We start from the raw sequence: 922,746 nt of genomic DNA, 5'->3' as shown, positions 1-922,746 counted from the left end.
CCGTGATCGGCCTGATCTCCGGCGCCTCGGCGGCCGGGCAGTGGCGGACCTGGCTGCTGTGGATCAACGGCGTCTCCTTCGGCGAGAAGGACCCGCAGTTCGGCAAGGACGTCGCGTTCTACGCCTTCGACCTGCCCTGGTACCGCTTCCTGCTCGGCTTCGGCTTCGCCGCCGCGGTGCTCTCGCTGATCGCCGCCGCCCTGGTCCACTACCTCTACGGCGGACTGCGCGTCACCAGCCCCGGCGCCCGGGCCACCGGCGCGGCCACCGGCCACCTCTCGGTGCTGCTCGGCCTCTTCGTCGCCCTCAAGGCGGTCGCCTACTGGCTGGACCGGTACGGCCTCGCGGTGAAGTCCAGTGACTTCAAGGCCGCGGGCAACTGGACCGGCCTGCGCTTCGTCGACGCCAACGCCTACCTGCCGGCGAAGACGATCCTCTTCTGCATCGCCGTCATCTGCGCCCTGCTCTTCTTCGCGACGCTCTGGCGCCGCACCTGGCAGCTGCCGGTGATCGGCTTCGGCCTGATGGTCCTCTCCGCCATCCTCATCGGCGGTCTCTACCCGGCCATCGTCCAGAAGTTCCAGGTCGACCCGAACGAGCAGGCCAAGGAAGCGCCGTACGTCGCGCAGAACCTCAAGGCCACCAAGAAGGCCTACGGGATCGACGACGCCCAGGTCACCGAGTACTCGGGCAAGGCCCAGACCGAGGACCGCACCCAGCTGCGCGGCGAGGTCGCCAAGGCGGCCAGCATCCGCCTCCTCGACCCGAACATCGTCTCGCCCACCTTCCAGCAGCTTCAGCAGATGAAGGGGTACTACGCCTTCCCGCAGAACCTGGACGTGGACCGCTACAAGGACGCCGACGGCAACTCCCGCGACACCGTGATCGGTCTGCGCGAGCTGAACCTCAACGGCATCCCGAAGAACAACTGGATCAACGACCACTTCCGCTACACCCACGGGTTCGGCGTGGTCGCCGCCGAGGGCACCACGGCCGACAGCGAGGGCCGCCCGGTCTTCACCGAGTCGGACCTGCCCTCGAAGGGCGACCTCGTCAAGGGCAAGTACGAGCAGCGGATCTACTACGGCGAGCGCACCGAGCAGTACTCGATCGTCGGCGGTCCCCAGAAGGAGATCGACTACTCCGACGACGACGGCGAGAAGACGACCAGCTTCTCCGGCAAGGGCGGGGTCGACCTCTCCAACCCGGTCAACCGCGCTGCCTACGCCGTCGCCTTCGGCGAGCCGCAGATCCTCTACTCGGGAGCGATCGGCGAGGGCTCGCAGGTCCTCTACAACCGCACCCCGAAGGACCGCGTCGAGGCGGTCGCCCCGTGGCTGACCATCGACGGCGACGCCTACCCGGCCGTGGTCGACGGCAAGATCCAGTGGATCGTCGACGCGTACACGACGAGCAACGGCTACCCGTACTCCTCGCGCACCACCCTCGGCGACACCACGGCGGACTCGCTCACCGCGGAGAACCAGCAGCGGGCGGTGGTGGCCCAGGAGAACCAGGTCAACTACATCCGCAACTCCGTCAAGGCCACCGTCGACGCCTACGACGGCACGGTCAAGCTCTACGAGTGGGACACCAAGGACCCGGTCCTCAAGACCTGGATGAAGTCCTTCCCCGGCACGGTCGAGCCCCGTGGCGAGATCTCCGACGAGCTGATGGACCACCTGCGGTACCCGCAGGACCTCTTCAAGGTCCAGCGTGAACTGCTCACCCGCTACCACGTGGACAACGCCAACACCTTCCTCTCCGGCAGCCAGGTCTGGCAGGTTCCGGACGACCCGACCAACAAGTCGGGCGAGTCCGTCCCCGCGTACTACCTCAGCATGCGGATGCCGGACCAGGAGCAGCAGGCGTTCTCGCTGACCACGACGTTCACGCCCAACAACCGCGACAACCTGAGCGCCTTCATGGCGGTCAACGCGGAGGCGGACGCGGACGACTACGGGAAGATCAGAGTCCTGAAACTCCCGGCCAGCACCACGGTCAGCGGCCCCAAGCAGGTGCAGAGCCAGTTCAACTCCGAACAGGACATCGCCGAGTCGATCCGCCTGCTGCGCGGCGGCGACTCCGAGGTCGAGTACGGAAACCTGCTGACGGTGCCCCTCGACGGCGGCCTGCTCTACGTGGAGCCGGTCTACGTCCGAGGCGGCGGCCTCAAGTACCCGCTGCTCCGCAAGGTCCTCGTCACCTACGGTGGCGCCACCGCCTTCGAGGACACCCTCGGTGAGGCGCTGGACAAGATCTTCGGAGCCGAGGGCGCCGAGCAGCCGCCGGGCGAGCAGCCCGAGGAGCCGACCGACCCGCCGACCGGCGGCAACGCGGTGGAGGACGCCCTGAAGGACGCCCAGAAGGCGTACGACGAGGGGCAGACCGCGCTGAAGGAAGGCGACTGGGAGGCCTACGGCAAGGCCCAGGCCGAGCTGGAGAAGGCACTGGAGGCCATGGAGAAGGCCGCGGCCGAGGCGGGCAGCGGCAAGAACGCCGACAAGGACCCGGCGGAATCCGCCGGGTCCGAGGACGCCCGCAAGGAAGAGCAGGACGGGAGCGGCGACAAGGAAGACGGCAAGAAGCCGGCCGAACAGGCGGCCGACCGGAGCTGACCGGCCCCACCCCGCGCCGTGGTACGGTTGACACACAACGGCGCGGGGTGGAGCAGCTCGGTAGCTCGCTGGGCTCATAACCCAGAGGTCGCAGGTTCAAATCCTGTCCCCGCTACTGAAGGGCGAAGGCCCGGATTCCTCATCGGAATCCGGGCCTTCGTCGTGCCCGGACCCCTCGCGGACCGCCCCCGCGCGCCGCCGCTCCACTCCTGCGGAGGCTTCTCCCCCAACCCTCCACAGCCATGACACGCCATCGGCTCCCGGTGTGCCCTGCGTCACTGTACGAAAGGTACGAAGGTGCCCGACGTCAAAGGGCGTTGGCGGGGTAGGCGGACGGTGACGCCATGGGGGCGGGATGTGTTTGACTTGTCTCCCTGTGGGCATGTCGACAAAACGCCGAAGTGACCTTCTGGCATCGGGATACCCGATGTACCAAGGTTGCGGATGGTGCAACGATGGACGTTATGGGGGACAAGGCGACTCTGTTGAACATGGGCCGGTTTGTGGAGCCGGCCGACCGGGAGGACACCGACACCGGTACGGCCGAGGACGAGGTGCGCCGACTCGGCGTGGCGGGCGCGGGCGACGCCGCCTCGATGAGCGTGATCGGCGCCGAACTGCTGCGCCGGGGGGATCTCGACGGCGCCGAACCGCTGCTGCGCGGCGCCACCGCCGAGGGTGACCGCGCCGCCGCCAACAACCTGGGCGTCCTCCTCCACCAGCGGGGCTACGCCGAAGAGGCCGCCGGGTGGTGGAAGGTGGCCGCCGTCGCCGGGTCCGCCGCCGCCGCCCACGCCCTCGGCCGCCACCACCGCGAGCGCGGGGACGAGCCCGCCGCCGAGTACTGGCTGCGCCAGTCCGCCGAGCAGGGCCACGCGCTCGGCGCCTACGCCCTCGCCGACCTGCTGGAGCACCGCCGCGAGGAGGGTGCCGAGCGGTGGATGCGGGCCGCCGCCGAACGGGGCCACCGCGAGGCCGCGCACCGGCTCGCCCGCATCCTCGACGAGCGCGGCCGCACCAGCGAGGACGCCGCGCACGAGGCCGAGCAGTGGTACCGCCAGGCCGCCGCGCGCGGCCACCGGCGTGCCGCGCTGCGGCTCGGCACCATCCTGGAGGGCCGCGGCAAGCTGAAGGAGGCCGGCCGCTGGTACCTCACCTCCGCCAAGGAGGGCGAGCCGGAGGCCGCCTGCGCGCTGGGCTTCCTGCTGCGCGACGCCGGGGACGAGGAGAACGCCGCCGTGTGGTGGCTCAAGGCCGCCAAGGAGGGCGACGGGAACGCCGCCAACGCGCTCGGCGCGCTCCACGCCGAGCGCGGCGAGACCCAGACCGCCGAGCGCTGGTACCGCGCGGCCCTGGAGGCGGGGGACGTCAACGGCGCCTACAACCTCGGCCTGCTGTGCGCCGCCCAGAACCGCACCGCCCAGGCCGACCAGTGGTACCGCCGCGCCGCCTACGCGGGCCACCGCGAGGCCGCCAACGCCCTCGCCGTCCTCCTCCTCCAGGAGAACGACGCGGACGGCGCCGAGCCCTGGTTCTCCAAGGCCGCCGAACTCGGCAGCGTCGACGCCGCGTTCAACCTCGGCATCCTGCACGCCGGGCGCGGCGACCAGCGCGGCGCCCAGCGGTGGTACGAGCGGGCCGCCGCGGCCGGGCACACCGAGGCCGCCTTCCAGGCCGGGATCGCCCTGCTCCGCGCCGGCGACGAGCGCGGCGCCGAGCGCCACCTGCGGTGCGCGGCCGGCGGCGGCAGCGCCGACGGCGCCTACTACCTCGCCTCCCTGCTCGACGCCCGCACCCCGCCCGGGGAGCAGCCCGCGCTCGGAGAGCCGGTCCTGGAGCGGACCGAGAGCGAGGAGTGGTACGAGCGTGCTGCGCACCTGGGGCACCGGCGTGCGCAGGTCCGTATCGGCATGATCGCCGCGACGCGCGGGGACGTGGTGTCCGCCGCTCGGTGGTACCGGGCGGCGGCCGAGGCCGGTAGCCGGAACGGGGCCTTCAATCTCGGGCTGCTGCTCGCCCGGGAGGGGAGCGAGCCCGAGGCCGCCGTCTGGTGGGAGCAGGCTGCCGATGCCGGGCACGGGCGGTCGGCGTTGCGGCTCGCGCTGCTGCACGCGCGGCGGGGGGAGCTGGCCGAGTCCGACCGGTGGTGTGGGCGGGCTGTTGAGCTGGGGCCCGCCGAGGTGGCTGCCCGGGCCGGGCGGTTGCGGGATCAGCTTCAGCAGGAGCTCACGGCCTGACGGCCGTTTGGGCAGGGGGCTTGGCTGGGCGCTTCCCGGCGCCGGGGTGGGGGCCTCGAACGCCGGCCGGGCCGGGATTCGGGGGTGCTCGGCGTCTTCGGGCGCCGGTCACCGATGGCCTCAAGCGCCGGCCGGGCTTGAAAGGTGGCCTCAAACGCCGGCCTGGCTGGTTCTGTCGGGGCACGGCCTCGGGCGGTGGCGGGCTGTGGTGTGGGCCCGGGAAGGGATTTGCGCTGGTAGGCGTGGGCGCGTAAGGTCGAGTGAGTCGACGCGGGGTGGAGCAGCTCGGTAGCTCGCTGGGCTCATAACCCAGAGGTCGCAGGTTCAAATCCTGTCCCCGCTACTGAAGGGCGAAGGCCCGGATTCTCTTCTGGAGAGTCCGGGCCTTCGTCGTGTTCGGAGGTGGCGGAACCCCGGCGGCCTGGAGGACGCGTCCGGGGTCCGGGTGGGGTCAGGCGGCGGCGCAGTGGGGGCACAGGCCGCGGTAGGTGACCTCGACCTCGGAGACGGAGAAGCCGAAGCGCTCCTGGGCCGGGAGGTCCGCCAGCGGGTTCCCGGTGGGGTGGACGTCGCGGATGGCGCCGCACCGCGCGCAGACCAGGTGGTGGTGGGGGCGGTGGGCGTTCGGGTCGTACCGCTTGGCGCGGCCGTCCGTGGCCACCTCGATGACCTCGCCGAGCGTCACCATCTCGCCGAGCGTGTTGTAGACCGTCGCCCGCGAGATCTCCGGGAGTTTCGCGATGGCTGCTGCGTGCACCTCGTCAGCGGTCAGGTGCACGTGGTCCCCGTCGAGGACCTCGGCCACGACGCGCCGCTGGGCGGTCATCCGCCAGCCGCGTCCGCGAAGTCGTTCCAGCAGGTCACTCATGGAAGCCAGCCTAACAGGGAGGGGACCCAGTCCCGAACCGATGTGACTTTGGATGATCACTTGACTTAGACATTGTCCATTGTAGGATCGGCTACGGCATTCGCCAAGGGACAGGTTTGTGCAGGATTCACCGCAGGAGGCGCACGTGACGCAGGGACCGCTCACGACCGAGGCCGGAGCCCCGGTCGCCGACAACCAGAACAGCGAGACGGCGGGCGTCGGAGGTCCGGTCCTGGTCCAGGACCAGCTGCTGCTCGAGAAGCTCGCCCACTTCAACCGGGAGCGCATCCCGGAGCGCGTGGTGCACGCCCGCGGCGCCGGCGCGTACGGCACCTTCACGGTGACCGCCGACGTCACGCAGTGGACGCGCGCCAAGTTCCTCTCCGAGGTCGGCAAGCAGACCGAGACCTTCCTGCGCTTCTCGACGGTGGCGGGCAACCTCGGCGCGGCCGACGCCGTCCGTGACCCGCGCGGCTTCGCGCTGAAGTTCTACACCGAGGACGGCAACTACGACCTCGTCGGGAACAACACCCCGGTGTTCTTCATCAAGGACGCCATCAAGTTCCCGGACTTCATCCACACCCAGAAGCGCGACCCGTACACCGGCTCCCAGGAGGCGGACAACGTCTGGGACTTCTGGGGACTCAGCCCCGAATCCACCCACCAGGTGACCTGGCTCTTCGGCGACCGCGGCATCCCCGCCTCGTACCGCCACATGAACGGCTACGGCTCGCACACCTACCAGTGGAACAACGAGGCCGGCGAGGTCTTCTGGGTCAAGTACCACTTCAAGACCGACCAGGGCATCAAGAACCTCACCACCTCCGAGGCGGCCGAGACCTCCGGGCTCGACCCCGACAGCCACCAGCGCGACCTGCGCGAGGCCATCGAGCGCGGTGACTTCCCGTCCTGGACCGTGCAGGTGCAGATCATGCCGGCGGCGGACGCGGCGAACTACCGCTTCAACCCGTTCGACCTCACCAAGGTGTGGCCGCACGAGGACTACCCGCCGATCGAGATCGGCAAGCTGGAGCTCAACCGCAACCCGGAGAACATCTTCGCCGAGGTCGAGCAGTCCATCTTCAGCCCCGCGCACTTCGTGCCGGGCATCGGCCCCTCGCCCGACAAGATGCTCCAGGGCCGCCTCTTCTCGTACGGCGACGCGCACCGCTACCGCGTCGGCATCAACGCCGACCACCTGCCGGTCAACCGCCCGCACGCCACCGAGGCGCGCACCAACTCCCGTGACGGCTACCTCTACGACGGCCGCCACAAGGGTGCGAAGAACTACGAGCCCAACAGCTTCGGCGGCCCCGCCGAGACCGGCCGGGCGCTCTGGCAGCCGCTGCCCGTCAGCGGCGAGACCGGTGACACCGAGGCGCCCAGCCACGCCGAGGACAACGACTTCGTGCAGGCCGGCAACCTCTACCGGCTGATGTCCGAGGACGAGAAGACCCGCCTGATCGAGAACCTCTCGCAGAACATCGCCGGTGTCTCGCGCGACGACATCGCCGAGCGGGCCATCAACAACTTCCGCCAGGCGGACGCGGACTTCGGCAAGCGGCTGGAGGCCGCGGTCCAGGCCCTGCGCGGCTGACGGACGCTTGTCGCAGGCGGCGGGCCGGAACCCTCGGGGTTCCGGCCCGCCGTGCTGTGCCGTGTAGTGCTGTGCCGTGCCGTGCGTGCTCAGTAGCGCTGGTTCAGGTATCCGAGCAGTTCGTCGTGGAGCAGGCCGTTGGAGGCGGCCGCGTTCTCGCCCGAGGGGCCCGGGGCGCCCTCCAGCGAGGTGAAGGTACCGCCCGCCTCCTCCACGATGACCGCGTTGGCCGCCATGTCCCACAGCGACAGCTCCGGTTCCGCGCAGATGTCCACGCTGCCCTCGGCGACCATCATGTACGGCCAGAAGTCGCCGTAGCCCCGGGTGCGCCAGCAGGTGCGCGTCAGGTCGAGGAAGCCGTCCAGGCGGCCCTGCGCCTCCCAGCCGGAGAGCGAGGAGTAGGCGAACGAGGCGTTCTCCACCCGGTCCACCGCCGACACCTTCAGGCGGCTCGCCGAGGTGAGGCTCCGCCCGGTGTACGCGCCCGCGCCCTTCGCCGCCCACCAGCGGCGGCCCAGCGCCGGAGCCGACACCAGCCCGACCACCGGCCGGAAACCGCCGCCCTGCGGGTCGGCCTCCATCAGCGAGATCAGCGTCGCCCAGACCGGCACCCCGCGGACGTAGTTCTTCGTCCCGTCGATCGGGTCGATCACCCAGCGGCGCGGACCCGTGCCCTCCACGCCGTACTCCTCACCGAGGATCGCGTCGCGCGGCCTGGCCCGGGCGAGGTGACCGCGGATCAGCTCCTCGGCCGCCTTGTCGGCCTCCGTCACGGGAGTGAGGTCCGGCTTGGTCTCCACCTTCAGGTCGAGGGCCTTGAACCGCTCCATCGTGGTCGCGTCGGCGGCGTCCGCAAGCACATGGGCGAGACGCAGATCATCGTGATAGTCGGCCATGGGCGAAACAGTATCGATCTCCGGCCGCGCCGGGCCATCCGGTCACCGGCGGGCGCGGCGCCCGCACCTCGCCCGCACACTCCCTTGACACGACCCGCGCCCGCGCCAGACTTCCCCGCACGACCGTGCCGGGGAGGCCACCGTGTCGGAAGTCCGCGCAGCCCTGCTGATCGCCGCCGAGGCCCACCTGGCCCGTCGCGCGTGGAGCGCGGTGCGGATGGGCGAGGTCGCGGCCTCGGCCGGGGTCTCCCGGCAGACGCTCTACAACGAGTTCGGCAGCAAGGAAGGGCTCGCCCGCGCGCTGGCCCGGCAGGCGGCCGACGGTTACCTCGCCGGGATCGAACGCACCCTGGCCCGCCCCGCCGCCGACCCCCGCGAGCGGCTGCGCGCCGCCGCCGACTGGACCGTGGCCGCCGCCCGCCCCGGCACCCTGCTGCGCTCCCTGCTGACCGGCTGCTGGGGCGACCCGCTGCCCGCCCCGCGCCCGGCCCGGACCACCGCCACCGCCCCCGCCCAGCGCCGCGCCGAACTCCCGCTGCCCGGACCCGGCGACCTCCTGGCCGCCGCCCGGGACCGCGCCGTGGCCGTGCTCAACGAATCGGCGCCGCCCCGGACCGACCCGCGCGAACTGGCCCGCGAGTGCGAATGCGTGCTGCGCCTGGCCCTCTCCCGGATCGTGGCGCCGCCGGTGGCGGAGGGTGCGGGGGTGGGGCGGCGGCGGGGGAAGGTCACTGGGCCGAGCCCGAGAGCTGGAGGCCGATGACGCCGCAGATGACCAGGGTGATCGAGACGATCTTCAGGACCGAGACCACGTCGCCGAGGAAGATCATGCCGTAGGTGGCGGTGCCGGCGGCGCCGATGCCGGTCCACACCGCGTAGGCCGGGCCCACGTCCAGGCGCTTGAGGGCCAGGGTCAGCAGGCCGAAGCTGCCGAGGGCGAACGCGGCGAAGGCGATCGTCGGCCACAGCCGGGTGAACCCGTGCGACAGCTTGAGGCAGACGGCGAAACCCGTCTCCAGCAGTCCCGCGACGACGACCAGCAGCCATGCCATGAATGAGCCCTTCCGCCCGCCGAAACGATCCCGCGCGCACCTTGTACGGCTTCGGGCGATTATGCCCGTGCCGTCCGGTGCGTCAGGCGACCCGGCCCGGCTCGTCGCGCCGCAGGTCGCGCCCGGGTCAGTCGCCCTCGCGCCGCTCCCGGGTCGCCAGCAGCCGCCGCAGCGAGTGGAGGCGGGCCGGGTCGGCGTGGCCGTCGGCCACCCACTGGTCGAGCGCGCACTCCGGCTCGTCGTGGCTGCAGCCGCGCGGGCACTCCTCCGTCCCCGGCTCCAGGTCGGGGAAGGCGTGGATCACGCGGGAGGGCTCGACGTGGTGCAGCCCGAACGAGCGCACACCCGGCGTGTCGATCACCCAGCTGCCGGGGGCGGTGTCGGCCAGCGGCAGCGCCAGCGCCGAGACCGTGGTGTGCCGGCCGCGGCCGGTCACCGCGTTGACGTGGCCGGTGACCCGCCGCTGCTCCTCGGGGACCAGCGCGTTCACCAGCGTCGTCTTGCCGACACCCGAGTGGCCCACGAAGGCGGTGACATGGCCGTCCAGCAGCTCCCGGACCCGCTCCACCGCCGAACCGTCCTCCAGCTCCTCCCGGCTGGTCACCACGTACGGCACGCCCAGCGCCCGGTAGGTGTCCAGCAGGGAGTCGGGGGAGGCCAGGTCCGACTTGGTCAGCACCAGGACCGGCTCCAGGCCGCCGTCGTACGCGGCGACCAGGCAGCGGTCGATCATCCGGGGCCGCGGCTCCGGATCGGCCAGCGCCGTGACGATCGCCAGCCGGTCGGCGTTGGCGACGACCACCCGCTCGTACGGGTCGTCGTCGTCGGCCGTGCGGCGCAGCACCGAGGCGCGCTCCTCGATCCGCACGATGCGCGCCAGGGTGTCCTTCTGCCCGGAGAGATCCCCGACCAGCGCGACCCGGTCGCCCACCACCGCCGCCTTGCGGCCCAGTTCGCGGGCCTTCATCGCGGTCACCGTGCGGCCCTCGACCAGGCAGGTGATCCGGCCCCGGTCCACGGTGAGCACCATGCCCTCGGCGGCGTCCTCGTGCTTGGGGCGGGTGTGGGTACGGGGGCGGCTGCCCCGGCGGCTGGGGCGGACGCGGATGTCGTCCTCGTCGGGGTTCTTTCCGTAACGGCGCATCGTTCAGCTCCCGGCCGTCACTGCCCGGTCCCGTCGAGCATGCCGGTCCACAGGTCGGGGAAGTCGGGCAGGGTCTTCGCGGTGGTGGCGACGTTCTCGATCTCGACGCCCTTCACCACCAGTCCCAGGATCGCACCGGCGGTCGCCATCCGGTGGTCGTCGTAGGTGTGGAAGACGCCGCCGTGCAGCGGGCGGGGGCGGATGCGCAGGCCGTCGGCGGTCTCCGTGACGTCGCCGCCCAGCTCGTTGATCTCCTTGGTGAGCGCGGCCAGCCGGTCCGTCTCGTGGAGCCGCAGGTGGGCGACGCCGCGCAGGACGGACTCGCCGTCGGCCAGGGCCGCGACGGCGGCGATGCCCGGGGTCAGCTCGCCGACCTCGCCGAGGTCCACGTCGATGCCGTGGACGCGGCCCGAGCCGGTGAAGACCAGGCCCGCCTCGGTCAGCTCGCAGGAACCACCCATCGTGGTGAAGATCTCCCGCAGCCGGTCACCCGGCTGCGTGGTGTGGGCCGGCCAGTCCGGGACGATCACACGGCCGCCGGTGACCAGCGCCGCCGCCAGGAAGGGCTGGGCGTTCGACAGGTCCGGCTCGACGGTGAGGTCCCGGCCGAGGAGGGCGCCCGGGGTGACCCGCCAGACGTTGGGCTCGCCGCCCGACTCCGGCTCGTCCACCTGGGCGCCGACCCGGCGCAGCATGTCGACGGTCATCCGGATGTGCGGCATCGAGGGCAGCCGCGGGCCGATGTGCCGGACCTCGACGCCCTGGTTGAAGCGGGGCGCCGACAGCAGCAGGGCGCTGACGAACTGGGAGGACGAGGAGGCGTCGATCTCCACCGTGCCGCCGTCGAGCGAGCCCGTGCCGTGCACCGTCATCGGCAGGCTGCCCCGGTCGTCGTCGTCGATCCGGGCGCCCAGCGCGCGCAGCGCGTCGATCACGCCGTGCAGCGGACGCTCGTAGGAGCGCGGGTCGCCGTCGAAGCGGATGTCACCCTCGGCGAGGGTGGCGAGCGGGGGCAGGAAGCGCATCACGGTGCCGGCGTTGCCGACGTCGACGGTGGCGGGGCCGCGCAGGCCCGACGGGATGATCCGCCACGCCTCGCCGCCCCCGGCCAGGGCGCTGCCCGGCGCCGCCGAGTCGGACGAGACGGTCTCCTCGATGCCCACGCCGAGGGTGCGCAGCGCCTCCGCCATCAGCACGGTGTCGCGCGAGCGGAGCGGCCGGCGCAGCCAGCCCGGCTCGGCGGCGAGCGCCGCCAGCACCAGCGCGCGGTTGGTGACCGACTTGGACCCCGGCACCTGGACCGTCGCCTCGACGGCTCCGGTCGCGTACGGGGCAGGCCAGAGGGGGGTGGATACGGGGTTCAGGGTCATGCCGTCACTTTAGTGCGCCCAGCCCCTTCCCCCCGTGCACGGTCACCGGCCGAGCAGCCAGCCGCCGCCGCCGATCAGGGAGCAGAGCGCCACCGCGTGGAAGAGGAAGAGCCAGATGGCCGCCGGGGCGTGGGTCAGCCGGGCGAGCTGGTCGGCGTCGGAGTCCGGGGCGCCGCCGCGCCGCCGCTTCGACTGGAGCTCGAAGACCGGGCGTACCCCGCCGATCAGCAGGAACCAGACCGCCGCGTAGGCGAAGAGGGCCTGCACCCCGGAGCCGGCCAGCCAGGAGACCGCCACGAAGAGGCCGCCGGTGATCAGCACCGTCAGTACCCCGTAGGCGTTGCGGACCATCACGAGGAGGGCGAGCAGCAGGGCCGTCGCCACCCAGAGCAGCAGCGTGATGTGTCCCGAGGCCAGCAGCCAGGCGCCGCCGAGACCGAGGAGGGAAGGGGCGGTGTAGCCGGCGAGGGCGGTGAGGATCATGCCCGGGCCGGTCGGCTTGCCCCGGCTCACGGTCAGTCCCGAGGTGTCCGAGTGGAGGCGTATCCCCTCCAGGGTGCGGCCGGTGACCAGGGCGATCAGGCCGTGGCCGCCCTCGTGGGCGATGGTGATCGCGTTCCGGGCCGGGCGCCAGGCCGGGCCCCACAGGACCACGGCGAGCGCCGCCACGCCGGTCGCCACGACCAGCCAGAACTCGGGGGCGGTCTGGGTCCCGGTGACGCGGTCCCACAGATCGGTGGCCGGGGCGGCGGTGGTGCTCTGCATACTCGGGCGGCTCCTCGCGAGGGTGGGACGCGCGGCCCCGGGCCCCAACTGGTGGCGGTCCGGTGGCACGGCCTGGCAGTCTGGCACGTATGTGCGGACGGTACGCGGCCACCCGGAGCCCCGAGGACCTCAGCGAGATCTTCGGCGTCGAGAAGACCGAGCTGAGCGAGGCGGTGGACGGCCAGGAGGACGGCCACGAGGCGGGAGCGTCCCCCGCGCCCACCGAGACCCTCGTCCCCGACTGGAACGTGGCGCCCACCAAGGAGGTTCCCGCCATCCTCGACCGGCCGGTCAAGGGGAGCGACGACCCGCGCCCCGTACGGCAGTTGCGGATGCTCACCTGGGGGCTCGTCCCCTCCTGGGCCACCTCGCCCGACGGCGGCGCCCGGATGATCAACGCCCGGGCCGAGACCGTCCACGAGAAGCCCGCCTACCGCCGGGCCTTCGCCTCACGGCGCTGCATCCTCCCCGCCGACGGCTATTACGAGTGGGTGACCGCTCCGGAGGAGCGGAAGCTGGAAGAGGAGGGGAAGCGGAAGCGGGCCCGTAAGCAGCCCTACTTCGTGACGCCCGCCGACGGGTCGGTCTTCGCGATGGCCGGGCTGTACGAGTTCTGGCGTGACCCCTCGTTGCCCGGGGACCATCCGCGCGCCTGGTGGGTGACGTGTTCGGTCATCACGACCGAGGCGGAGGCGGCGCCGCTCGGGGTGGGGCCCGAGGAGGGGCCTCGGGCGCTGGCCGACATTCATCCCCGGATGCCGTTGATGCTGACGCCGGACAAGTGGGATGCGTGGCTTGATCCGTCGAAGACGGATGTGGGGGAGGTGGGGGAGTTGCTGGGGGCGCCGCCTGAGGGGTTGATGCGGGCCTATCCCGTGGCCACGGCGGTGAGCAATGTGCGGAACAACGGGCCCGGGCTGGTGTCCGAACTGGACGGGCCTGAGGTGGGCACGCTGTTCTAGCGTGCGGGTTTCGCGGGGGTGGCCTCGAACGCCGGCCGGGCTTGGAATGGGGCCTCAAGCGCCGACCGGGCTGAAATTCGGGCGGTCGGGGCTGGATTGCGTCGGTCGGGCCAGGGGGACCCCGGCGGGGCAGGATGGCGGGATGAACGTATCGAGGTCTGAGGGTGTGGCCGTTCCCGCTGTGCTGGATGCCGGCGAGCGGGTGAGCGTGGGCACTGCTGTGGGGGAGGCGCGGGTCACCTGGGTGCGGGCGGAGGTGCCTCGGCTTGTGCTGGCGCTCGGGCACGGGGCCGGGGGCGGGGTGGAGGCTCGCGATCTGGTGGCGTTGGCGGGGGTGTTGCCGGGGGCCGGGGTGAGTGTGGCGTTGGTGGAGCAGCCGTGGCGGGTGGCGGGGAAGAAGGTGGCGCCGGCGCCGAAGACGCTGGACAAGGGGTGGGAGGCGGTCTGGGGTGAGGTGGCCGGGGAGGGGCTGCCGGTGGTGGCGGGCGGGCGCAGTGCGGGGGCGCGGGTGGCCTGCCGGACCGGGGCGGGGCTGGGGGCCGCCGGGGTGCTCGCGCTGAGCTTTCCGTTGCATCCGCCGGGGAAGCCGGAGCGGAGCCGGGCCGAGGAGCTGCTCGGGACGGGGGTGCCGACGCTGGTGGTGCAGGGCGGGCGGGACCCGTTCGGGCGGCCGGAGGAGTTCCCCGGGGGGAGCTACGAGCTGGCGGAGGTGGCGTACGGCGATCACGGGTTCGCCGTGCCGAAGAAGGCGCCCGTCGGCCAGGAGGAGGCGCTCGGGGTGATCACGGACGCGGTGGGGGCGTGGCTGGAGCGGCTGCCGGTGGGCTGAGGCGGGTCACGCGGTGGGCCGAGGCGGTCGCGCGGCGGGCGGAGGCGGGCCTCGCGCGGGGACGGGAATGCCGAGCGGGTGGCGGCTGTTGTGCGGGGCGAAGGTGCTTCGGCAGCGTTGATCACGAGAGGAAGTCCGCCGCATGGGTTCGACCATCTGCCCGAGCCGCGAGCGCGCCACCGACCTGGAGTGGTCGGTGCTGCACGCGCCCGTGCGCACTGGCTCCGGCCGCGATCGCCGGGAAGTCCAGGAGCGTGGTCTATCCTCCGATTCGGGCGGTCCGGCAGGCGGGCCCGCCACAGCGCTGAAGGAGGTGGGTCCGGTCACGGGGACCGACGCGGGAAGTCAGGACGTACCCGAGAAGCCCGAGGAGACCTCGGCGGAGCGGACCGCGCGGTTCGAGCGGGACGCGCTCGCCTTCCTCGACCAGATGTACTCGGCGGCCCTGCGGATGACCCGCAACCCGGCCGACGCCGAGGACCTGGTCCAGGAGACCTACGCCAAGGCGTACGCGTCGTTCCACCAGTTCCGTGAGGGCACCAACCTCAAGGCGTGGCTCTACCGGATTCTCACCAACACCTTCATCAACTCGTACCGCAAGAAGCAGCGTGAGCCCCAGCGCAGCGCCGCCGAGGAGATCGAGGACTGGCAGCTGGCGCGTGCCGAGTCGCACATGTCGACCGGTCTGCGCTCCGCCGAGTCCCAGGCGCTGGACCACCTTCCCGACTCCGACGTGAAGTCCGCCCTCCAGGCGATCCCCGAGGAGTTCCGCATCGCCGTCTATCTGGCCGATGTCGAGGGGTTTGCGTACAAGGAGATCGCGGACATCATGGGTACACCCATCGGGACGGTGATGTCCCGCCTGCACCGCGGCCGCCGCCAGCTGCGCGGCATGCTGGAGGACTACGCCCGTGAGCGCGGGCTGGTCCCGGCCGGTTCCGGGGCGAGCGCGGCGGAACCGAACGAGCGGAAAGGCGCGGGGTCATGAGCTGCGGAGAGCCGCACGAGACGGATTGCTCGGAAGTCCTCGACCATCTCTACGAGTTCCTCGACCACGAGATGCCCGACAGTGACTCCAACAAGATCCGCACGCACTTCGACGAGTGCTCTCCCTGCCTGGAGAAGTACGGCCTGGAGCAGGCCGTCAAGAAGCTGGTCAAGCGGTGCTGCGGTCAGGACGACGTCCCCGCGGACCTGCGCGACAAGGTGATCAGCCGCCTGGACATGATCCGGGCGGGCCAGGCGGTCCCGCAGCACGACATCGTCCCGACGGAAGCGGCGGACACGCCCTGACGTCCGGGACGGCCCGGGAGCGGGCGGATACAGGCCGGACGCTCCTTGGGCAAGTCACTCGATAGAGCGACCCGGTCCGAGAAGGTCTGCACCTCACGCCAGTGGGTAACCCATGGGTAATGAGCGGCGCCCCAACCGTCCGTGGTTGGATGCGAAGAGGTACCCCGTCCCCAGGCTCAGCGCCTGCACACGGGCGGGGGGCCCGAAGGGACCGGACACCGGCAGGCGGGAATCGTGAGGATCTTCGGCAAGGGACGGCACCGCCCCTCCGCCTCCTGGCGGCAGGCGACCGACCGAGCGTTCACCTTGATCGGCGACGGCCGTTACGAGGACGCGGGCGCCCTGCTCACGCGCGCCGCCGACCTGGAGCCGTGGCTCTCCGAGTCCTGGTTCAACCTCGCCCTGCTCCACAAGTTCCGCCACGACTGGGAACAGGCCCGTACCGCGGGTCTGCGCGCCGTCGCCCTGCTGGACCGGGACACCGGCGCCCCCGACTGGTGGAACGTCGGCATCGCCGCCACCGCCCTCCAGGACTGGCCGCTGGCCCGCCGCGCCTGGCAGGCGTACGGACTGAAGATCCCCGGGGACGCGGCGGCCTCCGGTGAGCCGTCGGGGATGGGGCTGGGCAGCGCCGCCGTGCGGATCTCCCCCGAGGGGGAGGCCGAGGTGGTCTGGGGCCGGCGGCTGGACCCGGCCCGTATCGAGGTCCAGTCGATCCCGCTGCCCTCCTCCGGCCGCCGCTGGGGCGAGGTGATCCTGCACGACGGGGTCCCGCACGGCGAGCGGACCACCGCTTTGGGGGACACCTATCCGGTCTTCGACGAGATCGAGCTGTGGGCGCCCTCCCCGGTGCCGACCTGGGTGGTGCTGCTGGAGGCGCAGGCCCCGGCCGACCGGGACGCGCTGGAGCTGCTGGCGGCCGACGCCGGGTTCGCCGCCGAGGACTGGTCCTCGTCGGTGCGGCTGCTCTGCCGGACCTGTTCGGAGAGCCGGATGCCGAGCGACGAGGGCGGCGGCGAGCGCCACGTCGACCCGCACGACCACAGCGAACCGGGCCACCCCGGCCCGCTGGGCCACCGGACCACCTCCGGCGAGGGCGACCTGTGGGTCCCCGAGCGCGAGTGCGGCATCGCCGCCCCGCCCGCCCTGGTGCGCGGCCTGCTCGACGGCTGGGTCGCCGACAGCCCGGACACCCGCGCCTGGCGCGACCTCGAAGAGGTGTGCTGACCGGGTCCGTCCTCGCGGCCACCCGCACCCCGGCCCCCGCGTAGGCTGTACGGGCACGGACAACGGGTTCCCAGGAAGGCGCGGAAGCGGACATGGCGCAGCAGGACACGGAGCAGCAGGCGGTGGCGGGCGGTGTGCTGCCGGTCGACGACGAGGGGTTCGTCATCGACACCGAGGAGACCGAGGAGCGTGAGGCGGCCTACCGCGCCCGGGGCACCGCGCGTCCGATCACCGTGGTGGGCAACCCGGTGCTGCACCGCGAGACGAAGGACGTGACGGTCTTCGACGCGGAGCTGGCCCAGCTGGTGGACGACATGTTCGCCAGCCAGCGGGCGGCGGAGGGCGTGGGCCTGGCCGCCAACCAGATCGGCGTGGACAAGAAGGTCTTCGTCTACGACTGCCCGGACGACGAGGGCGTGCGCCACGTCGGCGTGGTCTGCAACCCGGTCCTGGACGAGCTGCCCTCCGAGCGCCGCGTCCTCGACGACTCCAACGAGGGGTGCCTCTCGGTCCCCACCGCCTACGCGGAGCTGGCCCGCCCCGACTACGCGGTGGTGCGCGGCCAGGACGAGAAGGGCAACCCGATCGTGGTGCGCGGCACCGGCTACTTCGCCCGCTGCCTCCAGCACGAGACGGACCACCTGTACGGCTACCTCTACATCGACCGGCTCTCCAAGCGCGAGCGCAAGGACGCCCTGCGGCAGATGGCCGAGGGCACCCCGCGCTACGAGACGGTCCCCAACGACTGAGGCGCCCCCGGCGGCCCGCCGCCGCGGACCCGCACCGCCCCGCTCTCCCCCACGGGAGGCGGGGCGGTGGTGTGTCGTGGGCCATGATCAATTTTCAGACAGGTATGGCGATCTTCGGGTCGGCGAGGGGTGGCGAATGGAGCAAATCTGTTTCCAGACCGGTCAGTTGTGGTGCTCAATGGAAAGGGCGGGGGGATACACCACCGCGCGGTGCCCCGCCCGGCAGGGGGCACCGGCAGAAAGCGGATGAAAGGGGTTTGTTCGTGCCTGCTTTCCCACACAGCACCGCACGGGCGCAGACGACTTCGGTGCCCGAGGCGCTGGCGTTGCCCGTGATCGAACAAGCGTTTCCGCGACATCGTCATGAGTATTGGCCAAAGCTTCAGGTGGAGTCCCGCGCCTGGCTGCTCGAAAAGCGACTGATGCCCGCCGACAAGGTCACCCGCTATGCGGACGAGCTCCGCTACACCGACCTCATCGCCGGCTACTACGTAGGAGCGCCGAGGGACGTCATATCGGCGATTTCCGACTTCAGCACCTGGTTCTTCGTCTGGGACGACCAGCACGACCGCGACGCCGTGCACGGGCGGCGCGCCGCCTGGTACCGGCTCAGCGCCGAACTGCACACCGCGCTGGACGCCCCCGGCGACCACCTGGCGCACCCGGAGCCGCTGGTCGCGGCCTTCGCCGAGACCGTCCACCGGCTGAACGGCTTCCTCAGCCCCGCCTGGAACCACCGTTTCGCCCGCCATTTCCACGCCATCGTCGGCGCCTACGACCAGGAATTCGAGAACCGCGTCACCAAAGTCACCCCGAAGGTCGCCGAGTACATCGAACTGCGCCGGCACACCTTCGGCCACTCCGTCTGGATCGACCTGCTCGAACCCACCGCGGGGCGCGAGATTCCCGAATCGCTCCGGACCAGTGGTCCGTTCCTGACCGCGGCCCGGCACTGTCAGGATTTCTCCGCCTGGTACAACGACCTCTGCTCACTCCCGAAAGAACTCGCCGGCGACGACCAGCACAATCTGGGAATCAGCCTCATACGCCATGAGGGGCTGTCGCTCGAAGAGGCCGTGGTGGAGGTGAGGAAACGCGTGGAGAACTGCGTCACCGAATTCGAGGTGGCGGAGAAGGAATTGCGGGAACTCCTCGCCGGACATCTCGCCGCACTGCCCCGAGGAGCCGGCTCCGCCGAGGCCAGGTCCGTCGCCGAGGCCGTCGGGTCGGCCGTCTTCAACATGCGCAACTGGTTCTCCTCCGTCTACTGGTTCCACCACGAGTCCGGCCGCTACCGCGTCGACAGCTGGGACGACCGGAGCACCCCGCCCTACGTCAGCGACCTGGCAGGTGACGCGTGAGCGCCGAATCCACCACCGAACGCCCCGCCGCCCCGGGCCCGCGCACCGCGCCCCTGGTGGCCGGCAGCGTGCCCGTCCTCGGCCACGCCCCGAGCCTGGTCCGCGACCCGCTGGCCTTCCTCACCGGGCTGCGCGACCACGGCGACCTGGTCCGCGTGAAGCTCGGCCCGAAGACGGCGTACGCGGTCTGCGCGCCCGAGCTGGTCGGGGCGCTGCTGCGCAACTCCCAGGAGTTCCAGGTCGGCGGGCCGCTCTGGGAGAACCTCGAAGTGCTGCTCGGCAAGGGCGTGGCCACCAGCAACGGGGCCGACCACCGCCGTCAGCGCCGCATGATGCAGCCCGCCTTCCGGCCCGAGCGGATCGCCTCGTACGCGACCGTGATGGAGGAGGAGGCGCGGGCGATGGCCGACCGCTGGCGGGACGGGCAGGTGGTCGACATCGGCGCCGAGACGTTCAGCTGCGCGGTGCGGGTGGTCGCCCGCTCGCTGCTGGAGGTCGACTCGATCGGCGCCAAGGCGGACCGGATCAGCGCCTCGCTGCACACCGTCTTCAGCGGCCTGTACCGGCGGATGATCCTCTCCTTCGGGCCGCTGCACCGGCTGCCGACCCCCGCCAACCGGCGCTTCGAGCGGGCGCTGGCCGACCTCCACCACCTCGTCGACGAGGTGATCGCCGAGCGGCACGCGCAGGGCAAGGGCGCCGACGACCTCCTCGACATCCTGCTCACCTCCGAGGACGGCGAAGGCAGGCCGCTCAGCGACCAGGAGATTCACGACCATCTCGTCTCGCTGATCGTCGCCGGGGCCGAAAATGTCGCCTCGACACTCGCCTGGTGCTTCCAGCTCCTCACCGATCATCCGGACCAGGAACAGCGGGTGGCCGAGGAGGCACTATCCGTGGCACCGGACCGACCGGTCAATTTCGGCGATCTGGGCTCCCTCGACCACACCCGCAATGTCATCGTCGAATCCATGCGGATACGGCCTGCGGCGTGGATATTCACCCGCCGTGCCGTCGCCGACACAGAACTCGGTGGCTATCGCATTCCAGCCGGAGCCGACATCATCTACAGCGCGTATGCGATGCAGCACGATCCGCGCTCATTCGACCGGCCGGACGTCTTCGACCCGGACCGGTGGATTCCTGAACGGGCCGAAGAAGTACCGCAGTACGCGATGATGCCGTTCAGCACGGGCAACCGGAAATGCCCCGGCGACCACTTCAGCATGGTCGAGGCCACGCTGATGCTCGCCACCGTGCTGCCCCGCTGGCGGCTCGTCCCCGTCGCCGAGACCGACCCGGCGCCCCGGATCGGGATCACCCTCCAGCCCAAGCGCGCGGTCTTCCGGGTCGAGAGCCGCTGACCCGCACCGCGCCGAAGCACCGACGCCCGCCGCCCGGCCCCCAAGGACGAGGGGCCGGGCGGCGGGCGTTCGCGGGGGCGGGCCGGTCAGAAGTCGTCGTCGAAGGAGACGGTGCCCTCGACCGCGACCTGGTAGGCCGAGACCCGGCGCTCGAAGAAGTTGGTCAGCTCCTGCACACCCTGGAGCTCCATGAAGGAGAACGGGTTCTGCGAGCCGTACACCGGGGCGAAGCCCAGCCGGGTGAGCCGCTGGTCGGCGACGCACTCCAGGTACTCGCGCATCGACTCGGTGTTCATGCCGGGCAGGCCGTCACCGCACAGGTCGCGGGCGAACTGGAGCTCCGCCTCGACGGCCTCCTTGAGCATCGCGACGACCTGCTCCTGGAGGTGATCGTCGAAGAGCTCCGGCTCCTCCTTGCGGACCGTGTCGACCACGTCGAAGGCGAAGCTCATGTGCATCGTCTCGTCGCGGAACACCCAGTTGGTGCCGGTCGCCAGGCCGTGCAGCAGCCCGCGCGAGCGGAACCAGTACACGTAGGCGAACGCCCCGTAGAAGAAGAGCCCCTCGATGCAGGCGGCGAAGCAGATGAGGTTGAGCAGGAACGTGCGGCGGTCCGCCTGGCTCTCCAGCTGGTCCAGCTTGTCCACCGAGTCCATCCAGCGGAAGCAGAACTCCGCCTTCTCGCGGATCGAGGGGATGTTCTCCACCGCCGCGAAGGCGTCCGCGCGGTCGGCCGGGTCGGGCAGGTAGGTGTCGAGCAGCGTCAGATAGAACTGGACGTGCACGGCCTCCTCGAAGAGCTGCCGGCTCAGGTAGAGCCGCGCCTCGGGGGAGTTGATGTGCTTGTACAGGGTCAGCACGAGGTTGTTGGCGACGATCGAGTCACCCGTGGCGAAGAAGGCGACCAGCCGCCCGATCAGGTGCTGCTCACCCGGGGAGAGCTTCGCCAGGTCGGCGACGTCGGAGTGGAGGTCGACCTCCTCGACGGTCCAGGTGTTCTTGATCGCGTCCCGGTAGCGCTCGTAGAAGTCCGGGTACCGCATCGGGCGCAGGGTCAGCTCGAAGCCGGGGTCGAGCAGGTTCTTCGCCGCGCCGACGGTGTGCGCGTTCGCTGCCGGTGTGGTGTCGGGGGTGGTCATTACTGGCATGCCTCGCAGGACTCGGGGTTCTCCAGGGAGCAGGCGACGGCCTCCGCGTCGGGGGCCGCCTGCGCCGGGACGGTGGCGGTGGCGGGGGCGGAGCCGCCGGCGGCGCGGGCGATCCGCGTGGCCGGGCGGGACCGCAGGTAGTACGTGGTCTTCAGCCCCTTCTTCCAGGCGTACGCGTACATCGAGCTGAGCTTGCCGATGGTGGGCGTCTCCATGAACAGGTTGAGCGACTGGCTCTGGTCCAGGAACGGGGTCCGGGCCGCCGCCATGTCGATCAGGCCGCGCTGCGGCAGCTCCCAGGCGGTGCGGTACAGCGCCCGCAGCTCCTCGGGAACCCAGGCGAAGCCCTGCACCGACCCGCTCGCCTCACGCAGCGCCTCGCGGGTGCGCGCGTCCCAGACGCCGAGCCGCTTCAGGTCCTCCACCAGGTAGGAGTTGACCTGGAGGAACTCCCCGCTCAGCGTCTCGCGCTTGAAGAGGTTGGAGACCTGCGGCTCGATGCACTCGTAGACGCCGGCGATCGAGGCGATGGTGGCCGTCGGGGCGATCGCGAGGAGCAGCGCGTTCCGCATGCCGCTCTCCGCGACCCGGGCGCGCAGCGCCTCCCACCGCTCGGGCCAGGCCAGGTCGGTGTCGTAGTGGTCCGGGTGGAGGACGCCCCGGGCGGTGCGGGTGCGGTCCCAGTTCGGCAGCGGGCCGTATTTCTCGGCGAGGTCGCAGGAGGTCTCGTAGGCGGTGAGCATGATGCGCTCGGCGATCCGCGTGGAGAGCCGCCGGGCCTCGGGGGAGTCGAAGGGCAGCCGGAGCTGGAAGAAGACGTCCTGGAGCCCCATCGCGCCCAGCCCCACCGGCCGCCAGCGGGAGTTGGAGCGCTCGGCCTGCTCGGTCGGGTAGAAGTTGATGTCGACCACGCGGTCGAGGAAGACCACGGCGGTGCGCACCGCCTCGTCCAGCCGCTCCCAGTCGATCGCGCCGCCCGCGACGAAGGCGCCGAGGTTGACCGAGCCGAGGTTGCAGACGGCCGTCTCGCCGTCGTCGGTGACCTCCAGGATCTCCGTGCACAGGTTCGAGGAGTGCACGGTGTGGCCCGGCAGCGCCGTCTGGTTGGCGGTGCGGTTGGAGGCGTCCTTGAAGGTCATCCAGCCGTTGCCGGTCTGGGCGAGGGTGCGCATCATCCGGCCGTACAGCTCGCGCGCCGGGATGGTCCGCTTGGCCAGGCCCTGCGCCTCGGCCGCCCGGTACGCCGCGTCGAAGGCGTCGCCCCACAGGTCGGTCAGCTCGGGGACGTCCGAGGGGGAGAAGAGCGACCAGTCGGCGTCGGCGTCGACCCGGCGCATGAACTCGTCCGGAATCCAGTGCGCGAGGTTGAGGTTGTGGGTGCGCCGGGCGTCCTCGCCGGTGTTGTCCCGCAGCTCCAGGAACTCCTCGATGTCGGCGTGCCAGGTCTCCAGGTAGACCGCGGCCGCGCCCTTGCGCCGGCCACCCTGGTTGACCGCGGCCACCGAGGCGTCGAGCGTGTTGAGGAACGGCACGATGCCGTTGGAGTGCCCGTTGGTGCCCCGGATCAGCGAACCCCGGGCGCGGATACGGGAGTAGGCGAGGCCGATGCCGCCGGCGTGCTTGGAGAGCCGGGCGACCTGGTGGTAGCGGTCGTAGATCGACTCCAGCTCGTCCTTGGGGGAGTCCAGCAGGAAGCAGGAGGACATCTGCGGGTGCCGGGTGCCGGAGTTGAAGAGGGTGGGGGACGAGGGCAGGTAGGAGAGGGCGCTCATCAGCCGGTAGAGCGAGGCGACCTCGTCGAGGGCCCGGGCCGAGTCGTCCTCGGCGAGGCCGCAGGCCACGCGGAGCATGAAGTGCTGGGGCGTCTCGATGACCTGGCGGGTGTGGGGGTGGCGCAGCAGGTAGCGGCTGTGCACGGTGCGCAGGCCGAAGTAGCCGAAGCGGTCGTCGGCCGCCTGGTCGATCAGGGCGTCGAGCCGGGCGGCGTGCGCGGTCACGAAGGCGGCGGTGCGGTCGGCGATCAGGCCCTCGCGGTGGCCGGTGGCGACCGACTCGGTGAAGGTGGTGACGCCCTGGCCCGCGGCCTCCTCGGCGATGGCGCGGGTCAGCAGGCGGGCGGCGAGCCGGGAGTAGGCGGGGTCCTCGGAGATCAGACCGGCGGCGGCCTCCGTCGCGAGCGACCGCAGCCCGGCCTCGTCCGAGGCGGCGTTGCGGCCCCGGAGCGCGGCGGCGGCGACCCGGCCGGGGTCGGTGTCGGGGAGATCCGCGGTGAGGTCGGTGAGGGTACGCAGCAGCGCGCCCCCGGGGCCCTGGATCTCCTCGGCCCGTACCTCGGCCGTCGACGGATCGGCTGGCGCGATGGTCATGAAGCTCTCCCTCGCTCGGCTCGGAGCCTCGTGGAGGGCAGCGGGTACGGGCGGGACGCCGGGCTTGGGGCACACGGCTCCGCACGCGTCCGCGAGCCCATTCCACGAGGCCCGGACGACATCGGCACCCGGACCGGACGGCCGGGTGCGCTGTTCGGCAGGTCCTCGGACTCGTGGGTACGCGAAAGCGCACCAACACACCGTTGCGGGACAGTTCCGGACTTCCACCGGATTCCCCTGCGGCGACAGCGAGCATGAGCATACATCTTGTGCCGCGCTCGCGAAGCGGCCCCATATCTTGTGTCGGGTGTGCTGTGAGGTGGGCCGTTCGACCCCACCCGCACCGGATGCCCGAAGCTCGCCGAGGCGCCCTCGGGCGGGTCACTGGCGCCCGCCGGACAGGCCGTCAGCGGGCCCCTGAGGGGCCGCCGGCGCCCCGGAGGGGAAGGCCCCGGGGGCCAGCCCGGAGGGACCTCACGGGCGGCGCGCGGAGCGGCACGGCGACCTCGGAGAGCGTACGCGCCCGGACGGGGCCGGCGGACGCCAGGGCGCCCGGCCCGGGGAACGGCGAAGCCGCCGGCCCCCTCGGTCGGGGGCCGGCGGCTTCAACCGGCGTTCAGCAGCAGCGGAATCCGTCGCGCGGGTCCGCCTCGCGGGCGTCCATGCGGCTGCGTTCGAACTGCCTGCGGGTCATCACCTCGGCGTCCGGGTCGTGGCGCCTCACGTGCGCGGCGTACTTCTCGTACGCCGTCTCGCCCGACACCTCCCGGACGTACCAGCCGATCCAGCGGACGCCGGCGCGTACGTGGTGGACCAGGACGCCGAGGCGTCCGGGGTGGTGGCCCGCCTCGCCGCTCATGCCTTGTCGCCGCCCTGCTTCGCGGGGGCCTCGCCGTCGCCGTCACCGGCGGAGGCGGGGGCTCCGGCGCCGACGAGGGCCAGTTCGGCCTTCTCCTCGGCGGTGGCGAACATTCCGGCCGGGGCGACGATCTTCGACTGCTCGAAGGGCGCCTCGGCCAGCTTGACCGACTCGGGCTTGCGGATCGCGTTGTAGCAGACGCGGCCCGCATCGACCAGGACGATGATGATCAGCACCGCGAAGACGATCGACAGGACGCCGTCCACGGTGGAGTTGGTCACCACGGTGTGCATGTCGCCCATCGACTTGGCCGGGGCCAGCACCTCGCCCGCGTCGATGCCGTCCTGGTACTTCGCGCGCTGGGCGAAGAAGCCGATGGCCGGGTTGTCCGAGAAGATCTTCTGCCAGCTCGCGGTGAGCGTGACCGCCACGTCCCAGGCGAGCGGGATGCCCGTCACCCAGGCCCACTTGAGGCGGCCCGACTTGATCAGCAGCGTGGTGCAGACGGCCAGCGCGACGGCGGCCAGCAGCTGGTTGGCGATACCGAAGAGCGGGAAGAGCTGGTTGATGCCGCCCAGCGGATCGTGGACGCCGACCCAGAGGAAGTAGCCCCAGCAGCCGACCACGATCGCCGAGGTGATCCAGACGCCCGGCCACCAGCTGACGCGGCGCATCGGCTTCCAGACGTTGCCCAGGGTGTCCTGGAGCATGAAGCGGCCGACCCGCGTACCGGCGTCGACGGTGGTGAGGATGAAGAGCGCCTCGAACATGATCGCGAAGTGGTACCAGAACGCCTTCATCCCGGCGCCGCCCAGCGCGGCCGAGAAGATCTCCGCCATACCGAAGGCGAAGGTCGGCGCGCCGCCGGTACGCGACAGCAGCGTCCCTTCCTCGACGTCCTTGGCCGCCTGGGCCAGTTGGTCGGGGCTGATGGTGAAGCCGAGGTTGGCGATGGCTTCCGAGGCGCTGTTGACCGTGTCGCCGATGACGCCGACCGGGGCGTTGATCGCGAAGTACAGGCCGGGGTCGATGATGCAGGCGGCGATCATCGCCATGATGGCGACGAACGACTCGGTGAGCATCGCGCCGTACCCGATCATCCGGATCTGGGTCTCCTTCTGGACCATCTTCGGGGTGGTGCCCGAGGAGACCAGGGAGTGGAAGCCGGAGAGCGCGCCGCAGGCGATGGTGATGAACACGAACGGGAAGAGCGAGCCGGAGAAGACCGGGCCCGCGCCGCTGGTCGCGAAGGAGGTGATGCCGTCCATCTTCAGCGTCGGCATCGCGATGATGACGCAGACCGCCATCAGCACGATCGTGCCGACCTTCATGAAGGTGGAGAGGTAGTCACGCGGGGCGAGCAGCATCCAGACCGGCAGCACCGAGGCGAAGAAGCCGTAGACCACCATCCAGATGACCAGGGTGCCCGGCTCCAGGGTGAAGAAGTCCGCCATGGAGGACTCGGCGACCCAGCCGCCGCCCACGATCGCCAGCAGCAGCAGGGCGACGCCGAGGACGGAGACCTCGGTGACCTTGCCGGGGCGCAGCGTGCGCAGGTAGACGCCCATGAAGAGGGCGATCGGGATGGTCATGCCGATGGAGAAGACACCCCACGGCGAGCCGGCCAGCGCGTTGACGATGACGAGGGCCAGCACCGCCAGCAGGATGATCATGATCATGAAGACCGCGATCAGGGCGGCGACACCGCCGACCGGGCCGATCTCGTCCCGGGCCATCTGGCCGAGCGAACGGCCGTTGCGCCGGGTGGAGAAGAAGAGGGTGACCATGTCCTGGACGGCGCCGGCGAAGATCACGCCCGCCACGATCCAGATGGTGCCCGGCAGGTAGCCCATCTGGGCCGCCAGGATCGGGCCGACCAGCGGGCCCGCACCCGCGATCGCCGCGAAGTGGTGGCCGAAGAGCACCCGTCGGTCGGTCGGCTGGAAATCGACCCCGTTGTCCAGGCGCTCCGCCGGGGTGGCCCGGTTCTTGTCGACCTTCAGGACCTTGTTGGCGATGAACCGCGAGTAGAAGCGGTACGCGATGGCGTACGAGCCGAGGGCCGCCGCCAGCATCCAGATGGCGGAGATCTCCTCGCCCCGGGAGAGCGCCAGCACGCTCCAGGCGATGGCGCCGACCACGGCGACCAACGACCAGACGGCGATGGATTTGGCGGACAGCTTCCGGTTTCCGGAGGCGGGTGGAGCCGGCTCGGCCATGATGGTCCCCTCACATGAGCGCTGGCGGAAACACCTGCGCTGAACTCCTGCAATGCGTCGGAAATGTAGGCGACCGGTCCGGGCTTTGACACCCCCTGTCCGCGTATCGGAACGGCAACGACTTCCCGTCCCGCGCAACCGGCCCCCGCTGCCGCCGCGTCCCCGTCCCTTACGCACGGCTCCCCGCGCATTTGTCCCCTACGGCGCGCCCCTCCCCGCCGGATTGCCCCCTCGTCGATCGCCCCCCAACCGTGACCCTCCGCTGGAGACTGCGTACCCCTCGCGACCCGGCGGCCATGCGCGGAAATGCACACACGTACGAGCGAATTGCCAGGCGGGGTGAGCGGGGGGTGGTTTCCGGCCGTGCGCGCTCCTGTCGCGCGTCGGCTCCCGTGGCCGGAACGCGACAGGGCGGCGCCCCCGGTGGAGGGGTGCCGCCCTGTCGTCCGCGAGCCTGCCGCCGGCCTACTCCACCGGCCGCTTCAGGCGGGCCAGGAACTTGTACCGGTCGCCGCGGTAGACCGAGCGCACCCACTCCACCGGCGCGCCGGACTCGTCGCGGGAGTGGCGGGAGAGCATGAGCATCGGCAGGCCCACGTCGGTGGCGAGCAGGGCCGCCTCGCGCGGGGTGGCGAGCGAGGTCTCGATGGTCTCCTCGGCCTCGGCCGGGCGCACCCCGTAGACCTCGTAGAGCGCCGTGTAGAGCGAGGTGTACTTGACCAGGGAGCGGCGCAGGGCGGGGAAGCGCTTGGCCGAGAGGTGGGTGGTCTCGATCGCCATCGGCTCGCCGCTGGCCAGCCGGAGCCGCTCGATGCGCAGCACCCGGCCGCCGGCGGTGATGTCGAGCAGGGAGGCGAGCGAGTCGTCGGCCGTGATGTAGCCGACCTCCAGCAGTTGCGAGGTGGGCTCCAGGCCCTGGGCGCGCATGTCCTCGGTGTAGGAGGTCAGCTGGAGCGCCTGGGAGACCTTGGGCTTGGCGACGAAGGTGCCCTTGCCCTGGATGCGTTCGAGCCGGCCCTCGACCACCAGCTCCTGGAGCGCCTGGCGCACGGTGGTCCGCGAGGTGTCGAACTCGGCGGCGAGCGTACGCTCGGGGGGCACGGAGGTGCCCGGCGGCAGCGTCCGCGTCATGTCGAGCAAGTGCCGCTTGAGACGGTAGTACTTGGGCACCCGCGTGGCCCGTACCGGACTGGTGGGTTCGGTGGCGGGTTCGCCGGCCGCCCGGGTCCTCGTGCCGCCCGCGTCCGTCGTCATGCTCCGCCTCTCCGGCTCCTGTGCTGCTGCCGTCACCGGCTCCTCCGTCTGTCGCGGATCACATCGTGGCACGGCCGGTGATCGCCGGTCCGGACTCCCTCAGGTGTCGGTCCGATAACGGACGTGACTGCCCTTCTTATACACCCTTGACACCCCTAAAGGTCTAGGCCAAGCTCCGGCTTACTGGTCTACACCATTAAAGACCAGATCCCAGTCCCACGGCAGTAACTCGTCTTCGATGTCATTCGCTGCGGGTGGGGGGTAGAGGGTTCCCTGAGGAGGGTGACGTGAAGCGCAAGCTCATTGCGGCCATCGGTGTCGCTGGCATGATGGCCGGTCTCGCGGCGTGCGGGGACTCGGAGACGGCGAGCAACGCCAAGCCCGAGGACCGCAAGGAAAACCTGACCGTCTGGCTGATGGTCGACGCCCAGAGCACCTGGCCGGAGCTGGTCAAGGACGTCAACGCGCAGTTCAAGAAGAAGTACCCCAATGTCAAGGTGAACGTCCAGTACCAGGGCTGGGCCGACAAGGCCAAGAAGCTCGACACCGCGCTCGGCGGGGACAAGTTCCCGGACGTCGTCGAGCTCGGCAACACCGAGACGATGCAGTACATCCTCAACGGCGCCCTCGCCGAGATCGACCCCAAGAAGTACGAGAACTCGGACACCTGGATCCAGGGCCTCACCGACACCTGCACCTTCGAGGGCAAGCAGTACTGCGTGCCCTACTACGCCGGTGCCCGCGTCGCGGTCTACAACCAGGAGATGCTGAAGAAGGCGACCGGCTCCGACGCCCTCCCCGAGACCGAGGACGCCTTCCTCAAGGCGATGGACAAGGTCTCCAAGGAGTACGGCGAGAAGGACAAGCGCTACTCCTCCCTCTACCTCCCGGGCCGCTACTGGTACGCGGCGATGTCCTACGTCGCGGCGTACGGCGGCCAGATCGCCGAGTACGACGAGGGCTCCAAGGAGTGGAAGGGCACGCTCTCCTCCCCCGAGTCCCAGAAGGGCATCCAGCACTTCATCGACCTGGTCAAGAAGTACAACAAGGCCGACCTGACCAAGGACGAGCAGGACCACGCCAACGTCATGGCCAACGAGAAGGCCGGCGTCATCTACGGCAACGGCTGGGAGGCCGGCTCCGTCGTCGACGGCAAGAACAACGGCAACGCCAAGCTCGAAGGCAAGATCGCCACGGCGGGCATGCCCGGCCCCGAGGGCAAGGCGCTGCCTTCCTTCATCGGCGGCTCGGACCTCGGCATCGTCGAGAAGTCCAAGGCCAAGGACCTCGCGGAGGAGTGGGTCTCCCTCTTCACCAACGAGAAGTCCATGGAGGTTCTGGCCAGCAAGAACATCCTGCCGAACAACACGAAGCAGCTGGAGCCGCTGAAGGAGAAGCCGGAGACGGCCGCCGTCGCCAACGCGGTGCCGGACGCCTGGTTCACTCCGATCGCCCCGGGCTGGACCTCCATCGAGAAGGAGGAGGTCCTGAAGAACATGCTGCTCCAGATCATCAAGGGCGACTCCGTCGAGAAGGCCACCAAGGCCGCCGACGCGAAGATCGACGAGCTGATCAACAAGGGCTGACGGGCCCCAGGATCACCGCGGACGGGACCCGCCTCACGCGGGTCCCGTCCGTCCCCTTGCGGTGCAGAACAGGAAACGGAAGGTCAGCCACGTGACTGCCGCCGAGACTCAGGCCGCCGACCCGCCGGCCGCCATACCGAGCGCTCCCCTCGACAAAGGGACCCCACCACCGGCGGGCACCCCGTCGAACTCCGGGCCGCCGAGACGGAAGAAGGGGGCGCTGCTGCCCTACTTCCTGATCCTCCCGGCGATCATCGCGGTCGCGGCCGTGTACGCCTTCCCGCTCGTCAAGTCGGTCATCATGTCCTTCCAGGACATGGGCCGCCGCGAACTCTGGTCCGGCAACACCCCGCCGTGGGTCGGCTTCGACCAGTACACGGCCATCCTCGCCGACAGCGAGTTCTGGTACGTCGTCGGCCGGACCGTGCTGTTCATGGCCGTCTGCGTCACCCTCACCATGGCGATCGGGCTGCTGCTCGCGCTGCTGATGATGCGGCTGACCACCTGGGTGCGGATCGTGCTGACGGTGGCGCTGATCGCCGCCTGGTCGATGCCGCTGATGGTCGCCGCCTCCATCTTCCGGTGGCTCTCCGACTCCGACTACGGCCTCATCAACACCCTGATCGCCAAGGTCGCCGGCGAGGACTTCCTCGGCCACAACTGGTTCCTCAACCCCTGGCAGGGCTTCGGCATCATCACCGCCCTGGTCGTCTGGGGCGCCATCCCCTTCGTGGTGGTCACCCTCTACGCCGCCCTCACCCAGGTCCCCAAGGAGCTGGAGGAGGCCGCCGCCCTCGACGGCGCCTCCGCGACGGGCATCTTCCGCTTCGTCACCTGGCCGGTGATCAAGCCGGTCTTCGTCATGGTCACCACCCTCTCGGTGATCTGGGACTTCAACGTCTTCGGCCAGATCTGGCTGCTGCGGGGCAACAAGCCCGAGCCCGAGTACGAGACCCTCGGCCTCTACTCCTTCTCCAAGGCGTTCTCCTCCACCTCGTTCAGCCAGGGCACCGCCATCGCCCTCATCACGGTCGTGCTGCTGTCCGGCGTGGCCGTCTACTACCTGCGCCAGCTGATGAAGACGGGAGAGGTCGAATGAGCACCGCGACCCAGACGCCCCGGACCGGTACCCCGGCGGCCGAGGCCCCCGAGCCCCAGGTCATCCGCCCCGACCGGAAGAGGACCCGGCTCGGCTACAACATCATCGCGCTGGTCACCGCGGCCGTCATGGCCTTCCCGGTCTACTGGCTGATCGTCAGCGCCCTGCGCCCCAACCACGAGATCCGGTCCTACGACCAGACCCTGTGGCCCTCGTCGATCACCTTCGACAACTTCGCCCGCGCGGTGAAGCAGGACAACTTCGTCACCGCGATCCAGTCCAGCCTCATCGTCTCGATCACCGCCGTCGTCGGCGGCATGATCATCGCCACCCTGGCGGCCCTCGCCATCGGCCGCTTCCGCTTCTTCGGCCGCCGCGCCCTGCTGATGGTCCTCATCCTGGTCCAGATGCTGCCGCCGACCGCGATGCTCATCCCCATCTACGCCCAGCTCAACGCCATGGGCGGACTGGACGAGTACTGGGGCCTGATCGTCGTCTACCTGGTCTCCACGCTGCCCTTCGCGGTGGTGATGATCCGCGGCTTCGTGGTCAACATCCCCGTGGAGCTGGAGGAGTCCGCGATGGTGGACGGGTGCACCCGGATGGGCGCCTTCCGCCGGGTCATCTTCCCGCTGCTCGCTCCCGGCCTCGCAGCCGCGTCGATCTTCGCGCTGGTCAACGCCTGGAACGAGTACCTCTTCGCGTACATCCTGATCAACGACAACTCCAAGTACACGCTCAACGTGTGGCTGATGACCTTCACCACCGAGCGCGGAACGGACTACGGCGCGCTGATGGCCGCCTCCACGATGATCGCCCTCCCGGTCGTCGTCTTCTTCATGATCATCCAGTCCAAGATGGCGGCCGGCCTCACCTCCGGCGCCGTGAAGGGATGAGCACGATGACCGCCCAGCCCACCACCGTCTCCGGTGACCAGCTCACCCGCGACGCCCTCGCCGTCCTCCAGCCCGGCTTCACCGGCACCGAGGCCCCCGAGTGGCTGCTGCGGCAGATCCGCGACGGCCTCACCTCCGTCGGGCTCTTCGGCCGCAACATCACCTCGCCCGGCCAGCTCTCCGCCCTCACCGCGCAGCTCCGCGCCGAGCGCGAGGACATCCTCGTCGCCATCGACGAGGAGGGCGGCGACGTCACCCGCCTGGAGGTCGTCGACGGCTCCTCCGTCCCCGGCAACCATGCTTTGGGCGCGGTCGACGACCCGGAGCTGACCCGCGCCGTCGCCCACGAGCTGGCCCGCCGGCTCGCCGACTGCGGCGTCCACCTCAACTGGGCGCCCTCGGCCGACGTCAACTCCGACCCCGACAACCCGGTCATCGGCGTCCGCTCCTTCGGCTCGGACCCGGAGCTGGTCGCCCGGCACACCGCCGCCTACGTCGAGGGCATGCAGTCCGCCGGCGTCGCCGCCTGCACCAAGCACTTCCCCGGGCACGGCGACACCGCGGTCGACTCGCACCACGCGCTGCCGACCATCGGGGTCGGCGCCGACGTCCTGGCCGCCCGCGACCTCACCCCGTTCCGGGCCGCCGTCGCGGCCGGTTCCAAGGCGGTCATGAGCGCCCACATCCTGGTCCCGGCGCTCGACCCGGACCAGCCGGCCACCCTCAGCCGCCGCATCCTCACCGGCCTGCTCCGCGAGGAGCTGGGCTACGAGGGCCTCATCGTCACCGACGGCATGGAGATGCAGGCGATCTCCGCGACCTACGGCATCGAGCGCGGCAGCGTGCTGGCCATCGCCGCGGGCGCCGACGCGATCTGCGTCGGCGGCGGGCTCGCCGACGAGCAGACGGTGATCAAGCTCCGGGACACCCTGGTCGCCGCCGTCCGCGCGGGCGAACTGGCCGAGGAGCGGCTGGCCGACGCCGCCGCCCGGGTCCGCGCGCTGGCCGCCTGGACCACCTCCACGCCCCGCGCCACGGGGGAGCGCACCCCGGACATCGGCCTGGTCGCCGCGCGCCGGGCGCTGGAGATCACCCGCACCGAGGGGCACCGGGCGCTGACCGGCACCCCGCACGTGGTCTCCTTCGCCCCGGTCGCCAACATCGCCGTCGGCGACGAGACCCCCTGGGGCGTCGCCGCGGAGCTGGCGGCCCGCCTGCCCGGTACCACCTCCGCCTCGTACACCGAGCAGGACGGCGCGGAGCTGGCCGCCCGCGTCCTCGCCGAGGCGGGGGAGCGGCGGCTGGTCGCCGTCGTCCGCGACGAGCACCGGCACCCGTGGATGGCCCGCGCCCTGGACGGACTCCTCGCGGCCCGCCCGGACACCGTGGTGGTCGAGATGGGCATCCCGCAGTCCGCCCCGCGCGGCTCGCTGCACGTGGCCACGCACGGCGCCTCCCGCGTCTGCGGCCAGGCCGCCGCCGAGGCCGTCACCACCTGACCCCGGGGCCGGGGCGCGACACCGCCCCCCGCCCCGGAACGCGCCCGCCCCCACCACCCCGGGGGCGGGCGCGGTCGTCTTTCACCAGGACATGAGGAGAGCCCGGCCGGAAGACTCCGGCCGGGCTCTCCTCATGTCCTGGTGAAGGTCTACAGCCCCTGCCACTTCGGCTTGGCGGCGTAGGTGTCCCGGAAGTACGGGGCGAGCCGCAGCTTGGAGGCGGCCGCCTCGTCCACGACCACGGTCGCGTGCGGGTGGAGCTGGAGCGCGGAGGCGGGGACCACCGAGGCGACCGGGCCCTCCACCGTGTCGGCCACGGCCTGCGCCTTCCCCTCGCCGGTGGCCAGCAGCACCAGGTGGCGGGCGTCCAGGATGGTGCCGATGCCCTGGGTGATGACGTGGTGGGGGACCTCGTCCAGGCTGTCGAAGAACCGGGCGTTGTCCCGCCGGGTCTGCTCGGTCAGCGTCTTGATCCGGGTGCGCGAGGCGAGCGAGGAGCAGGGCTCGTTGAACCCGATGTGCCCGTCGGTGCCGATCCCGAGCAGCTGGAGGTCGACACCCCCGGCCGCCCCGAGCGCCGCGTCGTACGCCTCGCAGGCGGCCTGGACGTCCTCGGCGGAGCCGTCGGGCCCCATGAAGGACGAGGCCGGCAGCCCGAGCGGCTCGACCACCTCGCGCAGCACCACCGAGCGGTACGACTCCGGGTGCCCGGGCGGCAGCCCCACGTACTCGTCGAGCTGGCAGATCCGGGCCCGCGAGGCGTCCACGGCACCGTCGGAGACCTTCGCCGCCAGCGCCTGGTAGACGGGCAGGGGAGTCGAACCCGTCGCCACCCCGAGCAGGGCGTCGGGCTTGCGCCGCAGCAGGGCGGCGATGGCGTCGGCGATCAGCTCGCCGCCCGCCCTGGCGTCCGGAACGATGACAACTTCCACGCGTGGCCTGCCGATCTGAGGTGGGACAGCTGGTATAGACCAATCTAACAGAGGGCGGGATCTTTCCGGGGTGCGAATCGCACCCCAGTGGTGCCCTGTACCGGGAGGGTGAACCACCCCGCCCCCGGGCCCGTGTTGAAGAAAGAGACGGCAAAGTGTGGACGCGACACGCCTGCCGTGAACTACTGAACAAAACCTTGGCCGCACGCATGGACAGCGGCGAATGGTCTAGTCCACAATGGCGACATGAAGCCTCCGCCCTTCCCGCACAGAAGGGCGGACCGGGGACCCGGCACTCTCTGCCCTGACTGTTCCGGCTCCCCCTGACCGGCCCACGGGACCGCACACCCGCCGGCCGGTGGTTGCTCCGGGCTGCGGTGCCGGGCGGGTTGAGGGTCCCACCCAGGCGCCGCGGCCCGCGGGTGTTTCGGGGGCCAGATCCAGCCCGGCCGGAGCTTGGGGCCATCTTGAAGCGGCACCCCGGACAGGCCGGAGCAGGCGAACCCGAGCGCGGCCCAGCCCCCGGGAAACCCCCGGCGTCAGCCGGGTACGCTCGCCGGTGTGCCGTCCATGAACGAACTCGTCCGCCAGCACACCGCTCTAGGTGACACCGACCTGGAGTGGCTGCACCTGCTGGTCTCGGAGTGGCAGCTCCTCTCCGACCTCTCCTTCGCCGACCTCATCCTGTGGGTCCCCACCCGGGACGGCACCCGCTACGTCTCGGTCGCCCAGATGCGCCCGAACACGGGCCCGACCTCGTACCAGAACGACATGGTCGGCCACCTGGTCCCGCGCGGGCGCCGCCCCATGCTCGACCTCGCCCTCGACGAGGGCCGGATCGTGCGCGAGGGCGACCCGGAGTGGCGCGAGGAGGTGCCGGTACGGGTCGAGTCCATCCCGGTCTGCCGCGAGGGGCGCATCCTCGGAGTCATCGCCCGCAACACCAACCTGCTGACCGTGCGCACCCCGAGCCGCCTGGAGCTGACCTACCTCCAGAGCGCCTCCGACCTGGCGCAGATGATCGCCGCGGGCAGCTTCCCCTTCGCCGACCAGCAGGGCGACACCGACGTCTCCCCGCGCGCCGGCGACGGCCTGATCCGCCTGGACGCCGACGGCATCGTCCAGTACGCCTCCCCGAACGCCCTCTCCGCGTACCACCGGCTCGGCCTCGCCGCCGATCTGGTGGGCCATCACCTCGGCCAGACCACCACCGAGCTGGCCCCGGCCCGGGGCGCGGTCGACGAGGCGATGGTGAAGCTGGCCAGCGGGTGGGCGCCGCGCGAGGCGGAGGTGGAGGGGAGTGACGGCGTCATCCAGCTCCGGGCCATCCCGCTGCGGCCCAAGGGCACCCACATCGGTTCGCTGGTCCTCCTCCGCGACGTGACCGAACTGCGCCGCCGCGAGCGCGAGTTGATGACCAAGGACGCCACCATCCGGGAGATCCACCACCGGGTGAAGAACAACCTCCAGACGGTGGCGGCCCTGCTCAGGCTCCAGGCCCGCCGGATCGACTCCGAACGCGGCCGGGAGGCGCTGGTGGAGGCGGTCCGCCGGGTCGGCTCGATCGCCATCGTCCACGAGACGCTCTCCCAGAACCTCGACGAGCGCGTGGAGTTCGACGAGATCGCCGACCGGGTCCTCGCGATGGTCGCCGAGATCTCGCCCGGCCGGGTGGAGGGCCGGCGCACCGGCCGGTTCGGCATCCTCGACGCCGAGGTGGCCACCCCGCTCTCCATGGTCCTGACCGAAGTCCTCCAGAACGCCCTGGAACACGGCTTCCGCCCCGGCGACACCGGTGAGGTCGAGGTCTCGGCGGTGCGTGGCGGCACCCGTAAGGACGCCCGGCTGCTCATCACCGTGCAGGACAACGGGGTCGGCCTGCCCGAGGGGTTCGACGCGCACACCGCGGGCAATCTGGGGCTCCAGATCGTCCGGACCCTGGTGGAGGGCGAGTTGGGCGGGACCTTCGACATGAACAGCGCCCCGGAGGGCGGCGCCCGCGTCCTGCTCGACATCCCGGTCCGCGGCGACCTCTGAACGAACCGGGGCGCCCGCGGTGAGCCGGGGCGCCCGGAGCATTCAACCGGCGCGCGGCGTACGACCGTTGCGCGCCCGGGAATGCGCCGAGCCCCCGGACCCTGGTGGGGTCCGGGGGCTCGTTTCAGTCTTCGAGCGCATCCGGGGGTACTGCGCGCTGCGTTTCAAGGGCGGGGTGTGCGCACACGTCGTGCGCGCCGCCGGCCAGGCTCTGGGTGTCAGGCGCTCGCGTTGCGCGCCCGGTTGCGGGCGGCGCGGCGCTTCATTGCGCGGCGCTCGTCCTCGCTGAGGCCACCCCAGACGCCGGAGTCCTGACCGGACTCGAGCGCCCACTGCAGGCACTGCTCAGCAACGGGGCAGCGACGGCAGACGGCCTTGGCTTCCTCGATCTGCAGCAGCGCAGGACCGGTGTTGCCGATGGGGAAGAAGAGCTCGGGGTCTTCCTCGCGGCAAACGGCGTTGTGACGCCAGTCCATGGCTGCTACCTCTCCGTGGTGTTACATGCAAGTTGCTTGTGAATGTGAACGCTTTCACGAATCCCTCAACAAGTGAAGGGCCGACGACCAGATGGACTGGTGTGGTCCAGACTTTGAGGAGGGGTTCTGGCTCTCAGTGGAGGCCGGTGTTGCGGGCCGTCCCGAGCGCCATGTAGAGATTCCCAAACCTCGGCAGCGGATACAACCCCTTCCGGAAACTTTTTTTGGATTCCTCGGTGTCGGCTAGGTCACAGCCGTACTTCCATGGGGTGGACCCTGGTCTAAACGTTCGAGTGAAAGGACTTTTGCCCTTTCCGCTCACACAATCACACGCAGTGCACGGCGAACGCCTGCGAACGTCACGCTGGTACGCAGTCCTAGGTGGTCGCCGTCCATCTGGAAGGGCAGCGGAGCCTTCGAATGCAAGGTGAACTCGGTCAGGTCATGCCGTGACAGGGCGTGACGACCGCGAGGTCCGCGCTCGGGGCTCGATGCCAGCAACTGCGTGCCGTAGCGGGCCACCGCCATGGTGGAGAGCCTGCTCAGACCGAAGATGTCCAAACCCGTCTCGAAGGAGGCGCGGGGCGAGGCGTATATCGGGCGGTTGCCCAGGTAGGTCCAGGGCGCGGTGTTGCAGACCACCGAGAGGACCAGGTCGTCGACGGGTTCCTGGCCCGGCTGCTCCAGGGTGATCAGGCCGTGCCGGCGGTGCGGCTCGCCGACGAACTGGCGCAGCACCTGGCGGACGTAGAGCGGGTGGGTGGAGCGGCGGCCGCGTTCGCGGTGCTGTTCGACCCGCCCGATCACCCCGGCGTCGAAGCCGAGGCCGGCGGTGAAGGTGAACCAGCGGCCCGGAACCGCCTCGTCCTCCGAGCCGGGGGTACCGCTCGCCAGGCCCAGGCTGACCGTGCGCTGGCTGCCGGTGCGCAGGGCGTCCAGCAGGGCGCCGGTCGCCTCCACCGGGTCGTTGGGCAGGCCGAGCGCCCGGGCGAAGACGTTGGTCGAACCGCCGGGGACGACGGCGAGGCCGGGCAGCCGGTCGGGGTCGGGGCCGTCGTGCAGGAGGCCGTTGACCACCTCGTTGACGGTGCCGTCGCCGCCGAGGGCGACCACCATGTCGACATCGGCGCTGGCCGCCGCGAGCCGCCCGATGTCCCGGGCGTGGCCGCGGTACTCGGTCGTCACCGCCTCCAGCTTGACCTCGCTGGCCAGCGCGTGGATCAGTACGTCCCGTGTACGGGCACTTGTGGTGGTGGCTGCCGGATTGACCACGAGGAGTGCGCGCATGCGTTGCAGCGTACCCAGCCACGGGCGCCCGGCTCACCCCGGTACGTCTCCACGGGCCCCGGGGAGACGTCGGCCGGCGGGACGGGGCTACCCTGCTGGGGTGAGTACTGAGCAGACCCCCACCGACCCGGGCCCGAGGCCCACCCGGCTCACCGTGGTCGCCGCCCTCGCGGCGGCGGAGGGTCTGGCGCTGGTCGTCGTCGGCCTCGTCCTCGCCGTCCGCGCCCTGCTCGGCGACGGGGAGCTGCGGTCGGCCCTGACCGGCGGCCTCACCCTGGTGGCGCTCGGCGTCATTCCGCTGGCCGCCGCCCGCGGTCTGCTGGCCCGCCGCAGCTGGAGCCGCGGGCCCGCGATCATCACCCAGATCCTGGCGCTGCCGGTGGCCTGGCAGTTCCTCCAGGCCGACAGCGTCCTCATCCCCGGCGGCGTCGTGCTCGCCGTGGTCGCGATCAGCGCGCTGGTGATGCTGGTCAACCCGGCGACCACCATCGACCTCGGCATCCGGCCGCCCGGCGCCGAGCGCTGACCGGGCCGCCTACTCCTCCACCAGGAGCTTCTCGCGCAGCTGCGCGAGCGTCCTGGCCAGCAGCCGGGAGACGTGCATCTGCGAGATGCCGACCTCCTGGGCGATCTGCGACTGGGTCATGTTGCCGAAGAAGCGGAGCAGCAGGATGCGCTTCTCGCGCGGCGGGAGATCCTCCAGCAGCGGCTTGAGCGACTCCCGGTACTCCACGCCCTCCAGCGCCTCGTCCTCCGAGCCGAGCGTGTCGGCGACGGCCGGGGACTCGTCGTCGGTGTCGGGGACGTCCAGGGAGAGCGTCGAGTAGGCGTTGGCCGACTCCAGGCCCTCCAGCACCTCCTCCTCGGAGATGCCCAGCTTCTCGGCCAGCTCGTGCACGGTCGGCGAGCGCCCGTGCCGCTGGGAGAGCTCGGCGGTGGCCGAGGTGAGCGAGAGCCGCAGCTCCTGGAGGCGGCGCGGCACCCGCACCGCCCACCCCTTGTCGCGGAAGTGCCGCTTGATCTCGCCGACCACCGTGGGCGTGGCGTAGGTGGAGAACTCCACGCCGCGCTCCGGGTCGAAGCGGTCGACCGACTTGATCAGGCCGATCGTCGCCACCTGGGTCAGGTCGTCCAGCGGCTCGCCGCGGTTGCGGAAGCGGCGGGCCAGGTGCTCGACCAGCGGCAGGTGCATGCGGACCAGCCGGTTGCGCAGCTCCGCGTACTCGGGGCCGCCGGCCGGCAGGGTGCGCAGCTCGATGAAGAGGGCGCGGGCGCCGCTGCGGTCGTGCGGGTCCGGGCGGTCCACGGGGGCGCCTGCCGGCGGCGCCTGGTCCTTCTGGTGCTCCGGCTGGTCGTCCTGCCCGCCCGGCTTCTCGTCCTGGTGCTTGTCCTCGGTCATTGGTCCCGCCTGCTCCGCGACATCCCAGGGGCCGTGCGCAGCCCGTCCGTCCTTCCCGCCCGGGGCGCGGGGCGGTGGCCGCTCCACGCCCTCGGGGTGCTGCCGGGCCTGCTGCTGCCCCGGGAGGTTCCCCCGGGCGGCGGCAGGACCGGCGGCCGGTCGGTCCCCGCCGCCGGTCGCGGGGGGACTCCAGGTGCTGTGCGTCTCCTCAGGCACCGGTTCCCCGTCCCTCACGCCGGACCGGGGCCCGCGCCGCGTTGCTTGTGCAGGCTGATCGAGACGGTGTTGTCCTCGGCGACCGAGGAGTCGACCTTGCCCGCGAGTGCGGAGAGCACCGTCCAGGCGAACGTGTCCCGCTCGGGGGCCTTGCCGTCGGTGGTGGGTGCCGACACCGTCACCTCCAGTGAGTCGTCGATCAGCCGGAAGACGCAGCCGAGGACTGAGCCCGGCACGGCCTGCTGGAGCAGAATCGCGCACGCCTCGTCCACGGCGATGCGCAGGTCCTCGATCTCGTCGAGGGTGAAGTCCAAACGCGCCGCGAGGCCGGCCGTGGCCGTCCGCAGCACCGACAGGTAGGCACCCGCTGCCGGCAGCCGGACTTCCACGAAGTCCTGGGTCCCGGGCTCGCCTGCGATAGGGGACACCCTCACCTCCAAGGTGGTACAAGCACTTTCGGGGCTCCGGGGAGGAGTCCCCGGGACGCGCCACGTTCCAGCCGTGACGCTACCGCGCCGCTGAGGTCCGTGTCCCAGGACCCCCGCCCCTGTGCCTCACTCATAGTAAGCATACTTATACGCAGGGTGGCTAGGGGTCTGCGGAGCTCAATTGGAAAGTCCGGGCGCCGGGTTGACGTACCCAGCGCTCAGACGATCGAACCGTCCGCGTAGCACCAGCGCCACGACTCGCCCGGCTCCGCGCTGCGCATCACCGGGTGGCCGCTCTCGCGGAAGTGGGCCGTCGCGTGCCGGTACGGGGAGGAGTCGCAGCACGCCACATGGCCGCAGTGCAGGCACTTCCGCAACTGGACCGGGTTGCTCCCGACCGCCAGGCACTCCAGGCAGGTGTCCGCCGACGGGGCGGGCTCGGGGTGCGGCAGCTCGGCGACATGGGCGCATTTGTTCATGATGGGCAGGTTAACGCGGCTTCTGTGATGCCTGTCATATTCTGCCGCCCGGCGCCGGGAAGGACGGGACCACCCGCCATGGACGTACTGCCGCTGCTGCTCCTGGTCGCGGGCAGCACCGCCGTCGCGGGAGCGGCCCGGCGCACGGCCGTCCCCGCGCCGCTGGTCCTGGTCACCGCCGGCCTGCTCGTGTCGTACATCCCGGGCGTGCCCGCGTACACGCTCGACCCGGAGATCGTGCTGCCGATGGTGCTGCCGCCGCTGCTGCACACGGCCGCCATGGACAGCTCCTACCTGGATCTGCGGGCCCAGGTGCGCTCCGTCGCGCTGCTCTCGGTCGGGTACACGCTCTTCGCGACGCTCGTCGTCGGCTGGGCCGTCCACCTGATCGTGCCCGACCTGCCGCTCACCGCCGCCCTGGTCCTCGGCGCCGTCGTCGCGCCGCCGGACGCGGTCGCCGCCACCGCCGTCGCCCGGCGGGTCGGACTGCCCTCGCGCATCACCACGATCCTCCAGGGCGAGTCCCTGGTGAACGACGCCACCGCCATCACCGCCTACCGGGTCGCCGTCGCCGCGGCGGTCGGCGAGAGCGCCGGACTGCTGCACGCCGGGACCGAGTTCCTCGTGGCCTCGCTCGGCGGCGTCGCCGTCGGCCTGGTCCTCATGGTGCCGCTCCACCGGCTCCGCACCCACCTGCACGAACCCCTGTTCAAGAACACCCTCTCGCTGCTCATCCCGTTCGCCGCCTACGCGCTGGCCGAGTACGCCGGCGCCTCCGGGGTGCTGGCCGTGGTGGTCGTCGCCCTCTACCTCGGCCACCACTCCTGGCAGGTCGACTTCGCCACCCGGCTCCAGGAGGACGCCGTCTGGAAGATGGTCGCCTTCGTCCTGGAGTCGGCCGTCTTCGCGCTGATCGGCCTCCAGCTGCCGCTGGTCGTCGGCGGCCTCGGCGACTACCACGTGGGGGAGGTCCTCTGGTACGCCCTCGCGGTCTTCCTGGTGGTGGTCGCCACCCGGTTCGTCTGGACCTACCCGGCCGTCTACCTGCCCCGGCTGGCCTCCCGCCGCATCCGCGCCCGCGAACCCGACCCCACCTGGAAGGGCCCCTTCGCCGTCGCCTGGGCCGGGATGCGCGGCGTCGTCTCGCTCGCCGTCGCCTTCTCGATCCCGCACACGGTCCACGAGGGCGGCCCCTTCCCGTACCGGAACCTGATCCTCTTCCTGACCTTCACCACCGTCATCGGCACCCTCGTCGTGCAGGGCCTCACCCTGCCCGCCCTCATCCGGCTGCTCCGCCTGCCCGGCCGCGACGTCCGCGCGGAGACGCTGCTGGAGGCCCAGGCGCAGAACGCCGCCTCCGAGGCCGCCGAGCGCCGCCTCGACACGCTCCTCGCCGACCCGCGCAACGCCCTGCCCGAGCCGCTCGCCGACCGGCTCCGGTCCGTGCTGGAGCGCCGCCGGAACGCGGTCTGGGAACGGCTGGGCACCGTCAACCCGCAGACCGGCGAGAGCGTCGACGACACCTACCGGCGGCTGGCCCGCTCCATGATCGCCTCCGAACGGGAGGTCTTCGTCGCCCTGCGCGACCGGCGCCACATCGACGACGAGATGCTCCGCGACCTGCTGCGCCGCCTCGACCTGGAGGAGGCGGCGGCCTACCGGGAGGAAGGGTGACCCCCTACGCCTCGGGGAACGGGCGGCCGGTGACCACCGCCGCCAGCGCCGTGCCCCGGCGAAAGCGGCCGTCCGCCGCCAGCGCGGCCAGGCCGTGCAGGAGTTTGGCGACGTAGACGCGCTCCACGCCGAGGCCGTGCCGCTGCTCGAAGGCGGCGGCGAACTCCTCCAGCGCCGGGCTGGTCCGCGCGTAACCGCCGTGGTGGAAGCCGTCCTCGACGGTCCACCGGCCGCGATCGCCGCCGAACGCCGCCCGCTGGTGCGCCGCCACCTGCGCGCCGAGGAAGCCGCCCTTCAGCACGGCGACGCCCACCGCCTCCTGCTCGGGGGCGAGCCCCGCCGCGAGACCGGCCAGGGTGCCCCCGGTGCCGCAGGCGACGGCGACCGTCGGCACGCTCTCCCGCAGCGCGGCCAGCTCCTCGCCGAGCACCGCGCAGGCCCGGACCGCCGCGGCGTCCGAACCGCCCTCGGGCACGACGCGCACCGGCCGCCCGGGCCCGGCGGCCTCGGCCACCAGCGCGTCCCGGACGGCCGGGTCGCCCCTGAGCCGGTACCGGGAGCGGCTGACGAAGACCAGCCGCATGCCGTCGGCGCGGCACCGTGCGAGGGAGGGATTGAGAGGGCGGCCGGCCAGCTCCTCGCCCCGGACGACGCCGACGGTCGGGAAGCCGAGGAGCCGCCCGGCCGCCGCCGTCGCCCGCAGGTGGTTGGACCAGGCCCCGCCGAAGGTCACCACCGTCCGTCCGTCGGCCCCCTGGAGAACCGGCGCGAGCTTGCGCCACTTGTTCCCCGGGATGTCCGGGTGGATGAGGTCGTCCCGCTTCAGCAGCAGCCGTACCCCGTACCGCTCGAAGGCCGGCTCGCGCAGCTCCTGCACCGGTGAGGGGAGCAGCGGGCGCACCGGCTCGCGGTGCGCCCGGCCGTCCCGGGCACGGGGTACGGACGGCTCCGGGCCGGGCGGTACGGGGTCGGGGTGGGGGCTCACCCCTCCATTGTCGGCCCGGCCGCCGCGCGCCTCACTTCAGGCGGCCCTTGATGCGCTCGCGCATCGACTTCATGGTGAAGCCGCGGGGGTCTATCTTGCCGGGCTGCCACTCCAGGTGGCCGATGACGGACTGCTGGTTCCAGCCGTGGACGCGGCAGACGGCGGCCGAGACCCTCTCGATCGCGTCGAGCTGGGCGCTGGTCCAGGGGTCCTCGCCGTCGCCCAGGTTCTCGCACTCGAAGCCGTAGAAGCGGGCGTTGCCGTCGGTGTTCGCCTCGTTGACCGGGGGATAGCCGGCGCGCTCGGCGATGACCGCCGCCAGGACGTCGTCGTCGCCGAGCCCCGCGTGGTTGGCCCTGCCGTAGCCGACCAGGTGGACCCGGCCGTCCTTGGTGATGACGCCGTGGCAGAGCGGGCCGGGCAGCCCGGAATAGCCCTTACGGCAGATGTCGACCGTGCGGGCGCTGCCCGAGGTGACCGTGTGGTGGATCATCACGCCGTTCACGGGCCCCCAGGCGCCCTTGCTGTTGCGGTTGTGGCTGCGCCAGCTGCCCACCTCGACGACGGTGACCCCTTCGTCCTTGAGGGCCTTGAGGAATCTGTCCGCTGACATGGGTGGGGCCATGCCGCCTCCTTCGGGTGCGAAGCGGTGCCCGCCCGGTGCGCGGGCACCTCGTGTGGATCGCTTTGTACCCGCGATCCACGTCCGTCAAGACCGCGCATGGCCCACAGGACGCGTGTACGACGTGATCCGGCCAGCCGGTGGGCCCGCGAGCATGCGCGGGCCCACCCCGCCGGACCGTCAGCGCAGCCCCTGCTCCCCGTGGGTGGCGATGTGCTGCTCCAGGGCGCGCAGGGCGTCCTGGGTGGCGCGGGGGTCGCCGCCCCGGCGCTGCTCGGCGTAGTACGCGGAGCCCAGCTTCTTCAGCAGGTCGGCGCCGGCCCGCTGCACCTGCACCTCGTCGATCTTCTGCTTGCCCTGGGCGAGGCCGCGCTGGGCCTGCTCCTTGGCGCGGTCGAGGAATCCAGCCATGGTCCGTGCTCCTTCTGTCCTGGGTGCCCCGCTCGGGGCCCCGGTGTCCGCGAGGCGCGGGGCCGCCGCCCGGACCCCGTGGACCGGGCGCGGCTTCCGTCGGGCTCAACGGGCCGCGCACACGGGTGGTTCCCGGTGGTTCGCCCGACGTGTCCCAGGACGGTGCCAGGACGGTGACGGCGGATCAGGCGGCCGCGTCGGCCGAGGCGAGCCACAGGTCGGGCCCGAACACCTCGTAGTGGATGTCGGCCGGGCGTACCCCCTGCTCCAGGAGCTGTTCGCGGACGGCGCGCATGAACGGCAGCGGTCCGCAGAGGTAGGCGCGGGTGCCGGGGGCCACCGGGACCGCCTTGAGGTCGACGCGGCCGGTGAGCGCGCCGGGGCCGGCGGTGGGCTCCTCGTACCAGAAGTGGGCCTCGGCGTCGGCGAGCCGGCCGGTGAGTTCGGTGTGGAGGGTGCGCAGCGGGTGCATGGCGGGGGTGCGGTCGCCGTGCACGACGGTGACGCGGCCCTCGTGGGCCCGCTCGGCCAGTTCGCCGAGCATGGCGACGACCGGGGTGCAGCCGATCCCGGCGGAGGCGAGCAGGACCGGGGCCGGGCGGCCGTCGGCGCCGGGGGTGGGGTCGAGGACGAGGTCGCCGTAGGGCGCCGAGAGGTCCAGCAGGTCACCGGCGCGGGTGTGGGCGTGCAGGTGTCCGGAGACCTCACCCTCGGGCCCAGGACCGCCCGGGACGCGCTTGACGGCGATGGTCCGCTCGTCACCCGTGCAGGCGCCGGTCAGCGAGTACTGGCGGATCTGCCGGGCGCCGTCGGGCAGTTCGACCCGTACGGAGACGTACTGGCCTGCCCGGAAGGGGGCGGCGGGGCGGCCGTCGGCGGGGCGCAGCCGCAGGACGGCGACCTCCGGGGTGTCGTCGTGGCGGGCGACGACCTCCCAGGGGCGCCAGGTCCCGGCCGCCAGGACGTCCTGCTCGGCCGTGAGCCGTTCCTCCGTCGTGGCCAGGGCGTTGGCCATCAGCCAGTACACCTCGTCCCACGCCTCGGCGACCTGCGGGGTGACCGCCTCGCCGAGCACGTCCGCGATGGCGGCGAAGAGGTGCTGGTGGACCAGGGCGTACTGGTCGCGGGTGACGCCGAGCGAGGCGTGCTTGTGGGCGATCCGGGCGAGCATCGCGTCGGGGCGGCTGTCCGGGTGGTCGAGCAGGTGGCCGGCGAAGGCGGCTATCGACCCGGCGAGCGCCTGCCGCTGGGTCCCGGCGGCCTGGTTGCCGCGGTTGAAGAGGTCGCGCAGCAGCTCCGGGCGGTCGGCGAAGAGCCGGTCGTAGAACTGCCCGGTGATCTCGCCGATCGCCGCGCCGACGGCGGGCAGGGTGGCGCGGACGGTGGCGGCCGATCGCTCGGTGAGCATGGGGACTCCTTGAGGGCTTGAGAGCTTGAGGGGTTGTCGAGGTGAGGAGGAGGCGTCGTTTAATTGGCTTCTGAGATTCCAATTTTGCGGCGCGCGGAGGTGTGGATGGCCGGTGGGAGGGGAGGTGTCAGAGCTCGTCGGGGGCCCGGCTGCGGGCGATGTCGAGCAGGACGGGGCCGGCCGGGGAGGCCGCGAGGCCGCCGACGGTCAGCGGGTCGAGGGCGGCGAAGAAGGCTTCCTGGGCCTGACGGAGGGCGCCGCGCAGGCGGCAGGCGGAGCGCAGCGGGCACGGCGCGGCGCCCTCGCACTCCACGACGTCGCCGGTGCCCTCCAGTTCGCGCACCAGGGCGCCGACGGAGGCGGAGCGGCCGGCCGCGGTGAGGGTGAGCCCGCCGCCGCGTCCCCGGCGGGCCTCGACGAGGCCGAGGTGCTGGAGCCGGGCGACCGCCTTGGCGGTGTGGGTGTACGGGACGCGCATCCCGGCGGCGACCTCCCGGGTGGTGGGGAGGTCGCCGGTGGCCCGTGGGTCCTCGACGGCGAGCCGCATGAGGACGCGAAGTGCCAGGTCGGTGAAGCGCGTGAGCCGCATGGTCGCAGCCTAGAAAACTTGCACATGCGATGCAACTTAAGGCTCTCGTAGGGGGTTGTTCGAAAGAAACAGCAAGCTGCCCCGCCGGGGAGTCGATCATTCCCACTCGTTTGTGTAATGGCGTGACTCCAGTGGGTGATGGAAGTCTGGGCGCCGAGTTCAGTGTTTGATCGGGAGGGCAATTTCATGTCGGTAGGCGAAGAGATCCGCGCGGAGCAGGCCACACCCCAGCAGAGTCTGGCCACATCCGCCGCGCGGAATCTGGCCACCACCACCAAGTCCGTGCCGCAGATGCAGGAGATCAGCTCGCGCTGGCTGCTGCGCACGCTGCCCTGGGTGGACGTGCAGGGCGGTACGTACCGGGTCAACCGCAGGCTCAGCTACTCGGTCGGCGACGGCCGGGTGACCTTTGTGAAGACCGGGGACCGCGTCGAGGTCATCCCCGCCGAGCTGGGCGAGCTGCCCGCGCTGCGGGAGTTCCAGGAGCAGGACGTCCTCGGCGAACTGGCCTCGCGCTGCGAGCAGCGCGAGTTCGAGGCCGGGGAGACGCTCGCCTCCTTCGGCAGCCGCACCGACGCCGTCTTCCTCCTGGCTCACGGCCGCGTCGAGAAGATCGGCACCGGCCCCTACGGAGACGACTCCGTCCTCGGCGTCCTCGCCGACGGCGCCTACTTCGGCGAGCAGGCCCTCACCGACCCGGAGGCCATCTGGGAGTACACGGCGCGTGCCGCCACCCACTGCACCGTCCTGGTCCTCCCCGCCGACCAGGTGGCACAGGTCGCCGAGCGCGCCGAGCCGCTCGCCGCCCACCTGCGGCAGATCCGCTCCCTGCCGCAGCAGCGGACCAACAAGTACGGCGAGGCCCCCATCGACCTCTCCGCCGGCCACGTCGGCGAGGCCGTCCTCCCCGGCACCTACGTGGACTACGAGGCCTCGCCCCGCGAGTACGAGCTGAGCGTCGCCCAGACCGTCCTGCGCATCCACAGCCGCGTCGCCGACCTCTACAACCAGCCGATGAACCAGACGGAGCACCAGCTCCGCCTGACCGTCGAGGCACTCAAGGAGCGCCAGGAGCACGAACTCATCAACAACCGCGAGTTCGGCCTGCTCAACAACTGCGAGTACGAGCAGCGGCTCCAGCCGCACGCCGGTGTGCCCAGCCCGGACGACATGGACGAACTCCTCAGCCGCCGCCGGGGATCGAAGCTCTTCCTCGCCCACCCGCGCGCCATCGCCGCCTTCGGCCGGGAGTGCACCAGGCGCGGGATCTACCCGGAGTCGGTGGAGGTCGCCGGCAATCGCGTCCCGGCCTGGCGCGGCGTCCCGATCTTCCCGAGCAACAAGATCCCGGTCACCGAGGCCCGCACCAGCTCCATCATCTGCATGCGTACGGGCGAGGAGGACCAGGGCGTCATCGGTCTGCGGCAGAGCGGCATCCCGGACGAGATCGAGCCCAGCCTCTCGGTCCGCTTCATGGGCATCAGCGAGCAGGCGATCATCTCCTACCTGGTGACGACCTACTACTCGGCGGCGGTCCTCGTCCCGGACGCCCTCGGAGTCCTGGAGAACGTCGAAATCGGCCGCTGGCACTGAGCGGTCGCCGATGAACCGCACCCACCACGGCCCGTCCGGCCGGCCGTCCGCCCAGGGCGGCGGGCCGGGGGCCACGGCGGAGCCCGCCGCCTCCGGCCAGGCGGGCGGCGGGCTCAGGGCCACCGTGCTGCGGGCCGGCCGGTGGGCGTTCACCGCGCCGCTGCGCCTGCTCTGCACCACCCTCGCCCGTCTCCTGCCCGGCACCCGGCCGGGCGGGGGCGGGGCCCAGGACGGTGACGCCTGGCCCGGCGACCTGGCCGCGCTCCGGGGGCCCGCCCCTGAAGAGGGCCGGCACCCCGACCCGCCCCCGGCCCCGCGGAAGCACGCCCCGTCGCCCTACTGCGCCATGCCGCACGTGCCCCGCGTCGCCCGCTGCCCGCACCGCCCGTCACCGGCGCCCCGGCGGCTGGGGCGCCGCTGACGGGCGGCGGCCCGGTAGCCGGGTACGGCGCGGGGCCGGCCCGGCGCGTGCGGGCGAAGTGGGGGAGTCGAGAAGGTCGCCGGGGGAACACCGTAAGGCCGGGCGCGCCGGTGTGCGAGAGCGCAAGGTGAAAGCGGAACGAAGGGCGGGTCGCCGGGCGTCTGACGGGAGTTCTGGTGGGGAAGTCGTCGTACCCGGACGCGTTCATGGGCAGGAACGGAGCGGCGCCCGAGTGGGCCGCCTCCGTGACGCCGGACAGGCGGGTGCCGGGTTCGCGGTGCGGGGAGCCGGGTGGGAAGGGGTGAGAGGCGGTCGCCGTGCGGTGGCCGGGGAGGGGACGGGCAGCGGGACGGCAGGACAGCGGGACGGCGGGACCGGGGAAAAGGGGAGAAGGGAACACCGATGACGCACACCACGCAGAGCAGAACCGACAGCCACGAGGCCGCGGAGATCCTGGACGAGGCGCGGGCGGTGGTCGGGCCCGAACTGCGCCGCGCGGTCGACACGCTGCCGGCGCCGATACGCCGTGTCGCCCGCTACCACTTCGGCTGGGAGGACGCCGCAGGACGCGTCGGCGGGGCCAACGGCGGGAAGGCGGTGCGACCGGCGCTGGTCCTCGCCGCCGTACACGCCCTGGGCGGCCGGCCCGAGCGCGCCCTGCGCAGCGCCGCCGCCGTCGAACTGACCCACAACTTCACCCTGCTCCACGACGACGTCATCGACCGCGACCGCACCCGGCGCCACCGGCCCACCGCCTGGACCGTCTTCGGCGACGCCGACGCGATCCTCGCCGGGGACGCCCTCCAGTCCCTCGCCCAGCAGTGGCTGGCCGAGGACCCGCACCCGCGGGCCGGGGCCGCCGTCGCCCGCCTCGCCCGCTGCGTCATCGAACTCTGCGCCGGACAGCACACCGACTGCGCCCTGGAGGACCGCGCCCCCACCGAGGTCTCCCTCGACGAGTGCCTCACCATGGCGGAGTCCAAGACCGGCGCCCTGCTCGGCTGCGCCTGCGCCCTCGGCGCGCTCCACGCCGACGCCGAGCCGGACCAGGTCAACGCCCTCGACGCCTTCGGGCGCGAGGCCGGGCTCGCCTTCCAGCTCATCGACGACATCATCGGCATCTGGGGCGACCCCTCACGCACCGGCAAGCCCGCGGGCGCGGACCTCACGGCGCGGAAGAAGTCGCTGCCGGTGGTCGCCGCCCTCACCTCCGGCACGGCGGCCGGGGCCGAGCTGGCGGAACGGTACGCCGGACCGCCCGAGCCGGACGAACTGGCCCGCACCATCGCGCTGGTGGAGGCGGCCGGCGGGCGGGACTGGGCGCAGGCCGAGGCGGCCGACCGGATGGGCCGTGCCGTGCAGCAGCTCTCCCTGGCCGTCCCCGATCCGGCGCGGGCCGGCGGTCTGCTCTCCCTGGCGGAGTTCGTCACGCGCCGCTCCTACTGACCCCGGCCTGATCGGCTCCGGGCGGGGCCTGATCCGCACCCGCCGGTTCCCTCGATGCCCTACCCTGCAACGGGCCCGCGCCGTACGGGAGTTGATATAGGCCCCCCGGCGCGGGGTCGATGGGTGAACGGCCGAGGCGTGCGCACCGGGCGGCAGCGGGCCGTGCGGGCCGCGCCGGACCGTCCGTGCGGGCGGGGGAGAAGGGGGCGACTGTGGGAGTGGCGACGCGTACGGCGGGGGCTGCCGACCGGGACCAGGTGGCGGCCCTGCTCGACACCGCCTTCCACGACGACCCGGTGAGCAGCTGGGTCTTCCCCGAGGAGGGGCACCGTCGCGCCGTCCACGGCCTCTTCATGGGGTGCTTCCTCGACGCGGCGCTCGCCGAGGGGCGCGTCGACCTCCTGGAGGACGGGTCGGCCGCCGCCCTGTGGCTCTCCGTCCCGGCCGGTGAGCCCGAGGGGGAGGACGACATGCCCGCCCTGATGCGGCGCACCGCCGACCCCGACAACGAGCGCGCCGAACTCGTCGGCCGCCTCACCGGGGCGATCCACCCCACCGGGCGCGCCCATGCCTACCTGTTGCTGATCGCCGTCGCCCCGGACCGGCAGGGCGAGGGACTGGGCACCGCCCTGCTCACCCCCGTCCTGGAGCAGTGCGACCGGGACGGCCTCCCCGCCTACCTGGAGGCCAGCAGCGCCCGCAGCCGCGAGCTGTACCTCCGCCTCGGTTTCACCGACCGGGGCGAGCCGCTGCGGCTCCCGGACGGCCCGCTGATGTGGCCCATGTGGCGGGAGCCCGCGACGGGGTGACGGGCCGGGTTCCGGCAGGCCCCTTTCACCAGTACCTCACCAGTACCGTGCGCCCACCAGCCGCTCGGGGTCGGCCGCCGCGAAGCCGTACGCCGAGGCGATGACCCAGAACTCCTCGGCGATCTCCTCGCGGGCCACCGTCTCGATCTCGCTGCCGGCCGCCTCGAACGCGGCCTCCAGGGCGTTGAACTCCTCGGTGGCGGCGTCGGTGAGGGCGTACAGGGCCGCGAGGTCCGCCGGCCGCTCGGCCTCGATCCGCTCGCAGAGGGCGGTCAGGACGGCCACTCCCTGGTCCAGGACCTGGTCCGGGAAGTACGGGTCCTTGTAGAGCCCGCGCAGGAACTTCCGCTCCGCGACCCGTTGTTCCGCGATCGCCATGCCGCCCACCTCACCTCTCCGCTGCCTGTGCCACGACCGGTCCGACCCTGCACCACGGCACTGACAACCGGGTGCCGGTGGGGGCTGCGCTCCCTTGCCTTACGCCGATTGTTCTAGTCGAATGCTAACAAGTGCACATGGTCGGGTCGCCCTGCCGGCGGCCGGGATGTGTGCGTGGAAGGCCCTGCCCGTCTCCAGCGGAGGAGTAGCCCATGACCGCCACCGGCCCCCCGTACCGTGTTCCGCGCCGACTGGCCGCCCTCGTCGCCCTGCCGTTCGTCGTCACGACGGCCGTCGTGACGGCCGTCTACGCCGGGGTGCGTGACCAGCTCCCCGACGAACTGGCCGTGCACTTCGGGCCGGACGGGGCGGCGGACCGTTTCGAGTCTCCCGGCCAGTTCCTGGTGGCCATGGCGGCGATGCTGCTGCTCGGCGGCGCGGCCTGGACCGCGATGGTCGCCAGGAGCGGCCGGGGTGGCGGAAGCGGCACGGGCGTCGCGGCCGCGGCGGGGTGGGGCCTTGCGGGCTTCCTCGGAGCGGTCGCCGTCCTGGTGCTCCAGCTCAACGCCGGCGCCACCGACGCGGCCGGCCTCAGCCTGCCCCTGTGGCACCTGGGTGTCGCCTTCGCCGTGGGCCTCGCCGGTGGCTTCCTCGGGCACGTCCTGGTCAGGAAGACGGTCCCGGACCGGCCCTCGGGGCAGGGCGCGACCGGCACCCAGCGGCTGGACCTGCCCCGCGAGGGGCGCGCCGGGTGGGCGCGGCGTACCAGCTCGGTGCCGATGCTGCTGGGCGGCGTCGTGATGATGTCCGGCGGTCTCGCTCCGCTGGCGGTCTCGGCCATGCCCTGGTGGGCCGCGCTCGTCCTGGCGCTGGGCGGTCTGGTGCTGGTCCTGATGGCCCAGGCCGACGTCGCCGTCGACCAGCGTGGCCTGACGGTGCGCCTCTCCGGCCTGCCCTGGCCCCGGCTGAGCGTCCCCCTCGACCGGGTGGCCGCCGCGCAGGCCCGGCCGGTCAACCCGCTGGGCGAGTTCGGCGGCTGGGGGTACCGGGTGACGCCCAGGCGGTCCGGGCTGATCTACCGTTCCGGGGAGGCGCTCGTGGTGCGCAGGACCGGGGACGGGCGGGAGTTCGCCGTCACCGTGGACGACGCGGGCACGGCCGCCGCCCTCCTCAACACGCTGGCCGAACGCCGCCCGGAGACCCGCTGATCATGTTGCTCCACATCGACCCCGGCTCCCCGGTGCCGCTCGGCGACCAGGTCGCGGCCGCCGCCCGCGCCGCCATCGCCTCGGGCGGCTTCGCCCCCGGCGACCGGCTCCCCGCGGCCCGCACCCTCGCCGACTCCCTGGGCGTCAACGTCCACACCGTGCTCCGCGGCTACCAGCGACTGCGCGACGAGGGGCTGATCGAACTCCGGCGCGGCCGGGGCGCCGTGGTCACCCGCACCGACACGGTCAGCAGCCGCGCCGCCCTCCTCCCGCACGCCCGCACCCTGGTGGCCGAGGCCCGCTCGCTCGGACTCGACGAGAAGGAGATCCTGGCCCTGGTCCGGGAGACACTGGCGGAGCGGCCGGCCTGACCCGACCGAGGGGGCGTGGGCGTGCGTCTCCGGCTCGATCAGGTCTGGCAGCACGTCGGCGCTGCCCATGGGTGGACGCGGGGCCAGGCGGGGCGCACCTCCCCACGGGCCCCGAGACCGGCGAGCAGCGTGATGGTCCGACCCGCTGGCTTTGTCCACGAGAACGGACAGCAGATGTTCACCACTTCGGAAGACACCTGCCCCAGGCTCTGTTCGATCATGGCTTGGGGTGTCGCAGCTCCGGGATGAGAGGGCAGCGACGGGCTGTCAGCCCTTTCTGTGCGACACCTCGTGGGTTCCCGCGATTCATGCCTCAGCCCCTGGCCCGGGTCTTCTCTCTTCACGGGATCGACCGGTCAGTGACGTGACTCAGGGATTCGTGTACTGAGGTGCTTGAGTCTCCAGCCGCCGGAGGGTTCAGGATCCTCCTCATGGACGACGAACGCCCCGACATGCTCACCATTGGTCGGCTCGCGCACCGAACCGGACTTTCGGTGCGTACCCTGCGCTTTTGGTCGGACGAGGGGGCGGTGCCGCCCGTGGCCCGCTCCGCGGGCGGCTACCGGTTGTACGACGCCGAGTCAGTGGCCCGTGTCGAGCTGGTCCGCACCCTGCGGGAGCTGGGCCTCGGGCTCGACGACGTGTGCCGCGTCCTGAGCGGCCGCACCACAGTCGCCGAGGTCGCGGACGCGCATGTGGCCGCGCTCGACGCGCAGATCCGCTCACTCAAGGTGAGCCGGGCCGTCCTGTCCACCGTGGCGAAACGGGGTTCAACCGTTGAGGAGACAGCACTGATGAACCGGTTGGCGCGGCTTTCCGCCGCCGAGCGCAAGCAGATCATCGACGAGTTCAAGGAGGAGGTGTTCGGCGGCTTCGACGACCCGCGCCTGCGCGACCGCATGCGCACCTTCAGCATCGAATTGCCCGACGATCCCACACCTGAGCAGGTCGACGCCTGGATCGAACTGGCGGAATTGGTGCGGGACCCCGGTTTCCGCGCCCGGTTGCGCACATGGATGGAGCTCAACACGCCCGTACCGGGGCAAGGCCATCCCCGCGGGGCGTCCATCTGGTGGGCCCGGCAGATCGTGCAGACCGTTGCGGAGGTCAGAAAGGGCGGGGTCGCTCCCGAGGGGCCGACCGCGGCCGAGGTGCTGTCCGAGTTGTTCGGTGATGCCGATCGGGCCGCCGTGCTGCGCAGCCTGGAGGCCGGGATCGAGGCAGGAGCGGAGAATTACCGCAGGCTTGTCGCCCGTGTGCGCGGGCAGGAGTCGTCGCCCGACGCGACCGAGGAACTGGAATGGCTGGCGCGGGCCCTGCGAGCCGCGGGTCAGACCTGACCGCGTTGGCCGTTTTGATGCACAGAGCCAGGCCCGCTGCGGCTGGCGCCCGCCTCGATGCGTGAGACCTGAGTCCGCCGGAATCGGCGGGAAGGGCATGTGGCGGCACGGATGGCCGACGCTCTGGCCGCCGACGGAAGGGCGACCGCCGACGCCGGAGGCCCGAGTGACCGGGAAACGCACCCATCGGACGCTGGTGAGGAACGGAGCGTCTTCCTGCATCCGTCGCGTGACCTCCGATGCCGCGCTGACACAGCCAAGTTCTGCGTGATGCCCTCTTCACATGGCTGAACTCGCGCCGCTGCATGAGGAGGACAGGGGTGGGCCGCAGTGTTCGCGCTTCGATTCCCTCGAGCGAAGGACACGTTGTGCCCACTCCTGGTGCGTTGAAGATCTTCCTCCCTGTGGTCTCGATCCTGCCCCTGCTGCTGTTCGTCTTGCTGTCGGCGCCGGCGTGGATTTGCTGGCCCTTCAGTCGGAAACGGCGGCAGGGGGTCGTGATCGTGATCGAGGTGCGCAGAAGGTGATCGACTGGACTCCCTACCGCACCACCCGCCCCCGCAGCACGATCCGCGCCGGGTGCTCCAGCACCTCCGGGTGGGCGACCGGATCACGGTCGTACGCCACCAGGTCGGCCGGTGCGCCCTCGGTGAGTCCGGGCAGGCCGAGCCACGAGCGTGCGACCCAGGAGGCCGCGCCGACCGCCTCCTCGGCGGGCAGGCCCGCGTCGAGAAGGTGCCGGGACTCGGCTGCCACGGTGCCGCAGGGGAAGGTGTCCGTCCCGGCGAGGACGGTGACGCCCGCCTCGTGCGGCCCGGACGTCGGCCACCATCCCGGCCCACCCCTCCAGCCAGGCCGAACGCTTCGCGCTCCGCTCCCGGCCCCGCCACACCTCGGCGCTCCCGGCGAAGGAGCCCAGGGTGGGGACGTAGACGGTGCCCTGGCGCGCCATCAGGTGCAGCAGGGCGGGGTCGAGATGCATGCCGTGTTCGAGGCTGTCGGCGCCGGCGAGGACGGCGTTCCGCGAGCCCTCGGCCGTCTGGCAGTGCACGGCGACCCGGCCGCCCGCCGCGTGCACGGGCGGTGACCGCCTCGGTCATGATCTCCAGGGGTACGGCGGGCTCGTCCCACCGCCAGTCGCCGATGATCTTGCACCAGCCGGAACTGGCGGTGGCCTCCTCCACGGCGGCACCCGGGAGCTGTTCCTCGCTCAGGTCCCGCCCCACGCCGGGGAAGAACCGCCCGGGCGTCGCCAGCCAGCGCCCCGCCGACCGGACCCGCGGCAACTCCGGCGCCGAGTCGACCCAGCCGGGCATCCGCTCCATCGTCCCCGGCGCCGGACCAGCAGCACCCCCGCGTCGCGGTGTGCCTCCAGGTTGCCGTCGCAGCGCCGCCCCGTCGAAACCGTCCTCGGGTTGCTCGGCCCCCGGATGCGTGTGCACGTCGACCAGTCCCGGGACCAGCCAGCCCCCGTCCACCACCGGCTCCACCTCACGAGCGGCCCCGGGCCCGGCGGGCGGCTCGGTGCGCAGCACCTCCCCGTCGGTCCAGAAGGTCCGCTCCACCCGCTCCGGCAGGGCGACGCAGCGTATCCGCAAGGTCATGGCGGGACTCTGCGCGCGGCCGCCCTGGGCGCGGGCACGAAGAACCGCACCCGGCCCACCGACGCCGGCGTGCGGCGCCCCCTGGGCCGGGTGCGGTCAGTCCGGGCGGCCCGGCCTGCGGGGCCGGGCCGTCGGAGTTACGCCTTCTTGGTCTCCCAGAAGATGCGGTCGATCTCGGCGATGAGGTCCAGGGCCTTCTGGCCGGTGGCCGGGTCCGAGGAGCCCTTGGCGGCCGAGAGGGCCTTCAGGGTGTCGTTGACCAGCTGGTGGAGCTGGGGGTAGCTCTCGAAGTGCGGGGGCTTGAAGTAGTCGCTCCACAGCACCGAGACGTGGTGCTTGGCCAGCTCGGCGCGCTGCTCCTTGATGACGATGGCGCGCGTCTGGAACTGCGGGTCGTCGTTGGCCTGCATCTTCTCCTGGACGGCCTTGACGGACTCCGCCTCGATGCGGGCCTGGGCCGGGTCGTACACGCCGCAGGGCAGGTCGCAGTGGGCGCTGACCTTGACCTTGGGGGCAAACAGGCGGGAAAGCATGAGGTGCGGTCCTTCCTCGTGATCGTCTTCTCGCAGGTGACACTACTCCGTGCGAGGCGGGTTTTCTCGGTCGCCCCCGGGGGCCTAGGGCGAAAGGACGGGGTGAGACTGGGACCGGGGACGTGGGCTCGGGCGCGCGGACGGGTAGGCGAGTGAGGCGGACGGAAGGGCGAGCAGGTGGCGATCGGACGAGGTGCGGAGGGCAGCGCCGGCCCGGCGCGCGAGCGGCGCGGCAGGGGGCGGTTCGGCGTGGTCGAGGTGGACGGGCCGTCCATGGTGCCGACGCTGGAGCACGGCGACTGGCTCCTGGTCCGGTACGGCGCCCGCGTCCGCCCGGGTGACGTGGTGATCCTGCGCCACCCCTTCCAGCAGGACCTGCTGGTCGTCAAGCGGGCCGTGGAGCGCCGGGAGGGCGGCTGGTGGGTGCTGGGCGACAACGCCTTCGCGGGCGGCGACAGCACGGTGTACGGCGTGGTGCCGCGCGCCATGGTGCTGGCCCGGGTGACCGCCCGGCTGCGGCCGCGCGCGGCGGCGGGTCCCGGGCGCGAGCCGGTGCGCGGGGTGCGGGCGACGCTCGGCTGGGCCTACTCGGCGGTGCGCCCGGTCCGCTCGGACGTGTCGCTCTCGCGGCGCTTGCGGGCCCGGTAGGCGGCGACGTTGGCGCGGGTGGCGCACCGGTCCGAGCAGTAGCGGCGGGAGCGGTTGGTGGAGGTGTCGAGATAGGCGTTGCGACAGGGCGACGCCTCGCAGAGGCCGAGGCGGTCGGCGCCGAACTCGGTGAGGTGGAAGGCGAGCCCCATCGCCGCGATGGCGGCGTATCCGCTGGTGGCGTTGGAGGGGTGGTCGGCGAGGTGCATGTGCCAGTCCGGGCGGCCCTCGGCGTCGAGTTCGCCGTGGCCGGAGATCTGCGGGCTCACCGGGAACTCCAGGAGCAGGGCGTTGAGCAGGTGGACCGCCTGCTGCTGGTCCCCTTCGGCCGCCGCCTCGAAGACCGCGCGGAGCCGGCCGCGTACCGAGCGGAAACGGGTGACGTCCGCCTCGGTGGCCCGGCGGGCAGCCTGGGTACTCGCTCCGAAGAGGGCGCGGACCGCGTCCACGGAGGTGAGCGTGTCGGTGCCCCGTGCCGGCTCCTCGCTGTTGACCAGACGCAGGGCGTAATCCGAGTAAGAGGCGAGTTCCACTTGTAGTCCTTACGGGCTCGGTCTAGGGTCAGTCGGACAGGCGGATGTAATGGCTAGCTCCGCCTTTAGGGTATTACGCTACGGAGGAGTTCGGATGACGGACGCAGAGACCGCGCCGGCCGGTACCACCGACGCGGGTGCGGTGCAGACCGGCGCCACCCCGGGGGCCGACTGGGCCGCCTGGCAGATCAGCTGGGACCAGCAGCAGGAGTGGTACCTCCCCGACCGCGAGGAACGCTTCCGCGTCATGCTCGACATGGTCGAGGCGGTGGCCGGCACCGAGCCGCGCGTGCTCGACCTCGCCTGCGGTACGGGAAGTATCACGGACCGGCTCCTCAAGAGGTTCCCGAAGGCGCAGAGTACCGGCGTCGACCTGGACCCGGCGCTGCTCACCATCGCCGAGGGCACCTTCGCCGGGGACGACCGGGTCACCTTCGTCACCGCCGACCTGAAGGACCCCGACTGGCCGTCGCTGCTCCCGCACGACAACTACGACGCGGTCCTCACCGCCACCGCCCTGCACTGGCTGCACAGCGAACCGCTGGCCGCGCTCTACGGCCAGATCGCCGGCATCGTCCGCGACGGCGGTGTCTTCCTCAACGCCGACCACATGCCCGACCCCGCCACCCCGCTGATCAACGCCGCCGACCGCGAGCAGCGCCACCGCAGGATGGACGAGGCCAAGGCCGAGGGCGCCGTCGACTGGGCCTCCTGGTGGCAGCTGGCCGCCGCCGACCCGGTCCTGGCCGGGCCTACCGCCCGCCGCTTCGAGATCTACGGGGAGCACGCCGACGGCGACACGCCCCCCGCCGAGTGGCATGCCCGCACCCTGCGCGAGGCCGGCTTCACCGAGGCCCGCACGGTCTGGCAGTCGCCCTCGGACGCCATGGTGCTCGGGCTGAAGTAACCGCGACGGCGGCTGCGAACGGCGCGGGGGCGGTACGGAACACCAGGTTCCGTACCGCCCCCGTGCGTGTGCCGGGCCCGGCGGCCTCGCGGGACTCAGAGCACCTTCGACAGGAACGACTGGGTCCGCTCGTGCCGCGGGTTGGTCAGGACCTCGCGCGGGTCGCCGGCCTCCACGACCACGCCGCCGTCCATGAAGACCAGCGAGTCGCCGACCTCCCGGGCGAAGCCCATCTCGTGGGTGACGACGATCATCGTCATGCCCTCCTCGGCGAGCTGGCGCATCACGTCCAGCACCTCGCCGACCAGCTCCGGGTCGAGCGCCGAGGTCGGCTCGTCGAAGAGCATCAGCTTCGGGTCCATCGCCAGCGCGCGGGCGATCGCCACGCGCTGCTGCTGGCCGCCGGAGAGCTGCGAGGGGTAGTTGCCCGCCTTGTCGGAGAGGCCCACCCGCTCCAGGAGCTGGCCGGCGCGCTCGCGGGCCGCCGCCTTCGAGACGCCCCGGACCTGGACCGGCGCCTCCATCACGTTCTCCAGCGCCGTCTTGTGCGGGAAGAGGTTGAAGCGCTGGAAGACCATGCCGATGTCCCGGCGCTTCAGGGCGACCTCGGCGTCCTTCAGCTCGTAGAGCTTGTCGCCCTTCTGCCGGTAGCCGACCAGGTCGCCGTCGACGTAGAGCCGGCCGGCGTTGATCTTCTCCAGGTGGTTGATGCAGCGCAGGAAGGTCGACTTGCCGGAGCCCGAGGGGCCGATGAGGCAGAACACCTCTCCGGTGGCGACCTCCAGGTCGATGCCCTTGAGCACCTCGACCTGGCCGAAGGACTTGTGGACGCCCTCGGCCTTCACCATGGCGGTCATCGGGTCACCTCCGAGCGGCTGGAGAGCGAGGTCAGGTGCGCGCGCACCTTCTGCCAGGGGGTCTGCGGCAGCTGCCGCAGCGAACCACGGGCGTAGTACCGCTCGATGTAGTACTGGCCGACGCTGAGGATCGAGGTGAGGATCAGGTACCAGGTGGCGGCGAGGAACAGGGCCTCCACCGTGGCACCGGAGGTCATGCCGATGTCCTGCGCGTGCTTGAACAACTCGTAGTACTGGACGGCCGCCACCAGGGAGGTCGTCTTCAGCATGTTGATGACCTCGTTGCCGGTGGGCGGCACGATCACGCGCATCGCCTGCGGCAGCACGATGCGGCGCAGGGTCTTGCCCTGACTCATGCCCAGCGCGTGGGCCGCCTCGGTCTGGCCCTCGTCGACCGAGAGCAGACCGGCCCGGCAGATCTCCGCCATGTACGCGGCCTCGTTGAGACCGAGGCCGAGCAGCGCCGTCAGGAACGGCGTCATGAAGTCCGACCACTCGTCCTTGTAGAACGGGCCGAGGTTCATGTACTCGAAGACGAAACCGAGGTTGAACCAGACGAAGAGCTGGACCAGGACAGGGGTGCCCCGGAAGAACCAGATGTAGAACCAGGCGATCGAGGAGACCACCGGGTTCTTCGACAGCCGCATCACCGCCAGCAGCACACCGCCGACCACGCCGATGACCATCGACAGGAAGGTCAGGATCAGCGTCTCGCGGACGCCGCTGAGGATGCGGTCGTTGAAGAAGTAGTCCGGGATGAAGGCCCAGTTGATGTCGCCCTGGGAGAACGCGTACACGACCGAGCCGAGCGCCGCGAGCGCGATCAGCGCCGAGACGTAGCGGCCGTAGTGGCGCACCGGGACGGCCTTGATGGGGGCCGCCCGCGTGGGGGCCGGACCCGGAGGGGTGGCCTCCGGGTCCTTCTTGGTGATGTCAGCAGACACAGGTGTTGCCTTTCAGCGACGCCGGAGGGGTCACTTGCCGCCGTTGACGACCGCCTCGGTGACCGCGCCGTCCTCGACGCCCCACTTCTTGATGATCTTGTCGTACTCGCCGTTCTCGATGATCGCGTCCAGCGCGGCCTTGAGCGCGTCGCGCAGTTCCGGGTTGGACTTGGAGATCGCGATGCCGTACGGCGCCGCCTCGACCTGCTCGCCGACCAGCTCGAAGTGGTTCCCGCCGCCCGAGGTCTTCACCGCGTACGCGGCGACCGGGAAGTCGGAGGAACCGGCGTCGGCACCGCCCGAGCGCAGCCGGGTCTGGGCCTGCTGGTCGTTGTCGAAGGTCTCCATCTTGATCTCGCCCTTCTCGCACTTCTTCGACTCGGCCTTGGCCAGGTCGTGCGAGACGGTGCCGCGCTGGACGACGATCTTCTTGCCACAGAGGTCCTGCCAGGTCTTGATGCCCTGGTCCTTGCCCTTGTTGGTGTAGATGGAGACGCCGGCGGTGAAGTAGTCGACGAAGTCGACGCCCTCGCCGACCTTCTTGCCGGTCTCGGAGTCCAGGCCCTCCTGGCGCGCCTTGGTGTCGGTCATCGCCGACATCGCCACGTCGTACCGCTTGGAGCGCAGACCGCCGAGGAGCGTGTCGAAGGTGCCGTTCTCGAACTTCAGCTCCACCCCGAGCTGCTCCCCGAGCGCGGCGGCGAGGTCCACGTCCAGACCGACGGTCTTGCCGTCCTTGTCCTTGAACTCCACCGGCGGGTACGCGATGTCCGAGCCGACCTTGACGACACCGCTGTCCTGGTACTTCTTCGGCAGCTTGTCGGCGAGCGGGGCCGCCGTCTCTTTCTCCGAGCCCTTGTCGGCGCCCGCGGTCTGGTCGCCGCAGCCGGTGAGGAGGAGGGCGCCCGCGGCCGTGATCGCGCCGGCCGCGGCGAGACGGGAGCGAAGGGGCCGGGGGCGACGCGTGATGCTGGCGGTCATGAGGGTTTCCTCCGACAGGTGAGCGGATGGCGAGGGTGCCGGACGGGTCGTTGGCACACACCTTCGGGTGTCGCGACCTCGTGCGATGGGTGGCATCTTGCCATTCGGACCGCGGAGAACGAGGCGCCGCCCATGTCAAAATCGGATAACGGGTCCCTCTCGGGCCCCAACCGCCCTGCGCGGGAAGGGCATCGGCCATGCCACCGGAGTCCGTTACTTAAGTCACGCGCATACCGCACATCTCGCCATGTGGGACAGAGAAGCGGCACCGGGGGAGGTTCCCGGGAAGTCGGACATGTGAGCGGGCCGTGTGGCCAATTCGGCTCGGCACGGGCACACGCGATCAGGTAGAAAAGACGGTTACACCCCTCATCCGGGGCTCAGGACGCGTGTGCGGCGCGTCCGCGCGTGCGACCTCCCCCGTGTGGAGGCGGGCCCATCCGCCCGGACACGGAACGCACGCGGTGCCCGCCCACCCCCCATCCCGGGGGTGGCCAACCCTCGAACGCTCATGACTTAAGGGGTCACCAAGTGGCAGCGGAGATCGTCAATCCTCGCAGCGACAGCGCGCCGGAACCGGACGGGGAGAACTCTCCCCTCGACTCGTTCGACCCGGCCTTCGCGCTCCATCGCGGCGGCAAGATGGCCGTCCAGGCGACCGTCCCGATCCGGGACCGGGACGACCTGTCCCTCGCCTACACGCCCGGCGTCGCCAAGGTGTGCAGCGCCATCGCCGAGCAGCCCGAGCTCGTGCACGACTACACCTGGAAGTCCCAGGTCGTCGCCGTCGTCACCGACGGCACCGCGGTCCTGGGGCTCGGCGACATCGGGCCCGAGGCCTCCCTCCCCGTGATGGAGGGCAAGGCCATCCTCTTCAAGCAGTTCGGCGGCGTCGACGCGGTCCCGATCGCGCTGGCCACCACCGACGCCGACGAGATCGTCGACACCGTGGTGCGGCTCGCCCCCTCCTTCGGCGGCGTCAACCTGGAGGACATCTCGGCGCCGCGCTGCTTCGAGATCGAGCGCAAGCTCCAGGAGCGGCTGGACATCCCCGTCTTCCACGACGACCAGCACGGCACGGCCATCGTCACCCTCGCCGCGCTGCGCAACGCCGCCAAGCTGACCGGCCGCGAGCTGGGCGACCTGCGGGCCGTCATCTCCGGCGCCGGTGCGGCGGGCGTGGCCATCGCCAAGTTCCTCCTGGAGGCCGGGATCGGTGACGTCACCGTCACCGACCGCAAGGGCATCGTCAGCCGCGACCGCGACGACCTCACCGAGGTCAAGCGCGAACTGGCCGAGATCACCAACCGCGCGGGCCTCGCCGGCTCCCTCGACCACGCCCTCGACGGCGCCGACGTCTTCATCGGCGTCTCCGGCGGTACGGTCCCGGAGCCCGCCGTCGCCTCGATGGCACCGGGCGCCTTCGTCTTCGCGATGGCCAACCCGAACCCCGAGGTCCACCCCGACATCGCCCACAAGTACGCGGCGGTCGTCGCCACCGGGCGCAGCGACTTCCCCAACCAGATCAACAACGTCCTCGCCTTCCCCGGGATCTTCGCCGGCGCCCTTCAGGTGCGGGCCTCCCGGATCACCGAGTCGATGAAGATCGCCGCCGCCGAGGCGCTGGCCGGCGTCGTCGGCGACGAACTCTCCGCCGACTACGTCATCCCGTCCCCCTTCGACGAGCGCGTGGCCCCCGCCGTCACCGCCGCCGTCGCCGAAGCGGCCCGCGCCGCCGGAGTCGCCCGCCGCTGACCCGGCCCCGGCCGTTTCCGACGTCGAGCACCACGCCGGAAACGGGGAGGCGCCTCAAACACCGGCCGGGCTCACTTGCCTTGAGCCCGGCCGGCGATTGAGGCCATCGGTGACAGCAACCGCCGCCCGCCCCCCGGAGCACGGGGAATCCACAGCACCCCAGCCGACAGCACGCACCCCAAGATCCCGGCGCCTCCGGCGCCGATGAGCGGCGGGTCACACCCCGTGGTGGTTCCGTCGCACGGCCCCCCGCCCTAGGGTCAGGGCATGTTCGCCGCCTACGCCGCACGCATCGACCGCGACCACCCCCTCAACGGCCTCGAATTGGGCGACCGCCCCACCCCCACGGCCCGCCCGGGCTGGACGACGGTCCAGGTCAAGGCGGCCTCGCTCAACCACCACGACCTCTGGTCGCTGCGCGGAGTGGGCCTCGCCGAGGACAAGCTGCCGATGATCCTCGGCTGCGACGCGGCCGGCATCGACGAAGACGGCAACGAGGTCGTCCTCCACTCGGTCATCGGCCAGAGCGGCCACGGCGTCGGCCCGCGCGAACAGCGCTCGATCCTCACCGAGAAGTACCAGGGCACCTTCGCCGAGCAGGTCACCGTCCCCACCTGGAACGTCCTGCCCAAGCCGAAGGAACTCTCCTTCGCCGAGGCCGCCTGCCTCCCCACGGCCTGGCTCACCGCCTACCGGATGCTCTTCACCAACGCCGGAGTCCGCCCCGGCGACTCCGTCCTCGTCCAGGGCGCGGGCGGGGGCGTGGCCACCGCCGCGATCGTCCTCGGCCGCGCGGCGGGGCTGCGGATGTACGCGGTCAGCCGCGACGAGGCGAAGCGGAAGCGGGCCGTCGAGCTGGGCGCGATCGAGGCCGTCGAGCCGGGCGCCCGGCTGCCGCACAAGGTCGACGCGGTCATCGAGACGGTCGGCGCCGCCACCTGGTCCCACTCGGTCAAGTCCCTGCGGCCCGGCGGCTCCCTCGTCATCAGCGGCGCCACCAGCGGCGACCGGCCCTCGCACGCCGAACTGACCCGCATCTTCTTCCTGGAACTGAAGGTGGTCGGCTCCACCATGGGTTCCAAGGACGAGCTGGAGGACCTGCTCAGCTTCTGCGCCACCACCGGCGTCCGCCCGGTGATCGACCAGGTGCTGCCGCTGGACCGGGCCCGCGACGCCTTCACGCGGCTCGCCGCAGGCGACCAGTTCGGCAAAATCGTCCTCAGCACGGAGTGAGCCAGGGGAAGGCGACGGGGATGACGACCACAGGGCGGGCCACGACGGAGACGGACGGAACGGCACCGCTCGCCCTGCCCCAGGCACCCGGCCTGCGCCTGCGCTACTGGGAGCCCTCCGACGCCCCCGCCGTGCTGGGCGCCTTCGCCACCCCCGAGATGGCCCGGCAGAGCGGCCGCCCCGTCACCACCCTCGCCGAGGCCGCCACCTGGATCACCGACCGCCGCGCCGCCCGGGAGGCGGGCCGCGAGCACTCCTTCGCGGTCCTTTCACCCGGCACCGGCGGCCACCCCGACGAGGGCCGCCTGCTGGGCAACGTCACCGTCGGCGCCGTCGACCCCGTCCACCAGACGGGCTGGATCTCCTACTGGACCCTGGCCTCCGCCCGCGGCCGGGGCGTCGCCACCACCGCCCTGCGCGCCCTCGCCGACTGGTCCTTCACCGAACTGTCCCTCTTCCGCCTCGAACTGGGGCACCGCACCAACAACCCCGCCTCCTGCACCGTCGCCCACCGCGCCGGCTTCGCCGTGGAGGGCCTGGAACGCGCCCGCCTCCGCTACGGCGACCAGCGGTACGACGTGGAGCGGCACGCGCGGTTGGCGACGGATGGGGTGGGCGAGGGCGGGGGAGCCGCTGGCGGCCGGGCGGGTCGAGCGCCGGCCCACTGAACCGGGGTGACGCCTGCCACCTGTCGGCCGGCTGCCCTCCCCGGAGCCGGCTTCTCTCCCCCCACCGGAGTCAGCGGCGCCGTCCGCCATCTGCTCCCGGCAGACTACGGACACGGAACGGCCTCGATACACGCGGAGTTCGCCTGGCGCCAGGGGTGGCTCAAGCCCGACCGGGTGCTGGACGCCGAGACGTACGCGTCCATGCGGAGCCTGATCGGTTCGTGGGCCCGGCTCGACCGCGTGTGGGCGGATGGTCGCGAAGCCTTCGGCCCGATCACGAGGTCGTGCATGGGGGCATTCTCGGCGCCGGATGTCTGGTGTCTGCCCTGTGTCGCAGGTATGCGGGGGCGGTGCCGTTGGGGCACGGGCCCGGGACGACCCCGTGGGCCAGGGGCGTCCCGGGTGAGGCTGCTTGCCGCTGAGGAGCTTCGCTGTTGTCAGCTCTGCTCGCGGTCCTGTCCGGTGCCTCCGCGCTGTTCCGCCTCCCCGCCCGTCCCCCTCAGCGTCGCCCCGATGTGGGCTGCGGCGGTGGAGAGGTGGCGGCGGGCTTCGCGGAGTTGGTGTTCGGTGACGCCGTGGTCGCGGGCGGTGTCGCGGATGTCGTCGCGGAAGCGGTCGAGGAGGCGGTCGAGGTCGCGGGACGGGTCGCCGGAGGAGGGTTCGGTGGACCAATCCGGGGTGTAGGTGAAGAGGTCGCTCTCCGGACCCGGGTTCTCGAAGACCGGTTCCTCGGTGGGAGACGCCGGGCGCTCCTGCCTCTCGGTGCCCCAGCCGAAGCGGGCGAACTCCTTGCCCAGTTCGGAGAGGCCCTCGCGGACGCCCGAGGGCCAGTCGCCGCGGGCGAAGTGGTCCTGGACCTGGTCCTGGACGCGCTTGGCCATGCGGCGCACCTCCTCCTGCGCCTGGCTGGCCTGCTCGCGGGCCCGGTCCTGGGCCTCGCGGGCCTGGCTGCGGGCGCGCTCCGCCTCCTCGCGGGCGCGGCGGCTCTCGTCCTTGGCGCGGCGGGCCTGTTCCTTCCACTCCTGCTTGGCGCGGCGCAGTTCCTCCTTGGCCAGGCGCCAGGACTCGCGCTCCGTGTCGTCGGGGGCGGAGGAGGCCGCGCTGTCGCGGGTGAGTGAGGCGGCTGCCCGCAGTTCGCGCCGCAGGTCGCCGGCGGCGCCCCGGACGTCGTCGCGGATCTCCGCCGCCAGCTCGGCGACCGAGTCGCGGATCTCGATCTCCAGGTCGGCCAGCTCACCCTGGCGGTCGGCCAGCTCGGCGCGGCCCGCGTCGGTGATGGCGTAGACCTTGCGGCCGCCCTCGGTGGTGTGGCGGACCAGGCCCTCGGCCTCCAGCTTGGCCAGGCGCGGGTAGACCGTACCGGCCGAGGGGGCGTAGAGGCCCTGGAAGCGCTCTTCGAGGAGGCGGATCACCTCGTAGCCGTGGCGGGGGGCCTCGTCGAGGAGCTTGAGGAGGTAGAGGCGGAGGCGGCCGTGGGCGAAGACGGGGGGCATGTCAGAGCACCTTCTTGTCGTTCGGTGCGGCGTCGGAGGCGGGGCGCCGCAGCAGGGCGATGGAGCCGGAGACGGTGCTCGCCTTCAGGCGCCCGCTGCCCTCGCCCAGTTTGCCGGTGAGCTTCTTCATGCCGAACTGGCCGGAGACCCGGAGGTCCTCGAAGGCGTGGGAGAGGGAGCCGCTGGTGGTGTTGGCCTCGACGCGGGCGTCCGCCGGGTGCGGGAGGCGGACGGCGATCTCGCCGGAGACGCTGGAGAGCTCGATGTCGGCGGGGGAGTCGGCCTGGTCGATGTCGACGATCATGTCGCCGTTGACCGAGTCGGCGCGGAGGGTGGGGCTGGTGCCGTCCACCACCGTGAGGTCGCCGGAGACCGAGGCGACGGTGAGGGGGCCGGTCACCGACTGGGCCTCGACGCGGCCGGTGACGGTGTCCGCCCGCACCGCTCCGGAGAGGCCGACCAGGGTGGTCTCGCCCGAGACGGCCTTGACGTCGGCCGGGCCCGCGAGGCTGGAGACGACGGTGTCCGCGCCGACCGCGCGGACCTCCAGCCGGGCGGAGTCCGGCACCGCGACGGAGACGACGGCGCGGTGGTCCAGGGTGCGCGGGTCCGGGAGCTTGCCGCGCTCGATCAGGCGGCGCAGGCCCTGCCAGCTGAACTCCTCGTACTCGACCGTGAGGGTGGAGCCCTCGCGCCGCACCGTGAGCGGGCGGCCGGACAGCTCGGAGATGTCCAGGTGGGTGGCGGGGTCGGGGGAACCCACGACGTTCACCGCGCCGTTGACCACGCGGATGCGGAGGGTCGTCACGGGGCCGTCGAAGGACATCCGGCGCGGGGCGTCCACGGACCAGGTGCCGTCGTCCGTCCCGCCGTCCGCGCCCTGGGGGGATTCCGCTTCCGCTTCGGGCACGGGGGACGCGTCGTGTGGGGACTCGGACTCGGACATGGTGCTGACCTCCTCGGCCTGGCGCACGGCGACGCGTCATATCGCATCGCCTGCAACACACGATATATCGCGGTCGGCGGAAGTCAAGGGCTCGGAGGGAGGGAGGGCAGCCGAGGAGGGGAAAGTGGCCGAAAAGGCACGATGGTCCGTCGTGTCCTAGCGTGTGCACCATGCCGACGGATGCCGTGCGGAATCTCGAACAGCCCCTGCGGGGCACCGGCGGACTGCTGCTCTGCCGGGCCGCCCCCGACGCCGTTGCCCCGGCCGCTGTCCTGCTCAGGCGCCCCATGCTGCTCGCCCCCGCCGGCCGCGGGTGGAGCGTGCTGGTGCCCGCGGACCTGTCCTGGCAGGGCGAGGAGGAACCGGTCGACCTGGTGCTCGGCGGCTGGGCGGCGGCCCTCGCCGTGGGGGCGCCCTGGCCGGTTCTCGCCCTCTGGTGGGACGCGGGCCGCGCCGGCTTCAGCCTCGCCTCGGGGGTCCGGCGGCCCGTGGGGTACGTGTGGCTGGCGGACGGCACCCCGGCGGGGGAGGACGAGGCGATGCGTACCTTCGCCGGGCGGCTCGGGCTCGACCCGGTCTTCGCCGTACAGGCGCTGGACGGGCTGACCCGGCCCGACGCCGAGGCGGACGCGGCCGCGCGGCTGCGGGGCGTCCTCGCGGTGCTGGCCCACGCCGGGCTCGCGCTGCCGACCGGGCTGGTGCCGGTGCGGCCCGCCGAAGCACTGGCCGGGGCGGCGTGGATGGCTCGGGGTGTGCGGCGGACGGACCGGGCCGGCTGGCGGGAGGTCGTCCGGCCCGAGCTGGTCGAGGCCAGCGTCGTCGGGCCGCTGGTGCGGGGGCGGCGGGCCCGCGCGCTGGCCGCCGGGCACGTGGTGGCGGGGAGCGCCCTCGCGCTCTGGGGGCTCGCCAGGCGCAGCGCGGGATGGGCCGCGCTGGGCGGGCTGCTGGTGACCCAGGGGATCGCGGGGCTGGCCTACGACCGGTTCAGGAGCGAGGGGGCGCGTCTCCCGGTGCCGCCGGACTGAGGCGGGCGGCCCGGGGCGGGACTTCGGGGTCCTACTCGTCCTCGTCCTCGTCGTCGAGGCGGGCCAGCCAGGTGGCGAGGCGTTCGACCGGGACCTCGAAGTCGGGGTTGAGGTCGACGAAGGTGCGCAGCTGCTCGGCGAGCCACTCGAAGGTGACCTCCTCCTCGCCGCGCCGCTTCTCCAGCTCCTCGATGCCGCGGTCGGTGAAGTACATGGGGTGCTCCGTCACAGGTCGCAAGGGGTACGGGCGGCCGCCGCGGGCCGCCGACCCATGATAGGCGGGCCCTTGCGCGACCGGCCGGGCCCTCGCCACCCCCGGCCGCCGGGGTCTACCCTGCACCCCCCACGGGCAGGTACAGGGGAGACGTGGGAGACGGGGGACCCCAGCATGACCACGGAAGCAACGGCAACCCCGCGCACGGCGCGCACCGCTCGCCCGTGCGCGCCCCGGCGCGAGGCCCGGGTACGCGCTCCCGGCACCGGCCGGTGCGCCCGATGACCGCCGAGGAGGCGGCCCGGTCCCGGGTCGCGTACGTCGAGCTGCCCGACGGCACGCCCGTCTGGGCCCGGATCTCGCAGGCCGACGAGCTGGAGCTGGCGGACGGGGCGCCGCTCTACACCGACGCCGGGTTCGCCGGGCGGGCCGGGGAGCGGGTCCAGGCCCAGGTCGCCGGGCTCGGCGGGCTGATCACCGGGGTGGCCAGGTCGGTCGCCCAAGGGCTGCGGGCGGTCCGGCCCGACGAGGTCAGCGTGGAGTTCGGGATCGAACTGACCGGCAAGGCGGGCAAGGTCGTCGGACTGCTCGCCGACGGCGAGGCCAAGGCGGCCCTCACCGTGACGTTGACCTGGCAGAACGGCGGACCGCCGGACCTCGACGAGGCGCGGGCCGAGGGGGACGGGACCGGGCCGGGGACCCCGGAGGCCGCCGGCCCGCCGGGCCCGGACCGAGGGGGCGCACCCTCCGGCGCACCGGGGCAGCCGGGGCACGGAGGGAGCGGCGCCGGAGCCGTCCCGTGACGGGGGAGGGCGCCACCGGCGCGAGGGGCGCGGCGACGGGGGACGAACCGCCCCTGGAACACCTCATCGCGGCGGCCACCGTACGCATCCATGGACGGCGGCCCGGGTATGACCCCAGCGGGCCGGACGAGGGCGTCCGGACCTTTCTCGGGAGCGGCTTCTTCGTCGCGCCGAACTGGGTGCTGACCTGTGCCCACGTGGCGCTGGCGGAGGGAGGGGGCCACGTGGACATCGTCCATGAGCCGGAGCCAGGCGGTCCGCCCGCCGTGGTGCCCGGCGAGGTCGCCGTCGCGCTGCCCGAGACCCCGCCCCGCCCGGGCGAGGGATGGGCCGCGCCCGACCTCGCGCTGATCCGCCTCCAGAAGCCGGCCGACCACGCCTGCGTCCACCTCGCCGAGCAGCCGCTGACCGACCACGGCCGCCAAGCCGGCGGCCGCTCCGGGCTGCTCCTCGGCTTCGCCGGCTGGTTCCGCTCCGGGCACCGCCTCAGCAGGTACGACGGGACCGTCACCGTGCTCGGGCGGATCGGCTGGGGCGCTGACGAAGAGCTGAGGCTCGGTGACGACGACCTGCCCGACGGCGTCTCCGGCGGCCCCGTCTTCGACCCGCACCGCGGCGAGGTGGTCGCCCTCGTCAAGTCCCGCCGCACCCGGGAGAAGGGCGGCACCGCCGTCCGCACCGGGCAGCTCCGCCACCTCCCCGTCGCCGCCGCGCCCCCGCCCACCGCCGCGCCCGCCCCGGCCGGCTCCGGCGCGCACACCCGGGCGTACGGCCCCGGGGACCACGCCCCCGGCCACCCGGCGGGAGCGGACTGGCCGCCGCCGGAGCCCGCCCCCGGCCCCGGCGACCTCTACCAGGAGGTCCTGCGCGGCCACGACCGGTTCCACCGCGACCGGCTGCGCCACGCCGACCGGGACGGCGCGCCCCCCGCCTGGGCCGACACCCAGGCCGTCCTGGACGGCGCCCGGACCATCCCCTTCGGCCCCCGCGAGCGGACCCTGCTCCTCGGCGCCCTCGGCGAACTCCCGCCGCCGCCCTCCACCGCCGGCCTCACCGCGCTGCTCCGCTCCGTCCCCGGCTGCGCCTCCGCCGCCCGCACCGTCCCGCCGCCCCGCGCCTGGCGCGACGGGCTCGGCGGGCTCTACGAGAGCCACGCCACCGACGAGGGCCGCCGCCTCGCCGTCCTGCGGTACGTGGTCGCCGTGCTGCACACCCCGCGCCCCCACCACGACCCCGGCACCGCCGAGGCCGAGGCCGCCCTGCGCACCTGGCTGCACCGGACCACCGCCGCCCTCGACCGGCCGGTGCGCGGCGAGATCACCGCCGAACTGCGCCGCCACGCCGCCGCCCCCGCGCCCCCGCCGCCCCTGGACCCCGCCCGGGGCACCCGCCACAGCGTCCTGCTCGAACTGATCCGCCGCCCCTGGGAACAGGACAGCTTCGACTGGCGGATCGGCCTGCTCCCCGCGCCCGGCCCGCCCCGCACCGCCGGAACCCCGGCCGAGGGCCTGCCCGACCCGCCCGAGCCCGAGCCGCTCCACGACGACCACACCGGCACCCCGCTCGCCGAGCTCCCCGCGCGCCTCGCCGGACCCCTCGCCCGCGCCTTCACCCTCGCCGACGAGCCCGGCACCCCGGCCCTGCTCCAGGTCGCCCTGGAGCGGGACGTGCTCGGCCTGCCCGTCGACTCCTGGCCGGCCGTTCCGGGCGGACCACCGCTCGGCCGGCTCCGCCCGGTCGTCGTCCGGCCCGCCGAACCACCCGGCGGCGCGGGCGAGTCCGACCCCGCCGCCGACCGGTACGACCGCTGGCGCTGGACCCACGACGACGCGCCGCTCGCCCCCGGCATCCGCGGCAGGGTCCTGGACTGCGAGGCGGGTACGCGGGTACCCGTACCGTCGACGGACCAGCTGCGCTCGCTCGCCCACGCGTCGGTGCCGGTGCTCTGCCAGTACCGGGAGTACGGGCACGCCGGCTCCGCCGAGGCGCTGGCCCGGCTCGTCGACGGCGGCTTCGGGGTCGCGCTGTGGCGCCGGGGCGCGGGCGGACCGGAGCGGATGTGCGCCGAGTTCCACCGGCGCGCCGAGGCGGAACTGGCCCGCGCGCGTACCGCCCAGCGGCTCCCCGGCCTGGTCCACGCCCTGCGCGCCGCCCTCGCCGAGGGGCGCACCGACAGCTTCTGGGCCGACGGTGTGGCCCTGCTGTACGACGATCCGCACCAGCCGCTGCCCGGCTCCGACGACCTGTTCGCCCCACTCTGAACAACCACCTGACGACCCGCCGTACGGCTCGCTACCGTGAGCCGCGAACCGGCGCCGACCGGCCGGCCCCCGGGCCCGGCCGCCCGAGACCTGTGCGACCCAGCGACCACGAGGATTGCTATGAGCGCGACCGACGAGTCCGGCGAGTGGCTCATCTACCGAGGCGCCGGCGAACCCCACGACGGCATCCTCCGGCTGCCCGACCCCCCGCCCTGGCGCGACTTCCGCCGCCGCGAGGGAGCCGGCACCACCGAGACCCGCCGCCTGGGCGCCTACCGCGACCAGGCCGTCTCGCTGCGCCCCGAGGCCGAGGAGCTGGAGGTCATCAACGCCGCGCTCTACCTGCGCCGCCCCCTCCTCGTCACCGGCGGCCCCGGCGTCGGCAAGAGCAGCCTCGCCCACTCGGTCGCCGACGAACTGGGCCTCGGTGACGTGCTGCGCTGGCCCGTCGTCAGCCGCTCCACCCTCCAGGACGGCCTGTACCACTACGACGCGATAGCGCGCCTCCAGGACGTCCAGATCGCCGCCCACAGCGGCACCGCCACCGAACCCGGCGCCCCCGGCTCCGTCGAGTCCATCGGCGACTACCTGCGGCTCGGCCCCCTCGGCACCGCCCTGCTCCCCGGTGAACTGCCCCGCGTGCTGCTCATCGACGAGCTCGACAAGAGCGACATCGACCTGCCCAACGACCTCCTGAACGTCCTGGAGGAGGGCGAGTTCACCATCCCCGAACTCCAGCGGATCGCCGACCGGCTGCCCGACCGGACCGCCCACGTCCTCACCCACGACGGGCGCCGCGTCCCGGTGAAGGACGGGCGCGTGCAGTGCACCGCCTTCCCCTTCACCGTGCTGACCAGCAACGAGGAACGCGACTTCCCCGCACCGCTGATGCGCCGCTGCATCCACCTGGAGCTGGGCCGCCCCGACCACGCCCGGCTCGCCAGCTTCGTCCGCGCCCACCTGGGCCGCGACCGGGAACGCGGCGGTGGCGACCTGATCCTCCGTTTCCTGGAGCGCTCCCGCAGCGAACTGCTCGCCGCCGACCAGCTCCTCAACGCCATCCACCTCACCCAGACCGCCCCCGACCTGGACCGGGAGCGCCTCGCCGACCTGCTCATCCAGCGACTCGACCGGCCGAGGTGAGCGAGGATGACCGGAGCCACGGCCCGCCACGGCCCGGACGGCCATCCTGACCGGCCCCCCGTCCCGCCCCAGCGGCAGGCGCCCCGCGACCCGTTGCCCGAGCTGGTGGCCCGGCTGCGCGGCGCCGGGCTCGACGTCGACGCCGAACACCTCCTCGACGCCCTCTGGCTGGCCGCCCGCACCGGCGCCCCCGCCCCCGCCCCGGCCGACCCCCCGGCCGCCGGGACGGAGCGGGAGACCCCGCAGGAGGCCGCCGCCCAGGACCGCCCGGGCCCCGGCGCGTCCCGCACCGGGCCGGCCGTGGAGCCGTTCGGCCGCCCCACGGCGCCGCCCGGGCCCGCGGGCGAGCCCGCCGCCGAGGCCCGCGTCCCCCTGCACACCCGGCCGTCCACCGCCACCGTCGCCGACGACGGCCCGTCCGCCGGTGCACTGCCGGTCGGGGTGCCCGCCGCCGCGGTGCTCGCCTCACCGCTCAGGCTCCAGCGCGCGCTGCGCCCGCTCCAGGCGTACCGGACCGGCGCCGCCCCCAGGCGGCAGGTGCTCGACGAGGCCGCCACCGCCGAACTCACCGCCCGCGCCGGGGGACTGGTGCTGCCCGTCTTCCGGCCCGTCAACCGCCGTGAGGCCCTGCTCCAGCTGGTCCTGGACGCCTCCGGCTCGATGCGGGTCTGGCAGCGGCTCTTCGACGAGTTGCGGGAGGTCTTCGGCGGGCTCGGCGCCTTCCGCGACCTGCACGTCCGCTACCTCCACGCCACCGACGACGGCCGGGCCGCCGTCAGCCGCAGCCCGCGCCGCGACGGCGCGCCCCTGCACTCCACCGACCGCCTCGTCGACGCCACCGGACGCCGCGTCACCCTCCTGGTCAGCGACTGCGCCGGGCCCCTGTGGCACAGCGGCGCCGCCCACCGCACCCTGCACCGGCTCGCCGGACAGGGCCCCGTCGCCGTCCTCCAGCCGCTGCCGCAACGCCTGTGGCCCCGCACCCGGCTCCAGGTCACCTTCGGCGACCTGCGGCGCGGGCAGGGCGTCAGCGGGGCCGGACTGCTCAAGGTCGTCTCCGACGGACCGCCGCCCCCGCCCGGTGCCCGCCCCGTCCCGGTCCTGCCGCCCACCGCCGCCGCCCTCGGCTCCTGGGCCCGGCTGCTCTCCGGCACCGGACCCGTCCGCACCCCCGGCGCCGTCGGCTGGGTCAGCGCCGCCCAGGAACCGGCCCGGCCGGTCCGGGCCCGCCGTACCCTCACCCCGCTCCAGCTCGTCAGCCGGTTCCGCTCCACCGCCTCCCCGGCCGCCGGGCGGCTCGCGGTCTGCCTGGCCGCCGCCCCGCTCAACCTCCCCGTCATGCAGCTGGTCCAGCGCACGATGCTGCCCGACTCAGGACCCGCCGAACTCGCCGAGGTCCTCCTCAGCGGCCTCCTGGTCCGCGCCGACGAACCGGGCACCGGCGACGGCGAGCAGGAGCAGTGGTACGACTTCGTGCCCGGCGTCCGTCAGGCGCTGCTCGGCCCGCTCGGCCGCGACGAGGCGATGCTCGTCCTCAAACACTGCTCCGAGTACATCGAGCAGCGCTTCGGCAAGGGCGGCCCCAACTTCCCCGCCCTCGCCTACGCCCAACTCGGCCGGTCCACCGCCACCGGCCCGCTCCCCGACACCGGCCGCCCCGCCCGCCCCGGCCGGGCCCCCGGCACCGTGACCGGCGAGGCGGGGGAGGAGAACGCCCCCACCGTCCCGCAGCCCTTCGCCGAGGTCGCCGCCGACGTGCTGGAGCGCTTCATGACCGTCCCCCTGCACCACACCGACCCCTCGCCCGCCCCCGACGGCGCCGACCACCCCGTCCTCGGGGCCGCCGCCACCCTCACCCGGCGGTACGAGGAGGAGGGCATGGTCCAGTACCTGATGGACGCCGTCCAGCTCCTGCGCGGCGCCGCCGAGAACAGCCAGGGGCCGCCCCGGTCCGCCCTCTGGGCCCGGTACGCCCGCGAGGCGCTGCGGCTCTGGCGCGTCCAGGGCGGCCGGGACCTGCTCACCGCCGCCCGCGAGGCCGCCGAACGCGCCACCGCCGAGGACGCCGGCGGCCGCACCGGCCACCGCGACATCCTCGCCGCCACCCTGCACGCCACCGCCGAGGACCGGCGCCGCCGTGGCGACCGCCACGAGGCCCTCGACCTGCTGCGCCGCGCCGACCGGGAGTACGCCGTCGCCTGCGCCGCCCCCGGCCTCGGCTCCGGCCAGGCGCTCCGCCTCACCCTGGCGCGGGTCCGCGCCCTGGAGACCCAGTGGCGGCTGGGCGGCGACAGCTCCCTGCTCCAGGCCGCCGTCGGCATGCTGGAGGCCTTCACCGACATCTGGCCCGACCAGCACCGCCGGCCCGCCACCCTCGCCCTCGCCCACGGCCGCACCCTGCTCCGCCTGGCCGGCACCGGGCCCCCCGGCGGCCAGGCCCGCGCCCACGCCCGGCAGGCGGCCCGCGCCCTGCGCACCGTCGTCGACGCCGAGGCGGCCGGTGACGACGCCGGGGCGCTGGAGCCCGCCGAGCGGGAGGCGGCCCTCCTCGACCTCGCCGACGCCCTGCTGCGGGCCGGACCCGAGTACCACCAGGAGGCCGCCGACCGCGTCGAGGCGGCCCTCGGCGCCATCCCGCCCCCGTCCGCCCGCCGCCGCTCGGCCCTGCTCACCCGGGCCGGACGCGTCCACACCGCCCGGTACGAGGAGAGCGGCGACCCGGCCGAACTGGTCCGCGCCGCCGCCCGGTTCGAGGAGGCCGCCCCGGGCATCCCGCGCGACGCCCCCGCCCACGCCGCCCTGCTCGCGGAATGGGGCGAGGCGCTGCTGCGGCGCGCCCTGCTCGGCGACGGCACCCGCGAGGAGCGGCTGGAGCGGGTGGTGGCGGCGGTCCGGGTGCTGCGCGGCTGCCGTGCCGAGACCCCGCGCGGCGACCGGGCCTTCTCCCACCGGCTGGTGCTGCTGGGACGCGGCCTGATGGCCCGCCACCGGCTCACCGGCGACCGGGTCGACCTGCGCGAGGGCGAACACCTGCTGGGCCTCGCCGCCCAGGAGGCCGCCGGGCCGCTGGAGAGCGCCCGCTGCCTGCTGGAGGTGGGCCAGGCCCGGTTCGAGGCGGCCCAGACCCTCGGGCGCCCGGCCCGGCTGGACGAGGCCGCCGACGCCTTCCGGGCCGCCGCCGACGCCGCCCGGCGCGCCCGCGAGGAGGCCGATTCCGAACGGGCCGCCGCGGAATCCGCGACGCTGGGCGCTCAGGCGGAGCACTGGCGGGGTATGACCTATGAGGCGGCGGGGCGCCCGCGCGCGGCGCGCGAGGCGTACGGGGCCGCCCACCGGGCCTGGGGCCTGCTCCCGCCCGGTACCCAGCCCACCGTCGAGCCGACGCCCCGGCAGACGGCGCAACGCCTGGCCGAACTCGCCTGACGAGGCCCGGCCGCACCCGGGAAAGGAAGGGCACCGCCATGTCCGACGCCGTCCACCACCCCCCGCCCGCCCGGCCGCCCGCGCCGGAGGAGGCCGCCGTCCTGCCCGACCTCCTCGACCTCGACCTGGAGTCGCTGCGGACCCTGGACCACCCCGTCCTCACCGCCCTCCTCGACGACCTCCGGGGCCGCGGCTCCGGCCCGCGCGAGATGCTCTGGAACTTCAACAGCTCCTTCTGAGCGACCAGTTCCGGCCGGGCCCCCGCCCCGGCAACTCCGGAAAGCACGGCTCGGCAGCCGCCTCTTTCGGCCACCTTTCCCCGTGCGGGCCGGGCCAACAGGCCAGCGGGGCCGCGGCCGGTTTCGCCGCCGTGGGGGACCGGGCACCATCCGGGTCGGGCCGGCCGGGGGCACGGGGAGACGGCCCGTGCCCGGGACGGGGCGGCGGACGACACGGGGGTGCCGATGCCACGATCAGTGGGCCCGTCGCGCCCGCCCACGGACGCCGGACCTCCGTACCCCTTCCGCCAGTTCATCGTGAAGGTGCACGGGCGGTGCAACCTGGCCTGCCGCTACTGCTACCTCTACGAGGGCCCCGACACCGGCTGGCGCGACCGGCCGGCCGCCGCCTCGGACGCGGTGCTCGCGCTGACCGCCGACCGGATCGCCGAACACGCCGCCGCCCACCGGCTCCCCGCCGTCTCCCTCGTCCTGCACGGCGGGGAGCCCCTGCTGGCCGGCACCGACCGGCTCGCCGCCTTCGCCGCACTGGTCCGCCGCCGCGTCCCCGGCCACACCCGGGTGCGCGTCACCCTCCAGACCAACGCCACCCTGCTCACCGCCGCCCGCGTCCGCGACCTGGCCCGGGCCCGCATCGCCGTCGGCGTCAGCCTCGACGGGGGCCGGGCCCGCCACAACACCGCCCGCGTCGACCACGCCGGACGCCCCTCCTGGCCCGCCGCCCTCCGCGGCACCCGCCTCCTCGCCGAGCACGCCCCCGAGGCGTACGCGGGCCTCCTGCTCGTCGTCGACCCGGAACAGGACCCCGCCGAGGTGTACACCTCGCTGCTCCGGCTGCGGCCCCCCGCCGTCGACCTGCTGCTGCCGCACGGCAACTGGAGCGCCCCGCCGCCCGGCCTCCACCCGCCGCCGGGACCGCCCGCCCGCACCGGGGCCGGCGCCCCCGCCCCGTACGGCGACTGGCTCGCCGCCGTCTTCGACCTCTGGTGGGCCGCCGGGCGCAGGCAGACCCGGGTGCGGCTCTTCGAGGAGGCGATCGCCGCCCTGCTCGGCCTGCCCACCGGCACCGAGTCGCTCGGCCTCGACCCGTTCACCGCCGTGGTCGTGGAGACCGACGGCTCCCTCGAACAGACCGACTCGCTCAAGTCGGCCTACCCCGGCGCCGCCGCCACCGGACTCACCCTCGGCCGGAACACCTTCGACGACGCCCTCACCCACCCCGGCATCGCCGCCCGCCAGTCGGGCCCCGCCGCCCTCGCCGCCGACTGCCGCGCCTGCCCCCTCCTGCACGCCTGCGGCGGCGGCCACTACGCCCACCGCCACCGCGCCGGGGCGGGCTTCGGCCACCCCAGCGTCTACTGCGCCGACCAGCAGCGGTTCCTCCACCACGTGGCCGCCGCCCTGGCCCGCGCCACCGGCACCGGACCGGCCCGTGACCCCACCACGGCCGGGGAAGGAGGAACGCGGTGAGCCAGCCGATCCCCCACCACGTCCTGTACGAACTGGGGTGCACCGAAGGCTCCCCGGCCACCCTCCGGCTCCTCGCCCGCGACCAGGACCGGCGCCGGCTCCTGCTGCTGCGCGCCGTCCTGGACGCCGCCGACGCGGCCGGCGCCGACCGCTGCCCGCCCGCCGCCCGGCGCGGCCTCGCCGAGAGCTGGGCCCTGCTGGAGGCCGCCGAACGCGCCACACCCGACCGGGGCGCCACCGTCCGCTCCCTGCTGCTCGCCCCCCTCGTCGGCCCCTGGGCCGAACGCGCCCTCGCCCTGCTCACCGGCACCGGACCGCCCGACCCCGCCGCCACCGCCCACGCCCTGGCCCACCTCGCCCCGCTCGCCGCCGCCGCGGCCGTCCGCGCCGGGCTGCCGTTCCGCCTGAGGCTCACCGCCACCGGCGGCACCCTCGCCCTGCCCACCCTCGGCGCCCTGCGCACCGGGCCCGGCACCGTCCCGGTCGACGCCCACCACAGCGGCGGCCGCCTCGTCCTGCGCGCCGACGGCCCCCGGACCGTCACCGTCCGCCCGCAGCGCGGCCACGGCGCGTGGGCGGCGTCCCCCGCCTGGCGCGCCGCCCACGCCCTGCCGCCGCTCCTGCCCGGCGGCCACCCCGTCCCCCTGGACGACCTCGACCCGTACCGCGTGCCGCACCACCCGGACCAGCCCGGGTTCACCGGCATCACCGACCTCGACGACCTGGCCCGCAAACGCTGGGGCGCGGCCTGGTCCGGTGCCGCCGCCGCGCTCGGCCACGGCGGGCCGCACCGGATCAGCGAGGCCGTCACCCTGCTGCGCTGCCTCGTGCCGCTGGCGCCGCCGGGCGGCGGGGCGGCGGGGGAGCCGCCGCCGGGGAGTTGCAGCGGGACGCGGCGGGAGGCGTTCGGCGCCGTGCTGAGCAGCGAACCGCCCGACGCGGCCGGGTTCGCCGAGACCCTCGTCCACGAGACGCAGCACATCAAGCTCGCCGCCCTCGCCGCCCTCGCCCCGCTCCACCACGCCGACCCCGCCCCACGCCACTTCGCGCCCTGGCGGCCCGACCCGCGCCCCTTCGACGGGCTCTGGCACGGCGTCTACAGCCACCTCGCCCTCGCCGACTGGTGGCTGCACCACGCGCGCGCCCTGCCCCCGGGCCCCGGACGCGAACGGGCCTGGGCCGAACACGCCCGCCGCCGCGAGCAGGTCGGCGCCGCCCTGCCGGTCCTCGTCGGCTCCGACGCGCTCACCCCCGCCGGGCGCACCGTCGCCGAGGGGATGGTGACGGCGTACACCCGGCTCACCCACGCCGAGGTGCCCGCCGACCACCTGGCCCGCGCCGTCGCCTACGTCGCCACCACCCGGGCGCTCTGGCTCCAGCGCCAGGGCGGAACGCGCCCTTCCTGATCTTCTTCCGTGAATCACCCGTGTGGGGCCGTGAACACTGCTCCAATTGTGGGAAGTTGAACGGAGGATGTCCCGATCCGCCGACCCACCCAGAGGAGCAGGAGAGGCCCCATGAGTCAGTTCCTCACGCCGGAGGCGGTGTCTCCCGGGGGCGGTGTGCCGCAGCCCGTGACCATCAGCTTCGCCGGATTCGACCGCGCCTGGGCCGCCTGGGTCGGCGGCCTGCTGGAACGGCGCGGCCACGGCGTCGTCCTCCAGCGCTGGGACCCCTCCGTCCGCGAGCCGCTCGCCGACTCGCTCCGCGACCTCACCCTCGCCCCGGGCCCCGTCCTGATCGTCCTCTCCCGCTGGTACGTCCAGCTCGGCCCCCGCACCCACGAGGAGTGGAACGCCGCGCTCCGTGAGGTCGCCGCCACCCATCCCGGCCGCTTCGCCGCCGTCTCGGTCACCACCGACTCCCTGCCCACGGCCACCTCCGCCCTCGCCGCCGTCAACCTCACCGGCATCGGCGCCGACGAGGCCGAACGCCGGGTCCTGGCCCGCCTCGGCCTGCCCGACACCCCCGTCCAGGCACCGAGCCCCGAGGGCGCCCCCCGCTTCCCCCTCGACACCTCCGAGGTCTGGGGCGGCGTCCCGCGCCGCAACACCCGCTTCACCGGACGCGAGCGCATCCTCACCGACGCCCACCGGATCCTCCAGGACGCCGCCCGCGGCACCGGCGTCGTCACCCTCCACGGCATGCCCGGCGTCGGCAAGACCCAGCTCGCCGCCGAGTACGTCTACCGCTTCGGCTCCGAGTACGACGTCGTCTGGTGGGTCGACGCCGAGAGCCGCGCCTCCTTCCGGCTGCGCGTCGCCGAACTCGCCACCGCGCTGCGGCTGGACACCGGCCCCGAGTACGGCGAACGGCTCCGCGCCGTCCGCGACGCGCTGCGCCGGGGCCGCCCGTACGGCCGCTGGCTCCTCGTCCTCGACGGCGCCGACGAGCCGCACCAGATCTCCGACCTCGTCCCCACCGGCCCCGGCCACGTCCTCATCACCTCCCGGAACCCCGAGTGGGGCGAGCACAACAGCCGCATGCTGGAGATCGGCGTCTACGACCGCGCCGAGTCGGTGGCCTTCGTCCGCCGCCGCGCCCCCCGGCTCGGCCGCGCCGAAGCCCAGCAGCTCGCCGAGGCCCTCGGTGACCTGCCGCTGCTGCTCGACCAGACGGCCGGCTGGCTCAACGACTCCGACCTCTCCGTCGACGACTACATCGCCCTCCTCGAAGGCGGCATCGACCAGGACATCGTCAAGGTCTCCCAGGACTTTCCGCTCGCCTTCCAGACCGCCTGGTCGATACTGCTCAACAAGCTCCGCGAGACCGTCCCGGAGTCCGTCGCCCTGCTCGGCCTGTGCACCTTCTTCGCCCCCGGCACCATCCCGGTCCGCATCCTGCGCGACCTCGACCACCAGGAGGCCCCCGAGCCGGTCGCCGGGCTGCTCCGCGATCCCCTGCTGTGGAACCGCGCCGTCAACCAGCTCCGCCAGTACTCCGTCGTCAGCCTCGACTCCCACGAGTTCTCCGGCGACGACACCGCCCTGCCCGGCGAGGCGTTCTACCTCCACCGCATGGTCCACCAGATCGTCCACCGCGACCTGCCCGAGGCCGACCGCGCCCCCTTCGCCCAGGTCGTCCGCGCCGCCCTGGCCGCCGCCGACCCCGGCCGCCCCACCGACACCCGCCTGTGGCCCCGGTACGCCGAGATCGTGCCCCACCTCGAACACGCCCAGGCGCTGGAGTCCACCGACCCGGCCGTGCAGAACCTCGTCCTCAACTGCCTGCGCTACCTCTACCTCTCCGGCGAGTACAAGACCGGCGTCGCCCTGGGCGAACGCACCCTGGAGATCTGGCGGCGCCTCTTCGGCGACGAACACCCCCGCATCTGGGACCTCGTCCACCACTACGCCAACCTCCTGCGCGCCGGCGGCGACTTCGCCGGCACCGAGGCGATCGAGCGCGCCGCCACCGAACGGCTGCGCGCCCTCGACGGCCCCCGCGACCTCGCCTACCTGCGCGCATCCAGCGGCCTCGCCGCCGACCTGCGCGGCCTCGGCCGCTACGAGGAGGCGTACCAGCTCTCCACCGAGATCATGGACGCCTACGGCGAACTCCTCGGCGACCAGGACTCCCGCACCCTCAGCGCCCGCAACAACGTCGCCGTCTCGCTCCGCCTGCTCGGCCACTACCAGGAAGCGCTCGTCCTCGACAAGGACACGATGGAGCGCCGCCGCGAACTCCTGCGGCCCCGCCACAACTGGACGCTCTCCTCCGAGCACTCCTACGCCCTGGACCTGCGCCTGGTCGGCCGCTACAAGGACGCCGAGTCCCTCCAGGCCAGGAACGTCCGCGAACAGCGCCTCGTGATGGGCCGCGACAACCCGGTCACCCTCGACGCCGAGCACAACCTCGCCCTGTGCCACTACCGCCTCGGCGACCGCGAGGCGGCCGGGCTGCGCCTCGCCGACCTCCTGGACCGCTGCGAACGCACCGTCGGCGAGAACCACCCGCTCACCCTGCGCCTGACCGTCTCCCAGAGCTGCCACGCCCGCGAGCACGGCGACGTCGACCAGGCCCGCGAACTGAGCGAGTCCGTCCTGCGCCGCTACACCACCCTGCTCGGCCCCGGCCACCCCTTCGTCGCCGGCGTCCGCGCCAACCACGCCCTGGTACTGCGGAACGTCGGCGAGCGCCGCGACTACGCCCGCTACGCCGAACAGGCCTACGCCGACATGGCCCGGGCCGTCGGCGAACTCCACCCCTGGACGCTGGGCTGCGCCCTCAACGTCTCCGCCGTCCGCAACGTCGTCGGCGACCCCGAGGCCGCCGCGGAACTCTCCCGCACCACCGTCGAGAGGGCCACCGAGGCGCTGGGCCGCACCCACCCGCTGACCCTCTCCGCCCGCGTCGCCCACGCCGCCGACCTGCGCGGACTACGCCGCCGCAAGGACGCCGAGAAGATCGAGGACGAGGCGCTCCAGGACTTCGCCACCGTCCTCGGTGCCCAGCACGTCCACACCATCTCGGCCCGCTCCCGCAACCGCCCGTACTGGGACTTCGAGCCGTACTCGACCTGAGCCCGGACCGGCACCCCGCCGGAGAAGCCCTGAGGCCCGCCCCCGCGCACAGCGGGAGCGGGCCTCAGGCCGGTACAGGGCCGGGGTCAGGCGTCGAAGACCTCGGCGACCAGCTGGGCCTGCTCGGCCTGGTGGCGCTTGGCCGAACCGACCGCCGGGGACGAGGAGTGCGGACGCGAGATGCGCCGCAGCCGCTCGGCCGCCGGGAGGTCCGCGCCGACACCCAGGTCCAGGTGGTCGATCAGGTTGAGCGCGATGAAGGGCCAGAAGCCCTGGTTCGCCGGCTCCTCCTGGGCCCACAGGAACTTCTCGGCGTTCGGGTACTTGGCGATCTCCGCCTGGAGCTCGGCACCCGGCAGCGGGTACAGGCGCTCGACGCGGATGATCGCGGTGTCCGTGACGCCGCGCTTCTGCCGCTCGGCCTCCAGGTCGTAGTAGACCTTGCCGGCGCAGAGGACGACCTTGCGGACCTGCGAGGCGTCCACCGAGTCGTCACCGATGACCGGGCGGAAGCCGCCCGTCGTGAACTCCTCCGCCTTCGACGCGGCGGCCTTCAGGCGCAGCATCGACTTCGGCGTGAAGACCACCAGCGGCTTGTGGTGCGGGTTGTGCACCTGCCACCGCAGGAGGTGGAAGTAGTTCGACGGGAGGGTCGGCATGGCGACCGTCATGTTGTTCTGCGCACAGAGCTGGAGGAACCGCTCCGGACGGGCCGAGGAGTGGTCCGGGCCCTGGCCCTCGTAGCCGTGCGGCAGCAGCAGCGTCACACCGGAGTGCTGGCTCCACTTCTGCTCGGCCGAGGAGATGAACTCGTCCATGACGATCTGCGCGCCGTTGACGAAGTCACCGAACTGGGCCTCCCACAGCACCAGCGACTCCGGACGGGCCAGCGAGTAGCCGTACTCGAAGCCCATCGCCGCGTACTCGGAGAGCAGCGAGTCGTAGATGTTGTAGCGGGCCTGGTTGTCCGAGAGGTACAGCAGCGGCGTGTAGTCGTCGCCGGTCTCCCGGTCGATGAGGACCGCGTGGCGCTGGCCGAAGGTGCCGCGGCGCGAGTCCTGGCCGGAGAGGCGCACCGGGGTGCCCTCCATCAGCAGCGAGCCGATGGCCAGGGTCTCGCCCATGCCCCAGTCGATCGTGCCGTCCTCGACCATCGCCGCGCGGCGCTGGAGCTGCGGCAGCAGACGGGGGTGGACGGTGACCCGCTCGGGGATGTTGACCTGCGACTCGGCGATCCGCTTGACGACCTCCGGGGAGACCGCGGTGTTGACCGCGACCGGGAACTCCGCCTCGGGGCCCTCCGGCTCGTGCTGCACCGGGTGCGAGGTGGCCTCGCGGACCTCGGTGAAGACCTTCTCCAGCTGGCCCTGGAAGTCCTGGAGCGCCTGCTCCGCCTCTTCGAGGGTGATGTCGCCCCGGCCGATCAGCGACTCGGTGTAGAGCTTGCGCACCGAGCGCTTCTTGTCGATCAGGTCGTACATCAGCGGCTGGGTGAAGGCCGGGTTGTCCGACTCGTTGTGCCCGCGGCGGCGGTAGCAGATCAGGTCGATGACGACGTCCTTGTTGAACGCCTGGCGGAACTCGAAGGCGAGCCGTCCGACGCGGACGACGGCCTCCGGGTCGTCACCGTTCACGTGGAAGATCGGCGCCTCGATCATGCGGGCCACGTCGGTGGCGTACATCGAGGAGCGCGAGGACTCCGGTGCGGCGGTGAAGCCGACCTGGTTGTTGATGACGATGTGGACCGTGCCGCCGGTGCGGTAGCCGCGCAGCTGCGACATGTTGAGCGTCTCGGCCACCACGCCCTGGCCCGCGAAGGCCGCGTCGCCGTGGAGGGCGACGGGCAGGACGGTGAAGTCCGTGCCGCCCTTGTTGACGATGTCCTGCTTGGCGCGGACCACGCCCTCCATCACCGGGTCGACCGCCTCCAGGTGGGAGGGGTTGGCGGTGAGCGAGACCTTGATCTGCTCGCCGTCCAGGCCGGTGAAGGTGCCCTCGGCGCCCAGGTGGTACTTGACGTCGCCGGAGCCGTGCATCGACTTCGGGTCGAGGTTGCCCTCGAACTCCCGGAAGATCTGCGCGTACGACTTGCCGACGATGTTGGCGAGGACGTTGAGGCGGCCGCGGTGGGCCATGCCGATGACGACCTCGTCCAGGCGCGACTCGGCCGCCGAGTCCAGGACCGCGTCGAGCAGCGGGATGACGGACTCGCCGCCCTCCAGCGAGAACCGCTTCTGGCCGACGTACTTGGTCTGGAGGAAGGTCTCGAACGCCTCGGCGCTGTTGAGCCGCCGCAGGATGCGCAGCTGCTCCTCGCGCTCGGGCTTGCCCGGACCGCGCTCCACCCGGTCCTGGATCCACTTGCGCTGCTTCGGGTCCTGGATGTGCATGAACTCGATGCCGGTGGTGCGGCAGTACGAGTCGCGCAGGACGCCGAGGATGTCGCGGAGCTTCATCATCGACTTGCCGGCGAAGCCGCCGACGGCGAAGGTGCGCTCCAGGTCCCACAGCGTGAGCCCGTGCTCGTTGATGTCGAGGTCGGGGTGCTTGCGCTGGTGGTACTCGAGCGGGTCGGTGTCGGCCATGACGTGGCCGCGGACCCGGTAGGAGTGGATCAGCTCGAAGACGCGGGCCGCCTTGGTGACGTCGTCGTCGTGCGAGGCGTCGATGTCCTTGAGCCAGCGGACCGGCTCGTAGGGGATGCGCAGCGCCTTGAAGATGTCGTCGTAGAACTCGTTCTCGCCGAGCAGCAGGTTGGCGACGATCCGCAGGAACTCGCCGGAGGCGGCGCCCTGGATGACCCGGTGGTCGTAGGTCGACGTCAGGGTCATGACCTTCGAGATGCCGAGCTTGTTCAGGGTGTCCTGCGAGGTGCCCTGGAACTCCGCCGGGTACTCCATCGCGCCCACGCCGAGGATCACCGACTGGCCGGGCATCAGACGCGGCACCGAGTGGACGGTGCCGATGCCGCCGGGGTTGGTCAGCGAGACGGTGACGCCCGAGAAGTCGTCCATCGTCAGCTTGTTGTCCCGGGCCCGGCGGACGATGTCCTCGTACGCCTGCCAGAACTCGAAGAAGTTGAGCGTCTCGGCCTTCTTGATGGCCGCGACGACGAGCTGGCGGTCGCCGTTGGGCTTGACCAGGTCGATGGCGAGCCCGAGGTTGATGTGCTCGGGCTTGACCAGCGTCGGCTTGCCGTCCTTCTGCGCGAAGGAGTTGTTCATCGACGGCATGGCCTTGATGGCCTGCACCATGGCGTAGCCGATCAGGTGCGTGAAGGAGATCTTCCCGCCCCGGGCGCGCTTCAGGTGGTTGTTGATGACGATGCGGTTGTCGAAGAGGAGCTTGACCGGCACCGCGCGCACGGACGTGGCCGTGGGCAGCTCCAGCGAGGCGCTCATGTTCTTCGCGACCGCGGCCGAGGGGCCACGCAGCGTGACGAACTCCGGGCCTTCCGCGGGCGCGGCAGGCTCGGCGGCCTTCGCGGCGGGCTTGGCCGGAGCGGCCTTGGCGGGGGCCGTCTTCGCGGGGGCGGCCTTGGCGGCCGGCGCCTGCTCGGCGGGCTTGGCCGGCGCGGCGGCCGGCTTCGCCTCGGGGGCCTTGGCCGCCGGAGCGGGCTTGGCCGGCGCGACCGGGGTCGCGGCCGAGGGGGCCGCGGTCTCCACGGGAGCCGTGCCACCCCCGCCGGGCTTGTAGTCGGCGAAGAAGTCCCACCAGGCTCGGTCTACCGAGTTCGGGTCCTGGAGGTACTGCTGGTAGATCTCGTCGACGAGCCACTCGTTCGACCCGAACGCGGCGGCAGGACTCTTGCCCTGCCCCGCTTGGTCGGTCGAGACGCTCGAATTACTGGGGGACTGTGGCGACACGGCGGCAACCGCCCTCTTCCGCTTCACAAGGTGGTGGACAGCGGGAATAAAGGCTACGCCTTCGTCACCGAGAGGTGCAGGCCGGGCCGGGCATCCGTCGTGAAAGTCACACCAGATCCCGTGTTTCGGGTCTCTGATTGGCGGGAAACAAGCGGGATTTCCCTCCAGCCCGGACGCCTCCGTGCACGGCCGCGGTCCCTCGGGCCCGCATCCCTGTCAGTTGGCACGTCGTTACTGCGTTACCGCTATGAACAGTACGCCACTCGGGGGTCAACCGTGTGCTTCGGGCAGCCCCGGCAGGCTGACGCGAATACGGCAGCCACGTGGGGATTCGGCGACTCCGATGCGCCCCCCGTGCAGATCCACCGCCCACCGCGCGATGGCCAGGCCGAGCCCCGTCCCGCCGTCCGCGCCGGGCTCGTGCGGCTTGGCCGCGCTGCCCCGGTTGAACCGCTCGAAGACCCGGTGCCACTCCGACTCGGGGATGCCCGGACCCTCGTCCAGCACCTCCAGCTCCAGCGACTGGGAGCCGTGGCCCGGGCGGGCACGGACAGTGACGGCGCCGCTCGGCGGGGAGTGCTTGACGGCGTTGTCGATGAGGTTGGCCACCACCTGGTGGAGCCGCTCCACGTCCGCGTAGGCGGTCAGGTCCAGCGGCTCGACGTCCAGGATGAGGTGGACGTCGGTGCGGCTGTGGTTGCCCGAGCCCGAGGTGGTCCGGCGCTGCGAGGCGACCAGGTTGGCCTCCTTCAGCACTCCGGAGAGGTAGGGCCAGACCTCGAAGCGGTGGGTCTTCAGCGGTACGACACCGTTGTCGAGGCGGGAGAGGTCGAGCAGGGTGTCGACCAGCCGGCCCAGCCGCTCGGTCTGCTTCAGGGCGGTGCGCATCGTCTCCGGGTCGGCCGCCGAGACGCCGTCCACGACGTTCTCCAGCACCGCGCGGAGAGCGGCGATGGGGGTGCGCAGTTCGTGCGAGACGTTGGCGACCAGCTCCTTGCGGTGCAGGTCCTGCGACTCCAGCTCGTCGGCCATCCGGTTGATGGTGTGCGCGAGGTCGCCCAGTTCGTCGCGGCGGTCCGCCCCGCGCGCCCGGCGGGTGTAGTCGCCGTGCGACACGGAGCGGGCCACGGAGTTCATCTCGTCCAGCGGCGCCGTCAGGCCGTGCGCCACGAACTGCGTGATCAGCAGCGTGGCGATCATGGAGAAGACGGTGATGAAGCGGAGTTCGGTGTCGGTGCGGACCGCCACCATCAGCAGCCCGGTGGTGATCAGCACGGAGATGACGACCAGCGCGCCGAGCTTCGTCTTCACGGAGAAGGGCCGGTACCCGCCCTGGGGGGCCGCTGGGCCGGTCATGGCGTCGGCGTCTCCAGGGCGTAGCCGACACCGTGGACGGTGCGGATGCGCTCCGCGCCGATCTTCCGCCGCAGCGCCTTGATGTGGCTGTCGACCGTCCGCGTGCCGGAGGCGTCGGCCCAGTCCCACACCTCGGCGAGCAGCTGCTCGCGGGAGAGGACGGCGCGCGGGGTGTTGGCCAGGCAGACCAGCAGGTCGAACTCGGTGGGCGTCAGGTGGACGTCCTCGGCGTGGACCCGGACCCGGCGCTGGGCGTGGTCGATCTCCAGTTCGCCCAGGCGGAGGATGCCGCTGCGGGGGGTGGCCGCCGCGAGCGCCGCCCGCTCGACGCGGCGCAGCAGGACGTGCACCCGCGCCGCCAGTTCCCGCATGGAGAACGGCTTGGTCATGTAGTCGTCCGCGCCGACGCCGAGTCCGACCAGCATGTCGGTCTCGTCGTCGCGCGCCGTGAGCATCATCACCGGTACCGGCCGCTGCGCCTGGACTCTGCGGCAGACCTCCAGGCCGTCGAAGCCGGGCAGCATGATGTCGAGGATCAGCAGATCGGGCTGCCACGCCTCGGCGGTGTCGACCGCCGCGGGCCCGTCCGTCGCCGTCTGCACGAGGAAGCCCTCGGCCCGCAGCCGGGCGGAAATGGCTTCGACGATCGTGGTGTCGTCCTCGACCACCAGCACCCGGCGCTGTGCACCCGGCGTCGCCGCCGAATTGCCGTTGTGGGAGGTCTGTGTGTGCTCCATCGCCCGCCCCTGGAAGTGCGCCTGGTTGGTATGCCGGACCTCGTGGGGAGATCCGGGGGATGGTGAGCAGCGTAAGGGCTGGACGGGGCTCGGGGCTACGCGGCCTTGACGGCGAGGTGCACGACGTCCGGGACGCCCCGGGCAACCTGGATTTCTTCGGTACGGACCGCCCGGAATCCGCATTTACGCAATGTTCCTTCGAAAACGGCGGACGGCTGGGCCGACCAGACGGCCAGGACTCCCCCGCCGGTCAGCCGCGCGGCGCAGGCGGCGAGCCCGGCCGGCGCGTACAGCCCGTCGTTGTCCTCGGTCACCGTCCAGTCGGGCCCGTTGTCGATGTCGAGGCAGAGCGCGTCGTACGTGGCGGTGGTGGTCCGCAGGTGCTCCAGCAGGTCGGCGCGGACCACCTCGGTACGCGGGTCGGCCAGCGCGGCGCCGGAGACGGCGGCCAGCGGCGGCGCCTCGCCCGCGGTGTGCCAGTCGATGACGGCGGGCTCCCGCTCCACCACGGTGATCCGCCCCCACCCCGGGTCGGCCGCCGCGTGCGCCAGCGAGAAGCCGACCCCCAGCCCGCCGATGAGCACCCGGGGAGCCTCGCGCCCGCCGAGCGCCTCCCGCGCCGCGTCGACGAGCAGCCGCTCGGAGCGCCCGTCGGAGGTGTCCATCAGGAACGTCCCGTTGGCGATGATCTGGAGCAGCCCCCCGTGCCGCCGCAGCACCACCTCGCCGTACGGGCCCTCCCGCCGGTCCAGCACCTCGGGGACGGTCTCCTCGGGGGCGAAGGGGGCGGGAAGCGGGGCGGGCATGGCGGGGACCTCCGGATGACGCGGGTGAGCGGGGGCGGCACCATCCTGGCCGGGGCCGACGGCGGCGACAAGCGGTTTCGGCAGGGGCCACCCGGCCGGGTACGGGCCCGGCTCACGCCACGGCGGCCCGCACCGCCCGAGGCCCCCGCGCCAGCCACAGCCCGACCCCGGCGACGCCCACGGCCGAGGCGACCGACCAGGCCAGGGGCGCCCCGTCCCCGGCGGCGGGCCAGGCGACCACCCCGTACCGGCGGCCGTGGACGGGCGGCGCCGCCAGCCACACCGCCGCCGCGTGGAGCGGGCCGAGCAGCGCGCCGAGCGGTGCGCCGGCCAGCACCGAGGCGCCGGCGCTGAGCCCGGCCGCGCCGAGCGCGTTCCGCACGGTCACGGCGGCGTCGGCGCCGGGGGCGAGGGCGACCAGGGCGGTGGTCGGCACGGCCAGCGCCAGCAGCGGCCAGAGCCGCAGCCACCAGCGGGCCCGGACCGTACCGGCCTCGACCTCCGGCCCGTACGAGGCCGAGGTGCCGACGGCGAGGGCGGCGGCCAGTGCCGGGGCGAGGGCGGCGAGCGGGGCCCGGCCCTGGTCCCCGAAGCCGGCCGACGCGTCGCCGGTCCACCAGACGGCGGCGACGAACAGCGCGAGGCAGGCGGCGGCGGGGGCGAGGCGGTGGAGGCGGGCGTGGAGCACGGGCGGTGGCGCGGTGCTCGGGGCGATGGCCATCAGAGGTCTGGTCCAATCTGGTTCGGGGTGGCTCCGGCGGGGTGCGGGGGCGGTGCGGAAGGTGCGCGGGGCGCCGCCCTCCCCTCGTGGGGCGGCGTCCCGCGCACGGTCAGAGGGCCGGCTGGGCGGCGAGGTCGCAGCGCTGGGCGGCGGCGATGTACTCCCCGAGCCAGGCGGCGCGTTCGGCGTCGGGCAGGGCGCGGAGGCGGTCGAGCTGCTTGAGGGCGGTGCGGGTCTCGGCGGCCCTCCTCGCGCCCCAGTACCGCTCGGCCTCCCGGATGGCGTACTCCGGGTCGCTGAGGTTCCGCTGATGGGTCGGGGCGAGGTAGGTCCACACCACGTCGTCCAGCGCTCCGCCGGAGGGGTCCGGGCAGTCGGGGGAGAGCAGGGCCGCCACGGCCTCCCAGGCGTACACCGCGTGGTCGGTCACCTCGCCGCGTACGACGCTGTGGCCGAGCGGGGTGAACATGGGCAGTTGCACCTCGCCCGTGCCCCGGCGGACGCGGTGCCCCGGCCGGTCCTCCACGAACCGCTCGGGCAGGCCCGGCACCCCCGCCAGCCGTTCCCGCAGTCCCGACAGCGCCTCCCCGGCCGGGGCGAGCAGGTTCTGGTGGCGCTCGGTCACGCAGATCTGAGGCGTCCCCTCGTCGCAGACCAGCCGCCGGCCGCGCGGGTCCGCGCGCCAGGCGTTGTCACCGGTCTGGACCAGTACGGTCGCCGCGAGGGCCGCCGCCACCAGCGGTGCCGACGTGAGCAGTTTCCGCCGAGCGGTGAAGGCAACCAGTGCCGCCAGGGCCGGGCCGCCGACCCACACCGCGATCACCGGGGCCAGCCAGAGCGCCGGCATCTCCCCGCTCATCCCCGGCTCCTGCACCGGGGCGAGCCGGCCCAGGGGGGTGTCGACGTAGGCGGAGAACCCGAGCAGCACGTAGCACCCGAGCGCCAGCACCGGCGCGGCCCCGCGCCACTTCACCACGCGCCCCACCACGAACCCGATCGCCGTCAGCCCCGCCACGAGGACCGAGTCGGCCGCGTGGAGCAGCCCGTGCCCCCAGGTGAGACCGCCGCCCAGGGAGTACGGCCAAGTCGCCAGGTACACCCCGGCCGTGCCAAGGAGCTGGGCCACCACCACGCAGGCCGCCAGCGGGGCCAGCGCCGCGAGCGTCCGGGCCCGGGGGCCGCGTACCGCCTGTCGCAGCAGGTCGCCGGTGCCCCGGCGGTGCTCCCGGCCGCCCTGCCAGCAGCCGGCGGCGGCGACCAGGGGGCCGAGGAGGAGCATGGTGGTCCAGCGCAGCAGGCCGTGGGTCCGGGCCCAGTCGCCCTGCCACTCGGCCGCATCGGTCCCCATCGTCACGGCGAGCGTCAGCAGCACGGCCGCCCCGGCCCAGGGGGCGAGCCCGCGCCGGAGTTCGCTGCGCCAGGGGGAGGGGGCGGCGTCGGGGCCCGGGGGTGCCGGTGCGGGCCGGGTCGCGGTGGGCGCGCTCATCGCGTGCCCCCGGTGGCCGGGGCCGAGCGGTGGTCGCGCAGGGCGAGGGTGTAGCCGCGCTCCAGGGCGTTGCCGCCCAGTTCCTCCGGTGCCTCGGTGCCCTTGCGGGCCAGGCCCGAGGGCGTGTCGCGCAGGGCCACGCGGCCCGCGTCGAGCAGGGTCACGGTCGAGCACGCGTCGGCCACGTCCTCCACCAGGTGGGTGGAGACCAGCACGGTGGTGTCGTGGGCGAGCGTGCGCAGCAGTGCCCGGAAGCCGAGCCGCTGCTCGGGGTCGAGCCCGGCGGTCGGCTCGTCGAGGAGCAGGACCGCCGGTTCGTTGACGAGGGCCTGGGCGATCCCGGCCCGGCGCACCATGCCCCCGGAAAGCCGCTTGAGCGGGGTGCCGGCGCTCGCCGAGAGCCCCACCCGGTCCAGGGCGCGTTCCACCGCCTCGGGGGCGAGCGCCGCCGGGACCTCCTTGAGCCACGCCATGTAGGAGACGAACTCCCGCACGGTGAAACCGGGGTAGTGGCCGAAGTGCTGCGGCAGGTAGCCCAGCCGGCGCCGCACCTCGGTGCGGCCGGCGCGGTCCGCGAGGTCGTGGCCGAGGAGCTCCACCCGGCCCGCCGCGAGCCCGGCGGCGGTGGCCAGGACCCGGATGAGGGAGGTCTTTCCGGCGCCGTTGGGCCCCAGCAGCCCGTGGACCCCCGTGGAGAACGCCAGGTCCACCCCGTCCAGGGCGGTGGTTCTGCGGTGGCGGACGTGCAGCCCGTCCACCCGGATCGTGGTCGTGGTCACGAGAACTCCGGTCGGTCGAAGGAGTCGAAGGAGTGGCGGCGCACGGCGAGCAGGGCGGCGCAGCACAAGGCCGCGCCCGCCCAGCCGGCCTGCGCGCCGGGGGAGGAGAACCAGGGGGTGAGGGCCTGGGCGAGTTGTTCCGCCGGGAGGGCGCCGTACCGGACGGTCACCGGGCCGAGCACCCCGAGCGACCACAGCCCGCCGGCCACCGCCGCCGCGTTCCGGCACCCCAGGTACGAGCCGAGGGCCAGCGCGCCGAGGGTGAGCGCCAGCGCCGGGAGCAGCCACGCCGCCGGTCCCGGCCCGCCCTCCACCGCCGGCAGCAGCGCCCCGGCCACCGTCAGCGCCGGTACGCAGACCGCCAGCACGGCCGCGCTCCGCACCAGCAGCAGCCGCAGCCCGCCGCCCGGCGAGGTCGCCGTCAGCTCGTGCAGCGGATCGGTGTGCGGTCCGTACGACAGGGCCACCCCGGCCAGCGGCAGCAGCGGTGCCAGCAGCAGCAGGGCGGTGCGCGCCTGGGGGAACGCCCCACCGTGCGCCAGGACCAGCGCCACCAGGCAGACCCCGGCGACCGCCGGCAGCCGGGGGCCGCGCAGGGCGGGCCCGGCGGTCCAGCGCAGCCGGGTCCAGCGGCCTGGTGGCCGGACGGGAACAGGGGGTGCCGTCTCCTGCCGGGCGGGCGAGAGCCCCGCCACCTCGGCCAGCAGCGCCGAGCGCACCGCCGCCAGCGTGGGTCCCGCGGTCGAGGCGCGGGCGGCGGCGGAGACCCGGGCGGCGCAGGCGCCGCAGCCCTCCACATGGCGTTCGACCTGCCAGGAGTCGGGTTCGGGGAGTTCCCCGGAGGCGTAACGGGTGGCCACCGCGGCGTCGAGGTGGTGGCGGTGCGCGGTCATGCGAGGTCTCCCAGGGGCCGGCGCGGAGAAGAAGGGGGAGCGGCGGCCGGGTGGCGCGGGTCGTCCGGTACCCCGGCGAGGCGGGCGAGCGCCGCCCGCAGCTCCCTGCGGGCGCGCAGGGCACGGGTCTTGACGGTGCCCTCGGGCACGCCGAGCAGGGTGGCGGCCTCCCGCGTGGTCAGCCCGTCGACCACGGTGGCGCGCAGCACCTCCCGCAGTTCGGGGCCGAGCCGCCGCAGGGCGGTGCCGACGTCGCCGTACTCGAGGCCGCCCAGCCCGTCCAGTCCGTCCAGGACGCTGTCCTCGGCCGAGGGGGCGGGCGGCGCGGGGACCGGTGCGTACCGTTCGGCGCGTTCGCGTGCCCGCAGGGCGTCGACGAGCCGCCTGGCGGCGATGGTCCACAGCCAGCCGCCGGCCTCGCCGCCCCGGTGGGCGCCGGCGGAGCGCCAGACGGTGACGAAGGTGTCCTGGAGGACCTCCCGGACCGTCTCCGGGTCGGGGCAGCGCCGCGTCAGGCGGAGCTGGAGCCAGCCGGCGTGGCGGTCATAGAGCCGGGCCAGGGCCGCCTGGTCGCCCTGGGCGACGGCGCGCAGCAGGGCCGCGTCGTTCTCCTCCGGTGCCCCCATGGGGCGGAACAGTCTCACGTCCCCTTTATCGACGGGCGGGGCGCGGACGGTTCACGATGATGCGGACGGAGGGCTTCCGTGAGGCTCCGACCTGGAGACGTTGCATGAGCATGCGTTCCGTTGCATACTCTTGCTATGTCCAAAGTCCTGACCTCCCTCCCCACCGGCGAGCGCGTCGGCATCGCCTTCTCCGGCGGGCTCGACACCTCGGTCGCCGTCGCCTGGATGCGTGACAAGGGCGCGGTCCCCTGCACGTACACCGCCGACATCGGCCAGTACGACGAGCCCGACATCGCCTCCGTGCCCGGCCGTGCCACCGCCTACGGCGCCGAGATCACCCGTCTCGTCGACTGCCGTGCCGCGCTGGTCGAGGAAGGGCTGGCGGCGCTGGCCTGCGGCGCGTTCCACATCCGTTCCGGTGGGCGCCCGTACTTCAACACCACGCCGCTGGGCCGCGCCGTCACCGGCACGCTGCTGGTGCGGGCGATGCTGGAGGACGGGGTGCAGATCTGGGGCGACGGCTCCACCTTCAAGGGCAACGACATCGAGCGGTTCTACCGCTACGGCCTGCTCGCCAACCCCCACCTGCGGATCTACAAGCCCTGGCTGGACGCGGACTTCGTCTCCGAGCTGGGCGGCCGCAAGGAGATGTCCGAGTGGCTGCTCGCCCACGGGCTGCCCTACCGGGACTCCACCGAGAAGGCGTACTCCACCGACGCCAACATCTGGGGCGCCACCCACGAGGCGAAGACCCTGGAGCACCTGGACACCGGGATCGAGACGGTCGACCCGATCATGGGCGTCAAGTTCTGGGACCCGTCGGTGCAGATCGACACCGAGGACGTGACCATCGGCTTCGAACAGGGCCGCCCGGTCACCATCAACGGCAAGGAGTTCTCCTCCGCCGTCGACCTCGTCATGGAGGCCAACGCGATCGGCGGCCGCCACGGACTCGGCATGTCCGACCAGATCGAGAACCGCGTCATCGAGGCCAAGAGCCGCGGCATCTACGAGGCCCCCGCCATGGCGCTGCTCCACCTCGCCTACGAGCGCCTGGTCAACGCCATCCACAATGAGGACACGGTCGCCGCCTACCACAACGAGGGCCGCCGCCTGGGCCGGCTGCTCTACGAGGGCCGCTGGCTGGACCCGCAGGCGCTGATGATCCGCGAGTCGCTCCAGCGCTGGGTCGGCTCCGCGATCACCGGTGAGGTCACCGTGCGGCTGCGGCGCGGCGAGGACTACTCGGTCCTCGACACCCAGGGCCCCGCCCTCAGCTACCACCCGGACAAGCTCTCCATGGAGCGCACCGAGGACTCCGCCTTCGGCCCCGTCGACCGCATCGGCCAGCTGACCATGCGCAACCTCGACATCGCCGACTCCCGCGCCCGCCTGGAGCAGTACGCGGGCATCGGCATCGTCGGCACCGAGCACCCGACGATTGGCGCCGCCCAGGCGGCCTCGACCGGCCTGATCGGCGCCATGGACCAGGGTGGCGCCGAGGCCATCGCCTCGCGCGGCGAGACCTCCGAGGAGGAGACGGCGCTCGACCGCGCCGCCATCGAGTCCGGCACGGACTGACCCCGCCCCGTACGCCTCGCACGGCGGGCCCGGCCACCACGGCCGGGCCCGCCGTCGTGTCTGTCTCAGCCGGCCTCGCGCCCCGAGGCGATCCGCTCGGCCACGGCCCGGCGCAGCCCCGCGTCGAGCCGCTGCCCGGTCACCGACTCGTAGAGCCACAGCCCGTCGGCGGCGAGCCGGGCCACGAACCGGTCCAGCGCCTCCGGGTCGCTCGCGGCACCGGCGGCCGGCGGCGCCCACCGCTCCATCACCGCGTCCCACGGCGCCGCGTGCTCGGGCGTGGTCGACCCCTCCACCATGAAGAGGAGTTCGGCCCGCGTCGCGCTCTGCGCCGTGACCCGCGCGTACGCGGCCAGCCGCTCGGCGGGGCTCGCCTCGGCGGCCGGTTTGCCCGCCGCCGCCACCAGGTCGGCCTCCCAGCGGTCGGCCAGGTGCTGGTGGATCGCCCGGACCAGCTCCTCGCGGCTGGCGAAGTGGTAGAGCAGCCCGCCCTTGGTCAGCCCCGCCTCGGCCGCCACCGCGTCGAAGGTGACGCTCTTGACCCCCTCGCGCTGCACGAGGCGGGCCGCCGCGTCGAGGATCTGGGTCCGCTTGCTGGTACGCATGGTGCTCCTGGGCCGTGGGGTGAGGGCGAGGTCAGTGGGGGACGGGGCCGGACAGCGCCGAGCCGGGACCGTGGCGGCGCAGCAGCACCCCGGTGGCGACCGTACCGACCGCCAGCACCCCGGCCACCACCAGCACCACCGCCCCGTACGCCCCGTCGAACGCCTCCGAGGCCGCCGCCACCAGCGCACCGCCGTCCGTGCTCTCCCCGGCCACCGCCAGCGCCGCGTCCAGGCTGTCCCGGGCCTCCCCGGGCGTGCCGGGCGGCAGCCGGACCGTCGCCGAGTAGACGGCCGACAGCAGACTCCCGAGCAGCGCCACCGCGATCAGGCTGCCGAACTCGTACGACACCTCCTCGACCGAGGAGGCCATCCCGGCCCGGCGGACCGGCACGTTCCCCATGATCGCGCTGGAGGCCACCGACATGGCCGCGCCCAGCCCGGCCCCGGCCACCAGCAGCCCCGTCACCAGCAGCGGCATGCTGCTGTCGAAGTGGAGCAGGACCAGCACGGTGCCGACGGTGCTCAGGGCGAGCCCGCCCGCGACGATCGGCAGCAGCCCGACCCGGTGCAGGGTCGCGCCCCCGGCCACCGCGGTCGGCAGTGCGCCCAGCGCGACGGCGGCGACCAGGACCCCGGCCCGCAGCGGCGTGAACCCCTCCACCAGCTGGAAGCGCTGGGTGGTGATCAGCTGGAGCCCGGCGACGGCGAACAGGGAGAACCCGGCGGCCAGTACCCCGGCCAGGAACGCCCGGTTCCGGAAGATCGCGAAGTCGAGCAGCGGGTCGGGCAGCCGCCGCTGGCGCCGGGCGAAGACCCACCCGCCGGCCGCCGCCGCCACCAGCGCCACGCCCGCCGCCAGCGGGGACGGGGTGGCCTTGGCGGTCTCCTTGATCGCGAAGACCAGGCCGACCAGCGCCACCAGCGCCAGCAGCGAGGAGACCAGGTCCCAGTGTTTGCCCGGGTCGGCGCCGCCGCCGGGGGCCAGCACCAGCGTGGCCACCAGCGCCACCACGACCACCGGCACGTTGACCAGGAAGACCGACCCCCACCAGAAGCTCTGGAGCAGCAGCCCGCTGACGATCGGCCCGAGCGCGCTTCCGACGATCGCCAGGCTCCCCCAGACGGCGATGGCGACGTTCCGCTCCCGTTCGTCGGCGAAGGTGACCCGGATCAGGGCGAGCGTGGCCGGCATCATCGCCGCCGCCCCGACCGCGAGGAAGGCCCGCGCCGCGATCAGCGCCTCCGGGGCCGGCGAGAGGGCGGCGGCCAGCGAGGCCACCCCGAACACCACCAGCCCGGTCAGGAACATCCGCCGGTGCCCCACCCGGTCGCCCAGCGTCCCGCTGCCCAGCAGCAGCCCCGCCATGACCACCGGATAGGCGTTGATGATCCACAGGCTCTGCGCGCTGCTCGCCCCCAGCTCCTCCACCAGCGTCGGCAGCGCCGCGTACAGGATCGAGTTGTCCAGCGTGATGAGCAGCAGCCCCGCGCTCACCACCGCCAGCAGCAGCCACCGCCGCCGCGCACTCTCCACCATCCCCGCCCCACCAGGCCTTCCACCGGTCCGTCACGAGCGCCGTAACTGTACCTGACGGAAGGTACAGTTACGGGCCCTCCGCCCCCGCCGGGGACGCCTCTGAGCTGAGGAATCCGCAGAGTCCTCGCGGTGTTGCCGAGAGCAGGTGCGGGGTGGGGTCCGGGCCGTCCGCGCGCGGCCCCGCCGTCGGTTCGCTCACAGCGAACACCTCTTGGGGAACACCTGGCGGCGCAGAAGCATTGAGCCGGTATAGCTCAACTTGACTGCCGAAGGGGAGATCATGGCTGCTGAGTCCCAGGCCAACACACCGCTGACTCTTCCGGTGCTGCCGCTCGACGATGAAGTGGTGCTGCCCGGGATGGTCGTGCCACTGGACCTCAACGAGAACGACGTACGGGCCGCCGTCGAAGCCGCGCAGGCCGCGGCCGGGCCCGGCGGGGGCAAGCCGCAGGTGCTGCTCGTCCCGCGCGTCGACGGCACGTACGCCGCGGTCGGCGTCCGCGCCACCGTGGAACAGGTCGGTCGGCTGTCCGACGGCGACCCCGGCGCGCTGGTGCGCGGCCGCAGCCGGGTGCGGATCGGAGCCGGGACCACCGGGCCCGGGGCCGCGCTCTGGGTCGAGGGGACGCCCGTCGAGGAGACGGTGCCCTCGCCGCTGCCCGGCTCGGTGACCGAGCTGATGACGGCGTACAAGGCGCTGGCCGCCTCCTGGCTCCAGAAGCGCGGCGCCTGGCAGGTGGTCGACCGCATCCAGCAGATCGACACCCCGGGAGCCCTCGCGGACAACGCCGGGTACTCGCCCTTCCTGACCACCGCGCAGAAGGTGGCGCTGCTGGAGACCGGCGACCCGGTCGCCCGCCTCAAGCTCGCCACCGAGCACCTCAGCGAGCACCTGGCCGAGCAGGACGTCGCCGAGACCATCGCCAAGGACGTCCAGGAGGGCGTCGACAAGCAGCAGCGCGAGTTCCTGCTCCGCCGCCAGCTCGACGCCGTCCGCAAGGAGCTGCGCGAGCTGAACGGCGAGGGCGAGGAGGACGAGAGCGACGACTACCGCGCCCGCGTCGAGGCCGCCGACCTCCCGGAGAAGGTCCGCGAGGCCGCCCTCAAGGAGGTCGAGAAGCTGGAGCGGGCCTCCGACCAGAGCCCCGAGGGCTCCTGGATACGGACCTGGCTCGACACCGTCCTGGAACTCCCCTGGACCGAGCGGACCGAGGACGCCTACGACATCCCCGGCGCGCAGGCCGTGCTCGACGCCGAGCACGCGGGGCTGGAGGACGTCAAGGAGCGGATCACCGAGTACCTGGCGGTCCGCAAGCGCCGCGCCGACCGGGGCCTCGGCGTCGTCGGCGGACGGCGCGGCGGTGCCGTGCTGGCCCTCGTCGGCCCGCCCGGCGTCGGCAAGACCTCGCTCGGTGAGAGCGTCGCCCACGCGATGGGCCGCAAGTTCGTCCGCGTCGCCCTCGGCGGCGTCCGCGACGAGGCGGAGATCCGGGGCCACCGGCGCACCTACGTCGGCGCGCTGCCCGGCCGCATCGTGCGGGCGATCAAGGAGGCCGGGTCGATGAACCCGGTGGTCCTGCTCGACGAGATCGACAAGGTCGGCTCCGACTTCCGGGGCGACCCGGCGGCGGCGCTGCTCGAAGTCCTCGACCCGGCGCAGAACCACACCTTCCGGGACCACTACCTGGAGGTCGAACTCGACCTCAGCGACGTGGTCTTCCTTGCCACCGCGAACGTCCTCGAATCCATCCCCGAGGCCCTGCTCGACCGGATGGAACTGGTCCGCCTCGACGGCTACACCGAGGACGAGAAGGTCGTCATCGCCCGTGACCACCTGCTCCCGCGCCAGCTGGAGCGGGCCGGTCTGGAGCCCGGCGAGGTCGAACTCGCCGACTCGGCACTGCGCAAGCTCGCCGGGGAGTACACCCGCGAGGCCGGCGTGCGGAACCTGGAGCGTTCCGTGGCCCGGCTGCTGCGCAAGGTCGCGGCCCAGCACGAGCTGGGCGAGCGGGAGCTGCCGTTCACGGTGACCGACGGCGACCTGCGCGGCCTGATCGGCCGGCCGCACCACGTGCCCGAGTCCGCCCAGGACCCCGCCGAGCGGCGCACCTCGGTGCCCGGCGTGGCCACCGGCCTGGCGGTCACCGGCGCGGGCGGCGACGTGCTCTACGTCGAGGCGTCGCTGGCCGACCCGGAGACCGGCGCCTCCGGACTGACCCTGACCGGTCAGCTCGGTGACGTGATGAAGGAGTCGGCGCAGATCGCGCTGAGCTTCCTCCGCTCGCACGGCGCCGAACTGGAGCTGCCCGTCGCGGACCTGAAGGACCGGGGTGTGCACATCCACTTCCCGGCCGGAGCGGTCCCGAAGGACGGGCCGAGCGCGGGTGTCACCATGACCACCGCCCTCGCCTCGCTCCTCTCCGGGCGGCTGGTCCGCACCGATGTGGCGATGACCGGCGAGGTCTCGCTGACCGGGCGGGTGCTGCCGATCGGCGGCGTCAAGCAGAAGCTGCTGGCGGCGCACCGCGCGGGGATCACCACCGTGGTCATCCCCAAGCGGAACGAGGCCGACCTGGACGACGTCCCCGCCGAGATCCTGGAAGGGCTCGACGTCCACCCGGTGAGCGACGTCCGCCAGGTGCTGGAACTGGCCCTGGCCCCGGCGAGCGTGGCGGTTCCGGCCGCCGCCTGAGCCGGCGGTACGCGCCACCGTCCTGAGCCCGAAGGGCCGGGCCCCCACCGAGGGGGTCCGGCCCTTCGGCGTACCCGGGGCGCGTACCCGGGGTCGGTCAGGGGCGGTAGATCGTCCCCGGAACCGGCTTCGCCGGGGCCATCAGCTGCGGGACGGTGACGAAGGTGTACCCGTCCTTCTTCAGCGCGTGGATGATGCCGGGCACCGCCGGGACCGTCCCCTTGTAGATGTCGTGCAGCAGAATCACGCCGTCCCGGCCCGCCTGGTCCAGGGTGCGTTCGGTGATCAGCCCGGAGTCGTTGGTCGAGTAATCCTTCGCCGTCGTCGACCAGAGCACCTGGGAGAGCCCCAGCTCCTTGCTGATCCCGGAGACGGTGTCGTCGGTGCGGCCCTGGGGCGGGCGCATCAGGGTCGGCTCGGAACCGGTGAGCCGGGCGATCTCCTTCTGCGTGCGGGTGAGTTCCTCGCGTATCTCGTCCGGCTCGATCTCGGTCAGGCGCGGGTGGTTCCAGGTGTGGTTGGCCACCTCGTGGCCCTCCTTCGCGATCCTGCGGACCGTCTCCGGGTACTTCTCGATGTGTTTCCTGCCCAGCAGGAAGAAGGTGGCGGGCACCTCCTCGCGCTTCAGCAGGTCGAGGAGTGCGGGGGTGTCCTTTCCAGGGCCGCCGTCGAAGGTCAGCGCGATGCACTTGGCGACCGCGCAGTCCACCTCACCCCCGGCGAGCTTCACCCGCGCCCCCGGCTTCCCGTCGCCGCCCGCCTCGTGGGCCCGGGCCCGTTCGTCGGCGGGCGCCACCGTGTCCGGCGTGCAGGAGGTGAGCGCGGTGAGGGCGGCCAGGGCCAGGGCGGCGACGGCGGTACGGCGGATGCGATGCGGGCGGCGGCGGGTGCGGGGCTCGGCGTGCGTCAGAGTGTTCACGCCGTGTATAGATGGAGTGCATAGTCGAACGGTTGCCTCGCCCCCGGAAGGATTTCCCCACCCCGCGCCGGACAGGGAGAAGGCCCGGTGACCAGGTCACCGGGCCTCTTCGGCGTGCGCGGCCGCCGGGGCGTCCGACCGCTGGGGCTCAGCCGTTGGCGAGCGCCTGGAGCCGGTCGTACGCGCCGTTGAAGCGGTTGTGGTCGCCGACGATCGGGCCGGTGGAGGTGTACTGCCACATCGTGTAGAAGCCCCAGCCGGCCGGGAGCGTACCGACCGAGGAGGCGTACCGGGCGACCCAGAGCGGGTTGGTGGCGCCGAAGCCCGCGTAGTTGCCTGTGCAGGAGGTCCACCAGCTGGTCGCGGTGTAGATGACCGCGTCCCGGCCGGTGCGGGCCTTGTAGGTGTTGGTGAAGTCGCGGATCCAGTTGACCATCGCGGACTGGCTCAGGCCGTAGCACTGGTCGCCGTACGGGTTCCACTCGATGTCCAGGACGCCGGGCAGCGTCTTGCCGTCGCGGGACCAGCCGCCGCCGTTGTCCACGAAGTAGTTGGCCTGGGCGGCGCCGCTCGTCGTGTTGGGCGTCGCGAAGTGGTACGCGCCGCGGATCATGCCCACGTTGTAGCTGCCGTTGTACTGCTGCGCGAAGTACGGGTTCTTGTAGTACGTGCCCTCGGTGGCCTTCACGTACGACCACTTGACGCCGCTGTTCCACAGCGCGGCCCAGTCGACGTTCCCCTGGTGGCTGGAGACGTCCACGCCCTCCGTCTGCACGGCGCGCGGCGAGACGCCGGGAGCCCCGCTGCGGCCGTCGTGCTCCACGACGCCCATACCCATGTGGGCCTCGCCCCGCTCGGGACGGTCGGCGGCCTGCGCCGCCGAGGGCAGGGTGAACAGCAGGGAGAGGGCGGCGAGGAGAACCCCGGCCGCGGTGCGACGGGAGGGGCGGGCTCCGGATCTGGTGACGCGCATGGCTGGCCTCCGAAGGCGGTGGGCGGGCGTGACGGGAGGTGCGTGACGTGTGCATGCCGTATTGACGCTACGCGCGTGGAGCAGGGCTCCGGAAGAGGTCCCAGGACCCGCCGGTGGTCTACTCCTGCGGCAGACTGCGCCAAGCTGGGGGGACCGGCCCCGGCGCGGGGAATCTTTCAGGGACGGAAATCGGTACATGGGTGTTGACGGCGAGGCGGACACGGAGTTCCTGGCCCTGGAGCGCGAACTCTCGCTCCTTTTCCGGCGGGCCAGGGCCGGCCAGGGCGAACTGGCCCGGGCGGTCCACCCCCAACTCGAACCGGCCGCCTACGGACTCCTCGTCCGCCTCATCGAGGGCGGACCCCAGCGCGCCACCGACCTCGCGGCCTACATGGGCGTCGGCAAGGCCACCATCAGCCGGCAGCTCGGCGGGCTGGAGGAACTGGGCCTCATCGACCGCGCGGTCGACCCCGCGGACCGCAGGGCGTCCCTCTTGCGGGTGACACCGCTCGGCTCCGAACGCGTGGCCGCGGTGGCCGCGGCTCGGCGCAGTGTCTACGTGCGACGCCTCGCCGACTGGGACCGCCGCGACGTGGGCGAACTGGCCCGGCTCCTCGGCCGCCTCAACGGGGTGCTGACGGAGCCCAGCTAGGGGTGGCCTCAGGCGCCGGCCGGGCTCGCATGTGGCCTCAGGCGCCGGCCGGGCTGGTGTGTGCCCCGCCCCGCCCCCGCCGGGCCGGGGCGCCGGACCGGCCGGTCAGAAAGCCACGTACACGGCCGTCGCGTCGTCGTGCCGCTTGCCGCGGGGGGAGGGGACCGCGTGTTCCAGGTCGCGGACGGCCTGGACGAGGTGGGTCGTGCCCTGGGTGCGGACGAGGTCGAGGGTGCCGGCCCAGGTGCCGCCGAAGCGGTCGACCCAGCGGGTGGCCCCGTCGGTCATCGCGGTCAGGGAGCGGAGTTCGGCGCGCGGCGTGCGCCCGGTGACGGCGAGCCGGGCGACGGCGGGGTCGGCGGCGGCCGTGTGGAAGCCGCCCTCGGCGTTGCGGAGCGCCTCGACGGCGTCGACGTATTCCCGGACGGCGGCCTCGCGCCGGGACGCCGGGGTGTGGTCGGGCAGCGCCCGCACGGCGGCCCGCAGTTCGGGCACCGGGGAGGGGAGGGTGTCGAGCCGCGGGTCCTGGACCGGGACGAGGGTGCCGTCCGCGCGCTCCAGCAGGAGCGTGGAGTCGGAGAGGACGAGGTGCTCGACGGCCTCCTCGTCCCAACGCGCCAGCACCACCGTCGCCTGAGGCGTCCGGGGGTGAGAAAGGTCACAGGTTGAACGGTGCGTTCCGGCGGTACGCGCGACGGCCTCCGCCAGGATCTCCCCGAGCGTCATGTCCCGTCGTGAAACGGACAGTTCGCCCAGCGCCCCGCCGAGTCGCGCGGTGAACCAGTCCACCGAGTGCACGCACCCGTCGTCCCCCTCCGGCGGCGTCACCCCGTCCAGCAGCACGAGGCAACCCCCGTGCCCGTGTGCGGGAAGCGCGACCGAGCAGTAGTCCTCGTTCGGGTGATCCGGGGCCCCGGGTTCCGTTGTCAGGTCGATGTGCACCGGCTCAGTCTGCATGATGGGCTCTGGCCGCGGCGGCAGGTGACGGCCGCTCGGCCACGCCGCCGGGTTTTGCCTGGAATGATCAACTCCGGCTCTACGGGGGCGGGGCATCCTGCCAAAGCGGACCGGTAACGTCCAACCGGCGCCCCGTGCGCGTCGTCAGCGGGGGAGGGGGAGACTTGCCCGCCAACTCCCGGTCGATGTTCACTCCTTCGGGTGGCCCGGCAGACGATGCGCGACCACTGCTCACACGCACTGGGAGGGTCGAGAGCCGTTCCGGAAGGGAGCTCGTGCTGACAGGACGTCACCCGGGCCCTTGGGTAGACGAGTCAAGAATGCGAGCACCGGTGCAGAAGAAGAGGCCTCGGGGCAAGGACGTCCGGACGGGCGACCAGGCGGAAGCCGCCACCCCGACCCCCGAAACCGCCGCCCGTCCCGCACGCAAGGCCCGCGTGCGCAACCGCCTGATCATCGCCGTCGCGGTGGTCGCGGCCGCCGTCGCGGGCGCGGGCGTCCCCTCGGTCGTCGCCGCCTCCGGGCAGGCGACGGACGCCCAGGAACTGGTGGAGTTCTCCGAACTGACCCAGCAGGCGGTGACGCTCTCCCACTCGCTGGCCGACGAACGCGACGAGGTCACCGCCTACATCGCGGCCGGACGGCCCGAGGGCAGCGGCCTCTCCGAGAAGCGCAGCTCCCGGGTGGACCGGCAGGTCGAGGAGATCCGCGAGGCCGCCCCGGACACCCTGCGGGAGACCCTGGACACCATCGGCGCCGTCCGCCGCCAGGCGCTGACCGGCAAGGGCGACGCCCTCGACGCGCACAACGCCTACGCGACCGCGATCAACGAACTCCACAGCACCGCCCAGGAACTGGTCGCCAAGCTCCCCACGCGCAGCGGCCCCGGCCGGCTCGCCCTCACCGACCTCGACCGCGCCGTCGAGCAGGCCACCGCCACCCGGGGCCTGCTGCTCGCCGCCCTCGCCGTGCCGAGCAGCACCTCGCAGACCGGCGTCGACCCCGTCACCGGCCTGCCCGTGCAGACCCAGGCCGGGACGGCCGAGGAGACGCGGACCCGCAACGCGCTCAGCGCCGCCGCCCAGCAGGCGCAGGTCGCCGAACGGGCCGCGCTGGCGGCCTTCGAGCGGGGCGCCTCTCCGGAGAACAAGGCGTCGTACCGGAACACGGTCAGCGGACCCGAGGTGACCACCGCCGAGAAGTACCTGGCGCGGCTCACCAGCGCGCCGACCCTCTCCGCCGAGGACGCCGCGCTCAAGCCCGACAAGGTCGACGCCGCCCTCACCGCCCGCATCGAGCAGATGCGCGGCGTGGAGAACGCGCTGGCGGCGGCCCGCACCGGGCAGCTCGCGGAGCAGCGCGACGAGGACGTGCTCGCCCTGGAGATCCAGATCGGGCTGGTCGGGCTCTGCCTGCTCCTCGCGGTGGGCATGAGCATGGGCATGGCCCGCTCGCTGACCCGCCCGCTGGCCGTGCTGCGCCTGGGCACCGCCCGTCTCGCCGCCGACCCGGCGGGCGAGGAGCCGGTCAAGTTCACCGGCCGCAACGACGAGTTCGCCGAGGTCGTCCGCTCGGTCAACGCCCTCCACGCCCACCTCACCGGGCTGCACGAGCGGCTCACCGGCCTGGAGACCGACCGTAAGCACCTGGTCGGCGAGCGGGTCTCGATGGCCGAGGAGCGCGACGCCCTCCGCAAGGAGCTGGCCGCCTCCACCGCCCACCTGGAGCGGGCCCGCCAGTCCATCCACGGCACCTTCGTCAACCTGGCGCTGCGCTCGCTCGGCCTGGTCGAGCGGCAGCTGACGGTGATCGAGAACCTGGAGGAGAGCGAGCAGGACCCCGACCGCCTCGCCACCCTCTTCAAGCTCGACCACTTCGCCACCGTGATGCGCCGCCACAGCGAGAACCTGCTGGTCCTCGCGGGCGCCGAGCACGGCCACAGCCACGCGGGCCCGGTCCCGCTGGTCGACGTGGCCCGCGCCGCCGTCAGCGAGACCGAGCGGTACGAGCGCATCCGCATCTCCACGCTGCCCCCGCACTCGCACCTCGCGGGCTTCGCCGCCGACGACCTCAGCCACCTGCTCGCCGAGCTGATGGAGAACGCCACCTCGTTCTCCCCGCCCGACGCCCAGGTCGAGGTCTCCGGCTGGCTGCTGGAGAGCGGCGAGGTCATGCTCTCCGTCCAGGACGAGGGCATCGGCATGGCCGAGGAGCGCCTCGCCGAACTCAACAAGCGTCTCGCCCGCGTGGGCACCGACGGCCTCTACGAGCCGGACGGCGACGGCGGCCTCGGGCTCGGTCTGTACGTGGTGGCCCGCATCGCCGCCCGGCACGGCATCCGCGTCCAGCTCCGGACCCAGCAGCAGGGCGGCGTCACCAGCGTCGTGGTGCTGCCCAAGTCCATCCTGGCCGCCGCCCCCTCGGGCACCCTGCCCGCCTCCGTCGACGCCGCCGGCGGCTCCGCCCCGGTGCAACTGCCGGGCGCCGACGCCGAGGCCAACTCCAACGTCCTCCCCGTCCCGCGCCGCGACACCCAGGACGACGACTCGCTGGCCCGCGGCTCCACCGACCGCGTCATCGCCGCCGCCGAGAAGGCCGTACGGGAACGCGGCGAGCCCGCGGACCGGCCCGGCACCGCCAAGGCGGCCGAGGCGGCCGAGCCCGCCGAGACGGCCGAGACGGCCGGCGACGAGCCCACCGCCGAGGCGGAGGCCGAGCCCGCCACCCCGGCCGGCGAGCAGCCCGCGGCCCCCGCCGAGGAGTCCGCCCCGGCCGCCGCCGAGGCCGCGCCGGAGGCGAAGGCGCCCGCCGTGGAGCCGACCCCGGAAGCGTCCCCCGAGACGACGATGGAGCTGTACCTCCCCTCCCCGCGCCGCGAGCAGCCCGCCGCCGAGGAGCCGGGAGCCGCCGAGGAGCCCGTCGCCGAGGAGCCGCGCGAGGCCGACGAGCCCGCCGCCCCGGGCCCGTACGCGATAGGGCCCGACGCGCACGAGCGCACCCGAGACGAGGCAGCCGCCCCGTCCGACTCCGTGCCGGCCCCCAGGCCGGCCCTCGACCAGCAGCCCGCCGAACCCGCCGAGCGGGTCACGGACAAGGGACTGCCCAAGCGCACCCCCAAGCTGACCGCCCCGACCGCCGCGCCGAAGAAGCGCAGCGGCGGTGTCGACGCCGAGAAACTGCGGCAGCGGCTGGGCGGATTCCACTCGGGGGCCCAGGCCGGCCGCCGCGATGTCGAAGCCGAGATCGCGGAGCAGCCCGGCCTGTCAGGACCAACCGGTGAAGCTCAGGGGGACTCAGCCGAGGAGGCTCGCAGTTGACTGCGTCCAGTCCGACATCCGCTACTTCCCGTCAGAACGGTCTCAGCTCAGAAGCACGGAACCTGCACTGGCTGCTGACCAACCTCGTGGAGGAGGTGCCGGGCCTCAATTCGGTCGCGGTGGTCTCCTCCGACGGGCTGATGCTGCTCTCCTCCGACCCGGGGAGAAACGAGCCCGCCACGAGAGAGGCCCCGCAGGGCCCCAAGGGCTCCAGCGCCGACCTCGCCACCATCGTCTCCGGCGTCGGCAGCCTCACCATCGGGGCGTCGAAGCTCATGGAGGCCGGCAACGTCAAGCAGACGATGGTCGCCATGGAGGAGGGCAGCCTCTTCGTCATGTCCATCAGCGACGGCTCGCTGCTCGGTGTTCACGCCACCCCCGACTGCGACATGAGCGTCGTCGCCTACCACATGGCGCTGTTCGTGGGCCGGGCCGGGCACGTGCTCACCCCCGAACTCCGCAGTGAACTTCGCCAGTCGATGGAGAGCGCCAAGTGAGCACCGCCAAGCTGCCCCGCCGGGGCGGGGAGCGTAAACCCGCCCGCGTCCGTCCGTACTCGCTGACCGGCGGCCGGACCCGGTTCGGGCACGTCCTGCTCGTGGAGACCTTCGTCGCCGCCCTGGAGGCACCCGAGGAGCGCAAGGAACTGCCCAACGGCACGTTCGGCGCGGCCCGGATCATGCCCGAGATGCAGGCGATCGTGGAACTCTGCCGGCGCATGCGCACCGTCGCCGAGATCGCGGCGATGCTGAAGATGCCGCTCGGCGTGGTGAGGGTGCTCCTCAGCGACCTCGCCGACCAGGGAAAGATCCGCGTGTACGGCAACGGGCACGGCCCGGGCCAGCCCGATCGCGCACTGCTCGAAAGGGTGCTGAATGGACTCCGCCGTCTCTGACCTCCTCCCCGCCGACGAGTCGGAGGAGACCCTCCAGCCCTGGCAGCGGGACAAGACCCGGGCCCCCATAGCCACCAAGATCGTGGTGGCGGGCGGCTTCGGCGTCGGCAAGACGACGCTCGTCACCACGGTCTCGGAGATCACGCCCCTCCAGACCGAGGCGCTGATGACGCAGGCCAGTGAGGAGACCGACGACCTCAGCGAGACGCCGGACAAGACGACGACCACCGTCGCCATGGACTTCGGCCGCATCACCCTCGACGACGACCTGGTCCTGTACCTGTTCGGCACGCCGGGGCAGCAGCGGTTCTGGTTCATGTGGGACGACCTGGTCCGCGGTGCCATCGGCGCCGTCGTCCTCGCCGACACCCGGCGGCTCTCCGACTGCTTCCCCGCCCTCGACTACTTCGAGAGCTGTGGGCTGCCGTACGTCGTCGCCGTCAACCACTTCGACGGGAGTACCAAGTTCGAGCCCGAGGACGTGCGGGAGGCCTTGACAGTGCCGCCCCACATCCCTGTGATCGTCATGGACGCCCGCATGCGGGTCTCGGCCATCGAGACGCTGCTCGCGCTGGTCGGCCACGCGCTCGACGTCACCCCCGAATAGCAGCAGGCGCGCCGCGGCGGACCGGCCGCGGCGCGCGCAACGCAAGGAGAACCCGCCATGCGGAGAATACTGATCGTCGGAGCCGGCCAGTCCGGGCTCCAGCTCGCCCTCGGACTCCAGGCGAACGGCTATGAGGTCACCCTCATGTCGAACCGCACCGCCGACGAGATCCGGACCGGGCGGGTCATGTCGACCCAGTGCATGTTCCACACCGCCCTCCAGCACGAGCGGGACATACAGGCCAACTTCTGGGAGTCGCAGGCCCCGAAGATCAAGGGGCTCGGCGTCTCCGTCGCCGCTCCCGACTCCTCGCGCGCCGTCGACTGGGTCGGCATGCTCGACGGCCACGCCCAGTCCGTCGACCAGCGGGTGAAGATGGCCGGCTGGATGGAGACCTTCGCCGAGCGCGGCGGCCAGGTCGTCATCCACGGCGCCGCCGTCTCCGACCTCGACTACTTCGCCCGTACCTACGACCTGGTCATGGTCTCGGCGGGCAAGGGCGAGCTGGTCTCCATGTTCGAACGGGACGCCTCGCGCTCCCCGTTCACCACCCCGCAGCGCGCCCTCTCCGTCGCCTACGTGCACGGCATGGGCCCGCGCCCCGAGCACCCCGAGTTCGACGCGGTCCGCTGCAACCTCGTCCCCGGCGTCGGCGAACTCTTCGTCATGCCGACGTACACCACCTCCGGACGGGCCGACATCCTCTTCTGGGAGGGCATACCCGGCGGACCCCTCGACGCCTTCAAGGGCATCAAGGACCCCTCCGAGCACCTGGCGCTCACCCTGGAGCTGATGGAGAAGTTCACGCCCTGGGAGTACGCGCGCTCCACCCAGGTCGAGCTGACCGACGCGGGCGGCACCCTGGCCGGCCGGTACGCGCCGACCGTCCGCAAGCCGATCGGCCGGCTCCCCTCGGGCGGCCTGGTCCTCGGCGTCGCGGACGTGGTCGTCGCCAACGACCCGGTCACCGGGCAGGGCTCCAACTCGGCGTCCAAGTGCGCGGCCTCGTACCTCTCCTCGATCCTCGGACACGGCGACCGCCCGTTCGACGAGGAGTGGATGCAGGCCACCTTCGACGGCTACTGGAACACCGCCCAGCACGTCGTGAAGTGGACCAACGCCATGCTCGGCGTCCCGCCGGAGCACGTGCTGAAGCTGATCGGCTCCGGCACGCGCTACCAGCAGGTCGCCAACCGCTTCGCCAACGGCTTCGACAACCCGGCCGACTTCGAGAACTTCTTCTTCGACCCGGAGAAGACGGAGGCGTACCTGGCCGAGGTCGCCCAGGCGGACGCCGCCTGACCGCAGCACCGAGCACCACGCGAAGAGCCGCCCACCGGAACGTCCCGGGGGCGGCTCTCGGCGTGGAACGATCATTTCCCGCCAGGCATTTTTACGCTCCCTTTACGCATCCGGTGCGTTCTGTGAGGCTGGGGCTCAGGCCCGGCCTCTCTCCGGCCGCGCGTTCACCACGGGGGTTCCCTTGGCCAGTTTCGTCGTGCTCGTCGCGCTCATGCTCACCGCCGCCCTGCTCTCCGCCGTCACCGTGCTGCGCCGTCGCAACCGCACCACGGAGAACGCCGACGGGCTCCGCATCGAGCAGGCCCACCGCGACCGGGCCCACGTCGCCCGCTACGCCTACCGTCACCCCTTCGTGGACGGTTCCTTCCCCGGCGGCTCGTCGCAGAGCCGACGCTGACCAGCCTGCCCCACCTCCAGCACCACCGCCGTGCCCGCCACCGTGCTGTCCTCGTGCATCGTGATCCGGGCGCCGGGACGGAGGTGGTCCCAGTGGGCCGGCGTCAGGGGGAGGAGGCGGACCGTGGCGCTCGCGCCCGGCTCCAGGTGCGGCAGACCCTCCACCCAGAGTGCGGCGATGCTGACCGCTCGCTCCCCGGTGGGGGAGCGGCCGCCGATGTCCCACAGGGGGCGCAGCACCCCGGCTCCCGGCACCGGCGTCGTACGGCGTGCCTCCCCGGCGGGCCGGAGGGTGAGTTCCGCCCGGACCATGCCGTTGCGCAGCTCGGCGGAGCGCCAGTGGCACCAAGCCGCGCTGCGTTCGAGGCCGTACTGCCCGGCGGCCTCGCCCAGGCGGTCCCAGAACTCCGCCGGCGGCGGACCGGCGTCCGCCGCCAGCTCCTCCAGCAGACGGAGAGCGGTCTCCCAGTCGTCTCCGACCAGGAGCTCCCAGACGTCCCGCACCGTCAGGTCGTTCTCCGAGGCGTCCTCCTCGGGGACCAGCAGGGAGGCTGAGGCGAGCAGGGCGGGGAGGTCCATGGGGTCATTGTGGGGCTCCCCGCCCTGCTCGCCTCAGCCCTCCGGTGCCGCCTCCTCCGCGTACCCCGTGTCCGCCCCGTCGCGCGCCCCTTCCGGGAGCGCGGGCGGTTCGTACTCCGGGACCGGGGGGCCGTCCGGGTCGGGGCGGACCGCGCCGAGGACCGGGTTGGCGGCGACAGGGGAGACCTTGACGTCGGCGCCGGGGCGGGGGGCGTGGACGACCAGGCCGTCGCCGAGGTAGAGGGCGACGTGGGTGGCCTTCGGGAAGTAGACGACCAGGTCGCCGGGGCGGAGTTCGCGGAGCGGGACCCGGTCCAGTTCGGCCCACTGCTCCTGGCTGGTGCGCGGTACCTCGGTGCCCGCCGAGCCCCAGGCCCGCTGGGTCAGCCCCGAGCAGTCGTAGGAGTCCGGGCCCTCGGCGCCCCACACGTACGGCTTGCCGATCTGGTCGACCGCGAACCGCACCGCCCGCTCGCCGCGCCGGGTCGGCACCGCGGAGGCCGAGCTGAGGCCGCCCGCCGCGACCAGGTTCCGCCGGGCCTCCTCGCCGCGTTCCGCCTCCAGGCCGTCCACCTCGGCGAGCTGGTCCGGGGAGAGGGAGGAGACCAGGGCCGTCACCTCGTCCAGCTTCTCCCGTGCCGCCCGGTGCTGGGCGTGCTGCCGGGCCGCCAGGACCTGCTCCTCGTCGAGGGCCGCCCGCGCCTCACGGGCCAGCCCCGAGGCGCGCCGTTCGGCGGCGGTCAGCCGCTCCACCGTCGCCACCCGGTCGCGGGCGGCCCGGCGCAGCACGTGCTCCTGGTCGAGGGCGCCCTGCGCGTCGGCGGCCAGCAGCAGCCGGAGTGTGGGGGAGACCTCCACGATCCCCTGGTACTGCCGCCGTGCCAGCTGCCCCGCCGCGTCCCGCCCCTCGGCCAGCGCGATCCTGGCCTTGGCCAGGCCGGTGCCGAGACGCTTGTTGCGGGCCCGCCGCTCGGCGAGGGTACGGGCGGTCGCCTGGTACGTCTCGGTGGCCTCGCCCAGTTCCCGGTGGAGCCGCTGAAGCTCCGTCAGCAGCTGGGCGGGGCTGCGGCCCGCCGGATCGGGGGCCGCCGGAGCTCCCGGAGCCGCCCCCAGCGCCATCGCCGCCAGCGCCGCGGTCGCGGCCGCCCTCCATCTGCCCGACACCCGCGCACCTCCCGGAGCGGGGCAGGCCCTCCGCCCCGCACCTGTGAGCCTGCGCGTCCGGGAGCGGCTCCGCGCCCGGCGCTGGGCCACCTCGGGGGCGCTGTCACCCGTTCCGCCGCACGGGCACGGGTCAGTCGCGGCCCTCCCGCCTCGACCAGGGCCAGCGCACCCTGCGCCCGCCGGGCGGGGTGTCGGGCGCGTACACGTACAGCCAGCCGCGCACGATGCCGGTGCGGCGGCCGCGGGCTGCCGGTTCGCGGAGGTAGACCAGGGTGCCGCCCTCGGGGACGGGCACCTCGTAACGGGCCGGGACCTGGCCGGTCAGCCCCGTCACCACGGGCAGTACGCGGCCGTCCAGCGGCCCTCCGACGAAGGCGGTGTCCTCGGTTCTCACCCGCCCAGTGTCACCCACCCGCCCGGCACCGGCACCGGCGGGAGGAGACCGGCCGGGGGCACGTTTTCCGTCCGGACCCTCGGGCACGCGAGTCGCGGGATCACCTCGCCGGTGTTCCCCTGGAGTGGACCTTTCGCCGAGAGCGCACTGGGAGCCGTCGATGCACACCAGCGAACTGACCCCGGCCGTGCTGAAGGAGTTGCGCAGGCCCCGGCCCTACCCGGCGGTCTCGCTGCTCATGCCGACGCACAGGGCCCGACCCGAGCGCGACCAGGACTTCATCCGGCTGCGCAACCTCCTCTCCGAGGCCCGCAAGCGGCTGCGCGAGGACCCCAGGGTCGAGCGGGACGCCCGGCTGGAGCTGGAGGACATCCTCAAGGAGGAGACGTTCTCGGAGTTCGAGGACATCATCTACGCCGGTGACGGGCTGCTCCTGCTGGTCGCCCCGGGTGAGGAGCTCCAGACCTGGCAGCTCACCACCCCCGTGGAGGTGCCCACCCGGATCGTCTTCTCGGACACCTACCTGACCCGCTCACTGGTCAACGCCCGCCTGCACGCCCGCCCGTACTACGTCCTCGTCCTCGACCAGGAGATGAGCCGGCTCTGGGTCGGCGAGGGGGAGCGGCTGAGCGAGGTCGAGGACCACGGGTTCCCGGCCCCGCCGGAGATCCCGGACCCGGAGGACGCGATCCCGGGCCCGCTCTACGGCCGCAGCCCCAGCGCCATCCGGGAGGAGCGCATCCGCCAGTACATGACGGACGTGGACGAGCGGCTGACCCGGGCGCTCGACGCCCAGCCGCTGCCGCTCTTCGTGGTCGGCGGGTCCGAGGTGCTGCCCCGCTTCGAGCAGGTCTCGCGGCACGCGGCCAAGCTGGCCGGGCGGCTGGAGCTGGCCGGCCAGGACACCGAGAGCGGGCCCCGGCTGGCCGAGCGGCTGGCACCCGCCCGTGAGGAGTGGTTCAAGGAGCTGGTCCGCCGGGACATGGCCGCGCTCGACGACGCCCGCAGCGCCAAGCGGTTCACCTCGGGGCTGTCCGAGGTGTGGACGATGGTGGCGGAGCGCAGGGTGTCCCTGCTGCTGGTCGAGGAGAGCTTTGTGGCCGTGGGCCAGGTGGACGAGGAGGGGCGGCTGCACCTCGGGGAGGTGCCCGAGGAGACCGAGCCGCCGATCGACATCGAGGTCGGGCTGTCGGCCGAGACCGACATCATCGACACCCTCGTCGAGACCGCTCTCGACGGCGACGCCCAGGTCCGCTTCGTCCCGGACGGGACCCTCACGGGGGATGGCCGCGTGGCGGCCGTTGTCCGGTACTGAGCGGGGCCTCAAACGCCGGCCGGGCTCGGTGGCCTCAATCGCCGGCCGGGCTATCAATAGCCCGGCCGGCGATTGAGGCCACCGAGCCCACCTGGGGGTAACCCAGGGTTACAGAGGCGCACCCAGCCCCGCCCGCGCCCCGCAAATCCCCCTCGCACGCCTGGTTGACCACGCCCCCCGGGCGTGTGAGCCTGCGTGCGGGGCGGTGCCGCCCGGCCCGGCGGCACGCCTCCCCCGGACCGAGTGGAGGAGTGCCACCGTGTCGACCCGTGATCTCTACACCGAACCCCCCTCCGACCCCCTGTGGCAGGTCCCGGCGACGGGCGCCGCCCGCTTCAGCTGGGAGTACGACGAAGGCCGCGACCGCCTGCTCTCCCTGTACCAGAAGGGCAAGGACAAGCAGTGGGACGGCGTCCGCCGCATCGACTGGGAGCTGGAGGTCGACCCGTACGACCCCCTCGGCACCCCGGACGAGGCACTGACCCTGCACGGCACGCGCCACTGGGCGCGGATGACCGAGCGTGACAAGGCCGAGCTGCGGCGGCACTACGCCTCCTGGCAGTTCAGCCAGTTCCTCCACGGGGAGCAGGGCGCGATGATCTGCGCCGCCCGCATCGTGGAGTCCGTACCGGACATGGACGCCAAGTTCTACTCCGCCACCCAGACCATGGACGAGGCCCGCCACGCCGAGATCTACGGGCGGTTCCTCCACGAGAAGATCGGGATGCTCTACCCGGTCAACGACAACCTCCAGTCGCTCCTGGGTGACACCCTGCGCGACTCCCGCTGGGACATGCCCTACCTCGGTATGCAGGTCCTCATCGAGGGGCTGGCGCTCGCCGCCTTCGGGATGATCCGCGACACCACCGACAAGCCCCTGCCCAAGCAGATCCTCGCCTACGTCATGCAGGACGAGGCCCGGCACGTCGCCTTCGGCCGGATGGCGCTGCGCGACTACTACCGCCAGCTCACCGACGCCGAACTCCGCGAGCGAGAGGAGTTCGTCATCGAGGGCTGCTACCTGATGCGCGACCGGCTGCGCGGCGTCGAGGTGCTGGAGAACTTCGGCATCTCCAAGGCCGAGGCCCACGAGTTCAGCGAGCAGTCGGAGTTCCTGCACCTCTTCCGCAAGCTGCTGTTCAGCCGGATCGTCCCCTGCGTCAAGGACATCGGCCTGTGGGGCGAACGCCTCCAGCGGGCCTACGTCGACATGGGCGTCTTCGACCTCGGTGACCACAACCTCGACCTGCTGATGGCCCAGGACGAGGAGATCGCCGAGAAGCTGGACGCCGAGCGGTTCGCCGCCGAGGAGCAGGAGCGGGTCAGCGAGGTCACCGACGCCATCCGCGCGGGCGCCGAGAGCTGACGACCGGGAGCGACGGGAGCACCGGGAGGGCGGCGCCGGCTCAGCGGCCCAGCGCCGCCTCCATCACGGCTCGGGCGATCGGCGCGGCTGTCCCCCCGCCGCTGATCGCCTCCCGCCGCGCCTCCTCGTCCTCGACCACCACCGCGACGGCGACCGCCGGTTCGATCGCGTCCTCGTCCCGTGCCCAGGAGATGAACCAGGCGTACGGGACGCCCGCGTTGCCCACGCCGTGCTGGGCCGTGCCGGTCTTCCCGCCGACCTCCGCGCCCGCGATCGCGGCGTTGGTGCCGGTGCCGTCCTCCACCACGTCGCGCATCAGCTGCCGCAGGACGGAGGCGGTGCCGGGGTTCATCACCTGGCGGTAGCCGGGCGGGCCGCCGGTCCACACCGGGGAGCCGGACCCGGTGGTGGTCCGCTCGACCAGCCGGGGCGGGCGCACCGACCCCCCCGCCGCCACGGCCGCCGCCACCGAGGCCATCTGGAGCGGCGTGGCCCGGGTGTCGTACTGCCCGATCGAGGAGAGGGCCAGCTGCGCCTCGTCCATCCCGGTGGCGAAGGTGCTCGGCGCGACCCGGGAGGGGATGCGCAGCCCCCGGTCGTTGAAGCCGAACCGCTCGGCGGCGGCGACCATGCCGTCCAGCCCGACCCGCACCCCGAGCCTCGCGAAGACCGTGTTGCACGACCACTGGAAGGCGTACCGCAGCGAGGCGTCCGCGCACCCCTCCACCTCGTTGCTGAGCTGCTTCTCGCTGCCGGGCAGGGTGTACGGGTCGGGGGAGCGGGTCGGCGCGTCCGGGTCGGTGACCGTGCCCGCGTCGAGGGCGGCGGCGGCCGTCACCACCTTGAAGGCCGACCCGGGCGGATAGGTCTGCCGGATCGCCCGGTTGAGCATCGGCTCGTCGGCCGCCCCGGTCAGCTCCTGCCACGCCCCGGCCGCCGCCGGACCGGTGCCGGAGAGGCGCCCCGGGTCGTAGGAGGGCGAGGAGACCAGGGCGAGGACCCGGCCGCTGACCGGTTCCAGCGCCGCCACCGCGCCCTTGCGTCCGGCCAGCCCCTCGTACGCGGCCTTTTGCACCGCCGCCTTGATGGTGGTGGCCACCTTGCCGCCGGGGCTGCGGCCACCCGTCAGGTCGTTCCAGAGCGGCAGCGGGGCGAGGGCCGGGTCGGTGCCGGCCAGGACGCCGTCCTCGGCCGCCTCCAGCAGGGTGGTGCCGTACTGCTGGGAGGCGTAGCCGGTGACCGGGGCGTAGAGCGGGCCGTCGGTGTAGGTCCGTTCGTAGCGCAGGAGTTCGCCGGTGTCGCGGGAGCCGGTGACGGGGCGTCCGTCGACCAGGATCTCGCCGCGCGGCTGGGCGTAGCGGGTGATGGCGGTGCGCCGGTTGGCGGCGCTGTCGGTGAGTTCGGCGCCGGTGAAGAGCTGGAGGCGGGCGGTGTGGACCAGCAGCGCCAGCAGGAGGAGGAGGCAGAGCACGCCCGCGCGGCGGATGCAGCGGGTCACCGGTCCGCCTCCGCGAGGGCGGGCGCCGGGCGGCGGGCGGAGTCGCTGAGCCGGATCAGCAGCGCCACGATCACCCAGTTGGTCACCACCGAGGAGCCGCCCTGGGCGAGGAAGGGCATGGCCATGCCGGTCAGCGGGATGAGCCCGGTGACCCCGCCCGCGATGACGAAGACCTGGAGCGCCACGATCGAGGCGAGCCCGGTCGCCAGCAGCCGCCCGAACGGGTCGTCCAGTGCCAGCCCGCACCGGAAACCCCGTTCGACCAGCAGCGCGTAGAGCACGAAGAGCGCGGCCAGGCCCGCCCAGCCCAGTTCCTCGCCGGCGGTGGCGAGGATGAAGTCGGACTTGGCGGCGAAGCCGATGAGGACCGAGTGGCCGGCGCCCAGGCCGGTGCCGAAGAGGCCGCCGGAGGCGAAGGCGAAGAGGGACTGGGCGAGCTGGTTGGAACCCTCGCCGGCCTCGATGGAGGCGAGCGGGTGGAGCCAGTCGGTGACGCGGGCGTGCACGTGCGGCTCCAGACGCCCCACCGCCCACGCCCCGGCACCCGCCAGCAGCAGCCCGACGGTGATCCACCCCGTCCAGCCGGTCGCCACGTAGAGCATCACCACGAAGAGGCCGAAGAAGAGCAGCGAGGTGCCGAGGTCCCGTTCCAGGACGAGGACGCCGACGCTCAGCAGCCACACCGCCACCACCGGCCCCAGCGCCCGCCCGGTCGGCAGCCGCACCCCCCACACCTTGCGCCCGGTGTCGCGCAGCACGGCGAGCCCGGCCGCCAGGTGCCCGGCGAAGAAGACGGCGAGCAGCACCTTGGCGAACTCGGCGGGCTGGAAGGAGAACCCGCCGAACCTGATCCAGATGCGGGCACCGTTGACCGGCGGGAAGAAGACCGGCAGCACCATCAGGGTGAGCGCGGCGGCTACAGGGAGGAAGGTGTACCGCCGCAGCACCCGGTGGTCGCGGACCAGCAGCACCACCAGGACGAACAGGGCCGCGCCCGCCGTCGACCAGACGAGCTGCGAGCCGGCCGCCTGGTCGTGGGGCGTCTCCTGGTCCAGACGGTGGATCAGCACCAGCCCCATGCCGTTGAGGAGCACCGCGATGGGCAGCAGCAGCGGATCGGCGTACGGGGCGGTGAGCCGGACGGCGCCGTGCGCCAGCACGGCCAGCGCACCGAGCCCGGCGGCGTACCGCAGGGTGTCCGGCGGCGGGGCGCCGTGCAGGGTCAGGCCCACCACCAGGTAGCCGGAGACGCAGAGCAGGACGGCCACCAGGAGGAGGAAGAACTCGGTGCCGCGCCGGCTCGGCCCGCCGGCCGCCGGATCGCGGGGGCCGGGGCCCGGGGTGACCGGGCGTGGCGGGGGACCGGTGGTCGGGCCGGTCGTCGTTCCGGTCATGGCGGGAACGTAGCAAGTATCGGGCGGGATGTCCGTCGCGCGCCGATATGTCCCAGCGGCCGTGTTCCCGGCCGGACGGCCGAAGGGCGGGACGTGCCGGAGCCCGGCCGGTGCCTCGTGGGCTCCGGCCGGGCTCCTGGTCGCGTGGGGCTACGTCAGCACCAGCGCGGGGCCTCGCCGATGTTCTCGATGTAGCGCGCCGAACCCCAGGCCCAGCGGCCGTTGGTCAGCAGGTACCAGCGCGGGTTGCCGTCCACCACGTCGCGGGACTCGACCTTGCAGCGGATGTCGACGACCTTGCCGTAGGGCACGGTGCCGACGACCGCGCCGCCACGGGTCGGGGCGTCGCGCAGGATCAGGCCCGTCTTGGCGATGACCCGGCCCTTGTAGACCTTGGGGGCGGCGACGGCCGCCTGGTTCGACGCCTGGGCGTCCTCGGGGGCCGGGGCGAGGGCGCCGGCCGGGGCGGCGAGGGCGAGGGTGCCGGCGGCGACGAGCGTGCCGACCTTGATGACCTGGGACCGCAGGGACATGAACTCTCCTCGAGAGAACGAAGGTGGTGTTCCGACAGATCTGACGCTATGAGGGGTATGTCGGTCCCGCCACCGCACGGATCGTCAGCTAGGCCGTCCGCCGGAACGGTCCGCCGGACGGGTGCCCCCGGGCCGTACGGCGCGCCTCGGAGGCGGAGTTGGCCGTCAGCTCCCGGGCAGCGGCGCCGCCGCCTCGCCGGTGACCAGCGGCGCCAGCAGGTCCCCGTACCGCTCCACCCGCGACGCCGCCTCGTCCGCCTCGATCCGCAGCCCGGGCAGGCGGTCGTCCTCGCCCCGGGTGGCGACCTCCTCCCAGGTCAGGGGGGCCGAGACGGTGGGGTGCGGGCGGGCGCGCAGGGTGTAGGGGGTGGCGGTGGTCTTCGAGGCGGAGTTCTGGCTGAAGTCGACGAAGACCTTCCCGCCGCGCAGCCGCTTCGCCATCCGGTGGACGACCAGCTCGGGCGCCGTCTGCTCGGCGGCGACCGCCAGCTCCTTCGCGTACGCCGTCACCTCGCGCGAGGGGGCGCCGGTCAGCGGGACCAGCAGGTGGAGCCCCTTCGAGCCGGAGGTCTTGGCGAAGGCGGTCAGCCCGTCGGCGGCCAGCCGCTCCCGCAGCATCAGCGCCACCTCGCAGCACTCGGCGATCCCGGCCGGCTCGCCGGGGTCGAGGTCCAGGACGAGCCGGTCGGCGACGGCCGGGGCCTCGGCCCGCCACTGCGGCGTGTGGAACTCGGTCACCAGGTTGGCCGCCCACATCAGCGACGGCAGGTCGTCCACGACCACCTGCCGGGCGCTGGTGGTGTCCCGCGCGGAGCGGGGCACCGTCGCCACCCGCACCCAGTCGGGTGTACCGGGCGGCACGTTCTTGGCGAAGAAGGTCTCGCCCTCGGCGCCGTCCGGATAGCGCAGGAAGGAGAGCGGCCGGTCCCGCAGGTGCGGCAGGAGGACCGGGGCCACGGAGGCGTAGTAGTGCAGCACCTCACCCTTGGTGAAGCCGGTGGCCGGATAGAGGATCTTGTCGAGGTTGCTGAGCGCGAGCCGCCGCCCCTCCACGTGGGTGATGGGCGTCATACGATGAGAATCGCACGAAAACGCCGCACAATGCCGATACCTCACCAAACCGACCGCCGGGAAGGTGCTCAGCGTGCAGTCGATATGGAACGGCGCGATCTCGTTCGGCCTGGTCAGCATCCCCGTGAAGCTGGCCAACGCCACCGTCAGCCACGCGGTCTCCTTCCGCCAGATCCACACGGAGGACGGCGGCCGCATCCGCTACCGCAAGGTCTGCGAGCTGGAGGAGAAGGAGGTGCCCTCCTCCGAGATCGGCAAGGGGTTCGAGGACGCGGACGGCTCCATCGTCCCGATCACCGAGGAGGACCTGGCCAGCCTCCCCCTGCCCACCACCCGCACGATCGACATCGTCGCCTTCGTGGAGTCCGAGCGGATCGACCCGCTCCAGATGGGCAACGCCTACTACCTCATGGTCAACGGCGCCCCCGCCGCCAAGCCGTACGCCCTCCTGCGCGAGGCCCTGCGGCGCAGCGAGCGGGTGGCCATCGCCAAGTTCGCGCTGCGCGGGCGGGAGCGCCTGGGCATGCTCCGGGTCGTGGACGACGTGATCGCCATGCACACCCTGCACTGGCCCGACGAGATCCGTTCGCCGGAGGAAGCCGCTCCCGAGACCGACGTGACCGTGCGCGACGCCGAGCTGGACCTCGCCGACGCCCTGATGGACACCCTCGGCGACGTGGACCTCGACTCGCTCCACGACGACTACCGCGAGGCGGTCGAGGAGATGGTCACCGCCAAGGTCGAGGGGCGCGAACCGGCGCCCGAGAAGGAGCCCGCGCAGGGCGAGGGGACCGTCATCGACCTCATGTCCGCCCTGGAGAGCAGCGTCCGCGAGGCCAAGCGCTCGCGGGGCGAGGGGGAGGGCGAGGACGCCGAGGAGGAAGACGGGCAGAAGGGCGGAGAGAAGGGCGGAGAGAAGGGCAAGGAGGCCGAGGTGACCTCGCTCAGCTCACGCCGCAAGACGGGCAGCCGGGCCAAGTCCTCCGGCGGTTCCGGATCGGGGGCGAAGAAGAAGTCCGCCCCGGCCAAGAAGAAGGCGTCGAGTGGCTCCGGCTCAGGGAAGTCCACTGCCTCGTCCTCGCGTGCGAAGAGCGGTACGGGCCGCTCCTCCACCGCCAAGAAGACCGCCTCCTCCGGCTCCGGCACCAAGAAGACCGCCTCCTCCGCGACCACCAAGAAGAAGACGGCCTCCTCACGCAAGCGCTCCGCCTGAGCCCCGCGCCGGGACGAGGGCTCACGCCCGGCAGAGCGTCACCGTGAACAGCCCGATCCGCTCCCGCCTGCTGCTGACCTCCTTGAACCCGGCCAGTGACGCCCAGTCCTCGGCCTGCCCCATGTCCCGGCACTTCATCACCCAGGGCTCGCCGTCCCGGTTGGTCAGCACGCCCGCGATCAGCTCCAGCTGCGGATGGCGGGTCTGCGTGGTGAAGACCAGCACCCCGTCCTCGGCCAGCAGCCCCCGCAGCCGCTCGATCGACTCCCGCACCTCGGCGTCGTCGAGCAGCAGCTCGTACAGGCCCGACACCACGATGACGTCCGGCGCCCGGCCCTCGGGCGCCACGGGGGCCAGCGCGTCCCCGACCTCGTACGTGATGCCGGTCAGCCCGCGCTCGGCCGCCATCGCCTCGCCCTTGCGCAGCCCGGCCGGGGCCAGGTCGCGGCAGAGGACCCTGAGGCGGCCGGGCGGGGTCTGCTCGACCAGGTCCTGGAGGTAGCGGCCGGGCCCTGCGGCCACGTCCAGGACGAAGACCTCGCCCTCGCGGCGGCCGATCTCCTCGCGCAGCACCCGGCTCAGCAGCTCACGGCGGGTCCGGATCGCCCGCCAGCCGACGGCGTCCAGGAAGACCCGGTCGATGAGGCGGCCGACGCCGAGGACGCCCCGGGCGCGGTTCTCGTACACGTGGTCCAGCATCACGCCGCTGTCGAATCCGAAGCGGTAGCCGATCCGGATGCCACGGCTCGCCCGGCCGACGGTCCGCAGTACGGTCCGCGCCGCCGTCCACTTGAGGGTCGTCCACACTCTCTTCATGCGCCCCAGCCTCGCCGGGGGCGTGCGGCCGGGGCATCCGCGTAAGTACCTGAGTACCTGGGCCCGCCTCAGGATCGCGCGGGCTCCCGCGCCTGCTCGGGCTCGTCGGCCGCCGGGTCCTGCGCCGCGCGCCGCCCGGGGCGCAGCAGCACCGCCAGCGCGCCCGCGGCGGCCACGGCGCAGAGCGCCAGCAGCACGGTGCGGTCGGAGACCAGCGCGCCCACCTCGGCGAGCCGCTGCTCCCAGGCGTACTCGGTCTCCAGCTCCACCACGGAACCGAGCGAGGCCATGCCGTCGAAGACCAGGAAGGCCACCCCGGTCAGGACGAAGAGCAGCCCGCCCGCCGCCGAGGTGGAGTGCACGGTCAGCGGTCCCAGCCGCACCGCCCGGCCGCGCAGCCACCGCCGGCGGCCCAGCTCGAAGCGGTCCCAGGCCAGCGCCAGCAGGAAGAGCGGCACCGCCATCCCCAGCGCGTACACCGCGAGCAGCAGGGCGCCGCGGACCGGGTCGCCGCCCACCGCCGAGACGGTCAGCACCGAGCCGAGGATCGGCCCGGCGCAGAACCCGGCGAGCCCGTAGACCGCGCCCAGCGCCGCCACCGAGAGGGCGGAGCCGTCGCGACGCGCCCCGGCCGCCCGCTGCATCCGGCGCGAGCCGAAGCCCAGCCTCAGGATCTGGGCCAGACCCAGCGCCACCAGCGTCCACCCGCCGACGGCCACCAGCAGCTCGCGGTGGCCGGTCAGCAGCCGTCCCGCCAGCGCCCCGGCCGCGCCGAGCGGCACCAGGGTGGCGCAGAGCCCCGCGTAGAAGAAGAGGGTGCGCAGCAGCAGCCGGGTCGGGCCGGCGAAGGAGTAGGCGAAGAAGGCGGGCAGCAGCAGGGCGCCGCACGGGCTGAGCAGGGCCAGCAGGCCGCCGAGGAAGGCCATCAGCAGCCCGGCCTCGGTCACTTGGCGCTCTCCTCTGCGTCGGGCCCGGCGGCCTCGCTGTTGCGCCGGGCATCGGCCTCGGCCGACTCGACGGCCTCGGTGAAGGCGGAGCCGGGCTGGGCGCCGAGGATGGGCTCGCCGTTGACGAGGAAGGCGGGGGTGCTGCTGACGCCGAGCCCCGAGCCCTCCTGCTGGTCCCGTTCGAGGGCGGCCCGTCCCTCGGCCCCGCCGAGGTCCTTCCGGAACTGCTCCAGGTCGCCGACGCCGGCCTTCTTCGCCATGTCCACCACGGCCTGCTCGGAGAACGCGCCGGAGTTCCGCTTGCGTGGCTCGGCGTAGGCCAGGTCGTGGAACTCCCAGAACTTGCCCTGCTGCCCGGCGGCCCAGGCGGCCAGCGCGGCCCGCTCCGACTCCTCCCCGAAGAGCGGGAAGTTGCGCCACTCGATGCGCAGCACGCCCTCCTCGACCTGCTCGCGCAGGAGCGCCGGCTTGGTCTCGCGCGCGAACCGGCCGCAGTACGGGCACTGGAAGTCGGAGTACTCGATCATCACCACCGGCGCGTCCACGTCCCCGACCGCCATCGGGTCGCCCTTCTCCCGCCGGGCCAGCCGCAGCAGCGACTCGTCCCGCTCCTCGGGGCCCGCGCTCGCCTCGGTCGCGGTCCTCTCCGAGCGTTCCCGCTCCCGGTCGCGGCTGCCGTCGAGGGTGAGCGCGAAGGTCCCGCCGACCAGCGCGGCGACCAGCACCAGCGCGGCGACGACCTTGCGGCGGTGGTGCCGGGAACCGGACGGGGGACGGGCGGCGGGCGGCGCGGAGGTCATGGCGCGGGGCTCCTGGCTCGGTCGGCTCGGTGGTGCGGGGTGCCGGAGCCGTCCCGGGCGGGGCCCGGAGGCGTGCGGCCCGGCCTGCCCGCGACCACGATAGGACACCCCCGTCGCGCGGCCCGGGGCGACACCGGCGCGCCGCCGCACGGGGCACGCGGGGTGGGCCGGAGGGGTGACGTGCCCGTGGGGTGCTGGGTGACCAGGCGTCAGGGACGCGTCAGGAAAGAGAGGCAGAGACGTCACGCGTACCGGGTGGCGGAGTCGCGGCGCCGGTGTGCGAGGGTGGCCCGGAAGCGGTGGTTCCTGGCCGGAATGAGTAGTTCCCGATGGCGGAGTTACGTATCGCACAGAGAAGTTCTGTGTGGACGTGCATGCACAGCTCTGCCGGGGGAAGGCGCCGTTATCGAACAGTGATGTCAAGGTCGCTGGTTTCGGGGCGGGTTGACCGGGCACACGGGTCGCAGGCCCAGCCGGTGACCGGCCACGCACGAATTTGGAGGGGTACTGATGACGGCGATGTCCGCACAGACTGAAGCGGGACGACAGGTCAAGGGGACCGAGGCCGCCCCGGCCGGCGGCCCCGCAGCGGCCGCGGACCTGCCCTGGGTGGAGGACGGCGGCAAGATCGCCCCCCAGGACGCCCGGGACCTGTCGAAGATCTTCTTCGACCGGCTCCAGGCGCTGGAGGAGGGCACACCCGAGCACCAGTACGCCCGCAACACCCTCATCGAGATGAACCTCTCCCTGGTCCGTTACGCCGCCGGGCGCTTCCGGCACCGCGGTCCGGGCGAGATGGAGGACATCGTCCAGGTCGGCACGATCGGCCTGATCAAGGCGATCGACCGGTTCGACCTCTCCCGCGAGGTGGAGTTCACCACCTTCGCCGTGCCGTACATCGTCGGCGAGATCAAGCGGTTCTTCCGCGACACCAGCTGGGCCGTGCACGTCCCGCGCCGGCTCCAGGAGCTGCGCGTCGACATGGCCAAGGCCAAGGAGGCGCTCGCCGCCGAGCTGGACCGCGAGCCCACCGTCAAGGAGCTGGCCGCCAAGCTGGAGCGGACCGAGGAGGAGGTCGTCGAGGGCCTCGTCGCGGCCAACGGCTACACCGCGGGTTCGCTCGACGTCCCCACCGAGTCCGGCGACGACAACCGCGCCGGCGGCAGCCCCCGCTCGCTCGCCGACACCCTCGGCGCCCCCGACCCGGCCCAGGAACTGGTCGAGGACCTGCACGCCCTCGCCCCGCTCCTGGAGACCCTCGACGAGCGTGAACGGCGCATCGTGGAAATGCGGTTCGGCGAGGAGCTGACCCAGTCGCAGATCGGCGCCGAGCTCGGAATCTCCCAGATGCACGTCTCCCGGCTGCTGTCGCGCATCCTCACCCGACTGCGTTCGGGGATGCTCGCCGAGGAGTGAGCGAGCCCCACCCAGTACGGTGGGCGACTGCACAGCCGCTCGTCGGCACGACCGCACAAGGGAAGATCCACCGAAGTGTCACCGAATCCTCCGATCTACGACCAGCTGGTACGCGAGCACGGCGACGTCCTCACCGAGACGCGCCGCGTCGCCGACCAGGCCCGTCTGGAGGCTCAGAGCGCCCTCGACTGGAGCAGCATCCTCCCGCCGCGGCGCCCCGAGCAGCAGCACCGTCCTCCGCAGGGCCCCGGGCCCCAGGGCCCCGCCGCCTCCGGCCCCGGCCAGCCGGCCGCCGGAATGCCCGCCCCCCGGCGCGCACCCGGCGCCCCCGAGGGGCAGCAGCAGGGCTCCGGCCCGCAGCAGCGCCCCGCAGGCCCCGCCTCCGCGCAGGGGCTCGCCGCGGTGCAGGGCGGCGGCCCGCAGGCCCCGGCCGGCCCGCGCCCCGCGCAGGGCCCTCCGGCGCCGCAGGGCTTCGCGCCCCGCCAGGGCGGCCCGGCCGCCCCGCAGAACGGCGCCCCCCGCGAGGAGGGGCAGCCCGAGCCGGGCGAGGAGGCCCGCGCCTGAGCAGGCCCCCACGGGCCGGCCCGTGACACTCCGAGCGCCCCGGTTCCCCCTGTTCCGCCAGGTGGGGACCGGGGCGCCCGGCTGTCCGGGGTTCCCGGGAGCCCCGGGGATTGGTCCGGTTTACCGCTCATATGTACGGGTACACCGTGGGGCGGGTGTGGAGTGAGAGGCACCGGTCACGCAGCGAACGCGACCGGTCGCCCAGAGCCGTACCGCCGTACAGCCGTATGGCAAAACCGCGCCCGACCCTTCAGCCGACGCGAGGTCACCATGACGGAGCAGAGCAAGAGCACGTTCGCCACGGTCAACCCGGCCACCGGGAGGACGGTCGCGGAGTTCCCGCAGATCGAGGGCAAGGAGGTGGACGTCCGTGTGCAAGCGGCCCACCAGGCCTTCGGAGAGTGGCGTGCGCGCAGTGTCGAGGACCGCGCGGCGGCCGTCGGACGCGCCGGCGAGCTGCTGCTGGAGCGCAAGGAGGCGCTCGCCCAGATCGTCACCGAGGAGATGGGCAAGCTGATCTCCGAGGCCCGCGGCGAGGTCGACCTGGCCGCCTCGATCCTCACGTACTACGCGAAGCACGGGCCCGAGTTCGCCGCCCCCGAGCCGCTGGACGTCGAGGAGGGCGAGGCATACCTGGTCAGCGAGCCGCTGGGGGTGCTGCTCGGGGTGATGCCGTGGAACTTCCCGCTCTACCAGGTGGTCCGCTTCGCCGGGCCCAACCTCGTCCTCGGCAACACCGTCCTGGTCAAGCACGCCGGGATCTGCGCCCAGTCCGCGCTGGCCCTGGAGAAGATCTTCCAGGACGCCGGACTGCCGCCCGGCGCGTACACCAATCTCTTCGTCGGCCACGACGAGGTCTCCCGCATCATCGACAGCCGCCTCGTGCGCGGCGCCTCGCTCACCGGCAGCGAGGGCGCGGGCGCCAAGGTCGCCGAGCGCGCCGGGGGCAACCTCAAGCCCAGCCTCCTGGAGCTGGGCGGCAGCGATGTCTTCGTCGTCCTCGACGGGGAGAACCTGGAGCACACGGTCAAGGCCGCCGCCGCGGGCCGCCTCGCCAACACCGGCCAGAGCTGCGTCGCCGCCAAGCGCTTCATCGTCCTCGACGCGCACTACGACGCCTTCCTGGACGGCCTGAAGTCCGCCTTCGGCCGGCTCGTCCCCGGCGACCCGGCCGACGAGTCGACCACGCTCGGCCCGCTCTCCTCCGAGGGCGCCGCCGAGACCCTGGTCGAGCAGATCGAGGAGACCGTCCGCCAGGGTGCCGAACTGGTCATGGGCGGCAAGCGCATCGACCGCCCCGGCGCCTATGTCGAGCCGACCATCCTCACCGGCGTCGAGCCCGGCATGCGCGCCTACGCCGAGGAACTCTTCGGCCCCGCCGCCGTCGTGTACCGCGTCGCCGACGAGGACGAGGCCGTCGCCCTGGCCAACGACAGCGAGTACGGCCTCGGCGGCACCGTCTTCTGCGCCGACACCGACCGGGCCCGCCGGGTCGCCGAACGCATCGAGACCGGCATGGTCTGGATCAACCACCCGACCTCCACCCAGGCCGACCTCCCCTTCGGCGGCATCAAGCGCTCCGGCTACGGCCGCGAACTCGGCCACCTCGGCATGCGCGAGTTCGTCAACAAGAAGCTCGTCCGCGTGCTCCCTCCGGGGACGGAACTGCACGGCATCGCGGGCTGACCGCACGCACCGCGCCCGCGCACGCACGGGCGGCCCCGCCCCCTCCCGTACGGAGGGAGCGGCGCCGCCCGCGTGAGCAGGGCGCGCCGTCAGGGAGTCACGGATTCCCATAGATGTTCCCGCGGAACCGCTGGCCGCCGCCCTGGAAGTCCCAGTTCATCGACTGCTGGGTCCGGAGCCCGTAGACCCCGTCCTGGGCGATCCCCGCCGCCCGCCGCACCGCGAGGACACCGGCCCGGGTGCGTTCGTCGTCAATGCCGTCGACACCACCCGCCCCCAGGTTCACCTTGTGGCAGCGGGCGAGCGCGTGCTGGAGCGCCTTGACGGCGGTGCCCGACGAACCCGGGCCCAGCAGGCAGTTGACCGAACCGCCGGAGCTGACCGGCAGCGAGGCGGCCGGCGTGCCCCAGTACACCTTCTTGGTCCTGGTGCAGCTCGCCGCCACCCCCGCCCCGTCCCGCTCCCCGGCGGCCGCCACCGCCGGACCGGCGGTCGTCGCCGTCCATGCGCGGCGGCGTGCTGTGGTACGCGTAGTACGCCGTGGTTGGCGATCGGCGCCTGCACCTCGCGCACCGCCGCCCCCTTGCTGCCCTGCGCGAGGACGACGGCCCGCCCCGCGTGATGGCCGCAGTACCGGCCCACCGTGCTGACCGGCGCGCGGTCGGCCGCCGCCCGTACGGGGCCCGCTCCGGCCCCGCCGCGCCCGCCACCCCCGCCGGGAGCAGCGTCAGCACGGCACCCCCCCCGCGAGCGCCGCCGTCCACCACGTCCGTGTTCCCCTCGCACACCGTCCCCCGTCTCGTCGGTTCCGCTCGGTGGCACCACCCTCACCGCGCCCCGGCCCCGCACGCCACCCTGGCCCGGCACTCTGGGACGCATCCGGTCCGTCCCACCCCCTCACCGGCGAGGGCGCCGGACCACGTGGGGCGTCCGACCAACCGGAACCGCAACTACCGCCCCCCATGCCGCAGTTGTGTGATGATCGGCGCATGACGACGCCTGCCCGCAGGGACGACCTGGCCGCCCGCCTCCGGACCGACCGCCCGCACTCCGCCCGGGTCTGGAACTACCTCCTCGGCGGCAAGGACCACTACCCGCCGGACGCCGCCGTCGGCGAGCAGATCCTCACGGCCTTCCCGGACTTCGCCGCCGTCGCCCGGCTCCAGCGTCACTTCCTCGCCCGCGCGGTGCGCCACCTCGCCGGCGAGGTCGGCATCCGCCAGTTCCTGGACATCGGCACCGGCCTGCCCACCGCCGACAACACCCACGAACTGGCCCAGCGCATCGCCCCCGAGAGCCGCGTCGTCTACGTCGACAACGACCCCCTGGTCCTCGTCCACGCCCGCGCCCTGCTCACCAGCACCCCGGAGGGCGCCTGCGCCTACGTCGACTCCGACGTCCGCGACCCCGCCCGCATCCTCGCCGAGGCCCGCCGCACCCTCGACTTCGACCAGCCCGTCGCCCTCACCCTCCTCGGCATCCTGGGCCAGCTCTCCGACGACGAGAACCCCGCCGCCCTCGTCACCGAACTCCTCGCCGCCCTCCCCTCAGGCAGCTACCTCGCCCTCAGCGACGGCACCGACACCAGCGAGGCCCTCAACACCGCCGTCGCCGCCTACAACTCCCAGTCGGCCCACACGTACCACCTCCGCACCCCGGCCCACATCGCCACCTTCTTCGAGGGCCTCGACCTGGTGGAGCCCGGCGTCGTTCCCACCTCCGACTGGCGGCCGGAACTGTCGACCTTCCCCGGTCCGGTGATCCGGGGGCACGCGGTGTGCGGGGTGGGGCGGAAGGTCTGAGGAGAGGGCGCCGCCCCTACTCGAAGTACTTCAGACTCCACCCGGTGTCCGTCTCGGCCCCGGGCACCCCGCTCCGCCGGTAGGTCGTCTCGCCCCACCAGGTGAACGTCCCCGTGTACCAGTGCCGGTTCTCCCACGCGTACGGCGTCCCCTTGGCCACCGCGTGGAACATCGACGGGAACCGCGGCCCGGCCGGTGGGCTCGTCGCGATGTCACCGTCGAGCAGGACGAAGCTGTGGTGCCCGGGCCCGTCGACGTACAGCGTCGGGTCCCACCCCTGCATCATCGTCTCCCGGTGCGAACCGAAGAGGCACCCGTTGGACTTGTACCAGTCCCAGACGTACGTCGGGTCCCCGCCCTTGCGCAGCCGCAGATCGGCGATGCAGTACTGGTCGCTCCAGCTCCCGTTGGCCGAATAGGCGATGTGGAGCTGCCCGTTCGGGTCCATGACCGGTTCGGGCCCCTCGTTGATGAACGGGTTCCCGACCACCCGCTCCCAGCTCTCCCTCGGCTGCGAGATGACGTACCGCGGCCCGGTCGGCTCGGTCGGGCTGTTCATCCGCGCGAGGTAGAGGTTCTGTTCCACATTGGTGTCCCCCTCCCACCCCGACCACACGAACCACCGCTGCCCCTCGAAGGTGAACAGGGTCCCGTCGATCGCCCACTTGTCCTCCGGCAACGCCAGCTTGGCCGCACCCCCGTACCCCTGGTCAGCCTGCGCGGAACTGATCACATACATCCGGTGCGCGGCCCCCCGCCCCGCCGCGAAGTAGATGTAGTACCGCCCCCCGTCCCGCACGATCTCCGGCGCCCACACCTCCCCGAGCCCCGCCGAATCCGCCCACACCTGCCGCCCCTCGGCCCCGGCCAGCCCCTCGGTCGACGAAGCCTGCCGCACGACGAGCCCGCCACCGGCGGACTGCACGGAGATGTACGTACTTCCCACCCGGATGACGCTGGGATCGGCGGCCCGCATGACCTGCCCGGCGGCAGCGGGGGATGCGGTGGCGAGGCCGAGGCCTGCGGCGAGGGCGCAGGAGAGCAGGGCGCCGACGAGCGCCCGAATCCGTCGAGAGGAGGTCATGGCTTCATCCTTCGGTCGTCGTCGTGCCGGAGGTGCTCGCGCCCTTACATCGATGGAAGTCGGTGAACGCAGCATCCTGAACGGGTGTGTCCATGTCAATCATGTGGGCGGCGGCCGGTCGGCCACCTGGCCGGAACGGCACCCTTTCTCCCGCTTACGCCCTTCGTCACCCTGGCGGGAGCGACTGGCTCGGCGGTGACAGAGTGCGGGGGTGCTCGTGGTCTACGTTCCGGTACTGAAGGGCAAGGCGGGCGAGTTCTACGCGCTGGCGCACACCTCGCCAACCGTGCGGCGACACATCCGCCCTGTCATGGAACTCGTCCCGGACGACCAGGTCCGCGACCTCCTGGAGACCTTCTGCGACCACGCGATGAACTACGTGCCGAACCACATGGTGCTCACCGTGGACTGCGGCGCTCTGTCGCCGGCGCGCGTGCTCGAAGGAGACGTGGGCGGCCCGGTCGCGCGGGTCAGTGAGGCGCTGGGACTCCGGGACCGGCCCATGTGCCCCGTCTTCCGGCCGTCCGACAGGGCGGACGTGCTGAGCGAAGTCGCGCAGGCGGCGGCGGTGCACGGCCATGGCGCCTGTCTTCGGGTCTCCGTGCCCGCGGTCGGCGCCGAAGCCCTCCCGGACGAGGGGCGGGTGGACGCCCTGCTTGCCTCCGTCCGGCTGGAGCCGGGGGAGGTCGACCTCTTCCTCGACGCGGGACCGGTGACGGGCCCTTCACGGAACACGCTGACCTCGCGGGTGCTCGACGCCCTCAAGTCGCTGCCCGGCCGGCCCTGGCGCAGCGTCTGCCTGGCCTCGGGCGCCTTCCCCGTCAACCTCACCGGTTTCCCCAGGAGCAGGGCGACCCCGGTGGTCCGGGAGGACGCGAGGCTCTGGCTCGACATCACCGAGAGATGGAGCGGTACGCCGCTGGACTACGGCGACTTCGGGGTGACACACCCCGGAATGCCGCCCAGAAGTCGCGGGAGACCTGACCCCAACATGCGGTACACCACCGGCTCCGACTGGCAGGTGTTCGTCTACCCGAGGGCCAAGGCGGGCAACGACGACTTCTTCGACCTGAGCGCGGACCTCGTCAGCTCCCCCTGCTGGCCCGCCACCGGAGCCGCCACCTCCTGGGGCGACGAACGCCTGGAGGACTGCGCGGTCCGCCGACGCGACAAGGCGGGCGGCGCGACACAGTGGCGCGCCTGGGCCACCTCACACCACCTGGCGGTGGTGACCTCCCGCCTCGCCCGCGACGGCGTTCCGTGACGGCCGTCGGCACAACACGAAAGGGCGGGAGCCAGTGAACCTGACTCCCGCCCTCTTCTGTCGGCATCCGCCTTGCTCAGCTTGCTGTTCCGCTGATCTGGCGAGTGCCCCCGGCAGGATTCGAACCTGCGCACACGGCTCCGGAGGGCCCTTCCGATTCCGGCGTTTGTGCAGGTCACAGGCTCATAGGCAGTCAACGGCGCGCAACCCGTCCACAGATAGTCCACGGCTGACCTGTGTACTACAGAGGCCGGTAGCAACCGAGCGCCACCGACGCCGGCACAGCGACGACCCCGGCGCCTTAGACCTGGGCCGTCCCCTCGCGGCGCTTGATAGCTTTGGACTCTTGGTCAGCCCCCTCACGAAAGCCCCACGTCAGACCGGTCGTCTGTGGTGACACTGGCCATCTGTCCGATCATACGTTCGAATAGTCGCATTGCGTCCACAGCTTCACCCGCCCACTTACCAGTGACAGTGCGGGTCGATACGCTGAGACTGTCTGGGGGAGAGTCTCGTCCGCCACGCCACCCGCCAACGCGCTAGGTAAGCGCTTGGTCTAACGTGGAAGGGACTAGACGAAAGGGGGCACCATGGGGAACGCACACGACGTAGCGGCATACATCCTGACGAAGACCGGTCCACTGTCCGCGATGAAGCTGCAGAAGTTGTGCTACTACTCCCAGGCTTGGTCCCTCGTCTGGGATGAGCAGCCCCTCTTCGATGAACGCATCGAGGCCTGGGCGAATGGGCCGGTGGTGCGCGCCCTGTATGCGCAACACCGAGGCCAGTTCACGATCCACAACTGGCCGTCCGGTGATCCCGCCCAGCTCAGCCCTGACCAGAAGGCCACGATTGACGCAGTGATTGACGCTTACGCGAAGCTCACTGCCCAGCAGCTCAGTGACCTCACACACAGCGAGCGCCCGTGGATCGACGCTCGCGACGGCATTCCGCCGACTGAACGCAGCGAAGCGGAGATCACGCCGGAGTCGATGCAGTCCTTCTATGTATCTCTGGCCAGCCGAAACGACACAGAGAGCGTCTGATAGGTCACGTCAGGGGGGCGTGTGGGAGGGAACAACAAGAGACCTGCTAACAAGCGGGTCCCAATGGCTGCTGTGCCGTCCGCCCCGGAGCGCGTCCCCCGTCGCCTCCGGGGCGTCGCTGTGCCCGGCGAAATGGACGAGCAACACCCGGTGTGGCGGACTTCCCTGCTGGATCGCCTGCACGATGGGTCGTGGTCATGGAAGATCACCGATCAGACACTGTTGAAGATCGTAGACTTTCTGTCGGAGATGGAACGTCTCACCTGGCGAGAGATACGACAGCAGCAGACCGGTGGTCGGCGCCGCGGGCCCAAGCACAAGTCGATCCCCCGCGATCACCTGTGCAAGGAAGCGCAGGACCGACTGGTTGAGCTGCAGCTCGACGACTTCGATGAGCTGTTCCGCTTCCGCACCGGCAACATGGAGCGCCTCTGGGGAGTCCTCTCTAGTGACAGCCCTCGGATCTTCTATCCGATCTGGTGGGATCCCGACCACAAGGTATGTCCCAGCAAGGACCAGTGACCCTGCTCCACCCTTAGGTGGATCCGGAGGTCGCGCGCGCTTCGCGAGTTACAGCAAGTCAGGCGCGTGGCGCACCAGCCCGAAGACGCCGCAAGACGACACCCTCAAGGTTGCAAGCGCCTAGCAGGATCGAGGATTTAGGGTTCCGCGACCAGTCGAACGTCCTCGTTTGGCGTACCTTAATGACCATGGTTGACAAGGGGCGGGACGAAGCAACCACGTGCAGGGACTACGTGCTTCCACGTCTGAAGGACGAGTCGGGTTGGTTGCCTGGTCAGATCAAGGAGCAAGTTCCGGTTACGGCAGGGCGGATCGTACGTGCCGGCCGATCTCATCGCCGACAGCGGCCTCTCCAGGCCGACTTCGTTCTGGAGATAGCTGAAGGCGTCCCAGTGGCAGTTGTTGAAGCAAAGCGCGAGTTCTCTGACCCTCGGGACGGCCTGCAGCAGGCCAAGGCGTACGCCGAGCAGCTCGATCTGCCGGTGGCCATCTCTACCAATGGCCACGGCGTCGCCATGTTCAACTTCGTTACCGGGGAGGAGACGAACCCCGCGTACTTCCCTCGTCCGGACGAGCTGTGGGCGTTGTTCCTGAACCATCAGGGCGTCACCGATAGCAACGTCGCAGATGTGCTGCGGGAGCCCTTCAGCCGTGTGCTCAAGCACGCTGACGGAACGCCGAAGGAGCCCCGTTACTACCAACGTATCGCCATCCACCGGGCGGTAGCCGCCTGCCTCAGCGGGCAGCGCGACCGCTTGCTGCTCACCATGGCGACTGGCACCGGCAAGACGTTCACGGCGATGCAGATCGTATGGAAGCTGATGCAGTACTGGGAACACACGGGGCAGGCGGGCCTGAAGCGTGTGCTCTATCTGACCGACCGCGACAGTCTCATCGAGCAGCCGATGCGAAACGACTTCACACCCGTCTTCGGTGAGGCGGTTCATCGCATCCGAGGCGAAAAGGATACCGCGCGAAGCGTCTACTTTGCCACCTACCAGGCGCTCACCACTGTGGCACGCGGCGACTTGTTCAGGGAATATCCGACCGATTTCTTCGATTTGGTCATCGTCGACGAATGCCACCGCGGTAGCGCCAGCGAGCAGTCAAGCTGGCGAGCGATACTCAAGCACTTTAGCCCAGCGATACAGCTTGGTCTGACTGCTACCCCGAAGCGCGCTGCGAACATCGACACCTATAAGTACTTTGGTGAACCGCTTTATACGTACTCCCTCAAACAGGGCATCGCGGATGGCTATCTAGCGCCCTACCGTGTACGTCGGGTCGTACTCAGCCCGGATGCCGAGGGGGTACGCATCACAGCTGGTGAGCTTGATAAATACCAGCGGGAAATTCCCGAGGGTGTTTATGAGACCAAGGATTTTGAGCGCATTATTTCGCTGTTGAAGCGGACCGATGCGGCGGCTCGGTACCTTACGGACTACCTCCATGACACTGACCGCATGGGAAAGATGGTTATTTTCTGCGTCGACTCCGACCACGCCCTCGACATGCGCCAGGCTATGACGAACGCCAACAAGGACATGGCGCGCATCCATAAGGACTATGCAGGGCGCATTGTGAGTAAAGAGGGTGACTGGGGCAAGAAGTTGCTGGAGCAGTTCCAGGATCCTGAGACGCTGGCCCCCGTTGTGGCCACGACGTCCCGCATGCTGTCAACGGGAGTCGACATCCCGACCCTCCGCACTGTGGTGCTCTTCCGGCCGATTGGGTCAGTGCACGAGTTCAAGCAGATTATCGGCCGTGGCACCCGGCTCGCCGAGGACTACGACAAGCTGTCATTCGAGATCATCGACTTTGTTGGCGCCACCATCCTCTTCGAGGATCCGGAGTTTGACGGACCGGCGGAGCACGAGATCGAGGAGACAATCGACGACGCCGGGCAGGTGGTCTGCACCCCGGAGTCGAAGGCTCCTGAGTCTGATGCCTCAGAGTCAGCACCGCCCGATGAGGATCAGCCCATAACTCCGGTACCGCCTCGCAAGTTCGTGGTCGACGACACGGAGGTAGAGGTCACCGCTGAGGGGGTGTGGATGACAGAACCCGGTAGCGATCAGCTTCGGCTCGTCGAGTATCGCGACTATGCCCAGGGGGTGGTGCGGAGGCTTTTCCCTGGGCCGGACAAACTGCGTAGCCGGTGGCGAACGGCTCCTTCACGGAGTGAGATCGCCGAGGCCCTAGGAGCCCGGGGCGTCGCTCTGGACGAGCTGTGCCAGCGGACAGGGTTGACCGACGCTGACCCCTTGGACGTGCTGGTTCACGTGGCCTGGAACGAGCCGGCCATCAGCCGTCACGAGCGGGTGCATCGAGCCAAGCGAGCCCAAAACGACTTCTTCCAGCGGTTGCCGGAGGAAGCCAGGGCTGTCATCGACGAACTCCTCGACCGGTACGCGGTGCACGGTGCTGGCGAGTTGGAGAGGCTTGAGGTCCTCAAGCTTGAGCCGATGCGCCGGCATGGTTCGCTTCGAGAGATCGCGAGCCTCTTTGGAGGGCCGGAGCGGCTCCGTCAGACCTGGGATGAGCTTCAGAAAGTACTCTACGCGGCCTGAGAGCGACTACCCTCCCGAAGGCGGGGACGAAGCTTCGAGCCCTCACAGAAGCCCCCGCAGCCGCTGATCCCAAGGCTTGAATCGGCCTGCCCGGTGCCGAGCCTTACCGTCCTGTCCCGGAGAGAACCCACGTGAGTACTCTGTTCAATCTGCCTGATGAGACCACTGCGCGTTCAGCAGGTGACCGACGTGCCAAGGTCGCTGATCTCAATTCCATCATCAAGCGGGCACGAGACATCATGCGGAAGGACTCTGGTCTGAACGGAGACATCGAGCGCATTCCACAGTTCTCTTGGCTGCTCTTCCTGAAAGCTCTGGATGCCCAAGAGGAAGATCGAGAAGATTTTGGAGAGGGCCCCTTCGAGCCGCTCATTGAGGAGCCATATCGATGGCGAGACTGGGCTGGCTGCCCCGAGAAAGAGCGTCTAACGGGTGACAAACTCACTGAATTTGTCAACGTTGATCTTTTGCCGTATCTAGCCCGACGGTCCGGATCGCCTGAGTTGGACGTCATCGGGACGATTTTCAAGGAAGTGCAGAACCGGATGCGATCCGGCTACCTGCTGCGCTCTGTGGTAGACACCATCGCAGGTATCGATTTTCATGCTCAGGACGAGATCTACACCATGGCTCACGTCTATGAGTCGATGCTTCAGGAGTTGCGTGACGCGGCTGGCGATTCAGGTGAGTTTTATACGCCGCGCGCTGTAGTACGCTTTATGGTTCGAATGTCAGCTCCTAAGCCCCATGAGACGGTACTCGACCCAGCCTGTGGCACCGGGGGGTTCCTCGTGGAAGCCTCAGAATATCTGCGGAAGCAGTATGCCGAGGAGATGAGTGCCACAGAAGCTGACGCCATTGATGGAAATTTGCGTGGCATTGAGAAGAAGTCCCTGCCGTATCTATTGGCCACCATGAACCTGTTGCTGCATGGCGTCAATCGTCCTAATTTGACACTGGACAATACGTTGCAGCACCCGATTGCCTCCCACCGCCATCATCGGGTTGATGTGATCCTCACGAATCCCCCATTCGGTGGTGAAGAAGAATCGAGGGTCCTGAAGAATTTTCCAACCGACAAGCGGACCACTGACACGGCCTGGCTCTTCCTGCAAGTCATCATGGAGCGATTGAAGGAGGGAGGGCGCTGCGCCGTCGTCGTGCCGAACAACATCCTTTTTGAGGGTGGGGTTGGTGAAAAGGTGCGTCGGCAGATGTTGGACAACTTCGACCTGCACACTGTCCTTCGGCTTCCGAACGGCGTTTTTGCGCCGTACACGCTCATCCCGTCTAACGTACTTTTTTTCGACCGGACTGGTCCGACCAAAGCCACCTGGTTTTACGAGGTGCCGCTCCCTGATGGTCGACGCAACTTCACTAAGACGAAGCCGATGACGGACGCCCACCTCGCTGATGTTGAAGCTTGGTGGGGCGGCGTAGAGCGCAACGGCCGAATTGAGAACCGTCATGCGTGGCGCGTGCCGCGCAGAGACCTCAACGAGCTTCTTGATCTGGACTTGCGAAACCCCTATCAAGACGAAGCCAAAGTGCATCGAGAGCCCAGCGTGATCATTGAGGATCTTATCCAAACCGAGGAACGCATTCTCTCCCTGCTGAGGAAGGTGCAGAACGACTTGGCGGGTGGCGAACGGTGAAGCTCCTCAGCGAAGCTCTAACACTCTCCGTTGACGCGGTCACTGTATCGCCCAATGATCGCTTCGACATTGCTGGTGTCTATGGTTTCGGTCGAGGTTTGTTCACTCGCGAACCTATTAAGGGCAGCGATACCAGCTACCCGAAGCTGCATCGGCTACACGCTGGAGATGTGGTGCTAAGCCGCCTCAAGGCATTCGAAGGCGCCATTGCGGTGATTCCTCCGCACCTTGACGGCTGGTTTCTTTCTCCAGAGTTTCCCACCTTTTCCATTGACGCTGATGTAGCGGAGCCGGCTTACCTCCAGCATCTCTTTCGATGGCCTGGCTTTTGGGAACTTTTGCGCGGGGAGTCCAAGGGCGTAGGGGCTCGGCGCGAGCGAGTTAGCGCTCAGCGCGTCTTGTCGATCAAGGTTCCGCTGCCCGATCGAGATGCCCAACAGTTGATCGTTGAGAAGCTCGATGGCCTGCATGAGACGCGAGAGCATTGTGTACAGGAGACTGAGCGGGCCGGATCGCTCGTGAAGGAGCTGCACGACGCGATTTTTCGCCGAGTCCAAGCTCCAGAAGTTCCCGTTGGCAGAGTGGCAGCCTTGCAGCGTCGTCCCGTGACTGTGACGTCTGATACTCACTACAAGCAGATTGGCGTGCGCTCTTTCGGGAAGGGTATCTTCCATAAAGAGGCTGTCACCGCAGACGAGTTGGGGAATAAGAAAGTATTCGAGATTCATCCAGGTGAGCTGGTACTCAGCAACGTGTTCGCCTGGGAGGGTGCCATCGCTCTCGCTGGTGAGAATGAGAAAGGGATGATCGGCTCTCACCGGTTCATGACCTACGCTCCCATCGACGACCAAGCCGATATGGGCTATCTCCGATACTTCCTTCTGAGCGACGAAGGGCTGAGGATGATTCAGAAAGCCTCACCAGGAGCAGCCGGAAGGAATCGCACCCTTGGTATCAAGGCATTTGAGAGGACGTCGGTTCCTTTGCCGTCCGACGTGGATGATCAACGACGGATCGCCAAGCAGCTAGATCAGGCGTATCAGGCGCTTTCGGGCATGGAGCAGCGTAATAAGGAAGTTGATTCTTTGTATCAGGCCGCTCTAAACGAAGCATTCGGTGCATCTGTCGCGGCGTGAGGCGCTCCGAAAATAGACTTCCGCGCGCTGAGATTCGTTGAGTTCGTCAGCCCAGTCCGCAGTTGCAGACGGCGTGAGGGCGGCGTAGCGGCTTTGGGCTGGAGCTGCTTTGGCGCGAGTGATCATGGCCCCGTAAGCTTCCGGCGCGTCGGGCAGTCTGTGGACCTGCCCGGTAAAGCACGACGTTGGGGCCATGATCTTCGAGGCTCGTGCCAAAGTGGCTGCCTAAAGCCGTGGAGCCGACCGCCCCAGCCATGACGAATCCCTTCTCTGGCGTTAGGCGGCTGATTGCTATGCGCGCGGTACGGGCGCCGGCCGGGCTGGAGCGGGGCGGAGACAGGAGCGCAGGCCCGGCCGGGGGCTGGGCCGCGCGCGGTGAGCGGAGCGAGCCGCCTTGAACCAGTAGAGAAAGTTGTAACTCAATCTGTGGTGCGGGGCTTGAAGCTGTGGGCACAGGCTGGGAGTTCAGCGTTCCGCCGGTGCGCGAGGGGTAGGAAGAGGACTGGCCTGATCGACCATGCGATGCGGACGTCGGCATGCGCGATGGTCACTGTGCACGGCTCGGAGCGCAGGAGGGCTCTTCGGGTCTCGATGCGTTCGTCGCGCAGCCATGCCCATGCTTCGTCCGATGCGTCGGAGTCGAGCGCCGGTGAGATGGTGCGTAGGGCGATGGCCACCCACCGGTCTGCTTGGGGCGCCGAGTACGCGTCGAAGGAGGCCAGGAGCGTCGGCCCCTCTGTAGTGGTGACGTCCTCGGTCCAGCATTCGCACCAGTAGCCGCGGGTGGGCCCGTTCATGAGGTCGCTCCCGTCGGGTGGGCCACGAGTACGTAGCGGGTGCTCTCGTCGTAGAGGGTGACTTGGTAGCCGGTGCCTGCGGTCAGGTAGGCGAGGGCTCGTTCGTGCTCTGCCCCGTCCGTCAGCCAGTGCAGTCCGGGCTGCGCGTAGGTGGCGTCGAGCTGGTCGGTGATGTGGCGCGTGCGCTCCTGTAACCAACGCAGGGCCAGGCGTGGGCTGCTGGCCTCCTGTGATCCCAGTGGGATGGAATGCACTTCGTTCAGGGGGTAGGCGGCGGCCCGGCAGTGGCATGGAGAGGGGCGCTTGCCGACGTTCGGCGTCTCAGGGGAAGTGGACGTCAGCACGGGCGTCCCCCTGCCGGGTGGGCTCGGGTGATGAGTTCCGCGGTGACCGTGCAGCCGCCGTGGCTGTCGTGGACGACGACCCGGTGAGCGAGTGCGCTGACCATGTCCAGGCCCCGGCCGTGCTCGGCCTGGTCGTCCTGGTGCTCGGCCTTGGGGGCCGTGCCGGTGCCTCCTTCGTCCGTCACCGATAGGGCGATCACCTGCGGCGAGACCGCCACGGCCAGATGGAAGCTGCCGGAGACCCGGCCACTGGCGGTGTGAAGGATCGCGTTCGTGCTCAGCTCGCTCACGATCAGCTCGGCGTCATCGGCCAGAGGGAAGCCGCGCAGGATGTCCCGCGTCCAGCGGCGGGCCCGGCTGACCTCTTCCGGGCATCCTGGGCAAGACAGTCCCCAGACCCGGACCGTACTCGTATACTCGTGCATACAAGTTCCTTCGTGCTGGTAGGCCGCCATGTGCAGCGGGTTCGGGCTAGACGAGTTTCACGCCGTCGTGGGCGCGGACGGCCGGCGGGGATGCCGCGTCGAGTGCGTCAAGCACGCGGATCGCGTACGCCTCGTCGGTGAGTTCGATGACTTCTTCGCGGGTGGCCCAGTGCAGGGCGCGGGTCTCGTCCCCCGTGGTGGGAGTGCCGTCGGCTGCCTGGCAGCGGAAGACGAGGGAGATGATCAGGCCCGTCATGTTCTTGTAGACGCCGGTCAGGCTCGCGGGAAGCTCGATCTTGATGCCGGTCTCTTCGAGTACTTCGCGCTGAAGAGCCTCGGGAATGGTCTCCTCACGTTCGAGGACTCCGCCCGGGGGTTCCCAGTGGCCGTTGTCACGGCGCTTGATCAGGAGGGCTCGACCTTGGTCATCGACTATGACCCCGGCGACGCTCACGGAGTGCGGGCGTTCTGTGCTCACGTTCCTCGGCCCTCTCGGCTGACTAGGCTCTCCACCGTAGCAACAACACTCGCCCACTCGTCTAGATACCTAAAGGAGTACGTGTGACGTCTCTACCGAGCATTCTCGGCGGCCTCGATCCGACCAGTGATCGTGCCGTCTTCCGGCAGATCGCCGACCAGCTACGGGAGGCCATCGACCGTGGGCGGTTCAAGGAGGGGGAGAAGCTGCCCTCCGAGGCTGAATTGGTCGAGCACTACGGGGTTTCCCGGATGACCGTCCGGAACTCCTTCTCGATCCTCCAGGGCGAGGGCCTGGTGCACGCCGAACACGGTAAGGGCGTCTTCGTCCGTCCCCGGCCTCCGGTGCGCCGCCTCGCCTCCGACCGGTTCGCCCGGCGCCACCGTGAGCAGGGCAAGTCCGCGTTCATCGTGGAGGCTGACGCCGCCGGCAGTCACCCCACCGTGGACAGTCTGGAGGTGAAGGAGGAGAAGGCCAGCCAGGACATCTCCACCCGGCTCGGGGCCGTGCGGCGCGTGCTCGCCCGGCGTCGCCGGTACCTGCTCGACGGCCGGCCGGTCGAGTTCGCCGCGTCGTACCTCCCTCTCGACATCGCCCGCGGTACGCAGATCGCCGAACCCAACCCAGGACCCGGCGGTATCTACGCCCGCCTCGAGGAACTGGGCCACCAGCTCGACCACTTCGAGGAGGAGATCAGGGCGCGTATGCCTTCGCCATCCGAAGTGAAGACGCTGCAACTGGCCGCCGGTGTGCCGGTGATCCACCTGATCCGTACCGCCTTCGACGCTGCGGGGCGGGCCGTGGAGGTCTGCGACACGGTGATGGCGGCGGACGCGTACGTCCTCTCCTACCAACTTCCGGCGACCTGATCGGCGGTGCGCGAGGCCACTTCCTCGGACTCGTACACACCGACACGCATACTCGTATAGACGAGTGGGCAAGTTGTGTGGCAGGGTGATCCCGTTCCCGGCGCCGTCGGGTTCGAAGGATGCATCTTGTCTAGACGAGTAGATGGGAGGAAGCCTTGCGCACCATCCGTGTGGAGACCTCGGCCGCGACGATCCTGCTGACCGAGGCACCCGAGCCGAAGGTCCGCGACCGGCAGTCGGGCGAGATCGCGAAGGATGCCGTCAGCGGTGAGGCGCTGATGACGATCGGCGTCGTGTACATCGAGGAGGGGGAGTCGTCCCTGATCAAGGTGACCGTTCCGGAAAGCGGGGTGTCGGAAGGGCTCGCCCTCGGTGCCCCGGTGTCCCTGCCGGGCCTGATCGCCCGGCCGTGGGAGAGCGTGTTCAACGGCCAGCAGCGCCACGGCATCGCCTTCCGGGCCGCCGCCGTCACCCCGGCCGCCTTCCCGGCCGCCATGGGGGCCACGGCCTGATGACCGACCTGGCAACGCTTCTGGAGGTGGGTGGTCCCGTTGCCGCACTCGGCGGTGGGGCCGCCTACGCCCGGGCGCGACACCCCGGCGTCTACTGGTCCACGGTCGGCTTACCGGTGTCCACGGTTCGGCTGCTCAGCTCCTACGGCTCCGTGATGGAAGCGTGTGGGCTGACCGTGGCCCCCTCGCGGCTGCGGGTCCTGGCGGTCAAGGCCACCACCCGCCGTGAGGTCCGGCCCGTACCGCCGCGTCGGGGGATCATCCGGCCGACCACGACGGGGCTGCGGGTCCGCCTGCGGCTCGCCCCGGGACAGGAACCCGCCGACGTGGCCGCCTCCGCCGAACGGCTGCGGCACGCCTGGGGCGTTCACGCCGTCTACGTGACCACGATCAAGCCGGGCGTGGTCGAACTGCGGCTCGTCGGCTTCGACGTGCTGCGGCGGGTGCGCATGCCGCGCAAGCTCCGCCCGGACATCCTCCGGGTGCCGGTCGCGCTGCGCGAGGACGCCACTCCATTCGTACGCGACTACCGCACTGTGCCACACCAACTCACGCTCGGCGCAACGCTGTCCGGCAAGTCCATGTACCTGCGTCACCTCGTCGCCGGCCTCGCCCGCCAACCCGTCGCCCTGGTCGGCATCGACTGCAAGCGGGGCGTGGAACTGGCGCCCTTCGCCCCGCGCCTGTCGGCGCTCGCCACCGACCCGGAGCAGGCCGCCGAGCTGCTGCCCGTGCTGATCAGGGAAATGGAGGACCGGTACGACCTGATCAAGGCCCGGCAGGGCATCGCGCCGAGCACCCCGGACGAGGAGATCACCTCCGACATCTGGGGCCTGCCCGAGCACGAACGCCCGGTGCCCGTCGTGCTGTTCGTCGACGAGGTGGCCGAACTCTTCCTCGTCGCCACGAAGAAGGACGAGGAACGGCGGGACGAGATGGTCACCCAGCTCATCCGTCTCGCCCAGCTCGGCCGCGCCGCCGGCATCTACCTGGAGGTCTGCGGACAGCGCTTCGGCGCCGAACTGGGCAAGGGCGCGACCATGCTGCGGGCCCAGTTGACCGGCCGCGTCTGCCACCGCGTCAACGACGAAGCCTCCGCCAAGATGGCACTCGGCGACATCGCCCCCGAAGCGGTTGCCGCTGCCTGCGCCATCGCCCCCGAACGGCCCGGCCTCGCCGTGGCCGGTGACACCTCCGGCGGCTGGTCCCGCATCCGCACGCCGTACCTCTCCCTCGGCGATGCCGCCGAGACCTGCCGCGAGTCGGCCCACCTGGTCCCCGACCTGCCCGCGCTCAAGCGCTTCCGGCCCGACGTTCCCGTACGGCCGCCCGTCGAGACACCGGGCTCGGTCGTGCGGCCCCGCCCGGTGACTGACTGACCCGCTTTCGCACGCATCCCCGGTCGGCGTGACCGCCTCACGCCATGTCCCTACCCCTCCCATGCCCGAACCCGGAAGGAGCCGCAGCATGCGCGCCCACCTGGCCCGTGTCGACGCGGTGCTCGTCCAAGCGGTCATCGCCGCCGCGCTGTCCTTCGCCCACCTGCACGATGTCGCCTCGGCGGCCGGACAGGACGGGTGGAAGGCGTGGGCCTATCCCGTCTCGGTCGACCTGCTGCTCGTCGCCGCCTGGCGCCGACTGCGGTCCGGCGACGCGAAAGCGGCCGGGTGGTGCTGGTTCCTGATCGCCCTCGCCGCGTCCCTAGGCGCGAACGTCGCCACCGCCGGGCTGCTCGACCTGGACCACGTGCCGGCCTGGCTCCGCATCCTCGTCGCGGGATGGCCCGCGGTCGCCTTCCTCGGCGGAACCCTCCTCGCCCACTCGTCACCGACCACGCACGACGAGACCAGTGACGCCGTGGGCCAGGAGACGTCCGAGGACATCGAGGACCAGGAGGACGCGCCCGATCCCGCACCGGAACCCCCGGCGCCTCCGGCAGTCGAGCCGGTACCGGCTCCGGCCCCGCCGCCGATCACTGTCCCGGCCGCCCTGGTCGAGCACGCCCGCAAAGTCGCCGCCGAGCACCACGCCCGCACCGGAGCGGCCATCGACACCCCGACCCTGCGCGCCCGCCTTGGCGTCCCGCCGCCCATGGCCGACGCCATCACCGCCCAGCTCTGAGAGGAGACCCACGTGAGCGCCAACCGCCGCTTCCGCTGCGTCACCCGCATCGGCCCCGTCCAGGTCGGCACGTCCTACGACGGCCGCGGCCGGGAGAAGCACACCGCTGCCTGCACGGCCCCGCGCTGCGGCTTCTCCGCCGACTACGACAGCCGCGCCGCCGCCGAACTGGGCGCCCGTACCCACCGCTGCCCCGTCCGCTGAAAGGACCCACACACCGTGACCGTCAGCCTGCCGCTCGTCGTCCTCCTCGGCTTCTTCGCCTGGGGAGCGGTCAAGTTCCTCGGCGTCCGCACGTGGATCGTCGTTCTGATCGCCCTCTTCGGCTTCTGGCTCTCGGACACCTTCCTGGCCCCCGCCATCGAGTCCGGCACGCGCTCCGGCGTGGACATCGTCAACAGCTCACATGACTAGACGAGTAGATGAGGAGAGCTTCGCAGTGTTCCTGCCCAAGTACCCCGACAGTCCGACGCCGCCGCCCGCGCACCCCCACACCGTGGCCGACCAGATGCCCGCTCGGCGGTCGGCTCCTCAGATCTCCGTCAGCACCGGAGCGGTCGCGGCCGTCCTCGTCGGCGGCGTCGTGCTGACCGCGCTCCTGGCCGCCGTCGCCGTCACGGCCGTCTCCGTGGCCGTCGCCGCCGTGGTCCTGCGCTCGCTGCTCCGCGACCAGCACCGCCGCTGACGCACCGGACCCCCGGGGCGGCCTCGATACCGCCAAGCATCCGCCGCCCCGGGGGCCGTCTCCCTCCAGCCGAACCAGAAGGAGAAAGCCATCATCACCCGCGCCACTCCGCCCCCGCTCCGCGAACTCGGCGAACTGGCCGCCCTCGGCACCATGCCCGCACTCCTGCGTCAGCTCGCCGGCCTCGGCGGCTGCACGCACCCGATCCGCCTCGACGGCCACCGCACCGAGTACACCGTCGACACCCGCACCGGCGAGATCGGCGACGCCCTCCACCACCTCGACTCCTCCAGCCTCCCGGCCGGTCACCTCCTGGTCCGCTGCAACAACCGCCGCACCACCCGGTGCGCGGCCTGCGCCGAGGTGTACCGCCGCGACACCTTCCACCTGATCACCTCCGGCCTGCGCGGCGGCAAGGGTGTCCCCGAACGCGTCGCCGCCCACCCGCGCGTCTTCGCCACCTTCACCGCGCCCAGCTTCGGCCCGGTCCACAACCGCCCCACCGGCCCGGCCGGTTCGGTCCGCCGCTGCCGCTGCGGCGCGTTCCACGACCAGGACGACCCCACCCTCGGCACCCCGCTCGACCCGGACACCTACGACTACGAAGCGGCCGTGCTCTGGAACGCGCACGCCGGTCCGCTGTGGCGGCGCTTCTCGATCTACCTGCGACGGGAAGTCGCCAAGCGCGCCGGCCTCACGCAACGGGCCTTCCGCGAGTACGCCCGGGTGTCCTTCGCCAAGGTCGCCGAGTACCAGAAGCGCGGGGCCGTCCACTTCCACGCCGTCATCCGCATCGACGGCCCCGAGGGCGGCGACACCCCGCCTCCCGCCTGGGCCACCGCCGAGCTGCTGACCGACGCCATCCAGGCCGCCGCTGCCGCCGCCCGTGTGGACGGTCCGGTCATCGACGGCCGGGCTCACGTCTTCGCCTTTGGCCGTCAGCTCGACGTCCGCACCATCCGCTCGGCCGACTTCGACGGCGGCCAGGAGCTGACAGAGCGGGCCGTCGCCGCCTACATCGCCAAGTACGCCACCAAGGGCGCCGAGACTGCCACGGGAGCTCTCGACCGGCCGCTGAAGTTCCTCGCCGAACTCGCCCAGCTCGACATCAGCGACCACGCCCGCCGGCTCATCCGCACCGCCTGGACCCTCGGCGCCCGCAAGGACCTCGAACATCTCCGCCTGCGGGCCTGGGCCCACATGCTCGGCTTCCGCGGCCACTTCTCCACCAAGTCCCGCCGCTACTCCACCACCCTCGGCGCCCTCCGCGACGCCCGCGCCGAATGGCGCCGCGCACAGGCCCTGGCAGCTGACGGGACCGACCCGGACACGACCCTCGTCCTCGTCCACTGGGTCTATGCCGGAACCGGTCTCACCAACGCCGAAGCCTGGCTCGCCGAAACCCTCGAACCCGCCTCCGGAACGGAAGGAGAACCGACATGGACCACCGTCGCGATGAGCTGATGACTGTTCGCCAAGTCCTGGATGAGCTGGGTGGTGTTTCTCGCCGGACGTTCTACCGGTGGCGAGAGCTGGGGCAGGGCCCCGCTGCGTTCAAGCTGCCCAACGGGGAGCTCCGGGTGTGGCGGAGTGACTTCACCGCCTGGCTGCGGCAGTTGGAGGCGGCGGCATGAAGTCTCTCGACGTAAAGGTGTGGGGTGTTCGGAAGAGGAACACCAAGAAGTCGTCCTATGACGTCCGGTGGACCGTTGCCGGGAACGTGTTCTCCGAACAGTTCCGCACCAAGGGGCTTGCGGACCATTACCGTTCCAAGTTGCTTCGCGCCGCTCATGCCGGTGAAGAGTTCGCCACAGAGACAGGGCTGCCCGATTCGATGGTCGAAAAGGCGGCCTCGATGACCTGGTACGCCTTCGCCTTGAAGTACCTCGCCATGAAGTGGCCTCACGCGGCGCCGAACACGCGCAAGGGGATCAATGAGGCTCTGACCGCCGTGACGATGGCCCTCCTCGACGAGCGTCCGGGGCAGCCGTCCGAGGAGCTGATCAGAAGGGCGCTTCGCACCTGGGCTTTCGTCCTTCCCGGGCCGGACGAGCGCGAATTGCCGACCGAGATCGCGAACACCTTGCACTGGGTGGCCAAGGCGTCGCGTCCGCTCTCGGACCTCGGTGACGCTGCGATCGGCAGGGCCGTCCTGGATTCGCTCAAGCTGAAGCTCGACGGGACGGCGGCAGCCGCAGAGACCGTCCGACGCAAGCGCCGGACGCTCGTCAATGCGCTGCACTATGCAGTAGATCTCGGGGAGTTCGCAGAGAACCCGATTACAGGCATCCGCTGGAAGAAACCGAAGGTGGCCGGGGAAGTCGACCCTCGGGTGGTCGCCAATCCCGTACAAGCCCGTTCCATGCTGACGGCAGTCTCATACGTCGGTGGGTACAGCCGGGCACGTGGCCGCCGACTCGTCGGCCTATTCGCCTGCATGTACTACGGCGCCTTGCGTCCAGCTGAGGCCGTCGGCCTCACCTATGCGGATTTGAAGCTGCCCGAGGCTGGCTGGGGAACGGTGCTGCTGAACCGGACACGTCCCAGCGTCGGGAAGCAATGGACGGACTCGGGTGAAACTCATGATGACCGGGGTCTCAAGAACCGTCCCGTGGAAGAGGTCCGGCTCGTCCCAATCCCGCCCCAGCTCGTCGCCATCCTCCGGCAGCACCTCGACACGTTCGGCACCGCCAAGGACGGGCGGTTGTTCACCAGCGAGCGCGGGGGAGTGGTCGGCTCATCCACGTACTACCGCGTTTGGCAGGAGGCCCGGGCGCTGGCGCTTCCGCCGGCCGTGGTCGCCTCTCCGCTCGCGGCTCGACCGTACGACCTCCGGCACTCGGCTCTGTCGACCTGGCTCAACTCCGGGGTGGACCCGACGGAAGTCGCGGAACGTGCAGGCAACAGCGTGGAGGTCCTGCTAAGCCGGTACGCCAAGTGCATCGACGGTCGGCAGGAGATCGCCAACCGCAAGATTGAGGAGCTGTTGCGCGAGTACGAGTGATCACGCACACGTAGGTCGTCAGCCCTCCAGCCCGCTCGGGCAGGAGGGCTTTCGCCGTCTCTCGGCCATGTGCCGTTGGTCGTTGGTTGCCATCTGCACCTGCCGCGTCGTGTTCCGTCCCGCTGGTGGTCGACTGCCTCAAGGGATTCGTCCGGTTGGCGCTCTACGCCGGGAGTACCGGGCTAACGACCCTCAAGGTATGGGGGCCTTAGATGAGAAGCCGCGGCGGTTGGATGGTGGGCAGTCCCGGTGTCCGCACTGTGGGCTGTTAGGGGATTGGGTGGCGACCCTTGAGCATGACTGGGTGCTGCTGGAGCCGGACATGCGTCCGCTGGCCCACACGGTGCCGGCGGACCGCCGATGGATCGAGCTGTCCGACGGGCGGGTGACGGTCTACGGAGTGTGTCCACCGGATCAGTTCCAGCGGTGCCGTATCGAGCACGATCTTGCTTGTCCGGCGCAGCCTCTGCCCGATCTGTGGCCGTGGCTGACGAGCTTGCGGATTGAGAACGCGCGGCGAGTCGAGCGGGGGGACGATCCGGAGCCGCCTCCGCCTTCGGAGCTCTGGCCAGATGCGGGCTGAGGCCGGCGCCAGAAACTGGGGCACTGACCAGGGCGGATGCTCCAAAGCCCTGTCCACGAATAGTCCACAGACCCTGTCCTAGGGGTGCTCAGGCCTGCATCTCGCTGCACATACGCGAAGACCCCGCTCTCAGCGTTTCCGCTGGTGACGGGGTCTTTGGGCACCTAATCGATGGTGCCCCCGGCAGGATTCGAACCTGCGCACACGGCTCCGGAGGCCGTTGCTCTATCCCCTGAGCTACGGGGGCGTTCGCCGGTGTTGCTCGGCGACGGGTTGAACACTACCAGCTCGTGGGGGGTGGGTCGGAACGGGTTTCGTGGGGAGGTGGGGCGGGTCACCCGGAGGGGGTGGAAGTGGGGAAAACGGGGGCGGCGGGGGAGGGGGCGTCCTACTCTCTGGGGTGTGCCAGGCATGTGCGGCCGAGTGCTTGTCGTCGACGACAACAAGGTGATTCGGCAACTGATCAGGGTCAACCTTGAGCTGGAGGGCTTCGAGGTGGTGACCGCGGTCGACGGTGCCGAGTGCCTGGACATGGTGCACCGGGTGCGGCCGGACGTCGTGACGCTGGACGTGGTCATGCCGCGGCTCGACGGGGTGCGGACCGCGGCGCGGCTGCGGGCCGACGAGCGGACGCGGGACGTGCCGATCGTGATGGTCAGCGGGTGCGACGGAGGCGGGGCCGCCCAGGGGGCCGCCGACGCCGAGGTGGACGCCTTCCTGGCCAAGCCGTTCGACCCCCAGGAGCTGGTGCGGGTCGTCGGGCAGTTGCGGGAGCGGCGCAGGGTGCTGGAGGGCCGGGACCCCGGTGACCGGGGTGACGAGGACGAAGGCGAGTTCCCCGAGGGTGCGGGACGCGCCCAGGGCTGAGACCCAGGCCGCGCGCCGGGGTGAGCCTCATCCCACCCCGCCCACCATCCGGAACCAATTCGCCTCGGCGCCCCCGACCTCCCTACCCTTGCTCTGTGACCCCCGCCGACCTCTCCCGTGCCGTGCTCAGCGCGGTGCGTTCCGCTGTGGACGGGGGAGAGCTGGCGGTCGCCGTGCCCGAGCGGGTGGTGGTGGAGCGGCCCGGGCCCGGTGGGGCGGGGGAGTGGGCGAGCAATGTGGCGCTGCGGCTGGCCCGGGAGGCCGGGCGGTCGCCGCGCGAGGTTGCCGAGGTGCTGCGGGGCCGGCTGGCCGCCGCCCCGGGGATCGCCGGGGTCGAGGTGACCGGGCCCGGTTTTCTGAACGTGACGCTGGCGGGGGATTCCGTGGGCGCTCTGGTGGCCCGGATCGCCGCCGAGGGGGAGGTGTACGGCTCGGGGGACGCGCTGCGTGATGCCGCGCCCGTCGCCGTACCGGACGGGAGTGAGCTGCGGGCCCGGGTCGTCGCCGAGGCGGCCGGGCGGCTGGTGCGGGCGCAGGGCGGGAGTGTGCGGGGCGGGGGAGCCGCGCCGGTGCCGGCCAGGCCGGGGCTGCACAGTGAGGCTGTGCTGGGGGCCGACGGGGTGAGGTGGGCGCTGTTGCATCCCGCGCCGCACGATCTGCCTCACGGGGCCGAGGTGCTGGAGCAGCGGGCGCGTAATCCGCTCTTCCGGGTGCGGTACGCGCATGCCCGCGGCCGGGGGCTGGTGGCGGGTGGGGCCGCGCTCGGCGTCGTGCCCGGGGCCGGGCCCGTGGGCGGGGAGGCCGCGCGGGTGCTCGCGGGGCTGCTCGGGGAGCAGCCGGCCGTGCTGGTGGCGGCGGCGCGCAAGGGGGCTCCCGACCGGGTCGCGCGGCAGCTGGTCGTCCTGGCCGACGCCTTCTTCGACTTCCACGACAGCTGCGACGTGCTGCCCCGTGGCGGGGAGAAACCCGGGGCCGCCCACCGCGCCCGGCTCGCGCTCGCCGAAGCCGCCGGGACGGTGCTGGCCGGCGGCCTGTCCCTGCTCGGCATCAGCGCACCCGACCACCTGTGAACGTGAGAGAGACCGCATCATGAGCCGTTCCGCCCACCCCGCCGGACCCCGTCACGCCGATGTCCTGCCCGAGGGCCACTACAGCGCCCCCGCCGAGGACCTCAACGCCCTCGACCCCAAGGTCTGGGCGCGTACCGTCCGCCGCGACGAGGACGGTGTGCTGACCGTCGGCGGCCTGCCGGTCACCCGCCTCGCCGAGGAGTTCGGCACCCCCGCCTTCTTCCTGGACGAGACCGACTTCCGGGCCCGCTGCCGCGCCTGGCGGGACGCCTTCGGGGCCGAGGCCGACGTCTTCTACGCGGGCAAGGCGTTCCTCTCCCGCGCCGTCGTCCGCTGGCTGCACGAGGAGGGGCTCAACCTCGACGTCTGCTCCGGCGGCGAGCTGGCCACCGCGCTGGACGCCGGGATGCCGGCCGCCCGGATCGCCTTCCACGGCAACAACAAGACCACCGCCGAGATCCGCCGGGCCGTCGAGGCGGGCGTCGGGCGGATCGTGCTCGACTCCTTCGAGGAGATCGTCCGCGTCGCGCACGTCGCCGACGAGCTGGGCGTGCGCCAGCCGGTGCAGATCCGCGTCACGGTCGGCGTCGAGGCGCACACCCACGAGTTCATCGCCACCGCCCACGAGGACCAGAAGTTCGGCCTCGCGCTCGCCGGCGGCCAGGCCGCCGAGGCGGTCCGCCGCGCGCTCAAGCTGGACGGCCTTGAGCTGATCGGCATCCACTCGCACATCGGCTCGCAGATCTTCGACATGGCCGGCTTCGAGGTCTCCGCCCGCCGCGTCGTGCAGCTGCTCGCCGAGGTCCGCGACGAGCACGGCGTCGAGCTGCCCGAGATCGACCTCGGCGGCGGCCTCGGCATCGCGTACACCTCGGACGACGACCCGCGCGAGCCGCACGAGATCGCCAAGGCGCTCGGCGAGATCGTGACCCGCGAGTGCGAGTCCGCCGGGCTCGCCACCCCGCGCATCTCGGTCGAGCCGGGCCGTGCGATCGTCGGACCGACGGCCTTCACGCTGTACGAGGTGGGGACCGTCAAGCCGCTGGAGGGGCTGCGGACGTACGTCTCGGTCGACGGCGGGATGTCGGACAACATCCGCACCGCGCTCTACGACGCCGAGTACACCGTCACGCTCGCCTCGCGCACCTCCGACGCCGAGCCGATGCTGGTCCGGGTGGTCGGCAAGCACTGTGAGAGTGGCGACATCGTGGTGCGGGACGCGTTCCTCCCCGCGGACCTCGCCCCGGGCGACCTGCTCGCCGTACCGGCCACCGGGGCGTACTGCCGCTCCATGGCCAGCAACTACAACCACGCGCTGCGGCCGCCGGTGGTGGCCGTGGACGAGGGTGCGGCGCGGGTTGTCGTGCGCCGGGAGACGGAGGAGGATCTCCTGCGTCTCGATGTCGGGTGATGAAATACTCGTCTCATCATCCGGACTTTCTGCGGAAAGTCCGGAGGGGTGGGCGAGACTGGACCAACTGATGGATTTCCGGGAGCTGAGGCTCTGATGAAAGGCGTAGGTCGGATGATGCGTACGCGTCCGCTGAAGGTGGCGCTCCTTGGCTGTGGGGTAGTCGGCTCAGAGGTGGCGCGCATCATGACGACGCACGCCGCCGACCTCGCCGCGCGGATCGGCGCGCCGGTCGAACTGGCCGGGGTCGCCGTCCGCCGCCCGGACCGCGTCCGCGAGGGCATCGACCCCTCCCTGGTCACCACCGACGCGACCGCGCTGGTCAAACGCGGCGACATCGACGTGGTGGTCGAGGTGATCGGCGGCATCGAGCCCGCCCGGACCCTCATCACCACCGCCTTCGAGCACGGCGCCTCGGTCGTCTCCGCCAACAAGGCGCTCCTCGCCCAGGACGGCGCCGCCCTGCACGCCGCCGCCGAGGCCAACGGCCGGGACCTCTACTACGAGGCCGCCGTAGCCGGGGCCATCCCGCTGATCCGCCCGCTGCGCGAATCCCTCGCCGGCGACAAGGTCAACCGCGTGCTCGGCATCGTCAACGGCACCACCAACTTCATCCTCGACAAGATGGACTCCACCGGCGCCGGCTACCAGGAGGCGCTGGACGAGGCCACCGCGCTCGGGTACGCCGAGGCCGACCCCACGGCCGACGTGGAGGGCTTCGACGCCGCCGCCAAGGCCGCCATCCTCGCCGGGATCGCCTTCCACACCCGGGTCCGCCTCGACGACGTCTACCGCGAGGGCATGACCGAGGTCACCGCCGCCGACATCGCCTCGGCCCGGCGGATGGGCTGCACCATCAAGCTCCTCGCCATCTGCGAGCGGGCCGCCGACGGCGAGTCGGTCACCGCCCGGGTGCACCCCGCGATGATCCCGCTCACCCACCCGCTGGCCTCCGTCCGCGAGGCGTACAACGCCGTCTTCGTGGAGTCCGAGGCCGCCGGCCAGCTCATGTTCTACGGCCCCGGGGCGGGCGGCGCGCCGACCGCCTCCGCCGTCCTCGGCGACCTGGTCGCCGTCTGCCGCAACCGCCTCGCCGCCTCGCGTGGCCCGGGCGAGTCCGCGTACACCCGGCTGCCCGTCAGCCCGATGGGCAAGGTCGTCACGCGGTACCACATCAGCCTCGACGTGGCCGACAAGCCGGGTGTCCTCGCCCAGGTCGCGACGGTCTTCGCCGAGCACGGCGTGTCCATCGACACGGTGCGCCAGACGGGCAAGGACGGCGAGGCCAGCCTCGTCGTCGTCACTCACCGCGCTCACGACGCCGCCCTGAGCGGAACCGTCGAGGCGCTGCGGAACCTCGACACCGTCCGCGGTGTCGCGAGCATCATGCGGGTTGAAGGAGAGTAACCAGCAATGACCCACCAGTGGCGCGGAATCATCGAGGAATACCGGGACCGGCTGCCCGTATCCGACACGACGCCGGTGGTCACGCTCCGTGAGGGCGGGACGCCACTCGTCCCCGCGCAGGTGCTCTCCGAGCGCACCGGGTGCGAGGTCCACCTGAAGGTCGAGGGGGCCAACCCCACCGGCTCCTTCAAGGACCGGGGCATGACCATGGCCATCAGCAAGGCCAAGGAGGAGGGCGCGCAGGCGGTCATCTGCGCCTCCACCGGCAACACCTCCGCCTCGGCCGCCGCCTACGCGGTCCGGGCCGGCATGGTCAGCGCCGTCCTCGTGCCGCAGGGCAAGATCGCGCTCGGCAAGATGGGCCAGGCCCTCGTCCACGGCGCCAAGATCCTCCAGGTCGACGGCAACTTCGACGACTGCCTCACGCTGGCCCGCGCGCTCTCCGAGCAGTACCCGGTGGCGCTGGTCAACTCCGTCAACCCGGTGCGCATCGAGGGCCAGAAGACCGCCGCCTTCGAGATCGTCGACTTCCTCGGCGACGCCCCCGACATCCACGTCCTGCCGGTCGGCAACGCGGGCAACATCACCGCCTACTGGCGCGGGTACCGCGAGTACGCCGCCGACGCCGTCTCGACCCGTACGCCGCGCATGTGGGGCTTCCAGGCCGCCGGCTCGGCGCCGCTGGTCCGCGGCGAGGTCGTCAAGGACCCGGCGACCATCGCCACCGCCATCCGGATCGGCAACCCCGCCTCCTGGGACTACGCGATCCAGGCGCGGGACGAGTCGGGCGGTTTCATCGACGAGGTGACCGACCGTCAGATCCTGTCGGCCTACCGCCTGTTGGCCTCCCAGGAGGGCGTCTTCGTGGAGCCCGCCTCGGCCGCCTCGGTGGCCGGGCTGCTCAAGGCGGCCGAGCAGGGCAAGGTCGACCCGGGGCAGCGCATCGTCTGCACCGTCACCGGTAACGGCCTGAAGGACCCCGACTGGGCCGTCGCGGGCGCCCCGCAGCCGCTCACCGTTCCGGTCGACGCCACCGCCGCCGCCGAGCGGTTGGGTCTGGCGTAACCGCTTTCCGCGCCGTCGCGGCCGGTCCCGCCCTCCCCGGGGCACGGCCGGCCGCGGGGGTGCCGGGACCAGGCGTACAGCGTGAAAACGTGCGGAAGAGGTGCACAACGGTTCCTACGACACGCATCGTGCGCCTCCCGTGCGCCCTATGTCGCCAGGCATCCTTCCTTCGATAGGCTGTACCAACCCGCGTCGCCGCCCGAGTCGGAGTGCTGCCGCCGTGTTGGCCACGGGTGATTCCGCAGCCGGGTGCGCATCCGCCCCCGCCGACGGGAAGACACCGCCGAAATCCCGCCAGAGCCCGCCAGCCACGACCACCGCCACGCCGCGCCCCCGCCCGCCGAAACCCTCGTACGTCCCGCACGTATCGCTGTCACAAGGAGAGTCATCAAAGCGATGGCCGGTCCCGCCTTCCGAGCCGCCGCCGTCCGGGTGCGCGTCCCCGCCACCAGCGCCAACCTCGGACCGGGCTACGACGCCTTCGGCCTGTCGCTGGGGCTCTACGACGACGTGGTCGTCCGCGTGGCCGACTCCGGACTGCACATCGACATCGCGGGCGAAGGCAGCGAGACGCTGCCCCGCGACGAGGACCACCTGCTCGTACGGGCGATGCGCACCGCCTTCGACCTCCTCGGCGGACAGCCGCGCGGCCTCGAGATCGTCTGCGCCAACCGCATCCCGCACGGCCGGGGCCTGGGCTCCTCCTCCGCCGCCATCTGCGCCGGCATCGTCGCCGCCCGCGCCGTGACCATAGGCGCCGAGGCCAAGCTCGACGACGCGGCCCTGCTGGAACTGGCCACCGAGATCGAGGGCCACCCCGACAACGTCGCCGCCTGTCTGCTCGGCGGATTCACCCTCGCCTGGACGGAGTCCGGGGCCGCCCGCGCCATCCGGATGGAGCCCGACTCCTCCGTCGTGCCGGTCGTCTTCGTCCCGGGCAAGCCCGTCCTCACCGAGACCGCCCGTGGGCTGCTGCCCCGGACCGTCCCGCACGTCGACGCCGCCGCCAACGCGGGCCGCGCCGCGCTGCTCGTCGAGGCCCTGACCAGGCGCCCCGAGCTGCTGCTGGCCGCCACCGAGGACCGGCTGCACCAGGAGTACCGGGCCCCGGCCATGCCCGACAGCACCGCTCTGGTGGAGCGGCTGCGGGCGGACGGCGTCCCGGCGGTCATCTCCGGCGCCGGACCGACCGTCCTGGCCTTCGCCACCGACGGCGCCGCCGAGAAGGTCGCCCGTCTGGCCGGGGACGGCTGGGCCGCGAACCGGCTGGCACTCGACCTGTCGGGTGCCGGTGTGCTGCCGCTGGCGCCGTGAGTTGCGGCGCCGCACCGTAGAGAGGGGGAATATGTGTGGAGTCCGGTAGTGTTAATCTCAAGTACGCACCCGACCTCAGCACGGCGAGGTGCTTCTTGTCCCCGTTCGGGACAGACATTCTTCCGGGAGCCTCCCAAACTGCCCTGTGCCCCGCACTGAGCAGGGCCGAGCATGCTCCGGAGCTGGCGTGAGAGAGCCGCCGCGTGCCACAGCACATCGGCGCCACGGCTCGGGCACAGCCGATCGCCAGCGAACCCAGTGAATCCCTCCGCCGCCTCAGGCGGACCATCGCCCCGGCACATCCGCACACCGAGGACCTGCCGGACAGCACAACCGGTCGCCGAGCCAGACAGGCCGACGTCCGCTCCAGGGAAGGACCCTTCGTGAGCGACACCACCGATCTGATGGGCGTGACTGCCGACAGCACGGTTGATTCCGCTGCCGCGCCCGCCACGGACGCCTCAGCGGCGCCTGCGGCCGGTTCCCGGCGGCGCCGCGGCACCGGCCTAGAGGGCATGGTGCTGGCCGAGCTTCAGCAGGTCGCCTCGGGCCTCGGGATCAGGGGCACCGCGCGGATGCGCAAGAGCCAGCTGATCGAGGTCATCAAGGAAGCGCAGGCGGGCGGCGGCGCTGCCGCCCCGGCCAAGAGCGAGCCCGAGGCCGCCAAGCCGAAGCGCCGGGCCACCTCCAAGGCCCGTACGGGCGAGGCCGAGGCCGCCGCCGAACCGGCGCAGAAGCCCGTCAAGGCCGCCGAGAAGAAGCAGGCCAAGGCCGAGCAGGCGGAGCCCGAGGCCCAGCAGGGCTCCCAGGCGCAGATCGACATCCCGGGCCAGGGTGCCGGGGACGAGCAGCCGGCCGGTGAGCGCCGTCGCCGTCGCGCCACCGCCGAGGCGGGCAGCCCCGAGCAGGCCGAGGCCAAGCAGGAGCGCGCCGCCAAGCAGCAGGACCAGAAGGGCGAGGGCCGCGGCGACGACGGCTCCGGCCAGCAGCAGGACGGCGGCGAGGGCCGCCGGGACCGCCAGAACCGCCGGGACCGCGGTGACCGTGAGCGCGGCGACCGCGAGCGCGGCGACCGTTCCGACCGCGGTGAGCGCGGCGGCCGGGACCGCGACCGTCGCAAGGGCGACGACGGCGGCCAGGGCGGCCAGGGCGGTGGCAACCGCCAGCAGCAGGGCGGCGGCCAGAACCGTGACCGCCACGACGACTTCGACGACGACGGGGGCGGCCGTCGGGGGCGCCGCGGCCGCTACCGCGACCGCCGGGGCCGTCGCGGCCGCGACGAGGTCGGCGAGCCGCAGGTCAACGAGGACGACGTGCTGATCCCCGTCGCGGGCATCCTCGACATCCTCGACAACTACGCGTTCATCCGGACCTCCGGCTACCTGCCGGGCCCCAACGACGTGTACGTCTCGCTCGCCCAGGTCCGCAAGAACGGCCTGCGCAAGGGCGACCACGTCACCGGCGCGGTCCGCCAGCCCAAGGACGGCGAGCGCCGCGAGAAGTTCAACGCGCTGGTCCGCCTCGACTCCGTCAACGGCATGGCGCCCGAATCGGGCCGTGGACGGCCGGAGTTCAACAAGCTGACGCCGCTGTACCCGCAGGACCGGCTCCGTCTGGAGACCGACCCGGGCGTGCTGACCACGCGGATCATCGACCTCGTGTCGCCGATCGGCAAGGGCCAGCGCGGTCTGATCGTGGCCCCGCCGAAGACCGGCAAGACCATGATCATGCAGGCCGTGGCCAACGCGATCACGCACAACAACCCCGAGTGCCACCTCATGGTCGTCCTCGTCGACGAGCGGCCCGAAGAGGTCACCGACATGCAGCGGTCGGTCAAGGGCGAGGTCATCTCCTCGACCTTCGACCGCCCCGCCGAGGACCACACCACCGTCGCCGAACTGGCCATCGAGCGCGCCAAGCGCCTCGTGGAGCTGGGCCACGACGTGGTCGTCCTGCTGGACTCCATCACCCGCCTGGGCCGCGCCTACAACCTGGCCGCGCCCGCCTCCGGCCGCATCCTCTCCGGTGGTGTCGACTCGACCGCGCTCTACCCGCCGAAGCGCTTCTTCGGTGCGGCGCGCAACATCGAGGACGGCGGCTCGCTGACCATCCTCGCCACCGCGCTGGTCGACACCGGCTCGCGGATGGACGAGGTGATCTTCGAGGAGTTCAAGGGCACCGGCAACATGGAGCTCAAGCTCGACCGGAAGCTCGCCGACAAGCGCATCTTCCCGGCCGTCGACGTCGACGCCTCCGGCACCCGCAAGGAGGAGATCCTCCTCAGCGGCGAGGAGTTGGGCATCGTCTGGAAGCTGCGCCGGGTGCTGCACGCGCTCGACCAGCAGCAGGCGATCGAGTTGCTGCTCGACAAGATGCGCAAGACGCAGTCGAACGCCGAGTTCCTGCTCCAGATCCAGAAGACGACGCCGACCGCCGGCGGCAACGACTGACGGATCGGCTCCACGCAGCGCCCTCTCCACTCCGGTGGAGGGGGCGCTTCGCTGTGCGCCCGCGAACGTCGCACACGCAGGACGCCCCGGCGAGACCTTGACCACACGACCCCCGGTCGCAAAGACCCGCAAAGGTGATCTTCAGGGCCGAAGAAACCCCAGGTCGTGGCGGTACGGGCGGCCGCCCTCGGACCGTTTCGCGGCCCGTCTCCTCACGCGGCGCTCACAGACCCCTGTGCAACCCTTCTTCAGGTTTCGCCGTCGGACAAGCGAACACGCGTGGTACGCGGCCCCCGTGCCTCCCGGCGCCTCCACGGACGGCCGGGGAGCCCCGGCCCGCTCCGTACCCCGTACTTCGCCCGCCCACCAGGGAACGACCGACGGACCCCCACCCCCCCCGACCCGCAGGGGAGCAGCCCGCCGACGACCTACACGAGGGACTGAGGAGCATGGCCGAGCAGACGAGTCAGGGCGGCGATACGCCCGAGAACGGCGAGGGCGCCCGGCGCGCCCGGCGCATGCGCCCCACCGGGCAGCGCCGCCGCCCGCGCAGCCGCCGCCGCAAGATACTTCTGGCCGCCGCCTGGACCGCCGCCGGCGGCATCCTGGTCGGCGGCGCGGGACTCGGCTTCGCGTACGTGAAGCTCAACGGGAACCTCCAGGGCGTCGACATCAACGCGGCGCTCGGCAGCGACCGGCCCGAGGAGGTCGACGACGGCTCCCTCGACCTGCTGGTGCTCGGCTCCGACTCGCGCTCCGGCGACAACGGCAAGTACGGCCGCGACGAGGGCGCCGCGCGTTCCGACACCGCGATGGTCGTCCACCTCCACGAGGGCCGGAAGAAGGCCACCGTGGTCTCCATACCGCGCGACACCCTCGTCACCCGGCCCGACTGCGCGGCCGAGGACGGCAGTACGGTCTCCGGCGGGCAGCGGCAGATGTTCAACACGGCCTACGAGGCGGGCGGGCCGGCCTGCGCGGTCAAGACCGTCGAGCAGATGTCGGGCATCCGCATGGACCACTACCTGGAGGTCGACTTCAGCGGCTTCCAGGAGATCATCGACCGGCTCGGCGGGGTCGAGATCACCACCGGCAAGGCGATAGACGACGACAAGAGCGGGCTCCATCTCGACCAGGGCACCCACACCCTGGACGGGGAGCAGTCGCTCGGGCTCGTCCGTACCCGGCACGGGGTCGGGGACGGGAGCGACCTCGGGCGCATCCAGCTCCAGCAGACCTTCCTCACCGCCCTGATGCACCGGGTGCAGGACATGGGGCTGCTGAGCAGCCCGAAGAAGCTGTACGGGGTGGCCGACGCCTCGACCAGGTCGCTGACCACCGACGCGGAGCTGGACTCCGTGCCGGCGCTGCTCGACTTCGCCCGGGGGCTCAAGGGGCTCAAGCCCGAGGGGATGGAGATGCTGACCCTGCCGGTCGAGTACGACGCGGCCAACGCCAACCGGGTGCTGCCGCAGGAGAAGGCGGGGGCTCAGGTGTGGAAGGCGTTGCGGGCCGACAAGGCCGTGCCCGCCTCCGCGACCGAGGGGTCTGCCGGGGACAAGGCCGACATCGACGACGTGGTCAGCGCCGGCTAGCCGGCGCGGGGGCTGGCTCGGGGCGGTGACTGGGGTGGGGCCGGTGACCCCTCGGGGTCACTGATGGCCTCAAGCGCCGGCCGGGCTGAATTTCGGCCTCAGGCGTCGGCCGGGCTGGGTTCTGGGCTCAGGTTGGCGAGCTCGGGGTGGCGTGGGAATACCCGGGGCCGTACCCCGGTTTTGGGAGATGCGGCGGTCCCTGGCAGACTGGACTGTCGGCCCCGGTTCACGTGTGCGCAAACCGCGTGTGCGACCCGGCGCCCTCCCGAAACTAGGAGACACCTTGAAGCGCGACATCCACCCCGAGTACGTCGAGACCCAGGTGAGCTGCACCTGTGGCGCGGCGTTCACCACGCGTAGCACCATCGCCAGCGGCACCGTCCGCGCCGATGTCTGCTCCGAGTGCCACCCGTTCTACACGGGCAAGCAGAAGATCCTCGACACCGGTGGCCGCGTGGCCCGCTTCGAGGCCCGCTTCGGCAAGGCTGCCGGCACCAAGAAGTAGCGAGTCACTGCGCCGGTCCTCAGGCCGCCCTCCACGGGCGGCCGGGACCGGCGCTTTGTCCGTTCTGAGCGGCCCGGCCCCGGCCGGCCGCCACCCCAGCACCGCAGCCCCCGCAGTCACCAGCAGGAACCAGGAGCCCGAAGATGTTCGAGGCGGTCGAGGAACTGATCGGCGAGCACGCCGACATCGAGAAGCGGCTCGCCGACCCCGCGGTCCACGCCGACCAGGCCGGCGCCCGCAAGCTCAACAAGCGTTACGCCGAGCTGACGCCGATCGTCGGCACGTACCGCTCCTGGAAGCAGACCGGGGAAGACATCGAGACCGCCCGCGAGCTGGCCGCCGACGACCCGGACTTCGCCGCCGAGGTCAAGGAGCTGGAGGCCGCCCGCGAGGAGCTGACCGAGAAGTTGCGGCTGCTGCTGGTGCCCCGCGACCCCAGCGACGACAAGGACGTCATCCTGGAGATCAAGGCGGGAGCGGGCGGCGACGAGTCGGCCCTCTTCGCCGGCGACCTCCTGCGGATGTACCTGCGGTACGCCGAGCGCGTCGGCTGGAAGACCGAGCTGATCGACTCCACCGAGTCGGAGCTGGGCGGCTACAAGGACGTCCAGGTCGCCGTGAAGACCAAGGGCGGCCAGGGCGCCACCGAGCCCGGCCAGGGCGTCTGGGCCCGGCTGAAGTACGAGGGCGGCGTCCACCGCGTCCAGCGGGTGCCCGCGACCGAGTCGCAGGGCCGCATCCACACCTCCGCCGCCGGTGTCCTGGTGACGCCCGAGGCCGAGGAGATCGACGTCGAGATCAACCAGAACGACCTGCGGATCGACGTCTACCGCTCCTCCGGGCCCGGCGGCCAGTCCGTCAACACCACCGACTCCGCCGTGCGCATCACCCACCTGCCGACCGGCGTCGTCGCCTCCTGCCAGAACGAGAAGAGCCAGCTCCAGAACAAGGAGCAGGCGATGCGCATCCTGCGCTCGCGGCTGCTGGCCGCCGCCCAGGAGGAGGCCGAGCGCGAGGCCGCCGACGCCCGCCGCAGCCAGGTCCGCACCGTCGACCGCTCCGAGAAGATCCGGACGTACAACTACCCGGAGAACCGCATCTCGGACCACCGCGTCGGCTTCAAGGCGTACAACCTCGACCAGGTCCTCGACGGCGAGCTCGACGCCGTCATCCAGGCCTGCGTCGACGCGGACTCCGCGGCCAAGCTCGCCGCCGCCTGACCTTCCCTCTTCACCCCGTACGGACCGGCTGGAGGACCCCGTGAACCTGCTGCTCGCCGAGGTGGCCCAGGCCACCCAGCGGCTGGCCGACGCCGGCGTGCCGTCCCCGCGCAACGACGCCGAGGAACTGGCCGCCTATGTCCACCAGGTCAAGCGGGGTGCCCTGCACACCGTCAAGGACTCCGACTTCGACGCCCGCTACTGGGAGGCGATCGCCCGCCGCGAGGCCCGCGAACCGCTCCAGCACATCACCGGGCTCGCCTACTTCCGGTACCTGGAACTCCAGGTCGGCCCGGGCGTGTTCGTGCCGCGGCCGGAGACGGAGTCGGTGGTCGGCTGGGCGATAGACGCGGTCCGCGCGATGGACGTGGTCGAGCCGCTCGTGGTCGACCTGTGCAGCGGCTCGGGCGCCATCGCGCTCGCCCTCGCCCAGGAGGTCCCGCGCTCCACCGTGCACGCCGTGGAGCTCTCGGAGGACGCCCTGGTCTGGACCCGGAAGAACGTCGAGGGCTCCCGCGTCCACCTCCACCAGGGCGACGCCTTCGGCGCCCTGCCCGAGCTGGACGGCCAGGTCGACCTGGTGATCTCCAACCCGCCGTACATCCCGCTCACCGAGTGGGAGTACGTCGCCCCCGAGGCCCGCGACCACGACCCGCAGATGGCGCTCTTCTCCGGCGAGGACGGCCTCGACACCATCCGAGGCATCGAGCGCACCGCCCACCGGCTGCTGCGCCCCGGCGGCATCGTCGTCGTCGAGCACGCCGACACCCAGGGCGGCCAGGTCCCGTGGATCTTCACCGAGGAGAAGGGCTGGGCCGACGCCGCCGACCACCCCGACCTCAACAACCGCCCCCGCTTCGCCACGGCCCGCAAGGCGCTGCCGTGACCAGCGGCGGCACCGCATGGGCATGGTCGCCTCCTGTTGACGCCCGGACCGTGCGACTGGCGCCCACCGCGACCACCCGGGGCGAAGCCCCAGGAGAGAGTGAGCCGAAGGGGCGCGTCGTTGTCGAGCCGCCCGTCGCGCGCAGGGAGCGTAGCGGACGAGCACGTCGGGTGGCTCGACAACGACTGGGGCGCCCCGGAGGCGAGGGAACGACAGTCCAGGGTGTGCGTAGCGGACGAGCACGTCGGGTGGCTCGACAACGACTGTGGCGCCCCGGAGGCGAACGAACGACAATCAAGAGGGAGCGCTGAGCCATGGCACGCCGATACGACACCAACGACGCCACCGACCGGGTCACCGGGCTGCGGGAGGCCGCTTCGGCGGTGCGTCGTGGGGAGCTCGTCGTCCTGCCGACGGACACGGTGTACGGCGTCGGGGCCGACGCGTTCAGCCCGGAGGCGGTCGGGGACCTGCTGACGGCGAAGGGGCGCGGGCGGAACATGCCCTCGCCGGTGCTGATCGGTTCGCCGAACACGCTGCACGGCCTGGTGACCGACTTCTCGGAGACCGCCTGGGACCTGGTCGACGCCTTCTGGCCGGGCGCCCTGACGCTGGTGGCGCGCCACCAGCCCTCGCTCCAGTGGAACCTGGGCGACACCCGGGGCACGGTGGCGGTGCGGATGCCGCTGCACCCGGTCGCCATCGAGCTGCTGACCGAGGTCGGCCCGATGGCCGTCTCCAGCGCCAACCTGACCGGCCACCCGTCCCCGGAGACCTGTGAGGCGGCCCGGAACATGCTGGGCGACGCCATCTCGGTCTACCTGGACGGCGGCCCGACGCCGGGCATCGTCCCCTCGTCGATCGTGGACGTGACCGGCTCCGTGCCGGTGCTGCTGCGGGCCGGCGCGATCGACGCGGACGAGCTGCGCAAGGTGGTCCCCGATCTCGAGGTGGCCTCTTGATCGTCCCTGAGGGGCGTGGCATAGCGGCGCAGCCGCCCGGCGGGACCTTCCGCATCCTCCACGTCAGTACCGGCAACGTGTGCCGCTCGCCGATCACCGAGCGGCTGACGCGGCACGCCCTGGCGGACCGGCTGGGGCTGACGGGGCTCGCCGAGGGCCCCGAGAGCGGCGTCGGCGGGGTCATCGTGGAGAGCGCGGGCACGTGGGGGCACGAGGGTGCCCCGATGGAGGCCAACGCCGAGGCGGTGCTCGCCTCGCTCGGCGCCGACGCGGCCGGTTTCCGGGGCCGGGAGCTGCTGGACGAGCACGTCATCCGGGCCGATCTGGTGCTCACCGCGACCCGGGACCACCGGGCGCAGGTCATCTCGATGGGGCACTCGGCGGGGCTGCGCACCTTCACGCTGAAGGAGTTCACGCGGCTGGTGCGGGCGATAGACCCGGCGACCCTGCCCGATCCGCTGGAGGGCGGTGTGGTGGGCCGCGCGCGGGCCCTGGTCCAGGCGGCCGCGGCGCTGCGCGGCTGGCTGCTGGCGCCCTCGGTGGAGGCCGACGAGGTGCTCGACCCGTACGGAGCGCCCATGCCGTTCTTCCAGGCGGTGGGCGAGGAGATCCAGGTGGCCCTGGAGCCGGTGCTGACGGCGCTGACCGGAGTGGGCCGGCCGACGGGCTGAGAGGGCGCGAGAGCGGCCGGGACGGTGCCCCAGGGCGCCGCCAGGGCCGGACGGACCCCTCGTACGGGTCGCCTTTCCCGGAATCGGGGGTAGGCGGCCAGGGGGAGCCGGGCGTCGCGCGGCAGCGCGCGTACCGGCGGGAAGCGCGGAACGGAACGACCGGGAACCGGCAGCGGGCAAACTTCGTCGCTACCCGAAAGTCTCGGCGGGCATGCACCCGAAGCTAGGGTGTGGGCCTGGATGGCCAGCGATACTTGTGGGGAAGCCCGTGCGTGAATACCTGCTGACGCTCTGCATCACGGCTGCGGTGACGTATCTGTTGACAGGGCCGGTACGGAAATTCGCGATCGTGGCCGGTGCCATGCCGGAGATCAGGGCCCGTGACGTCCACCGGGAGCCCACTCCGCGGCTCGGTGGGATCGCGATGTTCTTCGGACTGTGCGCCGGGCTGCTGGTCGCGGACCATCTGACCAACCTGGGCGAGGTGTTCGACTCCAACGAGCCGCGCGCCCTGCTCTCGGGCGCCGCCCTGATCTGGCTGATCGGCGTCCTCGACGACAAGTTCGAGATCGACGCCCTGGTCAAGCTGGGCGGCCAGCTCATCGCCGCCGGGGTGATGGTGATGCAGGGCCTGACCATGCTGTGGCTGCCGGTGCCCGGAGTCGGGCAGGTGCTGCTGACCAGCTGGCAGGGGAATCTGCTGACCATCGCCCTGGTCCTCATCACCATCAACGCGGTCAACTTCGTCGACGGCCTCGACGGTCTCGCCGCCGGCATGGTCTGCATCGCCGCCACCGCCTTCTTCATGCACGCCTACCGCATCTGGTACGGCTACGGGCTGGAGGCGGCCGCCCCCGCCGCGCTCTTCGCGGCGCTGCTGATGGGCATGTGCCTGGGCTTCCTGCCGCACAACATGCACCCCGCGCGGATCTTCATGGGCGACTCGGGCTCGATGCTGATCGGCCTGGTGCTCGCGGCCGGCGCCATCTCCATCACCGGCCAGGTCGACCCGGACGCCATGGGCCTGTTCGCCGGTTCGGAGAAGGCCGCGGTGCACCAGACGGTGCCCGTCTACATGCCGCTGCTGCTGCCGCTGACCATCATCGCGGTGCCCGCGGCCGACCTGGTGCTGGCCGTCGTACGGCGCACCTGGCGGGGCCAGTCGCCGTTCGCCGCCGACCGGGGGCACCTGCACCACCGCCTCCTGGAGATCGGCCACTCGCACAGCCGGGCCGTGCTGATCATGTACTTCTGGTCGGCGCTGATCGCCTTCGGGGCGCTCGCCTACTCGGTCAACGAGGCGTCGATGTGGGTGGCGCTGGGCGTGGCCGCGCTGAGCGCGGTGGGCCTGGTCCTGCTGCTCCTGCCGCGGTTCACGCCGCGTGCGCCGCGCTGGGCGGAGGCCTTCGTGCCGCCGCGTTACCGGCGCCGGGTCTCGGCGGGTCCGCGCGAGGACGGCGTCGTCACCGAGGGCGAGCCCGGTGCGGAGGGCGCGGAGCCGCCGGCGCGGGTCACCGTGGGTGTCGCGGGGGCCAACGGCGCGACCGCCGTCGGGGAGCGTTCGCGCTTCGGCGGACGGGGTGGCGGCGAGCGCGAGAAGGCCACCAGCACCCGCTCGTGACGCCGGGGGAGACCGTCGCCACCGAGGGCCCGCGCGAGCGCTTTCCGTGAGCCCGGTGGAACAAAATGCGCATTACCAGGCAAGGTGCCACGCGTCGCGCACATACGCGCGGGTTACCCCTCACGTGTGACAGGTGGCACACCTCCCGAGTAAAGGACTCATCAAAAAGCTTGTGATACCGTTCACGAGAGCTCGACCTTGAGGGTGAGCGGCCCGCAAGCGACGGGTCGGGTCCGGGGTGCTCAGCACTCCGTCTACGCTCGGTACGCCCTCAGGTCCGTCTCTCTCTGTCACCTGCTGGAGATCCACTCATGCTGTCGAACGACGCCCGAATTCTGCGCGGCGCCGCGATCCCGTCACTCGGTGCCGGCCTCATCGGTACCCTCATCGGCGGCATCACGGTGGGGTCGCAGGGTGCCATCGGAGGCGCTGTCGGCACCGCCCTCACCCTCGCCTTCTTCGGCGCGGGGCTGAAGGCCATGAGCGTGATCGGACGGCGGTGGTCGGAGCTCTTCATGGCTGCCGGGCTGCTGGTCTACACGACCCAGATCCTGGTCATGGCGATCCTGCTCGCGGTCTTCCGCGACGCGACGTTCATGGACGGACGGGTGTTCGGCCTCACGATGCTCGCCTGCGTGCTCGTGTGGATCGCCGGACAGGCGTGGATGCACACCCGCGTCAAGACCCTGTACGTCGAACCCGAATCAGAGGACGAACCGGCCGGTCCGGAGCGTCGCTGATGGGGACGTCGGTCCCGGCTCCGATAAGTAGGGGCCGGATAAAGTCCGCACCCGAAGGCTGCTATCGTCCGTCGCCGAGAGCGATTCGTGCGGAGCAGCGGGTGTTGTGCGGGACGACACCTGATTCAGCCCACGTCTTTTCGGGGCCCAGTGCCGTCACGCCGGACGCTCCGTCCTCCCGCGACACCCAGTCCAGTGCCGCCATGTGGTCCTGTCCCACGCCGACACATCGAGGAAGCCGTACCTATGCGTCATATCGAAGGAGCTCGCGGTGAGTAGTGACCAGTTGCTCGCCTTCGAGACCGACTGCCACCTCTTCAAGGATTGCGGTTTCCCGGCTCCGAGCGTGTGGTCGTTCTTGTTCGACCCGATCTTCAGCGTCGGCCCGGTCGACTTCAACAAGCCGATGCTGCTGGCCCTGATCGGCACGGTGGTCATCCTCGCCTTCTTCTGGGCCGCTTTCTCGAAGCCGAAGCTGGTGCCGGGCAAGTTCCAGATGGTCGCGGAGATCCTCTACGACTTCGTCCGGAACGGCATCGCCCGGGAGACGATCGGCAAGAAGGGCGAGCCCTTCGTCCCCTTCCTGGTCTCTCTCTTCTTCTTCGTCTGGATTCTGAACCTGTGGGCGCTGATCCCGCTGGCGCAGTTCCCGGTCAACTCCGTCATCGCCTTCCCGGTCGGCCTCGCCCTCATGGTGTGGGTCGTCTACATGACGGTGACGTTCAAGACGAACGGCTTCGTCGGCGGCATCCGCAACCTGTGTGTGCCGAGCGGTCTGCCGAAGCCGATCTACGTCATCCTGACGCCGATCGAGTTCGTGTCGAACATCTTCGTGCGTCCCTTCACCCTGGCGGTCCGGCTCTTCGCGAACATGTTCGCGGGTCACATCCTGATCCTGATCTTCACGATCGCCACGTGGTACATGCTCGGTACCCTGCTCGGCACGGTCTACGCCACCGCGTCGTTCGCGCTGACCCTGGTCCTGACCGTCTTCGAGATGTTCATCCAGGCGCTTCAGGCCTACGTGTTCACCGTGCTGACCGCGACCTACCTGTCCCAGGCGCTCGAAGAAGCGCACTGAGCGACCGAAGCCACCTCCACCACCCCTAAGACGTCCGGTGGAAAAGACCTCCCACCGGCCCATTAAGAGAAGGAACCACGGACATGTCTGCTGCTCTTGAGACCCTCGCGGCCATCGAAGGCAACATCGGCACCATCGGCTACGGCCTCGCCGCGATCGGCCCCGGCGTCGGCGTCGGCATCATCTTCGGCAACGGCGTGCAGGCCATGGCCCGCCAGCCCGAGGCCGCCGGCCTGATCCGCCAGAACATGCTGCTCGGCTTCGCGGTCGTCGAGGCGCTCGCCCTCATCGGCTTCGTCGTTCCGTTCATCCTCTAATTGGCGGTTCGGTCCTAAGCCCGATCAAGACAGAAAGGTCCACACATGATGTACCTGGCTGCCGAGGAACCGCAGAACCCTCTGCTCCCGGTCTGGCCCGAGGTCGTCATCGGCCTGCTCTGCTTCGCCATCATCTTCTTCGTCTTCGCCAAGAAGCTCCTCCCGAGCATCAACAAGGTCCTGGACGAGCGTCACGACAAGATCGTCGGTGGCATCGAGGAGGCCGAGGCGGCTCAGGTCGAGGCCCAGAGCGTGCTGGAGCAGTACAAGGCCCAGCTCGCCGAGGCCCGTCACGAGGCGGCACGGCTGCGCTCCGAGGCGCAGGAGCAGGGCGCCACGCTCATCGCGGAGATGCGCGCGGAAGGCCAGCGCCAGCGCGAGGAGATCATCGCCGCCGGCCACGCCCAGATCGAGGCCGACCGCAAGGCTGCCGCGCAGTCGCTGCGGCAGGACGTGGGTCAGCTCGCCACCGAGCTCGCCGGCAAGATCGTCGGTGAGTCGCTGGAGGAGCACGCCCGCCAGAGCCGCACCATCGACCGGTTCCTCGACGGACTGGACGACGCCGCGACGAAGGCCGAGGCCACGCGATGAACGGAGCGAGCCGAGAGGCACTGGCTGCCGCACGTGAGCGTCTCGACGCGCTGACGGACCACACGTCCGTCGACGCCGGCTCGCTCGCCGCCGAGCTGGCCGACGTCACCGCGCTGCTCCACCGTGAGGTCTCGCTGCGCCGGGTTCTCACCGACCCGGCGCAGGAGGGCGAGGCCAAGGCCCAGCTCGTCGAGCGCCTCCTCGGTGGCCAGGTCAGCGGCACCACCGCCGACCTGGTGGCCGGCATGGTGCGGACCCGCTGGTCGCGTTCGCGCGACCTGGTGGACGCTCTGGAGGAGCTGGCCGCCGACGCGGACCTCACCGAGGCCCAGCGCCGGGGCGCGCTCGACAGCGTGGAGGACGAGGTGTTCCGGTTCTCCCGGATTGTCTCCTCCGACAGCGCGCTGCGTGCCGCCCTCACGGACACCGCCGCCTCGGAGGCCGCCAAGGCCGGGCTGCTGGACTCCCTTCTCGGCACCCGTGCCGACAAGGTCACCCTCCGGCTGATCACCCGGCTCGTCACCCGGCCGCGTGGCCGTAGCCTGGAAGAGGGACTCGAGTCCCTGTCCAAGCTGGCTGCCGCGCGTCGCGGGCGAATGGTCGCCACGGTGGTCTCCGCGGTGCCGCTGAGCGAGCCGCAGAAGCAGCGCCTGGGCGCGTCCCTGGCGAAGCTCTACGGCCGCCCGATGCACCTCAACCTGGAGGTGGACCCGGCCGTCATCGGCGGCATCAAGGTCCACGTCGGCGACGAGGTCATCAACGGTTCCGTCGCGGACCGTCTCGACGAGGCGAGCCGGCGGATGGCCGGCTGACGCCGGACGTACCCGGTCAAGAACAGAAGCAAGATCAACGGCCCGAGTTGGGCCGTGCAGAGATGCAGAGTTTCTGGGGGAGCCCCCAGATCCCCCTAAGAACTTCGGGCCCAACAAGGAGAGCAGGGAACCCAGATGGCGGAGCTCACGATCCGGCCGGAGGAGATCCGGGACGCGCTGGAGAACTTTGTCCAGGCGTACAAGCCGGACGCGGCCTCGCGCGAGGAGGTCGGTACGGTCACCGTCGCCGGCGACGGTATCGCCAAGGTGGAGGGTCTTCCCTCCGCCATGGCCAACGAGCTGCTCAAGTTCGAGGACGGCACCCTCGGTCTCGCCCTCAACCTCGAGGAGCGCGAGATCGGTGCCATCGTCCTCGGCGAGTTCAGCGGTGTCGAGGAGGGGCAGCCGGTCACCCGTACCGGTGAGGTCCTCTCCGTGCCCGTGGGCGAGGGCTACCTCGGCCGCGTGGTCGACCCGCTCGGGCAGCCGATCGACGGCCTCGGCGAGATCGAGTCCACCGGTCGCCGCGCCCTCGAGCTGCAGGCCCCCACGGTCATGCAGCGCAAGTCGGTGCACGAGCCGATGGAGACCGGCTACAAGGCCGTCGACGCCATGACGCCGATCGGCCGTGGTCAGCGTCAGCTGATCATCGGTGACCGGCAGACCGGCAAGACCGCGCTGGCCGTCGACACGATCATCAACCAGCGCGACAACTGGCGCTCGGGCGACGTGAACAAGCAGGTCCGCTGCATCTACGTCGCCATCGGCCAGAAGGGCTCGACCATCGCCTCCGTGCGTGGCGCCCTCGAAGAGGCCGGCGCGCTGGAGTACACGACCATCGTCGCCGCCCCGGCGTCCGACCCGGCCGGCTTCAAGTACCTCGCGCCGTACACCGGTTCGGCCATCGGCCAGCAGTGGATGTACGAGGGCAAGCACGTCCTCATCATCTTCGACGACCTCTCGAAGCAGGCCGACGCCTACCGCGCCGTCTCCCTGCTGCTGCGCCGCCCGCCGGGCCGCGAGGCGTACCCCGGTGACGTCTTCTACGTCCACTCCCGTCTGCTGGAGCGCTGCGCCAAGCTCTCCGACGACATGGGCGCGGGCTCGATGACCGGTCTGCCGATCGTCGAGACCAAGGCGAACGACGTGTCGGCGTTCATCCCGACCAACGTCATCTCCATCACCGACGGCCAGTGCTTCCTGGAGTCCGACCTGTTCAACGCCGGCCAGCGTCCGGCCCTGAACGTCGGTATCTCCGTCTCCCGTGTGGGTGGTTCCGCCCAGCACAAGGCGATGAAGCAGGTCTCCGGCCGTCTGCGTCTGGACCTCGCCCAGTTCCGTGAGATGGAGGCCTTCGCGACCTTCGGCTCGGACCTGGACGCCGCGTCCAAGCAGCAGCTCGCCCGTGGTCAGCGTCTGGTGGAACTGCTCAAGCAGGACCAGTACCAGCCGATGCCCACCGAGGACCAGGTCGTCTCCGTCTGGGCCGGTACCACCGGCAAGATGGACGAGGTGCCGGTCGGCGACGTGCGCCGCTTCGAGCGCGAGCTCCTCGACTACCTGCACCGCCAGGAGCAGGGCCTCATGACCTCCATCAAGGAGGGCGGCAAGATGTCGGACGACACCCTCGTGGCGGTCGGCGACGCCATCGCCGCGTTCAAGAAGCAGTTCGAGACCTCGGACGGCACGCTTCTTGGCGAGGACGCTCCGACGACCGCGGCCAAGTGACGACGGAAGGGACCTGACTCATGGGAGCGCAGCTCCGGGTCTACAAGCGTCGCATCCGGTCCGTCACCGCGACGAAGAAGATCACCAGGGCGATGGAGATGATCGCCGCCTCGCGCATCATCAAGGCACAGCGCAAGGTGACCGCCTCCATGCCGTACGCGACGGAACTCACCCGCGCGGTGACCGCCGTGTCGGCCGGGGCGAGCGCCGAGCACCCGCTGACCAGTGAGGTGGCGAACCCGACCCGTGCCGCGGTGCTGCTGCTCACCAGCGACCGCGGTCTGGCCGGCGCGTTCAACTCCAGCGCCATCAAGGCGGCGGAGCTGCTCACGGACCGGCTGGAGAAGGAGGGCAAGGAGGTCGACACGTACATCGTCGGCCGCCGGGGCATGGCCCACTACGCCTTCCGCGAGCGGACCGTGGCGGACTCGTGGACGGGCTTCACGGACGAGCCCACCTACGCGGACGCGAAGGCCGTCGCCGCGCCTCTGATCGCCGCCATCGAGAAGGAGACGGCCGAGGGTGGTGTGGACGAGCTCCACATCGTCTTCACCGAGTTCGTCTCGATGATGACGCAGACGCCGACCGACGACCGCCTGCTCCCGCTCGCCCTCGAAGAGGTCGCGGAGGAGTCGGGGACGAAGGGCGACGCCAAGCCGCTCTTCGAGTTCGAGCCGTCGGCGGAGGACGTCCTCGACGCCCTGCTGCCCCGCTACGTCGAGAGCCGTATCTACAACGCGCTGCTCCAGTCGGCTGCCTCCAAGCACGCCGCCACGCGCCGCGCGATGAAGTCGGCGACCGACAACGCCGGAGAGCTGATCAACACGCTCTCCCGCCTTGCCAACGCGGCCCGCCAGGCCGAAATCACCCAGGAAATCAGCGAGATCGTCGGTGGCTCCAGTGCGCTGGCCGACGCGAACGCGGGGAGTGACAAGTAATGACCACCACTGTTGAGACGGCCGTTGCCACGGGCCGCGTCGCCCGGGTCATCGGCCCGGTCGTCGACGTGGAGTTCCCCGTCGACGCGATGCCGGAGATCTACAACGCGCTGACCGTCGAGGTCGCCGACCCGGCTCAGGAGGGCGCGCTCAAGACGCTGACCCTCGAGGTCGCCCAGCACCTGGGTGACGGCCTGGTCCGCGCCATCTCGATGCAGCCCACCGACGGCCTGGTCCGCCAGGCCCCGGTGACCGACACGGGCGAGGGCATCACCGTCCCGGTCGGCGACTTCACCAAGGGCAAGGTGTTCAACACCCTCGGCGAGGTGCTGAACAAGCCCGAGGAGAACGCCAACATCGGCGAGCGCTGGGCGATCCACCGCAAGGCGCCCAACTTCGACCAGCTCGAGTCGAAGACCGAGATGTTCGAGACCGGCATCAAGGTCATCGACCTGCTGACCCCGTACGTCAAGGGCGGCAAGATCGGTCTGTTCGGTGGTGCCGGTGTCGGCAAGACCGTGCTGATCCAGGAAATGATCTACCGCGTCGCCAACAACCACGACGGTGTGTCGGTCTTCGCGGGCGTCGGTGAGCGTACCCGTGAGGGCAACGACCTCATCGAGGAGATGGCGGAGTCCGGCGTCATCGACAAGACCGCGCTGGTCTTCGGCCAGATGGACGAGCCCCCGGGCACCCGTCTGCGCGTCGCGCTGGCCGGCCTCACCATGGCCGAGTACTTCCGCGACGTCCAGAAGCAGGACGTGCTGTTCTTCATCGACAACATCTTCCGCTTCACGCAGGCCGGTTCCGAGGTCTCCACGCTGCTCGGCCGCATGCCGTCCGCGGTGGGTTACCAGCCGAACCTGGCCGACGAGATGGGCCTCCTCCAGGAGCGCATCACCTCGACGCGCGGTCACTCGATCACCTCGATGCAGGCGATCTACGTCCCCGCGGACGACCTGACCGACCCGGCCCCGGCCACCACCTTCGCCCACCTGGACGCGACCACCGTGCTGTCGCGCCCGATCTCGGAGAAGGGCATCTACCCGGCGGTGGACCCGCTGGACTCGACGTCCCGCATCCTGGACCCGCGGTACATCGCGAAGGACCACTACGAGGCCGCGATGCGCGTCAAGGGAATCCTTCAGAAGTACAAGGACCTCCAGGACATCATCGCCATCCTCGGTATGGACGAGCTCGGCGAGGAGGACAAGCTGGTCGTCACGCGTGCCCGTCGTGTCGAGCGCTTCCTCTCGCAGAACACCCACGTCGCCAAGCAGTTCACCGGCGTGGACGGTTCCGACGTGCCGCTCGACGAGTCGATCGCCGCGTTCAACGCGATCTGCGACGGCGAGTACGACCACTTCCCCGAGCAGGCGTTCTTCCTCTGCGGTGGCATCGAGGACCTGAAGGCCAACGCCAAGGAGCTGGGCGTCTCCTGAAGCCATCGGGCCGGGTGACCGGCCCGACGACTCGACCGGACGGAGGGCCGCGGCCCGCCCCTCGCGGGGCGGCCGCCGCCCTTCCTCCGGAGCCCACTAGAATTCGTCCCAACACCCGGCCGACCCGCCGGGTGGTGACCCGAGGAGCCCCTCTTGGCTGCTGAGCTGCATGTCGAGCTGGTCGCCGCGGACCGCAGCGTCTGGTCCGGCGAGGCCACCCTGGTCGTGGCACGTCTGACCACCGGCGACGTCGGCATCATGCCCGGTCACCAGCCGCTGCTGGGTGTGCTGGAATCGGGCCCCGTGACCATCCGTACCGCCGACGGCAAGACCGTCGCGGCGGCGGTGCACGGTGGTTTCCTGTCCTTCGCCGACGACAAGCTGTCGGTGCTGGCGGAGATCGCCGAGCTGGCCGGCGAGATCGACGTCGAGCGTGCGGAGCGGGCGCTGGAGCGTGCGAAGGCGGAGGCCGACGAGGCCGCCCATCGCCGTGCCGACGTCCGTCTGCGGGCGGTGACGTCGCGCTGACCGGGCGCTGAAGACGACGACGCGCCTCAGCCGCGGCACCTTCCGGACCCCTTCCGGAGCGTGCCGCGGCTGAGGCGATGCAGGTGCTAGTGCGAGTTCCGTAACGGAAGACGAGGAGGTCGGTGCCGATGCTCCTCGCTCTGCTTGTCTGCGGACTGGTGATCGTGCTCGTCACCCTGGGGCTGTTGGTCTTCGGACTGCGCCGCCGCCTGATCCAGCGGTCGGGCGGCACGTTCGACTGCTCGCTGCGCTGGGACGCCCCCGAGAAGGGCGACACCAGCGGCAAGGGGTGGCAGTACGGGGTGGCCCGCTACAACGGGGACCGCGTCGAGTGGTACCGGGTCTTCTCGTACTCCCCGCGCCCCAAACGGATGCTGGAGCGTTCGGCGATCGAGGTGGTCGACCGGCGTTCGCCCGAGGGCGAGGAGGAGCTGGCGCTCCTCTCCGACGCGCTCGTGCTCGGCTGCCGCCATCGCGGCGTACGGCTGGAGCTGGCGATGAGCGAGGACGCCCTCACCGGATTCCTGGCCTGGCTGGAGGCGGCGCCTCCGGGGCAGCGGGTCAACGTGGCCTGACGCGGGGCCCTTCCCTGGCGGGGAGGGGCTTTTTTCATGCCCGGACACGTGAAGAGCCGGGAGGACGGGGGGCGTTCCCGTCCTCCCGGCGTCCGGGGGAGGTGGTGCTCAGTGGTCCGGGCGGGGTGCCGGGCCGGGGCTAGCGGAGGCCGGAGTCCATCGCGGAGACCAGTTCGCCGTTCGCGGTGTCACCGCTGAACTCCCAGAAGAAGGCGCCGCCGAGGCCCTGGTCCTTGGCCCAGGTCATCTTGGCCTTGATGGTGGCCGGGGTGTCGTAGCTCCACCAGTTGCTGCCGCACTTGGCGTAGGCGGTGCCGCCGACGGTGCCGGTGGCGGGGCAGCTGTTCTTGAGGACCTTGTAGTCCTCGATGCCCGCCTCGTAGGTGCCGGTGGCCGGTCCGGTGGCGGTGCCGCCGGGGGCGTCCTGCGTGACGCCGGTCCAGCCGCGGCCGTAGAAGCCGATGCCGAGCAGGAGCTTGGCCGCCGGGACGCCCTTCGCCTTGAGCTTGGCGATGGCAGCGGCCGAGTGGAAGTCGGCCTTCGGGATGCCGCTGTAGGAGTTCAGGGCCGAGTGGGGCGCGGTCGGCCCGGTCTTGTCCCAGGCGCCGAAGAAGTCGTACGTCATCACGTTGTACCAGTCGAAGTACTGGGCGGCGCCCGCGTAGTCGGCGGCGTCGAGCTTGCCGCCGGAGCTGGCGTCGGCGGTGATGGCGGCGGTGACCAGGTCGGTGCCGAACTGGGCGCGCATCGCCTGGACCATGTTCTTCAGCGCGGCCGGGCCGGAGCTGTCGCAGCTGAGGCCGCAGGCGTTCGGGTACTCCCAGTCGAGGTCGATGCCGTCGAAGACGTCGGCCCAGCGCGGGTCCTCGACCAGGTCGTGGCAGGACTTGGCGAAGGCGGCCGGGTTCTTCACGGCGTCGGTGAAGCCGCCGGACCAGGTCCAGCCGCCGAAGGACCAGAGGACCTTGATGTGCGGGTACTTGGCCTTGAGCTTGCGGAGCTGGTTGAAGTTGCCGCGCAGCGGCTGGTCCCAGGTGTCGGCGACGCCGTCGACCGACTCGGCGGCGGTGTACGCCTTGTCGTAGGCGGCGAAGCTGTCACCGATGGTGCACTTGCCGCCCTGGACGTTGCCGAAGGAGTAGTTGATGTGGGTGATCTTCTCGGCGGAGCCGGAGGTCACCAGGTTCTTGACGTGGTAGTTGCGGCCGTAGACGCCCCACTCGGTGAAGTAGCCGAGGTTGATCTTCTCGCGGGGGCCGGGGCCGGGGCCCGTGCCGTCGCCGGGGGTGGTGACCTTGACAGGGGCGCTGACCGGGCCGGTCTGGTCGGCGGTGTCGCGGGCCTGGACCGAGTAGGAGTAGTCGGTGCCGGGGGCGAGGTTCTGGTCGGTGAAGGTGGTGGCGGTGACGGTGGCGACCTTGGCGCCGTCGCGCAGGACGTCGTAGTTCTTGACGCCCTTGTCGTCGGTGGCCGCCTTCCAGGAGAGCTTCACCGAGTTCTTGGTGAGGTCACTGGCGGTGGGGGTGCCGGGGGCGGTGGGCGGGGTGTCGCCGGGGACGCTGCCGCCGTCGCAGGAGGCGCCGTTGAGCTTGCAGCCCGAGGGGGTGCCGGGGCCGGTGCCGTTGAAGCCGAAGCTGACCGAGGCGCCGGGGGCGAGGCTCCCCGCCCAGCTCTTGTTCTTGGCGGTCCAGTGGTCGCCGTTGTTGGTGACGTCGGCGTCCCAGGCCGAGGTCACCTTGGTGCCGGCGGGGAAGTCCCACTCCAGGGTCCAGCCGTTGAGGGGGGCGGTGCCGGTGTTCTTCACCGTCCACTTGCCCTCGAAGCCGCTGCCCCAGTCCTGCGTCCTGGTGTAGGAGGCGCTGGGGTCGGCCGCGGCCTCGGCGGCCTGGGTGGGGGCGGCGAGGCCGACCATCCCGGCGAAGGGGACCGAGAGGCCGACGAGCGCGGCCAGCGCGCGCCGGCGGAAGCGGCTCAGGGATTTGGGACGGCTACGGGCGCCGCCGGTGCTGGGGGAAACCGTACTCAAGGCGTACTCCTCAAGAGGTCCGGACGTATGGGGGTGGAACCCTGCGACGCCCGTGAGCACCGACGACCTGATGTGCCCACCGCAGTGGGGCGAGAGTAGAAAGGTCTGGACCAGAGGTCAAGAGGTCTGGACCAAAGAACAGTTCGGCCGGATCGCGCCTGGTGCGCGGGGGTGGCCGCATGCGGACATGGCCGCCCGCCGCGGCGACCGGAGTTCCGGTGCCACGGCGGACGGCCGTGCGGGAAGGGTCAGTTCCGGGTGGCTGCCCGGCTGGTCAGCGCAGCCCCTCGTACATCGCGGCGAACAGGTCGCCCTTGGCGCCGTCGCCGCTGAACTCCCAGAGGAAGGCGCCGCCGAGCTTCTGCTTCTTCGCCCAGGCCATCTTGCCCGTCACCGTCTCGGGGGTGTCGTAACCCCACCACTCGTCACCGCACTTGGCGTACGCGGTGCCGCCGGCGGTGCCGGTGGCCGGGCACCTTTCGGCCAGCACCTTGTAGTCCTCGTTACCCGCCTCGAAGGTGCCGGCGGCCGGCCCGGTGGCGGTGCCGCCTGGGGCGTCCTGGGTGACGCCGGTCCAGCCGCGGCCGTAGGCGCCGATGCCGAGCACCAGCTGCTTGGCCGGGATGCCCTTGGCCCTCAGCTTGGCGATGGTGGCGGCGGAGGTGTTGTGCTCACCCTCGATGCCCGGGTAGGCGGTGAGCGGCGAGTGGGGCGCGGTCGGGCCCTGGGCGGCCCAGGTGCCGAAGTAGTCGTAGGTCATCACGTTGTACCAGTCGACGTACTCGGCGGCGCCCCGGTAGTCGGCCTTGTCGAGCTTGCCGCCCTCGGAGGCGTCGGCCGCGATGGCGGCGGCCAGCAGGTCGGTGCCGAACTCGGCGCGCATCGCCCGCATCATGTCGGCCAGCGCCTCGTACGGGGAGTCGTCGCAGGTCAGGCCGCAGGCGCCCGGGTACTCCCAGTCGAGGTCGATGCCGTCGAAGACGTCGGCCCAGCGCGGGTCCTCGACCAGGTCGTGGCAGGACTTGGCGAAGGCCGCCGGGTCCTTCACCGCCTCGCCGAAGCCGCCGGACCAGCTCCAGCCGCCGAACGACCAGAGGACCTTGATGTGCGGGAACTCCGCCTTCAGCTTGCGCAGCTGGTTGAAGTTGCCGTGCAGCGGCTGGTCCGGGCGGTCGGCGACGCCGTCCACGGCCTCGTCGGCGGTGAAGACCTTGCCGTACGCCGCCTCGGTGTCGCCGGCGACGCACTTGCCGTCCTGGACGTCGCCGAAGGCGTAGTTGATGTGCGTGATCCTCTCGGCCGAGCCCGAGGTCACCAAGTCCTTGACCTGGTAGTTCTTGTCGTAGATGCCCCACTCGGTGAAGTACCCCATGGTGATCTTCGACTTGGGCGCGGGCGCCGCCTTGCCCTTGGTGCGCGCCTTGGCGGCGCCGCTGAACGGGCCGGTCTGCTGCGCGGTGTCGCGGGCGCGGACCGTGTACGAGTAGTCGGTGCCGGGCGCCAGGCCGTGGTCGGTGAAGGTGCGGCCGGTGACCGTGGCGACCCTGGTGCCGTTGCGCAGCACCTCGTAGCCCTTGACGCCCTGGTCGTCGGTGGCCGCCGTCCAGGAGAGCGTGGCCGCGTTCCTGGTGACCTTGGAGACGACCGGGGTGCCGGGGGCGGTGGGCGGGGTGTCCTCGGGCTGCCCGGAGCCCTCGCAGGGGACGCCGTTGAGCTTGCAGCCGGTCGGGGCGCCGTCGCCGGTGCCGTTGAAGCCGAAGGTGGTGGAGGCGCCCGGGGCGAGGGTGCCGTTCCAGGAGCGGTTCCTGGCGGTCCAGCGGTTCCCGTCGTTGCTGACCTCCGCCTCCCACGGCAGGGTCACCTTGGTGCCGGTGGGGAACTCCCACTCCAGCGTCCAGTTGCTGAGCGGCGTGTCACCGGTGTTCCGCACCGTCCAGCGGGCCTGGAAGCCGGTGCCCCAGTCCTGGGTCCGGGTGTAGGAGGCGCTGGGCGCGTCTGCGGCCTGGCTGGGGGCGGCGAGGCCGACCATCCCGGCGAAGGGGATCGCGAGGCCGGTGAGGGCGGCGAGGGTGCGTCTGCGGAGCCGTCGCAGGGGTCTGGGGCGGCTTCCGGAGCCGTCGTGCGCGGGGTGGGCCGATCTCAAGGCGTACTCCTCAAGGGGGTCCGGGCAGGCGAGGGGTGGGTGCGCCGAGCGTAGAAAGGTCTGGACCAGTGGTCAAGGGGTGTGGATCAAGCGGGAGTTGTGACTCGCGCGCGGGGGCACGGTGAGAGGCGTGTGACGGACCCGTCGAGGGTCACACCCCCAACTCCTGCGCCAGCAGGGCGGCCTGGGCCCGGCTGCGCAGTTCGAGCTTGCCAAGGACCCGGCTCACATGGGTCTTGGCCGTCGCCTCCGCCATCTCCAGCCGCGCGGCGATCTGGGCGTTGGACAGGCCCTCGCCGAGGCAGCCGAGCACCTCCCGCTCGCGCCGGGTCAGCGCCGCCAGCTCCGGCGGCTCGGCCCCGGCCGGACGCGGGGCCCGGCCGGTGGCGAAGGCCGCGATCAGCCGCCGCGTCACCGCCGGGGCGATCATCCCCTCGCCCGCGGCGACCGTCCGCACCGCCGCCAGCAGCCCCGGGGCGTCGGTGTTCTTCAGCAGGAAACCGGCGGCGCCCGCCCGCAGCGCCCCGAAGACGTACTCGTCCAGGTCGAAGGTGGTCAGCACCAGCACGTCGGACCAGCCGCCCGCCACCACCGCGCGGGTCGCCGACACCCCGTCCAGCCGGGGCATCTGCACATCCATCAGCACCACGTCCGGGCGAAGCTCCTCGGCGAGCCGCACCGCGGCCTCGCCGTCGGCCGCCTCCGCGACCACCTCGACGTCCGGTGCGCTGCCCAGGATCAGCACCAGCCCCGCCCGCACCGCCGACTGGTCCTCCGCCACCACCACGCGGATCACCACCGCGCCTCACCTCTCCCTCGTGTCACCCGGATCGTCGTCCACCTGGCCGGAAACCGCCCCTCGCGGGCCGCCGGGCGTCTCCCCGAGCGGCAGCACCGCCCGGACCTCCCACAACTGACCACCGACCGGCCCCGCCGAGAAGCTCCCGCCCAGCAGTTCCGCCCGCTCCCGCATCCCCACCAGCCCCGCCCCCGACCCGGGCACGCGCGTTCCCGGCCCCGCCTCGGCCCCGAGGGGCGAGACCACCCGGACCGTCAGCGCCCCGTCCGTCCGGCCGAGCACGGCGTCGACGGGGCCCGGGGCACCGTGCTTGAGCGCGTTGGTCAGCGACTCCTGCACGATCCGGTACGCGGCGAGGCCGACCGGCGCCGGGGGCGGCGGGTCCGCCGGGGGAGGGGTGAAACGCCGCACGTCCAGGCCGTTGGCGCGGGCCTGTTCCACCAGGGCGCCCAGCCCGTCCAGGGTCGGCGCCACCGAGGGGGCGTCGGTGTCCCGGGCGCGCAGCACCTCGATCAGCCGGCGCATCTCGGCCAGCCCCTCCACGCTGTTCTCCCGGATCACCCCGAGCGCGCGGCGGCTGGTGGCCTCGTCGTCCAGGGAGAGCGCGGCCGTGGAGTGGATGGCGATGGCGGAGAGGTGGCCGGCGACCAGGTCGTGCAACTCGCGTGCCATCCGCGCCCGTTCGTCGGTGACCGCCTGGACCCGGTCCATCTCGGCCAGCAGCGCCGTCTGCTCGGCGCGCAACCGGGCCGCCGCCGTGGCCTCGCGGTGGTTGCGGAGCATCGCGCCCGTGGTCGCCGGGCCGAAGAAGATCACGCCGACCACCAGGCCGACCAGGAGGGCCTGCGGCTCCCGGAACCAGGCCAGCAGGGCCAGTGTCACCGCCACCGTGACCAGGCCGGTCACGGCGGGCAGCCGCCGGGCCCGGGCGGGCGGGCCGTAGAGCGCTGCCGCGTAGACCAAGTCCGTGTACATGAGCACGGTCGCCAGCGAGCCCACCGTGAACTGGTCGGCGACGAGGGCGACCGTACCGACCGCGAGGCCGCACCCCGTCCAGCTGCGGCGCAGCAGCTCCGCGCCGGCGGTCGCCGCCAGCGGCAGCAGCGTCCAGGCGGCGTTGTTGTCGGTCGGCACGGTCGGCGCCGCGATCCGGGTGTGCAGGCCGAGCCCCCACAGGAGCAGCCCGCCGAGCAGCCCGGAGAGCGCGATCAGCACGTCGAACCGGGGCGGGCGGGGCGGCAGGCGGAGCATGCTCCCATCCAACACGCCGCCCGGGCCGTCCGCGCGGACCCGCGGGACCCTTCCCCGCGCCCGCCGCTACATCGAAAGGCGCAGGCCCGGATCGTCTGCCGCGACGACGCCGCGCGCCCGCCCCCGCCCGAGGATGGAAGGCAGAACGGGCCACCCCGCCGTGCGGCCCGACCGCCGAGGCCCGAGGGGGAGCACGTCGTGATCGTCACGCTCATCGTCATCTGCGAGGTGGGCTTCTGGGTCCTGCTCGCGGCCGGGCTCGGCCTGCGGTACCTGGCGAAGATGCCGCGCACCGGCGCCGCCGTGCTGCTCTGCGAGCCGCTGCTGGAGGTCGTCCTCCTCGTCGTCACCGTCCTCGACCTGCGGGCCGGGGCCGACCCCGACTGGAAGCACGGCCTGGCGGCGGTCTACATCGGCTACACCGCCGCCTTCGGCCACTACACCGTCCGCTGGCTCGACGGCCACGCCCGCCACCGCCTCGCCGGCGGCCCGCCGCCCGTCAGGCCCCCGCGCTTCGGCGCCGCCCGCGCCCGCCACGAGGTCAAGCTCTGGCTCCGTACCGTGGCGGGCGCGGGCCTCGCCGCCGCCCTCCTCCAGATCGGCGTCTGGTACGTCGACGACCCGGAGCGCACCGCCTCCCTCACCTCCTGGCAGGGCTTCGCCGGACGCGCCGTCCTCATCCACGGGCTCATCGCCCTCTCGTACGTGCTGTGGCCGAAGAAGCCGAAGGGCGGGGACGAGGGGCACGTTGCCGGGGCCGGGGCCGGGAAGGACGCGGTCCGTCCGGTGGAGGACCGGGCCGGGCGGTAGCGGGGGAGGAGCGCCGGACGACCCCTCAGCGCTCGCCTCCCGGTACCCACAGCACGTCGCCGACCTCCTTGTTGGCCACCCGGGCCAGGATGAACAGGAGGTCGGAGAGGCGGTTGAGGTAGGTCGCGGCGAGCGGGTTCATGGTGTCGCCGAAGACCTCCGCCGCCGCCCAGGTCGAACGCTCCGCGCGCCGCACCACGGTGCACGCCTGGTGGAGCAGGGCGGCGCCCGGCGTCCCTCCGGGGAGGATGAACGACCGGAGCTTCTCGACCTGTTCGAGGTAGGTGTCGCAGTCGGCCTCCAGCTTGTCGATGTACGACTGCTCCACCCGCAGCGGCGGGTACTCCGGATTCTCCACGACCGGCGTGGAGAGGTCGGCGCCCACGTCGAAGAGGTCGTTCTGGACCCGGAGCAGGACCTTGGCGACGGACTCCGGCAGATTCCCGAGGGCCAGCGCGGTGCCGATGGCGGCGTTGGCCTCGTTGGCGTCGGCGTAGGCGGCGATGCGCGGATCGGTCTTGGCTGTGCGGCTCATGTCGCCGAGGGCGGTGGTGCCCTTGTCCCCGGTGCGCGTGTAGATGCGTGTCAGATTGACCATGCGGCCAGCGTAATGACGCCGCCTCGCCGCCGCGCGCCACGCCGTACGCCCGTCCGTGCCCCCGCCCGTGTGATGTCCGCCCCTTGAGACGTGATGCGCGTTACCAACCGCCCCACGCGGGCCGCGGGACCGCTACTCTCCGCCGAAGAGACAGAGGCAAACAGTGCGTTAGGGGATGTCGTGGCACGCAAGCTCGCCGTCATCGGAGCCGGACTCATGGGTTCGGGAATCGCTCAGGTCTCCGCCCAGGCGGGCTGGGACGTCGTCCTGCGCGACGTCACCGACGCCGCCCTGACGCGGGGGACGGACGGCATCAAGTCCTCCTTCGACCGGTTCGTCGCCAAGGGCAAGCTCTCCGCCGAGGACGCCGAGGCGGCGCTCGGCCGGATCACCACCACGACCGACCTGGAAGGCGCCGCCGACGCCGACATCGTGGTCGAGGCCGTCTTCGAACAGCTCGACGTCAAGCACGAGATCTTCCGCACCCTCGACAAACTGGTCCGCGAGGACACGGTGCTCGCCTCGAACACCTCCGCCATCCCGATCACCAAGATCGCCGCCGTCACCGAGCGGCCGGAGCGGGTCGTCGGCGCGCACTTCTTCTCGCCGGTCCCGATGATGCAGCTCTGCGAACTGGTCCGGGGCTACAAGACCAGCGACGAAACCCTCGCCAGGACCCGGGAGTTCGCCGAGTCCACCGGCAAGACCTGCATCGTCGTCAACCGCGACGTGGCCGGCTTCGTCACCACCCGCCTCATCTCGGCCCTCGTCGTCGAGGCCGCCAAGCTCTACGAGTCGGGCGTCGCCACCGCCGAGGACATCGACCTCGCCTGCAAGCTCGGCTTCGGCCACGCCATGGGCCCGCTCACCACGGCCGACCTGACCGGCGTCGACATCCTGCTGCACGCCACGCAGAACATCTACACCGAGTCGCAGGACGAGAAGTTCGCGCCGCCGGAGCTGATGCGCCGCATGGTCGACGCCGGCGACCTCGGCCGCAAGAGCGGCGAGGGCTTCTACTCGTACTGACCCCCGCGCCGGGCCCGCCCCCTCGGGGAGCGGGCCCGTCCGCACCCGCGTGGGAGCGCGCCCGCGCCCCGGGGGAGCCCTTCGCACCGCCGTCCGTACGGGCGGATCACCGTCGCACCTGAGTTCCGCCGGAGCGGCACCGGCAGCGCACCACCCTCACCCCCACGGGTGAATTCGGTATCGGTTCGCTTACAGGCGGCAACTTCTGTGTGCATGAGCCAGTCAGTTGCAGTGACATACGCAGTGACACCACACGACCCACCCGGGGCGGCACCCGGCTCCGGCGGCCCACCAGGCTCCCCGGGGTCCGCGAGATCCTCCGTCACCCCGGGCACCACCGGCGGCCCTGACCGAGCCGCCCGCGGACGCCACCTCCGCAGCCCACGCCAGCAGACCCGGGGAGCGCATATGTACATCAGGGGCGACCATGCCGAGCTGGTCGTCGGGGGCCGCCTCGACGTCCGCAGCGCGGCGGACGCCCGGACGGTCCTGCACTCCGCCGTGGACGACGGCGCCGGGGACCTCGTCCTCGACCTGGCCGCCCTCGACTCCTGGGACGCCACCGGGCTCGGCGTCATCATGGGCGCCCACCGCCGCGCCGGGCGCTGCGGCCGCCGCCTCGTCCTGCGCTCCGTGCCCCCGCAGATGCAGCGGCTCCTGGTCGCCACCCGCCTCCACCGCATCCTCGCCATCGAGGGCGGCATCGGCCTGGACTCCCTGCCCCGCGCCTGAGCGGCGGGCGGGGGAGCGGCGGCCGCCGCCAGGGGACCGGAGAGGGCCAATCCGGGCGTTCCCGAGGGATCAGCGCACAATCCTCATGAGACCGTGACCTCCCGGGCCCCGGACCACCCCGGCTTGTCCTGGATACTGGCCGAAGGCTTATGGTTCGGTCCCGTCCGCTGTCCTCATGCCCGGCGCCCCACGTGTCCGGCGGCAGCGGAGACCCGACGCGCCGCACCGAACGCATTCCGGACCGGGCTGCGGCACCCGCCCCCGGACCGGACGGGGCGGCGGCCGGGCACGCGGTACGGCACGACGCTATGGGGGCTTCAGCCATGGACCCGAACCACCGGGACCCGCACCAGCGGGGCGACGGCGACCCGCACCGCATACCAGGCGGCCCGCAGCCGGGCCCCGCCGAGCGGCGGCCCCGTCCAGCGCAGGTCCCCGACCTCGGCCAGCCCGTGCCGCCCCGCGTGCGCACCGCCGAACTCGTCGCCGGCGGCCACCTCGTCACCGTCAACCCGGTCGACGGCAGCGAGATCGAGGTCTGCCCGCCCGGCCGCCACCCCAGCCCCCCGGTCCGCCGCACCCCCGACGACCGCGCCGCGCTCGCCGCCGCGGCCAGGCCGCCCGCCCCGCCCGGCGTCCCCCGCACCCACCACCGGCTGCTGGGGCGCGACCGCGAACGCGACACCCTCGTCCAGCTCCTCGCCCGGGGCCGCTCCGTCCGCCTCACCGGCGCCCGCGGCTCCGGCCGTACCGTGCTGCTGGACGCCGTCGCCGCCCGCTGCGAAGGACTCGCCCCCGACGGCGTCGTCCGGCTCGACGGCCACCACCGCACCGCCGACGAACTGCTGCACGCCCTGTGCGCCGCCGTCCACCTGCTCCCCGCGCACCGCCCGGGCCCAGCCCTCCTCGCCGAACTCGCCGGGGAGATCGGGGCCGTGGTCCTGATCGACGACGCCGAGATCGGCGGCGCCGCCCTCGACTCCTTCCTCGCCGCGACCCCCGAGTGCGCCGTCCTGCTCGCCTGCACCCCCGAGGTGCCGGCGCCCGGTGAGGAGGCCGGGGTCGAGGAGGTCGTCCTGGAGGGCATCGGCCGCTCCGGCGGGCTGACCCTGCTCGCCCAGGGCGCCGGCCGCGCCCTCAGCGAGGACGAGGTCTCGTGGGCCGGCGACCTCTGGTTCGAGTCCGAGGGGCTGCCGCTGCGGTTCGTCCAGGCCGGCGCCCTGCTCCACCAACGCGACCTGCTGCGCGAGGAGTCGGGCTCGGCCGAGGCGCCGCTGCCCACCGTCGCCGAGGGCGCCGCCCCCGCCGCCCTGCTCGCCTCCCGGCTCAGCGAGGCGGCCCGCGCCACCCTCGGCTTCGCCTACGCGCTCGGCGGCGAGGTCCCGCACCAGGCCCACCTGCCGGCCCTGGTCGGCGACACCCACGCCGACGCCGCCCTCACCGAACTCCTCGACTGCGGCCTGGTCACCCCGGTCGGCAACCGCTACCGCCTCGCCGCCGGCGTCACCGAGCAGCTCGCCGCCGAGGGGTACGCCGACGAGGGCGAGCGCGCCCACACCGCCGCCCAGCACTACACCTGGTGGACCGGCCACCCCTCGGTCACCCCCGAGCGGGCCGCCGCCGAGTCCGACGCCGTCCTCGCCGCGCTCACCGCCCTCGTCGGCGGCCAGGACCCGGCCCGCCAGGCCACCGCCGTCCTCCTCGCCCGCACCGTCGCCCCGGTCCTCGCCGCCGGCCTTGCCTGGGGCGCCTGGGAGCGGGTGCTGCGCTCCGGCCAGGAGGCCGCCCGCCTCTCCGGCGAGGTCGCCGAGGAGGCGTACTTCCACCACGAGCTGGGCATCCTGGCGCTCTGCCAGGACCGGCTCGACCGGGCCCGCGCCGAGCTGGAGGCCGCCGTCGCGCTGCGCGGCGCCCTCGCCGACAAGCGCGGCACCGTCGCCGGCCGCCGGGCCCTCGCGCTGGTCGCCGACCGCGCGGGGGAGACCGTCCCGGTGACCCGCGCCGTCCTGCCCACGGACGGGCCCCTCGTCCCGCCGCGCCGCGAGGGAGTGGCGACCCCGCCCACCGGGCTTCCCCGGACGACGCCGCCGGCCGGGGTCACCCGGGTCCAGCCGGCCGCCCCGGCCACCGGTGCGACCGTCGTGGGCGGCCCCGCCGCGACGGCCGCCAAGGACGGCAGGCCCGGCCGGGCCGCCCTCACCGGCGCCCGGCGCAACCTGGTCGCGGCCGGCGCGGGCGCCCTGCTCGTCGCGGTCCTCGGCACGGTCGTCACCCTCGGCGCCATCAACGGCGACGACGAGGAGCCCGCTTCCGTCGACCGGGTCACCACCGAGCAGACGACGCCCGAGGACGAGGGCGACGAGGGCACGGAGGCGGAGCGGCCCGCCGACTCCGCCGAGCCCAGCACCGACCCGGGCGAGGACGGCGTCACCGGCACTCCCGACGACCCGACGCCCAGCGACAGCGCCTCGCCCTCCGCATCGGAGTCGGACGAGCCCAGCAGCTCGCCCACCGACCGCCCGACCACCTCCCCCTCGGACCGGCCCACCACCAAACCGCCGTCCACCCCGCCGACCTCGTCGAAGCCGCCGACCACTCCGCCCCCGTCCAGCCCGGACCCGGAGCCCAGCGACACCACGCCCACCGAGGACCCCGACCCCGAGGACCCGGAGCCCGGCACCGACAACTCGGCCAGCGGCCCGGCCCCCGAGCCGTCCACCAGCCAGATGCTGTCGTAACCCGCCCCGCACGTGGAAACGCCCCCCGGCAGTGGAGCCGGGGGGCGTTCTGACTACGCAGAGCGTTCGTGCTGGGCACCGACGGACCGACGGGAGCCGCACTCACGGGTCGTTCCCGCACACGGACATGCCCGCGGTTTGAGCCAAAGGGGCGCGTCGTCGTCGAGACGCCTGTCGCGCGCAGGGAGCGAAGCGGACGAGCACGTCAGGTGGCTCGACAACGACCTGCTGCGCCCCGGCGGCGAAAGCCGCTCAAGAATTCAGAACAGCCGCAGCTTGTCGTCCTCGATGCCGCGCAGGGCGTTGTAGTCCAGGACCGTGCAGCCGATGCCGCGGTCGGTGGCGAGAACGCGTGCCTGCGGCTTGATCTCCTGGGCGGCGAAGACGCCGCGGACCGGGGCGAGGTGCGGGTCGCGGTTGAGGAGTTCCAGATAGCGGGTCAGCTGCTCCACACCGTCGATCTCGCCGCGCCGCTTGATCTCGACGGCGACCGTCGCGCCGGAGGCGTCCCGGCAGAGGATGTCCACGGGGCCGATCGCGGTCGGGTACTCGCGCCGGATCAGGGTGTATCCCTCGCCGAGCGTCTCGATCCGGTCCGCCAGCAGCTCCTGGAGGTGGGCCTCCACGCCGTCCTTGATGAGGCCCGGGTCCACGCCGAGTTCGTACGAGGAGTCGTGCAGGACCTCCTCCATGGTGATGACGAGCTTCTCCCCGCCCTTGTTCACCACGGTCCAGATGTTGTCCTCGCCCTCCTTGAGGGTGCACGGCGGCGACATCCAGTTGAGCGGTTTGTACGCCCGGTCGTCCGCGTGGATCGAGACACTGCCGTCGGCCTTCACGAGGATCAGGCGAGGGGCGGAGGGGAGGTGGGCCGTGAGCCTGCCCGCGTAGTCCACGGAGCAGCGGGCGATGACGAGACGCATGGTCGGCAACGCTACTCGACGGGCGGCCCCGGACGCGATTCGCCCGGGAAGCCCCGTTCATCGCTGGCCGGTTGTGTGCGCATTCTCCTGGTGCGCGCCGGTCTCCTTGCATACCGTGGCAGCGGGAGGTTGCCATGCGTGCACGCTGCGTGTGCGTGAACTCCAGCCCTGTCCGTCAGCCCCCGTCAGACAGACGGGGGTGTGAGAGGAGAACCCATGTCGCTCGACGTCTCACCGGCCCTCTTGGAACAGGCCGAGCGAGGCGAGGTCGACGAAGCCGCCTTCGTCGACTGCGTCCGGACCTCCCTGCCCTACGCATGGGACATGATCAGCAAGCTCGTCGCCCAGCTGAAGGTCGACGGCGGAGAGTTCGCCGACAACCAGACGCCGCCGCCCGACGAGCAGGCCCGCGGCCAGCTGCTGCGCGCCCTGGCCAGCGACGCCATCCGGGGGGCGCTCCAGCGTCACTTCGGGGTCCGCCTGGCATTCCAGAACTGCCACCGTGTGGCGGTCTTCCCGCTCTCCTCCGACTCGGACGAGCGGCACGCCCGCTTCACCTCGATCCGGGGGCAGCTGCTCAACCAGTCCCCGGAGCTCAGGGACTGCTGACCCGGCGCCTCCGGAACCGCCTCAGGCGGCGGGTCCAGGCGTGACGCGCATCCGCCGTGCGGCGGCCCTCACCGGGGCCGCCGCACGGCGCGTTCAGGGCAGCAGCGGCAGCACGTCCCGGCCGAGGCGGCGGATGTTCTCCTCGGTCCCGGCGAGGTCGCCCGACCCCTCCACCATCAGCGCGAACCGCGTGACCCCGGTCGCCTCGGCGGTCGCCGCCAGCCGGTCGGCACAGAGCCGCGGCGGCCCCACCGGATGGATCGAGCAGAGGAACTCGGTGTACGCCACCGGGTCGCGCATCGCCCGTGCCCGCCCGTCGACGGTGACATGGGCGCCCAGGCCCAGTTCGAACCAGCCCGGCATCGCCTTCACCAGCGTCTCGGCGGCCCGCCCCGGCCCGTCCTCTACCTGGGCGACGCCCGCCGAGACGTGCGCGGCCGCCGCGATCTCGTCGCCGTCGCGCCCCGCCTCTCGGGCATGGCGGCGCCACAGCGCCACCATCTCGGCCTTCTCGGCGTCCCCGGTGTGCATGCCCAGCAGCATCGGCAGCCCGCGCTCGGCGGCCAGCCGCACGCTCGACGGCGAGGTGCAGGCCACCACCACCTCCGGGCCCGGCAGCCCGTCCAGCGACTCCGCCGGGCGCGGCACCACCGCCACCTCCCGGAAGGCGTACCGCCCGCCCTCTGCCGACGCCCCGACCCGCGGCTCGCGCAGCCAGCGCAGCAGCAGGTCCAGCGCCTCCGGGAACCCCTCCTCGAAGGCCGGCAGCCCCGCGCCGAAGACCTCCAGGTCGACCCAGGGGCCGCCGCGGCCGACGCCGAGGGTGAACCGGCCGCCGGCGGCGAGGTGGAGCAGGGCCGCCTGCTCGCCGAGGGCGACGGGGTGGGTGGTGGGCAGCACGCTGACCGCGGTGCCCACCCGCACCCGCCGGGTTCTGCCCAGCAGCAGCGCGGCCAGGGTGGCGGCGGAGGGACAGGTGCCGTACGGCACGAAGTGGTGTTCGCCCAGCCAGACGGTGTCGAGGCCGGCCTCCTCCGCCACCTCGGCCGAGCGCACCGCGCGGTGCAGGGCCTCGCCCTGACCCTGGCCCGGGAACTGACCACCGAGTACAAAACTTCCCACGTGCATGACGCTTCCTGCTTCCTTGGTGCCCGACACGGCACTCCCCCTGCCTGGCAACAACGCCTGACACGTGCCAAAGGCACGGCCTGGCAAGAGGATTGGCGGATTATGGGGATTTCCCGGGGGCACGCACGGCGTACGGAGGGGGCGGGAAGGAGCCTGGAGGGGGCGTGCGGCGCTTCGGCGGGCGCCTGCCGTGAAGGGGCGGCGCGTAGGCTGTCCGGGACGCCGTGACCGCCGTACAGCAGATCGTGAGGTGCCCCCGTGTCCCCGCGCAAGAACCGCTCCAAGCCTGCCCGTGCCTCGGGGCGGCGAGGCGGCGGCGACGACGAACCGGGCGAGCGGTACGGCTTCCAGTCGGCCGAGAGCTGGCGCGGCGAACAGTGGTCGGTCCGGCACATCTCCGGCTCGGGCCCCGCCTCCGCCGGCAAGCGCTACCGCTGCCCCGGCTGCGACCAGGAGATCCCCGCCGGCCTGCCGCACGTCGTCGCCTGGCCCGAGCACTCCGGCGTCGACGAGCGGCGCCATTGGCACAAGGCGTGCTGGAACGCGAAGGACCGCCGCACCACACGGGTGCAGCGGTCCCGGAACGCGCCGCGCTTCTGACCCGCGCGGCGGGCGGCCTCAGACGTCGCGCTTCTCCAGCAGGAGGAAGGCGCCGGCCACCGCCACCAGCGTGATGCCCAGCAGCGCCAGCAGCTGCGGCACGCCGCCGGCCCGGCCGTCGTACATCGCGGTGCCGAAGAGCGCGGAGAGAGCGTTGGGGGCGTTGTACTCCAGCATCGTCTCGCCGATGCCGCGCAGGGCCGGGGAGATCATCAGGAAGGCCGGCATGATCGCCGGGACCAGCACCACGCCGAGCATGGCGGTGATCGCGCCCGCCGAGTGCCGCAGCATCGAACCGACGGCCAGCCCCAGCACGCCGAGCAGCGAGACGTAGAGCGAGCCGAGCAGCACCGAGGCGCCCCAGTTCTCGCCCGGCCCCGCGGGGATCACGTTGATCGCGGCGGTGGCCAGCCCCACCACGGTGATCGACACCGCCGAGACCGTGTAGGCCAGCGCGAAGAAGACCAGGAACTTCGCCGCCAGCACCCGGTGCCGCTGCGGCGCCGCCGTGAAGGTGGTGCGGATCATGCCCGTGCCGTACTCCGAGGTGACCACCAGCACGCCCAGCGTGATCAGGCAGATCTGCCCCAGCAACAGGCCGAACAGGGCCGGGATCGTGTACGGCACGTCCGCGTAGGTCTCGCCCGAGGTCTTCCACGCCACCAGCAGGCCGATGCCCACCACCAGCGCCACGAAGACGCAGAGCGTCCACACCGTGGAGCGGACCGAGCGGATCTTCGTCCACTCCGAGGCCAGCGCGTGCCCCAGATGGGTGGGGCGGACCGGGATCGGCGAGGTGTACATCGCGCCGGGCAGCGTGCCCGGCTGCTCCGGCTGCTGGGTCGGGGTCGTCATCGGGGGTCCTCGGTCTCGCTCTTGCTCAGGTCGGGGGCGCCGGGCCGCTCCTGGCGGGGCGGCGGGGGCGCGTACCAGCCGGGCTGGTCCGCGCCCGGCTGCGGCACCGGGAACGGCGCGGGTCCCTCGACGCCCTCCTCGTGGAGCCCGGCCCGCCGGTCGTCGGTGGAGCGGTAGTCCACGGCGCCCTGCGTCAGCCGCATGTACGCCTCCTCCAGCGACGCCTGGTGCGGCGAGAGCTCCCAGAGCCGCACCCCGGCGGTGTGCGCCACGTCGCTGATCCGGGGCAGCGGCAGCCCCGCCACCCGCAGCGCGCCGTCCGGCTCCGGCAGCACCTGGCCGCCCTCCTCGGCCAGCGCCGCCGACAGCTTCTCGCGCGAGCCCGGCTCGGTGTCCGGTACGCGGACCCGGGCGAACCCGGCGGCGTTGGCGGCGATGAACTCGCGCACGCTCATGTCCGCCATCAGCCGGCCCCGGCCGATCACGATCAGGTGCTCGGCGGTCAGCGCCATCTCGCTCATCAGGTGCGAGGAGACGAAGACCGTACGGCCCTCTGCGGCCAGCGACTGCATCAGGGTGCGGACCCAGAGGATGCCCTCCGGGTCCAGGCCGTTGACCGGCTCGTCGAAGAGGAGCACCTGCGGGTCACCGAGGAGCGCCGCCGCGATGCCCAGCCGCTGCCCCATGCCGAGGGAGAACCCCTTCGAGCGGTGGCGCGCCACCTCCTGGAGCCCCACCACGCCCAGCACCTCGTCCACCCGGCGGGCCGGGATGCCGGAGAGCTGCGCGAGGCAGAGCAGGTGGTTGCGGGCCGAGCGGCCGCCGTGCACCGCCTTGGCGTCGAGCAGGGCGCCGACCTGGCGCGGGGCGTTCGGGACGCGGCGGTAGGGGAGGCCGCCGATCGTGACGTGGCCGCTGGTGGGCTCGTCCAGGCCGACGATCATGCGCATCGTCGTGGACTTGCCCGAGCCGTTCGGGCCCAGGAAGCCCGTCACCGTGCCGGGCCTCACCTGGAAGGAGAGGTCGTGCACGGCGGTCTTCGCGCCGTAGCGCTTCGTCAGGCCGATGGCCTCGATCATGTGCTCCCCGCACCCGTCGACAGAGTTCCTTGCCGGGGTTGTCCCCGTCAACGTAAGGAGGATAGCCACCGGCGTTCGGTTCCGGCCAAGCGCGAATTCCCTCCCGGGGTGGGCTGGGGGGTGGGCCTCAAGCGCCGGCCGGGCTGCTGTTGGGGGTGCCGGCCCGACGCGCCCTGCCGGTCAAGGATGGCCTCAAGCGCCGGCCGGGCTGTTGATGGCCCGGCCGATTGAGGCCCCCCGAGGGCCAGGCCCGGCCGGCTACGCGTCCCGGTGTCGCAGGAGGGCGTACCCGATGGCCAGGGCGGCGATCACCCAGAGGGCCATGATGCCGAGGCCGCCCCAGGGGCCGTAGGGGGTGTCGTCGTTCAGCGGGGCCACCACCTGCATGATCTTGGAGCCGGCCTGGTCGGGGAGGAAGCGGCCGATCTTTTCGGTGGCGGAGACGGCGCCGAGGATGGAGGAGACGAGGAAGAAGAAGGGGACGAGGATGCCGAGGGAGAGCATGGGGGAGCGGAGCATCGCGGCGACGCCCATGGAGAAGACGGCCATGAGGGTCATGTAGAGGGCGGCGCCGATCACGGCCCGGAGCACGCCGGGGTCGCCGATGGAGGCGGCGAGGGTGGGGCCGAGCAGGGCCTGGCCGAGGAAGAAGGTGGCGAAGGTCGTCACGAGGCTGACCAGCAGCGCCAGTACCGTGGCCACCGCGACCTTGCTGAAGAAGAAGGTGCCCCGCTGCGGCACGGCCGCCAGCGACATCCGGATCATGCCGGTGCTGTACTCGTTGGATACCACCAGCACCCCGAAGACGACCATCGCCAGCTGCCCGAGACTCAGCCCGGCGAAGCTGATGAAGGTCGGGTCGAAGGTCAGCCGGCCGCGTGGGGAGAGGTTGTCGTACTCGCTCTTGGAGAGGGCGCTGATCAGGGCGCCGAGCCCGATCGTCACCACGGCGGCGAGACCGAGCGTCCACACCGTCGACTGGACCGAGCGGATCTTGGTCCACTCGGAGCGGACCACCTGCGTCACGGCCATGTCAGCCCTTCCTCCGCCGCTGCTCGGGGCCGCCCCAGCCGGCGCCCCACTCGCCCCCGCCCCCACTGGTCGCCCCGCCCCCGGGGCCCGGCCCCCCGCGCCCGGCGCCTGGGTCGCCGTCGTGCGCGTGGTACTCCACCGACTCCGCGGTGAGCTGCATGAACGCCTCCTCCAGCGAAGCCTGCCGGGGACTCAGCTCGTGCAGCACCAGCCGCTCCCGGGCCGCCAGCTCGCCCAGTTCCGGGGCCGCCACCCCGTCGACCTCCACCGCCCCGTCGGGGCCGTCCGCCGCCGCGACACCGGCCGCGTGCAGGACGTCCAGCAGCCGCTCCCGCTCGGGGGAGCGCAGCGTCACGTAACTGCGGGAGTTCTCCCGGATGAAGTCGGCCATCGAGGTGTCGGCCATCAGCCGGCCCTGGCCGATGACCACGAGGTGTTCGGCGGTCAGCGCCATCTCGCTCATCAGGTGGGAGGAGACGAAGACCGTGCGGCCCTGGTGGGCGAGGGACTTCATGAGGTTCCTGATCCAGTGGATGCCCTCGGGGTCGAGGCCGTTGACCGGCTCGTCGAACATCAGGATGCGCGGATCGCCGAGCAGCGCCCCCGCGATCCCCAGCCGCTGCCCCATGCCGAGCGAGAACCCCTTGGCGCGCTTGCCGGCTACCGGGGTCAGGCCCACCGTGTCCAGCACCTCGGTGACCCGGGAGGCGGGGATGCCGTTGGACTGGGCCAGGCAGAGCAGGTGGTTGTAGGCGGTCCGGCCGCCGTGCATCGCCTTGGCGTCGAGGAGCGCCCCGATCTGCCGCAGCGGATCGTGCAACTGGGCGTAGTGCCGCCCGTCGATGCGGACATCACCCGCCGACGGCTTGTCCAGCCCGAGGATCATCCGCATCGTGGTGGACTTCCCCGCGCCGTTCGGCCCGAGGAACCCCGTCACGATGCCCGGGCGCACCGTGAACGTCAGATTGTTGACGGCCACCCTCTCGCCGTACCGCTTGGTCAGCCCCGACAGCTCGATCATGCGTCGAGGCTACGGCCGGGGCGCCCGGCCCGCCCCCGGGCTTGGACCGGTTGCCGCAACGGGGCAGCGCGAAGCCCCCGCCCCGGACGGACCGGGACGGGGGCGAAGAACGCTTGGCGCTCGGGTCAGCGGGACTGCTGGGCCGGGACGCCGCGCGACGCGGAGTCGTCCTCGGCGGCCGGGGCGCCCGCGGCCGCGACAGCCGCACCCGTGAGGGTGGCCAGCATCTCGCGGACGTTGGTGAGCTGGGCGTTGATCGAGTCGCGGCGGTTGGTGAGCGCCGCCAGCTCGCGCTCGGACTCGCTGCGGATGCGGTCGGCCTTGGCGTTGGCGTCGGCGACGATGTCCTCCGCCTGGCGCTGCGCGGTCTCCACCGTCTGGCGGGCACGGCGCTCGGCGTCGGTGCGCAGCTTCTCGGCCTCCAGGCGCAGCTGCTCCGCCCGGTGCTCGATCTCCGCGAGGCGCTTCTCCGCCTTGGCCTGACGCGAGGCCAGGTCGCGCTCGGACTGCTCGCGGCGCTTGGCGAGGTTGGTCTCGAAGTCCGCGGCGGCCTGGGCGGCCTTGGCGCGGGTCTCCTCGAAGAGGGCGTCGGCCTCCTCGCGCTTCGACTGGGCGTCCTTCTGGGCCTCGGCGCGCAGCGCGCTCGCCTCGCCCTTGGCCTTCTCGACGATCCGGACGCCCTCGTCGTCCGCCTTCGCCTTCCGCTCGGTGGCGAACGCCTCGGCGTCGTTGCGCACCTGCTGGGCGGCGGACTCCGCCAGCTCGCGGTGCTGCTCGGCGGCGCGGCGGGCCTCCTCGCGCAGGTCCTTGGCCTCCTCCTCGGCGAGGCGGAGGATCTTCTCTACCCGGGCGCCCAGACCGGCGTACGACGGCTCGGCGTCGGCCACCTGGGCCTGCGCGTTCTGCGTTTCGAGGTGCAGCTCCTCGATGCGCTTTTCCAGAGCGGTGATGCGGGTGAGGGCGCTGTCACGGTCGGAGACGAGCTTGGAGATGCGTTCGTCCACCTGAGCGCGGTCGTACCCACGCCGCACGAGCTCGAAGCCATAGGGGGAAGTGTCGCTCATGGGGTTCCTGTCGAATGGGACCGGTGAGGTGATAGAGGGAATCCTAGGGGCCAAAGCGGCGTGTCATCGAGCAGATGCCCGTTTGATCTGGAGAATGACACCCCTTTTGGGTGGTCAACGGCGGCAGCTCTTGCCAGATCGGCCCAGAACAGGCCCATTACCGCACCTCCCACGCCCCCGTGTCCGATTTTTTCGCCCCCGTCACCGGGGGAGGCCCCCGGCGTGCGCTGTGACCGGGCCGTCCGTCCCCGGCTGCCCGTCAGTTCTCGTTCTGTTTGCCACCCGAACGGGAACTCCCCGCCGAGGCCCCCGCCTTGACGCCCGTACCGGAACCGCCCGGGGCCGCCTTGCCGGCCGGCTGGGACTCGAAGCCCTCCAGCGCCTCCAGCACGTCCTGGACGCGGGAGATCTCCTGGTTGATGTCGGCCCGGCGGCGCATCAGCACCTCCAGTTCGCGCTGGCCCTCGGCGACGACCCGCTCGGCCTCCTCCTCGGCCTCGCGCTTGATCTGCTCGGCCTCGCGGACCAGTTCGGCCTTCTTCTGCTCGGCCTCCTTGAGAAGCCCCTCGGCCTTGCGCACCGCGGCGATCCGGACCTTGCCGGCCTCCGAACTGGCGTCCGCCAGCAGCTCCTTGGCGTCGGACCGGGCCTTCGCCTCCTGCTCCTCGGCCGCCTTGACCAGCGCGTCGCACCGCTCGCCGGCGGTGCGCATCGCCTCCGAGGACTCCCGGCGCGCCCGGTCGTGCAGCTCCTCGATCTCCGCGGTGACCCGCTCGCGCAGCTCCTCGGCGCGCTCGCGGATCGCGGTGGCGTCCCGGCGGGCGCCCACCAGCAGTTCGTCGGCGTCGGCACGGGCCCGCTCCACCAGGGTGTTGCCCTCCACGGTGGCCTCGGCGACCAGCCGCTCCGCCTCCGCGCGGGCCGCGCCCACCATCGAGTCGGCCCGGGACTCGGCCTCCGTCGTCGCCTTCAGCGCCGCCTGTTGCGCCTCGGTGGTCAGCTTCTCCGCCTCGGCGGCCGTCTCGCTCAGCAGCCGGTCGACCTGCTCGGCCGCCTCCGAGCGCCGCTTGTTGGCATCCGCCCGCGCCTCGTCCAGCGTCCGGTCCGCCTCCGCGCGTGCCTGCGCGGTCAGTTCCTCGGCCGCGGCCAGCGCCTGCGACTCGACCCGCTCGGCCTCCTCGCGGGCCTGCGCGGCCCGCTCCTCGGCCGCCGCGACCGCGCGCGCCGCCTCGGCCCGCAGCCGCTCCGCCTCCTCGGCCGCCCCGGTCACCGTCCGCTCGGCCTCGGCCCGCGCCTCGGCCCGGACCCGCTCCGCCTCCTCGGCGGAACGCGCCCCCAGCGACTCGGCCTCCGTGGCCGCCTGCGAGACCAGCCGGTCGGCCTGCTCGGCCGCCTCGGTCCGCATCCGGTTGGCGTCCTGACGGGCCTCCGCCCGCGCCTTCGACGCGTCCGCCTCGGCCGAGGCCAGCGCGTCCGACGCCTCCGACCGCAGCCGCTGGGCGTAGCTCCCGGCGTCCGCGCGCAGCCGCTCCGACTCGGCCGTCGCCTCCGCGACCGCCGACTCCGCCAGCGAACGCGCCGTCTCCAGCTCCTCGGCCGCCTCCGACCGCAGCCGCGCCGCGTCCTCGGCGGCTCGCTCCCGCTCCGCGTGCGCGTCGGAACGGACCCGGTCCGCCTCCTCCTGCGCCTCGGAGCGGATGCGCTCCGCGGCGTGCTCCGCCGCCGACCTGAGCCCCGCGATCTCCTCCTGCGCCTGCTCCTGGAGCCCCGCGACGGAGTCCCGGACCTGCTGCGCGGTCGCCTCGGCGGCCGACACCAGCTCGGTGGCGCGCGCGTCCGCCTCTTCGACCAGCCGCGCCGCCTCGGCCTCGGCCTCCTCGACCCGCTTACGCGCCGAGGCCAGCAACTCCTCGGACTGCTCGCGGGCCCGCTCGCGCTCCTGCCCCGCCTCGGTACGCGCCGACTCCAGCGCCTCCTCGGCCGAACGCCGCCTGCGGTCCGCCTCCTCCTGGGCCCGCTCCAGCGCCTCGGTGGCCTCCGCCTCCGTACGCTCCGCCGCGCTCGCCGCCTCCGCGCGCAGCCGGTCGGCCGCCTCCTGGGCCTCGGCCTTCAGCCGCTCGGCCTCCTCGGCGGCGTCGGCGCGCAGCCGCACCGCGACCGCCTCGCCCTCGGCCCGGGAGGCCGCCGCCTCCTCGGCCGCGGTCGCGGTGAGCGCCTCGGCCTCCTCGACGGCCTGGTCGCTGAGGGTCCGGGCGCGCTCGGCCGCCTCGGTGCGGGTGCGCTCCGCCTCCTCGGCGGCCTCCTTGCGGAGCCGGCTGGCCTCGGCGCGCGCCTCGGTCAGCGCCTCCTCGGCGGCGACCACCCTCTGTTCGGCCTCCTCGCGGAGCCGCACCAGCTCGGCCTCGGCCTCCTCGCGACGGGCCCGGACGCCTTCCTCGGTCTCCTCGCGCAGCTCCCGCGCGGCCTGCTCGGCCTCCTCGCGGGTCCGGGCGGCGGCCTCCTCGGCCTCCTCGCCCAGCTTCGCCGCCTCGGTGCGGGCCCGCTCCAGCGCGTCGTCGGCCTGCTTGCGCAGGGCCGCCGCCCGCTCCGCGGACTCCGCCCTGGTCCGCTCGCCGTCCGCCTCGCCGGCCTCGCGGGCCTCGGCGGCGTCCTGGCGGGCCTTGGTCAGCAGCTCCTCGGCGGTGGAGGCCGACTCCTCGATCTGCTGGACCGCCTCCCGGCGCGCCTCGGAGCGGATGCGCTCGCCCTCGGCGACCGCCTCGGCGCGCAGCTGCTCGGCCTCGCCGCGCAGCCGCCGGGCCTCCTCCTGGAGCTCGACGGTCTTGGCGCGGTACTCCTTGGTGTCGTCCTTCGCGGCGCCCTTCAGCTCCTCCGCGAGGTCGTGCGCCTCGGCCCGCAGCCGGTCCGCCTCGGCCTCCGCCTCCGAACGCAGCCGCTCGGCCTCCTCGGAGGCCGACCGCCGGGTCTCCTCCGCGTCCTTCGACGCCTTCTGGAGCACCTCCTCGGCGGTCCTGGCCGCCTTCGCCAGCGCCGCGGCCGAGTCCTCGGCCGCCGCCGCGCGCGCCTTCTCGGCCGCCTCGGAACGCGCCTTCTCGGCCTCGGCCACCGCGCGCTCGCGCAGCTCCTCGGCCTCCGCGCGGACCGCCTCGGCCTCCTTGGTGGCCTCCTCGACCAGCCGGGCCACCTGCTCCCGCGCCGTCTTCGTGCGCTGCTCACCGGCGGCCTCCGCGGCCGCCATCCGCTTGGCCGCGGCGGCCTCCGCCTCGGCCACCAGCTTCTCGGAGCGCGAGGTCGCCTCGCGCAGCGCCGTGTCCGCCTCGGACATCCGCTGCTCGGCGGCGCGGGTCAGCTCCGCCGACCTGCGGTGCGCCTGGTCGGCCTCCGAGGCGGTCGAGGACCGCAGCTGCTCGGCGTGGTCGGCGGCCTCCTGGGCCTGCTGGGAGGCGGCGTTCAGCATCCGCTCCGCGTCGGCGCGGGCCCGGCGCAGCAGCGCCTCCGCCTCCGCGCGGGCGTTCTCGGTCTCCTCGCCGAGCCGCCGGCGGGCCTCCTCGGTGAGCCGCTGCGCCTCGGCGCGGGCCGCCGCGAGGGACTGCTCGGCCTGGGCGCGGGACTCGTCGAGGAGGCGCTGGGCCTGCGACTCGGAGCGGGCCCGGAGCTGCTCGGCCCAGGCGACGTTCTCGTTGACGTGCGACTCGACGGTGGCGCGGCGCTCGGCCAGCTCCTGGTCGAGCTGCTGGCGCCGGTTGACCGCCTCGGTGTGCAGCTCCGCCTGGAGGCGGGCCTGCTGCTCGGCGTGCTCCTGGAGGATGCGCTGGGTCTGGGCCCGGACCTCGCGCAGCTCGCGCTCGGCGTCGCTGCGCATCTGGTCGGCCTGGAGCTGGGCGTTCCGCAGCATCTGCTCGGCCTGGTAGCCGAGGTCCGCGGTGTCGTAGGAGTGGGGACGCGTCGCCAGCGCCCGTCGGGCCTCGTGCAGCTTGGCACGCAGAACCTCGACCTGGTAGCCGAGGTCCTCGGCGTGCTGAACGGCCTTCTCCCGGTCGGTCTTCAGCCGGTCCATCTCGGCTTCGAACCGAGAGAGGTGGTCGTCAGCTCGGTGGCGCTCCTGGCCTTCGTAGCCCCGCACTGCGCGGTCCCATCCGTCCCCTGGTCGCGAAAACTCCGAACAACCCCGTCCGCGGACGGACGAGGCTCCCGGGGGAAATGGTGTCAGACCGCCCGCGGGCCCGGACTGCCGCCCGGCGCTGCCGCTCTGAAACCCGGACCCCGGCCCGGCGGCCGTCCGCGTGGAAGCGACGGCCGCCCCCCAACCCTACCGGCCAATCAGGTGTCCGATCAGTGCTCCGCCGACTCCTCGGGTGCGGAGGTGACGAGTTCGGTCAGTACGCCGTGGCAGTCCTTGGGGTGCAGGAAGGTGATCCGGGACCCCATGGAGCCCTTCCGGGGCTCGTCGTAGAGGACCCGGACGCCCTTGTCACGGATGGAGGCGGCGTCCTGGTCGACGTCGGCGGTGCCGAAGGCGATGTGGTGCACGCCCTCGCCGTTCTTGGCCAGCCACTTGCCCACCGCCGAGTCCTCGCGGGTGGGCTCCAGGAGCTGGAGGTAGGAGGCGCCTCCGTCGGAGGTCTCGTTGATCTTCAGCATGGCCTCCCGCACGCCCTGTTCCTCGTTGACCTCGGTGTGGAACACCTCGAAGCCGTAGGTGGAGCGGTAGAACTCGACGGTGGCGTCGAGGTCGTGGCAGGCGATTCCGATGTGGTCGATACGCGTCAGCATGGAGCCAGTGCAGCGCGCCCGGCCCGGTTACGCAACGTGCGCGCGATCACACCGTAAGCCCGGTGACCCCGGGGCGTACCGCTCAGTACATTGACGTAAACCCTCGTTCACTTCGCACCACCGATGCAAAGGGGCCCACGGCCATGACTGGAACCCAGAGCACCACCTCCGTGATCGTCGCCGGCGCGCGCACGCCCATGGGGCGGCTCCTCGGCTCGCTCAAGTCCTTCTCCGGAGCCGACCTCGGCTCGTTCGCGATCAAGGCGGCTCTGGACCGGGCCGGGATCGGCGGCGACCAGGTCCAGTACGTGATCATGGGCCAGGTGCTGACGGCCGGCGCCGGCCAGATCCCCGCCCGCCAGGCCGCCGTCAAGGCCGGCATCCCGATGAACGTGCCCGCGCTCACCATCAACAAGGTGTGTCTCTCGGGCCTGGACGCCATCGCCCTCGCCGACCAGCTGATCCGCGCCGGTGAGTTCGACGTGGTGGTCGCGGGCGGCCAGGAGTCCATGACCAACGCCCCGCACCTGCTGCCCAAGTCCCGCGAGGGCTACAAGTACGGCGCCGTCGAGATGCTCGACGCGATGGCCCACGACGGGCTCACCGACTCCTTCGAGAACATCGCGATGGGCGAGTCGACCGAGAAGCACAACACCCGCCTCGGCATCGCCCGCCCCGAGCAGGACGAGATCGCCGCCCTCTCCCACCAGCGCGCCGCCGCCGCCCAGAAGAACGGCGTCTTCGAGGCCGAGATCACCCCGGTGGAGATCCCGCAGCGCAAGGGCGACCCGGTCCTCTTCGCCAAGGACGAGGGCATCCGCGCCGAGACGACCGCCGAGTCCCTCGGCAAGCTGCGCCCCGCCTTCGCCAAGGACGGCACCATCACCGCCGGCTCCTCCTCGCAGATCTCCGACGGCGCCGCCGCCGTCGTGGTCATGAGCAAGGCCAAGGCGGAGGAGCTGGGACTGGAGTGGATCGCCGAGATCGGCGCCCACGGTAATGTCTCCGGCCCCGACAACTCCCTCCAGTCGCAGCCCTCCAACGCCATCGCGCACGCCCTGAAGAAGGACGGCCTGACGGTCGAGGACCTCGACGTGATCGAGATCAACGAGGCGTTCGCCGCGGTCGCCGTCCAGTCCATGAAGGACCTCGGCGTCACCTCCGAGAAGGTCAACGTCAACGGCGGCGCCATCGCGCTCGGCCACCCCATCGGCATGTCCGGCGCCCGCCTCGTCCTCCACCTCGCCCTGGAGCTGAAGCGGCGCGGCGGCGGTGTCGGCGCGGCCGCGCTGTGCGGCGGTGGCGGCCAGGGCGACGCCCTGATCGTCCGCGTTCCCAAGAGCTGAACCCCGGCGCGGCCCGGTCCCCTGTGCGAGGGGCCGGGCCGCGCTTCTGACGGGACCCGAAGTCGCCGTACGTCGTGAACGGAGCAGCCCATGCAGGACGTCCCCGCCCTCGTCGCCCAGGCCAGGGAGGGCAGGCCGCGGGCCGTGGCCCGGCTGATCTCGCTGGTCGAGGGGGCCTCGCCGCAACTGCGGGACGTCATGGCCGCACTCGCCCCGCTCACCGGCAACGCCTACGTCGTCGGGCTCACCGGCTCGCCCGGCGTCGGCAAGTCGACCACCACCTCGGCGCTGGTCAGCGCCTACCGGGCGGCCGGGAAGCGGGTCGCGGTGCTCGCCGTCGACCCGTCCTCGCCGTTCTCCGGCGGCGCGCTGCTCGGCGACCGCATCCGGATGTCGGACCACGCCTCCGACCCCGGGGTCTACATCCGCTCCATGGCCACCCGCGGCCACCTCGGCGGGCTCGCCTGGGCCGCGCCGCAGGCGATCCGCGTGCTGGACGCGGCCGGGTTCGACGTGGTCCTCGTCGAGACCGTCGGCGTCGGGCAGTCCGAGGTGGAGATCGCGGCGCAGGCCGACACCAGCGTGGTGCTGCTGGCGCCCGGCATGGGGGACGGCATCCAGGCGGCCAAGGCGGGAATCCTGGAGATCGGTGACCTGTACGTGGTCAACAAGGCCGACCGGGACGGGGCCGACGCCACCGCGCGGGAGCTGAACCACATGCTCGGGCTCGGGGAGGCGCGGGCCGCAGGGGACTGGCGGCCGCCGATCGTGAAGACCGTGGCCGCCAAGGGAGTGGGGGTCGACGACCTGGTCGACGCCCTGGAGAAGCACCGGGGGTGGATGGAGGAGCGGGGGGTGCTGGCCGAGCGGCGGGTTGCCCGGGCCGCTCGGGAGGTCGAGACGATCGCGGTGACCGCTCTGCGGTCGCGGATCGCCGATCTCTCCGGGGACGCGCGCACCGGGGCGCTGGCCGCGCAGGTCGTCGGGGGTGAGCTTTCGCCGTATGCGGCGGCGGACGTGCTGCTCGACGCGATCGCGCCGGCCGGCGGATCCGGCGGTGCGGCCGGCTGAGCCGCGGTGCGGCCCCGTGCTTCACGCCTGGGGCGCGGGCCGCGCCAACGCGCGGTGCAGGTCGGCGAGCCGGGCGCTCAGTTCCGGATCGGCGGCGGGCGCCGGGGCCGTCGGCCGACCGGTGGACAGGGCCTGGCGCAGGGCGGGTGAGCCAGGCAGGCCCGCACGGGCGGCTTGTGCCAGGGTGCCCACTTCGGCGGCGGCGCGGAGGGCCTCGTCCGGGGCGGGCGGCGCGGGCGGGGCCGCCAGGACCCAGACGAGCAGGCGGCGCACGGCCAGCAGCGCGGGCCACAGGCGGTCGGCCGTCCCGGTGGAGCGGATCTCCTCGGCCGGGACCGCGTCGTACATGGTCCACAGGTCGGCGACGGCCTGCCACGCGGCTGCCTCGGAGCGCGGCTCCGCCTTCCCGGCCCGCAGGCGCTCCCGCAACGCCGAACCGGTCGCCGCTACCGCACCGTGGACCGCCGCGGTCACCCGCCGACGCGGAATGCCCGGCACCAGCAGGGCGGTGGCCACGCCGAGACCGAGACCGAGACCGAGATCCAGCAGGCGGTACGCGGCGAGGGTGCCGAGTCCCGGTCCGCCGCGGGACGCGGCATCGACGATCAGCAGGGCGACCGGGGTGCTGAACAGCATCCGGGCGAAGAGCGAGGTGGGCGGCACAGCACGCGACAGACCGTGCGCGGCCGTGGCCAGCCCGACAGTCACCCCGACGCCGGGCTCGTACGAGTGGAAGACCGCGGCGGTGACCCCCACACCCACCACCGTTCCGGCCAGCCGGGTCCCTGCCCGCTGCCCGGGGCGCCGCCCCGGGCCGCCCTGGAGCGCCGCTGCCGCCCCGACCGCCACCCAGGCCGGGTGGAGGACCGGCACGAAGGCCGCGATGGTGGTGCCGACCGCGACCGCGAGACCCACCCGCAGTGCGACAGCCGGGTACGGCGACGAGAGCGCGGACAGCCGCCGCAGCCCGGCGCCGGGACTTCCGCGCGGCGGAAGCGGCGTGGGCCATCGCGCGGCGGGCTCCGACGGCGCGCGCCCGTCCTCGGCAGCCGTCGGCATGGACCCTGGTCCGGGGAGGTGCCCGGCGCGTACCCGACCGGCTGCCTCCGAGAGCCGGTGCGGCCACCGGCCGGGGAGGGCGGCGCCACCCCCGCCGAGACTCTGTTCCACCACGGTGAGAACGCCTTCGAGCCGGATCAGCAGCGCGTGCAGCGCCAGTTGCCGGGCGTCCGGCGGGTGCGGCCGCCACCCCTTCCGGGTGTCGTCCAAGGCCGTCCAGGCCCGGTGGAGTGAGGCGCAGGCCCGGCGATGGGCGTCGGCGGACGAGCCCTCGGGCCGGCCGGGCCCGGCCTCGCCCACCACGCGGGCGAAGGCCGCGACCTCCTCCAGCGCGGCGGCGGCCGCGCGCTGTTCCGGCCGGTGCCGGGGGGAGCGCCGACCGACGGAGTTGAACAGCCAGGCGCAGGCGGCTCCGAGGGCGACCAGGCCCGAGCGGAGCGCGGCCTCGGTCAGGTCGGCGGGGGGCAGGAAGGCGGCCAGGGCGGCGACGAGGAGGACGAAGTAGCCTCCGGGGCCGCTCAGACGCAGGGTGTCGACGAAGAGGGTGGCCGCCGCGGTCACCAGGGAGAGCACCACCACCATCGCCCAGGTGTGCCCCGCCGCCAGTGAACCGGCGAAGAAGGCGAGCACGAACCCGCCGCCCAGCAGCGCGGTCAGCAGGGCCCGCCGCGGACGGGGGTCGCGGGTCCCGTAGGCGTCGAGGTAGCAGCCCATCGCGGCGAAGGCGCCGTACTCCGCGCCCGCCACCGCGGTGACGCTTCCGAAGGCGAGCGCGAACGCGAACAGGGCCCGGACGGCGCGACCCCGGTCGAGCGTGGGTGGCCGGGGCAGTCGGCGCAGCCCGCGCCGGAGCGCGCCTTCCGGGCGCGGGATCACCAGATCGCCTGGGCGAGCGCCCCGCCCGCGAACGACAGGCCGAGACCGAGGGCGACCGTGACCAGCAGATAGCCGCCGGCCCCGGCGACCCGTCTGGCGTCCGTCAGGGCCAGCACCTCCTTGGAGAAGGTGGACCAGGTGGAGAGCGCGCCGCAGAAACCGGTGGACAGCAGCGCCTGCCCGGCTGTGCCGAGCGCGCCCTCGGTCCCGGCCTCGACGAGGAAGCCCAGGAGCAGGGCGGCGGCCATGTTGGCCAGGAAGGTGCCCCAGTGGAAGGAGGAGGGCAGACGGGTGCGGGCCGCCAGGCCGATCAGGTAGCGGGTGGGCGCGCCGACGGCACCGCCGGCCAGGACCAGGAACCACTCACCCATCAGGCACCGCCCTCGTGCTTGTTCTCCGTGACCCCGCCGGTGAGCACCAGGCGGGTCATCGCCACCCCGAGGACGATGCCCACCATGCAGGCGGCGACCGTCAGGAACAGGTAGCCGACGGCCGTCAGCGGCTGGCCGTTCTCGATGAGCCGCCGGGTGTCGTCGCTGTACGACGAGAACGTGGTGAACCCGCCGAGCACTCCGGTGCCCAGCATCGGGTTGAGGAGCCGGGGGGCGCCGGTGAACCGCTCCTTGAGCGCGATGGTCAGCACTCCCATGAGGAAGCAGCCCACGACGTTGACCAGCAGCGTCGTCCAAGGGAAGGCGGCCGTGCCCTGGTGCCACAGGAGGGAGGCGTCGGAGCCGTTGCGCTCTACGTGATCAGCCCCCGGCGGCCCGCCCGGGAGATCGCCGACACCCTGCACGGGTCGCTGGAGGGCGCCGACGTGCTGCACGGCGCCAGCGTCCTGCCCGACGAGTGCGGGGCCTGGACCCGGATCCTCGGCCGCGAGCAGCCCAGCGTCACAGCGGCGGTCCACGCGGCCTGGGACGCGGTACGCCGCCTGCTCCTCGGTCATCCCGCCCCCGACCTGCGGAAGCAGTAGGTCCCGTCGATCAGGAGACCCCGTCCATGATCACCGCCCTCGCACCCATGCCTCCGGCCTACGACTCGGGCGACACCGCCTGGATGTTGGCGGCCGCGGCGATGGTGCTGCTGATGACACCGGCTCTCGCCTTCTTCTACGGGGGCATGGTCAGGACCAAGCACGTCCTGGTGATGCTCAAGATGAGCTTCGCCTCGCTGTGCTTCGTGACCATCCTCTGGTTCCTCGTCGGGTACTCGCTCGCCTTCGGCCCGGACGTCGGAGGCGTGGGCCTGATCGGCAACCTCGACCACGCCCTCATGCGGGACATCGAGCCGAACACCCTGACCGGCTCGATCCCGACGTACATCTACGCCACCTTCCAGATGGGCTTCGCCATCGTCACCGTGGCGCTGATCAGCGGGTCGATCGCCGGCCGGGCGACGATGCGGGGATGGCTGGTCTTCTCGGCGCTCTGGCTGCTGTGCGTGTACGTGCCGCTCGCCCACTGGGTCTTCGACACGGACCACGGGTGGATCTCGCACCACCTCGGGGCGCTCGACTTCGCCGGCGGCCTGCCGGTGGAGCTGAACTCAGGGATCGCCGGGCTGGCCGCCGCCCTGGTCGTCAGGGGGCCCCGGGACTTCCGCCGCCAGGAACCGCGCCCCAACAACATTCCGCTGGTCATGATCGGTGTGGCCCTGCTGTGGTTCGGCTGGCTGGCCTTCAACGCCGGTTCGGCCGTCCGCGACACCGGCACCGCCGCGACCGCGTTCATCAACACCCAGCTCGGCGCGGCCGGCGCCATGGTCACCTGGCCGCTGGTGGAGTACTGGCGCACCCGCAGGGTGACCATGATGGGGGTCGGCTCGGCGGCCGTCGCCGGCATGGTCGCCATCACCCCGGCCTGTGGTGAGGTCGACCCCGTCGGCGCGCTGATCACCGGCCTGGTCGCCGGCCTCGTCTGTGCCTTCGCCGTCACCCTGAAGTACCGCATCAACGTCGACGACACCCTCGACGTGGTCGGCGTGCACGGTGCCGGCGGTCTGGTCGGCCTGATCATGGTCGGCTTCTTCGCCACCGAGGGCGTCGCGGGCAAGGAGGGGGTCTTCTACGGCGGCGGCGGTTCCCTCCTGTGGCGCCAGATCGTGGCCATCCTCGCGGTCGCGGCCTTCTCCTTCGTCGTCACCTGGGTCATCGCCAAGGTGGTGGACATGGTCGTCGGCTTCTCCGACAAGGAGGCGTACCGCTCGGTGCCGGGCGCGGACGAGGAACGGGCCTACGACCTCCGTACCACCCAGCAGCTGGACGCCCTGGCCGGCTCCGGCGGCCGGGGTGGTCTCGACGAGCGCACGCTCACCGAGATCCGCCGGCTCCTGCGCGACAACCGCGAGGGCTGAACCGCAGCGGTGAACGGCCCGTCCACCGGATTCCCATCCGGTGGCACGGGCCGTCCGGCGTCCCCGGCCTCGCGGGCGGGGGCGCGCTGGCTACTCGATGGTGCTCGGCGTGGGGGCGGGGGTCCGTCCTGCCCGGACCTCCTGGAGCCGGTGGGCGCCCTGCTGCACCGCGTTCTCGGTGGTGGAGGGGTCCGCCCCGCCCACGCCGCCGTTCATGACCGTGAAGGCGTCCGTGCCCATCCGCACCGCGGCGACGTCCAGGCTGAGCGTGACCGGCTGGCCGTCGCTCTCCCCCTTCACCCGCACGGACAGCCCCTGCCGGGCCTCGCCCACCTTGGGCAGTGAGGAGGCGACCACCTCGACACTGCGCCTGCCACCGCCCTCGCCGGTGAGGGTGAACGTGTCACAGGACTCCGGGAGCGCGCCGAGCCACTTCATCGACTTCTCCAGATCCGTGCTGTCGTAGGCGCCGACCTGGTAGAGCAGACGCTGCTCGCCCTGCTGGAACCCGGCGAGCGCGGACGGCCCCGAGGGCTCGCCGAGGAGCGTGTCGTCGTACAGGGCGTCCACCAGACGCTGGCACTCCTCGGCGTCGCTCTTGCCGGTGAGGAACTCGGCCACGTCCACCTGGCCGAGGAGCAGGGAGTCCCGCCAGGACTGCGGGTCCTTCGCCTTGCTCCACTGCTCCTCGATGTCCGCCTCGGTGATCAGTGCCTCGCGGGCGCTCTTCTCCGTCAGCTTCGCCGAGGGGGAGGGGGAAGGGGAGTTCTCGGCCTGGCGTGCCGGGGCTGCGGTCTCCCGGGCGGCCGGGGCGCCCTGGTCCCCGGAGCAGGCGGCGGTGGCCAGGAGCGTTCCGGCGGCCGCACAAGCGGCCAGGAGGCGGGGTGCGGTGCGTCCCCCGCGTACGCTCCGGGGCCGGACCGGGGCGGGGGCAGGCGAGCTGGGGGCAGGCGGCAGGGGCGGGCGGTGCGTCGTCATGGGTGCCTTTCCGGGGTGCCGGGTCGCCACCCGGTGACCTGGTGGCCCCGGGCGCCCCCTCCGCACCCCATCGCACCACCGTCCGGCCCCGCCGACCAGCAGGGCGCGGCCGGACAGGGGAGGCGCGCCCGGTCAGAGGGACGCCTCCGCGATGTCCTCGTGCAGCCGTGCCATCACCTCGCCGGTCTCGGCCAGTCCGGGGGAGGGCGAGTCGGCGGCCGAGACCGCGTCGCGCAGCCACCGGCTCGTCGCGAGCCCCAGGCTCCGTGCCTCCTCGGCGTCGTGGTCGAAGAGCTGCCGTTCGAGACGGGAGGAGATGTCGGTGAGGGTCTCGGCGTTGGTGGCGGGTGGCAGCACGCCGCGCAACTCGTCGGGAAGGCCGTGCGCGAGCCGGAAGTCGCGGACCGCCGTGACGACGTCCGGGTTGTCGGTGTACCGGTCCAGGCTGTCCGCCAGCACCAGAAGCCGGGCCGTCAGCCGGGGCAGGCCTGTGTGGCCGTCCAGCCACTCCAGGAGCTCGCGTTCGCCGCCGAGCCGCTCGGAGAGGAGGTCCAGCCGCTCCAGGGCGCGGGTGGGAAGGGACCAGCGCAGCGGGAGCGTCTTGGCGACCTCCTCCGCCAGCCGGGCCTCGTCGGCCGGGTCAAGCCCCTCCTCCACGAAGCGGAGCACCAGGGGCCCCTCCATGCCGAACGAGATCGGTTCGCCCTTTTGCTCGGCGCCGGGTGAGGCGTCCGTGGGCCGGTGCAGCAGCTTCTCCCTGAACTTCCCCAGTGGCGTTCTGTGCACGACATCCTCCCGGTGGCCCCCTGGTGCCTCCCCGGGGGCCGGTCTCCGGGACCCGTCGGGGGCGGACGCCGGCCCGTGGCTTCGGCGCGCCAGGACGACCGCGCTCCTCACTGTGCCGCCGGGCGCGCCGGGACGCGCGCCCGGTGGGCCGCCCGGGTGGACGCTCAGCCCTCGCGGGAGGCGCGCGGGGTGTCCAGCGGAACGGTCCAGTCGGCCTCGCCGACCTCGACCTCCCAGCGCCCGTCGTCGAACTCGACCGAGGTCACGGCGCCGTCGACGGCGGCCGCGGCGTCCCGGGCGGAGACCTTGGCGCCCTGGACGGCCTTCAGCTCCGCCGCCGCGTCGTCCTCGTCCCGGTCGGTCTCGGTTCGGACGACCTTGCCGGTGGTCGAGTCGACGTCGATCTCGTGGACGGTGGAGCCGCCGGTGGCGACCTCGACCTCCCAGCGGCGGTCCCCGTCGTCGTCCAGGTCGGCCGAGAGGACCGTCCCGGAGGTGTGCTTCAGCGCCGCCGCGATGGCCTGCGCCGCGGTGACGTTCCCCGGGCCGGCCGCGGCGCCCTTGTCGTCCCGCCGGTCGTCCTGGTCGTCGTCGCGCCGGTCGTCGCGGTCGTCCTCGTCCCTCGCGTCCCGGTCGTCGTCCCGGTCGTCGTCCCGGTCGGCCGGGGCGGCGGACTCCTGGCCGGAGACGAGGCTGACGCGGTCGGCGGGGGAGGCGGTGGCGGGGGCGTCGTCGCCGGAGCTGACGGCGACCGCGGCAGCCCCTCCGCCGATCACGGCGACGGCGGTCAGGGCGGCGATGACGGCATTGCGCTTCATGGCGGGTTCCTCCCGAAAGGCAGTGGTCTGCGGTACGGACAACACTGTGGCCCACGGAGGCTGAAGCCTCGCTGAAGCAGCCTGAAGCGGGCTTCAGGTTGGCTCTGCGAGTCTTGGCGCATGCGCCTGTTGATCGTGGAGGACGAGAAGCGGCTGGCCCTGTCCCTGGCGAAGGGACTGACCGCCGAGGGATACGCCGTGGACGTCGTCCATGACGGGCTGGAGGGACTGCACCGGGCCAGCGAGAGCCCGTACGACCTGCTGGTCCTGGACATCATGCTGCCCGGCATGAACGGCTACCGGGTGTGCGCCGCCCTGCGCGCCGCCGGGAACGACGTGCCGATCCTGATGCTGACCGCCAAGGACGGCGAGTACGACGAGGCCGAGGGGCTCGACACGGGCGCCGACGACTACCTGACCAAGCCCTTCAGCTACGTGGTGCTGGTCGCCCGGGTGCGGGCCCTGCTGCGCCGCCGCGCGGGTGCCGGCGCCTCCCCGGTGCACACGGTGGGCGGGCTGCGCGTGGACACGGCCGCCCGGCGGGTGCAGCGGGACGGCGAGGAGGTCGCGCTGACCGCCAAGGAGTTCGCGGTGCTGGAGCAACTGGTGCTGCGCGCGGGCCAGGTGGTCTCCAAGGCCGACATCCTGGAACACGTCTGGGACTTCGCCTACGACGGCGACCCCAACATCGTCGAGGTCTACGTCAGTGCCCTGCGCCGCAAGCTCGGCGCCCAGGCCATCCGTACCGTGCGCGGCATGGGGTACCGCCTGGAGGCCGGCCGGTGAAGCGGCTCTTCGGCTCGGTACGGGCCCAGGCGACCATCGGCGCGACCCTGGTGGTGGCCGTCGCGCTGATCGCGGCCGGCACCGCGGTCCTGCTGTCGCTGCGCTCCAACCTCATCCAGGAGGCCGCCGCCCAGGCCGACGCCACCGCCCGCCAGGTCGCCTCGAAGGTGGCCGCGCGCACCGCGTACGAGGACCTGGACCTGCCCGACGACGAGGACCGGCCCGTCCAGGTGGTCGACTCCAAGGGCCGCCTGCTCGCCGTCAGCGACGACCTGGAGCGGATCAGCGGGACCGGCACCGACGCGGTCCGGCCCGACCCCGAGGCGCTGCGCGAGCCGGGCGGCGGGAACGACGACGATGACGACGGGGAGCGGCTGGAGGCCGGGGAGATCTCCGACGAGGTCGAGCGTGGCGAGGGCACCGCCACCGTCGACGGCCACACCGCCGACTACCGCTTCTCGGCGGTCGAGGTGGAGAACGACGACGACCGCCTCACCGTCTGGGCCGGTGCCCCGCTCGCCGCCGAGCAGGGCGCGGTGAGCACCGCGCAGACCGTCATGCTGATCGGCCTGCCGCTGCTGCTCGTGGTGGTCGCCGGGGTCACCTGGGGCGTGACCGGACGCGCCCTGAAGCCGGTGGAGGGCATCCGCCGCGAGATGGCCGCCATCACCGCCTCGGAGGATCTGGGGCGCCGGGTCCCCGAGCCCTCCACCCACGACGAGGTGGCCCGCCTCGCCCGCACCACCAACGCCACCCTCACCGCCCTGGAGGCTTCCGTCGAGCGCCAGCGCAGCTTTGTCGCCGACGCCTCGCACGAGCTGCGCAGCCCCATCGCCTCCCTCCGCACCCAGCTGGAGGTCGGCCTCGCCCACCCCGAACTGCTGGACGTCGAGGGCGCCGTGCAGGACACCGTACGGCTCCAGGCGCTCGCCGCCGACCTGCTGCTGCTGGCCAGGCTGGACGCGGGGGAGCGGCCCACCGGCGGGCGGCTGGACCTCGGGGCGCTGGTCCGCGAGGAGGTCTCGCAACGGGTCGGCGACCGGCTGCCGGTGACCGTGCACGGCCGGGCCGGGCTGGAGGTGGCCGGATCGCGCGGCCAGCTCGCCCGGGTCGTCGGCAACCTGGTCGACAACGCCCAGCGGCACGCCGTCTCCCGGGTCGAGGTGCGGGTGCGCGCGGACGGGCCCGAGGCGGTCGTCTCGGTCGCCGACGACGGGGCCGGGGTGCCCGCGCCGGAACGGGAGCGGATCTTCGAGCGGTTCGTCCGCCTCGACGACGCCCGCAGCCGCGACGACGGCGGCGCCGGTCTCGGCCTCGCCATCGCCCGCGACGTGGCGGCCCGGCACGGGGGCACCCTGCGCGTCCGCGAGGCCGCCGAGGGAGGCGCCCTCTTCGAGCTGCGGCTGCCCCGGCTGGCGGCCTAGGGCTGGGGGCTACTTGGCCGCCTGGTCGGCCCGGTCCCAGGCCAGCATCTGGTAGATGTACTCGGCGCCGAGCCCGTAGGTGCCGCCGTGCGCGCGGGCCAGGTCGCCCACGGCCGAGGCGGTCTCGGAGCGGGCCCAGTCGCGCTGGAGCTCCAGCAGGTACTGCAGCCAGGTCAGCGGCTGTGCCCCGGCCTGCACCAGGCGCTGCACCGCCCGCTCGTGCGCCTCGGCGCTGACCCCGCCGCAGGCGTCGGTGACCACGTAGACCTGGTGGCCCTCGTCCAGCGCGCAGAGCGCCGGGGCGACCACGCAGACCTCCGTCCACAGGCCGGCGAGGACCAGTTTGCGGCGGCCGGTGGCGAGGTAGCGGTCGCGGACGCGCGGGTCCTCCCAGGCGTTCATGGTGGTGCGGTCGATCCACCCGGAGGTGTCCGGGAACGCCTCGCGCACGCCCCGGAAGAGCGGCCCGCTGAAGTGCCGTTCCATCACCGTGGTGACGATGGCCGGCACCCCGAAGAGCACGGCGGTCTTCGCCAGCCCCGTGACGTTGTTGAGGACCACCTCCATCGGGTGCGAGGCGACCGCGAACCCCATCTGGCTCTCGTGGTCGATCAGCATCAGGGCGTGGTCGTCGGGGGTCAGCAGCTTGGGCGAGGGGGTGACGGGGCCGGTGGTCTCGTCGGCCATGGGGGGCTCTCCCTCCGGTCGGGCGGTGGCCGGTCCGGGTGGCTCGGCGGTGGGCGGGTCGTGGCGCACCTCGTAGCTGACGGTGATGCCGTCGCCCTCGGGGGAGTGGGCCGCCGGGTCCGGCAGCCGGTCCGGGCCGGGGCGCTCCTCGGGCCCGGAGGTCACCGGGTCCCGCCGTCCGCGGCCCGGCTCTGCTCGCTGTAGAGCAGGTCCCGGTAGGCGGGGTGGCGGGAGATCCACCCGGCGTAGAAGGGGCAGACCGCGAGGACGGCGGCGCCCTGCTCGCGCGCCTCGTCCAGCGAGTGGCGCACCAGGGCGCCGCCGACGCCCTGGCCCTCGTAGGCCGGGTCGACCTCGGTGTGGACGAAGGCGATGAGCCCGGGCGTACGGATGTACTGGGCGGTGCCCGCGAGCTGCCCGCCGACGCGGGCCTCGTAGCGGTTGACCTCGGTGTCGTCCCGGACGTCGACGGTCTGCGGGTCTGCGGTGGGCGGCTCGCTCATGGGCACCAGCGTGGCCCGGCCGCGGCACCGCCGCGACCGGGACTGGGCCGTGCCGGTCAGCCCCGGGCGGGCCGCTCGCGCAGGTGCTCGGCGACGGGGCCGAGCGCGCGGCTCAGTTCGGCCAGCGCCTCGGGGGAGAGGTGGTCCATGAAGTGGCGGCGCACGGAGGCCACGTGGTGCGGGGCGACCTCCTCCATGGTGCGGGCGCCCTGCTCGGTGAGGACCGCGAACAGCCCGCGCCGGTCGGACTCGCAGTGCTCGCGGCGGACGTGGCCGGCTTTCTCCATCCGGGTGATCTGGTGCGAGAGGCGGCTCTTGGACTGCCGGGTGGCCTCGGCGAGGTCGCTCATCCGCAGCCGCCGGCCCTCGGCCTCGGAGAGGTTGACGAGGATCTCGTAGTCGTTGTTGGTCAGGCCGAACGGCTGGAGGTCCTTCTCCAGCTCGTGCATCAGCAGGCGGCTGACGTCCAGGTGGGTGCGCCAGACGCACTGTTCCGTCTCGCTCAGCCAGCGCGTCGCCGTTTCGGTCTCCATACGTGGATTCTACCTAAAAAGTTGAAAAGCTAACGAATGGGGGATCGGTGAGAGGGGTGGCGAGGTCGGCCCGGGATGCGAGCAGACGTTCGAGATCACACTCCGCAGGGTACCGCTCACCCAGTGGTGGCCTGGCCGGGTCCCGCCCCCGTCGCCCGCTCGGCGAGCACCTTCTCGGTCGACTGGAGCAGCACCGTCCCCGCCCCGCTGAACTCGTACTGGTGCTCCTCCCCGGAGGCCCCGCCCAGCCCCGTCAGCGACCGCACCCCGCCGAGCACCCCGCGCAGATAGCCGTGATCGTAGTGGTGGTACGGCGAGGGGCAGTCCGCCCAGCCCACCAGCGCCTCCGGGTCCACCCTGAGCGGCGGCTCCATGAAGACCACCGGCCCGTTCGAGGCCGCCACGAACTTCCCGGTGCCGATCAGCGTCAGGAAACCGGGGACGATCGACTGCTTGAGGGAGAGGCTCGGCTCGAAGGCGAGCAGGTTGCCCGAGCGGACCGTGAGGTTGCCGTCGTCCAGGTCGAAGGAGTTCACGTCGTACGCCCGGTCGGCCAGGAGCATCTTCCCCGTCCCCTCGGCCACCACCCAGTCCGCCGCGTGCATCGGCGAGTGGAAGGCCGAGCGCACCAGCGCGTCCAGCGGCCCGTACCCGACGCCGTTGAACGACATCTGCCCGTAGTAGGCGATCATCCTGCCCTTCTGGAGGAACCAGCGGCCGCCCGCCAGTTCCACGCAGAAGGTGTACGGGTTGACGTTGTCGTCACCCGGCAGGGTGGCCGGGTCGAAGATTCCCGGGCCGGTCCCGCCGGCCGTCGCGAACGCGCTCACAGCTTCTCCTCCGACGCCTGCACCAGCACCGCCCCGCTCCCCGACAGCTCCAGCTGGAACGCCTCGCCCGAACCCCGGCCGACCATCTCCCGCCAGCCGATCGCCGTCGTCAGCTTGTTCCGTACGTCCCCGTGGTGGGCCACGTACGCCTGCGGGTCGACGTGGACCGGCCGGCCGGGCGCGATCTCCACCTCCACCACGCCGCCGTGGGCCATCACCGCCACCGCGCCGTGCCCGGTCAGCGCCGTGGTGAACAGGCCCTGGCCGGAGACCTGGCCGCGCACCATCCCCCTCACCCCGCCCTGCGAGCCGAGGAAGACGGTCTGCTGGCGAAGGCTCCCCTCGAAGCAGAGCAGCCGGTCCGACTCGACGTACAGCGTGTCCCCGGACAGCTCGACCACCTGCACGTGGTGGCCGCCGTGGCCGAAGAGGACCGTGCCGCTGCCCTCGACCGTCATCAGCGGGGTCGCCTCGTTCGCCACCCGGCGGCCGATCATCGACATCACGCCGCCCTGGCCGCCGCCGATGTCCGGGGTGAAGGAGACCTCGCCCCGGTAGGCCAGCATCGCGCCGCGCTGGCTGTACAGCCGGGTGCCCGGCACCACCGTCGCCTCGATCATCTTGTGGTTGACCTCGCGGAACCCCATCAGAGGTCACCCCCGAACGTCGCCCGCTCGCTCGGCTGCACGTACACCACGCCCTCGCCCTCGAACCGCAGCTGGAACGCCTCGCCGCCGCCCTCCCCGAACAGCGTCCGCACCCCCGCCCCACTCTGGAAACTCCGCCGCACCCCGCCCTGGTGCGCGATGTACGCCCCGGGGTCGACGGTGAGCGGGTACGCCGGACTCACCCGCAGCGCCACCACCGGGCCCGTCGACATCACCGCCGCCTGCCCGGTGCCCTCCACCGTCGTGGTGAAGAGGCCGTCGCCCTGGGCCGCGCCGCCCAGCCCCGCGAACGAGGTTCCCGTCCGCAGCCCGCCCTCCGTGCAGAGCAGGTTCGCCGCCTCCACGTGCAGGGTCTCGCCGGAGAGCTGGACCAGGCTCACGTCCCGGGCGCTGTCCGCGAACCAGACCGTCCCCTCGCCCTTCACCTCCATGACCTCCATCTGCTCCCCGGTCAGGCGGCGGGTCACCATGCCGCGCAGGCCGTTGCCGCCTCCCGTCAGCTTCTTGAACGTCATCCGCCCGTCGTAGGCGACCATCGACCCGTTCTTGGCCCGGACCGTGTCGCCGGTGAGGCGGGCCACCAGCATCGTGCTGCCTTGCAGTCGGAACTCAGCCACGCCACGACCGTAACCGTCCGCCGCCCCCGCGCACAGGCCGCCCGGCGGCGCGGCCCCGGACGACCCCTGGTTCAAGAGCGGGCAAAGGAAGCTGCCACAATGGCACCGGAGCTTGTGCATGCGTTCACAAGATCGCCCGGCATCCGGCTCCGCCGTCCGGCCCGTTCCGTCCGTGCTCTGCCCGGCCCCCGACCTCGAAGGTTGCCCCCTCGTGGACATCAAGACCGCTTCCGCACTCCGCCGCCTGCGCCTCGTCTCGGCCCCCGAGGCCGTCTCGTTCCTGCTGCTGCTCGTCTGCTCGGTGCTCAAGCGCACCACCGACTTCAACGCGGTCCCGGTCATGGGCGCGCTGCACGGACTCCTCTTCGTCCTCTACGTCCTCTTCTGGCTGGACGCCTGGAACCGCGCCAAGTGGTCCTTCGGCCGCGCCGCCCTGTACTTCGCCCTCTCCGTCGTGCCCTTCGGCGGCTTCTTCGCCGAGCGGAAGCTCAAGGAGGAGGCCCAGGGCGCCGTGGACGCGGCGATCGCCGCCCGCGCCCGCCAGGAGCAGAAGCAGGAAGGCGCCACGGCATGATCGTCGCCTTCTCCGTCACCCCGCTCGGCGTCGGTGAGGACGTCGGCGAGTACGTCGCCGACGCCGTCCGCGTCGTCCGCGAATCGGGCCTGCCGAACCGCACCGACGCCATGTTCACCAGCGTCGAAGGCGACTGGGACGAGGTCATGGACGTCGTCAAGCGCGCCGTCGCCGCCGTCGAGGCCCGCGCCCCGCGCGTCTCGGTCGTCATGAAGGCCGACATCCGCCCGGGCGTCACCGGCGGGCTGGTCTCCAAGGTGGAGACGGTGGAGCGGCACCTGGGGGAGTGACCCCAGCGACACGGGCGAGGGCCCGGCCCCGGCGGCAGCACGCCGCCGGGGCCGGGCCCTCGCCCGTGCCCGCGGTTCTCCGGCCTCAGTGCGCAGGCCAGGTGTTCGCAGATACGGACGGGGCGCGGCCGGGAAATCCCTCCGGGAGGCCGTGGCCGGCCCGGGATCTCGCGTGGCCGTACGCCCCCGTCCTCGCCGCCCCCACCGACAACCGCCCCGCCCCTACCCCCTCCTCCGCCCCACCCCCGGCACCCGGGTGACCCGTCACCCGAACGCCAGCGCCTACCGCTCGCACGGCGGCGTCCGGCGCGACAGGCAAGTGGGGGTGACGTCTCGTAGGGCTTACTGGCCCGTCGTCGAACATCTGGAGGGCGTTGTGCGGCCGGACGGTTACGACTACGACACCCACAGCCGAATAGCCGGGCCCCTGACCGAGCCCGCCCCCGACTACCGCGTCGAGTACCGCAGGCTGCTGGCGGCCGAACCGCACCGGATACGGGCGGTCCTGCTGATGACGCTGGCCCCGCTGCTCACCGGGACGCTCATGGTCTACCTGGTCTGGCCCAGCCACTGGACCGACCGGGAGGGCGGGGAGACCTGGCTGGTGGTGCTCGACCGGACGATGCTGACCGCCATCGGGCTGATCGGCTTCTTCATGCTCGTCAACGTCGTCTCCATCGCGCACGCCACGCTGATGGCCCGCGACCCGGTCCCGGTCACCGCCGAACCCGGTACCCGCGTCGCCTTCCTCACCACCTACGTGCCCGGCAAGGAACCGCTCTCCATGGTGCGGGCCACCCTCCAGGGCGCGGTCCGGCTGCGCCACGACGGCCCGCTGGACGTCTGGCTGCTCGACGAGGGCAACGACCCCGACGCCCGGGCGCTCTGCGCCGAACTGGGGGTGCGGCACTTCACCCGGTGGGGCGTGCCGGAGTGGAACCGCCCCAAGGGCGTCCACAAGGCCCGGACCAAGCACGGGAACTACAACGCCTGGATCGCCCTGCACGGCGACTCCTACGACTTCTTCGCCTCGGTCGACACCGACCACGTGCCGCTGCCGGAGTTCCTGGAGCGGATGCTCGGCTACTTCCGCGACCCGGACGTCGCCTTCGTCGTCGGCCCGCAGGTCTACGGGAACTACACCGCGCCGGTCACCAAGGCCGCCGAGTCGCAGCAGTTCCTCTTCCACGCGCTGATCCAGCGGGCCGGCAACGGCTACCGGGCGCCGATGTTCGTCGGCACCAACAACGTGGTGCGGATCAGCGCCGTCAAGCAGATCGGCGGCCTCTACGACTCGATCACCGAGGACATGGCCACCGGCTTCGAACTGCACCGCACCCGCAACCCCCTCACCGGCCGCCACTGGCGTTCCGTCTACACCCCGGACGTGCTCGCCGTCGGCGAGGGCCCCGCCTCCTGGACGGACTTCTTCACCCAGCAGCTCCGCTGGTCGCGCGGAACGTACGAGACGCTCTTCAAGCAGTACCTGAAGGCGCCGTTCCGGATGCCGGTGGGCCGGCTCTTCTCGTACACGCTGATGCTCGTCTACTACCCGATGACGGCGGTCAACTGGCTGCTCGGCGTGACGAGTTGCGTGCTCTTCCTCTGGTTCGGGGCCTCCGGCACCGAGGTCGCGGCCTCGGTCTGGCTGATGCTCTACAGCGACGCCGCCGCCCTCCAGGTGGGGCTGTACCTGTGGAACCGGCGGCACAACGTCTCGCCGCACGAGCCCAGCGGCTCCGGCGGGCTCGCGGGGATGGGGATGTCCGCGCTCTCGGCGCCGATCTACCTCAAGTCGCTGGGCGCCGCGGTGCTCCGCCGCCCCTGCCGCTTCGTCATCACGCCCAAGGGCGCCGACGCCAGTGCCGACCTGCTGCGGACCTTCCGCGTGCACCTGTGCTGGGCCGGGGTGCTGGCCACCTCGCTGGCCGCCTCCTTCGTCCTCGGCCACACCCACGTGGCGATGCGGACCTGGGCCTTCCTGGGCCTGGCGATCTCGCTCGCCCCGGTCGCCGTCTGGTACGGCACCGGGCTGCTGGAGCGGCGCCGGCTCGCCGCTCTCGCGGCCGCGCAGAGCGCCCCGGTCACCGCGACCGCGTCCACCACCGGCGAGGTGGAGACCGCCACCGCCGCCCTCGTCACCAGCACCCCGACCGGAGGGAACTGAGCCATGGCCTACCGGCCGACCGGGAAGTTCAAGAAGACCGCGCTCGGCGTCGGCGGCGTCGCCGTGCTGGCCGGCCTGAACGCGCCCGCCGCGATCTCCTTCGCCCAGGACCAGTACCATCAGTACAAGATCTCCCAGCCCGCCTACCAGAAGAAGTACGGCTCCTGGAAGCAGGTGTCGATCCCCGAGGAGTACCGGACCAACGCCATCCACGCGGCGCTGCTGCACACCGGCAAGGTCCTCATCGTGGCGGGCTCCGGCAACGACGAGGCCAACTTCGACGAGGGCACCTTCGACACGGTGCTGTGGGACCCGCGCGACGACTCCTTCAAGAAGGTCGACACCCCGGAGGACCTCTTCTGCTCCGGCCACTCCCAGCTCGCCGACGGCCGTCTGCTGGTGGCGGGCGGCACCGCCCGCTACGAGGTGCTGGACGGCGCCGTGGAGCGGGCGGGCGGCGGGATGCGGGTGAAGAACGAGAACCCGGACAAGGAGATGACCCTGAAGAAGGGCACCCGGTTCCGGTCACCCACCGGCATCGAGTACGTCAGCCGCTTCGACGTGACGGTCCCCAAGGCGGTCAAGACGGTCGAGGGCGGCGGAGGCGGCAAGGGCGGCGGGCCCGAGAAGGTCACCGTCCAGGCGAGCGAGGCCCGCGTCTGGGTGGAGGCCACCGGCAAGGGCCGCGCGTACGTGAGCAAGGGGCCCGCCCAGTACGCGATCGTCGGCCTGAAGGGCGAGGACGCCGACAACACCTACGGCCTCGCCGAGAAGATCACCCTCGACAAGCAGGACTACCAGGGCATCCGCTCGGCCTACGAGTTCGACCCGGTCGCCGAGAAGTACATCCCGGTCGACCCGATGGACAAGGCCCGCTGGTACCCGACCCTGGTCACCCTCCAGGACGGCAAGGTGCTCGCCGTCTCCGGCCTCGACGACGTCGGCGAGATCGATCCCGGCGACAACGAGATCTACGACCCGGAGACCAAGAAGTGGTCCAAGGGCCCCTTCCGCTACTTCCCGACCTACCCGGCCCTCTTCCTCACCCAGGGCGGCAAGCTCTTCTACCCGGCCTCCAACGCCGGGTACGGCCCCGCCGAGAAGGGCCGCGAGCCGGGGATCTGGGACATCGAGAAGAACACCTTCCAGAAGGTGCCGGGCCTCACCGACCTCGACCAGACGGAGACCTCCGCCTCCCTGCTGCTGCCGCCCGCCCAGGACCAGAAGGTGATGGTGCTCGGCGGCGGGGGAGTCGGCGAGTCGGAGAAGTCGACCCGGCGCACCGCCGTGATCGACCTCAAGGAGGAGAACCCCGCCTTCAAGCCGGGCCCGGACCTCCCGCAGGGCACCCGCTACCTCAACAGCGTGATCATGCCCGACGACTCGGTCTTCACCACCGGCGGCTCCTACGACTACCGGGGCCGGGGCGCCTCCAACATCTTCAAGTCGCAGTTCTACGACCCCCGGACCAACTCCTTCACCCCGGCCGCCGAACCCACCGTCGGCCGCAACTACCACTCCGAGGCGCTGCTGCTCCCCGACGGACGGGTGGCCACCTTCGGCTCCGACTCGCTCTACGGCAACAAGGAGAACACCAAGCTCGGCACCTTCGAGCAGCGCATGGAGGTCTTCACCCCGCCGTACCTGCACAAGGCGGCCGACGGCGAGCGGCCGGTCCTCGGCAAGGGCCCGAAGGAGGTGAAGTACGGCGCCACCGCGACCTTCCCGACCGAGGACGCCGGCACCATCACCAAGGCCCGGCTGATGCGGCCCAGCGCCGTCACCCACACCACCGACGTCGAGCAGCGCTCCATCGACGTGGAGCTGAAGAAGACCGAGGACTCCGTCACGATCACGGTCCCGGAGGACCCGACGCTGGTGCCGCCCGGCTGGTACATGGTCTTCGTCAACACCGCCGAGGGCACGCCCTCCGAGGCGAGCTGGATCAAGGTCGGCTGACGAACCGGGGGCGCGGCCCGCTCACCCCTTGGTGTTGCGGGCCAGCCCGAGCGCGTACTCCGGCCACCAGGTGCCGGCCGAAGGACCGCCCCGGCAGCTGCCGTCGGACTCCCCGGGCCGCTTGATCCAGAGGTACGCGTCGAGCAGCGGGTCCCCGGTCCGGGTGGTGGGCGGGGTGCCCAGGGCGCGGCCGGGCGGGTTGCACCAGGCGTCCTGTCCGGCCGCGCCGAGGGGGCCGTTGCCGTTGCGGCTGGTGTCCACCACGTAGTGGGCCCCGTCGAGCCGCTCCGAGAGGGCCTTGCCGTAGGCGCGGGTCGCGGTGTCGGTCTGGAAGTTGGAGACGTTCAGCGAGAAGCCGTCCGCCTGGGCGATCCCGGCCCGGCGCAGCGGCCCGGCGATCTTCTCCGGGTCCTCGATCCAGGCCGGGTTGCCCGCGTCCAGGTAGACCTTGACCCCCGGCTGCCGCTTCAGCCGCTCGATGGCGCCGGAGATCAGCGTGGAGCGCTCCCCGTGGTACTCGGCCGGCGTGCAGCCGTCCACCATGTGCGGCACCGCGTCCGGCTCCAGCACCACCACGGCCTTGCTCTCGCCGATCGCCGAGGCGAAGGCGTCGATCCACTCCCCGTACGCGGCACGGTCGGCGGCGCCGCCCGCCGAGTGCTGGCCGCAGTCGCGGTGCGGCACGTTGTAGGCGACCAGGACGGCGGTGGAACCGGACTTCGCCGCCCCGCCGGTGGCCCGGCGCACCGCGGGCACCGGGTCGTCCCCGGCCGGCCAGACCGCCACCGGCTGCCGGGCGATCCGCTCCAGCAGCGCCGCCTGGCTCTCCTTGCCCTCGACCCGCAGCCGGGCCGCCTCCACGGCGGCCGGCGACTCGGGGTCGACCCAGAACTCGGGGGCGGCCACCGCGGCCGCCGCCGAACGGGACGGCTCCGCCTCGCGGGCGTGGGGGGCCGAGTCGTCGCCGGTGCAGGCGGGGGTGGCGGCGAGCACGGCGAGCAGGCCGAGGGGGAGGAGCGGACGGGCGAACCGGGCGGGGACAGGCATCAGCCGGGACATTCCCCAGCCTCCTTGGGGGGACGGACGGACGTGCGAAGGGTCGGGCCGCCGACGGCCCCCGGGACCCCGGTGCACCGGGGCTGCCCGGTGGGGACGGGCACACCCGGGCGATCCTCGCACCGGGACGGCCCAGGTCAGGGGCGTGTGGACGGCCCCGCGCGGCGAGTCCCCCCGATCGGCCCCGCCCCCGCGCCCGGGGCCGTGCGCCGCACCCTCCCGGCGCCGGGCCGCCCGAAGGGCGAGACAGGGCTGACCGCGATATGACCGGCCGGTAGGGTCGTGCCCGTGCCGAAGCCGCTCAGCCTTCCCTTCGACCCCATCGCCCGCGCCGACGAGAGCTGGCGGGAACGGTGGGGGCCCGTGCCCTCGATGGCCGCTATCACCTCGATCATGCGCGCCCACCAGATCCTCCTGGCCGAGGTCGACGCCGTCGTCAAGCCGTACGGCCTGACCTTCGCGCGGTACGAGGCGCTGGTGCTGCTGACCTTCTCGCGCGCCGGGGAGCTGCCGATGTCGAAGATCGGCGAGCGGCTGATGGTCCACCCGACCTCGGTCACCAACACCGTCGACCGGCTGGTCCGCTCCGGGCTGGTCGCCAAGCGCCCCAACCCGCAGGACGGCCGCGGCACGCTCGCCTCCATCACCGAGCAGGGGCGCGAGGTGGTCGAGGCGGCCACCCGCGACCTGATGGCGATGGAGTTCGGGCTCGGCGCCTACGACGCGGAGGAGTGCGCGGAGATCTTCGCGATGCTGCGCCCGCTGCGGGTCGCCGCACACGATTTCGAGGACGCTCCGTAGACCTCGCCACCACGGGGTGAACAACTCCGGGGCGCCGCAAGATCGCCCTCGGGGTGCGGTTAGGCTCGGCCCCATGAAACGCAGCGTGCTGACCCGGTACCGGGTCATGGCCTATGTCACCGCAGTCATGTTGCTCGTGCTCTGCGTGAGCATGGTGTTCAAGTACGGCTTCGACACGGGGGCCGATGTCACCTTCGTGGTCTCCCAGGTCCACGGCCTGCTGTACATCATCTACCTGGTCTTCGCCTTCGACCTCGGCGCCAAGGCGAAGTGGCCGGTCGGCAAGTTGCTGTGGGTGCTGCTCTCGGGCACCATCCCGCTCGTCGCCTTCTTCGTGGAGCGCCGGATCACCCGCGAGGTCGAGCCGCTGGTCCAGGACCGCGTCCCGGCCGAGGCGAAGGCCCGCGCCTGACGCCGGTCCGCCGCACGCACCGCCCGGAACCCCCGGAAGCCCGCCGCTTCCGGGGGTTCCGGCGTTTCTCCAGGCTTCTTCCGTCACGGATGGCCGCTCCCCATCGACATTTACTAGGACGTCCTAGTAGTTTTGAGGTATGGACGCTGAAGCCATCGAGGAGGGCCGCCGACGCTGGCAGGCCCGTTATGACCGGGCCCGCAAGCGGGACGCCGACTTCACCACGCTCTCCGGGGACCCGGTCGAGCCCGTCTACGGGCCCCGGCCCGGCGACACCTACGAGGGCTTCGAGCGGATCGGCTGGCCGGGGGAGTACCCGTACACCCGCGGACTGCACCCGACCGGCTACCGGGGCCGTACCTGGACCATCCGCCAGTTCGCCGGCTTCGGCAACGCCGAGCAGACCAACGAGCGGTACAAGATGATCCTCGCCAACGGCGGCGGGGGGCTCTCGGTCGCCTTCGACATGCCGACGCTGATGGGGCGCGACTCCGACGACCCGCGCTCGCTCGGCGAGGTCGGCCACTGCGGCGTCGCCATCGACTCCGCCGCCGACATGGAGATCCTCTTCCGGGACATCCCGCTCGGCGAGGTCACCACCTCGATGACGATCTCCGGACCGGCCGTCCCGGTCTTCTGCATGTACCTGGTCGCCGCCGAGAGGCAGGGCGTCGACCCGGCGGTGCTCAACGGCACGCTCCAGACCGACATCTTCAAGGAGTACATCGCCCAGAAGGAGTGGATCTTCCCGCCCGAGCCTCATCTGCGCCTCATCGGCGACCTGATGGAGCACTGCGCGCGGACCATCCCGGCCTACAAGCCGCTCTCCGTCTCCGGCTACCACATCCGCGAGGCCGGGGCGACGGCCGCGCAGGAGCTGGCGTACACCCTCGCCGACGGCTTCGGCTACGTGGAGCTGGGGCTCAGCCGGGGCCTGGACATAGACGAGTTCGCCTCCGGTCTCTCCTTCTTCTTCGACGCCCACCTCGACTTCTTCGAGGAGATCGCCAAGTTTCGCGCCGCCCGCCGCATCTGGGCCCGCTGGATGAAGGAGGTCTACGGCGCGCGGACCGAGAAGGCGCAGTGGCTGCGGTTCCACACCCAGACCGCCGGTGTCTCGCTCACCGCCCAGCAGCCGTACAACAACGTCGTGCGCACCGCCGTCGAGGCGCTCTCCGCCGTCCTCGGCGGCACCAACTCGCTGCACACCAACGCCCTGGACGAGACCCTCGCCCTCCCCAGCGAGCAGGCCGCCGAGATCGCCCTGCGCACCCAGCAGGTCCTGATGGAGGAGACCGGCGTCGCCAACGTGGCCGACCCGCTCGGCGGCTCCTGGTACGTCGAGCAGCTCACCGACCGCATCGAGGCGGACGCCGAGAAGATCTTCGACCGCATCCGCGACCGGGGCGTCCTCGCCCACCCTGACGGGAAGCACCCCATCGGCCCGATGACCTCCGGCATCCTGCGCGGCATCGACGACGGCTGGTTCACCGGCGAGATCGCCGAGTCGGCCTTCCAGTACCAGCGGGCGCTGGAGAAGGGCGAGAAGCGCGTCGTCGGCGTCAACGCCCACACCGGCTCCGTCACCGGCGACCTGGAGATCCTGCGGGTCAGCCACGAGGTCGAGCGCGAGCAGGTCCGTGAACTGGGCGAGCGCCGCTCCCGCCGGGACGACGCCGAGGTCCGCGCCAAGCTGGCCGAGATGGTGGAGGCGGCCCGCTCGGGCGCCAACATGATCGCCCCCATGCTCGACGTGGTCCGCGCCGAAGGCACCCTCGGCGAGATCTGCGACGCCCTGCGCGAGGAGTGGGGCGTCTACACGGAGCCGCCCGGCTTCTGACCCCGCCGTCGCCCGGCACGCCCGGCACGGACGGCACCGAGGCCGCCGCACCCCGGAGAGGGGACGGCGGCCTCGGCGCGACAGAGCCGGGTCATGCCTCGAAGTCCACCACCGTGACCTCCTCGGCCGCCTCGTAGCCGGCCAGAGCCAGGCCCAGGCCGAAGAAGGTCGGTGCCCACTCGCCGACGAAGATTCCCCAGCGGTCGGCGCGCTCCACCCCGCGGGACTCGGCCTTCAGCGAGCCGGCCCACGAGCAGAAGGACAGGCCGATCGAGACGAAGGCGGCGGCGTAGGCGTGCTCGCTCTTCAATCCCTTCTCGTGCAGCATCTTGACGATCATGGCGCTCCCTGGGACGGGGATAGGGGGGACCACTTCATCGTGGGCCCGCGGCGCGCACGTCGCATCCGGGGCGAAGAGTCAGGCCATCGCCGCCGGCAGCCCCGCGATGAGCAGCCCCGCCAGCGCCTGCGCCCACGCCTCGTCCACCGGCCCGTCGCTGACCAGGGCCCGGTGGACCACGGTGCCGGCGATCACGTCGAAGATGAGGTCGGCGTGCTGCTCGGCGACGGCGGACTCGGTCTCGTAGGGGAGTTCGCCGCGGCGTTGGGCGCGTTCGCGGCCCTGGAGGACCAGGCGCTTCTGGCGGTCGACGATGGCGGTGCGGATGCGCAGGCGCAGGGCCGGGTCGGAGGTGGACTCGGCGACCACAGCCATCAGCGCCGTCCGGGTCTCCGGGCGCTGGAGCAGCTGGCCGAACTGGAGGACCACGCCGACCACGTCGGCGGCGAGGCTGTCGCCGTCCGGGAGGACCAGCTCGTCGAAGAGTTCCGCGACCGCGTCCACCACCAGTTCGTTCTTGCCCGCCCACCGCCGGTACAGCGTGGTCTTGGCGACCCCGGCCCGCTGGGCGACGTCGCCCAGCGACATCCGGGACCAGCCGATCTCGACGAGGGCGTCCCGGGTCGCTGCCAGGATCGCGGCGTCCGCGGCCGCGCTGCGCGGGCGTCCGGTGCGGGCGGGAGGGGTGCGGCTCTGCATGGCAGCGACTGTATCCAGAGCTACCGAACGGTCAGTATGCGTCCGCGCCGTGACCCGGATCACCCGGGCCGCCCTGACACGGAGTGCCCCCGGCAGTTACGCTACGACCCGTAGCGAAAGCTCGTGTTCACCCACGGGCGACAACCACAAGGCCCGGTTGGGACCCGGCGCCGCACCGGTACAACGGACTCGCCGTCGATCGCCGTTCGACGGGTTTCCCAGCACGCGCGCGGAGGGGGGAGGATGTACGCATGCAGCCACGGAACATGTCCATGAGCGGAGTCGTCGACCTCGCCGCGGTGAAGCAGGCCCAGGAAGCGAAGGCCAAGGCCGAGCAGGCCCGTGCCGAAGCCGCCCGACAGGGCGGAACCGGAGCGGTCCCCGCGTCGAGCCTGGTCATCGACGTCACCGAGGCCGGCTTCGAACGCGACGTCCTCCAGCGCTCCACCGAGGTCCCGGTCGTCATCGACTTCTGGGCCGAGTGGTGCGAGCCGTGCAAGCAGCTCGGCCCCCTGCTGGAGCGCCTCGCGCACGAGTACAACGGCCGCTTCCTGCTGGCCAAGGTCGACGTCGACGCCAACCAGATGCTGATGCAGCAGTTCGGCATCCAGGGCATCCCGGCCGTCTTCGCCGTCGTCGCGGGCCAGGCCCTCCCGCTCTTCCAGGGAGCCGCCCCCGAGGCGCAGATCCGGGAGACCCTCGACCAGCTCATCCAGGTCGGCGAGGAGCGGTTCGGCCTCACCGGCCTCACCGTCGACCCCGGCTCCGACGCGGGCGACCCCGCCGCCGTCCCCGAGGAGCCCGCCGGGCCGTACGACGCCCTGCTGGAGGCCGCCGTCCAGGCGCTGGACGCCGGTGACCTCGACGGCGCCGTCCGCGCCTACCAGAACGTCCTCTCCGACGACCCGGCCAACACCGAGGCCAAGCTCGGCCTCGGCCAGGCCGAACTCCTGCGCCGGGTCAGCGGCCTGGACCCGCAGAAGGTCCGCCAGGACGCCGCCGAGCGCCCGGCCGACGTCGCCGCGCAGTCCGCCGCCGCCGACCTGGACCTGGTGGGCGGCCACGTCGAGGACGCCTTCGGCCGGCTGGTCGACACCGTGCGGGTCACCGCGGGGGACGACCGGAACAAGGCCCGCCTCCACCTGCTCGACCTCTTCGAGGTGGTCGGCGCCGAGGACCCGCGGGTGACCGCGGCCCGTACCGCCCTGGCCCGGGTGCTGTTCTGAGCACCTGACCCCGCGCGCCACCCCTGGGGCGCGGGAAGCGATTTGACGACAGAGAGACCCAAGCGGCCGCGCTTTACCAAAACTTGGTAATCGCGGCCGCTGTTACTCGGAGTAAGTCCGACCTCGTCGTCCATCCGCATCTGTCATTCCGAGTGCTGATTTGTCACCCCTCCTCGCGGCACGGTCCGTGCCCGCGCGGCACCGCTGTGCCCAACTTTGGTTATCCAGCCGTTACTAGCCGGTAACGAACCCCTTGTGCCCGGGCTCCGAATGGACCACGATCGGCGACGCTCGGTCCCTTTCCCGTACCCCGGCAGCCAACCGGGTCCACGGGCTCTCTGGGTCCCCACCGAGCAGGTCGAGGCCGCGGGTCTCGGCCTGGACAGGGGGGTCTCTGCCCTCGGCAGGGCCTGTCCGAACCGGCTGCGCATCCCGTGCGAGGCGTGGCCAGTGGTTGTCGCTCGGGGGTGATCGCCGCCGAACCGTCACACCCCGTGCCCACGAGGCGCGGCGCAGACGGTCGTAGGCGCTCTCCTTGCCGAGGACGTAGCACTTCTCCCATCCCTGCCCGGCTGACCGCCCGATCGGGACCAGTCAGAGGCCGGAGATGTACGTCCGAGAAGGAGGAATGTCATGGAGTCCGTGGCTCGTGGCGGGACCAGATGGAAGCGGTTCGCCGTCGTCATGGTGCCCACCGTCGCCGCTACCGCGGCGATCGGCGTGGCCCTGTCGCAGGGTGCGCTCGCGGCGTCGTTCGCCGTGTCCGGCCAGTCGTTCAAGGTGTCGGCCGACAAGCTCGTCGGTAACGGGTTCGTCCAGTACGGCGGTGTGGACACCGGTTACGACCTGAAGGGCAACAAGGCTGCCCATCCGGTCGCGATCTCCGCGTTCAAGAACGCGACGATCAACAACATGTGCCAGTCCGTCGTCACGCCGGACGTCCCGCTCATCGGCACCATCAGCCTTCAGCTGAAGGCCGGTACGGGTGGCACGCCGGTCGAGGCCGAGAACCTCTACATCGACGTCGCCCAGCTCGACGCCGACGCCGAGTTCAAGAACATCAACATCGGTGTGGCCGCCGGCGAGAGCACCAAGGGCCCTGGCATCAAGAAGGGTGACCAGGCCAACCCCTACGGCTTCTCGCAGGAGGCCGACTCGGCCACCCTGAAGAACGTCAAGCAGACGGCGTGGGCGACCACCGCCGGAACCTTCAAGCTGAGCGGTCTCAGCATGAAGCTGCACAAGGGCGTCAAGGAGTGCTACTAAGCGCTCCCTGGGCGGGCGCGGAGCGAGCCGTGGCGCGCTCGGGGTGTGAGCCCCGGAGCGCCGCGGCGGGTTCCCCGCCCGCCACTCCATCTTCTCTCCACGCATTGCCGGTTCCAGGGAGCTGTTTTCCATGAGCGCCGAGTCCCCAGGGCTGAGCGACCGATTTCACTACTGGCGGCGTCGCTTCCGGATGTGGCGCGGCACCCGCCCGTTCTGGGCGGGCCTGCTGACGATGCTGGGCGGCGTCCCCATCGCCTATCTGCCGTACGCGGAACTCACGCTGGGGCAGCTGAGCCTCCGGATGGGCACCCCGACGGGCGCGGGATCGCTGATCATCGGCCTGCTGCTGATCACGCTCGGGCTGACGATGTGGTTCCAGGCCATCGTCCGGGTCTTCGCGGGCGTCGCGGCGATCCTGCTCGCGCTGGTCTCGCTGCCGGTGTCCAACCTCGGCGGGTTCCTGCTCGGCTTCCTGCTGGCCATGTTCGGCGGGGCCCTCTCGATCTCCTGGGCCCCGGGCAAGACCGCTCCCGAGGGGAGCGGGCAGGGCGCGCGGCCGGCCGAGGACAGGACCAAGGCCGCGCCGGAGCAGGAGCCGGCCGGGCCAGTGGTCCAGGCGGGCGCGCCCAGGCCGGAGCCGCGTGCCGGAGGCGAGAGCGCCCCGGCGGACGGCACGACACTTGAGACCAACGGCGGGAGGCACCGTGCGGGGTGACGAGGCGCAACTGGCTGCCGAAGAGGGCGGTAAAGCCCTCGGCAGAACCGGGCCGCGTCACGCGGCCCCCCGGAAGTCGCTGCTGACGAAGCTCCAGATACCCGCGGGCAAGGCGTTCGCCCTGGCCGCGATGCCCACGGCGGTCTTCGTGGGCATGGGCCTGACGCCCAAGCTCGCCCTGGCCGACGACAAGGCGGACATCCCGCGCGGGGGGCCGTGCGTCACCCGCTCCGACGAGCCGTCCGAGTCGGCCGAGCCGGACGCGACGCCCACCCCCGAGCCCGGCGCCTCGGAGCCGGCCTCACCGGGCGCCACGCCCACTCCGTCCGCCTCCCCGTCGGCCCCGTCCGGCGGCGGCAGCGAGAAGCCGGAGCCCGACCCGGCGGACGAGCAGCCGACCGCCGAGCCGGAGCCGGAGGAGACCAAGAACCCCCTCGACCCGCTGGGCCTCGGCGACGCGCTCAAGGACCTCTTCACCCCCGGGGACGAGAAGTCCGAGGAGCCCGAGCCGGAGCCGTCCGCCTCCGAGAAGGCCGGCGGTACGTCCGGCGGCACCACGGAGAAGGACGACAAGGGCACGGCGGACTCCGGCGCGGCGGACCAGAAGGCGTCCGACGAGAAGGCCGCCGAGAAGGAGGCGGCCGAGAAGAAGGAAGCCGCCGAGAAGAAGGCCGCCGACGAGGCGAAGGCCAAGGAGGAGGCCGCCGAGAAGGAGGCCGAACTCAGCCCCGCCGAGCAGCTGAAGAAGGACATCGAGGAGGCCGCGCGCAAGAACGGCGTCTCGGTGAGCGAGCTGGCCGCCGGGGCACAGGGTGCCGTCGGTGCCGCGGACGACGACCCGTGCGCACCGGACCCCAAGGCCCTGGCCGACCTCGACCTGGAGCCGGGCATCCCGCTCCTGCCGGACGACCCGTGGCGGCTGGAGAGCAGCAAGCTGACGCTGGGCGGCCTGGACTACCACGGCGTGGTCAAGGTCAAGACGTACAGCGGCAAGGTGAAGCCGGTCCTGAAGTTCACGGCGAAGACCACGGACATCAAGGACCTGCACCAGCTCACCGTCGGCCCCAAGGGGCAGACCGGCCACGTGAAGGCCGCGGAGGGCTCGACCTCGACGATCAGGAACGGCGAGGTCACCATGTACACCGAGGAGCTGAAGGGGAACCTCTTCGGGCTCATCCCGATCACCTTCAACCCCGAGAGCCCGCCCCCGCTCAACGTGCCCTGGGCCTTCTTCACCAAGGTCAAGGTCGTCCAGGCGGGCCAGTTCGGCGGCACGCTCACCGTGCCGGGGCTCCAGAACTACTTCACCGACGGCGACTGAGCACACCGCCGCATCCCAGACCCGTCCGGGAGCCGCACAAGACGGTGGCCCGCGTCCTCAGCCGAGGACGCGGGCCACCGTCGTGTCCGCCGGGCCCAGCGGGGCAGGTGCCGGCCCGGCGGAGTCAGGAGGTCAGCCGCGGCCGCCGAGGTGGTGGACGCGGACCATGTTGGTGGTGCCGGGGACGCCGGGGGGCGAGCCGGCGGTCATGACGACGGTGTCGCCGTCGTTGAACCGCTTCAGCCCGACCAGCTCCTCGTCCACCTGGTCGACCATGGCGTCGGTGTTGTCGACGTGGTCCACCACGTGGCTCTCCACGCCCCAGCTCAGGGTGAGCTGGTTGCGGGTGGCCTCGTCGGTGGTGAAGGCGAGGATCGGCTGGGCCGCGCGGTAGCGCGAGAGCCGCCGGGCGGTGTCACCGGACTTGGTGTACGCCACCAGCGCGCGGGCGCCGAGGAAGTCGGCGATCTCGGCGGCGGCGCGGGCCACGGCGCCGCCCTGGGTGCGCGGCTTCTTGCCCGGGACCAGCGGCTGGAGCCCGCGCGAGAGCAGCTCCTGCTCGGCGGCGACGACGATCTTCGACATCGTCTTGACCGTCTCGATCGGGTACGCGCCGACGCTGGACTCGGCGGAGAGCATCACCGCGTCGGCGCCGTCCAGGATGGCGTTGGCGACGTCGGAGGCCTCGGCGCGGGTCGGCCGGGAGTTGGTGATCATCGACTCCATCATCTGGGTCGCCACGATCACCGGCTTGGCGTTCCGGCGGCAGAGGCTCACCAGGCGCTTCTGCACCATGGGGACCTTCTCCAGCGGGTACTCCACCGCGAGGTCGCCGCGGGCCACCATCACGCCGTCGAAGGCGAGAACGACCGCCTCCATGTTGGCGACCGCCTGCGGCTTCTCGACCTTGGCGATGACCGGGACCCGGCGGCCCTCCTCGTCCATCACCTTGTGGACGTCCTTGACGTCCTCGGCGTCCCGGACGAAGGAGAGGGCGACCAGGTCGCACCCCATCCGCAGGGCGAAGCGCAGGTCCTCGATGTCCTTCTCGGAGAGGGCCGGGACGTTGACCGCCGCGCCGGGCAGGTTGATGCCCTTGTGGTCGGAGATCACCCCGCCCTCGATGACGATGGTCTTGACGCGCGGGCCCTCGACCTCGGTGACCTTCAGCTCGACGTTGCCGTCGTTGATGAGGATCGGGTCGCCCTTGGCCACGTCGCCCGGCAGCCCCTTGTAGGTGGTGCCGCAGACCGACTTGTCGCCGGCCACGTCCTCGGTGGTGATGGTGAACTCGTCACCGCGTACCAGCTCGACCGGGCCCTCGGCGAAGGTCTCCAGCCGGATCTTGGGGCCCTGGAGGTCGGCGAGGACGCCCACCGCCCGGCCGGTGTCCGCGGCCGCCTGCCGGACCCGGCGGTACCGGTCCTCGTGCTCGGCGTGCGAGCCGTGGCTCATGTTGAAACGGGCCACGTTCATGCCTGCCTCGATGAGCGCTTTCAGCTGCTCGTACGAGTCGACGGCGGGGCCCAGCGTGCAGACGATCTTGGAACGGCGCATGGGACGATCCTATCGGTTTGTTTCCGTGCGGAATATTCCATCTGGCGGAAGATACATATGGGCGGACGGGTGCTCAGCCGGGCGGCGTCGCGGGCGAGTCGGCGCTCTCCGGCGCCGGCCGGGTGTCCGGCCCGACCAGGGCGTAGGTCTGCTCGGCGATCTCCAGTTCCTCGTCGGTCGGCACCACCGCGACGGCCACCCGCGAGGAGCCGGGCGAGATGAGCCGGGGGGCGCCGGAGCGGACCGCGTTCAGCTCGCGGTCCACCGCCATCCCGAACCCTTCCAGACCCTCCACCGCCGCCTGGCGCACCGCGGCCGCGTTCTCCCCGACACCGGCCGTGAAGACCACCGCGTCCACCCGGCCGAGGACCGCCGCGTAGGCGCCGATGTACTTCTTCAGCCGGTGGACGTACATGTCGAAGGCGAGCCGCGCGTCCTCGTCCCCCTCGTCCATGCGCCGGGTGATCTCGCGCATGTCGTTGTCGCCGCAGATCCCGAGCAGGCCGCTGCGCTGGTTGAGCAGGGCGTCGGTCTCGTCGGTCTCCATCCCGGCGACCCGCCTGAGGTGGAAGACGACGGCCGGGTCGACGTCGCCGGACCGGGTCCCCATCATCAGCCCCTCCAGCGGGGTGAGCCCCATCGAGGTGTCGACGCAGATCCCGCCGCGCACCGCCGCCGCCGAGGCGCCGTTGCCCAGGTGGAGGGTGATGAGGTTCAGCTCCGCGAGGGGCCGGTCCAGCAGTTCGGCGGCCTTCCGGGCGACGTAGCCGTGCGAGGTGCCGTGGAAGCCGTAGCGGCGCACCCGGTGGGCGTCGGCGGTCTCGCGCTCGATCGGGTAGCGGGCGGCGTACTCCGGCATCGTGGTGTGGAAGGTGGTGTCGAAGACGGCCACCTGCGGCAGGTCCGGGCGCATCCGGCGGGCGGTGCGGATGCCCATCAGGTTGGCCGGGTTGTGCAGCGGCGCCACCGGGACCAGCCGCTCGATCTCGGCGAGCACCGCGTCGTCGATGACGGTCGGCCGGGTGAACTGCCGCCCGCCGTGCACCACCCGGTGCCCGATCGCCGCCAGTTCGGGGGAGTCGAGCCCCAGCCCGTCCTTGGCCAGCTCGGCGGCGACCGCCTCCAGCGCCTCCCGGTGGTCCGCCACCCGGCCGGTCACCTCGCGCTCCCCGCCGGCCCCCTCGGTCAGCGGGGTGTGGTCGAGCCGCGAGGTCTCCTCGCCGATCCGCTCCACCAGGCCGACGGCGAGCCGGCGGGCGTCGGCCATGTCCAGCAGCTGGTACTTGACCGACGAGGAGCCGGAGTTGAGGACGAGGACGCGGTGGGGACGCGGGCCCTGCTCGGTGCTCACGTGCTGCCCTCCTTCGGTACGGGGCCCGGTCCGCGGCGCGCTCACGCGTCGCTCTCCTGGGCCTGGACGGCGGTGATGGCGACGGTGGTGACGATGTCCTGGACGAGGGCGCCCCGGGAGAGGTCGTTGACCGGCTTGCGCAGACCCTGGAGGACCGGGCCGACCGCCACCGCGCCGGCCGACCGCTGCACCGCCTTGTACGTGTTGTTGCCGGTGTTGAGGTCCGGGAAGATCAGCACGGTGGCCTGCCCCGCCACCTCGGAACCGGGCAGCTTGGCCGCCGCCACCGTCGGCTCGACCGCGGCGTCGTACTGGATCGGGCCCTCGATCAGCAGGTCGGGCCGGCGTTCGCGGGCCAGCGCGGTCGCCTCGCGGACCTTCTCCACGTCCGCGCCCGAACCGGAGCTGCCGGTCGAGTACGAGAGCATCGCGATCTTCGGGTCGACGCCGAAGCGGGCGCCGGTCAGCGCCGACTGCACGGCGATGTCGGCCAGCTCCACGGCGTTCGGGTCGGGGTTGACCGCGCAGTCGCCGTAGACCAGCACCCGGTCGGCGAGGCACATGAAGAAGACCGAGGAGACCAGGGTGGCGTCCGGGCGGGTGCGGATGATCTCGAAGGCCGGGCGGATGGTGGCCGCCGTGGAGTGGGCGGAGCCGGAGACCATGCCGTCGGCCAGCCCCTCCTCGACCATCAGCGTGCCGAAGTAGTTGACGTCGGCGACCACGTCGTACGCCAGCTCCACCGAGACGCCCTTGTGGGCGCGCAGCTCGGCGTACCGCTCGGCGAACCGCTTGCGCAGCTCCGACTCCTGGGGGTCGATCAGCTCGGCCCCGCCGAGGTCCACGCCCAGGTCGGCGGCCTTCTTGCGGATCGCGTCGACCGGGCCGAGGAGGGTGAGGTCGCAGACCGAGCGGCGCAGCAGCACGTCGGCGGCGCGCAGCACCCGCTCCTCAAGCCCTTCCGGCAGCACCACCCGGCGGCGGTCGGCGCGGGCCCGCTCCAGCAGCTTGTGCTCGAACATCATCGGCGTGACCCGGTCGGTGGAGCCGACCGAGATCCGGTCCAGCAGCTCGGCGGTGTCGACCCAGTCCTCGAAGAGGCCGAGCGCCGTCTCCGCCTTGCGCGGCGTCGCCGCGTCGAGCCGCCCCTCCAGGGTGAAGAGCCGGGTCGCGGTCGGGAAGCTGTTGCCCGGAACGGAGACCACCGGCGTGCCCGGCGCCACCTTCGCGGCCAGCCGCAGCACCTCGGGGTCCGGCCGCTCGCCCAGCGTCAGCAGCACCCCGGCGATCGGCGGGGTCCCGGAGCTGTGCGCGGCCAGCGCCCCCACCACCAGGTCGGCCCGGTCGCCGGGGGCCACCACCAGGCAGCCCGGGGTGAGGGCGTGCAGGAAGGTGGGCAGGGTGGCGCCGCCGAAGACGAAGTCGAGGACGTCCCGGGCGAGGCCGGCGTCGTCGCCCAGCAGAACCGTTCCGTCGAGCGCCCGGGAGATCTGCCGGACGGTCGGCGCGGAGAGCGCGGGGTCGTCGGGGAGGACGTAGCAGGGCACGGGGAGGCGGGCCCGCAGCCGCTGAGCGACCACGTCGCGGTCCTCGGCGGCGACCCGGTTGACGCCCACGGCCAGCACGTCGCAGCCGAGCGCGTGGTAGGCGCGGTAGGCGTTGCGGGCCTCGGCGCGGACCGACTCGGCGCTCTGCGCCCGGCCGCCGACCACCGGCAGCACCGAGGCGCCGAACTCGTTGGCGAGGCGGGCGTTGAGCGCCAGTTCGTCCGGGAGCTGGGTGTCGGCGTAGTCGGTGCCGAGGACCAGCACCACCTCGTAGTCGCGGGCGACCGCCAGATAGCGGTCGACGAGCTGCGAGACCAGGGCGTCGGTGCCCTGCTCGGCCTGGATGCCCGCGGCTCTGCGGTAGTCGATGCCGTGCGCGGTGGCCGGGTCCTGGCTGAGCCGGTAGCGGCCGCGCAGCACCTCGAAGAGGCGGTCGGGCCCGTCGTGCACCAGCGGCCGGAACACCCCCACCCGGTCGACCCGGCGGGTCAGCAGTTCCATGAGACCCAGCTCGAAGACCTGCCGGCCGTCGCCCCGGTCGGTTCCGGTGACGTAGACGCTGCGTGCCACGCGTCCGCTCCTTCCGCTGGTCCCGGCCGGCGCCGGCCGGGAGCCCGATGCGTACGTCTGTGCTCCAGTGGATCGCCTGCCCAACCTGGGCGGACGCGACCCCTGTCGCCGTCGGTTCCCTGCGAGGGACGGCCTGCGCGGAACCCGGAGTGGAGTGGTGCCGCTTTTGCTACGGTATGCACTCCGACGATACCGGTGCGCGGGCGCCCGTTCTTGTTCGGCGGCGTCGGCGTTCCGCCGGTCAGGGGTGGGCCCGTGCCGGCGGGGCAGGCGACCGGTCGGGGCGCGGCGGAAGTGACCTGGGACACGGACGGGGCGGCCGCCGTGTCAGAATTCGCACCGGTCCGTCTCCCTCCGGCGGACCGCGACCCGGACGAACGGCCAGTATCGAGCAGGAGAGACAGCACGATGCGTATCGGAATTCTCACCGCAGGCGGCGACTGTCCCGGCCTGAACGCCGTGATCCGCTCGGTCGTGCACCGCGCCGTCACGCACCACGGCGACGAGGTCATCGGCTTCGAGGACGGGTACAAGGGTCTCCTGGACCGCCGCTACCGCCCCCTCGACCTGAACGCCGTCAGCGGCATCCTGGCCCGCGGCGGCACCATCCTCGGCTCGGCCCGCCTGGAGCGCGGCCGCCTCGCCGAGGCGTGCGAGAACGCCCCGGAGCTGGCCCGCGAACTCGGCATCGACGTGCTGATCCCGATCGGCGGCGAGGGCACCCTCACCGCCGCCCGGCTCCTCTCCGACTCGGGGATGCCGGTGGTCGGCGTACCGAAGACCATCGACAACGACATCTCCGCCACCGACCGCACCTTCGGCTTCGACACCGCCGTCGGCGTCGCCACCGAGGCCATCGACCGGCTCAAGACCACCGCCGAGTCGCACCAGCGCGTCATGGTCGTCGAGGTGATGGGCCGGCACGCCGGGTGGATCGCGCTGGAGTCCGGCATGGCCGGCGGCGCCCACGGCATCTGCCTGCCCGAGCGGCCCTTCGACCCCGCCGACCTGGTCAAGATGGTCGAGGAGCGGTTCGCGCGCGGCAAGAAGTTCGCCGTCATCTGCGTTGCCGAGGGCGCCCACCCCGCCGAGGGCACCATGGCCTACGGCAAGGGCGCCATCGACCAGTACGGCCACGAGCGGTTCCACGGCATCGGCACCGCGCTCGCCGGCGAACTGGAGCACCGCCTCGGCAAGGAGGCCCGCCCGGTCATCCTCGGCCACGTCCAGCGCGGCGGCAGCCCCACCGCGTACGACCGCGTCCTCGCCACCCGCTTCGGCTGGCACGCCGTCGAGGCCGCCCACCACGGCCGCTTCGGCCGGATGACGGCGCTGCGCGGCACCCGGATCGAGATGGTCCCGCTCGCCGAGGCCGTCACCGAGCTCAAGACCGTCCCCCAGGACCGCATGGACGAGGCCGAGTCGGTCTTCTGAACCGGCTCCGGACGTACGAGTGCGGCGGGCACCCGGGAACCCCCGGGAGCTCGCCGTCTTCGCGTCCGCGAACGTGCGCAGGCGGGCCGCTCACTGCCAGCGGTAGCGCAGCTCCGGGCGCCCCACCGTGCCGTACTGCGGGCTGCGCACCGCCCGTCCCGAGGTGACGAGGTGCTCCAGGTAGCGGCGGGCGGTGATGCGGGAGATGCCGACCTCCTCGCCGGTGGCCGCCGCCGTCAGGCCCTCGGGGGACTCGCGCAGGGCCTGTGTCACCCGTTCCAGGGTCGGCGCGCTCAGCCCCTTCGGCAGGACCGCCGGCTGGGGCGCGCGCAGGGCGCCCAGCGCCCGGTCCACCTCGGCCTGGCCACTGGCCTCCCCGGCGGCGGTGCGGAACTGCGCGTACCGCGCCAGGCGGTCCCGCAGCGTCGCGAAGGTGAACGGTTTCAGGACGTACTGGACCACCCCCAGCGACACCCCCTCGCGGACCACCGCCAGGTCCCGCGCCGAGGTCACCGCGATCACGTCGGCCCGGTGCCCGGCCGCCCGCAGCGACCGGGCCAGCTGGAGCCCGTGCCCGTCCGGCAGGTACAGGTCGAGCAGGAGCAGGTCGACCGGGAACCGCTCCAGGGCCCGCTGCGCCTCGGCCCCCGAGTGCGCCACCCCCACCACGGTGAACCCCGGCACCCGCTCCACGTACGTCCGGTGCGCGTCGGCCGCCACCGGATCGTCCTCCACCACCAGCACCCGGACCCGCCCCGGGCCGCCCCCTTCTCCGCCGCCGGGCGCCTCGGCGCCGTCGGACCCGGCGGGCTGGGTGGGGTACGGGGTCATCTCAGGCTCTCCGGGGTGGCGTCGTCGGTCGGGGCGGGCGGGGGCAGCGGGCCGGCGCCGGGCGGGCCCGCGCCCGCGTGCGGGCGGGAGCGGGGTGCGGGCAGGGCGGTGGAACCGTCCGGGGTGTGCCGGCCGAAGGGGATGCGGACCCGGAAGGCGGCCCCGCCGCCGGGCGCCTCGCCCACGGTGACCGTACCGCCGTGCCGCTCGGCCGTCTGCCGGACCAGCGCGAGGCCCAGCCCCCGGCCGCCGCCCTCCTTGGTGGACCAGCCGCGGTGGAACACCTCGTCGCCGTCGCGGACGCCCGGCCCGTTGTCGGCGACCCGCAGCAGCAGGCCGCCCGGCTCGGCGCGGGCCGTCACCGTGACGCGGGCGCCCGGGGTGCCGGAGACGGCCTCCATCGCGTTGTCGACCAGGTTGCCGAGGACCGTGACCAGGTCGCGGGCGGGCAGCTCCGGCGGGAGCACCCCGTCGTCCAGGCGGCTGTCCTCGTGCACGGTCAGCTCGATGCCGCGCTCGTTGGCCTGCGCGGTCTTGCCCAGCAGCAGGGCCGCCAGGACCGGCTCACCGACCGCCTGCACCACCTGGTCGGTGAGGGTCTGGGCCAGTTCCAGTTCGGCGGTGGCGAACTCCACCGCCTCGTCCGCCCTGCCCAGCTCGATCAGCGAGACCACGGTGTGCAGCCGGTTGGCGGCCTCGTGCGCCTGCGAGCGCAACGCCTCGGAGAAGCCGCGCTCTGAGTCCAGCTCGCCGGTGAGCGCCTGGAGCTCGGTGTGGTCGCGCAGGGTGACGACGGTGCCGCGCTGCTCCCCGGCGGCGACCGGCGAGGTGTTGACCACCAGCACCCGGTCGGCACTGAGGTGGACCTCGTCGACGCGCGGCTCGGCCGCCAGCAGCGCCCCCGTCAGCGGCGCCGGCAGCCCCAGCGCGTCGGCCCGGTCGCCCACCCCGCGCTCCGGGGCGAGGCCGAGCAGCTCCCGCGCCCCGTCGTTGATCAGCGCGATCCTGCGCTGCCCGTCGAGCATCACCAGCCCCTCGCGGACCGCGTGCAGGGCCGCCTGGTGGTAGGCGTACATGTGGCTGAGCTGGGCGGCGTCCATGTCGTGGGTGTGCCGGCGCAGCCGCGCGTTGATGACGTACGTGCCGACCCCGCCGACCGCCAGCGTCAGCCCGCCCACCGTCAGCAGGGTGAGCACCTGGTCGCGCAGCCGGGCCGCGATCTGGTCGACCGTGATGCCCGCGCTGACCAGCCCGATCACCTCGCCGTCGGCGCGGACCGGGGTGACCACCCGCACCGAGGGGCCGAGCGTGCCGGTGTACGTCTCCTGGAGCGTCCGGCCGCTCAGCGCCTCCTCGGTGTGGCCGAGGAAGCGCGCGCCTATCTGGCCCTCGTCGGGGTGGGTCCAGCGGATGCCGCGGGTGTCCATGATGGTGACGAAGTCGACGTCGGCGTCCCGGCGGACCTCCTCGGCGTACGGCTGGAGGAGGCGCGAGGGGTCGCCGCCCGCCTGGATCGCCTCGCGCACCGAGGGGGAGTCGGCGACGGCGCGGGCCGTCGCGCCCGCCTGGCGGCCCGCCGCCTCCTCGGCCTGGCGCCGGTCGGAGAGGAACGCGAACAGGACACAGCCGAGGATCAGCAGGCCCACCAGGAACACCTGCATCGCGAAGAGCTGACCAGCGAGGCTGCGGGGACGGGGGAGGGGCATGCCGGACAGTCTGCCTGGCCGGATGTGTGCGAACTAAATGAACGCAAGGGTGACCGCCCTCACAGCCTGCGAAAGAGTCGCCGCACCGCCAGCACGTGAGCCGCACGCACTGAGCGTTGTGCAGGCACCTCCCCGCTCCGCCCCCCGGGTCGTGAGCGTCGCTTGCACGTCCGGCGCCGGGCGACCGCCCGCGCACCGGTTCGCATCCCCGACGAAGACGTCCAAGGAGGCCCCCGTGGCTACAGCCGCCAAGCGGGACAGAACGCATTATCTGTACATCGCCGTGATCGCCGCGGTCGTGCTCGGCATCCTGGTCGGCTTCGTCGCCCCGTCGCTGGCCGTCGAGCTGAAGCCGCTCGGCACCGGCTTCGTCAACCTGATCAAGATGATGATCTCGCCGATCATCTTCTGCACGATCGTGCTGGGTGTCGGATCGGTCCGCAAGGCCGCGAAGGTCGGCGCGGTCGGCGGTCTCGCCCTCGGCTACTTCATCGTGATGTCGACCGTCGCCCTCGCCATCGGCCTGGTCGTCGGCAACTTCCTGGAGCCGGGCCACGGCATGCAGCTCACCGACGAGCTGCGCGGCGCGGGCGAGGCCCAGGCCGGTGAGGCCAGCGAGTCCACCGTCGACTTCCTGATCGGCATCATCCCGACCACCATGGTCTCCGCCTTCACCGGCGGCGAGGTCCTCCAGACCCTGCTGATCGCCCTCCTCGTCGGCTTCGCCGTGCAGGCCCTCGGCAAGTCCGGCGAGCCCATCCTCGCGGGCATCGGCCACATCCAGCGCCTCGTCTTCCGCGTGCTCGCCATGATCATGTGGGCCGCCCCGGTCGGCGCCTTCGGAGCCATCGCGGCGGTGGTCGGCGAGACCGGCGTCGACGCGCTGAAGTCGCTCGCCGTCATCATGATCGGCTTCTACGTCACCTGCCTGGTCTTCGTCGTCGTGGTGCTCGGCGCGCTGCTGCGGATCTGCACCGGCGTCAACATCCTCAAGCTGCTCAAGTACCTGGGCCGCGAGTTCCTGCTGATCCTCTCCACCTCCTCCTCGGAGTCGGCGCTGCCCCGCCTCATCGCCAAGATGGAGCACCTGGGCATCTCCAAGCCCGTCGTCGGCATCACCGTCCCGACCGGCTACTCCTTCAACCTCGACGGCACCGCCATCTACCTGACGATGGCCTCCCTCTTCGTCGCCGAGGCGATGGGCAACCCGCTCTCCCTCGGTGAGCAGGTCTCGCTGCTCCTCTTCATGATCATCGCCTCGAAGGGCGCGGCGGGCGTCACCGGCGCCGGGCTCGCCACCCTCGCGGGCGGCCTCCAGTCGCACCGGCCCGAACTGGTCGACGGCGTCGGCCTGATCGTCGGCATCGACCGCTTCATGTCCGAGGCCCGCGCCATGACCAACTTCGCGGGCAACGCCGTGGCCACCCTGCTCATCGGCACCTGGACCAAGGAGGTCGACCGCGACCGGGTCCAGAAGGTCCTGGCCGGAGAGCTCCCCTTCGACGAGAAGACCCTGGTCGACGACGGCCACGGCGGCCCCGCCCCCGAGGACGTCGAGGCGCCGCCCGCCAAGGACGGCCTGGTGAAGGACGCCCCGCAGGCCGACGGCGGGGTCCCCCTCCAGAAGTCCACCACCTGACCCATTCCTCGCGCCGCGCCTCACTCCCCCCCCCCGAGGCGCGGCGCTGCCCGGACCGGACGACCTCCCACCGTCCGGCCCCGCCAACGCCCCCGGCTCCCCCCGCCGGGGGCGTTCGCGTGCCCCTGGGCCCTGTCCGGGAGCGGTACGCGTACGGGCGGTGTCCCCGGCCTCAGCCGCGCGGGCTGAGCCCCGACACGAACAGGTCGAGCAGGCGCGCCGCCTGCGCGGCCGGGTCCCGGTGGTGCTCGGTGGCGAGGGCGATGCCCGCCACGGCGGTGACCAGGTCGTGGCAGCTCGCCTCCGGACGGGCGGCGCCCTCGCGCTGGGCCCGGGCCAGCAGCGGGGCGAGGGCGGCTTCCAGAGTCGTGCCGCAGGAGGACGCCGCCCCGTCCGCGGCCCCTTCCGTCTCCCTGCCCACCTCGGCCGGCGGCTCGTACGCCAGGACGTCGGCGAAGCCGCGCGCCGAGACCGCGTAGTCGGTGAAGTCGCGCAGCCAGGCCAGGAGCGCGGCCCGGCTGTCGCTCTCGCCGGTCAGCTCGGCGGCCCGGGCCTGGAGGGCCTGCGCGCGTTCCGCGAAGACCGCTTCGAGCAGGGCCTGCCGGGTGGGGAAGTGGCGCCGGACCGTGGCGGAGCCGAGCCCCGCCGTGCGGGCCACCCGCTCGATGGAGGCGGCGGCGCCCAGTTCGGCGATCTCCGCCTCGGCCACGGTGAGGATGCGCCGGTAGTTGCGCTCTGCGTCGGATCGCCGGCCGGTCACGGGCACTCCCTCTCGACAAATGGCGGGGTCCGCCTCTTGATAAGTGGCGGGGTCCGCCATATCGTAGCGGACGTGAAGTGGCGGGCCCCGCCGTTTTGCTCGTGCCGAGATGAAGGATGCCCCGATCATGGTCACCACCCCTGCTCCCGTACTGGTCACCGGTGCCACAGGCACCCAGGGCGGAGCCGTCGCCCGGGCCCTGGCCGAGGCCGGTGTGCCGGTCCGCGCCCTGGTGCGCGATCCCGGCGCGCCCCGCGCGAAGGCGGTCGAGGCGGCCGGCGCGGAGCTGGTGCGCGCCGACCTCACGGACCCGGACTCCCTGGTTCCGGCGGTGCGGGGGGTCCGCGCCGTCTTCTCGGTGCAGATGCCGCCGATGAGCGAGGCCGGCGTGGACTTCGCCGGTGAACTGGCCCAGGCGACCCACCTGATCGAGGCGGCGCGGGAAGCCGGGGTCGCGCAGTTCGTGCAGTCCTCCACCTCCGGAGTCGGCGACCACACGCGGGCGCCCGGCTGGGCCGAGGGGCGCTGGGCCGCCATGGAGGAGTACTTCACCACCAAGCAGACGATCCTGGAGCGGGTCCGCGCGGCCGGCTTCCCCCGCTGGACGGTGGTGAAGCCCGCCTACTTCATGGAGAACCTGCCCGCCCTGCTGCCGCACGGCCCGGAGGGCGGCCTGGCGACGGTCCTCAAGCCGGACACCGAACTGGCCCTGGTCGCCCCCGCCGACATCGGCGCCGCCGTGGCCCGCGCCGTCCAGGACCCCGACCGCTTCCACCAGGTCGAACTGGAGCTGGCCGGGGACCGCCTGACCATGCACAAGGTCGCGGCGGTGCTCTCCCAGGTGTGGGGAGTCTCGGTCGAGGCACCGGTCATGGACCTGGAACAGGCACTGGCGGCGGGCATGCCGAGCTGGGGCGCGGGCCACGAGTGGAACAACGCCGTCGTCCAGCCCGCCCACCCCGAGGACGCCCGCGCTCTCGGGATACCGGTCACCTCCTTCGCCGACTGGGCCCGCGAACGGCTCGGCTGAGGCACCGGCGCTCACTCCTGGAGCCCCGCCGCCGGCAGCCGCGCCCGCGCCGCCTCCCACTCCGCGACGGGCGCCTCCCGAGACCCCCGTCCGGCGCCCCGGTCCTTGAAACCGGCGGAGGTCGGGACGCACGCCACCGGCCCGTCGAACTCGTCGCGGGACGCCGCCCGCAGCCCGGCCGGCCCCACCGCGGCGGAGGGTTCCGCCCCAGCCCCGCCCGGCCCAGTTCCGCCTGCGCCTGCTCGTCGGTGACCAGCGCCGAGCGGCCCCCGCGCTCCCGCGCCGCGACCACACCCCGGTAGCCGCCCACCGGGCAGTCGATGCCGTACGCCTCGGTGGGACCGGCCTCCACCCAGGCGGCCGGCAACCCCTGGCGCAGGGCCGCGGTGAGGGGCCCGCCTGCGGCCGGTTCGCAGGCGATCAGCCGGGCGCCCCGGACCCCAGGGCGGCGCTGACCGTGCACCGGTTGAGCCGGTCCTTGTGGCTGCATGGGGGGGCGCGGGACTCGTCCTTGACGAACACCCCGGGCTCCAGCTCCACCAGCGGGGCCCCTCCCTCGCCGAGCCCCGGGGCGACGAGCGGCGGGAGGAGCGGCGCCCACCGGTCGAGACCCCCGCGCCGCGGCCGCCCGTCGAAGAGGTCCGCGGGCACCGGGTCGTACGCGTACTCCACCTCTACCGGGTAGCTCACCTCCTCCGTGCTGGTCGCCGGGCAGCCGCGTCAGCGGGGGCCGGAGCGGGTAGCGGCGGCCGGGGGCGCCGAGTGAGCGCTGGGCGGTGGCGAGGGAGACGGTGGGCGCGGAGGTCATGCGCGAGAGGGCAGAGGGGCGGCGGGGCAGGGCCTACTGCCGAGCAGCCCCCTCGTCCCAGCCCTCCACCCCCGACCGCGCCAGCCACCGCCCCCCGTGCCGGGACACCTCCACCGGGCGGCCGAAGCAGGTGGTGAGGTGTTCGGTGGTGAGGACGTGGGTGATGGGGCCCTGGGTGAGGGCGCGGCCCTCGCGGAGGAGGAGGGCGTGGGTGAGGGCCGGCGAGAGTTCCTCCAGGTGGTGGGTGACGGTGACGGTGGCCAGTCGCGGGCGGGTCAGGGCGAGGTGGCGCATGGTGTCGACGAGGTCCTCGCGGGAAGGCAGGTCGAGGGCGTTGAAGGGCTCGTCGAGGAGGAGCAGGGCCGGGTCGGCCATGAGGGCGCGGGCGATCAGGAGCCGGGCCCGCTGGCCGCCGGAGCAGACGCCGTACGGGCGGTCGGCCAGTTCCTTGATCTGGAGTTCGGCGAGCAGCGCGCGGGCGCGTTCGCGGACCTCGTCGTCGTACTTCTTCCACAGCGGCTGGACCGAGCCGGTGTGGCCGGTGAGGACGACGGCGTGTCCGGGCAGGTCCTGCGGGACGCGCTGGGAGGTGGAGACGTGGCCGATCAGGGCGCGCAGCTCCCGCACGTCGACGCGGCCGAGCCGGTGGCCGAGGACCTCCACGGTGCCGGTGGTGGGGAAGGTGGTGGCGCCGACGAGGCGGAGGACACTGGTCTTGCCGGCGCCGTTGGGTCCGAGGAGCGCCCAGTGCTCGCCGGCGCGGACGGTCCAGTCGACGGTGTCGAGGATGGTCTGCCCGGTCGTGTGGCGGCGCAGGCTCGCGCCGTCGAGTGCGGCGACGACGCGCCCGTGCCGGTCGCCGGTGGTTCCGTCCATCGGGGCGGTCCGTCCTTTCGCGAGGAGGCGGAGACCGCGCAGGATAGCTGTACGCCGCACCTACCGGCCGGGGTGACCGCATGGCGAACAACGCGGGAGGGAGCGTAAAGGGCAAGAAAAAAGCCCTCCGGGGATTTGACGCCGGGGGGCTTTCGCTGCGTATATTCGGTGTTTCTGCTTTCCTTCAGATGGGCGCAGAAAACACCTGATGAAGCCATCGTAACCGGCGAGGAGTCGCATTGTCAACCGAGTGGCAGGGGAATCGCGAAGAGCGCGGGGACGACGCGGAATTGCGGGCCGAGCAGTCCTTCGTCACCCACCTGTACACCCTCCTCGACGCTCGCCGCGCCGCCGAGGAGAACGCCGTCAGAGCGTCGTTGTCGCAGGTCACCACGGGTCAGCAGGCCCGCCTTGAGCGGGATGTGGCGGTCACCGAGCACGGGATGACCGCGGCGGCGCTGGACGCCGTGGATTCCGGGCTCTGCTTCGGGCGGCTGGATTTCCGGGACGGTGCCGGCCGGCACATCGGCCGTATCGGAATCCGGGAGGAGAACGCCGAGCGCACGCCCGTCCTCATCGACTGGCGGGCACCGGTGGCGCGCCCCTTCTACCTGGCCACCGGCCACACCCCGATGGGGCTGCGCCGGCGTCGCCACCTCACCACCGAGGGGCGTACCGTCACCGCCCTGCACGACGAGATCCTCGACCTCGGCGACGAGCGGCGCACCGGCCACGAGGACCCCAACGGCGACGCCGTGCTGCTCGCCGCGCTGGGCGCCGCCCGTACCGGCCGGATGGCCGACATCGTGCAGACCATCCAGGCCGAGCAGGACCGCATCATCCGCGCCCCGCACCAGGGCGTCCTCGTCGTCGAGGGCGGCCCGGGCACCGGCAAGACCGCCGTCGCCCTGCACCGCGCCGCCTACCTCCTCTACGCCCACCGCGAGCAGCTGGCCCGCCGCGCCGTGCTCATCGTCGGCCCCAACCCGGCCTTCCTCGGCTACATCGGCGAGGTGCTGCCCTCCCTCGGCGAGACCGGCGTCTGGCTCGCCACCCTCGGGGAGCTGTTCCCCGGCGTCGAGGCGGAGGGCACCGACACCCCCCGCGCCGCCGAGGTCAAGGGCCGCCTGGAGACGGCCGAGGCGCTGGCCCGGGCCGTCGCCGACCGGCAGGCCGTGCCGGACGAGGTGCTGGAGATCGACCACGACGACTACGGCACCCTCCACCTCGACCGCGCCATGGCCACCGAGGCCCGCGAGCGGGCCCGCGCCACCGGCCTGCCGCACAACCTGGCCCGGCCGCACTTCGCCTTCCGGATCATCGACGCCCTCACCGCCCAGCTCACCGACCGCCTCGGCGCCGACCCCTACGGCGGCCCCAACCTCCTGGACGCCTCCGACGTCGCCCAGCTCGCCAAGGAGATCGCCGCCAGCCCCGAGGTGCACGCCGCCATCGGCTCGCTCTGGCCCCAGCTGACGCCCGAGGAGTTCGTCACGGACTTCCTCGCCGACCCCACCCACCTCACCGAGGCCGACGCCGAGGCGGTCCGCCGCGAGGGCGGGGAGTGGACCCCGGCCGACGTGCCGCTCCTGGACGAGGCCGCCGAACTCCTCGGCGAGGACGACTCGGCCGCCCGCGCCGCCGCCGAGGCCGAACGGCAGGAGCGCATCGCCTACGCCCAAGGCGTTCTGGAGGTCGCGTACGCCTCGCGGACCTACGAGTTCGAGGACAAGGACGACGAGGACTCCGAGGTGCTCGGCGCCCACGACGTCATCGACGCCGAGCGGATGGCCGAACGCCACGAGGAGGCCGACCACCGCACCGCCGCCGAACGGGCCGCCGCCGACCGCACCTGGGCCTTCGGCCACATCATCGTCGACGAGGCTCAGGAGCTCTCCGCGATGGCCTGGCGGCTGCTGATGCGCCGCTCGCCGACCCGCTCCATGACCCTGGTCGGCGACCCCGCCCAGACCGCCGGGGGTGGCGGCCTCGGCGACTGGCACGCCATCCTCGACCCGTACGTCCCGGGGCGCTGGGAGTACACCCGGCTCGGCGTCAACTACCGCACGCCCGAGGAGGTCATGGCCGTGGCCGGGGCCCTGCTCCGCGCCGAGGACCCGGAGTTCACCCCGCCCTCCTCGGTCCGCTCCACCGGCCGGCGCCCCTGGTCGCGGCGGACCGCCCCCGAGGCCCTTCCGGCCGCCGTCGCCGAGGCGGCCCGCGCCGACGCCCCCGAGGAGGGCCGGCTCGCGGTGATCGCTCCCGCCGCCCTGCACGAGGCGCTGGCGGCCGCCCTGCCGGACACCCCCGCCGGGGGCGAGCCCGACCTGACCCGGCCGGTGGTGCTGCTCACCCCGCGCCAGGCCAAGGGGCTGGAGTTCGACGCGGTCCTCGTGGTGGAGCCGGGCGCGCTGCCCACCAGCGACCTGTACGTGGCGCTGACCCGGGCCACCCGCACCCTCGGCCTCCTGCACACCGGCGACCTGCCCAGCGCCCTCGCCGACCCGGAGACCGTCGAGACCCGCTGACGCCCCGTCGCCGTGCGCGCTACCCTCTGGCCGCGCACGGCACGGGCACGGCGGCCACCGGGACCTGGGGGAGCGATGGCGGGAGCCGGCACAGGCGGACCGGCACCGGCCGCCGCGATGACCGAGGCGCCGCTGCTCGCGCCGTACGAGGGCCGGGGGGGCGCGGCCTGGGCGGGCTGGCTGCTGCCGCCCGGTTCGTGGTGATCCTCGGCGTCGCCCTCGCCCACCAGGTCGCCGACGCCGTGGAGGCGGTCACCGAACCCTGGGTGCGGCTCATCCAGAACCGCGTGGTGCTGGTCCTGGTGGTCCCGGCGGGGCTCGTCCTCTTCGTCCGCGCCGCCCGGCCCGGCCTGCGCCGAGGGGTGCCTGCGCCGGGCGCGGGGACCGCTCTGCGCCCTGCTGGCGGTGGCCGGCTCGCTCGGCCTCGTCCTCGCGGCGAGCGCCACCCAGTCGGGGACCAGCCTCGGCGGCAGCGCCTTCTGGAGGCTGTCCCTGCTGACCTGGCTGATCTTCTTCGGGCTCGGCGCGCTGGTCAACGGCGTCGCCAACGTCTTCCGTACCGCCGACGTCCACGAGGTCCTGCCGCCGCTGGTCTCCGTCGCCCTGGTCTCCGTCGCCCTGGTCTGGGTCAACCTCGTGGCCGACCTGGTGAGCGGCAAGTACGGCGACGCCCCGGACCGGGTAGCCGCCTTCCTGCTCTGGGGCGGCCCGCTCACCGTCACCTGCCTCGCCCTGTGGGAGCTGCGCCGCCTGCGCGTCCGCCACGGGCTGACCTGAGGCGCGCGCTCGGCCGCCGAACCCGGACACGCGGCGGCCCGGCCCGCCCCCGCCACGGGGGAGGACCGGGCCGCGCGTACCCGCCGGGTCAGGCAGGCCGCAGCCAGACGGTGGCCAGCGGCGGCAGGGTCAGCCGCAGGGCGGCCGGGCGGCCGTGGGCGCCGGGCTCCTCGGGCTTGAGGGGCTCCGGGTTGCCGATGCCCCCGCCGCCGTACCGCTCCTCGTCGGTGTTGAGGACCTCCCGCCACACCGTGTGGGCGTCCGGCACGCCGAGGGCGTAGCCGTGGCGGACCACCGGGGAGAAGTTGCTGACCGCGAGCAGCGGCGCGCCCTGGTGGTCGTACCGGAGGAAGGCGAGGACGTTGTCCTCGGCCGCGTCCGAGACGATCCAGGCGAAGCCGCCCGGGTCGGTGTCGCGCTGCCACAGGGCCGGGGTGGAGCCGTAGACCGTGTTCAGCTCGCGGACCAGGTCGCGTACGCCCCGGTGGTCGGCCTCGGCGCCGTACGCCGGGTCCAGCAGCCACCAGTCCGGGCCGTGCTCCTCGGACCACTCGGCGCCCTGGGCGAACTCCTGCCCCATGAAGAGGAGTTGCTTGCCGGGGTGGGCCCACATGAAGCCGAGGTAGGCGCGGTGGTCGGCGCGCCGCTGCCACCAGTCGCCGGGCATCTTGGAGACCAGGGCCTGCTTGCCGTGGACCACCTCGTCGTGCGAGATGGGCAGGACGTAGTTCTCGCTGTAGGCGTACACCATCGAGAAGGTCATCTCGTTGTGGTGGTACCTGCGGTGCACCGGCTCCTTCGCCATGTACTCCAGCGAGTCGTGCATCCAGCCCATGTTCCACTTCAGCCCGAAGCCGAGGCCGCCGAAGCCGCCCGCGCCGGTGAGGTGGGTGGGACGGGTGACGCCGTCCCAGGCCGTCGACTCCTCGGCGATGGTGACCACGCCGGGTGCCCGGCGGTAGACGGTCGCGTTCATCTCCTGGAGGAAGGCGACCGCGTCGTGGTTCTCCCGCCCGCCGTACTCGTTGGGCGACCACTGGCCGTCCTCGCGGGAGTAGTCGAGGTAGAGCATCGAGGCGACCGCGTCGACCCGCAGCCCGTCGATGTGGAACTCCTCGCACCAGTACACCGCGTTGGCCACCAGGAAGTTGCGGACCTCGGTACGGCCGTAGTCGAACTCCAGCGTCCCCCAGTCCGGGTGCGCCGCCCGGCGCGGGTCCGGGTGCTCGTACAGCGGACGCCCGTCGAACTCCGCCAGGGCCCAGTCGTCGCGCGGGAAGTGCGCCGGAACCCAGTCCATCAGCACCCCGATGCCCGCCTGGTGCAGGGCGTCGACCAGGTACTTGAAGTCGTCCGGGGTGCCGAGCCGCGCGGTCGGCGCGTAGAAACCGGTCACCTGGTAGCCCCAGGAGCCGCCGAAGGGATGCTCGGCGACCGGCATCAGCTCCACGTGGGTGAAGCCGAGGTCCTTGACGTACGCGGGGAGCTGCTCGGCCAGTTCCCGGTAGCTGAGCCCCGGCCGCCAGGAGGCGAGGTGGACCTCGTAGACGGAGAAGGGCGCCTCGTGCACCGCGGTCTGCCCGCGCCGGGCCAGCCACGCCTGGTCGCCCCAGGTGTGGTGGGAGTCGGCGACCACGGAGGCGTTGGCGGGCGGCACCTCGGTGCGGCGGGCCATCGGGTCGGAGCGGCGGGTCAGCGAACCGTCCGGCCGGGCGATCTCGAACCGGTACAGCGCCCCCTCGCCGACCCCCGGCACGAACAGTTCCCAGATCCCGCTGGAGCCGAGCGAACGCATCGGGTACGCCGTGCCGTCCCAGTAGTTGAAGTCACCGATGATCCGCACACCGCGCGCGTTCGGCGCCCAGACGGTGAACCGGGTCCCGGTCGCCCCCTCGTGCGTCATCGGCCGCGCCCCCAGCGCCCGCCACAGCTCCTCGTGCCGCCCCTCACCGATCAGGTGCAGGTCGAAGGAGCCGAGCGAGGGGAGCATGCGGTACGGGTCGGGGGTGGTGAGGGTGTGGGCGGGGCCGCCCTCCTGGCCCGGGTAGGTGATCTCCAGCCGGTAGTCGGGCACCGAGGCCACCGGCAGCAGCCCCGAGAAGAACCCGTCGCCGTCGTCGGTCAGCGCGACGCGCAGCCCCTCGGCGACCACCGCGACCCCGGTGGCGTACGGCCGCAACGCCCGCACCACGACACCGTCCTTCGCCGGGTGCGCGCCGAGCACGCCGTGCGGGTCGTGGTGGTGGCCGTGGAGCAGGCGGCCCCGGTCGTCGGGGTGCGGCGCGTACGGCGAGGCGGGCGGCGCGGTGGCCGCCACGGGGCGCCGGGTGCGGGCGGCGGGGGTGCGGCCGGGCTTGGCCGGGGTCTTGGCGCGGGACTTGGCGGGCGTCTTGGCGCCGGACTTGGCGCCCGTCTTCGCGCCGGACTTCGCCGCCGCCTCGGTCCCGCTCTTCGCGGCGCCCTCGCCCCCGGCCGTCGTGGCCGCCTTCGCGGTCGTCGCGGTGCCGGCCTTGGCGGTGGTCCGGGTCCGGGTCTTCGACTTCGCCTTGGTCTTCGGCGCGGCGTCACCGGTCGCGGACGTGGTCCGCTCGGCGGGCTCTTCCGGCTGCGCGGCCGGCTCGCGCGACGGCTTGCCGGTCGCCTTGGCGGGCTTGCCCGCGCTGCCGGACTTGGTGGAGCGGGGGCGGCCGGTGCGGGCGCGGGCCACGTCCTCGTTGTCGGTGCCCGGTGTGGCGGTCCGGGCCGGGCGGGTGCGGGTGGCGGTGGCCGCCTTCGGGTCGCTGCCGGTGCTCGCGGCGCGCTCGGGGTCGGGAGAGACGGCGGCCGGGGCCTCGGTCTCCCGGTCCTCCCCGCGGGCCGGGGCGGGGACCAGGGGGGCGGGCGGCTCGGCCGCGTCGGAGGGTTCGGGGGCGGGCGGACGGGGGGTCACGGGGAGGGCCTCCTCGGCACGGTGGGCGGGGGCCCGGCTCGGGGCCGGGCCGGAGCGGATCGGGTGGGGAGGGGTGGTGGGCGGCGCCGGCGCGGGCCGCTCCGGCGGGGACCGGCGCGACCTGCCCGGGGCGCTGGACGGGGGAGTGGGGGAGGACGTACGCGGGCGGGTCAGTCCAGGCCGTGGCCGAGCGGGCCGCCGGTGTCGGCGCGCGCCCCGGCCGGGACCGGCGCGGCCAGCCGCTCCACCGCCGCCAGCGGGACGGGCAGCCAGTCGGGCCGGTGCCGGGCCTCGTAGAGCGCCTCGTAGACCGCCTTGTCGGTCTCGAAGGCGCGCAGCAGAACCGGTTCGTCGCGCGGGTCGCGGCCGTGTGCCTCCGCGTACCCGGCGCAGTACGCGTCCCGGCAGCGGTCGGCCCACTCCGGCGCCCACGGCTGGTGGGAGCGGGCGGCGTAGTCGAAGGAGCGGAGCATGCCGGCGACGTCGCGGACCGGGGGCTGGGGGAGCCGGCGTTCGGCCAGCGGCTTCACCGGCTCGCCCTCGAAGTCGATCAGCGACCAGTGGCCGTCGGGCCCGCGCAGGCACTGCCCGAGGTGCAGGTCGCCGTGGACCCGCTGGGCGGTGAGCGAGCTGCCGGCGAGCGAGGGGTCGGCCATCGCCTCGAAGGCGGTGCGCAGCCCCGGCACGTGCCGGTGGAGCGCGGGCACCGCCTGCGCGGCGGCGTCCAGCCGCTCCGTCATCTGCGCGGCCAGCGCCGCCAGCCGGGCCGGGCCCAGCGTCACGGTGGGCAGGGCGTCGGCCAGTGCCGCGTGCACCTCGGCGGTGGCCTGGCCCAGCGCGCGGGCCTCGCCGGAGAAGTCCTCACCCCGGGCGAGCGCGCCGAGCGCCAGCTCCCAGCCGTCGTCGCAGCCGCGCAGGAACGGCTGGAGGACGCCGAGGACCAGCGGCTCCGCGCCCCCGTCGGCCTCCAGCCAGGCGAGGGGCGCCGGCACCCGGGTGGAGCGGCCGGCGGCCAGCGCCCGGGGCAGTTCCAGGTCCGGGTTGACGCCGGGGACGACCCGGCGGAACAGCTTGAGGATCAGCCGTTCGCCGTAGACGAGGGAGGAGTTGGACTGCTCGGCGCCGAGCACCCGGGCCGGCTGCCCGGCCGGGATGTCGCCCTGCTCGGCGCGGGCGAAGCGGAGCGCCCCGAGCCGCCCGGGCAGCCGCAGCCGCTCCAGGAGGACCTCGGTGAGGCGGGCGTCGTGCAGCGCCTCGTAGACGGCCTGCCCGGCGAGCGGCCCGTCGGACGGACGGCCGATCAGCGCGGGTGCCAGGCGCGGCGGGAGGGTCCGGCGGACCCCGATGAGGAGCTGGTAGGTGTCGCCCGGACCGGTGACGGCGCCCAGGCCGGGACCGGCCGGCTGCTGGGCGCGGACCAGGAGGTGGAGCAGGCCGGGGCTGTCCGGTTTCGGACGTCCCGGCGGGCCCGGTGGCAGCAGTTCGGTGGCGGCGACCAGGGTGAAGCCCGTGACCGGGCGGCCCTTGCCGGCGAACCACCGCTGTCTGGGCAGCCAGGGGCGCAGCAGCGGGTCCAGGGAGGCGAGCAGCCCCCCGGACGCTGGGGAAGGAACGAGCGTGCTGGAGGCATCCGACATTGGCGGCGTCGCGTCCTTTCCCCGGGTACACCTCAATATCGCCCGACAGTGACCCGGATTGCGGCATTTGACGGTCCGGCGGTGCGCCCGGTCCCCTCATCGGCCGCAGAAGGCGGGCGTACGGGGTGCTGAAGTGCCCCGGACGGTGCGGGGCTCAGGGAGCGTGAAGGGGCGGGCTTGGTGCTCCGGGCGGGTTCGGGGGACGTGCTCCCCGGCCCCGGTGACCGGCGTTCTGCGCGCGCGTGATGCGGTTACGCGTGCCCGGTGCGGGAGGGCCGTAACCGTCCCGCACCGGACACTCCGGTCGTCCTGACCGCTGTCAGGGGGTGACGGCGGTGACCGCCGCCTCCTTGCGCAGGCGGAACCAGTAGAAGCCGTGGCCCGCCAGGGTCAGCAGGTACGGCAGGTCACCGATGGCGGGGAAGCGCACCCCGCCGGTCAGCTCCACCGGATGGCGTCCGGCGAAGGTCTGGAGGTCCAGCTCGGTGGGCTGGGCGAACCGCGAGAAGTTGTGCACGCACAGGACCAGGTCGTCCTCCTCCCCGTCCGGCCCGGGCGGGGCCTCGCGCAGGAAGGCGAGGACGGCCGGGTTGGTGGAGGGCAGTTCGGTGTACGACCCGAGCCCGAAGGCACGGTTCTGCTTGCGGATCTCGATCATGCGCCGGGTCCAGTGCAGCAGGGACGAGGGCGAGGACATGGCGGCCTCGACGTTGGTCACCTGGTAGCCGTAGACCGGGTCCATGATCGTGGGCAGGAAGAGCCGGCCCGGGTCGCTGGAGGAGAATCCGGCGTTCCGGTCGGGCGTCCACTGCATCGGCGTGCGGACCGCGTCGCGGTCGCCGAGCCAGATGTTGTCGCCCATGCCGATCTCGTCGCCGTAGTAGAGGATCGGCGAGCCCGGCAGGGAGAGCAGGAGGGCGGTGAAGAGTTCGATCTGGTTGCGGTCGTTGTCGAGGAGGGGGGCGAGGCGGCGCCGGATGCCGATGTTGGCCCGCATCCGCGGGTCCTTGGCGTACTCGGCGTACATGTAGTCGCGCTCTTCGTCGGTGACCATCTCGAGGGTCAGCTCGTCGTGGTTCCGCAGGAAGATGCCCCACTGGCAGCCCGAGGGGATGGCCGGGGTCTTGGCCAGGATCTCCGAGACCGGGTAGCGGGACTCCCGGCGGACCGCCATGAAGATGCGCGGCATCACCGGGAAGTGGAACGCCATGTGGCACTCGTCGCCGCCCTTGGCGTAGTCGCCGAAGTAGTCGACGACGTCCTCCGGCCACTGGTTGGCCTCGGCGAGCAGGACCGTGTCCGGGTAGTGGGCGTCGATCTCCGCGCGGACCCGCTTCAGCATGGCGTGCGAACGGGGGAGGTTCTCGCAGTTGGTGCCCTCCTCGGCGTAGAGGTAGGGCACGGCGTCCAGGCGGAAGCCGTCGATGCCGAGGTCCAGCCAGAACTTCAGCGCGGAGAGGATCTCCTCCTGGACGGCCGGGTTCTCGTAGTTGAGGTCCGGCTGGTGGGAGAAGAACCGGTGCCAGTAGTACTGCTGGCGGACCGGGTCGAAGGTCCAGTTCGACGCCTCGGTGTCGACGAAGATGATCCGGGCGTCCTGGTACTGCTTGTCGTCGTCGGCCCAGACGTAGTAGTCCCCGTAGGGGCCGTCCGGGTCGCGCCGGGACTCCTGGAACCACGGATGCTGGTCGCTGGTGTGGTTCATGACGAAGTCGATGATGACCCGCATGCCCCGCTGGTGGGCCGCGTCGACGAACTCCACGAAGTCGGCGAGGTCGCCGAACTCCGGGAGCACCGCCGTGTAGTCGGAGACGTCGTAGCCGCCGTCCCGCAGGGGCGACTTGAAGAACGGCGGCAGCCAGAGGCAGTCCACCCCCAGCCACTGGAGGTAGTCGAGCTTGGCGGTGAGGCCCTTGAGGTCGCCGATGCCGTCGCCGTTGCTGTCCTGGAAGGACCGGACGAGCACCTCGTAGAAGACGGCTCGCTTGAACCACTCGGGGTCACGGTCCTTGGCAGGGGTGTCCTCGAAGGTGTCCTGGACGGGTTCGTTGACGATCATGGTGTGGGTGACCCTCCGATCGGTGAGGACGGTCGCAGGACGAACAGGTGCGCGGGCGTGACGCCCGGCTCTAGACGCACGTAGTTGGCCCTGCCCCAGTGATAGGTCTCGCCGGTGAGCTCGTCGCGCACCGGTGTGGTGTCGTCCCAGCCGAGGCCGAGGCGCGGCATGTCCAACGAGACCGTGGCTTCCTGGGTGTGGTGCGGGTCGAGGTTGACGACCGTCAGGACCGTATTGCCACCCGATTGCTTGCTGTAGGCGAGCAGCGCGTCGTTGTCGGTGTGGTGGAAGTGCAGATCACGCAGTTGCTGGAGGGCCGGATTGCGGCGCCGGACCCGGTTCAGCGCGGTCAGCAGCGGGGCCAGGGTGCGGCCCTCCCGCTCGGCCGCCGCCCAGTCGCGCGGACGCAGCTGGTACTTCTCCGAGTCCAGGTACTCCTCGCTGCCCTCGCGCAGAGGCTGCGCCTCGCACAGCTCGAAGCCCGCGTAGACCCCCCAGCTGGGCGAGAGGGTCGCCGCCAGCACCGCCCGCGCCTCGAAGGCGGGACGGCCCCCCTGCTGAAGGTACGCGTGCAGGATGTCCGGCGTGTTGACGAAGAAATTCGGCCGCATGTACGCGGCCGCGTCCCCGGTCAGCTCGGTGAGGTAGTCGGTCAGCTCCTGCTTGCCGTTGCGCCAGGTGAAGTACGTGTACGACTGCTGGAAGCCGACGGCGGCCAACGCGTGCATCAGCGCCGGCCGGGTGAACGCCTCGGCGAGGAAGACGACGTCCGGGTCGGTCCGGTTGATCTCGGTGATCACCCGCTCCCAGAAGACCACCGGCTTGGTGTGCGGGTTGTCGACGCGGAAGATCCGCACCCCGTGGCCCATCCAGAGCCGCAGCACCCGCAGGGTCTCGGCGACCAGGCCGTCCATGTCCTTGTCGAAGGCGATGGGGAAGATGTCCTGGTACTTCTTGGGCGGGTTCTCGGCGTACGCGATCGAGCCGTCGGGCCGGTGGTGGAACCACTCGGGGTGCTCCGTCACCCACGGGTGGTCCGGGGAGCACTGGAGGGCGAAGTCCAGCGCGATCTCCAGCCGCAGCTCGGTGGCGGTGCGCACGAAGGCGTCGAAGTCCTCGAAGGTGCCCAGCTCCGGGTGGATCGCGTCGTGCCCGCCGTCGGCGGAGCCGATCGCCCAGGGCACGCCCACGTCGTGCGGGGTGGGGGTGAGGGAGTTGTTGCGGCCCTTGCGGTGGGTGGTGCCGATCGGGTGGATCGGCGGCAGGTACACCACGTCGAAGCCCATCGCCGCGATCGCGGGCAGCCGGGCCGCCGCCGTCCGCAGCGTGCCGGAGACCGGCGGGCCGCCGTCCTCGGGCACGACCGCGCCCTCGGAGCGCGGGAAGAACTCGTACCAGGAGCCGAAGAGCGCCCGCTTCCGCTCCACCAGCAGCGGCAGCGGCTCGGAGGCCGACAGCGGCTCCCGCAGCGGGTACCGCTCCAGCGCCGCCACCGCCTGCGCCTCCTGGGCCGCCGCGAGCCGCTGCCCGTCGCCGAGCGAGCTGTCCCGCAGCGCGTCGGCGACGGCGAGCACCGCCTCCCGGCGCCCCTTGGCCTTCGGTACGCCCTTGGCGGCGCGTTCGTGCAGCTGGGCGCCCTCCTCGAGGACCAGCTCGGTGTCGATCCCGGCCGGGATCTTCACGGCGGCGGTCCGGCGCCAGGTGGTCAGCGGGTCGCCCCACGCCTCCACCCAGTACGTCCAGTGGCCTTCCTCGGCCGGGGCGACCACGGCGCCCCAGCGGTCGGTGCCGGGCGCCAGCTCGCGCATGGGCGTCCAGGGGCCGGAGCGGCCGTCCGGGCCGCGCAGCACGACGTTGGCGGCGACGGCGTCATGACCCTCGCGGAAGACGGTGGCGGTGATCTCGAAGGACTCGCCGCTCACCGACTTGGCGGGGCGTCTGCCGCCCTGGACGAGCGGTCGGACGTCGAGGACGGGGATGCGTCCAATGGGGGTGTTCACGGCATCACCTGCGGATCGTGCGGGTACGGGGGTGGCCGGGGACGGGGGCGTCCCGGCCGTCGTCCTCTGTATCGGCAGCTTTCGCCGTCCCTTTGACGCCTCGTAAGAGCGGGGGACCGGACCGGGGACGCGATGGGGGCATGGACGCTCCTTGCCGTTCGCTTCGACCGCGCGCCGGGGGACGCGCCGGGGATGTACGTCGGGTGCCTGCGGCAGAACCGCGGCACCGGGCCGGACGGGGCCGGCGGGGCCGTGCGGGAAGGCGGTACGCGGGAGTACCGGGACAGCCTTCCCCCACCCGAAGGGTGAACAATCCGCCCCTCACCCACCTACTGACGCGTACCCCCGATTTCCCCCACCCCCGCTGCCCCTGGCATGTGCCTCGACGAAAACCCCAGGTTGTGACGGGTGTGACCAGTGGGGCGCACGATTCAGCCCGGCCGCTTCTTCAGCCCGGCCGCTTCTTTAGCCCGGCCGGCGTTTGAGGCCATCTGTGACCGAAGGTCCGACGCCGAGACGCAGAGGCCGGGCACCGGCCGAAATGCAGCCCGGCCGGCGCTTGAGGCCAAAAAGAACGGCCCGCAGGCCGGGAGCTGGACGTCCCCCGACCCACGGGCCCCATGGGCCGCCCCGCTAGGGCGCGACCTGGAGAATCCGGTTGGGCGACCCGATCCGGCGGTCCCAGATCTGCCCCGTGGAGGCCTTGCCGACAATCCCCTTCTCGACCGTCGCCGGCGTCGCCTTCGGGTTGGCCGCCAGGTACAGCGCGGCCGCCCCGGCGACGTGCGGCGCCGCCATGGAGGTCCCGTCGAAGGTCACGGTCCCGGTGTCGCTCTTGTGCGAGGCGGACTTGATGCCCTCGCCCGGAGCGAACAGGTCGACGACCGGACCCCAGTTCGAGAAGTACGCCCGCTCGTCCCAGCGGTTGGTCGCCCCGACGGTGAGGGCCTGCTTCACCCGGCCGGGCGAGGTGGTCTCGGCCGGCAGCCCCTCGTTGCCCGCGGCCACCGTGTAGGTGATCCCGGAGGCGATGGAGGTGCGGACGGCCTTGTCCAGCTCGGGGCTGACCCCGCCGCCGAGGCTGAGGTTGGCCACGGCCGGCTTGACGGCGTTCTTCGTCACCCAGTCGATGCCCGCGATGACCTGCGCGAGGGTCCCCTCGCCGTAGGCGTCGAGCACCCGCACGCCCACGGCCTTGGCCTTCTTCGCCACGCCGTAGGTGGAGCCGACGGCGGTGGCCGCGACGTGCGTGCCGTGGCCGTTGGAGTCCTGGGCGACCTTGTCCTTGCCGACGAAGTCGTAGCCGTTGCGGGCCCGGCCGCCGAACTCCTTGTGGCTGATCCGGATGCCGGTGTCGATGACGTACACCGTGGCGCCCGCGCCGCCGCCGTCCGGCGAGGTGTACCGGCTGTCCAGCGGCAGAGTCGGCTGGTCGATGCGGTCCAGGCCCCAGACCGGGTTGGTCTGGGTGGCCGAGGCGCGCACCTTGACGTCCTGGGCGACCGAGGCCACGGCGGGGTCCGCCGCGAGCCGCCGGGCCTGGACGGGGTTGAGCTTCACCGCGTACCCGTTGAGGGCCCGCTGGTAGGTGTGGCTGATCTTGCCGCCGTAACGGCTCGCGAGCCTGACGCCAGCGGCCGACGGTGCCTTGACGCCGGACTTCAGCGTCACGATGTAGCTGTCGCGCACGACGTCGCGGGGGTTGTCGGCCTGACGGACCGTCCCCAGCTTCGGGCCCCCCGGCCCTGCGGGTGCCGCCTGGGCGGGCAGCGTGCCCACCGCGAGCGCCGCGACCGCGGCGGCGGCCACGGCCACCGTCCGGCGCGGAATGCGTATGACCTCGCTCATGTGCGAGTTCCCCTCCTCATGTCGACCCCGCGGTCCCGCCCATCGCGGGCCCGGCGGTGTCCGCCGTCAGCGTGGCGGGCCCAGGGCGCCCGGGCAACGGGTCAAGAGGGGGAAGACCGGGGCGAATGCGTCGTGAAGCCACGGTAAAGGTTGTGTGATTGTTGCAACGGAACCGCCGGGCGGGGGAGGGCGGGGGCGCCCTCCCGCGTGCGCCGCCGACGCCCCGTCAGCCGAGGCCCGCGCGCCCCGTACGCGCCCTGCCGCGCCCCGGTCCTGACGCACCATGATGCGAGCCGCCCCGCAAAAGCGGATGAATCCTGCGAAGGTGGAACCGTGAAGGCAATGCGTCGATTCACCGTGCGTCCCGTCCTCCCCGAACCCCTCCGCCCCCTCAGCGACCTGGCCCGCAACCTGCGCTGGTCCTGGCACGCGGAGACCCGCGAGCTGTTCCAGTCGGTCGACCCGGCCCGCTGGGCCGCCACCGGCGACCCGGTCCGGCTGCTCGCCGCCGTCCCGCCCGAACGCCTCGACACCCTCGCCGCCGACCGGCGCTTCCGGCTGCGCCTGGCCGCCGCCGTCGACGACCTCACCGACTACCTCGAAGGCGACCGCTGGTACCAGCGCCAGGAGGGCGCCCTGCCCGCCGCCGTCGCCTACTTCTCCCCCGAGTTCGGCGTCACCGCCGCCCTGCCGCAGTACTCCGGCGGCCTCGGCATTCTCGCCGGCGACCACCTCAAGTCCGCCAGCGACCTCGGCGTCCCGCTGATCGGCGTCGGGCTCCTCTACCGCCACGGCTACTTCCGCCAGTCCCTCTCCCGGGACGGCTGGCAGCAGGAGCACTACCCGGTCCTCGACCCGGACGAGCTGCCGCTCACCCTGCTCCGCGAGACCGACGGCAGCCCCACCCTGATCCGCCTCGCCCTGCCCGGCGGCCGGCTGCTGCGCGCCCGCGTCTGGCAGGCCCGGGTCGGCCGCGTCCCGCTGCTCATGCTCGACTCCGACGTCGAGGACAACGACGCCGCCGCCCGCGAGGTGACCGACCGGCTCTACGGCGGCGGCAGCGAGCACCGGCTCCACCAGGAGATGCTGCTCGGCATCGGCGGCGTCCGCGCGGTGCGGGCGTACTGCCGGCTCACCGGGCACCCGGCGCCCGAGGTCTTCCACACCAACGAGGGCCACGCCGGCTTCCTCGGCCTGGAGCGCGTCCACGAACTGGGCACGCCCGCCCCCGACGGGCCCGGCCTCGACTTCGACCAGGCCCTCCAGGTGGTGCGCGCCGGCACCGTCTTCACCACCCACACCCCGGTCCCCGCCGGGATCGACCGCTTCGACCGCTCGCTGGTCGCCCGCCACTTCGGCGAGGGCGCGGAACTCCCCGGCATCGACACCGGGCGCGTCCTCGCGCTGGGCACCGAGACCTACCCGGGCGGCGACCCGGGGCTGTTCAACATGGCCGTCATGGGGCTGCGGCTCGCCCAGCGCGCCAACGGCGTCTCCACCCTGCACGGCCAGGTCAGCCGGGAGATGTTCGCCGGGCTCTGGCCGGGGTTCGACGCCGAGGAGGTGCCGATCACCTCGGTCACCAACGGCGTCCACGCCCCCACCTGGGTGGCCCCCGAGGTGCTGCGGCTCGGCGCCCGCCGGGTCGGGACCGCCCGCGCCGAGGAGGCACTGAGCGTCGGCGGCCCCGAGCGGTGGGACGCCATCGGCCAGATCTCCGACCAGGAGATCTGGGAGCTGCGCCGCACCCTGCGCGAGCAGCTGGTCGAGGAGATCCGCACCCGGCTCGCCGCCGGCTGGCGCCAGCGCGGCGCGGGCCCGGCCGAACTCGGCTGGATCGACACCGCCTTCGACCCGTCCGTGCTGACCATCGGTTTCGCCCGCCGCGTCCCCTCGTACAAGCGGCTCACCCTGATGCTCCAGGACCGCGACCGGCTGCGGGCGCTGCTGCTCCACCCGGAGCGGCCGGTGCAGATCGTGGTGGCCGGCAAGGCCCACCCGGCCGACGACGGCGGCAAGCGGCTGGTGCAGGAGCTGGTCCGCTTCGCCGACGACGCGGGGGTCCGCCACCGCATCGCCTTCCTGCCCGACTACGGCATGGCGATGGCCCAGAAGCTCTACCCGGGCTGCGACGTCTGGCTCAACAACCCGCTGCGCCCGCTGGAGGCGTGCGGCACCTCCGGGATGAAGGCCGCCCTCAACGGCTGCCTCAACCTCTCCGTCCTCGACGGCTGGTGGGACGAGTGGTACGACCCGGACTTCGGCTGGGCCATCCCCACCGCCGACGGCGGCGGCGACCTCACCGCCAAGGAGACCGAGCGCCGCGACGCCCTGGAGGCCACCGCCCTCTACGAACTGCTGGAGGAGCGCGTCGCCCCGCGCTTCTACGAGCGGGGCCGCGAGGGGCTGCCCGACCGCTGGATCGGCATGGTCCGCGAGACCCTGACCCGGCTCGGCCCGAAGGTCATCGCGGGCCGCATGGTCCGCGAGTACGTCGAGACCCTCTACGCCCCGGCCGCCCGCGCCCATCGCGCGCTCGGCCCCGAGCAGGCCCGCGAGCTGGCCGCGTACAAGGAGCGGGTGCGTTCCGGGTGGGCGCAGGTCGCGGTGGAGCACGTGGACGCGGGGGCCGACGGCCCGGACGGCGACGGGGCCCCGGCCCAGCTCGGCGCCACCCTCGCCCTGCGGGTCCGGGTGCGCCTGGGCGAGCTGGCGCCCGAGGACGTGGAGGTGCAGGCCGTCTCCGGGCACGTCGACGGCGACGACCGGATCAGCGGCGCCACCCGGGTGCCGCTGAAGCCCGCGCCGGGCGGCCCCGATCTGGACGGCCGCTGGACCTTCGAGGGCCCGCTCGCCCTCGACCGCACCGGCAGCTTCGGCTACACGGTCCGGGTGTTGCCCAGCCACCGGCTGCTGGCGTCCGGCGCCGAGATGGGGCTGATCGCCGTCCCGACGGAGGCGGCGGGCCAGGAGGCGGGCGTACTGCTGCGCTGAGTGCGGCGGTACGAAGAAGCGGCACCCGGGGCGAGCGCTCAGCCCCGGGTGCCGCGGTCCTTGTCGCGTGCGTCAGCTGACGTTGACCGCCGCCCAGGCGCGGTCGACGCCCTGGTACTCGGCCGAGTCGGCGCCGTACAGCTCGCTCGCCGCCTCCAGGGTGGCCTCGCGGGCCGCCGCGTAGTCGGTGGTGGAGGTCATGTACTGGGTGAGCGCCTTGAACCAGATCTGCTCGGCCTTCTCGATGCCGATGCCGGTGACCGGCTCGCCGTCGTGGGTCGGCGAGTCGTAGGAGACGCCGTTGATCTCCTTGGCGCCGCTGCCCTCGGAGAGCAGGTAGAAGAAGTGGTTGGCGACGCCCGAGGAGTAGTGGACGTCGACGTTGCCGATGCCGTCGTACCAGTAGTCCTCCGAGGAGCCGTCCTTCGACGGTTCGTCCATGTGGCGCAGCGGGGAGCCGTCGCCGTTGATGTCGATCTTCTCGCCGATGAGGTAGTCCGGGACGTCGTCCTCGCTGTTGGCGTGGAACTCGACCGCGGTGGCGAAGATGTCGCTGGTCGCCTCGTTGAGGCCGCCGGACTCGCCGGAGTAGACCAGCCCGGCCGTCACCGAGGTGACGCCGTGGGTCATCTCGTGGGCGGCGACGTCGAGCGAGGTGAGCGGGGCGGCGTTGCCGGCGCCGTCGCCGTAGGTCATGCAGAAGCAGGAGTCGGTCCAGAAGGCGTTGACGTAGTTGTTGCCGTAGTGGACGCGCGAGTACGCGCCGACGCCGTCGCCCTTGATGCCGGAGCGGCCGTGCACCTGCTCGTAGTAGTCCCAGGTGGCGCCCGCGCCGTAGGCGGCGTCGACGGCGGCGGTGGCCGGGTCGTTCGGCGTGCCGTCGCCCCACTTGTCGTCGTCGTCGGTGAAGAGGGTGCCGGTCCCCGAGGAGCCGTTCTTCAGGTCGTAGGTCTTGTGGCCTCCGCGCTCGCCGTCGGTCAGCTCGAAGCCGCCGCCGGAGGCGGTGGTGCCGATCTCGACGGTGCCGCTGTACTGGCTCTCGCCGGTGCCGGCGTGGACCGCGTCCCACTGGAAGAGCTGCTTGCCGGTGGCGGCGTCGGTGACGGTGTGCAGCTCCTGCGGCGTGCCGTCCTTCTTGACGGACTTGGTCACCTTCTCGAAGGCCAGCTTCGGGGTGCCGTCGGCGGCCCAGACGACCTTGCGGGCGCCCTTCGGGGTGGCGGCCGTGGTGACGGTGTCGATCTTCAGCTCGGACTTGACGGCCTTGGTGACGCTCTCGGTGGCGCCGGCCTTGTCGGTGTGGACCACCAGGTCGCCGCCGAGGACGGGCAGGCCCTGGTAGGTGCGCTCGTACCGGGTGTGCAGGCTGCCGTCGCGGTCCTTGACCACGTCGCGGACGACCAGCTTCTCCTGGGCGCCGAGGCCGATCGCGCGGGCGGTGTCCGCCTTCGCGGCGTCCGCCTCCTTGAGCAGGCCCGCCTTGGCGTTGGCGGAGAGGGCGGCGGGGGCGGCCGCGGGCACCTTCTCGGCGGTGGCGGGCTGGGCGACGGCCCCGCCGGAGGAGAGCCCGGCGGCGAGCAGCGCGCCGGCGGCGACAGCGGTGGACAGGGCGAGGCCGGTACGGCGGCGGGATATGTGGGGGGTCACGCGCGCTCCCTGGTGAGGGCCGGCCGGGGCGGTGGCCGCCGGACCGGATGTGGGGGACCGGGCCGCATGGCTGCGGTCCGGGTGGGGAAGTAGCGGTGTACGTCTGGCCGCCCGGGGGCGTGGGGCGCTCCGGGTGGTGTGGCTGAGGTGCGGGTCAACGGTGCTGGTCGTGCGGGGGAAGCGTGCCACTTGTGGCGTGTACATGCCATGCATCGACCGGAGGTTGGCCGGAAATCGTCCGCCCAGAGGTGGCCGGAGTCCGCTATGCGGTAACTGTCCTGGCAGGGCCGCGCACGGCCGGTGACATGGTGTGAGGTACTCACCTCGCCGACCAGTTGTGGGCGGCGAGGTGCCGCCCACGGCACGCGCCACCGACCTGCTGTCCGCACCGCTGCTCCTGGAGCCGCCTCAGCCCGCCATGCTCTCCCGCCACGCCCGGTGCAGCCCCGCGAACTCCCCGGTGCCGCCGATGAGTTCCTCCGGGGTGCCGTCCTCGACGATCCTGCCGCCCGCCATCACCAGGACCCGGTCGGCGATGGCCACCGTCGACAGGCGGTGGGCGATGACCACGGCGGTGCGCCCGCGCAGCACCGTCGCCAGGGCCTGCTGGACCGCGCGCTCGCCGGGGATGTCCAGCGAGCTGGTCGCCTCGTCCAGGATCAGCACCGCCGGGTCGGCGAGCAGGGCGCGGGCGAAACCGACCAGCTGGCGCTGGCCCGCCGAGATGCGGCCGCCGCGCTTGCGCACATCGGTGTCGTAACCGTCGGGCAGCTCCGCGATGAAGGCGTGGGCGCCGATCGCGCGGGCCGCCGCCTCCACGTCGGCGCGGGTCGCGTCGGGGCGGCCGATGGCGATGTTCTCCGCCACGGTGCCGGAGAAGAGGAACGCCTCCTGGGTCACCATCACCACACCGCGCCGCAGGTCGGGCGTGGCCAGCCCGCGCAGGTCCACGCCGTCCAGGAGGACCTGGCCGGCCGAGGGGTCGTAGAAGCGGGCCAGCAGCTTGGCCAGGGTCGACTTGCCCGCGCCGGTGGAGCCGACCACGGCGACCGTCTGCCCGGCGGGGATGGTGAGGTCGAAGCGGGGGAGCACCTCGCCGCCGGTGCGGTAGCCGAAGGAGACCCCGGCGAACTCCACGGTCCGGCCCGGTCCGGCACCGGCCGGGGCGGGCAGCGCCACCGGGGTCTCGGGCTCCGGCACGGCGGGACGCTGCGCCAGGAGGCCCGCGATCTTCTCCAGGGAGGCGGCGGCCGACTGGTAGGCGTTGAGGAACATGGCCATCCGGTCGATCGGGTCGTACAGCCGCCTGACGTACAGCACGGCGGCGGCCAGGACGCCGAGGGCGAGGGCGCCGTCCGCGACGCGCCAGGCGCCCCACAGGACCATCCCGGCGACCGCCGTGTTGGCGACCAGCCGGGAGCCCACCACGTACCGGGCCATCTCCAGCAGGGCGTCGCCGTTGGAGCGTTCGTGGGTGCGGTTCAGCTCGGCGAACTCCGCGTCGTTGGCCTCCTCGCGGCGGAAGGCGCGGACCGGGCGGATGCCGTTGACCGTCTCGGTGAACTTGACGATGACCCGGGCGATCGCCGTGGACCGGCGCGCGTACACCCGGCCCACCCGGCGCTGGTAGAGCCGGATCAGCAGGTAGAGCGGGACGAAGGAGAGGACCGCGACCGAGCCGATGCCGAGGTCCAGCCAGAGCAGCATGCCGCCGATGTAGACGAAGGAGACCAGGACCGTCACCAGCTCCTGGAGTCCCTCGTCGAGCAGTTCGCGCAGCGACTCCACGTCGGTGGTGGCCCGGGAGATCAGCCGCCCCGAGGTGTACCGCTCGTGGAAGTCCAGGCTCAGCGCCTGCCCGTGCCGGAAGATCCGGCCCCGCAGGTCGAGCAGGACGTCCTGGCTGACCACCGCCGAGCGGATCAGGAAGGCGTACTGAAGCAGCCCGCCGGCCAGCGCGCACACCAGATACCCGGCGCCGACCGCCACCAGTGGCCCCCACCGGCCCTCCCGCACCGCCGGCACACCCTGGTCGATCGCGTACGCCACGAGCAGCGGTCCGGCCTGGATGGCGGCCTGCTGGAGCAGGAGGAGCAGGACGACGAGACCGACCCGGGCGCGCATCGGCGCCAGCAGGGAGCGCAGCAGCGAGGCGGTGGCGCCGGGCGGGGTGGGCAGGTCGTCCTGGTCGAAGGGGTCGGGGGCCGGGACGGTGAGGGCCGGGGGCTTCTCCCCGTCCTCCGGGGTCTCCTGCGGGCGGGACTCGGTGGTCATCGGCTCGTTCCCTTCGCCATCTCGGGCGTCCCGCGCCCGTCGGGACCGGGCGGCGCCTCGGTCCCCGACATCAGCCAGGCGTACTCGGCGTTCTCCCGCAGCAGTTCCTGGTGGGTGCCGACGGCGGCGATCCGGCCGCCGGAGAGCAGCGCCACCCGGTCCGCCAGCAGCACCGTGGACGGGCGGTGCGCCACCACCAGCGCCGTGGTGCCCTTCAGCACCCGGCGCAGCGCCTCCTCGACCAGCGCCTCGGTGTGCACGTCGAGGGCGGAGAGCGGGTCGTCCATCACCAGGAAGCGCGGGGCGCCGACCACCGCCCGCGCCAGGGCGAGCCGCTGCCGCTGGCCGCCGGAGAGGCTGAGCCCCTGCTCGCCGACCTGCGTCGCCGTACCGTCGGGGAGCCGGTCCACGAAGCCGGCCTGGGCCACCTCCAGGGCGCGGCGCAGTTCCGCCTCACCGGCCCCGCCGTCCGCACCCATCAGGACGTTCTCCCCGACCGAGGCCGAGAAGAGGGTCGGTTCCTCGAAGGCGAGCGCCACCCGCGACCGCAGTTCGGCGCGGGGCAGCGCGGTGATGTCCTCCCCGTCCAGGGTGATCCGCCCGGCCGTCACCTCGTGGAGCCTGGGCACCAGCGCCGTCAGGGCCGTCTTGCCGCTGCCGGTCGCGCCGACCAGCGCCATCGTCTCGCCGGAGCGGACGTGCAGGTCGATGCCGTCGAGCACCGGCGGGGAGTCCGGTGCCGCGTCGGGGAAACGGAAGACGACGCCGGAGAAGCGCAGCCCGTCGGCGGACCCGTCCGGGTGGCCGCCGGGCGCCGCCCCGGGGAGCGCGTCCGGCCCGTCCGACTCGCGGGCCGTGTCGATCACCTCGAAGTACCGCCGGGTCGCCGTCGCGGCCTCCTGGCACATCGCCAGCAGGAAGCCGATCGACTCCACCGGCCAGCGCAGCGCCAGCGCCGTCGTCAGGAAGGCCACCAGGGTGCCCGCCGACAGGGCGCCGTCGGCGACCTGGACCACGCCGAGGACCAGCGCCCCGCCGAGCGCCAGCTCCGGGAGGATCACGATGACCGCCCAGATCGAGGCGAGCAGCCGGGCCTTGGCCAGCTCGGTGGTGCGCAGCCGCCGGGACTGCTCGCGGAAGGCCCGCGCCTGGCTGCGGTGGCGGCCGAACCCCTTGATGATCCGGATGCCGAGCACGCTCTCCTCGACCACCGTCGTCAGGTCGCCCGCCTGGTCCTGGGCGCGCCGGGCGACCCGCGCGTACCGGGACTCGAAGAGCGAGCAGACCGCGATCAGCGGCAGGACGGGCAGGAGCAGCACCAGGCCCAGCGTCCACTCCTGCGCCAGCAGGACGGCCATGCCGACGACGATGGTGGCGCCGTTGACCACCAGGAAGGTCAGCGGGAAGGCGAGGAACATCCGCAGCATCATCAGGTCGGTGGTGCCGCGCGACAGCAACTGGCCCGAGGCCCAGCGGTCGTGGAAGGCCACCGGCAGCCGCTGGACGTGGGCGAAGAGGTCACCGCGCAGCCGCGCCTCCACCCCGGCCAGCGGACGCGCCACCAGCCACCGCCGGAAGCCGAAGAGCACCGCCTCCGCGACCCCGATGCCGAGCAGCAGCAGGGCGCCCAGCCAGACCCCGCCGGGATCGCCGTCGGCCACCGGGCCGTCCACGATCCCCTTGAGGACCAGCGGGATCACCAGGCCCACGCAGGAGGCGGCGATGGCGACGACCACGGCCGTGAACAGCCGCGCCCGTACGGGACGGACGTACGGCCACAGCCGCAGCAGCGTCCGCACCGCCGACGGCTCGGGTCTGTCCGGCGGGGCGTCGGGGGCGGTCTCGGGGTGCGAAGGAGAGTCAGACATCAGCAGTGAGCGTACGGTTCGCCCCTGACACCGACCAGCGACTTTTGACCCAGCCGGGCTCGGTCCCCGGACCTGCCCCCTGACCCCTCTCCCCCCAGGTCTGAGGGTCCGTCCAGGGCCCCGCCTCATCCGATCGGATGAGGTGCGCGTCACACCTTGACGGCCATACTCCCGTCCATGCCCATCATCGAAGTCAGCGGAGTACGCAAGGCGTACGGCGGCCGCACCGTCGTGGACGGCATCTCGTTCACCGTCGAGGAAGGCGAGATCTTCGGCATCCTCGGCCCCAACGGCGCCGGCAAGACCACCACCGTGGAGTGCGTGGAGGGGCTGCGCCACCCCGACGCGGGGTCGGTCAAGGTGGCCGGGCTCGACCCCGTACGGGACCGGGACGGCGTCACCCGGGTGCTCGGCGCCCAGCTCCAGGAGAGTGAACTCCAGCCGAAGATCTCCGTCCAGGAGGCACTCCAGCTCTACGCGGCCTGCTACCCGGACCCGGCCGACTGGCGCGCGCTCGCCGCGCGCCTCGGCCTCACCGAGAAGCTCTCCACCCGCTTCGCCAAGCTCTCCGGCGGCCAGAAGCAGCGCCTGTTCATCGCGCTGGCCCTGATCGGCAACCCGCGCGTCGTCGTCCTCGACGAGCTGACCACCGGCCTCGACCCGCGCGCCCGCCGGGAGACCTGGGCGCTCATCGAGGAGGTCCGCGACAGCGGCGTCACCGTCCTGCTGGTCACCCACTTCATGGAGGAGGCCCAGCGGCTCTGCGACCGGATCGCCGTCATCGACAAGGGCCGCGTCGCCGCCCTCGACACCCCGGCCGGGCTGGTCAGCCGCGCCGCCGGAGCCGTCGTCACCACCTTCACCCCCTCCGCCCCGCTGCCCGCCGCCGATCTGGCCGCGCTGCCGCAGCTCGCCTCCCACGAGGAGCGCGACGGGAACGTCACCCTCACCGGCACCGACGAGACCGTCACCGCGCTGCTCGCCCTCCTCGCCCGCACCGGCACCACCGCGCACCGGCTGCGGATCGTCGAGGCCACCCTCGACGACGCCTTCCTCGACCTGACAGGAGAAGCCGCATGAGCAGCGCCCCTGCCCCCGCCAAGGCGTCGCCCGGCCGCGCCGTGCTGGGCACCGAGGCTCGCCTGTTCCTGCGCGAGCCGGGCAGCCTCTTCTGGATTCTCGGCTTCCCCGTCCTGCTCCTCGCGATCCTCGGCGCCATCCCGGGCTTCCGCGAACCCGACCCGGCCAACGGCGGGCAGCGGATCATCGAGCTCTACGTCCCCACCGCCGTGGTGCTCGCCATGATCATGGCCGGGCTCCAGGCGATGCCCCCGGTCATCACCGGCTACCGGGAGCGCGGCATCCTGCGCCGGATGTCGGTCACCCCGGTCCGCCCGCAGGCGGTGCTCGGCGCCCAGATGGGGCTGCACGGGGTGGCCTCGCTGGCCTCGGCGCTGCTGGTGATCGTCGTCGGCCGCCTCGTCTTCGACGTGGCGCTGCCCGGTCAGGTCGCCGGCTACCTGCTGGCGCTGCTCCTCGCCATCGTCTGCGCGCTGGCGCTGGGCGCGTTCATCTCCGCCGTCGCCCCCACCACCAAGATCGCCACCGCCATCGGCTCGATCGTCTTCTTCCCGTCGATGTTCACCGCCGGCGTGTGGCTGCCGATCCAGGCCATGCCCGACCTGCTGGCCGACATCGTCTCCTACACCCCGTTCGGCGCGGCCGTGCAGGCCCTCGACCAGGCCGCCGCCGGGGACTGGCCGTCCTGGTCGCACCTGGGCGTGGCCGCGCTGTGGGCGGCGCTGCTGTCGCTGGGCGCCGTCCGCTGGTTCCGCTGGGAGTGAGGCGTACGCGCCGGCCGCCCGGCGCGTACGCCCGGCTCACTCCACGACCCGCAGCACCAGCACCGAGCGGCCCGGCACGGTGAGGGTGGCGCCGCCCGGGTGCGCGGTGCCCGGCTCGGCCGCCTGCTCCTCGGCGGCGGTGTCGACGGCCACCTCGTACCGGCCCGCCCACGGCGCCCCCGGCAGGGAGACCTCCACGGGGGCGTGCCCGGCGTGCAGCACGATGTGGAAGCTGGCGTCGGTCACCGGCGTGCCGCGTTCGTCCTGGTCGGGGATGTCGCGGCCGGAGAGGTAGAGGGCGAGGGTGTCGGTGGGGGCGTACCAGTCGCCCTCGGTCATCTCGGTGCCCCGCGCGGTGAACCACGCCAGGTCCCGCAGCCCGTCCTCGGCCTGGGCCCGCCCGGCGAAGAAGGAGCGGCTGCGCAGGACGGGGTGGGTGCGGCGCAGCGCGATCAGCCGGCGGGTCAGGGCCAGCAGGTCGGCCCACTCCGGATCCTCGCGCAGCGACCAGTCGACCCAGCTGGTCTCGTCGTCCTGGCAGTAGGCGTTGTTGTTGCCGCCCTGGGTGCGGCCCATCTCGTCGCCGGCGGTGAGCATCGGGACGCCGGTGGAGAGCAGCAGGGTGGTCAGCAGGTTGCGGAGCTGGCGGTGGCGGAGCGCGGTGACGGCCGGGTCGTCGCTCTCGCCCTCGGCGCCGCAGTTCCAGGAGCGGTTGTCGTCGGTGCCGTCGCGGTTCTCCTCGCCGTTGGCCTCGTTGTGCTTGCGCTCGTAGGAGACCAGGTCGCGCAGGGTGAAACCGTCGTGGGCGGTGACGAAGTTGACGGAGGCGTGCGGGCGGCGGCCGCCCCAGGCGTAGAGGTCGCTGGAGCCGGAGAGCCGGTAGCCGAGGTCGCGTACGTCGGGCAGGGCGCCGCGCCAGAAGTCGCGGACGGCGTCGCGGTAGCGGTCGTTCCACTCGGTCCACAGCGGCGGGAAGGCGCCCACCTGGTAGCCGCCCATGCCGACGTCCCACGGTTCGGCGATCAGCTTGACCCGGCGCAGCACCGGGTCCTGGGCGATCACCGCGAGGAACGGCGAGAGCATGTCCACGTCGTGGAAGGAGCGGGCCAGCGCCGCCGCCAGGTCGAAGCGGAAGCCGTCCACGCCCATCTCGGTGACCCAGTACCGCAGCGAGTCGGTGATCAGCCGCAGCACGTGCGGCTGGACCACGTGCGGGGTGTTGCCGCAGCCGGTGTAGTCGGCGTAGCGGCGGGCGTCGTGCTGAAGGCGGTAGTACCCGGCGTTGTCGATGCCCTTGAGGCTGAGGGTGGGGCCCAGCTCCCCGGCCTCGGCGGTGTGGTTGTAGACCACGTCGAGGATGACCTCGATGCCGGCCGCGTGCAGCGCCCGGACCATCGCGCGGAACTCGCCGACCTGCTGCCCGGTGGTGCCGCCCGCGGCGTAGGCGGCGTGCGGCGCGAACCAGCCCAGCGAGTTGTACCCCCAGTAGTTGCCGAGCCCGCGCCGCAGCAGGTGGTCCTCGTGGGCGAACTGGTGCACCGGCAGCAGCTCGACGGCGGTCACCCCCAGCTCCACCAGGTGGGCGACGGCCGCCGGGTGGGCGAGCCCCGCGTAGGTGCCGCGCAACTCCTCGGGGATCTCCGGGTGGCGCATGGTGAAGCCGCGCACGTGCAGCTCGTAGATGACGGTGTCGGCCCACGGCGTCTTCGGCCGCACGTCGTCACGCCACTCGTCGGGCCCGTCGTCCTGGACGACGACGCCCTTGGGGACGTACGGCGCCGAGTCCCGGTCGTCGCGGACGGTGTCGGCGTACTCCTGCTGGGGCCAGTCGCGGACGTGGCCGTAGACCTCCGGCGGCAGCCGCCGGTAGTCGGCGCCGCGCGGGGCGTCGACGGCGCGGGCGTACGGGTCGAGGAGGAGCTTGGCCGGGTTGAAGCGGGCGCCGGTCCAGGGGTCCCAGGGGCCGTGCACCCGGTAGCCGTACCGCCGGCCCGCGCCGACGCCCGGCAGGAAGCCGTGCCAGATGCCGTGGGTGAACTCCGGCAGCGGGCAGCGCGTCTCCCGGCCGTCCTCGTCGAAGAGGCAGACCTCGACCGCCTCGGCGCCGCCCGCCCACAGCGCGAAGTTGGTGCCCGTGACCCCGCCGGGCCCGGTACGCGGGCGGGCGCCCAGCGGATGGGGGGCGCCGGGCCACACCGGTACGCCCGGGGCCCCCGGAGAGCGGTGCGGCCCGCTCGGGTACGGCGTGGGCGCGGGGGGCCCTGCCCCGCCCGGCCCGTCCTGGAGGGTTCGCTGTTCGGCTGCGCTCGACACCTGCCGGCCTCCCGCGGTCGAGTCGGACCGGCACGGCACCGACGGGTCCCGGCCGCCGCCCGTACCCGGTCCTGTTCCTCTGTTACTGCCCAGGCCGGAGCCTGTGTACTGCCACTGGGCCGAAGTGGCGACGCGCACCGGGGTGACGTTTCCCCACGCGAGGCCCGTCGTTGCATCCGTCATGAAGAACGACAGAGCGCGCGTGCGGCGCGCAGCGGCGGTGGCGGTGGCGGTGCTGGCCCTGGTGGCGGGCCTCGCCGGGTGCGGGGCGGGGGACGGTCCGGGCGACGACCCGGCGGGCGGGGGCGGCCCCGGCGGGCCGGTGCGGATCAGCATCACGCCTTCGGACGGCAGCGTGGAGGTCGGCCCCGACCGGCGGCTGGAGGTGCGGGTGGAGCGGGGGCGGCTGGAGTCGGTGAAGGTGGTCCGGGTGCGGGACGCGCGCGAGGAGCCGGTCCCCGGCGAGTTGTCGGGCGACGGGCGGCGGTGGCGGCCGGTGGACGGGGCGCTGGCGCTGGCCGCCAAGTACACCGTGGACGCCGTCGCCTCGGACGGCGAGCGCCGGGCGGCCCGGCACGCCTCCTTCACCACGGTGGTGCCCCAGGAGCGGTTCATCGGCTACGTGACGCCGGAGAACCGCGCCACGGTCGGCACCGGCATGATCGTCTCGCTGGAGTTCAGCCGGGAGATCACCGACCGGGCGGCGGTGGAGCGCGCGGTGCGGGTCACCGCCGAACCCGAGGTGCCGGTCGCCGGCCACTGGTTCGGCCGCGACCGGCTCGACTTCCGGCCGGAGAGGTACTGGCGCCCCGGCACCGAGGTCACCGTCGACCTCGCGCTGCGCGACGTGGAGGGCGCGCCCGGGGTCTTCGGCCTCCAGCGGAAGGCGTTCACCTTCACCGTGGGCCGCAGTCAGGTCTCCACGGTCGACGCGGCCGCGCACACCATGCGGGTGGTCCGCGAGGGCGAGGAGCCGGCGGTGGTGCCGGTCACCGCCGGGGCGCCGGGCACCCCCACGTACAACGGCAAGATGGTGGTGACCGAGATGCTCGACGTCACCCGCATGGACGGCTCCACCGTCGGCTTCGGCGGCGAGTACGACATCCCGGACGTGCCGCACGCGATCCGCCTCAGCCGCTCGGGCACCTTCCTGCACGGCAACTACTGGGCCGACACCTCGGTCTTCGGCCACGGCAACGTCAGCCACGGCTGCATCGGGCTGCGCGACGTCAAGGGCGGCGGGCGCGCCACCCCGGCCCGCTGGTTCTACGACCGGAGCCTGATCGGGGACGTGGTGGAGGTGGTCAACTCCGACGACCGGACCGTGGCGCCCGACAACGGGCTGGGTGGCTGGAACCTCGACTGGCGTGCGTGGCGGGCCGGTTCGGCACTCCGCTGACCTTCGCACGGCCCCCCGGACACGCCCTCCCGCCAGTTGGGACCGAACGGTGACATCCCCCCGGGGTCACCCCCCTGAGCTGTGTGGTTATCTAACCGGTGCCGCCCCCGTGACCGATCCGGGAGCGGCGCTGGGCGGGCGCGGATCAGGCGCCACGGGTGCGGGCCTGGGGGCAGGCCGTGCGAGGGGAGACAGACTGTGAACGGGCGACCGATATCGGGGGCGTCGGTTGGCGTGCGCGCCAGACGTACGCGGGGCGCGACGAGCCTCGTGCTGGGGGCGATGCTGGTGGCGCTGACCGCCTGCGGCTCCGGCGGGGACGGCGCGGCGGAGGACGGCAAGGGGGGCGGGGGCAAGCCGGCGGCCGTGGACAAGGCGGCCCCCTCGAAGGCGGTCGTGTCGATCGCGCCGAAGGACGGCGCCAAGTCGGTGGCGACCAGCGGGGAGCTGAAGGTCACCGCCGAGCAGGGCAAGCTCTCCTCGGTGAAGGTCTCCGACACCAAGGGGAACGAGATCGAGGGCACCGTCGCCAAGGACGGCGCCTCCTGGAAGCCGGCCCACCACCTGGCCGCCGCCACCGAGTACCGGGTGCACGCGGTGGCGAAGGACAGTGAGGGCCGGGAGTCCGCCAAGGACCAGACCTTCACCACGCTGGTCCCGGAGAACACCTTCGTCGGGCACTTCACCCCGGAGGACGGCTCCAAGGTCGGCGTCGGCATGCCGGTCTCGCTCCGCTTCACCCGCGGCATCACCGCGCCGGAGGCGGTCGAGCGGGCGGTCACCGTCACCGCCGAGCCGAAGGTCGAGATCCGCTCGCAGTGGTACGGCAACGACCGGCTCGACTTCCGGCCCGAGGAGTACTGGGAGCCGGGCACCAAGGTCACCGTCAAGCTCAACCTGGACGGCGTCGAGGGACGCCCCGGGGTCTACGGCGAGCAGGCCAAGGAGGTCTCCTTCACCATCGGCCGCTCGCAGGTCTCCACCGTCGACGCCAAGAAGAAGACGATGAAGGTCGAGCGGGACGGCAAGCTCCTCAAGACCATCCCGATCACCGCGGGCGCCCCCGGCACCACCACCTACAACGGCCAGATGGTCATCACCGAGAAGCACGAGGTCACCCGCATGAACGGGGAGACCGTCGGCTTCGGCGGCGAGTACGACATCAAGGACGTGCCGCACGCGATGCGCCTGTCGACCTCGGGCACCTTCATCCACGGCAACTACTGGTCAGGCGGCGCCTTCGGCAACTACAACGCCAGCCACGGCTGCGTCGGCCTGCGCGACACCCGCGGCGGCTGGGACAAGAAGGCCCCCGGCGCCTGGTTCTACGACAACTCGATGATCGGCGACGTGGTCGTGGTCAAGAACTCCGACGACAAGAAGATCCAGTGGTGGAACGGGCTCAACGCCTGGAACCTCGACTGGAAGAAGTGGAACCCGCAGCCCAAGGGCTGACCCTCCACCGCGCACGCGGGCCCCGGCCGGGACCAGGCCGGGGCCCGCGTGCGTGCCCGGGGGCCCGGCCGGGGCCGGCGGGGCGGCCGATAGCCTGCCCGCCATGACTGTGCATCTCGACGTCGCCGACGGCATCGGCACCATCCGGCTCGACCGCCCCCCGATGAACGCCCTGGACGTCGCCGTCCAGGACCGCCTCAAGGCCCTCGCCGAGGAGGTGACCCACCGCGACGACGTGCGCGCCGTGATCCTCTACGGCGGCGAGAAGGTCTTCGCGGCCGGGGCCGACATCAAGGAGATGCGGGAGATGGACCACGCGGCGATGGTCGCGCGCTCCCGCGGCCTCCAGGAGGCGTTCACCGCCATCGCCCGCATCCCCAAGCCGGTCGTCGCGGCGGTCACGGGGTACGCCCTGGGCGGCGGCTGCGAACTGGCGCTCTGCGCCGACTACCGGATCGCCGCCGACAACGCCAAGTTCGGCCAGCCCGAGATCCTGCTCGGCCTGATCCCCGGCGCCGGCGGCACCCAGCGGCTGCCCCGCCTGATCGGCCCGTCCAAGGCGAAGGACCTCATCTTCACCGGCCGCCAGGTCCGCGCCGACGAGGCCGAGCGGATCGGCCTCGCCGACCAGGTGGTCCCGGCCGCCGAGGTGTACGAGGCGGCCCGTGCCTGGGCCGCGCGGCTCGCGAAGGGCCCCGCCATCGCGCTGCGCGCCGCCAAGGAGGCGGTGGACGCCGGTCTGGAGACCGACATCGACACCGGGCTCACCGTCGAACGCACCTGGTTCGCCGGGCTGTTCGCCACCGAGGACCGGGAGCGCGGGATGCGCAGCTTCGTCGAGGACGGCCCCGGCAAGGCCCAGTTCCTCTGACCCCTCCCCGGACCGGCCGGGGTCATGTCAACTCGCCCGAAGAGGCGTGGAGTTGACCGCCCCAAGAGTGAACCGCACCCCCGAGGCCCCCGTTCGGGGGTGCGGGCCCGGCCGCCGCCCACCACGTACATGACCTCCGGTGACTGCTCCCGGACGGTGCGTAAGTACAGGTCAGCCCGCACTTCGCCACCCTTGCTGTGCCGACGGCATATGTCCGGAGCCGACAGGGCCCCTCCCAAGAGGGGGGTCCTATTCCTCGGGAACGGGCCCGAACGGCCCTACCGGCCGCCATCATGGTGCGCATGGCGGGGTTGGAGGGCATCGAGCAGCCGCAGCGACGAGGCGGCATGGTCGCGGACCGGCGAGGGCCGGCCGTGGAGGACGAGCAGGCGCGCGAGGCGCTCCTGCGGTACGGGAGTCCGGCCGACGGTGAGGTGTTCATCCCCTCGCAGGCGGACGCCGCGCGCAGCGTCCGGCGGCTCACCCGGCTCGTCGTCGTCCATCAGTGGGGGCTGAGCCCCCAGCTGAGCGAGGTGGCCGTGCTGCTCGCCTCGGAACTGGTCTCCAACGCCGTCCTGCACACCGGCGCCAGCCGCTTCGGCCTGCGCATCACCCGCACCCGCGGCCGGATCAAGGTCGAGTTACGCGACCCCTCGCGCGGCCTGCCCTGCATGCTGCCGGTCCGGCCCACCGACATCGGCGGCCGCGGCCTCTTCCTGGTCGACAAGCTCTCCGACCGCTGGGGCGCCGACCTGCTGCCCATCGGCAAGTACGTCTGGTTCGAGCTGCGCGTCATCGACCGCTGAACCGGCCGGGTCCGCCCGGCCCCGGATACGCAGAAACCCCCTGTCGCCTTCGGTGGGGCGCTGCGGGGGTTTCTGGGAACGCCGCAGACAAAGGGGTGTGGTCCGCGACGTCGAGGACAGCCTCGCCCGGGTCAATGGGGGCCGTGTCCCCGACTATGGCAGAGAGGTGTCCTCGCGGCCAAAAGGCCGAAGAGGGCAAAGAGGGTCAATTCGGGGCGCCGATCCGAAAATCTATGGTGAGGTCGGCCACGCGCCGCAGGAAAGGCAGGCGTGAGGCGGGAAAACCTGCCGATTGACATGATCGGGACGGGCGGCCGCCGCCGGCGTCAGCTTCGCGCCCGCGACACACCACCATCAGGTGACGGTCCGCTCCCCGGGCCGCGCCGTCCCCGATCGTGCCCGCGTGATCATGACCCGTCTGCGCCGCCGTGCCGCCGCGCTCACCCTTTCCCTGTCCGCGCTGCTCGCCGCCCCGGCCGTCTCCGCCGCCGAGCCCGCGGCCCCCGCCGCCGCCCCGGCCGCGCCCCGCGCCGCCGCCGCGAACTGCCCGGCCGTCGAGGACCCGCTGACGGCCGCCGCCGACCCCCGGGTGGACGCGGGCCGCATCACCCCCGAGCCGGCCTTCCGCGACAACTGCTCCCAGCTCTACCGCGCCGACGGCCGCCCGCCCGCCGTCATCTTCGACGAGGGCTTCCTGCCGAAGGACACCGTGAACGGCCAGTACGACCTGGAGGCGTACGTCCTCGTCAACCAGCCCTCCCCGTACGTCTCGACCACGTACGACCACGACCTGTACAAGCAGTGGAAGAGCGACTGGAACTACTACATCGACGCGCCCGGCGGCATCGACGTGAACCGCACCATCGGCGACACCCACCGGTGGGCCGAGCAGCGCGAGGTGGCCTTCGCGGGCGGCATCCGCAGCGAGTTCATCGTCGGCGCCTGTCCGATCGACCGCACCGCCAAGCAGGAGATCATGTCCGAGTGCGTCGACAACCCCGAGTACCGGCCGTGGCGCCGCCGCTGACGCGCGAGGTGCGGTGAGGGTCGCCCGGAACTGCTGGTTCCGGGCGACCTCGTGCGTGCGGGGGTGGTCCGGCGGACGGGGCAGCGCCACCGCTCAGTCCGCGACGAGCAGCGCCTCCGCCGTGACGGGGCGGTGGCCGGCTGCCTGGAAGGCGCGGATGCTGCGGGTGTTGCCGGCCGCCTGCTGGGCCCACACCACGTCGCCGTCCGGGACCAGGTGGCGGGCGGCGAGGGCCAGCTGGCGGCCGAGGCCCGCGTGGCGCGCCTCCTCCGCGACCTCCAGTCCGATCTCCCAGCGGCCGGCCGGGCCCCGGCCGAGAACCAGGACGCCGGTGGAGTCGGGCGTCGTCCAGGCGCGTACGTCCTGGCGGCGCCCGCAGGCCGAGGCGATGCGGGGGTGGTCCGAGTCGTCCGCCGGGTGGAGGGGGAGCGGGGGCGGGCCGGGCAGCCGGGGGGCGGCCGTGAGCAGGTCGATCGTGTCGACGTGGCGGCCGGTGCGGCGGGCCAGCTCCGCGAGGAAGAACGGGTTCATCGAGGCGGCGAGCGGGTCCGCGTCCACCTCGTGCAGGGTGCGCAGCACCCGGGCCGGGTCCTCGTCGAGGAAGATCACCGAGTGGGCGGTGAACGCCCAGACCCCGGCGTGCCGGGCGTCCGGCTGCGCCAGGACCGTCGTACCGCCGTCGGCCGGCGGGAAGAGGCCGCGGGCGGCGGCGCGCAGTACCGCGCCCGGTGCCGCCGCCCCGCGCTCCTCGCCCCACCACGGCCTCGTCCGGTCCGTCGCCCGCATGCGCGCCCCCTCGTTGCTGTTCCGGGGCACGCAACCTACCGGGCCGGGGTCAGCCCCGGCGCGCCCAGGCCGTCAGCTCCTCGCGGTCGCCGAAGTCGGCGACGTTCTGGTCGAGCGGGGTGTCCGTGTACTGGTGGATGCACCAGTCGGCCTTGATGCGGGGCTTGCCCTTGGTGACGTAGTCGGCGATCCACAGGCCGTCGCCCGCGTAGGAGGTGGTGTCGCGGTTGAGCCAGAAGTCGCGGTTGCAGTAGAGCAGGACACGGTGGTCCGGGCGGAGCCGCTTGATCTCGCGGAGGAAGGCGTCCTTCTCCTTGCCGGTGGCGGCGGTGCCCTCGCCGGTGCGCTCCCAGTCCAGGGCGAGCAGGTCGCCCTCGCGCTCCTCGGTCTTGGAGAGGAAATACTCCGCCTGCGCCTCGATGTTGCCCGGCCAGAGGAAGTGGTAGAAGCCGACGGTGCATCCGGCGTCGCGGGCCCGCTTGGTCTGGTCGGCCAGTTGCGGGCTGACGTAGGACCGGCCCTCGGTCGCCTTGATGAAGACGAAGTCGACCCCGTCGGTCTCGAACGACTTCTGGTGGGAGCTGATGTCGATGCCGTGCAGCACGGTCCCTGCCTCCTGTGGTCGCCGGTGCGCTCTCGTCCCCACGGCCTACCCGGGAAGGTTCCGCCGACGCCCCCGCGCCGCCCTGGAGCGCCCGATGCGCCGCTCACGCCCCTCCAAAGAGTGATGCGGGGTGAGGAATGCGGAGAAGGACGGGAATAGCTGGTCGGCGTTGTCCTGTTGAGGGCCTGTCAGGAGCCCCCGCCGGGGGCCGCCGGACGCGCCGTGCGGGCGTCCGCCCACCGCAGCACCGTCGGAAGGTCTGACATGAGGATCGGCATCATCGGAGCGGGCAACATCGGCGGCAACCTCACCCGCCGCCTCACCGCTCTCGGCCACCAGGTGACCGTCGCGAACTCCCGCTCGCCCGAGACGCTCAGCGCCCTCACCGAGGAGACCGGCGCCACCGCCGCCGAGGCGGCCCACGCGGCCGACGGCGCCGAGCTGGTCATCGTCACCGTCCCGCTGAAGAACGTCCCCGACCTGCCCAAGGGCTTCCTCGAAGGCGCGGTGCCCGGCGCCGTCGTCATCGACACCAACAACTACTACCCGCAGCAGCGGGACGGCCGGATCGACGCCATCGAGGACGGCCTGCCCGAGAGCCGCTGGGTCTCCGCCCAGATCGGCCACCCGGTGGTCAAGGCGTTCAACGGCACCTACGCCCAGGACCTCCTGGACCGCCCCACCGCGCCCGGCACCCCGCACCGCCACGCCCTGCCCGTCGCCGGCGACGACCCGGCGGCCAAGCAGGTCGTCCGGGACCTCATCGACGCCCTCGGCTTCGACACCGTCGACACCGGAACCCTCGACGACTCCTGGCGCCAGCAGCCCGGCACCCCGGTCTACGGCAGCCGGGGTGACGCCGAGGAGGTCCGCCGCCTGCTGGACGCGGCCCAGCCGGAGCGCCCGGCCGAGTTCCGCGCCTGACCCGGGGGTTCAGCCCTCGCCGCGTACCGCTCCGGCCGGGGCGGGGGGCGGGCCGGTGGCCAGGTTTCAGCGGCCCGGGCGGCCGGTGAGGGTGGTCAGGGTCAGCGGGCCCGTGTCCAGGCGCCAGAAGGCGGCGGGCGGCAGGGCCAGGGCGTGGGTGACGGCGGCGCGGACGACGGCCGGTTCCACCACGGCGAGGAGGCGGACCACGCCCCGGGCCGGGGGCGCGGTCCCGCCGTCGCCCGCGCCCGCCTCCGGCCAGGCGCCGCCCCGGTCCAGCAGCCCGCGCAGGCTCTCCCCGCCGGCTCTCCCCGCCGTGCGGGGCGGCCTCGGGGTCGCTCGCCCAGGCGGCCACCGCCTCCGGCTCGGCCGCCGCCTCGTCCATCCGGCGCCCGGACCAGCGGCCCGACTCCCAGCCTGCGGGCGCCACTTCGAGTGCCAGGATCGCGGAGGCTCAACTCCCGGGCGGTGGCGCGGCAGCGGGCCGAGGCTCCGGCGGCATACCGGTCGGCGGCGGGCAGGTGCGGGGCGGCCGTGCGGGCGGCGTGGGCGCCGGACGGGTCGAGCGGGGTGTCGCCGTCGAAGCGGGCCTCGCGCAGGGCGGGGTTGAGGGCGGGGGAAACCAGCATCACCCGCAAGGGCGGCGTCGTCACCGTCAGTGCTCCCGTCCGGCGTCCCGGTCGTGCGCGCGGGGGCGCCCGCCACCCTCAGTTGGTCATGAGCACCACATCGCGCCTGTCCAGAGGGGTCCAGAGGGTGAGTGGCCGTAGCGGTGGGGGGGGCGGCGGTACGGTCCCCTCGTTCGTGGACGGGGTGGACGGAAGCCGGTGGGAATCCGGCGCGGTCGCTGTGTACCCGCGAGACGCGGGAAGTCAGACCCGCCCCCGGTCGTCCGAGGCACCACGATCGGGAGGCGTGTTCCCGCAGGAGCTGTCATGGCGCAATCAGTCGCCCCGCCGACGCGGGCATACCCGCGCTCACCCCTCTCTGCCTGAAGGCCATCGCCCCGTGGGCGGTCTTCATCGGCCTCCTCGCCCTGGTCCTGCTCTACTCCGTCGGCGCCGAACAGGGCGCCGCCGCCCTTGTCTCCGGCGAAGGCATCCACGAGTGGGTCCACGACGGACGCCACCTTCTCGGCTTCCGACGAGCAGGGCGGCGAGACCGGCCGCGAGGCCCGCGAGCATGCCGCCGACCAGCAGGGCGCGGACCGAGAGGGTGTTCATGGGTTCCGGTTCCCCTCTTCGCCCAGTGGCAGGGTGCTGTGGCAGTTCCGCCTCGCCACCCTCGCCGTGCAGGCCGTCCTGTGGGCCGTCTTCGGCCTGGTCTTCGGGGCGCTGGCCGCGCGGCTGCTCACCCCGGGGCCGCGCGGCCGGCGCCCCGCGGAGACCGTGGCGGCCTGGCCCCGGCAGGGGCACGCACGACAGCGGGGTCCCGCCGGGCCGACGCCCGGCAGGGACCCCGCCGTGTGTGCCGTCCGCTCCACCGCCGTACCCGTCGTGCGCGGGCCCGGCGGACCGAGGGGGCCCGGTGGCCCGGCCCGGTCACTGGACGCGGGAGGGGGACCGCTCCTCGTCCTCGTCCTCCTCGCCCTCGATGTGCACGTCGTCCACGGCGATGTTGACCTCGACGACCTCCAGCGCCGTCATCTGCCCGATGGCCTGGGCGACGTTGGAGCGGATCTGGCGGGCCACGTCGGAGATCGACTCGCCGTACTCGACGACGATGTCCAGGTCGACGGCGGCCTGCTTCTCGCCCACCTCGACCTTGACGCCCCTGGTGGGGTCGCTGCTGCTGGAGACCCGGTCGCGCACGGCTCCCAGCGCGCGTTTCATGCCGCCGCCCATCGCGTAGACCCCGGAGGTCTCCCGGGCGGCGATACCGGCGATCGTGGCCACCACCGAGTCGGCAATGGTGGTCCTGCCCTTGACGGGACCGTTGCGGTCCGCACCGTTCTCGGCCATACGGCTGTCCTCACTAGCGCTCGCGCGGTCACGCTCCACCCGCCGACCCGTCGGCGACGGATCGGCCGCGATGTCGCGAAAGCGGCCTTCTGCGCGCTTCCCTCCCAGTCTGCGACAGGGTGGAGCGGCCCGCCATTCGAGTGAGCGGCGGGCCGGTCCTCGCAGGTCAGACCAGGGTGGGCCCGGCGGTCCCGCTCCCGTACGCGACCGGGCGCTTGGAGGCCGTGTCCACGGACAGGGAGAAGATGTCCGGCCGGGCGTAGTGGCCGGTGACGTCCATGTCCAGGCTCTGCCGGACGATCTCCGCGCGGTCGATCTCGGCGTACAGCAGGGTCTCCTCGCCCCAGACCGGGCCCGCCACGACCTCTCCGCGCGGGGAGACCACCGCTGAGCCGCCGCGCATCAGCACGTCGTCCGGCTCGGTGGCGAAGAGGGCGGCGTAGTCGTCCGGGTAGTCGGAGCGGCGCATCACCTGGCAGGCCGTCACCACCCAGCAGCGGCCCTCCAGCGCGATGTGGCGCATGGTCGGCAGCCAGGTCTCGCGGTCGTCGGCGGTCGGCGCGCAGTACACCTCGACGCCCTGCCCGTACATCGCCGCCCGCAGCAGCGGCATGTAGTTCTCCCAGCAGATGACGCTGCCCAGCGCCCCGGCCGGCGAGTCGACCACCGGCAGCGTCGAGCCGTCGCCGAACCCCCAGATCAGCCGCTCGGCGCCGGTCGGCATCACCTTGCGGTGGTGCCCGGCGAGGCGGCCCTGCGCGTCGATCATGACGACCGTGCAGTACAGGGTGCGCCCGGCCCGCTCGATGACGCCCATCACCACGAAGACGCCCTGTTCCCGGGCGGCCTCCGCGACCGCCGCCAGCTCCGGCCCGTCCAGCTCGACCGCCGCCTCCCAGGAGCGCAGGAACTCGTCCCGCCCCTCCTCGGTCCGCCGCCCCACCGGCGAGCCGAACGACAGCGCCTTCGGGTACGTCCCGAGGAACGCCTCCGGGAAGACGATCACCTCGGCCCCCTCGGCGGCGGCCTCGGCGAGCGCGGCGACGGCCTTGCGGACGGTCGCCGCGGCGTCGAAGGCGACCGAGCCGAGCTGGGCGACGGCGATTCTGGTCATACGGGGTCTCCGTTCATCGAGGGCGCCCCGTCCCAGGGCGCGGGGGAGTCGGTGCCGCCGGGCGGCGGCATCAGGGTGCGGGCCAGTTCGCCCAGGGTCTCGACCAGCCACCGCACCCGGGGGTCGCCGGAGCTGCTGCGGTGCCAGAGCGCGGAGACGGTGAACCGGGGCAGGGTGATGGGCGGTTCGCAGACCTGGAGGCCGAAGCGGGCGCCGAGGACCTCGGCGGCGTGCCGGGGCATCGTCGCCACCGAGGCCGTCCCGGCCAGCAGCAGCGGCGCCATGGCGAAGTGGGCCGTCGAGGCGACCCGGCGCCGGGTCAGGTTCTCGGCGTCCAGCACGTCGTCGACGACGCCGCGGGTGCCGTCAGCCGAGATCATCACGTGCGGCAGGGCGAGGTAGGCGGCCCGGGTGAGCGGGTCCGGGCTGCCGACCGCCACCGGGTCGTAGAGGCAGGCGTACCCCGACTCGAAGAGGGTGCGGCTGCGGATGTCCGGGCCCCAGGCGGCCGAGGCGGCGACGCCGACCTGGGCGCCGCCGGAGTCCAGCAGGTCGGCGACGGTCATCCGGTTGGCCTGGAGGCAGAAGACCGAGGAGCCCGGGCTCGCCGCCGTCACCCTCGCGATCAGCTCCGGCAGCAGCAGCGCCTCCAGGTCGTCGGACATGCCGAGCCGGAAGACGGCGGCGTCCCGCGCCGGGTCGAACTCCGGCTCGCCGGCGATCGCCACCTTCAGGCTGTCCAGGCCCTGGCGGACGGGGCCTTGCAGGCTCCGCGCCCGCGCGGTCGGCGCCATCCCGCCGGGGGCGCGGACGAAGAGCGGGTCGCCGAAGAGCTTCCGCAGCCGCCCGAGCGCCGCGCTCACCGCCGCCTGCGACATGTGCAGCTGCTCGGCGGTCCGGGTCACGTTCCGTTCCCGCAGCAGCACCGCGAGCACGACCAGCAGGTTCAGGTCGTACCCGCGCAGGTCGGTCACGGGATCGTCGGCGGCCACCTCAACCTCCGTACACGGCAGGGGAGTCGGCCGCCGGGTCGTCCGGCTCGACCGCCAGGACCGAGGTGGCGTACGGCAGGATGCCCGTCGCCGGATGGCAGTTGACGTAGGCGAAGGCGGCGGTGCGGGGCAGGACGAAGACCTCGTGCCAGGTGACGACGGTGCGGGCCTCGCCGTACTGCCGGTTCTTGGCGATGGCGTGCTCGTAGATCGCGGCGTGCGTGGCGTGCCCGGCCGCCCATCCCTCCAGTGAGGCGAGGGTGTGGAAGTGGCCGAGGACCGAGGTCTCCCGCAGGGGCCGCAGGGTCTCGCGGTCCAGGCTGGTCATCACCCGCAGCGACAGGGTGCCCTCGGCGTCGGCCGCCTCGCGCAGGTGGGCCATGCCCGCCATCAGCTTGGGCTCCAGCGCCTCGGTGTAGTCGGCCAGTTGCTCGCCCTCGGCGTTCTGCCAGTACTGGCCCGAGCGGATCACCGCCGTGTTGTGGCCGCACTCGGCGCGCAGCCGGCGGCCCTCGGAGGCGGCCGGGCGCGCCCTGCGGCGGTGCGGGCCCGCCGCCTCCAGAGGGTCGATCGCGGAGACCGGCAGCCGGTCGCGGGCGGCGCCGAAGTAGCCGTTCACCGTCATCGACTCGCGCCGGGTCCCCGGGCAGGCGGCGAGGCCGAAGGCGCGGCGCGGGTCGGAGTAGATCGTCTCCACCCGGTCCAGCGGCACCTGCACCACCTCGTGCCAGGCGCCGAACGGCACGGCTGCGGCGTCGAGTTCCGCGAACCAGCGCGGCAGCGGGGCCGTGGCGAGCCAGCGGGCGTGCGCGGTGGCGTCCCGCCAGTAGCCGAGGTGGACCAGGTTGTGGCGGCCCGCCTCGTCGGTGAAGGCGAGCAGTTCCCACGCCTCGGGGGCATCCGCGCCGTCCCGCCCGGTGTGGCAGGCGCGGACCCGCTCCAGGAACGGGCCGACGGCCGGGTCGTCGGGGCCGGCGCACTGGAGCGCCAGGTAGTCGCTGGTCACCAGGGAGAGCGGCGCGTCGAAACCGAGGGTCCAGCGGGGCGCCCGGGGCCGGTGGCCGGGGGGCCGCCGCTCGGGGACGGTGCGCGGGTAGTCGGGGGTCCAGCTCATCGCGTGGCGCCTTCCTGCTCGGTGCGGGCCGGGCCGCGCTCCCGGAACGGCGAGGTGACCGCGCCCAGGTCGATGCCCTTCGTCTCCCGGACGAGGGTGCCACCGAGGATCGCCAGCGAGGAGAGCACCCCGACCCAGATCCAGAAGCCCCAGCCGATGCCGGACTGGTCGAACCAGGTCATCAGGTACGGCGCGGTGCCGCCGAAGAGCGCCACCGAGACGGAGGTGGCGAAGGCGACCCCGGCGGCCCGGGTGTGGGTCGGGAACAGCTCGGAGATGAACGCCGGGTACATCGCCGCGCCCATCGCCCACACGCCCATGCCGACGGTCTGGGCGACGAAGAGCGTCCACGGGGCGTCGCTGATCAGCAGCGACAGCGGGTAGTAGAGGACGATCGCGGCGACGCCCATGGCGATGATCATCGGGCGGCGGCCGACCCGGTCGGAGAGCGCGCCCCAGCCGATCAGCATGACCAGCGCCACCGCCTGCGCCAGCAGACTGGCGACGAAGGCGCTCTGCGCGTCCATGCCGCGTGAGGAGATCGCGAACGACGGGGCGAAGGTGGCCCACACGTAGTACGCGCAGTTGTGGCCGCAGGCCAGCAGCACCACCAGCAGGCCGGTGCGGAACGCCTGGCCCTTCGACAGCTTCGGCCGCACCGCGTCCGGCTCCGTCTCGCCCTCGGTGAAGTGGCTGGTCTCCTCGGCGGTCTTGCGCAGCCACAGCACCAGCAGCCCGAGCACCGCGCCGAGGACGAACGCCGCCCGCCAGCCGTACGAGGCCATGCCGTCCTCGCCGAAGGCCGCGGTGCTCACCGCGCCCAGCGCCGTCGCCAGCATCACGCCGAGCGTCACCGCGAAGAAGACCGAACTGGACCAGAGCCCGCGGTGCTTCGGCGGCGCGATCTCCGACACGTAGGTGTACGAGACGCCGGACTCCCCGCCGTGCGCGAGCCCCTGCGCGAGGCGCGCCACCAGCAGCAGCACCGACGACCAGACGCCGATCTGCTCGTACCCGGGGACCAGGGCGATCATCAGGGAGGCGACGGACATGATCGTGATGGTGACGACCAGCACCGTCTTACGGCCCCGGGCGTCGGCGAGCCGGCCGAAGACCAGCCCGCCCAGCGGCCGGGCGAGGAAACCGACGGCGAAGACGGCCAGCGTCGACAGCAGCGCCGAGGAGCCGTCCGCCTTGTCGAAGAAGTGGGCGGCTATGTAGGTCGAGAAAATGGCGTAGAGGGTCCAGTCGAACCACTCCAGCACGTTGCCGGCGACGGCCGCCCGCAAGGAGCGGAACTGCCCGCCCCGGGGTCTCCAGTCGCTCTCGGCGCGGGTCGGGGTGTCGGCCTCGGCCGACGGCGAGGACGGGGAAACAGACACGCTGGCCTCCTGGCCCGGCGCCCTTCACGGGGTGCGCCGGGCACGGTCACGGGGTCGTGGGTGCACGGAAGAGGGGGGAGGCCGGCCGCGCCGCCGGGGGAGCGGCGGGGCCGGGAGCACGAACGTACGTTCCGTGGCGCGTTCAGGAAAACAAATACCGGTCATGTGCGACATCGATGGCATCGATAACGGCACAATCCGGTAAAGGGGCAGGTGGCGTGTATGTCAGTGAGGTTCCGGGGATCGCTGCGCGCGCTTCCCGGAACCCTCGCCGGCGTCGGCACGGGGGAGGCCGAGGACCATCGTCAGCCCGCCGCCCGGAGTGTCCTCGGCGGTGAGCGTGGCCCGGATCGCCTCGCTGAAGCCGCGCGCCACCGCCAGGCCGAGGCCGACCCCGGCGCCGCGCGGCGCGTCGCCCAGCCGCTGGAAGGGCTCGAAGATCTGCTCCTTCGACGCGTCGGGGACCCCGGGGCCCCGGTCCACCACGCGCAGCTCCACCCGGTCGCGCAGACCGCCGGCGGAGATCAGCACGGGCCGGTCCCCGGGGCTGTACTTGACCGCGTTCTCGACCAGGTTGGCGACCACCCGCTCCAGCAGCCCCCGGTCGACGGTGACCAGGGGCAGCGACTCGGGGATGTCCAGCACGACGCTGCCCCCGGGAACCCCGGCGAGCGCCCGGGGCACCACCTCGTCCAGGCCGGTCCCGCGCAGCAGCGGGACGACGGTGCCCGTGGTGAGGCGGGACATGTCCAGCAGGTTGCCGATCAGCGCGTCCAGCCGGTCGGCCCCGTCCTCGATCCCTTCGAGCAGGGCCCCGCGGTCCTCCGGCGACCACTCCACCTCGGCAGAACGCAGGGAACTGACCGACGCCTTGATCCCGGTGAGAGGGGTGCGCAGGTCGTGGCTGACGGCGGCCAGCAGCGCCGTGCGGAACCGCTCGCTCTCGGCGAGCCGGCGGGCCTCCCCGGCCTGGCCGACCAGGCGTTGCCGGTCCAGGGCGACGGCCGCCTGCGCGGCGAAGGCGCTCAGCACCCTGCGGTCCTCGGCGGGCAGCGCGCGACCGCTGAGCACCAGGGCCAGATCGTCGCCCACGGGGATGTCCACGGCGGCGTCCTCGGGGCGCCCGGGCGGCTCCTCCCCGGCCGCCGCCACGCAACTCCACGGGGCGCCGTCGCCGCCGCGTTCCAGCAGCGCGGCCGCGTCCATGGCGAAGGTCTCGCGGAGCCGTCTCAGCAGGGCGTCGAGGGAGTCCTCGCCGCGCAGGACGCTGCCCGCGAGGAACGAGAGGATCTCCGACTCGGCGCGCAGCCGGGCCGCCTGGTGGGTGCGGCGGGCGGCGAGGTCGACCACCGAGGCGACGGAGACGGCCACTCCCACGAAGATCACCAGGGCGACCACGTTCCTCGGGTCGGCGACGGCCGGCTCGCGCAGCGGCGGGGTGAAGAAGTAGTTGAGGAGGACGGAGCCGACGGCGGCCGAGGCGAGCGCGGGCAGCATCCCGCCGAGCAGGGCGGCGGCGACGGTGGTGGTGAGGAAGAGCAGCATGTCGTTGGCGAGCCCCACGTCGGGGAGGACACCGCCGAGCAGCAGGGTGAGCAGGAGCGGACCGCCGAGCCCCACACCCCACCCCCAGGCGACGCGGGCCCGGCCCAGCCGCGCACCCCGGGCGGCCGGCAGGCCCCGGCCCCGGGCGACGGCGTCGTGCGTGACGATGTGCACGTCGAGGTCGGGGCCCGAGTCCCGGGCGACGGTGGCGCTGACGCCGGGGCCCAGCAGGTACTGCCAGCTCCTGCGGCGGCTGGCACCCAGGACGACCTGGGTGGCGTCGGCGCCGCGGGCGAACTCCAGCAGCGCGGACGGCACGTCGTCCCCGATGACGTGGTGGAAGGTCCCGCCGACCTCCTCGACCAGGGCACGCTGCCGGGCCAGCTCCTGCGGCGAGGCCGCGCGCAGTCCCTCGCTCGCGGCGATGTGCACGGCCAGCACCTCGCCCCCGGCGCCCTTCTCCGCGAGCCGGGCGGCGCGGCGGATCAGCGTGCTCCCCTCGGGGCCGCCGGTCAGCCCGACGACGATGCGTTCGCGGGCCGGCCAGGTGGCCCGTATCCGGTGCTCCCCCCGGTACCGCCGCAGGTGCTCGTCGACCCGGTCCGCCGTCCACAGGAGGGCCAGTTCGCGCAGGGCGGTGAGGTTGCCGGGACGGAAGTAGTGGGCGAGGGCTGCGTCCAGCTTCTCCGGCTGGTAGATGTTGCCGTGCGCCATCCGGCGCCGCAGCGCCTGGGGCGCCATGTCGACCAGCTCGATCTGGTCGGCCCGGCGCACCACCTCGTCGGGGACCGTCTCCCGCTGACGGACGCCGGTGATCGACTCCACCACGTCGCCCAGCGAGGCGAGATGCTGGATGTTGACCGTCGAGACGACGTCGACCCCGGCCGCCAGCAGCTCCTCGACGTCCTGCCAGCGCTTGTCGTGGCGGGAGCCAGGGACGTTGGTGTGGGCGAGCTCGTCCACGAGGACGACGGCCGGGGCCCGTTCCAGGACCGCGTCGACGTCCATCTCCGTGAAGCTGCCGCCCCGGTACGCGCGGGTGCGGCGCGGGACCACCTCCAGCCCGCGCAGCAGCGCCTCGGTCCGCGGCCGCCGGTGGTGTTCGACGAGGCCGACGACCACGTCGGTGCCGCGCTCCGCCCTGCGGTGGGCCTCCGAGAGCATCGCGTACGTCTTGCCGACGCCCGGGGCCGCGCCCAGGTAGATCCGCAGCTTTCCGCGTGCCATGCCGGTTCTTCCGTTCTTTTCCGTGGGGGCGCCGGCTCAGGGCTCGAAGCGGTAGCCGAGGCCGGGCTCGGTGATGAGGTACCGGGGCCGGGACGGGTCCGCCTCCAGCTTGCGCCGCAGCTGGGCCATGTAGACCCGCAGGTAGTTGGTGTTCTCGGCGTAGGCCGGGCCCCAGACCTCCAGCAGCAGGGCGCGCTGGGAGACCCGGCGGCCGGGGCTGGCGGCCAGGATCTCGAGCAGGTGCCACTCGGTCGGGGTCAGCCGGACCGGGTGGCCCTCGCGGAGCAGCTTCTTGGCCGCCAGGTCGATGGTGAAGTGCTCGGTGGTCACCACCGTCAGCGCCTCGGCCTGTGCGGTCGCCCGGCGCCTGCGCGTGGCCGCCCGCAGCCTGGCCAGCAGTTCGTCCATGCTGAACGGTTTGGTCACGTAGTCGTCGGCCCCCGCGTCCAGGGCCCGGACCTTCTCCCCGGACAGGTGGCGGGCCGAGAGCACCAGGATCGGCGCCCTGCTCCGGCTCCTGATCGCCTTGATCAGTTCGACGCCGTCCGTGTCCGGCAGACCGAGGTCCAGCAGGACGGCGTCCGGCTCGCCGGCCCCGAAGAGCCGGAGCGCGCCGTCCCCGTCCCGGGCGGCCGCCACCTCGTAGGAGCGCACCTCCAGATTGATCCGCAGGGCGCGCGCCAGTCGCGCGTCGTCCTCCACCACGAGCACCCGGGCCATGGCCGGTCGTTCCTTTCTCGGGAAGCGGGCGGTCTCCCGCCGGTCGGTCAGTTCCGGGCCAGGTCGCGCAGGGCCGTGTTGAGCCCCAGCACGTGGACCCGCGGCTCGCCGAGGAAGCCGAGCGTCCGGCCCTCTGTGTGCCGGGCGACCAGCCCCTCGACCTCCCGCACCGTCAGGCCGTTGCGCTCGGCGACCCGGTGGACCTGGAGCGCGGCGTACGCGGGGGAGATGTGCGGGTCGAGTCCGGAGCCGGAGGAGGTCACCGCGTCCGGCGGCACGTCGGCCGGGCGCGCCCGGTACGTGGCGGTGGAGTTCTCCCGGACCACCGCGGCCTTGGCGGCCTTCACCCACGCGAGAAGTTCCGGGTGGTCCCCGGAGCGGTTGGTGGCGCCGGACAGCAGCAGGTCGTACCGGGTGTTGACGGTGTTGGTGCCCAGGCCCATGGACGGCCGGGGCTGGAACCAGCGCAGGTCGGGGCGCGGCTCCTGGCCGGTCTTCCCGGGCAGGTCGTAGCGCTGGCCGATCAGGGCGGAGCCCACGACGCGGCCTTCGGCGTCCCTGGCCTTCGAGCCGTCGGCCCGGTCGGGGAAGAGGGCCTGGGCGACGCCGGTGACGGTGAGCGGGTAGAGCACGCCGCAGACCAGGGTGAGGACGAGCAGGGCGCGCAGCCCCGCCCCGAGCAGGCGCGCGGAGCGGCGCACGGAGTTCTTGGACATGGCGGTTCAGCCGATTCCGGGGAGGAGGGAGAGCAGGAGGTCGATGAGTTTGATGCCGAGGAACGGGGCGACGAGGCCGCCCAGTCCGTAGACGCCGAGGTTGCGGCGGAGCATCCGGTCGGCTCCTGCGGGCCGGTAGCGCACGCCCCGCAGGGCGAGGGGGACCAGCGCCACGATGATCAGCGCGTTGAAGATCACCGCGGAGAGGATGGCGGACTCGGGGGAGGCGAGCCCCATGATGTTGAGCCGGTCCAGCGAGGGGTAGGCCGCCGCGAAGAGCGCGGGGATGACCGCGAAGTACTTCGCCACGTCGTTGGCGAGCGAGAAGGTGGTCAACGCGCCCCGGGTGATGAGGAGTTGCTTGCCCGTCGCGACGATCTCGATGAGCTTGGTGGGGTCGGAGTCGAGGTCCACCATGTTCCCGGCCTCCTTGGCGGCCGAGGTCCCGGTGTTCATCGCCACGCCCACGTCGGCCTGGGCGAGGGCCGGGGCGTCGTTGGTGCCGTCGCCGGTCATCGCGACGAGCTGCCCGTTCGCCTGCTCCCGCTTGATGAGCGCCAGCTTCTCCTCGGGGGTGGCCTCGGCGAGGAAGTCGTCGACACCGGCCTCCTCGGCGACGGCCCGGGCGGTCACCGGGTTGTCGCCGGTGATCATGACGGTGCGGATGCCCATCCGGCGCAGCTCCGCGAAGCGCTCCCGCATCCCCTCCTTGACCACGTCCTTGAGGTGGACCACCCCGAGCACCCGCCGCCCGCGCACGTCCTCCACCGCCACCAGCAGCGGGGTGCCACCGGCCTCGGCGATGCGGTCGGCCGACGCCCGCGCGTCTTCCGCGACCGGTCCGCCCGACTCCTCCACCCAGGCCACGACGGAGGCGGTCGCGCCCTTGCGGACCCTGAGCCCGTCCAGGTCGACGCCGGACATCCGCGTCCGGGCTGCGAAGGCGACCCACCGCGCCCCGGCCGGGGCCTCCTCGCCGAGGCCGGCGAGGCCGTACCGCTCCTCCGTCAGGGCCACCACGGAGCGGCCCTCCGGGGTCTCGTCGGCCAGGGAGGAGAGCCGGGCGGCCCGCGCGAGTTCGTCCTCGGCCACGCCCCGGACCGCGCCGAGCGCCACCGCCCGCCGGTCGCCCAGGGTGATGGTGCCGGTCTTGTCGAGGAGCAGGGTGGAGACGTCGCCCGCCGCCTCCACCGCCCGCCCCGACCCGGCCACCACGTTCCGCCGGACCAGGCGGTCCATCCCGGCGATCCCGATGGCGGGCAGCAGCGCCCCGATGGTGGTCGGGATCAGGCAGACCAGGAGGGCGGTCAGCACGATCACCGAGGTCTCGCCGTCCGCGCCCGCGTGGACCGCGAAGGGCTTCAGGGTGACCACGGCCAGCAGGAAGACGAGGGTGAGCGAGGCGAGCAGGATGTTCAGGGCGGTCTCGTTGGGCGTCTTGTGCCGGGCCGCGCCCTCCACCAGCCCGATCATCCGGTCGAGGAAGGTCTCGCCGGGACCGGTGGTGATCCGGACGACGATCCGGTCGGAGAGCACCCTGGTCCCGCCGGTGACGGCCGAGCGGTCTCCGCCCGACTCCCGGATCACCGGGGCGGACTCCCCGGTGATCGCGGACTCGTCGACCGAGGCCACGCCCTCGACCACGTCCCCGTCGCCGGGGACGACGTCCCCGGCCTCGCAGACGACCAGGTCGCCCACGCGCAGTGCGGTACCGGGGACGCGTTCCTCGCGCCCGCCGGCCAGGCGCCGGGCGACGACGCCGGTCCTGGCGCCACGCAAGGCGTCGGCCTGCGCCTTGCCCCGGCCCTCGGCCACCGCCTCGGCGAGGTTGCCGAAGAGGGTGGTCAGCCAGAGCCAGGCGGCGACGGCCCAGCCGAACCAGTCGGTGGGGTCCGCCAGCGCCAGGCCGGTGGTGACCACGGAGCCGACCAGGACCACGAACATCACGGGCGACTTCACCATCACGCGCGGATCGAGCTTGCGCAGCGCCGCCGGCAGGGCCCGCAGCAGCTGCTCCGGGCCGAACGGCCCGCCGTTTGCGCGGCCGCCGGCCCGCGGCCCGCCGCCGGTCGCGGCTGTGTCCCGGGAGGTACGAGGAGGAGTGACGGTGCTCATGAGGCGAGCCCTTCGGCGAGCGGACCCAGCGCCAGGGCCGGGAAGTAGGTCAGTCCGGTGACGATGAGGATCGTGCCGACCAGCAGCCCCGAGTAGAGGGGCTTGTCGGTCCGCAGGGTGCCGGCGGTGGCGGGCACCGGCCGCTGCTCCGCCAGCGAGCCGGCCAGCGCCAGGACGAAGACCATCGGCAGGAAGCGGCCGAGCAGCATCGCGATCCCGGTCGTGGTGTTGAACCACGGGGTGCCGGCGTTCAGCCCCGCGAAGGCCGAGCCGTTGTTGTTGGCCGCGGAGGTGTAGGCGTAGAGGATCTCCGAGAAGCCGTGCGGCCCGGAGTGGGACATCGACTCCGCCGGGCCGGGCAGGGCCAGGGCGAGGCCCGTGAAGCCCAGCACGAGGGCGGGGGTGACGAGGAGGTAGCAGGCGGCGTAGGTGATCTGGCGGGTGCCGATCTTCTTGCCGAGGTACTCGGGCGTCCGGCCGACCAGCAGGCCCGCGACGAAGACGGCGACCACCGCCATGATCAGCATCCCGTACAGCCCGGAGCCCACCCCGCCGGGGGCGATCTCGCCGAGCTGCATCCCCAGCAGGGTGATGCCGCCGCCGAACCCGGTGTACGAGGAGTGGAAGGAGTTCACCGCGCCGGTCGAGGTCAGTGTCGTCGCCACCGCGAAGAGGGACGAGCCGGCGATGCCGAACCGGGTCTCCTTCCCCTCCATGGCGCCGCCCGCCGCCTCGAAAGCGGGCCCGCGCCCCGCGAATTCGGTCCACATCATCAAAGCGGTGAATGCGAGCCAGATGACGGCCATCGCGCCGAGAACGGCGTAGCCCTGCCGCAGCGAACCGGCCATGCGGCCGAAGGCCCGGGTCATCGAGAAGGGGATGAGGAGGATGAGGAAGATCTCGAAGAGATTGGAGAAGGGGGTGGGGTTCTCGAAAGGATGGGCCGCATTGGCGTTGAAATACCCGCCCCCGTTGGTGCCCAGTTCCTTGATGGCCTCCTGCGAGGCGACCGCTCCGCCGTTCCACTGCTGGGCGTCGCCCGAGAACTGGCCGACCGTGTGAATTCCGGAGAAGTTCTGGATGACCCCGCAGGCGACCAGAACGAGCGCGCCGGCCACCGAGAGCGGCAGGAGCACCCGGGTGATCCCGCGCACCAGATCGGTCCAGAAGTTGCCGAGTTCACCGGTGCGTGAGCCGGTGAGACCCCGGACGAGAGCGACGGCGACCGCCATGCCCACGGCGGCGGAGACGAAGTTCTGCACCGCCAGGCCGCCGGTCTGCACGAGGTGCCCCATCGCCTGTTCGCCGTAGTACGACTGCCAGTTGGTGTTGGTGACGAAGGAGGCCGCGGTGTTGAACGCCTGGTCGGGGTCGATCGAGGCGAAGCCCAGCGAGCCGGGCAGCGAGCCCTGCACCCGCTGGAGCAGGTGGAGGAGGAGGACGCCCACGGCCGAGAAGGCCAGCACGGCGCGCAGGTAGGCGGGCCAGCGCATGCCGGCCGACGGGTCGGCGCCGATGGCCCGGTACATCCACCTCTCGGGCCGGTGGTGCTTCCCGGAGGAGTAGACCCGGGCCAGATGATCACCCAGCGGGCGGTGGGCGAGGGCCAGGGCGGCCAGCAGGGCGAGCAGCTGGAGTGTGCCAGCGAGCGGGGAACTCATACCGGCATCTAGAACCTCTCCGGGAAAAGGAGAGCCAGGACGAGATATCCCACCAGGGCGGCGGCCCCGACAAGTCCGACGATGTTCTCGACGGTCATATCCTGGTCACTCCCCGGGCGATGAGGGCCACCAGCGCGAATATCGCGATCGTGGTGGCGACGAAAGCCAGGTCGGCCATCGCGTGCTCCTGATTGAGGTGTGGAAGAAATCGGCCGTGAGGGCCGGTGACCATGAAGAGGAAACCTCACCGCCGGCCGGATGGTGTGCCATTTTGACGGGGTCCATACGAGCGCGGCCGAACCCTTGACGGGAATCTGACGCGACCGGCGCCGGAGGTGACGAAGAGTTCCGCGTGTTCTACGGAAAGGAACGAAAGGCGGGGTCCGGCGCGGGCGGCGTGGCAGGAGCGGCGGGGCGGGGGGACCCCGTCCCAGGGCGGGCAACCGCCCTGCCCAGCACCTGAGTTGCCCCGTCCGCCATGATGGGACGCACCCCGTGAGGCAGCGGGGACGACCGAGGCGGGAGGGGCGACGTGGTGAGTGACGGCGGAGCGGTGGAGGGGCAGCGGCGGCCTGGGGACGGCGAGGTGGTGCGGGACGGGCAGCGGATCGCGCACAACGCGCGGGTCTGGAACTACTGGCTCGGCGGCAAGGACCACTACGCCGTCGACGCCGAGGTCGGGGAGACGGTCGCCGGGTTCCACCCCGGCATCCGCGACGTGGCGCGGGCCGACCGCGCCTTCCTCGGACGGGCCGTGACGTACCTGGTCCAAGAGGCGGGCGTCGCCCAGTTCCTGGACGTCGGCACCGGACTGCCCACCGTCGACAACACCCACGAGGTCGCCCAGCGCATCGACCCCGGCGCCCGCGTCGTCTACGTCGACAACGACCCGATCGTGCTCACCCACGCCCGCGCGCTGCTCGCGGGCACGCTCGAGGGTGCCACCTCCTACCTGGACGCCGACGCCCACGACCCGGCGGCGATCCTCGCCGGGGCCGCCCGCACCCTGGACCTGACCCGGCCGGTCGCGGTGATGCTGCTCGGCATCCTCAACTTCGTCTCCGACACCGCCGAGGCCCGCCGCATCGTCGGCCACCTGGTCGACGCGCTCCCCTCCGGCAGCCACCTCGCGCTCACCCACCCCACCCTGGAACTGGGCGGCACCGCCAACGCCGAGGCCATGGCCTTCTGGAACGCCAACGCCAAGCCCCCCATCACCGCCCGCTCCGCCGCCGACCTCACCGGCATCCTGGACGGCCTGGAACTGCTGGAGCCCGGCATCGTCTCCTGCTCCCGCTGGCGTGCGACCCCGGGCCCGGACGGCGCCCTCCCCGAGGAGGTCCCGCAGTACGGCCTGGTGGCCCGCAAGCCCTGAGCGCCCCCGACGACCTCCCAGGACGGAGCCCGACCCTGTGACGCAGACCCCGCAGACCCCGCCCATCGACACCAGCAAGCCGCACCCGGCCCGCCTGTACGACTGGTACCTCGGCGGTAAGGACAACTATCCGCCGGACGAGGAACTGGGCCGCAGGCTGACCGAGTTCGCCCCGGTCATCCCCGTCATGGCCCGCATGAACCGGGCCTTCACCCTGCGCGCGACCCGGCGGCTGGCGGGGCTCGGTGTCCGCCAGTTCCTCGACATCGGCACCGGCATCCCCACCGAGCCCAACCTCCACCAGGCCGCCCAGAAGATCGCCCCCGACGCCCGCGTCGTCTACTGCGACAACGACCCCGTCGTCCTCGCCCACGCCCAGGCCCTGCTCACCGGCATCCCCGAAGGCGCCCTCGGCTACGTCCAGGCCGACGCCCGCGAGACCGGCCGCATCCTGGCCGAGGCGGCCGAGATCCTCGACTTCGCCCGGCCCGTCGCCCTCTCCCTCAACGCCCTCCTCCACTTCCTCACCGACGAGGACGGCGCGTACGAGCTGGTCGCGGAGCTTACCGCCCGGCTCGCCCCCGGCAGCTACCTGGTCGTCTCGCACCTCACCCCGGACTTCCACCCGGAGGAGGCGTCCCGCAAGGTCCGCGACATGTACCGCGCGGGCGGCGTCACCATGGAGATGCGCACCCGGGAGCGGTTCGCCCGCTTCTTCGACGGCCTGGAGCTGACCGCCCCGGGCATCGTCGCGGCCGAGGAGTGGCACCCGGCACTGGGCGAGCCCGTCGAGGGGCAGGACGGGGTGCACAGCGGGGCTTATGCGGGGGTGGGGCGGAAGGGGTGAGGCGCACAAGAGGCGGGTCGAGACGCGGCCCCGCGGTCAGACCTTGACGACGCGGATGCTGGGGCCGCAGAGCATCAGGAGGTCTTCGGGGTCCGATGTCAGGACGGTTGCTGGGGCCGGCGAGGTGAGTGCGGTGGCGGCCACGAGGGCGTCGAGGGCGTACTTGTGGCCGTGCAGTCCGGCCGTGGCCAGGAGCTTGCTCGCATGGCGGGCGACGGCTTCGGTGGGCGGGATGATGTTCACGCGGGAGACTGCGTAGTCGAAGCGGGCCTGGCTGACCCTGGGGTCGCGTGCTTCGACGAGGGTGACGGAGCTGGCGACGACGCGGATGTCCTCGGCTTCGGCTGCCGTGAGCCACTCGGTGATCTCAGGTGTGCGTCGTACCAGTCTGGACAGGCCTTCGCAGTCCAGGACGAGCGTGCCGCTCACGCGGCGTCCGCCGAGCCTGCGGCGTCGCTGCGGAGAAGGGTGCGCTTGGCGTCGACCGCCGCCTGATCGACCGGACCGTGTTCGGCTTCGGCGTCTTCGATGAGCTCGCGCAGTCGGTCCCGTTCCAGTTGGCGCTGGATGAGGGTCTCGACGTAGGCGGACATGCCTCGTTTGCCCGTACGCGCCTTGAGGGCAGCGATGGTGCCTTCGTGGAGGGAGACCGACACGGGCCGGACGGGTCCTTCGCCGGGCGCCTGGGAGGTAGCCATGGGGGGAGTTTAACAAAACTCTTGTTATCGCATGGGGTTCTCCGGGCGGGTGTGCCGGAGGGCCAACTCCGCCCGCTGCGCGGGTGTCGCGGACTCCAGGTGAAGCGCCCATCGGCGAGGGGTCCGCCAGGGGCTCTCAGGTCTGCCCCAGGGAGATTCCAGGGACTTTCGGCCGTACAGGCGCGGAAAGCCCTGACAGCGCCGAAAGAAGCAGGTGCGCTGGTCAGGGCCTGAGCCCCTCAGCACTCGATGATGTTCACCGCCAGCCCGCCCCGCGCCGTCTCCTTGTACTTGACCGACATGTCGGCGCCGGTCTCCTTCATGGTCTTGATGACCTTGTCGAGGGAGACCTTGTGGGAACCGTCGCCGCGCAGGGCCATGCGGGCGGCGGTGACGGCCTTGACGGCGGCCATGCCGTTCCGTTCGATGCAGGGGATCTGGACCAGGCCGCCGACCGGGTCGCAGGTCAGGCCGAGGTTGTGCTCCATGCCGATCTCGGCGGCGTTCTCCACCTGCTCGGGGGTGCCGCCGAGGACCTCGGCCAGGGCGCCGGCCGCCATCGAGCAGGCCGAGCCGACCTCGCCCTGGCAGCCGACCTCGGCGCCGGAGATCGAGGCGTTCTCCTTGAAGAGCATGCCGATGGCGCCGGCGGCGAGGAGGAAGCGGACGACGGCGTCCTCCTTCTCGGCCTCGGTGGCCGAGCCGGCGGCGAAGTTCACGTAGTAGTGCAGGACGGCGGGGATGATGCCGGCGGCGCCGTTGGTGGGGGCGGTGACCACGCGGCCGCCCGCCGCGTTCTCCTCGTTGACGGCCATCGCGTAGAGGGTGATCCACTCCATGGCGAGCGCCGCCGGGTCGCCCTCGGCGCGCAACTGGCGGGCGGAGTGAGCGGCGCGGCGGCGGACCTTGAGGCCGCCGGGGAGCAGGCCCTCGCGGGACATGCCCCGGCTGACGCAGGCCCGCATGACCTCCCAGATCTCCAGCAGCCCGGCGCGGATCTCCGCCTCGGAGCGCCAGGCCTTCTCGTTCTCCAGCATCAGCGCGGAGATCGACAGACCGGTGTCCCCGGCCAGCCGCAGCAGCTCGTCGCCGGTGCGGAAGGGGTGGGTCAGCACGGTGTCGTCGAGCTTGATGCGGTCCTCACCGACCGCGTCCTCGTCGACGACGAAGCCGCCGCCGACCGAGTAGTACGTCTTCTCCAGCAGGGTCGCGCCGGTGTGGTCGAAGGCCCACAGGGTCATGCCGTTGGCGTGGTACGGCAGGGCGCGGCGCCGGTGCAGGATCAGTTCCTCGTCGGCGTCGAAGGCGATCTCGTGGACACCCAGCACGTTGAGGCGGCCGGTGGCGCGGATCTCGGCGATCCGGTCGTCGGCGCGCTCCACGTCGACCGTGCGCGGGGACTCGCCCTCCAGGCCCAGCAGGACCGCCTTGGGCGTGCCGTGGCCGTGCCCGGTCGCTCCCAGCGAGCCGAACAGCTCGGCCCGCAGCGAGGTGGTGTGGACGAGCAGACCCTCGTTCTTGAGGCGGCGGGCGAACATCCGCGCGGCCCGCATCGGGCCGACCGTGTGCGAGCTGGACGGGCCGATGCCGACCGAGAACAGGTCGAAGACCGAGATGGCCACAGGAACTCCTAGCGGGAGGCGGACGGCGCTGTCCGCCGAAGGGGGCAGGGGCGCGGGGACCTGCGGGGGGGACCCCGGGCGCGGAGGAGGGTGCGGGCCGGTGGAAGCGGACCCGCACCCTCCAGTGTGCGCGGTGCGACGCCGGCGGAGGTGTACCGCCGGCGTCCGGACTAGTTGAGCCCGGTGTACAGCGGGTGCTTCTCGGCCAGCGCGGTGACCCGCGCCTTCAGCGCCTCGGCCTCGTACGAGGGCTTGAGGGCCTCGGCGATGATGTCGGCGACCTCGGCGAAGTCCTCGGCCTGGAAGCCGCGGGTGGCCAGCGCCGGCGTGCCGATGCGCAGGCCCGAGGTGACCATCGGGGGCCGCGGGTCGTTCGGGACGGCGTTGCGGTTGACGGTGATGCCGACCTCGTGGAGGCGGTCCTCCGCCTGCTGGCCGTCGAGCTGGCTCTCGCGCAGGTCGACGAGGACCAGGTGGACGTCGGTGCCGCCGGAGAGGACCGAGACGCCGTGGTCGGTGACGTCGGGCTGGACCAGGCGCTCGGCGAGGATGCGGGCACCCTCGACGGTGCGCCGCTGGCGCTCCTTGAACTCCTCGGAGGCCGCGACCTTGAACGCGACGGCCTTGGCGGCCACCACGTGCTCCAGCGGACCACCCTGCTGACCGGGGAAGACCGCGGAGTTGATCTTCTTGGCCAGCTCGGCGGTGGAGAGGATGACCCCGCCGCGCGGGCCGCCCAGCGTCTTGTGGGTGGTGGTGGTGACGACGTGCGCGTGCGGCACCGGCGAGGGGTGCAGCCCGGCCGCGACCAGCCCGGCGAAGTGCGCCATGTCCACCATCAGGTACGCCCCGACCTCGTCCGCGATCCGGCGGAAGGCGGCGAAGTCCAGCTGGCGCGGGTAGGCCGACCAGCCGGCCACGATCAGCTTCGGGCGGGACTCCTTGGCGAGCCGCTCGACCTCGGCCATGTCGACCTGGCCGCTCTCGGCGTCGACGTGGTAGGCGACCACGTTGTAGAGCTTGCCGGAGAAGTTGATCTTCATGCCGTGGGTCAGGTGGCCGCCGTGGGCCAGGTCCAGGCCCATGATCGTGTCGCCCGGCTTCAGCAGCGCGAACATCGCGGCGGCGTTGGCCTGCGCACCGGAGTGCGGCTGGACGTTGGCCGCCTCGGCGCCGAAGAGCTCCTTGATGCGGTCGATGGCGATCTTCTCGATCACGTCGACATGCTCACAGCCGCCGTAGTAGCGGCGGCCCGGGTAGCCCTCGGCGTACTTGTTGGTGAGGACGGAGCCCTGCGCCTCCATGACGGCGACCGGAGCGAAGTTCTCCGAGGCGATCATCTCGAGGGTGGACTGCTGACGGAGCAGCTCGGCGTCGACGGCGGCGGCGACGTCCGGGTCGAGCTCGTGGAGGGGGGTGTTCAGAAGCGACTTCGAAGACATCACAGTCCCTGGGGTGGTCTCAGTTGCCGGAGAACTCGGTGTACGCGTCGGCCGAGAGCAGATCGTCCGGCTCCTCGCTGACGCGCACCTTGAACAGCCAGCCGCCCTCGAAGGGGGCGGTGTTCACCAGCGACGGGTCGTTCACGACGTCCTCGTTGATCTCGGTGACCTCACCGGAGACGGGGGAGTACAGGTCGCTGACCGACTTGGTCGACTCCAGCTCGCCGCAGGTCTCGCCCGCGGTGACCGTTTCGCCGACCTCCGGGAGCTGGGCGTAGACGACGTCACCGAGCGCGCCTGCCGCGTACTCGGTGATGCCGATCGTCGACACGCCGTCCTCGGCGGCCGACAGCCACTCGTGCTCCTTGCTGTAGCGCAGCTGCTGGGGGTTGCTCATGGGGTGAATTCTCCTGTACGCGGGGGTGTGCTGGTGAACGGAAGGTCTCGCGATCCGGGACGGAGCGGGTGCGTCGCGTCACGTTGCGCGGAGGCGGGCTACTTCTGGCGCTTGTAGAACGGCAGCGCCACGACCTCGTACGGCTCGTGGCTGCCCCGGATGTCGACGCCGACGCCGGGCGTGCCGGGCGCCGCGTGGGCGGCGTCGACGTAGGCCATGGCGACGGGCTTGCCCAGGGTGGGGGAGGGGGCGCCCGAGGTGACCTCGCCGACCACCTGGCCGTCCGCGACCACCGGGTAGCCCGCGCGCGGCACCCGGCGCCCCTCGGCGACCAGGCCGACCAGGGTGCGCGGCGGATGCTCTGCGGCGTCCGCGGCGGCCTTCTCCAGGGCGGCGCGGCCCACGAAGTCGCCCTCCTTCTCGAACTTCACCACCCGGCCGAGCCCGGCGTCGAAGGGGGTGAGCGCCGTGGTCAGCTCGTGCCCGTACAGCGGCATGCCCGCCTCCAGGCGCAGCGTGTCGCGGCAGGAGAGCCCGCACGGCACGAGGCCCGTCCCGGCCCCGGCGGCGGTCAGCGCCTCCCACAGGGCGACCGCGTCGCCGGGGGCCACGAACAGCTCGAAGCCGTCCTCACCGGTGTAGCCGGTCCGCGCGATCAGCGCCTCGACCCCGGCGACGGTGCCGGGCAGCCCCGCGTAGTACTTCAGCCCGTCCAGGTCGGCGTCGGTGACCGAGGCGAGGATGGCCGGGGAGGCCGGGCCCTGCACGGCGATCAGCGCGTACGCGTCCCGGTCGTCGCGGACCTCGACGTCGAAGGAGGCGGCCCGCTCGGTCAGCGCGTCCAGTACCACCTGGGCGTTGCCCGCGTTGGCGACGACCATGAACTCGGGGGACTCGACCGGACCGCGCCGGTAGACGATCAGGTCGTCGAGGATGCCGCCGTCCTCCTGGCAGATCATCGTGTACCGGGCCCGGCCGGGGCCGATCGTGGCGATGTTGCCGACCAGGGCGTAGGCGAGGAAGCGGGTGGCGTCCGGGCCCAGCACGGTGATCTCGCCCATGTGGGAGAGGTCGAAGAGCCCGGCGCGGGTGCGCACCGCCTGGTGCTCGTCGCGCTCGCTGCCGTACCGCAGCGGCATGTCCCAGCCGGCGAAGTCGGTCATGGTGGCCCCGAGCGCACGGTGCGTGGCGTCGAGTGCGGTCGTACGGGGGGTCTGGCTCATATCCGGGCGCTCCCAGGGCATGACGGCGAGGGGAATCGATCCTCCCCATCTGTCATCGAAACCTGAGAGGTTCGCCGCGGCCACCCGGACGAGCGGCCGGGGCGGCCATGACTTGCACCTTGGGTGGGGCCGACGGAGCGGCCCGCTTTTCAGATGTGCCTCGCCCGCGCGGTACGGGGCCTGAGAGATTCAAGGGAGGGACTTGCTCCTTCGGCGTCCTGACCAGGGCTTCGGGGCCCCGGCAGAACTCTCCCGCGCGGATTCAAGCGGCCGGTATGCAGTTCGCGCCCATCATTGCACGCACCCCCGCGCGGCAGAACCCCTCCCCGGGGGCGACGGCGGCGGCGGCTTCCGGCCAACCCGGGACCACCCCCGCCGCCCGGCGGAACCAAACGACCCCCGCCCGGCGTGACCAGCCAGTGAAACCGCCGGCGGCGGCCGACGGGACCGGTAATCGGCTTGTGCCGCATTACCTTCTCTTTACACTCGGGGGAGATGACGCACGTGACCGCACGGGGGGAGCCCACCACGGTGCAGAGCAGCAGCGGCCGGGAGGTCTCCGCCCCGCCCCCGAGTCCCGGCGGGCCGGCGCCCGCCCTCGCCACGACCCTGCCCGCCCTGCCCGCCCAGCCGGGCACCCGGCAGATTCCGGCCACCGTCCGCGACCTGCGGGCCACCGGGGGCCGCCCCGCCCCCGACACCCTCACCTTCGGCCAGGGCGACCTCGTCGTCGTCTCCGGCCTGCCCGGCAGTGGCAAGTCCACCCTGATCCGCCGCACCGTCCGGGCCGCCCGCGCCGACTCCCAGGACACCCGCGAGCAGTGGGAGGCCCGCCTCCCCGCCGCCCTGCCCTACGCCCTGTACCGCCCCCTCGCCCGCCTCGCCCACTACGCCGCCCTGCGCCGCATGCTCCGCGCGGGCCGCAGCGTCGTCGTCCACGACTGCGGCACCCAGCGCTGGGTCCGCCACTGGCTGGCCCGCGAGGCCCGCCGCCGCGGCCGCACCCTGCACATGGTCTTCCTCGACGTCGACCCGGACACCGCCCTCGACGGCCAGCGCGCCCGGGGCAGAGGCGTGAGCCGGTACGCCTTCCTGCGCCACCGCCGCGTCGTCGCCCGCCTCCTCGCCACCCTCGACGCCGGCACCCCGCCCCCGGGCTGCGGCTCCGCCACCCTCCTCGACCGCGCCGCCGCCGACCGGCTGCGTACCCTCACCTTCCGCGCCTGAGTCAACTCCCGCTCCCTCGTGGGCCCCGACGCGGGTAGGGTCGGGGCGCAGGCGAGGTATGTGTGATCAGGCGGTGAGCAGATGAGCATCCCGGCCCAGGCCCCCCACGGGCTCTACGGCGGATGGCCGAGCAACGAACTGGAGGAGGCCCTCGCGGCCTCCCTGGGCGCCGAGGCGGCGGGCGGACGGCTGGTCGAGGTCCTCGGCCGCAGCAGTGTCTGGGTCCCGCTGCCCAACGGCGGCAGCCCCGAGAGCGGGTCACTGGACCTGCCGACGCTGGACATCGACGGGGGCGCGTACGTCCCGGTGTTCAGCTCCGAGCAGCAGTTCCGCTCCTGCGTCGGCGGCCACCTGGCCTTCGCCGTCGCCCCGGCCACCGAGTTCGCCCGCGGCCTGCCCCCGCAGCTGGGCATCGCCGTCAACCCGGGCGGCACCGTCGGCGTCCCGCTGCCGCCTCCGGCCGTGGCCGAGCTGTGCCGCACCGGCCGCTCCCCGCTCGACGGACCGGCCACCGGCGGCCGGGTCCGCACCTACGAGCCCGACTGGCAGGAGGACCCGGTGGACTTCCTCGGCGTCGCCGCCGGGGAGTTCGAGGAGTCCGGCGTGGTCGCCACCGCCCGCCGCTGCCTGGCCAGCGTCGAGGGCGGGGACCCGGTCCTCTTCGTCGGCGTCGAGCTGAACCGCCACGACGACGCCGCCGCCCAGCGCGCCATGGACGCCCTCGGCCGCGCCCTGGGCCGCACCCCGGTCCCGTGGCCGGTCAACCTCGTCCTGCTGGACGCCACCGACGACCTGGTGGCCCGGTGGATGGCGAACAAGCTGCGCACCTTCTACCGGCGTGAGCCGTCCTGACCGACGGACGGAGGGCCTAAGCTGTTTTCATGACCTGGCCGGTTCCGTGTCACACGGAACCGGTCCTGGCATGACGGGGGCAGGCCCCGGGGGACGAAGTGACGAAGGGGCGGTCAACAGGTGAGTGCGTCGGGCACGGCCGCGGCCGGGCAGGTCGAGCACATGCTGCGCCAGGTCGCCCCCGGGCGGTACGACGCCTACGAGGGGCTGCTGCACGCGCTCGCCGACCCCGGCGGGCAGGTCTGGATGCTGCTCTGGCACGGCCAGGCCGGCTCCCCCGACGCGCAGTACGCCGCCATGGAGGTCGACGGCCTCGGCTACGCCCCCTGCGTCACCTCCGCCCAGGAACTCTCCGCCAGCGGCTGGACCCGCGCCCACGAGGTGGTCTCCACCCGTGAGGCCGCCGCCGGGCTCTACCAGGACCAGGTCGGCCTCTGGATCAACCCGCACGCCCCCGGTGGCGGCGTCGGCGTCCCCTGGGCGGACCTGCGCCGCCTCGCCGTCGGCCTCGACGCGCAGCCGCCGGGCCCGCTGCGCATCTCCGAGCCGGTCATCGAACTCCCGCAGTTCTACGCCCTGCTGGCGCAGAACGCGCACCGCACCCCCGCGCTCCGCTCGCTGCGCCGCGCCTGGGTCCAGCCCGCCCTCGGCGTGCCGTACCTGGCCATCGGCCTCGACGTCTACGACCCGGGCGCCCAGGCCGTGGAGTCGGTGCGGGCGATGATGCGCCAGTCGGTCGGCGCCGTCCCGGACGGCCTCGCCGTCTCCACCGTCGCCATGTCCGACCCGTACGACCCGGTCGCCCTCTGGCTGCGCGCCCACGCCCGCCCCTTCTACGACCGCGACGCCCACGCCGCCCCGCCCGCCTCGGGATACGGCTACCCGCAGCCGTACGGGCGCTGAGCCGGGGCCACGGCCGCCTTCACGTAGACGCCGGCGCACGCCCGCGCCCAGCTTCCGGAGCGAAGCGCCCGGAATTCCGCCCATCATTCATCAGGCGCCCCTTTTCACGCCTTTCGCTCCGCTGCGCTCCGCGCGCACTCCCATTCCGCTCCCGGCCTCCGGAATTCTGTCGGCACTTCCGCTGGCCAGAGGTTTGCGGGGGCTTCCGGTGGACACGAATGAGGCGAGCGGAATGAGGGCCCACCGACTTTCGCCGTCCAGCATTCGAGAACGTCCCCTTCCACGCCGCCCACCGGCCCGAGGGGACATAAGGGGGCTCGCCCGGCCAATGGGGCGAAGGGGTGCGGAGGTTCGGCTGACGGGGTGTGAAAGTCCGGTGTAGCGCAGCGTGTTCGTACGGCAGCGAATGGTGCGGAATCGCCTGCGCGGCGCCCCTGAAGGCGCGCTTCTGTCCGGTAAACGGTGCCGGAAGGAGTGATGTCCCGGATATGCGCGGTTTGTTGTCTGTCCGGGTCTCAGGTCGGTATCACCGCTATGCGGATCATTCTCCCCGGTGAGAGACGTGGGTAGTGTTCAGCCGGTCAAGACCTCTGTATGAATGCTGAACCGGGGTGGGCCCATGCGCATTTTCAAGTCCCGAGTCACTCGGGCGATCACGGTCGCGGCTGCGACCGCGCTGATCGTCACCGGGTGCTCCAGTGAGCGAGACACCACGGAAGGGAAGGGCAAGGACGGCGGCAAGGACACCTTCGTGTTCGGCGGCGCCGGCGACCCCGGTTCCCTCGACCCGGCGCTGGCGTCCGACGGTGAGACCTTCCGCGTCACCCGCCAGGCCTTCGAGGCGCTGCTGGAGCACGAGCCCGGCGGCTCGAAGCTCGTCGGCGGTCTCGCCGAGACGTGGGACTCGAACGACGAGGGCACCGTCTGGACCTTCAACCTGCGCAAGGGCGTCAAGTTCCACGACGGTGAGGCGTTCAACGCCGAGGCGGTCTGCGCCAACTACGACCACTGGTTCAACTGGACGGGCACGTACCAGAGTTCCGCCGTGTCGTACTACTGGCAGACCATCATGGGCGGCTTCGCCAAGAACGAGGACAAGGACGCCCCCAAGGCGAACTACAAGTCCTGCACGGCGAAGGACGAGAACACCGCCGTCATCGAGGTGAAGAAGCCCTCCGCCAACCTCCCCGGCGGCTTCTCGCTCCAAGCCCTCGCGATCCACTCGCCGAAGGCGCTGAAGGCGTACGAGAAGGAGGAGGCGTCCGCCAAGGGCGACGCCATCACCTACCCCAAGTACAGCCAGCAGGCCGGCACGGTCGCCGGTACCGGCCCGTACAAGATCACGAAGTGGAACAAGGGCAACAAGGAAGTCGCCCTTGAGCGCTTCGACGACTACTGGGGCAAGAAGGCCGGGGTCAAGAACCTCGTCTTCCGCACCATCGACACCGAGGAAGGCCGTCGTTCGGCCCTCCAGGCCGGTGACATCGACGGCTACGACCTCGTGTCGCCCGCCGACGTGAAGACCCTGGAGAAGGCCGGCTTCCAGGTCCCGACCCGTGAGGTCTTCAACATCTTCTACCTGGGCTTCTCGCAGGAGAAGAACAAGAAGCTCCAGGACAAGGACGTCCGCGCCGCGATCGCCCACGCGATCGACAAGGACAACCTGGTCAAGACCCAGCTGCCCGAGGGCGGCGTCGCGGCCACGCAGTTCATGCCGGACACCGTCGAGGGCTTCTCCGACAAGGTCGCGAAGTACGCCTACGACCCGGCGAAGTCCAAGAGCCTGCTGAAGAAGGCCGGCGAGGAGAAGCTGAAGGTCGAGTTCTGCTACCCGACCGAGGTCAGCCGTCCGTACATGCCCTCCCCGGGTGACCTCTTCGAGCTGATGAAGGCCGACCTGGAGAAGGTCGGCATCACCGTCACCCCGAAGCCGATGAAGTGGGCCCCGGACTACATCGACGCCACCGAGGCGGGCGGCTGCGAGCTGCACCTGCTCGGCTGGACCGGTGACTTCAACGACGCCTACAACTTCATCGGTACCTGGTTCGCCGAGTACGACAAGCAGTGGGGCTTCAAGGACAAGAAGGTCTTCGAGGCGATGGAGGCGGCCTCCGCCGAGGTCGACCACGCCAAGCGCGTGAAGCTCTACGAGCACGCCAACGAGGTCGTCATGGACTACCTGCCCGGCGTCCCGATCTCCTCGTCCCCGCCGGCGATCGCCTTCGCCAAGGACGTCAACCCGCCGCTGGTCTCCCCGCTGACGCAGGAGAACTTCGCCGAGGTCACGTTCAAGAAGTAACCACCGCACCACGCGGCACCAGCACCTCACGGTGCGTCAGGGTCCGCCCGGCCACGGCACGTTCGCGGCCGGGCGGACCCGCCGCGTGCACGGCCCGGGACGGTGCGCGGTCACCACCGCGCGCCGTCCTCCCACCACCCCCCACGCGCCCGGCCGCGACCCGGCCCGAACACAGGCGCACCACGAACTACGCAAGAAAGGGGCATCGCGGGGTGTTGCGTTTCGTCGTACGAAGACTGCTTCAACTCATACCCACCCTGCTCGGCCTGTCGGTTCTGCTCTTCATCTGGCTGAACCGGCTGCCCGGCGGACCCGCCTCGGCGATTCTCGGAGAGAAAGCGACCGAGGCCGAGGTGGCACGTATCAACCGGGCTCTGGGGCTCGACCAGCCGGTGTACGTGCAGTACGGCCGCTTCATCAAGCGGCTGATCGAGGGCGACCTCGGCACGTCCACCCAGACCGGCCAGCCGGTCATGGACGAGTTCCTCCTGCGATTCCCCGCCACCGTCGAGCTGTCGCTGATGGCCATCGTCCTCGCGGTCGCCGTCGGCGTGCCGCTCGGCTACTTCGCCGCCAAGCGGCGCGGCGGCTGGCTGGACGTCGCCGCCGTCTCCAGCTCGCTGATCGGCATCTGCATCCCCGTCTTCTTCCTCGCCTTCATGCTGCGGACGGTCTTCTCGGTCAACCTCGGCTGGTTCCCCAGCTACGGGCGGCTGACCACCGGCATCGACGCCACGGAAGTGACCGGACTGGCCGTCCTGGACGGCTTGCTCACCGGTGAGTTCGACGCGAGCTGGGACGCCCTGACCCACCTGATCCTGCCCGCCATCGCCCTCGCCTCCATCCCGGTGGCGGTCATCGTGCGTATGACCCGGGCCAGTGTCCTGGAGGTGCTCGGCGAGGACTACGTCCGCACCGCCGAGTCCAAGGGCCTGCGCAAGGGCGTCGTCCGCACCCGCCACGTCCTGCGCAACGCACTGCTGCCCGTCATCACCTCGGTCGGCCTGCTCACCGGCTCCCTCCTGTCGGGCGCGGTGCTCACCGAGTCGGTCTTCACCTTCGGCGGCATCGGCTCCTTCATCCGGACCGCGATCGACGGCCGGGACTATCCGGTCCTCGTCGGCTTCATCATGTTCATCGCGATGGCGTACGTCCTGATCAACCTCCTGGTCGACCTCGCCTACAGCCTGATCGACCCGAGAGTGCGGGTGCACTGACATGAGCACCAAGACGGACAAGATCGACCGCCTCGCGGAACTCACGGCCCAGCAGGAGAGCTCCAGCGGCGCCAGCCTCTGGAAGGAAGCCCTCAAGCGGCTGCGGGCCAGCAAGATGGCGCTGGTCGGAGCCGGGATCATCGCGGTCTTCCTGGTCCTCGCCATCATCGGCCCGTGGGTCGCGCCCTACGCCCCCGGGCAGCAGTGGCGCGGTGAGGTCTTCGTCAACCGCGCCGAGTTCGTCGGCGCCCGCGCCGAGAACTGGTTCGGCCTCGACCACCTCGGCCGCGACATCTTCTCGCGGATGCTCGTCGGCGCCCGGCAGACCCTGCTCCTCGGCGTCGTCTCCACCCTGATCGGCCTCAGCGTCGGCGCCCTGATCGGCAGCTTCTCCGGCGCCTGCGCCACCCTCGGCGGCCGCGTCGGCCAGCGCATCGACTCGGTGCTCATGCGCTGCATCGACATCATGCTGGCGCTGCCCTCGCTGCTGCTCGCCGTCTCGGTGGCGGCGGTCCTCGGCCAGTCGATCACCACCGTGATGATCGCCATCGGTGTCGTCCAGATCCCGGTCTTCGCCCGCCTGCTGCGCGGCGCGATGCTGGTCCAGGGCGGCTCGGACTACGTGCTCGCCGCCCACTCGCTGGGCATCCGCAAGCGCCGCATCGTCCTCACCCAGATCATGCCGAACTCGCTGAGCCCGGTGATCGTCCAGGCGACGCTCTCCCTGGCCACCGCCATCATCGAGGCGGCCGCCCTGTCCTTCCTGGGCCTCGGCAACCCGGACAGCGCCAAGAACCCCGAATGGGGCGTCATGCTCACCCAGGCGCAGAACTACGCCGACTCCGCGCCGATGATGGCGGTCTACCCGGCCCTGGCCATCATCATCACGGCACTCGGCTTCACCCTGCTCGGCGAGGCGATGCGCGAAGCCCTCGACCCGAAGCTGCGAGGTTGACCATGCCCCTGCTCTCCGTGGACGAACTGTCCATCACCTTCACCGGCCGCGGCCGGCGTGACGTGCGGGCCGTGGACGGCGTCTCCTTCGACGTCGACCAGGGCCAGGTCGTGGGCCTGGTCGGCGAGTCCGGCTGCGGCAAGTCGGTGACCTCGCTCGCCCTGATGGGGCTGCTGCCCAAGAAGGGCGTCAAGCTCGGCGGCCGTGCCGAGTACGACGGCAAGGACCTGCTGACGCTCTCCCCGAACGCCATGCGCGACATGCGGGGCAAGCACCTGGCGATGATCTTCCAGGACCCGCTCTCCTCGCTGAACCCGGTCATCCCGGTCGGCCTCCAGGTCACCGAGATCCTGGAGCGGCACCGCGGCATGAAGGGCGCCGCCGCCCGCAAGGAGGCCGCCGACCTGCTGGACCGCGTCGGCATCCCCGACCCGACCCGGCGGCTCAAGGAGTACCCGCACCAGCTCTCCGGCGGTATGCGCCAGCGCGCGCTGATCGCCATGGCGGTGGCCTGCGCGCCCCGCATGCTGATCGCGGACGAGCCGACCACCGCGCTCGACGTGACCATCCAGGCGCAGATCCTCGAACTCCTCAAGGAACTCGTCGACCAGCAGGGCACCGCCCTGCTGATGATCACCCACGACCTCGGTGTGGTCGCCGGCCTCTGCGACCAGGTCAACGTCCTGTACGCGGGCAAGGCCGTCGAGTCGGCCGGGCGGCGCGAGCTCTTCGCGCAGCCCACCCACCCGTACGCGCACGGGCTGCTCGGCTCGATCCCGCGCCTGGACGCCCCCCGGGGCGAGCCGCTGCGCCCGATCCGGGGCTCCATCAACGACCGGATCGACTGGGCCGACGGCTGCGCCTTCGCGCCCCGCTGCGACCACTACACGCTGGAGTGCCTGAGCGGCACGCCGCAGCTGACCGAGCCGGTCGGTGCGGGCCACGGCGTCCGCTGCGTCAACCCGGTGCTGACCGGCGTCGAGGTGAAGACCCTCGGTGTCCCGGCCGAGCAGGCGGTGGACGCGGCGGCGGCGACGGCTCCCGACGAGCCGGCCGAGGCCGCCGAGCCGAAGATCCCGGCGCAGGCCGAGCCGGAGGCGGACGGGAAGGCCGAGCCCGCCGAGAGCGACGCCGCACCGGAGGCGAAGCCCGAGGCCGAGAAGAAGAAGGACGCGTCATGAGCCTGCTCGAACTGGACGATGTGAAGGTCCACTTCCCGGTCAAGAAGGGCCTGGTCTTCGACCGGACCGTCGGCCACGTCTACGCGGTCGACGGCGTCTCCCTCTCGGTCGAGGAGGGCCAGACCTACGGCCTGGTCGGTGAGTCCGGCTGCGGCAAGACCACGCTGGGCCGCTCCGTGCTCCGGCTGGTCGACATCACCGACGGCTCGGTCAACTTCGACGGCACCGACCTCGCGAAGCTGCCCACCGAGGAGATGCGGACCTACCGCCGCCGGCTCCAGATGGTCTTCCAGGACCCGCTGGGCAGCCTCAACCCCCGGCAGAACATCGAGTCGATCCTCTCCGAGGGGATGGCCGCGCACGGCATCGGCGGCACCCGCGAGGAGCGGCGCGAGAAGATCCGGGACATCCTCGCCAAGGTGGGGCTGCCGGCCAACGCCCTCTCGCGCTACCCGCACGAGTTCTCCGGCGGCCAGCGCCAGCGCATCGGCATCGCCCGCGCGCTGGTCCTGGAGCCCGACGTCATCATCTGCGACGAGCCCGTCTCGGCGCTGGACGTCTCCATCCAGGCCCAGGTCATCAACCTGCTGGAGGAGCTCCAGGAGTCGCTGGGCCTCACCTACCTGGTGATCGCCCACGACCTCGCGGTGGTCCGGCACATCTCGGACGTCATCGGCGTGATGTACCTCGGCTCCCTGGTCGAGGAGGCGCCCAGCGACGCCCTGTACGCCGAGCCGAGGCACCCGTACACCAAGGCCCTCATGTCGGCCGTGCCGGTGCCCGACCCGGAGGTGGAGGACCGCCGCGAGCGCATCCTGCTCACCGGTGACCTGCCCTCGCCGGCCAACCCGCCGGCCGGCTGCCGGTTCCACACCCGCTGCCCGTGGGCGCAGGACACCCTCTGCGCCACCGAGCGGCCGGTGCTCAAGGACGTCGGCGGCGGCCACAAGGTGGCCTGCCACTTCGCGGCCGAGATCGCCGCGGGCACTGTGGAGCGGACCGCCGCCTCGGTGGTGCCCGCCACCCGCGAGGAGATGACCGACCGGGTCGTGGAGACCCCGGCCGAGTAGTCCCCGCGTACCTCCGCGCGCCGTGGCGCCCGTCCCCGCTCCCACGAGCGGGGGCGGGCGCCACGCGGCCTTCCGTGGGCGGGTCGGCTCGGCCGGGGCGGGACCCAGTACAAATACAGGGTGTTCCAGCAATTCTTCACCCCGGCCGTCCAGCACACCCTCGACCTGATGGGGATCTTCGTCTTCGCGATCTCGGGTGCGCTGCTCGCCGTCCGGAAGAACTTCGACATCTTCGGCATCGCGATGCTGGCCGAGGTCACGGCGCTGGGCGGCGGGCTCTTCCGGGACGTGGTCATCGGGGCGCTGCCCCCGGCGGCCTTCACCGACCTCGGGTACTTCACCACCCCGCTCTGCGCCGCCCTGCTGGTCTTCTTCCTCCACCCCCACGTCGAACGCATCCAGAGCGCGGTCAACGTCTTCGACGCGGCCGGCCTCGGCCTGTTCTGCGTCATCGGCACCACCAAGGCGTACACCTACGGGCTCGGGCTGACCGCCTCCGCGGCGCTCGGGCTCGCCACGGCGGTCGGCGGGGGAGTCCTGCGCGACGTCCTCGCCAACGAGGTGCCCTCGCTGCTGCGCTGGGACCGCGACCTGTACGCGGTGCCGGCCATGGTCGGCGCGGCGATGGTGGCGCTCTGCATCCGCTTCGACTCGCTCAACCCGTTCACCGCCGGGGTCGCCGTGCTGACCGCGTTCGTGCTGCGGCTGCTGGCGATGCGGTACCACTGGCGGGCGCCCAGGGCCTGGAACCGGCGCTCCTCGGGGGTGGAGGTGGACGAGGCGTCGACCTGATGGGCCCGGGGATGGGCCCGTACGGGCGCCCGGGCCCAAGGATTTGACGAGTTCTTGACAATCGGGCGGGGCGGGGACAGTCTCGGGGGCCCGTCCGGCACCACGGATCAAGAAGAGGTGGCCCCCCATGCGCCCACGCCCCATCAGACTTCTGCTCGCGGCCCTCGTCGGGACCGGTCTCGCGTTCGCCCCCGTCTCCGCCGTCGCCTCCCCCACGGTGGCGGCCTCCGCCAGCGCCGACGTCGGCGCCCTGGACGGCTGTTACACCTGGAGCGGCACCCTCAGCCAGGGCTCCTCCGGTGAGGCGGTGCGGCAGCTCCAGATCCGCGTCGCCGGGTACCCGGGCACCGGCGCCCAGCTCTCCATCGACGGGCAGTTCGGCCCCGCCACCAAGGCGGCCGTGCAGCGCTTCCAGTCGGCCTACGGGCTGGCCGCCGACGGCGTCGCCGGGCCCGCCACCTTCAACAAGATCTACCAGTTGCAGGACGACGACTGCACGCCCGTCAACTTCACCTACGCCGAGCTGAACCGCTGCAACTCGGACTGGTCCGGCGGCCGGGTCTCCGCTGCCACCGCCCGCGCCAACGCCCTGGTCACCATGTGGAAGCTCCAGGCCATGCGGCACGCCATGGGCGACAAGCCGATCACCGTCAACGGCGGCTTCCGCAGCGTCACCTGCAACAGCAACGTCGGCGGCGCCACCAACAGCCGCCACCTGTACGGCCACGCGGCCGACCTGGGCGCCGGCTCGCAGGGCTTCTGCGCACTGGCCAAGGCCGCCCGCAACCACGGCTTCACCGAGATCCTGGGCCCGGGCTACCCGGGCCACGACGACCACACCCACGTCGCCGGCGGCGACGGCCGGTTCTGGTCGGCGCCCAGCTGCGGCATCTGAGCCCCGGCCCGCCGCACTGCCCCGGCGCCCTCCGCCGCCTCCCCGGCGGCGGAGGGCGCCGTGCCGTGTCCGGGCGCGGTCGGTGCACGTCACACAGATGTCACACCGGAAAGCTACCGCTCAGTAGCATCGCCGTGTAGCGTGACCGGCATGGCTCAGGCAGCACAGGCAACCATCGGTGACAGCGAGTTCGACCGCGACACGGCCGTCACCCTCCGCGCCCCGGGCGTCTACGACACCGACCTCTCCGCGGGCTGGACGATCATCTCCGCCGTCAACGGCGGTTACCTGCTGGCAACTCTCGGCCGCGCCCTGGCCGACGCCCTGCCCCACCCGGACCCCTTCACGATCTCCGCGTACTACCTCACGGCCTCCCAGGCGGGCCCCGCCACCATCCGGACCGAGACCGTCCGCACCGGCCGGACCCTCTCCACCGGCCAGGCCTCGCTCTACCAACAGGACGCCGAGGGCAACGAGGTCGAGCGCATCCGCGTCCTCGCCTCCTACGGCGACCTCGACGCCCTCCCCGACGACGTGCGCACCACCGCCACGCCGCCCGAGTTCCCGCCGGTCGAGCACTGCCTCGGACCGCAGGACGCCCCCGAGCACCGCCCCCTCGAGGGCAGCTCCGCCATCACCGACCGGCTCTGGCTGAAGATCGACCCCGCCACCCTCGGCTGGGCGCTCGGCGCCCCCACCGGCAAGGGCGAGATGCGCTCCTGGTTCGGCCTCGCCGACGGCCGCGACGCCGACCCGCTCTCCCTCCTCCTCGCCGTGGACGCCCTGCCGCCCACCGCCTTCGAGATGGGTCTCCAGGGCTGGGTCCCCACCGTGGAACTCACCGTCCACATCCGCTGCCGTCCGGCCCCCGGCCCGCTGCGCGTCGCCATCACCACCCGCAACCTCGCCGGCGGCTTCCTGGAGGAGGACGCCGAGGTCTGGGACAGCGCCGACCGCCTCGTCGCCCAGTCCCGCCAGCTGGCCCGCGCCCGGCTGAGCTGACGGACGCCGCCGGGACGTCAGCTCAGGCACCGTGGCCCGGCCACCCCCGTCGTGGCCGGACCACGACGCCTGGCTGCCGGGGCCCCCGCGCGGGTCCGTAGAATCGGCCCCACCATGGCCTATCTCGACCACGCCGCGACGACCCCGATGCTCCCCGAAGCCGTCGAGGCGATGTCCGCCCAGCTCACCCGCACCGGTAACGCCTCCTCGCTGCACGCGGCCGGGCGCAGAGCCCGGCGCACCGCCGAGGAGGCCCGGGAGGCCCTCGCCGAGGCGCTCGGGGCCCGGCCCAGCGAGGTGGTGATCACCGCCGGCGGGACCGAGGCCGACAACCTCGCCGTCAAGGGGCTGTACTGGGCCCGCCGCGCCGCCGACCCGCGCCGCACCCGCGTCCTGGCCAGCCCGGTGGAGCACCACGCCGTCCTCGACGCGGTGCACTGGCTCGGCGAGCACGAGGGCGCCACCGTCGAGTACCTGCCCGTCGACACCCTCGGCCGGGTCCACCCCGAGGCGCTGCGCGAGGCCCTCGCCCGGAACCCGCACGACGTGGCGCTGGCCACCGTCATGTGGGCCAACAACGAGATCGGCACCGTCCAGCCCGTCACCGAACTGGCCGCCGTCGCCGCCGCGTACGAGATCCCGCTGCACGCCGACGCCGTCCAGGCCTTCGGCCAGCTCCCGCTGGACTTCGGTGCCTCGGGGCTGGCCGCCGCCACCGTCAGCGGCCACAAGATCGGCGGGCCCTACGGCATCGGCGCGCTGCTGCTCGGCCGCCAGTACACGCCCGTGCCCGTCCTGCACGGCGGCGGGCAGGAGCGGCACGTGCGCTCCGGCACCCTCGACGTGCCCGCCATCGCCTCCTTCGCCGTCGCCGGGCAGCTCGCCGCCGAGCGCCGCCCCCGCTTCGCCGAGGAGGTCGGCGCGCTCCGCGACGAGCTGGTCGCCGCCGTCCGCGACGCCGTCCCGGACGCGATCCTCGGCGGCGACCCCGACCCCGCCGGGCGGCTGCCCGCCAACGCCCACTTCACCTTCCCCGGCTGCGAGGGCGACTCCCTGCTGCTGCTCCTGGACGCCCAGGGCATCGAGTGCTCCACCGGCTCCGCCTGCACCGCGGGAGTCGCCCAGCCCAGCCACGTCCTGCTCGCCACCGGCACCCCGCCCGACCTCGCCCGGGGCACGCTGCGCTTCTCGCTCGGCCACACCTCGACCCGCGCCGACGTCGAGGCCGTGGCCAAGGCGATCGGCCCGGCCGTGGAACGGGCCCGCAACGCCGGACTGAGCTGACCGGGCGCGGGCACCCGGCGGCTCACGCCCGCTCGCGCCGCTCGTCCTGCTTCCGCTCCCGTTCCAGCTGCTTCTTGGCCGCCCGGACCAGCCGCAGATAGCGGTCCCAGTCCCAGTGCGGCCCGGGGTCGGTATGGTCGGTGCCGGGCACCTCGACGTGGCCGATGACGTGCGTCCGGTCGACGGGTATGCCGTGGCGCAGGCAGATGTCGGCCGTCAGCCGCGCCGAACTCTCGTACATCGCGCCGGTGAAGTCCTGCGGGCGGTCCACGAACCCCTCGTGCTCGATGCCGACCGCGCGTTCGTTGTACTCGCGGTTCCCCGCCTGGTACGCCACGTCCAGCTCGCGGATGAGCTGGGCCACCCGGCCGTCCTTGCCGACCACGTAGTGCGTGGCCGCGCGGTGCGCCGGGTCCTGGAAGACCTTGAGCGCCACCGCGTAGCTGCCCTGCACGACATGGATGATCACGCGGTCGACGGTGAAGTCGTCGGGGCGGTCCGCGCGCCGCCAGTTGGCGTCCGAGGCCGCGACCCACTCCGCCTTCGCGTAGTCCACCGCCCCCTCCACCCGGGGCTTGGAGACCCCCGGCACCTGGTACCACAGGCGGCCCAGCTGCTCCCGCGCCAGCACGCCGCCGGTGGCCGCCGCCACCCCGGCGCCGATCAGCACCGACCGCCGCCGGACCGTACGGCGCCGCGCGCCCTGCCCGCCGTCGGCGCCCCTGCCGGCGCCCGCACTGTGATTCCCGTTGCCCACGCCTGCCCCAACGCCTACGCGAGGGACATTCGTTCCCGCGCCCCCGTACCCTGGACGGGCTATGACTGAGACCTCCCCGCGCACCGAGAACCCGCCGCGCCCCCTGAGGGTGCTCGCCGCGATGTCCGGCGGTGTGGACTCCGCCGTCGCCGCCGCCCGCGCCGCCGAAGCAGGCCACGACGTGACCGGCGTCCACCTGGCGCTCTCCGCCAACCCGCAGTCCTTCCGGACCGGCGCGCGCGGCTGCTGCACCATCGAGGACTCCCGCGACGCCCGCCGCGCCGCCGACGTGATCGGCATCCCCTTCTACGTCTGGGACCTCGCCGAACGCTTCCGCGAGGACGTGGTGGAGGACTTCGTCGCCGAGTACGAGGCCGGGCGCACCCCCAACCCCTGCCTGCGGTGCAACGAGAAGATCAAGTTCGCCGCCCTCCTCGACAAGGCCCTCGCCCTCGGCTTCGACGCCGTCTGCACCGGCCACTACGCCACCGTCGTCACCCGCGAGGACGGCTCCCGCGAGCTGCACCGCGCCTCCGACATGGCCAAGGACCAGAGCTACGTCCTCGGCGTCCTGGACGAGCGGCAGCTCGCCCACGCCCTCTTCCCGCTCGGGGACACCCTCACCACCAAGGACGAGATCCGCGCCGAGGCCGAGCGCCGGGGCCTGGCCGTCGCGAAGAAGCCCGACAGCCACGACATCTGCTTCATCGCCGACGGCGACACCCGCGGCTTCCTCGCCGGGCGCCTGGGCACCGCCGAGGGCGACATCCTCGACGAGGCCGGGCAGAAGGTCGGCACCCACGAGGGCGCCTACGGCTACACCATCGGCCAGCGCAAGGGCCTGCGGATCGGCACCCCGGCCCCCGACGGCAAGCCCCGCTACGTCCTGGACATCTCCCCGGTCGACAACACCGTCACCGTCGGCCCCGCCGCCGCCCTCGACGTCACCGGGCTCACCGCCATCCGGCCCCGCTGGTGCGGCACCCCGCCCGAGGGCAGCGGCCGCTACACCGCGCAGCTGCGCGCCCACGGCGAGGAGACCCCCGTCACCGCCGAGGTGTGCGAGGGCGAGCTGACCGTCACCTTCGACGAGCCGGTCCGCGGCGTCGCCCCCGGCCAGGCCGTCGTCCTCTACGACGGCAGCCGCGTCGTCGGCTCCGCCACCATCGCCGCCACCCGCCGCGCCGGAGCCGTCCCGGCGGCCTGACGACCCCGCCCTGAGCGCGAGCGGTGGCGTCCGGTCCCGCGCCGCACGCGCTCAGGGCAGCAGGAACTCCCGCAGGACCGCCGCCACCGCCTCGGGCGCCACGTCGTGACTCTGCCCGTCCAGCTCCCGGTACGTGCCGTCCGGCAGGGCCCCGGCCACCGCCCGGGCCGCCTCCGTCATCGCCGGCGGGCTCGCCGAACCGGCCATCACCAGCGTCGGCACCGACACCAGGGCGAGCCGGTCCAGCGGCGGCGCCCCGTCGCCCAGCAGCGCGTCGTCGTAGGCGAGGGTCGGCGCCACCGCCTCCAGACCCGGCCAGGCGGGGGACTGGCGGGCCCCCGCGATCATCTCCGGCGGCAGCCCGATGTGGGTCATGAACAGCTCCACCGCCCCGCCCCGGTCGTCCGCCGCCAGCAGCGCCACCAGCCGCGAGCGGTACGCCTCCCGCCGCGACGGGTCCGCCCCGCCCACCGTGAACGGCGGCTCGTACAGCGCCACCCGGCTCACCGCCGGCCCCGCCGACGCCGCGTGCAGCGCCAGCGCCGCCCCCGAGGAGACCCCGTAGAGCGCGGCCTGCCCGCCCACCGCGCGGATCACCTCGGCCAGGTCCTCCACCTCGCGGCGGACCGCGTACGGCCGCGTGTCGCCGCTGCGGCCGCGCCCGCGCCGGTCGTAGGTCACCACCGTGAAGCTGTCGGCGAGCAGCCCGGCCAGCGGCGCCGCGTGCTCCCCGGTCGTCATCGCCCCGCCGACCAGCACCAGCACCGGGCCCGAGCCCCGCGCCTCGTAGGCGATCGGCGTGCCGTCCTGGGAAACCACAGTGTCCATACCGGCAGCCTTGCCCGAAGACCCGCCGCCCACCACCCGGGCCGCACTCGTCAGGTCACCCGTCAGGTCACCCGGCGGGCTCCGCCACCACCTCCGTCTCGTAGAAGCAGAAGTGGTCCCGGATCTCCGCGACCGCCTCGATCGGCTCCGGATAGGCCCACACCAGATCCGGCTCGCCCGGCAGCGACCAGTACGAGGCAGTGCCCTTGAAGGGGCAGACCGTGTGCGTCTCCGAAGGCGTCAGCAGGTCGGTGCGGACGTCTCCGGGCGGCAGGTAGTACCGGACGGGCAGCCCCGTCTCGCGCAGCAGCAGCGGGCGGCGGCTCTCCGCCACCACCTGCCCGTCTCGCACCACCCGTACGTGCACCGGGGCCTGCTCGACGGTGATGCGGTGACCGCGCGCCGTGTCGTCTCCGTGTCCCTGAGTCATGGACTCGACGGTACCCCCGGACACCGACAGCGCCTGTCCGGTACGCGGCTTCTGCGCCGGGGTGGGCGGGCGGTAAGTTGCCGCCATGAACATATGCGTCTTCCTGTCCGCCGCCGACCTGCCCGAGCGCTACACCCGGCCCGCCCGCGAGTTCGCCGAACTCCTCGGCAAGGGCGGCCACACCCTGGTGTGGGGCGGCTCCGACAAGGGACTCATGAAGGTCGTGGCGGACGGCGTCGAGCAGTCCGGCGGCAAGCTCCTCGGCGTCTCCGTGGAGTTCCTCGCCAGCTCGGCGCGCCCGGTCCCCGCCGAGTCCGGCGAGATGATCATCACCGCCGACCTGGCCGAGCGGAAGGCGCAGCTCCTCGCCCGGGCCGACGCCATCGTGATCATGGTGGGCGGCACCGGCACCCTCGACGAGGCCACCGAGATCCTCGAACTCAAGAAGCACGGCCTGCACACCAAGCCCGTCGTCCTGCTCAACACCGCGGGCTTCTACGACGGCCTGCGCGAGCAGTTCCAGCGGATGGAGGACGAGGGGTTCCTGCCGCTCCCGCTGACCGAACTGGTCTTCTTCGCCGAGGAGCCGGTCGGCGCCCTCGCCCACCTGGAGGAGAGCGCCGGGGTCCAGTAGGAGCGGTGCGGCGGCCGGTGGGATCATGCGGGCCATGGCTACTCATGTGATCACCGGCGCCGGTTCCGGCATCGGCGCCGCCGTCGCCCGCCGCCTCCACGAGCGCGGCGACCACCTCGTCCTCGTCGCCCGCGACGCCGGCCGCGCCCGCGAACTGGCCGCCGCCCACCCCGGCGCCGACACCCTCGTCGCCGACCTCGCCGACCCCGACCGGATCTCCTGGGCCCTCTCCCACCAGACCCTCCCCGACCGCATCGACTCCCTGCTGCACATCGCGGGCGTCGTCGACCTCGGCACCGTCGGCGAACTCACCCCCAAGACCTGGCGCCACCAGATCGACGTCAACCTCCTCGCCCCCGCCGAACTGACCCGCCACTTCCTGCCGCAGCTCCGCCTGACCCACGGCCACGTGGTCTTCGTCAACTCCGGCGCCGGTCTCAACGCCAACGGCGGCTGGGCCGCCTACGCCGCCGCCAAGCACGGCCTCAAGGCCCTCGCCGACGCCCTGCGCCAGGAGGAGCAGGAGCACGGCGTCCGCGTCACCTCCGTCTACCCGGGCCGCACCGCCAGCGCCATGCAGCAGAAGATCCACCAGCAGGAGGGCAAGGAGTACGACCCCGGCCGGTGGATCAGCCCCGACTCGGTGGCCACCACCCTGCTCACCGCGCTCGACCTGCCCGCCGACGCCGTCATCAACGACGTCAGCATCCGCCCGGGCGGCTGACCGCCCCCCCCGCCGGGGCGGCCCGGCGCCGCACCCCGCCCTGCCGGGGCCGGCGCCGCCCCGGGGCCCGTAGCCTGTCCGGCGTGAGCGACACCGACGACTTCCCCACCCTGCGCGCCACCGGCATCGGCTCGATGCCCGGCGGCGACGCCCGCGAGGCGGCCAGGACCGTGACCGGCACCTTCGCGGGCGGCGAGGGCATGCCGTACCTCCCCGAACTCCCCGCCCGCGGCCCAGGCGCCGACATGACCGGCCGCACGGCAGGCCTCCTGGCCGACCTCCACGCCCAGCTGGAGCCCAGCGGCTGGCGGATCGCCGACCGGCCCGGCCGCGACATGCGCCGCGCCGTCTCCTGGCTCCGCGAGGACCTCGACGCCCTGGAGGAGTACACCCAGGGGTACGAAGGCCCGCTCAAACTCCAGGTCACCGGCCCCTGGACGCTCGCCGCCGCCCTCCAGACCCGCGGCGGCGAAGCCTGCCTCGGCGACGCCGGGGCCTGCCGCGACCTCGCCGCCTCCCTCGCCGAAGGGCTCCGCGGCCACCTCGCCGAGGTCCGCCGCCGGGTGCCCGGCGCCCGCCTCGTCCTCCAGCTCGACGAGCCCTCCCTCACGGCGGTCCTCGCCGGAACCGTCCGCACCGCCAGCGGCTACCGCACCTACCGCGCCGTCGACCGCCAGGTCGTCGAATCCGCCCTGCGCGAGGTCGCCGCCGTCCACGACGGACCCGTCATCGCGCACAGCTGCGCCCCGTCCGTCCCCTTCGGCCTGCTGCGCCGGGCCGGATTCGCGGGCGCCTCGTTCGATTTCTCCCTGCTCACCGAGAGTGACGACGAGGCGCTCGGCGAGGGCGTCGAGGCGGGCTTCCGGCTGCTCGCCGGTGTCGTGCCGGGCACCGACACCGCATTGTCGGACCCGGCCGGTAGCGTCATGGGGGTCAGGACGTGGTGGCGCAGGCTGGGGCTGAATCCCGGGCTGCTCCCCGAAGCGGTGGCGATCACCCCGTCGTGCGGTCTGGCCGGCGCCTCGCCCGGCTACGCCCGCGCGGCCCTCGCCCACTGCGTCCGGGCGGCGAACTCACTCGCGGACAACCCGGAGTGACGAAACGGGAGGACAGGACAGTGGCCGGCGAACAGCAGAACGCAGACGTTCCCGCGGACGCGCGGGAGCGCCACAAGCACCTCGCCGAACAGGTCGAGGAGCACCGCTTCCGCTACTACGTCAACGACCAGCCCGTCGTCAGCGACGCCGAGTTCGACCGGCAGCTGCGCGCCCTCACCGAGCTGGAGGAGCAGTACCCGCCGCTGCGCACCCCCGACTCGCCCACCCAGAAGGTCGCCGGGCAGTACGAGACGGAGTTCACCTCCGTCCAGCACGTCGAGCGGATGCTCTCCCTCGACAACGCCTTCGACGACGAGGAACTGGCCGCCTGGGCCGAGCGCGTCGCCAAGGAGGTCGGCGCCCCCGGCTACCACTTCCTGTGCGAGCTCAAGGTCGACGGCCTCGCCGTCAACCTCACCTACGAGCACGGCCGCCTCACCCGCGCCGCCACCCGCGGCGACGGCCGCGTCGGCGAGGACATCACCCCCAACGTCCGCACCATCTCCGACATCCCCGAGCGCCTGCACGGCGACGACCTCCCCGCCCTGGTCGAGATCCGCGGCGAGGTCTTCTTCCCGATGGAGGAGTTCGAGAAGCTCAACGCCCGCCTCGTCGAAGCCGGCGAGAAGCCCTTCGCCAACCCGCGCAACGCCGCCGCCGGCTCCCTGCGCCAGAAGGACCCCCGGGTCACCGCGACCCGCCCGCTGCACATGGTCGTCCACGGCATCGGCGCCCGCGAGGGCTTCACCATCGACTGCCTCTCGCACGCCTACGACCTGCTGCGCTCCTGGGGCCTGCCCACCGCCCGCCACAACAAGGTGGTCGAAGGACTCGACGGCGTCCGCGAGTTCATCAGGTACTACGGCGACCACCGGCACTCCGTCGAGCACGAGATCGACGGCGTCGTCGTCAAGCTCGACGAGGTCCCCCTCCAGGGCCGCCTCGGCTCCACCTCCCGCGCGCCCCGCTGGGCCATCGCCTGGAAGTACCCGCCCGAGGAGGTCAACAGCCGCCTCATCGACATCCGCGTCGGCGTCGGCCGCACCGGCCGCGTCACCCCGTACGCCCAGGTCGAGCCGGTCACCGTGGCCGGCTCCGAGGTCGAGTTCGCCACCCTGCACAACCAGGACGTGGTCCGCGCCAAGGGCGTCCTCATCGGCGACACCGTCGTCCTGCGCAAGGCCGGCGACGTCATCCCGGAGATCCTCGGCCCCGTCGCCGACCTCCGCGACGGCACCGAGCGCCCCTTCACCATGCCGGCCGAGTGCCCTGAATGCGGCACCCCGCTGAAGCCGATGAAGGAGGGCGACATCGACCTCCGCTGCCCCAACGCCCGCTCCTGCCCGGCCCAGTTGCGCGAGCGGATCTACTACCTCGCGGGCCGCAAGTGCCTCGACATCGAGAACTTCGGCTACGTCGCCGCCACCGCCCTCACCCAGCCGCTGGAACCCTCCGAGCCCCCGCTGCGCGACGAGGGCGACCTCTTCGACCTCACCGTCGACCAGCTCCTGCCCATCCGCTCCTACGTCCTCGACCCGGACAGCGGCCTGCCCAAGCGCGACCCGAAGACCGGCGAGGAGAAGATCGTCACCTTCTTCGCCAACAAGCAGGGCGAGGCGAAGAAGAACACCCTCGCCATGCTCGACCACATCGAGGCGGCCAAGCAGCGTCCCCTCGCCCGCGTCCTCACCGGCCTCTCCATCCGCCACGTCGGCCCGGTCGCCGCCCAGGCGCTGGCCCGCGAGTTCCGCTCCATCGAGCGGATCGAGGCCGCCACCGAGGAGGAGCTGGCGCAGACCGAGGGCGTCGGCCCGACCATCGCCGCCTCCCTCAAGAACTGGTTCGCCGAGGAGTGGCACCGCGAGATCGTCCGCAAGTGGCGCGAGGCCGGCGTCCGGATGGAGGAGGAGTCCACCGGCGAGGACGAGGGCCCCCGCCCGCTAAAGGGTCTCACCGTCGTCGTCACCGGCACCCTCGAACACCACACCCGGGACAACGCCAAGGAAGCCCTCCAGAACCAGGGCGCCAAAGTGACAGGTTCTGTCTCGAAGAAGACTTCGTTCGTGGTCGTCGGCGACAACCCCGGCTCCAAGTACGACAAGGCCATGCAGGCCAAGGTGCCCGTCCTGGACGAGGCGGGCTTCGCCGTCCTCCTCGAACAGGGCCCCGACGCCGCACGTGAAGTGGCACTTCCGCTTCCCGAGTGACCCTCGCGAGCCACCCGTTCGGCGCATACCAGATGCTTCGGGGTGGCCAGGTCTCATTCGGGCAACCGTCTCCGACCGGTGCCCGTGAAGGCCCTGAGCGGCCTACTGTTGGGGGACGCGCCTCGCGGTGCCCGGCCGGCTCACGGGGCCGGCCGGGCACCCGGGCGGTGACAGTCAAGGCCGTCGGCCCCGCACCCGCGGCACGTGTCGGCTGGGAGAGGGACGGAATGGAACCGACCGAGAGCGCCGCACCGGCCTCATGGCCGCGTCTGCGCCGCACCATGGCCGCGCGCACGGGCCCGCGTCGGGCCCCGCACGCCCCCGGCCCCGCCGAGGGTGTCACGCCGCTCCTCCCGATCGCCGTCATCGCGCTCGCCGTCGTCCTCCTCGCCACCGGCATCGGCCGCGCCGTCGCCACCGGCCACGCCCTCTTCCCGGCGGGCGCCGCCGGCTGGGCGCTCGCCGTCCTCACCGGCATCGTCGTCGGCCACCTCGTCGCCCTCGGCCGCGACCGCTGGTGGGGCGGGACCGGCTCCGGCGCCGCCCTGACCCTCGCCGTCCTGCTGCTCTACGGCTGGGTCCCGGCAGGCCTGGTCAGCATCACCGTCGTCGTCCTCGTCGGCGTCGCCCGCAGGCACCGCTGGCGCCAGGGGCTGCTGCACGGCGCCGTCGACATCCTCGGCATCGCCGCCGCCGCCCTGCTGCTGACCCTCACCGGCGTCACCCCGAGCGTCGAGACGCCCTGGGACCCGCGCAGCTGGACCCTGGCCACCGGCACCGGCGTCCTCTTCGCCGCCGCCGGGTACCTGCTGATGACCCGCCTGCTGCTCTGGCTGGTCCACACCCCGAACCCGGGCGCCCTGCCCACCGTCACCCGCACCGCGGTGATCCGGCAGAGCCTGGTGGGCGTCGCCCTGCTCGGCATCGCCCCGCTGATCTGCGTGGTCGCCGTCGCCCTGCCGGTGCTGCTGCCGCTCTTCTCCATCCCGCTGATCGCCCTCGACTCCACGCTCTGGATCGCCCGCGCCCGCGCCGAGGAACAGCTCCGCGACCCGCTCACCGGCCTGCCCAACCGCCAGTGGCTGCTGGAGCGGATCTGGACCGCCCTCGACGAGGCCGAACAGGCCGGGACCCGTTCCGCGCTGCTCCTCATCGACCTCGACCGGTTCCGCTCGGTCAACGACACCCTCGGCCACCTCGCCGGCGACCGGCTCCTGCTCCAGATAGCGGAACGGCTGCGCCCCGCCCTGCCGCGGGGCGCCGAGGCGGCCCGGCTCGGCGGCGACGAGTTCGCCGTCCTGCTGCCCGTCGCGGACTCCACCACCGCCGCCCAGCGCGTCGCCCGCCGCCTCGTCGCTGAACTCGGCTCCCCGCTCGACCTGGACGGCCTCACCCTCGTCCTGGAGGCCAGCGCCGGAGTCGCCGTCTACCCGGACCACGCCCAGGACGCCGAAGGGCTGCTGCGCCGGGCCGATGTCGCGATGTACCAGGCCAAGCGGGACCGCACCGGCGTCGAGGTCTACGAGTCGAAGCGGGACTCCAACACCCCCGACCGCCTCGGCCTCCTCGGCGACCTGCGCCGGGCGCTGGACGCCGGCGAGGTCGAGCTGCACTACCAGCCGAAGGTCCGCTTCGACGGCCACGTCGCCGGGCTGGAGGCCCTGGTGCGCTGGGTCCACCCGGAGCGCGGCCGCGTCCCCCCGGACGAGTTCATCGCCATCGCCGAGTCCTCCGGGCTGATGCCGCACCTGACCGAGTACGTCCTGGAGACCGCGCTCGGCCAGGTCGCCCGCTGGCGCGCCCAGGGGCTCAACGTGCCCGTGGCGGTCAACGTCTCCCCGCGCGACGTCCACAGCCCCGGCTTCGCGGGCGCCGTCGCGGCCCGGCTCGCCCGGCACGGCGTACCGGCCGGTGCGCTCCAGCTGGAGATAACGGAACACGTCCTGCTGGAGGACCCGCAGCGGGCCGCCGACACCCTCGCCGGGCTGACCGGGCACGGCGTGAAGATGTCCCTGGACGACTTCGGCACCGGCTACTCCTCCCTCGTCCACCTGCGGCGGCTGCCGGTCAGCGAGCTGAAGATCGACCGGAGCTTCGTCGCCCGGCTGGCCGTCGACACCGAGGACGCGGAGATCGTGCGGTGCACCGTCGACCTCGCCCACTCGCTGGGGCTGCTCGTCGTCGCCGAGGGCGTGGAGGACGACGAGACCTGGGAGCGGCTGCGCGACCTGGGGTGCGATGCGGTGCAGGGGTGGTTGGTGGCGGCAGCCATGCCCGCAGGGGAGACGACGGCCTGGTTGCGGGCGCGGGGGGCCCGGGGGTGGCGGCGGCCGGCGGAGATCGCCGCCGAGGCGGCGGAGGCTGGGCGGGCCGTTCGGTCCGGGCCTCCGCAGTAACGTTCGCCCCTCCCGGGGTGGGGGTGGGGTGCTGGCCGGCTGCCCGCGCGGGTCAACGATGGCCTCAAGCGCCGGCCGGGCTGGATTTCTGGCCGGGCTGTTTCTGGGGGATGCCCGGGTCACCTGAGAGGGGGATCGTGGGAGCGTTTCGTCGGGGGGTGGTGCGGCCCCATAGGATTGGGGTCGCACATCCGCCACTCTCACCCTGAGGATCGCCGCATGCCTGGCATCACGCGCGAGGAGGTCGCTCACCTCGCTCGGCTGGCGCGTCTGGAGCTGAAGGCCGAAGAGCTCGAACACTTCGCCGGACAGCTCGACGACATTCTCGGCGCGGTCGCCCGCGTCTCCGAAGTCGCCGGACAAGACGTACCGCCGACCTCCCACCCGCTGCCGATGACGAACGTCATGCGCGCGGACGAGGTCCGTCCGTCGCTCACCCCGGAGCAGGCGCTCTCCGGCGCGCCCGCCCAGGAGCAGCAGCGTTTCAAGGTGCCGCAGATCCTCGGGGAGGACTGACCGCCCATGTCGGACAGCATCATCAAGCTCACCGCGGCCGAGACGGCCGCGAAGATCGCCTCCGGCGAACTCACCGCGGTCGAGGTCACCGAGGCCCACCTGGCCCGGATCGAGGCCGTCGACGAGAAGGTCCACGCCTTCCTGCACGTCGACCGCGAGGGCGCCCTCGCCCAGGCGCGCGCCGTCGACGCCAAGCGCGCGGCCGGCGAGAAGCTCGGCCCGCTCGCCGGTGTCCCGCTGGCGCTCAAGGACATCTTCACCACCGAGGGCATTCCGACCACGGTCGGCTCGAAGATCCTCGAAGGCTGGATTCCGCCGTACGACGCCACCGTCACCAAGCGGCTCAAGGACGCCGACGTGGTGATCCTCGGCAAGACCAACATGGACGAGTTCGCCATGGGGTCCTCCACCGAGAACAGCGCCTACGGCCCCACCGGCAACCCCTGGGACCTCACCCGCATCCCCGGCGGCTCCGGCGGCGGCTCCTCCGCCGCGCTCGCCGCCTTCGAGGCGCCGCTGGCCATCGGCACGGACACCGGCGGCTCCATCCGCCAGCCCGCGGCCGTCACCGGCACCGTCGGCGTCAAGCCGACCTACGGCGGTGTCTCCCGCTACGGCATGGTCGCCTTCTCCAGCTCCCTCGACCAGGGCGGGCCCTGCGCCCGTACCGTGCTCGACGCGGCGCTGCTGCACGAGGCCATCGCCGGGCACGACCCGCTCGACTCGACCTCCATCGACGCCCCGGTACCGCCGGTCGTCGAGGCCGCCCGCAACGGCTCGGTCGAGGGGATGCGCGTAGGCGTCGTCAAGCAGTTCCGCGGCGAGGGCTACCAGGCCGGCGTCGTGCAGCGCTTCGACGAGTCCGTGGAGCTGCTCCGCAAGCTCGGCGCCACCATCGTCGAGCTGGACTGCCCCTCGTTCGACCTGGCGCTCTCCGCGTACTACCTGATCGCGCCCTCCGAGTGCTCCTCGAACCTCGCCCGGTTCGACGCGATGCGCTACGGGCTGCGCGTCGGTGACGACGGGACGCGTTCGGCCGAAGAGGTCACCGCCATCACCCGCGAGGAGGGCTTCGGCGACGAGGTCAAGCGCCGCGTCATCCTCGGCACGTACGCGCTCAGCTCCGGCTACTACGACGCGTACTACGGTTCCGCGCAGAAGGTCCGCACGCTCATCACGCGCGACTTCGAGCGGGCCTTCGAGGAGGTCGACGTGATCGTCTCGCCGACCACCCCGACGACCGCCTTCCCCATCGGGGAGCGGGCCGACGACCCCATGGCGATGTACCTCGCCGACCTCTGCACCATCCCCACCAACCTGGCCGGGAACGCCGCGATGTCGCTGCCCTGCGGCCTCGCCCCGGAGGACGGCCTTCCGGTGGGGCTCCAGATCATCGCCCCCGCCATGAAGGACGACCGGCTGTACAAGGTCGGGGCAGCCGTCGAGGCCGCCTTCGTGGAACAGTGGGGTCATCCGCTGCTGGAGGAGGCTCCGTCCCTGTGAGTGCACTGTCCAAGGCCAAGGGTTTCAAGAAGTCCAAGGCCGGTACGTACCTGTCCATCGGCACCACCGCCTTCGGCGCCCTGAGCGTCTACAAGCAGATGAAGGCCGCCCGCCACGATCACGACACGCTGAGCCTGGTCGACGCGGTCGCGACCGCGGCCGGGATCGTCACCGGCGTCGCCCTGCTCGTGCGTGAGCTCAAGCGCCTCGGCGACGACGACGTCCTGCTGGGCTGAGAGGGAAAAGTTTCACCGTGACTGTCACTGACCTGGTGCCGTACGACGACGCGCTCGCGGCGTACGACCCCGTCATGGGCCTGGAGGTCCATGTCGAGCTCGGCACCAAGACCAAGATGTTCTGCGGCTGCTCCACGGAGCTGGGCGCGGACGCCAACTCGCAGACCTGCCCCACCTGCCTCGGCCTGCCCGGCTCGCTGCCGGTCGTCAACGCCGTCGGCGTGGAGTCGGCCGTCAAGATCGGCCTGGCGCTCCACTGCGAGATCGCCGAATGGTGCCGGTTCGCCCGGAAGAACTACTTCTATCCGGACATGCCGAAGAACTTCCAGACCTCCCAGTACGACGAGCCCATCGCCTTCGACGGCTATCTCGACGTGCAGCTGGAGGACGGCGAGGTCTTCCGGGTGGAGATCGAGCGCGCCCACATGGAGGAGGACACCGGCAAGTCGACCCACGTCGGCGGCGCCACCGGCCGTATCCACGGCGCGTCCCACTCCCTGCTCGACTACAACCGCGCGGGCATCCCGCTCATCGAGATCGTCACCAAGCCCATCGAGGGCGCGGGCGAGCGGGCCCCCGAGGTCGCCAAGGCGTACGTCGCCGAGCTGCGCGAGCTGATCAAGGCACTCGGCGTCTCCGAGGCCCGCATGGAGATGGGCCAGATGCGGTGCGACGTCAACCTCTCGCTGCGCCCCAAGGGCCAGCAGGAGTTCGGCACGCGTTCGGAGACGAAGAACGTCAACTCGCTCCGCTCCGTCGAGCGCGCCGCCCGGTTCGAGATCCAGCGGCACGCAGCCGTCCTCTCCTCCGGCGGCACCATCGTCCAGGAGACCCGGCACTTCCACGAGGAGGACGGCTCCACCACGGCCGGCCGCATCAAGGACAACGCCGAGGACTACCGCTACTTCCCCGAGCCGGACCTGGTGCCGGTCGCCCCGCCGCGCGAGTGGGTCGAGGAACTGCGCGCCACCCTGCCCGAACTCCCCCGCGTGCGCCGCAACCGGCTCCGCGAGGAGTGGGGCGTCTCCGAGCACGACATGCAGTCGATCCTCAACGCCGGGGCGATCGACCCGATCGTCGCCACCATCGAGGCGGGCGCCGACGCGGCCGCCGCGCGCAAGTGGTGGATGGGCGAGCTGGCCCGCAACGCCAACGAGACCGGCCGTCCCCTGGAGGGGCTGCCGATCACCCCGGCGCAGGTCGCCCGGGTCGCCGAGCTGGTCAAGGGCGGCGACCTCAACGACAAGCTGGCCCGCCAGGTCATCGAGGGCGTGCTCGCGGGCGAGGGCGACCCGGACACCGTGGTGGAGAAGCGCGGCCTGAAGGTCGTCTCCGACGAGGGCGCGCTCACCACCGCCGTCGAGGAGGCCATCGCCGGCAACCCGGCCATCGCGGACAAGATCCGCGGCGGCAAGGTCGCGGCCGCCGGCGCCCTGGTGGGCGCCGTCATGAAGGCGACGCGCGGCCAGGCCGACGCCGCCCGCGTGAAGGAGCTGATCCTCGCGCAGCTCGGCGTCGAGGGCTGACGCCGCCGCAGTGCCACGCCCGAGGGGCGCCCGTACCGCCGAGGTACGGGCGCCCCTCGGCGCGTTCCGGGCGAGGCGCCCGGCGCGAGGCGGCCGGTGCGGAGCGTGCGACGGCCGGGACGGCCCGTCACCGGGCCCGGAAAGGTCTGTGACGAAGCGCACGAAAGGGTCAAAGGATCTTTTTCGCCTGCCAGAGTGACACCACTGCTCACGCTTTCTCGCGGGCCGTACCCACCCGGGCATCCCCGTGCCCGACGGCTCCCCGGTGAAGCACGACCCCCCGAGGGAGCACGTCCGTGGCCGCACTCGCCCGCTGGTGCATGCACCACCGCCTCCTGGCCGTCCTGCTCTGGCTGCTCGTCCTCGGTGGTGCCGGAACCGCCGCGGGGCTCGCCGGATCGGCGTACACCAACGACTACGCGGCCGGCGGCACCGAGTCCGGCGACGCCACCGCCCTCATCGAACGCGGCTTCCCCGGCCTCGCGGGCGACAGCGACACCGTCGTCTGGCACGCGCCCGACAGCTCCGTGCGCGCCGCCGACGTCGAGCAGACCATGACGCACGCCCTGGACCGCATCGCGGGCCTGCCCGGCGTCGCCTCCGTCGCCGGACCCTACGCCGAGGCGGGTACCGGCCCCGGTGGCGGTGTCAGCGAGGACGGCCGCACCGCCTACGCCACCGTCACCTTCGCCGCGCAGACCAGCGACATCAGCCCCGCCCAGGCCCAGGCGGTGGTGGACGCCGCGCACGCGGCCGACGGCGACGGGCTCCAGGTCGAGGTGGGCGGCTCGGCCGTCGCCCTCACCGAGGCGCCCGCGCTGCACACCGCCGAACTCATCGGCGTGGCCGTCGCCGCCGTCGTCCTCTTCCTCGCCTTCGGCTCCCTCGCCGCCTCCCTGCTGCCCATCGCCACCGCCCTGGTCAGCGTCGGCATCGCCTACGCCGGGATCGTGCTGCTCGGCCACGTCATGACCGTCGCCGACTTCGCCCCCATGCTCGGCATGCTCATCGGCCTCGGCGTCGGCATCGACTACGCCCTGTTCATCGTCACCCGGCACCGCACCGGACTGAAACAGGGCCTCACCGTCGAGGCGGCCGCCGGCCGCGCCGTCGCCACCACCGGCCGGGCCGTCGTCTTCGCCGGCGCCACCGTCTGCATCGCCCTGCTCGGCATGCTCATCCTGAGGCTGGAGTTCCTCAACGGCGTCGCCATCGCCGCCTCCCTCACCGTGCTGCTGACGGTCGCGGCCTCCCTCACCCTGCTCCCCGCCCTCCTCGCGTACATCGGACCGCGCGCCCTCAGCCGCCGTGAGCGGCGCCGGCTCGCCGCGGAGGGGCCGCTGTCGGAGCCGCCCACCGGGTTCGCCGCGCGCTGGTCCCGCTTCGTCGAGCGGCACCCCAAGCTCCTCGGCGTCCTCGCCACCGCCGTCATGGCCGTCCTGGCGCTGCCCATGCTCACCCTCCACCTCGGCACCTCCGACCAGGGCAACAACCCGGCCTCCAGCACCACCCGTCAGGCGTACGACCTGCTCGCCGACGAGTTCGGGCCCGGCGTCAACGGCCCCCTCACCCTCGTCACCGAGGTCGGCGGCGCCCCGGACCGCCTCGCCCTCGACGGCCTGGAGCAGACCCTGAGGCAGACCGAGGGCGTCGCCGGTGTCACCCCCGTCATCTTCAACGACGCCTCCGACACCGCCCTGCTCACCGTCGTCCCCACCTCCTCACCGCAGTCCGAGGAGACCAGCGCGCTGGTCGACCGGCTCCGCGCCGACGTCCTGCCGCGCGCCGAGACGGGCACCGGGCTCGACCTCAAGGTCGGCGGGGTGACCGCCGCCTACGACGACTTCGCCGAACTGATCGTCGGCAAGCTGCCCCTCTTCATCGGCGTCGTCATCGGCCTCGGCTTCGCCCTGCTGCTGCTCGCCTTCCGCTCGGTCGGCATCCCGCTCAAGGCCGCCCTGATGAACGTGATGGCCGTCGCCGGCGCCTTCGGCGTCATCGTGGCGATCTTCCAGTGGGGCTGGGGGAGCGAACTCCTCGGCCTCGGCAGCTCGGGGCCGATCGAGCCCTTCCTCCCCGTGATCATGGTCTCGGTCCTCTTCGGGCTCTCCATGGACTACCAGGTCTTCCTGGTCAGCCGCATGCACGAGGAATGGCTCGCCACCGGCGACAACACCCGCGCCGTACGCGTCGGGCTCGCCGAGACCGGGCGGGTCATCAACTCGGCCGCCGTCATCATGATCTCCGTCTTCCTCGCCTTCGTGCTCAGCGGCGACCGGCTCATCGCCATGTTCGGCATCGCGCTCGCCGTCGCCGTCGCCCTGGACGCCTTCGTCCTCCGTACGCTGCTGGTCCCCGCCCTCATGCACCTGCTGGGCCGCGCCAACTGGTGGCTGCCCGGCTGGCTGGACCGCGTCCTGCCCCGCATCAGCATCGAAGGGCCGCCCGAGCAGCGGGCCGCCCACCCGGCGGAGGTACCCGTACCGCGCACCCCGGACGAGGACCCCGTCCGCTCCGCCGCGCTCCGTTAAGCGGACTCTCAGACTCCATCCGTACGGTGCCCGACATGGATACCAAGACGGCTGACGGCAAGCGCCCGGCGACCGGAGCGGAGGACGAGCAGCAGGACACCCACGGGACCACGCCCGGGAAGACCCCCGGCGAGGAGAAGGACCCGGTGGGCAAGGGGGCGCCCGCGACGGCAGAGACGCACGGCGACGAGGTCGTCGACGACCACGAGGCCGACGACGAGGTGACGGCCGAGGACACCGCCACGGCAGCCCCCACGGGGATCGCCGCCGGAGCCGCCGCCATCGTCTCCGTCGTCCTCGGCGTCGTCTCGCTGACCGGCGGCTGGCTCGGCACCATCGCCTCCGCCCGCGCCTCCCTCATCGGCCAGCTGGAGACCTCCCAGGGCGCCGGCGTCGCCGACCAGGTCCAGGCCATCTACGGCGACTCCTGGGAGGCCGCGGCCCTCGTCGGCGGCGCCTTCGCCGCCGTCGGCCTGCTCGTCGGCATCGGCGTGGTACTCCGCGTCGCCTACTGGCCGGCGCGCACCGGCCCCGTCTGGGTCCGCTCGGCCGCCTGGGCAGGCGTCGCCGTCGGCCTCGTCGGACTCCTGCTCGCCCTCTCCAAGTACACCGGGCTCCTCCTCGGCGTGCCCTCGGCGGGCTGAACCCCGCACCCACCCGCCCCGCCCCGCCCCGCCGCACGCGGGGCGAGGCGGGGCGGTCGTGCACCCCGGCACACTCAGCCGACCCGCACGCCGATGCTCAGCTCGACCCCCGCGTCCCGCGCCGCCACCCCGCTGACCAGCCACGACCTCGACGACAGGAACGTACCCGCCTCCGTCGTGTACGCGCCGACCGCCAGGACCGTCTCGCCGGACTCGGGGGAGACCAGCACCTCCGCGTCGGCCGGGGCACCGTCCGAGAAACGCAGCGCCAGCTCCAGCGGACGAGGCGCCCGCGCATACCCCGACGGATCGTCGACCCCGTCCACCAGGACGCGGGCACCCCGGAAGAGGTGGGTGTGGAGACAGGCGGCGGGAAGGCGCGACATGGTCCCACTCTGCGACGTACACCCCCCGGGCGGCGGGCGGGCTGCTCCGGACGTGTGAGCGGACCGCCTTACGCGAGGAGCACCCCGGGGCGGAGTCAGCACGGCCTACGGCACGCCCTAAGACCGCAGGGCCCGGGGTCTAAGGCCCCGCAGCCCCCGGGATCGGCCATCCTCCCGATGCGGCCGGTCACCCTGCGCGAGGAGAGTCGGGGACACCGCCGGGGAGAAGCCCGGCGGCCTCGCACCACACACCCGGGGGACCCCATGTTCGACTACGCGCTCTACCGGCTCCGCTCCGCCGAACTCATCGAAGAGGCCGCACACGACCGGCTCGCCCGCCGCGCCGAGCCGCGCCCCGCCACCGGGCGCCCGGCCCGCAGGGCAGGCCAGGACAGGAAGGACCGGGAAGTCCGGCCGCCCCGCGCCTGGGCCGCGTGAACACCGTGCACTGGGCCGGGCGGCCCGTACCGCCTCCCCGCCGGGCCGCCCCGGCGAGGGAGGCGTGTGCGATGCTCACCGGCGTGGAACACAAGTCGGTCAGCCCTGTCTTCGTCGGACGCGCCACAGAACTCGGCACCCTGCGCCGGGCGTTGACGGACGTGAGGGCAGGAGAACCCCAGGCCCTGCTGATCGGCGGCGAGGCCGGCGTCGGCAAGACCCGGCTCCTGGAGGAGTTCACCGCCGAGGCCGCCGGACAAGGGGCCCTCGTCGCCCTCGGCGCCTGTGTGGAGAGCGGCACCGAAGGACTGCCGTTCGCCCCGTTCGCCGCCGTGCTGCGCACCCTGCGCCGCCTGCTCCCCGAGGAGTTCGCCGCCGGCGCCGCCGGGCAGGAGGGCGAACTCGCCCGGCTCCTGCCCGACCTCGGCGAAGCCGCCCTCGCCCGCTCCGGGGAGGAAGGCACCGCCCGCCTCTTCGACCTGACCGCCCGTCTCCTGGAACACCTCGCCGCCGCCCGCACCGTCGTCCTCGTCGTCGAGGACCTGCACTGGGCCGACGCCTCCACCCGCCGCCTCATCGCCTACTTCTTCCGCACCCTGCGCACCGGCCGCCTCCTCGTCCTCGCCAGCTACCGCGCCGACGACATCCACCGGCGCCACCCGCTGCGCCCCCTGCTCGCCGAACTCGACCGGCTCCGCACCGTCCAGCGCCTCGAACTGCCCCGCTTCAACCGCGCCGAGGTCGCCGGCCAGCTCGCCGGAATCCTCGCCGCCGAACCCGACGACTCCACCGTCGACGAGGTCTTCGCCCGCTCCGAGGGCAACGCCTTCTTCGTCGAGGAACTCACCGTCGCCGCCCGCTCCGGCTGCCACGCCGGCCTCACCGACTCCCTGCGCGACCTCCTCCTCGTCCGCGTCGAAGCCCTCCCCGAACGCAGCCAGCACCTCGTCCGGCTCGCCGCCGAAGGCGGCCCCACCACCGAGTACGCCCTGCTCGCCGCCGTCGCCCGGCTCCCCGAGACCGACCTGCTCGACGCGCTCCGGGCCGCCGTCGGCGCCCACATCCTGCTGCCCAGCGAGGACGGCGACGGCTACCGCTTCCGCCACGCGCTCGTCCGCGAAGCCGTCACCGACGACCTGTTGCCCGGCGAACGCGCCCGCATCGGCCGCCAGTTCGCCGAAGCACTGGCGGCCGACCCCACCCTTGTCGCCCCCGACGCCTACGCCACCCGGCTCGCCGGGTACTGGTACCGCGCCCACGACGCCGCCAAAGCCCTCCCCGCCGTCCTCCGCGCCGCCGCCGAGGCCCGCCGCCGGCACGCCTACGCCGAGCAGTTCACCCTGCTGGAACGCGCCATGGAACTCTGGGACGGCGTCCCCGAGGAGATACGCGGCGCCCTGCGCAGCGCCGACCACGCCGAGGTCTACCTCCACCTGACCGCCCGCCGGGGACCGGGCACCGGCGAAGGCCCCGACGCGCCGCTGCGCTACCTCCACCTGATGGCCGACGCCGCCGTCGCCGGACGCCTCTGCGGCCAGCGCGAACGCGCCTACAAGATCGCAAAGAAGGCCGTCCGGATGCTCGGCGAACCGGCGAGCACCGGAGAGAGCTGGGACGAGCCCCTCTTCGCCGCCTGGTTCTGGGTGCAGCGCTCGCGCGTCGCCGAGAGCGTCGGCCGCGGCGACGGCTGGCAGGAACTCCACACCGCCCAGGAACTCGTCCGCGGCCTGCCGCCCTCCGAGATGCACGCCGAGGTCCTCTCCTGCGTCGCCTCCTGGTGGATGCTCCACCGCCCGGGGCCCGAGGCGTACGCCGCCGCCGAACGCGCCGTCCAGTACGCCCGCATGGTCGGCGCCGACGACGACGTCGAACTCGCCGCCCGCGGCACCCTCGCCGGACTGCGCATCGACTCCGGCGACATCGACACCGGCCTCGCCGAACTCCGCGCCGTCCTCGCCGACGCCCTGCGCCGCGAACGCCCCCACCAGATCGGCCGCTGCTACGTCAACCTCCCCTCCCACCTCGAAGGGCTCGGCCGCTCCGCCGAGGCCGCCGCCCTCATCGAACAGGGCCTCAAGGAGTGCGACCGGTACGGCCTCCTCTTCACCGCCACCTTCATCCACGCCAACCACGCCGAGTCACTGATCTCCCTCGGCCGCTGGGACGAGGCACTGCGCAGCGCCGACGCCGCCGCCGGACTGACCGGACAGGCCAAGCCCGCCGGCATGGCCGCCCACAGCCGCACCGTCATCGCCCTCGCCCGCGGCGACCTCGGCACCGCCGTCCGGCAGGACGCCCTCGCCCGCTCCCGCGTCGGCAGCCACGGGGCCATGCCCCAGCACGCCCTGCCGCTGGCCACCGCCCGCCTCTCCATCGCCGCCGCCGAAGGCCGCGTCCACGACGCCCGCGCCGAACTCCGCGCCGCCGCCGAAGCCGGCTTCCCACCCGGTACGCAGCGCTACGCCTGGCCCCTGCTGGTCGCCGCGGCCACCACCGAGTCCGACGCCCGCGGACTGCCCGGTGCCGAGGAAGGCCGCGCCGACCACATCGCCCTCGTCCGCCACCTCGCCAAGAACCTCGTCACCTTCGTACCGGTCTGCGAGGCCCAGGCCGCCTGGGTACGGGCCGAACTCCGGCGCGGGGAGGGACAGGACACCGTCGAGGACTGGGCCGACACCCACCAGCGGTTCCTGCCCCTGGAACGCCCCTGGGACCTCGCCCGCGTCGCCCTCCGCCACGCCGAGGCCCTCCTCGCCCACTCCGGCACCCGGCCCGGCCCCGGCCGGACCCAGGCCGCCGAACTCCTCCGCTCCGCCCGCGCCACCGCCCGCCTCCTCGGCGCCCGTCCCCTCGCCGACTCCATCGACCTCCTCGCCCGCCGGGCCCGCCTCCCCCTGAGCACCCGCCCGCCGACACCCCGGCCCGACACCCCCACCGACCCCGCCGAAGCCCTCGGCCTCACCCGCCGCGAACGCGAGGTCCTGAGTTTCCTCGTGGCCGGCCGCACCAACCGCCACATCGCCGAGGAACTCTTCATCTCCCCGAAAACTGCCAGCGTCCACGTCTCCCACATCCTGGCCAAGCTGGAGGTGTCCAGCAGGGGTGAGGCGGCGGCGGTGGCGCATCGGTTGCGGTTGGTGGGCGGGGGGCCGGGTGGGAGTGAGTCCGAGGGTGTTGGTGGGGGAGCCGGGGGTGGGGAGAAGGGGGTGGGGGTTTGAGGTGCTGGGGGATGCCTTGACGAAAGCCATAGAGGCACCCCCCGCCCCCTCCCCACCCCAACCCCCACTCCAGGGCAGCCCTCAGCCCCACCTTGGCCCAGGGCCCTGACCTTCAGCCCACCCGCCTCAGGCCCTCAAGCCATCCGCCCCCCCCGCCCCTCACTCCCCCCGTCGCCCAGGCACCCGAATCACCACATGCCCCGAAGCAAGGTCGATCGGCCCCTTGCCGGGGTCGGCCGCGTCGGCGTCGACCCGCGTCAGTTCAAGGCGCTTCTTCTCCTCCGCGGTGTGGCGCCGTCCGGGAGCGAAGAGCTGCTCGATGAGGTTGAACACCTGACCACCTCCATGGCGCGGGCCGCCGGAGCGGCTGGTCCGCGATCAGCGCACCCGCACCTCCAGAATCCGGTCGTCGTCCTTCTCGGGGGAACCCCTGCCGTCTGTCTCGTTGGTCACCACCCACAGCTTGTCGCCGCCCGCGGAGACGACGGTGCGCAGCCGGCCGTAGTCGCCCTCCAGGAACGCCTGGGGCTTGGCCGAGGGCTTGTCGCCGGAGAGCGGGATGCGCCAGAGCCGTTCGCCGCGCAGGCCCGCCATCCACACCGAACCCTCGGCGACGGCGATGCCGCTCGGTGAGGCGTCGGCCGTGCGCCACTGCTCCACGGGGTCGCGGAAGTCGCCGTTCCCGTCGCCCTCGCCCTCCACGTCCGGCCAGCCGTAGTTGCCGTCCTTCTCGATGTGGTTCAGCTCGTCCCAGGTGTCCTGGCCGAACTCCGAGGCCCAGAGCCGGCGGTCCTCGTCCCAGGCCAGCCCCTGGACGTTGCGGTGGCCGTAGGACCAGACGACCGAGTCCTGGTCAGGATTGCCCCGGGCCGGCTCGCCTTCCGGGGTCATCCGAAGGATCTTGCCGCCGAGGGACTTCTTGTCCTGCGCCAGGCCCTTGTCGCCGGTCTCGCCGGTGCCGACGTAGAGCATCTTGTCGGGGCCGAAGGCGATCCGGCCGCCGTTGTGGGTGAAGCCCTTGGGGATGCCCTTGAAGATCGTGCTGGGTGCGGAGAGCCGTTCACCGGCGGGTTTCTTCGGGTCGTACCGCATGGTGGCGATGCGGTTGTCCGAGGCGGTGGTGAAGTAGGCGTACACCAACTGGTCCGTGGCGAAGTCGGGGGAGAGGGCCAGGCCGAGCAGGCCGCCCTCGCCCTCGGCGTCGACCCCGGGCACCTGGCCGGCCTCGCTGGTCTTGCCGGAGTCGCCGTCGACCTGGACGATCTCGCCCTCGTCCCGGGAGGCCACCAGGAGGTTCCCGTCGGGCAGCGGGGCCAGGCCCCAGGGGGACTCCAGGCCGGTCGCGAGGGTGCGGACCACCTCCACCGATCCCTTGTCCGGCGGCGCGTCGGAGGCCGCCGACGGTGATCCGGAACCGGACGGGCTCGCCGAACCCGGTGAGGAGGGCCCGTTCTCCGGCTCGGCGGGGCCCGAGGAGCAGCCTGCCCCCAGGAGAGCCATCGCCACCGCCGCCGTGACCGCTCCCAGCGGGCGGCAGCGCCCGGCCGGCCTCCCCGGCGGCGCCGGGCGGGGCGGGGGTGTGCGGAGGTCGGGCGGAGTGGTCGGCATCTTCGGTCCCTTCACGACGGTGTTGGTTGGTTCCTAACCCGCTGCTCCCGCCGGAATGCGCGAAAGGCTCCGATCAGCCGTGAACTGCGACGTTCTGTCACCGGTTTCTCAGCCTCCCGGGGCATCCGCGGACGTCAACCTCGTGCACCGCGGCGTCCGGCCCGGGCCGAGGCTCAGTCCCACGAGCCCTGCGCCGGCGGCAGCCCGTCGATCTCCGCGAGGTCCCGGGCGGTCAGCCGTAGCCCGGCGGCCGCCGCGTTCTCCGCGACCCAGCGGGCCTGCTTCGCCCCCGGCACCGGCACCACCAGCGGGGACCGCCCCAGCACCCACGCCAGCGCCACCTGCGCCGGGGTCGCGCCGTGCCGCTCCCCGACCCGGCGCAACCCCGCCACCAGCGGCTGGTTGGCGGCCATCATCTCGGCGGTGAACCGGGGATGGCGGGCCCGCAGGTCCTGGGGCTCGAACCCCTCCCCGGGGCGGAGTGTGCCGCTGAGGAAACCGTTCCCCAGCGGCATCGCCGCCATCAGGCCCACGCCGCGCGCGGTGCACCACGGCAGCAGCGTGGCCAGCGCCTCCGGCGACCAGACCGACAGTTCGGCCTGGACGGCGCTGACGGGAAAGACCTGCTGGACCCGCTCCAGCTGGCGAATCGTTCCCGCGTACAGCGCCTCGCCGTCCAGCGGGCCGCCGCCGCGGCGACCGCCCCGCGCACCGACCGCGCACAGTCCCAGCGCGCGCACCTTGCCCGCCGCGACCAGCTCAGCCATCGCGCCCCAGGTCTCCTCCACCGGCACCTCAGGGTCGGCGCGGTGCAGCTGGTACAGGTCGATCACGTCCGTCTGGAGCCGCCGCAGCGAGGCGTCGCACGCCCGCTTCACGTACCCGGGGCGGCCGTTGGCCACGATGTGCTGGTCACCGACGAGCAGACCGCACTTGGTCGACACGAACGCCTCCCGGCGCCGGTCCCGCAACACCCTGCCGAGCAGCAGCTCGTTGGTGAAAGGGCCGTACATGTCGGCCGTGTCCAGCAGCGAGACCCCCGCGTCCAGGGCGGTGTTGAGCGCCCGCAGCGACTCCTCGCCCCGCTGCCGCGAGGCGGCGTACGCCCAGCTCATCGGCATGCATCCGAGCCCCACCGCCCCGACTTCGAGCGCCGTCGCGCCGATCGTCCTGCGCTCCACCTGGCCTGACCCTCCCGCTGCGCCTCCGAGCGACCCCAACGTAACCTCTGGCCCTCCGGGCGGTTCGCATAGCCTCCTGACCATGACTACCGATGTGTGGCTCCCGTTCGCACCCGAGGAGATCCCGGGCCTTCCGTCCGCCGCCGATCACGGCCTGACCTACCGTTTCTGGGACGGCGGCGACACCTTCCCCGCCGATCCCGCCGACTGCGCCTTCTACGTCGTCCCCTATCTGAAGGGCGCGGAGATCGCCGTGCGCCCCCTGGCAGGGATGGCCCGGGCCGAGGTCGTGCAGACGCTCTCCGCCGGCGTCGACCACGTCCAGGCCGGGATGGCGCAGCTCCACCCCGGCGTGCGCCTGTGCAACGCGCGCTCCGTCCACGAGGCGAGCACCGCCGAGCTGGCCCTCGCCCTGATACTGGCCTCGCTGCGCGGCATCCCCCGCTTCGTCGAGGGCCAGCGCCAGGAGGAGTGGCGCTCCGGCTTCTACCCCGCGCTCGCCGACAAGACCGTCCTGATCGTCGGCTACGGCTCGATCGGCTCGGCGATCGAAGACCGGCTCGCGCCCTTCGAGTGCGCGCGGGTGCTGCGCGTCGCGCGCTCCGCCCGTGACACGGAGCGCGGCCCGGTGCATCCGCTCGCCGAACTGCCCTCCCTGCTGCCCCAGGCGGACGTGGTGGTGCTCTCCACGCCGTTGACCGAGGCCACCCGGGGGCTGGCCGACGCCGACTTCCTCGCCCGCATGCGGGACGGCGCCCTCCTCGTCAACGTCGCGCGCGGCCCCGTCGTGGACACCAAGGCGCTCCTCGCCGAGGTGGAGAGCGGCCGGCTGACCGCCGCCCTGGACGTGACCGACCCCGAACCGCTGCCCGCGGGTCACCCGCTGTGGCACGCTCCGGGAGTGCTCATCAGCCCCCACGTGGGCGGCTCGACGTCCGCGTTCCTGCCGCGCGCCAAGCGGCTGCTGGCCCGTCAGCTGACCCGCTGGACGGCGGGCGAGCCGCTCGACAACGTGGTGCACACGACCACCTGACCCCCCGCGCGGAACCCGATGTTCCGCTCACCGCTCCGCCGCGTGGCAGGGTTGCCACCGGCACGTGCGGGCGGGACGGGGCCCCTTGCCCGGAGGGCGCGCCCTGCCGGGCAAGGGCTCCCGAGAGCCCCGAACGGCCACGCTCCGCAGCGAATCGGGCGCTACGGGTGGTCAACAGCCACGTTCGGTCACTGTATGTAGGTGACCCCTGTCCCTGAGTGACCATCCTGGTGTATCGTCGCGGCAGGGGTGGCGCCAGGACGACAGGCGCCAGGGGAGAGAAAGCCAAGAACCGCGAGGGGGGCGACGGATGCTGTACGGCCCAGACACCCATGACGGCCCAGACACCCATGATCCGACGCGACACCGGACCACCCGGTCCCACGGGCGCCGCCGAGGCGGCCGGCCGCGCCCGCCGGAGCTCCTGCCCGTCGGCCGTCCGCTCCGCCGGGGAGCCCTCCGGTGACCGGCCCCGGGGTCATGCCCGCCGCGCCGCCCGCCCCGCCGGCGGCCACCGGCCCGGAGCCCGCCCGCGGCCCGGCCGGCTCAGGAGTCCTCGGCCAGCTCCTCCTCGCCCTCGTCTGCGGCGGGTACGCCGTCGGCGCCGTCCTCGGCTGGGGCTCCCCCCGGCTCTCCATGGCGATGGGTGACTTCGGCCTGAGCATCGCCGCAGGGGTCGCCGCCGTCTCCTGCTTCCTCTACGCCCGCACCCGCGGCAGCCGCTTCCGGCCCGCCTGGGTCCTCTTCGGGATCTCCTCCGCCATGGCCTCCCTGGGGAACGCCGCCTGGGGCTGGTACGAGGTGATCCTCGACACCGAGGTCCCGACCCCGAGCATCGCCGACCTCTTCTTCCTCTGCTTCGCGCCGCCCGCCGTCGTCGGCCTGCTCGTCCTCGCCAAGCGCCCCGTCACCCGCGCGGGCTGGGTCTGCCTCGCTCTCGACTCCTGGCTCATCGGCGGCTCCCTGCTGACCCTCGCCTGGTCGCTGGCGCTCGCCCACACCGCCGACATCGAGGGCGGCAGCGTCTCCTACGCCGCGCTCAACCTCGCCTATCCGCTGCTCGACATCGCGCTCGTCAGCATGATCCTGGCGCTCCACTTCCGGCGCTCCTCGGCCGGGCGCTCCGCGCTCAACACCGCCATCGGCGCCCTCGCCCTGACGGTGCTCTGCGACGCGCTGTTCACCTCGCCGCTGCTGCACAGCAGCTACCGTTCCGGCCAGATCCTGGACGCCGGATGGTTCGCCGGCTCGCTGCTGCTCGCCTACGCCCCGTGGGTCGGCCGCCACCGCGAGAGCGAGCGGGGCGCCCCGGAGGAGCCCTCGGCCCAGGACGCCCGGCCCGGCGCCGTCCGCCCCGCCGGCCACCCGGCGATCGCCGCGCACGACCGCACCAGCCCGATCTCCGGCTCGCTCGCCGCCCTGACGCCCTACCTCGCGGCCGCCGTCTGCACCCTCGGCATCCTCTACAACGTGGTCAACGGCCGCAGCGTCGACCGCGTCGTCCTGGTCACCGCCTGCACGGTCGTCCTCGCCCTCGTCGTACGGCAGGGCATCATGCTCATCGACAACATCACCCTCACCCGCGAACTCGCCCACCAGGAGAACCACTTCCGCTCCCTGGTGCAGGGCTCCAGCGACGTCATCATGATCGCCGACCCCAGCGGCACCCTGCGCTACGTCAGCCCTGCCGCCTCCGGAGTCTACGGCCGCGACGCCTCCGAGCTGGAGGACACCGAGCTCTCCGCCCACATCCACCCCGGCGACCTCGGCCGCGTGGTCCACGAGGTACGCCGCTTCCTCGCCGCCGACCCGGCGGTCGAGCCCACCACCCGCATCGAGTGCCGCTTCCAGTCCGGCCGGGGCACGTGGCTCAACGTCGAGTCCACCGTCAACCGCCACCAGGGCGGCCTCATCTTCAACAGCCGCGACGTCACCGAACGCGTCCGCCTCCAGGCGCAGTTACAGCACAGCGCCGAGCACGACCCGCTCACCGACCTGCCCAACCGCGCCCTGTTCACCCGCCGCGTCAGCCAGGCCCTGTCCGGCCGCCGCAGCAGTGACCGCGGCGCCGCCGTCCTCTTCATCGACCTGGACGGCTTCAAGGCGGTCAACGACACCATCGGCCACCAGGCCGGTGACGAACTCCTCGTCCACGCCGCCCGCCGCCTCGACGAGGCCGTCCGCGCCGGGGACACCGCCGCCCGCCTCGGTGGCGACGAGTTCGCCGCCCTCATCCTCGGCGACACCGGCGAGGACCGCGCCGCCCGCGAAGGCCACATCCAGGAACTCGCCGACCGCCTCCGCAAACACCTCTCCGAGCCCTACGCCATCGACGGCAACGATGTCCGCGTCGCCGCCAGCATCGGCGTCGCCTTCGCCGAACCCGGCCAGAACGCCGGAGAACTCCTGCGCAACGCCGACCTCGCCATGTACCGCGCCAAGGCCGCCGGCAAGGACCGGGTCGTGCTCTACGCCCCGCAGATGCAGGCCGATGTCGTCCGCAAGGCAGAACTGGCCTCCCGGCTGCGCTCCGCGCTCAACGCCGGCGAGTTCGCCCTGCTCCACCAGCCCGTCGTCGACCTCGCCACCGGCAAGGTCGCCGCCGTCGCCGCGCAGGCCCGCTGGCGCTCCGGCCAGGGCATACTCTTCACCCCGGCCGAGTTCCTCCGCGTCGCGGACAACGGTGACCGGGCCGCCGAGCTCGGTCGCTGGACCCTGGAGCAGGCCATCGCACAGGCCGCCGAACGCCACCGCTCCGGCCATGCCGCACCCGTCGTCGTCCGCCTCGGCGCCCGCCGCCTGCTCGACCGCGCGGCACCGCCGTACGCGGTCGAGGCGCTGCTGACCCGTTACGGGCTGCCCTCCGGCGGCCTCGTCCTGGAGCTGGCCGACAGCGACAGCGAGGTCCCGCAGGATGCCTTGGAGCAGCGCCTCACCGTGCTGCGCCGGCTCGGTGTCCGGATCGCCCTGGACGGGTTCGGCGGCGGTCACGCGGCCGCCGACGCCCTGCGGCGGCTCCCGGTGGACATACTCAAACTCGACCGGAGCCTGGTCGAAGGGGTCGTCGAGTCGGCCCGCCAGCACAAGATCACCGCGGGTGTCCTGCGGATCGCCGCGGACCTCGGCCTCCAGACCGTGGCCGAGGGTGTCGACCGGCCCGAGCAGGTGGTGGCACTGCGGGCGATGGGCTGTACCCACGCCCAGGGCATGGCCTTCGCCGGCCATCTCGACGAGTACCGCCTGCGCCGCACCCTCACCCACGGCACCTACGCGCTGCCCGCCGGCCCGGTGGTGCCCGCCCCGCTGGGGCCGCCGCACGCCGCCCTCGTCCCCGCCGCCACCGCCGCCACCGCCGCCACCGGCGGCTCCGGGGGCGCCGGGAGCGAGCCGCCCGGTGCGGGCGGCGGTGCGAGCCTGGTCACACGGCGCGGCGCCCCGGCCGTGGTCGCCCAGGCAGCGGCGGCGGGGATGCCGCGTGGCCCCCGCTCCGTCGGCCCACATCATGAGACTCCTGTCCCACCTACTTGACAGTCACCGCACGGCGGGGAGAGGGTCAGTGCCATGCGCACCCGAATTCTCGTACTTGGAAAGCGCGTCGGCTGAAGCCAGGACATCCGTCCGGCGAACGTATCCGACGCGCTCCCCTCGCTTGCCACCTGGCACGAGGGGTTTTTTGTTGCACAGGTGACCCCAAAAGCCCGCAAAGAACCCGCGGGGCAAGGGGGAGAAACCCGTACAGAACCGCCTAGAACCCGCACACACCCTCAGCTTCGAGAAGAGACACGCAGATGACCGAGCAGGCCACCGGGGCTCATCCGACGCCGCGGCCCCGTTCCTCCGGACCGCAGTCCGCGCCCGTCGAGCACGTCACGGGTGCGCAGTCCCTCATTCGCTCTCTTGAGGAAGTCGGCGCCGACACCGTGTTCGGCATTCCGGGCGGTGCGATCCTCCCGGCGTACGACCCGATGATGGACTCCACCCGGGTCCGTCACGTGCTGGTCCGCCACGAGCAGGGCGCGGGTCACGCGGCCACCGGATACGCCCAGGCCACCGGCCGGGTCGGGGTCTGCATGGCCACCTCGGGTCCCGGTGCCACCAACCTCGTCACCCCGATCGCCGACGCCCACATGGACTCCGTCCCGCTGGTCGCGATCACCGGCCAGGTCGCCGCCAAGTCGATCGGTACGGACGCCTTCCAGGAGGCGGACATCTGCGGCATCACCATGCCGATCACCAAGCACAACTTCCTGGTCACCAAGGCCGAGGACATCCCGCACACCATCGCCGAGGCCTTCCACATCGCCTCCACCGGCCGCCCCGGGCCCGTCCTCGTCGACATCGCCAAGGACGCCCTCCAGGCGAAGACCACCTTCAGCTGGCCCCCGCAGACGGACCTGCCCGGCTACCGCCCGGTCACCAAGCCGCACGCCAAGCAGATCCGCGAGGCCGCCAAGCTCATCACCGCCGCCCGGCGCCCCGTGCTGTACGTCGGCGGCGGGGTCGTCAAGGCCGGGGCCACCGCCGAGCTGAAGGTCCTCGCCGAGCTGACCGGCGCCCCGGTCACCACCACCCTGATGGCGCTCGGCGCCTTCCCCGACAGTCACCCGCAGCACGTCGGGATGCCGGGCATGCACGGTGCGGTCACCGCCGTCACCGCGCTCCAGAAGGCCGACCTGATCGTCGCCCTCGGCGCCCGCTTCGACGACCGCGTCACCGGAAAGCTCGACAGCTTCGCCCCGTACGCCAAGATCGTCCACGCCGACATCGACCCGGCCGAGATCGGCAAGAACCGTGCCGCCGACGTGCCGATCGTCGGGGACGCCCGCGAGGTCATCGCCGACCTCGTCCTGGCCGTCCAGGCCGAGCACACCGAGGGCCGCACCGGCGACTACACCGCCTGGTGGAAGGATCTCGACCGCTGGCGCGACACCTACCCGCTCGGCTACGACCAGCCCGAGAACGGCATGCTGGCCCCCCAGGCGGTCATCGAGCGCATCGGACAGCTCGCCCCCGACAACACCGTCTTCGCCGCCGGCGTCGGCCAGCACCAGATGTGGTCCGCCCACTTCATCGACTACGAGCAGCCCGCCACCTGGCTCAACTCCGGCGGCGCCGGGACCATGGGGTACGCCGTTCCGGCCGCCATGGGCGCCAAGGCCGGCCGGCCCGACGCCACCGTCTGGGCCATCGACGGCGACGGCTGCTTCCAGATGACCAACCAGGAACTGACCACCTGCGCGCTGAACAACATCCCGATCAAGGTCGCCATCATCAACAACGGCGCCCTCGGCATGGTCCGCCAGTGGCAGACCCTCTTCTACAACCAGCGCTACTCCAACACCGTCCTGCACGCCGGTCCCGAGGGCGCCGACCAGCCCAACACCGGCACCCGCGTTCCCGACTTCGTCAAGCTCGCCGAGGCCATGGGCTGCGTCGCGATGCGCTGCGAGTCGCCGGACGAGCTGGACGCGGTCATCGCCAAGGCCAACGCCATCAACGACCGGCCCGTCGTCGTCGACTTCATCGTCCACGAGGACGCCATGGTCTGGCCGATGGTCGCCGCCGGCACCTCCAACGACGAGGTCATGGCCGCCCGGGGCGTCCGCCCCGACTTCGGCGACAACGAAGACGACTGAGCCGCGCCGAACGCAGAGAGAGAACGACGTCCATGACCAAGCACACCCTCTCCGTCCTGGTCGAGAACAAGCCCGGTGTCCTCGCCCGGATCACCGCCCTGTTCTCGCGCCGCGGCTTCAACATCGACTCGCTCGCCGTCGGCACCACCGAACACCCCGACATCTCCCGCATCACCATCGTGGTCAATGTCGAATCACTCCCGCTGGAACAGGTCACCAAGCAGCTCAACAAGCTGGTCAACGTCCTGAAGATCGTCGAGCTGGAACCCGGCTCGGCCATCCACCGCGAACTCGTCCTCGCCAAGGTCCGCGCGGACAACGAGACCCGCTCGCAGATCGTCGAGATCGTCCAGCTCTTCCGCGCGAAGACGGTGGACGTCTCCCCGGAGGCCGTCACCATCGAGGCCACCGGCTCCAGCGACAAACTGGAGGCCATGCTGCGGATGCTGGAACCCTTCGGCATCAAGGAACTCGTCCAGTCCGGCACCATCGCCGTCGGCCGCGGCTCGCGCTCCATCACGGACCGCTCGCTGCGCGCGCTGGACCGCAGCGCGTAACGGGCGCCGCGCGCCGCGCACATCGGCGCGCGCGCCCCGCGCGCATCCCCGCGAGGACACCTCTCGTTCGCCCGGTACGGGCGGCCCCGCCGCCCGCATCGCGAGACCCGGACACGTCCACCACCCCGCCCGCCGTACGGTGGGACGCATCATCAGCACACCAAGGAGATTCCCAGTGGCCGAGCTGTTCTACGACGACGACGCCGACCTGTCCATCATCCAGGGCCGCAAGGTCGCGGTCCTCGGCTACGGCAGCCAGGGGCACGCCCACGCGCTGTCGCTGCGCGACTCGGGCGTCGACGTCCGGGTCGGCCTCCACGAGGGCTCCAAGTCCAAGGCCAAGGCCGAGGAGCAGGGCCTGCGCGTGGTGACGCCCGCCGAGGCCGCCGCCGAGGCCGACGTCATCATGATCCTCGTCCCGGACCCGATCCAGGCGAAGGTCTACGAGGAGTCCGTCAAGGACAACCTCAAGGACGGCGACGCCCTCTTCTTCGGGCACGGCTTCAACATCCGCTTCGGCTTCATCCAGCCCCCGGCCGGCGTCGACGTCTGCATGGTCGCCCCCAAGGGCCCGGGCCACCTGGTCCGCCGCCAGTACGAGGAAGGCCGCGGCGTGCCCTGCATCGTCGCCGTCGAGCAGGACGCCACGGGCAACGGCTTCGCGCTCGCCCTGTCGTACGCGAAGGCCATCGGCGGCACCCGCGCCGGTGTCATCAAGACGACCTTCACCGAGGAGACCGAGACCGACCTCTTCGGCGAGCAGGCCGTCCTCTGCGGTGGCACCTCCGCCCTGGTGAAGGCCGGCTTCGAGACCCTCGTCGAGGCGGGCTACCAGCCGGAGATCGCCTACTTCGAGTGCCTGCACGAGCTGAAGCTCATCGTCGACCTCATGTACGAGGGCGGCCTGGAGAAGATGCGCTGGTCCATCTCGGAGACCGCCGAGTGGGGCGACTACGTCACCGGCCCGCGGATCATCACCGACGCCACCAAGGCCGAGATGAAGAAGGTCCTCGCCGACATCCAGGACGGCACCTTCGCCAACAACTGGATGGCCGAGTACCAGGCCGGCCTGCCCAAGTACAACGAGTACAAGAAGGCCGACGAGAACCACCTCCTGGAGACCACGGGACGTGAGCTGCGCAAGCTCATGAGCTGGGTCGACGAGGAGGCGTAAGCCCTCGGCGGGGGCGGGCCGGGACTCTCCGGCCCGCTCCCGCGTACGCCGGTGCGGGCCCGCTCGCACCGGCGCGGCGCACCGGCGTACGGTGGTGCCGCGTGCCGTTCCCGTCCGCCGGGAACGGCTTGCCGGAGTGTGCGCGGGACGCCGTCGGCGGTTCGGACAGGATGTCCAGCCTCGTACGGGTGATCCTTCCGCTCAGGCGGGTCGGCGACCACCCCGGCACCACTACACTGCACGGACATACGCGTTTGCAGGCCCACAGCGTCGTGCGTCTCTCCACGCGGCTACCCTCCACCGCATGCGGCCGTCGGGACGGCCGTCCGCAATGGGACTTGTGAGGACTCACGTGAGCTCGAACCCCGCCAAACCGGTCGTACTCATCGCTGAAGAACTGTCGCCGGCCACCGTCGACGCGCTGGGCCCGGACTTCGAGATCCGCCAGTGCAACGGCGCCGACCGAGGCGAGCTGCTCTCCGCCATCACCGATGTCGACGCGATCCTCGTCCGCTCCGCCACCAAGGTCGACGCCGAAGCCATCGCCGCCGCCAAGAAGCTGAAGGTCGTCGCCCGCGCCGGCGTCGGCCTGGACAACGTCGACGTCTCCGCCGCCACCAAGGCCGGCGTGATGGTCGTCAACGCCCCCACCTCCAACATCGTCACCGCCGCCGAGCTGGCCTGCGGCCTGATCGTCGCCACCGCCCGCAACATCCCGCAGGCGAACACGGCGCTCAAGAACGGCGAGTGGAAGCGCTCCAAGTACACCGGTGTGGAGCTGGCCGAGAAGACCCTCGGTGTCGTCGGCCTCGGCCGCATCGGCGTGCTGGTCGCCCAGCGCATGTCGGCCTTCGGCATGAAGATCGTCGCGTACGACCCCTTCGTGCAGCCCGCGCGGGCAGCGCAGATGGGCGTCAAGCTGCTGAGCCTGGACGAGCTGCTGGAGGTCGCGGACTTCATCACCGTCCACCTCCCGAAGACGCCGGAGACCCTCGGGCTCATCGGCGACGAGGCGCTGCACAAGGTGAAGCCCTCGGTCCGCATCGTCAACGCCGCGCGCGGCGGGATCGTCGACGAGGAGGCCCTCGCCTCCGCCCTCAAGGAGGGCCGCGTCGCGGGCGCCGGACTCGACGTGTACGCGAAGGAGCCCTGCACGGACTCCCCGCTCTTCCAGTTCGACCAGGTCGTCGCCACCCCGCACCTCGGCGCCTCCACCGATGAGGCGCAGGAGAAGGCCGGTATCGCGGTGGCCCGCTCGGTCCGCCTCGCCCTCGCCGGCGAGCTGGTCCCCGACGCGGTCAACGTCCAGGGCGGCGTGATCGCCGAGGACGTCCGCCCGGGCCTGCCGCTCGCCGAGAAGCTCGGCCGCATCTTCACCTCGCTCGCCGGCGAGGTCGCCACGCGTCTCGACGTCGAGGTGTACGGCGAGATCACCCAGCACGACGTGAAGGTGCTGGAACTCAGCGCCCTCAAGGGTGTCTTCGAGGACGTCGTCGACGAGACCGTCAGCTACGTCAACGCCCCGCTCTTCGCGCAGGAGCGCGGTGTCGAGGTGCGGCTGACCACCAGCAGCGAGTCGCCCGACCACCGCAACGTGGTCACCGTGCGCGGCACCCTCACCGGAGGCCAGGAGGTCTCGGTCTCCGGCACGCTGGCCGGGCCCAAGCACCTCCAGAAGATCGTCGCCATCGGCGAGCACGACGTGGACCTCTCCCTCGCCGACCACATGGTCGTCCTGCGGTACGAGGACCGTCCCGGTGTCGTCGGCACCGTCGGCCGCGTCCTCGGCGAGTCCGGCGTCAACATCGGCGGCATGCAGGTCTCCCGCGCCACCGTCGGCGGCGAGGCGCTCGCCGTGCTGACCGTGGACGACACCGTCTCGCAGACCGTTCTCACCGAACTGGCCGACGAGATCGGCGCGTCGGTGGCCCGCTCGGTCGACCTCAGCGACTGACCGCACCCCGCAGCAGAACGCCCGCAGGGCCCGTACCGCCTCGGTGGTACGGGCCCTGCGGCGTGCGGTGGTCAGGCGGGGCGGGTGCCGGTGAGGACGGTGGCGGCGCGTTCCTCGTCGTGATGGAGGGCCGGGGTCAGACCCGCCGCTGCCAGCACCTCGCGGGCGGTCTCGGCCTGCCGTCCGGTCGTCTCCACCAGCAGGGTGCCGCCCGGGGCGAGCCACTCCGGAGCCCCTGCGGCGACCCGCCGCAGCACCGCCAGGCCGTCGTCGCCGCCGTCGAGGGCGACCCGGGGTTCGTGGGTGCGGGCCTCGGCGGGCAGCAGGGGAAGGCCGGCGGTCGGCACGTAGGGGACGTTGGCGACGAGGACGGCGACCCGGCCGCGCAGGGCGGCGGGGAGCGCCGCGTACAGGTCGCCCTCGTGGACCTCGCCCGCGCCCGCCAGGTTGCGGCGGGCCCAGCCGGCCGCGACCGGATCGATGTCGGCGGCGTGCACCTCGGCGTGGCGGCCCGAGGCGGCGAGCGCCGCGGCGGCCGCGCCCGAGCCGCAGCACAGGTCGACGGCGACCGGGACGGGGCCCGGGGCGCGGGCGAGCAGGTCGCGAGCGAGGGCGAGCAGGAACTCGGTGCGGCGCCGGGGCACGAAGACGCCGGGCCCGACCGCGATCCGCAGCCCCGCGAACTCGGCCCAGCCGACGACGTGTTCCAGCGGGTGTCCGGCGGCCCGCCGTTCCACCAGCCGGTCGAGTGCGGCGAGGCCGTCGCCCCCGCCGGAGGCGGCCGCCTCGGCCAGCAGGGCCGCCTCCTCCTCGGCGAAGACGCAGCCGGCGGCGCGCAGGCGGACGGTCGCGGCCGCGACGGCGGCGGGCGGGAGGGAGGCGGGCGGAACGAAAGCGTCCGCGCCGAGGGGTGAAGAAGTGCCGGGAGAGGGAGACATGACAGCCTTTCGGAAGCCTTCGGTGTGCTTCCGCGCGGCTCTAGCGGCGTGAGGCCGACGGTGAGACGGACGGGAACACCCGGTGGATACGCACGGGGATCGGTCTCACCTCCTCGGTCGGGGCCCGAAACGGGCTGCGCCACCGTACCACCGGGGCGCGGCCCGGGCGGGGGAGAACTTCAGCTCCCCCCGGCCGGCGCGAGCGACCCGCCGTCCTCGGCCCCGGCCGGGGGCGAGGGCTTCCACCCCGGCGGCCGGAAGACGTAGCCGAGCTTGTCGCGCAGGCGGAGGGCCGAGCGGACGTCGGCGAGGATGTTGCCGTACTCGTGGTACTGGAGCTTGAAGACGTTGTACGTGTCCACGGGCTTGGTCAGGCCGTAGGTGGGGCGGTGCGTCTCCTCCTGGAAGGTGCCGAAGAGGCGGTCCCAGACGATGAGGATGCCGCCGTAGTTCTTGTCCAGGTACTCCGGGTCGCTGGCGTGGTGGACGCGGTGGTGCGAGGGGGTGTTGAGGACGGACTCGACGGGGCGGGGGAGCTTGCCGACCGCCTCGGTGTGGGTGAAGAACTGGTAGATGAGGTTGAAGGAGAAGGCCACGTAGATGGTCCACGGGGCGAAGCCGAGCAGCGGGAGCGGTGCCCAGAAGATCGCCTCGGACCAGGGGTTCCACTTCTGGCGGACGGCGGTGGTGAGGTTGAAGTACTCGCTGGAGTGGTGCGCCTGGTGGCCCGCCCAGCCGATCCGCACCCGGTGAGAGAAGCGGTGGTTGGTGTACCAGGCGAGGTCCACGGCGACCAGCAGCAGGACCCAGCTCCACCAGGTGTCGGTGGGCAGGTGCCAGGGCGCGAGGGCCGCGTAGAGGTAGACGAAGAGGACCAGGGTCGCCGCCTTCAGCACGGCGGTGGAGACGAGCGAGCCCATGCCCATCACCAGGTTGGTGCGGGAGTCGGGCCACGAATGGCCCTTCGGGCGGTCCGCTCCGGGCGCGCGGCGTTCGGTGCGGTCCAGCAGTGCGAACGAGGCGAGTTCGATGCCCGCGAACAGGGCGAAGAACGGGGTGGCGTAGAGCAACGGGGTGTTGATCACGTCCCACAGGTCGGACAGCATCGCGGCTCCTCGGGGTCGGCCCGTCGGGAATTGACTCGTGGGTAAGTTACTCAGAGGTCAATTCGCGGTCAATGGTTCGCGCGGAACGGGGAGGAGCGGTCGGGTCAGGAGTGGGGGCCCAGGACGATGTGGAGCATCCGGGCGGCGCGGGCCGCCATGTCGGCAGCCGTCTGCTCGGGGTGGTCCAGCCACCACTGGACGATCGCGGTCACCGCGTGCTGCCACACCGCGCTCAGCAGGTCGTGGTCGAGCGGGTCGTCGTCACCCGCCGCCCGCAGGATCTCCGCCGTGCCGACCGCGCCCATCCCGGCCAGCCGCTCGCGGTACTTCGCCGCCGCCGCGTACGCCGCGCCGCCCTCGGGCAGCGTCGTGTCGTGCACCACCGACCAGGCCCGGCGGCAGTGGTCCAGCACCGAGAAGATCGCCGCCAGCGTGTCCAGCGCCCTGGCCTCGGCGGTGGTCGCGGTCTGGGCCGCCTCCACCTCGCTCACCAGCAGGCTCCCCGCGTAGTGGGCGCTCGCGGCGGCCAGGCCGTCCTTCGAGGTGAAGTAGGTGTAGATCAGCGGCTTGGAGATCCCGGCCCGCTCCGCGACGGCCGCCACCGAGGCCCGCGCGTACCCCTGCGTCCCGAACTCCTCGACGGCGAGCCGCACGATCTGCCGCTCGCGGTCGGCGCGGGCCACGCCCTTGGTGCCGGTCCTGGTCCTGCTCTCGGTTCGGGGGGTGGGGCGCGCGCTGGTCACGGGGGGAGCCTACCGAGGGGCCGGTCCGGGGCGTGCCGGTGTGTCAGGCGGAGGGGCGAGCGGCGGCGGCCACCACGTCGTACGCGCGGCCGTGCACCTCGTACCCGCCCAGCACCGCCATGCCGAACCCGTCGACGTGCACCTTCCGGGACGCCTCGTTGGCCCGCTCGATGAAGGCCACACCGCCTCGGCCCGGGGCGCGGCCGCCCGCAGCGCCGCCTCGTACGGCCCCCGCGCCACGCCCTTGCCCCGGTGCCCGGCTCCGACGACGACGGGGCCGTACAGCAGCCGGCGTGTGTCGCTCGGCGGGCGCCCCTCCCAGGTCGGCCGGTCCTGCGCGGCCAGGAGCACCGCGACGGGCGGCGGCGGGTCCGGTACGTCGCCGGGCGCGGCCAGGCAGACGAGCCCCGCGAGTCCGCCGGCGTCCTCCGCGACCAGGACGTTCCCCGCCCCGGCCATCGCCCGCAGGGCCGCCTCGCCGAAGGAGCCCTGCACGAAACCCTGCTCGACGCGTTGCCGCTCGGTGAGGGCGTCGTGGCGGTTGGCCTCCAAGGGGCTGGTCCAGGCGAAGAGTGGCCCGCGTGGGAACAACTCGACCACGTGGCCGGGAGCGCGTTCCAGGACGTGACAGGGAAGACGGACGACGACTTCCACGAGGCTCTGGACGCTCTCCGCGTCGAGGATCTCGAACCGGGAGAGCCGGTCGGCGAGCAGTGGGACGCGCGTGGCGATGAGGGGGCAGCACGTCGTCTGCCGCACCTGGCCAAGGCGTTTCCCCCGGGTGAGGGGGCTTAGCGGATCGTCGTCCACGAGGTGGGACCGCTGGTGCGACGTGTCGCGGACCCCGGTGCCGTCACAACCGTGCCGCCTTCAGCGCCATGTGGAGCAGGAGGCGGTCCTCACCGTCGTCGAGGTCGAGGCCGGTGAGTTGTTCGACGCGGGAGAGGCGGTAGTAGAGGGTCTGGCGGTGGACGCCGAGGGCGGCGGCGGTGCGGCCCGCCTGGCCCGCGTGGTCGAGGTAGGTCTCGGCGGTGCGGGCCAGTTCCCGGTGCGCCCCCGTCAGCAGCGGGGCGGTGGCGGGGTCGGCGGCGGTCGGGGCCGAGAGGGCGGTCAGCAGACGGTACGGGCCGAGGGCCGACCAGTGGGCGACGGGGCCGAGCCTCGGTTCGGCGTGGGCGGCGCGTGCCGCGGCCAGCGCCTCGCGCCAGGCGCGGGCCGTCTGGGCCATGCCGGTGCGCGGCGTGCCCACCCCGGCGGCGGCCGCGCCGGAGAGCGCGCGCAGGCGCTCGGCGGCGGTCTCGGCGGGGCCGAGCGCGCCCGGCGTACGCAGCCGGACCAGGGCGGCGAGGACCGCCGGGGCGGGCGCGGGGGAGTCGGGCTCGTCGCGCGGGCCGGCCGCTCCCGGGGCGGCGGGCGCACCGAACGCCGCCTCGCTCCCCGGCGGCGCGGGCAGGACGCAGAGGGCCGCCGCGCCGGGCAGGCGCCCCACGCCGGGCGGCTCGTCGAAGGGCCAGGGGCCGACGCAGACCACCGCGTGCAGCCGGTCGGCCTCGGAGCCGAGGGCGGCGCGCAGTGCGGCGTGCGCCTGGTCGTGCTGCCAGCCGGGCGCGGCGGTCAGCACCGCCCGGAACTCGCGGGTGACGTCCTCCCCGGCGGAGGCCTCGTCGGCCATGAGGGTGCCGATGCGGGCGGTGACCGCCATCGCCGCGTCCAGCTGCCCGGACGAGGGGCGCGGGTCGGTGTCCAGCAGCCAGACGTAGCCGCGCACGATGCCCCGATGGCGTACCGGCAGGCAGATCCGGCCGCGCAGTACGCCCGCCTCCGGGGAGGCCGGGATGTGCACGGGGCCGGTGGCGCGGGCGATGCCGTACGCCTCGAACCAGGCGCGGACCTGGGCGGTGGAGCGGCGGGTGAGGATCGAGCGGGTGCGGACCGGGTCCAGGGCGGTGGTGTCCAGGTCGCCGCCGCCCTCGTGGGAGCCGAAGGCGATCAGCTCGAAGTCCCGGTTCTCCAGCGTGGCCGGGGCGCCGAGCAGCTCGGAGATCTCGTCGACCAGGTCCTGGTAGTCGCTGCGCACGCTCCCATTGTGACCCGGCGCGCGCCCCGCTTCATACATATGTCTGAGATCGCGGCCACGGATGCGTGACAGCTGTAGATGGCAGGCGGGCAGCGGCATCCTTAGATTCAGGGTGGTTGAACATGCTGTTCCCGATGTGCCCCGTACGCCCCACAAGGGCCGGAGTGCGGGCCGGGACGGCCCATCTCTCGTGCAAGTTGTGGAGGTGCCCGATGCTGGGTCCCGTGATCCTCGCCGCGTCGCGCAGCGACAAAATGCGCCGCCTCGTGTCGGCCGCCCCCGTCACCAAGCAGGTCGTCGACCGGTTCATCCCCGGTGAGACGGTCGACGCCGTCGTGCCGATCGTGCAGGAGGCCGTGGCGAGCGGCCTGGAGCTGACCATGGACGTGGTCGGCGAGGACATCACCACGCCCGAGCAGGCCGCCGCCGCCCGCGACGCCTACCTGGAGCTGATCGACCGCCTCAAGGTCCTCGGCCACGGCACCAAGGCCGAGATGTCGGTGAAGCTCTCGATGTTCGGCCAAGCGCTGGAGAACGGCCACGAGCTGGCCCTCGCCAACGTGCGCCCCGTCGTCGAGGCCGCCGCCGCGATCGGCACCACCGTGACCCTCGACGCCGAGGACCACACCACCCTCGACTCGATGTTCGCCATCCACGAGGAGCTGCGGAAGGACTTCCCGCAGACCGGCTGCGTCATCCAGTCGTACCTCTTCCGCACCGAGGACGACGCCCGCCGCCTGGCCGCCGCCGGCAGCCGCGTCCGCCTCGTCAAGGGCGCCTACAAGGAGCCCGCTTCGGTCGCCTACCAGGACAAGGCCGACATCGACAAGGCGTACGTCCGTGTGCTGCGCATCCTCATGGAGGGCGACGGCTACCCGATGGTCGGCTCGCACGACCCGCGGCTGGTCGCCATCGCGCAGGAGCTGGCCCACCGCGCGGGCCGCAAGCTCGACGACTACGAGTTCCAGATGCTGTACGGCATCCGCAGCGACGAGCACCACCGCCTCGCCGCCGAGGGCCACCGCATGCGGGTCTACACCGCGTACGGCACCGACTGGTACGGCTACTTCATGCGGCGCCTCGCCGAGAAGCCCGCCAACCTCCTCTTCTTCTTCCGCTCGATGCTCACCAAGGGCTGAGTCCCTCCCGACGGCAGATCCCAACCGCACCAAAGGAGTCACGAGACCCATGGACGCAGTGACCAAGGTCCCCACCCCGGTCAACGAGCCGGTCCACGGCTACGCCCCCGGTTCCCCCGAGCGTGCCCGTCTGGAGGCCAAGCTCAAGGAGCTGGCCGAGAACCCCATCGAGCTGCCGATGACCATCGGCGGCGTCAAGCGCCTCGGCGCCGGTGAGAAGTTCCAGGTCGTCCAGCCCCACAACCACCAGGCCGTCCTCGGCACCGGCGCCAACGCCACCGAGCAGGACGCCCAGGACGCCGTGGACGCGGCCCTCGCCGCCGCCCCGGCCTGGCGCGCCATGTCCTTCGACGACCGCGCCGCGATCATCCTGCGCGCCGCCGAGCTGCTGTCGGGCCCCTGGCGCGAGACGCTGGCCGCCTCCACCATGCTCGGCCAGTCGAAGACCGCCCAGCAGGCCGAGATCGACACCCCCTGCGAGCTCATCGACTTCTGGCGTTTCAACGTGCACTACGCGCGCCAGATCCTCGCCGAGCAGCCCCCGGCCAACTCCCAGGGCGTGTGGAACCGCATGGACCACCGCCCGCTGGAGGGCTTCGTCTACGCGATCACGCCGTTCAACTTCACGGCCATCGCCGCCAACCTGCCGACCGCGCCCGCGCTGATGGGCAACGTCGTCGTGTGGAAGCCGTCCCCGACGCAGACCCACGCCGCCGTGCTGCTCATGCAGCTCCTGGAGGAGGCCGGGCTGCCCAAGGGCGTCATCAACCTGGTCACCGGCGACGGTCTCGCCGTCTCCGAGGTCGCCCTGGGCCACCGCGACCTGGCCGGCATCCACTTCACCGGCTCCACCAAGACCTTCCAGCACCTGTGGAAGACGGTCGGCAACAACATCGAGAAGTACCGCACGTACCCGCGTCTCGTCGGCGAGACCGGCGGCAAGGACTTCGTCGTCGCCCACCCGAGCGCCGACCCGGCGATCCTCAAGACCGCCCTGACCCGCGGCTCCTTCGAGTTCCAGGGCCAGAAGTGCTCGGCCTCCTCGCGCGCCTACGTTCCGGCCTCGATCTGGAACAACGGCTTCAAGGAGGAGTTCGCGGCCGAGGTCGACGCCATCGCCATGGGTGACGTCACCGACCTGTCGAACTTCATCGGCGCCGTCATCGACGAGCGGTCCTTCGCCAAGAACAAGGCCGCCATCGACCGCGCCGCCGCCGACCCGACCTGCACGATCATCGCGGGCGGCACGTACGACGACTCGGTCGGCTACTTCGTCCGCCCGACCGTCATCGCGTGCACGGACCCCGAGAACGAGGTCTTCACCACCGAGTACTTCGGTCCGATCCTCGCCGTCCACGTCTACGAGGACGACCAGTACGACGCCATGCTCGACCAGATGGAGTCCGTCTCGGACTACGCGCTGACCGGTTCGGTCATCGCCAACGACCGTGCCGCCGCCGCGTACACGATGGACAAGCTGCGCTACGCCGCCGGCAACTTCTACATCAACGACAAGTCGACCGGCGCCGTCGTCGGCCAGCAGCCCTTCGGCGGCGGCCGCGCCTCCGGCACCAACGACAAGGCCGGTGCCCCGCAGAACCTGATGCGCTGGACGCTGACCCGCGCCATCAAGGAGACGCTGGTCCCGCCGACCGACTACCGCTACCCCCACATGGGCTGACCTCCGCCCGCCGGGCCGCCGCCCCACGCGGCGGTCCCCCCGTGCTCCGCCCCCGCCCGGTTCCCCCCGACCGGCCGGGGGCGGTGTCATGTCCGGCGCCGGCACCTTCTACGCTGCGGCTGTCCGGGCGCCGCCACGGGCCGCCCGGTGACGAGGGAGGGGACCCCCGCCATGGCCGCCGCCGCGCCGCCCGATCCGCACGCCCGCCGCCACCTCACCTGGGACGGCTGCCTCAACGTCCGCGACCTCGGCGGCCTCGGCCGCCACACCGACGGCGCCTTCGTCCGCGCCGACTCCGTCGAGAAGCTCACCGCCGCCGGCTGGGCCGCCGCCCACGCCCACGGCGTACGCACCGTCCTCGACCTGCGCAACGACGACGAACAAGGCGCCGACGCCGCGCTGCGCCCCGAGGGGATCACCACCGTGCGCCTCCCGCTGGAGGACGTCGCGGACACCGCCTTCTGGGAGCCCTGGTTCACCGACTGGCGCTGGGGTACCCCCCTGCACTACCGGCCGTTCCTCGGCCACTTCCCCGAGCGCGTCGCCGCCACCGCCGAGGCCCTCGCCGCCGCCGCGCCGGGCGGCGTCGCCTTCCACTGCGCCACCGGACGCGACCGCACCGGCCTCGTCTCCCTGCTCCTCCTCTCCCTCGCCGGCGCCACCCCCGAGGAGATCGCCGCCGACTACGCCCTCAGCGAGGAGCGGATGACCCCCGTCTTCACCACCATGGGCCGCGCCGAGGAGGCCGCCCAGCTGGCCGCCGCCTACCGGTCCCACGCCACCAGCCCCTACGCCGAGATGCTCAAGGTCGCCCGCTGGTTCGACGGCGCCGCCTACCTGGCCGCCGCCGGGGTGCCCGGGACGACTGTCGCGGCGCTCCGGGCCCGGGCCACGGGGCAGCCCCCGGGCTGACACCGGAGCCGGGGTACGCCGCCTCACGCCCAGCCCCGCACGATCAGCCCCAGCCCCACCGCGAAACCGCCGCCCAGCAGCACCAGGTACACCCCGTACAGCCGCCGCAGCCGGTGCAGCAGAAACCCGAGAAGGCCGAACGCGGCGCCCACGCCCAGCGTCCGGGCGCCGCGCGCGGCCGTGCTGTGCGCCAGCCACGCCCCGGTGTCCGTCCCGGCGCGGCCCGCCTCGGCGGCGTACACCTTGAAGGGAACGCCGTTCCAGGGCTGGGCGTGGACCGCCCGGGCGCCGTCGCGCTCCAGCGTCACGCGGGCCTCGCTCCGCATCCGGTCCGTGGTCAGCGGCGCGGGCAGCTCCGCGCCGGCCGCCGCCAGGTGCAGCGCCAGCAGACCGCCCGCCACGCTCCCGGCGAGCGCCGCCAGCGACACCCGCAGCGCCGACCGGGGCACCGCCACGCAGACGACGCCCAGCAGCAGCTCCGGCATCAGCGGCCAGCTCAACGCCTCCGCGCACGCCCACACGAAGGCCAGCAGCGGTCCCCGCCGGGCGACCAGCGCCGCCACCCGCCGCCGCACGGCCGAGTCCCGCAGCGGCTCGGCGACGGTACGGGCGTGCAGCGCGGCCACCGCCGCACGGGCCTCCTCCGGTTCCGCCGACGGGCCGAGCGGGGTGCCGACGCGGACCCGCACCAGCGCCGGGCGGAGCCGGCCGTGCTTGGGCAGCAGCCGCCCCGTCCCCGCGATGCCCACCGGCACCACCGGTACGCCCGCCTGACGGGCCAGCAGCAGCGCCCCCCGGTGGAAGGTGCCGAGCCGTCCGTCGCCCCCGCCCCGTGTCCCCTCGGGGAAGAGCACCACGGCGCGGCCCGCCCGCAGTTCCGCCGCGCGCTCCAGCAGGTCCCCGAGGCCGCCCCCGGTGCGCCGTACCGGGAAGCCCGCCGCCAGCCGCCCGCAGATCCGGCGCCGCCACGGCGAGGCGAACCAGTAGTCGGCGGCGGCGCCGATCAGCGGGGCGTGCCGTGCGTCGAGCGTGGCGAGGAGCGCCGCGGTGTCGGCGTGCGAGGTGTGGTTGGCGACCACCACGCACCCGCCGGGCGGCAGCGCCCCGCGCCGCTCCACCCCGCCGGTCAGCGTCAGCACGCACCACCACAGGAGGCGACGGAGCAGGGCGCCCGCCCGGGGCACGGGGCGCGCGGTGCGGGGCGCCGCCTCGGGCGTGGCCGCGCTCACGCCGCCACCACCAGGGCCAGGGCGAGCGCGACGAGCAGCGAGTCGATCCGGTCGAGCAGCCCGCCGAACCCGGGCAGCCAGCTCCCCGCGTCCTTCACCCCTGCCTCCCGCTTCACCATCGACTCCAGCAGGTCCCCGAAGACGCACCCGCCGAGCGCCGCCGCCCACAGCCCCGGCGACCACGCCCCGAGCGCCGCCAGCACCGCACCCGTCGCCGCCGCCGCGCCCGCCACCCCGGCCCAGGTCTTCGCCGGGGAGAGCGGCGAGAGCGGCCGGGCCAGTGGCCCCCGGCGGCCCAGCGCCGTCCCGCCGCACCACGCGCCCACGTCCCCGAACGACACCGCCACACCCACCGCCAGCGCCGCAGGGCCCAGCAGGACCAGGCCGCACAGCGCCACCGGTATCCACAGCAGCCCGAAGACCGTCCGCCCCGCCCGGGTGAACCCCCGCTCCGCGTCCCCGCCCAGCAGCGCCGGCAGGGCGGCCGCGACCAGCAGCAGCGCCGCCGCCTGGAGGCCGAGCCGCTCCGGGGCCCGCCACGCGAGCAGCGGCAGCAGCAGGGCCGCGCCGGTCAGCACCGCCCACTCACCCCGGCCCAGCCCCGCCAGCCGCGCGTACTCGGCGACCGCGACCACCCCGAGCCCGGCGGCCAGTGCGAACGCCCCCGGCGGCCCGGCGAGGAACGCCCCGAGGAAGAGCGGCGCGGCCAGCACCCAGGTACGCCACCGGCGCCGCAGCTCCGCCCGGAGCCGTACCCGGGCCGGGAGCGCGGCGACGGCGACCCCGCCGAGGCCCAGCGCGCCGCCGACCACCGGGACGGCGCGGGCGAGCAGCTCCGTGGTGGCGAGGGCGGCGGTCATCGGGTGCCCCCGGTGGCGGCGGCCGACGGGACGGCGGAGGGCGGCGTGGCCCCGTACGGGGCGCTCGCGGCGCGGTCCGCCGCGCCCAGCTCCCGCCACAGGCGTACCCCGCGCAGCAGAGCGGTGGCGGCGGAGCCGACGGCGATCACCGCGAGGACCGGGGCGTACCAGCCGGTGGCCGCGGCCACGACGGCGAGCAGGCAGCGTTCGGTCTTGCCGGCCGGGCCGCCGTTGAGCCGGGGTGCCCCGGCCGCCGCCCCCGCCAGCGAGACCCAGGAGGGCAGCGTCGCGGCGCAGGCCGCCAGGGCGACCAGCCAGCCCGGTGCCACCGCCCAGAACGCCGCGATCACCAGGAGGTCGGCGGCCCGGTCGCCCGCCTCGTTGAGGAGCGCGCCGCGCCGGGTGGAGCGGCCGGTGTCGCGGGCCAGCGCCCCGTCGAGGTTGGCGCAGGCCAGCCGCGCCGCCAGCAGGAGCGCGACGGGGGCGGCGGCCCACCCCGACGGGAGCAGGGCGAGGGCCCCGCCGGCGGCCGCGGCGGCGGCGACGCCCGCGGCGGTGAGGGCGTCGGGGGAGACCCGGCGCCGGGCGAGCGCGCCGCGCACCCCGGACAGCCGGTCCGCGTACCAGGGCTTCAGTGCGTAGAGGCCGTTCATGGCTCCGACTCTGGCGGCGGGGCGCGGGCGCCGGAACGGTGCGCGTACTCAGAGGCTCTGAGTACGCCCGCCGGGGTCGACGGCGCGTCGGCGGGGGAGCGGTGTGGGCTGTGCCACCCGGTCGGCGCAGGCCGCTCCGGCAAGCGGAAACCCGGCGTGAGCTGGCGCGCAAGGGGCGCGGAGGCGGCTCACGGGGGGCGCGTTCGGACGAAGCCGTCTCAGATAGTAGGAAGCCCGAGTAACTGTGGAGACAGAAGCGGGCCGCAGGTCTAGCTTTGTAGGAGCCGAACGTCTCGCTGGAACCAGCGAATGACGGGTGTGCCTCCGCGCCCCGAGCAGGCAATCCCTGCTGGCCCGGAGCCCCGTCCCTCCCGGCGCCCGACCTCCCGCGCGATCCCTCGGCGGCCGCCCATCCGGCCGCCCGGCCCGGTCGCGGGGTTCAGGCCACCCGTTCCGGACGCGGTCCGCCGTGTCACGGGCCGGAGCGGCCGCCCGTTCCCCAGGTCCAGCGCCCTCCGCCGATCCCGGCGAAACCGTCCGGTGCCCCAGTGATCCCAGCGATCTGCAAGGAGTCTCCCCATGTCCGCAGAGACGACCTCCGCCGCCCGCCGCTCCCGCCGCGCCCACCGGGCCACCGAGACCGACCGCCGCAACGCCGCCGCCGCACTCCAGCGTGCCCTGGACCGTCGCGACAACGGCGGCTCGACCGGTCACTGAGCCACCCCACCGCGCCCGCCCGGCCCCACGGCCACGGGCGGGCGCGTGTGTCCGCATGATGGACGCTCCGTGTCACCCCGTGGGACGAGGAGTAGGGTGCGACCATGTCTCGCAGCATCAATCTCGCAGTGATCCCCGGTGACGGCATCGGCCAGGAGGTCGTCGCCCAGGGTCTGAAGGTCCTCAACGCGGTCCTCCCCGAGGATGTGAAGCTGGAGACCAAGGAGTACGACCTCGGCGCGCGCCGCTGGCACCGCACGGGCGAGACCCTGCCCGACGCGGAGCTGGAGGCGCTCAAGGAGCACGACGCGATCCTCCTCGGCGCCATCGGCGACCCCTCGGTCCCCTCCGGCGTCCTCGAGCGCGGCCTGCTGCTGAAGCTCCGCTTCGCCTTCGACCACTTCGTCAACCTCCGCCCCTCGAAGCTCTTCCCGAACACCGCCACCCCGCTGGCCGGCCGTCCGGAGATCGACTTCGTGGTGGTCCGCGAGGGCACCGAGGGCCCCTACACGGGCAACGGCGGGTCGCTGCGCACCGGCACCCCTGCCGAGGTCGCCACCGAGGTCAGCGTCAACACGGCGTACGGCGTGGAGCGCGTGGTCCGTGACGCCTTCGCCCGCGCCCAGGCGCGGCCCCGCAAGAAGCTCACGCTGGTCCACAAGAACAACGTGCTCGTCTTCGCCGGCCACCTGTGGAAGAACACCTTCGACAAGGTCGCCGCCGAGTACCCGGACGTCACCACCGACTACCTGCACGTCGACGCCGCGACGATCTTCTTCGTCACCCAGCCCGAGCGGTTCGACGTCATCGTCACCGACAACCTCTTCGGCGACATCATCACCGACCTCGCCGCGGCCGTCACCGGCGGCATCGGCCTGGCAGCCTCCGGCAACATCAACCCGACGGGCGCCTTCCCGTCGATGTTCGAGCCGGTCCACGGCTCCGCCCCCGACATCGCCGGGCAGGGCAAGGCCGACCCGACCGCCACCATCCTCTCCGTCGCCCTCCTGCTGCGTCACCTCGGCTACGAGGCCCAGGCCGCCCGCATCGAGGAGGCCGTCTCCGCCGACCTCGCGGAGCGCGACGGAACCGCGCGGACCACCGACGCCATCGGCGACGCGCTCGCCGGACGAGTAGCCGGCTGACCCGGCGCGCGACACCCGAAGCCGCCGGGTCCCCCACGGGACAACCCGGCGGCTTCCTCATGGGCGGCCCCGGGTGCGACAACCCAGGGCCCGCGCTCACCCCGGACCCCCCCTGCCGCTCCGCCGCGTGACACATTCGGCGCGGCGGTGGACTCCTCGGCGTTCCCTCACCGCCCCCTCCGGCGCGATAATCGAACGTGGGGCCGCGGAAAATGAGGCGATACCCGGACGTCCGTATGGTGCACAGCTGACCGGAGTGCGAGACAGCACCCCGGACACGCACCACTCAGGGGTACGGGCGTGAGCGCGGTCCGTCACCACCACACGTGAAGGACACCACTCATGACGACGCCGACGATCGAACTGAAGCCCTCCGCGCACCCGCTCCCGGAGGCCGAGCGCGAGGCGCTCCTCGCCCGCCCCGGCTTCGGCCGGCACTTCACCGACCACATGGTCACCGTGAAGTGGACCGAGGGCCGAGGCTGGCACGACGGCCAGCTCGTCCCCTACGGGCCGCTCTCCCTCGACCCCGCCACCAACGTCCTCCACTACGCCCAGGAGATCTTCGAGGGGCTCAAGGCGTACCGCCGCCCCGACGGCTCCGTGGCGACCTTCCGCCCCGACGCCAACGCCCGCCGCTTCCAGGCCTCCGCGCGCCGCATGGCCATGCCCGAGCTGCCCGTGGAGACCTTCATCGAGGCGTGCGACCTGCTGGTGGCCCAGGACAAGGCGTGGGTCCCGCCGCACGGCGGCGAGGAATCCCTCTACCTGCGGCCCTTCATGATCGCCACGGAGATCGGGCTGGGCGTCCGGCCCGCCAACGAGTACCTCTTCGTGGTCATCGCCTCCCCGGCCGGCGCGTACTTCCCCGGCGGCGTCAAGCCCGTCTCGATCTGGCTCTCCGAAAACCGTGTCCGCGCCGTGCCCGGCGGCGTCGGCGACGCCAAGACCGGCGGCAACTACGCCGCCTCCCTCCTCGCCCAGGCCGAGGCCGCCGCCGAGGGCTGCGACCAGGTCGCCTACCTCGACGCGGTCGAGCACAAGTGGGTCGAGGAACTGGGCGGCATGAACCTCTGCTTCGTCTACGGCGACCGCCTCGTCACCCCCACCCTCACCGGCTCCCTCCTCGCCGGCGTCACCCGCGACACCCTCCTCTCCCTCGCCGCCGACCTCGGCTACCGGGCCGAGGAGGGCCGCGTCTCCATCGACCAGTGGCGCGAGGACAGCCGCAGCGGCGCCCTCACCGAGGTCTTCGCCTGCGGCACGGCCGCCGTCATCACCCCCGTCGGCCGGGTCAAGACCGCCACCGACGAGTGGACCCAGGGCACCGGCGAACCCGGCGAGGTCACCCTCCGCCTCCGCGAGGCCCTCCTCGCCCTCCAGACGGGACGCACGGAGGACCGCCACGGGTGGATGCACCCGCTGGGCTGAGTCTTGAAGGTCCGGTGCCGGGCGCGTGCGAGCGCCTGGCACCGGACCGATCGGACGACCGGGACGGCCCGTCGTCCCCGCAGCGGATGCGGGGGCGGCGGGCCGTTTCGGGGCGGGGGCGGCGCTGGCTTCGGTAAGGGGTGCCGCCGCGGCGTCGGGCTTACCTGCGCCGTGGTGGGGCGCGCGGCGTACGGGGCGGTCACGGGGCGCGCGACCTGCGGCTTTACGGGGCACGTGGTGCGCGGCGTGCGACCCTCCACGCTGCGCCGCAGGTATGGGGCGACGTGGCGGGGCTGCCCCTTACCCGGACTCGGGGCCGCCCCTTGCCCGGCCCCGCCTCTGAGGGCTCCCGCGGCCGCCCCCGACCCAAGCGCCCGCCCTGCCGTCCGCCATCCATTGGAAAACCTAAATGCTTTAGATAGGGTGACGCTCCATCGCCCGCCCGCCCACCCCTCCAGGACCCCCATGCGCCTGACCCCCACCGAACGCGACCGCCTCCTGATCTTCAACGCCGCCCAGCTCGCCCGGGCCCGGCAGGCGCGCGGGCTCCGGCTGAACGTTCCGGAGGCGACCGCGCTCATCTCGGACACGGTCTGCGAGGTGGCGCGGGACGGGGCGCGGCTGGCGGAGGCGGTGGCGGCGGGGCGGGCGGTGCTCGGGCCGGACGACGTGCTGCCGGGTGTCGCCGACGTGCTGACCGAGATCCAGGTCGAGGCGGTCTTCGAGGACGGGTCCCGGCTCGCCGTGCTGACCGACCCCATCGGCGGCGGCCACACCGGCGACCAGGCGCCCGGCGCCCTGCTCCCGGGCCCGCCCCACACCGAGCCGAGCCCCGTGCTGACCCTCCCGGTCACCAACACCGCCACGGTCCCGGTCAGCGTCACCTCGCACTTCCACTTCTTCGAGGCCAACCCGCGCCTGAGCTTCGACCGGGCTGCCGCCTACGGCATGCGCCTGGCCGTCCCGGCCGGCTCCTCGCTCCGCTTCGGCCCGGGCGAGACCCGCGAGGCGGGGCTGGTGGAGATCGGCGGGGCGCGCGTCGTCATCGGCTTCGCCGGGCTGGTCGACGGCCCGCTGGAAGCCCCCGGCGCCCGCGCCGAGGCCCTGCGCCGCGCCGCCGCCTGCGGCTACCTCGGCGCAGAAACGCCCGGGACGGACCCCGCCCCGCCCGGCGCCACCCCCGCCCCGGAGACCGACGCATGAGCCACCCCGCCGATCCGGCCCTCCCTGACGACCTCACCCCGCGCCCCCGCGCCTTCCCGCATCTGGCCCGTACCCCGCACGGCCGCCGTACCGCGCCCGACGAGGCGGCCGGCGCCTCCGACCCCTACGCCTACGCCGCCGTCCACGGCCCCCGCGCAGGGGACAGGGTGCGGCTCGGTGACACGGGGCTGACGGTGCGGGTCGAGGCCGACGCGCAGCGGCCGGGGGACGAGTTCCTGGCCGGGTTCGGGAAGACGGCGCGGGACGGGCTGCACCTGCGGGCCGCCGCCGTGCGCGACACCTGCGACCTGGTGATCAGCAACGTGCTGGTGATCGACGCGGTGCTCGGCATCCGCAAAGTCTCGATCGGCGTCCGCGAGGGCCGTATCCATGCCGTCGGGCGGGCGGGGAACCCGGACACGCTCGACGGGGTCGACGTGGTGGTCGGTACCGGCACCACGATCGTGTCGGGGGAGGGGCTGATCGCGACCGCCGGGGCGATCGACACTCACGTGCACCTGCTCTCGCCCCGCGTCATGGAAGCCTCCCTCGCCTCCGGCGTGACCACGATCATCGGCCAGGAGTTCGGCCCCGTCTGGGGCGTCGGCGTGAACTCGCCGTGGGCCCTGCGCCACGCCTTCGCCGCCTTCGACGCCTGGCCCGTCAACATCGGTTTCCTCGCCCGGGGTTCCTCCTCCGACGCCGCGCCGCTGGTCGAGGCGCTGGCGGAGGGCGGGGCGTGCGGGTTCAAGGTGCACGAGGACATGGGGGCGCACATCCGGGCGCTGGACACCGCGCTGCGCGTCGCCGAGGAGTACGACGTGCAGGTGGCCCTGCACAGCGACGGCCTCAACGAATGCCTCTCCGTCGAGGACACCCTCCAGGTGCTCGACGGCCGCACCATCCACGCCTTCCACATCGAGGGGTGCGGCGGCGGCCACGTCCCCGACGTGCTGCGCATGGCGGGTGTGCCGAACGTCATCGGCTCCTCCACCAATCCGACGCTGCCCTTCGGCCGGGACGCCGTCGCCGAGCACTACGGCATGATCGTCTCGGTCCACGACCTCAAGCCCGAGCTGCCCGGCGACGCCGCGATGGCCCGCGACCGCGTCCGCGAGTCGACGATGGGCGCCGAGGACGTCCTGCACGACCTGGGCGCCATCGGCATCACCTCCTCCGACGCGCAGGGGATGGGGCGGGCCGGCGAGACGATCCGCCGCACCCTCCAGCTCGCCGCCAAGATGAAGCGCGAACGCGGCCCGCTGGACGGCGACGACGAGGGCGACGACAACGCCCGCGTCCTGCGCTACCTCGCCAAACTGACCGTCAACCCGGCCCGCGCGCACGGCCTCTCCCACGAGGTCGGCTCGCTGGAGCCCGGCAAGCTGGCGGACATCGTGCTGTGGCGCCCCGAGTGCTTCGGCGCCAAGCCCCAGCTCGTCCTGAAGTCCGGCTTCCCCGCCTACGGCGTCACCGGCGACCCCAACGCCGCCACCGACACCAGCGAACCGCTCGTCCTCGGCCCTCAGTTCGGCGCGCACGGCGCGGCCGCCGCCGAGCTCTCCGTCGCCTTCGTCGCGGGCGCCGCCGGGGGCCTCGGCGCCGACGCCCTGCCCACCCGCAGGCGCCGCGTCCCCGTACGCGGCACCCGGAACATCGGCCCCGCCGACCTCCTCCTCAACTCCCGCACCGGCCAGGTCGACGTGGACGCCCGCACCGGCCTGGTCACCCTCGACGGCGACCCGGTCCGCTCCGGCCCCGCCGACTCCGTCAGCCTCAACCGCCTCTACTTCCTCTGAGGACCGCCATGCCCGACGCCCCCGCCCCGTCCCTGCGCGGCACCCTCCCGCCGGGCTTCCGCATGCCGCCCGAGTGGGCGCCGCACCTGCGCACCTGGATGGCCTGGCCCGGCCCCAACCCGACCTTCGCCACCGAGGCCGAACTCGCCTCGGCCGAACGCGCCTGGGCCGAGGTGGCCCGCACCGTACGCCGCTTCGAACCGGTCACCGTCCTCGCCGGACCTGGCCGCGCCGAAGGCGCCCGCGCGCTCCTCGGTCCCGGCGTCGACGTGGTCGAACGCCCGCTGGACGACGCCTGGATGAGGGACATCGGCCCCACCTTCGTCACCCGTGCGGAGGACGGCGCCCGGGCCGCGCTCGACTGGACGTTCAACGGCTGGGGCGCGCAGGAGTGGGCCCGCTGGGAGCACGACGCGAAGGTCGGCGGCGAGGTGGCCGCGCTGGCCGGGGTCACGGCGTACCGGACGGGGCTGGTCAACGAGGGGGGCGGGCTGCACGTCGACGGGGAGGGCACCGTGCTGCTCACCGAGACCGTCCAGCTCGACCCGGACCGCAACCCCGGGCTGAGCCGGGCCGAGGCCGAGGCCGAGATCCACGCGGGGCTCGGTACCAGCAAGGCGGTCTGGCTGCCGCGCGGGCTGACCGGTGACTACGGGCGGTTCGGGACGCGCGGCCACGTCGACATCGTCGCCGCCTTCGCCCGGCCCGGCGTGGTCGTGGCGCACACCCAGCCCGACCCGGCCCACCCCGACCACGAGGTCTGCAAGGAGATCACCGGCGTGCTGCGCGCCGCCCGGGACGCGGCGGGCCGCCCGCTGGAGGTGGTCGAGGTGCCCGCGCCCACCGTGCTGGAGGTGGACGGGGCGTGGGCCGACTACTCGTACATCAACCACTACCTGTGCAACGGCGGGGTCGTCCTCTGCGCCTTCGACGACCCGCGCGACGCCGAGGCCGCCGCGCTCTTCCGCCGCCTCTTCCCGGACCGCACCGTCGTCCCCGTCGACGCCCGCCCGGTCTTCGCGGCCGGCGGCGGCATCCACTGCATCACCCAGCAGGAACCGGCGCCGGCCCGGGGTACACGGGGCTGAGACCGCTCCGGCACGCCGGGTCGTTCTGGCCGGCGCTCGGCCTCTCGCTCCTCGCGCTGCTCAACATCACGGACTACACCTCGATCAACGCCCGCGTGAAGGCCGAACTCTTCCCCACCGGCATCCGCGCGCTGGGCGTCGCCCTGCCCTGCGCCGTGGGCAACGCCCTCTTCGGCGGCACCGCCGAGTACGTCGCGCTCTGGTTCAAGAACGGCGGGCTGGAGTCCTACTACTGGTACGTGGCGGGGTGTGCCGCCGTCTCGCTCGTCGTCCACCTGGCGATGAAGGGAGACCCGGGACATCGACCTCAACCGGGTCGGTGCCGAGACGGGCTCGCCCTCCGCCGGGGCCGGTCCCGGCTCCCCGGCCTCCCCGCCCGCGAAAACGGACGCCCCGCTCGCATCCTGAGACACCTCGTGGCACGGGGGTGTCTCTGTGGAAGACTGCCCCCGTGCCCACGTTCGCCATGATTATCGGCAGCAGGCGCGCCGGTCCGCAGTGACCGCCCCGCACCACCACGTGCGACGCGGCCACCGTGCCCCAGACCCGCGCGCAGACCTCTCGCACCCGCGAGGGGTCTTTTCGTTTGTCGGCCCCGACCGGGCCGCGGCGAGGCGCACGAGAGGATGGGGGCAAGTGGAGCCAAGCATTCCGGAGCCACTCACCCGACAGGAGTCACCACCGCATGACCAGCCAGGCCACCCCCGAGGAACCCGCTGAGCGCGCCCCGTCGGCCGCGACGAAACCGCAGGTCGCGCGCGACGTACGGGGCGACGACGGGGCGCGCCCCGCACCTGCCGCGACGCCCGCCGGAGCCCCCGCCTCCGCCCCGTCAGCCGCCGCCGACGCCGCCGTCGAGCGCCCCCTGCACATCTTCGACACCACGCTCCGCGACGGCGCGCAGCGGGAGGGCATCAACCTCAGCGTCGCCGACAAGCTGACCATCGCCCGGCACCTGGACGACTTCGGGGTGGGCTTCATCGAGGGCGGCTGGCCCGGCGCCAACCCGCGCGACACCGAGTTCTTCGCCCGCGCCCGCGAGGAGATCACCTTCCGCCACGCGCAGCTCGTCGCCTTCGGCGCCACCCGCCGCGCGGGCGGCAGCGCCGCCGACGACCTCCAGGTCAAGGCGCTCCTCGACTCCGGCGCCCCGGTCGTCACCCTGGTCGCCAAGGCCCACGACCGCCACGTCGAGCTGGCCCTGCGCACCACCCTCGACGAGAACCTGGAGATGGTCCGCGACACCGTCTCCCACCTGCGCGCCCAGGGCCGCCGGGTCTTCGTCGACTGCGAGCACTTCTTCGACGGGTACGCCGCCAACCCGGCCTACGCCAAGGCCGTCGTCCGCGCCGCCAGCGAGGCCGGCGCCGACGTCGTCGTGCTCTGCGACACCAACGGCGGCATGCTGCCCGCGCAGATCCAGGCCGTCACCGCCACCGTCCTCGCCGACACCGGCGCCCGCCTCGGCATCCACGCCCAGGACGACACCGGCTGCGCCGTCGCCAACACCCTCGCCGCCGTCGACGCGGGCGCCACCCACGTCCAGTGCACCGCCAACGGCTACGGCGAGCGCGTCGGCAACGCCAACCTCTTCCCGGTCGTCGCCGCCCTGGAGCTGAAGTACGGCCGCACCGTACTCCCCGAGGGCGCGCTCGCCGAGATGACCCGCATCTCGCACGCCATCGCCGAGGTCGTCAACCTGACCCCCTCCACCCACCAGCCCTACGTCGGCGTCTCCGCCTTCGCCCACAAGGCCGGACTGCACGCCTCCGCGATCAAGGTCGACCCCGACCTGTACCAGCACATCGACCCGGAGCTGGTCGGCAACCGCATCCGGATGCTCGTCTCCGACATGGCCGGCCGCGCCTCCATCGAGCTGAAGGGCAAGGAGCTGGGCATCGACCTCGGCGGGGACCGCGCCCTGGTCGGCCGCGTCGTGGAGCGCGTCAAGGAACGGGAGCTGGCCGGGTACTCCTACGAGGCCGCCGACGCCTCGTTCGAACTGCTGCTCCGCGACGAGCTGCGGCGCGGCGCCGACGGCGCGGGCGACGCCGCCCCGTCCCGTTTCTTCCGCGTCGAGTCGTGGCGGGCGATCACCGAGAACCGCCCCGACGGCACCCACGCCAACGAGGCCACCGTGAAGCTCTGGGCCAAGGACGAACGCCTCCTCGCCACCGCCGAGGGCAACGGCCCCGTCAACGCCCTGGACCGTGCCCTGCGCGTCGCCCTGGAGCGGATCTACCCGGAGCTGGCCAAGTTCGCCCTGCGGGACTACAAGGTCCGCATCCTGGAAGGCCGCTCCGGCACCGACTCCACCACCCGTGTCCTGATCTCCACCGGTGACGGCGACGCCGAGTGGTCGACGGTCGGCGTCGCGGAGAACGTCATCGCCGCCTCCTGGCACGCCCTGGAGGACGCCTACACCTACGGCCTGCTCCGCGCCGGGGTCGAGCCCGCCGAGTAGTAGGGCCGAAGCGCGTACGCCCGGGGGCGGCGGGCCCGGTACCGCCCCGCCGCCCGTCCGCGGCGCTTCGCCGCGACCCGGGTTAGCGTGGAGGTATGAGGCGAGCCGTAGTCCGCCAGTCCATACGCCGGGGCGCTCTCATCGCGTCCGGGCCTCTTCTCGTGCTGGGCGCCGCCGGAGCGACGGCCGCGCCCGCCGTCGCCGCACCGGACCAGGGCAGGCCCGCCGCCGCGGCACCCGTGCGGGCGGCGCCGCAGGCCCCCGCCGCCGCGACCGTCTCCGAGGTGGCCAAGGCGTGGCGCGACGGCCCCGTCTTCGTGGACCCGGACGTCTCGGACCAGCTCTCCGACGCCGACGCGCGTGACCTCTCGCAGGAGATCCAGGACAGCGACAAGGCGATCTTCGTCGCGGTCCTCCCGGCGACCTTCACGGACGACGTCGACCAGACCATGAACGACCTGCGCGGCGACACCGGCATCACCGGCCTGTACGTCCTGCGCATCGGTGACGACCTGCACGTCCGTGCCGACGAATCGGTTCTCTCGCAGCAGGCCGTGCAGAACCTCGAATCCCGCTTCCAGGACACCACCCCGGCCGACGAACAGCTCACCGGCCTCGTGGGCAACGCCACCCAGAACATGGGCGGCCGCGCCCCCACCTCCTGGTCCTCCCAGAACAGCGTCTCCGGCGCGACGTGGCTCGGTCTCGGCATCGCCGTCGTGGTGGTGGGCGGCGCCGCGTACACGCTGACCAGGCGGCGCAGGATCCGGCGTGAGCAGGCCCAGCAGGAGGCGCTGGCGAAGCTGCGGGTCGTGGTGGACGAGGACATCACCGCGTTCGGTGAGGAGCTGGAGCGGCTCGACTTCAGCCCGTACGAGTCCGGGGCCACCGACGAGATGCGCGGCGACTACGAGCGCGGGCTCGACGCGTACGAGAACGCCAAGTCGCTCATGGACCGCGCCCAGAAGCCCGAGGACGTGCGGGAGGTGACCAAGGCGCTGGAGGACGGCCGGTTCGCGCTCGCCGTGCTCGACGCCCGGCGCAGCGGCCGTGAGCTGCCGGTGCGCCGCCCGCCGTGCTTCTTCGACCCGCGCCACGGCCTCTCGGTCGACGACGTCACCTGGGCCCCGGCCGGCGGCGCGCCCCGCGAGGTACCCGTCTGCGCCGCCGACCAGGCACGGCTGGAGCGCGGCGAGGCCCCCGACATCCGCACCGTCGAGTCCGACGGGGGCGGCCGGCGCCCGTACTGGGAGGCCGGACCGGCGTACGGCCCCTGGGCCGGCGGCTACTTCGGCGGCGGCATCCTCCCCGGCATCCTCGTCGGCACCATGCTCGGCCACATGATGATGAGCCCCGCCTACGCCGCCGACTACGGCTCGGCCGAAGGCTTCGGCGACGGCGGCGCGGGCGGCGGCTACGAGGGCGGCGACGTCTCCGGCTCCGACTTCGACCCCGGTGACTTCGGCGGCGGAGGCGGCTTCGGTGACGGCGGAGGGTTCGGGGGCGGAGGCGGCGACTTCGGCGGAGGCTTCTGACGCCGCCGAAGCCGCTCACCCGGCCCGCTGCCGTCACCCCCCGGCGAACACCCGCGCCGCCGCCGTACCCAGCGACGAGGCGCCGAGCCCGTTCGGCCCGATCCCGCGCGGCGCGGCCTCGATCACCCGCCGCACGCCGGGGGAGTGGTGGCTCAGGTCCTCCTCCTTGTACCGCTTGCAGCCCCGGTGCCAGGTCAGGATGGCCGACAGCCAGTTCTCCAGCTGCCGCACATACCCGTCGAGCACCTTCCTGGCCGCGCCGTCCAGCTGGAAATCCTCGTACAGCACGGGGAGTTCGTGGGCCACGATGTGTTCGAACTGTTCCAGCCGCGCGTTCATCAGCGCGTCCACGTAGGCGAGGCCGGTCGGGTAGTCGCAGTCGAAGAAGTTCTGCGTGACGAGGACGGCGTTGTGGATCTCGCCCTCGAACTCCACTTCCTTCTGGTACGAGAAGACGTCGTTGATCAGCGCGCCGTAGTCCGAGACGGCCTTCTCCATCGCCTGGACGGTGCCCGAGCGGTACACCTCCTCGGGGACGATGTTGCCGTGGCGCAGGCGGCACAGGCTCATCGTCAGGTCGGAGCCGAAGGTGGCGCGGCGCATCTCCATGTAGTCGATGGGGTCGGGGATGCGGCCGAGGGACTGGTTGTCCAGCTCCCAGACCCAGCTGTCCAGCATCACCTCGATGGTCTGCCGGAACTCGCGGCGCGCCTTCTCCGGCATCGCGGAGGCGGTCCGCACCCACAGGTCGGCGAGCGACCGTTCCAGCGCGCTGGTCGGCACCGGTCCCGCCGAGGGCTGCTCGACCGGCATGAAGTCGCGCAGCCGGTCGGTGCAGAGCTTGGCCCCGGCGAAGTTCCGGGTACGGCCGAAGACCGCCGGGTAGTAGTCGTCGCCGTAGGTGCCCCAGGTCAGCCACTGGGAGGCGAGGTTCAGTTCCTCCAGGTCCGCCTCCGGGTGGAGCCCGGCCGCGCAGAGCGGGAAGTCGTAGCCGGCCAGCGCCTCCTCGTCCCACACGTCCGACCCGGGCACCCCCGGCTGCGGCACCAGCAGCCCCATCCGGTGCCCCCACGCGACCGTGTCCACCCGGGACTGCTCCAGCGCCGGGGAGAGCCGCGTCGGGAACGGAAGCTTGAAGTCCGGCAGCAGCGAGGCCCCCGTCCTCTGGTACGGCACGTGCGAGAAGCTGCGCGCCCGCTGCCGCGCCGGACGCCCGAAGAACGCCCCCACGTTCAGCGCCGACGTGCCCAGCGTCCCGGCCAGCAACGCCGCCGCCAGCGCCCCCGGCGACCCGCCCGGCGTCGGCGGCGCGGCCTCCCCGTCGACCGCGCCCTCGTTCATGTACCGGCTGGAGCGCATGTGCCACTCGTGGCCGCCCGACTGCCAGTCCTGGAGCCCCTTCACGTACGCCAGCACCGAGGCGGACTCGGCCGGATTCAGCCCCTTGTCGGCGAAGAGCGGCCCCAGTTCGGTCAGCGCGGTGTTCTCGAACTGCTGAAGGCGCGAGGTCAGCAGGTCGTTGACGGCCTCGGCCGCCTCCTGCGTCGTGCACTCCAGGAACCGTTCCAGCACGAGGACGCCGTTGCTCAGCTCGCCCTCCTCCTCGACCTCCCGCTGGTAGGAGAAGAGGTCGTTGCGCAGGTGGACGCCGTCCGAGAAGGCGTCGGTCAGCACGCGCAGGGGCCGCGAGTACGCCACCGCCTCCGGCACCTCGGCCCGCGCCGCGTACTCGATCAGCCCGGCCGACCAGGGCGCGCCGCCGACCTTGCGGCGCATCTCGATGTACTCCAGCGGGTTGGAGACGCGCCCCGCGTTGATGTTGGAGAGCTCCCACATCGACTCGTTGAGCAGGTTCTCCGTGGAGAGGGCGAAGCGGCGGCGCCAGTCCTCGGACATGGCCGGGACCGTCCGCGCCCACAGGTCGGCGAGCCCCGCCTCCACCGGATTCTGCGGCTCCGGGAACCCGTCGGCCAGATCCATCGGCATGAACGCCGGCAGCCGTTCCAGGTACGCCTTCGCGCCCTCACGGTCCTGCGTCCGCTTGAACAGCTCCAGGAAGTGGTCGTCGAAGAAGAAGACCCACACATACCAGTCGGTCACCAGCGACAGCGCCGGACCGTCGCAGTCCGGATGCGTGTACGCGCAGAGCAACGCGTAGTCGTGGGCCTCCAGGTCGGCCAGGTCCCAGACGCCCGACCCCTCCAGCATCCCCATCTCGTCCGCCCACTCCCGGGCGTGGGCTCGCGCCTCTTCGAGATGAGGGTTGAGCCGCGCCGGGTACGGCACGTAGAAATCGGGCAGGACAAAGGGCTGTGTCACGGTCGAGCCTTCCACACGGTGATACCGGCGGCCCGATCACTACCCGCCCGCCCGACCCGTCAGCCGGACGGCGGTGTTGTCATACGAGTGGACCGGCGGTCGCGTGTACGAACGCCGCCCAGGCGGCGGGGGCGACGTCGAGGACGGGGCCCGCCGGGACCTTGGAGTCGCGGACGTGGACGGCGGTGGGGTGGGCGGCGACTTCGACGCAATTGCCGCCCGCGTTGCTGCTGTAGCTGGACTTGAACCACTTCATGGGTTCGCGGGAAGGGGCTACGCCGGTCATGTCACTCCAACAGTGTGTCCAGCAGGCGCTTGGTCTTTTGGGGAGAGAGGGCCTGCGACCGCAGCATCCCATATTCCTGCTGGTAGGAACTGACCATATTCGGGTCGTCCACGAGGAAGCCATTGTGCTGCCCCTCGATGTAAGCGAGGTGATCGTGATCGGGCGTTTCAAGGAGGACGAGGGGGCCCGCCAGTCCGGCGTGGGCATCCGTGTCAGTGAGCATGACCTGAAGCCCAAGGAACGGGAGATCGGCGCATCGGCGTAGATGGACGATCTGCTGCCGCATCATCTCGGGTTCGCCCATGTGCCTGTGCAGCACACACTCTTCGATGATGAAGTTCATCATCGGGGGCTCCTCGCGCTCCAGGAGAACCTGCCGGTCAAGCCTGGCCTGGATGGCTTCATCGGTCTCGGCCGAGCTGAGCGGCGGATAGAGGTTCGCGTACAGCGTGGTGACGTACGCGGGTGTCTGGAGGAGGCCGGGGATCACCTGGTTCTCGTACGAGAGCAACGTCACTGACTCCTGCTCGTGCTCCACGAAGTCCTGGGCGAACGCGGGATACCGCTCCCGATCCGGAATCTTGGACACCGCCGTAGCCAGCGCCCGCTTGGTGTTGAGGATCGTGTCCAGCAGCTCGGCCAAGTCCGCCTTGAGCCGCCGCCGACCCTGCTCGATCGAGGCGAGCGTGTCTTCCCCGACCTTGGCTGTGTCAGCCAACTGCGGCTGGGTCAGTCCGGCCGAGCGCCGAAACTCGGCCAGTTGGGCCCCCACCACTTCCCACGACGTGACCTTCTTGCTGGACTTCTTCCGCTGCTGCATACGCACTCCATCTCCCGACGCGCCCCGTCGCGCACCCGACACGGCCCGTACAACGGATTTGTACGGGTCGACGCCCTGCACAAGGCTAGTGACGTTGGGTGACCGTAGGAGGGTGAAAACCGAAACCGGACTCCCCGCGCACTGCGAGCGCTTCTACCGCCGCGAGCGCCGATCCGTCCCCGCGGCCAGGGACTTCACCGCCGCCGTGCTGGACGAGTGGGACGCCCCCGTGCGCCGCGACGACGTCTTGCTCTGCGTGAGCGAACTGGCCACCAACGCCCTGCTCCACGGCGTCCCGCCCGGCCGGGGCTTCCGGCTCTTCGTGCTCCGGGCCGACGACGGGGGCGTACGCGTCGAGGTCCACGACAGTGGCGACGGGCACCCCGCGACCCGCGCCCCCGGCGACGAGGCCGAGTCCGGCCGGGGCCTGCTTCTGGTCTCCGCCCTCGCCGACGACTGGGGGGTGGGGGAGCGCAACCCGGGCAAGAGCGTCTGGTGCTCCTTCCGTCCCGTGGGGGTCGGTTGCACGGGGAAGTAGCCCCGTCCGCTGTCGCCCTGAGCCGCGACGGCCGGAACCGGGGCGAGGTCCGCGAGGGTCCGCCGGGGGCGCGCCGGCCTCACCACGGGCCCTCGCCCCGGTACGTCCGGGGCGCCGGGTCCCAGAGCTGGTCGTGCGCCGCCAGTACGCGCCGCAGTTCGCGCGCCCCGCGCCGGGACAGGGCGCGGGCGACCTGGTCGAGCAGTTCCCGGGACTCCCACGGGTCGGGGCAGCAGCAACAGGCGCCGTGTCCCGGGTGGGGCCAGGTGCGGCCGCGCGGCAGCCGTACGTGCTCGGCCCAGGCGCGTACGGCCTCGGACACGGCTCCTGGCCACAGACAGGTGCGCGTGCGCTCCAGCCGGGCCAGCTCGGCGAGCGTTCCGGCCGACAGCCCGTCGATCACGGGCGATTTCTCGTAGGGCCTGCGCGGCCGGGGGAGTCCGGTCCGCACCCTTCCCGGCGGCTTACGCGGCACGGGCCTTTCGGCGGTAGGTCGTCATGCGGCCAGCCTGGCACGGGCGTGGCCCCGGATGCCCGGTTTTTTCTCCCGGGTCCGGAGGAGGCACGATCCCGGCTTGACCCTCACGTTGCGTGAGGCCGGAGGCTGGGGCACATGAGCGACGACACCTACTACAACGCGTTCGAGATCAGCCCCGTGCCCTCTCCCGGGCCCGACGCGGTCCCGCCGGAGCCGTTTCGCGGCATCTACGGAATGCCCGCCTTCGTGAACATCCCGACGACCGATCTGGCGGCATCGGTGGAGTTCTGGACGCGGGGGCTCGGCTTCTTCGAGCTGTTCAGCATCCCGGGCACCCTCGTCCATCTGCGCCGATGGGCGTTCCAGGACGTACTTCTCGTGGCGGCGGAGAGCGTTCCGGAACAGCCGCCGGCGATGAGCTTCAGTTTCTCCGGCGTGCTCAGCCAGGTCGACTCCCTCGTCGAGGCATGCCGTGCGCTGCGTCCGGACGCGGTCGAGGGGCCGCGGGACACGCCCTGGAACACCCGTGACGTGGAAGTCATCACCCCCGAGAACGCGCGGATCGTCTTCACCGCCGCGAAGCCCTTCGACCCGGACACCCAGGAGGCACGCAACCTCGAAGCCATCGGCATCACCCCGCCCGGCGAGATGCCGGGCGACAATGAGCGGCATGCCTGACACCACGGACGCCGAGGGCCTGATCGTCGGTCAGGTCTCGGCGCGCCTGGACGTGACGGTCCGGGCGCTCCACCACTGGGACGAGATCGGCCTGGCCCGGCCCTCCCTGCGCACGCCCGCCGGATACCGGCTCTACACCGCCCCCGACCTGGAACGCCTGCACCGCATCGTCGTCTACCGCGAACTCGGCCTCGGCCTGGACAAGATCCGCGCCGTCCTCGACGACGCGGCCACGGACGTACCGGCCGCCCTGCGCGCGCAACGCGCCCAGATCGCCGCCCGGATCGACCGCCTCCGGCAACTCGGCGCCGGACTCGACCGGATGATCGACGCCCACGAACGCGGCCTGCTGCTGACCGCCGAGCAACAGGCCGCGATCTTCGGCCCCGGATGGAACCCCGACGGGCCGGTCCAGGCCCGTCAGCGCTACGGGGACACGACGCAATGGCGGCAGTACGCCGAACGCTCGGCCTCCCGCACCCCGGAGGAGTGGCAGGCCGTCGCCGACGACGTCGCCCGGCTCGAACGCGCCCTCGGCGAGGCGATGGACTCCGGTATCACCCCCGGCAGTCCGGAGGCGAACCACCTCGCCGAACGCCACCGCGAGGTCTTCGCGTCCTACTTCCCCCTCTCCCGGCAGATGCAGGTCTGCCTCGGCCGCATGTATGAGGAGGACCCGGGCTTCGCCGCCCACTACGACGCCGTCCGCCCCGGCCTCGCCACCTGGTTCCGCCGACTCGTCGACGCCGCCGCGCGGGCCCACGGCATCGACCCCGACACCGCGACCTGGGACGAGGACCGGTGAGAGCAGTGGCACGGCGAGCGCGGCTCACCGGCCGCCGGACGGGGCGGCGGGAGCCTCGGCCCACCACAGCACCCCGCTGACCGCCGGATACGGCACCCGCCCACCGACCGACCCCCCGTTCTCCAGCACGTCCGCGACCTCGGTGAGGTAGGCCGCGAGCGACGGGGCGTCGTCCCCGAAGAGGCCCTCCTCGTCGTGGTACTTCATCCCGAGCCGCCCGAACCCCGGCCCCTCCCGCCCGTCGAGGATCTGGGCGTCACCGTCGCTCTCGGCCCAAGGAATCCACCGGGGATGCCAGGACGGCTCGCCCTCCTCCTCCGGGTCCCCGAACTCCCGCTCCTCCTCGGTGAGCTCCATCCACCTCGTCCAGTACCGCACGATTCCGGCGGCCGACAACGGCGGCTTCACCGGCAGTACCCCCTCGCCGCCGGCCCCGTCGTGACACCCCAACGAGGCCCGCAACTCCGCCGGGAACCGCAGGCGCAGGGCTGCCTCCGCCGCCGCTGTCGCCCCCGGCTCGGCGGGCGGCGCCAACCGCGCGTACGACCCCGGCGCCCACTGCCGCAACCACCCGTCGATCCGCCCCCACGCCGCCCGCACCGCCTCGGCCCCGGCCTGCCCCACCCCGTCGTCACTCATACGGTCCATCCCACCATCCGGCACCGACAGCGCCTCCCCGCCACTGCCGCACTGCCGCACTGCCGCCACAGTGATCAAAACGTGTCCCTCCCCGGGCACAACCGCGCACGGCCCTCCCCTGTCCCACCATCAGCCGCGAGATCTGAACTCCGGCCGAGGCGCCTGCGCGCCTGTTCACGCAGTGGGGGAGAGGGCGGATTCGATGACGCGGAAGACGATGTGGAGAACGGCGGTGGTCGGCGGAGCGGCGGTCGTGTTCACGGGGCTTGCGGCGGTGCCGGCCGGGGCGGCGGAGGGCGGGGTGTCCTTCACCCGGGTCACGGTGAACAACGGTCAGCCGATCGTGATCGGGGTGAAGGAAGAGGTCGAGATACCCGCCACCGCGCGGATGACGACCAAGCTCAAGTTCAAGGGCATCCCCATGGTGTACCCCTACCGGGGGAAGCTCGGGAAGGGCGACGAGCTCTGGAGCGCCACCGGCGGCAGCGACCCCAGGGTCGTCGACCCCGCGAAGGGGGTCTACGACTTCAACCTGTCGCTCTACATCCACCCGCGCCACGTGGACCTCAAGAACAAGGACGCCGGCACCTGGAAGACGTGCGCCCGGATCTCCCTGGCCGGTGGCGGCCACGACGTGGACGACGAGAACCTGCCGCTCCAGGTCAAGCGGGCCACCCGCGTCACCGTCAACGCCACGCCGGAACCGGTGACCAAGGGCAAGACCCTCACCGTGAAGGGGACCGTCACCCGGGCCAACTGGGACACGCACACCTACCAGGGCTACGCCGGACGCACCGTCAGCCTCCAGTTCAAGCCCGCCGGAGCCTTCTCGTACAAGACGGTCAAGAAGGTGACGTCCGACAGCAAGGGCGGGCTCAGGACCACGGTCAAGGCCACCGAGTCCGGGACGTGGCGGTGGACCTACTACGGCAACTCGACCTCCGGAGCGAGGTCGTCGAGCGGGGACCACGTCGCCCTGCGGTAGTCCGGGTGGCGGGCCAGGGGAACCGGGCCCGCCCTTCACCGCAGACCCGGCAGCCGGCGTACCTCCTCGACCTTGAGCAGGCGGGCGAGGAGGAGGTAGGCGACGGCGGTGGAGAGGACACCGCAGGCCAGGGCCACGGCGGCGGACCACGTCCCGGCCGCACCCGGGCCGCCCGGTCCGGAGACGGCCCGCGCGGCGCACCAGCCCAGCCCGGCCGCGGGAACCGCCGCGCAGAGCAGCTTGCCGTAGGCGCGGCCCAGCCCTCCGGCGCCGATCCGCCCGCCGAGCCTGCGGCGCAGCAGACGGGCGGTGAGGGCGAGTCCCGCGAGGTACGAGAGCGTGTACGCCCCGGCCATGCCGACCACGGCTCAGCGTGCGGGCAGCAGCAGGTGACAGGCGCTCGCCAGGGCGATGTTGACCCCCGCGATCCAGGCCGCCATGAAGAACGGCGTACGGGTGTCCTCGAAGGCGTAGAAGCCGCGCAGCAGCAGGTACTGGGCGGAGAAGGCGATGAGGCCCGGCCCGAACGCCTGGAGCATGTGGCCGAGCGGGCGGACCGAGGCGGCGTCCGCCGCGCCGTTGGCGAAGTTGGTGACCACGGTCAGCGCCACCTGGTTGGCCAGCACGAAGAGCAGCGTCCACTTCGCCGCGTGCACACTCCGGCCCAGTCCGGTGCCCCGCCAGTCGAACCGCGGCCGGAACCGGAACCCGGCGGCCCGCGCGAACGGCACCAGGGCCAGCGCCTGGAGCGCGACCCCGGCCGTCGTCCCGAACCCGAGCAGCCGCACCTGGTCCGCGGTGATGTCCTCCACCCGCCCGGGCGCCGCCATCAGCCCCAGGTAGGCCGCGAACATCGTCACCAGGACGACGTTGTTGAGGACACCACCGTCCCCACCGCCATCAACAGCGACGACCGCGCCAGCGCACCCCCGGCGCTCTTCGCCCGCCCCTTCTCCGCCCGCGCCCGTACGCTGCAATCCGCCCCCTGTGTCATGCGCTCAACATAATTGCCGGACGGGGCGGCGCCGGGTCACCCTCTCCCCATGCGCCTAGGACTGATCACCCTCGTCGTCCCCGACTACGACCAGGCCCTCGCCTTCTACCGCGACCAGCTCGGCTTCGCCCTGGCCGAGGACACCGACCTCGGCGCGGGCAAGCGCTGGGTGGTCGTCGTGCCGCCGGGCGGGGGCGGGGCCGGTCTGCTCCTCGCGAAGGCGGTCACGCCGGCACAGGCCGCCCGGGCCGGCGATCAGACGGGCGGCCGGGTCGGGTTCTTCCTGTACGTCGACGACTTCGCGTGCGAGCATGCCCGGCTGCTCGCCGCCGGGGTGCCATTCGAGGAGGCACCCCGGTGCGAGCCGTACGGGACCGTGGCGGTCTTCCGGGACCCGTACGGCAACCGGTGGGATCTGATCGAGTCGGCGCCGTGAGCCCCGGCCCCGCAGGGTGTCAGGAACCGGCCGAAGGCGCCGGAGCCGGTGTCAGCGGCTCGCCGTTGAGCTGGGTCTCGCCCTTGAGGGACCACCACAGTTCCCCCTCGGTCGTCAGGTAGGGGACCCACGTTCCCCCCACCGCCCCGCCCTTCTCCAGGACCTCGGCGACCTCGGTCAGGTACGCCGCCAGGGACGGCCAGCCGTCGGCGAAGACGCCGCAGTCGTCGTGGTAGGCCATGCCGAGGCGGCCCTGGTCGGGCCCCGGGCGCATGTCGATGATCTGGGCGTCGCCGTCGCTCTGGGCCCAGGGGATCCACTGGGGGTGCCACCAGGGCTCCTCGCCCTCTGGCTCCGGTTCGTCCTCGTCGGCGCGGTTGTCCTCGTCGATCTCGACGCACATCTGCCAGTGGTCGACGATCCTGGCGACGGGCTCGGGCGGGCGCAGGGGCAGGCAGTTGGCCCAGTGGCGCAGGCCGTCGTGGCAGGCGAGGGAGGCGAGGAGGTCCGCCGGGAACCGGACGCCCAGCCCGGCCTGGGCCGCCTCGACCGCCGTCGGGTCGGCGGGCGGCGCCAGCACCTCGTAGGAGTCCGGGGCGTGGGCGCGCATCCACGCGTCGATGCGCGCCCAGGCGTCCCGCACCGCCTCGGCGCGCGCCTCGTCCCCGGCGGTCCCCGTCGTTCCGTGATCGCTCATGTGTCCGATCCCACCACACCCCACCGACAACGCCGGACGGGCCGTCAGTCGCGGGGTGCGTGACCGCACGGGAAGGTCCGAGGGCGGCAGACGTACGGTCGGCCGCCCCCGGACGCCCGCGAGAGGGCAACGGCCGGTGCCCGGGAGGGGCTCAGCCGGCCCGCCGCTCCGCCTCCAGCGTCTCGCGCAGCCGCTCCAGGGTCTGCCGCATGGTCTCGGCGTTGTGCGCGCTGCGGTCCCAGACGCCGCTGACCGCCGAACCGAGGAACCACAGGAGTCGGTTGCGCTGGTCCACGGCCGTCTCGGTCACCTCGGTCGCGGTGCCGTCCCCGACCGGGCGGAAGCGGTAGTCCCAGGTGGCCACCGGCATCCCCCAGAACCGCACCCGGAAGGTGAACCGCTCACCGGAGCGGGCCACCATCACCCGGCACCGCGTCGACCAGCTCCGGCCGCTCGGCCCCTTGTTGGTCCCCTTGAACTCGGCGCCCACCGGTGCGGGGCCGACGCCCGCCGCCGTCCGCACGCACTCCGGACTCCACCGCCCCATGGACGCCACGTCGGCGACCCGCTCGTAGACCGCCTTCGGCTCCGCCTCGATCACGGTCGCCACGGAGACCTCCGCTGTGCTCCTCACGTCCCTCAACCCCCTCTGTTGTACGACAACGTGTCAGCAGACCACCCCACCCAACCAAAGCCGCCCCCGCGCGGCCACCCTCGGGCCCCCGGGGAGACCACCCTCACGTGTACTACCGTCCGGAGGATGAGCGAGAACGTGTACGTGGGCAACGCCCCCGAGGAGGCCGCGCTGGACGCCGGCTGGATCATGGGCCACTTCAAGGCACCGGGCGACCCGCGCCACAACGAGGCCGTGGAGATCAAGTGGGGCGTCCACGAGGCGGGCGAGCGGCGCGCCGCCTGGGTGCGCGGGGAGGAGCGCCAGGCGCTCCTGGTCCTCATCAGCGGACGGTTCCGGATGGAGTTCCCCGAGCGGGACGTGGTCCTGAGCGAGCAGGGGCAGTACGTGATCTGGGGCAAGGGCGTCGACCACTCCTGGGAGGCCGAGGAGCCGTCCGTCGTCATGACCGTGCGCTGGCCCTCCGTGCCGGGCTACCGCGTCTCCCCCTGAACCGCCCCCTCCGACCACCCCCGGCCGGAGCGGGGAGACGACCCCGGCGGTGAGTGGTGAGGAGAGGGCGGTGGGTGGCGCCGAGGGGTCAGCAGAAGGCGCGTCGGCCGGGGTGCGCCGGCGGCATCCGCTCCGCCCGCACACCCACGCGCCCACCCTTCGGCTCCGACCGTCAGTTACCCGGCCCCACCCGCGCCACCCTCGGCATCACCCGAACGTGCGGGGCGCGCGGGGGGTGTGACCAGCGCATGCACGGCGGTCACCGGGTGATCGTTTCTGCACCGCCCGCCACCCCGGCTCACCGCGCGGAGATCCGTACGACGCCGGTGATCGTCCCCTGGTACACGACGCCGCCCGGCGCGAAGTTGCCGACCATCTGGAGCGTGTCGAAGAGCGAGCCGACCCCCAGGTGGTGCGCCCGCACCTCCCGCCCCGTCGCCGGGTCGAGCTGCACGTAGGCGTACGGGTCCAGCAGGCTCGTGGTGTCCGTGCCCGGGATCAGGGGGCGCCGGACGACCGTGTGGATCAGGCCGTCGGCGGTGGAGAGGGTCGGGACGGCCGAGGAGCGGCTGTCGTTCTCCCACCGCAGGTCGCAGCCGGACCCGTCGGCGCGCACGTCCACCCGGCTCAGGCCGCCCCGGAACCGCGCGTCGGCCGGGACGCTGGGACCGGCACCGTCCGGCAGCTTCGGGTAGGGGTAGCCGTACGTACTGGCCACGAAGACCGAACGGCCCACGCCGATCGGGGAGTTCTCGCTCCCGCTGCCGCCCTGCGCCAGAACCGGCCGGTCGCAGACCAGGTCACCGGTGCGGGTGGAGCGGACCTGGAGGCTGACGGTGGGGGAGGCGTTGTCGACGTAGGCGACGTAGTCGGTGCCGGTGGCGGGGCCGAAGAAGGTCGGCGTGGAGCCGGTGCCCCAGCTCAGCTGGCCGGGCTTGCGGGCCGGGCCCCGGTCGTACGCCTGGCGCCAGGCCACGCGCGGTGTGCCGTCGGCGCCGGCGGTCAGCAGGTAGGTGGCGTGGGTGGTGGAGACGGCGGTGCCCTCGGGGGCGGTGGAGATCGAGTTGGCCACCTGTTCCCCGGCGGGCAGGGCCAGGCTGCGCACCGTGCCCGTCGCGTCGTCGGCGGTGCCCACGGTGCCGCCGCCGGTGGCGAACCAGACCCGGCCCTCCCAGTCCGGCGACAGCCCCGTCACCGCGTCGCCCTCCGGCACGGCGTCCCGCAGCGAGAGGGAGCGCGCCACGTACAGCTCCCAGTCGCCGCCCGCCGTGCGCCGGTGTCCGATGCGCAGCAGGGCGCGCTCGCCGTCGACCGCGACCAGCCGGTCCTGGTCGTCGAGGTAGGCGTAGACCCCGCCCAGCAGCGAGCCCTTGGCGATCTTCAGCGAGGTCAGCGAACGGCCCGTGGCCGGGTCGAGGAGGTGCACGGTCGGCACCTGGCCGAGGATCGGGGTGCAGAGCGCCACCGGGTAGCCGTCGGAGCCGACCAGGACGGTGGGGCAGGCCGACTGGAGCGCGGTCCTGGTGGAGGTCAGCGGCCCGTCGCCGGGGCCGGGCAACGGGGTGGCGTCGGAGGAGCCGCTGTCGCCGTGCATGGTCGCGGAGCCCTGCGGCCCCGTGAACGGGTTGTGCGGCGGCAACGGCCCGAACTCCTCGGAGCCCGGCGCGGCCTGGGCGGCCGGAGCACCCGCCAGGGCGAGCAGCAGGGCGGGCGCGAAGGCGGCACTCCGGGACGTACGGCGGGCGGAGCGGGACCGGGGCAGGCGTGGAGACATGGCGGAAGGACTCCTGGGCGGCAGGGGAGCGGGGCAGCGGGGCGCACCACCCGCGCGGGGCGGGCGGCGAGCGGGCGCGCGGCGGCGCGGGGAGGGAGGAGGACCGGTTACGGCCGCTGGACGGAGGCGGCCGGACAGAGGGCCGAGCACGCGTACGCCAGGTCGACGTGGAGTCGACGGCTCAGATGCGCGTGTCCCGTCATGCGCGCCAGTCTGCTGACTTTGCCAGGTTCGCGACAAGTGGCGTCTCGAAGGGTGGGCGGTGCGGGGGCCGGGCCGGCGGGCACGTACGCGGGAGCGCCCGCCCTCCGGCAGGGAGGGCGGGCGCGCTCGGTAGGGCTCTCGGGCCCCGGTGCCCCTGGGGGCCGGTCCGCGTCAGGCGTTCTTGATCGCCGAGATGTCGAAGACCAGCTTGATCTTGTCGGAGACGAGGACGCCGCCGGTTTCCAGCGCCGCGTTCCAGGTCAGGCCCCACTCGGAGCGGAGGATCGAGGCGGTGCCCTCGAAGCCGACGCGCTCGTTGCCGAACGGGTCCTTGGCGGAGCCGTTGAACTCCAGGTCGATGGAGAGCGGACGGGTGGTGCCGAGGATGGTCAGGTCGCCGGTGATCCGGTAGTCGTCGCCGCCGAGCGCCTCCGCCTTGGTCGAGCGGAAGGTCATCTTCGGGAACTCGTCGGTCTTGAAGAAGTCGGCGTTCTTCAGGTGGCCGTCGCGGTCCGCGTTGCCGGTGTCGACGGAGTCCATGGCCACGTCGATCTCGGCGGTGGAGTTGGACGGGTCGGAGCCGTCGAGCGTCAGCGTGCCGGTGAAGTCGCCGAAGCCGCCCTTGACGTTGGTGACCATGGCGTGCCGGGCCACGAAGCCGATCGTGGTGTGCGTCGGGTCGAGCGTGTACGTGCCGGTCAGCGCGGCCAGGTCGGGGTTGACGGCGGTGGCGGTGGCGTCGGTGGTCTCGTTCTTGCGGCCGAAGATGCCCATGGGGTGCTCCTTGGGGACGTGCTCCGGGCGGTCTCCGGAGCGGGGAGGAGATGTTGAAGTTTCAACGAGTTCGAAGGTAACGCGTTTCGGTTCAACTTTCAACATCCTCCGTCCGGCCGTCTTCGGGCGCGGCCCTCCAGGCGGATTCACGCGCGCCGAACGCGCCCCCTAGTTGGCCGGAAATGATCGGTAAGGCCCTCTGGTGACCCGCGTAGAACTCGGGCACGATGCGTCTGCCCCGCCCCGCACGGCCTCCGCACCACTCCCACGCACCCCCCACCGCCGCGTGCGCCGCACGCGCCCCGCAAGGAGGACCCCCATGAAGATCCGCTCGGCGCTGAGCGCCCTCGCCCTCGTCGCCGGAGCCGGGTTCGGCGTCATCGGCACCGCCACGGCCGCCACCGCCGCACCGGCCCCCGCCTCCACCGCGGCCGAGGTCGGCGTGGCCGCCACCAAGATCACCCACGCGCAGGCCACCTCGCGCTTCTCCTCCTCCGGCATCACCTGGTCGTCCTCGGGAGGCTGCTCCAACCGCAACGTCTCGACCTGTACCTCCTTCGACCAGCTGAATCTCGCCACCGCCCAGGGCGCCCAGACCCTGAAGTCGGCGAGCGGCTGCGCCATCAACATCACCGGCGGTACCGAGACCGGCCACGCCAGCGGCACCTACTCGCACTGGAACGGCTACAAGCTCGACTTCTCCAAGAGCACCTGCCTGAACAACTACGTCACCGGCACCTTCACCTACATCGGCCAGCGCGGCGACGGCGCCGCCCAGTACCAGTCGGGCTCCGGCAACGTCTACGCCAACGAGGGCAACCACTGGGACGTGACCTACTACAACTGCGGCGGCTGCTGACCCGCCTCGCAGGCCACCGTTTTCCTCCCGGGTCCGTCCGCCGCTACCCTCGGCGGGCGGACCCGTGCCGTGCGACGCCCCTCGTCCGGGCGCAGCCGCTTGTGGGGTCCCTACGGGTGGGTGAGAGGACCGTGATCCGCCGGCCTTTGTCGGAACCCCATAACGCGCACCCCCTCCCGGCAGTCGAATGCGCTGCGTACCCCAATCCGCCTGTGAGACCGCTCCAGGAAAACGGCCCGGAGACTGTGAGGAGTCGACGGCAGGTTCTCGGGGGCCGGGTTCGTAGAGTCGCTACATGACCGTTTTGGACGAGACAGCTGAGTCCGGGAGCGAGCCCGCCGACGCCCGTGGCCGCGTGGCCGAGCTCCACGCCCTGCGCCAGCGGGCCGAGCGGGGTCCGAGTGAGAAGGCGACGGCGGCGCAGCACGCCAAGGGGAAGCTGACCGCTCGTGAGCGGATCGCGCTGCTGCTGGACGAGGGTTCGTTCCGTGAGGTCGAGCAGTTGCGCCGGCACCGGGCGACCGGTTTCGGCCTGGAGCAGAAGAAGCCTCACACGGACGGTGTGATCACCGGGTGGGGGACGGTCGAGGGCCGGACGGTCTTCGTCTACGCGCATGACTTCCGGATCTTCGGCGGGGCGCTGGGTGAGGCCCACGCGACGAAGATCCACAAGATCATGGACATGGCCATCGCGGCCGGTGCTCCGCTGGTCTCCCTCAACGACGGCGCCGGCGCCCGCATCCAGGAGGGCGTCTCGGCGCTGGCCGGGTACGGCGGGATCTTCCAGCGGAACACGAGGGCGTCCGGTGTCATCCCGCAGATCAGCGTGATGCTCGGCCCGTGCGCGGGCGGGGCCGCCTACAGCCCGGCGCTGACCGACTTCGTGTTCATGGTCCGTGAGACCTCGCAGATGTTCATCACCGGCCCGGATGTGGTGCGCGCGGTCACGGGTGAGGAGATCAGCCAGAACGGTCTGGGCGGCGCGGATGTGCACGCCGAGACCTCCGGCGTCTGCCACTTCGCCTACGACGACGAGGAGACCTGCCTCGCCGAGGTCCGTTACCTCCTCTCGCTCCTCCCGCAGAACAACCGGGAGAACCCGCCCGCCGCCGAGGCCACCGATCCGGCCGACCGGCGCGGCGACGCACTCCTCGACCTCGTCCCGGCCGACGGCAACCGCCCCTACGACATGACCAAGGTCATCGAGGAGCTGGTGGACGACGGGGACTACCTGGAGGTCCACGAGCGCTGGGCGCGGAACATCATCTGTGCCCTGGCCCGCCTGGACGGCCAGGTCGTGGGCATCGTCGCCAACCAGCCGCAGTCCCTGGCCGGTGTGCTGGACATCGAGGCGTCCGAGAAGGCCGCGCGGTTCGTGCAGATGTGCGACGCGTTCAACATCCCGATCGTCACCCTCCTGGACGTGCCCGGCTTCCTGCCGGGCGTCGACCAGGAGCACGGCGGCATCATCCGCCACGGCGCCAAGCTCCTCTACGCCTACTGCAACGCCACCGTGCCCCGGATCTCGCTGATCCTGCGCAAGGCGTACGGCGGTGCCTACATCGTCATGGACTCCCAGTCCATCGGCGCCGACCTCACCTACGCCTGGCCCACCAACGAGATCGCCGTGATGGGCGCCGAGGGCGCGGCCAACGTCATCTTCCGCCGCCAGATCGCCGCCGCCGACGACCCCGAGGCGATGCGCGCGCGCATGGTCAAGGAGTACAAGGCCGAGCTGATGCACCCGTACTACGCGGCCGAACGCGGCCTCGTCGACGACGTCATCGACCCCGCCGAGACACGCCAGGTCCTCATCGACTCCCTGGCCATGCTCCGCACCAAACACGCCGACCTGCCCTCCCGCAAGCACGGCAACCCGCCCCAGTGACGGCGACCGGACTCACCAGAACACGGAGAAGCATCCCCATGGCCACACCCACCGTTCCGGCCACCCCCGAGCAGTTCCTGCGGGTCGAGAAGGGCCACGCCGAGCCCGAGGAGCTGGCGGCGATCACCGCCCTCCTGATGGCCCGCGCCGCCGCCCAGCCCGCCCCGGCCGCCCGTAACCGCGGCCGCGACCGGGCCGGCTGGCGCCGCCTGGAGCGCACGCCCGGCTTCCGCGCCCCGCACAGCTGGCAGGGCTGAGCCACCCCGAACACCCCGACGGCCCCCGTCCCCTCCGGAGAACTCCGGGAAGGGCGGGGGCCGTCGGCGTGTGGAGCCGGGTACCGCTAGCGCAGGCGCGCCATCAGGGCGTGTTCCACCAGGGTGATGAGTGCGCTTTTGGCGTCGGCGCGGTGGCGTGCGTCGGTGGTGATGATGGGGGCGTCGGGGCCGATCTGGAGGGCTTCGCGTACTTCTTCGGGGGCGTAGGGCTGGTGTCCGTCGAAGCCGTTGAGGGCGATGACGAAGGGGAGGCCGCTGTTCTCGAAGTAGTCGACGGCGGGGAAGCAGTCGGCGAGGCGGCGGGTGTCGACGAGGACGACGGCGCCGATGGCGCCGCGGACGAGGTCGTCCCACATGAACCAGAAGCGGTCCTGTCCGGGGGTGCCGAAGAGGTAGAGGATGAGGTCCTGGTCGAGGGTGATGCGGCCGAAGTCCATGGCGACGGTGGTGGTGGTCTTGTCGCCGGTGTGGGTGAGGTCGTCGATGCCGGCGGATGCGCTGGTCATGACGGCTTCGGTGCGCAGCGGGTTGATCTCCGATACGGCTCCGACGAACGTGGTCTTGCCCACGCCGAAGCCGCCCGCCACCACGATTTTCGCGCTGGTGGTGGAGCGGGCCGCTCCGCCGTTAGAGCTTGCGAAGTCCACTGAGCACCCTTTCGAGCAGTGTCACGTCTGGCTGGCCCCCGGCGTTCTCGTCGCCGCCGGGCTGATGGATGGCGACAAGCCCGGCCTCCGCCAAGTCGGCGACAAGGATCCGGGCCACACCAAGAGGTATGGAGAGGAGTGCCGAGATCTCGGCGACCGACTTGATCTCGTGGCACAGGTGGCAGATCCGCTGATGCTCGGGCAGCTGCCCCTGCATCCGTGCGGCGTCCGCCGTGGTGTGCACCAGCGCCTCGATGGCGAGCTGGTAGCGCGGCCGGGTGCGGCCGCCGGTCATGGCGTACGGGCGGACCAGCGGGTTGCCGGAGCCCTGGCCGGAAGCAGCCGGTTTCCGCTGCTGCGGAGGCTGCACCGGCTCGATCCTCGGCGCCGGCGGCTGCTGGTAGGGCTGCTGCTCGTACGGCTGGTGGCCGTAGGGGCCCGGGTACTGGCCCGGGTCCTGGTACGGCTGTCCGCCGCCCGGCCCGGAGGGGAAGTCGTACGGGTTCGCGGGCGCGTCGTCGCCCTGCCCCTGAGGCCGGCCCTGGCCGTAGCCATGGGCCCAGTAGGGCTGCGAGCCGTCGGGGGATGTTGCCACGTCTCCTCCTCCTGCTGTTCCGGGCGCCGTCGTCGGGAGCCGCGTGGCGAAACTTTACGGCCACGCGGCGTTAAAACGTACTGCCTGTCTGTCAGTTGAGAAGGCTTCCCTGGAGCTCCGCCCGCAGATCAGGGGTGAGTACCGTACCCGCACGGTCCACGAGAAGGGCCATCTCGTACCCAATGAGCCCGATGTCCGCCTCGGGGTGGGCGAGTACCGCGAGGGACGAGCCGTCGGAAATGGACATGATGAAGAGGAATCCCCGCTCCATCTCCACAACTGTCTGATTCACGTCGCCGCCCTCGAAGATCCGGGAGGCCCCGGCGGTGAGGGAGGTCAGACCGGACGCGACAGCGGCCAGCTGGTCGGCGCGGTCACGGGGGAAGCCTTCGGACATCGCCAGAAGGAGTCCGTCGGCGGAGACCACCACCGTGTGCGACACCCCGGGGGTGTTGTCCACGAAATTGGTGATCAACCAGTTCAGGTTCTGTGCCGCCTGGCTCATCGGGCTCACACTAACGCTCCTGGTCGTAGGTGCTGTCAGGCCCGCGGTGCTGATCCGGCGAAGCCTGGCCGTTCGTATCACTTCCTGCGGTGCGGCCCCGCTGGACGCCGCGGCGCAGGTTGCTGAGCCTGCCCCGCACGTCCTCGGGGTCGCGGGAGACCTGGGGGCCGCCCTGCGGGGTCTGCTCGGCCGTGCCGTCGACCAGGTTGGCCTTCGGCACCCGGCGGGGCAGTCCGGAGGAAGTGGTCCCCCCGGCCTGCGGCCGCTTGAGCTTGCCCGCCTCGTTCCAGCGGTCGTCGTTGGACGAACGCCAGTCGTCGTTGTCGCTGCCGTCCACGGAAAGGGTCCGCTCTCCGGACGGGGACTGCGGCGGTATTCGGCCACCGGGCTCGCCCTGCGGTCGTCCGGCCCCGCCGGTGCCACGACGCGGGAGGCCTGCCTCCGTGACCTCGCCGACAGTGCTCGGCGCCGGGCCGGGCCGCTCGAAGCCTACGCCGCCGCGGGGGCCCCCGTCAGTTCCCTGGAACCCTTCCGGTTCCTGGCCGAACTGGGGTGCGTAGCCGGCCTGGAACCCGTTCTGGCCGGGCCAGTCGTCCTGGGCGCCACCGTTCCCGGCGTCGAAGCCGGATTCCGCATAGCCCTCGTTGGCCGCGTAGCCGTTGTACTGGCCCGGGCGACCGCCCTGCGTGCCGTCGGCCGCCGGGTAGCCCTGGCCCTGCCAGTCACCCTCGTAGCCGTCCTGGCCGCCGGGGCCCGCCTGCGGACCGCCGTACCCCTGGTCGCCGTAGCCGGCGTCGTAACCCTGGCCGGGAACAGACTGGCGCTCGTCGAATCCGTACTCCTGCGCGCCGGCTTGGCCGGGCGCCTCGTCGCGGAAGAGCGGGCGGCCGTCGGGGGAGTGGCCCTGGTCGTGCTGGGTCTCCAGCGCGGCCCGGCGCTCCTCGCGCAGGAGCGAGCGGCCGACCGGGTCCAGGTCCGGGAACTCCCCGGCCTGGTCCGCGCGGTAGCGGTTGTCGTCGAAGCCCAGCTCGGCCGCGGTGCGCAGCGGCGCCACCTCGTGGGCCTGCTGCTCCGGGATGATCGAGGAGACCGTGAACTCGGAGTCGGGGCCCTCCGCGCCACCACCACCGTGGGTGATCGCGTCGGGGAGCATCACCAGCGAGGTCGTACCGGCCTGCTCGCCCGAGGGGCGCAGCTGGACCCGGATGCCGTGCCGGTCCGCGAGGCGGCCGACCACGAAGAGGCCCATCCGCTGCGAGACGGCCACGTCCACCGTGGGCGGGTTGGCCAGTTTGTGGTTGATGTCGGCGAAGTCCTCGGCGGTCAGGCCGATGCCCTTGTCGTGGATCTCCACCATGATCCGGCCGTCGGGCAGCCGCGTCGCGGTGACCTTGACCTTGGTCTGCGGCGAGGAGAACGTCGTCGCGTTCTCCAGCAGCTCGGCGAGGAGGTGGACGAGGTCGGTCACGGCGCGGCCGTGGATCTCCGCCTCCGGCACCCCCGACATCTCGATGCGCTCGTACTGCTCCACCTCGGAGGAGGCGGCACGCAACACGTCGACCAGCGGGACCGGCTGGTCCCAGCGGCGGCCCGGCTCCTCGCCGGCGAGGACCAGGAGGTTCTCGCCGTTGCGGCGCATACGGGTCGCGAGGTGGTCCAGCTTGAAGAGGTTCTCCAGCTGGTCCGGGTCGGCCTCGTTGTTCTCCAGGCCGGTGATCAGCGTCAGCTGGCCCTCGATGAGGGACTGGTTGCGGCGCGAGAGGTTGGTGAAGATCGCGTTGACGTTGCCCCGCAGCAGCGCCTGCTCGGCGGCGAGCCGGACGGCCTCGCGGTGCACCTGGTCGAAGGCGCGGGCGATCTCGCCGATCTCGTCCGTGGAGGTGATCGGGATCGGCTGCACCCGGGTGTCGACCTGGCCCGGGTCGGTCCGCGACAACTGGTCGACGAGGGAGGGCAGCCGCTGCTCGGCCACGCTGAAGGCGGCACTGCGCAGCTGGCGCATCGAGCGGCCCATCTGCCGGGCCATCATCGCGGCGATGACGAACGCCACCAGCAGGGCCAGGACCACCGCGACACCGGTGATGATCGCGTCGCGCTTGGCGTCGGAGGCGATCTGGGCCGCCTCCTGCACCGCGTTCTCGGCGAGGTCGGACTCGATGGTGCGGTACAGGTCGAAGCGGGCGGTGGTCTGCGCCCACCACGCTTCGGGGGTGAGGCCCTGGGCGGCCAGGGTCTGCGGGGTGCTCGACGGGCTGACCATCAGGCCGACGGCCTGCTGGCCGGAGGGCGGCGCGACGTAGCGCTCACCGGCGGCGCGTGCCTCGGAAGCGGCCTCGCGAGCCTGCTTCTCGGCCTTCGCCTCCAGCTCCTTCTGGCCCGCGACGAGCTTCTTCTCGTCCTCCTCCATACCGCTGGAGGTGTACTCCTCGATCGCGATGCCCTCGAGGTAGGCGTAACTGCTGAGCGCGATGCGCTGCTTGCCGAGGCTGGCCGCGTCCGGACCGGGGTTCACCAGCAGGTGCATGCCGAGCGAGCGCTGGAGCGACAGGGCCGCCTTGGTCAGCGAGATCGCGTAGGAGGTGCGCCCGTAGGTGGTGATGTTGCCGGTGCCCAGACCGAGCTCGTTGGCGAACTCCATCAGCGGGTGCTGGACGGCGACGTAGCCCTCTTCGGTCTCGACGCCCTTGAGCTTCTTGGTGTACGCCGCCTCACGCAGCGGCTCCAGGTTCGGTTCGACGTCGCGGAACGCGTCCAGCCGGCGCTTGAGACCGGGCTTGTCCGGCATCGAGCGGACGGCGACGTCGAACTCCTCGCCGGCCGCGTCGGTGGCGGCGCGGGCCTTGGCGACCTCGCTGTCGTTCCGTTTGCCCTTGAGGAAGGGCTCGGCGGAGATGTCGCGCTCCTCGATGAGGCGGTTGCCGTAGTTCAGCGCCGCCTCGACGACCCGCGCGGTCTTCTCCGCGTCCTGGGCCTCGCGCCAGGTGTCGATGGAACCCGACACCTGGAAGCCGCCGACCACCAGGCCGACCACGACGGGCAGCAGAAGAATGGCGTTGAGCCTCGCGGGTACCCGCCAGTTGCGCGGGGAGAAACGATGGCCGCTCCCGGTGGGAGCGGCGGACTCACCCGCCTCCTGAGCGGGAGACGCCGCAGCACGCTGCGGCGGGGTGAAGTTACCCCGCGACGGCGGTGCGGGGCTCGTCGTGCTTCGCCTCACTCGACCAACAACCTCTCGGCGGCGGCACCCGGGCGGGGCCGCAGACGTCTCCAGGCCCGTGTGCTACTGGGCAGTTCGACGCATTCCAGCACGTCAGGCGGTGCTCCACCAAACAGCCGCGAGAGCCTTCACGACCTTCGCGGGACGCTGGACAAGCCGGGCATAAACGGTGAGCGGCGGCAAAAGGCCGGGGGGTCGTGCGCGCAGCGGCACGGATCGACCGCGACCCGTGGTGGCGCGGACGCAATTGTCTGTCGAAACGTTATGAACACAGCGGCGGACCGTGTCCAAGGACACAGCCCGCCGCTGAGAGGTCTTCACACAACTTCCTTGAGGCTAACTCTACTTGAGCCGGGCCATCAGAGCGTGCTCGACCAGGGTGATGAGTGCGCTTTTGGCGTCGGCGCGGTGGCGTGCGTCGGTGGTGATGATGGGGGCGTCGGGGCCGATCTGGAGGGCTTCGCGTACTTCTTCGGGGGCGTAGGGCTGGTGTCCGTCGAAGCCGTTGAGGGCGATGACGAAGGGGAGGCCGCTGTTCTCGAAGTAGTCGACGGCGGGGAAGCAGTCGGCGAGGCGGCGGGTGTCGACGAGGACGACGGCGCCGATGGCGCCGCGGACGAGGTCGTCCCACATGAACCAGAAGCGGTCCTGTCCGGGGGTGCCGAAGAGGTAGAGGATGAGGTCCTGGTCGAGGGTGATGCGGCCGAAGTCCATGGCGACGGTGGTGGTGGTCTTGTCGCCGGTGTGGGTGAGGTCGTCGATGCCGGCGGATGCGCTGGTCATGACGGCTTCGGTGCGCAGCGGGTTGATCTCCGATACGGCTCCGACGAACGTGGTCTTGCCCACGCCGAAGCCGCCCGCCACCACGATTTTCGCGCTGGTGGTGGAGCGGGCCGCTCCGCCGTTAGAGCTTGCGAAGTCCACTGAGCACCCTTTCGAGCAGTGTCACGTCTGGCTGGCCCCCGGCGTTCTCGTCGCCGCCGGGCTGATGGATGGCGACAAGCCCGGCCTCCGCCAAGTCGGCGACGAGAATCCGGGCCACACCGAGGGGCATCGACAGCAGGGCCGACACCTCCGCCACCGACTTGACCTCACGGCAGAGGTGGCAGATCCGCTGATGTTCGGGAAGCAGCCCCTGCAACTGCGCCGGGTCGGCCGTGGTGCTGATCAGTGCCTCGATGGCGAGCTGGTAGCGGGGCCTGGTCCGGCCGCCGGTCATCGCGTACGGACGGACCAGCGGTTGGTCACCCTCCTCGCCGTAGGAGGCATGCTGGGAAGCTCCGTACGGGTCGTGAGAGGGACTGGGCGGGGTCATGAATCCTCCGGGCGGGACAGCAAGGGGTCTGCGTGCCGTCTGACTTGGCCGGCGGTGGGGGGAAGGCTTGAGCGGCCGGGCTGAGTGATGATCGGACGGTGGTACGGCCGTGCGGGGTCGGGCTAGTGCAGGAGGCTTCCCTGGAGTTCGGCGCGCAGGTCCGGCGTGAGCACGGCGCCCGCGCGGTCGACCAGCAGCGCCATCTCGTAGCCGACCAGGCCGATGTCGCACTCCGGGTGCGCGAGCACCGCGAGGGACGAACCGTCCGAGACCGACATGATGAAGAGGAAGCCGCGCTCCATCTCGACCACGGTCTGGTTGACCGGGCCGCCCTCGAAGATCCGGGAGGCCCCGGCGGTCAGCGAGGTCAGACCCGAGGCGACCGCGGCGAGCTGGTCGGCGCGGTCCCGCGGGAACCCTTCGGACATCGCCAGAAGGAGTCCGTCGGCGGAGACCACCACCGTGTGCGACACCCCGGGGGTGTTGTCCACGAAATTGGTGATCAACCAGTTCAGATTCTGTGCCGCCTGGCTCATCGGACTCAACTAACGCTCCTGCTGGTGAGAGGGGCCGGGGTAACCACCGGTCCGGGAGCCGTCGCCCTGCGGCGCGCCTCCCTGACCGCTCTGGTAGCGACCCTGCTGGATGCCCCGACGGAGATTGGTCAGCCGGCCGCGCACGTCGTCTGGGGCGCGCGAGACCTGAGGACCGGTGGGGTGCTGCTGCTGCTCGGCCGTACCCGGCACGAGGTTGGCCTTGGGGACCCGGCGCGGCAGACCGGAGGTGGTGACGCCGCCCGCGGAGGGCTGACGGACCCGCTCGGCCTGCTTGACCAGCTCGTCGTTGGGCGAGGGCCGCCAGGAGCTGGCCACCGGCGCCGCCGGGCGCCGCTGCGGCGCCGGCTGCTGCGGGGCCTGCGGCCGCTGCGGCTCCGGGGCCGCCTGCGGCTGACCCGGACCCTCCTGCGGCTCGCCTCCCTGACCGCGGAACCAGTTGGTCTCCAGCGTGTCGTAGAGCGGGGTGCCGCCGTCGCCGCGGCCCGACGGCGGCAGGTCGCCCTGCCCGCCGTGCGGCTGCTGCGGCAGACCGGGCCCGTTCTGGCGCCCGCCCTGGCCGTACGCGTCGTAGCCCTGCTGCTGGCCGCCCTGCTGCCCCTGGCCGGCGTAACCACCCTGGTGGTCCTGGTAGCCGCCGCCCTGGTAGCCGCCCTGCGCACCCTGGTCCTGGGTGGGGACCGCCGGGAACTGCGAGGTCGCGCCGGGGCCGGACAGCTCGTCGTACGGGGCGCCCTGGTCGCCCTGGTCCTGGCCGTACGCCGGGTACGGGCCGGTCGCGTCCTGACCGTAGGCGTCCTGGCCGCCCTGGTACGGGTCGCGGACCGCGGGGAACTGCCCCGTGGAGCCCGGGCCCTGCTGCTCGGAGACGGCCGGGAACTGCGCCGTGGCGTCCGGCTCGTCGTGGCCGCGCGGCGTGTCGTGCGCCGCCGCGTGCTCGTTGGACCAGCTCGGCCGCGCCTGCTCGCCGTCCGGCGCCGCCGGCAGCTCCGCCCGGGGACCGCTCGGCGGCAGCTGACCGCCACCGGAGCGCGGGGGAAGCTGCGGCCTGCGGCGGCCGTCGGCGCGCACGCCGGGCCCGTTCGGCGGGACCGAGCCGAGGCTGTCCGCCCCGGTGCCGTCCTGCCGCTGGACCGGTATCTGCGGCCGCTGGTCGCGGGCGGGAGCGCCGAACGGGGTCTCGCCGGGGCCGCCCTGACGGGGACCGCGGTCGGGCGGGCCGGACGGGCCGCCGCCGAAGAGGCCGCCGGGGCCGGACTGCGGGGAGCCCTGGCCGGGCCGCGCGGGGGGCCGGTTGCCCTGGCCGCCGGGGGCGGAGGCGCCGAAGAGGTTGGTGGAGCCGCCCTGCTGCTGCGGGGCGTCGCCGCGCATCGCCGCGCCGGGCTCGCGCCCGGGCAGCGCCGCACGGGGCGAGGAGGAGCCGACCTGGCCGCGCGCCTGGCCCGCGCCGAGCTGGCCGCCCGCGCCGCCGGGGCCGCCAGGACCGGGGCGACGGCCGCCGGGACCGCCCTGCGGGACGCTCGCGGCGCCCTTCTTCGGCGGAACCTTCTTGCCGCCCTGGGCGACGTCGACGGGGAGCATGACCAGCGCGGTCGTACCGCCCGAGTCGGAGGGGCGCAGCTGGATGCGGATGCCGTGGCGCTGCGAGAGGCGGCCGACCACGAACAGGCCCATGCGGCGCGAGACCGAGACGTCCACCGTCGGCGGCTGCGCGAGCCGCTCGTTGATCGCGGAGAGGTCCTCGGGGGAGAGGCCGATGCCGGTGTCGTGGATCTCGATCAGCACCCGCCCGTCGGGCAGGGCGTGACCGGTGACCTTGACCTTGGTCTGCGGCGAGGAGAACGAGGTGGCGTTCTCCAGCAGCTCGGCGAGGAGGTGCACGAGGTCGTTGACGACCCGGCCGGCCACGTCGGTGGCGGGCACCGAGGCCAGCTCGATGCGCTCGTACTGCTCCACCTCGGAGGCGGCGGCGCGGAGCACGTCGACCAGCGGGACGGGCCGCGTCCACCGGCGGCCCGGCTCCTCACCGGCGAGGACCAGGAGGTTCTCGCCGTTACGGCGCATGCGGGTCGCGAGGTGGTCGAGCTTGAAGAGCGAGGAGAGCTGGTCCGGGTCGGCCTCGCGGGACTCCAGCTCGGAGATGAGCGAGAGCTGACGCTGGATCAGGCCCTGGCTGCGGCGCGAGAGGTTGGTGAACATCGCGTTGACGTTGCCGCGCAGCAGCGCCTGGTCGGCGGCGAGGCGGACCGCCTCGCGGTGCACGTCGTCGAAGGCCGCGGCCACCTTGCCGATCTCGTCGCGCGAGTGCACGCCCACGGATTCCACCGAGGTGTCCACGTCCTGCGGGTCCGACTCGGAGAGCTGCTGGACCAGCTCGGGCAGCCGCTCCTGGGCGACCTTGGTCGCGGTGTCCTGGAGCCGGCGCAGCGAGCGGATCATGGACCGGGACACCACGAAGGCGCCGACCAGCGACACACCGAGGACCAGCAGGATCACCGCACCGTTGAGGTACGCGTCGCGCTCGGCCTCGTTGCGCAGCTCACGGGCCTTCTGCTCCATCTCGGTGAGCAGGGTGGTCTCGATGCGCTGCATCTGGTCGAGCTCGGCGGAGGCGTCGTCCAGCCAGTCGCGGTACGAGCGCTTGTCCAGCATCCGCATGCCGTTGGGCTCGGTCAGCACGCGCTTGGCGTAGGCGTTGGCCTCGGTGATCGTCGCGTTGTTGCCGAGCGGCTTCAGCAGCGTCTCGGCGTTGCCGTCGTAGACGCCGCCGAGGATGGCCAGGGAGCCTTCCTCGTTCTTGAAGGCGTTGGAGCCGTAGCGGCGGTCGGTCTCGGAGAGCTCGCCGTAGCTGCGGTCGTTGGCCGGCAGGGCGGCGGCGATCACGGCCCGCTGGATCGAGGCGTACTCCTTGGCGGAGGAGAAGGCCGCGAGCGCGCGGGTGCGCTGGATCATGTCCGGGTTGCTGGTCGCCTGGGCCATGTCGGTCGACAGGTCGAGCAGCTGCTCGATGAGCTGGCTGTAGGCGTCGATCGTCTGGGAGACGGACTGGTCGTCCTGGTACGCCTCCTTGCGGATGTCACCGAGCGTGTAGAGCTGGCTGGTGATCTGCCGGACGTTGCTGCGGACGCCGTCGAGGGCCTGCTCGTCCGCGCTCTCCAGGTCGCGGGTGCCCTCGAGGAACACCTGCCGGGCGCGGTCGGTGTTCTCCCGGTGGCTGCGGACGTCGTAGTCGGTCGCCTTGCCGCCGTGGGTGAGCGGCCCCGCCGACTGGTCGCGCTCGTTCTGCAGCGCGGTCGCGAGCCGGGTGGCGTGCTTGGTCATCTCGGTGAGCAGCTTCATGTTGTCGAGCTGCTCGATCTCGTCCATGGACGAGTTGATACGCATCGCGCCGAGCGAGGTGGCCGCGACCACGGGCAGCGTCAGCAGCGCCACCAGGCGCGTACTGATGCGCCAGTTGCGCAGCGCTATTCGCGAACCGGAGCCGGTGGGCGCCGACGGCTTGGCCGGGCTCTCCTCGGCCTTCTCCGCGGCACCGTCCTGGGAGGTGGAGGCGTTGGGAGATGCGCCCGCACGCTCCTTGTCCCGGCCCTTGGCCGGGCCGGTGTTCCGGGCGTGCTGGGTCGACTGGCCGCGGTCACTCCCGCCGCGCGGCTCGGATTCGGCCGCAGCGCTGCCATCCCTCTTGAAACGTCCCTGCACTGGCGTCGCAACCTCTGGACCAGGCGTTCCGCCGCTGCATGCGGTGGAACGGAGTCGATTCGGGGGGCCTTCTCCGATGGATACCGGGCCCCAGGTGGTCGTGATGGACCGGCGCGTCCTCCCCTTTCACCGCCACGCGGCGCTTGTTGCGCCCCCTGCGCGCCGACCGTTTCGAGCGGCGGTCCGGGGAATTTCAGCACAGTGCCGGATCTCCAACAAGGCCCGTGGGTAACCCCAGGACACAGGTGACCGGATGTGAGCACGACATCACCAACGGTGGAAACCGATCCACAACATAACGGACGTTTGCTGACGAGGTGCGAGGTCCCGGCGCAGCCCGCCCGGCTGTCCCAGTCGCCATGATCGGGAGCGGAATGAGGGCTTCAGCGGTGCATTGTCCGTTTCCCCACCTCGAACGGCCGGTCCGAACTGTCCGCGTTGTCCGTCCATTCGTGAGGAAACTCACACGAAGATCATGGCTCCTTCTCGACTTTGCGGGGGATGTGCATGTTTAGCCTGACGCTTTACTGGGATGACGCGTCCGGAAAGCGAACCGGCACCGCCCCCGGCCGGCCCCACCACCGGCAGAACCTCGACGCAGACAAGGGCCACAGCAGCAGATGACCACCACCCCGGCGCCCCGCTCCACCGCCAACCCCCGCCGCACCACGCTGGCCCGCCTCGCCGACGCCGCCTCTCTGGAGCGCCCCGCCAAGCGCCCCGACGCCGGGACCCTGCCCGCCGCCACGGCCAACCCCCGCCGCACCCTGCTGGCGACCACCCCCGCCGTCACCGGCCCCGCCTACGGCGCGAAGCTCCCCGGCCAGACGGCCAACCCGGTGCGCACCATCCTCATGACGGCCCCGGCCCCGCGTACGGTTCCGGTCCCGGCGCCCGAGCCGGCCGTCGCCGCCGCCGAGTAGCACCGGCCGCCCCGCGCCACTCCCTCCCCGTGCCCCCGGGCCCGCTCCGCGCGGCCCGGGGGCACGGGGCGTTAGCCTGGGGTGTCCGACTTCAGCAGCGTCAGCAGTAGCAGAGGGGCAGCCGCAACCCGTGCGCATCGCCAGGTTCTCCATCGACGGCAATGTCGCCTTCGGGGCGGTCGAGGGTGACAGCCCCGACAGCCTCGTCCTCGACATCATCAAGGGCATCCCGTTCGCCGACTTCGAGCTCTCCGGCACCAAGGTGCCGCTCGACAAGGTCCGGCTCCTGCCGCCCGTCCTTCCCAACAAGGTCGTGGCCATCGGGCGCAACTACGCGGAGCACGCCAAGGAGATGGGCGGAGCCGTCCCCGACGTCCCCGTCACCTTCTTCAAGCCGTCCACCTCCGTGATCGGCCCCGGCGACCCCGTCGCGTACCCCTCCTTCACCGAGGAGCTGCACCACGAGGCGGAGCTGGCGGTCGTCATCGGCCGGATGTGCCGCGAGGTGCCCCGCGAGCGCGCCCGTGACGTGATCCTCGGCTACACCTGCGCCAACGACGTCACCGCCCGCGACGTGCAGCGCCGCGAGGACCAGTGGGCCCGGGCCAAGGGCTTCGACAGCTCCTGCCCGCTCGGCCCGTGGATCGAGACCGACGTCGAGCCGGACGACCTCACCATCCAGTGCACGGTCAACGGCGCCCAGCGCCAGCTCGGCCGCACCAGCGACATGGTCCGCTCCGTCGAGGACCTGATCGTGCACATCACCGAGGCCATGACGCTGCTCCCGGGCGACGTCATCCTCACGGGCACCCCGGCAGGCGTCGGGCCGCTCACCGTCGGCGACGAAGTCGCCGTCTCCATCGAAGGCATCGGCACTCTCACCAACAAGGTGATCAAGCGTGGCTAGCGCAGCAGCAACCCCCTCCTCCCCGGTCCGCGTACGGTTCTGCCCGTCGCCCACCGGCAACCCGCACGTCGGACTCGTCCGCACCGCCCTCTTCAACTGGGCCTACGCCCGCCACACCGGCGGCACCATGGTCTTCCGCATCGAGGACACCGACGCCGCCCGCGACTCCGAGGAGTCGTACCAGCAGCTCCTGGACTCCATGCGCTGGCTCGGCCTCGACTGGGACGAGGGCCCCGAGGCCGGCGGCCCGCACGCGCCGTACCGCCAGTCGCAGCGCACCGACCTGTACGCGGACGTCGCCGAGCGCCTGGTCGCCGAGGGGTACGCCTACCCCTGCTACTGCACCACCGAGGAGCTGGACGAGCGCCGCGAGGCCGCCCGCGCCGCCGGCCGCCCCTCCGGCTACGACGGCCACTGCCGCGACCTCACCGCCGAGCAGAAGGCCGCGTACGAGGCCGAGGGCCGCAGCCACATCATCCGGTTCCGGATGCCCGACGAGACGATCACCTTCACCGACCTGGTCCGCGGCGAGCTGACCTTCCAGCCGGAGAACGTCCCCGACTACGGCATCGTCCGGGCCAACGGCGCCCCGCTCTACACCCTGGTCAACCCGGTCGACGACGCCCTGATGGAGATCACCCACGTCCTGCGCGGCGAGGACCTGCTCTCCTCCACCCCGCGCCAGGTCGCCCTCTACCAGGCCCTGGTCAAGCTCGGCATCGCCAAGCAGACCCCGGCCTTCGGCCACCTGCCGTACGTGATGGGCGAGGGCAACAAGAAGCTCTCCAAGCGCGACCCGCAGGCCTCGCTCAACCTCTACCGCGAGCGGGGCTTCCTCCCCGAGGGCCTGCTGAACTACCTCTCGCTGCTCGGCTGGTCCTTCTCCGCCGACCAGGACGTGTTCACGATCCCCGAGATGGTCGCCAAGTTCGACATCGCGGACGTGAACGCCAACCCGGCCCGCTTCGACCTCAAGAAGGCCGAGGCGATCAACGCCGACCACATCCGCATGCTCGGCACCGCCGCCTTCGCCGAGGCGTGCGCCCCCTGGCTGGTCGCCCCGTACGCCCCCTGGGCGCCCGAGGACTTCGACCAGGCGGTCTTCGACACCATCGCGCCGTACGCCCAGACCCGCCTGACCGTGCTCTCCGACATCACGGCCAACGTCGACTTCCTCTTCCTCAAGGAGCCGGTCTTCGACGAGGCGTCCTGGACCAAGGCGATGAAGGGCGACCCGCAGGCCCTGCTGACCACCGCCCGGGAGAACCTCGACTCCGCCGACTGGTCCAGCGCCGAGGCCCTCAAGGAGGCCGTCCTGAAGGCCGGCGAGGCCCACGGCCTCAAGCTCGGCAAGGCGCAGGCCCCGGTCCGCGTCGCGGTCACCGGCCGCACCGTCGGCCTGCCCCTCTTCGAGTCCCTCCAGATCCTCGGCAAGGACGCCTCCCTCGCCCGGATCGACGCGGCCCTGGCCAAGCTCGCCGCGTAACACCTCTCCGTACGCCCGTGGGGGCGGTGGCCGCACCGGCCGCCGCCCCCACGGGCGTCCTCGGGCCTCTGGTCCCCGGCCCCCGCCGGGGCTAGATTCGTTCCATGGGCGCGAACCGGATCAAGGCCGTGGTGTGGGACGTCGACGACACGATCTTCGACTACGGGCGCGCCGACCTCGACGGCATGCGCGCCCACCTCGCCGTGGAGGGGCTGCTGGAGGCGCACGGCGGCGAGGAGGCGGCCCTCGCCCGCTGGAAGACCGTCTCGGGGACCCACTGGCGCCGCTTCGTGGCCGGGGAGACCGACTTCGAGGGGCACCGCCGCGACCGGGTGCGGGAATTCCTCGGCGCCCCGCTCACCGAGGCCCAGGCGGCCGCCTGGTGGGACCGGTACGTCACGCACTACGAGAGCGCCTGGTCGCTCTTCCCGGACGCCGCGGACACCCTGGCAGCGGTCGCCGGCCTCTGCCGTCAGGCGGTCCTCTCCAACGCCAGCCTCCTGGTCCAGGAGCGCAAGCTGACCACCCTCGGCGTCCGCGACCACTTCGAGAACGTGGTCTGCGCCGTCGAGCTGGGCATCGCCAAACCCGAGGCCGGCGCCTTCCTGCACGTCTGCGAGGCGCTGGGCCTGGCCCCCGCCGAGGTGGCGTACGTCGGCGACGACCGCGAGGTGGACGGCGTCGGCGCCCGGGACGCCGGGCTGCGCTCGGTCTGGGTCGACCGGGACGGCACCCGGGGCCCCGCCCCGGAGGGCGTCGAGCGGATCACCGGGCTGGCCGAGCTGCCTGCGCTGCTGACCGGGCAAACCCGTTTTGGAGCCCGGTCCACCTTCGGGTAATGTTCTTTCTGCGCCGCCCGGGCGGGCCGAAAGGCCAGAGGGAGGCGCACACCGAAGGAAAACCCCCCTCGGGGGTTGAATTTTGGTGGGCTATGGTGTAATTGGCAGCACGACTGATTCTGGTTCAGTTAGTCTAGGTTCGAGTCCTGGTAGCCCAGCTCGCAGAGCTCATCTGCAAGGCCCCCGTTGTGTAGCGGCCTAGCACGCCGCCCTCTCAAGGCGGTAGCGCCGGTTCGAATCCGGTCGGGGGTACAGATCCATCCTGCTGATCGTCGGAGTCGCTCTCCTCGGTCACGCGGTGACATCACCCGGCGTCGCTCGCCGGGTGGGATCGCTAGGGCCCCCGTTGTGTAGCGGCCTAGCACGCCGCCCTCTCAAGGCGGTAGCGCCGGTTCGAATCCGGTCGGGGGTACTGGTCTCAACCACCATGGGCTATGGTGTAATTGGCAGCACGAGTGATTCTGGTTCATTTAGTCTAGGTTCGAGTCCTGGTAGCCCAGCTCGCAGAGCTCATCTGCAAGGCCCCCGTTGTGTAGCGGCCTAGCACGCCGCCCTCTCAAGGCGGTAGCGCCGGTTCGAATCCGGTCGGGGGTACAGAGAAGAAGGGCCTCCCGCAGTGTGCGGGAGGCCCTTCTTCGTGTGCCGAGACAGGGCGGCGGCGCCCCTCACGAGGCCGGGTCCGCCTCGGTGGTGCCGACCTCCTGCCCGGCCAGGCCGTAGCGCCGCTGGGACTCCTCCTCCTGGGCCAGCCGGTGCAGGTCCAGCAGGACCGGCTCGTAGAGCACCGCGGCGGCCACCGCCGACTCCAACCGCTCCACTTCGCGCGGGTACTGCTCCATCAGGTCCAGGTCGTAGGCGGCCACCTCGGCCATCTGCCGGGCGTACGGCACCAGTTCGGCGGCGTCGCAGACGTAGCCGAGGCGGCGCAGGGTGGCGACCGAGGCGACCAGGGAGCGGTGGACCGGGGAGAGCGGGCCCAGCTCGCGGACCCGCTCCCAGCCGACCTCCACCAGCATGCGGTCGACCTCGGCGGCGGCCTCGCGCGCCGCCTCGTCCTCCTCGGCGCGGCCGGCCGGCGGGCGCGGGAGGGACCAGAGGGCGGCGCCGAGGCGCATGGTCAGCCCGAGCGAGTCGTCGTCGACCGCCGCCAGGACCTCCCGTGCCGTGGCCACCGGGATCTTCCCGACCTGGATCAGCGCCCGGATCAGCCGCAGCCGGCGCAGGTGGGAGGCGTCGTACGAGGCGCGGGTGGCGTGCACGCGGTGGCCGGGCGGCAGCAGTCCTTCCCGCAGGTAGTACTTGATCGTCGCGGTGGAGACACCGCTCTCCTGGCTCAACTCCGACAGCCGCATGGGTACTTGGGGCGCCTTTCCGCTTGCCGTCAGCCATTGGTGAGTGTCACTATCCAGTAAGTGACGGGAGAGCGCCACTATCCGGTGGGGCCTCCACGAGGACGGGGGAAGGACACCATGCGGGACAAGATCCAGCTCGGCCGCAGGACGGCGGCGCGCGACGGCGAGGTCGTCGTCTTCCTGATCGGCATGCGCGTGAACCACCTGTGGGCCCTCCACCGCTGGCTGCCGGTCTTCTTCGCCATGCCCGCGATGCTCCGCGAACTGGTCCGGGACCGCTCCGCCGGCCTCCTGCACCACGTCCTGCTCACCGGCTCGCCGCGGACCTACTACGTGGTCCAGTACTGGGAGTCCAAGGAGAAGCTGCTCGACTACGCCCGGGCGACCGGCCGCAAGCACCACCCCTGGTGGGTCCGGGTCAACCGCTACGCCCGCAACGGCAAGGGTCACGTCGGCATCTGGCACGAGACCTACGTCGTCCCCGCCGGGCACCACGAGTCCATCTACGGCGACATGCCGCCCTTCGGGCTGGGCCAGGCGTACGGGACGGTGCCGCTCGGTGCCGGGGTGGGGGCTCGGGACCGGCTCCAGGTCTGAACGCGGGGGAGTGGAGGTCCGCACGAGCGAGACCCCGCCGTCCGGATCGTGGACGGCGGGGTCTCGGCTGTGCGGGTTCGGGTGGCTGGAGGGGGTGGCCGTCAGCTGGTGCGGCGGAGGGCCTCGGAGAGGCGCTGGGCCGCGTCGATGATGGCCTGGGCGTGCATGCGGCCCGGGTGCCGGGTCAGCCGCTCGATGGGGCCGGAGACCGAGACGGCGGCCACGACGCGGTTGGAGGGGCCGCGCACCGGGGCCGAGACCGAGGCCACGCCCGGCTCGCGCTCGCCGATCGACTGGGCCCAGCCCCTGCGGCGTACGCCGGAGAGCGCGGTGGCCGTGAAGCGGGCGCCCTGGAGGCCGCGGTGCAGGCGCTCCGGCTCTTCCCAGGCCATCAGGATCTGGGCCGAGGAGCCGGCCTTCATCGTCAGGGTCGAGCCGACCGGCACCGTGTCCCGCAGGCCGGAGAGGCGCTCGGCGGCGGCGACGCAGATGCGCATGTCGCCTTGGCGGCGGTAGAGCTGCGCGCTCTCGCCGGTCACGTCCCGCAGGTGGGTGAGGACCGGTCCGGCCGTCGCCAGCAGGCGGTCCTCGCCGGCCGCGGCGGCCAGCTCGGAGAGCCTGGGGCCGAGGATGAAACGGCCCTGCATGTCACGCGCCACCATGCGGTGGTGTTCCAGAGCCACGGCGAGGCGGTGCGCCGTGGGGCGGGCGAGCCCGGTCGCCGCGACCAGCCCGGCGAGGGTGGCCGGACCGGACTCCAGAGCGCTCAGAACGAGAGCCGCCTTGTCGAGAACGCCGACGCCACTAGAGTTGTCCATGCAACGATACTCGCGTCTCACTCTGTGAAACGCAAGTTCAATTTTCCCGGGAAGTTGCCAGTCTGTACAGGCGGGCAACTTCACCGCCCGCTCTGCCACCGCCCCGCACGGGGGTCCGGACGGGGGCGCACCGAATCTCTAGTTGGGCCGGCGACGACGCCGGCCGAAGGGAAAGCGATGGGTAGGACACTCGCGGAGAAGGTCTGGGACGACCATGTCGTCCGGCGCGCCGAGGGCGAGCCGGACCTTCTCTTCATCGATCTGCACCTGCTGCACGAGGTGACCAGCCCGCAGGCGTTCGACGGCCTGCGCAAGGCCGGGCGCGCCGTGCGCCGCCTCGACCTCACCATCGCCACCGAGGACCACAACACCCCCACCCTCGACATCGACAAGCCCATCGCCGACCCGGTCTCCCGGGTCCAGCTGGAGACGCTGCGCAAGAACTGCGCCGACTTCGGGGTGCGGCTGCACTCCCTCGGCGACGTCGAGCAGGGCGTCGTGCACGTGGTCGGCCCGCAGCTGGGGCTGACCCAGCCGGGCACCACGGTGGTCTGCGGCGACTCGCACACCTCCACCCACGGGGCCTTCGGCGCGCTGGCGTTCGGCATCGGCACCAGCCAGGTCGAGCACGTACTGGCCACCCAGACGCTGCCCATGGCCCGCCCGCGCACCATGGCGATCACCGTCGACGGCGAACTGCCCGACGGCGTCACCGCCAAGGACCTGATCCTCGCGGTGATCACCAAGATCGGCACCGGCGGCGGCCAGGGGTACATCCTGGAGTACCGGGGCTCGGCCATCGAGAAACTCTCGATGGAGGCGCGGATGACCATCTGCAACATGTCCATCGAGGCCGGCGCCCGCGCGGGGATGATCGCCCCCGACGAGACCACCTTCGCCTACCTGAAGGGCCGCGCCCACGCGCCCGAGGGGCAGGAGTGGGACGAGGCCGTCGCCTACTGGAAGACGCTGCGCTCCGACGACGACGCCGTCTTCGACGCCGAGGTCGTCATCGACGCCGCCTCCCTCGCGCCCTTCGTCACCTGGGGCACCAACCCCGGGCAGGGCGCGCCGCTGAGCAGCCGGGTACCGGACCCCGCCTCCTTCGAGGACCCCTCCGCGCGGTACGCCGCCGAGAAGGCCCTGGAGTACATGGGGCTTCAGGCCGGGCAGGCGCTGCGCGACATCAAGGTCGACACCGTCTTCGTCGGCTCCTGCACCAACGGCCGCATCGAGGACCTGCGGGCCGCCGCCGACATCGTCAAGGGCCGCAAGGTGGCCGACGGTGTCCGCATGCTGGTGGTCCCCGGTTCCGCCCGGGTCGGCCTCCAGGCCGTCGAGGAGGGCCTGGACACCGTCTTCAAGGAGGCCGGCGCCGAATGGCGGCACGCGGGCTGCTCGATGTGCCTGGGCATGAACCCCGACCAGCTCGCCCCCGGTGAGCGCTCCGCCTCCACCTCCAACCGCAACTTCGAGGGACGCCAGGGCAAGGGCGGCCGCACCCACCTGGTCTCGCCGCAGGTGGCCGCCGCCACCGCGGTCACCGGCACGCTCGCCTCGCCCGCCGACCTCACCGACGTACCCGCGGGAGTCTGATCAGCCATGGAAGCCTTCACCACGCACACCGGCCGGGCCGTCCCGCTGCGCCGCAGCAACGTCGACACCGACCAGATCATCCCCGCGCACTGGCTCAAGAAGGTCACCCGCGACGGCTTCGAGGACGGGCTCTTCGAGGCCTGGCGCAAGGACCCGGAGTTCGTCCTGAACAAACCCGAACGCACGGGTGCCACCGTCCTGGTGGCCGGGCCCGACTTCGGTACCGGCTCCTCGCGGGAGCACGCCGTCTGGGCGCTCCAGAACTACGGCTTCAAGGCGGTCATCTCCTCCCGCTTCGCCGACATCTTCCGCGGCAACTCGCTGAAGAACGGCCTGCTCACCGTCGTGCTCGACCAGGAGGTCGTCGACGCCCTGTGGGAGCTCACCGAGAGCGACCCCACGGCCGAGATCACCGTCGACCTCCAGGACCGCGAGGTCCGCGCCGTGGGCGTCACCGCCCCGTTCGAGCTGGACGAGAACTCCCGCTGGCGCCTGCTGAACGGCCTGGACGACATCAGCATCACGCTGCGCGAGGAGGAGGCCATCGCGGCCTACGAGTCGGGCCGCCCGGCCTTCAAGCCGCGCACCCTGCCCGTCTGACCTTCTCCCCAGCACCGCCGCCGCGCCCCCGCTCCCTCCGGAGCGGGGGCGCGGTGTTGTGCGGCCGGGCACCCGAACGGTCCAGTGGGGCGCGGGGAAATGTGCGGGAGCGGCGGGGCAGGGCAGGCGCCGCGGTGGGGCCGGTGCCGGGTCCCCGGCCGGGGTTCGTCGCCGGGCGTTCGGGAAGGCGCTCCACAGCACGGGAATGCCCTGGACGCCAAAGGTGTTCGGAGTTGGCGTGAAAGTGCCCCTCGGGGTCGGCTCCGGAGGGCGGAAGGGGCCATCCGGCTGACCCTGCGGCGAGTTGACGCGGCCACTCGGACGACACCCGGAAGGGTGGTCCCCGTACCGGTCAAGTGTGCTGCCAGAGGCGGGAGTTGGCCTCCTTTCGCATGGTGGGGCGCAGGTCGCTCCCTACTTCTGAAAGGGTGGGCCCCGCGCGGCAGTTGCCCCCCTGTGGGGCGACAACTCGCCGCAGATGGCACAATCGGCGCATGGAACGCGACAGCGAGATCGAGCTCTACGACGTTGTCGCCGACCGGCTGAAAGAAGCGCACTCCCGAGTGCGTGCGCTGCAAGTCCCGGAGGACGTCCGCAGGGCGCTCTCCCGAAAGCTGCTGGCCATTACGGCCGCGGCGAAACACGATCTCGCGGCGGCGGCCCGACGTCTGGACCGCTTCACGGCAGAGCTCGACGAAGGGCGATTCCCCGAAGATCTCTGAGCGTCGAGTGAGCCCCCGCAGGAGCCCCAAGGCCCCTTCGTGGAGCGACAGGTCGCCTCCGTTGCGGCGCACGGGTGATTAGCCCGTTTCGTGTTTGATTTGCGGTATATATCTGCCTACCGTGCGAAAAAGCTTGAACACATTGGTTCTGGCAATGCCTCCGAAGGGGAAGACGTGAACAAGGCGCAGCTCGTAGAAGCGATTGCCGACAAGGTCGGCGGTCGTCAGAACGCCGCCGAAGCCGTCGACGCGGTGCTCGACGCGATGGTCCGCGCGGTGGTGGCCGGGGAGCGGGTCTCCGTCACCGGCTTCGGTTCCTTCGAGAAGGTCGACCGCCCCGCCCGTTACGCCCGCAACCCGCAGACCGGCGAGCGGGTCCGGGTGAAGAAGACCTCCGTGCCCCGCTTCCGGGCCGGCCAGGGCTTCAAGGACCTGGTGAGCGGGACGAAGAAGCTCCCGAAGAACGACGTGGCGGTGAAGAAGGCGCCCAAGGGCAGCCTCACCGGCGGGACCAAGACCACCGCGAAGGCCGCGGCCAAGAAGGCGACCGCGAAGAAGGCCTCGGCGGCGAAGAAGACCACCACCGCCGCCGCCAAGAAGGCCACCCCGGCCAAGAAGACCACGGCGAAGAAGACCTCCCCCGCCGCGAAGAAGACCACCGCCACGGCGAAGAAGGCCACCCCGGCCAAGTCGACGGCGAAGAAGGCCACGGCCAAGAAGACGGCCCCGGCGAAGAAGGCCACCGCCACCAAGGCCCCGGCCAAGAAGTCCTCGGCCCGCAAGACCACCGCCAAGAAGACCACGGCGACCGCTCGCAAGAAGTGACGAAGTAGCGGACCGCCGCGGAGCCTTCGGACACGGCCGGACCACGCGCATCGGGCCGGGCCCCCCTCGGGGAGCCCGGCCCGCGGCGTGTCCGGCGTTCGGCCGGCAGGTCAGAAGGTCTGGAGGGTCACCAGCGTGATGCGCGGGGCGCCGTCCGCGCCCGGGGCGGTCTCGACGCGCACCCGCTGGCCCGGGCGGAGCAGGCGCAGCCCGCCCGCGTCGAACGCCGCCCCGTCGAAGGGCACCGGGGTGCCGTCGTCCAGCAGCACACTGCCGCCACGGGTCTCGGGGTCGTAGGTGTACGCGGTCGCCTGCATGCCCCGCAGCGTAGCCGCCGCGGGCGCGGCCCGGGACGCGCGGGGCGCGCGGCGTACCGCGCCGTACGGGGCGGCGTGTTCAGCGCGGCGGGGCCGTCGACGCGCGCGGCGTGGGCGCGGCCGCCTCGCGCAGCGCCGCCAGGGCCGCCGCTGTGTGCGGGCCCGGGCCCAGCTCGCAGGCGGCGCGCAGATCGGCCGGGGTGTCCACGTCGCGCCGCACGCCCGGCACCGCGCCCGGGGCCAGCTCGACGGCGCCCGCCGCGGCGTGCCGGGCGCGGGAGGGGCCGCCGAAGCAGGGCGTGAACGGGGCGCCCGCCGCCGCCGCCAGCAGCGTCGTACCGATCCCTGCGGCGTCCGCGAGGAAAGCGCGCGGGTGGGCGGCGGCCGCCGCGAGGACGCGTTCCAGCTCGGCGGGGCGCAGCGCGGGCAGGTCGGCGTTGAGCGCGGCGAGCGCCGCGCGGGGCCGCGCCGCGCGTACCGTGCGCGCGCCGTGCGCCAGGGCCGCGTTCAGCCCCGCCGCCGGGGTGTCCTCCGTCACGCGTGCCCCGAGCGCCGCCAGCGCCGCGCCGGCCCGGGCGTCGTCCGTGACGACCACCACATCCCGGACCGCCGCGCAGGCCAGCGCGGCGGCCACCGTGTCCTGGGCGAACGCCAGCGCGAGCCGTGCCCGCGTCGCGCCGTCGAGGGCCGGGGCGAGCCTGCTCTTGGCCAGGACAAGGGGTTTGAGAGGGACGACCAGGCTCCAGGAGGCCGCCGGGCCCGCGTCGGGTTCAGTACGCATCGTGGCCATTCTCGCCCTCTCGCCCGCCCGCCCCGCCGCCGGTGCTCGGCCGCGCCGCGCGAGGGTGGGCGTACGGTGTTCTCGACAGAAAGGGGACCCGGGGCGACACTTGTGCGTCCGCCCCCAGGGCGCAGATCGCATCCCAGGGTCCGCGAAAGAGGAAGGTGCCCGAGTGTCCCGCCGCAGAATCGGCTTCTGGTACCGCTTGGCAGCGGTCATCGCAAAACCGCCGCTGGTGCTTCTGTTCAAGCGGGACTGGAGCGGAATGGAGAACATTCCGGCTGACGGCGGATTTATCACCGCGGTCAATCACAACTCGTATCTCGACCCGCTGTCCTACGCTCACTACCAGTACAACACCGGACGCGTTCCGCGATTCCTGGCGAAGAACGGGCTCTTCGGGAAGGGATTTGTCGGCGCCGTCATGCGTGGCACCGGGCAGATTCCCGTCTACCGCGAAACCACCAATGCGCTGGACGCCTTCCGGGCCGCCCTGGACGCCATCGACCGCGGCGAGTGCGTCGCCTTCTACCCCGAGGGCACCCTCACCCGCGACCCCGCGATGTGGCCGATGACCGCCAAGACCGGCGCCGCCCGGGTAGCCCTGCGCACCCGCTGCCCCGTCATCCCCGTCGCCCAGTGGGGCGCCAACCTCGCCATGCCGCCGTACGCCAAGGAGAACAAGCTCCAGCTCCTGCCGCGCAAGACCCTCCAGGTGAAGGCCGGCCCGCCGGTCGACCTCAGCGCGTACTACGACCTCGAACCCACCCCCGAGGTGCTGCGCGAGGTCACCGAGACCATCATGGCGGCCGTCACCGCTCTGCTGGCCGAGATGCGCGGCGAACCCGCACCCCCCATCCCGTACGACCCCCGCACGGCCCGCCTGAAGCAGCGGCGGACCGGTGTCCGCCCGCAGCCCGCCGCCCCCGCGGTGTGCGAGAGCGCGCCGGGGCAGAAGTCAGGAGAGAGCAACCAGTGACACCCCCGGTCAAGGCAGCGGTCTTCGGAACCGGCTCCTGGGGAACGGCGTTCGCCATGGTCCTCGCCGACGCGGGCTGCGAGGTCGTCCTGTGCGCCCGCCGCCAGGAGGTCGCCGACGAGGTCAACACCTCCCACACCAACTCCGGCTACCTGCCCGGTGCCGTGCTGCCCGCCTCGGTGCGGGCCACCACCGACCCCGCCGAGGCCGCCGCGGACGCCGACTTCACCGTCCTCACCGTCCCCTCCCAGACGGCGCGCGCCAACCTCACCACCCTCGCGCCGCTGCTCGCCCCGGACACCGTGGTCGTCTCCCTGATGAAGGGCGTCGAGCTCGGCTCCGCGATGCGGATGAGCGAGGTCATCGCCGACACCGCGAAGCTGCCCCCCGAGCGGATCGCCGTCGTCACCGGCCCCAACCTCGCCCGGGAGATCGCCGCCCGGCAGCCCGCCGCCGCCGTGGTCGCCTGCACCGACGAGGACGTCGCCCGGCGGCTCCAGGCCGCCTGCCACACCCCGTACTTCCGCCCGTACACCAACACCGACGTGGTCGGCTGCGAACTGGGCGGTGCCGTCAAGAACGTCATCGGCCTCGCCGTCGGCATCGCGGACGGCATGGGCCTCGGCGACAACACCAAGGGCTCCCTCATCACCCGCGGCCTCGCCGAGACCACCCGGCTCGGCCTCGCCATGGGCGCCGACCCGATGACCTTCTCCGGCCTCGCCGGCCTCGGCGACCTGGTGGCGACCTGTTCCTCGCCGCTCTCGCGGAACCACACCTTCGGCACCAACCTCGGCAAGGGGATGACGCTGGAGGAGACCATCGCGGTCACCAAGCAGACCGCCGAGGGCGTCAAGTCCTGCGAGTCCGTGCTCGACCTCGGCCGCCGGCACGGCATCGACATGCCCATCACCGAGACGGTCGTCGGCATCGTGCACGACGGGAAGCCGCCGCTGGTCGCCCTCAAGGAACTGATGAGCCGCAGCGCCAAGCCCGAGCGCCGCTGACCGCACCGGAGGCACCGCTTCCGACCTGCCGCGTCGCGCCGTACGGGGCCGCACGAGGCGCCCGCCGCGCGGTACGGCGGTCGGGTGCCCCTCGCGCGACAGGGCCCCTCGGGCGCTGACGAGCGGCCTACCAGCAGGTACGCTCATCGCGATATGAGCAGCGAGAACTCCCCCCAGAACCCGGCCCTCCCCGAGCCCGGAACCGAACCCCGCAAGCCGCGCGTCGCCGTCGTCTTCGGCGGGCGCAGCTCCGAGCACGGCATCTCCGTGGTCACCGGCGGCGCCGTCCTGGGCTCCATCGACCGCTCCCGGTACGACGTGCTGCCCATCGGCATCACCACCGAGGGCGGCTGGGTGCTCACCGCCGACGAGCCCGCGCGGATGGCGATCACCGAGCGCACCGTCCCCGACGTCGACGCGCTCGCCGAGCCCGGCGAGGGCGCCGTCGTCCTCCCCGTCGCCCCCGGCAACCGCGAGGTCCTCTACAGCGAGCCCGGCTCGGTACCGAAGGTCCTCGGCGACGTCGACGTGGTCTTCCCCGTGCTGCACGGCCCCTACGGTGAGGACGGCACGTTCCAGGGCCTCCTGGAGCTGGCCGGCATCCCGTACGTCGGCTCGGGCGTCCTCGCCTCCGCCGTCGGCCAGGACAAGGAGTACATGAAGCGGGTCTTCACCTCCTTCGGGCTGCCGGTCGGCCCGTACCTGGTGATCCGCCCCCGCGAGTGGGACGCCGACGAGGCCGCCGCCCGCGCCCGCATCATCGAGTTCGCCGGTGAGCACGGCTGGCCGCTCTTCGTGAAGCCCGCCCGCGGCGGCTCCTCCGTCGGCATCACCAAGGTCGACGGTCCCCAGGGGCTCGACGCGGCCCTCGCCGAGGCCCGCCGCCACGACCCGAAGATCCTCGTCGAGTCGCTGCTGCGCGGCCGCGAGATCGAGTGCGGCGTCCTGGAGTTCGAGGACGGGCCGCGCGCCAGCGTCCCCGCCGAGATCCCGCCGGTGCAGGCCCACGACTTCTACGACTTCGAGGCCAAGTACATCGACTCGGCCCCCGGCCTGGTCCCCGCCCCGCTCACCGAGGAGCAGACCGCCGAGGTGCAGCGCCTCGCCGTCGAGGCGTTCGAGGCCGCCTCCTGCGAAGGGCTGGTGCGCGCCGACTTCTTCCTCACCGAGGACGGCGGCTTCGTCATCAACGAGATCAACACCATGCCCGGCTTCACGCCGATCTCCATGTACCCGCGCATGTGGCAGGAGTCCGGCGTCGACTACCCGGCCCTCGTCGACCAGCTGGTGCAGGCGGCGCTGCGCCGGTCCACCGGACTGCGCTGAGCCGCACGGCCGGAGCGAGCGGTCCGCCGCGGAGCCGGGGCCCCGCCAGGGGGCTCCGGCTCCGCGCCTGTGTGGCAGGTCAGTCGGCGATGCCCTCCGGTATCGCCTCGGTGACGGAGGGGGCGAGGTCGCTGAGCGGCGCCAGCCCCTCCGGTACGTGCTCGGCGGGCAGCGCGACCTCCACGTAGGCGCGGCGCAGCGTGGTGGTGAAGCGGAACGAGCCGTCGCCCGGCTGTTCCATGAGCCAGCCGACTCCGTCGGCCTCCACGCCCTCGGCGTCGGGGTCGTTCATCGCGCCGGGTCTGGGTACGCCGCAGCGCAGTATGATCGCCGGGCTGCCCCACCCCGCGGTCAGTGCCGACTCCGGTTCCGGATCGTTCCGTTCCAGGCCGGCGACGCGCTGCGGAAGCCGGTCGTCCAGCTTCCGGCAGAGGGCGGCCGTCGTGCTGTCGGGCCCGGGAACCGCGGCGGCCGGCCGTCCGTCCGTGGAGGAACAGCCGGCAACGGCGGCCAGCAACAGCGCGGCGGCGGCAGACCGGAGGGACCGGCGACGGGTGAGGTTCACCGGGCCAGCGTAGACGGGGGCTACAGATGCACGACCGGGCAGGTCAGGGTGCGGGTGATGCCGTCCACCTGCTGGACCTTGGCGACCACCATGCGGCCCAGTTCGTCCATGGTGTCGGCCTGCGCCCGCACGATCACGTCATAGGGACCGGTCACATCCTCCGCCTGGATCACTCCAGGAATGCTGCCGATGAACTCGGCGACGGCCGAAGCCTTCCCGACCTCGGTCTGAATCAGTACATACGCCTGTACCACGGAACCTCCAGGGCGGCCACGAGGATCATGTGGGGGAAAGGGTCGTCACGTTATCGCGTCCGCGCCCGCCGCGGGGAGAGCCGCGCGCCCCGACGCGCGCGCCGTCCGCTTTGCGGGGCGCGGGCGTTGACGCGTGAGTTGACGGTACCGACCCCTGCCCCGCCCCGCGACCGCAAACGGGACGCGGCGTCCGGGGGACGCGAGGGGGCCGGTGCCGCCCCGGCGCCCGGTGCGCGGCGGCGCCCCGGGACCGGGGACGATGGGGGAGCGGGACGGGGCCGGGGCGCCGGCACCGCACGGACGGTTCGGTACGTGACCGGTCTCGGCCGGCACTTGACACGAGAGGTGGGCGCGCGGTGAAAGGCACTGTGGGCGAGCTGGGGGAGTTCGGGCTCATCAGGGAGCTCACGTCCCGGCTCACCATGACCCCGGCGGTACGGATCGGCCCCGGCGACGACGCCGCCGTGGTCACCGCGCCGGACCGGCGGGTCGTGGCGAGCACGGACATCCTCCTGGAGGGGCGGCACTTCCGCCGCGACTGGTCCACCGCCTACGACGTGGGACGCAAGGCCGCCGCGCAGAACCTCGCCGACATCGCCGCCATGGGCGCGGTGCCCACCGCGATCCTGCTCGGCCTCGTCGTCCCCGCCGAACTCCCCGCCGCCTGGCCCGCGGAGCTGATGGACGGGCTGCGCGACGAGTGCCAGGTCGCGGGCGCCGCCGTGGTCGGCGGCGACGTGGTGCGCGGCGACACCGTCATGGTCTCCATCACCGCCCTCGGCGACCTGCGCAACCACGAGCCCGTCACCCGCGCCGGGGCGCAGCCCGGGGACGTCGTGGCCGTCACCGGGTGGCTGGGCTGGTCGGCCGCCGGGTACGCCGTGCTGTCGCGGGGGTTCCGTTCGCCGCGGGCCTTCGTCGAGGCCCACCGCCGCCCCGAACCGCCGTACCACGCGGGCCCCGCGGCGGCCGGGCTCGGCGCCACCGCCATGACCGACGTGAGCGACGGCCTCATCGCCGACCTCGGCCACATCGCCGAGGCGAGCAAGGTCCGCATCGACGTCGCCTCCGGCAAGGTCGACATCCCGAGCCAGATGAACGACATCGGCCAGGCCGTCGGCGTCGACCCCCTCCAGTGGGTCCTCACCGGTGGCGAGGACCACGCCATCGTCGCCACCTTCCCCTCCGACGTGAAACTCCCCGCCCGCTGGAAGGTCATCGGCGAGGTCCTCCACCCGTCCGCCCTGCCCCGCGTGACGGTCGACGGGGCGCCCTGGACCCACAAGGGCGGGTGGGACCACTTCGGGGAGGCGGGGAGCGGGGGGATCGAGGGGTGAGTCGAGGGGGAATCGAGGGCTGGTGGGGCTGGGTTCGTGGGGCGGGACGGGCTCTCGGGGCGGGCGCGGGGTACGTGCGGTGCACGCGTGAGACGTGTACGGAGTGACGGCGCGGCGTGGGGGTTACATGTAGGGGGTGGCGGCGCGGCGGGGGTGTGACACGGGGCCAGATGTAGGGGTCTGCGGGGCGGCGTTGCCCTTACCGACGGGGCGGGGTGGCGCGCGGCGAGCGCGGCGTACGGGGCGCTGCGAGCCCGTCGTACCGGGTGGGCGGCATCGTTCGGCGCCCCGTGTGAGCGGCCTCGTCCGGGGCTCCGTCGCGGCGCCCGGCCCCGGGACCCGGGGCGCCCCGGAGCCCGGCTAGATTCGGCCCCATGGACATACCCCCGCGCCCCCGCCGGGTGCTCACCGTCGCCGGTTCCGACTCCGGTGGCGGCGCCGGCATCCAGGCGGACCTGAAGACCATGCTGGCCCTCGGCGTGCACGGCATGAGCGTGCTCACCGCCGTCACCGCGCAGAACTCACTCGGTGTCCAGGGCGTCTGGGAGCTCCCCGACGAAGCGGTCCGCACCCAGTACCGCAGCGTCGTCGACGACATCGGGGTCCAGGCGGTCAAGACCGGGATGCTCTCCTCCGCTTCCCTCGTCGCGACCGTCGCCGAACTCCTCGCGGCGACCGAGGCCCCCGCCGTCGTCGACCCCGTGGGCGTCTCCAAGCACGGGGACTCCCTGCTCGCCGAGTCCGCCCTCGACGCCGTACGCCACCGCCTGATGCCGGTCGCCACCGTGGCCACCCCGAACCTCGACGAGGTCGCCCAGCTGACGGGCGTGGAGGTCCACGACGAGGCGGGCATGGCGCGGGCCGCCGAAGCGGTGCTCGCCCTCGGGCCCACCTGGGCGCTCATCAAGGGCGGCCACCTGTCCGGCGACGCGGTCGACCTGCTCACCGACGGCACCGAGACCCACTGGTACCGCGCCCCCCGCCTCGACAACCGGCACACCCACGGCACCGGCTGCACCCTCGCCAGCGCCATCGCCTCCCACCTCGCCCTCGGCCACCCGGTCCCGCAGGCGGTCGGACTGGCCAAGGAGTACCTCACCGGCGCCATCAGGGCCGGCTTCGCGCTGGGCGCGGGGATCGGGCCGGTGGACCATGGGTGGCGGATCGACGCGGCGACGAAGGGGAGCGTGGGGGAGTAGTTCGTGGCCCACGCCGGGCGGGCGACGTGGCCCGCCCCGTGCGGGGCGCTACGTCGCGCGCGACCTGCGGTTTTACCGGGCGGCGGGGCGACGGGGCGCGCCCCGTCGCCCCCGCCCCGAGCGGCGCCCCCGGCTCAGCGAACCCGTACCCACCCCAGACGCTCACCCGTACCCGGACAGGCAGAAGGCCGGTTCATCCGAAGATGAACCGGCCTTCGAGCAGCAAGCCTGGTGGCCGCGCCAGTGCGAGACGTCCACGCGAGAACCGGGTTGCCCCCGCTCGGAGCGGGGACACCGCTCGCGATTAGCGCGAGACCTTGCCGGCCTTGATGCACGAGGTGCAGACGTTGAGCCGCTTCGGCGTCCGACCGACCACGGCACGCACGCGCTGGATGTTGGGGTTCCAGCGACGGGACGTACGGCGGTGCGAGTGCGAAATGTTGTTGCCGAAGCTCGGCCCCTTGCCACAGACGTCGCAGTTGGCAGCCACGGGTCACTCCAAAGACTTCAGATGCACTTACAGTGAAATCCCGGCATGCCGGGATCAGTAACTGATTGGCGCTGCCAGGGGGATAAGCCCGACTCTCATCGGGCAACTGGAGAAGCATACAACGGCCGCTCCTGCCCGACGAAACTACCACGGGCGGCGGAGCCCCCGCCCCCGCCCACCAGGGCCGTCGGTCTACGCTGCGGGCAGTCCAGCCGCACGAGGAGGCGCAGGTGCCCGAGCCGGAAGGGGAGCCCGCAGGGTCCCCGCCCCCCGCCCCGCATCCGCGTCCCCCGCACCGCAGAGGCGGCCTGCTCGACGCCCCCGCCGTCCGCCGCTGGTGCGCCCTCGCCCTCGACGCCCTGGGGCGCGCCCGCGAGGAGATCGACGCCATCAACGTCTATCCGGTGGCCGACGGCGACACCGGCACCAACCTCTACCTGACCGTGGAGTCCGCCTCCCAGGCGGTCGAGGCCGTCTTCGCCGCCCACGAGACCGGCGCCACCCGGCCCGCCCTGTCCGACGCGTTTCGCGCCATGGCCCACGGGGCGCTCATCGGGGCGCGCGGCAACTCCGGCACGATCCTCGCCCAGCTGCTGCGCGGCATGGCCCAGGTCCTCGCCACGCCGGGTGACGAGGCTCACGCGGCGTACGCCGACGGCCCGCTCCTCGCCCGGGCCCTGCGCCGCGCGGCGGACTCCGCCTACGGCGCCGTGGCCCACCCCGTCGAGGGCACCGTCCTGACCGTCGCCACCGCCGCCGCCGACGGGGCGGACGCCGCGGGCGCGGCCGACTGCGCGGTCGTCGCCCGCGCCGCCCACGACGCCGCGCTCGCCGCCCTCGGCGAGACGCCCCGGCACCTCGCGGTCCTCGCCCGCGCCGGAGTGGTCGACGCCGGCGGCCGCGGCTTCGTCACCGTCCTCCACACCCTGGTCGAGGCCCTCACCGGCGAAGCTCCGGCCCGCCCCGTCCCCCGCCCCCCGGGCGCCCTCGTCGCCCCGTGCCCCGCCGCACCGGCCGGCCACGCCCCCGGCGAGGCCGCCACCGACAGCCCGGCGTACGAGGTGATCTACCTCCTGGACGCCGAGGACGCCGCCGTGGACCGGCTGCGGGGCCGGCTCGACGCGCTCGGGGACTCGCTCGTCGTCGTCGGCGGGGACGGGCTGTGGAACGTCCATGTCCACGTGGACGACGCGGGGGCCGCCGTCGAGGCCGGGATCGAGGCGGGGCGGCCGCACCGGGTCCGCATCACCCACTTCGGCGCCCAGGCCGCCGCCCGCCCCGACGCCGCGCAGCCGCCCCGCGAACGCGCCCCCCGCGCCGTCGTCGCGGTCGTCCCGGGCGACGGGCTGGCCGAGCTGTACGCGCAGGGCGGCGCCACCACCGTGCACGCCCGCGCCGGGGAACCCCCCGCCAGCGGCGAACTGGCCGAGGCGATCCGCCGGGCCCACGCCCACGAGGTCGTGCTGCTCCCCAACGACCCCGAGTTGCGGCACACCGCCGCCGCCGCGGCCGAACAGGCCCGCGGCGACGGCATCCGCGTCGCGCTCATCCCCACCCGCTCCGCGGTCCAGGGCATCGCGGCGCTCGCCGTCCACGAGGGCGGCCGCCGCTTCGACGAGGACGTCGTCGCCATGACCTCCGCCGCCGGCGCCACCCGGCACGGCGAGATCTCGGTCGCCGAACGGCAGTCCTGGACCACCGCGGGCATCTGCCAGGCGGGCGACGTGCTCGGCCTGGTCGACGGCGACGTGGCCGTCATCGGCACCGACCTCACCGACACCGCCCGCACCGTCCTGGACCGGATGCTCTCGGCCGGCGGCGAGATGGTCACCCTCGTCCTCGACGACGAGGTGCCCGAGCAGGTGGCCGACCTGCTCGAACGGCACGTACGCACCCGTCACCTCGCGGTGGACACCGTCGTCTACCGGGGTGGTCGGCAGGGCTCGCCGATGCTCATCGGGGTGGAGTAGCGGGGGAGCACCACACGTCGACGTTGAGCGGTGGTCGGGCCCGGCCCCTCGCGCCGATTGTCAGCCCCGTGGTGTGCAATGGACCACGTGCCCGCGCTCGATGAGAACCTGAAGAAAGTAGTCGGCCCGCCCACCGCGAAGGTGATGGCCGACCACCTCGACCTGCACACCGTCGGGGACCTCCTTCACCACTACCCACGCCGTTACGCCGAGCGCGGCGAGCTGACCACCCTCGCCGACCTCCCGCTGGACGAGCACGTCACCGTGGTCGCCCAGGTCTCCGACGCCCGCGTGCACACCTTCAACGCCGGCCGCGGCAAACGGCTCGAGGTCACCATCACCGACGGCAGCGGCTCGCTGCGCCTCGTCTTCTTCGGCCGGGGCGTACACAAGCCGCACCAGGACCTCCAGCCGGGCACCCGGGCGATGTTCGCGGGCAAGGTCTCCGTCTTCAACCACCGCCTCCAGCTCGCCCACCCCGCCTACCAGCTCCTGCGCGGGGACGGCGCGGAGGACGTCTCCTCGTGGGCCGGGGCCCTCATCCCGCTCTACCCGGCCACCGCCAAACTCGAGTCCTGGAAGATCGCCAAGGCGGTCGACGCGGTCCTCCCCAGCGCCGACGAGGCCCTCGACCCGCTCCCCGGCTCGCTCCGCGAAGGCCGCGGCCTCGTCCCGCTCCCCGAGGCCCTGCGCAAGATCCACCGCCCGCAGAGCCAGGCCGACGTCGCCCAGGCGCGGGCCCGCCTCAAGTGGGACGAGGCGTTCGTCCTCCAGGTCGCCCTCGCCCGCCGCCGCCACGCCGAGGGGCAGCTCTCCGCCGTGCCCCGGCGCCCCGCCCCCGAAGGGCTGCTCACCGCCTTCGACGCGCGGCTGCCGTTCACCCTCACCGAGGGCCAGCAGAAGGTCTCCCGCGAGATCTTCGACGACCTCGCCACCGACCACCCCATGCACCGTCTCCTCCAGGGCGAGGTCGGTTCCGGCAAGACGATGGTGGCGCTGCGCGCCATGCTCGCCGTCGTCGACTCCGGCGGCCAGGCCGCCATGCTCGCCCCCACCGAGGTCCTCGCCCAGCAGCACCACCGCTCGATCACCGAGATGATGGGCGACCTCGCCGACGGTGGCACCCTCGGCGCCCCCGAACACGCCACCAAGGTCGTCCTGCTCACCGGCTCCATGACAGCCGCCGCCCGCCGCAAGGCCCTGCTCGACCTGGCCACCGGCGAGGCCGGCATCGTCATCGGCACCCACGCCCTGATCGAGGACACGGTCCAGTTCCATGAACTGGGCCTGGTCGTCGTGGACGAGCAGCACCGCTTCGGCGTCGAGCAGCGCGACGCCCTGCGCGCCAAGGGCCACAGCAAGGAGGAGGCCCGCACCCCGCACCTCCTCGTCATGACCGCCACGCCCATCCCGCGCACCGTCGCCATGACCGTCTTCGGCGACCTGGAGACCTCCGTCCTCGACCAGCTTCCCGCCGGACGCTCCCCGATCTCCACCCACGTCGTCCCCGCCCAGGACAAACCGCACTTCCTCGCCCGCGCCTGGGAACGCGTCCGCGAGGAGGTCGAGAACGGCCACCAGGCGTACGTCGTCTGCCCGCGCATCGGGGACGAGGAGGAGGGCGGCACGAAGAGCACGAAGAAGAAGGCCGCCGACGAGGGGGACCGGAGGCCGCCGCTGGCCGTGCTGGAGGTGGCCGAGCAGCTCGCCGCCGGGCCGCTGGCCGGACTGCGGGTCGAGGTCCTGCACGGCCGCATGGCCCCGGAGGACAAGGACGACGTGATGCGCCGCTTCGCCGCCGGCGAGGTCGACGTGCTGGTCGCCACCACCGTCATCGAAGTCGGCGTCAACGTCCCCAACGCCACCGCCATGGTGATCATGGACGCCGACCGCTTCGGCGTCTCCCAGCTCCACCAGCTCCGCGGCCGCGTCGGGCGCGGCTCCGCCCCGGGGCTGTGCCTCCTGGTCACCGACATGCCCGAGGCCGCCCCCGCCCGCGCCCGTCTCGGCGCCGTCGCCGCCACCCTCGACGGCTTCGAACTCTCCCGCATCGACCTCGAGCAGCGCCGCGAGGGCGACGTCCTCGGCCAGGCCCAGTCCGGGGTCCGCTCCTCGCTGCGGATGCTCGCCGTCATCGAGGACGAGGAGATCATCGCCGAGGCCCGCGAGGAGGCCACCCGCACCGTCGCCGAGGACCCGGAGCTGGCCGGCCTGCCCGCCCTGCGCACCGCCCTCGACTCCCTGCTCGACGAGGAGCGCGAGCAGTACCTCGACAAGGGCTGACCGGCCGCCCCGGCCCGTACGCCATATCGTGGACCCCGGCCGCACCCCCAGCCCCGAAGGACTCAGATGACCCGCGTGATCGCCGGCACCGCCGGCGGACGCCGCCTCGCCGTACCGCCGGGCACCGGCACCCGCCCCACCTCGGACCGGGCCCGCGAAGGGCTCTTCTCCACCTGGCAGTCGCTGCACGGCGGGCCGCTCGACGGGACCCGGGTCCTCGACCTCTACGGCGGCTCCGGCGCCGTCGGCCTCGAAGCGCTCTCCCGGGGCGCCGCGCACGCCCTGATCGTGGAGGCCGACGCCCGCGCCGTCCGCACCATCCGCGACAACGTCCGCTCCCTCGGCCTGCCCGGCGCCGAGGTCCGCGCCGCCAAGGCCGCCCAGGCCGTCGCCGCCCCGCCGCCCGGCGCCCCGTACGATCTGGTCTTCCTCGACCCGCCGTACGCCGTGACCGACCAGGAACTCCGCGAGATCCTGCTCACACTGCGTACCGGCGGATGGCTCGCCGATGAGGCGCTCGTCACGGTGGAACGCGCCACCAGAGGGGGAGAATTCGGGTGGCCGGACGGATTTCACCCTGAGCGGGCCCGCCGCTACGGCGAGGGAACGTTTTGGTACGGTCGCGCCGCCTCTACGTGCGAAGACGCACGATGACCGGACCCGGGAGCGAGGGACTTCAGTTGCGCCGTGCCGTCTGTCCGGGGTCGTTCGACCCCATCACCAACGGGCACCTCGACATCATTGGCCGTGCCTCCAGGCTCTACGACGTCGTCCATGTGGCCGTCATGATCAACCAGTCCAAGAAGGGCCTGTTCGAGATCGACGAGCGGATCGAGCTGATCCGCGAGGTCACCGCCGAGTTCGGCAACGTCCAGGTCGAGTCCTTCCACGGCCTGCTCGTCGACTTCTGCAAGCAGCGCGACATCCCCGCCATCGTCAAGGGCCTGCGCGCCGTCAGCGACTTCGACTACGAACTCCAGATGGCCCAGATGAACATCGGCCTCTCCGGAGTCGAGACGCTCTTCGTCCCCACCAACCCCACCTACAGCTTCCTCTCCTCCAGCCTGGTCAAGGAGGTCGCGGCCTGGGGCGGCGACGTCTCCCACCTGGTCCCGGGGCCCGTCCTGGCCGCCCTCGGCGACCGCCTCCGCAGGAAGTGAGCCCCGCCCGCCGGGGACGGAGGGGAAGCTGACGCCGCCTCACCCGGTGTCCGCCGGGCGCCCGCCGGCCGTACAGTCGGTGCGTCCGACTTCCCAACATGGCACAGAGATTGGCGAGCACCCGGTGGACGTCCAGAAGAAGCTCGACGAGATCGTCGACACGGTCGGCAGCGCCCGGTCCATGCCCATGTCGGCCTCCTGCGTGATCAACCGCGCCGAGCTGCTCGCCCTGCTCGAAGAGGTCCGCGAGGCACTGCCCGGCTCCCTCGCGCAGGCGCAGGAGCTGATCGGCGACCGCGAACAGCTGGTCGAGCAGGCCCGCCAGGAGGCCGAGCGGATCATCCAGTCCGCCCACGCCGAACGCGGCACCCTGGTCTCCGGCACCGCCGTCGCCCAGCGCTCCCAGGACGAGGCGGACCGCATCCTCGCCGAGGCCCGCGCCGAGGCCGAGGAGATCCGCGCCCAGGCCGACGACTACGTCGACTCCAAGCTCGCCAACTTCGAAGTGGTCCTCACCAAGACCATCGGCTCGGTGGGCCGCGGCCGCGAGAAGCTCCTCGGCGCCGACCTCGCGGCGGACGACGGCCACGAGGACCCCGACGCCCCCGAGCGCAGCCACGACCCCGAGACGCTGCGCCGCCGCGCCGACGACTACGTCAGCGCCAAGCTCGGCGCCTTCGAGGCGGTCCTCGGCAAGACCCTGGAGGCAGTCGGCCGCGGCCGGCAGAAGCTCCACGGCCGCATCGCCACCGACGAGCTCGCCGCCCTCGGCGAACTCGGCGACGAGGCCGCCCAGGCCGCCACCAGCGACGCCGACTACCTCGCCGGCCTCGCGGGCCCCGCCACCCCGCAGCCCCCGGCCGCGACGCCCCCGGCACCCCCCGTGCCGGCCGCCCCGCCGGCCCCGCCGCAGGACCCGTACGCCGGCCAGGCCCCGCCCGCCGCCCAGGACCCGTACGGCTACGGCGCCCCCGCCCAGCAGGACGCCTACGCCTACCAGCAGCAGGAGTACGCCCCGCAGCAGGCCGCCCCGTACGGCTACCAGGACCAGCAGCAGCCCGGCGCCTACGGCTACGGGCAGCAGGGCGGTCAGCAGGGGTACCCGCAGCAGGGCTACCAGGCCCAGGGCGGCTACGACGCGGCCGGGTACGCCGTACCGCCGGTGCCCCAGGAGCGGCCCGCCAACGCGCTCGACGAGACCAGCCTCTTCGACACCAGCATGATCAGCGCGGAGGAGCTGCGCCGCTACGAACAGGGACGCTGACCGCCCGCCGGAGCCGGCGCCCCGGGCCCGATTGGGAGACGGCGGCCCGGTCCAGTATCCTGACTGTTCGGTCGTGCCTGTCCACGGCCCCGGCGGAACACCCGCGGGGGACCCGGCGGACTCCCCGGCGACGACGGACCGGGCCAGCAGGCCCGCAGGCCGTCCCCGGAGGCATCCGGCAGGACCGCATCCCCCACGATCTCGTGAACCGGAAGAAGGTAAAGCTCTGAACACGCGCCTCGACCACCGCAACCCCCTCGTGTTCGACACACATGAGCTGGGGCGGCGTCCGGGTGCCATGCAGCAGCTGAACCGCACGGTGCAGGCCCCGGGCTCCCCCGAGTTCGGAATCGAAGACGTCATCGGCGTGCCGGAAGGCTCGCCGGTGGAGATCGACCTCCGCCTCGAGTCGGTCATGGAAGGGGTCCTCGTCACGGGGACCGCCCGTGCCGCCGCGAAGGGGGAGTGCGTAAGGTGTCTGGAGCCGCTCGGGCTGGAGCTCGAAGCGGACTTCCAGGAGATGTTCTCGTACCCTGACGCCGCCGACCGGGGCCGCACCGCGGAACCGGGCGACGACGCCGAGGACGACGAGGACGTCATCCCGCTCGAGGACGGCATGTTCGACCTCGAGCCGGTGCTGCGTGACGCGGTAGTGCTCGCACTGCCCATGCAGCCGGTGTGCCAGGACGACTGTCCGGGCCTGTGTTCCCAGTGCGGGGCGCGGCTCGCGGACGATCCGGACCACCACCACGACGCCACCGACATCCGTTGGGCGGCATTGCAGGGACTCGCCGGGACCATCCAGGCAGGCGAGAAGGACGATCTGAGCGGCGCCGACCCCGGTGTCGACGAGAAGCAGGAGAAGTAGCCGTGGCTGTTCCGAAGCGGAAGATGTCGCGCAGCAACACGCGCCACCGCCGGTCGCAGTGGAAGGCTGCGGTCCCCACCCTGGTTGCGTGCGAGCGCTGCCACGAGCCGAAGCAGCAGCACATCGCGTGCCCGAGCTGCGGCACCTACAACAAGCGCCAGGTCCTCGAGGTCTGAGCGGCTGGTGAGAGGCCCGATGTCTGAACTGTCCAACGCCAAGAAGGCGGACACCACGGCCTCGTCCCACACGCTTCTGGAAGGGCGGCTCGGGTACCACCTCGAGTCCGCCCTTCTGGTGCGTGCGCTGACTCACCGGTCGTACGCGTACGAGAACGGCGGCCTGCCCACCAACGAGCGGCTGGAGTTCCTCGGGGACTCCGTGCTCGGCCTGGTGGTCACCGACACGCTCTACCGGACCCACCCCGACCTGCCGGAGGGCCAGCTGGCCAAGCTCCGGGCGGCGGTGGTCAACTCACGTGCGCTGGCCGAGGTCAGCCGCGGCCTCGAACTCGGTTCCTTCATCCGCCTCGGCAGGGGCGAAGAGGGTACCGGAGGCCGGGATAAGGCGTCCATCCTCGCCGACACCCTGGAAGCGGTGATCGGCGCGGTCTATCTCGACCAGGGCCTCGAAGCGGCGGGCGAGCTGGTGCACCGGCTCTTCGACCCGCTCATCGAGAAGTCCTCCAGCCTGGGCGCAGGGCTCGACTGGAAGACCAGCCTCCAGGAGCTGACCGCGACCGAGGGGCTCGGCGTGCCCGAGTACCTGGTCACGGAGACCGGCCCCGACCACGAGAAGACCTTCACTGCTGCCGCCCGCGTCGGAGGCGTCTCGTACGGCACCGGCACCGGCCGCAGCAAGAAAGAGGCGGAGCAGCAGGCCGCCGAGTCCGCCTGGCGCGCCATCCGCGCCGCGGCGGACGAGCGGGTCAAGGAGGAGGCGGAAGCTTCGGCTCCGTCCTCCGACGCGGCCTCGGCCTGACCCGCCCGCACCGCCGGCCGTCCCCACCGGGGGCGGCCGGCGCACTGCTGTCCGGTGCGCCCCGTCCGGCGCGCACCTCGCGTGAGGGGAAGAAGCGCACGTGCCCGAGTTGCCCGAGGTCGAAGTCGTCCGGCGCGGACTTGAGCGGTGGATCACCGGGCGCTCCGTCGCCTCCGCCGACGTCCTGCACCCCCGCGCGGTCCGCCGCCACCTGGCCGGCGGCGAGGACTTCGCCCGCCGCCTGACCGGCCTGCGCTTCGCCGCCCCGCTCCGGCGCGGCAAGTACCTCTGGCTCCCCGTGGACGACGCGCCCTTCGCCGTCCTCGCCCACCTCGGGATGAGCGGCCAGCTCCTCGTCCAGCCCGGCGAGGCCCCCGACGAGAAGCACCTGCGGGTACGGCTGCGCTTCGCCGACGACCTCGGCACCGAGCTGCGCTTCGTCGACCAGCGCACCTTCGGCGGCCTCTCGCTCCACGACACCGGCCCCGACGGGCTGCCCGACGTCATCGCCCACATCGCGCGCGACCCCCTCGACCCGCTCTTCGACGAGGACGCCTTCCACCAGGCGCTGCGCCGCCGCCGCACCACCGTCAAGCGTGCCCTGCTCGACCAGTCCCTGATCAGCGGCGTCGGCAACATCTACGCCGACGAGGCCCTCTGGCGCAGCCGCCTCCACTACGACCGGCCCACCGCCACCCTCACCCGCCCTCGCTCGGCGGAGCTGCTGACCCACGTCCGGGCCGTCATGACCGCCGCCCTCGACGTCGGCGGCACCAGCTTCGACAGCCTCTACGTCAACGTGAACGGGGAATCCGGCTACTTCGACCGCTCCCTGGACGCCTACGGCCGCGAGGGCGAGCCCTGCGGCCGTTGCGGCACCCCGATCCGCCGCCGCCCCTGGATGAACCGCTCCAGCTACTTCTGCCCGCGCTGCCAGCGCCCGCCGCGGACGACGGGCTGACGCACGACCGGCTGACGCACGACGGCACCGGTCCCGCCCCGCAGGGCCGGACCGGCGCCGTCGTGCGTCAGCGTCTCTTCGCCGTCAGAAGCCGAAGTTCTGGGTCCACCACGGGCCGCCCTCGGCGAAGTGCACGCCCACGCCCAGGGTCTTGTAGTCGCAGTTGAGTATGTTCGCGCGGTGGCCGGGGCTGTTCATCCAGGAGTCCATGACGGACTGGGCGTTGGCCTGGCCCCGGGCGATGTTCTCGCCGCCGAGGCCGGTCACGCCGGCCTGCTCGGCGCGGTCCCAGGGGGAGTCCCCGTCGGGGTCGGTGTGGTCGAAGAAGCCGCGCGCCGCCATGTCCTTGCTGAACGCCGTCGCCAGCGCCTCCAGCTCGCCGTCGGCGGTGACCGGGGAGCACCCGGCCTTGGCCCGCTCCTGGTTGACCAGGGACAGCACGGCGGCGGCCGCGGAGGAACCGGCGGGGGTGGAGGGCGTGGCGGTGGGCCGCGAGGGGGCGGGCGCCTGCGTCGTCCGCGAGGGGGTCGGCGCCGGGGCGCTCTCCGGCGCACGCGAGGCGCTCGGCTGCTTCGACGCCGTCTCCTCGGCGTCGGCCTTCCCGGCGGCGTCCGGCTTCCCGGACTTCCCCTCCGCCTTGTCCTTCTTCCCGTCGGCCGAGGAGGACGGCTCGGTGCTCGGCCCGGCGGAACGGTCCGCGCCGCGGCTCGCGCCCTCGCCGGAGCGGCCGTCGGCGCTGCCGTTGGTCTCCAGGTCGCTGGGGCCGTCCGCCGCCTCGACGCGGCCCGAGGGACCCTCGCCGGTCACGGCGTAGCGGTCACCGGCGCCCGGCAGCAGTCCGGTCGCGACGGCCACGGCGCCCATGGCCACGGCAGCCGAGACGCCGAGCAGCCCGGTGCGCACCGGTACGGCGCCGCGCTTGGGCCTGCGGTGCGAGCCGGTCTCCGGGACCGGGGCCGGCTCCTGCCGTCCGTGGTACCCGGTGTCGTACGGCCGGGCGGACTGTTCCGGCCGCTCTGCACGTGCGGCGTTGCCGTTGGTCGCGCCGTGGGCGGCGCGGCGGTGGCGTCCCATGTACTGAGCCTTCCTTGGCCGGACGGTGAAGCGATCCCCGCACGATCCTCACTCGATCGGGTGAGGATCGTTGCGTCGGGACTGTAGCCCAAGACGGGTGAGGGCGAGATGCTCCTGAGCCAATTGGCCGGTTAGCGTGCAGCCATGAACGAAGAGGCGCGGCTGGTGGTCTGGGTCCGGGGACAGGTGCAAGGAGTGGGTTTCCGCTGGTTCACCCGGGCCAGGGCGCTGGAGATCGGCGGGCTGAGTGGCTTTGCTCTCAATCTCGACGACGGGCGCGTCCAGGTCGTCGCCGAGGGGCCCCGGGCCGGCTGCCAGTCTCTCCTCGACTGGCTCGCGCGGGGCGACACACCCGGCCGCGTCGACGGAGTCACTGAGATCTGGGACACGCCACGCGGCGGTTACGACACCTTCGCGATCCGCTGACGGAGGTACCCGCGCCGTCTCCCGAGGGTGGTCCGACGTGGGTGGTCCGGGCGGCGTGTCGGGCCTTCGGGGCGGCCATGACCTGGTGGTTGCCAAGACCGCGCCGCCGTGCAAGGCTGCCCCGACCAGGTTGATCACCAAGCCCGCCGGGCTCCGCAGAATCGGCCGCGCCGCCGTACGGCCGCGCCAGGGCCGCCGGAGCTCCGTCGATACGGGCTGTGATCGTGTTGACCGTCAAACTTTTTGGTGAGACTCTGGAATCCCCGCGCACCACAGCTGTTTGGCATGTGAGAGCCAACAAAAATCCAGCATTGCCAGGCACCGCGGGTGCGATTCCCTCACGACCCACACCGATTCGTTCGGTAACTCAGTGTGGAGGACCATCCATCATGGCAAAGGCGCTTCTCGGTTACGTCGGCGGTTCCGACCCGCGGCTCCTCGCCGAGATGCGACGGCTCCAGCAGCGCGTCCAGGACCTCGAATCCGAGATCGTTCGGATTCAGGCCGAGAACGACGCGCTCGCGGCTGCCGCTTCTCACCACAGCGACGCGCTCCTCGACAGCCTCGACGTATCCAAGGCGGAGCCTGCGCTCACCTGACTGACGCCCGCCCCGTGGAGATCCACGGGGATGGCCGAGTCCGCAGCCAGGTAGCAGCCGGACGTATCCAGGTACGCAGTCGCCCATCCGTCGACGAGCACGATCTTCCGTTCCGGAATCCTGTCAGGAATTCCAGGAGACCGATCCCGTCGTGAGGCCCGGTCCTTGTCGATCACCGCCACGCGATCAGCCTCCGCAACCTGTGCGCTTCCGCGCGGGTCCGGTTTCGGTTCAGTCCGGGAAAGATCGAATTCAGGAAACCGCACCGGTCGTCACTTCCGCCGCCCCGGACCGCCGCAAGGCGCACGGGGCGCCGGTGGATGCTGAACCGCAGTGCAAGGGACGCTTCGGCGTCCCTTTTTCCTTGCCCCCCTACAAGATCGCCGTGTGCCGGCGCCGTCATTACCGTGTGATCTGCCCTGCGCCTCACACCGTGAAACCGCCGGACCGCAACCGGGAGACTCCCCTCCGCACCCGCCCGGCGCCACCGGCGGGCGGTAAAGTCCGACGGCGTGCACCTCAAGGCCATGACCCTGCGCGGATTCAAATCCTTCGCCTCCGCCACGACCCTGCGTTTCGAACCCGGGATCACCTGCGTCGTCGGCCCCAACGGCTCCGGTAAATCCAATGTCGTCGACGCGCTCTCCTGGGTCATGGGCGAACAGGGCGCCAAATCCCTGCGCGGCGGCAAGATGGAAGACGTCATCTTCGCCGGAACGACCGGGCGGCCCCCGCTGGGACGGGCCGAGGTCTCCCTCACCATCGACAACTCCGACGGCGCGCTGCCCATCGAATACGCCGAGGTCACCATCACGCGGATCATGTTCCGCAACGGCGGCAGCGAATACCAGATCAACGGCGACACCTGCCGGCTCCTCGACATCCAGGAACTCCTCTCGGATTCCGGAATCGGCCGGGAGATGCACGTCATCGTCGGCCAGGGCCAGCTCGACTCCGTGCTCCACGCCGACCCCATGGGACGGCGCGCCTTCATCGAGGAGGCGGCGGGGGTCCTCAAACACCGCAAGCGCAAGGAGAAGGCGCTGCGGAAACTCGACGCGATGCAGGCCAACCTCGCCCGCGTCCAGGACCTCACCGAGGAACTGCGCCGCCAGCTCAAACCCCTCGGCCGCCAGGCCGCCGTCGCCCGGCGCGCCGCCGTCATCCAGGCCGACCTGCGCGACGCCCGGTTCCGCCTCCTCGCCGACGACATCGTCACCCTCACCCGCGCGCTCAGCGCCGAGATCGCCGACGAGGCCGAACTGAAGCGGCGCCGTGACACCGCCGAGGCCGAGCTCAAGGCCGCCCAGCGCCGCGAGGCCGCCCTCGAAGGCGAGGTACGCCGCCTCGCGCCGCGCCTCCAGCGCGCCCAGGAGACCTGGTACGCCCTCTCCCAGCTCGCCGAACGCGTCCGCGGCACCATCGGCCTCGCCGACGCCCGGGTCCGCAGCGCGAGCGCCGAACCCGTCGAGGAGCGACGCGGCCGCGACCCCGAGGAACTGGAACGCGAGGCCGCCCGCATCCGGGAGCAGGAGGCCGAACTCGCCGCCTCCCTCGAAGCGGCCCAGTACGCGCTGGAGGACACCGTCGAGCACCGCGCCGAACTCGAGCGCGCGCTGCACGCCGAGGAACGCCGTCTCAAGGACGTCGCCCGCGTCCTCGCCGACCGGCGCGAGGGCCTCGCCCGCCTGCACGGCCAGGTCAACGCCGCCCGCAGCCGCGCCGCCTCCGCCCAGGAGGAGATCGACCGCCTCGCCGCCGCCCGCGACGAGGCGGCCGGCCGCGCCGTCGCCGCCCAGGAGGAGTACGAGCAGCTCCGCGCCGAGGTCGACGGCCTCGACGCCGCCGACACCGATCTCGGCGCCCGGCACGAAGCCGCCCGCGCCGCGCTCGCCGACGCCGAGGCCGCCCTCGCCGCCGCCCGCGACGAGGCCACCTCCGCCGAACGCCACCGCGCCGCGCTCGCCGCCCGCCACGAGGTCCTCGCGCAGGGACTGCGGCGCAAGGACGGCACCGGGGAACTGCTCGCCGCCCGTGACCTGCTCGACGGGGTGGCGGGGCCCGTCGCCGCCCTCCTGGACGTGGCCCCCGGCTACGAGGTGCCGGTGGCCGCCGCGCTGGGGTCGGCCGCCGACGCACTCGCCGCCGCCGGTCCGCATGCCGCCGCCGCGGCGCTGCGGCTGCTGCGGGAGCGCGACGCGGGGCGCGCGGCGCTGGTGCTGGGGCGGACGGGGCGGGGCGGGACCGGGCCCGACGGGTCGCCGGGGGAGGGCGCTTCGGTGCCCGCGCCGGCGCGGGCGGGGGACGACGGCGGGGCAGCCGAGCTGGGGCGCGAGGGTGCCGCGGGGCCGGGCGGCGAGGCGGGGCACGGGGCGTACGCACCGGCGCCGCGCGATGGGGCGGGGCGTGATGGAGCGGGGCGTGACGGGGGATTCCGGGACGGGGCGTCCCGCGACGGAGACGAGCCGGACGTGGCGTGGGGCGAGGCGGGGACCGCCCCGTACGGCGCGGCGTCAGGCGGCCCCGGTGCGGCGCCCGAACGCGTCGCGCTGGGCGCCGTACGCCGCGCCGACGCCGCCCCGGGGCCCGGTGCCGAACTCGCCCCGGGCACGGGGGAAAGTCCCAGCTCAGCCGCCCCGTACCCGCCCCGCCTGGTGGACCTCGTCCGGGCCCCCGCCGACCTGGCCCCCGCGCTGCGGGCGCTGCTCGACGGCATGGTGGTCGTCGACGGGCTGGCCGAGGCGGAGACCGTCGTCGGGGCGGGGGACGGGGCGCTCGTCGCGGTCACCCGGGACGGCGACGTCCTCGGGCCGCACTACGCCCACGGAGGCTCCGCCGGAGCGCCCAGCCTCCTGGAGGTCCAGGCGCAGGTGGACGAGGCCGCCGCCGGACTCGCCCGGCTCGACGCGCGGTGCGCGGAACTCGCCGCCGCCCAGCAGGACGCCACCCGGCTCCGCGCCGAACAGGCCGCCCTCACCGAGGAGCTGGCCGAACGACGCCGCCGCGCCGACCGGGAGAAGTCCGCCGTCGCCCAGCAGCTCGGGCGCCTCGCCGGGCAGGCCCGTGCCGCGGCGGGCGAGGCCGAACGGTCCACGGCCGCCGCCGCCCGGGCACAGGAGGCCCTCGAGAAGGCTGTCGCCGACGCCGAGGAACTGGCCGAGCGGCTCGCCGTGGCCGAGGAGGCGCCCGCCGAGGAGGAGCCCGACACCGCCGTACGCGACCGGCTCTCCGCCGACGGGGCCAACGCCCGCCAGACCGAGATGGAGGCCCGGCTCCAGCTGCGTACCCACGAGGAGCGGGTCAAGGCGCTCGCGGGGCGCGCCGACGGACTCGACCGCGCCGCGCGCGCCGAGCGCGAGACCCGGGCGCGCGCCGAGCGGCGCCGCGCCCGGCTGCGCCACGAGGCGCGCGTCGCGGCGGCCGTCGCGGCGGGAGCGCGCCAGCTGCTGGCCCACATCGAGATCTCCGTGGAGCGGGCCGCCGCCGAGCGCGCCGAGGCCGAGCGTGCCAAAGCGGCGCGGGAGACCGAGCTGGACGCCGAACGGAGCCGGGGCCGCGACCTCAAGGCCGAACTCGACAAGCTCACCGACTCCGTCCACCGGGGCGAGGTCCTCGGCGCCGAGAAGCGCCTGCGCATCGAGCAGCTGGAGACCCGCGCCCTGGAGGAACTGGGCGTGGAGCCGGCCGCGCTGATCGCCGAGTACGGGCCCGAGCAGCCCGTACCGCCGTCGCCGCCCGCCGAGGGCGAGGAGCTGCCCGAGGACCCGGAGCACCCGCGCAACCGGCCCAGGCCCTTCCACCGGGCGGAGCAGGAGAAACGGCTGCGGGCCGCCGAGCGGGCGTACCAGCAGCTCGGGAAGGTGAACCCGCTGGCGCTGGAGGAGTTCGCGGCGCTGGAGGAGCGGCACCAGTTCCTCTCCGAGCAGCTCGACGACCTCCGTCGTACCCGCGCCGACCTCCTCCAGGTGGTCAAGGAGGTGGACGAGCGGGTCGAGCAGGTCTTCACCGAGGCGTACCACGACACCGCGCGCGAGTTCGAGGGCGTCTTCTCGCGGCTCTTCCCGGGCGGCGAGGGACGGCTGATCCTGACCGACCCCGACCACATGCTGACCACCGGTGTCGATGTCGAGGCCCGCCCGCCCGGCAAGAAGGTCAAGCGGCTCTCACTGCTCTCCGGCGGCGAACGCTCCCTCACCGCCGTCGCCCTGCTCGTCTCCATCTTCAAGGCGCGCCCGAGCCCGTTCTACGTGATGGACGAGGTGGAGGCCGCGCTCGACGACACCAACCTCCAGCGGCTCATCCGCATCATGCAGGAGCTCCAGGAGTCCTCCCAGCTGATTGTCATCACCCATCAGAAACGCACCATGGAGGTGGCCGACGCGCTCTACGGGGTCTCCATGCAGGGCGACGGCGTCTCCAAGGTGATCAGCCAGCGGCTGCGCTGACGGCGCGGCGAAGCCGACGCGGACTCGAACGGGTGAGCCGACGGCTTCCGGGAAGGCGGTGCCGGGCCGGGTGTGCGCCACTGGAACAGACCGCCGTCCGCCCCAACGTCCGGTTCCCCTAGGCCCGGCAGGACGACGGGGCCGAGGAGGACTTGTGACCAACGACGCCACGCCGCCCCGCTCAGGAGCGAGGGAGGCGCACCCCGAACACCTCGGGCACGTCATCTTCATCGCGGCGTCCGCGGCGATGGGCGGCTTCCTGTTCGGCTACGACAGCTCCGTCATCAACGGCGCCGTCGAAGCCATCAGGCACCGCTACGACGTCGGCTCGGCGACGCTCGCCCAGGTCATCGCCATCGCTCTGATCGGCTGCGCCATCGGCGCCGCCACCGCGGGACGCATCGCCGACCGCATCGGCCGCATCAACTGCATGCGGATCGCCGCGGTCCTCTTCACCGCCAGCGCCATCGGCTCCGCCCTGCCCTTCGCCCTCTGGGACCTGGCGATGTGGCGCTGTATCGGCGGCTTCGCCATCGGCATGGCCTCCGTCATCGGCCCCGCCTACATCGCCGAGGTCGCCCCGCCCGCCTACCGCGGCCGGCTCGGCTCCTTCCAGCAGGCCGCCATCGTCATCGGCATCGCCGTCTCCCAGCTCGTCAACTACGGCATCCTCACCGCCGCCGACGGCGACCAGCGCGGCAAGCTCCTGGGCCTGGAGGCCTGGCAGCTGATGCTGGGTGTCATGGTCATCCCCGCCATCCTCTACGGGATGCTCTCCTTCGTGATCCCCGAGTCACCGCGCTACCTCATCTCGGTGGGCCGCAAGGACAAGGCCCGCAAGGTGCTGGCCGAGGTCGAGGGCACCGAGGTCGACCTGGACGCCCGGGTCGCGGAGATCGACGAGAAGATGCGGCGCGAGCACAAGCCGTCGTTCAAGGACCTGCTGGGCGGACGGTTCTGGTTCCTGCCGATCGTCTGGGTCGGCATCGGCCTGTCGATGTTCCAGCAGCTCGTCGGCATCAACGTGGCGTTCTACTACTCCACCACCCTCTGGCAGTCCGTCGGCATCGACCCGGAGGGCTCGTTCTTCTACTCCTTCACGACCTCGATCATCAACATCATCGGTACCGTCATCGCGATGATCTTCGTCGACCGGATCGGCCGCCGGCCGCTGGCCCTCATCGGCTCCTGCGGCATGGCCGTCGCCCTGGCCGTCGAGGCGTGGGCGTTCTCCGCGCCGCTGGTCGACGGCAAGCTGCCCAGCACCGAAGGCACCACCGCGCTGATCGCCGCCCATGTCTTCGTGCTCTTCTTCGCGCTGTCCTGGGGCGTCGTCGTCTGGGTCTTCCTGGGCGAGATGTTCCCGAACCGCATCCGCGCCGCAGCCCTCGGCGTGGCCGCCTCCGCCCAGTGGATCGCCAACTGGGCCATCACCGCCAGCTTCCCGAGCCTCGCCGACTGGAACCTCTCGGGTACGTACGTGATCTACGCCTGCTTCGCGGTGCTGTCCATCCCGTTCGTCCTGAAGTTCGTCAAGGAGACGAAGGGCAAGGCACTGGAGGAGATGGGCTGAGATTTCCGCGCCGGGCCGGCACGGCTGGGCCAGGGGCCGGTTCGGAGGCTCGGGGCGGGGGAGTGGACGGGGCGTCGTCGCTTTCGGGCGGGGGTGTCAACAGGGGGTGGGGGTGGGTCACCCGGTAGGGAGAGCGCGGGGCGGAGCGGGGCGCGCTCCGTGCGGCGCGGCGGCGGGACGGGGCGCGGGGCGCGTTTGCGCAGGTCGCGCGCGGCGTACGGGGCGGGCGCGGTGCGGGGGCTACGGTGCGGCGTACGGGGCGCCCGGCGTACGAGGCAGTCGCGGCGTCCTCGGCGCCGCCGCCGACCGGGATGTGCGGCGTACAGAGCCATGTGCCCCACCCAGCGCAGCCCCGCCCAGCACATCCCCCCATCCCGCAGGCCGCCCCGCCCGCCCCGTACGTCGCGCGCGACCTGCACAAACGCGCCCACCGCAGCACCCCGCCCCGCTCCGCCCCGGCCCCGCCCCACCGCACCCCCACCTCTCGCCGCTCCCTCCCCCCGCCACCCCCATGGCTGATACTGGACGGGTTATGGAAATCGTCATCCTTGCTGTAGTCATCGCCGTGGTTCTGGTCGGTGCGGTCAGCGGGCTCGTGATCGGCGGCCGCAGGAAGAAGCAGCTGCCGCCGGCCGAGCGCCCGAGCGCCACCCCGACCATCACCACCCCCCCGGCCGAGCCGCGTGTCGGCGACGAGGCCGAGACGCCGCGCGACGAGTCGCGCCGCACCATCGAGGAGGTGGATCTTCCGACCGCCGGGGCCCCCGCGGCCCCGCCGGCCGAAGCCGAGCCCGCACCAGCCGCCCCCGAGGTGGAGGTGCCCGAGCCGACCGAGGGGCGCCTGGTCCGGCTGCGGGCCCGCCTGGCCCGTTCGCAGAACGCGCTGGGCAAGGGGCTGCTCACCCTGCTCTCCCGTGAGCACCTCGACGAGGACACCTGGGAGGAGATCGAGGACACCCTCCTCACCGCCGACGTCGGCGTCGCCCCCACCCAGGAACTGGTCGAGCGGCTCCGTGAGCGCGTCCGGGTCCTCGGCACCCGCACCCCGCAGGAGCTGCGCACCCTGCTCCGCGAGGAACTGCTGAAGCTCATCGCCACCGACGCCCCGCGCGCCGTGAAGACGGACAACGGCCTGGAGACGCCTGCCGTCGTCATGGTCGTCGGCGTCAACGGCACCGGGAAGACCACCACCACCGGCAAGCTGGCCCGGGTCCTGGTCGCCGACGGCAAGTCGGTCGTGCTCGGCGCCGCGGACACCTTCCGCGCGGCCGCCGCCGACCAGCTCCAGACCTGGGGCGAGCGGGTCGGGGCGCGCACCGTGCGCGGCCCCGAGGGCGGCGACCCCGCCTCCATCGCCTTCGACGCGGTCAAGGAGGGCATCGCCGAGCACGCCGACGTCGTCCTCATCGACACCGCCGGCCGGCTGCACACCAAGGCCGGGCTCATGGACGAGCTCGGCAAGGTCAAGCGCGTCGTCGAGAAGCAGGCCCCGCTCGACGAGGTGCTCCTGGTCCTCGACGCCACCACCGGCCAGAACGGCCTGGTCCAGGCGCGGGTCTTCGCCGAGGTCGTGAACATCACCGGCATCGTGCTGACCAAGCTCGACGGCACCGCCAAGGGCGGCATCGTCGTGGCGGTCCAGCGCGAGCTGGGCGTCCCGGTCAAGCTGATCGGTCTCGGCGAGGGGCCCGACGACCTCGCCCCGTTCGACCCGGAGGCGTTCGTCGACGCCCTGATCGGCGACTGACCGCCCCGCACCGCCCGCCCGGCCGCCCCGCGACCACGGCGACGGCACCGGCCGGCGCGCCCCGCGCGGCAAGAAGCCCCGTACCGGCATCACGCCCGGTACGGGGCTCCTCGGCGTACGGGCTCGCCCGCTACGCGTAGGCCGGGGTCCGGGTTCGGTGGGTCACGTAGGCCAGCGTCCCCAGCAGCAGCCGGGCCTCGGGGGGCCGGCCCGCCGAGGCGGCGCCGGGGGAGCGGAGCCAGCGGACGGGGCCGAGGCCGGCCCGGTCGGAGGGCGGCGCGGTGATGTACGTACCGGGGCCCAGGGGGCGCAGGTCGAGGTCGGCGTCGTCCCAGCCCATCCGGTACAGCAGGCCCGGCAGGGCGCGGGCGGAGCCGGAGGCGACGAAGAACTGGGCTCGGCCCTCGGGGGTGACGGCGACGGGGCCCAGCGGCAGTCCCATGCGCTCCAGGCGGACCAGGGCGCGCCGGCCCGCGCGTTCCGCGACGTCGAGGATGTCGAAGGCGACGCCGACGGGGAGCATCATCGCCGCCCCGCCGTACGGGGCCCAGAGCCGGGCCGCGTGGTCCGCCGCGGTGCCCGCCGCGACGCGCCGTCCCCGGTCGAGGGGGTGGGCGCCGGGCGCGGCGCAGCGTTGCGTACCGCAGGAGCAGCCGTCCGCCGTGGCGCGGGCGCCGGGCACCACGTCCCAGCCCCAGCGGCCGCTCAGTTCAGCCAGCGCCAGGCGGTCCGCGGTGCGTCCGCGTCGCCGGATGCCGGACCGGATGTCCCGGATACCGCCGATCGTGAAACCCATGCCCCCTCCAACGGGTCCGCGCAGTGCCGGTTACGTGGCGGAGTCGCACGGTTACGGGGAGCACCCCCGATCGGGGGGTGGTGTGCGGGGTGACGTTCCGCGATGCTGGGGGTGGTGCGCGGCGCGTCGCGCGCCCCCTGGTGCGTCTCCACTCCTGTTTCAGCCGCTCGAGTCCAGTCAAGCGCGCGTGACGGGGCGGCAGTTCGGAAAGGGGGGTGGCGAATGGTGGCGTTTCCCCGAGTCGGGCCCCCGCGGAGGTGAGCGGGGCATTACTTTCGGTACACAAGCTCACGCGATCGTGTACGCGTGGGCGTGCCGCAGCCGCTTCGACCGCACGTTCGAAGGGTGACGCCGTTCCAGGAGGCGTCGCCGCGCGCGGCACTCAGCTGGTGCCCGGCGCTCCACCCGCCGGGCGTGCGAGGAGACGGGGGCGTTCCGGTGAACGGCGACGACGACATCAACGCGACGCACGCGGAGAAGCGTCCGAACGAGCTGCTCAGCTCCTGGTTCCTGCGCAGCGGCTGGTCCAAGGGCGAGCTGGCCCGCCAGGTCAACCGGCGCGCCCGCCAGCTCGGCGCCGCCCACGTCTCCACCGACACCTCCCGGGTGCGCCGCTGGCTCGACGGCGAGCAGCCGCGCGAGCCCATCCCGCGCATCCTCTCCGACCTCTTCTCCGAGCGGTTCGGCTGCGTCGTCGCGGTCGAGGGCCTGGGGCTGCGCCCCCAGCACCAGACCCCCTCCGCCGCCGGCGTCGACCTGCCGTGGACCGGGCCGCAGACGATCGCGCACCTCAGCGAGTTCTCCCGCAGCGACCTGATGCTCGCCCGCCGGGGCTTCCTCGGCACCTCCCTCACGATCGCCGCCGGCGCCTCCCTCATCGAGCCGATGCAGCGCTGGCTGGTCCCCACCCCGCAGACCTCGCTCACCACCGACGGCCCCCAGCGCGTCGCCGAACGCCGCCGCGGCCCCCGCCTCTCCTCCCCCGAGCTGGAGCTGCTGGAGTCCACCATCGACATGTTCCGCCGCTGGGACGCCCAGTGCGGCGGCGGGCTGCGGCGCAAGGCGGTTGTCGGCCAGCTCCACGAGGTCACCGAACTGCTCCAGGAACCCCACCCCGCCGAGACCACCCGCCGGCTCTACCGCGTCGCCGCCGAGCTCGCCGAACTGGCCGGCTGGATGAGCTACGACGTGGGGCTCCAGCCCACCGCCCAGAAGTACTTCGTGCTGGCCCTGCACGCCGCCAAGGAAGCCGACGACAAGCCGCTCGGCTCGTACGTCCTGTCGCACATGAGCCGGCAGATGATCCACCTCGGGCGGCCCGACGACGCGCTGGAACTCGTCCACCTCGCCCAGTACGGCAGCCGGGACTGCGCCGGTCCCCGGACCCAGGCCATGCTGTATGCGATGGAGGCCCGCGCCCACGCCGCGCTCGGCAACCCCGGCAAGTGCAAGCGGGCCGCCCGGATGGCCGAGGCGACCTTCGCGGAGCTCGAGGACGCCACCGGCCCCGAGCCCAGCTGGATCAAGTTCTTCACCGAGGCCGAGCTCAGCAGCGAGAACGCCCACTCCTACCGGGACCTCGCCTACGCCGCCGGCGGCAGCACCCTCTACGCCAACCTCTCCGCGCAGGGTATGCGCCAGGCCGTCGACCTCTTCCGCGAGGACAGCCTCTACCAGCGTTCGTACGCACTCAACCTCATCGGCATGGCCTCCGTGCACCTGCTCCGCGACGAGCTGGCCGACTCCGCCGTCTGCGCCGAGGAGGCCGCGCACCTCGCGGCGAAGGTCCGCTCCGAGCGGGTCAACACCCGGCTCCGCAAGACCGTGGACCGGGCCCTGCGCCAGTACCCGGGGCGCAGCGAGACCGACGCCCTCGCCGAGCTGCTCGCCAGCCACCTGCCCGAGGCCGCCCAGGCCGTCTGACCCGCCCCGCCCCGGCCCCCGGCCGTGGCGGGACGTTCATGCACGCGTAACACGGCGGACGGCTTCGTCACTGCCGTGAAACAACGAGGCGCATCGGCCGAAACCGCACTGCGTCAGTCTCCTCAGCACAGTCGGCCCGACGTTCCAGGCATCCGCAAGGGCCGTTCCGATCTGCAAGGAGACACTGGCCTTGAACGGTGCAGATACCGCATTCGTACTGATCAGTGCCGCGCTCGTCATGTTGATGACGCCCGGCCTGGCCTTCTTCTACGGCGGCATGGTGCGGGTCAAGAGCGCCCTCAACATGCTCATGATGTCGCTGATCTCGATGGGCATCGTCGCCATCCTGTGGGTGCTCTACGGGTACTCGCTGACCTTCGGCGACGACATCGGCGGCGGCCTCCTCGGCAACTTCGACCACATCGGCCTCAAGGGCATCGACCCCACCACCCTCACCGGTGGTGACGAGGGCATCCCGGTCATCGCCTTCGCCCTCTTCCAGCTGATGTTCGCCACCCTCACGCCCGCCCTGATGAGCGGCGCCCTGGCGGACCGCGTGAAGTTCAGCGCCTGGGCCCTGTTCATCGCCCTGTGGGTCACCGTGGTGTACTTCCCGGTCGCCCACTGGGTCTGGCAGGAGGACGGCTGGCTCTACCAGCTCGACGTGATCGACTTCGCGGGCGGTACGGCGGTCCACATCAACGCCGGTGTCGGCGCGCTGGCCGCCGTCCTCGTCGTCGGCAAGCGCATCGGCTTCAAGAAGGACCCGATGCGGCCGCACAACCTGCCGCTGGTCGTCCTCGGCGCCGCCCTGCTGTGGTTCGGCTGGTTCGGCTTCAACGCCGGCTCCGCCCTCGCCGCCGACGGCACCGCCGCCACCATGGCCTTCAACACGCAGGTCGCCACCGGCGCCGCGATGCTCGGCTGGCTGGTCTACGAGCGCATCCGGCACGGCGCGTTCACCACGCTCGGTGCCGCCTCCGGCGCCATCGCCGGCCTCGTCGCCATCACCCCCTCCGGCGCCCACGTCAACGCCTTCGGCGCCATCCTCATCGGCCTGATCGCCGGCGCCCTCTGCTCCTGGGCCGTCAGCCTGAAGTACAAGCTCGGCTACGACGACTCGCTGGACGTCGTCGGCGTCCACCTGGTCGGTGGCGTCATCGGCACCCTGCTCGTCGGCGTCCTCGCCGTCGACGGCGTCGGCGGCCTCGGCCAGCTCGGCAAGCAGGCCATCGGCGCCTTCGCCACCATGGCCTTCTCCTTCGTCGTCTCCTGGCTGCTCGCCAAGTTCGTCGACGTGACGATCGGCTTCCGGGCCCCGGAGGAGGACGAGGTCGGCGGCGTCGACCAGGCCTACCACGCGGAGAGCGCCTACGACTTCACCGCCGTCGGGGCCTCCCTGACCAGCGGTAACCTCCCCAAGGCCGACGCTGCCCCGGCCGCCCCGAACTCGAAGGTGGACGCATGAAGCTCATCACCGCGGTCGTCAAGCCGCACCGGCTCGACGAGATCAAGGACGCCCTCCAGGCCTTCGGCGTCCACGGACTGACGGTCACCGAGGCCAGCGGCTACGGCCGGCAGCGCGGCCACACCGAGGTCTACCGCGGCGCCGAGTACACCGTCGACCTGGTCCCCAAGATCCGCATCGAGGTCCTGGTCGAGGACGACGACGCCGAACAGCTCATCGAGGTCGTCGTCAAGGCCGCCCGCACCGGAAAGATCGGTGACGGCAAGGTCTGGAGCCTGCCCGTGGACACCGCGGTCCGGGTCCGCACCGGCGAGCGCGGACCCGACGCGCTCTGACCACACACGAGGAACGGAGTCGCCGGGTGACGAGCACCGACGTGAGTACGGCAGCGGAAGACTCGGGACCCGGCGGTTACGCGGCGGCCCGGCTGAGCCTCCTCCAGCAGGAGGCCCGGTCCGGGCCGCCGCGCCGCAAGGCCCTCTCCGCCCTGACCGACGACTGGCTGAACGGCCTGTTCACCGCCGCGGCGGTGAACCTGCGCGGCGTCGCCCTGGTCGCCGTCGGCGGCTACGGCCGCGGGGAACTCTCCCCCCGCAGCGACCTCGACCTCCTGCTGCTGCACGACGGCAGCGCCCCGGCCGCCGACATCGCCCGGCTCGCCGACCGCATCTGGTACCCGGTCTGGGACCTCGGCCTGGACCTGGACCACTCCGTCCGCACCCTGGGCGAGGCGCGCAGGACGGCCGCCGACGACCTCAAGGCCCAGCTCGGCCTCCTCGACGCCCGCCACCTCGCCGGCGACCTCGGCACCACCGCCGCCCTGCGCACCACGGTCCTCGCCGACTGGCGCAACCAGGCCCCCAAGCGCCTCCCGCACCTGCGCGAACTCTGTGAGGAACGCGCCGAACGCGCGGGCGAACTCCAGTACCTCCTGGAACCCGACCTCAAGGAGGCCCGCGGCGGCCTCCGCGACGCCACCGCGCTACGCGCCGTCGCCGCCTCCTGGCTCGCCGACGCGCCCCGCGAGGGCCTCGACGACGCCCGCCGCCGCCTCCTCGACGTCCGCGACGCCCTCCACCTCACCACCGGGCGCTCCACCGACCGCCTCGCCCTCCAGGAACAGGACCAGGTCGCCGCCGCCCTCGGCCTCCTCGACGCCGACACCCTCCTGCGCCAGGTCTACGAGTCGGCCCGCACCCTCTCCTACGCGGCCGACGTCACCTGGCGCGAGGTGGGCCGCGTCCTGCGCTCCCGCTCGGTACGGCCCCGGCTGCGCGCCATGCTCCCGGGTAAGCCCCCCGTCGACCGCAGCCCGCTCGCCGAGGGCGTCGTCGAGCAGGACGGCGAGGTCGGCCTCGCCCGCGCCGCCCGCCCCGAACGCGACCCCGTCCTGCCGCTGCGCGCCGCCGCCGCGGCCGCCCAGGCCGGGCTGCCGCTCTCCCTGCACACGGTGCGCCGCCTCGCCGCCACCACCCGGCCGCTGCCCACCCCGTGGCCCGCCGAGGCCCGCGACCAGCTCGTCACGCTGCTCGGCGCCGGGCGCTCCACCGTGCCCGTCTGGGAGGCGCTGGAGGCCGAAGGGCTCATCACCCGGCTCCTGCCCGACTGGGAACGCGTCCGCTGCCGGCCGCAGCGCAACGCCGTCCACACCTGGACCGTCGACCGGCACCTGGTCGAGACCGCCGTCCGCGCCGCCTCCCTGACCCGCCGCGTCAGCCGCCCCGACCTTCTTCTGGTCGCCGCCCTGCTGCACGACATCGGCAAGGGGTGGCCCGGCGACCACTCGGTGGCCGGGGAGATCATCACGCGCGACGTCGCGGGGCGGCTCGGCTTCGACCGGCACGACACCGCTGTCCTCGCCACCCTCGTGCGGCACCACCTGCTGCTGGTGGAGACTGCCACCCGGCGCGACCTCGACGACCCCGCCACGGTGCGCTCCGTCGCCGACGCCGTCGGCAGTCAGGCCACCCTGGAACTCCTGCACGCCCTCACCGAGGCCGACGCCCTCGCCACCGGCCCCGCCGCCTGGTCCGCCTGGCGCGACTCGCTCGTCACCGACCTCGTCGGCCGCGTCGGCGCGGTCCTCGCGGGGGAGGAGCCGGAGGAATCGGCTGCCCCGGCGCCCACCGCCGAGCAGGAACGGCTCGCCGTCGAGGCCTACCGCACCCGCGGCCCGGTCCTCGCGCTCCACGCCCGCGCGGAGACGCTGAACCGCGACGGGGCGGGGGACGAGGCGGCCGACGCCGCGGACGGGGCGGACACCGGGCAGGAACCGCTCGGCGTCGAACTCGTCCTCGCCCTCCCCGCACGCCCCGCGCAGGGCGCCCGGGAGAGCTACGCGATGGGCGTGCTGCCCGCCGTCGCCGGGGTGCTCGCCCTGCACCGCCTGACGGTGCGCGCGGCGGAGCTGAGCGGCGTCAGCCTGCCGCGCGGCCTCGACGGCGACCCCCGGCCGGCCCCCGCCGCGGCCGCCGACGACCCTGCCGGCGTCCTGCTGCTCAACTGGCGCGTCGCCGCCGAGTACGGCTCCCTCCCGCAGGCGGCCCGGCTCCGCGCCGACCTGGTCCGCGCCCTCGACGGCTCGCTCGACATCCGCGCCCGCCTCGCCGAACGCGACGCCGCCTACCCGCGCCGCCGCGGCATCACCGCCCCGCCGCCCCGGGTCCGCGTCGCTCCCGCCGCCTCCCACCACGCCACCGTCATCGAGGTACGCGCCCAGGACGCCCCGGGCCTCCTCCACCGCATCGGCCAGGCCCTGGAGGGCGACGGGCTCCGGGTACGGAGCGCGCACGTCAGCACCCTCGGGGCCAACGCGGTGGACGCGTTCTATGTCACCGATGCGGGAGGGAGGCCGCTGGGGGAGGAGGAGGCGGCGCGGGTGGCGAAGGGGGTGGAGGAGGCCATGCGGGGGTGAGGTGAGGGAGGCAGGGTCGGGTGGTTCGGGTCTGCGCGGAGGCTTCGGGGCGTGCGCCGTGCGGTGGGGTAAGGCGTGCCGCGCGACGTGAGGGCTTACGGTGCGGTGCGCGAGCCCCGGCTCGGGGGCGGGCTCGAGGGTGAGGGGGCTGAGTGACGGGGCGGGTGCCGGGGCTACGCCGCGCGCCCCGTGCGGGGCGAGGTAAGGCATGCTGCGTGACGGTGAGGCTTACGGCATCGTTCCGTCCGTCGGTGCGTGCGTAGCTCGGGGCCGTCTCGCCCCGCCCCGTACCGCGCGGGTACGGGGCGGGGCGAGACGTCGCCGCTTACTTCGCCCCGCGCCTCGTGGCGTCTCCGCGCGGGGCGTCTCGCGCGGCGCACCGGGCCGTGTCCCGCCCCGTACCGCCTCAGGCGGGGGACGGCGCACTTGCCGGGGCGGATACCCTGTACAACGACCCACCCTGCCCCCGACTCCCGAGGACCGACGAGCGCCGTGTTCGACACCCTCTCCGATCGCCTTGCAGCGACATTCAAGAGCCTCCGCGGCAAGGGGCGCCTGTCCGAGGCGGACATCGACGCCACCGCACGCGAGATCCGCATCGCCCTCCTGGAAGCGGACGTCGCGCTGCCCGTGGTGCGCGCCTTCATCAAGCAGGTCAAGGAGCGGGCCCTCGGCGAAGAGGTCTCCAAGGCGCTGAACCCGGCGCAGCAGATCATCAAGATCGTCAACGAGGAGCTGGTCGGCATCCTCGGTGGCGAGACGCGCCGCCTGCGCTTCGCCAAGCAGCCGCCCACCGTGATCATGCTCGCGGGTCTCCAGGGTGCCGGTAAGACGACGCTCGCCGGAAAGCTCGGCAAGTGGCTCCAGGGCCAGGGGCACACCCCGCTCCTCGTCGCGGCCGACCTCCAGCGCCCCAACGCCGTCAACCAGCTCTCGGTCGTCGCCGAGCGCGCCGGCGTCGGCATCTTCGCCCCGGAGCCGGGCAACGGCGTGGGCGACCCGGTCCAGGTCGCCAAGGACTCCATCGCCCACGCGCGCACCAAGCAGTACGACGTGGTGGTGGTCGACACCGCGGGCCGCCTCGGTATCGACCAGGAGCTGATGCAGCAGGCCGCGGACATCCGCGACGCCGTCCAGCCCGACGAGGTCCTCTTCGTCGTCGACGCCATGATCGGCCAGGACGCGGTGAACACCGCCGAGGCCTTCCGTGACGGCGTCGGCTTCGACGGCGTGGTGCTCTCCAAGCTCGACGGCGACGCCCGTGGTGGTGCCGCGCTCTCCATCGCGCACGTCACCGGCAAGCAGATCATGTTCGCCTCCAACGGCGAGAAGCTCGAGGACTTCGACGCGTTCCACCCGGACCGCATGGCGTCCCGCATTCTCGACATGGGCGACATGCTCACCCTGATCGAGCAGGCCGAGAAGACCTTCAGCCAGCAAGAGGCCGAAGACATGGCCCGCAAGCTCCAGAAGGGACCCAAGGAGTTCACGCTCGACGACTTCCTGGCCCAGATGGAGCAGGTCAGGAAGATGGGCTCGATCTCGAAGCTGCTCGGCATGCTCCCGGGCATGGGGCAGATCAAGGACCAGATCAGCAACCTCGACGAGCGGGACGTCGACCGCACCGCCGCCATCATCAAGTCGATGACGCCGGGCGAGCGTGCCGAACCCACGATCATCAACGGCTCCCGCCGCGCCCGCATCGCCAAGGGCTCCGGTGTCGACGTCAGCGCCGTCAAGAGCCTGGTGGAGCGCTTCTTCGAGGCGCGGAAGATGATGTCCCGCATGGCCCAGGGCGGCGGCATGCCGGGCATGCCGGGCATGCCCGGCTCGGGCGGTGGCCCCGGCCGTCAGAAGAAGAAGCAGAAGCAGGCCAAGGGCAAGCGCAAGAGTGGCAACCCCATGAAGCGCAAGGCCGAGGAAGAGGCCGCGGCCGCCCGTCGCGAACAGGGGGCCCAGGAAGGCAGCCCGTTCGGCCTCCCCGGCGGCCAGCCCGGCAAGGACTTCGAGCTGCCGGACGAGTTCAAGAAGTTCATGGGCTGAGGCAGTGCCTGCCTCGATCTGACGGTCGGGGGCGGGGCGAGGAGGGGCGTACGTCTTCGGGCGTGCGCCCCTTTCGCGTGGGCGGGGTGGTGCGCGAGGGGTCTCGTCGGGCGGCGTCGGCGGGCGGGGGCGGCGTGCGGCTGGGGCCGGCGGGGCTCCGTCGACGGCGCCCCACGGCGCGGGCGACCTGCGGCGATGCGGGCGGTGGGTGGCCCCGTACGGGGCCTGCGCCGCAGGCGGCATAGCGCCCCGCCGTGGCGCCGCCGGAGCGACGCCCCGCACGGGGCGTGCGCGCTTCGACCGTGCGCCCCGTGCGACCGCGCGGCCCCGCTCCCCGCCCAGCCCCGCCGGCCCGGTCACCGCCCCCGCCCGCCCCGCGACGATGACCCACGGCCCGCCCGCCGAGGATCACCCGCCTGACGGGCCCCTCGCGCAATGGGGTGATAAGCGCACTATTGTCGGCCGCATCCGGCGTCGGCGTGAAGGAGATGCGAGTGACCAGCCCCGTCCCGCCGCGCGACCGCACCGACAAACCCTGGCGCTCGGAGGGGGCACCTGAGCCGGACCAGCCCAAGAAGCGCGGCCGCATGCCCGGCGGCTGGTGGCGGCTCCTCGTCACCGCCCTGCTGGTCTTCGTCATCGCCAACCTGGTGCTCTCCTTCTTCGACCAGAGCGACGACACGACAATCTCGTACACCGAGTTCAGCCGGCAGGTCGGCGACAACAACGTCGCCAAGATCTACGCCAAGGGCGACGCCATCCAGGGCGAGCTGAAGAAGGCCCAGCCCCGCCCCGACGACAACGGCTCGGACGACGGGGACGGCGACTACAAGACCTTCACCACGCAGCGTCCCGAGTTCGCCGACGACGGCCTCTGGGCGGAGCTGGAGCGGAACAAGGTCACGGTCACGGCGGAGCCGGTCGTCGCCGAACGCAGCCTCCTCTCCAACCTCCTGATCTCGCTGGCGCCGATACTGCTCCTCGTCGCGCTCTGGGTGTTCATCGCGCGCCGCATGAGCGCCGGCCTCGGCGGGGGAGGGGGCATGCTCGGCCGCAAGCCGCCGCCCAAGCCCGTGGAGCTGGAGGAGGGCCGGCGGACCACCTTCGCCGACGTCGCGGGGATCGACGAGGTCGAGGGCGAGCTCAACGACATCGTCGACTTCCTCAAACACCCCGAGGCCTACCGGGCCATGGGAGCCAAGATGCCCCGCGGCGTCCTGCTCACCGGCCCGCCCGGCACGGGCAAGACGCTGCTGGCCCGTGCTGTAGCGGGGGAGGCCGACGTGCCGTTCTTCTCGGCCTCGGCCTCCGAGTTCATCGAGATGATCGTCGGCGTAGGCGCAGGGCGGGTCCGTGAACTCTTCGCCGAGGCCCGCAAGGTGGCACCGTCGATCATTTTCATCGACGAGATCGACACCATCGGGCGCGCGCGAGGCGGCGGCTCCGGCATGGGCGGCCACGACGAACGCGAGCAGACCCTCAACCAGATCCTCACCGAGATGGACGGCTTCTCCGGCTCCGAGGGCGTCATCGTGATAGCCGCCACCAACCGCGCCGACATCCTGGACCCCGCCCTCACCCGCCCCGGACGGTTCGACCGCGTCGTCGCGGTCAGCCCGCCCGACCGCGGCGGCCGCGAGGCCATCTTGAAGATCCACACGCGCGACATCCCGCTCGCCCCCGACGTCGACCTGGCCCAGATCGCCCGCTCCACGCCGGGCATGACCGGCGCCGACCTCGCCAACCTCGCCAACGAGGCGGCCCTCCTGGCGGTGAAACGGCGTCAGAAACGCGTGGACCAGAGCGACCTCTCCAGCGCCCTGGAGAAAGTCCAGCTGGGCGCCGAACGCCCCCTCGTCATGCCCCAGGACGAACGGCGCCGCACCGCCTACCACGAGAGCGGCCACGCCCTCCTCGGCATGCTCCAGCCGGGCGCGGACCCCGTCCGCAAGATCACCATCGTGCCGCGCGGCCGAGCCCTCGGCGTCACCCTCTCCACGCCAGAAGCTGACAAGTACGCGTACACCGAGGAGTACCTGCGCGGCCGCATCATCGGCGCGCTCGGCGGCATGGCCGCGGAGCAGGTGGTCTTCGGCATGGTCACCACCGGCGCCGAGAACGACCTGGAACAGGTCACCGGCATGGTGCGTGGCATGGTCGGCCGCTGGGGCATGAGCTCCAAGGTCGGCCGCCTCTCCGCCCTCCCCCAGGACGCCCAGCAGGCGTACGGCCTCTCCGCCGCCCCGGCCACGCTCGACACCATCGACGAGGAGATGCGCCGCATCGTCGAGGAGTGCTACGAGAGCGCCTGCCGCCAGCTCAGCGACCACCGGGACCAGCTCGACGCCCTCGCCGCGGCCCTCCTGGAGAACGAGACCCTGGAGGAGGCCGACGCCTACCGCGCGGCGGGCATCCCCCGGCTGCACAAGGGCTAGCCACCCGGGGGAGCCGCGAAGCGCGCGGCGCGAGGGGCCCGTCACGCCGGGGGCCCGCCTCGCGGAACGGCGCCACGACGCGTGCGCCGCGCCCCGTCGAGGACGCGCGCCACGGGGCCGCTACGGGGCGCGCGACCTGCGCGTTCGTCATTCAGTACAGGGCACGCCGCGCGCCCCGCGGAACGGCTCCGCGCGGCGCGGCACGGCGCGGGCACCGCACCGCGCTCCCGCCCACACCGCTCACACCGACCGCGCCACCAGATAACGGAACACGTTCGGCAGCCAGACACTCCCGTCGGACCCCGTGTACGGATGCAGCGCCTCGCCGAGTTCCTTCGCCACCCGCGCCGTGTCCGTGGCCGCGAGGGCCGCGTCCAGCAGCCCCGTCGACAGCAGCCCGCGCACCGCGCTCTCCTGGTCCGGGTAGCCGAACGGGCAGCTCACCCGCCCCGAACCCTCCAGGCGCAGCCCCGCCGCGCTCGCGACGTCCTCCAGGTCGTCGCGGCCCGCAGAACGCCCGGCGCCCGGTCCCGCCACGGGCTCCGCCAGCCGCTGCGCCGCCCGCAGCACACCCGAGGCGGCGCACCGTTCGGGCGGCCCCCAGCCCGTGAGCACCACCTGCGTCCCGCGCCGCGCCCCGTCCAGCGCCCGGGCGAGCTGAGCCCCCAGCGCCGCCCCGTCGCCGGCCGTGCAGCCCAGCGGCCGGAACGACACCACGAGGGAGTGCCCCGCACCCGGCCCCGCCGCGCCCCACGCCTCGTCCCCCAGTACGGGGCCGCCCCCCGACGGGGCGCCCACCGTGCTCCGCAGCCGCCGCTCCGCGTACGCCAGCAGTTCCGGCCGCTCCGTCTCCGTCCCCGCCACCGAGGCGCCGCGCCCCGCGGCGAGCAGGAGTCCCAGTCCCGCGCCGCACCCCAGTTCCAGGACCCGCGCGCCCGGTCCCAGCCCGACCCGGGCGTAGACCGCCTCCTGGAGCGGGACGAGCATCCGTTCCTGGATCTCCCTCCAGTCCCGCGCCGGGGCTGCCGCCCGCAGGCGCGCCGGGTCGGTCTCGTGCCGCGATCCGTGCCGCCGCACCAGCATCGAAGTCATCGCATGAGCCCCCATCTGCCGAGAGGTTGTGGCCTGTCCGTGTTCCGCCCCCGGTGCCGTGCTCGTGCCCCCCGTATGCCAGGGAACGACGCCCGCGCCCCCGCGTCCAGTGGACGCCGCCCCCGTGCTTGCGTGCTCCCCTCGCGCGCCCCCCGCACCACCCGGCCGCCCCCGCGGCCGCCGCGCCCCCTCCGGCCTGCGACGCAGTGCGGAGGGCACCGTCCCGCACCGGTTCGCCAGGGCCGCGGAAGAGCTGTACATCCGTCCGTGGCTGTACGGCCGCGCGCCGGGGGCGGCCCGGCGTACGCGGCCCGTCCCGGCGCGCCGGGCCCGGTGCGGGACGGCGCGGGGCCGCCCGGTACCGTCGACCGCGAGCCGCACGACCCCCGCCCCGCAGGCGCCCCGAAGCCGCCCCGCACCCCCGGGCGCAACCGGTGGCGGACCGGGGGAACCGCTCCGACGGGCCGGGCTACAGGAGGCGGCGTACCCGGGGATACGTACGGGGTTGTGACCGGCTGAGCGACTTCTGTGCAGTTCGGCGCACTCGCTGTCCTCACGACGCATCAGCGGCAACTGACGGGTACGTGCAAAATATTTGGGATGGCCCGGAATAGGAACACGGAGCGGCTCCTGCTCGTTGGGCACGACGTGAGCACGACACCACCTGTTCTCGCCGCAGAGCTGGCACAGGCGTGGGCCGACATTCAGCGGTACCACCCCGAGCTGCCAGATCTTGCCGCGCCCGAGTCCCTGATCGGAGAGTCCTCGTCCGCCTGCGGCGCCGAGCTCTCCTTCGAGCGACTGCTCCACGAAGCAGTCCATGGCATCGCCGCAGCCCGTGGCATTCGCGACACCTCACGGGCCGGCCGGTATCACAACCGCAGATTCCTCGCCGTCGCCGAGGAGCTGGGCCTGGACCACCCCGAGGAGCCGCACCCCAGCAGCGGCTTCTCCCTGGTCGGGCTCAACCCGGAGGCCAAGCGGCGCTACCGCCAGACCGCCGACCGCCTCCACCGCGCCCTCAAGGCCCACTCGGTGGCCACCGCGGGCGACACCGCACGCAGCTTCCGCGGCCCGGCCGCCCGGCACGGCTCCTCCGGCGGCGGCGTCCGCGTCAAGGCCGTCTGCGACTGCGGGCGCAACGTCCGCGTCGTCCCCTCCGTCCTCGCCCAGGCCCCCATCATGTGCGGCGGCTGCGGCAAGCCCTTCCGTATCCCCGAGGCGGTCGCCGTCGCCGGGTGACCGCCTCGGCGCGGCCCGTGCCCCGGCCCGAGGACGCCGGGGCGGGGCCGGTCGGCGGCGGTCACGGGCGTGGGAGGACGGGCCCGCCCCGTATGGCAGAATGGCAAGCTGTACTCGACAGTCGCACAGGACCCCTCTCTCCTCCGGCTGGCGCGTCCATCGGGCACCCCGAGTACCGCAACCCCACGTGGCATCCCGTTGTGCCCACCTCGTCAAGACCAGGAGACACCACTCCCGTGGCAGTCAAGATCAAGCTGAAGCGTCTGGGCAAGATCCGTTCGCCTCACTACCGCATCATCGTCGCCGACTCCCGCACCCGCCGTGACGGCCGTGCGATCGAGGAGATCGGCCTGTACCACCCGGTGCAGAACCCCTCCCGCATCGAGGTCGACTCGGAGCGCGCCCGTTACTGGCTCTCCGTCGGCGCCCAGCCGACCGAGCCGGTTCTCGCCATCCTGAAGCTCACCGGTGACTGGCAGGCGCACAAGGGCCTTCCCGCCCCGGCGCCGCTGCTCCAGCCGGAGCCGAAGGCCGACAAGCGTGCGCTGTTCGACCAGCTCACCAAGGACATCGAGGGCGGCCCGAAGGGCGAGGCCATCACCCAGAAGAAGAAGGCCGACAAGAAGGCGGACGAGGCTGAGGCCCCGGCCGCCGAGTCGACCGAGGCCTGAGCATGCTCGAGGAGGCTCTCGAGCACCTCGTGAAGGGCATCGTCGACAACCCTGACGATGTCCAGGTCGCCGAGCGCAACCTGCGCCGCGGGCGCGTGCTGGAGGTCCGGGTCCACCCCGACGACCTCGGCAAGGTCATCGGCCGTAACGGCCGCACCGCTCGCTCCCTGCGCACCGTCGTGGGAGCCATCGGTGGCCGTGGCATCCGCGTCGACCTCGTCGACGTGGACCAGGTCTGAGCCCTCCGGGGCTCTCGCAGGACACAGGGCCGGGGGCCGGAAGCGGTAGGTACGCTTCCGGCCCCCGCTCCGTTCCGGGCCCGAGCCCGTCCCCGCGGTGCGCAGAGTTCGGGCCCGTTCCCGATCCTCCTCATCGAACGACGAACGACCAGGAGCAGCACAGGTGCAGTTGGTAGTCGCACGGATCGGCCGTGCCCACGGAATCAAGGGCGAGGTCACCGTCGAGGTGCGCACCGATGAGCCGGAGGTCCGCCTCGGGCCCGGCGCCGTACTCGCCACCGATCCCCCCGGGACCGGCCCGCTGACCATCGAGACGGGGCGCGTGCACAGCGGACGGCTGTTGCTGCGCTTCGCCGGGGTGAGCGACCGGACGGGAGCCGAGGCGCTCCGCAACACCCTCCTCATCGCCGAGGTCGACCCCGAGGAGCTCCCGGACGACCCGGAGGAGTTCTACGACCACCAGCTCATGGACCTCGACGTGGTCACCGAGGACGGCGTGGAGGTGGGGCGCATCACGGAGATCTCCCACCTGCCCTCCCAGGACCTCTTCATCGTCGAGCGGCCCGACGGCAGCGAGGTCATGATCCCGTTCGTCGCCGAGATCGTCGCCGAGATCGACCTGGAGGAGCAGCGCGCCGTCATCACCCCGCCGCCGGGCCTCATCGACGACCGCGCCGTCGTCGCCTCCGCCCGCGACGCGGAGGCGGAGCTGGACGAGGCGGGCGACGCGGCCCCGGACGACGGTGCCGACGGGGCGCGTGACCAGGCAGGAGAGGCGCGCTGATGCGTCTCGACGCCGTCACGATCTTCCCCGAGTACCTCGACCCGCTGAACGTCTCCCTGGTCGGCAAGGCCCGGCACCGCGGCGTCCTCGACGTCCGCGTCCACGACCTGCGCGACTGGACGTACGACCGCCACAACACGGTGGACGACACCCCCTACGGCGGGGGCCCCGGCATGGTCATGAAGACCGAGCCGTGGGGCGAGGCACTCGACCAGGTCCTCGCCGACGGGTACGAGGCCGGGGCGCACAGCCCCGCCCTGGTCGTCCCGACGCCCAGCGGCCGGCCCTTCACCCAGGAACTGGCGGTCGAACTCTCCGCCAGCCCCTGGCTGATCTTCACCCCCGCCCGCTACGAGGGCATCGACCGGCGCGTGATGGACGAGTACGCCTCGCGGATACCCGTCCACGAGGTCTCCATCGGCGACTACGTGCTGGCCGGGGGCGAGGCGGCCGTGCTGGTCATCACCGAGGCGGTCGCCCGGCTGCTCCCCGGCGTCCTCGGCAACGCCGAGTCGCACCGCGACGACTCCTTCGCGCCCGGCGCCATGGCGGACCTGCTCGAAGGCCCCGTCTACACCAAGCCGCCGTCCTGGCGCGGCCGCGCCATCCCGGAGGTGCTGCTCAGCGGCCACCACGGGAAGATCGCGCGCTGGCGCCGCGACGAGGCGTTCCGCCGTACCGCCCGGAACCGCCCCGACCTCATCGAGCGCTGCGACGCCGCCACGCTCGACAAGAAGGACCGTTCACTGCTCGCCTCCCTGGGCTGGCAGCAGGGGCCGGACGGCCGATTTGGGCGCGGGCCCGAAGCCGTGGAAGAATAGCCCGCTGTTGTACGTCCACGAGCGTTCGCCCCTGCCACAGGGGGACCGACGGCGCTCCGGGACGCGGCAGCACTCGCACATCCCTCTCATGTTCCGTTGATGACCTGTGGCATCAGCGAGGAAGCAGACACCATGTCCCACCTGCTCGACTCCGTCGACGCCGCGTCGCTGCGCACCGACGTCCCCGCCTTCCGTCCCGGCGACACGGTCAACGTGCACGTCCGCGTCATCGAGGGCAACCGCTCCCGCGTGCAGCAGTTCAAGGGCGTCGTCATCCGCCGCCAGGGCGCCGGCGTGCGCGAGACCTTCACGGTCCGCAAGGTCTCCTTCTCCGTGGGCGTGGAGCGCACCTTCCCGGTGCACACCCCCATCGTGGAGAAGATCGAGCTGGTCACCCGCGGTGACGTCCGCCGCGCGAAGCTGTACTACCTCCGTGAGCTGCGCGGCAAGGCCGCGAAGATCAAGGAGAAGCGCGACAACTGAGCCCGCCGGGCGACGGCCCCGGTGCGCTGAGCCGCGCCGGGGCCCGGCCCAGGAACAGGTCAAGTATCGCTTGCCTGTTCGTGTCCGCCGCTGAGCCGGATAACATCTGGCACCGATGGACACCGAAGCACAGCACCAGGAGCGCGACCGCTCCTCCACCGCCGGACCAGGGGACATCCCCGCGGAACCGGGGACGGAGGAGGGGTCGCGCTCCTCGTTTCCGTCCCGCCTTCCGGGCGGCCGGTTCACCCTGGGACTCGGCGCCTGCGTGGTTCTCGTGCTGCTCTTCAGCACCTTCGTCCTCCAGCCGTTCCAGATCCCGAGCAGGTCGATGGAGCCGGAGCTGCGCGTCGGGGACCGGATTCTGGTCAACAAACTGGCGTACCGTTTCGGCGGCGAGCCGCGCCGCGGGGACGTTGTCGTCTTCGACGGCACCGAGTACTTCGGCGACGGCGACTTCGTGAAACGCGTGGTGGGGACCGGCGGCGACCGCGTCGTCTGCTGCGACGCGCGGGGCCGTCTGGCGGTCAACGGCGCCGTGGTCGACGAGCCCTACCTGTACGCCGGTGACGGCGCCTCCACGGTCCCCTTCGACGTCGTCGTGCCCACGGGCCGCCTCTTCCTCCTGGGTGACCACCGCAGCGACTCCAGCGACTCCCGCGACCGGCTGGGCTCACCCGGAGGCGGCATGCTCCCCGTCGAGCAGGTGCTCGGGCGGGCGGAGTGGGTCGGCTGGCCCTTCTCCCGCTGGTCCTCCGTCGGCCACTCCGGCACGCTCGCCCAGCTGCCGGGCCGGGGCCGCCATGGGTAGGCGGGGAAAGCCCCGCGGCCGCTCCGGCGCGGACGCCGCGCAGCACGGTAACGGGTACGCCGCGGCGCCGCCCCCTACCGGCCGCGCCGAACGGCGCAAGCTCGCCCGCAAGGTGCGCCGCCGCAGGCGCCGCTCGGCGCTCCGCGAGATACCCCTGATGGTCGTCGTCGCCGTCGGGATCGCGCTCTTCCTGAAGACCTTCCTCGTCCAGGCGTTCGTGATCCCCTCCGGATCGATGGAGCAGACCATCCGGATCGGCGACCGCGTCGTCGTCGACAAACTGACCCCCTACTTCGGCTCCCGGCCCCAGCGTGGCGACGTCATCGTCTTCGAGGACCCGGCCGACTGGCTCCACGGCGAGCAGGCCCCGGCCGCCGCCGACGACTCCGCCGTCACCGCCCAGGTGAAACGGGGGCTCGCCGCGATCGGCCTGTTGCCCGCCGACGACCAGCGCAACCTGATCAAGCGGGTCGTGGCGGTCGGCGGCGACACCGTGGTCTGCTGCGACCGCGACGACCGGATCACCGTCAACGGCACGCCCCTCACCGAGCCCTACCTCCACCCCGGCAACAAGCCCTCCTCGCTCCGCTTCACCGTGCGCGTCCCCGAGGGCCGGTACTTCGTGCTCGGCGACCACCGGGAGAACTCCGCCGACTCCCGCTACCACCGCGCCGAAGGGTACGGCGGCACGGTCCCCGACGACCACGTGGTGGGCCGCGCGGTGGCCATAGCGTGGCCGGCGGGGCACTGGCGGGGTCTGGGAGCCCGCGAGACGTACGCGGCGGTCCCCGACGCGCCCGGCGGATCGACAGCGGCCGACGGGGCGTCGCATAAGGTGGCGTCCCAGGATCTGAACAGAACGATCCCCCTCCCGACCCCTGCGGAACTCCCGCTCGTTATGGGAGTGGTGGTCCTGCGCCGGACGAGGCGCGGACAGCGGCACACAGTGAGGAGTCGATGTGGGGGATGTGGCGGTGGGCGCACGATCCGGACGCGAGCCCGAGGGTGGTTCCGGACGCCCCGAGGACGAACCGGCGGGGTACGCCGACGGGTCCGGCGGAGCCGGTCCGGACGACGGCCCCGACGACGGGCGGCGCAAGGGGAAGCGGCGCATCCCCTTCTGGCTGGAGATCCCGTTCCTGATCGTCATCGCGCTGGGACTGGCGCTGCTGATCAAGACGTTCCTGGTCCAGGCGTTCTCGATCCCTTCGGAGTCGATGCAGAACGCCCTCCAGAAGGGCGACCGGGTCCTGGTGGACAAGCTCACCCCGTGGTTCGGCGGTGAGCCGGAGCGCGGCGAGGTGATCGTCTTCCACGACCCGGACGGCTGGCTGGCCAACGAGCCCGTGACCGAGCCCAACTCGGTCCAGCGCTTCCTCAGCTTCATCGGCCTGATGCCCTCCTCGGAGGAGAAGGACCTGATCAAGCGGGTCGTCGGCGTCCCGGGCGACACGGTCGAGTGCAACGGCACGGGGCCGCTGAAGGTCAACGGCAAGGCCCTCGACGAGCCGTACGTCTTCCCGGGCAACACCCCGTGCAGCCCCGACGAGGGCGGCGGCACGTTCAAGGTGACGGTGCCCGACGGTAAATTCTGGGTCATGGGCGACCACCGTCAGTCCTCGCTCGACTCCCGGTACCACCAGAACGACAAGAACGCCGGAATGGTCCCGGCCGACGAGGTCGTCGGGCGCGCCATCGTCGTCGCCTGGCCGCCCACGCGCTGGTCGACGCTGCCGGTGCCGGACACCTTCGACCAGCCGGGCCTGAACGCCGCGCTCGGCGCCACCCCGGGCGTCCTGGGGCTGGCCGGCGCCGTGCCGCTGGTCCTGTGGCGGCGACGGGTTACCGCCCGCCGGACCGACGGGTAGGGTGCCGTCCCAGATCGTCGCTTCCCGCCCCCCGACGCCTGCCGGGACGGCGGGAAGTCCAATTCTCCGAGGTGGGGACGGGCTGGGATGAGCACGACACGAAGTGCGGAGGACCGTACCGACCGGACGGACGGTACGCGTGAGGGCCACGGCCGGCTCGGCAGAATCCTGTCGGGCGTGGCCGTGGCCCTCGGCTGTGTGCTCTTCCTCGGCGGCTTCGCCTGGGGAGCCCTGCTCTACCAGCCCTACGCCGTCCCCACCGGCTCCATGGCGCCCACGATCAACGCCGGGGCACGGGTGCTCGCCCAGCGCATCGACGGCGCGGAGGTACGCCGCGGCGACGTGGTGGTCTTCAACGAGGCGGAGTGGGGCGACCTGCCCATGGTCAAGCGCGTCGTGGCCGTCGGCGGCGACGAGGTCGCCTGCTGCACCTCGGGGCGGCTCACCGTGAACGGCAAGCCCGTCGACGAGTCCTACCTCCCGGCCGACACCCCCGCCTCGGTCGCCGGCATCCCCCGCACCACCGTCCCGGAAGGCCGCCTGTTCCTGCTGGGCGACGAGCGCGCGGGCTCGCTCGACTCCACCGCCCACCTCCAGGAGGTCGGCCGGGGCTCGGTGCCCCGGGACGCCGTCGTGGCGCGGGTCGACGTCGTCGCCTGGCCGATGGACGGCATGCTGGCCCGCCCCGACGGGTTCGCGAAGCTGCCCGGCGGGATCTCCGAGCCCGGCCCGCTCAAGGCCGTCGTCGCGGCGGTCGTCGGGGGCGCCGCCCTGATCCTGGGCGGCGCGGCGTACGGGCCGGTGGCGGCGCGGTTCGGCCGCGCCGGGCGGCAGCGGCGTACGGGGCGCGTACGTGCCGCGTGACCAGGAGGTTCACGCGGCGCCGGAGCCTGGCGCGGGGCCACTGCGCCGCGTCGCCCGGGTCGTCCTGCTCGACCCCGCCGAACGGGTGCTGCTGCTCCACGGCCACGAGCCGGACGACCCCGGGACGGACTGGTGGTTCACCCCCGGCGGCGGCCTGGAGGGCGACGAGACCCACGAGGAGGCGGCCCGCCGGGAACTCGCGGAGGAGACCGGGATCACCGACATCACCCTCGGCCCCGAGCTGTGGCGGCGCGTCTGCTCCTTCACCTTCGCCGGACGCCGTTGGGACCAGGACGAGCGGTACTACCTGGCGCGCACCCGGAGCAGTGTGACGGGGCCCACCGCGCTCACCGAGCTGGAGCGACGTACCGTCGCAGGTGCGCGGTGGTGGTCGGGCGAGGAGCTGACCAGGACGCATGAGACGGTGTATCCGACCAGACTCGCCGAACTGCTGTGCACGCTGCTGGACGAAGGAGCCCCGGCCAGGCCCATGACGCTCGACAGGTAACCGTCAGCGCCTCGCAGGGCTGGCGCACAATGGGGGCACGCACGGCTGAAGGGGAACATGCCATGAGCGCCGAGGACCTCGAGAAGTACGAGACCGAGATGGAGCTGAAGCTCTACCGGGAGTACCGCGACGTCGTCGGTCTGTTCAAGTTCGTGATCGAGACCGAGCGGCGCTTCTACCTCACCAACGACTACGACATGCAGGTCCACTCCGTGCAGGGCGAGGTCTTCTTCGAGGTGTCCATGGCGGACGCCTGGGTGTGGGACATGTACCGGCCGGCGCGGTTCGTGAAGCAGGTCCGGGTGCTGACCTTCAAGGACGTGAACATCGAGGAGCTCAACAAGAGCGACCTCGAACTGCCCGGCGGGTGAGCCCGGAGGGCTCTCCGGCGGGGTTCCGCGGTGGGGACGGGGCGCGCGGCGTGAGCGCGGCGTGCGGGGCCGCTACGGGGCGCGTGACCAGGGATTCCGTGGTCCGCCGCGGGGTCGTACGGCGCGGAGCCCACGAGGCCCGACGGTGCGCAGGTGGGACTGCACCGTGGCGCTGCCTGGTGGCCTCGAGACGGACCGCGCCGTGAGCGGCGCTCCTGACGTCCGCCCTTCGCTGCGGCGCGGCCTCGTTCACGGCAGCCCTGCCCACGCGCCGAAGCACCGCCCCATCCAGGTCGAGCCCCGAGCCGCGCGGAAACCCTCCAGACCCTTGAGAAGCTGAGAAGCCCCGCCTCCCCGCAAGGGTGACGGAGTTGTCCACAACCGCGGTGTTGTCCACCGTGATCCCCAGGCCTCCGCTCCGCCCCCGCACTGTCGGTGCCGGAGGTGATGCCGCATGAACGCACGAGGCGCTCTGGGCCGGTACGGGGAAGATGTGGCGGTCAGGACCTTGACCGCCGCCGGGATGCGGATTCTGGCGAGGAACTGGCGCGTGGGACGCGTCGGAGAGATCGATGTGGTGGCCCGCGACGGGGACGTCCTGGTCATGTGCGAGGTCAAAACCCGAAGGCCCGGCCCGTTCGGGCATCCGTCGGCCGCGATCACGGCCGAGAAGGCGAAGCGCCTGCGCCGGCTCGCGGAGCTGTGGCTCGCGAAGTACGGGGGGCCGCCGCCCGGAGGGGTACGGATCGACCTCGTGGGCGTGGTGCTGCCGCCGCGCGGGGCCGCTCGTGTCGAGCACGTGCGGGGGCTGAGCTGATGGCCTTCGCACGGACCTACGCGGTCACCCTGGTGGGCGTCGAAGGGATCATCGTCGAGGTCCAGGCGGACCTGGAGCCCGGCGTCGCCTCGTTCGCCCTTGTGGGGCTGCCGGACAAGACCCTGGTGGAGAGCCGGGACCGGGTACGCGCCGCGGTGGCCAACGCCGGCATCGAGTGGCCGCAGCGCAAACTGACCATCGGCCTCAGCCCGGCTTCGGTCCCCAAGAGCGGCAGTGGCTTCGACCTCGCCGTGGCCACCGCCGTGCTGGGCGCGGCGGAACTCATCGATCCCCGCAGCCTGACCGACCTGGTGATGATCGGCGAACTGGGCCTCGACGGCCGAGTGAGGCCCGTACGCGGGGTGCTGCCCGCCGTACTGGCGGCGGCCGAGGCGGGATACGAGCAGGTCGTGGTCCCGGAGTGCTCCGCTGCCGAGGCCGCCTTGGTCCCCGGCATCTCGGTGCTCGGCGTCCGTAGCCTGCGCCAGCTCGTGGCGGTGCTCACCGACACGCCCGTCCCCGACGAGGAACCCGATGCTCCGGGCCGTCCCGATCCGCTGCTGTCCGGGTTCGGTTTCCCCGGCGCGGGCATCGGCGCGCCGAGCCAGACGGCGGACGGGAGGCGCCTGGACTTCGCCGACGTCGCAGGTCAGCACCTTGCCCGCGGTGCCCTGGAGGTGGCCGCCGCCGGCGGTCACCACATCTACCTGAAGGGTCCGCCCGGGGCGGGCAAGACGATGCTCGCCGAGCGGCTCCCGGGCATCATGCCCGCCCTGGACCGTACCGCCGCCCTGGAGGTCACCGCGGTCCACTCCGTGGCCGGAGTCCTGCAGGCGGGCGGGCCCCTGCTCAGCAGACCGCCGTACTGCGCCCCGCACCACTCGGCGACCATGCAGTCCCTCGTCGGGGGAGGCAACGGGCTGCCCCGGCCGGGCGCCGTCTCCCTCGCTCACCGGGGTGTGCTTTTCCTTGACGAAGCGCCGGAGTTCGGGGCCAAGGCCCTCGACGCGCTGCGGCAGCCCCTCGAGTCGGGGCACGTCGTGATCGCCCGCGCGGCCGGAGTGGTCCGGTTGCCCGCGCAGTTCCTCATGGTGCTGGCGGCCAATCCCTGTCCGTGCGGCCGCCACGGCACTCAGGGGGACCCGTGCGACTGCATGCCCTCGGTCGTGCGGCGCTACCAGGCCAGGCTCTCCGGCCCGCTCCTGGACCGGGTCGACCTCAGGGTCGACGTCGATCGCGTGTCCAGGGCCGAACTGGTCGGTGCGGGAGAGCGGGGCGAGTCCACGGATGCCGTCGCCGCCCGGGTGCTGGAGGCCCGGCAGCGCGCGGAACAGCGCCTGGCCGGGACGCCGTGGCGAACCAACGGCGAGGTGTCGGGGCACGCGCTTCGCACCCGGTGGCACGCGGCCGCGGGCGCCATGCAGGCAGCCGAACGCGAACTGGAACGGGGCATGCTCAGCGCCCGCGGCCTCGACCGCGTACTCCGCGTGGCCTGGACCGTCGCCGACCTGAGGGGCCACGACCGGCCCGACGCGGGTGACGTGGAGGCGGCGCTGCAACTGCGCACCGGGATCTCCCGGGGCGTGCCCAGCCTCGCGGGAGGTGCGCGGTGACCCCACCGCACGAAGGCCGGCTTCCGCCCGCTCAGGAGCAGTCGTCCGGCACCGGAAGCCGCTCCGGGGACGACCTGTCCGAACGCCTCGCCAGAGCCGGCCTGACCCGCGTTCTGGAACCGGGGGACTCGCGCGGAGGACAGTGGCTGCGCAGGCTCGGGCCGGTGGCGCTGTTCGACCGGTTGCGAGGCGAGGGGCCGCCGCTGCCCGGCGCCACGGCCGGACGGATGGCCGGGCTGCGGCTGCGGGCCCGCGACGCACGCCCCGAACTCGACCTCGCGGCGGCCCGGGACGCCGGGGCGCGTTTCGTCTGCCCCGGCGACGTCGAGTGGCCCGCTCAGCTGGACGACCTCGGCGACGCCCGGCCCTTGGGGCTCTGGGTACGGGGGACTCCCTCGCTCCGCTTCTGGGCCCTGCGTTCCGTGGCGCTGGTCGGGGCCAGGGCGTGCACGGACTACGGGGCGCACGCCGCGGGCCTGCTCGGGGCGGGGCTCGCGGAGCGCGGCTGGGTGGTGGTCTCCGGCGGCGCCTACGGCATCGACGGCGCCGCCCACCGCGCCACCCTCGGGGCTGGAGGCGCCACGGTCGCTGTGCTGGCCTGCGGCGTGGACAGCCCCTACCCGCGAGGCCATGCCCAGCTCATCGCCAGGATCGCTGAACAAGGCCTGGTGGTGAGTGAGTTGCCGCCGGGTGACCATCCGACACCCAGCAGGTTCGTGCTGCGCAACCGCGTCATCGCCGCGCTGACGAGGGGAACCGTGGTGGTGGAGGCGGCGCACCGCAGCGGTGCGTTGTCGACGGCGCGCGCCGCTCTGCGACTGGGACGCGCCGTCATGGGAGTTCCCGGTCCGGTGACCAGCGGACTCTCGGCCGGCGTCCACGAACTGCTGCGCGGAGAGGGCCACCTGGTGGCGGACGCCGGTGACGTCGTCGAACTCGTCGGCGGCATCGGGGAACTGGCTCCCGCGAAGTCCGGTCCGGTGCTGCCCAGAGACCTCCTGCCCGAGCGGCTGGGCAGGACCCTCGAAGCCGTACCGGCCGGTCCCGGCGGCCTTCTGGAACGGATCGCCCGCGGGGCTGCCACCAGCATCGACGAGACGGCCGCCAACCTCCACGAGCTGCTCGCCCTCGGCTACGTCGAACGCGGAGGGGAAAACTGGAAGTTGACACGCCAGGCGCTTTCGGGCGGATTTCCGACCTGTGACGATCCGGTAGCTAAAGTGCCCAGCTGTCCGGATCATGCCCCATGACCTTGGCTGTTGCGAGGTTTACCGCCCCGGTGTGCTGGTCGCACCGGGGCCGGGTGGGGCGTGCGAGGCGCCCGGTGGGGCGCAAATGTCCCGCTCCGACCCCGTACCCTTCGCTCAACGCGACCCCTTCGTCACGTTACGCTCGCAAGGATTTCGACTCAGACACGCCATCGGACCATCAATCTCCCCCAGTTCACGGCAGAACGGCTCAAGGCGACGAATGCCCCAGCACACCTCCGGGTCTGACCGGGCGGCAGGACCTCCCGCCGCCCGCGGCAGCGTGCGGCCCAAGGCTCCCACCACGCTTGAGGAGCTGTGGAGCTCCTACAAGGCCACGGGCGACGCGCGGCTGCGCGAGCAACTGATCCTGCACTACTCCCCGCTGGTCAAGTACGTCGCGGGCCGGGTCAGCGTCGGCCTGCCGCCCAACGTGGAGCAGGCCGACTTCGTCTCGTCCGGGATCTTCGGACTCATCGACGCCATCGAGAAGTTCGACCCGGAGCGGTCCATCAAGTTCGAGACGTACGCCATCACGCGCATCCGGGGCGCGATGATCGACGAACTGCGCGCGCTGGACTGGATTCCCCGTTCCGTCCGGCAGAAGGCGCGCAACGTCGAGCGTGCGTACGCCTCGCTCGAGGCCGAACTGCACCGCACGCCCACCGAGGCGGAGGTGGCCGCGGAGATGGGGATCGCGGTGGAGGATCTGCACGCGGTTTTCAGCCAGCTGTCCCTGGCGAACGTGGTGGCCCTGGAGGAACTCCTCCACGGCGGCGGAGAGGGCGGGGGAGACCGCCTCAGCATCATGGACACCCTCGAGGACACCTCCGCCGACAACCCCGTCGAACTCGCCGAGGACCGGGAACTGCGCCGACTGCTCGCCCGGGCGATCAACCTGCTCCCCGAGCGCGAGAAGACCGTGGTCACGCTCTACTACTACGAGGGTCTGACCCTTGCCGAGATCGGCCACGTCCTGGGCGTGACCGAAAGCAGAGTGAGCCAGATCCATACGAAATCGGTTCTGCAGCTCCGCGCGAAACTGTCCAGTTTCGGCCGCTGATCCCTGCCGCCGCCGGTGCTGGGCCTCCCGCCCTTCCTTGCGCCTGACCGGGGGCGTCTGTGTGTCGGCCCAGATGCCACGAGAGCCCCGGCGCCCCGTGAGCAACCCGGATGCGGCGGCACGGCGACGACGCGACGCGGATGAAGACGGTGTACCGGCTGCCGTCGCGGACGTGCCATCCGTACAGTGGGAGCGTGCCAAGGATTCGAGCGGCCTCCGTGGCCGAGCACCGGTCGATGCAACGCGGCGCCCTCCTGGACGCCGCCAGGTCTCTGCTGTCGGAAGGCGGCACGGAGGCCCTCACCTTTCCCGCGCTCGCCGAACGTACGGGGCTGGCGCGGTCCTCCGTGTACGAGTACTTCCGCTCGCGCGGGGCCGTCGTGGAGGAACTCTGCGAGGTCGACATCCCCGTATGGGCCGCCGAGGTGCAGGCGGCCATGGAGCGCGAAGCCACGCCCGAGGCGAAGGTCGAGGCGTACGTCCGTACGCAGCTCGCCCTCGTCGGGGACCGTCGGCACCGTGCCGTCGTGGCCATCTCGGCCAGTGAGCTGGACGCGGGTGCGCGCGAGAAGATCCGCGCGGCTCACGGGGGCCTCGTGACCGTCGTGGTGGATGCCCTGGAAGGGATGGGCCACGACCGTCCGCGGCTCGCCGCCATGCTGCTCCAGGGCGTCGTCGACGCGGCGGTGCGGCGTATCGAGCTGGGGGCGGCGGAGGACCCGCAGGCCATCATCGACGCGACCGTGGCGATGGCCCTCGGCGGCGTCCGCGGCTGACCTTTCCGCCGCGGGAAGCCTGCCCGCGATGGTGATGGGGGCGGTTGGTGACCGGGCGTCGACGGGCGCGGTCGGCAGGCCTGCTCCGCGCTGCGGGACGCCGCCGCCGTGCGGCGGTGTGGCCGCCTGTTCGGTGATCCCGACTCCGCGTTCTCGTGGGGGTGTGCGTGTGGTGCACCACCGGCGTGAACGCCTCCGGGCCGGCCGCCGTGACCTCGGGACGACCGGCCGAAGGCTCCGGGACGCCGCTCACGGGCAGCAGGCGTGAAGGTCCGCGCCGCAGCATCCACTCAGGGAGCAGGCTGAGCGGGTCCAGGTACTCCTTGCCGCGTAGCAGACCCCAGTGGAGGCACGAGTGCGGGCAGTGGGTGCCGGCCTCCAGTACGGCCACCGGCTGACCCGCCACCACTTCGTCGCCGACGGCGACCATGGCCCGTACCGGCTCGTAGGTGATGCGCAGCGGAGTTGTGCCGCTGCCGGACAGCTCGATGGCGAGGACTCCGCGGCCCGCCACCGGGCCCGCGAAGGAGACCCGTCCGGTGGCCGCTGCCCGGACCGTGGTACCCACCGGCGCGGTCAGGTCCACTCCCCGGTGCCCCGGGCCGAAGTCGGTCGCCGGGGGCTCCCAGCCTCGTGCGACGTGTGGCTGGGTGCCCACCGGCCAGGCCCGCGGGCCGGGGACAGCGCCGGGCGCGGGCGCGTCCGGCTGTCGGAGGTGCGGCTCCGAGGCGGGACGTGGCCGGGGGCGCGAGGCAGCAGCACGTCCGGACGGTCGGGCACGTGGTGGCGTGGCGGCCTGTCGGTGGCCCTGGACGGTGCTCCTGGTGGGGCGTGGCTTCGAGGTGGCGGCCGTTCCGTCGCCCGTGGGAGTGGGCGGAGGGGGCGCGGGGGCCGGCGGGTCCGCCGCCCTCACCGCCGAGGCCAGGGCGAGAGCGGCGACGGTGCAGAGCAGGACCGTCCCGGCGCGGGCGAGTGGGCCTCGTGGAAGCACCGACCGCCGGGCGGCCGCCGGCCCGGTGGGGTGGCCGGGCGTGGTTGCCCAGTAGAGCTGGGCGCCGAGAACGCCGCTTCGGGTGGTCGGCGCGGTCTTGGGTGCCCTTGGAGGCACAGGGGTGAGCCCACCCGGCATCGGGCCGGTTGAGCTCCGGCGGGTGCGAGGGCTGAAGGCGGTACGGGCGATGCGGCGGACGAAGCGGGCAAGGGGGTAACTCTCCGTGTTCATGAGTACACAGTGGCCCCTCGCGGCTGATTTCGGGGATCATGATCCGAATCTGTGGACTACTGGCCGGTTGTGGACAGCGGCGTCACCCGGCGGGTCGGCGGTCCCGTACACTTCTGATGGCGATCCGGGTCACCGGGTCGACTTCGCACGCCCCGACGTCAACCCTTCTGGTCGACGTCCGCGCTCCTCGGTCCTTCGGGCACAGCGCGCGGGGCGTCAGGCGTGACCGCCGTCCGGTGGTCACGGCAACCGAGTACTCAAGGAGATACGGCCATGGCCGTCGTCACGATGCGGGAGCTGCTGGAAAGCGGCGTCCACTTCGGTCACCAGACCCGCCGCTGGAACCCGAAGATGAAGCGCTTCATCTTCACGGAGCGCAACGGCATCTACATCATCGACCTGCTCCAGTCGCTGTCGTACATCGACCGCGCCTACGAGTTCGTCAAGGAGACCGTCGCCCACGGCGGCACGGTGATGTTCGTCGGTACGAAGAAGCAGGCGCAGGAGGCCATCGCGGAGCAGGCCACCCGCGTCGGCATGCCCTACGTCAACCAGCGCTGGCTGGGCGGCATGCTCACCAACTTCTCCACCGTCTACAAGCGCCTCCAGCGCCTCAAGGAGCTGGAGCAGATCGACTTCGAGGACGTGGCCGCCTCCGGCCTCACCAAGAAGGAGCTCCTGGTCCTCTCGCGTGAGAAGGCCAAGCTGGAGAAGACCCTCGGCGGTATCCGCGAGATGCAGAAGGTGCCCAGCGCCGTCTGGATCGTGGACACCAAGAAGGAGCACATCGCCGTCGGTGAGGCGCGCAAGCTCCACATCCCGGTCGTCGCCATCCTCGACACCAACTGCGACCCCGACGAGGTCGACTACAAGATCCCGGGCAACGACGACGCGATCCGCTCCGTCACCCTGCTCACCCGCGTGATCGCCGACGCCGTCGCCGAGGGCCTCATCGCCCGTTCCGGCGTCGCCACCGGCGACTCGAAGCCGGGCGACAAGGCCGCCGGTGAGCCGCTGGCCGAGTGGGAGCGCGACCTGCTCGAGGGCGACAAGACGCCGGCCGAGGCCGCTGAGGCCGAGACCCCCGCCGCCAAGGACGAGGTGCAGACCTCCGCCGAGACGGAGAAGGTCGCCGACGCCGAGCAGGCTGTCGCCCCGGCCGTCGTCGAGGAGGCCACGGGCGCCGCGGCCGTCGAGCCCGAGCAGGCCTGACCGATCCTCATCGGTTGCTGACGGCGGGGGCTGGACCAGCCCCCGCCGTCCACCCGTAGATCTTCCAGACTTCGAGAGAGATTCACATCACCATGGCGAACTACACCGCCGCCGACGTCAAGAAGCTCCGCGAGCTCACCGGCGCTGGCATGATGGACTGCAAGAAGGCGCTCGACGAGGCCGAGGGCAGCGTCGACAAGGCCGTCGAGCTCCTCCGCGTCAAGGGCCAGAAGGGCGTCGCCAAGCGCGAGGGCCGCTCCGCCGAGAACGGCGCTGTCGTCTCCCTCATCGCCGACGACCACACCTCCGGTGTCCTCGTCGAGCTGAAGTGCGAGACGGACTTCGTCGCCAAGGGCGAGAAGTTCCAGCACGTCGCCAACACCCTGGCGCAGCACATCGCCGCGACCTCCCCGGCCGACCTGGAGGCGCTGCTCGCCTCCGAGATCGAGTCCGGCAAGACGGTCCAGGCGTACGTGGACGAGGCCAACGCCAACCTCGGCGAGAAGATCGTCCTGGACCGCTTCGCGCAGTTCACGGGCGGCTACGTGGCGGCGTACATGCACCGCACCATGCCCGACCTCCCGCCGCAGATCGGTGTCCTCGTCGAGCTCGACAAGGAGAACGCCGACGTCGCCAAGGACGTCGCGCAGCACATCGCCGCCTTCTCGCCGAAGTACCTCTCGCGTGACGAGGTGCCGGCCGAGGTCGTCGAGAACGAGCGCCGCGTCGCCGAGGAGACCTCGCGCAACGAGGGCAAGCCGGAGGCCGCGCTCCCGAAGATCGTCGAGGGCCGGGTGAACGGCTTCTTCAAGGAGGTCACCCTCCTGGACCAGCCCTTCGCCAAGGACAACAAGAAGTCCGTCCAGAAGATCCTGGACGAGGCCGGTGTCAGCCTGAAGCGCTTCGCGCGCATCAAGGTCGGCATCTGAGTCCGGACCGCGATCGACGAACGGCCCTGACGGGGCCGGCAGCGGACGCCAGGGTGCGCCGCGTCGGACGCACCGGACGACCGCAGATCTGACGAGGAGGCCATTGCCGCGATCGGGATACCGCATCCAACGGCAATGGCCTCCTTCGTATGTGCACGAGGAGAAGACCCCATGGGCAATGTTGACAGTGCTGCCAGGAGCGAGGACGGCAAAGGAGCCGGCCGCTTCCTGCTGAAGCTTTCCGGCGAGGCTTTCGCCGGCGGCGGGGGGCTCGGCGTCGACCCCGACGTGGTGCACGCCATCGCCCGTGAGATCGCCGCCGTGGTCCGTGACGGTGCGCAGATCGCCGTGGTGATCGGCGGCGGCAACTTCTTCCGCGGCGCCGAACTCCAGCAGCGCGGCATGGACCGCGCGCGCTCCGACTACATGGGCATGCTCGGCACCGTCATGAACTGCCTCGCGCTCCAGGACTTCCTGGAGAAGGAAGGCATCGACTCGCGCGTGCAGACGGCCATCACCATGGGGCAGGTGGCCGAGCCGTACATCCCGCTCCGTGCGGTGCGGCACCTGGAGAAGGGCCGCGTCGTCATCTTCGGTGCGGGCATGGGCATGCCGTACTTCTCCACCGACACCACCGCCGCCCAGCGCGCGCTCGAGATCGACGCCGAAGCGCTGCTCATGGGCAAGAACGGTGTCGACGGGGTCTACGATTCCGACCCGAAGGCCAACCCGGACGCGGTCAAGTTCGACGCACTGGGCTACGGCGAGGTCATCACCCGGGACCTCAAGGTCGCCGACATGACCGCGATCACGCTGTGCCGGGACAACAAGCTGCCCATCCTGGTCTTCGAACTTCTCGCGACCGGCAATATCGCCCGGGCCGTCAAGGGTGAGAAGATCGGCACGCTCGTGGGCGAGCCGCCCGCCCGAGACTGACCCCGTCAGCGTCCCCCGCAGCGGGGATGGGATGGACAAAGCCCTGCCGGTCGGACACCGTGCAGGGAAAGACACACGACGCAGCCGGTCCTGTTTCGTCCCCCGGACAGCCATCACCGTGCGGGGGGTCCTCAGGCCAACTCAAGACACGCAGGAGCAAGTGGTGATCGAAGAGACCCTCCTCGAGGCCGAGGAGAAGATGGAAAAGGCCGTCGTGGTCGCCAAGGAGGACTTCGCCGCGATCCGCACCGGCCGTGCGCACCCGGCGATGTTCAACAAGATCGTGGCGGACTACTACGGTGCCCTCACGCCGATCAATCAGCTGGCGTCGTTCTCCGTGCCGGAGCCGCGCATGGCCGTCGTCACGCCGTTCGACTCGAGCGCGCTGCGCAACATCGAGCAGGCCATCCGCGACTCGGACCTCGGCGTCAACCCGAGCAACGACGGCCGCATCATCCGCGTGTCGTTCCCCGAGCTCACCGAGGAGCGGCGCCGCGAGTTCATCAAGGTCGCCAAGGGCAAGGCCGAGGACTCGAAGATCTCGATCCGCGCCGTGCGCCGCAAGGCCAAGGAGACCATTGACAAGCTGGTCAAGGACGGCGAGGTCGGTGAGGACGAGGGCCGCCGCGGCGAGAAGGAACTCGACGACACCACCGCCAAGTACGTGGCTCAGGTGGACGAGCTGCTCAAGCACAAGGAAGCCGAGCTGCTCGAAGTCTGATGAACGACTCCTCCTGGGGCGCACCGTCGCATGCCGGGTACGCGGGTCCATGGCCTACATCAGGCCAGGGACCCGTCCAGGGAGCCGCTACGGCGGGTCCCGCGTACGATGCCCATGAAGCCCAGCAGACTCGGCCCATGCCCATCGTGCCCGACATGCCGGACCTTCCCGCCGACGGCGGGAACTGGGCCGGTCCGTCGGACGGCGCCCGGCCGGGCGCACCGTTGTTCCGTGACGAAACGCCGCAGGAGCCCATGCCCGCCGCCACGCCGCCCCCCGCACCGCAGAAGAAGAGCGCGGGGCGGGACCTCGGTGCCGCAATAGGAGTCGGCGTCGGCCTCGGGGCGCTGGTCCTGGTGTCGCTGTTCGTCGTGAAGGAAGTCTTCGTCGGCGTCATAGCGGTGGCGGTCGTCGTCGGTCTGTGGGAGCTGACCACGCGGCTGGCCGAACGCAAGGGCATTCACGCGCCGCTCGTGCCCCTGGCGGCGGGCGGGGCGGGCATGGTCGTGGCCGGCTACGTCTGGGGCCCCGAAGGCGCCTGGGTCGCCATGGCGCTCACCGCACTCGCGGTGCTCGTGTGGCGGATGACGGCGCCCCCGGAGGGATACCTCAAGGACGTGACGGCGGGCGTCTTCGCGACGTTCTACGTGCCGTTCCTCGCGACGTTCGTCGCGCTCATGCTGACGGCGGACGACGGTGCTGAGCGGGTCATCACCTTCCTCATCCTGACCGTGGTCGCCGACACCGGTGCCTACGCCGTCGGCTGGCGCTTCGGCAAGCACAAGCTCGCCCCGCGGATCAGCCCCGGCAAGACCCGGGAAGGGCTGTTCGGGGCGGTGGGGGCGGCCATGGTCGCCGGAGCCCTGTGCATGCAGTTCCTGATCGACGGAGGGGCCTGGTGGCAGGGGCTGCTCCTGGGCCTGGCCGTCGCCGTCAGCGCGACGCTGGGTGACCTCGGCGAGTCGATGATCAAGCGGGACCTGGGCATCAAGGACATGGGCACGCTGCTCCCGGGGCACGGCGGCATCATGGACCGGCTGGACTCGCTGCTGCCGACGGCGCCGGTGGTCTGGGCGCTGCTGGTGCTCTTCGTGGGGTCCGGCTGATCGGGCGGGTACGTGGCTTGGAGCGGGGCGGTGCCTGGTGGCGTCGCCCCGCTTCGGTGTTCCCCGGGGTGTTTGTGGCGTTGGTACTGGGCTTGGCGGCGGGGTGTGCCGGCATGACGTGGTCGGTGGCCGTCGGTCATGGGGAGCGGCTTGCCCTTCGTGTCGGTGCCCCTGGGCGCGGTGCGCGAGTTCGGCCAGGGGCGTGCGGGGCGCTTCGGGCGCCCCGCACGCCGCCCCGTCACGCGGCGTTTCCGCAGGTCGCGCGCACCGTACGGGGCGCGCGCCGAGGGCTTGACGGCGGCGGGGCCGGTCCGTCCCGCACTCCGTTACCCTGGAAGAGCCCGCGCCGTCCAGCAGCGGGCCTTTTCCTGCCCCGCACCGTCGGACGATGCCGCGCCGCGTCTCCGCGGGTGCCCCGGCCTTCGCCGTCCTGAGGAGTTTTCCGCCCATGGCACCGCCCGCACCCGGAGTGCTCACCTTTGTCGCGCCCCGCGGAGCCAAGAAGCCGCCGCGGCACCTCGCCGACCTCACGCCCGCCGAGCGCAAGGAAGCCGTGGCCGCGATCGGCGAGAAGCCGTTCCGCGCCAAGCAGCTGTCGCAGCACTACTTCGCCCGTTACGCGCACGACCCCGCGGAGTGGACCGACATTCCCGCGGGTTCCCGCGAGAAGCTGCGCAGCGAGCTCCTGCCGGACCTCATGTCCGTCGTCCGCCACATCTCCTGCGACGACGACACCACCCGCAAGACCCTGTGGCGGCTGCACGACGGCACGCTGGTCGAGTCCGTGCTCATGCGCTACCCGGACCGGGTCACCATGTGCATCTCCTCGCAGGCCGGCTGCGGCATGAACTGCCCGTTCTGCGCCACGGGGCAGGCCGGGCTGGACCGCAATCTCTCGACCGCCGAGATCGTGCACCAGATCGTCGACGGGATGAGGGCGCTGCGGGACGGTGAGGTCCCCGGCGGCCCCGCGCGCCTGTCCAACATCGTCTTCATGGGTATGGGCGAGCCGCTCGCCAACTACAACCGCGTCACCGGTGCGATCAGGCGCCTCACCGACCCTGAGCCCGACGGCCTCGGGCTGTCCCAGCGCGGCATCACCGTCTCCACCGTCGGCCTGGTCCCCGCCATCCACCGGTTCGCCGACGAAGGCTTCAAGTGCCGCCTGGCGGTCTCTCTGCACGCCCCCGACGACGAGCTGCGCGACACGCTCGTCCCCGTCAACACCCGCTGGAAGGTCCGCGAGGTCCTCGACTCCGCGTGGGAGTACGCGGAGAAGTCGGGGCGCCGGGTCTCCATCGAGTACGCCCTGATCCGCGACATCAACGATCAGGCCTGGCGCGGTGACCTGCTCGGGCGCCTGCTGAAGAACAAGCGCGTGCACGTCAACCTGATCCCGCTCAACCCGACGCCGGGTTCCAAGTGGACCGCCTCGCGGCCCGAGGACGAGAAGGCGTTCGTGGAAGCCATCGCCTCGCACGGCGTGCCGGTCACGGTGCGGGACACCCGCGGCCAGGAGATCGACGGGGCCTGCGGGCAGCTCGCCGCCACGGAGCGCTGATCACTCCCCACCCCGCACGGGGCGGGGAGCCGTTCGAGTGCGGGGTGTGTGCGCGAGTATCCTGGCCACACACACATACATATTCCGACAGGGGAGCGCCACAGCGCTGAGAGTGCGGCACCACGTGATCCCACGTAAAGGCCGCAGACCCTCTGAACCTCGCCCGGGTCATTCCGGGTAGGAAGTTCGGACCACTCAAGCTGTTGCGCCTTGCCCTGGCGCCGGTCGCCGGTGCCGGGGCAAGGCCGCGTCTCTTCCTGGCATACCCAGGAGGAAATCCAGTGCCCATCGCACGCAACGCCGCCAGGACCGCGCTGGTGGCCTGTGCCGGCTTGTTCGCCGTGACGGCCTGCGGCTCCGGCGACGGCGCCGACGAAGCGCAGTCGAAGCAGGTCACCCTCGTCACGCACGACTCGTTCAACGTCTCCAAGGGCGTGCTCGCCGAGTTCAGGAAGAAGACCGGCTACACCGTGAAGGTGCTGAAGAGCGGTGACGCCGGACAGGCGGTCAACCAGGCCGTTCTCTCCAAGGGCAACCCGCAGGGCGACGTCCTGTTCGGCGTGGACAACACGCTGCTCTCCCGCGCCGTCGACAACGGCGTCTTCGCCCCGTACCAGGCGAAGGGGCTGGACCGCGTCCCGGCGGAGTACCAGCTCGACGGGGAGAAGCACCGGGTGACGCCGGTCGACACGGGCGACATCTGCGTCAACTACGACAAGAGCTACTTCGCCGACAAGAAGCTCGACCCGCCGCGCACCTTCGAGGACCTGGCCGACCCGAAGTACAAGAACCTCCTGGTCACCGAGAACGTCGCCACGTCCTCGCCGGGCCTCGGCTTCCTGCTCGGGACAGCCGCCGAGTTCGGCGACAAGGGCTGGCAGGACTACTGGAAGAAGCTCAAGGCCAACGGCGTGAAGGTCGTCGAAGGCTGGGAGCAGGCGTACAACGAGGAGTTCTCGGGGTCGGCCGTCGGCAAGAAGGCCGGGGGCGACCGGCCCCTCGTCGTCTCGTACGCGTCCAGCCCGCCCGTCGAGGTGCTGTACGCCGACCCGCAGCCCGATGAGGCGCCCACGGGGGTCCTGACCGACACCTGCTTCCGGCAGATCGAGTTCGCCGGGCTCCTCGACGGGGCGAAGAACCCCGAGGGCGGGAAGAAGCTGCTGGACTTCCTGATCGGCAAGACGTTCCAGGAGGACCTGCCGTTGCAGATGTTCGTCCGGCCCGTGGCCGACGACGCGAAGCTGCCGGAGCTCTTCACTGAGTTCGGCGCGGAGGCGGACCGGGCCCGGTCGCTCGAGCCGGAGAAGATCGCCGAGAACCGTGAGGCGTGGGTCAAGTCGTGGACCTCGCTCGTGGTGAAGTGACGGCGCGGCGCGCCGATCCCAGCCCCGCCCGCGGCGTGAGCGCGGCGGACGGGACCGGCGAGGCGCCCGGTACGGGGCACGACGCGAAGGCGCCGCGCGCTCCGCGACGGGGCCGTCCCACGCGGCCGCCCCGTCGCCCCGTCGTCGCAGGTGGCGCGCGCAGTGGGCACTGGGCGCGGGGGGCTCTGATGACCGTCCCCGTGGTCTTCTTCGGCATCTTCTTCGCGTACCCCGTCGCCGCCATCGTCGGCAGGGGGCTGCGGCAGGACGGGGCGTGGCAGTTCGGTGCGTCGCTGGGCGAGGTGCTGGGCGACCCGGACATCGGACAGGTGCTCTGGTTCACCCTCTGGCAGGCGCTCGCGTCGACGGGGCTGACCCTGGTCGTCGCCATGCCCGCGGCGTACGTGTTCGCGCGGCTGGAGTTCCCGGGCAAGAGCCTGCTGCGGGCCGTGGTGACGGTCCCGTTCGTCCTGCCCACCGTCGTCGTCGGGACGGCCTTCCTGGCGCTCCTCGGACGCGGCGGCCTGCTGGACGACCTGTGGGGTCTGCGCCTCGACACCACGGTGTGGGCCATCCTCCTTGCCCACGTCTTCTTCAACTACGCCGTCGTCGTCCGCACCGTCGGGGGCCTGTGGGCCCAGCTCGACCCGCGCCAGGAGGAAGCCGCCAGGATGCTCGGTGCCTCCCGGTTCCGGGCGTGGCGCACCGTCACGCTGCCCGCCCTCGGCCCTGCCGTGGCCGCGGCGGCGCTGATGGTCTTCCTGTTCACGTTCACCTCGTTCGGCGTCGTGCAGATTCTGGGCGGACCCGGCTTCGCCACGCTCGAAGTGGAGATCTACCGGCAGACCGCGCACCTGCTCGACCTGCCCACCGCCGCCGTCCTGACCCTGGTGCAGTTCGCCGCGGTCGGGGCCATCCTCGCCGTCCACGCGTGGACCGTGCGGCGCCGTGAGAGCGCCCTCAGCCTGGTCGACGCGGCGTACGCGGTGCGCCGCGTGCGGGGGACGGGGCAGCGCCTGCTGCTCGGGTTCGTCCTCGCGACCGTGGGCGTCCTGATCCTGCTGCCGCTCGGCGTTCTGGTGGAGCGGGCCCTCGACGCCCCGGGCGGGTACGGGCTGGGCTACTTCCGCGCCCTCATGTCGGCGGACGGCGGGGCTTTCCTCGTACCACCGATCGACGCCGTCGCCAACTCGCTCCAGTACGCCGCCGTGGCGACGCTCATCGCCCTGCTCGTCGGGGGACTCGCGGCCGCCGCGCTGACGCGGCGTGCGGGGCGGTTCACCAGGGGCTTCGACGCGCTGCTGATGCTCCCGCTGGGGGTGTCCGCGGTGACCGTCGGGTTCGGCTTCCTCATCGCTCTCGACCGGCCGCCGCTGGATCTGCGGGCCAGCTGGATTCTGGTGCCGCTGGCCCAGGCGCTCGTCGGGGTGCCGTTCGTGGTGCGGACCATGCTGCCCGTGCTGCGCGCGGTGGACAGCCGGCTGCGGGAGGCGGCGGCGGTGCTCGGTGCGTCGCCTTGGCGGGCCTGGCGGGAGGTGGACCTGCCGCTGGTGCGCAGGGCGCTGCTCGTCGCCGCGGGGTTCGCGTTCGCCGTGTCGCTCGGCGAGTTCGGGGCGACCGTCTTCATCGCGCGCCCCGACAACCCGACGCTGCCGGTCGCCGTGGCAAGGCTGCTCGGCCGCGCCGGTGACCTCAACTACGGACAGGCCATGGCCCTGTCCACGATCCTCATGATCGTCTGCGTCGTCTCCCTGCTGCTCCTGGAGCGGGTCCGCCCGCTGTCCCGCGGGGCGGGCACGGCCAGGGCGCTCGACCGAACCGGAGCATTCTGATGGCTGCCACACCAAGGCGTTCGGACGCGCCCCGTACGGCTGCGCAGGCGGAGCGGGACGCCGCCGCGTCCTCCGCCGCGCCACTGCTCGAGATCGACGCTGCCTCCGTGCGGTTCGCCGGCGCGGCGTACCCCGCGCTCGGTGCGGTCGACCTCCGGGTGGCGGCGGGCGAGATCGTCTGTGTCCTCGGGCCGAGCGGCAGCGGGAAGTCCACCCTGCTGCGCGCCGTGGCGGGGCTCCAGGCGCTCGACTCGGGGCGGGTACGGCTGGAGGGGCGGGACCAGGCGGGAGTCCCCGCGCACCGACGCGGCGTGGGGCTCATGTTCCAGGACCATCAGCTCTTCCCGCAGCGCGACGTCGGCGGCAACATCGCCTTCGGGCCCCGTATGCACGGGGCGACGCGCGAGGCGCAGCACGCGCGCGTGACGGAGCTGCTGCGACTGGTGGGCCTCCCCGGTGCCGCCGGGCGTGCCGTCAGCACGCTCTCCGGCGGTGAACAGCAGCGGGTCGCCCTGGCCCGCGCACTGGCGCCCAGTCCGCGCCTGCTCATGCTCGACGAGCCGCTCGGCCAGCTCGACCGGAGCCTGCGCGAGCGCCTCGTGGTCGAACTGCGGGAACTCTTCGGCGCGCTGGGGACGACGGTACTGGCGGTGACGCACGACCAGGGGGAGGCGTTCGCGCTGGCTGACCGCGTGGTGGTGATGCGGGAAGGGCGCATCGCTCAGTCCGGGACACCGCTGGAGGTGTGGCAGCGGCCCGCCGACGCCTTCGTGGCCCGGTTCCTCGGCTTCGACAACCTCGTCGTGGCCACGGTGGCGGACGGCGTCGCGGACACTCCCTGGGGCAAGTTGCCCGTACCGCCCGGTGCCCCGCACGGGGAGCGCGAAGTGCTGGTCAGGCCCACCGGCGTACGCCTCGTGGAGCCGGACCGGGGGCTTGCCTGCACCGTGGCCGCGCGGACCTTCCGGGGCACCCATGTCTCGCTCGCGCTGGACCCGGTGACGGGGCCCAGGCTGGAGGCGGCGTGCACCCTGCGGGAGGCGCCGGCGCCCGGGGCCGAGGTCGGCGCGACCTTCGACCCGGACGACGTGGTCGTCCTCGGCTGAGCCGGGCGGGCGGCGTGGCCGCCCCGTACGGCGCGGTACGGGGCGGGTACAGGGCGGGAAAAGCCAGTGACCGTCCTCGGAGCCGGGGCTACGCTCCGGCCATGACTCAGAGAGATCTCTCGTACGACCGGTACTGCGACGAGGTGACCGTGCAGACGGGACTGCTGCGGCAGGCGCTGGCCGGAGCCGCCGATCTCCAGGCGCGTGTCCCGACGTGCCCGGAGTGGACGCTGCGTGACCTTGCCGTGCACGTGGGCGGGGCCATCCGATGGATGAACGAGATCGTACGGACCCGCGCCTCGGCCGAAGTGCCGGACGAGGCGGTTCCCCAGTTCGCGGGGCCGCCGGTCGAAGACGGGCCCGAGGCGCTGGATGCGTGGCTGGCCGAGGGCGCCGAGTCGGCGGCGGAGGCGTTGAGGGAGGCTGGGCCGGGGCGCAAGATGTGGACCTGGTCCTGGGAGCAGAGTTCCAGCTTCTGGGCCCGGCGGCTCACGCAGGAGTTGCTGGTCCATCGCGCGGATGCCTGCATAGCGGCGGGAGTGCCGTTCGTGGCCGATGCCGAGCTGGCAGCGGACGCGGTCGACGAGTGGCTGGAGATCGTCGCGTACGTGCAGCGGGTCCAGCCGGCCGATCCCGCCGGAGAGCTGCGGGGCGGCGGACGCAGCCTGCACCTTCACGCGACGGACGCGGCGCCCGGCGTACCCGGGGAATGGCTCATCGAGCTCACGGACGACGGGTTCGCGGTGCGCCCGGAGCACACCGACGAGGCCACCGTGGAACTGCGCGGACCGATGACCGAGCTGATGCTCGCCTTCTACCGGCGCCTTCCCCTGAACAGTGACGAAATCGAGGTGCGCGGCGACCGCTCGTTCCTGGAGTTCTGGCTGGAGCGCGCCACCTTCGGATGAGGAGACGTGCCGGGGCGGCGTGGGCCCCGCTACGGGGCGCACGCGGGGCGGGCGAGCGCGTGCGTTGGTCGCCCCGTCACGCGAAGGGCGGGGGCGGCGAGTCGCCGCCCCCGCGCCCCTCAGGGCCGGCCGTGACCAGATCCGGTCGTGCGACCCGACGACTGCTCAGCCCTCGACGACCGAGGGGTCCATCCAGACGACCTCGAAGTGGTGGCCGTCCGGGTCGAAGAAGGCCCGGCCGTACATGAAGTCGCCCTGCTCCTGGGTCTCGCCGGCGGGGGCACCCCCGGAGGCGATCGCCTTGTCGACGAGCTCGTCGACCTTCTCTCTGCTTTCGGCGCTCAGCGCCAGGAGAGCCTCGACCGTCTGGGAGGAGTCGGCGATCTGCTTCTTGGTGAACTCGCCGAACCGCTCCTTCTTCATGATCATCAGGACGATGGTGTCGCTGATCACGACGGACGCGGTGCTGTCGTCGGAGAACTGCTCGTTGAGGGCGAAACCCAGCTCGGTGAAGAACTTCTTCGACCCTTCCAGGTCGTTCACCGCGAGGTTGACGAAGATCATCTGCTGGTACATGGCTGTCCCCACTGGTAGGCGGAGGGCGGCGTGGTCGCCGTCCTGCGGTGCAGGTGGCCCGGAGGTTTCCTGCGTTCATGGTGTTGGACCGGGGTCGGGGGCGGAACTCATCGCTGGTGGGTCGCCGTTTCTGCGCTCCGTGAGTTGTGTGGGCCGGGTGCGGCGTACGGAGCCGGCGGGGGCTGCGGGGCTCAGCCGCGTAGCGGCGCCGCAGCGAGGGTGGCCACCGCCCAGGTGAGCGGGACGAACACCACGATCAGCGTCACGGCGCGGAGCGCCGCCGCGCTGCGGAGCGCCGAGGCGGGGGCGCCCAGCCGCAGCAGCGCCGCGTTGGCCGTCGCGCGCGACCTCCTGGCCTCCACGCCTGCGCTGAGCAGGGTCGCGAGCGCGCATCCGGCCACGAGTACGCCGCCGAGCGCCGTCAGCGGTCCCGCGGGGGAGGTGCCGGTGCCCGCCCCGTAGAGCGTGGCGGAGGCGAGTGCGCCCGACGCGACGGCGCAGACCACGCCGAGGGGCCGGCCGATCCGGGTGGCCTCCTCCTGGAGGCCACGCCCGGCCAGCAGCCGTACCGCGCCCGGCTTCGCCGACTGCAGCACCCGGCCGCAGAGATGAGTGAGGCCAGGTCCTGCGAGCGCCAGGCCCAGTGCGGTGAGCAGCCAGCCGAGTACGCCGCCGAGCGCGCCCGACTCCACGCCGCCGGGCAGAGGCACGCCCGCGGCGTCCTCGCGCGGCGTACCGCCCGCCGCCCAGCTCTCCACGGCCAGCCCCGTCGCCAGCAGGGCGACGCCCCAGGGGAGCCCGGACGGTACGGGCAGCGGCGTGGCGGGCTCCGTACGCGGCGCCGTGGGGGCAGGCTGCCCCGCGCGGGGGCGCAGCGCCGCGGCGGTGGCGAGGGACGCAACGGCGGGGACGACCGCGAGCAGGGTCAGCGCGGCGGCCAGCGGCAGCGGCTGGTCCGCGGCGAGCATCTCGGCGGCCGCCCCGTCGAAGGGCAGCCCCGTCAGGTCGCCCCGCAGGTGCAGGAAGAACAGCAGCGCCACCACCGAGCCCAGCAGGCTGGACAGCGCGGTGGACGCCGCGGCGAGGCCCGCCAGGGCCGCGGGGCCCAGGCCGATGGAGGAAAGGCCCTCGCGGGGGCGCGTGGCGGGGTCGTTGCGGGCCATGGCGACGGCGAAGTACACCGTGGCGGTCAGCGGGACGACGCACCAGGCGAGCCGGAGCAGGGCGCCGCCCGCCCCGGGGTGCGCCAGGGCGTGGCTCAGGGCGCTCAGCATGAGAAAGCCCGTACCCGCCGACGCCGCGGCGACCAGGAGTCGGCCGCAGAGGACGAACGGGTGGGCGCCGCGGGTCAGACGGAGAGCGAGCACGCTGCCCGGCCTTCCTGCTCGGGGGCGTCGGACGCCTCGCCGTCGGCCCGGCCGTCGCTCAGCCGCACCGTGCGGTCGGCGACGGACGCGGTGTCCGCGTCGGAGGTGGCGATGACGACCGTGATGTCGTGGGAACGCGCCGCGGAGGTGAGGGTGCGCAGCGCGTGGGCCCGCTCGGGGCGGCGCAGCGCCACGGTGGGTTCGTCGGCGAGGATCACGGCGGGTTCCATGGCGATGGCCCGGGCGACGCAGACCTGCTGGCGCTGCGCGTACGCCAGGGCGTGCGGGCGTTTCCGCGCCAGCGGGCCGAGGTCGAACCGGTCGAGCCACTCCATCGCGGCGGCCTTCGCGGAACGTCGCGGCGTACCGCGCAGCAGCAGGGGGAGCGCGGCGTTCTCCCAGGCGCTCAACTCCGGAACCAGGTGGGGTTCCGAGTCGATCCACCCCAGGTGCTCGCGGCGGAACTGCTCCCGCTGCGAGGGGGTGAGGCTGTGGACCGGCATCTCGTCGAACCAGATCTCCCCCGTGTCGGGGACGAGCTGGCCCGAGAGGCAGTGCAGCAGCGTGGTCTTGCCGCCGGCCCGGGGCCCCGTGACCGCGAGGATCTCGCCCGCGCGGACTCCGAGGGTGACGTCCGTGAGGACGGGGGAGCCGTGATGCGCGTGGTGCAGGCCGACGGCCCGCAGCAGGTCGTTGTCGGGTGGGGCCGCCATGGTGACACCTCGGTTCCGTGAGCACGGTGCGGCCGGCTCGACTCCGCAGGCCCACGGGGCGGGGCAGGCGCGGGGCACGGGGCGGTCGCCCTACGGAAGGGAACCTAGGGACGCGCGCGGGGCCCGTCGCACCCACACGGCCCGATGCCGCACGTTCTCACTCGAACGGGTGACGCCGGGCCGTCGGGGGTGCGGGGGGTGAGGGCTCGCCGTATCGGTGGCGGACGGGGCGGGCCCGGTACGGCGGGGCGGTGGGCTGGGTGGGGCAGTGGTGATGGGGCGAGTGCGGCGTTTCACGGTCTGCGTGACGGCGCATGATGCTGTAAGGGAATTCGGGGCTCGGTGCCCCTTAGAACTCCTAACGAAATGATCTTCGAGGTGGTTGGATCGCTCCGGGAGTGTTGATCTGGAGGTGTGCGGTGGCGCGGCCGAAGCCGTGGGACGTCGACGATGAGTTGTGGGCGCTGATCGAGCCGCTGTTGCCCAGGGTCGAACGCCGGGTCCGGCATCCGGGGCGCAAGCAGCATCCGGATCGGTTGGTGTTCCAGGGCATTCTGTTCGTGCTGCACACCGGCATCGCCTGGGAGCACCTGCCGCAGGAACTCGGCTTCGGCTCGGGCATGACGTGCTGGCGTCGGCTGGCGGAGTGGACCGAGGCCGGAGTGTGGCCCCGGCTGCACGAGGTCCTCCTGGCCGAACTACGGAGCGCAAACGCCCTGGACTTCTCCCGAGCGGCGGTCGACGGCTCCCACATCCGCGCGCTAAAAGGGGGTCCAAGACGGGACGAAGTCCTGTCGACCGGGGCAGGGCGGGCAGCAAACACCACCTGATCACCGACGCCACCGGCATACCGCTCGCCGCCACCTTGACCGGCGGCAACCGCAACGACGTCACCCAGCTCATCCCGCTGCTGCAGGCCGTGCCGCCGGTGCGGGGCAAGCGCGGCCGGCCCCGACGCCGCCCGGAGGCGGTGCTGGGTGACCGCGGCTACGACCACGACAAGTACCGCCGCCTGGTCTGGGATCTCGGCGTGAAGCCGGTGATCGCTCGGCGCGGCGCCGAGCACGGCTCCGGTCTCGGCACCCAGCGCTGGGTCGTAGAGCGCGCCTTCGCCCACCTGCACTGGTTCCGCCGCCTGCGCATCCGCTGGGAGATCCGCGACGACATCCACGAAGCCTTCCTCACGCTCGGATGCGCACTCATCTGCTGGCGACGCCTGAAGTCATTCCGTTAGGAGTTCTTACTGCGCCGCGCCGGCGGTAAGGGGTGACGGGGGCGGGGGTGCCCAGTACCTGGAATCCCGTAGCCGTGTGCCTCGTGGTGCAAGGCGTATTTGCCGTGCGTGCCCAGCGCCGCGCCCCGGGGAGCCTGCCAAGCGTGCCGCAGTAAGGGGCAGCGCCGCGGAGCGCCCTCGTACTCTGGCCCCGCACAGCGCCCCGTGCCAGCAACGACGCTTCAACGGGCGGTCCCTCGTGCGCCGCGCGCTCCGTACGGCGCCGCACGCCGCGCGCCCCGTACGCCGCCCGCGCCGTCCAGTAAGGTGCCACGCCGTGCAGTGCCCCCTACGTCCCCAGGCCCGTCGCCTTCTCCACGACGCAGACTCGCCCCCGTCAGAGCTTCGTCCAAGCCTCCGTCAGCACGGTGCGCAGGATGCCCTCGATCTCGTCGAACGTCGACTGGTCGGAGATCAGCGGCGGGGCCAGCTGGATGACCGGGTCGCCGCGGTCGTCGGCGCGGCAGTAGAGGCCGTTGTCGAAGAGGGCCTTGGAGAGGAAGCCGTAGAGGACGCGTTCCGTCTCCTCCTCGGTGAAGGTCTCCTTGGTGGCCTTGTCCTTGACGAGTTCGATGCCGTAGAAGAAGCCGTTGCCGCGGACGTCGCCGACGATGGGCAGGTCGTGGAGCTTCTGGAGGGTGGCGAAGAAGGTGCCCTCGTTGTCGAGGACGTGCTGGTTGAGGCCCTCGCGGTCGAAGATGTCGAGGTTGGCCAGGGCGACCGCGGACGAGACCGGGTGGCCGCCGAAGGTGTAGCCGTGCAGGAAGGTGTTGTCGCCCTGGTAGAAGGGCTCCGCGAGGCGGTCGGAGATGATGCAGGCGCCGATCGGGGAGTAGCCCGAGGTCATGCCCTTGGCGCAGGTGATCATGTCCGGGACGTAGCCGAACTTGTCGCAGGCGAAGGTGGTTCCGAGCCGGCCGAAGGCGCAGATGACCTCGTCGGAGACGAGCAGCACGTCGTACTGGTCGCAGATCTCGCGGACGCGCTGGAAGTAGCCGGGCGGCGGCGGGAAGCAGCCGCCGGCGTTCTGCACCGGCTCCAGGAAGACGGCGGCGACGGTCTCGGGGCCCTCGAAGAGGATCTGCTGCTCGATCTGGTCGGCGGCCCAGCGGCCGAACGCCTCGGGGTCGTCGCCGAAGAGCGGCGCGCGGTAGATGTTGGTGTTGGGCACCTTGTGCGCACCCGGCACCAGCGGCTCGAACGGGGCCTTGAGGGCGGGCAGTCCGGTGATGGAGAGCGCCCCCTGCGGCGTGCCGTGGTAGGCGACGGCGCGGGAGATGACCTTGTGCTTGGTCGGCTTGCCGGTCAGCTTGAAGTACTGCTTCGCCAGCTTCCAGGCCGTCTCGACCGCCTCGCCGCCGCCGGTGGTGAAGAAGACCTTGTTCAGGTCGCCGGGTGCCTCGTGGGCCAGCCGCTCGGCGAGTTCGACCGCCTTCGGGTGGGCGTACGACCAGATGGGGAAGAAGGCCAGGTCCTGTGCCTGCTTGGAGGCCGCCTCGGCCAGTTCGGTGCGGCCGTGTCCGGCCTGCACGACGAAGAGGCCCGCCAGTCCGTCCAGGTACCGCCGCCCCTGGTCGTCGAAGATGTAGGTGCCCTCACCCCGCACGATGGTGGGAACGGGCGCGCTCTCGTACGACGACATGCGCGTGAAGTGCATCCACAGGTGGTCGTACGCGGTTCGGCTGAGGTCCTTGCTCACGGCTATCGGGTTCCCCACATGTAGGTCTGCTTCTTGAGCTTCAGGTAGACGAAGCTCTCGGTGGAGCGCACGCCGGGGAGGGCCCGGATGCGTTTGTTGATCGTCTCCAGCAGGTGGTCGTCGTCCTCGCAGACGATCTCCACCATCAGGTCGAAGGAGCCCGCGGTCATCACCACGTACTCGCACTCGGCCATGGCCGACAGCGCCTCGGCCACCGGATCGAGGTCGCCCTCGACGTTGATGCCGACCATCGCCTGGCGGCGCAGTCCCACGGTGAGCGGGTCGGTCACCGCGACGATCTGCATCACGCCCTGGTCCAGCAGTTTCTGGACGCGCTGGCGCACGGCCGCCTCGGAGAGGCCGACCGCCTTGCCGATCGCGGCGTAGGGGCGGCGCCCGTCCTCCTGGAGCTGCTCGATGATTGCCAGGGAGACGGCGTCGACGGACGACGAACCGCTCCCGTTCCTGGAGTCTGCGCTTCGACTGGCCACAGCCTCACTGTGCACGAGGTCTCGTCGGTTTCGCAAGGCTGTACCGATGTAATTCGTTGTCGTGGCGTCGCTGGGGTACCGATTTCGCAGATACTGAGGGTTGCCTATGTTGAAAACGTCGGCGCACGGATTAGGGTGGGTGTCTCATCCACTGGACATCCGACAGGAGGCCGGCAGTGACCGAGCTGGGACAGGCGCGCAAGCTGCGCAACTACATTGCCGGGGAGTTCAAGGACGCCGCCGACGGGCGGACGACCGAGATCATCAACCCCGCCACGGGTGAGGTCTACGCCACCGCGCCGCTCTCCGGCCAGGCCGACGTCGACGCCGCCATGGAGGCCGCCGCGGCCGCCTTCCCCGCCTGGCGCGACACCACCCCCGCCGAACGGCAGCGCGCCCTGCTGAAGATCGCCGACGCCTTCGAGGAGCGCGCCGAGGAGCTGATCGCCGCGGAGTCGGAGAACACCGGCAAGCCGCTGGGCCTGACCCGGAGCGAGGAAATCCCTCCGATGGTCGACCAGATCCGGTTCTTCGCGGGTGCGGCGCGGATGCTCGAAGGCCGTTCCGCCGGCGAGTACATGGAGGGGCTCACCTCCTTCGTACGCCGCGAGCCGATCGGCGTCTGCGCGCAGGTCGCCCCGTGGAACTACCCGATGATGATGGGCGTCTGGAAGTTCGCCCCGGCGCTGGCCGCGGGCAACACCGTCGTCCTCAAGCCCTCCGACACCACCCCGGCGTCGACCGTGCTGATGGCCGAGATCATCGGGTCGATCGTGCCCAAGGGCGTCTTCAACGTCATCTGCGGTGACCGTGACACCGGCCGCGCGATGGTCGAGCACCCCACCCCCGCGATGGCCTCCATCACCGGCTCCGTGCGCGCCGGCATGCAGGTGGCCGAGTCCGCGGCCAAGGACCTCAAGCGGGTCCACCTGGAGCTGGGCGGCAAGGCGCCGGTCCTCGTCTTCCAGGACGCCGACATCGCCGCGGCCGCCGCGGGCATCAGCGAGGCCGGCTTCTTCAACGCCGGCCAGGACTGCACCGCCGCCACCCGCGTCCTGGTCCACGAGTCGGTCCACGACGACTTCGTCACCGCGCTCGCCAAGGCCGCGGCCGACACCAAGACCGGGCAGCCCGACGACGAGGACGTCCTCTACGGCCCCCTCAACAACGCCGACCAGCTCGCCAAGGTCTCCGGCTTCATCGACCGCCTCCCCGCCCACGCCAAGGTCGAGGCGGGCGGCCACCGGGTCGGCGACAAGGGTTACTTCTACGCCCCGACCGTGGTCAGCGGCCTGAAGCAGGACGACGAGATCATCCAGAACGAGGTCTTCGGCCCCGTCATCACCGTCCAGTCCTTCACCGACGAGGACCAGGCCCTCGCGTACGCCAACGGTGTCGAGTACGCCCTCGCCTCCTCGGTGTGGACCAAGGACCACGGCCGGGCCATGCGCCTCTCGCGCCATCTCGACTTCGGCTGCGTGTGGATCAACACCCACATCCCGCTCGTCGCCGAGATGCCGCACGGCGGATTCAAGAAGTCCGGTTACGGCAAGGACCTGTCCGCGTACGGCTTCGACGACTACACACGCGTCAAGCACGTGATGACGTCGCTGGAGAGCTGAGCTCCGCGAAGCGGCCACCGACGCGCCCCGGCGCCGCCCCGTTCACGGGGCGGCGCCGGGGCGCGTTCCCGGGGCGCTGCGGTGCGGCGTTTGCGCAGGTACGGGGCGGCGTACGGGGTGGGCGGCGGCGCGCGGTGCCACAGGGCGTACGGGGCGGACCGGCCGCCCCGTCGCGCGCCGCGCGGGGGCGCTCCGCTCAGCCGAACGCCGGGATGCCGAACCGTGCCGCGACGGGGCCGCCCGACTCCTTCGCCGTGGTGCCCGTGACCCCGTAGACGACGGTGCGGGACAGGTCCCGGGTGGCGGCGATCCCGGCGTTGTAGCCGGGACGGGCGCCGCTCTTGCCCCACACGACCTTGCCGTCACCGAGGTCGAACCGCTCCAGGCCGGCGCTCATCGTGGCCCCGTCGATGTCCGGCACGGTGAACATCTCCTCCAGCTGGGTCCGGGGCACCGCCGCGCCCGTGAACACGCCGACCAGGAGGCGTTTGAGGTCGGCCGGGGAGGAGACGAGGTCGCCCGCCGCCCAGCGGTCGGTCATCCGCCACCGGGTGACGTCCACGTGGACGCCGTCCACCAGTTGGTAGCCGCGGTTGTGCGCGCCCCGGATGCCCACCTCGTCGCCGGGGAAGTAACTGGCGCGCATCCCGAGGGGGCCCAGCACCCTCCGGGTGGCCTCTGCCTCGAAGGGGCGCCCCGTGACCTTCTCGACGATCAGTGCGAGCAGGGTGTAGTTGATGTTCAGGTACTGCTGCCGCTCGCCCGGGGCGAAGGCGGGGCCCTTGGCGACAGCGGTGCGGACCACCTCTGCCACGGGGAGCCGGTCGAAACGGTGCGCGTACTGCTCCTCCCACGGTCCGTTGAGGCCGGCGCCGGCCTGGATGCCGCTGGTGTGGTTGAGCAGGTTCCGTACCGTGACCGGATGCGTGAAGGCGTCCGTCAGCAGGCCGGGGAAAAGTTCCTGGACGGTGCTGTCGAGGCTCAGCCGGTCCTCGGCGGCGAGTTGCAGGACGACAGAGGCGTTCACGACCTTGGTCACCGAACCGGCGCGGATGCGTCCGTCGGCCAGGGCCTCCCGTCCGCTCCGGATGTCGCGGACGCCTGCGGAGCCCTCGAACCGTCCGTCCCTCCCTCCCGCGAGCACCACGGCCGCGGTCGCCTCGTCGTCCGGCAGTCCGGCGAGTGCGGCGCGCAGTGCCTCGGAGCGCGGGTGGTCGTCCCGGGTGACGATGGGCGCCGCGGCGGGCGACTGCGCGTGGGCGGATACGGAGCGGGGCGCCGCTGCGGGGGCGTTGGCGGCTGCGGGGAGGGCGGCCGTGCCGAGCAGCGTGAGCGTCGTGACGGCGCAGAGCGCTGCCCCGAACGGCGCGGCGGTGCGGCGTGCGGGGCGACGGGGCGGTACGGGGCGTGGCGGTCTCGGTGGTGCGACGGTGCATGGTGGATTCTCCTCGGAGGCCGGGTGGACGCGACGGCCCTGCCCAGCGCGGCGCCGTCCTGGAGGTGGAAGCGGCAACTGCGTGGGTGGGGCGTGGACATGACCATCCTGCTGAGCGCGGGCGCGACGGGGATCATCACTGGGGACGGGGCCGCGCCCGGAGATTCGCGTTCCCGAGGGCCTGTGAGGGTCAAGGTGGCGGGAGGGTTCATCCCTAAGGGGGGTCGTGACCGGGGGCGTGGGGTCCGGTTCACGGGGCGGGGCACGGAGTCGCGTTTCGGGGGGCGGGCCGCACCGTGGCGAGCGCGCCCCGTACGGGGCGTCTACGGGGCGCGCGACCAGGTGTTTTGCGGTCGGGGCGGTGTGCACGGGGCGCGCCCCGTGGCGGCGTCCGTACGTGCGACGCAGCACCGCCGCGCGAAGCGAGGGCGCACGTCGGGCGGCCCGTGCCATGAGCAGGACGCGTCTCTTCGGGGCCCGGCGGTGGACGGAACGTCCATTGCCCGCGCCCGGGCCCCGACGCCATCCTGCGCTGGTGCGAACGAACCTGAGGAACTCTCCGACCCGTCGTTCCCTGCTCGGCGCTCTCGGCTCCGTGGCCGCCGGCGCGGCTCTCACCTCCTGCGGCGTGCCCGCCGCCTACGTGGCCCCGGAAGGCCGCGCGCGACGCGACGACTCCGCCCGGGACAAGACCTTGCACTTCGCCAACTGGCCGCTCTACATCGACACCTCCGAGGACCGGCCGACGCGTCGTCCCACACTCGACGCGTTCACCGGCAGGACCGGTATCGCCGTCACCTACACGGAGGAGATCAACGACAACGACGAGTTCTTCGGCAAGGTGAGCCCCTCGCTGATGAACCACCAGGAGACCGGACGGGATCTCGTGGTTATCAGTGACTGGATGTGCGCCCGGTTCGTCCGGCTCGGCTGGGTCCAGGAGATGGACCGCACGCGACAGCCCCACGTGGCCCGCCACCTCGACCCGTTGCTGCGCACCCCTCACTTCGACGAGGGACGCAGGTTCTCTGTGCCGTGGCAGTCGGGCATCACCGGCATCGCGTACAACCGGCGACGGCTGGGACGGGAGATTCGGCGCGTCTCCGACCTGTGGTCCGACGACCTTCGGGGCCGGGTCACGCTGCTCTCCGGGATGGACGAGGCGTTCGCGCTCCTTCTGCAGGGGGACGGCGTCGACATCGCGCGCTGGACCGCCGACGACTTCCACCGGATGTGCGATCGCGTGGAGAGGCTGGTCCGGGCCGGGCACATCAGGCGGTTCACCGGCAACGACTACATCAAGGACCTGGCCGCCGGTGACGTGCTGGCGTGCCAGGCGTACAGCGGTGACGTGATCCAGCTCCAGAACGACGATCCGGACATCGAGTTCGTGGTCCCGGAGGAGGGCGCCGAACTCTGGGCCGAGTCGCTGATGATCCCCAACCTCGCCCGCCACAAGGCCAACGCCGAGCTCCTCGTCGACCACTACTACCGCCCCGAGGTGGCGGCGGAGCTGGCCGGCTGGGTCAACTACGTGTGCCCCGTACCCGCCGCCCGCGACGTCCTCGCCTCGTCCCGTGACGCGGAGACCGCTGCGCTCGCCGAGGACCCGCTCATCTTCCCGGACGACGCGATGCGCCGACGGCTCACGATCGCCCGGGACATCACGTCCGTGGAGCGCAGGGAGTTCGGGAAGCGGTGGAACGCGCTCGCCGGATTGTGAGGCGTCGGGGGCGCCGGCGATCTGCTCGGGGCGGGTCTGACGGGGCGGCCACGGGGCTGTCGCGGGGGCACTCACGGGGCGCTCGCCGCAGCGTAGCGGTAAGGGTAACGCCGCGGCGCGAAACCTTACGTGCCCGTCCCTCGCCGTCCCGCAGGGTCGAGGAGTCCTCGTAGGACGTCGATCCGGTTGGTGGTGAGGGAGTCGACGCCCAGGGCCAGCAGCCGGCGCATCGTGCGCCTCGTGTCGGGGGTCCAGGCGGACACCAGCAGGCCGTCCCGGTGGACACGGTCCACGAGGTCGCGGCTGACCAGGCCGAACCGGTAGTTGAGCCAACGCGGTCGCACGGCGGAGAGCAGCGCGGGACGTGGCGGCGCCAGCGTCGTCCAGGTCAGGGCGATCTCAGCCTCCCCGTCGAGCTCCCGCACCTGGAGCATGGTCGGGGCGTCCCCCGTCCAGTACGCGCGGTCGGCCGCCCCGGACTCCCGCACCGTACCGATCACGGCGGCGACGTCGCGGCGCGACGGCGTGGCGGGCAGGTCGATCATGAGCCTGCTGTCCAACGTCACCCGCAACGCCTCGTCCAGACGCGGAAGCCTGCCCGCCGTCAGGTCGGTGACCGCGTCGGCCGACAAGGAGGCGAGACGCCGCTCGTGCCCCCACAGCCGTTCCAGGGTGGCATCGTGCAGCAGCATCGGAACGCCGTCCCGGGTGACCCGTACGTCCACCTCGACCGCGTCCGCGCCGCGGTCGAGCGCGGAGCGCAGCGAGGGGAGCGTGTTCTCCCGGATCTGGTACGGGTCGCCCCGATGGGCCACGGCGACAATGCGGGGCGGCGCGGGCGCAGTGCCGCGGGGCGAGTTCGTGCGATGCGCGGTGGACATGGGCTCCATGCTGCCCGACGAGGCGCGGTGCCGCCGCAGTGGCTCACCCCTGGGCGAGCCAGCTCTCCGTCCAGGCGTCGATCTCCGCCGTGATCCGGTCCTTGCCGGCCTGGTCCAGGAACGACGCCTCCACGGCGTTCTTGGCGAGCTCCGCGACACCGCGTTCGTCGAGGCCCAGGAGGCGGGCGGCCACGTCGTACTCGCTGTTGAGGTCCGTGCCGAACATCGGCGGGTCGTCGCTGTTGATCGTCACCAGGACGCCCGCGTCCACCAGCTTCTTCAGCGGATGCAGCCCGATCTCGCTCACGGCGCGGGTCGCCACGTTGGAGGTGGGGCAGACTTCCAGCGGAATCCGGTGCTCCGCCAGGTACCGGAGCAGCTCCGGGTCCTGGGCGGAGCTGATGCCGTGTCCGATCCGCTCGGCACGCAGGGCGCGCAGCGCCTCCCAGACGGTCTCGGGGCCGGTCGTCTCACCGGCGTGCGGCACGCTGTGCAGCCCTGCCTCGATCGCCCGGTCGAAGTACGGCTTGAACTGCGCCCGCGGTACGCCGATCTCCGGTCCGCCCAGCCCGAAGGAGACCAGGCCCTCGGGGCGCAGATCGAGGGCGAGCCGCAGAGTCTCCTCGGCCGACTCGAGCCCTGCCTCGCCGGGGATGTCGAAGCACCAGCGCAGAATGACGCCGAACTCCGCCTCCGCGGCCTTCCGTGCGTCCTCTATGGCCTCCATGAAGGCGCGCTCGTCGATGCCCCGGCGCGTGGAGCTGTACGGGGTCACGGTCAGTTCCGCGTACCGGACGTTCTGTCGTGCCATGTCGCGGGCGATCTCGAAGGTCAGGAGGCGTACGTCCTCCGGCGTCCGGATCAGGTCGACCACCGAGAGGTACACCTGGATGAAGTGGGCGAAATCGGTGAACGTGAAGTAGTCCGCCACCGCCTCCGGGTCGCTGGGCACCGCCGAGTCGGGGTGCCGGGCCGCCAGCTCGGCCACGATGCGTGGGGAGGCCGAGCCCACGTGGTGCACGTGCAGTTCGGCCTTCGGCAGGCCCGCGATGAAGGCGTGCAGATCGGTCACGGTGTCCTCCGGCAACTGGTCCAGGCTCCGCCGTCCGGAGTCTGCCCCCGGGCGGGCCGGAGCCATCCTAGGCACAGGCCGGAGCCCTTCCGGGCTGCCCGTAGCATGATCGGACACCGGTACGAGGGGGTGGGCGCGATGCCCGAGAACGAAGAGCAGGCCGAGCGGCGTCGCGAAGAAACCGACGAGGAGCACCCCGCCACGGTGGTCGAGCTGAAGGCCCCGGCCGAGGGGCCTGTGGAGCCTGCGGCGGGGGAGCGCGGGGCGGATGCCGACGAGGCTGGCAGGGCGGAACCGGGCAGCGCGTCGAAAGCGAGCCCGTCGCTTACCAAGAGCACCGCTGCGGCGCCGGTGGCGCCCGACGCGCCGGAGCCCCATGCGTCGGAGTCCGGCGCCGGGGTGGCGGACGGTGCCGTGACGTCGCCGAGTGAGCAGCCCGACCTGTGGGCTCCGCCGAACCCCGCGGAGCGTTCGCCCGGCCCGGCTCCGTACGGGGCGCAGCCGCTGGGCGCGGTTTCCGGTGGCCACGTGGCGCCGCCTGCGCCGTACGGCCTCGGTAGCCCCTACGCCGCGCCGGCACCCCTTACATCACCTGCCTCCGCGAGCCCCGTGCCACCCCCGCCGATCGGCCCCGAAGGCCCTGGCCCCGCCCCTGTCGGACCCCCGTCGCCGCACGGCCAGGCCCTCGGGCCCGCTCCGTACGGGGCGTACCACGCGGGTCCCGTGCCCCCTCCGTACGGCCCGTCCGCCCAGCCGCCCTCGCCGTACGGGCCCGGCTACGGGGCCGGCACCGCCGGGTACCCCGCCCCGTACGCGCCCCCCGGCTGGGGCTGGCCGACCGGCCTCCGGAACGGCATGGGTGATGCGAGTCTCGCCCTCGGCATCATCGGCCTCGTCCTGTTCATGGCCTTCCCTCTGGCGATGATTCTGGGAGTGCTCGCCCTGATCTTCGGCGGCATCGGCCACGCCCGCGCGCGGCGAGGCGAGGCGGGCAACCGCGGCCAGGCCCTCGCCGGGATGATCTGTGGGGGTGTGGCGCTGGTGCTGGGGACACTGGTGCTGGTCCTGGTGGTCGGTACGGCGGGCGAGGACGCGGACGGGCGCGTGGACGAGGGAGGGTACTCGGCGACGTCGGTTCGCTGAGGGGGAGGTCGGCGCCGGGCGTTCGCCCTGGTTGCAACGCGGGGCGCCCAGCCCCGTGCCGCCCCGCTACGGGGCGAGGCCCCGCCCTCGTAGGGGGCCCGCGCCGCCGCCCCGTACGGTGCGCCGCAGCGCCGCGCCGAACAGTAAAACCGCAGGTCGCCCGCGGCGTACGGTGCGCGCACGGCGCGGTCCTTCGGTGGTGGAACCCGTGGCGCACCGGCCCCGCTTCGCCCCGCCGCACCCCCGCCCCGCACCTCCAGCCCCTGTGCCCGCCCATCCCCTCACCGCAACCGATCACGCGCCGCCATCAACGCGAACCCCAGCAGGTTCAACCCGCGCCACCGCCCCGGATCACCGATCCGCTCATCGTCCCGCGCCAGACCGACCCCCCAGATCCGGTCCAGGGGACTGGCTTCGACCAGGACGCGTTCACCGGTACCGACGAGAAAGTCCCGAAGTGCGGGATCGGAGCCGAACTTGTGGGTGCTGCCCTCCGTCACCAGGGCGAAGCGGGCCTCGTTCCAGACCGCTTCGTCGAAGCCGCGCACCAGGCGTCCCGCGATCTTGGCCTCGGCGGGGGTGGCGGCCTCCAGGGTGCGCCGTTCGGCCTCCGTGTCGCCGAAGAGGCGGGCCTTGCCGGCCATCATCCAGTGTTCGGCCGTCGCGTAGCGGATTCCGGCCACCGTGAACGGGGAGGGCCACCACTGGCTGAGGCAGCCCGCCCGGAGTTGGCCGTCGCGGCGGGGTGCGTGGCCCCAGAAGGGCAGGTACTTCACCGTCCCGCCCGCTTCCGTGTACCGGATCAGGTCGTCGCGTGAGGTGATGGTGTCCATGCACGGGAGCGTCGCACGCGCACCCGGCACGACGTCCGGGATTTTCCGCCGCACCTCGACACCCTGGTCGGTCCCCGTGACCGGGCTCGACAGATTCCGTCGCGTAACCAAAAGGCAACAACGGAATCACTTGTTGGGGGGTGAGCTTTCTGTCAGGATCGGCAGCCACACGGAGCCGGAGCTACGCCGCGACCCGGGGGACGGGGCGGGCGGCGGAGGAGAGCGACATGCACGAGAACCGCTTCCAGGCGCAGGACCGTCTCGCGGCCGGCGCCCAGTTCATCGCCGGAGAGCTGCGACGCGGAACGTCGGGAACCAGCCACACGGTCGTCGACCCGGCCACCGGCCGACCGGTCCACACGTACGAACTCGCGGGCACCGACGACGTGGACGCGGCCGTCGCCGCGGCCCGCGACGCGTACCCCGGGTGGTCCCGCGCGACGCCCGGCGAGCGCTCCGACGCGTTGCACGCCTTCGCCGCCGTGCTGGGCGGGCGCGCCGAGGAGTTCGCCCAGGCGGAGTCGCTCCAGTGCGGCAAGCCGCTGAAGCTGAGCCGGGAGTTCGACGTCCCCGGCACCGTCGACAACGCGGCCTTCTTCGCCGGCGCCGCGCGCCACCTGCAAGGTTCCTCCGCGGGCGAGTACAGCGGTGACCACACGTCGTACGTACGCCGCGAGCCGATCGGTGTGGTCGGCTCCATCGCCCCGTGGAACTACCCGCTCCAGATGGCCGCCTGGAAGATCCTCCCGGCCGTCGCCGCGGGCAACACCATCGTCCTCAAGCCCTCGGAACTCACTCCCTTCACCTCTCTGCTCTTCGCCGAGGCCGCCACAGCGGCCGGACTGCCCGACGGCGTCGTCAACATCGTGAGCGGCGCCGGCCTCGGCGCCGGCGAGCACTTGGTGGCCCACGAGGACGTCGCGATGACCTCGTTCACCGGCTCCACCGCCGTCGGCCGCCGCGTGGCGGAGATGGCCACCGCCGGGGTCAAGCGACTCCACCTCGAACTCGGCGGCAAGGCGCCCTTCGTCGTCTTCGACGACGCCGACCTCGACGCCGCGGTCCACGGCGCCGTCGCGGGCGCGCTCATCAACTCGGGCCAGGACTGCACCGCCGCCACCCGCGCCTACGTGCAGCGGCCTCTGTACGACGCGTTCGTGGCCGGCGTCGCCGAACTGATGGCCACCGTCCAGGTCGGCGACCCGTTCGACCCGGCCACCGACATCGGCCCCCTCATCAGCCACGCGCACCGCGACCGCGTCGCCGGCTTCGTCGAGCGGGCCCGCGGCTACGCCCGCGTCGTCACCGGCGGCGAAGCTCCCGGCGGGGACCTCGCTCCGGGGGCCTACTACCGCCCGACGCTCATCGCCGACGCCCCGCAGGACAGTGAGGCCGTCCAGGCCGAGATCTTCGGCCCCGTCCTCGTCGTCCTGCCCTTCGACAGCGACGGCGAAGGGCTGCGCCTCGCCAACGACACCCCCTACGGACTGGCCGCCTCCGCCTGGACCCGCGACGTCTTCCGCGCCGGCCGGGCCACCCGCGAGATCCAGGCCGGGTGCGTCTGGGTCAACGACCACATCCCGATCCTCAGCGAGATGCCGCACGGCGGATACAAGGCTTCCGGCTACGGCAAGGACATGTCCGCCTACTCCTTCGAGGAGTACACCCAGATCAAGCACGTCATGTACGACAACACCGCCGTCGCGCGGAAGGACTGGCACCGCACCGTCTTCGGCCGCCGCTGACCCGAGCGCCCCGCACCGTACGGCGCGCGCACCGTTTCCGCAGGTCGCGCGCCCCGTACGGGGCGTCGGCGGCGCCTCGTACGAAGCGCCCCGCACACCCGCCCCGCACCGCCGTATCTCCCCGTATCCGCACCGTCGCGGTCACCGGAGCCGGTCCCCGCCGCCCCCGGTGGCCGCCCCTTTCGAAAGGGCCTCCCGCGCATGGAGCAGTACGAGCCCGACCGCCTCACCCCGGCCCAGTTGGCAGCGATGCGGCGCGGTGTGCGCCCCGGGGTGCCCCGTGGTCACGGGGCACTCAGCCGCCGCTCGCTGCTGCGCGCCGCGGGCGGCGGGGCGCTGGCCGCCGGCGGACTGAGCACGCTGGCCGCCTGCGGCATCCCCCCGGCGGCCGGGAACGCCCAGGCGGGTTCCTCGGAGGACCACTCGGCGAAGGAGAAGCGGCTGAACTTCTCCAACTGGACCGAGTACATGGACCTCTCGGAGGACAAGAAGAGCCGCCCCACCCTCGACGCCTTTCAGCGGCGGACCGGCATCAAGGTCAAGTACACCGAGGACATCAACGACAACGTCGAGTTCTTCGGCAAGATCAAGCCGCAGCTCGCCGCCGGGCAGGACACCGGCCGTGACCTGATCTGCGTCACCGACTGGCTCGCCGCTCGTCTCATCCGCTTCGGCTGGGTGCAGAAGCTCGACCCCGCCAACCTCCCGCACGCCTACACCAACCTGTCGCCCCAGTTCAGGAACCCCGACTGGGACCCCGGGCGCGCCTACAGCTACCCCTGGCAGGGCATCTCGACCGTCATCGCCTACAACGCCAAGGCCACCAAGGGCCGTGAGGTCACCTCGGTCCAGCAGCTCCTGGAGGACCCGGCGCTCAAGGGGAAGGTCGGCTTTCTCTCCGAGATGCGCGACACCGTCGGGATGACCCTGCTCGACTCCGGCAAGGACCCCGGCGACTTCACCGACGACGACTTCGACGGCGCCATCGCCCGGCTCCAGAAGGGCGTCGACAGCGGGCAGATACGCCGCTTCACCGGCAACGATTACACCTCGGACCTCGAGTCGGGCGACCTCGCGGCCTGCCTCGCCTGGGCGGGCGACGTCGTCCAGCTCGCCGCCGGCACCCCCGACGTCCGCTTCCACATCCCCGACAGCGGCTACGTCACCTCCAGCGACAGCCTCCTGGTACCCAACAGGGCCCGGCACAAGACCAACGCCGAGAGACTCATCGACTACTACTACGAACCGAAGGTCGCCGCCGAACTCGCGGCGTGGATCAACTTCGTCTGCCCGGTCGACGGCGTGAAGGCCGAGCTGGCCAAGATCGACAAGGAAGCCGCCGAGAACCCGCTGATCGTTCCGGACAAGGCCATGGCGGCCAAGTCGCGCTCGTTCCGCTCCCTGACCTCCAAGGAGGAGGCGCGGTACGAGGCGGCCTTCGCCAAGCTCACCACCTGAGCCGCGCCCCGCCGCGCCGCGCGCCCCGTACGGCGGGGGCCCCGCGCCGTACGCCGCGCGCACCGTTTCCGCAGGTCGCGCGCCCCGTACGAGGCGCCGGCCGCGCACTGTGCGAGACGCCTCGCCGCCCCGTACGCCGCGCTCCCGCGCACCGCCCGCCGCTCCCCGCCCGGCACTGCCCGCATCGCCCTCCCGCGCCCCCACCGCGAGGCCGGCGCACCTTCCGCTTCTGCCCCTCCAGCCCCCGGGACCACTCCATGACCACCGACCGCGGCGGCGACGTCCGCCTCTCCGGGCTCAGCAAGACCTACGGCGCGTTCACCGCCGTCCATCCGCTCGACCTGACCGTGCCCGAAGGATCGTTCTTCGCCCTGCTCGGCGCCTCCGGCTGCGGCAAGACCACGACACTCCGCATGATCGCCGGCCTGGAGGAGCCCACCACCGGCTCCGTCCTGCTCGGAGAGCGCGACGTCACGGGGCTCCCCCCGTACAAGCGCCCCGTCAACACGGTCTTCCAGAGTTACGCCCTCTTTCCGCACCTCGACGTCTTCGAGAACGTCGCGTTCGGGCTGCGACGGCGCGGCGCAAAATCGGTACGCGGGCAGGTCGGCGACATGCTCGACCTGGTCGAACTCGGCGACTTCGCCCAGCGCAAGCCCCATCAGCTCTCGGGCGGCCAGCAACAGCGCGTGGCGGTCGCCCGGGCCCTCATCAACCACCCCCAGGTGCTCCTCCTCGACGAGCCCCTCGGCGCGCTCGACCTCAAGCTCCGCCGCCAGATGCAGCTCGAACTCAAGCGCATCCAGACCGAGGTCGGCATCACCTTCGTCCACGTCACCCACGACCAGGAGGAGGCCATGACCATGGCCGACCAGGTCGCGGTCATGAACGGGGGCCGCGTCGAACAACTCGGCGCCCCCACCGACCTCTACGAGACCCCGCGGACCACCTTCGTCGCCAACTTCCTCGGCACCTCCAACCTCGTCCCCGCCCGCTTCGACGGCCGCAGCGGCGACGACCTGCTCCTCCGCGCCTGCGACGCGCCCCTCACCCTCCCCGCCGTGCGCAACGGCGCCGCCGCCACGACCGGCCCCGTCCTGCTCGGCATACGCCCCGAGAAGGTCTCCCTCGTCCCCGCCACGGACGCCGCGTCCATCCCCGACGGCCGCAACCGCCTCACCGGCACCGTCCGCGCCACCAGCTTCATCGGCGTCTCCACCCAGTACGTGATCGACAGCCCCGTCTGCGCGGGCTTCGAGGTCTACGTCCAGAACGTCGAACGAGACACCCGCCTCGTCCCCGGCGCCGAAGTGGTCCTGCACTGGAACCCGGCGCACTCCTTCGGCCTCGACGCCGCGCAGGACATCGACGCCGGCAGCGCCTCGGTGGAGGAGGACGCCGCCGCATGACCACCACCCTGACCAAGCCGCCCGGCGCCGCGCCCGCAGCCCCGCCGCCGCCCCGTCCGCGCAAGCGGCGCGGCCGTTTCACCCCGTACTGGCTGCTGCTGCCCGGCATCCTCTGGCTGCTCGTTTTTTTCGCGCTGCCGATGGTCTACCAGGCGTCGACCTCGGTGCAGACCGGTTCCCTGGAGGACGGCTTCCAGGTGACCTGGCACTTCGCCACGTACTGGGAGGCGCTGGCCGAATACTGGCCCCAGTTCCTGCGCTCCGTGCTGTACGCGGGCGCGGCCACCGTGCTCTGCCTGGCGCTGGGGTACCCGCTGGCGTACCTCATCGCGTTCCGCGCGGGGCGCTGGCGCGGGGTGGTGCTGATCCTGGTGATCGCGCCGTTCTTCACCAGCTTCCTGATCCGTACGCTCGCCTGGAAGACGATCCTGTCCGACGGTGGCCCCGTCGTGTCGGTGCTCAACAGCCTGCACGTTCTCGACGTCACCAGCTGGCTCGGCCTCACCCAGGGCGACCGTCTCCTTGCCACGCCGCTCGCGGTCATCTGCGGCCTGACGTACAACTTCCTGCCGTTCATGATCCTGCCGCTGTACACCTCGCTGGAGCGGATCGACGGGCGGCTGCACGAGGCGGCGGGCGACCTGTACGCCAACCCCTTCACGACGTTCCGGAGGGTGACCTTCCCCCTGTCGATGCCCGGAGTGGTCTCCGGGACGCTGCTGACCTTCATCCCGGCCAGCGGCGACTACGTCAACGCGGACCTGCTCGGTTCCACCGACACGCGCATGATCGGCAACGTCATCCAGACACAGTTCCTGCGCATCCTCGACTACCCGACCGCCGCCGCGCTCTCCTTCATCCTCATGGCGGCGATCCTCTTCATGGTCACCTTCTACATCCGCAAGTCCGGGACGGAGGATCTGGTCTGATGAGCTGGCTGCGCCGCAACCTCGTCGTCATCGCGGGCCTCATCACGCTCGCCTTTCTGATCCTGCCCAACCTCGTCGTACTCGTCTTCTCCTTCAACAAGCCCAAGGGCCGGTTCAACTACGCCTGGCAGGAGTTCTCCCTCGACGCGTGGCGCGACCCGTGCGGCGTCGCCGACCTGTGCGGCTCCCTCGCGCTCAGCCTCCAGATCGCCGCCTGGGCGACGCTGGGCGCCACGGTGCTGGGCGTCATGGTGGCGTTCGCGCTGGTCCGCTACCGGTTCCGGGCACGCTCCACGGTCAGCGCGCTGATCTTCCTGCCGATGGCGATGCCGGAGGTCGTCATGGCCGCCTCGCTGCTCACTCTTTTCCTCAACATGGGGGTGCAGCTCGGCTTCTGGACGATCCTCATCGCCCACATCATGTTCTGCCTCAGCTTCGTCGTCACTGCCGTGAAGGCCCGCGTCATGTCGATGGACCCGCGTCTGGAGCAGGCCGCCCAGGACCTCTACGCCGGGCCGGTGCAGACCTTCCTGCGCGTCACGCTGCCCATCGCCGCTCCCGGCATCGCGGCCGGCGCCCTGCTCGCCTTCGCCCTCTCCTTCGACGACTTCATCATCACCAACTTCAACGCCGGTTCCACGGTCACCTTCCCCATGTACGTGTGGGGCTCGGCGCAACGTGGGACGCCCGTCCAGATCAACGTGATCGGCACCGCCATGTTCGCGGTCGCCATCCTCCTCGTCCTCGCCGGGATGCTCATCGGCAACCGGCGTAAGAAGCAGGCCCGGTGAACGGCGCGGAGCGCCCCGTACGGCGCGGCACACGCCGCGCCGTAAGGAGCGCTCCGCGGCGTCACCTCGTACCAGGCACGCATCGCAAGGGAGTTGACATCATGGCCGCACGTGCCATGACCAGCACGTCCGCCGCTCTGTCGGACGCTTCGCCGATCCCCTACTGGCTCGACGACCCGGGGCGCCCCGCTCCCGAGCCCGGCCTCACCGGGGACACGACCTGCGACCTCCTCGTCGTGGGCGGCGGCTACAGCGGACTGTGGACGGCGCTCCTCGCCAAGGAACGTGACCCCGGCCGCGACGTACTCCTCCTGGAGGGGCGCGAGGCCGGCTGGGCGGCGTCGGGCCGCAACGGCGGATTCTGCGCCGCCTCCCTCACCCACGGCACCGCCAACGGCCTCTCCCGGTGGCCCGAGGAGATGCCGCTCCTCGAAGAGCTCGGCGCCCGCAACCTCGACGCCATCGAGTCCGCCGTCCACCGCTACGGCATCGACTGCGCCTTCGAACGCACCGGGGAGATCTCGGTCGCCACCCAGCCCCACCACATCACCGAGCTGCGCGAACTGTACGAGGAGATGGACGCCGCGGGCCTCGCCGCCGGCTCCGAACTCCTCGACGAGGACGCGCTGCGCGCCCAGGTGAACTCGCCGACCTTCCTCGGCGGGCTCTGGGACCGCGACGGCGTCGCCCTCGTCGATCCGGCGAAGCTCGCCTGGGGCCTGAAGGCCGCCTGCCTCTCGCTCGGCGTACGCATCCACGAGAACACCCCCGCCACGTCGCTCACGCGGAACGGCGCGGGGATGGCGGTGCGCACCCTGCGGGGCGGCACGGTGCGCTGCGCCCAGGTCGCCCTCGGCACCAACGTCTTCCCCTCCCTCGTCCGCCGCACCCGCCCCCTCACCGTGCCGGTCTACGACTACGCCCTGATGACCGAACCCCTCAGCGCAGGCCAGCTCGCCGCCATCGGCTGGCACAACCGTCAGGGCCTCGGCGACAGCGCCAACCAGTTCCACTACTTCCGGCTCTCCTCTGACAACCGCGTCCTCTGGGGCGGCTACGACGCGATCTATCCCTACGGCGGGAAGGTGAGCGCCTCCCTGGACCAGCGGCCCGAGACCTTCGACCGGCTGGCCGGCCACTTCTTCGCCTGCTTCCCGCAGTTGGAGGGCGTCCGCTTCACCCACGCCTGGGGCGGGGCGATCGACACCTGCTCCCGCTTCTCCGCGTTCTTCGGCACCGCGCACGGCGGCCGTGTCGCGTACGCCGCGGGGTACACGGGGCTCGGGGTCGGGGCGACCCGCTTCGGCGCCGACGTGATGCTGGACCTGCTGAGCGGTGAGGAGACCGAACGGACCACCCTGGAGATGGTCCGCACCAAGCCGCTGCCCTTCCCTCCGGAGCCCTTCGCCTGGACAGGCGTGGCCCTGACCAAGTGGGCCCTGGCCCGAGCCGACGAACGGGGCGGCCATCGGAACCTCTGGCTGCGCACGATGGACCGGATGGGGATGGGGTTCGACAGCTGAAGCGGGGTGGGGCAGGGCGGTCGGTCGACGGCGCTGCCGGTAGGCGGCACGAGGGCGGCGCGGACCTTACGAGGGACGCGCGGGGGCGTAAGTGGCCGCGTCGCGCCGTGGGTGTTACGCGGCGTACGGGGCGGTAAGGGGCAGCGTCGCGGCGTAGCTCTTATCCGCCCTGGTCGCCAAGGCCCCGCATGGCACCACCCTGCCCCGCCGCGTACAGGGCGCTCGTGCCGCCCCGCCCCGTGTGACCCGCCTCACGGGGAATCCTTCGCCGAATCCGCGTAATGACCGCCGCGTGAACAGCTCTCCACTGATGACGGAACGTCCAACAGTGGAGAGGGAGCGTCATGACGGAGTTCCAGGCGAGGGTGGCTGCCGAGTGGTTGCTGTCGGCGGCGCCCGACCCGGCCGAGTGCCGTCGGCAGTGGGGGCGCGGCCCGCACGGCATGGTCCTGCTGCCCGCGGGGGTCCGGTGGGACGTGCTGATCCTTCCGGGAGCACTGGGCCACCCCACCCTCGACGTGCTGAGCCGCTGCGCCGACAGGCCCGGCCCCGTCCTCTCGGGATCGGGTGGGGCGCGGCTCGGCTTCTTTGTGCCGCCGGGCACCGCGTCGCGGTGGCTCGGCACGGGTGTCCGTGCGGTGGGGCGCGGTGCGTGGATCGTGGTGCCGCACCCGGGGCGGGCCGCCGGGGTGGTGAGTTGGCTCGTCCGCCCGGACGGTTCCGGCACGCTCAACGATCCGGGGCTGCTGGAACTGGCCATGCATGAGGCAGTGGCGGAGGAAAGGCGGTCCGGTGGGTGGTGAGCGGGGGAGGGGTGCCAGTGCCGGTACGCCGGGGTGCGGAGACCCGTACTGCCCGCGGCGCGCGGGTTCAGGCCGCTCTTCCTGAGGACGTTGCCTGGGTGCCAGAGGTCTTGACAACCCGATTGGTCTGGACCAAGTTGTGCGGCAAGTTGTCGTACCGTCACGCGCTCCCTCCCCCCCCCCACAACTGGAGAATGCCGTGAACCGTCGATCTCTCTCGTCCTGGACGTCCCGGCGCTCGCGGCGTGGCCGCGTCCGCTGCGCGGCCGCCGCTGCCGTCGCGGTCTGCGCGCTGGCCGCCACCGCTGTCGCGCCGCACGCCGCGGCCGCCGCCCCGCCCGCCGCGTCGCGCGCGGCGGAACTGCCCGAACACGCCCTCGTCGGCTACCTGCACGCCAGTTTCGCCAACGGGTCCGGCTACACCCGGCTCGCCGACGTGCCCGACAGCTGGGACATCATCGACCTCGCCTTCGGCGAGCCCACCTCGGTCACCTCCGGCGACATCCGCTTCAGCCTCTGCCCGCCCGCCGAGTGCCCCGGGGTCGAGTCCGAGGCCGAGTTCAAAGCAGCGGTGAAGGCGAAACAGCAGGCCGGGAAGAAGGTGCTGATCTCCATCGGCGGCCAGAACGGACAGGTCCGGCTCACCACACCCCAGGCCCGGGACACCTTCGTCGTCTCCGTCAGCTCCATCATCGACACCTACGGCCTCGACGGCCTCGACATCGACTTCGAGGGCCACTCCCTCTCCCTGGACGACGGCGACACGGACTTCGAGAACCCCACCACGCCGGTGATCGTCCACCTCATCTCCGCCCTGCGCACCCTGAAGGAGCGTTACGGCGACGACTTCACGCTCACCATGGCCCCCGAGACGTTCTTCGTCCAGCTCGGCCACCAGTACTACGGGTCCGGGCCCTGGGGCGGGCAGGACCCCCGGGCCGGTGCCTACCTGCCCGTCATCCACGCCCTCCGCGACGACCTGACCCTGCTGCACGTGCAGGACTACAACTCGGGACCGGTCATGGGGCTGGACGGCCAGTACCACACCATGGGCGGCGCGGACTTCCATGTAGCCATGACGGACATGCTGCTCACCGGCTTCCCGGTCGCCGGTGACGCCGACAAGGTCTTCCCCGCGCTCCGGCCGGAACAGGTGGCGATCGGGATGCCGGCGACGCCGCAGGCGGGCAACGGCCACGTACCGCCTGCCGAGGTGGAGAAGGCGCTCGACTGCCTCACCAAGGGAGCGGCCTGCGGCCCGTACACGCCGCACGGCACCTGGCCCGCGCTGCGCGGCCTGATGGCCTGGTCCGTCAACTGGGACCGCTACGGAGGCGACGAATTCGCGGGCACCTTCGACCGGTACTTCGGCTGACCCGGGGCTGCCCCGCGCGGTGTGAGGACGTGGCGCGGGACGCCCCGTACGGGGTGCCGGAACGGGGCGGCCGAAGGCGCGGCGCGGGGCGCCGTACGGGGCGCGCGACCAGCGCTTTCTCGTACGCGACGGGGCGCGCCCCGTCGCGCCGAGCCGCCCCGCGTCACGACGCCTCCGCGCCGTCCCGGCGCCGGAGCAGCGCCCGTGCCGCCGTCACGGCGCCCCACAGCAGGAACACCCCGAGCGCCCAGCTCGCCACGACATCCAGCGGCCAGTGGTACCCGCGGCGCACCAGGCCGTAACCCACGGCGGCGTTGAACACCGTGCAGACGCCGACGAGCCACCACCACACACGCAGCGAGGCTGCCGCGCCCCGTAGCAGGAGCACGCAGGCCCCGAAGGCGACGCAGGCGGTGGCCGTGTGCCCCGAGGGGAAGAACCCGGAGCCGCCCATCACCGGCGGCCCCGGACGGTCCGTCAGGGCCTTGGCCAGGCTCACCAGCGGCGGGACCAAGGCCATCGCGATCCCGGTCGTCAGCGGCAGAGCCCACCAGTACGGGGGGCCGCCGCGCCGTCTCGCGGCCCACCACTGCCCCACGACGAGTGCCGCCAGCAGTCCCGGCCCGACGAGCATGCCCCCTGCGTCGGCGAGAAACTCGGCCAGGCCCCCGGGGAACGTGCTGTTCCGAATGCGGTGCCCCAGGCGTTCGTCGGCCGCGAGTACCGGTCCGCGCGTGACCACCTGCCAGGTGCAGAGGGCGAAGACCACCACACACGCGACCGGAGTCGCCCACGCGGTGAGCCACGAGCGTGGCGGAGGAGGAAGAGGAGGAGTCGGCCGGCCCGGAACAGGGGGGGAGGTTCCGAGGCGGCCGACCAGACCGGTGGGCCGCGCGCCCCGGGGGGTGTGGGGCGGGCGGCGGTCCGATCCATGAGGAGTTCCGGAGCGCGAGACCCCGGTGTGCGCGAGCGCACGGCCGGAACGGTGCTGAACGCGCCCCGTCCCGAAATCGCCCGCAGAGCCCTGCGGGCGGGGTGTTTCTCTCATCTGCGCTCAACCTACGGCAGCGGCCCGGCGGCCGACAGGGTCAGAAGAAGGCCGACATCGCCCCCGCACACCTTCTTCACAGGCTCCGACGTGCGGGGGCGGCCGACTCGGCGTCAGAGGGCCGCGAACGCCGCTTCCAGGACCTCCAGGCCGTCGGTGAGCAGCTCCTCGCCGATCACCAGCGGGGGCAGGAACCGCACGACGTTGCCGTAGGTGCCGGTGGTGAGGACGAGGACGCCCTCCGCGTGGCAGGCCTTCGCGATCTGGGCGGTGGCCTCGGGGTTCGGCTCCTTCGTGCCGGACTTCACCAGCTCGACGGCGATCATCGCGCCGCGGCCCCGGACGTCGCCGATGATGTCGAACTTCTCCTGCATCGCGGTCAGCCGGGGCTTCATGACCTCCTCGATGCGCTTCGCCTTGGCGTTGAGGTCCAGCTCACGCATGGTCTCGATGGCGCCGAGCGCACCGGCGCAGGCCACCGGGTTGCCGCCGTAGGTGCCGCCCAGGCCGCCCGAGTGCGCCGCGTCCATGATCTCCGCGCGCCCCGTCACGGCGGACAGCGGGAGGCCGCCCGCGATGCCCTTGGCGGTGGTGATCAGGTCGGGGACGATCCCCTCGTCCTCGCAGGCGAACCACTGGCCGGTGCGGCAGAAACCCGACTGGATCTCGTCGGCGACGAAGACGATGCCGTTGTCCGAGGCGAACTGCCGGATGGCGGGCAGGAAGCCCTTGGCCGGCTCGATGAACCCGCCTTCGCCGAGGACCGGCTCGATGATGATCGCCGCGACGTTCTCCGCGCCGATCTGCTTGTTGATCTGCTCGATGGCCTGCGCGGAAGCCTCGGCGCCGGCGTTCTCGGCGCCGGTCGGCCAGCGGTAGCCGTAGGCGACCGGCACCCGGTACACCTCCGGGGCGAACGGCCCGAAGCCCTGCTTGTACGGCATGTTCTTCGAGGTCAGCGCCATCGTGAGGTTGGTGCGGCCGTGGTAACCGTGGTCGAAGACGACGACCGCCGTGCGCTTGGTGTAGGCACGGGCGATCTTCACCGCGTTCTCCACCGCCTCGGCGCCGGAGTTGAACAGCGCCGACTTCTTGGCGTGGTCCCCGGGCGTCAGCTCGGCGAGCTGCTCGGCCACCTCCACGTACCCCTCGTACGGGGTCACCATGAAACAGGTGTGGGTGAAGTCGGCGAGCTGCGCCGAGGCCCGGCGGACCACGGCCTCGGCCGAGGCGCCCACCGTGGTCACGGCGATGCCGGAGCCGAAGTCGATGAACCGGTTGCCGTCGACGTCCTCGACGATGCCACCGTCGGCGCGCGCTGCGAAGACGGGCATGACCGACCCCACGCCCGCAGCGACGGAGGCGGTACGCCGCGACTGGAGCTCCTGCGACTTCGGACCGGGGATGGCAGTGACGACGCGGCGCTCCTGCGGGAGGGTGCTCATAAGGGCTCCTGGAGGGTCGGGCGCTTCCGAAGTCAGCGCGGGGTCTGGATTCCGAAGCTTTCGATGGCTTTGTTCGCAGGCTAGGGGTGCGCACCGGGCGGGGGCATGCTCCGATCGGGAGAAGTGTGCGCGTGTCGTTGTCCGCCGAGGACAGTGGCGGGCGGCGACCCGACCGGGCGGGCCGGGCGGACGCCCCGGGCGGCCGGTGGAAGGGGGCGCTCCGCGTCGCCGCGCCGCGCGCCCCGACGCCCCGTCCCCTCTCCGCCGCGCAGCGCCCCGCACACGCCCCGTACGCCGTCCCGCGCCCCGCACGTTTCCGCAGGTCGCGCGCGCAGTACGGGGCGACGGGGCGGCGGGGCAGTAGATTGGCGCCCGGGACTGACGGACCGGCAGGCCAGGGGGCAGGACGGATGGACAACGACGGCAGGCACGAGACGCGCGGCACCCAGGGGCCCCCTCCCCCTGACGCCCCGGGACGCCCCCCCTCCGTACCGCCCCCGGCCGCGCCTCCGTCCCCGACGACTCCGCCGTGGCCGTCCGCCCCGCCACCCCCACGCGACGGAGGCGCCGCAGCGGGGCCCTCTCGCCGGTCCGCGCCACCGCCCCGTCCGCCCGCCGCCCCCGAAGCGGTGCCGCCGCGCCCCGTCGGAGCCCCGCCCGGCGCCGCGCCCCCCGACGGGGCCTCCTTCGTCGCCTGGCTGCGGACCGAGCGGCCCGCCGCGGGGCCGGGGATCTGGCGGTACGGGCACACGCCGCGGCCCGAGGTGGAACCCGAGCCGACCCCGGGACGCCAGCTGATCAGCGGGGCGCTGATCGCTCTTCTGGTGGGTTGGCTGATCTGGTCCCTCCTGCAGAACGGCTACCTCGGCAACTGGTGGCTTGTGCCGCTGAAGCTGTTCACGCCGGACTCCTGGCGGTCAGGAGGCCCCATGACGAGCGCGGTGGTGTACAACACGTACAACCTTCTCGTCATTGTCGGCATCCTCACCCTCGTCGCCCGCCTTGGCCGGTGGGCGGAGGTCTGGCGCCGCTACGGTCTCCCCGCGTGGCGCCGTGCCGTGCCGGTCACGCCCTCGGGGCCCCCGGCCCCCGAGGAGGACCCCGCCCAGTGGCCCCAGCTCCGTGCCGGCGGGGCCCCCGAGGCGGCGGAGCGTCTGGCCGCCGAGACCGGGGCCGGTGTCATGCGCGACGTCGACCATGCCCGCATCACCCGCGCGTGGCAGGCGGTCCGGGCGGGGCGGCGTTCCCCGGAGGAGTTCACCCGCGCCGTCCTGGCCGACGGGGCGGGAGCCTGTGCCCATCCGTCCGGGGCCCGGGACCTGCCCGGGCGCTCCGCCGAGCACGACCTCGTCACCGGCCAGGTCCGGGTGGGTGAGATCGGTGACACGCCGCGCAATCCGTACGCCTTCCGCGGCGTCGGGCTGGCCCTCGGGCCCGAGTTGCTCGGTACCTCTTTGCTGGCCGTCGGCCCCGTCGGGGCGGGCAAGTCGGTGCGCCTCGTCCGTCCCGTCGTCGAGAACCTGTGCCTGCTGGCGCTGGCCGGCCGTGCCGCCGTCGTCGTCGTCTCCGCCGCCGGTTCGCCGGGTGCGGGGTCGGCCGAGCAGTACGACGTGGTGGTCCGCCCCGGTCACCCCGACTCCGTCCACGACCTCGATCTGTACGGCGGCACCTCCGACCCCGACGAGGCGGCCGCCGTCCTCGCCGAGGCGCTCGTGGGCGATCTCGCCGACCCGCACACGGGCGGTGACACGCGGCGCTCGACCACGGTGCTGGCCCAGTTGATCGGCCCGTACGCCGCCGTGCACGGCCGCTTCCCGTCCGTTCCGGAGCTGCGGGAACTCCTCGACGGGGGGCCCGCGGCGCTGACCGCCCTCCGCAAGGACCTGGAGGATCTCGGCGAGACCGCCATGGTCCGCGAGCTGGATGCCCGGACGCGGCAGGCAGGCGGTCCGCACGACCCCGGGCCGGTGCTCGCCGACCGCATCGCCCTGCTGGACCGTCCCGCGTTCGCGGAGTTCTTCGACACCAGCGGCCGCACCCGGCCGTTCTCGCTGCGTGCCGTGGACCACCCTGTGCGGGTCCGCATCGACCTTCCCGAGCGCGGCCACGCCGACGCCTCGCGCATCCTGGCCCGCCTCGTCCTCGCCCAGTTCACCGAGAGCGTCGCGGCGCGCGAGGACCGCTCGCTCTTCGCCTGCCTGGTCCTGGACGACGCCACCGGCGCCGTGACGCCGCAGACGGTGCGCAGCCTGCAGCGGCTGCGCTCCGCCAACGCCGGCGCCGTGCTGACCCTGCGCACCCTGGAGGAGGTGCCGCGCACGCTGCGCGGCCCGCTGCTGGGCGCCGTCGGCTGCCGCGTCGCCCTCTCCGGGCTCACCCCCTGGGACGGCCAGGACTTCGCCGAGGTCTGGGGCAAGGAGTGGACGGAGGCCCGCGACGTCACCGACCGCCAGATCGTCGCCGACGAGCCTCTGACCAAGGCCGCCCATTTCGTCCGGCGCGTCATCACCGGCAAGGCGCCCACCGCTCAGTCCGTGACCGTGCGCCAGGTCGAACGCGAACGCTGGTCCGCCTCCGAGCTGGCCCACGCCGTCCCGCCCGGCCATGCCGTCCTGTCCCTGACGAACGTACGAGGGGAGTACGCCCCGCCGCTCCTGGTCGACCTGCGGAAGTGAGCCGTACGGGGGCGCGGGCCGCGTTCTACGGTGAGGCAGAATCGAGGGTGGCGCTTCATACGCCGCGTCCAAGATCGTCCCGGTCCCTCGTCGGCCCCGCCGTCACCTGAAGGACATATGCCTCCCACGCTCGCCTCCCTCGTTCACCACTCCGCGCTCAAACTCACGGTGCGCGCCGGTGAGGAACGCCTGGCCACCCCGGTGCGCTGGGCCCACGCGAGTGAGCTGGCCGACCCGGTGCCGTACATGGAGGGCGGCGAGCTGCTGCTCATCACCGCGCTCAAGCTGGACGCCGAGGATCCGGAGGCGATGCGGCGGTACGTACGGCGGCTCGGCCAGGCCGGCGTCGCGGGGCTCGGCTTCGCCGTGGGCGTCCACTACGCGACGATCCCGGAAGCCCTGGTGGACGCCGCCGCCGAGGAGGGGCTGCCGCTCCTGGAGGTGCCGCGTCGCACCCCGTTCCTGGCGATCAGCAAGGCGGTGTCGGCGGCGATCTCGGCCGAGCAGTACCAGGCGGTCACCGCCGGGTTCGCCGCGCAGCGCGACCTCACCAAGCAGGCCCTCAGCGGCGGCCCCGCAGGGCTGCTGGCAGCCCTCGCGGGGCAGGTCGACGGCTGGGCGGCGCTCTACGACGCCACCGGCGCCGTCGTCGCCTCGGCACCGGAGTGGGCCGCCCGGCGCGCCGCGCGGCTCACCCCCGAGGTCGAGCGGCTGCACGCGCGGACGCCGCCCGCGAGCCTCGTCGTCGGCGGCGAGGCCGACCGGGTCGAACTGCACACCCTGGGGGCGTCCCGGCGCCCCCGTGCCGCGCTGGCCGTCGGCACCGGGGCGCCGTTGGGCACGGCGGAGCGGTACGCGGTGCACTCCGCCATCGCCCTGCTGACCCTCACCACCGAGCGGTCGCGCTCCCTCCACGAGGCGGAACAGCGGGTCGGCGCCGCGGTCCTCCGCATGCTCCTCGCGGGCGAGCCGGAGCACGCGCGCACCGCGGCGGGCAGCCTCTACGGGGACCTCCTCGACGCCCCGTACCGGCTGATCATCGCCGAGGCGGCCTCCGCCACCGCCGCCCGCGCCCACGCGGACGGCCGCACCGCGCCGCACGGTGGGGCCACGTCTCCCAGCGCCGCCTCGCACACGGTGCCGAGCCCCGCCGACGCTCCGCGCCCCGTGACGGGGGAGCGCGCCGTCGCGGCGCCGGTGCGGCCGGGGGAGCCCCCGGCCGGTCCGCTCGCCGAGCTGGCCGAGCACGTGGAGGCCGCGGCCGCCCGGGCCGGGGAGGCGCTCCTCGTCGTCCCGGACGGCGAGCGGCTCGTCCTGCTGACCGCCGACGGGGGCGCCGCGGCACGCGCCTGCGTCGGTTACGCGGCCGCCCTGGACCAGGCCCGTACCACCGGGCAGGCCCCCGCGGGCCGCACCGACGAGCCGGTCATGGGGCTCTCCGCCCCGGCCGGCCCCATCGCGGCCGCCACCGCCTACCGCCAGGCCGAGCAGGCGCTCTCGGTGGCCCGGCGGCGTGGCCGTGCCCTGGTGGAGCACGAGGAGGTGGCCACCGGCTCCGTGGTGCAGCTGCTCTCCGACGACGCCGTCCGCGCCTTCGCCGACGGCCTGCTCAGGGCCTTGCGCGAACACGACGCGACGGGCCGCGGCGACCTCGTCGCCTCGCTGCGCGCCTGGCTCTCCCGCCACGGCCAGTGGGACGCCGCCGCGGCCGAGCTGGGCGTGCACCGGCACACGTTGCGATACCGCATGCGCCGGGTGGAGGAGATCCTCGGTCGCTCGCTGGACGACCCGGACGTCCGCATGGAGCTGTGGCTCGCCCTGAAAGCCACCAGCGGTACGGAGTGACGGGCCGCGCACCGTCCGGCCCCGTACGGTGCGGGAACGGCGCGGCGGCCCCGGACGGCGCGGCGCCCCGTGCGGGGCCCGTAGCCCCTCGCACCGCTCCGTCGCGGTGCACGGCGCTGCCCTCCCGCACGCCGCCCCGGAGCCCGACGCCCGGTGCCGCACTGCCAATCCGGAGTGGCGCCGCCCGCGACTCATCCGGCCCGGACAAACGACGCTGCGCACCGGCGCCCCTACGGTGGGCTCAGACACCGTTCCCGGTGTGCGGCGGCCACGCCGCGGGGCTGTGCGGCGTACCGCACCGGCCGGCCACCGGGACGGCCCTGGACCACCCACCGACTGCGGAAGGGCCGGAAATCTGATGACTTCCCCTCACGCCTTCTGGCTCGCCGGCCGCCAGGCCGCCGGCGACACCACCTTCGACGTGACCAACCCCTGGGACGGCCGGCTCGTCGGCACGGTCGCCGTGCCGACCGAGGAGCAGGTGGAGGAGGCGGTCGCCGCCGCCCACGCCGTCCGCGAGGAGTTCGCCGCCAGCCCGGCGCACGTCCGCGCCGCCGCGCTGGACCACGTCGCGCGCCGCCTCGTCGAGCGCACCGAGGAGATCGCGCAGCTGATCTCCGCCGAGAACGGCAAGCCCGTCAAGTGGGCGCGGGGCGAGGTCGGCCGGGCCGTCTCCGTCTTCCGGTTCGCCACCGAGGAGGCCCGCCGGTTCAACGGCGGCGACGCGCAGCGCCTCGACACGGACGCGGGCGGCACCGGGCGGCTCGCGCTGACCCGCCGCTTCCCCCGCGGCGCCGTGCTGGGCATCGCGCCGTTCAACTTCCCGCTGAACCTGAGCGCGCACAAGGTCGCCCCCGCCATCGCCGTGGGCGCCCCCATCATCCTCAAGCCCGCCCCGGCCACGCCGCTCTCCTCGCTGATCCTCGGCGAGCTGCTGGCCGAGACCGATCTGCCGGTCGGCTCCTGGTCGGTGCTGACCGTGCCCAACGACCGGATGCCCGCCCTCGTCCAGGACGAGCGGCTGCCGGTGATCTCGTTCACCGGCTCCGGCCCCGTGGGCTTCTCGATCCTGGAGTCGGTGCCGCGCAAGCACGTCACCCTCGAACTGGGCGGCAACGGCGCGGCGGTCGTCCTCGGCGACTACGCCTCCGACGCCGACCTCGACTGGGCCGCCTCCCGGATCGCCACCTTCGGCAACTACCAGGCCGGCCAGTCCTGCATCTCCGTGCAGCGCGTCATCGCCGACGCCTCGCTCTACGAGCGTCTGGTGCCGAAGATCGTCGCCGCGGTGGAGAGCCAGGTCACGGGCGACCCGTCCGATCCGGCCACCGACGTCGGCCCGCTGGTGAGCGAGGCCGCGGCGCAACGCCTCGAATCCTGGGTCGACGAGGCGGTCAAGGGCGGCGCGACGCTGCTCACCGGCGGTACGCGGGACGGGGCCACCTACGCCCCGACGGTCCTGGCCGACCTGCCGGAGGACGCCACGCTCTCCTGCGAGGAGGCGTTCGGCCCGGTGCTCTCGGTGCAGCGTGCCGAGAGCGAGGAGGCCGCCTTCGCCGCCGTCAACGACTCCAAGTACGGCCTCCAGGCCGGCGTCTTCACCCACGACCTCCAGGCCGCCTTCCGGGCCCACCGGGCCCTCGAGGTCGGCGGCGTCATCATCGGTGACGTGCCCTCCTACCGCGCCGACCAGATGCCGTACGGCGGAGTGAAGGAGTCCGGCGTCGGCCGGGAAGGCGTCGCGTACGCCATGGACGACTACACCTACGAGCGGGTCATGGTCCTCACCGGGCTGGACCTCTGACCGGACCGGTCACCCCCTCCGGGGCCGGGCGCGTGGTGCGCCCGGCCCCGGAGGTGTGCGGGGGTGCGGTACGTCGCGTCGCCCCGGAGCTCCGCGCAGGCGCTCTGCCCCGCCGGAGGCCGTCCCCGTAGGCTGCCGGACACCATGACCCAGAATCTGCCTCCGGCCGGCCGCACGGTGCCTCGCCGCCCCGTTCCGGGCGCCGCCGGCGCCGTCCGCGCCGAGAGCACGGGGCGACGGCCGGGCCGCACCGACGCCCCCGGCGTGCGCCGGCTCAACCTGAGCCGGGTGGCGCGGGCCGTCCACGACGAGGCGGAGATCACCCGTGCCGCGGTGGCCGAACGGCTCGGGCTGACCAGGGCGGCCGTCTCGTCCCTCGTGGAGCAGCTGATGGCCGCGGGGTTCGTCGCGGAGTCGGGCAAGACGTTCAGCGGCCAGGCGGGGCGGCCGGGCACCGCCCTGACCATGGCCCGGACCGGCCACGCCGGACTGGGCGTCAGCGTCGACGTGGACGCGCTCACCGTCTGCCTCGTCGACCTGGCCGGTACGGAACGGCTGCGCCTCACCGAGGCGGGGCGGCACGCCGGGGCGGACCCCCGCGCCGTGCTGCGCGACGCCGCGCTGCTCACGGGGCGCGCGCTGCGTACGGCGGCGCGGGAGGGACTGGCACCCGTCGGGGTCGACCTCGCCCTCCCCGGCCTCGTCGCCGAGGGCATCGTCCGCCAGGCGCCGAACCTCGGGTGGAACGCGGTGCCCGCCGCGGAACTGTTCGCCCAGGCACTGCGCGACGACGGGGCGCAGCTGCCCGTCGGCTCCGACAACGAGGCCAACTCCGCCGCCCTCGCCCAGCTCTGGGCGGGCGCCCCGGGCGGCGCCCGCACCTTCGTCTACCTCAGCGGCGACATCGGCGTCGGCGGCGCCGTGGTCCTGGACGGGGAACTGTTGCGCGGCGCGCACGGCTTCGCCGGCGAGATCGGCCATCTGGTCGTCGACCCCAACGGCCCCGACTGCCGCTGCGGCTCACGCGGCTGCCTGGAGCGGTACGCCGGCCAGGACGCCCTGCTCCACGCGGCCGGAGTGGACCCGCGCGACGGCATCGCGGTGCTGGCCCGCCGCGCCGCCGACGGCTCCGGGGCGCCGGAGGCCCGGCGCGCCCGCGACGCCGTCGAGCAGGCGGGCACCATGCTCGGAGTCGCCCTGTCCGGTGCGGTCAACCTCCTCGACCCCGAGACGGTCGTCCTCGGCGGCTTCTACCGCGAACTCGCCGACCGCCTCGCCCCCGCCGCCGAACGCGAGCTGCAACGCCGCGTCGTCTCCGGCCTCTGGGGCGCCGGCAGCGGCCGCCTCAGCGCCGCCTCACCCGCCGGCGACGCCGCCCGCGGCGCTGCGGGGCAGGTCCTGCGCCGCGTCCTCGCGGACCCCTTGGCGTACGGCGGGGCAGCCTCGGCCCCGTAGCGAGAAACCGCAGGTCGCTCGCGACGTACGGGGCGGCGACGGAGCGTACGTCGCGCGCACCGTCAGGCGCCGTTGCGGGGCGGGAACGGGACACTGCCTGGCGCGTCGTACGGGACGAGCTCGCACCGCCGGGCACGCCGCGTCGGGCCGTACGGGGAGAGCTCGGCCAGACCGTGCGGCCGGTGTCGCGGGCACACGTTCTGCGTAGGCCGGCCTCCCGCTGCCACGGCTCTGGCAGGCACCCAGGGCCGTTCCCTGACCCGGACTCACCTCTTCCGGGCCTCGTCGCGGACCCGCCCCGCGACAGCCCCGCAGAATGTGCCGTCGCCCCGTCGCCCCGTCGCCCCGTCGCCCCGTCGCCCCGTCGCCCCGTCGCCCCGTCGCCCCGTCGCCCCGTCGCCCCGTCGCCCCGTCGCCCCGTCGCCCCGTCGCCCCGTCGCCCCGTACGGAGAAACCGCAGGTCGCGCGCGACGTACGGGGCGCGCACGGCGCGGCTCCCGAGGCCCGCCCCGCACACGCGCCGCACACGCGCCGCACACGCGCCGCACCCTCGACCACACGCGGACGCCCAGCCACACACCCTCCGCCCGCACCCTCACTCCTCGCCCCGTCTCCACCTCCCCATGCCGGCCGCCCCGCCCCGGACTGCCCCGCCCAGATCCCCACCCACCCCTCACCCCCACCGAACCCGCCCCGCCACCCACCTCCCCGCCCCCAAGAAACCCCAGGTCGCCCGCCCCGCACCAAGCCCCACCCCACCCCCACCTCCCCCACCCCCACGCCGCACCGGGACCGCCCTGCACACCCATCGCGTGCGGGGCGCAAGAATGGGGGGATGACCGACAGTCCTGCCACCGCAGCGCGCCCCTCCCCGCTCGCCGATCCGCACCTCGTCTTCGACGACGCGGCCGGGCGGCGCGACATCGTGATCCTCGGCTCCACCGGTTCCATCGGTACGCAGGCGATCGACCTGGTGCTCCGTCATCCGGAGCGCTTCCGCGTGACCGCGCTCTCCGCGGCGGGCGGCCGGGTGGACCTGCTCGCCGACCAGGCGTACCAGCTGCGGCCCGCCACGGTGGCCGTGGCCCGCCAGGAGGCGGCCCCGCGACTGCGCGAGGCGCTGCGTGCCCGGTACGGCGCGTCGGAGCCGCTGCCCGAGGTTCTCGCGGGCCCCGACGCGGCCACCCAGCTGGCCCAGTCGCCCTGCCACACCGTGCTCAACGGCATCACGGGCTCCATCGGCCTCGCCCCGACGCTCGCCGCGCTGGAGGCGGGCCGCACCCTAGCCCTCGCCAACAAGGAGTCGCTGATCGTCGGCGGGCCCCTGGTGAAGGCGGTGGCCAAGCCGGGCCAGATCATCCCCGTCGACTCGGAGCACGCCGCCCTCTTCCAGGCGCTCGCCGCAGGCGTCCGCGCGGACGTGCGCCGCCTCGTCGTCACCGCCTCGGGCGGCCCCTTCCGCGGCCGTACCCGCGCAGAGCTGGAGCGGGTCACCCGCGAGGACGCCCTGGCGCACCCGACCTGGGCGATGGGCCCGGTCATCTCGGTCAACTCCGCGACCCTCGTCAACAAGGGGCTGGAGGTCATCGAGGCCCACCTGCTGTACGACATCCCGTTCGAGCAGATCGAGGTCGTCGTCCACCCGCAGTCGTACGTTCACTCGATGGTGGAGTTCAGCGACGGTTCGACGCTCGCGCAGGCCACGCCGCCCGACATGCGGGGTCCGATCGCCATCGGTCTCGGCTGGCCGGAGCGGGTGCCGGAGGCCGCGCCGGCCTTCGACTGGACCAAGGCGTCGTCCTGGGAGTTCTTCCCGCTCGACACCGAGGCGTTCCCGTCGGTCGGCCTCGCCCGTCACGTCGGGGGGCTCGGCGGGACCGCTCCCGCCGTCTTCAACGCCGCCAACGAGGAGTGCGTCGAGGCGTTCCTCGCGGACCGGCTGCCGTTCAACGCCATCATGGATACCGTCACCCAGGTGGTGACCGAGCACGGCGTTCCCGGAACGGGAACCTCCCTCACGGTCCCGGACGTCCTGGAAGCGGAGACCTGGGCACGCGCCCGGGCCCGGGAACTCGCAGCGGAGGTTCGCGCATGACGATCTTGTTGACGGTCCTCGGCATTCTCGTCTTCGCGTTCGGCCTGCTGTTCTCCATCGCGTGGCACGAGCTGGGGCACCTGTCGACGGCGAAGCTCTTCGGTATCCGGGTGCCGCAGTACATGGTCGGGTTCGGGCCGACGATCTTCTCCCGCCGCAAGGGGGAGACCGAGTACGGCATCAAGGCCATCCCGCTGGGCGGGTACATTCGGATGATCGGCATGTTCCCGCCCGGTGCCGACGGGCGGATCGAGGCCCGTTCGACCTCGCCGTTCCGCGGCATGATCGAGGACGCGCGGTCGGCCGCGTTCGAGGAGCTCCAGCCCGGCGACGAGAGCCGGCTCTTCTACACGCGCAAGCCGTGGAAGCGCGTGATCGTGATGTTCGCCGGGCCGTTCATGAACCTGATCCTGGCCGTGGCCATCTTCCTCGGTGTGTCGATGAGCTTCGGCTTCGCCACCCAGACCACCACGGTCGGCGGCGTCCAGCAGTGTGTCATCGCCCAGAGCGAGAAGCGTGACACCTGCCGCTCGGGCGACCCGGTCTCGCCCGCCAAGGCAGCCGGGCTCCAGGAGGGCGACAAGATCGTCGCCTTCAACGGCGCCCCCGTGGACGACTGGGCGACGCTCTCCGAGCGCATCCGCCAGACCATCGGCCCCGCCACCCTCACCGTCGAGCGCGACGGCGCGCGGACGCAGCTCGAGGCCAACCTGATCGAGAACCGCGTCGCCAAGAAGGACGCGGACGGTGAGGTGGTGAAGGACCAGTGGGTGCGCGCCGGCTACCTGGGCTTCGCCGCGCAGACCGAGATCCAGCCACTGGGCTTCGTCGACTCCGTCGGCCGGATGGGCGACATGCTGGAGAACGGCGTCGAGTCGATCATCGCCCTGCCCTCCAAGGTCCCGGCCCTCTGGGACGCCGCGTTCGACGGCGGGGAGCGCGCGGACGACTCCCCGGTCGGTGTCGTCGGCGCCGCCCGTATCGGCGGCGAGGTGATGAACCTCGACGTACCGGCGCAGAACCAGATCGCGATGATGCTGTTCCTGCTGGCCGGTTTCAACCTGTCGCTCTTCCTGTTCAACATGCTGCCCCTGCTCCCGCTGGACGGCGGTCACATCGCCGGAGCCCTCTGGGAATCGGTACGCCGCAGAGGCGCCCGCCTGCTGCGCCGTCCGGACCCGGGCCCCTTCGACGTGGCGAAACTGATGCCCGTCGCCTACGTGGTCGCGGGCCTGTTCATCTGCTTCACCCTGCTCGTCCTCGTGGCCGACCTGGTGAATCCGGTCCGCATCTCCTGACCGGCGGCCCCTCGTTCCCCCGGCCGGACCTGCGCCTCGCGTACGGGCTACGGCCGGGGGTCCGTCGTTGGCGGGAGCCCGCCGCGGCCGCCCCGTGCCCTGCTCCGGACGGGTCGTTCACCGCGACTTCCCGAATCTGTGGCCGAACTGTCGAACGGCCGACCGGGTGGCCCGGCCGGGCCTGGTCACCCCCTCCGTACCCTGCGGTGACAGGGGCAACGGGAGCCCCGGACGCCGCGCCGCGCCGGGGCCACGCGCGGGGACGGATGTGCCGGGGGCCGGGCCCGTGCCGTAATCTCGGTCGTCGGAGCCCGCCGATCTCGGGACCACGATCCACATCTTGGGGTTGCACTGCAGATGACTGCGATTTCACTGGGAATGCCGTCCGTTCCGACCCTGCTCGCCGAGCGCAGGAAGAGTCGGCAGATCCAGGTCGGGTCGGTGGCGGTCGGTGGGGACGCGCCGGTTTCGGTCCAGTCCATGACGACCACCCGTACCTCCGACATCGGGGCGACGCTCCAGCAGATCGCCGAGCTGACCGCCTCCGGATGCCAGATCGTCCGCGTCGCCTGCCCGACCCAGGACGACGCCGACGCGCTCGCCGTCATCGCGAAGAAGTCGCAGATCCCGGTGATCGCCGACATCCACTTCCAGCCGAAGTACGTCTTCGCTGCGATCGACGCCGGCTGTGCCGCGGTCCGGGTCAACCCGGGCAACATCAAGCAGTTCGACGACAAGGTCCGCGAGATCGCCAAGGCGGCCAACGAGACCCGTACGCCCATCCGGATCGGCGTCAACGCGGGCTCCCTCGACAAGCGCCTGCTCCAGAAGTACGGCAAGGCCACGCCCGAGGCGCTGGTCGAGTCGGCCCTGTGGGAGGCGTCGCTCTTCGAGGAGCACGGCTTCCACGACATCAAGATCTCGGTCAAGCACAACGACCCCGTCGTCATGGTCAACGCCTACCGGCAGCTCGCCGCCGCCAGCGACTACCCGCTCCACCTCGGCGTCACCGAGGCCGGTCCGGCGTTCCAGGGCACCATCAAGTCGGCGGTCGCCTTCGGCGCGCTGCTCAGCGAGGGCATCGGCGACACCATCCGGGTCTCGCTCTCGGCGCCCCCGGCCGAGGAGGTCAAGGTCGGCCTCCAGATTCTGGAGTCGCTCAACCTCAAGCCCCGCCGCCTGGAGATCGTCTCCTGCCCGTCCTGCGGACGCGCCCAGGTCGACGTCTACAAGCTCGCCGAGGAGGTCACCGCCGGCCTCGAGGGCATGGAGGTGCCGCTGCGCGTCGCCGTCATGGGCTGCGTCGTCAACGGTCCCGGTGAGGCGCGCGAGGCCGACCTCGGCGTCGCCTCCGGCAACGGCAAGGGCCAGATCTTCGTCAAGGGCGAGGTCATCAAGACCGTGCCGGAGTCGAAGATCGTGGAGACCCTGATCGACGAGGCGATGAAGATCGCCGAGCAGATGGAGAAGGACGGCATCGCCTCGGGTGAGCCGTCGGTGTCCGTCAGCTGATCCCGAGCCACCTGGCCCGGGGCGTGCTCCTCGGCACGCCTGCCTGAGAAGCCCCCGGCGGGCCGCCGCACGGTTCCGCCCAGCGCCCCGCGCGGCGCTCCGTCGCCCGCCCCGTACGGGGCGGGCGACCTGCGGTTATGCCGTCCCACGCCGCGCGCTCCGTACCGCCCCGTGGCGGCGTCGCCCCGTCCCCGCGTGCCCCGTGCGGCGCCGCCCGTGCGGTCCCGGACCGGGGCGCGCGGCGCGCGCGGGCACCGCCGGGTACAGTGCGAAGAATCAGTACCCCCGCATGATGAGGTCCCTTCCCGTGCTGACGCAGACCACCACCAGGGTCCTCGAACCGAGTGACCTGGACGCCGCGCTCGCGATACTCGACCGCGAGCCCGTCGCCAATGCCTTCGTCAGTGCCCGCGTGCAGATCGCCGGCCTCGACCCGTGGCGCCTGGGCGGTGAGATGTGGGGCTGGTACGAGGACGGCATGCTCCGCTCGCTCTGCTACGCCGGAGCCAACCTCGTCCCCATCTCGGCCACCCCCGCCGCCGTACGGGGCTTCGCCGACCGGGCCCGCCGCTCCGGGCGGCGCTGCTCCTCCATCGTCGGCCCCGCCGGCCCCACCGCCCAGCTGTGGCGCCTGCTGGAACCCAGCTGGGGCCCCGCCCGCGAGGTCCGCGCCCACCAGCCACTCATGGTGGCCGACCGCATGCCCGAGGGCATCGAACCCGACCCGTACGTCCGTCGCGTCCGCAAGAACGAGATGGAGACGATCATGCCGGCGTGCGTCGCCATGTTCACCGAGGAGGTCGGCGTTTCGCCGCTCGCGGGGGACGGCGGGCTGCTCTACCAGGCACGCGTCGCCGAGCTGGTCGGGTCGGGCCGGGCCTTCGCCCGCATCGAGAACGGCAAGGTCGTCTTCAAGGCCGAGATCGGCGCGGCCACGCCGCAGGTCTGCCAGATCCAGGGCGTCTGGGTCGCCCCGGAGTACCGGGGACGCGGTCTCTCCGTCTCCGGCATGGCCGCCGTGCTGCGCTACGCCCTGGCCGACGTCGCCCCCGTCGCCAGTCTCTACGTCAACGACTTCAACAAGCCGGCCCGCGCCTCGTACCTGCGCGTCGGTTTCGAAGAGGTCGGCGAGTTCATGAGCGTTCTCTTCTGAATCGTTCCGCCAGATTCGGGGCGCGCCCCGAACGGCCTGTGCGCCGCGCCCCGTACGGGGCACGGTACGGAGGGGAAAACGCCTGGTCGTGCGCCCCGTAGGCGCTCCGTGGGGTGCCGTTGCGGGAGGGCTTCCCGCGCCGGGGATGCGGAGACGGGGCGGCGCCGCGCAGCGTTCCGCCTGCCCGACGGGGCGCGCCCAGCCCGCCCCGTCGGGCAGCACCTGACGCCCCGTACGGAACGGCCGGCACGGAGCGCCACGCACGCACCATGCCCGCGCACAGGAAACACCAGGTCGCCCGCCCCGTGACCGCCCCGCACGCGCGCCCCGTACCTGCCCCGTCCCCGACACCCGCCCCCGCGCCCAAACCCCCGCCCGCGACACCCCTCGTCTCACCCCTTGACCCCATTTGACATTAGCCACCCTTATAGTCGATAAAGAAAGACCTTTGGGGGTGGTTTCACGCCAAGTGAATCCAGCCAGGCGACGAGCTGAATGAGTGCCGCATGTCCGAGCGTTCCGTGTCCGCAGCCGAGCCGGCCCGCAGCGCTGCGGAGCAGGAGTGGGAGCAGTGGCGTGCCGACCGCCTGCGCGCGCTCCGCGCCCCACAGGGCAACCTCGCCCTGGTGGAGACCGCCTGGCTGCCCGACGGTGAGCGCCCCGATCTGGAGGCGGCCTCCCGCGGCCTCCCGGACGGCGTCACCCTGACCACCGTGCGCCGCACCGACCTGGTCACCGGCGCCCCGGAGTACGCGATCCGCCGCTGGGACGCCGCCTCGCCCGCGCTGCGCGCCTTCGACGGCGTCGAGACGTACCCGTACGACCCGGCCTGGGTGCTGGAGGCGGAGTACACCCCCGTCGAGGGCGCCCGGAAGGTGCCGTTCGAGCACATCCGGGACAACGGCGGATCGCGCGAGCTGGTCGTGCCGGGCGACATCACCCTCACCGTCGGCGGCACCGCGTACACGCTGAGCGCCTTCGACGACGACGGCACCCTGCTCCTCGTCTTCGGCGATCCGACCAACGGGAACGGGACCTACGGCGCGGGCCGCTTCCTCTTCGTGCCGCACGACGGGGAGAGCCGGCGCGTGGTGCTCGACTTCAACCGGGCCTTCGTGCCGCCGTGCGGCTTCTCGGACCAGTACAACTGTCCGATGCCGCCGCGGCAGAACCGCTTCCACCTGCCCGTCGAGGCCGGCGAGAAGCGCCCCGTCTTCCGCGACGGCGCCCCGGCGCACTGAGCGCCCCGCACGCCCCCGTTCTCCGCCCCGTACGGCGCGCTCCCGCGCCGCAGCACGAAAGCACGCAGCGATGAAACTGAAGAAGCCTGCCGTTGTCGGCGTCGCCTCCGCCGCCGTCCTCTCCCTCGCGCTGACCGCCTGCGGCGGCGGCTCGGGCTCCTCCGCCGACGGTTCCGGCGGCGGCAAGCACGACAAGGACGCCACCGTCAACATCGGCTCTCTCTACGAGCCGCAGAACCTCAGCAACACCGCAGGCGGCGGCCAGGGCGTCACCGAGGCGCTCGCCGGGAACGTCTACGAGGGCCTCTTCCAGCTCACCGACAAGGGCGACGTCGAGAAGCTCCTCGCCGAGGACCACCAGGTCAGCGATGACGGCCTGACGTACACCTTCACCCTGCGCGACGGCGTGAAGTTCCACTCCGGCAAGGCGCTGACCAGCGAGGACGTCAAGTACAGCCTGGAGCGCGTGATAGCCGACGACTCCCAGTCCGCCCGCAAGGCGAACCTGGAGGTCATGGAGAAGATCGAGGCGCCCGACGCGCGCACGGTCAAGGTCACCCTCTCCGAGAAGTCGATCTCCTTCCTCTACAACCTCAGCTACGTCTGGGTCGTCAACGCCGACGCCGACCCCGAGAAACTGAAGACCAGCGAGGACGGCACCGGCCCGTACACCCTCGGCAAGTGGACCCGCGGTTCGGCGCTCAGCCTCGACCGGTTCGACGGCTACTGGGGCGACGCCGCGCAGAACAAGCAGGCCGTCTTCCGGTACTACAAGGACGCCAACGCGCTCAACAACGCGCTGCTCACCAACGCCGTGGACGTGGTGACGAGCCAGCAGAGCCCGGACGCCCTCGACCAGTTCGAGAACAACGGCAACTACGACGTGAACGACGGCGACTCCACCACCAAGCTGCTGCTCGCCTTCAACGACCGCGTCAAGCCCTTCAAGGACACCAAGGTCCGCCAGGCCGTCTCCGCCGCCATCGACGACGAGAAGCTGCTCGAATCGGTCTGGGGCGGCTACGGAAAGCCGATCGGCTCCATGGTCCCGCCGACCGACCCCTGGTACGAGGACCTCACCGGCGTCGACGCGCACGACACCGCCAAGGCGAAGAAGCTGCTGGCCGAGGCCGGGTACGAGAAGGGCTTCAGCTTCACGCTCGACACGCCCAACTACGACCCGCACCCGACCGCCGCGACCTTCATCAAGTCCGAACTGGCCAAGGTCGGCGTCACCGTCAAGATCAACACGATCACGCCCGACGAGTGGTACACGAAGGTCTACAAGAACCACGACTTCGAGGCGACGCTCCAGGAGCACGTCAACGACCGCGACCTCGTCTGGTACGGCAACCCCGACTTCTACTGGGGCTACGACAACCCGCAGGTCACCCGGTGGGTCAAGGAGGCCGAGCAGGCCGACACCACCGAGCAGCAGACCGAACTGCTGAAGAAGGTCGCCCGGAAGACCGCCGAGGAGGCGGCGAGCGACTGGCTCTACCTGTACCCGCAGATCGTCGTCGCCCACAAGAACCTCAGCGGCTACCCGGTCAACGGCCTCAACTCCCAGTTCTTCGTCCGCGCCATCAAGAAGAGCTGACCTGCCCCGATGCTCTCCTACCTGCTGCGCCGCCTCGGCTTCCTGCTCGTCTCGCTGGCCCTCGCCAGCGTGGTGCTCTTCCTGCTCCTGCGGACGCTGCCCGGCGACCCCGCCAACGCGCTCACCTCGGTCGGCGCCACCCCCGAGCAGATCGAGGCGGCGCGGCAGGCCATCGGCACCGACAGACCCGTCCCCGAGCAGTTCGTCCACTGGCTCTCCCAGCTGGCCACCGGCGACCTCGGCACCTCCTTCGTCAGCTCCCTGCCGGTGGCCCCCGAGGTCACCGCCCGGCTCGACGTGACGCTGCCGCTGACCGGCGCCGCCTTCCTGCTCGCCGTACTCGTCGCGGTGCCCGCCGGGTTCCTCGCGGCGTACCGCTCCCGCACCTGGTACGGGGCGGCGCTGAGCGCCGTCTCCCAGCTCGGCATCGCCGTGCCCGTCTTCTGGCTCGGCATGATCCTCATCGCCGTCTTCGCCCTCAACCTCGGCTGGCTCCCCGCCGGAGGCTTCCCGCAGGACGGCTGGGCGGACCCCGGCGCCGCCTTCGAGGCCCTGGTGCTCCCCGTGATCACCGTCGCCCTCGTCATGTCCGCCTCGCTCATCCGCTACGTCCGCTCCGCCACCCTCGACGTGCTGGGCAGCGACTACCTGCGCACCGCCCGGGCGCTCGGCTCCTCCTTCGGCCGCGCCATGTGGCGCCACGGCCTGCGCAACGCCTCCGTCCCCGTCATCTCGGTCCTCGGCATGGAGCTGGCCTCCACCCTCCTCGGCGCCGTCGTCGTCGAGTCGGTCTTCGCGCTGCCCGGCCTCGGCTCGCTGCTGGCGACCGGGATCGCCCAGCACGACTACCCGGTCATCCAGGGCGTCCTGTTCGTCTCCACCCTCGCCGTGCTGCTCATCGGTTTCGCCGCCGACCTGGTGCAGCGCCTCATCGACCCGCGGCTGCGCGGCCGGCTCTCGGGAGGGGCCCGATGACGACCCCCGTACCCCCGGTCACCGAGCTGCCCGGCAAGCCCCGCAGCCGCCCCCGCCGCTCCGCGACCCTGGTCACCGGCTGCGTCCTCACCGGCCTCGTCGCGCTGCTGGCGCTCATATCCGTCGTCTGGCTGCCCTACGAGCCCGACGACACCTCCGGCGGCCGCCTCGCCCCGCCCGGCGACGGCCACCTGCTCGGCACCGACAAGCTCGGCCGCGACCTCTTCACCCAGGTGATGAACGGCTCCCGGATCGCCTGGGAGGCCGGACTCGGCTCCGTCGCCATCGCCGCCGTACTCGGCATCACCCTCGGCGTGCTCGCCGCCTACGCGCAGGGGTGGCTGGACGACACGGTCTCGGCGCTCCTGGACATCCTCATCGCCTTCCCGACGCTGCTGCTGGCGATGCTCATCGTCGCCGCGCGGGACGCGACGCTGGGCTCCGCGATCCTCGCGATCGGCCTCGCCCAGAGCGCCGTCGTCGCCCGCCTCACCCGCATCCTCGTCAAGCGCGTCCTCGCCCAGGACTACATCACCGCCGCCCGCACCTCCGGTACGAGCCGCCCGCGCATCGTCGCCGCGCACATCCTGCCCAACATCTGGCCGACCCTTGTCGTGAACCTCGCCCTCCAGTTCGGCCTCGCCGTCCTCGCCGAGGCCGGCCTGTCCTACCTCGGCCTCGGCGCGCCCCCGCCCAACGCCTCGTGGGGCGGCATGCTCCAGCAGGCCCAGGCGACCTTCACCACCGCCCCGGCCGGGGCCATCGCCCCCGGCGTGCTCCTCGTCGTCCTGGTCGTCGGCGTCAACCTCATCGCCGACGGCCTCCGCGACACCCTCGACCCAGCCCGCCGGAGGTCCGCATGACCCTGCTCGACGTGCGCGGCCTGACCGTACGGACCGACGAGAACCACGCCCTCGTCGACGACCTCACCTTCACCGTCGGCGCGGGGCAGCGGCTCGGCCTGATCGGTGAGTCGGGGTCCGGCAAGTCCCTCACCTCCCTGGCCGTGCTCGGGCTGCTGCCGCCCGGAATGACGGCGACCGGTTCGGTACGGCTGGCGGGGACCGAGGTCGTGGGGGCGCGGGAGAAGGCGCTGACCGAGCTGCGGGGGAGGCGCGCCTCCGTGGTCTTCCAGGAGCCGCTGACCGCCCTGGACCCGCTGATGAGGGTGGGGCGCCAGATCGCCGAACCGCTGCGCCGCCGCACCGGGCTCAAGGGCGACGCGCTCCGCAAGGCCGTCGCCGACGCCCTGGACCAGGTACGGCTGCCCGACCCGCGCCGCATCGCCAGGGCCTTCCCGCACGAGATCTCCGGCGGCCAGCGCCAGCGCGTCGCCCTCGCCATGGCCCTCGCCTGCGAACCCGACCTGCTCATCGCCGACGAGCCGACCACCGCGCTCGACGTCACCGTCCAGGCAGACATGCTCGACCTCCTCGACAGCCTGGTCCGCGAACGCTCCATGTCCCTGCTCTTCGTCAGCCACGACCTCGCCGTCGTCTCCCGGATCACCGACAGCGTCCTCGTCCTGCGCCACGGCCGCGCCGTCGAGACAGGCACCGTCGAGGACCTGGTGCACCGGCCGCGCGACTCGTACACGGCGGCCCTCGTGGAGAGCGCGCGGAAGCTGGAGTCGGCGCTGGACGTGGGGGGCGGGGGATGACGGCGGGACGTGGCGGGGTGGGCGCGCGGGGCCTGTTCCGTGGGGCGGTGCGGGGCGACGGGGCGCGCCCCGTACGTCGCGCGCGACCTGCGGAAATGTGGACACCGGAGGCGCATCCCGCCGCCCCGTGCGGGGCGGCGGCGCCCCGCGCTCCGTACGCCGCCCCGCACCGGCCCCACGTCGCGCGCGACCTGCGGAAACGCACACATCGACGGGGCGCCCCGCTGCCCCGTACGCTCCGTATGCCCCGTCCCGCCGTCCCCGCGAGGCAGACGCCCGTGCGGCCCCGTCGCGCGCCCCGTACCCCCGCCCCCAGCCACCCCCACCGGAGCCCCCGATGACCGCCCCCGTCCTCGCCCTGGACGCCGTCTCGTACACGTACCGGAACGCCGCGCGCCCCGTCGTCGAAGGCATCGACGTCGCCGTGGAGGCGGGGCGGAGCCTTGCCCTCGTCGGGGAGTCAGGGGCGGGCAAGACCACCCTGTTGCGGCTGCTGCTCGGTCTGGAGAAGCCGACCGAGGGCACCGTGCGCTTCGACGGGGCGCCGCTCGCACTGCGTGACCGGGCGCAGATGCGGAGGTTCCGGCGCAGCGTGCAGTGCGTGTTCCAGGACCCGTACTCCTCGCTCGACCCGCGCAGGCGCGTAGGGACCTCGGTCGCCGAGCCGCTCCGTTCGCTCGGTTTCGACTCCGCCGCGACTGCCGCGCCCAAGGTCGCCGCCGCGCTGGAAGCGGTCGGGCTGCCCGCCGACACCGCCTCGCGCTACCCGCACGAGTTCTCCGGCGGCCAGCGGCAGCGCATCGCGATCGCCCGCGCCACGGTCTGCTCCCCGCGCGTCCTGCTGGCCGACGAACCGGTCAGCGCCCTCGACGTCACCACCCGCGTCAAGGTCGTCGATCTTCTGGCGCGGCTCAAGGAGGAGCAGGGCCTGACCATCGTGATGGTCTCCCACGACCTGTCCGTCGTCGCCACCCTCTGCGAGCGCACCGCCGTCCTCGACCGCGGCCGCGTCGTGGAGCAGGGCGACACCGCGCAAGTCCTGGGTGCGCCCCGTGACCCTTACACCCGCAAGCTCCTCACCAGCGTGCCCAGGCTGCCCCGCGCACAGGACGCCTGAGGGGGCCGCGCGGGCCCGCACCGCGACCGCGCCGGGTAGGGTCGCCGCCATGGCACGCCTCCCCGGGGACCGGACCCGGAATCCGGAACACCTCACGATCGGCCCCCTCGACCTCGCGGCCCGGGTGGACGAGGCACTGGAGGTGCAGGCCGTCGCCTTCGGTCTCGGCGCGGAGGAGGTCGCGGTCCGCCGCCACATCGTCCTGCGCCATCTCGACTGCCCCGGCGCCCGCGCGCTGGGCGCCACCACGCCCACGGGGCGACTGGCCGGCTTCGTCTACGGCATGCCCAACAACCGGGGCCACTGGTGGTCCACCGTCGTCGAGTCCTACCTGCGGGCTCAGGGCAACGACGCCTGGCTCGACGGCTCGTTCGTCATCACCGAGCTGCACGTCCACCCCGCGTACCAGGGCCGGGGCGCCGGACGGGGCCTCATCACGGCGCTCACCGACACCTGCGGCCTCGACCGGTCGATCCTCTCCGCCATCGACACCGACAGCCCGGCCCGCCGCCTGTACCGCTCACTGGGTTACACCGACCTCGCCCGACAGGTCCTTTTCCCCAGCGCACCGCGCCCGTACGCGGTCATGGGCGCCCCGCTGCCCCTGCCCCGGAGCTGACCGAGGCGGAGAACCGATTTCCGCCAGCCCCACGCCCGGGGCTAACCTCCTGGACGAGTCACCCTTTCCCTCCAGGAGTTCATCATGGCCCAGGTCCAGCGCATGTCCCGGTTGATGGTCAAGACACTGCGCGACGACCCGGCCGACGCCGAGACGATCAGCCACAAGCTGCTGGTCCGCGCCGGCTACGTGCGCCGCACCGCCGCGGGCATCTGGTCGTGGCTGCCGCTCGGCAAGAAGGTCCTCGACAACATCTCGCACATCGTCCGCGAGGAGATGGACGCCATCGGCGCCCAGGAGGTCCTGCTGCCGGCCCTGCTGCCCAAGGAGCCCTACGAGGCGTCCGGCCGCTGGGAGGAGTACGGCGACCTGCTGTTCCGCCTCAAGGACCGCAAGGGCGCCGACTATCTCCTCGGCCCCACCCACGAGGAGATCTTCACCCAGGTCGTCAAGGACCAGTGCACGTCCTACAAGGACCTGCCGGTGATGCTCTACCAGATCCAGACCAAGTACCGCGACGAGGCCCGCCCCCGCTCCGGCGTCCTGCGCGGCCGCGAGTTCCAGATGAAGGACTCGTACTCGTTCGACACCACGGACGAGGGCCTGGAGGAGTCGTACCAGCTCCACCGCGCCGCGTACCAGAAGATCTTCGCGCGCCTCGGCCTCGACTACCGCATCGTCTCGGCCGTCTCCGGTGCCATGGGCGGCTCGGCCTCCGAGGAGTTCCTCGCCCCCGCGCCGGCCGGTGAGGACACCTTCGCGGACTGCCCGAACTGCTCCTACGCCGCCAACACCGAGGCCGTCACCTTCGCGCTCGCCCCGGTCGAGGGCGCCGAGCACGGCCCCGTCGAGGTGCTGGACACCCCCGACACCCCGACCATCGAGACGCTCGCAGCCCACCTCGGCGTGCCCGCCTCCGCGACGCTGAAGAACCTGCTGGTCAAGGTCGACGGCGAGATCGTCGCCGTCGGCGTACCGGGCCACCGCGACGTCGACCTGGGCAAGCTCGGCGAGCACCTGGCGCCCGCCGAGGTCGAGCTCGTCACCGCCGAGGACTTCGAGGGCCGCCCCGACCTGGTCCGTGGCTACGTCGGCCCGCAGGGCCTGGACAAGGTCCGCTACATCGCCGACCCGCGCGTCGCCCCCGGCACCGCCTGGGTCACCGGAGCCAACGAGGACGGCAAGCACGCCCGCAACGTCGTCGCCGGCCGCGACTTCGAGGTCGACGACTACCTCGACGTGGTCGTCGTCGAGGACGGCGACCCCTGCCCCAACTGCGGCAGCGGCCTCAAGCTGGACCGCGCCATCGAGATCGGCCACATCTTCCAGCTGGGCCGCAAGTACGCCGACACCTTCCAGCTCGACGTCCTCGGCCAGCAGGGCAAGCCGGTCCGCGTGACCATGGGCTCCTACGGCATCGGCGTCTCGCGCGCCGTGGCCGCCCTCGCCGAGCAGACCGCGGACGGCCAGGGGCTGTGCTGGCCCGCCGAGGTCGCTCCCGCCGACGTGCACGTGGTCGCCGCGGGCAAGGCGCTCCAGACGGAGCTGGCGCTCGAGGTCTCCGAGAAGCTGAACGCCGCCGGAGTCCGCGTCCTCGTCGACGACCGCGCCGGGGTCTCGCCGGGCGTGAAGTTCACCGACGCCGAACTCATCGGCGTCCCGAAGATCCTCGTCGCCGGCCGACGCAGCGCCGACGGCATCGTGGAACTGAAGGACCGCCGCACCGGCGAGCGCGAGGAACTCCCCGTCGCCGAGGCCGTCGCCCGCCTCACCGCCTGACCTTCCCCGCACCCATTACGGCCCCCGCCGCCCGGCACACCGCCGCCGGACGACGGGGGCCGCGGTGCGCGCCGTACGGGGTGTCGAACCGCACCAGACGACGCCGTCGGTAGGGTGCGACGGGGCGGGGGAGACCCTTACCCGGCCGTGCCCCGTCGCGCTCAGCACGGGGCGGCAGGGCTCCGTCCGGGGCGAGGCTTGTACAGGGCTTCGGGGCGGCTGAGCCCCTTACCGCCCCGTAGAGCGGCGCGGTTCACGCGCATCGCCGGCCGCCACCGCACCCGCCGTCCCAGGCGCGGAGGACGTCGCGCGGCGTTGCGTCGCCGTCAGGGGCTCAGGTACCTGCCCGCCCGCCCCAGGCTCCGCTCCCCTCTACGGGGCGGCTTTGTACGGGTCTACGGGGCGGAGGTGCCCCTTACCAGTCGGCCACGCAGCCGCCCCGCCCCGGCCGCACCCAGCACGGAGCGGAGCCTCGCCCCCGCCCCCGTCCCGCTGTACGAGCCCACGGAGCGGCGATGCCCCTTACCGCACCGTGCCCCGCCCCGCAGCCCCACCGACGCCGCCCCCGGCCTACAACCACCCCGCGTACTCCAACAGCACCTCACCCATCGCCCTCTGCCCCCGCCGCAGCGCGGCCACGCCGCCATACACGGCGCGGAAGACGGTCCAGGCGTGCAGGCGTTCGCGGTCTACGTCCAGGGAGTCGGCGAGGCGGGAGAGTCGGCGGCGGGAGGTCGAGCCGCCGGTGTCGGCGCCGACCAGGTCCTCGACGCGGTCCAGGCCGAGGCGGGCCAGGTCGTAGGCGCGTTCGCCGGTGACGGGGGACGGGCCGACGGCCAGCCACGGGGCGCGGTCGCCGGCCAGGACCTTGCCCTGTCCGTACGCTCCGTGCAGCAGCAGTTCCTCGGGCGGGCCGGCGAGCAGGGCCGTGCGGGCGGCGAGGGCGGCGTCGACGAGCGGGCGGTACATCCCGGGCGCCGCTTCCAGCGTGGCGGCCTGCGCGGCGGTGCGTTCCGCCACCGTGGGGAGACCGTTCTCGGCGGGTGGCTCCACCCAGAGCTTGCGGAGGGTGTCGGCGGCCTCCAGGAGCGCCTTGGCCTGCGCCAGCGACCGCAGCGACACGTCCGGGCGCAGCCGTTCCAGCAGCAGCGCCCCGGGCGCCGGCCGGTCCAGCAGGCGGCAGGCGCCCCACCCCTCCCACCGCTCCAGGGCCAGCGCCTCCGCCTGGGGGGCGGCCGACGGCGGGGCCAGTTTCAGCACCGCCGGCACGTCGTCCGCGAGCCGGACCAGCACCACCACGCTGCTGCGCCCGCCCGGGGCGTGCACCCGTTCCGGCGCGGCCCCGCAGGCGCCCAGCGCCTCCTCGACGAGGCCCGGCAGCCGCTCGCGCCACGCGGCGTCGCCGTCGTCGGAGGTCTCGGCCAGAGCCCGGACAAGGCGCTCCGGAGGTTCGAACGCCATCGCGGGTACGGCTCCTTCCAGCAATCAGGTCTGCGGTGCCACGGGGGCGCTCGGCTGGTCCGCGCGCTCCGTGAGCCCAGGGAAGGCTACGCTGCCGCCCCGCCAGCGCACGGCGCGGACCGCCGCCTCCCGCAGCGCCTCGGCCGCGGCCGCGCGCCGCTCGCCCTCGGTGGCCCGCACCAGATCGCCGTAGACGGCCGCCGCGCGCTCCTCCAGCTCCGCCGCCAGCCGCACCGCCGCCGCGCTGTCGGCGACCGGGAACGGCAGCGCGTACCCGGCCGCGGCGGCCTGTGGGGCGCCGCCCAGGTCGCGCGCCAGGCGCTGCCACAGGTCGCGGCGGGCCCGGTGCGCGTCGTGCGCCGTACGGGCCTCCGCGCGGCGTTCCTCGCCGATCCGGCCGCCCACCACGCCGTAGCCGTAGACCGCGGCGTGCTCGGCGCGCAGCGCCGCCTGCACCGCGCGCAGTTCGGCGCTCTCGGCGGCGTCCCCCGCCCCGTCCTCCCGCACCGCGCGCGCGGCGCTCCCGGGCGTACGCGTCGTCATTTCTTCCCCTCCGTCAGCAGAAAGGCGTGAGCCGCCCCGGCCGCCGCCGCCGAGGCAAGCAGCCGGGCCAGTTCGCCCGGCGCCTCCAGCAGGTCCTTGCCGCGCCGTGCCGCCAGGTCGCGTTCCGCGTCGGCGAGGCCGCGCAGCGCGGCCTCCGGGTCCGCCGCGGCGTGCGGCGGGACCTGCGGGGCCGGGGCGGGCGGCGCGGCGTTCGGCGGCAGCTCCTCGGCGGGGCCCGAGGTGAACGCCGACAGGTGCATCGCGACCTGCTCGCGCAGCGGCTTCAGGCGCCCCGCGAGCGGAGGGTGGGCGGCGATCACCGCGTCGTACTGGGCGAGCAGCCGCTCGCTGCCGGTCCGCGCCGCCGCCAGCAGCCGCGGCGCCGCGGCCGAACGCGCGCGCTCCGCCGCCGTGCCGCCCGGGGCGGAGCCGTCGGAGCAGCCGGTGAGCAGCGCGGCGGAGACGGCGCCGGTGACCGCGCCGGTCAGCACGGTCCTGCGGCGCGGTCCCCGGACGGACCGGGGGAGGGGTGGGGTGAGCGGCACGGCGGACGTCCTCGGGGAGCAGCGGACCGACGGGGGAACGGGGGACAGCGGCACACAGCGGGCCGGCGGCGCGGCGCGCGGAAGCCACCGCGGGAGCGCCCGGCCGCCCCGCCATGATCAAGGTACCCGCGCCCCGGCGGCCCCGCTCGGGCGGAGCCGTCCGTCCGGCGGCGCGCCCGCCGGGCCCCGTACCCGGCCGCGACACCCCCGCGGACCGGATACCCTTTGACCGGACACGCGCCCAACCCACAACAGCACACGCGGCCGAGGAGTCACCCGGATGAGTACCACGTTGAGCGACAGGCTGCGCGAGCTGATCGAGCCGCTCGTCAGCTCCCAGGAACTCGACCTGGAAGAGGTGACGGTCACCCCCGCGGGCAAGCGGCGCGTGCTGCGCGTCGTGGTGGACTCCGACGACGGCGTCCAGCTCGACACCTGCGCCGACCTCAGCCGCTCGATCTCCGCGCGTCTCGACGAGACCGACCTGATGGGCGAGGGCGAGTACGTCCTGGAGGTCACCTCCCCCGGCGCGGACCGCCCTCTGTCCGAGTACCGCCACTACGTGCGCGCCACCGGCCGGCTGGTCAAGTTCCACCTGACGCCCGACGCGGGCGCCGAGGAGCTGGTGGCCCGGATCGAGGCGGTCGACGAGGACGGGCTGGACCTGGAGGTCCCCGGGGTCAAGGGCCGCAAGCCCAAGCAGCGCCGCCTGCCGCTGAAGGACATCGCGCGGGCGCGCGTCGAGATCGAGTTCAACCGCAAGAACGCGTCCGCCGACCGGACACAGAACGAAGAGGAGGCGTAGCCGTGGACATCGACATGAGTGCCCTGCGGGGCTTGGTGCGGGAGAAGGAGATCTCCTTCGACCTGCTGGTCGAGGCGATCGAGTCGGCGCTCCTCATCGCCTACCACCGGACCGAGGGCAGCCGCCGCCAGGCGCGCGTGCGCCTGGACCGGGAGACCGGGCACGTGACGGTCTGGGCCATGGAGGACCGCGACGACCTGGAGGAGGGCGCCGAGCCCCGGGAGTTCGACGACACCCCGTCGGACTTCGGCCGGATCGCCGCCACCACCGCCAAGCAGGTGATCCTCCAGCGGCTGCGTGACGCGCAGGACGACGCCACGCTCGGCGAGTACGCGGGCCGCGAGGGCGACATCGTCACCGGTGTCGTCCAGCAGGGCCGCGACCCGAAGAACGTGCTGGTGGACATCGGCAAGCTGGAGGCCATCCTGCCGGTGCAGGAGCAGGTCCCCGGCGAGGAGTACCCGCACGGCGCCCGGCTGCGCAGCTACGTGGTGCGGGTGGCCAAGGGCGTACGCGGCCCCTCGGTCACGCTCTCGCGCACCCACCCGGGTCTGGTGAAGAAGCTCTTCGCGCTGGAGGTCCCCGAGATCGCGGACGGTTCGGTGGAGATCGCCGCCATCGCCCGTGAGGCCGGGCACCGCACCAAGATCGCCGTGCGCTCCACCCGTTCCGGGCTGAACGCCAAGGGTGCCTGCATCGGCCCGATGGGCGGCCGGGTCCGCAACGTCATGGCCGAGCTCAACGGCGAGAAGATCGACATCGTCGACTGGTCGGACGACCCCGCCGACATGGTGGCCAACGCCCTCTCGCCCGCCCGGGTGAGCAAGGTCGAGGTCGTGGACTTCGCGGCGCGCTCCGCCCGCGTCACCGTTCCCGACTACCAGCTGTCGCTCGCCATCGGCAAGGAGGGCCAGAATGCCCGCCTCGCCGCCCGCCTCACCGGCTGGCGCATCGACATCCGCCCCGACACCGAGCAGCCCGGCGAGGGCGGCGAGGACCGTACGGAGGAACGCGGCGAGGACCGCGACCGCCGTCAGGAGTGGAGCCGGGACCGCCGCTGAGCCGGCCCGGACCCCGCGCGCGGCGCCGTGTGGGTGTGATGTCGCTCACGCTGCCTGCCCCCGGAGCGCACAGGGGGCGCACGGGGGCGCCCCGGGGCACGCAGGAGATCAGGAAGAGTGCCGCCCGCGCCCTGCCCCGGAGGGGTGGGGCCGGCGCGGGGAGGTAGACTTGAACGTGTCTGGCCGGACGCTTGCTCGCTCATGCCCTGAACGCACGTGCGTGGGATGCCGGGAGCGGGCGGCCAAGAACGAACTGCTGCGCATCGTCGTGGACGGGGACGCCTGCGTCCCCGATCGGCGCGGTACGCTGCCGGGCCGGGGTGCGTACATCCACCCCGTGCCGGTCTGCATCGACCAGGCGGTCCGCCGCCGCGCGTTCCCGAGGGCCTTCCGCGTCCAGGGACCGCTCGACACGACGGACGTGAGCCGGGCCGTCGAGACCGTTGCCGGCCGGGCAACACCGTAAGAGCGCCGCGTGGACCTCCCGCGCGGCCCAGGTACCTCGCGAGTTGGAAGTAGGTCGAGATTGCGATGAGCACTCGATGAGTACGCGATGAGTACGCCCATGAAGTAGCGACGGTCCGGCGCACCCCGGACCTAAAAGGAGCGAAGTGGCTAAGGTCCGGGTATACGAACTCGCCAAGGAGTTCGGCGTCGAGAGCAAGGCCGTCATGGCCAAGCTCCAAGAACTCGGTGAATTCGTCCGATCGGCGTCCTCGACCATCGAGGCGCCTGTTGTACGCAAACTGACCGATGCATTCCAGCAGGGCAACGGCGGCGGCAAGTCCGCCCCGAAGCCCGGCGCGCCGCGCAAGGCCGCGCCCAAGCCGGCCCCCGCGTCGGCCCCCTCCCCGGCTCAGGCGGCCCGTCCGGCCGCCCCGAAGCCGGCCCCCAAGCCCGCCGCCGAGAAGCCCGCGCCCGCTCCGGGCCCGCGCCCGGCGCCGGGTCCCAAGCCCGGCCCGGCGGCGCCCGCGAAGCCCGCGCCCGCGGCGCCGGAGTTCACGGCACCCCCCGCCGCTCCCGCGGCGAACGCCCCGAAGCCCGGCGCGCGTCCGGCCCCGAAGCCGGGCAACCGCCCCGCTCCCGGCGGCCAGGGCCAGCGCGGCGAGCAGGGCGGCCGTGGCGGCGAGCGCCAGGGCGCTCCGCGTCCCGGCGGCCAGGCCCCGCGTCCCGGCGGTCGTCCCGCCGGACCGCGTCCCGGCAACAACCCCTTCACCTCCGGTGGTTCCACCGGCATGGGCCGTCCGCAGGCTCCTCGTCCCGGTGGCGCCCCGCGTCCCGGCGGCGGCCAGGGCGGTCCCGGTGCTCCCCGTCCGCAGGGCGGTCCGGCCGGCGCTCCGCGTCCGCAGGGCGGCCAGGGCGGCGCGGGCCGTCCGAGCCCGGGCAACATGCCCCGGCCGCAGGCCCCGCGTCCCGGTGGTGCGGGCGGCAACCGTCCGAACCCGGGCATGATGCCGCAGCGTCCCGCCGCGGGCCCGCGTCCGGGTCCCGGTGGCCGTGGTCCCGGCGGCGGTGGCCGTCCGGGCGGTGCCGGTGCCGGACGTCCGGGTGGCGGCGGCTTCGCCGGCCGTCCCGGCGGCGGTGGCGGCGGCGGTCGTCCCGGTGGCGGCGGCGGCTTCGCCGGCCGTCCCGGTGGTGGCGGTGGCTTCGGCGGCCGTCCCGGCTTCGGTGGCCGTCCCGGCGGTCCCGGTGGCCGTGGTGGCACGCAGGGCGCCTTCGGCCGTCCCGGCGGTCCCGCGCGTCGGGGCCGCAAGTCGAAGCGGCAGAGGCGCCAGGAGTACGAGGCCATGCAGGCCCCGTCGGTCGGCGGCGTGATGCTGCCGCGCGGCGGCGGCGAGACCGTTCGCCTGTCGCGTGGTGCCTCCCTCACCGACTTCGCCGAGAAGATCAACGCCAACCCGGCGTCGCTCGTCGCGGTGATGATGAACCTCGGCGAGATGGTCACGGCCACGCAGTCGGTCTCCGACGAGACGCTGCAGCTCCTCGGCGACGAGATGAACTACACCGTTCAGATCGTCAGCCCCGAGGAGGAGGACCGCGAGCTGCTCGAGTCCTTCGACATCGAGTTCGGCGAGGACGAGGGCGGCGACGAGGCTCTCGTGGCCCGTCCTCCGGTGGTCACCGTCATGGGTCACGTCGACCACGGCAAGACCCGCCTGCTCGACGCCATCCGCAAGACCAACGTGGTGGCCGGCGAGGCCGGCGGCATCACCCAGCACATCGGTGCCTACCAGGTGGCGACCGAGGTGAACGGCGAGGACCGCCGCATCACCTTCATCGACACCCCCGGTCACGAGGCGTTCACCGCCATGCGTGCCCGTGGTGCCAAGTCGACCGACATCGCGATCCTCGTGGTGGCGGCCAACGACGGTGTCATGCCGCAGACCATCGAGGCGCTCAACCACGCCAAGGCGGCCGAGGTCCCGATCGTCGTCGCGGTCAACAAGATCGACGTCGAGGGCGCCGACCCGACCAAGGTGCGCGGCCAGCTCACCGAGTTCGGTCTGGTGGCCGAGGAGTACGGCGGCGACACGATGTTCGTCGACATCTCCGCCAAGCAGGGCGAGAACATCGAGTCCCTGCTCGAGGCCGTCGTCCTCACCGCCGACGCCTCGCTCGACCTGCGGGCCAACCCGGAGCAGGACGCGCAGGGCATCGCCATCGAGGCCCACCTCGACAAGGGCCGCGGTGCCGTCGCCACCGTGCTCGTCCAGCGCGGTACCCTCCGCGTCGGCGACACGATGGTCGCCGGTGACGCGTACGGCCGTGTCCGCGCGATGCTCGACGACAAGGGCGAGAACGTCGAGGAGGCCACTCCTTCGACCCCGGTCCTCGTGCTGGGTCTCACCAACGTCCCGGGCGCCGGCGACAACTTCCTGGTGGTCGACGAGGACCGTACGGCCCGTCAGATCGCCGAGAAGCGTGCCGCCCGCGAGCGGAACGCGGCGTTCGCCAAGCGCACCCGCCGGATCTCCTTCGAGAACCTCGACGAGGTCCTCAAGAACAGCGAGATCAAGCAGCTCAACCTCATCATCAAGGGTGACGCCTCCGGTTCCGTCGAAGCCCTGGAGTCCTCGCTGCTCCAGCTCGACGTGGGCGAAGAGGTCGACATCCGGGTGCTGCACCGCGGTGTGGGTGCGGTCACCGAGTCGGACATCGACCTGGCGATGGGCTCCGACGCCATCGTCATCGGCTTCAACGTCCGCGCGGCCGGCCGTGCCGCGCAGATGGCGGAGCGCGAGGGCGTCGACGTCCGGTACTACTCGGTGATCTACCAGGCCATCGAGGAGATCGAGGCGGCCCTCAAGGGCATGCTCAAGCCCGAGTACGAAGAGGTCGAGCTCGGTACGGCGGAGATCCGCGAGGTCTTCCGCTCGTCCAAGCTGGGCAACATCGCGGGTGTCCTCGTCCGTTCCGGCGAGGTCCGGCGCAACACCAAGGCGCGCCTGGTCCGCGACGGCAAGGTCGTGGCGGAGAACCTCAACATCGAGGGTCTGCGCCGCTTCAAGGACGACGTCACCGAGATCCGCGAAGGCTACGAGGGCGGTATCAACCTCGGAAACTTCAACGACATCAAGATCGACGACGTCATCGCGACGTACGAGATGCGCGAGAAGCCGCGCGCCTGACGCGAGGCTGCGTGATCGGGGCCGGTCGGCGGGGGAAATCCCGTCGATCGGCCCCGGCCGTTGCGTGTACGGTTCAGCTGGCTCCGCCCGCCGCGGCGGGGCCCTGACCGTGCCGCCCGCCGGACCACGTCCGGCGGCCGGGGCACCACGAACCCGTACCGGCGGGACATCCGGACACACATGTATGTGGGGACGCTCTCCTTCGATCTGCTCCTGGGCGACGTACGGTCGCTGAAGGAGAAACGCTCAGCCGTCCGCCCGATCGTCGCCGAACTCCAGCGGAAGTTCTCGGTGAGCGCGGCGGAGGTCGGCGACCAGGATCTGTACCGCAGGTGCGAGATCGGGGTCGCCATGGTGTCGGGGGACCCCGGGCACCTCTCGGACGTGCTGGACCGGTGCGAGCGGCTGGTGGCCGCCCGGCCCGAGGTGGAGCTGCTGTCCGTACGGCGGCGGTTCCACGGCGAGGATGACTGAACAACCGGGACACCGCACGGTGCCCCGTCGCACATCAAGAAGGGAACGGACCGGTGGCCGACAACGCGCGGGCCCGCAAACTGGCCGATCGCATCCAGGTCGTCGTGGCGGAGACCCTGGACCGACGCATCAAGGACCCACGGCTGGGCTTCGTCACGATCACGGACGCCCGCGTCACCGGCGACCTGCGGGAGGCCACGGTCTTCTACACGGTCTACGGTGACGACGAGGAGCGCGCCGCCTCCGCGGCCGCCCTGGAGAGCGCCAAGGGCGTCCTCCGCTCCGAGGTGGGGCGGCAGACCGGGGTGCGGTTCACGCCCACCCTCGCCTTCGTCCCCGACGCCCTGCCCGACAACGCCCGCACCATCGACGACCTGCTCGACAAGGCGCGGAACAAGGACGCCGAGGTCCGCCAGGCGTCGGCGGGCGCGAAGTTCGCCGGGGAGGCGGACCCGTACCGCAAGCCCGGCGAGGACGAGGCCGACGAGCGGGACGAGGACGACACCGCAGAATGAAGCAGTCCAGCTCGGTGCCGGACGGCCTGGTCGTCGTCGACAAGCCGTCCGGCTTCACCTCTCATGACGTCGTCGCCAAGATGCGCGGCATCGCCCGGACCCGCCGCGTGGGACACGCCGGCACCCTGGACCCCATGGCGACCGGGGTCCTCGTCCTGGGCGTGGAACGCGCGACCAAACTCCTCGGCCACCTCGCGCTGACGGAGAAGGAGTACCTGGGCACCATCCGCCTCGGCCAGACCACCGTCACCGACGACGCCGAGGGCGAGATCACCGCCTCGGCGGACGCCTCCGGCATCGACCGGTCGGCCGTGGACGCCGGGGTCGCCGAGCTGACGGGCGACATCATGCAGGTGCCGTCCAAGGTCAGCGCCATCAAGATCGACGGAAAGCGGTCGTACACCCGCGTCCGCGAGGGCGAGGAGTTCGAGATCCCGGCCCGCCCGGTCACCGTCTCGTCCTTCACCGTCTACGACGTCCGCGAGGACAAGGCCGCCGACGGCACCCCCGTCCTCGACCTGGTCGTCTCGGTCGTCTGCTCCTCGGGGACGTACATCCGGGCCCTCGCCCGCGACCTCGGCGCCTCCCTCGGGGTCGGCGGCCACCTCACCGCGCTGCGGCGCACCCGGGTGGGCCCGTACGGGCTGGACGCGGCGAGGACCCTCGAACAGCTCCAGGAGGAGCTGACCGTGATGCCCGTCGCCGAGGCGGCCGCCGCGGCCTTCCCGCGCTGGGACCTCGACGAACGGCGTGCGCAGCTCGTCCTCAACGGCGTGCGCATCGACATGCCCGAGGAGTACGCGGGCCGCGGCCCCGTGGGCGTCTTCGACCCGGCCGGGCGCTGCCTGGCCCTGGTCGAGGAGCAGAAGGGGCGCGCCAAGAGCGTCGCCGTCTTCGCCTGAACGCCCGGCCTCCGCTGTGGAGCGGTGTGTCCCTGACCCACACCACTGACCCACCGCTCCACAGCGCCCCTCCCTGAGGGGTGTTTTCCCGTACGTGCCGGCAATTCACCCTCCCGGGTAGGCGCCCGGAGTGAAGAGACGGAGCACAGGGGGCGCGTTCGGCCCACCCCGCGCCCGGTCGATCATCACCGCCCTACGGTCGGGGTGAGCGGCTGCGGAAAGGGACGACGATGCCGGTAGGGGGTCCGGAGGCGGGGCACCGGGAGGAGCGGGCAGGGCGGGGCGGCGACGCGTGCGCGGACGCCCCGGGAACGACGCCGGAGCGTGAGATCCCGCCCGGCGCGGAGGCGGGGGGCCACCCTTCACCGAAGGCCCCGCCGCCCGGCCGCGCCGAGGGGCCCGCCGGAGCGCTGCTCCACGTCGAGGACACCACGGGGCGCAGACTCGGCTGCGGCTTCCTCGCCGACGACCGGGGCACCGTCGTCACGGCGTACGAGGCGGTACGCGACGCTCCGGAACTGCTGGTGAGCCGCGCCGACGGCGCCGGGCTCGCCGGACCGGTGCGCATCGCAGCCGAAGCCGTCACCCCCCTGCCCGGGAGCGGGCTCGCCCTGCTTCGCGCGCCGGGGCTCGCGGCGGTGCCGCTGCCGGTCGCGGCCGGGGAGGCGGCACGCGGCGCCTACGTCCTGGTGGCGGCGGGGGGCTGGCGGCAGGCCCGGGTGCTGGGCCCCGCGCCGTTCGCCGGGGACGGGGCCGACGGGGCGCTCGCGGCCGGCCTCGAACTGGCCATCGGCACCGACGGCCGCAACGCCGCCAGGCCCGGCGGCGGGGCGGCCGGCGCGCCGGTGCTCGACGCCGCCACCGGGCAGGTGCTCGCGATCCTCACCCCCGCGCTGGAAGTGGGGCGCCAGGGATGCTTCGCGGTGCCGCTGCGCGCCGCCGTCCGGGACGCGCCGGACGGTGCCCTCGCCGCGCTGCTGGCACGCAACGAGGCGACCGTCCCCGCGCTCGGCGCCGGGCTCAACCTCGCGGGGGCGCTCCAGCTGACCGCGACGACGGTCGGCTCGGAGGGGCCGCAGAGCCCCACGGCGCCCCCGGTGGAACGGCCCGGCACCGCCGCGGAACTCGCCGCATTCGAGGACGGGCCCTGCCTGGTCCTCGGGCTGGTCGGGGCGCCCGGCACGGGGCGCACCACGGAGCTGGCGGCCCTCGCCGCGCGCCGCGCCGCCGGGGCGAGCCCGGCGCCGACGGTGTGGCTGCGCGGCGTGGACCTGCTCCCGGACGACCTCGACGTGGGCGACGCCGCGCGCCGTGCGCTGGCCCGCGCGGCCCGCATCGTGGAGGCGGCGGGCGGCGGGGCGCCGGACCGGGCTGCCCCGCACGAGGACGCGTCGCCCGAGGAGGTCGCGCGGCTGGCGCGCCGGGCGGGGCGCTCCCTGGTGCTGCTGCTCGACGGGCCCGAGGAGATGCCGCCCGCTCTCGCGCACCGCCTCTCCGCCTGGACGACGGGCACCGCCTCGTGGCTCGCCCGGACCGGCGCCAAGCTGGTCGTGGGATGCCGCCCCGAGTACTGGGAGCAGGTGTGCGGCCTCTTCCCCGGCGCCCTCCGCCACCGCCCCGCGGAGCCCCAGCCGGGGCGCCCCGTCACCGACTGCGTGGCGCTCGGGGACCTCCCCGAGGACGCCGCCGCGAAGGCCCGCGCCCGGTACGGCCTCGCCGACGGCCTGCTCGCCGAACGGCACGCCCGCCACCCCCTCACGCTGGGGCTCCTGGCCGACGTCCGGCGCGCCCTGCCGCCCGGGGGGCCCGACCCCGGGGGGCGGCTGGTCCCGGGCGAGGACGGCTCGGCGTTGCCGCTCGACCGCGACGCGGTCTTCTCGGCCTACCTCGACCTGATGTGCCTGCGCACGGCGGTCCGGCTCGCCGCCCCGCACGGGCTGCGCGGCACGGCACTGCGCAGGGTCGCGGCGCGGGTCGCCGGACAGCTCCACGAGGCGGCCCGCCGCTGTCTGGGGCCGGGGCAGGGGGAACTGGACCGGGAGAGCTTCGAGGCGCTGTTTCCGTGGGGCACCGGCGGCGGCCGGCTGGGGGAGCTTCCCGGGTGGGCCTCGGCGGTGCTGACCGAGGGGCTGATCATTCCGGCGGGGGCGGGGTACCGGTTCGCCCACGAGGAACTGGGGGACTGGCTCCAGGGGGCGCATCTCGATGTGGACGCGGCGCTGTCGGCGCTGGTGCACCGGTGGCGGGTGGGGGGTGCCGAGGGGGCTCGGACCGGCGATGGTGCGGGGCGCGGGGCTGCGGGGGCCGGGGCGGGGGAGACGGTGCGGGGTGCGGAGACCGGGAGTGGAGGAGCGGGGAGCGTCGGGGACGGGGCGCCGGTGGCGGACGTGGGGTACGACGCTGCGGAGGTGGGGGGTGGGCGTCGCCCGGGTGACGGGGGCGAGGAGGTGGCGCTGCCGCGTGCCACGGTGCGTCGGCGTCGGCGGATGGCTGAGCGGGCGGCGGCCGAGGCGGGGCGCGGGAGGACGCGGGGCGCCGAGGCGTCGTCGCCTGACGGGGCGTCGGAGCTACGCGACGGGGCGGCCGGACCGGGTGGCGACGGGGCGGCCGGGCGGGGCGGCGACGGGGCGGCGGAAACTGTGGGAGGTGCGGGGTACGGCGGGGCGGTCATGGTCGCGGAGGGCCCGGCCCCGGCGGAGTCCGGGCTGAGCGTCGCACACGGGGCGGGGCAGGCGGCGTCATACGGGGCGGCGGACCAGCGGAATCGCACCGCGCAGGCCACCCCGCACGCGGGGCGCGGAGTGTCGCCCGGAGGAGCGCCGACGGTTCCCCGGACGCTGCCCGTCCCCCAGCACCGCATCGGACCCGTCGTCGAGGCGCTGCTGCACCTTGCCCGGCACCGGGGTGCGGACGAACTGTCCCGTCGGCTGGCGGGTCTGATCGAGGCCGCGGACGAGTTCCTGACGGCGGGTGAACCGCCGGCCGAGCCGGAAGCGCGGGTCCCGCGCCAGCAGGGGTCGCCCGATCGAGAGCACGCGACACGCCTGGTTGACGACTGGGCGGAGGGCGGCGAGGCGGGGGCGGGCGGCCCAGCCGGTGGCACCGGACCGTTCGGTGTGCGGGACGCGGCGGAGGACATCGCCGCGCCGGGTCCGCGCGGTGGGCCGGGCGGAACGGCCACGTCGCGCCCCTCCGCCGAGTACGTCGCGGAGCCCTCCGCCCCGTCCACCGCGGACTCCTCCGCCCCGCACTCCACGCCGCCCCGTACGGGGCGCGCGACCTGGGAGAACGCGGCCACGCCCCGCGCCCGCGGAGCCGCCCCGCGCCGCCCCGACGGGGCGGGCGCAGGCGCGGACCCGCGCCCCGCGCTGGCCCCGTGGTGGGCGGTGCGGCTGCTCGGCGAGACGCTGCTCCGGCTGCCCGACTGCACGCCGTACCTCGGGGTGCTCCGGGTGCTCGCCGGGTGGGTCGTCGAGCGAGCCCGGGAGCGGGGGGTGCCGCAGGACTTCGGGCCGTGGTTCTGGACGGCGCTCGCGCTGCCCGCCGAGGAGCGGGCCGATCTGCTGCGGCGGCTCGTGGTGGCGGACGGCACGGGCGGCGACGACCGGTTCCTGGCTGCCGCCGGTGAGTTCCTGGTGGCCGACGCCCGGACCGCGCAGCCCTTGCTGTGCGCCTGGTTCGTCGACGACCGGCGGCTGCCGGCCCTGCCCGCCGCGACCGTCGCCACGGCCGCCCAGGCCCTGCTGTACACGCACCGCGAGGGCCACGCCGACACCCTCGTCGACGCCCTGGTCGCCGACGGACACGAGCGCGCCGACGAACTGCTCTCCACTCTCGCCCAGGAGGACCCCGGCGCTGTCTGCCGCGGCGTGGCCCGCTGGTCCGTCGACCCGCGCCCCGCGCGCCGCGTCGCCGCCGTCGCCTACGGACTGCGGGCCGCCCCGTACGCCGCGTCCGGGGCCGACCGCGAACTGCTCCGGGTCGCCGCCGCGACGCTGCTCTCCCGCACCGCCGACGCCGCCCTGCACGGCGGGGCGCTGGCCCTCCTCGTACGGGACCCGGTCAGCCGCGGGCGGTACGTCGAGCAGGCGGCCGCGCGGTTCGCCGCCGCCCACGACCCGCAGTTGACCGCCGCCGCGCTGGGCGTCGCCCTGGCCACCCACCCCGGCCCCGTCCTGGACGCCTTCCGGCGCCGGCTCGCCGCCCCCGGCAGCCAGGCGGGTGACGTGCTCCGGGTGCTGGCCGAGGAGACGGCGCCCGCCGTGGCCGCCCCCGCGACGGCGTTCGCGGGGGAGTTGCTCCGGGCGCGCCCCGACACGGCGGGCCACGTCGCGGCCTACGCCGAACGCCGTCTGGCGCGGGGTGGGGCCGACGCGGAGGTGGGCGCGCTGGTCCGCGCCGCGTTCCGTACCGGGCCGCCCTCCGTCCGCGCCGCGCTGGCGCCTCTCGTGGCGGCGCCGGGCGACGCCCCCGGCGCCGCGCTCCGTGGCGACCTGCTGGAGGAACTGCTCCGGGAGGAGACCCACCCCGACGTCCTCGAAGCGCTCATCGTCGCGCTGGTCGTCCGCCACGACGCGCGCCCCGGCGCGGCGCCGGGGGAGCGGGACGGACACGCCGCGCGGCTGCGGAGCGCGGTCCTGCGCGTGGGGACGGTGCTGGCCCGGGGCCCGGAGGGCGGGCGGCGGCTCGACCGGCGCCTGGCGGAGCTGGCCAGGACGGTGCCGGGATTCGCCGCGTATGCCCTGGCCTGGTACGACGAGGACCCGACGGTGTGGCGTGCCCTCGTCGGCTCCGGTGGGCTGAGGACGATCGAGGGCGTGGCGGCGTCCGGCGCCCGTACGGCGCCGGCCGGGACGCCCGATGCGGAGCGCGTACCGTCGGCATGGCACTCTTAGACCTGCGAAGACGCCCACTATCACACACAGGTTCGACGAGGAGCGGTCACAGTGCAGCGCTGGCGTGGCTTGGAGGACATCCCCCAGGACTGGGGGCGCAGCGTCGTCACCATCGGCTCCTACGACGGGGTGCACCGCGGCCATCAGCTGATCATCGGCCGCGCCGTGGAGCGGGCCCGCGAGGCGGGGCTGCCGACGGTCGTCGTGACCTTCGACCCGCACCCCAGCGAGGTGGTCCGCCCCGGCACCCACCCGCCGCTGCTCGCCCCGCACCACCGCCGCGCGGAACTCTGCGCCGAACTGGGCGTCGACGCTCTGCTCGTACTGCCGTTCACCAGGGAGTTCTCGCAGCTGTCCCCCGCCGAGTTCGTCGCCAAGGTGCTGGTCGACCGGCTCCACGCCCGCCTCGTCGTCGAGGGCCCCAACTTCCGCTTCGGCCACCGTGCCGCCGGCGACGTCGCCGTGCTCACCGAGCTGGGCGCCACCTACGACTACGAGGTCGAGGTGGTCGACCTGGTCGTCCGTGGCGCCGCGGGCGGCGGCGTGCCGTTCTCCTCCACGCTCACCCGGCGCCTCGTCGCCGAGGGGGACGTGGCGGGCGCCGCCGAGATCCTCGGCCGCCCCCACCGCGTCGAGGGCGTCGTCGTGCGCGGCGCCCAGCGCGGCCGTGAACTGGGCTACCCCACCGCCAACGTCGAGACCCTCCCCTACACCGCGATCCCCGCCGACGGCGTCTACGCGGGCTGGCTGAACGCCGAGGGCGAGGCGATGCCCGCCGCCATCTCGGTCGGCACCAACCCGCAGTTCGACGGCACCGAACGCACCGTCGAGGCGTACGCCATCGACCGCGTCGGCCTCGACCTCTACGGCCAGCACGTCTCCGTCGACTTCCTCGCCTTCGTACGGGGCCAGGCCAAGTTCGCCTCGCTCGACGAGCTGCTGGAAGCCATGTCCCGCGACGTCGCGCGCTGCCGCGAACTCATCGCCGCCGCCGCGCCCCAGGGCCCCGCGGTCTGACGCCGCGCCACCCGACGCCGCGCCCGCGCTACGGGGCGGTGCGCGCCGTCGCCCCTTCCCACGCCCGGCCCTCCGTCGCCCAGTGCGCAGGGCGACGGAGGGCCGGGCAGGCGCGTCGCGGCGTCGCCCCGGGCGGCGGCGAGCTGGGTGCCCGTCGCGTAGACGCTGCCGCGCAGGTCGGCTCCGGAGAGGTCGGCGCCGCGCAGGTCCGCTCCGATCAGGTCGGCCCAGCGGAGGTCGGCGTCGCGCAGGTCCGCCCCGATCAGCAGCGCCCCACGCAGGCTCGCACCGCGCAGATCCGCGCCCCGCAGCCGGGCGCCGGCCAGGTCCGCGCCCCGGTGCACGGGGCCGCGCCGCGGCGAGCACGCCCGCACCAGGTCGCCCGCGCGCAACAGCGCCGGGTTGACCGCCGCGCGCAGCGCCCCGACGTCGGCGGCGAGCACGGTGTCCGCGTCCGCCCCGGCCAGCTCGCTCAGCCCGGTACGGGCGCGGCGCAGTTCGGCGTGGACGGGGCGGGTCTCGGGGCGGTCCAGGGCGTCGGCGACGTAGGCCAGGAGTTCGTGCACGGGGCGCATCACGGCGAAGACCGCGAACATCCGCCGCGCCGCGTCCGGTGAGCCGCGCCAGTCCTCACCGGCGAAGGTCACCTGGGAGACCTGCTGGCCCGCCCCGTGACAGTCGAAGACGGTGCAGCCCGTCCAGCCAAGCGGGCGCAGCTCCGCGTGGACGGAGCAGCCGAAGTCGGCCCGGAGGTCGCCGCAGGGGCTGCCGCCGGGCTTGTCCACCGGGAAGTCGGCCGACCGCGAGAACGGCAGCGCCACGCAGCACAGCCCGAAGCACCGCGCGCAGTCCCCGCGCGGCTCGGTACGCCCCGCACGGGGCGCCTCCGCCCCGTCGGCCGCCGCCCCGTCCACGGCGCCACGTCGCGCGCTCCGTGCCTGGTCGGCCGCCCCGTGAGCCCCGCCGCTCCGCGCGCCGCGCCCCGTGCCCGGACGCCCGGTGCCACCCCGCCCACCGCGCCCCCGCCCCCGCGCCCCGCTCCCGCCCCGTCGCCCCACAGCCCCGTCCTCCTCGCAGACCCGCCGCCGCGTCAACGGCCGGCGTCACAATCCCGCCAGGATGTCACCCGATGGGGAGCACGCGGCGTGCGGGTCGGCCCACGTCCCGGAAGCCCCGTCAGCCCGCCGCGGGCTCCACGGCCTGGGCCCAGTGGCAGGCCACCGCCGCCGGTCCGCTGCCGGCCAGCACCGGGAGTTCCCGCGTGCGGCAGGCGTCGGCGACCCCGGCCCGTTCGGACTCGCCGGAGGCGAGCACCGGGCAGCGGGCGTGGAAGCGGCAGCCCGACGGGACCCGGGAGGGGTCCGGGGGCTCGCCGGTGAGGATCACCGGCTCCGTCTCCGACTCCGGGAGCACCGACAGCAGCGCCCGGGTGTACGGGTGCCGGGGAGCGGTCAGGACCTGCTCGACCTCGCCGGTCTCCACGATGCGGCCGAGGTACATCACCGCGACCCGGTCGGCGATGTTCCAGGCCAGCCCCAGGTCGTGGGTGACGATCAGCGCGGAGAGACCCAGCTCGTCGCGGAGCCGCAGCAGCAGGGCGAGGATCTCCCCGCGCACCGAGGCGTCGAGCGAGGCGACCGGCTCGTCGGCGACGATCAGCTCCGGTTCCAGCACCAGGGCACCGGCGATGACGACGCGCTGGCGCTGACCGCCCGACAACTCGTGCGGGTGGCGCAGGAAGAACCGTTCCGGCGGCCGTAGCCCGGCCCGCGACAGGGCGCCCGCCACCGCCTCCTGCTCGTCGCCCGCGTAGCCGTGGATGCGCAGGCCCTCCGCGACCGCCTCGTACACGGTGTGCCGGGGGTTGAGGGAACCGCTCGGGTCCTGGAGGACGAGCTGGGCGCGCCTGCGGTACGCCTTCAGGGCGCGCGAGGCGTACTCCAGCGGCTTGCCGTCGAAGGTGACCCGCCCGGAGGTGGGCGTCACCAGGCCCAGCAGCGAGCGCGCCAGTGTCGTCTTGCCGCACCCCGACTCGCCGACCAGGGCCACGATCTCGCCGGGGCGGACGTCGAGGTCCACCCCGTCCACCGCGCGCGCCTCGCGGTCGCCGCGCCGTCCTGGGAAGACGACCTTCACCTGCTCCGCGCTGAGCAGCGGCGGCGCCCCGTCGCCCGCCCAGTCCGGAGCGAGAACGCCCAGGTCGCGCGCCCCGTGGGCCGCCCCGTCGCCCGCCCCGTCCGCCGCCCCGTCGCCCCGCACCGCACCCGTCTCCGCGCCGCTCATGACCCGCTCCCCGTCGTCTCCGAAACGCCCTCGGACGCGGCCGCGCCGGCGCCCTCCCGGGCCGCCGCCGCACCGTCCCCTGCACCCGCGGCACCCTCGTCTTCGCCCCCCACCCGCACGCACGCCGCCCGCCGTCCGGGCCCCGCCACGCGCAGCACCTGGTCCTGGGTGGCGCAGACGTCCAGCGCCACCGGGCACCGCGGATGGAAGGCGCAACCGTCCGGTACCGCGGCAGGGTCCGGCGGATCACCCGGCAGGCCGCGCGGCGCGCGCCGCGACGCGAGGTCGCCGATGCGCGGGAAGGCCGAGGAGAGCGCCCGGCCGTACGGATGCGCGGCGTGCGCGTGGACCGCCTTCGCCGGTCCCTCCTCGACGACCCGGCCCGCGTACATCACCGCGAGCCGGTCGCAGGTGTCGGAGAGGACGGCCAGGTCGTGGCTGATCATGATCAGCCCGAGGTCCTGGTCGGCGACGAGTCCCTCGATCAGCCGCAGGATCTGCGCCTGGATCATCACGTCCAGGGCGGTGGTCGGCTCGTCCGCGATGACCAGCCGCGGATCGCAGGCCAGCGCCATCGCGATCATGACGCGCTGGCGCTGCCCGCCGGACAGTTCATGCGGATACGCCTGGACCCGCGCGGCCGGCAGCCCCACCTGTTCCAGCAGTTCGCCCGCACGCCTGCGCGCGGCGGCCGGGGTCGCCCGGCGGTGCAGCAGGATCGGCTCGGCGATCTGGTCACCGATCCGGTGCACCGCGTTGAGGGAGTGCATCGCCCCCTGGAACACCACGGAGGCGCCCGCCCAGCGCACCGCGCGCAGCCGCCCCCACGACATGGTGCGGATGTCCTCACCGTCCAGGAGGATCTCCCCCGACAGCTTCGCCGTGGACGGCAGCAGCCGCAGCAGCGCCAGGGCCAGCGTCGACTTGCCGCACCCCGACTCCCCGGCGATCCCCAGCTTCTGCCCCGCCTCCAGCCGCAGGTCCACGCCCCGCACCGCCGGTACGGCGGGGGAGCCCGGGGTGCGGGCGTACGTCACCTCCAGGTTCCGTACCTCCAGCAGCGGTGTGCCGCCGCCCGGCGCCGCCTTCGCGGCGGCAGGTTCCTCGTGCGTGTCGTGCGGTGTCAACGGGAGACCCCCAGCTTGGGGTTGAGGACGGACTCGATGGCGCGCCCGCACAGGGTGAAGGCGAGGGCGACCAGGGCGATGGCCAGGCCCGGCGGGGTGATGTACCACCAGTTGCCGGAGCTGACCGCGCCCGCCTCCCGGGCGTCCTGGAGCAGCCCGCCCCAGGAGACGACCGTCGGGTCGCCGAGGCCGAGGAAGGCCAGCGTCGCCTCGGTCAGGATCGCCAGCGAGATGACCAGGGTGGTCTGGGCGAGGACGAGCGGCATCACGTTGGGCAGCACGTGCCGCGCCATGATGTGGCCGTGCCCGCCGCCGAGCGCCCGCGCCCGCTCGATGTACGGCCGTGACTCGACGGCCAGGGTCTGCGCGCGGACCAGCCGCGCCGTGGTGGGCCAGGTGGTGACGCCGATCGCGAGGATCGTCGTCCACAGCGAGCGGGCCATCACCGTGGAGAGGGCGATGGCCAGCACCAGCGTCGGCATCACCAGGAACCAGTCGGTGACCCGCATGACGACCGTCGCGTACCAGCCCTTGAAGTGTCCGGCGGTGATGCCGACGAGGGCGCCGATGGCCACCGAGAGGAACGCGGCGAGCAGCCCCACCATGAGGGAGACCCGGGTGCCCCACAGCAGCAGCGCCAGTACGTCCCGGCCGAACTGGTCGGTGCCGAGCAGGAACTCACCGCTCGGCTCCTCCAGCGCCCCGCCGGTGGCGTCGGTGACGCTCCGGGACTCCTCGCCGGCCAGCAGCGGCGCCGCCAGCGCCAGCAGCGCGATCACCACCAGCACGGCGAGGCCGAAGACCCCTCCCCGGTGCGACCGGTACTGGCGCCAGAACCGCGCCAGCGCGTGGAGCCGCCGCGCCCGGGCCAGCGCCCGCGCGCTGCGCGGCGCCGCACCGCCCCGCCCCGTGGCGCCGTCCTTCGTCTCGTGCACAGTCATCGGCCCACCCGGGGATCGAGCAGTGGATAGATCACGTCGGCGAGGGTGTTCATCAGGATCACCGCGGCGGCGAAGAGGAAGAACAGGCCCTGCACCAGCGGCAGGTCGGGCACGCTCAGCGCCTGGTAGAAGAGGCCGCCGAGGCCCGGCCAGGAGAAGACCGTCTCGACCAGGATGGCGCCGGCGACGGTGTTGCCGAGGTTGACGAAGAGCAGCGTCACCGTGGGCAGCAGCGCGTTGGGCACCGCGTGACGGCGGCGCACCGCGTCGTCGCGCAGGCCCTTGGCACGCGCCGTCGTCAGATAGTCGCTGCCCATCTCGTCCAGCAGCGAGGAGCGCATCACCAGCAGGGTGCGCGCGTACTCCACCGCGACCAGGGTGAGGACGGGCAGCACCATGTGGTGGGCGACGTCCAGGACGTGGGCGAAGCCGGACTGCCCGCCCGACTCCATGCCGCCGGTCGGGAAGACGCCGGGGATCGGCCCGACACCGACCGACAGGGTGACGATCAGCAGCAGCCCCAGCCAGAACGACGGCACCGAGTACAGCGTCAGCGCGAACGCCGTGCCGAACCGGTCCCCGAACTTGCCCCCGCGCCACGCGGAGCGCGCCCCCAGCCAGATGCCCAGCACCGTGTAGATGACGAAGGCGGTACCGGTCAGCAGCAGCGTCGCCGGGAGTGCCTCGGTGATCTTGTCGATGACGGGGGCGCGGAACTGGTACGACATGCCGAAGTCGCCGGTGAGGGCCTTCGCGCAGTAGTCGGTGAACTGCTGCCACAGCGGCAGGTCGAGCCCGAACTCGCGGCGCATCGCGGCCAGCTGCTCGGTGGATACGGGGCGGCCCTGCGTCATGTGCTTGACCGGGTCACCCGGGATCATGCGGAAGAGGAAGAAGCTGGTGACCAGGACGGCGAAGAGGGAGACCGCCGCACCGGCCAGCTTGCCCGCGACGTAGCGCAGGTAGGCGGCGGCGGAACGGGAGCGGGGCCCGCGCCCCGACGGTCCGGCCTCGGCCGGACCGTCGGAGGCGGCACCCGGGCTCTTGACGAGAGCCGCGGTGCTGTCGGTGCTCATGGCCTATTCACGGTCCTCCGCGGTGGCCCGGCGCCGCAGCCCGAACAGGACTCCCGCCCCGATCACCAGGACGACCGCCACGCCGATGCCGACGACCGCGCCGGTGGAGAGGCCACCGGAACCCTCGGAGCCCGCGTCGTCGTCGGCGGGCACCGCCGACCACCAGCTCCAGTAGCCGTCCTGGCCGTAGATGTTGCCCGCGGCCTCCGGCATGGTCGTGATCGACTTGATCTGGTCGGTGCGGTACGCCTCGACGGCGTTCGGGTACGCCAGGACGTTCATGTACCCGGTGTCGTACAGCCGCGACTGCATCTGCTTGACCAGGTCGGCGCGCTTGGCCGGGTCGTACTCGGCGAGCTGCTGCCCGTAGAGCTTGTCGAACTCCTTGTCGCAGATGAAGTTGTCGGTGGCCGACGACTCCTTCGGCTTGCTGGGGAGCGCCGCGCAGGTGTGGATGCCGAGGACGAAGTCCGGGTCCGGGTTGACCGACCAGCCGTCGAAGGCCAGGTCGTACTCGCCGGCGGCCCACGGGTCGGAGACGTTGTCGAGGCAGTCGACCTTCAGGCCGATGCCCAGCTCGCCCCACCACTCCTGGAGGTACTTGCCGACCGCCTTGTCGTTGGGGTCGGTGGCGTGGCACAGGATGCGGAAGTCCAGCGGCTTGCCGTCCTCGCCGACGCGCTTGCCCTCGGCGTTCTTCTCGTACCCCGCGTCGTCCAGCAGCTTCGCCGCCTTCGCCGGGTCGTACGCGCGCTTCTGCTCGGCCGACGGCTTCCAGAAGTAGTCGCCGAAGCGGGGCGGTATGTACCCCTCGCCCTCGACGGCGTTGCCCTGGAAGACCCGGTCCACGATGGTCTTGCGGTCCACGGCGGTGAAGAGCGCCTCGCGGACCTTGGCGTCCTTGAGCGCGGGGTGCCCGTCGCCGAACTCCTCGCCGTCCTTGGTGCGCGCGCCCGGGTTGACCGCGAGGGCGAAGAAGCGCCGGCCGGGGCCCTCGTTGACCTTGATGTTGTCGGCCTTGGCGAGGGAGTCGGCCTGGGCCGGGGTGAGGCTCGGGCTGCCCGCGGCGAAGGAGACCTCGCCCTTGCGGAGGGCGGCGACGGCGGCGTCCTGGTCCTTGTAGTAGCGGAAGACCAGCTCGTCGAACTTGGGGGCGCCGCGCCAGTAGTCCTTGTTGGCGGTGAGCTTGACGTAGCTGTCGCGCTTGTACTCGGTCAGGACGAACGGCCCGTTGCCGACGACGGGGAAGTCCTGGTCGTTGTTGAACTTCGAGAAGTCGTCGACCTTCTCCCACACGTGCTTCGGGACGATCGGCACGTCCAGCGCGGTCATCGTCGCCTGCGGCTTCTTCAGCTCCACCACGAGCTTCTCGGGGCCGGGCGCGGTGACCTTCTTGAAGTTGCTGGTGAACGAGCCGTTGGCGGTCGCCGCGGCCTCGTCCTCCATCATCGTGTTGAAGGTCCAGGCGGCGTCCTCGGCGGTGACCTTCTCGCCGTCCGACCACTTGGCGTCGGAGCGGATGGTGTAGGTCCACGTCAGCTTGTCGTCGGAGGACTCCCACTCGGTGGCCATCGCCGGCACCGTGGAGTTGTCCTTGGCGTCGTAGTTGGTGAGGAAGTCGTACATCAGCCGGTGGATCGAGGTCGACACCAGCGTCTGGGCGAGGAACGGGCTGAGCGAGTCGACGCTCTGCGCCACCGCCACCGTCAGCGTCTTCTTGCCGCCGTCGGCCGCCTCGGCCTCGTGCGGGGCCGGGTTGAGCGGTGTGGCGAGCCCCGCCGTCAGGGACATCGCCGCCACGCCCGAGGCGGCGAGCAGCCGGAGCCTGCCGCGCCGGGTGCCTGAAGTCGTTGAGCTGCCGTGCTGTTCTGGTCTGTCCATAGGTCGGGGACCTCGCGTCGTCGCTCGCACAGGGAAGGCCGCTTGATCATGAAGCGCCGTTGGGTGATGTGAGTGTCTACCAGCGCTGGTCTAAACATGTCAACGGTCGATGAACACAGTGTGGCCTGCGGTAACGCCCGGGAAACCGGGCGGTGTTGAGGAGTTCGGCGCTCATTGGTCCAGTCCTCTGAAACGCCCAGCGCGAGGTGGGGCGCGAGCTGCGCGAGAGGTTCCGCACCACCCTGGAAACGCCAACCGGCCGTCACCCGGGGGAGGTTGACTCTCCCCGGACGACGGCCGGTACGGACCTGACGCCAACGGCTACTGCTGCGGCGGCTGTTCACCCTCCGCGGCGGGCGGCTGCGCCTGCCCCGGGGCCTGGCCCGGGGCCTGCCCGGGCGCCTGGTAGGGCACACCCGGCGCCGGGTACTGCCCGGGCTGCCCGTACGGCACCGCACCCGGCGCCCCCGGCTGCTGCCCCCACGGCCCCGGCGGCTGCGCCGGATAGCCGTAACCGTCCTGCTGCGGCTGCGGCTGCGGCTGCGGCGCCTGGGGCGGCTGCCCCTGCGGCGGGTACGGGGCGCCCTGCGGTGGCGCGCCCGCCCCGTACGCCGGAGGCTGCGGGCCCGCCGGCTGCTGCGGTGCCGGATAGCCGTACCCCGGCCCGCCCGGCTGCTGCGGGACCCCGCCCTGCGGCGGGTACGGGGCCTGCGGCGGCTGCGGCGCGGCGGCGGGCATCCCGGGCTGCTGCTGGGCCTGGCCCGGCAGCGGCGGCGCGGCCACCGGCGGCGGGTTGCCGTCGGAGGTCCACAGGCCCTGCTGCTGCTGGGCCCGGGCGAAGTCCTCCGCGACCAGCGCCGACAGGTTGAAGTACGCCTCGCGCGTCTTGGGCCGCATCATGTCGAGGTCCACCTCGGCGCCGGCCGACAGGTGCTCGTCGAAGGGGATGACGACCACGCCGCGGCAGCGCGTCTCGAAGTGCTGGACGATGTCGTCCACCTTGATCATCTTGCCGGTCTCGCGCACCCCGGAGATGACCGTCAGCGACCGCGACACCAGCTCCGCGTACCCGTGCGCCGACAGCCAGTCCAGCGTCGTCGAGGCGCTGGACGCCCCGTCGACCGAGGGCGTCGAAATGATGATCAGCTGGTCGGCGAGGTCCAGCACCCCGCGCATCGCGCTGTACAGCAGCCCCGTCCCCGAGTCGGTGAGGATGATCGGGTACTGCCTGCCGAGGACGTCGATCGCCCGCCGGTAGTCCTCGTCGTTGAAGGTGGTCGAGACCGCCGGGTCCACGTCGTTGGCGATGATCTCCAGCCCGGAGGGCGCCTGCGAGGTGAACCGCCGGATGTCCATGTACGAGTGGAGGTGCGGGATCGCCTGCACCAGGTCGCGGATGGTCGCCCCGGTCTCCCGCCGGACCCGGCGGCCGAGCGTGCCCGCGTCCGGGTTGGCGTCGATGGCGAGGATCTTGTCCTGCCGCTCGGTGGCCAGCGTCGCCCCGAGCGCGGTGGTCGTGGTCGTCTTGCCCACGCCGCCCTTGAGGCTGATGACCGCGATGCGGTAGCAGGACAGCACGGGGGTGCGGATCAGCTCCAGCTTCCGCAGCCGCTCCGCCTCCTCCTTCTTCCCGCCGAGCTTGAACCGCCCACCCGCGCCCGGCCGCCCGCTGCGCGCCTTCTGCTTGTTGTTGCGCAGCAGCCGGTCCGAGGAGAGCTCGACCGCCGCCGTGTAACCGAGCGGCGCCCCCGGATTGGTCCGCTCCCGCTGGTCGTGCTGGACGGCCTGCGGCCACGCGGCCCCGGTCCGCGGGTCCACCGGCGCCTGCGGCGGCAACGGCGCACCCGGCGCCGGGTAGGGCTGCTGCCCCGGCCCGGCCTGCGGCTGCTGGGGCGGCGCCGGATAGCCGTACCCCGACCCCGGCACGCCCTGCTGCGGCACCCCGGGCACGCCGGGGGCGGGCTGGGCGCCGGGCGCCTGGTGCGCACCGGGCACCGGCTGGGCACCCGGGGCCTGCTGCGCGGGCGGGAAGCCGTAGCCGTCCGGCGTCTGCGGGGCGCCCGCCGGAGGCTGCCCCGGCGTCTGCGGAGCGCCCTGCGGAGCGCCCTGCGGCGCGGGCACGGGGCCCTGCGGGGCGGCGTGGGGCGCGCCGAACGGGGCCCCCGGTGCGGCGTGCGGGGCCTGCGGCGGCTGCGCGGCCTCCTGCGGCGCAGCGGAGGGCTGCGGGAAGCCGTAGGCACCCGGCGCCTCGGCGGCACCCTGCGCCGGGGCGGGCTGCCCGCCGTGCTGGGCGCCGGCGTGCTGCGGGCCCTGCGGGGCGGGCGGCGCCTGCGGGGCGTCGGAGGGCGCGGGCGCGGCGGGGGCCTGGTTCCCGTGCGGGAAGCCGTAGCCCCCGGGGGCGGCCTGCTGCTGCGGCGCCTGCGGCGGGAAGCCGTACGCACCCGGGCCGGGCGCCTGCGGCGACTGCGCGTCCTGCGGCGCGGGCGGCGTGGCGGGCGCGTCGGCCGGTGCGGGCTGCGGGGCAGGAGGCGCCGGTTGAGGTGCGGGCGACTGGGCCGCCTGCGGGAAGCCGTAGCCACCGGGACCGCCCTGCGGCGCCCCGGGGTGCTGCTGCGGGAAGCCGTAGCCGCTCGCCGCACCGGGCGCCTGCTGCGGGGCCGCCGGGCCGGGCCCCTGCGGGGGCTGCTGGGGCGCCTGCTGGAAGGGCGGCGTGGTGGGCGGTGCGGGCGGCGCAGGGGGAACCGGGGGAGCGGCCACGCCGGGCCACTGCGCCGCACCGGGCGGCGCGGCCGGGGCGCCCTCCGCGGGCGGGAAGGCAGCCGGCAGCGGCGGCAGACCGCCCTGCTGCGGCGCGCCCGTCGGCTGCGCCCACGGCGGTGGGGCGTCCTGCGGGGCGGACGGCGTCGCCGGGGCGGCGTCGCGCGGGGCCTCGGACGGGGCGGGCGACGGGGCGGCCGACCAGGGCGTTTCCCCGGTGGCCCCGCCCGGCGCACCGCTCTGCGGCGCGTCCTGCGGGGCGGGCGTCGCGGGCTCCGCCGCGGCGCGCCGGGCCTCGGCCTCGGCGTCGCGGCGGGCGATCTCCTGCTTGAGCGCGGCGGCGGAGAAGCGCATCGTGTCGCCGCTCTCCAGATCGGCAGCGCCCGCTCCGCCCTGCGGCGCGGCGGCCGGTGCCTCCTTCTCCGGCGCGGCGTGGGTCTGCTCCGCACGGGGCGGGACCCCGGGCAGGCCGCCGCCCTGGCCGGAGGGCTCGATGCGCGCGTGGGAGGGCGGGACGAGTCCGGGCGCGGGAGTGTCCGCCCAGTTCGGCGCGAACCCCCCGTTGAACGGGGGCCGCTGGGGCTCCCGCGCCCCGCCGCCGTCCCGCGAGCCGAACGGAGCGGCCCCGTCGGCCGCCGGCCCGCCCGAGCTGTCCGCACCGGTTCCGGAACCCGTAGCGGAATCCGAGCCGGCGCCCTTCTCCGCACCGGCTCCCGGACCGCTCACCCCGTCACCGGAGGACGCCGACGCACCGGAGCTGTCGCCCCGTGCCGCCCCGTCGTCCCCCACCACGCCGCGCCCCGGCTCCCCGCCGGGCTTCTGCAGGCTGAACTCCGAGGCCGCCCCCGGACCACCGCCCGCCCCGGAAGCGGAACCCTGCGCGGAATCACCACCGTCGGCAGCGGAACCGGCGGAACCGGCGGACGGTGAGGCGAACGGCCGCGCGAACGAGACCGGGCGCCCCGCGCCTACCGCCCCGGCAGCCGCCGCCGAGCCCGAAGAAGCCGACCACGGCACATCGGCGGCCGAACCCGACGCCGCCGCACCGTCCTTGACGTCCGGCGCCGGCGCCGACGCCGACCCCGACTCCGCCCCGGAAACGGGCGCCCCGGCCTGGTCCGAGTCCGCGTCGGCCGTACCGTCCGCGTCCCCGCCCGCCTCCGCCGACCCGTCCTCCCGGACCTCGTCCTCCGAGGCCCCGTCCTGCTCCGCCTGGGCCTCCGCCATCAACTCCTCCAGCACGCCGCGCGCCCGGCTCTTCGCCTCGGGCACGTCGTCCCCGGCGCTCCCGCCCGGGACGGACTCCGTCTCCTCGGGCGTGGAGTCGGCGGCCACCACGGCGGCACCGCGCGCGCCCAGCCCACCGGCCGCGAACGAGAAGTCGAAGTCGGTCGGCGACACCGGCGCACCGGCCGAGGACGCACTCCCCGGCGCCCCGCTCTCGCGCGCCCCGTCCCCTTCCTCTGCCTCGCCGTCCTCACCGGCGCCGTCCTCGGCCCCGGTGCCCACCTCGGCCCCGGTGCCCACCTCGGCCCCGGTGCCCACCTCGGCCCCGGTGCCCACCTCGGCCCCGGCCGGGTCCTCGTCCAGCGAGTCCGCCCCGAAGGAATCCGCGCCGAGCGCACCCCCGTCGTCCTCGCCGGACGCGCTGCTTCCGGAGTCCGCCCCGGCGGCGGCGTCACGCTCCGCGAGCGACGCCCGCGCCGCCCCGTCACCGGCCCCGGCCGAGGAGGAAACCCCCAGGTCGCGCGCCCCGTACGCCGCCCCGTCGTGCTCCGCACCGGCGGCCCCGTCCGCACCGTCCCCGGCCTCGTCCACCGCGCCGGACGCACCGCCCCCGGCCCCGTCCGCCCCGCTGTCCCCCGAGCCCGAGCCCGAGAACGGAGCCACCCCGCCGCTCGAAGAGGCTTCGGCCGTGTACCAGGCATCGGCGCTGAAGGTGTACTCGCCGGTCGTCTCCGAGGCGGACTCCACGTCGGCCTGATCATCGACGGGTGTGTTGCCGCCCCCGCGGAACCCGTCCCGATCGCTGCTCACAATGCCTCCTGGTGTGGTCGTGCACCCTCATGTCGTGCGGCGGGGTGGTGTCCGCGGGCTCCCTGCGCGTACCGCGACCGCTGCCCGGCCGCGCTCCGGCACGCCTCTTCGCACACAGCGCCCCCTGCCCAGCCTAGTCACCGGCCCGAGCGCCCCGGCAGCTCCGGCCGGTCACAACTCGCCTCGGAGCGGGGCGATTTCCTCCACCGCACGGCATATGTACGCAAGGGGCCGAACCGTGCCACGGGCAACTCGGGTCAAATCCGGGCCCGTCCACACACCATCACCACAACTCGGCGCCTCCGCACGGCCCGCAGAGCCGGATCGCCCCGCCGCGGGCCCCCGCCCCCGGCCCCCGGAAACGGAAAGGGCACGCCCCGCCCGCAGGCGGCACGTGCCCCACCACTGGTGGCGGGGGCCGGACACCCGGTGCGCGGCCCCCGCCCACCCCTACGCCCTACTTCAGGTCGAACTCCCCGTCCCGCGCCCCCAGGACGAAGGCGCGCCACTCGGCCTCGGTGTAGCGCAGGACCGTGTCCGGGTCGAGCGAGGAGCGCATGGCGACGCCGCCCCCGGGCAGGTAGGCGATCTCGACCCGCTCCTCGTGCTCCTCAGCCCCGGGCGCGCTGATCCACTCGACACCCGAGATGTCCAGCGCGTACAGCTCGTCCTTCTCCTGCTGAGTCCCCATTGCCCGCTCCCTCTTCACGTCCCGACGGTGAAACCGGGCGCCCAGTCTGCCGTGCCCGGCCCCGTCCCACCACCTCCTCCGGCGGACGCCCCCCGAAGGAGCGGACCCGCCCCCGACTTCCCGCCGGCGGCGCCCGCGACCTCGTAGATCCCCGCCCGCGCGCCCCGGCTCAACCCCGCGCCCGCCCGTCACCCGGCCTCACTCCGGCCGCGGCGCGACCGGCTCCCCGCCCCTGCTACTCTGTCCGAGGCCGTCTGTGCCCACGTCCCGAGCCCCGCGTTCGACACGCGGTCCCGGACGACCGGACGGATCCATCCGCCTCCCGAGTCACCGAAGCCTCCCCTGAGACGAAGACCAGGGGCGCTCGGAGGCAAGCGAAGACATCACAGAGGAGTACGCGTGTCGCTCGACGCCGCTACGAAGAAGCAGATCATGACCGAGTTCGCCACCAAGGAGGGTGACACCGGCTCCCCCGAGGTCCAGGTCGCCCTGCTGTCGCGCCGGATCTCGGACCTGACCGAGCACCTCAAGACCCACAAGCACGACCACCACTCCCGTCGTGGTCTGCTGATCCTGGTCGGTCAGCGCCGCCGCCTTCTCCAGTACCTGGCCAAGAAGGACATCCAGCGCTTCCGTGCCCTGGTCGAGCGCCTCGGCATCCGCCGCGGTGCCGCGGGCGCCAAGTAAGACATCGTGGAGGGAGCGGTTCCCCGCCTGAGGGGACCGCTCCCTTTGCCGTACGTGCGCCCCGGCCCGGTCTCTTTGTAGGCTGGTGGGGCACGCGTAACAGCAGGACAACCTGACCACAGCTGCGCGTACCGTACGTATGCGTACGGTGGTCGCCGGGCGCGTAAGACACGTGTCCGGGAAGGGCCCGGGGAAAGCCCCGGGCGAGACGAGGGGACGCGTTCCGCGCCGCCGCCGGTCCTCGGTAGTGGCCCCCGGAAGCACCGCGCGAGCGGGGCACCGAGGGCTTCGATCGAAGACCGGCCCGCAACTGGAACGCTCCCCGCCCCCGTCCCCGCGCCACACGGGCCAGGGACGAAGACGAGGAGAGCACGCGAGTGGAGAACGAGACCCACTACGCCGAGGCCGTCATCGACAACGGCACCTTCGGCACCCGCACCATCCGCTTCGAGACGGGCCGCCTGGCCAAGCAGGCCGCCGGCTCCGCCGTGGCGTACCTGGACGACGACACCATGGTGCTGTCGGCCACCACCGCTTCCAAGAAGCCCAAGGACCAGCTGGACTTCTTCCCGCTGACCGTGGACGTCGAGGAGCGGATGTACGCGGCCGGGAAGATCCCCGGTTCCTTCTTCCGCCGTGAGGGCCGGCCCTCCGAGGACGCGATCCTCACCTGCCGCCTGATCGACCGGCCCCTGCGCCCCTCCTTCCGCAAGGGCCTGCGCAACGAGATCCAGATCGTCGAGACGATCATGGCGCTCAACCCCGACCACCTCTACGACGTGGTCGCCATCAACGCCGCCTCCTGCTCCACGCAGCTGGCCGGCCTGCCCTTCTCCGGCCCGATCGGCGGCACCCGTGTCGCCCTGATCAACGGCCAGTGGGTCGGCTTCCCGACCCACACCGAGCTGGAGGACGCCGTCTTCGACATGGTCGTCGCCGGCCGGGTGCTCGACGACGGTGACGTCGCGATCATGATGGTCGAGGCCGAGGCCACCGAGAAGACGATCCAGCTGGTCAAGGACGGCGCCGCCGCCCCGACCGAAGAGGTCGTCGCCGCCGGTCTGGAAGCCGCCAAGCCCTTCATCAAGGCGCTCTGCAAGGCCCAGTCCGACCTGGCCGCCAAGGCCGCCAAGCCCACCGGCGAGTTCCCGATCTTCCTGGACTACCAGGACGACGTGTTCGAGGCCCTCAAGGCCGCCGTCGAGTCCGAGCTGGCCCAGGCGCTGACCATCGGCGGCAAGCAGGAGCGCGAGGCCGAGCTGGACCGCGTCAAGGCCGTCGCCGCCGAGAAGCTGCTCCCGCAGTTCGAAGGCCGCGAGAAGGAGATCTCCGCGGCCTACCGCGCGCTGACCAAGGAACTGGTCCGCCGCCGCGTCATCAAGGACAAGGTCCGCATCGACGGCCGTGGCGTCACGGACATCCGTACGCTCGCCGCCGAGGTCGAGGCCATCCCGCGCGTGCACGGCTCGGCGCTGTTCGAGCGTGGCGAGACCCAGATCCTGGGCGTCACCACCCTCAACATGCTCCGCATGGAGCAGCAGCTCGACACCCTCTCCCCGGTGACGCGCAAGCGCTACATGCACAACTACAACTTCCCGCCGTACTCCACCGGCGAGACCGGCCGCGTCGGTTCCCCGAAGCGCCGCGAGATCGGCCACGGCGCCCTCGCCGAGCGCGCCCTGGTCCCGGTCCTGCCGACCCGCGAGGAGTTCCCCTACGCGATCCGCCAGGTCTCCGAGGCCCTCGGCTCCAACGGCTCCACGTCGATGGGCTCCGTCTGCGCCTCCACCATGTCGCTGCTGAACGCCGGTGTGCCCCTCAAGGCCCCCGTCGCCGGTATCGCCATGGGCCTGATCTCCCAGGAGATCGACGGCGAGACGCACTACGTCACCCTCACCGACATCCTCGGTGCGGAGGACGCCTTCGGTGACATGGACTTCAAGGTCGCCGGCACCAAGACCTTCGTCACCGCGCTCCAGCTCGACACCAAGCTCGACGGCATCCCCGCCTCGGTCCTGGCCGCCGCGCTGAAGCAGGCCCGCGACGCCCGCCTCCACATCCTCGATGTGATGAACGAGGCCATCGACGTCCCGGACGAGATGTCCCCCAACGCCCCGCGGATCATCACCGTCAAGATCCCCGTGGACAAGATTGGCGAGGTCATCGGCCCCAAGGGCAAGATGATCAACCAGATCCAGGAGGACACCGGCGCCGACATCACGATCGAGGACGACGGCACCATCTACATCGGTGCCGCCGACGGCCCGGCCGCCGAGGCCGCCCGCGCCACGATCAACGGCATCGCCAACCCGACCATGCCGGAGGTCGGCGAGCGCTACCTGGGTACGGTCGTCAAGACCACCACCTTCGGTGCCTTCGTCTCCCTGCTCCCGGGCAAGGACGGCCTGCTGCATATCTCGCAGATCCGCAAGCTCGCCGGCGGCAAGCGCGTGGAGAACGTCGAGGACGTCCTCGGCGTCGGCGCGAAGGTCCAGGTCGAGATCGCCGAGATCGACTCCCGCGGCAAGCTCTCGCTGATCCCGGTCATCGAGGGCGAGGACGAGAAGGACGACGCCTCCTCGTGACGTCCCGCACCTCCCGGACGACGGCCCGCGCCACCCCGGCGCGGGCCGTCGCCCGTACCCAAACGCTGCTCAAGGGCAAGGACGGCATCGGTACCGTCCGCCGCACCACCCTCCCGGGCGGACTGCGCGTGGTCACCGAGACCCTGCCCTCCGTCCGCTCCGCCACCTTCGGCATCTGGGTCAACGTCGGCTCCCGCGACGAGACCCCGACGCTCAACGGCGCCACCCACTACCTCGAACACCTCCTCTTCAAGGGCACCGAGAAGCGCAGCGCCCTCGACATCTCCGCCGCGATCGACGCGGTCGGCGGCGAGATGAACGCCTTCACGGCGAAGGAGTACACCTGCTACTACGCACGGGTGCTCGACACCGATCTGCCGCTCGCCATCGACGTGGTCTGCGACATGCTCACCGGCTCCCTGATCGCCCCCGAGGACGTCGACGCCGAGCGCGGCGTCATCCTCGAGGAGATCGCGATGACCGAGGACGACCCGGGCGACTGCGTCCACGACCTGTTCGCCCACACCATGCTGGGCGACACCCCGCTGGGCCGCCCCGTCCTCGGCACCGTCGACACCATCAACGCCCTCGGCCGCGACCAGATCGCCCGCTTCTACAAGCGGCACTACGACCCGACCCGCCTGGTCGTCGCCGCCGCCGGCAACGTCGACCACGCCCGCGTCGTCCGCCAGGTCCGCGCCGCCTTCGACCGCGCCGGAGCCCTGGAGCGCACCGACGCGGAGCCGACCGCGCCGCGCGCCGGCAGCCGCACCCTGCGCGCCAACGGCAAGGTCGAGGTGCTCAACCGCCGCACCGAGCAGGCCCACGTCATCCTCGGCATGCCCGGCCTCGCCCGCACCGACGACCGCCGCTGGGCGATGAGCGTGCTCAACGCGGCCCTCGGCGGCGGCATGTCCTCCCGCCTCTTCCAGGAGGTCCGCGAGAAGCGGGGACTGGCCTACAGCGTGTACTCGTACACCTCGGGCTTCGCCGACTGCGGCCTCTTCGGCGTGTACGCGGGCTGCCGGCCCAGCCAGGTCGACGACGTGCTGCGGATCTGCCGCGACGAACTCGACGCGGTCGCCGGCGGCGGCCTCAGCGACGACGAGGTGAGCCGCGCCATCGGCCAGCTCGCCGGGTCGACCGTCCTCGGCCTGGAGGACACCGGCGCCCTGATGAACCGCATCGGCAAGAGCGAGCTGTGCTGGGGCGAGCAGATGTCGGTCGACGACATGCTCGCGAAGATCTCGGCGGTCACCCCGGACGAGGTCCGCGAGGTCGCCCGCGACATCCTGGGACAGCGGCCCTCGCTCTCCGTCATCGGGCCGCTCAAGGACAAGCAGGCCGCGCGCCTGCACGACGTGGTCGCCTGAACCACCGAGAAGAGGAACGAAGCAATGAGCGACAAGCTGCGGGTGGCCGTGCTGGGCGCCAAGGGCCGCATCGGCTCCGAGGCCGTACGCGCCGTCGAGGCGGCCGGGGACATGGAGCTGGTGGCGGCGCTCGGCCGCGGCGACGCGCTGTCGGCGGTCACCGATGCCGGGGCCCAGGTCGCGGTGGAGCTGACCACCCCCGGTTCCGTCATGGAGAACCTCGAGTTCCTCGTGGGTAACGGCATCCACGCCGTGGTAGGCACCACCGGCTGGACCGACGAGCGCCTCGCCGCCCTGCGCGGCTGGCTCGACGCCTCCCCGGGCACCGGCGTCCTCATCGCGCCCAACTTCTCCATCGGCGCCGTCCTCACCATGGCCTTCGCCCAGCAGGCCGCGCGCTACTTCGAGTCGGTGGAGGTCGTCGAGCTCCACCACCCGAACAAGGCCGACGCCCCCTCGGGCACCGCCACCCGCACCGCCCAGCTGATCGCCGCCGCCCGCGCCGAGGCCCAGCTCCCCGCCCAGCCCGACGCCACGGCGACGGCGCTGGACGGGGCGCGCGGCGCCGACGTGGACGGAGTCCCGGTGCACGCGGTGCGGCTGCGGGGCCTCCTCGCCCACCAGGAGGTCCTCTTCGGCGGCGAGGGTGAGACCCTCACGATCCGCCACGACTCGCTGCACCACAGCAGCTTCATGCCGGGCATCCTGCTCGGCGCCAGGCGGGTGGGGAGCGCTCCGGGGCTCACCTTCGGCCTGGAACACTTCCTCGACCTGAACTGACCGGGCTGACCCCATGCGCGCAAAGATCACCTACCTCGTCACGGCCCTCGTCCTGGTCGTCTACTTCGTCCTGGTCGGCAGCCGCGGCGTGCTGCTCATCCGGCACGGCACCCCGCTGACCATTGTCTTCGGGGTGGCCGTGCTGGTGCTTCCGGTGATCGGCGTCTGGTTCCTCTGGAAGAACACCCAGTTCGTCCAGCGGGCCAACCGGCTCGCCGCCGAGCTGGAGGCCGAGGGCGGACTCCCCGTGGACGAGCTGGTCCGCACCCCGAGCGGCCGCGTCGACCGGGCCTCCGCCGACGCGGTCTTCGCCCGCCGCCGCGCCGAGACCGAGGACCACCCGGACGACTGGCGCTGCTGGTTCCGGCTGGCCGTCGCCTACCACGACGCCCGGGACACGCCCCGGGCCCGTAAGGCGATGCAGCGCGCGATCGCCCTGCACGCCGGCCGCCCGGTCCCCGATCAGGGCTGAGCACATGCGAAGGGCCCCGGAGGACCGTTCCTCCGGGGCCCTTCGCATGTGCTCCTCAGCCGCGTGCGGCGGGCGCGTACTCGTACGCCCAGACCTCCACGGTGTCGGCGGCGCGGTCGAACGCCTCCGTGCGGGAGAGGAAGTCCGCGTTGTGGTCGGTGAGCAGGACGGCCGGCTCGGTGGCGCCCTCCCGGACGACCAGCTCCAGTGCCTGCCCCTGCACCGTGCGGGGGAGCGCCAGCCACTTCACGGGGCGCTGCGCGGTGCGGACCGCCCGCACCCGGTTCCAGGGCGTCGTCCGAGTGAGGAAGAAGCGGACGTGGCGCAGGCCGGTGGCGTTGACCCAGACGCCCATGCGCAGCAGCCGCAGGGCGGAGGCGACCACGGCGAGCCCCAGGGCGCCGGTCACCGCCGCCCCGGACATACCACCGGCAGCCGCGATGATCACGGCGCTGACCAGGACGAACGACGCCAGCAGCAGCAGTATCGCCGCCGCCCCGACCCGCCAGGGGCCGGGGCGGTACGGTCGCCGCCACTGGTCCCGGTCGTCGTAGGGGAGCGGGGCGTCGTCCGCGGCCTCGTCGAATGCACGGTCGGCCGTCAGGAAGGCAAGGGGCACGGCTGGTCCTCACTCAAGCACACTGGGGGGTGGTGCCCGGTGAGGCTACCGAGAGTGCCGCACCCCGACCACTCCAGGGTCCCCGGGTCGGCTCAGCGACCCTCGGATGCCTCGGACTTCTGGTGCTGGACGGCCGACTGCTCGGGCGACAGGGCGGGCATGCCGATGAGCAGGGCACCGACCAGCCCGGCCACCACGGTCAGCCCCATCAGGGTGCTGCCGACCCGCTGGCCCTTGGAGGAACGCTCCCTGGGCGGCGGGGTGACATTGCTGCGGAACTTCTCAGCCTCGGCGATGAAGGCGAACGGAACGGGCTCTCGCCGACGGAACATGTAAGGCGCTTCTCCTCGGAGATCGTGTGCGGTCGTGGCGGTGCGGGACGTGAAGTACGTCTCTGCAAGGTAAGACGATCGGCGGCCCGGATCGGTGCCCCTTATCGCCGAATTCGCTGAAGATTGTCGGCGCAGGACTCCGAACGGCCGATTGTCGGTGCCGGGTCGTAGAGTGGGCGCCGCCCGAGCGACACCCCCATGGAAGGACCCGCAGGTGAGCGACACCCCTGCTCCAGACCTCAAGCCCAGTTTCCGCAGCGACGTCACGGTGCAACTGGTCAAGCACAGCGCGAGCGACACGGACGTGCTGTGGGCCGCCCGCGTCTCCACCGCCGGTGAGCAGTCCCTGGACGAGCTGAGCAAGGACCCGGAGCGTTCCCGGGGTCTGATCAACTATCTGATGCGGGACCGCCACGGCAGCCCCTTCGAGCACAACTCGATGACGTTCTTCATCAGTGCTCCCATCTTCGTCTTCCGCGAGTTCATGCGGCACCGCGTGGGGTGGTCGTACAACGAGGAGTCCGGTCGCTACCGGGAGCTCCAGCCTGTCTTCTACGTCCCCGACGCCGACCGCAAACTCGTCCAGCAGGGCCGGCCCGGAAAGTACGAGTTCGTCGAGGGCAGCGAGGAGCAGCGCGAGCTGACCGCCCGCACCCTGGAGAACACCTACACCCAGGCGTACGAGGCGTACCAGGAGATGCTGGCGGGCGGCGTCGCCCGCGAGGTGGCCCGGGCCGCGCTGCCGGTCGGCCTGTACTCCTCGATGTACGCGACGTGCAACGCCCGCTCGCTGATGAACTTCCTCAGCCTGCGCACCCAGCACGAGCTGGCGACGGTCCCCTCCTTCCCGCAGCGCGAGATCGAGATGGTCGGCCAGGAGATGGAGGCCCGCTGGGCCGAGCTGATGCCGCTGGCGCACGCCGCCTTCAACAAGAACGGCCGCGTCGGCCCCTGAGGCTGCGGCGGCGTCCTGCGGGCCAGCCATCTGAAGTGTCCGTATTGCGGCTTTTCGGAAAGTTCATCTAGCCTGATGAAACGGGTCCGGTACTGCTTGAACCCCCGAGCAGGCAGTACCGGACCCTTCTGTCTCCCCTTGCGCCGTTCGTCCGCCCCACGGGGCACGCCGACGACGCTCGTCACATCGCCCTGGGGGGGACCGCACGCCGTGTAGCGAGTAGCGTGTTACCCATGGCTCCGACCTCCACTCCGCAGACCCCCTTCGGGAGGGTCCTCACCGCCATGGTCACGCCTCTGACGGCGGACGGCGCGCTCGACATCGACGGCGCCCAGCGCCTCGCCACCCACCTGGTGGACGCCGGCAACGACGGACTGGTCCTCAACGGCACCACCGGCGAGTCCCCGACCACCAGTGACGCGGAGAAAACCGAGCTGATCCGGGCCGTGCTCGACGCGGTCGGCGACCGGGCCCACATCGTCGCCGGAGTCGGTACCAACGACACCCGCCACAGCATCGAGCTGGCCCGCGCCGCCGAGGCGGCCGGAGCCCACGGTCTGCTGACGGTCACGCCGTACTACAACAAGCCGCCGCAGGAGGGCCTGTACCGCCACTTCACGGCGATCGCGGACTCCACCGGCCTGCCGGTCATGGTCTACGACATCCCCGGCCGCAGCGGTGTCCCGATCAACACGGAGACCCTGGTGCGCCTCGGTGAGCACCCGCGCATCGTGGCCAACAAGGACGCCAAGGGCGACCTCGGCCGCGCCAGCTGGGCCATCGCCCGCTCGGACCTCGCCTGGTACTCCGGCGACGACATGCTGAACCTTCCGCTGCTCTCGGTGGGCGCGGTCGGTTTCGTCTCGGTCGTCGGCCACCTGGTCACCCCCGAGCTGCGCGCCCTCCTGGAGGCGCACCTGAGCGGCGACGTCCAGAAGGCCACCGAGATCCACCAGCGGCTGCTCCCGGTCTTCACCGGGATGTTCCGCACTCAGGGCGTCATCACCACCAAGGCCGCCCTCGACCGGCTCGGACTCCCCGGCGGCCCGCTGCGCCTGCCGCTGGTCGAGCTGTCGGCGGAGGAAACTGTGCAGCTGACGATCGACCTGGCCGCAGGCGGGGTACAGCTCCAGTCCACAGACTTCACAACTGCATAAGCGCGACCGGTACGCCGGAGCACCACCGCACAACTTCACCAGCACGAACGACACCCGCGCCACGTGCCGTCCGGTACGTGGCGCGGGTGGTAGGGAGAATCTTTTGAGTCATCCGCACCCTGAACTCGGCCCCCCGCCGAAGCTGCCCAAGGGCGGCCTGCGCGTCACACCGCTCGGCGGCCTCGGCGAGATCGGCCGCAACATGACGGTCTTCGAGTACGACGGCCGGCTGCTGATCGTCGACTGCGGCGTCCTCTTCCCCGAGGAGGAGCAGCCCGGCGTCGACCTGATCCTGCCCGACTTCACCTCGATCAGGAACCGCCTCGACGACATCGAGGGCATCGTCCTCACGCACGGCCACGAGGACCACATCGGCGGCGTCCCGTACCTGCTCCGCGAGAAGCCGGACATCCCGCTGATCGGATCGAAGCTCACGCTCGCGCTGATCGAGGCGAAGCTCCAGGAGCACCGCATCCGGCCGTACACGCTGGAGGTGGCGGAGGACCACCGCGAGCGCATCGGTCCCTTCGACTGCCAGTTCATCGCGGTCAACCACTCCATCCCGGACGCCCTGGCCGTCGCCATCCGCACGCCCGCGGGCATGGCGGTGCACACCGGCGACTTCAAGATGGACCAGCTCCCGATGGACCGGCGGCTCACCGACCTGCCGACGTTCGCGAAGCTCGGCGAGGAGGGCATCGACCTCCTGCTGACCGACTCCACCAACGCCGAGGTCCCCGGCTTCGTGCCGCCCGAGCGCGACATCTCCAACGTCCTGCGCAACGTCTTCGCCAACGCGGACAAGCGGATCATCGTGGCGAGCTTCGCCAGCCACGTCCACCGCATCCAGCAGATCCTGGACGCCGCCCACGAGTACGGCCGCCGGGTCGCCTTCGTCGGCCGCTCGATGGTCCGCAACATGGGCATCGCCCGCGACCTCGGCTACCTCAAGGTGCCGCCGGGCCTCGTCGTCGACGTGAAGGCGCTCGACGACCTGCCGGACGACGAGGTCGTGCTGGTCTGCACCGGTTCGCAGGGCGAGCCGATGGCCGCGCTCTCCCGCATGGCCAACCGCGACCACCAGATCCGCATCGTCCAGGGCGACACGGTGATCCTGGCCTCCTCGCTGATCCCGGGCAACGAGAACGCGGTCTACCGCGTGATCAACGGTCTGACCCGCTGGGGCGCCAACGTCGTCCACAAGGGCAACGCCAAGGTCCACGTCTCCGGACACGCCTCGGCCGGCGAGCTGCTGTACTTCTACAACATCTGCAAGCCGAAGAACCTGATGCCGGTCCACGGCGAATGGCGCCACCTGCGGGCCAACGCCGAACTCGGCGTCCTCACCGGCGTCCCGCCGCAGAACATCGTCATCGCCGAGGACGGCGTCGTCGTCGACCTGGTCGACGGCCGCGCCAAGATCGTCGGCAAGGTCCAGGCGGGCTACGTCTACGTGGACGGGCTCTCCGTCGGCGATGTCACCGAGACCTCGCTCAAGGACCGCCGCATCCTCGGCGACGAGGGCATCATCTCGGTCTTCGTGGTGGTGGACTCCAGCTCCGGCAAGATCACCGGCGGCCCGCACATCCAGGCCCGCGGTTCGGGTATCGACGACGCGCGCTTCGCCGACGTCGTCCCCCGTATCCAGGAGGTCCTGGAGAAGTCGGCCCAGGACGGCGTGGTCGAGCCGCACCAGCTCCAGCAGCTGGTGCGCCGGACCCTCGGCAAGTGGGTCGCCGACCACTACCGCCGGCGCCCGATGATCCTCCCGGTCGTCGTCGAGGTCTGAGCCGCCGTACGGCGCACCACGGAGCGGGGCTCCCCGGATTTGCATCGGGGAGCCCCGCTCCAGTACGTTTACGTCTCCACCCCAGCGGGAAGCGCGGCGTACCTCTGTGTGCCCACGCGGAACTGGAGAGGTGGAAATTTCGACTCAGAGTCTCTGATAAAGTCGGAACCGCCGAAAGGGAAAAGCAAAGCGGAAACGCGGAGCTGGAACCGGAAACGCACCGAGGAAATCGGACACGAAAGAGTCTGGTAGAGTCGGAGAAACGAAATACCGAAGGGAAGCGCCCGGAGGAAAGCCCGAGAGGGTGAGTACAAAGGAAGCGTCCGTTCCTTGAGAACTCAACAGCGTGCTAAAAGTCAACGCCAGATATGTTGATACCCCGACCGGCCAGGTTTCTGGTTGGTTGAGGTTCCTTTGAAATACAACAGCGAGGACGCTGTGTGCGACAGGGACTATTCCTCCTTGTCGCACCGCTCTCATGTCTGTTGCACCCGATTGCGGGTACACATTCACGGAGAGTTTGATCCTGGCTCAGGACGAACGCTGGCGGCGTGCTTAACACATGCAAGTCGAACGATGAACCGCTTTTGGGCGGGGATTAGTGGCGAACGGGTGAGTAACACGTGGGCAATCTGCCCTGCACTCTGGGACAAGCCCTGGAAACGGGGTCTAATACCGGATATGACCGTCTGCCGCATGGTGGATGGTGTAAAGCTCCGGCGGTGCAGGATGAGCCCGCGGCCTATCAGCTTGTTGGTGAGGTAGTGGCTCACCAAGGCGACGACGGGTAGCCGGCCTGAGAGGGCGACCGGCCACACTGGGACTGAGACACGGCCCAGACTCCTACGGGAGGCAGCAGTGGGGAATATTGCACAATGGGCGAAAGCCTGATGCAGCGACGCCGCGTGAGGGATGACGGCCTTCGGGTTGTAAACCTCTTTCAGCAGGGAAGAAGCGAAAGTGACGGTACCTGCAGAAGAAGCGTACTAACTACGTGCCAGCAGCCGCGGTAATACGTAGGGCGCAAGCGTTGTCCGGAATTATTGGGCGTAAAGAGCTCGTAGGCGGCTTGTCACGTCGGTTGTGAAAGCCCGGGGCTTAACCCCGGGTCTGCAGTCGATACGGGCAGGCTAGAGTTCGGTAGGGGAGATCGGAATTCCTGGTGTAGCGGTGAAATGCGCAGATATCAGGAGGAACACCGGTGGCGAAGGCGGATCTCTGGGCCGATACTGACGCTGAGGAGCGAAAGCGTGGGGAGCGAACAGGATTAGATACCCTGGTAGTCCACGCCGTAAACGGTGGGCACTAGGTGTGGGCAACATTCCACGTTGTCCGTGCCGCAGCTAACGCATTAAGTGCCCCGCCTGGGGAGTACGGCCGCAAGGCTAAAACTCAAAGGAATTGACGGGGGCCCGCACAAGCGGCGGAGCATGTGGCTTAATTCGACGCAACGCGAAGAACCTTACCAAGGCTTGACATACACCGGAAACGTCTGGAGACAGGCGCCCCCTTGTGGTCGGTGTACAGGTGGTGCATGGCTGTCGTCAGCTCGTGTCGTGAGATGTTGGGTTAAGTCCCGCAACGAGCGCAACCCTTGTCCCGTGTTGCCAGCAGGCCCTTGTGGTGCTGGGGACTCACGGGAGACCGCCGGGGTCAACTCGGAGGAAGGTGGGGACGACGTCAAGTCATCATGCCCCTTATGTCTTGGGCTGCACACGTGCTACAATGGCCGGTACAATGAGCTGCGATACCGTGAGGTGGAGCGAATCTCAAAAAGCCGGTCTCAGTTCGGATTGGGGTCTGCAACTCGACCCCATGAAGTCGGAGTCGCTAGTAATCGCAGATCAGCATTGCTGCGGTGAATACGTTCCCGGGCCTTGTACACACCGCCCGTCACGTCACGAAAGTCGGTAACACCCGAAGCCGGTGGCCCAACCCCTTGTGGGAGGGAGCTGTCGAAGGTGGGACTGGCGATTGGGACGAAGTCGTAACAAGGTAGCCGTACCGGAAGGTGCGGCTGGATCACCTCCTTTCTAAGGAGCACTTCTTGACTGCCGGCCCTCGGGCTTGGTGGTCCAGAGGCCAGTTCATCGGCGAACGTCTGATGCTGGTTGCTCATGGGTGGAACGTTGACTATTCGGCACAGTGGATTCGATGGTTTTGCTAGTACTGCTTCGGCGTGGAACGCAAGGTCATGGGTCGGCTGGGCCGGGCACGCTGTTGGGTGTCTGAGGGAGCGGCCACGATGTGGCTGTTTCTTCGGTTGCCGGCCCCAGTGAACTCGGGATGTATGTCTCGGGGTGGTGGGTGGTTGGTCGTTGTTTGAGAACTGCACAGTGGACGCGAGCATCTGTGGCCAAGTTTTTAAGGGCGCACGGTGGATGCCTTGGCACCAGGAACCGATGAAGGACGTGGGAGGCCACGATAGTCCCCGGGGAGTCGTCAACCAGGCTTTGATCCGGGGGTTTCCGAATGGGGAAACCCGGCAGTCGTCATGGGCTGTCACCCGCTGCTGAACTCATAGGCAGTGTGGAGGGAACGCGGGGAAGTGAAACATCTCAGTACCCGCAGGAAGAGAAAACAACCGTGATTCCGGGAGTAGTGGCGAGCGAAACTGGATGAGGCCAAACCGTATGTGTGTGATACCCGGCAGGGGTTGCGCATGCGGGGTTGTGGGATCTCTCTTCTACGGTCTGCCGGCCGTGGGACGAGTCAGAAACCGTTGATGTAGGCGAAGGACATGCGAAAGGTCCGGCGTAGAGGGTAAGACCCCCGTAGTCGAAACATCAGCGGCTCGTTTGAGAGACACCCAAGTAGCACGGGGCCCGAGAAATCCCGTGTGAATCTGGCGGGACCACCCGCTAAGCCTAAATATTCCCTGGTGACCGATAGCGGATAGTACCGTGAGGGAATGGTGAAAAGTACCGCGGGAGCGGAGTGAAATAGTACCTGAAACCGTGTGCCTACAAGCCGTGGGAGCGTCGCGCATCGAGCTTGCTCGGTGCGTCGTGACTGCGTGCCTTTTGAAGAATGAGCCTGCGAGTTAGCGGTGTGTAGCGAGGTTAACCCGTGTGGGGAAGCCGTAGCGAAAGCGAGTCCGAAGAGGGCGTTTGAGTTGCACGCTCTAGACCCGAAGCGGAGTGATCTAGCCATGGGCAGGTTGAAGCGGCTGTAAGAGGTCGTGGAGGACCGAACCCACCAGGGTTGAAAACCTGGGGGATGACCTGTGGTTAGGGGTGAAAGGCCAATCAAACTCCGTGATAGCTGGTTCTCCCCGAAATGCATTTAGGTGCAGCGTCGTGTGTTTCTTGCCGGAGGTAGAGCACTGGATAGGCGATGGGCCCTACCGGGTTACTGACCTTAGCCAAACTCCGAATGCCGGTAAGTGAGAGCGCGGCAGTGAGACTGTGGGGGATAAGCTCCATGGTCGAGAGGGAAACAGCCCAGAGCATCGACTAAGGCCCCTAAGCGTACGCTAAGTGGGAAAGGATGTGGAGTCGCAGAGACAACCAGGAGGTTGGCTTAGAAGCAGCCACCCTTGAAAGAGTGCGTAATAGCTCACTGGTCTAGTGATTCCGCGCCGACAATGTAGCGGGGCTCAAGCGTACCGCCGAAGTCGTGTCATTGCAGCAATACTCCCAACGGAGGCTGTGATGGGTAGGGGAGCGTCGTGTGCCGGGTGAAGCAGCCGTGGAAGCGAGTTGTGGACGGTTCACGAGTGAGAATGCAGGCATGAGTAGCGATTCACACGTGAGAAACGTGTGCGCCGATTGACTAAGGGTTCCTGGGTCAAGCTGATCTGCCCAGGGTAAGTCGGGACCTAAGGCGAGGCCGACAGGCGTAGTCGATGGATAACCGGTTGATATTCCGGTACCCGCTGTGAAGCGTCAAACATTGAATCCAGTGATGCTAAGCCCGTGAAGCCGTTCCGGACCCTTCGGGGAATGGAAAGTGGTGGAGCCGGTGGCCCGAGCTGGTAGTAGGTGAGTGATGGGGTGACGCAGGAAGGTAGTCCATCCCGGGCGGTGGTTGTCCCGGGGTAAGGGTGTAGGACGTCAGGTAGGTAAATCCGCCTGGCAATAGTCTGAGACCTGATGCCGAGCCGATTGTGGTGAAGTGGATGATCCTATGCTGTCGAGAAAAGCCTCTAGCGAGTTTCATGGCGGCCCGTACCCTAAACCGACTCAGGTGGTCAGGTAGAGAATACCGAGGCGTTCGGGTGAACTATGGTTAAGGAACTCGGCAAAATGCCCCCGTAACTTCGGGAGAAGGGGGCCATGTCTGGTGATCCGATTTACTCGGTGAGCTGGGTGTGGCCGCAGAGACCAGCGAGAAGCGACTGTTTACTAAAAACACAGGTCCGTGCGAAGCCGTAAGGCGATGTATACGGACTGACGCCTGCCCGGTGCTGGAACGTTAAGGGGACCGGTTAGTCACATTTCGGTGTGGCGAAGCTGAGAACTTAAGCGCCAGTAAACGGCGGTGGTAACTATAACCATCCTAAGGTAGCGAAATTCCTTGTCGGGTAAGTTCCGACCTGCACGAATGGCGTAACGACTTCTCGACTGTCTCAACCATAGGCCCGGTGAAATTGCATTACGAGTAAAGATGCTCGTTTCGCGCAGCAGGACGGAAAGACCCCGGGACCTTTACTACAGTTTGATATTGGTGTTCGGTTCGGCTTGTGTAGGATAGGTGGGAGACTGTGAAGCATGCACGCCAGTGTGTGTGGAGTCGTCGTTGAAATACCACTCTGGTCGTGCTGGATGTCTAACCTGGGTCCGTGATCCGGATCAGGGACAGTGTCTGATGGGTAGTTTAACTGGGGCGGTTGCCTCCTAAAGAGTAACGGAGGCGCCCAAAGGTTCCCTCAGCCTGGTTGGTAATCAGGTGTTGAGTGTAAGTGCACAAGGGAGCTTGACTGTGAGACCGACGGGTCGAGCAGGGACGAAAGTCGGGACTAGTGATCCGGCGGTGGCTTGTGGAAGCGCCGTCGCTCAACGGATAAAAGGTACCCCGGGGATAACAGGCTGATCTTCCCCAAGAGTCCATATCGACGGGATGGTTTGGCACCTCGATGTCGGCTCGTCGCATCCTGGGGCTGGAGTCGGTCCCAAGGGTTGGGCTGTTCGCCCATTAAAGCGGTACGCGAGCTGGGTTTAGAACGTCGTGAGACAGTTCGGTCCCTATCCGCTGTGCGCGTAGGAATATTGAGAAGGGCTGTCCCTAGTACGAGAGGACCGGGACGGACGAACCTCTGGTGTGCCAGTTGTTCTGCCAAGGGCATGGCTGGTTGGCTACGTTCGGGAGGGATAACCGCTGAAAGCATCTAAGCGGGAAGCCTGCTTCGAGATGAGTATTCCCACCTCCTTGAGAGGGTAAGGCTCCCAGTAGACGACTGGGTTGATAGGCCGGATATGGAAGCCCTGTAAGGGGTGGAGTTGACCGGTACTAATAGGCCGAGGGCTTGTCCTCAGTTGCTCGCGTCCACTGTGTTGGTTCTGAAACCACGAACACCAATCACATACCTGTCTAGAGGTGGGTTGTGGTTGCTGGTGTGTTTCGTAGTGTTTCGGTGGTCATAGCGTGAGGGAAACGCCCGGTTACATTCCGAACCCGGAAGCTAAGCCTTACAGCGCCGATGGTACTGCAGGGGGGACCCTGTGGGAGAGTAGGACGCCGCCGAACTATTATTCAAAGTGGTGGTCCCCGGATTTCGGTCCGGGGACCACCACTTTTTTGTTTTCGGTCACCTCGCGTTCACCGTCCGCCGCCAGCATGTGCGGCATGGGGACAGAGAAGATGCTGAGGGCCGCGGGGATCGGGCGGGGCGACGAGGTCGTGGTGCCGGCCTTCGGACGGGCCGACGTCGCGGGAGCCGTGGTCGCCGCCGGCGCGCTGCCGGTGTTCGCCGACATCGACCCGCACTCCTACTGCCTGGATGCCGAGGCCGTGGCCGCAGTCACCGGGCCCCGTACCGCCGCGATCGTCGCCGTGCACCGCTTCGGGCGCTCCGCGCCCCTGTGGCAGCTGAAGGGGCACGGGAAGCGACACGGGCTGCTGGTCCTGGAGGAGCGGGACGCCGTGGGGGAGCCCGCCGACGTGGCGGAGCGCAGGCGGGCCGCCGACCATCTCGACCAGCGGCTTCGCGGGGTCGGGACGCCCGAGCGGGACCGGGACCACACCTATACGCAGTACGTGGTGCGGGTGCCGGGGAACGGCCGGCCCGACCGGGACGCCTTCGCGCGGGCGCTGCGGGCCAGGGGCGTCGCCTGCTCCGTGCCGGTGCAGACGCCGCTGCACCGCACCACCGAGCACTGGCGCGACGTACGGCTGCCGGAGACCGAGCGGGCCGCCGACGACACCCTGGCGCTGCCGCTCGTACCGGTGGCGGAGCGGCGGGGGCTGCACCGGTTGGTGTCGGCGTGCAACGCGCTGGGCGGGCTGCTCCAGCCGGCCTGAGTTCCGGCCGCTGGGGGGTGGTGCGAGGGGCGCTCGAATTCAGGTATGCTTCTTCTCGTTGCCAACGCGGAACACCGCGAAAAGCAGCAGTCGGCCCCAATAGCTCAGTCGGCAGAGCGTCTCCATGGTAAGGAGAAGGTCAACGGTTCGATTCCGTTTTGGGGCTCAAGGAAAAGGCCCCCGCCCATTGGGCGGGGGCCTTTCTCGTGCGTGTGTGGGGCTGGGGCGGGGAGGGGCCGGTCGGAACCGGCCCCTCGTTCGTCAGTTCCGCTGGGGTTCCGGGACGCGCATCGTCAGGATGGCCATGTCGTCCGACGGGGAATCGGCGGCGAACCGCTCGACGGCGCGCATGACGCGGGCCGCGACCGCGCCGGCCGTCAGCCCCGTGCAGCCCTTCAGGACCTCCGCCAGGCCGTCGTCGCCCAGCATGCGGCTGCCCTCGCGGCGCTCCGTGATGCCGTCGGTGACGCAGAGCAGGACGTCGCCCGGCTCCAGGCGCACCGTCTGCTCGTACAGCTCCAGGTCGTCCATGACACCGAGGAGGGGCTGGGGTTCGGCGGCCGCCTCGACGGAGCCGTCCTGACGCAGGCGCAGCGGGAGGGGGTGGCCGGCGCAGACCACCTTCAGCAGGGCGCTGCCGTCCTCCTGGGGGCGCAGCTCGCCGTAGAGGAGGGTGAGGAAGCGGCTGCGTTCGCCCTCGTCGAGGATAGCGTTGTTGAGGCGCTCCAGGACGGCCGGGCCGCTGTAGCCCTCGCGGGCCAGCAGGCGCAGGGCGTGGCGGGCGAGGCCGGTGACGGCCGCCGCCTCGGGGCCCGTGCCGCAGACGTCGCCGATGGCGAAGCCGTACGCACCGTCGGGGATGGTGAAGAGGTCGTAGAAGTCGCCGCCGACCTCGTTCCCCTCTCCGGCCGCGCGGTAGATGACCTCGACCTCGACGCCGGGGACCTCGGGCATGTCCGGCGGGAGCAGGCTGCGCTGGAGGGACTGGCTGATCGCCATCCGCTCCGAGTACAGGCGGGAGTTGTCGAGGGCCAGGGCGGCCCGGCGGGAGAGGTCCTCGGCCAGTTCCAGGTTCTCCTGGCGGAAGTGGTCCTCGGAGGGCTTGCCGAGGACCAGCATGCCGATGACGCGGTTGCGGGCCACCAGCGGCAGGACGACCGTCTCGCCGCCGACCGAGGCCGCCGTGGTGAGGGTCGAGCCGATCCCCGAGCCCAGGTGGTGCGGCTCGTCGTCCAGGCTCCGCACGGAGGCTTCGAGCGCCGCCTCGTGCGCCGCGCGCGCCGGGGCGGGCCAGATCCGCGCGCCGGGCGTGGGAACCGGCTCGGGCGGGTCGATGCGGCCCAGCAGGGCCTTGAGGCCGTCGATGCGCTCCTCGTCCTCGTGCAGCACGTAGGAGAGGTACGGCTCGGAGGCGGTGTCGGCGATGGTGTAGACGGCGCACCAGGTGGCCAGCGTCGGGACCGTCATCTGGGCCATCAGCGCCAGTGTCTGGTCCCGGTCGAGGGTGCCGGCGAGCAGGTCGGAGGCCTCGACGAGGAAGGAGAGCGAGCCGCGGCGCAGCCGCTCCAGCTCGCCGAGGCGGGCCGACTCGACGGCCAGCGCGATCCGGTCGGCGGCGAACTGCAGGCGCAGCGCCTCCTCGTTGGAGTAGCGGCCGGCGCCCTCCGCGGCGACGCCGAGGGAACCGGTGAGGCGGCCCTCGACCTTGAGCGGGACCGTCACCACGGAGCGCATCCCGGTACCGTTCAGCAGCGGCACGGCGCCCGGCACGGCGCTCAGGTCCTCGTGGACGGCGGGCATCCGGGCCGTGCCGTACCGGCCGGAGCCGGTGTCGACCGGGACGCGGGCGAACCGCTGGCGGGCGGAGGGCAGGCCGGTGGTGGCGCGGACCTCCAGTTCCGTCTCGTCGTCGGTGGCGAGCAGCAGGAAGGCCGCGTCGCCGTCGAGCATGTCGCGGGAGCGTTCCACGGTGCGCTGGAGCAGCCCGTCGAGGTCGTCCGGGGCCGGGGAGCCGATGAACGTCTCGAACGGGTCGGTGCCCTGGCCGTCGGCGCGGTGCCTGGACTCCGGGGCGGCGCCGCGCTGCGGCGTGGCGAGGACGGCGCGCTCGTCGTCGCGGACCAGCAGGCAGACCGTGGAGGGCTCGCCCTGCGGGTCGCGGACGCGCAGGTGGGAGGCGTAGACGGGGACGACGCGGCCGTCGGCGGCGCGGATTCCGTAGCTGCCCTCCCAGCGGGAGAGGCGCAGGGCCTCGGCGATGCCGGTGCTGGTGCCGGGGGTGTGCGGCCACGCGGCGTAGTCGGTCAGCGGCTTGCCGATGATCTGCTTCGCCGGGTAGCCGAAGAGTTCCTGGGCGTCGTCGTTCCAGGCGGAGACGGCGCCCTCGCTGTCGATCTGGATGACCGCGACCCGGACCCGCTCGTCGGCCAGCGGCAGCAGTTCGGTGGAGACCGAGGGGCCGGCGGTGCGGGTGCCGACCTGGCGCTCGGGCAGGTCGAGCCGGAACCAGACGTGCTTGTGCGCGGGGGAGTACTCGACGCCCCAGCGGGAGGCGAGCGCCGCGCAGAGCTGGAGGCCGCGGCCGCCCTCGCGGTCCGGGCTGCCCATCGACACCCCGCCGGACTGGAGCGGGATCTCGCGCTCGGGATAGCGGTCGGAGACCTCGATGCGCACGCCGTCGCCGGAGCGCAGGCAGACCACCTCGGCGGCGGTGCCGGCGTGCACGACGGCGTTGGTGACCAGCTCGCTGGTGAGGACCACGGCGTCGTCCACGACGTCGCCGAAGCCCCAGCCCTGCAGGGTGTCGCGGACGAAGGCGCGGGCGGCCGCCACCGAGCGCCCGACCGGTTCGAAGGTGTGGGCGGCCCGCGCCGTGATCACAGAACTCCTCGTGCGGTTGTCGGCGGGGTCCAGGCTCCCGTGGTCGGGGTGCTCGGCCCCGGATGCCGGGGGCTGTTCCCCGGGCAACGTCAGTCCCATTCCTCCGGCCGCCCCTCCGATGCCCGTACGTACGTGTGCCACCGCCCAGGCCGGGCATACCGGGGTGGTTGGACAGCCTGGTGCCAGGTTACTTACCTTCACGGTCCCGGTGGATGCCGGTCGCGCGGTTTTGGTTCGGAGGGTGTGCGGACGGTGTGCGAAGCTGCCGAACTGTTATGGCCTGGTTCGGCCGGGGTGAAACACTGGGAACGCTCCTGGCAACGGCCCGGGCAAACCTGCAGTACGTCGACCCTTGCGGGAGGGACACGGTGGAGTCTGGCGCAGCGGCGCGGAGCACGACCACGCGCGGACAGGGCGGGCGGTCCCGAAGTGCCTCCAGGGGAGGGACGGTCGAGGTGGACGCGGCCCAGCTCCAGCGCCTGAAGTCCGCCCTGGCCGCGATGCGCGACGGCAACTTCCGGCGCCGTCTGACGGTGACCGGCGACGGCGTGATGGCCGAGGTCGCCGCGTTGTTCAACGAGGTCGCGGACCGCAATCTGCATCTGACCGGAGAGCTGTCGCGGGTGCGGCGCACGGTCGGACGTGAGGGAAAACTCACGGAGCGGCTGGAGACGGGGGTCTGCGAGGGCTCGTGGGCCTCGGCGATCGAGGCGTCCAACGCCCTCGTCGACGACCTGGTCCACCCCGTCTCCGAGGTCGGCCGGGTACTCTCCGCGGTCGCCGACGGTGACCTGGAGCAGCGGATGGAGCTGCGGACGCAGGCGCCGGACGGTTCGGGGCATCCACTGCGCGGGGAGTTCCTGAAGGTCGGCCGGACCGTCAACAACCTGGTCGACCAGTTGTCGCGGTTCACCGACGAGGTGACCCGGGTGGCCAGCGAGGTCGGTACCGAGGGCAAGCTCGGCGGTCAGGCGCAGGTGCGGGGCATGTCCGGTTCGTGGAAGGACCTCACGGACTCGGTCAACACCATGGCGTACCGGCTGACCGCGCAGGTGCGGGACATCGCGCTGGTGACCACGGCGGTGGCCCGGGGCGATCTGTCGCGCAAGGTGACGGTGCACGTCGCGGGCGAGATGCTCGAACTCAAGAACACCGTCAACACGATGGTGGACCAGCTGTCGTCGTTCTCCTCCGAGGTGACGCGCGTCGCCCGCGAGGTGGGTACCGAGGGTGAGCTGGGCGGGCAGGCGCGGGTGCCCGGGGTGGACGGGGTCTGGAAGGACCTCACCGACTCGGTGAACCTCATGGCCTTCAACCTGACCGCGCAGGTACGCGGGATCGCCGAGGTCACCACCGCCGTCGCCAACGGTGACCTGTCCCGCAAGGTGACGGTGAACGCGCGCGGCGAGGTGGCCCAACTCGCCGAGACCATCGACCAGATGACCGAGACGCTGCGAACCTTCGGCGACGAGGTCACCCGCGTCGCCCGCGAGGTCGGTGTCGAGGGGCAGCTCGGCGGGCAGGCCAACGTGCCGGGCGCCGCCGGGACCTGGAAGGACCTGACGGACTCGGTCAACACCGTCTTCCGGAACCTGACCACGCAGGTGCGCGACATCGCGCAGGTGACGACGGCGGTGGCCAACGGCGACCTCTCCCAGAAGGTCACGGTGGACGTCTCCGGCGAGATGCTGGAGCTGAAGAACACCGTCAACACCATGGTCGACCAGCTCTCGGCGTTCGGTGCCGAGGTGACCCGGGTGGCGCGCGAGGTCGGCGTCGAGGGTGAACTGGGCGGCCAGGCCACCGTGCAGGGCGCGGCCGGCACCTGGAAGGACCTCACCGACTCGGTCAACACCGCCTTCCGCAACCTCACCGGCCAGGTGCGCAACATCGCGCAGGTGACGACGGCGGTGGCCAACGGCGACCTCTCCCAGAAGGTCACGGTGGACGTCTCCGGCGAGATGCTCCAGCTGAAGAACACCGTGAACCGCATGGTGGACCAGCTCTCCTCCTTCGCCGACCAGGTCACGCGGATGGCCCGGGACGTGGGTACGGAGGGGCGCCTCGGCGGTCAGGCCCAGGTGGACGGGGTCAGCGGCACCTGGAAGGAGCTGACCGACTCCGTCAACCTCATGGCCGGCAACCTCACCGCGCAGGTGCGGCAGATCGCCCAGGTCACCACGGCGGTGGCCCAGGGCGACCTGTCGCAGAAGATCGGCATGGACGCCCGGGGCGAGATCCTGGAGCTGAAGAACACCATCAACACGATGGTCGACCAGCTCTCCGCCTTCGCCGACGAGGTGACCCGGGTCGCCCGCGAGGTGGGCACCGAGGGACGGCTCGGCGGCCAGGCGCAGGTGCCCGGCGTGGCAGGCGTCTGGCGCGACCTGACCGACTCGGTGAACGGCATGGCCGGCAACCTCACCGCGCAGGTACGCCAGATCGCCCAGGTGGCCACCGCCATCGCCCGGGGTGACCTGTCGCAGAAGATCGACGTGGACGCGCGGGGCGAGATCCTGGAGCTGAAGAACACCCTGAACACGCTGGTGGACCAGCTCTCGGCCTTCGCCGAGCAGGTCACCCGCGTCTCCCGTGAGGTGGGCACCGAGGGCATCCTCGGCGGCCAGGCGCAGGTGGACGGGGTCTCCGGGACCTGGAAGGACCTCACCCAGTCGGTGAACAGCATGGCCAACAACCTGACCATGCAGGTCCGCAACATCGCCGAGGTCACCACCGCCGTGGCGCGCGGCGACCTCTCGAAGAAGATCACCGTCGACGCCAAGGGCGAGATCCTCGAACTGGTCACCACCGTCAACACCATGGTCGACCAGCTCTCCAACTTCGCCGAGCAGGTGACGCTGGTCGCCCGTGAGGTGGGCACCGAGGGCAACCTCGGCGGCCAGGCGCGGGTGCCGGGCGTCACCGGCATCTGGAAGGACCTGAGCGACAACGTCAACACGATGGCGAACAACCTCACCGGCCAGGTGCGGAACATCGCCCACGTCGCCACCGCCGTGGCCAACGGCGACCTGACCAAGAAGGTCACCGTCGAGGCGAGCGGCGAGGTCGCCCAGCTCGCCGACACCGTCAACACCATGGTGACGACCCTGTCGTCCTTCGCCGACGAGGTGACCCGCGTCGCCCGCGAGGTGGGCACCGAGGGCATCCTCGGCGGCCAGGCCCGCGTCCCCGGCAGCTCGGGGACCTGGAAGGACCTCACCGAGTCGGTGAACTCGATGGCCCAGAACCTCACCGGCCAGGTCCGCAACATCGCGATGGTCACCACCGCCATCGCCAAGGGCGACCTCACCAAGAAGATCGACATCGACGCCCGGGGGGAGATCCTGGAGCTGAAGACGACCATCAACACCATGGTCGACCAGCTCTCCTCCTTCGCCGAGCAGGTCACCCGGGTCGCCCGCGAGGTGGGTACGGAGGGACAGCTCGGCGGTGAGGCCCGGGTCCGCGACGTCGACGGCACCTGGCGCGACCTCACCGAGTCGGTGAACGAGATGGCGCAGAACCTCACCCGCCAGGTCCGCGCCATCGCGGCGGTCGCCACCGCGGTGACCCGCGGCGACCTCCAGCTGAAGATCGACGTGGACGCGGCCGGTGAGATCCGGGCGCTCCAGGACAACATCAACACGATGATCACCAACCTGCGCGACACCACCCTCGCCAACGAGGAGCAGGACTGGCTCAAGGGCAACCTCGCGCGGATCTCCGGCCTCATGCAGGGCCGCCGCGACCTCACCGACGTCGCCTCGCTGATCATGAGCGAGCTGACCCCGGTGGTCTCCGCGCAGCACGGCGCGTTCTTCATCGCCGCGCCCACCGAGGAGGACCCGGACCTGTCGGCGGAGGCCCGCGAGGAGGCGTACGAGCTGCGGATGATCGGGAGTTACGGCTACTCGATGGGGTCGATGCCGACCGCGTTCAAGCCCGGTGAGTCGCTGATCGGGGCCGCCGCGCAGGAGAAGCGGACCATCCTCGTCGACCATGTGCCCTCCGGGTACCTGAAGATCGCCTCGGGGCTCGGGGAGGCGCCGCCGGCCCATGTGATCGTGCTGCCGCTGCTCTTCGAGGGCACCGTGCTCGGCGTGATCGAGCTGGCCGCCTTCCAGCCGTTCACGCAGATCCAGCGGGACTTCCTGAGCCAGCTCGCCGAGATGATCGCGACCAGCGTCAACACCATCAGCGTCAACACCAAGACCGAGGAACTGCTGAAGCAGTCGCAGGAGCTGACCGAGCAGCTGAGGGACCGCTCCGAGGAGCTGGAGGTCCGGCAGAGGGCGCTCCAGGCATCCAACGCCGAACTGGAGGACAAGGCCGAGCTGCTGGCCCGTCAGAACCGCGACATCGAGGTCAAGAACACCGAGATCGAGGACGCCCGGCAGGTGCTGGAGGAGCGCGCCGAGCAGCTCGCCGTCTCCATGCGGTACAAGTCGGAGTTCCTGGCCAACATGTCGCACGAGCTGCGCACCCCGCTCAACTCGCTGCTGATCCTCGCCAAGCTGCTCGCCGACAACGCCGAGGGGAACCTCTCCCCGAAGCAGGTGGAGTTCGCCGAGACGATCCACGGGGCCGGTTCCGACCTGCTCCAGCTGATCAACGACATCCTCGACCTCTCCAAGGTCGAGGCGGGCAAGATGGACGTCAGCCCGACCCGGATCGCCCTGGTCCAGCTGGTCGACTACGTCGAGGCCACCTTCCGGCCGCTCACCGCCGAGAAGGGGCTGGACTTCTCCGTCCGGGTCTCCCCGGAGCTGCCCGCCACCCTCCACACCGACGAGCAGCGGCTCCTCCAGGTCCTGCGCAACCTCCTCTCCAACGCGGTGAAGTTCACCGACAGCGGCGCCGTGGAGCTGGTCATCCGGCCCGCTGCCGCCGACGTCCCCGACGCGATCAGGGAGCAGCTGCTGGAGGCCGGTTCGCTGGCCGCCGCGGACGCCGAGCTCATCGCCTTCTCCGTCACCGACACCGGTATCGGCATCGCCTCGGGCAAGATGCGCGTCATCTTCGAGGCGTTCAAGCAGGCCGACGGCACCACCAGCCGCAAGTACGGCGGCACCGGCCTCGGCCTCTCCATCAGCCGGGAGATCGCCCGCCTCCTCGGCGGCGAGATCCACGCGGCGAGCGAACCGGGCCGCGGCTCCACCTTCACGCTCTACCTGCCGCTGCACCCGGCCGAACTGCCGCCGCAGGGGTACGCGCAGCTCGCCCCGGCCGTCGAGCCCAAGGGTGAACTCCCCGCAGGGCAGGAGCCGCAGAGCACCGAACCGGTGCCCACGGAGCCGCTGAAGGACACCCGCAACGGGCCCGTCTCCCTCTTCCGCCGGCGCCGCAGGGCGGCGGAGGAGGCGGCGGCCGCCACGGACGGCGGCACCGGGCAGGCGCAGCCCCGCACCACCTCGCTGGGCCGGCCGCTGGACGCGCCGCCGGAGGAGCGCCCGGCGCGCGAGCCGGTGAGCTTCGACGGCCAGAAGGTGCTCATCGTCGACGACGACATCCGCAACGTCTTCGCCCTCACCAGCGTCCTCGAACAGCACGGCCTGGCCGTCCTCTACGCCGAGAACGGCCGCGAGGGCATCGAGGTGCTGGAGCAGCACGACGACGTGGCCGTGGTGCTGATGGACATCATGATGCCGGAGATGGACGGGTACGCGACCACCTCCGCGATCCGCCGCATGCCCCAGTTCGCGGGGCTGCCGATCGTCGCGCTGACCGCCAAGGCGATGAAGGGCGACCGGGAGAAGGCGATCGAGTCGGGCGCCTCCGACTACGTCACCAAGCCGGTCGACCCCGACCACCTGCTGGCCGTGATGGAGGGGTGGATGAGCCAGGACGGCTGACCGGCCCGCGCCGCGCCCCGGTCGCCGCCGCCCCTGGGCGCGGAGTTGGGGCCGGCGGGGCGTACCGTGGCGGGACGTGGCGCCGGCGCGTCCCGCCGGACGGGAACCTTCCGGGGCCAGGCCGCGTTTGCGCTTACGTACAAGTGACATCGCGGTGACAGGGTGTGGCGAAGAGCGGGGTGCGGCTACCATGACCGGCACAAGGACGGACGACGCAAGGGAGTCGTCCCCCGGGGCAGGCCCCGGTGCTTCCCCACGTCCGCAGGATCAAGGAAGCCCCATGCCGGGGCGAGGAGGGCGGGCCAGGATGCAGAAGGCCAAGATCCTCCTGGTCGACGACCGGCCGGAGAATCTGCTGGCGCTGGAGGCCATTCTCTCCGCGCTCGATCAGACACTGGTGCGGGCGTCGTCCGGGGAGGAAGCGCTCAAGGCGCTGCTGACGGATGACTTCGCGGTCATCCTGCTGGATGTGCAGATGCCGGGCATGGACGGTTTCGAGACCGCCGCCCACATCAAGCGCCGGGAGCGGACCCGGGACATCCCCATCATCTTCCTCACCGCGATCAACCACGGTCCGCACCACACCTTCCGCGGCTACGCGGCCGGCGCGGTCGACTACATCTCCAAGCCCTTCGACCCGTGGGTGCTGCGGGCCAAGGTCTCGGTCTTCGTCGACCTGTACATGAAGAACTGCAAACTCCGCGAGCAGGCCGAACTGCTGCGCATCCAGGTCGAGGGACGCGACGGCCAGAGCGAGCCGACCGGCGTCATCGCCGAGCTCTCCGCCCGGCTCGCCGCCGTCGAGGAGCAGGCCGAGGCGCTCTCCAAACAGCTGGACGACGAGTCGGCCGACGCCGCCGCCGTCGCCACCGCCGCCCACCTCGAACGCAAACTCACCGGCCTGCGCAGAGCCCTCGACGCCATCGACCCGACCTCGGGCGGTACGGCACCCGTCCTGCCGCCGCAGGGCTGAGCCGGGCGGGGGCCTGTCACCGGCCCCCGCCCGCTCGCTGACCGGCCGTCAAGGTGGCGCCGCGTCAGGAGCGACACGGACGGGTGAAGCCCCGGGCGCACGTGTCCCCTCCGCCTCGCACCGGTAACCTCACCACCATGGCCTCACGTACCTCCGGCAAGGGATCACCGTCCTCGGCGCGCGGCGCGGGGCGTTCCGGGGGACCGGCGAAGAAGACCGCGGCCAAACCGCCGGTGAGGAAGAAGGCTCCCGCCAAGAAGGCGGCGGCCCGCAAGCCGCCGCCCAAGCCCGCGCCCGCCCCCGGTCTCTACCGCTTCGTACGCGCCGTCTGGCTCGGCGCCGCCCACGGGGTCGGCGCCGTCTTCCGCGGCATAGGACGCGGAGCCAAGGGGCTCGACCCCGCCCACCGCAAGGACGGCCTCGCCCTGCTCCTCCTCGGCCTCGCCCTGGTCGTCGCCGCGGGCACCTGGTCCAACCTCCAGGGGCCCGTCGGCGACCTCGTGGCGATGCTGGTCACCGGTGCCTTCGGCCGCCTCGACCTGCTGGTGCCGCTGCTGCTGGGCACCGTCGCGGTGCGCCTGATCCGCCACCCCGAGAAGCCCGAGGCCAACGGGCGGATCGTCATCGGCCTCTCCGCGCTGGTCATCGGCGTCCTCGGCCAGGTCCACATCGCCTGCGGCTCGCCCGCGCGCGGTGACGGCACCGCCGCCCTGCAGGACGCCGGCGGTCTCATCGGCTGGGCCTCGGCCACACCGCTGATCTTCACCGTCACCGAGGTGCTGGCCGTCCCGCTGCTGCTGCTCCTCACGGTCTTCGGGCTCCTCGTGGTCACCGCCACGCCCGTCAACGCCATCCCGCAGCGGCTGCGCACCCTCGGCCGCCGCCTCGGCCTGATCGCCGCTCCGGCCGGCCCCAGCGACGACGACGCCCGCTACGAGGAGCAGTGGCGCGAGGCGCTGCCCGACGCGCGGCGCCGCCCCGGGGCCGACGGCGAGGCCGACGAGGCCCCGGCCAGGCCCGCCCGGCGCCGCGCCCCGCGCAAGGCCGCCGCCGAGCGGACCGGGCGCGACGCGGTCGACATCGCCGCCGAGGCGGCCGCCGCCCTCGACGGGGCCGTGCTGCACGGCATGCCCCCCTCCCCGCTCGTCGCCGACCTCACCCAGGGCGTGACCACCGAGCGCGAGCCCGCCGCCACCCCGGTGCCCCCGGCGCGTACCACCGGCTCCGAGGAGGCGCCCCGGCCCACGCCCGGCCGCCGCCGGAACCCGCCCCAGGACTCCGGGTCCGTACCGGATCTCACCAAGGCGCCGCCCGTCGACGAGAGCAGGCCGCTGCCGGCCCGGGCCGAGCAGTTGCAGCTCTCCGGGGACATCACCTACGCGCTGCCCTCGATAGACCTGCTGGAACGGGGCGGTCCGGGGAAGTCCCGCAGCGCCGCCAACGACGCCGTGGTCGCCTCGCTCACCACCGTCTTCAGCGAGTTTAAGGTCGACGCCGCCGTCACCGGCTTCACCCGCGGCCCGACGGTCACCCGGTACGAGATCGAACTCGGCCCGGCCGTGAAGGTCGAGCGGATCACCGCGCTCACCAAGAACATCGCCTACGCCGTCGCCAGCCCCGACGTGCGGATCATCAGCCCCATCCCGGGCAAGTCCGCCGTCGGCATCGAGATCCCCAACACCGACCGCGAGATGGTCAACCTCGGCGACGTGCTGCGCCTCGCCGACGCGGCCGAGGACCACCATCCGATGCTGGTCGGCCTCGGCAAGGACGTCGAGGGCGGCTACGTGATGGCCAACCTCGCCAAGATGCCGCACATCCTGGTCGCCGGAGCCACCGGTTCCGGTAAGTCCTCCTGCATCAACTGCCTGATCACCTCGATCATGATGCGGGCCTCGCCGGAGGACGTGCGGATGGTCCTGGTCGACCCCAAGCGCGTAGAGCTGACCGCCTACGAGGGCATCCCGCACCTCATCACGCCGATCATCACCAACCCCAAGCGGGCCGCCGAGGCGCTCCAGTGGGTGGTCCGCGAGATGGACCTGCGCTACGACGACCTGGCCGCCTTCGGCTACCGGCACATCGACGACTTCAACGCGGCGGTGCGCAGCGGCAAGGCCAAGACCCCCGAGGGCAGCGAGCGCGAGTTGCAGCCCTACCCGTACCTGCTGGTCATCGTGGACGAGCTGGCCGACCTGATGATGGTGGCGCCCCGGGACGTGGAGGACGCGATCGTCCGCATCACGCAGCTCGCGCGGGCCGCCGGCATCCACCTGGTCCTCGCCACCCAGCGGCCCAGCGTCGACGTCGTCACCGGCCTCATCAAGGCCAACGTGCCCTCCCGGCTCGCCTTCGCCACCTCCTCGCTCGCCGACAGCCGGGTCATCCTCGACCAGCCCGGCGCCGAGAAGCTCATCGGCAAGGGCGACGGGCTCTTCCTGCCGATGGGCGCCAACAAGCCCACCCGTATGCAGGGCGCCTTCGTCACCGAGGAGGAGGTCGCCGAGGTCGTCAAGCACTGCAAGGAGCAGATGACGCCGGTCTTCCGGGACGACGTGGTGGTCGGCGGTCAGAAGAAGAAGGAGATCGACGAGGAGATCGGCGACGACCTCGACCTGCTGTGCCAGGCCACCGAGCTGGTCGTCTCCACCCAGTTCGGCTCCACCTCGATGCTCCAGCGCAAACTGCGCGTCGGCTTCGCCAAGGCCGGCCGGCTGATGGACCTCATGGAGTCCCGGGACATCGTCGGCCCCACCGAGGGCTCCAAGGCCCGTGACGTTCTCGTGAAACCTGAGGACCTGCCAGGAGTGCTCGCCGTGATCCGGGGGGAGGAGCAACCGTGACGGCTCCTCATCCCCAGCCACCGGGTCGGAGCGGGGGCAAGGCGGCACGACCGTCCTGACCCTGGACCGCCGGGAGGGCCGCGGGCGCGAGGGGCCCGGACGACGGACAGCACCGCGTGGCGACCGGCGCGCGGCGAAGGGATACGGGCGTCCCCGCCCGGCGTACGCCGGACCGCGCCCGGCGTGTGGCTCCGGGCGCACGCCGGTACCGGGCCCCGGCGCACCGGCGACCGGGCCGGCGGCGCGGTACGGGGCAACCGTTTCCCTTCGGCGTACGTCAAGTTGAGAGAAGGGGCACTCTGTGCCCCTGGGCCGCGGCGAAAGGGCGCCATTCCGATGGCGTACAAAGTCCGTCCGCCCGGTTGCCCCCCGCATTCGCAACCCCCCTAGACTGGACCTCCAGCAGGTGGCTACAGGCTCGAAAGGCACCCCCGTGTCCCTCGGCAAATCCCCTGAAGACAACGGTTCTTCCCCCGCGGCCGAGGTCGAGGACGAGCGTCCTCCGACCGAGCAGGCCCCCGCTCCCGGGCCCGGCGACGCCACCGCCGACGGGCCGGCCGAGACCGCCCCGCCGAAGCCGGAGATCGGGCGCACCCTCGCCCGTGCCCGCACCGAGGCCGGACTCGGCGTCGACGAGGTCAGCGCAGCCACCCGGGTCCGCGTCCCGATCATCCAGGCGATCGAGCAGGACGACTTCTCCCGCTGCGGCGGGGACGTCTACGCCCGGGGTCACATCCGCACGCTGGCGCGCGCCGTCGGCATCGACCCCGAGCCGCTCGTCGCCGCCTACGACGACGACCACGGCGGCCGCCCGGCCCCCACCGCGCCCGCCCCGCTCTTCGAGGCCGAACGCATCCGCTCCGAGCCGCGCCGGCCCAACTGGACGGCGGCCATGGTCGCCGCCATCGTCGCGGTCGTCGGCTTCGTCGGCTTCACCCTCTTCAGCGGCGAGGACGACGGCGGCGCCAAGAACGTCGCGGGCGAGAACGGCAGCACCGCCCCGCCGGCCGAGCCCTCCAAGACCGCCGAGAAGCCCGCCCCCGACCCGAAGCCCTCCGAGAGCGCCATCGCGGCGGCCCCCGCCGACCGGGTGACTGTCAAGATCACCGTGCCCGAGGGGCGCAGCTGGCTCTCGGCCAAGGACCACAACGGTCAGCTCCTCTTCGACGGCACGCTCCAGAAGGGCCAGACCAAGACCTTCACCGACAAGGAGCGCGTCGACCTGGTCATCGGCGACGCCGGCGCGGTCGAACTGCTCGTCAACGGCAAGGAGATCGAGGACCGCTTCCAGCCCGGCCAGGTGCAGCGTCTCTCCTACACCAAGGGCGACCCCAACGCGGGCTGAACCGGGCGGACGGGACCCTGTCCCGGCCGGGGCGGGGGCCCCGGCCGGGACAAAGTAGTCTTGAGCCCATGCCTGAACGCCGTACCGTCGCTCTCGTCACTCTCGGATGCGCCCGTAACGAGGTGGATTCGGAGGAGCTCGCAGGCCGCCTGGAGGCGGACGGCTGGCAGCTCGTCGAGGACGCCGAAGCCGCCGATGTCGCCGTCGTCAACACCTGCGGCTTCGTCGAAGCCGCCAAGAAGGACTCCGTCGACGCCCTCCTGGAGGCCAACGACCTCAAGGCCCAGGGCAGAACCCAGGCCGTGGTCGCCGTCGGCTGCATGGCCGAGCGGTACGGCAAGGAACTGGCCGAGGCCCTCCCCGAGGCCGACGGGGTGCTCGGCTTCGACGACTACGCCGACATCTCCGACCGGCTCCAGACCATCCTGGGCGGCGGCATCCACGCCTCCCACACCCCGCGCGACCGGCGCAAGCTGCTGCCGATCAGCCCCGCCGAGCGCCAGGACAGCGCCGTCGCCCTCCCCGGCCACGCCCAGGAGCCCGCGGCCGCCCCCGCCGACCTGCCCGACGGCCTCGCGCCCGCCTCCGGGCCGCGCGCCCCGCTCCGCCGCCGGCTGGGCACCAGCCCGGTCGCCTCGGTCAAGCTGGCCTCCGGCTGCGACCGGCGCTGCTCCTTCTGCGCCATCCCCTCGTTCCGCGGCTCCTTCATCTCCCGGCGCCCCTCCGACGTGCTCCAGGAGACGCGCTGGCTGGCCGGGCAGGGCGTGAAGGAGATCATGCTGGTCTCCGAGAACAACACCTCGTACGGCAAGGACCTCGGCGACATCCGGCTGCTCGAGACGCTGCTGCCGGAGCTTGCGGAGGTGGACGGCATCGAGCGGGTGCGCGTCAGCTACCTCCAGCCCGCCGAGATGCGGCCCGGCCTGATCGACGTCCTCACCTCGACGCCGAAGGTCGCCCCCTACTTCGACCTCTCGTTCCAGCACTCCGCGCCCGGCGTGCTGCGCGCCATGCGCCGCTTCGGCGACACCGACCGCTTCCTCGGTCTGCTGGAGCAGATCCGCGCCAAGGCCCCCGAGGCCGGCGTCCGCTCCAACTTCATCGTCGGCTTCCCCGGCGAGAGCGAGGCGGACGTGGCCGAGCTGGAGCGCTTCCTGACCGGCGCCCGCCTCGACGCCATCGGCGTCTTCGGCTACTCCGACGAGGACGGCACCGAAGCCGCCGGGTACGAGGGCAAGCTCCCCGAGGAGGAGGTCGCCGAGCGTCTCGCCCGGGTCTCCCGACTCGCCGAGGAACTCGTCTCGCAGCGCGCGGACGAGCGGGTCGGTGAGACCGTGGAGGTACTCGTCGAATCCGTCGACGAGGAAGAGGGCGCCGTCGGCCGGGCCGCCCACCAGGCCCCCGAGACCGACGGACAGATCCTCTTCACGAGCGGCGCGGACCTCACCCCGGGCCGTATGGTCGTGGCCAAGGTGGTCGGCACCGAGGGAGTGGACCTCGTCGCCGAACCCCTGCACCTGATCGAGGAGGCGGGCAGATGACCGGAGTGTCGGCGTCCACGGCCGGTGGAGCCCACGCGGGCGGCGTACGTGGCGCCAGCCGCGGGACCCCGGCCGTGCGGCAGGCCGGCGTCTGGAACATCGCCAACATCCTGACCATGATCCGGCTCCTGCTGGTCCCCGGATTCGTGGCCCTGCTGCTGGCCGACGGCGGGTACGACCCGGCCTGGCGCGCCCTGGCCTGGGCGGCCTTCGCCGTCGCCATGATCACCGACGTCTTCGACGGGCACCTCGCCCGGACGTACAACCTGGTCACCGACTTCGGCAAGATCGCCGACCCGATCGCCGACAAGGCGATCATGGGCGCCGCGCTGATCTGCCTGTCGTGGCTCGGGGAGCTGCCCTGGTGGGTGACGGCGGTGATTCTCGGGCGCGAGCTGGGCATCACGGTGCTGCGCTTCTGGGTGATCAGATTCGGCGTGATTCCCGCCAGCCGGGGCGGCAAGCTGAAGACCCTCGCCCAGGGCACGGCGGCCGGCATGTACGTCCTCGCGCTCACGGGGCCGCTGGCCACCCTGCGGTTCTGGGTGATGGCCGTCGCCGTGGTGCTGACCGTCGCGACCGGCCTGGACTACGTACGGCAGGCCGTCGTGCTGCGCCGTGCGGGTCTCGCCGCCGAACGGGCGGCCCGCCGTGAGGCGGCCACGGGCGCGGAAGGCGCCGTCGGCGAGGTCGGCCCCGCCGTCCCCACCGCCACCGCCTCCGAGGCCCTGGTCGCCACGGCGGCCTCGGCGGCCGGTCCGGCGGAGCGGACCGGCGAAGCGCCACCGGCCGCCCCCGAAGGGGCCGGCCAGGCCCGGGAGCAGAGCCGGGACGCCGCCGGGGCCCGGCACGGCGGTGGGGAGACCCGGCTGTGAGCCTGGAGGCGCAGCACGCCCTGCGGCTGCTGGGGGAGCGTGGCGAGACGCTGGCCGTCGCCGAGTCGCTGACCGGGGGCCTGGTCGCCGCCGCGGTGACCGCCGCCCCGGGCGCCTCCGCCGCCTTCCGCGGCTCGGTCACGGCGTACGCCACGGAACTCAAGGCCCGGCTGCTCGGCGTCGACGCGGCGCTGCTGCGGGCCAGGGGCGCCGTGGACCCCGAGGTCGCGCGCCAGATGGCCGAGGGGGTGCGCCGGGAGCTGGGCGCCGAGTGGGGCGTGGCCACCACCGGCGTCGCCGGGCCCGAGCCGCAGGACGGGCGCCCCGTGGGCACCGTGTACATCGCCGTGGCCGGGCCTGGCGGAGGGAAATCGGCCGCACTGCGGTTGAACGGCGACCGTACGGACATCCGTATGGAGAGTGTCCGGAGGGTTCTCGGCCTGCTCATCGGGGAACTGGGCGGACACGGGCGGGCGCAGGATACGGAACAGAACGGGGAGACCTGATGTTTGCAGCCCTGAGTGAACACGAGATCGCTCCCCGCACGGCCGCAGCGGTAGGCGGTACGGTGGGGCGTGAAGGATGCGGTTACGCGGTCCGAGGAGGGAGCCACCGATGATTCTGCTCCGTCGCCTGCTGGGTGACGTGCTGCGTCGGCAGCGCCAGCGCCAGGGCCGTACTCTGCGCGAAGTCTCCTCGTCCGCCCGAGTCTCACTCGGCTATCTCTCCGAGGTGGAGCGGGGGCAGAAGGAGGCGTCCTCCGAACTGCTCTCCGCCATTTGCGACGCGTTGGACGTACGGATGTCCGAACTGATGCGTGAGGTCAGCGACGAGCTGGCCCTCGCCGAGCTGGCCGAGTCCGCCGCTGCCACCGACCCGGTGCCGGCTCCGGTCAGGCCCATGCTGAACGCCGTCTCCGTCTCCGGTGTACCGCCGGAGCGGGTGACGATCAAGGCGCCCGAGGCCGTGGGCGTCGCCGCCGCCTGACCGGCGCGGCGAGAAGAACGGCACGTCACACGTGTAGCCCCGGTGGGGGCGGGCACGCGGGTCCACAAGATCCGCTCCCGCCGCCACCGGGGCTTCTCGTTGGGTGACGACGGTGTCGCCCGGCCCGGACCCGCCCCTCGGGCGGTCGCGGTGGCCGGTGGGAGTCCGGGTCTTCCCCACTGACGGGTAGCAGCACCGGTCCACCGAAGGACCGGTCGAAGTTACCCAAATCGGTCACCTGTGTCATCGTGGTGCGTGGCTGGCGACGGCCCGCCGTCGATGACGGGTGACCGGCTGTGACGACTTGGAGGAATGCGATGAACGTGGTCAAGAGCCCGCTTCCGGAGACCGATCTCAAGGTGGTCGCGGGCGCCCTGCAGGGCGGCCTGGTGGACCTGATCGACCTCTCCCTGGTCGCCAAGCAGGTGCACTGGAACGTCACCGGCCCGCGCTTCCGCTCCGTCCACCTCCAGCTCGACGAGGTGGTCGACACCGCCCGCGGCCACTCCGACACGGTGGCCGAGCGGGCCTCGGCCCTCGGAATCTCCCCGGACGGCCGCGCCGCGACCGTCGCCGGGACCAGCGGCATCGGGGTGGTCAACGAGGGCTGGATCAAGGATGTGGACGCGGTCAACACCCTCGTGCAGGCGCTGGGCGCGGTGATCGGCCGCATGCGCGAGCGCATCGAGGCGACCGGTGACGCGGACCCGGTGAGCCAGGACATCTTCATCACCATCACCGCCGACCTGGAGAAGCACCACTGGATGTTCCAGGCGGAGAACAGCTAGACAGAACCGGCGGCCGCCCGCGGCGGCCGACGACGAACCCGGGGGCGGGCCGCCTGAGTGCGGCCCGCCCCCGGGGCTTCCACGGCCCCGCCCCGTGCGGCCGGCCCGGTACGGAGGTGGTGCGTCATGACGGCTCGCGGGTTGCGGTGGATACCCGTCTGCGCGGTGGCCGCGCTGTGGTGCGTGGCCTTGACGAGGGCGGCCCTGGAGATCGGGGGCGCCGCCGCGGGCGTCGCCGCGGTGGTGGCGGGCGGCTGGGGACTGAGCGTCCTGCCGGTGCACTGCGTACCGAAGTCCCGCGCCGACGAGCAGGCGGCGCGGGCGCGGGCGGCGGCACGGCGGATGGTGGCGCGGATGCGGGGCGGGCGGGAGGAGCCGGGGGACGGGTGAGACAGGGGTGAGGCGTTACGCGGCGGGGGCAGGGCCGCGCTGGCAGCCCGGGCACCAGTAGGTGGGGCGTTCCCGGGTGGGGTCGCCCTGCTGGGCGGTTCTGACGGGGGTGCCGCAGCGCAGGCAGGGGCGGCCCGCGCGGCCGTAGACGTAGAGGGGGCGGTCGGGGCGGCCGGTGGTGGTGCGGCGCGGGCGGTGGCGGTTGGCCTCCAGGAGGCGGGCCGCGAGGGTGGTGAGGCGTTCGGGGTCGGGCAGCTCGCCGACCGGCAGCCACGGGGTCACGCGGAGCAGGAAGCAGAGTTCGCTCTTGAAGACGTTGCCGATGCCCGCCAGATTGCGCTGGTCCAGCACGGCCTCGCCGACCTCCCGCTCCGGCGCGGCCGCCAGCCGGGCCAGCGCCTCGGCGGGGGACCAGTCGGGGCCCAGCAGGTCGGGGCCGAGGTGGCCGACGGCCTCGTCCTCGGCCGGGGTGCGCAGCAGCTCCAGGACCGGCAGGCGGTAGCCCACGGCGGTGCGCGAGGCGGTGCCGAGGACCGCGCGGATCTGGTGCCCGGGCCCTCCCCGCCAGCGCTCGCCCGGCGCGAAGATCCGCCACGAGCCGTCCATCCGCAGATGCGAGTGGAGGGTGAGGCCGCCCTCCAGGCGGGTCAGCAGGTGCTTGCCCCGGGCCACCACCTCCAGCACGGTGCGGCCGGTGAGGTCGACCGTCGCGAGGCGGGGCACACGGAGGTCCGAGACGGTCAGCTCCTGACCGGCGAGCGCCTGGTGCAGGCGCCCCGCCGCCTGGTGGACGGTGTCTCCCTCGGGCATGGCTCCATGATGCCTGGCCGGCCGGGCTCAGGGCCTGGTGGCGAACGGCCCGTCCGGGGCGAAGGCGAGGGCGGCGAAGCGCTCGCCCATGCGCCGGTGCGTGGCCGCGTCCGGGTGCAGCTCGTCGGGGAGCGGCAGCTCGGCGTGGTCCGCCTCGCCGTACAGCTCGCGGCCGTCGAGGAGGTGCAGGTGCGGGTCGTCCGCGGCCCGCTGCCGCACGATGCGGGTCAGTTCGTCGCGGATGACGCTCAGGGTGAGCTTTCCGGCCGCCACCTCGGCCGGGTCGCCGACCGCCTTGAACTTGATGCGCCCTGCGGCGATCTCGCTGAAGTCCGGGGCGCAGGGGCCGGGGGTCTCCTCGTGGATCGGGCAGAGTATCGGCGTGACGACCAGGAGCGGGGTGGCCGGGTGGCCCTCGCGGACGGTGTCCAGGAAGCCGTGGACGGCCGGGGTGAAGGCGCGCAGCCGCATCAGGTCGGCGTTGACGAGGTTGATGCCGATCTTGAGGCTGAGCAGATCGGCCGGGGTGTCGCGCAGGGTGCGGGCGGTGAACGGGTCGAGCAGCGCGGCGCCGCCGAGACCGAGGTTGACCAGCTCCACGCCGCCCCGTGCGGCGGCGAGCGCGGGCCAGGTGGTGGACGGGCTCGCGGCGTCCGAGCCGTGGCTGATCGAACTCCCGTGGTGCAGCCAGACGCGCCGCCCGCTCTCCGGAAGGGGCTCGACGGGGGCGTCGGTGCGCAGGGCCAGCAGCTCGGCCGCCTCGTTGTGCGGCAGCCAGATCTCGACGTCCTTGTCCCCGGCGGGCAGCTCGGCGAAACGCACCGTCCCCGGCGGGCCGGGCACGGTCTCGGCGGTGCCGGCCGCCATGTCGATACAGAGGGTGTTGCCGCCGGGGGCGCTCGCCCGGTCGACGAGGCGGCCGTCGACCACCAGGTCGTACAGGCCGTCGGGCCGGGGCGGCGCGCCCACGTAGACCCGCTTGGTGGGCAGGGTCTCCAGGGCGACGGCGGTGGACCGGGTGCGGAAGGCCAGCCGTACGCCCGAGGGCTGGGCCTCGGCCATGGCCAGCTGGCCGTCGGTGTTCTGGGCGCGGGCCCAGGCGGGCAGCCGGTGCGGCAGGACGCCGCGTGCGGTGGGCTCCAGCTCCAGGGCGCCGCGGACGAGGTCCGGGCTGAGGGGGGTGGTGACCGGGGTGGGTGTCGAGGTGGGGGAGTGGTCGGTGGGCATGGTTCCGCCTGGGGTCGCTGGGTGTGGGGTGGATGCGCCGCCGTCTCGGCCGGGGCGGGGCGCGGCAGGCCGGAGCGTCCCTCGGGGGAGGGGCCGGCTTCTTGCCGCTATGGGTTGGTCAGCAGGTCAGGGCCGTGCTTCCCAGTTGCGCAGGAGGGTGTCGAGGGAGTCCAGGACACGCGCCCAGCTCTCCGAGGAGTCGGGGGCGCTGTGGCTGAAGCCGCCGCTGGCCTCCAGGCTGACGTAACCGTGGAAGACGCTGCCCAGCAGCCGGACGGCGTGCGTCTGGTCCGGCTCCGAGAGGTCGTAGCCGCGCAGGATCGCCCGCGTCATCTGGGCGTGGCGTACGCCGGCGCTGGCCGCCGCCGTCTGCGGGTCCAGGGGCAGCTGGGCCGCCGCGTACCGGCCCGGGTGCTCGCGCGCGTAGTCGCGGTACACGTCGGCGAAGGCGGTCAGGGCGTCCTTCCCCGCCCGTCCGGCCACGGCGTCGGCGGCGCGGTCGGCCATCTCCGCCAGGGCGAGCAGGGCGATGCGGGTCTTGAGGTCCTGGGAGTTCTTGACGTGCGAGTAGAGGCTCGCGACCTGCACGCCGAACTGTCGCGCCAGCGCGGAGACGGTCACCTGGTCGAAGCCGATCTCGTCGGCGAGTTCCGCTCCGGCCTGGGTGAGGCGCTCGGGGGTGAGTCCGGCTCTGGGCATGCCCGGGTCCTTTCGTATGGCTAAGGCCATGGTGCATCTGCCGAAGGGTTTTAGGCAAATGGGCCTGAGCTTTCGGGTGCGCGGGCATGGCTCGGGGCGGCGTGGTGCCAGGGGTGCTGCCGGGACCGGGGGAGGTCACTCCGCCGAGGCGGGGCCGTTGCGCTGCTTGGCGTGGAAGCGGGCCTTCTTCTGGCGGTTGCCGCAGGTGTTCATGTCGCACCACTTGCGGGTGCGGCTCTGGCTGGTGTCGAAGAAGGCGGCCCGGCAGGTGGGGGAGGCGCACAGGGCCAGTTTTCCGTCGCGCTCGCCGGAGAGGATGCCGATCGCGTCGGCGGCGATCACGCTCAGGGCGTCCTCGACGGAGGCCGAGGCCAGGTGCCAGTGCCGCTCGCCCCCGGGGGTCAGGACGGCTGCCGCCCGGCCCGCGGTGCTGCGGTCGTTGAGGACGTGGACGGCGGAGGCGGGGAGCGGGGCCCCGGTCGCGGCCGCCGTCGCGGCGGCGTGGACGGACTCGCGAAGTTCCCGGGCGAGGTGGAGCTGGGCGGGCGTGCAGGAGTCCACGGCCAGGCCGACCACCGCCAGCCAGTCGACGAGCCGCTGCGGCACGGGGATGCGCTCCACGGGTTCGCCCTGCCGCTCCGTCAAGGTCGCCGTGAAGCTCGTCGCCAGCACGGTGCCGAGGCGGAAGTCGGGGAATTCTGCGCGCATGGAACCACCTTAGCCGGTTGCCCCTGTATCTGAACGCGTGTTAGAACCGCCTTAGCCGGTTCTCAGGCAGGGGCCGGTTCCGCGACGGCCAGGAGGTGCCGCCATGTCCCGCTCCCCCGGCGAGGTACGAGCGTTCGAAGCCCACGCGACCGACGCCGAACTCGACGACCTGCGCGCCCGGCTGGCCGCGGCCCGGCTGCCGGAGGCGGAGACGGTGCGTGGCGCCCCGCCAGGGCCCGGCCGGTGGGAGCAGGGCGTCCCCCTCGCCGACCTGGCCGGCCTCGTGGAGTACTGGCGCACCGGCTACGACTGGCGGGCGTTCGAGGAGCGACTGCACCGGGCCGGCCAGTTCCGCACGACCGTCGACGGGCTGGGCATCCACTTCCTGCACCGGCGCTCCGCCCGCGCGGACGCCACCCCGCTGCTCATGACGCACGGCTGGCCGGGCAGCGTCGCCGAGTTCATCGACGTCGTGGACGAACTGGCGGACCCCGCCGACCCGGACGCGCCGGCCTTCCACGTGGTGGCCCCCTCGCTGCCCGGCTTCGGCTACAGCGACAAGCCGGCCACCGCCGGGTGGGGGACGGAGCGGATCGCGGCCGCCTGGGTGGAGTTGATGGGCCGGCTCGGCCACGACACGTTCCTCGCCCATGGCGGCGACTGGGGCGGCAACATCACCACCGTGCTCGGCGGCCGCTTCCCCGAGCACGTGCTCGGGGTCCACTCGACCTTCGCTGAGGCGCCGCCCGGGCTGACCACCGACGGGCTGACGCCGCAGGAGCGCCGGTGGACCGAGGAGACCCGCCACTTCTGGCGCCACCGCGCCGCGTACGCGAAGCAGCAGGCGACCCGGCCGCAGACCATCGGCTACGCCCTCGTCGACTCACCGGCCGGGCTGCTGGCCTGGATTCTCGACAAGTTCGCCGAGTGGTCGGACACCGAGGACAGCCCGTTCGAGACGATCTCCCGGGACCGCGTCCTCGACAACGTCACCCTGTACTGGCTGACCCGGACCGGCGCGTCGGCCGCCCGCATCTACTACGAGAGCCACAACTCGGTCGATCCCGCGCTCCGGGTCGACGTCCCGGCCGCCGTCACCATGTATCCGCGCGACATCGAGAAGACGCCGCGCCCCTGGGCCGAGCAACGCTACCGGCGCATCGTCCGCTGGAACGCGCCCGAAGCGGGCGGTCACTTCCCGTCGCTGGAGGTTCCCGGGTACTTCGTCCAGGACCTGCGCGAGGGCCTCGCCGCCGTACTTGCCGCCGCAGGCCGGTGAGCCGGCGGGGCGGCCGGGGCCCTTTGCGGGTCACCTTCCGCCGCGCAGCCGCAGCCCCCTCGGTGTCGCGTGGAAGCCCGCGTTCTCCAGGTAGGTGCCGACCGGGGAGGTCAGGGCTGGCTCGCCGTTGACGCGTTCGACGGTGACTGTGCCGAGGGAACCGCCGGCGGCCGAGCCCGCGAGGGCGTGGGCGGCTCCCTCCAGGCGGGGATCGGGGGCCGAGGGGTCGTCCAGGGCGGTGGAGGGCCAGGCCAGGAGGGTCTTGCCGCCGCGCTCCATGTACATGGCCAACTCGCCGTCGACCAGGACGACCATCGCCCCCGCCTTACGGCCCGGCTTGTGCCCGGCGCCGCTCGGCGGCTCGGGCCAGGGAAGCGCCGCGCCGTAGGCGTTGGCCGGGTCGGCCGCCGCCAGGACCAGGGCCTGCCGGGGCGTACCGCCGGACTCCCGCTCGGCGGCGGTCGCGGAGGCGCGGAGGCGGTCCACCGCGCCGTCCATCGCGAACTGGGCCGCGCCCAACCCTTCCACCACGTAACCCCGGCGGGCCTGCCCGCTGTCCTCGAAGGCCGACAGGACGCGGTACACGGCGGAGAAGCCGCCCTCGACGCCCTCCGCCGCCACCGCGCCGCGCGTGACGACGCCGTGCCGGTCGAGGAGGGTGCGGGCCAGGGCGTGGGCCCGCAGGGTCGGATCGGGTTCCAGCGGGGGCAGCAGCGACCAGCGGCCCGCGACCGTCGGCGGGCCCGTCCGCGAGGCGGGGCGCGGCGCGGCGGTCAGCGCGCCGAACCTCCCCCGGGGGACGCTGCGGCGTGCCCGGTGTGCCGTGGACCCGGCGGTGCGGCCCGAACCGAGGAGGGCGCGGAGCGGGGCCACCGTGTCGTTGGTGAGCCGCCCCGACCAGGCCAGCTCCCAGAGCGCGTCCGCCAGCGCCTGGTCGGAGGCGGTGGGATGGGTGGCCCGGACCTGGTCGGCGATCTGGCGGAAGAAGAGGCCGTACCCGCCGGCGAGCGCGTCCAGCACCGCCTGGTGCAGCGGCGTCAGCTCCAGCGGGTGCGGGGGCGGCAGCAGGAGCGGGGCGTTGTCCGCGAGATAGAGGGAGACCCACCCGTCCTTCCCCGGGAGTGAGCCGCTGCCCGCCCACAGCAGCTCCCCGGTGGCCGTCAGCTCGTCGAGCATCGCCGGCTGGTACTGGGCCACCCGCGACGGCAGCACCAGCTTCTCCAGCGCGGAGGCCGGCACCGCCGCGCCCTGGAGCTGCTCCACCGCGCGGACCAGCCCGTCCAGACCGCGCAGCCCCTGCCCGCCCAGGTGCTGCCACGGCGGCAGGAACCTGGCCAGCGCCGTCGGCTCCACGGGCTCCAGCTCCTGGCGCAGCGCGGCCAGGGAACGGCGGCGCAGCCGGCGCAGCACCGTCGCGTCGCACCACTCCTGGCCGACGCCGGCCGGATGGAACTCGCCCTGCACCACCCGCCCGCTCGCGCCCAGCCGCTCCAGCGCCCCCTCGGTGACCGCCCGCCCGAGGCCGAACCGCTCCGCCGCCGCGGCCGCCGTGAACGGGCCGTGGGTACGCGCGAACCGGGCGAGGAGATCACCCAGCGGGTCCTTCACCGGCTCCGTGAACGCCTCCGGGACCCCCACCGGCAGGGCCACGCCGAGGGCGTCGCGCAGCCGCCCCGCGTCCTCGATCGCCGCCCAGTGCTCCACCGAGGCGATCCGCACCTCGATGACGCGGCGCGCGCCCGCCAGCTCCCGCGCCCACGCCGGATCGGCGCCACGCTCCGCCAGCTCCGCGGAGGTCAGCGGACCCAGCACCCGCAGCGCGTCGGCGACACCCTCCGCGTCCTTGATCCGGCGGTCCTCGGTGCGCCACTGGAGCTCCCGCTCCAGCTCGGCCAGGACCTCCGCGTCCAGCAGCTCCCGCAGCTCGGCCTGGCCCAGCAGCTCGGACAGCAGTCGCGAGTCCAGCGACAGCGCCGCCGCCCGCCGCTCGGCCAGCGGCGAGTCCCCCTCGTAGAGGAACTGCGCCACGTACCCGAAGAGCAGGGAGCGGGCGAAGGGGGAGGCCTCCGGGGTCGTCACCTCGACCAGGCGGACGCGGCGGGCCTCCAGGTCGCCCATCAGCTCGGTCAGCCCCGGCACGTCGAAGACGTCCTGGAGGCACTCGCGGACCGCCTCCAGGACGATCGGGAACGAACCGAACTCGCTCGCCACCTGGAGCAGCTGCGAAGCCCGCTGCCGCTGCTGCCACAGCGGGGTGCGCTTGCCGGGGCTGCGGCGCGGCAGCAGCAGGGCGCGGGCCGCGCACTCCCTGAACCGCGAGGCGAACAACGCCGAACTGCCCACCTGGTCGGTGACGATCCCCTCGATCTCGCCCTTGTCGAAGGTGACGTCCTGGGCGCCGACCGGGGACTGGTCGGTGTCGAAGGCCGTGCCCGGGTCCGAGGAGTCGTCGTCCAGCAGGTCCAGGCCGAGGAGGTCGGCGTCGGGCAGGCGCAGCACGATCCCGTCGTCGGCGTGCATCACCTGGGCGTCCATGCCGTACCGCTCGCTCAGACGCGCCCCCAGCGCCAGTGCCCACGGGGCGTGCACCTGTGCGCCGAACGGGGAGTGGATCACCACCCGCCAGTCGCCCAGCTCGTCCCGGAACCGCTCCACCACCACCGTCCGGTCGTCCGGGACGTGCCCGCACGCCTCGCGCTGCTCCCTCAGGTACGTCAGGAGGTTCTCCGCCGCCCAGGCGTCCAGCCCCGCGGCCATCAGCCGCAGCCGTGCGTCCTCCTCGGGCAGCGCCCCGACCTCCCGGACGAAGGCGCCCAGCGCCCGGCCCAGCTCCAGCGGGCGCCCCAGCTGGTCGCCCTTCCAGAACGGCAGCCGCCCCGGCACGCCCGGCGCCGGCGAGACCAGGACCCGGTCCCGGGTGATGTCCTCGATCCGCCACGAGGTCGTGCCCAGCGTGAAGACGTCGCCGGTACGCGACTCGTAGACCATCTCCTCGTCCAGCTCGCCGACCCGGCCGCCGCCCTTCTTCGGGTCCGCGCCCGCCAGGAAGACGCCGAACAGGCCGCGGTCGGGGATGGTGCCGCCGGAGGTGACGGCGAGCCGCTGCGCCCCCGGGCGGCCCGTGACGGTGCCCGCGACGCGGTCCCAGACCACGCGGGGGCGCAGCTCGGCGAAGGCGTCCGAGGGATAGCGGCCCGCCAGCATGTCCAGCACCGCGGTGAACGCCGACTCCGGCAGCGAGGCGAAGGGAGCCGCCCGCCGCGCCAGCGCCAGCAGGTCGTCGAACTGCCAGGTGTCCATCGCGGTCATCGCCACGATCTGCTGGGCCAGCACGTCCAGCGGGTTCGACGGGACCCGCAGCGCCTCGATGCGGCCCTCCCGCATCCGCTCCGTCACCACCGCCGACTGCACCAGATCGCCCCGGTACTTCGGGAAGACCACGCCCGTGGAGACCGCGCCCACCTGGTGCCCCGCGCGCCCCACCCGCTGGAGCCCCGAGGCCACCGACGGCGGGGACTCGACCTGCACCACCAGGTCCACCGCGCCCATGTCGATGCCCAGCTCCAGGCTGGAGGTGGCCACCACGGCGGGCAGCCGGCCCGCCTTCAGGTCCTCCTCCACCTGGGCCCGCTGCTCCTTGGAGACCGAACCGTGGTGGGCGCGGGCGATCAGCGCGGGCGCCCCCGAGGCCGAGGAGGCGGCGCCCATCAGCTCCGCCGGGGAGTGGTCCTCGGGCATGGCCTCGCCGGTGGCGCGCTCGTAGGCGATCTCGTTCAGCCGGTTGCACAGGCGCTCGGCGAGGCGGCGGGAGTTGGCGAAGACGATCGTCGAGCGGTGCGACTGGATCAGGTCGGCGATGCGCTCCTCGACGTGCGGCCAGATCGAGGGACGGTCGCCCGAACCCTCGTCGCTCACCGGCGAGCCGCCCAGCTCGCCCAGATCCTCCACCGGCACCACCACCGACAGGTCGAACTCCTTGCCCGAGGCCGGCTGGACGATCTCCACCCGGCGCTGCGGCGACAGGTACCGCGCCACCTCGTCCACCGGCCGGACCGTCGCCGACAGCCCGATCCGGCGGGCCGGCTTCGGCAGCAGCTCGTCCAGCCGCTCCAGGGAGAGCGCCAGGTGCGCGCCACGCTTGGTGCCCGCCACCGCGTGCACCTCGTCGAGAATGACCGTCTCCACGCCCTCCAGCGCCTCCCGCGCCGAGGAGGTCAGCATCAGGAAGAGCGACTCCGGGGTCGTGATGAGGATGTCCGGCGGCCGCGTCGCCAGCGAGCGCCGCTCCGCCGCCGGGGTGTCGCCCGAGCGGATGCCGACCCGCACCTCCGGCTCCGGCAGCCCGAGCCGCACCGACTCCTGCCGGATACCCGTCAGCGGGCTGCGCAGATTGCGCTCCACGTCCACCGCGAGGGCCTTCAGCGGGGAGACGTACAGCACCCGGCAGCGCTTGCGGGACTCGGCGGGCGGCGGCGTCGACGCCAGCGTGTCCAGCGCGGACAGGAAGGCCGCCAGCGTCTTGCCGGAACCGGTCGGCGCCACCACCAGCACGTCCGAACCCTCGCCGATGGCACCCCACGCGCCCTCCTGGGCGGCGGTGGGCGCCGAGAAGGCCCCGGTGAACCAGTTCCGGGTCGCCGGGGAGAACGTGTCGAGCGCTGAGCGTGCCATGGCTCCCATCGTGCACCCCGCCACCGACAACCACCGGTCCACGCCGTGGACACGCAGGTCACGCGCGGTACGGACGGCGCACCATGGACCCATGGAACGGCAGGACGCCCCCGACACGCCCGAGCAGCGGCAGGCCGCGCGCGAGTGGGCCCGGCACTGGAGCTGGGCGCCACTGCCCGGCCTCGACCTGCTGCGCGCCCGCTACGTCCGCCACACCTTCCCCCGCCACAGCCACGAGGGCTACACCCTCGGCGCCGTCACCCACGGCGTGGAACGCGTCGAGCTGCCCGGCACCACCCTGCACGCGGGCCCCGGCACCCTCGTCATGGTCAACCCGGAGGTCGCCCACGCCGCCCGCGCCGGTACCCCCGAAGGCTGGGCGTACGCCACCCTCTACCCCTCCCTCGGCCTGGTCCGCGAGGTCGCCGACGCCACCGGCCACCCGCCCGGCACCCCCGTCTTCGACCGGCCCCTCGCCGACGACCCCCGCTCCGGCCGCCTCGTCCGCGCGGTCCACCGCGCCGTCGAACAGGGCGACGCCCTCGCCGCCGACACCCTCCTGCGCGTCCTGCTCGCCCGCCTCCTGAACCTCTACGGCACCACCGCGCCCCGCGCCGTCCCCGCCTCCGCCGGCCGGGGCACCGCCGCCCGCGCCCGGCTCCTGATCGAGGAGCGGCTGACCGACCCGCCCTCCCTGGAGGAGCTCGCCCAGACCCTCGGCAGCAGCCCCTTCGCCGTGCTGCGCGCCTTCAAGGCCGCCTACGGCATGCCCCCGCACACCTGGCTCACCGACGCCCGGGTCCGCCGCGCCCGCGCCCTCCTCCACTCCGGCGCCACCCCCGCCGAGACCGCCACCGCCGTCGGCTTCACCGACCAGCCCCACCTCAACCGCCACTTCACCCGCATCGTCGGCGTCACCCCGGGGGCGTACCGCAAGGCCCGCCGGGCTGGGTGAGGCGGCGGCGAACGGGGCGCGCCCCGCGACGCCCCGTACGGGGCGCGCGACCTGCGCGAACGCCCACCACGCCGGGCGGCCCCCGGAGCGCGCAAGAACGTACAAGACGGCCCCGCCCCGCGCCCCGTACCGTCCGGGACGTGGCTGAACAGACGACCCCCACCGACCCCGCCGGGCCCCCGCCCGGCGACCCCGCCCCCGGCACACCCGCGCCCCTCGCCGCCGGCGACCGCCAGGTGATCCGCGACGCGCTCGGCGTCGGGATCGCCGTCGGACTCTCCGGCTTCGCCTTCGGGGCGACCGCCGCCGGGGCCGGGCTCACCGTGGCCCAGGCGTGCGCGCTGAGCCTGCTGGTCTTCACCGGCGCCTCCCAGTTCGCCCTGGTCGGCGCCCTGGCGGCGGGCGGCAACCCCTTCACCGCCGCGGCCGGCGCCTTCTTCCTCGGCGCCCGCAACGCCTTCTACGGACTGCGCCTCTCCCAGCTCCTCGCCCTGCCCCGCGCCGCGCGCCCCTTCGCCGCCCACTGGGTCATCGACGAGAGCTCCGCCGTGGCACTCGCCCAGCGGGGCCGGCGCCACACCCGCCTCGGCTTCCTCGTCACCGGCGCCACCCTCTACGCCCTGTGGAACGTCACCACGCTCCTCGGCGCCCTCGGCGCGGAGGCGATCGGCGACACCGGCGCCTGGGGCCTGGACGCCGCGGGCCCCGCCGTCTTCCTCGCCCTGCTCGCCCCCATGGTCCGTACCGCCCGCGAGCGCGTCACCGCCGCGGCCGCCGTCCTCCTCGGCCTCGGGCTGCTGCCCGTCCTGCCCGGCGGCGTCCCCGTCCTCGTCGCCGCGCTCGCCGCCCCCGCCGTCCTGTGGGCCGAAGGCCGCCGCAGGCCCCGTCCCTCCGAGGAGAGCCCCCGATGACCGTCTGGATCGCCATCGCGCTCACCACCGCCGGCTGCTACGCGTGGAAGCTCGTCGGGCTCCTCGTCCCCGCCGGGGTCCTGGAACGCCCCCTCGTCCGGCGGCTCGCCGCCCTCGTCCCGGTCGCCCTGCTCGCCGCCCTCACCGCCCAGCAGACCTTCGCGCAGGGCACCACGCTCACCCTCGACGCCCGCGCGGCCGGGCTGGCCGCCGCCGGGATCGCGCTGCTGCTGCGCGCCCCGTTCCTCGTCGTGGTGGGCGCCGCCGTCGCCGTCACCGCCGGACTGCGGGCCCTCACCGGCTGACCCGCGGCCGGGGCGCGATACTGGACCCATGCGGCTGACGGTTTTCTGGGAACTCATGGCGGACCACTTCGGAGCGGGCTACGCCGAGACCTTCGCCCGCGACCACGTCATGGCCGAACTCGGCGGGCGCACCGTCCACGAGGCGCTCGACGCGGGCTGGGAGGCGAAGGACGTCTGGCGCGCCGTCTGCACCGCCATGGACGTCCCCGCCGAGCGCCGCTGACCGGGCCCCGGGCGCCGTCCGGGCGCCGATGTGACCCGGACGACCTGCCGGGTGGTCCCCAGCCGTCCGCCGGTGGGCGAGACTGACCCCGTGTCATCGACAGACGAGAGCGCGAGCCCCGCCGACCGCCCCGCCACCGGCCCCGTACCGGAGCCCGACCGGCCGCCCCTGGGCTCGGCCATGCCCCGGTGGCTGCCGCGTGCCATGGTGATGGCGCTGGCCCTCGTCGCCGTCTTCCAGCTCGGCACCTGGGCGTTCCACCAGCTCACCTCGTTGCTGATCAACATCCTGATCGCCTTCTTCCTCGCCCTCGCCGTCGAGCCGGCGGTCAGCTGGATGGCCGCCCGGGGCATGCGCCGGGGCCTCGCCACCGCCGCCGTCTTCCTCGGCCTGCTCGTCGCGAGCGCCGGTTTCGTCACCCTGCTCGGCTCGATGCTGGCCGGGCAGATCGTCGACATGGTCGAGGACTTCCCCGAGTACCTCGACTCGGTCATCAGCTGGACCAACGAGACCTTCCACACCGACCTGTCCCGCCTGGAGGTCCAGGACAGCCTGGTCCATTCGGACTGGCTGCGGCGGTACGTGCAGAACAGCGCCACCGGTGTCCTGGACATCTCCGCGCAGGTCCTCGGCGGCCTCTTCCAGCTGCTGACGCTCACCCTCTTCGCCTTCTACTTCGCCGCCGACGGGCCCCGCCTGCGCCGCGCCCTGTGCTCGGTCCTGCCGCCCGCCCGCCAGGCCGAGGTCCTGCGCGCCTGGGAGATCGCTGTCGACAAGACCGGCGGCTACCTCTACTCGCGCGGCCTCATGGCGCTGATCTCCGGCGTCGCCCATTACGTCCTGCTCCAGTGGCTCGGCGTGCCCTACGCCCCTGCCCTCGCCGTCTGGGTCGGCCTGGTCTCCCAGTTCATCCCCACCATCGGTACCTACCTGGCCGGCGCCCTGGCGATGCTCATCGCCTTCACCGTCGACCCCTGGTACGCCCTGTGGGTGCTCGGCTTCGTCGTCGTGTACCAGCAGTTCGAGAACTACATGCTCCAGCCGAAGCTGACCGCGAAGACCGTCGACATCCACCCCGCCGTCGCCTTCGGCTCCGTCATCGCCGGCACCGCCCTCCTCGGCGCCGTCGGCGCCCTGATCGCCATCCCCGCCGTCGCCACCCTCCAGGCCTTCCTCGGCGCGTACGTCCGCCGCTACGACGTCCACGACGAGGCCCGCGTCAGCGGCCACCGGCGCCGGGCACCCGGCCCCGTCCTCCTCCGCGTCCGCAAGGCCCTGCGCCTGCCCAACGAGGAGACCGCCGGCCCGGACGTCATCACCCCCTCCGAGCCGCTCCCCGGCGAGGAGGGCGGGGCGACCCGGGCGGAGCCCGGCGGCGAACGGCCGGAGGACCGCGAAGATCCGCCGGACAGAACCTAATGACCTGAGTCAGAGATTCGACGGCAGTAGGCGGCGACTTTGTCGAGGATCTCGTCGGCTGTCCTGGTCCAGTGGAAGGGTCTGGGGTGTTCGTTCCAGTCGGCGAGCCAGGCCCGGATGTCGCGTTCGAGGGCCTGGACGGAGCGGTGGACACCGCGCTTGAGCTTCTTCTGCGTCAGTTCGGCGAACCACCGCTCGACCAGGTTCAGCCAGGACGCGCTGGTCGGCGTGAAGTGCAGGTGGAACCGTGGGTGGGCCAGGAGCCACTTCTTGATGTCGGGTGTCTTGTGGGTCGCGTAGTTGTCCAGGATCAGATGAATCTGGAGGTCGGCCGGGACCTCCTTGTCGAGTTTGGCCAGGAACTTCTTGAACTCCGCCGCCCGGTGGCGGCGGTGGAGGGAGCCGATGACCTTGCCGGTGGCGACTTCGAGGGCGGCGAAGAGGGTGGTGGTGCCGGCCCGGACGTAGTCGTGGCTGCGGCGTTCGGGAACACCGGGCATCATCGGCAGGACCGGCTGGGGCCGGTCCAGGGCCTGGATCTGCGACTTCTCGTCCACGCACAGGACGAGTGCCTTCTCCGGCGGGTCGAGGTAGAGGCCGACGACGTCGCGGACCTTGTCGATGAACAGCGGGTCGGTCGACAGCTTGAACGTCTGAGCCCGGTGCGGTGCCAGGGCGAACGCCCGCCAGATCCGCGAGACGGTTGACTGCGACATTCCCGTCGCCGCTGCCATCGACCTCGTCGACCAGTGGGTCGCGTTCTTCGGCCTTTCCTCGAGCGTCTTGACGATGACCCGTTCGACATCGGCATCGGTGATCTTCCGCGGGACACCGGGCCTCGGGTCGTCGCACAGGCCGTCCAGGCCGCGCTCGATGAACCGGCGCCGCCAGGTGCGGACCGTGTCCGGAGCGATCCGCAGCCGACGGGACACCTCCATGATCGAGTGGCCCTCGGCGCACTCCAGCACGATCCGCGACCTCTGGGCCAGGGCCTGGGCCGTCGTCCGGCGCCGCACCCAGCCCTCCAGCACCACCCGCTGGGCATCAGTGACCGACAACGGCGGAATCTTCGGACCTGGACGGCTCATGCCCGACTAACGACGAATCTCTGACTCAGGTCACTAGCCCTGGCCGCCGGGGAGCGGGCGGTACCGCAGGTTCACCTCGCGGGCCGGGTCGTCGCCGTTGAGCAGGGCGAGGCGGACGGGGGCGCCGCCCGGGTTGTCGAAGAGCCGGACGCCGTCGCCGAGCAGGACGGGCGCGACGTGCAGGTCGATCTCGTCGATCAGGCCGCGTTCCAGGAGCTGCCGTCCGACGGTGGGCGAGAAGACCTCCAGGTTCCCGCCGCCCGCGGCGTCCAGTCCGATCCGCACCGCCTCGGCCACGTCGCAGCTCAGGAAGGTCACCCCCGGCACCTGCCGCGCCTCCCCGGGGTGGTGCGTCAGTACGAAGAGCGGCCCGTGCCACGCCCCGCCGTAGACCGCGCCCGGCTCCGGGTACGCGTCCCAGCCCTTCCGCCCGCCCAGCACGGCCCCGGTCGTCGCCACGTACTCCTCGACGATGCCCGGCCGGGAGGCGGTGACCCCCGTCACCAGTCCATCGAGTGCTCCGGCCCTGCCACGAAGCCGTCCAGCGACATGGAGAAGTGCCAGAGCACCTTTCCCCGAGCCTGCTGCGGCCCGGTGTCCGGCAGCGGTCTGCCCGGCGCCGTCACCGGAGCACCTCGTACGTCAGGTGGGTCGCCGTCGACGTCGGGGTCACGCTCCGCTGCACCAGCGTGCGCGGGGCCGCACCGGTGAACAGGGGCGTTCCCGCGCCCAGGACGACCGGGGCGAGGTGCAGGGAGACCACGTCCACCAGCCCGGCGTCGAAGGCCGAGCGGATCGTGGCGGCGCCGCCCATCAGGACGGTGTCCAGTTCGGTGCCGCTCCTCTCCGACGCCTCCTCGGCCCGCTCCCGCGCGGCGGCCACCGCGTCGGCCAGCCCCGTGGTGACGAACGTCCAGTCCAGCCCGGTCAGCCGCAGCGAGGCGGGCAGCGCGCTCGTCACGACGACGAAGGCGGGCCGGCCGGCCTCCCCGGCGCCGTAGCCGACCTCGTCGCTCCAGCCGCCGGGACCGTCGACCACGTCGAAGAGCCGGCGGCCGAGGAAGACGGCGCCCGAGCGCGCGGTCGCCTCACCCAAGATCCGCCGGTCCTCGGGGTCCTCGGAGAACGCCCAGGTGTGCAGGGCCTCGCCTCCCGTACCCAGGCCGCCCGCCGGGCCGGGGTCCGGTCCCGTGACGAAGCCGTCGAGCGAGACGGAGATGTCAGCGATGATGCGCGTCATACCGGGGAAGACCTCCTTCGACGACCGAACTCATCGGTCCCAGCAGTCCCGACGGTCATACGCGAAGCGGGCCCCGGCACCGGGGAAGGCGCGCCCGGAGCAACCGCACGCGGCCCCGGCTACGGACCGGAACGGTCATCCTCGGTCCGTAGGCCGGCTCCACTCCGGAACCCAGACGCCACCCCCGGTCCGGACGGGGCGGGCGGCGGTCAGATGGTCCCGCAGGTCGGCCAGGGACGGGTGGGGGTTGTCGGTGCGCCAGATCAGGCAGTGGGGGTAGACCGGGGTCGGGTCCACCAGGGGGATGCGGCGCAGGGCGTGCCCGGCGGGCCAGACCAGCGGGGTCTGCTCGCTGACGAAGGTGGCCAGCGTCGTGGACCCGGCGATGGTGTCGAGCAGCGGCTCGATGCCGAAGTCCGGGCCGACCGTGTCGACGACGAAGCCGAAAGCCTCCGCCAGTGCCTCGTAGTAGGCGGTCCACTCGGTGCCCGGGGCGTTCCCGGGCATCCAGATCCGGTGGCCCGCGAGCTGGGCGGGGGTGATCGCGGGAGCGTCGGCGTACGGGTGGCCCGGCCCGGTGAACAGGTGCACCGGCTCGTCGAGGACCGGGGTGGCCACCACTCCGGGCGGGAGCCGGTGGCCCGGCGCGGTCACCGCGCGGAACGTCGCGTCGACGGCTCCGTCCCGCACGGCGGCGACGGCCGTGTCGGAGTCGAAGAGCGTCACGACGTCCAGTTCCGTGCCGGGGTGGGCCCGGTGGAAGCCGCGCAACAGGCCCGCCAGCGAGAGCTGCCGCCCGATCACGTCGACGCGCAACGCCCTGCTGCCCGGCCGCACCGAGGAGACGGCCCGCTCGGCGGCCTGGAGCAGTCCGCGGGCGTGGGGAAGGAACGCCTGCCCGTCGACGGTGAGCCGTGCTCCCCGCGCGTCCCGGACCAGGAGCCGGACCCCGAGCTCCTTCTCCAGCGCAGCGACGCGCTTGGACACCGCCTGGGGCGTGATCGACAGATCGGCGGCGGCGTCCTGGAACTGGCCGGCGTCCACGACGGCCACGAAGGTACGCACGGCGGTGACGTTCATGCCGGTCATCCTAGGTCCGGCCGAACAACCATCGGTTGATCGAGTGAGGGCCCGGCGTTGTTTGAACCGGACCTGCACCGGGCGGTTTGATGACGTGATCGATCCCAGGCCAACCCCTGGTTGATCCGGCCTCCGCCTGCCGCCGGGTGCCGACCCGGCTCTCCAGCCCCTCGTGAGGAATCCCCATGCCTGATCAGGACCGGCTCTACGTCCGTACGCCCGAGTTCGCGCGAGTGGCTGAGCGGATCGCCCACGTCACCGCCCTGACCTCGCGGCTCAACGTGCTGCCTTTCGACGACGAGGCCGGCCGCGCCGCGCTCCTGACGGAGATCCTCGGCAGGCCGCTCCCCGCCACCGCCACCCTCTACCCGCCCTTCCACACCGACCACGGGCTGCGCATCGAGGTCGGTGAGCACGTCTTCGTCAACCAGGGCTGCACCTTCTTCGACCAGGGCGGCATCCGGCTGGGCGACGGGGTGCTGATCGGCCCGCGGACCAGCCTCATCTCCTCCGACCACCCCCTCCCGGCCTCCGAACGGCCGGACTACATCACCCGGGCCCCGGTGACCGTCGAGGCCGGCGCGTGGCTCGGCGCGGCGGTCACGGTCCTCCCCGGCGTCACGATCGGACGGGGTGCGGTGGTCGGCGCCGGGTCCGTCGTCACCAAGGACGTCCCACCGCACACCCTGGTCACCGGAGAGGCCGCGTCCGTGCGTAAGCGGTGGGAGGGGTGAGCCGGGGCGGCAGCCCGTGCGGGCACCGGTCGCGGTCGCCTCGGCACCCGACCCGGGGGCCTGGCTCTCCCGCTCGCTCGGGGCGGACTGCCCGGAGAGGTTGTTCCACCTGAAGCCGCCCTGCCGGTCAGGGGGCGCACGGGCCCGGCCGAGCAGGACCCTGAGGACCTTGTCGCAGGTTGGCCGGCATCTGCCTGATGGCCCGCTCGGAGGGGCCGCTTCACCACGGGGCCGCGTTCGTCGGTCGCCGGCGGCGTGGACCGATCGCTCGGTAAAGGTCTGACATCGTCCGGCGAGGCCCCGACCCGGTCGGTCAGAGGCTGCCGACAACTCGGCACGGACGGCCCCGCGCGCCCCGTGTGGCACGCTTGACACGAAAATCGAACATCCATTCTTATGAAGAATCTGGCGATGCGGCGCCTGGGTTTCCGGCAGTTCGGGGGCGGAGTTATCCACAGCCGCGAGGGCGTCGAGGCGCATTGTCAGTGCCAGGCGTTAGCGTTTTCGACGTGAAGCGAACGACTCAAGCAAATCGGGTGGAACCCATGGCTGGAACCGACCGCGAGAAGGCGCTCGACGCCGCGCTCGCACAGATTGAACGGCAGTTCGGCAAGGGCGCCGTCATGCGCATGGGCGAGCGGCCGAACGAGCCCGTCGAGGTGATCCCCACCGGCTCGACCGCGCTGGACATCGCCCTCGGCGTGGGCGGCCTGCCCCGCGGCCGTGTCGTCGAGGTCTACGGCCCGGAGTCCTCCGGCAAGACGACCCTGACCCTGCACGCCGTGGCCAACGCCCAGAAGGCCGGCGGTCAGGTGGCCTTCGTCGACGCGGAGCACGCGCTCGACCCGGAGTACGCCAAGAAGCTCGGCGTCGACATCGACAACCTCATCCTGTCCCAGCCGGACAACGGCGAGCAGGCGCTGGAGATCGTCGACATGCTGGTCCGCTCCGGCGCGCTCGACCTGATCGTCATCGACTCCGTCGCCGCCCTGGTGCCGCGGGCCGAGATCGAGGGCGAGATGGGCGACTCCCACGTGGGTCTCCAGGCCCGCCTGATGAGCCAGGCGCTCCGGAAGATCACCAGCGCGCTCAACCAGTCCAAGACCACGGCGATCTTCATCAACCAGCTGCGCGAGAAGATCGGCGTGATGTTCGGCTCCCCGGAGACGACGACCGGTGGCCGCGCCCTGAAGTTCTACGCCTCGGTCCGGATCGACATCCGCCGCATCGAGACGCTCAAGGACGGCACGGACGCGGTGGGCAACCGCACCCGCTGCAAGGTGGTCAAGAACAAGGTCGCCCCGCCCTTCAAGCAGGCCGAGTTCGACATCCTCTACGGCCACGGCATCAGCCGCGAGGGCGGCCTGATCGACATGGGCGTGGAGCACGGCTTCGTCCGCAAGGCCGGCGCCTGGTACACCTACGAGGGCGACCAGCTGGGGCAGGGCAAGGAGAACGCCCGCAACTTCCTCAAGGACAACCCCGACCTGGCCGACGAGATCGAGCGCAAGATCAAGGAGAAGCTCGGCGTCGGCGTGCGGCCCGACGCGGCCGGATCCGAGGCGGCTGCCGACTCCGCGGCCACCGAGGAGTCCAAGGAGGCCAAGTCCGTGCCCGCTCCGGCGGCCAAGGCGACCCGGGCGACCAAGGCCGCGGCGGCCAAGGGCTGATCCGCCGTGGCGCAGTGGGCCCGGCGTCCGGACGCCGACGATCACCCGCAGGAGCAGGGCGCGTCCCTGCCCGGCCCCCCGTGGTCCGATCCGGACGACGGGGGAGCCGGACCGGAGGGTGACCCGGCCGGTGCGGGGGCCGGCCGGCGGCGTGGACGCGGACGCCGCCGGGACGCCGGTACGACCGGTGGTTCCTCCTTCCCGTCGAGGGCCGGGAGGGAGGAGCCACCTCAGGACCCGGCAGAGCGCGCCCGCGCCATCTGCCTGCGCCTGCTGACCGGAACGGCCCGCACCCGCAGCCAGCTCGCCGAGGCCCTGCGCAAGCGGGAGATCCCCGACGAGGTGGCCGACGAGGTGCTGACCCGCTTCGAGGAGGTAGGCCTGATCGACGACGAGAAGTTCGCGGACGCCTGGGTCGAGTCCCGCCACCACGGGCGGGGCCTGGCCCGGCGGGCACTGGCCCGGGAGCTGCGCACCAAGGGCGTCGACGCCGCCGTGGTCGACGAGGCGGTCTCCAAGCTCGACCCCGAGCAGGAGGAGCGCACCGCCCGCGAACTCGTCGACCGCAAACTCCGCTCGACCCGCGGCCTCGACCGGGACAAGCGGCTGCGACGGCTCGCGGGGATGCTCGCCCGCAAGGGGTACGGGGAAGGGTTGGCGCTGCGGGTCGTGCGCCAGGCGCTGGAGGAAGAAGGGGAGGACGTGGAGGAGCACATGTGGGGGGAGTGACCGGCGTGATCCGCGCGATCGCGTCGCCACGCCGGTCAGGGCCCCGGCACGCCGCTGATCAGGGAGCGGCGGGCGCGGTCACGGGCAGACCCGCGGCGCGCCACGCCTGGAAGCCACCGACGAGGTCGGTCGCCCGGAACAGGCCGAGATCGTGCAGGGAGGCAGCGGCCAGACTGGAGGCGTAGCCCTCGTTGCAGAGGATGACGATCTCGCGGTCGTGCCGGTCCGCCTCGGGCAGCCGGTGACTGCCCTGCGGGTCGAGCCGCCACTCCAACTCGTTCCGCTCGACGACCAGGGCCCCCGGGATCAGACCATCCCGGTCGCGGAGGGCGGCGTAGCGGATGTCCACCAGGAGCGCCCCCCGACGGGCGGCGTCCTGCGCCTGATTCGGGGTGAGTCGGGCCAGGCGGGAGCGGACGCGTTCCAGGTGGGTGTCTATGGGGACGGGGGTGGTGGGGGTAGTGCGGGTGATGGAGGACCTCGGCGGTGTAGGGGGTGCGTGAGTGTGACCGGTGGCGTCGTAGGTGGGGGCCGTCGGCTGGGGGCGGGCGGTCGTGATCGAGGGGGTGCCTGACGGGGTGTTGCCGGGTGGGTCTGTGGGGCAGGCCGCGGGGGCATTCGTGGGCGTGTCCGGGGAAGCCCCTGGGGGGCCGTTCGATGTGGCGTTCGTGGCGAGGCCGTCGGTGGGCGTGCTCGGGGAACCGCTGGTGGGCTCGTTCGATGTGGCGTTCGTGGCGAGGCCGTCGGTGGGCGTGCTCGGGGAACCGCTGGTGGGCTCGTTCGTGGGGCCGTTCGCTGCGACGGGGCGGGTTGGCGTGCCGGGGGAGTCGCCTGCGGATTCGTTTGCGGCGGTGTTCGTGGCGAGGCCGTCGTAGCGCCTGTCCGGGGAACCGCTTGGGAGCTTGTCCGTGAGGTCGGCGCCGGCACGGTCCGCCGTGGCGTTGCCGGTGGGCGTGGTCGGGGAACCGCTTGCGGATTCTGCTGTGGCCGCGTTCGTGGCGAGGCCGTCGGTGGGCGGGCCGGTGCGGCCGTCCGTGGTGGCGGGGGGCGGGACCGGGTGCCCGGGTGCCGTTGTGCTCGCTGAGGGTGCTTCGGGCTGGGCGGGACGGTGGGCCGGGGAGGCGGGGGAGGGGAGGGGGGAGGGGGCCCCCGGAGAAGCCGAACTCGGCAAGGAATAGACGCTCACTGCCAGTCCTCCGGACGTTCGATCTGCTCCAGCCTCAGCGCCTGCCCCGAGCGGCTGTAGCGACGCATCAGGGGGAGCGGCGGGTAGTAGGCGTGTACCGAGACGGCGTGGGCGTGGTCGGCGGTGTTGAGGACCTGGTGGAGGTGGTGCGGGCCGAAGGCGCGTCCCTGGGGCGGGCTCAACTCCCTTGTCCGGTCGATGCCTTCGGGGAGTTCCAGCGTCGTTCCGGTCCTGCCTTCGGTGGGGAGCCGGTGGGCGAGGGAGTCCTCGCGGAGGCTGCCCGCTGCCGTGGCGAACGCGCCGTACGAGCCGCCGTGGTCGTGCCAGCCGGTGCCGGTTCCGGGTGGCCAGCCGATCAGCCAGGCCTCGCTGCCGCCCGGCCCGTCGAGGCGGAGCCAGGTGCGGCCCTCCGGGTCGAGGGGGAGGGTGGCGACGAGGGCGGTGTCGGCGGCGGCGCGGCGGACGAAGGCGAGCAGTTCGGCCTGGCCGGGGCCCTCGGTGGTGTGGGCCGCGGGCGTCCCGGAGGTGGGAGAGGGGAGAACCGGAGCGCCGGCGGGGGCGACCGGGGGAGGGAGAGGGGACACGTGTGCCGTCCGGAGATTCGCTGAGGACGTACGGGCGGCGGCGCGCGGACCACGGGAAGAGCCGTGTGCGCGGGGCGGTGAGCCACGGGGCGCGGCGGCCTCGTACGAGGAGAAGGGGGGCGAAGTCAGCAGCAGGGGCGACACACGCAGCCCGCGTAGCGGACGAGGTCCATATGGACCCTCCGCCACAGGCGCGTCTCGGTGTCGGTCACGTTCCGGAGTAGACCACGGGGGCGGACCATGGCCAACCGGGTGTCCAGGGCCTGGCGGGGGCGCGGCCCGCACGCTCGCCGGCGGTGGACGGACGGGCGCCCAACGCGCCTACGACGTACGGGCCTTGGGGGATACGGATCGGCGCGGACCGGCAGGGACGGGCAGGTGTACGCCGGTGAACCGCGCGCCCCGCCCCTCAGCGTGCCGCCCGGGCCGCTTCCTCCCGGGTGCCCGCGTCCGCCCCGCACACGGTGCGTGCCGCCGCGCGGAGCTGGGACTCGTCGACGCCGCTCAGGGCGAGGGCGAGGTGGCCGTCGGGGCGGACCAGGAGGACGGTGTGGGCGGCGGCGCCGGGGTAGGTCTCGGCGACGAGGAGTTCGGCGGGCTGGGGGAGGCCGGCGACGGCCTCGGCGAGGCGCGGCATGACTCCGGCCGTCATCCAGTGCCGCCGGTCCCAGACCCCGGTGCCGGGCGCGACCAGGACCACCAGCAGGGCGGTGCGGCCCAGGCGGTCGCGGAGCCGGACCGTCGAGCCGTCCTCGGCGGTGACGGGCACGTCGGTGACCAGGTCGCCCACGCCCGCGTCAGCGCTGGTGCGCGGGTGGGGTGGTGCCGGGGTGAGCGGCGAGTGGAGGTGGGCGGGGGGTGCGCCGAGCGGGCCCCGGCCGAGGTGGCCGTCGCTGTGCAGCGCCTCGTGGCCGCGCGCGGAACCGGGCAGCAGGGGGCGCAGCGGGGAGCCGCCGCGCAGTATCGGCAGTGACTGGTCGGCCGCGCGCAGCCGGGAGGCGACCACGGCTCGGCGCTCCTCCTGGTAGCTGTCGAGGAGTTCCGGCGCGGCGTGCCCGTGGCGGACCAGGGCCAGTTTCCAGGCGAGGTTGTCGACGTCCCGCAGCCCTTCGTCGACGGCGGGGGTGCCGAGGGCACCCAGCAGGTGCGCGGCGTCCCCGGCGAGGAGGACCCGGCCCGCGCGCCAGCGCCGGGCGAGGCGGTGGTGGACGGTGTACACGCCGGTGTCGAGGAGGTCGTAGGGCGGTGTGGTGCCGTCGGTCCAGCCGGCCAGGGTGGCCCGTACCCGTGCCACCAGTGCCTCGGGGGTGACGAGTTCGCCGCCGGGCGGCAGCAGCCAGTCGATGCGCCAGCGCTCGCCGGGGAGCGGCCGGGCGGTGACCTCGGTGCCACCGCCGCGCCACGGCGGGTTGCGGTGCAGGATCTCCTCGCCGGCGAACGGCAGGGTGCAGCGGACCGCGGCGACGGCGTGCCGTTCCACGGCGGTGCGGCCGGGGAAGCGGACGTCGAGGAGTTTGCGGACGGTGGAGCGGGGGCCGTCGCAGCCGATCAGGTGGCTGCCGCGCCAGGTCGACCCGCCGGACCCGGCCGCCGTGCCGCCGGTGCCGGCCGTGCTGGTGTGCGCGGTGACGCCGCCGCTGTCCTGCTCCAGGTGGTCGAGGCGGGTGCCGCGGACCAGGCGGGCGAGGGGTTCGCGGGCGAGGGCGTCGCGCAGGGCCCGGGTGAGGGTGTGCTGCGGCAGGTGGAGCGGGGCGGGCAGTGCCTCGTCGAAGGTGTGGGCGGCCACTTCCTGGCGGCGGCGCAGGGAGCGTACGCCGGCCAGCCGGGTGCCGCTCCGGGTGAAGCCGGTGCCGGCGAGGCGGGCCGCGAGTGCCGCCGTGTCCTCGCGCAGGACGACGGTGCGGGCGAAGCGTTCCTCGTCGGGGCCGGTGGACTGGTCGAGGAGGAGGGTGGGGACCTCGTGGCGGGCGAGCGCCAGCGACAGGGCGAGCCCGGCGGGTCCCGCCCCGACGATGATCACCGGGTCCACGGAGCCGCCTCCCGGGGTGCCTCAGGGGCAGGTGAGAGGGGTGGGGCGGGGCGGGAACTGGCAGCTGGAGCCCGGTGCGCGATCACAGAACGTATGCAACCCATTGCCGCTGTCCACGTCAAGCGACGAAAGGCGGCGACATGATCGTCGCCGCCTTTCGCGGGCTGCGGCCGCCGAGGTGGGGCGTCCGGTCAGGGGTGGTGCGGCTGCTCAGACGGCCGATCCGCCGGCGCCGCCGTCCGGACCGGTGCCGAGCCGGGCCTTGGCGCCCACCGTCTTGGCGTCCTCGATGGCCGCCGCGCCGAGCACGGCGCCGCTCGACTTCTTCCTGTTGCGCAGCCACTTCTCCAGCCAGGAGGCGAAGGTGGTGAGGATCAGGTTGAGGACCACGAAGATCACGGCCACCACGATGAAGCTCGGGATGGTGTTGCCGTAGAAGGCACTCATGGTGCCGCGCGAGCGGAGCAGCTCGGTGAAGCCGATCATGGCGCCGCCGAGCGCGGTGTCCTTCACGATGACGACCAGCTGGCTGACGATGGCGGGGAGCATCGCGGTGACCGCCTGCGGCAGCAGGATGAACCGCATCGTCTGGCTCTTGCGCAGGCCGATCGCCCGGCCCGCCTCGGCCTGGCCGCTGGGCAGCGAGAGGATGCCGGCCCGGACGATCTCCGCGAGCACCGAGGCGTTGTACAGGACGAGGCCGGTCACCACGGCGTACAGCGGGCGGACGTCCGGCTCGACGGAGCCCGAGTACAGCTCGTTGGCGAAGACCATCAGGATGAGGACCGGGATGGCGCGGAAGAACTCCACGACGGTGCCGGCGGGTATCCGCACCCAGGCGTGGTCGGAGAGCCGGGCGATGCCGAAGACCGCGCCCAGGGGCAGGGCGATGATCATTGCCAGGGCGGCGGCCTTCAGGGTGTTGCCGAGGCCCGGCAGCAGGTACACGGTCCACGAGGAGGACTCGGTGAAGGGCTTCCACTTCGCCCATTCGAGGTGGCCCTTGTCGCCGAGGGCGGAGACCAGCCACCAGACGCCGGCCGCCAGCGCGACGGCGAAGACGACGGAGACGATCAGGTTGCGCGCCTTGGCGCGCGGTCCCGGGGTGTCGTACAGAACGGAGCTCATCGCTTCACCGCCAGCCGCTTGCCCAGCCATCCCAGCAGGAGGCCGGTGGGAAGTGTCAGGATCACGAAGCCGAGGGCGAAGACGGCGGTGATCAGCACCAGTTGCGCCTCGTTCTCGACCATCTCCTTCATCAGGAGGGAGGCCTCGCCGACGCCGATCGCCGCCGCGACCGTGGTGTTCTTGGTCAGCGCGATCAGGACGTTGGCCAGCGGGCCGATCACCGTGCGGAACGCCTGCGGCAGCACGATGAGGGTGAGCACCTGGGTGAAGTTCAGCCCGAGCGCGCGAGCCGCCTCGGCCTGGCCCACCGGGACGGTGTTGATGCCGGAGCGCACCGACTCGCAGACGAACGCGGCGGTGTAGGTGCTCAGTCCGAGGACCGCCATCCGGAAGGCGATGTCCTTGACGCCCTCGCCGCCGAGGGTGAGCCGGAAGGTGTCGGCCAGGCCCAGCGAGGTGAACACGATGATGACCGTCAGCGGAATGTTCCGGACGATGTTCACGTACGCCGTGGCGAAGCCACGCATGAGGGGCACGGGACTGACCCGCATCGCGGCCAGCACGGTGCCCAGGATCAGGGAACCGGCGCCCGAGAGAAGGGTGAGCTTCACCGTCACCCAGAAGGCCCCGAGCAAGTCATAGTCTTGAAGAAAGTCGAACACGATCTCCCGCGCTCTCGCATGTTGGGCGGCTCGGCACGCCGCCCGGGTCGGGGCGGCGTGCCGGCAGGACTGGGGTCAGAGCGACCAGGGGCCGCTACTTGACGACCTTGCCGATCTTCGGGGCGGGCTCGTTCTTGTAGTTCGCCGGGCCGAAGTTGGCCTCGACGGCCTTGTCCCAGCTGCCGTCCTCGACCATCTTCTCGAGGGCCTTGTTGATCTTGTCCTTGAGGTCGGAGCCCTTCTTGACGCCGACGCCGTAGTTCTCGTTGGAGAGGCTGAGGCCCGCCAGCTTGAACTTGCCCTTGTACTGCTCCTGCGCGGCGTAGCCGGCGAGGATCGAGTCGTCGGTGGTCAGGGCGTCGACGGCACCGGTCTGGAGACCTTCGAGGCACTCGGAGTAACCGCCGTACTCCTTGAGCTCGGCGCCCTTGGCGAACTTCTCCTTGACGTTCTGCGCCGAGGTCGAGCCGGAGACCGAGCAGAGGATCTTGCCGTTGAGGTCCTCGGCCTTGGCGATCTTGTCGTCGGAGCGGATCAGCACGTCCTGGTGGGCCAGGAGGTACGGGCCGGCGAAGTCGACCTTGGCCTCGCGCTCGTCGGTGATCGAGTACGAGGCGGCGATGAACTCGACGTCGCCGCGCGAGAGGGCGTTCTCGCGGTCGGCGCTCGGGGTCTCCTTGAACTCGATCTGCTTCTCGGTGTAGCCGAGCTCCTTGGCCACGTAGGTCGCGACGTCCACGTCGAAACCGGTGAAGGTGCCCTGCGGCGTCTTCTGGCCGATGCCGGGCTGGTCGAACTTGATGCCGACCTTGATCGTCTTGCCGTCGCTCTTGCCGCTGTCCTCGGACTCGCCCGACCCGCAGGCGGTGGCGGTCAGGGCGAGGGCGAGGACGGCGGCCGAGGCGGCCGAAACCTTGCGGAGGTTCATCGTGGAGATCCTTTGCGTAGTCAGAGGGTGCGACAGCGTGTACGCCGGCGGGTGCGGGGCCCTCCCGGAGGGGAGTGGGGTGTCGGCCCGTGGGGAAGGGCGGCCGTGGGCCCCCGGAACAGGTCCCGGGGGCCTGCTGGCCGGTCTCCTCGGGGGAGGCTCAGTGGTGCAGGATCTTCGAGAGGAAGTCCTTCGCCCGGTCGCTGCGCGGGTTGGTGAAGAACTGCTCGGGGGTCGCCTGCTCGACGATCTGGCCGTCCGCCATGAAGACCACGCGGTTGGCCGCGGAGCGGGCGAAGCCCATCTCGTGGGTCACGACGACCATCGTCATGCCGTCCCGGGCGAGCTGCTGCATGACCTCCAGCACCTCGTTGATCATCTCCGGGTCGAGCGCGGAGGTCGGCTCGTCGAAGAGCATCACCTTCGGCTCCATCGCCAGCGCGCGGGCGATGGCCACCCGCTGCTGCTGGCCGCCGGAGAGCTGGGCCGGGTACTTGTCGGCCTGGTTGGCCACGCCCACCCGGTCGAGCAGGGCCCGGGCCGACCGCTCGGCCTCGGCCTTGTCCTTCTTGCGGACCTTGATCTGGCCCAGCATCACGTTCTCGAGCACCGTCTTGTGCGCGAAGAGGTTGAAGGACTGGAAGACCATGCCCACGTCGGCGCGGAGCCGGGCCAGTTCCCGGCCCTCGGCCGGGAGCGGCTTCCCGTCCAGGGTGATGCTGCCGGAGTCGACCGACTCCAGGCGGTTGATCGTGCGGCACAGCGTGGACTTGCCCGAACCCGAAGGGCCGATGACGACCACGACCTCGCCCCGGGCGATGGTCAGATCGATGTCCTGGAGCACGTGCAGCGCACCGAAGTGCTTGTTCACATTGCTGAGCGCGACCAGTGCGTCTGCCTCTGCCGCGGGAATGGTGTCCTTGGTCACCGATACGTCACTCATCGGGGTCTTGCTCCATCCTCCTCGGTTGGGGAGGACAGTAGTCACGCAGTGCGATCACCGTCATTACATCTGAGCGGAAATTGAGCATAACGATCCGGCTTCAACCGGACACACGCCGTGAACGGGACGGTCTCCTCGCGTACCGGGTGGATAACGGAACAAGCCCGTGACCCGAAGGCTCTTGACGCGCACCCCCGCGATCCGCGTGGATGCTCAGTACCCCCAGGGGCGGCGCCGGCCGCCGAGGACGCGACCCAGAGCTACCGAGGAGGCCGGCCGTGAGACTGCTACTTGTCGAGGACGACAACCACGTCGCGGGCGCCCTCTCCGCCATCCTGTCCCGCCACGGCTTCCAGGTGACCCACGCCCGCAGCGGCGAGGAGGCGCTCAAGGCCCTGCTCCCCGCCGGCGGCCCGCCGTTCGGCGTCGTCCTGCTCGACCTCGGCCTGCCCGACCAGGACGGCTACGAGGTCTGCGGCAAGATCCGCGCCCGCACCTCCGTCCCGGTCATCATGGTCACCGCCCGCGCCGACGTCCGCTCCCGCATACACGGACTCAACCTCGGCGCCGACGACTACGTGGTCAAGCCCTACGACACCGGGGAACTCCTCGCCCGTATCCACGCCGTGGCCCGCCGCAACCAGCCCGGGGACGCCGAGGGCACAGCCGCCCCCGCACCCGGCACGCTGGTCATCGGTGCCGTCCAGGTCGATCTGCCCACCCGGCGCGTCAGCGTCGACGGCGAGGTCGTCGCGCTGACCCGTAAGGAGTTCGACCTGCTCGCCCTGCTGGTGCAGCGGCCCGGGGTGGTCTTCCGCCGTGAGCAGATCATCAGCGAGGTGTGGCGCACCAGTTGGGAGGGGACCGGCCGGACCCTGGAGGTGCACGTCGCCTCGCTCCGCTCCAAGCTGCGCCGCCCCGCCCTGATCGAGACGGTCCGCGGAGTCGGCTACCGCCTCGTCGACCCCGGCGCGTAGCCGCCCGTGCGTACCCGCCTGCTCCAGCTCCTCATCACCCTGCTCGCCGTGGTGCTGGTCATGCTGGGCGTCCCCCTCGCGCAGAACGTGGCCGCAGCCGAGCAGCAGAAGGTGGTCGTCGACCGCATCGACGACACCGCCCGCTTCGCCTCCCTCGCCCAGTACGTCACCAAGCGCACCACCGGCTCGGCCCAGCTCGTCGGCAAGGACGAGCGCCGCGAGACCCTCCAGCAGGAACTCTCCCGCTACCACGCCGTGTACGGCATCAAGGCCGGCGTCTTCTACCGCAACGGCGAACCCATGGCCCGCGCCCCGGAGAACTGGGAGATCCCCGACACCGGCGACACCCGGGAGGCGTTCACCACCTCGCTGATGTCCCGCCGCAGCCACGACCCCGGCCAGGTCTGGCCCTGGCAGGACGGCCGGATCGTCGTCGCCTCGCCGGTGATCCGCGACGGCGACGTGATCGCGGTCGTCGTCACCGACTCCCCGACCGGCGGGATGCGCTCCCGCATCCTGCACGGCCTGCTCCTGATCGCCGCCGGCGAGGCGCTCGCCATGCTCGTCGCCGTCGCCTTCGCGCTGCGTCTCACCGGCTGGGTCCTCACCCCCGTCCGGGTCCTCGACGCCACCACCCACGACATCGCCACCGGACGCCTCAAGTCCCGCGTCGCCCCCGCCGGCGGACCGCCCGAACTGCGCCGCCTGGCCCGCTCCTTCAACGAGATGGCCGACCACGTCCAGGACGTCCTCGAACAGCAGCGGGCCTTCGTCGCCGACGCCTCCCACCAGCTGCGCAACCCGCTCTCCGCGCTGCTGCTCCGCATCGAGCTGCTCGCCCTGGAACTCCCCGAGGGCAACGAGGAGATCGCCTCCGTGCGCGCCGAGGGCAAGCGCCTGGCCCGGGTCCTGGACGACCTGCTGGACCTGGCCCTCGCCGAGCACGCCGCCCCCGACCTGCACCTCACCGACCTCGGCCAGCTCGCCGAGGAACGCGCCGCCGCCTGGCGCCCGCTCGCCGAGGAGTACGGCATCCGCCTGGAGGCGCACTGCCCGGCCGTCACCGGCTGGGCCGACCCGGTCGCCTTCTCCAGCGCGCTGGACGCCGTCATCGACAACGCCCTGAAGTTCACCCCCGGCGGGGAGCGGGTCACCGTGCGCGCCGCCTCCTCGGGGGCGTACACCACCGTGGAGGTGGCCGACGCGGGGCCGGGCCTGACCGACGAGGAACTGGAGCGGGTCGGAGACCGGTTCTGGCGCAGCGGGCGCCATCAGAACGTCCGGGGTTCGGGGCTCGGCCTCTCCATCTCCCGCGCCCTGCTCGGCGCCGGCGGCGGCAGCCTGGCGTACGCCCACGCCGAGCCGTGCGGCCTCAAGGTGACACTGACGGTGCCCCGGCAGGCGCCGGAGGAGACCGCCGGGGCTCAGGGTTTGACCGAGCGGAAGTAGCGGCGCGCGCCGTCGTGCAGCTCCAGCGGGTCGGTGTAGATCGCGGTGCGCACGTCGACCAGCTGCGCCGCGTGCACCTGGGCGCCGATGTGGTCGCGGCTGCCGATCACGGTGCGGGTGATCCGCTCCGCCAGGTCGTCGTCCATCCGGTCGGTGGTGACGAGGATGTTGGCCACCGCCAGGGTGGGCACGTCGGAGCCGCGCTGCGCCAGCGGATAGGCGTCGGCGGGCATCACGGCGGTCCGGTAGTAGCTGGCGGAGCCGCCGCCGTGGTGGAGCCGGTCGATGAGGGAGCTGAGCGGCAGCAGCCGGATCTCGTGCTCCTTCGACAGTTTCCGCACCGCCTGCGTGGTCAGCCCGCCGGACCAGAAGAAGGCGTCGATGCGGCCCTCACGCAGCGCCTGAGGCGTGTCCCCGATGCCCTCCGGGGAGGCGTCGACGTCCTTCTCCACGTCCAGGCCCGCGGCCCGGAGCACCCGCTCGGCGATCAGCCGCACCCCGGACGCCTGCTGGCCGATCGCGACCCGCTTGCCCCGCAGGTCGGCGACCTCGTGGATGTCGGAGTCCTCGTCCACGACCACCTGGATGTAGTCGTCGTAGAGCCGCGCGCTGCTGCGCAGCCGGTCCGCGTCGGGGCCGCCCTCGGCGCGGTACTGCTCCACGGCGTCGGCGGTGGCGATGGTGAAGTCGGCCTCGCCGGTCGCCACCCGCCGCACGTTCTCCTGCGAGCCCTCGCTCGGCCGGAGTGTCAGGTCGATCTCGGGGACGTCCTTGTCGAGGGCCTTGCGCAGCAGCGTGCCGTACTTGGCGTAGACCCCCGTGCTCACCCCGGTGCTCATGGTGAGCGGGGTGCGCGGCGGCGGCTCGCCGAACGGCGACAGCCACCACAGCAGCAGGGCGAGCGCCACCACCGCCGCACCCGCGGCGGTCAGGGCGCGCCCGCGCGTACGGAGGGGAACCGGGACCATGCGGGTGATCCTGCCAGCCCGGGCCCCCGCTGACCAGGGGCGGCCGCCCACCGGACAGAGCCCTGCGCGCGAGCCCTTACTCTGGACGGATGAGCGGGAACAACGTGGCGGGCGAAGTGGTGGACGGCGAGCAGGCGCACGCGGGCGGCGTGAAGACGTACGAGGTGCGCACCTACGGGTGCCAGATGAACGTCCACGACTCCGAGCGGCTCGCCGGGCTGCTGGAGGGCGCCGGGTACGTCCGGTCCCCCGAGGGCACCGAGGAGGGCGACGCGGACGTCGTCGTCTTCAACACCTGCGCCGTCCGGGAGAACGCCGACAACCGTCTCTACGGCAACCTCGGCCGGCTCGCCCCGATGAAGACGAAGCGCCCCGGCATGCAGATCGCCGTCGGCGGCTGCCTCGCCCAGAAGGACCGCGACACCATCACCAAGCGCGCCCCCTGGGTCGACGTGGTCTTCGGCACCCACAACATCGGCAAACTCCCCGTCCTGCTGGAGCGCGCCCGCGTCCAGGAGGAGGCGCAGGTCGAGATCGCCGAGTCGCTGGAGGCCTTCCCCTCCACGCTGCCGACCCGCCGGGAGAGCGCCTACGCCGCCTGGGTCTCGGTCTCCGTCGGCTGCAACAACACCTGCACCTTCTGCATCGTCCCCGCCCTGCGCGGCAAGGAGAGGGACCGCCGGACCGGCGACATCCTCGCCGAGGTGGAGGCGCTGGTCGCCGAGGGCGTCAGCGAGATCACCCTCCTCGGCCAGAACGTCAACGCCTACGGCAGCGACATCGGCGACCGCCAGGCCTTCTCCAAGCTGCTGCGCGCCTGCGGGCAGATCGAGGGCCTGGAGCGGGTCCGCTTCACCTCGCCGCACCCGCGCGACTTCACCGACGACGTGATCGCCGCGATGGCCGAGACGCCCAACGTCATGCCGCAGCTGCACATGCCGCTCCAGTCCGGCTCCGACACCGTGCTGCGCGCGATGCGCCGCTCCTACCGCCAGGAGCGGTTCCTCTCCATCATCGAGAAGGTCCGCGCCGCCATCCCGCACGCCGCGATCACCACCGACATCATCGTGGGCTTCCCCGGCGAGACCGAGGAGGACTTCCAGCAGACCCTGCACACGGTCCGCGAGGCCCGCTTCGCCCAGGCGTTCACCTTCCAGTACTCCAAGCGGCCCGGCACCCCCGCCGCCGAGATGGACGGGCAGATCCCCAAGGAGGTCGTCCAGGAGCGGTACATGCGCCTGGTCGCGCTCCAGGAGGAGATCTCCTGGGAGGAGAACAAGAAGCAGACCGGCCGCGTCCTGGAGGTCATGGTCGCGGAGGGCGAGGGCCGCAAGGACGGTGCCACCCGGCGCCTCTCCGGCCGCGCCCCCGACAACCGCCTCGTCCACTTCACCAAGCCGGACGAGGAGGTCCGCCCCGGCGACGTGGTCACCGTGGAGATCACCTACGCCGCCCCGCACCACCTGCTCGCCGAGGGCGCCCCGCTCGCCGTCCGCCGCACCCGCGCCGGCGACGCCTGGGAGCGCCGCAACGCCGCCCCCGCCCCGGCCCCCGGCGTCATGCTCGGCCTCCCCACGATCGGCGCCCCCGCCCCCCAGCCGGCCCCGGCCGGCGGCTGCTCCACCTGCTGACCGGGTACGCCCCCGGGCCGGGCCACGCGCCGTCCGGCCCGGCCCCGCGGCCGGCTGCCGGGGCCGGGGGTTAGGCTCCGGGCATGCTTGCCGCCGCCGTCTGCCCCTGCCCGCCCCTGCTCCAGCCGCAGGTCGCGGCCGGGGCCGCCGCCGAACTGGCCGCCCTGCGGGAGAGCTGTGCCGCCGCCCTCGACACCCTCGCCGAGGCCCGCCCCGACCGGCTGGTCGTCCTCGGCCCGGGCGCGGGGGAGGACCGCACGCCGTACCCGTCGGGGGCCCCCGGCTCCTTCCGGGGCTTCGGCGCCGCCGTCGACGTCGTCCTCGGCTCCCCCGCCCCCGCCCCCGCCCCCGGCGCCGCCCCGCTGCCCGCCTCCCTCGCCGTCGGCGCCTGGCTGCTGGCCGACCACGGCTGGGCCGCCTGCCCCGTCGAAGGGCTCGCGGTCGGCACCGGATGCCCGCCCGGGCGGTGCGCGGAACTGGGCGCCGAGCTGGCCGCCGGGCCGGCCCGCACCGCGCTGCTGGTCCTCGGCGACGGCAGCGCCTGCCGCACCGTGAAGGCGCCGGGCTACCTCGACGAGCGGGCCGCCCCCTTCGACGCCCTGGCCGCCGAGGCCCTCGGCGCGGCCGACACCGCCGCCCTGGCCGGACTCGACCCCGTCCTCGCCGAGGAGGTCGGCGCCGCCGGACGCGCCCCGTGGCAGGTGCTGGCCGGCGCCGCCGCCGGGGCGGGCCTGGCCGGGAAGCTGCTCTACGACGAGGCCCCGTACGGGGTCGGCTACTTCGTCGCCGCCTGGAGCTGAGCCGGCCCGCATGCCCGACCCCGCCCGGGGCACGAGCCCGGGCAGCCGAGAGGAGCACTTCCGTGACCGAGAACGCCACCGCGCCCCGCCCCGTGATCGTCGCCGGGGTCGACGGCTCGCCGACCTCCCGCGAGGCGCTGCGCTGGGCCGCCGAGGAGGCCCGGCTGCGCACCGCCATTCTGCGGGTGGTCTGCGGCTGGGAGTGGTCGAGCCCGTTCAACCTGATCGGCCCGGCCCTGGAGTACGCGGCGCCCGACGCCGACACGCCCTCCATGGAGGAGTTGACCCGCGCCAAGGTCGAGGAGCTGATCGGCGAGACGCTGGGCGAGGAGCCCGGCGTCCCCGTCGAGGTACGCGTGGTCCAGGGGCCCGCCACCCGCGTCCTGGTGGACGCCTCCGATGGCGCGACGCTGATCGTCGTCGGCACCCGGGGCCACAGCGGCATCAAGGGCGCCGTGCTCGGCTCGGTCAGCCGCCACGTCACCCAGCACGCCCGCTGCAACGTCGTGGTCGTCCGCGACAGCCGGGACCTGACCGCGGGGGAGTAGGGGAGGGGCGGGGCGGGCCCTGGTCGTGCGCCCGCCCCGGGCCCGCCCGGTCAGGAGCCGGCGGGGCCTTCACCCTCCGGCTTGCGGGCGCCCGTCTCGGGGTGCTGCGGGCGCGTGGCGTCCTCCCGGGGACCGGGCGCCTGCCCACCCCTCTCGGGCCCGCCCTTCTGGCCGCCGTCCTGGTTCAGCTGGTCCAGGGCGCTCTTCGCCTTGTCGGTGCCGGTGCGGATCTTGTCGCTGTACTTGCCCTTGGTGCGGCTGTCCACGGCCTGCGCGGCCTTGTCCAGACCCTGGTCGATCTTGTCGCCGTGCTGCCGGGTCAGGTCAGCGACCTTCTCCTTGGCGGGGGCGATCTTTGCCTTGAGGTTGTCCAGGAAGCTCATGACCTCAAGTTTTCCTCATCCGGCCGTTCTCCACCCCTCGGCACCCCTCGGCGCCGCGCGCCCGGCCCCGGTTTGCGAGACTGGGAAGGTGAGCAGCGCACCCCCCGCACCCCGGGTCATCGCCGTCGTGGGCCCGACCGCCGCCGGCAAGTCGGACCTGGGCGTCTTCCTCGCCCAGCACCTCGGCGGCGAGGTCGTCAACGCCGACTCCATGCAGCTCTACCGGGGCATGGACATCGGCACCGCCAAACTCGACCAGGCCGAGCGCGGCGGCGTCCCGCACCGGCTGCTCGACATCTGGCCGGTCACCGAGACCGCCAGCGTCGCCGAGTACCAGCGCCTCGCCCGCGCCGAGATCGACCGGCTCCTGGCCGAGGGCCGCACCCCCGTCCTCGTCGGCGGCTCCGGCCTCTACGTGCGCGGCGCCGTCGACCACCTCGACTTCCCCGGCACCGACCCCGAGGTCCGCGCCCGCCTGGAGGACGAACTGGCCGCGCACGGCCCCGGTCCGCTCCACACCCGGCTCGCCGCCGCCGACCCCGGGGCCGCCGCCGCGATCCGGCCGAGCAACGGCCGGCGCATCGTCCGCGCCCTGGAGGTCATCGAGATCACCGGCCGCCCCTTCACCGCCAACCTGCCGCGCCACGACTCCGTCTACGACACCGTCCAGATCGGCGTCGACGTGGCCCGCCCGGAGCTGGACGCCCGCATCGCCGACCGGGTCGACCGGATGTGGGCGGCCGGGCTGGTCGACGAGGTCCGTGCGCTGGAGGCCGAGGGGCTGCGCGAGGGGCGCACCGCCTCCCGCGCCCTCGGCTACCAGCAGGTGCTCGCCGCGCTCGCCGGGGAGTGCACCGACCAGGAGGCACGCGCCGAGACGGTCCGCGCCACCAAGCGGTTCGCCCGCCGCCAGGACTCCTGGTTCCGCCGCGACCCGCGCGTCCACTGGCTCAGCGGCGCCGCCGCCGACCGGGGGGAACTCCCCGGCCGGGCCCTGTCGTTGCTCGAACGAGCGGTCACAGCCTGATCACGTGATGGCATCGGGACGCTCCACCCGTCATCGGGGCACCTGACGGCGTGCCATCATCGACCATCGATCGACCAGTGAAGTCCGAGTTGGGAGGGCGCGTGGCGATGGAGGCCGGCCCTCGCGACACCACACACAGCAGACCGGAACCGCTCACCGCGGACGGTCCCGCGCAGGACGAAGGCGACGGCCTGGAGCCGCCCGCCGAGCCGCCCCAGGAGGTCGAGGTCGAGCTCCGTCCGCAGCGCCGCCTGAGGCTGTGGCAGCTCGCGCCGATCGTCGGCCTCGCCGCGACGGGCTCGCTGATGTTCGCCTTCCCGCTCGCCTTCGGCACCGGCGACGGCGGCGCCGTCATCGCCATGCTCGGCCTGCTCATCAGCTTCTGCGCGGCCGGCTGGGGCATGATGGCCGCCCGCCGCGTCGGCCACACCTGGCCCGGTCTGCCCGCCCGGGGCTCCGGCGGACGCCCCGACTGGCGGGTGGTCCTCGCCTACGCGGTGGTCGTCGCCGCCCTCGTCGTCCTCGCCGTCTGGCGCGTCGACCGCCTCCGCTGACCGTACGGGCAGCCCTCTGCCGGGCGCCGTACGATCGACCCATGAGCACGCGGATCGCCTTCCTCAAGGGTCACGGGACCGAGAACGACTTCGTCATCGTCCCCGACCCGGACAACACCCTGGACCTCTCGCCGCGGACCGTCGCCGTCCTCTGCGACCGGCGCGCCGGGATCGGCGGGGACGGCGTCCTGCACGTGGTGCGCTCCGCGGCCCACCCCGAGGCCCGCCACCTCGCCGACGAGGCCGAGTGGTTCATGGACTATCGCAACGCCGACGGCTCCGTCGCCGAGATGTGCGGCAACGGCGTCCGCGTCTTCGCCCGCTACCTCCAGCGCGCCGGCCACGCCGGCGAGGGCGACCTCCCCATCGCCACCCGCGGCGGCGTCAAGCACGCCCACCTCGCCAAGGACGAGCCCGGCGCCGAACCGGGCACCGGCCCCGTCACCGTCGCGATGGGCCGCGCCGTGCTCCCCGGCGGCGACATCACCGTGGCCACCGCCCACGGCACCGCCCCCGCCCTCAACGTCAGCATGGGCAACCCGCACGCCGTCGCCTTCGTCGCCGACCTCGCCGACGCCGGGGACCTGCTCTCCGCGCCCGCCGTCACCCCGGCAGGCGCCTACCCCGACGGCGTCAACGTCGAGTACGTCGTGGACCGCGGCCCCGGCCACGTCGCCATGCGCGTCCACGAGCGGGGCTCCGGGGAGACCCGCTCCTGCGGCACCGGCGCCTGCGCCGTGGCCGTCGCCGCCGCCCGCCGCGACGGGGCCGACCCGGCCACCACCGGCAGCCCCGTCTCGTACACCGTGGACCTGCCCGGCGGGCGGCTGGTGATCACCGAGTACCCGGACGGTTCGGTCGACATGACCGGGCCCGCCGTGATCGTCGCCGAGGGCGAGATCGACGCCGACTGGCTCGCCGGGATCAGCTGAGCCGCCGGGCCTCGGGAGGGTGACGTCGGTCACCCTCCGGGCCGGGCATACGAGCCCCGCCGGGCGTGTTGACGCCTGCACACGGCGGCGCTCTCCGGCGGGGGCGCGGCCGCGCGCACCACCCCTTACGGCCGGTACGCACCACGCGGTGCACGCCACGCCGGGGTCCCGGGGACGGTCGCTCGAATGGGTGATCCGTTTCACGCTCGGCGGGAGCGGGACTTCGGGCCGTGGTCGGCTCGGTAGCATCAAGCACCGGCCCACACGGGGAGACCGACAGCCCCCTCCAGCCCACCGCATCCTGGAGGGAACCCCAGCCCGCCGGTCGACGCAGCCGGAGGTGCCCATGAGTGCAGAGGCCACGAACCCTGCGACGACGCCTGCCATCCCCCCGGAGCTGCTGCCTCCGGCGGCCTCCCCGGGCGCCCGCCCCACCGCGCCCGCCGCCCGCAAGCGCCCCCGCCACCGCATCGACCTGCGCCGGCTCGGCCGCGCCGCCCTGCTCGGGCCCACCTCCCGCGACCGGCTGCCCGACGCCATCGCCCACGTCGCCGAGGCGCACCGCGCCCACCATCCCGAGGCCGACCTCGAGGCGCTGCGCCGTGCCTACGTCCTCGCCGAGGCGTCCCACCGCGGCCAGATGCGCAAGAGCGGCGAGCCGTACATCACCCACCCGCTCGCCGTCACCCTGATCCTCGCCGAGCTGGGCGCCGAGACCACCACGCTGGTCGCCGCCCTCCTCCACGACACCGTCGAGGACACCGACGTCACCCTCACCCAGGTCCTCGACGAGTTCGGGCCCGAGGTCGCCTATCTCGTCGACGGCGTCACCAAGCTGGAGAAGGTCGACTACGGCGCCGCCGCCGAGCCCGAGACCTTCCGCAAGATGCTCGTCGCCACCGGCAACGACGTCCGCGTCATGTCGATCAAACTCGCCGACCGGCTGCACAACATGCGCACCCTCGGCGTGATGCGCCCCGAGAAACAGGTACGCATCGCCAAGGTCACCCACGACGTGCTGATCCCGCTCGCCGAGCGGCTCGGCGTGCAGGCCCTCAAGACCGAGCTGGAGGACCTGGTCTTCGCCATCCTCCACCCCGAGGAGTACGCCGCCGCCCGCGAGATCGCCGCCGCCCACGCGAACGCCGCCGCCCCCGGCCCCCTCGCCGAGACCGCCGGACGGTTCCGCACCGTGCTCCGCGAGGCCGGCATCACCGCCGACGTGGAGATCCGCCCCCGCCACATGGTCTCCCTGCACCGGGTCCGCGGGAAGCGCGGCGAACTGCGCGGCGTCGACCTCGGCCGTCTCCTGGTCACGGTCCAGGAGGACGCCGACTGCTACGCCGTCCTCGGCGAGCTGCACACCTGTTTCACCCCGGTCGTCTCGGAGTTCAAGGACTTCATCGCCGTCCCGAAGTTCAACCTCTACCAGTCGCTGCACACCGCGGTGGCCCGCGAGGACGGCGAGGTCGTCGAGGTCCTCATCCGCACCCGCCAGATGCACCAGGTGGCCGAGGCCGGCGTGGTCGCCCTCGGCAACCCGTACGCCCCCGGTGCCACCGGCGCCGAGGACCCGCACGAGGGCGAGCGGGCCGACCCGACCCGCCCTGGCTGGCTCTCCCGCCTCCTGGACTGGCAGCGTGCCGCCCCCGACGCCGACACCTTCTGGTCCACCCTGCGCGAGGACCTCGCCCAGGACGGCGAGATCACCGTCTTCCGCACCGACGGCGGCACCCTCTCCCTGCCCGGCGGCGCCAGCTGCGTCGACGCCGCCTACGCCCAGTACGGCGAGGGTGCCCACGCCTGCATCGGTGCCCGGGTCAACGGCCGCCTCGCCACCCTCAGCACCGTCCTGAAGGACGGCGACACCGTCCACCCGCTGCTCGCCGCCGCCGGGGACGACGCCAGCCCGTCCCCCGACTGGCTGGAGCACGCCCGCACCCCCGCCGCCCGCATCGCCATCCGCCGCTGGCTGCACGCCCACCCCGACCGGCCCACACCCCGCCCCGGCACCCGCAAACCCCCGCTCACCGGCGCCGCCCCCACCCCCGCCGACGAGGCCCCCGAGGCCGCCGTCACCGACCTGCCCGGCGCCACGGTGCGCCTGGCCCGCTGCTGCACGCCGGTCCCGCCGGACGAGATCACCGGCTTCGCGGTCCGCGGCGGCGTCGTCACCGTGCACCGCTGCGCGTGTCCCTCGGTGGCCCGGATGGCCGCCTCCGGACGCGACCCCGTCGGCGTCCGCTGGGGCGAGAACACCGAGTTCCGGGTCACCCTCTTCGCCGAGTCCTTCGGCCGCCCGCACCTGCTCGCCGACCTCACCGAGGCGATCGCCGCCGAGGGCGTCGCCGTCATCTCCGCCACCGTCGAACCCCCCGCCGAGCAGCGCGTCCGCCACACCTACACCCTCCAGCTCCCCGACGCCGCCGGCCTGCCCGACCTGATGCGCGCCATGCGCGACGTCCCCGGCGTCTACGACGTCAGCCGCGCCCACCGCTCCGCCGACGCCCGCCGCTGACCCACCGCCCGCCCGTCACCCACCGCCCCGCCCGGCCCCCTCGTACGGGTGGCCCGGACGCGCGCCGCCGACCGGACGGCGGTGCCCGCTGGTAGCGGTGGGGGATGCTGCTCTCCGCCCGGCTCAAGGCCGCCCTGCTCGCCACCGCCTCGCTGACCCTGCTGGGCGCCGCCCCGCCGCCGCAGCCGCTCGGCATCGGCGACCCGCTCTTCCCGCACCTGGGCAACCCGGGCTACGACGTCACCGCCTACGACATCTCGCTCGCCTACTCGGGCGACAACACGGCGCCGCTGGACGCCGTCACCGTCATCGACGCCCGCTCCACCGCCCGGCTGGAGCGGATCAACCTCGACTTCGCGCACGGCGAGGCATCCTCGGTCACCGTCGACGGGGCGCCCGCCCGCTTCGCCCCGGCCGGGGAGGACCTGGTCGTCACCCCGGCGGCGCCGGTGCCCGCCGGGTCGCCGCTGCGGATCACCGTGCGCCACACCTCCGACCCGGCCGACCCCGCCGACGGCCAGGGCGGCTGGGTGCGGACCCGCGACGGGCTGGCCATGGCCAACCAGGCCGACGCCGCCCACCGCGTCTTCCCCTGCAACGACCACCCGGCCGACAAGGCCGCCTTCACCTTCCGCGTCACCACCCCGAAGCGGCTCACCGCGGTCGCCGCCGGACTGCCCGCGGGCAAGCCCGTCACCCGGGGCGCCGCCACCACCTGGACCTACCGCACCGCCCACCCCATGGCCACCGAACTGGCCCAGGTCGGCATCGGCGACCTCACCGTCGTCCGCCGCGAGGGCCCCGGCGGGCTGCCCCTGCGCGACGTCGTCCCCACCGCCGACCGCAAGGCGCTGGAGCCCTGGCTGAGCCGCACCCCCGGCCACCTCGCCTGGCTCCAGGACCGCCTGGGCCCCTACCCCTTCGAGACGTACGGGCTGCTGGTGGCCGACGCCGAGACCGGGTTCGCGCTGGAGACGCAGACGCTCTCCCTCTTCGAGAAGAACCTCTTCACCCACGGCGGCGCCGACCGCACCGGCACCGAGTCGATCATGGTGCACGAACTGGCCCACCAGTGGTTCGGCGACAGCGTCTCGCCCGCCGCGTGGTCCGACCTGTGGATCAGCGAGGCCCACGCCACCTGGTACGAGGCGCTCTGGGCCGAGGAGCACGGCGGGCCCGCGCTGGAGGAACGGATGCGCCGCGCCCACCGCGACTCCGACGGCTGGCGCGCCGCCGGGGGCCCGCCGGCCCGCCCGAAGGCCCCCGAGCCCGGCGAGAAGATCAGCCTCTTCCGCCCGGTCGTCTACGACGGCTCCGCCCTCGTCCTCTACGCGCTCCGCCAGGAGATCGGCGAGGCCGCCTTCGGCCGGCTCCAGCGGGAGTGGGTCCGCGAGCACCGCGACGCCAACGCCTCCACCGCCGACTTCGTCACCCTGGCCTCCCGCACCGCCGGACGCGACCTCTCCGCCTTCTTCCAGGGCTGGCTGTACGGCGAGCGGACCCCGGCCGTGCCCGGCCACCCGGACTGGCGCTCGGAGGCCCCCTGAGCAGCCGGTACCGCCCCGGCGGGGAGACCACCCGGATGCGTACGGAAAAGTCGGGTGACGCGGCACCCGGCCGGGTGGGAACATCTTCCTGTCGCGACGGAGCGGGCGGCGGGAATCTCCCGGGCCTCTCGTGCGTTGGGACACATACGGCGACCTCCGTCCAACGGCCGGGGCGCCCCCCATCGGATCGACGTAAGGACCCAATGACCTCCTCTTCCTCCCCTTCCCAGGACGTGCACGACATGCAGCACCCGCACGACGCGACCGGCCCCGCCGAGCCGCACGCCGAGAGCCTTCGGGCCGATGCCCTGATGGAAGAGGACGTCGCCTGGAGCCACACCGCCGACGGTGAGCGGGACGGGGACCAGTACGACCGTTCCGAGCGCGCGGCCCTGCGCCGCGTGGCAGGTCTCTCCACCGAGCTGGAGGACGTCACCGAGGTCGAGTACCGCCAGCTGCGGCTGGAGCGGGTCGTCCTGGTCGGCGTCTGGACCTCCGGCACCGCCGAGGACGCGGACCGCTCCCTGGCCGAGCTGGCCGCCCTCGCCGAGACCGCCGGCGCCCTCGTCCTCGACGGGGTCGTGCAGCGCCGCGACAAGCCCGACCCGGCGACGTACATCGGCTCCGGCAAGGCCCAGGAGCTGTACGACATCGTCCGCGACTCCGGTGCCGACACCGTGGTCTGCGACGGTGAGCTGAGCCCCGGCCAGCTCATCCACCTGGAGGACGTCGTCAAGGTCAAGGTGGTCGACCGGACCGCCCTGATCCTCGACATCTTCGCCCAGCACGCCAAGTCCCGTGAGGGCAAGGCCCAGGTCTCGCTGGCCCAGATGCAGTACATGCTGCCGAGGCTGCGCGGCTGGGGTCAGTCGCTCTCCCGGCAGATGGGCGGCGGTGGCACCAGCGGGGGCGGCGGGATGGCGACCCGTGGTCCCGGTGAGACCAAGATCGAGACGGACCGGCGGCGCATCCGCGAGAAGATGGCGAAGATGCGCCGGGAGATCGCGGCGATGAAGACCGGCCGCGAGCTCAAGCGCCAGGAACGCCGGCGCAACAAGGTCCCCTCGGTGGCCATCGCCGGCTACACCAACGCCGGCAAGTCCTCCCTGCTCAACCGCCTCACCGGCGCCGGAGTCCTGGTGGAGAACGCCCTGTTCGCCACCCTCGACCCCACCGTGCGCCGTGCGGAGACGCCCAGCGGGCGGCTCTACACCCTCGCGGACACCGTCGGCTTCGTCCGGCACCTGCCGCACCACCTGGTCGAGGCGTTCCGCTCCACCATGGAGGAGGTCGGCGACTCCGACCTGATCCTCCACGTGGTGGACGGCGCGCACCCCGCCCCGGAGGAGCAGCTGGCCGCCGTCCGCGAGGTCATCCGCGACGTCGGCGCGGTGAACGTCCCGGAGATCGTCGTGGTCAACAAGGCCGACGCGGCCGACCCGCTGGTCCTCCAGCGGCTGCTGCGGGTCGAGAAGCACGCCATCGCGGTGTCGGCGCGGACCGGCGCGGGCATCGGCGAGCTGCTCGAGATGATCGACGAGATCCTGCCCCGCCCCGAGGTGGAGCTGGAGGCGCTGGTCCCGTACACCCAGGGCCAGCTCGTCGCCCGGGCGCACGCCGAGGGTGAGGTCCTCTCCGAGGAGCACACCGCGGAGGGCACCGTGCTCAGGGTGCGCGTCCACCGCGAACTGGCGGCGGAGCTCTCGACCTTCGAGCTCGCCACCAGCTGACCGCACGAGAAGGCCCGCCCCCCTACCGCCGAGTCGCGGTAGGGGGGCGGGCCTTCGGCGTGCCCGGGGCCGGCGGGGGTCAGCTGCCGCCGTACTTCTGGCTCATCATGTCGAAGAGCCGCTCGGCCTGGCGGCCCAGCTGCGGGCCGGCGAGCCAGGTGTTGTCGGCGGGGCCGATGGAGGTGTTGGAGACCAGCAGGCTCTTCTTCCCCTCCTGCCGGAACCAGCCGCCGCCCGAGGAGCCGCCGGTCATCGTGCAGCCGATGCGGTACATCGTCGGCTGCCCGGGCGCGAGCGAGAGGCGGCCGGGCCGGTCGGCGCACCGGTGCATCAGCAGCCCGTCGTAGGGCGGCCCCGCCGGGTACCCCCAGGCGCCCAGCGTGCCGATCCGCTCCGTGCCGGGGGCGCGGAAGTCGACCTCCAGGGCGTTGCCGACGGTCTCCTCCAGCGACTTGGCGCCGCTCTCCGGCTTCACGTGCAGCACGGCGTAGTCGTACGGGGCGCCCGCGCCGCCCGATCCGGCGCCCTGGCCGATCCACTCGTTGGAGGTCGCGGCCCAGTCGGCCCACCAGGTGCCGTACGGGGCGGACTCGTGGGGAGCGGCGGCGGCGAGGCCGGCCGCGTCCTTGCCGAGGTCGTTGTAGGAGGGGACGAAGGCGATGTTCCGGTACCAGCCGCCCTCGGCGCCGGCGTGGACGCAGTGCCCGGCGGTCCAGACGAGGTTGGACTTCCCAGGGTTGCGGGGGTCCTTCACGACGGTGGCCGAGCAGACCATCGACCCGGCGGGGGCGTCGAAGAAGACCTTGCCGACCGGGGCAGCGTGGTCGTGGTACGGCGTCTGCTCGCGCTCGGCGGGGACGGCGCGCGGGGCGGGGTCGGTCTGTCCCTGGTCGGCGGTGGTGTCCTTGGTGGTGACGGTCTTGCCGGGGTCCTCGGCACCGCGCATCCGCTCGGGCTTCCACAGCCCCTGGATCACCGGGTTGACGAAGTCCTTCGCCTCGCGCAGCCAGTCGTCCTTGTCCCAGTCCTTCCAGGCACCGTTCTTCCAGCGCTCGGCGTCGATGCCGTGCTTCTTGAGCCGGTCGGCGAGGTCCTTGGCGGCCCGGGCGCGGTCGCCGGACTCCTTGCCGCCCTCCTGGGCCTCGGCGGACCCCTGCCCCTCGGCGGCGGGCTTCGGGTCGGGGTCGGGCGTCTCGCCGCCGCAGGCGGTCAGGGCCAGGGCGAGCGCGGTGGTGAGGGAGGCGGCGGCGAGCAGCGGGCGCGACGGCCCGCGCAGGGAACGCATGGTGCGGTGGTACCCCCGTGTACGGCGGGGAACGGCTCCCCGGTGGTGGCGTATGTCATGTGCGTGTCATGTGAAGCTCCGGGCGGACCGCCGGCAGGCGTACGAACGAGGCTGGGCCCGGAGCGAGCGGGCGCCCGGGGAGTTCCCCGGGCGCCCGGGGGTCACTTGTCGGCGAACTTCTTGCTGACCGCCGTGTAGATGCCCTCGGCCTCCTTGCCCAGCCGGGGGCCGGCCAGCCATCCGGCGTTCACGGGGCCGATGGAGGTGTTGGAGACCAGCGCCGGCTTGCCGTCGGCCCCCTCGGCGACCCAGCCGCCGCCGGACGAGCCGCCCGTCATGGTGCAGCCGATCCGGTGCATGGTCGGGTCGTCCTTGGTCACCGAGAGGCGGCCCGGCTTGTCCTGGCACTGGAACATCTTCTGGCCGTCGAAGGGCGGCGCCGCCGGGTACCCGGTCGCCGTCATCGAGGTGATCTTGTCCGCGGCCGGCGCGTTGAAGTTCACCGGGAGCGCCGAACCGACGGTCTCCTCCAGCGACTTGCCCCCGCCGTCCTGCGGAGTCACGTGCAGCACCGCGAAGTCGTACGAGGCGCCGTCACCGCCGGTCTGGCCGCCCTGCTCGATCCACTGGTCCGAGGTCTGCGCCCAGTCGCTCCACCAGACGCCGTACGGGGCGACCTGCTCCTGCGTGGCGCTCTGGAGCTGCTCGGTGGAGAGGGCGCCGTCGTTGTAGGAGGGGACGAAGATGATGTTCCGGTACCAGCCGCCCTCCTTGCCCGCGTGGACGCAGTGCCCGGCGGTCCACACCAGGTTGGACTTGCCCGGGTTGGCCGGGTCGGCGATCACGGTGGCCGAGCAGACCATCGAGCCCTTCGGGCCGTCGAAGAGGAGCTTGCCCGCCTCCGGCGCCTGGTCGTGGTACTTGGCCGGGACGGAGGCGGCGTCCACCGGCTGCGGCGTCGGGTCGGTCACGCCCTGGTCGCCGGAGATGTCCTCCTCGTCGACCTCCTGCTCGGTCGGGTCGTCCGCCTCGCGCATCCGGTCCGGGTCCCACAGGTCCTCGATGACCGGGTTGATGAAGTCCTCGGCCTCCCGCAGCCAGTCGTCGCGCGACCAGTCCTTCCAGGCGCCGTCCTTCCACTCGTCCAGATCGAGGCCGTGCTCCTTGAGCCGGTCCTTGAGACTGTCCGGGATGCGGATCTTGCCGTCGGACTCCGCGGAGGCCGAGGCCGACGGGTCACCCCCGGCGTTGTCCTCCTCGGGCCCGCAGGCGGTGGCGGTCAGGGCCAGCACCGCGCACAGGGCCACCGCGGAAGCCGCACCGGACCGGCCGCGCGCTCCCCTTTGGCGTCCGGGACGAAGTGGGCGTATGGGTCGCATGTCGGATTCCCCCTGGATTCGGACGTGAATCCGCCCTCGTGGGCGGCGGGTTGTGGCCCCCCAGACTATGCGGGTGCCCTGGGGGACGATCCACGGGGCGGCAACGGTTCCGTCACGAGGCCGCCCCCCGAGGCCGCGTCCGAAGGATCTCCTCCGCGCCCGTGTTCCTTTCACCGCACGGTCGTTGGTAGGTGCGGGGGGCCCGCGCCGTGCGCGGAACCACCGCACGACGCACCTGCTACCACGGGAGGAACCACACCTGTGGCCGTGACCGAGCAAGCCCAGGCGCCCGCCACCGCGACCACCGCGCACCTGGGCATCCTGCGCCGCCAGGCGTCCCGCGAGTCGGCCGCGCGCACCTACGCGCGCTCCCTGCCGATCGTCCCCGTCCGCGCCCGCGGCGTGACGATCGAGGGCGCAGACGGCCGCCGCTACCTCGACTGCCTCTCCGGCGCCGGCACCCTCGCCCTCGGCCACAACCACCCGGTGGTCCTCGAAGCCATCCGCAAGGTCCTCGACTCCGGCGCCCCGCTCCACGTGCTCGACCTCGCCACCCCGGTCAAGGACGCCTTCACCACCGAGCTCTTCGCGACCCTGCCCCCGGCCCTCGCCTCCCGCGCCCGCATCCAGTTCTGCGGCCCGGCCGGCACCGACGCCGTCGAGGCCGCGCTGACGCTGACCCGTACCGCCACCGGCCGCTCCGGCGTCCTCGCCTTCACCGGCGCGTACCACGGCATGACCGCCGGGGCCCTGGCCGCCTCCGGCGGCGGGCGCGAAGGACGCGTCACCCGGCTGCCGTTCCCGCAGGAGTACCGCTGCCCCTTCGGCGTCGGCGGTGAGCAGGGCGCCGAACTCGCCGCCCGCTGGACCGAGTCGCTGCTCGACGACACCAAGTCCGGCATCCCCGAGGCCTCCTGCCTGCTGGTCGAGCCGGTGCAGGGCGAAGGCGGCGTCAACCCGGCGCCCGACGCCTGGCTCCGCCGCGTCCGCAAGCTCACCGAGGACCGCTCGATCCCGCTGATCGCCGACGAGGTGCAGACCGGGGTGGGACGCACCGGACGGTTCTGGGGCGTCGACCACAGCGGGATCGTCCCGGACGTGATGGTGCTCTCCAAAGCCATCGGCGGCAGCCTCCCGCTCGCCGTCCTCGTCTACCGCGACGACCTCGACGTCTGGCAGCCCGGCGCCCACGCCGGAACCTTCCGCGGCAACCAGCTCGCCATGGCCGCCGGCGCCGCCACCCTCGCCCACGTGCGGGAGAACGGCCTCGCCGAGCGCGCGGACACCCTCGGCGCCCGCATGCTCGGCCGACTGCGGGAGTTCGCCGCCGGCCACCCCTTCGTCGGCGACGTGCGCGGGCGCGGCCTGATGATCGGCGTCGAGCTGGTCGACCCCACCGCCGACACCCCCGCCGGCACGCCGCCGCCCCCCGCTCCCCGGATCGCCACCGCCGTGCAGCGCGCGTGCCTGGACCGGGGCCTCATCGTCGAGCTGGGCGGACGCGGCAGCGCCGTCGTCCGCCTGCTGCCGCCGCTGACCCTCACCGACGAGCAGGCCGACGCGGTGCTCGACCGCCTGACCGACGCCCTCACGGCCGCGGCCAGGGACTTCCCCGGATGACCCCACCCGGCGCCGCCCCCGCTGAGCCGGCCGGCGCACGGAATCCGCTCCACGCCACAAGGAAGCACTCTTGAACGTCACCCCCGCACCCGACGGCGGCCGCCACTCCTCCCCGCGCGGCACCTCCGCCACGCGCGAGATCCCGGCCGACGGGGCGACCGTACCCCGCCAGCCCGGCGGCGTCGGGACCCTCCGGTTCCCCGGCGGCGGCACCGACCTGCTCGAACACCCCGACGCCCGGATCGCCGCCGAGGCCGCCGCGCTGGAGAGCCTGCTGCGCTGCTGGGTCCGCGAGACCTCCCCGCCCGCCCCGGCCCACGGGGTGCTCCGCATCCCGCTGCCGGCCAGCGGCACCGCGCTGCTCGTCCCCGTCCAGCACTGGTCGCTCGCGGGGTGGCACCGGTTCGGTGCGCCGATGCGCGAGGACGCCCCCGCCGGGGCCTCGCCGCTGCTCGACGTGGCCGCCGTCGCCGAACTCCTGGAGCGCGAATCGGCCACCGAGGCGCGCGACGGGGACCTGCTGGAGCGGGTCGGCGACTCCGCCCGGCGCACCGCCCTCTTCCTCGCCGAGCGCCGCGCCCGGGCCGAGGAGCAGCCGGACCGCTTCCTCGCCGCCGAACAGTCCCTCGTCCTCGGCCACCCGTTGCACCCCACCCCCAAGAGCCGCGAGGGGCTGACCGAGGCCGAGGCCCGCGCCTACTCGCCGGAGCTGGGCGGATCGTTCCCGCTGCACTGGCTCGCCGTCGACCGCTCGGTCCTCGCCCAGGACTCCGCCTGGCACGAGGACGGCGCCCCCGTCCCCGCCGAGCAGCTCACCGCGCGCCTCGCCGGGCCCGGCCTGCGGCTGCCCGAGGGCACCGTCGCCCTGCCCGTCCACCCCTGGCAGATCCGCGAACTGCGCCGCCGCCCCGAGGCCGCCGCCCTCCTCGACGCCGGGGCCCTGCGCGACCTCGGCCCGTCGGGCGACCCCTGGTACCCCACCTCCTCGGTGCGCACCGTCTACCGCCCGGGCGCCCCCGCCATGCTCAAGCTCTCGCTCGGCCTGCGCATCACCAACTCCCGCCGGGAGAACCTCCGTAAGGAACTGGCCCGGGGCGCCGAGGTGCACCGGCTGCTGCGGACCGGGCTCGGCGCGCGCTGGCAGGGAGCCCACCCCGGCTTCGACATCGTGCGCGACCCGGCGTGGCTCGCCGTCGACGGGCACGACGGGACGCCCGTCACCGGCCTCGACGTGATGATCCGCGACAACCCCTTCACCCCCGACGACGACGTGACCTGCGTCGCCGGACTGGTCTCGCCGCGCCCCGCCGGGGACGCCCGCACCGGGGGCCGCCTCGGGATGCGCTCCCGCCTCGGCGAACTCGTCACCCGCATCGCCGGACGCGAGGGGCGCACCCGCGGCGCCGTCTCCGCCGAGTGGTTCGCCCGCTACCTCCAGCGGGTCGTCGCCCCCGTGCTCTGGCTCGACGGCCACGCCGGGATCGCCCTGGAGGCCCACCAGCAGAACACCCTGGTCCTCCTCGACGCCGACGGCTGGCCCACCGGCGGCCGCTACCGCGACAACCAGGGATACTACTTCCGCACCTCGCACCGCGACGCCCTCCAGGCCCGGCTGCCCGGCGCGGGCGAGGCCAGCGACACCTTCGTCGCCGACGCCGTCACCGACGAGCGGTTCGCCTACTACCTCGGCATCAACAACATCCTCGGCCTGATCGGCGCCTTCGGCTCCCAGCGCCTCGCCGACGAGCGGCTGCTGCTCACCGTGCTGCGCCGCTTCCTCGCCGACCAGGCCGCCGGCCCCGGCCCCGTCTCGCCGCTGCCCGGCCTGCTCCTGGACTCCCCGGTCCTGCGCTGCAAGGCCAACCTCCTGACCCGCCTGCACGGCCTGGACGAACTGGTGGGACCGGTCGACACCCAGTCCGTCTACGTCACGATCGCCAACCCGCTGCACATCCCCTAGTACCCCCGCCCGGAAGGAGCCCCGCGTGCCCCCAGCCGCCACCCCGCCCCACGGACCCGCCGCCCCCACCGCCGGGGCCCGCCCCTGCGTGCCCGCGCCCGCGCCCGCCCCGCGGGACCACGGCCAGGCCGGGCCGCCGGGCTCCGCCGGGGCGGGGGCGGCCCCGGACCTCGCGGCACCGGACGCCGCCGCCGGCCGGGCTCCCGCCGGGCCCGGGGGCGACGGGGGGACCCTGCTCGACCGGGTCGGCCGGTGGGCCCCCGCCGCCACCCCGTTCGGCATATTCCGGCTCGCCCCCCTCACCCCCGGCGACGACCTCACGCTGCTCACCACCTGGATGAACGACCCGGCCGTCGCCGCCTTCTGGGAACTGGCCGGGCCCCCCGCGACCACCGCGGCCCACGTCCACGCCCAGCTCTCCGGCGACGGACGCAGCGTCCCCTGCCTCGGCCTCCTCGACGGGCGCCCCATGAGCTACTGGGAGCTCTACCGCGCCGACCTCGACCCGCTGGCCCGCCACTACCCGGCCCGGCCCCACGACACCGGCGTCCACCTGCTGCTGGGCGGCGCCGCCGACCGGGGCCGGGGCCTGGGCACCGCCCTGCTCCGCGCCGTCACCTGCCTGATCCTCGCCCACCGCCCCCGCTGCGCCCGCGTCGTCGCCGAACCCGACGTCCGCAACGCCCCCTCGGTCGCCGCCTTCCGCCGCGCCGGCTTCCACCTCGACGCCGAGATCGACCTTCCCGACAAGCGCGCGGCTCTGATGGTCCGCAGGAGAACCACCGCGACGGAACCGGCACCCGCACGCCGGTGACCGCGGGGCAGGGGAGCTCAGTTCGCGTCCCCGCACTCCGGACACCTCCCGTCCCGCCCACCCCGTCGCGGCCTGGCTGCCTCTTCGTCCGTCGTGACCGGGCCGGCACCACGTGGATCAGGCATGTCCGCCGGCGTCACTGCGCCGGCGGCTCGATCGCCCGTGCCGCGAGGCACCTGTACGCCCCCGGGGCCGACGGAGCGATCCTCGGCGAAGCCGCGCGGGTACCGCCATACCGGCCGGGCGCGCTTCGTCGCCCGGGGCCGGCACGCCGGGGCCGCCCCTCCCGGCATCGTTCGCGCCCCCGCCCACGCGCCCCCTGCCGACCCCTGCCCCCACCCGGCTGCCCCCAAGGGGGGCGTACGCCCCCGCGTGCGGCTTTGGGTCGTGCGCCGGGCCCTGTTCCCTCGTGGCCCGAACACTGCGACCGTTCCGCTCCGGGCGTCGGCGAGCGACGTCCGGCCGTCCCGATCCGGTTCTCTTCCGAGGAGTCCCCGTGCCGCATTCCCCCGCAGATCAGCCCCGGCCCGAAGGCCCCGCCCTCCACGCCCCGCCCGAGCTGACCGCCGACGCCTGGCGGCGGGCCGAGCGGCGGCTGCTGGCCAAGATGCTCGGCGAGTTCGCCTACGAGGAGATCATCGAGCCCCACCCGCTCACCCCTCCCGGACCGGGCGGCGCCGAGTACGCCCTGCCGCTCGGTGGCCCCGGCGAGGCCGAACTGCGGTTCCGGGCGCGCCGCTGGGCGTACGGGCACTGGCAGGTGGAGGCGGAGAGCGTCACGCTCGCCGAGGGCGGGGGCGTGCCGAGGCCCTTCGGTGATCCGCTGGACTTCCTGGTGCGGGCCAGGCCGCTGCTGGGGCTCGACGGCGACACGCTCGGCCACGTCCTGCGCGAACTCACCCGCACCCTCGCCGCCGACACCCGTCTCGACGCGACCGCGCTGACCGCCGCCGAACTGGCCGACCTCGACTACGCCGCCCTCGAAGGCCACCAGACCGGGCACCCCTGGCTCGTCCTCAACAAGGGGCGAATCGGTTTCTCGGCCGAGGACAGCGCGCGCTGGGCGCCCGAGGCCCGCCGCCCGGCGCGGCTGCCGTGGATCGCCGTCCACACCTCCCTCGCCGCCTACCGGAGCGTCCCCGGCCTCGACGCCGGCCGGCTCTACGGGCAGGAGCTGGACGAGGCGACCCGCGACCTCTTCGCCGCCACCCTGCGCGAACGGGGCCTGGACCCGGCCGCCTACCTCTACCTCCCCGTCCACCCCTGGCAGTGGGACGACACGGTGGTCCCGCTCTTCGCCCCGGCCGTCGCCGACGGGCGCATCGTGCCGCTCGCCGCCGACCCCGACGCGCGGCTGCCCCAGCAGTCCATCCGCACCTTCCTCAACCTCAGCCACCCCCACCGCCGCACCGTCAAACTGCCGCTCTCCATCCTCAACACCCTCGTCTGGCGCGGCCTGCCGACCGAACGCACCCTCGCGGCGCCCGCCGTCACCGACTGGGTGCACCGCCTGCGCGACCAGGACCCCTACCTGCGCGACGAGTGCCGCGTCATCCTCCTCGGCGAGGTCGCCTCCGTCACCGTCCTCCACCCCGTCTACGACCGGCTGCCGGAAGTGCCGTACCAGTTCAAGGAGTTGCTGGGCGCCATCTGGCGTGAGCCGCTCACCGGCCACCTCGACCCGGGGGAGCGCGCCCGCACCCTCGCCTCCCTGATCCACACCGACCGCGACGGCCGGGCCTTCACCGCCGAACTCGTCGCCCGCTCCGGGCTCGCCCCCCTCGACTGGCTGCGCCACCTCTTCGCCGCCCTGCTGCCGCCGCTGCTGCACTTCCTCCACCAGTACGGCACCGTCTTCTCCCCGCACGGGGAGAACGCCATCGTCGTCTTCGACGAGCACGACATCCCCACCCGGCTCGCGGTCAAGGACTTCGTCGACGACGTCAACATCAGCTCCGAGCCGCTCCCCGAGCACGCGGAGATGCCCGAGGCGGTCCGCGAGGTCCTGCTGACCGAGACTCCGGACTTCCTGCCGCAGTTCATCCACTCCGGCCTGTTCATCGGCGTCTTCCGCTACCTGGCGCCGCTCTGCGCCACCCAGCTGGGCGTCCCCGAGACCGACTTCTGGCAGCTGGTCCGCGCCGAGATCGTCCGCCACCAGACGCGCTTCCCCCACCTCAAGGAGCGGTACGCACTCTTCGACCTCTTCGCCCCCGAGATCGCGCGGCTCTGCCTCAACCGCAACCGGCTCCACCTCGATGGCTACCGGGACCGCGCCGCCCGCCCGCACGCCGCCGTCCACGGCACCGTCCCGAACCCCCTGCACACGGAGGAGCCGCACCCCCTCGCCCCGGAATGAGCAGGGGCGCGCGCCGGGGGCGTACGCGCGGCGCAGCGGGACGAGGCTGTCGGTGGCGCACCGTAGGCTGGAGCGGCTATGACGAAGCCCTCACTCACCGAGCTCCTGCATGCCGCCGTCGCCGCCGTGGGCGGCACCGAGCGGCCCGGTCAGGTGGCCATGGCCGAAGCCGTCGCCTCGGCCATCGACGACTCCTCCCATCTGCTCGTCCAGGCGGGCACCGGCACCGGCAAGTCGCTCGGCTACCTCGTGCCCGCCCTGGCCCACGGGGAGCGGGTCGTCGTCGCCACGGCGACGCTGGCCCTCCAGCGCCAGCTGGTCGAGCGGGACCTGCCGCGCACGGTGGAGGCGCTCCATCCGGTGCTGCGCCGCCGCCCCGAGTTCGCCATGCTCAAGGGCCGGTCGAACTACCTCTGCCTGCACCGGCTGCACGAGGGCGTCCCGCAGGAGGAGGAAGAGGGCCTCTTCGACCCGTTCGAGGCGGCCACCCCCACCAGCAAGCTCGGCACCGACCTGCTGCGGCTGCGCGACTGGTCCGACGAGACGGAGACCGGCGACCGGGACGACCTGACCCCCGGCGTCTCCGACCGCGCCTGGTCGCAGGTCTCCGTCTCCTCCCGCGAGTGCCTCGGCGCCAGCCGCTGCGCCTACGGCCAGGAGTGCTTCGCCGAGCTGGCCAAGGAGCGGGCCCGCCTCGCCGACGTGGTCGTCACCAACCACGCCCTGCTCGCCATCGACGCCATCGAGGGCGCCCCGATCCTCCCCTCGCACGAGGTGCTGATCGTCGACGAGGCCCACGAGCTGGTCTCCCGGGTCACCGGCGTCGCCACCGGCGAGCTCACCCCGGGCCAGGTCAACCGCGCCGTCCGCCGCGCCGCCAAGCTGGTCAACGAGAAGGCGGCCGACGCCCTCCAGACCGCCGCCGAGACCTTCGAGGGGCTGATGGAGCTGGCTCTCCCGGGCCGCCTGGAGACCATCCCGGAGGATCTGGAGTACGCCCTGGCGGCCCTGCGCGACGCCTCCCGTACCGTGATCTCGGCCATCGGCGCCACCCGCGACAAGTCGGTGCAGGACGAGGACGCCGTCCGCAAGCAGGCCCTCGCCTCCGTCGAGTCGATCCACACCGTCGCCGAGCGCATCACCCAGCGCTCCGAGTACGACGTGGTCTGGTACGAGCGGCACGACCGCTTCGGTGCCTCCCTGCGGGTCGCGCCGCTCTCCGTCTCGGGGCTGCTGCGCGAGAAGCTCTTCGCCGACCGGTCGGTGACGCTGACCTCCGCCACCCTCAAGCTCGGCGGTGACTTCAACGGCGTCGGCGCCTCGCTCGGCCTCGCCCCCGAGGGCACCGCCGGCGTCGACGGCACCCCGGGCGCCGACCTCCCGGTCTGGAAGGGCGTCGACGTGGGTTCCCCCTTCGACTACCCGAAGCAGGGCATCCTCTACGTCGCCCGCCACCTGAACAACCCCGGCCGCGAGGGCACCCGCGCCGACATGACCGACGAGCTGGCCGAGCTGGTGGAGGCGGCCGGCGGCCGCACCCTGGGGCTCTTCTCCTCCATGCGCGCGGCCCGCGCCGCCGCCGAAGAGCTGCGCGGGCGCCTGGACGTGCCGGTCCTGCTCCAGGGCGAGGAGACCCTGGGCGAGCTGATCAAGAACTTCGCGGCCGACCCCCGCACCTGCCTCTTCGGCACGCTCTCCCTCTGGCAGGGCGTGGACGTGCCCGGGCCCAGCTGCCAGCTGGTGGTGATGGACCGCATCCCGTTCCCGCGTCCGGACGACCCGCTGATGTCGGCCCGCCAGAAGGCGGTGGAGGAGGCCGGGGGCAACGGCTTCATGGCGGTCGCCGCCACCCACTCCGCGCTGCTCATGGCGCAGGGAGCCGGCCGCCTGGTCCGCGCCACCGGGGACCGGGGCGTCGTGGCCGTCCTCGACCCGCGCCTCGCCACCGCCCGCTACGGCAGCTACCTCCGCGCCTCGCTGCCGGACTTCTGGTACACCACCGACCGGAACCAGGTCCGCCGCTCGCTGGCCGCGATCGACGAGGCGGCCCGCGCGGAGGGGAAGTAGCCGGGAGGGAAGAGGGGGAAGCGGACAGAGAAGAGTCCCGGAACCGGCGCAGAGGTTCCGGGACTCGCCAGGGGGTGCCGACGGGGTCAGACCCGCCGCAGGACCGCGACGACCTTGCCGAGGATGGTGGCCTCGTCGCCGGGGATCGGCTGGTAGGCCGCGTTGTGCGGGAGGAGCCAGATGTGGTTGTCCTCGCGCTTGAACCGCTTCACGGTGGCCTCGCCGTCCAGCATCGCGGCGACGATGTCGCCGTTCTCGGCGACGGGCTGGCGGCGGACGGTGACCCAGTCGCCGTCGCAGATGGCCGCCTCGATCATGGAGTCACCGACGACCTTGAGGACGAAGAGCTCACCGTCGCCGACCAGCTGGCGGGGGAGGGGGAAGACGTCCTCGACCGACTCCTCGGCGAGGATCGGCCCGCCGGCCGCGATCCGGCCGACCAGCGGCACGTAGGAGGCGGCGGGCTTGCCCGTGGTGTCCGCGGGCTGCGCGCTCGGCTGGTCCGAGCCGCGCACCTCGTACGCCCGGGGGCGGTGCGGGTCGCGGCGGAGGAAGCCCTTGCGCTCCAGGGCCATCAGCTGGTGGGCCACCGAGGAGGTGCTGGAGAGGCCGACGGCCTGCCCGATCTCCCGCATCGACGGCGGGTAGCCGCGACGCTGCACCGAGTCGCGGATGACCTCGATCACGCGGCGCTGCCGGTCGGTCAGTCCTGAGCTGTCCGCGCGGATGCCCGGAGGTCGTCCGGGGAGCGAGCGGGCGGGCTTCGCTCCCTCCTGGGGCGAGGCGGGCTCATTCATGGCGTGCACCGACTCCCGTCGTCCCTGGGACCGGCCCTGGGCGGTGATGGTGGCGCTGTCTGCGGTCGTGGTCACGTCGGCCCCTCTCGGTGTGTACTCCCTGGATAGCCAACGGTAGTTGCTTTCGAAAGGTTGCGCCAAACACACGTTCGAGTGAAAAACCGCAGTTCAGCTGACGTGCGTGGGCGTTCGGGTGTATAGGGCGAGGCCGGTCGTGGCCGGGTTTCCCCCGCCCGGGCCGGGCCCGTGTCGAGCGGCTGTGCGGTAACCTCCACCGCCGTGGCCGGATGCCGGAGGCGGACGAACCGCTCCCGGCGAGGTCACAGTCTGCCATCCGGGACCGGGAGGCGGACTCACCGACCCCCTTCGCGAGCGCGCGCGCAGGCGCTCCGTATGCTGCGGAACCGTCCCCGTCGTCCGCGAACCGCTCCGGTTCGCGGCCCGGGCATGCCCGGGCGAGGCCGCACGCCGGCCCCCGCGGGAGGCGCTTCGTGAAGGTTGTCCCGGCGACACGCCATAGGGGCAACTTCCGCCCCAGACACCAGATCTAGTGGTGGGGCGGAGGAGAGAGCCCACAAGTTGTGGTGCCGGTGATTCGGGCGGTGGTTCATCGCCTATGCTGGAGCCTGCTTCGAGGGGCCACGCGGTCCCGGCGAGCCACTGAGTCGTGCTGTGAAGGAGGGTTCGGAGTCTCATGCACTGCCCCTTCTGCAGGCACCCCGACAGCCGTGTCGTGGACAGCCGCACCACCGACGACGGAACGTCGATCAGACGTCGCCGTCAGTGCCCCGACTGCTCCCGGCGCTTCACCACCGTGGAGTCCTGCTCCCTGATGGTCGTCAAGCGCAGCGGCGTGACCGAGCCCTTCAGCCGGGCCAAGGTCATCAGCGGCGTCCGCAAGGCGTGCCAGGGCCGGCCGGTCACCGAGGACGCGCTCGCGCAGCTCGGCCAGCGGGTCGAGGAGGCGCTGCGCGCCACCGGCAGTGCCGAGCTGGCCACGCACGACGTGGGCCTCGCCATACTGGGCCCGCTCCAGGAGCTGGACCTCGTGGCCTACCTGCGGTTCGCCTCGGTCTACCGGGCGTTCGACTCGCTGGACGACTTCGAGGCCGCCATCACCGAGCTGCGGGCGCGCGAGCGCGGCGGGACGCGGGACGGCGAGGAGCAGGAGCCGGGAGTCCCGGCCCCCGCCACGTCCACGGGCTGAGTGGGCCGGGCCGTCGCCCCAGGCGGCGGAAGCGGCGGAAGAAGGATGTGACCGGGCGCTGCGGCGGCGCCCGGAAGACAGGACAGACCGTGCTGCAGGGAAGCTCTGCGCACTTTTGGGTGTTTCACCCACATATGGGAGGCGGCATGACAGAGACGGCGAGCGGCCCGGCACGAGGTTCCCGTACGAAGGGTTCCAAGGCCAAGGGTCTGCGTATCGAGCGCATCCACACGACGCCCGGCGTGCACCCGTACGACGAGGTCCAGTGGGAGCTTCGTGACGTCGTCATGACCAACTGGCGCGACGGCTCGGTCAACTTCGAGCAGCGTGGCGTCGAGTTCCCCGACTTCTGGTCGGTGAACGCGGTCAACATCGTCACCAGCAAGTACTTCCGCGGGGCCGTCGGTACCCCGCAGCGCGAGACGGGGCTCAAGCAGCTCATCGACCGCATCGTGAAGACGTACCGCAAGTCCGGCGAGGAGAACAACTACTTCGCCTCGCCCGCCGACGCGGAGATCTTCGAGCACGAGCTGGCCTACGCGCTGCTGCACCAGATCTTCAGCTTCAACTCCCCGGTGTGGTTCAACGTCGGCACGCCCCAGCCCCAGCAGGTCTCGGCCTGCTTCATCCTCTCCGTCGACGACTCCATGGAGTCGATCCTCGACTGGTACAAGGAAGAGGGGATGATCTTCAAGGGCGGCTCCGGCGCCGGCCTGAACCTCTCCCGCATCCGCTCCTCCAAGGAGCTGCTCTCCTCCGGCGGCAACGCCTCCGGCCCGGTCTCCTTCATGCGCGGCGCCGACGCCTCCGCAGGAACGATCAAGTCCGGTGGCGCCACCCGCCGCGCGGCCAAGATGGTCATCCTCGACGTCGACCACCCCGACATCGAGGACTTCATCCAGACCAAGGTCAGCGAGGAGGAGAAGATCCGCGCCCTGCGCGACGCGGGCTTCGACATGGACCTGGGCGGCGACGACATCACGTCCGTCCAGTACCAGAACGCCAACAACTCGGTCCGCGTGAACGACGAGTTCATGAAGGCCGTCGAGGCCGGCTCCACCTTCGGCCTGCGGGCCCGCATGACCGGCGAGGTCATCGAGGAGGTCGACGCCAAGTCCCTCTTCCGCAAGATGGCCGAGGCCGCCTGGGCCTGCGCCGACCCCGGCATCCAGTACGACGACACCATCAACGCCTGGCACACCTGCCCGGAGTCCGGCCGCATCAACGGCTCGAACCCGTGCAGCGAGTACATGCACCTGGACAACACCTCGTGCAACCTCGCCTCGCTCAACCTCATGAAGTTCCTCAAGGACGACGGCAAGGGCAACCAGTCCTTCGAGTCCGAGCGGTTCTCGAAGGTCGTCGAGCTGGTCATCACCGCGATGGACATCTCCATCTGCTTCGCCGACTTCCCCACCCAGAAGATCGGTGAGAACACCCGCGCCTTCCGCCAGCTGGGCATCGGCTACGCCAACCTGGGCGCCCTGCTCATGGCGACCGGCCACGCCTACGACTCCGACGGCGGCCGCGCGCTCGCCGGTGCCATCACCTCGCTGATGACCGGCACCTCCTACCGCCGCTCCGCGGAGCTGGCGGCCGTGGTCGGCCCGTACGACGGGTACGCCCGCAACGCCGAGCCGCACCAGCGGGTCATGAAGCAGCACGCCGACGCCAACGCCAAGGCCGTGCGCACCGACGACCTGGACAACCCGATCTGGGCCGCCGCCACCGAGGCGTGGCAGGACGTGGTGCGCCTCGGCGCGAAGAACGGCTTCCGCAACGCCCAGGCGTCCGTCATCGCCCCGACCGGCACCATCGGTCTCGCGATGTCCTGCGACACCACCGGCCTGGAGCCCGACCTCGCCCTGGTCAAGTTCAAGAAGCTGGTCGGCGGCGGCTCCATGCAGATCGTCAACGGCACCGTGCCGCAGGCGCTGCGCCGCATGAACTACTCCGAGGAGCAGATCGAGGCGATCGTCGCCCACATCGCCGAGCACGGCAACGTGATCGACGCCCCGGCGCTCAAGCCCGAGCACTACGAGGTCTTCGACTGCGCCATGGGTGAGCGCTCCATCTCCGCGATGGGCCACGTCCGGATGATGGCCGCGATCCAGCCCTGGATCTCCGGCGCCCTCTCCAAGACGGTCAACCTCCCCGAGTCGGCGACCGTCGAGGACGTCGAGGAGGTCTACTTCGAGGCCTGGAAGCTCGGCGTCAAGGCCCTCGCGATCTACCGCGACAACTGCAAGGTCGGCCAGCCCCTCTCCGCCAAGAAGAAGGAGGAGGAGAAGGCCGAGATCACCGAGCAGGCCGAGGAGACCATCCGCGCCGCCGTGGAGAAGGTCGTCGAGTACCGCCCGGTCCGCAAGCGCCTCCCCAAGGGCCGCCCCGGCATCACCACCTCCTTCACGGTGGGCGGCGCCGAGGGCTACATGACGGCCAACTCCTACCCGGACGACGGTCTCGGTGAGGTCTTCCTGAAGATGTCGAAGCAGGGCTCCACCCTCGCGGGCATGATGGACGCCTTCTCCATCGCCGTCTCGGTCGGCCTCCAGTACGGCGTGCCGCTGGAGACCTACGTCTCGAAGTTCACCAACATGCGCTTCGAGCCGGCCGGTATGACCGACGACCCGGACGTGCGGATGGCGCAGTCGATCGTCGACTACATCTTCCGCCGCCTGGCGCTGGACTTCCTGCCCTTCGAGACCCGCTCGGCCCTCGGCATCCACTCCGCCGACGAGCGCCGCCGCCACCTGGAGACCGGCTCCTACGAGCCCGCCGAGGAGGAGCAGACCGAGCCGGCCGCCCCCGCCCCGGAGGTCTCCGCCCCGGCGACCGGCACGGAGATCCCGCAGGCCAAGCCCGAGCAGCAGGCCCACACCTCGGCCGAACTGGTCGAGATGCAGCTCGGCATCAGCGCCGACGCCCCGCTCTGCTTCTCCTGCGGCACCAAGATGCAGCGCGCCGGCTCCTGCTACATCTGCGAGGGCTGCGGCTCCACCAGCGGGTGCAGCTGAGCCGACAGGTCAACGCCGGGACGGCCGGTGCCCCTGAGCACCGGCCGCCCAGGTCGCTGACCGGCACGTGAGAAAGGGAGCCGACTTCCGGGTCGGCTCCCTCTCTGCTGTCCACGGCCACTCCACCCCCTTTGGCCGAGCCCCCGAACGCTCCGAACGGATGCCCCCGTTCCGCCCCCGCCGGCCTGCCCCAGCCGGTAGGAAGGGCGGATGACGAGCACCGGGGAAGTCACCAGGTCCCAGTCCGGGCAGGACCACCTGCTGTCCTTGCCCGCCGGCGAGGTCGTCCTGCGGGACGAGGCCGCCAGGACCGAGCGGACCGTCGTCGTGGCCGCCTTCGAACTCGGCGCCTGTCCGGTCACCCGGGAGCGGTACGAGGCGGTCACCGGCACGGTCCCGGCGGGCCCCGGCGGCCTCGACGCCCCGGTCACCGAGGTCTCCTGGACCGACGCCCTGCGCTACTGCAACCTCCTCTCACAGGCGCTGGGCCTGCGCCCCTGCTACCTCCTCGGCGACGACCCGGACGCCCGCGCCACCCGCTGGGACCAGGACGCCGACGGGTTCCGCCTGCCGACCGAGGCCGAGTGGGAGTACGCCTGCCGCGCGGGTTCGCCGGAGGTCCGGTACGGGCCGCTGGACGCCGTCGCCCGCCACCGGGGCAACTCCGGCGGCCGCCTCCACCCCGTCGCGACCAGGCAGCCCAACGCCTTCGGCCTGTACGACATGCTCGGCAACGTCTGGGAGTGGTGCTGGGACCTGTACGACCCCGGGGTCTACGGCCCGTACCGGGTCTTCCGGGGCGGTGGCTGGCAGGACGAGCCACGTGGCGTCCGGGCCGCCTGCCGTCGCAAGAGCCATCCGACGCTGCGCATCGACGACCTGGGGTTCCGGCTCGCCCGGTCGGTCTGAGTGGGCGACATGACCATGCCCGCGCAGACCCCGGAGCCCGCCCCGGCCGCCTCCGCGCGCCGCCTGTTCGGGGCCCGCTACGGCGAGGGCCTCGCCGTGCTGCTGCCCGAGGGCGGGCGGAACCGTAGGGAGACCGTCCGCCATGAGGGGCGCTGCGCCGAGGGCACCTCCGGAGGCTGACCGGGGCCTGCGGCGGGCTCAGACGGAGACGCCGCCCATGAGCTGCGCGAAGGCGTCCGGGTCGGCGTCGGCGAAGCCCCGCACGGCGCGTTCCAGCTGCCACGCGCCGGACTCCGTGTGCCGGAAGACCGCGATGGTCGCCGCCGTGGCGTCGCCGACCTCCGAGAAGTCGTAGGTGGCGAGGGTGTCGTACTCCTCGACGATCTCCGCCTCCGTGCGGGGGATTCCGGAGAAGGTCTTGGTGCCGTTGCGCTGCTGTATGGCGACGCCGATGACGATGCGGTCCAGCCGCTTCGACATCCGCTCGAACTCCAGGCTCATCACCTCGTCGAAGCCGAGTCCCTGGCCGGTGCGGCTCTCCCGCTGGAGGTGGATGGTGCCGTCGGGGGAGCGGGCGTCGAAGTGGACCAGGTGGTCGGGGGCGCCGTGCGGGTCGTCGGCGGAGAAGGCGGCCGCGATCAGGTCGAGGTCGTGGGCGGCCTCGCCGAGCGGGCTCGGGTCCCACTTCAGCCGGATCTCGATCGTCCCCAGATTCTTGTTGGGCGTGCTCATCGCGGTCCTTCCCCCTGTAACATACCCCGACGGCCCCTGCCAGGGCCGCAAATCCCATCCTGCCACGCCGTTCTGACACGGCGTCGGAGATCCCTATGCCCCGCTTCCCCGGACGGGAAGCCTCCACGCCGGCGGACGGATGCGCGAGGCACGCAAGTTCGGCCACCCGTGCTTCGTGCGCGGGGGCCCTGCGCGGGCCCCCCGGCCCGTACGATGGCGCGGTGCTGGTCAAGTGGACGCGTTGCACCGTGAAGGACCGCCGGGGGTTCGAGCGGGGGCAGCGCAAGTGGGCGGGGCTCCCGGGGGAGCCGGGGTTCCTGGGACAGGGAGGCGGGTGGAGCCGGTCGCGGCCCGACGTGGTCCACCTCTTCGCCCTCTGGGAGAGCCGTGCCTTCTACGACTCCTTCATGGCCCGCTCCCACGACCGCCTCGCCGCCTCGCAGGCGGGGACGTACACGGGCGCGCGGGTGCGCCTCTTCTCGTACCGCTTCGACGTGAAGACCGGGTTCGAGCCGCGCTTCACCGACGTGGACGTGGTGCGGGTGGCGCACTGCCGGGTGCGGCCCGACCGGGTCGAGAACTTCGCCCTGATGCAGGAGAAGGTCTGGAACCCGGCCATGGCCGGATCGCCCGGCATGGTCCGCGGCCTCTTCGGTGAGGCGCCGGGCGACGAGTTCCTGATCCTCTCCATGTGGCGGGCGGCCGCAGAGCACGGCAAGTACCGCACCGAGCGCATCGAGCGGCTCTCCCTGCGGGCCCGCACCGCCGCCGACGTCGCCGCCCTGACCGGCGCCGTCGTCGACCTCGAACCCTCCTGGACAATCTGAGCCGCCGCCCGCGACGCGCCCGCACGCCCCGGCCGCCGCCGCCCGGCGCGGCCGAACTAGGGTTTGCCCATGGTCCGACCGCGACGCATCGTCCTCGTGAGGCACGGCGAATCGGTGGGCAACGCCGACGACAGCGTGTACGAGCGCCAGCCCGACCACGCCCTGCCGCTCACCGCGGCAGGCCGCGCCCAGGCCGTCCAGGCGGGCGGGCGGCTGCGCGAACTCTTCGGCCGCGAACGCGTCAGCGTCTACGTCTCGCCCTACCGCCGCACCCACCAGACCCTCGCCCACCTCGGCCTCGACCCCCAGGTCGTCCGCATCCGCGAGGAGCCGCGCCTGCGCGAGCAGGACTGGGGGAACTGGCAGGACCGCGAGGACGTCCGCCGGCAGAAGGCGTACCGCGACGCGTACGGCCACTTCTTCTACCGGTTCGCACAGGGCGAGTCCGGCGCCGACGTGTACGACCGGGTGGGGGCCTTCCTGGAGAGCCTCTACCGCAGCTTCGAGTCGCCCGACCACCCGCCCAACGTGCTGCTGGTGACCCACGGCCTCACCATGCGGCTGTTCTGCATGCGCTGGTTCCACTGGACCGTCGCCGAGTTCGAGTCGCTCTCCAACCCGGACAACGGCGAGGTGCGCGTCCTGGAGCTGGGCGACGACGGCCACTACCGCCTCGACCGGCCCTTCGAGCGCTGGCGGGAACCCGAGCCGTACGGCCGCACCGGCTAGAGTGAACAGCGCGATGACCGCTGACACGAACCCCGACCCGCGCGTCGCCCGCGCCCTGGCCTCCCTCCGCGGACTGGCCGTCGGCGACGCCCTCGGCGCCCAGTTCTCCCACCCCGGCAGCCATCCCCTCCTGCGCCGCCGCCACCTGCCCGACGGGCCCTGGCGGTGGACCGACGACACCGAGATGGCCGCCTCCGTGGTCGTCGCCCTCGCCGCCGACCACCGCGTCGACCAGGACCGGCTGGTCACCGCCTTCGCCCGCCGCCACGACTCCGCGCGCGGCTACGGCCGGGGCACCGACTGGCTGCTCGCGCAGGTCAGGGCGGGCGGCGACTGGCGGGACCTGTCGGTCGGCATGTTCAAGGGCCACGGCTCCTGGGGCAACGGCGCCGCCATGCGCGTCGCCCCGCTCGGCGCCTGGTACGCCGGCGACGCCGAGCAGGCCACCCACCAGGCGGAGATCTCCGCCTACCCCACCCACCAGCACCGGGAAGCGGTCGTCGGCGCCATGGCGGTGGCCGCGGCCGCCGCGCTCGCCGCCGCCCCGGCCGGGCCGCCCACCGGCCGGGCCCTGCTCGACGGCGTGCTGGAACTCGTGCCGCGCAGCGCCGTCGAGGCGGGACTGCGGCGCGCCCGCGACATGCTCGACTACCGCGACGCCGGCACGGTGGCCGCCGTCCTCGGGTGCGGGCGCCGCTCCACCGCGCACGACACGGTGCCCTTCGCCCTCTGGTCGGCGGCGCGCGGCCTCGACGACTACGAGGCCACGTTCTGGCGGACCGCGCAGGTCGGCGGTGACATCGACACCACCTGCGCCATCGTCGGCGGCATCCTCGCCGCGGCCGGCACCGCGCCGCCCGCCGCGTGGACCGAGCAGACCGAACCGCTCCCCGAGTGGCTGGACGAGGCCCTCACGGCCTGACACCGGCCGGCTGATCCCCGCCCGACGGCCGGGGAAGTGTCACGGTCATGCCACAACACGCCTCTCACCGGGGCCGATGCCCCGACCCTGGCTAGCCTGCCCTCACGCGCCCGGACGATCACGCCGGGAGCGACGAACGATCGCCGGTCCCGCCACGCCCCGTCCTCCCTCGCCTCCGCGCCGGAGCCGAACGCGGCCTGCCCGGACCGGCCGGGAGGGGGTCCCGTGTCGGACGGGGTCGAGGGGACCGAGGAGAGACGCCGCACCGGGGACGCGGCCGTGCCGGAGCCGCAGGGGGTGCCCGAGCCACGGCCCGGCGGACCGGAAGCCGCCGCGGAGCCGGAGCCGGCCACCCTGGTGAAAGCGGGGACCGCCGACCGCACCGAGGCCGGAGCGGGCGCGAAGGCGGACGAGCCGCCCACCGGCCACGCCGACGCTGCTGCCCCCGACGCCTCCGGCACACCGGCCGACGCCCCGCCGGACAGCCCGAACGCCCCGGACAGCCCGAACGCCCCGGACGCCCCGGAGCCCCCGGACGCTCCGGACGCCGAGAGCGACGGCATCCGCTACGAGCGGCTCCCCGACGTGCCCCCGCCGATCCTGGACGGGGTCCGCGCGAAGCCGCCCGCCCCGCCCGGCCTCGCCACCCTGGTCGCCGCAGCCGTCACCGCCCTGCTGAGCGGGCTCCTGCTCGGCGACGGCCTCGCGGTCAACGCCCTGATCCTCGCCCTCCCACTCGCCGCCGCGGCCTGGTTCGCCGCCCGGCAGGCAGGGCGCCGCCCGCGCCGGTCCTCGCTCTGCTGGGGCGCCGGCGGGCTGGCACTGCTGGCCGTACCGGTGTGGAGCGACGCGGAATGGCCCACGCTGCTCGCGGTCCTCGCCGCGGCCGGGCTCGGCGCGCTCGCGCTGCACGGCTCCCGGAAGTGGGCAGGGGTGCTGCTGGCGCCCCTCGGGCTGGCCCTCGCCGTGCGGCGGGCGCTCGTCTGGGGCTGGCGCGGGGTGCGCGAACGCACCGCCGGCGGGGAGAAGGACCTCGGCCCGCTGCTGCGGTCGGTGCTGGTCGCCGTCGTCCTGCTGGTGGTCTTCGGCGGCCTCTTCGCCGCCGCCGACCAGGCATTCGCCGACCTCCTCGGCAGCCTCGTCCCGGACGTCGACGGCGGCTCCGGAGTGCCCTGGCGCCTCTTCCTCGCCGTCCTGGGCCTGGCCGCCGCGCTGGCCGTCGCCCACACGGCCGCCGCCCCGACCCGCTGGGACGGTCTCGGCCCCGGGCCGGGACGCGCGCGGGGACGCGTCGAATGGGCGCTGCCGCTGGTCCTCCTCGACCTGCTCTTCGCCGCCTTCGTCGCCGTCCAGGCCGCCGTCCTGCTGCGCGGTGAGGACGTGGTCCGCGCCAGCAACGGCCTGACCTACTCCGAGTACGCCCGGGAAGGGTTCTGGCAGCTCCTCTTCGCCACCGTGCTGACCCTCGCCGTCATCTCGGTGGCCGTCCGCGTCGCGCCCCGCTCGGGCCCGCGCGACCGGCTCCTGGTCCGTGCCGTCCTCGGCGCGCTCTGCCTGCTGACCCTGGTCGTGGTCGCCTCCGCGGTCCGCCGCATGGACCTGTACATGGGCGAGTACGGGCTGACCCGCCTCAGGCTCTCCGTCGTCGCCATGGAGGTGTGGCTCGGCGTCGTGATCCTGCTGATCCTCGCTGCCGGGGTGTTCGGCGCCCGGCTGCTGCCCCGCGCCGTGCTCGCCTCGGCCGCGGTGGCGGTCCTCGCCTTCGGACTGGCCTCGCCCGACAAGCTGATCGCCGAGAGCAACCTCGACACCCACCGCGCCGGCCGCACCCTCGATCTCGGCTACCTCTCCGGCCTCTCCGCCGACGCCGTCCCGGCCCTCGACCGCCTCGACGAACCCCTGCGCTCCTGCGCCCTGCGCTCGATCGCCGTACCCGAAGCCCCCTGGTACGCGACCAGTCTCAGCCAGGCCCGCGCCCACGAGATCCTGACGGCCCGCCCCGTCCGCGACCACCCCTGCCGCGACATCCTCACCGACGACATCTACCCGTCCGTCCGCTGACCCACCCGACCCCCTTCGCATACGCAACCGACACGCCCCTGGCGAACCGCCCCGTCGGCCCCGTCACCCCCAGCCCGCCGAGACGTCCCGCGAACTCCCCGGAGAGCGGCGGCAGGACGCGTCAACCGACCTGTTCCGCCAAGGCGCCTCCGGCGGGCGGTGAGCCTTCCTGGGGGCGCGGCCATGCGCCCCACCCCCTCCGCCGTCCTGGCAGGGCGCGCTCCGCCCGCAGTACCCTTTCTGTGCGGAAGCGAACACCATGACGGACTCAGGGCCACACGAACCGACGGCTGCGCCGTCCGCCCGCGCCGGGGTGCGCGGGCGGAGGGGCGAGGGCCCCGGGCGCCGGCGATCCGGACAAGGGGAGGAGCCGGGGTGTCCTCCCCGAACCGGGCCGCGTACGCTGTCTGGCGCCATGCCGTACGAATCACCCACGCACACCGTCGAGCGGTCCTTGCGCGCCACGACCGGAGCCAAGATCGTTGCCGGTGTCGACGAAGTGGGGCGCGGGGCCTGGGCCGGCCCGGTCTCCGTCTGCGCCGCCGTCACCGGACTGCGCCGGGCACCCGAAGGTCTCACGGACTCCAAGCTCCTCGCTCCCAAGCGGCGCACCGCGCTCGCCGGCGAGCTGGAGGGCTGGGTCACCGCCTACGCCTTCGGTCACTCCTCGCCCGAGGAGATCGACGACCTGGGCATGACCGCCGCCCTCCGCCTCGCCGCCGTGCGGGCCCTGGAGGGGCTGCCGGTCCGCCCGGACGCCGTGATCCTCGACGGGAAGCACGACTACCTCGGTGCGCCCTGGAAGGTCCGTACGGTCGTCAAGGGAGACCAGTCCTGTGTCTGCGTCGCCGCCGCCTCGGTGCTCGCCAAGGTGCGCAGGGACGCGATGATGGCGGAACTGGGCGTCGGCCACGAGGACTTCTGCTTCGCGGACAACGCCGGATACCCCTCGCCCGCGCACCAGGCGGCGCTCGCCGAGCGGGGACCCACCCCCTACCACCGGCTCTCCTGGGCGTATCTTGACGCGCTGCCTGAGTGGCAGCACCTCAAGAAGGTCCGTGTGCCGGTACGCGGAAACGTCACGGAGATCGAGGGACAACTCGGTTTCGATTTCTGATCTTTTCCGCACTTGCGTGCCACCCCCCCTTTATGTCCCGTGTCGGCATTTGATAAATGTCGTCCCTATGCCTCCCTTTCCCGAGGAGCCTCAGATTCCCGAGAGTGCCCAGGGTCCCCGCACCACGACGGCCAGCAGCCGCGTGACGCCGACCCCTCGCCCCGTACCCGGACCCCGTTCCGCGGTATCGCCCCGTCCCGGCCCGCCCCGCCCCGCGCCGCCCGCTCCGCGGGCCGCCGGAGCCAAGCCCGGTCCGGCCCCCGCGCCCAAGCCCTCCGCCGCATCCCCCGGTGACCAGGGCGCCCCGCAGATCCAGCTCATCCCGGCCGCGGCCGACGGTGCGCTGGACGCCGCCGACGAGGCGGTCGACCTGCTCCTCGACTCGGGCCGCGCCCCGGCCGAGGTGCTGGTGCTGACCACCGGCGACCCCCACCCGTGGACCGCGCACGAGCGGTCCTTCGGTGAGGACGCCTACTGGCGGCAGCAGGACGCGGCCGACGACGTCTTCTACGTCGACGGCGCCTCGGCCGGGCAGGCCAACCCCCGCCCGGTGGTGGTGGTCGCGGCCAACGGCGGCGACGACACCGTCAAGACCGTGCTCCCCACCGCACTCGCCCGGGCCCAGGCCCTGCTGATCGTCTGCGGCGACCCGCAGCAGGTCAACTCCGTGCTGGGCGCGGGCGTCTGACGCCGAGCCCGGCGCCGGACCTCCGGCGCCGGGGCGGCGCAGTCGCACCGCACGCGGCACCGCCCCGGGCTCGCACCGGGGTGTGTCGTGTCCGGAGCCCGCGGGCCGGTCTCAGCCCGCCCGTACCGTGCCTCGGGCCGACGGGAGCTCCCAACTGCCCTCGTCCACCTGCGCGGAGGAGGCCGGTCCGACCCGGGGCCGGCGCCCGCTCCGGTCCTCCCCCAGGACCTGCCAGCCGGCATCCGTCAGCGTGATGTAGGCCCCGCAGCGCAGGCCGTGCAGCGTGCAGGCGTCCCGCAGCCCCCACATCCAGGCGCCGTCCTCCTCGGTCCAGCGCCCCTCCCCGTCACGGCAGTGCAGCAGCACCGCCGTCCGCGTGGGGGAGCGCCGCCGCAGATCGTGCGGGACCACCCGGCGCAACTGGGCCAGCAGCGCGTTCCGGTGGACCCAGCCGTCGGCCGAGGCGGTCCCCCGGGCGAACGAGGCACTGGCGCACACCCGCTCGTCCCGGTCCAGCACCGCCACGACAGCCGTCGACGCGGTCGGCCGGTGCAAGGCGTGCAGTGCGGTCACCACCTCCCGCGGATCGCGCAGCAGGGGGATGCCCGCCGCGGCCCACTGGGCGGGCGCCAGCATCCGGGCCAGCCGGTCGGACGCACCGGCGGGTATCAGCGGTCGGGACGTCGAAGCCGTCGCGGACGGAGCCAATCCGAAGGTCATGGTCCTCCCTTCGGGTACACGCCCACACCGCGGGCGAGGAGGTGACGAGGAGAGAGCGCACCGCGGCAGAGCCCTGCCGGACCAGCGGAGCCGCGGGGAGCGAAACCCATTCTTGCCCTCGCACCCGCCTGCGGCAACGAGCAATCGACGCGGCCGACCGGTATCCGCCGATACGCCTTTCTCCCAGTCTGCCCAGCGCACGGCCCCCCGACGCCCCCGCTCAGCCCTCCACGGCCAGGACCAGCGGCAACACCGCCTGCGCCCCGGCCCGCCGGAGCAGCCTCGCCGAGACCGCCAGCGTCCACCCGCTCTCCGTGGAGTCGTCGACCAGCAGCACCGGGCCGGGCGTCGCCGTCAGGGCGCCGGCCAGCTCCGAGGGCACCCTCAGCGCCCCCTCCAACGCCCGCAGCCGCTGAGCGCTGTTGCTCCGCGACGGCATCCGCTCGGCCGCCTCCGGGGTCAGCTCCAGCGAACCGAGCAGCGGCATCCGCCCGATCTCGGCGATCCGCGCACCGAGCGCGCCGACCAGCCGGGGCCGGCGGCGCGAAGGCACCGTCACCACACCCACCGGACGCGCCGGGGCGTCCGCATCACCCGAGGCCCAGCCCCCGGGCCCCTTCGCCCAGTCGGCCAGCACCCCGACCACGGCCCGCGTCACCTCCTCGGACACCGGCTCGTCCGGAGCGTCGGGGGCCAGCAGAGGGCGCAGCCTGTTCCCCCAGCCGATGTCCGAGAGGCGGCCCAGCGCCCGGCCCGGCGCGGCCTGTTCGCCCGGCGGGATGCGCCCCTTCAGGTCCAGGCCGACCGAGGCGAGGCCGGTGGGCCACATCCGGCGGGGCTCCACCTCCACACCCGCCCGGCGCAGCTCGCCGGTGGCCGCCTCCAGCGAGGTGGTGGAGACGTCCCCGCCCAAACGGGGACCCGCGCAGTTGTCGCAGCGGCCGCAGGGCGCCGCCTCCTCGTCGTCGAGCAGCCGGCGCAGGAACTCCATCCGGCACCCGCCGGTCCCCGCGTACTCCCGCATCGCCTGCTGCTCCGCCGCCCGCTGCTTCGCGACCCAGGCGTACCGCTCGCTGTCGTACGACCAGGGCTCGCCGGTCGACACCCAGCCGCCGCGCACCCGGCGTACCGCCCCGTCCACGTCCAGGACCTTCAGCATCGTCTCCAGACGGGACCGGCGCAGCTCCACCAACGGCTCCAGCGCCGGCAGGGAGAGCGGCCGCTCGGCCCCCGCCAGCACGTCGAGAGTGCGGCGCACCTGCTCCTCCGGGGGGAAGGCCAGCGAGGCGAAGTACTTCCAGATCGCCTCGTCCTCCCGGCCGGGCAGCAGCAGCACCTCGGCGTGGTCCACGCCGCGGCCGGCGCGGCCGACCTGCTGGTAGTAGGCGATGGGGGAGGACGGCGAGCCGAGATGCACGACGAAGCCGAGGTCCGGCTTGTCGAACCCCATCCCCAGCGCGGAGGTGGCGACGAGGGCCTTCACCCGGTTCCCCAGGAGATCGTCCTCGGCCTGCTGGCGGTCGGCGTTCTCGGTCCGGCCCGTGTACGAGGCGACGGCGTGGCCCCGCTGGCGCAGGAAGGCGGTGACCTCCTCGGCGGTGGCGACCGTCAGCGTGTAGATGATCCCCGACCCCGGCAGCTCGTCGAGGTGCTCGGCCAGCCAGGCCAGCCGGTGCGCCGAGTCGGGCAGCCGCAGCACACCGAGACTGAGGCTCTCCCGGTCCAGCGGCCCGCGCAGCACCAGCGCGTCCGAGCCCGAACCGGTGCCGAGCTGCTCGGCGACGTCGGCCGTCACCCGGGCGTTGGCCGTCGCCGTGGTGGCGAGGACCGGAACGCCCTCCGGCAGCTCCGCCAGCATGGAACGCAGCCGCCGGTAGTCCGGCCGGAAGTCGTGGCCCCAGTCCGAGATGCAGTGCGCCTCGTCCACCACCAGCAGACCGGTGGCGGCCGACAGCTTCGGCAGGACGTTGTCCCGGAAGTCCGGGTTGTTGAGCCGCTCCGGGCTGACCAGCAGGACGTCCACCTCGCCCGCCGCCACCTGGGCCTGGACCTCGTCCCACTCCTCGGGGTTGGCCGAGTTGATGGTGCGCGCGGAGATCCCCGCGCGGGCGGCCGCCTCGACCTGGTTGCGCATGAGGGCCAGGAGCGGCGAGACGATCACCGTCGGCCCGGCGCCCCGGGCCCGCAGCAGCGCCGTCGCCACGAAGTACACCGCCGACTTGCCCCAGCCCGTCCGCTGCACGACCAGCGCCCGGCGGCCCTCGGCCACCAGCGCCTCGATGGCGAGCCACTGGTCCTCGCGCAGCCGGGCCGAGCCCGTCGGGTCGCCCACCAGCCGGGCGAGGACGGAGTCGGCCGTGGTCCGCAGCTCTTCGTTGCTCATGGCCTCCATGCAACCCGATGGGTCGGACAAACCGCGAACGCGCCCGGCCGGCCTGTGGACAACCATCCCGATGTTGACAACCCGGCGTTTGTGGACAACTCCGTCACCCGGCTCTGTCCACAGGCTCCAGCGGCGTCTCCGGAACCCGGAGAGAGTCGCCGGCATGAGCGAACACACCAACACCACGCCCACCGATTCCGACGAACTCGGCGTCACCGTCCGCACCCACACCGAGCTGGCCGACGCCCTGCCGTACCTCCTCGGCTTCCAGCCCGACGAGAGCCTCGTCCTCGTCGCCGTCCACGGCTCCCGGGGCCGCTTCGGCGGCCGGGTCACGGTAGGCATCCCCACCGACCCCGCCGACTGGGCGGTCGTGGCGGACGCCGTGACCGACGCCCTCGTGACGGGCAGCACCCGCCGCCACGGCCTGCCGGACGGCATCGTCGCCTTCCTCTGCCGCGAACCCGGCCCCGGCGAGAACGGCACCACCGTCATGGAGTACCTCCGACCCCTCGCCCAGCACGTCCGGCTGGCCGCCGGAGCACGCGACGTACCGGTGGTGGACGCCCTCTGCCTCTCCGACCACCGCTGCTGGTCGTACTGCTGCCCCGACCCGGCCTGCTGCCCACCGGAAGGGAGCGCGCAGAAACCGCCGGGCACCTCCGCCGTCGCCGCGGCGGCGGCCTACGCGGGCATGACCGTCCAAGGCAGCCTGCGCGCCATGCAACGCCGGCTGCTCCCGCCGGACGACGGCGGCGACCCGAAGTGGGCGACCGCCCTCGACACCGCCTGCGCGAGCCTGCTGCCCCGGATCGTGGACGAACACGAGGCGGCGAAGGTCGCCGAAGAGACCCTCACGACCACCGCCGACCTCATCACCCGGCTCCACCGCCTGCCCCAGGTGCGGGACCCGCAGGCGGCCGACGCCTGCGACGACCGCGCGATCGGCATCGCGGAGGCGGCGAGCGCCATCGTCGGTCTCCAGGACCGGGAGACCAGGGACCGCGCCGCCGAATGGATGGAGGGACCACTCGCCCCGCCCGCCCTGCGCCTCTGGCGCGCGCTCGCCCGCCGCTGCACCGGCGCCTACGACGAGTACGCGGCCGCTCCGCTCGCCCTCGCGGGATGGGTGGCCTGGTCGAGCGGCGACCGCACCGAGGCCCGCGTCGCCCTCGCCCTCGCTCTGCGAGCCGACCCCGACTACCTCTTCGCCCTCCTCCTCCACCACGCCTGCGACGAGGGGCTGGCCGCCGAGTCGATCCGTCGCGTACTGCGCAGGGCCGGCAAGGACCGGGGCCGTGAGGCCGCCGCTGGGGGAGACGGAGTGGCGGGGACTCCGGACGCTCCGGCGCGGGCGGGAGGCGGGGCGAGTGAGCCAACGTCCTCCTCCCGGCGGCGGACGATTCCGCTGCCCTCGGAGCTGCTGAGGCCGGCTGGGCAGCGGGGTGGGACGGCCGGTGTGCCCCGGCCCTCGAGGGTGGGAGGTACGGGCGCCCGGAAGGTGACGCCTGCGGGTGCTGGGCGGCCGCCTCTGCCTGTACGCCCGCGGGGCGGACGGCCTGGAGCCGGGCCGGGCGGGCCGCGGGCACCCTACGGGGCGGGACCCGGCCGGGGGCCGAGCGGGCAGTTGCCGCTGCGGAGCTCGCGGCACGGTCGGCGGTCGCAGGGCGGGCGGGGGCCGAAGGGGAGGGGGTAGCGGGGCGGTGGTGACGGGGCTGATGTGTAGGGGTGGGTGAAGGGGGGTGCTGGCGATGGGGGGTGGGGTTGAGCGCGGTGGGTTTCACGGAGGGTGAGCACAGAGCCGCGTGCGAGGAGAGGGGCAGAGGGGAAGTGTCGGGGGGAGGGCAGTTCAGCGGAGGGCAACCAGAGGAAGAGCGAGCGGAGAGAAAACAGAGGGCCGTGAGAGCCCGGAGTGATGTAGCTGGGGGCGGTCGGCGGAGGCGGTCGGGCTGTGAGAGCTGGGCTGTCGGTGGTCGATGGCCTTGGCTCGTCGGATAGCGGACGCCGCGGTCGGCGTCGGGGTTGTCGCGCAGCCTCGACGCCGGGTGCTGGGCGTGCGTGCTGGGTGCCGGGTGTACGTGCCGGGCTGTGTGCTGACGCGTATCGGGTCGGCGTCGGGGCGGAGTCGGCTCGGCGTCGAGGGGGGTGGGGCGGGAGGGGGAGGGGGGAGGGCCCCGGGGTAAGGCTTAAGACGAAGCGGCCGGCCCCTCTCACCCCACCCCCTCCCACCTCCGCCCAGCGACCCCGCCCTCCTCACCCCGGCACCCCCCACCCCCCACCCCACATCACATCGACCCCAACCCCGCCCCCCAGCCCACCCCCGTTGCCCCACCCCACCCCCCATTTCCCCCCACCCCCCGCCCCCATCAAAGTAGGCCCCGTGAACCCCGACAAAGTCACCGCAACCCATAGAATCCCCGCCCCCGCCCCAGCACTCTTCACCCTGCTGGCGAACCCCGCCACCCACGCCGCGATCGACGGCACCGGCTGGGTCCAGGAACCCGTCGACCGAGCCCGGCTGACCCAGGTGGGGCAGGTCTTCCGGATGGGCATGTACCACCCCGATCACCCGCTCGGGGTGTACCAGGTGGCCAACCAGGTTCATGTGCTCGACCCGCCGCGCGCCATCGGCTGGCGCACGGGGGAGGAGAAGGAGGGTGGGCATCTGGAGTTCGGCGGCTGGACCTGGCGTTACGACTTGGTGCCGCTGGGCCCGTCGGAGACCGAGGTCAGGCTGACGTACGACTGGTCGGCGGTGCCGGCGTCCATCCGGGAGTACCTCCGCTTCCCGCCCTTCGGCGCCGGACACCTCGCCGACTCGCTGCGCCATCTCGCGGCCCTGGCCACCGACGGATGAGACCGGCCGGTACCGCATGCCCGGGCACTGGCGCGGCCCCCGCCCACCACCGAGGAGAGCGACATGACCACGACCTACACCTTCGACGTCTTCTGCAGCCTCGACGGTTACGGCGCCGCCGGGCCCGACTGGACCGGTTACTGGGGCAAGCAGGGCCCCGAACTGCTCGACCGGCGCCTCGCCGAGTACGGCGGGGCGCAGCGCATGGTCTTCGGCGCCCGGACGTACCGCGCGTTCGCGCGGATGCTGGCGGACGGCAGCGGGGAGCCGGAGGTCCTCGACCCGTGGGTGACGCGGATGCGGCACCTCCCGGCCACCGTCGTGTCGACGACGCTGGAGGCTCCTCTCGACTGGCCGGACGCCACGATCGAGGCCGGTGACGCGGTGGACGTCGTCGCGCGGCTCAAGGAGGAGTCCGACGTGCCGTTGCGTTCGCACGGCAGCCTCTCGATGAACCGGGCGCTGATGGCCGCCGGCCTGGTGGACCGCCTCCAGGTGACGATCTTCCCCGTCATCACCGGCCGCACCGGGCTGGACCCGGTGTTCCGCGGCGCGGCCGACTTCGACCTCGAACTGACCGAGAGCCGGGTCCTCGACCACCACATCCAGGAACTCGTCTACCGGCCCACCCTCCACTGACCGCCGCCGCCCGCCCGCCCGGACCGGCGTGAGCCGCGGCCGTCGCGTGTGCGCGATGCGTACGATCACGCGGAAATGCCCGGGAAATCGCCGGACGCGCGCCTGCTGCGGCCTCCGCCAACAGGCTGTTTATCGTCAGGCAGACGACTATGATCACCCCATGCCCCCCTACGACCCGTCGGCGTTCCCGCCGTTCGCCGTCACTGTCGATCTGGTCGTCCTCACCGTGCGCAAGCACGCCCTGTGCGCCCTCGTGGTGCGCCGGGGAGAGGCCCCGTTCCAGGGGAAGTGGGCGCTGCCCGGCGGCTTCGTCCGGCCCGACGAGGATCTGTCGACGGCCGCGGCGCGGGAACTCACGGAGGAGACGGGCCTGTGCGCCCACACCCCCGAGGCACCGGCCACCGCCAACGGCGCGCACCTCGAACAGCTCGCCACCTACGGTGACCCGGACCGCGATCCGAGGATGCGGGTGGTCAGCGTCGCGCACCTGGCACTCGCCCCCGACCTTCCCGCGCCCCGGGCCGGCGGCGACGCCCGCCACGCGCGCTGGTCCCCCGTCGAGGAGTTGCTCGGTACGACGGCGGGCGGCCGCCGGACGGAGCTTCCGGCCGAACCGCTCGCCTTCGACCACGGCACGATCCTCGGGGACGGGGTGGAGCGGGCCCGCTCGAAGATCGAGTACTCCTCCCTCGCCACGGCCTTCTGCCCGCCCGAGTTCACGGTCGGAGAGCTGCGCAGGGTGTACGAGGCGGTCTGGGGCGTCGTGCTCGACCCGCGCAACTTCCACCGCAAGGTGACCGGTACGCCCGGCTTCCTCGTCCCCACCGGCGGGACCACGACCCGCCAGGGCGGGCGCCCGGCCCAGCTCTTCCGTGCGGGCGGCGCCACTCTGCTCAACCCGCCCATGCTGCGACCCGAGGTCTGAGCCTCTCGGTCACCCCGGTTCCATGGGGTCACCACCCTCGGCGGGGCCGCCCGTTCCGTCGCCTTCGGCGTCTCGTACGCGAGTGCGTCCAACGGCCTTCTGTGCGAGCGCCGTCGTGTGCGCCGGGCGTGATCTGCGGTGCGTCACAGGGCGGTTGTGACGGCGTCGGAGCGGTCCTGCGGAACGGGTCGCGCGGGAGGCCCGGGGAGTGGGGACAACCTGCGGATATCACCGTCATGTTGTCGTTCAGGGCCCTGTCCTGCACGTATCCGCGCGGATCTGTTCGTGTGACGTCGTCGGGCCGGTGGTTTCTGACCGAGCGGGCGGGCAAGTCCACGTTCCGGACAGGGGTGTTCGGGCGCCTTCGGCGGGGCGTCAATGGCCACGGAGCGAGCGATCACCCTTTCGTGTGCTTTTCACCAAAGACCTCAAGGCACTTGGGGACGACGCCGACAAAGGTTCCGTGACTACCCTTGCGCACTCCATGATGAACGCCGCCCGTTCCGCTGACTCCGGCCTCGCGGGTCCGGGCGAACTCGACCGCTACCCCTACGCGGAGGTGCCCGGGCCGGAGCGGAGCGCCGCGTCCTGGGAGGGCGGTGACTCCGATCTGGGCAGGGCCGTGCGGCGTCCGAGCAGTAATCGCGGCCGGGGTCTTCACGGCCAACTCGTCCAGCAGCTCGGCCAGATGATCGTCTCCGGCGACCTCGGGGCCGACCGGCCCCTGGTGCCCGAGGAGATCGGTCAGCGATTCGAGGTCTCCCGCACCGTCGTCCGGGAATCCCTGCGCGTGCTGGAGGCCAAGGGTCTGGTGAGCGCCAGGCCCAACGTCGGGACCAGGGTCCGCCCGGTCAGCGACTGGAACCTCCTCGACCCCGACATCATCGAATGGCGCGCCTTCGGCCCGCAGCGCGAGGACCAGCGCCGCGAGCTCGGCGAGCTGCGCTGGACGATCGAGCCGCTCGCGGCCCGCCTCGCCGCGGGCCACGGCCGTGAGGACGCCCAGCAGCGGCTCGCGGACATGGTGGAGATCATGGGCCACGCCCTGGGCCAGGGCGACCTGATGACCTTCTCCCGCGCCGACGCCGAGTTCCACGGACTGCTGATCCAGCTCGCGGGCAACCGCATGCTGGAGCACCTCTCCGGCATCGTCTCCGCCGCCCTCCAGGTCTCCGGCGGCCCGGCCACCGGCTGCGACCGGCCCAACGAGACCTCCCTCGCGCACCACGCCCGCATCATCGACACCCTCGCCGAGGGCGACGGCGCCGCCGCCGAGCACGCCATGCGCCAGCTCCTGACCGCCCACCCCGAGGTGGAGCGGGTCGTCCCCGGGCCGCGCGAGCAGCACTGACCCCTCGCGGCCGACGGCGCGCCCCGCGCCGCCTCCCGGTTCGCCGCAGCCGGCGCACCGTGCACCCCGTCCCGCCGGCCACCCCGCGGAACCCGCGAGCGGGGAGGCCGGCGGCGGCCGCCGCCCGGCCACCCGCCTCGGACGGTCCGTGCCGGGGGCGGGGGACCCCGGTGAAACGTTCCCTCTCGCCCGGCCCACGGCCCCTGGCGGCCAGCGCAAGCCCGCCGCCAGGGGCCGCGCTGCCGCCCGAGGGCGTATCCGCGTAACCGCGTAGAGGATGGGAAGCCCCGGGTCCCGCAGGGCCGGGCCGGAGTACGGTCGAACTCGGCCGCTCCTTGTCGTGCGGGCCGCACCGAGCACCGTGCTCCGGGCTCCCGGAGCCGGAGCGCGGACCTCCGGAGCCTCACGGCATCTTTATGTCGCCCTCTGTCGCTATTCGGAGAATTTTGACCGATATAGGGGTGTGACTCGGGCCACGTGGATTGGGCGTAACACTCGACCGGGCAGCGCGATGACCTAAGAGGTGATAGCCGAGGAGGGAATGCGGTCGTCGTTCGTGGCGCTGTACCCCCTCACCGGTCCCGCAACGTCCCCGGTCCAATCCCAGCCGTGGGTCGTCGGCTCCCGTCCTTCACCCAGGACAGGGGCCGGAAGCCGTTATTCAACGTTCCGAGAGGTTGTTCGTGTCGGCCAGCACATCCCGTACGCTCCCGCCGGAGATCGCCGAGTCCCAGTCTGTGATGGCGCTGATCGAGCGGGGAAAGGCTGATGGGCAGATCGCCGGCGACGACGTGCGTCGGGCCTTCGAAGCTGACCAGATCCCGGCCACTCAGTGGAAGAACGTTCTGCGCAGCCTCAATCAGATCCTCGAGGAAGAGGGTGTGACGCTGATGGTCAGTGCGGCGGAGCCCAAGCGCACCCGGAAGAGCGTCGCAGCGAAGAGCCCGGCGAAGCGCACCGCCACCACCAGGACGGTGGCCGCCAAGGCGGCCCCGGTGAAGAAGAGCGCCCCCGCGGCCGCGCCCACGGACGACGAGTCCGAGGCGCCCGTGAAGAAGGCCGCGGCCAAGAAGACCACCGCCAAGAAGACGGCGAAGAAGGCGACGGCGAAGAAGACCGCCGCCAAGAAGACCGCGGCCAAGAACGTCGTCGACGAGCTGCTCGACGACGAGGCCGAGGAGAAGCCCACCACCGGCAAGCCGGGCGAGGAAGGCGCGCCCGAGGGAACCGGCGGCGAGAGCCAGGGCTTCGTCCTGTCCGACGACGACGAGGACGACGCGCCCGCCCAGCAGGTCGCGGCCGCCGGTGCCACCGCCGACCCGGTCAAGGACTACCTCAAGCAGATCGGCAAGGTGCCCCTCCTCAACGCCGAGCAGGAGGTCGAACTCGCCAAGCGCATCGAGGCCGGCCTCTTCGCCGAGGACAAGCTCGCCAACGCCGACAAGATCGCCCCCAAGCTCAAGCGCGAGCTGGAGATCATCGCCGAGGACGGCCGCCGCGCCAAGAACCACCTGCTGGAGGCCAACCTCCGCCTCGTGGTCTCGCTGGCCAAGCGCTACACCGGTCGCGGCATGCTCTTCCTGGACCTGATCCAGGAGGGCAACCTCGGTCTGATCCGCGCGGTCGAGAAGTTCGACTACACCAAGGGCTACAAGTTCTCCACGTACGCCACCTGGTGGATCAGGCAGGCGATCACCCGTGCCATGGCCGACCAGGCCCGCACCATCCGTATCCCGGTGCACATGGTCGAGGTCATCAACAAGCTGGCCCGCGTCCAGCGCCAGATGCTCCAGGACCTGGGCCGCGAGCCCACCCCGGAGGAGCTGGCCAAGGAACTCGACATGACCCCCGAGAAGGTCATCGAGGTCCAGAAGTACGGCCGCGAGCCCATCTCCCTGCACACCCCGCTCGGCGAGGACGGAGACAGCGAGTTCGGTGACCTCATCGAGGACTCCGAGGCGGTCGTCCCGGCCGACGCGGTCTCCTTCACGCTCCTCCAGGAGCAGCTGCACTCCGTCCTCGACACGCTCTCCGAGCGTGAGGCGGGCGTGGTCTCGATGCGGTTCGGTCTCACCGACGGTCAGCCGAAGACCCTCGACGAGATCGGCAAGGTCTACGGGGTGACGCGTGAGCGCATCCGCCAGATCGAGTCGAAGACCATGTCGAAGCTGCGCCACCCGTCCCGCTCGCAGGTCCTGCGCGACTACCTCGACTAGGACCCGCTCCGCTCCGGGAAGCTCCGGGAAAGGGGCCTTCGGAGCCCACCCGCACGGGTGGACTCCGAAGGCCCCTTTCGCCGTACGGGGGCTCGCGCCTCGTACGGGCGGAGGGCGGGCGGACCTGCGTGCGGTTTCGGGCACTCCGTCAGGGGCCTCCCGTGGCGCCGCCCGTGCGCGGGGACCCGCAGTGGATCACTCTGGGTGCGTACCGGAACGCCTTGAGTGAGGAGAGAAGATGCGGCGTCGATGGAACCGAAGCGGCCGGGCCGGTCTGGTCGCGGCCGTGGCCGTGCTGGCGGCCCCCCTGTGCGGTCCCGCCCCGGCGGCGGCCGACAGCGTCGTGGTCGGCGGGAGCCTCGCCAGCGTCGACGACCACCCGTGGGTCGTCGCCCTCGGCAGCCGCGACCGGTTCGGCAGCGAGCGCTCGGGCCAGTTCTGCGGCGGGGTGGTCGTCGGCGAGCGGACGGTGCTGACCGCCGCGCACTGCGTGGACGAGGAGGTGCTCGGGGTCGCCCTCTCGCGCGTCCCCGACCTGCGGGTGATCTCCGGCCGCGACGACCTGCGCTCCACGGCCAAGGGCCGGGAGACCGCCGTCAGCGGCGTCCGGGTCAACCCGGGGTACGACCCGGGCACCAACGCGGGCGACCTCGCCACGCTGACCCTCGCCGAGCCCCTGCCCGCCTCGGCGGTGCTGCCCGTCGCCCGGCCGGGGAGTGCCGAGGAGAAGCCGGGCAGGAAGGCCACCGTCTTCGGCTGGGGCGACACGACCGGTAACGGAACGTACTCCTCCAGGCTCAGGTCCGTCGGGGTGACGGTGCTGGAGGACGCCACCTGCCGCCGTGCGTACCCGGGCAGCTCGGTCGGCCGGTACGAGGCGGAGACCATGCTCTGCGCCGGTGACGCGCGCGGCGGCCGGGACGCCTGCCAGGGGGACAGCGGCGGCCCGCTGGTGGCGGGCGGCAAGCTGATCGGCCTGGTCTCCTGGGGCAGTGGCTGCGGGCGGGCCAGCAGCCCGGGCGTCTACACCCGGGTCTCAGCGGTCGCTCCGTAGGCGCTCGGGAGCGTCTGGAGGGCGTCTGGAAGGCGCTGGAGGGCCGTCGTGGCCGCCCGCAAGGCCGGCTTCGGCCAACCCTGGCGGGCGAGTCGTCCGGCGCCGCACAGGGGGCTCCAGAGACCCCCGGAAACCGGAACGGGCCTCCTTCCCGCCGCTGGGGCGGGAAGGAGGCCCGTACTCCGGTTGAAGGACCGGTGCCGGCTCGTCGGGATGGGTGCGAAGCGTCAGCGCTCGTCCTCGGCCGTGGCCGGGGTCGCCGTCAGCCGCTCGGACTCATCCTGTATCTCAGCGGCGATCTTCTTGAGTTCCGGCTCGAACTTGCGGCCGTGGTGGGCGCAGAAGAGCAGTTCACCACCGCTCATCAGCACGACGCGCAGGTAGGCCTGGGCGCCGCAGCGGTCACAGCGGTCAGCGGCCGTCAGGGGGGTCGCGGGGGTCAGAACAGTAGTCACGTCGCCTCTTCTCTAGCTCGACGAGCTGTCGTACCAGGGTCAACATCCAACCAGGCCGAAAACGTTCCCGCTCGCGGCATTTCCTCGAAAAGATCTTCCGGGGAGGCCGGGTGCTGCCGGTTTGGCGGCGAATGTGCCGTGTGGGTGGTTGACGCTGTCACGTCATCGGGTCCGGTCCTCACCGGCTGGCTTGCCGGGGTGTTGAAGAGGACGTGCCCGGAGCCTAAATGGTTCATGCCCGGAAGGGAACGTGACATCTGTTTCACCCCATCGATGGATCGAACGCCTGTGCGGCTCTGGACTAGGGTGGGTTTGAGCCGAGGGTGGCGTTACATCGGCTCTACCTGGCCTCGGTACCCTCTGAGCGGCGACCGTTGCCCAGGTCCCCGATCCCGTGGACCACCATCAGAATTCAGCGAGGAGCGAACCCGCGTGACCGCCGAGACGTCCGTGCCGTCCACCGCTTTGCTGGCAGGAGCAGACCAGGACGGTTCCAATTACACCGCTCGGCACCTGCTCGTCCTGGAAGGGCTCGAAGCGGTCCGCAAGCGACCGGGCATGTACATCGGGTCCACCGACAGCCGCGGCCTCATGCACTGCCTCTGGGAGATCATCGACAACTCCGTCGACGAGGCCCTCGGCGGCTACTGCGACCACATCGAGGTCATCCTCCACGACGACGGCTCGGTCGAGGTCCGCGACAACGGCCGCGGCATCCCCGTCGACGTCGAGCCGAAGACCGGCCTCTCCGGCGTCGAGGTGGTGCTGACCAAGCTCCACGCGGGCGGCAAGTTCGGCGGCGGCTCGTACGCCGCCTCCGGCGGCCTGCACGGCGTCGGCGCCTCCGTGGTGAACGCCCTCTCGGCCCGCCTGGACATCGAGGTCGACCGTGGCGGCGCCACCCACGCCATCAGCTTCCGCCGCGGCGTCCCGGGCGCCTTCGCCAAGACCGGCGTGGACGCCCCCTTCGAGGCGGCCAGCGGCCTGCGCAAGGTCAAGAAGGTCGCCAAGGCCCGTACCGGCACCCGTGTGCGGTACTGGGCGGACCGGCAGATCTTCCTCAAGGACGCCAAGCTGGACCTCGCCACGCTCCACCAGCGGGCCCGCCAGACCGCCTTCCTGGTGCCGGGACTGACCCTGGTCGTCCGGGACGAGTACGGCCTCGGTGACGGCGGCTCGAAGGGCGAGGAATCCTTCCGCTTCGACGGCGGGATCAGCGAGTTCTGCGAGTACCTGGCCGACGACCGCGCCCTGTGCGACGTGCTGCGCCTCAGCGGCAAGGGCACCTTCAAGGAGACCGTCCCCGTCCTCGACGACTTCGGCCAGATGACGCCGACCGAGGTCACCCGTGAGCTGGGCGTGGACATCGCGCTGCGCTGGGGAACCGGCTACGACACCAAGATCCGCTCGTTCGTCAACATCATCGCCACCCCCAAGGGCGGCACCCATGTCACGGGCTTCGAGCGCTCCCTCACCCGCACCATGAACGAGGTGCTCCGCTCGGCCAAGCTGCTGCGCGTCGCCGAGGACGACATCGTCAAGGACGACGCCCTGGAGGGGCTCACGGCGGTGGTCACCGTCCGGCTGGCCGAGCCGCAGTTCGAGGGGCAGACCAAGGAGGTGCTGGGCACCTCGGCGGCCAACCGGATCGTCTCCCAGGTGGTCGCCAAGGAGCTCAAGGCGTTCCTGACCTCCACCAAGCGGGACGCGAAGGCGCAGGCCAGGGCGGTCATGGAGAAGGCGGTCGCGGCCGCCAGGACGCGGATCGCCGCCCGCCAGCACAAGGACGCCCAGCGCCGCAAGACCGCCCTGGAGTCCTCCTCGCTGCCGGCCAAGCTGGCCGACTGCCGCAGCGACGACGTGGAGCGCAGCGAGCTCTTCATCGTCGAGGGCGACTCCGCCCTCGGCACCGCCAAGCTCGCCCGGAACAGCGAGTTCCAGGCGCTCCTGCCCATCCGCGGCAAGATCCTCAACGTTCAGAAGTCCTCCGTCACGGACATGCTGAAGAACGCCGAGTGCGGCGCCATCATCCAGGTGATAGGAGCAGGGTCGGGCCGCACCTTCGACCTGGACGCGGCCCGCTACGGCAAGATCATCCTGCTGGTCGACGCCGACGTGGACGGTGCCCACATCCGCTGCCTGCTGCTGACCCTCTTCCAGCGGTACATGCGCCCGATGGTCGAGTCGGGCCGGGTCTTCGCCGCCGTCCCGCCGCTCCACCGCATCGAGCTGGTGCAGCCGAAGCGGGGCCAGGACAAGTACGTGTACACCTACTCGGACCGGGAGCTGCGCGACACCCTCATGGAGTTCCAGCGGAAGAACATCCGCTACAAGGACTCCATCCAGCGCTACAAGGGCCTCGGCGAGATGGACGCCGACCAGCTGGCGGAGACCACCATGGACCCGCGCCACCGCACCCTGCGCCGGATCAACATCGCGGACCTGGACTCCTCCGAGCACGTCTTCGACCTCCTGATGGGGAACGAGGTCGCGCCACGCAAGGAGTTCATCACCAGCTCCGCCGCGACCCTGGACCGATCGCGCATCGACGCCTGAGCCGCGGGGTTCTTCCCGGGGCCCGGACGGGACGCCGTACCGCTCGCACGCGGTGCGGCGTCCTTCCGCGTTTTTCAGGGGCGTGCGGTGGCCCGTAACGGGTCTGGGGCGTGCGCGGGGCGTGCGCGGTCGCCCGGCGCCGCCGGGGAGCGACCCTGCGTAGGCTCGCTGTCCATGAGTGACATGGGCGGGCTGCGGGAGCGCAAGAAGGCCGAGACCTACCGGCGGCTTTCGGAGACGGCGGTGGGGCTCTTCCTGGAGCACGGGTTCGAGCGGGTGACCGTGGCCGACGTGGCCGCCGCCGCCGGGGTCTCCAAGCCGACCCTCTTCCGGTACTTCCCCGCCAAGGAGGACCTGGTCCTGCACCGGCTCGCCGACCACGAGGGGGAGGCGGGCGCGGTCGTCGCGGGGCGCCCGCCGGGGTGCTCGCCGCTGGCGGCGCTGCGGGGGCACTTCCTCGCCGGGCTGGACCGCCGCGATCCGGTGACCGGCCTCAACGACGAGCCCGGCGTCCTCGCCTTCCATGCCCTGCTGTACGGCACCCCTTCGCTGGTGGCCCGGCTCCACACGCACCAGGAACGGGACGAGGCGGCCCTCGCCGAGGCGCTCGCGCCGGCCGACTCCGGTGGCGAGACCGGGGCGGGCGTCGGGGAGCGGCTGGCCGCCGGGCAGATCGTGGCCGTGCGCCGGGTGCTGGCCCAGGAGAACTGGCGGCTGATCGCCGCGGGCGGACGCGCCGACGACCTGGCGGAGGAGGCCGCGCGGGTGGCCGGGGTCGCGTTCGACCAGCTCTGCCGGGGGCTGCCGCGACTGGCGTGAAGAGCCGCGCGAGAGCGAAAATGCAACTCGGTTAAAAATGAGACCGAGTTGCAATACGCTGGGCTGCATGCCACCACCCGACGACGCGATCCATGACGTGCTCCAGCAGGAGCGGACCTATCACGACCGGTGCCGGGCGGCCCTCGCCGCCATGGTGGACGGCGCCGACCGCCAGGTACGGACCGGCGAGGACGTCTCCGCCTCCGGCGCCGACGCCGAAGTCCTCGGCCACGGCCTGCGCAGCAGGGCCAAGGAGCTGCGGGAGATGCCGGCAGGGCCGCTGTTCTTCGGGCGCATGGAGTTCGCCCCGGAGGCCGGGGCGGCGGGCGGCCACGCCGGGCAGGCGTACCACGTGGGGCGCACCCGGATCAGCGGCGAGCCCACCGAGCCCCCGCTGGTCGTCGACTGGCGTGCCCCGGTCTGCCGCGCCTTCTACCAGGCCGGACCCGGTGACCCGCTCGGGCTCGCGGTCCGCCGCCGGTTCGGGTGGGCCGCGGGCAGCCTCGGCGACTCCGCCGACCTGACCGCGCTCGAGGACGAGCGGCTGGACGCCGGGCAGGCCGGCGGCGGCCGGATCGTCGCGGAGGAGATCGAGCGCCCCCGGACCGGCCCCATGCGCGACATCGCCGCCACCATCCAGCCCGGGCAGGACGCCCTGATCCGCGCCGCTCCCGCCGTCTCCCTCTGCGTCCAGGGCGCGCCCGGCACCGGCAAGACCGCCGTGGGCCTGCACCGCGCCGCCTACCTGCTCTACGGGGACGGGCGCCGCGGCGGCTCCCTGCTGGTCCTCGGCCCCGACCGGGGCTTCCTCGACCACATCGCCGAGGTGCTGCCCTCCCTCGGCGAGACCGGCGTACGCCAGACCACCGTCGAGGAGGAGATCGCCCGGCACCCCGTCACCGCCGAGGACGGCCGGCGCACCACCGCCGTCAAGCACGATCCCCGCATGGCGGAGGTGCTGAGGCGCGCCCTGTGGGCGAGGGTGCGGCCCGAACGCGCGACGCCCCTGGTCGTCCCCGACGGAGTCCGCCGCCTGCGGGTCGGCGCCGAGCCGATCGCGCGGATCGCGGCCGGGGTCAGGGCCGGGGAGCCGTTGTACGACGTGGGGCGCGAGCGGGTCGCGGAGCGGGTCGCGGCGCTGGTCCGGGCCGAGGCGGAACGGGGGTCCGGGCCGCGTACCGACGGCTGGACCCGGCGGATCGCCCGGAGCCGGACGGTGGCGGCGGCGCTGCGCGAGGTGTGGCCGCGGGTCACCCCCGAGGAGGTGCTGGCGGAGCTGCTGAGCGGTCCCGCGCTCCTCGCCGAGGCGGCCCGGGGTGTTCTGTCGCAGGCGGAGCAGGCCGTGCTGGTCCGGGCGGGGGCGCCCCGGCAGGCGCGCGGGGCCCGCTGGTCCGGCGCGGATCTGGTGCTGCTCGACGAGGTGGCCGGGCTGATCGAGCGCCCGGCCGGGTACCGGCACATCGTGGTCGACGAGGCGCAGGACCTGTCCCCGATGCAGTGCCGGGCCGTCGCCCGCCGGGCCGCCCACGGCTCCCTGACCGTCCTCGGCGACCTGGCCCAGGGCACCACCCCGTGGGCGGCGGCCGACTGGCCCGGGCTCCTCGCGCACCTCGGACGGGAGGAGGCCGTGGTGACCCGCCTGACCGAGGGGTTCCGGCTGCCGGCGGCGGTCGCGGAGCTCGCCAACCGGCTGCTGCCGGAGCTGGGCGTGGACCTGGAGCCGGTCCGCTCCCCGCGCGGCGGCGGCGAGGTGCGCGTCGAGCGGGTCGCCACTCCGGTCACCTCGGTCCTCGCCGCCGTGACCGCCGCCCTGCGCCGGCCCGGCTCGATCGGCGTGATCGCCGCCGCCCCGGCCGCCGCCCGCCTCCGCGAGCTCCTCACCGCCGCCGGACACACCCTCGCCCGCCCCGGCGGCACTCAGGGCCGGGTCACCGTGCTGCCCGCCTCCGCCGCCAAGGGGCTGGAGTACGACCACGTGATCGTCGTCGAACCGGCCGAGATCGTCCGCGCCGAACCCCGCGGCCTCCACCGCCTGTACGTGGTCCTCACCCGCGCCGTGTCCCGCCTCCACGTCCTGCACGCCGAGCCGCTGCCCGAGGCGCTGGCGGGGGCGGTCTCGGCAGAGGGATGAGGCACGGGCCGAAACATCGGGGACATTCACCGACGAGTGCCCCGCCCCTCGCCCAACTGCCCTGCTCCCGGGCCGAATCCGCCCCGCTCGCCGCCACTCCGCCCGCCCCGTCGGCACCCCAAACCCGCCTGTCCATCACCTGATCGAATGAAAGCCTCCCCACTCGGCGCATCGATCTTCCCGGCCGTCCCATTCTTGGCACGCGGTCACCTCGGCCGCGGAGAAGGAGAGTGCGGTGGAGAAGTACGACGGGCGCGGCGGGGCGGTCCGGCCCGACGATCCCTGGTACGACGTGTCGGCGAGCGGATGGGGGGCGCCGGCGGGGACGGGGGCCCGCCCGGAGCCCGTGGAGGTGCCCCCGCAGGCGGTCGCCCCGGGCGGCGGGAACGAGGGGGCGAGCGCGGCCGAGATCTACCGGGAGGTGCGGGCCGGCGCCGCCTTCCAGGAGGTGCGCCGGCGGTACCGCCGTTTCGTCGTCCCGGCCTGCGCGCTCTTCCTCACCTGGTACCTCGCCTACCTGGTCGCCGCCACCACCGCCCCCGCGCTGATGGCCCGTCCGGTGCTCGGGCCGGTCAACGTCGCGCTGCTGGCGGGGCTCGGCCAGTTCGCCAGTACCGCCGTGCTGACCTGGGCGTACGTCCGCCACGCCCGGCTGCGGCGGGACCGGCTCGCGCTCGATCTGCGGTGGGAGACCCAGCAGCTGACCCGGGGGGCGCGGGGATGAGCGGCGACCACCAGACCCTCGCCCTGGTGCTGTTCAGCCTCTTCGTGGCGCTCACCCTCGCCATCACCGCCTGGGCGGGACGGCGCCGGCGCGGCACCACCGAGGAGTTCTACGCCGGCGGCCGGCTCTTCTCCCCGATGGAGAACGGTTTCGCCATCGCCGGGGACTACATGTCCGCCGCCTCCTTCCTCGGCGTCTCCGGCCTCATCGCGCTCTACGGCTACGACGGGGTGCTGTACGCCGTCGGCTTTCTCGTCGCCTGGCTCGTGGTGCTCTTCCTCGTCGCCGAACTGGTCCGCAACTGCGGCCGGTTCACCCTCGCCGACGTGCTCGCCGCCCGGATGCGCGAACGACCGGTCCGGATCGCGGCGGGCACCTCGTCCCTCACCGTCTCGGCCCTCTACCTGGTCGCGCAGATGGTCGGCGCGGGCACCCTGGTCTCCCTGCTGCTCGGCGGGGAGAGCCGCGCGGCGCAGACCTGGACGGTGGTCGGCGTGGGAGCGCTGATGGTGGTCTACGTGTCGCTGGGCGGGATGCGCGCCACCACCTGGATTCAGATCGTCAAGTCGGTGCTGCTGATGGGCGGCACGATCACCCTCACCGTGCTGGTGCTGCTCCGCTTCTCCGGCGACTTCGGGCAGCTGCTCACCACCGCCGCCGCGCGCAGCGGCCAGGGCCCGGACTTCCTCGCCCCCGGCCTGAGGTACGGCGGCGACTGGACGGCCCGGCTCGACTTCATCAGCCTCGGCCTCGCCCTGGTCCTCGGCACGGCCGGGCTGCCGCACATCCTCTCCCGCTTCTACACCGTGCCGACCGCCCGCGCCGCCCGCCGCTCCACGGTCTGGGCGATCGGGCTCATCGGCGGCTTCTACCTGATGACGATCGTGCTCGGGTTCGGCGCGGCCGCCCTGCTCGGCTCCGACACGGTCCGCTCCTCCCACGCCTCGGGCAACACGGCCGTACCGCTGCTCGCCCTCGACCTCGGCGGCGGCGCGGGCTCCACCGGCGGAACCGTGCTGTTCGCGGTGGTCGCCGCCGTCGCCTTCGCCACCATCCTCGCCGTCGTCGCCGGGATCACCCTCGCCTCCTCGGCCTCGGTCGCCCACGACCTCCACGCCACGCTGCGCCGCGAGGGCGCCCGCCGCTTCGGCGAGGTCGCGGTGGCGCGGCTGGCGGCCGCCGGGGTCGGGGTGCTGGCGATCGGGCTGAGCCTGCTCGCCCGCGACCTGAACGTGGCCTTTCTGGTCGGCCTCGCCTTCGCGGTGGCCGCCTCCGCCAACCTGCCGGTGCTGCTCTACACGCTCTTCTGGCGCTCCTTCACCACCCGCGGCGCCGTCTGGTCGGTCTACGGCGGGCTGGTCCCGGCGGTGGTGCTGGTGCTGCTCTCCCCGGTGGTCTCCGGCAGCCCCGCCTCCCTCCTGCCCGGCCTCGACTTCCAGCTCTTCCCGCTGGAGAACCCGGGCCTGGTCTCCGTCCCGCTCGGCTTCGCCTTCGGCTGGCTCGGCACCGTCACCTCACGCGAGGAGCCCGACGAGGACCGGCACGCGGAGACCGAGGTGCGCTCCCTCACCGGCGCGGGCGCGGTCTGAGCGGGACGGGCCGGCCGCTCAGAGCTGCCGCACCGCCACGACGTCCATCCGCCGGGGCGCCGCCGGAGTCCCGCCGCACGACTCGGGGCGCGGTGGGTGCGAGGCGCCCTCGGCGACGGTGACCCGCCACCGGCGCCCGTCGCGGTGGGTCAGCGCCACCTTCCAGCGGGGCGCCGCGCCCTCGGTGCCGGTGACCGAGAGGTCGTCGGGCCCGGCGCCGGAGAGCCGTTCCCGCAGGGCCAGTTCGGCGGCCTGGCCGGGCCGGTCCCAGCAGGAGCGGCCCCGGGCGCCTGTCACCACGACCTCACCGGCGGCGGTGGCCCGCAGGATCTCCTTGACCTCGGGCGCCGAGGAGCGGCCGTAGGCGTAGCCGTGCGGCAGGACCAGCAGGGTGGGGGAGAAGCGGTGGCCGCCGAGGTGGGTGATCTCCCAGACGGACTCGGGCGCGGTGAGTGCCAGTTCCTCGGCGAGCGGGCGGCCCAGCACCGCGCAGCAGGTGTCCCGCTTGCCGTTGGTGCACACCAGGGCCAGCGGCGGCCCGTCGTACGCCACGCCGCCCAGCGCCTCGAAGGAGGCCGGGTCCCCGGCGCCGAGCGCGGTCAGGTCCAGGGCGCGCAGCGCCTCGGGGTCGGCGAGGAGGGCGGTGCGGGTCCAGGCGTGGCCGGGGAGGGTGTGGGCGGCGAGGACGCGGGTGCCGCCCGGTCCGGCGGGCCGCCTGCCGGGGCGGCGGATCAGGGCGACCCGCACACCGGTGGAATCGGCGGCGGCCTCCAGGGCGGCGCCGAGCGCGGTGTCGAGGCGGCTGGCGGTGAGGGCGCGGGCGCCCCACGGGCCGGGCTGCTCGATCAGGAGCCAGGTGCGGGCGGTGGCGGCGGTTCCGGCGAGCGGTTCCCGCAGGTCGAGGGCGGCTCGTGCACACGTACTCACAGAGGTGACCCTAACCCGGGCGGTGCCCGGGGGCCGGAGCGGCGGTCCGGGCGGGGGAGGGCGGCCGGACGCAACCCGCTTTCATCGTTTGCGCTAATCTTGCGCGCATGACGCGACGACTTGCACAGGTGGCTCAGAAGGTCGGTGTCAGCGAGGCCACGGTCAGCCGGGTCCTCAATGGCAAACCGGGGGTGTCCGACTCCACGCGGCAGGCCGTGCTGAGCGCGCTGGACGTGCTCGGCTACGAGCGGCCGACCCAGCTGCGCGGCGAACGGGCCCGGCTGGTGGGGCTGGTCCTCCCCGAACTGCAGAATCCCATCTTCCCGGCCTTCGCGGAAGTGGTCGGGGGCGCCCTCGCGCAGCAGGGGCTCACCCCGGTGCTCTGCACCCAGACCAAGGGCGGCGTCTCGGAGGCCGACTACGTGTCGCTCCTGCTCCAGCAGCAGGTCTCCGGCGTGGTCTTCGCCGGCGGCCTCTACGCCCAGGCCGCCGCCCCGCACGACCACTACCGGCAGCTGGCCGACCGGAACATCCCGGTGGTCCTGATCAACGCCGCCATAGGGGAACTGGGCTTCCCCACCGTCTCCTGTGACGACACCGTCGCCGTCGAGCAGGCCTGGCGCCACCTCGCCTCGCTGGGCCACGACCGGATCGGCCTGGTGCTGGGCCCCGAGGACCACATGCCCTCCCGGCGGAAGCTGGCCGCCGCCCGCGCCTCCGCCCAGGCGCTCGGCGCGGAGCTGGACGACGCGGACGTGGTCCGGGCGATGTTCTCGCTGGAGGGCGGCCAGGCGGCGGCCACCCGGCTGCTGGAGCGGGGGATCACCGGCATCGTCTGCGCCAGCGACCCGCTGGCCCTCGGCGCGGTCCGGGCGGTGCGCCGGCGCGGCCTGACGGTGCCGGAGGACGTCTCGGTGGTCGGGTACGACGACTCGGCCTTCATGAACTGCACCGAGCCACCGCTCACCACGGTCCGCCAGCCCATCGAGGCGATGGGCCGGGCTGCCGTGGAACTGCTCACCGTGCAGATCGGCGGCAGGGCCGTGCCGGGCGAGGAGCTGCTCTTCGAGCCCGAGCTGGTGGTCCGCGGCTCGACCGCGCAGGCGCCCCGGGGCGGTGCGGCGGCGGGCTGAGGCGGCGGCGGGCGGCGCGTCCGGGCGTGGCCGGAAGGGTGCGTACCGGATGTGCCGCAACGCCTCGTGAAACTGTCAGGTAATTGCGGAATCTGCGTGACATCTTGCGAAGGGCGAGGTGCGGTGGTTGAGTGAGCGCCGCCGCACAGCGAGGCAGCTGTGGGCTTCCACGCTCCTGCCCTAAAGGGGTCACCGATGAGAAGTTCCGGGTTCAGCACGCCGCGCCGCAGACGGACCGCGGTCACGTTCGTCTCCGCCCTCACCCTGCTCTCGCTCGCCGCCTGCGGCACCAGCAGCAGCGGTGACCAGGACCCCGCGCCCGGCTCCACGGCCGACGCCGCCACCCCGCTGGACCCGAGGGCCAAGCTGACGCTCACCATCGACTGCATGCCGCCCGCCGCCAAGAAGGCGGAGCTCAAGCAGTGGAAGGAGGACGTCGCCACGTTCAACAAGACGTACCCGAACATCACCATCGACGGCCGTTCCACCCCCGGCCAGTGCCTGGAGCCGCCGCGGTTCACCGCGATGCTGAAGGCCAAGTCGCAGCCGGACGTCTTCTACGCCTACTTCACCGACCTCGACCAGGTCCTCGACAACGACGGCGCCGCCGACATCAGCGCCTACGTCACGGAGAGGACGGTCCCCGCCCTCGCCGACATCGACCCCGACGTCATGAAGGTGCTGAAGAAGGACGACAAGCTCTACGCCCTGCCCACCAGCAACTACCGCATGGGCCTGCTCATCAACCGCGGCCTCTTCGAGAAGGCCGGCCTCGACCCCGACACCCCGCCCAGCACCTGGGCGGAGGTCCGCGAGGCCGCCGACAAGATCGCGGGCCTCGGCAAGGGCACAGCCGGCTTCGGCGAGTACAGCGCGGGCAACACCGGAGGCTGGCACTACACCGCCACCGTCTACGGCGAGGGCGGCGACATCGTCGGCCCCGACGGCAAGGCCGCCTTCAACGACGCCACCGGCAAGCGGGTCGCGCAGAACCTGTACGACATGCGGTGGAAGGACGACAGCATGGGCAAGACCCAGCTGCTCAAGTGGGGCGACCTCCAGAAGCAGATGGCCACCGACAAGCTCGGCATGTTCCTCGCCGCCCCCGACGACATCACCTACATGGTGCAGCAACTCGGCGCCGACTACGCCAACTTCGGCATGGGCCCGATGCCCGGGCAGAACGCCACCCTCTTCGGCGGCAACAGCTACATGATCAAGAAGGGCATCTCCTCCGACAAGATCAAGGCGGCCGTCGCCTGGCTCGACCTCAAGACGCTCAGCCCCGGCAAGGGCCAGTTCGAGTGGTCCCGCACCAAGGCTGACGGCCTGCCGGTCGGCCTGCCGCAGCCCGCCTTCTTCACCGGCGCCGCCAAGGAGAAGGACGACAAGGAGCGCGCCGACCACGCCACCATGCCGGTCGAGAACTTCCGGGCCTTCACCGACAACCCGGTCGACGGCAAGGCCGAACCGCCGAAGGCGCAGGAGGTCTACAAGGTCCTCGACACGGTGATGTCGACCATCCTCACCAACAAGAACGCCGACATCGACAAGCTCCTCGACACCGCCGAGCAGCAGGTCAACCAGGTCCTGGCGAACCAGTAGCGATGTCCGCCCCCACACTCACCCGGCGCCCGGCCGCCTCCGAGCACGGCGCACTCGGGGCGAGGGAGCCCCGCCAAGGCGCCTTCGTCCGGGCGGTGCGCCGCAACCTCACCGCGCACGCCTTCCTCATCGGCGCCGTCCTGTGTTTCGGGTTCTTCTCCTGGTACCCGATGGTCCGCGAGGTGATCCTCGCCTTCCAGAAGACCGAGAACGGCGTCGTCTCCTGGGCCGGCTGGTCCAACTTCGTCTACGTCTTCAACGACCCGGACTTCGCCCTCGCCTGGCGCAACACCGCCCTGTTCACCCTCCTCGCGCTGCTCCTCGGCTTCGTCGTCCCCTTCGTCGTCGCCCTGGTCCTCAACGAGTTCCGGCACGCCCGCGGCTACCTGCGGTTGCTGGTCTACCTGCCGGTGATGCTCCCGCCGGTCGCCTCGGTGCTGCTCTTCAAGTACTTCTACGACCCGGGCCACGGCCTCTTCAACCGGCTCCTGGAGCTGTTCGGCCTCCCCGCCCAGCAGTGGCTCCAGTCCTCCGACACCGCGATGCTCTCCCTGGTCATCGCCTCCACCTGGATGAACATGGGCGGCGCCTGCCTGATCTACCTGGCCGCCCTCCAGACCATCCCCGGCGAGCTGTACGAGGCCGCCGAACTGGACGGGGCGGGCCTGCTGCGGAAGATCTGGCACGTCACCGTCCCGCAGACCCGGCTGATCCTCTCGCTGCTCTTCCTCATGCAGATCATCGCCACCATGCAGGTCTTCACCGAGCCGTTCCTGCTCACCGGCGGCGCAGGCCCCGAGGGCTCCACCACCACCGTCGTCCACCTCATCTACCAGTACGCGTTCAACTTCAGCAACTACGGCGCCGCGGCCGCCCTCGGCCTCGTCCTGCTGGTCGTGCTGGCCGGCTTCTCGGCGGCGTACGTCCGCCTCAACCGTGCCGAACAGGAGTAGGGCAGCCACCATGACGACCCGCACCCTGATCTCCCCGGCCCGGCTCTCGCGCCCGCGCGGCCGCCTCCTCTACTGGACCGTGCTGTTCCTGGTCGTGGCCGTCTTCACGCTCGTCTTCATCGGGCCCCTGTACTGGATGGTGACCAGCGGACTCAAGGACACCGAGGAGTTCGCGCGCATCCCGCCGACCCTCGTCCCCGACGCCGTCCACCCCGGCAACTACGGCGAGGCCTGGCAGGTGATGGAGGTCTCCCAGCTCCTCCTCAACACCCTCTACTACGCGTTCGGCGCCCTCGCCTTCCAGCTCGTCCTGGACGTCGCCGCCGCCTACTCGCTCTCCAAGCTGCGGCCCGTCCTCGGCAAGGCGATCCTCGGGGCGATGCTCGCCACCCTGATGATCCCGGCGACCGTCCTGGTCGTGCCGCAGTACCTGACCGTGCTCGACCTGCCCGTCTTCGAACGCAACCTGCTCAACACGCCGTGGGTGATCTGGCTGCCCTCGGTCACCAACGCCTTCAACATCTTCCTGCTGAAGCGCTTCTTCGACTCCATCCCCCGCGAACTCCTCGACGCCGCCGCCATCGACGGCGCGAGCCCGATGCGGGCCCTGCGCTCGGTGGTGCTGCCGATCTCGCGGCCCATCCTCGGCGTGGTCTCCATCTTCGCCGTGGTCGGCGTCTGGAAGGACTTCCTCTGGCCGATGCTGACCCTGCCCGACCCCGGCAAGCAGACCCTCAACGTCGGCATCTACTCCCTGGCCAGCGGCGTCCCCGAGAACTGGCTGCTCGCCGCTCTCGCCATGGCCTCGCTGCCCACGCTGATCCTCTTCCTGATCTTCCAGCGCAACATCATGAGCGGGCTCACCGCCGGCGGCCTCAAGGGCTGAACCCTGCCCGGCCCCCCACGCACGAAAGGAACCCCCGTGCCGGACTCGGACTGGTGGCGCTCGGCCGTCATCTACCAGGTGTACGTACGCAGTTTCGCCGACGCCGACGGCGACGGCACCGGAGACCTCGCCGGTGTCCGCGCCAAGCTGCCCTACCTCGCCCAACTCGGCGTCGACGCCCTCTGGTTCAACCCCTGGTACGCCTCCCCGATGGCCGACGGCGGCTACGACGTCGCCGACTACCGGTCCATCCACCCCTCCTTCGGCACACTCGCCGAGGCCGAGAAGCTCATCGCGGAGGCCGCCGGGCACGGCATCCGCACCATCGTCGACATCGTGCCCAACCACGTCTCCGAGGCCCACCAGTGGTTCCGGGCCGCCCTCGCCGAAGGCCCGGGCGGCCCCTCCCGGGAACTCTTCCACTTCCGCCCCGGCCGCGGGGAGCACGGTGAACTCGCTCCCAACGACTGGCAGTCCGAGTTCGGCGGCCCCGCCTGGACCCGGCTCCCCGACGGCGAGTGGTACCTGCACCTCTTCGCCCCCGAACAGCCCGACCTCAACTGGGCCCACCCGGCCGTCCGCACCGAGCACGAGGAGATCCTGCGCTTCTGGTTCGAGCGGGGCGTCGCCGGCGTCCGCATCGACTCCGCCGCCCTGCCCGCCAAGAACCCGGCCCTGCCCGACTTCACCCCGGGCCAGGACCCGCACCCCTACCTGGACCGGGACGAGCTGCACGACGTCTACCGCTCCTGGCGGGCCGTCGCCGACCGGTACGGGGCCGTCTTCGTCGGGGAGGTCTGGCTCCCGGACAGCGAACGGTTCGCCCGCTACCTGCGGCCCGGCGAACTCCACACCGCCTTCAACTTCGCCTTCCTCAGCTGCCCCTGGGAGCCGGAGCGGCTGCGCGCCGCCATCCGCGACACCCTCGCCGAACACGCCCCCGTCGGCGCCCCCGCCACCTGGGTGCTCTGCAACCACGACATCACCCGCACCGTCACCCGCTACGGCCGCGCCGAGACCGGCTTCGACTTCGCCGCCAAACGGTTCGGCACCCCCACCGACGCCGCCCTCGGCACCCGCCGCGCCCGCGCCGCGGCCCTGCTCTCCCTCGCCCTGCCCGGCGCCACGTACCTCTACCAGGGCGAGGAACTGGGCCTGCCCGAGGCCGAGATCCCGCGCGAGCACATCGAGGACCCGATGCACGCCCGCTCCGGCGGCGTCGACCCCGGCCGCGACGGCTGCCGGGTCCCGCTGCCCTGGACCGCCGACGCCCCGCACGCCGGGTTCTCCACCGGCGCGCCCTGGCTGCCGCAGCCCCCCGGCTGGGCTGCCCACGCCGCCGACCTCCAGGACGGCGACCCCGCCTCCATGCTCACCCTCTACCGCACCGCCCTCGCCCTGCGGCGCGCCACCCCCGGCCTCGGCGACGGCCCCCTGGAATGGCTGGAGAGCCCCGAGGAGGTCCTGGCCTTCCGCCGCCCCGGCGGGGTCCTCTGCCTGGTCAACCTGGGCACCGACCCCGTACCCGTGCCGGAGGGCACCGAGCTGCTGCTGGCCAGCGGACCGCTCGGCGCCGACGGGGCGCTCCTCTCCGACACCGCCGTCTGGCTGCGCGAGCCGGCGGCCGCCTGACCGGCCGGGCCCGGTGGCCTGTGGGGGCGCCGGGCCCGGACCGTACCCGCCGTATCCTGGGACGCCCGTCCGGAGCGGGCGGGCGCAGCGGCACGGTGGAAAGGACCCCTCGGTGGGCAGGCAGCAGATCCCGGTCGTCGTCCTCGCCGGCTTCCTCGGCTCGGGCAAGACCACGCTCCTCAACCAGCTGCTCTGGCGCAGCCGGGGCACCCGGATCGGCGCCGTCGTCAACGACTTCGGCGCCATCGAGATCGACGCCATGACCGTCGCCGGCCAGGTCGGCTCCACCGTCTCCCTGGGCAACGGCTGCCTCTGCTGCGCCGTCGACGTCGCCGAACTCGACACCTACCTGGAGCGGCTCACCCGCCCCGAGGCCGGACTCGACGTCATCGTCATCGAGGCCAGCGGCCTGGCCGAACCGGTCGAACTGGTCCGCATGATCCTCGCCAGCGAGAACCCGCACATCCGCTACGGCGGCCTCGTCGAGGTGGTCGACGCCGCCGAGTACGAGGCGACCCGCCAACGCCACCCCGAGCTCGACCGGCACCTCGCCGCCGCCGACCTCGTCGTCCTCAACAAGACCGACCGTGTCGCCCCCGCCGAACTGGCAAAACTGCTCGCCGTCGTCCGCGCCCGCGCCGGGGACGGCGCCGTCACCCCCGCCACCTACGGCCGCATCGACCCGGAACTCCTCTTCGACCGCCGCCCGCAGACCGAACGCTACGGCCAGCTCTCCTTCGACGACGCCCGTGAGGAGGACGAGCCCGAAAGCGGCTGTGACGACCACGACGACCACGCCGGGCACCTGCACGCCGCCTACGACAGCGCCTCGTTCACCACCGGCACCCCGCTCCACCCGCGCCGGCTCATGGACCTCCTCGACGCCCGGCCCGAAGGGCTCTACCGCATCAAGGGGTTCGTCGACTTCGGCCCGCTCGACCCCGGCCACGTCTACACCCTGCACGCCGTCGGCCGCTTCCTGCGGTTCGCCCCGCGCCCCTGGGAGCCCGGCGAGGAACGCCGCACCCAGCTCGTCCTGATCGGTGCGGGCATCGACCCCGACGCGCTCACCGCGCAGCTGGAGGGCTGCCGCGACGAGGCGCGGGAGGCCGAGGAGCGGCACCTGTGGAGCGTGCTGCGCTTCGTCCGCGCCGAGGAGGACACCGCCGACCCGGACGACCCGGACGCGCTGCGCGCCGCGGCGCCGGGGACGGAACAGCCCGTGGCCTGACGCCACCCGCAAAGCCCACCGCCCCGGCGCGTCACGCGCCGGGGCGGCTCTGTCAGGGCCTACGGCCCCGGGAAGCGGGCGTCAACCGACCGGACCGGCCGCCGCCGCGACCGGTTTGGGCAGCGACAGGCCCGAGCCGTCGCGGCGCGGGTCCAGCTCCGGCAGCGGGGCGGGGGAGCCGTCGCGCTGGGCCGCGTGGGCCGGCGCCGGGCCCGCCCAGGCGAAGCTCAGGCAGTCCTCGCCCTTCAGGAACCGCTGACAGCGCACCCCGCCGGTGGCCCGGCCCTTGCGCGGGTACTGGTCGAAGGGGGTCACCTTCGCCGTGGTCTGCACCGAGTCGTCCAGCGTTCCGCGCGAGCCGGCCACCGTGAACACCACCGCGTCCACCGCCGGGTCGACCGCGGTGAACGACACCACCCGGGCCCCCTCGCTCAGCTTCACCCCCGCCATGCCGCCGGCCGGCCGGCCCTGCGGGCGGACCACCGAGGCGGGGAAGCGCAGCAGATGCGCCTCGTCGGTGATGAAGACCAGGTCCTCCTCGCCGGTGCGCAGCTCCGTCGCGCCGACGATCCGGTCCCCGTCCCTGAGCGTGATGACCTCCAACTCCTCCTTGTGCGAGGGGTAGTCGGGCACCACGCGCTTCACCACGCCCTGCGCCGTGCCGAGCGCCAGCCCCGGCGAGGACTCGTCCAGCGTGGTCAGGCAGACCAGCCGCTCGTCCGCCTCCAGGGTGAGGAACTCCGCCACCGGCGCCCCGCCCGACAGGCTCGGCGCCGTGTCCGTCCCCGGCAGCTGCGGCAGGTCGATCACCTGGAGCCGCAGCAGCCGCCCGGCCGAGGTGACCGCGCCGACCTCGCCGCGCGCCGTCGCCGCCACCGCCGAGACGATGAGGTCGTGCTTGACCCGCTTCGGCGCCTCGGCCAGCGGGGTGGCGTCGGCGGTCCTGGCCAGCAGCCCCGTCGAGGAGAGCAGCACCCGGCAGGGCGTGTCCTCCACCTGGAGCGGCACCGCGGCCGCCGCGCCGGAGGACTCCAGCAGCACCGTACGCCGGTCCGTGCCGTACTTCTTCGCGACCGCCGCCAGCTCCGAGGAGACCAGCTTGCGCAGCTCGGCGTCGGAGTCGAGGATGCGCGACAGCTCCTCGATCTCGGCGGTGAGCCGGTCGCGCTCGGACTCCAGCTCGATCCGGTCGAAGCGGGTGAGGCGGCGCAGCGGGGTGTCCAGGATGTACTGCGTCTGGATGTCGCTCAGCGAGAACCGCTCCATGAGGCGCTCGCGGGCCTCCGCGCTGTTCTCGCTGTCCCGGATGATCCGGATGACCTCGTCGATGTCGACGAGCGCCACCAGCAGGCCCTCGACCAGGTGCAGCCGGTCGCGCTTCTTGCCGCGCCGGAACTCGCTGCGGCGGCGGACCACGGTGAACCGGTGGTCCAGGTAGACCTCCAGCAGCTCCTTGAGGCCGAGCGTGAGCGGCTGGCCGTCGACCAGGGCGACGTTGTTGATGCCGAAGGACTCCTCCATCGGCGTCAGCTTGTAGAGCTGCTCCAGCACCGCCTCGGGCACGAAACCGTTCTTGATCTCGATGACCAGCCGCAGGCCGTGCTCGCGGTCGGTGAGGTCCTTGACGTCGGCGATGCCCTGGAGCTTCTTCGCGCCGACCAGGTCCTTGATCTTGGAGATGACCTTCTCCGGGCCGACGCTGAACGGCAGCTCGGTGACGACCAGCCCCTTGCGGCGCGCGGTGACGTTCTCCACCGCGACCGTCGCACGGATCTTGAACGTGCCGCGCCCGGTGGCGTACGCGTCCCGCACCCCGCCGAGCCCGACGATCCGCCCGCCCGTCGGCAGGTCGGGACCGGGCACGAACCGCATCAGGGTCTCCAGGTCGGCGCCCGGGTGCTTGATGAGGTGGCGGGCGGCCGCGACGACCTCGCCGAGGTTGTGCGGGGGCATGTTGGTGGCCATGCCGACCGCGATCCCGGAGGCGCCGTTGACCAGCAGGTTCGGGAAGGCGGCGGGGAGCGCCACCGGCTCCTGCTCCTGGCCGTCGTAGTTGGGCGAGAAGTCGACGGTGTTCTCGTCGATCGACTCGGTCATCAGGGAGGTGGCGTCGGCCATCCGGCACTCGGTGTACCGCATCGCGGCCGGCGGGTCGTCGTTGCCCAGCGAACCGAAGTTGCCGTGGCCGTCGACGAGCGGCAGCCGCATGGAGAACGGCTGCGCCATGCGCACCAGCGCGTCGTAGATCGAGGCGTCGCCGTGCGGGTGGAGCTTGCCCATCACCTCGCCGACCACCCGGGCGCACTTCACATAGCCGCGGTCGCGGCGCAGCCCCATCTCGTTCATCTGGTAGACGATCCGCCGGTGCACCGGCTTCATGCCGTCCCGCGCGTCCGGAAGGGCACGCGAGTAGATCACCGAGTAGGCGTACTCCAGGAAGGAGCCCTGCATCTCGTCGACAACGTCGATGTCGAGGATGCGCTCCTCGAAGTCGTCCGGTGGCGGGGTCTTCGTGCTGCGGCGGGCCATCGCTGCTGCGGCTCCTTCACCAACAAGGTCGGGACATGACGCCGACCATTGTGGACCGCGCCGCGGACAACCCCGACCGCACCCCGTCCTTCGTGTGCCGTCCGGCGGGAACTTCGCCCCCTGTCGGCACGGTTGCATAGAGTGACAGGCGGAGAGGACTTCTCCAGAATTCGCGAGCGAAGGGACGTACCTGCCCATGGGTGACACGGCCACAGCGCGGGCCGCCTCCGGCGGCCTGACAGCGACCGAGCACCGCCTGGCCAACGGCTTGCGCGTGGTGCTCTCCGAGGACCACCTGACCCCGGTCGCCGCGGTCTGCCTCTGGTACGACGTCGGCTCGCGCCACGAGGTGAAGGGCCGCACCGGCCTCGCCCACCTCTTCGAGCACCTGATGTTCCAGGGTTCCGCCCAGGTGAAGGGGAACGGCCACTTCGAACTGGTCCAGGGCGCCGGCGGCTCGCTCAACGGCACCACCAGCTTCGAGCGGACCAACTACTTCGAGACCATGCCCGCCCACCAGCTGGAGCTCGCCCTCTGGCTGGAGGCCGACCGCATGGGCACCCTCCTGACGGCCCTGGACGAGGAGTCGATGGAGAACCAGCGCGACGTCGTCAAGAACGAACGCCGCCAGCGCTACGACAACGTGCCCTACGGCACCGCCTTCGAGAAGCTCACCGCCCTCGCCTACCCGGAGGGCCACCCCTACCACCACACGCCGATCGGTTCGATGGCCGACCTCGACGCGGCGACGCTGGAGGACGCCCGGGAGTTCTTCCGCACGTACTACGCGCCGAACAACGCCGTGCTCTCCGTCGTCGGCGACATCGACCCCGAGCAGACGCTCGCCTGGATCGAGAAGTACTTCGGCTCCATCCCCGGCCACGAGGGCAAGCGCCCGCCGCGCGACGGCTCGCTGCCCGACACCATCGGCAGCGAGCTGCGCGAGGTGGTCCGCGAGGAGGTGCCCGCGCGCGCCCTGATGGCCGCCTACCGCCTCCCCGAGGACGGCACCCGCGCCGCCGACGCCGCCGACGTGGCGCTCACCGTCCTCGGCGGCGGCGAGTCCTCCCGGCTCTACAACCGCCTGGTCCGCCGCGACCGTTCGGCCGTCGCCGCCGGCTTCGGCCTGCTGCGCCTCGCCGGTGCGCCCTCGCTCGGCTGGCTGGACGTCAAGGCCTCGGGGGACGTCGAGATCCCCGCCATCGAGACCGCCGTCGACGAGGAGCTGGCCCGCTTCGCCGCCGAGGGCCCGACCGCCGAGGAGATGGAGCGCGCCCAGGCCCAGCTGGAGCGCGAATGGCTGGACCGGCTCGGCACGGTGGCCGGCCGCGCCGACGAACTCTGCCGGTACGCCGTCCTCTTCGGTGACCCCCAGCTCGCCCTGAGCGCCGTCGGCCGCGTCCTGGACGTCACCGCAGACGAGGTCCGCCAGGCCGCCGCCGAGCGCCTGCGCCCCGACAACCGCGCGGTCCTCGTCTACGAGCCGCTCACCGCCGAGGAAGCCGACCCCGCCGACCAGACCGACACCCCGACCGGCGAGGAGGCCGCAGCCAGTGAGTGACGTCATCACCCCCGCCATGGATCTCCACCCGCAGCCGGCCGGGGGAGCGCCCCGCCCGTGGGCCTTCCCCGCCCCCGAGCGCACCACGCTGGACAACGGCCTGACGGTGCTGACCTGCCACCGCCCCGGCCAGCAGGTCGTCGCCGTCGAGGTGCTGCTCGACAGCCCGCTCGACACCGAGCCCGAGGGCCTCGACGGCCTGGCCACGATCATGGCCCGGGCCTTCAGCGAGGGCACCGACCGGGACAGCGCCGAGGAGTTCGCCGCCGAGCTGGAGCGTTGCGGCGCCACCCTCGACGCCTTCGCCGACCACCCCGGCGTCCGGCTCTCCCTGGAGGTCCCGGTCTCCCGGCTGGAGAAGGCGCTCGGGCTGCTCGCCGACGCGCTGCGCGCCCCCGCCTTCGCCGAGGCCGAGATCGAGCGGCTGGTCCGCAACCGCCTCGACGAGATCCCGCACGAGCAGGCCAACCCGGCCCGCCGCGCCGCCAAGGAGCTGTCCCGTCAGCTCTTCCCGGCCGACGCGCGCGTCTCCCGGCCCCGCCAGGGCACCGAGGAGACCGTCGAGCGGATCGACGCGGCCGCCGTCCGCGCCTTCTACGAGCGGCACGTCCGCCCGGCCACCGCCACCGCCGTCATCGTCGGCGACCTGGAGGGCACCGACCTCGCAGCCCTGCTCGCCGGCAGCCTCGGCGCCTGGCAGGGCGACGCCGGCAAGCCCAACCCGGTGCCGCCGGTCACCGCCGACGACACCGGCCGCGTCGTCATCGTCGACCGTCCCGGCGCCGTCCAGACCCAGCTGCTCATCGGCCGCGTCGGCCCCGACCGGCACGACCGGGTCTGGCCCGCCCAGGTCCTCGGCACGTACAGCCTCGGCGGCACCCTGACCTCCCGTCTGGACCGCGTCCTGCGCGAGGAGAAGGGGTACACCTACGGCGTGCGGGCCTTCGCCCAGGTGCTCCGCTCCACCCCCGAGGGGACCGGCGCGGCGATGCTCGCCATCAGCGGCTCCGTCGACACCGAGTCCACCGGCCCGGCCCTCGACGACCTCTGGAAGGTGCTGCGCACCCTCGCCGCCGAGGGGCTGACCGACGCCGAGCTGGACACCGCCGTCCAGAACCTCGTCGGCGTGGCACCGCTCAAGTACGAGACGGCCGCCGCCGTCGCCTCCACCCTCGCCGACCAGGTCGAGCAGCACCTGCCGGACGACTTCCAGGCGCGGCTGTACCGCATGATGGCCGAGACCGGCGCCACCGAGGCGACCGCCGCCGTGGTCAGTGCCTTCCCGGCCGACCGGCTGGTCACCGTCCTGGTCGGCGACGCCTCCCGGATCGCCGAGCCGGTGCGCGCGCTCGGCATCGGCGAGGTCAGCGTGGTCACCGGCTGACGCGGCGTCAGCAGGGCCGGGCCGGCACCGGTCCGGCCCGGCGACGGAACCCCGGAGACCCTGAGCGGTATCCGGGGTTCCGTCATGTCCACGCCTCTGCGCTCATGTCCGTTTCGCAGGAGTGACGCCCCGTCTGCCCTGTGGTGTGCGCTACAAAAGCGGCGTTCGGTTTGTAGCGCGACAGAACTGCCGATTAACGTCTCTGCGGCTGTCCGGCCGACGCACCCGCCACACCCGTGGCGAACGGGCAGTCATCGCCGAATCCCCGCAGGGCGCGAGCCCGGGGAACCGGGGACCCACCGTCCCAGGGGTGAATCGGGCGCCTCCCACGAGGGGCCCGTAGGAGACCTTCCTGCTCCGAACCCGTCAGCTAACCCGGTAGGCGAGAAGGAAGGAAAGGACCAGCCGCTCCATGGCGTTCACCCGTCCCACCGGGAAGCACCGGCGTCCCACCCGCCGGGCCACCCGCACCGGGGCCGGCCTGGCCGGCGTCGCCGCCCTCACCACCACCGGCGTGGTGTCCACCCTGGCCTCCCCGGCCGCGGCCGCCGAGGCCCCCGCGCACACCGGCTTCACCGAGGCCATCGTGATCGGCCACAGCCTCGCCGACCGGATCGACGACCAGGCAGCCGCCCAGCGCCTCGCCGCCGAGGACGCCGCCGCCGAACAGGCCGCCGTCGAGGCCGCCCGCCTCCAGGCCGCCGAGGCCAAGCGCAAGGCCGAGAAGAAGCGCGCCGAGAAGGTACGCGCCGCCCGCGCCGCCGAACGCGAGCGCCTCAACCGCTACGTCCTCCCCGTCGAGGGCTCCTACGTCTCTACCGGCTACCAGACCGGCGGCAGCCTCTGGTCCTCCGGCAGCCACTCCGGCGTCGACTTCCACGCCCCCGCCGGCAGCGCCGTCCGCGCCGTCGGCGCCGGCACCGTGGTCGAGACCGGCTGGGGCGGCGCCTACGGCAACGAGGTCGTCATCAAGATGCACGACGGCACCTACACCCAGTACGGCCACCTGGCCTCGGCCACCGTCTCGGTCGGCCAGACCGTCACCCCGGGCCAGCAGATCGCCGTCTCCGGCTCCACGGGCAACTCCACCGGCCCGCACCTGCACTTCGAGGCCCGCTCCGGCGCCGACTACGGCACCGACATGGACCCCGTCGCCTACCTGCGTGGCCACGGCGTCGACGTCTGACCGGCAAAGCCTGACCGGCAACGTCTGACCGCCCCTCACGGGCATCTCCCTCCCCGAAGGCCCCGGCCCCGGAACCCCCACCGGACCGGGGCCTTCGGCATACCCGGACGCCCCCGCCCTGCTATCGCTTTCCGGCCAAAAGATATCCATGAATTACCTGGCGCCGTCGGAAAATACTCCGTCCTGTCATAGAGTCGCGGAAGAGCACAGGACGACCGCGCTTTCGCGGGTCACGGGCGGAGGATGGGTATGGGTATTCCCGCGCAATCGGTATGCACCGCGATCAGGGAGGACATCGTCTCCGGTGTGCACGAGCGCGGCTCCCGCCTCACCGAGCAGCAGCTCGCCCGCCGCTACGGCGTCTCCCGCGTCCCCGTCCGCGAGGCGCTGCGCACCCTGGAGGCCGAGGGATTCGTCGTCACCCGCCGGCACGCCGGGGCCTGCGTCGCCGAGCCGACCGAGCAGGAGGCGGCCGACCTGCTGGAGATCCGCATGCTCCTGGAGCCCCTCGGCGCCGCCCGCGCCGCCCGCCGCCGCACCGAGGCCCACCTGAAGGTCCTGCGGGGCCTGGTCAGACTGGGCCAGGAACGCGCCAGGCTGGGTGAGGGCGAGGACCTGCGGTCGCTCGGCGCCTGGTTCCACGAGACCCTCGCCCAGGCCTCCGGCAGCCCCGGCCTCACCGCCCTGCTGATCCAGCTCCGCCAGAAGGTCACCTGGATGTACGCGGTCGACCCGCCCGCCGCACCCGCCGAGTCCTGGGCCGAGCACGGCGCCATCGTCGACGCCGTGGCCCGCGGCGACGCGGAACGAGCCCGCACCCTCACCGCCCAGCACGCCGAACGCGCGACAACGGCCCACCGCCTCCGCTTCGGCTCCCGGACCACCGGGGTGAGGACTTCGCAACATGCCGTCAACGTTCCGGGCGTCCGGAATTAACACGACCGCCGTATACAAAGGACAGCGAATTCCTGAATGCGCGTCTTCGACTGCTCCGGTCGGCAGGAATTCCCTCCCCGGGGTGCGTGATATCGGCGTGCGGGGCCACGGGGGGATTCGGTGTGCGCGAATTCCGTCGAGCTCCTCCGGCGGTCACCGAAATGGGGCGCGCCCCGCGCCCCGGGAAAGGGGCGGCATATGGCGACGTACGATCAGCCGGCCTCGTGGGCAGGTCCCGGGCGTGTCACGCGGCTCCGACGCGAGGACGTGGCCAGCTGGCGCCTCCCTGACGCCATGAAGGTACAACTCGTCGAGACGGGCATCCCGGTGGCTCCACGCCTCATCGAGCCCGAGACGAACAGCGCGAAGCCGACCCGTCCCTGCTCAGCTCCGGTGGCCCGCTCCGCCGCCTCACCGAGCAGGCGGACCCCGACGCCCCGGCCGAGCGGCCCTCGTTCGGTGTCGCACCGGAGACCGGCACGGTCCACTTCGTCCTGCCGGACGGAGAAGCGCCTTCGCCAACTCGGGGATCGGCCCGTGGCTGGACACCCTTCACCGCTACGGTACCCACGTCACCACCTCGGCGCTCCTCGGCGAGCCCGACGGCCCTGAGGAGTACCTCTCCCCGGCCGAGGAAGAGCAGGCACTCGCGGAACTGGGCCGACTGTCCAAGGTTCTGAGAGAGACCGACCCGGCAGCCTTCGCCGGTTACGAGGGATACCTCTGGTCGGAACTCCTGGACCGCCCGCTCTTCTGATCGCGTCGTGGCTGGCTGCGACTCGTACGTTCGGGGGCGGGGCACCGGTCGTCCCTTCTCTGCCCTGAGGTCGTCTCGGCGCGGAGAGGAGCACGAACAAGGCCCAAGCTCACAAGGCCGGTGCCCCTGGACGCCGCGTGAGCTTTGCCAGGGCCGTGCTTCGAGTCGCCTTGTGCTCGCGGTGACTTGGCTGCGACGGAAACACACTGCCCCGGCAAGCTTTGTCCTGGCCGGTACGAGGGAGTGGGTGGGGGTGTGCTCGGCTGGCGGCGGCCCTTGAGCTGTCTGCGTGTCCTTCTCGGCTCCGTCGCGGGGCTGGCTGGGCAGCTCACCCGTGCGGAGACGGGGCACGGAGTCCCTTGTCGAGGCCGCGATCCTGGTCCCTCCCCGCACCCAGGGGAAGCACGGTCCGGCCGTAGCGCCGGGGCGGGGCCCCGCGCCTGCTGCCTGCCGATGACAGGGATGGGGACGGGTGGGGTGCTTTGCCACGAGAGCCGGCCGATTGGGGACGGAGGCGGGCAGCGGAGGCTAGGCTGGCCGACATGGCGAAGTTGGCGCGATACGGCAACTCTCCAACGTAAACATGCAGGTCAGGGAGACTGCTCCCCGCACGGGCGGGGGTGGACCCGTCGATGCGGTCGCCGAGTTCCTTGGCCGCCACTGCTTCCCGCACGGGTGGGGATGGGCCCATCACCGCGCGCTCGGCAAGCGGGCCATGCCCGGCCCCCCCCCGCAGATGCAGGGCTGGTCCTCACGGATTCCAGCGCCCAGGCTGCGAAGAGCTCGCCTGCATCCGCCATTGAGCCCGCGCAGAGCCGTAGTAGCCCTGAACGTGGCTCCGCCATGAGGCGGAGCCACGACCTCGACCGAGCTGGGGCCTCCACCGGGTGAGGAAGGGCGGACTGGGCGCCACTGGCGAGGACTTCTGCGAAACGGGTCGCGGGCCCTTCACTGCGCAGCGCCCCTGCTCGCCGCCGAGACGGGAAGGGCACACGAGGGGGCACCCGTTGACAAGGACCACGTCGGACGAGCTGTCACGACAGACGAGCTGTCGAGCCTGTCACTGGACCCCCGCTCGCCCCGGTCAGAAGCGCGTGGCCGCCCGCCTGTCTCGCCGCCCGCATCTCCGGCGAGCGGCCACGCAGCGCCGGTAAATCGCTCTGCCGCCTGCTTGCGGCAGCCAGCGCATCCGGAAGCTCCCCCCGCCCGGACCTGCCAAGCCGGGAGCATGACCCCGAGGCGAGGCAACGCGAGGCGCCCCGGGCAACCCTCACGCCACCCCCGCCCGCCGAAGGAAACGCGACGCCCCCAAGGCAAACCAACCCCCCACCCAGCCTCGTCGCGCCCCAGCCCCCTCGGGCCTGACGCCGCCAACTCAAACAGTCTCCGGAAGCTCGTCCAACCCCTCCGCCACCAGCCTCGCCAGCCGCTCCAGCGCGGCCTCCGCGCCGTCCGCGTCGGCGGAGAGGACGATCTCTTCCCCGCCCTGGACGCCGAGGCCGAGGACGGCCAGCATCGAGGCGGCGTTGACCGGGGCGGTGTCCGGCTTGGCGATGGTCACGGGGATGCCGGAGGCGGTGGCGGCCCGGACGAAGATGGAAGCGGGACGGGCGTGCAGGCCCTCGGCCCAGCCGACGTTGACGCGGCGCTCAGCCATGTTGAAGCTGCCCTTCACGGATCGGACGATGTTGTCTAGACCAGACTCGCACACCGCTCCGGACGAACCGGCAAGGGACATCCGGCCCCCGGAACAAGGCCCAGCCTGCCCCGTGCCCGACGGCTCCGCGACCCGTACGCTGCTCTCATGGACACCCCGTCGGACCAGCACGCCTATCCCGCCCACTGGGAGGCCGACGTGGTCCTCCGCGACGGCGGCACCGCGCGCATCCGGCCCATCACCGCCGACGACGCCGACCGCCTGGTGAGCTTCTACGAGCAGGTCTCGGACGAGTCGAAGTACTACCGGTTCTTCGCGCCGTACCCGCGTCTGTCGGCCAAGGACGTGCGCCGCTTCACCCACCACGACCACGTCGACCGGGTGGGGCTGGCCGTGACGATCGGCGGCGAGTTCATCGCCACCGTCCGCTACGACCGGATCGACGATCGCGGCATGCCCGCCTCCGCCCCGGCCGACGAGGCCGAGGTCGCCTTCCTCGTCCAGGACGCGCACCAGGGCCGGGGCGTCGCCTCCGCCCTGCTGGAGCACATCGCGGCGGTCGCCCGCGAGCGCGGCATCCGGCGTTTCACCGCCGAGGTGCTCCCCGCCAACACCAAGATGATCAAGGTCTTCACCGACGCGGGCTACCAGCAGAAGCGCAGCTTCGAGGACGGCGTGGTCCGCCTGGAGTTCGGCCTGGAGCCCACCGACCGCTCGCTCGCCGTGCAGCACGCCCGCGAACAGCGCGCCGAGGCCCGCTCGGTCCAGCGGCTGCTGGCCCCCGGCTCGGTCGCCGTGGTCGGGGTGGGCCGCACCCTCGGCGGGGTCGGCCGCAGCATCCTGCGGAACATCCGGGAGGCCGGGTTCACCGGCCCGGTCCACGCCGTCAACCAGGGCTTCCCCGACACCGGCGACACCGTCGAGGGCGTCCGCGCCCACCGCTCCGTGCGCGACATCGCCGAGCCGGTCGACCTCGCCGTCATCGCCGTCCCCGCCGAACGGGTGCCCGAGGCGGTGGCCGAGTGCGGCGAGCACGGCGTCCAGGGCCTCGTGGTGATCTCCGCCGGTTACGCCGAACAGGGCCCCGAGGGCCGCGAACGCCAGCGCGCCCTGGTCCGCCAGGCCCGCTCGTACGGCATGCGGGTCATCGGCCCCAACGCCTTCGGCGTCATCAACACCACCCCCGAGACCCGGCTCAACGCCTCCCTCGCCCCCGAGCTCCCCGTGCCCGGCCGCGTCGGCCTGTTCACCCAGTCCGGCGCCATCGGCATCGCCCTGCTCTCCGCCCTCCACCGCGACGGCGGCGGCGCCGACGGCGTCCCGAACCCCACCGGCGTCTCCACCTTCGTCTCGGCGGGCAACCGCGCCGACGTCTCGGGCAACGACGTCATGCAGTACTGGTACGACGACCCGCACACCGACGTCGCCCTGATGTACCTGGAGACCATCGGCAACCCCCGCAAGTTCACCCGCCTCGCCCGCCGCACCGCCGCCGCCAAGCCGCTCGTCGTCGTCCAGGGTGCCCGGCACAGCGGCGTCACCCCCACCGGCCACCCCGCCCCCGTCACCCGGCTGCCCCACGCCACCGTCTCCGCCCTGCTGCGCCAGGCCGGCGTCATCCGGGTGGACACCGTCACCGAACTGGTCGACGTCGGCCTCCTCCTGGCCGGCCAGCCGCTCCCCGCAGGTCCCCGCGTCGCCATCCTCGGCAACTCCGAGTCGCTCGGCCTGCTCAGCTACGACGCCTGCCTCTCCCAGGGCCTGCGCCCGCTGCCGCCCCGCGACCTCACCACCGACGCCACCCCCGAGGACTTCCGGGCCGCGCTCGCCGCCGCCCTCGCCGACGACGGCTGCGACGCCGTGGTGGTCACCGCCATCCCCTGGGTCGGCGCCGACGGCGTCCCCGAACGCCCCGACGGCGAGGCGCTCGGCGCCGCCCTGCGCACCGCCCACGCCACCGCCCCCGACAAGCCGGTCGTCGTGGTCCACGTGGAACTCGGCGGCCTCGCCGAAGCCCTCTCCGCCGCCGCCGGCACGGGCCCCGGCAGCCCCGCCACCCAGCGTGGCCCGGCCCCCTCCCCGGCCGCCGACTCCGCCGCTCCCGCCCCCGACGAGGCACCCCCCGTCCCGCGCACCCGCCGCATCCCCGCCTACCCGGCCGCCGAACGTGCCGTCCGCGCCCTCGGCGAGGCCGTCCGGTACGCCCAGTGGCGCCGCGAGGCCCAGCGCCCCGGCGGCGTACCGGAGTACGACGACATCGACGAGCGGGGCGCGGCCGCCGACATCACCCGGCTGCTGGCCGCCGCCGCTCCCGGGCAGGAGGGTGCCGTGCCGCGCGCCCACACCCTCGGCGCCGAGGACACTCGCGCCCTCCTCGCCCGCTACGGCATCGAGGTCCGCCCCACGCTTCCCGCGCCGGACCCGGACACCGCCGCCCGCGCCGCCGCCGAGCTGGGCTACCCGGTCGCCCTCAAGACCACCGCGCCCCACCTGCGCCACCGCGCGGACCTCGGCGGGGTCCGCCTCGACCTCGCCGACGAGGCCCAGCTGCGCCAGGCGTACGCCGAGCTGACCGGCCTCTTCGGCACCCCGGCCGAGCTGCGGCCTGTGGTGCAGCCGATGGCGCCGCGCGGCGTCGACACCGTGGTGCGCACCGTCATCGACCCGGCGGTGGGCGCCGTCCTCACCTTCGGCCTCGCGGGTGCCCCCTCCGAACTCCTCGGCGACACCGCCCACCGCCTCGTCCCCGTCACCGACCGGGACGCCACCGCGATGGTCCGCTCCATCCGCACCGCCCCGCTCCTCTTCGGCTGGCGCGGCTCGGCCCCGGTCGACACCCCGGCCCTGGAGGAGCTGCTGCAACGCGTCTCGCGGCTGGTCGACGACCACCCCGAGGTCGTCGACGTGCAGCTGGAGCCGGTGGTGGTCGCCCCGCGCGGCGTCAGCGTCCTCGGCGCCTCGGTCCGCCTCGCCCCGCCGCCCGCCCGCGACGACCTCGGCCCACGCACCCTGCCCGCCTACTGACCCGCCCCCCCCCGCCGCCCGGACACCTCGCCCGGCCCGTCCCCAGCTGTCGGTGCGCCCCCGTAGGATGGTCCGCATGGCTAAGACCGGTACGACGACCCAGGGGCTGCGCGCGGCGATCGAGCGCAGCGGCTACTACCCGGCCCTCGTGGCCGAGGCGGTGGAGGCCGCCGTGGGGGGCGAGCCCGTCGCGTCGTACCTGGTCCATCAGGAGACCACCTTCGACGCGAACGAGGTCCGCCGGCACGTCACGGTCCTGGTCCTCACCCCCACCCGGTTCATCGTCAGCCACACCGACGAGCAGGCCGCCGACTCAGGCTCGCCGACCGCGCTCGCCACCACCTCCACCGAATCGGTGAAGACCGGCCGGATCTCCTCCGTGGTCCTCAGCCGCGTCGTGGCCAACCCGGAGTCGTACACCCCGGGCACCCTGCCCCGCGAGGTCGTCCTGACCATCGGCTGGGGCGCGGTCTCCCGCATCGACCTGGAGCCCGCCGCCTGCGGCGACCCCAACTGCGAGGCCGACCACGGCTACACCGGCAGCTCCACCGCCGACGACCTGAGCCTGCGCGTCAGCGAGGCCGGCGACGGCCCCGACACCGTGCGGCAGGCCCTCGCCTTCGCCCAGGCGCTCTCGGAGGCGACGGCCGCCACCGCCACGCCGGCCGGCCGCTGATGCCCCCTTCCGCCTGGCCCGAGCCCCTTCCCGTCGCCTCCGCCCCCGTCCCGGCCTACGGCAGCGGCTCGCTCGCCGACCTGCTGCCCACGCTGGCCGCCGGCTCCGGCGTACCGGGCATGACGGCGACCCTCACCGAGCTGACCCCCGCCGACCGCAACTGCGTCTTCCTCATCGACGGGCTCGGCTGGCACCAGCTCCTCGCCCACCCGGCCGAGGCGCCGTTCCTCTCCTCGCTCATCGCCACCTCGCGCGGCGGCACGGGGCAGCCGCTCACCGCGGGTTTCCCCGCCACCACCGCCACCTCGCTCGCCTCCGTCGGCACCGGCCGCACCCCCGGCGAGCACGGCCTGCCCGGGTACACCGTGCTCAACCCGGACAGCGGCGAGCTGATGAACCAGCTCCGCTGGAAGCCCTGGACCGACCCGCACGCCTGGCAGCCGCACCCCACGGTCTTCTCCCTCGCGGACGCGGCCGGGGTGCACACCGCGCAGGTCTCCGCCCCCGGCTTCCACCACACCCCGCTCACCCAGGTCGCCCTCAGCGGCGGCACCTTCCACGGCCGCCTCTCCGGCGAGGAGCGGATGGACCTGGCCGCCGCCCAGCTCGCCGCCGGGGACCGCGCGCTGGTCTACACGTACTACAGCGAGGTCGACGGCAAGGGCCACCGCTTCGGCGTCGACTCCGACGCCTGGCGCGGCCAGCTGATGTACGTCGACGGGCTCGCCCGGCGCCTGGCCGAGCAGCTGCCGCCGCGCAGCGCCCTCTACATCACCGCCGACCACGGCATGGTCGACATCCCCTTCGACGACCGCCACCGCTTCGACGTCGACGAGGACTGGGAGCTGAACGCCGGCATCCGCCTCCTCGGCGGCGAGGGCCGCGCCCGCCACCTCTACGCCGTCCCGGGCGCCGCCCGCGACGTGCGCACCGTCTGGCGCGAGGTGCTGGGGGAGCAGTGCTGGGTGGCGAGCAGGGACGAGGCGATCGAGGCCGGCTGGTTCGGCCCGCACGTCGAGAAGCGGGTCCGTGACCGGCTCGGTGACGTGATCGTCGCCGCCCGGGACGACGTGGCGGTCACCGCCACCCGCCGCGAGCCCAACGAGTCGGCCCTGACCGGCATGCACGGCTCGATGACCCCGGCCGAGCAGCTGGTCCCGCTGCTGGAGGTCCGTACCTGAGGCCCCGGCCCGGGCGGCGTACCGCCCGGGCCTCCTGGGGATGTCAGCCCGCCGTGTCCGGCCGGGCCACCGTGAAGACCGCGCCCGAGGGGTCGGCCACCGTGGCGGTCCGGCCGTGCGTCCCGTCGCGCGGCGGCCGCTGCACCCGCCCGCCCAGCTCGATGACCCGGTTGACCGTCTCGTCCACGTCCTCGACCGCGAAGTGCGTGTGCCAGTGCGCCGCCGCGAGCTCCCCGAGCGCCTGTCCGACCCCCAGGACGGAGGCCACCGGGCGCTCGCCCAGGAGCAGCGTCGCGGCGTCCTCCGCCGCCTCCTCCCGCTGGGCCTCGAAACCGAACGCCGCTCGGTAGAACGGCAGGACACCGGCGGTCTCCCGCGTCACCAACTCGTTCCACAGCACCGACCCGGGGACGCCCTCGACGGCGGCTCCCTGGTGCTCGCGGCCCTGCCAGATCCCGAAGATGGCACCGGAGGGGTCGGCCGCCAGCGCCATCCGCCCGGCCTCCTCCGCGTCCAGCGGGCCCACCCCGACCGTGCCGCCGCAGTGCCGCACCGTCCCGGCCGTCTCGTCCACGTCGTCCGCCGCCAGATACGGCGTCCACGCCACCGGCAGCGACTGCCCCTCAGCCATCCGCCCGATCCCGGCCACCACCCGACCGTCCAGCAACGCCCGTGCGTACGGCCCGAGTTGCTCCGGCCCGGGCCGGAACTCCCAGCCGAAGAGCTGCCCGTAGAACTCCTGACTCGCCGCCAGGTCGTCGGCCATCAGGCTCACCCAGCAAGGTGTGCCCGGCACCGGCCGCTCGGTTCTCTGGTCCACCGTCTGCCCCCGCACCACACTCATCTGCCACTCTCTCCTCGGACCGTCCGTCGTCGGGCACGCGCCGGGCCCGCACCCGGACCGCACCACGCGTAAGCGCAGCCTGCCCGATCCGTCGTTTCTCACCCGTTGCCACGCCATGGCCTTGAGGTCACAGTCCGGGATCACCCGGTGTACGTGAGTCCGTACAGACGGTACTCCGTGCGGGCGATCCGGTCACCTTCTCCGGCGACGCGGACCCGGCGGCGCCGGTGCGCGAGGATGGCCCCATGAACGCGATCATCTCCGCCACCGCACTCGCCGGGGAGCTCCAGGGCCCCCGCCCGCCCGTCCTGCTCGACGTCCGCTGGCAGCTCGGCGGCCCCGACCGGCGCCCCGCCTACCTGGCCGGTCACCTGCCGGGTGCCGTCTACGTGGACCTGGACCGCGAGTTGGCCGGCGGCCCCGGTGAGGGCGGGCGCCACCCGTTGCCGGACGTCGAGGCGTTCGGCGCCGCGATGCGCGCGGCCGGGGTGGACGCCGGCCGCCCGGTCGTCACCTATGACGGCGGCCAGGGCTGGGCGGCGGCCCGCGCCTGGTGGCTGCTGCGCTGGGCCGGCCACCCCGAGGTGCGCGTCCTCGACGGCGGGCTCGCCGCCTGGGACGGACCGCTGGAGACGGGCGAAGTCACGCCGGAGCCGGGTGACTTCATTCCGGACCCCGGCCAGTTGGAGCTGCTGGACGCCGACGGCGCCGCCGCGCTGGCCGCCTCCGGAGTGCTCCTGGACGCCCGCGCCGCCGAGCGGTACCGGGGCGACGTCGAGCCCATCGACCCGGTCGGCGGCCACATCCCGGGCGCTCTCTCCGCCCCGACCACCGAGAACACCGGGGAGGACGGCCGCCTGCTCCCGGCCGCCGAACTCGCCGGCCGCTTCGCCGCCTTGGGCGCGAACCCCGGCAAGAAGGTCGGCGTCTACTGCGGCTCCGGCGTCTCCGGCGCCCACGAGGTGCTGGCCCTGGCGGTGGCCGGAGTCGACGCCGCCCTCTACGTCGGCTCCTGGTCCGACTGGTCTGCCGACCCGGCCCGCCCTGTCGCCACCGGCCCGCAGCCGGGCTGACCCGCACACGGCAGGACGGCCCGTACACCTCACCGGTGCACGGGCCGTCCTGCCGTGTGCGGGTCCGGGGGAGCGCTACTCCTTGCTCTTGCGGCGGGTGCCGAAGACGATCTCGTCCCAGCTCGGCACGGCCGCCCGACGGCCGGGCCGGACGCCGTCCGCCTCGGCCTGCCGGTCGGTGGAACCGATCAGCCGGTCGCGGTGGGCCGCCACCGCTCTCGGCATGAGCACGTCCGCGTAGGCCGAACCGGCCGAGGCGGCGGGCGCCGGCGGCTCCTCGGCCTCCTGCTCCTGCTCGGGCTCCTCCAGCGGACGCTCGGCCGCCGGGCGCTCGGGCACCACCATGTCGCCACGGAAGCTCGGCACCGCCTCCAGCAGGCTGGTCAACGAGTCCCGGCCGCCCTGCTCGGCGGTGGCGGGCAGCTCCTCGGTCTCCGGCTCCACCGCGTGCGGGCCGCGCTCGGGGCGCTCCGGACGCTCCCTCGGCAGCCGGGCGATCCGCGGCACGAAGGGGAAGCTGGGCTCGGGGGCCGACACGTCGTCGGACTCGCCGATCAGCGAACGGGCCTCGTCGTCCACCGCCTGCACGAGGCGGCGCGGCGGGTCGTAGCTCCAGCTCGCCGAGTGCCGCTCACCCGCGACGCCGTAGACCAGCAGGACCTCCCAGGTGCCGTCGTCGCGGCGCCAGGAGTCCCACTGCACGGTGTCGCGGTCGGCGCCGCGCAGCAGCAGGCGCTCGCGGACGGCCTCGCCGAGCTGGGGGCCGGTGTTCTCGCCGGGCCGGCGGACGGGAGTCTTGCGGGCGCGCTCGGCCATGAAGGCGCGCTCGGCGAGGACGGGGCCCTCGAAGCGGCGGACGCGGTCCACGGGGATTCCGGCGAGCGAGGCGACCTCCTCGGCGGAGGCACCGGCCCTTATCCGCGCCTGGATGTCGCGCGGGCGCAGGTGGCTCTCGACCTCGATCTCGATCTGGCCGAGACGAGGCCGGTCACCGCGGACGGCGGCCCGGAGCCGCTCATCGATCGGAAGCGTGTACTCCGTACTGTCCGCAGCTTTGAGCACCAGCCGTGTGCCGTCGTTGCTGACGGCCACGACACGCAGTTCGGGCATGGGGACCTCCCGGGTGGTGCCTGCCGACGTCACGTGCGTCGCTGCTTCCGCTAGTCGTGTGTGGTCTGCCCGGGTGCAGCCGACCACAACCTTGCCGAGTTGCCCGGTGGGCCGGATGTGAGTCCCGCGCCACCGTGATGTCACCGTTCCTGACTGAAGCCGCGCGGCGTGCCCGCGCTGCTCACCCGGTGCCGTGAAGCCCTCTCCCGCGGCTCCGGCCGACCCCTCGGGGCCTGAAGGAAACCCAGGTGGGAGACCGGACCCAGGGCTCGCAACAGTACTCCATTCGGGCCACGGGGGTGGACCGGCACGCCGCTGAACTTCTCACAGGGAGCGGGAGTTGGTCGACGCCTTTGTCGTCCGGCGCCTCCCTGAGGTGGCCTGCTTCACAAAACCCCCAGAAGCGGAACCATTCGATTCGCCCAATTGTCGTTTTGTGGTGCAGGGTGAACGAGAAGGGCGAAAACGAGGCGGGAGATGCGCGAGACCACGCAGGCGAAGGAAGTCGGCACCCGAAGCGGTGAGGAGCCGCAACAGGAAGCGAAGCGCATCGATCTGAGTGTCCCGCAGGTCGCGGGCTCCGCCGTGGCCGCGGTCGCGGGCGCCGTCGCCGCCTCCCAGCTCGGTGTCTACGGCACCGTCATCGGCGCCGGTGTGATGAGTGTGGTCGCCACCACCGGAGGCAGCGTCTTCCAGCACCTCTTCCGCCGCACCGGCGAGCAGATACGTGACGTCGCGCACGTCCGCCCCAAGGGCGAGCCGGGCCCCGACGTCCCCGACACCTTCCGCGCGGACCCGGAGCCGGACCCGCTCACCGACCCCGCCCCCGGCCGCGTCGCCTCCGCCGACCCCGCCACCGCCCACACCGTCCCGGGCGACCCCCCGGCCCCGGTCGAGGCCACCCAGCTCCTGGGCCAGGCCGACCCGGAGGCGACCCAGCTCCTGGGCCAGGCAGATCCCGGGACGACCCAGCTCCTCGGCCAGGCCGACCCCGACGCCACCCGTGCCCTCCGCGTCCCGGCCGCCCACCCCGCCGAGGCCGACCAGGCCACCCGTCTCCTGCGCGCCGCACCCCAGCCCTCCGGACCGGAGACCGGCGAGTTCGGCGAGGCCACCACCCACCAGGCCCGGCCCAGCCGCTGGAAGCGGCCGCTGATCAGCGCGGCCGCCGTCTTCGCCCTGGCGATGGGCGGCATCACCGGCTGGGAGCTGGTCTCCGGCCACGCCCTGAGCGGCGACTCGGGCCCCACCATCAGCCACCTCACCGGCAACCGCTCCCAGCCCTCCGGCGACCAGGAGGAGGAGAAGGCGCCCGCGCCCGAGGAGACACCCTCCGGCGAGGCGCCCTCGGACGGCGCCTCCGACGCCCCCTCCAGCCAGGACCCCGAGGACGGCACCGGCTCCACCGGCGCGCCCGGGGAGGGGACGAGCCCGGCGCCCACCCGGCCCGGGGAGCAGCCCGGTACCCCGGACGGCTCGACCGGTGACCGGAGCCCGGCGCCCACCCCGACCCCCTCGGCAGGGGAGCCGGAGCAGCCGACCGGCCAGCCGTCCGGGGGCGTGCCCTCCGGCGCCGCGCCCGAGGAGGACGCCCCCGCCGGGTGACCGGCGCGGGGGAGCGGGGTCAGTCGCCGAGGACGCGCCGCAGGTAGTCGTTGCCGAAGACCCGGTCGGGGTCGAGGCGGTCGCGCAGGGCCGTGAACTCGGCGAAGCGGGGGTAGACCTCGGCGAAGTACTCCGCGTCCCGCGTGTGGATCTTGCCCCAGTGGGGCCGGCCCTCGTGGGCGGTGAAGATCCGCTCGGCGGCGGTGAAGTACGCCTGGTACGGCGTCCCCTTGTAGAGGTGGACCGCGATGTAGGCGGTCTCCCGGCCGGAGGCGGTGGAGAGGGTGATGTCGTCGGCGGGCGCCGTCCGCACCTCCACCGGGAAGCTCACCCGCAGCGGGGAGCGGTCCACCATCGCGCGCAGTTCGCGCAGCGCCGGGACCAGGGCCTCGCGCTCCACCGCGTACTCCATCTCCACGAAGCGGACGCGGCGCGGGGAGGTGAAGACCTTGTAGGGGATGTCCGTGTAGGTGCGGGCGGAGAGGGCGCGGCTGGAGAGGCGGGCCAGGGAGGGGATGGTCGCGGGGACCGCTCGGCCCAGGGTGTTGGCGGCCTGGAAGACGCCGTTGGAGAGGAACTCGTCCTCGAACCAGCCGCTGAGGCGGCCCACGGGGGCGGCCGGGCCCGCGGTGCGGTTGTTCCGCTTGGTGGAGCAGTTGCCGGTGTGCGGGAACCAGTAGAACTCGAAGTGCTCGTTCTCCGCGACGAGCTGGTCGAACTCGGCGGTGACCTGGTCGAACCCCATGGGCTCCTCGCGGGCCCGCAGCAGGAAGACCGGCTCGACGGCGAAGGTCAGCGAGGTGATCACGCCGAGCGCGCCGAGCCCGATGCGGGCGGCGGCGAACAGCTCCGGGTTCTGCTCGCGGGAGCAGGTGAGGAGGGAGCCGTCGGCGGTGACCAGCTCCAGCGCGGTGATCTGGGCGGAGATCGAGGCCGAGGCGCGCCCGGTGCCGTGGGTGCCGGTGCTGGTCGCCCCGGCCACCGTCTGCTCCATGATGTCGCCCATGTTGGTCAGCGACAGGCCCTCGCGGGCCAGGGCCACGTTGAGCCGCTTCAGCGGGGTGCCGGCGGCGACCGTGACCGTCCCGGCCTCGCGGTCGATCTGGATGCCGGTCAGCAGCTCGGGGCGTATCAGCAGGCCGTCGGTGGCGGCCGCCGCGGTGAAGGAGTGGCCGGTGCCGACCGCCTTGACCCGCATTCCGTGCGCCGCGGCGTCGCGCACCGCGCCGGCCAGTTCGGCGGCCGAGGCGGGGACGGTCTCGCGGGCCGGGCGGGCCGCGACCGTCCCCGCCCAGTTACGCCAGGTCCCGTTCCGGGTGCGTACCGGACTCGCCGTCCTGGTGCTGCCCTGGGTCTGCTGCTCGTCCATCAGGTCCCTCCCGCTGCGGCGCCGGGCTGCTCAGCCGGCGGTACCCCAGGAACCCGACGAGGACCGCGGCGGCGCCGGCGGCCGCCGGAACCCAGTACCCCGCCTTCGCCCCCGCCGCGTCGATCACCCAGCCGGAGACCGACGAGCCGAGAGCGACGCCGACCGCCAGACCCGTACTCACCCAGGTCATGCCTTCGGTCAGCTTCGCGCGGGGCACGTGCTGCTCGACGAGGGCCATCGTCGTGATCATCGTCGGCGCGATGCACAGGCCCGCCACGAACAGTGCCACGGCCAGAAACGGCAGGTTCCCGACCAGTTGGAGGGGGATCATACTCACGCCCATCGCGACGACGCCCAGCAGCCACCTGCGGGCCGGCGCCCCGCCGAAGTGCAGCAGGCCGAAGACGACGCCCGCCAGACACGACCCGGCGGCGTACGTGGCCAGCACCAGGCTGGCCGCGCCCTTGTGGCCCTGCTCCTCGGCGAAGGCGACGGTGACCACGTCGATCGCGCCGAAGATCGCGCCGGTCGCCACGAAGGTGCCGACCAGGACCTGGAGCCCGGCCGAGCGCAGGGCCGAGCCCTTGGTGTGGTGCTCGCGCGGGTGGGGGACCGGCTCGGTGGAGCGCTGGGCGGTGAGCGAGAAGACGCCCGCCGCCAGGAAGACCGCCGCCAGCAGCGGCCCGGCCTCCGGGAACCAGGTCGTCGACAGACCGATGGAGACGATCGGGCCGAAGATGAAGCACGCCTCGTCGACCACCGACTCGAAGGAGTACGCGGTGTGCAGCTGGCGCGGCTGGTCCCGGTAGAGCGCCGCCCAGCGGGCGCGGACCATCGAGCCGATCGAGGGCACCGCGCCGATCCCGGCGGCGAAGAGGAAGAGCGTCCAGTCCGGCAGCGAGAACTGCGCCGAGAGCAGCAGCCCCGCCACCGCCGCCAGCGCCACCAGGGTGGCCGGCCGCAGCACGCGCCGCTGGCCGTGCAGGTCGACCAGGCGGGAGATCTGCGGGCCGATCAGCGCCGCCGACAGCGCCACCATCGCCGAGAGCGCCCCGGCCAGCCCGTACCTGCCGGTGAGCTGCGAGATCATCGTGACGATGCCGATGCCCATCATGGACAGCGGCAGCCGCCCCACGAATCCGGCGGCGGAGAAACCCCTGCTGCCCGGGGCGGAGAAGATGGCGCGGTACGGGCTGGGCAAGGCGGGCTCCGGGCAGGCTGAACGTAAGGTGTGAGAGGGGCTCATACAGCTTACGGGCCGACGCGGCGCGACCGCAGCCCCGATTCCTCGCCCGGGTCGCCTGGTGGCAGGATCGAGACATGTCCGATGTGCGCGATGCCACCCCCTACGACGCCCTCCTGCTGCTCTCCTTCGGCGGCCCGGAGGGACCCGACGACGTCGTCCCCTTCCTGCGGAACGTGACGCACGGCCGCGGAATCCCCGAAGAGCGGCTGAAAGAGGTGGGGCAGCACTACTACCTCTTCGACGGGATCAGCCCCATCAACGCCCAGAACCGCGACCTCCTCGACGCCCTGCGCGCCGACTTCGCGGAGCACGGCGTCGAGCTGCCCGTCTACTGGGGCAACCGGAACTGGAGCCCCTACCTCCCCGACACCCTGCGGGAGATGGCCAGGGAGGGGCACCGCCGCATCGCCGTCCTGGCCACCAGCGCGTACGCCTCGTACTCGGGGTGCCGCCAGTACCGCGAGAACCTCGCCGACGCGCTGGCCGCGCTGGAGGACGAGGGGCTGCCCGTGCCCCGGGTCGACAAGCTCCGGCACTACTTCAACCACCCGGGCTTCCTGGAGCCGATGATCGACGGGGTGCTCGCCTCCCTCGCCGACCTGCCCGAGGAGGTGCGCGACGGCGCGGAGATCGCCTTCACCACGCACTCCATCCCGGACGCCGCCGCCGACACCTCGGGACCCCGCGAGGACCACGGCGACGGCGGCGCCTACGTGGCGCAGCACCTGGACACCGCCCGAGTGATCGCCGACGCGGTCCGCGAGCGCACCGGCGTCGACCGCCCCTGGTCCCTCGTCTACCAGTCGCGCAGCGGCGCCCCGCACATCCCGTGGCTGGAGCCGGACATCTGCGACCACCTGGAGGAGCGGCACGCGGCCGGCGTCCCCGCGGTCGTCATGGCCCCGATCGGCTTCGTCTCGGACCACATGGAGGTCCGCTACGACCTCGACACCGAGGCCACCGCCAAGGCCGCCGAACTGGGCCTGCCCGTGCGCCGCTCGGCCACCGTCGGCGCCGACCCGCGGTTCGCCGCCGCCGTCCGCGACCTGCTGCTGGAGCGGGCCGCCACCGAACGCGGCGAGCACCCGGCCCGCTGCGCCCTCGGCGCGCTCGGCCCCAGCCACGACGTCTGCCCGGTCGGCTGCTGCCCCGCCCGCTCGCCGCGCCCCGCCGCCGCGGGGATGGACTGACCCGCCCCGCCTACCTAGGAGCAACCAGCCCGTGACCGACCCCAACACCGGACTGCTCGCCCTCGCCCTGGAGGCCGCCCGCCGCGCCGGGGACTTCCTGCGCGACGGGCGCCCCGCCGACCTCGCGGTGGCCGCCACCAAGACCAGCGCCATCGACGTGGTCACCGAGATGGACATCGCCTCCGAGAAGATGATCACCGGCTTCCTCGCCGACCGCCGCCCCGAGGACGGGTTCCTCGGCGAGGAGGGCGCCAGCACCGAGGGCACCAGCGGCGTGAAGTGGATCATCGACCCGCTCGACGGCACGGTGAACTACCTCTACGGCCGCCCCGCCTGGGCCGTCTCCATCGCCGCGGAACGCGACGGGGTGACCGTCGTCGGCGTCGTCCACGCGCCGATGCGCGGCGAGACCTGCCGGGCCGTCCTCGGCGGCGGCGCTCACCTGGACGACACCCCGATCCAGGTCAACACCGCGCCGCCGCTCGACCGCGCCCTGGTCGGCACCGGCTTCGGCTACCTCGCCGACCGCAAGGCCCACCAGGCCGCCGTCGCCGCCTGGATCATCCCCGAGGTCCGCGACATCCGCCGGGGCGGCTCCGCCGCCATCGACCTCTGCGACGTCGCCACCGGCCGCCTCGACGCGTACTACGAGCGCGGGCTCAACCCCTGGGACTACGCGGCCGGGGAGCTGATCGCCCGCGAGGCCGGCGCCCTCACCGGCGGACGCCCCGGAGCCCCCGCCTCCACCGAACTGGCGGTGGCGGCCCCGCCCGGCCTCTTCGAGCCGCTCCAGGAGCGCCTGGAGGCGTACGGAGCCTGGCACGACGGCACCTTGGCCTGACCCCCGCACACGGCCGGGCCCCGGCCCCTCTCGGCAGAGGGGCCGGGGCCCGGTCGCGTGCGCGCCGACGGTGACGGCGGTGCGGGTGGGTGGTCAGGCGGTGGAAACCGTGTGGACCTGGACGCCGTGCTCGGCGGCCAGCCGCTGGAGATCCTCCAGCTCGCCCTGCTCGACCTCGGCCAGGAACTCGTCCCCGGTCTCCTGGGCCCGGGTCAGATCCGACTCGGTGGCCTCTATACGCTGAAGCAGACCTGCGGTGAAAGCGTCCATGATGCGCCCCCTCGTCAAGGTGTGGGTGGGTCGGCGGCACGGGGGTGTGCCTCGAAAAAGGGGTGACCACGCCCAGGGGCGGCTCCGCCGGGGAATGCCGGACGTGGCATGAGCCACATGCCAGGGGTGATCGCGGGTGTGCAGTCGTCCTCCCCGCGCCCCGGACGCCGGAAACCTCGGGGTTCCGCCGACTTGCGGAATCCTTCCTTCCCGTCCGGGTGGCTCCCGCCTTACCGCCGGTTTATGGCCGAAAGGGGCAGGATGGAGCCTCATCAGAGGACCGGCGCCCCCTCGGGGTGCCCTGCGAAAGGATCAGCGACGTGCGTGTACTCGTCGTCGAGGACGAGCAGCTGCTCGCCGATGCGGTGGCCACCGGACTGCGCCGGGAGGCCATGGCCGTCGACGTCGTGTACGACGGGGCCGCCGCGCTGGAACGCATCGGCGTCAACGACTACGACGTGATCGTCCTCGACCGGGACCTCCCCCTGGTCCACGGGGACGACGTCTGCCGCCAGGTGGTCGAACTCCAGATGCCCACCCGGGTCCTGATGCTGACCGCCTCCGGCGACGTCAGCGACCGGGTCGAGGGACTGGAGATCGGCGCCGACGACTACCTCCCCAAGCCCTTCGCCTTCACCGAGCTGATCGCCCGGGTCCGCGCGCTCGGCCGGCGTACCAGCGTGCCGCTGCCGCCGGTCCTGGAGCGCGCCGGGATCAAGCTCGACCCCAACCGCCGCGAGGTCTTCCGCGACGGCCGGGAGATCCAGCTCGCCCCCAAGGAGTTCGCCGTCCTGGAGGTGCTGCTGCGCAGCGAGGGCGCCGTGGTCTCCGCCGAGCAGCTGCTGGAGAAGGCCTGGGACGAGAACACCGACCCGTTCACCAACGTCGTCCGGGTCACCGTCATGACGCTCCGCCGCAAGCTGGGCGAGCCCGCGGTCATCGTCACCGTGCCCGGCTCGGGCTACCGGATCTGACCGGCGTGGCCGCGAGCCCGGCGCCGCGCCCCGCGCCCCCCAAACCCCCCTCCGCGCCGCCCAGGCCCACCTGGGACCCGCGCCGCCCGCCGCAGCAGGCGTGGCTGCGGCCCACCATCCGGATACGGCTCACCCTGCTCTACGGCGGGATGTTCCTCATCGCCGGCATCCTGCTGCTGTCGATCATCTACCTGCTCGCCGCCCAGGCCGTGCACGTCGGCAACGAGCTGCCGTTCCAGGTCACCAGCGGCACGTTCACGATCTACAGCGACGCCTGCCCGGCCCTCTCCGGCCGCCGCTTCACCAGCTCGGGCGCCTTCAACGACGCGATGAAGCTCTGCATCGACCACCAGCGCCAGCAGGCCCTGGACGATCTGCTGAGCCGCTCGCTGCTGGCCCTGGTCGGTCTCAGCGTGATCGCCTTCGCCTTCGGCTACGCCATGGCCGGACGGGTCCTCGCGCCGCTGGGCCGGATCACCCGGACCGCGCGCAGCGTGGCCGGCTCCGACCTCTCCCGGCGAATCGAGCTGGACGGCCCGGACGACGAGCTCAAGGAGCTGGCCGACACCTTCGACGACATGCTGGACCGCCTGGAGCGGGCCTTCACCGCCCAGCAGCGGTTCGTCGCCAACGCCTCGCACGAGCTGCGGACCCCGCTGGCGATCAACCGCACCCTGCTGGAGGTGCAGCTCTCGGACCCGGGCGCGCCCCCCGAGCTCCAGCAGCTCGGCAAGACCCTGCTCGCCACCAACGAGCGGAGCGAGCAACTGGTCGAGGGCTTGCTCCTGCTGGCCCGCAGCGACAACCAGATCGTCGAGCGCAAGCCGGTGGACCTCGGCGAGGTCGCCACCCGCGCCGTCGAGCAGGTGCGCGGCGAGGCCGAGCAGCGGGAGGTGGAGCTGCGCCCGGACATCGCCGAGGCGGTCGTCCAGGGCAACGGCGTCCTGCTGGAGCGGATCGCCCTGAACCTCACGCAGAACGCCGTGCGCTACAACCTGCCCCCCGGCGAGGGCGGCTGGGTGGAGGTCTCCACCGAGCTCCAGCACGGGCAGGCGGTGCTGGTCGTGACCAACACCGGACCGGTCGTCCCCGCGTACGAGATCGATCAGCTCTTCGAGCCGTTCCGGCGGCTGCGGACCGAGCGGACCGGGAGTGACAAGGGGGTCGGGCTGGGCCTGTCGATCGTCCGGTCGGTGACCCGGGCGCACGGCGGAAGGATCACCGCGGAGCCGAGGGAAGGCGGAGGACTCGTGATGCGTGTCACACTTCCGTTGTGACGTCCTGCGGGGCATTCGTTTCCGTGTTCGCTTTGAGCGGAATTTTCCCGGCATGGAACTGGTTCTCCGCTGTGTGATCGATCACAGGATCGAATGATCGTCCTTCTACTCTCAGTGACCGCTAAGGCCCTTGAAAACCCTGCAAAATGCGGGTTTTCCAGGGTCCCGATCACGGGAAGTGCACAAGGTGGCCCGTGCGGGACGGGGCGCCGGGACCGTGTACGGTCCCCTTCGCCATCCAAGACGATCACCTCTTCCGAGGTGCGTTTGGGTGTCGATTGAGTAACAGACCTTGATGTGAGGCAAAATCTCCGCCTCAGGTCGGGCACAAGTCCGGCCTCCCAGGCGTTACCGCGCTGGAGATATCACAGACACCCAGAGGGGGAGAGCTGACATGGCAACGGACTACGACACCCCACGTAAGACCGATGACGACCTCAACGAGGACAGCATCGAGGAACTGAAGGCCCGGAGGAACGACAAGTCCACCTCCACGGTCGACGTCGACGAGTTCGAGGCCGCAGAGGGCCTCGAGCTTCCCGGAGCGGACCTCTCCAACGAGGAGCTGGCCGTCCGGGTGCTGCCCAAGCAGCAGGACGAGTTCACCTGCATGAGCTGCTTCCTGGTGCACCACCGGAGCCAGCTCGCGCGCGAGAAGAACGGCCAGCCCATCTGCCGCGACTGCGACTGAGGCAGGCCGGCCGTGACAGGCACGACACCGCCGCGGAAGTTTCCCTTCCTGAAGCGGCGGGGGACGGCGCGCCGTCCCCGGCGGAATCTGACGGCGAGCGGGGCCTTGGGGCCTCGCTCGAGGCAGAGGACACCACGGACGGGGACCCAGGGCCCCACAGCGGCGGTACGGGCACGGGGGAAGGCCTGATGGCCACCGAGCCCGCCACACCCGCTCCCGGCCGCGTGGCGGCCGTACGGGACGGACTGCTCCGGCAGGGCCGCAACGCCAAGGCCGGACTCGGCGTTCTCGCCGACCGCGTCATCGAGATCGCCCCGCGCGTCCCGGTGCGCGACCTCCACACCCTCCGCGCGCAGTTCCCGGGCCTCGGCCCCGAACAGCTCGCGGACAAGCTCATCAGCGGCGCCGCCCACGGCACCTCCACGGTGGGGGCCTCGGTGGGCGCTGCCGCCATGCTCCCGGTGCCGCCGGCCATGCCGGCCGAACTGGCCGCGGAGATCACCGCCGTGGCCGCGATAGAGCTGAAGCTCATCGCCGAACTCCACGAGGTCTACGGGCAGCGTCCCGAGGGCGGGGCCACGCGCCGGGCCACCGCCTACCTGACCTCCTGGACCAACGAGCGGGGGATCGACGTCGTCCGCCCGCTCACCATCACCGCGGCGCTCAGCGGGCCCCTCAAGCGCGACCTGCGTCAGCAGATCACCAAGCGCATGATCCGCAATCTGCCGAACCTCGTCCCCTTCCTGGTGGGCGCGGCCGTCGGCGCGGTCATGAACCGCCGTGACACCCGCAAGCTCGCCGAGCGCGTCCGGCAGGACCTGCGTGCCGCCCAGGTCCCCTGGGACCAGCTCACGTCCCTCCCACCCCTGGACAAGCCCGAGCTGCCCCCTTCAGCCTTCGACGCCACCCCGGACGCCCTCCCGCCGGCCCCCCACGACGACCGGCCCACCTGACGCCCGTCCTGCCCCTGCTTCTCGGCCTTTGCCGCACGTTCTTCCGTGCCGGTGGGGTGGCCTCAGCCGCCGGCCGGGCTCGGGCTGGCGGAGCTAGCTGGCGTGTTCGCTGCCGCATGGCCTCGGCGTTGGTGGGCGGGGCTTCGGCTCATCGTGCCGGGAGCCCGAGCGCATCAAGCCCGGCCGGCGTTTGAGGCCATCCCCCCGGCGGGGGGGGGGAACGCCCGGGCAAGATCCAAGCCCGGCCGGCGATCGAGGCCACCCCACCGGCACCGGGACGCCGCCGAGGCAGAACGACGGAGCCCAGCCCCGCCGACCCCTGTGAAACCGGCGCGCCCCGCGGCGTCAGCCTTCGCGGACAGGGGAGAGGGCCGCCGCCAGGCGCTCGGGGTCGCGGGTGGAGAGGTACAGGTACGGCGTGGGGTCGGCCGGGTCGGTGACCTCGACGCGCAGGGCCGTCGGGATGTAGCTGCGCAGGAGCATGAAGGCGCGCGGGTCGGCCTTGTGGCTGCGCCAGGCCACGGCCTCCTCGGCGTCCAGCGGCTCCGCCGCCCCGAGCGCCGACAGCGGGATGCGCGCGTCGCCCGCGATCAGCGCGTCCCCCACGACGCGGATCTGCGCCGAGCCGTACGTGCTCAGCCCCGCCGCGCCGGCCGCGGCACCGACGACCAGGCCGATGAGCATCGCCAGCAGGCCGAGCGGCATGACGATCAGGCCCGAGGTGAGGCCGACGATCGCCACCAGGGCCCACCAGGCGCGGGGCGCGGTGAGGCGCTCGGCGTACTGCGGAGTGTTGGGGTGCATGGGATCAAGCTTGGCACGGTGTCGGTCGGGAGCCGACGCACGGGTAAGGTCTGCGCCTGTGAGTGGACGAACACCTGCGTTGACGCCCCCGGACAGCGCCCTGGCGCCGGTGCGGCACCCCGATGCCCCGGCCCCCGGCGAGCCCATCGGTACGCACTACGAGCACTGTTTCGGCTGTGGCGGCGAGCAGCCGCACGGACTGCACCTCGCGGCGAGGGCCGGTGAGGGCGTCTCGGTGACCGCCGAGTTCCTGGTGCGTCCCGAGCACCAGGGCGCCCCCGGCCTCGCCCACGGCGGCCTGCTGGCCACCGCGCTCGACGACACGCTGGGTGCCCTCAACTGGCTGCTGCGGGTCATCTCGGTCACCGGCCGCCTGGAGACGGACTACCTGCGGCCCGTACCGGTCGGCACCGTGCTGCACCTGTCCGCCGAGGTCACCGCAGTCGACGGACGCAAGATCTACGCCACCGCCGAGGGCCGCCTCAACGCCCCTGACGGGCCGGTCGCGGTCCGCGCCGACGCGCTCTTCGTCGAGGTCAAGGTCGAGCACTTCACCGAGAACGGCCGTCCGGAGGAGATCCAGGCCGCCATGGACGACCCCGACCAGATCCGCCGCGTCCGCGCCTTCGAGGTGAACCCGTGACCCGCCCCCCGCTGGAACTGCGCGTACGCCGGCTGCACCCCGAGGTGCCGCTGCCCGCCTACGGCAACCCGGGCGACGCCGGCGCCGACCTGTGCACCACCGAGCCGGCCGTGCTGGCCCCGGGGGAGCGGGCGGTGCTGCCGACCGGGATCGCGATCGCGCTGCCCGAGGGGTACGCCGCCTTCGTCCACCCCCGTTCGGGGCTCGCGGCCCGCTGCGGTCTGGCGCTGGTGAATGCCCCGGGGACGATTGACGCCGGGTACCGTGGGGAGATCAAGGTGATCGTGGTCAACCTCGACCCGCGCGAGAAGGTGCGGTTCGAGCGCTTCGACCGGATCGCCCAACTGGTCGTCCAGCAGGTCGAGACGGTGCGCTTTCACGAGGTGTCGGAGCTTCCCGGCTCGGTACGGGCCGAAGGGGGCTTCGGGTCCACCGGCGGGCATTCCGCCGTGGGCGGCGGCGAGGGTGGGAACCATTACGCTTCGGTCGTAGCCGACCGGGAAGGACAGTGACGTGTTCGGACGTCGCAAGAAGACCGACTCCGCCGAGGACACGGCGGGCGTGACCGGGGAGACCGGGCAGGCCGAGGAGAGCGCGGACGCCGAGGAGTCGGCGACGCGCCGGACGGCGCTGCCGCCCGCCCCGCGCCCCGACGGCCCCTGGGACTCCTCGGAGGTCCGCGAGCCCGGTGAGGGCCGCGTCGATCTCGGCGGTCTGTTCGTGCCCGGGGTGGAGGGCATGGAGCTGCGCGTGGAGGTGGCCGGGGACGCGATCGTCGCCGCCACCGTCGTCCTGCGGGACAGCGCCATCCAGCTCCAGGGCTTCGCCGCGCCCAAGAAGGAGGGCATCTGGGGCGAGGTCCGCGAGGAGATCGGCTCGGGCATCACCCAGCAGGGCGGCATCATCGAGGAGGTCGAGGGCCCGCTCGGCTGGGAGCTGCGCGCGCAGGTCCCCGTCCAGCTGCCCGACGGCAAGAGTGGCTACCAGGTGGTCCGCTTCGTCGGCGTCGACGGCCCCCGCTGGTTCCTGCGCGGGGTCATCTCCGGCCAGGGCGCGGTGCAGCCGCAGGCGGCCGGGCTGCTGGAGCAGATCTTCCAGGACACCGTCGTGGTCCGCGGTGAGGGCCCGATGGCGCCGCGCGACCCGATCGTCCTGAAGCTCCCGGACGACGCCCAGATGGTCCCCGAGGGCGTCCAGCAGGAGAACCAGCAGACCTCCCGCTTCTCCGGCGGCATGGGCCAGCTCGCGCGCGGCCCGGAGATCACCGAGATCCGCTGACCGCACCGCACCACCCGCACCGCCGCCGCACGGGCCGCACCCTCGTCAGGGGTGCGGCCCGTCGCGTTGCCGCACCCCCGGATTTGTTCCCGATCATGGCCGCTGCGGGCTGAGAGGTACGTCCCACCGGGACACATGTCCCTTGCGGACGCCTCAGGAGTACCGTCGGAAACATGAAGGCGACGGAGACTTCGGGGGAGGACCGCAGACGGCTCAAGGCCCGGCAGACCCGGACCGCGCTCGCCGCTGCCGCCCTCGATCTCATCCTCGAACGCGGCCTGAACGCCGTGACCGTCGAGGCCGTCGCCCACCGCGCGGACGTCACGCGCCGCACCTTCAGCCGCCACTTCGGCGGCAAGGAGGACGCCGCGCTCGACTTCACCCGCGAGGACGGCGCCGCCATCAACGCCGCACTCCGCGCCCGCCCGGCCTGCGAGCCCCCGCTCGTCGCCTACCGGCGCGCCGTACGCGACTGGCTGGCCGACACCCGCACCCCCGGCTGGCACCAACTGCCCCGGGTGCGGTCCCTGCTGGCCCTCGTCGACGACGAACCCACGCTCTTCGCCGCCTTCGAACGCATCCGCGCCGACGCCCAGGAGGAGTCGGTCCGGATCATCGCCGAGCGGCTCGGCACCGACCCGGCCGAGGACCCCGGTCCCGGCGTCGTGGTCGGCGCCGCGGCCGGCGTCCTGACGGCCGCCCTGCGCCAGTGGTGGCGGGGCGGCCCCGAAAGCGCCGAGCGCCTGCCCGACCTGGTCGAGCAGAGCTTCGACGTGCTCCTCGGGGAGGTCGCCCTGGCGGCCCCCCACGCACCGTGAACAGAGAGACAGCACCATGAGCACCAGCGCACCCCTTCCCTCCGCCACGCCCGTCTCCCCCGACGAGTTCGCAGGCCGCACCGCCCTCGTCACCGGCGCCGCCTCCGGCATCGGCCTGGCCACCGCCCGCCGGCTCGGCCAGGGCGGCGCCCGCGTCGTCATCGCCGACTACAACGCCGAGGGCGCCGCCTCCGCCGCCGCCGCGCTCACCGACGAAGCCATCGAGGCGTCCGCCGTCACCGTCGACGTGACCGACCCCGCCTCCGTCGAGGCCGCCGTCCGCTTCGCCCAGGACACGTACGGCGCCCTCCACCTGGCCGTCAACAACGCCGGGATCGGCGGCGAGTCCGCCCCCACCGGCGACTACGACATCGACGTCTGGAACCGCGTCGTCCGCACCAACCTGGACGGCGTCTTCTACTCGATGCGGTACGAGATCCCGGCCCTGCTCGCGGCCGGCGGCGGCGCCATCGTCAACACCGCCTCCATCCTCGGCTCGGTCGGCTTCGCCGGCTCGCCCGCCTACGTCGCCGCCAAGCACGGCGTGGTCGGCCTGACCAAGACCGCCGCCACCGAGTACGCCGCCCAGGGCGTCCGGATCAACGCGGTCGGCCCCGGTTTCATCGACACCCCGCTCCTCCAGGGCATGGAGAAGGAGGCGTACGACGGCCTCGTCCAGCTCCACCCGGCGGGCCGGCTCGGCCGCTCCGAGGAGGTCGCCGAGGTCATCGCCTTCCTCCTCTCCGACCGCGCCTCCTTCGTGCACGGCAGCTACCACCTGGTCGACGGCGCCTACACCGCCCGCTGAACCCCTTGCCCGGCCGGGCGCCGCCCACCGATACTGGCGCCCGGCACGGCACGACGGGGGAGTGGCACATGGCGGGGCGGACAGCAGGGGGCGGCACGCTCACCGAGGACGCGGGCGCGGCGGCGGGAACCGGCGAGGAGCCGATGGTCAAGGTCCGCGGGCTGCGCCGCTCGTACGGCACCGGGGAGGGCGCCGTGCACGCGCTGCGCGGGGTCTCCTTCGACATCCCCCGCGGCCAGCTGGTCGCCCTCAAGGGCCGCTCCGGCTCCGGCAAGACCACCCTGCTCAACCTGGTCGGCGGCCTCGACGAGCCCGACGGCGGCTCCGTCGTCGTGGACGGGCGCGAGCTGAGCGGCCTCGGCGAGAAGGGGCTGCTGGAGCTGCGGCGCGACCGGATCGGCTTCATCTTCCAGTCGTTCGGCCTGATCCCCGTCCTGAGCGCCGCCGAGAACGTCGGCGTCCCGCTGCGGCTGCGCCGTACCGCCGCCGCCGAGCGGGAGGAGCGGGTCGCCCTGCTGCTCTCCCTGGTGGGCCTCGCCGACCACGCCCGCCAGCGCCCCGGCGAGCTCTCCGGCGGCCAGCAGCAGCGCGTGGCCGTGGCCCGCGCCCTCGCCAACCGCCCCGCCCTGCTCATCGCCGACGAGCCCACCGGCCAGCTCGACGCGGAGACCGGCCTCGCCGTCATGGAGCTGCTGCGCGCCGTGGTCCGCAGCGAGCGGGTCACCGCGCTGGTCGCCACCCACGACACCACCCTCCTCGGCCTCGCCGACCGCGTGCTGGAACTCTCGGACGGCGAGCTGACCGAGCAGTAGCGCGCTGGCGGACAATGGGCCCATGGGACGAGGCACACTGCGCATATACCTGGGCGCCGCACCGGGCGTCGGCAAGACCTACGCCATGCTCTCCGAGGCGCACCGGCGGGTCGAGCGCGGCACCGACTGCGTCATCGGCTTCGTCGCCCACCACGACCGGCCCCGCACCCTGGCCCTCCTCGAAGGGCTGGAGCTGATCGAGCCGCTGGGCGGCCCCGACGGCGACGGGGGGAGTCCGCAGACGCCCGAGATGGACGTCGAGGCGGTCCTCGCCCGGCGTCCCGCCGTCGCCCTGGTCGACGAGCTGGCCCACACCAACGCCCCCGGCGCCCGCAACGCCAAGCGCTGGCAGGACATCGAGGAGCTGCTGGCCGCCGGGATCTCGGTGATCTCCACCGTCAACATCCAGCACCTGGAGTCACTCGGCGACGTGGTCGAGGCGATAACCGGCGTACGGCAGCAGGAGACCGTCCCCGACGAGGTGGTCCGCCGCGCCGACCAGATCGAGCTGGTCGACATGTCGCCCCAGGCGCTCCGCCGCCGCCTCGCCCACGGCAACGTCTACCAGTCCGACAAGGTCGACGCCGCCCTCTCCAACTACTTCCGCCCCGGCAACCTCACCGCCCTGCGCGAACTGGCCCTGCTGTGGACCGCCGACCGGGCCGACGAGTACCTCCAGAAGTACCGGGGCGAGCACAACATCCGCTCCACCTGGCAGGCGCGCGAACGCATCGTCGTCGGCCTCACCGGCGGGCCCGAGGGCCGCACCCTGATCCGGCGCGCCGCGCGGATGGCCGCCAAGGGCTCCGGCAGCGAGATACTCGCCGTCTACATCGCCCGCCGCGACGGCGGCCTGACCACCGCCTCCCCCAAGGAGCTGGCCCTCCAGCGCACCCTGGTGGAGGACCTCGGCGGCACCTTCCACCACGTCATCGGCGACGACATCCCCTCCGCCCTGCTGGAGTTCGCCCGCGGTGTCAACGCCACCCAGATCGTCCTCGGCTCCTCCCGCCGCAAGAGCTGGCAGTACGTCTTCGGGCCCGGCGTCGGCGCGACGGTGGCCCGCGAGTCCACCCCCGACCTCGACGTGCACATCGTCACCCACGAGGAGGTCGGGCAGGGCCGCGGACTGCCCCTGGCCCGGGGCGCCCGGCTCGGCCGCTCGCGCATCCTGTGGGGCTGGTTCATCGCGGTCTGCGGGCCCGCCCTGCTCGCCATCGTGCTCGCCTCCTTGGACCACGGCCCGGGGCTCGCCAACGACGTGCTGCTCTTCCTCTCGCTGACCGTCGGCGCCGCCCTGGTCGGCGGGCTGCTCCCGGCGCTGGCCTCGGCCGCGCTCTGCTCGGCCCTGCTGAACTTCTACTTCACCCCGCCCACCCGCACCCTGACCATCTCCGACCCGGAGAACATCGTCGCCATCGTGATCTCGTTCGCGGTGGCCGTCTCCGTCGCCTCGGTGGTCGACCTCGCCGCCCGCCGCACCCACCAGGCGGCCCGGCTGCGCGCCGAGTCGGAGATCCTCTCCTTCCTCGCCGGCAGCGTGCTGCGCGGCGCCACCACGCTCGACGCCCTGCTGGAGCGGGTCCGGGAGACCTTCGCCATGGAGTCCGTCGCCCTGCTGGAGCGCGAGGACGACCGCACCCCCTGGACCTGCGCCGGCAGCGTCGGCCCCCGTCCGCTGGAGCGCCCCGAGGACGCCGACGTGGACATGCCGGTCGGCGACCACATGGCGCTCGCCCTCTGCGGCCGGGTGCTGCCCGCCGAGGACCGCCGGGTACTGGCCGCCTTCGCCGCCCAGGCCGCCGTCGTCCTGGACCGCCAGCGCCTCCAGGACGAGGCCGACCAGGCCCGCCGCCTCGCCGAGGGCAACCGCATCCGCACCGCCCTGCTCGCCGCCGTCAGCCACGACCTGCGCACCCCGCTCGCCACGATCAAGGCCTCGGTCACCTCGCTGCGCTCCGACGACGTGGCCTGGTCCGAGCAGGACGAGGCCGAACTGCTGGAGTCCATCGAGCACGGTGCCGACCGCCTCGACCACCTGGTCGGCAACCTCCTCGACATGTCCCGGCTCCAGACCGGCACCGTCACCCCGCTGATCCGCGAGATCGACCTCGACGAGGTGGTCCCGATGGCCCTCGGCGGCGTCCCCGAGGGCAGCGCTTACCTGGACATCCCCGAGACGCTCCCGATGGTCGCCGTCGACCCCGGCCTGCTGGAGCGCTCCGTCGCCAACGTCGTCGAGAACGCCGTCAAGTACGCGCCCGAGGGCGCCCCCGTCCTGGTCGCCGCGAGTGCCCTGGGCGACCGGGTGGAACTGCGCGTCATGGACCGCGGCCCCGGCGTGCCCGATGACGCCAAGGACCGCATCTTCGCCCCCTTCCAGCGGTACGGTGACGCTCCGCGCGGCGCGGGCGTGGGCCTCGGCCTCGCCGTCGCCCGGGGCTTCGCCGAGGCCATGGGCGGCACCCTCAACGCCGAGGACACCCCGGGCGGCGGCCTCACCATGGTCCTCACCCTGAGGGCGGTCACCGGCCCTCGCGCCGGGGCCCGTACCGTACTTCCCGCGCAGGTCACGTCATGACCCGCGACCGGACAGAAAGGCACCCCGAGATGACCCGGGTCCTCGTGGTCGACGACGAACCCCAGATCGTCCGTGCCCTGGAGCTGAACCTCCGGGCCCGCCAGTACGAGGTCGACTCCGCCGGCGACGGCACCACCGCGCTCCGGCTCGCCGCCGAGCGCCACCCCGACGTGATCGTCCTCGACCTCGGCCTGCCCGACATGGACGGCGTGGACGTCCTGCGCGGACTGCGCTCCTGGTCCCGCGTCCCGGTGCTGGTGCTCTCCGCCCGGCAGAGCTCCGACGAGAAGGTGCAGGCCCTCGACGCAGGGGCCGACGACTACGTCACCAAGCCGTTCGGCATGGACGAGCTGCTGGCCCGGCTGCGCGCCGCCGTCCGCCGCACCGAGCCCGCCGCCCCCGACGAGGAGGCCGAGGTGGTGGACGCCGCCGACTTCACCGTCGACCTCGCCGCCAAGCGCGTCCACCGCCAGGGCCGCGACGTGCGGCTCACCCCCACCGAGTGGCACCTGCTGGAGGTGCTGGTCCGCAACACCGGCCGCCTGGTCAGCCAGAAGCAGCTCCTCCAGGAGGTCTGGGGCCCCTCCTACGGCACCGAGTCCAACTACCTGCGGGTCTACATGGCCCAGCTCCGCCGCAAGCTGGAGACCGACCCGGCCCACCCGTGCCACTTCATCACCGAGCCCGGAATGGGATACCGGTTCGAGCGTCGCCCTCAGGGGTGATGACGGCGTGAACCGCGCCGGGCGCCCGTGCTTGGGTAGGCTGCATCCATGAGTGCAGCCCCGCGTCCCGAGAAGCCCGCCGGCCGGTTCCGGCGCATGCTGGACCGGCTCTCGGACATCTCCGCCCCCCAGGAGCGGCTGGAGTCCGACGAACTCCGCGAGGAGGCCGCGACCAGCGGCTGCGCCCGCATCGACACCTGCGGCGACCGGGAGATGGTCACCGTTACTGGTACCTTGCGGACGGTCACCCTCCGTCCCCGGGCGGGGGTGCCCGCGCTGGAGGCCGAGCTGTTCGACGGCACCGGCTCGCTCGACGTGGTCTGGCTCGGCCGGCGCTCCATCACCGGCATCGAACCGGGCCGCAAACTGATCGCCTCGGGCCGGGTCGCCATGAGCCACGGCCGCCGCACGCTGTTCAACCCGAAGTACGAACTGAGACCGCTCGGACGGGAGTGACCGGTGACGTCCATCGACAAGCCGACCGACCACCGGAGTGCGGCGCCCGACGCCGACGCCCCCCACAGCACCACCGACGCCGACGCCCGCGCCGTCACCGAGGCCGCCCTCTTCGAGGCGTTCGGCGGCGTGCGCGGCATGGTCGAGACGGTCCTGCCGGGCCTGCTCTTCGTGACCATCTACACGATCAACGCGGACCTGCACGTCTCCGCCATCGCGGCGCTCGCCGTCTCGCTGGTGCTGGGCGTCGCCCGGCTGGTGCGGCGGGACACCGTCAAGCACGCCTTCAGCGGCGTCTTCGGCGTCGCCTTCGGCGTGGTCTTCGCGATGATGACGGGCAACGCCAAGGACTTCTACCTGCCCGGCATGCTCTACACGCTGGGCCTCTCGCTCGCGTACATCCTCACCGCCGTCGCCGGCGTCCCCCTGATCGGCCTCATCCTCGGCCCGATCTTCAAGGAGAACCTCTCCTGGCGGACCCGCAACCCCGGCCGCAAGAAGGCGTACACCCGGGCCAGCTACGCCTGGGGCTTCATCCTGCTGGCCAAGTGCGCGATCCTCTTCCCGCTCTACTGGTGGGCCGACACCACGCAGCTCGGCTGGGTCCTGGTCTCGCTGAAGATCCCGCCGTTCCTGCTCGCCGTCTGGCTGACCTGGGTCTTCCTCGCCAAGGCGCCCGCGCCCATCGACGTGTTCGCCGAGATGGAGGCCGCCGAGGAGGCGGAGAAGGCCGCCAAGGCCGAGAAGGCGGCCAAGGAGCAGGGGGAGAGCTGACGCTCCCCGCCGTACGGCATGGCGAAGGGCCCGGAACCGATCGGTTCCGGGCCCTTCGCCATGCCGTACGGCGTCAGGTGTTCCGGGGGCCGTCCTGGCCTCCGGCGGCCGGGCGGTGGTCGGGGCCGTGGCGGGCGGACAGGAGTTCCTCCAGCCGCTCCTCCTGGGCCTGGGCCGCGACGAAGAGGAGTTCGTCGCCGGGCTCCAGCGCCTCCTCCGGGGAGGGGGTGAGAACCCGGGAGCCCCGGATGATGGTGACCAGCGAGGTGTCCTCGGGCCAGCGGACGTCGCCGACGCGGATGCCCGCGAGGGTCGACTCCGGCGGCAGCGTCAGCTCGACCAGGTTGGCGTCGCCCTGGCTGAACCGCAGCAGCCGGACCAGGTCGCCGACGCTGACGGCCTCCTCGACCAGGGCCGACATCAGGCGGGGCGTGGAGACGGCGACGTCGACGCCCCAGGACTCGTTGAAGAGCCACTCGTTCTTCGGGTTGTTGACCCGGGAGACGACGCGCGGAACCCCGTACTCCGTCTTGGCGAGCAGCGACACCACCAGGTTGACCTTGTCGTCCCCGGTCGCCGCGATCACCACGTGGCAGCGCTGGAGCGCGGCCTCGTCCAGCGAGGTGATCTCGCAGGCGTCGGCGAGCAGCCACTCGGCGCGCGGCACCCGCTCCACCGAGATCGCGCTCGGCGTCTTGTCGATCAGCAGGATCTCGTGGCCGTTCTCCAGCAGCTCACCGGCGATGGACCGGCCCACGGCCCCCGCCCCCGCAATGGCGACCCTCATCGCTGTCCGTCCTCCTCGGGCCCCTCGGCGAACGCCGCCTCGACCTCGGCGACATCCTCGGGACGCATCATCACGTGTACGAGGTCGCCCTCCTGGAGCACCGTCTGGGAGGTCGGCAGCATCGCCTCGCCCAGCCGGGTCAGGAACGCCACCCGCACCCCCGTCTCCTCCTGGAGCCGGCTGATCTTCTGGCCGATCCACACCGGGGAGGTGTACACCTCGGCGAGCTGCACGCCGCCCGTCGGGTCCCGCCACAGCGGCTCCGCGCCCGAGGGCAGCAGCCGGCGCAGCATCTGGTCGGCGGTCCAGCGGACGGTGGCCACGGTGGGGATGCCGAGCCGCTGGTAGACCTCGGCGCGGCGCGGGTCGTAGATGCGGGCGGCGACGTTCTCGATGCCGAAGGTCTCGCGGGCGACCCGGGCGGCGATGATGTTGGAGTTGTCGCCGCTGCTCACCGCGGCGAACGCGCCCGCCTCCTCGATCCCGGCCTCACGCAGCGTGTCCTGGTCGAAGCCGACCCCGGTGACCCGGCGCCCGCCGAACCCGGCGCCGAGACGCCGGAACGCGGTGGGGTCCTGGTCCACCACGGCGACCGTGTGCCCCTGCTGCTCCAGGGTCTGCGCCAGCGTGGAACCCACCCGGCCGCAGCCCATGATGACGATGTGCACCGATCCTTACCCCGCACTCCTGGTCTTCGGGCTGATCTGCGACAACACCCTGCTCACTCTTCTCCTCGGCCGGGCCGGGCGCGCCGTGCGGCCGCACCCGGATCGGGCCCGCGCCACGGCGGTGGGCCCGGCACGAGCTTAAGGGGACGGGGGCGCCCGCCGGGCCAGCGGGCCCGTGCCCCGCGGCGCCCCGGCCGACGCCGCGTCAAGGGGCCGTCAGGGTCACCGTCAAGAACGTGTGAGCGGCTCGTCAAGAAGCCGTCAAGGCGCGGCGTGGCACGCCCCGGGCGGCTGTGGCACGCCTCACGGCCGCCTCCGGCTCCGCCACGGACAAAAGGCCCGGAGTGTCAGGAGACGGGCGCGCGAAAAGGTGCGTAACGTCACCTTTCCGGCGGCCTCCGGAGCGGCCTTCCGACCCGCCGGGCGGGGCTCCGGCTGCGCGGTGGCGGCCTCGGGGAGCGCTTACGATCCCCGACGTGTCCAAACTGACCGACGTGCCCAAACGGCTCCTCATCGGGCGCGCACTGCCCAGCGACAAGCTGGGGGAGACCCTCCTCCCCAAGCGGATCGCCCTCCCCGTCTTCGCCTCCGACCCGCTCTCCTCGGTCGCCTACGCGCCCGGCGAGGTGCTGCTGATCCTCTCGCTGGCGGGCGCGTCGGCGTACCACTTCAGCCCCTGGATCGCGCTGGCGGTGGTGGTCCTGATGGCCACCGTGGTCACCTCCTACCGGCAGACCGTGCACGCCTACCCCAACGGTGGCGGCACCTACGAGGTGGCCAAGGCCAACCTGGGCCCGCGCGCGGGACGCACCGTCGCCAGCGCCCTCCTCGTCGACTACGTGCTGACGGTGGCCGTGTCGGTCTCGGCCGGCATCGAGAACCTCGGGTCGGCCATCCCCTTCGTCGTCGAGCACAAGACGCTCTGTGCGATCGCCGCCATCGCCCTGCTCTCGGTGATGAACCTGCGCGGCGTCCGGGAGTCGGGCACGCTCTTCGCCATCCCCACCTACGTCTTCGTCGGCGGCGTCTTCCTCATGCTGATCTGGGGCGGCGTACGCGGCCTGATCCTCGGCGAGTCCATGCCGGCGCCCACCGCCGGCTTCGAGATCAAGCCGGAACACCCCGGCCTCGCCGGTTTCGCCCTCGTCTTCCTGCTGCTGCGCGCCTTCTCCTCCGGCTGCGCCGCACTCACCGGCGTCGAGGCGATCAGCAACGGCGTCCCCGCCTTCCGCCGCCCCAAGAGCCGCAACGCCGCCACCACGCTGGCGCTGATGGGTCTGCTCGCCGCCACCATGTTCTGCGGCATCATCGCCCTGGCCCGCGAGACCGGCGTCCGCATGGCCGAGTACCCGGCGAAGGACCTGTACGACAACGGGGTGCCGGTCGGCCCCGACTACGTCCAGCAGCCGGTGATCACCCAGGTCGCCGCCGCGGTCTTCGGCGACGGCACCTTCCTCTTCGTCCTGCTCGCCGTCGCCACCGCGCTGGTCCTCTTCCTGGCGGCCAACACCGCCTTCAACGGCTTCCCGCTGCTCGGCTCGATCCTCGCCCGCGACTCGTACCTGCCGCGCCAGCTCCACACCCGCGGCGACCGCCTCGCCTTCTCCAACGGCATCATCCTTCTCTCCGGCGCCGCCGCCCTGCTGGTCGTCGTCTACGGCGCCGACTCCACCCGGCTCATCCAGCTGTACATCGTCGGCGTCTTCGTCTCCTTCACCCTCAGCCAGATCGGCATGGTCCGGCACTGGAACAAGGAGCTGCCCACCGAGGAGGACCCGCGCAAGCGCCTCCACATCCACCGGGTCCGCTCGATCAACGCCTTCGGCGCCGTCATCACCTGCCTGGTCCTGATCGTCGTCCTGGTGACCAAGTTCAGCCACGGTGCCTGGGTCGCCGTCCTCGGCATGGTCCTCTTCTACGCCGTCATGACCACCATCCGCCGCCACTACGACAAGGTGGCCGAGGAGATCGCGGCCCCCGCCGACGACCGCGAGGACGAGACCCTGCGCCCCTCGCGCATGCACTCGATCGTCCTCGTCTCCAAGCTCCACCGCCCCACCCTGCGGGCCCTCGCCTACGCCAGGCTGATGCGCGCCGACAGCCTGGAGGCGCTCACCATCAACGTCGACGCCGAGGACACCCGCGCCCTGCGCGAGGAGTGGGAACGCCGGGGCATCGAGGTCCCCCTGAAGATCATCAACTCCCCGTACCGCGAGATCACCCGCCCGGTCATCGAGTACGTCAAGCGCCTGCGCAAGGAGCACCCGCGCGACGTGGTCAGCCTGATCATCCCGGAGTACGTGGTCGGCCACTGGTACGAGCACCTGCTGCACAACCAGTCCGCGCTGCGGCTCAAGGGACGCCTCCACTTCACCCCCGGCGTCATGGTCACCTCCGTCCCCTACCAGCTGGAATCCTCCGAGGCGGCCAAGGTCCGAGCCCGCCGCCGCGCCAACTGGTCCGCCCCCGGCGACGTCCGCCGCGGCCCCGTGGAGAAGAAGGGCACCGGCGGCCGCAGGGAGGGCGAGCGCCGCCCGTGACGGCGGGCCGCCCGGCGCCCGTACACTGGGAGGTTGCGGCTGCGGCCGGCCGCCGCAACCTCGTACCCCTCGCTCTCCCCTTCCTTTGGAGTCACCCCCTCATGCCGCAAGAACCGCAGACGTCACCGGGGTCGCTGGTCGGGGAGGAGTACGAGGTCGAGGTCGGCCCCGTCGCCCACGGCGGGCACTGCGTCGCCCGCACCGAGGCCGGACGCGTCCTCTTCGTCCGCCACACCCTGCCCGGCGAGCGCGTCGTCGCCCGGGTCACCCACGGCGACGAGACCTCCCGCTTCCTGCGCGCCGACGCCGTCGAGATCCTCGACGCCTCCAAGGACCGCGTCCCGGCCCCCTGCCCGTACGCCGGCCCCGGCCGCTGCGGCGGCTGCGACTGGCAGCACGCCAAGCCCGGCGCCCAGCGCCGCCTCAAGGGCGAGGTCATCGCCGAGCAGCTCCAGCACCTGGCCGGGCTCACCCCCGAGCAGGCCGGCTGGGACGGCACCGTCGCCCCCGCCCCCGGCGACAAGCTCCCGGCCGGCGAGGTCCCGGCCTGGCGCACCCGCGTCCAGTACGCGATCGACGCCGACGGCCGCGCCGGACTGCGCCGCCACCGCTCGCACGAGGTCGAGCCGATCGAGCACTGCATGATCGCCGCCGAGGGCGTCAGCGAACTCGGCATCGAGCAGCGCGACTGGAGCGGCATGGAGTCGGTCGAGGCCATCGCCGCCTCCGGCTCCGGCGACCGCCAGGTCGTCCTCACCCCGCGCCCCGGCGCCCGCCTCCCCCTGGTCGAGCTGGACCGCCCGGTCTCCGTCCTCCGTGTCGACGAGCGCGACGGCGGCGTCCACCGCGTCCACGGCCGCGCCTTCGTCCGCGAACGCGCCGACGACCACACCTGGCGCGTCGGCAACGGCGGCTTCTGGCAGGTCCACCCCAAGGCCGCCGACACCCTCGTCGAGGCCGTCATGCAGGGCCTCCTCCCGCGCAAGGGCGACACCGCCCTCGACCTCTACTGCGGCGTCGGCCTCTTCGCCGGCGCCCTCGCCGACCGCGTCGGCGACAAGGGCGCCGTCCTCGGCATCGAGGTCACCAAACGCGCCGTCGAGGACGCCCGCCACAACCTCAAGGACTTCGACCGCGTCCGCATCGAACAGGGCAAGGTCGAACAGGTCCTCCCCCGCACCGGCATCACCGAGACCGACCTCATCGTCCTCGACCCCCCGAGGGCAGGCGCCGGCAAGCAGACGGTGGCCCGGCTGTGCACGCTGGGGGCGAGGCGGATCGCGTACGTGGCTTGCGATCCGGCGGCACTGGCACGGGACTTGGGGTACTTCCGGGAGGGCGGGTACCGGGTGCGGGTGATGCGGGCGTTCGATCTGTTTCCGATGACAGCGCACGTGGAGTGCGTGGCAATTCTCGAGCCTGTCCAGAAGGGGCTCTGACCTGCGGTTTTATCGGGTTTCTCAAGTGTGCTCGGCGGTGCTCGACCTGTTCTTCGAAGTTCACCGCGTGGAGCCTGTTGCAGGTGATCGCCTCGCGGCTCACCTGCGGTTTCACGATGGGAGCGTGAGTCCCTAACGCTCTGCTCCACTCCGTCAGGGGCAACTTCAAGGAATGTCTTGACGCTCGTCCGACGCTGTTCCTGACGGAACGTGAGGTGGTCGTGCTGGGACCGGATGGCGCGGGCCGAACGACCTTTCGGGCTGCGCCCGTCGAGTAGCACGTCAGGTCTATTCACTGGACTTGAGCTATACGGCGACAGGTCTCAGATCGACGTGTGCTGATTGCGCTGGCCTCGTTTCCCTGTGTCGCAGGGAGTGCCGAGGTACGTGGAGGCGGGAATGAGCACGGGGGATGCGGTGCGTCGAACGGCCCTGGTGTAGCAGGAAACTGCGTCCGTCGATGTGCTCTTCTCCAGGGAGGGCATTCCAGAGGGAGCCGTCGTACCGGGGGACCGACGTCACGTGGGGCCCGGCGTCGCGTCTGCCGCCGACTCTGCTGAGCAATGGAACGCTGGCGAGGAGAACGCATTCTCCCAACAACGGCTGACAGGCTGTTCTCGGCGTGTTCACGAGGCAGCCGCTCCGTCTGCGGAGCCGTCAGCGGCGGAGGCCGCCGGAAGAGTGCGGGTGCTGAGTGCGAGGTTGTTGTCGACTGTGTAGTAGGGGCGCAGGCGCACCGTGGAGTCGGGAAAGCAGCACTCTACGGCGGGCAGCAGGTCTGTGGTCTTTCGGTCGGAGCTGTCGGACCCGATGCGGGCCAGGGTGGCGGTTTGACCGGGGGCCAAGCGCAGGCCGAGGTCCCAGATCGTCTGTTCCTCACCGCTTGCGTGGTGGGCGTCCAGCAGGTGCTGAGGGGGGAGAGTGGCGCGCCAGACGCCGTCCGGTGACAGGGAAGCCGGGTACTCGAGCGCAGCTCCGGCGACGGGTTCGCGTGGAGTCGCCGTCAGGATGGCGCCGGGCTGTGTGGGCACGGAGCCCTGGAGCTGGCCGCTGAGGGACAGGCTGTCCTGCACGAGGTCCAGGCGGGCGACTTCCGCGTGGGAGCTGCGCTGCCAGGTGCGGATGCTGAGGTTGCCCTTGTCGGTGGTGTAGGGAATCCAGGAGGTGATGTGACCGCGGGAAGAGAGTGGAGGCAGGGGGACGAGGGCGGCGCTCTCCACGAGACCGGCCGCGACGCGACGGACTTCTCCGCCCGGACCCCTGACACACACGTCCCAGCGCCCTTCGCCCAGAGTCTGGACGTCGCGGAGCACGGTTGCGCGGCCTTCGCGGTCAGTCGGCAGGGTGAGCGCGGTCTGCCCCTTCGTTCCACGCTTGCGTAGAACGAAGTTGTGGTGGCCTGCTGGGGCGCCGTGGAGATCGAGGGTGAGATGGAGGTCGCCCTCGCTCGACATTTGGACGCGTGCGCGCGGCTGCCACGGTGTGGTCTCGGCGGCCGGCGGACGCGTCGCCGGCTCGGCGCGGCGGAAGAGAGCGGTGAACCGCGTGATGCGGGCGCCTTTCGCGACGGGGCGCAACTGCCGGAAGAGTTCCAGATAGCGGTGCGCCATGCGCTCGGGCGCGTACTGAGTTGCCTTCGTTCGGGCATTGTCGGCTAGTTCCGCCCGCAGGTCCTCGTCCTCCATGAGTGTGGCGAGGGCGTCGGCGTAGCCGGCCGTACCGGCGTCCAGCGGAACGAGCAGTCCGTCTTTGCCATGTTCGATGATCTCGCCGGGCCCGTGGGGGCAGTCGGTGGCGACCACCGGGACCCCGCAGTGCATGGCCTCGACGATGGTCATGCCGAAGGACTCCCCGTCCGAGGACACGGCGGCTATCGCGCCCTTGGCCCATTCCGGCTCTATGGGGGAGACCGCGCCCATGAGGCGGACCTGGTTGTGGAGGCCCAGTTCCTCCAGGCGTCTCGTCAGGGCCTGCTTCTGCTTCCCCCGCCCGTATATGCGTAGCTGCCAGTCGGGGAAGCGCGGGGCGAGTTTCGCGAACGCGTCCAGCAGTCGGTCGTAGCGTTTGATCTCCACCAGGCGCCCGGCCGCGACGATCGTTCTGGAGTCTCCGCGAGAGGGTTCGACATCGGTGGTGGGAACGCCGTTGGGTATGCACAGGATGCGGGTGCTGATGCCGGGGAGCGCCGTGCGGTAGCGGGCGGCGTCACCCTCTGAGACGGTGACGAACGCGTCCAGCCGTACCAGGGCTTGGTTCTGGTCCTCACGCAACTGGTCGGTGTGCATGTCGAAGGTGAGGTGTTCCTGTCCGACGCGCAGGTAACGCTGATCGCCGTACCGCGCCAGGTAGCCGTTCAGGATGGGGCGCGTGGCGATGACGGCTTCCGCGTCGGTGGTCCCGAGGAACTCCCGGACCTTGTCGTCCGTCAGTGCGCTCGGCGCCATGGTTCCGAAGGCGACGCCCTGGTCCTCGAACATCTCCGTCGGTTCGCCGGCACGTCGGTGGCCGCCGTCCCAGGTGGGGGAGGTCTCGCGCCAGTCCAGTAGAGCGCGCAGCTGAACCGCTGGGTGCGTGGGCAGTTGGGGGAGGTCTGAGGGACGGTGAACCGATACGACGCTCACCTCGTGCCGGCCGGAGGCTGCGAGCGCGGAAGCCAGGTTCAGCGTTGAGCGGATGGTGCCGCCTATGCCGTAGGCGTTGTAGATCAGGAAGGCGATGCGCATCTGGGTCCTTCTGGTCGTGCGCTCCGGCCGGGAAGCGCCTCGTCCCCTGTCACCCGCCCCTTCCTCCACGGAAGGCCCAAGTGGTGGTCTCGGGATTGCCACCAAGGGTGACCGTGGAGGTTGGGCGATGGTTGTGGTCACACCGCGAACGAAGTGATCACATTGTGGTTACATAGGATTTCCTTCGACGGTGCTGATCGGCCAGACTGCTCGCGCGGCTCAGAGCGGGATTCACGGCCGTGGTGGGGCCGGGGGACGGGCCCTTCGTTCAGAAGTTCTCGGTGGTCTCACCGCATACGAAGCCCGGCCTGAGTCCCTGCCGTCGAGCAGCTGGGCCGACACCGGCTGAGCGTCGTTGAGGACCGCGACCACACCCCGTACGGGTGGGGTACAGGAAGGCACATGTGAAGATCGCGTTTCTCATCAACAACGCCTACGGCATCGGCGGCACGATCCGAGCCGTGGTGAACCTCTCGGGGGCGCTCGCTGCCACGCATGAGGTTGAGGTGGTCAGCGTCCACAGGGTTCAGGACGAGCCCTCGCTCCCCCTCGACGGGCGGGTGACCCTCACCTCGCTGATCGACATGCGGAGGGAATCGGTCTCAAGCGAGCGGGACCACCCCTCGCTGCGGCAGCCGAGCGTCATGTTCCGCTATCCGGACGCGATCGAGCGGCCGGGCCGGATCAGCTACTCCGCCCTGCACGACGAGCGCATCGAAGGCTGGCTCTGCCGGACCGATGCCGACGTTGTGATCGCCACTCGCCCCGACCTGAACGGCTATCTCGTCCGCTACGGCCGCAGCAGTTACGTGCGCATCGGACAGGAACATTTGAGCCGTGCCCATCTCAGTCCGGCGGTCAGGGAACACCAGAACCGGGCCGTGCGCGAGCTGGACGCCTTCGTGACGGTGTCGGAGGCCGATGCGGCGGACTACCGCGCCGCGAACCCGGATGCCCGTGCGCGCATCCTGTGCATCCCTAACGGCGTTCCACAACCGGCGGTCGAGCCGTCAACGCTCGACTCGAACGTCATTGTCGCCGCAGGCCGACTCGTGGGCGTCAAGCGCTACGACCGGCTCATCGACGCCTTCGCTCTCCTGGCGAGTGATCACCCCGCATGGTCCTTGCGCATCTACGGCGGTGGAACGTCGGAGACAAAGCTGCGACGACGCATCAAGCGGCTCGGGCTGTACGACCGTGTGTTCCTGATGGGCCCGGTCTCGCCGATCGAGACGGAGTGGGCCAAGGGGGCGATCGCAGCAGTCTCCTCGGACTTCGAATCCTTCGGAATGACCATCGTCGAGGCCATGCACTGCGGGGTGCCGGTCGTCGCCACCGACTGTCCGCACGGGCCGGCCGAAATCATCCATCACGGGGACGACGGCCTCCTGGTCCCCTTGGAGGACGGCGTCGAGGGCTACGCTCGCGCGCTGGACCGGCTGATGAGCGACGCGGACCTGCGGTCGAGCATGGGAAAAGTCGCTCTGCAGACGGCCGCGGCCTACGCTCCGCACAACGTCGTCCACCACTACGAATCCCTCTTCCGGCAACTTTCCCACACACACCGCGCCTCCCAGCCGGCGAAGCCCAAGGCGCCCCTGTGGTCCCGTCTGCGTACCGCGCTGTCTGCTCGCGCCGAGGTCCCTGTCGCTGTGAAGGCCGCCAAGGCCCCGCGGCCGAAGAAGCCACGGCCGACGGCCCGCGCCAAGGCCACACCGGACGGGGGTGTCAGCGTGAGCCTGGAAAGGGCAACGCTTCCCGCGGGACCACTCGACTTCGTCGCCCGTCTGCGCCATGGCCCCGAGCAGCGGGAGATCCGCATACCCGTCCCGTTGCCGGACGCGGACGCGGGTGGGGGACTGAGCGAGATCGTCTTGCACCCGGACGAGCACGATCTGACCGAGGGGCGCTGGAACTGCTACATAAGTTCCCCGGGATCCGACAGCAAGCCGAAGCGATTGCTTTGCGCCATGTCCGAGCAGGCACGGCTGGTTGGGCGCATGCCGGCCCTCCGTGAGGGCCGGGTCACCGCGTGGATTCCCTATGCCGCAGCCGACGGCACTCTGGCTGTCCGCTCGTGGCAGCGTCCGGCTCACGCCGAGGTGACGGGCTGGACGGTGGACCCGGAAGGAGCGGTCATCACCGCACGTCTGCTGGCGGAAGGAGCCGTGAGGCTGCTCGAGGAGGCGACCGTCATCGCCGCCTCCCGCGAGGACGCGAAGTGCGACTTCACTCTCCCCGCGCACCGATTCAGCCCCAATGAGGCGGAGTTCACCTTCACGATCCCCTTCGAGCAGGCTCTCGCGTTGCGCAGCGTCGAGCATGACGTGTGGGATCTGCGGTTGAGCACGGGCGAAAGGCGCCCTCTCATTCCCATCGGCCGTATCGGAGGCGACCTCATCGACCGGAAGAGGATAGACACCGTTCCCGCAGTCCGCCTGAACCACCCCGACCGAGGCCTGACCAGGACAAGGCCCTTCTACACCGTCGGCAACGACCTCGCCCTCAGCCTCCGCGACGCCGAAATCGAAGCCTGACGGGAGAGAAGCCGCAGGGTCGGCGCGGGCACTGAAGGCGAACAGGAACCAGTGTCGAGCTGCCGGCTCCGGCGGGCCGGCACGGTCTCCGGGTGGGCCTGCCAGCTGTACGAGGCCGACCCTGTGCCTGAAGCGAACTCTCCCGATCCTGAATCGGGTTGGCCGGATTTCACCTGTGGGCGACTTCGGGAGAGTGCAGGCCGACCTCAAGGGGGTCACTGTTGTGATGATGATCACTCTCGATATGTCCGGTCTGTTCTCTGACGGGGCATAGTCAAGGGCTAGCAAAGAACCTCGTTGGCACATACAGTCACCACCTGATTCCTCCTTCATGGAATCTTCATCAACGTGTGCATCTTGGGGTGGGGTATGCGTCTGCGTGCGCGTTCGCATGTGACAGTGGCACTTGTGCCGCTGCTGGCACTGGCGTTGGCCGCGCCGGCAGGTGCGGCTGAGGGGGGAGCGCCGCGGGCGGACCGAGCCACCGCCAAGGGGGCGGACGCGCCACAGCAGCCGTCGTCCGGTGAGGCCGGGGCTGATGACGCCTTGGCTCGCGCCAAGCGCACCGGTGAGCCGGTCGAGGTGTTGACCATGCGCAGTGAAAGCGCGGACGTCTTCGCTCAGCCTGATGGCTCACTCGAGGCGCGGGAGTACCTTCGCCCCGTCAGGACGCGCGTCGGCGACGAATGGAAATCCGTCGACACGGAGCTGGTCAGGACCACGGACGGTGGAGTCGCCCCCAAGGCGGTCACCAACAGAACCGTCTTCTCCGGCGGAGGTGACGGGCCCATGGTCCGTCTTTCGAAGGCGGGGCGTGAGCTCTCCTTCGACTGGCCCGGCAAGCTTCCCGAGCCCACGCTCTCAGGTGACACCGCCACCTACGCCGATGTCCTCCCGGACGTCGACCTCCGGCTGACGGCATCAGCCGACGGCTACCAGTCACTGGTGGTGGTGAAGACCCCTGAGGCGGCACAGGACGAACGCCTGGCGAAGCTGCGACTCGGCCTTGACGCGACCGGTCTCGATGTCTCCGAGACCGAAGCAGGCGGACTGGCCGCAACTGATGCGGGTTCAGGCGGCACAGTCTTCGAAGCGGCCACCCCGGTGATGTGGGATTCCAGCGAAGGGCCGCAGGAGGGGAGCCCCTCGTCCCGGGCTGCGACGTCCGAAGCGCCCCCGGAGCGCGGGGAGCCCGGTGCAGGTGACTCCGGCCGTCTCGCGCCAGTGGGAGTGGAGGTCGGTTCGGACGGTGAGGAACTGCTGCTCACGCCGGACGCCGAGGTGCTGAAGGGCGAGGAGACGGTCTACCCGGTCTTCATCGACCCCCAGTGGTACTCGCCGCGCGCGAGCGCCTGGACCATGGCCTCCAAGTACTGGTCCGGCTCCCCGCAGTGGAAGTTCAACGGCAAGAAGGACGAGGGCCTGGGCTACTGCGGCTGGGACTACTGCGCACCCCACGACACGAAGCGGCTCTTCTACCGCATCCCCGTGTCGAAGTTCGCAGGCAAGTCCATCCTCTCCGCCGAGTTCGTGGTGAGGAACACCTGGTCCGCCTCGTGCGACAAGAGGTCTGTGGAGCTTTGGCAGACGAAGGACATCTCGTCCTCGACCACCTGGAACTCCCAGAACGCGTCCGGTTTCTGGACGAAGCAACTGGCGTCGGAGAGCTTCGCCCACGGCCACACGAACTGCTCCGCCAAGGACGCCGAGTTCAACGTCAAGTCGGCGGTCCAGTCGGCGGCCAACGCCAAGAACTCCACGATGACGTTCGGCCTGCGGGCCGGCAGCGAGTCCGACAAGTACGGCTGGAAGCGCTTCTCCGACAAGGCGTTCCTGCGGGTGAAGTACAACCGCCCGCCGCCGCAGGTGAAGATGTCGCAGCTGGCTGCACAGTTCGGCGGTGCCTGCAAGAAGCCGGGGAGCGCGGCACGCGTGCGCACTCTGGGCCAGATCTACGCCAAGAACATCACTGATCCCGACGGCGACAATGTCTCCGTGCAGTTCCAGGCCAAGTGGGACACTGGTGACGGGAAGGGGCTCATCGCGCGGTGGTCGCCGGCACGGACGTCCGCGAAGAAGTCCGGATCGAACGTCTTCGCGATCAAGCTGCCGTCCAACATCCCGCCCAATACCCAGGTCCACTGGTACGTCCGCGCGCACGACGGCGCGCAGTACTCGCCCTGGTCCCACGCCGGCGATGCCACAGGCTGCTACTTCGTCTATGACACGGACTGGCCGAAGGCGCCCACCGTCACCTCGCCGGAGTATCCGGAGTCCGATCCTGAGAACCCTGACGACGCGCCCCACGACGGCGTGGGGCAGTACGGCCACTTCACCATCAAGGCTGTGGACAACGATGTGGTGAAGTACTGGTACGGCATCAACCAGGACCCGTCGGCGAAGAACACCCTGACAACGTCGAAGGGCGCCGCGCAGGTGGCGAAGGTTCTTCCCGCAGAGCCAGGCACCCACTTCTTCACCGCCATGGGCTTCGATGCCGCGGGCAACGACGGCGAGAAGCGGACCTATTTGTTCCGGGTGAAATCCGGACAGCCGGAGCGCGCCACCTGGCAGATGGACGAGGTCCAGGGCGCTGAAGCCGCCGAGGGAACGACGCCTGACCGACTGCTCTCAGTACACGGTGAACCGGAGTTCGGTGCGGAGGGCGCCAAGGGTGCCGCGCTGAGCTTCGACGGGGTCGACGACTACGCGCAGTCGGACATCTCGGTGGTTGACACCGACCGTGGGTTCACAGTCTCGGCCTGGGTGAAGCTGTCGAAGACGCCGACCGGCACCGCGACGGTGGCCATGCAGCCGGGCAACAACCGGCCGGGCTTCGAGCTGTACTACTCATCCGCGTACGAGCGATGGATCTTCAACCAGTACGAATCGGACTCGCCCGACGCCAAGATTGTCCGCGCGATGGCCCCGCAGGCAGGCGGGGTGAAGGTGGGGGAGTGGCAGCACCTGGTCGGCTCGTACAACGGGTCGGAGCGCTTCATCGAACTGTACGTCGACGGGCAGCAGGTCGGGCAGGCTGACCTGCCGTCCGCCTGGAACGCCCGCCGGGGCCTCGTGCTGGGAGCCGCTTCGCACAGCGGCAAGGTGGGCAACTTCCTTCCCGGCGCGATCGACGAGGTCCAGATCTTTGACAAGCGGATCACCGCCAACGAGGTGGCCAAGCTCGGGCGCCACGAGCGTGTCGGCGATCCGGGTCGCCCCGCGACGGCCGTCTTCGAGATGGAAGACACGGCGGACTCGGTGGCGACCGTGAAGGGCCTGCGCGGCTACGGCGGTGTTCTGCCGGCCGACTACCACGGCGGGGTCACCACGGGCGTCGAAGGCGTGGCGGGCAAGGCGGCCCGGTTCAACGGAACAGACGCCTACGGCAAGGTGGGAAAGATCAGCGGCCCTCATGTGAACACGTCCCGCAGCTTCGCGGTGATGGCGTGGGCCAAGATGGACAAGACGAAGCCGACTAAAGCGGCGATCATCGCGGCCCAGGCCGGCCGCGAGCGTCCCGGTTTCGAGCTGTACTACTCCCAGACGTACGACCGGTGGGCGTTCAACCAGTACTCCGCCGACTCGGCTGACGCCAAGGTCATCCGGGCCATGCAGCCCGCCAACGAGAAAGCCGCGTCAGACACCTGGGTTCATCTCGCGGGAGTCCACGACGTGGTCGCCGGCACCCTGACGCTCTACGTCAACGGCGTGAAGGCGGGCAGTACCGCACTCGATGGCGCCTTCTACGCCGACCAGTCCATGTTCCTCGGCGCGGGACAGTACGGCAGCTCCGTTGGAAACCACTTCCCGGGCTTCATCGACGACGTTCGCCTCTTCGATCGCCCAGTCTCCGCCGAGGAGGTCCAGCAGGTCTTCAAACAGCGGCCCGTGGTAAAGGCGCGATGGAAATTCGAGGAGACGACGGGTACTTCCCAGGTCACTACGCCGGATGATGCGGGCTCGGGTAACTCCTTGACGCTCCACGAAGGGGCTGCCATGACCACGGACGCCTACTTCATCGACAGCGCTGCCCTCTCTCTTGACGGCAAGAAGGCGCATGCCTCCACGGACAAGGTCCCGGTGGACAGTTCCGCGAGCTTCACCGTCGCGACCTGGGTACAGGCATCCGCTCTCAACGACAAGCCTCTCAGTCTCCTCCAACTGGAGGGGACGAAGAACAGCGCCCTCGGGGTGCGATTCGTTCCGGACAGCCGTGGCCCGGACGAGGGCCCGGGCCGATGGGAACTGGCAGTGGCCGAAACCGACAGCGCCGACAGCACGAAAGTCACAGCGAGTCACGGAGAGTTCTCCGATGCGCGGGAGTGGACCCACCTTGCTGTGGCCTACGACGGGTTCTCCCGCACCGTCAGCCTCTACGTCGACGGCCGCCTCGACGAGACCGTCTGCCAGGACGGCGATGGGGACGGATCTGCCGACGACGGGACCTGTGTGGAGAACGTCTCCTGGGCTGAGGAAGCCTTCGCCCACACCGCCAAACGCCTCACCATCGGCCGCCCCGAGTTGGGAGCTACTGACGAGGGCCACTTCCCGGGCGTCGTCGACGACCTCTGGGTATTCCAGGGCGCCCTCAGCGAGCGGCAGGTGGAGACCCTGGCCGTGAGCGTGTTCGGCTTGCCGACCGAAGTTCCCCAGGGCTGACCCCTCCGCGACAGCGGACATACGTACACCTCATCAACCGGCGCCAGGAGCAGTGGGCGCATGGGCCAGAAGGGCTGACCTGACGTGCATGTGACCAGCAGACGCAGACACCACCGCGTCCGGACGAGACGGATCGCGCTGACCGCGGCGCTGACCATGGTCGCCACGCTGCTTCAAGTCAGCGCTGTGGCGAGTCCCGCGGCGGCAGAGAACACGCTGCCGGGTGTGCCGTCCTCCGAGCGGCCCGTCGAAGGCGCACCTGCCGGGCACGGCGAGCCTCGTCTCAAGCGTCCGGCACCGGTGCCGGCGGGGAAGCCCGACGCGACGTGGCCCGAAGCTGGCGCATCAGAAGTGACGCTCAAGAAGGCTGAGAATCCCGGAAGCCCCAAGGTGCAGGCCAAGAGCATGCCCTTGAAGCTCGGGGTTGCGAAGGCTGAAAAAGCGGGCGCCCCTGAGTCGGTTCGCGCGCGCATCCTGGACCGTGCCGCCACCGAGCGCGCGGGCATCCAAGGCGTCCTCCTCGCTCTGGACAACCAAGACGGGAAACCTGCTGCCGACGACAGTGTCTCGGTCAGCCTGGAGTACGGCTCTTTCGCCGAGGCGTACGGAGCAGGCTACGGCAGCCGCCTCACCCTCGTATCCCTTCCCGAGTGCGTCCTGGACAAGGGCAACGCCGCGTCCTGCGGTCCCGCCGAGCCCATCGACACGGAGAACGACACCGAGAAGCACGTTCTCACCGCTCCGTTCGTGCCCCTGGGCAAGGAAGGGACGCTGCTGGCAGCAGTCGCCGACGACAGCGGGCCGACCGGCGATTACAAGGCCACTGACCTTTCCCCGGCGTCCAGCTGGTCGACCGACCTCAACTCCGGTGACTTCAACTGGCAGTACGCCTTCGACGTACCCACCGTCCCTGGCGGCCTGGCCCCCCAGGTCGGCATCTCCTACTCGTCGGGAGCCATCGACGGGCGCTCCAGCGGCACGAACAACCAGGGATCCTGGATCGGCGACGGCTTCAACTACTCCCCGGGGTCAATCGAGCGCCGCTACAAGCCCTGTGCAGAAGACGATGTGGAGAACTCCGATGGCAACAAGCCCGGCGACCTGTGCTGGGACTACGACAACGCCTTCCTCTCCTTCAACGGCAAGGGCGGCGAACTCGTCCCCATCGGCGACAACGCGTGGAAGCTGAAGCAGGACGACGGCACCCTCATCCAGCGTCTGACCGACACGGCGCGCGGCAACGGCGACAACGACGGCGAGTACTGGCGCCTCACCGACGCGCAGGGCAACCGCTACTACTTCGGCTACAACCGACTCCCCGGCTGGTCCGACGGCAAGGAGACCACCGGCTCCACCTGGACCGTCCCGGTCTTCGGCAACGACCCCGGCGAGGAATGCCACAAGTCCACCTTCGCCGCATCATGGTGCCAGCAGGCATGGCGCTGGAACCTCGACTACGCCGTCGACGTCCGGGGCAACGCCATCGCGTACTACTACAACCAGGAGAAGAACTCCTACGGCCGCAACCTTGAGGCCAAGGACAACACCCGCTACGTGCGTGGCGGCCACCTGGACCGCATCGAGTACGGCCTCCAGCACGACAGCGTCTACAGCGCACAAGCCCTGGCCAAGGTCGACTTCACCAGCTCCGAGCGCTGCATCGAGAAGAACACCGGTGACTGCGCCGACATCGAGAAGAACGCCTTCCACTGGTACGACACACCGTGGGATGCGAACTGCCCCGAGGCGAAGGACTGCGACAAGGGCCGCTACGCACCCACCTTCTGGACGCGTAAGCGCCTCACCGGCGTCACCACAGAAGTACTCAAGACCGCGGGCTCCGGCTACGAGAAGGTCGACTCCTGGAAACTCACCCACCGCTGGGAACAGGCGGACGTCGACTACCAGCTCCTCCTCGACGCCGTCCAGCGCACCGGTCACACGGGCGACTCTCCCATCACCCTTCCGAAGACCACGCTCTCCTACACCCAGCTCGTCAACCGGATGGACAAGACGGGCGACGGCTACCCCCCCTTCGTCCGTGCACGCCTGTCGACGATCGAGGACGAGTCCGGAGGCAGAGCGGAAGTCAACTACACCGGCCCGGCCTGCGACAGCGGTAACCTCCCGACACCGCAGTCCAACACGACGCGCTGCTACCCGCAGATCGTCGACGGACAGGGAGACGAGAAGCCCACGACCCACTGGTACAACAAGTACGTCGTCGACCAACTCACCCTGACCGACCGCACAGGCGGAGCCCCCGACCAGGTGACCCGCTACGAATACCTGGGCGGCGCCGCCTGGCACTACGACGACAGCGACGGAATGGTCGAGGACGAGGTCCGCACCTGGTCCCAGTGGCGCGGCTACGGCCACGTCCGCGTCCTGGACGGCGGGCAGGGCGGCACCTCCGCCATGAAGTCGCAAAGCGACTCCTATTACCTGCGCGGCATGAACGGCGACCGGAAGGAACCTTCCGGCGGCACCAAATCCGTCTCCGTCACCCTCGGCGACGGAGAAGGCGACCCGATCACCGACCACGAGTCGGCCGGCGGCTTCCTGTACAAGAGCGTCGGCTTCTCCGGTCCCGGTGGCAAGGTCCTGGGAAAGACCGTCGAGCGCCCTTGGCACCACGAGACGGCCAAGAAGGTACGCGACTGGGGAACGATCCGGTCGCACTTCAAGGGCACCGCCAACTCCCGCACGTGGACGTCGACCGACGACGGCGCAGGCAAGGACTGGCGGATCACGTCCAAGTCGACCACATACGACACCAAAGCCGGCCGCGTGCAGGAGATCGACAACCGTGGCGACAACTCCACGGCCGCCGACAACCAGTGCACCCGACACGAATACGTCCCCAACGAGACACTCAACATCCTTGCCCCGCTCTACCGGACGGAGACGGTATCGGTCTCCTGCGCTGAAACGCCCGACCGTAAGAAGGACGTCGTCAGCGACACCCTGACCGCCTACGACGGCAAGGCGTACGGCGCGGCCCCCCAGAAGGGCGACCCCACCAGCGTCGCCACCCTGAAGAGCCACGACGGCACCACGGCCACCTACCTGGAGAACGGCGCCACCTTCGACTCCTACGGCAGGCCGCTCACCTCCACCACCCTCGCGGCGGATGTCACCGTCACCGGCACCGGCGCCCCCAAGCGCACCACCCGGACCGACGCCAGCACGTCCACCACCGCGTACTCCCCGGCCACCGGCCGCTTCACCACCATCACCACCACCAGCCCGCCCGCCACGCCCGGACAGACGGCCACGGCCCAGAAGACGGTGACCACCGTCGACCCGCGGCGCGGCGTCCCGCTGGCCTCCACCGACCCCAACGGCAAGATCACCACCCGCCAGTACGACGCCCTCGGCCGGGAGACGAAGATCTGGCTCCCTGACCGCAAGGGCCAGACCCTCCCCAACTACGCCTTCGACTACTACATCGAGGAAGGCAAACCCACCGCAGTCCGCACCCGCACCCTGGGAAATAGCGGCGGTGCCGTACTGGACTCCTACGAGCTCTACGACGGCCACCTGCGTCCACGCCAGACCCAGTCGCCGGGAGTCGAGGGCGGCCGGATCGTCTCTGACATCCTCTACGACGAGCGGGGCCTCACCAGCCGCACCTACGCCCCCTACTACACACAGAAGCCGGCCTCGAGAGACCTCTTTCTCCCTGACGACGCCCTCTCCGTCGAAACCCAGACCTGGCACACCTACGACGGCATGGGACGTGAGACCGAGCAGCGCCAGGTAGCCGGCAATGGCGACGGCCACGGCGAACGCATGCTCGCGCTCACCCGCACCCTCCACGGTGGTGACCGAACCACCATCATCCCCCCGGAAGGTGCCGCCGCCACAACTTCCCTGATTGATGCTCAGGGCCGCACCACCGAGCTACGCACCCACCATGGCCGCAGCGTCTCCGACGACTACGACACCATCCGGTACAGCTACAACAAGGGTGGTCTCCTCCAGAGTGCCACCGACCCGATGGGCAACACCTGGTCCTACACCTACGACCAGCGCGGCCGCGTCACAGAGACCGTCGACCCAGACGCAGGGAAAACCGTCCAGGAGTACGACGACCGCGACCAGGTCGTCGGCACCACGGACGCCCGAGGACGCACGGTCCACCAGACCTACGACGGGCTCGGACGCCAGACGGCTCTGCGCGACGAAGGCCCGTCCGGCAAGCTCCGCGCCCAGTGGGAGTACGACACCGTCAGCGGAGCCAAGGGCCTCCTCGCCTCCTCGACGCGTTTCGTGGACGGTGCTGAATACACATCCAAGATCACCAAGTACGACGCCCTGTATCGCCCGGAGCGCACTGCCGTCGTCATTCCCGCTTCCGAAGGCGAACTGGCAGGCACGTACCAGGCAAGCACCTCCTTCCACCCGTCCGGCCTGGTCCAGGGCACCAGCCTCTCCGCCGCCGGATCACTTCCCATCGCCTCCCAGACCTACCAGTACGACGAGGCCCTGCGTCCCGTCGGCACCATCACTCCCGGCGGCCAGAGCACCACCCTCCGTTCCTTCACCGGCAAACCACTCCAGCAGAAATTCCAGGAGACATCCTCCGCCAAACACACCCAGATCACTCAGACCTTCGAACACGGCACACAACGCCTCGCCACCTCCCGGGTCGACCGCCAGGAAGGCGTCGGTGTAGACCGCAGCCAGACCTACCGCTACGACCAGGTCGGGAACATACTCTCCGTCTCCGACGTCAACCGTGACGGAACAGACACCCAGTGCTACACCTACGACCACCTGCGACGACTCATCCAGGGCTGGACGCAGAGCACCAAGGAGTGCGCGGACAAGCCCTCGGGCGACGTGGTGGGGGGCATCGCGCCCTACTGGGACTCCTACACCTACGACAAAGCGGGCAACCGCCTCACCGAAGTCCGACACGGCCACGGAAGCGATGCCGGCAAGGACGTCACGCGCGACTACACCTACCCGCCGGCCGGCGGCCCTCAGCCCCACACCCTCTCCGAAGTCACCGAATCGGGGCCAGCCGGCACTTCCAAGACCGCCTACGCCTACGACCCGAGCGGCAACACCACCGAGCGCTTGATCAACGGCGACACCCAGAAGCTCTCCTGGGACGCCGAAGGCAAGCTCGTCCGCGTCACCCAGCCCGTCGAGGGCAAGGACGACGAGGTCACCGAATACCTCTACGACGCCGACGGCAACCGCCTCATCGCCCGCACCGCGACGGAAACCACCCTGTACCTCGGCCACACGGAGGTCACCCTCGCCGAGGGTGCGACCAAGGCGAAGGCCACTCGCTACTTCGACCTCGGTGACGGCCACCAACTCGTCCTCGACGACGACCGCAAAGCAACCGTTACCATCGCCGACCACCAAGGCACCGGCCAACTCGCCGTCACGATAGACACCAAGAACCTCACCCAGCGCCGCACCACACCCTTCGGCCAACCCCGCGGCGACCAGCCACAGGACTGGCCCGGCACCCGCTCCTTCGTCGGCGGCATCGACGACACCGCCACCACTGGCCTCACCCACCTCAGCGCTCGTGAATACGACCCGGAAACAGGCCGTTTCATTTCCGTCGACCCCATCCTCGACCTCACCGACAGCCAGCAGATCCACGGATACGCCTACGCAAACAACAGCCCTGTCACCTTCAGCGATCCGACCGGCCTGCGTCCTGACGGAGCGTGCGGTGGCAGCAACTCCTCTTGCAACGGTGGCACGGAGACATGGGACAAGAAGGGCGGGAAATGGACCTGGAACGACACCAGGCCAACAAGTAATAACGCGAATGGCAGTACAACTTACGGAACTAATAGCTATTCGCTAGGGGGAGGTGGGCGCTCCGTAAGGACAAAGGTGGTTCGCCCCGCACCAGATATTAACATCGCGAATGATGTGGAGTGTCCCTGGGTAGCCGGAAATAACGGTTGCATGGACGGCAAGCCCGTCACTTTCCTTGCACCGGATTGGGAAAAGCGCAGCGTTGTCGGTCATTTCCTCGAAGGGGATTTCCTTATAGGAATGACCAAGGCGATGGACCCCTGTGCATTTCAAGAGCAAGAGGGGTGCGTAGATGCAAAGATCGGAATGGTGGAGGTTGGCGGGTCGAATCTCTCGAGAAGTGCCACTAGGGCCACTTCGAAAGTTCTGGCGGCCAGAGTTGAGAAGGCTTATCTGGCGCGCCTGATTGGTCAACGTCGTGCCGCTTTGGCCGGTGAATTGAAGATCGGTGACAAGCTAATTCCGCTGATGGCGGGAAGTGGCAAGAACCCCGCGAAGGGACTTGTGCCACCCGTTGGCGGTCCTGGAAACCCTGCCAGATTTAAGGCCACTGCCACCGGCGCAAATAACAGGGAAGCTGATACCGAGTACAAGATGCTCACATATATCGCAAACCAGCTTGGTGCGCCTTCTTCGGTTAAGGGGTCGCTGGTGCTGCATTCCTCGCAACCTGCCTGCCTTTCTTGCACCTCCGTGATCGGGCAATTCCATAAACAGTTTCCGAATATCCGCATAAACTACACATCTGGGCGTCCGTGACACACTCTGCCCAACCATCCGCGTAAAATCTTCCGATTCCTTGGTGAGGGTTGGCGAAGGTTGTCGCCTTGCACCTGGTGGCGGCGTGAAAGCAGTAGTCACCGCCTAAGGGTTGTCCCGTAACTGCTGGTCACGGATGAGATGATCATGGTGTGGCTGGTGTGATCAGGGCGTCGGAGCCGTCCTGGATAGCCCCGTTCACCGGGCTGAGCCCGCGGCAGTTCGGGAAGCTGGTGACGGTTCTGAGGCGTGAGGGCGCGGACGCGGTCCGCAAGGGCCGGCCGTGGAGCCTTTCGCTGGAGGACCGGGCTCTGCTGGTCGCGGCCTACTGGCGCACGAACCTGACCATGCGACAGCTCGCCCCGTTGTTCGGGGTGTCCAAGTCGGCGGCGGACCGGATCATCGACCACCTCGGACCGATGCTCGCTCTCCAGCCCCGCAAGCGGTTCGCCAGGGACACCGTGCTGATCCCGGGTCGGCACCCTGGTGCCGACCCGGGATCACACGATCGCCGAACGGTCGAAGAACTATCGGTACTCCACCAACCACCAGGTCGTCATCGACGCCGACACCCGCCTGGTCGTTGTGGTCGGCCGGCCGCTCGCCGGGAACCGCAACGACTGCAAAGCACGGGAGGAATCCGGTGCCAAGGCCGCCGTCGGCAAGACCCTCACGACCGCCGATGGCGGCTACCCCGGTAGCCGGACTCGTCATCCCTCACCGGCGCGAGCGCGGCCGGACCGAACTTCCGGACTGGAAAGAGGAACACAACAAGTCCCACAAGCAGGTCCGCGCCCGCGTCGAGCATGTCTTCGCCCGCATGAAGACCTGGAAGATCCTCCGCGACTGCCGCCTCAAAGGAGACGGAGTCCACCACGCCATGCTCGGAATCGCCCGGATGCACAACCTCACCCTCGCCGGATAGGGCAGCAGGCCACACGGCGGTCAACCATGCCCGAGGCGACTCGGAGATCATTTACGGGACAGCCCTTAATCCGTCCGATCGGCTCTGCTTAACATGGAGGGCCCGGCAGTCCAGTTAGGTGGTCGTGTACGGCCGGACTACGTCTCTTTGTCAGGAGGTAGGGCGCGCTTCACCCCGCTACCTTGGTGAGTGCGTGCTCAGTGTGCCACGAATTGGGCTGCCGCTCACGAGCTAGCCTGTCTCTGGCGGTTACGTAGTGTGGGCGCCAATCCACACGGTCTGCGCCTGCAAGGTTGCCGTGTCCTAGCGTGATGTACCAGCGCTTCAGTAAGCTGCTAGAATGCAGCCTCCCGCGGCGCAATTCGTGCAATCGACTTTGCAAGCTGCTCGCTGCGCCGTTCTTTGCGGCGTGTGGTGCGTACGGAGTCGTTTTGGGTGGTAATGCAAATTCCTGATTCGTTTCGTGGCGGTGGAGGCAATATGGAACATTACTCTCCTCAAGAGGATGGGAATATTCGAACGCCAGCCCATCAAGCTATCGAAGATGATGACTTGGATGGCCTGGTTCATCTTTTGCGGCAAGGAGTCGATCCGGATGAGGTTTGTGATGGGATGACTCTGCTGCTTCGGGCTATTGACTATGAGGCAGATACTGCTATTCAGGGAGGAGAGGAGATGGGGTCTTCTTTTACGAAGGCCTTGCTCTATTACGGCGCTGATCCATTGCTGCGGGCGCCTAGCGGTGAGACGCCGGCCGAGATGGCGGAATACTACGGACATAAGGAGGCCCTGAGAATTCTCATGGGAAATACCAAGGGTGAGAAAGGTGAATGAAGATGTAAAATACCTAGTGTCCTGAGTCGGTAGTTCGCTTGCGGTTATATGGTGGGGTAATGTCTGCTCCGAAGCCGTTGCCGTTGGAGCTGTCCGATCACGAACGCCGGGTGCTGCGCGGTTGGTTGCGTAGGCGGACGGCGTCGCAGGCGCTGGTACTGCGGTCGAGGATCGTGCTGGCGTGTGTGGAGGGCCTGTCGAACGCGCGGGTTGCGGACGACCTGGGTGTCTTGCGGGAGACGGTGCGTAAGTGGCGGTCCCGGTTTACCGCGGACCGATTGGAGGGTCTGGTGGACCGGCCGCGTTCGGGGCCACCGCCACGGATCACGGACGAGCGGGCCGAAGCCCTGGTCGCCAGGACCCTCGGCCAGGCGCCGCCGCAGGGGGATTCGCACTGGTCGACGCGCTCGATGGCCGAGCCGGAGGGAATGTCGGAGTCGGCCGTGTCGCGGATCTGGCGGGCGTTCGGCCTCAAGCCCCACATCGTGGAGGAGTGGAAGCTGTCGACCGACCCGTAGTTCGTGACCAAGGTCCGCGACGTGGTGGGCATCTACCTGCCCCCGCCGGAGAACGCCCTGGTCCTGGCCGTGGACGAGAAATCATAGATACAGGCCCTGGACCGGACCCAACCGGTGCTGCTGATGGCACCGACCACGCCGGCGAAGATGACCCACGACTAGTACTGCAACGGTGCTTACCCTTGAACCGCCCCGGGTGCGGTAGAGACCTCAGATTTTGGTTGTGACCTGGGGTTTCGTGGTGGCGAGGTAGTAGTTGGTCTCGTATTCGACGGGTGGGATGTGCCCTATTTCACCGTGGAGTCGGCGGTGGCAGTACCAGTCGATCCATTCCGCGGTGGCCAGCTCAACCTGGGAGAGCGTCCTCCAGGGCTGTCCGGGCTTGATCAGCTCGGTTTTGAACAGGCCGATCGTGGACTCCATGAGGGCGTTGTCGTAGGCGTCGCCGACGGAGCCGATCGAGGCCGCGATGCCGGCGGCGTCCAGGTGCTCGGCGAGCCGGAAGCTCGTGTATTGCGAACCGGCATCGGAGTGATGTATCAACTCGCCCCGCTGATGCGGCTTTTCGTCGCGGTCGCGTTGCCACAGGGCCATGTCCAGCGCGTCCAGGACGAGCCGTGTCTCCTTCGACAGGGCTGCGGACCAGCCGACGATCCGGCGGGAGAAGGTGTCCACGACGAAGGCGACGTAGACGACTCCCGACCAGGTGCTGACGTGAGTGAAGTCGGCGACCCAGCAGCGGTTGGGGGAGGCGCGACGAAGTTGCGGTCCAGCAGGTCCGGTGCCCGCTCGACGCTGCCGTCCGGGATCGTGGTGATGATCTTCTTCCCGCGGACGGCACCTGCGACGCCCAGCTCGCGCATGAGGCGTTCGACGGTGCACCGGGCCACGAAGTGGCCCTGTCGGTGCAGCTCACGCCAGACCTTCCTGGCCCCGTAGACACGATAGTTGGCGTCGAAGATCTGTTGGATGAGCGGCTTCAGCTCGGCGTCGCGGATGGTGCGGGCTGACGGGACCTGAAGCCGTTTATGGTGGGCGTAATAGGTAGAAGGGGCGATCTTGCAGTCGTGCTCGGTGAGCACGCGGCAGATCGGCTCGACACCGCCGAAGCGGGCCCGGTGCTCGTCGATGAACGCTACGAGCGTGTGTGTGGCCGGTCGAGCTCGGCCGCGAAGAAACTTGCCGCAGCCTTCAGGATGTCGTTCGCCCGCTTCAGCTCGGCAATCTCCTTCTTCATCGCCTTGATCTGGGCGGACTCCTCCGTGGTCGTCCCCGGACGCTGACCGGAGTCGATCTCGTCGCGCTTCACCCAGTTCCGCAGGGTCTCGGCCGAGCCGATGCCGAGCTTCTGGGCGACCGCCCGCAGCGCAGCCGACTCGTTCGGGTAGTCACCGCGGACCTCGGCGACCATACGGACCGCTCGTTTGCGCAGCTCAAGGGGATAGGAGGAGGGGCGTGCCATGACTCAATCCTTTCACGGAATCGAGTCTCTACCGGACCCGGAACGGTTCACTTGGCCTTTCCCCTGGTCCCCAGGTGGCCCGCGCCCTGCGTCTCGCACAGGTCCTCCGGGAGTTCCACCCCGACGACTCGGCCGAGCAGCTTCTGCAGCGCCTTTCCGTGCAGTGGGCCGCTGTACGTCAGTAGCTGCACGCGCCGACAACGCCAGGGGGACGGGCCACGGATCGGAAGTGTGGCCCATCCCCCTGTGATGGGAAAGACCAGCCCATGGACCGCCGAAACGGACAGCGCACCGACCGTGGTGGTGAGGGTCCTGGAACGCCGCCAGTGTCTACTGCGATGGGCTCCACCACTGTTGCCGTGACGCTCGTATGACGCTCCAGGTGCCCACAGGGGCGCTCAGAGGGCCGGGAACCAACCCTGACCTGCGCTTATGCCTTCCTCGCTTAACGTGACGTGTTTCCGATGACGCATCATGTGGAGTGCGTGGCGATTCTGGAGCCGGTGAAGAAGGACTCCTGACCTGCTTTCTGTCAGGTGTCGTCCGGAGTGACCTTGGTGCTGGTCTGCCTCAAGGTGCGGCCGTGCGGGACGAGGCATTCGCCCCGCACGGGCCGCTTCAGTGGATGGGTGCTGAACTCCCTCATTCGCAGGGGGAGATGTATTTCCGCTGAAGGGAGATCTGTGTGGAGAGTCACCAGAGCGGGGCCGGTGGGAGTGCACTGCGCTTCGTCACGGTGGAAGTCGCTCTCAGGGGGCCTGCCGAGCACAGGCGTCGGGCGCGCGCCTTGTTCGGGAGCGCAGGGTTGGGAAGTACTTGACGCTGAGGAAGAAGCGTTTCCGGAAAGCTGTGCAGGCTGGAGTTGCCCTCGGTGAGGTGGACCGCAAGTCGGTCTATGTGCTTGGCATGCCGGCTGGGCGTGATGCCGGTCGTCGTCCTGAACGGTGGGCGGCCCGGGAGATCGAGAACCTCGCAGACGAAGCTCAGTTGGACTTGCGGCTGGGCGCGAGCGTGGAGCGCAGGCAGCGTCGGCAGGAACCTCACTGGTTCGTCTGACAACCGCGCAGCACGCTTGCCCATCGCTGGGCCCGGTGGCTGTTCAACGCTGAGCGGCGCGTGGGGGTGCATGACACCGGGACGGTGTTCCACGGCTCGTTCGACGAGGCCAGGCGGCGTGCTGTCACGGGAAGCGTAAGGGCGCCGTTTCCCGCGTCGAGTGGGGGCACACGACGGCATGCACCGGACGGGTGCGGCGGAGAGTCGCACGTGGATGGTGAAGGCGACGGCGCTGAGCTGTACGGCGGCTGCGCTCGGCACCCCCGCTGCTTCGGGCCCGTGGTGGGCGACGCTGCTCGCGCTGGTGGGCTGGGCGCTGCTGAGCTGGTGGTGCGTGACCGTCGTGACTCCGCTTCTCCGTCTTGCGTCGGCAACCACGGACGGAGGTCAGATCCCGGATGAGGGAGCGAACAGTCGCCGGCGCCGGCTTGGTTACGGGTGGCTTGCTGCGCTGGCTGACAGTGGGCCCCTCTTCGCGGTGACGGTGTGGGAGACCCAGGTCGTGGGACCGAGGCCGCTCTGTTCTGGCACTTCCTCCTGGTCGGCCTGCTGTTCGTCACGGGCGGCATCCGGCGCCTGGCCCGTGCGGGCAGCCGGAGACCGTTCCAAGTAGCGGTGTCCGTCGCTGGGTTGCCGGTAGTGATTCCGGCTCTCGGCGGGCTCAGCCCTGTGCTTTTCACCTGGTACGGCGGCGCGTTCCATGTGCGGGCGGAGTACATCGGCGTCGCGCACGTGTGGCAGTTCGTGGCCTCGGCATATGTGCTGGTGATCTCGGTGGCACTGACACTGTTCTTCCTGGCCTGCTGGGGGTATGCCCAGCCCCTCTTCCGCCATCCGGTTCAGGCGTGGCGGTCGGGCCGGGTCCCGGCTGACTACTTCGGCGTCGATCCTCGGTACGCGAGCTCCCTGCGGGCGAGGGGGATCCTGTCGCCGTGATTCCGCGTAGCTGCCCTGCCGGCTGACCCGCTCGTTTCCGAGCGTGAGGGGTTGAGGCCGACCTGCCCGGCCCCATCCTGGCTGATTCGCGCCCTGTCCGGTCATCCGCCGTTCTGCTGCCATGTCGAGCGGCGGAGGAGCAGTGCCGGCGGACGGGGGCGTCATGGGAACATCCACGCGGTGGAAGGGGCCGCGCGGCGACCGGTGGAGTGCGGCGGCGCGGCGTCTGGCGCGGTGGGACCCTGAGTCGCGGAACGCGGACCAGCGCCTGGAGGAGATCGCCGCGGACCATCTGCGGGCGTTGCACGAGACGGTCCGTGCCGACCCCTCGGCGTTCGGGCTGTACGGCGTCGTCTGCGAGGCTGGGGAGCGGCTGGCGCACACGTTGGGTTCCCTGGCCACGAAGGGTGTGCGGTCGGAGGGGGAACTTGTCGCCCGACTCGTCTCAGAGGTGGGCGCGGACGGGGGTACGTTGGCCGATGCCGCCGTGCGGCGGGGCGTCGCCGAGGCGGTACGGAACGTCCGAGAACGGCACGGGGAGTGGGACGAGGCGATGACCGACGCCCCTTCTTCCGAGGGTGGCTTCGCGTGGGACATCCTGTGCGATCTGTACCGGATGTTCTTCGCCGACACGGTGGGGGAGTTCCTCCGGTCCGTGGTCGCCGAACACGTCCGGCAGGCCGCGCCCGTGTTGGTCGTGGCCGATCCGGAGGGCAGGATCGCCGACTGGGTCGCAGAGAAGCTGGTGGGCCTGGTGCCGAACCCTTGTGAGGAGGCGGTGGACGCCGTGCCCTCGGCAGAGGGAGACCTTGAGGAGCCCCTGGTATTGCCCGAGATCGCCGAGGCGCTGGTGTCGAGGGCCGTGGGCAAGGTGCTGGGACTGGCCGGTGAAGAGATCACCGGTGATGAGGGAGTCGCCGCATGACGCGTCCCGGCCATTTCTTCTGGTGGCGAGGCCACCACGCGGACCGGTCCGGGGACGGCCGCTGGACGGAGGTCGGTGAGGAGGCCTTCCAGGAGGACGAGCGCCGCATCACGGGCCGGCACCGCCTGCCCGGCCCGGTTCCCGACTGGGCCGAAGACCTGTTCAGGGTCGCCAGGGCAGCGTTCATCGTCGACAAGTACGTACGCCGTGACGGCGGACGGGACCGGTGGGCGCGGCACGTCAGACTCTCCGTACCCGTCACGGAGTACGGGCGGTGGCGGAGCGGAACGGTTCGCGACGACCTCGCCGGGTTGTTCCAGCTTCTCACGGGGGACGCGTGGGAGATCGAGTTCCGGCCCCTCACCGGGCACGGCGTCGAGGAAGCGCTGGACTTTCCCGAAGAGCCGCGCGCCTCCGAAGTCGCTTTGTTCTCAGGCGGTTTGGATTCCACCAGCTGGGCCGCAGCGCGCTCCCGCGTGGAGGACTCGCGTCCGCTGCTACTCGTGATGTTCCGCGAGATCGGCCTGTTGCGCCAGCAGAGGCAGGTGTACAGCGCCGTCGAAAGGCTCAGTGGGGCCCGACCGGTGATGTTGTTGCCGATGAGCCAGACTCCGAGGGGGGACGGATCTCCACTCCGGCTGGAGACCTCCTCCCGCACCCGCGGACTTCTGTACGCGTCCGGAGCGGTGCGAGCCGCCACCGCACATGGTGTGGCCACCGTCCATGTTCCGGAGAATGGGCAGCTCGCTCTCAATCCTCCTCTCACTCCCGCTCGTTCGGCGGCTTGTTCGACCCGGTCGGTGCACCCGCGCACGCTTGCCCTCCTGAACTCGGTGTTGGGTGTGGTCGGTGAGGGCGCCGGTGCGGTGACGGTGGTCAACCCTTGGGGGTGGCTGACGAAGGGAGAGGTGTGTGCGGCCGGAAAGGCGGCGGGCCTCACCCCCTCGGAGCTGGAGTCGACGCTGAGCTGCGGGAAGCCGCCCGCCAGACGGAAGGGCGGACCGTCGTTGGCCAACTGCGGAGTCTGCTTCCCGTGTCTCGTGCGCCGGTCCGGGCTGCTGCACGCCAACGGCGCCGACCGCACTCCGTACGAGGCGGCCCCGTGGGAGGACCACCTCTCGCTCCGCCGGGGCGAGGACTGGCGTGCACTCCGGCGATGGCTTCTCGGCTCGTACGGCCTCACCGACGTGATCACCGACACGCCGCTTCCGCCGGACGTGGCGCCGACGGCGGCGCTGGAGCTGATCGAGCGCGGGCGTGGGGAGTTGGCCCGCCTGGTCGAGCTCGCGGCCGCACGCCGTTTCTCCGGGGAAACGGTCGGGCCGTAGCGGACGCGGGGGTGTGCCGGTGACGTGACCGAGGCGCGGCGTCTCTCGGTGAGCGTGCTCCCGAGATCGGGGAGGCCGTGGTCCGAGGCGCCTGCGTCGCCGCAGTGGGCGTGCGGCTGTTCCACGTACCGCCGCCGGACGGGCCGGCCGTCCCGCCGGCAGTTGAGTCGGGCCCTCGCGTCCGCGGCTGCCGCGCCCTCACTCCTCCCCCCGCCTCCGGCGTGCGTGGCTTCGGGCCTTCATCCGGTTCCCGCACGTAGCCATGGAGCACCAGCGGGCGGTGCCGGGGCGGCTGTGGTCGATGAGGAACAGGTTGCAGCGAGGGTTGGCGCAGGGGCGTAGGCGGCCGGGGAGTTCGGTGGTGACGCGGGACCAGGCAAGGGTGGTGCGGGCCGGAAGTGCGTCGTCGGGGGGTGCTTCCAGGCGCCAGTCCACGCCTGCCGGGGAGGCGGTGGGGCGCAGGCGGACCCGGTCGAGTGCGGAGGTGAGGGGGACGACGTCCTCGGAGGTGCCCCGGATCAGGCGGTGCAGGGTGTCGCGCACCTCGCGGAGGCGCTCGCGTTCCGCGGTGGTGCCCGTCCCGCCGAGTGCGCGCGCCCAGTCCGCGGCGCCCGGTGCGTCCAGGGTGTCCGTCGGGTGTCCGTCGATCACCGGGGCACTGTTGAGCACGGCGAGCAGCAGGTCCTCGTCCTCGGTCCGGGTCACGGCTCACTCTCCTTGACGCCCCCTGCGGCGCTGTGCATGATGAGCATAGCCTAACCGGTTAAAACGAGTTAAGAGGTTAGCGTGGCTGCTGTTCACCATCGCACCGTGGACGTGGACGGTCTGACCGTCTTCTACCGGGAGGCCGGTCCTTCGGACGCGCCCGTCCTCCTGCTGCTGCACGGCTATCCGTCCAGCTCGCACATGTTCCGGCACTTGATCCCGGCACTGGCCGGCCCCTACCGGGTGATCGCGCCGGACCACATCGGCTTCGGCCGCTCTTCGGCGCCGGACGTGGCGGAGTTCCCCTACACGTTCGACGCCCTGGCTGAGGTCACGCGTGGCTTTCTCGCCGCTCTCGGCGTGCAGAGGTACGCGATCTACGTGCAGGACTACGGCGCCCCGATCGGCTGGCGGCTCGCTCTGGCGTCCCCTCAGGCGGTCACCGCCGTCGTCTCACAGAGCGGCAACGCCTACGAGGAGGGCTTCGTACCGGAGTTCTGGGAACCCATCTGGGCCTACGGGGACGAGCCGACCGCCGAGAACCTGGAACGACTGCGGCCGGCCCTGGGCCGCGAGGCCATCGAGTGGCAGTACACCCACGGCGTGCCCGACCCCAGCCTGATCGATCCCGACGCCTGGGAGCACGACCTGGCGCTGCTCGCCCGCACGGGTGTCGACCGTGCCCAACTCGCCCTGTTCGGCGACTATCCGGGCAACCGGGACCTCTACCCGGCAGTGCACGAGTGGCTCCGGTCGAGCGGTGTGCCTGTCCTCTCCGTCTGGGGCCGCAACGACGAGATCTTCGGGCCGGCCGGCGCCGAGGCGTTCCGGCGTGACGCCCCCGACGCGGAGGTCGTGCTGCTCGACGGCGGTCACTTCCTCCTGGAGAGTCACCTCGACGCCGTGGCCGCCGCCATCCTCCGGTTCCGGCCCCGCGTACGCGCCGCGACCGACGCCCGGTGAGGCTGCCCGGCGCCCGTCACGCCGGAGCCGGGCAGCCCCCGCCCCCTCACCCCCAGGGCTCCACCACGATCTTCCTCCCCTCGCCCGCCCGGAACCGCTCGATCGCCTCCGGGTACTGGTCCAGGGGGAGGCGGTCGCTGATGAAGACCGACGGGTCGAGGACGCCTGAGGCGAAGAGGGCGGCGGCTCGTTCGTAGCTGTGGAGGACGGCCATGGAGCCGGTGATGGTGATTTCCTGGTTGTAGATGCGGTAGGGCTCGATGACGGCGGTGGTGGCGTAGTCGGAGACGCCGAACTGGAGGAAGGTGCCGCCCTTGGCGACGCGGCCCAGGCCGTCCTGGATGGCCTGGGCGTTGCCGGTGGCGTCGATGACGATGTCCCAGCCGGCGGGGCGGTCGAGTTCCTCGGCGCGGGCGGCCGTGGCGGAGCAGCCGAGGAGGCCGGCGGTGGCGAGGCGGTCGGGGTTGACGTCGAGGACGTCGACGCGGGCGGCGCCGGTGCGCTTGGCCAGTTCCAGCATCATCAGGCCCATGGTGCCCGAGCCGTAGATGAGGACCTCGGAGCCGAGGTTGCCGCGGAGCACGTCGTAGCCGCGGACCGCGCAGGAGAGCGGCTCGATGAGGGCGGCGTCGCGGACGTCGACGTGGTCGGGGAGGCGGACGCAGTTGGCGACGGGGGCGACGGCGTACTCGGCGGCGCCGCCGGCCGTGGTGACGCCGATGGCGGCCCAGTTGTCGCACAGGTTGCCGCGGCCCGAGCGGCAGTAGCGGCACTCGTGGCAGTGCAGGGAGGGGTCGACGGCGACCTTGTCGCCGACGGCGAGTTCGGTGACGAGGGAGCCGGCGGCGACGATCTCGCCGGCGAACTCGTGACCCGGCACGATCGGCAGCGTCGGGGCGAACTCGCCCTGGAGGATGTGGAGATCGGTGCCGCACAGCCCGCAGGAGGCGACCTTGACGACCACGTCGCGCGGACCCGGCTCCGGGTCGGGCACGGTGGTGAGGGACACCTTGCCGACGGCTTCGACGATGGCTGCCTTCATTTGACTGCTCCCAAGGAGAGGCCCTGGACGAGTTTGTCCTGGGCGGCGTAGCCGGCGGCGAGCACCGGCAGGGACACGACCACCGAGGCGGCGCAGAGCTGGGCCAGGAAGAGGCCCTGGCTGGTGACGAAAGTGGTCAGGTGGACGGGGGCGGTCGAGGCGACGACGCCGGTCAGCACCCGGGCGAAGAGCAGCTCGTTCCAGCTGAAGATGAAGCAGATCAGCGCGGTGGCCGCGATCCCGGGCGCGGCGACCGGCGCCACCACCCGGCCCAGCACGGTCGGCAGCCGCGCCCCGTCGACCTGGGCCGCCTCGATGATCGAGACGGGCACGTCGGAGAGGAAGGACTGCATCATCCACACCGCGATCGGCAGGTTCATCGAGGTGTAGAGGAGGACGAGCAGCCAGACGTTGTCGAGCAGCCCGGTGTTGCGGGCGAAGAGGTAGATCGGCAGCAGGCCCGCCACGACCGGCAGCATCTTGGTGGAGAGGAAGAAGAAGAGCACGTCGGTCCACTTGCGCACGCGCCGGATGGAGAGGGCGTACGCCGCCGGGAGGGCGAGGAGCAGGACCAGCACGGTGGAGAAGAAGGAGGCGGTCAGGGAGTTGACCAGCGGGGGCCAGGGGGTCGGGCCGCCTCCGCCGCCGAAGAAGGTGCGGTAGCCGTCCAGGGTGAGGGAGGCGGCGAAGGAGGGCGGGTTGGTGGCGGCGTCGGACTCCGCGTGGAAGGAGGTCAGCACCATCCACAGGGCGGGGAAGCAGAAGACCAGGGCGAGCACCCAGGCGGTGATCGCGACGCCGGTGACGCGGCGGCGGGGCCGGGTGGCCGGGGCTGTGGCCGGTGCTGTGACCGGGGTTGTGGTCGAGGCGCTCATGCGCGGCTCGCCTCCTCGCGGAAGAGGGACGAGACCACCCGCAGGGCGACGGTGGCGATGAGCACCGTGCCGATCACCGCGACGACGCCGACGGCGGAGGCCAGGCCGTACTCGTGGGCCCGGTAGAAGGTCTCGTAGACGGTGTAGGGGAGGTTGGCGGTGCCGAGGCCGCCGGAGGTGAGGGTGAAGACCGCGTCGAAGTTCTGCACGATGTACACCGAGCCGAGCAGGATGCCCAGTTCGAGGTAGCGGCGCAGATGGGGCAGGGTCATGAAGGCGAACATCTGCCAGCGCCCGGCACCGTCGATGCGGGCCGCCTCCATCATGTCGTCGGGGCGGCTCTGGAGCCCCGCCAGCAGGATCAGCATCATGAACGGCGTCCACTGCCACACCAGCGCGGCCACCACGGCGGCCAGCGGCATCGACGACATCCAGTCCGGCTGGACCACCTCCTCGATGCCGAAGAGCGAGCCGAACCAGTTGAGCGCGCCGTTGAACAGCCCGTACTCCGGGTTGTACAGCGCGTGCTTCCACAGCAGCGCGGCGGAGACCGGGACCAGCAGGAACGGCGTGATGAGCAGGGTGCGGACCATGCCCCGGCCGAAGAAGCGGCGGTTGAGGAGCAGGGCGAAGCCGAGGCCGAGCGCCACGCTGACCAGGACCACCGAGGCGGTCAGGATCACCGTGGTGACCACCGCGTCGCGCAGGGCGGCGTCGGTGAAGACCGAGGCGTAGTTGGACAGGCCGGTGAAGTGGCGCTTCTCCGGACTGAGGGAGTTCCAGTCGAAGAGGGAGAGGACGAGCGTCGCCACGAACGGCAGCTGGGTGACGACGACGAGGAAGACCAGCGCGGGCAGCAGCGGCGCCCGGGTCGCCCACGCCTTGGCCCTGCTGCCCCGGGTGGCGGCGGGCGGCACGGGCGCGGGCGGCCTCGATGCCTTCGCCGGGGCGGTGGATGTGGTCATCGGTACTCCTCCGCGACCTTCTCGGCCAGCTTCTGGGAGGTGGCGAGCGCGGCGTCCACCGACTGGCGGCCCGCGATGGCGGCGCTGATCTCCTGGGCGACCCTGGTGCCCAGGTCGGTGAATTCCGGTACGCCGACGAACTGGATGCCCGCGGTCGGGCGGGGCTGGGTGCCCGGGTTCTTCGGGTCGGCCGAGGAGATGGCCTTCTCGGTGACGTCGGCGAAGGCCCCGGCCTCGGCGCGGTACTCGGGGTTGGCATAGGTGGAGGCGCGCTTGCCCGCGGGGACGTTGGACCAGCCGCTGGTGGCGCCGACCAGCTCCTCGTACTCCTTGCTGGAGGCCCAGGAGATGAACTTCCAGGCGTCGTCGGACTTGATGGACGCCTTCTGGAGGCCCCAGGCCCAGGTGTAGAGCCAGCCCGAGCTCTTCGTCTGTTCGACCGGCGCCGGTACGTACCCGATCTTGCCCTTCACCGGGGAGCCGGACGCCTCCAGGGAACCTGCGCCCGCCGTGGCGTCGTACCACATGGCCGACTTGCCCTGGGTCATGTTGTTCAGGCACTCGGCGTACCCGGACTGCGGGGCGCCGCGCTCGCCGTGGGAGCGGACGAGGTCGACGTAGAACTTGGTGGCCTTCTTGAACTCCGGTGAGGTCAGCTGCGGTTCCCAGTCCTCGGTGAACCAGGTGCCGCCCATCGTGTTGACCACCGTGGTCAGCGGGGCGATGACCTCGCCCCAGCCGGGCAGGCCGCGCAGGCAGATGCCCTTCATCCCGGGGCGGGAGCCGTCGGTCCGCTCGGCCAGCTCCGCGACCTCCTTCCAGGTGGGCTGCTCCGGCATGGTCAGCCCCTCCTCCTCGAAGATGTCCTTGCGGTACATGAGGAAGGAGGACTCGCCGTAGAACGGCTGGGCGTAGAGCTTGCCGTCCTCGGCGGTCAGCGACTCGCGCAGCGGGGCGAGGATGTCGTCCTGGTCGAAGCCGGGGTCCTTGGCGACGTAGCCGTCCAGCTCGTGCAGCCAGCCGTTCTTCGCGAAGAAGGGCAGCTCGAAGTTGCTGATGGTGGCGATGTCGTACTGGCCGGCCTGGTTGGAGAAGTCCTGGCTGACCTTGTCGCGCACGTCGTTCTCCGGCAGCACCGTGAAGTGGACCTTGATGCCGGTCTCCTTCGTGAAGTGCTTCGCGGTGAGCTTCTGCAACTCGACCATCTGCGGGTTGTTCACCATCAGTACGTTCAGCGCGTCGCCGCCGCCGAACGAGGTGCCGCCCGCCCCGGCACATCCGGAGAGCAGCGCCAGCGCGGCCGCCGCCGCTCCGGTTCGCAGAAGGCGGCGGCGCGGTCCGTGGCGTGGTCGCGGAGGGGCCATGGGGAACTCCTGAGGGGTCGCGGCTCGGTGGGGAAAGGGGGGGAGTACGGGCGCGGCGGACCGCGCCCCGGCACTCGCGGGGGGCGGTGCCGTGCGGACAGGGAGGGGACGGGTCAGGTCAGACGCGGATGACCTGGGGGCCGAGGAGGGAGTAGCGCTGGGCCTCGGCGGAGGTGAGGCCGGTGTCGGTGACGATGGCCTCGAAGTCGGCGACCTCGGCGAACCGGCAGAAGCTCACCGCGCCGAACTTGGTGTGCAGCCCGACGAAGACCCGCCGCCGCGAGCACCGCACCGCCTGCGCCTTCACCTCGGCGACCGTCGGGTCCGGGGTGGTCAGGCCGTACGAGCGGGAGATGCCGTTGGCGCCGATGAACGCCAGGTCGACCACGAAGTCACCGAGCATCCGCCCCGCCCAGTGCCCGACGGTGGCCAGGGTGGAGCCGCGCACCCGTCCGCCGAGCAGCAGCACGGCGGTCCTCTCCGCCCCGGCCAGCGCGGTCGCGACGGCCAGGGAGGCGGTGACGACGGTCAGTTCGCGGTCCTTCGGCAGCGCCTCGGCGACGAGCTGCGGGGTGAAGCCCTCGTCGACGAAGACCGTCTCGGCGTCGCCGAGCAGGTCGGCCGCGGCCGCAGCGATCCGCGACTTCTGCGGCACGTTGCGGGTGGTGCGGACGGCCAGCGTGGTCTCGAACCCCGCCGACTCCACGGGATAGGCCCCGCCGTGGGTGCGGCGGACCAGACCGTGTTCCTCCAGTACGTGCAGATCACGGCGGATGGTCTCCTTGGCCACGCGGAACAGGGCAGCGAGCGCGTTCACCTCCACCGAGCCGTCCCGGCGGGCGGTGTGGAGAATCCCTCTGCGGCGTTCCTCGGTGCCCACGACGCCCTTCCGGTTCTGCTGCGGTGCGGTCCACTGCGGAGCCCGGACCGGTCCGTTCGGGCTCACGTGTCGTTTGTACAAGCAGCGCCGGTGACTCGGCCACCTCCTGTGCGGGGGTGCTCGTGCCCGTTCTTGCCCGTTCGGGCGGGGTGGACCGTGCTGGTCAGCATAGGGAGAGGCCCCGACGCTCCACGGAGTGATGCCCGTTTCGGGCCCGAGCGGCGCCCGGAAAGTGCCCGTGTCCGGTTCGGGGACCCGATCGGGCGCGTACGGAAGCCGGTGTCCCTCCGCTTCCGTACGCGCCCCGGTGCCGGTGGTGCCCGGCCCGGCTCACACCCGCAGCACCCCCGCACCACCTCCTCCGCCCCCGCCCCGCCCGCTCCCGACAAGGTGACCCGGCCCGCCTCCAGGACGTGGCAGTGGACGGCGGCGCGGAGATGCCGTGCAGCACGGTGGAGCGGCCGTACCCGGCGTGCACCGTGTCGAGGGAGAGGAGCGTCATGCGCCGGTCACCGCCTCGGCCTCGGCCGGCTGCCTCCTTCGCGTCGGCGGGAGCTGCGACCCCGTCCTGTTCCGACCACCACGACGAAGAGCAGCCCCTGGAGCGACGCCGAAGGGCGCCGCCCGGCTCTCCCCGCGGTGCGGCAGGGGAGAGCGGACAGCGCCCTTCTGACGAGCCGGCCTGCTCAGACGGCCTCGGGGGCCGGGAAGGTCGGGTACTCGACCCCGGAGACGTGCTGGACGACTCGGATGACCTGGCAGGAGTAGCCGAACTCGTTGTCGTACCAGAGGTAGAGGATGGCGTTGTCGCCGTCGACCTTGGTGGCGCCGGCGTCGACGATCGAGGCGTGGCGCGAGCCGATGAAGTCGCTGGAGACCGCGTCGGGGGCGGTGATGAAGTCGATCTGGCGCTTCAGCGGCGAGGTGAGCGAGACCTCGCGCAGGTGGTCGAGGACCTCCTCGCGGGTGGTCTCGCGGCCCAGCCGCAGGCTGAGGATGGCGATCGAGACGTCCGGCACGGGGACGCGGATCGAGCTGCCGGTGATCGGCGCCTTCAGCTCGGGCAGCGCCTTGGCGACGGCGGAGGCGGCGCCGGTCTCGGTGATGACCATGTTGAGCGGCGCGGAGCGGCCACGCCGGTCGGAGGCGTGGTAGTTGTCCAGCAGGTTCTGGTCGTTGGTGAACGAGTGGACGGTCTCCACGTGGCCGCGCAGGACGCCGTACTCGTCCGCCATCGCCTTCAGCGGCGGGACGATCGCGTTGGTGGTGCAGGAGGCGCAGGAGAGGATCTGCTCGTCCGGCTTGACGTCCTCGTGGTTGACGCCGTGCACGATGTTCGGGACGTCGCCCTTGCCCGGAGCGGTCAGCACGACCTTGGCGATGCCGGGGCGCAGGTGGTTGGAGAGCCCCTCGCGGTCGCGCCAGCGGCCGGTGTTGTCGATGAGGATGGCGTCCTTGATGCCGTACTCCGTGTAGTCGACCTGGGCCGGGTCGTCGGAGTAGATCACCTGGATCTCGTGGCCGTTGGCGATGATCTTGTCGTTCGCCTCGTCCACGGTGATGGTGCCCTGGAACTGGCCGTGGATGGAGTCGCGGCGCAGCAGCGAGGCGCGCTTGACGATGTCCTGGCCCTTGCCCCGGCGCACCACGATGGCGCGCAGCCGCAGGCCGTTGCCGGAGCCCGCCTTCTCGATGAGCAGGCGGGCGACGAGGCGGCCGATCCGGCCGAAGCCGTAGAGGACGACGTCGCGCGGCTGGCGGCGGTCGATCTTCTGGTCGCCGGTGGCGCCGGCCACGGCGTCGGCGGTGAACTCGGCGACGGAGAGACCGCGGTCGTCGGTCTTGTACGTCGCGGCGAGCATGCCGATGTCGATCTGCGACGGTCCCAGGTCGAGCGTGGTCAGCGCCTGGAGGAACGGCATCGTCTCGGTGACCGAGAGCTCGGCGCCCGCGATCTGCCGCGCGAACCGGTGCGTCTTCAGGATGCTGACCACCGACTTGTTCACCAAGGAGCGGCTGTGGAGGAGGACGGTGACGTCCCGCTCACGCTGCAGCTTCCCGATGATCGGGATCATCGACTCCGCGATCTCCTCGCGGTTCTTCCAGTTGGTGAACGAGTCCTCGTTGACAGTCACAGGTTTATCTTTCGAGCTAGGCGGTGCTCATATGCTAACCCGACCGCTCTTTCGATCTTGCGGCGGTCTCCCGGGCGGGGCTCGGGAGTGACCGGTTCGTACCGCCGTGCACTTTTTACGCGCCTGGGTGGGGTGGCCGGAAGCACGGCCACCCCACCTAGGGCGGCACCAGGGCCGCTCAGGAGAGCACTACCGGACGGTGGGGGCGCCCAGCGTCCACACCGCGTGCGCGAGGGCGTCGCTGTTGCGGTCCAGCGCGGTGTCGTTGACGTTGGCCGTCGTGTCGCAGGAGGAGTGGTAGCAGCGGTCGAAGGACTGCCCCGAGGCGCCGCCCCACTTCTGCGCCTGGGCCGCCGTCTTGCGCTCCCCGGCCCCCGTGAACAGGCCGCCGACGGGTATCCCGGCGTTCTTGAAGCTCGCGTGGTCGGAGCGGCCGTCGCCCACCCTGTCCGGCTCGGTGGGGACGCCCAGCCCGGCGTAGTAGTCCTTGAACGTCTTCTCGATGGCCGGGTCGTCGTCGTAGACGAAGTAGCCGGGGTTCGGCGAGCCGATCATGTCGAAGTTGAGGTAGCCCGCGAAGGTGGCGCGCTGCGCCGTGGAGAGGCTGTTGACGTACGCCCGCGAGCCCAGCAGCCCCAGTTCCTCCGCGCCCCACCAGCCGAACCGCAGGTGCTTCTCCGGCTTGAGCTGGGCGCGGGAGACGGCCAGCGCGGTCTCCAGGACGGCGGCCGAGCCGGTGCCGTTGTCGTTGATGCCCGGGCCCGAGGTGGTCGAGTCCAGGTGGGCCCCGGCCATCAGGACCTGGCTGGGGTCGCCGCCGGGCCAGTCGGCTATCAGGTTGTAGCCGGTGGCGCCGCTCGCCGTGAAGGTCTGGAGCGAGGTGGTGAACCCGGCGGCGTCCAGCTTGGCCCTGAGGTAGTTCACCGAGGCCAGGTAGCCGGGCCGGCCGTGGGCCCGGTTGCCGCCGTTGGCGGTGGCGATCGACTGGAGCTGGGTGAGGTGCGCCTTCACGCTGCTCACCGGTATGTCGGGCGCGGCCAGGGCCGTCACGGGGGTGGCGGCGGGCTGGGCGGCGGCCTGCGTGGCCACCGGGCCGAGCAGGGCCGCCACGGCCAGCACGGCGGCGGCACGGCTACGGGCGGAAAGGATCATCGCGGGGCTCCGGATCTCCGTACGGGGACAGGACGGAAGGTGCGGGGCGCCGGGCGGCAGGGGCCTCGCCCGGACACCGGCGAGCGGTGGCGCGGTGAGCGACGAGCGTGGGACGCGGCGCGTGGTGCGGAGCGGCGGCGCCGGCCGGGCCCTGGGGCGGGGCGGCGCCGTGGGAAGGCGGATGCCGGTGGGACGAGGTGAATGCTGGAGAAGCCCGCGACGGGCGTCAAGAGGGGGTTCGGGTCACCGGGAGTGCCGGTCGGGGTGACCGGTTCCGGTCGGCCGGGGACGGTTCATGAAGGGGGAACGCGCGCCGCCGGCCCCCGATTCCGTCCGGCCGCGTCCGCTGACCGGACACCGCGCGGCGCCGTACGTACGGATCGGGCCGCCCGCGCCCCGGATTTCCGCGTCCGGTTCCCGCCCTCGGGGGCGTCGGGGCCGGGGCGCGAGGGGCCCCGGCCCGGGGCTCAGCTTGCGCCGTCCGTTACGCCGTGCAGGCGGGCGTGGAGCGCCCTGACCTGCGAGGTCAGCTCCGGAGCCGGACCTTCCACCGTGACGCCGGGGGCCACGGCCGCCACGGGCAGGGGCGCGACCGGGGACGCCGGTACGCCCCACTCCGCGAGCCAGCCGGTGAGCTGGTCCGAGGAGGCGGCGTACACGATCCGGCCCAGCCCCACCCAGGCGTGGGCCGCCGCGCACATCGGGCAGTGCTCGCCCGAGGTGTAGACGGTGGCGGCCGCCCGTTCGGCCACCGTCAGGTGGTCCGCCGCCCAGCGGGCGAGCGCGAACTCCGGGTGCCGGGTCCGGTCCCCGGAGGCCACCCGGTTGCGGTCCTCGGCCCGTACCGCCCCGTCCCCGTCCACCAGGACCGACCCGAAGGGCTCGTCGCCCGCGTCGAGCGCCTCCGCGGCCAGTTCCACACAGCGGCGCAGGTACCGCAGCTCCGCCTCGTCGGTCACGTCGCTCATCGTGGCTCCTCTCCTCGGCCGTGCTCCACATCCGTCCTGCCCGGCAGGGTACGTCCGGCCGCGAGCGGCGGCAGGTGGGAGCGGCCGGGCCCGTTGTCAGTGCGGCCTCCTACGGTTCGTTCAGTGGGACTCGCCGGAGCGGCCGGCGGGCCCACCCCTGGGGAGGGGTCTGCCATGCCCGCCGGAGCCACGGTGACGACGACGTATCTGGAGCTGTCGCAGGACGACGGCTCGGCCCACAAGTTCTACGAGGTGACCGTCGCCGACTGCGTGGTGACGGTCCGGTACGGGCGGATCGGCGCCACCGGGCAGACCCAGACGACCACCTTCCCCACCCGGGAGAAGGCCGCGGCCGCCGCCGCGAAGAAGATCGCCGAGAAGTCCCGCAAGGGGTACGCGCCCGCCGTCCCCGGTCAGCGCGCCCCGCGCGCGGTGACGCGGCGCCAGGTCTCCTCCGCCCCCTCCACGGCGCGCGCCGTCGCCCCCGTGCTGTGGCGGTTCCGCACCGGCTCCGCCGCCTTCGGCATCCACGTGGACGAGGACCGCTGCTGGGTGGGCAACCAGGCGGGCGACGTCTACACCCTGGACCACGAGGGCGCCGTCCTCGCCCGCTTCGGCCTGCCGGACGGCGTCAAGTGCCTGGTCGCGGACGACTTCTGGATCTACGCGGGGTGCGACGACGGCAAGGTCTACGACCTCTCCGCCAAACTCCCCTTCGCCGCCTACGACATCGCCGCCGACGTCGACATCTTCTGGCTCGACATCCACGAGGGCGTGCTGAACGTCTCGGACCGCTCCGGCGGCCTCACCGTCATCGACCACGAGGACGAGCACCAGTGGGCCCGCCGCAGCCAGGGCGAGCACGCCTGGATGATCCGCGCCGACGACCGCGCGGTCTACCACGGCCACAGCGGCGGCGTCACCGCCTACCGCCCCGACGGCGGCGGCCAGTTCTGGCACACCCCGACCAGGGGCGGCGTCCTCTTCGGCTGGCAGGAGGACGACGCGGTCTACGCGGGCACCGCCCACCGCGTGGTGCAGCGGCTGTCGAAGGGCACCGGGGCGGTCGAGGCCACCTTCGTCTGCGACGGCGCGGTCTACTCCTGCGCCACCTCGCCCGGCGGCCGCTTCGTCTTCGCCGCCGACGCGGCCTCCTCCGTCTACTGCTTCGACCGCGACGGCACCCGGCTGTGGAAGCTCGGCACGGGCGGCGGCTCCGCCCTGTCCATGCAGTACCGCGACGAACGCCTCTACCTGGTCACCACCGACGGCTCGCTTGTCTGCGTCGACGCGAGCGAGGCCGCGGTCACCGCCGCCCAGCAGGGCTCGGTCCCGGTCGCCCGGGACGTGAAGCTCGCCGCCGCGCTGCCCGCCCGCGCCCCGGCCACGGCGGCCGGCGCGCTCGCCGCCGTCGGCCAGGTCCCCGCCGGGTCCGTCGTGGTCGAGTGCGTCCAGGAGGGCGGCCGCCTCCGGGTCCAGGTGACGACCGAGGGGTACGACCCCTCGTGGAACGTCCAGTTCCCCCGCGCGATACGCGAGCCCGGCGCGCGGTACGTGGTCGACGCCGTGCACGCCGCGTCCGGCGGCTTCTACCGCGTCCGCGGGGACATCCGCCGCCTGCTCTGACCCTTCCGCGGGCCCAGCCGTCGTGACGGGTGGTCAGTCCTGCGGCGTGAGGGGCTGGTGCGTGAAGGATCTGTGAGCGACCATGATCGTGCCCGGGCGACCGGGCGCGCCGAGCGGTCGCCCCGGGGCGGGCGGCTCGCTGAACCGCCTGATGGGAGACGGAAGATGACGCCGCCGGTCGAGCAGGAGCTGAACAACGGAGTGCCGCACTCCGCACGGATCTGGAACTACTGGCTGGGCGGCAAGGACAACTACGAGGCCGACCGCGCGCTGGGGCAGCGGATGGCGGAGATGTTCCCGCAGATCGTCGACATCGCCCGGGCCTCCCGCCAGTTCCAGGCCCGCGCGGTGCGCCACCTCGCCGGGGAGGCGGGCATCCGCCAGTTCCTCGACCTCGGCACCGGCCTGCCCACCGCCGAGGCCACCCACGAGGTGGCCCAGGCCGCCGCCCCCACCTCCCGCATCGTCTACGTCGACCACGACCCGATCGTCCTCGCCCACGCCCGGGCCCTGCTGACCAGCGGCCCCGAGGGCGCCACGGACTACGTGCACGCCGACCTCACCGACGCGCCCACGGTGCTCCGCGAGGCGGCCCGCACCCTGGACCTCACCCAGCCGGTCGCGGTCCTCCTGATGTCGACCCTCGGCCACGTCGCCGACGACGCCCAGGCGGCCGCCCTGATCCGCTCCTACCTCGACGCCCTGCCCTCCGGCAGCCACCTGGTCCTCTGCGACACCATCGAGACCCCCCTGACCAAGGCCGGTTCGGACGAGTACGCGGACGGCGGCGCCATCCCCTACATCTCCCGCCCCCAGGAGACCATCGCCTCCTTCGCCGACGGCCTCGAACTCCTTCCCCCGGGCTTCGGCTCCATCACCCTCTGGCGCCCCGACACACCCCCGACCGGCGACCCCGTCGAACAGTGGGGCTTCGTGGGCGTCAAGCCGTAGGACCCACGACGCCGGCCGGGCAGACCTCAGCCACTTCCAGCCCGGCCGGCGCCCGAGACAGAGATCAGCCAATCTCAGCCCGGCCGGCGTCTGGGGCCACCTCGCGTCGGTCCGGTCCGGACGTTCGGCCGCCCCGCAGAGACCGGGCCGCATTCCAGCCCGGCCGGCGTCTGAGGCCACCCCACCGCGCCCCGTCCCACGGACGGCCAAGCCCCACCGCCCGCCCGCCCCGGGGGGCCAGCCCGGCCCCGCGCGATTGGGTCCCCTTGCCCGACGCGCCGGAACGGCGCCAGCCCTCGGCCCGCCCCGCCCGGCATGCTCGAACCGGCACCCCGCCCGGCTCGGCCCGGCCCCGCCCCGGGACCGCCCGCAGCCGCCACGGCCCACCGCCCGGAGGACGCGAGCACCCCATGACCCACACCGCCCCGCCCGGTCCCGGCCCCGAGCCCGCCTCCGGGCCCAGCCCCGAGGACCCCACCCCCTGCCCCGAGGGGGCCCCGGCCCCCCATGCCTACCTCCCCATCGGCGAGCACGGCATCATCGGCGACCTGCGCACCGCCGCCCTGGTCGGCACCGACGCGCGGATCGACTGGTTCTGCGCCCCGCGGTTCGACTCACCGAGCCTCTTCGGCGGGCTGCTCGACGCGGAGAAGGGCGGCAGCTGGCGCATCGACCCGCTCTGCGGCGTCGCCTCCCGCCAGCAGTTCTACTTCCCCGACACCAACATCCTCGTCACCCGGATGCTCACCGAGGACGGCATCGTCGAGGTCCAGGACTTCATGCCGGTCCTGCGCCCCCGCGACCCCCACCACCAGCAGCGCCTGGTCCGCCGCGTCGTCGCCGTCCGCGGGCGGATGCGGATGCGCTCCCTGGTCGCGCCCCGCATGGACTACGGCCGCGCCCCGCACCGGCTGACCCTCGACGGCGACCTCGCCGAGTTCACCGGCGAGCACCTGGTGGTCAGCGTCCGCTCCGGCCTCCCGTGGCGGCAGGCCGGGCCCGAAGGGCGCGACGCCGAGACCGCGTTCGCCCTGAAGGAGGGCGAGTCGGCCCTCTTCGTCCTCCAGACCCGGGACCCGGGCGAGGAGCGCCCGCGCGAGGAGATCACCCCGGAGCGCGCCGAGGACCTCTTCCGCGCCACCGTCACCTTCTGGCGGAACTGGCTCGCCCACTCCACCTACACCGGCCGCTGGCGCGAGATGGTCCACCGCTCCGCCCTCACCCTCAAACTCCTCACCCACGAACCCACCGGCGCCCTCGTCGCCGCCGCCACCCTCGGCCTCCCCGAGGAACTGGGCGGCGTCCGCAACTGGGACTACCGGTACGTGTGGATTCGCGACGCCGCCTTCTCCCTCTACGCCCTGCTGCGCCTGGGCTTCACCGACGAGGCCGAGGCGTTCTTCGACTGGCTCGCCCGCTCCGTCCGCCACTGCGAGGACGGCAACGCCGGCCCGCTGCGCGTCCTCTACTCCATCGACGGCCGCTCCGCCCTGGCCGAGGAGGAACTGCCCCACCTCGAGGGCTACCGGGGAAGCTCCCCCGTACGCGTCGGCAACCGCGCCTCCGGCCAGCTCCAGCTCGACGTCTACGGCGAACTCTTCGACGCCGCCTACCTGTTCAACAAGTACGGGGACGGCATCTCCTGGGAGACCTGGTCCGACCTGGTCGAGGTGCTCGACTGGCTGCTCGACCACTGGGACAGCGCCGACGAGTCGATCTGGGAGGCCCGCTCGGGACCGCACCGGCACACCTACTCGCGGGTGATGTGCTGGGTGGCGGTGGAACGCATGGTCCGCATCGCCCGCCAACGGGGCCTCCCCGCCGACCTGGTCCGCTGGACCTCCGTACGCGACGAGATCTTCCGGCAGGTCATGGCCGAGGGCTGGAACGAGCGGCTGGGCAGCTTCGTGCAGCGCCTCGCCGACGGGGAGGACGAGCAGCCCCCGGAGATCCTGGACGCCGCCCTGCTCCTGATGCCGATGGTCAAGTTCCTCTCCCCGCGCGACGAGCGGTTCCGCTCCACCCTCCGCGCGATCAGCGAGGGCCTGGTCGCCGACTCCCTGGTCTTCCGGTACGACGCCTCGGTCGCCGGGGACGGCCTGGACGGCACCGAGGGCACCTTCTCCCTCTGCTCCTTCTGGTGGGTGGAGGCCCTGACCCGTACCGGGCAGACCGAGGACGCCCGGCTCGCCCTGGAGAAGACCTTCACCTTCGCCAACCACCTCGGCCAGTACGCGGAACAGGTCGGCGTCACCGGCGAACAGCTCGGCAACTTCCCCCAGGCCCTCACCCACCTCGCCCTCATCAGCGCCGCCGTCAACCTCGACCGGGCGATGGGCTGAGCGGGCGAGCCGGGGGAACGCCTCGCCCGGCGGGCGCGTCGCGGTGACGGTGTGGACCGGGTACCGAAACGCGGGGCCGGCGACGCCGGAGCCGAGGGCGGCGCCGGGTCGCTCACCCAGCTCAACTCTGCCAGCGCTGCGGCCGGTTCCGTCCACGCAGCACCGTGACCCCGTGCGCTACGTTGCCGCCATGACCACACTCGGCGCCGTCTTCCGCCCGCAACTGCCGCCCGAGCGCCTGCGTTCCGTGGCCCGCGCCGCCGACGCTGCGGGACTGGAGGAACTCTGGCTCTGGGAGGACTGCTTCCTCTCCAGCGGCCTCGCCTCCACCTCGGCCGCCCTCGCCTGGACCGACCGCCTCCGGGTCGGGGCGGGCCTGCTCCCCGCACCGCTGCGGAACGTCGCCCTCACCGCGATGGAGGCCGCCACCCTGCACCGCATGTTCCCCGGCCGGGCGATGCTCGCCGTCGGCCACGGCGTCCAGCCGTGGATGGGGCAGGCCGGGGCGCGCGTCGAGTCCCCCATGACCCTGCTGCGCGAGTACCTGCGCGCGCTGCGCACCCTGCTGGCCGGTGAACGCCTCACCGTGGACGGCCGGTACGTCCGGCTGGACGACGTCGCCCTCGACTGGCCGCCCACCGCCCCGGCCCCGGTCCTCGCGGGCGGCCTCGGCCCCCGCACCCTGCGGCTGACCGGCGAGGCCGCCGACGGCACCGTCCTCGACGCCTCCTTCCCGGCCGGCGGAGTGCGCCGTGCCTGTGCACTGGTGGCCGAGGGACGCGCGGCGGCCGGCCGGACCGGGCCGCACCCGGTCACGGTCTACCTCCACGTGGCGACCGGTCCCGGTGCCGAGACGCGGCTGCGCGCCGAGAAAGACCGGATGGGACACGACGCGCCCGGACTCGGCGTCAGGGGCGACGCCCACGCCGTGGCCGAGGCCGTCGCGGAACTGGCCGACGCCGGAGCCACCGCCGTGATCCTCCAGCCGACCTCCGACGAGCCGGACCCGGAGGGATTCGTACGGTTCGCGGCCGAACAGGTCCGCCCGCTCGTCCCCCGACCGCTGCCCGTTCCCGGCCGATAGCGTGCGAGCGGGGGTAATTCGCCCCCTCCCCGTCCGATCGCCCGGGCCACCAGGCACACTTCTTCCGTAGCAGTCTCACCACCAAGGGGATCACGCATGATCACGTTGCAGAAGGAAGACGGCCCGGCCGATCTGGACGGAGTGACCCACCTGTCCATCGGCGTCTCCTGGGACGCCACCGTGGGGGCCAGTGGCGGCATCCTGGGCAAGATCCGGCAGAAGGCCGGAACGGACCTCGACCTGATCGCCATCGCCATGCAGAACGGCGAGCCCGTCCGCCTCGCGGGCCTGGACTCCCTGGACCCGCTGGGCAACGGCTCGCTGGTGCACAGCGGGGACAACCAGACCGGCCACGGCGACGGCGACGACGAGACGGTGACCGTGGAGTTCTCCCGGGTGCCGCAGAACATCAACGCCATCGTCTTCGTCGCGGCGGCCTACAAGAAGCGCAGCTCGTTCCAGAACGCCCGGAACATCAGCTTCAAGGTCTACGACGCGACCGGCGGCAGCTCCACCCAGGTCGCCGACATCTGGCCGAGCCTGCTCACCGACGACAACGGCTGCGCCGTGGCGAAGGCGATGCGCGTCGGTTCCAGCTGGAAGCTCCAGGTGATCAACGAGACCGGGAAGATCAAGCAGGGCGACGAGCGCGCCCTGATGCGCTTCGCCGTCAGCAAGTGACCCACCACCCCGGCCCGCCGCCGTCGTACCTGGTGGGCGTCCCCGTTCCGGCCCGAGCCGGAACAGCGACGCGGGTATTGGGCTGCTGACGCGACGGAGGCAAGGCCGGGGAACGGGACACAGGGCCCGGCCCGCGCACCGACACCGGTGCGGGGGCCGGGCCTTCGCGTCACCCGGGCACCCCGCCCGCACCGGGACCGGTTCACCCGGCGCAGCGCTGCCGCAGGCCCACGAAGATCCGCCGGACAGGCCCTATTACTGCAACGGTGCTTAGCGTGACGATGGTCGGGTTCGCTCGTTGGTCCGTTCATGGGTGGGGAGATATCCGAGGTTGATGCTCATCGTTGGTCGGACGGGTTGGCGGGATTGCACGAGCGGTTTGCTCACCGGTTCGCTCGCAGTGAGTCGCGGGAGTCGGCTCTCGCGTACATGCGGGGCCTGCTGGCTCCGTTGGAACGCAAGAACGGCTGGACGGTGGCCGAGGAGGCCGGCCATTGCGGACCGGACCGGATCCAGCGGCTGCTGAACCGGATCGACTGGGACGCTGACGGGGTGCTCGACGATGTGCGCGAGTACGTCGTCGAGCACCTGGCCGACCCGGGAGGCGTGCTGATCGTGGACGACACCGGCTTCCTGAAGAAGGGCGCGCGTTCGGCGGGCGTCCAGCGGCAGTACTCCGGTACTGCCGGCCGGACCGAGAACTGCCAGGTCGGAGTCTTCCTCGCGTATTCGGGTGAGCGGGGCCGGACCTTGATCGACCGGGCGCTCTACCTGCCGAAGTCCTGGACGCAGGACCGCGAGCGCTGCCGAGAGGCGGGGATCGGCGACGAGGTCGAGTTCGCCACGAAGGTCCAGCTCGCGAGGACGATGGTCCGCCGCGCGGCCGACGACAAGATCCCGTTCCGCTGGGTGACCGCGGACGCGGGCTACGGCTACAGCAAGGGCTGGCGCTACGAGCTGGAGCAGGCCGATCTCTTCCATGTCGTGGCAACGACCCGGCACGACACCGTCGTCACCCGGCAGGCCCTGGACCACCCGCTCCATGACCTGGTCGCCGGTCTGCCCCGGCAGAAGTGGAAGCGCCGCTCGTGCGGCGAGGGCGCCCACGGCCAGCGGATCTACGACTGGGCCCGCGTCGAGGTCCGCCCCTGGCACCGCCCTGACCGCAAGCACTGGGTCCTGGCCCGCCGTAGCATCGCAGAGCCGACGAAGATCGCCTACTACATCGCCTACGCGCCCGCCGGCGCCACACTGAACGAGCTCATCGCCGTCGCCGGTGCCCGCTGGGCGATCGAGGAGTGTTTCCAGACCGCAAAAGGACAGTGCGGCCTGGACGACTACCAGGTCCGCCGATACCCGGGCTGGCACCGGCACATCACCCTGGCCATGGCCGCTCACGCCTACCTCACTGCCCTGCGGGCCCAGCACCTCGAAAAGGGGCCGGACTTGCTCGAACGCCAGACCTGATCCCCCTCACCGTCCCCGAGATCCGCCGACTGATCACCGGCCTCGCCCGCCTCGGCCACCACCCCGTCGACCACCTCCTGCACTGGTCCCGCTGGCGACGTCGCCGCCAGCACCAGGCACGAACCAGCCACTACAAGAGACGAGGCCACATCCCATGAGCTGAAACCTCGCCACGCTAAGCACCGTTGCAGTACTATCCCCGCCCCCGTCTCCCCTGAAGATGCAGCGACCGTAGCGCCGCCTCCAGGGCGAAGCGGTGGTCGGGGTCGGTGAGGCGGGTGCCGAGGTGGCTCTCCAGGTTGCGGAGGCGGTAGCGGACGGTCTGGGCGTGGACGCCGAGGGCCTCGCCGACCTGTTCGGCGGGGGCGCGGGTGGAGATGTGGACGCGCAGGGTCTCCACGAGGCGGTCGCGGCGGCTGGCGGAGAGGCCGCTCAGCGGGGCCAGTTCGCGGGCGGCGAGGCGGGCGACGAGGGCCGGGTCGGTCAGCAGCCACAGGGTGGTCAGGTGATCCTCGCAGAGGACGAGGGGCGCGTCCGGGATGACCTGGTCGTCGATGAGGGCGAGGACGCGGCGGGCCCAGCGGATCGAGTCGGCGGCCTGCGCCGGGGGGACCGTCACCCCGGCCACCGCGTGGGTGGAGCCGAGGGCCCGGTCGAGCATGGCGCGGCGGGCGGCGGTGAGGGGGCCGGGGACGAGCAGATGGGGCTGGGGGATGCCCGGGTCGGCGAGGACGTCCTCGTCCAGGTGGGCCTGCAGCTGGTCGGGCACCGGGGTGCGCAGTGCGATCAGCGTGCACTGGTCGGGCAGTTCCCAGGCGGCGGCCTCGCAGAGGGAGGCGATGGTGGCGTGCGGCAGGGGCGGGGCGGCGAGGATGAGGTGGAGTAACTGTCTTCGTACGGCGGAGACTTCGGAGGCCGCCCGGGCCTGGACCTCGGCGTACCCCTCGCGGGAGAGGGCCTCCAGCTCGTCGACGTAGGCGAAGACGGTGTCGGCGAAGGTGAGGATCACGCTGGGGGAGAGGCTGTACTGGCGGCCGATGGTCTTGGCGCGGCGCAGCGCGATCCGCGCGCCGAGCCGGTACGCGCCGTGCAGGCTGTCCAGTTCCCGCCCCTCGTACGCCTCCACGCGGCCGAACTTGCGCAGCAGTTCGTCGCGGAGGGCGGAGCCGGCGCCGGGATCGGCGACCCGCTCGACGAAGGCGGAGAGGGCCTGTTCGACGCCCTGGCGGATGGCGTCGGCGTGCGGGCCGTTGAGGAGGCGGCCGTACTCGGGGTACGCCCGGGTCACCTCCAGGCGGATCTCCTTGATGAGCCCGGGGATCTCCGGCCGCATGAAGGCCGCGAACTCCCGGGGCAGCGGGTCGAGCGGTTCACCGACGTCCGGTGGCTGTGCGATCGAGGGCATGAGTGATCCCTTGCTCTCCTGCGCGCCCGGTGGGGGAGGCCGAGGGGCGCCCGGTCCGGGTGGACAGGGCGCCCGAGGGCAGCCGTCAGGTGCATTCCAACGTGGGAAGGTGAAGCTAGTTCAACTTCCCTGTGATGTACACCGTTCGTACACAGAATGGCACGCTGTGCTGCGAGCCGTCTCGTGGTACGGCTGGGAATCGTCGGTACGGGCTGGCGGGGACGGTCAGTTGGCGGTGCCGTGCCAGTACTGGGAGAGGACCTTGCCGGCGTCCGGGGCGACGGTGCCCGGGGCGAAGAGGCCGCCCAGGTGGGTCTGGGTGTTGTTGAGGGTCAGCTTGTTCTTGCCGGCGGCCGAGGGCAGGCCGGTCTTGAGGTTGACCGCGCCGTCGATGATGCCGAGCAGGCCGAGGCCGCAGCCGCTGGCGCCCGGCACCGCGAAGGTGTCGTCGACCTGGGTGGAGCCGAGCATGTTGAGGCGGCTGGCGTCGCCGTCCTCCTCGTTCGGGGTGCCGTCGGCGCCGTTGAAGCGGTCGACGGTGAACTCGGGTGCGTCGGCGTTGTGCGGGCGCAGCATGATCGGCTTGGACTTGGTGCCGATGTAGCAGTTGTTGCCGAGGAACGGGTTCTCCAGCTTGATCCGGACCGGTATCTGCACGATCGGCATGTCCGTCAGGACGCCGGCGATCTGGTCGAACTCCGAAGGTGTACCCGCCGATTCGAGCGTCGCGGTGATCTTGTTGAGCTTGCCGTCGGTGAGCTGCTTGCAGATGTTGGTGACGAACGGGATGTCGCTCGGGCACATCAGGCCGATCAGGCCGCCGGGCACGGTGGCGGAGTCGGCGATGATCGACCCGGCCGGGGGCGCCACCACGGTGCTGGTGCCGTCGGCGTTCTGCACGACACCCATCTGGAGGTTGCTGTTCCCGGTGACGACGGTGGTGTTGCCCAGCTTGATCGTGCCGCTGGTCGCGTACGACACCACGCACTGCGGTGAGCGGTCGAGACCGTCGGCGCCGAGCATCGCCGGGGCGTCGACCGGACACCGGGTGAACGGCGCCCACTTGCCGGCCGGCTGCGCGGCGGCGGTCGCGGTGCCGACCGAGGCGACGGTGCCGAGCACGGTGGCGGCGGCGGTGACGGCGAGGGTGAGTCTGGAGCGGGAGGAACGCATGGCGGGACCTTTCGGGTGAGGGAGGGAAAAGGAAGGCGGGGCGCGGGGGTCAGCGTTCGGGCTCGGGGATGACTACGGGCTGGCCGTCCTCGGTGCATTCCTGCGGCTGGAGGAACGCGACGGTGCACACCTGGCCCTGGATCTGCTTCACGTAGTTGCCGGGGCCGGAGATCGACGCGGTGAGCAGGCGGTTCAGGTCCTCGCCGTCGTCCGTGCCGCAGCCCGTGAAGGCGGGGATGGTCACCTCGCTGGTGAGAGGGCCTCCGGAGGACACCTGGTAGCCGGTGGCGTCCTCACCGGTGTACTGCTCGCTGAGGCCGTGCAGCACCATGTGGTCGCCCGGATACCTGTCGGGCTCCGGTTCACGCGAGATGAGGGGCGTCTCGGTCCGGCAGTCGGGGCCCACGTCCAGCGGGGTGCCGTTGACCTTCACGTCCGACAGGCGCAGGACCAGCGAGGCGCGGATGGTCGAGACGACAGTGACCGGCTCCCTGAGGTAGAAATCCCCCTCCAGGTTCATGCGCCCCACCTGCTCCAGCACCATCGTGGCCGTGGTGGGCACGAAGCCGTACGTCAGGAAGGTGGCCTTGGCCGGGGGCGTCTGGCGACGGCCCTGGTAGGAGAGCTCCACGTCCGCGGGCTGGCGGAAGAGGAACTCGTCGTCCGGGCCCGGGAACTCGGCGTCGACCTGCTCGATGACCATGCAGGCCAGCGGGATGAGCGAGGCGCCGTCCAGCTTCCGGACGTTCGAGTAGCCGGTGATGTACGCCGTCAGCGTGTTGCCCGTCACCTCCTTCGCCGTGCAGTGCGGCGCGTCCTGCGGGTCGGCTGCCTCCACGCGCAGGCGGCCGGGAGGAGCTTTGGTTCCGCCCGGCTTCGCCGTGTCCGGCCCGGTGGACTCGGACGGCCGCTCGGAGGGTGACGGGTTCTGGGGCGAGGCCCCGGCGTCCCCGCCGGTCACGGGGATCGTGGCGAGCAGCCCGTCCTCCGGAGCGTCCTCGCCGAGCGTGCAGGAAGCCGAGACCGGTGCGGGAGTCTCCTGGCCGGGGCCGGACGTCGCGGAGCCGGCCTGTGCCTCCATGGCCAGCTTCAAACCGCCCGCACGCAACTGCAGTTCACCGGCTGATCCAGGAGTGACCGAGGGCACGTCCCCCGTCGACTCCAGGACGAGCGGGCCCCCGGCCGGCACGGTCGCGGGCTGTGCCGTACCGCGCCAGGACGCCTCCGCCCGCGCCTCGCCCTGGGAGAGCGCGACCGCCAGTTCCGTCGAGGCACGCACCTCGGCGCCCGGCGCCGCGTCCAGCTCCGCCACGGCGGCCTCGGGCAGTTCGACGGTGGTCGTCACCTCGGCGGGCACGATCGCCTCGCCCTTGGCGGCGGAGTCGGGGAAACGCGCGGCCACCCGTACCGTGGCCGCCTGCGGACCGGACGGGAAGGCGCACGTGTAGGGCAGTTCGGCCTCCACCTCCTGCGCCCCCAGCGCCGTCCCCGCCGCCGGAACCATGGCGGCCAGCACGACGGACGCGGCGATCACCGCACGCCGGGCACGGGGGCGGCGCGGGCTCGGGACGGAGGTACGGGGACCTTTCACGGGCGCTCCTCGGGGCTGACTCTGTCAGGCACATCTGCGGGCACACCCCCGGTCCGCCCGGCCGGAGCCGGACGGACCGGAGGCGCGGGATCTGTTACGGGTTGGAGCCCACGATCTTCGGGATCACGCTGCTGCCGGCCTGCTTGACCAGGTACGTGCCCTTGAAGGTCGGCTTGGCGCCGACCGGGACGGCCGCGCCGCAGCTGGTGGCCGAGACGACGGTCAGGTCGCCGGAGACGCTGTTGACCGCCAGGGCGCCGGTGGAGTTGGTGTAGGTGCCGCTCGCCTTGCCGGTGACGCGGAACTTGCAGGCGCCGACGGTCACGGTGGCGTCGACGTTGCCGACGTGGCCCGTGGTGACCCCGGTGGTGGCGTTGTAGTCGGCGGCCACGACGGTCCACGGGGTGGTCGCGACGGTGGTCACGTTGCCGAGGACGCTGGTGCACGGGGAGCCGCTGGCGCCGAAGTTGATGGCGTTGATGTTCGCCACCGTGGCCGGGTTGCCGGTGGTGCTCTGCATGGTGCCGGAGGCGCCGGACGTCGTGCACGTCATCGGGATGCCGTTGACGCTGAGCACGATGTTCCCGCTGTTGGTGGCCGTGAAGTTGGCCGGGGACGGGGTGACCGTCCAGACGGTCGACGGGACGGCCGAGGCGGTACCGGCGGTGAGGCCGATGGCGGCCGTGGCGGCACCTGCGACGAGGGCGATCTTCCTGAGGGATTTCTGCATGGCTCTGGGACGCTCCTTGTGGATTGACCGGCAGAGAAGGGGTGGGCCGCGCCGGAGGTGGGAGGCGACCGGGGCGGCCCGCGGCCCGGTGGACCTCGACCGCGTGGCCAGACGTTACTTGCGGGAAACTTTCCCGAACAATGGCGCGGGCGAAGATTCTTTACGGCGGCGGAATTCCTGTTTCCGGGGTGAGCGGTCGGCGTGGGCCACTTGGCGGCCCGGTGCGTAATGTCGACAATTCTGATCGATCATGTGGCACCGTCAGGGGTGGGGTGCGGGGATTTCCGCCCAGCGGCTCCTTCTTTGCTCCCGGGTGATAAAAGCAGGGCCCTTTCCTGTCATCGGGCTGACAAACTCCCGGTGGCCGAAGTCCCTCTTTCCTCAATCTCGCGACCTGGTATTGCCGACTGAGGTTACCGACCCGTAGCGTTCCGGTGCGTCGCTCGGCTCCAGGTCCGGCGGCGTCCGCCGGCCGGCGTGCCGGGGGACGCTTTCCGGCCTCGGTCCTCCTTCCGGGGCGGGCGTCCGTCAGCAGGGCCTCGCCCATCCGGCCCCCCGGTGGCGCGGGGCCCTGGCTGTCGCCCGGAGACAAAAGAGGGAATCGGTTTTGTCACCTGGGTGACAAAGGAACGGAAACCTCGGGAATGTCGTGCCCCACCCATTGTCCGCGCCCCGCGCGCCGACTTACCGTGCGCCCCGCGGTGCACACCCGGAACGTCCGCGGTGCCCACCCGACACAGGCTTGCTGGAGGTGAAATGGGAATCGAAGTGGTGGTCGAGGGCCTGACCAAGTCCTTTGGCAAGCAGAACATCTGGCAGGACGTGACGCTCACCCTTCCCGCCGGAGAGGTCAGCGTCATGCTCGGCCCTTCCGGAACCGGGAAGACCGTATTCCTGAAATCGCTCGTCGGACTGCTCAAGCCCGAGCGGGGCCGGGTCCTCATCAACGGCGTCGACATGGTGAACAGCCCCGAACGGGACATCTACGAGACCCGGAAGCTCTTCGGCCTCATGTTCCAGGACGGCGCCCTCTTCGGCTCCATGTCCCTCTTCGACAACATCGCCTTCCCGCTGCGCGAGCACACCCGCAGGAAGGAGTCGGAGATCCGGCGGACCGTCATGGAACGGATCGAGATCGTCGGACTCCTCGGCTCCGAGGGCAAGTTGCCCGGCGAGATCAGCGGCGGCATGCGCAAACGCGCCGGCCTTGCCCGCGCCCTCGTCCTCGACCCGCAGATCATCCTCTGCGACGAGCCCGACTCCGGCCTCGACCCGGTCCGGACCGCCTACCTCTCCCAGCTCCTCATCGACCTCAACGCGCAGATCGACGCGACGATGCTGATCGTCACCCACAACCTCGACATCGCCGCCACCGTCCCCGACAACATGGGCATGCTCTTCCGCCGCGAACTGGTCACCTTCGGCCCCCGCGAGGTGCTGCTGACCAGCGACGAACCGGTGGTCGCCCAGTTCCTCGGCGGCCGCCGCGAAGGCCCCATCGGCATGTCCGAGGAGAAGGACGCCGCCACCCTCGCCGCCGAGGCGGCCAGCGCCACAGGCCGTCCCGACGCCCCGCGCGTCATCGTCCCCCAGCTCCAGCCCAGCCCCGGCCTGCCGCCCCGTCAGGCCGTCGCCCGCCGCCGCGAACGCGTCCTCTCCCTGCTGGGCACCCTGCCCCCGGCCGCCCGTACCGCGATCCGCGACACCTACGCGAAGGACGCCGCCGCGCCCACCCTCACCGTCCCCCGCGCCGGGAGCGGCTCGTGATCACGGGGGCGCTGCGGCAGACCGGCCGGCTTTTCGCGCTGGCCGCCGAGGTGACCCGGGCGATCTTCCGGCGGCCGTTCCAGTTCCGGGAGTTCGTCGAGCAGTTCTGGTTCATCGCCAGCGTCACGATCCTGCCCGCCGCCCTGGTCTCCATCCCGTTCGGCGCCGTCATCGCCCTCCAGGTCGGCTCGCTCACCCAGCAGCTCGGCGCCCAGTCCTTCACCGGCGGCGCCAGCGTCCTCGCCGTCATCCAGCAGGCCAGCCCGCTCATCGTCGCCCTGCTCATCGCGGGCGCCGGCGGCTCCGCGATCTGCGCCGACCTCGGCTCCCGCAAGATCCGCGAGGAGCTGGACGCCATGGAGGTCATGGGCGTCTCGCCCGTACAGCGCCTGGTGGTGCCGCGGGTGCTCGCCACCATGTCGGTGGCGGTGCTGCTCAACGGCATGGTCTCGGTGGTCGGCACCCTCGGCGGCTACTTCTTCAACATCATCCTCCAGGGTGGCACCCCCGGCGCCTACCTCTCCAGCTTCTCCGCCCTCGCCCAGCTGCCCGACCTGTACATCAGCGAACTCAAGGCGCTCATCTTCGGGTTCATCGCCGGCATCGTCGCCGCCTACCGCGGACTCAACCCGCGCGGCGGCCCCAAGGGCGTCGGCGACGCCGTCAACCAGTCGGTCGTCATCACCTTCATGCTCCTCTTCTTCGTCAACATGGTGATGACGGGCCTCTACCTCCAGATCGTCCCGCCGAAGGGAGGCTGAGACGCCCATGGCCTCCCCGCTTGCCTGGCTCGACCGCTCCGGCGACCAGCTCATCTTCTACGTCAAGGCCCTGGCCGCGATCCCGCGCACGCTGCGCCGCTACCTCAAGGAGGTGCAGCGCCTGCTCGCCGAGGTCGCCTTCGGCTCCGGCGGACTCGGCGTCATCGGCGGCACCGTCGGCGTGATGATCGCCATGACCCTCTTCACCGGTACCGTCGTCGGCCTCCAGGGGTACGCCGCCCTCGACCAGATCGGCACCGCCGCCTTCACCGGCTTCGTCTCCGCCTACTTCAACACCCGCGAGATCGCCCCGCTGGTGGCGGGCCTCGCCCTCTCCGCCACCGTCGGCGCGGGCTTCACCGCCCAGCTCGGCGCGATGCGCATCAACGAGGAGGTCGACGCCCTCGAAGGCATGGGCATCCGCTCCATGCCCTACCTCGTCACCACCCGCATCATCGCCGGCGTCGTCGCCATCATCCCGCTCTACGCGATCGGGCTGCTCTCCAGCTACGTCGCCTCCCGCTACATCACCGTCTTCTTCAACGGCCAGTCGCGGGGCACCTACGACCACTACTTCAACCTCTTCCTCTCGCCGACGGACGTCCTGCTGTCGGTGCTGAAAGTGCTGATCTTCAGCGTGCTGGTGATCCTCGCCCACTGCTACTACGGCTTCCGCGCCCAGGGCGGACCCGCCGGGGTCGGCGTGGCCGTCGGCCGGTCGGTGCGGAACGCCATCGTGCTGATCAGCGTCACCGACTTCTTCCTGTCGCTGGCCCTGTGGGGCGCGACCACGACCGTGAAGGTGGCGGGGTGAGATGAGCGAGAACACCGGCGCCGTGCTGCGCCGCAGAAGCGCGGGGATCGTCTTCCTGCTCGTCCCGGCCCTGCTGGTCTGGCTGGCCGTCGCCGTCTACGACAAGCAGTTCACCCGCTCCGAGCCGGTGGTGGTCGAGACCGGCACCGTCGGCAACGAGATGCACCTGGGCGCCGAGGTGAAACTGCGCGGCGTCGTCGTCGGCGAGGTCCGCGCCATCGACGCCACCGGCAGCGGCGCCCGCCTCACCCTCGCCATGAAGCCGGGCACCCTGGCCGGCGTCCCCGCCGACGTACGGGCGCAGATGCTGCCCACCACACTCTTCGGGGAGCGGTTCGTGGCGCTCGTACCCCCGAAGCAGCCGAGCGGCGAGGCGCTGGCCGCCGGGGCCGTCATCGCGCAGGACCGCTCCAGCAGCGCCGTCGAGCTCCAGGAGGTCCTCGACAACGTCCTGCCGATGCTCACCGCCGTCCAGCCGCAGAAGCTCTCCGCCACCCTCTCGGCCGTCTCCCAGGCGCTGGAGGGGCGCGGCGAGAAGCTGGGGGACACCCTCACCACGCTCGACACGCACCTGGCCAAGTTCAACCCGCACCTGCCGGCCCTCAACCGCGACCTGCGCCACCTCGTCGAGGTCAGCCACGTCTACGCCGACGCGGCCCCCGACATCCTCACCGCGCTCACCGACTTCACCACCACCAGCTCCACCCTCGCCGAGCAGGAGGGCCAGCTCGCCGCGACCTACGGCGCCACCACCCGCACCGCCGAGGACCTGACCGCCTTCCTGCGGCAGAACCAGGACAACATCATCCGGCTCAGCGCCACCAGCCGCCCCACCCTGGAGCTGCTCGCCGAGTACTCCCCGTCCTTCCCCTGCACCCTGCGCACCCTCGCCGAGTTCGTCCCCGCCATGGACAAGGCCCTCGGCAAGGGCACCGACCGGCCGGGCCTCACCGTCGAGGTCACCACCGTCCCCTCCCGGGGCGCCTACCAGCCGGGCCGTGACACCCCGTCCTACGACGCCTCGGGCGGCCCCCGCTGCTACCCGGTGCCCTACCTCGGCGCCTCGGTGAAACCCGCCGCCCAGCCGCCGGCCGCCGTGGAGCAGGAGCTGGGCCCGGCCAACTCTCCGCAGGAGAACGACCTCGTCAACGAATTGCTGGCCCCCGGTGCCGGGCAGGACCCCGGCGACCTGCCCGACTGGAGCAGCCTGCTGGCGGGACCGGCGTTCCGCGGCGCGGAGGTGACCCTCGAATGACCGACCGGAACCCGCACACCCGGCGCCGCGGCCTGACCGGGCCGGTGCTCAAATCCCTGGCCTTCCTCGTGGTCACCGTGCTGGCCACCACGGTGCTGGGCTTCAGCATCGCCAACACCGGCGTCCGCACCGGCACCACCACGTACAAGGCCCTGTTCACCGATGTCACCGGGCTCCTCGACGGCGACAGCGTGCGCATCTCCGGGGTCAAGGTCGGCGAGGTCACCGACGTCCGCGTCGTCGACCGGCGCCTGGCCCAGGTCACCTTCACCGTCCAGAAGGAGCGCACGCTGCCGCGCTCGGCGACCGCCGCCGTCAAGTACCTCAACATGGTCGGCCAGCGGTACGTCTCCCTCGACCGGGGCAGCGGCGACCTCGCCGGGACCCTGGAGAGCGGCGCCACCATCCCCGTCGCCCGCACCACCCCCGCCCTCGACCTGACCCTCCTCTTCAACGGCTTCAAGCCGCTCTTCGAGGGCCTTTCCCCGAAGGACGTCAACGAGCTGGCCGGCTCCATCGTGCAGGTTCTCCAAGGGGAGGGCGCCACCGTCGACAGCCTCATCCGGCACGTCGGCTCGCTGACGAAGACGGTCGCCGCCAAGGACCAGGTGATCGGCGAGGTGATCGACAACCTCAACACCGTCCTCACCACCCTCAACGACCGCGAGGCGGGCTTCGACGACCTCGTCACCACCCTCCAGAAGCTCGTCAGCGGCTTCAACGGCGACCGCAAGCCCCTCGGCGAGGCCGTCGCGGCCATGGGCGACCTCACCACCGTCACCGCCGACCTGCTCCAGGAGGGCCGGGCGCCCCTCAAGAAGGACATCGCCGAACTCGGCAGGCTCTCCACCAACCTCGGCGAACACACCTCGCAGATCGAGGAGTTCCTGGCGAAGACGCCCGCCAAGATGACCGCCCTGGCCCGCGTCTCCTCGTACGGGTCGTGGTTCAACCTCTACCTCTGCGAGGCGCGCGTGAGCGGTGTGGAGACCGACGACGGTTCGAAGCCGCCCACCGGCATCGGCCTCACCGAAGCGAGGTGCCAGGGATGAGCCGCCGCCCCCGCCTCAAGCCCGTCAAGGACCGCAGTCCCGTCGCCGTCGCCCTCGTCGGCCTGCTCGCCCTCGCCCTGCTCGCCGCCCTCGCGTACAACGTCGAGCGGCTGCCGCTGGTCGGCGGCGGCACCACCTACACCGCCGACTTCTCCGAGGCGGCCGGGCTCGGCGACGGCGACGAGGTGCGGGTCGCCGGAGTCAAGGTCGGCCAGGTCACCGGGGTCGCCCTGGACGGCGCCAAGGTCAAGGTCACCTTCAAGGTCCAGGACGCCTGGGTCGGCGACCGGTCCACCGCCGCCATCGCCATCAAGACCCTGCTCGGCGAGAAGTACCTCGCCCTCGACCCGCTCGGCTCCCGCGCCCAGGACCCCGGCGCCCGCATCCCGCTGGCCCGCACCACTTCCCCGTACGACGTGACCAGCGCCTTCCAGGACCTCAGCTCCACCGTGGACGAGATCGACACCGGCAAGCTCGCCGAGAGCTTCGAAGCGATCTCCGACACCTTCAAGGACTCCCCGCCGCACGTGCGCAACGCCGCCACCGGCCTCTCCGCACTCTCCGCCTCGATCTCCGAGCGGGACGCGAAGCTCGCCGAACTCCTGGAGGGCAGCACGAAGTTCACCAAGACGCTGAAGAACAGGAAGTCCAGCTTCGAGACGCTCATCGAGGACGGCGGGCCGCTGCTCGGCGAGTTGAAGCAGCGCCGCGACGCCATCCGCGCCCTGCTCAAGGGCAGCCGGAAACTCTCCACCGAACTCGGCGGCCTGGTCGACGACAACAGCAAGCAGCTCGGCCCGACCCTGAAGGCGCTCAGCCGCGTCACCGGCGTCCTGGAGAAGAACAAGACGCAGCTGGACAAGACCCTCGCCCTGGTCGGCCCCTACTACCGGCTGGTCGGCAACACCCTCGGCAACGGCCGCTGGCTCGACAGCTACCTGTGCGGCGTCGTCCCCCGCAACTACCTGCCCGAGGAATCCCAGCCCAAGACCGGATGCCTCCCGCCGCAGCAGGCGGCGGCGGCGAAGGGGAGCGGTGCCCGATGACCCAGCGCGGAAGAATTCTCAGCGCGGCCCTCGCCCTGGTGGTGCTGGCCGCCGGCGGCCTCGTCGCCGTCCGCCTCCTGGACGCGGGCACCACCCGCGTCACCGCCTACTTCGACCGCGCCGTCGGCGTCTACGCCGGCTCCGACCTGCGGGTCCTCGGCGTCCGCGTCGGCGAGGTCGAGTCGGTCGAGCCGCAGGGCACCAGGGTCCGCGTCTCGCTCGCCCTCGACGAGGGGGTACGGCTCCCCGCGGACGCCCGCGCCGTCGTCGTCGCCCCCAGCATCGTCGCCGACCGCTACGTCCAGCTCGCCCCCGCCTACACTTCAGGGCCCGCCCTGAAGGACGGCGCGGAACTCCCGGCGAGCCGCAACCGCACCCCCGTCGAGATCGACCAGCTCTACGACTCGATCACCGAGCTGGCCACCGCGCTCGGCCCCGACGGCGCCAACTCCTCCGGCGCCCTCTCCGGCCTCCTCGACACCGGCGCGAAGAACCTCGACGGCAACGGCAAGCTCATCGGCGAGTCGGTCGAGCAGTTCGGCAAGGCCGCCCGGACCCTCGACGGCAGCAGCGAGGACCTCTTCACCACCCTCGCCCAGCTCCAGGTCTTCGTCACCATGCTCAAGGACAAGGACGGCGAGGTGCGCACCGCCCAGGAACGCCTGGACGACGTCACCACCTTCTTCGCCGACAACAAGGACGACCTCTCCGGCGCCCTGAAGGAACTCGGCAAGGCCCTCGGCCAGGTCAAGAAGTTCATCAAGGACAACCGGGGCGAGCTGAAGAAGAACGTCGACCGGCTCGCCCCCCTCACCCAGGCCCTCGTCGACCAGCGCGCCTCCCTCGCCGAAGCCCTGGACGTGGCCCCGCTCGCCGCCGGGAACGTGGTCAACGCCTACAACCCCGACACCCGCACCCTCGACGGCCGGGCCAACCTCAACGAGATCAGCAACGGCGGCCCCCTGCTCCCGCTGCCCGCCGCGGGCGGCTCCTCGGCCGAGAGCGGGGTGGCGAAGCGATGAAGCGCGTCCCGCACCTCGGCAAGGCGGCCGGCGCCGGAATCGGCGGCGTCCTCGCCCTCGGCCTCGGCTTCACCCTGGCCCTCGGCGCCTTCGCCGAGGCCGCGCCCAGCTTCGAGGGGACCGAGAACCTGCCGCTGCCCGGCGGCGCCGACCTCGGCTCCGACCCGTACACGGTCACCGCCGAACTCGACGACGTCCTCAGCCTCGTCCCGCAGTCCGCGGTCAAGGTCAACGACGTTGCCGTCGGCCGCGTCACCCGCATCGAACTCGGCGGCGAGGACTGGGCGGCGCGGGTCACCATGAAGATCAACGGCAAGGTGCGGCTGCCCGCCGACGCCGGCGCCCGCCTGGAACAGTCCAGCCTCCTCGGCGAGAAGTACGTCCAGCTCGTCGCCCCCGCCAAGGAGACCGCCGCCGGGCGCCTGGGGGACGGCAGCGTCATCCCGGTGGCCCGCACCGGCCGCAACACCGAGGTCGAGGAGGTCTTCGGCGCCCTCTCGCTGCTCCTCAACGGCGGCGGCGTCAACCAGCTCAAGACCATCACCCAGGAACTCAACGCCGCCCTCGGCGGCCGCGAACCCGAGGTCCGCTCCATGCTGAAACGGGTGAACACGCTGGTCACCACCTTGGACGAGAACCGCGACGCCATCACCGACGCCCTCGACGGCGTCAACCGGCTCTCCAGCACCCTCGCCACCCGCAAGAAGGACGTGGGCACCGTCCTCACCGACCTCTCCCCGGGCCTGAAGACCCTGGAGAAGCAGCGGGGTTCACTGCTGGCCATGCTCCGCTCGCTGGACACGCTCTCCGGCGTCGCCGTCGCCACCATCGACGCCAGCAAGGACGACATGGTCGCCGACCTCAAGGCGCTCGCCCCCACCCTCAAGGCCCTCGCCGACGCCGGCAGCGACCTGCCCGACTCGCTCCAGGTGCTGCTGACCTACCCGTTCACCGACGAGGTGCTCAGCGGCGTCAAGGGCGACTACCTCAACACCTATCTGCACCTCGCAGCCACCCCCGGCACCGTCGTCGTCCCGCCGCTGATCCCCGGCGAACCGACGCCCACCGAGCCCCCGGCTGCCGGGGAGCCCGGCGTGGAGTCGCGGCGCAAGGCTCCCGCGCCCGGGAAGAAGTCCCCCGCCACGTCCGGGTCACCGTCCGCGAAACCCTCCGGGTCCTCCTCCGGCTCCCCGCTGCCGCTGCCCTCCGTCACCGCCCCCGCGCCCACCGGCTCCCCGGCCGGCAGCGGCACCCCGACCGCCGGAGGTGAGACCCGGTGATCACCCTCGCCGTACGGCTGAAGAACCTCGCGTTCCTGATCATCGCCGTCCTCGTCCTCTCCTTCCTCGGCATCCGCTACGCCGACCTCGGCCGCTACGCCGGCGTCGCCGACCACTACACGGTGACCGTCCAACTGCCGCGTACCGGCGGCCTGTTCACCCACTCCGACGTCACCTACCGGGGCGTCTCGGTCGGCCGGGTCGGACCCATCGGCCTCACCGGGGACGGGGTCAGCGCCGAACTGCGGATCAAGAAGTCGGCGCCGCGCATCCCCGCCGACACCGAGGCGGTCGTCGCCTCGCTCTCCGCCGTCGGCGAGCAGTACATCGACCTGCGCCCGGCGAGCGACGGCGGCCCCTACCTCGCCGACGGCGCCCGGATCGAACAGGCCGACACCCAGGTGCCCGCACCCGTCACCGATGTCCTCACCAGCATGAACGACCTCACCAACTCGGTGCCGCTGGACTCCCTGCGCACCGTCGTGGACGAGTTCGGCCTCGCCTTCGAGGGCCGCGGCGACGACCTCCAGGCACTCCTGGACAACGGCAGCGCCTTCGTCCAGGCCGCCGACCGCAACCTGCCCGCCACCACCCGCCTCATCCAGGACGGCGAGACCGTGCTGCGCACCCAGGCCGAGGAGGGCGAGGCCATCCGCGACTTCGCCACCGGCGCCGAGGAACTCGCCCGCGAACTCAAGAGTTCCGACGCCGACCTGCGCCGCCTCATCACCGTCACCCCCGACGCCGCCACCCAGGTCAGCGGCGTCCTGCGCGACCTCGACCCGAGCCTCGGCGTGGTCCTCGCCAACCTGCTGACCACCTCCGAGGTGGCCGTCACCCGCCAGCGCGGCACCGAGGAACTGCTCGTGAAGTACCCGGCCGCCGTCGCCGCCGGAGCCACCGCCGTCGACGGAGGAAAGGTCAACTTCGGCATGGCCGTCACCTTCTTCAAGCCCCTGCCCTGCACCACCGGCTACGGCGGCACCCGCTACCGCAACGGCCTCGACCTCGGCACCGCCCCGCCGCTCAACACCGGCGCCGCCTGCACCGCCCCCGCCTCCTCCGGCAAGAACGTGCGCGGCTCCGGCAACGCCCCCAAGGGCGGCCCCGTCCCCGCCCCGGCCAAGCCCGGCTCCCTGCCCTCGGGCAGCGCCGCCGCCTCCGGCACCCCGGCCGCACTTCCCGGCGCCCTCGCCCTGCCGGGACAGCGGGGCGACGCCCCCGCCGGCCTGACCGGACTCCTCGGCCCCGCCGCCGGGAGCGGACGATGAGGCGCGGCCAGCTGGTCACGCGGGTGGGCCTCGCCGTGGCCGCGCTGTTCTGCGGCGCCGGCGCCTGGACGTACGCCGACGCGCGGACCGACGACGGGCTCGCCCACAGCCGCGAGCGGGACGCCGTCCTCGACGCCGGGCGCCACTCGCTCGCCGTGCTGACCAGCCTCGACGCCTCCACCCGCGAGAGCGCGGCGAAGTCCGTCCGCGCCTGGCGCGACACCGCCACCGGACCGCTCCGCACCGAACTGGCCCGCACCGAGTCCGAGGCGGGCGCCTCGGCGCGCGGCACCGTCACCGAGGCCGCCGTCACCGCGCTGGACACCCGTGCGGGCACCGCCAAGCTCATCGCCACCGTCCGGGTCGAGGTCACCCCCGAGGGCGCCAAGGCGAGAACCACCGACCGCAAACGCCTGGAGGCCGTGCTCTCCCGCACGGTCGACGGGACCTGGAAGGTCCGGGCCCTCAGCGCCGTCCCGGTCGCGGACCAGGCGGACGAGCCCGAGGACGCCGGGGACCCCGAGGGTGAGGAGAAGCGCTGATGGGACCACTGCTGAGAAGGGCCGACGCCGAGCCCGCCGGCCCGGACGAGACCGCGGAGCAGGCCCCCGACGAGACCCCGGACACCACCGGGGAACCGGCCGAGACCCCCGACGGGCCCGACGAGGCGGACACCACCGGCCCCGTACGCCCCCGGTGGCGCCGCTGGGCCCCCGCCGCCCTCGCCGCCGTCCTCGTCCTCGCCGGTGGCGGCTTCTTCTACGGCGCCCACCAACTACGGACCACCCCCTCGGCCGAGAACCGCGCCCTCACCGACCCCGAGGCCACCACCCAGGTCGGCGGCGAGGTCTCCGGCGGACTCGCGCGGATCTTCTCGTACACCCCGGGCGGCACCGCGGCCACCGAGCGCTCCGCCCGCACGGTCCTCGCCGGGAAGGCCGCCCGGCAGTACGAGGACCTGTTCGACCAGGTCCGCGAGAGCCTTGCCGAGCAGCGGCTCACCCTCACCACCCAGGCCGTACGGACCGGCGTCGTCGAGCTGACCGGCGACCGGGCCCGGCTGCTGGTCTTCCTCGACCAGACCTCGCACCGGGCCAAGGGCGACCCCGCCACCGCCGCCGCCCAGCTGACCGTCACCGCCCAGCTCACCGACGGCCGCTGGCGCATCACCGACCTCACCACGCGCTGACCCCCGCACCGAAGAACGGGAGCACCCATGACCAGCAAGCTCCGCGCCGCCCCCGCCACGGCCCGCCCCCTTCTCGTGGCGGCGCTCGTCCTCACCCTGCTCGCGGGCGGCTTCGCGGTGTGGGGCGGCTGGGCCTGGTACGCCGCCGCCCACGACGACACCGCCGCCTACGCCGGGCAGCGCGACGCCGCGCTCGCCGCGGGGGAGCAGGCGGTGCAGAACCTCAACACCCTCGACCACCGCGAGGCCGACCAGGGCCTGGATCTGTGGGAGTCCTCCACCACCGGTGAGCTGCACCAGCAACTCACCGAAGGACGCAAGGAGTTCACCGACCAGGTGAAGAGCGCCAAGACCGTCACCACCGCCAAGGTGCTCTCCTCCGCCGTCACCGAACTGGACGACCGCGCCGGCCGCGCCAGGGTCCTCGTCGCCCTCCGCGTCACCGTCAAGGCCCCCGGCGCCGAGAAGACCGACAAGGACAGCCGCATGCTCGGCGAACTCACCCGCACCGGTGGCGGGTGGAAGCTCAGCGCCCTGGGCCAGGCACCCGTGGGCGGCACCCCGGCCGGCTGACCCGGCCCGTACCGCGCCCGCCGCCCGCACCGGAGAGGACCCGCATGTCGACCACCCGCCACCTCATCAACAGCCGGCGTCGCCGCCAGGCCCGCGACCCGCAGCCGCCCGCCGCCACGCCCCGCACCGGCCTGGCCCTGCTGCCGCCGGAGCCCGCCGACACGGCGGAGGAACCGGAGAACGCCCCCGAACCGGAGCCCGAGGCTCCCGCGCAGGAGCCCGCCCCGGCCCGCCGGCGCCGCCCCGGTGCCCTCGCCGTGCTCTGCCTCCTCACCCTCCTCCTCGGCGGCTTCGCCGGCTGGGCCCACGCGCGGGCCGCCTCCCTCACCGGCGACCCGGCCCGGCAGAACACCGCCCTCACCGACCTCGCCCGCACCAGCGAGATCAAGGGCCAGACCGGCCGCGCCGTCGCCGCCCTCTTCTCCTACGACCACGCCGACCCGGAGGCCTTCGACCGCGCGGCGAAGACCCTGCTCACCGGCAAGGCCGTCGACCAGCACGCCGCCCTCCTCGGCGAGGTCGCCGAACGCGCCGACGAGCAGAAGGCCGTCATCACCACCACCGTCACCGACAGCGCCGTCGAACGCATCGACGGCGACCGCGCCCGGGTCCTCGTCTACGCCGACCAGAGCAGCGTCAGCACCGCCGGCGGCGACAAGAAGAAGGACGAGGCCCAGGACGAAGGGGTCTACGCGGGCGCCATGTTCGCCGTCGACGTCGTCCACCGCGACGGGCGCTGGCTCGTCAGCTCCCTCGACACCTTCGGCCGCTGAGCCGCCCCGGACCACCACCGACAGGAGTGAGAGCGATGCCCGCACCCCGTGCACGACGCCTGCCCACGCGCACCCGCAAGGGGCTGCGCGCCAGCGCCGTCGCCGTCGCCGCCATGGCCCTGCTCACCGCCTCCCAGGCTCCCGGTCTCCTCCCCGAGGCGGTCGGGGACACCCTCGCCGACGAGGAACGCGCCGCCTACAGCGCCCCGCCGCCCGCCGACCCGCCCGGCGACGACGCGTACCACACCGAACTGCCGCCGCTGAAGGGCGCCAAGGCGGGCAAGGGCTCCTCGGGCGGGACCCCGCCCGCGACGCTGATCCGCGCCCAGTCCGGCATCCCCGCGACCGTGCTGCGGGCCTACCGGAACGCCGAGCGCCGGGTGGCCGGCAGCGACCCCGGATGCCGGCTGAGCTGGGAACTCCTCGCCGCCATCGGCAAGGTGGAGTCCGGGCACGCCCGGGGCGGCGCGGTGGGGGCCGACGGCACCACCCGGGGCCGCATCACCGGCCCGCCGCTCGACGGCAACGGCTTCGCCCTGATCCGCGACACCGACGGCGGCGCCCACGACGGGGACACCGTCTACGACCGGGCGGTCGGGCCGATGCAGTTCCTGCCCTCCACCTGGGCCCGCTGGGGCGCCGACGGCAACGGCGACGGCCGCAGCGACCCCAACAACATCCACGACGCCGCCCTCGCCGCCGGTCACTACCTCTGCGCCGGCACCCGCGACCTCGGCCGCCCGGCCGACCTGGACCGCGCCATCCTCAGCTACAACTACTCGCGCGACTACCTGCGGCTGGTCCGCCACTGGATGGAGTTCTACCGGGGCGGCGTGCACACCGTCCCGGACGGCGAGGGAGTCGTCCCCACCAGCCCTGGCCCCGGCGGCAAGACCCCCGCCACCCGCCCCGTCGGCGACGGCGACGACGGGGACGGCGGCATCATCGTCGGCCCCGACCCGGGCGACGACAAGCCCGGCAAGCCCAAGCCCGACCCGACCAAGCCCGGCAAGCCGTCCCCCTCCCCGAACCCGCCCACCAGCCCGGACCCCTCGCCCGGCCCCTCCGCGCCCCCGACCGGGTCCCCGGACCCCTCCCCCGGCCCCTCGGACCCGGGCACCCCGACCGACCCCGGTACGCCCACACCCCCCGAGGAGTGCGAGAGCCCGAGCCCCACCCCCGACCCGGACGAGAGCGCCGACCCGAGCCCGTCTCCGTCCCCGACCGACCCGGCGTGCGAGGACCCGGCCGAGGAGTGAGCCACGCGCGGCCCGCGCCCTCACAACACCTCCAGCGGCACCTTCCGCTCCGGCGGCGGGAAGGCCCGGTCCAGCGCGGCCAGGTCGTCGGTGGTCAGGTGGAGGGAGCGGGCCGCCGCGTTCTCCTCGACGTGGGCACGCGAGCCCGCCTTCGGGATGGCGATCACCTCCTGGTGACGCAGCACCCAGGCCAGCGCGACCTGCGCCGGCGTCGCCCCGTGCGCCTCGGCCACCTCGCGGAGCGCCGCATGGCCGAGCAGCCGCCCCTGCTCCACCGGCGAGTACGCCATGACCGGCACCGCCAGTTCGCGGCAGCGGGGGATCAGGTCGTACTCGGGGCCGCGCCGGGTCAGGTTGTAGAGGATCTGGTCGGTGTCGGGGTGGGCCGCGGCCGGGAGCTCGGCGAGGTCGTCGACGTCCAGGTTGCTCACGCCCCACGCGCCGATCGTGCCCTGGGCGACCAGTCCCTCCAGTGCCTCGACGGTCTCCTCCAGCGGGACGGGACCGCGCCAGTGCAGCAGGTAGAGATCGAGCCGGTCGGTGCCCAGCCGCCTCAGGCTCGCCTGGCAGGCATCGACGGTGCCGCGGGCGTCGGCGTGGGACGGCAGCACCTTGCTGACCAGGAACACGTCGTCCCGCCGCCCCCGCACGGCCTCCCCGACCAGCTCCTCGGCGCGCCCGCTGCCGTACATCTCGGCGGTGTCGATCAGCGTCAGCCCCAGGTCGATCCCGTGTCGCAGCGCGTCGATCTCCTCGGCGCGGCGGTCCGGGTCGTCGCCCATGTGCCAGGTGCCCTGTCCGAGCGCGGGTACCACCGCCCCGGAGGGAAGGGTCACGGTCCTGCTGGTCTTCATCGTGCGTCTCCTTACGTGGCTGTGGCCCGGTCCGGGCCGGTCGTACGGGAAGCCGGGCGCGCGCGGTCAGGCGCCGGGGCGCGGGCGGCGGGGCACGGCGCGCAGCAGCCAGATCCCGATGGAGCCGGCCAGGACCATCGCGCAGGCGCTGAAGACCAGCCCCGCGTCCCGCAGTCCGAGGGCGAGCGAGAGCGCGCCCACGCCGACCACGGGCAGCGAGATCCCGAGGTAGGCGACGACGAAGAAGGCCGAGGTGGTCTCCCCGCGCCGGTCGGCCGGGGCCCGGGCACTGACCGCGCTGAGCCCCGCGCGGAACAGCAGCCCCTGGCCCACCCCGGCCACCACCGCGCCCGCCACCAGCAGCGCCAGCGAGGTGGCGAGCAGCGAGCCGCCGATCGCGGCCAGCCCCGCCACCAGCACGAAGCACCCCAGCGGCAGCGCCCGTTCGGCCGGGACGCCGCCCAGGGACGCCTGCCCCACCGTGGAGGCGGCGAACGTCAGGAAGACGACGAGGCCGGAGACGGCCAGGTTGTGCACGCCGAGCGTCTGGGCCATGAAGCTCGGCGCGACCGAGGTGAAGAGCCCGAACATGGCGAACCCGGCGAAGGCCGCCAGCGCCGCCGGGATGAAAACCGACCGCGTCTCGGCGGGCACCGAGGGCCGCCGGGGCCGCAGCGCCGGACGGGGCCCGGCGTGCCGCACGGTCTCCGGCAGCACCAGGGTGAGGCAGGTGGCCACCGCCGCCAGCCCCAGGTGGACCAGGTACGGCAGCCGCAGCGGCCAGGGCGCGTACTGGGCGAGGAGCCCGGCGAGCAGTGGTCCGCAGCCGAGTCCCAGCATGTTGGCGGCGGTGGCCGCGAACGAGGCGCGGCCCCGGCGGTGGCGGGGTGCCAGTTCCATCACCGCCACCGTCGCCGTACCGGTGAAGAGCCCGGCGGAGAACCCGGAGAGCACCCGTCCGGCGAAGAGCAGCGGCAGCCCGCCCTCGAAGAGGAAGCAGAGCGCGCTGGCGGCCGCGCACCCGAGCCCCGCCAGCAGCACCGGCCGCCGCCCCAGCACGTCCGAGACCCCACCGGCCACCATCAGCACCGCGATCACCCCGGCGGCGTACACCGCGAAGATCACCGTCACCATCAGCGAGGAGAAACCGATCTCCTCCTGGTACAGCCCGTAGAGCGGCGTCGGCAGCGTCGTCCCCACCATGACGACGGCGAAGACGTACGCGGCGGCCGCGTACGGCCAGGAACGGGGACGGTCCGCCGGGTCCCGCTGATCGTTGGTCACAGCGGCACCTTAGGAAGTCAGCTTCCCCCGTGGCGGGACCCCGGGAAGGACGGGCGGGGCGGGCCTGCACATCCGGGGCCGCCGCCGCCCGTGTTGTGGCGAGCTTTCCCCTCATCAGGTGAAGACTCCGGCGCAGCACCCCGCGAGTGCGGCGCGCCGCCGGATAGTGGCGAGGCCGCCCGCCCCGGGCGGCCGCGACGAAAGGTGACGGCCATGCGCATCGAGGCGACCCACCGGGTCCAGCTCGTCTTCTCCCTGCTCGACGCCGACGGCAACGGCGTGCTGGAGGCCAGGGACTTCGACCTCATGGCGGGCCGCGTCGTCGCGGCAGCCCCCGACTCCGACGAGGCGGCGCACGGCGCGATGCGCGACGCCTTCCTGCGGTACTGGACCACGCTCGCCGCCGAACTCGACGCCGACGGCGACGGCCGGATCACCTTCGAGGAGTACACCGCCTGCGTGCTCTCCCCGGAGCGGTTCGACGCCACCGTCGACGCCTTCGCCCGCGCCCTGGCCGCGCTCGGCGACCCGGCGGGCGAGGGCCAGGTCTCCCGCCCCGCCTTCGTCGCCCTGATGACCGCGATCGGCTTCGGCCGCGCCAACATCGACGCGCTCTTCGACGCCTTCGGCCCCACGCCCGAGGACCGGATCGCCGTCGCCACCTGGGTCGAGGGGATCAAGGACTACTACGCGCCGGACAAGGCGGGCATCCCCGGCGACCAGCTGGTCGACACCGCGGCCGTCTGACCGGCCGCCACAGCAGAGGGAAGGGGACACCGCCATGCCACCCGTCGTCGGACTCGCCGTCGGCCACGGCACCGGAGCCGAACTCGCCGAGGTCTTCACCCGCGTCCTGGGCGTGCTCACCCGGGACCACCCCGGGGGCGTCACGCTGATCCGCTCCCCGCGCCGGTACCACTCGTACCACTCGCTGCGCGGCGAGGGCGCGGGGGAGCAGGTCGCCGCGCTCACCCGCGAGGACACCGACCACTACGAGCAGTTCTGCCGCTCCCTGGCGGCGCGCGGCGCCGGTGCCGTCTTCCGCACGGCGGTCAACGCCCAGTCCCTCTACCTCGTCCGGCAGCGCCTCAAGGCGGTGAAGGTCGACGCCTTCACCGCCGACGACGGCGAGGCGCTGCTGGTCAGGGACGAGGCGCAGGGCTTCTACACCGGTACCAACCGGCACACCCCCGGCACCGTCACCCGCACCATGGAGTTCAGCCGGGAGACCACCGCCGAGGTCGTCTCCTACGCCCTGGAGCGCGCCCGGCGCCGGTGGCCCGACGGGCGGACGGGGCCGGTCGTCATGGCGTACAAGTTCCATCTGCTGGACGGGGTGCTCGGTGCGTGGGCCGAGGAGCTGTCGGCCCGGCTCGGGGTGGAGATCCAGCTCTTCCAGCCCGACACCGTCAACCGGAACCTCATCACCCACGGCCTCGCCGACCGCACCGTGCTGATCGCGGGCAACGAGTGGGCCGACATCATGCACGTCGTCCTGCTGGATCGTTTCGGCGGTGAGCGGCAGGAGAACCGCTGCACGGAGAACGTCTACCTCCACCCCGACGTGCGCGGCCTGACCGAGTACCAGACCGTGCACGGCTCCGCCGACGACCTCGCCGGGCGCGACCTGGTCAACCCGGTCGCCACGGTCCGCGCCGCCGCGGCCGTCGCCGAGCACCACGCCGGGTGCCCCGGGGCGGTGCGGGAGGTCGAACGCGCCCTCGCCCGGGTCCTGGACCGGGGCGTCGCCACCGCCGACCTCGGTGGCAACTACGGTACGGCCGCCGTGGTCGACGCCCTCCTCGCGGAACTCGGCGAACCCGTCGTGCCGGGCGCCCGGGAGCCCGGCACCGTGGCCGCGGCGCTGCTGGGCGAGGGCGCGTGAGCGCCGCTCGCACGGTGCTGGCCGTCGTCGACCTCCAGCGGGACTTCTGCTCGCCCGAGGCCGCGGCCCGCCACGGCCTCGACCCGGCACTCCTGGAGGGCGTCGCGGTCCGCACCGCCGACGCCGTCGACCGGGCACGGCCCGCCGGCGTCGAGGTGGTCTTCGTCCGCTTCGTCGGCGACGAGGACCGGCAGGGCGCGAGCTGGCGCCACCGCGACCTCGCCCGCGGCAAACCCCCCAAGTGCCTGGAGGGTTCCCCGGGCGCCGCCTTCCACCGGGTGGCGCCGGGCCCCGGCGAACGCGTCTTCACCAAATACGCCTGCTTCGACGCCTTCCTCAGCGAGGGCTTCGAGGACCACCTGCGCGCCCGCGCCACCGCCCACCTGGTCCTCGCCGGGGTCTACGCCGACGTCTGCGTCGACTCCACCGCCCGCACCGCCTTCCAGAAGGGCCTCCACGTCACCGTCGCCGCCGACTGCACCACCACCCTCCACGTGTCCGCACCCGACCTCTTCGGCTTCATGGAACGCGTCTACGGGGCGCGGCTGCTGCCCCGCACCGACCCCGGGCTGTGGAGTCACCCCGCCCTCGCCCCGGAGCAACAGCCGTTCCCGGGGTGAGGGACGGCGTCGGGCGGACCGCCCTGATGGTGGCGGCGGCCCGGGCGATCGAGACCCACCGCCCCGACGCGCTCGCCCACGACCCGTACGCCGAGCACTTCGTCCGCGCCGCCCCCGCCGCCGAGAGCTGGCCGCTCCGTCCCGAGGAGGTCCCCGGCGGCGAGGCCGACCCGCTCTGGGGGCGGCTCGGCCGCTACTTCGGGCTGCGCACCCGGGTCCTCGACGACTTCCTGACCCGGTCCGCCCTCGCCGGGGCCCGGCAGACGGTGCTGCTCGGCGCCGGGCTCGACAGCCGCGCGTACCGGCTGGAGTGGCCCGAGGGCCACGTGGTGTTCGAGATCGACACGCCGGAGGTCCTGGAGTTCAAGGAGGGGGTGCTGGAGCGGGCGGGAGCGGTGGCCCGGGCGAAACGGGTACCGCTCGCGGCGGACCTCTGCGAGGAGTGGGCGGGCCCGCTGGTGGCAGCCGGTTTCGACCCGGCCCTGTCCACCGTCTGGCTCGCCGAGGGGCTGTTCCTCTACCTCCCGAGCGCCGCCGAACGCCGGCTCCTCACCACGGCCGACCGGCTCACCGAGGCGTCCGGCGCCCTCGCCTTCGAGGCCAAGGTGATCCGCGAGCCGCAGAAGGTCCGCGACAACCCCGTCTACACCGCCGCCCGGGAACGCATCGGCGTCGACCTGCTCCGCCTCTTCGACCCCGGACCCCGCCCCGACTCCGCCGCCGCCCTCGCCTCCCTCGGCTGGGCCACCACCACCCGCACGCCCTTCGACTTCTCCGCGCTCCACGGGCGCGGCCCGCGCCCCGAGGCGGACGACGCGCTCGCCGCCAACCGCTGGGTCTTCGCGGCGAAGCCGGGGCCACCACGGGTGGCGGCCCCGGCCTGACTCCCGCCGCCGTCAGCGGTGGCGCGAGCGGGGGTTGTTGGGCTGGGTCGGATGCGAGCGGTCGTAGGTGCCGTGCGGCAGCGGGTCGGGCGGCAGCGCCGCCGTCTGCGGGGAGACCGAGGAACGGCCCCGGGTCGGCCGGGACTGCTCGGCACCGTGCGCCGCCGGGTCGCCGCCCGAGGGCGTCGAGCCGTGCTCCAGCTGGTCGAGCCGGTGGTCGATCATCTGCTTGACCTGCGGCCGGTCCGCGTGCTCCTGCTCGTACGCCCGGACCGTCCGCAGGTCGTCCGCCGGCAGCGACCGCATGCGGTGCTCCAGACCGGCGACCGGCAGGTGGTCGTAGTCGGGGAGGGGGAGCTCCTCGCGGGACGGGTGGGGGTCACTCGACTTGTCGTGCATCGGTTGCCTCCTGGGACAGCGCTGGGAGAGGGCTGGGTCAGGGCTTGAGGATGACCTTGGTCCAGCCGGAGAGCCGGTCGTCGAAGTTCCGGTACGCCTCGGGGGCGTCGTCCAGCGGCAGTTCGTGCGAGACGATGAACGACGGCTTGGCCTTGTCGTGGTGGATGAGGTCCCGCAACTGGCGGTTGTACGTCTTGACGTTGGCCTGGCCGGTGCCGATCCGCTGCCCCTTGAACCAGAAGTCGCCGAAGTCGAAGGGGAGTTTGCCTTCGCGGGTCAGCTCGGTCGGCGCCCCGTCGTCCTGCGGCAGGAAGACCCCGACCACGCCGATGGCGCCGGTCGCGCGCACCGAGGCGACCAGGTCGTTCATGGTCGACTCGGGCTTCTCGTGGCCGTCGGCGTCGTGCGCCTGGTAGCCGACGCACTCGCACCCCTTGTCGGCGCCGCCGCCGGTCCGCTCCAGGATCTGCTCGACGTGGTCGCCCTCGGTGTCGTCGACGGGGATCGCCCCGGCCTTCTCGGCGAGGGCGAGGCGGTCCGGGTGGTGGTCCACGACCAGGACCTGGCTGGCGCCGCGCAGCGCCGCCGAGTAGGCGGCCATCAGGCCGACCGGGCCCGCGCCGTAGACGACGACGGACTCGCCCGGGGAGACGCCGGCGAGTTCCGTGGCGTGATAGCCGGTCGGGAAGATGTCCGACAGCATCACGTAGTCGTTCTCCTTCTCCTGCGCGTCCTCGGGCAGGACCAGGCAGTTGAAGTCGCCCCACGGCACCCGCAGGAACTCGGCCTGCCCGCCGGCGTACGTGCCCATCTCGGCGAAGCCGTAGGCGCCGCCCGGGGTGTCGGAGTCGACCGTGAGGCAGAAACCGGTCCGTTCGGCCTCGCAGTTCTCGCAGAAGCCGCAGGCCACGTTGAAGGGGAGGCAGACGCGGTCCCCGGTCTTGACGCGGTCCACGCCCGAGCCGACCTCGACGACCACGCCGAGGTTCTCGTGGCCGAGGACGCGGCCCGTCTCCAGGGTGGTGCGGCCCTCGTACATGTGGAGGTCCGAGCCGCAGATGTTGGTGGACGTGACCCGCACCAGGACGTCCGTGGGGCGTTCGATCCGCGCGTCCGGGACCTCTTCGACCGTGACCTCGCGGGGGCCCTGGTAGACCAGTGCCTTCATTCGGATTCACCGCTTCTTCGTCTCGGGGCTGGGCCCGGGGGCCGCGCGGCTTGGCAGGCGCGGCTCGCGGTGGCCGCCCCGGGCCGGGCTGACGCCACCCCTCCACCGTGACGCAGATCGGGCCCGCTCGCCTGTCGGGGCCGAACGAGTGACAGGTCAGGCCCCGCCCTCGACTACGCGGGCCAGGTTGGCGAGGGACATGCGGGTGCCCGTCTCGTTGTCGGCGGGCGGGACCGAGTCCGGGACGTTCTCGTGGGTGACGTGGACGTCGGTGGCGGCGCCGGGCGCGTCGGTGAGGACGGTGGTGAGCCTCATCGGCGCGTCCAGACCGGGGGAGTCGGTCTCGAAGGCCAGCACCTCCACCACCCGCTCGCCCAGGACCAGTTCGGCGAAGTGCCCGTGGTACGTGTCGGTGGCCTCGCCGGACTTGCCCGCGTACGCCGGGTCCTCGTAGGTGAGCGAGATCCGGAACGTCCCGCCCTCCCGCGGCTCGAAGGAGTGCACCTCGGCGGTCATCCCGTCCGGGGCGCGCCAGCGGGCGACCGCCTCCGGGTCGAGCAGGGCGCGGTAGACGGTGGCGCGCGGGGCGTGGACGCGGTGCGTGACGTGGGTCGTGTACATGGGGGCGAAGGTACCCGGCCGGGGTGACAGGGCGGCCGTTGTCGGTGACGGGGAGTAGCGTTGTGGCACGAGGTCGGGCACGGGGGAGCGGATGGGGATGCAGCGTTACGACCAGCGGGTCCGGGCGTTCGTCGAGGTCAGGGGCGGGGCGGCGGACTGGGAGCTGGCCGGGGAGCGGTTCGCGGCGCACGGGTGGCCGGTGCGCGACTCGGCCCCCGCCGGGGAGGGACCGCTCGGGGACGCCGTCGAGGCGCGCCCGGACAGCCGGGTGTACGAGATCGAGGTGCGGCTGCCCGGGATCGCCAAGGGGGCCGATCTGGGGGCGGCCCGGCGGGTGGCGAAGGCGCTGCGGGCGGCGCGGGTGGAGGGGTATGTGCGGCGGGCGGATGTGCTGCACCGGGATCGGGAGCGGCTCCCTTATTGGCGGGCAGTCGACACCAGCGCGCGCCCTCGCCCTGCTACGTCTTCGTTCAGTAGACGCCTGTACTCGGCTCGTATCGTTCGTGGCCGTATGGACAGGGGCACTGTGGTGCACGCCGAGGCTCAACAAGCCCTGCGCCTCGCCCGCGCTGGGCAGGGCGCTCAAACGTCGCTGACTGCGGTCCGTGGGTTGCAGAGCGGATCGAGTGGGCCGGAAGGACGGCTTTCGGTGGAACGCGAGGAAAGGTCACTCGGCGTCATCCTTTTGTGGACCCTCATAACCGCTAGTGCCCTGCCATCTGTGCTCGCCGAAAGCGGGTTCGCCCGGGGGGTCTGGCTGTCGGTGTTGGTTGCCGGCATTGCTGGTACCTTCCGCGCCGCAACTTTGCTGCTTTCCTGGCGAGGGGCGCTCGTGGCTGGGCTGTCTATCGGCATCTCCGGACTCGCCTCGGTGGGTAGCGTCAGCTTGGGTCTTGTGAGCGGGACTCAGGTTGTTCTGACGGCCATGGCCGTACTGACTGGCACGGGGCTGTGGCTGCTGGTTCGGCAGTGGCGATCAGGCGAGTGGCTGACATGGGTGGTGCCGCTTGTCGTGACCCTCAGCCTGTCAGCTCTTGTTGCGGCTGGCTGGGTGCTACCCATGTTGTATGCGGCGGGCTTTGGGCTCACTCCTGCGGACATCGATCTGTCGCCCATGTGGAAGGCAATCGCCGCGGTCAAGGTGATTCTGTTGTTGAGCCCTCTGCTCGTTCTGCCCGCCTGGTGGGGCGTGGCCCGACATCGCCATCACTTCTACGCGGTACCGGGCAATGCCATAAGTTTCCTGGCGCGATTGCCGATGGCCATTCTCACGGTAGGGGGCACTGCGATCCTCGTGCTGGCCACGGCGGGAGACGCCATCACCCGCACTACCGAGGCCGCCGAACAAGGCACCGACCCGCCCCCCTTCTTCGGCGTCCAGCCGGACTGGACCTGCGTCGAACCCGTCGTGCCGGCCGCCGGCATACCCGGCGAGGGCCCACCCCTCGACCCCGCACGCCCCTACCTCTCCTTCGGCGTGGCCGGTGGCAACGCCGTGCTCTGGGACGCCGAGGCGGAGGAGCCCGTCAAGGTGCCCGCGTCCAAGGTGCGGCTGGTCCCTGCCGAGGGGGCGGACCAGGTGTGCCGGGCCGGCTGAGCAGCGGCGTATCCCTCCCGGCTCCTGATCGTTCTCCATGGCGCCCGGCGTCGACCCGTACGCCCAGGGCCCCGTTCCGCGTGAGAAAGAGCTGGTACGCGACGCATGACCACCACCACCCGGCCCACCCCGGTCCGCACCGCCCTGTGCGGGGCTCTCGCCGCCGTCCTGGCGCTCGGCCCCGCAGCCGTCGCCGCCGCCGAGGAGCCCGGCGGCTGGAAGGGCGAGGGCGGCCTCACCCTCACCAGCGGGGAGAACAACACGGTCGACGCCTATGTGGAGCGGGCCCGGGAGGCGGAGCGCTCGATCAGCGTGCAGGTCCGGGCCGCCGCGGCGATGTCGGAGGCCGAAGTCGTCGGCTTCGACCAGCGGCTGAAGTCTCCCGACTCGCTGAAGCGGAAGGTCGCCACTGCCCTGGCCGAGCAGCCCGGGCGAAACGTCGACACCGTCCTGGCCGGCATCACCGACGCCGTGCGCTACACCCTCCAGTGGGACGACGCCGCCTACACCTCCGGCGTCGCCACCGTCGCCGACACGCTCGCCGGCTGGCGCAACGAGTCCGTCAAGTGGTCCAACACCTGGGGCCGTACCTCCGGCTACAAGGGCCTCAACACCGGCTGGCGCGCGCCCCGTTCGGGCCAGCTCTTCGAGGTCCAGTTCCACACCGAGGCCAGCAAGAACGCCCAGGAGACCACCCACAAGCTCTACGAGGAGCAGCGCCTGCCCTCCACCGGCCCGGAGCGCAAGCAGCAGCTCCAGCGGGAGCAGGACGCGATCTTCGCCGCCGTGCCCGTTCCGGCCGGCGCCGACTCCCTGACCGCCCCGGCACCCGGGCGCAGCCCCGTACCGGCCGGGGTGTAGCCGCCCGTCCACGGGCCGCGGCGGCGCCCGCCGGGCGGATGCGGTGCGCGTCGCGGCCCGAGGTCCCCGGTAGCCGGGGCGCGGGTCCGCACGATGGGCGCTCACCCGCCCCGAGGAAGGGAATGCCGCCGACGAGCGGGTTCCGCGGCCAGGCCGCCTACGCGGCGGCCAGCCACGGCGTCATCGGCTTCACCCGCTCCGCCGCCCTCGACCACGCCGCCGAAGGCATCCGGGTCAACGCCGTCTGCCCCGGCATCGTCGACACCGAGATGATCCGCCGCTTCGGCGAGACCCGTCCGGGCGGGCGCGACGGGCTCATCGCGGACGAGCCGGCCGGCCGCCTGGGCAGGCCCGAGGAGATCGCCTCGGCGGTGCTCTGGCTCTGCTCCGACGACGCCGCCTTCACCACCGGCACGGCACTCGTCGTCGACGGCGGCCGGACCGTGTGAGCCGCCGCGAGGGGCTTCACCCCTCGCGCGGGCTCCGGCGCCGGAAGTCCGCCGCCATCTCCTCGAAGGGGACCCACTTCACGCCCTCGTGGCTGTTCACGTGGTCGATGAAGCGTTCCAGCATCAGCAGGGTCTGAGGCCGGCCGGAGACGTCGGGGTGGATGGTGATCGAGAAGACGGCGTACTCCATCTCCCGGTGGACCCAGTCGAACTGGTCGCGCCACTGGGTCTCGATGTCGCGCGGGTTGAGGTAACCGTGGCTGTTCGGGGACGACTTGATCCACATCATCGGGGGGAGATCGTCCAGGTACCAGTTGGCGGGGATCTCGACCAGGTCGGTCTCCTCGCCGCGCTGGAGCGGCTTCATCCAGGCCGAGGCGGGCTGGTCGTAGTCGATGCGGGTCCACGAGTCGCCCGAGCGGACGTAGTACGGCTCGAAGTCGCGGTGCATCAGGGAGTGGTCGTAGGTGAGGCCGCGCTCCAGGAGCAGGTCGGCGGTGGCCTCGCTCAGCTCCCACCAGGGGGCGACGTAGCCGGTGGGGGCCTTGCCCGCGCGGCGGGTCAGCAGCTCCACCGCGTAGTCGAGGATGTCGGCCTCCTGCTGCCGGGTCATGGAGACGGGGTTCTCGTGGCTGTAGCCGTGCACGCCGATCTCGTGGCCCGCCGCCACGCAGGCGTCGAACTGCTCGGGGAAGGTCTCCACGGAGTGGCCGGGCCAGTAGAACGACTGGCGGATGCCGGCGCGCCGGAACAGCTCCAGGAGCCGGGGTACGCCGACCTCGCCGGCGAACATGCCGCGCGACACGTCGCCGGGCGAGTCCTCGCCGCCGTAACTGCCGAGCCAGCCGCCGACCGCGTCGACGTCCACGCCGAAACCGATGAAGATCTCCTTGGGCACGGTCCTCACACTCCTCGCCCCGAGCGGGTGGGATCGGTGGGATGCCGGGCCGGGGCCCGGACGTTGGTGGGCGCGGGCTCAGCTCTCCAGCCAGCCGGAGACCGCGCGGGCCGCCCCGAGTCTGCTGGCGGCCAGCGCCACCGAGAGCAGCAGCCGGGCCTGCCACGGGCTGAGGTCGCCCGCGAAGACGGCACCGGCCTTCACCAGGTCGACCCCGCCCCCGCCGCCGTACAGCGGGACGGCCGGGCCGCACGGGACGCGCGAGCAGACCAGCACCGGGACGCCCGCCGCGGTCAGCCGGGCCACCTCGCGGGCGACCCGGGGCGCGGTGTTGCCGGTGCCGGGCGCGGCCAGCACCAGGCCCGCCGCGCCCGCCTCGGCGGCGGCCCGCAGCAGGGTCTCGTCGGCGCCCGGGTAGAGGGCGACCACGTCGACGCGGGGCAGGCCCGTGTCCGGGTCGACGCCCGGCAGGGGGCGCGGGGGTCCTGGCGGGGCCAGCGCCGTCACCTTGCCGTCGTGGACGCGCAGCACGGGGCCCCGGCCGGGGGCGCCGAAAGCGCGGTGCGAGAGCGTGTCGATCTTGGTGACGCCCCGGGCGGCGAAGACCAGCCCGTCGAAGCAGAGCAGCGGACCCCGGTCGCGCGCCGACGGGTCCGCGGCGACCGCGAAGGCGTCCCGCAGGTTCTCCGGGCCGTCGGGGGAGCGGGAGTCGTACGGTTCCTGGGCGCCGGTCAGCACCACCGGGCGCGGGTCGTCCAGCAGCAGCGAGGCGAGGAAGACCGTCTCCTCCATGGTGTCCGTGCCGTGGGTGACGACCAGGCCGTCCGGGCGGGCGCCGTCCGTGCCCGGCACGGGGGTCGCCAGGCAGGTCCGGATCTCCTCGACCACCAGGCGCATCTTCTCCAGGTCCCAGGAGAACGAGCCGCCCACCTCCAGATCGCGCACCGGTACGGCCCTCGCGCCGCCGGACAGTCCCGCCTGGCGCAGCAGGTCCCGGCCGGTGGCGGTGGGGACGCGGCCGTCGGGGCCGCCGGTGGAGGCGATGGTGCCGCCGGTGGCGAGCAGGGCGACGGTGGGCATGAAGGAATCCTTCCGCCTGTCGGACGTGCCGGGGCGGGGCGTGCCTCGTCGTACGCCCTCTCCCAGCATCGCGGCACTCGGGGTGGGGCGCGAGTGGGGGCGGCCTGTGGCCGGGGCGGGGTCTGGTCCGCCGGGCCGGGACGGGCGTGCCCGTCACCGATGGCCTCGAGCGCCGGCCCGGCTGAGGTTGCCGGGCTGAGGCCGGGCTGCAAAGGGCTCACCCCCGCCCCGTGGTCACCGCCCTGTCCACCTGGGCCGGGGAGAGGGCGTGTTCGGTGGCGAGGATGGCGGCGCCGAGGGCGGCGGCGTTCTGCTGGGTGCGGCTGGGTTCGATGCGCAGGACGCGGGTGGCGAGGGGGTGGGAGCGGCGGTAGACGACTTCCCGGAGGCCGGCGAGGAGGGGGTCGTGGGCTGCGGCCAGGGCTCCGCCGACGGTCACGGTGTCGGGGTTGAAGAAGTTGACCAGGCCGGCCAGGACCTCGCCGACGGCGCGGCCGGCCTCGCGGACCAGGCGGACCGCCTCCCGGTCGCCGGACTGTGCCAGCCGGACCACGTCGCTGCCGGTGGCGGCGGTGCGGCCGAGACGGGAGAGTTCGGCGGCCAGCGCGGAGCCGCCCGCGACCGCCTCCAGGCAGCCGGTGTTGCCGCAGCGGCAGGGCTCGTCCCGCTCGGTGACGCGGATGTGGCCGATGTCCCCGGCCGAGCCCTGGGCCCCCCGGTGGAGGCGGCCGTCGGCGATGATGCCGCAGCCGATGCCGGTGCCGACCTTGATGTGCAGCAGGAAGCGGCAGTCGGGGAAGGCCTGTCGCTGTTCGGCCAGGGCCATCACGTTCACGTCGTTGTCGACGAGGGCGCGGACGCCGAGGCGGGCGGCGAAGAAGTCGGGGATCGGGTAGTGGTGCCAGCCCGGCATGATCGGCGGGTCGACCGGGCGCCCGGTGGAGAACTCGACGGGACCGGGCACGCCGACGCCGATCGAGCGCAGGGTGCGCGGCGGCCGCCCCGCCTCCTCGGTGAGGGCGCGCAGGGTCCGCTCGACGTGGCGCAGGACCGGGTCGGGCCCGTCCGCGATGGAGAGCGGGTCCTCCTGGACGGCGAGCACGGCGCCGCCGATGTCCCGCAGCACCACCCGGCAGTGCGAAGCGCCCAGGTCGACCCCGGCGACGGTGTGCCCGCCGGTGCGCAGGGCGAGCCGCCGGGGCGGCCGGCCGCCCGTCGAGCCGCCTTCGGCCGCCTCGTCGACGAAGCCGTGCGCGATCAGCGCGTCGACCCGCGAGGAGACGGTGGAGCGGGCCAGTCCGGTGAGCCGGGCGATGTCGGCGCGGGTCCGCGCGGCGCCGGAGCTGATCAGTGCGAGCACCTCGCCCGGCGAATGGAAGGAGGTCGCCGAGGGCTGCTCGGGCGCGGAAGGCATAGCCGTCACCCTAAGGAGGAGTTCCGCTGCTCACAAGGCGCCCATTGTTCGGCCGCCGTCCTAAGTCGCGCTCAACTCCCTTGAGAACAAAGTTACTTGGTCCCTTGACAGGCCAAAGGTCCGGGCGGACTCTGCTCGGCAGACCGCTGACCGAGGAGCCAGTCGCGATGCTGACGATGCAAGGCGTGTCCAAGAGTTTCCTGGGGGTGCGCGTCCTCCACGACGTCGATCTCGACCTGCGCGAGGGCGAGGTGCACGCCCTGGTGGGGGAGAACGGCGCCGGCAAGTCGACCCTGATGAAGATCCTCGCCGGGGAGCACGTACCGGACGCGGGGAGGCTCACCCTCGACGGCACCCCCCGCTCCTTCACCCATCCCGCCCAGGCGCAGGCGGCCGGAATCGGCGTCATCCACCAGGAGTTCGCCCTGCTGGAGCACCGCACGGTCGCCGAGAACGTCTTCCTGGGGCGCGAGCCCGGCCGCTTCGGCCTGGTCGACCGGCGCACCATGGAGCGGCGCACCGCCGAACTCCTCGGCGAGATCGACGAGACGGGCATCACCCCGCGCACCCCCGTCCACACCCTCTCCGTCGCCCGCCGCCAGACCGTCGAGATCGTCAAGGCGCTCGCCTCCGACGTACGGGTCCTGGTCATGGACGAGCCGACCGCGCCGCTCGCCGAGCACGAGGTGGCGCGCCTGACCGCGCTGGTCCGCCGCCTCGCCGCCCGGGGCCTGGGCATCCTCTACATCTCGCACCGGCTCCGCGAGGTCTTCGACCTGTCGCAGCGGATCACCGTCCTCAAGGACGGACGGCGCGTCACCACCCTGGACACCGCCGCGACCGACTCCGCCGCCGTCGTCCGCGCCATGGTCGGCCGCGACCTGGACGCCTACTACCCGCCGCGCGCCCGCCCCGAGGAGATCGGCGAATCCGTCCTGACCGTCGAGTGCGGCGCCAACGACCGCCTCGCCGGGATCGACCTCACGGTGCGCGCGGGCGAGGTCGTCGGAGTCGCCGGGCTCCAGGGCTCGGGCCGTACCTCGCTGGTGCGGGCGCTCTTCGGGGCCGCGCCCTTCACCGCCGGGACGATGACCGTCGCCGGGCGCCCTCTGCGGCCCACCCGCCCCCGCGAGGCGATCCGGGCGGGCGTCGCCCTGGTCACCGAGGACCGCAAGGGCGAGGGGCTGGCGCTGCGTCAGTCGGTGCGGGACAACGCGCTGCTCGTCACCCGGGCCGTGCCCGGCCGAGCCCGGCCGCCCTCGGCGCGAGGCGCCGCCGCCCTGCTGGAGCGGGTGCGGCTGCGCGCCTCGGCCGACACCCAGGAGGTCCAGTACCTCTCCGGCGGCAACCAGCAGAAGGTGGTCATCGCCAAGTGGCTGGCCGCCCGTCCGCGCGTGCTGCTCTTCGACGAACCGACCCGGGGCATCGACGTCGGTGCCAAGGCCGCCATCCACACCCTGGTGCGGGAGCTGGCGGCGGAAGGGCTCGCCGTGCTGATCGTCTCCTCCGAACTCCCCGAACTCCTGGGGATGAGCGACCGGGTCCTGGTCATGGCCGACGGCCGCCTCGCCGGGGAACTCCCCGCGGGCGCCACCGAGGAGGCCGTCATGCGCGTCGCCACCGGCGGCGAGTCCGGCCCGGACCAGGAGGACGCGGCATGACCGGCGACCTGCTCACCGCCCCCGGAGAGAAGTCCGCCGCCCCCGCGCCCCGCCCCGGCCGCCGGCTGCGCCTGACCGACCCGGTGACCGGCGTCTGGCTGGCCGCCCTCGCCGTCACCCTGCTCGGCTGGGCGGTCGTCGCCGCGCAGGGCGGGCAGTTCTTCACCACCACCAACGTCGTCGCCGTCCTCCAGAACAGCGTCGCTCTCGGCCTGGTCGCCGTCGGCCAGTCGATGGTCATCCTCACCGGCTCGCTCGACCTGTCGGTGGCCTACCTCATCAGTCTGGGAACGCTGGTCGCCGCCCAGACCATGCAGAGCGGCGGCGTGCTGCTCGCGGTCCTCGCCACCCTCGCCCTGTCGGTGGCGGTGGGGCTCGCCAACGGCCTGATCGTGGCCGGGCTCAAGGTCAACGCCTTCATCGCCACCCTCGGCACCGCCTTCATCCTGCGCGGCTGGATCGAGGACCAGTACACCGGCCCGGCCGGCCAGGTCACCGCCGGCTTCCAGCGGCTCGGCTACGACCGGATCGGGCCCGTCCCCGTCTCCGTCCTCCTGCTGCTGGCCGTCGCCGGGGGCGCCTGGTTCCTGACCCGCCGCACCCGGCTCGGCCACCACCTGTACGCCACCGGCGGCGACGAGCACGCCGCCCGGCTCTCCGGGGTCCGCACCCGCCGCACCGTGGTCGTCGCCCACGTCCTGTGCTCGCTCTGCGTCGGCGCCGCCGCCCTCTTCCTCGCCGCCCGGCTCGGCGCGGGCGCCCCCTGGGCCGGCACCGAGGCCCGCTACGACCTGGAGTCGATCGCCGCCGTCGTCCTCGGCGGCACCGCGCTGGCCGGCGGGCGCGGGGGAGTGGCGGGCACCCTCGGCGGGGTCCTCGTCCTCGCCGTCCTGGACAGCGTCTTCAACCAGCTCGCCGTCGACCCGTTCTTCAAGAACGTGGTGCGCGGCGTCGTCATCATCGCCGCGGTCGCCCTCTACGCCCGCCGCCGCACCCCCCGCCGGAGGACCGCATGAGCACCGCCGCCACGGCCCGGCCCGCCCCCGGCACGGGCCGCCGCCTGCTCACCGCGCTGGGCACCGCGACCCCCGTCTACGTCCTGCTCGCCACCGTGCTGATCGCGCTCGCCCTCACCGACCCCGGCTTCTACGAGGCCGACCGCTTCCTCGCCTTCGTCAAGCGGGCCGCGCCCCTGGTCATCCTCGCCGCCGGCCAGTACCTCGTCATCGTCTGCGGCGAGTTCGACCTCTCCGTCGGCGCGATCGTCACCGCCGGCGTGGTCGTCGCCGCCCAGCTGTACGCCTCGTTCCCCGCGCTGCACTGGCTGCTCGCCACCCTCGTCCTGCTGGCCGCGGGCGGCGCCGCCGGGCTGGTCAGCGGCCTGGTGACGACCAGGCTCCGCGTCCCCTCCTTCATCACCACGCTCGGCATGATGCTGATCCTGGAGGGCGCCGTCTTCTTCTGGACCGGCGGCTCCCCGCAGGGCGCCCTGCCCACAGCCTTCCGCGAACTGGGCCGGGGCTCCGCCTTCGGCTGGCTGCCGTGGGCGGTGCCGGTCTGCCTCGCCGTCGGCGTCGGCGCGTACCTGCTGATGCGGGCCGACTTCGGCCGGACCCTGCTGGCCACCGGCGACTCCGAACGCGCCGCCCACCTCTCCGGGGTCCGCGTCACCCGCGTCCGCGTCACCGCCTTCGTCCTTTCCGGCGTCGCGGCCGGCCTCGCCGCCGTCCTCGTCGGCGGCTTCTCCGGCGTCTCCGCCCAGGCCGGCCAGGGCTACGAGTTCGAGGCCATCACCGCCGTCGTCCTCGGCGGGGTGCTGCTCGGCGGCGGCAGGGGCTCGGTGGTCGGCGCCATGGCCGGGGCCTTCTCCCTCCAGGCCCTCTTCACCCTGCTCAACCTCCGCGGCGTCTCCGGCGCCCTGGAGTCCACCGTCCAGGGCGTCATCGTCATCGCCGCCGTCGGCCTGGGCGCCGCCGACTACTCCCGCCTGCGCCGCCGCCGTACCCGCTCCCCGGAAGGGACCACCCGATGAGACCGCGCTCCACCACCCTCACCTCGCTGGCCGCGCTCCTCGGCGCCGCCCTCCTCGCGGGCTGCACCAGCGACGCCCCCGCCGACGGGCCCGCCGCCCCCTCCGCGAGCGGTTCCGCCGCCACCGACGGCTCCGGCGACTCGGACTTCTTCGACCAGGCCGAGTACGACCGGCAGCTGGAGCTGGCGAAGGAGACCCCGGAGGGCCCCGAGGACAAGCCCTGGGAGCAGATGCTGCGGCCCGAGTTCATCGACACCGCCGAGTACGCCAAGAAGGGCGGCGGCGACGCCCACCTCTGCTTCTCCAACGCGGGCGTCTTCAACCCCTGGCGGCAGGTCGGGCTGAAGAACATGCGGGCCGAGGTCGAACTCCACAAGGAGATCGGCAAGTTCACCGTCCTGGACGCCCAGGGCAAGGACGACAAGCAGATCTCCGACATCCAGGAACTCACCGGCAAGGGCTGCGACGCGCTCATCGTCTCGCCCAACACCACCGCCACCCTCACCCCGGCCGTCGAGCGGGCCTGCGAGAAGGTCCCCGTCATCGTCTTCGACCGGGGCGTGGAGACCGACTGCGCCGTCACCTTCATCAGCCCCGTCGGCGGCTACGGCTACGGGGCTGCCGCCGCCGACTTCCTGGTCGAGAAGACCGAGCCGGGCGCCAAGATCCTCGCCCTGCGCATCTCGCCCGGCGTCGACGCCCTGGAGACCCGCTGGTCGGCGGCGAAGCGCGCCTTCGACAAGGCGGGGGTGGAGGTGGTCGACGCCAAGTTCACCGACGGCGACCCGGCCCGTACCAAGTCGATCGTGGCCGACGCGCTGACCCGGCACGGCGAGATCGACGGGGTGTGGATGGACTCCGGTGCCACCGCCGTCGCCGCCGTCGAGGCGTTCGAGGACGCCGGGCAGGAGGTGCCGCCGATCACCGGCGAGGACCAGCAGGACTTCCTGACGGCGTGGAAGGAGAAGAAGCTCACCGCCGTCGCCCCCGCCTACCCGACCTTCCAGTGGCGCACCCCGGTCATCGCGGCGCTCAAGATCCTCGGCGGCGAGGAGGTCCCGAAGGAGTGGACGCTGCCCCAGCCGGTCATCACCGAGGCCGACCTGGACGACTACCTGGAGCCGGGCATGCCGCCGCTGCACTACGCCATGTGCGGCTGCGAGGAGCTTCCGGGCTTCCCCGAGAAGTGGGGAGGCAAGGAATGACGGTCACCCTGCCCATCGGCGCCAACCCCTGGATCTGGTACTCCCCGGTGACCGGCCGCGAACTGGCCGCGCTGCTGCCGCGCCTGGCCGGATGGGGCTTCGACTGCGTCGAACTGCCGCTGGAGAACTCCGGCGACTGGGAGCCCGCCGAGGCCGCGGCCCTCCTCGGGGAGACCGGCCTCGCCCCCGCCGCCGTCGTCGCCGTCATGCCGCCCGGCCGCGAACTGGTCCGCGCCGGGGCCCGCACCGTCCAGGAGACCCAGGACTACCTGCGCGCCTGCGTGGACGCCGCCCACGCGCTGGGGGCGCCCGCCGTCGCCGGGCCGGTCTACAGCTCCGTGGGCCGCACCGGACGCCTCGACGAGGCGGCCCGCGCCGAGGCGTACCGCCAGTGGCGCGAACACCTGTGGCCCGTCCTCGAACACGCCCGGGACGCGGGGGTGCGGATAGCCGTGGAACCCCTCAACCGGTACGAGACCAGCCTGTTCAACACCGTCGCCCAGACCCTGGACGGGCTCGGCGACCTGCCACCGGAAGTGATCGGCCTCGCCCTCGACACGTACCACCAGAACATCGAGGAGCGCTCGCTGCCCGCTGCCGTCCGGCAGGCGCGCGGCCGGATCGCGCACGTCCAGGTCTGCGCCGCCGACCGGGGCGCGCCCGGCGCCGACGCGCTCGACTGGCCCGGCTTCCTCGCCGAACTGGTCGCGGGCGGCTGGAGAGGGCCGCTCTGCATCGAGTCGTTCACCGCCCACAACGCCTCCATCGCCGTCGCCGCCTCCGTCTGGCGGCCGCTGGCGGAGAGCCAGGACGCCCTGGCCGTCGACGGCCTCGCCTTCCTCCGCGGCGCCCTCACCACCCTCCCCTGAACCTCCCCCCACGGCGGCCGCCCGGGCTCCACCCCCCCATCGAAGGGAGCCCGGGCGAGCGGACCGGAGCACACCCCCACCAGCCCCCGCCGGGAGCGCACCGGACCGGACGGGACCCCCACCGCACGAGCCGCAGAGAGGACCGCACATGCGCCATTCCGCACGCGCCCTACGGAGATCGGCCGTCGCCCTCGGCAGCGCCCTGCTCCTGGCGCTGACCGCCCTGCCCGCCACCGCCGCCGCGCCCGCGGAGGAGGCCGAGGCCGACTTCCGCGTCCTGCTCTTCACCGGCGCCGTCGGCTACGTCCACGACTCCATCCCCGCCGGCATCACCATGTTCGAGGAGGAGGCCGAGGAGAACGGCTTCGAGGTCGTCCAGAGCGAGGACCCGGCCGTCTTCGACGCCGAGAACCTCGCCGGGTTCGACGCCGTCGCCATGCTCCAGAACTCCGGCATGGTCTGGGAGACCGAGGAGCAGCGCGAGGCGATGCGCGGCTACGTCGAGGGCGGCGGGGGCATCGTCGCCGTCCACAACACCCTCGACATGGGCGTCGAGGAGGAGTTCCCCTGGTGGGACGAGTTGATCAACGGCGGCGCCCACATGCCCGCCCACTCGCCCGGCGTCCTCCAGGGCACCGCCAAGGTCGCCGACCGCGTCCACCCCTCCACGAAGCATCTCCCGGACCGCTGGGAGCGCGCCGAGGAGTGGTACAACTTCGACGCCAACCCGCGCGGTGACGTGCACGTCCTGGTCACCGCCGACGAGACCACCTACGACCCCGGCGACGAAGCGATGGGCGCCGACCACCCCATCTCCTGGTGCCGTACCTCCCAGGGCGGCAAGGTCTGGGCCACCGCCATGGGCCACGACGCCGCCTCGTACCAGGAGGAGGCGTTCCGCGAGCACGTCGTCGGCGGCCTCCAGTGGGCGGCGGGGAACGCGCCGGGCGACTGCGGCGGCACCGTCTGGGACGGGTACGAGAAGGTCACCCTCGACGACAACACCGCCGACCCGATGGAACTCGACGTCGCCGCCGACGGCCGGGTCTTCTACGTCCAGCGCAGCGGCGAGCTGAACATCTTCGACCCCGCCACGCACACCACCCGCACCGCCGGCAAGCTCGACGTGTACACGGGCGGCGAGGACGGCCTGGTCGGCATGGAACTCGACCCGGACTTCGCCGAGAACCACTGGGTCTACCTCTACTACGCGCCGGCCGGTGCCGAGGAGGACGTCAACCGGCTCTCCCGCTTCACCGTCGAGAACGGCACCCTCGACAAGGAGAGCGAGAAGAAGCTCCTGGACGTCCCCGCCTACCGCGACCGCACCTTCCCCGAGCCCGGACACACCGGCGGCGCCGTCGAGTTCGGTCCCGACCGCACCCTGTACCTCGGCGTCGGCGACGACGTGCCGCCCAACCTCGACCCCGACTGGCAGGGGTACGCCCCGCTCGACTGGCGCGAGGGCAAGGAGCGCCTCGACGCGGCCCGTACCGCAGGGAACACCAACGACCTGCGCGGCAAGATCCTGCGCATCACCCCCACCGACGAGGGCGGCTACACCATCCCCGAGGGCAACCTCTTCGCCGAGGGCACCGAGGGAACCCGCCCCGAGATCTACGCGATGGGCTTCCGCAACCCCTTCCGCTTCACCGTCGACCAGAAGACCGGCGACGTGCACGCCTCCGACTACGGCCCCGACCGCGGCCTGCCCACGACCGACCGCGGACCCGAGGGCCTCGTCGAGTACAACGTCATCAAGAAGGCCGGCAACTACGGCTGGCCCTTCTGCCACGGCGACAACCAGCCCTACGCGCCCTACGACCCGGACACCGGTGACGTGGGGGAGAAGTTCGACTGCGACCACCTCGTCAACGAGTCCCCCAACAACACCGGCCTGAAGGAACTCCCGCCCGTCCAGCTCCCCGAGGTCTGGTACGGCTACGGCGACTCCGAGACCTTCCCCGAGGTCGGCAGCGGCGGCTCCGCCCCGATGAGCGGCCCCGTCTACCAGTACGACGCGGACAACCCCTCGCCCACCAAGTTCCCCGCCTACTACGACGGCGCGGCCTTCTTCTACGAGTGGTCCCGCGACTACGTCAAGGAGATCCGCTTCGACGACGAGGGCTCCCTGCTGAAGATCAACGACTTCCTCTCCACCAGCGAGTTCAGCAAGCCCATGGACATGACCTTCGGCCCCGACGGCTCCCTCTACCTCCTCGAATGGGGCTCGGAGTTCGGCGGCGGCAACAACGACTCCGGCCTCTACCGGATCGACTACGCCCAGGGACAGCGCAACCCCGTCGCCAAGGCCGCCGCCTCCGTCACCGACGGCCCGGTCCCCCTGGAGGTCGGCTTCACCAGCGAGGGCAGCGAGGACCCCGACGGCGACTCCCTGGAGTACGCCTGGGACTTCGACGGCGACGGCACCTGGGACTCCACCGACGCCGCCGCCACCCACACCTACACCGAGAAGGGCGACTTCACCGCCCAGCTGAAGGTCACCGACTCCAGCGGCAGGTCCGGCTACGCCAACATCCCCGTCACCGCGGGCAACACGGCGCCGAAGGTCACCGTCGAGACGCCGGCCGACGGCACGCTCATCGAGTTCGGCGACAAGATCCCGTACAAGATCACCGTCACCGATCCCGAGGACGGGGAGATCGACTGCTCCGACGTGGTCCTCAACCCGGCCCTCGGCCACGACGACCACGAACACCCCACCACCGACCTGCGTGGCTGCGAGGGCACCGTCGACACCGGTGACCTCGGCGGCCACCCCGAGGGCGCCGACCTCACCTACGTCCTCAACGCCCGCTACACCGACCACGGCGCCGAGGGCACCAGTGAGCTGACCGGTTACGGCCGCTCCGTCCTCCAGCCCCGCCACAAGCAGGCCGAGTACCACGACGACCAGTCCGGCACCCGCGTCGTCAGCCAGGAAGGAGCCGAGAACGGCAAGCGGATCGGGGACATCTCCGACGGAGACTGGATCGCCTTCGACCCGATGAGCGTGGAGTCCGGCGTGGGCAGCGTCACCTACCGCCTCTCCTCACCCGAGGGCGGCGGCGCCGTCGAACTGCGCGCGGGCGCCCCCGACGGCGAACTCCTCGCCACCACCCCCGTCCCGGCCACCGGCGACTGGGACGCGTACGAGGAGACCGACCCGGTGGACGTCGCGGCCCTGGCCGGGACCCACAAGCTCCACCTCGTCTTCACCGCGCCGAACGAGAACTCCTTCGACCTCGACTCGGTCACCTTCCACGCCCCCTGACCGAGCCGGCTTCCGGTAGCGGTACGGCAGATGGATGGGCCGTCCGTCCCCCCAGGAACGGGCGGCCCATCCCGTTCAGGGACGGCCCGCGCCGTCGTCCAGCGGCGCGGCCGCCGTGCCGTCCGGCTGCGGCGGTACGGCCGTCGCGGCCACCCGGGGGCCGCGCGGCCGCAGCGCCGGGGCGAGCAGGGCGGCCACCACCAGCAGGCCGAGCACCACGCCCATCGTCGGCCGCAGCCCCACGTGGTCGGCGAGGAAGCCGAGCGAGGGCGGCCCGACCAGGAAGGCGAGGTATCCGGCGGTGGCGACCGCGCTGACCCGGGCGGCGGCGCCCTCGGGGTCGTCGCCCGCCGCCGAGATGCTCACCGGGAAGCCGAGCGAGGCGCCGAGCCCCCACAGCACCACCGCCGCACCCGCCACCAGCGGACTCGGCGAGAAGACCACCAGGGCGACGCCCACCGCCGCCACCACCGCACTGGCCCGCACCACGGCCGCCCGCCCGAACCGCTCCAGGAAGGGCCCGCCCGCGAACCGGCCCACCGTCATGGCGACCGCGAACGCCGTGTATGTCAGCGAGCCGGCGGTGGCGCTCACCCCGTGCCCGTCGACCATCAGCAGCGGCAGCCAGTCGTTGGCGGCGCCCTCGGTGAACGCCATCACCAGCACGATCACCCCGATCAGCACCAGTCGCCCGTCCCGCCACACCCGCAGCGCCGCCAGCCGGTCCTTCGGCCCCGCCGAAGCCTCCGGCGCCGCCTCCCGGCCGGTCCCGGCGGGCACCGAGCGCACCGCCCAGACCGTGGCCGCAGCCGACAGCGCCGCCACCGCCAGCAGATGGGCGCCGACCGGGAACCGCGCCGCCGTCAGCGCCAGGCCGAGCAGCGCCCCGAGGACCGTGCCGAGGCTGAAGCAGCCGTGCAGCACCGGCAGCACCGGCCGGCCGATGCGCCGCTCGACGGCCGCGCCCTCGATGTTGACGGCCACCTCGGCGAGACCCAGTCCCGAGCCGAACAGGGCGAGCCCCGCGAAGACCCCGCCCGCCAGCGACCACGCGGCGCCGCCCGCGGTCACCGCGAGCCCGGCGGTCAGCACCGCCGCGCCACCCCACATCACGGCCCGCCCGCCGTACCGCCGCACCAGCGGCCCGGAGACGAGCACCCCGGCCATCGAACCCGTCGACAGCCCGAACAGCACCACGCCCATCCCGCCGGTACTCACCTCGAGCGCGTCCCGCACCGCCGGCGTCCGTGCCACCCAGGAGGCCATGCCGACCCCGGAGACCAGCATGAAGACGAAGAGGGCGGCACGCCAGCGGCGGGTGGCCTGGTCCAGCACGGCAGAATCCTCGGCAGACACGGGGAGGGAACGTACGGTCGTACGCCCCCGGAGTGTACGACCGTACGCCCGGTAGCCGCACCCCGTCTCCGCGCCCGGCGCTACCGTGAGGCCCCGGCGGCGCACCCGCACCGCACGACCAGGAGGACCAGTGGCGACCGGAAAGACCGACCCCGACCGGCGGGAACGCATCCTCGCCGCCGTGCTGGACCTCATCGCCGAGGACGGCGTGGCCGGCGTCTCGCACCGCAAGGCGGCGGCGCGGGCGGGGGTGCCGCTGGGCTCGATGACCTACCACTTCGCCTCGATGGACGAACTGCTCCGCGAGGCGTTCACCCGCTTCTCCTCGACCGTCGTCGCGGTCTTCGAGGAGCGCCTCGGCGCCGCCACCACCGCCGACGAGGCCCGCGCCGCCGTGGTCGGCCTCGTCCACCACCTCTCCAGCGGCAACCAGCGCGACCTGATCCTCACCCAGGAGCTCTACACGCTGGCCGCCCGCCGCCCCGCCTACCGCGAACTGACCCGCGCCTGGATGGCCCGCAGCCGCACCATCCTGGAACGCCACTTCGACCCCGACACCTCCCGCCAGCTCGACGCCCTCATCGAGGGCCTCTCCCTCCACCGCGCCCTGGACACCGAACCGCACGAACGGGCGGTGACGGTGGAGGCGGTGGAGCGGATCACCGCCGGGGGCACCTCAGACGGTCGCGAGGGTGCCGGTCAGGCCGGGCCGCCACGCTCGTAGCGGCTGGGGAAGGGGAAGTACGTCTCCAGGAAGGTGTGGATCCTCCGGTTGATGGCGTCCTGCTCCTCGGCAGGGCTGTTGACGTCGTTGAGGCAGAAGAAGTCGAACCGGCGGTTGGCCACCAGCTCCTCCAGTCGCTCCTCGGCGTCCGGCCGGGCCACGTCGATGTACCGGGTCTTGTACGTGCCCGGCACGGCGCGACCGGTCAGGAACGCCTGGTGGTGGTGGAAGGAGGCGCCCATGGCGATGTCCGTCGGGGCGCGGAACCGGGACCGGGCGGTGCGGTCGACCTCCTCGGCGAAGCGCTCCTCGATCTCCCGCATGACCGAGCGGATCTGCGGGTGCGGGGTGTGGGCGAACTTGTTGACGGTCATCCGCCCGTGCTCCTCGCGCAGCAGCCGCCGGACGTTCTTGCCCGCCGAGTTGGGCGCGGGCTCCTCCGGGTGCGGGGCGCCGAGGCCCAGCTGCGAGGGGGAGAAGGGCAGCTTGGCGATGCCGTTGCCGTGGAAGAAGTGGTTCGGGGTGACCGGGCGGCCGAGGAAGATGTCGTCGTTGAAGTACAGGTAGTGCTCGGACAGGCCCGGGATGCGGTGCAGCTGGGTGCCGATGGCGTGCGAGTTGAAGACCGGCAGGGCTTCGGGGGAGCGGAAGATGTCCTTGTGGTCGACGACCTGGATGCCCGGCGCCGAGGTGTCGAGCCAGGAGGGGGTCTGGCTGTCGGTGACGACGTAGATGTTGCGCAGGAAGGGCGCGTACATCTCCAGGGAGCGCAGCGAGTACTTGAGTTCGTCGTGGCTGGCGTAGCGGGAGGCTCCGGCCTCGCGGGAGGTCGCGCCGGGCGCGCCGCCGGTCCGGTGCGCCTCGCGTTTGGCGGCGAGGGCGGGATCGTCGCCGTCCACCCAGGTGTAGACCACGTCGAGCGGGAAGTCGACCGTGTCGATGACCGGCTCGACGAAGTTCTCGAAGGTCGGATGAGGATGTCCGCCGATGGTGCGGACGGCGGGAGTCTGCGCCTGTGCGGGCACCACGTCGGAGATCGCGTTCTGCCGGGGCCCCACCAGAGCGCCGGCCAGCAGAGCCGGCGGTGCCTGGTACCGCAGGCCGCGGAGCAGCTCCGTCGCGCGCTCGCCGCCCTCTGCCGCTTCGCTCAGCAGTTGCTCGCCCTCCCGCCAGAACTCCACGTCGCAGCCGCGGACCAGCCCGGCGAGTAGCTGGCCGGACGGGCCGAGGAGGATCTCGCCGAACCTGATGACGTTCCGCCGCTTCAGCTCGACCGGCAGCGCACCCTCCGCGTAGAGCGCGGCCTGTTCCGGCCAGGCGTTCTGGCCCGGCTCCGCCGCGTAGAGGGCGGTGGTCGTGTACAGCTCCCGCAGGGCGCTCAGCAGGGCCTTGCGGTCGGAGAGGCGGATGCCGACGACGTACCGCTGGACCGAGCGGCCGGGCACCATGAAGTAGTCGACGCCCGCGTGCCGCAGGGCCTGAGTGACCAGGCCGAGGTTGCGCTCGGCCGCCTCGGCCTCCTCCAGGCTGTGCACCCGGCGCCCTATCCAGGTGCGCTCGCCGGCTTCGACCTCGGCCAGATCCGGGTCGCCCGCCAGCAGGGCTTCGCGCCGCTTGGCCGCCTTGCGCGCCGCCTGTTCGGCCTCGTCGGCCACGGGCGCTCCGCGCCGCGTGTCACGGCGCAGACGGGAGAGGAGCGGCTTGGGCGTCGACATGCGCGTCCGATCTGATCAGGCCGACGGGGGAGGCGGTCCCTCGACCGGCCGGGCGAGGATGCCGCTGCCTCGGCGCGTTCTCCATACCTGCTCAGACTGTCCTTGGACCGTGGCTCGCCGCTACGCCTCCCGGGCAAGCGTGAGACGCCTGTGCCCCATTCGCCACCGAAATGCGTCCTTTTCCCGTACAACCTTTTGGTTCGGGTGTCCACGCGCGCGGGTCCCGGCGCGTGCCGGGACCCCTGCCACGCTCCGCAGTACCCCTACCGCTGCTCCCGCCAGGCCGGCGGCCTCGCGTTGATGTGGGCCGGGAACGGGATGCGCAGGGCGTCGGGGCGCATGCCCTGGGTGAGGAGGGCCTGGAGGACGGCGTCCGCGTGCTGGGTGGTGGCGGTGATGTAGTGGCCCTGGCGGGAGACGAGTTCGAGGCCCGGGCCCGGTTCGAGGACGAGGCTGGTGGTGCTCGTGTGGCGCTTGTTGGCCTTGGAGAACTCGGCGCGGCCGGCGTAGGCGATGGCTCCGGCGGGCAGCTTGACCGTCTTGCGGTTGAAGGAGCCCTCCAGCTGGCCGTTCTTCAGGCGCAGGTGGACGGAGTAGGTGTAGCGGGCCAGCGCCCAGAAGAAGAGGAAGCCGACGGCCGCGACGCCGAGCGCGCCGAGCGTCTTCAGGGGCACCGACCACTCCTCGCCCTCGCCCATGAACCAGCCCATCACCCCGCCGAGCACGGCGCCCGCCCCACCGGACACCCACACCACCGTCTGCGAGCCGAGCCGGTGGGTCCATTCGAAGACCCCGGCCGACACTTCGCCGTTCCTGGTCACGTACTGCGTGTTCTCGCTCATGAGCTCCCCCGTCGCCTCATCGCGGGCCCGGACCTCCCCGGGCGCCGCCCACCTCGTGGGCGTGCGGTGGACTTTACTGTTCCTTTACGCGTTGTGCCATGGGTGGTGGCACCCATCCGGGGCTGAAAGGCGAGGTCGGGGGCGTGTCCGCTGTTCACCGGTTGTCCATGTTCGGTCAATTGGGGGGCTCTAGGGTTCCGGCCGAGCGGGACCCCCGGCCAACGGGCCGGAGGGCGGACTACACCCCACGGAGTGGCAGTGGAACGTCGAACCTTCCTGCGCACCACGGTCGTCGGCACCTCGGCCGTCGCCCTCGGCGGCAGCCTGTGGGCCGGCACCGCCCACGCGGCCCCGGCCCAGCCGGGACCCGGCCCCTACGGCCCGGTCGGCTCCGCCGACGCCCAGGGCATCCGGCTGCCCGCCGGCTTCCGCAGCCGGATCGTCGCCCGGACCGGCCAGCGGGTGGCGGGCACCTCGTACACCTGGCACCCCGCGCCCGACGGTGGCGCCTGCTACGCCGACGGCAGTGGCTGGATCTACGTGTCCAACTCCGAGGTGAGCCCGGACGGCGGGGCCGGGGCGATCCGCTTCTCCTCCTCCGGCGACATCACCGGTGCCTACCGCATCCTCTCCGGCACCCGCACGAACTGCGCTGGCGGCAGCACCCCCTGGCAGACCTGGCTCTCCTGCGAGGAGGTCGACCGGGGGTACGTCTACGAGACCGACCCGTGGGGCGTGAAGGCGGCGGTGCGGCGGGACGCGATGGGCCGTTTCAAGCACGAGGCGGCGGCCGCCGACCCGGTCCGCAAGGTGATCTACCTGACCGAGGACGTCTTCGACGGCTGCTTCTACCGCTTCATCCCCACCACCTGGGGCGACCTCTCCGCCGGCCGGCTGGAGGTGCTGCGGATGGGCTCCGGCACCAGCGGCGCCGTCACCTGGGCCGCCGTCCCCGACCCGTCCGGCGCCGCCACCGCCACCCGGAACCAGGTCTCGGGCGCCAAGCGGTTCAACGGCGGCGAGGGCTGCCACTACGCCGACGACACCTGCTGGTTCACCACCAAGGGCGACAACCGGGTCTGGCGGTACGACGCCGTCGCCCAGCGCCTCGACCTCACCTACGACGACTCGCTGGTGACCGGCGGCGCCGCGCCCCTGACCGGCGTCGACAACGTCACCGGCAACTCCTCCGGCGACCTCTACGTCGCCGAGGACGGCGGGTCGATGGACATCTGCCTCATCACCCCGGACGACGTGGTCACCCCGTTCCTGCGGATCGAGCGCCAGTCCGCCTCCGAGATCACCGGCCCCGCCTTCTCCCCGGACGGCACCCGCCTCTACTTCTCCAGCCAGCGCGGGACCAGCGGCAGTTCCTCCGGCGGCATCACCTACGAGGTCACCGGCCCCTTCCGCCGCTGACCGGCTCCCGCACCGCGCGTCACCGAGGCCGCCCGGCCGCCCCGCCCCGGGGCGGCCGGGCGGCCTTTCGGCGTGCGCGGACCGTTGACAGGGTCATGGCGTCGATGAAAACTCCCACTGTCCGCCCGCATGCAAGCGACTGAGCTACGCAAAAAACGTGCAGTGCTTGTGTAAGAACGGGTGGACGGCTCGCGTACCGCCTGTGCCGCCGGTAGCCCCCACACCGCTCCACGCCCCCGACGTGCACGCCTGAATCGACTCTGTCGACCCCACGGAAACAGAGGACACCATGCAGTGGAAACACGTCACACGCCGTCTGGCCTGCGGGGTTCCCCTCGCCTGCCTGCTCGCGGCCGGCCTCGCCCCGAGCGCGGCCTCGGCCGCGGACCCGGCGGCGGCCCGGGGCGCGGACGCCGCCCGGAGCGCCGCCGCCGACCGGGGCGCCGACCTGCCGTACACCGCGTACGAGGCGGAGGACGGCACGTACGAGGGGACGCTCCTCGAAGCCGACGAGAAGCGGACCTTCGGGCACACCAACTTCGGCACCGAGTCCTCCGGCCGCAAGTCGGTGCGGCTCGACTCGACCGGCCAGTTCGTCTCGTTCACCTCGACGGCGGCGGCCAACTCGATCGTGGTCCGCAACTCGATCCCCGACGCACCCCACGGCGGCGGCATCGACGCGACCCTCAGCCTCTACGCCGACGGCGAGTTCGTGCGGAAGCTCGCACTCTCCTCCCGGCACAGCTGGCTGTACGGCAACTCCGACGACCCGGAGGCGCTGACCAACACCCCGCAGGCCGACGCGCGCCGCCTCTTCGACGAGTCGCACGCGCTGCTGGAGCGGAGCTATCCGGCCGGCACCGAGTTCAAGCTCCAGCGGGACGCCGGCGACGACGCGGAGTTCTACATCGTCGACCTGGTCGACCTGGAGGAGGTCGCACCCCCGGCCGAGCAGCCCGCCGAGTGCACCTCGATCACCGAGTTCGGCGCCGTCCCCGACGACCAGGGCGACGACACCGACGCCCTCCAGGCCGCCGTCACCGCCGACCAGAACGGCGAGATCGACTGCGTCTGGGTCCCGGCCGGCCAGTGGCGCCAGGAGCGGAAGATCCTCACCGACGACCCGCAGGACCGGGGCGAGTACAACCAGGTGGGCATCAGTGACGTCACCGTCCGAGGCGCCGGGATGTGGCACTCCCAGTTCTTCACCCTGACCGAGCCGCATCTCGCCGACGGCATCAACCACCCGCACGAGGGCAACTTCGGCTTCGACATCGACGACAACGTCCAGATCTCCGACCTGGCCATCTTCGGCTCCGGCCGGATCCGCGGCGGCCGGGACGGCGCCGAGGGCGGCGTCGGCCTCAACGGACGGTTCGGCAAGAACACCAAGATCTCCAACGTCTGGATCGAGCATGCCAACGTCGGCGTCTGGGTCGGCCGCGACCACAGCAACATCCCGGAGCTGTGGGGGCCCGGCGACGGGCTGGAGTTCACCGGCATGCGTATCCGCGACACCTACGCGGACGGCATCAACTTCACCAACGGCACCAGCAACTCCACCGTCGCGAACTCCTCGTTCCGCAACACCGGTGACGACTCCCTCGCCGTCTGGGCCAGCCGCTACGTCAAGGACCCGGCGACCGACATCGGCAGCGACAACACCTTCACCCACAACACGATCCAGCTGCCCTGGCGTGCCAACGGCATCGCCGTCTACGGCGGCCACGGCAACACCATCGAGAACAACCTGATCTCCGACACGATGAACTACCCGGGCATCATGCTCGCCACCGACCACGACCCACTGCCCTTCTCCGGCGAGACGCTGATCGCGAACAACGGCCTGTACCGCACCGGCGGCGCCTTCTGGGGCGAGGCGCAGGAGTTCGGCGCCGTCACCATCTTCCCGGCAGGGCAGGACATCACCGGCGTCACCATCCGCGACACCGACATCGAGGACTCCACCTACGACGGTGTCCAGTTCAAGAACGGCGGCGGCGCGGCCCCCGATGTCGCCATCAGCGATGTCACCATCAGCAAGTCCAACAACGGCGCCGGCATCCTCGCCCAGGGCGGGGCCCGGGGCTCCGCCACCCTCGCCGACGTCACCATCTCCGGCTCCGCCGACGGCGACGTGGTGATCGAGCCGGGCTCGCAGTTCCAGATCACCGGCGGCCCGGCGGGAGTGACGCCGCTGCGCTGAGCCGGTACATACGGACGACCGTGGCCCGGCCTTCCCGCGAGGGGGAGGCCGGGCCACGGCGTGTCCGGTCAGGTGGCCGGGGGAGCGTCGTGGTCCTGGCCGTGCTCCTCTCCCGCCCCGCCCTCCCGGTGCTCGCTGTGCTCGACCGGTGCGGGCGGGGCGGGCGCGGGGCCGAACCGGTCCCCGGCGCCGTACGCCGCACCGAAGGCGACGGCCAGCCCGGCCGCGTACAGCCCGATCCGTACTCCTGTGTTCATGACCGCTCCCTCGTCCCCGCCGGTGCCGGCGCCTGCCGGTGATCTCTCACAAGGTACCCCCTGGGGGTATCAAGTCAAGCGGCCGGAGCCCCTTGCGATCGATACCTCCTGGGGGTATACCTGGCATCGAAGGGTACCCCCTGGAGGTATCCGGGAGCGACGGAGAGGCAGTGGGTATGAACGGCCGGACGACGACAGCGGGCAGCGCGGAGGTCGAACTCGCCATCGGCGGGATGACCTGCGCCTCCTGCGCCGCGCGCATCGAGAAGAAGCTCAACCGCATGGAGGGCGTCGAGGCCACCGTCAACTACGCCACCGAGAAGGCCAAGGTCTCCTACGCCGGACCGGTCGCGGTCGGCGACCTGATCGCCACCGTCGAGGCCACCGGCTACACCGCCCGCGAACCCGAACCGCGCCGCACGGAGAGCGGCCCGGCGGCCGGGGACGACGCCGACGCCCGCGCCGAGGAAGAGCTGCGGCCGCTGCGCCAGCGGCTGGTCACCGCCGTGGCGCTGGCCGTCCCGGTGATCGCCATGGCGATGATCCCGGCGCTCCAGTTCACCTACTGGCAGTGGCTCTCCCTCACCCTGGCCGCCCCCGTCGTCGTCTACGCCGCCTGGCCCTTCCACAAGGCCGCCTGGACCAACCTGCGGCACGGGGCCGCGACCATGGACACCCTGATCTCGGTCGGCACCTCGGCCGCCTTCCTCTGGTCCCTGTGGGCGCTCTTCTTCGGGACCGCCGGAACGCCGGGGATGACCCACCCCTTCGAGTTCACCGTCGCCCGCACCGACGGCGCCGGGAACATCTACCTGGAGGCCGCCGCCGGCGTCACCGCCTTCATCCTGGCCGGGCGCTACTTCGAGGCCCGCTCCAAGCGCCGCGCCTCGGCCGCGCTGCGCTCCCTGATGCAGCTGGGCGCCAAGGAGGTCACCGTCCTGCGCGGCGGCCGCGAGGAGCGCATAGCGGCGGGCGAACTGCGCACCGGCGACCGTTTCGTGGTCCGCCCCGGCGAGAAGGTCGCCACCGACGGCACCGTGGTCGAGGGCTCCTCCGCCATCGACGCCTCCCTGCTCACCGGCGAGTCCGTCCCCGTCGAGGTCGGCGCGGGCGACTCCGTCACCGGCGCCACCCTCAACGCCGGGGGCCGCCTGGTGGTCGAGGCCACCCGGGTCGGCGCCGACACCCAGCTCGCCCGGATGGCCCGGCTGGTCGAGGAGGCGCAGAACGGCAAGGCCGCCGCCCAGCGGCTCGCCGACCGCATCTCCGCCGTCTTCGTGCCGGTCGTCATCGCCCTGGCCGTCGCCACCTTCGGCTTCTGGCTCGGCACCGGCTGGGGGCTGACCGCCGCCTTCACCGCCGCCGTCGCCGTACTGATCATCGCCTGCCCCTGTGCATTGGGGCTGGCCACGCCGACCGCGCTCATGGTCGGCACCGGACGCGGCGCCCAGCTCGGCATCCTCATCAAGGGCCCCGAGGTCCTGGAGAGCACCCGCAAGGTCGACACCGTCGTCCTCGACAAGACCGGCACCGTCACCACCGGCCGGATGACCCTGCTCGCCGTGCACACGGCCGCCTCCACCACGGAGGACGAGGCCCTTCGCCTCGCCGGCGCCCTGGAACACGCCTCCGAGCACCCCATCGCCCAGGCCGTCGCCCGCGCCGCCGCCGACCGCACCGGCCCCCTCCCCGCGCCCGAGGGCTTCGCCGGCGTCGCCGGTCTCGGCGTGCAGGGCGTCGTCGAGGGCCACGCCGTCCTCGTCGGCCGGCCCCGCCTCCTCGCCGAGTGGGCGATCGAGCTGCCCGCGGAGCTGGAGCGCGCCCACGCCGGGGCCGAGGCCGCCGGGCGTACCGCCGTCGCGGTCGCCTGGGACGGCGAGGCCCGCGCGGTCCTGGAGGTGGCCGACGCCGTCAAGGAGACCAGCCCCGAGGCGATCCGGCGGCTGCGCGCGCTGGGTCTCACGCCGGTCCTGCTCACCGGCGACAACCGGGCCGCCGCCGAGTCGGTCGCCCGCGAGGTCGGCATCGAGCAGGTGATCGCCGAGGTGATGCCCGAGGACAAGGCCGAGGTCGTCAAGGGGCTCCAGGCCGAGGGCCGTACGGTCGCCATGGTCGGGGACGGGGTCAACGACGCCGCCGCCCTGGCCCAGGCCGACCTCGGACTCGCCATGGGCACCGGCACCGACGCCGCCATCGAGGCCGGGGACCTCACCCTGGTCCGGGGCGACCTGAGGGTGGCCGCCGACGCGGTGCGCCTGTCCCGGCGCACCCTCGCCACCATCAAGTCCAACCTCTTCTGGGCCTTCGCCTACAACGTGGCCGCCCTGCCGCTGGCCGCCGCCGGCCTGCTCAACCCGATGATCGCCGGCGCCGCGATGGCCTTCTCCTCGGTCTTCGTGGTCGGCAACTCGCTGCGCCTGCGCCGGTTCAAGGGGGCCTGACCCCCACCGCGTACGACGCCGGGAGCCGGCCCCCTGTGCGGGGACCGGCTCCCACTTCCTTGTGCCACCCCGCCCGTCAAGGCAGCGGGAACTCGGTGATCGTCGACGGGATCGTGTCCGACCCCTGGGTGGGCTCGCCGACCTGGTTGATCACGTGGTCGAAGTGCCCGTTGCCGCCGAGCGAGACGGTCAGCAGCCCGTGGAACTTCACCCCGGGCTTGACCGGCGCCTGGAAGCCGTGCTCCTGGCGGATGCTCGGGTCCACGTTGTAGTAGCAGTAGCTGCCGAGCCCCCATCCCTCGTGCGTCTCCACCGAGTCCTCGACCTTGTAGGCCGCGTACCCCCGGGTGCCGCCGTTCTGGATGGCCGCCTGGTTGGGCGCGTCGTACGCCTTCTCGTTCTGGAAGAAGATCGTCCGGCCGCGCTCACCCGCCCACACCACGTCGTACTTGTTGAAGTGCTCCACGAAGAGACCGGTGGCCAGCACGTCGTCGCCGTTGACCTGGACGCCGTAGTCGGCCCGGTTGGTCTCCCAGCCGACGCCCTCGCCGTGGTCGGCGCGCCAGATCCAGGTGTGGTCGATGATCGTGTCGTCGCTGTTGACGACGAGGCTGGTGGTGGCCTTGCCGGGACCGGCGCCGCCGATGCGGATGAAGACGTCCTGCACGGTCGTCGGGTTGGCCGCGTGGTCGGCGGAGGAGCCTTCCTCGCCGATCTCCACCAGCGTCTGGGAGTTCTGGGTGCCGGCGTCGATGAGGAGTCCGGCCAGCCGCACCCCGTCGACGTCGCCGACCTTCAGCGCGGTCACGCCGTTGTCCGGGATGATCGTCGCGTAGCCGAGGCCGAGGACCACGGTGTTCGCCCGGTCGACGTTGATCGCCTCGTCCACGTGGTAGATGCCCGGAGTGAACAGCAGGTGCAACCCCTGGTCGACGGCGGCGTTGATGGTGGCCGCGGTCGCCCCCGGCTTCACCACGTAGAACTGGTCGAGCGAGAGCGACTCGCCCTGCTGGTCGCCCTCCCACGAGACGCCCCGCGCGTTGGCGCGCTTCTCGGGCACGAACACCTTGTAGTCGTCGCCGTCCAGGTACAGGAACGGCTTCTCACGGGAGATCGGCGTGGTCTCCAGCGTGGTGTACGGCGGCTCGGGGAAGCCCTGCGCCGGGGCGCCCTGCACGCCGGAGAAGACCATGTTCCAGACGCCGTTGGTCCAGCCGCCGACCGAGCTGTCGCGGGTGTACCACTGCTGCTGCGAGTAGGGGCCGACGGTGCCGTCGATCTTGGAGTCGGCGATGTAGCCGCCGCTCGCCCAGCCGTAGCCGTCGGGCGCGAGGTTGAGGCCGCCGCGGACGTGCATCCGGCGGAACGGCGCGGCCTGCGACACGGCCCAGCGGTTGGTGCCGTTGACCGGGCTGAGCGAGAGGTTCTCCGCCGAACGCCAGAAGTTCTGCGTGGCGTTGCCGTCGAACCAGCCGGCGTCGACCGTCACGTCCCCGTTGAAGTGGGTGTCGTCGGGGGAGAGGCCGAGCCCGGAGATCCCGGTGTAGAAGCCGATCTGCACATTGAGGTCGTTGTACGTGCCCGGCTTGAACATCAGGGCGTGGCGCCCCTCGCCGAACTGCGCCGACTCCTGCTCCTGGAAGATCTGGTCGACCGTGCCCTGGATGTCCGGCGTCGACGGGTCGAAGACGTGGACGTTGGGGCCGAGGTCACCGCCGGCCTCGATGGGGCCGACGCCGGTGCCTGTTTCGCCGTACACCTGGAACTCCCAGAGCGAGTAGCCGTACTGGGTGGCGCGCTCGGTGCCGGTCAGCCGGACGTACCGGGCGTCGCCGCTCAGCGGGACGGTCTCGGTGCCGCCCTTGCCGTCGGTGGTGGAGTGCGCGGTGTGCCAGCTCTCGCCGTCCTCGGAGAGCTCGATCTTGTAGCCCTTGGCGTAGGCGGCCTCCCACTGGAGGACGACCTCGGAGACGGCGGTGCTGGCGCCCAGGTCGACCTGGAGCCACTGTGCGTCGCTGTCGGCGCTGGACCAGCGTGTCGAGGTGTCGCCGTCGACCGCGAAGGTGGCGGGCGTGCCGTGGTGCTCCTGGCTGGAGGCCGTGACGTTCTTGTTCTGCGAGACGAGCGCGGGCGCCGCCTGCGCCGAGGTCGCCGGGAGCATGACCAGCGCGGTGGCGGTGAGCGCGCCCGCCACCAGCGCCGAGACGCTTCTGCGGTACCGGGAGCGGGGGCGTGGTCCGCCGCCCGGTCGTGGGGGCCGGAGGGACGTGGTGAGCATGTCGGCTCTCCTGAGCTGTCGGGGTGCGGGGGTGGACGCCCGCCGCCTCGTCCGGGCGGTGAGCGGCGGTGCGGGTGGGGCCGAGTGAGCACAGGGAAAGGCGGGAGACCGCCTGGGGAGCGCTCTCCATGGGGGCTGATGGTTCTCCCGGAAACCGGGTGCGTCAAGAGTTGTCACAAGACGTGAAGGAAGTCCCGGCGTGTCGTCAGGAAGTGAAGACGGCCCGGGAGTCGGGCGAAGGATGGGGCGGGCGGGCGCCTGGCCTCCGCTTTCCTCCGGGTGTGGTGCGCGGTGGTGCTGGCGCACGGGTGGCGGGTCCGGGGTGGTTGCCGGGGGAGTGGACGCCTGCCGTGGCGAACGCATGCGTGCTGAACGCATTCGTGCTGAACTTGTTCGTAACGAACATGTTCGTTACGGTGAAGTGGTGACGACGAAGGCCCGTCCCCGGCAGTCGACCCGACAGTCGAACCGAGTCGCGCCGCCGTCCTCGTCCCGCACGCGAACCAGCGATGCGTCCCTCCCTCGCCTTCGCGAGTGCCAACCCCCTGGGACGAAACCTCCGGCACCGCCGCCGAGGGCTGTGACCAGCACCCGCAACGGGCTTCTGGCCCTGGCTGACATCGCGCCGTGCGTCACCCTCACCCGCTCTTTCGCACCCGCGAACACCACCCAAGGAGCCCTCATGACCACCACGATCACCGCGACCACCACCCCCGCCCCCGAACACCATCCCCTCCTCGTCGTCGGTGCCGGACTCGGCGGGCTCACCCTCGCCCGCGTCCTGGCCCTGCACGGCGTCCGCTGCACCGTCCTCGACCTGGACCCCGCCCGCGACGCCCGCCCCCAGGGCGGCATGCTCGACCTGCACGAGGACGCCGCCCAGCGGGGCCTGCGCGAGGCCGGGCTGTACGAGGAGTTCCGCCGCCTGGTGCAGCCGGGCGGCGAGGCCACCCGCGTCCTGGACCGGCACGCCACCGTCCACCACGCCGACGACGCGGAGGGCGGCCGGCCCGAGGTCCACCGCGCCGCCCTGCGCGACCTGCTGCTCGACTCGCTGCCCGCCGGAACCGTCCGCTGGGACGCCAAGGTCACCGCCGTCACCCCGCTCGGCGGCGGCCGCCACGAGGTCAGCCTCACCGACGGCACCCGCCTCACCACCGGCCTCCTCGTCGGCGCCGACGGAGCCTGGTCGCGCGTCCGCCCGCTTCTCTCGGACGCCGTTCCCGCCTACACCGGCATCAGCTTCGTCGAGGCGGACCTGACCGACGCCGACCGCCGCCACCCGCGCGCCGCCGCCGTCGTCGGCTCCGGCCTGCTCTTCGCCCTCGACCAGGGCAAGGGCTTCCTCGCCCACCGCGAACCGGGCGCGCGGCTGCACACCTGCGTCGCCCTGCGCTGCCCCGCCGAACTGCTGGACACCCTCGACCTCGCCGACCCGGCCGCCGCCCGCCGCCAGGTGCTCGCCCACTTCCTGGGCTGGGACGCGGACCTGTGCTCGCTCCTCGCCGACGGTGAGGGCCCGCTCGTCGCCCGCCCCATCCACGCCCTGCCCGTCGGCCACCGCTGGGAGCGCGTCCCCGGCGTCACCCTGCTCGGCGACGCCGCCCACCTCATGTCCCCGTTCGCCGGGGAGGGCGCCAACCTCGCCATGCTCGACGGCGCCGAACTCGCCGCCGCCCTCCTCGCCCACCCGGACGACCCCGAACGCGCCCTCACCACGTACGAGACGGCCCTCTTCCCCCGCAGCGAGCGCTCGGCCCGCGAGTCCGCCGAGAGCCTGGAACTGTGCTTCGGCCCGGACGCGGCCGGACGGCTGGCGGCGATGATGAGCGGGGGCCGGCGGGACGAGGCCGCCTGACGGTGCGGTGGCACGTCCGTCCCGAGGGGGGCCGGGCGGGCTTCGCCGGGGTGAGCTTCGGCGCAGGTGAGGACGGGTGGCGTCCCACGACGTCCCGTGGGACGACGGCGTACCCCCCGTCGGCCCGGCGGTCCGGCTCAATGAAGGGGTCCACCGGTTCGCACCGCTTCGAGGGGGACTCCCATGAGGACACGCCGCACCACCGTCGCCACACTCGCCGCCGCCCTGCTCGGCCCGGGCCTCGCCCTGACCGCCTCACCGGCCTACGCCGCCCCGGCGCCGTCCTGCGTCAAGACGCGGGTCTACAACACCGCCGGCGACTACACCGTCCAGGTCCGGAACGCCTGCAACCGCACGGTCCGCGTCAAGATTGTTATGAGGCTCGGCCGCGACAGCAAGTGCACCACCCTGCGCAAGGGCCAGTACCTGTACCACCGGACCACGGGCCTCCAGACCTGGAAGGAAACGGTCACCTGCTGACGGTCGCCACCGGTCGCGCCGAGGGGCACCCCGGGGACGGGGTGCTTCGTGCTCAGGGCTCAGGACAGCGGCAGCTCCGACATCATCACCGCGAACACCGGGGAGTCGGGGAAGGGCTGGTCCTCGCCCACCTTCCGGTACCCCCAGGACTCGTACAGCGCCTGGACCTTGGGGTGCGTCACGTCCACCAGCAGTACCGCGAGATCGTCGTTCCGTGTGCCCATCAGGGCCCGATGCAGCCGCTCGGCCGTGCCTGTCTTCCGCCACGGCTCGCGCACCATCAGCTCCGAGAGGTGGAACGTGCGGGCCCGCTCCGGCGTCTCGTCCAGATGCTTACGCCACCACTCGCGGCCCTCCGTGCCGGGGGCCCCGTAGGCGAACCCCGCCACCTCGTCCCCGTCGCGGGCGATCACGCAGGCGAAGCCGGGGTGACCTCCCCAGTGGTCCACGAACCAGGGAAACCGCTGCCGGAACTCCTCGTCCTCGGTCACCCCGGAGTACACGTCCCGCTGCGTGTCGATCAGGATCTGCCGGATCTGCGGCAGGTCGTCGCGGGTGTAGTGGCGCAGGGTCAGAGCGGGGGTCATCGGGCTTGGCTCCGTTCGGATCGGTAGCGGTCCACCCACTGGCGGGTGCTGTCAGCGTGCGGTGCGAGGGTGGTCAGGTTTCGGTTGAAGCCCGCCAGGAAAGAGCGCATCCGTCCTGGCAGGACGTTGCCTTGCATGAGTACGAATACCTGCCCGGCCGTGGCGCACGCCTGGTCCACGTCACGCTGGCGAATCTGGGTCAGGGCCAGTTGGAGGGTGGCCAGCGCGCGGTTCCGTCGAAAATGCTGAGGGATGGCGGCCAAGGCGCGATGCGAAGCGGCTTCTGCCTCCGCCGGGTCGCCGATCTTGTTCCGCACGATGGCGGTGATGGCCAGCAGTTCGGGATGCCCGTAGAAGGACACCCAGGTCGGGCGTGGGTCGTTCAGGGATGCCTTGGTAAGGGCTTCTTCCGCGTAGCCGAGCGACCGCAGGGCGGCCTGCCGGTCTCCGCACTCTGCGTGGCCTACGGATGTACGGGCGTGGGCGAGGGAGGCGAGCAGAGGGTCCCGGCGTGCGGCGCGCGTGGTCTGCGCTGTTTGGGCGGCGTGCACTGCCTCGCTGAAGTGCTTTCCCTGGCGGGCCAGCATCGCGTGTGAGTTCCATACACGTAGTTCGGCTTCAGCGGCCGATCCCAGTCCGGCAAGGTGCAGAGCACGGTTGAGGTGTTGCTGGGCGCGGCCGCTCCTGCCGGCATCCACCGCCGACCATGCTGCGGCGGCCGTGTACTCGGCGGCGAGTCCGTACAGCCGCTGTCGAACGCGCTGCGAGGCTGCCCTCTCCTGCAACGCCAGGGCCTGGCTCGCGCCCGCCAGGGCGGACTGTTCCAGTGCTTCGTGTCCGCCCCTGGTCGCATCCAGTGCTGTCAAGGCGTCCAAGCCGTTGCGCAGTCGGATCACATCAGTGGTACCGACCGAGTACGGCCGGGAAGTGATCAGAGGCATGGCGGCGGCTGTAGTCGTGCCTGTCGCGGCGGCCAGGAAGTTCCTGCGGTGCACAGGTGCCTCCGTCCTGGTAGGGCTTCGTCGACCCGCCGGAGGGGTGAATCCCAGTTCCTCGGCGGTACGACTGAATACTGCCTCCAGGGCTTCTCGCTGCCGAGGGTGGGGCCAACGAGTCTTTCCGGTGAGCCAGTTGCGCACTGTGCGATCGCTGACGGTGCCTGCCCTGCCGAGGGCCCGGAGGTAGTCGTTCACAGCCTCCGCCAGCTCTTCCTGGGTGTGCCCCGCCTCTGTGAGCGCCTCCGCCAGGTACGTGTTCGCTGCCACGACGCCAAGGTAGCGGGACAGAGGGTGCGAAGTGCTGTGGATCACGCGAAATTTCCGGCTCTCCGAGAGCGCGATGCAGGCAGCTTTTCCTCACGGGCCGTCATGAGGCGTCGTTCACTCAGTGACGTGCAGCCTTTGAAGCGAGGGGTCCTGATGGCCATGACCACCACAGCCCATCCCACGGGGTGTCCCGGCTACAGCGAAAGCCTCCCCCGCGAACCCGAGAGTGCCGCCCTGGCCCGCCGTCTCGTGCGTACCTCGCTCCACGCCTGGGGCCTTGATCTCCTGGCCGCCGACGCCGCCGTGATCATCACCGAGCTGGTGGCCAACTCCGTGCGGCACGCCCGGCGGGAGTCCATCCGGGTGACCGTCGAGCGGCCCGCCGAGTACCGCGTGCGCCTCGGAGTCGTCGACTTCTCGAAGCAGCGGCCGGTGCGCGGGACGGCGGGCCCCGAGGACGAGGCCGGGCGCGGCCTGGTGCTCGTGGAGGCGCTGGCGGCCGAGTGGGGGACCGAGCTGTTGCCGTGGGGGAAGCGGGTCTGGGCGGAGCTGGAGGGCGAGCGATGAGCGGGCGTAATCCGTGGGCCGGCGACCTGGTCCACGACGAGGAGGCGGACCGGCGCGGGATCGCCACCGATGTACGCGGCGGCACGGGGTGGGTGCTGCGGCCCGAGCGCGGAGTGGAGCGGAGGACCTCCGAACGGCCCGGGCGACTGACGCTGCTGGCGTCCAGGGAGGAGACGCGGGAACGCCTGTAGAGACGCGGCGTTCCGTCATGTGAACACCCACACCCGCGACCCGCCCACCCCCAGCTAGGCTGCCCCGTGCAGCTGGTTCGCCCCGTCCGCCAGGCGGGGTGTCGTAAGAGGGAACCCGGTGGGAATCCGGGACTGCCCCGCAGCGGTGAGTGGGAACGAACGCCGTCATACGCACTGGGTCCGGGGAACGGGTCCGGGAAGCGACGGCCAGTAGGGGTCCGCCTCGGCGGATGTGCCCGCGAGTCCGAAGACCTGCCCGTTGCCCGCGCACGGCGATCCGTGTGCGGACATCCCGGTGACCTCGTGGGCGGGTCGGAGGAGCACAAAGCGGACGGACGGGCGCGCCCTCGGGCGTGGGACTCGCCGTCCGGTCCGTCATCCCTTCGCGTCCCCGTCCTGTCGCCAGGATGCAGGAGACATCTCGCGAAGGAGAGTTCCGTGACAGCGAAGTCCGCAGCCGCGGCAGCACGGTCGACCGTGTACGGCTACCCCCGCCAGGGACAGCACCGGGAACTGAAGAAGGCCGTCGAGGGGTACTGGAAGGGCCGCGTCGGCGCCGACGCCCTCAAGGAGACGGCGGCGGGGCTGCGCCGCGCCAACTGGGCCCAGCTCGCCGAGGCCGGCATCGACGAGGTGCCCACTGGTGACTTCTCGTACTACGACCACGTCCTGGACACCAGCGTCATGGTCGGCGCCGTTCCCCCGCGCCACCGGGCGGCCGTCGACGCCGATCCGCTCGACGGGTACTTCGCCATGGCGCGCGGCAACCAGGACGTGGCGCCGCTGGAGATGACCAAGTGGTTCGACACCAACTACCACTACCTGGTTCCCGAACTCGGCCCGGACACCGTCTTCACCGCCGACTCCGGCAAGCAGGTCGCCGAACTGGCCGAGGCGCTCGCCCTCGGCCACACCGCCCGCCCGGTCCTCGTCGGCCCCGTCACCTACCTGCTGCTCGCCAAGCCCGCCCCCGGCGTCGCCGAGGAGTTCGAGCCGCTCACCCTGCTCGACCGGCTCCTCCCGGTCTACGCCGAGGTCCTGGGCGACCTGCGGGCCGCCGGGGCCGAGTGGGTCCAGCTGGACGAGCCCGCACTCGTCCAGGACCGCACCCCGGCCGAGCTCAACGCCGCCGCCCGCGCCTACCGCGACCTCGGCGCCCTCACCGACCGGCCCAAGCTGCTGGTCGCCTCGTACTTCGACCGGCTCGGGGAGGCACTGCCGGTGCTGGCCAAGGCTCCGGTCGAGGGGCTGGCGCTGGACTTCACCGAGGCCGCCGCCGCCAACCTCGACGACCTCGCCGCCGTCGGCGGCCTGCCCGGCAAGCGGCTCGTCGCGGGCGTCGTCAACGGCCGCAACATCTGGATCAACGACCACGAGAAGTCGCTGGCCACCCTCGCCACCCTGCTCGGCCTCGCCGGCCGCGTCGACGTCGCCGCCTCCTGCTCCCTGCTGCACGTCCCGCTCGACACCGCGCCCGAACGCGAGCTCGACCCGCAGATCCTGCGCTGGCTCGCCTTCGCCCGGCAGAAGACCGCCGAGATCGTCACCCTGGCCAAGGGCCTCGCCCAGGGCACCGGCGCGATCGGCGCCGAGATCGCCGCCAACCGGGCCGCCCTCGCCTCCCGCGCCGACTCCCCGCTCACCCGCGACCCGGCCGTCCGCGCCAGGACCGCCGCCGTCACCGAGGCCGACGCGCGCCGCCCCCAGCCGTACCCGGAGCGTGCCGTCGCCCAGCGCGAGCGGCTGCGGCTGCCGCTGCTGCCCACCACGACCATCGGCTCGTTCCCGCAGACCGGCGAGGTGCGCGCGGCCCGCGCCGACCTGCGGGCGGGCCGGATCGACGCGGCCGGGTACGAGGAGCGCATCGCCGCGGAGATCGCCGAGGTCATCGCCTTCCAGGAGAAGGCGGGGATCGACGTCCTGGTGCACGGCGAGGCCGAGCGCAACGACATGGTCCAGTACTTCGCCGAGCAGCTCACCGGCTACCTCGCCACCCGGCACGGCTGGGTCCAGTCGTACGGCACCCGGTACGTGCGGCCGCCGGTCCTGGCCGGGGACATCTCCCGGCCCGCGCCGATGACGGTGGGCTGGACGACGTACGCCCAGTCGCTCACCGAGCGGCCGGTCAAGGGGATGCTGACCGGGCCCGTCACCATGCTGGCCTGGTCCTTCGTCCGGGACGACCAGCCGCTCGGGGAGACCGCCGCGCAGGTGGCGCTGGCGCTGCGGGACGAGGTGGCCGACCTGGAGGCGGCCGGGACCGCGGTGATCCAGGTCGACGAGCCGGCGCTGCGGGAGACGCTGCCGCTGCGCGCCGCCGACCGGCCCGCCTACCTGGCGTGGGCGACGCGCGCCTTCCGGCTCACCACCGGCGGCGTGGCGCCGGCCACCCAGATCCACACGCACATGTGCTACGCGGAGTTCGGCGACATCGTGCGGGCCATCGACGACCTCGACGCCGACGTCATCAGCCTGGAGGCGGCCCGCTCCCACATGGAGGTCGCGCACGAACTCGCCGCCCACGGCTATCCGCGCGAGGCCGGTCCCGGGGTCTACGACATCCACTCGCCGCGCGTCCCGGGCGCCGAGGAGGCCGCCGCCCTGCTCCGCGAGGGCCTGGCGGCCATCCCGGCCGGGCGGCTCTGGGTCAACCCCGACTGCGGGCTGAAGACCCGCGGCTGGCCGGAGACCCGCGCCTCCCTGGAGAACCTGGTGGCCGCGGCCCGCACCGTCCGCGCCGCGCTCGACGCCTCCTGACCGGTGCCGCGCCCGGGGAGGTAGGGCCGGGCCATTCACCCGAATGGAGTAATGCCGTACGTCCCCGGGAGGCGGCTCCCGGCCCTCCCGGAGGCCCGCGTACGCCTTGCCGCACGCAAGGCGCGGGCCGCCCGAGAGGGGGCGCGGGCCGCCCCGGGTTGCCGCGACGGCGTTCCGGGTGCGCGATGGAGACGTGGGTGTGTGGGCCCATGGGGGTGCTCCCGGAATCCTCCGCCACGCGCCGTCCAAGGAGTGATCACGACATGACAGCAGGTGACAGCTTCCTCACCACCGACCAGCTGGTGGGGCTGACCGCCTACGACCGCGACGGCGCCAAGGTCGGCAGTGTCGAACAGGTCTTCCTCGACGACGCCACCGGGAAGCCCGAGTGGGTCACGGTCAAGACCGGCATGTTCGGCATGAAGGAGACCTTCGTGCCGCTGGCCGGGGCGGGCCACGACGGCGAGGGACTGCACCTCGCCTACGCCAAGGACACGATCAAGGACGCCCCGCGCGTCGACGCCGACGAACACCTCGACGCCGCCGAGGAGCGCGAGCTGTACGCCCACTACGGGGTCACCCGGGGCGGCAGCGGCAAGACCGGCGAGGAGATGAGCGGGCGTACGGACACGTCCGGCAAGGACACGGGCATGGACACCGGGACCAAGGCCGCGGCGGCGGGCACCGCCGGGGCGGCCGGGGCCGCGGGCGCGGCCGGTGCCGGTGGCCGCAGCCAGTCCGGCATGGACCGGCCCGCCGAGGGCCGGCCGCTGGCCGGAGCCGGCATGAGCCGGTCCGCCGCCGAGACGGGCGACGACCGTGCCAAGTACGCCGACGAGATGGTGCGCTCCGAGGAGCAGCTGCGCGTCGGCACCGAGGAGCAGGAGGTGGGCCGCGCCCGACTGCGCAAGGTGGTGGTGACCGAGGACGTCTCCACGACCGTCCCCGTCAGCCACGAGGAGGTGCATCTCGTCCGGGAGCCCATCGGCGAGGGCGACCGGACGCGCGGGACCGAGATCGGCGAGGCCCAGGCGGAGGTCACCCTCCACGCCGAACGCCCCGTCGTGCGCAAGGAGGCCGTCGCCGTCGAACGGGTGCGCCTGGAGACGGAGAAGGTCACCGAACAGCGCGAGGTCAGCGACACCGTCCGCAAGGAGGAGATCCAGTACGACGACGGCACCGGCGGCGCCTCCGGCGAGGAGGACGACTGGAAGGGCGGCCGCAGCGGCCCGACCCGCTGACGGCCTCCCGGAACCGGGAGCCGCCGCCCCGGAAGCCGGACGGCCGGCCGGACACCACCGAGGTGCCCGGCCGTCCGCGTGTCCGGGCCCGGCGGGGGAGCGGTCAGGCCGGTTCCAGCCCCGGGTCGGCTCCGGTCAGCGCGGCCGAGACGTCCCACAGGCGGCGGGCGGTCACCGGGTCCTTGGCGCGGGCCGAGAGCCGGGCCGGGCCCGCGCCGCCCCGGCACTCCAGCAATCCGGCCGGGCCGTAGTACGCCCCGCCGCGCGCGTCCGGGTCGGTGGCGGCCAGCAGCACGGGCAGCGCCCCCGACGAGGCCGGCTGGGTGAAGAGCCGGGTGGCCCGTTCCATCCGGGCCGCCCAGGCCCGTCCCGCCATCTTCGGCCCGGCCTGGCCCAGTTCGGTGGCGGCGAGCCCCGGGTGGGCGGAGACGGCCGTCAGGTCGAGCCCGGCCGCCCGGGCTCGGCGGGCCAGTTCGGCGGTGAAGAGGAGATTGGCCAGCTTGGAGCGCCCGTAGGCGGGCCAGGAGCCGTAGCCGCGCTCGGCGTTGAGGTTGTCGAAGTCGATGCGGCCCATCCGGTGGGCGAGCGAGGAGACCGTCACGACGCGCGCCGGGCCGTCCGTGCCGAGATACGGCAGCAGGTGGGCGGTGAGGGCGAAGTGGCCCAGGTGGTTGGTGCCGAACTGCATCTCGAAGCCGTCGGCGGTGCGCCGCTCCGGCAGCGCCATCACACCCGCGTTGTTGATCAGCAGGTCGACGCGGCCGCCGGAGGTCTTGCCGATCTCCTCGGCGGCCTCGGAGACCGAGGAGAGGTCCGCCAGGTCGAGCCCGACCAGCGGCACCTGCGCCTCCGGCACCACCCGCCGCACCGCGGCCGCCGTCCGCTCCGCCTTGGCGAGGTCGCGGCAGGCCATCACGACCCGCGCGCCGCCCTTGGCCAGCGCCAGCGTGGTCGCGGCACCGATACCGCTGTTGGCGCCGGTCACCACGGCGGTGGTGCCGGACAGGTCGGGCAGGGGGCGGGGTGCGGTGCGCGGAGCCATGGGTGTGCGTCTCCCGACAGGGGGGTGGGCGTCAACTTGCGGTCCCCGGCCGCCTGCCCGTGGCGGGCGGCCTCACACGGGGGCGCACAGCCTACGGGGCGGCCCCCGGGGCGGGTCCGGGCGGCTGACGGAGTGTCCGCCGGGTGGGCGGCGGCTGGTGGCCCCACAGCTTCGTCGTCCATACTGCGGACCGTGGACGAGCGCATAGAGACCAAGGCCCCGCCCGTGTACGTCGCCACCACCTCACCGGCGCACATTCCGGGCATCACCGCCCCCTCGGCCGGCCCGGCGGAGAAGGACGGCGACGCCACGGGCGGCACCCCCGACGACGCGGCCCCGGCCGAGGACGCGGCTCCCGAGGAGCGGGCCGCCGAGCCGGAGTCCGAGGCCGAGGCGGCCGAGGACGCCGGAGAGGAGGCCACGGAGCCCGAGGGCGGTGAGGCCCCCGCCGACGGCCCCGTCTTCGAGGCCGCCGACCGCCGGGCCGCCGTGACGGCCGACGCGGACGGCATACGGCTGCGCCTCGACGACCAGGAGGCCGAGTTCACCTGGGAGGAGGTGGCCGCCGTGGAGTCCTCGGTCTCCCGCTTCGGCCGCCGCCTCCTCGTCGCCGTCCACACCCCCGGCCCCTGGCGCTACCCCGCCGAGGTCGAGGCGGACGGCAAGGAGCAGGCCAAGGAGTGGCTGACCGCCCTGGACGCGGTCCTGGACGCCTACTTCGAGGAGTAGGGGCCCCGCTCCACCGCGCCCGGGTCCGGCGGCGATGCTTCGGCCGCCGCCGAACCCCGGGCGCGGCATCCTGGAGCCATGGGAACCGAACCGGCGGCCCCCGGCTCCGCCGCCGAGCGGGTGGCCGCCCTGGCCGCCCTGCTCGCCGACGAGACCCGGGCCGTCATCTGCCTCGCCCTCCTCGACGGCCGCGCCTGGACCGCCGGGGAACTGGCCCGCCGCGCCGGCGTCGCCGCCTCCACCGCCACCGAGCACCTGAACCGGCTGGTCGCGGGCGGCCTGCTCGCCCAGGAGCGGCAGGGCCGCCACCGGTACGTCCGGCTCGCCGACCCCGGCGCCGCCCGCCTGGTCGAGGGGCTCGCCGCCCGGGCGGCCCCCGGCGGTGAGCGGCCCGTGGGTCTCAGTGCGGTCCGCGCCGGGAGCCGGCTGGCCCGGGGCCGTACCTGCTACGACCATCTCGCGGGCCGGATCGGCGTCGCCGTCACCGACGCGATGGTGGGGCGGGGCCTGCTCGCCGCCGACGCCGAGCTCACCCCCACCCGCGCGGGCCGCGCCTGGTTCGCCGCGCAGGGCCTGGACCTCACCCCGACCGGGCGCCGCCCGGTCACCCGCTCCTGCCTCGACTGGACCGAACGCCGCCCCCACCTCGCGGGCCACGCCGGCGCCCTCCTCTGCCGCCACACCTTCGACCGCGGCTGGTGCCGCCGGGTCGGCACGGACCGGGCCGTCGAGGTCACCCCCGAGGGGGAGGAGCGCCTGGGCGCTCTGCTCGGGATCGAGGCGGGGGCCTGGCGGCTGCCGGGCTGAGCTCGACCCGGGTCCCCTTGTGGGCCCGGGCCTGTTTCAGCCTGGGCGCCGGCCGGGCCGGTCTGTGCCCGCGCTCCGGCTCGACCGTGCCGGTCGAAGATGGCCTCAAGCGCCGGCCGGGCTGGGAAGTGGGCTCAAGCGCCGGCCGGGCTCGCGTGCGGGCCTCGAGCGCCGGCCCGGCCATGTGGGCCGGGGGCGACGCGTCAGCCCATCGGGCTGCCCCGGTCGCCGGTCCTCTCGCGAGCGCCTCTGCGAGCCGGTCGCGGGCCGCGGTCTGGGCGGTGATCCAGGCACCGGGGCCGACCGCCGCCGCCCGTATCCCGCGGGGCGCCAGCTCCACCGCCCAGCTGCGGGTCAGCAGCTCCAGGGCCGTCTTCGAGGCCGCGTAGACCGAGCTGACGGGCCAGGCGCGTTGCCCCACCGACGTACTGACGTTGACGATCACCCCGCGGACCGCACCAGCGGTGGCAGCGCGGCCTGGGCCAGCAGGACCGGGGGGATCAGGTTGGTGGCGGGCTGTGCCCCGGTCACCTCCGGCGTCAGCGTGCCGAGGGCGCCGCCGCGCACGATGCCGGCGTTGTTGACCAGCACGTCCAGCCGGCCGTGGGTGTCCAGTACGTCCTCGACGATCCGCTCGGGCTCGCCCCCGCCGGTGATGTCGGCGGCCGGCGGGGTGACGCGGTCGTGCCCGGCTGCGGTCGCCTCGCGAGGTCCGGGCCGCCGTCCGATCGCGACCACGTGGGCGCCCTCGGCGGCGAAGGCGCGGGCGGTGGCCCGGCCGATCCCGGTGCCCGCTCCGGTGACGGCGACGACCCTGCTGCTCTGCGTTGCGGTGTGGTTCATGCCGGTGCTGGTGGAACCCTGCCGCCAGTGGCAAGGTCAAGCGACCCGGGCGGCTTCCTCCCGCGCCCGCAGGTACGCCTCCAGTTCCGCCGCCCCGGCCAGCAGGGCCCGCCCCCGGCCGGTGAGGCGGGCGTGCCAGGCGTGCAGGGTGTCCGCCAGGGGTTCCAGGCCGCCCGCCGCGCGGACCTGGGCGATCAGCGGCGCGATCTGGTGCAGCAGGTGGCCGCCGCGCCGGAGCTGGTGCGTCAGGCGGGCGTCGCGTACGGCGGCCTCGTCGTAGACGCGGTAGCCGGTGCGGGGGTCCCGGCGGGGGCGGACCAGGCCCGCCGCCTCCCACTTGCGCAGGGTCGCGGGGCGGACCCCGAGCTGGTGGGCGAGCGGGCCGACGAAGAGGGCGCCGCCCTCCGGGGCCGGTCCGGGTTCCAGGTCGCGCAGGGCCGACTCGACGGCCCGGAGGGTGCGGCGGTCCTCCAGGAGCTGGGCGTGGCTCGCGGCGATCAGGGCGAACGCCTCCTCGGCGGCGCCTTGGTGCACCGCCCGCAGGATCTCCGAGGCCGTCCGGTGGCCGTGGCCGGGCAGCAGGGCGAGGAAGGCGCCGAGGGCCGCCGCGTGCAGCGGGGTGTAGACGCGGTAACCGCTGGGGGTGCGCCCGGCGGCCGGGAGGATGCCCGCCTCCTCGTAGTTGCGCACCGCCTGGGTGGAGAGCCCGTGGGCACGGGCCAGATCGACCGGCCGCAGCCGCTCGCCACCCGCCCCGGTTTGAAGGTTCTGGCGCATGCGGCCCACCCTAACGGGGCCATTCGGCGCCCAAGCTTCCACCGAAGGTTCAGCGATACGGTGAAAGCCATGCCCATCGACCTCAGGGACATGGCCGCCCCGCTCGACGCCGCCGCCCTCTCCCGCCTGCTCCCGCACCGGCCCCGGCTCCTCGCCCTCGGCGAGCCCACCCACGGCGAGGACGCCCTGCTGCACCTGCGCAACACCCTCTTCCGACAGCTCGTGGAGCAGCACGGCTACCGCACGATCGCGCTGGAGACCGACTGCCTGGCCGGCCGGCTCGTGGACGCCTACGTCACCTCCGGCACCGGCACCCTCGACGCCGCCCTGGAGCACGGATTCAGCCACGGCTGGGGCGCCTCCGCCGCCAACCGGGACCTCGTCCGCTGGATGCGCGCGTACAACGCCCGCGCCGAGGAGGAGGGCCGGCCCGCCGCCGGCCGGCTCCGCTTCGCCGGGTTCGACGGCCCGCTGGAGATCACCCACGCCGCGAGCCCCCGGCCCTCCCTCACCGCCCTCCACGCCCACCTCGCGGCGCACCTGGACCCCGCCCTGCTGCCCTGCACCGCCGGGGAACTGGACATCCTCCTAGGCGAGGACGACCGGTGGACCGAACCGGCCGCCATGACCGACCCGGCCCGCTCCTGCGGCAGTTCCGCCGAGGCCGCGCGGCTGCGCCTGCTCGCCGACGGCCTGACCGCCCTCCTCGACCAGCAGGAGCCCCACCTGCGCGCGGCCGCCCTGCCCGGGGAGCGGGAGACGGTCCGCCTGCACGCCCGCACCGCCATCGGCCTGCTCCGCCACCACCACGCCATGGCCGATCCCTCACCCGCCCGCATGTCCCGGCTCTGCGCCCAGCGCGACCTGATGATGGCGGAGAACCTCCTCGCCCTCACCGCCCGCGGCCCGGTCCTCGCCCACGCCCAGAACGCCCACTTCCAGCGGCCCAAGAGCTCCATGCGGATGTGGCAGGGCCCCGTCGAGTGGTGGAGCGCGGGCGCGCTGGTGAGCGCCCGCCTCGGCGAGGAGTACGCCTTCCTGGCCACCGCCGTCGGCACCCTCCGCCACCAGGGCGTGGGCACTCCACCCCCGGACACCGTCGAAGGGCTGCTGTACGCCCAACTCCCCGAGGAACGCCACCTCGTGGACGCCCGTCGCCTCGCCGCCGCCCTCGGCGACCCGCCGCCCGCGCCCCGGACCTCGCCCTGGTTCGGGTACGCCCCGCTCGACCCCGCCCACCTGCCGCACCTGGACGGCCTCGTCCTCCTCAAGGACGTCCCGGAGAGCTGAGCGGAGGTACCCGGCGGCTCCCGGCGGCCCCCGACGGCCTCGCTTCGGCGCCCGCCGAACGATCTTCCCGCTAGCGTCACCGCCATGAACACCTCATCCGGCACTCCCGGGCGCTGGGCCCGGTGGGCCGCGCCCGCCGCCGCCTCGGTCACCGTCGTCCTGTGGGCCTCGGCCTTCGTCTCCATCCGCAGCGCCGGCGAGGCGTACTCGCCCGGCGCGCTCGCCCTCGGGCGGCTCCTGGCCGGGGCGGCGGTGCTCGGCGCCGTCGCCGCCGTCCGCCGGATCGGGCTGCCGCCGCGCGGCGCCTGGCCGGGCATCCTGCTCTCCGGCGTCCTGTGGTTCGGCGTGTACATGGTGGTGCTCAACTGGGGCGAGCGGGAGGTCGACGCGGGCACCGCCGCGCTGCTGGTCAACATCGGGCCGCTGCTCATCGCCCTGGTCGGCGGCGCCCTCCTCGGCGAGGGGCTGCCCAGGCCCCTGCTGGCCGGGGTCGTCGTCTCGTTCGCCGGTGCCGTCGTCGTCGGCCTCTCCACCTCGGGGGACGGCGGCGCCTCCGCCCTCGGCGTCGTCCTGTGCCTGCTGGCCGCCGGCTCCTACGCCGCCGGGGTGGTGGCGCAGAAGCCCGCGCTGCGCCACGCCGGGGCGCTCCAGGTCACCACGTACGGCTGCCTGGTGGGGGCCGTGGTCTGCCTGCCGTTCACCGGCACGCTCCTGACCGAGCTGCGCACCGCTCCGCTCGGCGCGACCCTCAACATGGTCTACCTCGGCGTCTTCCCGACCGCCCTCGCCTTCACCACCTGGGCGTTCGCGCTCTCCCGCACCACCGCCGGGCGGATGGGCGCCACCACCTACGCCGTCCCCGCCCTGGTCGTCCTGATGTCCTGGGCCCTGCTCGGCGAGGTCCCCGCCCCGCTCGCCCTGGCCGGCGGCGCCCTCTGCCTCGCCGGGGTCGCCGTCTCCCGGCGGCGCGGACCCGCCCCGGCCGCCACGACCGGGGCGCGGACGCCGGTGCCGGACGCGGCGGAGTGAGCGCGGTCACCCGGGGCGGATCTTGCCCAGGGGCCGGAGCGGGGCTTGTATGCGGGCGGGGGCGCCGGTCCCGGTATCCCCCGCCCGACGACCGGAAGGACCCGCCGCCGTGACCGAGAAGACCACCGGCACCCCCGAGGGAGCCGTAGCCGAGGGTGAACTCACCGCGCTGCTCGGCACGATGCCGTACGCGGTGACGCTCGGCGTCGAGCTGGAGGCGGCCGCGCCCGCCGAGACCCGCGGCCATCTGCACTGGGCGCCCGAGCGGTGCACCATCGGCGGGGCGCTGCACGGCGGGGCGCTGATGTCGCTCGCCGACGCGGTCGGCGCGGTCTGCGCCTACCTCAACCTGCCGCCCGGCGCGGCCGGCACCACCACGGTCGAGTCGAAGACCAACTTCTTCCGCGCCCTGCGCGAGGGCACCGCCCGCGCTGTGGCCCGGCCGCTGCACACCGGCCGCTCCTTCATCGTCGTCCAGACCGACCTGTACGACGACGAGGGGCGGCAGCTGGGCCAGACCACCCAGACGCAGGCCGTGCTGCTGCCGCGCGCCTGACCTTCTCGAACGCCCTGCCCCCTCTGGTGCATGCGGCCGATTTGTCCGTCAGTTGGCTGAAAAGCGGTGTTGACGCGCATTGCGTACCAATTCACCCTTAAGTCCTCGGGGACCTCCCGAGCCGCACCACCATGCACCATTGGGGGAATCTTGGCTTCCGTACGACGAACACACAGCCGGGCCGGACTGGTCGGTCTGCTGGCGGTGGGTGTGCTGGCCACCTTCACACCGCAGGCGGCCGCCGACGCGCACAGTCCGTGGGGCTACTACGGCCCGGTCAAGGGCATCAAGTACAAGAACCGCGCGACCATCGCCGACAGTTCGCGGCTCTACGCGTCGACGACCGCCGCCAAGAACGGCAGCGGCAACGTCCCCTCCGGGTACCTCGGGGCACTGGCGCGCCTCTACAAGGGCAACACGCTCTGCGCCTCGAACGGGTACTCCTACACCAGTGGCCCCGCCAACAGCCTGAGCGTCCCGACGCTCGGCAAGGGCTGCGGAAAGGGCACGTACCACAGCTACGGCGTGACGAAGGCGTACACCGGGAACGGCTACAAGGCCGTCTACACCTTCAAGTCGCCCAGCGTCAGCCACCGTTCGCTCGCCGCCGGAGCGGCCGCGCCCGGCGGGGGCGCCGCGCCCGCCTGGCCGAAGAACGCGAAGGGAGAGACGTACGGCTCCGGCCTGGAGGCGACCTCGCCGCGGAACGCGCCCGACCTGATCCGCGCGTACACGACCGAGGGCAAGATCGGCTACGTGAAGCGGGCCGAGCTGGAGGACGAGCCGGCGCCCGCCTCGCCGCGCGAGGCCGTCGCCCTCCAGAAGCGGCTGGCCGGTGAGGACCGCCGCATCGCGGTGTACGACGCCGAAGGGAGCAAGGTGCTCGGCGACTTCGTGGTCCGCCGCGCCCCGGCGAGCGCGCTGACCCAGGGGCGCTGACCCCCGGGCCGACGGGACAGGAGGGGAGCCGTGCCGCCCGTGCGGCGCGGCTCCCCTCCGCGTGCGCCGCCCCTCTCAGGCGGGCTTCAGGCCGGGGGAACGGCGCTCGGTGACGAACGATCCGGCGGTGGTGAGCGGAGCGCCGGGCACGGTGACGGCGGAGACGGTGCGGAAGTCGGCGCGCGCCGACTCCTCGCCGAGGCGGACGGTGAGGTAGCCGCGGCGGCCGTTGTAGAACTTCAGGTGCGGGTTGGCCGCGTGGTACGTCTCCCAGTTGGCGGGCCGGTCGGCGCCGTCCTTGCCGCTGGCGATCGAGGTGGCGACCAGTTCGGTGCCGACGGTGCGCGAGCCCTGGTCGGCGAAGTCCCGCTTGATGTCGAAGCCGTAGCCGACGTGCACGTCCCCGGTGAGGACCATCAGGTGGTCGACGCCCGCCTGTTCGGCCCCCGCGAGCAGCCGCTCGCGGGAGGCGGGGTAGCCGTCCCAGGAGTCCATCGAGAGCTGGTAGGCGGAGCCGGTGGCGTTGCGCCGCTCCGAGAAGGTCACCTGCTGCGGGACCACGTTCCAGCGGGCCCGCGAGGTGCGCCACCCGTCGAGCAGCCACCGCTCCTGGGCGGCGCCGGTCATGGTGCGCGCGGGGTCCTCGGACTCGGGCCCCGGCGTCTTCCAGCCGTCGCCGTACGCCTGGTCGGAGCGGTACTGGCGGGTGTCGAGGATGTCGAACTGGGCCAGGTCGCCCCAGTGCAGCCGCCGGTAGAGCCGCATGTCGGGGCCGGTGGGGCGCTGCGGCAGCCGCAGCGGCTGGTTCTCCCAGTACGCGCGGTAGGCGGAGGCGCGGCGGAGCAGGAACTCCTCCGGGTCCACGTCGTTCTCCGGCTGGTCGCCCGCGTAGTTGTTCTCCGTCTCGTGGTCGTCCCAGGTGACCACGAAGGGGTGGGCGGCGTGGGCGGCGATCAGGTCCGGGTCGGATTTGTAGAGGCCGTACCGCAGCCGGTAGTCCTCCAGGGTCGTGGTCTCCCGGTTGAAGACGGCGGGCAGTACCCGGTCGGTGTAGTTGCGGGCCCCTCCGGCGCCGTTCACCGCGTACTCGTAGAGGTAGTCACCGAGGTGCAGGACGACGTCGACGTCCTCGTCCGCGAGGTGGCGGTAGGCGGTGAAGTAGCCGTCGTGGTACGCCTGGCAGGAGACGGCGGCGAGGGCCAGTTCGCGGGTCCTGGCGCCCTGGCGGGGCGTGGTGCGGGTGCGGCCTGCGGGGCTGGTGAACTGTCCGGCGCGGAAGCGGTAGTAGTAGACCCGGTCCGCGTCCAGGCCGTCCACCTGCACGTGGACGCTGTGGTGGAACTCCGGGTGGGCGGTCTCCCGGCCGCGTCTGACGACCCGGCTGAACCGCTCGTCGCGGGCCAGCTCCCACTCGACGGTGATCCGCTGCGCGGGCAGCCCGCTGTCCGGCTCGAAGGGGCGCGGCGCGAGCCGGGTCCACAGCAGCACGGAGGTGGGGTGCGGGTCGCCGGAGGCCACGCCGAGGGTGAACGGGTCCTCGCGCAGCCGCCGCGCGTCGAACCCGGCGGCCTGCGCCGCCCCGGCCACCGGCAGGTTGGTGGCGAAGGCCAGCGCGGCGGCGGCGCCGCCCAGCGTCAGCAGCCGCCGCCGGTCCAGGCCCCGGGCGGCGGCCCGCAGGGCGGCACCGTGGCGCGCGGACCGGGAGGGCGGGGCGGACGGTGCGGGAACGGTGCGGGGGGTGGGGGAGTCAGGCAGGGAAGCGGTGGGCACGGGGCACTCCTCAGCTCTCGACGGCATGGCGCCGAGGAGAATTGGAGTGGCGGGGGACGACGCCGGAGGGGCGCGCGGGCGACCGGGGCATGGCGGGCGGATGAGGGTTGGGGGTGGCCGGATCGCGCCGGTGGGGTGGGTGGGGCGAGCGGGCTCGGGGCGGGTGGACGTGGAGGGCGTACCCGAGGTGCGACCCTAGAACGAGAGCTGACGCGGCGTCAGGCGACGCACCGAGGCGCCCGGCCATGCCCCTCGGCCGGGCGCCTCGGACGGGGCCGTCCCCACACCCCCTAGCCCCGGTGCCGCCGCACCAGCCCCGCCGCCAGCGGGGCGTCGCGGAAGGCGCCGGCGCCGACCCGGGCGGCCACCGTGCGGCGGACCACGCGGTCGGCGAGGGCGGGGGCGTGGCGGGCGAAGGCCATCTCCAGGCGGCCCCGGCCCGTCGTCGCCACGTCGCGCGGGGCGCGGCGCGCGGTGGCGGCGGCCACCACCGCGTCGACGACGCCCTCGACCGGCTCGGGGCGGGAGACGCCGTCCAGGGAGAGACCGGCGGCCCGGGTGGTGTCGTGGATGGGGCTCGCCACCATGCTCGGGTAGACCGTGGTGACGCCCACGTGGGTGCCGACCTCCAGCCGCAGCGCGTCGGCGTAGGCGGCCAGCGCCCGCTTCGACACGCCGTAGGCGGCGGCCAGCGGGAGCGGCAGCACCGCCATCCGGGAGGCGATGAACACCACCCGGCCCCGGGCCTCTTCGAGGTGCGGCAGCGCGGCGGCGGTCACCTCCCAGGCGCCGACCAGGTTGAGCCGCAACTGGGCGTGGACCTCCTCGCCCGGCGCCTGCTCGGCGGGGGCGGGGCCGCCGCGTCCCGCGTTGTTGACCAGCAGGTCGACGCCGCCGAGCAGCCCGGCCGCCTTCGCGACGGCCGCCCGGGCCTGGTCCGGCTCGGTCAGGTCGCAGGTGACGACCGGGACGCCCAGGTCACCCGGGTCGGTGAGGTCGAGCCCCACCACCTCGGCGCCGAGTGCCGTGAACCGGGCGGTCATCGCCCGCCCGAACGTCCCCGCCGCCCCGGTGAGCAGCACCCGGCGCCCCGCCAGCGGCCGGTCGGCACCCGCGCCGGCCAGCTCGGCCCAGACGATCCGCAGGTACTGGTCGATGTCGATCCGCAGGTGCGGGCGGCTCTCGCCCCACCGGGCCCGGGCGGCCCGCAGCTCCGCCAGGGCCGCCCGCCGGGCCACCGCCCGCTCCGGCAACCGCCAGAGCCCCGCCCGGTACGCCGCCACCAGCCGGGCCTGCGCCTCCACCACGGGCAGCGCGGAACCGGTCGACTGCATCAGCCCCACGAACGACAGCGAGCCGTCACCCGGCACGAAGACGTGCCGGTACAGCAGCAGCCGCGCCGGATCGGCCACCAGCTCCCGGTCGAGGAAGGGCGTGGTGGCGCGGTAGCCGGTGCACCAGAGGATGTGGTCGAACTCCTCGGTGGTCCCGTCGGCGAACCGCACCGCCTGGCCCTCGAACCGCTCGATGCCCGGCCGGGCGTCCAGGTGCCCGGCGGCGACCAGCGCGGGCACGGTGTCGCTCAGCGTCGGATGATCCTGGAGCACCCCCCGCCGGGGCGCGGGCAGCCGGGGCCCGGCCGGGCGCCGGTCGGCCAGGCGCAGCACGGTCTGGGAGACGGTCTGCCGCATCCGCCACGGCAGGACGGCGGCGAGGGCGCCGTTGAGCTGGTCGGAGGGGCGGCCCAGCAGCCGCTTGGGCAGCACCCAGACCCCGCGCCGGGTGGAGAGCGCCACCCGGCGGGCGTGGCCGGTCAGTTCGGTGGCGATGTCCATCGCCGAGTTGCCCGCCCCCACCACCAGGACCCGGCGCCCGGCGAACTCCCCGGGCGCCCGGTACGCGTGCGCGTGCGACTCGGTGCCGGTGAACCGGCCCGGCGGACGCGGCGCGGGCAGCTTCGGCGTGTGGTTGTGCCCGTTGGCCACGACCAGGTGGGCGACGCGCTCGGTGGACGGGCCCGCCGGCCCTGCCAGCTCCAGCAGCCAGCCGTCCCCGTCCCGCCGCGCCCGCACCAGGGTGGTCCCGAACCGGTAGTGCTCCGCCACCCCGAACCGCTCGGCGTACGCCTCCAGGTATTCCAGGAGCTGGGCGCGCCCCGGGTAGTCCGGCCAGTCGGCGGGCATCGGGAAGTCGGAGAACTCGGTGCGCGGGCGACTGGTGTTGAGGCGCAGCCCCTCGTACGCGGCGGTGTCCTCGGCCAGCCGCCACAGCCCGCCCAGCGCCTCCGCCCGCTCCAGCCCGAGCACTGGCAGCCCCGCCTCGGCCAGCGCCTTCACCGCCGCGATCCCGGCGGCCCCGCCCCCGACCACCGCCGTCACGCCCGCCTTGGCCGTCCCGCTCCCGCCATCCATGCCGCACCCTTCCCGGAATCCATCGTCTGATGGGTTTACGTGGCCCGGATTATCGGCCACCGGCCCCCTCGGCGCCAGGGGCCGGGTACATCCGGTCCAGGAAGCGATGGGCGTACGCCCGGAACTCGTACCGCTCGCGGGCCGCCGCCACCGGGTCCCGCTCGGCCGCCGTCAGCGCCGTGATGTGGCCGTGCGCCGCCCACACCAGGCTGCGCACCGTCACGTGCGGGGTCGGCTCCAGGAGCGCGCCGCCCGCCGCCGCGCCGAGCAGCACCCGCTCCACCCGCTCGTAGATCGGCAGCGCGTACGCCGCGTCGAGCGCCGAGTCGCGGGTCGGCTCCAGCCAGCGGCGCAGCCACAGGAAGGTGGTGTGCGGGTGCTCCTGGAGGAAGTCCACGAAGCCGTCGGCCAACTGATGCATGGCGGCGGCCACTTCCCCCTGGTCCCCGGCGGCGACGGCGGCGGCGAGCCGGTCCACCAGCGGGGCGAGGGCGCGCTGCTCCCGCTCGTAGACCCGGGCGAAGCAGGCGTCGTACAGGGCCGTCTTGGTGGCGAAGTGGTGGTGGACGCTGGAGACGTCGATGCCGACCCGGGCCGCCACGTCGCGCATCGAGACGCCCTGCGGGCCGCCCCGCGCGAAGAGCGCGGTGGCCTCGGTGAGGATGCGCTCCCGGGTCGGCGGCGCGCCGTCCGCGCCGCGCGGCGGCCGGCCGGGCCGTCTCGCCCGCGCCCCGTTCGCCGTCTCGTCCCCGCCGTCCGCCCGGTCCTCGCTCTTTCTCATTCGGCCCAGTGTGGCTACGATCCGGTCCACCCGCAATCAAGCACCTGGTGGATTAGATGAGTCGGCCCGCCCCGTCCGGCGCCCCCGAGGAACTTCCGGCCCCCGCCGGACGCCCCGGCACCCCCGCGCTGGTGCGCTACGCCCTGGGTTCGGCGGGGATGGGCGTGTACGTCACCGTTCCCGGACTGCTGCTCCTGTACTTCCTCACCGACACCCTCGGCGTCTCCCCGTGGCTGGCCGGGCTCGTGCTGCTCGTCCCGAAGGTGGTCGACGTCGTCCTCCACCCCTTCGTCGGCTTCCTCTCCGACGCCGACCGGGCCCGGCGCGGCAGCAGGCTCCGGCTGCTCGCCGCCGGCTGCGCCCTCGGCCCCGCCTTCGTCGCCCTCTTCGCCGTCCCCGGCCCGGTCGCGGACCGCCCGTGGGCCGCCGCGCTCTGGGTCGCCGGCTGGTTCGTCGTGGGCAACACCCTCTTCGCCGCCTACCAGGTGCCCTACCTCGCCACCCCCACCGACATGGACGTCGACTACGACGGCCGTACCCGGGTCCTCTCCTTCCGGATGGTCGTGCTGACCCTCGGCATCCTCGTCGGCGGCGCCGTCGCCCCGCTCCTGGTCGGCGACGGCGAGCCGACCGTCGCCGCCTACACCCTGATGGCCCTCGTCCTCGGCGCCTTCACCCTCGCCTTCCAGCTGGCCGGGGTGGGCGGCGTGCGCCGTCTGGTCCCGCCACGCGCACCGGCCGGGTCCGCCGCCGCAGGGGAGCGGCGGGCCCGGCCGGTCCGCGACACCCTCGCCGACGTCCGCTCGGTGCTCCGCGCCAACCGGCACTTCCGCGTGCTGGCCGCCTCCTACCTGCTCGCCTCCACCACCACCCACCTCGTCCTCGCCGGACTGCCCTACTACACCCGCTACGAACTGGGCCGCCCCGGCTTCACCACCGTACTGATGGCCGCCTTCGTGGCGCCCGCGCTCCTCGCCACCCCGCTCTGGTTCCGGCTCTCCCGCCGGGCCGGCAAGCAGCGCTGCCTGCTCGCCGCCCAGTCCGGGTTCGCCCTCGGCGCCCTGGGGCTGGCGGCGGGTGACCGGCTGGGCCTGGCCCCCGTGGTCGCGGCGACGCTGCTGCTCGGCGTCTCCTTCGCCGGCATCCAGCTCTTCCCGTTCTCCATGGTCCCGGACGCCATCCGCGAAGCCGGCCCGGACGAACTGGCCCGGACCGGCTCCTACCTGGGCGTCTGGACGGCGACCGAGGCGATCGGCTCGGCCGCCGGGCCGTACGTCTACGCCGGAGCGCTCGCCCTCGGCGGCTTCGTCGCCAGCCGCGCCGGGGACCAGGTGACGCAGAGCCCCCAGGCGCACTCAGCGATCCTCACCGGCTTCACGGTGGTCCCGGCCGCGCTGATGGTCCTCTCGCTGCTCCTGCAACTCCGCTACCGCCTCGACGCGCAGGCCAGGAGCGGCCGTACGGCGGGCTGACCGCGCGCCTCAGGTGAGGTCGCGGTCGACGCTCACCTTCCAGTTCCGCGAGAAGACCCGCTCCTCGCCCTCGTAGGCGTCGAGCGTGGCGTACACGTGGAACTGCTTCTCGTCGCAGGTCAGCACGGTGTCGGTCTCGGTACGGGTCGACCAGTCGCCGCGGGTGAACCGCATCGTCCAGGCGGAGCGTCCGCGCACCGAGCCGAAGTCGTCGGCCACCCAGTCGTACCGCTCCACCGCCCGGCGCCCCACGTCCAGGCCGATCTCCTCGTACCGCGTGACCCCGCTGTCCTTCACGATGTCCAGCGCCGAGCGGTAGTCGACCAGGTCGCGCGAGACCTGCCAGCTCTGCTCGGGCGCGGCCAGCTCCCGCGTCGCCAGGGGCTCCACCGCCTCGGGCTCCTCGAAGGAGATCCCCTCGTCGGGCTCGCCCACCGGCCGGACCGGCAGCGTCAGCGTGCTCGCCCCCGGCTCCACCGAGAGCAGCACCGGCTCCGGCGGCGGCCAGGCCAGCGGCCAGTACGAGGTGGAGAGCGAGAGGCGGACGCGATGGCCGGGCGGGAACGCCTGGGCGGTGCCGTTGAGCCGCACCACCGCCCGGTAGCGGTGGCCCGGGACCAGCGGATCGGGGTCGCCCCCGGCCAGGTGGGTCAGGTTCAGCACGCCGTAGGTGACACGGGTCGACGCGCCGTCGGGTGCCACGTCCGAGAGGCGGGCGGCGACCTGGGCGACGGGGCGGTCCACGGTGAACTCCAGCTCCACCGTGGGCGATCCGAGGATCTCGACCCGCTCCGGCAGTGGCTCGCTGTCGAAGACCAGCGAGCCGCCGTCCTCCTCCCGCTGGTCGTAGGGAAGGTCCGGCGGCGCGTTGTACGAGGCCCACTTGCCGGCGAACTGCCCCACCGACAGCGGCGAGCGCACCGTCAGCGGCTCACCCGCGCCGGGACCCTCCGGCTCCGTCTCGCCCGGATGCCCGATCCGGTGCGCGAAGAGCGGGTGCGAGACCGGCTCGATCCGCGGCGAGGGCAGCGAGGGCTCGCCGACCCAGCGGCCGGGCCGCTCCTCGTAGGAGGTGGACGGCGGCATGCTCTCCTGCATCCAGGAGCGGAGCATCGGGCCGTCCATGACCCCGTTCTCCTCGCCCTTGAGCCAGTGGTCCCACCAGCGCACCACCTCCTGGAGGTAGCCGATCGCGGGACCCGGTTCACCCAGGTGCGGGAACTTGTGCGACCACGGGCCGATCAGTCCCTTGCGGGGCACGTCGACGTTCTCCAGCAGCCGGGTCACCGCGTTGGAGTACCCGTCGGCCCAGCCGCTGGAGGCCAGCACCGGCACCTGGAGCGCGGAGTAGTCCTCGCAGACCGAGGCGTGCCGCCAGTAGGCGTCGCGCCGCTGGTGGCGCAGCCACTCCACGACCCACGGCCCGCTGCCCTCCAGCCGCTCGTGCCACAGCTCGCGCCAGCTCTCCCCGACGACGGCCGGGTCGGGCGGACAGGTGGCGTAGGCGAACATGGTGCCCGCCTCGGCGAGGTTGTCGGAGAGCATCGCCCCGCCCATGTAGTGCATGTCGTCGTCGTACCGGTCGTCGGTGAACGACGCGAGCACCACCGCCTTCAGGCTCGGCGGGCGCCGGGCCGCCGTCTGGAGCGCGGCGAACGCCCCCCAGGAGATGCCCATCATGCCGGTGGCTCCGTCGCACCACGGCTGGTCGGCGATCCAGGCCAGCACCTCCTCGGCGTCCTGCTGCTCCCGCTCCAGGTACTCGTCGCGCAGCACCCCCTCCGAGTCGCCGGTGCCGCGCAGGTCCACGCGGAGACAGGCGTAGCCGTGCCCGGCGAGGTAGGGGTGGTGCATCGAGTCGCGGACCGAGCTGAGGTCCCGCTTGCGGTACGGGATGGCCTCCAGGACCGCCGGGACCGGATGCTCGTCGGAGGAGACCGGCCGCCAGACCTTGGCGGAGAGCCGCACCCCGTCCGACATCGGGATGCGGACGTGCTCCTCCTCCTTGACGGGATGGGGCAGATTGCTGACGAAACGCATACGGGGGCAGCACCCTTCCTGTGCGGGGTCGTGGGGGCGGCGCGGGGGAGCGGCCGCGCTCAGGCGGCGTCGTCGATCTCGAACTCCAGTGCCTCCACGGCGCGGTCGTACTTGGCCTCCAGCTCCTTGTCGCTGTCGGCGCCCACGTAGATGTGGGCCAGCTCGGCGCTGTAACTGTCCTGGCCCGGCATCTCGGAGAGCCGGACGCCCTCCTCGGGCACGATGTGGACCTTCACCCCCGGTATCTCGCGCTCGATCCGGGCGACTTCGTCGGGCGTCGGAACGCGGCGCACGACACCGTCACGGAACACCCGGTAGTACCACTTGGCGCCGCATTCGAAAGGCCCGTCGCCCTGCTTCACACGCGGATCGCGGCCGAGCGCCAGCGAGATCATGCGGTGGTGATTGGGAACGCCGTCGACGTGCTCGAACATCTCGGCGTGCGACTGGGAATGGCGCGGATTGATTTCCAGGATGTTCACCGCGCCGGACTCCGGGTCGTAGAAGAACTCGATGCTGAACGTCACCGACTCCATTCCCACCCGCCCGATGACGCGCCGCGAGATGTCCACGATCCGCTCCACCGTCTCCTCGGGCAGCTCCGCCGGGTACTGGTGGCGCAGGAAGCAGGCGCTGTTGGGGTACGTGTGCGAGTCCAGCACGCCGTACACCACCACCTCGCCGTTGTGCACGAACCCCTCCACGGCGACCTGCACGCCGGTCAGCGCCTCCTCGGCGAGGCAGGCGGCGCCGCCCGCCGCGGCGACCTCGTCGGGGAGGTCCAGCCGGTCCAGGATGTGCTCGAACGGGCCGCCGACGCGGCCGACACCCTTCTTGATCTCGGCCACCGCCTCGCGGAACTCCGCCTCGTCACGGACGCCGAAGGCCAGCTCGGAGGAGAACGACTTCACCGGCTTGAGCCACATCGGGAACGACACGCCCTCGGGCGGCCGGGGTGTCTCGGCATCCAGGTCGACCAGGCCGAACCCCGGCACCGCCTCCGGCGCGACCTCGCGCTGGACCAGACGGCTCCAGTACTTGTGCTCGCAGCGCACGATCGCCTCCAGGGAGCTGGAGCGCAGTCCGCGCTCCTGGGCCAGGATCGGCACCAGCGTGCTCACCGGGAAGTCCCAGTAACCGACCACCGCGTCGACGGTGCCCTCGAAGGCGTCGAGGGTCGCGCGCGCCTTGCGCAGAAGTTCCGGGAAGTCGATCTCGCCGTTCTGGAGTTCGTCCTTCGACAGCAGCGGATGGAAGGTGAATTCCTCCGCCCCGGGCACCGCGCAAAGGGTGTCGAGATTGTCCTCGTCGAGCCCGACGACGAATATGTCGATGCCCTGGCTCTCCTGGGAAACGGTCATGGAAAAAACTCCTCTGGCAGATGGGGGATGATCGGCCACTCCCTTTGGTGGGCGCCTGTGCGGCGCGGTTACCCGTGGCCCGGTCGAGCAAACTGGAGGGCGAATTCACCGGACGTGGGCCACGTCACCCCGACCCGACTGTTGCGCCCGCGTTGCGGGTTCGTGGCCAGTCGCCCGAACCGCTGTCGCCGCGCCCGCCGGGGCCCCTAGCGTCCGGGCAGGCGGCGGGCCCGGGCGTGCTCCCGGCCCCCGCCGTGCCCACCACCCGGACGACCCGTGCGAGGCCAGACATGAGCCAGCCCACCGACGCCACCCCCAGCACCGAACCCGCCGAGCCCGCCTGGTCGTTCGAGACCCGGCAGATCCACGCGGGGGCCGCCCCCGACCCGGCCACCGGCGCCCGGGCGGTGCCGATCTACCAGACGACCTCGTTCGTCTTCGACGACACCCGGCACGCCGCCGGGCTCTTCTCGCTCGCCGAACCGGGCAACATCTACACCCGCATCCACAACCCCACCCAGGACGTCCTGGAGCAGCGCGTCGCCGCCCTCGAAGGCGGGGTCGCCGCCGTCGCCCTCGCCTCCGGGCAGGCCGCCGAGACCCTGGCCCTGCTCACCCTGGCCGGCGCCGGCGACCACCTCGTCTCCAGCACCTCCCTGTACGGCGGCACCTACAACCTGCTCAGGCACACCCTGCCGCGCCTGGGCATCGAGGTGACCTTCGTCGACGACCCGGACGACCTCGACGCCTGGCGCGCCGCGATCCGCCCCACCACCAAGGCGGTCTTCGCCGAGAGCCTCGGCAACCCGCGCGGCAACGTCCTCGACATCCGGGGCGTCGCCGACGTCGCCCACGAGGCCGGCGTCCCCCTCGTCGTCGACAACACCGTGCCCACCCCGTACCTGCTGCGCCCCGCCGAGCACGGCGCCGACATCGTCGTCCACTCCGCCACCAAGTTCCTCGGCGGCCACGGCACCACCCTCGGCGGCGTCGTGGTCGACGCGGGCAGCTTCGACTTCGGCGCCCACCCCGAGCGCTTCCCGGACTTCACCGAGCCCGACCCCAGCTACCACGGCCTGCGCTACTGGCCCGACCTCGGCCCCGGCGCCTTCGCCGTCAAGCTCCGCGTCCAGCTGCTGCGCGACCTCGGCCCGGCCCTCTCCCCGCACAGCGCCTTCCTGCTCCTCCAGGGCATCGAGACGCTCAGCCTGCGCCTGGAGCGGCACACCGCCAACGCCCTCGCGCTCGCCGAATGGCTCCAGGCCCGCGACGAGGTGGCCGCCGTCCACCACCCGGGACTCCCCTCCAGCCCCTGGTACGAGGCCGGGCAGCGGTACCTGCCGCGCGGCGCCGGGGCCGTGGTCTCCTTCGAGCTGCGCGACGGCGTCGAGGCGGGCAAGCGGTTCGTGGACGCCGTCTCCCTCTTCAGCCACCTCGCCAACATCGGCGACGTCCGCAGCCTGATCATCCACCCCGCCTCCACCACCCACAGCCAGCTCGACGAGGAGTCACTGGCCGCCACCGGCACCGCCCCGGGCCTGGTCCGCCTCTCCGTCGGCCTGGAACACCTGGACGACCTCAAGTCCGACCTGGAGAGCGGCTTCCGCGCGGCGAAGGGCGCGTCCTGACCGCCGTACCCGCCCTGCGGCCCCTCCCTCCCGCCACCGGCGCGTGGCGGGAGGGCGACCCGCCGGGCCGCCGCTGCTGGCACCACGCCGAGACCCCGCTGCCCCTGGAGAGCGGACGGCACCTGCCCGGCGTACGGATCGCCTACGAGACCTGGGGGCGCCTGGCCCCCGACCGGGCCAACGCCGTCCTGGTGCTGCACGCCCTCACCGGCGACAGCCACCTGGCCGGGCCCGCCGGACCCGGCCACCCCGCGCCCGGCTGGTGGGACGCGCTCACCGGGCCCGGCCGCCCGCTCGACACCGACCGCTGGTTCCTGGTCGTCCCCAACGCCCTCGGCGGCTGCCAGGGCACCACGGGCCCGGCCTCACCCGGACCGGACGGACGCCCCTGGGGCCCGGACTTCCCGCACCTCACCATCCGCGACCAGGTCGCCGCCGAACTCCTCCTCGCCGACGCCCTCGGCATCGACCGGTGGGCCGCCGTCCTCGGCGGGTCGATGGGCGGCATGCGCGCGCTGGAGTGGGCCGTCGGCCACCCGGAACGCACCGGCGCCCTCCTCGTCCTCGCCGCGCCCGCGGCCGCCGGCGCCGACCAGATCGGCTGGAGCGCCGCCCAGGCCGCCGCGATCCGCGCCGACCGGGGCTGGCGCGGCGGCCGCTATCACGACGCCGCCCCCGGCGAGGGCCCGCACCTCGGCCTCGGCGCCGCCCGCCGCATCGCCCACCTCACCTACCGCGCCGGGCCCGGACTCGAAGCCCGCTTCGGCCGCGCCGCCCAGCCCGGCGAGGACCCCGCCGACGGCGGCCGCCACCAGATCGAGTCCTACCTCGACCACCACGCCGACAAGCTCACCCGCCGCTTCGACGCGGGCAGTTACCTCACCCTCTCCGCCGCCATGAACAGCCACGACCTCGGCCGGGGCCGGGGCGGCACCACCGCCGCCCTCGCCCGCTACCGGGGCCCCGCCCTGGTCGCCGGCGTCACCACCGACCGGCTCCACCCTCTCCACCAGCAGCGTGCACTGGCGCGCGCCCTGCCCGGCGCCGACCCGCTCGCCGAGATCGACTCACCCCACGGCCACGACGGCTTCCTGGTCGAGACCGACCAGGTCGGCCGCCTGATCCGCGCACTCCTCGGCCGCGCTCTCGCCCGACGCCCCGCCCCCTCGACCCCCTGACCTCCCGTCACCCCGAAACGGAGACCCCCATGCCGCCCCGGCCGTCCCACCTCTACCAGGCAGAGGCCCCTTACGACCGTGCCCGCCTCGCCCAGTTCCTCGACGGCCGTGCCCGGGGCGCCGGGATCGACCGCCGCACCCTGCTCCGCCTCGCCGCCGCCGCGACCGCCACCGCCCCGCTGGGCGCCCTCGCCACCGCCCCGGCCGCAGCGGCGGACCCAGCGCCCGGCATCGTCAAGCCGCTCCCCGCCGACGTGTTCACCGTGCGCGGCACCAACGCCGAGACCCGCTTCGCCGCCCTCGCCGGCACCGGCCACCTCACCCCCGCGGGCCACTTCTTCGTCCGCAACCACACCCGCACCCCGCGCATCGACGCCGCCACCTGGCAGCTCACCGTCCACGGCGACGGCCTCACCGGCGGCCCGCTCCGCCTCGGCCTCGACGAACTGCGCGCCCTGCCCGCCGTCACCCGCACCGCCTTCCTGGAGTGCGCCGGCAACGGCCGCAGCCACTTCGCCACCCAGCAGGGCCAGCAGGTCAGCGGCACCGCCTGGACCCTCGGCGCGATCGGCCAGGCCCGCTGGCGCGGCGCCCGCCTCTTTGACGTGCTGCGCCGCGCCGGACTGCGCCCCGACGCCGTCGACGTGCTCCCGCGCGGCCTCGACGACGAGGTGGTCACCGACGGCGTCCCCCTCGGCCGCGTCCGCCGCCCCCTGCCCGTCGCCAAGGCACTGGACGACGTGATCCTGGCGTACGAGATGAACGGCGAGCCCCTGCCGCCCGACCACGGCCACCCGGTGCGGCTCCTGGTGCCCGGCTGGACCGGCGTCTCCTCGATCAAGTGGCTGGGCGACATCGAGGTCTCCACCCAGCCCCTCTGCACGCCGTGGAACACCGACCTCTACCGCCTCTTCGGCCCCGGCCACCCCGAGGAGGGCAGCGCCCCGCTCACCCGGCAGACCCTCAAGAGCGCCTTCGAACTCGACGTGGACGCGCCCCTTCCCGCCGGCCGGATCACCGTGCTCACCGGCCGCTCCTGGTCGGGCGCGGCCCCGGTCCGCCGCGTCGAGGTCTCCACCGACGGCGGCCACCGCTGGCACCGCGCCCTGCTCCGCGACACGCCCGCCCGCAACCGCTGGGTCCGCTGGTCCTTCCCCCACCTGCCGCGCCACCGGGGCCCCGCCGAACTGCTGGCCCGCGCCACCGACACCACCGGCCGCACCCAGCCCGCCACCACGCCCCACAACACCCAGGGCTACCTCTTCGACGCCGTCGTCCGGCACCGCGTACAGATCGTCTGAGCGGGCGGGCGGGGCCGTGCGCCCGCCCCGTCGCGGCGAGAAAAACCCTTCGCGCCCGGCCCCGCCCCGCCACTAACCTCGCCCGACGTGACGGACACCACACAGCCTCATCAGGAGCTCAAGGACTACTTCGGCGAGCAGATCGCCGCCACCTACGACGACCCCACCTCCGAGATGTTCCAGCAGGCCACCGTCGACGCGACCGCCGAGGTCCTCGCCGGACTGGCCGACGGCGGCAAGGCGCTGGAGTTCGCCGTCGGCACGGGACGCATCGCCCTGCCGCTCAGCGCGCGCGGCGTCCCCGTGCACGGCATCGACCTCTCCCGCGCCATGGTGGCGCGCCTGCGCGAGAAGCCCGGCGGCGAGGAGATCGGCGTCGAGTTCGGCGACTTCGCCACCACTCGCGTCCCCGGCGGCGAGGCCGCCTTCCGCCTCGTGTACCTCGTCTTCAACACCATCGGCAATCTCACCACCCAGGACGCCCAGGTCGCCTGCTTCGCCAACGCCGCCCACCACCTCGAACCCGGCGGCCGCTTCGTCATCGAGGTCGTCGTCCCCGAACTCCGCAAGCTCCCGCCGGGCCAGGACACGATCCTCTTCCAGCAGGGCCCCGCCGTCTGGGGCTACGACGTCTACGACACCGCCACCCAGGCGACGAGCTCCAACTACCTCACCCTCGACGGCCCCCACAGCCGCTTCCGCTCCATCCCCTTCCGCTACGTCTGGCCCGCCGAACTCGACCTGATGGCCCGCCTCGCCGGCCTGCGCCTGACCCACCGCTGGTCGGACTGGAACCGCGAGCCGTTCACGGCGGAGAGCGGCAAGCACGTGTCGGTGTGGGAGAAGGGGAGCCGGTAGTGCTTCGCCACCGCGCCGGCGGTTGATCGCGGCGGCGGATCCGAGGATGTCAGCCGACGGCCGGCCGGGGTGCGTCGAGCGGGGAGCCGTGCCGGTCCACGATCCCCTCGACGATGCTCATCAGGCGGGCCCCCGCCCGATCGATGCTTCCGTTCTGCGTGCTGACCTGCGCGCCTTCGAGCACGAAGGTGATCTCGGCCGCGGCCTGCTCGGGGTCGGGCAGCCCGGCCTCGGCGCACATGCCCACCAGCCTGCGGGTCTGGTGGGCCTTGTGCTCCTCGATCACCTGCCGCGCGGGATGAGAGCGGTCGGGCAGTTCGGCGAGGGAGTTGATGAACGGGCAGCCCCGGTGCGAGATGACCGGCAGTCCTTCGGCGATGAAGCGGGCCAAGCCCATGATCTGCTCCCTGGGCCGGCCGGGATGTTCGCTCTGGACGCGGTCGAAGGCTGCCTGATAGCCGGCGGCGACGATCCGCATCCACTCCGCGACCAGCGCGTCCTTGGTCTCGAAGTGCCGGTAGATCGCCATTTTGGTGGTCGCGGCCTTCTCGGCGATCGCCTGGACGCTCACCCGCCGGATTCCCTCGCTCTGGAAGAGCTCTTCCGCCGCGTCGAGGATGCGCTCGCGGGGCGGCAGTTTCGCCACCCTGCTCGGCCTGCCGGCGGTCGATGCCGTGGCTGCTCCGTAACGTCCGCCCGGGTGTGAAACCTCTTGCCTCATTGCCCCCACGGTACCAGTCCGGTCCATGCGATACCGTGCGGTATCGCATGGGGCTCAACGGTATTGTTCTTTCCGCTAGGAGTGAGAAGTGAGAGTTGCCGAGTACGTGCACCATGACGCGGTCGGGCTCGCGCAGCTGGTGGCCGACGGGGAGGTGACCGTCGCCGAACTGCAAACAGCCGCGCTCAAGGCCGCGCAGGCGGTCAATCCGCAGATCAACGCCGTCGTGGAGACCTGGCCGGCCGACGACGGGCCCAGGCCCGCCGGTGCGCCACTGGCCGGGGTCCCTTTCCTGATCAAGGACATCGGAGCCGCGATGGCCGGGCGGCGCATGGAGCTGGGCAGCCGCCTCGCGGCCGGCAACGTCGCACGCGCCGACTCGGCCCTGATGCTGCGCGTGCGTCGCGCCGGACTGGTGACGTTCGGACGTACCGCGACATCGGAGATGGCCTACAGCATCACGACGGAACCCGTGCTGTACGGCGCGACCCGTAATCCGTGGGACCCGGAGCGGAGCGCGGGCGGATCCAGCGGAGGTGCGGGCGCGGCCGTGGCTGCCGGAGTCGTACCGCTTGCCCACGGCACCGACGCTGCCGGCTCGCTCCGTGTCCCCGCCGCCTACAACGGCCTCTTCGGGTTGAAGCCCACCCGCGGCCGGGTCTCCCTGGGCCCCGACTTCGACGAGCTCTTCAGCGGCCTGGCCGTGGCCGGCAGCGTGAGCCGCACGGTGCGCGACAGTGCGGCCCTGCTCGACCAGATCAGCGGTCCGGAGCCGGGCGACCCCTACTTCGCCCGGCAGCCGTCCAGGCCGTACGCGGAGGAAGTCACCCGCCACCCGGGCCGGCTGCGCATCGGTGTCCTCACCCAGGCATGGGGTGGACGCCGCACCACCGCACCGGTGGCCGACGCCCTCTCACGTACCGCGGGTCTGCTCGAATCCCTCGGCCACCAGGTGGAGGAGGCCGAGGTCGGCCTCGGCGCCGGCTGGGAGGAGTACGTCCTGGCCAACGCCCGTCTGTTCACGGCGAACCTCGCGGCCACGGTCGACGAGCTGGCTGCCGCCCTCGGCCGGCCCGTCGATTCCTCCACCCTCGAACCGGCGACCCTCGCCGGCTACCACTACGGGCAGCGGGTCGGCGGCGCCCAGTTCGTCGCCGCTCTCGCGGTACGAAACCGTGTCTCCCGCAGCCTGGCCCGGTCCTTCGGCACCTACGACATCCTGCTCACGCCGACCGTGCCGGAGCTTCCCGTGCCCCTGGGCGCCTATACCGAGAGCGCCCGGACGCTGGACGGCCTCGGCTGGATCGGCGCCGTTTTCGACCGCGCGCCGTTCACCATGCCGTTCAACATGGCGGGCACGCCCGCCATGTCCGTGCCGTTGACGGCCGACGCGGAAACGGGGCTTCCGATCGGTATGCAGTTCGCCGCCGGATACGGCCTCGAAAGCCGCCTCTTCCGCCTCGCCGGTCAGTTGGAACAGGCAAGCCCGTGGTCGGGCCGCATCCCCGCGGTGTGGGCAGGGGGTCGGACGGGCCGCTGAGCGGCATCCCGCAGCCGGGAGGCTGCTGAGCGGGCGGCTGATGCGCCGTCAAGGCGGCTGCCGACGCGCGGAGATGGTCATTCTGGCGGCCTGCTCGGGCTGACGGGGGCGGGCAGGGCGGGGCGAGCCCCGAGAAGGTCGCCCTCGCTCTGCCCTCCTCGCTCAGCAGTCTCGATGTCGGCCGGGAGTCGGGGACGCTCAACTACGCCGTGGCCTGCCTGGTGCAGGAGGGGCTGCTCTCCGTCAGCCCGGACGGTGAGCTGCGGCCCGGTCTCGCCACCAAGTGGACCCAGCCGGACGAGCGGACGTACGTCTTCACCCTGCGCCGGGGCGTCACCTTCACCGACGGCACCCCGCTCACCCCGGACGACGTGGTCGCCTCGGTCGAGGCGATCCGCGACCCGAAGAACACCCGTGCTCGCCTGTCTCTACGCCGGCGTCACCTCGGTCAAGGTCACCGGCTACCCGGAGGTCACCGTCCGGCTGAAGAAGCCCGACGCGCTCTTCCTCCGGACGGTCGGACCCAGCGGCCCGCTCGTCTCCGGCCGTGATGCTCGACGGCCACCTGACCCCGGTGACACCGACCGGTACAGTGCGCGGGCGCACCCCGAGCGATCCGAGGAGAATCGTGGACGCCCACGGCACCCAGACGCCCACCCTGGTCCCCGGCCCCCGGACGGGCCCCGGCGCGGCCCGCGAGGCGCTCGCCCAGAACGTCCGCCGCCACCGCCTCGCCCGGGGCTGGAGTCTGCGCGAACTGGGCGCCGCCACCGGCATCAGCAAGGGCCTGCTCTCCCAGATCGAGCGGGCCGAGGCCAACCCGACGCTGGAGATCCTCACCCGCCTCGCCGACGTCCTCGCCACCACCTGCACCGACCTGTTGCGCCGCCCGCTGCTGCGCCCGGAGATCGTCCGCGCCGCCGAACTGGCCGAGGAACCGGGGGAGACCTCGGTCGACCTCCTCTTCGCCCAGGGCGAGCTGGGCCGCGCGGAGTTCTACCGCTCCCGCTTCCACCCGCACGCCCAGAGCCAGGTCTCCTCGCACGGCACCGACTCGGTGGAGTACGTGGCGGTGGTCTCCGGCCGCGTCGTCCTCGTCGTCGACGACGAGCGGTACGCCCTGGACCAGGGCGACACGGCCCGCTTCTCCGGCCTGAGCAGCCACCACTACGAGACGGAGGAGTCGACGGCGGTCACCCACACGGTGGTGGGGTACCCGCGCGACTGACCGGGTTCAACCGCCTGCCACCTGGCGTACCACCTCCACGACCCGCCCCGCTCCGTCCTCCACCGCCATCCGGCGGGCCACTCCCTCGGCCGCCCTGGTGAGTTCCGGGCGGCTCACCGCCTCGCCCAGGGCGGTGGCGAGCCGGCCGGCGGTGAGCGAGGGGGAGGGGACCGGCGCGGTCGCCGCGCCCAGAGCGGTCAGACGGCCCGCCCAGAAAGGCTGGTCCGCCGTCACCGGTACGGGGACCGACGGGATTCCGGCGCGCAGGGCGGACGCCACCGTGCCCGCGCCGGCGTGGTGGACCACCGCCGCCGGCCGGGGGAGGAGCAGGGCGTGCGACAGGGCTCCGACGGTGATCAGGCCGTCGCCCTCGGCCCGCGAGCCCGGCTGCCCCCGCCTGGAGGATGCCCCGCACCCCGGCGCGGCGCAGAGCCCGTACCGCCAGCTCACTCAGGCGTTCCTGGCGATCTCCTCGGCCAACCGCCTCTGCCCGGCCTGGAGATGCTCCAGCGCGTCGGCCTGCGACCCGCTGAGGATCGCGGCGATCTCGTCGAGCGGAGCCCAGCTCGCGGTAGAAGAGGATCTGCTGGAGCCGGGCCAGGTCCGCGTCGCCGTAGAGCCGGTACCCGGCCGGGGTGCGCTCGCTGGGGGAGAGCGGCCCGGCCCGGTCGTCATGGTGCAGCGTGCGCACCGTGACCTTGGCGAAGGCCGCCACCTGCCCCACGGAGCAACTCATCGCCCCGCTCCCTTTCGTCGGAGCGATCCTCGGGCCTGACGTCAGGGGAGGGTCAACGCGCGCCCGGGAGCCGTGGCACCGCGGGGCCCGTCGCCGCTATGTCCCGCCCCGCCCGTCGTACGCCGCCCGCGCCGTCAGTACCTCCGGCATGCGGTCCTCCAGGAGGGTGATCAGGCCGAGCAGGCGGGTGGAGACCTCCGCGCCGAGCGGGGTCAGCCGGTACTCGACATGTGGGGGGTTGCCGGGCCGGGCGTCCCGGACCACCAGGCCGTCGCGCTCCAGGGCGTGCAGGGTCTGGGAGAGCATCTTCTCGCTCACCCCGTCCACCCGGCGGCGCAGCTGGTTGAAGCGGAGCGTGTCCTCGTGCAGCGCGCCCAGCGTCAGACCGCCCCAGCGGCCGGTGACGTGCTCCAGCGTGGTGCGCGAGGGGCAGCCGCGGGCGAAGACGTCGAAGGCGTCCGGAACGCCGGAAGGGTCGAGCGGGGTGTTCTCCTCCGCGGCGGCCCGCGCGGATGACTCGGTCATGCCGCCAGCCTACCAAGCGCAGCGCTTTCGATGCGTTGGCGCTTTCGGAAAGTTAGCGATCAGGTGGAAGGGGGTGCGGCAGGCTGACGGCGCGTCATGGCCTGTCGCGCGACCCGTCGCAGGGGTGCACTCCGGATGTAACCGGGCAAAGCGTGTCACGGGTGGGGAAGGTGATCCCCGTCGGGCCCGAGGGTGATTGAAAGCCGCCAGGGCCTAAGCTTAGGCTTGCCTAACGTCGCACGGTCCCCGCTGCGACCAGCTCCCCGTTTCCCGGTTCCAGGGCTCGCTCCGGCCCGGACGGCGGGGCTCGGCTCCGTAGTTCTTCAGACCTGAGGAAACGTCCATGTCATCGCTCTTCTCCCGGGCGCGCCGCAAGGCGGTCGCCGCCTCGGCCGCGGCCACCGCGCTCGTCGTCGTCCTCGGCGGCTGCTCCTCCTCCTCGGACGAGGCCAAGCCGAGCGCCTCCGCCAAGAGCGACGGCGCGTTCCCCGTCTCCATCAAGAGCAAGCTCGGTACCGCCGAGATACCCGAGGAGCCGAAGAAGGTCGTCACCCTCGGCCAGGGCTCCGCGGAGACCGCGATCGCGCTCGGCACCACCCCGGTCGGCATCGAGAGCTACGAGTGGGGCAGCGACAAGTCCGGCTACCTCCCGTGGATCAACGAGGCGGTGAAGGAGAAGGGCGACAAGCTCCCCAAGCAGTTCGCCGGCGGTGAGGACATCGACTTCGAGACCATCACCGAGCTGGAGCCCGACGTCATCCTCGCCCCCTGGTCCGGGGTGACCGAGGAGCAGTACGACATCCTCAAGGACATCGCGCCGACCGTCGCCTACCCCGAGCTGCCCTGGTCGACCAACTGGGACGAGCAGATCGAGATCATCGCCAAGGCGCTCGGCAAGAGCGACGAGGGCGAGGGCCTGATCAAGGACATCAAGAAGCAGCTGGCCGACGCCGCCGCGACCCGTCCGCAGTACAAGGACGTCACGTTCTCCTACATCTACACCGACGGCCCCGGCTCGCTCGGCGTCTTCCTCCCCGAGGAGCAGCGCGTCGAGATGCTGACCGGCCTCGGCCTGACCGTCGACCCGGTGGTGAAGACCTTCAAGGAGGTCGAGGGCACCGACTCGGCCATCATCGGCCTGGAGAACGCCGAGAAGCTGAAGGACAGCGACCTGCTCTTCACCTTCTACACCGACAAGAAGACCCGCGCCGAGATCGAGAAGCAGCCGCTGTACGCCGCGATGCCGGCCGTCAAGCGCGGCTCGCTCGTCACCAGCGAGGACACCTCCTTCGTCACTGCCTCCTCGATCATCAACCCGCTCACCGTGCCGTGGGTCGTCGAGCGGTACCTGCCGATGATCGACGACGCCGTCAAGACCCTCGACTGAGGCACCGCTCTCCTTCATGGCCACGACCACCGTCGCTCGCCCGAGCGGTGCCGGCACCTCGCGTGCCGGCACCGCTCGGCGGGTTTCCGCCCTCCTCGCCGGCGTCGCCGTCCTCGCTCTCGCGGTGGCGGCCAGCGTCATGTTCGGCAGCCGCACCACCCCGCTCGGCGACGTCCTCGACGTCCTGGCGGGCCACGGCGACCCGTACGTCACCAGCGTCATCGAGAGCCGCTACCCGCGCACCGCCCTCGGGGTCCTCGCCGGCGTCTGCCTCGCCGTCGCCGGCACCCTCATGCAGGGCATCAGCCGCAACCCGCTCGCCGACCCCGGCATGCTCGGCATCAACGCCGGAGCCTCCGCCAGCGTCGTCACCGCCACCGCCTTCCTCGGCGCCACCTCCGGCGCCGAGACCGTCTGGTGGGCGCTGCCCGGCGCGATCCTCGCGGGCGTCGCGGTCTACGCCATCGGCGCGGCCGGCTCCCGCAGCGGCGGCCTGGTCCGCCTCGTCCTGGCCGGAGCGGTGCTTTCCGCCGTCCTGCACGCCTACATCCAGGCCGTCACCCTCAGCCTGCCGAAGGTCTTCGACAGCTACCGCTACTGGGTGGTCGGCGCGCTCGCCGGACGGGACATGGAGGTCTTCTGGGCCGTCCTGCCGTTCGCCGTCGCCGGCCTGCTGGTCGCGCTGCCGCTCGCCCCCGGCCTCAACTCGCTCGCCCTCGGCGACGAGTCGGCCTCCTCGCTCGGCGCCAATCCGGCCGTGATCCGCGCCGCGGGACTGCTCTCCGCCACCGTCCTGTCGGCCGCCGCCACCGCCGCCGTCGGCCCGATCGCCTTCGTCGGCCTCGCCGTCCCGCACGTGGTCCGCGCCGTCGTCGGCGTCGACTTCCGGCTGCAACTGGTCTTCTCCGCGCTGCTCGGCCCGGCCCTGCTCCTCCTCGCCGACGTCGTCGGCCGGCTGGTGCTGCGCCCCCAGGAACTCATGGTCGGCGTCGTCACCGCCTTCCTCGGCGCCCCCGCCCTGCTCTACGCCGTCCGCCGGATGAAGGGGACCTCATGACCGCCCCCCAGCTCCAGGACCGCCCCGCCCCGGCCCCCGCGGCCCCCACCCGCACCGGCGGCCACCTGCGGATCGGCTCCGCGGTCGCCCTGCCGGTGCGGCGGATCTCCGTGGTCGTCGCGCTCGTCCTGCTGGTCCTCACCGTCCTGGCCGCCGTCGCCACGCTGAGCCTGGGCCGCCTCGGCGTCCCGCTGAACGAACTCCCGGGCGCCGTCTTCGGGGGCGCGGAGGGCAAGAACCGTTTCGTACTCAACCGGCTGCGCGGGCCGCGCCTGGTCACCGGCATCGGCGCCGGGGCCGCTCTCGGCCTCTCCGGCGCCCTCTTCCAGTCGGTCACCCGCAACCCGCTCGGCAGCCCCGACGTCATCGGCCTCGCCTCCGGCGCCGGGGCGGGCGCCGCCTTCTTCGCCCTCTTCCTTCCCGGCAGCCCCATCTGGCTCGGGGCCCTGCTCGGCGCCGCCCTCGCCATGGCCGTGGTCTACGTCTCCACCGGCACCGGCTTCCGCAACCCCGGCCGCCTGGTCGTCGCGGGCATCGGCGTCGCCGCCCTGGCCACCGCCTTCACCCAGTACGTCGTCTACGCCGTCGAGCGGGACAACGCCACGGCGCTGACCGCCTACATCAACGGCAGCCTCGCCGCCCGCTCCTGGGACCACGCCGCCACCATCGGCCTGGTCCTGCTGGTGGCCGCCCCGCTCACCGCGCTGGTCTCCCGGCGCCTGGAGATGGGCGAGATGGGCGACGAGCTGGCCGCCGGGCTCGGCGCCGAACCCCGTTCCACCAAGACCTGGGCGGTGCTGCTCTCCATCGTGCTGTCGGCCGGAGCGGTCAGCGTCGCCGGGCCGATCGCCTTCATCTCGCTGACCGCGCCGCAGATCGCCCGCCGGCTGACCCGGGGGACCGGGCCGCACCTGTTCCTCTCCGCGCTCACCGGCGCCCTGCTGCTGGTCCTCGCCGACCTCGCCGCCCAGCAGGTGCCGTGGTTCGACAACCTGCCCGTCGGCATCTACACCATGGCCATCGGCGGCCTCTACCTCGGCTATCTGCTCACCCGCGAATGGCGGAAGGGAAACCTGTGAAGACAGCGGCGAAGAACTCCGCGGCCCCCACCCCGGCCTCCCCGGGCGGCGTGGGCGCGCCGCCGGAGAAGGGGCTCGGCGCGCGCGGGGTCACCCTCACCTACGGCGGCGAGCCGGTCGTCCGCGACGTCACCCTGGACCTGCCGCACGGCGGCCTGACCGTGATCATCGGCCCCAACGGCTGCGGCAAGTCCACCCTGCTCAAGGGGTACGGCCGCATCCTCAAGCCGGAGCAGGGCACGTTCCACCTGCACGGCACCGACCTGCACGCCTACCGGGGCAAGGAGGCGGCCCGGCACGTCGCCCTCCTGCCGCAGAGCCCGGTCGCCCCCGACGGCATCACCGTCCGCGACCTGGTCCGCCGGGGCCGCTACCCGCACCACACCCTGCTGCGCCAGTGGTCGCCCGAGGACGACCGGGCCATCGCCTTCGCCCTGGACCGCACCGGCCTGACCGAGCTGGCCGAGGAGCAGGCCGGGCAGCTCTCCGGCGGCCAGCGCCAGCGGGCCTGGATCGCCATGGTGCTGGCCCAGGAGACCGACCTGCTCCTCCTGGACGAGCCGACGACCTTCCTGGACATCGCCCACCAGTACGACCTGCTGGAGCTGTGCGCCGAGCTGAACCGGGAGGGCCGCACCATCGTCGCCGTCCTCCACGACCTCAACCAGGCCGCCCGCTTCGCCTCCCACCTGGTCGTGATGGACCGGGGCGAGGTGTACGCGCAGGGCGCCCCCGAGGAGGTCATGACGGCCGAGCTGGTCCAGAAGGTCTTCGGCCTGGCCTGCGACATCGCCCCCGACCCGCGCACCGGCACCCCGATGGTCGTCCCGCACGAGCGCTACCAGACCCCGGCCGCCGCCGAGCCGGAGCCCGCCGAGGCGTAGGAGAGGCGGCCCCGGGGGCCCGCAGGAACACCGAAAGGGCCGGATTCGTCGAGACGAATCCGGCCCTTTCGCATACGTCGCCGCTGAGCGGGCACCAGAGCAGTGACCCGAGCAGCCCGGCCCGCCGCCCCACACCCCCTCAGGAGGCGGCCGGACCCGGGCCCTCCTCGGCGGCCCCGCCCTTCACCCCCGAAGGCGGGGCCGCCTCCTTCTTCGGGGCGGCCCCGCCTCCGGGTGCCGTACGTGTCGCGGGGCGCGGTCAGCGGCCCGCGGGCTCCTTGTCGGCGACCGGGGCACCGCCGGTGCCCTCGTCGCCGGAGCCGTCCTTGGCGAGCTCCACGCCGGCGCCGGACTCGGCCCCGGCCTCGGCCTCCGCCTCGGCGAGGCGCCGCTCCATGCCGCTGGTGGTCTTCAGCGGCTTCTCCTTGATGAAGAGGACGACGATCAGCGCGACCACGGCGAACGGCGCGGAGATCAGGAACAGGTCACCGGTGGCGACCCCGTAGGCGTTCTCCACGATGGGCCGCAGCGCCTCCGGGAGCTGCGTCATGTCGGGCACGGCGTGGCCGCCGCCGCCCTCCGGGGCGATGCCGGCGTTGCCGAGGCCCTTGCTCATCTCGCTGGCGACCCGGTTGGCGAGGATCGCGCCGAGGACGCTGACGCCGACGGTGCCGCCGAGGCTGCGGAAGAAGGAGAGCACCGAGGTGGCGGTGCCCAGGTCCTGCGCGGGCACGTCGTTCTGCGCGGCCAGCACCAGGTTCTGCATCAGCATGCCGACGCCGATGCCGAGGATCGCCATGTAGAGGCTGAGCAGCCCGAAGTGGGTGTCGGCGCCGATGGTGGAGAGCAGCGCCAGACCGGCGGTCATGGTGATGCCGCCCGCGACCAGGTACACCTTCCACTTGCCGGTGCGGCTGATCAGCTGCCCGGCGACGGTGGAGGAGACCAGCAGACCGCCGATCATCGGCAGGCTCATCAGGCCGGCCACCGTCGGCGACTTGCCGAGGGCGATCTGGAAGTACTGCGAGAGGAAGACGGTGCCCGCGAACATCGCCACACCGACGAAGAGGCTCGCCACCGTGGTGAGGGTGACGGTGCGGTTGCGGAAGATCGACAGCGGGATGACCGGGTCCTTGGCGCGTGCCTCCACGAAGACCGCGGCCACCAGCAGGGCGGTACCGGTCAGGGTGAGCGCGGCGGTCTGCCAGGAGGCCCAGTCGAAGGAGTTGCCGGCCAGCGAGGTCCAGATCAGCAGGGCGCAGACACCGGCGACGATGAGGAAGGCGCCGAGGTAGTCGATGGTCACCTCGCGGCGGACCGTGGGCAGCTTCAGGGTGCGCTGGAGCAGGATGATGCCGAGCAGCGCGAACGGCACGCCGATGAAGAAGCACCAGCGCCAGCCGAGCCAGGAGGTGTCGACGAGGACACCGCCGATGAGCGGGCCCGCCACGGTGCCGACGGCGAAGACGGCACCGAAGATGCCCGCGTACTTGCCGAGGCGGCGCGGCGGGATGATCGCGGCCATCACGACCTGCGCCAGCGCGGTCAGACCGCCCGCGCCGATGCCCTGGACGACGCGGCTGAAGATGAGCAGCCCCACGTCGTGGGAGAAGCCCGCGACGAGCGAGCCGACGACGAAGAGGCTCAGCGACAGCTGGAGCAGCATCTTCTGGTTGTAGAGGTCGGAGAGCTTGCCCCAGAGCGGCACGGTGGCCGTCATGGCGAGCAGCTCGGCGGTGACCACCCAGGTGTAGGAGGACTGCGAAGCGCCGAGGTCGGCGATGATCCTCGGCAGGGCGTTGGCGACGACCGTTCCGGCGAGGATGGCGACGAACATGCCCGCCATCAGGCCGGACATCGCCTGGAGTATCTGTTTGTCGTTCATCGGGCCCGGCGCGTGGCCGGGCTCCGTCTCGCTGGCACTCTGCACGGTGTCCTTCTCGGGTCAACGGGTGCTACGGGCAGTGGCGGGCGCCGGACGGGCCGAGCCGTCCGGCGGTGGCGGGACCGCCGTCCTGACGGGGACGGGCGGCTCGCCGTAGGACTCCGGCCGGCGGCGGCGTCGCCGCGGGCGGGAGTGCGGTGGGAAGAGGTCGGGGCGGGTCAGGCGCGGCCGGCGGGCGCGCGCGGCGGCCTCACCGGCCGGTCCCGGCCGGTGCGAGCGGCGCGGTGAGGCCGGCCGCGAGCTGGTCGAAGACCTCGTGGAAGACCTCGGCGAACGGCGTCTCGGGGTGAGAGCACCAGTGCCCCACCGAGACCCGTACGGCCGTGCCGGCGACGCCCGCGAGCAGCTGGGCGTAGAGCCCCGTGTCCTGCCCGCCGCACACGTCCACGGGAGCCTCGGGCACCTCGCGGCCCAGCCGGACCGCGATGGCCCGCGCCAGCTCCTGTTCCTGGCCGGCCTGGGCCGTCATGACCCGGGCGAAGAGCCGCGGGGAGCGGTCCAGCACGACCGGGAGGAGGGCCCACACCTCCGACTGGCTCTCGACGTCCGCCAGCTCGGCGGCGAGCGCGGTGCGCAGCGCCTCCAGCGGGGAGAGTGCGGCGGGGGCCGCGAGAACGGCGCGGGTGACCCGGGGTCCCAGGTCGGCGTCGATCATCGCGAAGGCGTCGTCGTGCGAGGCGAAGTAGTTGAAGAAGGTCCGCGGGGAGACCCCGGCGGCTTCGCTGATCATCTCGACGGTGACGTTCTCGGCGCCGTGTTCGACCGCGAGGCGGACCGCCGCCTCGCCGAGGGCGGCACGGGTCGCCCTCTTCTTGCGCTCACGGAGGCCGAGCGCGGCACCTGACTCCATCACGCGCTGCACTCTACGCAAAAATGCAGTCTCTGCAAAATTCACCCGCGCGTGCGCCGTGCGCGGGTCCCGTCCGCGCCCCCGGGCGTGACGAAGGCCCGCACGCCAGTGGGGCGGGCGGGCCTGAGGGGGCGGTGGGTCAGCGCTCCTCGCGGAACTCCACGTGGCGGCCGGCGACCGGGTCGAACTTCCGCAGGGTGATCCGGTCGGGATCGTTGCGGCGGCTCTTGGTGGTCACGTAGGTGAAGCCGGTCCCCGCCGTGGAGCGGAGCTTGATCACGGGGCGTATGTCGGTGCGTGCCATACCCCAGAGGGTACGACAACCGTTTTCAGCACCGGTAGGGACTTTGGTCCCGAGCCTGTCCGGACGCCGCCCGCCACCCCGGCAGCCCCGCCCGCACCCCGCCGGTCACCAGGGCCGCGAGCACCACCGCCCCCGCCGCCGACACAGCCGGCCACACCCCGGCCCCGCGCGCCGCCACCCCCGCCGCGAGGGCGGCGCCGAGCCCGGCGAGCAGCCACCCGAGCAGCGTCCGCCGGGCCCGCGCCGGGGCGGGGTCCGGGACCGGGGCGCCCAGCAGCTCCCACCCGGCCGCCGCCTCCCGGCGTTCCCGGCCCGCCCGCGCCCGGGCGGCGAGCGCGGTCCCGCCCGCCCCGAGCCCGGCCGCCACCGCGCAGGCCAGCGCCGCCCGCGGCCCGGCCCAGGCGAGTACGGCGGTGGCGGCCGAGGCTCCGCCCCACAGCAGCAGGACCGCTGCCGCGGCCAGCCGCCGGGAGGCGGGCCGGTCGGGTCCGGCCCGCAGGTCGGCCCAGGCGGGCACGTACCAGACGGAACCCGACAGGCACAGGGCGGCGCCGCCGAGGGCGAGCACTCCGTGGGACATCGCGTGTCACCTCGCAGAGGGGCGGATCGGGGGAGGGGTGGGGGAGGGGAGCCGTCCGGCTCAGAGGGCGTCGGCCTTCTCGCGTGCGGCGATCTCCGGGTGGTGCAGGTCGAAGGCGGGGGACTCGCTGCGGATACGCGGCAGGGCGAGGAAGTTGTGGCGCGGCGGCGGACAGGAGGTGGCCCACTCCAGCGAGCGCCCGTATCCCCACGGGTCGTCGCCGGTGACCTTCTCGCCGTAGTGGGCGGTGCGCCAGACGTTGTAGAGGAAGGGCAGGAAGGAAAGGCCGAGGAGGAACGAACCGATGGTCGAGACGGTGTTGAGGGCGGTGAAGCCGTCGGCCGCCAGGTAGTCCGCGTACCGGCGTGGCATGCCCTCCGCGCCCAGCCAGTGCTGGACCAGGAAGGTCAGGTGGAAGCCGGCGGTCAGCGTCCAGAAGGTGATCTTCCCGAGCCGTTCGTCGAGCAGCTTGCCGGTGAACTTCGGCCACCAGAAGTGGAATCCGGCGAACATCGCGTACACCACGGTGCCGAAGAGCGTGTAGTGGAAGTGGGCCACCACGAAGTACGAGTCCGAGGTGTGGAAGTCCAGCGGCGGCGAGGCCAGGATGACGCCGGTCAGGCCGCCGAAGAGGAAGGTCATCAGGAAGCCCGTGGTCCACAGCATCGGGGTCTCGAACGACAGCGAGCCGCGCCACATGGTGCCGATCCAGTTGAAGAACTTCACCCCCGTCGGCACCGCGATCAGGAAGGTCATGAAGGAGAAGAACGGCAGCAGCACCCCGCCCGTGGTGTACATGTGGTGCGCCCAGACCGTCACCGACAGGCCCGCGATGGCGATGGTGGCCCCGACCAGCCCCATGTAGCCGAAGAGCGGCTTCCGGGAGAAGACCGGAATGACCTCCGAGACGATCCCGAAGAACGGCAGCGCCAGGACGTACACCTCGGGATGGCCGAAGAACCAGAAGAGGTGCTGCCACAGCAGGGCCCCGCCGTTGGCCGCGTCGAAGATGTGCGAGCCGAACTTCCGGTCGCACTCCAGTGCCAGCAGCGCCGCCGCCAGCACCGGGAAGACGAGCAGGATCAGTACGCCGGTCAGCAGCACGTTCCAGGTGAAGATCGGCAGCCGGAACATGGTCAGGCCGGGGGCGCGCATGCAGATGATGGTGGTGATGAAGTTGACGGCGCCGAGGATCGAGCCGAAGCCGGAGAGCGCCACCCCCATGATCCACATGTCGGAGCCGATGCTCGGCGAGTGGACCGCGTCGGAGAGCGGCGCGTAGAGGAACCAGCCGAAGCTCGCCGCGCCCTGCGGGGTCAGGAAGCCGGCCGCCGCGATCAGCGAGCCGAAGAGGAAGAGCCAGTAGGCCAGCATGTTGAGCCGGGGGAACGCCACATCGGGGGCGCCGATCTGGAGCGGCATGATCCAGTTGGCGAAGCCGGTGAAGAGCGGCATCGCGAAGAGCAGCAGCATGATCGAGCCGTGCATGGTGAACGCCTGGTTGAACTGCTCGTTGGAGATCAACTGCGTGCCCGGACGCGCCAGTTCCGCGCGCATCACCAGGGCGAGCGCCCCGCCGAGCAGGAAGAAGACGAAGGCCGTCACCAGGTAGAGCGTGCCGATCTTCTTGTGGTCGGTGGTCGTCAGCCAGTCGACGACGATCCGCCCGGCGCCCGCGCGCCGCCCCGGCAGCGCCCCCGGCCCTGACGCCCCGTCCGCCGCCGTCCCGCGCTCCCGCGTCCCTACCGTGTCCACCGGACCCTGTCCTCCAGCCGTGCAAGTGCGTGCGCCGCCCCCGTGCGTCCGGGCCCCGCGCTCGGCAGGGCCCCGGACGGCACGGCCGCGGTCTCTGGTCCGGGAAGAGCGCGGTGGATGCGTGCGTGCCCTGTGCTCGGCCTGGGGTCACCCCCGGCGCTTCCCGGCCGCACCATGCTGCTGCGGCGGCGCTCCCCGTACCGAGGGCCGCCCGGCCCCCGTCGCCCGGGCCGCCCGGCCCCGCCCGCGCCCGCCGCCCGGGCCCCCCGGCACCGGCCGGACCGCACCCCGGCCCGACCGGGCGGCGCCCCGGCGCGCCCGGGGCTGCCGTACGCTCTGCTGCGGGCCGGGGGGCCGTGCGCCGGTGGCGTGAGGACCCCGGGGACGGGACGCGAGGAGTGGTGGAACGACAGTGACCGAAGCAGCGCCGAGCACGGTGGCCGGGTGGCCGCAGCCCAGCACCCCCGACCGGATGACCAGCCTGCTGGACGCCGTGATGGGGCTCGGCCGGGGGCTGGAACTCCCCGAGGTGCTGCACGGCATCGTCCGCGCCGCCGTCACCCTGACCGGCGCCCGCTACGGCGCGCTCGGCATCATCGACGACGGCCGCAGCCTCTCCGAGTTCCTGCCGGTCGGCATGGACGAGGAGACCGCCGCCCGGATCGGCAATCTCCCGTGCGGCCGGGGCATCCTCGGCGAACTCATCCAGCATCCCGAGCCCCTGCGCCTCACCGACCTCTCCCAGCACCCGCGCAGCTACGGCTTCCCCGCCCACCACCCGCCGATGCGGACCTTCCTCGGCGTCCCCGTCCGCGTCCGCGACAAGATCTTCGGCAACCTCTACCTGACGGAGAAGCAGGGCGGCGGCGACTTCGACGCCGACGACGAGGCGGTCCTCACCACCCTCTCCATCGCGGCGGGCGTCGCCATCGACAACGCCCGGATGTACGACGAGAGCCGCCGCCGCGAACGCCGCCTGGAAGCCCTCGGCGACATCACCCGCTCCCTGCTCTCCGGCACCGGCGCCAGCGAGGTGCTGCACCTCATCGCCGAACGCGCCATGGCGGTGGCCGGCGCCGACAGCGCCGCCGTCCTCCTGCCGTCGGGCGACGAGGAGCCGGCCCGGACCGGGGCCGGCCAGGCACGGGGCGACGTCCCCGCGAGCGGGGGAGCGGCCGACGGCGACGCGCCCGCGCCGCCCGCCGCACCCGCCGGGGTCTGCCCGGTCGCCCACGGCGGCCCCGCCCCGCAGGCCGCCCCCGCACAGCCGGTGCCCGGCGGCCACCTCGCCGCCGGCTCCCTGACCGTGGACGTGGCCGAGGGGTACGGCGCCTCCCGCATCCTCGGCCTCACCGTGCCGAAGCGGGGGTCCCTCGCGGGGCTGGCCGCTGTCACCGGCAGCCCGGTCTCCACCTCGGACATCCGTACCGACCCGCGCGCCCACCCCTTCGACGCGATACCCGCCACCGGGGCGGACGGCCCGGACCCGGCCATCGGGCCGGTCGTCGCCGTCCCGCTCCAGGTCGGCTCAGGACGGCAGGGGGCGCTGCGGCTCGGCCGGATCGCGGGCCGCGCCTCCTTCGACGACAGCGACGTGGAACTGGTCTCCGGCTTCGCCGACCAGGCCGCCATCGCCCTCGAACTGGCCCGCAGGCGCGCCGAGTCGGAGGAGCTGGTGGTCCTCCACGACCGCGACCGCATCGCCCGCGACCTGCACGACCTGGCCATTCAGCGGCTCTTCGCCACCGGCATGACCCTCCAGTCGACCACCCGCGCCATCGCCGACCGGCCCGCGGCGGCCGAACGCGTCAGCCGCGCCGTGGACGACCTGGACACCACCATCCGGATCATCCGCTCCACCATCTTCGACCTGCGCGCCGCCGACGAACCCGGCCACCCGGGGCTGCGCCGCCGCCTCGCCGAGACCACCCAGACCGCCGCCCACGCCCTGGGCTTCCGCCCCTCCCTGCGCATCGACGGGCCGGTCGACACCACCGTCCCCGACGACCTCGCCGAACAGCTCCTCGCGGTCGCCGCGGAGGCACTCTCCAACGCCGCCCGGCACGCGGCCGCCACCCGGATCGACGTCACGGTCACCGCCACCGACGACGCCCTGACCCTCACCGTCACCGACGACGGCAAGGGCATCGACCCGGCCGGCCCCGCCCGCCACACCGGCGGCCTCGCCAACATGCGCCACCGCGCCGAGAGCCACCGCGGCACCTTCACCCTCACCGACTCCCCGTCGGGCGGCACCCGGGTCCGCTGGCGCGTACCGCTGCGAGCCTGAACCACCGCGGGCGGGCGGCCGCGCGGCACGAACTCCTTACGAGGACCGCTCGCGCAGCCGCCCCGCGATCATCGCGGCCTGGATGCGGCGGCCCACGCCGAGCTTGGAGAGGATCGCCGAGATGCGGTTCTTGACCGTCTTCTCGGCCAGGTAGAGGCGTTCGGCTATCTCGCGGTTGGTCAGGCCCTCGCCGATGAGTTCGAGGATCTCGCGCTCGCGCGGGGAGAGCCGGTCGAGGACCGAGGGCTGCTCCGGCTCGGCGGGCTGAGGGTCGGCGGGGCCGCCGCGCAGACGGGCCATCACGCGGGCCGTGGTGCGCGGGTCGAGCATCGAGGTGCCCGAGGCGACGGTGCGGACGGCGGAGACCAGGTCGGCGCCGTTGATCTGCTTGAGGACGTACCCCGAGGCACCGGCCATGATCGCGTCGAAGAGGGCTTCGTCGTCGTCGAAGGAGGTCAGCATCAGGCAGACCAGCTCCGGCATCCGGGCCCGCAGTTCGCGGCAGACCTCGATCCCGGCGTGGTCGCCGCCCGCGTCGTCGCCGAGCCGCACGTCGAGCACCGCGACCTGCGGGCGGGTGGCCGGGACGCGGGCCAGCGCCTGACGGGCGTCGGACGCCTCGCCGACGACGGCGATGCCCTCCTCGGCCTCCAGCAGGTCGCGGACGCCCCGCCGGACCACCTCGTGGTCGTCGAGGATGAAGACGCGGATGGGCTCGCTGGCCGTGGACGGTGCGGAAGTGTCGGACACGAAAGGCTCGCTCGGTCGGCAGGGCGGTGGCGGAACCCGCGCCCCGCCACCCGGGACCACCCAGTATGGGCACGTCCGTGCGGGACGCTCCCGACCGGGTGCACCGGCAGTGCACACCGCCGCGCCGCCTCCCGGGCAGGGCCGAAGGTCCCGCCCCCGAGGGGCCTTACGTCCCGCCTCTCCGGTCAGCGCGTGCCGACCGGCCGCCCCCGCCGCGCCGCCCGGGGAGCCCGGCCGGTGCGGGCCGCGCCGGCGGGCCAGACCACCTCGACCGGGACCGAGCGGGCCCGGGCGTAGGCGACCAGGTGGGCGGTGGCGTCCGTACCGTCGGTGGGGGAGCCGTCCCAGACGGCGAGGAGCGTCCCGGCGGCCCCGACCAGCCGTTCGTCGGCGGCGACCACCGTGTCACGGTCGGCCGGGTCGTAGGGGAGCAGCCGTACCTGCTCGGCGAGGAGCAGGAGTTCACCCGCGGCGGCCCGGTCGGCGGCCGGCAGCGGCGCCGGCACCGTCCCCTCGGCGGGCAGCACCACGGTCAGCGGCCGCCCCGCCTCCCGCGCCGCCCGGCCGTACGCCTGGGGCAGGCCCCGGCCCGCCCGCACCAGCGCGCCCATGCCCTGCGGCGCCCGCTCGAGCCGCGTCCGCAGCGCCTCCCGTACGGCCTCCTGCGCGCCCTCGGTCAGATCCGTGTGCCCCACGACCGCGATCACCGCGTGCCCTCCCGTCGTCTCCGGGGCCGCCGCCGCGCCCCGCCCTGGTGCGTCCCCGCCGCCGGGCCGGAACCGTGCTGTCCGGCGGTCCGGAAGGCGGCGGCGGGGACGCGAAGGCAGTGAAACCGGGACCGGCCGCCCCGCACCAGGGCCTTTGGACCCTGGTGCGGGCCCGTCCGCCGGGGCTTGACTCGGCGGCGTACGAAGGGACGGCACCCCATGACCAGCACCGATCACCGCACCCCGCCCACCCGGCAGGAACGCCACACCGTCGAACTGACCCGCACCGAGGCCCTGGCCCTGCTCGGCCAGGTCTCGCTCGGCCGGGTCGTCTTCACCCAGCGGGCGCTGCCGGCCGTCCGGCCGGTCAACCACCTGCTCGACGGCGACGAGATCGTGGTCCGCACCCACGACAGCTCCGCCCTGCTCGGCCAGGCCCGCCCGCACGGCGCGGTCGTCGCCTACCAGGCCGACGCCCTCGACCCCGTCACCCACCTCGGCTGGAGCGTCGTCGTCACCGGCTACTGCCGGCCCGTCACCGACCCCGCCGACCTGGCCCGTTACGCCCGGCTGCTCCAGCCCTGGCCCCGGCTGCCCGGCCAGGTCATGGACAGCGCCGTGCGCATCACGCCGCATCTGGTCAGCGGGGTACGGCTGGTCGCGGCCGGGTGACGGCCCGGTTCAGCAGGTCAGGCCGCTGCCGCGCGGGGTGTGCAGGACGCGGGTGAACTCCTTGTACAGCTCCACCCGGTGCTCCATCTGGGCCGGGTTGCCGCCGTCGCACTCGGCGCTGCCGTTGAGGCTGCGGATGGTCTCGCCGAAGCCGTGCCGCCCGGTCATCGCCTCGTGGCCGGTCATGGTGCCGGGCCCGGACTGGGTGTTCCAGTACCAGAGCGCGGTCATCCAGGCGACCGCCGGGTCCTCCTCGACCAGCCAGGGGTTGTTCAGCAGGTCGAGCCCGAGGTGGTCCCCGGCGGCCTTGTAGTTGAAGTTCCAGCTCAGCATGATCGCGCCGCGCCCGTAGTACGCGTCGGTGCCGGCCGGGCAGCCGTACGGCTGGGTGGTGTCGCAGAAGACGGGGTACGTCTCCTCGTTCTGCGCGACCTTGTAGAAGAGCCCGCCCGTCTCGTGGCTGACGTTGGCGAGGAAGGCGGCGGCCTCCTGGCGGCGGACCACGGGGCTCCCGGTCCGCGCGAAGGCGGGGAAGGCGTCGGCGGCCTCGCGCAGCCCCTCGTAGGTGAAGAACGGGTCCCGCTCGGGGAACATCCGCTCGAACTGCCGCTCGCTCACCGGGAAGGCGGGCTTCGGCGGGTGGTGCGGCCGGTGCCGGTCGTGGGCGGCGGCGGGGCCGGTGAGCAGCGTCAGCACCAGTCCGGTGACGGTGGCCAGGACGGCGGCCACGGTGGGGGTTGCTCTGCGCGACACGAGGTCATCACTCCTTGCGTGTGGGGGAGTTGCGGAGTTCCGGGCAGGCGCGGCCACCCGGCCGGAACCGACGGGCCCGCGCCGCACGCGACGATACGACGACCGAGCCGATTGGTCTGGTCCATTCACCAAATTGGTCTGTACCGGTGCTCGGAGTCGCCAGTTCCGCTCCCCGTCCCCCGTGCCTCAGCAGGCCCCCCGCACGTACCCCTCCTCGTCCTCCGGCAGCACGTCCCGGTCCCGCAGCACCACCGAGAGCCGCCCGTCCGCCGCCGCGCAGGCCCGCTCCAGCCCCTTCTCCGTGTACTCCACGACCAGGACGCGCCCGTCGAACGCCTGGTCGTACACCCCGCACTCCTCGTACTGGCCGCACTCCTCGGCCACCGCGAAGTCCAGCCCCAGCCGCTTCCGGTCGCCCGCCAGTTCCGCGGTGTTCTTCTGCGCCACCGCCAGGCCCCGGGAGTGCGCCCGCTCCACCAGCAGCGCCAGGTACGCCTGGGCGTCGGCGGCGTCGAGCAGGCCGTCCGAGCGGGTGAAGCTGTCGTAGTTGTCGGGCTCGACCGCGTCGAAGCCCCGCTGCGCGCAGCCGTCGATCCAGCGGCCCACCCGGGCGGCCGCCGCCCGCCGCAGCTCCTCGGTGGAGAGGTCGAGCAGTACCTCGTCCCAGTCCTCGTCGATCACCTCGCGCCCGCGGGGGTCCCGCAGCAGCAGTTCCTCGGGCCAGCCGCGCGCGCCGGGCTGGGCCTGGAAGGCGTTGACGTAGCAGACGTTGTACAGCCCCCGGGCCGGCCGCGCCCCGTGGTCGCGGACCACCACCTGGACGTCGTCGTCCGGGCGGTACGCCCCGCCGAGCTGGTAGTCGAGCCCGGCGTCGAGCGGTGGCGGCTCCGGCTTCCGCGCGGGCGACGCGCTCGCCTCCGGTTCCGGCCGCTCGCTCCCGGAACCGGAGGTCCCGCATCCGGCGAGCAGCAGGGGCAGGGCGGCCAGGCCGCACGCCAAGCGCGTACGCCGGTTCATCCGCGCCGCCTTCCCGCGCCCTCGGCGGCCCGCTCCAGGAGCGGGGTCAGCCGGTGCGGGACCAGCTGGTTCATGGCGAGGGAGGTGCTGCTGCGCTCCACCCCCGGCACGGCGTGCAGCCGGCCCGCGATCCGGTACAGGTCGTCCGCGTCCGCCGCCACCACCCGGGCCAGCAGGTCGATGTCGCCGCTCAGTCCGTACACCTCCACCACCTCGGGGATGTCGCCGAGCGCCGCCCCCACCTCGGTCAGCCGCAACTGGTCGACGCGCATCGTCACGAACGCCGTCAGCGGATAGCCCAGCGCGGCCGGGTCCACCCGGCGGGCGAACGGGCCGAGCGCGCCGTCCCGCTCCAGCCGGCTCCAGCGGGCCTGCACCGTGTTGCGCGACAGGCCCAGCCGCTCCGTCAGCGCCACCGCGGTCGCCCGCGGTTCCTCGTCGAGTGCCAGCAGGATGCGCGCGTCCGTCGCGTCGATCGCCCCACCGTGGTTCACCGTGCTCAGTCGACTCACCTCCCCGAACCCTGTGGTTGAGCAGATTGCTCAACCGGAGAGTCGTATCTTGTGCAATCGGAAGGGGGAATGTCTACTGACGAACCACAACGACAACTTGGCGCCCGCAGCTTCGGCGACCGGCCGCAGCCAGCCCGCCGCCGGACCCCGGACCGCGCCACCCGTCCCGGAGGTTCTGTGATGGTCCCGGACACGACGACGTCTCCGCGCACCGGCCGGCAGGAGCTGCTCACCGCCCTCGGTGAGATCGAAGAGCGCGTGCTCTGGCTCTCCGCCGCCACCATCGACCACGCCAACCGCGTCCGCCCGAACCCCACGGGACTCAAGGTCGGCGGCCACCAGGCCTCCTGCGCCTCGATGGTGTCGATCATGACGACGCTCTGGTTCCACGAGCTGACCGCCGACGACCGCGTCTCGGTCAAGCCGCACGCCTCCCCGGCCCTGCACGCCGTCAACCACCTCCTCGGCGACCTCCCCGCCGACGCCCTCACGACCCTGCGCTCCTTCGGCGGCCTCCAGAGCTACCCGAGCCGGACCAAGGACCCCGACCCGGTCGACTACTCCACCGGCTCCGTCGGCATCGGCGCCACCGCACCGATCTGGGGCGCCCTCGCCCGCCGCTACGTCGAGGGCCGCTTCCCCGGCGCCGGCACCGGACGCCAGTACGCCCTCCTCGGCGACGCCGAACTCGACGAGGGCGCCTGCTGGGAGGCGGTCCAGGACCCGATGGTCGCCGGGCTCGGCGAGGTCGTCTGGATCGTCGACCTCAACCGCCAGTCCCTGGACCGCGTCGTCCCCGCCCTCTCCGCCGAACGCCTCGCCGGCATGTTCGAGGCGGCCGGCTGGCAGGTCCTCACCCTCAAGTACGGCGAGCAGCTGACCGAACTCTTCTCCCGCCCGGGCGGCGAGGCCCTGCGCACCCGCCTGGACACCATGGGCAACCCGGAGTACCAGCGCCTGCTGCGCTGCACCCCCGCCGAGCTCAGGGAGCGCCTGCCCGGCACCGGCTCCACCCGCGAGCCGCTGGAACGGCTGATCGCCACCCTCGACGACGACGCGCTGCACAGCGCGGTGCGCAATCTCGGCGGCCACGACCTCGGTGCCCTCCTCGACGCCTACGCGGCGATCGACGACACCCGCCCGACCGTGATCCTCGCCTACACCGTCAAGGGCCGCGGCCTGCACAGCGAGGGCCACCCGCAGAACCACTCCTCGCTCCTCACCCGCGACCAGCTCGCCGACCTCGCCACCCGCACCGGCGCCGACCTGGACGACCCCTGGCGCCCGCTCCCCGCCGACAGCGCCGCCGCCCGGCTCTGCGCCGAGCGCGCCGAGGAACTGCGCCGGCCGCCCGTCGAGCGGATCACCCCGCCGCCGGTCCCCACCGACTTCGGCCGCACCCCCGGCGGCACCGGCACCACCCAGCAGGCGTTCGGCCGCGCCCTGCTCGACCTCAGCCGCGGCGCCCCCGAGGCCGCCGCCCGCGTCGTCACCGTCAGCCCCGACGTCTCCTCCTCCACCAACCTCGGCGGCTGGCTCAACAAGGTCGGCGTCTGGTCCCCGACCGAGCGCGTCAACTGGTTCGCCGACGACGCCGAGACGATCCTGCACTGGCGCGAGAACCCCACCGGCCAGCACGTGGAACTCGGCATCGCCGAGACCAACCTCGTCGGCCTCCTCGGCGAACTCGGCGCCACCTGGAGCCGCTGGGGCCAGCCCCTGCTCCCCATCGGCATCATGTACGACCCGTTCGTCAACCGCGCCCTGGAACCCTGGCAGTTCGGCATCTACGCGGGCGGCCAGTCGCTCCTGGTCGGCACCCCCTCCGGCGTCACCCTCGCCCCCGAGGGCGGCGCCCACCAGTCGATCACCACCCCCTCCCTCGGCCTGGAGCAGCCCGGCTGCACCACCTGGGAGCCGGCCTTCGCCCAGGACACCGAGTGGTGCGTGCTCGCCGCCCTCTCCCTCCTGGGCCGGCCCGACGGCGGCTCCGCCTACCTGCGGCTCTCCACCCGCCCGGTCGACCAGTCGCTGGCCGCCGTCCCCGCCGACCCGGCCGCCCGCGAACGCCGCCGCCGCCAGGCCGTGGCCGGCGCCTACGGCCTGCGCCGCGCCGGGGGCGCCCCGGACGTGACCCTCGCCGCGATGGGCGCCATGGTCCCCGAGGCGCTGGCCGCCGCCGACCGCCTCGCCTCGCTCGGCGTCGCCGCCGACGTCGTCTGCGTCACCAGCCCCGGCCTCCTCTTCCGCGCCACCCAGGCCCGCCGGGGTCTGGACGACGCCCCGCAGTGGGTCCTCGACCAGGCGTTCCCCGCCGACCGGGCGGCCCCGCTGGTCACCCTCCTCGACGGCCACCCGCACACGCTGGCCTTCCTCGGCACGGTCCACAACACCCCGGTCGCCCCCCTCGGCGTGACCCACTTCGGCCAGTCCGGCGCCCTGGACGAGGTCTACCGCCACCACGGCATCGACACCGAGAGCGTCGTCCGCGCGGCCCTGGACCTGACCCACCGGCCCTGACCCGGCAGCCCCCGCACGACGGCCCGCGCATAACCCCTCGCGCGGGCCGTTGTCATGTGGTCGGACCATAACGAAGGTGTGACATAGTTTCGGTGCGAGAGGCCCAGCGACCCCGGGAGGTGCCATGGCCGCCGAATGGCGCCCCGTACGCCAGTCACGTACGCATGAACTGGTACTGGAGCGCATCGAGGAACAGGTGGTCGCGGGCGAGCTCAAGGCGGGCGACCGGCTGCCCCCCGAGCGCGAACTCGCCCCCGTCCTCGGCGTCAGCCGCTCCGCCCTGCGCGAGGCGCTGCGCGTCCTGGAGACCATCGGCGTCCTCGTCGCCCACGCCGGACGCGGCCCCGACGCGGGTGCCCGCATCGTCCGCAACCCCGACGACGCGCTCGGCCGCCTCCTCCGCCTCCACGTGGCGCTCGGCAGCTACAACCTCCACGACGTCCTGGAGGCCCGCGTCGTCCTGGAGCGCTCCAGCTTCGAGGCGGCCGCCACCCACGCCTCGGCCGAAGACCTCGCCGAGGCCGAGGAGACCCTGCGCCGCATGCAGGAACCGGACGTCACGGTCCCCGAGTTCAACGACCTGGACACCAGCTTCCACGTCCAGATCGCCCGCAGCTCCGGCAACCAGCTGACCTCCACCCTCACCTCGGCGGTCCGCGAGTCGGTACGCCCCCTCATCCTCCAGGCCCTCGAAGCCGCCGAGGACTGGCCCGCCACCGCCGCCGCCCTCAACGCCGAACACACCGCCCTCCTCACCCTCGTCAAACAATGCAACGGCCCCGCCGCCGCAGACCTCGCCGAACAACACATCCGAGGCTTCCACGGCACCTTGGTCCCGGACACCACAGACTGACCCGGTCGCCAACTCCCAGCCCGCACCGCCAATTCCCAGCCGGAATCGGCAACCTCCAGCCCGCATCGGCAACCTCAGACCGCATCGGCAACCTCCAGCGCGGGCCGGCAACCTCCAGCCCGGCCGGCGTTTGAGGCCATCGGTGACCGTCAGGTCACACGTCCGCAGCCGATCCCCACAGCCGCCCACAAATTCAGCCCGGCCGGCGCTTGAGGCCAAAACCAGCCCGGCCGGCGCTTGAGGCCAATCGGTGACCGCACCGAAAACGGCGGAAAGCCAGCCCCCACTCCAGCCCGCGCAAGCGAAAGCCCCCAGCCCGCCGCAGGCGAACCGGGGGCCAACCCCTGCCTAGGGCAGCATCCAGGACAGCACAGGCAGCGACTGCAAGTACACGAGCACACACAGCACCCCGAGCATCGCCACGCTGTACCCGGCCACCTTGCGCAGCAACACCCGCTCACTCCCGGGCTGCTCCACAGCAGTGGCAGCGATCGTCAGATTCTGCGGACTGACCAGCTTCCCCACCACCCCACCGGAGGTGTTCGCCGCGACCAGCAACGTCGGATCGATCCCCGCCTTCTGCCCGGCGGTCTGCTGAAGCGTCGCGAAGAGCGCGTTGGCCGAGGTGTCGGACCCGGTCACAGCCGTCCCCAGCCAGCCCAGGCTCGGCGAGAGCAGCGCGAAGATCCCGCCGGCCGCGGCGAGCCAGGTCCCGATGGCGACGGTCTGCCCGGACTGGTTCATCACGTAGCTGATGGAGAGCACGGTGGCGACCGTCGCGATGGACACCTTCATGTTGTCGAGGGTGTGGCCGGCGGCGCCCAGCGCCATCCGTCCGGTCATCGGGAACCGCTCGTCGCGGGTGAACCGGTAGATGAGCGTGACCAGGAGGCCGGAGAGGATGAGGAGCGTGCCGGGGTTGCCGAGCACGTCGAGCTTGTAGACGGCGCTGCCGGCGGGCGACCCGTCGGGGGCGAGCAGCGAGCCGTACAGGCCCGGCCACTGGAGCTCGATGTTCCAGACGCCGAGGATCTTCGGCATGTCCAGCCCGCCGAGGTTCAGCTTGGCCAGCGCGAAGATGACGATGACCAGGACGTACGGCAGGACGGCGAGGTTGACCCGGCGCAGGGTCAGCGGCTCGGCCTCGACCTGGGAGCGCTGGTCCTCGGGGGTCGTCGGCTTCCAGAAGCGCAGCATCAGCACGGCGGCGGCGAAGCCGGCCAGGGCGGCGACCACGTCGGTCAGCTCGTAGGCGAAGTGCGAGGAGCACCAGAACTGGGCGACGGCGAAGACGGCACCGGTGACCAGGGCGATGGGCCAGAGCTGGCGCAGTCCGCGCGTACCGTCCACCAGGAAGAGCAGAAGGAGGGGGACGAAGAGGGCGAGCACGGGGCTCTGGCGGCCGACGACGGCGGCGATCTCCTCCGGCGGGATGCCGGTGAGGTTGCCCGCGGTGGTGATCGGGATGGCCATGGCGCCGAAGGCGACGGGAGCGGTGTTGGCGACCAGCACGGTCACGGCGGCGCGCAGCGGCGGCAGGCCGAGCGCCATCAGCATGGCGGCGGTGATGGCGACCGGCGCGCCGAACCCGGCGAGCGCCTCCAGGAGCCCGCCGAAGCAGAACGCGATCAGCATCGCCTGGACGCGCAGGTCACCCCGGCCCACCGCGCTGAAGGAGCGCCGCAGGTCCTCGAAGCGGTTGCTGACGACGGTGAGTTCGTAGAACCAGATCGCCGCGACCACGATCAGCATGACGGGGAAGAGTCCGAAGACCAGGCCCTGGCTCGCGGAGAGGAGGCCGAGCTGTACCGGCATCCCCATGCCCACGACGCCCACCAGCAGGGCGACGACGAGCGCGCCGACCGCCGACTGGAGGGCGGACCGCTTGGCCCACATGAGCAGGAGGAAGAAGGTGGCGAGGGGGACGAGCCCCAGGAGTGCCGTGCCCGCCAGACTGCCCCCGACGGCAGTCGAATCCGGTGTGTACGTGGCGGCGAGAGCGGCCGGTGGTGCTGGGGCCACGAGAGTGCTCCTCATCGAGTTCCGCGCCCAGGGTCCGAGGTCCCGCCTCTGGAGCTGCTGCGACGCGTGTGGCTGAACGATCCAACTCAGTACCGCACCGGAGATGTCTCATGTCAATAAGGTCGGACCAAACTGTTGTGCGTCTCTTCAGTACAGTAAGGCCAGACGCTACTATGGTCGGACCGAAAATATCGATCGTGGAGGTCGTCCCATGCGTATCGGACTCTTCGCCACGTGCCTGGGAGACACGCTCTACCCGGACGCGGTGAAGTCGACCGCGGTGCTGCTCGCCCGCCTGGGACACGAGGTGGTCTTCCCGCCGGGGCAGACCTGCTGCGGCCAGATGCACGTCAACACCGGTTACCAGCGCGAGCCGGTCCCGCTGGTCCGCAACTACGCGGAGCAGTTCGGGGACGCCTCGATCGAGGCCGTGGTGATGCCCTCGGGCTCCTGCGCCGGTTCGGTCCGCCACCAGCACGAGATCATCGCCGAGCGGTACGGCGACGCCGCGCTGCGCTCCGGCGTGGCCACGGTGAAGGCGAAGACGTACGAGCTCTCCGAGCTCCTCGTCGACGTCCTGGACGTCACCGACGTCGGCGCCTACTTCCCGCACCGGGTCACCTACCACCCCACCTGCCACTCCCTGCGGATGCTGCGGGTCGGCGACAAGCCGCTGAAGCTGCTGCGCGCCGTCGACGCCATCGACCTGGTGGAGCTGCCCGAGGCCGACGCCTGCTGCGGCTTCGGCGGCACCTTCGCGATCAAGAACGCCGAGACCTCCTCGGCGATGCTGAAGGACAAGCTGGCTCACGTCACCGGCACCGGCGCCGACGTCTGCACCGCCGGGGACTCCTCCTGCCTGATGCACATCGGCGGCGGCCTCTCCCGCATCAAGGCCGGCACCCGTACGCTCCACCTCGCGCAGATCCTCGCCAGCACCCGTACCGCGCCCCACGTCCTGACGGAGGCCGCCCGATGAGCAGCACCTTCCTCGGCATGCCCGCCGCCCCGCCCCGCTCCCCGTACGGCTCCGGGAACCTGCGCGGCGACGAGAAGTTCCCGAAGGCCGCCCACCACGAGTTGCGCAACGACCAGCTGCGGCAGAACCTCCTCAAGGCCACCCACACCATCCGGGGCAAGCGGCTGAACGTCACCGCCGAGCTCCCCGACTGGGAGGCGCTGCGCGACGCGGGCTCCGCCATCAAGACCGACACCATGAACCGCCTGCCCGAGCTGCTGGAGCAGCTGGAGCGGAAGGTCACCGAGGCCGGCGGCACGGTCCACTGGGCCAGGGACGCCGACGAGGCCAACGCCATCGTCACCCGGCTCGTCGCCGCCACCGGCAGCGAGGAGGTCATCAAGGTCAAGTCGATGGCCACCCAGGAGATCGGCCTCAACGAGCACCTGGAGAGCCAGGGCGTCACGGCGTACGAGACCGACCTGGCCGAGCTGATCGTGCAGCTCGCCGACGACAAGCCCTCGCACATCCTGGTCCCGGCGATCCACCGCAACCGCGACGAGATCCGCGAGATCTTCCTCAAGGAGATCCCCGGCGTCGACCCGGAGCTGAACGCGGTCCCCGCCGAACTGGCCGCTGCCGCCCGCGCGTACCTGCGCGAGAAGTTCATGACCACCAAGGTCGCGATCTCCGGCGCCAACTTCGGCATCGCCGAGACCGGCACCCTCTCGGTGGTCGAGTCCGAGGGCAACGGCCGGATGTGCCTCACCCTGCCCGAGACCCTGATCACCGTCATGGGCATCGAGAAGGTCCTGCCGCGCTACGAGGACCTGGAGGTCTTCTTCCAGCTCCTGCCGCGCTCCTCGACCGGCGAGCGGATGAACCCGTACACCTCGCTGTGGACCGGCGTCACCCCGGGCGACGGGCCGCAGGAGTTCCACCTCGTCCTGCTCGACAACGGACGCACCGCCGCCCTCGCCGACTCCGTCGGCCGTGAGGCGCTCAACTGCATCCGCTGCTCCGCCTGCCTCAACGTCTGCCCGGTCTACGAACGGGCCGGCGGCCATGCCTACGGCTCGACCTACCCCGGGCCGATCGGCGCCGTCCTCACCCCGCAGCTGGCCGGCATGCACGCCGCCAAGGACGACCCGAACAGCTCCCTGCCGTACGCCTCCAGCCTCTGCGGGGCCTGCTTCGACGCCTGCCCGGTGAAGATCGACATCCCCTCGCTCCTGGTGGAGCTGCGCCACCAGAACACCGAGCAGTCCGGGCGGACCGTCGAACAGGCGGCGATGAAGGCGGCGGCCGCCGTGATGGCGCGGCCGGGGCTGTACACCACCGCGCAGAAGGCGGCCGGGCTCGGCCGGGTCGCCGCCGGGCGGGACAAGAAAATCACCCGCCTGCCCGCGCCCTTCGACGGGTGGAGCGAGAGCCGCGACCTCGCCGCCCCGCCGAAGCAGACCTTCCGCGACTGGTTCGCCTCCGACGAGGGCCGCGCCACCCTGGGCGCCGCCGCCCGCGAGGGTGCCGAGCGGCGGGCCGAGTCCGCCACGCCCGCCACCGACGACACCGAGGAGCAGCGGTGAACGCACGAGAGACCGTCCTCGGCCGCGTCCGGGACGCCCTGACCCTGGCCCCCAAGCCTCCGGCCGAGGTCCCCCGTGCCTACCGCACCGGCCGCACCCTGCCCGACGCCGAACGGCTCGACCTCTTCGTCGACCGCCTCGTCGACTACAAGGCCGAGGTGCACACCTGCGTCGCCGGGGAGACCGCCGCCACCGTGGCCCGCGTCCTCGCGACCCGGGGCGCGAAGCACATCGGCGTCCCGGCGGGGCTCGACCGCGACTGGCTCGCCCAGTTCGACGGCACCGTCCAGGAGGACCACGCCGACATCCCCGCGCCCGCCCTCGACCAGCTCGACGGCGTGGTCACCGCCTCCCGGGTGAGCTGCGCCGAGACCGGCACGATCTTCCTCGACGGCGCGCCGGACCAGGGCCGCCGCGCCCTCTCCCTCGTCCCCGACCTGCACGTCTGCGTGGTCGACCTCTCCTCGGTCGCCGTCGGCGTCCCCGAGGCGCTGGCCCGGCTCACCCCGCACCGGCCCACCACGCTGATCAGCGGCCCGTCGGCCACCTCCGACATCGAGCTGGAGCGGGTCGAGGGCGTCCACGGCCCCCGCACCCTCGACGTGATCATCCGCACCGACGCCTGAGAGGCACCGGCCGCACGGCCGGGCCACGGGACCGACAGCCCCCGGGAGGTGCTCCCCGGGGGCTGTTCCGCGTCTCCGTCCGGCCGAGGGCCCGGCCGAGGGCCCGGCCGTGCACCCCGCCGCGCGCCCGGCGCTGTCGTAGCGCTGACCCGGCGCCGAGCGGGCATACGGTGGTCAGACGTACGGGATGCGGACGCCCGTACTGCGGCGGAGAGGAAACCGGTGACCAGTGAAGCCGGCCGACCCGGGCCCGTGACCGTGGGGACGGGGCGCACCGAGACCCGCGAGGAACGGGCGGACCGTCAGTGGTCCGAACTCCTCCAGGAACTGAGGGTCGCCCAGACGGGCGTCCAGGTCCTCTTCGCCTTCCTGCTGGCGGTCGCCTTCCAGTCCCGCTTCGAGGACCTGGCCGCCACCGACCGCACCATCTACGTCGTCACCGTCGTCCTCGCGGCCGCCACCGCCGCCGCCCTCATCGGGCCGGTCTCCTACCACCGGCTCCTCACCGGCCGCCGCCTCAAGCCCCAGACCGTCGTCTGGGCCTCCCGGCTGACCGTGCTGGGACTGATCCTGCTGCTCTGCACGATGTGCGCGGCCCTCCTGCTGGTGCTGCGGGTCGCCCTGCACAACGCGACGGCGTTCTGGCTGGTCGCCGCGATGGGGGTGTGGTTCGTGCTGTGCTGGTTCGTCTTCCCGGTGCTCGCCCTGATACGGGACACCCGGGCCGGCTGACGGCCCCTGTGCTCCGGTTGCGGCGCCCCGCGGGCCGGGTGACCCTGTGGGTGACCCAGAAGAGGCAACAGCTCACGTCGCGTGGTCGGGGGTGCCGGTTCGAAGGGGGGCGCGTGAGCCTCGTACAGGAGCCGCGACCATGTCCCTGTCCTTCGACAGCACCGAACCCACGGCCGCCGAAGCCGTGATCACCACCGCCGCCGGGGCCGCGCCCCCGGTGCCGGTCCCGGGCGCCGGCACCCTCGCCGCCCCGGAGGCGCTCGCCCCGCCCGTGGCGCCCGAACGCCCGCGCCCGCCCGCCGGACGTACCGCGCCCGAGGCGGCCCGGACCGTCTCGCTCCCCGGCGCGTCCCCGGCGGGGGAGGACGGCGGGCACGCCGTCCGGGTCGCGCGCGCCGAACGCCCGGCGGAGCCCCCGGCCCCCACCGGGACGCTCACCTTCGACACCGGTCGCGCCGACCGGATCTACCGCCTCGACCTGCGGATCGGCACCGACCGGATCGACCGGGTCCGGCGCATCGCCGCCGCCTACCTCGGCCACTGGGGCCTGGAGCGCCAGACGGGCCCCCTCGGCAAGGCGCTCACCGAACTCCTCGGCAACGTCGTCCGGCACGTCGGGGAGGACGCCCCCTGCACGGTCGAACTGCGGCTCAGCGGACGGCGGCTGACCGTCTCCGTCGCCGACACCTGTACGACGATGCCGCGCCGGCTGGAGCGCGGCGGCGGACTCGCGCGGATCGGTGTGCTCTGCGACAGCTGGGGCAGTTGTCACACCGAGAGCGGAAAGGTCGTCTGGTGCACCCGGCGCGTCGACCTCCCGCAGGGCGCGGCCGGCCTGCCCGGCACCCCGCAGCCCCCGCTGACCGGGGCGCGCCCCTGCCCGCCGCCCGCCGTCAGCGTGGGCTGAGTGACGTCCGCGCGGCCCCCGCCCGGCCCCGTGCCCGGCGGGGGCCGCGCCCCGTTCCCCCAGGAGACCCGCATGAGCCAGGCCCCCGACCGCACCGGCGGACCCTCCGCCGAGGAGATCGCCGCCCTCGACGCGCACTGGCGCGCCGCCAACTACCTGGCCGTCGGGCAGATCTACCTGATGGACAACCCCCTGCTCACCCGCCCCCTCGCCCCCGAGGACATCAAGCCGAGGCTGCTCGGGCACTGGGGCACCTCGCCGGGGCTGAACCTCGTGTACACCCACCTCAACCGGGTGATCAAGGACCGCGACCTGACCGCCCTCGCCGTCTGGGGCCCCGGCCACGGCGGCCCGGCGGTCGTCGCCAACTCCTGGCTGGAGGGCAGCTGGAGCGACGTCTACCGGGACGTGCCCCGCGACGCCGAGGGCATGGCCCGTCTCTTCAAGCAGTTCTCCTTCCCCGGCGGCGTCCCCAGCCACGTCGCCCCCGACGTCCCCGGCTCGATCCACGAGGGCGGGGAACTGGGCTACGCCCTCACCCACGCCTACGGCGCCGCCTTCGACCACCCCGGCCTCCTCGTCGCCTGCGTCATCGGCGACGGCGAGGCCGAGACCGGGCCGCTCGCCGCCTCCTGGCACTCGAACAAGTTCCTCGACCCCGTCCACGACGGCGCCGTCCTGCCGATCCTCCACCTCAACGGGTACAAGATCGCCAACCCGACGGTCCTCGCCCGGCTCCCCGAGGACGAACTCGACGCCCTGCTGCGCGGCTACGGCCACGACCCGCTGTACGTCGAGGGCGACGACCCCGAGACCGTCCACCGCGCACTGGCGCTCGCCCTGGACACCGCGCTCGACCGGATCGCCGTCATCCAGGAGCGCGCCCGCGTCCAGGGCGCCGTCGAACGCCCCTCCTGGCCGATGATCGTCCTGCGCACCCCCAAGGGCTGGACCGGCCCCCGCGAGGTGGACGGCCTGCCGGTGGAGAACACCTGGCGCGCCCACCAGGTCCCGCTGCCCGGCGTCCGCGAGAACGACGACCACCGGCGCCAGCTGGAGGAGTGGATGCGCTCCTACCGCCCCGGGGAACTCTTCGACGAGGAGGGCCGCCCCCGCCCCGAGGTCCTGCGGTACGTCCCCGAGGGCGACGCCCGCCTCGGCGCCACCCCGTACGCCAACGGCGGCCGGCTCACCCGCGACCTCCCGCTGCCCGGCCTCGCCGGCCACGCCGTGGAGGTGCCGGCACCCGGGCAGAGCACCAGCGAGCCCACCCAGGTCCTCGGCGGCTGGCTGGAGGAACTGATGGCCGCCACCGCCGCCCGGCGCGACTTCCGCCTGGTCGGCCCCGACGAGACCGCCTCCAACCGGCTCGACGCCGTCTACGGCGCCACCGGCAAGACCTGGGAGGAGAAGACCTACCCCACCGACGAACACCTCTCGCGCGACGGCCGAGTCATGGAGGTGCTCGCCGAACACCTCTGCCAGGGCTGGCTGGAGGGCTACCTGCTCACCGGCCGGCACGGCCTCTTCTCCTGCTACGAGGCGTTCGCGCACATCGTCGACTCCATGGTCAACCAGCACATCAAATGGCTGCGAGCCTCCCGCAGGCTCGACTGGCGGCGCCCCATCGCCTCCCTCAACTACCTGCTGACCTCGCACGTCTGGCGCCAGGACCACAACGGCTTCTCGCACCAGGACCCCGGCTTCGTCGACCACATCCTCAACAAGAGCCCCGAGGCGGTCCGCGTCTACCTGCCGCCGGACGCCAACACCCTGCTCGCCGCCGCCGAACACGTCCTGGCCAGCCGCGACTACGTCAACGTCATCGTCTCCGGCAAGCAGCCCACCTTCGACTGGCTGACCCTGGAGCAGGCCCGCGCCCACTGCGCGCGCGGTGCCGGGACCTGGGCGTGGGCCGGGACCGAGGACGGTACGCGGGAACCGGACGCGGTCCTCGCCTGCGCCGGGGACGTCCCCACCCAGGAAGTGCTGGCCGCCGCGAGCCTGCTCCGCCGCCACCTGCCCGAGCTGAGCCTCCGCGTGGTCAACGTCGTGGACGTGGCGCGGCTGCTGCCCCAGGGCGAGCACCCGCACGGCATGCCGGACGCCGAGTACGACGCGCTGTTCACCCGCGACAAGCCGGTCATCTTCGCGTACCACGGCTATCCGTGGCTGATCCACCGCCTCGCCTACCGGCGGCACGGCCACGACCACCTGCACGTGCGGGGTTACAAGGAGGAGGGGACCACCACGACCCCCTTCGACATGGTGGTCCGCAACGACCTCGACCGGTACCGGCTGGTCATGGACGTCATCGACCGGGTCCCCGGGCTCGGCGTGCGGGCGGTCGGGCTGCGTCAGGCGATGGCCGACGCCCGCTTCCGCCACCACCGGTGGATTCGTGAACACGGCAGCGACCTGCCGGAGGTCGCCGAGTGGCGCTGGGAGGGCTGAGACGCGCGGTGGGCGGGCCCCGGCGGAACTCCGCCGGGGCCCGCCCACCGCGCCGTCAGTAGCCGAGCTTCTTCGCCAGCTCGTCCTTGTTCATGGTGGAGCGGCCCTTGAGGTTCTTCCGCCGCGCCTCCTCGTACAGCTGATCGCGCGTCGGCCCCTGCGCCCCCTCGTGCGAGCGGAGCCCGCCGCGCCGGTACGAGGAGATGTCCTCGGTCGAGGTGCGGCTCGCGGTCTTCGCCTCACCGGCGCGGGCCCGGGCCTTGTTGACGGTGCGTGCCGCGATCTCCTCGGCCCGCTTCTCACTCGCGCCGTGCTCCTCCTCGCTCTTCTTGATGTCCTCGTACTGCCGCTCCCGCTTGGCGTTCGATCCGCGTGGCATTCCTGGCGTCTCCCTTCGGGCCGGCCCCCTGGTTCACCAGTCTGGCAAGGGGTACGCGTACCCGCACGACGGCGCCGACACCACTGCCGCTCCGTGCGGACCGTGTCGCAGTTGGGCCGATCGGGTGAAGCGCGTCAGAATTACGGAATGCAGACAACCGAGCGAGCCCGGACGGGGTGGGGGCAGTGAACGGCCACGACGTCACCGATGAGCAGTGGGAGGGCCTCGCCCAGGTCGTCCCCCTGCGGGGCCGCGACGCCTGGCCGTCCTGGCCGGGCCACCGCGCCACCCCCGAAGCCCGGACCGAGCCGAGGCGCCGGTTCGTGGTCATGCGGGTCAACGTCTTCTCCGACGCCCGCGACGTGGCCGAGACGCTGATGACCCGCGTCCCCGTCCTCCTCGACCTCAGCGGCGCCGAGACCGACGTCGCCAAGCGCGTCCTGGACTTCAGCAGCGGAGTCGTCTTCGGCCTCGGCAGCGGCATGCACCGCGTCGACCGGAACGTCTTCCTCCTCGCCCCGCCCGGCATGGAGGTCCAGGGACTGGTGGACAGCGTCACCCCGCAGGGCTGAGCGGGCCTCCCCGGCGGCTGTCGGCCGCCGGGGAGGGGGCCGGGGTGTCGTCTTCCGCGTTCGACGGATGTGCTGAAGCGGGTCGAGGCGGGTGGAAGCGGGCCCCCGGACAGCCGGCCCGGAGTGTTCCGGCCACCTCGAAGATCATTTCGCACGGGAGTACGCGCAGGCGCTCTCACCTCAACTGCTGACCCCGACCCGAGAAGCCTTCCGTCCCCCGATCGTAGGAACGGTTCCGGGGTAAACGGTTCAGCTCAGACAGCGTTGTCTACGGTCCGCTTCATGACGGTCCCCCCGCAGCTCACCCCCGGCAGCCGCCGCCCGCGCCCCTCCGCCACGCCCTTCCGCGCCGCCCCCGTGCGCCGCTCCGGCGACACCGTCCCCGAACCGCGCCGCCACCCCTCGGACCAGGTGCCCGGGGCGGCCCCCGAGGACGCGGCCGCCGCGCCGGCGAGAGCGCGCCCCGCCGTCACCGAGCTGTGTCTCTCCGCCTACGCGGGCCTGCGCCGCACCCGGATTCCGGTCGGCCCCCTCACCCTCCTCGCCGGACCCAGCGGCAGCGGCCGCTCCACCGTCCTCGGCGCCTACGCCGCCCTCGCCGCCCTCGGCTCCGGAACCAGCCTGGAGGAGGTCTTCCCCGACCCGGTCGCCTGCGTCCCGGAGACCGCGCGCCCCGATGCCCAGCAGCGGCGCGGCTTCCGCATCGGCTGCACCGTCGACGGCCCGGTGGGGCCGGTCCGCCTCGACCTCGCCGTGCAGGTCGAACCGACCCTGCGCATCGTCGGCGAACGCCTCACCTGGCAGGGCACCACCCTGCTGGAGACGGCGCTGAGCAACCCCGGCCGCCGCTTCGTGCACGCCGCCTGGCACACCGCCGGGGCGGCGCCGGTCACCCGGGGTGCCCTCTCGGACGACCGGCTCACCACCGCCGTGCTGCCGCTGCGCGTCGGCGGGCGGACCCAGGGCGAGCAGCGGGTCCTGGCCGCCGCCGAACAGGTCGTCGTCGCCCTGCGCTCCGTCTACGCCTGCGAACCCCGGCCCGCCGCGATGCGCGCCCCGGTGCCGGTCTCCAGCGGGCGGCTGCTGTCGGGCTGCGACAACCTCGCCGACGTGCTCCTGCGGACCCGCACCGAGTGCGCGATCCGGCACGGCCTGCTCGTCTCCGCCGTGCGCGAGGCCGCGCTCCGCCCCGTCCACGACGTCTTCGCCGAGGTGCGCCCGGGCGGCCTGGTCGAGGCCCTGCTCGACCGGGGCGCGGGCCGGCACACCCCGCTGGCCCGGCTCGGCGACGGCGAACTGCGCCACCTGGCGCTCTGCCTGGTCCTTCTCACCGGGCCGGGCGTGCTGGAGTTCGACCCGGCGGCCGAGGTGCCCGGCGCCTACCAGAGCCTCACCGTCCTCGCCGACAGCCTCGACCGGGACCTGGACACCCGGCAGCTGCGAGGGCTGGTCGCCCTGGCGGGGAGGTCGGTGTCGCGCGGCCACATCCGGCTGATCGGGACCGTCCGCGACGCCGGGGAGGCGCTCGGGGAGGCCGGGGCGGCGGTCGAGGGGCTCACGGTGGTAGACCTGACGCCGGACGGGGCCGGGAACGGATGAGGAGCGGGGCAGTGGACGCAGCGGAGCGGGCGGGGCAGGGGCCGGAGGGGGAGCGACCGGCCGGGGCCGGCGGGCTCACCGCGGAGGAACTCCAGAAGAGGCTGGCCCGGTTCGCCGCCGCGCGGGAGTGGGGGCAGTACCACACGCCCAAGAACCTGGCGGCGGCGCTCAGCGTCGAGGCCTCCGAACTCCTGGAGATCTTCCAGTGGCTGACGCCGGAACAGGCGGCGGCGGTGATGGACGACCCCGACAGCGCCTTCCGGGTCCGGGACGAGGTCGCGGACGTGCTCGCCTACACCCTCCAGCTCTGCGAGGTGCTGGGGATCGACGCGCTGGAGGCGCTGGCCGCGAAGATCGACCGCAACGAGCGCCGCTTCCCCGCCGGGCCGTATCCGCTCGACCGCTGAACCCCCGGCCGCACGGGAGCACTCCCGGTCCTCTTCCGCGTCATCTCACTCTCCGGAGTGATCGAGTTGTCCACAATCGATCCTGTGTCCATAGATTTCCGATTTCCTCTGGTGTTTCGGCGCGCAGTACCTCACTCTGGGTAGTGGACTGTTGCGCTCGGGGTGTCCGCCGGGCGCCCGGTGTCACCGCTCCATGCCCGCCCGCCGGTGCGTGGCGGCGGACGCCGGGCGCGGGCGGCGCCCGGGGCGCGGTGAGCGAACGGGGGAGCGGTATGGACGCGTTGCGACTGATCACCATGAACCGGCAGGCGCTGCTGCGCGGCCACAGCCTGGAGACCATCACCGCGGAGGTGTGGGAGGCACAGGCGCTGAGCCGGGCCGTCGGCGCCCTCCTCGCCGAGGAGGGCCCGCGTGAACTACGCGAGGCCGCCCTCGCCTTGAGCAGCCCCGGCGGCCGCGCGGCCGAGGCGACGGAGCTGCCGGTGCCCTGCCGCGGCGACCCGCGAGCGGTCCGGCTCACCCGTGCCCCGGACGTGGAGGCCACCCTGCTCGCCCTCGCCGAACTCCTCGGCGAGGTCGGGATCGCCCTGGTCGGCCTCGCCTGCGGGGTGTACCAGGAGGCGCTGTACTGGGCCTCGGTCGAGGCGATCGACGCGGCCGACGAGGCCCGCGACCGCGTCCTCGACATGCTCCGGGCCCTCGGCGAGAGTTCGGGCCACTCCGGGCGCGGTTCCGCCGCCGAGCTGCGATGAGGGGCGCCGTGCGGGCGCCGGAGAGCAGCGAGGGCCCCGCCGGGCTCCCGCCGGCGCGCGTGCGGCGCGGGAGCCCGGACCAGGGGTCAGGAGAGCTGCGGCATGACCTCGGCGGAGATCAGCTCCAGCTGGTCCAGGTCGTCGAGGTCGAGCATCTGGAGGTACATGCGCTGCGAGCCGACCGCCTCGAAGGCCGCGATCCGCTCCACCACCTCGGCCGGGGAACCGGCCAGCCCGTTGGCCTTCAGCTCGTCCACATCACGGCCGATCACCTCCGCGCGCCGCTTCACCTCGGCGTCCGTCCGGCCGACACAGGCGACCAGCGCGTTGGAGTACACCAGGCTGTCGGCGGGGCGCCCCCGCTCCTCGGCGGCGGCCTTCACCCGGCCGAACTGCGTCGCGGTGTCCTCCACCGAGGCGAACGGGATGTTGAACTCGTCCGCGTACTGCGCCGCCAGCGCCGGCGTCCGCTTGGCGCCGTGGCCGCCGATGAGCACCGGCACCCGCTCCTGGGCCGGCTTCGGCAGCGCCGGCGAGTCCTTGAGCTGGTAGAAGGTTCCGTCGAAGTCGAAGCGGTCCCCGACCGGCGTCTTCCACAGCCCGGTGACGATCGCCAGCTGCTCCTCCAGCCGCCCGAACTTCTCCTTGGGGAAGGGGATGCCGTACGCGCGGTGCTCCTCCTCGTACCAGCCGGAGCCGAGTCCGAGCTCCACCCGGCCGCCGGACATGGCGTCGACCTGGGCCACCTCGATGGCGAGGACCCCGGGCAGCCGGAAGGTCCCGGCCGTCATCAGGGTGCCGAGCCGGATCGTCTCGGTCTCCCGGGCGAGGCCGGCGAGGGTGATCCAGGCGTCCGTCGGCCCGGGCAGGCCGGAGACGGAGCCCATGTGCAGGTAGTGGTCGGAGCGGAAGAAGGCGGAGTAGCCCAGCGACTCGGAGGCCCGTGCGACGCGAAGCAGCGTGTCGTAGGTGGCGCCCTGCTGGGGTTCGGTGAATACGCGAAGATCCATGACTCCATCTTGCCTCCACCGCCCTCGCCGCGCGGACGCCCCACCGGACCCGTCCGACGCGGATGCGCACCTTCGAGTGGTCGTGCGGCGAACCCCCGGTGCCCGGCCCGTCGCACGGTCCAGGGTGGGAGCCATGACCGACACCACCCTGGCCGACTCTCCGGCCCGCCTCTCCCGCGCCGACTGGCTCGCCTCCCTGCCCCGCAACACCGCCTGTTCGGCCCTGGTCCTGCACGACGCGGAGTACCGGCTGCTCCTGGTCCACGCGACCTACGAGGACAGCTGGCAGTTCGTCGGCGGGGTCAGGGACGCCCAGGACGACCCGTGGACCACCGCCGTCCGCGAGGCCCGCGAGGAGATCGGCTACGAACTGGTGGGCCCGCCACGGCTGCTGGGGTACGACTGGGTGACCTTCGAGGACAGCGAACCGGCCGTCCAGCACTTCTTCCGCGCCCCCGTCCTGGAGCCGGAGCGGCTGGACAGCATCCGCCTCTCGGAGGAGCACGACGACTGGCTCCTGCTCTCGGTCGAGGAGTGGATTCGGCACCTCGGCCCGCACCGCGCCCGGCGGCTCCGCCCGGTCCGCGACGCGCTGCGCACCGGCCGGCCCCTCTGCCTGCGCGACGGCTACCCGGTGACCTGACGGGCACGCCGCCGGCACCGGAAAAGGGATCGCTCCCCGGCGCTGACCTGGCCATAATCGGCCTGGTGTTCCTCACTCTGACCACCCAAGGACGCCCCGGACGTCCCGCCTCCGACCTCGGATTCCTGCTGCACAAGCATCCGGAGAAGGCGCAGGCGTTCACCACCTCGCACGGCACCGCGCACGTCTTCTACCCCGAGGCGTCCGACGAGCGGTGCACGGCGGCCCTGCTGCTGGAGGTGGACGCGGTCGCGCTGGTCCGCGCCGGAAAGGGCAAGGGACGCGGCGGCGCCCCGGACTCGTCCCTCGGCCAGTACGTGAACGACCGGCCCTACGCCGCCTCCTCGCTGCTGGCGGTGGCGCTCGGCGCCGTCTTCCGCAGCGCCCTGCGCGGCGTCTGCACGGGCCGCCCCGAACTCCCCGGCGAGCCGCGGCCGCTGCGGGTGGAGGTGCCGGCCCTTCCGGCGCGCGGCGGGGCGGCCCTGGTCGAGCGGCTCTTCGCGCCGCTCGGCTGGCGGGTCGAGGCCGCGCCCGTCCCGCTGGACGAAAAGTTCCCCGAGTGGGGCGACTCGCGGTACGTCCGGCTCGCCCTCGAAGGGGAGCTGACGGTCGCCGAGGCCCTGCGCCACCTCTACGTACTGCTCCCCGTCCTCGACGGGGCCAAGCACTACTGGGTCACCGCCGACGAGGTCGAGAAGCTGCTGCGGGCCGGTGAGGGGTGGCTGCCCGGCCACCCCGAGCAGGAGCTGATCACCAGCCGGTACCTGGCGCGGCGCTGGTCGCTGACGCGCCAGGCCCGCGAGCGGCTGGAACTCGCCCGGCTGGCCGAGACCGACGACACCGCGCCCGAGGCGCTGGACAACGCCGTGGAGGACACCCCGGAGGACCAGGAGCGCCCGCCTCCGCTCGCCGAGCAGCGCCGTACCGCGATCCTCGACGTGCTCGCGCGGGCCGGGGCCGCCCGGGTCCTGGACCTCGGCTGCGGCCAGGGCCAGCTGGTCCAGGCCCTGTTGAAGGACGCGCGGTACACCGAGATCGTCGGCCTGGACGTCTCGGTGCGGGCCCTCGCCGTGGCGGCACGCCGGCTGCGGCTGGAGACGATGGGGGAGCGGCAGGCGAGCCGGGTGCGGCTCGTGCAGGGCTCGCTGACCTACACCGACAAGCGGCTCACCGGGTACGACGCGGCGGTGCTGAGCGAAGTGGTCGAGCACGTCGACCCGCCCCGCCTCCCGGCCCTGGCGCACGCGGTCTTCGGCTCGGCCCGCCCGGCCACCGTCGTGGTGACCACGCCCAACGCCGAGTACAACGTCCGCTGGGAGTCGCTGCCCGCCGGGCACGTCCGTCACAGCGACCACCGGTTCGAGTGGAGCCGTACGGAGTTCCGCGACTGGGCCGAGGGGGTCGCGGGCCGGCACGGCTACACGGTGGCCTTCCTGCCGGTCGGCCCCGACGACCAGGAGGTCGGCCCGCCGACCCAGCTGGCCGTCTTCACCCGCGGCGAACTCCCGGCTCCGGCCGGACCGCCCGCCACCCTGGCCGACGCCGCCGCACCCACCACCCACCCCGCCACCCCGACCCCGAAGGAGGACCGGGACAGATGACCCGTACCGATTCCGCTGGCCCGTCCGCCGCCTCCGGGCCGCTGGAACTGGCCGTCACCGACCTCTCCCTGGTGGTGCTGATCGGCGCCACCGGCTCCGGCAAGTCGACCTTCGCGGCACGCCACTTCAAGCCGACCGAGGTGCTCTCCTCCGACTTCTGCCGCGGCCTGGTCGCCGACGACGAGAACGACCAGAGCGCCAGCGCCGACGCCTTCGACGTGCTCCACCACATCGCCGGCAAGCGGCTGGCCGCCGGACGGCTCACCGTCGTCGACGCCACCAGCGTCCAGCGCGAGAGCCGCCGTCAACTGGTCGACCTGGCGCGCCGCCACGACGTGCTGCCCATCGCCGTCGTCCTGGACCTGCCCGAGGAGGTCTGCGCCGAGCGGAACGCCGCCCGCCCCGACCGCGCCGGGGTCCACCGCCGCGTCATCGCCCGCCACCGGCGCGAACTGCGTCGCTCCCTCAAGGGGCTGGAGCGCGAGGGGTTCCGCAAGGTCCACGTCCTCCGCAGCCAGCAGGAGGTGGACCGCGCCGTCGTGGTCCGCCGGCGCCGGTACAACGACCTGCGCCACCTCACCGGACCGTTCGACATCATCGGCGACGTCCACGGCTGCCGCTCGGAGCTGGAGACCCTCCTCACCGAGCTGGGCTACGTCGACGGACACCACCCCGAGGGCCGCACCGCCGTCTTCGTCGGCGACCTCGTCGACCGCGGCCCGGACACCCCGGGCGTGCTGCGCCGGGTGATGGCCATGGTCGCCTCCGGCGACGCCCTGTGCGTCCCCGGCAACCACGAGAACAAGCTGGGCCGCTGGCTGAACGGCCGCACCGTCCGCGCCACCCACGGCCTCGCCGAGACCATCGAGCAGCTGGAGCGCGAGGAGGAACGCGACCCCGGATTCCGTGCCCGGGTCAGGGAGTTCGTGGAGTCGCTGGTCAGCCACTACGTCCTCGACGGCGGCGCTCTGGTGGTCAGCCACGCGGGTCTGCCCGAGCAGTACCACGGCCGCACCTCGGGCCGGGTCCGCGCCCACGCCCTGTACGGCGACACCACGGGCGAGACCGACGCCTTCGGCCTGCCCGTGCGCTACCCGTGGGCCGAGGAGTACCGGGGCCGCGCCGCCGTGGTCTACGGCCACACCCCGGTACCCACCGCCACCTGGCTCAACAACACCATCTGCCTCGACACCGGCGCCGTCTTCGGCGGCAAGCTCACCGCCCTGCGCTGGCCCGAGCGGGAACTGGTCGACGTCCCTGCCGAGCGCGTCTGGTACGAGCCGGTGCGGCCGCTGGCCTCCGAGGCGCCGGGCGGACACGAAGGCCGCCCGCTGGACCTCGCCGACGTGACCGGCCGTCGCGCCGTCGAGACCCGCCACCAGGGGCGCGTGGCCGTGCGCGAGGAGAACGCCGCGGCCGCGCTGGAGGTGATGACCCGGTTCGCGGTCGACCCGAGCCTCATGCCGTACCTGCCGCCGACCATGGCACCGGTGCCCACCTCCCGGCGGGAGGGGTACCTGGAGCACCCGGAGGAGGCGTTCGCCGCGTACGCCTCCTCCGGCGTCGAGCGGGTGGTCTGCGAGGAGAAGCACATGGGGTCGCGGGCGGTCGCGCTGGTCTGCCGGGACGCCCGCACCGCGCGCGAGCGGTTCGGCGTGACGGAGGAAGGCGTCACGGGCGCGCTCTACACCCGTACCGGGCGCCCGTTCTTCGACGCGCCCGGGACCACCGAGACCGTGCTCGGCCGGGTGCGGGAGGCGGTCGGCGCGGCCGGGCTCTGGGAGGAGCTGGACACCGACTGGCTGCTCCTCGACGCCGAGCTGATGCCGTGGTCGCTCAAGGCCACCGGTCTGCTCCGTTCCCAGTACGCCGCCGTGGGTGCGGCCGCCCGGGCCGTCTTCCCCGACGCCCTCGCGGCGCTCGGGGCCGCGGCCGGGCGGGGCGTGGACACCGGCGCCCTGCTGGAGCGGCAGCGCGAACGGGCGGCGGACGCGACGGCCTTCACCGAGGCGTACCGGCGGTACTGCTGGCCCGCCGAGGGCGTGGACGGCGCGCGGCTCGCTCCCTTCCAGCTCCTCGCAGCCAGCGGACGCAGCCTCGCCAGACTCCCGCACGACCGGCAGCTCGCCCTCATCGACCGCCTGGTCGAGGTCGACCCGACGGGCCTGCTCGCCCCGACCCGCCGCCTCTTCGTGGAGACGGGCGATCCGGAGTCGGTCCGGGCCGGCACCGACTGGTGGCTGGAGCTGACCGGCGCGGGCGGTGAGGGCATGGTCGTCAAGCCGGTCGACGCCCTGGTCAAGGGCAAGGACGGCCGCCTCGTCCAGCCCGGCCTGAAGTGCCGTGGCCGCGAGTACCTGCGCGTCGTCTACGGCCCCGAGTACACCCGCCCCGCCAACCTGGAGCGCCTGCGCCACCGCTTCCTCGGCCACAAGAGCTCCCTCGCCCAGCGCGAGTACGCCCTCGGCCTGGAAGCCCTCGACCGCCTGGCCGACGGCGAACCCCTCTGGCGCGTCCACGAGGCGGTCTTCGGCGTCCTCGCCCTGGAGTCCGAGCCGGTGGACCCACGGCTGTAGACGGGAGGGTGAGGCACCCATGACGACCTGGTTCCGCACCTACTACGAGGACGAGGACCTCTGGCTCTATCTCGAGGCCGACGAGGAGGGCTGGGTGGTCCGTCACATGGAGATCGGGGGAAAGGACGGCCGCCCGCGAACCGCCGCCTCCCTCCAGGAGGTCCTGCACCTGCGCGACCACGCCGACCTCGCCGCCATGACCCGCTACGAGCAGCAGTACGGCATCCTGGCCGGCGCCCCGCTCGACGGCTGGCAGGACCGGCCGGGGGCGGCCGAGATCACGGCGGAGGAGTTCGAACGGCTGTGGGCCCAGGCGAGACGGGTGCGGGGCGGAGGGGGCTGACCCTGGCCCAGGGGCTGGCCCCGGCCCGATCCGCTGCCGCCGCGTCAGCACGCGGCGGCAGCGGGTCTGCCGGACCGGTTCAAAGCAGTTGAGAGGCACTGTCGGCGCGGCGCACCCGTCCGATGAGTCACCGCACCACGCGCGGGGGAACGGCAGCCCGGTCACGACACGCCGCCCGGGCACGGGGGAAGGGCCGGCGGTGCGGAAGGCTTCGCGCGGCGCGGCCGGGCAGTCGGATGGGTCCAGCAGGGTCTCCAGGTCGTTCCTGGTCAGCAGGAGGGTCACCCGGCCATGGTCGGGGAGGCGGGGAGTACCGGCGTACTCGCCCCCCGTTCGCCGAGTGAACCGCTCGCCGACCGGTGAGGATGAGGGGCATGGGATTCCATGTCGACTCCGAGGTCGGGCAGCTGCGCCGGGTCGTCCTGCACCGGCCGGGGCTGGAGCTGAAGCGGCTGACGCCCACCAACAAGGACGCGCTCCTCTTCGACGACGTGCTCTGGGTGCGCCGGGCGCAGCAGGAGCACGACGGGTTCGCCGAGGTGCTGCGGGACCGGGGGGTGCACGTCCACCTCTTCGGCGACCTGCTGCGGGAGAGCCTGGAGCTGTCCGAGGCGCGCGAGCTGGTGCTCGGGCGGGTCTTCGACGAGCGGGCGTTCGGGCCGCTCGCCACCCGGCACCTGCGGGCCGCCTTCGAGACGATGGACTCGGGGGAGCTGGCCTCGGTCCTGGTCGGCGGGATGACCAAACGCGAGTACCTGGCGCTGCACCCGGAGCCGCTCTCGGTCCGCTTCCACGTGATGGAGCAGGACGACTTCCTCCTCCACCCGCTGCCCAACCACCTCTTCACCCGGGACACCTCCGCCTGGATCTACGACGGGGTCTCGGTCAACGCCATGCGCTGGCCGGCGCGGCAGCGCGAGACGGTCCACTTCGAGGCGGTCTACCGCCACCACCCGCTCTTCGCCACCGAGCAGGCCCGCCCCTTCCACACCTGGTCCGAGGGGCAGGAGTGCTACCCCTCGACGATCGAGGGCGGCGACGTGCTGGTGCTGGGCAACGGCGCCGTGCTGATCGGGATGAGCGAGCGGACCACCCCGCAGGCGGTGGAGATGCTGGCCAGACGGCTCTTCGCGGCGGGTTCTGCCCGCACCATCGTCGCCCTGGACCTGCCGAAGCGCCGGGCCTTCATGCACCTGGACACGGTGATGACGATGGTCGCCCCGGACGTCTTCACGCAGTACGCGGGGCTCGGCATGCTCCGCTCGTACACCATCGAGCCGGGTGTCGGGACGCACGATCTGAAGGTGACCGACCATCCGCCGGAGCACATGCACCGGGCGATCGCGGCGGCGCTGGGGCTGGGTGCGATCCGGGTGCTCACCGCCACCCAGGACGTGCACGCGGCCGAGCGGGAGCAGTGGGACGACGGGTGCAACGTGCTGGCGGTCGAGCCCGGGGTGGTGGTCGCCTACGAGCGGAACGCCACCACCAACACCTACCTGCGGGACGAGGGGGTGGAGGTCATCGAGATCCGGGGCAGCGAGCTGGGGCGCGGGCGGGGCGGGCCGCGCTGCATGAGCTGTCCGGTGGAGCGGGACGCCGTCGGGGGGTAGAGGAGGGCGCGAGGACAGTCGTATATTCATGTGAGTGGTCGTATAGACTTCCACGGTCATCGTAGCCGTACCCCAGGAGCGCCCCATGGCGACAGACCTCACCGGTCGCAGTTTCCTCAGAGAACTGGACTTCACCGCCGAGGAGTTCCGCTCACTCGTCGCGCTGGCAGCCGAGCTGAAGGCGGCCAAGAAGGCCGGGACCGAGGTGCAGCGGCTCCGTGGGCGCACCATCGCGCTTCTCTTCGAGAAGACCTCCACCCGCACCCGGTGCGCCTTCGAGGTGGCCGCCGCCGACCAGGGCGCCTCCACCACCTACCTGGACCCGTCGGGCTCGCAGATGGGGCACAAGGAGTCCGCCAAGGACACCGCGCGCGTGCTGGGCCGGATGTTCGACGGCATCGAGTACCGGGGTGACAGCCAGGCCACCGTCGAGGAGCTGGCCGCCCACGCGGGCGTGCCGGTCTTCAACGGGCTGACCGACGACTGGCACCCCACCCAGATGCTCGCCGACGTGCTGACCGTCGTCGAGCACACCGCCAAGCCGCTGGAGCAGGTCGTCTTCGCCTACCTCGGCGACGCCCGCTTCAACATGGGCAACTCCTACCTGATCACCGGCGCGCTGCTCGGCATGGACATCCGGATCGTCGCTCCGCGCGCCTACTGGCCGGCTCAGCACATCGTCGACGAGGCCCGCCGCCTCGCCGGTGAGAGCGGTGCCCGGATCACGCTGACCGAGGAGGTGCCCGTCGGGGTGCGGGACGCCGACTTCGTCGCCACCGACGTCTGGGTCTCGATGGGTGAGCCGAAGAGCGTCTGGGACGAGCGGATCACCGCCCTCGCGCCGTACGCGGTCACCAGCGAGGTGCTGGCGGCCACCGGCAACCCGGACGTCGTCTTCCTGCACTGCCTGCCCGCCTTCCACGACCTCGGCACCGAGATCGGACGGCAGATCCACGAGAGCCACGGCCTGACCTCGCTGGAGGTCACCGACGAGGTCTTCGAGTCGCCGCACTCCGCCGTCTTCGACCAGGCGGAGAACCGGCTCCACACCATCAAGGCCGTCCTCGTCGCCACCCTCGCGGGACCGGCGGACGCCGCCGGGTGAGTGGATAGTCATACGGCCGATGGTGAATATGCGCATAACCATCCGTTAGGCTGGTCGTGCGACCGCGTGGGGGCCCGGACCGACCGTCCGGGCCCTCAGCCGTTGCGTTCGCGGCCCCTGCCTCCATCCTGAGAACGGGCCGTGCCCCCCACGCACCACCGAAAGCGAGCACCACCCCATGCGCCCCACCGCAGCGCGCGTCAAGTCGCCGGAACTGCTGGTCGCCGAGTCCGGCGCCGACCTGGAGGGCCACGGCCTCAAGCGGACCATGGGCCTGTTCCAGCTGGTCTGCTTCGGCATCGGCGCCGTGGTCGGCACCGGCATCTTCGTCGGCCTCTCCGACACCGTCGCCGAGGCGGGTCCCGCCGTCGTGATCTCCTTCGTGCTCGCCGCCGTGACCTGCGTCTTCACCGCCTTCTCCTTCGCGGAGCTGGGCGGCGCCATGCCGGTCTCCGGCAGCTCGTACTCCTTCGCCTACGCCAGCCTCGGCGAGCGTGCCGCCTTCCTCACCGGCTGGTGCCTGCTGCTGGAGTACGGCGTCTCCATCTCGGCGGTGGCCGTCGGCTGGGGCCAGTACCTCAACGAACTGCTGCACAGCCTGGTCGGGCTGCGGCTGCCCGAGGCGCTCTCCCACCCGCCCGGCGAGGGCGGTGTGGTCAACCTCCCCGCCGTCGTGGTGATGCTGCTGGCCGCCGTGCTGCTGGTGCGCGGGGTGCGCGAGAGTGCCCGGGCCACCGCGATCATGGCCGTGCTGAAGATCGGCATCCTGCTGCTCTTCTGCGTCATCGCCTTCAGCGCCTTCCAGCAGGACAACCTCGCCGACTTCGCCCCCGCCGGGGTCGCCGGCGTCACCTCCGGCGCCTCGCTCGCCTTCTTCTCGTACATCGGGTTCGACGCCATCACCACCGCCGGCGAGGAGGTCAAGAACCCCCGCAAGAACATCCCGGCGGCCGTGCTGATCTGCATCGGCGTCGTCACCGTCCTGTACTGCCTGGTCGCGGTCGCCGCCATCGGCGCGCTCTCCGCCGACGACGTGGCCGACCAGCCGGCCGCGCTCTCGCTCGTCGTCAACCAGGTCACCGGCTCCGCCATCGGCGGCGGCGTCATCGCCTTCGGCGCCGTGGTCGCCATCGCCTCGGTGGTGCTGGCCGTGATGTACGGCCAGACCCGCATCCTGATGTCGATGTCCCGGGACGGCCTGATCCCGCGCGTCTTCGAGCGGGTCTCGCCGAAGACCTCGACGCCGGTCGCCAACACCTGGATCGTCACCGCCGTCTTCGCGGTCCCGGCCGCCGTGGTCCCGCTGGACGTGGTCATCAACCTGACCACCATCGGCACCCTGGCCGCCATGGCCGTCGTCAACGTCGCCGTGATCGTGCTCCGCCGCACCCGCCCCGACCTGCGCCGCAGCTTCCGGGCCCCGCTCTTCCCGCTGACCCCGCTCGCCGGCATCGCCTTCTGCGCGTACCTGATCTACGGCACCGGGCCGCTGACCTGGCTCCAGTTCGCGGTCTTCCTCGCGGTCGGCGTTCTCGTCTACTCGCTCTACGGGCGGCGGCACTCCACGCTCGCCGCGCGGCAGCTCAGTGAGGCCCCGGCCGGGCCCCGTCAGGACGGACCGCCGTCGGCAGGGTGAACCAGATCGCCTTGCCGGTCTCGGTGGGGCGGTGCCCGCACGACAGGCTGAGCGTGCGGATCAGCAGCAGCCCGCGGCCGCCCTCCGCCCACACGTCGGGCGGCTCGGGCGGCAGCTCGCCCATGAGGCTCGGCGGGGTGGCGCGGCTGCGGTCGTGCACCTCCACCTGGCACCGCTGCTCCAGCAGGTCGACCACCAGCTGAATGGGGTCGTCGCCCTCGGTGTGCTCCACGGCGTTGGCGACCAGCTCGGCGGTGAGGAGTTCGGCCGTGTCGCTGTCCGCCGACGGCTGGATCTCCGCGAGCGCCGTCCTGATCAGCGCACGCGCGATCGGCACGGCCGCGGTCGAGTGCGGCAGCGAGACGCGCCATGAGGTGGTGGCGGGGGCTTCGGACACGGGCGTAATCCGTTCAGCGGGGTACGGCTCCCAGGCCGTGGCTTTTCGGGTGGTGCGCCGCCCGGGGTGGTGCTGTGCAGTCTTCAACCACGGGCTTGCTCCAGCGTACGAAGACGCGGCCGGTCCCTGGAAAGCCTCCCGCCGGGGCGGGGCGGGGGCCACCTGAGTGCGGCGGAGGGCTCACGGCCACTCCCACCGGGACTTTTGCCGACTCGCGAGCTCCGCGCGCCGCCCGCCGGCGGCCCAGGCGTGTGACGCGCCTCACGTCCCCCTTTCTTCGCCATACGCCCCGGTCGTTCCTTTCTGTCCCTCTCTGTCGTCTCCTGTGCGCATACCGTTCCCGGCGGCGCGTCCCAGGGACGGCCGGAGTGCGCCCCATCCTTCCCCTCCGCCCCGCCGGTCACCGGCCGTCCGTCAGGTTTGAGACCCCCTGACGCGGTGATACGCGCCCGGTCGGGCCCCGGAGGACGAGGAGGTTGCCGCAGGTGCGCGCAGAGGCACGGAGCCGGGCCGGAGCGCCCCCTTCTCCGTACCGGCCACCCGTTCCCGGAGGAACCGGGCCAAGTGGTGCCCACGCTGGGTGGCCTGATCGTGACGGTGCGCGGGAAGGGGAGCGGGAGCACCGCTTCCGCTTTCCGCCGGCGAGGTTACGATCAGTCAAGATCACTTGCCGGCAAGGAAGTTCACCCTTGCCGGCCCGGTCCGGCCGTCCCGTGGGACGGACCCGGCGCCACGGGAGCGGCCGCACGGAGCCGCGGCTGACCCTCCGGACCCGTACACCCGCCGGCCGACACGTTCCACCCTGCGAAGGTTCCCCATGGCTCGTTCCCCCCTGCACGCCCCCGGCCCCGGCTCCGGCCGCGCGGCGCGCACGGCCCGGCTGCTGTGGCCCCTGGCCCTGGCGCTCGCCCTCGCGACCTTCCTCACCGCCGCCGCCCTGATCGCCCGGTACGGCCCGGTCGCCGCCGCGCTCGGCACCGGCGTCGCCGGAGTCGCCGCCGTCGCCCTGCTGGAGCGGCTGCGCCGCGACCACCGGGCCGCGCTCGACGAGGCGCGACGCCAGGGCGAGCTGGTCGCCGCCCGCGACGAGGAGGCCGTCCGCCGCGAGGCCCGCTGGCGCGCGTACGCCGAGGAACAGGCCGGGCACGTCCGCGACGAGCTGGCACACCTGCTGAAGGAGCGGCTGCCCGCCGCGACCTCCGGGACCGCCGGGATTCCGCCCGCCGGACCGGCCGCCGCGGAGCTGGCCGAGACCATGCCCGAGGTCCCCGGCCTCCTCGACCGGCTCCTTGCCGAGGTCGCCCAGGAGGCCGCCGACCAGGCCGAGTCGCAGCGGCTCTCCCTGGTGGAGCTGGCCAGCCGGGTGCAGACCTCCGCCCACCGCATCCAGGCCACCGTGACCGGCCTCGCCGAACGCTTCCCCGGCGACACCGACCTGCTCGAAGCCACCATGCAGGTCGACCACGCCGCCACCCAGCAGGCCCGCCACGCCCAGAGCCTCAAGGTGCTCTGCGGTGAGTGGCCCGGCCAGCAGTGGCAGAAGCCGCTCGCCCTGGTCGACGTGGTGCGCGCCGCCTCCGGCCGCATCGTCGCCTATCGCCGGGTGACCGTCTCCGGAGAGCCCGACCTCGGTGTGCACGCCTCGGTGGTCGAGCCGCTGATCCACCTGGTCGCCGAACTCCTCGCCAACGCCACCGAGTACTCGCCGCCGCGCACCAGCGTCCTGGTCACCGTCCGCGCCGTGCAGCGCGGCGCCGTGATCGAGGTGGACGACGGCGGCCTCGGCCTCGACGAGTACCGGCTCGGCCACGCCCGCGAGATCGTCTCCGGCCGCCGGCTCCTCGGCGTCGGCGAGGTCGGCGAGATCCCGCAGACCGGCTTCGCCGTCGTCGGCCGCTTCGCCGACCGGCACGGCTTCCAGGTCGACCTGGGCCCGTCCCCGTACGGCGGTGTCCGTGCCGTCGTGCTGATCCCGCTGGAGCTCCTGGAGACCCTGGAGCCCGCCGGGTCCCGCGCCGCCGCACCGCCCGCCGCCGAAGCGCCGCCCGCCGTGCCCGCGACGGCCCCCGCCCCCGAGCCGCCCGCGCCCCGGGAACGCCCCCGGCGCGCCCCCGGCTCCCGCCTGCCCCAGCGCCGCTCCCGGCGTGGCGAAGGGCCCGGACCAGCCGGGGAGACGCCCGCAGGACCCGCCGCCCCCGCCCCCGGCACTCCCGAGGAGGCCGGCGACTGGATGGACGCCTTCTTCGCCGGCGGCCGCGGCGAGCCGGACCCGCCGCCCGCCGGGCCCACCGACCCCCACCCGCACGATTCCGCCGATCCCCCCGAAGGACAGCCCTGACCATGACTTACGTGGAGAACCCCGAGCAGCGCGCCTGGATGATCGCCGACGTCGCCACGGTGCCCGGCGTGCGCCAGGTCATCGTCTTCAGCGGCGACGGGCTGCTGCTCGCCAAGTCCGACTCCATGGACCGGGACGCCGCCGACCGGCTCGCCGCCAACTGCTCCGGGCTTCAGTCCCTCGGCCGGAGCCTGGGCCGGGAGCACGGCGCGGAGGGCGGCGCCGTCCACCAGCAGATGGTCGAGTTCGAGGGCGGCTTCCTCTTCATGCGCAGCGCAGGCGGCGCCCACCTCGCCGTCCTCACCGGACCGGTGGTCGACCCCAAGCAGGTGGCCCGCCAGATGCAGGCCCAGGTCCTGAAGATCGGCGCGGGCAACCTCAGCAGTCCGCCCCGCCAGGAGCCCGCCCGGTGACGGCCGCGGGGGAGCAGCCCGAGCGCCCGGTGCGTTCGTACGTCATCACCAAGGGCCGGGCCCGGCCCAGCCGGAACACCATCAACGTCGACACGCTGCTGGTGGCCGCCGACCCGGGCCGCCCGCTGCCGGTGACCGCCTCCCGCGAGGAGACGGCGCTGGTGCGGATGTGCGCCCGGCTGCTCTCCCTGGCCGAGGCCGCGGCCCACCTCGCGCTCCCCGTGAGCCTGGTCAAGGTGGTCGCCTCGGACCTGGTCGACTCCGGCCATCTGGCCGCCCGTTCCGGCATCCCCGAGGCCGCCGGGCCCGACACGCAACTGCTTCAGGAGGTACTGGATGGGCTCCGCCGGCTCCGCTGACCGCTATCTGCCCGACACGGTCCAGCAGGCCGTCAAGATCCTCGTCGTCGGCGCCTTCGGCGTCGGCAAGACCACCCTGGTCGGCTCCGTCAGCGAGATCGAGCCGCTGCGCACCGAGGAGCACATCACCGAGGCCAGCGCCGGCGTGGACGACCTGGCGGGCGTCGGCACCAAGCACACCACCACCGTCGCCATGGACTTCGGCCGCATCACCCTCAACCCCCGCATCGCCCTCTACCTGTTCGGCACCCCCGGCCAGCGGCGCTTCTGGGACCTGTGGGAAGGGCTTGCCGAAGGCGCCCTCGGCGTCCTCGCCCTGGTCGACACCCGCCGCATCGAGGACAGCTTCGACGTGCTGGAACAACTGGAGCTGCGCGGACTGCCGTTCGCCGTCGCGGTCAACGACTTCCCGGACAGCGAGAAGTACGGGACCGGGGAGATACGTTCCGCCCTGGACCTGCTCGACGAGACCCCGGTGGTCCTCTGCGACGCCCGCGACTCGCGCTCCTCCCTCGAAGCCCTCATCACCCTCGTCCAGTACGTCTTCGAGCGCGCGGCCCGCCCCGCCGCCCCGCAGGAGCCCGCCGTATGACCGCCGCCCCGCCGCCCGGCTGCCCCGCCCACGCCTCCACCGGCCTCCTCCCCCTGGCCGCCGCCACCGGCGCCCCCGACCACCGGGAGGTCTACCGCAGGCTGCGCGCCGAGTGGGGCGACGTCGCCCGCGTCGAACTGGAACCGGGCGTCGCCGCCTGGCTGGTGATGGGCTACCGCGAGATGCTCACCCTCACCCGCAACGAGCAGCTTTTCTCCCGCGACGCCCGCAACTGGCGCGACCTGCGCGAAGGCGTCGTCTCCCCGCACTCCGGGCTGCTGCCCATGATGGGCTGGCGGGCCAACGTCATCGGCGCCGACGGCCCCGAGCACCGCAGGCTGCGCGCGCCGCTCGACGACGGCGTCGCCCGCATCGACCAGCGGCGCGCCCGCCGCCAGGTCGAGGCGCTCTGCGAGGAGCTGATCGCCGAGTTCGCCGCCCGGGGCAGCGCCGACCTGGTCGGCGAGTACGCCACCATCGTGCCGATGCTCGCCCTCGCCTCCCTGTTCGGGCTGGACAGCGCCGGCGGCCACGAACTGCTGCGCGCCCTGATCGCCCTCTTCGGCAGCGCCGACGACTCCCAGGCGGGCAACCGCCAGTTCGAGGAGATCCTCCTCGACACCCTCCGCGAGCGGCGTGCCCGCCCCTCCGACGACCTCACCACCGCCTTCCTCGACCACCCCGGCCTGCGCAACGAGGCCGAGCACCTCCAGTCGGTCGTCGTCATGATCTCCGCCGGCAACGAGACCGTCACCGCCTGGATCGCCCACACCCTGCGGCTGCTCCTGTGCGACCCGCGGTTCGCCTCCCGGCTGCACGGCGGCCGCCTCGGCATCGACGACGCCCTCGACGAAGCCCTCTGGCGCGACCCGCCGATGAACAACATGCCCGCCCGGTACGCCCTGCGCGACACCGAACTCGGCGGTCACCGCATCCGGCAGGGCGACTGCCTGATCCTCGGCATCGCCGCCGCCAACGACGACCCGCTGATCCGCCCCGAGGACGAGCTGACCGAACCGGGCAACCGCGCCCACCTGGCCTTCTCGGCCGGCCCGCACGTCTGCCCCGCCCAGGTCCCGGCCCGCCTCATCACCCGTACCGCCGTCAAGACCGTGCTGCACCGGCTCCCCGGGCTCCGGCTCACCGTGCCCGCCGAGGAGATCGGCTGGCGCCCCTCGCCCTGGACCCGCGTCCCCACCGCGCTGCCCGTCGCCTTCCCGCCCGCGCCCCGACCGTCCAAGGAGAACCGGTGACCACCACCCCCGACGCCGCCGTCCCCGAGATCACCCTCGACCCGTACGGCAGCGACCACCACGGCGAGGCCGCCCGGCTCCGCGCCCTCGGGCCGGTGGTCCGCGTCCGCCTCCCCGGAGACGTACGCGCCTGGGCCGTCACCCGTCACGACCTGCTGGCGGAACTGGTGGCCGACCCGCGCATGAGCAAGGACTGGCGGAACTGGAACGCCATCCGCCGCGGCGAGATCGAGGACGGCTGGCCGCTGATCGGCATGGTCAAGGTGACCAACATGGTCACCGCCGACGGCCAGGAACACCGCAGACTGCGCAAGCTCGTCATGCAGACCTTCACCCCGCGCCGGGTCGCCGAGCTGCGGCCCCGCGTCGAGGCGATCGTCGCCGAGCTGCTGGACGAACTGCCCTCGCACGCCGACGCCGACGGCGTCGTGGACCTGCGCCGGCACTACGCCAACCCCGTCCCGATGCGGGTCATCTGCGAACTCTTCGGCGTCCCCGGCCACGAGCAGCCCCGCCTCAAGGAGCTGATGGACAACATCTTCCGCTCCGACCTCGGCCCCGAGGAGGTGACGGCCAGCCAGGTCGAGCAGTACCAGCTGCTCGCCCGCGTCGTCGCCGCCCGCCGCGCCGAGCCCGGCCCCGACCTGACCAGCGCGCTCATCGCCGCCCGCGAGGCCGACCCGGAGGCGCTCAGCGAGGAGGAACTGGTCGGCACCCTGCTGCTGATGCTCTCGGCCGGGCAGGAGACCACGCTCAGCCTCGTCACCAACGCGGTCCGCGCCCTCCTCACCCACCCCGACCAGCGCGCCCTCGCCGAGGCGGGCGGCGAGGAGGTCTGGGAGGCGGTGGTCGAGGAGACCCTGCGCTGGGACGCGCCGATCGGCAACTTCCCCTTCCGCTACCCGCTGGAGGACGTGGAGATCGCCGGGGTCCCGATCGGGAGGGGCGAGGCGATCATGGCGCCCTACAGCGCGGTCGGCCGCGACCGGGACCAGCACGGCGAGGACGCCGACCGCTTCGACCTGACCCGCGAGCAGCACCGCCATCTCGCCTTCAGCCACGGCCCGCACTTCTGCCTGGGCGCGCCGCTGGCCCGTCTGGAGGCGGCCCTCGCCCTCCCCGCCGTCTTCGCCCGCTACCCGCACATCTCCCTCGCCGTCGACCCTGACACCCTCACCCCGGTACCCTCGATGTTCTCCAACAGCTCCGCCACCCTCCCCGTCCGGCTCGCCCATGACGCCTGAGCACCACCGGTTCCACGCCCGCCCGGCGCGCCCGGCGCGCCGGGCTCCGAACCCGCGCAGCGCGATATATCACTATTGGGTGCATTACGTTCCTTCTGTGACCCGTAGGCGACCCGAGCGACCCGGCGCCCTATGATCGCGCTCGTCGCCGCCCACTTCGTGCTCGCCATGTGTGCCAAACCGCTGGTCCGGTGGCTCGGCACCAGGGCGTTCCTCGTCCTCGCGCTGCCCCCGCTCGCGGCCACCGTGTGGGCCGTCGTCCAGCTGGGGGACACCGCCGAGGGCGCCTCCACGGACTGGAACTGGGAGTGGATTCCCGCCTACGAGGTCTCCCTCGCACTGCGCCTGGACGCACTCTCCGAGCTGATGGTCCTGCTCGCCGCCGGCATCGGCACGCTGGTCCTCGTCTACTGCGTCCGCTACTTCCACGACGGCACCCGCGGCCTGAGCCGCTTCGCCGGCACCCTGCTCTCCTTCGCCGGCGCCATGCTCGGCCTGGTCCTCGCCGACGACCTGATCCTGCTGTACGTCTTCTGGGAGATCACCAGCGTCCTGTCGTTCCTGCTCATCGGCCACGGCAGCGAGTACAAGCAGAACCGGCGCTCCGCCCTCCAGGCGCTCACCGTCACCACGCTGGGCGGACTGGTCATGCTGGTCGGGTTCCTGATGCTCGGCCACGTCACCGGCACCTACCGGATCTCCGAGATCCTCGCCTCCCCACCGCCCTCCTCCACCCTGCTGGAGATCGCGGCCCTGCTCATCCTCTGCGGCGCCTTCTCCAAGTCGGCGATCTGGCCGTTCAGCATGTGGCTGCCGAACGCCATGGCCGCCCCCACGCCGGTCAGCGCCTACCTGCACGCCGCCGCCATGGTCAAGGCCGGCATCTACCTCGTCGCCCGCCTCACCCCCGCCTTCGGCGACCTCTCCCTGTGGCGCCCGCCCATCCTGGTCCTCGGCTGCGCCACCATGCTGCTCGGCGGCTGGCGCTCGCTGCGCCTGCACGACCTGAAACTGGTCCTCGCCTACGGCACCGTCAGCCAGCTCGGTTTCCTGATCGTCCTCGCCGGCGACGGCAAGTACGACGTCGGGCTCGCCGCCGTCACCATGATCCTGGCCCACGCCGTCTTCAAGGCCCCGCTCTTCCTCGTCACCGGGATCATCGACCACGCCACCGGCACCCGTGACCTGCGCCGCCTCTCGGGGGTGGGCCGCACCCTGCCCTGGGTGGCCGGCACCGCCGTGGTCGCCGCCCTCTCCATGGCCGCCCTCCCGCCGATGCTCGGCTTCGCGGCCAAGGAGGCCGCCTTCGAGTCGCTGCTGGAGGGAGACACCCCCGACCTGTGGGCGCTCGGCGTCATCGTCGTCGGCTCCGCGCTCACCACCGCGTACAGCCTCCGCTTCGTCTGGGGGGCCTTCGCGCGCAAGACCGGGGTCCCCGACACGGCCGCGCAGAAGGTCGACTGGCTCTTCCTCGGCCCGGCCGCCGTCCTCGCCGTCTGCGGACTGGTCCTCGGACCGGGCGTCAGCTCGACCGAGGAGCTCTTCGCCACCTACGCCTCGCAGTACACGGCCCCCGCCAGCCCCTACCACCTCGCGCTCTGGCACGGCTTCGGTACCGCGCTCGGGCTGTCCGTCGTCGCCTGGGTCGCCGGTGTGCTGCTCTTCCTCGCCCGCAAGGAGGTCCGCACCCTCTCCCGGCGCGTCGCCTGGCCCACCGCCGACGCCGTCTACGGGCAGGTCCTCCTCGGCCTGGAACGCGTCTCCCTCCAGGTCACCGGCTTCGTCCAGCGCGGCTCGCTCTCCGTCTACCTCGCCGTCACCCTGCTGGTGATGCTGGCCGGACAGCTCGCCGTCCTCGTCACCGACCAGCCGTGGACCGGGGCCCGCGCCCCCGCCCGCTGGGACTCCCCGCTCCAGGCCGCCATCGCCGCCCTCACCTGCGCCGCCGCCCTGATGTGCCTCACCGTCAGCCGCCGCATGAAGGGCGTCGTCCTGGCCGGGCTCACCGGGTACGGGGCGGCACTGCTCTTCGTCCTCCAGGGCGCCCCCGACCTGGCCCTCACCCAGTTCGGCGTCGAGACCGTCTCGATGATCGTCTTCATCCTGGTGCTGCGCCGGATGCCGGTCCACTTCGAGGAGTCCTTCAGCCCCTGGCGCCGCTGGGCCCGCATCCCGGTCGCCCTCGCCAGCTCCCTGGTCGTCGCCGTCGCCGTCTGGGTCGCCGCCTCCGCGCGCACCGCCCGCCCGGACGGCGAACCGATCGTGACCGAGGTCGCCCACCACGGCCTGAAGAACGTGGTCGCCACCATCCTCGTCGACCTGCGCTCCTGGGACACCATGGGCGAGTCCGCCGTCCTCGCGGCCGCCGCCGTCGGCGTCACCAGCCTCATCTTCCTGCACCGCCGCACCGACAGCGCCGGCCAGGAGATCCCGTACGACCGGACCATCTGGTCGCTCTCCTCGCGCGGCGTGGGGCGCCCCGGACCCGGCCCGGACAGCACCCGCGAGCGGACCTGGCTGGCCGCCGGGCGCTCGCTCGCCCCCGAGCACCGCTCGGTCGTCTTCGAGGTGCTGGCCCGGCTGATCTTCCACCCGATCCTGGTGCTCTCGGTCTACCTGCTCTTCTGCGCCGAGAACCTGCCCGGCGGCGGCTTCATCGGCGGCCTGGTCGCCGGCGTCGCCCTGATCACCCGGTACCTCGCCGGCGGCCGCTTCGAACTGGCCGAGGCCGCGCCCCGCCAGCCCGGCCTCTTCACCGGGCTCGGCCTCTTCGTCATGACCGCCACCGCCCTGCTCGGCCTGGCCGACGGAACGGTCCTGCACGCCTTCGAGTACCACGGCCACCTGCCGCTCTTCGGCGAGTACCACCTCGCCACGCCCGTCCTCTTCGACTTCGGCGTCTACCTGCTGGTCCTCGGTGTCGTCCTCGACATCGTCCGCGCCCTCGGCGCCAAGGTCGACCGGCAGATCGAACGCGCCGCGGCGGAGGGCACCGTCGGGGCCAAGGGCGTCCTCGCCACCCGGAGCGGCGAGGACCCGACCGATCCCGCCACCGGAGGAGGAGACGGCCGATGACCATCAGCCTTGCCCTGCTCGTCACCGCCACCGTGCTGATCGCGGTCGGCGGCGTCCTGCTGCTCACCCGGCCGCTGACCCGCATCCTGCTCGGCGCGGTCGTCACCTCCAACGGCATCAACCTGCTGCTGCTCTCCGTCACCGGACTCTCCGGGCCCGCCCCACTGCTCTACCCGGGCGTCGACCCGGCCTCCGTCACCGACCCGCTGCCGCAGGCCATCACGCTGACCGCCATCGTCATCACCCTCGCCACCACGGCGTTCATCCTCGCCATGGCCTACCGCTCCTACCAGCTCACCGGCACCGACGAGATCCACGACGACATCGAGGACCGCAGGGTCGCCCTCCGCAGCGAGGTCTACGACGAGCGCAGCCAGCTGCGCAGCCGGTACCGGGAGGCCGACCGCGACCCCGAGGTGCGCCGCCGCTACCGCGCGGAGCGCCGCCAGCTCAGCGCCCGCCTCCGCGCCGACCGCGCCCTCCAGGCACGCGGCCGCGACGCGTCCGGCGACCTGTGGAACGACATCCTCGGCGCCGACCCAGCCGACTACCCGCAGGGCCCGGAGAGCGGCGAGGAGGGCGGCCCCGAGACGCCCGGCCCCGACGGCACCGGGCCCTCCCGCCCGGACACCGGCCCCTCGGGCGCCCCCGACACCTCCGCCCCCGACGAACCGGCCGCCGCCCCCGCCGAACCCGGCGCCACCGGCCAGGAGGCCCCCGAGTCGGCCGGCCCCCAGGCCACCGACACCACCACCCGCCCCGAGCCCCCCACCCCGGGCGGCGAGGAGGCCCCCGACCGGCACGCCGAAGCCCCGGCCGAGGAGGACACGCGCCCTGGCGGCCAGGCCCCCGAGGCCCGGGGCGCGACCCCGGCCCGCCCGGGCGAGGCCCCCGCCCCGGACGACGACAGCGGCGCCACCGCGACCCGGCCGCGCCGCGTCGTCCCGCCCCCCGACGCCCAGCACCCCCCGGAGGACCCCGTCCCCGACGGCTCCCCCGAGGCGGTCCGCCGCCGGCCCCGCCCCGGGGACCACCCCGCCCCCGACCCGCACCCGGGCCCCGCCCCCTACCCCTCGACCCCGCCCGGTCCTGAGAGCGCCCGCAAGCCGTACCCCCGCCCGGGCCGGGCCGACCGCCCGCAGCCCCCAGGAGACCTCAGGTGAACGCACTCGTCCCCCTGCCGGTGCTGCTGCCGCTCTTCGTCACCGGCCTCAGCCTCGCGGCGGGCATCCGGCTCAAGCGGTTCCAGCGGTTCATCAGTGTCGCCGTGCTCACCGCCGTCGTGGTGATCTCGGTCGTCCTGATGATCGCCGCCGACGACGGCCCGCTCTCCGTCCACCTCGGCGACTTCGCCCCGCCGCTCGGCATCACCCTGGTCGCCGACCGGCTCAGCGGGCTGATGCTCACCGTCTCCTCGCTGGTCACCCTCTGCGTGCTGGTCTACTCGCTCGGCCAGGGCATGGCAGACAAGGACGACGAGACCCCGCTCGCCGTCTTCCACCCGGCCTACCTGATCCTGGTCGCCGGGATCGCCTGCACCTTCCTCGCCGGCGACCTCATGAACCTCTTCGTCGGCTTCGAGATCATGCTGGTCTCCAGCTTCGTCCTGCTCACCCTCGGCGGCACCGGTCCCCGGATAAGGGCCGGTTCGACCTATGTGATCATCTCGCTGCTCTCCTCGATGATCTTCCTGGTGGCCATCGCCATCACCTACGCGGCCACCGGCACCGTCAACTTCGCGCAGCTCGCCGAGCGGTTCGACGACCTCTCCCTCGGCGTCACCACCCTCGTCCAGGCGATGCTGCTGACCGTCTTCGGCATCAAGGCCGCCGTCTTCCCGGTCGCCGCCTGGGTGCCCGACTCCTATCCGACGGCGCCCGCCCCCGTCACCGCCGTCTTCGCCGGCCTGCTCACCAAGGTCGGCGTCTACTGCATGCTCCGCACGGAAACCCTGCTCTTCCCCGGCAACCGGCTCGGCAACCTGCTCCTGGTCGTCGCGCTGGCCTCGATGATCATCGGCATCCTCGGCGCCGTCGCCCAGACCGACCTGAAGCGGCTGCTCTCCTTCACCCTGATCAGCCACATCGGCTACATGGTCTTCGGCATCGGCCTCGCCGACCGCGCGGGTATCGGCGGCGCCATCGTCTACGTCGTCCACCACATCACCGTGCAGACCACGCTCTTCCTCGTCGCCGGGCTGATCGAACGCCGGGGCGGCACCACGGAGCTGACCCGGCTCGGCGGCCTGGCCCGCAGCGCGCCCCTGCTCTCCCTGCTCTTCTTCGTCCCGGCCATGAACATCGCGGGCATCCCGCCGTTCTCCGGCTTCATCGGCAAGCTCGCCCTGATGCGGGCCGGCGTCGACAACGGGTCGGTCCTCGCCTGGGTCCTGGTCGGCGGCTCGACCCTGACCAGCCTCCTGACGCTCTACGTCGTCGTGAAGGTCTGGAACCTCGCCTTCTGGCGCAGCGAACCGCCCGGTCAGGCCGCGGAGGGCACCGTCATGGAGTCCCAGGAGGACGACGCCGACGACGACGCCGACGACGCCGACGACGACGCGGCCGACGAGGGCGGACCGGCCGTCACCCCGCAGGACGACCAGGGCATCCCGGTGCGGCCGGGCGGCGGCCAGGTCGTCGCCACCAGCATCACCGGGAAGGCCGTCACCACCACCAAGCGGCCCCCGCGCACCATGCTCGCGGCGACCGCCGCCACCGTCGTGCTCGGCCTCTCCTACACCGTGCTCGCCGGTCCGCTCGCCGCCTACACCGACCGCTCGGCGCAGGAACTGCTGACCCGGACGCCGTACATCGAGGAGGTGCTCAGGCCGTGATCACCTGGTCGGCGCGGTCCCCCGAACTCCCGCCTTACTCCATGGCCTTCGGCCACGGGCGGCACCGCAGGGTGCTCGACCTGCCGCTCGTCGTCTGGCTCGCCGTCATCTGGCTGCTGCTCTGGGGCACCTTCTCCTGGGCCAACCTCGTCAACGGCGTGGTCGTCGGCGTCCTGCTCTGCCTGGCCTTCCCGCTGCCCCCGGCCGACCTGGGCCTGCGCCTGCACCCCTGGGGCATCCTCAAGCTGGTGGTCTACCTGCTCTGGGACATGTGGATCTCCGGGGTCCGCGTCACCAAGCAGATCTTCGTGGACTACCCGCACCGCGCGGCCGTCCTCGCGATCCCGCTCCGCTGCCGCTCCGAACTCATGCTCACCGCCACCGCGGTGGCCGTCTCCAACGTGCCCGGCGGCTCGGTCATCGAACTGCGCCGCGCCACCGCCACCCTCTTCGTCCACGTCCTGGACGCCGACGATCCCAAGGCGCTGGAGACCGCCCGCCGGTCCGTCTGGCGGACCGAGGAACTGACCGTCCGGGCCTTCGGCAGCCGCGAGGAGATCGCGCGCGTCTCGGCCGACCCCCGGCAGGAGGACGCGACATGACCGTCTTCGAATGGATCGACCGCGTCCTGCTGACCGCGGCGGTCGTGATGATCCTGCTCGCCGGAGCCCTGCTGCTGGTCCGCCTCTGGCGGGGCCCCTCCATGCTCGACCGCGCCATCTGCCTGGATGTCACCGCCGCCCTGATCATCGCCGGCCTCGGCGCCCAGGCCGCCTTCAGCCGGGACCCGTTCTACTTCCCGATCATGCTGGTGCTGGCCTTCCTCGGCTTCACCGGATCGGTGGCCATCGCCCGGTTCATCGCCGTACGCGACCGGCCCGCCGCCGCCCACGGGCGGGAAGCCACCGTGGAGGAGGACCGCAGCGCATGAACCCCACCCCCTGGGCCCAGGCCGCGGACACCGTCGGCGCCTTCCTCGTCTTCCTCGGCGCCGCCATCTGCCTGCTCGGCTCCATCGGCATGGTCAAGCTCCCCGAGGTCCTCTCCCGCAGCCACGCCGCCACCAAGCCGCAGGCCCTGGGCATCCTGCTGGTCCTGGTCGGAGTCGAGCTGCGGCTGCGCACCGGCATCGACGCCGGCACCCTCGCCCTGATCATCTTCTTCCAGCTGCTGACCGGGCCCGTCGCCTCCCACCTGGTGGCCCGCTCGGCGTACCGCACCGGCGGCGTCCACGCCGACCTCCTCTTCGACGACCTCGACGAACAGCTCAGCGAGGAACCCGACATGCCGCGCAGCCACCCCCGTCCCGACCCCGACCGCGAGGACGCCGCCCCCAAGGACGGGCCGGAGGACGGGCACCCCCCGGGCGGCGGCTGACGGCTGCGCGTCGCCCTCCGTGGAGAAGGGCGGCCCCGTCAGAACGCCACCGCGTCGCGGATCAGCGGGCAGGTCATGCAGTGGCCGCCGCCGCGCCCCCGGCCCAGTTCCGCGCCGACGATCGGCAGGACCTCGATGCCGGCCTGGCGCAGGAGGGCGTTGGTCTGGGTGTTGCGGTCGTAGGTGAAGACGACGCCCGGTTCGAGGGCGACGGCGTTGTTGCCGCTGTCCCACTGCTGGCGTTCGGAGGCGTAGACGTCGCCGCCGGTCTCGATGACCCGCAGCTCCGGCAGGCCGAGGGCGCGGGCCACCACCTCGGTGAACGGGCGGTCGCCCTCGTCGGTGATCTCCAGCCCCGGCGCGCGGTCTCCGGGGCGCAGCGAGAAGGTGCGCACCGCCTCCATGATCTTCGGGTAGAGGGTCACCACGTCGCGGTCGGCGAAGGTGAAGACGGTGTCCAGGTGCATCGCCGAGCGCAGCCGGGGCATCCCGGCGACGATCACGTGCTCCGCCGCGCCCCGGGCGAAGAGGGCCGCCGCGACCTGCGTGATGGCCTGGCGCGAGGTGCGCTCGCTCATGCCCATCAGGACGACCTTCTCGCCGACCGGCATGATGTCGCCGCCCTCGAAGGCGGCCTGCCCCCAGTCGCGCTCCGGGTCGCCCCACCAGACGGTCGAACCGGCGAAGTCGGGGTGGAAGAGGTAGACGGCCTTCATCAGCATCGTCTCGGCGCGCCGGGCCGGCCAGTACAGCGGGTTGAGGGTGACGCCGTCGTAGAGCCAGCAGGTGGTGTCGCGGGTGTAGAGGGTGTTGGGCAGCGGGGGCAGCAGGTAGGCGTGGCCGCCGGTGGACTCGCGGGCCAGGGCCACGAAACCGGTCCGGTACTCCTCGGGGAGGTCGGTGGTGGCCAGGCCGCCGACGAGGTGGTCGGCGAGGCGCCGGTCGTCCAGGGTTTCCAGGTAGGCGAGGGTGGAGTCGATCAGGCCGATCCCGACCTGGTCGGCGGTGACCTTCCGCTCCAGGAGCCAGTTCCGCGCCCCGGGCACGCCCATCGTCTCGGCGAGCAGCGCGTGCAGCTCCACCACGTCCACGCCGCGCCGGCGCAGCTCGGCAACGAAGGCGGCGTGGTCGCGCTGGGCGTTCTCCACCCACATCACGTCGTCGAAGAGCAGGTCGCGGGAGTTGGTCGGGGTGAGCCTGCGGTGGGCGAGCCCGGGGGAGCAGACCAGCACCTTGCGCAGCCGGCCGACCTCCGAGTAGACGCCGAGCGAGGCGCTGGGCGGGATGGTGGACATGGCGCGCTCCTCGTCCGCTCGCTCCGCGGCGCGGGCGCCGCCGACATCCGGAACGTACCCGC

At 72.7% G+C, this 922,746-nt stretch carries 774 protein-coding genes, 9 tRNA genes, 3 rRNA genes, 14 pseudogenes and 5 riboswitches (1 of these 805 only partly in view); of the genes and pseudogenes, 506 read left to right on the top strand and 294 right to left on the bottom strand.

Going from position 1 to position 922,746, the window contains the following annotated elements; all coding sequences use genetic code 11:
* From OIM89_RS08480 to OIM89_RS08465, 4 genes are all read left to right on the top strand, one after another.
* Positions 1–2,618, top strand: partial view of a UPF0182 family protein gene (locus tag OIM89_RS08480; protein ID WP_175457363.1) — the 3' portion only. The gene continues 379 nt to the left of window position 1, outside the view; only the last 2,618 of its 2,997 coding nucleotides appear in the window; its start codon lies off the left edge, out of view; the stop codon is at positions 2,616–2,618.
* A gap of 41 nt (positions 2,619–2,659) precedes the next feature.
* Positions 2,660–2,733: transfer RNA gene (locus OIM89_RS08475), tRNA-Met, on the top strand.
* A gap of 340 nt (positions 2,734–3,073) precedes the next feature.
* Positions 3,074–4,855, top strand: coding sequence for a tetratricopeptide repeat protein (locus OIM89_RS08470; protein ID WP_030695690.1), 1,782 nt, complete (start codon positions 3,074–3,076; stop codon positions 4,853–4,855).
* A 269-nt stretch (positions 4,856–5,124) separates the two neighbouring features.
* Positions 5,125–5,198 (top strand) — tRNA-Met (locus OIM89_RS08465).
* Between the two features lie 108 nt (positions 5,199–5,306).
* On the opposite strand, the gene OIM89_RS08460 is transcribed toward OIM89_RS08465, so the two are convergent.
* Entirely contained in the window at positions 5,307–5,723 is a 417-nt protein-coding gene (locus tag OIM89_RS08460; RefSeq protein ID WP_030695689.1) for a Fur family transcriptional regulator, read from the bottom strand.
* A 145-nt stretch (positions 5,724–5,868) separates the two neighbouring features.
* Here OIM89_RS08460 and OIM89_RS08455 point away from each other — a divergent pair, with 145 nt between their 5' ends.
* Positions 5,869–7,320: a catalase gene (locus OIM89_RS08455; protein WP_030695688.1), complete on the top strand. Its 1,452-nt coding sequence runs from the start codon at positions 5,869–5,871 to the stop codon at positions 7,318–7,320.
* A gap of 89 nt (positions 7,321–7,409) precedes the next feature.
* On the opposite strand, the gene hisN is transcribed toward OIM89_RS08455, so the two are convergent.
* The gene (gene hisN / locus OIM89_RS08450) at positions 7,410–8,216 is read right to left on the bottom strand and encodes a histidinol-phosphatase (RefSeq protein WP_003950750.1); all 807 of its coding nucleotides are present in this window, start codon (positions 8,214–8,216) and stop codon (positions 7,410–7,412) included.
* Between the two features lie 142 nt (positions 8,217–8,358).
* Here hisN and OIM89_RS08445 point away from each other — a divergent pair, with 142 nt between their 5' ends.
* Entirely contained in the window at positions 8,359–8,979 is a 621-nt protein-coding gene (locus tag OIM89_RS08445) for a TetR/AcrR family transcriptional regulator (protein WP_030695687.1), read from the top strand.
* Here OIM89_RS08445 and OIM89_RS08440 read toward each other — a convergent pair.
* The 4 genes from OIM89_RS08440 to OIM89_RS08425 form a co-directional block, all read right to left on the bottom strand.
* Positions 8,945–9,268 carry a DMT family transporter gene (locus OIM89_RS08440; protein WP_003950752.1) on the bottom strand — a complete coding sequence of 108 codons (324 nt, stop codon included), beginning with the start codon at positions 9,266–9,268 and terminating at the stop codon, positions 8,945–8,947. The two genes, OIM89_RS08445 and OIM89_RS08440, sit on opposite strands and share 35 nt — an antisense overlap.
* A 127-nt stretch (positions 9,269–9,395) precedes the next feature.
* The gene (gene rsgA, locus OIM89_RS08435) at positions 9,396–10,412 is read right to left on the bottom strand and encodes a ribosome small subunit-dependent GTPase A (RefSeq protein WP_195730386.1); all 1,017 of its coding nucleotides are present in this window, start codon (positions 10,410–10,412) and stop codon (positions 9,396–9,398) included.
* Between the two features lie 17 nt (positions 10,413–10,429).
* Complete coding sequence (aroA, locus tag OIM89_RS08430) at positions 10,430–11,782, bottom strand: 3-phosphoshikimate 1-carboxyvinyltransferase (protein WP_047467327.1); 1,353 nt, start codon at positions 11,780–11,782, stop codon at positions 10,430–10,432.
* A 42-nt stretch (positions 11,783–11,824) separates the two neighbouring features.
* Positions 11,825–12,547 carry a M50 family metallopeptidase gene (locus OIM89_RS08425; protein WP_264491120.1) on the bottom strand — a complete coding sequence of 241 codons (723 nt, stop codon included), beginning with the start codon at positions 12,545–12,547 and terminating at the stop codon, positions 11,825–11,827.
* An 89-nt stretch (positions 12,548–12,636) separates the two neighbouring features.
* Between OIM89_RS08425 and OIM89_RS08420 the strand changes: the two genes are divergently transcribed.
* The 8 genes from OIM89_RS08420 (at position 12,637) to OIM89_RS08385 (ending at position 20,332) form a co-directional block, all read left to right on the top strand.
* Entirely contained in the window at positions 12,637–13,509 is an 873-nt protein-coding gene (locus OIM89_RS08420; protein ID WP_264491119.1) for an SOS response-associated peptidase, read from the top strand.
* A gap of 142 nt (positions 13,510–13,651) precedes the next feature.
* A complete protein-coding gene (locus OIM89_RS08415; protein WP_175457352.1) occupies positions 13,652–14,338 on the top strand; it encodes an alpha/beta family hydrolase in 687 nt (228 codons plus the stop codon).
* Positions 14,339–14,651: 313 nt separating this feature from the next.
* Entirely contained in the window at positions 14,652–15,326 is a 675-nt protein-coding gene (locus OIM89_RS08410; protein WP_026048295.1) for a sigma-70 family RNA polymerase sigma factor, read from the top strand.
* Complete coding sequence (rsrA, locus tag OIM89_RS08405) at positions 15,323–15,631, top strand: mycothiol system anti-sigma-R factor (RefSeq protein ID WP_030695531.1); 309 nt, start codon at positions 15,323–15,325, stop codon at positions 15,629–15,631. Before OIM89_RS08410 ends, rsrA begins: the two co-directional genes overlap by 4 nt.
* A 234-nt stretch (positions 15,632–15,865) precedes the next feature.
* The gene (locus OIM89_RS08400; protein ID WP_195730384.1) at positions 15,866–16,858 is read left to right on the top strand and encodes a tetratricopeptide repeat protein; all 993 of its coding nucleotides are present in this window, start codon (positions 15,866–15,868) and stop codon (positions 16,856–16,858) included.
* A gap of 92 nt (positions 16,859–16,950) precedes the next feature.
* Complete coding sequence (gene def / locus OIM89_RS08395) at positions 16,951–17,607, top strand: peptide deformylase (protein ID WP_030695533.1); 657 nt, start codon at positions 16,951–16,953, stop codon at positions 17,605–17,607.
* Between the two features lie 263 nt (positions 17,608–17,870).
* Entirely contained in the window at positions 17,871–18,968 is a 1,098-nt protein-coding gene (locus OIM89_RS08390) for a terpene synthase family protein (RefSeq protein ID WP_407842270.1), read from the top strand.
* Positions 18,965–20,332 carry a cytochrome P450 gene (locus tag OIM89_RS08385; protein WP_151168145.1) on the top strand — a complete coding sequence of 456 codons (1,368 nt, stop codon included), beginning with the start codon at positions 18,965–18,967 and terminating at the stop codon, positions 20,330–20,332. The genes OIM89_RS08390 and OIM89_RS08385 overlap by 4 nt, the downstream gene beginning before the upstream one ends.
* Positions 20,333–20,418: 86 nt before the next feature.
* Here OIM89_RS08385 and OIM89_RS08380 read toward each other — a convergent pair whose 3' ends face one another.
* The 5 genes from OIM89_RS08380 to OIM89_RS08360 all read right to left on the bottom strand — a co-directional run bounded on the left by OIM89_RS08380 (position 20,419) and on the right by OIM89_RS08360 (position 28,178).
* The gene (locus tag OIM89_RS08380) at positions 20,419–21,471 is read right to left on the bottom strand and encodes a ribonucleotide-diphosphate reductase subunit beta (protein WP_052231038.1); all 1,053 of its coding nucleotides are present in this window, start codon (positions 21,469–21,471) and stop codon (positions 20,419–20,421) included.
* Positions 21,471–23,846 (bottom strand): ribonucleoside-diphosphate reductase subunit alpha, encoded by a 2,376-nt coding sequence (locus OIM89_RS08375; protein WP_264491118.1) that lies wholly within the window; start codon positions 23,844–23,846, stop codon positions 21,471–21,473. Before OIM89_RS08375 ends, OIM89_RS08380 begins: the two co-directional genes overlap by 1 nt.
* A gap of 160 nt (positions 23,847–24,006) precedes the next feature.
* Positions 24,007–24,083: riboswitch (cobalamin riboswitch) on the bottom strand.
* A gap of 379 nt (positions 24,084–24,462) precedes the next feature.
* Entirely contained in the window at positions 24,463–24,705 is a 243-nt protein-coding gene (locus OIM89_RS08370; protein WP_037665022.1) for a YbdD/YjiX family protein, read from the bottom strand.
* On the bottom strand, positions 24,702–26,924 hold the full coding sequence (locus OIM89_RS08365) for a carbon starvation CstA family protein (RefSeq protein WP_175457350.1): 2,223 nt from the start codon (positions 26,922–26,924) through the stop codon (positions 24,702–24,704). Before OIM89_RS08365 ends, OIM89_RS08370 begins: the two co-directional genes overlap by 4 nt.
* Before the next feature lie 465 nt (positions 26,925–27,389).
* The gene (locus tag OIM89_RS08360) at positions 27,390–28,178 is read right to left on the bottom strand and encodes a GntR family transcriptional regulator (protein ID WP_030695540.1); all 789 of its coding nucleotides are present in this window, start codon (positions 28,176–28,178) and stop codon (positions 27,390–27,392) included.
* A gap of 287 nt (positions 28,179–28,465) precedes the next feature.
* Here OIM89_RS08360 and OIM89_RS08355 point away from each other — a divergent pair, with 287 nt between their 5' ends.
* The 4 genes from OIM89_RS08355 to OIM89_RS08340 all read left to right on the top strand — a co-directional run bounded on the left by OIM89_RS08355 (position 28,466) and on the right by OIM89_RS08340 (position 33,258).
* A complete protein-coding gene (locus OIM89_RS08355; protein ID WP_030695541.1) occupies positions 28,466–29,764 on the top strand; it encodes a sugar ABC transporter substrate-binding protein in 1,299 nt (432 codons plus the stop codon).
* 91 nt (positions 29,765–29,855) lie between these two features.
* Entirely contained in the window at positions 29,856–30,863 is a 1,008-nt protein-coding gene (locus OIM89_RS08350; RefSeq protein ID WP_010642401.1) for a carbohydrate ABC transporter permease, read from the top strand.
* A complete protein-coding gene (locus OIM89_RS08345) occupies positions 30,860–31,759 on the top strand; it encodes a carbohydrate ABC transporter permease (RefSeq protein WP_030695542.1) in 900 nt (299 codons plus the stop codon). The genes OIM89_RS08350 and OIM89_RS08345 overlap by 4 nt, the downstream gene beginning before the upstream one ends.
* 5 nt (positions 31,760–31,764) lie before the next feature.
* The gene (locus OIM89_RS08340; protein ID WP_195730381.1) at positions 31,765–33,258 is read left to right on the top strand and encodes a glycoside hydrolase family 3 protein; all 1,494 of its coding nucleotides are present in this window, start codon (positions 31,765–31,767) and stop codon (positions 33,256–33,258) included.
* Positions 33,259–33,407: 149 nt separating this feature from the next.
* Here the strand turns inward: OIM89_RS08340 and nagB are convergent, their stop codons facing one another.
* On the bottom strand, positions 33,408–34,190 hold the full coding sequence (nagB, locus tag OIM89_RS08335; RefSeq protein WP_030695544.1) for a glucosamine-6-phosphate deaminase: 783 nt from the start codon (positions 34,188–34,190) through the stop codon (positions 33,408–33,410).
* A 570-nt stretch (positions 34,191–34,760) separates the two neighbouring features.
* On the opposite strand from nagB, the gene OIM89_RS08330 reads away from it, so the two are divergent.
* A complete protein-coding gene (locus OIM89_RS08330) occupies positions 34,761–36,227 on the top strand; it encodes a sensor histidine kinase (protein ID WP_226965558.1) in 1,467 nt (488 codons plus the stop codon).
* Between the two features lie 218 nt (positions 36,228–36,445).
* Here the strand turns inward: OIM89_RS08330 and OIM89_RS08325 are convergent, their stop codons facing one another.
* Both OIM89_RS08325 and OIM89_RS08320 read right to left on the bottom strand, forming a co-directional pair.
* Positions 36,446–36,703, bottom strand: a complete 258-nt coding sequence (locus OIM89_RS08325) for a WhiB family transcriptional regulator (RefSeq protein WP_003950777.1) — start codon at positions 36,701–36,703, stop codon at positions 36,446–36,448.
* Between the two features lie 318 nt (positions 36,704–37,021).
* A complete protein-coding gene (locus tag OIM89_RS08320) occupies positions 37,022–37,990 on the bottom strand; it encodes a diacylglycerol/lipid kinase family protein (RefSeq protein WP_030695546.1) in 969 nt (322 codons plus the stop codon).
* Between the two features lie 100 nt (positions 37,991–38,090).
* On the opposite strand from OIM89_RS08320, the gene OIM89_RS08315 reads away from it, so the two are divergent.
* Positions 38,091–38,516 (top strand): hypothetical protein, encoded by a 426-nt coding sequence (locus OIM89_RS08315; RefSeq protein WP_030695547.1) that lies wholly within the window; start codon positions 38,091–38,093, stop codon positions 38,514–38,516.
* Between the two features lie 9 nt (positions 38,517–38,525).
* Here OIM89_RS08315 and OIM89_RS08310 read toward each other — a convergent pair whose 3' ends face one another.
* From OIM89_RS08310 to OIM89_RS08300, 3 genes are all read right to left on the bottom strand, one after another.
* Positions 38,526–39,605 carry an RNA polymerase sigma factor SigF gene (locus tag OIM89_RS08310; protein WP_372587999.1) on the bottom strand — a complete coding sequence of 360 codons (1,080 nt, stop codon included), beginning with the start codon at positions 39,603–39,605 and terminating at the stop codon, positions 38,526–38,528.
* Between the two features lie 14 nt (positions 39,606–39,619).
* A complete protein-coding gene (locus OIM89_RS08305) occupies positions 39,620–40,033 on the bottom strand; it encodes a hypothetical protein (RefSeq protein ID WP_003950781.1) in 414 nt (137 codons plus the stop codon).
* 218 nt (positions 40,034–40,251) lie between these two features.
* Complete coding sequence (locus OIM89_RS08300) at positions 40,252–40,512, bottom strand: UBP-type zinc finger domain-containing protein (protein WP_030695549.1); 261 nt, start codon at positions 40,510–40,512, stop codon at positions 40,252–40,254.
* Positions 40,513–40,590: 78 nt separating this feature from the next.
* On the opposite strand from OIM89_RS08300, the gene OIM89_RS08295 reads away from it, so the two are divergent.
* Positions 40,591–42,186, top strand: a complete 1,596-nt coding sequence (locus tag OIM89_RS08295; RefSeq protein ID WP_030695550.1) for a Na+/H+ antiporter — start codon at positions 40,591–40,593, stop codon at positions 42,184–42,186.
* A gap of 4 nt (positions 42,187–42,190) precedes the next feature.
* On the opposite strand, the gene OIM89_RS08290 is transcribed toward OIM89_RS08295, so the two are convergent.
* The 5 genes from OIM89_RS08290 to OIM89_RS08270 all read right to left on the bottom strand — a co-directional run bounded on the left by OIM89_RS08290 (position 42,191) and on the right by OIM89_RS08270 (position 46,201).
* Entirely contained in the window at positions 42,191–43,171 is a 981-nt protein-coding gene (locus tag OIM89_RS08290; protein WP_047467310.1) for a 1-aminocyclopropane-1-carboxylate deaminase/D-cysteine desulfhydrase, read from the bottom strand.
* Positions 43,172–43,202: 31 nt separating this feature from the next.
* Positions 43,203–43,784 carry an N-acetylmuramoyl-L-alanine amidase gene (locus OIM89_RS08285; RefSeq protein WP_047467308.1) on the bottom strand — a complete coding sequence of 194 codons (582 nt, stop codon included), beginning with the start codon at positions 43,782–43,784 and terminating at the stop codon, positions 43,203–43,205.
* A 189-nt stretch (positions 43,785–43,973) separates the two neighbouring features.
* Complete coding sequence (locus tag OIM89_RS08280) at positions 43,974–44,204, bottom strand: hypothetical protein (protein ID WP_003950786.1); 231 nt, start codon at positions 44,202–44,204, stop codon at positions 43,974–43,976.
* A gap of 184 nt (positions 44,205–44,388) precedes the next feature.
* Complete coding sequence (locus tag OIM89_RS08275) at positions 44,389–45,612, bottom strand: globin domain-containing protein (RefSeq protein ID WP_247860201.1); 1,224 nt, start codon at positions 45,610–45,612, stop codon at positions 44,389–44,391.
* A gap of 127 nt (positions 45,613–45,739) precedes the next feature.
* Positions 45,740–46,201 carry an RrF2 family transcriptional regulator gene (locus OIM89_RS08270; protein WP_264491117.1) on the bottom strand — a complete coding sequence of 154 codons (462 nt, stop codon included), beginning with the start codon at positions 46,199–46,201 and terminating at the stop codon, positions 45,740–45,742.
* 186 nt (positions 46,202–46,387) lie between these two features.
* Here OIM89_RS08270 and OIM89_RS08265 point away from each other — a divergent pair, with 186 nt between their 5' ends.
* From OIM89_RS08265 to OIM89_RS08250, 4 genes are all read left to right on the top strand, one after another.
* Positions 46,388–47,794 (top strand): family 2B encapsulin nanocompartment shell protein, encoded by a 1,407-nt coding sequence (locus OIM89_RS08265; protein ID WP_030695555.1) that lies wholly within the window; start codon positions 46,388–46,390, stop codon positions 47,792–47,794.
* Between the two features lie 10 nt (positions 47,795–47,804).
* Positions 47,805–48,215: a hypothetical protein gene (locus OIM89_RS08260; protein ID WP_217467292.1), complete on the top strand. Its 411-nt coding sequence runs from the start codon at positions 47,805–47,807 to the stop codon at positions 48,213–48,215.
* A 402-nt stretch (positions 48,216–48,617) separates the two neighbouring features.
* A complete protein-coding gene (locus OIM89_RS08255) occupies positions 48,618–49,661 on the top strand; it encodes a family 2 encapsulin nanocompartment cargo protein polyprenyl transferase (RefSeq protein ID WP_030695557.1) in 1,044 nt (347 codons plus the stop codon).
* Between the two features lie 218 nt (positions 49,662–49,879).
* Entirely contained in the window at positions 49,880–50,470 is a 591-nt protein-coding gene (locus OIM89_RS08250; protein ID WP_374113481.1) for a GNAT family N-acetyltransferase, read from the top strand.
* A 36-nt stretch (positions 50,471–50,506) separates the two neighbouring features.
* Here OIM89_RS08250 and OIM89_RS08245 read toward each other — a convergent pair whose 3' ends face one another.
* Positions 50,507–50,848, bottom strand: coding sequence for a DUF5713 family protein (locus OIM89_RS08245; RefSeq protein ID WP_264491116.1), 342 nt, complete (start codon positions 50,846–50,848; stop codon positions 50,507–50,509).
* 212 nt (positions 50,849–51,060) lie between these two features.
* Here OIM89_RS08245 and OIM89_RS08240 point away from each other — a divergent pair, with 212 nt between their 5' ends.
* The 3 genes from OIM89_RS08240 (at position 51,061) to OIM89_RS08230 (ending at position 53,767) form a co-directional block, all read left to right on the top strand.
* On the top strand, positions 51,061–52,056 hold the full coding sequence (locus tag OIM89_RS08240) for a DUF1648 domain-containing protein (protein WP_047467301.1): 996 nt from the start codon (positions 51,061–51,063) through the stop codon (positions 52,054–52,056).
* A 2-nt stretch (positions 52,057–52,058) separates the two neighbouring features.
* Complete coding sequence (locus OIM89_RS08235) at positions 52,059–52,427, top strand: GntR family transcriptional regulator (protein WP_151168127.1); 369 nt, start codon at positions 52,059–52,061, stop codon at positions 52,425–52,427.
* A 431-nt stretch (positions 52,428–52,858) separates the two neighbouring features.
* A complete protein-coding gene (locus OIM89_RS08230) occupies positions 52,859–53,767 on the top strand; it encodes a MerR family transcriptional regulator (protein ID WP_047467297.1) in 909 nt (302 codons plus the stop codon).
* Positions 53,768–54,307: 540 nt separating this feature from the next.
* Here OIM89_RS08230 and OIM89_RS08225 read toward each other — a convergent pair.
* Positions 54,308–54,523: a hypothetical protein gene (locus OIM89_RS08225; protein WP_226964406.1), complete on the bottom strand. Its 216-nt coding sequence runs from the start codon at positions 54,521–54,523 to the stop codon at positions 54,308–54,310.
* A gap of 985 nt (positions 54,524–55,508) precedes the next feature.
* Entirely contained in the window at positions 55,509–55,904 is a 396-nt protein-coding gene (gene sodN, locus OIM89_RS08220; protein WP_023417131.1) for a superoxide dismutase, Ni, read from the bottom strand.
* Positions 55,905–56,087: 183 nt separating this feature from the next.
* Between sodN and sodX the strand changes: the two genes are divergently transcribed.
* A complete protein-coding gene (sodX, locus tag OIM89_RS08215; protein WP_373557424.1) occupies positions 56,088–56,552 on the top strand; it encodes a nickel-type superoxide dismutase maturation protease in 465 nt (154 codons plus the stop codon).
* On the opposite strand, the gene OIM89_RS08210 is transcribed toward sodX, so the two are convergent.
* Complete coding sequence (locus tag OIM89_RS08210; RefSeq protein ID WP_030695564.1) at positions 56,489–57,085, bottom strand: CGNR zinc finger domain-containing protein; 597 nt, start codon at positions 57,083–57,085, stop codon at positions 56,489–56,491. The genes sodX and OIM89_RS08210 overlap by 64 nt on opposite strands.
* 94 nt (positions 57,086–57,179) lie before the next feature.
* Here OIM89_RS08210 and OIM89_RS08205 point away from each other — a divergent pair, with 94 nt between their 5' ends.
* Entirely contained in the window at positions 57,180–57,992 is an 813-nt protein-coding gene (locus OIM89_RS08205; RefSeq protein ID WP_030695565.1) for a class I SAM-dependent methyltransferase, read from the top strand.
* A gap of 95 nt (positions 57,993–58,087) precedes the next feature.
* Here OIM89_RS08205 and OIM89_RS08200 read toward each other — a convergent pair whose 3' ends face one another.
* Genes OIM89_RS08200 through OIM89_RS08190 form a run of 3 tightly spaced genes read right to left on the bottom strand, consistent with a single transcriptional unit; the run spans position 58,088 to position 60,774 of the window.
* A complete protein-coding gene (locus OIM89_RS08200) occupies positions 58,088–58,849 on the bottom strand; it encodes an amino acid ABC transporter ATP-binding protein (protein ID WP_030695566.1) in 762 nt (253 codons plus the stop codon).
* Entirely contained in the window at positions 58,846–59,793 is a 948-nt protein-coding gene (locus tag OIM89_RS08195) for an amino acid ABC transporter permease (RefSeq protein WP_023417126.1), read from the bottom strand. Before OIM89_RS08195 ends, OIM89_RS08200 begins: the two co-directional genes overlap by 4 nt.
* Positions 59,794–59,823: 30 nt before the next feature.
* Complete coding sequence (locus OIM89_RS08190) at positions 59,824–60,774, bottom strand: ABC transporter substrate-binding protein (protein ID WP_030695567.1); 951 nt, start codon at positions 60,772–60,774, stop codon at positions 59,824–59,826.
* A gap of 531 nt (positions 60,775–61,305) precedes the next feature.
* On the opposite strand from OIM89_RS08190, the gene OIM89_RS08185 reads away from it, so the two are divergent.
* From OIM89_RS08185 to OIM89_RS08175, 3 genes are all read left to right on the top strand, one after another.
* Complete coding sequence (locus tag OIM89_RS08185) at positions 61,306–62,529, top strand: NADP-dependent malic enzyme (RefSeq protein ID WP_003950805.1); 1,224 nt, start codon at positions 61,306–61,308, stop codon at positions 62,527–62,529.
* Between the two features lie 267 nt (positions 62,530–62,796).
* Positions 62,797–63,762, top strand: a complete 966-nt coding sequence (locus OIM89_RS08180) for a zinc-binding dehydrogenase (protein WP_030695568.1) — start codon at positions 62,797–62,799, stop codon at positions 63,760–63,762.
* A 20-nt stretch (positions 63,763–63,782) separates the two neighbouring features.
* Positions 63,783–64,430, top strand: a complete 648-nt coding sequence (locus OIM89_RS08175; protein ID WP_151168123.1) for a GNAT family N-acetyltransferase — start codon at positions 63,783–63,785, stop codon at positions 64,428–64,430.
* Positions 64,431–64,867: 437 nt separating this feature from the next.
* Here OIM89_RS08175 and OIM89_RS08170 read toward each other — a convergent pair whose 3' ends face one another.
* Both OIM89_RS08170 and OIM89_RS08165 read right to left on the bottom strand, forming a co-directional pair.
* Positions 64,868–65,923 (bottom strand): PadR family transcriptional regulator, encoded by a 1,056-nt coding sequence (locus OIM89_RS08170; protein ID WP_030695570.1) that lies wholly within the window; start codon positions 65,921–65,923, stop codon positions 64,868–64,870.
* A 1-nt stretch (position 65,924) separates the two neighbouring features.
* On the bottom strand, positions 65,925–66,896 hold the full coding sequence (locus OIM89_RS08165; RefSeq protein WP_151168120.1) for a DUF4097 family beta strand repeat-containing protein: 972 nt from the start codon (positions 66,894–66,896) through the stop codon (positions 65,925–65,927).
* Positions 66,897–67,039: 143 nt separating this feature from the next.
* On the opposite strand from OIM89_RS08165, the gene OIM89_RS08160 reads away from it, so the two are divergent.
* Positions 67,040–67,894, top strand: a complete 855-nt coding sequence (locus OIM89_RS08160) for a hypothetical protein (protein WP_037665026.1) — start codon at positions 67,040–67,042, stop codon at positions 67,892–67,894.
* Positions 67,895–67,925: 31 nt separating this feature from the next.
* On the opposite strand, the gene OIM89_RS08155 is transcribed toward OIM89_RS08160, so the two are convergent.
* On the bottom strand, positions 67,926–68,108 hold the full coding sequence (locus tag OIM89_RS08155; protein WP_003961784.1) for a DUF6104 family protein: 183 nt from the start codon (positions 68,106–68,108) through the stop codon (positions 67,926–67,928).
* A 281-nt stretch (positions 68,109–68,389) separates the two neighbouring features.
* Here OIM89_RS08155 and OIM89_RS08150 point away from each other — a divergent pair, with 281 nt between their 5' ends.
* The 8 genes from OIM89_RS08150 (at position 68,390) to fxsT (ending at position 81,970) form a co-directional block, all read left to right on the top strand.
* Positions 68,390–68,911, top strand: coding sequence for a CU044_2847 family protein (locus OIM89_RS08150; protein ID WP_175457848.1), 522 nt, complete (start codon positions 68,390–68,392; stop codon positions 68,909–68,911).
* Positions 68,908–71,172 carry a trypsin-like peptidase domain-containing protein gene (locus tag OIM89_RS08145; RefSeq protein WP_175457849.1) on the top strand — a complete coding sequence of 755 codons (2,265 nt, stop codon included), beginning with the start codon at positions 68,908–68,910 and terminating at the stop codon, positions 71,170–71,172. Before OIM89_RS08150 ends, OIM89_RS08145 begins: the two co-directional genes overlap by 4 nt.
* Positions 71,173–71,292: 120 nt before the next feature.
* Complete coding sequence (locus tag OIM89_RS08140; RefSeq protein WP_030695575.1) at positions 71,293–72,315, top strand: AAA family ATPase; 1,023 nt, start codon at positions 71,293–71,295, stop codon at positions 72,313–72,315.
* 6 nt (positions 72,316–72,321) lie between these two features.
* Positions 72,322–75,738 (top strand): SAV_2336 N-terminal domain-related protein, encoded by a 3,417-nt coding sequence (locus OIM89_RS08135; protein ID WP_264491115.1) that lies wholly within the window; start codon positions 72,322–72,324, stop codon positions 75,736–75,738.
* Positions 75,739–75,776: 38 nt separating this feature from the next.
* Positions 75,777–75,977, top strand: coding sequence for an FxSxx-COOH cyclophane-containing RiPP peptide (gene fxsA, locus OIM89_RS08130; protein WP_030695577.1), 201 nt, complete (start codon positions 75,777–75,779; stop codon positions 75,975–75,977).
* Between the two features lie 225 nt (positions 75,978–76,202).
* Positions 76,203–77,447 (top strand): FxsB family cyclophane-forming radical SAM/SPASM peptide maturase, encoded by a 1,245-nt coding sequence (locus OIM89_RS08125; RefSeq protein WP_264491114.1) that lies wholly within the window; start codon positions 76,203–76,205, stop codon positions 77,445–77,447.
* Positions 77,444–78,853 (top strand): aKG-HExxH-type peptide beta-hydroxylase, encoded by a 1,410-nt coding sequence (locus OIM89_RS08120; RefSeq protein WP_047467282.1) that lies wholly within the window; start codon positions 77,444–77,446, stop codon positions 78,851–78,853. The genes OIM89_RS08125 and OIM89_RS08120 overlap by 4 nt, the downstream gene beginning before the upstream one ends.
* Before the next feature lie 111 nt (positions 78,854–78,964).
* Positions 78,965–81,970: an FxSxx-COOH system tetratricopeptide repeat protein gene (gene fxsT / locus OIM89_RS08115; RefSeq protein ID WP_030695580.1), complete on the top strand. Its 3,006-nt coding sequence runs from the start codon at positions 78,965–78,967 to the stop codon at positions 81,968–81,970.
* 86 nt (positions 81,971–82,056) lie between these two features.
* On the opposite strand, the gene OIM89_RS08110 is transcribed toward fxsT, so the two are convergent.
* The 9 genes from OIM89_RS08110 to OIM89_RS08070 all read right to left on the bottom strand — a co-directional run bounded on the left by OIM89_RS08110 (position 82,057) and on the right by OIM89_RS08070 (position 93,240).
* Complete coding sequence (locus tag OIM89_RS08110; RefSeq protein ID WP_047467279.1) at positions 82,057–85,836, bottom strand: multifunctional oxoglutarate decarboxylase/oxoglutarate dehydrogenase thiamine pyrophosphate-binding subunit/dihydrolipoyllysine-residue succinyltransferase subunit; 3,780 nt, start codon at positions 85,834–85,836, stop codon at positions 82,057–82,059.
* Between the two features lie 270 nt (positions 85,837–86,106).
* Positions 86,107–87,192 (bottom strand): sensor histidine kinase, encoded by a 1,086-nt coding sequence (locus OIM89_RS08105; protein WP_030695582.1) that lies wholly within the window; start codon positions 87,190–87,192, stop codon positions 86,107–86,109.
* Positions 87,189–87,929 carry a response regulator transcription factor gene (locus tag OIM89_RS08100; RefSeq protein ID WP_003950821.1) on the bottom strand — a complete coding sequence of 247 codons (741 nt, stop codon included), beginning with the start codon at positions 87,927–87,929 and terminating at the stop codon, positions 87,189–87,191. The genes OIM89_RS08105 and OIM89_RS08100 overlap by 4 nt, the downstream gene beginning before the upstream one ends.
* Before the next feature lie 95 nt (positions 87,930–88,024).
* Positions 88,025–88,735: a hypothetical protein gene (locus OIM89_RS08095; RefSeq protein WP_030695583.1), complete on the bottom strand. Its 711-nt coding sequence runs from the start codon at positions 88,733–88,735 to the stop codon at positions 88,025–88,027.
* Positions 88,736–88,847: 112 nt separating this feature from the next.
* Positions 88,848–89,456, bottom strand: a complete 609-nt coding sequence (locus OIM89_RS08090) for a hypothetical protein (RefSeq protein WP_226964411.1) — start codon at positions 89,454–89,456, stop codon at positions 88,848–88,850.
* Between the two features lie 109 nt (positions 89,457–89,565).
* Entirely contained in the window at positions 89,566–90,942 is a 1,377-nt protein-coding gene (locus OIM89_RS08085; RefSeq protein ID WP_226964412.1) for a hypothetical protein, read from the bottom strand.
* A complete protein-coding gene (locus OIM89_RS08080; protein WP_217466634.1) occupies positions 90,939–91,721 on the bottom strand; it encodes an ATP-binding cassette domain-containing protein in 783 nt (260 codons plus the stop codon). Before OIM89_RS08080 ends, OIM89_RS08085 begins: the two co-directional genes overlap by 4 nt.
* Positions 91,718–92,614, bottom strand: a complete 897-nt coding sequence (locus OIM89_RS08075; RefSeq protein ID WP_175457854.1) for a zf-HC2 domain-containing protein — start codon at positions 92,612–92,614, stop codon at positions 91,718–91,720. Before OIM89_RS08075 ends, OIM89_RS08080 begins: the two co-directional genes overlap by 4 nt.
* Positions 92,611–93,240, bottom strand: a complete 630-nt coding sequence (locus OIM89_RS08070; RefSeq protein WP_047467274.1) for an RNA polymerase sigma factor — start codon at positions 93,238–93,240, stop codon at positions 92,611–92,613. Before OIM89_RS08070 ends, OIM89_RS08075 begins: the two co-directional genes overlap by 4 nt.
* A gap of 135 nt (positions 93,241–93,375) precedes the next feature.
* Here OIM89_RS08070 and argG point away from each other — a divergent pair, with 135 nt between their 5' ends.
* Positions 93,376–94,821 (top strand): argininosuccinate synthase, encoded by a 1,446-nt coding sequence (argG, locus tag OIM89_RS08065; protein ID WP_030695589.1) that lies wholly within the window; start codon positions 93,376–93,378, stop codon positions 94,819–94,821.
* A gap of 65 nt (positions 94,822–94,886) precedes the next feature.
* Here the strand turns inward: argG and OIM89_RS08060 are convergent, their stop codons facing one another.
* Together OIM89_RS08060 and OIM89_RS08055 are read right to left on the bottom strand one after the other, a co-directional pair.
* On the bottom strand, positions 94,887–95,426 hold the full coding sequence (locus tag OIM89_RS08060) for a TetR/AcrR family transcriptional regulator (RefSeq protein WP_030695590.1): 540 nt from the start codon (positions 95,424–95,426) through the stop codon (positions 94,887–94,889).
* A gap of 31 nt (positions 95,427–95,457) precedes the next feature.
* A complete protein-coding gene (locus OIM89_RS08055) occupies positions 95,458–96,963 on the bottom strand; it encodes an MFS transporter (protein ID WP_195730365.1) in 1,506 nt (501 codons plus the stop codon).
* 280 nt (positions 96,964–97,243) lie between these two features.
* Between OIM89_RS08055 and lon the strand changes: the two genes are divergently transcribed.
* Complete coding sequence (gene lon / locus OIM89_RS08050) at positions 97,244–99,655, top strand: endopeptidase La (protein ID WP_030695592.1); 2,412 nt, start codon at positions 97,244–97,246, stop codon at positions 99,653–99,655.
* A gap of 97 nt (positions 99,656–99,752) precedes the next feature.
* Here lon and OIM89_RS08045 read toward each other — a convergent pair whose 3' ends face one another.
* Together OIM89_RS08045 and OIM89_RS08040 are read right to left on the bottom strand one after the other, a co-directional pair.
* On the bottom strand, positions 99,753–100,574 hold the full coding sequence (locus OIM89_RS08045) for a polysaccharide deacetylase family protein (RefSeq protein WP_030695593.1): 822 nt from the start codon (positions 100,572–100,574) through the stop codon (positions 99,753–99,755).
* A 148-nt stretch (positions 100,575–100,722) separates the two neighbouring features.
* The gene (locus OIM89_RS08040; RefSeq protein ID WP_030695594.1) at positions 100,723–101,547 is read right to left on the bottom strand and encodes a lysozyme; all 825 of its coding nucleotides are present in this window, start codon (positions 101,545–101,547) and stop codon (positions 100,723–100,725) included.
* A gap of 196 nt (positions 101,548–101,743) precedes the next feature.
* On the opposite strand from OIM89_RS08040, the gene OIM89_RS08035 reads away from it, so the two are divergent.
* Positions 101,744–102,199 (top strand): MarR family winged helix-turn-helix transcriptional regulator, encoded by a 456-nt coding sequence (locus OIM89_RS08035; RefSeq protein ID WP_247860186.1) that lies wholly within the window; start codon positions 101,744–101,746, stop codon positions 102,197–102,199.
* Positions 102,200–102,304: 105 nt separating this feature from the next.
* On the opposite strand, the gene OIM89_RS08030 is transcribed toward OIM89_RS08035, so the two are convergent.
* The gene (locus tag OIM89_RS08030) at positions 102,305–103,156 is read right to left on the bottom strand and encodes a protein phosphatase 2C domain-containing protein (protein WP_078858108.1); all 852 of its coding nucleotides are present in this window, start codon (positions 103,154–103,156) and stop codon (positions 102,305–102,307) included.
* Positions 103,157–103,488: 332 nt separating this feature from the next.
* Between OIM89_RS08030 and OIM89_RS08025 the strand changes: the two genes are divergently transcribed.
* The 6 genes from OIM89_RS08025 to OIM89_RS08000 all read left to right on the top strand — a co-directional run bounded on the left by OIM89_RS08025 (position 103,489) and on the right by OIM89_RS08000 (position 109,674).
* Positions 103,489–106,473: a nitrate- and nitrite sensing domain-containing protein gene (locus tag OIM89_RS08025; protein ID WP_264491113.1), complete on the top strand. Its 2,985-nt coding sequence runs from the start codon at positions 103,489–103,491 to the stop codon at positions 106,471–106,473.
* Complete coding sequence (locus OIM89_RS08020) at positions 106,470–106,970, top strand: roadblock/LC7 domain-containing protein (RefSeq protein WP_063830362.1); 501 nt, start codon at positions 106,470–106,472, stop codon at positions 106,968–106,970. The genes OIM89_RS08025 and OIM89_RS08020 overlap by 4 nt, the downstream gene beginning before the upstream one ends.
* A complete protein-coding gene (locus OIM89_RS08015) occupies positions 106,967–107,368 on the top strand; it encodes a DUF742 domain-containing protein (RefSeq protein ID WP_003950837.1) in 402 nt (133 codons plus the stop codon). The genes OIM89_RS08020 and OIM89_RS08015 overlap by 4 nt, the downstream gene beginning before the upstream one ends.
* Positions 107,349–107,975: a GTP-binding protein gene (locus OIM89_RS08010; protein ID WP_003950838.1), complete on the top strand. Its 627-nt coding sequence runs from the start codon at positions 107,349–107,351 to the stop codon at positions 107,973–107,975. The genes OIM89_RS08015 and OIM89_RS08010 overlap by 20 nt, the downstream gene beginning before the upstream one ends.
* A 57-nt stretch (positions 107,976–108,032) precedes the next feature.
* Entirely contained in the window at positions 108,033–109,277 is a 1,245-nt protein-coding gene (locus tag OIM89_RS08005) for a styrene monooxygenase/indole monooxygenase family protein (RefSeq protein ID WP_030695599.1), read from the top strand.
* Between the two features lie 181 nt (positions 109,278–109,458).
* Positions 109,459–109,674: a hypothetical protein gene (locus OIM89_RS08000; protein ID WP_030695600.1), complete on the top strand. Its 216-nt coding sequence runs from the start codon at positions 109,459–109,461 to the stop codon at positions 109,672–109,674.
* Here OIM89_RS08000 and OIM89_RS07995 read toward each other — a convergent pair.
* The 3 genes from OIM89_RS07995 to OIM89_RS07985 all read right to left on the bottom strand — a co-directional run bounded on the left by OIM89_RS07995 (position 109,620) and on the right by OIM89_RS07985 (position 111,810).
* Positions 109,620–110,252: a hypothetical protein gene (locus OIM89_RS07995; protein ID WP_030695601.1), complete on the bottom strand. Its 633-nt coding sequence runs from the start codon at positions 110,250–110,252 to the stop codon at positions 109,620–109,622. The two genes, OIM89_RS08000 and OIM89_RS07995, sit on opposite strands and share 55 nt — an antisense overlap.
* A 33-nt stretch (positions 110,253–110,285) precedes the next feature.
* A complete protein-coding gene (locus OIM89_RS07990; protein ID WP_047467265.1) occupies positions 110,286–111,371 on the bottom strand; it encodes an NlpC/P60 family protein in 1,086 nt (361 codons plus the stop codon).
* 175 nt (positions 111,372–111,546) lie between these two features.
* The gene (locus tag OIM89_RS07985) at positions 111,547–111,810 is read right to left on the bottom strand and encodes a hypothetical protein (RefSeq protein WP_030695603.1); all 264 of its coding nucleotides are present in this window, start codon (positions 111,808–111,810) and stop codon (positions 111,547–111,549) included.
* 160 nt (positions 111,811–111,970) lie between these two features.
* On the opposite strand from OIM89_RS07985, the gene OIM89_RS07980 reads away from it, so the two are divergent.
* Positions 111,971–113,125 (top strand): hypothetical protein, encoded by a 1,155-nt coding sequence (locus OIM89_RS07980; RefSeq protein ID WP_047467254.1) that lies wholly within the window; start codon positions 111,971–111,973, stop codon positions 113,123–113,125.
* A gap of 259 nt (positions 113,126–113,384) precedes the next feature.
* Positions 113,385–114,491 carry a ferritin-like domain-containing protein gene (locus tag OIM89_RS07975; protein ID WP_030695605.1) on the top strand — a complete coding sequence of 369 codons (1,107 nt, stop codon included), beginning with the start codon at positions 113,385–113,387 and terminating at the stop codon, positions 114,489–114,491.
* 40 nt (positions 114,492–114,531) lie between these two features.
* Here OIM89_RS07975 and OIM89_RS07970 read toward each other — a convergent pair whose 3' ends face one another.
* From OIM89_RS07970 to ligD, 4 genes are all read right to left on the bottom strand, one after another.
* Positions 114,532–115,989, bottom strand: a complete 1,458-nt coding sequence (locus OIM89_RS07970) for a penicillin-binding transpeptidase domain-containing protein (RefSeq protein ID WP_217466341.1) — start codon at positions 115,987–115,989, stop codon at positions 114,532–114,534.
* Positions 115,986–117,383 (bottom strand): FtsW/RodA/SpoVE family cell cycle protein, encoded by a 1,398-nt coding sequence (locus OIM89_RS07965; protein ID WP_047467253.1) that lies wholly within the window; start codon positions 117,381–117,383, stop codon positions 115,986–115,988. The genes OIM89_RS07970 and OIM89_RS07965 overlap by 4 nt, the downstream gene beginning before the upstream one ends.
* Positions 117,384–117,538: 155 nt before the next feature.
* Positions 117,539–117,916: an SH3 domain-containing protein gene (locus tag OIM89_RS07960; protein WP_030695608.1), complete on the bottom strand. Its 378-nt coding sequence runs from the start codon at positions 117,914–117,916 to the stop codon at positions 117,539–117,541.
* A 165-nt stretch (positions 117,917–118,081) separates the two neighbouring features.
* Positions 118,082–118,987, bottom strand: a complete 906-nt coding sequence (gene ligD / locus OIM89_RS07955; protein ID WP_151168112.1) for a non-homologous end-joining DNA ligase — start codon at positions 118,985–118,987, stop codon at positions 118,082–118,084.
* A gap of 73 nt (positions 118,988–119,060) precedes the next feature.
* Between ligD and OIM89_RS07950 the strand changes: the two genes are divergently transcribed.
* Positions 119,061–120,200 (top strand): Ku protein, encoded by a 1,140-nt coding sequence (locus tag OIM89_RS07950; protein WP_047467249.1) that lies wholly within the window; start codon positions 119,061–119,063, stop codon positions 120,198–120,200.
* Between the two features lie 21 nt (positions 120,201–120,221).
* Here the strand turns inward: OIM89_RS07950 and OIM89_RS07945 are convergent, their stop codons facing one another.
* From OIM89_RS07945 to OIM89_RS07935, 3 genes are all read right to left on the bottom strand, one after another.
* A complete protein-coding gene (locus tag OIM89_RS07945; protein WP_030695611.1) occupies positions 120,222–121,016 on the bottom strand; it encodes a class I SAM-dependent methyltransferase family protein in 795 nt (264 codons plus the stop codon).
* 68 nt (positions 121,017–121,084) lie between these two features.
* Positions 121,085–121,963, bottom strand: a complete 879-nt coding sequence (locus OIM89_RS07940; RefSeq protein ID WP_264491112.1) for a cytochrome c biogenesis CcdA family protein — start codon at positions 121,961–121,963, stop codon at positions 121,085–121,087.
* Positions 121,960–122,763, bottom strand: a complete 804-nt coding sequence (locus tag OIM89_RS07935) for a DsbA family protein (RefSeq protein ID WP_030695613.1) — start codon at positions 122,761–122,763, stop codon at positions 121,960–121,962. Before OIM89_RS07935 ends, OIM89_RS07940 begins: the two co-directional genes overlap by 4 nt.
* Before the next feature lie 510 nt (positions 122,764–123,273).
* Here OIM89_RS07935 and OIM89_RS07930 point away from each other — a divergent pair.
* The 3 genes from OIM89_RS07930 to OIM89_RS07920 all read left to right on the top strand — a co-directional run bounded on the left by OIM89_RS07930 (position 123,274) and on the right by OIM89_RS07920 (position 126,429).
* Positions 123,274–124,179 (top strand): RNA polymerase sigma factor SigF, encoded by a 906-nt coding sequence (locus OIM89_RS07930; protein WP_374120860.1) that lies wholly within the window; start codon positions 123,274–123,276, stop codon positions 124,177–124,179.
* 75 nt (positions 124,180–124,254) lie between these two features.
* The gene (locus OIM89_RS07925; protein ID WP_030695615.1) at positions 124,255–124,743 is read left to right on the top strand and encodes a hypothetical protein; all 489 of its coding nucleotides are present in this window, start codon (positions 124,255–124,257) and stop codon (positions 124,741–124,743) included.
* 270 nt (positions 124,744–125,013) lie between these two features.
* Positions 125,014–126,429, top strand: a complete 1,416-nt coding sequence (locus OIM89_RS07920; protein ID WP_047142530.1) for an NAD-dependent succinate-semialdehyde dehydrogenase — start codon at positions 125,014–125,016, stop codon at positions 126,427–126,429.
* Positions 126,430–126,526: 97 nt separating this feature from the next.
* Here the strand turns inward: OIM89_RS07920 and OIM89_RS07915 are convergent, their stop codons facing one another.
* The gene (locus tag OIM89_RS07915) at positions 126,527–126,907 is read right to left on the bottom strand and encodes a peptidoglycan-binding domain-containing protein (protein ID WP_030695617.1); all 381 of its coding nucleotides are present in this window, start codon (positions 126,905–126,907) and stop codon (positions 126,527–126,529) included.
* A 511-nt stretch (positions 126,908–127,418) separates the two neighbouring features.
* Between OIM89_RS07915 and OIM89_RS07910 the strand changes: the two genes are divergently transcribed.
* On the top strand, positions 127,419–128,231 hold the full coding sequence (locus OIM89_RS07910) for an SAM-dependent methyltransferase (RefSeq protein WP_030695618.1): 813 nt from the start codon (positions 127,419–127,421) through the stop codon (positions 128,229–128,231).
* A 16-nt stretch (positions 128,232–128,247) separates the two neighbouring features.
* Here the strand turns inward: OIM89_RS07910 and OIM89_RS07905 are convergent, their stop codons facing one another.
* The gene (locus OIM89_RS07905) at positions 128,248–129,315 is read right to left on the bottom strand and encodes a glycoside hydrolase family 43 protein (protein ID WP_047467244.1); all 1,068 of its coding nucleotides are present in this window, start codon (positions 129,313–129,315) and stop codon (positions 128,248–128,250) included.
* A gap of 211 nt (positions 129,316–129,526) precedes the next feature.
* Here OIM89_RS07905 and OIM89_RS07900 point away from each other — a divergent pair, with 211 nt between their 5' ends.
* The 6 genes from OIM89_RS07900 (at position 129,527) to OIM89_RS07875 (ending at position 137,508) form a co-directional block, all read left to right on the top strand.
* The gene (locus OIM89_RS07900; protein ID WP_226964416.1) at positions 129,527–130,579 is read left to right on the top strand and encodes a beta family protein; all 1,053 of its coding nucleotides are present in this window, start codon (positions 129,527–129,529) and stop codon (positions 130,577–130,579) included.
* Positions 130,580–131,229: 650 nt separating this feature from the next.
* The gene (locus tag OIM89_RS07895; RefSeq protein WP_264491111.1) at positions 131,230–131,625 is read left to right on the top strand and encodes a Panacea domain-containing protein; all 396 of its coding nucleotides are present in this window, start codon (positions 131,230–131,232) and stop codon (positions 131,623–131,625) included.
* A gap of 132 nt (positions 131,626–131,757) precedes the next feature.
* Positions 131,758–132,147, top strand: a complete 390-nt coding sequence (locus OIM89_RS07890; protein WP_264491110.1) for a hypothetical protein — start codon at positions 131,758–131,760, stop codon at positions 132,145–132,147.
* Between the two features lie 188 nt (positions 132,148–132,335).
* Positions 132,336–134,717 (top strand): EcoAI/FtnUII family type I restriction enzme subunit R, encoded by a 2,382-nt coding sequence (gene hsdR, locus OIM89_RS07885; protein ID WP_264491109.1) that lies wholly within the window; start codon positions 132,336–132,338, stop codon positions 134,715–134,717.
* A gap of 131 nt (positions 134,718–134,848) precedes the next feature.
* Complete coding sequence (locus OIM89_RS07880; RefSeq protein ID WP_264491108.1) at positions 134,849–136,372, top strand: type I restriction-modification system subunit M; 1,524 nt, start codon at positions 134,849–134,851, stop codon at positions 136,370–136,372.
* Positions 136,369–137,508 carry a restriction endonuclease subunit S gene (locus OIM89_RS07875; protein WP_264491107.1) on the top strand — a complete coding sequence of 380 codons (1,140 nt, stop codon included), beginning with the start codon at positions 136,369–136,371 and terminating at the stop codon, positions 137,506–137,508. The genes OIM89_RS07880 and OIM89_RS07875 overlap by 4 nt, the downstream gene beginning before the upstream one ends.
* A gap of 419 nt (positions 137,509–137,927) precedes the next feature.
* Here the strand turns inward: OIM89_RS07875 and OIM89_RS07870 are convergent, their stop codons facing one another.
* The 4 genes from OIM89_RS07870 to OIM89_RS07855 form a co-directional block, all read right to left on the bottom strand.
* The gene (locus tag OIM89_RS07870) at positions 137,928–138,305 is read right to left on the bottom strand and encodes a hypothetical protein (protein WP_264491106.1); all 378 of its coding nucleotides are present in this window, start codon (positions 138,303–138,305) and stop codon (positions 137,928–137,930) included.
* Positions 138,302–138,559 carry a hypothetical protein gene (locus OIM89_RS07865; protein WP_264491105.1) on the bottom strand — a complete coding sequence of 86 codons (258 nt, stop codon included), beginning with the start codon at positions 138,557–138,559 and terminating at the stop codon, positions 138,302–138,304. The genes OIM89_RS07870 and OIM89_RS07865 overlap by 4 nt, the downstream gene beginning before the upstream one ends.
* Before the next feature lie 83 nt (positions 138,560–138,642).
* Complete coding sequence (locus OIM89_RS07860; protein ID WP_264491104.1) at positions 138,643–139,074, bottom strand: ATP-binding protein; 432 nt, start codon at positions 139,072–139,074, stop codon at positions 138,643–138,645.
* Positions 139,075–139,120: 46 nt separating this feature from the next.
* A complete protein-coding gene (locus OIM89_RS07855; RefSeq protein WP_264491775.1) occupies positions 139,121–139,528 on the bottom strand; it encodes an NUDIX hydrolase in 408 nt (135 codons plus the stop codon).
* Between the two features lie 107 nt (positions 139,529–139,635).
* On the opposite strand from OIM89_RS07855, the gene OIM89_RS07850 reads away from it, so the two are divergent.
* From OIM89_RS07850 to OIM89_RS07800, 11 genes are all read left to right on the top strand, one after another.
* Entirely contained in the window at positions 139,636–140,421 is a 786-nt protein-coding gene (locus OIM89_RS07850) for a GntR family transcriptional regulator (protein ID WP_264491103.1), read from the top strand.
* A 155-nt stretch (positions 140,422–140,576) separates the two neighbouring features.
* Positions 140,577–140,933 (top strand): hypothetical protein, encoded by a 357-nt coding sequence (locus OIM89_RS07845; RefSeq protein WP_161243473.1) that lies wholly within the window; start codon positions 140,577–140,579, stop codon positions 140,931–140,933.
* Positions 140,933–142,312 carry an FtsK/SpoIIIE domain-containing protein gene (locus tag OIM89_RS07840; protein WP_264491102.1) on the top strand — a complete coding sequence of 460 codons (1,380 nt, stop codon included), beginning with the start codon at positions 140,933–140,935 and terminating at the stop codon, positions 142,310–142,312. The genes OIM89_RS07845 and OIM89_RS07840 overlap by 1 nt, the downstream gene beginning before the upstream one ends.
* Before the next feature lie 88 nt (positions 142,313–142,400).
* Complete coding sequence (locus OIM89_RS07835; RefSeq protein ID WP_264491101.1) at positions 142,401–143,054, top strand: DUF2637 domain-containing protein; 654 nt, start codon at positions 142,401–142,403, stop codon at positions 143,052–143,054.
* A 12-nt stretch (positions 143,055–143,066) separates the two neighbouring features.
* Positions 143,067–143,258 (top strand): mobile element transfer protein, encoded by a 192-nt coding sequence (locus OIM89_RS07830; RefSeq protein WP_264491100.1) that lies wholly within the window; start codon positions 143,067–143,069, stop codon positions 143,256–143,258.
* 15 nt (positions 143,259–143,273) lie between these two features.
* Positions 143,274–143,468 (top strand): hypothetical protein, encoded by a 195-nt coding sequence (locus OIM89_RS07825; RefSeq protein ID WP_264491099.1) that lies wholly within the window; start codon positions 143,274–143,276, stop codon positions 143,466–143,468.
* A gap of 25 nt (positions 143,469–143,493) precedes the next feature.
* Complete coding sequence (locus OIM89_RS07820; RefSeq protein ID WP_264491098.1) at positions 143,494–143,739, top strand: SpdD protein; 246 nt, start codon at positions 143,494–143,496, stop codon at positions 143,737–143,739.
* Positions 143,740–143,892: 153 nt separating this feature from the next.
* Positions 143,893–145,203, top strand: coding sequence for a replication initiator (locus tag OIM89_RS07815; RefSeq protein WP_264491097.1), 1,311 nt, complete (start codon positions 143,893–143,895; stop codon positions 145,201–145,203).
* Entirely contained in the window at positions 145,203–145,373 is a 171-nt protein-coding gene (locus OIM89_RS07810; protein ID WP_240509707.1) for a helix-turn-helix transcriptional regulator, read from the top strand. The genes OIM89_RS07815 and OIM89_RS07810 overlap by 1 nt, the downstream gene beginning before the upstream one ends.
* Positions 145,370–146,743, top strand: a complete 1,374-nt coding sequence (locus tag OIM89_RS07805; protein ID WP_264491096.1) for a tyrosine-type recombinase/integrase — start codon at positions 145,370–145,372, stop codon at positions 146,741–146,743. Before OIM89_RS07810 ends, OIM89_RS07805 begins: the two co-directional genes overlap by 4 nt.
* A gap of 67 nt (positions 146,744–146,810) precedes the next feature.
* Positions 146,811–147,326 carry a DUF6083 domain-containing protein gene (locus tag OIM89_RS07800; protein ID WP_319802326.1) on the top strand — a complete coding sequence of 172 codons (516 nt, stop codon included), beginning with the start codon at positions 146,811–146,813 and terminating at the stop codon, positions 147,324–147,326.
* 172 nt (positions 147,327–147,498) lie between these two features.
* On the opposite strand, the gene OIM89_RS07795 is transcribed toward OIM89_RS07800, so the two are convergent.
* Positions 147,499–147,573: transfer RNA gene (locus OIM89_RS07795), tRNA-Arg, on the bottom strand.
* Positions 147,574–147,737: 164 nt separating this feature from the next.
* Here OIM89_RS07795 and OIM89_RS07790 point away from each other — a divergent pair.
* From OIM89_RS07790 to OIM89_RS07675, 24 genes are all read left to right on the top strand, one after another.
* Positions 147,738–148,193: a response regulator gene (locus OIM89_RS07790; RefSeq protein ID WP_047467241.1), complete on the top strand. Its 456-nt coding sequence runs from the start codon at positions 147,738–147,740 to the stop codon at positions 148,191–148,193.
* A gap of 95 nt (positions 148,194–148,288) precedes the next feature.
* Entirely contained in the window at positions 148,289–149,263 is a 975-nt protein-coding gene (gene nrtL, locus OIM89_RS07785) for an ArgS-related anticodon-binding protein NrtL (RefSeq protein WP_264491095.1), read from the top strand.
* A 19-nt stretch (positions 149,264–149,282) separates the two neighbouring features.
* Positions 149,283–150,674 carry a diaminopimelate decarboxylase gene (gene lysA / locus OIM89_RS07780; protein WP_023417067.1) on the top strand — a complete coding sequence of 464 codons (1,392 nt, stop codon included), beginning with the start codon at positions 149,283–149,285 and terminating at the stop codon, positions 150,672–150,674.
* Positions 150,675–150,788: 114 nt separating this feature from the next.
* The gene (locus tag OIM89_RS07775; protein ID WP_078858106.1) at positions 150,789–152,081 is read left to right on the top strand and encodes a homoserine dehydrogenase; all 1,293 of its coding nucleotides are present in this window, start codon (positions 150,789–150,791) and stop codon (positions 152,079–152,081) included.
* Between the two features lie 6 nt (positions 152,082–152,087).
* Positions 152,088–153,146 (top strand): threonine synthase, encoded by a 1,059-nt coding sequence (gene thrC / locus OIM89_RS07770; protein WP_003950863.1) that lies wholly within the window; start codon positions 152,088–152,090, stop codon positions 153,144–153,146.
* Positions 153,147–153,542: 396 nt separating this feature from the next.
* Complete coding sequence (gene thrB / locus OIM89_RS07765; RefSeq protein ID WP_003950864.1) at positions 153,543–154,460, top strand: homoserine kinase; 918 nt, start codon at positions 153,543–153,545, stop codon at positions 154,458–154,460.
* Positions 154,461–154,843: 383 nt separating this feature from the next.
* Positions 154,844–156,910 carry a transcription termination factor Rho gene (rho, locus tag OIM89_RS07760; RefSeq protein ID WP_238469539.1) on the top strand — a complete coding sequence of 689 codons (2,067 nt, stop codon included), beginning with the start codon at positions 154,844–154,846 and terminating at the stop codon, positions 156,908–156,910.
* 449 nt (positions 156,911–157,359) lie between these two features.
* Positions 157,360–158,505, top strand: coding sequence for an LCP family protein (locus tag OIM89_RS07755; RefSeq protein ID WP_037665033.1), 1,146 nt, complete (start codon positions 157,360–157,362; stop codon positions 158,503–158,505).
* Positions 158,506–158,788: 283 nt separating this feature from the next.
* Entirely contained in the window at positions 158,789–159,010 is a 222-nt protein-coding gene (gene rpmE / locus OIM89_RS07750) for a 50S ribosomal protein L31 (RefSeq protein WP_003950867.1), read from the top strand.
* 143 nt (positions 159,011–159,153) lie between these two features.
* On the top strand, positions 159,154–160,230 hold the full coding sequence (gene prfA / locus OIM89_RS07745) for a peptide chain release factor 1 (RefSeq protein ID WP_030695627.1): 1,077 nt from the start codon (positions 159,154–159,156) through the stop codon (positions 160,228–160,230).
* Between the two features lie 40 nt (positions 160,231–160,270).
* Entirely contained in the window at positions 160,271–161,116 is an 846-nt protein-coding gene (prmC, locus tag OIM89_RS07740) for a peptide chain release factor N(5)-glutamine methyltransferase (RefSeq protein WP_008409324.1), read from the top strand.
* Between the two features lie 314 nt (positions 161,117–161,430).
* Entirely contained in the window at positions 161,431–162,078 is a 648-nt protein-coding gene (locus tag OIM89_RS07735; RefSeq protein ID WP_030695628.1) for an L-threonylcarbamoyladenylate synthase, read from the top strand.
* Positions 162,075–162,749 (top strand): low molecular weight phosphatase family protein, encoded by a 675-nt coding sequence (locus OIM89_RS07730; RefSeq protein ID WP_030695629.1) that lies wholly within the window; start codon positions 162,075–162,077, stop codon positions 162,747–162,749. The genes OIM89_RS07735 and OIM89_RS07730 overlap by 4 nt, the downstream gene beginning before the upstream one ends.
* Positions 162,750–163,017: 268 nt before the next feature.
* A complete protein-coding gene (locus OIM89_RS07725; protein WP_030695630.1) occupies positions 163,018–164,370 on the top strand; it encodes an MraY family glycosyltransferase in 1,353 nt (450 codons plus the stop codon).
* Between the two features lie 311 nt (positions 164,371–164,681).
* Entirely contained in the window at positions 164,682–165,110 is a 429-nt protein-coding gene (locus OIM89_RS07720; RefSeq protein WP_030695631.1) for a hypothetical protein, read from the top strand.
* Between the two features lie 253 nt (positions 165,111–165,363).
* Positions 165,364–166,191: a F0F1 ATP synthase subunit A gene (gene atpB, locus OIM89_RS07715; protein WP_030695632.1), complete on the top strand. Its 828-nt coding sequence runs from the start codon at positions 165,364–165,366 to the stop codon at positions 166,189–166,191.
* A gap of 83 nt (positions 166,192–166,274) precedes the next feature.
* Complete coding sequence (atpE, locus tag OIM89_RS07710; RefSeq protein WP_018470809.1) at positions 166,275–166,508, top strand: ATP synthase F0 subunit C; 234 nt, start codon at positions 166,275–166,277, stop codon at positions 166,506–166,508.
* Between the two features lie 45 nt (positions 166,509–166,553).
* Positions 166,554–167,099 carry a F0F1 ATP synthase subunit B gene (locus OIM89_RS07705; protein ID WP_003950879.1) on the top strand — a complete coding sequence of 182 codons (546 nt, stop codon included), beginning with the start codon at positions 166,554–166,556 and terminating at the stop codon, positions 167,097–167,099.
* Positions 167,096–167,911 (top strand): F0F1 ATP synthase subunit delta, encoded by an 816-nt coding sequence (locus tag OIM89_RS07700; protein WP_030695633.1) that lies wholly within the window; start codon positions 167,096–167,098, stop codon positions 167,909–167,911. The genes OIM89_RS07705 and OIM89_RS07700 overlap by 4 nt, the downstream gene beginning before the upstream one ends.
* Before the next feature lie 135 nt (positions 167,912–168,046).
* Positions 168,047–169,639 carry a F0F1 ATP synthase subunit alpha gene (atpA, locus tag OIM89_RS07695; protein ID WP_030695634.1) on the top strand — a complete coding sequence of 531 codons (1,593 nt, stop codon included), beginning with the start codon at positions 168,047–168,049 and terminating at the stop codon, positions 169,637–169,639.
* 20 nt (positions 169,640–169,659) lie between these two features.
* Positions 169,660–170,577 (top strand): F0F1 ATP synthase subunit gamma, encoded by a 918-nt coding sequence (locus OIM89_RS07690; protein WP_030695635.1) that lies wholly within the window; start codon positions 169,660–169,662, stop codon positions 170,575–170,577.
* Positions 170,577–172,019 (top strand): F0F1 ATP synthase subunit beta, encoded by a 1,443-nt coding sequence (atpD, locus tag OIM89_RS07685; RefSeq protein ID WP_010642237.1) that lies wholly within the window; start codon positions 170,577–170,579, stop codon positions 172,017–172,019. The genes OIM89_RS07690 and atpD overlap by 1 nt, the downstream gene beginning before the upstream one ends.
* A 153-nt stretch (positions 172,020–172,172) precedes the next feature.
* Positions 172,173–172,547 carry a F0F1 ATP synthase subunit epsilon gene (locus tag OIM89_RS07680; RefSeq protein ID WP_023417052.1) on the top strand — a complete coding sequence of 125 codons (375 nt, stop codon included), beginning with the start codon at positions 172,173–172,175 and terminating at the stop codon, positions 172,545–172,547.
* A 128-nt stretch (positions 172,548–172,675) separates the two neighbouring features.
* On the top strand, positions 172,676–173,122 hold the full coding sequence (locus OIM89_RS07675; RefSeq protein ID WP_003950885.1) for a DUF2550 domain-containing protein: 447 nt from the start codon (positions 172,676–172,678) through the stop codon (positions 173,120–173,122).
* A gap of 139 nt (positions 173,123–173,261) precedes the next feature.
* Here the strand turns inward: OIM89_RS07675 and OIM89_RS07670 are convergent, their stop codons facing one another.
* The 4 genes from OIM89_RS07670 to OIM89_RS07655 form a co-directional block, all read right to left on the bottom strand.
* Positions 173,262–175,148 carry a glycoside hydrolase family 18 chitinase gene (locus tag OIM89_RS07670; RefSeq protein WP_264491094.1) on the bottom strand — a complete coding sequence of 629 codons (1,887 nt, stop codon included), beginning with the start codon at positions 175,146–175,148 and terminating at the stop codon, positions 173,262–173,264.
* 274 nt (positions 175,149–175,422) lie between these two features.
* On the bottom strand, positions 175,423–177,291 hold the full coding sequence (locus OIM89_RS07665; protein ID WP_151168094.1) for a glycosyl hydrolase family 18 protein: 1,869 nt from the start codon (positions 177,289–177,291) through the stop codon (positions 175,423–175,425).
* A gap of 151 nt (positions 177,292–177,442) precedes the next feature.
* On the bottom strand, positions 177,443–178,090 hold the full coding sequence (locus tag OIM89_RS07660) for a response regulator (RefSeq protein ID WP_030695638.1): 648 nt from the start codon (positions 178,088–178,090) through the stop codon (positions 177,443–177,445).
* Positions 178,091–178,096: 6 nt separating this feature from the next.
* The gene (locus OIM89_RS07655) at positions 178,097–179,341 is read right to left on the bottom strand and encodes a sensor histidine kinase (protein ID WP_047467221.1); all 1,245 of its coding nucleotides are present in this window, start codon (positions 179,339–179,341) and stop codon (positions 178,097–178,099) included.
* Between the two features lie 198 nt (positions 179,342–179,539).
* Here OIM89_RS07655 and OIM89_RS07650 point away from each other — a divergent pair, with 198 nt between their 5' ends.
* Positions 179,540–180,151: a hypothetical protein gene (locus tag OIM89_RS07650; RefSeq protein ID WP_030695640.1), complete on the top strand. Its 612-nt coding sequence runs from the start codon at positions 179,540–179,542 to the stop codon at positions 180,149–180,151.
* Between the two features lie 25 nt (positions 180,152–180,176).
* On the opposite strand, the gene OIM89_RS07645 is transcribed toward OIM89_RS07650, so the two are convergent.
* Positions 180,177–180,749, bottom strand: a complete 573-nt coding sequence (locus tag OIM89_RS07645) for a cob(I)yrinic acid a,c-diamide adenosyltransferase (RefSeq protein WP_030695641.1) — start codon at positions 180,747–180,749, stop codon at positions 180,177–180,179.
* Positions 180,750–180,929: 180 nt separating this feature from the next.
* Here OIM89_RS07645 and OIM89_RS07640 point away from each other — a divergent pair, with 180 nt between their 5' ends.
* From OIM89_RS07640 to OIM89_RS07630, 3 genes are all read left to right on the top strand, one after another.
* Positions 180,930–181,778, top strand: coding sequence for a 3-hydroxyacyl-CoA dehydrogenase family protein (locus tag OIM89_RS07640; protein WP_010642220.1), 849 nt, complete (start codon positions 180,930–180,932; stop codon positions 181,776–181,778).
* Between the two features lie 408 nt (positions 181,779–182,186).
* A complete protein-coding gene (locus OIM89_RS07635) occupies positions 182,187–182,510 on the top strand; it encodes an STAS domain-containing protein (protein ID WP_003950893.1) in 324 nt (107 codons plus the stop codon).
* Between the two features lie 323 nt (positions 182,511–182,833).
* The gene (locus OIM89_RS07630) at positions 182,834–185,248 is read left to right on the top strand and encodes an ATP-binding protein (protein ID WP_264491093.1); all 2,415 of its coding nucleotides are present in this window, start codon (positions 182,834–182,836) and stop codon (positions 185,246–185,248) included.
* Between the two features lie 260 nt (positions 185,249–185,508).
* Here OIM89_RS07630 and nucS read toward each other — a convergent pair whose 3' ends face one another.
* Positions 185,509–186,171 (bottom strand): endonuclease NucS, encoded by a 663-nt coding sequence (gene nucS / locus OIM89_RS07625; RefSeq protein ID WP_175457297.1) that lies wholly within the window; start codon positions 186,169–186,171, stop codon positions 185,509–185,511.
* 216 nt (positions 186,172–186,387) lie between these two features.
* Between nucS and OIM89_RS07620 the strand changes: the two genes are divergently transcribed.
* The gene (locus tag OIM89_RS07620) at positions 186,388–186,780 is read left to right on the top strand and encodes an SCO5389 family protein (protein ID WP_003950896.1); all 393 of its coding nucleotides are present in this window, start codon (positions 186,388–186,390) and stop codon (positions 186,778–186,780) included.
* 93 nt (positions 186,781–186,873) lie between these two features.
* On the opposite strand, the gene OIM89_RS07615 is transcribed toward OIM89_RS07620, so the two are convergent.
* Positions 186,874–187,908: an LLM class flavin-dependent oxidoreductase gene (locus OIM89_RS07615; RefSeq protein ID WP_030695644.1), complete on the bottom strand. Its 1,035-nt coding sequence runs from the start codon at positions 187,906–187,908 to the stop codon at positions 186,874–186,876.
* A gap of 258 nt (positions 187,909–188,166) precedes the next feature.
* Between OIM89_RS07615 and OIM89_RS07610 the strand changes: the two genes are divergently transcribed.
* Positions 188,167–188,508, top strand: a complete 342-nt coding sequence (locus OIM89_RS07610; RefSeq protein ID WP_030695645.1) for a hypothetical protein — start codon at positions 188,167–188,169, stop codon at positions 188,506–188,508.
* Positions 188,509–188,526: 18 nt separating this feature from the next.
* Here the strand turns inward: OIM89_RS07610 and OIM89_RS07605 are convergent, their stop codons facing one another.
* From OIM89_RS07605 to mce, 7 genes are all read right to left on the bottom strand, one after another.
* Complete coding sequence (locus tag OIM89_RS07605) at positions 188,527–189,363, bottom strand: ABC transporter permease subunit (protein WP_030695646.1); 837 nt, start codon at positions 189,361–189,363, stop codon at positions 188,527–188,529.
* Entirely contained in the window at positions 189,360–190,442 is a 1,083-nt protein-coding gene (locus tag OIM89_RS07600; RefSeq protein WP_030695647.1) for an ABC transporter ATP-binding protein, read from the bottom strand. Before OIM89_RS07600 ends, OIM89_RS07605 begins: the two co-directional genes overlap by 4 nt.
* 258 nt (positions 190,443–190,700) lie before the next feature.
* On the bottom strand, positions 190,701–191,474 hold the full coding sequence (locus tag OIM89_RS07595) for an ABC transporter permease (protein WP_030695648.1): 774 nt from the start codon (positions 191,472–191,474) through the stop codon (positions 190,701–190,703).
* 1 nt (position 191,475) lies between these two features.
* Positions 191,476–192,495, bottom strand: a complete 1,020-nt coding sequence (locus OIM89_RS07590; RefSeq protein ID WP_030695649.1) for an ABC transporter ATP-binding protein — start codon at positions 192,493–192,495, stop codon at positions 191,476–191,478.
* A 125-nt stretch (positions 192,496–192,620) separates the two neighbouring features.
* The gene (locus tag OIM89_RS07585; protein WP_003950904.1) at positions 192,621–193,559 is read right to left on the bottom strand and encodes a cellulose-binding protein; all 939 of its coding nucleotides are present in this window, start codon (positions 193,557–193,559) and stop codon (positions 192,621–192,623) included.
* Between the two features lie 259 nt (positions 193,560–193,818).
* Complete coding sequence (gene scy, locus OIM89_RS07580) at positions 193,819–197,682, bottom strand: polarized growth protein Scy (protein ID WP_264491092.1); 3,864 nt, start codon at positions 197,680–197,682, stop codon at positions 193,819–193,821.
* A gap of 209 nt (positions 197,683–197,891) precedes the next feature.
* Positions 197,892–198,332, bottom strand: coding sequence for a methylmalonyl-CoA epimerase (gene mce / locus OIM89_RS07575; RefSeq protein WP_030695651.1), 441 nt, complete (start codon positions 198,330–198,332; stop codon positions 197,892–197,894).
* A 143-nt stretch (positions 198,333–198,475) separates the two neighbouring features.
* Here mce and OIM89_RS07570 point away from each other — a divergent pair, with 143 nt between their 5' ends.
* A complete protein-coding gene (locus OIM89_RS07570; protein ID WP_030695652.1) occupies positions 198,476–199,678 on the top strand; it encodes an acetyl-CoA C-acetyltransferase in 1,203 nt (400 codons plus the stop codon).
* 90 nt (positions 199,679–199,768) lie between these two features.
* A complete protein-coding gene (meaB, locus tag OIM89_RS07565) occupies positions 199,769–200,749 on the top strand; it encodes a methylmalonyl Co-A mutase-associated GTPase MeaB (RefSeq protein WP_047467210.1) in 981 nt (326 codons plus the stop codon).
* A 21-nt stretch (positions 200,750–200,770) separates the two neighbouring features.
* Here the strand turns inward: meaB and OIM89_RS07560 are convergent, their stop codons facing one another.
* From OIM89_RS07560 to OIM89_RS07550, 3 genes are read right to left on the bottom strand one after another with little or no spacing between them, the layout of a single operon-like run.
* Positions 200,771–202,684, bottom strand: a complete 1,914-nt coding sequence (locus OIM89_RS07560; RefSeq protein ID WP_226964421.1) for an FUSC family protein — start codon at positions 202,682–202,684, stop codon at positions 200,771–200,773.
* Positions 202,681–203,055 carry a fluoride efflux transporter FluC gene (locus tag OIM89_RS07555; RefSeq protein ID WP_047467208.1) on the bottom strand — a complete coding sequence of 125 codons (375 nt, stop codon included), beginning with the start codon at positions 203,053–203,055 and terminating at the stop codon, positions 202,681–202,683. The genes OIM89_RS07560 and OIM89_RS07555 overlap by 4 nt, the downstream gene beginning before the upstream one ends.
* On the bottom strand, positions 203,055–203,348 hold the full coding sequence (locus OIM89_RS07550) for a CrcB family protein (protein ID WP_324256133.1): 294 nt from the start codon (positions 203,346–203,348) through the stop codon (positions 203,055–203,057). The genes OIM89_RS07555 and OIM89_RS07550 overlap by 1 nt, the downstream gene beginning before the upstream one ends.
* Before the next feature lie 45 nt (positions 203,349–203,393).
* On the opposite strand from OIM89_RS07550, the gene OIM89_RS07545 reads away from it, so the two are divergent.
* Positions 203,394–203,660 (top strand): hypothetical protein, encoded by a 267-nt coding sequence (locus OIM89_RS07545; protein ID WP_226965650.1) that lies wholly within the window; start codon positions 203,394–203,396, stop codon positions 203,658–203,660.
* A gap of 26 nt (positions 203,661–203,686) precedes the next feature.
* Positions 203,687–205,039 (top strand): ammonium transporter, encoded by a 1,353-nt coding sequence (locus OIM89_RS07540; protein ID WP_047467195.1) that lies wholly within the window; start codon positions 203,687–203,689, stop codon positions 205,037–205,039.
* A 90-nt stretch (positions 205,040–205,129) separates the two neighbouring features.
* Here OIM89_RS07540 and OIM89_RS07535 read toward each other — a convergent pair whose 3' ends face one another.
* The 3 genes from OIM89_RS07535 to OIM89_RS07525 form a co-directional block, all read right to left on the bottom strand.
* Positions 205,130–206,017: a hypothetical protein gene (locus tag OIM89_RS07535; protein WP_226964422.1), complete on the bottom strand. Its 888-nt coding sequence runs from the start codon at positions 206,015–206,017 to the stop codon at positions 205,130–205,132.
* A gap of 132 nt (positions 206,018–206,149) precedes the next feature.
* The gene (locus OIM89_RS07530; RefSeq protein WP_047467193.1) at positions 206,150–206,803 is read right to left on the bottom strand and encodes a hypothetical protein; all 654 of its coding nucleotides are present in this window, start codon (positions 206,801–206,803) and stop codon (positions 206,150–206,152) included.
* Between the two features lie 164 nt (positions 206,804–206,967).
* Positions 206,968–207,621 carry a PepSY domain-containing protein gene (locus OIM89_RS07525; protein ID WP_195730349.1) on the bottom strand — a complete coding sequence of 218 codons (654 nt, stop codon included), beginning with the start codon at positions 207,619–207,621 and terminating at the stop codon, positions 206,968–206,970.
* A gap of 120 nt (positions 207,622–207,741) precedes the next feature.
* Between OIM89_RS07525 and OIM89_RS07520 the strand changes: the two genes are divergently transcribed.
* Entirely contained in the window at positions 207,742–208,407 is a 666-nt protein-coding gene (locus tag OIM89_RS07520) for a response regulator transcription factor (protein WP_030695669.1), read from the top strand.
* Positions 208,404–209,831, top strand: coding sequence for an ATP-binding protein (locus OIM89_RS07515; protein ID WP_047467188.1), 1,428 nt, complete (start codon positions 208,404–208,406; stop codon positions 209,829–209,831). Before OIM89_RS07520 ends, OIM89_RS07515 begins: the two co-directional genes overlap by 4 nt.
* Positions 209,832–209,840: 9 nt before the next feature.
* Here the strand turns inward: OIM89_RS07515 and OIM89_RS07510 are convergent, their stop codons facing one another.
* The 6 genes from OIM89_RS07510 to OIM89_RS07485 form a co-directional block, all read right to left on the bottom strand.
* Positions 209,841–210,518, bottom strand: a complete 678-nt coding sequence (locus OIM89_RS07510) for a hydrolase (protein WP_254642633.1) — start codon at positions 210,516–210,518, stop codon at positions 209,841–209,843.
* Between the two features lie 161 nt (positions 210,519–210,679).
* Positions 210,680–211,021, bottom strand: coding sequence for a GNAT family N-acetyltransferase (locus OIM89_RS07505; protein ID WP_175457302.1), 342 nt, complete (start codon positions 211,019–211,021; stop codon positions 210,680–210,682).
* A 56-nt stretch (positions 211,022–211,077) separates the two neighbouring features.
* Positions 211,078–211,554 carry a MarR family winged helix-turn-helix transcriptional regulator gene (locus tag OIM89_RS07500; protein WP_047467182.1) on the bottom strand — a complete coding sequence of 159 codons (477 nt, stop codon included), beginning with the start codon at positions 211,552–211,554 and terminating at the stop codon, positions 211,078–211,080.
* A 116-nt stretch (positions 211,555–211,670) separates the two neighbouring features.
* Positions 211,671–212,384, bottom strand: coding sequence for an AIM24 family protein (locus tag OIM89_RS07495; protein ID WP_047467180.1), 714 nt, complete (start codon positions 212,382–212,384; stop codon positions 211,671–211,673).
* Positions 212,381–213,031 carry an AIM24 family protein gene (locus OIM89_RS07490; RefSeq protein ID WP_047140313.1) on the bottom strand — a complete coding sequence of 217 codons (651 nt, stop codon included), beginning with the start codon at positions 213,029–213,031 and terminating at the stop codon, positions 212,381–212,383. Before OIM89_RS07490 ends, OIM89_RS07495 begins: the two co-directional genes overlap by 4 nt.
* Positions 213,031–213,639 (bottom strand): AIM24 family protein, encoded by a 609-nt coding sequence (locus OIM89_RS07485; RefSeq protein ID WP_229360171.1) that lies wholly within the window; start codon positions 213,637–213,639, stop codon positions 213,031–213,033. Before OIM89_RS07485 ends, OIM89_RS07490 begins: the two co-directional genes overlap by 1 nt.
* A 241-nt stretch (positions 213,640–213,880) precedes the next feature.
* Between OIM89_RS07485 and OIM89_RS07480 the strand changes: the two genes are divergently transcribed.
* From OIM89_RS07480 to OIM89_RS07465, 4 genes are all read left to right on the top strand, one after another.
* Positions 213,881–214,243, top strand: coding sequence for a DUF3817 domain-containing protein (locus OIM89_RS07480; protein ID WP_047467177.1), 363 nt, complete (start codon positions 213,881–213,883; stop codon positions 214,241–214,243).
* A complete protein-coding gene (locus OIM89_RS07475; RefSeq protein ID WP_047467176.1) occupies positions 214,240–214,533 on the top strand; it encodes an MTH1187 family thiamine-binding protein in 294 nt (97 codons plus the stop codon). The genes OIM89_RS07480 and OIM89_RS07475 overlap by 4 nt, the downstream gene beginning before the upstream one ends.
* 376 nt (positions 214,534–214,909) lie before the next feature.
* Positions 214,910–216,700, top strand: a complete 1,791-nt coding sequence (locus OIM89_RS07470; RefSeq protein WP_047467174.1) for a glycosyltransferase family 2 protein — start codon at positions 214,910–214,912, stop codon at positions 216,698–216,700.
* A 3-nt stretch (positions 216,701–216,703) separates the two neighbouring features.
* Positions 216,704–218,659 carry a kelch motif-containing protein gene (locus tag OIM89_RS07465; RefSeq protein ID WP_047467172.1) on the top strand — a complete coding sequence of 652 codons (1,956 nt, stop codon included), beginning with the start codon at positions 216,704–216,706 and terminating at the stop codon, positions 218,657–218,659.
* A gap of 21 nt (positions 218,660–218,680) precedes the next feature.
* On the opposite strand, the gene OIM89_RS07460 is transcribed toward OIM89_RS07465, so the two are convergent.
* Entirely contained in the window at positions 218,681–219,718 is a 1,038-nt protein-coding gene (locus OIM89_RS07460; protein WP_030699183.1) for a glycoside hydrolase family 6 protein, read from the bottom strand.
* Positions 219,719–220,003: 285 nt separating this feature from the next.
* Here OIM89_RS07460 and OIM89_RS07455 point away from each other — a divergent pair, with 285 nt between their 5' ends.
* The 3 genes from OIM89_RS07455 (at position 220,004) to OIM89_RS07445 (ending at position 222,768) form a co-directional block, all read left to right on the top strand.
* Positions 220,004–220,516: a MarR family winged helix-turn-helix transcriptional regulator gene (locus OIM89_RS07455; RefSeq protein WP_030699182.1), complete on the top strand. Its 513-nt coding sequence runs from the start codon at positions 220,004–220,006 to the stop codon at positions 220,514–220,516.
* 73 nt (positions 220,517–220,589) lie between these two features.
* Entirely contained in the window at positions 220,590–220,928 is a 339-nt protein-coding gene (locus OIM89_RS07450) for a DUF3817 domain-containing protein (RefSeq protein ID WP_030699181.1), read from the top strand.
* Positions 220,929–221,067: 139 nt separating this feature from the next.
* A complete protein-coding gene (locus OIM89_RS07445) occupies positions 221,068–222,768 on the top strand; it encodes a methylmalonyl-CoA mutase (RefSeq protein WP_030699180.1) in 1,701 nt (566 codons plus the stop codon).
* Positions 222,769–222,859: 91 nt separating this feature from the next.
* On the opposite strand, the gene OIM89_RS07440 is transcribed toward OIM89_RS07445, so the two are convergent.
* Positions 222,860–223,108, bottom strand: a complete 249-nt coding sequence (locus OIM89_RS07440) for a hypothetical protein (protein WP_030699179.1) — start codon at positions 223,106–223,108, stop codon at positions 222,860–222,862.
* Positions 223,109–223,186: 78 nt separating this feature from the next.
* A complete protein-coding gene (locus tag OIM89_RS07435; RefSeq protein WP_030699178.1) occupies positions 223,187–223,807 on the bottom strand; it encodes a TetR/AcrR family transcriptional regulator in 621 nt (206 codons plus the stop codon).
* 251 nt (positions 223,808–224,058) lie between these two features.
* Between OIM89_RS07435 and OIM89_RS07430 the strand changes: the two genes are divergently transcribed.
* The 4 genes from OIM89_RS07430 (at position 224,059) to OIM89_RS07415 (ending at position 228,335) form a co-directional block, all read left to right on the top strand.
* Positions 224,059–225,033, top strand: coding sequence for a tetratricopeptide repeat protein (locus OIM89_RS07430; RefSeq protein ID WP_030699177.1), 975 nt, complete (start codon positions 224,059–224,061; stop codon positions 225,031–225,033).
* A gap of 633 nt (positions 225,034–225,666) precedes the next feature.
* Positions 225,667–226,299, top strand: coding sequence for a DUF6230 family protein (locus OIM89_RS07425; RefSeq protein ID WP_030699176.1), 633 nt, complete (start codon positions 225,667–225,669; stop codon positions 226,297–226,299).
* 130 nt (positions 226,300–226,429) lie between these two features.
* Positions 226,430–227,014 carry a DUF6114 domain-containing protein gene (locus OIM89_RS07420; RefSeq protein WP_264491091.1) on the top strand — a complete coding sequence of 195 codons (585 nt, stop codon included), beginning with the start codon at positions 226,430–226,432 and terminating at the stop codon, positions 227,012–227,014.
* Positions 227,004–228,335: a hypothetical protein gene (locus OIM89_RS07415; RefSeq protein WP_030699174.1), complete on the top strand. Its 1,332-nt coding sequence runs from the start codon at positions 227,004–227,006 to the stop codon at positions 228,333–228,335. Before OIM89_RS07420 ends, OIM89_RS07415 begins: the two co-directional genes overlap by 11 nt.
* Before the next feature lie 132 nt (positions 228,336–228,467).
* Here the strand turns inward: OIM89_RS07415 and pyk are convergent, their stop codons facing one another.
* The 3 genes from pyk to pta form a co-directional block, all read right to left on the bottom strand.
* Positions 228,468–229,892, bottom strand: a complete 1,425-nt coding sequence (gene pyk, locus OIM89_RS07410; RefSeq protein ID WP_030699173.1) for a pyruvate kinase — start codon at positions 229,890–229,892, stop codon at positions 228,468–228,470.
* A 73-nt stretch (positions 229,893–229,965) separates the two neighbouring features.
* Entirely contained in the window at positions 229,966–231,243 is a 1,278-nt protein-coding gene (locus OIM89_RS07405) for an acetate kinase (protein ID WP_030699172.1), read from the bottom strand.
* A 41-nt stretch (positions 231,244–231,284) separates the two neighbouring features.
* The gene (gene pta, locus OIM89_RS07400) at positions 231,285–233,360 is read right to left on the bottom strand and encodes a phosphate acetyltransferase (protein WP_030699171.1); all 2,076 of its coding nucleotides are present in this window, start codon (positions 233,358–233,360) and stop codon (positions 231,285–231,287) included.
* 408 nt (positions 233,361–233,768) lie between these two features.
* On the opposite strand from pta, the gene OIM89_RS07395 reads away from it, so the two are divergent.
* On the top strand, positions 233,769–234,794 hold the full coding sequence (locus OIM89_RS07395; RefSeq protein WP_003950939.1) for an ATP-dependent 6-phosphofructokinase: 1,026 nt from the start codon (positions 233,769–233,771) through the stop codon (positions 234,792–234,794).
* 90 nt (positions 234,795–234,884) lie between these two features.
* Here the strand turns inward: OIM89_RS07395 and OIM89_RS07390 are convergent, their stop codons facing one another.
* Complete coding sequence (locus OIM89_RS07390; RefSeq protein ID WP_078858103.1) at positions 234,885–235,625, bottom strand: response regulator; 741 nt, start codon at positions 235,623–235,625, stop codon at positions 234,885–234,887.
* On the bottom strand, positions 235,622–237,286 hold the full coding sequence (locus OIM89_RS07385; protein WP_063830393.1) for a sensor histidine kinase: 1,665 nt from the start codon (positions 237,284–237,286) through the stop codon (positions 235,622–235,624). Before OIM89_RS07385 ends, OIM89_RS07390 begins: the two co-directional genes overlap by 4 nt.
* Positions 237,287–237,566: 280 nt before the next feature.
* Between OIM89_RS07385 and OIM89_RS07380 the strand changes: the two genes are divergently transcribed.
* Entirely contained in the window at positions 237,567–238,970 is a 1,404-nt protein-coding gene (locus OIM89_RS07380; RefSeq protein WP_030699168.1) for a cation:dicarboxylate symporter family transporter, read from the top strand.
* A gap of 172 nt (positions 238,971–239,142) precedes the next feature.
* On the opposite strand, the gene OIM89_RS07375 is transcribed toward OIM89_RS07380, so the two are convergent.
* A complete protein-coding gene (locus tag OIM89_RS07375; protein WP_030699167.1) occupies positions 239,143–239,730 on the bottom strand; it encodes a TetR/AcrR family transcriptional regulator in 588 nt (195 codons plus the stop codon).
* Positions 239,731–239,857: 127 nt separating this feature from the next.
* Between OIM89_RS07375 and OIM89_RS07370 the strand changes: the two genes are divergently transcribed.
* The gene (locus OIM89_RS07370) at positions 239,858–240,760 is read left to right on the top strand and encodes an NmrA/HSCARG family protein (protein ID WP_264491090.1); all 903 of its coding nucleotides are present in this window, start codon (positions 239,858–239,860) and stop codon (positions 240,758–240,760) included.
* A gap of 11 nt (positions 240,761–240,771) precedes the next feature.
* On the opposite strand, the pseudogene OIM89_RS07365 reads toward OIM89_RS07370, so the two are convergent.
* Positions 240,772–241,568, bottom strand: a pseudogene (locus OIM89_RS07365) (hypothetical protein).
* A gap of 33 nt (positions 241,569–241,601) precedes the next feature.
* Positions 241,602–242,444 (bottom strand): ABC transporter ATP-binding protein, encoded by an 843-nt coding sequence (locus OIM89_RS07360; RefSeq protein ID WP_264491089.1) that lies wholly within the window; start codon positions 242,442–242,444, stop codon positions 241,602–241,604.
* Positions 242,445–242,683: 239 nt separating this feature from the next.
* Between OIM89_RS07360 and OIM89_RS07355 the strand changes: the two genes are divergently transcribed.
* The 3 genes from OIM89_RS07355 (at position 242,684) to OIM89_RS07345 (ending at position 245,749) form a co-directional block, all read left to right on the top strand.
* Complete coding sequence (locus tag OIM89_RS07355; RefSeq protein ID WP_264491088.1) at positions 242,684–244,972, top strand: HelD family protein; 2,289 nt, start codon at positions 242,684–242,686, stop codon at positions 244,970–244,972.
* Between the two features lie 75 nt (positions 244,973–245,047).
* Complete coding sequence (locus tag OIM89_RS07350; RefSeq protein WP_257202915.1) at positions 245,048–245,176, top strand: hypothetical protein; 129 nt, start codon at positions 245,048–245,050, stop codon at positions 245,174–245,176.
* 201 nt (positions 245,177–245,377) lie between these two features.
* Complete coding sequence (locus OIM89_RS07345) at positions 245,378–245,749, top strand: hypothetical protein (protein WP_257202917.1); 372 nt, start codon at positions 245,378–245,380, stop codon at positions 245,747–245,749.
* Positions 245,750–245,837: 88 nt separating this feature from the next.
* Here the strand turns inward: OIM89_RS07345 and glgB are convergent, their stop codons facing one another.
* From glgB to OIM89_RS07320, 5 genes are all read right to left on the bottom strand, one after another.
* Positions 245,838–248,678, bottom strand: a complete 2,841-nt coding sequence (glgB, locus tag OIM89_RS07340; RefSeq protein WP_264491087.1) for a 1,4-alpha-glucan branching enzyme — start codon at positions 248,676–248,678, stop codon at positions 245,838–245,840.
* 170 nt (positions 248,679–248,848) lie between these two features.
* Positions 248,849–250,315, bottom strand: coding sequence for a maltokinase N-terminal cap-like domain-containing protein (locus tag OIM89_RS07335; RefSeq protein WP_264491086.1), 1,467 nt, complete (start codon positions 250,313–250,315; stop codon positions 248,849–248,851).
* A gap of 319 nt (positions 250,316–250,634) precedes the next feature.
* Entirely contained in the window at positions 250,635–252,374 is a 1,740-nt protein-coding gene (gene treS, locus OIM89_RS07330; protein WP_030697566.1) for a maltose alpha-D-glucosyltransferase, read from the bottom strand.
* Complete coding sequence (locus OIM89_RS07325) at positions 252,371–254,374, bottom strand: alpha-1,4-glucan--maltose-1-phosphate maltosyltransferase (RefSeq protein ID WP_151168067.1); 2,004 nt, start codon at positions 254,372–254,374, stop codon at positions 252,371–252,373. The genes treS and OIM89_RS07325 overlap by 4 nt, the downstream gene beginning before the upstream one ends.
* Positions 254,375–255,007: 633 nt before the next feature.
* Positions 255,008–256,222, bottom strand: a complete 1,215-nt coding sequence (locus OIM89_RS07320) for a S8 family peptidase (RefSeq protein ID WP_030697564.1) — start codon at positions 256,220–256,222, stop codon at positions 255,008–255,010.
* Between the two features lie 333 nt (positions 256,223–256,555).
* Between OIM89_RS07320 and glgP the strand changes: the two genes are divergently transcribed.
* Complete coding sequence (glgP, locus tag OIM89_RS07315) at positions 256,556–259,216, top strand: alpha-glucan family phosphorylase (RefSeq protein ID WP_047467151.1); 2,661 nt, start codon at positions 256,556–256,558, stop codon at positions 259,214–259,216.
* Between the two features lie 72 nt (positions 259,217–259,288).
* Here the strand turns inward: glgP and OIM89_RS07310 are convergent, their stop codons facing one another.
* The 3 genes from OIM89_RS07310 to OIM89_RS07300 form a co-directional block, all read right to left on the bottom strand.
* On the bottom strand, positions 259,289–260,863 hold the full coding sequence (locus tag OIM89_RS07310; RefSeq protein ID WP_264491085.1) for a M4 family metallopeptidase: 1,575 nt from the start codon (positions 260,861–260,863) through the stop codon (positions 259,289–259,291).
* 408 nt (positions 260,864–261,271) lie between these two features.
* Positions 261,272–263,137 (bottom strand): ABC transporter ATP-binding protein, encoded by a 1,866-nt coding sequence (locus tag OIM89_RS07305; RefSeq protein WP_226964432.1) that lies wholly within the window; start codon positions 263,135–263,137, stop codon positions 261,272–261,274.
* Positions 263,134–265,005, bottom strand: coding sequence for an ABC transporter ATP-binding protein (locus tag OIM89_RS07300; protein WP_264491084.1), 1,872 nt, complete (start codon positions 265,003–265,005; stop codon positions 263,134–263,136). Before OIM89_RS07300 ends, OIM89_RS07305 begins: the two co-directional genes overlap by 4 nt.
* A gap of 177 nt (positions 265,006–265,182) precedes the next feature.
* Here OIM89_RS07300 and OIM89_RS07295 point away from each other — a divergent pair, with 177 nt between their 5' ends.
* Positions 265,183–266,085 (top strand): ABC transporter ATP-binding protein, encoded by a 903-nt coding sequence (locus OIM89_RS07295; protein ID WP_264491083.1) that lies wholly within the window; start codon positions 265,183–265,185, stop codon positions 266,083–266,085.
* Entirely contained in the window at positions 266,082–266,849 is a 768-nt protein-coding gene (locus OIM89_RS07290; RefSeq protein WP_030697558.1) for an ABC transporter permease, read from the top strand. Before OIM89_RS07295 ends, OIM89_RS07290 begins: the two co-directional genes overlap by 4 nt.
* A gap of 36 nt (positions 266,850–266,885) precedes the next feature.
* Here OIM89_RS07290 and glgX read toward each other — a convergent pair whose 3' ends face one another.
* Entirely contained in the window at positions 266,886–269,045 is a 2,160-nt protein-coding gene (gene glgX / locus OIM89_RS07285; protein ID WP_175457319.1) for a glycogen debranching protein GlgX, read from the bottom strand.
* A 298-nt stretch (positions 269,046–269,343) separates the two neighbouring features.
* On the opposite strand from glgX, the gene OIM89_RS07280 reads away from it, so the two are divergent.
* From OIM89_RS07280 to OIM89_RS07260, 5 genes are all read left to right on the top strand, one after another.
* The gene (locus OIM89_RS07280) at positions 269,344–270,561 is read left to right on the top strand and encodes a L,D-transpeptidase (RefSeq protein WP_175457313.1); all 1,218 of its coding nucleotides are present in this window, start codon (positions 269,344–269,346) and stop codon (positions 270,559–270,561) included.
* 198 nt (positions 270,562–270,759) lie between these two features.
* A complete protein-coding gene (locus OIM89_RS07275; RefSeq protein WP_051727172.1) occupies positions 270,760–272,016 on the top strand; it encodes a L,D-transpeptidase in 1,257 nt (418 codons plus the stop codon).
* Between the two features lie 103 nt (positions 272,017–272,119).
* Positions 272,120–272,887 (top strand): enoyl-CoA hydratase/isomerase family protein, encoded by a 768-nt coding sequence (locus tag OIM89_RS07270; protein WP_030697554.1) that lies wholly within the window; start codon positions 272,120–272,122, stop codon positions 272,885–272,887.
* Between the two features lie 347 nt (positions 272,888–273,234).
* Positions 273,235–273,693, top strand: coding sequence for an ATP-binding protein (locus tag OIM89_RS07265; protein WP_037665324.1), 459 nt, complete (start codon positions 273,235–273,237; stop codon positions 273,691–273,693).
* 403 nt (positions 273,694–274,096) lie between these two features.
* Positions 274,097–274,720 carry an ADP-ribosyltransferase gene (locus OIM89_RS07260; RefSeq protein ID WP_030697552.1) on the top strand — a complete coding sequence of 208 codons (624 nt, stop codon included), beginning with the start codon at positions 274,097–274,099 and terminating at the stop codon, positions 274,718–274,720.
* A gap of 93 nt (positions 274,721–274,813) precedes the next feature.
* On the opposite strand, the gene OIM89_RS07255 is transcribed toward OIM89_RS07260, so the two are convergent.
* Together OIM89_RS07255 and OIM89_RS07250 are read right to left on the bottom strand one after the other, a co-directional pair.
* Positions 274,814–275,506 (bottom strand): GNAT family N-acetyltransferase, encoded by a 693-nt coding sequence (locus OIM89_RS07255; protein WP_264491082.1) that lies wholly within the window; start codon positions 275,504–275,506, stop codon positions 274,814–274,816.
* Positions 275,507–275,555: 49 nt separating this feature from the next.
* Positions 275,556–276,110, bottom strand: a complete 555-nt coding sequence (locus OIM89_RS07250; RefSeq protein WP_030697551.1) for a glycoside hydrolase family 25 protein — start codon at positions 276,108–276,110, stop codon at positions 275,556–275,558.
* 222 nt (positions 276,111–276,332) lie between these two features.
* Between OIM89_RS07250 and OIM89_RS07245 the strand changes: the two genes are divergently transcribed.
* Positions 276,333–277,034, top strand: a complete 702-nt coding sequence (locus OIM89_RS07245; protein WP_257380997.1) for an NADPH-dependent F420 reductase — start codon at positions 276,333–276,335, stop codon at positions 277,032–277,034.
* Positions 277,035–277,100: 66 nt separating this feature from the next.
* On the opposite strand, the pseudogene OIM89_RS07240 reads toward OIM89_RS07245, so the two are convergent.
* Positions 277,101–277,663 (bottom strand): annotated as a pseudogene (locus tag OIM89_RS07240) (histidine phosphatase family protein).
* Between the two features lie 306 nt (positions 277,664–277,969).
* On the opposite strand from OIM89_RS07240, the pseudogene OIM89_RS07235 reads away from it, so the two are divergent.
* A pseudogene (locus OIM89_RS07235) lies at positions 277,970–278,175 on the top strand (CbtB-domain containing protein); the annotation flags it as partial.
* A 400-nt stretch (positions 278,176–278,575) separates the two neighbouring features.
* On the opposite strand, the gene OIM89_RS07225 reads toward OIM89_RS07235, so the two are convergent.
* From OIM89_RS07225 to kdpF, 11 genes are all read right to left on the bottom strand, one after another.
* On the bottom strand, positions 278,576–278,995 hold the full coding sequence (locus OIM89_RS07225; RefSeq protein WP_047467141.1) for an Asp23/Gls24 family envelope stress response protein: 420 nt from the start codon (positions 278,993–278,995) through the stop codon (positions 278,576–278,578).
* Between the two features lie 166 nt (positions 278,996–279,161).
* On the bottom strand, positions 279,162–280,109 hold the full coding sequence (locus OIM89_RS07220; RefSeq protein WP_030697548.1) for a carbon-nitrogen hydrolase family protein: 948 nt from the start codon (positions 280,107–280,109) through the stop codon (positions 279,162–279,164).
* Positions 280,106–281,101: a LysR family transcriptional regulator gene (locus OIM89_RS07215; RefSeq protein WP_047467140.1), complete on the bottom strand. Its 996-nt coding sequence runs from the start codon at positions 281,099–281,101 to the stop codon at positions 280,106–280,108. Before OIM89_RS07215 ends, OIM89_RS07220 begins: the two co-directional genes overlap by 4 nt.
* Before the next feature lies 1 nt (position 281,102).
* Positions 281,103–282,215, bottom strand: a complete 1,113-nt coding sequence (locus tag OIM89_RS07210; RefSeq protein ID WP_030697546.1) for a phenylacetaldoxime dehydratase family protein — start codon at positions 282,213–282,215, stop codon at positions 281,103–281,105.
* Positions 282,212–283,597 (bottom strand): MFS transporter, encoded by a 1,386-nt coding sequence (locus OIM89_RS07205; protein ID WP_047467137.1) that lies wholly within the window; start codon positions 283,595–283,597, stop codon positions 282,212–282,214. The genes OIM89_RS07210 and OIM89_RS07205 overlap by 4 nt, the downstream gene beginning before the upstream one ends.
* A 225-nt stretch (positions 283,598–283,822) precedes the next feature.
* Positions 283,823–286,369 (bottom strand): DUF4118 domain-containing protein, encoded by a 2,547-nt coding sequence (locus OIM89_RS07200; RefSeq protein WP_264491081.1) that lies wholly within the window; start codon positions 286,367–286,369, stop codon positions 283,823–283,825.
* Between the two features lie 36 nt (positions 286,370–286,405).
* Positions 286,406–287,089, bottom strand: a complete 684-nt coding sequence (locus tag OIM89_RS07195) for a response regulator (protein ID WP_030697543.1) — start codon at positions 287,087–287,089, stop codon at positions 286,406–286,408.
* 47 nt (positions 287,090–287,136) lie between these two features.
* The gene (locus OIM89_RS07190; protein ID WP_030697542.1) at positions 287,137–287,805 is read right to left on the bottom strand and encodes a potassium-transporting ATPase subunit C; all 669 of its coding nucleotides are present in this window, start codon (positions 287,803–287,805) and stop codon (positions 287,137–287,139) included.
* Between the two features lie 6 nt (positions 287,806–287,811).
* Positions 287,812–289,920, bottom strand: coding sequence for a potassium-transporting ATPase subunit KdpB (kdpB, locus tag OIM89_RS07185; RefSeq protein WP_030697541.1), 2,109 nt, complete (start codon positions 289,918–289,920; stop codon positions 287,812–287,814).
* Entirely contained in the window at positions 289,917–291,581 is a 1,665-nt protein-coding gene (gene kdpA, locus OIM89_RS07180; protein WP_264491080.1) for a potassium-transporting ATPase subunit KdpA, read from the bottom strand. Before kdpA ends, kdpB begins: the two co-directional genes overlap by 4 nt.
* Before the next feature lie 8 nt (positions 291,582–291,589).
* Positions 291,590–291,679, bottom strand: coding sequence for a K(+)-transporting ATPase subunit F (gene kdpF / locus OIM89_RS07175; protein ID WP_037665323.1), 90 nt, complete (start codon positions 291,677–291,679; stop codon positions 291,590–291,592).
* Between the two features lie 491 nt (positions 291,680–292,170).
* Here kdpF and OIM89_RS07170 point away from each other — a divergent pair, with 491 nt between their 5' ends.
* Together OIM89_RS07170 and OIM89_RS07165 are read left to right on the top strand one after the other, a co-directional pair.
* Positions 292,171–292,956, top strand: coding sequence for an SAM-dependent methyltransferase (locus tag OIM89_RS07170; protein WP_195731436.1), 786 nt, complete (start codon positions 292,171–292,173; stop codon positions 292,954–292,956).
* 37 nt (positions 292,957–292,993) lie between these two features.
* Positions 292,994–293,803 carry an SAM-dependent methyltransferase gene (locus OIM89_RS07165; protein WP_264491079.1) on the top strand — a complete coding sequence of 270 codons (810 nt, stop codon included), beginning with the start codon at positions 292,994–292,996 and terminating at the stop codon, positions 293,801–293,803.
* 36 nt (positions 293,804–293,839) lie between these two features.
* On the opposite strand, the gene OIM89_RS07160 is transcribed toward OIM89_RS07165, so the two are convergent.
* The 6 genes from OIM89_RS07160 to gcvT form a co-directional block, all read right to left on the bottom strand.
* Positions 293,840–294,232 (bottom strand): type II toxin-antitoxin system VapC family toxin, encoded by a 393-nt coding sequence (locus OIM89_RS07160; RefSeq protein ID WP_047467122.1) that lies wholly within the window; start codon positions 294,230–294,232, stop codon positions 293,840–293,842.
* Entirely contained in the window at positions 294,229–294,501 is a 273-nt protein-coding gene (locus OIM89_RS07155; protein ID WP_030697536.1) for a hypothetical protein, read from the bottom strand. Before OIM89_RS07155 ends, OIM89_RS07160 begins: the two co-directional genes overlap by 4 nt.
* A gap of 239 nt (positions 294,502–294,740) precedes the next feature.
* Positions 294,741–296,123: an L-serine ammonia-lyase gene (locus OIM89_RS07150; protein WP_030697535.1), complete on the bottom strand. Its 1,383-nt coding sequence runs from the start codon at positions 296,121–296,123 to the stop codon at positions 294,741–294,743.
* Between the two features lie 170 nt (positions 296,124–296,293).
* Entirely contained in the window at positions 296,294–297,565 is a 1,272-nt protein-coding gene (gene glyA, locus OIM89_RS07145; protein WP_030697534.1) for a serine hydroxymethyltransferase, read from the bottom strand.
* Positions 297,566–297,584: 19 nt separating this feature from the next.
* Complete coding sequence (gcvH, locus tag OIM89_RS07140) at positions 297,585–297,962, bottom strand: glycine cleavage system protein GcvH (RefSeq protein WP_047467119.1); 378 nt, start codon at positions 297,960–297,962, stop codon at positions 297,585–297,587.
* Positions 297,963–298,060: 98 nt separating this feature from the next.
* A complete protein-coding gene (gene gcvT / locus OIM89_RS07135; protein ID WP_264491078.1) occupies positions 298,061–299,185 on the bottom strand; it encodes a glycine cleavage system aminomethyltransferase GcvT in 1,125 nt (374 codons plus the stop codon).
* Positions 299,186–299,344: 159 nt separating this feature from the next.
* Positions 299,345–299,450: riboswitch (glycine riboswitch) on the bottom strand.
* A gap of 239 nt (positions 299,451–299,689) precedes the next feature.
* Here gcvT and OIM89_RS07130 point away from each other — a divergent pair.
* The 12 genes and pseudogenes from OIM89_RS07130 to OIM89_RS07075 all read left to right on the top strand — a co-directional run bounded on the left by OIM89_RS07130 (position 299,690) and on the right by OIM89_RS07075 (position 312,862).
* Positions 299,690–300,412 carry an AAA family ATPase gene (locus tag OIM89_RS07130; protein WP_175457571.1) on the top strand — a complete coding sequence of 241 codons (723 nt, stop codon included), beginning with the start codon at positions 299,690–299,692 and terminating at the stop codon, positions 300,410–300,412.
* Positions 300,413–300,493: 81 nt separating this feature from the next.
* Positions 300,494–301,264, top strand: coding sequence for an enhanced serine sensitivity protein SseB (locus OIM89_RS07125; protein ID WP_030697530.1), 771 nt, complete (start codon positions 300,494–300,496; stop codon positions 301,262–301,264).
* Positions 301,265–301,384: 120 nt separating this feature from the next.
* On the top strand, positions 301,385–302,167 hold the full coding sequence (locus tag OIM89_RS07120) for an enhanced serine sensitivity protein SseB C-terminal domain-containing protein (protein ID WP_030697529.1): 783 nt from the start codon (positions 301,385–301,387) through the stop codon (positions 302,165–302,167).
* 619 nt (positions 302,168–302,786) lie between these two features.
* Positions 302,787–304,466, top strand: a complete 1,680-nt coding sequence (locus OIM89_RS07115) for an ABC transporter substrate-binding protein (protein ID WP_030697528.1) — start codon at positions 302,787–302,789, stop codon at positions 304,464–304,466.
* Positions 304,467–304,678: 212 nt separating this feature from the next.
* A complete protein-coding gene (locus tag OIM89_RS07110) occupies positions 304,679–305,683 on the top strand; it encodes an ABC transporter permease (RefSeq protein ID WP_030697527.1) in 1,005 nt (334 codons plus the stop codon).
* Position 305,684: 1 nt separating this feature from the next.
* A complete protein-coding gene (locus OIM89_RS07105) occupies positions 305,685–306,638 on the top strand; it encodes an ABC transporter permease (protein WP_030697526.1) in 954 nt (317 codons plus the stop codon).
* Positions 306,639–306,640: 2 nt separating this feature from the next.
* A pseudogene (locus OIM89_RS07100) lies at positions 306,641–307,624 on the top strand (ABC transporter ATP-binding protein); the annotation flags it as partial.
* A 191-nt stretch (positions 307,625–307,815) separates the two neighbouring features.
* Positions 307,816–308,889 carry an ABC transporter ATP-binding protein gene (locus OIM89_RS07095; protein WP_217467387.1) on the top strand — a complete coding sequence of 358 codons (1,074 nt, stop codon included), beginning with the start codon at positions 307,816–307,818 and terminating at the stop codon, positions 308,887–308,889.
* A gap of 168 nt (positions 308,890–309,057) precedes the next feature.
* Positions 309,058–309,681, top strand: coding sequence for a trimeric intracellular cation channel family protein (locus OIM89_RS07090; protein ID WP_202474989.1), 624 nt, complete (start codon positions 309,058–309,060; stop codon positions 309,679–309,681).
* Positions 309,682–309,808: 127 nt separating this feature from the next.
* Positions 309,809–310,576, top strand: a complete 768-nt coding sequence (locus OIM89_RS07085) for a D-Ala-D-Ala carboxypeptidase family metallohydrolase (protein ID WP_047467116.1) — start codon at positions 309,809–309,811, stop codon at positions 310,574–310,576.
* Positions 310,577–310,726: 150 nt separating this feature from the next.
* Positions 310,727–311,578 carry a thioesterase family protein gene (locus tag OIM89_RS07080; protein ID WP_047467440.1) on the top strand — a complete coding sequence of 284 codons (852 nt, stop codon included), beginning with the start codon at positions 310,727–310,729 and terminating at the stop codon, positions 311,576–311,578.
* 114 nt (positions 311,579–311,692) lie between these two features.
* Positions 311,693–312,862, top strand: coding sequence for a cysteine desulfurase family protein (locus OIM89_RS07075; RefSeq protein WP_264491077.1), 1,170 nt, complete (start codon positions 311,693–311,695; stop codon positions 312,860–312,862).
* Between the two features lie 22 nt (positions 312,863–312,884).
* On the opposite strand, the gene OIM89_RS07070 is transcribed toward OIM89_RS07075, so the two are convergent.
* Positions 312,885–313,619 carry an N-acetylmuramoyl-L-alanine amidase gene (locus OIM89_RS07070; RefSeq protein ID WP_010642067.1) on the bottom strand — a complete coding sequence of 245 codons (735 nt, stop codon included), beginning with the start codon at positions 313,617–313,619 and terminating at the stop codon, positions 312,885–312,887.
* Between the two features lie 61 nt (positions 313,620–313,680).
* On the opposite strand from OIM89_RS07070, the gene mnmA reads away from it, so the two are divergent.
* Positions 313,681–314,826, top strand: a complete 1,146-nt coding sequence (mnmA, locus tag OIM89_RS07065; RefSeq protein ID WP_047467108.1) for a tRNA 2-thiouridine(34) synthase MnmA — start codon at positions 313,681–313,683, stop codon at positions 314,824–314,826.
* Between the two features lie 51 nt (positions 314,827–314,877).
* On the opposite strand, the gene OIM89_RS07060 is transcribed toward mnmA, so the two are convergent.
* Positions 314,878–315,654: an alpha/beta fold hydrolase gene (locus OIM89_RS07060; RefSeq protein WP_217467390.1), complete on the bottom strand. Its 777-nt coding sequence runs from the start codon at positions 315,652–315,654 to the stop codon at positions 314,878–314,880.
* A 67-nt stretch (positions 315,655–315,721) separates the two neighbouring features.
* The gene (locus tag OIM89_RS07055; RefSeq protein WP_030697517.1) at positions 315,722–316,084 is read right to left on the bottom strand and encodes a DUF427 domain-containing protein; all 363 of its coding nucleotides are present in this window, start codon (positions 316,082–316,084) and stop codon (positions 315,722–315,724) included.
* Positions 316,085–316,169: 85 nt separating this feature from the next.
* Between OIM89_RS07055 and OIM89_RS07050 the strand changes: the two genes are divergently transcribed.
* The 11 genes from OIM89_RS07050 to OIM89_RS07000 all read left to right on the top strand — a co-directional run bounded on the left by OIM89_RS07050 (position 316,170) and on the right by OIM89_RS07000 (position 330,098).
* The gene (locus tag OIM89_RS07050; protein WP_030697516.1) at positions 316,170–316,718 is read left to right on the top strand and encodes a TIGR00730 family Rossman fold protein; all 549 of its coding nucleotides are present in this window, start codon (positions 316,170–316,172) and stop codon (positions 316,716–316,718) included.
* A gap of 25 nt (positions 316,719–316,743) precedes the next feature.
* Positions 316,744–317,442, top strand: coding sequence for an SDR family oxidoreductase (locus tag OIM89_RS07045; protein WP_217467391.1), 699 nt, complete (start codon positions 316,744–316,746; stop codon positions 317,440–317,442).
* A gap of 83 nt (positions 317,443–317,525) precedes the next feature.
* A complete protein-coding gene (locus tag OIM89_RS07040; RefSeq protein WP_030697514.1) occupies positions 317,526–318,539 on the top strand; it encodes a methionine synthase in 1,014 nt (337 codons plus the stop codon).
* Positions 318,540–318,559: 20 nt separating this feature from the next.
* Positions 318,560–320,746: an NAD-dependent DNA ligase LigA gene (gene ligA, locus OIM89_RS07035; RefSeq protein ID WP_264491076.1), complete on the top strand. Its 2,187-nt coding sequence runs from the start codon at positions 318,560–318,562 to the stop codon at positions 320,744–320,746.
* A gap of 227 nt (positions 320,747–320,973) precedes the next feature.
* Entirely contained in the window at positions 320,974–323,142 is a 2,169-nt protein-coding gene (locus OIM89_RS07030; RefSeq protein ID WP_030697512.1) for a putative bifunctional diguanylate cyclase/phosphodiesterase, read from the top strand.
* Positions 323,143–323,361: 219 nt separating this feature from the next.
* A complete protein-coding gene (gene gatC, locus OIM89_RS07025; RefSeq protein WP_003951011.1) occupies positions 323,362–323,658 on the top strand; it encodes an Asp-tRNA(Asn)/Glu-tRNA(Gln) amidotransferase subunit GatC in 297 nt (98 codons plus the stop codon).
* Positions 323,659–323,664: 6 nt separating this feature from the next.
* Positions 323,665–325,161 carry an Asp-tRNA(Asn)/Glu-tRNA(Gln) amidotransferase subunit GatA gene (gene gatA, locus OIM89_RS07020; protein WP_047140380.1) on the top strand — a complete coding sequence of 499 codons (1,497 nt, stop codon included), beginning with the start codon at positions 323,665–323,667 and terminating at the stop codon, positions 325,159–325,161.
* Positions 325,158–325,397, top strand: coding sequence for a hypothetical protein (locus OIM89_RS07015; RefSeq protein WP_023416869.1), 240 nt, complete (start codon positions 325,158–325,160; stop codon positions 325,395–325,397). The genes gatA and OIM89_RS07015 overlap by 4 nt, the downstream gene beginning before the upstream one ends.
* Before the next feature lie 17 nt (positions 325,398–325,414).
* Entirely contained in the window at positions 325,415–326,923 is a 1,509-nt protein-coding gene (gatB, locus tag OIM89_RS07010) for an Asp-tRNA(Asn)/Glu-tRNA(Gln) amidotransferase subunit GatB (RefSeq protein WP_030697510.1), read from the top strand.
* Between the two features lie 296 nt (positions 326,924–327,219).
* The gene (locus tag OIM89_RS07005; RefSeq protein ID WP_264491075.1) at positions 327,220–329,454 is read left to right on the top strand and encodes an MMPL family transporter; all 2,235 of its coding nucleotides are present in this window, start codon (positions 327,220–327,222) and stop codon (positions 329,452–329,454) included.
* A gap of 35 nt (positions 329,455–329,489) precedes the next feature.
* Positions 329,490–330,098: a hypothetical protein gene (locus OIM89_RS07000; protein WP_030697508.1), complete on the top strand. Its 609-nt coding sequence runs from the start codon at positions 329,490–329,492 to the stop codon at positions 330,096–330,098.
* A 74-nt stretch (positions 330,099–330,172) separates the two neighbouring features.
* Here the strand turns inward: OIM89_RS07000 and OIM89_RS06995 are convergent, their stop codons facing one another.
* Positions 330,173–330,484 carry a hypothetical protein gene (locus OIM89_RS06995; protein ID WP_030697507.1) on the bottom strand — a complete coding sequence of 104 codons (312 nt, stop codon included), beginning with the start codon at positions 330,482–330,484 and terminating at the stop codon, positions 330,173–330,175.
* 264 nt (positions 330,485–330,748) lie between these two features.
* Here OIM89_RS06995 and OIM89_RS06990 point away from each other — a divergent pair, with 264 nt between their 5' ends.
* Together OIM89_RS06990 and OIM89_RS06985 are read left to right on the top strand one after the other, a co-directional pair.
* Entirely contained in the window at positions 330,749–330,922 is a 174-nt protein-coding gene (locus OIM89_RS06990) for a hypothetical protein (RefSeq protein ID WP_186009368.1), read from the top strand.
* Between the two features lie 71 nt (positions 330,923–330,993).
* Complete coding sequence (locus tag OIM89_RS06985; protein ID WP_264491074.1) at positions 330,994–334,140, top strand: helix-turn-helix transcriptional regulator; 3,147 nt, start codon at positions 330,994–330,996, stop codon at positions 334,138–334,140.
* A gap of 159 nt (positions 334,141–334,299) precedes the next feature.
* Here OIM89_RS06985 and OIM89_RS06980 read toward each other — a convergent pair whose 3' ends face one another.
* The 3 genes from OIM89_RS06980 to OIM89_RS06970 form a co-directional block, all read right to left on the bottom strand.
* Positions 334,300–334,473 carry a DUF6191 domain-containing protein gene (locus OIM89_RS06980; protein ID WP_175457560.1) on the bottom strand — a complete coding sequence of 58 codons (174 nt, stop codon included), beginning with the start codon at positions 334,471–334,473 and terminating at the stop codon, positions 334,300–334,302.
* Between the two features lie 45 nt (positions 334,474–334,518).
* Positions 334,519–335,640, bottom strand: coding sequence for a PQQ-dependent sugar dehydrogenase (locus tag OIM89_RS06975; protein ID WP_030699520.1), 1,122 nt, complete (start codon positions 335,638–335,640; stop codon positions 334,519–334,521).
* A 281-nt stretch (positions 335,641–335,921) separates the two neighbouring features.
* Complete coding sequence (locus tag OIM89_RS06970) at positions 335,922–336,929, bottom strand: aldo/keto reductase (RefSeq protein WP_030699519.1); 1,008 nt, start codon at positions 336,927–336,929, stop codon at positions 335,922–335,924.
* A gap of 82 nt (positions 336,930–337,011) precedes the next feature.
* Here OIM89_RS06970 and OIM89_RS06965 point away from each other — a divergent pair, with 82 nt between their 5' ends.
* The 6 genes from OIM89_RS06965 to serA all read left to right on the top strand — a co-directional run bounded on the left by OIM89_RS06965 (position 337,012) and on the right by serA (position 347,283).
* Complete coding sequence (locus OIM89_RS06965) at positions 337,012–337,962, top strand: 2-hydroxyacid dehydrogenase (RefSeq protein WP_254642473.1); 951 nt, start codon at positions 337,012–337,014, stop codon at positions 337,960–337,962.
* Between the two features lie 462 nt (positions 337,963–338,424).
* A complete protein-coding gene (locus tag OIM89_RS06960) occupies positions 338,425–341,490 on the top strand; it encodes a putative bifunctional diguanylate cyclase/phosphodiesterase (protein WP_264491073.1) in 3,066 nt (1,021 codons plus the stop codon).
* A 260-nt stretch (positions 341,491–341,750) separates the two neighbouring features.
* Positions 341,751–343,598 (top strand): acetolactate synthase large subunit, encoded by a 1,848-nt coding sequence (locus tag OIM89_RS06955; RefSeq protein ID WP_030699516.1) that lies wholly within the window; start codon positions 341,751–341,753, stop codon positions 343,596–343,598.
* A 32-nt stretch (positions 343,599–343,630) separates the two neighbouring features.
* Positions 343,631–344,155, top strand: coding sequence for an acetolactate synthase small subunit (ilvN, locus tag OIM89_RS06950; protein ID WP_003951028.1), 525 nt, complete (start codon positions 343,631–343,633; stop codon positions 344,153–344,155).
* Positions 344,156–344,330: 175 nt separating this feature from the next.
* Positions 344,331–345,329, top strand: a complete 999-nt coding sequence (ilvC, locus tag OIM89_RS06945) for a ketol-acid reductoisomerase (protein ID WP_003951029.1) — start codon at positions 344,331–344,333, stop codon at positions 345,327–345,329.
* 331 nt (positions 345,330–345,660) lie between these two features.
* Entirely contained in the window at positions 345,661–347,283 is a 1,623-nt protein-coding gene (gene serA / locus OIM89_RS06940) for a phosphoglycerate dehydrogenase (RefSeq protein ID WP_051727301.1), read from the top strand.
* A 71-nt stretch (positions 347,284–347,354) separates the two neighbouring features.
* Here serA and OIM89_RS06935 read toward each other — a convergent pair whose 3' ends face one another.
* From OIM89_RS06935 to OIM89_RS06915, 5 genes are all read right to left on the bottom strand, one after another.
* Positions 347,355–348,221, bottom strand: coding sequence for a putative protein N(5)-glutamine methyltransferase (locus OIM89_RS06935; RefSeq protein WP_195730317.1), 867 nt, complete (start codon positions 348,219–348,221; stop codon positions 347,355–347,357).
* A gap of 179 nt (positions 348,222–348,400) precedes the next feature.
* Positions 348,401–349,327, bottom strand: a complete 927-nt coding sequence (locus OIM89_RS06930) for a sterol desaturase family protein (protein ID WP_264491072.1) — start codon at positions 349,325–349,327, stop codon at positions 348,401–348,403.
* A gap of 104 nt (positions 349,328–349,431) precedes the next feature.
* Positions 349,432–350,070, bottom strand: coding sequence for a TetR/AcrR family transcriptional regulator (locus tag OIM89_RS06925; protein ID WP_175457564.1), 639 nt, complete (start codon positions 350,068–350,070; stop codon positions 349,432–349,434).
* Between the two features lie 9 nt (positions 350,071–350,079).
* A complete protein-coding gene (locus OIM89_RS06920; protein WP_257380990.1) occupies positions 350,080–350,829 on the bottom strand; it encodes a hypothetical protein in 750 nt (249 codons plus the stop codon).
* Positions 350,830–350,923: 94 nt separating this feature from the next.
* Positions 350,924–352,147 carry a PucR family transcriptional regulator gene (locus OIM89_RS06915; protein ID WP_047467090.1) on the bottom strand — a complete coding sequence of 408 codons (1,224 nt, stop codon included), beginning with the start codon at positions 352,145–352,147 and terminating at the stop codon, positions 350,924–350,926.
* Positions 352,148–352,359: 212 nt separating this feature from the next.
* Here OIM89_RS06915 and OIM89_RS06910 point away from each other — a divergent pair, with 212 nt between their 5' ends.
* From OIM89_RS06910 to OIM89_RS06900, 3 genes are all read left to right on the top strand, one after another.
* Positions 352,360–353,286, top strand: a complete 927-nt coding sequence (locus OIM89_RS06910; protein WP_030699510.1) for a proline dehydrogenase family protein — start codon at positions 352,360–352,362, stop codon at positions 353,284–353,286.
* 49 nt (positions 353,287–353,335) lie between these two features.
* On the top strand, positions 353,336–354,967 hold the full coding sequence (pruA, locus tag OIM89_RS06905; protein ID WP_030699509.1) for an L-glutamate gamma-semialdehyde dehydrogenase: 1,632 nt from the start codon (positions 353,336–353,338) through the stop codon (positions 354,965–354,967).
* Positions 354,968–355,138: 171 nt separating this feature from the next.
* Positions 355,139–355,879 (top strand): tyrosine-protein phosphatase, encoded by a 741-nt coding sequence (locus OIM89_RS06900; RefSeq protein ID WP_226964450.1) that lies wholly within the window; start codon positions 355,139–355,141, stop codon positions 355,877–355,879.
* 23 nt (positions 355,880–355,902) lie between these two features.
* Here the strand turns inward: OIM89_RS06900 and OIM89_RS06895 are convergent, their stop codons facing one another.
* The 3 genes from OIM89_RS06895 to OIM89_RS06885 are packed head-to-tail and all read right to left on the bottom strand — an operon-like array spanning position 355,903 to position 358,621.
* Positions 355,903–357,108 (bottom strand): lysophospholipid acyltransferase family protein, encoded by a 1,206-nt coding sequence (locus tag OIM89_RS06895; RefSeq protein ID WP_030699507.1) that lies wholly within the window; start codon positions 357,106–357,108, stop codon positions 355,903–355,905.
* Entirely contained in the window at positions 357,105–357,968 is an 864-nt protein-coding gene (locus tag OIM89_RS06890) for a phosphatidate cytidylyltransferase (RefSeq protein WP_030699506.1), read from the bottom strand. Before OIM89_RS06890 ends, OIM89_RS06895 begins: the two co-directional genes overlap by 4 nt.
* Complete coding sequence (locus OIM89_RS06885; RefSeq protein WP_047467086.1) at positions 357,965–358,621, bottom strand: CDP-alcohol phosphatidyltransferase family protein; 657 nt, start codon at positions 358,619–358,621, stop codon at positions 357,965–357,967. The genes OIM89_RS06890 and OIM89_RS06885 overlap by 4 nt, the downstream gene beginning before the upstream one ends.
* A 579-nt stretch (positions 358,622–359,200) precedes the next feature.
* Between OIM89_RS06885 and OIM89_RS06880 the strand changes: the two genes are divergently transcribed.
* From OIM89_RS06880 to OIM89_RS06840, 9 genes and pseudogenes are all read left to right on the top strand, one after another.
* Positions 359,201–359,338, top strand: coding sequence for a hypothetical protein (locus OIM89_RS06880; protein WP_023416843.1), 138 nt, complete (start codon positions 359,201–359,203; stop codon positions 359,336–359,338).
* A 104-nt stretch (positions 359,339–359,442) separates the two neighbouring features.
* Positions 359,443–360,483: a 3-isopropylmalate dehydrogenase gene (locus OIM89_RS06875; protein WP_003951041.1), complete on the top strand. Its 1,041-nt coding sequence runs from the start codon at positions 359,443–359,445 to the stop codon at positions 360,481–360,483.
* A gap of 342 nt (positions 360,484–360,825) precedes the next feature.
* Complete coding sequence (locus OIM89_RS06870) at positions 360,826–361,914, top strand: branched-chain amino acid aminotransferase (protein WP_030699504.1); 1,089 nt, start codon at positions 360,826–360,828, stop codon at positions 361,912–361,914.
* A 465-nt stretch (positions 361,915–362,379) separates the two neighbouring features.
* A complete protein-coding gene (gene ureA, locus OIM89_RS06865) occupies positions 362,380–363,117 on the top strand; it encodes an urease subunit gamma (protein WP_195730315.1) in 738 nt (245 codons plus the stop codon).
* Positions 363,114–364,916, top strand: a complete 1,803-nt coding sequence (locus OIM89_RS06860) for an urease subunit alpha (protein ID WP_226964452.1) — start codon at positions 363,114–363,116, stop codon at positions 364,914–364,916. Before ureA ends, OIM89_RS06860 begins: the two co-directional genes overlap by 4 nt.
* A gap of 8 nt (positions 364,917–364,924) precedes the next feature.
* Positions 364,925–366,004, top strand: a complete 1,080-nt coding sequence (locus OIM89_RS06855) for an agmatine/peptidylarginine deiminase (protein ID WP_217466485.1) — start codon at positions 364,925–364,927, stop codon at positions 366,002–366,004.
* A 5-nt stretch (positions 366,005–366,009) separates the two neighbouring features.
* A pseudogene (locus OIM89_RS06850) lies at positions 366,010–366,412 on the top strand (alpha-ketoglutarate transporter); the annotation flags it as partial.
* A 277-nt stretch (positions 366,413–366,689) separates the two neighbouring features.
* Entirely contained in the window at positions 366,690–368,468 is a 1,779-nt protein-coding gene (gene cimA, locus OIM89_RS06845; RefSeq protein WP_226964453.1) for a citramalate synthase, read from the top strand.
* Between the two features lie 161 nt (positions 368,469–368,629).
* The gene (locus tag OIM89_RS06840) at positions 368,630–370,003 is read left to right on the top strand and encodes a hypothetical protein (RefSeq protein WP_226965563.1); all 1,374 of its coding nucleotides are present in this window, start codon (positions 368,630–368,632) and stop codon (positions 370,001–370,003) included.
* A 33-nt stretch (positions 370,004–370,036) separates the two neighbouring features.
* Here OIM89_RS06840 and OIM89_RS06835 read toward each other — a convergent pair whose 3' ends face one another.
* The 3 genes from OIM89_RS06835 to OIM89_RS06825 all read right to left on the bottom strand — a co-directional run bounded on the left by OIM89_RS06835 (position 370,037) and on the right by OIM89_RS06825 (position 373,428).
* The gene (locus tag OIM89_RS06835) at positions 370,037–372,322 is read right to left on the bottom strand and encodes a terpene synthase family protein (RefSeq protein ID WP_264491071.1); all 2,286 of its coding nucleotides are present in this window, start codon (positions 372,320–372,322) and stop codon (positions 370,037–370,039) included.
* Positions 372,323–372,401: 79 nt separating this feature from the next.
* The gene (locus OIM89_RS06830) at positions 372,402–372,608 is read right to left on the bottom strand and encodes a DUF397 domain-containing protein (protein WP_030699497.1); all 207 of its coding nucleotides are present in this window, start codon (positions 372,606–372,608) and stop codon (positions 372,402–372,404) included.
* 1 nt (position 372,609) lies between these two features.
* Positions 372,610–373,428, bottom strand: coding sequence for a helix-turn-helix domain-containing protein (locus OIM89_RS06825; protein WP_226964455.1), 819 nt, complete (start codon positions 373,426–373,428; stop codon positions 372,610–372,612).
* Between the two features lie 112 nt (positions 373,429–373,540).
* On the opposite strand from OIM89_RS06825, the gene OIM89_RS06820 reads away from it, so the two are divergent.
* The gene (locus OIM89_RS06820) at positions 373,541–373,966 is read left to right on the top strand and encodes an ATP-binding protein (RefSeq protein ID WP_030699495.1); all 426 of its coding nucleotides are present in this window, start codon (positions 373,541–373,543) and stop codon (positions 373,964–373,966) included.
* A gap of 79 nt (positions 373,967–374,045) precedes the next feature.
* Here the strand turns inward: OIM89_RS06820 and OIM89_RS06815 are convergent, their stop codons facing one another.
* Complete coding sequence (locus OIM89_RS06815; protein WP_247860133.1) at positions 374,046–374,369, bottom strand: hypothetical protein; 324 nt, start codon at positions 374,367–374,369, stop codon at positions 374,046–374,048.
* A 210-nt stretch (positions 374,370–374,579) separates the two neighbouring features.
* On the opposite strand from OIM89_RS06815, the gene OIM89_RS06810 reads away from it, so the two are divergent.
* Both OIM89_RS06810 and OIM89_RS06805 read left to right on the top strand, forming a co-directional pair.
* Entirely contained in the window at positions 374,580–375,122 is a 543-nt protein-coding gene (locus OIM89_RS06810) for a VOC family protein (RefSeq protein WP_030699494.1), read from the top strand.
* Complete coding sequence (locus OIM89_RS06805) at positions 375,115–375,927, top strand: MerR family transcriptional regulator (protein WP_264491070.1); 813 nt, start codon at positions 375,115–375,117, stop codon at positions 375,925–375,927. The genes OIM89_RS06810 and OIM89_RS06805 overlap by 8 nt, the downstream gene beginning before the upstream one ends.
* A gap of 24 nt (positions 375,928–375,951) precedes the next feature.
* On the opposite strand, the gene OIM89_RS06800 is transcribed toward OIM89_RS06805, so the two are convergent.
* Complete coding sequence (locus tag OIM89_RS06800) at positions 375,952–376,566, bottom strand: SMI1/KNR4 family protein (protein ID WP_264491069.1); 615 nt, start codon at positions 376,564–376,566, stop codon at positions 375,952–375,954.
* Between the two features lie 202 nt (positions 376,567–376,768).
* On the opposite strand from OIM89_RS06800, the gene OIM89_RS06795 reads away from it, so the two are divergent.
* Entirely contained in the window at positions 376,769–377,551 is a 783-nt protein-coding gene (locus OIM89_RS06795) for a hypothetical protein (RefSeq protein WP_264491068.1), read from the top strand.
* A gap of 35 nt (positions 377,552–377,586) precedes the next feature.
* Here OIM89_RS06795 and OIM89_RS06790 read toward each other — a convergent pair.
* Positions 377,587–378,432, bottom strand: a pseudogene (locus tag OIM89_RS06790) (lipid II flippase MurJ); the annotation flags it as partial.
* A gap of 162 nt (positions 378,433–378,594) precedes the next feature.
* On the opposite strand from OIM89_RS06790, the gene OIM89_RS06785 reads away from it, so the two are divergent.
* A complete protein-coding gene (locus OIM89_RS06785) occupies positions 378,595–378,981 on the top strand; it encodes a VOC family protein (protein ID WP_226964458.1) in 387 nt (128 codons plus the stop codon).
* Between the two features lie 19 nt (positions 378,982–379,000).
* On the opposite strand, the gene OIM89_RS06780 is transcribed toward OIM89_RS06785, so the two are convergent.
* Complete coding sequence (locus tag OIM89_RS06780; RefSeq protein ID WP_226964459.1) at positions 379,001–379,678, bottom strand: SMI1/KNR4 family protein; 678 nt, start codon at positions 379,676–379,678, stop codon at positions 379,001–379,003.
* 151 nt (positions 379,679–379,829) lie between these two features.
* Positions 379,830–380,312, bottom strand: coding sequence for an SRPBCC family protein (locus OIM89_RS06775; protein WP_030700183.1), 483 nt, complete (start codon positions 380,310–380,312; stop codon positions 379,830–379,832).
* 126 nt (positions 380,313–380,438) lie between these two features.
* Between OIM89_RS06775 and OIM89_RS06770 the strand changes: the two genes are divergently transcribed.
* Positions 380,439–380,804 carry a signal peptidase I gene (locus tag OIM89_RS06770; RefSeq protein WP_175458497.1) on the top strand — a complete coding sequence of 122 codons (366 nt, stop codon included), beginning with the start codon at positions 380,439–380,441 and terminating at the stop codon, positions 380,802–380,804.
* Positions 380,805–381,102: 298 nt separating this feature from the next.
* On the opposite strand, the gene OIM89_RS06765 is transcribed toward OIM89_RS06770, so the two are convergent.
* Both OIM89_RS06765 and OIM89_RS06760 read right to left on the bottom strand, forming a co-directional pair.
* A complete protein-coding gene (locus OIM89_RS06765; protein WP_247860131.1) occupies positions 381,103–382,578 on the bottom strand; it encodes a hypothetical protein in 1,476 nt (491 codons plus the stop codon).
* Between the two features lie 375 nt (positions 382,579–382,953).
* On the bottom strand, positions 382,954–383,556 hold the full coding sequence (locus OIM89_RS06760; RefSeq protein ID WP_030700181.1) for a YceI family protein: 603 nt from the start codon (positions 383,554–383,556) through the stop codon (positions 382,954–382,956).
* Positions 383,557–383,875: 319 nt separating this feature from the next.
* On the opposite strand from OIM89_RS06760, the gene OIM89_RS06755 reads away from it, so the two are divergent.
* The 3 genes from OIM89_RS06755 to OIM89_RS06745 all read left to right on the top strand — a co-directional run bounded on the left by OIM89_RS06755 (position 383,876) and on the right by OIM89_RS06745 (position 386,560).
* A complete protein-coding gene (locus tag OIM89_RS06755) occupies positions 383,876–384,415 on the top strand; it encodes a hypothetical protein (RefSeq protein WP_195730309.1) in 540 nt (179 codons plus the stop codon).
* Between the two features lie 295 nt (positions 384,416–384,710).
* Positions 384,711–386,303, top strand: coding sequence for an acyl-CoA carboxylase subunit beta (locus tag OIM89_RS06750; RefSeq protein ID WP_151168005.1), 1,593 nt, complete (start codon positions 384,711–384,713; stop codon positions 386,301–386,303).
* 38 nt (positions 386,304–386,341) lie between these two features.
* Positions 386,342–386,560, top strand: a complete 219-nt coding sequence (locus OIM89_RS06745) for an acyl-CoA carboxylase subunit epsilon (RefSeq protein WP_264491067.1) — start codon at positions 386,342–386,344, stop codon at positions 386,558–386,560.
* Between the two features lie 86 nt (positions 386,561–386,646).
* Here the strand turns inward: OIM89_RS06745 and OIM89_RS06740 are convergent, their stop codons facing one another.
* The 8 genes from OIM89_RS06740 to OIM89_RS06705 form a co-directional block, all read right to left on the bottom strand.
* Positions 386,647–387,228 carry a GTP-binding protein gene (locus OIM89_RS06740; RefSeq protein WP_015507042.1) on the bottom strand — a complete coding sequence of 194 codons (582 nt, stop codon included), beginning with the start codon at positions 387,226–387,228 and terminating at the stop codon, positions 386,647–386,649.
* The gene (locus tag OIM89_RS06735) at positions 387,209–387,823 is read right to left on the bottom strand and encodes a DUF742 domain-containing protein (RefSeq protein WP_151168002.1); all 615 of its coding nucleotides are present in this window, start codon (positions 387,821–387,823) and stop codon (positions 387,209–387,211) included. Before OIM89_RS06735 ends, OIM89_RS06740 begins: the two co-directional genes overlap by 20 nt.
* Before the next feature lie 91 nt (positions 387,824–387,914).
* The gene (locus OIM89_RS06730; RefSeq protein ID WP_003951070.1) at positions 387,915–388,328 is read right to left on the bottom strand and encodes a roadblock/LC7 domain-containing protein; all 414 of its coding nucleotides are present in this window, start codon (positions 388,326–388,328) and stop codon (positions 387,915–387,917) included.
* A 10-nt stretch (positions 388,329–388,338) separates the two neighbouring features.
* Complete coding sequence (locus OIM89_RS06725) at positions 388,339–391,359, bottom strand: nitrate- and nitrite sensing domain-containing protein (RefSeq protein ID WP_030700228.1); 3,021 nt, start codon at positions 391,357–391,359, stop codon at positions 388,339–388,341.
* A 528-nt stretch (positions 391,360–391,887) separates the two neighbouring features.
* Complete coding sequence (locus OIM89_RS06720; RefSeq protein ID WP_008417513.1) at positions 391,888–392,469, bottom strand: GTP-binding protein; 582 nt, start codon at positions 392,467–392,469, stop codon at positions 391,888–391,890.
* Positions 392,450–392,860 carry a DUF742 domain-containing protein gene (locus tag OIM89_RS06715; protein WP_003951073.1) on the bottom strand — a complete coding sequence of 137 codons (411 nt, stop codon included), beginning with the start codon at positions 392,858–392,860 and terminating at the stop codon, positions 392,450–392,452. Before OIM89_RS06715 ends, OIM89_RS06720 begins: the two co-directional genes overlap by 20 nt.
* A gap of 122 nt (positions 392,861–392,982) precedes the next feature.
* Complete coding sequence (locus OIM89_RS06710; RefSeq protein WP_003951074.1) at positions 392,983–393,396, bottom strand: roadblock/LC7 domain-containing protein; 414 nt, start codon at positions 393,394–393,396, stop codon at positions 392,983–392,985.
* A gap of 9 nt (positions 393,397–393,405) precedes the next feature.
* A complete protein-coding gene (locus tag OIM89_RS06705; protein ID WP_264491066.1) occupies positions 393,406–397,113 on the bottom strand; it encodes a nitrate- and nitrite sensing domain-containing protein in 3,708 nt (1,235 codons plus the stop codon).
* A gap of 620 nt (positions 397,114–397,733) precedes the next feature.
* Here OIM89_RS06705 and OIM89_RS06700 point away from each other — a divergent pair.
* The 9 genes from OIM89_RS06700 (at position 397,734) to OIM89_RS06660 (ending at position 401,862) form a co-directional block, all read left to right on the top strand.
* A complete protein-coding gene (locus tag OIM89_RS06700; protein WP_030699256.1) occupies positions 397,734–398,036 on the top strand; it encodes a hypothetical protein in 303 nt (100 codons plus the stop codon).
* Positions 398,037–398,166: 130 nt separating this feature from the next.
* Positions 398,167–398,943 carry a fumarylacetoacetate hydrolase family protein gene (locus tag OIM89_RS06695; RefSeq protein WP_030699257.1) on the top strand — a complete coding sequence of 259 codons (777 nt, stop codon included), beginning with the start codon at positions 398,167–398,169 and terminating at the stop codon, positions 398,941–398,943.
* Positions 398,936–400,429: a glutamate--tRNA ligase gene (gene gltX, locus OIM89_RS06690; protein ID WP_151167998.1), complete on the top strand. Its 1,494-nt coding sequence runs from the start codon at positions 398,936–398,938 to the stop codon at positions 400,427–400,429. Before OIM89_RS06695 ends, gltX begins: the two co-directional genes overlap by 8 nt.
* Positions 400,430–400,533: 104 nt before the next feature.
* Entirely contained in the window at positions 400,534–401,268 is a 735-nt protein-coding gene (locus OIM89_RS06685) for an HAD family hydrolase (RefSeq protein WP_047470582.1), read from the top strand.
* A gap of 86 nt (positions 401,269–401,354) precedes the next feature.
* Positions 401,355–401,426 (top strand) — tRNA-Gln (locus tag OIM89_RS06680).
* Between the two features lie 21 nt (positions 401,427–401,447).
* Positions 401,448–401,520 (top strand) — tRNA-Glu (locus tag OIM89_RS06675).
* Positions 401,521–401,607: 87 nt separating this feature from the next.
* Positions 401,608–401,680, top strand: a tRNA-Glu gene (locus OIM89_RS06670).
* Between the two features lie 16 nt (positions 401,681–401,696).
* A tRNA-Gln gene (locus tag OIM89_RS06665) sits at positions 401,697–401,768 on the top strand.
* 21 nt (positions 401,769–401,789) lie between these two features.
* A tRNA-Glu gene (locus tag OIM89_RS06660) sits at positions 401,790–401,862 on the top strand.
* Positions 401,863–401,933: 71 nt separating this feature from the next.
* Here the strand turns inward: OIM89_RS06660 and OIM89_RS06655 are convergent.
* Positions 401,934–402,620 carry a MerR family transcriptional regulator gene (locus OIM89_RS06655; protein WP_264491065.1) on the bottom strand — a complete coding sequence of 229 codons (687 nt, stop codon included), beginning with the start codon at positions 402,618–402,620 and terminating at the stop codon, positions 401,934–401,936.
* Positions 402,621–402,737: 117 nt separating this feature from the next.
* Here OIM89_RS06655 and OIM89_RS06650 point away from each other — a divergent pair, with 117 nt between their 5' ends.
* Positions 402,738–403,217: a DUF4188 domain-containing protein gene (locus OIM89_RS06650; protein WP_030699261.1), complete on the top strand. Its 480-nt coding sequence runs from the start codon at positions 402,738–402,740 to the stop codon at positions 403,215–403,217.
* A gap of 101 nt (positions 403,218–403,318) precedes the next feature.
* On the opposite strand, the gene ndgR is transcribed toward OIM89_RS06650, so the two are convergent.
* Positions 403,319–404,035: an IclR family transcriptional regulator NdgR gene (gene ndgR / locus OIM89_RS06645; protein WP_003951083.1), complete on the bottom strand. Its 717-nt coding sequence runs from the start codon at positions 404,033–404,035 to the stop codon at positions 403,319–403,321.
* A 177-nt stretch (positions 404,036–404,212) separates the two neighbouring features.
* Here ndgR and leuC point away from each other — a divergent pair, with 177 nt between their 5' ends.
* From leuC to OIM89_RS06625, 4 genes are all read left to right on the top strand, one after another.
* Complete coding sequence (leuC, locus tag OIM89_RS06640; RefSeq protein WP_030699262.1) at positions 404,213–405,631, top strand: 3-isopropylmalate dehydratase large subunit; 1,419 nt, start codon at positions 404,213–404,215, stop codon at positions 405,629–405,631.
* A 6-nt stretch (positions 405,632–405,637) separates the two neighbouring features.
* Positions 405,638–406,231 carry a 3-isopropylmalate dehydratase small subunit gene (gene leuD / locus OIM89_RS06635; RefSeq protein WP_030699263.1) on the top strand — a complete coding sequence of 198 codons (594 nt, stop codon included), beginning with the start codon at positions 405,638–405,640 and terminating at the stop codon, positions 406,229–406,231.
* A gap of 494 nt (positions 406,232–406,725) precedes the next feature.
* The gene (locus OIM89_RS06630; RefSeq protein WP_023416807.1) at positions 406,726–406,953 is read left to right on the top strand and encodes a hypothetical protein; all 228 of its coding nucleotides are present in this window, start codon (positions 406,726–406,728) and stop codon (positions 406,951–406,953) included.
* A gap of 174 nt (positions 406,954–407,127) precedes the next feature.
* Complete coding sequence (locus tag OIM89_RS06625) at positions 407,128–407,778, top strand: HU family DNA-binding protein (RefSeq protein WP_030699264.1); 651 nt, start codon at positions 407,128–407,130, stop codon at positions 407,776–407,778.
* Between the two features lie 110 nt (positions 407,779–407,888).
* On the opposite strand, the gene OIM89_RS06620 is transcribed toward OIM89_RS06625, so the two are convergent.
* On the bottom strand, positions 407,889–408,095 hold the full coding sequence (locus tag OIM89_RS06620) for a hypothetical protein (protein WP_030699265.1): 207 nt from the start codon (positions 408,093–408,095) through the stop codon (positions 407,889–407,891).
* A gap of 79 nt (positions 408,096–408,174) precedes the next feature.
* Entirely contained in the window at positions 408,175–408,885 is a 711-nt protein-coding gene (gene cofC / locus OIM89_RS06615) for a 2-phospho-L-lactate guanylyltransferase (protein WP_151167988.1), read from the bottom strand.
* Between the two features lie 163 nt (positions 408,886–409,048).
* Here cofC and OIM89_RS06610 point away from each other — a divergent pair, with 163 nt between their 5' ends.
* From OIM89_RS06610 to OIM89_RS06600, 3 genes are all read left to right on the top strand, one after another.
* Positions 409,049–409,855, top strand: coding sequence for a lysophospholipid acyltransferase family protein (locus tag OIM89_RS06610; protein ID WP_195730306.1), 807 nt, complete (start codon positions 409,049–409,051; stop codon positions 409,853–409,855).
* Positions 409,852–410,862, top strand: a complete 1,011-nt coding sequence (locus tag OIM89_RS06605) for an NAD(P)H-dependent glycerol-3-phosphate dehydrogenase (RefSeq protein WP_047143133.1) — start codon at positions 409,852–409,854, stop codon at positions 410,860–410,862. The genes OIM89_RS06610 and OIM89_RS06605 overlap by 4 nt, the downstream gene beginning before the upstream one ends.
* A 153-nt stretch (positions 410,863–411,015) precedes the next feature.
* Complete coding sequence (locus tag OIM89_RS06600) at positions 411,016–412,188, top strand: D-alanine--D-alanine ligase family protein (protein WP_047470589.1); 1,173 nt, start codon at positions 411,016–411,018, stop codon at positions 412,186–412,188.
* A 79-nt stretch (positions 412,189–412,267) separates the two neighbouring features.
* Here the strand turns inward: OIM89_RS06600 and OIM89_RS06595 are convergent, their stop codons facing one another.
* Together OIM89_RS06595 and OIM89_RS06590 are read right to left on the bottom strand one after the other, a co-directional pair.
* Entirely contained in the window at positions 412,268–412,753 is a 486-nt protein-coding gene (locus OIM89_RS06595) for a DUF3515 domain-containing protein (RefSeq protein ID WP_030699270.1), read from the bottom strand.
* Positions 412,754–412,773: 20 nt separating this feature from the next.
* Positions 412,774–413,007, bottom strand: a complete 234-nt coding sequence (locus OIM89_RS06590; RefSeq protein WP_023416799.1) for an Lrp/AsnC family transcriptional regulator — start codon at positions 413,005–413,007, stop codon at positions 412,774–412,776.
* A 356-nt stretch (positions 413,008–413,363) separates the two neighbouring features.
* On the opposite strand from OIM89_RS06590, the gene OIM89_RS06585 reads away from it, so the two are divergent.
* Both OIM89_RS06585 and thiD read left to right on the top strand, forming a co-directional pair.
* Positions 413,364–414,344, top strand: a complete 981-nt coding sequence (locus tag OIM89_RS06585; protein WP_030699271.1) for a thiamine-phosphate kinase — start codon at positions 413,364–413,366, stop codon at positions 414,342–414,344.
* Between the two features lie 374 nt (positions 414,345–414,718).
* Positions 414,719–415,543: a bifunctional hydroxymethylpyrimidine kinase/phosphomethylpyrimidine kinase gene (gene thiD, locus OIM89_RS06580; RefSeq protein ID WP_175458032.1), complete on the top strand. Its 825-nt coding sequence runs from the start codon at positions 414,719–414,721 to the stop codon at positions 415,541–415,543.
* A 304-nt stretch (positions 415,544–415,847) separates the two neighbouring features.
* On the opposite strand, the gene rpmB is transcribed toward thiD, so the two are convergent.
* Positions 415,848–416,033, bottom strand: coding sequence for a 50S ribosomal protein L28 (gene rpmB, locus OIM89_RS06575; RefSeq protein ID WP_003951095.1), 186 nt, complete (start codon positions 416,031–416,033; stop codon positions 415,848–415,850).
* A 230-nt stretch (positions 416,034–416,263) separates the two neighbouring features.
* On the opposite strand from rpmB, the gene OIM89_RS06570 reads away from it, so the two are divergent.
* The 9 genes from OIM89_RS06570 (at position 416,264) to mutM (ending at position 425,517) form a co-directional block, all read left to right on the top strand.
* Positions 416,264–418,003, top strand: coding sequence for a DAK2 domain-containing protein (locus OIM89_RS06570; RefSeq protein ID WP_264491064.1), 1,740 nt, complete (start codon positions 416,264–416,266; stop codon positions 418,001–418,003).
* A gap of 78 nt (positions 418,004–418,081) precedes the next feature.
* Positions 418,082–420,286 carry an ATP-dependent DNA helicase RecG gene (recG, locus tag OIM89_RS06565; protein ID WP_195730305.1) on the top strand — a complete coding sequence of 735 codons (2,205 nt, stop codon included), beginning with the start codon at positions 418,082–418,084 and terminating at the stop codon, positions 420,284–420,286.
* Between the two features lie 66 nt (positions 420,287–420,352).
* The gene (rsmD, locus tag OIM89_RS06560) at positions 420,353–420,940 is read left to right on the top strand and encodes a 16S rRNA (guanine(966)-N(2))-methyltransferase RsmD (RefSeq protein WP_003951098.1); all 588 of its coding nucleotides are present in this window, start codon (positions 420,353–420,355) and stop codon (positions 420,938–420,940) included.
* 26 nt (positions 420,941–420,966) lie between these two features.
* Complete coding sequence (coaD, locus tag OIM89_RS06555; RefSeq protein ID WP_191835076.1) at positions 420,967–421,446, top strand: pantetheine-phosphate adenylyltransferase; 480 nt, start codon at positions 420,967–420,969, stop codon at positions 421,444–421,446.
* A 124-nt stretch (positions 421,447–421,570) separates the two neighbouring features.
* Entirely contained in the window at positions 421,571–422,710 is a 1,140-nt protein-coding gene (locus OIM89_RS06550; RefSeq protein ID WP_264491063.1) for a cell division initiation protein, read from the top strand.
* Positions 422,711–423,008: 298 nt separating this feature from the next.
* A complete protein-coding gene (locus OIM89_RS06545) occupies positions 423,009–423,578 on the top strand; it encodes a YceD family protein (protein ID WP_008406290.1) in 570 nt (189 codons plus the stop codon).
* A gap of 2 nt (positions 423,579–423,580) precedes the next feature.
* Positions 423,581–423,754: a 50S ribosomal protein L32 gene (rpmF, locus tag OIM89_RS06540; RefSeq protein ID WP_003951102.1), complete on the top strand. Its 174-nt coding sequence runs from the start codon at positions 423,581–423,583 to the stop codon at positions 423,752–423,754.
* A 19-nt stretch (positions 423,755–423,773) separates the two neighbouring features.
* Positions 423,774–424,556, top strand: a complete 783-nt coding sequence (gene rnc, locus OIM89_RS06535; protein ID WP_030699276.1) for a ribonuclease III — start codon at positions 423,774–423,776, stop codon at positions 424,554–424,556.
* Positions 424,557–424,656: 100 nt separating this feature from the next.
* The gene (gene mutM / locus OIM89_RS06530; RefSeq protein WP_030699277.1) at positions 424,657–425,517 is read left to right on the top strand and encodes a bifunctional DNA-formamidopyrimidine glycosylase/DNA-(apurinic or apyrimidinic site) lyase; all 861 of its coding nucleotides are present in this window, start codon (positions 424,657–424,659) and stop codon (positions 425,515–425,517) included.
* A gap of 84 nt (positions 425,518–425,601) precedes the next feature.
* On the opposite strand, the gene OIM89_RS06525 is transcribed toward mutM, so the two are convergent.
* Entirely contained in the window at positions 425,602–426,591 is a 990-nt protein-coding gene (locus OIM89_RS06525; protein ID WP_175458036.1) for a CAP domain-containing protein, read from the bottom strand.
* Between the two features lie 144 nt (positions 426,592–426,735).
* Between OIM89_RS06525 and OIM89_RS06520 the strand changes: the two genes are divergently transcribed.
* From OIM89_RS06520 to ftsY, 5 genes are all read left to right on the top strand, one after another.
* Positions 426,736–427,017: an acylphosphatase gene (locus tag OIM89_RS06520; protein WP_003951106.1), complete on the top strand. Its 282-nt coding sequence runs from the start codon at positions 426,736–426,738 to the stop codon at positions 427,015–427,017.
* Positions 427,018–427,406: 389 nt separating this feature from the next.
* The gene (locus OIM89_RS06515) at positions 427,407–427,616 is read left to right on the top strand and encodes a hypothetical protein (RefSeq protein ID WP_003951107.1); all 210 of its coding nucleotides are present in this window, start codon (positions 427,407–427,409) and stop codon (positions 427,614–427,616) included.
* Between the two features lie 512 nt (positions 427,617–428,128).
* Positions 428,129–432,061 (top strand): AAA family ATPase, encoded by a 3,933-nt coding sequence (locus OIM89_RS06510; protein ID WP_264491062.1) that lies wholly within the window; start codon positions 428,129–428,131, stop codon positions 432,059–432,061.
* A gap of 154 nt (positions 432,062–432,215) precedes the next feature.
* A complete protein-coding gene (locus tag OIM89_RS06505) occupies positions 432,216–433,634 on the top strand; it encodes a sugar porter family MFS transporter (RefSeq protein ID WP_030699280.1) in 1,419 nt (472 codons plus the stop codon).
* A gap of 532 nt (positions 433,635–434,166) precedes the next feature.
* Entirely contained in the window at positions 434,167–435,381 is a 1,215-nt protein-coding gene (ftsY, locus tag OIM89_RS06500; RefSeq protein WP_030699956.1) for a signal recognition particle-docking protein FtsY, read from the top strand.
* A 130-nt stretch (positions 435,382–435,511) separates the two neighbouring features.
* On the opposite strand, the gene OIM89_RS06495 is transcribed toward ftsY, so the two are convergent.
* Positions 435,512–436,177, bottom strand: a complete 666-nt coding sequence (locus tag OIM89_RS06495) for a bifunctional DNA primase/polymerase (RefSeq protein WP_030699955.1) — start codon at positions 436,175–436,177, stop codon at positions 435,512–435,514.
* A gap of 438 nt (positions 436,178–436,615) precedes the next feature.
* Here OIM89_RS06495 and OIM89_RS06490 point away from each other — a divergent pair, with 438 nt between their 5' ends.
* The 6 genes from OIM89_RS06490 (at position 436,616) to ftsH (ending at position 446,960) form a co-directional block, all read left to right on the top strand.
* A complete protein-coding gene (locus OIM89_RS06490) occupies positions 436,616–438,100 on the top strand; it encodes a hypothetical protein (protein WP_264491061.1) in 1,485 nt (494 codons plus the stop codon).
* Between the two features lie 190 nt (positions 438,101–438,290).
* Positions 438,291–439,568: an ammonium transporter gene (locus OIM89_RS06485; protein WP_030699953.1), complete on the top strand. Its 1,278-nt coding sequence runs from the start codon at positions 438,291–438,293 to the stop codon at positions 439,566–439,568.
* Positions 439,565–439,903 carry a P-II family nitrogen regulator gene (locus OIM89_RS06480; protein WP_003951116.1) on the top strand — a complete coding sequence of 113 codons (339 nt, stop codon included), beginning with the start codon at positions 439,565–439,567 and terminating at the stop codon, positions 439,901–439,903. Before OIM89_RS06485 ends, OIM89_RS06480 begins: the two co-directional genes overlap by 4 nt.
* A gap of 26 nt (positions 439,904–439,929) precedes the next feature.
* Positions 439,930–442,482 carry a [protein-PII] uridylyltransferase gene (locus OIM89_RS06475; RefSeq protein ID WP_226964465.1) on the top strand — a complete coding sequence of 851 codons (2,553 nt, stop codon included), beginning with the start codon at positions 439,930–439,932 and terminating at the stop codon, positions 442,480–442,482.
* 492 nt (positions 442,483–442,974) lie between these two features.
* Positions 442,975–444,525: a signal recognition particle protein gene (ffh, locus tag OIM89_RS06470; RefSeq protein WP_008417133.1), complete on the top strand. Its 1,551-nt coding sequence runs from the start codon at positions 442,975–442,977 to the stop codon at positions 444,523–444,525.
* 494 nt (positions 444,526–445,019) lie between these two features.
* Positions 445,020–446,960: an ATP-dependent zinc metalloprotease FtsH gene (gene ftsH, locus OIM89_RS06465; protein ID WP_226964466.1), complete on the top strand. Its 1,941-nt coding sequence runs from the start codon at positions 445,020–445,022 to the stop codon at positions 446,958–446,960.
* Positions 446,961–447,200: 240 nt separating this feature from the next.
* Here the strand turns inward: ftsH and OIM89_RS06460 are convergent, their stop codons facing one another.
* Positions 447,201–448,052: an SAM-dependent methyltransferase gene (locus OIM89_RS06460; protein WP_226964467.1), complete on the bottom strand. Its 852-nt coding sequence runs from the start codon at positions 448,050–448,052 to the stop codon at positions 447,201–447,203.
* 600 nt (positions 448,053–448,652) lie between these two features.
* Here OIM89_RS06460 and OIM89_RS06455 point away from each other — a divergent pair.
* The 17 genes from OIM89_RS06455 to OIM89_RS06375 all read left to right on the top strand — a co-directional run bounded on the left by OIM89_RS06455 (position 448,653) and on the right by OIM89_RS06375 (position 462,230).
* Positions 448,653–449,294, top strand: coding sequence for a hypothetical protein (locus tag OIM89_RS06455; RefSeq protein ID WP_008409397.1), 642 nt, complete (start codon positions 448,653–448,655; stop codon positions 449,292–449,294).
* 236 nt (positions 449,295–449,530) lie between these two features.
* Positions 449,531–449,965 (top strand): 30S ribosomal protein S16, encoded by a 435-nt coding sequence (rpsP, locus tag OIM89_RS06450; RefSeq protein ID WP_003951122.1) that lies wholly within the window; start codon positions 449,531–449,533, stop codon positions 449,963–449,965.
* A gap of 2 nt (positions 449,966–449,967) precedes the next feature.
* Positions 449,968–450,204 carry an RNA-binding protein gene (locus OIM89_RS06445; RefSeq protein ID WP_003951123.1) on the top strand — a complete coding sequence of 79 codons (237 nt, stop codon included), beginning with the start codon at positions 449,968–449,970 and terminating at the stop codon, positions 450,202–450,204.
* 163 nt (positions 450,205–450,367) lie between these two features.
* Complete coding sequence (gene rimM / locus OIM89_RS06440; RefSeq protein WP_030698096.1) at positions 450,368–450,988, top strand: ribosome maturation factor RimM; 621 nt, start codon at positions 450,368–450,370, stop codon at positions 450,986–450,988.
* Positions 450,988–451,809 carry a tRNA (guanosine(37)-N1)-methyltransferase TrmD gene (gene trmD, locus OIM89_RS06435; protein WP_151167978.1) on the top strand — a complete coding sequence of 274 codons (822 nt, stop codon included), beginning with the start codon at positions 450,988–450,990 and terminating at the stop codon, positions 451,807–451,809. The genes rimM and trmD overlap by 1 nt, the downstream gene beginning before the upstream one ends.
* Positions 451,810–451,941: 132 nt before the next feature.
* Positions 451,942–452,292, top strand: coding sequence for a 50S ribosomal protein L19 (gene rplS / locus OIM89_RS06430; RefSeq protein ID WP_023416775.1), 351 nt, complete (start codon positions 451,942–451,944; stop codon positions 452,290–452,292).
* A 115-nt stretch (positions 452,293–452,407) separates the two neighbouring features.
* A complete protein-coding gene (gene lepB / locus OIM89_RS06425) occupies positions 452,408–453,103 on the top strand; it encodes a signal peptidase I (RefSeq protein WP_030698098.1) in 696 nt (231 codons plus the stop codon).
* A complete protein-coding gene (gene lepB / locus OIM89_RS06420; protein ID WP_226964470.1) occupies positions 453,096–454,388 on the top strand; it encodes a signal peptidase I in 1,293 nt (430 codons plus the stop codon). Before lepB (OIM89_RS06425) ends, lepB (OIM89_RS06420) begins: the two co-directional genes overlap by 8 nt.
* On the top strand, positions 454,270–454,971 hold the full coding sequence (gene lepB / locus OIM89_RS06415; RefSeq protein WP_226965564.1) for a signal peptidase I: 702 nt from the start codon (positions 454,270–454,272) through the stop codon (positions 454,969–454,971). The genes lepB (OIM89_RS06420) and lepB (OIM89_RS06415) overlap by 119 nt, the downstream gene beginning before the upstream one ends.
* An 87-nt stretch (positions 454,972–455,058) precedes the next feature.
* Entirely contained in the window at positions 455,059–455,835 is a 777-nt protein-coding gene (gene lepB, locus OIM89_RS06410) for a signal peptidase I (RefSeq protein WP_264491060.1), read from the top strand.
* Complete coding sequence (locus tag OIM89_RS06405) at positions 455,825–456,343, top strand: NUDIX hydrolase (RefSeq protein ID WP_226964472.1); 519 nt, start codon at positions 455,825–455,827, stop codon at positions 456,341–456,343. Before lepB (OIM89_RS06410) ends, OIM89_RS06405 begins: the two co-directional genes overlap by 11 nt.
* A gap of 62 nt (positions 456,344–456,405) precedes the next feature.
* Entirely contained in the window at positions 456,406–456,714 is a 309-nt protein-coding gene (locus tag OIM89_RS06400) for a DUF2469 domain-containing protein (protein ID WP_003951129.1), read from the top strand.
* 454 nt (positions 456,715–457,168) lie between these two features.
* Positions 457,169–457,531: a YraN family protein gene (locus tag OIM89_RS06395; protein ID WP_008409405.1), complete on the top strand. Its 363-nt coding sequence runs from the start codon at positions 457,169–457,171 to the stop codon at positions 457,529–457,531.
* Positions 457,531–459,144 (top strand): YifB family Mg chelatase-like AAA ATPase, encoded by a 1,614-nt coding sequence (locus OIM89_RS06390; protein ID WP_226964473.1) that lies wholly within the window; start codon positions 457,531–457,533, stop codon positions 459,142–459,144. The genes OIM89_RS06395 and OIM89_RS06390 overlap by 1 nt, the downstream gene beginning before the upstream one ends.
* A complete protein-coding gene (gene dprA / locus OIM89_RS06385; protein WP_030698105.1) occupies positions 459,141–460,394 on the top strand; it encodes a DNA-processing protein DprA in 1,254 nt (417 codons plus the stop codon). Before OIM89_RS06390 ends, dprA begins: the two co-directional genes overlap by 4 nt.
* A gap of 220 nt (positions 460,395–460,614) precedes the next feature.
* Positions 460,615–461,454, top strand: a complete 840-nt coding sequence (gene whiG, locus OIM89_RS06380; protein WP_003951133.1) for an RNA polymerase sigma factor WhiG — start codon at positions 460,615–460,617, stop codon at positions 461,452–461,454.
* Positions 461,455–461,672: 218 nt separating this feature from the next.
* Positions 461,673–462,230, top strand: a complete 558-nt coding sequence (locus tag OIM89_RS06375; RefSeq protein WP_030698106.1) for a TetR/AcrR family transcriptional regulator — start codon at positions 461,673–461,675, stop codon at positions 462,228–462,230.
* On the opposite strand, the gene OIM89_RS29850 is transcribed toward OIM89_RS06375, so the two are convergent.
* Positions 462,184–463,359, bottom strand: a complete 1,176-nt coding sequence (locus OIM89_RS29850) for a M23 family metallopeptidase (protein ID WP_319802336.1) — start codon at positions 463,357–463,359, stop codon at positions 462,184–462,186. The two genes, OIM89_RS06375 and OIM89_RS29850, sit on opposite strands and share 47 nt — an antisense overlap.
* 366 nt (positions 463,360–463,725) lie before the next feature.
* On the opposite strand from OIM89_RS29850, the gene rpsB reads away from it, so the two are divergent.
* The 10 genes from rpsB to OIM89_RS06320 all read left to right on the top strand — a co-directional run bounded on the left by rpsB (position 463,726) and on the right by OIM89_RS06320 (position 475,127).
* Positions 463,726–464,664 (top strand): 30S ribosomal protein S2, encoded by a 939-nt coding sequence (gene rpsB, locus OIM89_RS06365; protein ID WP_003951137.1) that lies wholly within the window; start codon positions 463,726–463,728, stop codon positions 464,662–464,664.
* Between the two features lie 92 nt (positions 464,665–464,756).
* Positions 464,757–465,593 (top strand): translation elongation factor Ts, encoded by an 837-nt coding sequence (gene tsf, locus OIM89_RS06360; RefSeq protein ID WP_217466891.1) that lies wholly within the window; start codon positions 464,757–464,759, stop codon positions 465,591–465,593.
* 171 nt (positions 465,594–465,764) lie between these two features.
* Positions 465,765–466,529 carry a UMP kinase gene (gene pyrH, locus OIM89_RS06355; protein WP_030698108.1) on the top strand — a complete coding sequence of 255 codons (765 nt, stop codon included), beginning with the start codon at positions 465,765–465,767 and terminating at the stop codon, positions 466,527–466,529.
* A gap of 163 nt (positions 466,530–466,692) precedes the next feature.
* Positions 466,693–467,250, top strand: a complete 558-nt coding sequence (frr, locus tag OIM89_RS06350; RefSeq protein ID WP_003951140.1) for a ribosome recycling factor — start codon at positions 466,693–466,695, stop codon at positions 467,248–467,250.
* Entirely contained in the window at positions 467,250–468,356 is a 1,107-nt protein-coding gene (locus OIM89_RS06345) for a phosphatidate cytidylyltransferase (protein WP_226964474.1), read from the top strand. Before frr ends, OIM89_RS06345 begins: the two co-directional genes overlap by 1 nt.
* 448 nt (positions 468,357–468,804) lie before the next feature.
* A complete protein-coding gene (gene rlmN / locus OIM89_RS06340) occupies positions 468,805–469,917 on the top strand; it encodes a 23S rRNA (adenine(2503)-C(2))-methyltransferase RlmN (RefSeq protein ID WP_003951142.1) in 1,113 nt (370 codons plus the stop codon).
* 79 nt (positions 469,918–469,996) lie between these two features.
* Positions 469,997–470,119, top strand: a riboswitch (TPP riboswitch).
* 79 nt (positions 470,120–470,198) lie between these two features.
* Positions 470,199–471,281, top strand: a complete 1,083-nt coding sequence (locus tag OIM89_RS06335; RefSeq protein ID WP_226964475.1) for a thiamine ABC transporter substrate binding subunit — start codon at positions 470,199–470,201, stop codon at positions 471,279–471,281.
* 188 nt (positions 471,282–471,469) lie between these two features.
* Entirely contained in the window at positions 471,470–473,113 is a 1,644-nt protein-coding gene (locus tag OIM89_RS06330; RefSeq protein ID WP_195730292.1) for an ABC transporter permease, read from the top strand.
* Complete coding sequence (locus tag OIM89_RS06325; RefSeq protein WP_175457969.1) at positions 473,113–474,219, top strand: ABC transporter ATP-binding protein; 1,107 nt, start codon at positions 473,113–473,115, stop codon at positions 474,217–474,219. The genes OIM89_RS06330 and OIM89_RS06325 overlap by 1 nt, the downstream gene beginning before the upstream one ends.
* 101 nt (positions 474,220–474,320) lie before the next feature.
* Positions 474,321–475,127 (top strand): maleylpyruvate isomerase family mycothiol-dependent enzyme, encoded by an 807-nt coding sequence (locus OIM89_RS06320; protein ID WP_195730290.1) that lies wholly within the window; start codon positions 474,321–474,323, stop codon positions 475,125–475,127.
* Positions 475,128–475,292: 165 nt separating this feature from the next.
* On the opposite strand, the gene OIM89_RS06315 is transcribed toward OIM89_RS06320, so the two are convergent.
* The 3 genes from OIM89_RS06315 to OIM89_RS06305 all read right to left on the bottom strand — a co-directional run bounded on the left by OIM89_RS06315 (position 475,293) and on the right by OIM89_RS06305 (position 477,783).
* A complete protein-coding gene (locus tag OIM89_RS06315; protein ID WP_030698114.1) occupies positions 475,293–475,703 on the bottom strand; it encodes a VOC family protein in 411 nt (136 codons plus the stop codon).
* Between the two features lie 191 nt (positions 475,704–475,894).
* Complete coding sequence (locus OIM89_RS06310) at positions 475,895–477,070, bottom strand: hypothetical protein (protein ID WP_195730289.1); 1,176 nt, start codon at positions 477,068–477,070, stop codon at positions 475,895–475,897.
* The gene (locus OIM89_RS06305) at positions 477,052–477,783 is read right to left on the bottom strand and encodes an ABC transporter ATP-binding protein (protein WP_047470640.1); all 732 of its coding nucleotides are present in this window, start codon (positions 477,781–477,783) and stop codon (positions 477,052–477,054) included. Before OIM89_RS06305 ends, OIM89_RS06310 begins: the two co-directional genes overlap by 19 nt.
* A gap of 419 nt (positions 477,784–478,202) precedes the next feature.
* On the opposite strand from OIM89_RS06305, the gene OIM89_RS06300 reads away from it, so the two are divergent.
* Positions 478,203–479,017, top strand: a protein-coding gene (locus OIM89_RS06300; protein ID WP_374118795.1) for an IS5 family transposase whose coding sequence is annotated in 2 segments (ribosomal slippage) — positions 478,203–478,557 and positions 478,557–479,017 — 816 coding nt in all. Because the reading frame shifts where the segments join, the coding sequence is not laid out codon by codon here.
* A gap of 376 nt (positions 479,018–479,393) precedes the next feature.
* On the opposite strand, the gene OIM89_RS06295 is transcribed toward OIM89_RS06300, so the two are convergent.
* Together OIM89_RS06295 and OIM89_RS06290 are read right to left on the bottom strand one after the other, a co-directional pair.
* Positions 479,394–480,773 carry an aspartate aminotransferase family protein gene (locus tag OIM89_RS06295; RefSeq protein ID WP_047470642.1) on the bottom strand — a complete coding sequence of 460 codons (1,380 nt, stop codon included), beginning with the start codon at positions 480,771–480,773 and terminating at the stop codon, positions 479,394–479,396.
* Entirely contained in the window at positions 480,758–481,246 is a 489-nt protein-coding gene (locus OIM89_RS06290) for an Lrp/AsnC family transcriptional regulator (protein ID WP_003951151.1), read from the bottom strand. Before OIM89_RS06290 ends, OIM89_RS06295 begins: the two co-directional genes overlap by 16 nt.
* Positions 481,247–481,422: 176 nt before the next feature.
* Between OIM89_RS06290 and OIM89_RS06285 the strand changes: the two genes are divergently transcribed.
* Positions 481,423–482,868: a gamma-aminobutyraldehyde dehydrogenase gene (locus OIM89_RS06285; protein WP_008409424.1), complete on the top strand. Its 1,446-nt coding sequence runs from the start codon at positions 481,423–481,425 to the stop codon at positions 482,866–482,868.
* Between the two features lie 196 nt (positions 482,869–483,064).
* Here the strand turns inward: OIM89_RS06285 and OIM89_RS06280 are convergent, their stop codons facing one another.
* On the bottom strand, positions 483,065–484,381 hold the full coding sequence (locus OIM89_RS06280; RefSeq protein ID WP_264491059.1) for a serine hydrolase domain-containing protein: 1,317 nt from the start codon (positions 484,379–484,381) through the stop codon (positions 483,065–483,067).
* A gap of 550 nt (positions 484,382–484,931) precedes the next feature.
* Here OIM89_RS06280 and OIM89_RS06275 point away from each other — a divergent pair.
* Positions 484,932–486,026, top strand: a complete 1,095-nt coding sequence (locus OIM89_RS06275; RefSeq protein ID WP_372588019.1) for a spermidine/putrescine ABC transporter substrate-binding protein — start codon at positions 484,932–484,934, stop codon at positions 486,024–486,026.
* A 125-nt stretch (positions 486,027–486,151) separates the two neighbouring features.
* On the opposite strand, the gene OIM89_RS06270 is transcribed toward OIM89_RS06275, so the two are convergent.
* Both OIM89_RS06270 and OIM89_RS06265 read right to left on the bottom strand, forming a co-directional pair.
* Positions 486,152–486,907, bottom strand: a complete 756-nt coding sequence (locus OIM89_RS06270; RefSeq protein WP_037665418.1) for a glycerophosphodiester phosphodiesterase — start codon at positions 486,905–486,907, stop codon at positions 486,152–486,154.
* A gap of 43 nt (positions 486,908–486,950) precedes the next feature.
* Positions 486,951–487,979 carry an adenosine deaminase gene (locus OIM89_RS06265; protein ID WP_030698121.1) on the bottom strand — a complete coding sequence of 343 codons (1,029 nt, stop codon included), beginning with the start codon at positions 487,977–487,979 and terminating at the stop codon, positions 486,951–486,953.
* Positions 487,980–488,834: 855 nt separating this feature from the next.
* Here OIM89_RS06265 and OIM89_RS06260 point away from each other — a divergent pair.
* Positions 488,835–489,122, top strand: a complete 288-nt coding sequence (locus OIM89_RS06260) for a DUF4190 domain-containing protein (RefSeq protein WP_238469812.1) — start codon at positions 488,835–488,837, stop codon at positions 489,120–489,122.
* 281 nt (positions 489,123–489,403) lie between these two features.
* Here the strand turns inward: OIM89_RS06260 and OIM89_RS06255 are convergent, their stop codons facing one another.
* Positions 489,404–489,955: an NADAR family protein gene (locus OIM89_RS06255; RefSeq protein WP_226964478.1), complete on the bottom strand. Its 552-nt coding sequence runs from the start codon at positions 489,953–489,955 to the stop codon at positions 489,404–489,406.
* Positions 489,956–490,182: 227 nt separating this feature from the next.
* Here OIM89_RS06255 and OIM89_RS06250 point away from each other — a divergent pair, with 227 nt between their 5' ends.
* From OIM89_RS06250 to OIM89_RS06215, 8 genes and pseudogenes are all read left to right on the top strand, one after another.
* Positions 490,183–491,700, top strand: coding sequence for a gamma-aminobutyraldehyde dehydrogenase (locus tag OIM89_RS06250; RefSeq protein WP_175457481.1), 1,518 nt, complete (start codon positions 490,183–490,185; stop codon positions 491,698–491,700).
* A gap of 201 nt (positions 491,701–491,901) precedes the next feature.
* The gene (locus tag OIM89_RS06245; protein WP_226964479.1) at positions 491,902–493,158 is read left to right on the top strand and encodes a spermidine/putrescine ABC transporter substrate-binding protein; all 1,257 of its coding nucleotides are present in this window, start codon (positions 491,902–491,904) and stop codon (positions 493,156–493,158) included.
* A gap of 257 nt (positions 493,159–493,415) precedes the next feature.
* Positions 493,416–494,567, top strand: a complete 1,152-nt coding sequence (locus tag OIM89_RS06240) for an ABC transporter ATP-binding protein (RefSeq protein ID WP_030698126.1) — start codon at positions 493,416–493,418, stop codon at positions 494,565–494,567.
* Positions 494,564–495,496 carry an ABC transporter permease gene (locus tag OIM89_RS06235; RefSeq protein WP_030698127.1) on the top strand — a complete coding sequence of 311 codons (933 nt, stop codon included), beginning with the start codon at positions 494,564–494,566 and terminating at the stop codon, positions 495,494–495,496. Before OIM89_RS06240 ends, OIM89_RS06235 begins: the two co-directional genes overlap by 4 nt.
* Complete coding sequence (locus OIM89_RS06230; RefSeq protein ID WP_003951162.1) at positions 495,496–496,287, top strand: ABC transporter permease; 792 nt, start codon at positions 495,496–495,498, stop codon at positions 496,285–496,287. Before OIM89_RS06235 ends, OIM89_RS06230 begins: the two co-directional genes overlap by 1 nt.
* Positions 496,288–496,388: 101 nt before the next feature.
* Complete coding sequence (locus OIM89_RS06225; RefSeq protein ID WP_226964480.1) at positions 496,389–497,810, top strand: NAD(P)/FAD-dependent oxidoreductase; 1,422 nt, start codon at positions 496,389–496,391, stop codon at positions 497,808–497,810.
* Between the two features lie 344 nt (positions 497,811–498,154).
* Positions 498,155–498,613 carry a bifunctional DNA primase/polymerase gene (locus OIM89_RS06220; RefSeq protein ID WP_226964482.1) on the top strand — a complete coding sequence of 153 codons (459 nt, stop codon included), beginning with the start codon at positions 498,155–498,157 and terminating at the stop codon, positions 498,611–498,613.
* A 361-nt stretch (positions 498,614–498,974) separates the two neighbouring features.
* A pseudogene (locus tag OIM89_RS06215) lies at positions 498,975–499,988 on the top strand (chitinase); the annotation flags it as partial.
* A gap of 163 nt (positions 499,989–500,151) precedes the next feature.
* Here the strand turns inward: OIM89_RS06215 and OIM89_RS06210 are convergent.
* Positions 500,152–500,760 carry a phosphatase PAP2 family protein gene (locus OIM89_RS06210; protein ID WP_226964484.1) on the bottom strand — a complete coding sequence of 203 codons (609 nt, stop codon included), beginning with the start codon at positions 500,758–500,760 and terminating at the stop codon, positions 500,152–500,154.
* Positions 500,761–501,149: 389 nt separating this feature from the next.
* Positions 501,150–502,481, bottom strand: coding sequence for a 4-aminobutyrate--2-oxoglutarate transaminase (gabT, locus tag OIM89_RS06205; protein WP_030698132.1), 1,332 nt, complete (start codon positions 502,479–502,481; stop codon positions 501,150–501,152).
* Between the two features lie 410 nt (positions 502,482–502,891).
* Between gabT and OIM89_RS06200 the strand changes: the two genes are divergently transcribed.
* The 16 genes from OIM89_RS06200 to OIM89_RS06125 all read left to right on the top strand — a co-directional run bounded on the left by OIM89_RS06200 (position 502,892) and on the right by OIM89_RS06125 (position 525,309).
* Positions 502,892–505,156, top strand: a complete 2,265-nt coding sequence (locus tag OIM89_RS06200; protein ID WP_413470879.1) for an ATP-binding protein — start codon at positions 502,892–502,894, stop codon at positions 505,154–505,156.
* Positions 505,157–505,273: 117 nt separating this feature from the next.
* Complete coding sequence (locus tag OIM89_RS06195; RefSeq protein WP_030698134.1) at positions 505,274–507,001, top strand: PucR family transcriptional regulator; 1,728 nt, start codon at positions 505,274–505,276, stop codon at positions 506,999–507,001.
* A gap of 358 nt (positions 507,002–507,359) precedes the next feature.
* A complete protein-coding gene (locus tag OIM89_RS06190; protein WP_047470662.1) occupies positions 507,360–508,805 on the top strand; it encodes an aldehyde dehydrogenase family protein in 1,446 nt (481 codons plus the stop codon).
* A gap of 144 nt (positions 508,806–508,949) precedes the next feature.
* Positions 508,950–510,260, top strand: a complete 1,311-nt coding sequence (locus OIM89_RS06185) for an ROK family transcriptional regulator (RefSeq protein WP_047470664.1) — start codon at positions 508,950–508,952, stop codon at positions 510,258–510,260.
* A gap of 835 nt (positions 510,261–511,095) precedes the next feature.
* Positions 511,096–512,355, top strand: coding sequence for a 1-deoxy-D-xylulose-5-phosphate reductoisomerase (gene dxr, locus OIM89_RS06180; RefSeq protein WP_226964486.1), 1,260 nt, complete (start codon positions 511,096–511,098; stop codon positions 512,353–512,355).
* Positions 512,352–513,653: a M50 family metallopeptidase gene (locus OIM89_RS06175; protein WP_030699988.1), complete on the top strand. Its 1,302-nt coding sequence runs from the start codon at positions 512,352–512,354 to the stop codon at positions 513,651–513,653. The genes dxr and OIM89_RS06175 overlap by 4 nt, the downstream gene beginning before the upstream one ends.
* A gap of 357 nt (positions 513,654–514,010) precedes the next feature.
* On the top strand, positions 514,011–515,165 hold the full coding sequence (gene ispG / locus OIM89_RS06170; RefSeq protein ID WP_003951175.1) for a flavodoxin-dependent (E)-4-hydroxy-3-methylbut-2-enyl-diphosphate synthase: 1,155 nt from the start codon (positions 514,011–514,013) through the stop codon (positions 515,163–515,165).
* 307 nt (positions 515,166–515,472) lie between these two features.
* Positions 515,473–516,318, top strand: a complete 846-nt coding sequence (locus tag OIM89_RS06165) for a GNAT family N-acetyltransferase (RefSeq protein ID WP_030699989.1) — start codon at positions 515,473–515,475, stop codon at positions 516,316–516,318.
* 506 nt (positions 516,319–516,824) lie between these two features.
* Positions 516,825–517,559, top strand: a complete 735-nt coding sequence (locus tag OIM89_RS06160; protein WP_175457472.1) for a DUF1684 domain-containing protein — start codon at positions 516,825–516,827, stop codon at positions 517,557–517,559.
* A 70-nt stretch (positions 517,560–517,629) separates the two neighbouring features.
* Entirely contained in the window at positions 517,630–519,159 is a 1,530-nt protein-coding gene (locus tag OIM89_RS06155; RefSeq protein WP_226964487.1) for an ABC transporter substrate-binding protein, read from the top strand.
* A gap of 9 nt (positions 519,160–519,168) precedes the next feature.
* Positions 519,169–520,134, top strand: a complete 966-nt coding sequence (locus OIM89_RS06150; protein ID WP_030699992.1) for an ABC transporter permease — start codon at positions 519,169–519,171, stop codon at positions 520,132–520,134.
* Positions 520,131–520,997 carry an ABC transporter permease gene (locus OIM89_RS06145; protein WP_030699993.1) on the top strand — a complete coding sequence of 289 codons (867 nt, stop codon included), beginning with the start codon at positions 520,131–520,133 and terminating at the stop codon, positions 520,995–520,997. Before OIM89_RS06150 ends, OIM89_RS06145 begins: the two co-directional genes overlap by 4 nt.
* Positions 520,994–521,794, top strand: coding sequence for an ATP-binding cassette domain-containing protein (locus OIM89_RS06140; RefSeq protein WP_030699994.1), 801 nt, complete (start codon positions 520,994–520,996; stop codon positions 521,792–521,794). Before OIM89_RS06145 ends, OIM89_RS06140 begins: the two co-directional genes overlap by 4 nt.
* Before the next feature lie 337 nt (positions 521,795–522,131).
* Positions 522,132–522,911, top strand: a complete 780-nt coding sequence (locus tag OIM89_RS06135) for an ABC transporter ATP-binding protein (RefSeq protein WP_226964489.1) — start codon at positions 522,132–522,134, stop codon at positions 522,909–522,911.
* 49 nt (positions 522,912–522,960) lie between these two features.
* Complete coding sequence (locus OIM89_RS06130) at positions 522,961–523,530, top strand: GNAT family N-acetyltransferase (protein ID WP_030699913.1); 570 nt, start codon at positions 522,961–522,963, stop codon at positions 523,528–523,530.
* An 84-nt stretch (positions 523,531–523,614) separates the two neighbouring features.
* A complete protein-coding gene (locus OIM89_RS06125) occupies positions 523,615–525,309 on the top strand; it encodes a proline--tRNA ligase (protein WP_175457469.1) in 1,695 nt (564 codons plus the stop codon).
* A gap of 570 nt (positions 525,310–525,879) precedes the next feature.
* On the opposite strand, the gene OIM89_RS06120 is transcribed toward OIM89_RS06125, so the two are convergent.
* The 3 genes from OIM89_RS06120 to OIM89_RS06110 are packed head-to-tail and all read right to left on the bottom strand — an operon-like array spanning position 525,880 to position 527,858.
* Positions 525,880–526,770, bottom strand: a complete 891-nt coding sequence (locus tag OIM89_RS06120; RefSeq protein ID WP_226964490.1) for an aminoglycoside phosphotransferase family protein — start codon at positions 526,768–526,770, stop codon at positions 525,880–525,882.
* A 24-nt stretch (positions 526,771–526,794) separates the two neighbouring features.
* Entirely contained in the window at positions 526,795–527,313 is a 519-nt protein-coding gene (locus tag OIM89_RS06115; RefSeq protein WP_051727330.1) for a ferritin-like domain-containing protein, read from the bottom strand.
* A complete protein-coding gene (locus OIM89_RS06110; RefSeq protein ID WP_226964491.1) occupies positions 527,310–527,858 on the bottom strand; it encodes a hypothetical protein in 549 nt (182 codons plus the stop codon). The genes OIM89_RS06115 and OIM89_RS06110 overlap by 4 nt, the downstream gene beginning before the upstream one ends.
* A gap of 280 nt (positions 527,859–528,138) precedes the next feature.
* Between OIM89_RS06110 and rimP the strand changes: the two genes are divergently transcribed.
* From rimP to OIM89_RS06065, 9 genes are all read left to right on the top strand, one after another.
* Complete coding sequence (gene rimP, locus OIM89_RS06105; protein WP_030699908.1) at positions 528,139–528,663, top strand: ribosome maturation factor RimP; 525 nt, start codon at positions 528,139–528,141, stop codon at positions 528,661–528,663.
* A 2-nt stretch (positions 528,664–528,665) separates the two neighbouring features.
* Entirely contained in the window at positions 528,666–529,724 is a 1,059-nt protein-coding gene (gene nusA / locus OIM89_RS06100; protein WP_047470675.1) for a transcription termination factor NusA, read from the top strand.
* A 175-nt stretch (positions 529,725–529,899) separates the two neighbouring features.
* Positions 529,900–530,190, top strand: coding sequence for a YlxR family protein (locus tag OIM89_RS06095; RefSeq protein ID WP_026048256.1), 291 nt, complete (start codon positions 529,900–529,902; stop codon positions 530,188–530,190).
* Between the two features lie 145 nt (positions 530,191–530,335).
* Positions 530,336–533,353 carry a translation initiation factor IF-2 gene (gene infB / locus OIM89_RS06090; RefSeq protein ID WP_026235313.1) on the top strand — a complete coding sequence of 1,006 codons (3,018 nt, stop codon included), beginning with the start codon at positions 530,336–530,338 and terminating at the stop codon, positions 533,351–533,353.
* A 180-nt stretch (positions 533,354–533,533) separates the two neighbouring features.
* The gene (locus OIM89_RS06085) at positions 533,534–533,827 is read left to right on the top strand and encodes a DUF503 domain-containing protein (protein WP_023416713.1); all 294 of its coding nucleotides are present in this window, start codon (positions 533,534–533,536) and stop codon (positions 533,825–533,827) included.
* Between the two features lie 53 nt (positions 533,828–533,880).
* The gene (gene rbfA / locus OIM89_RS06080; protein WP_003951191.1) at positions 533,881–534,342 is read left to right on the top strand and encodes a 30S ribosome-binding factor RbfA; all 462 of its coding nucleotides are present in this window, start codon (positions 533,881–533,883) and stop codon (positions 534,340–534,342) included.
* Positions 534,339–535,244 carry a tRNA pseudouridine(55) synthase TruB gene (gene truB / locus OIM89_RS06075; protein WP_226964493.1) on the top strand — a complete coding sequence of 302 codons (906 nt, stop codon included), beginning with the start codon at positions 534,339–534,341 and terminating at the stop codon, positions 535,242–535,244. The genes rbfA and truB overlap by 4 nt, the downstream gene beginning before the upstream one ends.
* Positions 535,245–535,474: 230 nt before the next feature.
* Positions 535,475–540,139: a trypsin-like peptidase domain-containing protein gene (locus OIM89_RS06070; RefSeq protein ID WP_264491058.1), complete on the top strand. Its 4,665-nt coding sequence runs from the start codon at positions 535,475–535,477 to the stop codon at positions 540,137–540,139.
* 51 nt (positions 540,140–540,190) lie between these two features.
* Positions 540,191–541,156 (top strand): bifunctional riboflavin kinase/FAD synthetase, encoded by a 966-nt coding sequence (locus tag OIM89_RS06065; RefSeq protein WP_226964495.1) that lies wholly within the window; start codon positions 540,191–540,193, stop codon positions 541,154–541,156.
* Between the two features lie 28 nt (positions 541,157–541,184).
* On the opposite strand, the pseudogene OIM89_RS06060 reads toward OIM89_RS06065, so the two are convergent.
* The 8 genes and pseudogenes from OIM89_RS06060 to OIM89_RS06025 form a co-directional block, all read right to left on the bottom strand.
* Positions 541,185–541,977 (bottom strand): annotated as a pseudogene (locus tag OIM89_RS06060) (pentapeptide repeat-containing protein).
* A gap of 355 nt (positions 541,978–542,332) precedes the next feature.
* Positions 542,333–543,439, bottom strand: coding sequence for an ABC transporter ATP-binding protein (locus tag OIM89_RS06055; RefSeq protein WP_226964496.1), 1,107 nt, complete (start codon positions 543,437–543,439; stop codon positions 542,333–542,335).
* Positions 543,436–544,566, bottom strand: coding sequence for an ABC transporter ATP-binding protein (locus tag OIM89_RS06050; protein WP_151167927.1), 1,131 nt, complete (start codon positions 544,564–544,566; stop codon positions 543,436–543,438). Before OIM89_RS06050 ends, OIM89_RS06055 begins: the two co-directional genes overlap by 4 nt.
* Positions 544,563–545,507 (bottom strand): ABC transporter permease, encoded by a 945-nt coding sequence (locus tag OIM89_RS06045; protein ID WP_030699534.1) that lies wholly within the window; start codon positions 545,505–545,507, stop codon positions 544,563–544,565. The genes OIM89_RS06050 and OIM89_RS06045 overlap by 4 nt, the downstream gene beginning before the upstream one ends.
* On the bottom strand, positions 545,504–546,583 hold the full coding sequence (locus OIM89_RS06040; protein ID WP_015507005.1) for an ABC transporter permease: 1,080 nt from the start codon (positions 546,581–546,583) through the stop codon (positions 545,504–545,506). The genes OIM89_RS06045 and OIM89_RS06040 overlap by 4 nt, the downstream gene beginning before the upstream one ends.
* 3 nt (positions 546,584–546,586) lie before the next feature.
* Complete coding sequence (locus tag OIM89_RS06035; protein WP_052231119.1) at positions 546,587–548,464, bottom strand: ABC transporter substrate-binding protein; 1,878 nt, start codon at positions 548,462–548,464, stop codon at positions 546,587–546,589.
* A gap of 321 nt (positions 548,465–548,785) precedes the next feature.
* Positions 548,786–553,258, bottom strand: a complete 4,473-nt coding sequence (locus OIM89_RS06030; RefSeq protein ID WP_264491057.1) for an SCO5717 family growth-regulating ATPase — start codon at positions 553,256–553,258, stop codon at positions 548,786–548,788.
* A gap of 457 nt (positions 553,259–553,715) precedes the next feature.
* Positions 553,716–553,949: a DUF397 domain-containing protein gene (locus tag OIM89_RS06025; RefSeq protein WP_008410190.1), complete on the bottom strand. Its 234-nt coding sequence runs from the start codon at positions 553,947–553,949 to the stop codon at positions 553,716–553,718.
* A gap of 399 nt (positions 553,950–554,348) precedes the next feature.
* Here OIM89_RS06025 and rpsO point away from each other — a divergent pair, with 399 nt between their 5' ends.
* The 5 genes from rpsO (at position 554,349) to OIM89_RS06000 (ending at position 559,846) form a co-directional block, all read left to right on the top strand.
* Positions 554,349–554,636: a 30S ribosomal protein S15 gene (gene rpsO / locus OIM89_RS06020; protein ID WP_003951205.1), complete on the top strand. Its 288-nt coding sequence runs from the start codon at positions 554,349–554,351 to the stop codon at positions 554,634–554,636.
* 377 nt (positions 554,637–555,013) lie between these two features.
* Positions 555,014–557,221 carry a polyribonucleotide nucleotidyltransferase gene (locus OIM89_RS06015; RefSeq protein ID WP_030699530.1) on the top strand — a complete coding sequence of 736 codons (2,208 nt, stop codon included), beginning with the start codon at positions 555,014–555,016 and terminating at the stop codon, positions 557,219–557,221.
* Positions 557,218–558,594, top strand: a complete 1,377-nt coding sequence (locus OIM89_RS06010) for a M16 family metallopeptidase (protein ID WP_030699529.1) — start codon at positions 557,218–557,220, stop codon at positions 558,592–558,594. Before OIM89_RS06015 ends, OIM89_RS06010 begins: the two co-directional genes overlap by 4 nt.
* Before the next feature lie 24 nt (positions 558,595–558,618).
* Positions 558,619–559,374: a 4-hydroxy-tetrahydrodipicolinate reductase gene (gene dapB, locus OIM89_RS06005; RefSeq protein WP_030699528.1), complete on the top strand. Its 756-nt coding sequence runs from the start codon at positions 558,619–558,621 to the stop codon at positions 559,372–559,374.
* 13 nt (positions 559,375–559,387) lie between these two features.
* Positions 559,388–559,846 carry a tetratricopeptide repeat protein gene (locus OIM89_RS06000; protein ID WP_030699527.1) on the top strand — a complete coding sequence of 153 codons (459 nt, stop codon included), beginning with the start codon at positions 559,388–559,390 and terminating at the stop codon, positions 559,844–559,846.
* A gap of 55 nt (positions 559,847–559,901) precedes the next feature.
* Here OIM89_RS06000 and OIM89_RS05995 read toward each other — a convergent pair whose 3' ends face one another.
* Positions 559,902–560,465 (bottom strand): hypothetical protein, encoded by a 564-nt coding sequence (locus OIM89_RS05995; RefSeq protein ID WP_033240533.1) that lies wholly within the window; start codon positions 560,463–560,465, stop codon positions 559,902–559,904.
* A gap of 92 nt (positions 560,466–560,557) precedes the next feature.
* Positions 560,558–560,797 carry a hypothetical protein gene (locus OIM89_RS05990; protein WP_030699525.1) on the bottom strand — a complete coding sequence of 80 codons (240 nt, stop codon included), beginning with the start codon at positions 560,795–560,797 and terminating at the stop codon, positions 560,558–560,560.
* A gap of 214 nt (positions 560,798–561,011) precedes the next feature.
* On the opposite strand from OIM89_RS05990, the gene thyX reads away from it, so the two are divergent.
* From thyX to OIM89_RS05950, 8 genes are all read left to right on the top strand, one after another.
* Entirely contained in the window at positions 561,012–561,752 is a 741-nt protein-coding gene (thyX, locus tag OIM89_RS05985) for an FAD-dependent thymidylate synthase (protein ID WP_264491056.1), read from the top strand.
* Between the two features lie 233 nt (positions 561,753–561,985).
* Positions 561,986–562,909, top strand: coding sequence for a 4-hydroxy-tetrahydrodipicolinate synthase (gene dapA / locus OIM89_RS05980; protein ID WP_008410177.1), 924 nt, complete (start codon positions 561,986–561,988; stop codon positions 562,907–562,909).
* Positions 562,910–563,012: 103 nt separating this feature from the next.
* The gene (locus tag OIM89_RS05975) at positions 563,013–564,698 is read left to right on the top strand and encodes a ribonuclease J (protein ID WP_030699522.1); all 1,686 of its coding nucleotides are present in this window, start codon (positions 563,013–563,015) and stop codon (positions 564,696–564,698) included.
* A gap of 508 nt (positions 564,699–565,206) precedes the next feature.
* Positions 565,207–566,731, top strand: a 16S ribosomal RNA gene (locus tag OIM89_RS05970).
* A gap of 321 nt (positions 566,732–567,052) precedes the next feature.
* Positions 567,053–570,173, top strand: a 23S ribosomal RNA gene (locus tag OIM89_RS05965).
* Between the two features lie 96 nt (positions 570,174–570,269).
* Positions 570,270–570,386: ribosomal RNA gene (rrf, locus tag OIM89_RS05960) — 5S ribosomal RNA — on the top strand.
* Together the 16S, 23S and 5S rRNA genes form the textbook arrangement of a ribosomal RNA operon.
* Before the next feature lie 114 nt (positions 570,387–570,500).
* Positions 570,501–571,160, top strand: coding sequence for a DegT/DnrJ/EryC1/StrS family aminotransferase (locus OIM89_RS05955; RefSeq protein WP_047471804.1), 660 nt, complete (start codon positions 570,501–570,503; stop codon positions 571,158–571,160).
* A 93-nt stretch (positions 571,161–571,253) separates the two neighbouring features.
* Positions 571,254–571,326, top strand: a tRNA-Thr gene (locus tag OIM89_RS05950).
* A 95-nt stretch (positions 571,327–571,421) separates the two neighbouring features.
* Here the strand turns inward: OIM89_RS05950 and OIM89_RS05945 are convergent.
* Positions 571,422–574,139 (bottom strand): SpoIIE family protein phosphatase, encoded by a 2,718-nt coding sequence (locus tag OIM89_RS05945; protein ID WP_374118799.1) that lies wholly within the window; start codon positions 574,137–574,139, stop codon positions 571,422–571,424.
* Positions 574,140–574,495: 356 nt separating this feature from the next.
* Between OIM89_RS05945 and OIM89_RS05940 the strand changes: the two genes are divergently transcribed.
* From OIM89_RS05940 to OIM89_RS05895, 10 genes are all read left to right on the top strand, one after another.
* Positions 574,496–579,892: a HAMP domain-containing protein gene (locus OIM89_RS05940; protein ID WP_030699040.1), complete on the top strand. Its 5,397-nt coding sequence runs from the start codon at positions 574,496–574,498 to the stop codon at positions 579,890–579,892.
* Positions 579,893–580,199: 307 nt separating this feature from the next.
* Positions 580,200–580,865: a two-component system response regulator gene (locus OIM89_RS05935; protein WP_003951225.1), complete on the top strand. Its 666-nt coding sequence runs from the start codon at positions 580,200–580,202 to the stop codon at positions 580,863–580,865.
* Between the two features lie 83 nt (positions 580,866–580,948).
* Positions 580,949–583,708, top strand: a complete 2,760-nt coding sequence (locus OIM89_RS05930; RefSeq protein ID WP_151167921.1) for a DNA translocase FtsK — start codon at positions 580,949–580,951, stop codon at positions 583,706–583,708.
* 433 nt (positions 583,709–584,141) lie between these two features.
* Positions 584,142–585,053, top strand: coding sequence for a helix-turn-helix domain-containing protein (locus OIM89_RS05925; protein WP_257381519.1), 912 nt, complete (start codon positions 584,142–584,144; stop codon positions 585,051–585,053).
* A 68-nt stretch (positions 585,054–585,121) separates the two neighbouring features.
* Positions 585,122–586,594 carry a 30S ribosomal protein S12 methylthiotransferase RimO gene (rimO, locus tag OIM89_RS05920; protein WP_003951228.1) on the top strand — a complete coding sequence of 491 codons (1,473 nt, stop codon included), beginning with the start codon at positions 585,122–585,124 and terminating at the stop codon, positions 586,592–586,594.
* A complete protein-coding gene (gene pgsA, locus OIM89_RS05915) occupies positions 586,591–587,469 on the top strand; it encodes a CDP-diacylglycerol--glycerol-3-phosphate 3-phosphatidyltransferase (RefSeq protein WP_047471812.1) in 879 nt (292 codons plus the stop codon). Before rimO ends, pgsA begins: the two co-directional genes overlap by 4 nt.
* Positions 587,466–587,975: a CinA family protein gene (locus OIM89_RS05910; RefSeq protein WP_030699036.1), complete on the top strand. Its 510-nt coding sequence runs from the start codon at positions 587,466–587,468 to the stop codon at positions 587,973–587,975. Before pgsA ends, OIM89_RS05910 begins: the two co-directional genes overlap by 4 nt.
* Positions 587,976–588,084: 109 nt before the next feature.
* Positions 588,085–588,456, top strand: coding sequence for a helix-turn-helix domain-containing protein (locus OIM89_RS05905; protein ID WP_003951232.1), 372 nt, complete (start codon positions 588,085–588,087; stop codon positions 588,454–588,456).
* A 317-nt stretch (positions 588,457–588,773) separates the two neighbouring features.
* Positions 588,774–589,244: a Dps family protein gene (locus OIM89_RS05900; RefSeq protein WP_030699035.1), complete on the top strand. Its 471-nt coding sequence runs from the start codon at positions 588,774–588,776 to the stop codon at positions 589,242–589,244.
* 126 nt (positions 589,245–589,370) lie between these two features.
* A complete protein-coding gene (locus OIM89_RS05895) occupies positions 589,371–589,634 on the top strand; it encodes a hypothetical protein (RefSeq protein ID WP_030699034.1) in 264 nt (87 codons plus the stop codon).
* Positions 589,635–589,649: 15 nt separating this feature from the next.
* Here OIM89_RS05895 and OIM89_RS05890 read toward each other — a convergent pair whose 3' ends face one another.
* The 4 genes from OIM89_RS05890 to OIM89_RS05875 all read right to left on the bottom strand — a co-directional run bounded on the left by OIM89_RS05890 (position 589,650) and on the right by OIM89_RS05875 (position 593,078).
* Positions 589,650–590,444 carry a DNA-formamidopyrimidine glycosylase family protein gene (locus OIM89_RS05890; RefSeq protein ID WP_030699033.1) on the bottom strand — a complete coding sequence of 265 codons (795 nt, stop codon included), beginning with the start codon at positions 590,442–590,444 and terminating at the stop codon, positions 589,650–589,652.
* Between the two features lie 27 nt (positions 590,445–590,471).
* Entirely contained in the window at positions 590,472–591,671 is a 1,200-nt protein-coding gene (locus OIM89_RS05885; protein WP_264491055.1) for a GDSL-type esterase/lipase family protein, read from the bottom strand.
* Between the two features lie 126 nt (positions 591,672–591,797).
* The gene (locus OIM89_RS05880; protein WP_030699031.1) at positions 591,798–592,370 is read right to left on the bottom strand and encodes a TetR/AcrR family transcriptional regulator; all 573 of its coding nucleotides are present in this window, start codon (positions 592,368–592,370) and stop codon (positions 591,798–591,800) included.
* A gap of 135 nt (positions 592,371–592,505) precedes the next feature.
* Entirely contained in the window at positions 592,506–593,078 is a 573-nt protein-coding gene (locus tag OIM89_RS05875) for a CGNR zinc finger domain-containing protein (RefSeq protein WP_151167915.1), read from the bottom strand.
* 103 nt (positions 593,079–593,181) lie between these two features.
* Here OIM89_RS05875 and OIM89_RS05870 point away from each other — a divergent pair, with 103 nt between their 5' ends.
* The gene (locus tag OIM89_RS05870; protein ID WP_030699029.1) at positions 593,182–594,357 is read left to right on the top strand and encodes an epoxide hydrolase family protein; all 1,176 of its coding nucleotides are present in this window, start codon (positions 593,182–593,184) and stop codon (positions 594,355–594,357) included.
* Between the two features lie 30 nt (positions 594,358–594,387).
* Here OIM89_RS05870 and OIM89_RS05865 read toward each other — a convergent pair whose 3' ends face one another.
* Positions 594,388–599,028 (bottom strand): ATP-dependent helicase, encoded by a 4,641-nt coding sequence (locus tag OIM89_RS05865; RefSeq protein WP_264491054.1) that lies wholly within the window; start codon positions 599,026–599,028, stop codon positions 594,388–594,390.
* Between the two features lie 91 nt (positions 599,029–599,119).
* On the opposite strand from OIM89_RS05865, the gene OIM89_RS05860 reads away from it, so the two are divergent.
* The 5 genes from OIM89_RS05860 (at position 599,120) to OIM89_RS05840 (ending at position 602,841) form a co-directional block, all read left to right on the top strand.
* A complete protein-coding gene (locus OIM89_RS05860; RefSeq protein WP_030699027.1) occupies positions 599,120–599,983 on the top strand; it encodes an AraC family transcriptional regulator in 864 nt (287 codons plus the stop codon).
* A 140-nt stretch (positions 599,984–600,123) separates the two neighbouring features.
* Positions 600,124–600,894, top strand: coding sequence for an AzlC family ABC transporter permease (locus OIM89_RS05855; RefSeq protein WP_047471823.1), 771 nt, complete (start codon positions 600,124–600,126; stop codon positions 600,892–600,894).
* Entirely contained in the window at positions 600,891–601,199 is a 309-nt protein-coding gene (locus tag OIM89_RS05850; protein ID WP_175458123.1) for an AzlD domain-containing protein, read from the top strand. Before OIM89_RS05855 ends, OIM89_RS05850 begins: the two co-directional genes overlap by 4 nt.
* Before the next feature lie 28 nt (positions 601,200–601,227).
* Entirely contained in the window at positions 601,228–601,422 is a 195-nt protein-coding gene (locus OIM89_RS05845) for a DUF3046 domain-containing protein (RefSeq protein ID WP_003951246.1), read from the top strand.
* 180 nt (positions 601,423–601,602) lie between these two features.
* Complete coding sequence (locus tag OIM89_RS05840; protein WP_030699025.1) at positions 601,603–602,841, top strand: AI-2E family transporter; 1,239 nt, start codon at positions 601,603–601,605, stop codon at positions 602,839–602,841.
* On the opposite strand, the gene OIM89_RS05835 is transcribed toward OIM89_RS05840, so the two are convergent.
* From OIM89_RS05835 to OIM89_RS05815, 5 genes are all read right to left on the bottom strand, one after another.
* On the bottom strand, positions 602,838–603,929 hold the full coding sequence (locus OIM89_RS05835; protein WP_264491053.1) for an IS630 family transposase: 1,092 nt from the start codon (positions 603,927–603,929) through the stop codon (positions 602,838–602,840). The two genes, OIM89_RS05840 and OIM89_RS05835, sit on opposite strands and share 4 nt — an antisense overlap.
* Positions 603,930–603,962: 33 nt before the next feature.
* Positions 603,963–604,433: a dihydrofolate reductase family protein gene (locus OIM89_RS05830; protein WP_226964503.1), complete on the bottom strand. Its 471-nt coding sequence runs from the start codon at positions 604,431–604,433 to the stop codon at positions 603,963–603,965.
* Positions 604,430–604,555: a hypothetical protein gene (locus OIM89_RS05825; protein ID WP_264296882.1), complete on the bottom strand. Its 126-nt coding sequence runs from the start codon at positions 604,553–604,555 to the stop codon at positions 604,430–604,432. Before OIM89_RS05825 ends, OIM89_RS05830 begins: the two co-directional genes overlap by 4 nt.
* Positions 604,552–605,169 (bottom strand): dihydrofolate reductase family protein, encoded by a 618-nt coding sequence (locus OIM89_RS05820; protein ID WP_226964504.1) that lies wholly within the window; start codon positions 605,167–605,169, stop codon positions 604,552–604,554. Before OIM89_RS05820 ends, OIM89_RS05825 begins: the two co-directional genes overlap by 4 nt.
* Positions 605,170–605,304: 135 nt before the next feature.
* Positions 605,305–606,249: a LysR family transcriptional regulator gene (locus OIM89_RS05815; RefSeq protein WP_226964505.1), complete on the bottom strand. Its 945-nt coding sequence runs from the start codon at positions 606,247–606,249 to the stop codon at positions 605,305–605,307.
* A gap of 185 nt (positions 606,250–606,434) precedes the next feature.
* Between OIM89_RS05815 and OIM89_RS05810 the strand changes: the two genes are divergently transcribed.
* The 3 genes from OIM89_RS05810 (at position 606,435) to recX (ending at position 609,382) form a co-directional block, all read left to right on the top strand.
* The gene (locus tag OIM89_RS05810) at positions 606,435–606,983 is read left to right on the top strand and encodes a sugar O-acetyltransferase (protein WP_030699021.1); all 549 of its coding nucleotides are present in this window, start codon (positions 606,435–606,437) and stop codon (positions 606,981–606,983) included.
* A 545-nt stretch (positions 606,984–607,528) separates the two neighbouring features.
* Positions 607,529–608,653 (top strand): recombinase RecA, encoded by a 1,125-nt coding sequence (gene recA, locus OIM89_RS05805; protein WP_030699020.1) that lies wholly within the window; start codon positions 607,529–607,531, stop codon positions 608,651–608,653.
* Between the two features lie 6 nt (positions 608,654–608,659).
* Positions 608,660–609,382 carry a recombination regulator RecX gene (gene recX / locus OIM89_RS05800; RefSeq protein ID WP_195730268.1) on the top strand — a complete coding sequence of 241 codons (723 nt, stop codon included), beginning with the start codon at positions 608,660–608,662 and terminating at the stop codon, positions 609,380–609,382.
* 58 nt (positions 609,383–609,440) lie between these two features.
* On the opposite strand, the gene OIM89_RS05795 is transcribed toward recX, so the two are convergent.
* The 8 genes from OIM89_RS05795 to OIM89_RS05765 all read right to left on the bottom strand — a co-directional run bounded on the left by OIM89_RS05795 (position 609,441) and on the right by OIM89_RS05765 (position 616,842).
* Positions 609,441–609,854, bottom strand: coding sequence for a rhodanese-like domain-containing protein (locus OIM89_RS05795; RefSeq protein WP_030699018.1), 414 nt, complete (start codon positions 609,852–609,854; stop codon positions 609,441–609,443).
* 710 nt (positions 609,855–610,564) lie between these two features.
* The gene (locus OIM89_RS05790) at positions 610,565–611,152 is read right to left on the bottom strand and encodes a cysteine dioxygenase (RefSeq protein ID WP_264491052.1); all 588 of its coding nucleotides are present in this window, start codon (positions 611,150–611,152) and stop codon (positions 610,565–610,567) included.
* A 125-nt stretch (positions 611,153–611,277) separates the two neighbouring features.
* On the bottom strand, positions 611,278–611,394 hold the full coding sequence (locus tag OIM89_RS29845; protein ID WP_313770233.1) for a putative leader peptide: 117 nt from the start codon (positions 611,392–611,394) through the stop codon (positions 611,278–611,280).
* A gap of 167 nt (positions 611,395–611,561) precedes the next feature.
* Positions 611,562–613,181, bottom strand: coding sequence for an FAD-dependent monooxygenase (locus OIM89_RS05785; RefSeq protein WP_247860092.1), 1,620 nt, complete (start codon positions 613,179–613,181; stop codon positions 611,562–611,564).
* 210 nt (positions 613,182–613,391) lie between these two features.
* On the bottom strand, positions 613,392–614,309 hold the full coding sequence (locus OIM89_RS05780) for an amino acid ABC transporter permease (protein WP_047471490.1): 918 nt from the start codon (positions 614,307–614,309) through the stop codon (positions 613,392–613,394).
* Positions 614,306–614,971 (bottom strand): amino acid ABC transporter permease, encoded by a 666-nt coding sequence (locus tag OIM89_RS05775; protein WP_030698747.1) that lies wholly within the window; start codon positions 614,969–614,971, stop codon positions 614,306–614,308. Before OIM89_RS05775 ends, OIM89_RS05780 begins: the two co-directional genes overlap by 4 nt.
* A 94-nt stretch (positions 614,972–615,065) precedes the next feature.
* Positions 615,066–615,899: a glutamate ABC transporter substrate-binding protein gene (locus tag OIM89_RS05770; protein ID WP_030698748.1), complete on the bottom strand. Its 834-nt coding sequence runs from the start codon at positions 615,897–615,899 to the stop codon at positions 615,066–615,068.
* Between the two features lie 160 nt (positions 615,900–616,059).
* A complete protein-coding gene (locus tag OIM89_RS05765) occupies positions 616,060–616,842 on the bottom strand; it encodes an amino acid ABC transporter ATP-binding protein (RefSeq protein ID WP_023416661.1) in 783 nt (260 codons plus the stop codon).
* A gap of 278 nt (positions 616,843–617,120) precedes the next feature.
* On the opposite strand from OIM89_RS05765, the gene OIM89_RS05760 reads away from it, so the two are divergent.
* Both OIM89_RS05760 and OIM89_RS05755 read left to right on the top strand, forming a co-directional pair.
* On the top strand, positions 617,121–617,819 hold the full coding sequence (locus OIM89_RS05760; RefSeq protein WP_047471488.1) for a response regulator transcription factor: 699 nt from the start codon (positions 617,121–617,123) through the stop codon (positions 617,817–617,819).
* Positions 617,820–617,825: 6 nt separating this feature from the next.
* Entirely contained in the window at positions 617,826–619,268 is a 1,443-nt protein-coding gene (locus OIM89_RS05755; protein WP_264491051.1) for an ATP-binding protein, read from the top strand.
* Here the strand turns inward: OIM89_RS05755 and OIM89_RS05750 are convergent.
* Positions 619,244–620,236 (bottom strand): TAXI family TRAP transporter solute-binding subunit, encoded by a 993-nt coding sequence (locus tag OIM89_RS05750; RefSeq protein WP_030698751.1) that lies wholly within the window; start codon positions 620,234–620,236, stop codon positions 619,244–619,246. The two genes, OIM89_RS05755 and OIM89_RS05750, sit on opposite strands and share 25 nt — an antisense overlap.
* An 89-nt stretch (positions 620,237–620,325) precedes the next feature.
* Between OIM89_RS05750 and miaB the strand changes: the two genes are divergently transcribed.
* The 3 genes from miaB to OIM89_RS05735 all read left to right on the top strand — a co-directional run bounded on the left by miaB (position 620,326) and on the right by OIM89_RS05735 (position 623,215).
* Positions 620,326–621,867, top strand: a complete 1,542-nt coding sequence (gene miaB / locus OIM89_RS05745) for a tRNA (N6-isopentenyl adenosine(37)-C2)-methylthiotransferase MiaB (RefSeq protein WP_037665512.1) — start codon at positions 620,326–620,328, stop codon at positions 621,865–621,867.
* Positions 621,868–621,950: 83 nt separating this feature from the next.
* Positions 621,951–622,667: a hypothetical protein gene (locus tag OIM89_RS05740; RefSeq protein ID WP_264491050.1), complete on the top strand. Its 717-nt coding sequence runs from the start codon at positions 621,951–621,953 to the stop codon at positions 622,665–622,667.
* A gap of 62 nt (positions 622,668–622,729) precedes the next feature.
* Positions 622,730–623,215, top strand: coding sequence for a universal stress protein (locus OIM89_RS05735; RefSeq protein ID WP_226964507.1), 486 nt, complete (start codon positions 622,730–622,732; stop codon positions 623,213–623,215).
* Positions 623,216–623,265: 50 nt separating this feature from the next.
* Here the strand turns inward: OIM89_RS05735 and OIM89_RS05730 are convergent, their stop codons facing one another.
* Positions 623,266–623,598, bottom strand: coding sequence for an antitoxin (locus OIM89_RS05730; protein WP_030698755.1), 333 nt, complete (start codon positions 623,596–623,598; stop codon positions 623,266–623,268).
* An 88-nt stretch (positions 623,599–623,686) separates the two neighbouring features.
* On the opposite strand from OIM89_RS05730, the gene miaA reads away from it, so the two are divergent.
* The 6 genes from miaA to hflX all read left to right on the top strand — a co-directional run bounded on the left by miaA (position 623,687) and on the right by hflX (position 631,906).
* A complete protein-coding gene (gene miaA / locus OIM89_RS05725; protein WP_264491049.1) occupies positions 623,687–624,625 on the top strand; it encodes a tRNA (adenosine(37)-N6)-dimethylallyltransferase MiaA in 939 nt (312 codons plus the stop codon).
* Positions 624,626–624,732: 107 nt separating this feature from the next.
* Positions 624,733–625,179 (top strand): hypothetical protein, encoded by a 447-nt coding sequence (locus OIM89_RS05720; RefSeq protein WP_030698757.1) that lies wholly within the window; start codon positions 624,733–624,735, stop codon positions 625,177–625,179.
* Positions 625,180–625,220: 41 nt separating this feature from the next.
* Positions 625,221–626,111: a diaminopimelate epimerase gene (gene dapF / locus OIM89_RS05715; protein WP_226964508.1), complete on the top strand. Its 891-nt coding sequence runs from the start codon at positions 625,221–625,223 to the stop codon at positions 626,109–626,111.
* A 346-nt stretch (positions 626,112–626,457) separates the two neighbouring features.
* Positions 626,458–628,629 carry a RelA/SpoT family protein gene (locus tag OIM89_RS05710; RefSeq protein WP_047471472.1) on the top strand — a complete coding sequence of 724 codons (2,172 nt, stop codon included), beginning with the start codon at positions 626,458–626,460 and terminating at the stop codon, positions 628,627–628,629.
* Between the two features lie 104 nt (positions 628,630–628,733).
* Positions 628,734–630,176: a M1 family metallopeptidase gene (locus OIM89_RS05705; protein WP_030698760.1), complete on the top strand. Its 1,443-nt coding sequence runs from the start codon at positions 628,734–628,736 to the stop codon at positions 630,174–630,176.
* A gap of 203 nt (positions 630,177–630,379) precedes the next feature.
* A complete protein-coding gene (gene hflX, locus OIM89_RS05700; RefSeq protein WP_030698761.1) occupies positions 630,380–631,906 on the top strand; it encodes a GTPase HflX in 1,527 nt (508 codons plus the stop codon).
* 79 nt (positions 631,907–631,985) lie between these two features.
* Here hflX and OIM89_RS05695 read toward each other — a convergent pair whose 3' ends face one another.
* Both OIM89_RS05695 and OIM89_RS05690 read right to left on the bottom strand, forming a co-directional pair.
* Entirely contained in the window at positions 631,986–633,191 is a 1,206-nt protein-coding gene (locus OIM89_RS05695; protein ID WP_226964510.1) for a trypsin-like serine peptidase, read from the bottom strand.
* Between the two features lie 161 nt (positions 633,192–633,352).
* Positions 633,353–634,570: a trypsin-like serine peptidase gene (locus OIM89_RS05690; RefSeq protein ID WP_030698763.1), complete on the bottom strand. Its 1,218-nt coding sequence runs from the start codon at positions 634,568–634,570 to the stop codon at positions 633,353–633,355.
* A gap of 261 nt (positions 634,571–634,831) precedes the next feature.
* On the opposite strand from OIM89_RS05690, the gene OIM89_RS05685 reads away from it, so the two are divergent.
* The 5 genes from OIM89_RS05685 (at position 634,832) to OIM89_RS05665 (ending at position 643,390) form a co-directional block, all read left to right on the top strand.
* Positions 634,832–636,190 carry a diaminobutyrate--2-oxoglutarate transaminase family protein gene (locus tag OIM89_RS05685; protein WP_030698764.1) on the top strand — a complete coding sequence of 453 codons (1,359 nt, stop codon included), beginning with the start codon at positions 634,832–634,834 and terminating at the stop codon, positions 636,188–636,190.
* 70 nt (positions 636,191–636,260) lie between these two features.
* Positions 636,261–638,150 carry an IucA/IucC family protein gene (locus OIM89_RS05680; protein WP_264491048.1) on the top strand — a complete coding sequence of 630 codons (1,890 nt, stop codon included), beginning with the start codon at positions 636,261–636,263 and terminating at the stop codon, positions 638,148–638,150.
* 25 nt (positions 638,151–638,175) lie between these two features.
* On the top strand, positions 638,176–638,964 hold the full coding sequence (locus OIM89_RS05675; protein ID WP_238470402.1) for a GNAT family N-acetyltransferase: 789 nt from the start codon (positions 638,176–638,178) through the stop codon (positions 638,962–638,964).
* A 496-nt stretch (positions 638,965–639,460) separates the two neighbouring features.
* A complete protein-coding gene (locus OIM89_RS05670; protein WP_264491047.1) occupies positions 639,461–641,323 on the top strand; it encodes an IucA/IucC family protein in 1,863 nt (620 codons plus the stop codon).
* Between the two features lie 78 nt (positions 641,324–641,401).
* Positions 641,402–643,390 (top strand): ATP-dependent DNA helicase, encoded by a 1,989-nt coding sequence (locus OIM89_RS05665; RefSeq protein ID WP_030698768.1) that lies wholly within the window; start codon positions 641,402–641,404, stop codon positions 643,388–643,390.
* An 86-nt stretch (positions 643,391–643,476) separates the two neighbouring features.
* Here OIM89_RS05665 and lexA read toward each other — a convergent pair whose 3' ends face one another.
* Positions 643,477–644,262, bottom strand: a complete 786-nt coding sequence (lexA, locus tag OIM89_RS05660) for a transcriptional repressor LexA (RefSeq protein WP_003951282.1) — start codon at positions 644,260–644,262, stop codon at positions 643,477–643,479.
* 619 nt (positions 644,263–644,881) lie between these two features.
* Here lexA and nrdR point away from each other — a divergent pair.
* From nrdR to OIM89_RS05640, 4 genes are all read left to right on the top strand, one after another.
* Entirely contained in the window at positions 644,882–645,394 is a 513-nt protein-coding gene (gene nrdR, locus OIM89_RS05655) for a transcriptional regulator NrdR (protein WP_030698769.1), read from the top strand.
* 146 nt (positions 645,395–645,540) lie between these two features.
* On the top strand, positions 645,541–648,411 hold the full coding sequence (locus OIM89_RS05650; RefSeq protein WP_030698770.1) for a vitamin B12-dependent ribonucleotide reductase: 2,871 nt from the start codon (positions 645,541–645,543) through the stop codon (positions 648,409–648,411).
* Between the two features lie 210 nt (positions 648,412–648,621).
* Positions 648,622–649,320 (top strand): formylglycine-generating enzyme family protein, encoded by a 699-nt coding sequence (locus OIM89_RS05645; RefSeq protein WP_264491046.1) that lies wholly within the window; start codon positions 648,622–648,624, stop codon positions 649,318–649,320.
* Positions 649,321–649,329: 9 nt separating this feature from the next.
* Positions 649,330–649,500: a hypothetical protein gene (locus tag OIM89_RS05640; RefSeq protein WP_175457664.1), complete on the top strand. Its 171-nt coding sequence runs from the start codon at positions 649,330–649,332 to the stop codon at positions 649,498–649,500.
* An 18-nt stretch (positions 649,501–649,518) separates the two neighbouring features.
* Here OIM89_RS05640 and OIM89_RS05635 read toward each other — a convergent pair whose 3' ends face one another.
* Positions 649,519–650,118, bottom strand: a complete 600-nt coding sequence (locus OIM89_RS05635) for a TerD family protein (protein WP_372588024.1) — start codon at positions 650,116–650,118, stop codon at positions 649,519–649,521.
* Positions 650,119–650,273: 155 nt separating this feature from the next.
* On the opposite strand from OIM89_RS05635, the gene OIM89_RS05630 reads away from it, so the two are divergent.
* The 6 genes from OIM89_RS05630 (at position 650,274) to OIM89_RS05605 (ending at position 656,396) form a co-directional block, all read left to right on the top strand.
* Positions 650,274–650,879, top strand: coding sequence for a YdbC family protein (locus OIM89_RS05630; protein ID WP_030698774.1), 606 nt, complete (start codon positions 650,274–650,276; stop codon positions 650,877–650,879).
* A gap of 69 nt (positions 650,880–650,948) precedes the next feature.
* Entirely contained in the window at positions 650,949–651,608 is a 660-nt protein-coding gene (locus OIM89_RS05625) for a histidine phosphatase family protein (protein WP_003951289.1), read from the top strand.
* 13 nt (positions 651,609–651,621) lie between these two features.
* Positions 651,622–652,530, top strand: a complete 909-nt coding sequence (locus OIM89_RS05620; protein ID WP_030698775.1) for an ADP-ribosylglycohydrolase family protein — start codon at positions 651,622–651,624, stop codon at positions 652,528–652,530.
* A gap of 225 nt (positions 652,531–652,755) precedes the next feature.
* Positions 652,756–654,591 carry a DUF4173 domain-containing protein gene (locus OIM89_RS05615; RefSeq protein ID WP_257381536.1) on the top strand — a complete coding sequence of 612 codons (1,836 nt, stop codon included), beginning with the start codon at positions 652,756–652,758 and terminating at the stop codon, positions 654,589–654,591.
* 415 nt (positions 654,592–655,006) lie between these two features.
* Positions 655,007–655,708, top strand: coding sequence for a ribonuclease HII (locus tag OIM89_RS05610; protein ID WP_030698777.1), 702 nt, complete (start codon positions 655,007–655,009; stop codon positions 655,706–655,708).
* Between the two features lie 67 nt (positions 655,709–655,775).
* Entirely contained in the window at positions 655,776–656,396 is a 621-nt protein-coding gene (locus tag OIM89_RS05605) for a hypothetical protein (protein WP_226964517.1), read from the top strand.
* Between the two features lie 111 nt (positions 656,397–656,507).
* On the opposite strand, the gene OIM89_RS05600 is transcribed toward OIM89_RS05605, so the two are convergent.
* Both OIM89_RS05600 and OIM89_RS05595 read right to left on the bottom strand, forming a co-directional pair.
* Positions 656,508–657,116: a hypothetical protein gene (locus tag OIM89_RS05600; protein WP_226964518.1), complete on the bottom strand. Its 609-nt coding sequence runs from the start codon at positions 657,114–657,116 to the stop codon at positions 656,508–656,510.
* Between the two features lie 220 nt (positions 657,117–657,336).
* Complete coding sequence (locus OIM89_RS05595) at positions 657,337–659,499, bottom strand: RecQ family ATP-dependent DNA helicase (protein WP_226964519.1); 2,163 nt, start codon at positions 659,497–659,499, stop codon at positions 657,337–657,339.
* Between the two features lie 163 nt (positions 659,500–659,662).
* Between OIM89_RS05595 and OIM89_RS05590 the strand changes: the two genes are divergently transcribed.
* The 7 genes from OIM89_RS05590 (at position 659,663) to OIM89_RS05560 (ending at position 668,541) form a co-directional block, all read left to right on the top strand.
* Positions 659,663–661,195, top strand: coding sequence for a DUF4192 domain-containing protein (locus OIM89_RS05590; RefSeq protein ID WP_264491045.1), 1,533 nt, complete (start codon positions 659,663–659,665; stop codon positions 661,193–661,195).
* A gap of 684 nt (positions 661,196–661,879) precedes the next feature.
* On the top strand, positions 661,880–662,356 hold the full coding sequence (locus tag OIM89_RS05585; RefSeq protein ID WP_226964520.1) for a polyketide cyclase: 477 nt from the start codon (positions 661,880–661,882) through the stop codon (positions 662,354–662,356).
* Positions 662,357–662,419: 63 nt separating this feature from the next.
* A complete protein-coding gene (locus OIM89_RS05580; RefSeq protein WP_030698217.1) occupies positions 662,420–662,995 on the top strand; it encodes a dihydrofolate reductase family protein in 576 nt (191 codons plus the stop codon).
* Positions 662,996–663,155: 160 nt separating this feature from the next.
* Positions 663,156–663,920 carry an NUDIX hydrolase gene (locus OIM89_RS05575; RefSeq protein WP_030698216.1) on the top strand — a complete coding sequence of 255 codons (765 nt, stop codon included), beginning with the start codon at positions 663,156–663,158 and terminating at the stop codon, positions 663,918–663,920.
* Between the two features lie 463 nt (positions 663,921–664,383).
* Positions 664,384–665,271, top strand: coding sequence for a FadR/GntR family transcriptional regulator (locus tag OIM89_RS05570; protein WP_175457670.1), 888 nt, complete (start codon positions 664,384–664,386; stop codon positions 665,269–665,271).
* Positions 665,272–665,948: 677 nt separating this feature from the next.
* Positions 665,949–667,487, top strand: coding sequence for an RNA polymerase sigma factor (locus tag OIM89_RS05565; RefSeq protein WP_256967971.1), 1,539 nt, complete (start codon positions 665,949–665,951; stop codon positions 667,485–667,487).
* Between the two features lie 238 nt (positions 667,488–667,725).
* A complete protein-coding gene (locus OIM89_RS05560) occupies positions 667,726–668,541 on the top strand; it encodes a S1 family serine peptidase (protein WP_047469231.1) in 816 nt (271 codons plus the stop codon).
* 227 nt (positions 668,542–668,768) lie between these two features.
* Here OIM89_RS05560 and OIM89_RS05555 read toward each other — a convergent pair whose 3' ends face one another.
* On the bottom strand, positions 668,769–668,996 hold the full coding sequence (locus OIM89_RS05555; protein WP_003951302.1) for a hypothetical protein: 228 nt from the start codon (positions 668,994–668,996) through the stop codon (positions 668,769–668,771).
* Between the two features lie 432 nt (positions 668,997–669,428).
* Between OIM89_RS05555 and OIM89_RS05550 the strand changes: the two genes are divergently transcribed.
* The 5 genes from OIM89_RS05550 (at position 669,429) to OIM89_RS05530 (ending at position 676,815) form a co-directional block, all read left to right on the top strand.
* Entirely contained in the window at positions 669,429–671,552 is a 2,124-nt protein-coding gene (locus OIM89_RS05550) for a DNA gyrase/topoisomerase IV subunit B (protein WP_030698212.1), read from the top strand.
* 174 nt (positions 671,553–671,726) lie between these two features.
* Complete coding sequence (locus OIM89_RS05545; RefSeq protein ID WP_030698211.1) at positions 671,727–672,371, top strand: TetR/AcrR family transcriptional regulator; 645 nt, start codon at positions 671,727–671,729, stop codon at positions 672,369–672,371.
* 67 nt (positions 672,372–672,438) lie between these two features.
* Positions 672,439–674,502 (top strand): HelD family protein, encoded by a 2,064-nt coding sequence (locus OIM89_RS05540; RefSeq protein WP_264491044.1) that lies wholly within the window; start codon positions 672,439–672,441, stop codon positions 674,500–674,502.
* Between the two features lie 235 nt (positions 674,503–674,737).
* Positions 674,738–675,226: a DUF485 domain-containing protein gene (locus OIM89_RS05535; protein WP_047469239.1), complete on the top strand. Its 489-nt coding sequence runs from the start codon at positions 674,738–674,740 to the stop codon at positions 675,224–675,226.
* Complete coding sequence (locus tag OIM89_RS05530) at positions 675,223–676,815, top strand: cation acetate symporter (protein ID WP_217466260.1); 1,593 nt, start codon at positions 675,223–675,225, stop codon at positions 676,813–676,815. Before OIM89_RS05535 ends, OIM89_RS05530 begins: the two co-directional genes overlap by 4 nt.
* 18 nt (positions 676,816–676,833) lie before the next feature.
* Here the strand turns inward: OIM89_RS05530 and OIM89_RS05525 are convergent, their stop codons facing one another.
* The gene (locus tag OIM89_RS05525; protein WP_264491043.1) at positions 676,834–677,742 is read right to left on the bottom strand and encodes a sucrase ferredoxin; all 909 of its coding nucleotides are present in this window, start codon (positions 677,740–677,742) and stop codon (positions 676,834–676,836) included.
* Between the two features lie 107 nt (positions 677,743–677,849).
* On the opposite strand from OIM89_RS05525, the gene OIM89_RS05520 reads away from it, so the two are divergent.
* The 6 genes from OIM89_RS05520 to OIM89_RS05495 all read left to right on the top strand — a co-directional run bounded on the left by OIM89_RS05520 (position 677,850) and on the right by OIM89_RS05495 (position 685,182).
* Complete coding sequence (locus tag OIM89_RS05520; RefSeq protein WP_264491042.1) at positions 677,850–678,875, top strand: LacI family DNA-binding transcriptional regulator; 1,026 nt, start codon at positions 677,850–677,852, stop codon at positions 678,873–678,875.
* A 195-nt stretch (positions 678,876–679,070) separates the two neighbouring features.
* Positions 679,071–680,480, top strand: coding sequence for an ABC transporter substrate-binding protein (locus tag OIM89_RS05515; RefSeq protein WP_047469246.1), 1,410 nt, complete (start codon positions 679,071–679,073; stop codon positions 680,478–680,480).
* Between the two features lie 2 nt (positions 680,481–680,482).
* Positions 680,483–681,433, top strand: a complete 951-nt coding sequence (locus OIM89_RS05510) for a carbohydrate ABC transporter permease (protein WP_047469249.1) — start codon at positions 680,483–680,485, stop codon at positions 681,431–681,433.
* 10 nt (positions 681,434–681,443) lie between these two features.
* A complete protein-coding gene (locus OIM89_RS05505) occupies positions 681,444–682,319 on the top strand; it encodes a carbohydrate ABC transporter permease (RefSeq protein WP_264491041.1) in 876 nt (291 codons plus the stop codon).
* A 36-nt stretch (positions 682,320–682,355) separates the two neighbouring features.
* Positions 682,356–683,951, top strand: a complete 1,596-nt coding sequence (locus OIM89_RS05500) for a glycoside hydrolase family 13 protein (protein WP_264491040.1) — start codon at positions 682,356–682,358, stop codon at positions 683,949–683,951.
* 112 nt (positions 683,952–684,063) lie between these two features.
* Positions 684,064–685,182, top strand: coding sequence for a CobW family GTP-binding protein (locus OIM89_RS05495; protein WP_264491039.1), 1,119 nt, complete (start codon positions 684,064–684,066; stop codon positions 685,180–685,182).
* Positions 685,183–685,263: 81 nt separating this feature from the next.
* On the opposite strand, the gene OIM89_RS05490 is transcribed toward OIM89_RS05495, so the two are convergent.
* Positions 685,264–687,711 carry a DNA topoisomerase (ATP-hydrolyzing) subunit A gene (locus tag OIM89_RS05490; RefSeq protein ID WP_030698200.1) on the bottom strand — a complete coding sequence of 816 codons (2,448 nt, stop codon included), beginning with the start codon at positions 687,709–687,711 and terminating at the stop codon, positions 685,264–685,266.
* A 196-nt stretch (positions 687,712–687,907) separates the two neighbouring features.
* Here OIM89_RS05490 and OIM89_RS05485 point away from each other — a divergent pair, with 196 nt between their 5' ends.
* The 6 genes from OIM89_RS05485 to OIM89_RS05460 all read left to right on the top strand — a co-directional run bounded on the left by OIM89_RS05485 (position 687,908) and on the right by OIM89_RS05460 (position 693,535).
* Positions 687,908–689,272: a M16 family metallopeptidase gene (locus tag OIM89_RS05485; RefSeq protein ID WP_047469255.1), complete on the top strand. Its 1,365-nt coding sequence runs from the start codon at positions 687,908–687,910 to the stop codon at positions 689,270–689,272.
* Between the two features lie 16 nt (positions 689,273–689,288).
* Positions 689,289–690,656 carry a M16 family metallopeptidase gene (locus OIM89_RS05480; protein ID WP_030698198.1) on the top strand — a complete coding sequence of 456 codons (1,368 nt, stop codon included), beginning with the start codon at positions 689,289–689,291 and terminating at the stop codon, positions 690,654–690,656.
* A 245-nt stretch (positions 690,657–690,901) separates the two neighbouring features.
* Positions 690,902–691,055, top strand: a riboswitch (cyclic di-AMP (ydaO/yuaA leader).
* 13 nt (positions 691,056–691,068) lie between these two features.
* The gene (locus OIM89_RS05475) at positions 691,069–691,842 is read left to right on the top strand and encodes a M23 family metallopeptidase (protein ID WP_030698197.1); all 774 of its coding nucleotides are present in this window, start codon (positions 691,069–691,071) and stop codon (positions 691,840–691,842) included.
* Positions 691,843–692,091: 249 nt separating this feature from the next.
* Positions 692,092–692,778, top strand: coding sequence for a GntR family transcriptional regulator (locus OIM89_RS05470; protein ID WP_175457720.1), 687 nt, complete (start codon positions 692,092–692,094; stop codon positions 692,776–692,778).
* A gap of 198 nt (positions 692,779–692,976) precedes the next feature.
* Positions 692,977–693,390 carry an SUKH-4 family immunity protein gene (locus tag OIM89_RS05465; protein WP_254874646.1) on the top strand — a complete coding sequence of 138 codons (414 nt, stop codon included), beginning with the start codon at positions 692,977–692,979 and terminating at the stop codon, positions 693,388–693,390.
* On the top strand, positions 693,308–693,535 hold the full coding sequence (locus OIM89_RS05460; RefSeq protein ID WP_308250466.1) for a hypothetical protein: 228 nt from the start codon (positions 693,308–693,310) through the stop codon (positions 693,533–693,535). Before OIM89_RS05465 ends, OIM89_RS05460 begins: the two co-directional genes overlap by 83 nt.
* Positions 693,536–694,910: 1,375 nt before the next feature.
* On the opposite strand, the gene OIM89_RS05455 is transcribed toward OIM89_RS05460, so the two are convergent.
* Positions 694,911–695,192 carry an HPr family phosphocarrier protein gene (locus tag OIM89_RS05455; protein WP_030698195.1) on the bottom strand — a complete coding sequence of 94 codons (282 nt, stop codon included), beginning with the start codon at positions 695,190–695,192 and terminating at the stop codon, positions 694,911–694,913.
* Positions 695,193–695,339: 147 nt separating this feature from the next.
* On the opposite strand from OIM89_RS05455, the gene OIM89_RS05450 reads away from it, so the two are divergent.
* From OIM89_RS05450 to OIM89_RS05440, 3 genes are all read left to right on the top strand, one after another.
* Positions 695,340–698,216 carry a bifunctional GNAT family N-acetyltransferase/acetate--CoA ligase family protein gene (locus tag OIM89_RS05450; protein WP_030698194.1) on the top strand — a complete coding sequence of 959 codons (2,877 nt, stop codon included), beginning with the start codon at positions 695,340–695,342 and terminating at the stop codon, positions 698,214–698,216.
* A gap of 76 nt (positions 698,217–698,292) precedes the next feature.
* Positions 698,293–698,892 (top strand): DUF5998 family protein, encoded by a 600-nt coding sequence (locus OIM89_RS05445; protein ID WP_003951325.1) that lies wholly within the window; start codon positions 698,293–698,295, stop codon positions 698,890–698,892.
* Positions 698,892–700,073, top strand: a complete 1,182-nt coding sequence (locus tag OIM89_RS05440) for an alkaline phosphatase family protein (RefSeq protein ID WP_195730247.1) — start codon at positions 698,892–698,894, stop codon at positions 700,071–700,073. Before OIM89_RS05445 ends, OIM89_RS05440 begins: the two co-directional genes overlap by 1 nt.
* Positions 700,074–700,116: 43 nt before the next feature.
* On the opposite strand, the gene OIM89_RS05435 is transcribed toward OIM89_RS05440, so the two are convergent.
* Positions 700,117–700,917 carry a VOC family protein gene (locus tag OIM89_RS05435; protein WP_030698192.1) on the bottom strand — a complete coding sequence of 267 codons (801 nt, stop codon included), beginning with the start codon at positions 700,915–700,917 and terminating at the stop codon, positions 700,117–700,119.
* A 245-nt stretch (positions 700,918–701,162) separates the two neighbouring features.
* On the opposite strand from OIM89_RS05435, the gene OIM89_RS05430 reads away from it, so the two are divergent.
* The gene (locus OIM89_RS05430; protein ID WP_047469258.1) at positions 701,163–701,990 is read left to right on the top strand and encodes a sulfurtransferase; all 828 of its coding nucleotides are present in this window, start codon (positions 701,163–701,165) and stop codon (positions 701,988–701,990) included.
* A 75-nt stretch (positions 701,991–702,065) separates the two neighbouring features.
* Here the strand turns inward: OIM89_RS05430 and sepH are convergent, their stop codons facing one another.
* On the bottom strand, positions 702,066–703,100 hold the full coding sequence (gene sepH / locus OIM89_RS05425; protein ID WP_030698190.1) for a septation protein SepH: 1,035 nt from the start codon (positions 703,098–703,100) through the stop codon (positions 702,066–702,068).
* Positions 703,101–703,577: 477 nt separating this feature from the next.
* Here sepH and OIM89_RS05420 point away from each other — a divergent pair, with 477 nt between their 5' ends.
* Positions 703,578–704,705 carry a hypothetical protein gene (locus OIM89_RS05420; RefSeq protein ID WP_264491038.1) on the top strand — a complete coding sequence of 376 codons (1,128 nt, stop codon included), beginning with the start codon at positions 703,578–703,580 and terminating at the stop codon, positions 704,703–704,705.
* Positions 704,706–704,724: 19 nt separating this feature from the next.
* Here the strand turns inward: OIM89_RS05420 and OIM89_RS05415 are convergent, their stop codons facing one another.
* Both OIM89_RS05415 and OIM89_RS05410 read right to left on the bottom strand, forming a co-directional pair.
* Positions 704,725–706,074: a D-arabinono-1,4-lactone oxidase gene (locus tag OIM89_RS05415; protein ID WP_175457714.1), complete on the bottom strand. Its 1,350-nt coding sequence runs from the start codon at positions 706,072–706,074 to the stop codon at positions 704,725–704,727.
* A complete protein-coding gene (locus OIM89_RS05410; RefSeq protein WP_030698187.1) occupies positions 706,001–707,275 on the bottom strand; it encodes an MFS transporter in 1,275 nt (424 codons plus the stop codon). Before OIM89_RS05410 ends, OIM89_RS05415 begins: the two co-directional genes overlap by 74 nt.
* A 119-nt stretch (positions 707,276–707,394) precedes the next feature.
* On the opposite strand from OIM89_RS05410, the gene OIM89_RS05405 reads away from it, so the two are divergent.
* Both OIM89_RS05405 and OIM89_RS05400 read left to right on the top strand, forming a co-directional pair.
* Complete coding sequence (locus tag OIM89_RS05405; protein ID WP_175457713.1) at positions 707,395–708,510, top strand: ferrochelatase; 1,116 nt, start codon at positions 707,395–707,397, stop codon at positions 708,508–708,510.
* A gap of 31 nt (positions 708,511–708,541) precedes the next feature.
* Entirely contained in the window at positions 708,542–709,351 is an 810-nt protein-coding gene (locus OIM89_RS05400) for an inositol monophosphatase family protein (protein WP_264491037.1), read from the top strand.
* 93 nt (positions 709,352–709,444) lie between these two features.
* Here OIM89_RS05400 and OIM89_RS05395 read toward each other — a convergent pair whose 3' ends face one another.
* Positions 709,445–709,621, bottom strand: coding sequence for a hypothetical protein (locus tag OIM89_RS05395; protein ID WP_195730244.1), 177 nt, complete (start codon positions 709,619–709,621; stop codon positions 709,445–709,447).
* Positions 709,622–709,941: 320 nt separating this feature from the next.
* Between OIM89_RS05395 and OIM89_RS05390 the strand changes: the two genes are divergently transcribed.
* The 4 genes from OIM89_RS05390 to OIM89_RS05375 all read left to right on the top strand — a co-directional run bounded on the left by OIM89_RS05390 (position 709,942) and on the right by OIM89_RS05375 (position 713,516).
* Positions 709,942–710,595, top strand: coding sequence for a response regulator transcription factor (locus tag OIM89_RS05390; protein WP_195730243.1), 654 nt, complete (start codon positions 709,942–709,944; stop codon positions 710,593–710,595).
* A gap of 5 nt (positions 710,596–710,600) precedes the next feature.
* Complete coding sequence (locus tag OIM89_RS05385) at positions 710,601–711,872, top strand: sensor histidine kinase (protein ID WP_030698183.1); 1,272 nt, start codon at positions 710,601–710,603, stop codon at positions 711,870–711,872.
* Between the two features lie 394 nt (positions 711,873–712,266).
* A complete protein-coding gene (locus OIM89_RS05380; RefSeq protein WP_003951337.1) occupies positions 712,267–712,563 on the top strand; it encodes a DUF4193 domain-containing protein in 297 nt (98 codons plus the stop codon).
* Positions 712,545–713,516, top strand: a complete 972-nt coding sequence (locus tag OIM89_RS05375; RefSeq protein ID WP_264491774.1) for an EcsC family protein — start codon at positions 712,545–712,547, stop codon at positions 713,514–713,516. Before OIM89_RS05380 ends, OIM89_RS05375 begins: the two co-directional genes overlap by 19 nt.
* A gap of 345 nt (positions 713,517–713,861) precedes the next feature.
* Here OIM89_RS05375 and OIM89_RS05370 read toward each other — a convergent pair whose 3' ends face one another.
* Positions 713,862–714,320 carry a DUF3093 domain-containing protein gene (locus tag OIM89_RS05370; protein WP_030698181.1) on the bottom strand — a complete coding sequence of 153 codons (459 nt, stop codon included), beginning with the start codon at positions 714,318–714,320 and terminating at the stop codon, positions 713,862–713,864.
* A 58-nt stretch (positions 714,321–714,378) separates the two neighbouring features.
* On the opposite strand from OIM89_RS05370, the gene OIM89_RS05365 reads away from it, so the two are divergent.
* The 10 genes from OIM89_RS05365 (at position 714,379) to OIM89_RS05320 (ending at position 723,215) form a co-directional block, all read left to right on the top strand.
* Complete coding sequence (locus OIM89_RS05365; protein ID WP_023421489.1) at positions 714,379–714,963, top strand: PaaI family thioesterase; 585 nt, start codon at positions 714,379–714,381, stop codon at positions 714,961–714,963.
* A complete protein-coding gene (dut, locus tag OIM89_RS05360; protein ID WP_030698180.1) occupies positions 714,960–715,475 on the top strand; it encodes a dUTP diphosphatase in 516 nt (171 codons plus the stop codon). Before OIM89_RS05365 ends, dut begins: the two co-directional genes overlap by 4 nt.
* A gap of 1 nt (position 715,476) precedes the next feature.
* Entirely contained in the window at positions 715,477–716,241 is a 765-nt protein-coding gene (locus tag OIM89_RS05355) for a DUF3710 domain-containing protein (RefSeq protein ID WP_030698179.1), read from the top strand.
* Positions 716,242–716,414: 173 nt separating this feature from the next.
* Positions 716,415–717,059, top strand: a complete 645-nt coding sequence (locus tag OIM89_RS05350; RefSeq protein ID WP_030698178.1) for a TetR/AcrR family transcriptional regulator — start codon at positions 716,415–716,417, stop codon at positions 717,057–717,059.
* A gap of 16 nt (positions 717,060–717,075) precedes the next feature.
* A complete protein-coding gene (locus OIM89_RS05345) occupies positions 717,076–717,867 on the top strand; it encodes an SDR family NAD(P)-dependent oxidoreductase (RefSeq protein ID WP_030698177.1) in 792 nt (263 codons plus the stop codon).
* Positions 717,868–717,935: 68 nt separating this feature from the next.
* The gene (locus OIM89_RS05340) at positions 717,936–718,679 is read left to right on the top strand and encodes an ABC transporter ATP-binding protein (RefSeq protein ID WP_264491036.1); all 744 of its coding nucleotides are present in this window, start codon (positions 717,936–717,938) and stop codon (positions 718,677–718,679) included.
* Positions 718,680–718,701: 22 nt separating this feature from the next.
* Positions 718,702–721,260, top strand: a complete 2,559-nt coding sequence (locus OIM89_RS05335; RefSeq protein WP_226964531.1) for an ATP-binding protein — start codon at positions 718,702–718,704, stop codon at positions 721,258–721,260.
* A gap of 29 nt (positions 721,261–721,289) precedes the next feature.
* Entirely contained in the window at positions 721,290–721,985 is a 696-nt protein-coding gene (locus tag OIM89_RS05330; RefSeq protein WP_030698174.1) for a response regulator, read from the top strand.
* Positions 721,986–722,033: 48 nt separating this feature from the next.
* Positions 722,034–722,441 (top strand): OB-fold nucleic acid binding domain-containing protein, encoded by a 408-nt coding sequence (locus OIM89_RS05325; RefSeq protein WP_078858177.1) that lies wholly within the window; start codon positions 722,034–722,036, stop codon positions 722,439–722,441.
* 3 nt (positions 722,442–722,444) lie between these two features.
* A complete protein-coding gene (locus tag OIM89_RS05320; protein WP_217467153.1) occupies positions 722,445–723,215 on the top strand; it encodes a DUF3159 domain-containing protein in 771 nt (256 codons plus the stop codon).
* A gap of 73 nt (positions 723,216–723,288) precedes the next feature.
* On the opposite strand, the gene OIM89_RS05315 is transcribed toward OIM89_RS05320, so the two are convergent.
* Positions 723,289–724,002, bottom strand: coding sequence for a potassium channel family protein (locus tag OIM89_RS05315; RefSeq protein ID WP_030698172.1), 714 nt, complete (start codon positions 724,000–724,002; stop codon positions 723,289–723,291).
* Positions 723,999–724,670 (bottom strand): potassium channel family protein, encoded by a 672-nt coding sequence (locus tag OIM89_RS05310; protein ID WP_003951351.1) that lies wholly within the window; start codon positions 724,668–724,670, stop codon positions 723,999–724,001. Before OIM89_RS05310 ends, OIM89_RS05315 begins: the two co-directional genes overlap by 4 nt.
* On the opposite strand from OIM89_RS05310, the gene OIM89_RS05305 reads away from it, so the two are divergent.
* From OIM89_RS05305 to OIM89_RS05295, 3 genes are all read left to right on the top strand, one after another.
* A complete protein-coding gene (locus OIM89_RS05305) occupies positions 724,663–724,812 on the top strand; it encodes a hypothetical protein (protein WP_157877565.1) in 150 nt (49 codons plus the stop codon). The two genes, OIM89_RS05310 and OIM89_RS05305, sit on opposite strands and share 8 nt — an antisense overlap.
* Before the next feature lie 334 nt (positions 724,813–725,146).
* Positions 725,147–727,210: an APC family permease gene (locus tag OIM89_RS05300; protein WP_030698171.1), complete on the top strand. Its 2,064-nt coding sequence runs from the start codon at positions 725,147–725,149 to the stop codon at positions 727,208–727,210.
* Between the two features lie 101 nt (positions 727,211–727,311).
* Complete coding sequence (locus tag OIM89_RS05295) at positions 727,312–728,649, top strand: class I SAM-dependent RNA methyltransferase (RefSeq protein ID WP_226964532.1); 1,338 nt, start codon at positions 727,312–727,314, stop codon at positions 728,647–728,649.
* 626 nt (positions 728,650–729,275) lie between these two features.
* On the opposite strand, the gene OIM89_RS05290 is transcribed toward OIM89_RS05295, so the two are convergent.
* Positions 729,276–731,372 (bottom strand): glycosyltransferase, encoded by a 2,097-nt coding sequence (locus OIM89_RS05290; RefSeq protein ID WP_226964533.1) that lies wholly within the window; start codon positions 731,370–731,372, stop codon positions 729,276–729,278.
* A gap of 404 nt (positions 731,373–731,776) precedes the next feature.
* Between OIM89_RS05290 and OIM89_RS05285 the strand changes: the two genes are divergently transcribed.
* The 6 genes and pseudogenes from OIM89_RS05285 to OIM89_RS05260 all read left to right on the top strand — a co-directional run bounded on the left by OIM89_RS05285 (position 731,777) and on the right by OIM89_RS05260 (position 747,403).
* Positions 731,777–733,909: a glycosyltransferase family 4 protein gene (locus OIM89_RS05285; protein ID WP_226964534.1), complete on the top strand. Its 2,133-nt coding sequence runs from the start codon at positions 731,777–731,779 to the stop codon at positions 733,907–733,909.
* Between the two features lie 591 nt (positions 733,910–734,500).
* Positions 734,501–738,571, top strand: a complete 4,071-nt coding sequence (locus tag OIM89_RS05280) for a LamG-like jellyroll fold domain-containing protein (RefSeq protein WP_226965570.1) — start codon at positions 734,501–734,503, stop codon at positions 738,569–738,571.
* A gap of 156 nt (positions 738,572–738,727) precedes the next feature.
* Positions 738,728–745,126 carry an RHS repeat-associated core domain-containing protein gene (locus OIM89_RS05275; RefSeq protein WP_413747425.1) on the top strand — a complete coding sequence of 2,133 codons (6,399 nt, stop codon included), beginning with the start codon at positions 738,728–738,730 and terminating at the stop codon, positions 745,124–745,126.
* 152 nt (positions 745,127–745,278) lie between these two features.
* A pseudogene (locus OIM89_RS05270) lies at positions 745,279–746,051 on the top strand (transposase).
* Between the two features lie 411 nt (positions 746,052–746,462).
* Positions 746,463–746,885: an ankyrin repeat domain-containing protein gene (locus tag OIM89_RS05265; protein ID WP_257203903.1), complete on the top strand. Its 423-nt coding sequence runs from the start codon at positions 746,463–746,465 to the stop codon at positions 746,883–746,885.
* A 59-nt stretch (positions 746,886–746,944) separates the two neighbouring features.
* Entirely contained in the window at positions 746,945–747,403 is a 459-nt protein-coding gene (locus tag OIM89_RS05260) for a helix-turn-helix domain-containing protein (protein ID WP_254642970.1), read from the top strand.
* Positions 747,404–747,613: 210 nt separating this feature from the next.
* Here the strand turns inward: OIM89_RS05260 and OIM89_RS05255 are convergent.
* Positions 747,614–748,865: pseudogene (locus OIM89_RS05255) on the bottom strand (IS3 family transposase).
* 47 nt (positions 748,866–748,912) lie between these two features.
* Positions 748,913–749,056, bottom strand: a complete 144-nt coding sequence (locus OIM89_RS05250) for a hypothetical protein (RefSeq protein WP_217467460.1) — start codon at positions 749,054–749,056, stop codon at positions 748,913–748,915.
* 1,351 nt (positions 749,057–750,407) lie between these two features.
* Here OIM89_RS05250 and OIM89_RS05245 point away from each other — a divergent pair.
* The 3 genes from OIM89_RS05245 (at position 750,408) to OIM89_RS05235 (ending at position 753,110) form a co-directional block, all read left to right on the top strand.
* Positions 750,408–750,857 carry a hypothetical protein gene (locus OIM89_RS05245; RefSeq protein WP_264491034.1) on the top strand — a complete coding sequence of 150 codons (450 nt, stop codon included), beginning with the start codon at positions 750,408–750,410 and terminating at the stop codon, positions 750,855–750,857.
* 163 nt (positions 750,858–751,020) lie between these two features.
* Positions 751,021–751,782: a hypothetical protein gene (locus OIM89_RS05240; protein ID WP_226964537.1), complete on the top strand. Its 762-nt coding sequence runs from the start codon at positions 751,021–751,023 to the stop codon at positions 751,780–751,782.
* A complete protein-coding gene (locus tag OIM89_RS05235; protein WP_226964538.1) occupies positions 751,779–753,110 on the top strand; it encodes a 7-cyano-7-deazaguanine synthase in 1,332 nt (443 codons plus the stop codon). The genes OIM89_RS05240 and OIM89_RS05235 overlap by 4 nt, the downstream gene beginning before the upstream one ends.
* 198 nt (positions 753,111–753,308) lie before the next feature.
* Here the strand turns inward: OIM89_RS05235 and OIM89_RS05230 are convergent, their stop codons facing one another.
* Complete coding sequence (locus OIM89_RS05230) at positions 753,309–753,815, bottom strand: CGNR zinc finger domain-containing protein (RefSeq protein WP_226964539.1); 507 nt, start codon at positions 753,813–753,815, stop codon at positions 753,309–753,311.
* A gap of 81 nt (positions 753,816–753,896) precedes the next feature.
* On the opposite strand from OIM89_RS05230, the gene OIM89_RS05225 reads away from it, so the two are divergent.
* On the top strand, positions 753,897–754,778 hold the full coding sequence (locus tag OIM89_RS05225) for an alpha/beta fold hydrolase (protein WP_047469295.1): 882 nt from the start codon (positions 753,897–753,899) through the stop codon (positions 754,776–754,778).
* A gap of 46 nt (positions 754,779–754,824) precedes the next feature.
* Here the strand turns inward: OIM89_RS05225 and OIM89_RS05220 are convergent, their stop codons facing one another.
* The 8 genes and pseudogenes from OIM89_RS05220 to OIM89_RS05185 all read right to left on the bottom strand — a co-directional run bounded on the left by OIM89_RS05220 (position 754,825) and on the right by OIM89_RS05185 (position 764,159).
* Positions 754,825–755,820: a zinc-dependent alcohol dehydrogenase family protein gene (locus tag OIM89_RS05220; protein WP_030698165.1), complete on the bottom strand. Its 996-nt coding sequence runs from the start codon at positions 755,818–755,820 to the stop codon at positions 754,825–754,827.
* Positions 755,817–756,695, bottom strand: a complete 879-nt coding sequence (locus tag OIM89_RS05215) for a carbohydrate ABC transporter permease (RefSeq protein ID WP_264491033.1) — start codon at positions 756,693–756,695, stop codon at positions 755,817–755,819. The genes OIM89_RS05220 and OIM89_RS05215 overlap by 4 nt, the downstream gene beginning before the upstream one ends.
* Positions 756,692–757,660, bottom strand: coding sequence for a carbohydrate ABC transporter permease (locus OIM89_RS05210; protein ID WP_030698163.1), 969 nt, complete (start codon positions 757,658–757,660; stop codon positions 756,692–756,694). Before OIM89_RS05210 ends, OIM89_RS05215 begins: the two co-directional genes overlap by 4 nt.
* Positions 757,657–759,024 carry an ABC transporter substrate-binding protein gene (locus OIM89_RS05205; RefSeq protein ID WP_030698162.1) on the bottom strand — a complete coding sequence of 456 codons (1,368 nt, stop codon included), beginning with the start codon at positions 759,022–759,024 and terminating at the stop codon, positions 757,657–757,659. Before OIM89_RS05205 ends, OIM89_RS05210 begins: the two co-directional genes overlap by 4 nt.
* Before the next feature lie 118 nt (positions 759,025–759,142).
* Entirely contained in the window at positions 759,143–759,904 is a 762-nt protein-coding gene (locus OIM89_RS05200; RefSeq protein WP_030698161.1) for a DeoR/GlpR family DNA-binding transcription regulator, read from the bottom strand.
* Between the two features lie 686 nt (positions 759,905–760,590).
* Positions 760,591–762,039, bottom strand: coding sequence for a glyceraldehyde-3-phosphate dehydrogenase (locus OIM89_RS05195; protein ID WP_030698160.1), 1,449 nt, complete (start codon positions 762,037–762,039; stop codon positions 760,591–760,593).
* Between the two features lie 198 nt (positions 762,040–762,237).
* A pseudogene (locus tag OIM89_RS05190) lies at positions 762,238–763,191 on the bottom strand (M28 family metallopeptidase); the annotation flags it as partial.
* Positions 763,192–763,658: 467 nt separating this feature from the next.
* Positions 763,659–764,159, bottom strand: coding sequence for a nucleoside deaminase (locus OIM89_RS05185; protein WP_030698158.1), 501 nt, complete (start codon positions 764,157–764,159; stop codon positions 763,659–763,661).
* A gap of 174 nt (positions 764,160–764,333) precedes the next feature.
* Here OIM89_RS05185 and OIM89_RS05180 point away from each other — a divergent pair, with 174 nt between their 5' ends.
* The 6 genes from OIM89_RS05180 (at position 764,334) to OIM89_RS05155 (ending at position 772,310) form a co-directional block, all read left to right on the top strand.
* Complete coding sequence (locus tag OIM89_RS05180) at positions 764,334–765,785, top strand: WGR domain-containing protein (RefSeq protein WP_030698157.1); 1,452 nt, start codon at positions 764,334–764,336, stop codon at positions 765,783–765,785.
* Between the two features lie 165 nt (positions 765,786–765,950).
* Positions 765,951–766,736, top strand: coding sequence for an SAM-dependent methyltransferase (locus OIM89_RS05175; RefSeq protein ID WP_047469307.1), 786 nt, complete (start codon positions 765,951–765,953; stop codon positions 766,734–766,736).
* A 410-nt stretch (positions 766,737–767,146) separates the two neighbouring features.
* The gene (locus OIM89_RS05170) at positions 767,147–769,078 is read left to right on the top strand and encodes a glycoside hydrolase family 15 protein (RefSeq protein WP_264491032.1); all 1,932 of its coding nucleotides are present in this window, start codon (positions 767,147–767,149) and stop codon (positions 769,076–769,078) included.
* A 190-nt stretch (positions 769,079–769,268) separates the two neighbouring features.
* A complete protein-coding gene (locus OIM89_RS05165) occupies positions 769,269–770,162 on the top strand; it encodes an LLM class flavin-dependent oxidoreductase (protein WP_264491031.1) in 894 nt (297 codons plus the stop codon).
* A gap of 96 nt (positions 770,163–770,258) precedes the next feature.
* A complete protein-coding gene (locus tag OIM89_RS05160; protein ID WP_030698153.1) occupies positions 770,259–770,843 on the top strand; it encodes a TerD family protein in 585 nt (194 codons plus the stop codon).
* Positions 770,844–771,152: 309 nt separating this feature from the next.
* Positions 771,153–772,310, top strand: a complete 1,158-nt coding sequence (locus tag OIM89_RS05155; RefSeq protein ID WP_030700275.1) for an IS701 family transposase — start codon at positions 771,153–771,155, stop codon at positions 772,308–772,310.
* Positions 772,311–772,503: 193 nt separating this feature from the next.
* Here OIM89_RS05155 and OIM89_RS05150 read toward each other — a convergent pair whose 3' ends face one another.
* From OIM89_RS05150 to OIM89_RS05135, 4 genes are all read right to left on the bottom strand, one after another.
* Positions 772,504–773,715, bottom strand: coding sequence for a helix-turn-helix domain-containing protein (locus tag OIM89_RS05150; protein ID WP_030698152.1), 1,212 nt, complete (start codon positions 773,713–773,715; stop codon positions 772,504–772,506).
* Positions 773,716–773,940: 225 nt separating this feature from the next.
* Positions 773,941–774,888 (bottom strand): hypothetical protein, encoded by a 948-nt coding sequence (locus OIM89_RS05145; protein WP_257203909.1) that lies wholly within the window; start codon positions 774,886–774,888, stop codon positions 773,941–773,943.
* Positions 774,889–774,937: 49 nt separating this feature from the next.
* Positions 774,938–776,479 carry a DUF6801 domain-containing protein gene (locus OIM89_RS05140; RefSeq protein WP_264491030.1) on the bottom strand — a complete coding sequence of 514 codons (1,542 nt, stop codon included), beginning with the start codon at positions 776,477–776,479 and terminating at the stop codon, positions 774,938–774,940.
* Between the two features lie 94 nt (positions 776,480–776,573).
* Positions 776,574–777,209: a hypothetical protein gene (locus OIM89_RS05135; RefSeq protein ID WP_030698149.1), complete on the bottom strand. Its 636-nt coding sequence runs from the start codon at positions 777,207–777,209 to the stop codon at positions 776,574–776,576.
* Between the two features lie 756 nt (positions 777,210–777,965).
* Here OIM89_RS05135 and OIM89_RS05130 point away from each other — a divergent pair.
* From OIM89_RS05130 to OIM89_RS05065, 14 genes are read left to right on the top strand one after another with little or no spacing between them, the layout of a single operon-like run.
* Complete coding sequence (locus tag OIM89_RS05130) at positions 777,966–778,976, top strand: ABC transporter ATP-binding protein (protein WP_030698148.1); 1,011 nt, start codon at positions 777,966–777,968, stop codon at positions 778,974–778,976.
* The gene (locus OIM89_RS05125; RefSeq protein ID WP_003951411.1) at positions 778,973–779,737 is read left to right on the top strand and encodes an MlaE family ABC transporter permease; all 765 of its coding nucleotides are present in this window, start codon (positions 778,973–778,975) and stop codon (positions 779,735–779,737) included. The genes OIM89_RS05130 and OIM89_RS05125 overlap by 4 nt, the downstream gene beginning before the upstream one ends.
* 7 nt (positions 779,738–779,744) lie before the next feature.
* Positions 779,745–780,551, top strand: coding sequence for an MlaE family ABC transporter permease (locus OIM89_RS05120; RefSeq protein ID WP_003951412.1), 807 nt, complete (start codon positions 779,745–779,747; stop codon positions 780,549–780,551).
* Position 780,552: 1 nt separating this feature from the next.
* Positions 780,553–781,806: an MCE family protein gene (locus tag OIM89_RS05115; RefSeq protein ID WP_047469321.1), complete on the top strand. Its 1,254-nt coding sequence runs from the start codon at positions 780,553–780,555 to the stop codon at positions 781,804–781,806.
* Positions 781,803–782,858 carry an MCE family protein gene (locus OIM89_RS05110; RefSeq protein ID WP_047469323.1) on the top strand — a complete coding sequence of 352 codons (1,056 nt, stop codon included), beginning with the start codon at positions 781,803–781,805 and terminating at the stop codon, positions 782,856–782,858. Before OIM89_RS05115 ends, OIM89_RS05110 begins: the two co-directional genes overlap by 4 nt.
* Positions 782,855–783,904 carry an MCE family protein gene (locus OIM89_RS05105; RefSeq protein ID WP_047469326.1) on the top strand — a complete coding sequence of 350 codons (1,050 nt, stop codon included), beginning with the start codon at positions 782,855–782,857 and terminating at the stop codon, positions 783,902–783,904. Before OIM89_RS05110 ends, OIM89_RS05105 begins: the two co-directional genes overlap by 4 nt.
* Positions 783,901–784,926 carry an MCE family protein gene (locus OIM89_RS05100; RefSeq protein ID WP_264491029.1) on the top strand — a complete coding sequence of 342 codons (1,026 nt, stop codon included), beginning with the start codon at positions 783,901–783,903 and terminating at the stop codon, positions 784,924–784,926. Before OIM89_RS05105 ends, OIM89_RS05100 begins: the two co-directional genes overlap by 4 nt.
* Positions 784,923–786,206, top strand: a complete 1,284-nt coding sequence (locus OIM89_RS05095) for an MCE family protein (RefSeq protein WP_047469328.1) — start codon at positions 784,923–784,925, stop codon at positions 786,204–786,206. The genes OIM89_RS05100 and OIM89_RS05095 overlap by 4 nt, the downstream gene beginning before the upstream one ends.
* Positions 786,203–787,477: an MCE family protein gene (locus OIM89_RS05090; protein ID WP_030698142.1), complete on the top strand. Its 1,275-nt coding sequence runs from the start codon at positions 786,203–786,205 to the stop codon at positions 787,475–787,477. The genes OIM89_RS05095 and OIM89_RS05090 overlap by 4 nt, the downstream gene beginning before the upstream one ends.
* Complete coding sequence (locus tag OIM89_RS05085; RefSeq protein ID WP_030698141.1) at positions 787,474–788,019, top strand: hypothetical protein; 546 nt, start codon at positions 787,474–787,476, stop codon at positions 788,017–788,019. Before OIM89_RS05090 ends, OIM89_RS05085 begins: the two co-directional genes overlap by 4 nt.
* Entirely contained in the window at positions 788,019–788,666 is a 648-nt protein-coding gene (locus tag OIM89_RS05080) for a hypothetical protein (protein WP_226964545.1), read from the top strand. The genes OIM89_RS05085 and OIM89_RS05080 overlap by 1 nt, the downstream gene beginning before the upstream one ends.
* A 27-nt stretch (positions 788,667–788,693) precedes the next feature.
* The gene (locus tag OIM89_RS05075; protein WP_030698139.1) at positions 788,694–789,239 is read left to right on the top strand and encodes a nuclear transport factor 2 family protein; all 546 of its coding nucleotides are present in this window, start codon (positions 788,694–788,696) and stop codon (positions 789,237–789,239) included.
* 44 nt (positions 789,240–789,283) lie between these two features.
* A complete protein-coding gene (locus tag OIM89_RS05070; protein ID WP_030698138.1) occupies positions 789,284–790,012 on the top strand; it encodes a hypothetical protein in 729 nt (242 codons plus the stop codon).
* A gap of 35 nt (positions 790,013–790,047) precedes the next feature.
* Complete coding sequence (locus tag OIM89_RS05065) at positions 790,048–791,271, top strand: lytic transglycosylase domain-containing protein (protein ID WP_264491028.1); 1,224 nt, start codon at positions 790,048–790,050, stop codon at positions 791,269–791,271.
* Between the two features lie 20 nt (positions 791,272–791,291).
* On the opposite strand, the gene OIM89_RS05060 is transcribed toward OIM89_RS05065, so the two are convergent.
* Together OIM89_RS05060 and OIM89_RS05055 are read right to left on the bottom strand one after the other, a co-directional pair.
* Positions 791,292–792,125, bottom strand: a complete 834-nt coding sequence (locus tag OIM89_RS05060; RefSeq protein ID WP_030698340.1) for an aldo/keto reductase — start codon at positions 792,123–792,125, stop codon at positions 791,292–791,294.
* A gap of 66 nt (positions 792,126–792,191) precedes the next feature.
* The gene (locus tag OIM89_RS05055) at positions 792,192–793,409 is read right to left on the bottom strand and encodes an MFS transporter (RefSeq protein WP_247860065.1); all 1,218 of its coding nucleotides are present in this window, start codon (positions 793,407–793,409) and stop codon (positions 792,192–792,194) included.
* 213 nt (positions 793,410–793,622) lie between these two features.
* Between OIM89_RS05055 and OIM89_RS05050 the strand changes: the two genes are divergently transcribed.
* Genes OIM89_RS05050 through OIM89_RS05035 form a run of 4 tightly spaced genes read left to right on the top strand, consistent with a single transcriptional unit; the run spans position 793,623 to position 796,798 of the window.
* Positions 793,623–794,156: an EF-hand domain-containing protein gene (locus tag OIM89_RS05050; protein ID WP_030698342.1), complete on the top strand. Its 534-nt coding sequence runs from the start codon at positions 793,623–793,625 to the stop codon at positions 794,154–794,156.
* Between the two features lie 34 nt (positions 794,157–794,190).
* Positions 794,191–795,294 (top strand): isocitrate/isopropylmalate family dehydrogenase, encoded by a 1,104-nt coding sequence (locus OIM89_RS05045; RefSeq protein WP_030698343.1) that lies wholly within the window; start codon positions 794,191–794,193, stop codon positions 795,292–795,294.
* A complete protein-coding gene (locus OIM89_RS05040; protein WP_195730228.1) occupies positions 795,291–795,914 on the top strand; it encodes a cysteine hydrolase family protein in 624 nt (207 codons plus the stop codon). The genes OIM89_RS05045 and OIM89_RS05040 overlap by 4 nt, the downstream gene beginning before the upstream one ends.
* Positions 795,915–795,940: 26 nt before the next feature.
* The gene (locus OIM89_RS05035) at positions 795,941–796,798 is read left to right on the top strand and encodes an SAM-dependent methyltransferase (RefSeq protein WP_195731431.1); all 858 of its coding nucleotides are present in this window, start codon (positions 795,941–795,943) and stop codon (positions 796,796–796,798) included.
* A 12-nt stretch (positions 796,799–796,810) separates the two neighbouring features.
* Here OIM89_RS05035 and OIM89_RS05030 read toward each other — a convergent pair whose 3' ends face one another.
* From OIM89_RS05030 to OIM89_RS05020, 3 genes are all read right to left on the bottom strand, one after another.
* Positions 796,811–797,197 (bottom strand): hypothetical protein, encoded by a 387-nt coding sequence (locus OIM89_RS05030; RefSeq protein WP_030698346.1) that lies wholly within the window; start codon positions 797,195–797,197, stop codon positions 796,811–796,813.
* 37 nt (positions 797,198–797,234) lie between these two features.
* Complete coding sequence (locus OIM89_RS05025; protein ID WP_047469352.1) at positions 797,235–798,365, bottom strand: glutathione-independent formaldehyde dehydrogenase; 1,131 nt, start codon at positions 798,363–798,365, stop codon at positions 797,235–797,237.
* Between the two features lie 156 nt (positions 798,366–798,521).
* Positions 798,522–798,986, bottom strand: coding sequence for an SRPBCC domain-containing protein (locus tag OIM89_RS05020; RefSeq protein ID WP_217466052.1), 465 nt, complete (start codon positions 798,984–798,986; stop codon positions 798,522–798,524).
* A 97-nt stretch (positions 798,987–799,083) separates the two neighbouring features.
* On the opposite strand from OIM89_RS05020, the gene OIM89_RS05015 reads away from it, so the two are divergent.
* The 3 genes from OIM89_RS05015 (at position 799,084) to OIM89_RS05005 (ending at position 801,893) form a co-directional block, all read left to right on the top strand.
* A complete protein-coding gene (locus OIM89_RS05015; RefSeq protein WP_226964548.1) occupies positions 799,084–800,583 on the top strand; it encodes a hypothetical protein in 1,500 nt (499 codons plus the stop codon).
* Between the two features lie 105 nt (positions 800,584–800,688).
* Positions 800,689–801,444: an ATP nucleotide 3'-pyrophosphokinase gene (locus tag OIM89_RS05010; RefSeq protein WP_047469355.1), complete on the top strand. Its 756-nt coding sequence runs from the start codon at positions 800,689–800,691 to the stop codon at positions 801,442–801,444.
* A 122-nt stretch (positions 801,445–801,566) separates the two neighbouring features.
* Entirely contained in the window at positions 801,567–801,893 is a 327-nt protein-coding gene (locus OIM89_RS05005) for an SDR family oxidoreductase (RefSeq protein ID WP_229359974.1), read from the top strand.
* 16 nt (positions 801,894–801,909) lie between these two features.
* Here OIM89_RS05005 and OIM89_RS05000 read toward each other — a convergent pair whose 3' ends face one another.
* The 3 genes from OIM89_RS05000 to OIM89_RS04990 form a co-directional block, all read right to left on the bottom strand.
* Entirely contained in the window at positions 801,910–802,791 is an 882-nt protein-coding gene (locus OIM89_RS05000) for a polysaccharide deacetylase family protein (protein WP_030698352.1), read from the bottom strand.
* A 78-nt stretch (positions 802,792–802,869) separates the two neighbouring features.
* Positions 802,870–803,871 (bottom strand): asparaginase, encoded by a 1,002-nt coding sequence (locus tag OIM89_RS04995; protein WP_264491026.1) that lies wholly within the window; start codon positions 803,869–803,871, stop codon positions 802,870–802,872.
* 217 nt (positions 803,872–804,088) lie between these two features.
* Positions 804,089–805,285: an ROK family transcriptional regulator gene (locus tag OIM89_RS04990; protein ID WP_030698354.1), complete on the bottom strand. Its 1,197-nt coding sequence runs from the start codon at positions 805,283–805,285 to the stop codon at positions 804,089–804,091.
* 167 nt (positions 805,286–805,452) lie between these two features.
* Between OIM89_RS04990 and OIM89_RS04985 the strand changes: the two genes are divergently transcribed.
* From OIM89_RS04985 to OIM89_RS04960, 6 genes are all read left to right on the top strand, one after another.
* Entirely contained in the window at positions 805,453–806,946 is a 1,494-nt protein-coding gene (locus OIM89_RS04985; protein ID WP_264491025.1) for a sugar ABC transporter ATP-binding protein, read from the top strand.
* Positions 806,943–807,962 carry an ABC transporter permease gene (locus tag OIM89_RS04980; protein ID WP_030698356.1) on the top strand — a complete coding sequence of 340 codons (1,020 nt, stop codon included), beginning with the start codon at positions 806,943–806,945 and terminating at the stop codon, positions 807,960–807,962. Before OIM89_RS04985 ends, OIM89_RS04980 begins: the two co-directional genes overlap by 4 nt.
* Complete coding sequence (locus OIM89_RS04975; protein WP_030698357.1) at positions 807,959–808,978, top strand: ABC transporter permease; 1,020 nt, start codon at positions 807,959–807,961, stop codon at positions 808,976–808,978. Before OIM89_RS04980 ends, OIM89_RS04975 begins: the two co-directional genes overlap by 4 nt.
* Positions 808,975–810,183: a substrate-binding domain-containing protein gene (locus OIM89_RS04970; RefSeq protein ID WP_030698358.1), complete on the top strand. Its 1,209-nt coding sequence runs from the start codon at positions 808,975–808,977 to the stop codon at positions 810,181–810,183. Before OIM89_RS04975 ends, OIM89_RS04970 begins: the two co-directional genes overlap by 4 nt.
* On the top strand, positions 810,180–811,052 hold the full coding sequence (locus OIM89_RS04965) for a sugar phosphate isomerase/epimerase family protein (RefSeq protein WP_226964552.1): 873 nt from the start codon (positions 810,180–810,182) through the stop codon (positions 811,050–811,052). Before OIM89_RS04970 ends, OIM89_RS04965 begins: the two co-directional genes overlap by 4 nt.
* A 148-nt stretch (positions 811,053–811,200) precedes the next feature.
* Positions 811,201–814,326, top strand: coding sequence for a ThuA domain-containing protein (locus OIM89_RS04960; RefSeq protein ID WP_226964553.1), 3,126 nt, complete (start codon positions 811,201–811,203; stop codon positions 814,324–814,326).
* Positions 814,327–814,401: 75 nt separating this feature from the next.
* Here the strand turns inward: OIM89_RS04960 and OIM89_RS04955 are convergent, their stop codons facing one another.
* Positions 814,402–815,661 carry an MFS transporter gene (locus OIM89_RS04955; RefSeq protein WP_030698361.1) on the bottom strand — a complete coding sequence of 420 codons (1,260 nt, stop codon included), beginning with the start codon at positions 815,659–815,661 and terminating at the stop codon, positions 814,402–814,404.
* A 151-nt stretch (positions 815,662–815,812) separates the two neighbouring features.
* On the opposite strand from OIM89_RS04955, the gene OIM89_RS04950 reads away from it, so the two are divergent.
* Positions 815,813–816,406 (top strand): TetR/AcrR family transcriptional regulator, encoded by a 594-nt coding sequence (locus OIM89_RS04950; protein ID WP_030698362.1) that lies wholly within the window; start codon positions 815,813–815,815, stop codon positions 816,404–816,406.
* Here the strand turns inward: OIM89_RS04950 and OIM89_RS04945 are convergent.
* The gene (locus tag OIM89_RS04945) at positions 816,382–818,121 is read right to left on the bottom strand and encodes a stealth family protein (protein ID WP_030698363.1); all 1,740 of its coding nucleotides are present in this window, start codon (positions 818,119–818,121) and stop codon (positions 816,382–816,384) included. The genes OIM89_RS04950 and OIM89_RS04945 overlap by 25 nt on opposite strands.
* A 263-nt stretch (positions 818,122–818,384) precedes the next feature.
* A complete protein-coding gene (locus tag OIM89_RS04940) occupies positions 818,385–818,963 on the bottom strand; it encodes a hypothetical protein (RefSeq protein ID WP_226964554.1) in 579 nt (192 codons plus the stop codon).
* 258 nt (positions 818,964–819,221) lie between these two features.
* On the opposite strand from OIM89_RS04940, the gene OIM89_RS04935 reads away from it, so the two are divergent.
* A complete protein-coding gene (locus OIM89_RS04935; RefSeq protein ID WP_264491024.1) occupies positions 819,222–820,382 on the top strand; it encodes a PhoX family protein in 1,161 nt (386 codons plus the stop codon).
* Positions 820,383–820,671: 289 nt separating this feature from the next.
* Entirely contained in the window at positions 820,672–822,588 is a 1,917-nt protein-coding gene (locus tag OIM89_RS04930) for a right-handed parallel beta-helix repeat-containing protein (RefSeq protein ID WP_264491023.1), read from the top strand.
* 68 nt (positions 822,589–822,656) lie between these two features.
* Here the strand turns inward: OIM89_RS04930 and OIM89_RS04925 are convergent, their stop codons facing one another.
* Complete coding sequence (locus OIM89_RS04925; RefSeq protein ID WP_175457235.1) at positions 822,657–822,845, bottom strand: hypothetical protein; 189 nt, start codon at positions 822,843–822,845, stop codon at positions 822,657–822,659.
* Positions 822,846–823,021: 176 nt separating this feature from the next.
* Between OIM89_RS04925 and OIM89_RS04920 the strand changes: the two genes are divergently transcribed.
* Positions 823,022–825,286, top strand: a complete 2,265-nt coding sequence (locus OIM89_RS04920; protein WP_195730218.1) for a heavy metal translocating P-type ATPase — start codon at positions 823,022–823,024, stop codon at positions 825,284–825,286.
* 76 nt (positions 825,287–825,362) lie between these two features.
* Here OIM89_RS04920 and OIM89_RS04915 read toward each other — a convergent pair whose 3' ends face one another.
* Positions 825,363–827,564, bottom strand: coding sequence for a discoidin domain-containing protein (locus tag OIM89_RS04915; RefSeq protein ID WP_195730217.1), 2,202 nt, complete (start codon positions 827,562–827,564; stop codon positions 825,363–825,365).
* A gap of 682 nt (positions 827,565–828,246) precedes the next feature.
* On the opposite strand from OIM89_RS04915, the gene OIM89_RS04910 reads away from it, so the two are divergent.
* Both OIM89_RS04910 and OIM89_RS04905 read left to right on the top strand, forming a co-directional pair.
* Positions 828,247–829,422 (top strand): FAD-dependent oxidoreductase, encoded by a 1,176-nt coding sequence (locus tag OIM89_RS04910; protein WP_175457238.1) that lies wholly within the window; start codon positions 828,247–828,249, stop codon positions 829,420–829,422.
* 183 nt (positions 829,423–829,605) lie between these two features.
* Entirely contained in the window at positions 829,606–829,902 is a 297-nt protein-coding gene (locus OIM89_RS04905; protein ID WP_030698371.1) for a hypothetical protein, read from the top strand.
* Positions 829,903–829,961: 59 nt separating this feature from the next.
* Here OIM89_RS04905 and OIM89_RS04900 read toward each other — a convergent pair whose 3' ends face one another.
* Together OIM89_RS04900 and OIM89_RS04895 are read right to left on the bottom strand one after the other, a co-directional pair.
* Complete coding sequence (locus OIM89_RS04900) at positions 829,962–830,489, bottom strand: GNAT family N-acetyltransferase (protein WP_030698372.1); 528 nt, start codon at positions 830,487–830,489, stop codon at positions 829,962–829,964.
* Positions 830,486–831,754 carry a helix-turn-helix domain-containing protein gene (locus OIM89_RS04895; protein ID WP_030698373.1) on the bottom strand — a complete coding sequence of 423 codons (1,269 nt, stop codon included), beginning with the start codon at positions 831,752–831,754 and terminating at the stop codon, positions 830,486–830,488. The genes OIM89_RS04900 and OIM89_RS04895 overlap by 4 nt, the downstream gene beginning before the upstream one ends.
* Before the next feature lie 159 nt (positions 831,755–831,913).
* Between OIM89_RS04895 and OIM89_RS04890 the strand changes: the two genes are divergently transcribed.
* From OIM89_RS04890 to OIM89_RS04875, 4 genes are all read left to right on the top strand, one after another.
* Entirely contained in the window at positions 831,914–832,321 is a 408-nt protein-coding gene (locus tag OIM89_RS04890; protein ID WP_175457239.1) for an ATP-binding protein, read from the top strand.
* Complete coding sequence (locus tag OIM89_RS04885) at positions 832,318–832,512, top strand: hypothetical protein (protein ID WP_030698375.1); 195 nt, start codon at positions 832,318–832,320, stop codon at positions 832,510–832,512. Before OIM89_RS04890 ends, OIM89_RS04885 begins: the two co-directional genes overlap by 4 nt.
* Before the next feature lie 104 nt (positions 832,513–832,616).
* Positions 832,617–832,766, top strand: a riboswitch (cobalamin riboswitch).
* Between the two features lie 184 nt (positions 832,767–832,950).
* A complete protein-coding gene (gene metE, locus OIM89_RS04880; RefSeq protein ID WP_030698376.1) occupies positions 832,951–835,269 on the top strand; it encodes a 5-methyltetrahydropteroyltriglutamate--homocysteine S-methyltransferase in 2,319 nt (772 codons plus the stop codon).
* Between the two features lie 263 nt (positions 835,270–835,532).
* Positions 835,533–836,510: a PRC and DUF2382 domain-containing protein gene (locus tag OIM89_RS04875; protein ID WP_030698377.1), complete on the top strand. Its 978-nt coding sequence runs from the start codon at positions 835,533–835,535 to the stop codon at positions 836,508–836,510.
* Positions 836,511–836,613: 103 nt separating this feature from the next.
* On the opposite strand, the gene OIM89_RS04870 is transcribed toward OIM89_RS04875, so the two are convergent.
* Positions 836,614–837,552 carry an oxidoreductase gene (locus tag OIM89_RS04870; RefSeq protein ID WP_030698378.1) on the bottom strand — a complete coding sequence of 313 codons (939 nt, stop codon included), beginning with the start codon at positions 837,550–837,552 and terminating at the stop codon, positions 836,614–836,616.
* 192 nt (positions 837,553–837,744) lie between these two features.
* Between OIM89_RS04870 and OIM89_RS04865 the strand changes: the two genes are divergently transcribed.
* Both OIM89_RS04865 and OIM89_RS04860 read left to right on the top strand, forming a co-directional pair.
* Positions 837,745–838,281 carry a hypothetical protein gene (locus OIM89_RS04865; protein ID WP_047469388.1) on the top strand — a complete coding sequence of 179 codons (537 nt, stop codon included), beginning with the start codon at positions 837,745–837,747 and terminating at the stop codon, positions 838,279–838,281.
* 78 nt (positions 838,282–838,359) lie between these two features.
* Positions 838,360–839,088, top strand: coding sequence for a helix-turn-helix domain-containing protein (locus OIM89_RS04860; protein WP_030698380.1), 729 nt, complete (start codon positions 838,360–838,362; stop codon positions 839,086–839,088).
* Positions 839,089–839,377: 289 nt separating this feature from the next.
* On the opposite strand, the pseudogene OIM89_RS04855 reads toward OIM89_RS04860, so the two are convergent.
* Positions 839,378–839,931 (bottom strand): annotated as a pseudogene (locus OIM89_RS04855) (SDR family NAD(P)-dependent oxidoreductase); the annotation flags it as partial.
* A 36-nt stretch (positions 839,932–839,967) separates the two neighbouring features.
* On the bottom strand, positions 839,968–840,708 hold the full coding sequence (locus OIM89_RS04850; RefSeq protein WP_047469390.1) for a TioE family transcriptional regulator: 741 nt from the start codon (positions 840,706–840,708) through the stop codon (positions 839,968–839,970).
* 69 nt (positions 840,709–840,777) lie between these two features.
* On the opposite strand from OIM89_RS04850, the gene OIM89_RS04845 reads away from it, so the two are divergent.
* The 4 genes from OIM89_RS04845 to OIM89_RS04830 all read left to right on the top strand — a co-directional run bounded on the left by OIM89_RS04845 (position 840,778) and on the right by OIM89_RS04830 (position 844,522).
* The gene (locus tag OIM89_RS04845) at positions 840,778–841,998 is read left to right on the top strand and encodes an erythromycin esterase family protein (RefSeq protein WP_226964556.1); all 1,221 of its coding nucleotides are present in this window, start codon (positions 840,778–840,780) and stop codon (positions 841,996–841,998) included.
* A gap of 84 nt (positions 841,999–842,082) precedes the next feature.
* Complete coding sequence (locus tag OIM89_RS04840) at positions 842,083–843,027, top strand: DMT family transporter (RefSeq protein WP_217466218.1); 945 nt, start codon at positions 842,083–842,085, stop codon at positions 843,025–843,027.
* Positions 843,028–843,136: 109 nt separating this feature from the next.
* Positions 843,137–843,583, top strand: coding sequence for a PaaI family thioesterase (locus tag OIM89_RS04835; RefSeq protein ID WP_175457243.1), 447 nt, complete (start codon positions 843,137–843,139; stop codon positions 843,581–843,583).
* A gap of 204 nt (positions 843,584–843,787) precedes the next feature.
* Positions 843,788–844,522 (top strand): hypothetical protein, encoded by a 735-nt coding sequence (locus OIM89_RS04830; protein WP_030698385.1) that lies wholly within the window; start codon positions 843,788–843,790, stop codon positions 844,520–844,522.
* A gap of 75 nt (positions 844,523–844,597) precedes the next feature.
* Here OIM89_RS04830 and OIM89_RS04825 read toward each other — a convergent pair whose 3' ends face one another.
* From OIM89_RS04825 to OIM89_RS04815, 3 genes are all read right to left on the bottom strand, one after another.
* Positions 844,598–846,292, bottom strand: coding sequence for an alkaline phosphatase D family protein (locus tag OIM89_RS04825; RefSeq protein WP_078951656.1), 1,695 nt, complete (start codon positions 846,290–846,292; stop codon positions 844,598–844,600).
* 290 nt (positions 846,293–846,582) lie between these two features.
* Positions 846,583–848,703 (bottom strand): SDR family NAD(P)-dependent oxidoreductase, encoded by a 2,121-nt coding sequence (locus OIM89_RS04820; RefSeq protein ID WP_264491022.1) that lies wholly within the window; start codon positions 848,701–848,703, stop codon positions 846,583–846,585.
* A 49-nt stretch (positions 848,704–848,752) separates the two neighbouring features.
* The gene (locus tag OIM89_RS04815; protein ID WP_030697858.1) at positions 848,753–849,484 is read right to left on the bottom strand and encodes a TetR/AcrR family transcriptional regulator; all 732 of its coding nucleotides are present in this window, start codon (positions 849,482–849,484) and stop codon (positions 848,753–848,755) included.
* Positions 849,485–849,540: 56 nt separating this feature from the next.
* Here OIM89_RS04815 and OIM89_RS04810 point away from each other — a divergent pair, with 56 nt between their 5' ends.
* Positions 849,541–850,956, top strand: a complete 1,416-nt coding sequence (locus tag OIM89_RS04810) for an MFS transporter (protein WP_047469402.1) — start codon at positions 849,541–849,543, stop codon at positions 850,954–850,956.
* 9 nt (positions 850,957–850,965) lie between these two features.
* Here OIM89_RS04810 and OIM89_RS04805 read toward each other — a convergent pair whose 3' ends face one another.
* Both OIM89_RS04805 and OIM89_RS04800 read right to left on the bottom strand, forming a co-directional pair.
* A complete protein-coding gene (locus OIM89_RS04805; protein WP_264491021.1) occupies positions 850,966–852,996 on the bottom strand; it encodes a CocE/NonD family hydrolase in 2,031 nt (676 codons plus the stop codon).
* 59 nt (positions 852,997–853,055) lie between these two features.
* A complete protein-coding gene (locus tag OIM89_RS04800; RefSeq protein WP_030697861.1) occupies positions 853,056–854,357 on the bottom strand; it encodes an ATP-grasp domain-containing protein in 1,302 nt (433 codons plus the stop codon).
* 290 nt (positions 854,358–854,647) lie between these two features.
* Here OIM89_RS04800 and OIM89_RS04795 point away from each other — a divergent pair, with 290 nt between their 5' ends.
* The 4 genes from OIM89_RS04795 to OIM89_RS04780 all read left to right on the top strand — a co-directional run bounded on the left by OIM89_RS04795 (position 854,648) and on the right by OIM89_RS04780 (position 859,322).
* Positions 854,648–855,985, top strand: coding sequence for a bifunctional o-acetylhomoserine/o-acetylserine sulfhydrylase (locus tag OIM89_RS04795; RefSeq protein WP_264491020.1), 1,338 nt, complete (start codon positions 854,648–854,650; stop codon positions 855,983–855,985).
* A gap of 14 nt (positions 855,986–855,999) precedes the next feature.
* Complete coding sequence (metX, locus tag OIM89_RS04790) at positions 856,000–857,163, top strand: homoserine O-acetyltransferase MetX (protein WP_264491773.1); 1,164 nt, start codon at positions 856,000–856,002, stop codon at positions 857,161–857,163.
* A 29-nt stretch (positions 857,164–857,192) separates the two neighbouring features.
* Complete coding sequence (locus OIM89_RS04785) at positions 857,193–858,464, top strand: sulfite oxidase (RefSeq protein WP_151167816.1); 1,272 nt, start codon at positions 857,193–857,195, stop codon at positions 858,462–858,464.
* 87 nt (positions 858,465–858,551) lie between these two features.
* On the top strand, positions 858,552–859,322 hold the full coding sequence (locus tag OIM89_RS04780; protein WP_264491019.1) for a class I SAM-dependent DNA methyltransferase: 771 nt from the start codon (positions 858,552–858,554) through the stop codon (positions 859,320–859,322).
* A gap of 49 nt (positions 859,323–859,371) precedes the next feature.
* Here OIM89_RS04780 and OIM89_RS04775 read toward each other — a convergent pair whose 3' ends face one another.
* Complete coding sequence (locus OIM89_RS04775; RefSeq protein ID WP_257203927.1) at positions 859,372–860,043, bottom strand: TetR/AcrR family transcriptional regulator; 672 nt, start codon at positions 860,041–860,043, stop codon at positions 859,372–859,374.
* Positions 860,044–860,131: 88 nt separating this feature from the next.
* Between OIM89_RS04775 and OIM89_RS04770 the strand changes: the two genes are divergently transcribed.
* The 3 genes from OIM89_RS04770 to OIM89_RS04760 all read left to right on the top strand — a co-directional run bounded on the left by OIM89_RS04770 (position 860,132) and on the right by OIM89_RS04760 (position 862,811).
* Positions 860,132–861,583, top strand: a complete 1,452-nt coding sequence (locus OIM89_RS04770) for an amidase (protein WP_195730211.1) — start codon at positions 860,132–860,134, stop codon at positions 861,581–861,583.
* Positions 861,584–861,792: 209 nt separating this feature from the next.
* Positions 861,793–862,134: an ABC transporter substrate-binding protein gene (locus tag OIM89_RS04765; protein ID WP_264491018.1), complete on the top strand. Its 342-nt coding sequence runs from the start codon at positions 861,793–861,795 to the stop codon at positions 862,132–862,134.
* 77 nt (positions 862,135–862,211) lie between these two features.
* Positions 862,212–862,811 carry a helix-turn-helix domain-containing protein gene (locus OIM89_RS04760; RefSeq protein WP_175457249.1) on the top strand — a complete coding sequence of 200 codons (600 nt, stop codon included), beginning with the start codon at positions 862,212–862,214 and terminating at the stop codon, positions 862,809–862,811.
* Positions 862,812–862,817: 6 nt separating this feature from the next.
* On the opposite strand, the pseudogene OIM89_RS04755 reads toward OIM89_RS04760, so the two are convergent.
* The 3 genes and pseudogenes from OIM89_RS04755 to OIM89_RS04745 all read right to left on the bottom strand — a co-directional run.
* Positions 862,818–863,283, bottom strand: a pseudogene (locus OIM89_RS04755) (glycosyltransferase); the annotation flags it as partial.
* A pseudogene (locus tag OIM89_RS04750) lies at positions 863,271–863,547 on the bottom strand (MerR family transcriptional regulator); the annotation flags it as partial. The pseudogenes OIM89_RS04755 and OIM89_RS04750, both read right to left, overlap by 13 nt.
* Before the next feature lie 96 nt (positions 863,548–863,643).
* Positions 863,644–864,072, bottom strand: a complete 429-nt coding sequence (locus tag OIM89_RS04745) for a winged helix-turn-helix transcriptional regulator (RefSeq protein WP_030697871.1) — start codon at positions 864,070–864,072, stop codon at positions 863,644–863,646.
* Positions 864,073–864,415: 343 nt separating this feature from the next.
* On the opposite strand from OIM89_RS04745, the gene OIM89_RS04740 reads away from it, so the two are divergent.
* From OIM89_RS04740 to OIM89_RS04725, 4 genes are read left to right on the top strand one after another with little or no spacing between them, the layout of a single operon-like run.
* On the top strand, positions 864,416–865,459 hold the full coding sequence (locus OIM89_RS04740; RefSeq protein ID WP_030697872.1) for an iron-siderophore ABC transporter substrate-binding protein: 1,044 nt from the start codon (positions 864,416–864,418) through the stop codon (positions 865,457–865,459).
* A 16-nt stretch (positions 865,460–865,475) separates the two neighbouring features.
* On the top strand, positions 865,476–866,516 hold the full coding sequence (locus OIM89_RS04735; protein WP_030697873.1) for a FecCD family ABC transporter permease: 1,041 nt from the start codon (positions 865,476–865,478) through the stop codon (positions 866,514–866,516).
* Positions 866,513–867,595, top strand: a complete 1,083-nt coding sequence (locus OIM89_RS04730) for a FecCD family ABC transporter permease (RefSeq protein ID WP_030697874.1) — start codon at positions 866,513–866,515, stop codon at positions 867,593–867,595. Before OIM89_RS04735 ends, OIM89_RS04730 begins: the two co-directional genes overlap by 4 nt.
* Positions 867,592–868,479: an ABC transporter ATP-binding protein gene (locus tag OIM89_RS04725; RefSeq protein ID WP_030697875.1), complete on the top strand. Its 888-nt coding sequence runs from the start codon at positions 867,592–867,594 to the stop codon at positions 868,477–868,479. Before OIM89_RS04730 ends, OIM89_RS04725 begins: the two co-directional genes overlap by 4 nt.
* A 259-nt stretch (positions 868,480–868,738) precedes the next feature.
* Here the strand turns inward: OIM89_RS04725 and OIM89_RS04720 are convergent, their stop codons facing one another.
* The 5 genes from OIM89_RS04720 to ctaD all read right to left on the bottom strand — a co-directional run bounded on the left by OIM89_RS04720 (position 868,739) and on the right by ctaD (position 873,913).
* A complete protein-coding gene (locus OIM89_RS04720; protein WP_051727200.1) occupies positions 868,739–870,364 on the bottom strand; it encodes an MDR family MFS transporter in 1,626 nt (541 codons plus the stop codon).
* 250 nt (positions 870,365–870,614) lie between these two features.
* Positions 870,615–871,274, bottom strand: a complete 660-nt coding sequence (locus tag OIM89_RS04715; RefSeq protein WP_030697877.1) for a TetR/AcrR family transcriptional regulator — start codon at positions 871,272–871,274, stop codon at positions 870,615–870,617.
* 139 nt (positions 871,275–871,413) lie between these two features.
* On the bottom strand, positions 871,414–871,578 hold the full coding sequence (gene rpmG / locus OIM89_RS04710) for a 50S ribosomal protein L33 (protein ID WP_018894696.1): 165 nt from the start codon (positions 871,576–871,578) through the stop codon (positions 871,414–871,416).
* 25 nt (positions 871,579–871,603) lie between these two features.
* Complete coding sequence (locus tag OIM89_RS04705) at positions 871,604–872,158, bottom strand: hypothetical protein (protein WP_047469428.1); 555 nt, start codon at positions 872,156–872,158, stop codon at positions 871,604–871,606.
* Positions 872,159–872,218: 60 nt separating this feature from the next.
* On the bottom strand, positions 872,219–873,913 hold the full coding sequence (gene ctaD, locus OIM89_RS04700; protein WP_010641398.1) for a cytochrome c oxidase subunit I: 1,695 nt from the start codon (positions 873,911–873,913) through the stop codon (positions 872,219–872,221).
* A 472-nt stretch (positions 873,914–874,385) separates the two neighbouring features.
* On the opposite strand from ctaD, the gene OIM89_RS04695 reads away from it, so the two are divergent.
* Entirely contained in the window at positions 874,386–876,203 is a 1,818-nt protein-coding gene (locus OIM89_RS04695) for a GAF domain-containing protein (RefSeq protein ID WP_030697879.1), read from the top strand.
* A 36-nt stretch (positions 876,204–876,239) separates the two neighbouring features.
* On the opposite strand, the gene OIM89_RS04690 is transcribed toward OIM89_RS04695, so the two are convergent.
* A complete protein-coding gene (locus OIM89_RS04690; protein WP_047469433.1) occupies positions 876,240–876,953 on the bottom strand; it encodes a response regulator transcription factor in 714 nt (237 codons plus the stop codon).
* A gap of 185 nt (positions 876,954–877,138) precedes the next feature.
* A complete protein-coding gene (locus tag OIM89_RS04685; protein ID WP_030697881.1) occupies positions 877,139–877,660 on the bottom strand; it encodes a hypothetical protein in 522 nt (173 codons plus the stop codon).
* Positions 877,661–877,879: 219 nt separating this feature from the next.
* Here OIM89_RS04685 and OIM89_RS04680 point away from each other — a divergent pair, with 219 nt between their 5' ends.
* Entirely contained in the window at positions 877,880–878,332 is a 453-nt protein-coding gene (locus OIM89_RS04680) for a pyridoxamine 5'-phosphate oxidase family protein (protein WP_030697882.1), read from the top strand.
* Positions 878,333–878,341: 9 nt separating this feature from the next.
* On the opposite strand, the gene OIM89_RS04675 is transcribed toward OIM89_RS04680, so the two are convergent.
* The 3 genes from OIM89_RS04675 to OIM89_RS04665 form a co-directional block, all read right to left on the bottom strand.
* Entirely contained in the window at positions 878,342–879,061 is a 720-nt protein-coding gene (locus OIM89_RS04675; protein ID WP_151170361.1) for a chitinase, read from the bottom strand.
* A 210-nt stretch (positions 879,062–879,271) separates the two neighbouring features.
* Complete coding sequence (locus tag OIM89_RS04670; RefSeq protein WP_047469442.1) at positions 879,272–880,102, bottom strand: endo alpha-1,4 polygalactosaminidase; 831 nt, start codon at positions 880,100–880,102, stop codon at positions 879,272–879,274.
* Positions 880,099–880,596 (bottom strand): Lrp/AsnC family transcriptional regulator, encoded by a 498-nt coding sequence (locus tag OIM89_RS04665; RefSeq protein ID WP_030697885.1) that lies wholly within the window; start codon positions 880,594–880,596, stop codon positions 880,099–880,101. The genes OIM89_RS04670 and OIM89_RS04665 overlap by 4 nt, the downstream gene beginning before the upstream one ends.
* Positions 880,597–880,794: 198 nt before the next feature.
* Here OIM89_RS04665 and OIM89_RS04660 point away from each other — a divergent pair, with 198 nt between their 5' ends.
* Together OIM89_RS04660 and OIM89_RS04655 are read left to right on the top strand one after the other, a co-directional pair.
* The gene (locus OIM89_RS04660; protein WP_264491017.1) at positions 880,795–883,134 is read left to right on the top strand and encodes a transketolase-like TK C-terminal-containing protein; all 2,340 of its coding nucleotides are present in this window, start codon (positions 880,795–880,797) and stop codon (positions 883,132–883,134) included.
* A gap of 124 nt (positions 883,135–883,258) precedes the next feature.
* Complete coding sequence (locus tag OIM89_RS04655; protein ID WP_264491016.1) at positions 883,259–883,987, top strand: FadR/GntR family transcriptional regulator; 729 nt, start codon at positions 883,259–883,261, stop codon at positions 883,985–883,987.
* 348 nt (positions 883,988–884,335) lie between these two features.
* On the opposite strand, the gene OIM89_RS04650 is transcribed toward OIM89_RS04655, so the two are convergent.
* On the bottom strand, positions 884,336–886,009 hold the full coding sequence (locus OIM89_RS04650; RefSeq protein ID WP_257381216.1) for an L-lactate permease: 1,674 nt from the start codon (positions 886,007–886,009) through the stop codon (positions 884,336–884,338).
* 211 nt (positions 886,010–886,220) lie between these two features.
* On the opposite strand from OIM89_RS04650, the gene OIM89_RS04645 reads away from it, so the two are divergent.
* The 6 genes from OIM89_RS04645 (at position 886,221) to OIM89_RS04620 (ending at position 893,272) form a co-directional block, all read left to right on the top strand.
* The gene (locus tag OIM89_RS04645) at positions 886,221–886,988 is read left to right on the top strand and encodes a (Fe-S)-binding protein (RefSeq protein WP_030697889.1); all 768 of its coding nucleotides are present in this window, start codon (positions 886,221–886,223) and stop codon (positions 886,986–886,988) included.
* Positions 886,985–888,553: a LutB/LldF family L-lactate oxidation iron-sulfur protein gene (locus tag OIM89_RS04640; protein WP_264491015.1), complete on the top strand. Its 1,569-nt coding sequence runs from the start codon at positions 886,985–886,987 to the stop codon at positions 888,551–888,553. The genes OIM89_RS04645 and OIM89_RS04640 overlap by 4 nt, the downstream gene beginning before the upstream one ends.
* Positions 888,550–889,179: a LutC/YkgG family protein gene (locus OIM89_RS04635; protein WP_030697891.1), complete on the top strand. Its 630-nt coding sequence runs from the start codon at positions 888,550–888,552 to the stop codon at positions 889,177–889,179. The genes OIM89_RS04640 and OIM89_RS04635 overlap by 4 nt, the downstream gene beginning before the upstream one ends.
* Positions 889,180–889,437: 258 nt before the next feature.
* Complete coding sequence (locus tag OIM89_RS04630) at positions 889,438–889,911, top strand: DUF6328 family protein (protein ID WP_030697892.1); 474 nt, start codon at positions 889,438–889,440, stop codon at positions 889,909–889,911.
* 139 nt (positions 889,912–890,050) lie between these two features.
* Positions 890,051–890,818, top strand: coding sequence for an ATP-binding protein (locus OIM89_RS04625; RefSeq protein WP_030697893.1), 768 nt, complete (start codon positions 890,051–890,053; stop codon positions 890,816–890,818).
* 72 nt (positions 890,819–890,890) lie between these two features.
* On the top strand, positions 890,891–893,272 hold the full coding sequence (locus OIM89_RS04620) for a phosphoketolase (protein WP_195730204.1): 2,382 nt from the start codon (positions 890,891–890,893) through the stop codon (positions 893,270–893,272).
* 55 nt (positions 893,273–893,327) lie between these two features.
* On the opposite strand, the gene OIM89_RS04615 is transcribed toward OIM89_RS04620, so the two are convergent.
* Entirely contained in the window at positions 893,328–893,651 is a 324-nt protein-coding gene (locus OIM89_RS04615) for a hypothetical protein (protein WP_030697895.1), read from the bottom strand.
* Between the two features lie 185 nt (positions 893,652–893,836).
* Here OIM89_RS04615 and OIM89_RS04610 point away from each other — a divergent pair, with 185 nt between their 5' ends.
* The 4 genes from OIM89_RS04610 (at position 893,837) to OIM89_RS04595 (ending at position 896,981) form a co-directional block, all read left to right on the top strand.
* Positions 893,837–894,223 (top strand): cell division protein SepF, encoded by a 387-nt coding sequence (locus tag OIM89_RS04610; RefSeq protein WP_030697896.1) that lies wholly within the window; start codon positions 893,837–893,839, stop codon positions 894,221–894,223.
* A 282-nt stretch (positions 894,224–894,505) separates the two neighbouring features.
* Positions 894,506–895,822 (top strand): hypothetical protein, encoded by a 1,317-nt coding sequence (locus OIM89_RS04605; RefSeq protein ID WP_030697897.1) that lies wholly within the window; start codon positions 894,506–894,508, stop codon positions 895,820–895,822.
* 11 nt (positions 895,823–895,833) lie between these two features.
* Positions 895,834–896,229: a nucleotide pyrophosphohydrolase gene (locus tag OIM89_RS04600; RefSeq protein ID WP_030697898.1), complete on the top strand. Its 396-nt coding sequence runs from the start codon at positions 895,834–895,836 to the stop codon at positions 896,227–896,229.
* Positions 896,230–896,501: 272 nt separating this feature from the next.
* Positions 896,502–896,981 carry a DUF6099 family protein gene (locus OIM89_RS04595; RefSeq protein ID WP_030697899.1) on the top strand — a complete coding sequence of 160 codons (480 nt, stop codon included), beginning with the start codon at positions 896,502–896,504 and terminating at the stop codon, positions 896,979–896,981.
* Between the two features lie 86 nt (positions 896,982–897,067).
* Here OIM89_RS04595 and OIM89_RS04590 read toward each other — a convergent pair whose 3' ends face one another.
* The gene (locus tag OIM89_RS04590; RefSeq protein WP_030697900.1) at positions 897,068–897,991 is read right to left on the bottom strand and encodes an LLM class F420-dependent oxidoreductase; all 924 of its coding nucleotides are present in this window, start codon (positions 897,989–897,991) and stop codon (positions 897,068–897,070) included.
* Between the two features lie 133 nt (positions 897,992–898,124).
* Between OIM89_RS04590 and OIM89_RS04585 the strand changes: the two genes are divergently transcribed.
* The 7 genes from OIM89_RS04585 to OIM89_RS04555 all read left to right on the top strand — a co-directional run bounded on the left by OIM89_RS04585 (position 898,125) and on the right by OIM89_RS04555 (position 907,508).
* Positions 898,125–898,634, top strand: a complete 510-nt coding sequence (locus OIM89_RS04585; RefSeq protein WP_195730201.1) for an NUDIX domain-containing protein — start codon at positions 898,125–898,127, stop codon at positions 898,632–898,634.
* A 65-nt stretch (positions 898,635–898,699) separates the two neighbouring features.
* Positions 898,700–900,235, top strand: coding sequence for a 3' terminal RNA ribose 2'-O-methyltransferase Hen1 (locus tag OIM89_RS04580; RefSeq protein ID WP_030697901.1), 1,536 nt, complete (start codon positions 898,700–898,702; stop codon positions 900,233–900,235).
* Positions 900,232–902,811, top strand: coding sequence for a polynucleotide kinase-phosphatase (locus tag OIM89_RS04575; protein WP_151167807.1), 2,580 nt, complete (start codon positions 900,232–900,234; stop codon positions 902,809–902,811). The genes OIM89_RS04580 and OIM89_RS04575 overlap by 4 nt, the downstream gene beginning before the upstream one ends.
* Before the next feature lie 19 nt (positions 902,812–902,830).
* Positions 902,831–903,154, top strand: a complete 324-nt coding sequence (locus OIM89_RS04570) for a hypothetical protein (RefSeq protein WP_195730200.1) — start codon at positions 902,831–902,833, stop codon at positions 903,152–903,154.
* A gap of 374 nt (positions 903,155–903,528) precedes the next feature.
* The gene (locus OIM89_RS04565) at positions 903,529–904,767 is read left to right on the top strand and encodes an arginine deiminase (protein WP_195730199.1); all 1,239 of its coding nucleotides are present in this window, start codon (positions 903,529–903,531) and stop codon (positions 904,765–904,767) included.
* 85 nt (positions 904,768–904,852) lie between these two features.
* Positions 904,853–905,872: an ornithine carbamoyltransferase gene (gene argF / locus OIM89_RS04560; RefSeq protein ID WP_195730198.1), complete on the top strand. Its 1,020-nt coding sequence runs from the start codon at positions 904,853–904,855 to the stop codon at positions 905,870–905,872.
* A 178-nt stretch (positions 905,873–906,050) separates the two neighbouring features.
* Positions 906,051–907,508, top strand: coding sequence for an amino acid permease (locus tag OIM89_RS04555; RefSeq protein WP_030697906.1), 1,458 nt, complete (start codon positions 906,051–906,053; stop codon positions 907,506–907,508).
* Here the strand turns inward: OIM89_RS04555 and OIM89_RS04550 are convergent.
* Positions 907,456–907,905, bottom strand: a complete 450-nt coding sequence (locus OIM89_RS04550; RefSeq protein WP_030697907.1) for an ATP-binding protein — start codon at positions 907,903–907,905, stop codon at positions 907,456–907,458. The genes OIM89_RS04555 and OIM89_RS04550 overlap by 53 nt on opposite strands.
* Positions 907,906–908,722: 817 nt before the next feature.
* On the opposite strand from OIM89_RS04550, the gene OIM89_RS04545 reads away from it, so the two are divergent.
* From OIM89_RS04545 to mnhG, 12 genes are all read left to right on the top strand, one after another.
* A complete protein-coding gene (locus OIM89_RS04545) occupies positions 908,723–910,243 on the top strand; it encodes an ATP-binding protein (RefSeq protein WP_047469471.1) in 1,521 nt (506 codons plus the stop codon).
* 2 nt (positions 910,244–910,245) lie between these two features.
* Positions 910,246–910,656: a roadblock/LC7 domain-containing protein gene (locus tag OIM89_RS04540; protein WP_023416462.1), complete on the top strand. Its 411-nt coding sequence runs from the start codon at positions 910,246–910,248 to the stop codon at positions 910,654–910,656.
* Positions 910,653–911,015 (top strand): DUF742 domain-containing protein, encoded by a 363-nt coding sequence (locus OIM89_RS04535; RefSeq protein ID WP_030697909.1) that lies wholly within the window; start codon positions 910,653–910,655, stop codon positions 911,013–911,015. The genes OIM89_RS04540 and OIM89_RS04535 overlap by 4 nt, the downstream gene beginning before the upstream one ends.
* Complete coding sequence (locus OIM89_RS04530) at positions 910,993–911,607, top strand: GTP-binding protein (RefSeq protein ID WP_264491014.1); 615 nt, start codon at positions 910,993–910,995, stop codon at positions 911,605–911,607. The genes OIM89_RS04535 and OIM89_RS04530 overlap by 23 nt, the downstream gene beginning before the upstream one ends.
* On the top strand, positions 911,604–912,860 hold the full coding sequence (locus tag OIM89_RS04525) for a cytochrome P450 (RefSeq protein WP_030697911.1): 1,257 nt from the start codon (positions 911,604–911,606) through the stop codon (positions 912,858–912,860). Before OIM89_RS04530 ends, OIM89_RS04525 begins: the two co-directional genes overlap by 4 nt.
* Positions 912,857–914,104 (top strand): cytochrome P450 family protein, encoded by a 1,248-nt coding sequence (locus OIM89_RS04520; protein WP_030697912.1) that lies wholly within the window; start codon positions 912,857–912,859, stop codon positions 914,102–914,104. The genes OIM89_RS04525 and OIM89_RS04520 overlap by 4 nt, the downstream gene beginning before the upstream one ends.
* Positions 914,105–914,236: 132 nt before the next feature.
* A complete protein-coding gene (locus tag OIM89_RS04515) occupies positions 914,237–917,179 on the top strand; it encodes a Na+/H+ antiporter subunit A (RefSeq protein ID WP_226964567.1) in 2,943 nt (980 codons plus the stop codon).
* Positions 917,176–918,342, top strand: coding sequence for a Na(+)/H(+) antiporter subunit C (locus OIM89_RS04510; protein WP_226964568.1), 1,167 nt, complete (start codon positions 917,176–917,178; stop codon positions 918,340–918,342). Before OIM89_RS04515 ends, OIM89_RS04510 begins: the two co-directional genes overlap by 4 nt.
* Positions 918,339–920,012 (top strand): Na+/H+ antiporter subunit D, encoded by a 1,674-nt coding sequence (locus tag OIM89_RS04505; protein WP_151167800.1) that lies wholly within the window; start codon positions 918,339–918,341, stop codon positions 920,010–920,012. The genes OIM89_RS04510 and OIM89_RS04505 overlap by 4 nt, the downstream gene beginning before the upstream one ends.
* The gene (locus OIM89_RS04500; protein WP_047469478.1) at positions 920,009–920,614 is read left to right on the top strand and encodes a Na+/H+ antiporter subunit E; all 606 of its coding nucleotides are present in this window, start codon (positions 920,009–920,011) and stop codon (positions 920,612–920,614) included. The genes OIM89_RS04505 and OIM89_RS04500 overlap by 4 nt, the downstream gene beginning before the upstream one ends.
* Complete coding sequence (locus OIM89_RS04495; RefSeq protein ID WP_030699226.1) at positions 920,611–920,943, top strand: monovalent cation/H+ antiporter complex subunit F; 333 nt, start codon at positions 920,611–920,613, stop codon at positions 920,941–920,943. The genes OIM89_RS04500 and OIM89_RS04495 overlap by 4 nt, the downstream gene beginning before the upstream one ends.
* A complete protein-coding gene (gene mnhG / locus OIM89_RS04490; RefSeq protein WP_030699225.1) occupies positions 920,940–921,389 on the top strand; it encodes a monovalent cation/H(+) antiporter subunit G in 450 nt (149 codons plus the stop codon). Before OIM89_RS04495 ends, mnhG begins: the two co-directional genes overlap by 4 nt.
* A gap of 38 nt (positions 921,390–921,427) precedes the next feature.
* Here mnhG and OIM89_RS04485 read toward each other — a convergent pair whose 3' ends face one another.
* Positions 921,428–922,684, bottom strand: a complete 1,257-nt coding sequence (locus OIM89_RS04485) for an arginine deiminase (protein WP_217466103.1) — start codon at positions 922,682–922,684, stop codon at positions 921,428–921,430.
* Positions 922,685–922,746: the final 62 nt, after the last annotated feature.

Origin of the sequence: Streptomyces sp. BI87, from assembly GCF_025957665.1 — a bacterium.
Taxonomy (GTDB): domain Bacteria; phylum Actinomycetota; class Actinomycetes; order Streptomycetales; family Streptomycetaceae; genus Streptomyces; species Streptomyces albidoflavus.
The sequence above is the reverse complement of the archived record's forward strand: the minus strand, read 5'-3'. Positions and strand labels throughout refer to the sequence as shown.

Bases quoted from the DNA above. Each gene is read 5' to 3' on its own strand.
- OIM89_RS07805 (WP_264491096.1), top strand. From the start codon at position 145,370: ATGAAGTCTCTCGACGTAAAGGTGTGGGGTGTTCGGAAGAGGAACACC.
- OIM89_RS06900 (WP_226964450.1), top strand. From the start codon at position 355,139: ATGGCCGCCGCCGCGCCGCCCGATCCGCACGCCCGCCGCCACCTCACC.
- OIM89_RS05465 (WP_254874646.1), top strand. From the start codon at position 692,977: ATGGCGACGTACGATCAGCCGGCCTCGTGGGCAGGTCCCGGGCGTGTC.
- OIM89_RS05705 (WP_030698760.1), top strand. From the start codon at position 628,734: ATGCTGCTCTCCGCCCGGCTCAAGGCCGCCCTGCTCGCCACCGCCTCG.
- OIM89_RS04970 (WP_030698358.1), top strand. From the start codon at position 808,975: ATGAGACCGCGCTCCACCACCCTCACCTCGCTGGCCGCGCTCCTCGGC.
- OIM89_RS08140 (WP_030695575.1), top strand. From the start codon at position 71,293: ATGAGCGCGACCGACGAGTCCGGCGAGTGGCTCATCTACCGAGGCGCC.
- OIM89_RS04670 (WP_047469442.1), bottom strand. From the start codon at position 880,102: ATGAACCGGCGTACGCGCTTGGCGTGCGGCCTGGCCGCCCTGCCCCTG.
- OIM89_RS29845 (WP_313770233.1), bottom strand. From the start codon at position 611,394: ATGGTCCGCCCCCGTGGTCTACTCCGGAACGTGACCGACACCGAGACG.
- OIM89_RS06150 (WP_030699992.1), top strand. From the start codon at position 519,169: ATGCTCTCCTACCTGCTGCGCCGCCTCGGCTTCCTGCTCGTCTCGCTG.
- rnc (WP_030699276.1), top strand. From the start codon at position 423,774: ATGTCTGAACTGTCCAACGCCAAGAAGGCGGACACCACGGCCTCGTCC.
- OIM89_RS07645 (WP_030695641.1), bottom strand. From the start codon at position 180,749: ATGGTCAATCTGACACGCATCTACACGCGCACCGGGGACAAGGGCACC.
- kdpA (WP_264491080.1), bottom strand. From the start codon at position 291,581: ATGAGTTCCCCGCTCGCTGGCACACTCCAGCTGCTCGCCCTGCTGGCC.
- OIM89_RS05295 (WP_226964532.1), top strand. From the start codon at position 727,312: ATGCCGCAAGAACCGCAGACGTCACCGGGGTCGCTGGTCGGGGAGGAG.
- OIM89_RS06270 (WP_037665418.1), bottom strand. From the start codon at position 486,907: ATGTCCACCGCGCATCGCACGAACTCGCCCCGCGGCACTGCGCCCGCG.
- OIM89_RS06160 (WP_175457472.1), top strand. From the start codon at position 516,825: ATGTCCGAGCGTTCCGTGTCCGCAGCCGAGCCGGCCCGCAGCGCTGCG.
- OIM89_RS07590 (WP_030695649.1), bottom strand. From the start codon at position 192,495: ATGATCGAGCTGTCGGGGCTGACCAAGCGGTACGGCGAGAGGGTGGCC.
- OIM89_RS06325 (WP_175457969.1), top strand. From the start codon at position 473,113: ATGGCTGCCACACCAAGGCGTTCGGACGCGCCCCGTACGGCTGCGCAG.
- OIM89_RS05480 (WP_030698198.1), top strand. From the start codon at position 689,289: ATGGATCTCCACCCGCAGCCGGCCGGGGGAGCGCCCCGCCCGTGGGCC.
- pruA (WP_030699509.1), top strand. From the start codon at position 353,336: ATGGACGCAGTGACCAAGGTCCCCACCCCGGTCAACGAGCCGGTCCAC.
- OIM89_RS05845 (WP_003951246.1), top strand. From the start codon at position 601,228: ATGCGGCTGACGGTTTTCTGGGAACTCATGGCGGACCACTTCGGAGCG.
- OIM89_RS06255 (WP_226964478.1), bottom strand. From the start codon at position 489,955: ATGGACACCATCACCTCACGCGACGACCTGATCCGGTACACGGAAGCG.
- OIM89_RS05370 (WP_030698181.1), bottom strand. From the start codon at position 714,320: ATGCACCCCAACACTCCGCAGTACGCCGAGCGCCTCACCGCGCCCCGC.
- OIM89_RS08440 (WP_003950752.1), bottom strand. From the start codon at position 9,268: ATGGCATGGCTGCTGGTCGTCGTCGCGGGACTGCTGGAGACGGGTTTC.
- OIM89_RS07910 (WP_030695618.1), top strand. From the start codon at position 127,419: ATGACGACGCCTGCCCGCAGGGACGACCTGGCCGCCCGCCTCCGGACC.
- truB (WP_226964493.1), top strand. From the start codon at position 534,339: ATGAAGCAGTCCAGCTCGGTGCCGGACGGCCTGGTCGTCGTCGACAAG.
- OIM89_RS08270 (WP_264491117.1), bottom strand. From the start codon at position 46,201: ATGCGGCTCACGCGCTTCACCGACCTGGCACTTCGCGTCCTCATGCGG.
- OIM89_RS05955 (WP_047471804.1), top strand. From the start codon at position 570,501: ATGCTGAGGGCCGCGGGGATCGGGCGGGGCGACGAGGTCGTGGTGCCG.
- OIM89_RS06760 (WP_030700181.1), bottom strand. From the start codon at position 383,556: ATGGGCATCTTCGGCCGCAAGAACGAGACCACCGACGCCACCGCCACC.
- OIM89_RS07525 (WP_195730349.1), bottom strand. From the start codon at position 207,621: ATGAAGCGCAATGCCGTCATCGCCGCCCTGACCGCCGTCGCCGTGATC.
- OIM89_RS05075 (WP_030698139.1), top strand. From the start codon at position 788,694: ATGACCAGCAAGCTCCGCGCCGCCCCCGCCACGGCCCGCCCCCTTCTC.
- OIM89_RS06070 (WP_264491058.1), top strand. From the start codon at position 535,475: ATGCCGGTAGGGGGTCCGGAGGCGGGGCACCGGGAGGAGCGGGCAGGG.
- OIM89_RS07585 (WP_003950904.1), bottom strand. From the start codon at position 193,559: ATGAGCGACACTTCCCCCTATGGCTTCGAGCTCGTGCGGCGTGGGTAC.
- OIM89_RS06855 (WP_217466485.1), top strand. From the start codon at position 364,925: ATGCCCGACGCCCCCGCCCCGTCCCTGCGCGGCACCCTCCCGCCGGGC.
- OIM89_RS08265 (WP_030695555.1), top strand. From the start codon at position 46,388: ATGTCGGTAGGCGAAGAGATCCGCGCGGAGCAGGCCACACCCCAGCAG.
- OIM89_RS07350 (WP_257202915.1), top strand. From the start codon at position 245,048: ATGGCGGGAGCCGGCACAGGCGGACCGGCACCGGCCGCCGCGATGACC.
- hisN (WP_003950750.1), bottom strand. From the start codon at position 8,216: ATGGCCGACTATCACGATGATCTGCGTCTCGCCCATGTGCTTGCGGAC.
- OIM89_RS05070 (WP_030698138.1), top strand. From the start codon at position 789,284: ATGTCGACCACCCGCCACCTCATCAACAGCCGGCGTCGCCGCCAGGCC.
- OIM89_RS07995 (WP_030695601.1), bottom strand. From the start codon at position 110,252: ATGGACCTCCCCGCCCTGCTCGCCTCAGCCTCCCTGCTGGTCCCCGAG.
- OIM89_RS07945 (WP_030695611.1), bottom strand. From the start codon at position 121,016: ATGAAGAGAGTGTGGACGACCCTCAAGTGGACGGCGGCGCGGACCGTA.
- OIM89_RS06055 (WP_226964496.1), bottom strand. From the start codon at position 543,439: ATGAGCGGCGCGGAGACGGGTGCGGTGCGGGGCGACGGGGCGGCGGAC.
- OIM89_RS08105 (WP_030695582.1), bottom strand. From the start codon at position 87,192: ATGACCGGCCCAGCGGCCCCCCAGGGCGGGTACCGGCCCTTCTCCGTG.
- OIM89_RS05415 (WP_175457714.1), bottom strand. From the start codon at position 706,074: ATGGACGAGCAGCAGACCCAGGGCAGCACCAGGACGGCGAGTCCGGTA.
- rsrA (WP_030695531.1), top strand. From the start codon at position 15,323: ATGAGCTGCGGAGAGCCGCACGAGACGGATTGCTCGGAAGTCCTCGAC.
- OIM89_RS06240 (WP_030698126.1), top strand. From the start codon at position 493,416: ATGACCACCGACCGCGGCGGCGACGTCCGCCTCTCCGGGCTCAGCAAG.
- OIM89_RS06955 (WP_030699516.1), top strand. From the start codon at position 341,751: ATGACCGAGCAGGCCACCGGGGCTCATCCGACGCCGCGGCCCCGTTCC.
- OIM89_RS07280 (WP_175457313.1), top strand. From the start codon at position 269,344: ATGAAGAACGACAGAGCGCGCGTGCGGCGCGCAGCGGCGGTGGCGGTG.
- OIM89_RS04730 (WP_030697874.1), top strand. From the start codon at position 866,513: ATGACCGCCCCCCAGCTCCAGGACCGCCCCGCCCCGGCCCCCGCGGCC.
- OIM89_RS08075 (WP_175457854.1), bottom strand. From the start codon at position 92,614: ATGACCGCGCACCGCCACCACCTCGACGCCGCGGTGGCCACCCGTTAC.
- OIM89_RS06825 (WP_226964455.1), bottom strand. From the start codon at position 373,428: ATGCAGCAGCGGAAGAAGTCCAGCAAGAAGGTCACGTCGTGGGAAGTG.
- ndgR (WP_003951083.1), bottom strand. From the start codon at position 404,035: ATGGACAACTCTAGTGGCGTCGGCGTTCTCGACAAGGCGGCTCTCGTT.
- OIM89_RS06995 (WP_030697507.1), bottom strand. From the start codon at position 330,484: ATGTCGCGCCTTCCCGCCGCCTGTCTCCACACCCACCTCTTCCGGGGT.
- OIM89_RS05590 (WP_264491045.1), top strand. From the start codon at position 659,663: ATGAGCGAACACACCAACACCACGCCCACCGATTCCGACGAACTCGGC.
- OIM89_RS04735 (WP_030697873.1), top strand. From the start codon at position 865,476: ATGGCCACGACCACCGTCGCTCGCCCGAGCGGTGCCGGCACCTCGCGT.
- kdpB (WP_030697541.1), bottom strand. From the start codon at position 289,920: ATGAGCACCGTCACTCCTCCTCGTACCTCCCGGGACACAGCCGCGACC.
- OIM89_RS04640 (WP_264491015.1), top strand. From the start codon at position 886,985: ATGAGCAGCACCTTCCTCGGCATGCCCGCCGCCCCGCCCCGCTCCCCG.
- lepB (WP_226964470.1), top strand. From the start codon at position 453,096: ATGGGTAGGCGGGGAAAGCCCCGCGGCCGCTCCGGCGCGGACGCCGCG.
- OIM89_RS06230 (WP_003951162.1), top strand. From the start codon at position 495,496: ATGAGCTGGCTGCGCCGCAACCTCGTCGTCATCGCGGGCCTCATCACG.
- OIM89_RS05640 (WP_175457664.1), top strand. From the start codon at position 649,330: ATGACCATGCCCGCGCAGACCCCGGAGCCCGCCCCGGCCGCCTCCGCG.
- OIM89_RS05060 (WP_030698340.1), bottom strand. From the start codon at position 792,125: ATGAAGACCAGCAGGACCGTGACCCTTCCCTCCGGGGCGGTGGTACCC.
- OIM89_RS08190 (WP_030695567.1), bottom strand. From the start codon at position 60,774: ATGACCGCCAGCATCACGCGTCGCCCCCGGCCCCTTCGCTCCCGTCTC.
- OIM89_RS07860 (WP_264491104.1), bottom strand. From the start codon at position 139,074: ATGCACGAGTATACGAGTACGGTCCGGGTCTGGGGACTGTCTTGCCCA.
- OIM89_RS05305 (WP_157877565.1), top strand. From the start codon at position 724,663: ATGTGCACCGATCCTTACCCCGCACTCCTGGTCTTCGGGCTGATCTGC.
- OIM89_RS08160 (WP_037665026.1), top strand. From the start codon at position 67,040: ATGCCGACGGATGCCGTGCGGAATCTCGAACAGCCCCTGCGGGGCACC.
- OIM89_RS06185 (WP_047470664.1), top strand. From the start codon at position 508,950: ATGACCCAGAATCTGCCTCCGGCCGGCCGCACGGTGCCTCGCCGCCCC.
- OIM89_RS07080 (WP_047467440.1), top strand. From the start codon at position 310,727: ATGGCTCAGGCAGCACAGGCAACCATCGGTGACAGCGAGTTCGACCGC.
- OIM89_RS05105 (WP_047469326.1), top strand. From the start codon at position 782,855: ATGAGCCGCCGCCCCCGCCTCAAGCCCGTCAAGGACCGCAGTCCCGTC.
- meaB (WP_047467210.1), top strand. From the start codon at position 199,769: ATGCAGGACGTCCCCGCCCTCGTCGCCCAGGCCAGGGAGGGCAGGCCG.
- OIM89_RS06910 (WP_030699510.1), top strand. From the start codon at position 352,360: ATGCTGGGTCCCGTGATCCTCGCCGCGTCGCGCAGCGACAAAATGCGC.
- mce (WP_030695651.1), bottom strand. From the start codon at position 198,332: ATGCTGACGCGTATCGACCACATCGGAATCGCCTGCCACGACCTCGAC.
- OIM89_RS08135 (WP_264491115.1), top strand. From the start codon at position 72,322: ATGACCGGAGCCACGGCCCGCCACGGCCCGGACGGCCATCCTGACCGG.
- OIM89_RS04820 (WP_264491022.1), bottom strand. From the start codon at position 848,703: ATGGATGGCGGGAGCGGGACGGCCAAGGCGGGCGTGACGGCGGTGGTC.
- OIM89_RS07890 (WP_264491110.1), top strand. From the start codon at position 131,758: ATGGACGAGCAACACCCGGTGTGGCGGACTTCCCTGCTGGATCGCCTG.
- mnmA (WP_047467108.1), top strand. From the start codon at position 313,681: ATGACTGAGACCTCCCCGCGCACCGAGAACCCGCCGCGCCCCCTGAGG.
- OIM89_RS06245 (WP_226964479.1), top strand. From the start codon at position 491,902: ATGGAGCAGTACGAGCCCGACCGCCTCACCCCGGCCCAGTTGGCAGCG.
- OIM89_RS05485 (WP_047469255.1), top strand. From the start codon at position 687,908: ATGGGTGACACGGCCACAGCGCGGGCCGCCTCCGGCGGCCTGACAGCG.
- hflX (WP_030698761.1), top strand. From the start codon at position 630,380: ATGACCTCCTCTTCCTCCCCTTCCCAGGACGTGCACGACATGCAGCAC.
- OIM89_RS06140 (WP_030699994.1), top strand. From the start codon at position 520,994: ATGACCCTGCTCGACGTGCGCGGCCTGACCGTACGGACCGACGAGAAC.
- OIM89_RS08370 (WP_037665022.1), bottom strand. From the start codon at position 24,705: ATGAGCGGCGAGGCGGGCCACCACCCCGGACGCCTCGGCGTCCTGGTC.
- OIM89_RS08240 (WP_047467301.1), top strand. From the start codon at position 51,061: ATGACCGCCACCGGCCCCCCGTACCGTGTTCCGCGCCGACTGGCCGCC.
- OIM89_RS07265 (WP_037665324.1), top strand. From the start codon at position 273,235: ATGGTCGCGGACCGGCGAGGGCCGGCCGTGGAGGACGAGCAGGCGCGC.
- OIM89_RS06315 (WP_030698114.1), bottom strand. From the start codon at position 475,703: ATGTACCAGCAGATGATCTTCGTCAACCTCGCGGTGAACGACCTGGAA.
- OIM89_RS05600 (WP_226964518.1), bottom strand. From the start codon at position 657,116: ATGACCTTCGGATTGGCTCCGTCCGCGACGGCTTCGACGTCCCGACCG.
- OIM89_RS04905 (WP_030698371.1), top strand. From the start codon at position 829,606: ATGAGGACACGCCGCACCACCGTCGCCACACTCGCCGCCGCCCTGCTC.
- gcvH (WP_047467119.1), bottom strand. From the start codon at position 297,962: ATGAGCAACCCCCAGCAGCTGCGCTACAGCAAGGAGCACGAGTGGCTG.
- OIM89_RS07635 (WP_003950893.1), top strand. From the start codon at position 182,187: ATGTACATCAGGGGCGACCATGCCGAGCTGGTCGTCGGGGGCCGCCTC.
- OIM89_RS07000 (WP_030697508.1), top strand. From the start codon at position 329,490: ATGGATACCAAGACGGCTGACGGCAAGCGCCCGGCGACCGGAGCGGAG.
- OIM89_RS04645 (WP_030697889.1), top strand. From the start codon at position 886,221: ATGCGTATCGGACTCTTCGCCACGTGCCTGGGAGACACGCTCTACCCG.
- OIM89_RS05850 (WP_175458123.1), top strand. From the start codon at position 600,891: ATGACCGTCTGGATCGCCATCGCGCTCACCACCGCCGGCTGCTACGCG.
- OIM89_RS06525 (WP_175458036.1), bottom strand. From the start codon at position 426,591: ATGGGACGCCACCGCCGCGCCGCCCACGGCGCGACCAACGGCAACGCC.
- OIM89_RS08245 (WP_264491116.1), bottom strand. From the start codon at position 50,848: ATGGCGATCGCGGAACAACGGGTCGCGGAGCGGAAGTTCCTGCGCGGG.
- OIM89_RS05870 (WP_030699029.1), top strand. From the start codon at position 593,182: ATGTCCCGCTCCCCCGGCGAGGTACGAGCGTTCGAAGCCCACGCGACC.
- OIM89_RS05205 (WP_030698162.1), bottom strand. From the start codon at position 759,024: ATGGCCCCTCCGCGACCACGCCACGGACCGCGCCGCCGCCTTCTGCGA.
- OIM89_RS04795 (WP_264491020.1), top strand. From the start codon at position 854,648: ATGAGCCAGCCCACCGACGCCACCCCCAGCACCGAACCCGCCGAGCCC.
- OIM89_RS04800 (WP_030697861.1), bottom strand. From the start codon at position 854,357: ATGACCGTTTCCCAGGAGAGCCAGGGCATCGACATATTCGTCGTCGGG.
- OIM89_RS06715 (WP_003951073.1), bottom strand. From the start codon at position 392,860: ATGACCCCGCCCAGTCCCTCTCACGACCCGTACGGAGCTTCCCAGCAT.
- OIM89_RS04985 (WP_264491025.1), top strand. From the start codon at position 805,453: ATGCTGACGATGCAAGGCGTGTCCAAGAGTTTCCTGGGGGTGCGCGTC.
- OIM89_RS06870 (WP_030699504.1), top strand. From the start codon at position 360,826: ATGACGACGCCGACGATCGAACTGAAGCCCTCCGCGCACCCGCTCCCG.
- OIM89_RS07255 (WP_264491082.1), bottom strand. From the start codon at position 275,506: ATGCGGGCGACGGACCGGACGAGGCCGTGGTGGGGCGAGGAGCGCGGG.
- OIM89_RS05030 (WP_030698346.1), bottom strand. From the start codon at position 797,197: ATGCACGACAAGTCGAGTGACCCCCACCCGTCCCGCGAGGAGCTCCCC.
- OIM89_RS05170 (WP_264491032.1), top strand. From the start codon at position 767,147: ATGACCCACACCGCCCCGCCCGGTCCCGGCCCCGAGCCCGCCTCCGGG.
- OIM89_RS29850 (WP_319802336.1), bottom strand. From the start codon at position 463,359: ATGCCGGGTGGGCTCACCCCTGTGCCTCCAAGGGCACCCAAGACCGCG.
- ligD (WP_151168112.1), bottom strand. From the start codon at position 118,987: ATGACGCCCATCACCCACGTGGAGGGGCGGCGGCTCGCGCTCAGCAAC.
- OIM89_RS07500 (WP_047467182.1), bottom strand. From the start codon at position 211,554: ATGGAGACCGAAACGGCGACGCGCTGGCTGAGCGAGACGGAACAGTGC.
- OIM89_RS07775 (WP_078858106.1), top strand. From the start codon at position 150,789: ATGATGCGTACGCGTCCGCTGAAGGTGGCGCTCCTTGGCTGTGGGGTA.
- OIM89_RS04620 (WP_195730204.1), top strand. From the start codon at position 890,891: ATGAGCCAGGCCCCCGACCGCACCGGCGGACCCTCCGCCGAGGAGATC.
- OIM89_RS07675 (WP_003950885.1), top strand. From the start codon at position 172,676: ATGCTCCTCGCTCTGCTTGTCTGCGGACTGGTGATCGTGCTCGTCACC.
- OIM89_RS07220 (WP_030697548.1), bottom strand. From the start codon at position 280,109: ATGACCAGAATCGCCGTCGCCCAGCTCGGCTCGGTCGCCTTCGACGCC.
- OIM89_RS04785 (WP_151167816.1), top strand. From the start codon at position 857,193: ATGCCGCCCCGGCCGTCCCACCTCTACCAGGCAGAGGCCCCTTACGAC.
- OIM89_RS08425 (WP_264491120.1), bottom strand. From the start codon at position 12,547: ATGCAGAGCACCACCGCCGCCCCGGCCACCGATCTGTGGGACCGCGTC.
- rimP (WP_030699908.1), top strand. From the start codon at position 528,139: ATGAGTACCACGTTGAGCGACAGGCTGCGCGAGCTGATCGAGCCGCTC.
- cimA (WP_226964453.1), top strand. From the start codon at position 366,690: ATGACCAGCCAGGCCACCCCCGAGGAACCCGCTGAGCGCGCCCCGTCG.
- OIM89_RS06655 (WP_264491065.1), bottom strand. From the start codon at position 402,620: ATGCGGCTGTCGGAGTTGAGCCAGGAGAGCGGTGTCTCCACCGCGACG.
- OIM89_RS06390 (WP_226964473.1), top strand. From the start codon at position 457,531: ATGGCCTTCGCACGGACCTACGCGGTCACCCTGGTGGGCGTCGAAGGG.
- OIM89_RS06190 (WP_047470662.1), top strand. From the start codon at position 507,360: ATGACTTCCCCTCACGCCTTCTGGCTCGCCGGCCGCCAGGCCGCCGGC.
- OIM89_RS07935 (WP_030695613.1), bottom strand. From the start codon at position 122,763: ATGACCTCCGCGCCGCCCGCCGCCCGTCCCCCGTCCGGTTCCCGGCAC.
- thrC (WP_003950863.1), top strand. From the start codon at position 152,088: ATGACCCACCAGTGGCGCGGAATCATCGAGGAATACCGGGACCGGCTG.
- OIM89_RS08380 (WP_052231038.1), bottom strand. From the start codon at position 21,471: ATGACCACCCCCGACACCACACCGGCAGCGAACGCGCACACCGTCGGC.
- recA (WP_030699020.1), top strand. From the start codon at position 607,529: ATGGCTGGAACCGACCGCGAGAAGGCGCTCGACGCCGCGCTCGCACAG.
- OIM89_RS05945 (WP_374118799.1), bottom strand. From the start codon at position 574,139: ATGGGACTGACGTTGCCCGGGGAACAGCCCCCGGCATCCGGGGCCGAG.
- OIM89_RS04705 (WP_047469428.1), bottom strand. From the start codon at position 872,158: ATGTCCCACGGAGTGCTCGCCCTCGGCGGCGCCGCCCTGTGCCTGTCG.
- OIM89_RS06810 (WP_030699494.1), top strand. From the start codon at position 374,580: ATGAGCGACGACACCTACTACAACGCGTTCGAGATCAGCCCCGTGCCC.
- OIM89_RS05145 (WP_257203909.1), bottom strand. From the start codon at position 774,888: ATGCGTTCCTCCCGCTCCAGACTCACCCTCGCCGTCACCGCCGCCGCC.
- OIM89_RS04915 (WP_195730217.1), bottom strand. From the start codon at position 827,564: ATGCTCACCACGTCCCTCCGGCCCCCACGACCGGGCGGCGGACCACGC.
- OIM89_RS04510 (WP_226964568.1), top strand. From the start codon at position 917,176: ATGACCATCAGCCTTGCCCTGCTCGTCACCGCCACCGTGCTGATCGCG.
- OIM89_RS04570 (WP_195730200.1), top strand. From the start codon at position 902,831: ATGACGACCTGGTTCCGCACCTACTACGAGGACGAGGACCTCTGGCTC.
- OIM89_RS07810 (WP_240509707.1), top strand. From the start codon at position 145,203: ATGACTGTTCGCCAAGTCCTGGATGAGCTGGGTGGTGTTTCTCGCCGG.
- OIM89_RS07485 (WP_229360171.1), bottom strand. From the start codon at position 213,639: ATGCTGGTGGCCCGCCTCACCGGCGACACGGTCCGGGCCAAGAACGGG.
- atpE (WP_018470809.1), top strand. From the start codon at position 166,275: ATGTCTGCTGCTCTTGAGACCCTCGCGGCCATCGAAGGCAACATCGGC.
- OIM89_RS08325 (WP_003950777.1), bottom strand. From the start codon at position 36,703: ATGGACTGGCGTCACAACGCCGTTTGCCGCGAGGAAGACCCCGAGCTC.
- OIM89_RS05610 (WP_030698777.1), top strand. From the start codon at position 655,007: ATGCCGTACGAATCACCCACGCACACCGTCGAGCGGTCCTTGCGCGCC.
- rlmN (WP_003951142.1), top strand. From the start codon at position 468,805: ATGGCACCGCCCGCACCCGGAGTGCTCACCTTTGTCGCGCCCCGCGGA.
- OIM89_RS05880 (WP_030699031.1), bottom strand. From the start codon at position 592,370: ATGCCCAGAGCCGGACTCACCCCCGAGCGCCTCACCCAGGCCGGAGCG.
- OIM89_RS08230 (WP_047467297.1), top strand. From the start codon at position 52,859: ATGGACGACGAACGCCCCGACATGCTCACCATTGGTCGGCTCGCGCAC.
- OIM89_RS08150 (WP_175457848.1), top strand. From the start codon at position 68,390: ATGACCGCCGAGGAGGCGGCCCGGTCCCGGGTCGCGTACGTCGAGCTG.
- OIM89_RS07815 (WP_264491097.1), top strand. From the start codon at position 143,893: ATGCCCGCACTCCTGCGTCAGCTCGCCGGCCTCGGCGGCTGCACGCAC.
- OIM89_RS05080 (WP_226964545.1), top strand. From the start codon at position 788,019: ATGGGACCACTGCTGAGAAGGGCCGACGCCGAGCCCGCCGGCCCGGAC.
- OIM89_RS05935 (WP_003951225.1), top strand. From the start codon at position 580,200: ATGCAGAAGGCCAAGATCCTCCTGGTCGACGACCGGCCGGAGAATCTG.
- OIM89_RS05690 (WP_030698763.1), bottom strand. From the start codon at position 634,570: ATGCGACCCATACGCCCACTTCGTCCCGGACGCCAAAGGGGAGCGCGC.
- OIM89_RS05220 (WP_030698165.1), bottom strand. From the start codon at position 755,820: ATGAAGGCAGCCATCGTCGAAGCCGTCGGCAAGGTGTCCCTCACCACC.
- OIM89_RS04695 (WP_030697879.1), top strand. From the start codon at position 874,386: ATGACCAGCCTGCTGGACGCCGTGATGGGGCTCGGCCGGGGGCTGGAA.
- OIM89_RS05475 (WP_030698197.1), top strand. From the start codon at position 691,069: ATGGCGTTCACCCGTCCCACCGGGAAGCACCGGCGTCCCACCCGCCGG.
- recG (WP_195730305.1), top strand. From the start codon at position 418,082: ATGGACCACGTGCCCGCGCTCGATGAGAACCTGAAGAAAGTAGTCGGC.
- OIM89_RS06600 (WP_047470589.1), top strand. From the start codon at position 411,016: ATGAGCAGCGAGAACTCCCCCCAGAACCCGGCCCTCCCCGAGCCCGGA.
- OIM89_RS07435 (WP_030699178.1), bottom strand. From the start codon at position 223,807: ATGCAGAGCCGCACCCCTCCCGCCCGCACCGGACGCCCGCGCAGCGCG.
- OIM89_RS05330 (WP_030698174.1), top strand. From the start codon at position 721,290: ATGACCCGGGTCCTCGTGGTCGACGACGAACCCCAGATCGTCCGTGCC.
- OIM89_RS07690 (WP_030695635.1), top strand. From the start codon at position 169,660: ATGGGAGCGCAGCTCCGGGTCTACAAGCGTCGCATCCGGTCCGTCACC.
- aroA (WP_047467327.1), bottom strand. From the start codon at position 11,782: ATGACCCTGAACCCCGTATCCACCCCCCTCTGGCCTGCCCCGTACGCG.
- OIM89_RS08170 (WP_030695570.1), bottom strand. From the start codon at position 65,923: ATGCCCCCCGTCTTCGCCCACGGCCGCCTCCGCCTCTACCTCCTCAAG.
- OIM89_RS06860 (WP_226964452.1), top strand. From the start codon at position 363,114: ATGAGCCACCCCGCCGATCCGGCCCTCCCTGACGACCTCACCCCGCGC.
- OIM89_RS05430 (WP_047469258.1), top strand. From the start codon at position 701,163: ATGAACGCGATCATCTCCGCCACCGCACTCGCCGGGGAGCTCCAGGGC.
- OIM89_RS07430 (WP_030699177.1), top strand. From the start codon at position 224,059: ATGCAGCCACGGAACATGTCCATGAGCGGAGTCGTCGACCTCGCCGCG.
- OIM89_RS05770 (WP_030698748.1), bottom strand. From the start codon at position 615,899: ATGAACCTCCGCAAGGTTTCGGCCGCCTCGGCCGCCGTCCTCGCCCTC.
- OIM89_RS05380 (WP_003951337.1), top strand. From the start codon at position 712,267: ATGGCAACGGACTACGACACCCCACGTAAGACCGATGACGACCTCAAC.
- serA (WP_051727301.1), top strand. From the start codon at position 345,661: ATGGGACTTGTGAGGACTCACGTGAGCTCGAACCCCGCCAAACCGGTC.
- rplS (WP_023416775.1), top strand. From the start codon at position 451,942: ATGTCCCACCTGCTCGACTCCGTCGACGCCGCGTCGCTGCGCACCGAC.
- OIM89_RS07615 (WP_030695644.1), bottom strand. From the start codon at position 187,908: ATGCACGTGGGAAGTTTTGTACTCGGTGGTCAGTTCCCGGGCCAGGGT.
- OIM89_RS05505 (WP_264491041.1), top strand. From the start codon at position 681,444: ATGACGACCCGCACCCTGATCTCCCCGGCCCGGCTCTCGCGCCCGCGC.
- OIM89_RS05620 (WP_030698775.1), top strand. From the start codon at position 651,622: ATGACCGCTGACACGAACCCCGACCCGCGCGTCGCCCGCGCCCTGGCC.
- OIM89_RS05440 (WP_195730247.1), top strand. From the start codon at position 698,892: ATGCCCCCTTCCGCCTGGCCCGAGCCCCTTCCCGTCGCCTCCGCCCCC.
- OIM89_RS08155 (WP_003961784.1), bottom strand. From the start codon at position 68,108: ATGTACTTCACCGACCGCGGCATCGAGGAGCTGGAGAAGCGGCGCGGC.
- OIM89_RS06880 (WP_023416843.1), top strand. From the start codon at position 359,201: ATGTCCGCAGAGACGACCTCCGCCGCCCGCCGCTCCCGCCGCGCCCAC.
- gcvT (WP_264491078.1), bottom strand. From the start codon at position 299,185: ATGAGCCAGACCCCCCGTACGACCGCACTCGACGCCACGCACCGTGCG.
- OIM89_RS04720 (WP_051727200.1), bottom strand. From the start codon at position 870,364: ATGAACGACAAACAGATACTCCAGGCGATGTCCGGCCTGATGGCGGGC.
- OIM89_RS05175 (WP_047469307.1), top strand. From the start codon at position 765,951: ATGACGCCGCCGGTCGAGCAGGAGCTGAACAACGGAGTGCCGCACTCC.
- OIM89_RS05185 (WP_030698158.1), bottom strand. From the start codon at position 764,159: ATGAGCGACGTGACCGACGAGGCGGAGCTGCGGTACCTGCGCCGCTGT.
- OIM89_RS06455 (WP_008409397.1), top strand. From the start codon at position 448,653: ATGGCCCGGAATAGGAACACGGAGCGGCTCCTGCTCGTTGGGCACGAC.
- OIM89_RS05765 (WP_023416661.1), bottom strand. From the start codon at position 616,842: ATGAGTGACGTATCGGTGACCAAGGACACCATTCCCGCGGCAGAGGCA.
- OIM89_RS07720 (WP_030695631.1), top strand. From the start codon at position 164,682: ATGCTGTCGAACGACGCCCGAATTCTGCGCGGCGCCGCGATCCCGTCA.
- OIM89_RS06745 (WP_264491067.1), top strand. From the start codon at position 386,342: ATGGCCACACCCACCGTTCCGGCCACCCCCGAGCAGTTCCTGCGGGTC.
- OIM89_RS05435 (WP_030698192.1), bottom strand. From the start codon at position 700,917: ATGAGTGTGGTGCGGGGGCAGACGGTGGACCAGAGAACCGAGCGGCCG.
- OIM89_RS08030 (WP_078858108.1), bottom strand. From the start codon at position 103,156: ATGCAGACTGAGCCGGTGCACATCGACCTGACAACGGAACCCGGGGCC.
- OIM89_RS04850 (WP_047469390.1), bottom strand. From the start codon at position 840,708: ATGCGCCAGAACCTTCAAACCGGGGCGGGTGGCGAGCGGCTGCGGCCG.
- OIM89_RS06710 (WP_003951074.1), bottom strand. From the start codon at position 393,396: ATGAGCCAGGCGGCACAGAATCTGAACTGGTTGATCACCAATTTCGTG.
- OIM89_RS08365 (WP_175457350.1), bottom strand. From the start codon at position 26,924: ATGGCCGAGCCGGCTCCACCCGCCTCCGGAAACCGGAAGCTGTCCGCC.
- lepB (WP_030698098.1), top strand. From the start codon at position 452,408: ATGGACACCGAAGCACAGCACCAGGAGCGCGACCGCTCCTCCACCGCC.
- OIM89_RS07085 (WP_047467116.1), top strand. From the start codon at position 309,809: ATGCGCCCACGCCCCATCAGACTTCTGCTCGCGGCCCTCGTCGGGACC.
- OIM89_RS05520 (WP_264491042.1), top strand. From the start codon at position 677,850: ATGACGCGACGACTTGCACAGGTGGCTCAGAAGGTCGGTGTCAGCGAG.
- OIM89_RS06305 (WP_047470640.1), bottom strand. From the start codon at position 477,783: ATGGCGGCCCCACCCGACAACGACCTGCTGCGGGCCGTCGGCCTGCAC.
- OIM89_RS08300 (WP_030695549.1), bottom strand. From the start codon at position 40,512: ATGAACAAATGCGCCCATGTCGCCGAGCTGCCGCACCCCGAGCCCGCC.
- OIM89_RS04840 (WP_217466218.1), top strand. From the start codon at position 842,083: ATGAACACCTCATCCGGCACTCCCGGGCGCTGGGCCCGGTGGGCCGCG.
- OIM89_RS06235 (WP_030698127.1), top strand. From the start codon at position 494,564: ATGACCACCACCCTGACCAAGCCGCCCGGCGCCGCGCCCGCAGCCCCG.
- OIM89_RS05455 (WP_030698195.1), bottom strand. From the start codon at position 695,192: ATGGCTGAGCGCCGCGTCAACGTCGGCTGGGCCGAGGGCCTGCACGCC.
- OIM89_RS05835 (WP_264491053.1), bottom strand. From the start codon at position 603,929: ATGAGCCGTCCAGGTCCGAAGATTCCGCCGTTGTCGGTCACTGATGCC.
- OIM89_RS06345 (WP_226964474.1), top strand. From the start codon at position 467,250: ATGAACGACTCCTCCTGGGGCGCACCGTCGCATGCCGGGTACGCGGGT.
- nrdR (WP_030698769.1), top strand. From the start codon at position 644,882: ATGCACTGCCCCTTCTGCAGGCACCCCGACAGCCGTGTCGTGGACAGC.
- OIM89_RS05645 (WP_264491046.1), top strand. From the start codon at position 648,622: ATGACGAGCACCGGGGAAGTCACCAGGTCCCAGTCCGGGCAGGACCAC.
- OIM89_RS06770 (WP_175458497.1), top strand. From the start codon at position 380,439: ATGAGCGAGAACGTGTACGTGGGCAACGCCCCCGAGGAGGCCGCGCTG.
- OIM89_RS04655 (WP_264491016.1), top strand. From the start codon at position 883,259: ATGGCCGCCGAATGGCGCCCCGTACGCCAGTCACGTACGCATGAACTG.
- OIM89_RS07980 (WP_047467254.1), top strand. From the start codon at position 111,971: ATGCACACCAGCGAACTGACCCCGGCCGTGCTGAAGGAGTTGCGCAGG.
- OIM89_RS06330 (WP_195730292.1), top strand. From the start codon at position 471,470: ATGACCGTCCCCGTGGTCTTCTTCGGCATCTTCTTCGCGTACCCCGTC.
- OIM89_RS05065 (WP_264491028.1), top strand. From the start codon at position 790,048: ATGCCCGCACCCCGTGCACGACGCCTGCCCACGCGCACCCGCAAGGGG.
- OIM89_RS07305 (WP_226964432.1), bottom strand. From the start codon at position 263,137: ATGACCACCGAGTCCCGCCCGCAGGAGACCCCGGAGGACGGGGAGAAG.
- OIM89_RS05665 (WP_030698768.1), top strand. From the start codon at position 641,402: ATGACGAAGCCCTCACTCACCGAGCTCCTGCATGCCGCCGTCGCCGCC.
- OIM89_RS06700 (WP_030699256.1), top strand. From the start codon at position 397,734: ATGACCACCACCCCGGCGCCCCGCTCCACCGCCAACCCCCGCCGCACC.
- OIM89_RS04980 (WP_030698356.1), top strand. From the start codon at position 806,943: ATGACCGGCGACCTGCTCACCGCCCCCGGAGAGAAGTCCGCCGCCCCC.
- OIM89_RS04565 (WP_195730199.1), top strand. From the start codon at position 903,529: ATGGGATTCCATGTCGACTCCGAGGTCGGGCAGCTGCGCCGGGTCGTC.
- OIM89_RS08340 (WP_195730381.1), top strand. From the start codon at position 31,765: ATGACCGCCCAGCCCACCACCGTCTCCGGTGACCAGCTCACCCGCGAC.
- OIM89_RS07700 (WP_030695633.1), top strand. From the start codon at position 167,096: ATGAACGGAGCGAGCCGAGAGGCACTGGCTGCCGCACGTGAGCGTCTC.
- OIM89_RS08100 (WP_003950821.1), bottom strand. From the start codon at position 87,929: ATGGAGCACACACAGACCTCCCACAACGGCAATTCGGCGGCGACGCCG.
- OIM89_RS07295 (WP_264491083.1), top strand. From the start codon at position 265,183: ATGCCCATCATCGAAGTCAGCGGAGTACGCAAGGCGTACGGCGGCCGC.
- OIM89_RS07630 (WP_264491093.1), top strand. From the start codon at position 182,834: ATGGACCCGAACCACCGGGACCCGCACCAGCGGGGCGACGGCGACCCG.
- OIM89_RS05990 (WP_030699525.1), bottom strand. From the start codon at position 560,797: ATGTTCCGTCGGCGAGAGCCCGTTCCGTTCGCCTTCATCGCCGAGGCT.
- tsf (WP_217466891.1), top strand. From the start codon at position 464,757: ATGGCGAACTACACCGCCGCCGACGTCAAGAAGCTCCGCGAGCTCACC.
- OIM89_RS04920 (WP_195730218.1), top strand. From the start codon at position 823,022: ATGAACGGCCGGACGACGACAGCGGGCAGCGCGGAGGTCGAACTCGCC.
- OIM89_RS07360 (WP_264491089.1), bottom strand. From the start codon at position 242,444: ATGGACGGAACCACCGGCGACCGGCACGGGCGCGTCGTCGCCGCACTC.
- OIM89_RS07655 (WP_047467221.1), bottom strand. From the start codon at position 179,341: ATGCTCCGCCTGCCGCCCCGCCCGCCCCGGTTCGACGTGCTGATCGCG.
- OIM89_RS06875 (WP_003951041.1), top strand. From the start codon at position 359,443: ATGTCTCGCAGCATCAATCTCGCAGTGATCCCCGGTGACGGCATCGGC.
- OIM89_RS05210 (WP_030698163.1), bottom strand. From the start codon at position 757,660: ATGACCACATCCACCGCCCCGGCGAAGGCATCGAGGCCGCCCGCGCCC.
- OIM89_RS05470 (WP_175457720.1), top strand. From the start codon at position 692,092: ATGGGTATTCCCGCGCAATCGGTATGCACCGCGATCAGGGAGGACATC.
- OIM89_RS05135 (WP_030698149.1), bottom strand. From the start codon at position 777,209: ATGCAGAAATCCCTCAGGAAGATCGCCCTCGTCGCAGGTGCCGCCACG.
- OIM89_RS05900 (WP_030699035.1), top strand. From the start codon at position 588,774: ATGAACGTGGTCAAGAGCCCGCTTCCGGAGACCGATCTCAAGGTGGTC.
- OIM89_RS05035 (WP_195731431.1), top strand. From the start codon at position 795,941: ATGGTGGCGGCGGCCCGGGCGATCGAGACCCACCGCCCCGACGCGCTC.
- OIM89_RS05860 (WP_030699027.1), top strand. From the start codon at position 599,120: ATGGAACGGCAGGACGCCCCCGACACGCCCGAGCAGCGGCAGGCCGCG.
- OIM89_RS07570 (WP_030695652.1), top strand. From the start codon at position 198,476: ATGACTGGAACCCAGAGCACCACCTCCGTGATCGTCGCCGGCGCGCGC.
- OIM89_RS08005 (WP_030695599.1), top strand. From the start codon at position 108,033: ATGCGGAGAATACTGATCGTCGGAGCCGGCCAGTCCGGGCTCCAGCTC.
- OIM89_RS07395 (WP_003950939.1), top strand. From the start codon at position 233,769: ATGCGTATCGGAATTCTCACCGCAGGCGGCGACTGTCCCGGCCTGAAC.
- OIM89_RS07200 (WP_264491081.1), bottom strand. From the start codon at position 286,369: ATGGCACGCGGAAAGCTGCGGATCTACCTGGGCGCGGCCCCGGGCGTC.
- OIM89_RS04870 (WP_030698378.1), bottom strand. From the start codon at position 837,552: ATGGCTCCGCGCACCGCACCCCGCCCCCTGCCCGACCTGTCCGGCACC.
- OIM89_RS06200 (WP_413470879.1), top strand. From the start codon at position 502,892: ATGGACAACGACGGCAGGCACGAGACGCGCGGCACCCAGGGGCCCCCT.
- OIM89_RS05115 (WP_047469321.1), top strand. From the start codon at position 780,553: ATGAGCGAGAACACCGGCGCCGTGCTGCGCCGCAGAAGCGCGGGGATC.
- OIM89_RS06040 (WP_015507005.1), bottom strand. From the start codon at position 546,583: ATGAGCACCGACAGCACCGCGGCTCTCGTCAAGAGCCCGGGTGCCGCC.
- sodN (WP_023417131.1), bottom strand. From the start codon at position 55,904: ATGCTTTCCCGCCTGTTTGCCCCCAAGGTCAAGGTCAGCGCCCACTGC.
- OIM89_RS06965 (WP_254642473.1), top strand. From the start codon at position 337,012: ATGACTACCGATGTGTGGCTCCCGTTCGCACCCGAGGAGATCCCGGGC.
- OIM89_RS07520 (WP_030695669.1), top strand. From the start codon at position 207,742: ATGCGCCTGTTGATCGTGGAGGACGAGAAGCGGCTGGCCCTGTCCCTG.
- OIM89_RS05780 (WP_047471490.1), bottom strand. From the start codon at position 614,309: ATGAGCTCCGTTCTGTACGACACCCCGGGACCGCGCGCCAAGGCGCGC.
- OIM89_RS08280 (WP_003950786.1), bottom strand. From the start codon at position 44,204: ATGGCTGGATTCCTCGACCGCGCCAAGGAGCAGGCCCAGCGCGGCCTC.
- OIM89_RS07270 (WP_030697554.1), top strand. From the start codon at position 272,120: ATGACTGTGCATCTCGACGTCGCCGACGGCATCGGCACCATCCGGCTC.
- OIM89_RS08180 (WP_030695568.1), top strand. From the start codon at position 62,797: ATGTTCGCCGCCTACGCCGCACGCATCGACCGCGACCACCCCCTCAAC.
- OIM89_RS07055 (WP_030697517.1), bottom strand. From the start codon at position 316,084: ATGACTCAGGGACACGGAGACGACACGGCGCGCGGTCACCGCATCACC.
- OIM89_RS05005 (WP_229359974.1), top strand. From the start codon at position 801,567: ATGCCGCCGACGAGCGGGTTCCGCGGCCAGGCCGCCTACGCGGCGGCC.
- OIM89_RS05025 (WP_047469352.1), bottom strand. From the start codon at position 798,365: ATGAAGGCACTGGTCTACCAGGGCCCCCGCGAGGTCACGGTCGAAGAG.
- OIM89_RS07450 (WP_030699181.1), top strand. From the start codon at position 220,590: ATGAAACGCAGCGTGCTGACCCGGTACCGGGTCATGGCCTATGTCACC.
- ilvN (WP_003951028.1), top strand. From the start codon at position 343,631: ATGACCAAGCACACCCTCTCCGTCCTGGTCGAGAACAAGCCCGGTGTC.
- OIM89_RS07800 (WP_319802326.1), top strand. From the start codon at position 146,811: ATGTGCCGTTGGTCGTTGGTTGCCATCTGCACCTGCCGCGTCGTGTTC.
- OIM89_RS07095 (WP_217467387.1), top strand. From the start codon at position 307,816: ATGAGCCTGCTCGAACTGGACGATGTGAAGGTCCACTTCCCGGTCAAG.
- OIM89_RS08035 (WP_247860186.1), top strand. From the start codon at position 101,744: ATGGGTGTTGACGGCGAGGCGGACACGGAGTTCCTGGCCCTGGAGCGC.
- OIM89_RS08055 (WP_195730365.1), bottom strand. From the start codon at position 96,963: ATGGTGGAGAGTGCGCGGCGGCGGTGGCTGCTGCTGGCGGTGGTGAGC.
- OIM89_RS04740 (WP_030697872.1), top strand. From the start codon at position 864,416: ATGTCATCGCTCTTCTCCCGGGCGCGCCGCAAGGCGGTCGCCGCCTCG.
- thrB (WP_003950864.1), top strand. From the start codon at position 153,543: ATGGCCGGTCCCGCCTTCCGAGCCGCCGCCGTCCGGGTGCGCGTCCCC.
- OIM89_RS08320 (WP_030695546.1), bottom strand. From the start codon at position 37,990: ATGCGCGCACTCCTCGTGGTCAATCCGGCAGCCACCACCACAAGTGCC.
- OIM89_RS05575 (WP_030698216.1), top strand. From the start codon at position 663,156: ATGCCCCCCTACGACCCGTCGGCGTTCCCGCCGTTCGCCGTCACTGTC.
- OIM89_RS06795 (WP_264491068.1), top strand. From the start codon at position 376,769: ATGACGCGGAAGACGATGTGGAGAACGGCGGTGGTCGGCGGAGCGGCG.
- OIM89_RS04945 (WP_030698363.1), bottom strand. From the start codon at position 818,121: ATGTCGACGCCCAAGCCGCTCCTCTCCCGTCTGCGCCGTGACACGCGG.
- OIM89_RS06520 (WP_003951106.1), top strand. From the start codon at position 426,736: ATGAACGAAGAGGCGCGGCTGGTGGTCTGGGTCCGGGGACAGGTGCAA.
- OIM89_RS05050 (WP_030698342.1), top strand. From the start codon at position 793,623: ATGCGCATCGAGGCGACCCACCGGGTCCAGCTCGTCTTCTCCCTGCTC.
- OIM89_RS07390 (WP_078858103.1), bottom strand. From the start codon at position 235,625: ATGACCCCGTACCCCACCCAGCCCGCCGGGTCCGACGGCGCCGAGGCG.
- OIM89_RS07835 (WP_264491101.1), top strand. From the start codon at position 142,401: ATGCGCGCCCACCTGGCCCGTGTCGACGCGGTGCTCGTCCAAGCGGTC.
- OIM89_RS05820 (WP_226964504.1), bottom strand. From the start codon at position 605,169: ATGACGCGCATCATCGCTGACATCTCCGTCTCGCTCGACGGCTTCGTC.
- trmD (WP_151167978.1), top strand. From the start codon at position 450,988: ATGCGTCTCGACGCCGTCACGATCTTCCCCGAGTACCTCGACCCGCTG.
- OIM89_RS05095 (WP_047469328.1), top strand. From the start codon at position 784,923: ATGAAGCGCGTCCCGCACCTCGGCAAGGCGGCCGGCGCCGGAATCGGC.
- rpmG (WP_018894696.1), bottom strand. From the start codon at position 871,578: ATGGCACGCACCGACATACGCCCCGTGATCAAGCTCCGCTCCACGGCG.
- OIM89_RS06935 (WP_195730317.1), bottom strand. From the start codon at position 348,221: ATGTCTCCCTCTCCCGGCACTTCTTCACCCCTCGGCGCGGACGCTTTC.
- OIM89_RS08470 (WP_030695690.1), top strand. From the start codon at position 3,074: ATGGACGTTATGGGGGACAAGGCGACTCTGTTGAACATGGGCCGGTTT.
- OIM89_RS04960 (WP_226964553.1), top strand. From the start codon at position 811,201: ATGCGCCATTCCGCACGCGCCCTACGGAGATCGGCCGTCGCCCTCGGC.
- OIM89_RS07990 (WP_047467265.1), bottom strand. From the start codon at position 111,371: ATGGCGCTGGGGGCGGCTCCGGGAGCTCCGGCGGCCCCCGATCCGGCG.
- OIM89_RS07510 (WP_254642633.1), bottom strand. From the start codon at position 210,518: ATGGCCGACGAGACCACCGGCCCCGTCACCCCCTCGCCCAAGCTGCTG.
- OIM89_RS06045 (WP_030699534.1), bottom strand. From the start codon at position 545,507: ATGACTGTGCACGAGACGAAGGACGGCGCCACGGGGCGGGGCGGTGCG.
- mnhG (WP_030699225.1), top strand. From the start codon at position 920,940: ATGAACCCCACCCCCTGGGCCCAGGCCGCGGACACCGTCGGCGCCTTC.
- kdpF (WP_037665323.1), bottom strand. From the start codon at position 291,679: ATGACCGTCGAGAACATCGTCGGACTTGTCGGGGCCGCCGCCCTGGTG.
- OIM89_RS05510 (WP_047469249.1), top strand. From the start codon at position 680,483: ATGTCCGCCCCCACACTCACCCGGCGCCCGGCCGCCTCCGAGCACGGC.
- OIM89_RS04540 (WP_023416462.1), top strand. From the start codon at position 910,246: ATGACTTACGTGGAGAACCCCGAGCAGCGCGCCTGGATGATCGCCGAC.
- OIM89_RS07540 (WP_047467195.1), top strand. From the start codon at position 203,687: ATGATCACCGCCCTCGCACCCATGCCTCCGGCCTACGACTCGGGCGAC.
- fxsA (WP_030695577.1), top strand. From the start codon at position 75,777: ATGTCCGACGCCGTCCACCACCCCCCGCCCGCCCGGCCGCCCGCGCCG.
- atpA (WP_030695634.1), top strand. From the start codon at position 168,047: ATGGCGGAGCTCACGATCCGGCCGGAGGAGATCCGGGACGCGCTGGAG.
- OIM89_RS08040 (WP_030695594.1), bottom strand. From the start codon at position 101,547: ATGCGCGTCACCAGATCCGGAGCCCGCCCCTCCCGTCGCACCGCGGCC.
- OIM89_RS05625 (WP_003951289.1), top strand. From the start codon at position 650,949: ATGGTCCGACCGCGACGCATCGTCCTCGTGAGGCACGGCGAATCGGTG.
- OIM89_RS07465 (WP_047467172.1), top strand. From the start codon at position 216,704: ATGGCCTACCGGCCGACCGGGAAGTTCAAGAAGACCGCGCTCGGCGTC.
- ftsY (WP_030699956.1), top strand. From the start codon at position 434,167: ATGGAAATCGTCATCCTTGCTGTAGTCATCGCCGTGGTTCTGGTCGGT.
- OIM89_RS07125 (WP_030697530.1), top strand. From the start codon at position 300,494: ATGAGCATCCCGGCCCAGGCCCCCCACGGGCTCTACGGCGGATGGCCG.
- OIM89_RS05350 (WP_030698178.1), top strand. From the start codon at position 716,415: ATGAAGGCGACGGAGACTTCGGGGGAGGACCGCAGACGGCTCAAGGCC.
- OIM89_RS05015 (WP_226964548.1), top strand. From the start codon at position 799,084: ATGCAGCGTTACGACCAGCGGGTCCGGGCGTTCGTCGAGGTCAGGGGC.
- OIM89_RS05405 (WP_175457713.1), top strand. From the start codon at position 707,395: ATGTCCGATGTGCGCGATGCCACCCCCTACGACGCCCTCCTGCTGCTC.
- OIM89_RS06885 (WP_047467086.1), bottom strand. From the start codon at position 358,621: ATGAACGGCCTCTACGCACTGAAGCCCTGGTACGCGGACCGGCTGTCC.
- OIM89_RS08375 (WP_264491118.1), bottom strand. From the start codon at position 23,846: ATGACCATCGCGCCAGCCGATCCGTCGACGGCCGAGGTACGGGCCGAG.
- OIM89_RS05150 (WP_030698152.1), bottom strand. From the start codon at position 773,715: ATGCCCTCGATCGCACAGCCACCGGACGTCGGTGAACCGCTCGACCCG.
- OIM89_RS04910 (WP_175457238.1), top strand. From the start codon at position 828,247: ATGACCACCACGATCACCGCGACCACCACCCCCGCCCCCGAACACCAT.
- OIM89_RS06785 (WP_226964458.1), top strand. From the start codon at position 378,595: ATGCGCCTAGGACTGATCACCCTCGTCGTCCCCGACTACGACCAGGCC.
- treS (WP_030697566.1), bottom strand. From the start codon at position 252,374: ATGATCGTCAACGAACCCGTCCAGGACACCTTCGAGGACACCCCTGCC.
- prfA (WP_030695627.1), top strand. From the start codon at position 159,154: ATGTTCGAGGCGGTCGAGGAACTGATCGGCGAGCACGCCGACATCGAG.
- OIM89_RS04595 (WP_030697899.1), top strand. From the start codon at position 896,502: ATGGACGCGTTGCGACTGATCACCATGAACCGGCAGGCGCTGCTGCGC.
- OIM89_RS04530 (WP_264491014.1), top strand. From the start codon at position 910,993: ATGGGCTCCGCCGGCTCCGCTGACCGCTATCTGCCCGACACGGTCCAG.
- OIM89_RS05515 (WP_047469246.1), top strand. From the start codon at position 679,071: ATGAGAAGTTCCGGGTTCAGCACGCCGCGCCGCAGACGGACCGCGGTC.
- OIM89_RS07460 (WP_030699183.1), bottom strand. From the start codon at position 219,718: ATGTCCCGGCTGATGCCTGTCCCCGCCCGGTTCGCCCGTCCGCTCCTC.
- OIM89_RS08010 (WP_003950838.1), top strand. From the start codon at position 107,349: ATGGACTCCGCCGTCTCTGACCTCCTCCCCGCCGACGAGTCGGAGGAG.
- OIM89_RS05580 (WP_030698217.1), top strand. From the start codon at position 662,420: ATGACCACGACCTACACCTTCGACGTCTTCTGCAGCCTCGACGGTTAC.
- OIM89_RS04575 (WP_151167807.1), top strand. From the start codon at position 900,232: ATGACCCGTACCGATTCCGCTGGCCCGTCCGCCGCCTCCGGGCCGCTG.
- OIM89_RS06930 (WP_264491072.1), bottom strand. From the start codon at position 349,327: ATGCTGTCCGACCTGTGGGACGTGATCAACACCCCGTTGCTCTACGCC.
- OIM89_RS07555 (WP_047467208.1), bottom strand. From the start codon at position 203,055: ATGGGTGAGTGGTTCCTGGTCCTGGCCGGCGGTGCCGTCGGCGCGCCC.
- ispG (WP_003951175.1), top strand. From the start codon at position 514,011: ATGACTGCGATTTCACTGGGAATGCCGTCCGTTCCGACCCTGCTCGCC.
- OIM89_RS08070 (WP_047467274.1), bottom strand. From the start codon at position 93,240: ATGGGGGCACCGGAGGAGAACGACGCGGCCCTGCTGCGCGCCGTCGCC.
- OIM89_RS06685 (WP_047470582.1), top strand. From the start codon at position 400,534: ATGGGCGCGAACCGGATCAAGGCCGTGGTGTGGGACGTCGACGACACG.
- OIM89_RS06830 (WP_030699497.1), bottom strand. From the start codon at position 372,608: ATGACCGGCGTAGCCCCTTCCCGCGAACCCATGAAGTGGTTCAAGTCC.
- rsmD (WP_003951098.1), top strand. From the start codon at position 420,353: ATGACCCGCGTGATCGCCGGCACCGCCGGCGGACGCCGCCTCGCCGTA.
- OIM89_RS06025 (WP_008410190.1), bottom strand. From the start codon at position 553,949: ATGGGGACTCAGCAGGAGAAGGACGAGCTGTACGCGCTGGACATCTCG.
- OIM89_RS04995 (WP_264491026.1), bottom strand. From the start codon at position 803,871: ATGCCCACCGTCGCCCTGCTCGCCACCGGCGGCACCATCGCCTCCACC.
- OIM89_RS04930 (WP_264491023.1), top strand. From the start codon at position 820,672: ATGCAGTGGAAACACGTCACACGCCGTCTGGCCTGCGGGGTTCCCCTC.
- OIM89_RS07505 (WP_175457302.1), bottom strand. From the start codon at position 211,021: ATGAGCGAGCCGCCCACCGCAGACCCGCAGACCGTCGACGTCCGGGAC.
- OIM89_RS05810 (WP_030699021.1), top strand. From the start codon at position 606,435: ATGCCTGATCAGGACCGGCTCTACGTCCGTACGCCCGAGTTCGCGCGA.
- OIM89_RS04890 (WP_175457239.1), top strand. From the start codon at position 831,914: ATGACCACCACAGCCCATCCCACGGGGTGTCCCGGCTACAGCGAAAGC.
- OIM89_RS04515 (WP_226964567.1), top strand. From the start codon at position 914,237: ATGATCGCGCTCGTCGCCGCCCACTTCGTGCTCGCCATGTGTGCCAAA.
- OIM89_RS08415 (WP_175457352.1), top strand. From the start codon at position 13,652: ATGAACGTATCGAGGTCTGAGGGTGTGGCCGTTCCCGCTGTGCTGGAT.
- gatC (WP_003951011.1), top strand. From the start codon at position 323,362: ATGCCTGGCATCACGCGCGAGGAGGTCGCTCACCTCGCTCGGCTGGCG.
- OIM89_RS05215 (WP_264491033.1), bottom strand. From the start codon at position 756,695: ATGAGCGCCTCGACCACAACCCCGGTCACAGCACCGGCCACAGCCCCG.
- OIM89_RS04940 (WP_226964554.1), bottom strand. From the start codon at position 818,963: ATGAGCGAGAACACGCAGTACGTGACCAGGAACGGCGAAGTGTCGGCC.
- OIM89_RS07050 (WP_030697516.1), top strand. From the start codon at position 316,170: ATGAACATATGCGTCTTCCTGTCCGCCGCCGACCTGCCCGAGCGCTAC.
- OIM89_RS05010 (WP_047469355.1), top strand. From the start codon at position 800,689: ATGACCACCACCACCCGGCCCACCCCGGTCCGCACCGCCCTGTGCGGG.
- OIM89_RS06730 (WP_003951070.1), bottom strand. From the start codon at position 388,328: ATGAGCCAGGCGGCACAGAACCTGAACTGGTTGATCACCAATTTCGTG.
- OIM89_RS05315 (WP_030698172.1), bottom strand. From the start codon at position 724,002: ATGAGGGTCGCCATTGCGGGGGCGGGGGCCGTGGGCCGGTCCATCGCC.
- OIM89_RS06125 (WP_175457469.1), top strand. From the start codon at position 523,615: ATGGCCCAGGTCCAGCGCATGTCCCGGTTGATGGTCAAGACACTGCGC.
- OIM89_RS05905 (WP_003951232.1), top strand. From the start codon at position 588,085: ATGATTCTGCTCCGTCGCCTGCTGGGTGACGTGCTGCGTCGGCAGCGC.
- OIM89_RS04585 (WP_195730201.1), top strand. From the start codon at position 898,125: ATGACCGACACCACCCTGGCCGACTCTCCGGCCCGCCTCTCCCGCGCC.
- OIM89_RS05180 (WP_030698157.1), top strand. From the start codon at position 764,334: ATGCCCGCCGGAGCCACGGTGACGACGACGTATCTGGAGCTGTCGCAG.
- OIM89_RS05340 (WP_264491036.1), top strand. From the start codon at position 717,936: ATGGCGGGGCGGACAGCAGGGGGCGGCACGCTCACCGAGGACGCGGGC.
- OIM89_RS04885 (WP_030698375.1), top strand. From the start codon at position 832,318: ATGAGCGGGCGTAATCCGTGGGCCGGCGACCTGGTCCACGACGAGGAG.
- OIM89_RS07045 (WP_217467391.1), top strand. From the start codon at position 316,744: ATGCGGGCCATGGCTACTCATGTGATCACCGGCGCCGGTTCCGGCATC.
- OIM89_RS06395 (WP_008409405.1), top strand. From the start codon at position 457,169: ATGAACGCACGAGGCGCTCTGGGCCGGTACGGGGAAGATGTGGCGGTC.
- OIM89_RS06175 (WP_030699988.1), top strand. From the start codon at position 512,352: ATGACGATCTTGTTGACGGTCCTCGGCATTCTCGTCTTCGCGTTCGGC.
- def (WP_030695533.1), top strand. From the start codon at position 16,951: ATGGCGCAGCAGGACACGGAGCAGCAGGCGGTGGCGGGCGGTGTGCTG.
- OIM89_RS04605 (WP_030697897.1), top strand. From the start codon at position 894,506: ATGACGGTCCCCCCGCAGCTCACCCCCGGCAGCCGCCGCCCGCGCCCC.
- OIM89_RS06120 (WP_226964490.1), bottom strand. From the start codon at position 526,770: ATGGCGTTCGAACCTCCGGAGCGCCTTGTCCGGGCTCTGGCCGAGACC.
- OIM89_RS07755 (WP_037665033.1), top strand. From the start codon at position 157,360: ATGGCCGAGCAGACGAGTCAGGGCGGCGATACGCCCGAGAACGGCGAG.
- OIM89_RS06035 (WP_052231119.1), bottom strand. From the start codon at position 548,464: ATGGACAGACCAGAACAGCACGGCAGCTCAACGACTTCAGGCACCCGG.
- OIM89_RS06195 (WP_030698134.1), top strand. From the start codon at position 505,274: ATGCCTCCCACGCTCGCCTCCCTCGTTCACCACTCCGCGCTCAAACTC.
- cofC (WP_151167988.1), bottom strand. From the start codon at position 408,885: ATGGCCACGATGCGTACTGAACCCGACGCGGGCCCGGCGGCCTCCTGG.
- OIM89_RS07605 (WP_030695646.1), bottom strand. From the start codon at position 189,363: ATGACGACCCCGACCCAGCAGCCGGAGCAGCCGGGCACGCTGCCCGGC.
- OIM89_RS06630 (WP_023416807.1), top strand. From the start codon at position 406,726: ATGGAACGCGACAGCGAGATCGAGCTCTACGACGTTGTCGCCGACCGG.
- OIM89_RS05110 (WP_047469323.1), top strand. From the start codon at position 781,803: ATGACCGACCGGAACCCGCACACCCGGCGCCGCGGCCTGACCGGGCCG.
- nucS (WP_175457297.1), bottom strand. From the start codon at position 186,171: ATGCGTCTCGTCATCGCCCGCTGCTCCGTGGACTACGCGGGCAGGCTC.
- OIM89_RS07440 (WP_030699179.1), bottom strand. From the start codon at position 223,108: ATGATCGTCAAGATGCTGCACGAGAAGGGATTGAAGAGCGAGCACGCC.
- OIM89_RS06515 (WP_003951107.1), top strand. From the start codon at position 427,407: ATGGCAAAGGCGCTTCTCGGTTACGTCGGCGGTTCCGACCCGCGGCTC.
- OIM89_RS07445 (WP_030699180.1), top strand. From the start codon at position 221,068: ATGGACGCTGAAGCCATCGAGGAGGGCCGCCGACGCTGGCAGGCCCGT.
- OIM89_RS07300 (WP_264491084.1), bottom strand. From the start codon at position 265,005: ATGTCTGACTCTCCTTCGCACCCCGAGACCGCCCCCGACGCCCCGCCG.
- OIM89_RS07840 (WP_264491102.1), top strand. From the start codon at position 140,933: ATGACCGACCTGGCAACGCTTCTGGAGGTGGGTGGTCCCGTTGCCGCA.
- OIM89_RS05020 (WP_217466052.1), bottom strand. From the start codon at position 798,986: ATGTACACGACCCACGTCACGCACCGCGTCCACGCCCCGCGCGCCACC.
- OIM89_RS06225 (WP_226964480.1), top strand. From the start codon at position 496,389: ATGGCCGCACGTGCCATGACCAGCACGTCCGCCGCTCTGTCGGACGCT.
- OIM89_RS05650 (WP_030698770.1), top strand. From the start codon at position 645,541: ATGACAGAGACGGCGAGCGGCCCGGCACGAGGTTCCCGTACGAAGGGT.
- OIM89_RS07290 (WP_030697558.1), top strand. From the start codon at position 266,082: ATGAGCAGCGCCCCTGCCCCCGCCAAGGCGTCGCCCGGCCGCGCCGTG.
- rimO (WP_003951228.1), top strand. From the start codon at position 585,122: ATGCCTGAACGCCGTACCGTCGCTCTCGTCACTCTCGGATGCGCCCGT.
- OIM89_RS04990 (WP_030698354.1), bottom strand. From the start codon at position 805,285: ATGCCTTCCGCGCCCGAGCAGCCCTCGGCGACCTCCTTCCATTCGCCG.
- dxr (WP_226964486.1), top strand. From the start codon at position 511,096: ATGACCGACAGTCCTGCCACCGCAGCGCGCCCCTCCCCGCTCGCCGAT.
- OIM89_RS07115 (WP_030697528.1), top strand. From the start codon at position 302,787: ATGCGCATTTTCAAGTCCCGAGTCACTCGGGCGATCACGGTCGCGGCT.
- OIM89_RS04745 (WP_030697871.1), bottom strand. From the start codon at position 864,072: ATGACCGAGTCATCCGCGCGGGCCGCCGCGGAGGAGAACACCCCGCTC.
- OIM89_RS06480 (WP_003951116.1), top strand. From the start codon at position 439,565: ATGAAGCTCATCACCGCGGTCGTCAAGCCGCACCGGCTCGACGAGATC.
- ureA (WP_195730315.1), top strand. From the start codon at position 362,380: ATGCGCCTGACCCCCACCGAACGCGACCGCCTCCTGATCTTCAACGCC.
- OIM89_RS05560 (WP_047469231.1), top strand. From the start codon at position 667,726: ATGCGGCGTCGATGGAACCGAAGCGGCCGGGCCGGTCTGGTCGCGGCC.
- OIM89_RS06495 (WP_030699955.1), bottom strand. From the start codon at position 436,177: ATGGGTTTCACGATCGGCGGTATCCGGGACATCCGGTCCGGCATCCGG.
- OIM89_RS08345 (WP_030695542.1), top strand. From the start codon at position 30,860: ATGAGCACCGCGACCCAGACGCCCCGGACCGGTACCCCGGCGGCCGAG.
- OIM89_RS06990 (WP_186009368.1), top strand. From the start codon at position 330,749: ATGTTCGACTACGCGCTCTACCGGCTCCGCTCCGCCGAACTCATCGAA.
- OIM89_RS06460 (WP_226964467.1), bottom strand. From the start codon at position 448,052: ATGACTTCGATGCTGGTGCGGCGGCACGGATCGCGGCACGAGACCGAC.
- OIM89_RS08085 (WP_226964412.1), bottom strand. From the start codon at position 90,942: ATGAGCGCGCCCACCGCGACCCGGCCCGCACCGGCACCCCCGGGCCCC.
- OIM89_RS05275 (WP_413747425.1), top strand. From the start codon at position 738,728: ATGGTCGCCACGCTGCTTCAAGTCAGCGCTGTGGCGAGTCCCGCGGCG.
- OIM89_RS05160 (WP_030698153.1), top strand. From the start codon at position 770,259: ATGATCACGTTGCAGAAGGAAGACGGCCCGGCCGATCTGGACGGAGTG.
- OIM89_RS05490 (WP_030698200.1), bottom strand. From the start codon at position 687,711: ATGGCCCGCCGCAGCACGAAGACCCCGCCACCGGACGACTTCGAGGAG.
- rpsB (WP_003951137.1), top strand. From the start codon at position 463,726: ATGGCCGTCGTCACGATGCGGGAGCTGCTGGAAAGCGGCGTCCACTTC.
- OIM89_RS06135 (WP_226964489.1), top strand. From the start codon at position 522,132: ATGACCGCCCCCGTCCTCGCCCTGGACGCCGTCTCGTACACGTACCGG.
- pgsA (WP_047471812.1), top strand. From the start codon at position 586,591: ATGACCGGAGTGTCGGCGTCCACGGCCGGTGGAGCCCACGCGGGCGGC.
- OIM89_RS07385 (WP_063830393.1), bottom strand. From the start codon at position 237,286: ATGCAGGTGTTCCTGGTGGGCCTGCTGATCCTCGGCTGTGTCCTGTTC.
- miaB (WP_037665512.1), top strand. From the start codon at position 620,326: ATGAGCGGGAACAACGTGGCGGGCGAAGTGGTGGACGGCGAGCAGGCG.
- OIM89_RS06320 (WP_195730290.1), top strand. From the start codon at position 474,321: ATGACTCAGAGAGATCTCTCGTACGACCGGTACTGCGACGAGGTGACC.
- OIM89_RS04525 (WP_030697911.1), top strand. From the start codon at position 911,604: ATGACCGCCGCCCCGCCGCCCGGCTGCCCCGCCCACGCCTCCACCGGC.
- OIM89_RS06000 (WP_030699527.1), top strand. From the start codon at position 559,388: ATGCGCGCAAAGATCACCTACCTCGTCACGGCCCTCGTCCTGGTCGTC.
- OIM89_RS05325 (WP_078858177.1), top strand. From the start codon at position 722,034: ATGAGTGCAGCCCCGCGTCCCGAGAAGCCCGCCGGCCGGTTCCGGCGC.
- OIM89_RS06545 (WP_008406290.1), top strand. From the start codon at position 423,009: ATGCAGCAGCTGAACCGCACGGTGCAGGCCCCGGGCTCCCCCGAGTTC.
- OIM89_RS05710 (WP_047471472.1), top strand. From the start codon at position 626,458: ATGAGTGCAGAGGCCACGAACCCTGCGACGACGCCTGCCATCCCCCCG.
- OIM89_RS08420 (WP_264491119.1), top strand. From the start codon at position 12,637: ATGTGCGGACGGTACGCGGCCACCCGGAGCCCCGAGGACCTCAGCGAG.
- OIM89_RS06115 (WP_051727330.1), bottom strand. From the start codon at position 527,313: ATGACGACGCGTACGCCCGGGAGCGCCGCGCGCGCGGTGCGGGAGGAC.
- OIM89_RS05895 (WP_030699034.1), top strand. From the start codon at position 589,371: ATGACGGCTCGCGGGTTGCGGTGGATACCCGTCTGCGCGGTGGCCGCG.
- OIM89_RS04545 (WP_047469471.1), top strand. From the start codon at position 908,723: ATGGCTCGTTCCCCCCTGCACGCCCCCGGCCCCGGCTCCGGCCGCGCG.
- OIM89_RS08260 (WP_217467292.1), top strand. From the start codon at position 47,805: ATGAACCGCACCCACCACGGCCCGTCCGGCCGGCCGTCCGCCCAGGGC.
- OIM89_RS06085 (WP_023416713.1), top strand. From the start codon at position 533,534: ATGTATGTGGGGACGCTCTCCTTCGATCTGCTCCTGGGCGACGTACGG.
- OIM89_RS07960 (WP_030695608.1), bottom strand. From the start codon at position 117,916: ATGTCCCTGCGGTCCCAGGTCATCAAGGTCGGCACGCTCGTCGCCGCC.
- OIM89_RS05445 (WP_003951325.1), top strand. From the start codon at position 698,293: ATGGCTAAGACCGGTACGACGACCCAGGGGCTGCGCGCGGCGATCGAG.
- lysA (WP_023417067.1), top strand. From the start codon at position 149,283: ATGAGCCGTTCCGCCCACCCCGCCGGACCCCGTCACGCCGATGTCCTG.
- OIM89_RS06155 (WP_226964487.1), top strand. From the start codon at position 517,630: ATGAAACTGAAGAAGCCTGCCGTTGTCGGCGTCGCCTCCGCCGCCGTC.
- OIM89_RS05395 (WP_195730244.1), bottom strand. From the start codon at position 709,621: ATGGACGCTTTCACCGCAGGTCTGCTTCAGCGTATAGAGGCCACCGAG.
- OIM89_RS05165 (WP_264491031.1), top strand. From the start codon at position 769,269: ATGACCACACTCGGCGCCGTCTTCCGCCCGCAACTGCCGCCCGAGCGC.
- OIM89_RS05450 (WP_030698194.1), top strand. From the start codon at position 695,340: ATGGACACCCCGTCGGACCAGCACGCCTATCCCGCCCACTGGGAGGCC.
- OIM89_RS08205 (WP_030695565.1), top strand. From the start codon at position 57,180: ATGACGGACGCAGAGACCGCGCCGGCCGGTACCACCGACGCGGGTGCG.
- OIM89_RS04660 (WP_264491017.1), top strand. From the start codon at position 880,795: ATGGTCCCGGACACGACGACGTCTCCGCGCACCGGCCGGCAGGAGCTG.
- OIM89_RS06780 (WP_226964459.1), bottom strand. From the start codon at position 379,678: ATGAGCGATCACGGAACGACGGGGACCGCCGGGGACGAGGCGCGCGCC.
- hsdR (WP_264491109.1), top strand. From the start codon at position 132,336: ATGGTTGACAAGGGGCGGGACGAAGCAACCACGTGCAGGGACTACGTG.
- OIM89_RS07425 (WP_030699176.1), top strand. From the start codon at position 225,667: ATGGAGTCCGTGGCTCGTGGCGGGACCAGATGGAAGCGGTTCGCCGTC.
- OIM89_RS04900 (WP_030698372.1), bottom strand. From the start codon at position 830,489: ATGACCCCCGCTCTGACCCTGCGCCACTACACCCGCGACGACCTGCCG.
- lon (WP_030695592.1), top strand. From the start codon at position 97,244: ATGGCTGCTGAGTCCCAGGCCAACACACCGCTGACTCTTCCGGTGCTG.
- OIM89_RS08460 (WP_030695689.1), bottom strand. From the start codon at position 5,723: ATGAGTGACCTGCTGGAACGACTTCGCGGACGCGGCTGGCGGATGACC.
- OIM89_RS07030 (WP_030697512.1), top strand. From the start codon at position 320,974: ATGGAACCGACCGAGAGCGCCGCACCGGCCTCATGGCCGCGTCTGCGC.
- OIM89_RS05540 (WP_264491044.1), top strand. From the start codon at position 672,439: ATGCCACCACCCGACGACGCGATCCATGACGTGCTCCAGCAGGAGCGG.
- OIM89_RS04555 (WP_030697906.1), top strand. From the start codon at position 906,051: ATGCGCCCCACCGCAGCGCGCGTCAAGTCGCCGGAACTGCTGGTCGCC.
- OIM89_RS04715 (WP_030697877.1), bottom strand. From the start codon at position 871,274: ATGGAGTCAGGTGCCGCGCTCGGCCTCCGTGAGCGCAAGAAGAGGGCG.
- OIM89_RS05280 (WP_226965570.1), top strand. From the start codon at position 734,501: ATGCGCAGTGAAAGCGCGGACGTCTTCGCTCAGCCTGATGGCTCACTC.
- OIM89_RS07490 (WP_047140313.1), bottom strand. From the start codon at position 213,031: ATGGGGTTCCGCGAGGTCAACCACAAGATGATCGAGGCGACGGTGGTG.
- OIM89_RS05720 (WP_030698757.1), top strand. From the start codon at position 624,733: ATGGAGGCCGGCCCTCGCGACACCACACACAGCAGACCGGAACCGCTC.
- OIM89_RS07105 (WP_030697526.1), top strand. From the start codon at position 305,685: ATGAGCACCAAGACGGACAAGATCGACCGCCTCGCGGAACTCACGGCC.
- OIM89_RS05345 (WP_030698177.1), top strand. From the start codon at position 717,076: ATGAGCACCAGCGCACCCCTTCCCTCCGCCACGCCCGTCTCCCCCGAC.
- OIM89_RS08175 (WP_151168123.1), top strand. From the start codon at position 63,783: ATGACGACCACAGGGCGGGCCACGACGGAGACGGACGGAACGGCACCG.
- OIM89_RS08275 (WP_247860201.1), bottom strand. From the start codon at position 45,612: ATGCTCACCGAGCGATCGGCCGCCACCGTCCGCGCCACCCTGCCCGCC.
- OIM89_RS08285 (WP_047467308.1), bottom strand. From the start codon at position 43,784: ATGTCAGCGGACAGATTCCTCAAGGCCCTCAAGGACGAAGGGGTCACC.
- OIM89_RS05865 (WP_264491054.1), bottom strand. From the start codon at position 599,028: ATGGCACGCTCAGCGCTCGACACGTTCTCCCCGGCGACCCGGAACTGG.
- OIM89_RS08090 (WP_226964411.1), bottom strand. From the start codon at position 89,456: ATGGCCATCGCCCCGAGCACCGCGCCACCGCCCGTGCTCCACGCCCGC.
- gatA (WP_047140380.1), top strand. From the start codon at position 323,665: ATGTCGGACAGCATCATCAAGCTCACCGCGGCCGAGACGGCCGCGAAG.
- OIM89_RS07210 (WP_030697546.1), bottom strand. From the start codon at position 282,215: ATGAGCTGGACCCCCGACTACCCGCGCACCGTCCCCGAGCGGCGGCCC.
- thiD (WP_175458032.1), top strand. From the start codon at position 414,719: ATGGACATACCCCCGCGCCCCCGCCGGGTGCTCACCGTCGCCGGTTCC.
- OIM89_RS07475 (WP_047467176.1), top strand. From the start codon at position 214,240: ATGATCGTCGCCTTCTCCGTCACCCCGCTCGGCGTCGGTGAGGACGTC.
- argF (WP_195730198.1), top strand. From the start codon at position 904,853: ATGGCGACAGACCTCACCGGTCGCAGTTTCCTCAGAGAACTGGACTTC.
- OIM89_RS07870 (WP_264491106.1), bottom strand. From the start codon at position 138,305: ATGAACGGGCCCACCCGCGGCTACTGGTGCGAATGCTGGACCGAGGAC.
- OIM89_RS07705 (WP_003950879.1), top strand. From the start codon at position 166,554: ATGATGTACCTGGCTGCCGAGGAACCGCAGAACCCTCTGCTCCCGGTC.
- OIM89_RS04845 (WP_226964556.1), top strand. From the start codon at position 840,778: ATGCCCATCGACCTCAGGGACATGGCCGCCCCGCTCGACGCCGCCGCC.
- OIM89_RS06250 (WP_175457481.1), top strand. From the start codon at position 490,183: ATGCACGAGAACCGCTTCCAGGCGCAGGACCGTCTCGCGGCCGGCGCC.
- OIM89_RS06130 (WP_030699913.1), top strand. From the start codon at position 522,961: ATGGCACGCCTCCCCGGGGACCGGACCCGGAATCCGGAACACCTCACG.
- OIM89_RS08095 (WP_030695583.1), bottom strand. From the start codon at position 88,735: ATGCCCGCCCCGCTTCCCGCCCCCTTCGCCCCCGAGGAGACCGTCCCC.
- OIM89_RS07075 (WP_264491077.1), top strand. From the start codon at position 311,693: ATGGCCTATCTCGACCACGCCGCGACGACCCCGATGCTCCCCGAAGCC.
- OIM89_RS07735 (WP_030695628.1), top strand. From the start codon at position 161,431: ATGGCACGCCGATACGACACCAACGACGCCACCGACCGGGTCACCGGG.
- OIM89_RS04615 (WP_030697895.1), bottom strand. From the start codon at position 893,651: ATGCCACGCGGATCGAACGCCAAGCGGGAGCGGCAGTACGAGGACATC.
- OIM89_RS05595 (WP_226964519.1), bottom strand. From the start codon at position 659,499: ATGAGCAACGAAGAGCTGCGGACCACGGCCGACTCCGTCCTCGCCCGG.
- OIM89_RS07595 (WP_030695648.1), bottom strand. From the start codon at position 191,474: ATGGCCGTGACGCAGGTGGTCCGCTCCGAGTGGACCAAGATCCGCTCG.
- OIM89_RS06650 (WP_030699261.1), top strand. From the start codon at position 402,738: ATGCGGGACAAGATCCAGCTCGGCCGCAGGACGGCGGCGCGCGACGGC.
- OIM89_RS04485 (WP_217466103.1), bottom strand. From the start codon at position 922,684: ATGTCCACCATCCCGCCCAGCGCCTCGCTCGGCGTCTACTCGGAGGTC.
- OIM89_RS07370 (WP_264491090.1), top strand. From the start codon at position 239,858: ATGGTCACCACCCCTGCTCCCGTACTGGTCACCGGTGCCACAGGCACC.
- OIM89_RS05260 (WP_254642970.1), top strand. From the start codon at position 746,945: ATGTCTGCTCCGAAGCCGTTGCCGTTGGAGCTGTCCGATCACGAACGC.
- OIM89_RS06400 (WP_003951129.1), top strand. From the start codon at position 456,406: ATGAGCGCCGAGGACCTCGAGAAGTACGAGACCGAGATGGAGCTGAAG.
- OIM89_RS06765 (WP_247860131.1), bottom strand. From the start codon at position 382,578: ATGTCTCCACGCCTGCCCCGGTCCCGCTCCGCCCGCCGTACGTCCCGG.
- OIM89_RS04680 (WP_030697882.1), top strand. From the start codon at position 877,880: ATGACCAGCACCGATCACCGCACCCCGCCCACCCGGCAGGAACGCCAC.
- OIM89_RS07090 (WP_202474989.1), top strand. From the start codon at position 309,058: ATGGGGATCTTCGTCTTCGCGATCTCGGGTGCGCTGCTCGCCGTCCGG.
- OIM89_RS07600 (WP_030695647.1), bottom strand. From the start codon at position 190,442: ATGATCGAGGCCATCGGCCTGACGAAGCGCTACGGCGCGAAGACCGCC.
- OIM89_RS07225 (WP_047467141.1), bottom strand. From the start codon at position 278,995: ATGGCCGAGAACGGTGCGGACCGCAACGGTCCCGTCAAGGGCAGGACC.
- OIM89_RS07060 (WP_217467390.1), bottom strand. From the start codon at position 315,654: ATGGACACTGTGGTTTCCCAGGACGGCACGCCGATCGCCTACGAGGCG.
- OIM89_RS05100 (WP_264491029.1), top strand. From the start codon at position 783,901: ATGACCCAGCGCGGAAGAATTCTCAGCGCGGCCCTCGCCCTGGTGGTG.
- dapB (WP_030699528.1), top strand. From the start codon at position 558,619: ATGAGCGACAAGCTGCGGGTGGCCGTGCTGGGCGCCAAGGGCCGCATC.
- OIM89_RS06805 (WP_264491070.1), top strand. From the start codon at position 375,115: ATGCCTGACACCACGGACGCCGAGGGCCTGATCGTCGGTCAGGTCTCG.
- OIM89_RS07535 (WP_226964422.1), bottom strand. From the start codon at position 206,017: ATGACGACGCACCGCCCGCCCCTGCCGCCTGCCCCCAGCTCGCCTGCC.
- pyk (WP_030699173.1), bottom strand. From the start codon at position 229,892: ATGCGCCGTTCCAAGATCGTCTGCACGCTGGGCCCCGCCGTCGACTCG.
- OIM89_RS05885 (WP_264491055.1), bottom strand. From the start codon at position 591,671: ATGCCCACCGACCACTCCCCCACCTCGACACCCACCCCGGTCACCACC.
- OIM89_RS04775 (WP_257203927.1), bottom strand. From the start codon at position 860,043: ATGAGGCAAGAGGTTTCACACCCGGGCGGACGTTACGGAGCAGCCACG.
- OIM89_RS06145 (WP_030699993.1), top strand. From the start codon at position 520,131: ATGACGACCCCCGTACCCCCGGTCACCGAGCTGCCCGGCAAGCCCCGC.
- OIM89_RS04815 (WP_030697858.1), bottom strand. From the start codon at position 849,484: ATGAGAAAGAGCGAGGACCGGGCGGACGGCGGGGACGAGACGGCGAAC.
- OIM89_RS07320 (WP_030697564.1), bottom strand. From the start codon at position 256,222: ATGAGCGAGGTCATACGCATTCCGCGCCGGACGGTGGCCGTGGCCGCC.
- dapA (WP_008410177.1), top strand. From the start codon at position 561,986: ATGGCTCCGACCTCCACTCCGCAGACCCCCTTCGGGAGGGTCCTCACC.
- OIM89_RS07190 (WP_030697542.1), bottom strand. From the start codon at position 287,805: ATGTCCAAGAACTCCGTGCGCCGCTCCGCGCGCCTGCTCGGGGCGGGG.
- OIM89_RS05335 (WP_226964531.1), top strand. From the start codon at position 718,702: ATGGGACGAGGCACACTGCGCATATACCTGGGCGCCGCACCGGGCGTC.
- OIM89_RS04805 (WP_264491021.1), bottom strand. From the start codon at position 852,996: ATGCGTTTCGTCAGCAATCTGCCCCATCCCGTCAAGGAGGAGGAGCAC.
- OIM89_RS05605 (WP_226964517.1), top strand. From the start codon at position 655,776: ATGCCTCCCTTTCCCGAGGAGCCTCAGATTCCCGAGAGTGCCCAGGGT.
- glyA (WP_030697534.1), bottom strand. From the start codon at position 297,565: ATGTCTTCGAAGTCGCTTCTGAACACCCCCCTCCACGAGCTCGACCCG.
- OIM89_RS04965 (WP_226964552.1), top strand. From the start codon at position 810,180: ATGACGGTCACCCTGCCCATCGGCGCCAACCCCTGGATCTGGTACTCC.
- OIM89_RS05840 (WP_030699025.1), top strand. From the start codon at position 601,603: ATGCCCCGGTGGCTGCCGCGTGCCATGGTGATGGCGCTGGCCCTCGTC.
- atpD (WP_010642237.1), top strand. From the start codon at position 170,577: ATGACCACCACTGTTGAGACGGCCGTTGCCACGGGCCGCGTCGCCCGG.
- OIM89_RS06985 (WP_264491074.1), top strand. From the start codon at position 330,994: ATGCTCACCGGCGTGGAACACAAGTCGGTCAGCCCTGTCTTCGTCGGA.
- OIM89_RS08360 (WP_030695540.1), bottom strand. From the start codon at position 28,178: ATGACGACGGACGCGGGCGGCACGAGGACCCGGGCGGCCGGCGAACCC.
- OIM89_RS07420 (WP_264491091.1), top strand. From the start codon at position 226,430: ATGAGCGCCGAGTCCCCAGGGCTGAGCGACCGATTTCACTACTGGCGG.
- OIM89_RS08255 (WP_030695557.1), top strand. From the start codon at position 48,618: ATGACGCACACCACGCAGAGCAGAACCGACAGCCACGAGGCCGCGGAG.
- OIM89_RS05130 (WP_030698148.1), top strand. From the start codon at position 777,966: ATGGGAATCGAAGTGGTGGTCGAGGGCCTGACCAAGTCCTTTGGCAAG.
- OIM89_RS07930 (WP_374120860.1), top strand. From the start codon at position 123,274: ATGACGGCGATGTCCGCACAGACTGAAGCGGGACGACAGGTCAAGGGG.
- OIM89_RS08060 (WP_030695590.1), bottom strand. From the start codon at position 95,426: ATGCGTACCAGCAAGCGGACCCAGATCCTCGACGCGGCGGCCCGCCTC.
- OIM89_RS04625 (WP_030697893.1), top strand. From the start codon at position 890,051: ATGTCCCTGTCCTTCGACAGCACCGAACCCACGGCCGCCGAAGCCGTG.
- sepH (WP_030698190.1), bottom strand. From the start codon at position 703,100: ATGCCCGAACTGCGTGTCGTGGCCGTCAGCAACGACGGCACACGGCTG.
- OIM89_RS08295 (WP_030695550.1), top strand. From the start codon at position 40,591: ATGGACGTACTGCCGCTGCTGCTCCTGGTCGCGGGCAGCACCGCCGTC.
- OIM89_RS05290 (WP_226964533.1), bottom strand. From the start codon at position 731,372: ATGCGCATCGCCTTCCTGATCTACAACGCCTACGGCATAGGCGGCACC.
- leuC (WP_030699262.1), top strand. From the start codon at position 404,213: ATGGGTAGGACACTCGCGGAGAAGGTCTGGGACGACCATGTCGTCCGG.
- OIM89_RS05545 (WP_030698211.1), top strand. From the start codon at position 671,727: ATGAGTGACATGGGCGGGCTGCGGGAGCGCAAGAAGGCCGAGACCTAC.
- OIM89_RS04495 (WP_030699226.1), top strand. From the start codon at position 920,611: ATGACCGTCTTCGAATGGATCGACCGCGTCCTGCTGACCGCGGCGGTC.
- OIM89_RS07790 (WP_047467241.1), top strand. From the start codon at position 147,738: ATGTGCGGCCGAGTGCTTGTCGTCGACGACAACAAGGTGATTCGGCAA.
- OIM89_RS06755 (WP_195730309.1), top strand. From the start codon at position 383,876: ATGAAGATCCGCTCGGCGCTGAGCGCCCTCGCCCTCGTCGCCGGAGCC.
- pyrH (WP_030698108.1), top strand. From the start codon at position 465,765: ATGGGCAATGTTGACAGTGCTGCCAGGAGCGAGGACGGCAAAGGAGCC.
- OIM89_RS05875 (WP_151167915.1), bottom strand. From the start codon at position 593,078: ATGCGCGCAGAATTCCCCGACTTCCGCCTCGGCACCGTGCTGGCGACG.
- OIM89_RS08235 (WP_151168127.1), top strand. From the start codon at position 52,059: ATGTTGCTCCACATCGACCCCGGCTCCCCGGTGCCGCTCGGCGACCAG.
- OIM89_RS05120 (WP_003951412.1), top strand. From the start codon at position 779,745: ATGGCCTCCCCGCTTGCCTGGCTCGACCGCTCCGGCGACCAGCTCATC.
- fxsT (WP_030695580.1), top strand. From the start codon at position 78,965: ATGAGTCAGTTCCTCACGCCGGAGGCGGTGTCTCCCGGGGGCGGTGTG.
- OIM89_RS05530 (WP_217466260.1), top strand. From the start codon at position 675,223: ATGAGCGGCGACCACCAGACCCTCGCCCTGGTGCTGTTCAGCCTCTTC.
- OIM89_RS04925 (WP_175457235.1), bottom strand. From the start codon at position 822,845: ATGAACACAGGAGTACGGATCGGGCTGTACGCGGCCGGGCTGGCCGTC.
- OIM89_RS04875 (WP_030698377.1), top strand. From the start codon at position 835,533: ATGACAGCAGGTGACAGCTTCCTCACCACCGACCAGCTGGTGGGGCTG.
- OIM89_RS07335 (WP_264491086.1), bottom strand. From the start codon at position 250,315: ATGTCGGATGCCTCCAGCACGCTCGTTCCTTCCCCAGCGTCCGGGGGG.
- OIM89_RS05235 (WP_226964538.1), top strand. From the start codon at position 751,779: ATGACGCGTCCCGGCCATTTCTTCTGGTGGCGAGGCCACCACGCGGAC.
- whiG (WP_003951133.1), top strand. From the start codon at position 460,615: ATGCCCCAGCACACCTCCGGGTCTGACCGGGCGGCAGGACCTCCCGCC.
- argG (WP_030695589.1), top strand. From the start codon at position 93,376: ATGTCCAAAGTCCTGACCTCCCTCCCCACCGGCGAGCGCGTCGGCATC.
- OIM89_RS05890 (WP_030699033.1), bottom strand. From the start codon at position 590,444: ATGCCCGAGGGAGACACCGTCCACCAGGCGGCGGGGCGCCTGCACCAG.
- OIM89_RS06260 (WP_238469812.1), top strand. From the start codon at position 488,835: ATGGGTGATGCGAGTCTCGCCCTCGGCATCATCGGCCTCGTCCTGTTC.
- rsgA (WP_195730386.1), bottom strand. From the start codon at position 10,412: ATGCGCCGTTACGGAAAGAACCCCGACGAGGACGACATCCGCGTCCGC.
- OIM89_RS06445 (WP_003951123.1), top strand. From the start codon at position 449,968: ATGCTCGAGGAGGCTCTCGAGCACCTCGTGAAGGGCATCGTCGACAAC.
- OIM89_RS05045 (WP_030698343.1), top strand. From the start codon at position 794,191: ATGCCACCCGTCGTCGGACTCGCCGTCGGCCACGGCACCGGAGCCGAA.
- OIM89_RS06220 (WP_226964482.1), top strand. From the start codon at position 498,155: ATGACGGAGTTCCAGGCGAGGGTGGCTGCCGAGTGGTTGCTGTCGGCG.
- OIM89_RS07195 (WP_030697543.1), bottom strand. From the start codon at position 287,089: ATGGCCCGGGTGCTCGTGGTGGAGGACGACGCGCGACTGGCGCGCGCC.
- OIM89_RS06890 (WP_030699506.1), bottom strand. From the start codon at position 357,968: ATGACCGCCGCCCTCGCCACCACGGAGCTGCTCGCCCGCGCCGTCCCG.
- OIM89_RS05085 (WP_030698141.1), top strand. From the start codon at position 787,474: ATGAGGCGCGGCCAGCTGGTCACGCGGGTGGGCCTCGCCGTGGCCGCG.
- OIM89_RS04860 (WP_030698380.1), top strand. From the start codon at position 838,360: ATGGGAACCGAACCGGCGGCCCCCGGCTCCGCCGCCGAGCGGGTGGCC.
- lepB (WP_264491060.1), top strand. From the start codon at position 455,059: ATGAGCACGACACGAAGTGCGGAGGACCGTACCGACCGGACGGACGGT.
- OIM89_RS07905 (WP_047467244.1), bottom strand. From the start codon at position 129,315: ATGACCTCCTCTCGACGGATTCGGGCGCTCGTCGGCGCCCTGCTCTCC.
- OIM89_RS08330 (WP_226965558.1), top strand. From the start codon at position 34,761: ATGAACGAACTCGTCCGCCAGCACACCGCTCTAGGTGACACCGACCTG.
- OIM89_RS06975 (WP_030699520.1), bottom strand. From the start codon at position 335,640: ATGGCTCTCCTGGGGGCAGGCTGCTCCTCGGGCCCCGCCGAGCCGGAG.
- OIM89_RS07965 (WP_047467253.1), bottom strand. From the start codon at position 117,383: ATGACCGGAACGACGACCGGCCCGACCACCGGTCCCCCGCCACGCCCG.
- OIM89_RS06750 (WP_151168005.1), top strand. From the start codon at position 384,711: ATGACCGTTTTGGACGAGACAGCTGAGTCCGGGAGCGAGCCCGCCGAC.
- OIM89_RS05155 (WP_030700275.1), top strand. From the start codon at position 771,153: ATGGGTGGGGAGATATCCGAGGTTGATGCTCATCGTTGGTCGGACGGG.
- dapF (WP_226964508.1), top strand. From the start codon at position 625,221: ATGAGCACGCGGATCGCCTTCCTCAAGGGTCACGGGACCGAGAACGAC.
- OIM89_RS08200 (WP_030695566.1), bottom strand. From the start codon at position 58,849: ATGACCGCCATGGTGAAGGCCGAGGGCGTCCACAAGTCCTTCGGCCAG.
- OIM89_RS07155 (WP_030697536.1), bottom strand. From the start codon at position 294,501: ATGGCTACCTCCCAGGCGCCCGGCGAAGGACCCGTCCGGCCCGTGTCG.
- OIM89_RS05420 (WP_264491038.1), top strand. From the start codon at position 703,578: ATGCGCGAGACCACGCAGGCGAAGGAAGTCGGCACCCGAAGCGGTGAG.
- OIM89_RS05750 (WP_030698751.1), bottom strand. From the start codon at position 620,236: ATGGTCCCGGTTCCCCTCCGTACGCGCGGGCGCGCCCTGACCGCCGCG.
- OIM89_RS05695 (WP_226964510.1), bottom strand. From the start codon at position 633,191: ATGCGTTCCCTGCGCGGGCCGTCGCGCCCGCTGCTCGCCGCCGCCTCC.
- OIM89_RS05740 (WP_264491050.1), top strand. From the start codon at position 621,951: ATGCTTGCCGCCGCCGTCTGCCCCTGCCCGCCCCTGCTCCAGCCGCAG.
- OIM89_RS05815 (WP_226964505.1), bottom strand. From the start codon at position 606,249: ATGAACGTCACCGCCGTGCGTACCTTCGTGGCCGTCGTGGACGCCGGC.
- OIM89_RS05730 (WP_030698755.1), bottom strand. From the start codon at position 623,598: ATGAGCTTCCTGGACAACCTCAAGGCAAAGATCGCCCCCGCCAAGGAG.
- OIM89_RS05240 (WP_226964537.1), top strand. From the start codon at position 751,021: ATGGGAACATCCACGCGGTGGAAGGGGCCGCGCGGCGACCGGTGGAGT.
- gabT (WP_030698132.1), bottom strand. From the start codon at position 502,481: ATGAGCACCCTCCCGCAGGAGCGCCGCGTCGTCACTGCCATCCCCGGT.
- OIM89_RS04810 (WP_047469402.1), top strand. From the start codon at position 849,541: ATGAGTCGGCCCGCCCCGTCCGGCGCCCCCGAGGAACTTCCGGCCCCC.
- OIM89_RS07895 (WP_264491111.1), top strand. From the start codon at position 131,230: ATGAAGCTGCAGAAGTTGTGCTACTACTCCCAGGCTTGGTCCCTCGTC.
- OIM89_RS07920 (WP_047142530.1), top strand. From the start codon at position 125,014: ATGACGGAGCAGAGCAAGAGCACGTTCGCCACGGTCAACCCGGCCACC.
- leuD (WP_030699263.1), top strand. From the start codon at position 405,638: ATGGAAGCCTTCACCACGCACACCGGCCGGGCCGTCCCGCTGCGCCGC.
- OIM89_RS06620 (WP_030699265.1), bottom strand. From the start codon at position 408,095: ATGCAGGCGACCGCGTACACCTACGACCCCGAGACCCGTGGCGGCAGT.
- OIM89_RS04975 (WP_030698357.1), top strand. From the start codon at position 807,959: ATGAGCACCGCCGCCACGGCCCGGCCCGCCCCCGGCACGGGCCGCCGC.
- OIM89_RS07620 (WP_003950896.1), top strand. From the start codon at position 186,388: ATGTCGCTCGACGTCTCACCGGCCCTCTTGGAACAGGCCGAGCGAGGC.
- OIM89_RS04590 (WP_030697900.1), bottom strand. From the start codon at position 897,991: ATGGATCTTCGCGTATTCACCGAACCCCAGCAGGGCGCCACCTACGAC.
- OIM89_RS06800 (WP_264491069.1), bottom strand. From the start codon at position 376,566: ATGAGTGACGACGGGGTGGGGCAGGCCGGGGCCGAGGCGGTGCGGGCG.
- OIM89_RS08125 (WP_264491114.1), top strand. From the start codon at position 76,203: ATGCCACGATCAGTGGGCCCGTCGCGCCCGCCCACGGACGCCGGACCT.